Source organism: Streptococcus suis (assembly GCA_024583055.1).
Lineage (GTDB): Bacteria > Bacillota > Bacilli > Lactobacillales > Streptococcaceae > Streptococcus > Streptococcus suis_V.
The window spans coordinates 1035448-1958193 of record CP102145.1; the positions used below are offsets into that span (position 1 = coordinate 1035448).

856 protein-coding genes, 49 tRNA genes, 12 rRNA genes, 3 other RNA genes, 24 pseudogenes, 2 riboswitches and 1 other annotated feature (2 of these 947 cut by a window edge) are annotated in these 922746 nt (G+C 44.3%); of the genes and pseudogenes, 511 read left to right on the forward strand and 433 right to left on the reverse strand.

Annotation, left to right across the window (positions count from 1 at the left end; all coding sequences use genetic code 11):
- On the forward strand, nt 1–556 hold the end of the coding sequence (gene lysS, locus NQZ91_05105) for a lysine--tRNA ligase (protein ID UUM58747.1). It extends 935 nt beyond the left edge of the window; the window shows 556 of its 1491 coding nt (coding positions 936–1491); its start codon lies off the left edge, out of view; it ends in the stop codon at nt 554–556.
- Nucleotides 557–732: 176 nt separating this feature from the next.
- Here the strand turns inward: lysS and NQZ91_05110 are convergent, their stop codons facing one another.
- From NQZ91_05110 to NQZ91_05130, 5 genes are all read right to left on the reverse strand, one after another.
- A complete protein-coding gene (locus tag NQZ91_05110) occupies nt 733–1317 on the reverse strand; it encodes a 3'-5' exonuclease (GenBank protein ID UUM58748.1) in 585 nt (194 codons plus the stop codon).
- A 104-nt stretch (nt 1318–1421) separates the two neighbouring features.
- The gene (locus NQZ91_05115; protein UUM58749.1) at nt 1422–2480 is read right to left on the reverse strand and encodes an LLM class flavin-dependent oxidoreductase; all 1059 of its coding nucleotides are present in this window, start codon (nt 2478–2480) and stop codon (nt 1422–1424) included.
- A gap of 111 nt (nt 2481–2591) precedes the next feature.
- Nucleotides 2592–3842 carry an ABC transporter permease gene (locus NQZ91_05120; GenBank protein ID UUM58750.1) on the reverse strand — a complete coding sequence of 417 codons (1251 nt, stop codon included), beginning with the start codon at nt 3840–3842 and terminating at the stop codon, nt 2592–2594.
- Entirely contained in the window at nt 3842–4537 is a 696-nt protein-coding gene (locus NQZ91_05125; GenBank protein UUM58751.1) for an ABC transporter ATP-binding protein, read from the reverse strand. Before NQZ91_05125 ends, NQZ91_05120 begins: the two co-directional genes overlap by 1 nt.
- On the reverse strand, nt 4518–5684 hold the full coding sequence (locus NQZ91_05130; protein UUM58752.1) for an efflux RND transporter periplasmic adaptor subunit: 1167 nt from the start codon (nt 5682–5684) through the stop codon (nt 4518–4520). Before NQZ91_05130 ends, NQZ91_05125 begins: the two co-directional genes overlap by 20 nt.
- A gap of 286 nt (nt 5685–5970) precedes the next feature.
- Between NQZ91_05130 and gorA the strand changes: the two genes are divergently transcribed.
- A complete protein-coding gene (gene gorA, locus NQZ91_05135) occupies nt 5971–7320 on the forward strand; it encodes a glutathione-disulfide reductase (protein ID UUM58753.1) in 1350 nt (449 codons plus the stop codon).
- 46 nt (nt 7321–7366) lie between these two features.
- Here the strand turns inward: gorA and NQZ91_05140 are convergent, their stop codons facing one another.
- A complete protein-coding gene (locus NQZ91_05140; GenBank protein UUM58754.1) occupies nt 7367–8104 on the reverse strand; it encodes a cyclase family protein in 738 nt (245 codons plus the stop codon).
- Between the two features lie 208 nt (nt 8105–8312).
- On the opposite strand from NQZ91_05140, the gene NQZ91_05145 reads away from it, so the two are divergent.
- The gene (locus NQZ91_05145; protein ID UUM58755.1) at nt 8313–8834 is read left to right on the forward strand and encodes a biotin transporter BioY; all 522 of its coding nucleotides are present in this window, start codon (nt 8313–8315) and stop codon (nt 8832–8834) included.
- A gap of 28 nt (nt 8835–8862) precedes the next feature.
- Here NQZ91_05145 and NQZ91_05150 read toward each other — a convergent pair whose 3' ends face one another.
- Nucleotides 8863–9078, reverse strand: a complete 216-nt coding sequence (locus tag NQZ91_05150; GenBank protein UUM58756.1) for a YdbC family protein — start codon at nt 9076–9078, stop codon at nt 8863–8865.
- Nucleotides 9079–9170: 92 nt separating this feature from the next.
- Here NQZ91_05150 and NQZ91_05155 point away from each other — a divergent pair, with 92 nt between their 5' ends.
- Nucleotides 9171–9491: a hypothetical protein gene (locus tag NQZ91_05155; GenBank protein ID UUM58757.1), complete on the forward strand. Its 321-nt coding sequence runs from the start codon at nt 9171–9173 to the stop codon at nt 9489–9491.
- An 18-nt stretch (nt 9492–9509) separates the two neighbouring features.
- On the opposite strand, the gene NQZ91_05160 is transcribed toward NQZ91_05155, so the two are convergent.
- Together NQZ91_05160 and NQZ91_05165 are read right to left on the reverse strand one after the other, a co-directional pair.
- Complete coding sequence (locus tag NQZ91_05160) at nt 9510–10796, reverse strand: U32 family peptidase (protein ID UUM58758.1); 1287 nt, start codon at nt 10794–10796, stop codon at nt 9510–9512.
- A 537-nt stretch (nt 10797–11333) separates the two neighbouring features.
- Nucleotides 11334–12263, reverse strand: a complete 930-nt coding sequence (locus tag NQZ91_05165; protein ID UUM58759.1) for a U32 family peptidase — start codon at nt 12261–12263, stop codon at nt 11334–11336.
- Between the two features lie 158 nt (nt 12264–12421).
- Between NQZ91_05165 and NQZ91_05170 the strand changes: the two genes are divergently transcribed.
- Nucleotides 12422–12721, forward strand: a complete 300-nt coding sequence (locus NQZ91_05170; protein ID UUM58760.1) for a DUF3270 domain-containing protein — start codon at nt 12422–12424, stop codon at nt 12719–12721.
- Between the two features lie 123 nt (nt 12722–12844).
- Here NQZ91_05170 and NQZ91_05175 read toward each other — a convergent pair whose 3' ends face one another.
- The 9 genes and pseudogenes from NQZ91_05175 to NQZ91_05215 all read right to left on the reverse strand — a co-directional run bounded on the left by NQZ91_05175 (nt 12845) and on the right by NQZ91_05215 (nt 21861).
- A complete protein-coding gene (locus tag NQZ91_05175; GenBank protein UUM58761.1) occupies nt 12845–13576 on the reverse strand; it encodes a GntR family transcriptional regulator in 732 nt (243 codons plus the stop codon).
- A 152-nt stretch (nt 13577–13728) separates the two neighbouring features.
- A complete protein-coding gene (locus NQZ91_05180) occupies nt 13729–15402 on the reverse strand; it encodes a recombinase family protein (protein UUM58762.1) in 1674 nt (557 codons plus the stop codon).
- A gap of 503 nt (nt 15403–15905) precedes the next feature.
- Nucleotides 15906–16310, reverse strand: a complete 405-nt coding sequence (locus NQZ91_05185) for a hypothetical protein (GenBank protein ID UUM58763.1) — start codon at nt 16308–16310, stop codon at nt 15906–15908.
- 251 nt (nt 16311–16561) lie between these two features.
- Nucleotides 16562–18700 carry a copper-translocating P-type ATPase gene (locus NQZ91_05190; GenBank protein UUM58764.1) on the reverse strand — a complete coding sequence of 713 codons (2139 nt, stop codon included), beginning with the start codon at nt 18698–18700 and terminating at the stop codon, nt 16562–16564.
- A gap of 19 nt (nt 18701–18719) precedes the next feature.
- A pseudogene (locus NQZ91_05195) lies at nt 18720–19171 on the reverse strand (multicopper oxidase domain-containing protein).
- A 219-nt stretch (nt 19172–19390) separates the two neighbouring features.
- Nucleotides 19391–20224, reverse strand: a pseudogene (locus tag NQZ91_05200) (multicopper oxidase domain-containing protein).
- A 101-nt stretch (nt 20225–20325) separates the two neighbouring features.
- Nucleotides 20326–20775: a CopY/TcrY family copper transport repressor gene (locus NQZ91_05205; GenBank protein ID UUM58765.1), complete on the reverse strand. Its 450-nt coding sequence runs from the start codon at nt 20773–20775 to the stop codon at nt 20326–20328.
- 457 nt (nt 20776–21232) lie between these two features.
- On the reverse strand, nt 21233–21571 hold the full coding sequence (gene cadX, locus NQZ91_05210) for a Cd(II)/Zn(II)-sensing metalloregulatory transcriptional regulator CadX (protein UUM58766.1): 339 nt from the start codon (nt 21569–21571) through the stop codon (nt 21233–21235).
- A gap of 11 nt (nt 21572–21582) precedes the next feature.
- Nucleotides 21583–21861: pseudogene (locus NQZ91_05215) on the reverse strand (CadD family cadmium resistance transporter).
- A 99-nt stretch (nt 21862–21960) separates the two neighbouring features.
- On the opposite strand from NQZ91_05215, the gene NQZ91_05220 reads away from it, so the two are divergent.
- Nucleotides 21961–22914 carry a DDE-type integrase/transposase/recombinase gene (locus tag NQZ91_05220; protein ID UUM58767.1) on the forward strand — a complete coding sequence of 318 codons (954 nt, stop codon included), beginning with the start codon at nt 21961–21963 and terminating at the stop codon, nt 22912–22914.
- Between the two features lie 64 nt (nt 22915–22978).
- On the opposite strand, the pseudogene NQZ91_05225 reads toward NQZ91_05220, so the two are convergent.
- Nucleotides 22979–23233: pseudogene (locus NQZ91_05225) on the reverse strand (CadD family cadmium resistance transporter).
- Between the two features lie 49 nt (nt 23234–23282).
- Between NQZ91_05225 and NQZ91_05230 the strand changes: the two are divergent.
- Nucleotides 23283–23852, forward strand: coding sequence for a hypothetical protein (locus NQZ91_05230; GenBank protein ID UUM58768.1), 570 nt, complete (start codon nt 23283–23285; stop codon nt 23850–23852).
- Nucleotides 23853–24172: 320 nt separating this feature from the next.
- Here NQZ91_05230 and rlmD read toward each other — a convergent pair.
- Nucleotides 24173–25522: pseudogene (gene rlmD, locus NQZ91_05235) on the reverse strand (23S rRNA (uracil(1939)-C(5))-methyltransferase RlmD).
- A 37-nt stretch (nt 25523–25559) separates the two neighbouring features.
- On the opposite strand from rlmD, the gene recX reads away from it, so the two are divergent.
- The 3 genes from recX to NQZ91_05250 all read left to right on the forward strand — a co-directional run bounded on the left by recX (nt 25560) and on the right by NQZ91_05250 (nt 27324).
- Nucleotides 25560–26336: a recombination regulator RecX gene (gene recX, locus NQZ91_05240; GenBank protein ID UUM58769.1), complete on the forward strand. Its 777-nt coding sequence runs from the start codon at nt 25560–25562 to the stop codon at nt 26334–26336.
- A gap of 76 nt (nt 26337–26412) precedes the next feature.
- Nucleotides 26413–26946: a DUF402 domain-containing protein gene (locus tag NQZ91_05245; protein ID UUM58770.1), complete on the forward strand. Its 534-nt coding sequence runs from the start codon at nt 26413–26415 to the stop codon at nt 26944–26946.
- A gap of 60 nt (nt 26947–27006) precedes the next feature.
- Nucleotides 27007–27324 (forward strand): DUF960 domain-containing protein, encoded by a 318-nt coding sequence (locus NQZ91_05250; protein UUM58771.1) that lies wholly within the window; start codon nt 27007–27009, stop codon nt 27322–27324.
- 38 nt (nt 27325–27362) lie between these two features.
- On the opposite strand, the gene NQZ91_05255 is transcribed toward NQZ91_05250, so the two are convergent.
- The 21 genes from NQZ91_05255 to rsmH all read right to left on the reverse strand — a co-directional run bounded on the left by NQZ91_05255 (nt 27363) and on the right by rsmH (nt 52871).
- Nucleotides 27363–27620, reverse strand: a complete 258-nt coding sequence (locus NQZ91_05255) for a DUF896 family protein (protein UUM58772.1) — start codon at nt 27618–27620, stop codon at nt 27363–27365.
- Nucleotides 27621–27629: 9 nt separating this feature from the next.
- The gene (glyS, locus tag NQZ91_05260; protein UUM58773.1) at nt 27630–29666 is read right to left on the reverse strand and encodes a glycine--tRNA ligase subunit beta; all 2037 of its coding nucleotides are present in this window, start codon (nt 29664–29666) and stop codon (nt 27630–27632) included.
- Nucleotides 29666–30583 (reverse strand): glycine--tRNA ligase subunit alpha, encoded by a 918-nt coding sequence (gene glyQ / locus NQZ91_05265; protein ID UUM58774.1) that lies wholly within the window; start codon nt 30581–30583, stop codon nt 29666–29668. Before glyQ ends, glyS begins: the two co-directional genes overlap by 1 nt.
- A gap of 19 nt (nt 30584–30602) precedes the next feature.
- Nucleotides 30603–31364 carry an elongation factor Tu gene (locus NQZ91_05270; protein ID UUM58775.1) on the reverse strand — a complete coding sequence of 254 codons (762 nt, stop codon included), beginning with the start codon at nt 31362–31364 and terminating at the stop codon, nt 30603–30605.
- Between the two features lie 256 nt (nt 31365–31620).
- Nucleotides 31621–32562 carry an L-lactate dehydrogenase gene (locus NQZ91_05275; protein UUM58776.1) on the reverse strand — a complete coding sequence of 314 codons (942 nt, stop codon included), beginning with the start codon at nt 32560–32562 and terminating at the stop codon, nt 31621–31623.
- On the reverse strand, nt 32555–33640 hold the full coding sequence (locus tag NQZ91_05280; protein UUM58777.1) for an iron-containing alcohol dehydrogenase family protein: 1086 nt from the start codon (nt 33638–33640) through the stop codon (nt 32555–32557). The genes NQZ91_05275 and NQZ91_05280 overlap by 8 nt, the downstream gene beginning before the upstream one ends.
- An 81-nt stretch (nt 33641–33721) precedes the next feature.
- Nucleotides 33722–34414 (reverse strand): ABC transporter permease, encoded by a 693-nt coding sequence (locus NQZ91_05285; GenBank protein ID UUM58778.1) that lies wholly within the window; start codon nt 34412–34414, stop codon nt 33722–33724.
- A gap of 1 nt (nt 34415) precedes the next feature.
- Entirely contained in the window at nt 34416–35477 is a 1062-nt protein-coding gene (locus NQZ91_05290) for a methionine ABC transporter ATP-binding protein (GenBank protein ID UUM58779.1), read from the reverse strand.
- Nucleotides 35470–36849 (reverse strand): M20/M25/M40 family metallo-hydrolase, encoded by a 1380-nt coding sequence (locus tag NQZ91_05295; GenBank protein UUM58780.1) that lies wholly within the window; start codon nt 36847–36849, stop codon nt 35470–35472. The genes NQZ91_05290 and NQZ91_05295 overlap by 8 nt, the downstream gene beginning before the upstream one ends.
- Nucleotides 36850–36922: 73 nt before the next feature.
- A complete protein-coding gene (locus NQZ91_05300; GenBank protein ID UUM58781.1) occupies nt 36923–37804 on the reverse strand; it encodes a MetQ/NlpA family ABC transporter substrate-binding protein in 882 nt (293 codons plus the stop codon).
- A gap of 221 nt (nt 37805–38025) precedes the next feature.
- Complete coding sequence (locus NQZ91_05305; protein ID UUM58782.1) at nt 38026–41853, reverse strand: LPXTG cell wall anchor domain-containing protein; 3828 nt, start codon at nt 41851–41853, stop codon at nt 38026–38028.
- A gap of 147 nt (nt 41854–42000) precedes the next feature.
- Nucleotides 42001–42690: a gamma-glutamyl-gamma-aminobutyrate hydrolase family protein gene (locus tag NQZ91_05310; GenBank protein ID UUM58783.1), complete on the reverse strand. Its 690-nt coding sequence runs from the start codon at nt 42688–42690 to the stop codon at nt 42001–42003.
- 85 nt (nt 42691–42775) lie between these two features.
- Nucleotides 42776–43657: an ATP-binding cassette domain-containing protein gene (locus NQZ91_05315; GenBank protein ID UUM58784.1), complete on the reverse strand. Its 882-nt coding sequence runs from the start codon at nt 43655–43657 to the stop codon at nt 42776–42778.
- A complete protein-coding gene (locus tag NQZ91_05320) occupies nt 43650–44510 on the reverse strand; it encodes an ABC transporter ATP-binding protein (protein UUM56831.1) in 861 nt (286 codons plus the stop codon). Before NQZ91_05320 ends, NQZ91_05315 begins: the two co-directional genes overlap by 8 nt.
- Nucleotides 44510–45343, reverse strand: a complete 834-nt coding sequence (locus tag NQZ91_05325) for an ABC transporter permease (GenBank protein ID UUM56832.1) — start codon at nt 45341–45343, stop codon at nt 44510–44512. Before NQZ91_05325 ends, NQZ91_05320 begins: the two co-directional genes overlap by 1 nt.
- Nucleotides 45343–46302: an ABC transporter permease gene (locus NQZ91_05330; GenBank protein ID UUM56833.1), complete on the reverse strand. Its 960-nt coding sequence runs from the start codon at nt 46300–46302 to the stop codon at nt 45343–45345. The genes NQZ91_05325 and NQZ91_05330 overlap by 1 nt, the downstream gene beginning before the upstream one ends.
- Nucleotides 46303–46593: 291 nt before the next feature.
- Nucleotides 46594–48171 carry an ABC transporter substrate-binding protein gene (locus tag NQZ91_05335; protein UUM56834.1) on the reverse strand — a complete coding sequence of 526 codons (1578 nt, stop codon included), beginning with the start codon at nt 48169–48171 and terminating at the stop codon, nt 46594–46596.
- 167 nt (nt 48172–48338) lie between these two features.
- A complete protein-coding gene (gene mraY, locus NQZ91_05340; protein UUM56835.1) occupies nt 48339–49337 on the reverse strand; it encodes a phospho-N-acetylmuramoyl-pentapeptide-transferase in 999 nt (332 codons plus the stop codon).
- Between the two features lies 1 nt (nt 49338).
- Nucleotides 49339–51588 (reverse strand): penicillin-binding protein PBP2X, encoded by a 2250-nt coding sequence (pbp2X, locus tag NQZ91_05345; GenBank protein UUM56836.1) that lies wholly within the window; start codon nt 51586–51588, stop codon nt 49339–49341.
- A complete protein-coding gene (gene ftsL, locus NQZ91_05350) occupies nt 51588–51911 on the reverse strand; it encodes a cell division protein FtsL (protein UUM56837.1) in 324 nt (107 codons plus the stop codon). The genes pbp2X and ftsL overlap by 1 nt, the downstream gene beginning before the upstream one ends.
- A 9-nt stretch (nt 51912–51920) precedes the next feature.
- Nucleotides 51921–52871 carry a 16S rRNA (cytosine(1402)-N(4))-methyltransferase RsmH gene (rsmH, locus tag NQZ91_05355; protein UUM56838.1) on the reverse strand — a complete coding sequence of 317 codons (951 nt, stop codon included), beginning with the start codon at nt 52869–52871 and terminating at the stop codon, nt 51921–51923.
- A gap of 207 nt (nt 52872–53078) precedes the next feature.
- On the opposite strand from rsmH, the gene NQZ91_05360 reads away from it, so the two are divergent.
- From NQZ91_05360 to NQZ91_05385, 6 genes and pseudogenes are all read left to right on the forward strand, one after another.
- A complete protein-coding gene (locus tag NQZ91_05360; GenBank protein ID UUM56839.1) occupies nt 53079–53267 on the forward strand; it encodes a helix-turn-helix transcriptional regulator in 189 nt (62 codons plus the stop codon).
- Between the two features lie 15 nt (nt 53268–53282).
- On the forward strand, nt 53283–53501 hold the full coding sequence (locus NQZ91_05365; protein UUM56840.1) for a hypothetical protein: 219 nt from the start codon (nt 53283–53285) through the stop codon (nt 53499–53501).
- 11 nt (nt 53502–53512) lie between these two features.
- Nucleotides 53513–54616, forward strand: a complete 1104-nt coding sequence (locus tag NQZ91_05370) for a DUF3278 domain-containing protein (GenBank protein ID UUM56841.1) — start codon at nt 53513–53515, stop codon at nt 54614–54616.
- Nucleotides 54613–54939, forward strand: coding sequence for a hypothetical protein (locus NQZ91_05375; protein UUM56842.1), 327 nt, complete (start codon nt 54613–54615; stop codon nt 54937–54939). The genes NQZ91_05370 and NQZ91_05375 overlap by 4 nt, the downstream gene beginning before the upstream one ends.
- Nucleotides 54940–54943: 4 nt before the next feature.
- Entirely contained in the window at nt 54944–55279 is a 336-nt protein-coding gene (locus NQZ91_05380; protein UUM56843.1) for a hypothetical protein, read from the forward strand.
- Between the two features lie 247 nt (nt 55280–55526).
- Nucleotides 55527–55879, forward strand: a pseudogene (locus tag NQZ91_05385) (transposase).
- 77 nt (nt 55880–55956) lie between these two features.
- Here the strand turns inward: NQZ91_05385 and NQZ91_05390 are convergent.
- The 10 genes from NQZ91_05390 to NQZ91_05435 form a co-directional block, all read right to left on the reverse strand.
- Nucleotides 55957–56940, reverse strand: coding sequence for a rhodanese-related sulfurtransferase (locus NQZ91_05390; GenBank protein UUM56844.1), 984 nt, complete (start codon nt 56938–56940; stop codon nt 55957–55959).
- A 274-nt stretch (nt 56941–57214) separates the two neighbouring features.
- A complete protein-coding gene (locus NQZ91_05395) occupies nt 57215–57766 on the reverse strand; it encodes an ECF-type riboflavin transporter substrate-binding protein (protein ID UUM56845.1) in 552 nt (183 codons plus the stop codon).
- Between the two features lie 24 nt (nt 57767–57790).
- Nucleotides 57791–58639 (reverse strand): S-adenosyl-l-methionine hydroxide adenosyltransferase family protein, encoded by an 849-nt coding sequence (locus tag NQZ91_05400; GenBank protein UUM56846.1) that lies wholly within the window; start codon nt 58637–58639, stop codon nt 57791–57793.
- 149 nt (nt 58640–58788) lie between these two features.
- Nucleotides 58789–59778: a lipoate--protein ligase gene (locus tag NQZ91_05405; protein UUM56847.1), complete on the reverse strand. Its 990-nt coding sequence runs from the start codon at nt 59776–59778 to the stop codon at nt 58789–58791.
- A 90-nt stretch (nt 59779–59868) separates the two neighbouring features.
- The gene (locus NQZ91_05410) at nt 59869–61308 is read right to left on the reverse strand and encodes a 6-phospho-beta-glucosidase (GenBank protein UUM56848.1); all 1440 of its coding nucleotides are present in this window, start codon (nt 61306–61308) and stop codon (nt 59869–59871) included.
- On the reverse strand, nt 61305–61922 hold the full coding sequence (locus tag NQZ91_05415; protein ID UUM56849.1) for a histidine phosphatase family protein: 618 nt from the start codon (nt 61920–61922) through the stop codon (nt 61305–61307). Before NQZ91_05415 ends, NQZ91_05410 begins: the two co-directional genes overlap by 4 nt.
- 11 nt (nt 61923–61933) lie before the next feature.
- Nucleotides 61934–62536 carry a histidine phosphatase family protein gene (locus NQZ91_05420; protein UUM56850.1) on the reverse strand — a complete coding sequence of 201 codons (603 nt, stop codon included), beginning with the start codon at nt 62534–62536 and terminating at the stop codon, nt 61934–61936.
- A gap of 8 nt (nt 62537–62544) precedes the next feature.
- Nucleotides 62545–64014, reverse strand: a complete 1470-nt coding sequence (locus NQZ91_05425) for a 6-phospho-beta-glucosidase (GenBank protein UUM56851.1) — start codon at nt 64012–64014, stop codon at nt 62545–62547.
- 11 nt (nt 64015–64025) lie between these two features.
- On the reverse strand, nt 64026–64409 hold the full coding sequence (locus tag NQZ91_05430; GenBank protein ID UUM56852.1) for a VOC family protein: 384 nt from the start codon (nt 64407–64409) through the stop codon (nt 64026–64028).
- 46 nt (nt 64410–64455) lie between these two features.
- Nucleotides 64456–65937 carry a family 1 glycosylhydrolase gene (locus tag NQZ91_05435; GenBank protein ID UUM56853.1) on the reverse strand — a complete coding sequence of 494 codons (1482 nt, stop codon included), beginning with the start codon at nt 65935–65937 and terminating at the stop codon, nt 64456–64458.
- 109 nt (nt 65938–66046) lie between these two features.
- Here NQZ91_05435 and NQZ91_05440 point away from each other — a divergent pair, with 109 nt between their 5' ends.
- Nucleotides 66047–66961, forward strand: a complete 915-nt coding sequence (locus NQZ91_05440) for an AraC family transcriptional regulator (GenBank protein ID UUM56854.1) — start codon at nt 66047–66049, stop codon at nt 66959–66961.
- A gap of 249 nt (nt 66962–67210) precedes the next feature.
- The gene (locus tag NQZ91_05445; protein ID UUM56855.1) at nt 67211–67540 is read left to right on the forward strand and encodes an antibiotic biosynthesis monooxygenase; all 330 of its coding nucleotides are present in this window, start codon (nt 67211–67213) and stop codon (nt 67538–67540) included.
- A 44-nt stretch (nt 67541–67584) separates the two neighbouring features.
- Here the strand turns inward: NQZ91_05445 and NQZ91_05450 are convergent.
- From NQZ91_05450 to NQZ91_05465, 4 genes and pseudogenes are all read right to left on the reverse strand, one after another.
- A pseudogene (locus NQZ91_05450) lies at nt 67585–69494 on the reverse strand (beta-glucoside-specific PTS transporter subunit IIABC).
- Between the two features lie 208 nt (nt 69495–69702).
- On the reverse strand, nt 69703–70536 hold the full coding sequence (locus NQZ91_05455) for a PRD domain-containing protein (protein UUM56856.1): 834 nt from the start codon (nt 70534–70536) through the stop codon (nt 69703–69705).
- A gap of 289 nt (nt 70537–70825) precedes the next feature.
- Nucleotides 70826–71668 carry a Cof-type HAD-IIB family hydrolase gene (locus NQZ91_05460; GenBank protein ID UUM56857.1) on the reverse strand — a complete coding sequence of 281 codons (843 nt, stop codon included), beginning with the start codon at nt 71666–71668 and terminating at the stop codon, nt 70826–70828.
- 112 nt (nt 71669–71780) lie between these two features.
- Entirely contained in the window at nt 71781–72680 is a 900-nt protein-coding gene (locus NQZ91_05465; protein UUM56858.1) for an ROK family protein, read from the reverse strand.
- Between the two features lie 273 nt (nt 72681–72953).
- On the opposite strand from NQZ91_05465, the pseudogene NQZ91_05470 reads away from it, so the two are divergent.
- Together NQZ91_05470 and NQZ91_05475 are read left to right on the forward strand one after the other, a co-directional pair.
- Nucleotides 72954–73265 (forward strand): annotated as a pseudogene (locus NQZ91_05470) (tyrosine-type recombinase/integrase).
- Between the two features lie 407 nt (nt 73266–73672).
- Nucleotides 73673–73834: a hypothetical protein gene (locus tag NQZ91_05475; protein UUM56859.1), complete on the forward strand. Its 162-nt coding sequence runs from the start codon at nt 73673–73675 to the stop codon at nt 73832–73834.
- A 386-nt stretch (nt 73835–74220) separates the two neighbouring features.
- Here the strand turns inward: NQZ91_05475 and NQZ91_05480 are convergent.
- From NQZ91_05480 to NQZ91_05510, 7 genes and pseudogenes are all read right to left on the reverse strand, one after another.
- Nucleotides 74221–74910 (reverse strand): annotated as a pseudogene (locus NQZ91_05480) (ATP-dependent DNA helicase).
- A 98-nt stretch (nt 74911–75008) separates the two neighbouring features.
- The gene (locus NQZ91_05485; protein ID UUM56860.1) at nt 75009–75458 is read right to left on the reverse strand and encodes a protein-export chaperone SecB; all 450 of its coding nucleotides are present in this window, start codon (nt 75456–75458) and stop codon (nt 75009–75011) included.
- On the reverse strand, nt 75458–75721 hold the full coding sequence (locus NQZ91_05490) for a hypothetical protein (protein ID UUM56861.1): 264 nt from the start codon (nt 75719–75721) through the stop codon (nt 75458–75460). The genes NQZ91_05485 and NQZ91_05490 overlap by 1 nt, the downstream gene beginning before the upstream one ends.
- Entirely contained in the window at nt 75721–76308 is a 588-nt protein-coding gene (locus NQZ91_05495; GenBank protein ID UUM56862.1) for a hypothetical protein, read from the reverse strand. The genes NQZ91_05490 and NQZ91_05495 overlap by 1 nt, the downstream gene beginning before the upstream one ends.
- Before the next feature lie 263 nt (nt 76309–76571).
- Nucleotides 76572–80936 (reverse strand): Eco57I restriction-modification methylase domain-containing protein, encoded by a 4365-nt coding sequence (locus NQZ91_05500; protein UUM56863.1) that lies wholly within the window; start codon nt 80934–80936, stop codon nt 76572–76574.
- Between the two features lie 3 nt (nt 80937–80939).
- Nucleotides 80940–81635, reverse strand: a complete 696-nt coding sequence (locus NQZ91_05505; GenBank protein ID UUM56864.1) for a methylase — start codon at nt 81633–81635, stop codon at nt 80940–80942.
- Nucleotides 81636–82016: 381 nt separating this feature from the next.
- Complete coding sequence (locus NQZ91_05510) at nt 82017–82427, reverse strand: hypothetical protein (protein UUM56865.1); 411 nt, start codon at nt 82425–82427, stop codon at nt 82017–82019.
- 645 nt (nt 82428–83072) lie between these two features.
- Here NQZ91_05510 and NQZ91_05515 point away from each other — a divergent pair.
- The 5 genes from NQZ91_05515 to NQZ91_05535 all read left to right on the forward strand — a co-directional run bounded on the left by NQZ91_05515 (nt 83073) and on the right by NQZ91_05535 (nt 87923).
- Nucleotides 83073–84038: a hypothetical protein gene (locus NQZ91_05515; protein ID UUM56866.1), complete on the forward strand. Its 966-nt coding sequence runs from the start codon at nt 83073–83075 to the stop codon at nt 84036–84038.
- 67 nt (nt 84039–84105) lie between these two features.
- Entirely contained in the window at nt 84106–84705 is a 600-nt protein-coding gene (locus tag NQZ91_05520; protein UUM56867.1) for a hypothetical protein, read from the forward strand.
- Between the two features lie 95 nt (nt 84706–84800).
- A complete protein-coding gene (locus NQZ91_05525; GenBank protein ID UUM56868.1) occupies nt 84801–86183 on the forward strand; it encodes a hypothetical protein in 1383 nt (460 codons plus the stop codon).
- Between the two features lie 194 nt (nt 86184–86377).
- Nucleotides 86378–86641, forward strand: coding sequence for a helix-turn-helix domain-containing protein (locus NQZ91_05530; GenBank protein UUM56869.1), 264 nt, complete (start codon nt 86378–86380; stop codon nt 86639–86641).
- A gap of 64 nt (nt 86642–86705) precedes the next feature.
- Complete coding sequence (locus tag NQZ91_05535) at nt 86706–87923, forward strand: tyrosine-type recombinase/integrase (GenBank protein UUM56870.1); 1218 nt, start codon at nt 86706–86708, stop codon at nt 87921–87923.
- A 109-nt stretch (nt 87924–88032) separates the two neighbouring features.
- Here the strand turns inward: NQZ91_05535 and rpsI are convergent, their stop codons facing one another.
- From rpsI to NQZ91_05570, 7 genes are all read right to left on the reverse strand, one after another.
- Entirely contained in the window at nt 88033–88425 is a 393-nt protein-coding gene (gene rpsI, locus NQZ91_05540) for a 30S ribosomal protein S9 (protein ID UUM56871.1), read from the reverse strand.
- Nucleotides 88426–88444: 19 nt separating this feature from the next.
- The gene (gene rplM, locus NQZ91_05545; GenBank protein ID UUM56872.1) at nt 88445–88891 is read right to left on the reverse strand and encodes a 50S ribosomal protein L13; all 447 of its coding nucleotides are present in this window, start codon (nt 88889–88891) and stop codon (nt 88445–88447) included.
- A gap of 207 nt (nt 88892–89098) precedes the next feature.
- Nucleotides 89099–89992 (reverse strand): haloacid dehalogenase-like hydrolase, encoded by an 894-nt coding sequence (locus NQZ91_05550; protein ID UUM56873.1) that lies wholly within the window; start codon nt 89990–89992, stop codon nt 89099–89101.
- 61 nt (nt 89993–90053) lie between these two features.
- Nucleotides 90054–90914: a DegV family protein gene (locus tag NQZ91_05555; protein UUM56874.1), complete on the reverse strand. Its 861-nt coding sequence runs from the start codon at nt 90912–90914 to the stop codon at nt 90054–90056.
- On the reverse strand, nt 90911–91432 hold the full coding sequence (locus NQZ91_05560; GenBank protein ID UUM56875.1) for an NYN domain-containing protein: 522 nt from the start codon (nt 91430–91432) through the stop codon (nt 90911–90913). Before NQZ91_05560 ends, NQZ91_05555 begins: the two co-directional genes overlap by 4 nt.
- Nucleotides 91433–92161, reverse strand: coding sequence for a 23S rRNA (guanosine(2251)-2'-O)-methyltransferase RlmB (gene rlmB, locus NQZ91_05565; GenBank protein UUM56876.1), 729 nt, complete (start codon nt 92159–92161; stop codon nt 91433–91435).
- 55 nt (nt 92162–92216) lie between these two features.
- On the reverse strand, nt 92217–93428 hold the full coding sequence (locus tag NQZ91_05570; GenBank protein ID UUM56877.1) for a PASTA domain-containing protein: 1212 nt from the start codon (nt 93426–93428) through the stop codon (nt 92217–92219).
- A gap of 192 nt (nt 93429–93620) precedes the next feature.
- On the opposite strand from NQZ91_05570, the gene NQZ91_05575 reads away from it, so the two are divergent.
- The gene (locus NQZ91_05575) at nt 93621–94010 is read left to right on the forward strand and encodes a DUF1761 domain-containing protein (GenBank protein UUM56878.1); all 390 of its coding nucleotides are present in this window, start codon (nt 93621–93623) and stop codon (nt 94008–94010) included.
- 74 nt (nt 94011–94084) lie between these two features.
- Nucleotides 94085–95053 (forward strand): aromatic acid exporter family protein, encoded by a 969-nt coding sequence (locus NQZ91_05580; protein ID UUM56879.1) that lies wholly within the window; start codon nt 94085–94087, stop codon nt 95051–95053.
- Here NQZ91_05580 and NQZ91_05585 read toward each other — a convergent pair.
- The 11 genes from NQZ91_05585 to truA form a co-directional block, all read right to left on the reverse strand.
- Entirely contained in the window at nt 95050–95268 is a 219-nt protein-coding gene (locus tag NQZ91_05585) for a hypothetical protein (GenBank protein ID UUM56880.1), read from the reverse strand. The genes NQZ91_05580 and NQZ91_05585 overlap by 4 nt on opposite strands.
- Before the next feature lie 156 nt (nt 95269–95424).
- Entirely contained in the window at nt 95425–96555 is a 1131-nt protein-coding gene (gene ugpC, locus NQZ91_05590) for a sn-glycerol-3-phosphate ABC transporter ATP-binding protein UgpC (protein ID UUM56881.1), read from the reverse strand.
- Between the two features lie 163 nt (nt 96556–96718).
- Nucleotides 96719–98002, reverse strand: coding sequence for a trigger factor (gene tig / locus NQZ91_05595; GenBank protein UUM56882.1), 1284 nt, complete (start codon nt 98000–98002; stop codon nt 96719–96721).
- Between the two features lie 114 nt (nt 98003–98116).
- Nucleotides 98117–98716 carry a DUF1349 domain-containing protein gene (locus NQZ91_05600; protein ID UUM56883.1) on the reverse strand — a complete coding sequence of 200 codons (600 nt, stop codon included), beginning with the start codon at nt 98714–98716 and terminating at the stop codon, nt 98117–98119.
- Nucleotides 98717–98850: 134 nt separating this feature from the next.
- Nucleotides 98851–99687: an alpha/beta hydrolase gene (locus NQZ91_05605; protein UUM56884.1), complete on the reverse strand. Its 837-nt coding sequence runs from the start codon at nt 99685–99687 to the stop codon at nt 98851–98853.
- An 11-nt stretch (nt 99688–99698) separates the two neighbouring features.
- Nucleotides 99699–100700, reverse strand: a complete 1002-nt coding sequence (locus tag NQZ91_05610) for an NADP-dependent oxidoreductase (GenBank protein UUM56885.1) — start codon at nt 100698–100700, stop codon at nt 99699–99701.
- A gap of 75 nt (nt 100701–100775) precedes the next feature.
- Nucleotides 100776–101204 (reverse strand): Rrf2 family transcriptional regulator, encoded by a 429-nt coding sequence (locus NQZ91_05615; protein UUM56886.1) that lies wholly within the window; start codon nt 101202–101204, stop codon nt 100776–100778.
- Nucleotides 101205–101312: 108 nt separating this feature from the next.
- Nucleotides 101313–101876, reverse strand: a complete 564-nt coding sequence (locus NQZ91_05620) for a TIGR01440 family protein (protein ID UUM56887.1) — start codon at nt 101874–101876, stop codon at nt 101313–101315.
- Entirely contained in the window at nt 101857–102342 is a 486-nt protein-coding gene (locus NQZ91_05625) for an ECF transporter S component (protein ID UUM56888.1), read from the reverse strand. The genes NQZ91_05620 and NQZ91_05625 overlap by 20 nt, the downstream gene beginning before the upstream one ends.
- On the reverse strand, nt 102332–103093 hold the full coding sequence (locus NQZ91_05630; protein ID UUM56889.1) for a bifunctional hydroxymethylpyrimidine kinase/phosphomethylpyrimidine kinase: 762 nt from the start codon (nt 103091–103093) through the stop codon (nt 102332–102334). The genes NQZ91_05625 and NQZ91_05630 overlap by 11 nt, the downstream gene beginning before the upstream one ends.
- Nucleotides 103083–103832 (reverse strand): tRNA pseudouridine(38-40) synthase TruA, encoded by a 750-nt coding sequence (truA, locus tag NQZ91_05635; GenBank protein UUM56890.1) that lies wholly within the window; start codon nt 103830–103832, stop codon nt 103083–103085. The genes NQZ91_05630 and truA overlap by 11 nt, the downstream gene beginning before the upstream one ends.
- 161 nt (nt 103833–103993) lie before the next feature.
- Here truA and perR point away from each other — a divergent pair, with 161 nt between their 5' ends.
- Both perR and NQZ91_05645 read left to right on the forward strand, forming a co-directional pair.
- Entirely contained in the window at nt 103994–104455 is a 462-nt protein-coding gene (gene perR / locus NQZ91_05640; GenBank protein ID UUM56891.1) for a peroxide-responsive transcriptional repressor PerR, read from the forward strand.
- 148 nt (nt 104456–104603) lie between these two features.
- Nucleotides 104604–106472 (forward strand): heavy metal translocating P-type ATPase, encoded by a 1869-nt coding sequence (locus tag NQZ91_05645; protein UUM56892.1) that lies wholly within the window; start codon nt 104604–104606, stop codon nt 106470–106472.
- An 85-nt stretch (nt 106473–106557) separates the two neighbouring features.
- Here the strand turns inward: NQZ91_05645 and NQZ91_05650 are convergent, their stop codons facing one another.
- Nucleotides 106558–109818, reverse strand: a complete 3261-nt coding sequence (locus tag NQZ91_05650) for a DEAD/DEAH box helicase family protein (GenBank protein ID UUM56893.1) — start codon at nt 109816–109818, stop codon at nt 106558–106560.
- A gap of 50 nt (nt 109819–109868) precedes the next feature.
- Nucleotides 109869–111770: an Eco57I restriction-modification methylase domain-containing protein gene (locus NQZ91_05655; GenBank protein UUM56894.1), complete on the reverse strand. Its 1902-nt coding sequence runs from the start codon at nt 111768–111770 to the stop codon at nt 109869–109871.
- Nucleotides 111771–111972: 202 nt separating this feature from the next.
- Between NQZ91_05655 and NQZ91_05660 the strand changes: the two genes are divergently transcribed.
- Together NQZ91_05660 and NQZ91_05665 are read left to right on the forward strand one after the other, a co-directional pair.
- Nucleotides 111973–112497, forward strand: a complete 525-nt coding sequence (locus tag NQZ91_05660) for a hypothetical protein (protein ID UUM56895.1) — start codon at nt 111973–111975, stop codon at nt 112495–112497.
- A 1-nt stretch (nt 112498) separates the two neighbouring features.
- The gene (locus NQZ91_05665; protein ID UUM56896.1) at nt 112499–112708 is read left to right on the forward strand and encodes a helix-turn-helix transcriptional regulator; all 210 of its coding nucleotides are present in this window, start codon (nt 112499–112501) and stop codon (nt 112706–112708) included.
- 30 nt (nt 112709–112738) lie between these two features.
- On the opposite strand, the gene NQZ91_05670 is transcribed toward NQZ91_05665, so the two are convergent.
- From NQZ91_05670 to NQZ91_05740, 15 genes are all read right to left on the reverse strand, one after another.
- A complete protein-coding gene (locus NQZ91_05670) occupies nt 112739–113317 on the reverse strand; it encodes a diguanylate cyclase (protein ID UUM56897.1) in 579 nt (192 codons plus the stop codon).
- Between the two features lie 460 nt (nt 113318–113777).
- Nucleotides 113778–114449 carry an amino acid ABC transporter permease gene (locus NQZ91_05675; GenBank protein UUM56898.1) on the reverse strand — a complete coding sequence of 224 codons (672 nt, stop codon included), beginning with the start codon at nt 114447–114449 and terminating at the stop codon, nt 113778–113780.
- A gap of 91 nt (nt 114450–114540) precedes the next feature.
- The gene (locus NQZ91_05680; GenBank protein ID UUM56899.1) at nt 114541–115416 is read right to left on the reverse strand and encodes a transporter substrate-binding domain-containing protein; all 876 of its coding nucleotides are present in this window, start codon (nt 115414–115416) and stop codon (nt 114541–114543) included.
- Nucleotides 115417–115540: 124 nt separating this feature from the next.
- Nucleotides 115541–116989 carry an amidase gene (locus NQZ91_05685; GenBank protein ID UUM56900.1) on the reverse strand — a complete coding sequence of 483 codons (1449 nt, stop codon included), beginning with the start codon at nt 116987–116989 and terminating at the stop codon, nt 115541–115543.
- A 66-nt stretch (nt 116990–117055) separates the two neighbouring features.
- Entirely contained in the window at nt 117056–117883 is an 828-nt protein-coding gene (locus NQZ91_05690; GenBank protein UUM56901.1) for a lipoate--protein ligase family protein, read from the reverse strand.
- A 222-nt stretch (nt 117884–118105) separates the two neighbouring features.
- Nucleotides 118106–119236: a molecular chaperone DnaJ gene (gene dnaJ, locus NQZ91_05695; GenBank protein ID UUM56902.1), complete on the reverse strand. Its 1131-nt coding sequence runs from the start codon at nt 119234–119236 to the stop codon at nt 118106–118108.
- Between the two features lie 475 nt (nt 119237–119711).
- Entirely contained in the window at nt 119712–121535 is a 1824-nt protein-coding gene (gene dnaK / locus NQZ91_05700; GenBank protein UUM56903.1) for a molecular chaperone DnaK, read from the reverse strand.
- A 224-nt stretch (nt 121536–121759) separates the two neighbouring features.
- Nucleotides 121760–122191, reverse strand: coding sequence for a GNAT family N-acetyltransferase (locus NQZ91_05705; GenBank protein ID UUM56904.1), 432 nt, complete (start codon nt 122189–122191; stop codon nt 121760–121762).
- Nucleotides 122192–122704, reverse strand: a complete 513-nt coding sequence (grpE, locus tag NQZ91_05710; protein ID UUM56905.1) for a nucleotide exchange factor GrpE — start codon at nt 122702–122704, stop codon at nt 122192–122194.
- Nucleotides 122705–122716: 12 nt separating this feature from the next.
- Nucleotides 122717–123751 carry a heat-inducible transcriptional repressor HrcA gene (gene hrcA, locus NQZ91_05715; GenBank protein ID UUM56906.1) on the reverse strand — a complete coding sequence of 345 codons (1035 nt, stop codon included), beginning with the start codon at nt 123749–123751 and terminating at the stop codon, nt 122717–122719.
- Nucleotides 123752–123970: 219 nt separating this feature from the next.
- Entirely contained in the window at nt 123971–124126 is a 156-nt protein-coding gene (locus NQZ91_05720) for a hypothetical protein (GenBank protein UUM56907.1), read from the reverse strand.
- Complete coding sequence (locus NQZ91_05725; GenBank protein UUM56908.1) at nt 124123–124638, reverse strand: DUF2812 domain-containing protein; 516 nt, start codon at nt 124636–124638, stop codon at nt 124123–124125. The genes NQZ91_05720 and NQZ91_05725 overlap by 4 nt, the downstream gene beginning before the upstream one ends.
- Nucleotides 124628–124951, reverse strand: coding sequence for a PadR family transcriptional regulator (locus NQZ91_05730; GenBank protein UUM56909.1), 324 nt, complete (start codon nt 124949–124951; stop codon nt 124628–124630). Before NQZ91_05730 ends, NQZ91_05725 begins: the two co-directional genes overlap by 11 nt.
- A 100-nt stretch (nt 124952–125051) precedes the next feature.
- A complete protein-coding gene (locus tag NQZ91_05735; protein ID UUM56910.1) occupies nt 125052–125315 on the reverse strand; it encodes a hypothetical protein in 264 nt (87 codons plus the stop codon).
- Between the two features lie 254 nt (nt 125316–125569).
- Entirely contained in the window at nt 125570–126430 is an 861-nt protein-coding gene (locus tag NQZ91_05740; protein UUM56911.1) for a helix-turn-helix domain-containing protein, read from the reverse strand.
- A gap of 98 nt (nt 126431–126528) precedes the next feature.
- Between NQZ91_05740 and NQZ91_05745 the strand changes: the two genes are divergently transcribed.
- The gene (locus NQZ91_05745) at nt 126529–127425 is read left to right on the forward strand and encodes an ATP-binding cassette domain-containing protein (protein UUM56912.1); all 897 of its coding nucleotides are present in this window, start codon (nt 126529–126531) and stop codon (nt 127423–127425) included.
- On the forward strand, nt 127409–128101 hold the full coding sequence (locus NQZ91_05750) for an ABC transporter permease (protein UUM56913.1): 693 nt from the start codon (nt 127409–127411) through the stop codon (nt 128099–128101). Before NQZ91_05745 ends, NQZ91_05750 begins: the two co-directional genes overlap by 17 nt.
- An 81-nt stretch (nt 128102–128182) precedes the next feature.
- Here NQZ91_05750 and NQZ91_05755 read toward each other — a convergent pair whose 3' ends face one another.
- The 3 genes from NQZ91_05755 to NQZ91_05765 all read right to left on the reverse strand — a co-directional run bounded on the left by NQZ91_05755 (nt 128183) and on the right by NQZ91_05765 (nt 130567).
- Nucleotides 128183–128878 carry a phosphoglycerate mutase family protein gene (locus NQZ91_05755; protein ID UUM56914.1) on the reverse strand — a complete coding sequence of 232 codons (696 nt, stop codon included), beginning with the start codon at nt 128876–128878 and terminating at the stop codon, nt 128183–128185.
- Nucleotides 128879–128951: 73 nt separating this feature from the next.
- Nucleotides 128952–130289 (reverse strand): PFL family protein, encoded by a 1338-nt coding sequence (locus tag NQZ91_05760; GenBank protein ID UUM56915.1) that lies wholly within the window; start codon nt 130287–130289, stop codon nt 128952–128954.
- A gap of 11 nt (nt 130290–130300) precedes the next feature.
- Nucleotides 130301–130567 carry an ACT domain-containing protein gene (locus NQZ91_05765; protein UUM56916.1) on the reverse strand — a complete coding sequence of 89 codons (267 nt, stop codon included), beginning with the start codon at nt 130565–130567 and terminating at the stop codon, nt 130301–130303.
- Between the two features lie 414 nt (nt 130568–130981).
- On the opposite strand from NQZ91_05765, the gene NQZ91_05770 reads away from it, so the two are divergent.
- The 3 genes from NQZ91_05770 (at nt 130982) to NQZ91_05780 (ending at nt 135897) form a co-directional block, all read left to right on the forward strand.
- Nucleotides 130982–132739 carry an ABC transporter transmembrane domain-containing protein gene (locus NQZ91_05770; protein ID UUM56917.1) on the forward strand — a complete coding sequence of 586 codons (1758 nt, stop codon included), beginning with the start codon at nt 130982–130984 and terminating at the stop codon, nt 132737–132739.
- Complete coding sequence (locus tag NQZ91_05775) at nt 132729–134474, forward strand: ABC transporter ATP-binding protein/permease (GenBank protein UUM56918.1); 1746 nt, start codon at nt 132729–132731, stop codon at nt 134472–134474. The genes NQZ91_05770 and NQZ91_05775 overlap by 11 nt, the downstream gene beginning before the upstream one ends.
- A 166-nt stretch (nt 134475–134640) precedes the next feature.
- Nucleotides 134641–135897, forward strand: a complete 1257-nt coding sequence (locus NQZ91_05780) for an ISL3 family transposase (GenBank protein ID UUM56919.1) — start codon at nt 134641–134643, stop codon at nt 135895–135897.
- A 138-nt stretch (nt 135898–136035) separates the two neighbouring features.
- Here NQZ91_05780 and fni read toward each other — a convergent pair whose 3' ends face one another.
- The 5 genes from fni to NQZ91_05805 all read right to left on the reverse strand — a co-directional run bounded on the left by fni (nt 136036) and on the right by NQZ91_05805 (nt 140547).
- Nucleotides 136036–137130, reverse strand: coding sequence for a type 2 isopentenyl-diphosphate Delta-isomerase (fni, locus tag NQZ91_05785; protein ID UUM56920.1), 1095 nt, complete (start codon nt 137128–137130; stop codon nt 136036–136038).
- 9 nt (nt 137131–137139) lie between these two features.
- A complete protein-coding gene (locus NQZ91_05790) occupies nt 137140–138219 on the reverse strand; it encodes a phosphomevalonate kinase (GenBank protein UUM56921.1) in 1080 nt (359 codons plus the stop codon).
- A gap of 1 nt (nt 138220) precedes the next feature.
- Nucleotides 138221–139246, reverse strand: a complete 1026-nt coding sequence (mvaD, locus tag NQZ91_05795) for a diphosphomevalonate decarboxylase (GenBank protein UUM56922.1) — start codon at nt 139244–139246, stop codon at nt 138221–138223.
- A 1-nt stretch (nt 139247) separates the two neighbouring features.
- The gene (gene mvk / locus NQZ91_05800; protein UUM56923.1) at nt 139248–140174 is read right to left on the reverse strand and encodes a mevalonate kinase; all 927 of its coding nucleotides are present in this window, start codon (nt 140172–140174) and stop codon (nt 139248–139250) included.
- A gap of 166 nt (nt 140175–140340) precedes the next feature.
- Nucleotides 140341–140547 carry a helix-turn-helix transcriptional regulator gene (locus NQZ91_05805; protein UUM56924.1) on the reverse strand — a complete coding sequence of 69 codons (207 nt, stop codon included), beginning with the start codon at nt 140545–140547 and terminating at the stop codon, nt 140341–140343.
- Nucleotides 140548–140649: 102 nt separating this feature from the next.
- Here NQZ91_05805 and NQZ91_05810 point away from each other — a divergent pair, with 102 nt between their 5' ends.
- On the forward strand, nt 140650–141159 hold the full coding sequence (locus NQZ91_05810) for a hypothetical protein (GenBank protein UUM56925.1): 510 nt from the start codon (nt 140650–140652) through the stop codon (nt 141157–141159).
- 289 nt (nt 141160–141448) lie between these two features.
- Here the strand turns inward: NQZ91_05810 and NQZ91_05815 are convergent, their stop codons facing one another.
- The 5 genes and pseudogenes from NQZ91_05815 to NQZ91_05835 form a co-directional block, all read right to left on the reverse strand.
- Nucleotides 141449–142708, reverse strand: coding sequence for an MATE family efflux transporter (locus NQZ91_05815; protein UUM56926.1), 1260 nt, complete (start codon nt 142706–142708; stop codon nt 141449–141451).
- Nucleotides 142709–143016: 308 nt separating this feature from the next.
- Nucleotides 143017–144501: a threonine synthase gene (thrC, locus tag NQZ91_05820; protein ID UUM56927.1), complete on the reverse strand. Its 1485-nt coding sequence runs from the start codon at nt 144499–144501 to the stop codon at nt 143017–143019.
- A gap of 332 nt (nt 144502–144833) precedes the next feature.
- Nucleotides 144834–145199 (reverse strand): PH domain-containing protein, encoded by a 366-nt coding sequence (locus NQZ91_05825; protein ID UUM56928.1) that lies wholly within the window; start codon nt 145197–145199, stop codon nt 144834–144836.
- 412 nt (nt 145200–145611) lie between these two features.
- A complete protein-coding gene (gene adhE, locus NQZ91_05830; GenBank protein UUM56929.1) occupies nt 145612–148263 on the reverse strand; it encodes a bifunctional acetaldehyde-CoA/alcohol dehydrogenase in 2652 nt (883 codons plus the stop codon).
- 251 nt (nt 148264–148514) lie between these two features.
- Nucleotides 148515–148973 (reverse strand): annotated as a pseudogene (locus NQZ91_05835) (thiamine pyrophosphate-dependent enzyme).
- A gap of 286 nt (nt 148974–149259) precedes the next feature.
- Between NQZ91_05835 and NQZ91_05840 the strand changes: the two are divergent.
- On the forward strand, nt 149260–149751 hold the full coding sequence (locus NQZ91_05840; GenBank protein UUM56930.1) for a phosphatidylglycerophosphatase A: 492 nt from the start codon (nt 149260–149262) through the stop codon (nt 149749–149751).
- A 44-nt stretch (nt 149752–149795) separates the two neighbouring features.
- Here the strand turns inward: NQZ91_05840 and NQZ91_05845 are convergent, their stop codons facing one another.
- Nucleotides 149796–152255 (reverse strand): YhgE/Pip domain-containing protein, encoded by a 2460-nt coding sequence (locus NQZ91_05845; protein UUM56931.1) that lies wholly within the window; start codon nt 152253–152255, stop codon nt 149796–149798.
- 125 nt (nt 152256–152380) lie between these two features.
- Between NQZ91_05845 and NQZ91_05850 the strand changes: the two genes are divergently transcribed.
- Nucleotides 152381–152920 (forward strand): TetR/AcrR family transcriptional regulator C-terminal domain-containing protein, encoded by a 540-nt coding sequence (locus tag NQZ91_05850; protein UUM56932.1) that lies wholly within the window; start codon nt 152381–152383, stop codon nt 152918–152920.
- A gap of 27 nt (nt 152921–152947) precedes the next feature.
- On the opposite strand, the gene NQZ91_05855 is transcribed toward NQZ91_05850, so the two are convergent.
- On the reverse strand, nt 152948–153778 hold the full coding sequence (locus NQZ91_05855) for a Cof-type HAD-IIB family hydrolase (GenBank protein ID UUM56933.1): 831 nt from the start codon (nt 153776–153778) through the stop codon (nt 152948–152950).
- Nucleotides 153779–153803: 25 nt separating this feature from the next.
- Here NQZ91_05855 and NQZ91_05860 point away from each other — a divergent pair, with 25 nt between their 5' ends.
- Both NQZ91_05860 and NQZ91_05865 read left to right on the forward strand, forming a co-directional pair.
- Complete coding sequence (locus NQZ91_05860; GenBank protein UUM58826.1) at nt 153804–154091, forward strand: type II toxin-antitoxin system RelB/DinJ family antitoxin; 288 nt, start codon at nt 153804–153806, stop codon at nt 154089–154091.
- Nucleotides 154081–154362 carry a type II toxin-antitoxin system YafQ family toxin gene (locus tag NQZ91_05865; protein ID UUM56934.1) on the forward strand — a complete coding sequence of 94 codons (282 nt, stop codon included), beginning with the start codon at nt 154081–154083 and terminating at the stop codon, nt 154360–154362. Before NQZ91_05860 ends, NQZ91_05865 begins: the two co-directional genes overlap by 11 nt.
- Nucleotides 154363–154413: 51 nt before the next feature.
- Here NQZ91_05865 and NQZ91_05870 read toward each other — a convergent pair whose 3' ends face one another.
- Together NQZ91_05870 and NQZ91_05875 are read right to left on the reverse strand one after the other, a co-directional pair.
- The gene (locus tag NQZ91_05870; protein ID UUM56935.1) at nt 154414–154758 is read right to left on the reverse strand and encodes a hypothetical protein; all 345 of its coding nucleotides are present in this window, start codon (nt 154756–154758) and stop codon (nt 154414–154416) included.
- A 159-nt stretch (nt 154759–154917) separates the two neighbouring features.
- The gene (locus NQZ91_05875) at nt 154918–156144 is read right to left on the reverse strand and encodes a CapA family protein (GenBank protein ID UUM58827.1); all 1227 of its coding nucleotides are present in this window, start codon (nt 156142–156144) and stop codon (nt 154918–154920) included.
- Between the two features lie 239 nt (nt 156145–156383).
- Here NQZ91_05875 and NQZ91_05880 point away from each other — a divergent pair, with 239 nt between their 5' ends.
- Together NQZ91_05880 and NQZ91_05885 are read left to right on the forward strand one after the other, a co-directional pair.
- Nucleotides 156384–157571, forward strand: coding sequence for a chromate transporter (locus tag NQZ91_05880; GenBank protein ID UUM56936.1), 1188 nt, complete (start codon nt 156384–156386; stop codon nt 157569–157571).
- Nucleotides 157572–157668: 97 nt separating this feature from the next.
- Nucleotides 157669–157881: a hypothetical protein gene (locus NQZ91_05885; GenBank protein ID UUM56937.1), complete on the forward strand. Its 213-nt coding sequence runs from the start codon at nt 157669–157671 to the stop codon at nt 157879–157881.
- 39 nt (nt 157882–157920) lie between these two features.
- Here the strand turns inward: NQZ91_05885 and NQZ91_05890 are convergent, their stop codons facing one another.
- Complete coding sequence (locus tag NQZ91_05890; GenBank protein ID UUM56938.1) at nt 157921–158865, reverse strand: dihydroorotate oxidase; 945 nt, start codon at nt 158863–158865, stop codon at nt 157921–157923.
- Nucleotides 158866–159085: 220 nt separating this feature from the next.
- Here NQZ91_05890 and gdhA point away from each other — a divergent pair, with 220 nt between their 5' ends.
- A complete protein-coding gene (gene gdhA / locus NQZ91_05895; GenBank protein UUM56939.1) occupies nt 159086–160432 on the forward strand; it encodes an NADP-specific glutamate dehydrogenase in 1347 nt (448 codons plus the stop codon).
- A 377-nt stretch (nt 160433–160809) separates the two neighbouring features.
- Here gdhA and tsf read toward each other — a convergent pair whose 3' ends face one another.
- The 5 genes from tsf to NQZ91_05920 all read right to left on the reverse strand — a co-directional run bounded on the left by tsf (nt 160810) and on the right by NQZ91_05920 (nt 166331).
- Nucleotides 160810–161850 (reverse strand): translation elongation factor Ts, encoded by a 1041-nt coding sequence (gene tsf, locus NQZ91_05900; GenBank protein ID UUM56940.1) that lies wholly within the window; start codon nt 161848–161850, stop codon nt 160810–160812.
- A 127-nt stretch (nt 161851–161977) separates the two neighbouring features.
- Nucleotides 161978–162754: a 30S ribosomal protein S2 gene (gene rpsB / locus NQZ91_05905; GenBank protein ID UUM56941.1), complete on the reverse strand. Its 777-nt coding sequence runs from the start codon at nt 162752–162754 to the stop codon at nt 161978–161980.
- A 210-nt stretch (nt 162755–162964) separates the two neighbouring features.
- Nucleotides 162965–163918, reverse strand: coding sequence for an IS30 family transposase (locus NQZ91_05910; GenBank protein UUM56942.1), 954 nt, complete (start codon nt 163916–163918; stop codon nt 162965–162967).
- A gap of 285 nt (nt 163919–164203) precedes the next feature.
- On the reverse strand, nt 164204–165199 hold the full coding sequence (locus tag NQZ91_05915; GenBank protein ID UUM56943.1) for a DUF4767 domain-containing protein: 996 nt from the start codon (nt 165197–165199) through the stop codon (nt 164204–164206).
- A gap of 10 nt (nt 165200–165209) precedes the next feature.
- The gene (locus tag NQZ91_05920; GenBank protein ID UUM56944.1) at nt 165210–166331 is read right to left on the reverse strand and encodes a DUF6287 domain-containing protein; all 1122 of its coding nucleotides are present in this window, start codon (nt 166329–166331) and stop codon (nt 165210–165212) included.
- A 174-nt stretch (nt 166332–166505) separates the two neighbouring features.
- Between NQZ91_05920 and NQZ91_05925 the strand changes: the two genes are divergently transcribed.
- Nucleotides 166506–166576 (forward strand) — tRNA-Cys (locus NQZ91_05925).
- A 329-nt stretch (nt 166577–166905) separates the two neighbouring features.
- On the opposite strand, the gene NQZ91_05930 is transcribed toward NQZ91_05925, so the two are convergent.
- The 8 genes from NQZ91_05930 to pnp are packed head-to-tail and all read right to left on the reverse strand — an operon-like array spanning nt 166906 to nt 174294.
- On the reverse strand, nt 166906–167766 hold the full coding sequence (locus NQZ91_05930; protein UUM56945.1) for a helix-turn-helix domain-containing protein: 861 nt from the start codon (nt 167764–167766) through the stop codon (nt 166906–166908).
- Nucleotides 167767–167788: 22 nt separating this feature from the next.
- Nucleotides 167789–168187, reverse strand: a complete 399-nt coding sequence (locus NQZ91_05935) for a Mini-ribonuclease 3 (GenBank protein ID UUM56946.1) — start codon at nt 168185–168187, stop codon at nt 167789–167791.
- Nucleotides 168180–169523 carry a cysteine--tRNA ligase gene (cysS, locus tag NQZ91_05940; protein ID UUM56947.1) on the reverse strand — a complete coding sequence of 448 codons (1344 nt, stop codon included), beginning with the start codon at nt 169521–169523 and terminating at the stop codon, nt 168180–168182. The genes NQZ91_05935 and cysS overlap by 8 nt, the downstream gene beginning before the upstream one ends.
- A gap of 10 nt (nt 169524–169533) precedes the next feature.
- Nucleotides 169534–169719: a hypothetical protein gene (locus NQZ91_05945; protein ID UUM56948.1), complete on the reverse strand. Its 186-nt coding sequence runs from the start codon at nt 169717–169719 to the stop codon at nt 169534–169536.
- Entirely contained in the window at nt 169713–170486 is a 774-nt protein-coding gene (locus NQZ91_05950) for a nucleoside phosphorylase (GenBank protein UUM56949.1), read from the reverse strand. Before NQZ91_05950 ends, NQZ91_05945 begins: the two co-directional genes overlap by 7 nt.
- Before the next feature lies 1 nt (nt 170487).
- Nucleotides 170488–171348, reverse strand: a complete 861-nt coding sequence (locus NQZ91_05955; protein ID UUM56950.1) for a GNAT family N-acetyltransferase — start codon at nt 171346–171348, stop codon at nt 170488–170490.
- 55 nt (nt 171349–171403) lie between these two features.
- The gene (gene cysE, locus NQZ91_05960) at nt 171404–172021 is read right to left on the reverse strand and encodes a serine O-acetyltransferase (protein UUM56951.1); all 618 of its coding nucleotides are present in this window, start codon (nt 172019–172021) and stop codon (nt 171404–171406) included.
- Between the two features lie 53 nt (nt 172022–172074).
- Entirely contained in the window at nt 172075–174294 is a 2220-nt protein-coding gene (pnp, locus tag NQZ91_05965; GenBank protein UUM56952.1) for a polyribonucleotide nucleotidyltransferase, read from the reverse strand.
- A gap of 470 nt (nt 174295–174764) precedes the next feature.
- On the opposite strand from pnp, the gene NQZ91_05970 reads away from it, so the two are divergent.
- The gene (locus NQZ91_05970) at nt 174765–176057 is read left to right on the forward strand and encodes an IS110 family transposase (GenBank protein UUM56953.1); all 1293 of its coding nucleotides are present in this window, start codon (nt 174765–174767) and stop codon (nt 176055–176057) included.
- Between the two features lie 317 nt (nt 176058–176374).
- Here the strand turns inward: NQZ91_05970 and rpsO are convergent, their stop codons facing one another.
- From rpsO to NQZ91_06020, 10 genes are all read right to left on the reverse strand, one after another.
- Nucleotides 176375–176644, reverse strand: a complete 270-nt coding sequence (rpsO, locus tag NQZ91_05975) for a 30S ribosomal protein S15 (GenBank protein ID UUM56954.1) — start codon at nt 176642–176644, stop codon at nt 176375–176377.
- Nucleotides 176645–176839: 195 nt separating this feature from the next.
- A complete protein-coding gene (locus NQZ91_05980; GenBank protein ID UUM56955.1) occupies nt 176840–178117 on the reverse strand; it encodes an NCS2 family nucleobase:cation symporter in 1278 nt (425 codons plus the stop codon).
- Nucleotides 178118–178327: 210 nt separating this feature from the next.
- Nucleotides 178328–178843: a hypothetical protein gene (locus NQZ91_05985; GenBank protein ID UUM56956.1), complete on the reverse strand. Its 516-nt coding sequence runs from the start codon at nt 178841–178843 to the stop codon at nt 178328–178330.
- A gap of 81 nt (nt 178844–178924) precedes the next feature.
- On the reverse strand, nt 178925–179686 hold the full coding sequence (locus NQZ91_05990; GenBank protein UUM56957.1) for a nuclear transport factor 2 family protein: 762 nt from the start codon (nt 179684–179686) through the stop codon (nt 178925–178927).
- Nucleotides 179687–179697: 11 nt separating this feature from the next.
- Nucleotides 179698–181212 carry an ABC transporter permease/substrate-binding protein gene (locus NQZ91_05995; protein UUM56958.1) on the reverse strand — a complete coding sequence of 505 codons (1515 nt, stop codon included), beginning with the start codon at nt 181210–181212 and terminating at the stop codon, nt 179698–179700.
- Complete coding sequence (locus tag NQZ91_06000) at nt 181212–181943, reverse strand: ABC transporter ATP-binding protein (protein ID UUM56959.1); 732 nt, start codon at nt 181941–181943, stop codon at nt 181212–181214. Before NQZ91_06000 ends, NQZ91_05995 begins: the two co-directional genes overlap by 1 nt.
- Nucleotides 181936–182385 carry a MarR family winged helix-turn-helix transcriptional regulator gene (locus NQZ91_06005; protein UUM56960.1) on the reverse strand — a complete coding sequence of 150 codons (450 nt, stop codon included), beginning with the start codon at nt 182383–182385 and terminating at the stop codon, nt 181936–181938. Before NQZ91_06005 ends, NQZ91_06000 begins: the two co-directional genes overlap by 8 nt.
- Nucleotides 182386–182473: 88 nt before the next feature.
- Complete coding sequence (locus NQZ91_06010) at nt 182474–183238, reverse strand: aspartate/glutamate racemase family protein (protein UUM56961.1); 765 nt, start codon at nt 183236–183238, stop codon at nt 182474–182476.
- Nucleotides 183239–184468 (reverse strand): NAD/NADP octopine/nopaline dehydrogenase family protein, encoded by a 1230-nt coding sequence (locus tag NQZ91_06015; protein ID UUM56962.1) that lies wholly within the window; start codon nt 184466–184468, stop codon nt 183239–183241.
- Nucleotides 184469–184584: 116 nt separating this feature from the next.
- Nucleotides 184585–185892 (reverse strand): purine permease, encoded by a 1308-nt coding sequence (locus NQZ91_06020; protein ID UUM56963.1) that lies wholly within the window; start codon nt 185890–185892, stop codon nt 184585–184587.
- A gap of 215 nt (nt 185893–186107) precedes the next feature.
- On the opposite strand from NQZ91_06020, the gene NQZ91_06025 reads away from it, so the two are divergent.
- From NQZ91_06025 to NQZ91_06040, 4 genes are all read left to right on the forward strand, one after another.
- A complete protein-coding gene (locus tag NQZ91_06025; protein UUM56964.1) occupies nt 186108–186689 on the forward strand; it encodes a xanthine phosphoribosyltransferase in 582 nt (193 codons plus the stop codon).
- A 184-nt stretch (nt 186690–186873) separates the two neighbouring features.
- Entirely contained in the window at nt 186874–187347 is a 474-nt protein-coding gene (locus tag NQZ91_06030; GenBank protein ID UUM56965.1) for a DUF2975 domain-containing protein, read from the forward strand.
- A gap of 9 nt (nt 187348–187356) precedes the next feature.
- A complete protein-coding gene (locus NQZ91_06035) occupies nt 187357–187581 on the forward strand; it encodes a helix-turn-helix transcriptional regulator (GenBank protein UUM56966.1) in 225 nt (74 codons plus the stop codon).
- Nucleotides 187571–188944: a DUF4173 domain-containing protein gene (locus tag NQZ91_06040; GenBank protein ID UUM56967.1), complete on the forward strand. Its 1374-nt coding sequence runs from the start codon at nt 187571–187573 to the stop codon at nt 188942–188944. The genes NQZ91_06035 and NQZ91_06040 overlap by 11 nt, the downstream gene beginning before the upstream one ends.
- A gap of 65 nt (nt 188945–189009) precedes the next feature.
- Here NQZ91_06040 and NQZ91_06045 read toward each other — a convergent pair whose 3' ends face one another.
- Both NQZ91_06045 and NQZ91_06050 read right to left on the reverse strand, forming a co-directional pair.
- Entirely contained in the window at nt 189010–189738 is a 729-nt protein-coding gene (locus NQZ91_06045; GenBank protein UUM56968.1) for an rRNA pseudouridine synthase, read from the reverse strand.
- Nucleotides 189739–189752: 14 nt separating this feature from the next.
- Nucleotides 189753–190916, reverse strand: coding sequence for an MFS transporter (locus NQZ91_06050; protein UUM56969.1), 1164 nt, complete (start codon nt 190914–190916; stop codon nt 189753–189755).
- Between the two features lie 129 nt (nt 190917–191045).
- Here NQZ91_06050 and def point away from each other — a divergent pair, with 129 nt between their 5' ends.
- A complete protein-coding gene (gene def, locus NQZ91_06055) occupies nt 191046–191660 on the forward strand; it encodes a peptide deformylase (GenBank protein ID UUM56970.1) in 615 nt (204 codons plus the stop codon).
- A 44-nt stretch (nt 191661–191704) separates the two neighbouring features.
- Here the strand turns inward: def and NQZ91_06060 are convergent, their stop codons facing one another.
- Nucleotides 191705–194047 (reverse strand): hypothetical protein, encoded by a 2343-nt coding sequence (locus NQZ91_06060; protein ID UUM56971.1) that lies wholly within the window; start codon nt 194045–194047, stop codon nt 191705–191707.
- Nucleotides 194044–194928 carry an ATP-binding cassette domain-containing protein gene (locus NQZ91_06065; GenBank protein ID UUM56972.1) on the reverse strand — a complete coding sequence of 295 codons (885 nt, stop codon included), beginning with the start codon at nt 194926–194928 and terminating at the stop codon, nt 194044–194046. Before NQZ91_06065 ends, NQZ91_06060 begins: the two co-directional genes overlap by 4 nt.
- Before the next feature lie 336 nt (nt 194929–195264).
- On the opposite strand from NQZ91_06065, the gene NQZ91_06070 reads away from it, so the two are divergent.
- A complete protein-coding gene (locus tag NQZ91_06070; protein UUM56973.1) occupies nt 195265–196125 on the forward strand; it encodes a helix-turn-helix domain-containing protein in 861 nt (286 codons plus the stop codon).
- Nucleotides 196126–196342: 217 nt separating this feature from the next.
- Here the strand turns inward: NQZ91_06070 and NQZ91_06075 are convergent, their stop codons facing one another.
- The 10 genes from NQZ91_06075 to dhaS all read right to left on the reverse strand — a co-directional run bounded on the left by NQZ91_06075 (nt 196343) and on the right by dhaS (nt 210132).
- Nucleotides 196343–197128 (reverse strand): Sua5/YciO/YrdC/YwlC family protein, encoded by a 786-nt coding sequence (locus NQZ91_06075; GenBank protein UUM56974.1) that lies wholly within the window; start codon nt 197126–197128, stop codon nt 196343–196345.
- A gap of 165 nt (nt 197129–197293) precedes the next feature.
- The gene (gene leuD / locus NQZ91_06080) at nt 197294–197887 is read right to left on the reverse strand and encodes a 3-isopropylmalate dehydratase small subunit (protein ID UUM56975.1); all 594 of its coding nucleotides are present in this window, start codon (nt 197885–197887) and stop codon (nt 197294–197296) included.
- A complete protein-coding gene (gene leuC / locus NQZ91_06085; protein UUM56976.1) occupies nt 197887–199266 on the reverse strand; it encodes a 3-isopropylmalate dehydratase large subunit in 1380 nt (459 codons plus the stop codon). Before leuC ends, leuD begins: the two co-directional genes overlap by 1 nt.
- Nucleotides 199263–200315 carry a 3-isopropylmalate dehydrogenase gene (leuB, locus tag NQZ91_06090; GenBank protein UUM56977.1) on the reverse strand — a complete coding sequence of 351 codons (1053 nt, stop codon included), beginning with the start codon at nt 200313–200315 and terminating at the stop codon, nt 199263–199265. Before leuB ends, leuC begins: the two co-directional genes overlap by 4 nt.
- 8 nt (nt 200316–200323) lie before the next feature.
- On the reverse strand, nt 200324–201886 hold the full coding sequence (locus NQZ91_06095) for a 2-isopropylmalate synthase (GenBank protein ID UUM56978.1): 1563 nt from the start codon (nt 201884–201886) through the stop codon (nt 200324–200326).
- Nucleotides 201887–202266: 380 nt separating this feature from the next.
- Nucleotides 202267–202500, reverse strand: a complete 234-nt coding sequence (locus NQZ91_06100; protein UUM56979.1) for a GlsB/YeaQ/YmgE family stress response membrane protein — start codon at nt 202498–202500, stop codon at nt 202267–202269.
- A gap of 55 nt (nt 202501–202555) precedes the next feature.
- Complete coding sequence (locus tag NQZ91_06105; GenBank protein ID UUM56980.1) at nt 202556–203797, reverse strand: aminopeptidase; 1242 nt, start codon at nt 203795–203797, stop codon at nt 202556–202558.
- A gap of 297 nt (nt 203798–204094) precedes the next feature.
- Entirely contained in the window at nt 204095–208489 is a 4395-nt protein-coding gene (locus NQZ91_06110; GenBank protein UUM56981.1) for a PolC-type DNA polymerase III, read from the reverse strand.
- 96 nt (nt 208490–208585) lie between these two features.
- A complete protein-coding gene (gene dhaQ, locus NQZ91_06115) occupies nt 208586–209581 on the reverse strand; it encodes a DhaKLM operon coactivator DhaQ (protein UUM56982.1) in 996 nt (331 codons plus the stop codon).
- Nucleotides 209578–210132 carry a dihydroxyacetone kinase transcriptional activator DhaS gene (gene dhaS / locus NQZ91_06120; protein UUM56983.1) on the reverse strand — a complete coding sequence of 185 codons (555 nt, stop codon included), beginning with the start codon at nt 210130–210132 and terminating at the stop codon, nt 209578–209580. Before dhaS ends, dhaQ begins: the two co-directional genes overlap by 4 nt.
- Before the next feature lie 147 nt (nt 210133–210279).
- Between dhaS and dhaK the strand changes: the two genes are divergently transcribed.
- The 3 genes from dhaK to dhaM are packed head-to-tail and all read left to right on the forward strand — an operon-like array spanning nt 210280 to nt 212229.
- Nucleotides 210280–211269 carry a dihydroxyacetone kinase subunit DhaK gene (gene dhaK, locus NQZ91_06125; GenBank protein UUM56984.1) on the forward strand — a complete coding sequence of 330 codons (990 nt, stop codon included), beginning with the start codon at nt 210280–210282 and terminating at the stop codon, nt 211267–211269.
- A gap of 10 nt (nt 211270–211279) precedes the next feature.
- Nucleotides 211280–211858 carry a dihydroxyacetone kinase subunit DhaL gene (dhaL, locus tag NQZ91_06130; protein UUM56985.1) on the forward strand — a complete coding sequence of 193 codons (579 nt, stop codon included), beginning with the start codon at nt 211280–211282 and terminating at the stop codon, nt 211856–211858.
- Nucleotides 211855–212229 (forward strand): dihydroxyacetone kinase phosphoryl donor subunit DhaM, encoded by a 375-nt coding sequence (dhaM, locus tag NQZ91_06135; protein UUM56986.1) that lies wholly within the window; start codon nt 211855–211857, stop codon nt 212227–212229. Before dhaL ends, dhaM begins: the two co-directional genes overlap by 4 nt.
- Nucleotides 212230–212287: 58 nt before the next feature.
- Here dhaM and NQZ91_06140 read toward each other — a convergent pair.
- From NQZ91_06140 to NQZ91_06165, 6 genes are all read right to left on the reverse strand, one after another.
- Nucleotides 212288–213633, reverse strand: a protein-coding gene (locus NQZ91_06140; protein ID UUM56987.1) for an IS3 family transposase whose coding sequence is annotated in 2 segments (ribosomal slippage) — nt 212288–213192 and nt 213192–213633 — 1347 coding nt in all. Because the reading frame shifts where the segments join, the coding sequence is not laid out codon by codon here.
- Between the two features lie 386 nt (nt 213634–214019).
- Nucleotides 214020–215873, reverse strand: coding sequence for a proline--tRNA ligase (locus NQZ91_06145; protein UUM56988.1), 1854 nt, complete (start codon nt 215871–215873; stop codon nt 214020–214022).
- Nucleotides 215874–216404: 531 nt separating this feature from the next.
- Nucleotides 216405–217664 carry an RIP metalloprotease RseP gene (rseP, locus tag NQZ91_06150; GenBank protein UUM56989.1) on the reverse strand — a complete coding sequence of 420 codons (1260 nt, stop codon included), beginning with the start codon at nt 217662–217664 and terminating at the stop codon, nt 216405–216407.
- Between the two features lie 9 nt (nt 217665–217673).
- Entirely contained in the window at nt 217674–218480 is an 807-nt protein-coding gene (locus NQZ91_06155) for a phosphatidate cytidylyltransferase (GenBank protein ID UUM58828.1), read from the reverse strand.
- 9 nt (nt 218481–218489) lie between these two features.
- Nucleotides 218490–219245, reverse strand: a complete 756-nt coding sequence (locus NQZ91_06160) for an isoprenyl transferase (protein UUM56990.1) — start codon at nt 219243–219245, stop codon at nt 218490–218492.
- A gap of 157 nt (nt 219246–219402) precedes the next feature.
- Nucleotides 219403–220260, reverse strand: coding sequence for a helix-turn-helix domain-containing protein (locus tag NQZ91_06165; GenBank protein UUM56991.1), 858 nt, complete (start codon nt 220258–220260; stop codon nt 219403–219405).
- A 308-nt stretch (nt 220261–220568) separates the two neighbouring features.
- Between NQZ91_06165 and NQZ91_06170 the strand changes: the two genes are divergently transcribed.
- On the forward strand, nt 220569–221333 hold the full coding sequence (locus tag NQZ91_06170; protein ID UUM56992.1) for a YiiX/YebB-like N1pC/P60 family cysteine hydrolase: 765 nt from the start codon (nt 220569–220571) through the stop codon (nt 221331–221333).
- A gap of 12 nt (nt 221334–221345) precedes the next feature.
- Nucleotides 221346–222464, forward strand: a complete 1119-nt coding sequence (locus NQZ91_06175) for a hypothetical protein (GenBank protein UUM56993.1) — start codon at nt 221346–221348, stop codon at nt 222462–222464.
- Nucleotides 222465–222820: 356 nt separating this feature from the next.
- On the opposite strand, the gene yajC is transcribed toward NQZ91_06175, so the two are convergent.
- A complete protein-coding gene (yajC, locus tag NQZ91_06180; GenBank protein UUM56994.1) occupies nt 222821–223144 on the reverse strand; it encodes a preprotein translocase subunit YajC in 324 nt (107 codons plus the stop codon).
- A gap of 473 nt (nt 223145–223617) precedes the next feature.
- Nucleotides 223618–224910: an adenylosuccinate synthase gene (locus NQZ91_06185; GenBank protein ID UUM56995.1), complete on the reverse strand. Its 1293-nt coding sequence runs from the start codon at nt 224908–224910 to the stop codon at nt 223618–223620.
- A 409-nt stretch (nt 224911–225319) separates the two neighbouring features.
- Here NQZ91_06185 and gshAB point away from each other — a divergent pair, with 409 nt between their 5' ends.
- The 4 genes from gshAB (at nt 225320) to NQZ91_06205 (ending at nt 230515) form a co-directional block, all read left to right on the forward strand.
- Nucleotides 225320–227563, forward strand: a complete 2244-nt coding sequence (gene gshAB, locus NQZ91_06190; GenBank protein UUM56996.1) for a bifunctional glutamate--cysteine ligase GshA/glutathione synthetase GshB — start codon at nt 225320–225322, stop codon at nt 227561–227563.
- A 78-nt stretch (nt 227564–227641) separates the two neighbouring features.
- The gene (gene hslO, locus NQZ91_06195) at nt 227642–228508 is read left to right on the forward strand and encodes an Hsp33 family molecular chaperone HslO (protein UUM56997.1); all 867 of its coding nucleotides are present in this window, start codon (nt 227642–227644) and stop codon (nt 228506–228508) included.
- Nucleotides 228501–229505, forward strand: coding sequence for a tRNA dihydrouridine synthase DusB (dusB, locus tag NQZ91_06200; GenBank protein UUM56998.1), 1005 nt, complete (start codon nt 228501–228503; stop codon nt 229503–229505). The genes hslO and dusB overlap by 8 nt, the downstream gene beginning before the upstream one ends.
- A gap of 185 nt (nt 229506–229690) precedes the next feature.
- The gene (locus tag NQZ91_06205; protein ID UUM56999.1) at nt 229691–230515 is read left to right on the forward strand and encodes a C39 family peptidase; all 825 of its coding nucleotides are present in this window, start codon (nt 229691–229693) and stop codon (nt 230513–230515) included.
- Nucleotides 230516–230576: 61 nt separating this feature from the next.
- Here the strand turns inward: NQZ91_06205 and pnuC are convergent, their stop codons facing one another.
- From pnuC to NQZ91_06235, 6 genes are all read right to left on the reverse strand, one after another.
- Nucleotides 230577–231380, reverse strand: a complete 804-nt coding sequence (pnuC, locus tag NQZ91_06210) for a nicotinamide riboside transporter PnuC (protein ID UUM57000.1) — start codon at nt 231378–231380, stop codon at nt 230577–230579.
- Between the two features lie 15 nt (nt 231381–231395).
- Complete coding sequence (locus tag NQZ91_06215; protein ID UUM57001.1) at nt 231396–232433, reverse strand: AAA family ATPase; 1038 nt, start codon at nt 232431–232433, stop codon at nt 231396–231398.
- A gap of 60 nt (nt 232434–232493) precedes the next feature.
- Nucleotides 232494–234944 carry an ATP-dependent Clp protease ATP-binding subunit gene (locus NQZ91_06220; protein ID UUM57002.1) on the reverse strand — a complete coding sequence of 817 codons (2451 nt, stop codon included), beginning with the start codon at nt 234942–234944 and terminating at the stop codon, nt 232494–232496.
- 4 nt (nt 234945–234948) lie between these two features.
- Complete coding sequence (locus NQZ91_06225) at nt 234949–235407, reverse strand: CtsR family transcriptional regulator (GenBank protein UUM57003.1); 459 nt, start codon at nt 235405–235407, stop codon at nt 234949–234951.
- Nucleotides 235408–235586: 179 nt separating this feature from the next.
- Nucleotides 235587–235847, reverse strand: coding sequence for a type II toxin-antitoxin system RelE/ParE family toxin (locus tag NQZ91_06230; GenBank protein ID UUM57004.1), 261 nt, complete (start codon nt 235845–235847; stop codon nt 235587–235589).
- 1 nt (nt 235848) lies between these two features.
- Complete coding sequence (locus NQZ91_06235; GenBank protein ID UUM57005.1) at nt 235849–236070, reverse strand: DUF6290 family protein; 222 nt, start codon at nt 236068–236070, stop codon at nt 235849–235851.
- Between the two features lie 279 nt (nt 236071–236349).
- Here NQZ91_06235 and NQZ91_06240 point away from each other — a divergent pair, with 279 nt between their 5' ends.
- A complete protein-coding gene (locus NQZ91_06240) occupies nt 236350–236685 on the forward strand; it encodes a thiol reductase thioredoxin (protein UUM57006.1) in 336 nt (111 codons plus the stop codon).
- 120 nt (nt 236686–236805) lie between these two features.
- Here the strand turns inward: NQZ91_06240 and purR are convergent, their stop codons facing one another.
- The 9 genes from purR to NQZ91_06285 all read right to left on the reverse strand — a co-directional run bounded on the left by purR (nt 236806) and on the right by NQZ91_06285 (nt 244258).
- Nucleotides 236806–237624: a pur operon repressor gene (gene purR, locus NQZ91_06245; GenBank protein ID UUM57007.1), complete on the reverse strand. Its 819-nt coding sequence runs from the start codon at nt 237622–237624 to the stop codon at nt 236806–236808.
- 91 nt (nt 237625–237715) lie between these two features.
- Complete coding sequence (locus NQZ91_06250) at nt 237716–238600, reverse strand: phosphotransferase (GenBank protein UUM57008.1); 885 nt, start codon at nt 238598–238600, stop codon at nt 237716–237718.
- A complete protein-coding gene (locus NQZ91_06255) occupies nt 238597–239541 on the reverse strand; it encodes a 3'-5' exoribonuclease YhaM family protein (protein UUM57009.1) in 945 nt (314 codons plus the stop codon). Before NQZ91_06255 ends, NQZ91_06250 begins: the two co-directional genes overlap by 4 nt.
- Entirely contained in the window at nt 239531–240769 is a 1239-nt protein-coding gene (rmuC, locus tag NQZ91_06260; protein ID UUM57010.1) for a DNA recombination protein RmuC, read from the reverse strand. The genes NQZ91_06255 and rmuC overlap by 11 nt, the downstream gene beginning before the upstream one ends.
- Nucleotides 240770–241402: a thiamine diphosphokinase gene (locus NQZ91_06265; GenBank protein UUM57011.1), complete on the reverse strand. Its 633-nt coding sequence runs from the start codon at nt 241400–241402 to the stop codon at nt 240770–240772.
- The gene (rpe, locus tag NQZ91_06270) at nt 241395–242054 is read right to left on the reverse strand and encodes a ribulose-phosphate 3-epimerase (GenBank protein UUM57012.1); all 660 of its coding nucleotides are present in this window, start codon (nt 242052–242054) and stop codon (nt 241395–241397) included. Before rpe ends, NQZ91_06265 begins: the two co-directional genes overlap by 8 nt.
- A 13-nt stretch (nt 242055–242067) precedes the next feature.
- Nucleotides 242068–242943, reverse strand: a complete 876-nt coding sequence (rsgA, locus tag NQZ91_06275; GenBank protein UUM57013.1) for a ribosome small subunit-dependent GTPase A — start codon at nt 242941–242943, stop codon at nt 242068–242070.
- A 135-nt stretch (nt 242944–243078) separates the two neighbouring features.
- Nucleotides 243079–243921 (reverse strand): cation:proton antiporter, encoded by an 843-nt coding sequence (locus NQZ91_06280; protein UUM57014.1) that lies wholly within the window; start codon nt 243919–243921, stop codon nt 243079–243081.
- 25 nt (nt 243922–243946) lie between these two features.
- Nucleotides 243947–244258: a cation:proton antiporter gene (locus tag NQZ91_06285; protein ID UUM57015.1), complete on the reverse strand. Its 312-nt coding sequence runs from the start codon at nt 244256–244258 to the stop codon at nt 243947–243949.
- A 262-nt stretch (nt 244259–244520) separates the two neighbouring features.
- On the opposite strand from NQZ91_06285, the gene NQZ91_06290 reads away from it, so the two are divergent.
- Nucleotides 244521–244602: transfer RNA gene (locus NQZ91_06290), tRNA-Leu, on the forward strand.
- 53 nt (nt 244603–244655) lie between these two features.
- On the opposite strand, the gene NQZ91_06295 is transcribed toward NQZ91_06290, so the two are convergent.
- From NQZ91_06295 to NQZ91_06345, 11 genes are all read right to left on the reverse strand, one after another.
- Nucleotides 244656–247088 carry a sulfatase-like hydrolase/transferase gene (locus NQZ91_06295; GenBank protein ID UUM57016.1) on the reverse strand — a complete coding sequence of 811 codons (2433 nt, stop codon included), beginning with the start codon at nt 247086–247088 and terminating at the stop codon, nt 244656–244658.
- A 12-nt stretch (nt 247089–247100) separates the two neighbouring features.
- Entirely contained in the window at nt 247101–248831 is a 1731-nt protein-coding gene (locus NQZ91_06300) for a hypothetical protein (protein UUM57017.1), read from the reverse strand.
- A gap of 201 nt (nt 248832–249032) precedes the next feature.
- Nucleotides 249033–249905 carry a 16S rRNA (adenine(1518)-N(6)/adenine(1519)-N(6))-dimethyltransferase RsmA gene (gene rsmA / locus NQZ91_06305; GenBank protein ID UUM57018.1) on the reverse strand — a complete coding sequence of 291 codons (873 nt, stop codon included), beginning with the start codon at nt 249903–249905 and terminating at the stop codon, nt 249033–249035.
- Nucleotides 249906–249916: 11 nt separating this feature from the next.
- Nucleotides 249917–250549 carry a tetratricopeptide repeat protein gene (locus NQZ91_06310; protein UUM57019.1) on the reverse strand — a complete coding sequence of 211 codons (633 nt, stop codon included), beginning with the start codon at nt 250547–250549 and terminating at the stop codon, nt 249917–249919.
- Between the two features lie 85 nt (nt 250550–250634).
- Nucleotides 250635–250892 (reverse strand): Txe/YoeB family addiction module toxin, encoded by a 258-nt coding sequence (locus NQZ91_06315; protein ID UUM57020.1) that lies wholly within the window; start codon nt 250890–250892, stop codon nt 250635–250637.
- Between the two features lies 1 nt (nt 250893).
- Entirely contained in the window at nt 250894–251154 is a 261-nt protein-coding gene (locus NQZ91_06320; GenBank protein UUM57021.1) for a type II toxin-antitoxin system Phd/YefM family antitoxin, read from the reverse strand.
- A 514-nt stretch (nt 251155–251668) separates the two neighbouring features.
- Nucleotides 251669–252124: an 8-oxo-dGTP diphosphatase gene (locus NQZ91_06325; GenBank protein ID UUM57022.1), complete on the reverse strand. Its 456-nt coding sequence runs from the start codon at nt 252122–252124 to the stop codon at nt 251669–251671.
- A 3-nt stretch (nt 252125–252127) separates the two neighbouring features.
- On the reverse strand, nt 252128–252496 hold the full coding sequence (locus NQZ91_06330) for a hypothetical protein (protein UUM57023.1): 369 nt from the start codon (nt 252494–252496) through the stop codon (nt 252128–252130).
- On the reverse strand, nt 252489–253079 hold the full coding sequence (gene rnmV / locus NQZ91_06335) for a ribonuclease M5 (GenBank protein UUM57024.1): 591 nt from the start codon (nt 253077–253079) through the stop codon (nt 252489–252491). The genes NQZ91_06330 and rnmV overlap by 8 nt, the downstream gene beginning before the upstream one ends.
- A complete protein-coding gene (locus NQZ91_06340; protein ID UUM58829.1) occupies nt 253042–253824 on the reverse strand; it encodes a TatD family hydrolase in 783 nt (260 codons plus the stop codon). Before NQZ91_06340 ends, rnmV begins: the two co-directional genes overlap by 38 nt.
- Before the next feature lie 230 nt (nt 253825–254054).
- On the reverse strand, nt 254055–255281 hold the full coding sequence (locus NQZ91_06345) for an ArgE/DapE family deacylase (protein ID UUM57025.1): 1227 nt from the start codon (nt 255279–255281) through the stop codon (nt 254055–254057).
- A 147-nt stretch (nt 255282–255428) separates the two neighbouring features.
- On the opposite strand from NQZ91_06345, the gene NQZ91_06350 reads away from it, so the two are divergent.
- Nucleotides 255429–256310, forward strand: coding sequence for a diacylglycerol kinase family lipid kinase (locus NQZ91_06350; GenBank protein UUM57026.1), 882 nt, complete (start codon nt 255429–255431; stop codon nt 256308–256310).
- A gap of 51 nt (nt 256311–256361) precedes the next feature.
- On the opposite strand, the gene rpmH is transcribed toward NQZ91_06350, so the two are convergent.
- The 9 genes from rpmH to NQZ91_06395 all read right to left on the reverse strand — a co-directional run bounded on the left by rpmH (nt 256362) and on the right by NQZ91_06395 (nt 263832).
- On the reverse strand, nt 256362–256499 hold the full coding sequence (gene rpmH / locus NQZ91_06355) for a 50S ribosomal protein L34 (GenBank protein ID UUM57027.1): 138 nt from the start codon (nt 256497–256499) through the stop codon (nt 256362–256364).
- Between the two features lie 157 nt (nt 256500–256656).
- A complete protein-coding gene (locus NQZ91_06360) occupies nt 256657–257667 on the reverse strand; it encodes a protein jag (GenBank protein UUM57028.1) in 1011 nt (336 codons plus the stop codon).
- 18 nt (nt 257668–257685) lie between these two features.
- On the reverse strand, nt 257686–258495 hold the full coding sequence (locus NQZ91_06365; GenBank protein UUM57029.1) for a YidC/Oxa1 family membrane protein insertase: 810 nt from the start codon (nt 258493–258495) through the stop codon (nt 257686–257688).
- Nucleotides 258479–258838 (reverse strand): ribonuclease P protein component, encoded by a 360-nt coding sequence (gene rnpA / locus NQZ91_06370; GenBank protein UUM57030.1) that lies wholly within the window; start codon nt 258836–258838, stop codon nt 258479–258481. Before rnpA ends, NQZ91_06365 begins: the two co-directional genes overlap by 17 nt.
- A gap of 86 nt (nt 258839–258924) precedes the next feature.
- Entirely contained in the window at nt 258925–260310 is a 1386-nt protein-coding gene (gene argH / locus NQZ91_06375; GenBank protein UUM57031.1) for an argininosuccinate lyase, read from the reverse strand.
- Between the two features lie 9 nt (nt 260311–260319).
- The gene (locus NQZ91_06380; protein ID UUM57032.1) at nt 260320–261516 is read right to left on the reverse strand and encodes an argininosuccinate synthase; all 1197 of its coding nucleotides are present in this window, start codon (nt 261514–261516) and stop codon (nt 260320–260322) included.
- A gap of 191 nt (nt 261517–261707) precedes the next feature.
- Nucleotides 261708–262256, reverse strand: coding sequence for a hypothetical protein (locus NQZ91_06385; protein UUM57033.1), 549 nt, complete (start codon nt 262254–262256; stop codon nt 261708–261710).
- Between the two features lie 70 nt (nt 262257–262326).
- The gene (locus tag NQZ91_06390; protein UUM57034.1) at nt 262327–262854 is read right to left on the reverse strand and encodes a transcription repressor NadR; all 528 of its coding nucleotides are present in this window, start codon (nt 262852–262854) and stop codon (nt 262327–262329) included.
- Nucleotides 262855–262956: 102 nt separating this feature from the next.
- Nucleotides 262957–263832, reverse strand: a complete 876-nt coding sequence (locus tag NQZ91_06395; protein UUM57035.1) for a VOC family protein — start codon at nt 263830–263832, stop codon at nt 262957–262959.
- Nucleotides 263833–263939: 107 nt separating this feature from the next.
- Here NQZ91_06395 and NQZ91_06400 point away from each other — a divergent pair, with 107 nt between their 5' ends.
- Nucleotides 263940–264440 carry an NUDIX domain-containing protein gene (locus NQZ91_06400; protein ID UUM57036.1) on the forward strand — a complete coding sequence of 167 codons (501 nt, stop codon included), beginning with the start codon at nt 263940–263942 and terminating at the stop codon, nt 264438–264440.
- A 49-nt stretch (nt 264441–264489) separates the two neighbouring features.
- On the opposite strand, the gene mmuM is transcribed toward NQZ91_06400, so the two are convergent.
- The 9 genes from mmuM to NQZ91_06445 all read right to left on the reverse strand — a co-directional run bounded on the left by mmuM (nt 264490) and on the right by NQZ91_06445 (nt 273262).
- Nucleotides 264490–265437: a homocysteine S-methyltransferase gene (gene mmuM, locus NQZ91_06405; protein ID UUM57037.1), complete on the reverse strand. Its 948-nt coding sequence runs from the start codon at nt 265435–265437 to the stop codon at nt 264490–264492.
- 9 nt (nt 265438–265446) lie between these two features.
- Nucleotides 265447–266823, reverse strand: coding sequence for an amino acid permease (locus NQZ91_06410; GenBank protein ID UUM57038.1), 1377 nt, complete (start codon nt 266821–266823; stop codon nt 265447–265449).
- 136 nt (nt 266824–266959) lie between these two features.
- Entirely contained in the window at nt 266960–268414 is a 1455-nt protein-coding gene (gene gltX, locus NQZ91_06415) for a glutamate--tRNA ligase (protein ID UUM57039.1), read from the reverse strand.
- Nucleotides 268415–268485: 71 nt separating this feature from the next.
- Nucleotides 268486–269766, reverse strand: a complete 1281-nt coding sequence (locus NQZ91_06420) for an MFS transporter (protein ID UUM57040.1) — start codon at nt 269764–269766, stop codon at nt 268486–268488.
- A gap of 86 nt (nt 269767–269852) precedes the next feature.
- On the reverse strand, nt 269853–270512 hold the full coding sequence (locus NQZ91_06425; GenBank protein ID UUM57041.1) for a hypothetical protein: 660 nt from the start codon (nt 270510–270512) through the stop codon (nt 269853–269855).
- A gap of 4 nt (nt 270513–270516) precedes the next feature.
- The gene (locus tag NQZ91_06430) at nt 270517–270963 is read right to left on the reverse strand and encodes a LytTR family transcriptional regulator (protein UUM57042.1); all 447 of its coding nucleotides are present in this window, start codon (nt 270961–270963) and stop codon (nt 270517–270519) included.
- Between the two features lie 136 nt (nt 270964–271099).
- The gene (locus tag NQZ91_06435; GenBank protein UUM57043.1) at nt 271100–271855 is read right to left on the reverse strand and encodes a TIGR00266 family protein; all 756 of its coding nucleotides are present in this window, start codon (nt 271853–271855) and stop codon (nt 271100–271102) included.
- 280 nt (nt 271856–272135) lie between these two features.
- Entirely contained in the window at nt 272136–272630 is a 495-nt protein-coding gene (locus NQZ91_06440; GenBank protein UUM57044.1) for a carbonic anhydrase, read from the reverse strand.
- Nucleotides 272631–272767: 137 nt separating this feature from the next.
- Nucleotides 272768–273262 (reverse strand): DUF536 domain-containing protein, encoded by a 495-nt coding sequence (locus NQZ91_06445; protein UUM57045.1) that lies wholly within the window; start codon nt 273260–273262, stop codon nt 272768–272770.
- A 145-nt stretch (nt 273263–273407) separates the two neighbouring features.
- Here NQZ91_06445 and NQZ91_06450 point away from each other — a divergent pair, with 145 nt between their 5' ends.
- The 4 genes from NQZ91_06450 (at nt 273408) to NQZ91_06465 (ending at nt 277698) form a co-directional block, all read left to right on the forward strand.
- Entirely contained in the window at nt 273408–274580 is a 1173-nt protein-coding gene (locus NQZ91_06450) for an NAD(P)/FAD-dependent oxidoreductase (protein ID UUM57046.1), read from the forward strand.
- A gap of 9 nt (nt 274581–274589) precedes the next feature.
- On the forward strand, nt 274590–275282 hold the full coding sequence (locus NQZ91_06455) for a GNAT family N-acetyltransferase (protein UUM57047.1): 693 nt from the start codon (nt 274590–274592) through the stop codon (nt 275280–275282).
- Between the two features lie 82 nt (nt 275283–275364).
- Entirely contained in the window at nt 275365–276063 is a 699-nt protein-coding gene (locus NQZ91_06460) for an ABC transporter ATP-binding protein (protein ID UUM57048.1), read from the forward strand.
- A 9-nt stretch (nt 276064–276072) separates the two neighbouring features.
- Nucleotides 276073–277698: a hypothetical protein gene (locus NQZ91_06465; protein UUM57049.1), complete on the forward strand. Its 1626-nt coding sequence runs from the start codon at nt 276073–276075 to the stop codon at nt 277696–277698.
- A 146-nt stretch (nt 277699–277844) separates the two neighbouring features.
- Here NQZ91_06465 and NQZ91_06470 read toward each other — a convergent pair whose 3' ends face one another.
- The 7 genes from NQZ91_06470 to NQZ91_06500 form a co-directional block, all read right to left on the reverse strand.
- Complete coding sequence (locus tag NQZ91_06470) at nt 277845–278585, reverse strand: serine/threonine protein phosphatase (protein UUM57050.1); 741 nt, start codon at nt 278583–278585, stop codon at nt 277845–277847.
- Nucleotides 278586–278689: 104 nt separating this feature from the next.
- Complete coding sequence (locus tag NQZ91_06475; protein ID UUM57051.1) at nt 278690–279334, reverse strand: DUF4352 domain-containing protein; 645 nt, start codon at nt 279332–279334, stop codon at nt 278690–278692.
- A 173-nt stretch (nt 279335–279507) separates the two neighbouring features.
- Nucleotides 279508–280857 (reverse strand): glucose-6-phosphate isomerase, encoded by a 1350-nt coding sequence (locus NQZ91_06480; protein ID UUM57052.1) that lies wholly within the window; start codon nt 280855–280857, stop codon nt 279508–279510.
- Between the two features lie 81 nt (nt 280858–280938).
- The gene (locus tag NQZ91_06485) at nt 280939–281481 is read right to left on the reverse strand and encodes a hypothetical protein (GenBank protein UUM57053.1); all 543 of its coding nucleotides are present in this window, start codon (nt 281479–281481) and stop codon (nt 280939–280941) included.
- 134 nt (nt 281482–281615) lie between these two features.
- Nucleotides 281616–282407, reverse strand: a complete 792-nt coding sequence (locus tag NQZ91_06490; GenBank protein UUM57054.1) for a formate/nitrite transporter family protein — start codon at nt 282405–282407, stop codon at nt 281616–281618.
- Between the two features lie 63 nt (nt 282408–282470).
- Nucleotides 282471–283727, reverse strand: a complete 1257-nt coding sequence (locus tag NQZ91_06495) for an NAD(P)H-dependent oxidoreductase (protein UUM57055.1) — start codon at nt 283725–283727, stop codon at nt 282471–282473.
- Between the two features lie 15 nt (nt 283728–283742).
- A complete protein-coding gene (locus NQZ91_06500) occupies nt 283743–284288 on the reverse strand; it encodes an NAD(P)H-dependent oxidoreductase (GenBank protein UUM57056.1) in 546 nt (181 codons plus the stop codon).
- A gap of 24 nt (nt 284289–284312) precedes the next feature.
- Between NQZ91_06500 and NQZ91_06505 the strand changes: the two genes are divergently transcribed.
- Nucleotides 284313–284615 carry a YbaN family protein gene (locus NQZ91_06505; protein ID UUM58830.1) on the forward strand — a complete coding sequence of 101 codons (303 nt, stop codon included), beginning with the start codon at nt 284313–284315 and terminating at the stop codon, nt 284613–284615.
- A gap of 40 nt (nt 284616–284655) precedes the next feature.
- Here NQZ91_06505 and NQZ91_06510 read toward each other — a convergent pair whose 3' ends face one another.
- The 5 genes from NQZ91_06510 to NQZ91_06530 all read right to left on the reverse strand — a co-directional run bounded on the left by NQZ91_06510 (nt 284656) and on the right by NQZ91_06530 (nt 289977).
- A complete protein-coding gene (locus NQZ91_06510) occupies nt 284656–285069 on the reverse strand; it encodes a DUF2871 domain-containing protein (protein UUM57057.1) in 414 nt (137 codons plus the stop codon).
- 12 nt (nt 285070–285081) lie between these two features.
- Nucleotides 285082–286365: a histidine--tRNA ligase gene (gene hisS / locus NQZ91_06515; protein UUM57058.1), complete on the reverse strand. Its 1284-nt coding sequence runs from the start codon at nt 286363–286365 to the stop codon at nt 285082–285084.
- A 107-nt stretch (nt 286366–286472) separates the two neighbouring features.
- Nucleotides 286473–287174: a hypothetical protein gene (locus NQZ91_06520; protein ID UUM57059.1), complete on the reverse strand. Its 702-nt coding sequence runs from the start codon at nt 287172–287174 to the stop codon at nt 286473–286475.
- 309 nt (nt 287175–287483) lie between these two features.
- Nucleotides 287484–288866 carry a PTS transporter subunit EIIC gene (locus NQZ91_06525; GenBank protein ID UUM58831.1) on the reverse strand — a complete coding sequence of 461 codons (1383 nt, stop codon included), beginning with the start codon at nt 288864–288866 and terminating at the stop codon, nt 287484–287486.
- On the reverse strand, nt 288862–289977 hold the full coding sequence (locus tag NQZ91_06530) for a vitamin B12 independent methionine synthase (GenBank protein ID UUM57060.1): 1116 nt from the start codon (nt 289975–289977) through the stop codon (nt 288862–288864). Before NQZ91_06530 ends, NQZ91_06525 begins: the two co-directional genes overlap by 5 nt.
- A gap of 264 nt (nt 289978–290241) precedes the next feature.
- On the opposite strand from NQZ91_06530, the gene rpmF reads away from it, so the two are divergent.
- The 4 genes from rpmF to cadX (NQZ91_06550) all read left to right on the forward strand — a co-directional run bounded on the left by rpmF (nt 290242) and on the right by cadX (NQZ91_06550) (nt 291832).
- Complete coding sequence (rpmF, locus tag NQZ91_06535; protein ID UUM57061.1) at nt 290242–290424, forward strand: 50S ribosomal protein L32; 183 nt, start codon at nt 290242–290244, stop codon at nt 290422–290424.
- Between the two features lie 15 nt (nt 290425–290439).
- Complete coding sequence (gene rpmG, locus NQZ91_06540; GenBank protein UUM57062.1) at nt 290440–290589, forward strand: 50S ribosomal protein L33; 150 nt, start codon at nt 290440–290442, stop codon at nt 290587–290589.
- A 278-nt stretch (nt 290590–290867) separates the two neighbouring features.
- Entirely contained in the window at nt 290868–291482 is a 615-nt protein-coding gene (locus tag NQZ91_06545) for a CadD family cadmium resistance transporter (protein UUM57063.1), read from the forward strand.
- Nucleotides 291483–291493: 11 nt separating this feature from the next.
- Nucleotides 291494–291832: a Cd(II)/Zn(II)-sensing metalloregulatory transcriptional regulator CadX gene (gene cadX, locus NQZ91_06550; protein ID UUM57064.1), complete on the forward strand. Its 339-nt coding sequence runs from the start codon at nt 291494–291496 to the stop codon at nt 291830–291832.
- A 326-nt stretch (nt 291833–292158) separates the two neighbouring features.
- On the opposite strand, the gene NQZ91_06555 is transcribed toward cadX (NQZ91_06550), so the two are convergent.
- The 15 genes from NQZ91_06555 to NQZ91_06625 form a co-directional block, all read right to left on the reverse strand.
- Entirely contained in the window at nt 292159–292998 is an 840-nt protein-coding gene (locus NQZ91_06555) for a metallophosphoesterase (GenBank protein ID UUM57065.1), read from the reverse strand.
- 51 nt (nt 292999–293049) lie between these two features.
- Nucleotides 293050–293943 (reverse strand): aldose 1-epimerase family protein, encoded by an 894-nt coding sequence (locus NQZ91_06560; protein UUM57066.1) that lies wholly within the window; start codon nt 293941–293943, stop codon nt 293050–293052.
- Nucleotides 293944–294007: 64 nt separating this feature from the next.
- Nucleotides 294008–295414, reverse strand: coding sequence for a 6-phospho-beta-galactosidase (gene lacG / locus NQZ91_06565; protein UUM57067.1), 1407 nt, complete (start codon nt 295412–295414; stop codon nt 294008–294010).
- A 234-nt stretch (nt 295415–295648) separates the two neighbouring features.
- Nucleotides 295649–297328, reverse strand: a complete 1680-nt coding sequence (locus NQZ91_06570; GenBank protein UUM57068.1) for a lactose-specific PTS transporter subunit EIIC — start codon at nt 297326–297328, stop codon at nt 295649–295651.
- Nucleotides 297328–297645 carry a PTS lactose/cellobiose transporter subunit IIA gene (locus NQZ91_06575; GenBank protein UUM57069.1) on the reverse strand — a complete coding sequence of 106 codons (318 nt, stop codon included), beginning with the start codon at nt 297643–297645 and terminating at the stop codon, nt 297328–297330. Before NQZ91_06575 ends, NQZ91_06570 begins: the two co-directional genes overlap by 1 nt.
- Before the next feature lie 31 nt (nt 297646–297676).
- Complete coding sequence (locus NQZ91_06580) at nt 297677–298510, reverse strand: PRD domain-containing protein (GenBank protein UUM57070.1); 834 nt, start codon at nt 298508–298510, stop codon at nt 297677–297679.
- Nucleotides 298511–298699: 189 nt separating this feature from the next.
- Nucleotides 298700–299677 (reverse strand): tagatose-bisphosphate aldolase, encoded by a 978-nt coding sequence (gene lacD / locus NQZ91_06585; protein UUM57071.1) that lies wholly within the window; start codon nt 299675–299677, stop codon nt 298700–298702.
- A 1-nt stretch (nt 299678) separates the two neighbouring features.
- Nucleotides 299679–300611 carry a tagatose-6-phosphate kinase gene (locus NQZ91_06590; protein ID UUM57072.1) on the reverse strand — a complete coding sequence of 311 codons (933 nt, stop codon included), beginning with the start codon at nt 300609–300611 and terminating at the stop codon, nt 299679–299681.
- A gap of 9 nt (nt 300612–300620) precedes the next feature.
- On the reverse strand, nt 300621–301136 hold the full coding sequence (lacB, locus tag NQZ91_06595) for a galactose-6-phosphate isomerase subunit LacB (GenBank protein ID UUM57073.1): 516 nt from the start codon (nt 301134–301136) through the stop codon (nt 300621–300623).
- 26 nt (nt 301137–301162) lie between these two features.
- The gene (gene lacA / locus NQZ91_06600; protein ID UUM57074.1) at nt 301163–301585 is read right to left on the reverse strand and encodes a galactose-6-phosphate isomerase subunit LacA; all 423 of its coding nucleotides are present in this window, start codon (nt 301583–301585) and stop codon (nt 301163–301165) included.
- A 206-nt stretch (nt 301586–301791) separates the two neighbouring features.
- Nucleotides 301792–302559 carry a DeoR/GlpR family DNA-binding transcription regulator gene (locus NQZ91_06605; GenBank protein UUM57075.1) on the reverse strand — a complete coding sequence of 256 codons (768 nt, stop codon included), beginning with the start codon at nt 302557–302559 and terminating at the stop codon, nt 301792–301794.
- Between the two features lie 280 nt (nt 302560–302839).
- Nucleotides 302840–303616, reverse strand: a complete 777-nt coding sequence (locus NQZ91_06610) for a zeta toxin family protein (protein ID UUM57076.1) — start codon at nt 303614–303616, stop codon at nt 302840–302842.
- Nucleotides 303616–304092 carry a helix-turn-helix domain-containing protein gene (locus NQZ91_06615; GenBank protein UUM57077.1) on the reverse strand — a complete coding sequence of 159 codons (477 nt, stop codon included), beginning with the start codon at nt 304090–304092 and terminating at the stop codon, nt 303616–303618. Before NQZ91_06615 ends, NQZ91_06610 begins: the two co-directional genes overlap by 1 nt.
- A 115-nt stretch (nt 304093–304207) precedes the next feature.
- The gene (locus tag NQZ91_06620; GenBank protein UUM58832.1) at nt 304208–305404 is read right to left on the reverse strand and encodes an iron-containing alcohol dehydrogenase; all 1197 of its coding nucleotides are present in this window, start codon (nt 305402–305404) and stop codon (nt 304208–304210) included.
- 137 nt (nt 305405–305541) lie between these two features.
- Nucleotides 305542–306132 carry a CHAP domain-containing protein gene (locus tag NQZ91_06625; GenBank protein ID UUM57078.1) on the reverse strand — a complete coding sequence of 197 codons (591 nt, stop codon included), beginning with the start codon at nt 306130–306132 and terminating at the stop codon, nt 305542–305544.
- A gap of 218 nt (nt 306133–306350) precedes the next feature.
- Between NQZ91_06625 and NQZ91_06630 the strand changes: the two genes are divergently transcribed.
- On the forward strand, nt 306351–307115 hold the full coding sequence (locus NQZ91_06630) for an alpha/beta hydrolase (protein ID UUM57079.1): 765 nt from the start codon (nt 306351–306353) through the stop codon (nt 307113–307115).
- Nucleotides 307116–307218: 103 nt separating this feature from the next.
- The gene (locus NQZ91_06635) at nt 307219–308370 is read left to right on the forward strand and encodes a hypothetical protein (GenBank protein ID UUM57080.1); all 1152 of its coding nucleotides are present in this window, start codon (nt 307219–307221) and stop codon (nt 308368–308370) included.
- A gap of 97 nt (nt 308371–308467) precedes the next feature.
- Here NQZ91_06635 and rpoC read toward each other — a convergent pair whose 3' ends face one another.
- The 3 genes from rpoC to pbp1b all read right to left on the reverse strand — a co-directional run bounded on the left by rpoC (nt 308468) and on the right by pbp1b (nt 318552).
- Entirely contained in the window at nt 308468–312115 is a 3648-nt protein-coding gene (gene rpoC / locus NQZ91_06640) for a DNA-directed RNA polymerase subunit beta' (protein UUM57081.1), read from the reverse strand.
- A 155-nt stretch (nt 312116–312270) separates the two neighbouring features.
- On the reverse strand, nt 312271–315843 hold the full coding sequence (gene rpoB / locus NQZ91_06645; protein UUM57082.1) for a DNA-directed RNA polymerase subunit beta: 3573 nt from the start codon (nt 315841–315843) through the stop codon (nt 312271–312273).
- Between the two features lie 288 nt (nt 315844–316131).
- Nucleotides 316132–318552 (reverse strand): penicillin-binding protein PBP1B, encoded by a 2421-nt coding sequence (gene pbp1b, locus NQZ91_06650; protein UUM57083.1) that lies wholly within the window; start codon nt 318550–318552, stop codon nt 316132–316134.
- A 95-nt stretch (nt 318553–318647) separates the two neighbouring features.
- On the opposite strand from pbp1b, the gene tyrS reads away from it, so the two are divergent.
- Both tyrS and NQZ91_06660 read left to right on the forward strand, forming a co-directional pair.
- Entirely contained in the window at nt 318648–319904 is a 1257-nt protein-coding gene (gene tyrS / locus NQZ91_06655; protein ID UUM57084.1) for a tyrosine--tRNA ligase, read from the forward strand.
- Nucleotides 319905–319960: 56 nt separating this feature from the next.
- The gene (locus tag NQZ91_06660) at nt 319961–320338 is read left to right on the forward strand and encodes an HIT family protein (protein UUM57085.1); all 378 of its coding nucleotides are present in this window, start codon (nt 319961–319963) and stop codon (nt 320336–320338) included.
- 27 nt (nt 320339–320365) lie between these two features.
- Here NQZ91_06660 and NQZ91_06665 read toward each other — a convergent pair whose 3' ends face one another.
- The 10 genes from NQZ91_06665 to NQZ91_06710 all read right to left on the reverse strand — a co-directional run bounded on the left by NQZ91_06665 (nt 320366) and on the right by NQZ91_06710 (nt 335035).
- Entirely contained in the window at nt 320366–320575 is a 210-nt protein-coding gene (locus tag NQZ91_06665) for a heavy-metal-associated domain-containing protein (protein UUM57086.1), read from the reverse strand.
- A gap of 2 nt (nt 320576–320577) precedes the next feature.
- Entirely contained in the window at nt 320578–321018 is a 441-nt protein-coding gene (locus NQZ91_06670; protein UUM57087.1) for a CopY/TcrY family copper transport repressor, read from the reverse strand.
- A 99-nt stretch (nt 321019–321117) separates the two neighbouring features.
- Nucleotides 321118–322626: a ZinT/AdcA family metal-binding protein gene (locus NQZ91_06675; protein UUM57088.1), complete on the reverse strand. Its 1509-nt coding sequence runs from the start codon at nt 322624–322626 to the stop codon at nt 321118–321120.
- Nucleotides 322627–322634: 8 nt separating this feature from the next.
- Nucleotides 322635–323447 (reverse strand): metal ABC transporter permease, encoded by an 813-nt coding sequence (locus NQZ91_06680; protein ID UUM57089.1) that lies wholly within the window; start codon nt 323445–323447, stop codon nt 322635–322637.
- A complete protein-coding gene (locus NQZ91_06685) occupies nt 323440–324150 on the reverse strand; it encodes a metal ABC transporter ATP-binding protein (GenBank protein UUM57090.1) in 711 nt (236 codons plus the stop codon). Before NQZ91_06685 ends, NQZ91_06680 begins: the two co-directional genes overlap by 8 nt.
- Nucleotides 324150–324593, reverse strand: a complete 444-nt coding sequence (locus NQZ91_06690; protein ID UUM57091.1) for a zinc-dependent MarR family transcriptional regulator — start codon at nt 324591–324593, stop codon at nt 324150–324152. The genes NQZ91_06685 and NQZ91_06690 overlap by 1 nt, the downstream gene beginning before the upstream one ends.
- Nucleotides 324594–324822: 229 nt before the next feature.
- A complete protein-coding gene (locus NQZ91_06695) occupies nt 324823–325086 on the reverse strand; it encodes a hypothetical protein (GenBank protein ID UUM57092.1) in 264 nt (87 codons plus the stop codon).
- A gap of 71 nt (nt 325087–325157) precedes the next feature.
- Complete coding sequence (tkt, locus tag NQZ91_06700) at nt 325158–327128, reverse strand: transketolase (protein UUM57093.1); 1971 nt, start codon at nt 327126–327128, stop codon at nt 325158–325160.
- 310 nt (nt 327129–327438) lie between these two features.
- Nucleotides 327439–333894, reverse strand: coding sequence for a pullulanase (locus NQZ91_06705; protein ID UUM57094.1), 6456 nt, complete (start codon nt 333892–333894; stop codon nt 327439–327441).
- A gap of 193 nt (nt 333895–334087) precedes the next feature.
- Nucleotides 334088–335035 carry a LacI family transcriptional regulator gene (locus tag NQZ91_06710; protein ID UUM57095.1) on the reverse strand — a complete coding sequence of 316 codons (948 nt, stop codon included), beginning with the start codon at nt 335033–335035 and terminating at the stop codon, nt 334088–334090.
- Between the two features lie 261 nt (nt 335036–335296).
- Between NQZ91_06710 and NQZ91_06715 the strand changes: the two are divergent.
- A pseudogene (locus NQZ91_06715) lies at nt 335297–335542 on the forward strand (hypothetical protein).
- Here NQZ91_06715 and gap read toward each other — a convergent pair.
- The 6 genes from gap to tsaB all read right to left on the reverse strand — a co-directional run bounded on the left by gap (nt 335488) and on the right by tsaB (nt 339976).
- A complete protein-coding gene (gap, locus tag NQZ91_06720) occupies nt 335488–336498 on the reverse strand; it encodes a type I glyceraldehyde-3-phosphate dehydrogenase (GenBank protein ID UUM57096.1) in 1011 nt (336 codons plus the stop codon). The pseudogene NQZ91_06715 and the gene gap sit on opposite strands and share 55 nt — an antisense overlap.
- Before the next feature lie 289 nt (nt 336499–336787).
- The gene (locus NQZ91_06725) at nt 336788–337114 is read right to left on the reverse strand and encodes an AzlD domain-containing protein (protein UUM57097.1); all 327 of its coding nucleotides are present in this window, start codon (nt 337112–337114) and stop codon (nt 336788–336790) included.
- Nucleotides 337104–337802 carry an AzlC family ABC transporter permease gene (locus NQZ91_06730; protein UUM57098.1) on the reverse strand — a complete coding sequence of 233 codons (699 nt, stop codon included), beginning with the start codon at nt 337800–337802 and terminating at the stop codon, nt 337104–337106. The genes NQZ91_06725 and NQZ91_06730 overlap by 11 nt, the downstream gene beginning before the upstream one ends.
- A 56-nt stretch (nt 337803–337858) precedes the next feature.
- The gene (tsaD, locus tag NQZ91_06735; GenBank protein ID UUM57099.1) at nt 337859–338866 is read right to left on the reverse strand and encodes a tRNA (adenosine(37)-N6)-threonylcarbamoyltransferase complex transferase subunit TsaD; all 1008 of its coding nucleotides are present in this window, start codon (nt 338864–338866) and stop codon (nt 337859–337861) included.
- Nucleotides 338856–339296: a ribosomal protein S18-alanine N-acetyltransferase gene (gene rimI / locus NQZ91_06740; protein UUM57100.1), complete on the reverse strand. Its 441-nt coding sequence runs from the start codon at nt 339294–339296 to the stop codon at nt 338856–338858. Before rimI ends, tsaD begins: the two co-directional genes overlap by 11 nt.
- Entirely contained in the window at nt 339293–339976 is a 684-nt protein-coding gene (gene tsaB / locus NQZ91_06745) for a tRNA (adenosine(37)-N6)-threonylcarbamoyltransferase complex dimerization subunit type 1 TsaB (GenBank protein UUM57101.1), read from the reverse strand. Before tsaB ends, rimI begins: the two co-directional genes overlap by 4 nt.
- A 135-nt stretch (nt 339977–340111) precedes the next feature.
- Between tsaB and NQZ91_06750 the strand changes: the two are divergent.
- From NQZ91_06750 to NQZ91_06760, 3 genes and pseudogenes are all read left to right on the forward strand, one after another.
- Nucleotides 340112–340492: pseudogene (locus NQZ91_06750) on the forward strand (IS30 family transposase).
- Nucleotides 340493–340710: 218 nt separating this feature from the next.
- Nucleotides 340711–340941: a DNA-dependent RNA polymerase subunit epsilon gene (locus tag NQZ91_06755; GenBank protein UUM57102.1), complete on the forward strand. Its 231-nt coding sequence runs from the start codon at nt 340711–340713 to the stop codon at nt 340939–340941.
- A 3-nt stretch (nt 340942–340944) separates the two neighbouring features.
- On the forward strand, nt 340945–342624 hold the full coding sequence (locus NQZ91_06760) for a ribonuclease J (GenBank protein ID UUM57103.1): 1680 nt from the start codon (nt 340945–340947) through the stop codon (nt 342622–342624).
- 295 nt (nt 342625–342919) lie between these two features.
- Here NQZ91_06760 and NQZ91_06765 read toward each other — a convergent pair whose 3' ends face one another.
- The 8 genes from NQZ91_06765 to NQZ91_06800 all read right to left on the reverse strand — a co-directional run bounded on the left by NQZ91_06765 (nt 342920) and on the right by NQZ91_06800 (nt 350556).
- Nucleotides 342920–343324, reverse strand: a complete 405-nt coding sequence (locus NQZ91_06765; GenBank protein UUM57104.1) for a GNAT family N-acetyltransferase — start codon at nt 343322–343324, stop codon at nt 342920–342922.
- 47 nt (nt 343325–343371) lie between these two features.
- The gene (glnA, locus tag NQZ91_06770) at nt 343372–344718 is read right to left on the reverse strand and encodes a type I glutamate--ammonia ligase (protein UUM57105.1); all 1347 of its coding nucleotides are present in this window, start codon (nt 344716–344718) and stop codon (nt 343372–343374) included.
- Between the two features lie 26 nt (nt 344719–344744).
- On the reverse strand, nt 344745–345116 hold the full coding sequence (locus NQZ91_06775; protein UUM57106.1) for a MerR family transcriptional regulator: 372 nt from the start codon (nt 345114–345116) through the stop codon (nt 344745–344747).
- A gap of 79 nt (nt 345117–345195) precedes the next feature.
- Entirely contained in the window at nt 345196–345711 is a 516-nt protein-coding gene (locus NQZ91_06780) for an aromatic acid exporter family protein (GenBank protein ID UUM57107.1), read from the reverse strand.
- A 148-nt stretch (nt 345712–345859) separates the two neighbouring features.
- Nucleotides 345860–347059 carry a phosphoglycerate kinase gene (locus tag NQZ91_06785; protein ID UUM57108.1) on the reverse strand — a complete coding sequence of 400 codons (1200 nt, stop codon included), beginning with the start codon at nt 347057–347059 and terminating at the stop codon, nt 345860–345862.
- A 244-nt stretch (nt 347060–347303) separates the two neighbouring features.
- On the reverse strand, nt 347304–347936 hold the full coding sequence (locus NQZ91_06790; GenBank protein ID UUM57109.1) for a CoA pyrophosphatase: 633 nt from the start codon (nt 347934–347936) through the stop codon (nt 347304–347306).
- A gap of 112 nt (nt 347937–348048) precedes the next feature.
- Nucleotides 348049–349581 (reverse strand): DUF853 domain-containing protein, encoded by a 1533-nt coding sequence (locus tag NQZ91_06795; GenBank protein UUM57110.1) that lies wholly within the window; start codon nt 349579–349581, stop codon nt 348049–348051.
- Nucleotides 349582–349710: 129 nt separating this feature from the next.
- Complete coding sequence (locus NQZ91_06800) at nt 349711–350556, reverse strand: aquaporin family protein (protein ID UUM57111.1); 846 nt, start codon at nt 350554–350556, stop codon at nt 349711–349713.
- Nucleotides 350557–350709: 153 nt separating this feature from the next.
- Between NQZ91_06800 and NQZ91_06805 the strand changes: the two genes are divergently transcribed.
- Nucleotides 350710–351516: a formate/nitrite transporter family protein gene (locus NQZ91_06805; GenBank protein ID UUM57112.1), complete on the forward strand. Its 807-nt coding sequence runs from the start codon at nt 350710–350712 to the stop codon at nt 351514–351516.
- Nucleotides 351517–351670: 154 nt separating this feature from the next.
- On the opposite strand, the gene ffs is transcribed toward NQZ91_06805, so the two are convergent.
- The 30 genes from ffs to rpsJ all read right to left on the reverse strand — a co-directional run bounded on the left by ffs (nt 351671) and on the right by rpsJ (nt 367271).
- An RNA gene (gene ffs / locus NQZ91_06810) (signal recognition particle sRNA small type) lies at nt 351671–351760 on the reverse strand.
- Nucleotides 351761–352517: 757 nt separating this feature from the next.
- Nucleotides 352518–352904 (reverse strand): 50S ribosomal protein L17, encoded by a 387-nt coding sequence (rplQ, locus tag NQZ91_06815; protein UUM57113.1) that lies wholly within the window; start codon nt 352902–352904, stop codon nt 352518–352520.
- A gap of 15 nt (nt 352905–352919) precedes the next feature.
- On the reverse strand, nt 352920–353858 hold the full coding sequence (locus NQZ91_06820) for a DNA-directed RNA polymerase subunit alpha (GenBank protein UUM57114.1): 939 nt from the start codon (nt 353856–353858) through the stop codon (nt 352920–352922).
- A 44-nt stretch (nt 353859–353902) separates the two neighbouring features.
- Nucleotides 353903–354286, reverse strand: a complete 384-nt coding sequence (gene rpsK / locus NQZ91_06825; GenBank protein UUM57115.1) for a 30S ribosomal protein S11 — start codon at nt 354284–354286, stop codon at nt 353903–353905.
- Nucleotides 354287–354303: 17 nt separating this feature from the next.
- Entirely contained in the window at nt 354304–354669 is a 366-nt protein-coding gene (gene rpsM, locus NQZ91_06830; GenBank protein UUM57116.1) for a 30S ribosomal protein S13, read from the reverse strand.
- A 19-nt stretch (nt 354670–354688) separates the two neighbouring features.
- Nucleotides 354689–354805, reverse strand: a complete 117-nt coding sequence (gene rpmJ / locus NQZ91_06835) for a 50S ribosomal protein L36 (protein UUM57117.1) — start codon at nt 354803–354805, stop codon at nt 354689–354691.
- A gap of 24 nt (nt 354806–354829) precedes the next feature.
- Nucleotides 354830–355048 (reverse strand): translation initiation factor IF-1, encoded by a 219-nt coding sequence (gene infA, locus NQZ91_06840; protein ID UUM57118.1) that lies wholly within the window; start codon nt 355046–355048, stop codon nt 354830–354832.
- A gap of 121 nt (nt 355049–355169) precedes the next feature.
- A complete protein-coding gene (locus NQZ91_06845; protein UUM57119.1) occupies nt 355170–355811 on the reverse strand; it encodes an adenylate kinase in 642 nt (213 codons plus the stop codon).
- A gap of 93 nt (nt 355812–355904) precedes the next feature.
- Nucleotides 355905–357215 carry a preprotein translocase subunit SecY gene (gene secY / locus NQZ91_06850; protein ID UUM57120.1) on the reverse strand — a complete coding sequence of 437 codons (1311 nt, stop codon included), beginning with the start codon at nt 357213–357215 and terminating at the stop codon, nt 355905–355907.
- Nucleotides 357216–357228: 13 nt separating this feature from the next.
- Nucleotides 357229–357669, reverse strand: coding sequence for a 50S ribosomal protein L15 (gene rplO / locus NQZ91_06855; GenBank protein ID UUM57121.1), 441 nt, complete (start codon nt 357667–357669; stop codon nt 357229–357231).
- A gap of 143 nt (nt 357670–357812) precedes the next feature.
- On the reverse strand, nt 357813–357995 hold the full coding sequence (gene rpmD / locus NQZ91_06860) for a 50S ribosomal protein L30 (protein UUM57122.1): 183 nt from the start codon (nt 357993–357995) through the stop codon (nt 357813–357815).
- A gap of 14 nt (nt 357996–358009) precedes the next feature.
- The gene (rpsE, locus tag NQZ91_06865) at nt 358010–358504 is read right to left on the reverse strand and encodes a 30S ribosomal protein S5 (GenBank protein UUM57123.1); all 495 of its coding nucleotides are present in this window, start codon (nt 358502–358504) and stop codon (nt 358010–358012) included.
- A gap of 18 nt (nt 358505–358522) precedes the next feature.
- Nucleotides 358523–358879 (reverse strand): 50S ribosomal protein L18, encoded by a 357-nt coding sequence (rplR, locus tag NQZ91_06870; protein UUM57124.1) that lies wholly within the window; start codon nt 358877–358879, stop codon nt 358523–358525.
- 88 nt (nt 358880–358967) lie between these two features.
- Nucleotides 358968–359504 (reverse strand): 50S ribosomal protein L6, encoded by a 537-nt coding sequence (rplF, locus tag NQZ91_06875; protein ID UUM57125.1) that lies wholly within the window; start codon nt 359502–359504, stop codon nt 358968–358970.
- A gap of 242 nt (nt 359505–359746) precedes the next feature.
- Nucleotides 359747–360145, reverse strand: a complete 399-nt coding sequence (gene rpsH, locus NQZ91_06880; GenBank protein UUM57126.1) for a 30S ribosomal protein S8 — start codon at nt 360143–360145, stop codon at nt 359747–359749.
- Nucleotides 360146–360334: 189 nt separating this feature from the next.
- Entirely contained in the window at nt 360335–360520 is a 186-nt protein-coding gene (locus NQZ91_06885; GenBank protein UUM57127.1) for a type Z 30S ribosomal protein S14, read from the reverse strand.
- 14 nt (nt 360521–360534) lie between these two features.
- Nucleotides 360535–361077: a 50S ribosomal protein L5 gene (gene rplE / locus NQZ91_06890; GenBank protein ID UUM57128.1), complete on the reverse strand. Its 543-nt coding sequence runs from the start codon at nt 361075–361077 to the stop codon at nt 360535–360537.
- 23 nt (nt 361078–361100) lie between these two features.
- Entirely contained in the window at nt 361101–361406 is a 306-nt protein-coding gene (gene rplX / locus NQZ91_06895) for a 50S ribosomal protein L24 (protein ID UUM57129.1), read from the reverse strand.
- Between the two features lie 182 nt (nt 361407–361588).
- Nucleotides 361589–361957 (reverse strand): 50S ribosomal protein L14, encoded by a 369-nt coding sequence (gene rplN / locus NQZ91_06900; protein UUM57130.1) that lies wholly within the window; start codon nt 361955–361957, stop codon nt 361589–361591.
- 24 nt (nt 361958–361981) lie between these two features.
- On the reverse strand, nt 361982–362242 hold the full coding sequence (gene rpsQ, locus NQZ91_06905) for a 30S ribosomal protein S17 (GenBank protein ID UUM57131.1): 261 nt from the start codon (nt 362240–362242) through the stop codon (nt 361982–361984).
- A gap of 23 nt (nt 362243–362265) precedes the next feature.
- Nucleotides 362266–362472, reverse strand: a complete 207-nt coding sequence (gene rpmC, locus NQZ91_06910; GenBank protein ID UUM57132.1) for a 50S ribosomal protein L29 — start codon at nt 362470–362472, stop codon at nt 362266–362268.
- 9 nt (nt 362473–362481) lie between these two features.
- Nucleotides 362482–362895 (reverse strand): 50S ribosomal protein L16, encoded by a 414-nt coding sequence (gene rplP / locus NQZ91_06915; GenBank protein UUM57133.1) that lies wholly within the window; start codon nt 362893–362895, stop codon nt 362482–362484.
- A gap of 3 nt (nt 362896–362898) precedes the next feature.
- Nucleotides 362899–363552: a 30S ribosomal protein S3 gene (gene rpsC / locus NQZ91_06920; protein ID UUM57134.1), complete on the reverse strand. Its 654-nt coding sequence runs from the start codon at nt 363550–363552 to the stop codon at nt 362899–362901.
- A gap of 12 nt (nt 363553–363564) precedes the next feature.
- Entirely contained in the window at nt 363565–363909 is a 345-nt protein-coding gene (gene rplV, locus NQZ91_06925; protein UUM57135.1) for a 50S ribosomal protein L22, read from the reverse strand.
- Between the two features lie 17 nt (nt 363910–363926).
- Nucleotides 363927–364208 (reverse strand): 30S ribosomal protein S19, encoded by a 282-nt coding sequence (gene rpsS, locus NQZ91_06930; protein ID UUM57136.1) that lies wholly within the window; start codon nt 364206–364208, stop codon nt 363927–363929.
- 250 nt (nt 364209–364458) lie between these two features.
- Entirely contained in the window at nt 364459–365292 is an 834-nt protein-coding gene (gene rplB / locus NQZ91_06935) for a 50S ribosomal protein L2 (protein UUM57137.1), read from the reverse strand.
- A gap of 17 nt (nt 365293–365309) precedes the next feature.
- Nucleotides 365310–365609 (reverse strand): 50S ribosomal protein L23, encoded by a 300-nt coding sequence (locus tag NQZ91_06940; protein UUM57138.1) that lies wholly within the window; start codon nt 365607–365609, stop codon nt 365310–365312.
- Nucleotides 365609–366232 (reverse strand): 50S ribosomal protein L4, encoded by a 624-nt coding sequence (gene rplD, locus NQZ91_06945; GenBank protein ID UUM57139.1) that lies wholly within the window; start codon nt 366230–366232, stop codon nt 365609–365611. The genes NQZ91_06940 and rplD overlap by 1 nt, the downstream gene beginning before the upstream one ends.
- 24 nt (nt 366233–366256) lie before the next feature.
- Complete coding sequence (rplC, locus tag NQZ91_06950; protein ID UUM57140.1) at nt 366257–366883, reverse strand: 50S ribosomal protein L3; 627 nt, start codon at nt 366881–366883, stop codon at nt 366257–366259.
- Between the two features lie 79 nt (nt 366884–366962).
- Nucleotides 366963–367271: a 30S ribosomal protein S10 gene (gene rpsJ / locus NQZ91_06955; protein ID UUM57141.1), complete on the reverse strand. Its 309-nt coding sequence runs from the start codon at nt 367269–367271 to the stop codon at nt 366963–366965.
- Between the two features lie 292 nt (nt 367272–367563).
- Here rpsJ and NQZ91_06960 point away from each other — a divergent pair.
- Nucleotides 367564–367862: pseudogene (locus tag NQZ91_06960) on the forward strand (IS481 family transposase).
- Here NQZ91_06960 and NQZ91_06965 read toward each other — a convergent pair.
- The 17 genes from NQZ91_06965 to argR form a co-directional block, all read right to left on the reverse strand.
- Complete coding sequence (locus NQZ91_06965) at nt 367831–368175, reverse strand: nucleotidyltransferase family protein (GenBank protein ID UUM57142.1); 345 nt, start codon at nt 368173–368175, stop codon at nt 367831–367833. The pseudogene NQZ91_06960 and the gene NQZ91_06965 overlap by 32 nt on opposite strands.
- A 222-nt stretch (nt 368176–368397) precedes the next feature.
- A complete protein-coding gene (locus tag NQZ91_06970; protein ID UUM57143.1) occupies nt 368398–368715 on the reverse strand; it encodes a DUF1292 domain-containing protein in 318 nt (105 codons plus the stop codon).
- Between the two features lie 11 nt (nt 368716–368726).
- Entirely contained in the window at nt 368727–369146 is a 420-nt protein-coding gene (gene ruvX / locus NQZ91_06975; protein ID UUM57144.1) for a Holliday junction resolvase RuvX, read from the reverse strand.
- Nucleotides 369146–369412, reverse strand: coding sequence for an IreB family regulatory phosphoprotein (locus NQZ91_06980; protein UUM57145.1), 267 nt, complete (start codon nt 369410–369412; stop codon nt 369146–369148). The genes ruvX and NQZ91_06980 overlap by 1 nt, the downstream gene beginning before the upstream one ends.
- Nucleotides 369413–369518: 106 nt before the next feature.
- Nucleotides 369519–369917 carry a transcriptional regulator Spx gene (gene spx, locus NQZ91_06985; GenBank protein UUM57146.1) on the reverse strand — a complete coding sequence of 133 codons (399 nt, stop codon included), beginning with the start codon at nt 369915–369917 and terminating at the stop codon, nt 369519–369521.
- A gap of 157 nt (nt 369918–370074) precedes the next feature.
- The gene (recA, locus tag NQZ91_06990) at nt 370075–371259 is read right to left on the reverse strand and encodes a recombinase RecA (protein UUM57147.1); all 1185 of its coding nucleotides are present in this window, start codon (nt 371257–371259) and stop codon (nt 370075–370077) included.
- 51 nt (nt 371260–371310) lie between these two features.
- Nucleotides 371311–372492: a competence/damage-inducible protein A gene (locus tag NQZ91_06995; GenBank protein ID UUM57148.1), complete on the reverse strand. Its 1182-nt coding sequence runs from the start codon at nt 372490–372492 to the stop codon at nt 371311–371313.
- A 69-nt stretch (nt 372493–372561) separates the two neighbouring features.
- The gene (locus NQZ91_07000) at nt 372562–373137 is read right to left on the reverse strand and encodes a DNA-3-methyladenine glycosylase I (GenBank protein ID UUM57149.1); all 576 of its coding nucleotides are present in this window, start codon (nt 373135–373137) and stop codon (nt 372562–372564) included.
- Nucleotides 373137–373778: a hypothetical protein gene (locus NQZ91_07005; protein ID UUM57150.1), complete on the reverse strand. Its 642-nt coding sequence runs from the start codon at nt 373776–373778 to the stop codon at nt 373137–373139. Before NQZ91_07005 ends, NQZ91_07000 begins: the two co-directional genes overlap by 1 nt.
- Nucleotides 373779–373786: 8 nt before the next feature.
- A complete protein-coding gene (ruvA, locus tag NQZ91_07010) occupies nt 373787–374377 on the reverse strand; it encodes a Holliday junction branch migration protein RuvA (GenBank protein ID UUM57151.1) in 591 nt (196 codons plus the stop codon).
- Nucleotides 374378–374383: 6 nt separating this feature from the next.
- Nucleotides 374384–376333 carry a DNA mismatch repair endonuclease MutL gene (gene mutL / locus NQZ91_07015; protein ID UUM57152.1) on the reverse strand — a complete coding sequence of 650 codons (1950 nt, stop codon included), beginning with the start codon at nt 376331–376333 and terminating at the stop codon, nt 374384–374386.
- A 125-nt stretch (nt 376334–376458) separates the two neighbouring features.
- Nucleotides 376459–376635 (reverse strand): hypothetical protein, encoded by a 177-nt coding sequence (locus tag NQZ91_07020; GenBank protein UUM57153.1) that lies wholly within the window; start codon nt 376633–376635, stop codon nt 376459–376461.
- A 44-nt stretch (nt 376636–376679) separates the two neighbouring features.
- Nucleotides 376680–377126 carry a DUF3021 domain-containing protein gene (locus NQZ91_07025; GenBank protein ID UUM57154.1) on the reverse strand — a complete coding sequence of 149 codons (447 nt, stop codon included), beginning with the start codon at nt 377124–377126 and terminating at the stop codon, nt 376680–376682.
- Nucleotides 377123–377566 carry a LytTR family DNA-binding domain-containing protein gene (locus tag NQZ91_07030; protein UUM57155.1) on the reverse strand — a complete coding sequence of 148 codons (444 nt, stop codon included), beginning with the start codon at nt 377564–377566 and terminating at the stop codon, nt 377123–377125. The genes NQZ91_07025 and NQZ91_07030 overlap by 4 nt, the downstream gene beginning before the upstream one ends.
- A 148-nt stretch (nt 377567–377714) precedes the next feature.
- A complete protein-coding gene (locus NQZ91_07035) occupies nt 377715–378635 on the reverse strand; it encodes a magnesium transporter CorA family protein (protein ID UUM57156.1) in 921 nt (306 codons plus the stop codon).
- Between the two features lie 37 nt (nt 378636–378672).
- Nucleotides 378673–381213 carry a DNA mismatch repair protein MutS gene (gene mutS, locus NQZ91_07040; GenBank protein ID UUM57157.1) on the reverse strand — a complete coding sequence of 847 codons (2541 nt, stop codon included), beginning with the start codon at nt 381211–381213 and terminating at the stop codon, nt 378673–378675.
- A gap of 13 nt (nt 381214–381226) precedes the next feature.
- Nucleotides 381227–381667: an arginine repressor gene (gene argR / locus NQZ91_07045; protein UUM58833.1), complete on the reverse strand. Its 441-nt coding sequence runs from the start codon at nt 381665–381667 to the stop codon at nt 381227–381229.
- A 103-nt stretch (nt 381668–381770) separates the two neighbouring features.
- Here argR and argS point away from each other — a divergent pair, with 103 nt between their 5' ends.
- On the forward strand, nt 381771–383459 hold the full coding sequence (gene argS, locus NQZ91_07050) for an arginine--tRNA ligase (protein UUM57158.1): 1689 nt from the start codon (nt 381771–381773) through the stop codon (nt 383457–383459).
- Nucleotides 383460–383909: 450 nt separating this feature from the next.
- Nucleotides 383910–385322, forward strand: a complete 1413-nt coding sequence (locus tag NQZ91_07055; protein ID UUM57159.1) for an SH3 domain-containing protein — start codon at nt 383910–383912, stop codon at nt 385320–385322.
- 46 nt (nt 385323–385368) lie between these two features.
- Here NQZ91_07055 and NQZ91_07060 read toward each other — a convergent pair whose 3' ends face one another.
- Nucleotides 385369–385887, reverse strand: coding sequence for a hypothetical protein (locus NQZ91_07060; protein UUM57160.1), 519 nt, complete (start codon nt 385885–385887; stop codon nt 385369–385371).
- An 89-nt stretch (nt 385888–385976) separates the two neighbouring features.
- Between NQZ91_07060 and NQZ91_07065 the strand changes: the two genes are divergently transcribed.
- Nucleotides 385977–386120: a hypothetical protein gene (locus tag NQZ91_07065; protein UUM57161.1), complete on the forward strand. Its 144-nt coding sequence runs from the start codon at nt 385977–385979 to the stop codon at nt 386118–386120.
- A gap of 81 nt (nt 386121–386201) precedes the next feature.
- Here NQZ91_07065 and NQZ91_07070 read toward each other — a convergent pair whose 3' ends face one another.
- The 7 genes from NQZ91_07070 to malQ (NQZ91_07100) form a co-directional block, all read right to left on the reverse strand.
- Nucleotides 386202–386501, reverse strand: coding sequence for a hypothetical protein (locus tag NQZ91_07070; GenBank protein UUM57162.1), 300 nt, complete (start codon nt 386499–386501; stop codon nt 386202–386204).
- Nucleotides 386494–387135 carry an ABC transporter ATP-binding protein gene (locus NQZ91_07075; GenBank protein UUM57163.1) on the reverse strand — a complete coding sequence of 214 codons (642 nt, stop codon included), beginning with the start codon at nt 387133–387135 and terminating at the stop codon, nt 386494–386496. Before NQZ91_07075 ends, NQZ91_07070 begins: the two co-directional genes overlap by 8 nt.
- A 1-nt stretch (nt 387136) precedes the next feature.
- A complete protein-coding gene (locus tag NQZ91_07080) occupies nt 387137–389167 on the reverse strand; it encodes a DUF1430 domain-containing protein (protein UUM58834.1) in 2031 nt (676 codons plus the stop codon).
- Between the two features lie 59 nt (nt 389168–389226).
- A complete protein-coding gene (locus NQZ91_07085; protein UUM57164.1) occupies nt 389227–389520 on the reverse strand; it encodes a lactococcin 972 family bacteriocin in 294 nt (97 codons plus the stop codon).
- 353 nt (nt 389521–389873) lie between these two features.
- Complete coding sequence (locus NQZ91_07090; GenBank protein UUM57165.1) at nt 389874–390785, reverse strand: helix-turn-helix domain-containing protein; 912 nt, start codon at nt 390783–390785, stop codon at nt 389874–389876.
- Between the two features lie 13 nt (nt 390786–390798).
- Nucleotides 390799–391710 (reverse strand): helix-turn-helix domain-containing protein, encoded by a 912-nt coding sequence (locus NQZ91_07095; protein UUM57166.1) that lies wholly within the window; start codon nt 391708–391710, stop codon nt 390799–390801.
- 102 nt (nt 391711–391812) lie between these two features.
- Nucleotides 391813–393327, reverse strand: a complete 1515-nt coding sequence (gene malQ / locus NQZ91_07100) for a 4-alpha-glucanotransferase (GenBank protein UUM57167.1) — start codon at nt 393325–393327, stop codon at nt 391813–391815.
- 322 nt (nt 393328–393649) lie between these two features.
- Between malQ (NQZ91_07100) and NQZ91_07105 the strand changes: the two genes are divergently transcribed.
- From NQZ91_07105 to pulA, 6 genes are all read left to right on the forward strand, one after another.
- Nucleotides 393650–394906, forward strand: coding sequence for an extracellular solute-binding protein (locus NQZ91_07105; protein UUM57168.1), 1257 nt, complete (start codon nt 393650–393652; stop codon nt 394904–394906).
- Between the two features lie 138 nt (nt 394907–395044).
- Nucleotides 395045–396334 carry an ABC transporter permease subunit gene (locus NQZ91_07110; GenBank protein UUM57169.1) on the forward strand — a complete coding sequence of 430 codons (1290 nt, stop codon included), beginning with the start codon at nt 395045–395047 and terminating at the stop codon, nt 396332–396334.
- Between the two features lies 1 nt (nt 396335).
- Nucleotides 396336–397175 carry a sugar ABC transporter permease gene (locus tag NQZ91_07115; protein ID UUM57170.1) on the forward strand — a complete coding sequence of 280 codons (840 nt, stop codon included), beginning with the start codon at nt 396336–396338 and terminating at the stop codon, nt 397173–397175.
- Nucleotides 397176–397293: 118 nt separating this feature from the next.
- The gene (locus NQZ91_07120; protein UUM57171.1) at nt 397294–398076 is read left to right on the forward strand and encodes a hypothetical protein; all 783 of its coding nucleotides are present in this window, start codon (nt 397294–397296) and stop codon (nt 398074–398076) included.
- Nucleotides 398077–398085: 9 nt separating this feature from the next.
- Nucleotides 398086–399069: a LacI family DNA-binding transcriptional regulator gene (locus tag NQZ91_07125; protein UUM57172.1), complete on the forward strand. Its 984-nt coding sequence runs from the start codon at nt 398086–398088 to the stop codon at nt 399067–399069.
- Between the two features lie 23 nt (nt 399070–399092).
- Nucleotides 399093–401144 (forward strand): type I pullulanase, encoded by a 2052-nt coding sequence (gene pulA / locus NQZ91_07130; GenBank protein ID UUM57173.1) that lies wholly within the window; start codon nt 399093–399095, stop codon nt 401142–401144.
- A 148-nt stretch (nt 401145–401292) separates the two neighbouring features.
- Here pulA and nrdI read toward each other — a convergent pair whose 3' ends face one another.
- The 18 genes from nrdI to mnmA form a co-directional block, all read right to left on the reverse strand.
- Nucleotides 401293–401745, reverse strand: coding sequence for a class Ib ribonucleoside-diphosphate reductase assembly flavoprotein NrdI (gene nrdI / locus NQZ91_07135; GenBank protein UUM57174.1), 453 nt, complete (start codon nt 401743–401745; stop codon nt 401293–401295).
- Nucleotides 401746–401821: 76 nt separating this feature from the next.
- Entirely contained in the window at nt 401822–402754 is a 933-nt protein-coding gene (locus tag NQZ91_07140) for a YitT family protein (GenBank protein UUM57175.1), read from the reverse strand.
- A complete protein-coding gene (aspS, locus tag NQZ91_07145; GenBank protein UUM57176.1) occupies nt 402747–404498 on the reverse strand; it encodes an aspartate--tRNA ligase in 1752 nt (583 codons plus the stop codon). The genes NQZ91_07140 and aspS overlap by 8 nt, the downstream gene beginning before the upstream one ends.
- Nucleotides 404499–404592: 94 nt before the next feature.
- Nucleotides 404593–405045, reverse strand: a complete 453-nt coding sequence (locus NQZ91_07150; protein UUM57177.1) for a GNAT family N-acetyltransferase — start codon at nt 405043–405045, stop codon at nt 404593–404595.
- Nucleotides 405046–405053: 8 nt separating this feature from the next.
- Nucleotides 405054–405965, reverse strand: coding sequence for an aldo/keto reductase (locus NQZ91_07155; protein UUM57178.1), 912 nt, complete (start codon nt 405963–405965; stop codon nt 405054–405056).
- Nucleotides 405966–406102: 137 nt separating this feature from the next.
- A complete protein-coding gene (locus NQZ91_07160) occupies nt 406103–407452 on the reverse strand; it encodes a metallophosphoesterase (GenBank protein ID UUM57179.1) in 1350 nt (449 codons plus the stop codon).
- 87 nt (nt 407453–407539) lie between these two features.
- Nucleotides 407540–409060 (reverse strand): flavocytochrome c, encoded by a 1521-nt coding sequence (locus NQZ91_07165; GenBank protein UUM57180.1) that lies wholly within the window; start codon nt 409058–409060, stop codon nt 407540–407542.
- 141 nt (nt 409061–409201) lie between these two features.
- A complete protein-coding gene (locus tag NQZ91_07170) occupies nt 409202–409654 on the reverse strand; it encodes a thioredoxin family protein (protein ID UUM57181.1) in 453 nt (150 codons plus the stop codon).
- Nucleotides 409655–409713: 59 nt separating this feature from the next.
- A complete protein-coding gene (rpsD, locus tag NQZ91_07175; GenBank protein UUM57182.1) occupies nt 409714–410325 on the reverse strand; it encodes a 30S ribosomal protein S4 in 612 nt (203 codons plus the stop codon).
- Nucleotides 410326–410535: 210 nt separating this feature from the next.
- Nucleotides 410536–410787 (reverse strand): Veg family protein, encoded by a 252-nt coding sequence (locus tag NQZ91_07180; GenBank protein UUM57183.1) that lies wholly within the window; start codon nt 410785–410787, stop codon nt 410536–410538.
- 3 nt (nt 410788–410790) lie between these two features.
- A complete protein-coding gene (gene dnaB, locus NQZ91_07185; protein ID UUM57184.1) occupies nt 410791–412146 on the reverse strand; it encodes a replicative DNA helicase in 1356 nt (451 codons plus the stop codon).
- Nucleotides 412147–412186: 40 nt separating this feature from the next.
- On the reverse strand, nt 412187–412639 hold the full coding sequence (gene rplI / locus NQZ91_07190; protein ID UUM57185.1) for a 50S ribosomal protein L9: 453 nt from the start codon (nt 412637–412639) through the stop codon (nt 412187–412189).
- A gap of 10 nt (nt 412640–412649) precedes the next feature.
- Complete coding sequence (locus tag NQZ91_07195; protein ID UUM57186.1) at nt 412650–414611, reverse strand: DHH family phosphoesterase; 1962 nt, start codon at nt 414609–414611, stop codon at nt 412650–412652.
- Between the two features lie 81 nt (nt 414612–414692).
- Nucleotides 414693–416609 carry a tRNA uridine-5-carboxymethylaminomethyl(34) synthesis enzyme MnmG gene (mnmG, locus tag NQZ91_07200; GenBank protein ID UUM57187.1) on the reverse strand — a complete coding sequence of 639 codons (1917 nt, stop codon included), beginning with the start codon at nt 416607–416609 and terminating at the stop codon, nt 414693–414695.
- A complete protein-coding gene (locus NQZ91_07205) occupies nt 416606–417067 on the reverse strand; it encodes an NUDIX hydrolase (protein UUM57188.1) in 462 nt (153 codons plus the stop codon). Before NQZ91_07205 ends, mnmG begins: the two co-directional genes overlap by 4 nt.
- Nucleotides 417045–417488: an NUDIX hydrolase gene (locus tag NQZ91_07210; protein ID UUM57189.1), complete on the reverse strand. Its 444-nt coding sequence runs from the start codon at nt 417486–417488 to the stop codon at nt 417045–417047. Before NQZ91_07210 ends, NQZ91_07205 begins: the two co-directional genes overlap by 23 nt.
- Before the next feature lie 16 nt (nt 417489–417504).
- On the reverse strand, nt 417505–417957 hold the full coding sequence (locus NQZ91_07215) for an NUDIX hydrolase (GenBank protein ID UUM57190.1): 453 nt from the start codon (nt 417955–417957) through the stop codon (nt 417505–417507).
- A gap of 159 nt (nt 417958–418116) precedes the next feature.
- Nucleotides 418117–419241: a tRNA 2-thiouridine(34) synthase MnmA gene (gene mnmA, locus NQZ91_07220; GenBank protein UUM58835.1), complete on the reverse strand. Its 1125-nt coding sequence runs from the start codon at nt 419239–419241 to the stop codon at nt 418117–418119.
- Nucleotides 419242–419456: 215 nt separating this feature from the next.
- Here mnmA and sdaAB point away from each other — a divergent pair, with 215 nt between their 5' ends.
- Both sdaAB and sdaAA read left to right on the forward strand, forming a co-directional pair.
- The gene (gene sdaAB, locus NQZ91_07225) at nt 419457–420128 is read left to right on the forward strand and encodes an L-serine ammonia-lyase, iron-sulfur-dependent subunit beta (protein ID UUM57191.1); all 672 of its coding nucleotides are present in this window, start codon (nt 419457–419459) and stop codon (nt 420126–420128) included.
- A 12-nt stretch (nt 420129–420140) separates the two neighbouring features.
- A complete protein-coding gene (sdaAA, locus tag NQZ91_07230) occupies nt 420141–421013 on the forward strand; it encodes an L-serine ammonia-lyase, iron-sulfur-dependent, subunit alpha (protein UUM57192.1) in 873 nt (290 codons plus the stop codon).
- Nucleotides 421014–421052: 39 nt separating this feature from the next.
- Here sdaAA and NQZ91_07235 read toward each other — a convergent pair whose 3' ends face one another.
- The 12 genes from NQZ91_07235 to NQZ91_07290 form a co-directional block, all read right to left on the reverse strand.
- Nucleotides 421053–421703, reverse strand: coding sequence for a hypothetical protein (locus tag NQZ91_07235; protein UUM57193.1), 651 nt, complete (start codon nt 421701–421703; stop codon nt 421053–421055).
- A gap of 119 nt (nt 421704–421822) precedes the next feature.
- Nucleotides 421823–422491 (reverse strand): response regulator transcription factor, encoded by a 669-nt coding sequence (locus NQZ91_07240; GenBank protein ID UUM57194.1) that lies wholly within the window; start codon nt 422489–422491, stop codon nt 421823–421825.
- 3 nt (nt 422492–422494) lie between these two features.
- The gene (locus NQZ91_07245; GenBank protein UUM57195.1) at nt 422495–423871 is read right to left on the reverse strand and encodes a HAMP domain-containing histidine kinase; all 1377 of its coding nucleotides are present in this window, start codon (nt 423869–423871) and stop codon (nt 422495–422497) included.
- A 228-nt stretch (nt 423872–424099) separates the two neighbouring features.
- On the reverse strand, nt 424100–425125 hold the full coding sequence (locus tag NQZ91_07250; GenBank protein ID UUM57196.1) for an LPXTG cell wall anchor domain-containing protein: 1026 nt from the start codon (nt 425123–425125) through the stop codon (nt 424100–424102).
- 213 nt (nt 425126–425338) lie between these two features.
- The gene (locus NQZ91_07255; protein ID UUM57197.1) at nt 425339–426034 is read right to left on the reverse strand and encodes a peptidoglycan-binding protein LysM; all 696 of its coding nucleotides are present in this window, start codon (nt 426032–426034) and stop codon (nt 425339–425341) included.
- Nucleotides 426035–426164: 130 nt separating this feature from the next.
- Nucleotides 426165–426962 carry an energy-coupling factor transporter transmembrane protein EcfT gene (locus tag NQZ91_07260; GenBank protein UUM57198.1) on the reverse strand — a complete coding sequence of 266 codons (798 nt, stop codon included), beginning with the start codon at nt 426960–426962 and terminating at the stop codon, nt 426165–426167.
- Nucleotides 426955–427797, reverse strand: a complete 843-nt coding sequence (locus NQZ91_07265; protein ID UUM57199.1) for an energy-coupling factor transporter ATPase — start codon at nt 427795–427797, stop codon at nt 426955–426957. The genes NQZ91_07260 and NQZ91_07265 overlap by 8 nt, the downstream gene beginning before the upstream one ends.
- Nucleotides 427773–428609: an energy-coupling factor transporter ATPase gene (locus NQZ91_07270; GenBank protein UUM57200.1), complete on the reverse strand. Its 837-nt coding sequence runs from the start codon at nt 428607–428609 to the stop codon at nt 427773–427775. Before NQZ91_07270 ends, NQZ91_07265 begins: the two co-directional genes overlap by 25 nt.
- Nucleotides 428606–429145, reverse strand: coding sequence for a CDP-diacylglycerol--glycerol-3-phosphate 3-phosphatidyltransferase (gene pgsA, locus NQZ91_07275; GenBank protein UUM58836.1), 540 nt, complete (start codon nt 429143–429145; stop codon nt 428606–428608). Before pgsA ends, NQZ91_07270 begins: the two co-directional genes overlap by 4 nt.
- Nucleotides 429146–429155: 10 nt before the next feature.
- Nucleotides 429156–430013 carry a helix-turn-helix domain-containing protein gene (locus NQZ91_07280; GenBank protein ID UUM57201.1) on the reverse strand — a complete coding sequence of 286 codons (858 nt, stop codon included), beginning with the start codon at nt 430011–430013 and terminating at the stop codon, nt 429156–429158.
- Nucleotides 430014–430091: 78 nt separating this feature from the next.
- Entirely contained in the window at nt 430092–431372 is a 1281-nt protein-coding gene (locus NQZ91_07285) for an insulinase family protein (protein UUM57202.1), read from the reverse strand.
- On the reverse strand, nt 431369–432622 hold the full coding sequence (locus tag NQZ91_07290) for an insulinase family protein (GenBank protein UUM57203.1): 1254 nt from the start codon (nt 432620–432622) through the stop codon (nt 431369–431371). Before NQZ91_07290 ends, NQZ91_07285 begins: the two co-directional genes overlap by 4 nt.
- A 74-nt stretch (nt 432623–432696) precedes the next feature.
- On the opposite strand from NQZ91_07290, the gene yaaA reads away from it, so the two are divergent.
- Both yaaA and recF read left to right on the forward strand, forming a co-directional pair.
- Nucleotides 432697–433080, forward strand: coding sequence for a S4 domain-containing protein YaaA (gene yaaA / locus NQZ91_07295; protein UUM57204.1), 384 nt, complete (start codon nt 432697–432699; stop codon nt 433078–433080).
- A gap of 1 nt (nt 433081) precedes the next feature.
- Nucleotides 433082–434176 carry a DNA replication/repair protein RecF gene (gene recF, locus NQZ91_07300; GenBank protein ID UUM57205.1) on the forward strand — a complete coding sequence of 365 codons (1095 nt, stop codon included), beginning with the start codon at nt 433082–433084 and terminating at the stop codon, nt 434174–434176.
- A gap of 43 nt (nt 434177–434219) precedes the next feature.
- On the opposite strand, the gene guaB is transcribed toward recF, so the two are convergent.
- Nucleotides 434220–435701, reverse strand: coding sequence for an IMP dehydrogenase (guaB, locus tag NQZ91_07305; GenBank protein ID UUM57206.1), 1482 nt, complete (start codon nt 435699–435701; stop codon nt 434220–434222).
- Between the two features lie 220 nt (nt 435702–435921).
- Nucleotides 435922–436947: a tryptophan--tRNA ligase gene (trpS, locus tag NQZ91_07310; protein ID UUM57207.1), complete on the reverse strand. Its 1026-nt coding sequence runs from the start codon at nt 436945–436947 to the stop codon at nt 435922–435924.
- A 74-nt stretch (nt 436948–437021) separates the two neighbouring features.
- Nucleotides 437022–437232, reverse strand: a binding site (T-box leader).
- 108 nt (nt 437233–437340) lie between these two features.
- On the opposite strand from trpS, the gene NQZ91_07315 reads away from it, so the two are divergent.
- The 3 genes from NQZ91_07315 (at nt 437341) to NQZ91_07325 (ending at nt 442510) form a co-directional block, all read left to right on the forward strand.
- Nucleotides 437341–438213 (forward strand): YitT family protein, encoded by an 873-nt coding sequence (locus NQZ91_07315; protein UUM57208.1) that lies wholly within the window; start codon nt 437341–437343, stop codon nt 438211–438213.
- Nucleotides 438214–438278: 65 nt separating this feature from the next.
- Nucleotides 438279–439901 carry an ATP-binding cassette domain-containing protein gene (locus NQZ91_07320; protein UUM57209.1) on the forward strand — a complete coding sequence of 541 codons (1623 nt, stop codon included), beginning with the start codon at nt 438279–438281 and terminating at the stop codon, nt 439899–439901.
- 38 nt (nt 439902–439939) lie between these two features.
- A complete protein-coding gene (locus NQZ91_07325) occupies nt 439940–442510 on the forward strand; it encodes a YfhO family protein (GenBank protein UUM57210.1) in 2571 nt (856 codons plus the stop codon).
- A 60-nt stretch (nt 442511–442570) separates the two neighbouring features.
- Here NQZ91_07325 and NQZ91_07330 read toward each other — a convergent pair.
- Both NQZ91_07330 and NQZ91_07335 read right to left on the reverse strand, forming a co-directional pair.
- Nucleotides 442571–442643: transfer RNA gene (locus NQZ91_07330), tRNA-Asn, on the reverse strand.
- A 5-nt stretch (nt 442644–442648) separates the two neighbouring features.
- Nucleotides 442649–442720 (reverse strand) — tRNA-Glu (locus NQZ91_07335).
- 124 nt (nt 442721–442844) lie between these two features.
- Here NQZ91_07335 and NQZ91_07340 point away from each other — a divergent pair.
- Nucleotides 442845–442918: transfer RNA gene (locus tag NQZ91_07340), tRNA-Arg, on the forward strand.
- Here NQZ91_07340 and NQZ91_07345 read toward each other — a convergent pair.
- A complete protein-coding gene (locus tag NQZ91_07345; protein UUM57211.1) occupies nt 442916–443593 on the reverse strand; it encodes a YoaK family protein in 678 nt (225 codons plus the stop codon). The genes NQZ91_07340 and NQZ91_07345 overlap by 3 nt on opposite strands.
- Before the next feature lie 28 nt (nt 443594–443621).
- Nucleotides 443622–444101, reverse strand: coding sequence for a 23S rRNA (pseudouridine(1915)-N(3))-methyltransferase RlmH (rlmH, locus tag NQZ91_07350; protein UUM57212.1), 480 nt, complete (start codon nt 444099–444101; stop codon nt 443622–443624).
- Nucleotides 444102–444292: 191 nt separating this feature from the next.
- Here rlmH and NQZ91_07355 point away from each other — a divergent pair, with 191 nt between their 5' ends.
- From NQZ91_07355 to recO, 47 genes are all read left to right on the forward strand, one after another.
- Nucleotides 444293–445477 (forward strand): trypsin-like peptidase domain-containing protein, encoded by a 1185-nt coding sequence (locus NQZ91_07355; protein ID UUM57213.1) that lies wholly within the window; start codon nt 444293–444295, stop codon nt 445475–445477.
- 67 nt (nt 445478–445544) lie between these two features.
- Nucleotides 445545–446315, forward strand: coding sequence for a ParB/RepB/Spo0J family partition protein (locus tag NQZ91_07360; protein ID UUM57214.1), 771 nt, complete (start codon nt 445545–445547; stop codon nt 446313–446315).
- Between the two features lie 188 nt (nt 446316–446503).
- Complete coding sequence (gene dnaA, locus NQZ91_07365) at nt 446504–447919, forward strand: chromosomal replication initiator protein DnaA (protein ID UUM57215.1); 1416 nt, start codon at nt 446504–446506, stop codon at nt 447917–447919.
- 141 nt (nt 447920–448060) lie between these two features.
- On the forward strand, nt 448061–449197 hold the full coding sequence (gene dnaN / locus NQZ91_07370) for a DNA polymerase III subunit beta (protein ID UUM57216.1): 1137 nt from the start codon (nt 448061–448063) through the stop codon (nt 449195–449197).
- A 51-nt stretch (nt 449198–449248) separates the two neighbouring features.
- On the forward strand, nt 449249–450127 hold the full coding sequence (locus NQZ91_07375; GenBank protein ID UUM57217.1) for a hypothetical protein: 879 nt from the start codon (nt 449249–449251) through the stop codon (nt 450125–450127).
- A 9-nt stretch (nt 450128–450136) separates the two neighbouring features.
- A complete protein-coding gene (locus NQZ91_07380; GenBank protein UUM57218.1) occupies nt 450137–450340 on the forward strand; it encodes a DUF951 family protein in 204 nt (67 codons plus the stop codon).
- A 228-nt stretch (nt 450341–450568) separates the two neighbouring features.
- Nucleotides 450569–451684 carry a redox-regulated ATPase YchF gene (gene ychF, locus NQZ91_07385; GenBank protein ID UUM57219.1) on the forward strand — a complete coding sequence of 372 codons (1116 nt, stop codon included), beginning with the start codon at nt 450569–450571 and terminating at the stop codon, nt 451682–451684.
- A gap of 163 nt (nt 451685–451847) precedes the next feature.
- A complete protein-coding gene (gene pth, locus NQZ91_07390) occupies nt 451848–452417 on the forward strand; it encodes an aminoacyl-tRNA hydrolase (protein ID UUM57220.1) in 570 nt (189 codons plus the stop codon).
- Nucleotides 452417–455908, forward strand: a complete 3492-nt coding sequence (gene mfd, locus NQZ91_07395) for a transcription-repair coupling factor (GenBank protein ID UUM57221.1) — start codon at nt 452417–452419, stop codon at nt 455906–455908. The genes pth and mfd overlap by 1 nt, the downstream gene beginning before the upstream one ends.
- 184 nt (nt 455909–456092) lie before the next feature.
- Nucleotides 456093–456365 (forward strand): RNA-binding S4 domain-containing protein, encoded by a 273-nt coding sequence (locus tag NQZ91_07400; GenBank protein ID UUM57222.1) that lies wholly within the window; start codon nt 456093–456095, stop codon nt 456363–456365.
- Entirely contained in the window at nt 456352–456723 is a 372-nt protein-coding gene (locus NQZ91_07405; GenBank protein UUM57223.1) for a septum formation initiator family protein, read from the forward strand. The genes NQZ91_07400 and NQZ91_07405 overlap by 14 nt, the downstream gene beginning before the upstream one ends.
- Entirely contained in the window at nt 456720–456848 is a 129-nt protein-coding gene (locus tag NQZ91_07410; GenBank protein ID UUM57224.1) for an SP_0009 family protein, read from the forward strand. The genes NQZ91_07405 and NQZ91_07410 overlap by 4 nt, the downstream gene beginning before the upstream one ends.
- A 12-nt stretch (nt 456849–456860) precedes the next feature.
- Nucleotides 456861–458141, forward strand: a complete 1281-nt coding sequence (locus NQZ91_07415) for a class A beta-lactamase-related serine hydrolase (protein UUM57225.1) — start codon at nt 456861–456863, stop codon at nt 458139–458141.
- Entirely contained in the window at nt 458141–459409 is a 1269-nt protein-coding gene (tilS, locus tag NQZ91_07420; GenBank protein ID UUM57226.1) for a tRNA lysidine(34) synthetase TilS, read from the forward strand. The genes NQZ91_07415 and tilS overlap by 1 nt, the downstream gene beginning before the upstream one ends.
- Nucleotides 459410–459415: 6 nt before the next feature.
- Nucleotides 459416–459958: a hypoxanthine phosphoribosyltransferase gene (gene hpt, locus NQZ91_07425; GenBank protein ID UUM57227.1), complete on the forward strand. Its 543-nt coding sequence runs from the start codon at nt 459416–459418 to the stop codon at nt 459956–459958.
- Nucleotides 459959–459979: 21 nt separating this feature from the next.
- Complete coding sequence (gene ftsH / locus NQZ91_07430; GenBank protein UUM57228.1) at nt 459980–461944, forward strand: ATP-dependent zinc metalloprotease FtsH; 1965 nt, start codon at nt 459980–459982, stop codon at nt 461942–461944.
- 173 nt (nt 461945–462117) lie between these two features.
- The gene (locus NQZ91_07435) at nt 462118–463032 is read left to right on the forward strand and encodes an Rpn family recombination-promoting nuclease/putative transposase (protein UUM57229.1); all 915 of its coding nucleotides are present in this window, start codon (nt 462118–462120) and stop codon (nt 463030–463032) included.
- Nucleotides 463033–463042: 10 nt separating this feature from the next.
- On the forward strand, nt 463043–463270 hold the full coding sequence (locus NQZ91_07440) for a hypothetical protein (GenBank protein ID UUM57230.1): 228 nt from the start codon (nt 463043–463045) through the stop codon (nt 463268–463270).
- Between the two features lie 10 nt (nt 463271–463280).
- On the forward strand, nt 463281–463532 hold the full coding sequence (locus NQZ91_07445) for a hypothetical protein (GenBank protein UUM57231.1): 252 nt from the start codon (nt 463281–463283) through the stop codon (nt 463530–463532).
- A gap of 231 nt (nt 463533–463763) precedes the next feature.
- The gene (locus NQZ91_07450) at nt 463764–464786 is read left to right on the forward strand and encodes an IS30 family transposase (protein ID UUM58837.1); all 1023 of its coding nucleotides are present in this window, start codon (nt 463764–463766) and stop codon (nt 464784–464786) included.
- Between the two features lie 49 nt (nt 464787–464835).
- A complete protein-coding gene (locus tag NQZ91_07455) occupies nt 464836–465426 on the forward strand; it encodes a hypothetical protein (GenBank protein ID UUM57232.1) in 591 nt (196 codons plus the stop codon).
- Between the two features lie 60 nt (nt 465427–465486).
- Complete coding sequence (gene srtB / locus NQZ91_07460) at nt 465487–466335, forward strand: class B sortase, LPKTxAVK-specific (protein UUM57233.1); 849 nt, start codon at nt 465487–465489, stop codon at nt 466333–466335.
- A gap of 322 nt (nt 466336–466657) precedes the next feature.
- Nucleotides 466658–468206 (forward strand): 16S ribosomal RNA (locus NQZ91_07465).
- Between the two features lie 83 nt (nt 468207–468289).
- Nucleotides 468290–468362: transfer RNA gene (locus NQZ91_07470), tRNA-Ala, on the forward strand.
- 275 nt (nt 468363–468637) lie between these two features.
- Nucleotides 468638–471540, forward strand: a 23S ribosomal RNA gene (locus NQZ91_07475).
- A gap of 320 nt (nt 471541–471860) precedes the next feature.
- Nucleotides 471861–471976: ribosomal RNA gene (rrf, locus tag NQZ91_07480) — 5S ribosomal RNA — on the forward strand.
- The 16S, 23S and 5S rRNA genes sit together here with 16 tRNA genes alongside, the layout of an rRNA operon.
- A 25-nt stretch (nt 471977–472001) precedes the next feature.
- Nucleotides 472002–472074: transfer RNA gene (locus NQZ91_07485), tRNA-Val, on the forward strand.
- 113 nt (nt 472075–472187) lie between these two features.
- Nucleotides 472188–472260, forward strand: a tRNA-Asp gene (locus tag NQZ91_07490).
- A 65-nt stretch (nt 472261–472325) separates the two neighbouring features.
- Nucleotides 472326–472398, forward strand: a tRNA-Lys gene (locus tag NQZ91_07495).
- Between the two features lie 3 nt (nt 472399–472401).
- Nucleotides 472402–472483, forward strand: a tRNA-Leu gene (locus NQZ91_07500).
- A 15-nt stretch (nt 472484–472498) separates the two neighbouring features.
- A tRNA-Thr gene (locus tag NQZ91_07505) sits at nt 472499–472571 on the forward strand.
- Between the two features lie 15 nt (nt 472572–472586).
- A tRNA-Gly gene (locus NQZ91_07510) sits at nt 472587–472658 on the forward strand.
- 7 nt (nt 472659–472665) lie between these two features.
- Nucleotides 472666–472749: transfer RNA gene (locus NQZ91_07515), tRNA-Leu, on the forward strand.
- Nucleotides 472750–472766: 17 nt separating this feature from the next.
- A tRNA-Arg gene (locus NQZ91_07520) sits at nt 472767–472840 on the forward strand.
- A gap of 46 nt (nt 472841–472886) precedes the next feature.
- A tRNA-Pro gene (locus NQZ91_07525) sits at nt 472887–472960 on the forward strand.
- Nucleotides 472961–472969: 9 nt separating this feature from the next.
- Nucleotides 472970–473043: transfer RNA gene (locus NQZ91_07530), tRNA-Met, on the forward strand.
- 17 nt (nt 473044–473060) lie between these two features.
- Nucleotides 473061–473134, forward strand: a tRNA-Ile gene (locus tag NQZ91_07535).
- A gap of 7 nt (nt 473135–473141) precedes the next feature.
- Nucleotides 473142–473231, forward strand: a tRNA-Ser gene (locus tag NQZ91_07540).
- Nucleotides 473232–473234: 3 nt separating this feature from the next.
- Nucleotides 473235–473307 (forward strand) — tRNA-Phe (locus tag NQZ91_07545).
- Nucleotides 473308–473324: 17 nt separating this feature from the next.
- Nucleotides 473325–473398 (forward strand) — tRNA-Ile (locus NQZ91_07550).
- 16 nt (nt 473399–473414) lie between these two features.
- Nucleotides 473415–473502 (forward strand) — tRNA-Ser (locus NQZ91_07555).
- A 59-nt stretch (nt 473503–473561) separates the two neighbouring features.
- Nucleotides 473562–474380 (forward strand): rod shape-determining protein MreC, encoded by an 819-nt coding sequence (mreC, locus tag NQZ91_07560; GenBank protein ID UUM57234.1) that lies wholly within the window; start codon nt 473562–473564, stop codon nt 474378–474380.
- A gap of 1 nt (nt 474381) precedes the next feature.
- Nucleotides 474382–474897: a rod shape-determining protein MreD gene (locus tag NQZ91_07565; protein UUM57235.1), complete on the forward strand. Its 516-nt coding sequence runs from the start codon at nt 474382–474384 to the stop codon at nt 474895–474897.
- A gap of 84 nt (nt 474898–474981) precedes the next feature.
- Nucleotides 474982–476235, forward strand: coding sequence for a CHAP domain-containing protein (locus tag NQZ91_07570; GenBank protein ID UUM57236.1), 1254 nt, complete (start codon nt 474982–474984; stop codon nt 476233–476235).
- A 97-nt stretch (nt 476236–476332) separates the two neighbouring features.
- Nucleotides 476333–477298 carry a ribose-phosphate diphosphokinase gene (locus NQZ91_07575; GenBank protein ID UUM57237.1) on the forward strand — a complete coding sequence of 322 codons (966 nt, stop codon included), beginning with the start codon at nt 476333–476335 and terminating at the stop codon, nt 477296–477298.
- 95 nt (nt 477299–477393) lie between these two features.
- On the forward strand, nt 477394–478572 hold the full coding sequence (locus NQZ91_07580) for a pyridoxal phosphate-dependent aminotransferase (protein ID UUM57238.1): 1179 nt from the start codon (nt 477394–477396) through the stop codon (nt 478570–478572).
- Entirely contained in the window at nt 478559–479323 is a 765-nt protein-coding gene (recO, locus tag NQZ91_07585; GenBank protein ID UUM57239.1) for a DNA repair protein RecO, read from the forward strand. Before NQZ91_07580 ends, recO begins: the two co-directional genes overlap by 14 nt.
- Nucleotides 479324–479334: 11 nt before the next feature.
- Here recO and NQZ91_07590 read toward each other — a convergent pair whose 3' ends face one another.
- The gene (locus NQZ91_07590; protein UUM57240.1) at nt 479335–479676 is read right to left on the reverse strand and encodes a hypothetical protein; all 342 of its coding nucleotides are present in this window, start codon (nt 479674–479676) and stop codon (nt 479335–479337) included.
- A 101-nt stretch (nt 479677–479777) separates the two neighbouring features.
- Between NQZ91_07590 and NQZ91_07595 the strand changes: the two genes are divergently transcribed.
- The 33 genes from NQZ91_07595 (at nt 479778) to NQZ91_07755 (ending at nt 515345) form a co-directional block, all read left to right on the forward strand.
- The gene (locus tag NQZ91_07595) at nt 479778–480512 is read left to right on the forward strand and encodes a response regulator transcription factor (GenBank protein UUM57241.1); all 735 of its coding nucleotides are present in this window, start codon (nt 479778–479780) and stop codon (nt 480510–480512) included.
- 191 nt (nt 480513–480703) lie between these two features.
- Complete coding sequence (locus NQZ91_07600) at nt 480704–481873, forward strand: GHKL domain-containing protein (protein UUM57242.1); 1170 nt, start codon at nt 480704–480706, stop codon at nt 481871–481873.
- Between the two features lie 322 nt (nt 481874–482195).
- Nucleotides 482196–482930 carry a hypothetical protein gene (locus NQZ91_07605; GenBank protein UUM57243.1) on the forward strand — a complete coding sequence of 245 codons (735 nt, stop codon included), beginning with the start codon at nt 482196–482198 and terminating at the stop codon, nt 482928–482930.
- Between the two features lie 27 nt (nt 482931–482957).
- Entirely contained in the window at nt 482958–483833 is an 876-nt protein-coding gene (locus NQZ91_07610; GenBank protein ID UUM57244.1) for an ABC transporter ATP-binding protein, read from the forward strand.
- Nucleotide 483834: 1 nt separating this feature from the next.
- Nucleotides 483835–484605, forward strand: coding sequence for a hypothetical protein (locus NQZ91_07615; GenBank protein ID UUM57245.1), 771 nt, complete (start codon nt 483835–483837; stop codon nt 484603–484605).
- Between the two features lie 123 nt (nt 484606–484728).
- Nucleotides 484729–485736 carry a phosphate acyltransferase PlsX gene (plsX, locus tag NQZ91_07620; protein ID UUM57246.1) on the forward strand — a complete coding sequence of 336 codons (1008 nt, stop codon included), beginning with the start codon at nt 484729–484731 and terminating at the stop codon, nt 485734–485736.
- Complete coding sequence (locus tag NQZ91_07625; GenBank protein UUM57247.1) at nt 485729–485977, forward strand: phosphopantetheine-binding protein; 249 nt, start codon at nt 485729–485731, stop codon at nt 485975–485977. The genes plsX and NQZ91_07625 overlap by 8 nt, the downstream gene beginning before the upstream one ends.
- 117 nt (nt 485978–486094) lie before the next feature.
- On the forward strand, nt 486095–486802 hold the full coding sequence (locus NQZ91_07630; GenBank protein UUM57248.1) for a phosphoribosylaminoimidazolesuccinocarboxamide synthase: 708 nt from the start codon (nt 486095–486097) through the stop codon (nt 486800–486802).
- Nucleotides 486803–486820: 18 nt separating this feature from the next.
- Nucleotides 486821–490540, forward strand: coding sequence for a phosphoribosylformylglycinamidine synthase (locus NQZ91_07635; GenBank protein ID UUM57249.1), 3720 nt, complete (start codon nt 486821–486823; stop codon nt 490538–490540).
- A 13-nt stretch (nt 490541–490553) separates the two neighbouring features.
- Nucleotides 490554–492005 carry an amidophosphoribosyltransferase gene (gene purF / locus NQZ91_07640; protein UUM57250.1) on the forward strand — a complete coding sequence of 484 codons (1452 nt, stop codon included), beginning with the start codon at nt 490554–490556 and terminating at the stop codon, nt 492003–492005.
- Between the two features lie 48 nt (nt 492006–492053).
- Nucleotides 492054–493073: a phosphoribosylformylglycinamidine cyclo-ligase gene (gene purM / locus NQZ91_07645; protein ID UUM57251.1), complete on the forward strand. Its 1020-nt coding sequence runs from the start codon at nt 492054–492056 to the stop codon at nt 493071–493073.
- Nucleotides 493070–493621: a phosphoribosylglycinamide formyltransferase gene (gene purN / locus NQZ91_07650; protein ID UUM57252.1), complete on the forward strand. Its 552-nt coding sequence runs from the start codon at nt 493070–493072 to the stop codon at nt 493619–493621. The genes purM and purN overlap by 4 nt, the downstream gene beginning before the upstream one ends.
- A gap of 2 nt (nt 493622–493623) precedes the next feature.
- The gene (locus NQZ91_07655) at nt 493624–494331 is read left to right on the forward strand and encodes a suppressor of fused domain protein (GenBank protein UUM57253.1); all 708 of its coding nucleotides are present in this window, start codon (nt 493624–493626) and stop codon (nt 494329–494331) included.
- A 30-nt stretch (nt 494332–494361) separates the two neighbouring features.
- The gene (gene purH, locus NQZ91_07660) at nt 494362–495909 is read left to right on the forward strand and encodes a bifunctional phosphoribosylaminoimidazolecarboxamide formyltransferase/IMP cyclohydrolase (GenBank protein UUM57254.1); all 1548 of its coding nucleotides are present in this window, start codon (nt 494362–494364) and stop codon (nt 495907–495909) included.
- A gap of 126 nt (nt 495910–496035) precedes the next feature.
- Nucleotides 496036–497298 carry a phosphoribosylamine--glycine ligase gene (gene purD, locus NQZ91_07665; GenBank protein UUM57255.1) on the forward strand — a complete coding sequence of 421 codons (1263 nt, stop codon included), beginning with the start codon at nt 496036–496038 and terminating at the stop codon, nt 497296–497298.
- A 25-nt stretch (nt 497299–497323) separates the two neighbouring features.
- Nucleotides 497324–497812 (forward strand): 5-(carboxyamino)imidazole ribonucleotide mutase, encoded by a 489-nt coding sequence (gene purE / locus NQZ91_07670; protein UUM57256.1) that lies wholly within the window; start codon nt 497324–497326, stop codon nt 497810–497812.
- On the forward strand, nt 497799–498866 hold the full coding sequence (gene purK / locus NQZ91_07675; protein ID UUM57257.1) for a 5-(carboxyamino)imidazole ribonucleotide synthase: 1068 nt from the start codon (nt 497799–497801) through the stop codon (nt 498864–498866). Before purE ends, purK begins: the two co-directional genes overlap by 14 nt.
- A gap of 181 nt (nt 498867–499047) precedes the next feature.
- Entirely contained in the window at nt 499048–500340 is a 1293-nt protein-coding gene (gene purB / locus NQZ91_07680; protein UUM57258.1) for an adenylosuccinate lyase, read from the forward strand.
- A gap of 277 nt (nt 500341–500617) precedes the next feature.
- Nucleotides 500618–501895, forward strand: coding sequence for a MerR family transcriptional regulator (locus tag NQZ91_07685; protein UUM57259.1), 1278 nt, complete (start codon nt 500618–500620; stop codon nt 501893–501895).
- A 252-nt stretch (nt 501896–502147) separates the two neighbouring features.
- Nucleotides 502148–503146, forward strand: a complete 999-nt coding sequence (ruvB, locus tag NQZ91_07690; GenBank protein ID UUM57260.1) for a Holliday junction branch migration DNA helicase RuvB — start codon at nt 502148–502150, stop codon at nt 503144–503146.
- Nucleotides 503146–503892, forward strand: a complete 747-nt coding sequence (locus NQZ91_07695; protein ID UUM57261.1) for a GNAT family N-acetyltransferase — start codon at nt 503146–503148, stop codon at nt 503890–503892. The genes ruvB and NQZ91_07695 overlap by 1 nt, the downstream gene beginning before the upstream one ends.
- A gap of 1 nt (nt 503893) precedes the next feature.
- Nucleotides 503894–504502, forward strand: a complete 609-nt coding sequence (locus NQZ91_07700) for an HAD-IA family hydrolase (protein ID UUM57262.1) — start codon at nt 503894–503896, stop codon at nt 504500–504502.
- Between the two features lie 119 nt (nt 504503–504621).
- Nucleotides 504622–505530 carry a helix-turn-helix domain-containing protein gene (locus tag NQZ91_07705; GenBank protein ID UUM57263.1) on the forward strand — a complete coding sequence of 303 codons (909 nt, stop codon included), beginning with the start codon at nt 504622–504624 and terminating at the stop codon, nt 505528–505530.
- 264 nt (nt 505531–505794) lie between these two features.
- A complete protein-coding gene (locus tag NQZ91_07710; GenBank protein ID UUM57264.1) occupies nt 505795–507030 on the forward strand; it encodes a bifunctional folylpolyglutamate synthase/dihydrofolate synthase in 1236 nt (411 codons plus the stop codon).
- Nucleotides 507031–507065: 35 nt separating this feature from the next.
- Nucleotides 507066–507290 (forward strand): hypothetical protein, encoded by a 225-nt coding sequence (locus tag NQZ91_07715; protein UUM57265.1) that lies wholly within the window; start codon nt 507066–507068, stop codon nt 507288–507290.
- A gap of 52 nt (nt 507291–507342) precedes the next feature.
- Nucleotides 507343–508893: a quinol oxidase gene (locus NQZ91_07720; protein UUM57266.1), complete on the forward strand. Its 1551-nt coding sequence runs from the start codon at nt 507343–507345 to the stop codon at nt 508891–508893.
- Nucleotides 508894–509029: 136 nt separating this feature from the next.
- The gene (nrdD, locus tag NQZ91_07725; GenBank protein UUM57267.1) at nt 509030–511201 is read left to right on the forward strand and encodes an anaerobic ribonucleoside-triphosphate reductase; all 2172 of its coding nucleotides are present in this window, start codon (nt 509030–509032) and stop codon (nt 511199–511201) included.
- A 104-nt stretch (nt 511202–511305) separates the two neighbouring features.
- Nucleotides 511306–511455, forward strand: coding sequence for a hypothetical protein (locus NQZ91_07730; protein UUM57268.1), 150 nt, complete (start codon nt 511306–511308; stop codon nt 511453–511455).
- The gene (locus NQZ91_07735) at nt 511448–512791 is read left to right on the forward strand and encodes a 5'-nucleotidase C-terminal domain-containing protein (protein UUM57269.1); all 1344 of its coding nucleotides are present in this window, start codon (nt 511448–511450) and stop codon (nt 512789–512791) included. The genes NQZ91_07730 and NQZ91_07735 overlap by 8 nt, the downstream gene beginning before the upstream one ends.
- Nucleotides 512792–512803: 12 nt before the next feature.
- On the forward strand, nt 512804–513769 hold the full coding sequence (locus NQZ91_07740; protein ID UUM58838.1) for a Gfo/Idh/MocA family oxidoreductase: 966 nt from the start codon (nt 512804–512806) through the stop codon (nt 513767–513769).
- The gene (locus tag NQZ91_07745) at nt 513738–514235 is read left to right on the forward strand and encodes a GNAT family N-acetyltransferase (protein UUM58839.1); all 498 of its coding nucleotides are present in this window, start codon (nt 513738–513740) and stop codon (nt 514233–514235) included. Before NQZ91_07740 ends, NQZ91_07745 begins: the two co-directional genes overlap by 32 nt.
- A 1-nt stretch (nt 514236) precedes the next feature.
- Nucleotides 514237–514794: an anaerobic ribonucleoside-triphosphate reductase activating protein gene (gene nrdG / locus NQZ91_07750; protein ID UUM57270.1), complete on the forward strand. Its 558-nt coding sequence runs from the start codon at nt 514237–514239 to the stop codon at nt 514792–514794.
- On the forward strand, nt 514791–515345 hold the full coding sequence (locus NQZ91_07755; GenBank protein UUM57271.1) for a GNAT family N-acetyltransferase: 555 nt from the start codon (nt 514791–514793) through the stop codon (nt 515343–515345). The genes nrdG and NQZ91_07755 overlap by 4 nt, the downstream gene beginning before the upstream one ends.
- A 119-nt stretch (nt 515346–515464) precedes the next feature.
- Here the strand turns inward: NQZ91_07755 and NQZ91_07760 are convergent.
- The 3 genes from NQZ91_07760 to NQZ91_07770 form a co-directional block, all read right to left on the reverse strand.
- Nucleotides 515465–515537: transfer RNA gene (locus NQZ91_07760), tRNA-Lys, on the reverse strand.
- A 7-nt stretch (nt 515538–515544) separates the two neighbouring features.
- Nucleotides 515545–515738, reverse strand: a non-coding RNA gene (gene ssrS, locus NQZ91_07765) — 6S RNA.
- Between the two features lie 71 nt (nt 515739–515809).
- Nucleotides 515810–517093 carry a replication-associated recombination protein A gene (locus NQZ91_07770; protein UUM57272.1) on the reverse strand — a complete coding sequence of 428 codons (1284 nt, stop codon included), beginning with the start codon at nt 517091–517093 and terminating at the stop codon, nt 515810–515812.
- A gap of 73 nt (nt 517094–517166) precedes the next feature.
- Between NQZ91_07770 and NQZ91_07775 the strand changes: the two genes are divergently transcribed.
- From NQZ91_07775 to NQZ91_07795, 5 genes are all read left to right on the forward strand, one after another.
- Entirely contained in the window at nt 517167–517637 is a 471-nt protein-coding gene (locus NQZ91_07775) for a DUF3013 family protein (GenBank protein UUM57273.1), read from the forward strand.
- 185 nt (nt 517638–517822) lie between these two features.
- Nucleotides 517823–518263 (forward strand): MepB family protein, encoded by a 441-nt coding sequence (locus tag NQZ91_07780; GenBank protein ID UUM58840.1) that lies wholly within the window; start codon nt 517823–517825, stop codon nt 518261–518263.
- A 109-nt stretch (nt 518264–518372) separates the two neighbouring features.
- Nucleotides 518373–519326, forward strand: coding sequence for a 50S ribosomal protein L11 methyltransferase (gene prmA / locus NQZ91_07785; GenBank protein ID UUM57274.1), 954 nt, complete (start codon nt 518373–518375; stop codon nt 519324–519326).
- 1 nt (nt 519327) lies between these two features.
- Complete coding sequence (locus tag NQZ91_07790; GenBank protein UUM57275.1) at nt 519328–520074, forward strand: 16S rRNA (uracil(1498)-N(3))-methyltransferase; 747 nt, start codon at nt 519328–519330, stop codon at nt 520072–520074.
- A gap of 3 nt (nt 520075–520077) precedes the next feature.
- Nucleotides 520078–520794, forward strand: coding sequence for a DUF554 domain-containing protein (locus NQZ91_07795; GenBank protein UUM57276.1), 717 nt, complete (start codon nt 520078–520080; stop codon nt 520792–520794).
- Between the two features lie 26 nt (nt 520795–520820).
- On the opposite strand, the gene NQZ91_07800 is transcribed toward NQZ91_07795, so the two are convergent.
- The gene (locus NQZ91_07800; protein UUM57277.1) at nt 520821–521342 is read right to left on the reverse strand and encodes a GNAT family N-acetyltransferase; all 522 of its coding nucleotides are present in this window, start codon (nt 521340–521342) and stop codon (nt 520821–520823) included.
- A 199-nt stretch (nt 521343–521541) separates the two neighbouring features.
- On the opposite strand from NQZ91_07800, the gene NQZ91_07805 reads away from it, so the two are divergent.
- Together NQZ91_07805 and NQZ91_07810 are read left to right on the forward strand one after the other, a co-directional pair.
- The gene (locus tag NQZ91_07805; GenBank protein UUM57278.1) at nt 521542–522303 is read left to right on the forward strand and encodes a hypothetical protein; all 762 of its coding nucleotides are present in this window, start codon (nt 521542–521544) and stop codon (nt 522301–522303) included.
- Between the two features lies 1 nt (nt 522304).
- Nucleotides 522305–522805, forward strand: coding sequence for a hypothetical protein (locus NQZ91_07810; GenBank protein UUM57279.1), 501 nt, complete (start codon nt 522305–522307; stop codon nt 522803–522805).
- A gap of 38 nt (nt 522806–522843) precedes the next feature.
- Here NQZ91_07810 and NQZ91_07815 read toward each other — a convergent pair whose 3' ends face one another.
- Both NQZ91_07815 and NQZ91_07820 read right to left on the reverse strand, forming a co-directional pair.
- The gene (locus NQZ91_07815; protein ID UUM57280.1) at nt 522844–522993 is read right to left on the reverse strand and encodes a hypothetical protein; all 150 of its coding nucleotides are present in this window, start codon (nt 522991–522993) and stop codon (nt 522844–522846) included.
- Between the two features lie 153 nt (nt 522994–523146).
- Nucleotides 523147–525555, reverse strand: coding sequence for a bifunctional 2',3'-cyclic-nucleotide 2'-phosphodiesterase/3'-nucleotidase (locus NQZ91_07820; protein ID UUM57281.1), 2409 nt, complete (start codon nt 525553–525555; stop codon nt 523147–523149).
- A 257-nt stretch (nt 525556–525812) separates the two neighbouring features.
- Here NQZ91_07820 and NQZ91_07825 point away from each other — a divergent pair, with 257 nt between their 5' ends.
- The 3 genes from NQZ91_07825 to NQZ91_07835 all read left to right on the forward strand — a co-directional run bounded on the left by NQZ91_07825 (nt 525813) and on the right by NQZ91_07835 (nt 528725).
- The gene (locus NQZ91_07825; protein ID UUM57282.1) at nt 525813–528023 is read left to right on the forward strand and encodes a bifunctional (p)ppGpp synthetase/guanosine-3',5'-bis(diphosphate) 3'-pyrophosphohydrolase; all 2211 of its coding nucleotides are present in this window, start codon (nt 525813–525815) and stop codon (nt 528021–528023) included.
- Nucleotides 528024–528467, forward strand: a complete 444-nt coding sequence (gene dtd / locus NQZ91_07830; protein ID UUM57283.1) for a D-aminoacyl-tRNA deacylase — start codon at nt 528024–528026, stop codon at nt 528465–528467.
- A gap of 72 nt (nt 528468–528539) precedes the next feature.
- Entirely contained in the window at nt 528540–528725 is a 186-nt protein-coding gene (locus NQZ91_07835; protein ID UUM57284.1) for a hypothetical protein, read from the forward strand.
- A 397-nt stretch (nt 528726–529122) separates the two neighbouring features.
- On the opposite strand, the gene NQZ91_07840 is transcribed toward NQZ91_07835, so the two are convergent.
- On the reverse strand, nt 529123–529782 hold the full coding sequence (locus NQZ91_07840) for a metal-dependent transcriptional regulator (GenBank protein UUM57285.1): 660 nt from the start codon (nt 529780–529782) through the stop codon (nt 529123–529125).
- Between the two features lie 127 nt (nt 529783–529909).
- On the opposite strand from NQZ91_07840, the gene NQZ91_07845 reads away from it, so the two are divergent.
- The 8 genes from NQZ91_07845 (at nt 529910) to NQZ91_07880 (ending at nt 536717) form a co-directional block, all read left to right on the forward strand.
- Complete coding sequence (locus tag NQZ91_07845; protein UUM57286.1) at nt 529910–530833, forward strand: zinc ABC transporter substrate-binding protein; 924 nt, start codon at nt 529910–529912, stop codon at nt 530831–530833.
- Nucleotides 530834–530847: 14 nt separating this feature from the next.
- Nucleotides 530848–531612, forward strand: a complete 765-nt coding sequence (locus NQZ91_07850; GenBank protein ID UUM57287.1) for a metal ABC transporter ATP-binding protein — start codon at nt 530848–530850, stop codon at nt 531610–531612.
- Nucleotides 531605–532465 (forward strand): metal ABC transporter permease, encoded by an 861-nt coding sequence (locus NQZ91_07855; protein UUM57288.1) that lies wholly within the window; start codon nt 531605–531607, stop codon nt 532463–532465. Before NQZ91_07850 ends, NQZ91_07855 begins: the two co-directional genes overlap by 8 nt.
- Nucleotides 532458–533285 carry a metal ABC transporter permease gene (locus NQZ91_07860; GenBank protein UUM57289.1) on the forward strand — a complete coding sequence of 276 codons (828 nt, stop codon included), beginning with the start codon at nt 532458–532460 and terminating at the stop codon, nt 533283–533285. Before NQZ91_07855 ends, NQZ91_07860 begins: the two co-directional genes overlap by 8 nt.
- A gap of 69 nt (nt 533286–533354) precedes the next feature.
- Nucleotides 533355–535247: an endopeptidase gene (locus NQZ91_07865; GenBank protein ID UUM57290.1), complete on the forward strand. Its 1893-nt coding sequence runs from the start codon at nt 533355–533357 to the stop codon at nt 535245–535247.
- A gap of 160 nt (nt 535248–535407) precedes the next feature.
- Nucleotides 535408–536241 carry a GIY-YIG nuclease family protein gene (locus tag NQZ91_07870; GenBank protein UUM58841.1) on the forward strand — a complete coding sequence of 278 codons (834 nt, stop codon included), beginning with the start codon at nt 535408–535410 and terminating at the stop codon, nt 536239–536241.
- An 8-nt stretch (nt 536242–536249) separates the two neighbouring features.
- The gene (locus tag NQZ91_07875) at nt 536250–536558 is read left to right on the forward strand and encodes a hypothetical protein (protein UUM57291.1); all 309 of its coding nucleotides are present in this window, start codon (nt 536250–536252) and stop codon (nt 536556–536558) included.
- A gap of 24 nt (nt 536559–536582) precedes the next feature.
- The gene (locus NQZ91_07880) at nt 536583–536717 is read left to right on the forward strand and encodes a hypothetical protein (protein ID UUM57292.1); all 135 of its coding nucleotides are present in this window, start codon (nt 536583–536585) and stop codon (nt 536715–536717) included.
- An 8-nt stretch (nt 536718–536725) separates the two neighbouring features.
- On the opposite strand, the pseudogene NQZ91_07885 reads toward NQZ91_07880, so the two are convergent.
- Nucleotides 536726–536963, reverse strand: a pseudogene (locus NQZ91_07885) (transposase).
- 304 nt (nt 536964–537267) lie between these two features.
- Between NQZ91_07885 and rpsL the strand changes: the two are divergent.
- The 3 genes from rpsL (at nt 537268) to fusA (ending at nt 540806) form a co-directional block, all read left to right on the forward strand.
- Nucleotides 537268–537681 carry a 30S ribosomal protein S12 gene (rpsL, locus tag NQZ91_07890; GenBank protein ID UUM57293.1) on the forward strand — a complete coding sequence of 138 codons (414 nt, stop codon included), beginning with the start codon at nt 537268–537270 and terminating at the stop codon, nt 537679–537681.
- Nucleotides 537682–537697: 16 nt separating this feature from the next.
- On the forward strand, nt 537698–538168 hold the full coding sequence (rpsG, locus tag NQZ91_07895; protein ID UUM57294.1) for a 30S ribosomal protein S7: 471 nt from the start codon (nt 537698–537700) through the stop codon (nt 538166–538168).
- A 556-nt stretch (nt 538169–538724) separates the two neighbouring features.
- Nucleotides 538725–540806 (forward strand): elongation factor G, encoded by a 2082-nt coding sequence (fusA, locus tag NQZ91_07900; protein ID UUM57295.1) that lies wholly within the window; start codon nt 538725–538727, stop codon nt 540804–540806.
- Nucleotides 540807–541028: 222 nt separating this feature from the next.
- Here fusA and NQZ91_07905 read toward each other — a convergent pair whose 3' ends face one another.
- A complete protein-coding gene (locus NQZ91_07905; GenBank protein ID UUM57296.1) occupies nt 541029–541982 on the reverse strand; it encodes an IS30 family transposase in 954 nt (317 codons plus the stop codon).
- A gap of 575 nt (nt 541983–542557) precedes the next feature.
- On the opposite strand from NQZ91_07905, the gene NQZ91_07910 reads away from it, so the two are divergent.
- From NQZ91_07910 to NQZ91_08005, 20 genes and pseudogenes are all read left to right on the forward strand, one after another.
- Nucleotides 542558–544106: ribosomal RNA gene (locus NQZ91_07910) — 16S ribosomal RNA — on the forward strand.
- A gap of 83 nt (nt 544107–544189) precedes the next feature.
- Nucleotides 544190–544262: transfer RNA gene (locus NQZ91_07915), tRNA-Ala, on the forward strand.
- A gap of 275 nt (nt 544263–544537) precedes the next feature.
- Nucleotides 544538–547440, forward strand: a 23S ribosomal RNA gene (locus NQZ91_07920).
- Between the two features lie 208 nt (nt 547441–547648).
- Nucleotides 547649–547764: ribosomal RNA gene (rrf, locus tag NQZ91_07925) — 5S ribosomal RNA — on the forward strand.
- A 5-nt stretch (nt 547765–547769) separates the two neighbouring features.
- Nucleotides 547770–547842: transfer RNA gene (locus NQZ91_07930), tRNA-Asn, on the forward strand.
- Nucleotides 547843–547848: 6 nt separating this feature from the next.
- Nucleotides 547849–547920: transfer RNA gene (locus tag NQZ91_07935), tRNA-Glu, on the forward strand.
- An 820-nt stretch (nt 547921–548740) separates the two neighbouring features.
- A pseudogene (gene ltrA, locus NQZ91_07940) lies at nt 548741–550018 on the forward strand (group II intron reverse transcriptase/maturase).
- A 433-nt stretch (nt 550019–550451) separates the two neighbouring features.
- Entirely contained in the window at nt 550452–550922 is a 471-nt protein-coding gene (locus tag NQZ91_07945; protein UUM57297.1) for a sigma-70 family RNA polymerase sigma factor, read from the forward strand.
- Between the two features lie 130 nt (nt 550923–551052).
- Complete coding sequence (locus NQZ91_07950; protein UUM57298.1) at nt 551053–551406, forward strand: DUF1033 family protein; 354 nt, start codon at nt 551053–551055, stop codon at nt 551404–551406.
- 93 nt (nt 551407–551499) lie between these two features.
- Nucleotides 551500–552450, forward strand: a complete 951-nt coding sequence (gene comGA, locus NQZ91_07955; protein UUM57299.1) for a competence type IV pilus ATPase ComGA — start codon at nt 551500–551502, stop codon at nt 552448–552450.
- Nucleotides 552362–553399 carry a competence type IV pilus assembly protein ComGB gene (comGB, locus tag NQZ91_07960; GenBank protein ID UUM57300.1) on the forward strand — a complete coding sequence of 346 codons (1038 nt, stop codon included), beginning with the start codon at nt 552362–552364 and terminating at the stop codon, nt 553397–553399. Before comGA ends, comGB begins: the two co-directional genes overlap by 89 nt.
- On the forward strand, nt 553400–553699 hold the full coding sequence (comGC, locus tag NQZ91_07965) for a competence type IV pilus major pilin ComGC (protein ID UUM57301.1): 300 nt from the start codon (nt 553400–553402) through the stop codon (nt 553697–553699).
- Entirely contained in the window at nt 553662–554087 is a 426-nt protein-coding gene (gene comGD, locus NQZ91_07970) for a competence type IV pilus minor pilin ComGD (protein UUM57302.1), read from the forward strand. Before comGC ends, comGD begins: the two co-directional genes overlap by 38 nt.
- On the forward strand, nt 554059–554352 hold the full coding sequence (gene comGE, locus NQZ91_07975; protein UUM57303.1) for a competence type IV pilus minor pilin ComGE: 294 nt from the start codon (nt 554059–554061) through the stop codon (nt 554350–554352). The genes comGD and comGE overlap by 29 nt, the downstream gene beginning before the upstream one ends.
- A complete protein-coding gene (gene comGF, locus NQZ91_07980; GenBank protein ID UUM57304.1) occupies nt 554339–554773 on the forward strand; it encodes a competence type IV pilus minor pilin ComGF in 435 nt (144 codons plus the stop codon). The genes comGE and comGF overlap by 14 nt, the downstream gene beginning before the upstream one ends.
- Complete coding sequence (gene comGG / locus NQZ91_07985; GenBank protein ID UUM57305.1) at nt 554751–555353, forward strand: competence type IV pilus minor pilin ComGG; 603 nt, start codon at nt 554751–554753, stop codon at nt 555351–555353. The genes comGF and comGG overlap by 23 nt, the downstream gene beginning before the upstream one ends.
- Nucleotides 555354–555403: 50 nt before the next feature.
- Entirely contained in the window at nt 555404–556357 is a 954-nt protein-coding gene (locus NQZ91_07990) for a class I SAM-dependent methyltransferase (GenBank protein ID UUM57306.1), read from the forward strand.
- Between the two features lie 49 nt (nt 556358–556406).
- Nucleotides 556407–557594, forward strand: coding sequence for an acetate kinase (locus tag NQZ91_07995; protein UUM57307.1), 1188 nt, complete (start codon nt 556407–556409; stop codon nt 557592–557594).
- Nucleotides 557595–557719: 125 nt separating this feature from the next.
- Nucleotides 557720–557864: riboswitch (THF riboswitch) on the forward strand.
- A gap of 44 nt (nt 557865–557908) precedes the next feature.
- Complete coding sequence (locus tag NQZ91_08000; protein ID UUM57308.1) at nt 557909–558460, forward strand: folate family ECF transporter S component; 552 nt, start codon at nt 557909–557911, stop codon at nt 558458–558460.
- A gap of 55 nt (nt 558461–558515) precedes the next feature.
- Entirely contained in the window at nt 558516–559772 is a 1257-nt protein-coding gene (locus NQZ91_08005) for a bifunctional folylpolyglutamate synthase/dihydrofolate synthase (GenBank protein ID UUM57309.1), read from the forward strand.
- A 44-nt stretch (nt 559773–559816) separates the two neighbouring features.
- On the opposite strand, the gene pepA is transcribed toward NQZ91_08005, so the two are convergent.
- Nucleotides 559817–560878, reverse strand: a complete 1062-nt coding sequence (gene pepA / locus NQZ91_08010; GenBank protein UUM57310.1) for a glutamyl aminopeptidase — start codon at nt 560876–560878, stop codon at nt 559817–559819.
- A gap of 63 nt (nt 560879–560941) precedes the next feature.
- Between pepA and NQZ91_08015 the strand changes: the two genes are divergently transcribed.
- The 4 genes from NQZ91_08015 to NQZ91_08030 are packed head-to-tail and all read left to right on the forward strand — an operon-like array spanning nt 560942 to nt 563138.
- Entirely contained in the window at nt 560942–561226 is a 285-nt protein-coding gene (locus tag NQZ91_08015) for a DUF4651 domain-containing protein (GenBank protein ID UUM57311.1), read from the forward strand.
- Nucleotides 561223–561543 (forward strand): thioredoxin family protein, encoded by a 321-nt coding sequence (locus NQZ91_08020; GenBank protein ID UUM57312.1) that lies wholly within the window; start codon nt 561223–561225, stop codon nt 561541–561543. Before NQZ91_08015 ends, NQZ91_08020 begins: the two co-directional genes overlap by 4 nt.
- Nucleotides 561540–562496, forward strand: coding sequence for a DUF1002 domain-containing protein (locus NQZ91_08025; protein UUM57313.1), 957 nt, complete (start codon nt 561540–561542; stop codon nt 562494–562496). The genes NQZ91_08020 and NQZ91_08025 overlap by 4 nt, the downstream gene beginning before the upstream one ends.
- Nucleotides 562497–562514: 18 nt before the next feature.
- Nucleotides 562515–563138, forward strand: a complete 624-nt coding sequence (locus NQZ91_08030; GenBank protein ID UUM57314.1) for a DUF4479 and tRNA-binding domain-containing protein — start codon at nt 562515–562517, stop codon at nt 563136–563138.
- Between the two features lie 189 nt (nt 563139–563327).
- Here the strand turns inward: NQZ91_08030 and NQZ91_08035 are convergent, their stop codons facing one another.
- Entirely contained in the window at nt 563328–564098 is a 771-nt protein-coding gene (locus NQZ91_08035) for a DUF2785 domain-containing protein (protein ID UUM57315.1), read from the reverse strand.
- A 51-nt stretch (nt 564099–564149) separates the two neighbouring features.
- Here NQZ91_08035 and NQZ91_08040 point away from each other — a divergent pair, with 51 nt between their 5' ends.
- Nucleotides 564150–564545, forward strand: a complete 396-nt coding sequence (locus NQZ91_08040) for a single-stranded DNA-binding protein (protein ID UUM57316.1) — start codon at nt 564150–564152, stop codon at nt 564543–564545.
- A gap of 316 nt (nt 564546–564861) precedes the next feature.
- Here the strand turns inward: NQZ91_08040 and NQZ91_08045 are convergent, their stop codons facing one another.
- Nucleotides 564862–565116: a hypothetical protein gene (locus tag NQZ91_08045; GenBank protein ID UUM57317.1), complete on the reverse strand. Its 255-nt coding sequence runs from the start codon at nt 565114–565116 to the stop codon at nt 564862–564864.
- A gap of 190 nt (nt 565117–565306) precedes the next feature.
- Between NQZ91_08045 and groES the strand changes: the two genes are divergently transcribed.
- From groES to groL, 3 genes are read left to right on the forward strand one after another with little or no spacing between them, the layout of a single operon-like run.
- A complete protein-coding gene (groES, locus tag NQZ91_08050; GenBank protein UUM57318.1) occupies nt 565307–565588 on the forward strand; it encodes a co-chaperone GroES in 282 nt (93 codons plus the stop codon).
- 8 nt (nt 565589–565596) lie between these two features.
- On the forward strand, nt 565597–565947 hold the full coding sequence (locus NQZ91_08055; GenBank protein UUM57319.1) for a hypothetical protein: 351 nt from the start codon (nt 565597–565599) through the stop codon (nt 565945–565947).
- 40 nt (nt 565948–565987) lie between these two features.
- Nucleotides 565988–567613, forward strand: a complete 1626-nt coding sequence (gene groL / locus NQZ91_08060) for a chaperonin GroEL (protein ID UUM57320.1) — start codon at nt 565988–565990, stop codon at nt 567611–567613.
- Between the two features lie 106 nt (nt 567614–567719).
- Here groL and NQZ91_08065 read toward each other — a convergent pair whose 3' ends face one another.
- On the reverse strand, nt 567720–568247 hold the full coding sequence (locus NQZ91_08065) for a GNAT family N-acetyltransferase (protein ID UUM57321.1): 528 nt from the start codon (nt 568245–568247) through the stop codon (nt 567720–567722).
- Nucleotides 568248–568393: 146 nt separating this feature from the next.
- On the opposite strand from NQZ91_08065, the gene NQZ91_08070 reads away from it, so the two are divergent.
- A complete protein-coding gene (locus tag NQZ91_08070; protein ID UUM57322.1) occupies nt 568394–569242 on the forward strand; it encodes a patatin family protein in 849 nt (282 codons plus the stop codon).
- An 89-nt stretch (nt 569243–569331) separates the two neighbouring features.
- The gene (gene leuS, locus NQZ91_08075; GenBank protein UUM57323.1) at nt 569332–571833 is read left to right on the forward strand and encodes a leucine--tRNA ligase; all 2502 of its coding nucleotides are present in this window, start codon (nt 569332–569334) and stop codon (nt 571831–571833) included.
- Nucleotides 571834–572081: 248 nt separating this feature from the next.
- Here the strand turns inward: leuS and pbp3 are convergent, their stop codons facing one another.
- Entirely contained in the window at nt 572082–573332 is a 1251-nt protein-coding gene (pbp3, locus tag NQZ91_08080; protein UUM57324.1) for a D-alanyl-D-alanine carboxypeptidase PBP3, read from the reverse strand.
- A gap of 213 nt (nt 573333–573545) precedes the next feature.
- Between pbp3 and NQZ91_08085 the strand changes: the two genes are divergently transcribed.
- The 26 genes from NQZ91_08085 (at nt 573546) to NQZ91_08210 (ending at nt 590421) form a co-directional block, all read left to right on the forward strand.
- Nucleotides 573546–575339, forward strand: coding sequence for an oligopeptide ABC transporter substrate-binding protein (locus NQZ91_08085; protein UUM57325.1), 1794 nt, complete (start codon nt 573546–573548; stop codon nt 575337–575339).
- A 252-nt stretch (nt 575340–575591) separates the two neighbouring features.
- Nucleotides 575592–576611: an ABC transporter ATP-binding protein gene (locus tag NQZ91_08090; protein ID UUM57326.1), complete on the forward strand. Its 1020-nt coding sequence runs from the start codon at nt 575592–575594 to the stop codon at nt 576609–576611.
- On the forward strand, nt 576611–577555 hold the full coding sequence (locus NQZ91_08095) for an ATP-binding cassette domain-containing protein (protein UUM58842.1): 945 nt from the start codon (nt 576611–576613) through the stop codon (nt 577553–577555). Before NQZ91_08090 ends, NQZ91_08095 begins: the two co-directional genes overlap by 1 nt.
- Nucleotide 577556: 1 nt before the next feature.
- Nucleotides 577557–578513, forward strand: a complete 957-nt coding sequence (locus NQZ91_08100) for an ABC transporter permease (protein ID UUM57327.1) — start codon at nt 577557–577559, stop codon at nt 578511–578513.
- A gap of 13 nt (nt 578514–578526) precedes the next feature.
- Nucleotides 578527–579429 (forward strand): ABC transporter permease, encoded by a 903-nt coding sequence (locus NQZ91_08105; protein UUM57328.1) that lies wholly within the window; start codon nt 578527–578529, stop codon nt 579427–579429.
- A 56-nt stretch (nt 579430–579485) separates the two neighbouring features.
- Nucleotides 579486–579995, forward strand: a complete 510-nt coding sequence (gene tadA, locus NQZ91_08110; protein ID UUM57329.1) for a tRNA adenosine(34) deaminase TadA — start codon at nt 579486–579488, stop codon at nt 579993–579995.
- Nucleotides 579996–580321: 326 nt separating this feature from the next.
- Nucleotides 580322–581870: ribosomal RNA gene (locus NQZ91_08115) — 16S ribosomal RNA — on the forward strand.
- A gap of 83 nt (nt 581871–581953) precedes the next feature.
- Nucleotides 581954–582026: transfer RNA gene (locus NQZ91_08120), tRNA-Ala, on the forward strand.
- A 275-nt stretch (nt 582027–582301) separates the two neighbouring features.
- Nucleotides 582302–585204: ribosomal RNA gene (locus NQZ91_08125) — 23S ribosomal RNA — on the forward strand.
- Between the two features lie 320 nt (nt 585205–585524).
- Nucleotides 585525–585640, forward strand: a 5S ribosomal RNA gene (gene rrf / locus NQZ91_08130).
- Nucleotides 585641–585665: 25 nt separating this feature from the next.
- Nucleotides 585666–585738, forward strand: a tRNA-Val gene (locus NQZ91_08135).
- Between the two features lie 6 nt (nt 585739–585744).
- Nucleotides 585745–585815 (forward strand) — tRNA-Gly (locus NQZ91_08140).
- Nucleotides 585816–585850: 35 nt separating this feature from the next.
- Nucleotides 585851–585924: transfer RNA gene (locus tag NQZ91_08145), tRNA-Ile, on the forward strand.
- A gap of 5 nt (nt 585925–585929) precedes the next feature.
- Nucleotides 585930–586001: transfer RNA gene (locus NQZ91_08150), tRNA-Glu, on the forward strand.
- A gap of 8 nt (nt 586002–586009) precedes the next feature.
- Nucleotides 586010–586099: transfer RNA gene (locus NQZ91_08155), tRNA-Ser, on the forward strand.
- Nucleotides 586100–586108: 9 nt separating this feature from the next.
- Nucleotides 586109–586182 (forward strand) — tRNA-Met (locus NQZ91_08160).
- 4 nt (nt 586183–586186) lie between these two features.
- Nucleotides 586187–586259 (forward strand) — tRNA-Phe (locus NQZ91_08165).
- A gap of 15 nt (nt 586260–586274) precedes the next feature.
- Nucleotides 586275–586355, forward strand: a tRNA-Tyr gene (locus NQZ91_08170).
- 7 nt (nt 586356–586362) lie between these two features.
- Nucleotides 586363–586433: transfer RNA gene (locus NQZ91_08175), tRNA-Trp, on the forward strand.
- A gap of 7 nt (nt 586434–586440) precedes the next feature.
- Nucleotides 586441–586513: transfer RNA gene (locus NQZ91_08180), tRNA-His, on the forward strand.
- An 11-nt stretch (nt 586514–586524) separates the two neighbouring features.
- Nucleotides 586525–586596, forward strand: a tRNA-Gln gene (locus NQZ91_08185).
- Nucleotides 586597–586608: 12 nt separating this feature from the next.
- A tRNA-Leu gene (locus NQZ91_08190) sits at nt 586609–586692 on the forward strand.
- 647 nt (nt 586693–587339) lie between these two features.
- Complete coding sequence (gene dapD, locus NQZ91_08195) at nt 587340–588038, forward strand: 2,3,4,5-tetrahydropyridine-2,6-dicarboxylate N-acetyltransferase (protein UUM57330.1); 699 nt, start codon at nt 587340–587342, stop codon at nt 588036–588038.
- 10 nt (nt 588039–588048) lie between these two features.
- Complete coding sequence (locus tag NQZ91_08200) at nt 588049–589176, forward strand: N-acetyldiaminopimelate deacetylase (GenBank protein UUM57331.1); 1128 nt, start codon at nt 588049–588051, stop codon at nt 589174–589176.
- Nucleotides 589177–589217: 41 nt separating this feature from the next.
- Nucleotides 589218–589760: a 5-formyltetrahydrofolate cyclo-ligase gene (locus NQZ91_08205; protein UUM57332.1), complete on the forward strand. Its 543-nt coding sequence runs from the start codon at nt 589218–589220 to the stop codon at nt 589758–589760.
- Nucleotides 589744–590421, forward strand: a complete 678-nt coding sequence (locus NQZ91_08210) for a rhomboid family intramembrane serine protease (GenBank protein ID UUM57333.1) — start codon at nt 589744–589746, stop codon at nt 590419–590421. The genes NQZ91_08205 and NQZ91_08210 overlap by 17 nt, the downstream gene beginning before the upstream one ends.
- An 18-nt stretch (nt 590422–590439) precedes the next feature.
- Here NQZ91_08210 and galU read toward each other — a convergent pair whose 3' ends face one another.
- Nucleotides 590440–591342, reverse strand: a complete 903-nt coding sequence (galU, locus tag NQZ91_08215) for a UTP--glucose-1-phosphate uridylyltransferase GalU (protein UUM57334.1) — start codon at nt 591340–591342, stop codon at nt 590440–590442.
- Nucleotides 591343–591381: 39 nt separating this feature from the next.
- Nucleotides 591382–592398 (reverse strand): NAD(P)H-dependent glycerol-3-phosphate dehydrogenase, encoded by a 1017-nt coding sequence (locus NQZ91_08220; protein UUM57335.1) that lies wholly within the window; start codon nt 592396–592398, stop codon nt 591382–591384.
- 221 nt (nt 592399–592619) lie between these two features.
- On the opposite strand from NQZ91_08220, the gene NQZ91_08225 reads away from it, so the two are divergent.
- The 8 genes from NQZ91_08225 to NQZ91_08260 all read left to right on the forward strand — a co-directional run bounded on the left by NQZ91_08225 (nt 592620) and on the right by NQZ91_08260 (nt 601372).
- Nucleotides 592620–593069, forward strand: coding sequence for a MarR family transcriptional regulator (locus NQZ91_08225; GenBank protein ID UUM57336.1), 450 nt, complete (start codon nt 592620–592622; stop codon nt 593067–593069).
- Nucleotides 593062–594768, forward strand: coding sequence for an ABC transporter ATP-binding protein/permease (locus NQZ91_08230; protein UUM57337.1), 1707 nt, complete (start codon nt 593062–593064; stop codon nt 594766–594768). Before NQZ91_08225 ends, NQZ91_08230 begins: the two co-directional genes overlap by 8 nt.
- The gene (locus NQZ91_08235) at nt 594769–596553 is read left to right on the forward strand and encodes an ABC transporter ATP-binding protein/permease (protein ID UUM57338.1); all 1785 of its coding nucleotides are present in this window, start codon (nt 594769–594771) and stop codon (nt 596551–596553) included.
- A gap of 64 nt (nt 596554–596617) precedes the next feature.
- Nucleotides 596618–597151 carry a hypothetical protein gene (locus NQZ91_08240; GenBank protein UUM57339.1) on the forward strand — a complete coding sequence of 178 codons (534 nt, stop codon included), beginning with the start codon at nt 596618–596620 and terminating at the stop codon, nt 597149–597151.
- Between the two features lie 28 nt (nt 597152–597179).
- On the forward strand, nt 597180–597623 hold the full coding sequence (locus NQZ91_08245) for a dUTP diphosphatase (GenBank protein UUM57340.1): 444 nt from the start codon (nt 597180–597182) through the stop codon (nt 597621–597623).
- Between the two features lie 6 nt (nt 597624–597629).
- A complete protein-coding gene (radA, locus tag NQZ91_08250; protein UUM58843.1) occupies nt 597630–598997 on the forward strand; it encodes a DNA repair protein RadA in 1368 nt (455 codons plus the stop codon).
- Between the two features lie 228 nt (nt 598998–599225).
- On the forward strand, nt 599226–599573 hold the full coding sequence (locus NQZ91_08255) for a hypothetical protein (protein ID UUM57341.1): 348 nt from the start codon (nt 599226–599228) through the stop codon (nt 599571–599573).
- A 41-nt stretch (nt 599574–599614) separates the two neighbouring features.
- Nucleotides 599615–601372: a glycerophosphodiester phosphodiesterase gene (locus tag NQZ91_08260; GenBank protein UUM57342.1), complete on the forward strand. Its 1758-nt coding sequence runs from the start codon at nt 599615–599617 to the stop codon at nt 601370–601372.
- Nucleotides 601373–601461: 89 nt separating this feature from the next.
- On the opposite strand, the gene NQZ91_08265 is transcribed toward NQZ91_08260, so the two are convergent.
- The 3 genes from NQZ91_08265 to NQZ91_08275 form a co-directional block, all read right to left on the reverse strand.
- The gene (locus tag NQZ91_08265; GenBank protein UUM57343.1) at nt 601462–601998 is read right to left on the reverse strand and encodes a GNAT family N-acetyltransferase; all 537 of its coding nucleotides are present in this window, start codon (nt 601996–601998) and stop codon (nt 601462–601464) included.
- Nucleotides 601999–602012: 14 nt separating this feature from the next.
- Nucleotides 602013–602312: a YbaB/EbfC family nucleoid-associated protein gene (locus NQZ91_08270; GenBank protein UUM57344.1), complete on the reverse strand. Its 300-nt coding sequence runs from the start codon at nt 602310–602312 to the stop codon at nt 602013–602015.
- A gap of 107 nt (nt 602313–602419) precedes the next feature.
- Nucleotides 602420–602746 carry a helix-turn-helix domain-containing protein gene (locus NQZ91_08275; protein ID UUM57345.1) on the reverse strand — a complete coding sequence of 109 codons (327 nt, stop codon included), beginning with the start codon at nt 602744–602746 and terminating at the stop codon, nt 602420–602422.
- Nucleotides 602747–603002: 256 nt separating this feature from the next.
- On the opposite strand from NQZ91_08275, the gene NQZ91_08280 reads away from it, so the two are divergent.
- The 7 genes from NQZ91_08280 to NQZ91_08310 all read left to right on the forward strand — a co-directional run bounded on the left by NQZ91_08280 (nt 603003) and on the right by NQZ91_08310 (nt 609986).
- The gene (locus NQZ91_08280; protein ID UUM57346.1) at nt 603003–603614 is read left to right on the forward strand and encodes a zinc ribbon domain-containing protein; all 612 of its coding nucleotides are present in this window, start codon (nt 603003–603005) and stop codon (nt 603612–603614) included.
- A 9-nt stretch (nt 603615–603623) separates the two neighbouring features.
- A complete protein-coding gene (locus tag NQZ91_08285; GenBank protein ID UUM57347.1) occupies nt 603624–604796 on the forward strand; it encodes a superinfection immunity protein in 1173 nt (390 codons plus the stop codon).
- Between the two features lie 21 nt (nt 604797–604817).
- Nucleotides 604818–604976, forward strand: coding sequence for a hypothetical protein (locus NQZ91_08290; protein UUM57348.1), 159 nt, complete (start codon nt 604818–604820; stop codon nt 604974–604976).
- Nucleotides 604973–606079, forward strand: coding sequence for a DUF4767 domain-containing protein (locus NQZ91_08295; protein UUM57349.1), 1107 nt, complete (start codon nt 604973–604975; stop codon nt 606077–606079). The genes NQZ91_08290 and NQZ91_08295 overlap by 4 nt, the downstream gene beginning before the upstream one ends.
- Nucleotides 606080–607402, forward strand: coding sequence for a DUF6287 domain-containing protein (locus tag NQZ91_08300; protein ID UUM57350.1), 1323 nt, complete (start codon nt 606080–606082; stop codon nt 607400–607402).
- 230 nt (nt 607403–607632) lie between these two features.
- A complete protein-coding gene (locus NQZ91_08305; GenBank protein ID UUM58844.1) occupies nt 607633–608655 on the forward strand; it encodes an IS30 family transposase in 1023 nt (340 codons plus the stop codon).
- Between the two features lie 161 nt (nt 608656–608816).
- Nucleotides 608817–609986 (forward strand): SIS domain-containing protein, encoded by a 1170-nt coding sequence (locus tag NQZ91_08310; GenBank protein ID UUM57351.1) that lies wholly within the window; start codon nt 608817–608819, stop codon nt 609984–609986.
- Between the two features lie 42 nt (nt 609987–610028).
- Here the strand turns inward: NQZ91_08310 and NQZ91_08315 are convergent, their stop codons facing one another.
- Nucleotides 610029–612299, reverse strand: a complete 2271-nt coding sequence (locus tag NQZ91_08315; protein ID UUM57352.1) for a Xaa-Pro dipeptidyl-peptidase — start codon at nt 612297–612299, stop codon at nt 610029–610031.
- A gap of 171 nt (nt 612300–612470) precedes the next feature.
- Between NQZ91_08315 and NQZ91_08320 the strand changes: the two genes are divergently transcribed.
- From NQZ91_08320 to NQZ91_08340, 5 genes and pseudogenes are all read left to right on the forward strand, one after another.
- On the forward strand, nt 612471–613211 hold the full coding sequence (locus tag NQZ91_08320) for a CppA family protein (protein ID UUM57353.1): 741 nt from the start codon (nt 612471–612473) through the stop codon (nt 613209–613211).
- Nucleotides 613208–614149: a beta-lactamase family protein gene (locus NQZ91_08325; protein ID UUM57354.1), complete on the forward strand. Its 942-nt coding sequence runs from the start codon at nt 613208–613210 to the stop codon at nt 614147–614149. The genes NQZ91_08320 and NQZ91_08325 overlap by 4 nt, the downstream gene beginning before the upstream one ends.
- Nucleotides 614143–614685 (forward strand): DUF1697 domain-containing protein, encoded by a 543-nt coding sequence (locus NQZ91_08330; protein ID UUM58845.1) that lies wholly within the window; start codon nt 614143–614145, stop codon nt 614683–614685. Before NQZ91_08325 ends, NQZ91_08330 begins: the two co-directional genes overlap by 7 nt.
- Nucleotides 614686–614921: 236 nt before the next feature.
- Nucleotides 614922–616142 (forward strand): MFS transporter, encoded by a 1221-nt coding sequence (locus NQZ91_08335; protein UUM57355.1) that lies wholly within the window; start codon nt 614922–614924, stop codon nt 616140–616142.
- A gap of 142 nt (nt 616143–616284) precedes the next feature.
- Nucleotides 616285–616866, forward strand: a pseudogene (locus NQZ91_08340) (Fic family protein).
- A 161-nt stretch (nt 616867–617027) separates the two neighbouring features.
- On the opposite strand, the gene pflB reads toward NQZ91_08340, so the two are convergent.
- On the reverse strand, nt 617028–619376 hold the full coding sequence (gene pflB / locus NQZ91_08345; protein ID UUM57356.1) for a formate C-acetyltransferase: 2349 nt from the start codon (nt 619374–619376) through the stop codon (nt 617028–617030).
- A gap of 267 nt (nt 619377–619643) precedes the next feature.
- Here pflB and NQZ91_08350 point away from each other — a divergent pair, with 267 nt between their 5' ends.
- The 4 genes from NQZ91_08350 to NQZ91_08365 all read left to right on the forward strand — a co-directional run bounded on the left by NQZ91_08350 (nt 619644) and on the right by NQZ91_08365 (nt 630044).
- A complete protein-coding gene (locus NQZ91_08350) occupies nt 619644–626033 on the forward strand; it encodes an endo-alpha-N-acetylgalactosaminidase family protein (GenBank protein UUM57357.1) in 6390 nt (2129 codons plus the stop codon).
- Between the two features lie 350 nt (nt 626034–626383).
- Nucleotides 626384–627448 (forward strand): DNA polymerase IV, encoded by a 1065-nt coding sequence (gene dinB, locus NQZ91_08355; protein UUM57358.1) that lies wholly within the window; start codon nt 626384–626386, stop codon nt 627446–627448.
- A 104-nt stretch (nt 627449–627552) separates the two neighbouring features.
- Nucleotides 627553–628476: a PfkB family carbohydrate kinase gene (locus tag NQZ91_08360; protein UUM57359.1), complete on the forward strand. Its 924-nt coding sequence runs from the start codon at nt 627553–627555 to the stop codon at nt 628474–628476.
- Nucleotides 628477–628619: 143 nt separating this feature from the next.
- Nucleotides 628620–630044, forward strand: a complete 1425-nt coding sequence (locus NQZ91_08365) for a class A beta-lactamase-related serine hydrolase (GenBank protein UUM57360.1) — start codon at nt 628620–628622, stop codon at nt 630042–630044.
- 66 nt (nt 630045–630110) lie between these two features.
- Here NQZ91_08365 and NQZ91_08370 read toward each other — a convergent pair whose 3' ends face one another.
- From NQZ91_08370 to rnhC, 4 genes are all read right to left on the reverse strand, one after another.
- Entirely contained in the window at nt 630111–630848 is a 738-nt protein-coding gene (locus tag NQZ91_08370) for a hypothetical protein (GenBank protein UUM57361.1), read from the reverse strand.
- Between the two features lie 97 nt (nt 630849–630945).
- On the reverse strand, nt 630946–633429 hold the full coding sequence (locus tag NQZ91_08375) for an ATP-dependent RecD-like DNA helicase (protein ID UUM57362.1): 2484 nt from the start codon (nt 633427–633429) through the stop codon (nt 630946–630948).
- Between the two features lie 51 nt (nt 633430–633480).
- Nucleotides 633481–634101 (reverse strand): signal peptidase I, encoded by a 621-nt coding sequence (lepB, locus tag NQZ91_08380; GenBank protein UUM57363.1) that lies wholly within the window; start codon nt 634099–634101, stop codon nt 633481–633483.
- 11 nt (nt 634102–634112) lie between these two features.
- A complete protein-coding gene (gene rnhC, locus NQZ91_08385; GenBank protein ID UUM57364.1) occupies nt 634113–635000 on the reverse strand; it encodes a ribonuclease HIII in 888 nt (295 codons plus the stop codon).
- 121 nt (nt 635001–635121) lie between these two features.
- Between rnhC and NQZ91_08390 the strand changes: the two genes are divergently transcribed.
- Together NQZ91_08390 and NQZ91_08395 are read left to right on the forward strand one after the other, a co-directional pair.
- The gene (locus NQZ91_08390; GenBank protein UUM57365.1) at nt 635122–636105 is read left to right on the forward strand and encodes a Gfo/Idh/MocA family oxidoreductase; all 984 of its coding nucleotides are present in this window, start codon (nt 635122–635124) and stop codon (nt 636103–636105) included.
- 232 nt (nt 636106–636337) lie between these two features.
- The gene (locus NQZ91_08395; protein UUM57366.1) at nt 636338–637456 is read left to right on the forward strand and encodes a LysM peptidoglycan-binding domain-containing protein; all 1119 of its coding nucleotides are present in this window, start codon (nt 636338–636340) and stop codon (nt 637454–637456) included.
- 392 nt (nt 637457–637848) lie between these two features.
- Here NQZ91_08395 and treC read toward each other — a convergent pair whose 3' ends face one another.
- Both treC and treP read right to left on the reverse strand, forming a co-directional pair.
- The gene (gene treC / locus NQZ91_08400) at nt 637849–639474 is read right to left on the reverse strand and encodes an alpha,alpha-phosphotrehalase (protein ID UUM57367.1); all 1626 of its coding nucleotides are present in this window, start codon (nt 639472–639474) and stop codon (nt 637849–637851) included.
- Between the two features lie 84 nt (nt 639475–639558).
- A pseudogene (gene treP, locus NQZ91_08405) lies at nt 639559–641553 on the reverse strand (PTS system trehalose-specific EIIBC component).
- A 232-nt stretch (nt 641554–641785) separates the two neighbouring features.
- On the opposite strand from treP, the gene treR reads away from it, so the two are divergent.
- The 13 genes from treR (at nt 641786) to NQZ91_08470 (ending at nt 653634) form a co-directional block, all read left to right on the forward strand.
- On the forward strand, nt 641786–642499 hold the full coding sequence (gene treR / locus NQZ91_08410) for a trehalose operon repressor (protein UUM57368.1): 714 nt from the start codon (nt 641786–641788) through the stop codon (nt 642497–642499).
- Between the two features lie 53 nt (nt 642500–642552).
- Nucleotides 642553–642858, forward strand: coding sequence for a hypothetical protein (locus NQZ91_08415; GenBank protein UUM57369.1), 306 nt, complete (start codon nt 642553–642555; stop codon nt 642856–642858).
- 2 nt (nt 642859–642860) lie between these two features.
- Nucleotides 642861–643406, forward strand: a complete 546-nt coding sequence (locus NQZ91_08420) for a CvpA family protein (GenBank protein ID UUM57370.1) — start codon at nt 642861–642863, stop codon at nt 643404–643406.
- Between the two features lie 31 nt (nt 643407–643437).
- Nucleotides 643438–645771: an endonuclease MutS2 gene (locus tag NQZ91_08425; protein ID UUM57371.1), complete on the forward strand. Its 2334-nt coding sequence runs from the start codon at nt 643438–643440 to the stop codon at nt 645769–645771.
- A gap of 86 nt (nt 645772–645857) precedes the next feature.
- Complete coding sequence (locus tag NQZ91_08430; GenBank protein ID UUM57372.1) at nt 645858–646511, forward strand: GNAT family N-acetyltransferase; 654 nt, start codon at nt 645858–645860, stop codon at nt 646509–646511.
- Nucleotides 646512–646613: 102 nt separating this feature from the next.
- A complete protein-coding gene (locus NQZ91_08435) occupies nt 646614–646991 on the forward strand; it encodes a MerR family transcriptional regulator (GenBank protein UUM58846.1) in 378 nt (125 codons plus the stop codon).
- Between the two features lie 2 nt (nt 646992–646993).
- Nucleotides 646994–647848, forward strand: a complete 855-nt coding sequence (locus NQZ91_08440; protein UUM57373.1) for an aldo/keto reductase — start codon at nt 646994–646996, stop codon at nt 647846–647848.
- A gap of 215 nt (nt 647849–648063) precedes the next feature.
- Nucleotides 648064–648378 carry a thioredoxin gene (trxA, locus tag NQZ91_08445; GenBank protein UUM57374.1) on the forward strand — a complete coding sequence of 105 codons (315 nt, stop codon included), beginning with the start codon at nt 648064–648066 and terminating at the stop codon, nt 648376–648378.
- 86 nt (nt 648379–648464) lie between these two features.
- Nucleotides 648465–649499, forward strand: coding sequence for a DUF389 domain-containing protein (locus NQZ91_08450; protein ID UUM57375.1), 1035 nt, complete (start codon nt 648465–648467; stop codon nt 649497–649499).
- Between the two features lie 60 nt (nt 649500–649559).
- Nucleotides 649560–650498 carry a peptide-methionine (R)-S-oxide reductase MsrB gene (gene msrB / locus NQZ91_08455; protein ID UUM57376.1) on the forward strand — a complete coding sequence of 313 codons (939 nt, stop codon included), beginning with the start codon at nt 649560–649562 and terminating at the stop codon, nt 650496–650498.
- A gap of 106 nt (nt 650499–650604) precedes the next feature.
- Nucleotides 650605–650708: riboswitch (glycine riboswitch) on the forward strand.
- 114 nt (nt 650709–650822) lie between these two features.
- Nucleotides 650823–652157: a sodium:alanine symporter family protein gene (locus NQZ91_08460; GenBank protein UUM57377.1), complete on the forward strand. Its 1335-nt coding sequence runs from the start codon at nt 650823–650825 to the stop codon at nt 652155–652157.
- A 43-nt stretch (nt 652158–652200) separates the two neighbouring features.
- Nucleotides 652201–653040 carry a mechanosensitive ion channel family protein gene (locus tag NQZ91_08465; GenBank protein ID UUM57378.1) on the forward strand — a complete coding sequence of 280 codons (840 nt, stop codon included), beginning with the start codon at nt 652201–652203 and terminating at the stop codon, nt 653038–653040.
- Between the two features lie 9 nt (nt 653041–653049).
- Complete coding sequence (locus NQZ91_08470; protein ID UUM57379.1) at nt 653050–653634, forward strand: DUF4352 domain-containing protein; 585 nt, start codon at nt 653050–653052, stop codon at nt 653632–653634.
- A gap of 531 nt (nt 653635–654165) precedes the next feature.
- Here NQZ91_08470 and NQZ91_08475 read toward each other — a convergent pair.
- Nucleotides 654166–655180 (reverse strand): annotated as a pseudogene (locus NQZ91_08475) (IS110 family transposase).
- Between the two features lie 75 nt (nt 655181–655255).
- Between NQZ91_08475 and NQZ91_08480 the strand changes: the two are divergent.
- Nucleotides 655256–655936 carry an IS6 family transposase gene (locus tag NQZ91_08480; GenBank protein UUM57380.1) on the forward strand — a complete coding sequence of 227 codons (681 nt, stop codon included), beginning with the start codon at nt 655256–655258 and terminating at the stop codon, nt 655934–655936.
- A gap of 118 nt (nt 655937–656054) precedes the next feature.
- Here NQZ91_08480 and NQZ91_08485 read toward each other — a convergent pair whose 3' ends face one another.
- Together NQZ91_08485 and NQZ91_08490 are read right to left on the reverse strand one after the other, a co-directional pair.
- Entirely contained in the window at nt 656055–656921 is an 867-nt protein-coding gene (locus tag NQZ91_08485; GenBank protein UUM58847.1) for an RluA family pseudouridine synthase, read from the reverse strand.
- Nucleotides 656921–657889 (reverse strand): NAD(P)/FAD-dependent oxidoreductase, encoded by a 969-nt coding sequence (locus NQZ91_08490; protein UUM57381.1) that lies wholly within the window; start codon nt 657887–657889, stop codon nt 656921–656923. Before NQZ91_08490 ends, NQZ91_08485 begins: the two co-directional genes overlap by 1 nt.
- A 268-nt stretch (nt 657890–658157) precedes the next feature.
- On the opposite strand from NQZ91_08490, the gene pbp2a reads away from it, so the two are divergent.
- The 18 genes and pseudogenes from pbp2a (at nt 658158) to NQZ91_08580 (ending at nt 675433) form a co-directional block, all read left to right on the forward strand.
- Complete coding sequence (gene pbp2a, locus NQZ91_08495) at nt 658158–660350, forward strand: penicillin-binding protein PBP2A (GenBank protein UUM58848.1); 2193 nt, start codon at nt 658158–658160, stop codon at nt 660348–660350.
- A gap of 49 nt (nt 660351–660399) precedes the next feature.
- Nucleotides 660400–660552: a 50S ribosomal protein L33 gene (rpmG, locus tag NQZ91_08500; GenBank protein UUM57382.1), complete on the forward strand. Its 153-nt coding sequence runs from the start codon at nt 660400–660402 to the stop codon at nt 660550–660552.
- 9 nt (nt 660553–660561) lie between these two features.
- Nucleotides 660562–660738, forward strand: a complete 177-nt coding sequence (secE, locus tag NQZ91_08505) for a preprotein translocase subunit SecE (GenBank protein UUM57383.1) — start codon at nt 660562–660564, stop codon at nt 660736–660738.
- A 107-nt stretch (nt 660739–660845) separates the two neighbouring features.
- Nucleotides 660846–661382, forward strand: coding sequence for a transcription termination/antitermination protein NusG (gene nusG / locus NQZ91_08510; GenBank protein ID UUM57384.1), 537 nt, complete (start codon nt 660846–660848; stop codon nt 661380–661382).
- 115 nt (nt 661383–661497) lie between these two features.
- Nucleotides 661498–662412 carry a zinc ABC transporter substrate-binding protein gene (locus NQZ91_08515; protein ID UUM57385.1) on the forward strand — a complete coding sequence of 305 codons (915 nt, stop codon included), beginning with the start codon at nt 661498–661500 and terminating at the stop codon, nt 662410–662412.
- Between the two features lie 10 nt (nt 662413–662422).
- Entirely contained in the window at nt 662423–665626 is a 3204-nt protein-coding gene (locus NQZ91_08520) for a pneumococcal-type histidine triad protein (protein ID UUM57386.1), read from the forward strand.
- Nucleotides 665627–665751: 125 nt separating this feature from the next.
- Nucleotides 665752–666336, forward strand: a complete 585-nt coding sequence (gene rpoE / locus NQZ91_08525) for a DNA-directed RNA polymerase subunit delta (GenBank protein ID UUM57387.1) — start codon at nt 665752–665754, stop codon at nt 666334–666336.
- A gap of 152 nt (nt 666337–666488) precedes the next feature.
- On the forward strand, nt 666489–668096 hold the full coding sequence (locus NQZ91_08530) for a CTP synthase (protein UUM57388.1): 1608 nt from the start codon (nt 666489–666491) through the stop codon (nt 668094–668096).
- Nucleotides 668097–668230: 134 nt separating this feature from the next.
- The gene (locus NQZ91_08535; GenBank protein UUM57389.1) at nt 668231–669799 is read left to right on the forward strand and encodes an ABC transporter ATP-binding protein/permease; all 1569 of its coding nucleotides are present in this window, start codon (nt 668231–668233) and stop codon (nt 669797–669799) included.
- A gap of 70 nt (nt 669800–669869) precedes the next feature.
- Nucleotides 669870–669955 (forward strand) — tRNA-Leu (locus NQZ91_08540).
- 160 nt (nt 669956–670115) lie between these two features.
- A complete protein-coding gene (locus tag NQZ91_08545; protein ID UUM57390.1) occupies nt 670116–670997 on the forward strand; it encodes a fructose-bisphosphate aldolase in 882 nt (293 codons plus the stop codon).
- Between the two features lie 329 nt (nt 670998–671326).
- Nucleotides 671327–671515, forward strand: a complete 189-nt coding sequence (gene rpmB / locus NQZ91_08550; protein ID UUM57391.1) for a 50S ribosomal protein L28 — start codon at nt 671327–671329, stop codon at nt 671513–671515.
- Nucleotides 671516–671646: 131 nt separating this feature from the next.
- A complete protein-coding gene (locus NQZ91_08555) occupies nt 671647–672012 on the forward strand; it encodes an Asp23/Gls24 family envelope stress response protein (protein ID UUM57392.1) in 366 nt (121 codons plus the stop codon).
- Nucleotides 672013–672014: 2 nt separating this feature from the next.
- The gene (locus NQZ91_08560) at nt 672015–673679 is read left to right on the forward strand and encodes a DAK2 domain-containing protein (GenBank protein UUM57393.1); all 1665 of its coding nucleotides are present in this window, start codon (nt 672015–672017) and stop codon (nt 673677–673679) included.
- A gap of 158 nt (nt 673680–673837) precedes the next feature.
- Nucleotides 673838–674128, forward strand: coding sequence for a 30S ribosomal protein S6 (rpsF, locus tag NQZ91_08565; GenBank protein ID UUM57394.1), 291 nt, complete (start codon nt 673838–673840; stop codon nt 674126–674128).
- Between the two features lie 11 nt (nt 674129–674139).
- Nucleotides 674140–674640, forward strand: a complete 501-nt coding sequence (locus NQZ91_08570) for a single-stranded DNA-binding protein (protein ID UUM57395.1) — start codon at nt 674140–674142, stop codon at nt 674638–674640.
- 32 nt (nt 674641–674672) lie between these two features.
- Nucleotides 674673–674912 (forward strand): 30S ribosomal protein S18, encoded by a 240-nt coding sequence (gene rpsR, locus NQZ91_08575; protein UUM57396.1) that lies wholly within the window; start codon nt 674673–674675, stop codon nt 674910–674912.
- A 209-nt stretch (nt 674913–675121) separates the two neighbouring features.
- Nucleotides 675122–675433: pseudogene (locus NQZ91_08580) on the forward strand (IS5/IS1182 family transposase).
- Between the two features lie 68 nt (nt 675434–675501).
- Here the strand turns inward: NQZ91_08580 and NQZ91_08585 are convergent.
- The 3 genes from NQZ91_08585 to NQZ91_08595 are packed head-to-tail and all read right to left on the reverse strand — an operon-like array spanning nt 675502 to nt 678041.
- A complete protein-coding gene (locus NQZ91_08585; GenBank protein UUM57397.1) occupies nt 675502–676284 on the reverse strand; it encodes an ABC-2 family transporter protein in 783 nt (260 codons plus the stop codon).
- 1 nt (nt 676285) lies between these two features.
- Nucleotides 676286–677065, reverse strand: a complete 780-nt coding sequence (locus NQZ91_08590) for an ABC-2 family transporter protein (GenBank protein UUM57398.1) — start codon at nt 677063–677065, stop codon at nt 676286–676288.
- Nucleotides 677058–678041 carry an ATP-binding cassette domain-containing protein gene (locus NQZ91_08595; protein ID UUM57399.1) on the reverse strand — a complete coding sequence of 328 codons (984 nt, stop codon included), beginning with the start codon at nt 678039–678041 and terminating at the stop codon, nt 677058–677060. Before NQZ91_08595 ends, NQZ91_08590 begins: the two co-directional genes overlap by 8 nt.
- A gap of 210 nt (nt 678042–678251) precedes the next feature.
- Between NQZ91_08595 and NQZ91_08600 the strand changes: the two genes are divergently transcribed.
- Nucleotides 678252–679145 (forward strand): ABC transporter ATP-binding protein, encoded by an 894-nt coding sequence (locus NQZ91_08600; GenBank protein UUM57400.1) that lies wholly within the window; start codon nt 678252–678254, stop codon nt 679143–679145.
- Nucleotides 679142–680359, forward strand: a complete 1218-nt coding sequence (locus tag NQZ91_08605) for an ABC transporter permease (protein ID UUM57401.1) — start codon at nt 679142–679144, stop codon at nt 680357–680359. Before NQZ91_08600 ends, NQZ91_08605 begins: the two co-directional genes overlap by 4 nt.
- A gap of 70 nt (nt 680360–680429) precedes the next feature.
- On the opposite strand, the gene NQZ91_08610 is transcribed toward NQZ91_08605, so the two are convergent.
- The 6 genes from NQZ91_08610 to NQZ91_08635 form a co-directional block, all read right to left on the reverse strand.
- Entirely contained in the window at nt 680430–681500 is a 1071-nt protein-coding gene (locus NQZ91_08610) for a DUF4097 family beta strand repeat-containing protein (GenBank protein UUM57402.1), read from the reverse strand.
- Nucleotides 681497–682252, reverse strand: coding sequence for a DUF1700 domain-containing protein (locus tag NQZ91_08615; protein ID UUM57403.1), 756 nt, complete (start codon nt 682250–682252; stop codon nt 681497–681499). The genes NQZ91_08610 and NQZ91_08615 overlap by 4 nt, the downstream gene beginning before the upstream one ends.
- On the reverse strand, nt 682239–682565 hold the full coding sequence (locus NQZ91_08620) for a PadR family transcriptional regulator (protein UUM57404.1): 327 nt from the start codon (nt 682563–682565) through the stop codon (nt 682239–682241). The genes NQZ91_08615 and NQZ91_08620 overlap by 14 nt, the downstream gene beginning before the upstream one ends.
- Nucleotides 682566–682745: 180 nt before the next feature.
- On the reverse strand, nt 682746–683186 hold the full coding sequence (locus tag NQZ91_08625) for a formate/nitrite transporter family protein (GenBank protein UUM58849.1): 441 nt from the start codon (nt 683184–683186) through the stop codon (nt 682746–682748).
- 159 nt (nt 683187–683345) lie between these two features.
- Nucleotides 683346–684002, reverse strand: a complete 657-nt coding sequence (locus NQZ91_08630; protein ID UUM57405.1) for a DUF1129 family protein — start codon at nt 684000–684002, stop codon at nt 683346–683348.
- 14 nt (nt 684003–684016) lie between these two features.
- Entirely contained in the window at nt 684017–684961 is a 945-nt protein-coding gene (locus NQZ91_08635; protein ID UUM57406.1) for a magnesium transporter CorA family protein, read from the reverse strand.
- Nucleotides 684962–685514: 553 nt separating this feature from the next.
- Between NQZ91_08635 and uvrA the strand changes: the two genes are divergently transcribed.
- The gene (gene uvrA, locus NQZ91_08640) at nt 685515–688340 is read left to right on the forward strand and encodes an excinuclease ABC subunit UvrA (protein UUM57407.1); all 2826 of its coding nucleotides are present in this window, start codon (nt 685515–685517) and stop codon (nt 688338–688340) included.
- A 31-nt stretch (nt 688341–688371) separates the two neighbouring features.
- Here uvrA and NQZ91_08645 read toward each other — a convergent pair whose 3' ends face one another.
- Nucleotides 688372–688545 (reverse strand): hypothetical protein, encoded by a 174-nt coding sequence (locus NQZ91_08645; protein ID UUM57408.1) that lies wholly within the window; start codon nt 688543–688545, stop codon nt 688372–688374.
- Between the two features lie 131 nt (nt 688546–688676).
- Here NQZ91_08645 and NQZ91_08650 point away from each other — a divergent pair, with 131 nt between their 5' ends.
- The 5 genes from NQZ91_08650 (at nt 688677) to nusB (ending at nt 692107) form a co-directional block, all read left to right on the forward strand.
- A complete protein-coding gene (locus NQZ91_08650; GenBank protein UUM57409.1) occupies nt 688677–689510 on the forward strand; it encodes a DUF4839 domain-containing protein in 834 nt (277 codons plus the stop codon).
- A gap of 86 nt (nt 689511–689596) precedes the next feature.
- Nucleotides 689597–690658 (forward strand): Xaa-Pro peptidase family protein, encoded by a 1062-nt coding sequence (locus NQZ91_08655; GenBank protein UUM57410.1) that lies wholly within the window; start codon nt 689597–689599, stop codon nt 690656–690658.
- A 63-nt stretch (nt 690659–690721) separates the two neighbouring features.
- Complete coding sequence (gene efp / locus NQZ91_08660) at nt 690722–691279, forward strand: elongation factor P (GenBank protein UUM57411.1); 558 nt, start codon at nt 690722–690724, stop codon at nt 691277–691279.
- A 26-nt stretch (nt 691280–691305) separates the two neighbouring features.
- Nucleotides 691306–691698 (forward strand): Asp23/Gls24 family envelope stress response protein, encoded by a 393-nt coding sequence (locus NQZ91_08665; GenBank protein UUM57412.1) that lies wholly within the window; start codon nt 691306–691308, stop codon nt 691696–691698.
- Nucleotides 691688–692107 carry a transcription antitermination factor NusB gene (gene nusB / locus NQZ91_08670; protein UUM57413.1) on the forward strand — a complete coding sequence of 140 codons (420 nt, stop codon included), beginning with the start codon at nt 691688–691690 and terminating at the stop codon, nt 692105–692107. Before NQZ91_08665 ends, nusB begins: the two co-directional genes overlap by 11 nt.
- A gap of 200 nt (nt 692108–692307) precedes the next feature.
- Here nusB and NQZ91_08675 read toward each other — a convergent pair whose 3' ends face one another.
- Entirely contained in the window at nt 692308–693273 is a 966-nt protein-coding gene (locus tag NQZ91_08675) for a LacI family DNA-binding transcriptional regulator (GenBank protein UUM57414.1), read from the reverse strand.
- Complete coding sequence (locus tag NQZ91_08680; protein ID UUM57415.1) at nt 693254–694708, reverse strand: sucrose-6-phosphate hydrolase; 1455 nt, start codon at nt 694706–694708, stop codon at nt 693254–693256. The genes NQZ91_08675 and NQZ91_08680 overlap by 20 nt, the downstream gene beginning before the upstream one ends.
- A 199-nt stretch (nt 694709–694907) precedes the next feature.
- Here NQZ91_08680 and NQZ91_08685 point away from each other — a divergent pair, with 199 nt between their 5' ends.
- From NQZ91_08685 to alr, 6 genes are all read left to right on the forward strand, one after another.
- Nucleotides 694908–696797: a sucrose-specific PTS transporter subunit IIBC gene (locus tag NQZ91_08685; protein UUM57416.1), complete on the forward strand. Its 1890-nt coding sequence runs from the start codon at nt 694908–694910 to the stop codon at nt 696795–696797.
- A gap of 93 nt (nt 696798–696890) precedes the next feature.
- Nucleotides 696891–697772: an ROK family protein gene (locus NQZ91_08690; protein ID UUM57417.1), complete on the forward strand. Its 882-nt coding sequence runs from the start codon at nt 696891–696893 to the stop codon at nt 697770–697772.
- Between the two features lie 111 nt (nt 697773–697883).
- Entirely contained in the window at nt 697884–698825 is a 942-nt protein-coding gene (gene manA / locus NQZ91_08695; protein ID UUM57418.1) for a mannose-6-phosphate isomerase, class I, read from the forward strand.
- Nucleotides 698826–699071: 246 nt separating this feature from the next.
- Entirely contained in the window at nt 699072–701591 is a 2520-nt protein-coding gene (gene secA, locus NQZ91_08700; GenBank protein ID UUM57419.1) for a preprotein translocase subunit SecA, read from the forward strand.
- Between the two features lie 88 nt (nt 701592–701679).
- Nucleotides 701680–702042, forward strand: coding sequence for a holo-ACP synthase (gene acpS, locus NQZ91_08705; protein UUM57420.1), 363 nt, complete (start codon nt 701680–701682; stop codon nt 702040–702042).
- Entirely contained in the window at nt 702032–703138 is a 1107-nt protein-coding gene (gene alr, locus NQZ91_08710; GenBank protein UUM57421.1) for an alanine racemase, read from the forward strand. Before acpS ends, alr begins: the two co-directional genes overlap by 11 nt.
- 328 nt (nt 703139–703466) lie before the next feature.
- Here the strand turns inward: alr and NQZ91_08715 are convergent, their stop codons facing one another.
- On the reverse strand, nt 703467–704630 hold the full coding sequence (locus tag NQZ91_08715) for an IS30 family transposase (GenBank protein ID UUM57422.1): 1164 nt from the start codon (nt 704628–704630) through the stop codon (nt 703467–703469).
- Nucleotides 704631–704835: 205 nt separating this feature from the next.
- Between NQZ91_08715 and nagA the strand changes: the two genes are divergently transcribed.
- The 5 genes from nagA (at nt 704836) to NQZ91_08740 (ending at nt 710370) form a co-directional block, all read left to right on the forward strand.
- Nucleotides 704836–705984, forward strand: coding sequence for an N-acetylglucosamine-6-phosphate deacetylase (gene nagA, locus NQZ91_08720; protein ID UUM57423.1), 1149 nt, complete (start codon nt 704836–704838; stop codon nt 705982–705984).
- A gap of 103 nt (nt 705985–706087) precedes the next feature.
- Entirely contained in the window at nt 706088–707089 is a 1002-nt protein-coding gene (gene lacD, locus NQZ91_08725) for a tagatose-bisphosphate aldolase (protein UUM57424.1), read from the forward strand.
- Between the two features lie 520 nt (nt 707090–707609).
- Nucleotides 707610–708059 carry a pyridoxamine 5'-phosphate oxidase family protein gene (locus tag NQZ91_08730; GenBank protein ID UUM57425.1) on the forward strand — a complete coding sequence of 150 codons (450 nt, stop codon included), beginning with the start codon at nt 707610–707612 and terminating at the stop codon, nt 708057–708059.
- Nucleotides 708060–708140: 81 nt separating this feature from the next.
- A complete protein-coding gene (locus NQZ91_08735; protein ID UUM57426.1) occupies nt 708141–708482 on the forward strand; it encodes a metal-sulfur cluster assembly factor in 342 nt (113 codons plus the stop codon).
- 715 nt (nt 708483–709197) lie between these two features.
- Nucleotides 709198–710370, forward strand: coding sequence for an IS110 family transposase (locus NQZ91_08740; GenBank protein ID UUM57427.1), 1173 nt, complete (start codon nt 709198–709200; stop codon nt 710368–710370).
- 301 nt (nt 710371–710671) lie between these two features.
- Here NQZ91_08740 and NQZ91_08745 read toward each other — a convergent pair whose 3' ends face one another.
- From NQZ91_08745 to NQZ91_08775, 7 genes are all read right to left on the reverse strand, one after another.
- Nucleotides 710672–711835 (reverse strand): carbohydrate-binding domain-containing protein, encoded by a 1164-nt coding sequence (locus NQZ91_08745; protein ID UUM58850.1) that lies wholly within the window; start codon nt 711833–711835, stop codon nt 710672–710674.
- A gap of 21 nt (nt 711836–711856) precedes the next feature.
- Complete coding sequence (locus NQZ91_08750) at nt 711857–712528, reverse strand: DUF4956 domain-containing protein (GenBank protein UUM57428.1); 672 nt, start codon at nt 712526–712528, stop codon at nt 711857–711859.
- The gene (locus NQZ91_08755; GenBank protein UUM57429.1) at nt 712512–713255 is read right to left on the reverse strand and encodes a polyphosphate polymerase domain-containing protein; all 744 of its coding nucleotides are present in this window, start codon (nt 713253–713255) and stop codon (nt 712512–712514) included. The genes NQZ91_08750 and NQZ91_08755 overlap by 17 nt, the downstream gene beginning before the upstream one ends.
- A 152-nt stretch (nt 713256–713407) precedes the next feature.
- Nucleotides 713408–715120 (reverse strand): dihydroxy-acid dehydratase, encoded by a 1713-nt coding sequence (gene ilvD / locus NQZ91_08760; GenBank protein ID UUM57430.1) that lies wholly within the window; start codon nt 715118–715120, stop codon nt 713408–713410.
- Nucleotides 715121–715278: 158 nt separating this feature from the next.
- Nucleotides 715279–715695, reverse strand: a complete 417-nt coding sequence (locus NQZ91_08765) for a hypothetical protein (protein UUM57431.1) — start codon at nt 715693–715695, stop codon at nt 715279–715281.
- Nucleotides 715676–716614, reverse strand: a complete 939-nt coding sequence (locus tag NQZ91_08770) for a phosphodiester glycosidase family protein (protein ID UUM57432.1) — start codon at nt 716612–716614, stop codon at nt 715676–715678. The genes NQZ91_08765 and NQZ91_08770 overlap by 20 nt, the downstream gene beginning before the upstream one ends.
- Nucleotides 716601–717653 carry a bifunctional glycosyltransferase family 2/GtrA family protein gene (locus tag NQZ91_08775; GenBank protein UUM57433.1) on the reverse strand — a complete coding sequence of 351 codons (1053 nt, stop codon included), beginning with the start codon at nt 717651–717653 and terminating at the stop codon, nt 716601–716603. Before NQZ91_08775 ends, NQZ91_08770 begins: the two co-directional genes overlap by 14 nt.
- A gap of 221 nt (nt 717654–717874) precedes the next feature.
- Here NQZ91_08775 and NQZ91_08780 point away from each other — a divergent pair, with 221 nt between their 5' ends.
- The 7 genes from NQZ91_08780 (at nt 717875) to NQZ91_08810 (ending at nt 725645) form a co-directional block, all read left to right on the forward strand.
- A complete protein-coding gene (locus NQZ91_08780; protein UUM57434.1) occupies nt 717875–719578 on the forward strand; it encodes an acetolactate synthase large subunit in 1704 nt (567 codons plus the stop codon).
- Nucleotides 719571–720047 (forward strand): acetolactate synthase small subunit, encoded by a 477-nt coding sequence (gene ilvN / locus NQZ91_08785; GenBank protein UUM57435.1) that lies wholly within the window; start codon nt 719571–719573, stop codon nt 720045–720047. Before NQZ91_08780 ends, ilvN begins: the two co-directional genes overlap by 8 nt.
- Nucleotides 720048–720239: 192 nt before the next feature.
- Nucleotides 720240–721262, forward strand: a complete 1023-nt coding sequence (gene ilvC / locus NQZ91_08790; protein ID UUM57436.1) for a ketol-acid reductoisomerase — start codon at nt 720240–720242, stop codon at nt 721260–721262.
- 474 nt (nt 721263–721736) lie between these two features.
- Entirely contained in the window at nt 721737–722987 is a 1251-nt protein-coding gene (gene ilvA, locus NQZ91_08795; protein UUM57437.1) for a threonine ammonia-lyase IlvA, read from the forward strand.
- Nucleotides 722988–723009: 22 nt separating this feature from the next.
- On the forward strand, nt 723010–723906 hold the full coding sequence (locus NQZ91_08800) for an SPFH domain-containing protein (protein UUM57438.1): 897 nt from the start codon (nt 723010–723012) through the stop codon (nt 723904–723906).
- 86 nt (nt 723907–723992) lie between these two features.
- Nucleotides 723993–724202, forward strand: coding sequence for a hypothetical protein (locus NQZ91_08805; protein UUM57439.1), 210 nt, complete (start codon nt 723993–723995; stop codon nt 724200–724202).
- Nucleotides 724203–724299: 97 nt separating this feature from the next.
- Nucleotides 724300–725645, forward strand: a protein-coding gene (locus tag NQZ91_08810; protein UUM57440.1) for an IS3 family transposase whose coding sequence is annotated in 2 segments (ribosomal slippage) — nt 724300–724741 and nt 724741–725645 — 1347 coding nt in all. Because the reading frame shifts where the segments join, the coding sequence is not laid out codon by codon here.
- Between the two features lie 339 nt (nt 725646–725984).
- On the opposite strand, the gene NQZ91_08815 is transcribed toward NQZ91_08810, so the two are convergent.
- Nucleotides 725985–726725 carry an amino acid ABC transporter ATP-binding protein gene (locus NQZ91_08815; GenBank protein ID UUM57441.1) on the reverse strand — a complete coding sequence of 247 codons (741 nt, stop codon included), beginning with the start codon at nt 726723–726725 and terminating at the stop codon, nt 725985–725987.
- Nucleotides 726718–728283, reverse strand: a complete 1566-nt coding sequence (locus NQZ91_08820; protein UUM57442.1) for an ABC transporter substrate-binding protein/permease — start codon at nt 728281–728283, stop codon at nt 726718–726720. The genes NQZ91_08815 and NQZ91_08820 overlap by 8 nt, the downstream gene beginning before the upstream one ends.
- Nucleotides 728284–728575: 292 nt before the next feature.
- Between NQZ91_08820 and NQZ91_08825 the strand changes: the two genes are divergently transcribed.
- The 9 genes from NQZ91_08825 (at nt 728576) to sufB (ending at nt 737349) form a co-directional block, all read left to right on the forward strand.
- Entirely contained in the window at nt 728576–729412 is an 837-nt protein-coding gene (locus tag NQZ91_08825; GenBank protein UUM57443.1) for an undecaprenyl-diphosphate phosphatase, read from the forward strand.
- 118 nt (nt 729413–729530) lie between these two features.
- Nucleotides 729531–730238 carry an adaptor protein MecA gene (gene mecA / locus NQZ91_08830; protein ID UUM57444.1) on the forward strand — a complete coding sequence of 236 codons (708 nt, stop codon included), beginning with the start codon at nt 729531–729533 and terminating at the stop codon, nt 730236–730238.
- On the forward strand, nt 730235–731416 hold the full coding sequence (locus tag NQZ91_08835; GenBank protein ID UUM57445.1) for an undecaprenyl/decaprenyl-phosphate alpha-N-acetylglucosaminyl 1-phosphate transferase: 1182 nt from the start codon (nt 730235–730237) through the stop codon (nt 731414–731416). Before mecA ends, NQZ91_08835 begins: the two co-directional genes overlap by 4 nt.
- 170 nt (nt 731417–731586) lie before the next feature.
- On the forward strand, nt 731587–732360 hold the full coding sequence (gene sufC, locus NQZ91_08840; GenBank protein ID UUM57446.1) for a Fe-S cluster assembly ATPase SufC: 774 nt from the start codon (nt 731587–731589) through the stop codon (nt 732358–732360).
- 16 nt (nt 732361–732376) lie between these two features.
- A complete protein-coding gene (sufD, locus tag NQZ91_08845; GenBank protein UUM57447.1) occupies nt 732377–733639 on the forward strand; it encodes a Fe-S cluster assembly protein SufD in 1263 nt (420 codons plus the stop codon).
- 1 nt (nt 733640) lies between these two features.
- Nucleotides 733641–734189 carry a GNAT family N-acetyltransferase gene (locus NQZ91_08850; GenBank protein UUM57448.1) on the forward strand — a complete coding sequence of 183 codons (549 nt, stop codon included), beginning with the start codon at nt 733641–733643 and terminating at the stop codon, nt 734187–734189.
- 9 nt (nt 734190–734198) lie between these two features.
- Entirely contained in the window at nt 734199–735419 is a 1221-nt protein-coding gene (locus NQZ91_08855) for a cysteine desulfurase (GenBank protein ID UUM57449.1), read from the forward strand.
- The gene (locus tag NQZ91_08860; GenBank protein ID UUM57450.1) at nt 735406–735840 is read left to right on the forward strand and encodes an SUF system NifU family Fe-S cluster assembly protein; all 435 of its coding nucleotides are present in this window, start codon (nt 735406–735408) and stop codon (nt 735838–735840) included. The genes NQZ91_08855 and NQZ91_08860 overlap by 14 nt, the downstream gene beginning before the upstream one ends.
- Before the next feature lie 93 nt (nt 735841–735933).
- Complete coding sequence (gene sufB, locus NQZ91_08865; GenBank protein ID UUM57451.1) at nt 735934–737349, forward strand: Fe-S cluster assembly protein SufB; 1416 nt, start codon at nt 735934–735936, stop codon at nt 737347–737349.
- Nucleotides 737350–737791: 442 nt separating this feature from the next.
- Here sufB and NQZ91_08870 read toward each other — a convergent pair whose 3' ends face one another.
- Nucleotides 737792–738532 carry a PHP domain-containing protein gene (locus tag NQZ91_08870; protein ID UUM57452.1) on the reverse strand — a complete coding sequence of 247 codons (741 nt, stop codon included), beginning with the start codon at nt 738530–738532 and terminating at the stop codon, nt 737792–737794.
- A gap of 399 nt (nt 738533–738931) precedes the next feature.
- Between NQZ91_08870 and hisC the strand changes: the two genes are divergently transcribed.
- The 11 genes from hisC (at nt 738932) to hisE (ending at nt 746916) form a co-directional block, all read left to right on the forward strand.
- Complete coding sequence (hisC, locus tag NQZ91_08875; GenBank protein UUM57453.1) at nt 738932–739984, forward strand: histidinol-phosphate transaminase; 1053 nt, start codon at nt 738932–738934, stop codon at nt 739982–739984.
- On the forward strand, nt 739981–740955 hold the full coding sequence (locus NQZ91_08880) for an ATP phosphoribosyltransferase regulatory subunit (protein UUM57454.1): 975 nt from the start codon (nt 739981–739983) through the stop codon (nt 740953–740955). Before hisC ends, NQZ91_08880 begins: the two co-directional genes overlap by 4 nt.
- A complete protein-coding gene (hisG, locus tag NQZ91_08885) occupies nt 740956–741603 on the forward strand; it encodes an ATP phosphoribosyltransferase (GenBank protein ID UUM57455.1) in 648 nt (215 codons plus the stop codon).
- Nucleotides 741600–742883 carry a histidinol dehydrogenase gene (gene hisD / locus NQZ91_08890; protein UUM57456.1) on the forward strand — a complete coding sequence of 428 codons (1284 nt, stop codon included), beginning with the start codon at nt 741600–741602 and terminating at the stop codon, nt 742881–742883. Before hisG ends, hisD begins: the two co-directional genes overlap by 4 nt.
- Nucleotides 742870–743517 carry a phosphoserine phosphatase SerB gene (serB, locus tag NQZ91_08895; protein ID UUM57457.1) on the forward strand — a complete coding sequence of 216 codons (648 nt, stop codon included), beginning with the start codon at nt 742870–742872 and terminating at the stop codon, nt 743515–743517. Before hisD ends, serB begins: the two co-directional genes overlap by 14 nt.
- 71 nt (nt 743518–743588) lie before the next feature.
- Nucleotides 743589–744173: an imidazoleglycerol-phosphate dehydratase HisB gene (gene hisB / locus NQZ91_08900; GenBank protein ID UUM57458.1), complete on the forward strand. Its 585-nt coding sequence runs from the start codon at nt 743589–743591 to the stop codon at nt 744171–744173.
- 1 nt (nt 744174) lies between these two features.
- The gene (gene hisH / locus NQZ91_08905; protein UUM57459.1) at nt 744175–744783 is read left to right on the forward strand and encodes an imidazole glycerol phosphate synthase subunit HisH; all 609 of its coding nucleotides are present in this window, start codon (nt 744175–744177) and stop codon (nt 744781–744783) included.
- Between the two features lie 11 nt (nt 744784–744794).
- Complete coding sequence (hisA, locus tag NQZ91_08910; GenBank protein ID UUM57460.1) at nt 744795–745514, forward strand: 1-(5-phosphoribosyl)-5-[(5-phosphoribosylamino)methylideneamino]imidazole-4-carboxamide isomerase; 720 nt, start codon at nt 744795–744797, stop codon at nt 745512–745514.
- Between the two features lie 2 nt (nt 745515–745516).
- A complete protein-coding gene (hisF, locus tag NQZ91_08915) occupies nt 745517–746281 on the forward strand; it encodes an imidazole glycerol phosphate synthase subunit HisF (protein ID UUM57461.1) in 765 nt (254 codons plus the stop codon).
- Nucleotides 746274–746588, forward strand: a complete 315-nt coding sequence (hisI, locus tag NQZ91_08920) for a phosphoribosyl-AMP cyclohydrolase (GenBank protein ID UUM57462.1) — start codon at nt 746274–746276, stop codon at nt 746586–746588. The genes hisF and hisI overlap by 8 nt, the downstream gene beginning before the upstream one ends.
- Nucleotides 746589–746601: 13 nt before the next feature.
- The gene (gene hisE, locus NQZ91_08925) at nt 746602–746916 is read left to right on the forward strand and encodes a phosphoribosyl-ATP diphosphatase (protein ID UUM57463.1); all 315 of its coding nucleotides are present in this window, start codon (nt 746602–746604) and stop codon (nt 746914–746916) included.
- Between the two features lie 51 nt (nt 746917–746967).
- Here the strand turns inward: hisE and NQZ91_08930 are convergent, their stop codons facing one another.
- Complete coding sequence (locus NQZ91_08930; protein ID UUM57464.1) at nt 746968–747609, reverse strand: HAD family hydrolase; 642 nt, start codon at nt 747607–747609, stop codon at nt 746968–746970.
- A 36-nt stretch (nt 747610–747645) separates the two neighbouring features.
- Nucleotides 747646–748605, reverse strand: a complete 960-nt coding sequence (locus NQZ91_08935) for an asparaginase (protein ID UUM57465.1) — start codon at nt 748603–748605, stop codon at nt 747646–747648.
- 70 nt (nt 748606–748675) lie between these two features.
- Between NQZ91_08935 and NQZ91_08940 the strand changes: the two are divergent.
- Nucleotides 748676–750038: pseudogene (locus NQZ91_08940) on the forward strand (Cof-type HAD-IIB family hydrolase).
- Between the two features lie 33 nt (nt 750039–750071).
- Here NQZ91_08940 and NQZ91_08945 read toward each other — a convergent pair.
- Nucleotides 750072–750524: a universal stress protein gene (locus tag NQZ91_08945; GenBank protein UUM57466.1), complete on the reverse strand. Its 453-nt coding sequence runs from the start codon at nt 750522–750524 to the stop codon at nt 750072–750074.
- A gap of 311 nt (nt 750525–750835) precedes the next feature.
- On the opposite strand from NQZ91_08945, the gene NQZ91_08950 reads away from it, so the two are divergent.
- Entirely contained in the window at nt 750836–752050 is a 1215-nt protein-coding gene (locus NQZ91_08950) for a pyridoxal phosphate-dependent aminotransferase (GenBank protein ID UUM57467.1), read from the forward strand.
- 147 nt (nt 752051–752197) lie between these two features.
- On the opposite strand, the gene NQZ91_08955 is transcribed toward NQZ91_08950, so the two are convergent.
- Nucleotides 752198–753553, reverse strand: coding sequence for an aspartate kinase (locus NQZ91_08955; protein ID UUM57468.1), 1356 nt, complete (start codon nt 753551–753553; stop codon nt 752198–752200).
- A 145-nt stretch (nt 753554–753698) separates the two neighbouring features.
- Here NQZ91_08955 and NQZ91_08960 point away from each other — a divergent pair, with 145 nt between their 5' ends.
- The 17 genes from NQZ91_08960 to NQZ91_09040 all read left to right on the forward strand — a co-directional run bounded on the left by NQZ91_08960 (nt 753699) and on the right by NQZ91_09040 (nt 767106).
- Entirely contained in the window at nt 753699–754343 is a 645-nt protein-coding gene (locus NQZ91_08960) for an HAD family phosphatase (GenBank protein ID UUM57469.1), read from the forward strand.
- Nucleotides 754344–754492: 149 nt separating this feature from the next.
- Nucleotides 754493–755284, forward strand: coding sequence for an enoyl-CoA hydratase (locus tag NQZ91_08965; GenBank protein UUM58851.1), 792 nt, complete (start codon nt 754493–754495; stop codon nt 755282–755284).
- A gap of 240 nt (nt 755285–755524) precedes the next feature.
- Nucleotides 755525–755959 (forward strand): MarR family transcriptional regulator, encoded by a 435-nt coding sequence (locus NQZ91_08970; protein ID UUM57470.1) that lies wholly within the window; start codon nt 755525–755527, stop codon nt 755957–755959.
- On the forward strand, nt 755956–756933 hold the full coding sequence (locus NQZ91_08975) for a ketoacyl-ACP synthase III (protein ID UUM57471.1): 978 nt from the start codon (nt 755956–755958) through the stop codon (nt 756931–756933). Before NQZ91_08970 ends, NQZ91_08975 begins: the two co-directional genes overlap by 4 nt.
- Before the next feature lie 56 nt (nt 756934–756989).
- A complete protein-coding gene (locus NQZ91_08980; protein UUM57472.1) occupies nt 756990–757214 on the forward strand; it encodes an acyl carrier protein in 225 nt (74 codons plus the stop codon).
- Between the two features lie 167 nt (nt 757215–757381).
- Nucleotides 757382–758347 (forward strand): enoyl-[acyl-carrier-protein] reductase FabK, encoded by a 966-nt coding sequence (gene fabK / locus NQZ91_08985; protein ID UUM57473.1) that lies wholly within the window; start codon nt 757382–757384, stop codon nt 758345–758347.
- A 1-nt stretch (nt 758348) separates the two neighbouring features.
- On the forward strand, nt 758349–759269 hold the full coding sequence (gene fabD / locus NQZ91_08990; protein ID UUM57474.1) for an ACP S-malonyltransferase: 921 nt from the start codon (nt 758349–758351) through the stop codon (nt 759267–759269).
- A gap of 9 nt (nt 759270–759278) precedes the next feature.
- Complete coding sequence (fabG, locus tag NQZ91_08995; GenBank protein ID UUM57475.1) at nt 759279–760013, forward strand: 3-oxoacyl-[acyl-carrier-protein] reductase; 735 nt, start codon at nt 759279–759281, stop codon at nt 760011–760013.
- A gap of 13 nt (nt 760014–760026) precedes the next feature.
- The gene (gene fabF / locus NQZ91_09000; protein UUM57476.1) at nt 760027–761262 is read left to right on the forward strand and encodes a beta-ketoacyl-ACP synthase II; all 1236 of its coding nucleotides are present in this window, start codon (nt 760027–760029) and stop codon (nt 761260–761262) included.
- Entirely contained in the window at nt 761263–761739 is a 477-nt protein-coding gene (gene accB, locus NQZ91_09005) for an acetyl-CoA carboxylase biotin carboxyl carrier protein (GenBank protein UUM57477.1), read from the forward strand.
- Nucleotides 761736–762158, forward strand: coding sequence for a 3-hydroxyacyl-ACP dehydratase FabZ (gene fabZ / locus NQZ91_09010; protein ID UUM57478.1), 423 nt, complete (start codon nt 761736–761738; stop codon nt 762156–762158). Before accB ends, fabZ begins: the two co-directional genes overlap by 4 nt.
- 24 nt (nt 762159–762182) lie before the next feature.
- Nucleotides 762183–763556, forward strand: coding sequence for an acetyl-CoA carboxylase biotin carboxylase subunit (gene accC, locus NQZ91_09015; protein ID UUM57479.1), 1374 nt, complete (start codon nt 762183–762185; stop codon nt 763554–763556).
- Between the two features lie 14 nt (nt 763557–763570).
- Complete coding sequence (gene accD, locus NQZ91_09020) at nt 763571–764437, forward strand: acetyl-CoA carboxylase, carboxyltransferase subunit beta (GenBank protein ID UUM57480.1); 867 nt, start codon at nt 763571–763573, stop codon at nt 764435–764437.
- Nucleotides 764434–765207 carry an acetyl-CoA carboxylase carboxyl transferase subunit alpha gene (locus NQZ91_09025; protein ID UUM57481.1) on the forward strand — a complete coding sequence of 258 codons (774 nt, stop codon included), beginning with the start codon at nt 764434–764436 and terminating at the stop codon, nt 765205–765207. The genes accD and NQZ91_09025 overlap by 4 nt, the downstream gene beginning before the upstream one ends.
- A 64-nt stretch (nt 765208–765271) precedes the next feature.
- On the forward strand, nt 765272–765637 hold the full coding sequence (locus NQZ91_09030) for a GNAT family N-acetyltransferase (GenBank protein UUM57482.1): 366 nt from the start codon (nt 765272–765274) through the stop codon (nt 765635–765637).
- Nucleotides 765630–766262, forward strand: coding sequence for a hypothetical protein (locus NQZ91_09035; protein UUM57483.1), 633 nt, complete (start codon nt 765630–765632; stop codon nt 766260–766262). The genes NQZ91_09030 and NQZ91_09035 overlap by 8 nt, the downstream gene beginning before the upstream one ends.
- Nucleotides 766263–766440: 178 nt before the next feature.
- Nucleotides 766441–767106 (forward strand): CPBP family intramembrane metalloprotease, encoded by a 666-nt coding sequence (locus tag NQZ91_09040; protein UUM57484.1) that lies wholly within the window; start codon nt 766441–766443, stop codon nt 767104–767106.
- Between the two features lie 79 nt (nt 767107–767185).
- Here the strand turns inward: NQZ91_09040 and NQZ91_09045 are convergent, their stop codons facing one another.
- Nucleotides 767186–768112, reverse strand: a complete 927-nt coding sequence (locus NQZ91_09045) for a site-specific integrase (GenBank protein UUM57485.1) — start codon at nt 768110–768112, stop codon at nt 767186–767188.
- Between the two features lie 120 nt (nt 768113–768232).
- Between NQZ91_09045 and NQZ91_09050 the strand changes: the two genes are divergently transcribed.
- The 6 genes and pseudogenes from NQZ91_09050 (at nt 768233) to NQZ91_09075 (ending at nt 776318) form a co-directional block, all read left to right on the forward strand.
- A complete protein-coding gene (locus NQZ91_09050) occupies nt 768233–768808 on the forward strand; it encodes a restriction endonuclease subunit S (GenBank protein ID UUM57486.1) in 576 nt (191 codons plus the stop codon).
- The gene (locus NQZ91_09055; protein ID UUM57487.1) at nt 768801–772007 is read left to right on the forward strand and encodes an HsdR family type I site-specific deoxyribonuclease; all 3207 of its coding nucleotides are present in this window, start codon (nt 768801–768803) and stop codon (nt 772005–772007) included. Before NQZ91_09050 ends, NQZ91_09055 begins: the two co-directional genes overlap by 8 nt.
- A 107-nt stretch (nt 772008–772114) precedes the next feature.
- Nucleotides 772115–773368, forward strand: coding sequence for a restriction endonuclease subunit S (locus tag NQZ91_09060; GenBank protein UUM57488.1), 1254 nt, complete (start codon nt 772115–772117; stop codon nt 773366–773368).
- Nucleotides 773369–773380: 12 nt separating this feature from the next.
- Nucleotides 773381–774049 (forward strand): Fic family protein, encoded by a 669-nt coding sequence (locus tag NQZ91_09065; GenBank protein ID UUM57489.1) that lies wholly within the window; start codon nt 773381–773383, stop codon nt 774047–774049.
- A 92-nt stretch (nt 774050–774141) separates the two neighbouring features.
- A pseudogene (locus NQZ91_09070) lies at nt 774142–774684 on the forward strand (restriction endonuclease subunit S).
- A 44-nt stretch (nt 774685–774728) separates the two neighbouring features.
- Entirely contained in the window at nt 774729–776318 is a 1590-nt protein-coding gene (locus NQZ91_09075; protein UUM57490.1) for a type I restriction-modification system subunit M, read from the forward strand.
- A 294-nt stretch (nt 776319–776612) separates the two neighbouring features.
- Here NQZ91_09075 and NQZ91_09080 read toward each other — a convergent pair whose 3' ends face one another.
- The 7 genes from NQZ91_09080 to NQZ91_09110 form a co-directional block, all read right to left on the reverse strand.
- Complete coding sequence (locus tag NQZ91_09080; protein ID UUM57491.1) at nt 776613–776828, reverse strand: PspC domain-containing protein; 216 nt, start codon at nt 776826–776828, stop codon at nt 776613–776615.
- A gap of 18 nt (nt 776829–776846) precedes the next feature.
- Nucleotides 776847–778121: a serine--tRNA ligase gene (serS, locus tag NQZ91_09085; protein UUM57492.1), complete on the reverse strand. Its 1275-nt coding sequence runs from the start codon at nt 778119–778121 to the stop codon at nt 776847–776849.
- Between the two features lie 215 nt (nt 778122–778336).
- A complete protein-coding gene (locus NQZ91_09090) occupies nt 778337–778711 on the reverse strand; it encodes a DUF956 family protein (protein ID UUM57493.1) in 375 nt (124 codons plus the stop codon).
- 60 nt (nt 778712–778771) lie between these two features.
- Nucleotides 778772–779683, reverse strand: a complete 912-nt coding sequence (locus NQZ91_09095; GenBank protein UUM57494.1) for a PTS system mannose/fructose/sorbose family transporter subunit IID — start codon at nt 779681–779683, stop codon at nt 778772–778774.
- Nucleotides 779684–779698: 15 nt separating this feature from the next.
- Nucleotides 779699–780508, reverse strand: a complete 810-nt coding sequence (locus tag NQZ91_09100) for a PTS mannose/fructose/sorbose transporter subunit IIC (protein ID UUM58852.1) — start codon at nt 780506–780508, stop codon at nt 779699–779701.
- A gap of 70 nt (nt 780509–780578) precedes the next feature.
- Nucleotides 780579–781571, reverse strand: coding sequence for a mannose/fructose/sorbose PTS transporter subunit IIA (locus NQZ91_09105; GenBank protein ID UUM57495.1), 993 nt, complete (start codon nt 781569–781571; stop codon nt 780579–780581).
- A 249-nt stretch (nt 781572–781820) separates the two neighbouring features.
- Complete coding sequence (locus NQZ91_09110) at nt 781821–782633, reverse strand: Cof-type HAD-IIB family hydrolase (protein ID UUM57496.1); 813 nt, start codon at nt 782631–782633, stop codon at nt 781821–781823.
- A 244-nt stretch (nt 782634–782877) separates the two neighbouring features.
- Between NQZ91_09110 and NQZ91_09115 the strand changes: the two genes are divergently transcribed.
- The 4 genes from NQZ91_09115 (at nt 782878) to NQZ91_09130 (ending at nt 786579) form a co-directional block, all read left to right on the forward strand.
- On the forward strand, nt 782878–784338 hold the full coding sequence (locus NQZ91_09115; protein UUM57497.1) for an NCS2 family permease: 1461 nt from the start codon (nt 782878–782880) through the stop codon (nt 784336–784338).
- A gap of 84 nt (nt 784339–784422) precedes the next feature.
- Complete coding sequence (tsaE, locus tag NQZ91_09120) at nt 784423–784863, forward strand: tRNA (adenosine(37)-N6)-threonylcarbamoyltransferase complex ATPase subunit type 1 TsaE (protein ID UUM57498.1); 441 nt, start codon at nt 784423–784425, stop codon at nt 784861–784863.
- Nucleotides 784856–785380 (forward strand): GNAT family N-acetyltransferase, encoded by a 525-nt coding sequence (locus NQZ91_09125; protein UUM58853.1) that lies wholly within the window; start codon nt 784856–784858, stop codon nt 785378–785380. Before tsaE ends, NQZ91_09125 begins: the two co-directional genes overlap by 8 nt.
- The gene (locus NQZ91_09130; GenBank protein UUM57499.1) at nt 785380–786579 is read left to right on the forward strand and encodes an LCP family protein; all 1200 of its coding nucleotides are present in this window, start codon (nt 785380–785382) and stop codon (nt 786577–786579) included. Before NQZ91_09125 ends, NQZ91_09130 begins: the two co-directional genes overlap by 1 nt.
- Nucleotides 786580–787038: 459 nt before the next feature.
- On the opposite strand, the gene NQZ91_09135 is transcribed toward NQZ91_09130, so the two are convergent.
- Entirely contained in the window at nt 787039–787353 is a 315-nt protein-coding gene (locus NQZ91_09135) for a chemotaxis protein (protein UUM57500.1), read from the reverse strand.
- A gap of 2 nt (nt 787354–787355) precedes the next feature.
- Nucleotides 787356–787769, reverse strand: a complete 414-nt coding sequence (locus tag NQZ91_09140) for an HIT family protein (GenBank protein ID UUM57501.1) — start codon at nt 787767–787769, stop codon at nt 787356–787358.
- A gap of 61 nt (nt 787770–787830) precedes the next feature.
- Between NQZ91_09140 and NQZ91_09145 the strand changes: the two genes are divergently transcribed.
- The 19 genes from NQZ91_09145 to NQZ91_09235 all read left to right on the forward strand — a co-directional run bounded on the left by NQZ91_09145 (nt 787831) and on the right by NQZ91_09235 (nt 804947).
- Nucleotides 787831–788565, forward strand: coding sequence for an ABC transporter ATP-binding protein (locus NQZ91_09145; protein ID UUM57502.1), 735 nt, complete (start codon nt 787831–787833; stop codon nt 788563–788565).
- Nucleotides 788562–789608: an ABC transporter permease gene (locus NQZ91_09150; protein ID UUM57503.1), complete on the forward strand. Its 1047-nt coding sequence runs from the start codon at nt 788562–788564 to the stop codon at nt 789606–789608. Before NQZ91_09145 ends, NQZ91_09150 begins: the two co-directional genes overlap by 4 nt.
- A gap of 49 nt (nt 789609–789657) precedes the next feature.
- Nucleotides 789658–790452, forward strand: a complete 795-nt coding sequence (locus tag NQZ91_09155) for a phosphotransferase family protein (GenBank protein ID UUM57504.1) — start codon at nt 789658–789660, stop codon at nt 790450–790452.
- Nucleotides 790449–791084 (forward strand): tRNA (guanosine(46)-N7)-methyltransferase TrmB, encoded by a 636-nt coding sequence (gene trmB, locus NQZ91_09160; protein UUM57505.1) that lies wholly within the window; start codon nt 790449–790451, stop codon nt 791082–791084. Before NQZ91_09155 ends, trmB begins: the two co-directional genes overlap by 4 nt.
- Before the next feature lie 160 nt (nt 791085–791244).
- Nucleotides 791245–791715 (forward strand): ribosome maturation factor RimP, encoded by a 471-nt coding sequence (gene rimP, locus NQZ91_09165; GenBank protein ID UUM57506.1) that lies wholly within the window; start codon nt 791245–791247, stop codon nt 791713–791715.
- A gap of 49 nt (nt 791716–791764) precedes the next feature.
- Nucleotides 791765–792907 (forward strand): transcription termination factor NusA, encoded by a 1143-nt coding sequence (nusA, locus tag NQZ91_09170; GenBank protein UUM57507.1) that lies wholly within the window; start codon nt 791765–791767, stop codon nt 792905–792907.
- A gap of 16 nt (nt 792908–792923) precedes the next feature.
- Entirely contained in the window at nt 792924–793220 is a 297-nt protein-coding gene (locus tag NQZ91_09175; protein UUM57508.1) for a YlxR family protein, read from the forward strand.
- A complete protein-coding gene (locus tag NQZ91_09180; GenBank protein UUM57509.1) occupies nt 793177–793515 on the forward strand; it encodes a YlxQ-related RNA-binding protein in 339 nt (112 codons plus the stop codon). Before NQZ91_09175 ends, NQZ91_09180 begins: the two co-directional genes overlap by 44 nt.
- A gap of 17 nt (nt 793516–793532) precedes the next feature.
- Entirely contained in the window at nt 793533–796343 is a 2811-nt protein-coding gene (gene infB, locus NQZ91_09185) for a translation initiation factor IF-2 (protein ID UUM57510.1), read from the forward strand.
- Nucleotides 796344–796406: 63 nt separating this feature from the next.
- Entirely contained in the window at nt 796407–796760 is a 354-nt protein-coding gene (rbfA, locus tag NQZ91_09190; GenBank protein UUM57511.1) for a 30S ribosome-binding factor RbfA, read from the forward strand.
- A 297-nt stretch (nt 796761–797057) separates the two neighbouring features.
- A complete protein-coding gene (gene codY / locus NQZ91_09195) occupies nt 797058–797846 on the forward strand; it encodes a GTP-sensing pleiotropic transcriptional regulator CodY (protein ID UUM57512.1) in 789 nt (262 codons plus the stop codon).
- Between the two features lies 1 nt (nt 797847).
- Nucleotides 797848–798399, forward strand: coding sequence for a cysteine hydrolase (locus tag NQZ91_09200; protein UUM57513.1), 552 nt, complete (start codon nt 797848–797850; stop codon nt 798397–798399).
- A gap of 131 nt (nt 798400–798530) precedes the next feature.
- Nucleotides 798531–798833 (forward strand): Asp-tRNA(Asn)/Glu-tRNA(Gln) amidotransferase subunit GatC, encoded by a 303-nt coding sequence (gene gatC, locus NQZ91_09205; protein UUM57514.1) that lies wholly within the window; start codon nt 798531–798533, stop codon nt 798831–798833.
- Entirely contained in the window at nt 798833–800299 is a 1467-nt protein-coding gene (gene gatA / locus NQZ91_09210) for an Asp-tRNA(Asn)/Glu-tRNA(Gln) amidotransferase subunit GatA (protein UUM57515.1), read from the forward strand. Before gatC ends, gatA begins: the two co-directional genes overlap by 1 nt.
- Complete coding sequence (gatB, locus tag NQZ91_09215; protein ID UUM57516.1) at nt 800299–801738, forward strand: Asp-tRNA(Asn)/Glu-tRNA(Gln) amidotransferase subunit GatB; 1440 nt, start codon at nt 800299–800301, stop codon at nt 801736–801738. The genes gatA and gatB overlap by 1 nt, the downstream gene beginning before the upstream one ends.
- 148 nt (nt 801739–801886) lie before the next feature.
- Entirely contained in the window at nt 801887–803230 is a 1344-nt protein-coding gene (locus NQZ91_09220; GenBank protein ID UUM57517.1) for a DEAD/DEAH box helicase, read from the forward strand.
- 20 nt (nt 803231–803250) lie between these two features.
- Nucleotides 803251–803475, forward strand: coding sequence for a DUF4059 family protein (locus tag NQZ91_09225; GenBank protein UUM57518.1), 225 nt, complete (start codon nt 803251–803253; stop codon nt 803473–803475).
- 12 nt (nt 803476–803487) lie between these two features.
- Nucleotides 803488–804405 (forward strand): thioredoxin-disulfide reductase, encoded by a 918-nt coding sequence (gene trxB / locus NQZ91_09230; GenBank protein ID UUM57519.1) that lies wholly within the window; start codon nt 803488–803490, stop codon nt 804403–804405.
- Nucleotides 804406–804413: 8 nt separating this feature from the next.
- On the forward strand, nt 804414–804947 hold the full coding sequence (locus NQZ91_09235; GenBank protein UUM57520.1) for a YceD family protein: 534 nt from the start codon (nt 804414–804416) through the stop codon (nt 804945–804947).
- An 87-nt stretch (nt 804948–805034) separates the two neighbouring features.
- On the opposite strand, the pseudogene NQZ91_09240 reads toward NQZ91_09235, so the two are convergent.
- Nucleotides 805035–806057, reverse strand: a pseudogene (locus NQZ91_09240) (IS30 family transposase).
- Nucleotides 806058–806237: 180 nt separating this feature from the next.
- Here NQZ91_09240 and gndA point away from each other — a divergent pair.
- The 21 genes and pseudogenes from gndA (at nt 806238) to NQZ91_09345 (ending at nt 821059) form a co-directional block, all read left to right on the forward strand.
- Nucleotides 806238–807662: an NADP-dependent phosphogluconate dehydrogenase gene (gndA, locus tag NQZ91_09245; protein ID UUM57521.1), complete on the forward strand. Its 1425-nt coding sequence runs from the start codon at nt 806238–806240 to the stop codon at nt 807660–807662.
- A gap of 77 nt (nt 807663–807739) precedes the next feature.
- Nucleotides 807740–808432 carry a winged helix-turn-helix domain-containing protein gene (locus NQZ91_09250; protein ID UUM57522.1) on the forward strand — a complete coding sequence of 231 codons (693 nt, stop codon included), beginning with the start codon at nt 807740–807742 and terminating at the stop codon, nt 808430–808432.
- A 73-nt stretch (nt 808433–808505) separates the two neighbouring features.
- Entirely contained in the window at nt 808506–809624 is a 1119-nt protein-coding gene (locus NQZ91_09255) for an AI-2E family transporter (GenBank protein ID UUM57523.1), read from the forward strand.
- Between the two features lie 81 nt (nt 809625–809705).
- Entirely contained in the window at nt 809706–810197 is a 492-nt protein-coding gene (gene nrdR / locus NQZ91_09260; GenBank protein UUM57524.1) for a transcriptional regulator NrdR, read from the forward strand.
- The gene (locus NQZ91_09265; GenBank protein UUM57525.1) at nt 810184–811344 is read left to right on the forward strand and encodes a replication initiation/membrane attachment protein; all 1161 of its coding nucleotides are present in this window, start codon (nt 810184–810186) and stop codon (nt 811342–811344) included. The genes nrdR and NQZ91_09265 overlap by 14 nt, the downstream gene beginning before the upstream one ends.
- Nucleotides 811344–812243 carry a primosomal protein DnaI gene (gene dnaI / locus NQZ91_09270; GenBank protein UUM57526.1) on the forward strand — a complete coding sequence of 300 codons (900 nt, stop codon included), beginning with the start codon at nt 811344–811346 and terminating at the stop codon, nt 812241–812243. Before NQZ91_09265 ends, dnaI begins: the two co-directional genes overlap by 1 nt.
- Nucleotides 812240–812872: pseudogene (locus tag NQZ91_09275) on the forward strand (nitroreductase family protein). Before dnaI ends, NQZ91_09275 begins: the two are co-directional and overlap by 4 nt.
- Before the next feature lie 97 nt (nt 812873–812969).
- A complete protein-coding gene (gene der, locus NQZ91_09280) occupies nt 812970–814280 on the forward strand; it encodes a ribosome biogenesis GTPase Der (protein UUM57527.1) in 1311 nt (436 codons plus the stop codon).
- Between the two features lie 476 nt (nt 814281–814756).
- Nucleotides 814757–816305 (forward strand): 16S ribosomal RNA (locus tag NQZ91_09285).
- A gap of 83 nt (nt 816306–816388) precedes the next feature.
- Nucleotides 816389–816461, forward strand: a tRNA-Ala gene (locus NQZ91_09290).
- 275 nt (nt 816462–816736) lie between these two features.
- Nucleotides 816737–819639 (forward strand): 23S ribosomal RNA (locus NQZ91_09295).
- A 320-nt stretch (nt 819640–819959) separates the two neighbouring features.
- Nucleotides 819960–820075, forward strand: a 5S ribosomal RNA gene (gene rrf, locus NQZ91_09300).
- Nucleotides 820076–820100: 25 nt separating this feature from the next.
- Nucleotides 820101–820173 (forward strand) — tRNA-Val (locus NQZ91_09305).
- Between the two features lie 113 nt (nt 820174–820286).
- Nucleotides 820287–820359 (forward strand) — tRNA-Asp (locus tag NQZ91_09310).
- A gap of 65 nt (nt 820360–820424) precedes the next feature.
- Nucleotides 820425–820497 (forward strand) — tRNA-Lys (locus NQZ91_09315).
- A 3-nt stretch (nt 820498–820500) separates the two neighbouring features.
- Nucleotides 820501–820582: transfer RNA gene (locus tag NQZ91_09320), tRNA-Leu, on the forward strand.
- Nucleotides 820583–820597: 15 nt separating this feature from the next.
- A tRNA-Thr gene (locus NQZ91_09325) sits at nt 820598–820670 on the forward strand.
- Between the two features lie 15 nt (nt 820671–820685).
- Nucleotides 820686–820757 (forward strand) — tRNA-Gly (locus NQZ91_09330).
- 7 nt (nt 820758–820764) lie between these two features.
- Nucleotides 820765–820848, forward strand: a tRNA-Leu gene (locus NQZ91_09335).
- Between the two features lie 17 nt (nt 820849–820865).
- Nucleotides 820866–820939 (forward strand) — tRNA-Arg (locus NQZ91_09340).
- 46 nt (nt 820940–820985) lie between these two features.
- A tRNA-Pro gene (locus NQZ91_09345) sits at nt 820986–821059 on the forward strand.
- Nucleotides 821060–821248: 189 nt separating this feature from the next.
- Here the strand turns inward: NQZ91_09345 and NQZ91_09350 are convergent.
- The 3 genes and pseudogenes from NQZ91_09350 to NQZ91_09360 form a co-directional block, all read right to left on the reverse strand.
- Nucleotides 821249–822505 (reverse strand): ISL3 family transposase, encoded by a 1257-nt coding sequence (locus NQZ91_09350; GenBank protein ID UUM57528.1) that lies wholly within the window; start codon nt 822503–822505, stop codon nt 821249–821251.
- Between the two features lie 113 nt (nt 822506–822618).
- A pseudogene (locus tag NQZ91_09355) lies at nt 822619–823217 on the reverse strand (transposase).
- 182 nt (nt 823218–823399) lie between these two features.
- Complete coding sequence (locus NQZ91_09360; GenBank protein UUM57529.1) at nt 823400–824398, reverse strand: LacI family DNA-binding transcriptional regulator; 999 nt, start codon at nt 824396–824398, stop codon at nt 823400–823402.
- 129 nt (nt 824399–824527) lie between these two features.
- On the opposite strand from NQZ91_09360, the gene NQZ91_09365 reads away from it, so the two are divergent.
- The 5 genes from NQZ91_09365 (at nt 824528) to NQZ91_09385 (ending at nt 829835) form a co-directional block, all read left to right on the forward strand.
- Nucleotides 824528–825691, forward strand: a complete 1164-nt coding sequence (locus tag NQZ91_09365) for a galactokinase (protein UUM57530.1) — start codon at nt 824528–824530, stop codon at nt 825689–825691.
- A gap of 25 nt (nt 825692–825716) precedes the next feature.
- Entirely contained in the window at nt 825717–827192 is a 1476-nt protein-coding gene (gene galT / locus NQZ91_09370; GenBank protein UUM57531.1) for a UDP-glucose--hexose-1-phosphate uridylyltransferase, read from the forward strand.
- 69 nt (nt 827193–827261) lie between these two features.
- Nucleotides 827262–828170 carry a DMT family transporter gene (locus tag NQZ91_09375; protein UUM57532.1) on the forward strand — a complete coding sequence of 303 codons (909 nt, stop codon included), beginning with the start codon at nt 827262–827264 and terminating at the stop codon, nt 828168–828170.
- 49 nt (nt 828171–828219) lie between these two features.
- The gene (locus tag NQZ91_09380; GenBank protein UUM57533.1) at nt 828220–828849 is read left to right on the forward strand and encodes a copper homeostasis protein CutC; all 630 of its coding nucleotides are present in this window, start codon (nt 828220–828222) and stop codon (nt 828847–828849) included.
- A gap of 320 nt (nt 828850–829169) precedes the next feature.
- Nucleotides 829170–829835 (forward strand): colicin lysis protein, encoded by a 666-nt coding sequence (locus NQZ91_09385; GenBank protein UUM57534.1) that lies wholly within the window; start codon nt 829170–829172, stop codon nt 829833–829835.
- Between the two features lie 20 nt (nt 829836–829855).
- On the opposite strand, the gene NQZ91_09390 is transcribed toward NQZ91_09385, so the two are convergent.
- Nucleotides 829856–830515 carry a trimeric intracellular cation channel family protein gene (locus NQZ91_09390; protein ID UUM57535.1) on the reverse strand — a complete coding sequence of 220 codons (660 nt, stop codon included), beginning with the start codon at nt 830513–830515 and terminating at the stop codon, nt 829856–829858.
- Nucleotides 830516–830747: 232 nt separating this feature from the next.
- On the opposite strand from NQZ91_09390, the gene NQZ91_09395 reads away from it, so the two are divergent.
- From NQZ91_09395 to lpdA, 4 genes are all read left to right on the forward strand, one after another.
- Entirely contained in the window at nt 830748–831716 is a 969-nt protein-coding gene (locus NQZ91_09395; GenBank protein UUM57536.1) for a thiamine pyrophosphate-dependent dehydrogenase E1 component subunit alpha, read from the forward strand.
- A gap of 52 nt (nt 831717–831768) precedes the next feature.
- Nucleotides 831769–832764 carry an alpha-ketoacid dehydrogenase subunit beta gene (locus NQZ91_09400; GenBank protein ID UUM57537.1) on the forward strand — a complete coding sequence of 332 codons (996 nt, stop codon included), beginning with the start codon at nt 831769–831771 and terminating at the stop codon, nt 832762–832764.
- A gap of 141 nt (nt 832765–832905) precedes the next feature.
- Nucleotides 832906–834294, forward strand: coding sequence for a dihydrolipoamide acetyltransferase (locus NQZ91_09405; GenBank protein ID UUM57538.1), 1389 nt, complete (start codon nt 832906–832908; stop codon nt 834292–834294).
- A gap of 198 nt (nt 834295–834492) precedes the next feature.
- A complete protein-coding gene (lpdA, locus tag NQZ91_09410) occupies nt 834493–836262 on the forward strand; it encodes a dihydrolipoyl dehydrogenase (GenBank protein ID UUM57539.1) in 1770 nt (589 codons plus the stop codon).
- Nucleotides 836263–836332: 70 nt separating this feature from the next.
- Here lpdA and NQZ91_09415 read toward each other — a convergent pair whose 3' ends face one another.
- Nucleotides 836333–837286 carry an IS30 family transposase gene (locus NQZ91_09415; protein ID UUM57540.1) on the reverse strand — a complete coding sequence of 318 codons (954 nt, stop codon included), beginning with the start codon at nt 837284–837286 and terminating at the stop codon, nt 836333–836335.
- A 636-nt stretch (nt 837287–837922) separates the two neighbouring features.
- On the opposite strand from NQZ91_09415, the gene trpE reads away from it, so the two are divergent.
- From trpE to NQZ91_09520, 21 genes are all read left to right on the forward strand, one after another.
- Entirely contained in the window at nt 837923–839281 is a 1359-nt protein-coding gene (gene trpE / locus NQZ91_09420; protein ID UUM57541.1) for an anthranilate synthase component I, read from the forward strand.
- The gene (locus tag NQZ91_09425; GenBank protein ID UUM57542.1) at nt 839278–839844 is read left to right on the forward strand and encodes an aminodeoxychorismate/anthranilate synthase component II; all 567 of its coding nucleotides are present in this window, start codon (nt 839278–839280) and stop codon (nt 839842–839844) included. Before trpE ends, NQZ91_09425 begins: the two co-directional genes overlap by 4 nt.
- Nucleotides 839841–840845, forward strand: coding sequence for an anthranilate phosphoribosyltransferase (trpD, locus tag NQZ91_09430; protein UUM57543.1), 1005 nt, complete (start codon nt 839841–839843; stop codon nt 840843–840845). Before NQZ91_09425 ends, trpD begins: the two co-directional genes overlap by 4 nt.
- Nucleotides 840842–841609, forward strand: coding sequence for an indole-3-glycerol phosphate synthase TrpC (gene trpC / locus NQZ91_09435; protein UUM57544.1), 768 nt, complete (start codon nt 840842–840844; stop codon nt 841607–841609). The genes trpD and trpC overlap by 4 nt, the downstream gene beginning before the upstream one ends.
- Entirely contained in the window at nt 841596–842177 is a 582-nt protein-coding gene (locus tag NQZ91_09440) for a phosphoribosylanthranilate isomerase (protein ID UUM57545.1), read from the forward strand. Before trpC ends, NQZ91_09440 begins: the two co-directional genes overlap by 14 nt.
- Nucleotides 842174–843388 (forward strand): tryptophan synthase subunit beta, encoded by a 1215-nt coding sequence (gene trpB / locus NQZ91_09445; GenBank protein ID UUM57546.1) that lies wholly within the window; start codon nt 842174–842176, stop codon nt 843386–843388. Before NQZ91_09440 ends, trpB begins: the two co-directional genes overlap by 4 nt.
- Complete coding sequence (gene trpA, locus NQZ91_09450; protein UUM57547.1) at nt 843385–844167, forward strand: tryptophan synthase subunit alpha; 783 nt, start codon at nt 843385–843387, stop codon at nt 844165–844167. Before trpB ends, trpA begins: the two co-directional genes overlap by 4 nt.
- A 161-nt stretch (nt 844168–844328) precedes the next feature.
- Nucleotides 844329–844868, forward strand: coding sequence for a YqeG family HAD IIIA-type phosphatase (locus NQZ91_09455; GenBank protein UUM57548.1), 540 nt, complete (start codon nt 844329–844331; stop codon nt 844866–844868).
- Nucleotides 844869–845975 carry a ribosome biogenesis GTPase YqeH gene (gene yqeH, locus NQZ91_09460; GenBank protein ID UUM57549.1) on the forward strand — a complete coding sequence of 369 codons (1107 nt, stop codon included), beginning with the start codon at nt 844869–844871 and terminating at the stop codon, nt 845973–845975. It abuts the gene before it with no gap.
- 23 nt (nt 845976–845998) lie between these two features.
- On the forward strand, nt 845999–846388 hold the full coding sequence (locus tag NQZ91_09465; protein ID UUM57550.1) for a DUF5301 domain-containing protein: 390 nt from the start codon (nt 845999–846001) through the stop codon (nt 846386–846388).
- 32 nt (nt 846389–846420) lie between these two features.
- On the forward strand, nt 846421–846732 hold the full coding sequence (yhbY, locus tag NQZ91_09470; GenBank protein ID UUM57551.1) for a ribosome assembly RNA-binding protein YhbY: 312 nt from the start codon (nt 846421–846423) through the stop codon (nt 846730–846732).
- A gap of 12 nt (nt 846733–846744) precedes the next feature.
- Complete coding sequence (locus NQZ91_09475; GenBank protein ID UUM57552.1) at nt 846745–847377, forward strand: nicotinate-nucleotide adenylyltransferase; 633 nt, start codon at nt 846745–846747, stop codon at nt 847375–847377.
- Entirely contained in the window at nt 847374–847967 is a 594-nt protein-coding gene (gene yqeK, locus NQZ91_09480) for a bis(5'-nucleosyl)-tetraphosphatase (symmetrical) YqeK (GenBank protein ID UUM57553.1), read from the forward strand. The genes NQZ91_09475 and yqeK overlap by 4 nt, the downstream gene beginning before the upstream one ends.
- Complete coding sequence (locus NQZ91_09485) at nt 847964–848419, forward strand: GNAT family N-acetyltransferase (protein ID UUM57554.1); 456 nt, start codon at nt 847964–847966, stop codon at nt 848417–848419. Before yqeK ends, NQZ91_09485 begins: the two co-directional genes overlap by 4 nt.
- On the forward strand, nt 848416–848925 hold the full coding sequence (locus NQZ91_09490; GenBank protein ID UUM57555.1) for a cysteine hydrolase: 510 nt from the start codon (nt 848416–848418) through the stop codon (nt 848923–848925). The genes NQZ91_09485 and NQZ91_09490 overlap by 4 nt, the downstream gene beginning before the upstream one ends.
- Nucleotide 848926: 1 nt before the next feature.
- Entirely contained in the window at nt 848927–849286 is a 360-nt protein-coding gene (rsfS, locus tag NQZ91_09495; protein ID UUM57556.1) for a ribosome silencing factor, read from the forward strand.
- 120 nt (nt 849287–849406) lie between these two features.
- A complete protein-coding gene (locus NQZ91_09500) occupies nt 849407–850153 on the forward strand; it encodes a class I SAM-dependent methyltransferase (protein UUM57557.1) in 747 nt (248 codons plus the stop codon).
- The gene (locus NQZ91_09505) at nt 850150–851334 is read left to right on the forward strand and encodes a nucleotidyltransferase (protein ID UUM57558.1); all 1185 of its coding nucleotides are present in this window, start codon (nt 850150–850152) and stop codon (nt 851332–851334) included. The genes NQZ91_09500 and NQZ91_09505 overlap by 4 nt, the downstream gene beginning before the upstream one ends.
- Nucleotides 851335–851355: 21 nt before the next feature.
- Nucleotides 851356–852408 carry a DNA cytosine methyltransferase gene (locus NQZ91_09510; GenBank protein UUM57559.1) on the forward strand — a complete coding sequence of 351 codons (1053 nt, stop codon included), beginning with the start codon at nt 851356–851358 and terminating at the stop codon, nt 852406–852408.
- Nucleotides 852405–854399, forward strand: coding sequence for an ATP-binding protein (locus tag NQZ91_09515; protein ID UUM57560.1), 1995 nt, complete (start codon nt 852405–852407; stop codon nt 854397–854399). Before NQZ91_09510 ends, NQZ91_09515 begins: the two co-directional genes overlap by 4 nt.
- Before the next feature lie 144 nt (nt 854400–854543).
- Entirely contained in the window at nt 854544–855272 is a 729-nt protein-coding gene (locus tag NQZ91_09520) for a MerR family transcriptional regulator (GenBank protein ID UUM57561.1), read from the forward strand.
- A 99-nt stretch (nt 855273–855371) separates the two neighbouring features.
- On the opposite strand, the gene NQZ91_09525 is transcribed toward NQZ91_09520, so the two are convergent.
- Complete coding sequence (locus NQZ91_09525) at nt 855372–856325, reverse strand: DDE-type integrase/transposase/recombinase (protein UUM57562.1); 954 nt, start codon at nt 856323–856325, stop codon at nt 855372–855374.
- 184 nt (nt 856326–856509) lie between these two features.
- Here NQZ91_09525 and NQZ91_09530 point away from each other — a divergent pair, with 184 nt between their 5' ends.
- From NQZ91_09530 to NQZ91_09580, 11 genes are all read left to right on the forward strand, one after another.
- Nucleotides 856510–858663, forward strand: coding sequence for a dynamin family protein (locus NQZ91_09530; GenBank protein UUM57563.1), 2154 nt, complete (start codon nt 856510–856512; stop codon nt 858661–858663).
- The gene (locus NQZ91_09535) at nt 858632–861295 is read left to right on the forward strand and encodes a DUF87 domain-containing protein (GenBank protein ID UUM57564.1); all 2664 of its coding nucleotides are present in this window, start codon (nt 858632–858634) and stop codon (nt 861293–861295) included. Before NQZ91_09530 ends, NQZ91_09535 begins: the two co-directional genes overlap by 32 nt.
- Complete coding sequence (locus tag NQZ91_09540) at nt 861292–861891, forward strand: HNH/ENDO VII family nuclease (GenBank protein UUM57565.1); 600 nt, start codon at nt 861292–861294, stop codon at nt 861889–861891. The genes NQZ91_09535 and NQZ91_09540 overlap by 4 nt, the downstream gene beginning before the upstream one ends.
- Nucleotides 861888–862298 carry an SMI1/KNR4 family protein gene (locus NQZ91_09545; GenBank protein UUM57566.1) on the forward strand — a complete coding sequence of 137 codons (411 nt, stop codon included), beginning with the start codon at nt 861888–861890 and terminating at the stop codon, nt 862296–862298. The genes NQZ91_09540 and NQZ91_09545 overlap by 4 nt, the downstream gene beginning before the upstream one ends.
- Entirely contained in the window at nt 862295–862705 is a 411-nt protein-coding gene (locus NQZ91_09550) for a peptide deformylase (protein UUM57567.1), read from the forward strand. The genes NQZ91_09545 and NQZ91_09550 overlap by 4 nt, the downstream gene beginning before the upstream one ends.
- A gap of 517 nt (nt 862706–863222) precedes the next feature.
- Nucleotides 863223–865322, forward strand: a complete 2100-nt coding sequence (locus NQZ91_09555) for an ATP-dependent Clp protease ATP-binding subunit (protein ID UUM57568.1) — start codon at nt 863223–863225, stop codon at nt 865320–865322.
- Nucleotides 865323–865524: 202 nt separating this feature from the next.
- Nucleotides 865525–867033, forward strand: coding sequence for a 4-alpha-glucanotransferase (malQ, locus tag NQZ91_09560; GenBank protein UUM57569.1), 1509 nt, complete (start codon nt 865525–865527; stop codon nt 867031–867033).
- On the forward strand, nt 867026–869290 hold the full coding sequence (gene glgP, locus NQZ91_09565; protein UUM57570.1) for a glycogen/starch/alpha-glucan family phosphorylase: 2265 nt from the start codon (nt 867026–867028) through the stop codon (nt 869288–869290). The genes malQ (NQZ91_09560) and glgP overlap by 8 nt, the downstream gene beginning before the upstream one ends.
- 224 nt (nt 869291–869514) lie before the next feature.
- Nucleotides 869515–870726, forward strand: coding sequence for a glycine betaine/L-proline ABC transporter ATP-binding protein (locus NQZ91_09570; protein UUM57571.1), 1212 nt, complete (start codon nt 869515–869517; stop codon nt 870724–870726).
- Nucleotides 870727–870741: 15 nt separating this feature from the next.
- Nucleotides 870742–872466: an ABC transporter permease/substrate binding protein gene (locus NQZ91_09575; protein ID UUM58854.1), complete on the forward strand. Its 1725-nt coding sequence runs from the start codon at nt 870742–870744 to the stop codon at nt 872464–872466.
- Between the two features lie 168 nt (nt 872467–872634).
- Nucleotides 872635–875286: an LPXTG cell wall anchor domain-containing protein gene (locus NQZ91_09580; GenBank protein UUM57572.1), complete on the forward strand. Its 2652-nt coding sequence runs from the start codon at nt 872635–872637 to the stop codon at nt 875284–875286.
- A gap of 160 nt (nt 875287–875446) precedes the next feature.
- Here NQZ91_09580 and NQZ91_09585 read toward each other — a convergent pair whose 3' ends face one another.
- Nucleotides 875447–876154, reverse strand: coding sequence for a UTRA domain-containing protein (locus tag NQZ91_09585; GenBank protein UUM57573.1), 708 nt, complete (start codon nt 876152–876154; stop codon nt 875447–875449).
- Between the two features lie 195 nt (nt 876155–876349).
- On the opposite strand from NQZ91_09585, the gene NQZ91_09590 reads away from it, so the two are divergent.
- The 3 genes from NQZ91_09590 (at nt 876350) to NQZ91_09600 (ending at nt 880169) form a co-directional block, all read left to right on the forward strand.
- A complete protein-coding gene (locus NQZ91_09590; protein ID UUM57574.1) occupies nt 876350–877141 on the forward strand; it encodes an endonuclease/exonuclease/phosphatase family protein in 792 nt (263 codons plus the stop codon).
- 35 nt (nt 877142–877176) lie between these two features.
- Entirely contained in the window at nt 877177–879345 is a 2169-nt protein-coding gene (locus tag NQZ91_09595) for a PTS transporter subunit IIBC (GenBank protein UUM57575.1), read from the forward strand.
- Nucleotides 879346–879452: 107 nt separating this feature from the next.
- Nucleotides 879453–880169 carry a YebC/PmpR family DNA-binding transcriptional regulator gene (locus NQZ91_09600; GenBank protein ID UUM57576.1) on the forward strand — a complete coding sequence of 239 codons (717 nt, stop codon included), beginning with the start codon at nt 879453–879455 and terminating at the stop codon, nt 880167–880169.
- Nucleotides 880170–880755: 586 nt separating this feature from the next.
- On the opposite strand, the gene NQZ91_09605 is transcribed toward NQZ91_09600, so the two are convergent.
- Nucleotides 880756–881259, reverse strand: coding sequence for a Gx transporter family protein (locus NQZ91_09605; GenBank protein ID UUM58855.1), 504 nt, complete (start codon nt 881257–881259; stop codon nt 880756–880758).
- A 226-nt stretch (nt 881260–881485) separates the two neighbouring features.
- Here NQZ91_09605 and NQZ91_09610 point away from each other — a divergent pair, with 226 nt between their 5' ends.
- The 11 genes from NQZ91_09610 to NQZ91_09660 all read left to right on the forward strand — a co-directional run bounded on the left by NQZ91_09610 (nt 881486) and on the right by NQZ91_09660 (nt 890941).
- A complete protein-coding gene (locus NQZ91_09610; protein UUM57577.1) occupies nt 881486–883369 on the forward strand; it encodes an NAD(P)/FAD-dependent oxidoreductase in 1884 nt (627 codons plus the stop codon).
- Between the two features lie 17 nt (nt 883370–883386).
- Nucleotides 883387–884376: a polyprenyl synthetase family protein gene (locus tag NQZ91_09615; protein ID UUM57578.1), complete on the forward strand. Its 990-nt coding sequence runs from the start codon at nt 883387–883389 to the stop codon at nt 884374–884376.
- A gap of 73 nt (nt 884377–884449) precedes the next feature.
- The gene (locus NQZ91_09620; GenBank protein UUM57579.1) at nt 884450–884953 is read left to right on the forward strand and encodes an FMN-binding protein; all 504 of its coding nucleotides are present in this window, start codon (nt 884450–884452) and stop codon (nt 884951–884953) included.
- Nucleotides 884954–885021: 68 nt separating this feature from the next.
- Nucleotides 885022–886065: an FAD:protein FMN transferase gene (locus NQZ91_09625; GenBank protein ID UUM57580.1), complete on the forward strand. Its 1044-nt coding sequence runs from the start codon at nt 885022–885024 to the stop codon at nt 886063–886065.
- On the forward strand, nt 886055–887026 hold the full coding sequence (gene menA, locus NQZ91_09630; protein UUM57581.1) for a 1,4-dihydroxy-2-naphthoate polyprenyltransferase: 972 nt from the start codon (nt 886055–886057) through the stop codon (nt 887024–887026). The genes NQZ91_09625 and menA overlap by 11 nt, the downstream gene beginning before the upstream one ends.
- Before the next feature lie 78 nt (nt 887027–887104).
- The gene (locus NQZ91_09635) at nt 887105–887866 is read left to right on the forward strand and encodes a hypothetical protein (GenBank protein UUM57582.1); all 762 of its coding nucleotides are present in this window, start codon (nt 887105–887107) and stop codon (nt 887864–887866) included.
- Nucleotides 887856–888125, forward strand: coding sequence for a PspC domain-containing protein (locus tag NQZ91_09640; protein UUM57583.1), 270 nt, complete (start codon nt 887856–887858; stop codon nt 888123–888125). Before NQZ91_09635 ends, NQZ91_09640 begins: the two co-directional genes overlap by 11 nt.
- 234 nt (nt 888126–888359) lie before the next feature.
- Nucleotides 888360–889292, forward strand: coding sequence for an HPr(Ser) kinase/phosphatase (gene hprK / locus NQZ91_09645; GenBank protein ID UUM57584.1), 933 nt, complete (start codon nt 888360–888362; stop codon nt 889290–889292).
- Nucleotide 889293: 1 nt separating this feature from the next.
- Nucleotides 889294–890070, forward strand: a complete 777-nt coding sequence (gene lgt, locus NQZ91_09650; GenBank protein ID UUM57585.1) for a prolipoprotein diacylglyceryl transferase — start codon at nt 889294–889296, stop codon at nt 890068–890070.
- 12 nt (nt 890071–890082) lie between these two features.
- Nucleotides 890083–890496, forward strand: coding sequence for a DUF948 domain-containing protein (locus NQZ91_09655; protein ID UUM57586.1), 414 nt, complete (start codon nt 890083–890085; stop codon nt 890494–890496).
- Nucleotides 890480–890941 (forward strand): YtxH domain-containing protein, encoded by a 462-nt coding sequence (locus NQZ91_09660; protein UUM57587.1) that lies wholly within the window; start codon nt 890480–890482, stop codon nt 890939–890941. Before NQZ91_09655 ends, NQZ91_09660 begins: the two co-directional genes overlap by 17 nt.
- A 106-nt stretch (nt 890942–891047) precedes the next feature.
- On the opposite strand, the gene NQZ91_09665 is transcribed toward NQZ91_09660, so the two are convergent.
- Nucleotides 891048–891758, reverse strand: a complete 711-nt coding sequence (locus tag NQZ91_09665) for a GntR family transcriptional regulator (protein ID UUM57588.1) — start codon at nt 891756–891758, stop codon at nt 891048–891050.
- Between the two features lie 239 nt (nt 891759–891997).
- On the opposite strand from NQZ91_09665, the gene NQZ91_09670 reads away from it, so the two are divergent.
- The 11 genes from NQZ91_09670 (at nt 891998) to NQZ91_09720 (ending at nt 902567) form a co-directional block, all read left to right on the forward strand.
- On the forward strand, nt 891998–893770 hold the full coding sequence (locus NQZ91_09670) for a beta-galactosidase (GenBank protein ID UUM57589.1): 1773 nt from the start codon (nt 891998–892000) through the stop codon (nt 893768–893770).
- A gap of 17 nt (nt 893771–893787) precedes the next feature.
- Entirely contained in the window at nt 893788–894273 is a 486-nt protein-coding gene (locus NQZ91_09675) for a PTS sugar transporter subunit IIB (protein ID UUM57590.1), read from the forward strand.
- 39 nt (nt 894274–894312) lie between these two features.
- Nucleotides 894313–895209, forward strand: a complete 897-nt coding sequence (locus NQZ91_09680) for a PTS mannose/fructose/sorbose/N-acetylgalactosamine transporter subunit IIC (GenBank protein ID UUM58856.1) — start codon at nt 894313–894315, stop codon at nt 895207–895209.
- Entirely contained in the window at nt 895196–896017 is an 822-nt protein-coding gene (locus tag NQZ91_09685) for a PTS system mannose/fructose/sorbose family transporter subunit IID (protein ID UUM57591.1), read from the forward strand. Before NQZ91_09680 ends, NQZ91_09685 begins: the two co-directional genes overlap by 14 nt.
- A gap of 1 nt (nt 896018) precedes the next feature.
- On the forward strand, nt 896019–896420 hold the full coding sequence (locus NQZ91_09690; protein ID UUM57592.1) for a PTS fructose transporter subunit IIA: 402 nt from the start codon (nt 896019–896021) through the stop codon (nt 896418–896420).
- Between the two features lie 160 nt (nt 896421–896580).
- Nucleotides 896581–897582, forward strand: a complete 1002-nt coding sequence (locus NQZ91_09695; GenBank protein UUM57593.1) for a galactose mutarotase — start codon at nt 896581–896583, stop codon at nt 897580–897582.
- Nucleotides 897583–897689: 107 nt separating this feature from the next.
- On the forward strand, nt 897690–897944 hold the full coding sequence (locus NQZ91_09700) for a DUF1912 family protein (GenBank protein UUM57594.1): 255 nt from the start codon (nt 897690–897692) through the stop codon (nt 897942–897944).
- A 16-nt stretch (nt 897945–897960) separates the two neighbouring features.
- A complete protein-coding gene (locus tag NQZ91_09705; protein ID UUM58857.1) occupies nt 897961–898347 on the forward strand; it encodes a helix-hairpin-helix domain-containing protein in 387 nt (128 codons plus the stop codon).
- A gap of 240 nt (nt 898348–898587) precedes the next feature.
- Entirely contained in the window at nt 898588–898989 is a 402-nt protein-coding gene (locus tag NQZ91_09710; protein UUM57595.1) for a VOC family protein, read from the forward strand.
- A complete protein-coding gene (locus NQZ91_09715; protein ID UUM57596.1) occupies nt 898989–899897 on the forward strand; it encodes a DUF5655 domain-containing protein in 909 nt (302 codons plus the stop codon). The genes NQZ91_09710 and NQZ91_09715 overlap by 1 nt, the downstream gene beginning before the upstream one ends.
- Nucleotides 899898–899915: 18 nt before the next feature.
- On the forward strand, nt 899916–902567 hold the full coding sequence (locus NQZ91_09720) for a valine--tRNA ligase (GenBank protein UUM57597.1): 2652 nt from the start codon (nt 899916–899918) through the stop codon (nt 902565–902567).
- A 325-nt stretch (nt 902568–902892) separates the two neighbouring features.
- Here the strand turns inward: NQZ91_09720 and NQZ91_09725 are convergent, their stop codons facing one another.
- On the reverse strand, nt 902893–903297 hold the full coding sequence (locus NQZ91_09725; GenBank protein ID UUM57598.1) for a hypothetical protein: 405 nt from the start codon (nt 903295–903297) through the stop codon (nt 902893–902895).
- A gap of 138 nt (nt 903298–903435) precedes the next feature.
- On the opposite strand from NQZ91_09725, the gene NQZ91_09730 reads away from it, so the two are divergent.
- The 5 genes from NQZ91_09730 to NQZ91_09750 all read left to right on the forward strand — a co-directional run bounded on the left by NQZ91_09730 (nt 903436) and on the right by NQZ91_09750 (nt 910494).
- The gene (locus NQZ91_09730) at nt 903436–904668 is read left to right on the forward strand and encodes a DNA cytosine methyltransferase (protein ID UUM57599.1); all 1233 of its coding nucleotides are present in this window, start codon (nt 903436–903438) and stop codon (nt 904666–904668) included.
- Nucleotides 904669–904735: 67 nt separating this feature from the next.
- Nucleotides 904736–906319 (forward strand): hypothetical protein, encoded by a 1584-nt coding sequence (locus tag NQZ91_09735; GenBank protein ID UUM57600.1) that lies wholly within the window; start codon nt 904736–904738, stop codon nt 906317–906319.
- Nucleotides 906316–907371: an MmcQ/YjbR family DNA-binding protein gene (locus tag NQZ91_09740; protein UUM57601.1), complete on the forward strand. Its 1056-nt coding sequence runs from the start codon at nt 906316–906318 to the stop codon at nt 907369–907371. The genes NQZ91_09735 and NQZ91_09740 overlap by 4 nt, the downstream gene beginning before the upstream one ends.
- Nucleotides 907372–907990: 619 nt before the next feature.
- Nucleotides 907991–909664 (forward strand): ABC transporter ATP-binding protein, encoded by a 1674-nt coding sequence (locus NQZ91_09745; GenBank protein UUM57602.1) that lies wholly within the window; start codon nt 907991–907993, stop codon nt 909662–909664.
- Nucleotides 909661–910494 (forward strand): energy-coupling factor transporter transmembrane protein EcfT, encoded by an 834-nt coding sequence (locus tag NQZ91_09750; GenBank protein ID UUM57603.1) that lies wholly within the window; start codon nt 909661–909663, stop codon nt 910492–910494. The genes NQZ91_09745 and NQZ91_09750 overlap by 4 nt, the downstream gene beginning before the upstream one ends.
- A 106-nt stretch (nt 910495–910600) precedes the next feature.
- On the opposite strand, the gene rsmG is transcribed toward NQZ91_09750, so the two are convergent.
- The 3 genes from rsmG to recU form a co-directional block, all read right to left on the reverse strand.
- Complete coding sequence (rsmG, locus tag NQZ91_09755; GenBank protein UUM57604.1) at nt 910601–911314, reverse strand: 16S rRNA (guanine(527)-N(7))-methyltransferase RsmG; 714 nt, start codon at nt 911312–911314, stop codon at nt 910601–910603.
- Nucleotides 911315–911386: 72 nt separating this feature from the next.
- Nucleotides 911387–913555 (reverse strand): penicillin-binding protein PBP1A, encoded by a 2169-nt coding sequence (gene pbp1a, locus NQZ91_09760; GenBank protein ID UUM57605.1) that lies wholly within the window; start codon nt 913553–913555, stop codon nt 911387–911389.
- Nucleotides 913536–914156 carry a Holliday junction resolvase RecU gene (recU, locus tag NQZ91_09765; protein UUM57606.1) on the reverse strand — a complete coding sequence of 207 codons (621 nt, stop codon included), beginning with the start codon at nt 914154–914156 and terminating at the stop codon, nt 913536–913538. The genes pbp1a and recU overlap by 20 nt, the downstream gene beginning before the upstream one ends.
- 71 nt (nt 914157–914227) lie before the next feature.
- Between recU and NQZ91_09770 the strand changes: the two genes are divergently transcribed.
- The 5 genes from NQZ91_09770 (at nt 914228) to NQZ91_09790 (ending at nt 918201) form a co-directional block, all read left to right on the forward strand.
- The gene (locus NQZ91_09770; protein UUM58858.1) at nt 914228–914764 is read left to right on the forward strand and encodes a DUF1273 domain-containing protein; all 537 of its coding nucleotides are present in this window, start codon (nt 914228–914230) and stop codon (nt 914762–914764) included.
- A gap of 71 nt (nt 914765–914835) precedes the next feature.
- Nucleotides 914836–915165: a cell division regulator GpsB gene (gene gpsB, locus NQZ91_09775; protein ID UUM57607.1), complete on the forward strand. Its 330-nt coding sequence runs from the start codon at nt 914836–914838 to the stop codon at nt 915163–915165.
- Between the two features lie 16 nt (nt 915166–915181).
- Nucleotides 915182–915559: RNase P RNA component class B (gene rnpB, locus NQZ91_09780), an RNA gene on the forward strand.
- A 51-nt stretch (nt 915560–915610) separates the two neighbouring features.
- Nucleotides 915611–916759, forward strand: a complete 1149-nt coding sequence (locus tag NQZ91_09785) for a class I SAM-dependent RNA methyltransferase (protein ID UUM57608.1) — start codon at nt 915611–915613, stop codon at nt 916757–916759.
- Between the two features lie 17 nt (nt 916760–916776).
- Complete coding sequence (locus NQZ91_09790; GenBank protein UUM57609.1) at nt 916777–918201, forward strand: cell division site-positioning protein MapZ family protein; 1425 nt, start codon at nt 916777–916779, stop codon at nt 918199–918201.
- A 38-nt stretch (nt 918202–918239) separates the two neighbouring features.
- Here NQZ91_09790 and NQZ91_09795 read toward each other — a convergent pair whose 3' ends face one another.
- Both NQZ91_09795 and NQZ91_09800 read right to left on the reverse strand, forming a co-directional pair.
- Complete coding sequence (locus tag NQZ91_09795) at nt 918240–918509, reverse strand: hypothetical protein (GenBank protein ID UUM57610.1); 270 nt, start codon at nt 918507–918509, stop codon at nt 918240–918242.
- 10 nt (nt 918510–918519) lie between these two features.
- Complete coding sequence (locus NQZ91_09800) at nt 918520–919002, reverse strand: S-ribosylhomocysteine lyase (GenBank protein UUM57611.1); 483 nt, start codon at nt 919000–919002, stop codon at nt 918520–918522.
- 131 nt (nt 919003–919133) lie between these two features.
- Here NQZ91_09800 and NQZ91_09805 point away from each other — a divergent pair, with 131 nt between their 5' ends.
- From NQZ91_09805 to NQZ91_09820, 4 genes are all read left to right on the forward strand, one after another.
- Nucleotides 919134–920747: a ribonuclease Y gene (locus NQZ91_09805; protein ID UUM57612.1), complete on the forward strand. Its 1614-nt coding sequence runs from the start codon at nt 919134–919136 to the stop codon at nt 920745–920747.
- Between the two features lie 128 nt (nt 920748–920875).
- Complete coding sequence (gmk, locus tag NQZ91_09810) at nt 920876–921490, forward strand: guanylate kinase (protein UUM57613.1); 615 nt, start codon at nt 920876–920878, stop codon at nt 921488–921490.
- A 22-nt stretch (nt 921491–921512) separates the two neighbouring features.
- On the forward strand, nt 921513–921827 hold the full coding sequence (gene rpoZ, locus NQZ91_09815; GenBank protein ID UUM57614.1) for a DNA-directed RNA polymerase subunit omega: 315 nt from the start codon (nt 921513–921515) through the stop codon (nt 921825–921827).
- Between the two features lie 120 nt (nt 921828–921947).
- On the forward strand, nt 921948–922746 hold the 5' portion of the coding sequence (locus NQZ91_09820) for a primosomal protein N' (GenBank protein UUM57615.1). The gene runs 1589 nt beyond the window's last position; 799 of the gene's 2388 nt are visible here — the first part of the coding sequence; it begins with the start codon at nt 921948–921950; the stop codon falls past the right edge of the window.

The following is a 922746-nucleotide window of genomic DNA, read 5'->3' on the forward strand; positions in this document are numbered from 1 at the left end:
TGCTATCCACGAGCCATTCAAGCGTATCCACATGGTCGATGCTATTAAGGAACAAACTGGTGTGGACTTCTGGCAGGAGATGAGCTTAGAAGAAGCTATCGCCCTGGCAAACGAACACAAGGTTCCTGTAGAAAAACACCATACAGAAGTTGGCCAAATCATCAACAGCTTCTTTGAAGAGTACGTTGAAGCAACTCTTATCCAACCAACATTTGTCTATGGTCACCCAGTAGCCGTGTCACCACTAGCTAAGAAAAACGATGAAGACCCACGCTTCACAGACCGCTTTGAGCTCTTCATCATGACAAAGGAATACGGAAATGCCTTTACAGAATTGAACGACCCAATCGATCAATTGGAACGCTTCGAAGCCCAAGCTAAAGCCAAAGAATTGGGTGATGACGAAGCAACAGGCGTGGACTACGACTATATCGAAGCCCTCGAATACGGTATGCCACCAACAGGTGGACTTGGAATCGGAATCGACCGCCTCTGCATGCTCTTGACAGATACTACTACTATTCGAGATGTGCTCCTATTCCCTACTATGAAGTAAGTTTGAGATGAATGCAGTTTTAGGGACTCATATCAATTCCAATAGTCCACTGGACTATTGGACTCCCTAATATGAAATATGCTCTAGCTGAACGCAAATTTATAGCTTCACACCAATTCCAACTAGAAAATCAAAAAAATGAGTTACAGTTTCATTGCTGTAGCTCATTTTCTCTTCTAATCAAACAAATTTCCTAGTCCGGCAAAGGGATTGTTGGTCACGACTTCTTGCTGACCTAGCATCTGTTGGTTTTCATCAAACTCTAAAAATTTCTCATATACCTGGGCGGTCATACGAGCATCTTCTAGGCTATTGTGCCCTCGTCCCTTGACACCCAGATAGTCCGCCACTGAGGTCAGCTTGAGATTGACGATACTGTTTAAGTCTGTTGACCGACGCTCCAAGGCCTCTTCATAGAGGTCAACCTGGTACTGGTCCTTCAAATCCAGACCATTTTCTGCCAGAATAGGTAGATCAGACTTCATAGCATTGTAACCGATGAGGGCTGCTTGTCCCACAAAGGCCTGAAAATCTGCTAAAACTGTCTCTATTTTAGGGGCAGTTTTAATCTTCTCTGCGGTGATACCTGTCAAACCGTTGATAAAGGACTGGAGGGGAATATCTGTGTAAACATAGCTGTCGAACTGGTCCACTTCCTCATGGTTGACAAACTTAACTGCCGACAGCTGGATTAGCTGATAAGCACCGTTGGCCGCATTAAATTCCAAATCAAACGCTACATATTCCTGTAAATTTTCCATTTTGCACCCTCAAACATCTATTTCTGCATCTATTATACACCATTTTTTCCTAAAATGGACAGATAAAAAGGCTGGCGAATACCAGCCTTTCAGTGAGGGCAAATTTACTTTTCAGCTTCTTCTTTTTTAGCAAAATATTCTCGCACAATCGGTGCGACTTTTTTACCATAAAGCTCGATAGCACGGAGGACATCCTCATGTGGCATAGAGCCGATTGGCAAGTGGAGGAAGAAACGCTCCAAATCCAAGGTTTCGATAGTTTGGATAATTTTTGCGGCGACGTGCTGTGGATCGCCAACAATGCTTGCTCCTTCATCTGTCAAAGAATAGAGGTATTGGGCCTTGGTCATTTCAGACCAGTGTGGCCGGTCCTTGGCGATATTGTTAGTGACCACTTTAGTTGGGTGGAAGTATTCCTCAACAGCCTTGTCATGGTCGTCAGCTATCCAACCCCAAGAATGGGCCGCAACCTTGGTCTTCTTCGGATCGTGACCTGAGTTACGAGCAACCTTGCGATAGGCATCTGCCAATGGTTTAAAGCGATGGGCACCTGCACCAATGACTGCATACACGATTGGCAGGCCTTTTTGGGCAATCTTGATGGTTGACTCGACATTGCCACCAGTCGCTACCCAGATAGGAAAATCTTCCTGAACAGGTCGCGGATATACAGGCCTATTGTCCACCGACTGGGTGAATTTACCACCCCAAGTCAAGTTGGTAGCCTTGTCAATCTCTAAAAGCATATCCAATTTTTCATCGAACAGTTCTTCATAGTCATGCAAATCATAACCAAACAAGGGGAAGGACTCCGTAAAGGAACCACGGCCAGCCATGATTTCCGCTCTGCCGTTTGACAAAGCATCAATGGTGGTGTACTGCTGATAGAGGCGGACTGGATCCATAGAGGAAAGAATCGAAACTGCTGATGTCAGTTTGATATGCTTGGTATTGACAGCACCTGCTGCCAGGACAATTTCAGGTGCAGAGACCGCAAAATCTTCGCGGTGATGCTCCCCAATCCCATAGACATCCAGGCCAACCTGGTCTGCCAGTTCAATCTCTTTGACCAGCTGACGAATGCGCTCGTCGTGGCTGTACGTTTCTCCTGTCTTTTCAAGGGGGGTTGTTTCGCCAAATGTTGAAATACCTAATTCTACCATGATGTTACTCCTTTAATCTGAATGATGTCCTTATTTTATCTTTAACTAGTGATAATGTCAAGCCGTTTGCTCACAGAAAAACGACTAGGAAAAACCTAATCGTTTTGAATGTTATTCATATCGCAGTGCTTCAATTGGATCCAATTTAGAAGCCTTATTTGCTGGGAGGACACCGAAGATGATACCAACTAGGGCTGAGAAGGCGAGACTCCCCAGAACCACTGGGATAGAGATGACGGCGGACATACCCTCACCCATGACCTTGCTGATATTGAGCAAAACGACAGTCGTTTGGGCGATTAAGAGACCAATGGCACCGCCCAGAGTGGTCAAGACCATAGCCTCAATCAAGAACTGACTCAAGATATTGGCACGAGTCGCTCCCAGTGCCTTCCGCAGACCGATTTCCCGTGTCCGCTCGGTCACGGATACCAGCATAATGTTCATCACGCCGATACCGCCGACCAAGAGGGAGATACCTGCAACCGCACCTATAAAGGTGGTCACAATACCTAGCTCACTCTTGAAACTTTCAATCATGGCAGACATGTCAAAAATATCATAGCGAGCCTCTTTTAGACCAGAAACCCTAGTCAGATAGTCCGCGGCAGCCTGACCAATCTCTGTGGCCCTGGTCACGTCTTCGACATAGACATAGAGTCCAGAATTTTCTTTCATGCCCATCTCTGCAGCAACCTGGGTATTGGCCATAATGGCATTACCGCCTGAGTTCATCCCAAACATGGCCGTACCAGCATTGGGCTCCTTGTAAACACCGATAACTAGATAGGCATTGCCATTGAGAGAAACCGTCTGGTTGAGGGAGGCTTCCATGGAGCCAAACAGTTTTTCAGCCAAATTGACATCCAACATGATAATGCGAGCAAAGCGACTATAGTCATTAGGAGTGAACTTGCGTCCTGCCAAAATTTCTAGATTTTTGACATCAAAATAGGAATGGCTGACCCCATTGATGGTCACATTATCAGCTGATTTGTTACCGGCTTCTATTGTTCCCATATTACTCAAATTGATATAGTAGTTGCTTAAACCGTCAATTTCCAGAAGTCCTTGCAACATGCTATGGGTCAAGTCAGGCTCTTCTTCCATAGACATTTCCCCAGTGAAGCCAGCATTAAATAAACCCGACGAAACCTCTTCTAAATTTACATAAGGAGAAAAATGGACAGAGACATTATTTTGCTCACCAGCCAGGGCCTTCTCCATGGATTTCTGTAGGCCTTCACCTAGAGCCATGATGATAACAACAGCAGCCACACCGATAATGATACCCAGCATGGTGAGGAGGGAGCGCATCTTGTGGGCTAGGATTGATTTTAAGGCAAATTTCCAATTTTCCATTAAGACTCCTCCCTTCTTCTGTCCTCAGTGATAATCCCGTCCCGAAGAACGATTTTCCGCTTGGCATAGGCGGCAATCTCTGGCTCGTGGGTGACCATGATAATGGTCTTACCTTCATTATTGAGCTCAGTCAAAAGCTCCATAATCTGCTGGCCAGTCTTGGTATCCAGGGCCCCCGTCGGCTCATCCGCCAAGATAATGGCTGGGCTATTGACCAAGGCACGCGCAATAGCCACCCGTTGCTTTTGACCTCCAGACAATTCCGACGGCAGGTGGTCCATACGTTCTGCCAATTCAACTTTTTCTAGGTAACGTTTGGCCTTTTTCTTACGTTGGTTGGACGGTACTCCTGCATAAATCAGGGGTAACTCCACATTCTGCAAGGCGTTGAGCTTGGCAAGGAGGAAGAATTGTTGGAAGACAAAACCGATTTGGTCATTGCGGACCTGGGCCAACTTTTTCTCCGATAACTGGCTGACTTCCTCGCCTTCTAGCCAATAGTTGCCAGAACTAGACCTGTCCAGCAAACCAATAATGTTCATGAGAGTGGATTTACCAGACCCAGACGGTCCCATAATGGCTAGAAATTCTCCTTCTTCGACTTCCAAATCAATATCCTTGAGAACTCGCAACTCCTGGTCGCCGTTTTTATAGGATTTGTTGATTTGTGTGAGTTTAATTAGCTGGTTCTTCATCGGCTTCTACCTCTTGACCCTCTTGTAAGTCAAAATCTGGGAGGACAATGACATGGTCACCAACAGACAAGCCCTTGATCACTTCCTGGTTAAGAGCATCTGCATTACCCAGAGTCACCTCTACTTTTTTAGCCTTACCATCTACCAATGTCCAAACAAAGGTCTTATCATCCTCATAGACAACAGCTGTCACAGGGACCAAGATATTTTTGCTGGTGTTGACCACTTCCATATTGACAGTGAAACCTTGCTTGAGGTCGCCGATATCGCTAGTCAAAGTCACCTTGAAAGGATACTTGGCACCACCACCAGATCCGCCGCCACCCGGTACTGCTACCGCAGTTTGATCATTGGCTGGATAGTTTGAAATATAGGAAATTTTACCAGTCCAGGTCTGTTCTGGATAGACTTTAGTGCTTAATTTCACTTCTTGGTCAACCTTGATATTGGCCAAATCATATTCTGTAAGCTGACCTGTCACCTGCAGGCTATTTTGGTTGACGATGTGAATGACTGTCTGGCTATTGGTTGAGCTCTTAGAAACAGACTTATTGACCTCAACAACTGTACCTGACACGGTGCTGGCAACGGTCGCTTCATTGACGGCCGTCCACGCCTTGTCTACCGCCGCTTGGGCATCCGCATAGGCATCATTCAAATCCGCCAATTGCAAATCAATGGAACGTTGGGCAGAGGCCGCTGCTTCTCCATCCAAGGCTGGGTCACCTGTTGTTGGCAAGGTCTGACCACCATTTTGCACCTCATATATTTGACGTCCAATCTTATCCCGTCCGCGCACAGCCGAATCAAGAGCCGTTTGCAATTCATAAGCATCATAGCGAAGCAGGGCCGTTCCAGCCTCTACCTGGCTCCCCTGTTCAACGTAAAATTCACTGATATCGCCTTTAGAGGGGTCATAATAGACAAACTGCTCTTCACCCGCAGCCACTGTCCCCGTCAACAAGGTCGACGAAGCAATCGAACCTTCCTGAACCACCCTGTAGGTCATGGGTAATGTAAAGTCTTCACCTGCGCTACCTGAACCACCTAAGGCATTAGAGAAGAGTAAGGCCCCACCGACCAGGGCTACCGATGCAACCCCGAGACCAGAAAAAAGGGCAATTTTTGCTTTTTTGGACTTAAACATATCTGTCTCCTTTACATGTTACAAAAATAATTGTCTTATAAAAATAATACACCTATACATCGTTTTTTGCAAGTGTTTTCCATACTAATTTTATATCATTTTTGTCAATTATCCCACTTACATTTTTGTAAGAAATAGCTTTTATCAATCATGCAGGTATGGCCTGTATTTTTACAAAATAATAGTAATAAAAACCTAAACAAGGTTTCACGATAGACGTAGCGGATTTTTGATTGAAAGATAAAAAAAGGGTAGAATGTAGTCAAGAAATCTTTGGAGGAAGAAAATGAGAGAATTTGATATTATCAGCATTGGTGGAGGAAGTGGTGGTATTGCCACTATGAACCGAGCGGCTATGTATGGTGCCAAGGCTGCCGTTATTGAAGGCAGCTATATCGGTGGAACCTGTGTCAATCTAGGCTGTGTTCCTAAAAAAATCATGTGGTACGGTTCTCAAGTAGCTGAAGCCATTCACACTTATGGACCAGAATACGGTTTCACCAGCCAGGATGTTCACTTCAACTTCGCAACCCTGCGTCAGAACCGTGAGGCCTATATCGAGCGTTCTCGTTCCTCTTATGGCAATACCTTCAAAAACAATCAGGTTGAGGTCATTCAAGGTTTTGCTAAATTTGTAGATAGCCATACGGTCGAGGTCAATGGTGAGCGAATCAAAGCCAAACACATTGTCATCGCTACTGGTGGTCTTCCAGTTATTCCCGCCATTCCAGGTGCTGAATTGGGTGTCGTGTCCGACGACTTCTTTGCCTGGGAAGAATTGCCAGAGTCTGTCGCTGTTATCGGCGCTGGCTATATTGCCGTTGAGGTGGCTGGCGTCCTACACGGTTTGGGAGTGGATGCCCAGCTCTTTGTCCGCGGCGACCGCCCATTGCGTAACTTCGATACCTACATTACGGATGCCCTCATGGAAGAGATGGAGCGGACTAAGCTCCCACTTCACACCCATAAAACGCCAAGCAAGCTGGAGAAAACGCCAGAAGGAAAAATCCAAATCTTCTTTGAGGACGGCACTTCCCACATTACTGACCAGGTTCTCTGGGCTGTTGGGCGCAAGCCAAATACCAACCAGCTTAACCTAGAAGCTGCTGGTGTGACACTAACAAAATCGGGCCACATCGAAGTCAACCAATACCAAGAAACAGTGGTTCCTGGCATCTATGCCTTGGGCGACGTGACGGGTGAAAAAGAGTTGACACCCGTTGCTATCAAGGCTGGACGGCTCCTATCGGAACGCTTATTCAACGGTAAAACAGATGCCAAAATGGACTACACAGACATTCCAACTGTTGTCTTCTCCCACCCAGCTATCGGTACGGTCGGATTAACAGAAGACCAGGCCCTTGTTCAATACGGTGCGGACCAAGTCAAGTGCTACACTTCAGCCTTTACCTCTATGTACACAGCCATGGCAGACAACCGCCAGCTGACCAAAATGAAACTAGTCACCGTTGGTCCTGAAGAACGAGTGGTCGGCCTCCACGGTATCGGCTACGGTGTCGACGAGATGATCCAAGGTTTCTCAGTTGCTATCAAAATGGGAGCTAGCAAGGAACAATTTGACGCCGTTGTGGCCATCCACCCAACTGGCTCAGAAGAATTTGTCACCATGCGATAGAAATTTCATAAAAACGCTCAGACTTTCATCTGGGCGTTTTATCATCTTATGGCAAAATAGCAATGGCTCTAACTGGTGAACCCGAGCCCTTTTCCCAATGTGGAAAGGCGATGGAAATCAAGCTCCCCGTCGCTGGAACCTGATCAAGATTGTTGAGGACTTCTACCTGGTAAATATCTTTTGACAGAAGATAGTATTCCTCTGGAAGGCTACCACCATTCTCTGCTGCTGACACTCCTGAGTCTGTATCCAGGGTCTCATGACCAACGGCCTTGACCTTGCGTTCCTCAATCAGATACTCTAAGGCATCATGGCTCCAACCTGGGGTATGTTGCACTCCATTATCATCCAAATTACGGATGGCATCCTGGCTTGGCCAGCGTTTAGACCAGTCTGAGCGGAAGGCAACAAAGGACTCCTCTGCAATAGGACCATGTTCCTCTTCAAAATCCAAAATATCCTGCTTGGTGATTTGGTAATCTGGATTTGCTGCAACTGCCTGCGACTTATCGATAACATAAAGAGGCAGGAGCAAATCTTTCAAGTCAATCTCGTCCAAATAACGAGCCCCCTCCACAAAGTGAACAGGCGGGTCGATATGGGTGCCATACTGGCCAACGACCGTGAACTGTTCTACGAAAAATCCGTCCTTGTGGTCAAACAAGGTCTTCTTCTCCAAGGCAGGCAGGGCAGGGAAATGAGGACTATTTTCATTGATTTGATGGGTCAAATCCACCCATTTTTTGGCTTTTAAGGTACGGTAAATAGCTAATAATTCTGACATAGGATGTCTCGCTTTCTTATTTTTATCCATTGTAGCATGAGAATGGATCAGTCTACTTAAAAAACATAGTTTTTTACTTATATAACTTTTTTATGAATAGCTATAGATTTTTCCTATAACTGTGACAGCTGATAGTCAATGGATTGACTTCCTTTGAAAATCAAACTATAATTTTGTTAACCAATTATTATAAAAGGATAACCATCTCATGACACAAGAATCAACTCTCCATTTGGTCTACACTGCAATCGGTGCGGCCCTCATTGCAGCTCTTTCACAAATCAGCCTTCCCATTGGTCCTGTTCCCTTTACTCTCCAAACCCTGGCTATCGCCCTGATTGCCTGCCTCTACCCAAGGAAACTGGCCCTGGCAAGTGTCGGAATTTATCTGACCTTGGGTGCCATTGGACTGCCTATATTCGCAGGATTGTCAGGTGGAGTGGCCAATCTTTTCGGACCGACTGCTGGATTTCTCTGGGGCTTTTTGGCCTACGCGGCTATCACATCCAGCTTGACGACAGATAATAGTTCTCCATTCCAGGTCTTTCTGGCTTGTCTGCTGGGAACCGCTACTTGCTTTGGACTGGGATGTTTAGTATTCAAACTGGTCAGCGGTGCTAGCTGGACAGATACTCTTGGCTGGACAGTCCTGCCCTTCATCCTGCCTGATTTAGCAAAAATTTCCCTCGCCACAGTGGCACACAAACTCCTCCAACCAGTTATGAGATAAAGGAACCTAATCGCTTAGGCTCCTCATCTTACTTATTGGTAAATGCATCCAGCATGACTTGAAATTCTTCATTGCTGAGGGTAATGCCCTTGCCCATCTTGGTATGGTCGGGACTCCAAGTGCGGATGTCATATTTGGCTGGTGCCCCGTTAAAGGACACACGGTTAAGCTCCTTAGTCCAGCCCTTGTCATTCTCAGATAGGACTAAGAGTTTTTCTTCGATTTCAAATGTAAATTCTGCCATTTGTTACCTCCTTCACTTATTTGTTCGCAAACACTTGTCATTTTTATAAAAATTGTATAAGATGATTATAGCAAGTTTGAAAGGATATTGCCATGAAGAGGTTTTTGGAATCCATTTTCGGTCGTATCAATGATTTTCTGGTTTACAGATCCCAACCAAAGCCTATGGAGCCTGCAACCAGAGAAGAGATTCAAGAGTATCTTGAGCTGGCCATTCAAAAGAAGGCTGCTATCCATGTTATTTATGGTGAACGTAGCTTTACCGGGGACATTGTCAAGTATGACAAGGAACGACAACGCTTGATTATGAAAAATTTCAAACGGCGCGTGACCAGTATCATTCGGATTGATGAGATTAAAAAAATCTCTCTGGTTCCAGAAAACATCAAAAAATCACAATTATCAAAAGGCTGAATTTCTCCAGCCTTTTTCTTATGCACGAATAGTAACAGCCTTGCCGTCCTCTTGATAGAGATTGATGAGCCCTGACTTGCAGGCGCGGATCATATCGCCTGGATAGATTTCGCGGTCTAGCTTAATAGTCAGCAGTTCCATAGGCTTATTGGCACGGTCAATCTTATCTCCATTGGAATCATGCAGGCCTTGAATGGTCGTCTCAAAATGACGGAAACCTGGCCCGTAGAACTCAACTTGGTCTCCTTCGTTGATGACATTGCGCTGACGAATAGTTGCTGTCATGGTTTCCTTGTCAAAGGCCACTACTTCAGCGATAAATTTGTATTCTGGAATTTTACGGCGGGCACCAAACAATTGCTCGTTTTCAGTTGGTGGATTGTAATAAAAACCAGTTGCCAGTTCACGCTGGGCTACTTTCCACAACTCGTCAATCAGGTCTTGTTTGATCGCTTCAAACTTTTCTGGACTTTCTAGATAGGCATCGACCGCAGCCTTATAGCAGTTGGTTACGGTTGACACGTAGTGGACAGATTTCATCCGGCCTTCGATTTTTAGGCTATCAACCCCATTTTCAATCATGTCTGGAATATGGTCGATCATACACATATCCACCGCAGACATGGAGAACTCCTCTGGTATTTCCCCCTTAATCGAACGACGCTCTTCACCGAATGGCAAGTCATAGAGGTTGTACTTCCAGCGGCAAGACTGGGAGCAACCGCCGCGGTTGGCATCACGTTTGCTCATGTGGTTGGAGAGGACGCAACGTCCTGAGTAGGAGATACACATGGCACCGTGGACAAAGGCTTCGATTTCAACATCTGTCCGTTTGCGGATTTCAGCCACCTCTTCCATGGTCACTTCGCGGGCCAAGACAACACGGGTCAAGCCCAATTCCTTCCAGAATTCGAAAGTCTCATAATTGGTCGATGAAGCCTGGGTGGACAGATGGATTTCAAGTCCCGGCGCTTCAGTGGCACAGATGACGATGAGGGCTGGGTCAGACACGATAACCGCATCCAAGCCCATGTCACGCAATTCGCGGAACCAGGCTCCTGCCCCTTCTTCATTTCCTTCATGGGTCACCATGTTAGCCGCAACATAGACCTTGGCACCACGGGCGTGGGCGTATTCAATTCCTTCCCGCATCTCGTCCATAGTAAAGTTCCCAGCCCGGCTACGCAGACCGTAGGCCTGACCGCCAACAAAGACAGCATCGGCACCATAATCAATGGCAACCTTCAATTTCTCCAATGTCCCAGCAGGTGACAAGACCTCAGGACGCTTTAATGCTTTTGACATAATATTCCTCTTTCTATTTGCAGGATAGAATTAAGATAAAAATTAAGAATTGGCGACGGTTTTCAAATGGAACGATATTTTTCCACTTGAAAACCTATTGCAGGGCCTAGGAACTCGCCTAAAGACGGTTCCGTACTTGGACCTTACCTATAGTAGGTGGCAAAGTTGGCTCTGCCAGTATAGATTGATTTGAATTAAAATATGCGACGATAGCTAGGTCAAAACGACACTTTTTGACCTAGCTGTCTAGTGTAACTGACTAGGAAAGGTTCAATGGAACTTTCCGTTTAGTGTCAAGCTCCTTTAGAAGCCGACACTAAGTCAGTTACCAGGATAGAATTAAGATAAAATCTAAGAATTGGCGATGACTAAAACAACCCTCTGGACCGGGCTTTCCCATTGACAGGCTCGGGATAAAACAGTCCCCCGGACTGGCCTCGCTTCTCTATTTCTAGGTTCGGGATAAAACAGTCCCCCGGACTGGCCTCGCTTCTCTATTTCTAGGCTCGGGATAAAACAGTCCCCCGGACTGTTTTATTACCTCACCTTGTTCCGGTCAAATTCGTAAAATCCGGTGTCCAAACCGCGTTGGCTTGGGTGGAACTTGCGTACTTGTTCGTCCAAGAGAAAGGCTTGGTCGTAGGTGAATTCTCCTTTTTCCAATAAATCACGCGCTTGGACGAATAATTTGGCAATCTCGACGAAGTTCTGACCTGGACAAAAAATACCATCCAACTTCCAATTTCGGTAGCCATGTTCATAAAGCTCTGTCAACTTGGTCATCATGTCGATATCATTGTTAATAAAAATATGCGTTCCGTGTTTATCCTCAAAAATGGAATAATGACTTTCTGGATCTGCAGGTTCTGCCAAGAAAAGTCCACGTTCCTTGGACAAATCCGTCTCATCCGCCTTAGTGAAGTTATAGTAGTTTTTGAGCAAGCTCCGCTTGGAATGGTGGATAACAGAGGCACCGTAAACCAATATTTCCGCAGGAATTTCCAGATTTTCCGAAATATCAAAGAGTTCTGCCGATGGGATTTCTCTTGCTAAGACAGCCTCGACAGCGCCGTGGTCCTTCCAGAAATTGATTTGTCGGCTGGATGTTACAAAGACAGATGTGTCGTAAATAAGCTTGAAATTGTAGCCGTCCCGCTTATTGATATAAAAAACACCTGCATCCCCAACGACCAGATAATCAACCTTGATTTCTTTCATCAATTCCATAAAAGGCTTGATATTGTCCATCATATCTTGGTGCATGAGAGCGTTGGCTGCGACAGTCAATTCCTTACCTGCCTCGTGAACCAGCTCTGCAATTTGGCGGAGCTCATCGTATGAAAAATTAGTCGGAATGCGGAGGGCATGGTCTGCCTCACCAACATAAATACGGTCAACACCTACTGCTAACAGTTCTTTGACCTGTTCAATGCTTTCAGCTGTTGCTGTTATAATAATATTTTTCATAATGTTCATTATATCACAAAGATTTTTTAAGAACGGAAGCGGACCTGAATTTTAATCTTCAGACTTTTCTAATTTTTTTGTAACAATATTGTAATAATCTTGTTACAGTCTCCACTCAATTTTATGGTATTCTTGAAAAGCAAAATAAAGGAGACGATATGGCACTTAGACAATATCGGCCTGACCAAATCCCCACTGAAGAGTATATCCCGAAAGAGAAACAGGCCCCTTATAAAGCGTACCAAGCAAGAGAATCCAGTCTTCCACGGATCAATGAATTATTATTTTTTGTGAATATTGTTGTTTTTAGTATTTTGACGGTTCTAGCAACTTACGTGTATCTTTCGCTGAACATCCCTGCCTTCCTGTCCTTCTGCTTGGCTATTCCAAGTGGTTTTATTGGCATGCAACTGCTCAAATACTCATCAAATAAAATATTTAAACGATTATTCTCGTAAACATCACCTGAGGGCTCAAAGCCCTCTTTTTCTTGCAAAAAAGCCAGGGCAGTAATCCTGTCCTAGCTCGCTGTCTTCGTTAAAAAACTAATATTGATTCAATAGCCTTGAAGTAGAAATCCACTACTCTTGACGGACGTGGCTAATCTTATATCTGAACTGGTCTGCCCGCGCAATACTAAAGGTAAACTCAATAATCTTATTTTTTTGATTGTAGGTCTTCCGAGTGATATGAAGAACAGGACTATTGTTTTTAATGCCCAGAACCTTGGCCTCATGGTCTAGTGCAATACTGGCATAAAATTCTTCTTCTGCCAGCCGAATAGTTTGATTGTAATCTTCAGCAAATATTTCATAGAGCGGCATGTGATTAAGGCGCTCTTCAGTCATTCCAGGTACAACTTCAGCTGGAATATAAGTCTTTTCCAGCATCATTGGAACATTATCAGCCAGGCGAATCCGTTCTAATTCAACGATGGGCTCGTTGATGTCGATTTGCAGCTGCTTGGCCAGATACTCGGACGCATTTTTCTCAAGCAACGACAAAATCTGGGTCTTTGGAACCTTGCCGATTTTCCGCATCTGCTCTGTAAAACTATAGGCAGAGGACAGATCAACAGCAGGCTCTCTTATCTCTGAAACATAGGTTCCCTTGCCATGTTTTTTATATACAAGTCCCCTTCTTTCCAATTCTTGAATTGCCAGGCGGACTGTAATCCTACTCACCCCATGAATATGAGTTAACTCGCGCTCAGAAGATAATTTATCATTCGGCTCCATGGTATTCCGAATCTTCATCTCCAATTCGTCTACCAATTGTAAATATAGCGGTTTGTCACCTGCTTCGGTAACCATATTATCACCTCTTCCATTGGTTATAACCACTATTAGTATAGTAAAAAAACGTTCGGAAATCAAGAATTTATAGAGATTTTCCCTACTTTTCATTTTTTAGGAAAATTTCAAGAAAAATGTCGGTAAATCATCCGCGACTGCCAGTAATAGACTCATTTCCTCACTAACTTAACCACCGCCTCAACCGGTGTACTATTGTCCAAACTAATTTCTAAGTCTTCCTCAATGATTGGAAGCTTGAAATGAATGGCTTTTACCCAACGTCCTGCCTCATTTTTTTCATCATAAATCTCGATTTTTTCAATCAACATCTGACACAATCGCTTCTTGTCGATATCTTCCATAACATCCATTAATGATGCAAAATTGACTAATATTTTATAAATATTGTCAGCGGTCATTTTATCTTTTAGGATTACCTCTCGTTTAGATTCACTTGTCTCAATTAGTGTTTCTACATCTGCTATTTTATCATAAATAGTATTTAATCTCATATCTAAATCAATTGACTTCTGCTGAAAATGAGGAACTTCAAAATTTAAGGTGTCAATCTGTTGGATTAAATTCATTTTAGTTGCATTTAGCTGACGAAAGAGACTCTTATATTGTTCAATTTCACTGTCTATCCTACTTGTATCAACCTGAATATTAATTTTTTCTTGAAGTTTTTTTGCAAATCCAGGTCTAGAAACTAATTTACTAATAATTGATAATACTTCATGGTCTAAATTTCCTGTTTTAAGCTGTTTATTAAATGTGCACTTATGACCATCTACATGCTTTCTATGTTTACAAGCATAGTAGTAATAGTTTTTATAGTATTCATCTTTCTTATTTTTATTTCGCTTGATACTTTTATTTCCATAAAGCCCAGCATTGCATAATGGACATTTTATCAACCCTGAAAGTATATAGATAGAATCGCCCTTGTTTGGATTCTCACGTTTATACTTATGGGCATTAGCTTCTCGTTTTTTCCTCACTTTTTTCCAAGTCTCATCGTCAATAATTGCTTCATGGATTCCGTCTGTTAGAATATAATTTTCAGACTGCGTGACTTTCGTTTCACCAGAAATTTTATCTCGAGTGCTTTCACGCCGTCCAAAAGCAATTTTTCCATTGTAAACTGGATTGTCTAAGATTCTTGCAATGCCACTTGATGAAAAATATGGAAGCGTACTATTGTGTCGAATTGGTTTCTTTATATCTAGGTTGGCTAAATGCTTGGCAATAGCTATAGTGCCCATATCACTGTTGGCAAATAAATCAAAAATCATCTTTACGGATTCAGCTTCTTCATGATTTACTTGTAATTGACCATTAACAAGGGAATATCCTACAGGCGCAAATCCACCATTCCATTGACCAGCTCTCGCTTTTTGTCTACGACCTTCCATAGCTTGAGAAATAATATTCTCTCTTTCCATTTCAGCAACTGCCGACAAGATCGTAATAACTAACTTTCCTGAATCCTTTGAACTATCCAGTCCATCATCAACGCAAATCAGATTTACACCATGAGATTCCATAATAGCTAGAGATTTTAAAGTATCCGCAGCATTCCGACCAAAACGTGATAATTTGAATACAAGTACATAGTCCACCTTATCTTTCTCTGCTTCGATGTCTGATATCATGTTCATAAATTCCGTTCGTCCTAACATGGTTTTACCAGATTTCCCAGCGTCTTGATAGGTTTTCACAATCTCAATATCAAAAGCATTGGCATATTGCTGAATTTTTGCTTCTTGAGCATCTAATGAAAATCCTTCAACCTGCATAGTCGTAGATACCCTTGTATAGATATAGGCTTTCTTTCGCTTCATTTAATTTCTCCTTGAAAAGTTTGACCAAAAAATACCCTTATAATCTTAAGGGTATTTTAACTCTTTTTAGAAAAGAATACAAGCAACTACTCATCAGTATACAGGTTTTCTTCCTTGATTGGTAAATTTGAGCAATCAATGTTGTCTCCATATTTCAGGAGCATTTCTTCCAAAAATCTCACTAGTTCATCCATAGATGACCACCAAGTGAAATTATTTGACTCTGATTCCTCATTACAAAAGGCAGAAGTAGTTGCTTGTAGAAATGTAAATCATGTAAGTTCATGATAAACTCCTTCTATAACTCAACTATATTCTGCCATTTTTTGGAAATTATAAAAAAACCGTTAATGAATTTGATATTAGTTTTAATTCCATGCAAAAATCTTCTTACAGAAGGTAAGAAGATTTTAGTTTTAAAACATTGTTAGATGTGTACTAGAAGTATATATACAGTACGATTAAACACAACTCTTGTCAACATTTTAAAAATTATTATCCACTTAAAAAATTGCCTCATTCATCAACTTCATTTCATAAGGAATTAGCTTTGAACTTATTTGCGAAATATTATCCTTTAGATATTGGATAATATTAGGATAACCAGTTAACTCCTCTGGTAATTTTACTTTCTTGACTGCTGAACAAGGTACCCCATAATCAATTAAGAATTGTAATCTTTCATCAACTTGTTCATTTTCCAATAAAGAAGCAAACACGCTATAGTCCCCGCACTTCATTTTTGATTGGCTAAAAACATATTTTTGAATAGAATCAACAACAGCAAGAAGCTTGGGAATCTCAAAATTTGCATCAGTTCTCTGAAATTTCAGCATATAATCGATAGCCCGATCCAAAGGATCTTTCTTATTTTTTTTAACATAGTAATCGTATTGTTCATAAATCAATTCTTTGAATGATAGATTTATATATTTCAAGGCTGTTACTGCTTTATTTTGACTATAGCCATACTCATCTCTATGCTTCAGGTACTTATATCCTAAAAATAATCAGTTCTAAATAAATTAAAAATCGTGTTGGTAGAAAAATCGACTACTTCTACCAACACGATTTTACAAAGAGCCAGTACTTACATCTCTTTTTCTCCTGTAAAACTATTGTATCTTGATACTTTAAGGAGTTTCAATCATTCGATCTGTTAACCGTTATTTTTTGGATCTAAACTTAATAACATAGCATTAATGGCGACGATGACTGTTGACACAGACATTAGGATTCCTCCTAATGCAGGGCTTAATGTGATACCAATAGGAGCCAAAATTCCTGCAGCTAGAGGGATAGCTATAAAGTTATAACCAGCTCCCCAAAATAGGTTTTGTTTCATTTTACGAGTTGTTTTGTGTGCTAATTCAATGAATGATTCAATATCTCCTGGATCGGATTGAGTCAATATGACATCAGCTGAATCCAATGCAACTTGAGTTCCAGCACCTACAGCTATACCAACATCTGCTAAGGCAAGAGAAGGAGCATCATTTACACCATCACCTACCATGATAACTTTCTTTCCTTCATCTTTAAGTGTTTTAACTAACTCATATTTGTCTTGTGGAGATTGATTTGATCTATACTCAATCCCTAAAACTTCTGCCGCGCCTTGAGCCGCTTTTTCATTATCACCTGTTGCCATAATTGGTTGAATATTGTTCTTTTTAAGAGCTTTAATTAACTCTTTACTCGTTGGTTTTAATTCGTCCCCTAAAGCTACAGCACCAATGGCATCATCGTTTTCTACTAAGACACTAAGAGTTGCTCCTTTTGGAATATCCATATCAAGATTACGTCCATAGGCTTTTTGACTGATTAATTGGTAACGGTGCCCACCTGCTTTACCCTCTACTCCAGAACCGGAAATCACATCAATCGAATCAAAAGATGCTGGACGTATATCTTGCTGCTCGGCGAACCTTATAATTGATTGAGCAATTGGGTGGCTAGATCCTCCTTCAATACCTGCCAATAAGGCAATGATTTCCTCTTTTGTATATTTGTCATTAAGAAGTTTTACATCTAATACTTTAAATTCACCAGTTGTTAAAGTACCCGTTTTATCTAAAATTATCACATCTGCATCTTGAGCTATTTCTAAGGCTTGGCGGTCTTTTACTAGTAAGCCACGGCTAGCCCCTAAGCTTGTGCTTCGGGCGGTTACCAATGGAATAGCCAGACCTAATGCGTGTGGACAAGCTATAACTAATGTAGTAATAGTAAATATAACTGCCGTTGGGATATCTCCAATAATCATCCACACTACAAAAGCAATTAGCGCGACAATAACAGCAATATAGAAGAGCCACCCTGCAACCTTTTGCGCAATATTTTCTGCCCTGGAAGGCTGACTTTGAGCTTGGCTAATTAAAGTCTGTACTTGAGAGATAAAGGATTGATCACCTGTCTCATTCACTTTAATATAAAGAACCCCTTCTCCATTTGTTGAGCCTCCGATTACTTCATCGCCAGGACCTTTTTTAACTGCTTTTGATTCTCCAGTCAAAAGAGCTTCATTTACACGTGATTCGCCACGCTCGATAGTTCCGTCTGCTGGCACATTTTCTCCGGCTTGAACACGAATTAAATCGCCTACCTGTAAGTCAGCAACTGGACGTATTTCAATTGAATCATCTTCTAACACAACGTGAGCATCTTTTGGTACCAACTTAGCCAATGCTGCTTGTGCGTCTCCTGCTTCTCCAATAGCTTTCATCTCAATCCAGTGACCTAATAACATGATTAATAATAATGAAGCAAATTCAAAGAAAAAGTCCATCACGTGTCCACCCGTTACGTAGGTAATGATAACAGCATAAATACTGTATAAATATGAAACACTTATACCTAAAGAAACTAGAGCCATCATTCCAGGTTCTTTTTGTTTAAATTCGTCAACTGCGCCTTGATAGAATGGACGTCCACCATAAATAATTAATATAGTAGATAAAATAGCTACTACAATATCAGAATATGGAAAAGTAAACTGGAATGGTAGGTCAAACCCAGCCATAGGGGATAAGAGCATAATAATGATTCCTAGTGGCAATGATTTTAAGAAAAGTTCCTTAAAGTTACCGTGATGATGGTGTTCATGCCCTCCGTGATGCCCACTGTGGTCATGCCCACTGTGCCCGCTGTGCCCGCTGTGATCATGCTCAGCATGATGTTCTTGATGTTGATTCTTATGGTCTCCATGTTCTTCCGTGCTTACGTGCTCATGTTTTGAATGATCCATGTCGCCATGATTATGGTGACAGTGGGATAAATGTTTGTTGTTATTGTTCATTTTAAATTCCTCCTTATTCTTAATGATGATGTAAATGACACTCGCATTGTCTTTCTGGACAATTGCAATCCACTTCTTCTACTGCGAAAGATTTTTTTATCTCTAATATTTTTTCTAGTCGATCTATATCATCGAAGCTTAAGACATGATCTTCAATATTATTTATTATTCTACTTTAATTTGTCCCATCATACCTGCTTCTTCATGTTCAAGAATGTGACAGTGGTACATATAACTACCCTTCTTATTAAACTTAACTATAAGTCTTACTTTTTCGTTAGGCTCAATATATACAGTATCTTTCCATCCGCTCTCCTCTGGAGAAGGCGCATTACCGTTTCTTGATAGAATTTGAACCTGGGTGCCATGAATATGGAATGGGTGTCCCATTTCATGCATCATAGATCCTGGGTTTGTAATTTCCCAAATCTCTGTATCTCCAAGCTTCACTGTTTCATCAATTCTATTCATATCAAACTTTTTACCGTTTATTGATACCATGTGACCCATACCTTGAAGCTCAAAACTTCTTATCTTAGTAGCTTGTGCTTCTGACATTCTTTCTATATTCGTTAAAGTGCTAGGTACTTCAGTATCATCTTTCCCATCGCCTTTAACATTAAAGGTCATAATGGCTTCCTTATTACTCATAAGTGATAGCTGCGTTCCCTTTTCATACTTTGAAAAGTCCACTATTATCTCTGCTCTTTCCCCAGGTGATAACATAATATTTCTCTGGCTAACCGGTTTTTCTAAAAATCCACCATCAGATGCTATTTGATAGAATCCATCTCTATTATCTAACTTCAAATTAAAGTTACTTGCATTAGCACCATTAACTATTCTAAATCTCATCTTGACTCTATTAACCTCTAAATTAGGTTTAATAGCTCCGTTAACTATGATAGTATCCCCTGTTGCTCCATCCATCATATTTGTATTATAAATAAAACTGCCGTCCTTGCCAAAGCTTCTATCTTGAATTACTAAAGGTATATCATTTACTCCATATTCCTTAGGAATATTTAAGCTTTTTGATACTTCATCATCCACATAGAATAGTCCTGCTAAACCTTTATAAACTTGGGTAGCAGTATTTCCTCCAAAGTGCGGATGATACCACAATGTTGCAGCCTGTTGATTTACTGTAAAACTAGGCTCCCAAGTTGTTCCTGGTTCAATTCCTTGATGAGGGCCCCCATCCTTTTCTCCTTCTACCTCTAGTCCATGCCAGTGAACTGTAGTTGCTTCTTTTAGCTTGTTATTTACGTGCACATTTACTTGCTCACCTTTACTTACTCTGATGACAGGGCCTAAGAAACTTCCGTTGTAACCCATAGTTCGTGTCTTGGTATTTGGTAAAAATGAAGTTTCTCTTTCTTGAGGTTCTAAAGTAAAATCCGCAATATTAGGATCTAGATTTTTATCCTCTAATAGTGGTGGTATAGGAAGTGTACTTTTTGTTTTACTTGTTTGAATATCTATATTAACTGCACTCTGGTTTATTTTAAAATAACTAATCATTGGTTCTAAAAGTGTAATATATCCAACTGCAGTTAATACGACTGTAAGTCCAATACCTAATAACATATGTTTATTCTTACTCATTTTTATTCCTCCTTATGTTAATGATGATGTAAATGACACTCGCATTGTCCTTCTGGACAATTGCAAGCCACTTCTTCTACTGCGAAAGATTTTTTTATCTCTAATATTTTCTCTAGTCGATCTATATCATCGAAGCTTAAGACATGATTTTCAATGATGCTTCCTATTACATTTCCAACTTTCTTATTGCAAATACGGTTAAAAATATCTTCTGCATAATCCCTTACGGCTTCTTTCTCTACAATATTGGCAGTGTAAATAAACTTTCTACCTTCTTGCTCTGTATTTAGTACGCCTTTTTCAACTAATCGACCTAAGATCGTTTTGATAGTGGATTCTGTCCAGTCCATTTTTTCTTTCAATACAGAGATGACTGTTTTACTAGTTACTCGATCATTTGCCCAAACTACACGCATTACTTCCCATTCAGCATCTGTGATAGAAGTATTAAGTTCTATTGTGCTCATTTTCCTTTCCTCCTTGTCGTTTACAAATGTAAACGAATATGTTCAAAATAAGTCTACTATTGTAAACGAAATTTGTCAAGTCTTTTTATTAAATTCTCACTTTTTGGGGTCAGTCCCTTAAAACTGAAAGTTTTAAAATGAAATTAGCCATCTACCTATACTGTGAGATGAAGGCTACGACTCATTCTGATAAGTCATCGATTTCATTTGATGACAGGTTTGGAGCTGTTAGGCAAATTTGCCAAGGCTAATCATAGCCTTGCTTTAGCCCAAAAAAGACATCCAAGAGATTTCTCTTGAATGTCTGTAAACGCTGATATAATCGTAGGTCGCTTTGCTTTAAATTATACTTTTTTCTTAAACATTTGATACGAGTAGGTATTTCTTGTGAGTAATTTTCATCAAAAATTTCATATATAATCTCCCTATAATCATGGAAAAGTAGTAAAAATAGTTGTTATCCTAGTTGATTAAAAAAATCTCTGATTTCCTCATCTTTTATAAAATAATATATAATTTTCCCCTCTCTTCTAGTGTCCAAGATGTTTTGATTGGCTAGTTTACGAAGATGGTGGGAGGCAGATGCCATACTGAGATTTAATAAACAGGCTATATCGCAGACACAGAGTTCTTCGACGGCAAGGAGATAAAAGATGATATTTATCTGTTTATTATCGGTAAATTTTGATAAAATGCGAAGTGATTTTTGGACTTTTTCCTTTTCAAGGTAGTTCGTTGCGGTTGTAACATTTTGTTGATTTATAACATCCACTTGACAGATACTATCTTTTTTCATTATTTTTTCTCCTAGCCTAACACAGCCCATAGCATGTCAAAGCTGTTGTTTTCAATCAGGATATATATCCCCAATCCTAAATAAACAACGGCAATAAACCATTTGCTATATTTTTCCAAAGTTTCTCCAACAGAAGGGATTTGTGCCAATTTTTGGGCAGAGAAAACCAAGAGATAAATCATGACTAGAAAGGTAAGTAAAGCCACTATCAAATTCGCTAAATTTAAGGTAGTAAAATATGGGACAAAGACACCAATATTGTCAGCACCACAACTTGCAAAAGTAATCATAGTGTAGCGTTACAATAGATGTGAGACTTCTAGAAGTCAAAAAGAAGATTCCCTGATATGATAAGAGTACCACCTACTCATCAAAAAGGAAATCTTCTCATGACTAGTATACCACAAAATCTTCGCTATTTGCCACACACTCTGGAAACACGCTACCACGCTGTTAAAACCTATCGAAATGGAGCTTCTGTCACCTTCATCTGTCGACGCTACAAGGTCTCAAAAGCCTCTCTCATGCGGTGGAACAAGCGATTCGACGGCACCAAAGAATCGCTGAAAGACCGGTCGCATCGACCTCTAACACCTCATCCAAAAGCTCATACCGAACAGGAGCTTACCTGGATTAAAAATTGCATCCGAAGAAATCCACAGGCAACCCTCATCGAAATATTCTACAAGCTCAAAACTAATAAGGGCTATGACCGCCATCCCTGCTCTCTCTTTCGAATCTTGAGAAAACTTGATTTCTTCAAATCCCCTAAAACTAAGCAGAAAACCTATGTGCCTAGGCCTTACCATACCCCAACTGAACTCGGTATCAAGTGGCAAATGGACGTCAAATATGTACCGACTCACTGCTACACAGGCAAGCTACCTGACAAATTCTATCAATATACCGTCATTGATGAGGCCAGCAGGGAACGTTTTATCTTCCCTTTCAAAGAGCAATCTTCTCACTCAACTGTTCAGTTTGTCAAAATGGCTATGAGATACTTTGGATACAAACCCAAAATTATTCAAACGGATAATGGTTTTGAGTTTACCCATTTCAAAGAGACCAAGCAAATTCACCCCCTAGACCTACTTTGTCAGGAACTTGGTATTGAGCACAAACTAATTCGTCCTCGAACACCCAGACATAATGGCAAGGTTGAGCGCAGTCATCGAAATGATAACCGACGTTTCTACCAGCACTTGACCTTTTACTCCTATGACGATCTGATCAAGCAGATGAAAACCTATCTTTATCGTTCTAATCGACTCCCTATGCAAACTTTAGGCTGGAAATCTCCTATCGATATCAGAAAAGCTTTACTAGAAGCTAGCTCCTAGTAAAGCTTAACAAATGGATAACTTCAAAATCACCTTTTTGGTCTCACATCATTGACAAAGGTACACCACAACTTGCAAAAGTAATCATAGCGACTAGAAAAATCAGGTTTTTATTATCTTTGCTCAAACCTTCTTTGGCAATAGCTTCTCCATCAGAATCTCCTAAAAGCAAAACTTTGAGGCCTAGGAAAATTGGAATCAAACCGAGCAAACCTAAAATCTCTTTACTAGGAATATAATCTAAGACAAATGCAAAAAGCAAACTTAGCAATATTAGACTAACAGAGCCTAGAAATTGTCCTAAATAGATGTTAATTATCTGTTAAAGAATTCATTTAAAGCAAGAGTCAGTTAATAAGTTAGATAAGATGTTTGAAGCAAAAGTTGACAAAGTTGAATTGTTATTGGCACAGGAAGAAGCTGTAAATGCTATCAACGAACAATTATTAAAGGATATTGGAATTAAAGAGGATAAGAATTACCTATTTACAAAAGATTTTAAAGTGGAAGAACGTGGACTAATTGGAAAAAAAGAAAAATTCGCTGTTGTACCTTTGAAAATTTTTGAAAAAATGTTATACCAAGTAAATACTAAACCTATGAAACAAATTTTAGACGATTTTATTGATAAAGTCTTTAACAATAGTATCGTCAAAGGATTGAAACAGAAAATTAGCCAGTTGACAGGCGAATTAAAAAGAGCCAGGGAGCAGCTTCAACATGAGAGGTCAGTACGAATTGCTGAACAAAAAGAAGCTAAGAAAAGAATGGATTCACTATTGAAAGAAGTCCAGCCTGCAATGAACCTATACGAAGATTTTCAAAACTATCTCACTGAAAATGATAAGAAAAAAGTATTTGAACGCATCGAAAAACACAAAAAATTACACCAAAAACAAATAAGTAAAAATCGCAATACAAATGATTATGAACGTTAAAAAGTGCAGATCAATTCTGCACTTTTTAATTTATTTAATTACTCAATCATTCCAAACCAAGTTAACGCATCGATGATAGCTTGTTCTTTTTTGGGTGGACAATTTGGAACTCTTTGATTTTCTTTCTTAGAGTGATTATAGTTCTCTCGCTCGATTATCCCAAGTTTCCTTTTTACTTGTGCAATGTTAAGGGTAGATACTTTTAATTCAAATTTTCTAAAGACATAATCTTTGATTTCTGAATAAGTGGCATCCTTCTTGACAGAAATATCTTTGAGATCTTCTTCATTGATTTCAAGATCAATATGATGGTTGATATCTCGTTTGGACAATTTCACAACCGCCTCCGTCCGAGCCGTATGTGGAAACATATCAACGGATTGGATGTATTCTACATTGTAAACCTTGGCCAATTTTGCCAAATCCCGTGCCAGTGTCGACACGTTGCAGGAGACATAGACCATCTTGGCTGGCTTGTAGTGTAAAATGGTGTCCAGCAACTTATCATCCAGACCTGTTCGAGGCGGATCTACCACCAAGGCATCTGCCCGGTAGCCTTCCTCATACCATTTTGGAATAATATCTTCTGCCTTGCCCGCCTCATAGTGGGTATTTTTCAGTCCCAGACGGTCAGCATTTTTTCTAGCATCTTGAATAGCTTCCGGAATAATATCCATTCCCCGAACCGACTGAACCTTTCTTGCAAAGGCAAAGCCAATGGTTCCGACGCCACAGTAGGCATCAATCAGATGCTCCGTCCCATCAATATCCAGCGCCTTGACAGCCTCGCCATAGAGAACTTCCGTCTGCTGCGGGTTTAGCTGGTAAAATGCCCGAGGTGACAGTGAAAATTCATAGTCCAAAACAGCCTCGGAAATGGCTTCTTGTCCCCATAAAATCTCCGTCCGTTCCCCGTAAATCTCGCTGGACTTGGACTGGTTCCAGTTGAGGGCAACGGTGACAATGGCAGGAAATTGCTTCGTCAATTGCTCAATCAATCGCGTCAAATTGACCTGGCAAGAGGTGACGAAAATCAGCTGCACCTGGCCAGTCTGGCGGGCCCTGCGGACCATCACCGTCCGAATCCCCTGCTCTCTTCGCTCATTGTAAATAGGAATCCGATGCTTGGTCAGTAAGTCTGACACGGCATTGATAATGGTCTGGGTTTCTTCATCTTGGACTAGACAATCTGTAATCCCAATCAAGCGGTGGCTACCTTCTGCGTAGAGCCCAGCAGTCACCTCGCCCTTAAAAGAGCGGGTCTGGAACTGCAGTTTTGCTCGGTAGTGGGTGGGCTGGTCCATGCCGATGGTCGGACGGATGTCAAAATGTTCATAGCCTGCTGGTTTGAATTTTTTCAGGGCTTGTAGCAGCAAATCTTGCTTGAAGTCCAGCTGCTTGTCATAGCGGAGGTGCATAATCTGGCAACCACCACAGGCCTGGTAAATCTCGCAGGCTGGCTGGACACGAAACTTGGACTCTTTATTGATTTTCAGAAGCTTGGCCTGGACAAAATTCCGCTTGACATCGGTAATTTGACAATAAATCTCTTCTCCCTTGAGAGCGCCCGGGACAAAAACGAGAGTTTTCTGGTAAAAGCCGATACCTTCGCCGTTAATGCCCATGCGCTTGATTTTTAGAGGAATTCGTTGGTTTACTTGTAGATTCATGTTTCTATTTTACCGAAAATTCCTGTATAATGAAAGAATGAGAGTAACAAAGATTGAAAAGAAAAAACGGCTCTATTTGCTGGAGCTGGATAGTTCAGACAAGCTCTATATCACTGAGGACACCATTGTACGCTTTATGCTGACCAAGGACAAGGAAATTTCTGAACAGGAGTTGGCGGAGATTCGGGATTTTGCCCAATTTTCTTATGGGAAAAACCTGGCTCTTTATTTTATTTCCTTTAAGCAGCGGACCAAGAAGGAAGTGGCTGACTATCTGCGAAAGTACGAAATTGATGAGAACACCATCCCAGCGATTTTGCGCAATCTAGAGGAGGAAAACTGGGTCAACGACCTAGCCTATGCGGAAACTTTTGTTCGGCAGAATAGCTTGAACGGGGACAAGGGGCCAGCTGTCCTTCGGCAAAAATTGCAGCTCAAGGGTCTTGAAAAATCCCTGATTGACCAGGCACTGACTGATACAGACTTTTCTGAGCTAGCGGCAAAGGTTGGAGACAAGATTCTACGAAAATATGGCCACAAATTGCCTCTCCGCGCCCTGCAGGATAAGATTGCCCAAGGACTGGTGACTAAGGGATTCTCCTATGAACTGGCCAAAAGCGTGGTAGCTAACTTGGACTTGGACAGTGATGAGGAGGCAGAAGCCGATTTGTTGGAAAAAGAACTGGACAAGCAATACCGCAAATATAGCCGAAAATATGAAGGCTATGAGCTTCAACAACGTCTGACCCAAGCCCTGGCCCGAAAAGGCTATGATTACGGTGACATTCGTTCGGCTTTACGCGACTATCTATGACAAAAGTTTCGCCAAGGTGCCAAAAATATGATATAATAGTTAAGATAAATTGTAATAGTAGAAAGTTGGTAACAAGGTGAAATTACCAAAAGAAGGCGACTTTATTACAATTCAAAGTTATAAACATGATGGTGAAATTCATCGCGCCTGGCGTGACACCATGGTACTAAAAACAACAGAAAATGCCATCATTGGAGTCAATAATCATACATTAGTCACTGAAAATGATGGTCGACGTTGGGTGACAAGAGAACCTGCTATTGTCTATTTCCATAAAAAATATTGGTTCAATATCATCGCCATGATTCGAGATAACGGGGTTTCTTACTACTGCAACCTTGCCAGCCCCTATGTCCTAGACAATGAGGCTTTGAAGTACATCGACTATGACCTAGACGTAAAAGTCTTTGCGGATGGAGAAAAGCGATTGCTGGATGTAGATGAGTACGAGCGCCACCGGAAATCGATGAATTATTCGACGGATATTGACTATATCTTGAAGGAAAATGTCAAAATCCTGGTAGACTGGATCAACAATCAGCGTGGTCCCTTCTCTCCAGCCTATGTCAACATTTGGTACAAACGCTATTTAGAACTGCGAAATCGATAAAGTCATTTATAAAGAAAATCCTGTTTTTCAGGCTTTTTTCTTACCTGAGAGGAGGTCACTATGGCATTTCAAGAGACAAAAGGGCGCTATGCCAGCTTTGGCGTTGTCACTTCCCTTCCTGGCGAAGTGATTGACCATTTTTGGTTTATCATTGATAATTATTTAAAAGGAGTCCTACCCTTGAAAAAGGTTCTGCGTTTCTCCCTGAAAAATCGCAAGGGCAAACTCAGCATTACCTTTTCACAGGAAGGCTATAAAGAGGTTCTCACCATTGATTTCCAAAACAAATTCGACCCCTTCTTCCCGTCAACAGTATTGGTATTCGATAAAGAGGGGCAAGAAACCGTCGCCCTGCCGAAGGAATTGAATTATATATAGCAAAAGACTTGAGCCGAAACTCAAGCCTTTTCTTTGTCTTAGGAATTTGGATCATCCAAACTACGTCCGTGCAAGCCTTTTTCACGTTGGACTTGGCGGAGTTTCTCAGGTGTCACATCGTTGCCATCCTCATCGACAACCTTGATACCTTCAACGTGGGCACGCACACTACGGCGGTAGCCCTCGATGTACTCCTCACGAAGAGCAGCTTGTTCCTGCAACTCCTCCTCTGTCAAACCTTCCGCCTTTTTCTTGCGGGCCAATTCATTGATGCGATCAATTTTTGCTTGTTCCATATCCGCCTCCTACTTACTATTCAAGAGATTAAAGACCGCCACAGCACTTGCCTTATCCGCCAAGGCTTTCAAGAGAGCCAAGCGGTTGGCTTTGACTGCTGCGTCATCTGCCATGACCATGGTGTTGTCGAAGAAGGCTGCGATGACTGGGCTCAATGCAAAGAGCTTGTCCAAGTTGCCTGCCATGTCTTCCGTCAACTCCAAGCTAGATACTGCTGCAGCAAGGGCCTTCTCCTGCTCATTTTCAAAGAGCGCCTCGTCAATCGCAGTTGCCTCCGCCTTTTCAGCCAAGTTGAAGACCCGTGACAAGTTTTCCACGGCTTCCTTGTAGTCAGTCTCTTTTGATTTTTGGAAAATAGCAGAGCTGGCTGCCAGTTGCAGTCTGACCACAAAGGTTGAGCTGGCAAGTACAGCCTCGCGGATGTCTTTCGGAATGGCCTTATCCATCATCTTCTCTACACGAGCACGGATGAAGTCCATCACAGCTGGCTGGTTGTCATAAGTCAAACTAGTAAAGTTCAAGCTGTAGAGCTCCGTAATCAGCTGATCCAATGGAATTTCCCAACCAAACGCTTCCAAGATCCGCACGATACCCTGTGTTGCACGACGAAGAGCATAAGGGTCGTTTGAGCCAGAAGGAATCAAGCCTACTGAGAAGAAAGATAGGAGGGTATCAAATTTGTCAGCCAGTGCCAAGACCGCACCGACCTTGCTCTCAGGCAATTCGCCTTCTGCTGAGTTTGGCAAGTAGTGCTCACGGATTGCTGCTGCCACCGCAGGTTTTTCCCCTGCAAGAAGGGCATACTTCTCACCCATAATCCCTTGCAATTCATCAAACTCGCCGACCATGCCTGTCAAGAGGTCAAACTTGTAGATGTCCGCTGCACGCGCCACATCTGCCTTTTCATCCGCAGACAAGCCAGCCAAGTCAGCCAGTTTTTCTGCGATAACCTTTGTACGTTCCATGTGCTCGTAAAGTGAGCCGATTTTCTCATGGAAGGTCACGACTTTGAGGCGTTCCACCAAGTCAGCAATCCTGAGTTTTTGGTCTTCACGCCAGAAGAACTCACCATCTTCCAAACGAGCCACCAAGACTTTTTCATTTCCTTTGATGACATTGTCAAGGTACTGGTCATTCCCGTTACGGACGGAGATGAAGTTTGGCAAGAGTTTGCCAGACTTATCCCGCACCACAAAGTAACGTTGGTGATTTTTCATAGAAGTAACCAAGACTTCTTCTGGTACTTCCAAATATTTAGTGTCAAAAGAACCCATGAAGGCAGTTGGGTACTCGACCAAGTTGAGAACTTCATTGAGCAAATCTTCATCAATTTCGACTGTCACCTTGTGTTTGTCCTCGATAGCCTTGATTTGCTCGATAATCATATTTTGACGCTCTGCGGGGTCTGTAATGACAAACTGTGCACGCAAGTCAGCCTCGTAAGAATCTGCACTTGCAATCTCTGTTTCATTTCCAAGGAAACGATGACCACGACTGATGCGACCTGATCTAATGTCCAAGAAATCCATATCCAATGCTTCATCGTCCAAGAGAACGGTCAAGGTGTGGACAGGACGGATGTAGGCGAATTTGTTGGACGCCCAGTTCATGCTGACAGGGAAGGTCATAGCCTTCAAGACCTCTGGAATGCCCGCCAAAACTGCCTTAGCTGGCTGACCCGCCTCATGCTTGGTCACATAGACATACTCTTCGCCCTTGATCTCGCGAAACTCGATGTCAGCTGTCGTCAAGCCTTTACCACGGACAAAGCCTTCAGCAGCTTTGGTGAAGTTCCCATCTGCGTCCAAGGCAATCTTCTTAGCAGGACCCTTGAAATCTTCTGTAAGATCCGTCTGCTGGTCTGCCAAACCACGCACACGAACAGCCAAACGGCGTGGCGTTGAAAAAACATCAATGCTGTCAAAAGCCAAGCGATTGTCTGTCAAAAAAGTCGCCATGCGGTCACGCAACTGGTGCATGGCTGGGGTTACGATGTAGGCAGGGATTTCTTCCAAACCAAGTTCAACAAGTAAATTCTTTGTCATTATTCTGCGTCCTCCTTCAACAATTCTGCTCGTGCTGCTTCGTCTAAAAGTGGGAAGCCTAATTTTTTACGCTCAGCCACAAAGGTCTTAGCAACGACACGAGCTAGGTTACGGATACGGGCAATGTAGCCTGCACGTTCGGTTACAGACACAGCACCACGGGCATCGAGCAGGTTAAAGGTGTGAGAACATTTGAGCACATAGTCAAAGGCTGGGTGAACCAAGCCTTCTTCCAAAGCCCGCTCTGCTTCTTTCTCAAACTTGGTGAAGTTTTCAAGGAGCATGTCTTGGTCGGATACTTCAAAGGAGTATTTTGAATGCTCATACTCTGGCTGGATGAAGATTTCACCGTATTTAACACCGTCAGCCCACTCAATATCGTAAACGGAGTCAACCTCTTGAATGTAGGAAGCCAAGCGCTCCAAACCATAAGTTACTTCGGCTGTGACAGGGCCTGTCGCCAAGCCGCCAACCTGTTGGAAATAGGTAAACTGCGTGATTTCCATACCGTCCAACCAAACTTCCCAGCCCAGACCAGCTGAGCCTGTTGACGGGTTTTCCCAGTTATCCTCAACAAAACGAATATCATGCTCCAAAGGATTGATGCCCAAACGCTCCAAAGACTCCAAGTAGAGTTCTTGGATATTAGATGGAGATGGTTTCATCACCACTTGGAATTGGTGGTGCTGATACAAACGGTTTGGGTTTTCTCCGTAACGACCGTCCGCAGGACGACGAGAAGGCTCCACATAAGCCGCATTCCATGGCTCAGGACCAATAGCACGCAAGAAAGTGTAGGGACTCATAGTCCCCGCCCCTTTTTCCGTATCATAAGCCTGCATGAGCAAGCACCCCTGCTCATTCCAAAATTGTTGTAAGGTCAAGATAATTTCTTGAAAAGTAAGTTTTTTTGCCATAAGTTACTCCTGTTTCTTTTTAAATTTCTTTTTCTAATAATTCTTCCTGCACAAACCAGTTGAGTAGCGAAATCCTTTGGTCTGACTGCGCCCATTTATGATAGGTTTCAAAAAGTGCTTGGACTGAACCTACTTTCTCTACTAACTGGTCAATGGTGAGAAAACTTCGCCAGTACTCGTAAAAAATACTCGCGTAATTTCCTTCGTAAGTGGATTTTCCAAAAGAATCCAAGGAATGCCAGCCGTGTTTTTCTTGAAAGAGGCCAACCAAGAGCTGATTACAAAACCGCTCTTGAGCAAACTCTTCTTCTGTCAAAAAATACTGTCTGCTGATGTACTCGACCATGCCCTCTTCAAACCAGATGTTTGCATCATAGTCCGCAAAGTCATCCAGAAAAAGGTCTGACCAATGCGCCAGCTCATGACCGATAATTTGCAACAGATGATTTTCCGACAAACCTTTGTAGTGAGCACTCAATGTCTGCAAGTCTGGGCTGTTCTCGTAGCTATCTAGTTGATGCTGGTAAATCTTTTTCCAAACTGCTAAGTCTGGTGTCATGACCATGCGGATATCATTAGTGTAGGCTGGTACGGGACTTTGGCCAAGTAATTTTCTTGCGGCTTCTTCATTTGCCCAGATAAGGGCTTGGGGCAAATCACGAACTTGATATTCCTTCCTTAGAAAATGGATATAGTCATGCCATTTTGCCTCGTATTTTGAGACAAATTGCTGATAGTTAAACAGCTGTTCTTGGCTATCCACTAGATAAAAATTCTTCATATCTTCTCTTTCATCTCTGGTAAAACAGAAAAAGAACCACCTTCTCTCCCCCCTGCCTTGCGACATAGGGGCGTTGAGAACGCGGTTCCACCCTAATTTATTACTTCATTTTATATAATTTTTTCACTGAAAGCGCCAATTATTTCCACCCCGGCTCGGCTCCCACTCTCCCAAGCTCGCTAAACAAAGATGCTGAAACAACCTTCTTTCTTGTTGAATAGTATAGCAGATTTACTGGGCTTTGTCTACTACCATATCACAAACTCAAGCTATCCCAGTCTCCTGTCTGGGCAATCTCTACTCGACTACTGATTTGCTTTGCAGATGCTGCTAGGAGGTCACATTCCTCCTGTGTCAAGTCTAGTCGCACCCTGTCTACAATGCCCTCTCTGCCGATGACTGCCGGATAACCTAGATAAACCCCGTACTCTTGCTGGTAATGAGAAACCGGTAGCACTGCTCTGCTATTGCCCAAAACCGCCTCAACCAAGCGTTTGGCTGCCGCTGCGATGGCAAAATTGGTATAGCCCTTGCCGAAAAAGACGGTGTGTCCGCCCATGCGCGCCTCCTCTGCCAGCTGGTCCAGCTCTTTCTTGGGCAAAAGTGCCTGAATAGGCTGACCCGCCACCACCACCTGGCTCCATGCAGTGAATTGAGAATTGCCATGCTCACCCAGATTGTAGCCTGAGATGGCTATCGGAGAGAGTCCAAACCGCCGCCCCACCGCACGCTTCATCCGCGCCGTATCCAGCAAGGTACCCGTGCCAATCACCCGCTCGCGAGGAAAGCCGGTATAGGTCTGATAGAGCTGACTGATGACATCGACGGGATTCGTAATGACAATCAAAATACCAGAAAAACCTGAAGCAACCAACTTGCTCGAGACTTCCTTGACCTCTTGACTAGTGAAAGGCAGTTCCGCAAAGCGGCTATTGGTCGCATTGGCCTGGAGACTGATTTTCCCAAGGCTCGACACGATAATATCTGCGTCCGATAGAGCACTGTAATCATTGGCAATGAAAGTGGCAGACTGCCCCGTATTGGCCACACAATCCTCCATATCCAGAATATCTGCCGCAAGTTTCTCTTCATTCTTGTCAATCAGGACATAGTCGTCAAAGAGATTGCCTGCCACCAAATCATGCAGGAGGGTGGCTCCGACATGGCCCAGACCTATGATACCGATTTTTCTAGCCATAGACTTCCTCCACCAGACTTTCCAAGGTCAACATGGCCTTAACCACATCCTGAGTTTGAATATTCTGATCAATATTGATGTAGCTTTCCTTGCTAGAGGTCGCAAACTCAGCCACCTTTTGCATAGCAACTGCCCTATCCTCCGTCACATCCAGCTGTTTCCAAGAATAGATATAGCCGTTCTTTTGGTAAAAAGGCAGGAGTTTTCTGACCTCATCCCTGTCACCCGTCAGGCATAATTGCACCAAAATCCCATAAGAAACCTTGAGTCCGTGGGCAATGCTGTGGGTTTCATGGAGCAGGGTCAATCCATTATGAAGAGCGTGAGCCCCCGATACATAGTCGCTGGTTTGACAGCCGACATTAGCCGCAATGGCAAAGGTCGTATCCACAATCCGCTGAAAGGCTGGACTGAGTTTGTTCTGGTCAAAATCCGCAACAGCTGTCTCCGTGTCCTGAAGTAAAATATCCAGCGAGACCTTGGCTGTCGCTAGCGCCAGTTGAACAAGGGCAGGCAGGTCCGCACGATTTTTCCCTCTGTGAATCGCCTCCAGCTCATACCATTTAGCCAGGGTATCCGAAATGCCTGAAATGAAAAACTCCCGTGGCGAATCCAATAGCAGGTCATAATCCACCACCGTCATAAAACCCGACCGTTGGCAGTAATCAATAGACTTGAAGGTATGGTCTGGATGATAGGCCACCAAGAGCGGGGTCGAGCAGGCACAGGTAGAAACCAGGGTCGGTACAAAAACCGCCTCAATACCCAGACGGTCGGCTATCCCCTTGGTCGTATCCATGACCTTGCCGCCACCTACGCCAATCAAGACATCTGCACCTAGACTTTTAGCCTTTTCTGCCAAGCGATTCATATCTTCATGACTGGCTGTCTGGTCATAGAAGAGCACCGGCCAATTGGGTTGATTGCCACCGTGTTTGACAAAGGCCGCATAGGATTTCTGCCCTGTCACAATGACCGGCTGCTTGAAGATTACCAATCTTGCTGGCAATTCTTTAATGGCACCGCTGGATGCCACATATTGCCCCGGCTCACCCCGCACTAATTTTTCAAATTCCATACTATTCACCTCTTTTTTATTTATGATATGAAAAAAACAAAGATATATCAACCATTAGCCAACATCTTTGTTTTCTGTCTATTAACGATGGTTGATTTTCTTGGTCACAAAATCTCCGACAAACTGGATGAAGAAGATCATGATCAAGATGAGGAGTGTCGCAACCAAGGTTACATCATCATCCGAACGGTTATAACCATAGGAAATAGCGACGTTACCTAGGCCACCGGAACCAATGGCACCTGCCATAGCGGTGTAACCAACCAGGGAAATCAGAGTCAGGGTTGTTACACGAATCAAGTCTGGCAGACCTTCGCGTAGGTAAACCTTGATAATATCAGGAATAGTGGCTCCTACTGACTGGGCTGCCTCAATCACACCCCGGTCCAACTCTGACAAGACAACCTGAACCTGACGGGCATAGAATGGAAATACAGACAGGGACAGAGGGACCAAGGCAGCTTTGAGACCGATACCTGTTCCTACAATCGCACGGGTTACAGGGTTGAGGACAGCCAAAAGGATGATAAAGGGAACCGCCCGAAAAAGAGAGGCCACCTTGTCCAAAATCCAGAACGCATACTTGTTTTCCAAAATGCCACGAGGGCCTGTCAATACCAAAAGAAGACCTCCGACCAAGCCCAAAAGGCCTCCAAAGATAAAGGACCAGAAGGTCATATAAATGGTCGCCTGAATGGCTGGCAACCAACCGTAAGGCGTATCCCAGCCCATTTTTATAACATTTTCAAATGTTGTTTCAATCCACTGATTCATCTTACGCTCCCTTCAAAACAGTCACTTCTACCTGTGCCTCTGCCACAGCCTCCAAGGCATGGTGCAATTGGGCAGGCTCACCTGATAAGATAACAACTAGCTCACCCACTGGCGTGTGGTCCAAAATCTCAATATTTCCATAAAGAATATTGGATGTCACCTGGTACATCTTATACAAATCATTGACAATAGCCGTATCCGTGCTGGCACCCGAATACTTGAGTTGGACCAGAAGACTGTCTTCCGGCAAATTTTGCACAATCCCCTGCTGGTAAATTTTGACTAGTGCTTCATCGATTCCTGTTGCTGTTTTGATAAAGTCCTGGGTCAATTCCTGCTTAGGATGTGAGAAAATCTCAAGAACAGACCCTTCCTCAATCAACTGACCATCCTGCATCACCGCCACCCGGTTGCAAATGTCTTTAACAATCTGCATCTCATGGGTAATCATGACAATGGTCAAGCCCAATTTCTCATTGAGTTCTTGCAAGAGAGCCAGAATCTGCTTGGTTGTTTTAGGGTCCAAGGCAGAGGTTGACTCGTCAGAAATCAAGATTTTGGGATCATTGGCAAGGGCACGCGCAATAGCGACCCGCTGCTTTTGGCCACCTGAAAGTTGAGACGGATAGTTTTCTGCTCGGTCCGCCAAACCAACCAGGTCCAAGAGCTTGGCAACCTTGGCTGCCTTTTCTTCCTTGGTCAAGCCAGAATGCTTGAGGGCAAAAGCCACATTTTCCGCAGCAGTCATCTGGGCCATCAGATTGAAATGCTGGAAAATCATCCCAATTTCACGGCGTTTGATTCGCAGTTGGGCCGGTGTCAATGTAACCTTATTACCTTCAAAAATCACATCTTCATCAATAATGATTTTACCTGCTGTCGGCACCTGCAAGAGGTTGATGACACGGACCAGGGTTGATTTCCCCGCCCCAGAATAGCCGACAATTCCATAAATATCACCTTGATTAATATGGATGGTCACATCCTTAACCGCCTCAATCGTGCGCTTTTTCTGATGAAAGGTCACATCGATATTATCTAGCTTAATCATTTCCTTACTCATAACTTGCTATTAACTCCTCAATTAGTTGAACATGACTATAATAGTCAGCAATTTTTACATTTTCATCGCCCGCATGGTCTCGGCTATTGGCATTGCCCAGTCCAAATCCAGCAATTGGCACCTGCAGGGCATGAAAGACCGTATGCATAGGGCCTGTCCCCGGCGAGGTTGGCAGCACCGAAACCCCGTCAACCGTCAACTTTTTAGCTAACTCGATAACTTTGGCAATGGCTGGCGCAGTCATGTCGCTACGGTAGCTCTTAATGCCTAGGGTGAAATCGACCTGAACCCTGTCAAAGCCATTCTTCACCAGCTGTTGACGGACCTTGTCCAGCACATCCTGAGGATCCAAATCCGGTACCAGACGAATCTCCATCTTGGCAGAAGCCTGGGCTGGAATAATGGTCTTGACTCCCTGGCCCAGATAGCCTGTAGAAAGACCCTCAATGGTAATGGACGGTTCAAAATAAAGGCGTTTCAAAAATGCTTTTCGCTCTTCCAAGAGTGTTGGCAGGGTCAAGCTGTAAATCTCCGTAAGATTTTCAGGACTGGTTAGGGCGAACTCCTCTACCAAGGCTAACTCCTGCTCATTCGGCTCCTGAACCTGGTCATAGAGACCATCCACCAGGACACGACCATCTGGACTTCGGAGGGACTGGAGGCCGGACAAGAGATACCAGCTAGCGGAGTCAATCACTCCGCCATAGGACGAATGAATGTCCAGCTCTGCCGATTGGACAGAGACATCGAAAGTCACGATTCCCTTGTTTCCGCCAGCGATTTCTAACTGATTGAGGGCATTTCGGTGACCTTGTTCCCAGATGAGCAGGTCTGCACCTGATAACTGGTTCTTGTACTTGACCAAATACTTATCCAAATCAACCGATGCCGACTCTTCAGCACCTTCCATGATGAAAATAACATTGACCGGTAGTTGACCGTCGTGCTTAGCCTGATAGCTCTGAAGGGCGGATAGGCGAGCCGTGATATGCCCCTTGTCGTCATCCACCCCGCGGCCATACATGTGGGTCTCGTCCATTGTCAGTTCAAAGGGTTGCCCCTTGAGCCAAATCTGGTCACTATCAGCCGGCACTGTGTCATAGTGGTTGTAGAAAATCAGGGTCTTGGCATTGGGCACCGTCGCTGCAAAACGAGCCATGACAAAAGGAGCCGTATGAGACTGGTCCAAGATAACCTCTGCCCCTGCACTTTCAAACAAATTCTTGAGGTAAGTAGCAACCTCCAAAAGACCAATCTGCTGGGCAAAGATAGATTTCATACTAATCAGTTTTCTCAGATGCCCAATCCCCTCCTGGACAATCTTGTCTTCCTGGAATGCTACGATTTGTGCCTGCTCATTTATCTGTCCCATTTTTTCTACCTCCTCCAAAAATAGGAAGAGAAGCTGGGGGTCTCCCAGCCTCTATCCTGTTGTTTAATTCTTTTTATTTTGCTTCGTTCCAGATTGGGAAATCTGTTTTCTTAGAGCCGTCCTCAATCAACTTACCAACTTCATCAGTGTTGTATGCTTTGACAAGGGCTTTGATAGCGTCAGCCTTGTCTGACTCTTCCCACTTGTCTTGAGCTGCGATGACATTGTACCAAACTTTTGTATTTGGACCTTTTTCCTCGATATACAAGGCAGTGTCTGTATCAATACCTGCTTCTTGAGCGTAGTTATTGTTGATAACTGCCCCGTCAACTGATTCCAATGAACGAGCTGTTTGGCTAGCATCCAATTCAGTGATTTTGATATTTTTTGGATTTTCAGTAATATCAGCAAGTGATGCCAAGTCACCGTCTTTCACTTCCAATTTGATCAAGCCAAGTGACTCAAGCAAGAAGAGGGCACGGCTACCGTTTGTTGGGTCGTTAGGAATTGCGATTTCAGCACCTTCTGGAAGGTCTTCGACATCTGCATACTTGTCTTTACCGTCTGCGATACCTGAGTAGAAACGAATTGGGCTGTAAAGAGTGTAGCCCGCAACCTGCAAGTTTTCACCGTTTTCTGTGTTCCAGTTATCCAAGAAGAAAATGTGTTGGAAGGCATTGACATCCACATCGCCCTCAGCCAAGGCCTTGTTTGGTTGTGAATAGTCTGTGAATTCTGTGAACTCCAACTTCACACCTTCTTTGGCAGCATTTTCCGTAACCTTGTTCCAAACATCAGTCGTGTAAGTATTGCGCGTCATGATACCAACCTTCAAGGTTGTTTCCGCTGTATCTGAAGAAGTTGAACCTGATTCAGATGCTGGAGCACATGCTGCAAGTGTCGCAATGGATAGGGCAGCTGTTGCTGCAAAGGTAAATAATTTTTTAAGTTTCATAGAAAGTAATCTCCTTAATTTTTGAACTGTATTTATCTTAACACAGAAAATGAAATCTGACCAATTGGTATTTTTTATAGATTGTTATAAGTTTTAACTATACCAAAACCCAGTTTCACTATAGCTTTTGAAAACATGCAAAAACCAACCACTCTTACGAGCAGTTGGTTAACTTAAAATCGATCAACAATGTACTGGAAAAGTTCTCTGTGTTGACTAAACTATCTCACCTTTTTTCTACGGATAAGTGCAACTCCGAGCAGGCTGAGACCAACAATTGGTAGACTAATGGGCTCATTACTACCAGTTTTAGGGAGTACCGGACGACCACTATCTACGGAATCTCCTACTGACTTAGAAGAAACTTGAGTTCTGTCCTGATTAACAGTAATCTGAGAACCTATATCACTATCCAGTGTTTTTCCGAATTTAATATCTTGTCCTATACCGATTGAGACAATATTAGTTGGCAACACGTTAGAAATTATTTCATTCGAATCGTCAAGACGATTGCCTACTTCATTAGTACTACTTAAGTCTTCAACTGGAACCTTGTTTTCAGTTTCCTTTTCAATACTATCCGAATCATCATTTATTGTTGTGTCATTCGGTTTATCCGTTTCGATTGGTTCTGGGGAAGTTTGTTGATTAGGCTCCATTTCCAATTTTTTCAATTGAATTAGAATGTCATAGGAAGGACCATTATAGATTTGGACATCAGTAAAAATGCTTGTGAATTCATTCTTAACATCTATAGAACCTAGAGTGTACAAGTTATTATCAAGACCGGTCAAGATTTCGCGAATCACTTCATCAACAGTTGAATAAATTGTTTGACTAGTATCGCTCATCACCTCATCACCAACCATAACTCTCACCCGGAACAAAGCATAGTTGACACTATTATTATCGTAGATAAGTCCCTTAGGCACAAGCGTATTTGTATCTTCTGGCAAGGGCTTATCAGAAATATTTGTCACAAATTGCTCATAATAACGTGTTATAGCAGTATGAGTTCGATTATCCTCAGTTGTTACCACGGACCTGCCGGTGCCTCCAGCACCACTCAATTCAAATTTTACCCCATATTCAGCTTCATATGTCGCTATCGCTTCTTCAACTGCGTCTTGCACAGTTTGATAGTCTCCAACAACTGTTTTTCGAATCAATACTCGGCGGGTTGCCTTATCAACTATTTTAACGGTAGTTGACGTCTCTTCTTCGATAATTGGTTTTGGTTCCAATTCTGTTCTAGGATGAATGGTAATAAATTTTCCTAGCGATTCTTCAGGTTGAGAGAAGGACGCTGAATTTCCAAATCTATCCGAAACAAATATATTACCTACATTCGAAACTCCCTCAGGATAGGTAAAGTGGGCGATACTAGATAAAGTGATTCGTTTTTTATTGCCAGAAAGATGCTCAATCTGCTCGATATTTCCGGCAAAATTGTAAATACCATTCTCAGAATTAAAAGATAAATTTACCTCCGCAATTTCTGATTCATCTTCAACATCTATGGTTGCAATTATCTTTTCACCATAGTCGAACTCTGACTGATTGAATTGAATATCAAGGATTTTAGGTCCTTCATTATCAGTCATGATAAAATCAGAATCCACTTTAAATGTCGAATGAATGTGGTCGATAAGCTTCGGATCTGATACCGTATCTGAACGGCTGTTATTTTTTGCAGCCAAATAAATATAATCTAAATCTAGTTTCGCTTGTGGATAAGATTTCATGAGCTGAATCGGCACATCGAAGCGATACAGATTTTCACCAACAACCGTATATGAATTTCCTTCTGCTCTTAAAACATATTTATGATTTAATCGATTATCAGACAGTCCGAAGAAAATCCTTTCCATTTCTTCCGGTGAAAAAACGACGAAACTTGCAGTAACAGTATCACCAGGTTTGTAAGATTCCTTATCAAAGGTTAAGGATTGCAAGGATGGAATTGGTCGGTAATAAAGTGTTATCACTTCTTCACCTTCCGATAACCCACGAGTAGCGTAATAATCTACACTTGTGTCTCTATTGTAGACAACTCCCTGAAACTCAATAGACTGCTCTAGATATTGGAATATATCGTAATATGGATACAAGCTAATCGGCTCCGAGATACTTTCAGTTCCATCAATATAAATTGACTTTTCACGATAACTAACCAAGGTGTCTGGAACAGCCAGGACGGATTCTTTGATTGACTGACCTTCTGGAGTTTGGAATTGGACAAGTACACGACCGTATTTCTGGTCAATTTGTTCAGTAGATACTAGATATGGTGTATATGTATAAGTTACCTCACTTATTCCTTGTTTTAAGACTCCTGATTCATCCCCATCTACATTTAGCTTATAATATTTTCTACCGTCCAAACCTTCCAAAATCAAGGGAGCCTCTGTACTTGTATCATAAGTAATACCTGTGGCTATTGATTGACTAGCACCTGGTGCTAATGTCGCAACAACACCAGATACACGCTTATCCTCCGCAATTTTAGTACCATCTTCAAGTTGATAATGAATAATTACTGCACCCGACTGAGTTGAATGTATTTTCAGTTCTATTTCTGAAATATCCTTTCTCTGGGAATCCGTACCGTCATAACGACTAAAAATAGATTCGTTACCAACACTATCAGTTAGCCTAACATAACCTACTTTGAAACGAGCACTTGGGAGGGTAGTAGGAATTGTATAGTAATCTGTAATTTGATAAGTATCATCGGATAGACTTGTTATTTCTCGACTGCTATAGTCACGACTAATGCTATGCGTTGTTGTGATATCTTCACTGTAGAAACTAACATATGTATTTTCTATACCTGTTTCTTCTTGTGCATTGATTGTTACACGAATCATTTCTCCGGCCTGATATTCATTTTTATTTGTATAGATAGATAATAATTCAGGTGGAGTCACATCCGTTACACTTCCAATAACCGAAATAGAGAGAGTGCCTACCTGTTCCTTTTGTCCCTCTGTTCCATCATAACGACTAATAATAGATTCGTTACCAACACTATCAGTTAACCTAACATAACCTACTTTGAAACGAGCACTTGGGAGGGTAGTAGGAATTGTATAGTAATCTGTAATTTGATAAGTATCATCGGATAGCCTTGTTATTTCTCGATTGCTATAGTCACGACTAATGCTATGCGTTGTTGTGATATCTTCACTGTAGAAACTAACATATGTATTTTCTATACCTGTTTCATCTCGTGCATTGATTGTCACGCGAATCATTTCTCCGGCCTGATATTCATTTTTATTTGTATAGATAGATAATAATTCAGGCGGAGTCACATCCGTTACACTTCCAATAACCGAAATAGAGAGAGAGCCTACCTGTTCCTTTTGTCCCTCTGTTCCATCATAACGACTAATAATAGATTCGTTACCAACACTATCAGTTAGCCCAACATAACCTACTTTGAAACGAGCACTTGGGAGGGTAGTAGGAATTGTATAGCAATCTGTAATTTGATAAGTATCATCGGATAGCCTTGTTATTTCTCGACTGCTATAGTCACGACTAATGCTATGCGTTGTTGTGATATCTTCACTGTAGAAACTAACATATGTATTTTCTATACCTGTTTCATCTCGTGCATTAATTGTTACACGAATCGTTTCCCCGGCCCGATACTCGCTCTTATCAGTCGCTATTGATACTAACTCCGGCGCTGTTCGATCCTCCATCACTGTTGCCGGCAGGTCAGCTGAACGCTCTGTGCTATCATTTGCAGAAACCTCGTTGACAAGGTCTGTACCACTTCCATCAATTGCTGTATTCGATTCTGATGTATTAGCAATATTTTCACCAGCATTCGAATCAACTGCTGCTCCCTCCGGAATATCAGCAATGGAATCTTCCGAAATCGTTAATCCAGTATCTGATGTAGCTTCTGTCACTACCTCATCCGCAGCGACTACCTGACCGGCTGAAAAAAGTAAACCTAAAACAAGTATTCCAACTGCTCCATGAATACCTTTTCGGATACTTCCATAACCTTTAAAATCTTGACTCTTCTTCATATAATGATTCCTTCCTAAGGATAAATCGTATTGTATACAACTACAAACATTATTATACATTTTTTACAATTTTTTCTCAATAGAATTATACATATTTTTATTTATAAAGTTGCAAAAACCAACCACCCTATCGAGCAGTTGGTTAACTTAAAATCGATCAACAATGTATTGGAAAAGTTCTCTGTGTTGACGGCAATCCTCAAACAAGAACTCTGGGTGCCACTGAAGGCCAAATAGGGCCTGCTTGCCCTTGCTTTCATAAGCCTCAATGGTCCCATCTCGTGGATCACGTCCTGTTGCTACTAAACCAGGTGCCAATTCCTTGATCCGCTGGTGGTGGAAGGAATTGATTTGACTACCTTGAGCAAAGAGGTGGCTGACACGGCTATGGGCCTCGACTTCTAGCTGGTGAGAGGTTCCTGCCCAATCATTCTGCCAATGGTCCTCCAAGGACTGCTCCAGACTACCACCCAGGGCCACATTGAGCAACTGCATCCCACGGCAGACTGCAAAAATCGGTTTGCCCTGACGAAGTGCCTCCTTAATCAAGGCCAATTCAAACTCATCACGCGCCAACAAATAATCGTCACTGTCAATCTCTTTTTCCTGGCCATACAGGCTAGGGTCTACATGCTGACCACCAGATAAAATCAACTTGTCCACCATGTCAATGTAATCCTTGGCCGAATCCGGACTTCCCATAGGAATCACGATTGGCAAGCCACCAGCCTGGCGCACACCGTCTGATAATTCACGCGCCACCGTCACATAATGACGGCCCGATTTGCTTGGAAATTCTTGCTCATTACCCGAAATACCAATCACAACCTTCTTCATAGGAAATCCTCTCTATCAATTTTTTATTATTCTATCACGAGCAAGAAACATCGTCTAATATAGATTTTCAATCTCGTTATAAATTTTATTTATCAGGGATTGAAAGGACAAAATGTCCCTCCTCCACCTCTAACCACTGACCTTGAGTGACAAAGTAGTGGCTCTGCTTATTCTTTGCCAAATCAGCCAATTCCTGCCGGGCCTGAGCTGGATCCAAACTCAGATTGGACTTTAGCAGATAGCGGGTATAGGCGTGCTGGGGATTCTGGAAAATAGCTGACGCAGGACCCAGTTCGACCAGACTACCCTTATACATGACAGCAATCCGATCTGCAAAGTGCCGCACCAAGGTCAAATCGTGTGAGATGAAGAGATAGGTCAAACCAAATTCATCCTGCAAGCCCCGTAGCAAATCCAAAATGGTCGCCTGTATGGAAACATCCAAGGCTGATGTTGGCTCATCACAGACCACAAACTGAGGCTGCGAGACGACCGCCCGTGCAATCCCGATCCGCTGACGTTGACCACCTGAAAAGGATTTGGGACGCTTGTGGACCGCATCCCCACTGATTCCCACCCGCTCCAGAATAGCCAAGGCCCTGCTTTCCGCCTCTTCCTTGGGTAGGGCGTAGAGGGGTTCCTTGACCAATTCCAAGGCTGATAGGTAGGGATTGAGAGACGAATAGGGATCTTGGTAAATGACCTGCAAGGCCTGTTTTTTCAGCTCCTGATCCGATAGGCTTGGAAAACGAATGTCCCCTTGGCTGGCTGTTTCCAGTCCCAAAATAATCTTGGACAGGGTTGATTTCCCACTACCTGACTCACCTACCAAGCCCAGGGTTTCCCCCTTGAAAATGGACAGGTCAATATCTTTCAGGGCCTGAACCACCTGTTCTTGACCCAACCAGGATTTTTTCCGATAGGTCTTGCTGACACCAGCAACTTCTACCATAATATCTTTAGGCATCTGCTTGCTCCTTTCTTACCCAATGGTCCGGACCGACCTCAACCAACTGACTGGTCGGACTATCTACTGGCAAGCTGCCGTCAAAGGTTTCCAAACGGGCCGCCTTGAGCAGGGCCTGGGTATAAGCATGCTGCGGTTCAGCGAAAATGGTCTCCACATTAGCCTTCTCTACCACCTTGCCCTGACGCATAACATAGACCTGGTCACAAATGCCAGCAATCACACTGAAATCATGACTGACAATGGCAATGGTCAAGCCAAAGGACTCCTGCAACTCATTGAGGAGGGCCAAAATCTGAGCCTGAATAGTCACATCCAAGGCCGTTGTCGGCTCATCCGCAATCAAGAGCTCGGGTTTGGCTAATAAAGCCATAGCAATGACAATACGCTGCCGCATACCACCTGAAAACTCAAAGGGAAATTGCTTGAGACGTAAAGCTGGATCCGCAATACCAACCTTTTCTAGAATCGATAATATTTCTGTTTCCACCTGGTCCTTGCTCAAACCTGGCTGGAAACGACGCACCACTTCCCTCAGATGAAAACCAATGGTCCGCAAGGGATTGAGAGAGGTCATAGGATCCTGGAAAATCATGGACAAGGGCAGAGCTTTTGGATTGTCAACAGCCTGTCCGTTCATCTCAAAGCTGCTATAACTTGCCTCCAAACCTTTGGGCAAAATCCCCATCAGAGACTTCATGGTCAAGCTCTTTCCAGAACCCGACTCTCCAACGATACCGACGATTTTTCCCTTGGGAATGCTGAGGTCAATACCGTCCACCAAGACCATTTGAGAGGTCCGTTTCTGATTGGTAATGGTCAGATTGTTTAAGCTAATCAAATTCTCTGTCATTAGTAGACCTCTCTTTCTAGGCAATCACGAATCAAGTCACCAATATTGTTAAAGGAATAAATGGTCAGAAGGATAAAAAGTCCAGGCAAGATTGCCATATGTGGAGCACTCTGCAAGGTTGACTGGGCATTTTGCAGGAGACTTCCCCAAGAAGCCAGCGGTTGCTGGATCCCCATTCCCAAGAAACTGAGGGCAGACTCCGTCATAATGGCCGACGAAATGCTGGTCGATGCCGTTACTATCAAGGTTGGGAGGATTGCTGGTAAAATATGGCGCCAGATGATTTTCCGCTTTTTAACACCGATAAAGGCTGCATAGCCAACATAGTCTGCCACCTTGGCTTTCATGGTCTCGGCCCGTAAAATTCGGGCAATGCTCATCCAAGAAAAGCCACCAATAACGATGATAATGGTTGACAAGCCAGGTTTCAAGAAGACGCTGAGCACGATGACCAAAACCAGCCAGGGAATGGAAGACAGAACTTCAACAATCCGCATGATGACATTGTCCCATTTTCCGCCAAGATAACCAGCCGTAATCCCGACCAGGCTGCCGATTGTCACCGAGGCGACCATGGCCATGAGACCGACTAAAAGGGAAATCCGTCCACCGTAGATAACGCGGATAAAGTAGTCACGCCCGACCTGGTCCGTTCCAAACCAATGCTCCGCACTCGGTCCCTGGTTCATCTGCGTCACATCCGTCAGATTGGGATCGATAGGGATAAGGGGGGCCAAGAGAGATAGGACTACCAAAAAGAGGATAAAGATGACTGAAAAGAGATAGAGGGGAGATTCTTTGAGTGTTGCCTTCAATTGTTTGAGTATCAACATTAGTTTTCTCCTCCTTTCCAGACACGGGGATCCACTAGGGCATACAAGACATCCGACAGGAGATTGCCCAGGATGACAAGGCTGGCAGACAGGAGCATAACCGCCATAATCACCGGATAGTCCAGGGCCTTGGTTGCTGCTGTCAGATAAGGTCCCACTCCCGGCCAGGCAAAAATGGTTTCTGTAATGATAGCTCCCGTCACCAACATAGGCAGGGCCATCCCCACCTGGGTGGCTACAGGAATCAAGACATTTCGTGCCACATGCTTGCCGAAGATTTCTGATTTTTTAGCCTTAAAAGCCTCTTGTACGGTCACATAGTCCTTGTCCACCTCCACAATGGCTGATGCCCGGATGAAACGAATTAATTCTGGTAGGAAAGCCATGGTCAAGGTCAGATAGGGCAGGGTGAAATGGGAGAGAAAATCCAGAAAATCCCCTTCCTTGCCCAGAGTATACATACCGATAAAAGGAAAAAGGCGCCACTTATAACCAAAGAGGTAAATCAAAATCATGGCAAACCAGAAGGTCGGCATGGCAATCCCGATAGAGGCAAAGGCATCGATAACCTTATCAACCCACTTCCCTCGCTGGGAAGCTGAAATCAAACCCAAGGCCACTGCCATGACCAGAGCAGTCAAGTAAGAAGGCAAGACCAGCGAAATGGTATTAGGAATTTTCTCCGCCAAATCCGCGCCAATTGAATGCTGGGTCATCAGAGAAAAACCAAGGTCCCCTGTCAAGAGGCCCTTTAGCCAGATGCCGTACTGAACCAAGAAAGGTTGGTTGAGCCCATACCGTTCCTTGAGCAGGTCAATTTGCTCCTGATCCATATTGGGCGTTGTCATGGAATCAATCACATCAAAGGGGGCCAATTGAATCAGGGAAAAGACGATAAAGGAAATGAGTAATAAGAGAGGAATGGCCTGCAAAATCCTCTTTACAATATAACGAAACATAGTTCCTCCAAAAACACGAAAAGGGAGCCGGCCAAAACCCTAGAACCTATATTCACAGCTCGGCACCTTTAGCTAGGGCTATTTTTATGCTACTCAACGTTCGTTTTTCTAGAAATATTGTCAGTATTTCTAGAAAAACGGCCTTGATGTGCAAAAAACTATTTCCTATCCAAATGTACTTTACTTGTGAATACAGGTTCTTATAAAGTTCGGACCTAACTTCCCACTATTGTTTGAATGGGCTGACTAAGATTAGTCAGGCCCATTCGTCTTGTTGAACAAAAGACTCCCTTATTCAATCGTCAATTTAGACGGATCTTCAAAGGTAAAGATTGGAACCAAACCAGCCTCTTCGACATTTTTCACACGCTTGTTAACAGCCAAGATTTTCTTGTTGTCCACAATTGGGTAGATAGCCGCTTGGTCAGCCAATTCTTTCTGCAAATTGTCATAGATTTCTTCACGCTTAGCCTTATCCAGCTCAACCGCGCCTTCTGCAAAGTAGCCGTCAATTTCTGGTGAAGTCAATTTGAAGTAGTTAGACGCTCCACCTGACTTGAAGAGACGAGCATATTGGTCTGGGTCATTCCCCATGATGTAGCCACCCAGGAAGAGATTGTAGGCTGTTGAGCCTTCCTTGCGCAATTCTGTGAAGAGGGCAGATGAATCGCCACCAGCCAATTCAACCGTTACACCGATAGCAGCCAATTGCTGTTGGATCAAGGTTGCTTGTAGGGTTTGTGCTGCGTCAGATGAGTTGTAACCCAGGTTGAGGGTCAGATTGCTGACACCTGCTTCAACCAAGAGCTCTTTGGCCTTCTCAACATTTTGCTCATATTTTTCAACATCATCTGTCTTGTATGGGTTGGCAACTGGAAGGAAGGAATATGGTGTCTCATAGTATTCCTTATCCAAGTAAGCTGCCTGGTTGAATTCATCCTTGTTTAGTGCAAAGAGAATAGCCTTGCGGACCTTGACATCCTTCAACTCTTCAGTCGTCGTATTGAGACCCAGGTAGCCAACACGGTTTTCACTATAAGCATAAGTTTCAAGTGTATCTTTGTCCAAGTCCTTGATAACCGCCGGAAGAACAAAGGCTGCATCTACTTCACCTGTTTGAAGAGCAACTTTAGTCGTATCTGGGCTTTCGATGATACGAAGGACCAGATTGTCGATTTCTGCCTCACCCTTGTAGTAGTTCTCGTTGGCTTCCAACTTGATATACTCACCATTCTTGTACTCTACAAATTTGTAAGGTCCTGTACCGACAGGGGTTGCCTTCAATTGGTTAACAGACAGGTCTGCCTCATCTTTAAAGATGTGCTCTGGGATAATGTAGGTCTCTGCTACGATATTGTCCAAGGCAGGTGCAGACACTGCTGGAAGGACGAATTTGACCGTATAGTCATCTACCTTCTCAACCGTCACAGGTTGGTCGTTGATATAAAGGCCGTCTGAACCACCATTTTCTTTCTTCACTTTTTCATTGTAAGTAAAGACAACATCATCTGCGTTAAAGGCTTCGCCGTCTGACCATTTAACATCCTGGCGGAGTTTAACCGTGATGCTAAGGCCGTCTTCTGCAATCTCGTAAGATTCTGCCAATTCATTGACATAGCTACCGTCTGCCTCGATACGAATCAATGGCGAGTAGATAAAATTGGTCAAGGTCAAGCCCCAACGGTCGCTGGTGTTAAGCGGGTTGGTCGAACTTGGGTCGCCGTCGATAGCATAGGTAAAGGTTTCCGTATCTGCTGATGATGCAGCTTTTGAGCTAGAACCTGTATTGGACGCTCCGCCATTGGCGCAAGCCGCCAAGGTCAAAACTGCTACAGTTGATAAGAGGCCAGTAAGCCATTTCTTTTTCATGTCATTTTCCTCCATTTTACAAAAGTAGTACTAGTTTACCAAGAATCAACTGGCTTGACCAATATATAAAATTTATGAAGACTTAAAATTTATCTATACAGATCGTCTTCAAAGAAAAAACTCTCCGTCCTAGAAGCTACATGTCCAAGACTGAGAGTATTTGTTATTTATAGATATAAAATTGCAAGCGTCAATAGACTCATTCCAAGGCCAAGACCCCAAAGGAAGAAGTCCACCTTCCATTCGCTCCATTTTTCGGATTTGCCAGATAAACCGCCTAGTTCCAAGTGATGGTGGAAAGGAGTCATGCGGAAAATCCGACGACCTTCTCCAAACTTTTTCTTGCTGTATTTGAAATAGGACACCTGTAGCATAACGGATGACGTTTCAAGGACATAAACAAAGCCGATGAGGAGCAGGGTCCATTCCACACGAAGAGCGATTGAAATCGTAGCTAGCATGCCGCCCAGTGCTAGCGAACCGACATCCCCCATAAAGATTTTTGCGGGTTTTCGATTGTAGGCAAAGAAGCCAAGCAGACTACCAATCATGGTCAGGCAGACCAGTAAAATGTCGAACTGCCTATTGATAAAAGCAATGATGGAATAGGCTGCCAAGCTAATCACGACCGAAATCGAAGCTAGGCCATCAATACCATCTGTCAGGTTGACCGCATTTGAGAAGCCGACCAACCAGAAAAGGACAAAGGCAATGTAGAAGGGGCCTAGGTCAAGCAGGTAACCAAAGACATTCAGTTCACCTCCCCCAGTAGCATTGACATGGACAAAGTAGAACACCAGTCCACCAAGTATTTGCAGAGCTAACTTTTGCTTGGGGTTGAGACCCTCATTGATTTTGCGGAAGATTTTCAAAAAATCATCCAAAAATCCGACCAGGCCATAGAGAAACAGGATGAATAGAATGGCTAGTAATCCACCAGTTAACAGGTTGCTGATAGTGGCAAAAATCAGACTCGTTACAATGGCTGTCACCAGAAAGACAGTTCCTCCCATGGTAGGGGTTCCCGCCTTAAATTGATGCTGTTTCACATCCTCGTGCATCTGTTGCCCTTCAATGCGTTTCTTTTGATAAAAAACGATAAATCTTGGAATCAAAAGTAGCGTTGCTAGAAAGGCTACCAGACTCGAAATGAGTGCAAATTGCATGTTAATCTCCTAATGTAATTGTTAATCTCTTGGTTTTCTTCAGCTCTCGACCAAAGGCAACATTCTGGTCCACAACCAGACTTCCCTCTCCCTTATAGACGACTTCGATACCCGTCCATTCGCTAAAGATGTCCATATTTTCCTTGGTCCATCCGTAAAAATCTGGAATATGGGTAAAGTTATTGGTCAGAAGAAGGATTTGCTGATTGGCTGGGAGATTGGTCCCTTCTGTAACAGAAACATCCGTTATCTTGTCGCCATTTCCCAAAATAATAGGCTGAATCAATTGTCTACGCAATTCCTCAGCAGTTGTGCCTGGGCCTTGACCAATAACATCTGGTAACTTAAATTCTGTTTCATTTTCCACAAACTGCAATGAAGGAGCAACATTATCCAAGTTTAAATTATCTTTCAATAACATAGCCTCTTTCAGTATTGGATTAAATATATCCTCCCACTCCATTCCAGTATAGGATTCTGGCTCTCTCACGGTTGCATACATAATAAATTCTGGATCCTCAGCTGGAACCATGGCTACGACTGACTGAAGGTATCGACCATCAATGTAACCCGTTCCATCTTCCTTGGCAATCTGGGCAGTACCTGATTTTACTGCCACATCATAACCATTAACCTGAATAACAGGAGACATAGTCCACTTGTTATAGAGCGTACCAAAAACTGGATCAGTCCCAACTGTGATCATGTAATCCCGTGTATCTGAAGCTGCTTTTTCAGATACAGGATGGCCAACCACTTCAGGTTTGGCAATACGCACCGAATCGGAATTTGGATCATACAAGCCTGAGATGAACTTGGGTTGCAACATGGTTCCGTCATTACCAATAGCCGAGAAGGCCCGCAACATCTGGACCTGAGTCGCTGAAATACCCTGACCGAATGAAGACATGGTAATGGTTACGATGTTGTCGCCCGGCAGGAGGCCTGCACTTTCAGACCCCATTCCAAAACGTGTCGGATAGCCAAAACGGAACTTGGCTAGGTAATCCAACCATTTCTCATTGCCCATTTTTTGTTCCAACATGATCATCCCGACGTTACTGGATAGGGCAAATGCCTGGGCCATATTGAGGGAAACAGCAGACTCTCCCCCATTGACCGTCCAGTCGTTAACCGTTGCATCCGCAATGGTATAGCCATTATTGACATACATCTGATTAGGATCAAAGACATTGCTATCGATTGCTGATGCCAAGGTCATGACCTTCATGGTCGAACCTGGCTCCATAGTGGCCTGATACAGAAGGGAGTACTGGAGCAAATCTTTATCAGCTAACCCTTCTTTTGTATCCGCATCATAGCTTGGTCGTTGAGTTGTTGCTAAAATTTCCCCAGTTTTGGCTGATACCAAGGTCGCACTGGCGTATTTCCCCTTTGTCTTATCAAAGAAAATATCCATGTTGGTTTCTAGCGAACGTTGCAAATCAGCAGATAGAGTCGTATAAACATCTTGACCATCTACTGGCCGAACCCTGATGTCCTCTGTTCCAGGCAGGATCCGACCCTTGTTATCTTTCTCGTAGATAATCTTGCCATCTTGACCTGCGAGAATGCTATTGAGGTAGTATTCCATGCCTGTCTTGCCGCTCAAGCTATAACTTCCATCTTCATTTTCGTCAGGCGTCGCCAATCCAAGGAAATTTGAGGCAAAATTCCCATTTGGATACATTCGCCCAGGGCTCATGTTAAACTTAATGCCCTTGATGCCGGCCGCTTCCATTTCCTGACTAATGGTCATCATGGTATTGTAGGAAATATTTTTCCCCTTAGCACCAAAGTAAATGTGGCTCAATTCTGGCTGCTTCAATTGCTTGAGAGTATACTCCTCATCAATATCTAGAAGATTTTTAAAAATAGAAGCCACCTTGGAGAATTGGCTCGACTCTACATATAAAATCTCATTGGAAGCTGATACATAATTCTTATCAACGACTGCATAGACCGTATAGGTGGTCGAATCTTCTGCGATTGGGAAGCCCAGTCGATCATAGATGGTCCCACGCCTTGCTTGAACTATTACCTCTTGCTGGTGCACACGACTAGCGGCCACTGACAAATCCACTCCGAACTTGGAGTCGGTCCCAATAATGATAGCAAAGTTGATAAGGAAAACCAAAAAGGTAAAAATACTGAGTAAAATCAGGTTCTGACCGACCCTACGCCTGTTCTGCGAAGGCCGGTAGCGTTGTTTCAATATGTACCGTAATAATTTCTTTCGTCTCGTCTGCATTATTCGGCAACCCCTACGTTATTATTGTTTAAGGTCAATCCTTCTTTTTCAGCAATTTCCATCAATCGACCCGAGCGCGTCAATTCCTGGATAGCCTGCTTAGTATCGTCAATTTCTACCTGCTTGGAGTTGATTTGCTGATTGACCCGTGCCATTTCGCCCTGCACCTGCAAGAGCTTGGTCTGGATGAAGATAACCCCAATAGCCAAGAACAGCGCTGTAAATACCAGGCTAGCATAAAAAGCCTTTTCAACGCGGTTAAAGGTTTTGATTTTTTCACTAATCAGACGCATGGTCGTTTCTCTACGTTTTTCCTGCAACATAGCTTACTCCTACTTATGCACTCTCTTTGCTACGCGCAATTTGGCTGAATGCGCACGGTTGTTACTGTCTAATTCTTCTTGACTTGGCAAGATTGGCTTTCTTATGACCAATTCAAGTGGTGCCTTCAAATCATCTGGGATAAAGGGTAAGCCTTTGGGAACATCAATTGTCGAAGCCTCTTTGAACAATTGCTTGGTTAGGCGATCCTCCAGAGAATGGAAGGTAATGACCGAAATCCGTCCTCCCACCGCCAGCAAATCGATGGCCTGCTGAATGGACTCATCCGCTGCCCCCAGCTCATCATTGACCTCAATCCGAATGGCCTGGAAAATCTGCTTGGCAGGATGGCCTTTTTTCTTGAGTTCTTTGGCTGGCTTGGCCGACTTGATAAGCTCCGCCAATTCTGTCGTTGTTTCAATCGGCTTGACCGCACGCGCCTGTTCAATCTTACGAGCAATCTGCTTGGAAAATTTATCCTCACCATATTTAAAGAAAATCCGCACCAGGTCATGGTAGTCATAGCTATTGACCACATCATAGGCCGTCAAATGCCCTTCTCGGTTCATCCGCATGTCCAGCGGCGCATCTTGTTTATAGGAAAAGCCACGCTCTCGCTCATCCAACTGGGGACTGGAAACACCCAAATCATAGCAAATCCCATCAATCTCCGTCACACCCAGCTCAGCCAAACGCGCCCTTAGATTGCGGAAATTATCCTTGATAAAGGTAACCTGTCCCTTTTCAATATAGGGAGCCAGGCGGATGTGGGCATGGTCAATGGCCGTCTGATCCTGGTCAAAGGCATAAAGATGCCCACCTTCTGTCAACTGACTGAGCAGGTACTCGCTATGACCTGCTCCACCCAGCGTTGCATCTACGTAAATTCCATTTGGTTTGATGTCTAACATATCGACTGTCTCATGCAAGAGAACAGTTGTGTGATTAAATTCCTTGCTCATATCTTTTCTATTGTACCACAAAACAATACAAAAAGTTGTTGCAAACTTTTTACAAAAAATATGTCAATTATAGTTGACATCTCTTTAAGATTTTCTTATAATAACATTAGGAAGTATGTCAGATATATTTGACAAAAATAGAGGAGACATCCTCAAAAAATTTTATACAGAGATGTCGCATATATGTGACATAAGATAGGAGGTCATATGAATCGTGTCAAATCCTTCCGAACGGAACTCGGCCTGTCCCAGCTAGAATTAGCCAAGGCTATCGGAGTCTCACGTCAAACCATTAACATGATTGAAAATGACAAATACAACCCCTCGCTGGACCTCTGCATCAACCTAGCCAAGATCCTACAGACCGACCTCAACAGCCTTTTTTGGATTGATTAAAGAAAGGAGAACACTATGAAAAACAAAAGAACTATCGTACGCTCTAGCCTCTCAACCATTCTCTCCCTTCTTCTGATGGCCATTTGGAATATCGCTGATTATGGCTTGGACCATTTCCTTGCTCAAGCAAGTAAACCAACCAGTTGGCTTCAGGTTGCCATTATGGGATTGGTCTACTTCCTAGCGACTCATCACATCACACCCTACCTCATCAAACGGTACAATCTCAACTAAGGAGACAGGCTATGAACAAGGAAACCTTTCAAAACAAGCTCATCAAACGATTTTACGGCATCGCAGGTCCGCTGGATGAATTTCGCCGAAAAGAGGCCATGAGATTGGGCAATATGGCCTTCATCTTCCTCTTCATCGGACTCCTGTTTACTCTTCTTCTGGCTCTCTCCTTGTCCGAACGATTTCCGGAGCAGGTTGGCTACGGCTACCCAGTCTTTTTAGAAATCATCTTGCTAGGACTTCAGAGCTATCTGGCTCTCCAAAGCTATCGCAGCCAGCTGACTGCACTAGATAGGGAGGATTTGTCGGAGAAAGAGGTACGTGGCCTCAAGTGGGCTAGTGTGAAATTCGCTGTATATTTCACTCTGGTCATGTATCTCTGGAATGCCTTTTTCGGGGCCTGGATGGACAAAGACATGGACTTCATAACCAATCTGACCACTCCTCGCTTTTTCTTCGCAGCTTGTTTAGGCGGTATCTTCGTGGGGATTGTGACTCACATTCAGTTAGTTTATCGCCAGAAACAGGCTCAAAATCTGACTAGTAGCTCTGCTATTTCCAAAAAAGAAAAACCCTGGATGACCAAGCTCATCAAACATTTCTACGGTGTGCGAGGTCCCTTGGATGAATGCCGGCGGGAACAGGCTGATGAAATTGGCGGTCTTACTTTTATCTATCTAAGCTGGTTTCTTTTGATAAGCAATGCTGTCGCTTTTATGCTAGCTGTTCGCTATACAACCGAGGTTGCAACCTGGTATCCTATCCTGCTCGGTGCCATTCTCTTTATTCTCATCGCTGTGCTCAGCGTCCAGATGCTCAACCGTGATTTTGGTCAATTCGACCCTGAAGAAATCAGTCCAGAGGAGCAAGCCCGACCCTATCGCCACCCCTTGCGTTGGGGAATTGGTGTCAGCCTATTCAGCTTGATTTTTTCTAGCGTCTCAGACTTGTTTGACAGCAATGGTTCTGTCCTCGAAACTCTCTTCCAACCTAAAAACCTCTTCTACGCTGGTTTTATGGGACTATTTGCAAGCATTGTCATTTCTGCTACCAACTATGTCAAACGACTGGAGGACCAAGAAAACCAACGGAAAATGGAGAGGAGGAAAAAATGAAGAATCACCTATCAACTAAACGACAGTCCATTCTATACTGCATCATTTATATCTTCGTTACCAGCATTTGCCTGGTCTCCTATTGGGCCCCAGAGCCCTTTGCCTCTCCTAGCCTCCTCACCGTCCCTATCACCATTAGCCTGCGTGTGTCACCTAGTCAAGAAGATATTGCCTACTACCTCCTCCAAATCGTCGTCGCTCTGCTAGTCTTGCTTCTGGTATTTGGTATTGGGGTCTGGCTAGGAAAGGTCAAGCCAATCGGACTCCTGTTCCCATTGGCAATGGGACTCTACCTCGTCTACCTTATTACCAAAAAGGAGTAAACACATGAAATCGAAAACACCCCTCCTTCTCTTCGCCATAGGCTACCTGACCATTACTGGTCTGCTCATTGATGGCTTTCTGACCAATCAGCCCAAACCCATGATAATATTGTTCATCCTGTCTATTCCTATCTTTACTCTCCATTTAGTGGAGACCAAGTCCACAGTGGGGCAGGTTCTATACAGACACAACAGTATTCTTCGTCTTATCGCTGCATTGGGAATCCTTTCAACCCTGGCAGTGGGCTATGCTACGGGGCATGTTGACCTGCTACTGCTCCTAGCCTCCCTGGTCTGGTTACTACTACTTTTACTGCCGTCAATTTTCAAAAGAACCTAGTTCGAGATGTACAAGCTCGAACTTTTTCTTTGTCTTCGGACAATTATTTCTTATACTTAACAAAAATCAAAAATAGTGGCTTAATGGTATTATGACAAACAAACTCACCCCCACTCAAGTTCACGAATTAAAACAAGCCCTCAGAGACAAGACAAATGCTCCACATCACAGAAAAATTCAGGCTCTCATTCTTTACTCAGAAAACCAGAACCTAACAGCTAGCGCAAAATCAGTGGGCTTTGTCCATTTAGCATGTGGTTGTAATAGTGATTGGATGAATGAATTTCTACACCAATTGTCAGAAGCTTATCAGATGACTACATTATTCTAGTCATGGACAATGCCGTCTGGCATAAATCTCAGACATTGAATATCCCTGAGAATATAGAATTTACCTTTATTCCACCTTACACACCAGAGATGAACCCTATTGAGCAAGTCTGGGCCGAAATCCGCAAACGTTGTTTCAAGAATAAGCTATTTAGAAGCTTAAATGAGGTTATTGATAAACTTCAAGAGGTTATTCAAAACCTATCTCCTTCTCAACTCAAATCAATTGTACGTAGAGATTGGAGTTTGGCTATTTTTGATTTTAGTTGAGTATGAGTATCAAGTGTAAAGTTCCAGAAAATGGCAGAAAAAAAAGAGCTCGGATTTCTCCAAACTCCTACATATAATTAAGCATGCACTGGTGCCAAGCTCTCACCAATTGCCTCCAAGCGTGCTGCCCATTCTTCGCGGGTCAAGCCGTTTTCAGAGATGTAACGGTTGCGCTCATGGGCACGGCATTCTGCAGAACATCCACGAACATACTTGTGCTCATTTTCTTCTGACATGAGGGTGCGGCGATTACAGAATGGATTGCCACAGTTGACATAGCGTTCGCATGGTGTGCCGTCAAACCAGTCCTTACCAACAACTGTCGGATCTACGTGGTTGACATCCACAGCGATACGCTCGTCAAAGACATACATCTTACCATCCCACAGTTCACCACGAACTTCTGGATCCTTACCATAAGTTGCGATACCACCATGCAATTGGCCGACATCCTTGTAGCCTTCGCGGACCATCCAGCCAGAGAATTTCTCACAGCGGACGCCACCTGTACAGTAAACCACGACACGCTTGTCCATGAATTTTTCCTTGTTGTCACGGACCCATTGTGGCAATTCACGGAAGTTGCGAATGTCAGGACGGATTGCGCCACGGAAATGACCTAGGTCATACTCATAGTCGTTACGGGTATCCAAAACAACGGTATCTTCGTCCAGAAGCGCCTCTTTGAATTCTTTTGGTGACAAGTAAGCACCTGTTGTTTCAAGCGGGTCAATATCACTATCGAAGTTATTGTCTTCTAGACCCAAATGTACGATTTCTTTCTTATAGCGAACGTGCATTTTCTTGAATGCTTGTTCATTTTCTTCATCAATTTTAAACCAAAGGTCGCTGAAAAGCGGGTTAGCATGGACATAATCCATGTACTTTTGAGTTGTTTCATAGTCACCAGAAACAGTACCGTTGATGCCCTCATCAGCAATCAAGATACGACCCTTGAGACCAATCGATTTACAGAATTCCAAGTGCTCAGCTGCATAAGCTTCCGCATTTTCGATTGGAACATATTTATAATATAGCAATACGCGAATGTCTTTTGACATGGTGTGATTCTCCTTTAATCTTTGCAATAGATTAGCGCTAATCAAGCGATTTGACCAGCTCGAAGCTCTGCTATTTTTCAATAACACAGTCTATAAAATTATACCCCGAATCCGGCAGAAATACAAAAATCTTGATTGAAACTATTGGTCTGATAATTCTTCCCTCAATGCCTGTAATTTCCCAAGCTGCTCCGATGGTAGGACTATTTGCATGTTATTATGGTTTGAAGCTATAACAGAAAAATACCTGAGAATCTCTTCTCAGGCACATTTCTTAATCTTTTGACAAACTTCCAGTTTGAGTTTGTGATTTGGTATAAACGGCCACCAAAATTGTTCCTGCGATAGCCACTGTTAGGCCATTCACAATACCAGCAACCAAGCCTTGCGCAAAAACCTTATTTGCAGGCTCGCTATAAACCAGGATATCCAAAACAGGTGCAACTACTCCCCAAGCTACTACGTTAGCAATAATTTGGAAAATGTTGAAGGAAAGAATATCTTTTTTCTCGAAAATTCCCTCTTGGACACGAAGACGATTTTTGGCAAAACCAAGCACTAAACCAAATACACCTGATGCCAAAACCCATGACCACCATGGTGAACCATACTGCAATGAATCCTTGAAAGCATGACCGATAAAGCCGACCAAGAAACCAACAACTGGACCAAAGATAACAGAAAAGAGGGATTGGACAGCATACTGAAGCTGAATCGAAGTATTTGGTACAACAAGTGTCGGAATGCTGATTAAAATCCCAATTACCACAAAGAGGGCTGCACCAATACCGGTTGCGACAACTGTTTTGATAGAATTATTTTTCATCCTAAATCTCCTTAAAAAATATGTTTAGTTAACAATGCGTTTGATTTCAATATGCCAGTTTTGACCGACACCAACGTTGTAGGCTTTGGCAAATGAACCCTGGTTGATAGCAAGACCAACACGGTAGAGGGAATTGATATACAAGAGTGGCTGACCAATGCGGACATCCGCAAAGGACTTGCCATAGGTCACTTGGTTTTGGTAGACCAGCATATCGTTGTTGTAAATGGTCACCTCAAAGCGGTCTTCAAACTGCGGGTTGAGGGTATAGAACTCCTCACGGGTAATCGAGGTCCAGAGAGAACCGAAGCGAACATCGAGAATGTCGATGGCGCCCTTGACAAAGTCTTGTCCAAGTTCTGTTGGAACGGTTGGAATTTCAACAACGTCTTCTACTCGCAGTTCTGGCCCCACTTCTTCAAAAGTGATATGCCCAGATGCCAACTTAGCACCGGTATAAGCATAGACATCGCGACCATGGAAAGTATAGGAATGCTCTGTATTAGCTCTGCGATTGGCCACTTCAGAAATCTCGCGTACCGCCTTGATACCAACGTGCTTCTTGATGAAAGACAGAGTACCGTTGTCAGGGGTAACGATATAGTGATTTTGCTCGGTCAATGCCACCACGCTCTTACGCTTGGAGCCAACACCTGGATCAACAACCGATACAAAAGTAGTGCCTTCTGGCCAGTATTCCACTGTCTGGAAGAGGCGGTAAGAGCCCTCAAAAATATTGTAAGGGGTGATATCGTGGGTCAAATTATGAACCACAATGTCACGTGATTCCTGGAGGGCTACACCAATCATGGCTGAAACCGCTCCGTCAACAAGACCAAAATCCGATTGTAAAACAAGTAAATTATTAGACATAAGTTCTCCTAGATTTGATACTGTTCTATGATAACAAAAAACGCTGCAAGAATCCAATAGGTAATTTTTAAGCTCTGTTATAAGTTTTAACTATAACAAGAAAAGGAGCCTGAGTGTCTGATTAAAAATACACCCAAGTTCCTTATTCCTTAGGCTACAATAGCCTTAGCCACTTCTTCTGTCGTCATGCGTGAGAAGTAATGCGTAGTATCGATTTCTTGCAACTTGGCAAGGACGTCCGCATATTCGTAGCGTGTACCAATCAGCAATTTCTCAATATCCGAAACATCTCCGATACCAAAGAAGTCACCATAAATCTTGATATTTTCGATAACAGATTTCTCCGTTTTCACATAGGTTGTGATTTTACCTGCTGGGTAGCGAACGTTGCGCTCCACAGTGTACTCAGGCGTTTGACCGAAGTTCCAGTCCCAAGTACCAAATTGGGTATCATGTATTTCTTGGATACGAGCCAAGTCCTCGTCAGTCAGGACATACTCGTCCATATCTGGATATTCCTTCTTCATTTGGTTGAGGATGGTATCCTTGAACTCCAGAACAGTCATTTTTTCTGGCAATTCATCATTGATATTGGTCACACGCGCACGGACAGATTTAACCCCTTTAGACTCAATCTTGTCCTTGGAAACTTTGAGCGCATTGGCAAGGACGGTCATATCCACGTCAAAGAGGAGACAGCCGTGGTGCATCATACGACCTTTAGCATAGGCTTGGGCATTTCCACAGATTTTCTTCCCATCAATCTCAAGGTCGTTACGTCCTGTGAAATTAGCCTCAACACCCAGAGTTGCCAGCGTGTCAATCACAGGTTTGGAGAAGGTTTTGAAGTCAAAAGCACCTTCTTCAGACTTATTGGAAATAATGGTGTAGTTGAGGTTGTTGAGGTCGTGGTATACCGCGCCACCACCTGACAAACGACGAACAACGTGAATGCCGTTTTCATCTGTGTACTCTTTGTTAATTTCTTGAATAGCATTCTGATGCTTACCGATGATAATGGCAGGCTCATTGATCCAGAGAATAAAGATTTCATCAATATCGGTCAATTCCTTGAAGGCATAGGCTTCAAGAGCGATATTGTAAGCAGGATTGTTACTGTTATTTACAATGTATTTCATGCTAGACTCCTTGATTTTATAAATTGTTAACCACCTTTTATTATATTGGAAACGATAACAAAAAACAAGCGCAAGGCTTGTCTTTCTGCTTTATTCCACATCTGCTCCGTTTGTAGCGATGACTTTCCTATACCATTCAAATGATTTTTTCTTAGAGCGTTTGAGGGTTCCATTTCCTTCATTGTCACGATCGACGTAAATGAAGCCGTAGCGTTTTTTCATTTCGCCCGTTCCAGCAGATACCAGGTCAATACAGCCCCAAGTGGTGTAGCCTAGAAGTTCAACACCGTCTTCGACAATGGCATCACGCATGGCTAAGACATGTTGGCGGAGGTAGTCGATACGGTAGTCGTCTTCCACATAGCCATTTTCATCTGGCGTGTCAACTGCACCCAGCCCATTTTCAACCACAAAGAGTGGTTTTTGATAGCGATCCCATATGGAATTGATGGTAATGCGGAAACCGAGCGGGTCAATCTGCCAGCCCCACTCTGAGGCATCCAGATATGGGTTTTTGATAGAGGCAAAGATGTTACCAGCTGTCTTTTCATTGACTTCTGGGTCACCAGATGCCACACGGCTTGAATAATAAGAGAAGGAAATGAAATCAACTGTATACTCTTTCAAAAGGGTCAAATCTTCCTCTGTCATCACGATATTCAAGTTTTCGCGTTCAAAATACTTCTTGGCATAATTTGGGTATTCCCCACGCGCTTGTACATCAATGAAGAAATAATTTTCACGGTCCTGGTTGATAGCCGCCCAGACATCGCGCGGATGACAAGTATTTGGATAATATTGACCCGCCGCCAACATACAGCCGACCTTGTTTTCTGGGTCGATTTCATGGGCAAGCTTGGTCGCAATAGCTGAAGCCACTAACTCATGGTGGGCCGCTTGGTATTTGACCTCTTCTACATTTTCACCTTCTTCAAAGTAAAGTCCTGCACCCATAAATGGCGCATGAAGAATCATGTTGATTTCATTAAAGGTCAACCAATATTTAACCAAGCCCTTATAGCGAGTGAAGAGAGTCCGGCAAAGACGCTCGTAGAATTCCAGCATCTTGCGATTGCGCCAGCCACCATAGTGCTCAATCAAATGCATCGGACAGTCAAAGTGAGTAATGGTCACCAAAGGCTCAATCCCGTATTTGTGACATTCCTTGAAGAGATCTTCGTAGAACTGCAAGCCTTTTTCATTTGGCTCTAACTCATCTCCCTTAGGGAAAATCCGTGTCCAAGCGATAGAAAGACGATAAGTCTTAAAGCCCATTTCGCCGAAGAGGGCAATATCTTCCTTGAAATGATGGTACATGTCGATAGACTCTTTAGCCGGATAGAAATAACCATCCTCAAAGTCAAACATTTTTTTGCGACCTGTGATAATTGGTCCACGGTCTTCGCCAATCGGCACGACATCGACGTTGGCAAGACCACGTCCGTCTACATCGTAAGCTCCTTCACATTGGTTGGCTGCTGTTGCACCACCCCATAAAAATCCTTTTGGAAATACTTTTGTTACTGTCATTTTTTCTCCTTTTCCTTTCCTTCTTTTTGATAGAGGGTTTCTTTGTTAACGGGATCCACAATGCTTTGCAAATCGTAGTGACCGTCTTCATAAGTAAAAGTCAGTATGGCACAATTCCGCATCCGCACTCGCGGAAAATCTGTCAATACCTGTCTGAAAAATTGGGCGATGGCGGCTCCATGGCTAACTACTAAAACGGATTGATCGTCCGCTTCTTCCATAATACCTCCAATGGTTTCTTCCATACGTTTTCGGACATCTCGATAGGATTCGCCTCCAAAGGTGACAAAATAATCACCGTAGCCAATGTCTCCCTGTAAGGGAGGATTGAGGTATTCCTGTTGACCCTCGAAGGCTCCGAAATCCTGTTCTTTCAACCCTTTCAAGCGGACATAGTCCGTCCTCCCTGTGACCAATTCTGCCGTATCACAGGCACGTTCTTGGGTTGAAGAATAGACTTTATCGAACTCAATCCCTTGCTCTTGAAAATACTGGTGAGCAGCTAGTGCTTGCTCTCTTCCCAGTTCTGTCAGGGGAGAATCACAGGCCCCTTGAATCCGACCTTGTTGATTAAACCGAGTTTGTCCATGGCGCATCAAGTAAAGATAGTTCATACTAAACCTCCCTACTTAAAGTCATAAACCTTAAAATCATGTGCGGAATCAATCAGTTTTTCAAATCGTATTTGCTCATTTTCAACAGTCAGCTGGCAAATGGCACAGTTGGGCAGGAAGACGCCTGGTGGGAAGGTGACCTTCAAAACCTGCACCAATCCCCAAATAGCTGCACCGTGACTGACCATGAGGATTGGATCAGCTGGTTCGCTTTCTGCGACAGAGAGAATCGCCTCTTTGACACGACTTCCAACTGCTCGAATGTCCTCGCCTCCAAATGGCACCAAGAGGTCTTCGAAAGAACGAGCACCTGGACGGTGCTTGGGGAGCAATTCTTCCTCTCTGGCTTCAAAAATACCGAAGTTCATCTCCTTGAGCCCCTTGATCTGTTGGTAGGGAGCATCCGTAACTAATTTTAGTGTATCAGTAGCCCTCTCTTGCGTGGAAGAATAGGCACTGGTAAAGACGATTCCCTGCTCCTTAAAATACTGACCAACGGCTTGGGCTTGGGCGATACCACGTTCTGTCAAGGGAGAATCCGACCAACCCTGCACTCGTTTTTGCGTATTAAAGAGGGTTTCACCATGACGCATGAGATAAATCGTTTTTGTCATAAGACCTCCTATTTTTCTGTCAATACATTGGCTCCATTGCTGGTAATGACATCTTTATACCAGTAGAATGATGCCTTCCGTGAACGGTCAAAACTGCCCTTTCCTTGATCGTCTGCATCAACGTAGATAAAGCCATAGCGTTTAGACATTTCACTTGTTGAAGCAGAAACTAGATCGATACAGCCCCAAGGGGTATAGCCCATGAGTTCCACGCCATCTTCAATGGCTTCATACATTTGCTGGATGTGTTTTTCCAGGTAGGAAATACGATAGCCGTCCTGGATACTGCCATCTTCCTCCACCTTATCCAAGGCTCCCAAACCATTTTCTACAATGAAGAGGGGAACTTGGTAACGGTCATAAAGCTTGTTGAGGGTGATACGAAGTCCGACAGGGTCTATCTGCCAGCCCCAATCAGAAGCTTCTAAATAGGGATTTGCTTCTCCCAAGATCAAGTTACCTGCAGTTTCCTTGTCCTTGTCTGGAAGAGCACGGGTGATGGATGTCATATAGTAAGAAAAACTCATGAAATCAACAGGATATTGTTTCAAAATCGCTTCGTCTCCAGGCTCGAACACGACCTGGATATTATTTTCTTTGAAGAAGCGTTTCATATAACTTGGGTAGGCTCCACGCACCTGCACATCTGTATAGAAGAGATTTTCCTGGTCTTTTTTCAAGGCCGCCAAGACATCGTCTGGATTGCAGGTGGCTGCATAGTTCTCCATCCGTGCCAACATGCAACCAACCTTGTTTTCTGGGTCAATCTCATGGGCAGCTTTTGTTGCCAAACTAGAAGCGATAAACTGATGGTGAACCGCTTGGTACATGGCTTCTAGGTCATTCTTTCCGTCTTCGAAGAGGAGACCGCCTGATAGATAACCAACCATGCCCAAAATATTGATCTCATTAAAAGTCAGCCAATACTTAACTTTACCCTGATAGCGTTTGAATACTGTCTCGGCATAGCGAACAAAGAACTCTATGACCTTACGGTTTTTCCAGCCGCCGTATTCCAGAGCAAGATGAAGAGGAAATTCATAGTGTGATAGGGTCACCAGTGGCTCGATACCATATTTATTCAGCTCATCGAAGACCGCATCATAAAAGGCCAGTCCTTCTTCATTCGGTTCTAACTCGTCTCCTTTTGGAAAAATACGAGACCAGGCAATCGACAAGCGGAAGGTCTTGAAGCCCATTTCTGCAAAGAGAGCGATGTCTTCCTTGTAGCGATGATAGAAATCAGAACCCCAACGTTTTGGGTAGAGTCCTTCTTGATCTGCCAAGGCAAATTCCACATCAGCCCGCGAAATAGGCTTACCAAAGTGACTCATATCCTTCCGCTTATCTGGATCGGCCGCTATATAGGTATCGGAAGTGGCTGGACCACGCCCTCCCAAATTCCAACCACCTTCGTATTGGTTGGCCGCTGTCGCACCGCCCCAAAGAAATCCTTTTGGAAATTGTTTTGCTGACATGACTTGTCTCCTTATAATGTTAATTCTATTTGTATATCATCAAAACCTAACACACACGATTCGTAGTAGCCATCGCCAGTTACCCGTGGTCCACTAAGAATGGGATAACCATCCTGCTGAAGTCTTGCAGTTAAGTTATCCACCGCTTCTTTGCTTCCTAAACTAAAAGCGAGGTGAATGAGACCTAGGTGATTGAGTTGGCTTGGCTTATCTATCACATCATCTCTTGTCATAATTTCAAGACGTGCTCCATGTTCAAATGTCAGGAAATACGATTTGAAACTCGTTTTTTTATTATGATAAAGCTGATTCGACTCTGCGCCAAAATAAGATTCAAAAAAGATACGCAAGCCATCTAAATCTTGAGTATAAATGGCAAGGTGTTCTATTTTCATGAAATTTTTAACCTTTCTTCAAGAAAAACGGCACATTGCCGTTTTCCTATTCTACATCTTCACCATTGCTGGCAATTACTTTTTTGTACCAATAGAATGAATCTTTAGGTGTACGCTCAAGTGTACCATTTCCTGCATCATCCATATCGACGTATATAAATCCATAGCGCTTGCGCATTTCACCTGTTCCTGCTGATACTAGGTCAATACAGCCCCAAGTCGTATAGCCAATCAAATCAACACCATTGGCAATGGCATCTGCCATAGCATTGACATGGGCACGATGGTAGTCAATACGGTAATCATCGTGAATAGAGCCATCTTCTTCAACTGTATCCAAAGCTCCCAAACCATTTTCTACAATCATCATCGGAATTTCATAGCGGTCGTAGATTTTCTCAAGGTAGTATTGAAGTCCTGTCGGATCTTGAGCCCAACCCCAGTCTGAATAGGTCAAGTAAGGGTTCTTGGCACCGATTGAGAAGTTGCCTGAAACCGTGTCTTCCACTTTATGAGTGGTCACAACTGTTGACATGTAATAAGAGAAGGTATACATATCCACCTTGCCTTCAGCAAGGATTTCTAGGTCTCCCTCTTCCATTTGCAATTCCACATTGTGTTCCTTCCACAATCTGTTTGCATAGGAACCATAGCGACCTTTGGCTTGAACATCACTACAATAGAAAATATTCTGTTCCCATTTGTGTTGATTTTCTAAAATATCCGCAGGGTCACAGGTTCCTGGGTAGAAAGTGATGCCACAAATCATGTTTCCGAATCGATAGTTCGGATCAATTTGATGTCCTAATTTTACAGCCTTGGCAGAGGCAACAAACTGGTGATGTAAGTGTTGGTAGGCATCTTGGTAATCAGAATCCGTTGGTTCACTAAACATATCCAAAAACATGATAGTGTTGTTAATCTCGTTGAAGGTAATCCAATATTTCACCAACCCCTTATATTCATTAAAAATTGTCTCAGCATAGCGGACATAGAAATCAATCAACTTACGATTGGTCCAACCACCATAGCGTTGCTCCAAGCTAAGCGGTGTATCGAAGTGCCAAATGGAAACCAATGGCTCAATACCATATTTGCGGCATTCTTCAAAGACAGAACGATAGAAATCAAGACCTGCTTGGTTTGGCTCTGCATCATCACCGTTTGGGAAAATCCGTGCCCATGAAATTGACAAGCGGAAAACGGAGTAACCCATTTCTGCGAAGAGCTTGATATCTTCTTTATAGCGGTGGTAGAAGTCCACAGCCTTGTGGTTTGGATAATAGTGGTCTTCTAGGACGGCATAGGTCGCCCCTTCTGGCAGATGACCGCCAGCATGCCCCATAGAAGCATATTTACCTGGCTTGCCGTCCTTATCAATGTAGGTTGTATAGCGGGGGCTGTTGACAGTTCCTCCTGTTGTAACGTCTGTCTGGACTAAACCGCGTCCGTCCACATTATAGGCACCTTCCGCCTGGTTGGCTGCGATAGCTCCTCCCCAGAGGAAATTTTTTGGAAATCGTGACATATTACTTCTCCTTTATTTTTTCTAATAAATATAGTATAAACAGATTTGAAACCCTTTTCTTCTCAAATAATATGCTATAATGATACTATCCTACGAATAGGAGGAATATATGCAACCGCCATTAACGGATAAACAGTTTAAGCACACCATTGACTACGATAGTCGTTTGTTACCCTATAAGTATTACCATACCTGTGTCATGGATGGCATTCCTGACATTCTCTTTCATTGGCACAATGAATTTGAAATCAACTATGTTTACGGAGGGACGGCCCGTTACCATATCGACTATGATTATTTCAATAGTCAGGCTGGTGATATTATCCTGATCCGACCCAATGCTGCGCATTCCATCCATCCGATTGAGCAACGGGGGCACGAAACGGATACCCTTCTCTTTCACTTGGATATGATGGGGGCGTCTCACCTAGATCAGACCAGTATGCTCTACCTACAACCCTTACAGACAGATGTTTTCAAGTGTATTCCACGCATCCAGCCCCAAGACCCTGCCTACGCGGAGATTCGACAATGCCTGCTCACCATTTTTGAGTTGGTCAGACACCAGCCACCTTACTTTGAGCTACCTCTCAAGAGCCGACTCTTTGACTTCTTCTACCTGCTCTACCGCTACCGCTACATCGTCCGGAAAAATACTGATGATATGTATCGGAAAAATGAAAAACTCCGGTTGTTGATTGAATACATTCAAGACCATTATGCAGAAAATCTCTCCATCGAGCAGCTAGCAGAGCAAATGGGCTATACAAAAACCCATTTTATGACGATTTTCAAGCAACAAACAGGAACTTCTTGTATGGAATTTATCATCCAAGTCCGACTACGGGCAGCCACCGAGCTCCTCACAAACACTCTCAAGCCTGTGATTGAAATTGCGACCGAAGTTGGCTTTAATAACCTGTCCAACTTCAACCGCCAGTTCAAGCAATACTACCATACAACACCTAGCAGCTACCGCAAGCAATTGCGGAAGAATAGGACCTATACTAATTTTGATAAATAATAGAAAGGACTAGGGCCTCCGTATTTGGTTGAACTAAATACGGGCTACGGACTGTGATAAAAAGATAAACGAGAACTCGACGCTTGCATCGTCGTTCTGTTTCCTACGTCATTTAGTTTTTCTTTTATTACTTCGTTAATTCGCTTTGCCGTACTTCAGTACTGCCTGCAGCTCATTGCCTAGTACTAAAAGTAAACTAAAAGACTATATTTTGTCAGTGTCCGCTTAGCGCCCTCTATATCTTATACTATGATCACCATGCACCTCTACTACACTGGACCAGCTAGCAATGCGCGTGCTTTCGCTCAGGAAATGGAAGCTAGTGGCATTGCTGACCGCATTCGCCAGCAGGCTGGGAATACACATTATCAATACTTTGCACCGCTCGATGATCCCCATTCCATCCTCTTGGTCGATAGTTGGATGGACCAAACCGCCTTAGATATCCACCATGCTTCCCCAATGATGCAGGAGATCTTAGACTTGCGAAGCAAGTACCAGCTGACTGTCACCGCTGAACGCTATCAGAGTGATGAGGCGGGCATTCCTGAGCGAGATAAGGATTTTCTTCATCGCTAAACAAGATTCAAAAAAGTGATTGGCACTGCCAACCACTTTATTTTTTATTTCACAGTTGTCAACAGGTAATCACCACTGTTGATTTGGCTTTCTTGGGTTACCAAGATGTCCTCATAGTCAGCTGTATTGGTCACGATAATTGGAGTGATGACCGGTAGGTCAGCTGCTTTGATTTGGTGGAGATCAAATTCCAGCAATTTTTGTCCTGCTTCAACTTGGTCACCTACTTGGACGAAGGATTCAAAGCCTTTACCAGCTAGAGAGACTGTGTCCATACCAATATGGATGAGAAGCTCTGCCCCATTTTCCGTCCGAAGACCAATGGCATGCTTGGTTGGGAAAACAAGGGTCACTTCAGCTTTAGCTGGTGAAACAAGAATACCATCTAGGGGATCGATAGCAATTCCTTTCCCCATAGCTCCTGAAGCAAAGACTGCATCTGGAACATCTTCCAATTTTACAAGCTTACCGATAAGGGGACTTGCAAGAATTTCTTGCTTGATTTCTTTCAAAGTTGGGGCTGACTCCACTGGAGTCTCAACTACTTTTTTTCAGTTGGCTCTCCGTACAAGTAAGGTACTGGAAGGACCATTTGGATAGCGAAAGATGCGACGATTGCAACTACTGTCAAAATAATCGCAGCAATCATACCTGACATATCACCGTTTGATGGATTAACAAGAGACGGATACAAGAAGACACCCATACCACCTACAGAGTAACCTGTTACATTGAAGAACATAGTGGCCGCGCCAATCACACCTGAAACAGCACATGAGATAAAGAACGGTGTTTTCATTGGAAGGGTCACACCGTAGATAGCTGGCTCAGTCACACCAAAAAGAGATGAAACCAATGCAGGCATAGAAACTGTTTTAACCTTAGACTCCTTGGTCTTCAACATGATTGCCAAAAGAACGCCGGTCTGTGTAAAGTTTGGAAGCAAGGCCGGTACAAGAATTGAAGAAAAACCATTTGATGCTACTTGCATAATTGCCAATGGGACAACTGCCCAGTGCATTCCAAACATAACCAAAACTTGCCAAGTCGCACCAAGAATCAAACCATAAAGCAATGGACTAAAGTTCATGATAGCAGTAAATGTATTTGACAAGACATCAGAGATGAAGTTTGCGACAGGACCAACCACTAAGAAGGTCAGTGGAACAGCAAGCAAGATAGTCACAAATGGAACAACGAAGAGTTTGACAACATCTGGTGTTACTTTACGGATGTTTTTCTCAATAATTGAAGCTACCCACGTTGCGAGAATAGCTGGGATAACCGTTGACAAGTAGCTACCTGCTGTTGGTAAAACAAATGGAATACCAAGTACATTATCCAGTCCTGCCTCTTTCAATGCTGCAAGCGATCCTGGCAAGGTTGGGTAAATCAAGGCCATACCAATTGCTAGGGCAGTAAATTCATTCATCTTGAACTTACGAGCAGATGTCAGAGCCACTAACAATGGTAAGTATTGGAAGAAACCGTCACCTGCCGCATTTAAGATAGCATAAATAGCACTATTATCACTCGTCAAGCCTCTCGAAGCCATAATGGCAACAAGACCTTTAATGATACCAGCAGCAGCCAAAGGTCCCAAAAAGGCTTGGAAGATACCTGATAACAAATCAATAAAGCGTTCAAAGAGATTTCCCTTCGGTCCATCACCTTCATCAATATCCAGTGCCCCATCTCCTGCAATACCTGCTGCTTTTTGCACAGCCGCATAAACATCTGGGACATGGTTACCAATAACAACTTGGTATTGTCCGCCAGCTTGTACCACAGTAACGACACCATCACGCGCTTTCAAGTAATCTGTATCAGCCTTGCTCTCATCCTTGAGACCAAAACGAAGACGAGTCACGCAGTGTTTCAAACTGCTGATGTTTTCTTTTCCACCAACATGAGCTACAATATCTGTAGCTAAATCTGTATAATCCTTAGCCATTTTTCGGCTCCTTTCTTTTTTCCTGATAAACAGAAAAACCTAAACATATACCAAACACTATCCCCAGCCTATGCTGAAAAATATGCCTTGTATATATTTAGGTTTTGCCTGCCTACCAGTAACAATCCTTTTGATGAATTTATAATAACACACTTCCAAAATCTTTGCAAGCGCTTTCTGATATTTTTTTGATTTTTTATAAACTTTTTTACATAGGTTTGAGACGCTGAATGTGGATGGTCAGATAGACTTGTTCATCCTTGGACATTTCAAAGTCGTATTCCGCACTGATGTAGCGACGGATTTTCTTAGTGCATTCAAAGGCGCTCGGATAATTGGCCTTGACTTGTTCATAAAGGAAGGCATCATTAACCCCTTCGATTTTGCCATTTGCCACCCTCTGTGCAAAATACTGGACATGAGTGACAAAGCGGTGGTAGCTGGTATCATCCTCATCCAGACCCTGGCCGAAATGCAAGCGCACAATCGATAAAATCTGTCCTACAATCCGACTAATTTTCTGCGTTTCTCGTCCCAAGGAACCATTCTTCTGAGCATTGATAATATGGAGGGCGATAGAAACCGCCTCTACCTTGTCCAAATCCAAACCTAGTTTATCTCTGATTAAATCTAGAGAATCCAAACCAATCTGGTATTCTTGGGGATAGAATTTACGCACCTCCAAAGCCAATGGATTTTCCATCTCTAGGCCTTCCCGACTACGCTGGAAGACAAAGTTAAGATGATCACCCAGGGCAATGTAGAAAGACAAATCCAGTTGAATATCCAAGGTCTGCTCAGCCATAAGAGCAATCTGATTGACCACTTCCAACTCTCCTGGCTTCATGGTCAAATTGAGGGCCAACAAGTCCTGGACCTGATGATCATTTTGTGAGGCGAAAGTCTTTTCGATTTTGCTTTCGTCTAGGTCATCACCCGTACGCTTTTGAAAACATAGTCCCTTCCCCATGACAATCAATTCCCGTCCATGATTATCCAGAACTTGAACCACATTGTTATTGTAGACCTTATCAATCTTCATGTCTAACCCCTTCCCTACTGGAAAATAAAAGCCCTCAACCCCATAGTAAAGAATGGCCTAGGCCAAACTAGCTATGAAGTTGAGGTTTTGCCTGCTTACCAGTAACAATCCTGAGATTATTCTAACAGATTGAAAGCGTTTTTGCAAGCCTCTTAAAAAGGCAATTTAAATTTAAAATTTATCGTCACAGCTTTCGAAAGTTCTATAATGAAGTTAGCCACCCCAACCTAGCCAAAAATCAGCTGTTTCAACTGGTTCAGCTGTCTGTTCTGGTTTCAAGTGAACGCTCTTAGTCTAACAACCCCAATTTTTCAAAGGCATTGTAGAGGCCATCCTCCTCCACATCGTCTGTCACCATATCAGCCATGACTAGAATTTCAGGACCGCCATTTCCCATGGAAACACCAATCGCACAGTATTCCAACATCGGAATGTCAATTTTAGCATCGCCGAACGCAATGGTATCTGCCTGCGAGGCTCCCAAATGCTCCAGGAGAACCTCAACAGCATGGGCCTTGTCAATATTGGCTACTCCCAGGTCACCGAACAAGGCCGTCTCGCCGCGTCCTCCCCAAGTATTGGCCTTCAAGTGCGGAAAGGCTGCTTTTGAATCCAGATGATCCTGATAAGAATCGAGGACAAAGCTGACTTTATTGAGGTCATTGCGATAGAGCTGACCACCAAATACCATGCCATGCATGACATCTTCTACTTCTTGATGAGCCACCTCTTCGGCCGTTTTCCCCTTAGACATACTGTAAATCTTGAGCGTTTCACGCGCACGTTCACGGAAATTCTCGCTGGCAAATAGACCGTTGTTGCTTTCCAAATAAAATTCCAAGCCACGGCCTTGGAGCCAATCCACAATGGCCTTGGAATCCTCTTCTGAAATCATTTGGTGCATGACCACTTCCTCGTGGTGCTCTACATAGGATCCATTGCCACCAATCATGCCATCCAAGCCGATATCCCACAATTCTGGCTGCATTTCAGCTCGGCTGCGACCTGTACAGACATAGACAAGGTGCCCATTTTGGCGTGCCTGCTGGATGGCCTTGATAGCCGATTGAGGAATACGATTGTGGTAATCAACCAAGGTACCATCTACATCTAGAAAAATAATTTTTGACATTTCTTCACCTCATGTTTTTCTTAATTCTAGTATAGTATGTATTTATAGAAAAAAATAGTGAAAAAATGTGACAAAGTGATACTATTCTATGAAAAAAACTAGACACATGGGTCTAGTTTTCCTGCAATAATTGATACAAAGAACCCATTAGGTTCGCATCACCGCCAAATTTACATGGTAAAATTTCCACCGGAGTAATCATAGCCCCTACAAAAGGCAGGCCTGCTAGCAGGTCTCTATATTGCTTTTCAATTTCTTGGAGCAAAATAGGCTGGGCGCTAATGCCTCCCCCGATTACAACCCTCTGGGTATCGATAATCGCTTGGGTATTATAAATGAGAATAGCCAAGTATTTACAAAATTGCTTAAAGATAGCAAGAGCTTCTTCATTTCCTGCGTTAATGTACTCAAATACTTTTCGGCCGTCCTTCTTATCTGGCAAGCCAAGTACATCTGCAATTTTCCCAATCATTTGCACAGGCGAATAACGGAAACCAGCACCGTGTTCACCATCTGGATGTTCATCATTTGGAAGGAGAAAACTGAATTCTCCAGCCTGGAAATGGTGGCCCTGCAAGAGATGATTATTCAAAATAATCCCTCCTCCAAGCCCTGTTCCAAGGACAAGAGCCATACCATTTTCAACGTCTGCTAAATTTCCCTGCCATTTTTCAGCTAGGGCAGCAGCCTTGCCATCATTGATAGCGACGACAGATTTGCCACTCAAATTCTTCATGAAATCTGCGATAGGAAATTGATGAAGATAGGTCAGCGCTCCACCATAATAAACGACTCCCTCCCGGCTATCTACCTTGCCTGGACAGGAAATGGCAATTCCTTCCAGCTCCTCGTTATCCGCAATCTCACGATAGATAGACTCCAGCGCCAGCTTCATTGCTTCCAAGTCTGAAGGTGTTGGTCTATCCTTCTTATAAAGTAGCTCCCCGGTCTCTAACAGCACCCCATATTTAATTAGAGTGCTCCCAATGTCAATGGAAAGATATTTTTTCATAACTTGCTCCTTTCTCTTTTCATTCTATTGTATCAAAAGCTAGGTAAATGACAAGACCGTGATACAGCGCTTCATTCCCTAAATTTTGGTAACAATTGATACAAAGAGTATTTCCTGATGCAATCATTTTCTTGACACAATTTTGCCTTTTTTGTTTCAATCAATATATATTGCTTTTTTTGTTTATTGGAGGATTTTATGATGATAAATAATTTACAATATTTCATTGCTAACAGAATAAAAATGTTAGAATTAAGTTTGTAATAATGAACCATGCAAACCCCTGAACAATATCTTTTCACTTATATAGACACAAAAGGTAATGTAAATAAACCTGTACATATTGATTATCTTAACTATAAAATGAGGTCTGTGGAGAATCGACATAAGTTGAGACATGCTACACCGCATATGTTACGCCACACTGGAGCAACACTAGCTAAACAAGCAGGTACTTCCATTGAAGTAATTTCTGAAGCTCTAACTCATAGCGATACATCAACTACAAAATCGTATATAAATACATCTAACGTAGGCCCAATTGCAATGGGAGAAATCGCCTATCGAAACCTTAAAAAAATTTAGGGGAAATTTTAGGGGAAACTTTTCAAAAAATCACGAAAAAAGCACCCGTAGGGGAAACCCTGCGAGTGCCTTGAAACGTTGATATATCGCGGTATATTAACGTTTTGAGAATTGTGAAGCTTTACGTGCTTTCTTAAGACCTGGTTGGAGCATTGTTTATTTCAACTAATTTTAAAAGCCTTTAGAATCAACGTTTTTACGGGTTTTCAAAACTTAATATTTCATCCAATTTCAACTAATTTCATCAAAATAAGGTAAATTTTCAAGCAAAATAAGCAAAATCGAACCAGAAAATATAAAAGTTTACCTTACTATTGATTCTAGAAAATGCACCACCCCAAAGTATTCATTTTTAATTTTCACACATTCTATGTATAATATAGTTACAAAATTGGGAGGCGTAGCTAATGAATGTTCCACTGAGTATCAGTACTACAAAAGTTTGCAAAGAGGAACCGAATGTAGAAACCAGCATTCTCAAAGCTGGGCCAACTTTTGACTTTGACAAAGAATTAGAAAATGCTAGGAATCAATACGATGAATTATTGAAAGAATTAGCGGATAAGTGAAAAAAAGTGGTTATCGACCTGATTGTTGATAACCGCTTTTTCTGTATTCTACTGTATTCTACTGTATTCTACTGTATTCTACTGTATTCTACTGTATTCTACTGTATTCTACTGTATTCTACTGTATTCTACTGTATTCTACTGTATTCTACTGTATTCTACTGTATTCTACTGTATTCTACTGTATTCTACTGTATTCTACTGTATTCTACTGTATTCTACTGTATTCTACTGTATTCTACTGTATTCTACTGTATTCTACTGTATTCTACTGTATTCTACTGTATTCTACTGTATTCTACTGTATTCTACTGTATTCTACTGTATTCTACTGTATTCTACTGTATTCTACTGTATTCTTATTACTAATAGTATCCTGACTGCAATCATTTATCAACTAAAAGATAATACTGATTGCGGTCATTCTTACTTGAACCAAACCAAGTAATGATTTCTAGGTCACGAAGATTATGAAGTAATTTAACAACAAATGATCGACTCCTACCTGTAAGCTCAATAGCTTTTGCGGTTGTCATTTTATTGCCTGAGTTATACATATAGTGGACAATCAATTGCTCGTCTGCTGTTAATTCACCAAAATCAGAGAACTGTTTTTCCAAGCTGTCTCTTGTACGGAGATGTCGGCTGACAATGTTGTTCTCAAGCGCCAGGACAACCTTATTCCCAGGTTCTGAGAATTTAGGTTCATGGAGAAAAGCAGATTCCATCTCAGAATAGATACGCTTTACTCCTTCATTCATCTCACGTACCCAACCGAACTCTGTCAAGGTTCTGGCAATGCGAGGGTTTCGTGAAAATCGTTCATGCTTGATATTGTCAACGGTAACGATATTGGGTAATTTCCCTGGGCTATGAATCTCTAGTCGATCATCAAACATAAGCACACGAATGTGATCGCCATAGACGGAATAATCACGGTGCGTTACAGCATTGACAACACCTTCAAACCAAGCAAATTCAGGATACTCAGGTAAAATTTTGAATTGCCCACTGTCATCCAAATACTGAAATTCCCGAAGCTGGGTGCGAATAAAATCTCGAACTTTGATAATCAAGGTAGACAAAACACCGTCAAATAGTGTCACAATAAAGAAAAAGGAATGATAAACCACTCCCCCTTCTTTAACTATAAAATCTTAATCAATGTCTATTTCTAGTCATCAAAACCAATAAAAGTAATCAAATCATTCTCCTGAATTATTTCAGCAAAATTCATAACTGGTAATGTATATACTGGGAATTGATTCCCTAAATTGGTCAACGCAGAAATATAGGTGCGCACATAAGGGTAGAGAATAGCTACAGCATTCTTCCCTAAAACATCTTTTAAATCATTATTTGTTTCAAAATCTTCTGACTGATAACCATAGATTCCTCTAACAGAAACTTTACAAGTAAAAGGAATGTGTTTTTCTGATTCTTCTTCCAATTCACCTAAGGCAACATTGATGATGACATAGGCTTTTTCTTGAGATTTATTTATACCGATTTCTGCAGAAAACGATACAGGCATACTCAGTTTTTCCTCTGTATTTTCAAATAAATCATTAACCCTGTAATAAGATTCATCAATTACATAATTTTCAAATGATATAACTGCCACTATGCTACCTGCCCTCCAGTTAGTTGATAATCAATAAAACTAGGCATTGTGTTTGAGTATTCTTTTGTTTTTACAGTTGGTTCTGAAAAATTTTTCTTATCAAAAGTTTCTAGTTTGTATTGGCTATTTTTAAATGATTGCATTTCAATCGGGGTCTTTGCATGAGTTTTAATGATCTCAACAATCTCATCAATTGCTTCTTGAGGAAACCAGGAATCAACATCAAGAATTGAATCGTCTAAAATAATATTTTTATATGTCATTATTCTACCTCCTTAGTAGCTTCCCAATTTATTGCGTCAGTATTTCTCAAACAAAGTTCTCGACCATTTGGAAAATTAGATAATGTACTTCTTGAACTATAAAAAGGTGTATAGGTGTCTTTCACAACCCCATCAACCTGAATTTTTAGCCCATGCTGAATAAGATACTCTATAAATATACCATCCAAATTAGCCCGTCTCAACGAATTAGTCTCTTTGAAAGTCGTCAAACTCTGTTCTATTTTCCGATATAGCTTATCACGAAGCTTTACAAATCGTTTAAAGTTCTCCGGCTCGTTAAAATCTAGAATATAGAGAGTAGTCTCATCAAAGCAAAATTGAATAAGTGCTGTTTTATTCCTATCACTTTTCCATTTCTGTGCATATTGCTTTGCGCATTTTTTCCCGTCAAATTCTAGTAATTCATTGTCCAAAAAAAGATATAATCCTTGACCTAAATCATTCGGTAAACGCTGCCCAGGAGGTATAACTACATCAGATTTTATAGAAAACGGTTTAATTTTTACTTCTTTTGTTTGAATAATAGCTTGAGCATTTTGAGGAGTGGTGCCATGATAACCTTCCAACAGTATCTCCTTACAGCCTCAATTTACTGTAGTAAGCTCTGCTTACTACAGTAAATTATAATATTTTTATTGTATCTTGTCAAAAAAGATACAGATTATTATGACTCTGAATCTCTATCCACAATCATTCCACCATCTCCCTCACTTTACTCTCAATAAATTCAATATCATCATCCGAAAGTCCATATTTTCGATAGAGTTGTGCGTCTAACTCAGCTATTGATTGTGACCAATCAATGTCCGAGTTAGACGCATCATCTATTCTAATCCATCCTTCTAACATTCACTTTCAGTTCAGCAATAATGTTATCTGGCACATTAAAGTAATCGTAAAGCTGTCTTTCAATTTCTTCAACAGATTTCGACCAGTCGATAATAGAATAATCACTAAAATCAAACCACGGAACATTGCTCCAAACTTCTTTAGATTGATTATGTTGAGTCACTTTAAGTGTACCTAACATTGCGCGAGCTACGTCTGTTTTGATATACTTCAAACAATTCTCAGCTTCCCTCTCGGTATCAAAAGCACCAAAAGAAATAAAGGTTTGTGTGTGACCCACGAGTGGGGTACCCACGAGTGGGGTCGATAGAACTTCGCCTATCGCCCCACTTCCGTTTGAAGCAGGCAAAAATACTTTGTATTTATTCAAATTAGGGTGTTCTTCAACTAAATCAGATTCTATCCACTTTGTCACACGTTCGTTATTGATACGTCCGTATATTCCAATTTGATTATCTGATTGTTTTTCATCTAAAAATACTTCAGGTAGTTTCTCAAAAATGTTGGAACTGATTGATTTTTCTTCTGCTACAGAAACCCTCCCCTTCAACTCTGGATAACTACTATATAAATTATTGCTAAATTTATAACTACTCTTTCCAAATAGATATTCATTAAATGATCTTTTAACCTTATGACGAACTAGATGTAACAAGTCATTTAACCATTCTATTGGCGTAAAGGTTTCAATAGCTCCAAAGTTTTCCTTAACATCTCGATAAGTTACAGCTACGCCACCCTTTATGTCTGTATTTGGAAAGACTTCATCTGACTTTTGAGAGAAGTAAATCACTTTAAGATGTTCATCAGCCAACATTTTTTGATTCCATGCTTTCGGAGTTTGACCTGCATTAAAGAGAAAACGAGCCGGTGTGATTAAGACCGCCTTATCCGCAACTTCATAAGCCAAATCCATAAACTTATGATAGATTGGCTCATCACGAGCAACATCTCCGATCCCTTCATTTTGATACGGAGGATTTCCGATCACTACATCAAATTTCACCTTATTAAATGCCTCCTCAACTAGTTTTTTACCTTGTTCACTATCTGTTTTTAGGGTATCTGTCAGGCTTTCAATGTAAGTTACATTGGTTTTGTACTTCCGATAGCCTGTCAGTGTACGTTCAGTAATGGTTTTTGCCATTGGCGTTTTAGCAATAGCGTAGATATTATTCGCTAAAATCTCTTGATAGACTTGGTCAGCTTCAAAATGGTTGTCATCATTTTCTGCCACTCGTTGATAATACAAGCTAATGGCGCTATGCAGAGGGTAGAGACCTGTCTTTGAGTTAATGTCTAAGATTTTTGTATCTCGTTGATAGATTGATGGAGTCACTTCATTAGACACCCAGTGAAGATTTGACGTCGCACCATCTGTCACCGACTCAAAGTTATCATCATAGAAGTTCAAACCACCGACAGACTTAGATACTTGGAGATTGACCACGCGCCATGGTGTCAGTACCGTTTCCTTATCAGGGTTTTTAAAGGTCCCAAACAGCTCTGCAATCTGTTCCGCACGCTCGATGAAGTCCAGATCATCAAAGGATTTGGCACGCTGACGAATGATACGACCTGCTTCGATAAAGACCTCAGCATCATAATACTTGGTAATCTCACTAAACATTCCCTTGGTGAAACCTTTTGGCATGAACTCTTTCCACGATTCATCATCCACCTGCTTGATAAAGTCTTGAATGGTAATATCTTTTGATAAATCGACCGCCATGCCGTAAATCATCATTGGAATACGGATAGAAACCCCGCGTAAAATAGAAATCATATTTTTCCGCTGTTTCTTAGCTTCTTTTTGCTTTTCGATAACCTCTAGATCTTCTGCTGTTCGTTTAGCTTTTGGTTTCTTTTTAGCTTTTTCAGCTTGCTCATGCTCTTCAGTTGTCAACCCATTTTCATTGATTACAACTTTCTTAGGCGTTTTTTGACTCTGTGTCTTACCAACGATAGCATTGAGTTTGGTAAACATGCTCGCATCATCAGCAGTTAAAGTTAAAAGATTGTCATTATATAGACTGTCGTCTTCAAAACCTGACCGCACTGCCTTTTCAGCATAAACTTTCTTGAGCTGTGTCAGCATTCTATCCACATCGTAGGTCTTCATTCCATTGTCTGAAGCGCCTAAGATTGGCATAAAGTTTAGAAGACGAGCCATAGCTTGTTTTTGTGCTTGCGTATTTTTCTTCCCTACACCTGAGTTAATCTGGGCACTCTCCGCCATGACAGTCAAGGCTCTATCAGGGGCAAAATCAAAAACATAACAATTCGTCTTCATTCCCAATTTCTCATGAGAAAAAGGCGTCTGAGCACGAAAGGCAGCTTGTAGGTAGTTCATGGCACTATTGGTATTAGACAAGAAGAGAACAGCTGTCCACTCTGGGATATTGACGCCTGTTGTCAGCTTACGAACAGTCAAGGTAATGGTTTTTGTCTGCGAAGGGTCTTCACCAATAGCAGAACGAACTTTCTCTATGTCCGCATCGTTAGCAATTCCATCATCACTACTTGCACCTCGAACAACGTTAACAATTTTATATTCTTTCCCGAAAACAGGGTGTTCTTTAAGCAAGTCCTCAAAAGCATTTGCTTCCTTAACACCTGGCATGAGCCAAAGCGTATGACGCAACTCTTCACGATAAGACTTCGTTGAAAAAGGGTAGTTCGTACGACTATCTGGATGTGTGATATTATCTAAGAATTGGCGAACCTCTTGCTTATAAACAAGTTTACCATCCTCAGCCACACGGAAAAATTCCCTAAAGTTAAACGACTTACTCTCATCAGAAAAACGTTCCTTATGCTTCATTTCAAAAGTGTACATTGATACTTTTGGCAAAGTTTCATAAGGATTTGGCTCACTTGGACGTTCTAATTCCCACTTCTTCTTAGCCTGTTGTTCCATGACATAGTCCCAAGTATAAACTTGCTCCTCGTCAAATTGATCCAGAAGATTGAAGGGGGTTCCTGATAATTCAAGTATCTTTGTATGCTCTTTGACCAATTCTTTCATAACGGTGTCACTGAGCTCGGTTTGCGTTCCCTCGTGCGCCTCATCAATGATAATCAAATCCCAATCCACATCTGCAAAATCTTTCAGATTGGTTTGTCCGCCATTGTACCGAAGCAATTGGATTGAAGCAAAATACACAAAAGGTTTTTCTCCTCGCTTCAGGTTTTCAAGCGTTTCTCCTTGATTGACTGAGCCATAATCATACCCATCAGCGCTCATCTTCATTTTCTTGAAATCATCAAACCAAGAATCCGCCACAACAGGGCGATGAGTCATGATGAGAACTTTTTGAAAAGCCTCATTCTTGACTAATTGCAAGGACGTCAGAGTTTTGCCAAAACGCATTTTAGCATTCCAGAGCATTCGGTCTTTTTTCTTAAAGACTTTTTGCGTCTGCTCGACCGCTGCCTCTTGTTCTGGACGAAGGGTGATAACTGGTTCTTCAATAAATGATTCTTTGGCAGTAATATTTAGATAATTTCTACCTTCTTTAACAGCTTTAATAGCAGCCTTAGCTGTCTCTAAATCCGTCTTGAACCACTCTGTTCCTTCCAGTTGTTCAGCCTGTTTAATCCCTGAACGCTTCAAGACATTATGCACATCATAATCATGAAACCAGGACTTGGTCGCCTTTTTGTAAGCAAGCTCTACCCAACCAAGCGTGTAAGGCAGACCAGCTGTTTTCATGTATTGATTAATACGTTTTGGGGCAACAGTACGTAAAAAGTCACTATTTGGCGACCAATCTGTCTCAATATCATCCGAAGAAACGCTACCCTCACCAATTTTTTGAGTTCCTTCGAAGGCATTAAATAGTCCACTTTCATTGTTAACTGTTTGAATATAGATAAACTTCCGCTCAGCCGTAGTGTACATTTCTTGTGCTCTCGGTTCTAAAAACTGACCAATTGCACTGGCTTTAATATCCGGTTCAATATAGGTCAGCATGACCCAAGCTAGTATGTCAAAGACTTGTTTTAGTGATTTTAAGGCATTTTCTTTTGTCGCATCTTCTGGATTAAGGACATGGGCAGAATTATTCCCCTTTCCCTTGATATCATAAAAGTGATCGACGATTATTTTATTGGGAATAAAGTCTCTTATCTCTCTTAGTACGTCATTAAAGGTGGCGCGCTCACTAATATCTAAATATTCTCTATCGGCAACCAACCTCGCTGTATTCTCAGCAACTTTTCTCACCTTAGTCAGCGTGCCTTCATAGTCCCCATGTGTATAGTTTTCTTCAGCCATGTTTATGGTTCTAAAAAGCTCGGCTGTATCTATATCAATTGCCAAAAATTCAAAATTTGAAATCATAGCCTAATCTCCTAGTAAATACACTTTTTGAATGGTTATCTCTTTTATCACATCTGCTTTTTCAACAGATTTATTCTCAATAACAAATTCATCATCTATATCAAAAAAACTCAGTTGTCCTTCCACGACTTTCCGATCGTCTTCTACTTCCTTACCCAAAAGTTCTGAAAGTGCAAAAGGAATTTTTCTTACCAAACTTGGATGACCTTTGACCAGTTGCCACTCATTGAACCTGATAGGCTCCCCTGTAACTGGATGCTGCTGAGTCAAGGTATTTCCTCTCACAATATTTTTATGAATAAGATAGTGTGCTGATTGATAGATATCATTTTTGCTATTTAGTCTAGTTCCAAAAGCTTGCTCATACCAGTCTAAATAACAAAGAAACATCCGTGAACGTGCCACTTCCAAATTATCTTCTAAAAACTCTATGCCATATATGGACGAGAGAGCAATCAAAGACTTTGTTTTCCAATTTCGTTTGTCATACTGTCTGACCACAGCCTCTAGCTTTCTCTCTAAAATAGCTTGCAAAAAATTGCCATCGCCTGCAGATGGCTCTAAAAAGGTCTTATATACACTTTCACAAGCTTCTTTCACTCCAGGAGTATCCAGCATTTTCTGAACCATCCAAGCAGGTGTAAAGACTTCTCCATGTTTTTGAACACGTTGTTTTGATTTAATTAAGCTCTCTTCCAAAACCTACTCCTTGAAAACGTTTATATCTCCACCTATTATACCATTTTCTATGCCTAACTTTAATTATTTCTGAGAGTGTTTGAAGTTCCCTGAAATAATGTAACTTAGCTCTCAAAAAAGTCAAAGCATGAACAGAACTTAAATTTCATTTACAATACATGGTGTCTGATACTGACAGATAATCAGAATACAAGAAAACCGCAGATAATTTACTGCGGTTCTTTTTACATATTTTGTATTTACTAAACTTCTTTTTGACATTCACCCAAAGTCTCACAATCCTTCATAAATCTAAATACCATCTGATCTAGTTCCATAAAAATCTGTCCTAATACTCTGTACCACTAGTTTTTTACTAAACCTCTCTTGCAACAAACAAGATTATAAATTTTGATACTTCTCAACAAATCTTACAAATCCAATAACTTCCATTTCTGCCATCGCTTCTGTCCATAATCCAATCACATAATGTTCCAAAATAATTTTCATAGCAATGCGAAATTGATGAAAATCATTTTTCCAATTTGAAAAATTAAATTTCACATGGATTGATTCGTGCAATCCGTCTTCTAAATCAATTGTAACAAAACAATCCGATTCTTCCGTTTCATAATATATTTTAAAGTGAATGTCACAACCATCATTTTCAAGTAACAAATCATAATAATCATCATCAAATGTTCCCGGGATAATCGCAAAATCTTTTTCATGACCATAATCCATTGCTTTAATGTCTGTTTCTAAAATTGTTTGCTTTATAAATTTGATAATAGCTTTATCCGTTTCTAACATATTCTATTCTCCTTTTCTAAATTTAATTTTTATACGAACGTCACAAAATTGTATTGTATATATCACATGATATACCTCCTTTAGCTTCTAAAATCAGTATGCCACTTTTTCAAAAACAAAAAAATCGTGTTGCGAATCCATGTAAGCGAAAATGTTTTTCGTTTTTTTATTTTTTGAAAAAGCGACATAATAATATTGAAAAAATTGAATTACTAGAGAATGGAGGTGATAGGTTATCAATTGTTTGAATTCGCACTGGGCTCGGTGAAAATTGTTAATGCGAATGATTGTGACTTCTCTTTTTTAAAGGTGTCATTGACTTGAGAAAAGAGGTCGAAAACGAAGAAAGTAAATGGTTATTCTGCGGCATGAAATGACGTACAGAATAACCATTTATCAAGAAATATAGTACAGAAAAAAGTGTTTAAAGATAAAAGAAGATAGTAAAGAAATTAGAAAAATAATCAGTTCAATGACATAACGATAATTTTAGAAATATTCAACGGTGCTACTGAAGAATATTGAAAACGTCAGTCCAAAAGGATAGCCTCGTCGGAAATTATCGGAGCATACCCAGCTCGATCTAAAAAAGGGTGGGAGGCAATTTACCATTAATAAGTATTTTACAAAGAAAGGAGAAAGAAAATGCCACGAAAAAGAAATTCATTGAAACACGATGTTTTTGTAGCAGCAACAAAAAATGTTACAAATAATACATCTCGGACTTCATACAAAAGATCAGCTACACGATTCGCAAAATGGGCAAAAGCAAACAGTATTAAAAGGATAGCTGATATTACGGAAGAAGTAATTCAACAATATCATGATGATCTTCAACAAGATCCAAAGCAATACACTCCTGCGACAATTCATACATACCTTGCGCCAATTTGTAAAGCAGCAGGAATCAATCTAAACCGAATCAAAAAACAAAAACGAACAAGCGATAAAATAGTTAGAGGACGAAAACATGAAGCGAATGAACAAGGGAAAAGTCAAGAATTGAACTCTCGCTTCTCTCGCCTTGTCGCATTTCAGAAAGTAGTTGGTATTCGTCGTAATGAACTAAAAAATCTTACTGGATCAGATTTAATAGAAGATGAGTATGGGAATTGTTACGTCCTTGTCAAACGTGGCAAAGGCGGTAAGAAACAAATGCAGTATATATTGCCAAAAGACATCAAGCTGGTGAAACAGACATTTTTGGGAATAGGGGAAAATGAGCCTGTCTTCTCTGACAAAGAAATGAACAATCAGATTAATTTACATGCATTACGTGCACAGCATTCAAGAGATAGCTACTTCTATTACCTTGAGAAAATTCAGGAAAATCCACAAATGCGACAAGCATTTTCAAATTTATTAATAAAAAAATGGGAGGAGGGACATCAGAAATTGAAAAACGAATCAACTAAACAATACGAAAGACAGCGTAGAAATTTTATTTATGATCTACGCGCCGAAGTTTATGTTCTTCGTGGAACAAATAAAGCCAAAGCAATTGCTTCAGGAATGCCTATGGCTTATGATCGCTTAGCATTGATGGCTGTATCAGTATTAAATCTTTCACACTGGCGTCTGTCTGTTACCGTGACAAATTACATTCTGTAATGATTTTTTGAATTGTTTTTTCAGGCATAATAATCGTGTAGAAAATTGAAATAATGGAGGACATTTAATGAGGAATCAAAATAATCTACAAAAAATATTTAGTAACACAATTTTAGCAAGAGGAAAAATTATTGAAATAAATAATGATGATAATAAACCATCGTTCATTCTGTTTATTAGAAATGGTGCAGGTCGTAAGCACACATATTTGAAATGTTATTTTAATCGTGAAAAATTTCAATTGAAAAAGGGAATGGTGGTATCGATATCAGGTCATATTGAAAACATTAACACAAAAAATTGCTACGAAATTATTATAGATACCATCCAAGAAGAGCAGACTGAACTGGCGGTATTCTTCAATAAAAAGCCTAGCTTCGGTTTTGCATATCCAAACCATTTCGCAAAACTGTTTGTATTTGGTACAGTAATTAATAAATATTTAAAACCAAATTCAAATTGGATCGAGATAATTATTCAAGATAATTGTAAAAATAGAATCAAGGTACAATACAGCACAAAAATGCGTGTCAATGAAACGCGTGTTGAAATCGGAGATAATGTGTATCTATCAGCTTTACCAATTTCAATTCAAAAGACCTTTCAGGAGGAAACATTTAATTTCGAGAACTATATTCTTGAAGATATTGTCATAAAAAGAAAATAGAAGAATTAGAGATAAATTTCTTTTTGGAATTTATCTCTTTTTTGTCATTTTTTGTTCTGAAAACATTATGTATCTGGCATAATTCATTTCGAGAAATGAAAGAGGAAAAAATGGTCTCAAAAATTACAAGAGGTATGTCCGAAGAGGAAAAACAAAAAATCTACGATGAGAATGCAAAGGAAATGGAAAGTTGTTTTTCTGTAACAAATGCCTACTGGGGCATCGACAAGGTCGTTCTTAATGTAAAAGGACAGATTCACATTAATAACCAGAAATTCGAGCTAGCTAATTATGAAAATAACAATTTTACTATCGAGAAGCAATATGACAGTTCAGGTACTGTCTCCGAATTATTTGTCAAATCATCTACTTTTGGTTCATTCTTTATGGGAAAAAATCCATTTGACAGCAGTTATTTTTATCGTATTGAATTGATCCACTGTGGTTTAAACATATCCACAGATTCAATCGAAGGTATCTATCAAAGATTAAATAGAGCATTGTCATTGTTGGAACTTGAAATAGGAATTTCATGTACAATATATCATTGCGAATTCCACGAAATTGAACTTGCATTTACAATGGCAATACATTCAGCTTTCCATTTGCAAACAAGAGCATTACTTCTACGTTGTCTGACACATAAGAAAGTGAATTTTGCTTCCTCTTCAAAAAGTATCAAAGACAAAGATTATGATCGTTTGACGACCAATGCCTATAAAAACAATCAGCAAGTTCTTTACAATAAAACTAAGAAAGCCAAAAAGCTTGGACAACTTGATAAAGCAAAAACAGAAGCATTTGAAGTTTATCGTTTCGAAACAGTTTTGAAAAAAGATAAGATTAAATCTCTTCTTACTACCTGTGATCTGGAAGAAATTGATAATCTGAAAATCATTCAATACTTAGAAAACTTGATTTCAATTGGAGTCTTCAATTTCATAAAAGAAATCGAACAATCAGTAATAAATACTGACAGAGAATTATCCAAAATTTTCAAAGAAAAACCACGTGCGACTTTCGAAGAATTGTTGAAAAAACAGATTAACGTTGCACATTCAACAAACACTCCGCTAGTTTTAGATGAAGAAATACTTAGTCTTATAAATGCTAAATTTGTTTCGAAAGAAAATAGATCGCGTTATAGAAAAAATTTGATTGCCAAAAGCCAGAAAGAATTAAATATAAATTCCGAAGCTTTTTATTTAGCAGAGATGGTGACATGGAATGTATTAATCATTTTACGATTGATGTTTGATGCACTTGATTTCGCGAGAAACAATAGATTGGGTTGTCATAAGAATTACAACACGAATGAATTACATATTGTACAGATCCCAACTTTTTCAAAAGAATTCAGAAATAAAATCTATTCATTGAACAATAAATTACGTCGAAAACATCATTATAACATTGATTTATATAAATTAATTTTGAATCGATTGTTGAATTTAAAAGAATTATTTAACGTTTTTTAATATGATTTTACAACTTTCTAATACCTAAAAAACCTTGATACTACAACATTTCTTAAAAAAATTGTCTTCCCAAACGGAAGATGAACAAGCATTAATATTCTGTATCTTTTAAAAAATTAACAGTTTTTAGTTCACAATGTGGCATAATGACTAATAGTAAATCCAATAATAAATATCAACAGAAGAGGTTATAAATGCAAGTTATCTTACCAAACGAGCAAGTCCAACAAATCCAACTTTTGATAGCAGAATTGATCAAGAAAGAAATTCAAATCAACATAGAAAACCGAGGTCTTAATAGCCCCTATCTGAACAAAAAACAAGCATGTGAGTATCTCGGCATCTCAAACAATACACTTGATTCATGGATTAAACAAGGGCTTCCATCTATTAAAATTGGAAAAACGGTTCGTTTCAACAAACAAGCCATCGACGCATGGCTACTTTCGCAAAACTAGAAATATCTAACTTTTTATTTTATAATTGTCTTGATATTTTCTGGTTCGAAAAGAGGAGAATATCATGACTATCACTAAAACAAAAAATGGAACATATCGCTTAAAAGTATATATCCCAATTGTTGCGCGAATGCCACTCGGAATCGTGAACAATAAATACTTTGATAAGCGTTTCAAAAGCAAAAAGGAGGCACGGCAAGCAGAGATAGACCTTTTAACAAAAATCAATCAGATTGAGAACAACGAGTTTACAGGGATAGGTAAGGGAGACATTCTATTCAAAGATTTTTACGAAAATGTCTGGTGGGAGTATTATAAAGCAGGACAGACCACTTCAACTACAAAGCCCCCAAGCAGGTCAACTATAACCAATACAAAAACTTGTTTCAGAAAACATATTTTACCTATGTTAGGTAATTACACTATTCAATTTCTCAATCAGAACAAGCAAGTTATTCTAAACTTGATGACTGCTAAAGCTAATGAATACGCCAATTTCAAGACCTTGAGAAGTTATGTAATTTCCATATTTGATTGGGCAGAGGAATTAGAATATATAGAATCAAATAAAATCGCTAAAACCTTGCGTCGTATCAAAGCAACCAAGAAAATCCAGTTGGCAGAAGCTAGGCGAGATGAAGACCTCTACCTAACACATGAGCAGTTACAGGAATGGTTCTTAGCCTTCCAAGATGATTTGGCTAATGAAAAAATTTCTCTCAAAGATTATTTACTCTTCTATCTTACCTTCTTCTTAGGAGATAGAAAATCTGAAAGCTACGCTTTGCAATGGAAGCACATCAATACCAAGAAGCAAGAAATCCAATTAGTGCAAGCCTTGGATAAGTACAAAAATCCAAAGACTACCAAGGGCAACAAGAAGACAACCTTTCAAATCCCTATTGAACTAGCGGACTTACTTCAATCTTGGAAAAAGCAACAAAAAATTGAATTGGCAAAATTTGGCATTATCCAATCTGATGAACAATATGTATTTACCTATATCGACATGAAAGGCAATGTGAATAGCCCCTTACACGCTGATTATCTCAATAACAAAATGAAGTCAGTCAAACGCCGTCACAAGGAGCTGACTCATGCTACACCGCACAAATTACGCCATACTGGTGCAACTCTTGCTAAGCAAGCAGGAACATCACTAGAAGCTATTTCAGAGGCTCTCACGCATAGTGACACCCTCACAACCAAGACCTATGTCAACACTTCAAATATTGTTCCAATGGCAGTTGGAGAAATTGCCTACCGAAATCTGAAAAAATAATGGTGTGAATTTGGTGTGAAAAGTGGTGTGAATTTTGCTAAAAAATCATCAAAAAACACCCCATAGTGTGAACCATGAAGTGTTGTAAATGCTGTATTGTAGCTGGTTCTTAACGTTTAGAGAACTGGCTAGCTTTACGAGCTTTCTTAAGACCTGGTTTCTTACGTTCAACCATACGAGCGTCACGTGTAAGAAGGCCTGCGCGTTTCAATGAATCGCGGAAGTCTGGGTCTACTTGAAGCAATGCACGCGCGATACCGTGACGGATCGCACCTGATTGACCACCGTAACCACCACCGTTCACGTTAACGAAAACGTCGTATGAACCTTGTGTTGAAGTTACTGCGAATGGTTGGTTGATAACCAAACGAAGGTCAGCGTGTGGGATGTACTCTTCTACATCTTTTTTGTTAACTGTGATTTTACCAGTACCTGGGACCAAACGTACGCGTGCAACCGCGTTTTTACGACGACCAGTACCTGTGTATTGTGCTTGTGCCATTTAGATTACGTCCTTTCCCTTAGATAAGACCTGAAATATCAAGTACTTCTGGTTGTTGTGCAGCGTGAGTGTGCTCAGCACCTACAAACACTTTCAATTTCATGCCTTGTGCACGACCAAGTGTGTTGTGTGGAAGCATACCTTTAACTGATTTTTCAATCAAACGAACAGCGTTTTTAGAACGCAATTCACCAGCTGAGATTGATTTCAATCCGCCTGGGTGGTTTGAGTGAGTGTAGTAAATCTTATCAGTTGCTTTTTTACCAGTCAATTTCACTTTCTCAGCGTTGATAACGATAACGAAGTCACCAGTATCAGTGTGAGGTGTGAAAGTTGGTTTGTTTTTACCGCGAAGAACGCTAGCAACTACTGCTGAAAGGCGTCCAAGAGGTACATCAGTAGCGTCTACTACATACCATTTACGTTCAACTTGGCCTGGTTTAGCCATAAATGTTGTTTTGTTCATGATTTCTCCTATACGAATCGTTTTTGTTTACTGGGCGGATGTTCCGGTCCGCGGGTATTTGGAAGGTTCCGGGGCCTTTCAAATGGGGTAAACAATACCGTCTACCATTCTATCAAATCTACTAGTCTCCGTCAAGCCATTTTACTTTACTTTTTTTATTTTTTGAAAGATAGCAGAGCTGCTGAGAATGAAAGCCTTATCATAACCTTATCTCCTCACTGACTGCCCCATTTTAAAATAAGTATGCCGCTTGCCTCTGACCGCCAAGGACAGGGCCAAGATATTTTCAGGATCTGGCATCCGACCGTAGCCCCCATCTCCGATGTGGTGGATGTCCGAGCCCACCCGCTTGTTGCTGAGCCCAAACTCCCGCACCGTCTGGCTGTCCGCACTCTCTTGACTGGTTCCAATGGTCGAAATGACTAAAGCCCCACGCGCCTTGACCTGACTAATGATTGGAGCCACAATCTCCTCACGCACACCCGGAACCGTTCCAACTGCAGGTATGAGGACCCCGTCTGCCCCCAGCTCCACAAAGTCCAGCAAGGCTTGGCTGTCCACGACCGACTCTCCCAGACCTGCACCGTGCATCTTCCCCGCAAAGATGAGACCCTCAAAGTGTTCTTTGGCAAGGCCAATAGCAGAGCGGATTGCAGCCATAGACACACCCGTAGCAGGATTACCTGTCAGCATAATGTAGTCTACGCCAAGAACTTGGGCCTGTCGCAGACTTTCTGGACTGACCTGACGACCAGGTTTGAGAAAAACCTGCTGGTCTTGGACTTCCTGACTGGTATCCACAGGCTCCAAGTTAATCCCGACCAATCGACCCGTCAACCGCTTGATTTCAGCAATAGGATTGTCGCAGTTGTAAAAGTCAACAATCTCCGGATGAAAGACATCCAATTCGTTGAGCACCAAGAGGTCACAACCAAAGGCAGCCATCATCTCCGCATTGGTCACCCCGGCAATCAAGGGAGCCGCTGTGACCACCGTTTCTCCCATGATAATCCGACCTTCACTGGATAAAATGGACTGCTTGAGCTCCTCCTTGGTCGCTCCCAGCAAGTCACTGGCATAACAAGACAACAAGCGTTTCATAAGAACCTCCAAATCGAAATTAGTTTGTAATCGCTTTCTGTTTCTGTAAAAAGAAAAGAGATTATCTCTCTTCTTTATTGATAGATAGGATAGCTAGCACCCCTGTTCCTGTATGGGTGGCAATGATAGGGCCCAACTCAGTCAAAAGAACCTCGCTGACACGGCTATCTTCCAACAAGGTTGCCTTCATCGCTTCAGCCGCCTCAATATCACCTGTATAGGCCACCATAACCGTAGAATGGTCCAAATTATCCAAGGTCAGGTTCAACATCTCCTTGATTCCTTTTTTGCGACCACGGATTTTGGCAATCGCTTCTAACCTTCCTTCCGCATTGAGCGCAAGGAGGGGCTTGATATTGACCAGACCACCAATGAGAGCAGCTGCTTTAGATAAGCGACCACCACGCACCAGGTGGTTAAGGTCATCGACCAAGAGATAGGTCCGCAAGCGTGGCACCAATTCCTCAATCAGCGCCTTGGTTTCTGCCAAAGTCTTACCCGCAGCACGCGCTTGAGCCGCCTGCATAACCAAGTAGCCTTCCCCGATAGAAGCCGCCTTGGTATCGACAATCTCGATATGGGCTTGTGGATAGTTATCCAAGACCATATCACGTGCAATAGTCCCACTCTGATAGGTCCCTGAAAGAGCCGATGAAAAGGCTAGGTAGAGTACATCTTGACCTTCCTTGGCTGCCGCTTCAAAAACTTCTTCAAACTGACCAACATTGACCTGACTGGTTGTCGGAAGGCCTCCAGTCGCCATTTTATCCAGCAGATCTGCTGAGGTCAAGCGGTTTTCACCTACGGTTTCATAGGTCACACCATCTAGGTTAATGGTCAAACCAAGCACGGTCACATCATTTTCTTGGACCCAGCTGGTTGGCAAATCCGATGTCGAATCGGTTACGATTGTAAATGTCACTCTCTCATTTCCTCCATCATTTCTTTTAAGGCTTGAAAATTCCCATCTGACCAGGGATTGAGCCGTGGGGTGTAGAGTTCTACCTGGTCCACAAACTTGTCCAAGTCCTTCTTGATAACCCTGGTTCTCTCCTCTAACTCACGCGCCGAAACCCTTAAGGCACCTTGTGAAAAGACCACCCACTGTTCATTGAGGTCGCTGGTTGCGACGGAAACCTGCTTGCGACGGTCACTATTGAGCTGGGCACTGAGCCGTTCGATATAACTATCTGCCGTCTCTTCCTCCTCTGTAAAAATGACCGATACCTTGAATTCGTCATACTGCTGGCGAAGGCCTGGCACATGGTGGGCATCAAAGACACAAATGACCTCAATCTGTTCAAAGGCTGCATAGTGAGACAAGGTGCGAAGCAAGGTCGTTCTAGCCGCATCCAAGTCTCCCTTTTTAAAATCTTGCTTGGTGGCCTGCCAAAAGGCAATCATGTTGTAGCCATCTACGATGAGAACTTTTTCTTTCATTTAGATTTTCTTCCGAAATACTTCGTACATCAGCACAGCGGCTGCTACGCTGGCGTTGAGAGATTGGACATGGCCCTTCATAGGAATGGTAATCATCTCATCCACCTGCTTTTTGATATTGCTGGAGATGCCCTTGCCTTCGTTACCGATAATCAGGGCTAGTTTGCCAGCCGTATTCCACTTGTGGCTTGGCGTTCCATTCATATCCGTGCCAAATACCCAGAAACCAGCCTCCTTGAGCTTATCTAGGGTTTGGCTGAGATTGGTCACTCTGGCGATTGGGACATGGGCCACCGCACCTGTGGAGGTCTTAGCCACAACAGGCGTCACCCCAACTGCTCGGTGTTTGGGAATGATGATACCTGCCACCTGAGTGGCATCTGCGGTCCGCAAAATCGAGCCGAAGTTGTGGGGGTCTGTCAGACCGTCCAAGATGAGAATGAGGGGATTGTCTTCCTGCTCTGCCTTTTCCAAAATCACCGATAGGTCCGCATAGGCGAACTCAGAGACCCGCAGAACAAAGCCTTGGTGAACGGCACCTTCTGTCATGTCAGACAGGGTCTTCTTGGGCGTCCAAGAGATTGACACCTTCTTCTCTGCCGCCAGGGCCTTAATTTTTTCTACATTTTTTCCGCGTAAATCGTCCTGGATGTAGAGCTTGTTGCCGGTGTTAGCCTCCAAACTCTCCACCACAGCGTGTACGCCATATACCATATCATTTTGTTCCATAAGAGTATTATAGCATATTTTTGAAAAGGAAAAAGCCGAGAATTTCTCAGCTTTCTTAGTTCACACTGTTTTCCAAATAATAATGTTGGGCAACATACCAGTTGACACCCCCTTGTTCCGGATCTGTATCATATTCGCTTGCCTCTAACTCCCCACGACTATTGATCCGATAACTCCAATCTCGTGGTTCAAAATTAGGGTCTGATGGAACAGTTACATCTGCATAAACTAAACCATCCTCAGCCATGCGAACACTTATGACAACCTGGTCTTTTCGATACTTTTCAATCATGACGCTACGGCTAAATAAATCATCCATAACCCAAGCTTTTACTTGATCTGTCGTTAAGTTTTTGGTATCAACCTGCGGTACAGGATTATGCAAATCTGTCAACGAAATCCACCCCTGTCCTGACTTTAATCTGCCCCAACTATGTCCTTCCTTTTGAGTCGTCTCAACTATCGTGTACGTTCCAGGTTCTATATTGGTCACAACTTCTCCAGATAAACTAGGTTCCTGACGAATAACCAGTCCTTGTTTTTTAATATCCACAGTAAACAATTGAACGGCGCTACCTACTTGAGACTGGCTAGAAGCTTGCGAACTTCCAGCAGTCTTGCTAGTTGATACTTCGCTAGTCGAGCTCTCTTCAACCACAATCGTTCCATCTGTATCTTCTGCAACAACTAGATTGACTGAACTTCCTCTCTTTACCTTATTTCCTCCACTTGGAGAAGACATTGAGACATTCCCAGGCTGAACCGACTGTCCACCAACTTCTGTTATTGTCCCGACCTTTAACCCCTCTTCATACAGTATAGCCTTAGCTTCAGATAGCTCAATACCATATAATTCAGGAACTGTAACTTGAGAAATATCTTGGTAGACAAAATATAAACCAGCCATTCCTAACACAGCCACAACACTTGAAATGATTAGCCATATCTTTCGTCTTTTTGCCTCTGCCAAACGTTTCTCAGCTTGCTCTCTTTGATAATTCTCATAATCTTCCTCAGCTTCGCTAAGCATTTGCTGGATGACAAATTGTTGACTCTCATCCGTAACCTGTGCTAAATGCAATCGTAATTGAAAAATTCTGTCCTTAAACTCTTTTTCAATTTGACGCTCATGCTCTTTTTGCAAAATGTTATTTTGTTTTTGAAGTGCTATTGCTTGAGAGTTCATAGCAGAGGTTTGAGCATCCATTTTTTGCTTCAATTCATCATGTCTCTGCCGCTCTTCAAAATCTCGCATCCATTGATCCATAATAATCATCTCCTCATAAAATATTGGTTATTATCCATAAACGACATCTATTTTATTTTAGTATAGCATAACACCTAAATTTGTCAATCCTCATTTTCACCCCGTTTCAATCTAACTTTTGACAAATAGTAAAGCCTATGATATTCTGATACCTATTACTTGTCCGTACAAGCGGACCACAAAGGAGATACTATGACACTTATTTTTGGAATTGTGGCAGGTCTGATTGCCTTTGCCATCGGTGGTTTGTGGTATGGTTTGATTTTCCGCGATGCTTGGATCAAGGCTTCAGGCATTGACATGGCTAAGGTAGAAGCAGATCGTCAGGCTGGAAAAAATGGCCAGAAGGAAATGGTGATTTCCCTTGTCATTGAAGTGCTGACTGCCATCATTACTATTTTCTTCATCAAGACCCTCGGTGTTTCACCGCTTCACGCAGCTGGCGGCATGGGCGTAATTGCGGTCCTTGCTTCATTGAAAAACTACGTCTTTGAGCAACGTCCTATCAACCTCATCCTCATCAACGAAAGTTACAAGCTGGTCTGCTACCTGGTAGTCGGTATTCTGGCTCTATTTGCATAAGCGTAACCCTCCTAGCTTTAGGAGGGTTTTGTTTTATGGTACAATAGAAACAGATTAAGACCAAAGGAGCCACCATGTCCCTCTCCCTCCGCACCATCAAACTGAAATTTGCCACCGTCCTAGCCATTTACCTAGCGACCGCCCTGGGTTTGTCCTATGCGACGGCAGCTGGCATCATCGCCATTCTCAGCGTCCTCGACACCCGCAAGTCCAGCTTCAAAATGGCTCGCAACCGTCTCTTCTCCACCCTCCTGGCCCTAACCATAGCCGTCCTGACCTTTGCTCTCTTCGGCTTCGGCATCTGGACCCTGGGCATCTACCTAGCCCTCTACGTCCCTCTGGCCTACCGTTTCAACTGGGAGGCAGGCATTGCCCCATCGACCGTCCTCGTCACCCATCTCTTGCTTGAGCAGGATATTTCGCTGATTTTTTTGGGAAATGAGCTGACGCTTTTTCTGATTGGGGCAGGGAGTGCCCTGATTTCCAATGTCTACATGCCCTCGCAGGACCAGCAGATTCAAGCCTATCATGTTCAAGTTGAGGACTTGCTCAAGCAGATTCTCCTGCGTTTTGAGGCCTTCCTGCTCCAGGGAGACGGGCGTAACGAGGCAGAATTGATCAATCAGCTGGACCAGACCCTGGAAGAGGCCTTGAAAGTCGTCTACCTGGACCGCTACAACCAGGTCTTCCACCGCACCAATTACCAGGTCCATTATTTTGAAATGCGGGCTGCCCAAAGCAAAATCCTACGCACCATGGCCAAGACCATCAATAAATGCTTCCTGGAGAGCCGGGAAAATATTATTTTGGCCAGCCTCTTTGAACGAACCGCCCAGCAACTGAGTCGGGAAAATTCTGCCCAGGACCTCCTGCTCGACATCGAGCTCTTTCACGCCATGTTCCGCGAGAGGCCTCTCCCTCAGACACGGGAAGAATTTGAAACCAGGGCCACCCTCTTCCAACTTCTCCACGACATGGAACACTTTATCCAACTCAAGGTTGATTTTTACGAAGTTTATAAAGACCAAGAACCGTCGGTTTAAACCGACGGTTCTTCAATTTTTCCATGAAATTCATCTGATACTTGGTTGTGTAAATGCACGAAAGATAGGCCCATCATGACCGCATTCCCTGCAACTGCAATCATAAATTCTTCCTTGGAGGATACCTTCCCTAGCCAAATGGAGAGGATTAAAATGAGATTGTAAAGAAGGATAGAAAGAGCTGCCAAACGAATTTTTCTCAGTAGTGTCTTCACAGGAACCTCCTGTAAGTGTTGGGAGTGGGACAGACATCCATGATGGCTTGCCCAGCCTCTTTAATAAATATAACAAGTATTTATGCGTTCTCAACCCCAAAAAACCGCCAGATTTTCATCTAGCGGTCAGGTGTTTTATGAACGTTTTTAGAAAGGTTAGACAATCGCCTTGCTTGTTTCATCATCAAAGAAGTGTGCTTTGTTGAGGTTGAAGGTCAAGCGAACTTTGTCTCCTGGGTTGTGGTAGTCGCGTGCATCAACACGAGATACAAACTCTGTGCTACCTACTTTAGAGTAAAGCATGGTTTCTGCACCGAGAAGCTCAGATACCACCACTTCTGCTTCTACGATGGAAGAAGGGTAGGTGTCCAATTCCAACTGAGAAGCCTTGATATCTTCTGGACGGATACCGAGAGTAAATGATTTGCCATTGTAGCCTTTTTCTTCCAAATGTTTGCGACGTCCTTCTGGAAGATCCACTTTGAAACCATCTCCAACAAGAACGCCATCTTGAAGCGTCACTGTGAAGAAGTTCATAGCTGGGCTACCGATGAAGCTAGCAACAAACTTGTTAACAGGGCGGTTGTAGAGCTCTTCTGGGCTACCGATTTGTTCGATACGACCGATTGTACCTGTACCTGCTGGGTTTTTAGTTGCAGACATGATAACGATACGGTCTGCCAAGGTCATGGCTTCTGTTTGGTCGTGGGTTACGTAGATGGTTGTCGCACCGATACGGCGGTGGATTTTGGCAATCTCAGTACGCATGGATACACGCAATTTGGCATCCAAGTTTGACAAAGGCTCATCCATCAAGAATACTTTGGCATCACGAACGATGGCACGCCCCATGGCAACACGTTGGCGTTGTCCTCCTGAAAGGTCAGCTGGTTTGCGTTCCAAGAATTCTGTCAATCCAAGGATTTGTGCCGCTTCTTCCACACGTTTTTTGATTTCATCCTTGCTGTACTTACGCAATTTCAAACCAAAGGCCATGTTGTCAAAGACAGTCATGTGTGGGTAGAGGGCATAGTTCTGGAATACCATGGCAATATCGCGGTCTTTTGGAGCCACATCGTTCATGAGAACGCCGTCGATGTAGGCTTCCCCTTCTGTGATATCTTCCAAACCAGCAATCATACGAAGAGTTGTTGACTTACCACATCCTGAAGGACCTACGAATACGATAAATTCCTTGTCCTTGATGTCCAAGTTAAAGTCTTCAACAGAGTAGTGCTCACTGTTTGGGTATTTTTTGTAAATGTTTTTTAAATTTAATTGAACCATGTTCAATCCTCTCTTTCTTTGATAGTTATATTGTAAATGAAAGCGCTTTTAAGCGCTAGGTCAAGGTATACAAAAATAGCAAGACGATTTTGTGCAACTCTGCCAAAAATCCTTAGCATTGAAAAAGGCTGGGAAAATTGCCCAACCTTTGTTCCTATCAATCCTATTTTACAGTTGCAGTGCTTGTGATCACTTCTACGGCTTTCTTCACAGCGATGTCGTGTTTAAGCATTTCTGGTGAAAGCAAGCTACGAACTTGTGCCACTTCCATCTTGTAAGTCGCTGCCAAGTCTTCGATTTCTTTGTTGATTTCTTCTTCAGTTGCTTCGAAACCTTCTGCTTTCGCTACTGCTTCAACAACCAAGTTTGTCTTAGTGCGTTTTTCAGCATCTGCTTCGTATTGTTTATGAAGGTCTTCACGAGTTGTACCAGTGATTTGGAAGTACATGTCTGGTGAGATACCTTGTTGTTGCATACCACCCAAGAATTCGTTGATTGCACGGTGAACTTCTTCGTGGATCATTTCTTCTGGCAATTCAACGATTTCAGCGTTTTCTACAGCCAATTCAAGAGCTGCTGCTTCAACTGCATCGTCAAAGGCAACTTCTTTTGCTGCTTCCAATTCTTTACGGTACTTAGCTTTCAACTCATCAAGTGTTTCTACTTCTTCGTCGATGTCTTTTGCCAATTCGTCATCCAAAGCTGGAACTTCTTTTGCTTTTACTTCGTGGATTTTTGTCACGAAAAGGGCTGGTTTACCAGCAAGGTCAGCTGCCTGATAGTCTTCTGGGAAAGTCACTTCAACGTTTACTTCTTCACCAGCTGCGTGGCCTACCAATTGTGCTTCGAAACCTGGGATGAATTGACCTGAACCAAGTCCAAGCGAGAAGTTCTCACCTTTACCGCCGTCAAATTCAACGCCGTCGATTGAACCTACAAAGTCGATAACAACTGTATCTCCTTCAGCTGCTGGACCTTCTTTGATAACCAATTCAGCCAAGTTGTTGCGCTCACGCTCGATTTTTGCATCAACTTCTTCATCTGTTACTTCTTTAGTAGCTTCCACTGAAACTGCCAAGTTTTTGTAGTCACCCAATTTTACTTCAGGTTTTGTCACAACTTCCGCAGTGATTGTCCAGTCTTGGCCTTTTTCCATAGACACAACGTCGATTTTTGGTTGTGCAACTACTTCAAGACCAGCTTCTGCAACAGCTGCTTCATAAGCTGCTGGTAAAAGAGCGTTTACTACATCTTGGTAAAGTGCTTCTTCACCAAATTTTTGGTTGAAGACGGCACGTGGCAAGTGGCCTTTACGGAAACCTGGAAGATTGATATCCTTCTTAACTTTGTTGAAAACGCGGTCCAATTCTGGTTTGATTGCATCTTGACCGATTGTGAAAGTCAAAACGCCGCGGTTTGTTTCTTTTGCTTCAAATGATACAGACATTCTGTCATTCTCCTTAAAATTTTATTGCATACTCTTCATTATAACACAATTGACAAGGATTTCAACGATTTTATAACGGACTTTTGGGAAATGGCGGAGCTTCTGCCCAATCTTCTAGTCTGGTTGTTGACCGTCGTGGGCTAGCCATTTGCAGTCTGTCAAACTCATTTCTGTAAAGACAGCTTCAAAGGAAGAGTCTTCTGGCGAGCAGGCATAGATTCCAAAATGGATTTTTCCACCGCCTTCATGTAAGTGGCAAATCCGCATCTGCTCAAAATGGACACCATCTTTAGAGTTTTCAATGCAGAAATCACTACCCCGTCGGCTCAAACGGTAATAGATAGACTTGACAGAAGCAGGTATCTCCTGAGTTGCCCAGTCTGAAAATCCGTGATTGGTCACGACACTGCCCAAGTGCTGAAACTCCTCATTTTCATACTCAATCGAGCCCTTAATCCAGTTTTCCGAATCCTGATAAACCACGACACCACACTGGTCAAAGCGGGTATGGCTATTGGAAAAATCTGTCTTAACCGTAAAGGAAAAATACTCTTCCTCCGTGTCCATCAATAACAGGGGAGCATTGTCATTGACAAAATGGTAGTAGGTCTTCTGCCACAAGTCCGTATGGGCTTGGGTTGTGATTCTGATTTCCTTGTCTGAAATCTGGTAGTTTTCCGGTTCTCGTACCCAGTAAAAATCTTTTGTGTTCATTTGATTTCCTTTCGTTTTAGATTATTATACAGACAAAAGATAAGGAAGACAAGTAACTCAATCAACTCTTTCAAGAGCAGGCTAAGGTGATTTTGGGGACTTTGCAGGCCTTGTATATGCAAGAGTAATAGGGACTATTCCTCCAAAAAGTCTATCAAGGCTGTTGAAAAGTCATCTGCATTTTGGAAGATAGACCCGTGACCTGCATTGGGATAGATGATGAGTTGACTGTTTTTGATTTTCTCATGCATGATATAAGAGTTCTCAGTCGGAACTTGCATATCCTTGTCACCGTTGACGATCAGCGTTGGTTGCGTGATAAAGGTCATATCGTCTTGAGGATCTCTACCCCAGCGTTTGATTGCCTTCAGCTGTGTTAAAAATCCTGGGACATTCATGTCCTTGTCTGCATACTCGGCTTTTCTTTCTCCCATACGACCCAAAACTTTTTCAGCTTCCAGTCGGCCTGCTTCATCGTGGTTGTAGAAAATGTAGCGTTTTGGATCCACGCGCTCCATACCAGCCTTCAGCATATAGCGAAAAGTTTTTCCTGTCACCTTATCGACTTCAACACCGCCACGAGGTCCTGTTCCTGCTAGAATCAAGCGGTTAACCATTTGACTATCAAGACGGACGATTTCTTGGGCAATAAAACCACCCATAGAAAGACCGAGCAGGTTAATTTTCGTATGCCCCAAGTTCTTGATAATAGCATGAGCCTGCTCTGCCATTCCTGGAATCGTAGGAGCTACCTTGCCTTGACTGGCTCCGACGCCAGGCAAATCAAGGACGATGATGTGCTCTTTTTCAGCCAGTAAATCCAGCAATTTTGGATCCCAGTTATCCAAGGTTGCGGCCAAATGGACTAACATGACCAAGGGCAGTTTAGACTTGCCTTTACCTAGTTCACGGTAGGCAATCTGATTGCCAGCGACAGTTATGTATTGATTTTTAGTTGTGATATAAGACATAAGTACTCCTACTATTTAAAACTGAGGACAGTTTTTCCACGTGAGCGACCGTTTGCGACCTTGTCCAAGGCTGCGTTGACTTCTTCAAATGGATAAACGGTATCGATAGACGGTTTGATTTCTAACTTGCTGAAAATGTCTGCTACCTCTTGCAACTGTTGACCATTGCTTTCTACGAAGATGAAATGGTAGTGCACACCGTAGCTTTCCGCCATCTTGTCAAATTTGCGACCAACCAAACCAAAGAGGAATTGTTTCCATTTTGGTAGGTTCATGCGTTTGGCAAATTCGCCATTTGGCATAGCACGGAGGGAAACCAACTGACCGCCTTTTTTCATAATCGACATTTGTTTTTCGGTTTCTGCACCGCCAAGTGTGTCCAGTACATAGTCGATTTGGGAGAGGGTTTTAGTGTAATCTTCTGTCTTGTAGTCGATAAACTGGTCGGCACCCAACGCCAATACCCGCTCTGCATTTGCCCCATCACCGTTGGTAATGACCGTCAAACCCTTGGCTTTGGCAATGGGAATGGCCATACCACCGACACCGCCTGTACCACCTGAGATGAAAATGGTCTTGCCAGCCTCTGCACCCATGAGGTCCAATGCCTGCATAATGGTCAGGGCAGTCAGGGGAACGGCAGCCGCTTCCACATCCGTCAGATAGGCAGGAACTTTAGCAAGTGCAGCAGCCTCCACCGCTACATACTCGGCAAAGGCACCGATATTGTCGAGAGGAAGACGACCAAAGACACGGGCACCAACTGCAAAATTGGTCACGCTTGAGCCGACTTCTTCCACCAAGCCAACGACCTCATTGCCCGCTGTTTGTGGCAATTTGTAAGGGACAATCATCTTGACATCTCCACGAGAAATCATGTTGTCCAAAGGATTGACACCTGCTGCGGTCACTTTGATAAGGACCTGGTCTGGTTTGATGTTTGGCTTAGCAATGTCTGTTAGGTTAAGTACGATATTGTTTTTGTTATAAGATGTATGTTGTGCTGCTTTCATGGTTTACTCCTTTTTTAAATGACTTGTATCTGATACAAGTCCAAGTTGTGCGAAATAGAAACTGACTTGTAAAAGTCAGTTGGATTTTTTTGCCTCTTGATACAAGTTAGCAATGACCTGGGCCAAGCTTTCTTGGGATAATCTATCCTGCAAATCCTGCTCAATGGTCGCAAAGATTGGCTGGACAGCCCCTGCAATGTGCCGACCAACTGGGCAGGATTGATTGGCGTGTTGGTGCTGCTGAAAGAGCTGGATATGCGTGACTTCCTGGGTGGCATAGTAGATGTCCAGGAGGCTGATGTCCGACGGATCCTTGCTCAACTCATAGCCAGCCTTGCCCTGATGGGACTGTATGATGCCTGCATTCTTCAAGAGAGCGATGACCTTGCGGATATAACTGGCATTGGTACCGACACTGGTTGCCAAGGCCTGCGACGTCATGACATCACTACTCTCGCTAATCATGGTCAAGATATGCAAAGCTACTGAAAATTTGGTATCCATGGAAATCCTCCCTTTGAACTTGTATCAACCACAAGAACAAGTTTAGCAAAAAGAAATCTACTTGGCAAGGATTTTGTATTCAAAAAAATCACAACCTTCTGGCTGTGATTAATTTTTCCGTATTTGATCTTCCAGATAAGCTGCACGGGCACCGCCGATCAGTTTAGGACGGCTGGCAAGAGCTGTAACATGGGCCTGGCCGATCTCACGCAAGCTCGGTCTAATTGGCACTTGGACGTGCTTGATGTGCATCCCAATCGCCGTATCACCGATGTCCACACCCGCCTGAGCGGTGATAAATTCCACTTCGACTGGATCCTTCATATACTTGAAGGCTGCCAACTGTCCAGACCCTCCTGCATGAAGGGTGGGGAGGACATTGACCATTTCCAAATCTTTCTGGATAGCCAATTCCCGCTCCACTACCAAGGCACGATTGAGGTGCTCACAGCCTTGGACAGCTAGGTAAATGCCCTTTGGTGTCAAAATATCTAGAATGGTTTCGACAACGGCTTCGCCAACTTCCAGACTGGAATTTTTGCCAATATGCCCACCAATGACCTCACTAGAAGACAAACCTAGGACAAAAATCTGACCCTTTTGAAGATTGCTGAGTTCTAAAATTTCTTCGACAACTTGCTTGGTCTCTTCCTTAATTTCCTTTAATGACATGATTTACTGCACCAATTCTTTCTATTGCCTGAGCCAAGATGTAACCAACTACCAGACCAACTGTGTTTTGCAAGGTATTGCTTAGAACACTTTCAATGGCTTTCAGGTCATTAAAATAAAGTCGAGAAGCTAGATAATAACCTCCAACCATGCTAATACTCGCTAGAGCAAGCCCAAGATAACGACTTTTACCTTTCCATCCTGCAAAATAACCCTGAGTACCGTGGAAAAGCAAGCTAAAGAAAGCCCACTGGGGATAGCCCAACAAAAAATCAATCAGAAGCCCTGACAGTCCGCCAACAATGGCTCCTTCTTTCTTACCCAAGTAAAAGGCTGTAAAATACACCCCAACATCCAAAAGTGTCACAAAACCAGTTGCAGTTGGCACATGAACAAAGGCTAATACCAAACTCAAGGCAGTTAAAATAGCCAGCAATACCAGTTCTTGCGTCTTTTTATTTCTCATACTGAATCACCCCATATTGATCTGATTTTAAGATGGCTGCATGGACAAAGTCCTTGGATAATTTGACTGCCTCTAAAGGATCTTGACCCAGCAAAAGCTGGCTGGCAATGCTGGACGCAAAGGTACAGCCTGCCCCCACATTGTTTTCTGACAACAGAGGCGACTGGAGCACGACCACTTCCTGTCCGTCATAGTAAACATCGACCGCTTCTGAGCCACCCAGTCGATTGCCTCCCTTGATGACCACCGCCTTGGCTCCCAAGTCATACAAAGCCACTGCCGCCTGCTTCATCTCCTCCACCGTTTTGATGTCTTTTTGGAGCAATAGCTGAGCTTCTGCCAGATTAGGCGTGATGATGCTGACATAGGGAAGGAATTTTAAGAGTTCATCTCGCAACTGGCTGACCTCAGTATCGTGCGTTTCCTTGCAGACCAAGACTGGATCCAAGACTACAGGAATCTCCTGGTGAGTCTTGATAAACTCCAAGGCCTGCTCTGCTATGTCCACCGTGGGAAGCAAGCCAATCTTAATCGCAGAGAAGGGCACATCCTTCAAACTAGCCAGCTGCTGGGCAAATACCGCTGCATCTGTCGGAATGACCTCAAAACCTTTTTCCGTCATAGCTGTCAAGCAGGTCACCGCCACAAAGCCATGTAGACCATGGACAGTGTAGGTGGTCAGGTCTGCATGGAGACCGCCACCGCTGAAAATATCGTTGCCCGAAAGCGCCAAAATATACTTAGTCTTCATAGATAATCTCCTTTAGATAGAGGCCGTTACCTGCCGCAGTCGGACCCGCCAAGCCACGATCCTTTTCTGCCAAAATCCGCTTGATTTGCCCAACGGGCATGCGACCGTTACCGATTTTCAGTAAGGTCCCAACCATATTCCGCACCTGCTTGTACAAAAAACCGTTGCCCGAAAAGGTAAAAATCAAAAACTGCCGCCGCTGGTCATACTCCATTGTCGCCGCTGTGATGGTCCGTACCTTATCCTCGACCGAGGTCCCAGAAGCTGTAAAGCCTGTAAAATCATGGGTCCCCACCAAGTCCTGAATAGCTTCTTCTATCAAGCTCAAGTCCAAATCATAGGGATAAAAGGTCGCATAGTGGCGCATCATGGGATTCTTAGGCCGCCCAATATCCACCAGAAACTCGTAGGTCTTGCTGTGCTTAGCATAGCGGCAATGAAATTCATCCGCCACCTGCTCCACACTGACCACATCAATATCCTCAGGGGTTTGAGTATCTAGGGCAAAGCGGAGCTTCTCAGCATCTCGACTGCCAGCCAAGTCAAAATGAATCACCTGACCATAAGCGTGCACTCCTGCGTCTGTCCGACCCGCACCATGCACTGTCACCGGCTGGCCACTGTTTAGTCTTACTAGTGTTTTTTCGATTTCTTCCTGAACTGTACGGGCATGGGGCTGGCGTTGAAAACCAGAAAAGTCATGTCCGTCGTAGGAAATAATTGCCTTAAATCGTGTCATGTTCTGATTGTAGCACAAGCAAACTTAGAAAAACAAGGCTATAAAACAACAACTGTCCTAGCACAGATTGAAGTGACAACTTCAGTCATTGACAGCTTTCCAAAAAAAGAATATAATGAAGGAAATAATTAGAATTATTATAAAAAGAAAAGGAGGCCGGAATGGAGCTACATTCTCACCTGAATGCAGAAAACCAAACTGCCTTTGAGCATGTTATTCAACACTTAAAGGAAAAAGGTGTTCGCATTACAGAAACACGTAAGGCCGTTGTAGCCTATATCATTGAAAGCGACGATCATCCAAGTGCTGAAATGATATATAAAGACCTCCTGCCCAACTACCCTAACATGAGTTTGGCAACTGTCTATAACAATCTCAAAGTGCTCTTAGAAGAAGGATTTGTCACTGAACTCAAGCGGACCAATGACACAACAACCTATTATGATTTCATGGGCCATGAACATCTCAATGTCATCTGCGAAAAATGCGGGAAGATTACCGACTTCATGGACGTAGAAATTCCTAGCCTCAAACGCGAAGCCCACGAACAAACGGGTTACAAGATTACCAAAGAAGTCTTATCTATCTATGGTATCTGCCCTGACTGTCAACTCAATAGCTAGAAAGCAGCCACTGGTTGCTTTTTTCTTTTCTCTTTGAATTGTCTGAACTTTATTATTTATAATTATTCTAAAAAACTCTTGACTTTCTATTTAGAACTGTTATAATTAACTTATAAAAACGATAATGATTATAAATAAGGATAAAACTATGACTCTTGTAAGCAATCTAAAACAGCATCTTCACATCATAACCACTAGCCTCTGTCTCTTCTTCATCTTAGTAGGCATTCTCTTGCTCCATTCAGAATTGGGCTTTGCTCCCATTTTCTTTCTCCTAGCCTTTGTTATCGGTGGCTACCAGTCTGCCAAGGAAGGACTGACGGAATTGTTTGTGGACAAGCACCTGTCTGTTGACCTCCTCATGATTTTGGCGGCGATCGGCTCTGGCCTCATCGGCTACTGGATGGAAGGAGCCTTGCTCATCTTCATCTTCTCCCTGTCTTCTACTTTAGAAGAATTGGCCATGGAAAAAAGCAAGAACGCTATCGCTGCTCTCATGAACATGACACCTCCAACTGCTCGTAAAATCGAGGAAAATGGTGACATCACTGTTTTGGATACGGCAGCCATTCGCATCGGCGACCTCCTACAAGTCCGTAAGGGCGACACGGTTCCACTGGATGCGACTCTCATCAGTCCGCAATCCATCTTTGACGAATCCATGATTACAGGCGAGCCTCTGCCTGCGGAAAAAATGGCTGGACAGGCTGTTATCGGCGGCACCATCAACCAAGGGCCAACTGTGACCGTTCAAGTTACGGCTGAGAAAGGAGATGCCCTCTTCGATAAAATCGTCCAGATGGTCGAAAATGCCCAAGAATCCAAATCAAAAACTGCGACTTTCATTGAAAATATGGAAGATACCTATGTCAAGGTTGTCTTGGTGGTGGTACCGCTCTTTATCCTCTTTGCTCATTTTGCACTGGGCTGGGACTGGTTGACCGCCTTTTACCGTGGCATGATTCTCTTGACTATCGCTTCTCCATGTGCGCTTGTGGCTTCTTCTTCACCGGCGACACTTTCTGCTATCAGCCGTGCGGCACGTAAAGGCATGATTATCAAGGGCGGTGACATTGCGGACAATATCGCCAATCTAGAGGCAATCGTCTTTGACAAGACGGGCACCCTAACCATCGGAAAACCTGAGGTTATCGGTGCGACCTATCTTGGCGATGAAAAACTGATCAAGGAAATTGTTCAGGCAGTTGAAAAACAATCTAGCCATCCCATCGCTCAGGCTCTGATGACCTATACGGCTGACAGCTCTGCTATTGCCCTCCAAAGCCTAGAAGACATGACCGGAAAAGGCTTGGTGGCAGGCTATCAGGGCGACAGCTGGAAAATCGGTAAGGCGGGATTTGTGGTGGACAGCCTGGTGAGTCCTCTGTCTACTGACCTGCTGGCACAAATCGATGAGGCGGAAAGCACTGGGAAAACCCTGGTCTATGTCAGCCAAAATGATGTGCTGGCGGCGATCTTCATGGTGGAAGATAGTTTGAAACCTGAGAGCAAGCAGCTGATTGCCCAGTTGAAAGAAATGGGCGTGACACCAATTCTCTTGACGGGCGACCAAGAAAAGACCGCTCGTTACGTGGCGAGTCAGGTCGGCATTGATCGGGTCATTGCCAACTGTCTGCCGACGGATAAGGCTGCTGTTATCCAAGAACTGCAAACCGAGTTTGCGTCAGTCGGCATGGTCGGAGACGGCATCAACGACGCTCCCGCCCTGGCTCAAGCCAATGTCAGCTATGCTATGGGAAGCGGTACGGACATCGCTATGGAGTCGGCTGACATCGTACTCATGGAAGACCTGACGAGAATTCCTTACTCCATTCGTCTCTCTAAGAAAATGCGGGGCATCATCAAGCAAAACATCATCTTTGCTCTATCTGTCATTGCCCTTCTTATCATCTCCAACCTCTTCCAGTCTATCAACCTCCCACTCGGTGTGGTGGGCCACGAAGGATCAACGATTTTGGTGATTTTGAATGGGTTGAGACTCTTGTATTTTAAATAGCAGAAAGCCGCCGGGGAGTTGGCGGTTTTCTTTTGTGATTTTGAATTTAGAAAAACTTGCCAAAAATGACAAGTTTTCCTTCAATTTACCCAAAAGATTTATCAATCAACTCCTGCATCCTGCCTTCTTTGGCATATGGAACAGTATCCACTTGTAAGAAGTTTTTCCGACTGATGGTGTCAGGTAGGGTGCCAAAGATGAACTCCAAAGCGATTTTATGGATAATAGCCGTTGGCGCAAAGCCATATACTTGCTCTTCCAAGATATGCTTGAGCCGATCATGCCCTTCTGGAAAGGCTGCTTGTAAGCCTTGGCTATTATAGAGGCGTTTGACCAACTCTGTGATATAGAGCCCTGACTTCATATAGAGGTCAATAAAGGTTTTGGATGGGTCATCGAAGATACCAGGATTTTCCTTTTCCAACTCATCCACCATTTTCTGAACCACCTTCTTCGGTGTGAAGATTTGGTTGGTCTTTTGAGGTGGAATATAGTCAAAGATGTCTTCTGTCCTATCTTCGAAATAGTTTGCCAGCTCTGCTTTTTTCCGTAAAAATTCTTGGATGGCCTGATCAAAGGTCGGCTGATCAAAGAGATGGCCGGCAAATTCAGGTCCACCATCACGCAAATAACGGAACTGGTTAAGGTTGATGCCTGTTACCTCAATGAAGACCTCATCTGGTACGTAGCTATCGAAGTTTGCTAGGGTCAGATGTTCATCGCCATAGGCCATGATGAAGCTTGGAATGGTCCGTGCAAAGCCACGTAAGTGACCGCGAATCTCATCCTCAGCCTGAGCCTTGGTTCGTTCTCGCTGCTTGACTTCCTGCTGTTTGACCAAATCATGCGGCAAATCCTGCACTTTTTCTGCCAGGCGTTGCCGTAGCTCTGCCTGATGGGCTTGGTGCGCTTCTATTTTCTTGACTTGATAGGCCTGCTCCAGTTCCTCTTTTTGCTGACTATCCACCGTTTCCTTCAAAGCTTCTTGGTATTCATTTTCGAGATGAGCCTGCTGAATATCAAATTCTTTTTCGCTACGCTGGATGAGGCTTTCAATCTCCGTATGAATCTGCTTCTCAATTTGTTTACTTTCCCGGTTGGTCAAGTCATAGCCAGCAGTTAGGTCTGCCACCAAGGTAGAGGATATTTCTTTCTGAACAGTTTTGACAAATGCCTTATCAACTCTTTCTACCTGGTCAACCAACTCTTCCACCGTATCCAACAAGTCATAAACTTTTGTCCCAAAAAGGACATCTTGACGGTTGATGACCAAGTCTTCTGCCACCTGAACCTGCCCTTCTTCATCCACCTCAATATCTGGAAATTCAAGTGTATCCGGCGCATGACTGATTTTTCCTTGTTGCTCAACAGGGAGTTCATCCAAGATATCCAAGACTAGCTGACTAGCACTGAAAATGCCTGCGATATTGTCAAATAGGAAGTTGGACATAAAGCCACGCTTGATGACTTCTGCTGCTCGTATCTGGCTTGGAATGGTCATGACTGCCTGGGCGTCAATTTCCACCATCTTGCCTTCCCTATCTTCTGCGATAACTGGGAAGAAGTTGAGCAGGTTGCGGATATTTTCCTCTCTGGTTTGACTGGTTCCTGCACCGCCAGCAGTCGCTAGACTGAGGTTGTTGGCAAAGTCACTAAAGAGTGACAGGGTTCGCTCAGGAGCAAAATCAAAGACATAGGCCCGCTCTTTGCGGTAAACCTTGTCTCCTTCCACCCAACTGTAAGGGTTTTGGGCACGAAAGGCAGCCTGCATATAGAGGGCTGGAGATTGAAGATTGCTCAGCATCAAGACTGCCGTCCACTCTGGAATGGTCACACCAGTCGTCAACTGACCGACAGACAGGGTGATGGTATAGTCATGTTCAGCAATGGCCTTCCTAACCATATCGAGTGACTTGCCATTTGCTTCTGTATCCTCAGCTTCTCGCTGACTGGCAGAACCTGCAGCCAGCACAATCTTATACCGGTCAAAGGTTGGATGGTCTTCCAACAAGCCTTTCAAGGCCTTGGCAGAGGCCACTCGGTCTAATAGCCAAAAGCTGTGCTTGATTTCCCGACGGAGCTCCCTAGTTGAAAATGGGTATTTTTCATTAGAGGTCAGGGTGTTCAGCCATTCTTTGACTTCTCTCTCATGGATAAAGGCGCCAGATTCATTGGTCGCAAAAAATTCATTCAAGTCAAAGGCAAAATCAACCGTTTCACTGCCAAAATCTGCCCCATCTCGAACCCTGTCCGTGATCATCTTGGACATCTGGTAGGTGAACATGTTGAGCTGAGGAAGGTTTTCATAGGGATTTTCTTGCTCGGAGCTGGAGAGCCAATCTTGCTTGGCAGCTTGCTCATCCGCATAGGACCAGTTATAAATCTGCTTTTCCGAAAACTTGCCCTTGGCTAGAGCCTTGAAGGGAGTCCCTGACAAGTGGAGGGTAAAGTTGCGCTGGATTTGGTGAAAGGCAACATCTGTTTTTTCCGTATCCACTCCTTCATGGGCCTCATCAATGACCAAGAGATCCCACTGGGTCTTGGCTACCCACTGTAATTTATCATAAGCGCCGCCGAAGTATTTAGACCCTTTCAGATCTTGAAGGCTTAAAAAGGCGATTTCCTTAGCGTCTTCCTCGGTAAAGAGGAGTTTATGGAAATCTTCTCGTGATAGGGCTGGTCTGCCCTTGAGGGAATCCGACTCCGAAACAAACTTATAGGAGGTCGTGCCAGCGATAAATTTATGAAAATCATCAAACCAAGAATTGGCGATGGCTGGGCGGTTGGTCACAATCAAGACTCGGTCACAGTTAAGTCGTTTGATCAAGTCATAGGTGGCCAGGGTCTTGCCAAAGCGTGGCTTGGCGTTCCAGAGAAACTCTTTCTTGCGTGCGTCCTGATTGGTCCGGATATAGGTCAAGGTTTGCTGGACAGCTTCTTCCTGCTCCTGTCTGAGCTGGTAGTCCACCTGCTCCCCGGGTTGATAGCCTGCATAGTCGTGACGGACAAACTGGTCAAACAAGTGGTTGGCTTTCTCTGGATGACCATTGAAGTAAAACCACTCGGTCTTGGGACGGCGTTCGATGGCATGGAAGTTCAAAAACTGGTGGAAGTCATGATCTTTGAAGGGCTTGCCCTTGTCAGGCTCTTCGATATACCTAGCCTCTTGCTGCCACAAAATAGACGGCTCAATCCCCGCCGTGTGGGTCTGCTCCTTAATCCTCTGCTCCACCTGACGCTCGGTATAACCAATCTTGATCCAGCCGTCATTGGTCGTCACATGGGGTGTGGTATAGGCGTAGATTTTTGGAGAAATCTCTTCTGAAGTTTTAATCAAAACGGACATAGATTACCTACTTCTCTTTTTCTAGCTTTTCATATCCTAATGAACAAGGACTAATCCATGGCTTTTACTTTGGATTCAATAAAGTCAATCTCTTCCTGAGAAAGGCCATATTTTTTATACAACTGGGCGTCAATCTCCGCCACCGACTGGGACCAGTCGATGTCCGAGCTTGACGTAAAATCTTGGAGAGGGACTTTTGCCCAAATTGGAGCAGGGTTATGTTGCGTCTGTTTTAACACACCTAACAATGCCCGTGAAAATTTCGTCTTAATATATTTTAAACATGCCTCTGCTTCTAATTTCGTATTAAAATCTCCAATAGAAATAAACGTCTGAGTATGCCCGATTAGGGGTTCCCCGATTAGGGGTTCCCCGATTAGGGGTGTAGAGAGCACTTCGCCAATTGCTCCGCTACCATTTGATTCAGGAACAAATATTTTATAGTTTTCTATATTTTTAGGACCTTTGATAAAATCTCTCCTAATAAATTTATATGCTCTTTGTTTCTTGTAGAGACCCAAAATTTGCATATATTCATTATTATCATTCGGTTTGTTATCAAAAAAGATTACATTATCTAGTTTATCAAGAACATTTGAACGCAAATCAAAAGTCTTACTAGCAAGTTCTATTACCTCTGGATGAGTTTCTCTGAGCTTTTCAGTGAACTTATGACTGAGCGGGTTAGTAATCAATGACGAAATATTACCACGACTGACACTATCTACTTTTTTTACAATACTCCTCAATTCATCAAACGGAATAAATAGTTCGATTGCACCAAAATTTTTATGAACATCTCTATATCCAATTGCAACTCCACCTTTAATATCTGTACCAGGAAAAACTTTACTAGAATCTTGTGAATAAAATAAAATTTTAAAATGTTCATCATTAAGCATTTTCTCATGCCAGATTTTAGGCAGTCTACCCGGAGAAAATAAATATCTTCCCGGTGTAATTAGTGCTACTTTATTCGCAATTTTATAGGATTCTTCCATAAATAAATGATATATTGCAGGAGCATAAGTATCATTTTCACCAAGTGTATTATCCTGATACGGTGGGTTTCCAATGACAACATCAAATTTCATAGGGCTTTCTCCTTGTGATAGACGCTCAAAATCTATCAACTCATTTGTTTTCCAATCTTTGATTTGTGCCTTTTGTGGCTGGCTGGTCTGCTCTGCTATTTCCTCAAAAAGGCTGAGTTGAACGGCTTCCTTTGCTTGCTGGGAGTAGGGGCTGGTGTAGGTCAAGCCGTCCATCTGCAGGACATTGTAGGAAATAATCTGGGCAATGGTCTGTTTCTGGCTGGGGCTGGGTTCCTTGTCAAACTTGGCTTGATAGTAGTCAATGAAGCTGGCTAGGAGGTTTTCACGCGCCAAGAGCAGGGAATCTCCCTGATACTCGTAGCCGTAGGCGTTCTGGTAGGCAGTCACTGCCCCCTGGAACCAGGCTTCTTCCTCGTGGACTTGCTGAGATAAGCGGTGGAGCTTGCGGTCCAAAAAACCGACCCGTTCCTCAAGGTCAAGGGCTTGTCCAGTCACGGTATCGTAGCGGGATACCATGTAGGGTGCTTCCCCGCAGGTGATTTCCAACCATTTGAGGTTGAGGTAGGCCTCTAGGTCTAGATCTTGGAAGTCTTGGTCCACGGCCTCAATCTGCTTTTTGACCAACCAGGTCGGGGTAAACACCTCTGCTCGGACCTTTGTGCGATCTTTTTGCTCATACTTAGACTTTTCTGAGCGTGGCTGGATGAGGTTGGCATAGGGACCTGTCACTTTACTTGGAGTGATTCGATCATACAGGCCAAACCCTTTTCCCAATAACTCATAGGAACGGGTCGCCCACACAATGGACTTGTTGGTCGTTCGATCTTTCAAGAGGGTCCGAAGAAGACCAGAGGACTCTCTTGCTAATGATTCTTCGCTAATATCTATGGTCGTCATAAGGCACCTTTTCTCATTATTTACTTTCTATTATACCATTTCTTTACAAGTAATAAAATCGTTTTCAGAGGAGTGTCAAAAATAAAAAAAAGCATTGGGTGTTTTTATTTTTTCAAAAAAACGCTTGCATTTCAGAAATTATTGTTTTATAATAATTTTACGGATAATATTATCATAAAACAATAATAATCGGAGGTTTGCTATGAAAACCAATCTACTCAAAACAGCTGGCATTGTGGCTGCTTGTGTTCGCTATTTCTTCTATTTCACCATTGCTCTTTATACCATCTTTACCTTGGCTGGTCTTGGAGGCGACTCCTTTGCGATAGACTCTTGGGAATACACCTTTAACAAACCCATTGACCAGATCAGTGTCTGGCTCATTCTTCTAACGACTGGATTGATTTTAATCGTCTTGGTCGCACTCAGTCACATTGCCTACCTAATTCAAAAACTTTGCAAGCTACTTCTGGAAGAAGATTATTTCGCTTCAGCTAGCCTAGTACTCTATCAGAAACTCTTCATCAGTTTGCTCGTCTTGACTGCTGGGCAATTTTGCCTAACCATTTTGTTTTTCCTGACACATGTTACTGGTCCAAACAACTTCCTCAATCTTCGCTGGTCAGACTTTATCCTCAATGCCCTCTTCCTCTTCGCAACTTATTTTGTCTGGAGATTGGTTCAAAAAGGGCAACAACTTGAAACCGAGAACAGCGAGTTTATCTGATATGGAAATGATCCGCGTAAACTTAGACAAGGTCCTCAAGGACCGAAAAATCACTTCCAAAGACTTAGCCGAACAAGTCGGTATCACCGAGGCCAATCTGTCCATTCTCAAGACAGGCAAGGCAAAAGGCATTCGCTTTAACACCCTTATGAGCATCTGTCGTATTCTGGACTGCCAACCCGGAGATTTATTAGAATACCATAAAGAATAAAGCAGAGATAGCACAATCTCTGCTTTTCTATCATTTAATCAACAAATAGCCACCTAAAGGGCTGACTTTTTGGTCCTTGGTCAATCTCATTTGCAAGAAACCAAGTGCTTCTAATTCCCGCGCGCGTTTGAGATCACCGACATCCACTGTGTCCAATCCTGTTGCTGCAATAATCGCTGCCAAAACTTCCTTAGCATCTATATCATCAGAAGCCATGTGCACCACTGGAGTGTGACTTTGACCGACATTTTTCGTCTGCAACATCATGGCTGATGAGGTGTTGAAAGCCTTGATGACCTTGGTTTCAGGCAATTTTTCAGCAATCATCTCGGCAGATGAGCTTCCTGCTGGTACCACCAATTCATCCCAGGTATCAAAGTTGATAGGATTGGAAATGTCCACCAAAATCTTCCCTGCAAAAGCTTCTTTATTTTCCTCTACCACGCCTGCAATGGCATCATAACGCAAGACCAAGATAACCACATCACCCAGAGCACGACCTTGCAAACCTTCACGGTCCACATAGTCAATTTGATGACCGTCTGACTCCAGCAAATCACCGATGGTTTGTCCCATTTCCCCTTTACCAAAAACTGTAATAATAACCATGATATACTCCACCTTTCTTAAAAAATCTTGGTAATATATCTCTAACTATTGCTATATTTTATAACATTCCTCTTTTCAGCAGATTGCAAGTAAAAATTCACAAACTATGATGAGGATGAACCTGGGCAAAAAGCCTCGAATCACTTTCTTTAGTTCGAGTCAACATCTCAGCGCAGTGGTTGATTGGCTTTCACAGTTTGGGGAACTGTGAAAGGTTGGAAATAAGGATTGCGTAGCAAACCTCATTTCGTTCACGTTTTTCGCTCCGAACCAGTCCTAACAAATGATGCGAACTCCGTTCAATCTATTTCCAACCTTTAACTGTCCCCCAGACAGTTGAAGCTGTGCGGGGGGCAGACGAACTTTTCTTAGCTTTGTCGAGTGCTTGCCCACTCCCTCTGCTCTGCCATTTTCCAAGAAAAAATGACCCGATACTCCTATCGAATCATCTTTTTAACCATTAATAAGTAGCCAGACGTTTTTCCAAGCGTAACTGCCCCACAGCATAGAGTGTACAAATGACCCAATAAATCAAGGCTACGCAGATATAGACCGTCATGTAGTCGGACTTAGCACCGCCGACGATTTTGGCCTTGTTGAAAATTTCAGGCACTGTAATCATGGCTGTCAGCGAGGTACTTTTTACCATATCCAACAGAACATTGCTCAAAGGCGGTAGGGCAATGCGGAAGGCCTGAGGAATGATAATCTTGCGGTAGATAACATTGGTCTTGAGGCCCAGACTGCGTGCCGCTTCCCATTGACCCTTATCAATAGCCGACAGGGAAGAACGGATGATTTCCGAGATGTAGGCCGATGACATGGAAGTAAAGGCAATGATGGACGCTGATATCGCATCCAGCTGAATGCCCATAAAGGGCAGACCAAAATAGATAAAGAAAAGCAAGACCATTAGCGGAATACCCCGCATGAGGGAAATATGAGCCATAGCCAACCAGCGGAGGACGGCAAGCTTAGACATACGCATCAAGGCTACAAAGAAGCCACAAAAGGTCCCTAGGGCAAAGCCGATAAGAGAGAGAGCCAATGTGTAGGGCAAGCCCTCTAGAATAAGCGGAATAGCCTCAAAAGCTAGTTTTGGATCAAAAACTGCCTGCCAATTGATAGACATAGAGAAATACCTTGGAGGCGCCGACCAGGTCAACACCCGTCCTTTCTTTACTAGATAAAAAGGTAGGAATCACTTCCAACCTTTCTGATGTTTAGTCAACGTCTACTACTGGCAACTCATCTGCACCTTCAGCAGGTTTGGTCAAGTCTTGACCAGCATAGTGTTTTTCTGAGATAGCCTTCAAGCTACCATCTTCTTTCATTTCTTTGATGACCTTATCCAACTCTTGCTTCAAGCTGTCATCTTCCTTGCTCATGACAATCACAGATTCGTTTGGATTGTAACGAACATCACCCATCTTCACTTTGATATCTGGGAATTTTGCAGTAATCATCTTAACTGCGACCACTTGTGTGAAGTAGTCATTTGGAATAAAGTCTGTACGACCAGTGGATACATCGCGAAGGTAAACGTCGTTGGTTACGTTATCGTAGATAACTGGCTCTGCGCCTTGCTTTTCAGCAATCTTCATGAAGGTTGTACCAGCACCACCACCAGCTTTTTTACCCTTCCAGTCTGAAAGGTCTTTTGCTGTGATGTTTGATGAACCATCTTCACGGACAATCATACCAGATACAGAATACTTGTAAGCCTCAGAGAGGTTGTATTTTTCCTTACGCTCAGCTGTTGGCTGTAGGTTGTTTACTGAAACATCTACCTTGCCTGAGTCTACTGATGTCAGAGCTTCTGCTACACCGATTTCTTGGAATTCAATTTCGAGATCCAAGCGCTTGCCGATTTCCTTCATCATATCGACTTCATAACCGACCAATTCCTTCTTGTCATTATAGTATGACGTTGGGAAAAGCGTACCTGGGGTCGCAACTTTCAAGACACCTGCTTCCTTGACTTGTTCCCATTTGGTTGGTTCTGCAGCTGCTTCTTCTGTCTTAGAAGCGTTGCTTGAGCAAGCTGCCAGCGTTAATGTAGATACAAGAAAGGCTGATGCCAACAATTTTTTCAACATGTCAATCTCCTCTGGAAGTGACAAACTTCCTTTTTCTTTATTTCTGGTGTTAACCCACCAACTTTAATAGGGTAACATTTTGAAAAAGATTTGGCAAGAATTTGGTACCGTTTTTTGTAGCCATTTACATTCTAAACAAATGAGCATCTTCCAAGTCCTGCGCTAGCTGTAAAAGGATATCTTCTCGGCCCTTAGCTGCTGTCAATTGGACCCCTATCGGTAGGCCTTCTTTGGTAACATGCGTCGGCAAGCTAATGGATGGTTGGCCTGTAATATTGGCCTGTTGCGTAAAGGGAGTAAGAGCGAGACTGTCCGCAAACATCTCCCAGATCAAGTCCTGCTGAGCAGCCATTGAATATTCCTGTGTCTGCTTGAGGCGAGTTTCTAAATCAACAGACGGCTGAAATTGACCATGAAGAGGAGCCACATCTGCCACCGTGGGAGTCAGGAGAATGTCGTAGGTCTGGTGAAATTCCTGCATGATGGCACTGTAGCGGTCCCAATCCTGTAAAACCTTAGAATAAAGCTTGGCCGGTATGGTTTGACCGCTCTGATAAATGGCCCAGGTCATGGGCTCCATGTCATCTAGAGTCATTGGGCGTCCAAAAGCCGCTTCAATTTCATCAAACATCTGAGCAGTCTCTACGCTATTCATAATATAATAGGACTGCATCACTTCACTCCCGTCCAAGGGCTGTCGCTGTAATTCCTCCACTTGATGACCCATCCCTAGAAGGTGGTCGACCAGCTGAAGAACCGCCGTCTGCGCTTCCAGACTAACCTTGCTACCAATAGGGGATTGACTGGTAAAAGCAATTTTCAAAGGGCAATTAAGAGAGCTGAAAATCGACTCTTCCGACAGGGTTGCCAAGGGAAAAGGCGCCTCAACCTGATAGGTTTGAAAATGATAAAGCAGCCGCTTGGTGTCCCGCACGGACTTGGTCAAGGCAAAGTTGCTAGAAGCCCCCTGCCAACCTCGGAAAGACTTGGGACCGACAGGAATGCGCCCACGACTGGGCTTGAGACCAATCAAACTATTGAAAGACGCGGGAATCCGAATGGAACCACCACCGTCCGATGCTGCCGCAATGCTAACCATTCCAGAAGCCATGGCTGCAGCTGCTCCTCCGCTTGAACCGCCAGCATTGCGCTTGACATCTGATGGGAGATTGACCGGACCATGGACCAGAGCATCCGAGATATTTTTAAAGCCAAACTCCGGAGTATTGGTCCGACCCAGAATAATAAAACCCAGGTCCTTGAGAGCTTGCACATAACTATCCGTATGGCCGACCGAATAACCCTGAAACAATCTAGAACCCGCTGAAGAGGGATGCCCCTTTTCATTTTGCCCTAAATCCTTTAACAGCAAAGGAACCCCAGCAAAAGGTTTACCCAAAAAATCTTGCTCTTCTGCCTCAGCTAGAGCCTGGTCATACTGGGTGTAGACCACCGCATTAAACTGCGGATTTAGCACCTCTATCTTCTCGATAGCCTCTTGGACCAGTTCCTTGGCCGAAACCTGTCCACCATTGACAGCCTGAGCCTGAGCTGTCGCATCCATCCATTCCATATCTATACCTTTCTCTTTTGTAAATAGCAGAGCTGCTAGCTAGCCTGAGGGCAAAACTTGATACGACTATATGCCATACTTCTCCTGAAACTCCTTAATTCCTCGTCCCAGGTCCATAAAGTCAGCCATATTGTCCGACGAGGGATAATAGTTTGAAAGCCTAGCACCATTTCTCTCTAGGACGACCTCAATTCGCTTCTGCATATCCTCGACTGTCAATTCACGACCAACCAGGTCTGAGAGATTGGCCATAGAATCTGGATTGACCTGGGGATAGCGGTCTGGTATCGGTTGGCCACCACTACTCGCCTGGTAAAAATCAGCCACCAGCTGGCCTCGAGCTGCTTGATTGCCATGAACACTGATATAGGCTGAAATAGCAATGGCCTGCTTATAGACCCGCTGGGCCAAACCAGCAAACTTCCGCCCCTGGATAGACAAATCATAGGTGCCTGGGCAGTAGGAAGTCGCTATTTCGCCACTCTCCACTTGAACTGGAAAATCCGCCAAAGACTGGCTAATCAAGTCCACCATGACCTGATAGCTTTTGTGGAGGTTGACCTGATGCCCTTGAGCATTCGGCAAAATCAAGGTCAGATTGAGTACGCCTTGGTCAGCCACCACTGCCAAACCACCCAGACTACGGATAATAGGGCTGTAGCCAGCCTGTTTAATATGAGCCAGACCAGCCGACAAGTCCGGCACCTGACTGTCCATCATGCCCAATATGACCGTCGTATCCATGGGCCAGTAGTGCAGAATACCTTGCTGGGTCTGTTGATTGACCTCGCGCAAAAAGACTTCTGTCCAGACCAAAGGGCCCTGCTTACTCCCTGCCAGACCCGAACGGTCCTGGTATTTTTTCAGCTCAAGACCAGTCAACCACTTGTCCATCCGTAATCCCTTTCATTTCCACTAATGCTCTTATTTTACCATAAGACTGTTGGAGCTATTTGAAAAAAATACTGATATAGAAAAAGAGGTTTGATATAACATCCAACCTCACATTATTTGAACAGTAAAAACACTTTAACACAGTGGTTGATTGGCTTTCACAGTTTGATTTTCATTGAGTATGATACAGAAAAAGGACTGGCAGTGCCAATCCAATCTCTCTTATAAATCTTCAAAAGCATCCTTGACCTTGTCGAAAAAGCCTTTTTTCTGCGGATGAACATTGATATTGCCTGCTGCCGCAAAATCTTTTAAAGCTGCTTTCTGGCGGTCATTGAGCCCTGTTGGTGTCACTACATTGACAGTGACATACTGGTCACCCATGGCACCCCCGCGGATACTTGGCGCACCCTTGCCTTTAAGACGGAAGGTCTTGCCTGTCTGGGTCCCTTCCGGAATAACCATATCCACATCACCATGAACCGTTGGCACATGGACGGTGTCACCTAGTGCAGCTTGAACAAAGTTGAGGTCCAATTTGTAAAGAATGGTCGTACCTTCACGCTCAAATTTATCCGATGCCTCGACTTGAACGACTACATAGAGATCTCCGTAAGAGCCTCCGTTAAATCCAGCTTCACCTTGACCAGCCAGACGGATACGCTGACCAGTTTCGACACCTGCAGGAACCTTGACCGTAACAGTGTGAGCCTGTTTCTCATGACCAGTTCCACGACAGGTCGTACACGGATCCTTAATCTGCTTGCCACGACCGTGACAGACATCACAGGTCATCTGACGGCGCATGGTTCCAAGTGGTGTCTGTGTATCAACATTGATAACACCAGAGCCATGACAGCGTCCACAAGTTACAGGACTGGTCCCAGGTTTGGCACCCGAACCAGTACAGGTACGACAAGTTGCCTCACGGTTGTAGGAAACTTCTTTTTCAGCACCGAAAATAGCCTCTTCAAATTTCAAATTGACACGGTACTGCAAATCATCTCCCTGACGAGGTGCATTAGGATTACGTTGAGCAGTTCCACCGCCGAAGAAACTAGAGAAGATATCCTCGAAACCGCCGAAACCAGCACCGTCAAAGCCACCAAATCCGCCACCGCCGAAGCCACCATTGGCTCCAGCCGCACCAAATTGGTCATAAGAGGCACGTTTTTGAGGATCGCTCAAGGTCTCGTAGGCCTCTTGAACTTCCTTATATTTATCTTCCGCACCAGCATCCTTGTTAATGTCTGGGTGATATTTTTTTGATAGCTTACGATAAGCTTTTTTAATTTCGTCCTGTGAGGCGTCCTTAGAGACGCCGAGACGATCATAGTATTCTGTATTGTTCATATAAGATACCTTATCTTTTATTTTTGATAGTTGCCTTAGGCTGCGGGGACGCTGTGAGCTTTTCCTCGCTTATGGCTAGAGGTTTCTTATTGTCAACTTTGTTGCCAATAAAACCTCTTCCCTAAGTCTCAAAAATCTCTCTAGCTAAGTTTCAAGCCTAAGGTATTGAAACTTCCCGAAATACCACAGCGGCGGTAACTATCGTTTTAGCGACCCCTGGTCGCTCTTGCTGACGCACATTACCCAAAAACAGAGGCTGGGTTGCAACCTCTGTGATTGGAATTTTGACTTAATAATGATTTCTATTCTCGAGAAGATGAGAACTGAGTTCGAGCTAAGAACTTCGGTAAAAAGATAACTTTCCTTGTTCTAGATACTCAATGAAATTCAAGACTAGGCTAGGCAACTGGACGAAGATTGAACTGGAGTTCATCGAGGAGAGTTAACGAAGCCTAGTGAAGAATTTCGAAGAGTACTACTTTTCAGTAAACTCGCCGTCTACAACATCATCGCCTGCATTGTTAGCTGTTTGGGCACCTTCTTGGCCTGCAGCTGCTTGTTGTGCTGCTGCAGCTTGCTCGTAGAGTTTCACTGCAAGGGCTTGAGCTTTTTCGTTGAGGTTTTCAAGTTTAGCCTTCATGTCGTCCAAGTTGTTCGCTTCTTGGGCTGCTTTCAACTCATCAAGAGCTGCTTGGGCTTGGTCGCGTTCTGCGTCAAAGCCTTTGCCTTCAGTTTCTTTCAGCGTTTTCTCAGTCGCAAAGATTGCTTGGTCAACATCGTTACGAAGATCCACTTCTTCCTTACGTTTCTTATCTGCTTCCGCATTTGCTTCTGCATCTTTCATCATGCGGTCGATTTCTTCGTCTGTCAAACCTGAGTTAGACTGGATAACGATAGTTTGTTCTTTTTGTGTACCAAGGTCTTTGGCTTTTACAGAAACGATACCGTTCTTGTCGATGTCAAATGTTACTTCGATTTGTGGAATACCACGAGGTGCTGCTGGAATGTCTGTCAACTGGAAGCGACCAAGAGTCTTGTTGTCTGCTGCCATTGGACGCTCACCTTGAAGCACGTGGATGTCAACAGCTGGCTGGTTGTCTGCCGCAGTTGAGAAGACTTGTGATTTAGAAGTTGGGATAGTTGTGTTGCGGTCGATGAGTTTTGTAAATACGCCACCCATTGTTTCGATACCAAGTGATAATGGTGTTACATCAAGGAGGACAACATCTTTGACATCACCAGTAATGACACCACCTTGGATTGCCGCACCCATAGCAACAACTTCATCAGGGTTTACAGATTTGTTTGGCTCTTTACCTGTTTCAGCTTTTACAGCTTCTACAACGGCTGGGATACGAGTTGAACCACCGACAAGGATAACTTCGTCGATTTCTGACAAGCTGAGACCTGCATCTGAAAGAGCTTGACGAACAGGAACTTTTGTACGTTCTACAAGGTCGTAAGTCAATTCGTCGAATTTCGCACGAGTCAATGTCATTTCCAAGTGAAGCGGACCTGCTGCACCTGCAGTGATGAACGGCAAGCTGATTTGAGTTGATGTTACACCTGACAAATCTTTCTTCGCTTTTTCAGCCGCATCTTTCAAACGTTGAAGGGCCATCTTGTCAGCTGACAAGTCGATACCGTTTTCTTTCTTGAATTCTGCTACCATGTGGTCGATAATCTTTTGGTCAAAGTCGTCACCACCGAGCTTGTTATCACCTGCTGTTGCAAGTACGTCGAAGACACCATCACCGAGCTCAAGGATAGATACGTCGAAAGTACCTCCACCAAGGTCGAATACCAAGATTTTCTCGTCTTTGTCAGTCTTGTCCAAACCGTAAGCAAGGGCTGCTGCGGTTGGTTCGTTGACGATACGTTCTACTTCAAGACCAGCGATTTTACCAGCGTCTTTGGTTGCTTGACGCTGTGCATCGTTGAAGTAAGCAGGAACAGTGATAACTGCTTTGGTTACTTTTTCACCAAGGTACTCTTCAGCATAGCCTTTCAAGTATTGAAGAATCATTGCTGAGATTTCTTGTGGTGTGTATTCTTTACCGTTTGCTGAAACTTTTTCAGAAGTTCCCATTTTTGATTTGATAGAGATGATGGTATCTGGGTTAGTTACCGCTTGGCGTTTTGCCGCATCACCAACGATGATTTCACCATTTTTGAAAGACACAACAGACGGAGTTGTGCGATTTCCTTCTGGGTTTGCGATGATTTTTGATTCAGTTCCTTCAAGAACTGCAACTGCTGAGTTTGTTGTACCTAAGTCAATACCGATAATTTTAGACATATGATTTACCTCTTTTTTTATTTCTTTTAGTGATACTCTCCTTAAGTGGCGACGCCGTCAGAGCCCGCTTTTGCGGTCTCTTTGACTAAAGTTTGAGCCAATTGTCTCAAACTTTGCGTATCTACCGCCACGGCGGAGAGTATCAAATGGGCTCACGATGTTCGCCAGCCTACAAGCCTAAGGCCTGTCTTTGTTTACAATTTCATAGTTTAACGACATTTCGGTCAGGTTGTTCGACGCATGAAGATATAGTCATCTTCAATGTTGTTTGATTCTTGAAAGCCTAATTTCTTCCAGAAATTTCTAGCTTCCAAATGTTCTTTATGAACTGGTAGAGAAATTTGAGCTAGGCTGTGCTCTATGCTCAGATAGTCTATGCAGACTTCAGCTGCTTTTCTGCCAAATCCTTTTCCTTGATGATACTTATCAATTAAGAAATTGATGATTTCACCATTGCTGTCTTTGCAGTAAAGCGAAACGTAGCCTATCAATTCACCTTCATTATAAATAGCTTTCGGATGTGAGAATGGTCGAAGGCTCCAAGCTTCTGCCAATGAAAACTCAACTGAATCGACATAATCTTCGTTAGATAAGCCAGAATCTAGATGTAAGCAATCGTGAAAATTTTCATCGCTGATTTCGCGTAGCTCTATCATTTATTCTGACACCACTACCATAGCCGGTCTCAACAGACGTTCATGCAACTTGTAGCCTTTTTGGAAGACTTGTGCGATGTGTTCTGCTGGGCAGTCGTCTGTGGCTGGAACGGTTTGAATGGCCATGTGAAGATTTGGGTCAAAGACATCTGTTGCGACTTCTTCCACCCCTTCTTCTTTGAGGGCTTGAATCAAGCTTTCCTGTACCATTTCCAAGCCTTTTTTGACATCTTCTGTCAATCCTTCGACTTGAAGGGCACGTTCCAAGTTATCCAAGCTCGGCAAGATTTTCTTGGCCAAGTCTTGCGAACGGTAACGCTGAATGGTCTGGCGTTCCTCGTTGGCACGGCGTTGGATATTTTGCATTTCAGCATGGGCACGGAGGTACTTGTTTTCAAATTCCTCTGCACGCTCATTTGCTAAGTCCAATTCTGATTTTTCAGGAGTTTCGACAACTTCTTCTGTTGTTGCTACTTCCTCAACAATTTCTTCATTTTTGATTTCTTCTGACAAAGCATTCTCCTTCTAATTGACTTCATAGTGATTGCTACTTAAGTATCGGTAGTAATCGGTTAATTTCATAAATAGGACGCGGCTGATGATATTGATCAAACTCATCTGCCTACGATAGTCCATGTCAACAGGACCGAGCAAACTCATCTGGGCCATGCCCCGATAGGGGATTGGAAAGCAATGATGAATGACCGTCACATCTGCAAGAGCAGGTTCTCTATGTTCCGCCACGGAAATACTAGTTTGCTGGTTGGAATCCAAGCCCTGTCGCAACTCTGGGGCCAATAATTGAGGGCTATCCAAGAGTTGGTAGGTGGCGAGGTTGCCATAGGTCAGCGATGCGACCTTTCCACTGATAAAGACTGATTCTTGGAAGAGATTGGAAAAGATGTAATCCATGAGATCCAAGACATTGTCCGTCGTGGCAAAGTAACGCTGCACCACTTGGGGAACCTCCGTCCGTAGCTTGTAGTGAATGGACAAGACTGTCTGTCCTACGAAGCGCTCATCAACTAAGCGTTTGAGCACCTCCAAGTCCCTGGCCAAAAAGTTTTTAGGAATAGCAAACTGAACGGTGACAGGTTTGGACTGGTCCAGAGTCAAGACTGCCAGAGCATCGTGGCTACTGAGCTGCACGATGTCAAAGGAAGTCAGCTGCTGACTGGTCGGCTCCACATCTAAAATGACCGAGGTGTAGCCTGTCAAATCCGCTAGGACCTGACTTGTCCGCTCCAAGATGTCTTCCAGCTTGAAAGCTTCAAAGTCGAAGGCCTTGACCACCTGATAAACATCTTCTTCATTGATGTGTTCCAGATTGAGCGAGTGGTTGACAAAGTATTGAAAACCAGCCCGACTGGGCATCCGACCGCTTGACGTGTGGGCCTTTTCTAGCAAGCCCAACTGCTCTAGCTTAGCCATATCATTACGAATGGTAGCCGAACTTGAAGCAATCATTTCCTGCAAGGCCTTAGAACCAACTGGCTCATGATGGCGCGTAAACAATTCAACAATCAGATTCAAAATATCATTTTGACGTTGGGTAATCATCTCCGCTCCTTTCATGAACACGATTGATTTTTAACTTTAGCACTCTGACATATCGAGTGCTAAACTATATACTCTCATTATACGCCGAAAAAATGTATTGTCAAGAGAAAAAATCAAAAAATTAGCACTCTTTTGCTTAGAGTGCTAAAAATCAGTCTGAGGACCTAGAATGGTGGATTGTCCTCATGATAAAAGTCCTTTTCCACAAAAATTTTCGATTTACTTTTCTTCCTTCATATCAATTAAATTCCAAAAATTTAAAATCATTATCAGCGTAATAGCAATCAAGCTGATAAAACTATTCCGATTTAGAAAAATCACTGCAAAGATTGCAAGAGCATTGATGAGGGTTGCTATACGTTTTTGTTTTGTCATTTTCCAATCTCCTTATACTTCTGACGCAAACGCATCAAGCCGATAGAACAATAGAGTAAAACTGGTAAGTCAGCAACTGCCATACCAATCATAACAACAGGCAACTTCAAGACATAAAATAGCAAGATAAAGAAAACAAACAAGGAACTGGCCAGTAGAAACTGTCTGGTAATAATTCTGTCAATCATCTCGAATTTACTTTGACGGTCACTATAAAGCTCAACTTCTCCCAAACTCTCATTCTTTCTAAAGTATGAAAAATGATTGCAGTCACCGACATATTCCCAGCCATAATCTGCAAACATCTGGAGGTATCCCTCCTTATCCTGACCATTGGGCTTAAAATCCAGTTGATAGATAACTTCTTCAGACTGACATTTCTCAAAGATATAGAAAAAGCCAAATTTATTTTTTTGAAATTTCCATCCCTGACGATGTTGCTCTACCAAATAATGTTCTTCCTTTTCAAAATCAGGCAAGAAGAAAAAATGAATTTCTGTCTTAGTTTCCATAGCCTTCCCCCTTGCTATTTCGATAGAGCCGTTCAATCCGAGCCAATTCTATGTCTAGGATTTCTCGACCTGTTTCTGTTATTTGGTAAAACTTCCGCTTGTCTTCTTCCCTGACAAACCGAATCAAGCCGTCCTTTTCCATTTTCGACAGGGTGCCGTACATGGTTCCAGGGCTAATCACGACCTGACCTGCCGTGACTTCCTTGGTCTTCTGGGTAATATCATAGCCATGCCGTTCTTCCTGTAAATGAAAGAGAATATAGAAGGCTGTCTCTGTCATCGGAACATAGACCCGTTTTAACTTATCGTTCATAAAACTCCTTTCGCACTACGATACATCGGACTTCGATATATAAAGTGTATCGCATCTCGATACACTTGTCAAGAAAAAAATCAGAGAATCCTCCCTGATTTCATTTCTTGATTGTTTTAGAAAATGGTGTTTTATGTGTCGTGATAAAGTTTTCAAGCCAGCTAGCATCATCGCTCTCCGTCGCTACTTCTTCCCTTTCCTCATCCGTGTCCTGTTCTTCATCGTCTGAAAAATCGACTTTTCCAAACAGAACTACCTTGCCCTCCGTTTCAGCACTTGCTGAACTGCTATTAGTTGTTAGAAGCCCAAAAGTTACAAAACCTAGCATTGCAAGAACACCTAAAACAAGTAATTTCTTCATCATTATTTCCTCCAAGATAACTAAAAACCTGTATTCACAGTTCAGCACTTCTAACTAAGGCTAGTTTTTCAGCTACTCACCGCTCATTTTTTTCAAAATACAGTTAGTATTCCCTCAAAAAACTGCCTTGATTAGCGAAAAAACATCTCTTCTCTAAAAGCACTTTTCTTGTGAATACAGTTTCTAAACATTGTTTTGTAAAGTTGTAAAACTTACAAGTATTATCTTACAGGAAATGACGAGCCACTTAAAATTCATTACATATCTGTAACTTTCTCAATTTCCTTATTGATCTGGTGGATTAAATCATAGCAATCTAAAAATTTGGCAATATGCAGGCATTCCTTCATTATTTCTAGGCCACCATCATTTCCATTCATGTAGGACAAGCGTGCTTTTAGGAGCTTAAGCAGCAAGCGATCCCGCATATTCTTTTCCATGATATTGACAGAGTCAAGAATTTTGAGAAAGCGAATCGCAGCAATCTCCTCTCCCCTATCTAACAAACTACTCGAAATATTGATGAGCATCTTATAGACATTATCTCTGTTTTCTTTGATATCCATATAAAACTTTGTTCGATTGAGAACTTCCATTCCCAGAACTTCCAACATCTTGCTAGGAAGACCTCTGCTACAATTTCCGAAAATCCAGAGTTCAAATTTCCCCCAATCATCTATGGACATTAAATAGTCCGATAGAATAGCTTTTTCATCCTCAGAAACATCATAATCAGGATCGCACCATTGCTGCTTGAATATATGAAAGGCCGCGACCATTACCCTATCAAACTGACGTCCATCCCTATCATACTCTGCTTGATGGTACAAAATTCTATCATCCATATACTGAGTATTGTGACTATAAACTGCACGGACAAATCGCTCTGATGAAAACAAATTATCTATCTGAAAGTAGGACTGGTAGAGGGTAGAAAATTCGCCCTCTACCACATTCATCCGTCTCAAACAATTAAAAAATGTATCTACAGAAAGATTACTCTTTCCATTTTCAAAGCGTGATAACTGAGCAGGTGTCACGAAATCCCCTGCCACTTCTTTTAGAGACATATTTTTTGATTCACGAATGAGTTTAAAAATTTTTCCGTAAGTTCCCATTATATTCTCCACGCGTTACATTTATGTAACAAAATTTGCTAACTTTTGAATCTAGTATATCATAGATTTATTATTTTTTTATAGAAAGGCAGGTAGTTATGTCATCTCTCTTATCTACCCAAGAATTATCAAAGCAATATGGGAAACAAAAGGCCGTTCAGCAGGTTTCCTTGACTATTAATAAAGGGGAAATCTGTGGCTTAGTCGGTGAAAATGGTGCTGGGAAAACAACGCTTCTCAGAATGTTATCGGGCCTCATTTCCCAAACTTCAGGTACCATTAATAGTTCAAAAGATTGTCGTATTGGAGCTTTAATTGAATCCCCTGCTCTACAACCCAATTTATCTGCGATCGATAATCTTCGTTACATGGCTCTGCAATTAAATCTCAAGCAAGCGGATGAAAAAATCTTAGAGACATTAGCAATTGTCGGTTTAGAGGATGTGGATCCTAAGAAAAAATCTAAAGATTTTTCACTGGGAATGCGTCAACGTTTAGCTATTGCCTTAGCTATTCTAGATAAGCCTGATTTTTTAATCCTAGACGAACCGATTAATGGTCTTGACCCTGTTGGAATCAAAGAAATGAGAAGCATTATTTTAAATCTTCGCAATCAATATGGGATGACCATCCTTATCTCCAGTCATATCCTATCAGAGCTTGAGATGGTAGTTGATCGCTACATTATTATGCATAAAGGCCTTATTGTCAAAGAATTCTCAAAAAGAGAACTTGAACAAACCTTAGCGGAACAACTCTATCTACAAACGAACAACCATCCTAAGACCTTTACTATCCTTGAAGCGCAGGGCATCGCTTACAAAATAGATAAGGATTATATCAGTCTGTCATCAGATACGAATGTTATGAGCCTCATTCATCTCTTGATAAACCATGAGATTGAGGTCAAAGAAATTTTTAAACAACAAATGTCATTTGAAGATTATTATCTGACATTGCTTCAAGAAGGAGAAGAGCATGATACATTACTTTAAAGCTGATTTATTTAAGATTCAAAAAGAACAGAGATTAACGATTTCATTGGGAATATTGGCTTTACTGTCCTTTTTATCCGCTTTTTTGTTGCATGGCAACGAAGACTTCACTAGCTCTCTTATTCAATTGCTTTCTCAATTTATCACACTATTTTTTATCGTTCCAGCCAACATATTCTTTGGAGAAGATTTTACTTACCGTACCATCAATCATATTATTATCAAGCAACAAACAAGAAAAGGAGTATTTTTCTATAAAGTCTTAGCAACCCTTGTGCTTGATCTCGCTTATATCCTTCTAGCCTATTTATTGAGTAGCAGTGTTGGCTTACTTCTAGGTGATCCTGTTGATGTTGCAGTAATAATACAAAGTTTCATTGCTCAAACACCTTTATTTATCTGTATCTCTCTGTTATCCATCCTGATATTTGTCAAGTCCAATAAGGTCAATCAAGCCTATCTTGCCTTTAGTTTAATTAGCCTTCTTTTTGACAATATCTCCAACCTCATTACTAGTAATCTACTCCATATGAAATTACCAACAGATTATTTTCTATTCCTTTCCCTCCAACAAGGGGAAAATATTTCAAGGCTATCCATGGGTGTTAGCTTCATGGCTGCTATACTATATCTCTATCTGAGTTACTTTATTTTCAGCAGGAAAGAGTTAAAATGATGTAACTTAGATTTCATATATAAAAAACATGTATGTCACACATCAGAAAAAACGTATGACATACATGTTTTCATTTCACATTTATTTCCCTTGGGCAATCAATTCTGCTCCACGTTGGCGGTAGGACATATCCCCAACTGCTTCAATCAAGAGCTTGCCATTTTCATATTTGAGAACGGTGATTGAGCCGTTATCAAGGAAAATATTAGCACCACGCTCTGGCTCCAACAAATGAGCCAATGTTGCAATAGTCATACCGTGACTGACCACAAGGGCATTGCCTCCACCTTGTTTTTCCAAGTCTTGGGCGATAGATTCAAAACCAGTCAAGATACGATTGCTCAAGACCTCCCAAGATTCTGACCAGCCAGCGGTGTCTGCCTCTTGGATACCTGCTGCGATTTCCGCAAAGGACATACCCGTCGCATCAACTGTCCCTTTCAAACGAGGTAGGACACCTTGGAAAAGTTCAGCATCATACATGCCCTCAAAACTGCCGAAACACCATTCACGGATACGCTTGTCTTGGTAATAAGGAATTTTTCCCAAAATTCCCAACTCACGCTGGGCGATGGTCATGGTCTGAACGGTTCGACCCAGGTCACTGGATACGGCTAGTTTAAAATCAAGGCCCGCATCCTTGAGCCCCAAGCCCAATTCACGAATTCCTTCCTCGCCAGCCTTGGTCAGCGGCGTATCACACCAGCCCTGCACGCGCCCGATGGTATTAAACATGGTTTTCCCATGTCGAGAAATATATAATCTTACGTCTGCCATAGCATTCTCCTTGTCATTTCTTACTATATAGTATAACAAAAAACCGACTGCTTGTGGCAATCGGTCTACGTTTTTAGTTCTTAAAGCTATGAATCGGTGCTGGAATCTGTCCACCACGGTTGATAAAGTCCACAGAAGAAGCCTGATTGACCTTCATGACAGGAGCCGTTCCAAGTAGTCCACCAAATTCGATCATGTCCCCTTCTTTTCCAAGCGGAATAATACGGACCGCAGTCGTTTTCTGATTGATAACCCCAATAACCGCTTCATCCGCAATCATAGCCGCAATGGTCTCAGCTGGCGTTGTTTCTGGAATAGCAATCATGTCCAAACCAACAGAACAGATAGCCGTCATAGCTTCCAATTTTTCAAGGTTAAGGGAGCCATTTTGCACCGCCGCAATCATGCCCTCGTCCTCAGACACAGGGATAAAGGCACCTGACAAGCCGCCAACTTGGTTGCAGGCCATTACCCCACCCTTTTTCACTGCATCATTGAGCAGAGCAAGGGCAGCAGTCGTTCCGTGCGTACCAACGGTTTCTAAGCCCATTTCCTCCAAAACTCGTGCTACTGAATCGCCAACGGCCGGAGTCGGAGCAAGGGACAGGTCCACGATACCGAACTTGACACCCAGGCGTTCACTGGCCATATTTCCGACCAACTGACCGATACGGGTAATCTTGAAGGCCGTCTTCTTGACGGTCTCCGCCACCACATCAAAGCTCTCACCACGCACTTTTTCAAGGGCACGCTTGACCACACCAGGACCAGACACGCCGACGTTGATGACCACATCCGCCTCGCCGACACCATGGAAGGCACCCGCCATGAAAGGATTATCCTCAACCGCATTGGCAAAAACTACCAGCTTGGCCGCCCCCATATCAGAAGCCTCCGCCGTCTCCTTGATGATCCGTCCCATGTCCCGCACAGCCGTCATATTGATACCCGTCTTGGTCGAGCCAATGTTGACCGACGAGCAGACTTTGTTTGTTTGGGCCAATGCCTGCGGTATAGAGTTGATAAGGATTTCATCACCTTTTTGATAGCCTTTTTGCACCAAAGCTGAAAATCCACCAATAAAGTCAATACCAATCTCATGGGCAGCCTTATCCAAGGCACGAGCCAAAGGCAGATAATCCGTCGCATCTGTCGCCGCACCAATCAGGGAAATCGGCGTCACAGACACGCGCTTGTTGACAATCGGAATCCCCAACTCAGCCGCAATCTCATCACCAACAGCCACCAAGTTCTTGGCCTTGGTCGTAATTTTTGTATAAATCTTCTCAGCAGCCTTGTCGATATCCGAGTCAATACAGTCCAAGAGGGAAATCCCCATGGTGATGGTCCGAATATCGAAATTCTGCTCCTCAATCATCTCAATGGTTTCTCTAACCTGTCTAATATCCATGAAATCTCTCCTTACAAGTTGTGCATAGCATCAAAAATGGCCGCACTTTGAATATTGATTTTCACGTTCAAATTTTGACCAAAGGCATCCAACTCCGAACGCAACTGAGTGAAATCTTTCTTCTCATCTGATGATACCACCGCCATCATGGTAAAATACTCATCCAAAACGGTCTGTGAAATGTCATCGATATTGAGCCCCAAGGCCGCAAGTTTGCTTGCAACACCTGCCACGATACCTGTCTTATCTTTTCCTACAACAGTAACAATTGCTTTCATGTTTCTACCTCATAAAATTTTCTCCTATTTTACCACAAATAAGAGGAAAACGGAATTGCTAGGACATATTGACCTCGAAATGTTCGCCTCTCCAGTTTATCTGAAAGACAAGGACAATCTCAAAAAACAGTCCTCATGGCTACTTACTTTCCTTTTTCTGAATAGTATGTTACACTGGAATGTACATTTATAACCTGTATGACTCCACAGTCTGGGGAGAGACTGTTGGAAGTTGGAGAGGGAGCGAACAGAGTCCGTATCATTCGTTATGACCGGTTCGGAGCCTATAACGCAAATAAACGGAGTTTGCTACGCTACCTCAATCTCTAACTAAAAAACAGGAACTATCTGTTGGAGTCTTAGAAAGGATATCCAACCTTTATTTTGCCCAAATTCTATGAAATAAAAGAAAGGATGATTATGAAAATTGTCAAACAACTCTGGTGGTTTTTTAAGCTAGAGAAAAAGCGCTACCTCCTTGGCATTATCTCTCTGTGTCTGGTCAGTCTCCTCAACCTGCTGCCGGCCTATATTATGGGAGAAATCATTGACAAAATCGACAGCCGTGCACTGACAGGACAGGGACTCCTCTTGGGCGTTCTGGGGCTTATCCTATCTGGCTTTGGCATGTACGCCCTCCGCTATGTCTGGCGAATGAATATCCTGGCCACCTCTTTTCGTCTAGGAAAAATTATGCGGGCTCGCCTCTTTGAGCATTTTATGAATATGTCGCCCTCATTTTTCCAAAATCACAGGACCGGTGACCTCATGGCCCATGCCACCAATGATATCAATGCCTTGACCCGTCTCGCAGGAGGCGGTGTTATGTCCTTCGTCGATGCGACCGTGACCGCTGTGGTGACCCTGGTAACCATGAGTTTTCTGATTTCTTGGCAAATGACCCTGGTAGCTATCCTGCCCCTGCCCTTCATGGCTATGACGACCAGCTATCTGGGCCGCCGCACTCATGAAAATTTCAAGGCCTCTCAAGCTGCCTTTTCAGAGCTGAACAATAAGGTCCAGGAATCTGTGTCTGGTATCAAAGTCACCAAGTCCTTCGGCTACCAAGAGCAGGAAAGCAAGGCCTTTCAAGAGGTCAACCAGGCAGCCTACCTCCAAAACCTCAAGACCATGCGCTACGATTCCCTCTTCGACCCAGCTGTCCTCTTCTTTGTCGGACTCTCCTATGTTCTCACCTTGATTTTTGGCTCCCAATTCATCGCCCAAGGCCAGGTTACCTTAGGGCAATTGGTCACCTTTATGACTTACCTGGACCTGCTGGTCTGGCCCCTCATGGCTATCGGTTTCCTCTTTAATATTACCCAGCGTGGTGCTGTTTCCTACGACCGCATCCAGAGTTTACTGGATGTTCATTCTGATGTAAAAGAGGCCAGCAAGCCTCTGCCAGCACCAGAAAATGGACAAATCTCCTACAAGGTCGACCGCTTTTCTTACGATAAGGATTCTGAGCAGCCTACTTTAGAAGATATTCACTTCAGCATTGAAAAAGGTCAGACTATCGGCCTGGTTGGTCCAACAGGTTCTGGTAAGACCAGTCTCATCAAGCTCCTCCTACGGGAATATGATGTAGACCAGGGTGCTATTTCCCTAAACGGGCAGGACATCAAAAACTACCGCCTGGCAGACCTGCGTGCCCTTATGGGCTATGTTCCCCAGGACCAATTTCTCTTTGCGGCCAGTGTTGCGGACAATATCAGCTTTGGCGACCCTGATTTGGAATTGCAGCACATCAAAGAGGCGGCCAAAACTGTCCATGTCTATGCAGACATCGAAGACATGCCTGACGGCTTTGCGACTATGGTCGGTGAGAAAGGGATTTCCCTATCTGGTGGGCAGAAACAACGTCTAGCCATGGCCCGTGCCATGATTCTCAACCCTGACATCCTGATTTTGGATGATTCCCTATCAGCAGTTGATGCCAAGACAGAACATGCTATTATCGAAAATATCAAGAGCAGCCGTCTGGACAAGACCACTATCATCACAGCCCACCGGCTCTCAGCTGTAGTCCATGCTGACTTGATTTTGGTTATGGAAGACGGAAAAATCGCCGAGCGGGGTACCCACCAGGAACTCTTGGAAAATCAAGCCTGGTACTACGACACCTACATGATGCAACAACTGGAAATGGAGGAAGAAAATGCAAGCTAAATCAAAAGAAAAAGGCGTTTTCTGGCGCCTCCTATCCTATCTCAAACCCTACTCGCTCCTAACTGCTGCAGCCCTGACCTTTCTCTTGCTGACGACTGTTGTTCGCAGCATCATTCCCCTTCTAGCCTCCCACTTTATTGACAATTATATCGGACATATCTCCCAGTCTGGGACCATGATTCTGGCTGCCTATTTTGGGCTTTATCTGGTGCAGATGCTCTTTCAGTATCTAGGCAATATTTGGTTTGCCAAGGTTTCCTATAGCGTAGTCCGAGATATTCGTCGGGATGCCTTTGGCAAGGTCCAAACTCTAGGCATGGCCTATTTCGACCAAACACCGAGCGGTTCTATCGTGTCTCGCCTGACCAATGACACAGAAAGTATCTCAGAGATGTTCTCAGGAATCCTATCCAGCTTTATTTCAGCCCTCTTTGTCATCGTGGTTACTCTCTATACCATGTTTGCCCTGGACTGGAAATTGACCTCCATGCTGGTACTTTTCCTCCCCGTCATCTTCATCCTGGTTAATCTTTACCGCAAAAAATCCGCTCCTGTCGTCGCTAAGACACGCAGTCTCCTCAGCAACATCAACAGCAAGCTAGCAGAGTCTATCGAGGGCATCCGGATTATTCAGGCTTTTTCTCAGGAAAAACGTCTAACTGAGGAATTTGAGGATATCAACCAGGAACACCTGGCCTATGCTAGCAAGTCTATGGCCCTGGACAGTCTCTTCCTCCGTCCTGCCCTATCGCTGATTAAGATTTTGACCTATGCCCTGCTGATTAGCTACTTCGGCTTGGACTGGTCAGACGCTACTGTATCTGCTGGGATGATTTATGCCTTCATCCAATATGCTAACCGCCTCTTCGACCCGCTTTTGGAGGTCACCCAGCATTTCTCTACCCTGCAAACCTCCATGGTTTCGGCCGGCCGTGTCTTTACCCTTATGGACCAGACCATTGAGGAACCCCTGCAGGTTGACCAGGGAGCCCGTATCAGCCAGGGAGATATCGCTTTTGAGGACGTTTCCTTCTCCTACGACGGCAAACGGAAAATCCTTGACAAGGTTTCTTTTCAGGTCAAGAAAGGCCAGACTATCGCCTTTGTCGGCGCGACCGGTTCTGGAAAATCGTCTATTATCAACGTCTTCATGCGTTTTTACGAATTTGAATCCGGGCGGGTTCTGATTGACGGTCAGGATATCCGAACCTTCCCTGCCCAGGAATTGCGGTCAAATATCGGTCTGGTCTTGCAGGACCCCTTCCTCTATCACGGAACCATTGCCTCCAATATCCAGATGTACCAGGATATCAGTAGAGAGCAGGTCGAGGAGGCAGCCCGCTTTGTGGACGCTGCTCCCTTTATCGGAAAATTACCAGACGGCTATGACCATCTGGTTACCGAAAAAGGTTCCGCCTTCTCAACTGGACAACGTCAATTGCTGGCCTTTGCTCGCACCATGGCCAGCCAGCCAAAAATCCTGATTTTAGATGAGGCCACAGCCAATATTGACTCCGAAACTGAGCAAACTGTCCAGCATTCCCTGGAAAAAATGCGTCAAGGACGGACCACCATTGCCATCGCCCACCGCCTATCCACCATCCAAGATGCCGATTGCATCTATGTCTTGGACAAGGGCAAGATTATCGAGTCGGGCAACCACGAACAACTCTTGGCCATGGAAGGCACCTACCAACGCATGTACCAATTGCAAGCAGGCCAATTGGCAGAGTAAAGATTGTAAGAGGAGCACCTCAGCCAGGTGCTCCTCTTTCTATGACTCTATAATTTCTGTAGTGGGTAAATCCCCTATAGAGATTATGGAGCCTTTTTGAGTGTAGAAAAAAAGTCCCATATGACCTATAATGAAAAGCAACCACACTCACATTAGAAAGACTCATATGGAACAACTTTATCATACCACAAAACTAATTGGAATCAAAGACAAAAACATCAAAATTCTCTTCGTTTTAAAACATCAGACCCATCTGGAAATTCGGGCAAGGCTGGATTATGACAGCCCTAGCTGTCCTCATTGCCAAGGAAAGTGTATCAAGTACGACTTTCAAAAGTCGTCAAAGATTCCGATTTTGGATTGTCAGGGCTTTCCGACCCTCCTCTTGCTTAAGAAACGGCGGTTTCAATGCAAATCTTGCCAAAAAGTGACTGTAGCTGAGACAGCTCTAGTCAAGAAAAACTGTCAGATTTCCCAACCTATTCGGAAGAAAGTGACACAACTCCATACAGAAAACATGACCAATATAGCCATCGCTAAGAGATTACATATCTCCGTATCGGTCGTCCAGAGGAAACTGGCTCAGTTTCAATTTGAGCATGATTTTACGACATTACCAAAAGTCTTGAGCTGGGATGAATTTAGTCGGAACAAGGGAAAACTCGCCTTTATTGCTCAGAATTTTGAGACGAGATCGATTGTGACCATTCTTGACAACAACCGCCAAGTCACCATCAAGAACTATTTCTACAAGTATCCTAGGGAGGTCAGAGAGACTGTCAAGGTCGTGACGGTGGACATGTCGGGTAGCTATATTCCCATCATCAAACAACTATTTCCAAGAGCTAAAATTGTCCTTGATAGATTTCACATTATCCAACACCTGAGCCGTGCTATGATGACGACTAGAATTGATATTATGAAGACTTTCGATACGCGTTCCCTACCTTATCGATCCATGAAAAATCACTGGCGTATTCTCCAAAAAGATAGCCGTAAACTGTCTCTGAATCGCTTCTTTTCCCGCACTTTCGGGCAAACAGTAACACCGAGAGAGGTTATCCAGAAGACATTGAATTTCTCTGTGGAACTGAAATTCTATTACGAACTCTATCAGATCCTTCTCTTCCATTTCCAAGAGAAGAACTCGAAACATTTCTTCGAGCTTCTAGAGGACAATCTGAATCTTGTCAATTCAACCTTTAGGACTGTTTTTAAGACATTTCTAAAATATAAAACTTACATCACGAACGCCATGGAGCTTCCATATTCCAACGCTAAACTGGAAGCGACCAATAAACTCATCAAAGACATTAAGAGGCAAGCGTTTGGCTTTAGGAACTTTACGAACTTTAAAACCAAGATATATATTGCTTTAAACATCAAAAATGAGAGAACGAATTTCGTCCTCTCTAGGTGTTAGCTTTTCATCTACCCACTACAGTTGACAAAGAGCCCTTTCTATTCTATTATATTCCATAAAAATCAATCTAGCCTATCTCCCTCCGAGTCTTTCAGTCACCAAGGCTCTCGACAAGGATAAGATGATTTTCTAAGAGTATTATTTTTCTGCTGACCGTCTTGCATAGGCCGTCCAGTCAATACCACGTGCCTGACACCAATTCTGCACAGCCGGTGCTAGAATCAGGTCGGTCTTTCTCAAGTCTGCCACAGTTTTAGCACCCAGCATGGTCATGATTTCCGCAATCTGTGTCTGGTAGCGGTCGATAGCCTGCATGGCCTCTTCCAGGCGGTCTGCCTTGCCGTCTTTTACAAATTGCAGGAAGTGATTGGACATCCCGACCAGGTCAGCACCAAGGGCTAGGGCTTTGACAATATCTAGCGGATTTTTAATACCACCTGAGGCGATGACCTGAGGACGACGGTCAGCCGGCAGAGACATGACCTCCACCAGAGATACCACCGTCGATTGGCCCCAACCCTCCAGGTAGTCGTAATCATGAAAGGCCCGACGGGCATTCTCAATCTTGGCAAAATCCGTCCCACCAGTCCCCGAAATATCAACTGTCTGGACACCAACCGAGGCCAATTTTGCCACCGTTTCCCGGCTCATACCAAAGCCAACTTCCTTGGCAATGACAGGCACATCCAGCTCTCGCACCAGGATCTCGATATTCTTCAACCACATAGAGAAATCTCGGTCCCCCTCTGGCATAACAATCTCCTGAGGAGCATTGACATGAATCTGAATGGCATTGGCCTCCAGCAAATCTACAGCCCGCTTGGCATTGTCCACATCGTGGTGGGCACCTAAGTTAGCAAAAATGATTCCGTGAGGATTTTCTCGACGCATGACAGAAAAGGTCTCCGCCACAGAAGGATCCTTAATGGCCGCACTAACAGAGCCCGACGCCAGCGGAATCTTCCCAAAGCACCCCAAAATCCCCAGCATCTGATTGATTTTCCCAGTCTTTTCACTTCCGCCAGTCATGGCATTGATGAAAAATGGGTGGGCAAAATCCAAACTAGCCACACTGGTTGCAAGGGACACATCCTCCAGCTTAAGCTCTGGCAAAGAATGGTGCACAAAACGAGTCTGGGCAAAGTCCGACGCCGACTGACTACTATACTGCTGGTTGGCCAGCCCCACATGCTGGTCCTTACGATCCAAGCCAAATTGTCCAAAATAATACATAAAATCTCCTTATTCACGCATGGCGATGTTTAGTTGGAGTGGAAGAATCCCGGCTTGTCGCCAAGCCATCTCAATGATCTCTTTTTGTTCCCTACTGTCTACCAGGCAGATGCCGCAGTCACCTCCACCTGCACCTGAGGATTTGGCCACCGCCCCATAAGTCTGGGCCAGATTAGCCAGTTGACTCAGTATAGGCGTCTCGATGACCAGGCCCATATCAGCTGAAAAATCCTGCAGGAGCCTGCGATTTTCTGCCACAGCCTGCTTGACCGCTGCCACTTGTCCTGTCTGACAGGCCAGGATAAACTGCTCCACACAGGCCTTTGAGTCGGCCAGAAACTGGCTATGGATACGATCCCTCTGCTCCTGGCTTTTCTGACTTTCCAGCTGCTGGACCAAACTGTCTGTCGAGGCCGCCGACCCCGTCCAACCAACCAGGAGTTGCAGGGGAGCGGGTAGCTGGATAGATTCAATCTTCAGGCCCAGCCAATCAGAGACTAACAAGTCCTCCAAGGACTGCTCTGCCATTGCCTGCAAAAGCCAAGCCCGGTCCAAAGAATGGTAGGCTACAAGTCCCCCAAAGCTAGAAGCTGCCAGGTCACCAAAGGAACCTGTCATGCCCAGCTGGGTCTGAGCCAGGGCAGCCAACTTGTAAACCAAGAGGGGCTCAGCTGACTGTTCGTAATAGACCAAAACCGCCTTGACCGTCGCCACCGTAACCGCACCTGAAGAACCCAGTCCGTACTTGGTACCTGATACCTGGTCGTCCAGGTCTGACTGGATGTCTAGGGCATAAGCTCCTTGACAGGCCAAGCCCTTGGTCCGCAGATAAACCTCGGTCACCTGCATGGCCATCGTAATCAGTGGATAGGGATTTTCCCCATGGGTAACAATAGTCGCTCCCTGACGGCTCCAAGGCAGATAGAGGTCTGCCTGCTGGATAGAATGAATACTGGCCTGGTCTGACGTTTGAACGGTCACGGTCAGATACTGGTCCACTGCCGCAATGACAGCTGGCTGACCAGCCTCGACCACCGCATATTCCCCTGCCAGAAAGAGCTTGCCTGGTGCTTGTACTTGTACCTGCATCCTAAGACCTCTCTTCAAATGCCTGCTGGGAGCCTTGCCAGTCCTCTTCTGTCAAAACATAGGCCGCAGGACCTGGTAGGCTAGTAATGATTTTTTCTTTGGGGAGGTACTGAGATAGGGCATCGACCAGCTCTGCCATTTGACTGGCTCTGCAAAGAACCTTGACATTTGGTCCCGCATCCATGGTCATGTAGGCTGATAGGCCGCTTTCCTCACGGACCTGACGAACAGCCTCCTGGGCCAGCAAACTATCTGCCGACCAATAGGTAAACGGCGGATTGGCAGACAGGGTGGTCGCATGCATCTTCATGCCATTATGCTCGGAAATCTGACCGACCTGTTCAAAATCCCGGTCCACAATAGCCTGCTTAATAGCCTGCAAATCTTCCTGGGCGGTGTCCACCCAGGCCTGGTAAAAGGGGGACGTTGCGACCGTATGGTCCATGCCTTCACGGCTGGCAATCTTTTTCTGACCTGTATTGACCGCAAGAACAATCATGCCAATATCCCAGTCCGCATCATCGATGGGATGGGCCATAGAATCTGCCGAACCTGTCCCCATATCCCACTCGACAAAACCTCCGAAAAGGCTACGGGTGCTGGAGCCTGAACCACGACGGGCAAGGGTTGACAATTCCTCTCGACTCAAATTCAGACCTAGAGCTGTCGCGGTAGCCAAGGTCAGGGCCGCAAAGGCTGAGGCCGAGCTGGCTAATCCTGCCGCAGTCGGAACAAAATTGAGACTTTCCACTCGGGCAAAAGTCCTCTCACCTATATATTCGCAAAATAAATCCAAAAATCGCGAAATTTTTAAAATTTCTTTTGAATCTTGCAAGATTCCATTTAAATAAAACTCATCAGCCGTCAAATCGCTGTCAAAAATCACCTTGGTATCTGTGTAAAAGGCATCCAGGGTCAGTGACAGGCTGGAGTTCATGGGCAAGAAGAGTTGCTTGTCTCGCTTACCCCAGTATTTGATCAGGGCGATATTGGTATGGGCACGGGCAATGCCGATTTTCTGGCTCATCTTATTCTCCTAAGTATTGGATCCAGGTTTGCTTGGCGCCTGCTTGGGCGAGGATGCGGGCCAATTCCTGGGCTTTTTGTTCTGTTTTTACAAGGGCAATCATACAGCCGCCACGTCCACCTCCGGTCAGCTTGGCTCCTAGAGCTCCATGGGTCTGGGCTAGGCTGACCAGTTTATCTAGGCTGGGGTCTGACACGCCTAATTTTTGTAAGAGGACATGGGCTCGACTCATCTTTTGACCTAGAAGCTCTGCCTGATCATGGGCTAAATCCTCTCGAGCAGCCTGGGTTAAAGAACCTAGTTCTTCCACTAGCTGAACGGCCTTTGGCTCATTTTCCAAAAGAGTCGCAACATCAAGGATAGCCTCAAGGGTATTTCCGGTGACGCCGGTGTCAGCCACGACCAAATAGGCCTGGAGGTTGAGGGTCAAAGGTTGGATGGGCTGGTTTTTGACGAAATAAATGGGGGACTTGCCGCTAGTCGTCGCTGCATCTATGCCTGAGGGGTTGCCGTGGGCAATCTTTTCCGAGGACTGGACGATGTCCCAGAGCTCGCTGTCGGTCAGCTCCTTTTGGTAGTAGGCAAAGAGGGCGCGTGCCACCGCTACTGCCACTGCGGCACTGGAGCCCATGCCCCGCTCTGCTGGTATAGTGGAACTAATCTGGATATGAATGGCCGGGTCGGTCGGTGCTCCGATGCGGTAGAGGGAAAAGCGAATGGCGTGCTTAAGACTCTCCCAAATCTTGGGCATCTTGTGGACAAATCCCTGATAAAAATCACAGGTCACGGATAGAGCAGTCCCTTGGGCCGCAACGGTCGCAGTAATCTGGACAGCAGAAAAAGGCATGGCAATGGCCGGCTGACCGTACACCACCGCATGCTCTCCCATTAAAATAATCTTTCCTGCCGAAGCTCCTACTGCTGTCATATCTGTCTCCTTGTCAATCAGCTCTATTATACCACTTTTTTAAATCAATAGAAAATGTGAAAACAGCCGACCATCGCCGACTGTTTTCTAGGAGACTATATAGATAAATTATTTTTTCAATAAAGACATCTGTCTAAAAATTGCAACATATACAGATTGTACACCCTTAATCTTCTATAAATTCAACAATATCATTCGGGGTACACTCTAGAATCCTACATAATTTTTCTAACGTTAATAATGTAATATTTTTATTTTTCTTAAGACCATCTAATGTTTTATTATCAATACCTTCCTTTAGGAGACGGTATTGAGAGATATCTTTTTCACGCATAGTGGCCCACAATGGTGCAAAACTGATAATCGTAACCATCTCCTTTCTGTTACAATTATATGTTTAATGCCCACATTTTAATATTGTGTTTATATCCACAATATGCTATAATATAGAAAATATAAAAATTAGGAGTTCCTTATGAAAAGAACCATCACATTATTAAGCGCAGTTGCCTTAACCGGACTTTTACTCACAGCATGTTCCAGTAATGAAGCAACAAAGACATCTAGTGCTCCTGAAGTGACTGAAACTAGTTCATCTAGTACTGAACAAACAAACTTTAAAATCGGTGATACCTTAGCATTCGATGGCGAAGCGAACATTACCATTACGGGAGTTTCATATACAGATGAGCGGAATGAATTTGCAGAAGTAGATCCTCTGAAAGTTATTGTAGTCTCATATAACGTAGAAAATCTTTCTGATAAAGACTATGTAATTGGTAGTGAAATTTCCCTCTATGTAAACGGTAAAAAGATGGAATCTTATCCAGTTGCAACAACACTTGACACTATTTCTGCTGGTCGAACATTTGAAGGTGCCTCACAGGCATTCGCGATTACCGAAGAGGGAGAATATGAACTAGAAGTCGTTCCGTCACTCAGCTTCACTGCCAAACCTGCTATCGTTCCATTTACTATTGAATAATAACTCTCTAGCCAGCGCCTAAGACGCTGGTTTTTACTTTATTTAACACTCGCTACTTGCTCCTCAAAGCAACCTTAGCATTGTTTACTGTTATTAAGGAAACATCATATCCTTCCATACAATGTCGTATTTACTTAGATTTTATTCCTAATTCGCTGAGCAATTTATTTATTCTTGAACACAACAGGAAAACAGCCGACCATCGCCGACTGTTTTCTAGGAGATTATATGAAAAAGATTTCGCTATTTCTAGCTTGACTATAGTATACCCCTTCAAGCTTAAAGAAAGCTAAAGCCATTTTTTATAACAAATATACAAAAATCCAGCTCGAAAGGCATTGTCCAGGATAGTCGCAATCCAAATGGCATCCAAACCTAGCTTGAAAACCTTGACCAAGATTAGGGCGCCAAGTATCCGCACCAGCCACATGCCCAGACTAGTGGCGAAAAATGGGAGCTTGGCATTGCCCAATCCCTGCCAAAGAGCCGTCAGAATCAGAGTAGCCGCCGTAACCGGCACACCGAACAGGGAATAAAACAAAACAGTCTGACTGGCTTTCCCCACTAGAATGTCTTCGGTATAGAGTCTAGTAAGCTGCGGGCCAAATAAATAGGCTAATCCAGCAACCAAAACCATACAGCCGACGGACAAGAACAAACCTGCTTGCAACAATCGAGCAACCTGTGTCTTATCCTTACGGTATCTAGCCGTCAAGATGACCAGGGCCGTCGCCACTCCCATGGCTGGCATGTAGTTAAACTGGGTCAGGGTTTCCCCGATAGCATTTCCCGCTAGAACAGCCGTCCCCAGACTGACAATGAGGCTGACCACCATGACATCCCCCGCCCGCATCATCAGCCTTTCTCCAGCAGCGGGGAGGGCAAGTCTGACTAAATCCTTATCCATGGACCAGGTCCATTCTGCCAAGGGAACTGGCAACTGCGACCAAAGGAGCAGGCAACCTATGAGACGAGATAGAACTGTTCCGACAGCAATTCCAGCCACGCCAGCATGGAGCACAAAAACGGCGAAAGCGGAGAGCAGGATGTTGAGGAGATTGCTCAAGAGGCTGACATACATGGGGAGGGCAGGCCTACCAAGAGACCTGAGAATGGCGCTGAGGCTGGTCATAAGACCTAGAAAAACGACAGCACCGCCGACTAGGGTAAAATAGAGACCGCCCGTTTCTACGACCGCTGCCTCTGCTCCCAATAGAGCCAGCAAGCTAGGGCCTGCCAAAATAGCGACTAAACCCAAAATGCCGCTGACAAGTAGGGTCAATTTGAGACTTTCCGTCATCCTGGTTCCGACCACTTGCTCACCTTGGTTGCTGGATTGGGCCAGACGTGCAGAAACAGCAGCAGCCAGGGCGATGAAAAGGGCCTGGTAAATAGCCAGAATATTGTTGGCGACGGAAACACCTGACAGGGCAACCATCCCCAGACCTGCCACCAGGTAGGAATCTACCATTCCCATCATCATCTGCAGGACATTTTCTCCCATGGCAGGTAGGGCAATAGAGATTATTTCTTTATAAATTTTTTTCATAAGGCATAGAAAAAGGGAGTGGACAAGAACTCGACAAAGCTAAGAAGAGTTCGTCTGCCCACCCCCGCACAGCTCCAACGGTTTGGGGAACCTTTGGAGGTTGAAAATAGAGCGAACAAAGTTCGCATCATTCATTAGGTCTGATTCGGAGCGTAAAACGCGAACGAAATGAGGTTTGCTACGCAATCCTTATTTCCAACCTTTCATAGTTCCCCAAACTGTGAAAGCCAATCAACCACTGCGCTGAGATGTTGACATGAACTATAAAAATCGAGTCTAGGCTTTTGCCCACTCCTTGAATATTCCAATTATACTCCCAAATAACGCTCGACTTCGACCTGCATATCCGCTGCTGCAACGATTGTTGTGTGGCGGACAGGAGCTATTTCTAAGCCGTCCACCGCCGGTGGCAAGGCAACACCTGAAATTTCATGGAGTTTAGCCAGCGCCTCAAAGTCTGATAGACCTGTTTCCCCTGTCACAGACTGGACTGCCACAACTGGGAACTTGTAAGGACTAGCTGTAGAGGCGATAACTGTCGGTGTCTGGTCGCCTGTTTTCTCCACATACTTCTTATAGACAGCGGAGGCAACAGCCGTGTGTGGGTCCTCGATATAGTCTGACTCTTCATAAACACGCTTGATTTCCGTCGCAGCCTCCTCTTCCGTCGCAAAGGCGGCATCAAAGAGAGATAGGATAGACGCGTCAGCCCCTTGGATGTCATACTGGCCATCTGCCGCCAAACGATCCATAAGCTCAGCTGTTTTTGCTGCATCATTTCCAAAGAGATGGAAAATCAGGCGCTCCAAGTTAGACGACACCAGGATGTCCATGGACGGGCTAGTCGTCACGCGGAAGGTGCGTTTCTTGTCGTAAACGCCGGTCGTGAAGAAATCAGTCAGGACATTGTTGTCGTTGGACGCACAAATCAGTTTGTTAATCGGCAGGCCAATTCGCTGGGCATAGTAGGCAGCCAGGATGTTTCCGAAGTTACCAGTCGGTACAGTAAAGTTGACCTTGTCGCCAGCCGCAATCTCGCCAGTCTTGACCAGCTGAGCGTAGGCGTAGACATAGTAGACAATCTGTGGCACCAGACGGCCGATGTTCATAGAGTTGGCTGATGAAAATTGTAGCTTCTTAGCTGCTAATTTGGCACGGAGGGCCTCATCGTTGAACATATGTTTGACATTTGTCTGGGCATCATCAAAATTACCGTCAATAGCTACAACGTGAGTATTATCACCAGTCTGGGTCGTCATCTGCAGCTCTTGCACCTTGGAAACACCGTCACGTGGATAAAAGACCACAATACGGGTGCCAGGCACATCCGCAAAACCTGCCATGGCCGCCTTCCCAGTATCGCCAGAAGTCGCGGTCAGGATGACAATTTCATTTTCCAGACCATGCTTTTTGGCGGCTGTCGTCATCAGATAAGGCAGGATAGACAGAGCCATATCCTTAAAGGCAATGGTCGAACCACGGAAGAGCTCCAGGTTGTATTGGCCCTTTAGTTTTACCACTGGGGCAATGGCTGGCGTGTCAAACTTGCTGTCGTAGGCATTGGTGATACAGTAATCCAGCTCAGCTGCGGTAAAATCATCCAAGAAAGCCGACAAAATCAGCTTAGCCACTTCTTGGTAGGAAGCGTCCTTGAGCTGGTCAAAATTCAAGTCAACTGCTGGTGCAGAAAGCGGTGTAAAGAGACCACCGTCTGTCGCCAAGCCCTGCAAGATAGCCTGGCTGGCAGAAACACGGTTGTTAGCATCGCGGGTGGATTGGTAAACTAAAGTCATGGGCGAATATCCTCTAAAAATCTATTTCCCCTATTCTACCATAAATTGACAGAAAATTGGAAAGATTTGAGAAAAAACCGAACAGCGGTTCGGTTTTCAGGCTTTATTTGTCCTTCAACAAGGCCAAGCCTCCGAAGAAAGACCAGTTGAGGAGGGACAGATAGGCTAGCCCTCTCAAAAGTCGAAGGCTGCTAAGCGTGTCAAAATCGATACCGTCTTTAACAGCCAGCAGCCAGTCACCAGCAAATAAAAGATAAAGTTCCCCAAGACAAGCTACGGCAATTAAAATAAAACCAAGTTACTTCTTCATATCCTTCCCCTCCTATCCTGCCTTATAAAATGGCTTCCGCAATCAAGCGGTCAAAGCGTCTGATATCAATTCCTTTTTTCAGATTTATCTTGATATGACCTGCCCTAGTCCAGAGTTCAACTTCCGCATTGAAATCTAGGAATTTTCCTGCATTTTCCGTTGACCACATATTGATAGAACTGTAAGGGAGCGAGTACATCTCTACTTTTTTACCCGTTAGCCCCTGTGCATCACGGACAATCAAGCGACGATTGGTAAAAATAGCACTGTCTCGTATGGTTGCATAGGCAGCCTTGGGCTCCTCACCCGGCAATAAAATCTCAAAAACATCAGCTGGCACCGGACATTCACGGACAAAAGTCCAGGCTAAAGGGGTTAATTCTGCCATAGGAGGCCTCCTTGTTTTTATTTTAGTATATCATGATATAAATATTTTCTCAATAACCAAAAACACCAGCCTACCTTGTGTAAACTGGTGTTTGAGAAAGTTTTGGAGGCTGGTCCATTTGTTTATACAACGGTTGTTGAGGAACGATTTTCTAAACGAACCTAGATAGATTACCGAAACCGTTCTAGCCCTAAGTCTTTCTAGGCAGATAGACGAAGACTAAGCCTATTCAGTTTTGAAATCAGTTTTTCCTAAGAGAATCTAGGCGGCGGTTGAATTCAAGTTCACCTAGTCAACAACGAAGATATCCCAAATCATCAAGGAATGATTTTCTAAATGAGGCGAGGCAAAGCGACGCAGGCATAACTGGAGTTAAGCAAGGAGCTTTAACGACGAATCGTGACGAATATCATTACTTGAGACGTCCTGGACGTTCTTTGTAGCCATAGAAGGCATCTTCAATGATTTCCTGCATATGGTCAACCATAGCCAGACGTGGGTTGGCTGGTGTACATTGGTCTTCGTAGGCAAGAAGGGCCAATTCACGAGAGTGTGCTTTGAGTTCTTTCTCGTCAACACCTTGGTCTTTCAAGTTCATCTTGATACCCAAGCGTTCGCCGAGTTCATAGACTGCTTTCGCGTAAGATGCTACACCTTCTTCTGGTGTTGAAGCTGGAAGTCCGAGCATTTTCGCGATGTCTTGGTACTTCTCATCTGCACGGTAGTAGTTGTACTTAGGCCATGTAGCGGTCTTAGCTGGACGAGTACCGTTGTAGCGGATAACGTATGGAAGTAAGATAGCATTTGTACGACCGTGAACAGTGTGGAAACGTCCACCAAGTTTGTGGGCCATTGAGTGAGAAATACCGAGGAAGGCGTTGGCAAAGGCCATACCTGCCATTGTTGATGCGTTATGCATTTTCTCACGAGATTCCCAGTCTGCTTCTTTTACAGATTTTTCAAGGTTTTCAAAGACTAACTTGATGGCTTGAAGAGCCAAACCGTCTGTGTAATCATTGGCAACGGTTGACACGTATGCTTCTGTTGCGTGCGTCAAGACGTCCATACCTGTATCTGCTGCTACAAAGTCAGGCACACTCATAACGAATGCTGGGTCAACAATGGCAATGGTTGGTGTCAATGAGTAGTCAGCAAGTGGGTATTTACGGTTGTTTTTCTTATCAGAAATAACGGCAAATGGCGTAACTTCTGAACCGGTACCAGATGTGGTTGGGATACCAACATATTTTGCTTTTTCACCCAATTCTGGGAATTTGAAGGCACGTTTGCGGATGTCCATGAATTTTTGAACAAGGTCACGGAAGTCCACTTGTGGTTGCTCGTAGAAGAGCCACATGATTTTCGCAGCATCCATTACAGAACCACCACCGATAGCGATAATTGTATCTGGTTTGAAGGCTTTCATTGCTTCTGCACCGCGTTCAACTGTTGTGATATCTGGATCTGGTTCAATATCTGAGAAGACGGTGTACATCACCTTGTTTGAGCGAAGTTGCAATTGTTCAATTACACGTTGAACAAATCCAAGTTTCACAACGACTTCATCGGCTACGATCATGACTTTCTCAACATTTGCCATTACTTGCAAGTATTGAATAGAATCACGTTCAAAGTAAATTTTTGATGGAACTTTAAACCACTGCATGTTATTTCTCCGTCTTCCTACTTTCTTGATGTTGAGCAAGTTAAGGGCACTTACGTTGTCACTCACAGAGTTGCGTCCATAAGAACCACATCCCAAGGTAAGAGATGGAAGGAAGGCATTGTAAACATCACCAATACCACCGAAGGTTGATGGAGAGTTCCAGATAACACGAATAGCTTTTACACGCGTACCGAACTCTTTTGCCAAATCTGCATCCGCTGTGTGGATGGCTGCAGAGTGTCCAAGACCGTGAAATTCAACCATTTGACGTGCTGCTTCAAGACCTTCTTCACTGCCTTCTACTTTCAAGACCGCGATTACTGGTGACAATTTTTCACGTGTCAATGGCTCTTTTTCACCGATTTCAGCTACTTCTGCTGCCAAGATGTTAGTACCTTCTGGAACTTTGAAGCCAGCTTGTTCCGCAATCCAAGCAGCTGGTTTACCAACAATGTCAGCGTTCAATTTACCTTCTGCACAGTTTTTGCTGTTAGCCTTCACGCCAAAGCAGAATTCTTCCAGAAGGGCTTTTTCTTTTTTATTGACAAAGTAAGTGTGGTATGATTTAAATTCTGCCACGAATTCATCATAGATGTCTTTATCCACGATAACCGCTTGTTCAGAAGCACACACCATACCGTTGTCAAATGACTTAGACATGACGATATCATGAGCAGCTTGACGGATGTTTGCAGATTTTTCAACATAAGCAGGAACGTTACCCGCACCTACTCCAAGTGCTGGTTTGCCGCAAGAGTAAGCTGCACGCACCATAGCGTTACCACCTGTCGCAAGAATTGTTGCGATACCGTCGTGCTTCATCAACTCTGAAGTTGCTTCCATCGATGGTTTTGTAATCCATTGGATACAGTTTTCAGGTGCACCTGCTGCTACAGCTGCTTCATAGACAACGCGGGCTGCGTGTGCTGATGATTCTTGTGCAGATGGGTGGAAGGCAAAGACAATTGGGTTACGTGTTTTAAGAGCGATCAAGGATTTGAAGATGGCTGTTGAAGTTGGGTTGGTTGTTGGAGTAACCCCACAGATAACCCCCACTGGCTCTGCAATCAAGGTCAAACCAGTTACTTCGTCGTCTTCAATCACGCCAACAGTTTTCACACCGCGCATGTTGTTCACAACGTGTTCGCAGGCGAAGAGGTTTTTAGTCGCCTTGTCTTCAAATACACCGCGTCCTGTTTCTTCGTGGGCGTGCATTGCCAAGACACCGTGCTGGTCAAGAGCTGCTACAGATGCTTTTGCAACAATGTAGTCAACCTGCTCTTGATTGAGAAGACGAAATTCTTCCAGAGCCACAAGCCCTTTTTGTACAAGCTCATCAACGTGTGCACGAGCTTCTGCCAATTTTTCTTCTGGTGATACTACTTTTTTATCAGCCATGATATTCCTCCAAAAATTCCGTTAATCATTTTGTTAACTTTTTCACAATGTTATTGTACACTAAGTTTTTTGTTTTGTAAAGTCTTTTTGTTAAATTTTTCACAAGTTTTTAAAAAATTTTTGAAATAGTAAAGAAGGACAAATTATTTCTGGCTGGACATTTAATTGAGCAACAAAAAGAGCCAGGCAACTAAGCCAAGCTCTTCATCTAAAATCTTTCTTAATCGTGCTAAAAGCCGTCTTGTTCTTCTTTATTTTTTAACAGTGTGACTTTCCAAGCCTTCTTCTTCCAAGAAGATGCGGAATGGCACCAATTCTTCTGCTTCGTAGCGTTCTTTGAAGGCTGCGATTTCTTCTTCAGAAGCGAGAGCTGGGTCCAACTTCATGGCCTCTACTGGTATTGGACGTTCTTTGGTAATTTTGGCATCAATGACGACCGTTTTACCGTTTTTATTGTCCTCAACCGCCTTGCGCATGACTTCGTCCATTTCTTCAATCCGACGAACAGTGTAACCAACGGCACCTTGGGCTTCACCAATTTTGGCATAATCAACATCAATAAAGTCTGTACCGAAGAGGTGTTTGTTGGTGTCCTCGTATTTATTCTTAATATATCCGTACTCTGTATTAGCAAAGACAATATTGATAACCGGAAGGTCGTACTGAACATTGGTCACGACATCTGGATAGGACATGTTGAAGGCACCGTCAAAGAATTCGGCATTTTCCCAGAGGACGTTTACAAAGACCAAAAGGTGACGGTGACTGACGACAAGCAGAGTCTTACCGTTGGCAATAAAGACAGCAAAAATAAATTGACCATCACCGCCACAAACGGTACAATCAATCTTGGAAGGAAAATAATTCCCTAATGAATAAAGGAGGTAAAGTCTTTTAGTTTACTTTTAGTACTAGGCAGCGAGGTGTATGCATAACTGGGGTTAGGCAAACCGAGCTAACGAAGTAATAAAAGAAAAACTAAATGACGTTAATAAGATGAAAACACAAGCACTAACCCTACTAGACGAACGTGGCGTACCACTCGAGCGCATTGCCGAATTGGTCATGCACCTGCAAAACAAATACATTCCTGACTTGGAATTTGCGGAGTGTTTAGAAAATGTTCAGGCCGTCCTAGAAAAACGCGAGGTACAAAATGCTATCGTGACGGGGATTGAAATAGACAAATTGGCTGAACAGGGCTTGGTATCCCAACCCCTTCAATCCGTCCTCATGAATGACGAAGGACTCTACGGAATTGATGAAATCCTCGGTCTCTCCATCGTCAATCTCTACGGGACTATCGGTTTTACCAACTACGGCTTTCTGGACAAGTCCAAGCCCGGCATCATCTCTGAGCTCAATAGCAAAGACGGCCAGCATTGCCATACTTTTCTAGACGATATCGTTTGCGCAATTGCAGCCGCTGCTGCTAGTCGAATCGCACACAACGACCCCGATAAAAGTGCTATTACCAATCAAAATTAACTGAAAAACCAACTGTTCAACACATGGAGCAGTTGGTTTTCTAATTATTCATTATTCTGATTATAAATCAAGAGACCTAATCCCATGAAGCCTATTAAGAAGAGGCTCAGCATCCAAACTTGATGACTACTATTTCCAACCATAGAAATGGTTTGACGAAGACCTGAAACAGAATAGGTCATTGGAAGATAAGGCTGAATGACTTGGAAGAAGCGTGGGCTAAGTTCGATTGGATAGGTACCGGCGCTTGAACCCAGTTGCAATAACAAGATAATTAAACTTGCAAAGGAACCGAACCGGTTATTCCAGCCCACCAAGGCTGTAACGAGTGCCATAAAGGTCCATGAGGTCAAAAGGATTAATCCCAAGGTTGCCATTGGATGAGCCGGATCAATCCCAATTAACAGAAGAACTCCATATAAAATCAGTGCCGCTAGGCTGGCAATTGCACCATTCAATAAGAGTTTCCCTTTAGCCCAATCCCAACGATTTTTGTAGGAACGATTATCAATGTGTTTGACAAAAATTACATTCGCTGATAAGGCTGCAACCATTAGGGCAACAGACACCATGTAAGGAGCCATGCCGACTCCGTTGGTCTTCACATCATCTTGGTCACTGTGTTCCAAGGTGACTGGTTGAGAAACTGCTTGTGCATTTTTGTCTTCTACAGAGATGACTGATAGTTGTTGACTGGCTGAACTGAGTGAATTTGTTAAGGTCTCACTGCCGACAAGTAGGGTCGAAATCCCACTTGTCAAGGTTTGCCCGCCAGTAGCTAATTGATCCGCACCAGAAATTAATTGCTGACTACCAGAAGCCAGTTGTCCTGAACCGCTGACAAGTTGACTAGAGTTAGCAGCTAAGGTTGCCAATCCTGATGTTAACTGGCTACCTCCAGATTGAATACTACTGTTGTTAGCAACCAACTGAGCTCCACCCTCTGCTAGCTGGGCAACACCTGCTGTATATGCTGTCACCCCTGACATGAGTTGACTAGCTCCACTTGACAGTTGCGTTTGAAGTTGACTCACACCACTCGTCAAGGCTTGAGTTCCTGGTAGAACTTGCTGGTTCAAAGCTGTGTTGACCTGACTCAAGCCACTTGATAGGTTTTCAATGGCTGTTGTAGCACCTGGCAATGCTTGATTGGCAGCCATGTTGATCTGACCGACAGCTGATTGCAATTGACCTAATTGCGTTCCAAGACCAGAAAGACTTTGTAGACTAGATAAGGCTTGACTCAGTTGAGATAATTGACCCAAAATCGTTTGAGCTGCTGTCACTGTTGTAGAAGGAGAGTTTTGGAGGGCTCCAACCAATTCAGCTTGCTGATCAACTGTCAAGTTTTGATAGGTAGCTGTTGCTTGTAAGGCTGCAATGCTGGCTGTTTTATCCGCTTGCGCTGCTGTCAACAATCCTTGAGCTTGAGCACCCATCTCTGTCAAGAGATTAGATAGAGTAGTGGTATCTACTACAACTCCCCCGATACTTGATAGGCTATCATTTAATTGGTTGATGGCCGCTTGCAACTGAGGAAGTCCAGTCAATAAAGCCTGTATCTGACTAGACTGTTCAGCAGACAAACTAGTTGAACCAGCGAGTTGTTCCAAGCCTGCCTGCAATTGATTGGCCCCTGTTACCAATTGTTCAACCTGACTTGCTCCTGATTGTAATTGTCCCACACCAGCGATGAGCTGAGAGGAATTGGCATTTAATTGCTCTGCACCTGAAGCAAGACTAGCTACCCCATTTGTGTAGGTTGTTAAGCCACTGGAAAGTGTTTGACTGCCTGAAGCAGCCTGATTGACTCCATCTGTATAAGACACAACTCCAGTAGCCAATTGGTTTGCTCCTGTCACGAGTGCTTGACCAGAAGTCGTTAAAGTAGTCAGTCCATTTGAAAGTGTTTCACTACCTGATTCCAATTGACTAGCTCCATCTGTCAATTGTTGACTTCCATCTGCTGCCTCAACCATACCAGATTGAATCTCTCCCATGCTGTCAAAAACAGCCGAGGTGTATGTTTCAGTAATCGTCTCTGAAACAGACGCTTTCAATTTTTCCATGGCTGATTCGCCCATCTTAGAAGCGACAAAGCTGTGACCTTTAGAGGTTTGGTAAGAAATTGTTAGTGGTTCAGGCTGATCCGTCAAGAGACTGGAGGCTTTTTCCGATAAATCTTCTGGTAGGGTAATGACCATATAATAGTCCCCTTCTTCCAAGCCTTTTTCCGCATCTGTTTCTGATACAAAGTGGAAATCCAGGCTCTTGCTCTCTTTCATATTATCCACCATATCATCACCAATGGTGAGGGTTTTATCTTGAAAGCTCGCCGACTGGTCTTGATTGACAACTGCCACAGGCAACTGGTCTAGTCGGCCGTAAGGGTCCCACATAGAGGTTAGGAAACTAATGTTATATAAGGCTGGGACACAGGAAACACCGAGAATGGTGATCAAGGTCATTGGTTTTTTGAAAAAATTCTTTACTTTTTCCGACATAAGAACCTCCTTTAGACATCCTGTCCAAAAACTGATAAAATATATTATACAAGTATCATTTTCAAAATCAAGTAATATGAATCGTTTTTTGGACAATGTGTCTAAAAATGTATAAAAGGAGCAAAATGGGAACAGATAATCGGAAAGAACGAACTCGTCAAGCCATTTTAGAAGCAATGGGGACTTGCCTAGAAACTCAGCCCTTCAACGCCATTACAACAACTCACTTGGCGCATGAAGCAGGAATCAGTCGTTCTAGTTTTTATACCCATTATAAGGATAAGTATGAATTGATTGACTCCTACCAACAAGGCTTATTTCACAAGTTAGAGACCATATTTGATCGCTATGATGGAAATCGACAGTCCTCTTTCTTAGAAATTTTTGAATTGCTCTACCGAGAAAGATTACTCTCATCCTTATTGACCCATAATGGTACTCAAGAAATACAGAGTTTTCTAATAAATAAAGTCCGATTACTTATCGCAAATGATTTGTCCGAGCGTTTGGGAAAAGAAGATTTATCACCACTTGAAAACGAGTACCGTAGTATTTACTTTTCGCATGCCTTCTTCGGAATTACACAAGCATGGATAAAAAATGGGAAGCAAGAATCTCCTCAATATATGACCGATTTTTTCTTGAAAATGCTACCGCGAGAATGAAGAAAAGCCACTCATTTGACTGGCTTTTTAGTGTGTTTGTAAAAATTCTTCGATAACCTGCAAGACGCCACTGTCCAAATGGCTGGGAGCGCGGTATTTGGCAACGGCCTTGACCCTATCCGTCGCATTTTCCATAGCGTAGGAATAACCTGCCTGCGCCAGCATTTCAAGGTCATTGTCAGAATCGCCGAAAGCCATAACCTGAGCCATTGTAATACCCAACGGTTGGATGACCTGCTCGATGCCCCAAGCCTTGTGAATACCAACTGGCAGGATGTCAATAGAGCCATAACCGCTGGTCACAGCCGTCAACCTACCCTCAAGTGCCCGATTAAAGGCTGAGGTCAGAACCTCGACCTTACCTTCCTCCACCCAAATGCCAGCCTTGTAGATAGGCTGTTCAGCTGGCAACTGGCTCAAATCCGCTAGGAAGGTCACCTTATCCAAGAAAGCCTGCATTTGCTCTGGAGCAATCGGCAAATCAGAACCTGCGAAGGGCTGATTGGCCCCCTCCTGCATAAAAATGGTCTGATCATTGGCCAGCATCAAGCACACCTCTCCCCAACTACCTCTAAAGTAGTCCAGAATAGCTGCCACCAGGTCCCGGTCCAACATATGCCGCACCCTGGTTTCCCCTTTTTCAACCACACGGGCCCCGTTGTCCGATACAAAAATCAAGCGGTCCTCAAAGCCCTGACACAATTTCAAGAGCCGGTCCATACCATTGCCGCTAGCGATTACAAAGGGGATGTCACGCGCATCTAGCTGGTCCAAGATTGCTGAAAATCGCGCTCGGTCAATCTGACCATTCCCATCTAAGAAGGTTCCATCCATATCTGTTGCGATTAATTTAATCATACACTAATCTTTCCCTTTCAATGGAATTTCAAATCAAAGGCCCACAAGTCCAACTCAAATCAGAATTGAAACAACCGTTAAAGAAGACGCTAATGCCTTGTTTGCAAGACTGGGCTTAGATATGTCCAGTGCAGAGAATATCTTCTTACGCCAATGCGTATTGCGTGGCGGTTTACCATTTTCCGTAGAGCTACCAAAATACAATCAAGAAACCTTGGAGGCAATGGAAGAAGCACGAAAGATTTCACGTAATCCAAATGTACCAAGTTATGCAACTGTCCAAGATTTATTTAAGGCATTGGATGAAGAATAATATATCAAATAAAGTTCACGAACAAATTCAAAAAAGCTACAAGTTAATGAAGAAACGTGGATACGATCTGGGTCTGTTGGAAGAAATTATTACGAAACTAAGCCAAGGTATCCCACTTGAAGACAAACATCAAAATCATATGCTGACAGGAAATTTTTCCGGATATTATGAGTGCCATATTAAACCAGATTGGCTCCTAATCTATTTAATAGAAAATGATATTCTAACCTTGACCTTGATTGATACTGGCACACACTCAGATTTATTTTAGTCGCTCACTAGAGTGGCTGTTTTTATTTTATAACTCATCCTAACTAGTCGACTAGATAAAATCAGCCTGTATAATTTCTGAAATAGCACTGCAAAGCTGGTCAAATGTTTTTGGATAAGCATTCGAACCTTCAATTCTCAACGGCGCATTTCTTTTAAATAGAATGTCTACATACCATTGAGTGCCATCTAGAACGTATGGATTTACGTATTCTTCGTCCCACTCAAGCAGTCTACAATTTTCTAAATCGTGTTTAAATTGAGAGGCTGAAAAACTTAATTCTAGCTCACTCCTTGAATCATGGTCATCTATATGAGTATAAATAACTTCTTCATCTTCAAAATCCATTTCAATAGAATTAGTCGGACCGAAATATTCCCCAATCCAAACCCTCATAGGTTGTATATCTTAATTATCCCTACTCATGTTTAACTCCTTCTTATCTACAGGAATTTCAGACTATACCTATTTATCTTATAACTGTCTGGCATCGTTTTGCTGAACCTTACTTGGTCAACTGCAGATGTTCTTCATTCAGAATTTAGATAGACTCTACTATTCCTTCTCCTCAGTTACCCAATCCAAAGCCATAAATTCATTCATCTCAGCATAGGCTGTATCTACCCGCTCCTGGGTTACTGCATCCAATTGACCATAATGCTTGCCACCTTGGACAAAATCTTCCAAAATCAGGGTTTGATAGGTATAGAGCTCGTAGCCTTCCGGTGAAAAACGTCCCTTAGGTTCCTTGCTGACCCAGGTCGGATGGGCCTGGGCTGTTTTGATGCGGGTCACGCCGTCCTTCTTCTCTATCGTCACGTCCATCAGCACCCCACGCTCGGTCCACTGGGCATTGGCAACACCCGCCATGGTCTCAATCCGCTGGTTAGAAATAAAATTCCCCATAGAGTAGATGATTAACTTCTTCTCACCGTCTTTTTCAACCGTCTCAGAAGGCTCCGCTACATGGGGATGCCCGCCAAACACCAGGTCTGCTCCCCAGTTAATCATGTCATGATAGAGACTAACCTGCTCCTCCGTCGGCTCCAGCTGGTATTCGACACCCGTCTGAGGCATGACGATAGTAATGTCCGCCTCTTTCTCAGCCAGTTCAATCTCAGCCTTCATCTTCTTGCGGCCAAAATCCGACAGATAGGCATTGTATTCTTCCTGGGTCAATGATGCCTCCATCCCATTGAATCCATAGGCATAGGCAAGAATTGCTACCTTGATACCATTGACATCACGAATATAAATGGGAGCTGTCGCCCGATTGCCCTCCGCATAGACACCAACTGCATCTACATTGACATCCTTAAAGGTCTCCACTGTGGAAATGAGGCCCGACAACTGCGAATCCAGAATATGATTATGGGCCAAATCCACCACATCATAGCCTGCATCACGAATATCCTTTGCCACCTGGGCCGGCGCATTAAACAAAGGATAGCCAGCCAAAGGAAAATCAGGAGAAATAGTCCCCTCAAAGTCCGCAATAGCCAAATCAGCCTGCTCAATCCAGGGTTTCACATAGGTAAAATTCTCAGAAAAATCATAGGTTCCATCCGCCTGGAGAGCACTCCAATAGAGGAGATCATGGTAAAGCAAGTCCCCATGAGCCATGATACGGGCGGTCTGCACCTCATCCTGCTTGCCTGAAAACCAAGAACCTATCCCAGATGATTGCTGGCTGGTCCTATCCGCCTTACCAAACAAGGGCAAAACATGGTCATGCACGAGAATAATGGACAGGATGACCGCAGCCAAAAGGCAGACAAACATAAATTGGCGCTTGTTTCGTGCTTTTCTAGCAAGTTTCCGACGTTCCTGTAATGATGTTCTAGACATAGAAGTCGACCTCTCTCTTTCCTATAATCCCTTTCATTATACGCCTTTTTACCTCAAAAATCCAGACAATACCTGTAGACTTTTACAAGAATTTTACACATATTTCTCCTAGATTCCCTGGCTAATCTGTCAATTTATGATAGACTGAAATAAGAATAGATTTGGAGAACACTATGCCGCAACACATACAAAACAAACAATTTTTAAAAGATGTCTTTCTCTGTTCACTAGCCTCCTACGGCGGGCCCGAAGCTCACTACGGTGTCTTTAGCAGGGAATTGATTGACAAAAAGAAGTATGTCAGCCAGGAGGAGATGACGGAACTCATCGGAATTTTTTCGCTCTTTCCTGGACCTTCCAGCACACAAACCATTACTGCCATCGGCTATCGTGTAGGCGGGCCATGGATTGCCTTGGCTAGCTTTCTCATCTGGATTCTTCCTGCCTTAGTCATCATGACCAGCTTAGGAATCGGTCTGGAATGGGTAGCTCAAAACCAGGCTTGGAACAAGCTACTGATTTTCTTACCTGCCGTAGCGGTCTCCTTCATTCTCTACGCAGCCATTCAACTGACCAGGAAGGTAGTCACCTCCAAAAAAGACCTCATCCTATACATCTCTTTCTGTCTTCTGAGTTTTGTTCTTATTCCACTTTCTAGCTGGTCTATTCTCTTGCTTCTACTTGCAGGAGGTCTAGCAGGCTTGGTGCCCGTCTGGGGGCAAGCCGGACAAGAATTGCAAAATATCCCCAAAACCAGCAAGGTCAGATGGCAATTGCCAGCCACCATTATCATCCTAGCAATTCTATTTTCTGCAATGGCAAACTATTTTGGTGGCGATAGTCGCTTGTTTGCATCTATTTATCGCTATGGCTATTCCATCATTGGCGGTGGACAAATCATGATTCCGCTAATGATTCAAGACCTGGTCAAACAAGAAGGATTTCTCAGCCAGGCTGATTTCCTAGTGGGCTATAGCTTGGATCAGGCAGTTCCTGGGCCACTCTTCAGCTTTGCTTCCTTTGTCGCTGCCCGCTCTGTGACAGGAGGAATAGTGGTAAAATTCCTAGCCGGCCTATTGGGTGGAGGACTCATTTTCCTTCCTGGAATCCTGCTAGTCTATTTCGCAACCCCCCTATGGCAAGTCTATCGTCAGTTACATTATGTTTCCTCATTCTTAAAGGGCATCTCCTGGTCGGTCGCTGCCATCATCAGCTGGACAGCTTTGAATCAGTTGCAGGGCCTATCATCAGGAGGGGAGTGCTTCATCTGTATTCTGGCAACCCTACTCCTCCTATCCAAACGCATCCCGTCTCCACTACTAGTCATCGCCGTTATGCTATTAGGATTTTTCATCAGTTAAAAGTGTTGAATAATGACTAATTAGTGATATAATAAGAGATAGATAAAACTCGACTGGAGGTGGATGAGTCCCAAGCAGTCACGAACGGAGGTCTATTATGTTACACATTCGGTATTATCAATCACAAATTGCCCATCCATCAGAAAAGCAGTATGAAAGTCCAGAAGAATTTCTGATGCTACAATCTCGGGAAGTTCCGCAACTACAGGATTTCTTCGTGATTGAAAGTGTCACCCTTGATGGCCAGGAGCTAGTGAATATGCACCAAAAAACCATCGGTGATTTGTTTAATTATTTTAACCGTAAGTAAAAGAGTTTGGAAGCCCCAAACTCTTTTACTGTTTCTTTTTTACGTAAGGTCATCCAAATGGTGCAATTTCCCACGGAAATCTTCAATGGTTTCATAGCCTTTTTCAGCCATAATGTCTCGGAGTTCTTGGGTAATACGGTCAAAGGCTGCTAGCCCTTCTTTTTGCAGGGTTGTCCCGATTTGAACCATGCTGGCACCGCAGAGAATGTGTTCAAAGGCATCGCGTCCTGTCAAGACACCACCCGTTCCTACGATTTGAATTTCTGGCTTAAGGCGTTGGTAAAAGGCATGGACGTTTGCCAAAGCAGTCGGCTTGATGTATTCGCCACCGATACCACCAAATCCATTTTTAGGCTTGATAATCACGCTCTCATCTTCTATATAAAGACCGTTGCCAATCGAATTCACACAGTTGACAAACTTGAGCGGAAATTGATTGAAAATCGCAGCAGCCTGGTCAAAATGCACAATATCAAAATAAGGTGGCAACTTGATGCCCAGCGGTTTGGTGAAATAGGCAAAGACTTCCCGCAAGATGGTTTCTGTCGTTTCAAAATCATAGGCAATCTGCGGTTTCCCCGGAACATTCGGACAAGAAAGATTGAGTTCAACTAACCCTTGAAAGGCACTATCCTGCACTTTTTTGAGAATGGTGTGGGTCTCATCTGGCGACATGCCTACTAATGAAAGAACAAAGGTACGTTCTGGTTCTTCTTCCTGTAACTCCAAAAGATAATCTAAATAATAATCTAGGCCTTGATTGGGCAAGCCCATGGAATTAATAGACCCCAGCGGTACATTTTTGTAGCGCGGCTCTGGATTCCCCTCCCGGTATTCCAGTGTAGCGGTCTTGGTGACAAAGGTTCCTGCTGCTGAGGTTTTCACACCATCCAACTCTTCCTTGGTCATGCACCAGACACCTGCCGCATTCATCAAACAATTGTCAAAAGAAAATCCACCCAATGTCGTCGCTGTTGAAACCATTCTATAACTCCTTTTTGCGTTTTCTAGCTTGATTATACCATAGAAAACATACGGATTTTCCCTATTTACTGCCATTGTTCGGCTTTTATCAGGGAATTTTGAAAATTTTTAAAAAATTTTGCATTTTCTTCTTTACATTTAAAAATCATAGTGCTATAATAATTTTCATAAATTAAATTGTCAGACAATTTAATAAATAAAAAAGAAATCAGGTGGCCCTATGTCAAATGCAAAAGCTTATATTCAAGCTTCTTTTGAAGCAGTCAAAGCCCGCAACCCTCACGAAACAGAATTCCTCCAAGCGGTTGAAGAACTCTTCTCAACACTTGAGCCTGTTTTTGAAGCACATCCAGAATACATCGAAGAAAACATCCTGGCTCGTATCGTTGAGCCAGAACGTGTAATCAGCTTCCGTGTTCCTTGGACTGACAAAGATGGAAATGTCCAAGTTAACCGTGGCTACCGTGTTCAGTTCAACTCAGCTGTAGGTCCTTACAAGGGCGGTCTTCGCTTCCACCCAACTGTAAACCAATCCATCTTGAAGTTCCTCGGTTTCGAGCAAATCTTCAAAAACGTCTTGACTGGACTGCCAATCGGTGGTGGTAAAGGTGGATCTGACTTCGATCCGAAAGGAAAAACAGACGCTGAAATCATGCGTTTCTGCCAAAGCTTCATGACTGAATTGCAAAAACACATCGGACCATCCCTTGACGTTCCAGCTGGTGATATCGGTGTTGGTGGCCGTGAGATCGGCTACATGTACGGTCAGTACAAACGCCTTCGCCAATTTGATGCTGGTGTCTTGACTGGTAAGCCGCTCGGCTTCGGTGGGTCTCTCATCCGTCCAGAAGCAACTGGTTACGGCTTGGTTTACTTCACTGATAACATGTTGGCAGCAAACGGTAAATCCTTCAAAGACCAAACTGTCCTTATCTCAGGTTCTGGTAACGTTGCCCAATATGCTGTTCAAAAAGCGACTGAACTTGGTGCAAAAGTTATTTCTGTTTCAGACTCAAATGGTTACATCATTGACGAAACTGGAATCGACTTCGACCTCTTGGTGGACATCAAAGAAAAACGCCGTGCTCGTTTGACAGAATACGCTGCAGAAAAAGCAACTGCTAAATACTTCGAAGGTTCTGTATGGAACTACGATGGCAAGGCTGATATTGCTCTGCCATGTGCGACTCAAAACGAAATCAACGGTGAGCAAGCTGCTGCCCTTGTGAAAAATGGCGTTTACTGTGTGGCTGAAGGTGCCAACATGCCATCTGACCTTAACGCTATCAAAGTTTATAAAGAAAATGGTGTGCTTTACGGTCTTGCAAAAGCTGCCAACGCAGGTGGTGTAGCCGTATCTGCCCTTGAAATGAGCCAAAACAGCCTTCGTCTTTCATGGACTCGTGAAGAAGTAGACGGCCGTCTTAAAGACATCATGGCAAATATCTTCAACACAGCCAAAGAAACTGCTGAAAAATACGACCTTGGTACAGACTACCTTGCAGGTGCTAACATCGCAGCCTTTGAGCAAATCGCTGATACGATGATTGCCCAAGGTTTGGTATAATCACACACATATTTCATGATAAAAACACACCACAATTGACGTGCCAATTGTGGTGTTCTTTTCTTCTAAGAGACTTCCAGACATGGAAAACCTCCAAAAATCATATTATAGATTATCAACTTATCTTGACGGGTGAAAAGCTTCCGCGAAGATTATCTGCCTATTGACTTGCAAACAAGCCAATAACTGAATTCAATTATCGACTTGTTGTAGCCAACAGGATTACCATATTTCTTCCAACCTCCCAGTCCCCAGACTGTGATAAATTTCCATTAAGAGCCGCATTTCTCTTATCAAGAATGGACAAGCATGGACCAGAGATGCAAAGGATAAGAAAAGCAGGCTAGTTCAACTAACCTGCTTTGTAATCTTTATTCTTATTTACCAAGAGCTGCTGCCATAGTCGCTGCGACTTCTGCTTCAAAGTCGTTTGAAGCTTTCTCGATACCTTCACCCACTTCGAAACGAGCAAATTCTACAACTGAAGCGTTCACTGAGTTCAAGTAAGCTTCAACAGTTTTGCTGTCGTCCATGATGTAAACTTGTGCAAGAAGTGTGTAAGCTTGGTCAACTTGAGTGTTGTCAAGCATGAAGCGGTCCATTTTACCTGGGATGATTTTGTCCCAGATTTTTTCTGGTTTGCCTTCTGCTGCCAATTCTGCTTTGATAGCTTCTTCAGCTGCTGCAATCACTTCGTCAGTCAATTGAGCTTTTGAACCGTATTTCAACAATGGCAATGCTGGTTTGTTAACCATTGCACGGCTTTCGTTGTCTTGTTCGATTTTGTGGTTGATTTGTGCCAACTCATCTTTAACGAATTGCTCATCCAATTCTGTGTAAGAAAGAACAGTTGGTTTCATCGCAGCGATGTGCATTGAGATTTGTTTAGCAAGAGTTTCGTCACCACCGTCGATTACTGAGATAACACCGATACGGCCGCCGTTGTGTTGGTAAGCACCAAATGCTTGAGCATCTGTTTTTTCAACCAAAGCAAAGCGACGGAATGAGATTTTCTCACCGATTGTTGCAGTTGCGTTTACGTATGCTTCTTCAAGGGTTTCACCTGAAGGCATAACCAATTTAAGAGCTGCTTCGTTGTCAGCTGGTTTACCTTCTGCAATTACTTTAGCAGTAGTGTTTACCAATTCAACGAATTGAGCATTTTTCGCAACGAAGTCTGTTTCAGCATTAACTTCAACAACTGCTGCTACGTTACCATCAACGTAAACACCTGTCAAACCTTCAGCTGCTACACGGTCAGCTTTCTTTGCTGCCTTAGCCATACCTTTTTCGCGAAGCAATTCAATCGCTTTTTCGATATCACCTTCAGTTTCAACCAATGCTTTTTTCGCGTCCATAACGCCAGCACCTGATTTTTCACGCAATTCTTTAACGAGAGCTGCTGTAATTTCTGCCATGTCTATTCTCCTTGTTTGTATTTATAAAATAGAGGAGCGGGCTCAGCCCTGCCCCTCTAGGATTGTTTTTGTTGTTTGGAATTGTACACGAGCTAAAACCCTCTAGATTTTAATTCGCCTTCGTTACTTATTTTCCTTCTACAACTTCAACCAATTCTTCGATTGATTCTGTAGATGCTGGCTCAGCTGCCAATTCAGCTTCAACTGCTGCTACGCTGTCTTCACCTTGGTTACCTTCGATGATAGCGTCAGCCATTTTAGCTGTAATCAATTTAACAGCGCGGATAGCGTCATCGTTAGCTGGGATGATAACATCGATATCATCTGGATCAGTGTTTGTGTCAACCATCGCTACAACTGGGATACCCAATTTTTTAGCTTCTTTAACAGCGATTTGCTCTTTGTGTGGGTCAACTACGAACATTACGTCTGGAATGCGTGGCATGTCAGCGATACCGCCCAAGAATTTTTCAAGACGAGCACGTTGTTTGTTCAACAATGCTACTTCTTTCTTAGGAAGCACTTCGAAAGTTCCATCTTCTTCCATGCGGTTGATTTCTTTCAAACGAGCGATACGTTTTTGGATTGTACCCCAGTTTGTAAGAGTTCCACCCAACCAACGGTGGTTGATAAAGTATTGACCAGCGCGGATAGCTTCGTCTTTAACAGCTTCAGCAGCTTGTTTTTTAGTACCTACGAACAAGATAACTGCGTCGTTTGCTGCAGCATCACGGATGAATTCGTAAGCTTGGTCAGCCAATTTTACAGTTTGTTGCAAGTCGATAACGTGGATACCGTTACGCTCTGTGAAGATGTACTTAGCCATCTTAGGATTCCAGCGACGAGTTTGGTGACCGAAGTGTACACCAGCCTCAAGAAGTTGTTTCATTGAAATTACTGCCATGAGTATTTCTCCTTTTTGTTTTTTCTCCTCTCCCGAACTTCGACTTGCAGCCCAACCTTTCGGCAACAAGACCACAATTGGTCCGAGATGAGTATTTGTTGCACAGCAACTCTATTAGTATATCAGAAAAACGGCCTGTTTTCAAGCAAAATAATAGATAATTTCACCAAAATCTGAACGCTAACCTTGACGGCAAATTTCAATTCCGAGTTAGCCACCTATAAGAAATTCTCTCGGTGACTTGTAGCCCAAACATTTTTTGGGATAGTTATTGATCCAATTTTCGATAAAAGCGACTTCTTTCGGGGTCGTTTTTGTGGTTCCTTTCGGCAACCATCGTCGGATAAGCCTATTGTGATTCTCGTTCGTGCCTCTCTCCCAAGAGGAATAAGGGTGAGCGTAGTAGATATATTCCTCCAGAAACACTTCTGACAAGCGACTAAACTCGGTTCCATTATCTGTAGTAATGGATTTGATTTGGAACTCCTTCAAGACGATTTTCAAGGCCTGATTCACAGCCTCAGCCGATTTATTTGGAATCAATCGAATGATTTGGTGGCGACTTCTCCTGTCCGTCAAGACCAAAAGGCATTTGTTTCTCGCTCTCGTCAATAGAACCGTGTCAATTTCATAGTGTCCAAGCTCCAGTCGAAGATTGATCACCTCTGGCCGCTCTTCAATTGACTTTCCAGCAGGCTTAAAGTTTGGACTCGCCTGTTTTTTGGTAGTCCTCCCTTTTCTAGGATAAAGCATATCCTTCTTGGTCAAGCCGAGATGCCCCTTGTGAATCCAGTAGTAGATGGTTGAAATCCCCACATTGATGTCCTTGGTTCTAACCATCATTTCAGGCGAGAATTTTTCCATATTGTAGTGCCGAATTTTATCAGCGAGTTCCTTTGTTAAGCTCAGTTTTCTAACGGACTTTTTCCGATTTTTCTCATACAGATTTTGGGCATAATCAGCGGAATAGAGTTTTTTGAAGCGACCTTTTCGGACTTGTTGTAGGGTCGTCCCTCGTATCACTTCATTGTGAATGGTCTGCGGAGCCTTTCCCAATAAGCGAGCGATTTCCCGATTGGATTTCCCTTCGCCTTTCCACCGTTCAATTTGTCTGCGGTTTTCGATTGTCAAATGTTTTCCTTTTGGTGTATAATGTGTATGCATCTCCGTGTCTTCCTACCTTGTGTTTGTGGTGAACTACAAGTATAACACGGAGGTGTTTTCTTTTACCTACAAGGAACTTTCATTTGTCAACAGGTACCCTTGAACCTGTTTTGTTGGCTCAGCCAAGGCTCTCATTCGCCTTGGTAAACCAGCCTAACAGGTCCAAGCCTGTTAACAAACGAAACCAGAACAGACAGCTGAACCAGTTGAAACAGCTGTTTTTTGGCTAGGTTGGGGTGGCTAACTTCATTATAGAACTTTCGACGCTAACCTTGACTCCTAACCCTATTCAAAATAGATATCTGCAACAACAGAATAAGACCCCGCAGCAACATCCATTCTTTCTAACTGACCATTGGCATTGACACGGTAAAAGGCTGCTACAGAGGAAACACTCCTATCCGCTCTAGTTGCCAGCATATTAGGGCTATTATGGTCTTCTCTTACCTCAATATAGACCAAGCCATCCGAAGATTGCGCATTGGTAACCACTTGGGCTAGAAAATCCGCTTTGGTAAAAGGAGCCCCGTAACGAGAAGCTGCATGTGCCTTGGCCCAATTAGCTGCTTGTTCGACTGTCAAGTTCTTGGTGTCTACTGAAGACTGAGTAGCCGTCGCTGAACTGGTTTCAGTCGCTGCAATCGAACTACCATCGAGAACCAAGTTTTCAAAGAAGGCTTGTAATTCCTGGTTTTTGGTTGGTCGGAAATACAAACGTTTTTCTGGATTGCCCTGATTTTGCTCGGTAATCCAAGCAATACCTTGACCATCCTTGATAGTAAAGAGATAGAGGTGGGCTAATTGGGATTTTGATGCTTCAATATCTGAATAGATTCCGACCACGGCTGTCTGCCCCGCTCCAACTTGACCGTTCTCGCTCCAAACCAATTCCGGAGCCTCCCCTTGAAAATCGGGTGTCATTTGCTGACCAGGACCACTTAGAACCCCTGACGGCAAGCTCACCCCAAAAAAGCTTCCCTCATTTCTTGGATGATAGGATAAATAGTACTGAGGTGGCGAGAAGGATGGTCCCCATTGTTCAATCACGAAATTCCTTAACGCCTCTGTCTTATCAGCATCCCAGGGACCAGCCTGGCTACTTGAACTACTGGTCGTGGAACTTGTAGTTGATGTACTGAAACTCGTGCTTGTCGAGCTAGAACGAGAAGATGAAGTCGACGAAGAGGTTGAGGTCGCCTCCTGTTTCTGATGACCACATGCCACCAATAAGCCAACACTAGCCCCCAAAAGCAATCCCAAAATGAGTCTATTCTTTTTCATTCCGTCTCTCCTAATCGTCTACTCGATAAAAGACACCTTTACTAAAGTCTTCAGTCGTCGTAACACTTTGCGTACTGAACATCCTATCCTTGCTGGTGTCCGTCTGATCGCTATGCCCTTCTAAAAATCCATAGGTATTCTGCACTCCTTTTGGAATCAATAAGGTCGGTACACTAGCAGAGGCCCGACCATTCGGATCGGTAATACTTACAATTAGGATAGCCCCTTCAACTTTATGATATTTTAAATCAATAAAGCCAACAAATTGACCATCATTATAAGAGACATTTCCTTGACTGTCAATCTCCATCCGATCACCACGCGCATTGACCCATTCACCTTCCAAGCTAGCAAAATTTCCAGCTTGGATTTGTTCCAAATTCATGGACTGGACTCCATCGGTTTGGTCGGAACTACTCGTTTCTGTTTCTGTTCTGTCAATCTCAAATTCTTCCCAATCAAATTGATTAGGATTTAGAATGTCTGACTCTGTCTTTCCAAAAACGGAAACCAATTCATCTCTCATATGAAAATCGATCGGAGTGCCTTCTATCAATTGACCCATTTCATCAATCCGATTCAGTGTACCGACAGCCTCGCCTGTTCCTGAATACCATCCGTAACTCACATATTCCCCACCTTGGAAGAGAACCAGGGCACTTCGTGCACCACCGTGTCCAGCCACAAAACCTTCGGCTAACAATGATACCTGGTCAGCAATTATCCCATAAAAACCCGTCACAAACATAGAGCCATCTGGATTTTCTGACCCGAAAAATAATTCATTTTGACCATCGTTATTGAAATCATAAAAGGCATATCTAATGGAGTCCGACGTATTTATTGCACTTTCCACCACCCAAGAATTCATCGGAAACTGAAGTTCATTCAATACCGTTAGCACACCATCTACATTACTTGAATCAGCTGTAGCTGCAAATTCCACGATTTTCTGATAGTCAGCAAAGACCGCCTGATACAACTCTTTATCGTCTATCTTTAGCTCACTTGAACTGGTAGAACTTTCCTGACTTGTCGAAGAAGAGTTCTCTGTTTCAGCCGGAATGTTGGATTGAGCACAAGCCGATAAAGTCATCAAGCATACCAGACCTAGTAAAAAATGTTTTTTCATTCTAACCCCCAAAATAAAATATGCACCGACAAAAGATCGAAATCTTTTGTTAAACTCTCGGACTCTCTACATACGACATACTTCCAAACGCCAATTTCCTTTTTCAATAATATCTAAATATTGATTTTACCACTTGACCCTTTTCGCTTTTTAAGGTACAATATTCTTTGTTATGGCGGTATAGCCAAGTGGTAAGGCACGGCTCTGCAAAAGCTTGATCGTCGGTTCAAATCCGTCTACCGCCTTTATTATAGGATTTTATCCGAATTTATACAAGTCAAAAGCTCGATTTTTCGGGCTTTTTTGATTTTTCATTGGGTTGAATTGGGTTAAGTTTGAAAATAATTTTGGTCAGACTTTGGTCGGTTGGTGGGTAAATGGTAAGCAAATTTTTCTTTGATTTATTAAAATGACTCTATTTACTCGTGCCATTTATCCCCAATCGACTTATACACAAAAAGCCCTCGGATTTCTCCAGAAGGCTCAATTCAACATACAATGATAGCGGTTGGGCGGCGCATCCAACATCTCAGGTACCCTCACAGGTGCGTCAGGATCCTTTCTGACCTCGTCATCATCCCAATACCTGGCTCTCCACTATATAGTATAGGAGCGCCAAATCCGTCAATTCCCTCAGCTGCAAGCCTGTCAATTCGAACCATTTGTCCAATCGGTACAGCAAGGTATTCCTATGAACAAACAAACTTTGCGCCGCCTTGGTCAACACTGCACCATTGTCCCAAAGTGCACGAATTACATCTTCCATCTCATGTTTCGCAATCATATCCGATAAAATGCGCATGATCGCCTTGTCCTTAGCCCCATCCAAAAAGAACAATTGACTAAAGGTTAAAAAGCTAGCAGAAAGATTCTTTTGCATCCAACTACGGAATAAATCCATTTCAGCCCTTATGGCATCTGGCCACCATTCTTGAACCTGACCCGGCCAAATTTGCCCCAGAAGAGCAGTCATCTTTATGCCAAAGTCATATTCCATGACTCCAATTGTATCTCTGAGAATCTCCTGATAGTCAATAAAAGGACGCTGGTCCATGATAAATACAAAATAATCCGATGCTGAGGCATAGTGACTAACCAAATTCGGTAACAAGGTTTCCATGAATTCTAACCAGGCCTGCACAACCTCCTCGCTGGGATTGGACCATAACTTTATTTGAAGGACCTGCAACTGCCCAACCGAAGTCGGCATCGGACCTTGTCCATCAAAAAAATCTTGCCACGGAGCGCGAGGAATATTGTCCTGATTTTCCTGCAGAAGTTCCAACAAATAGCGCTCTCTATCTGTCAGACTGTTTAATTCTAGATTCAAGAAAAATCGTTCTCCCAAGCTCAAACTAGCCATCCCCTCCCTTTTTTGAGGAGAATCAGCAAGTGATGCCGTCGGAAAATATTGCTTTAACTTATTCTTATCCACACTTGCCTCCATGAAATAGTCCCTAGTCACTCTCCACCTGCGCGATACTCCAGGCGATTAATTCTTCCAGCCGCTGAATTTGGTCTGTCATGTGCAGATAGCCCAAGACCGCCTCAAAGCCCGTGGACATCCGGTAGGTCACTACATCTGCATTCTTGGCCTTGGTGTGGCTATTGGCATTGCGGCCTCGCTTGTAGATTTCTTCCTCTTTTTCGGTCAATAGCTGAGCTTCTAAGAGGGCAGAGATCAGACTTGCCTGAGCCTTGGCCGAGACATATTTGTTGGCCTCTCCGTGCAGTTTGTTGGGTTTGGTCAGCCCCTTGAAAATCAAGTGCCGTCTGATATACATGGAATAGACCGCATCACCCTCAAAAGCAAGTGCGATACCGTTAATGAGATTGACATCGACTGACTTAGTCACGAGTCCACCTCACACCATCCTTGGTATCCAAGAGCTTGATTCCCTGGGCTGCCAATTGATCCCGAATACGGTCAGCCGTCGCAAAGTCCCGATTGGCACGCGCTGCTTGACGTTCTTCAATCAGAGCTTCTATGTTCGCATCCAGCACTTCCTCTTCAAAGACAATCCCGAAAACTTCCAACAGCTTGCCAAATTCCGCTTTGACAGTTTCATCGTAGTTGCCAGAGTTGATCCATTTTGCCATGTCAAAAATGGCGGTAATCCCATTGGCTGCGTTGAAATCATCATCCATTGCCGCTTCAAAGGCCGCCAGATGTAATTCAAGAGCTGACTTATCCACAGAGTTTTGCATAGGTTGTGTATAAGTATTTTTCAGATACTTAAGATTGGTTTCCGCATCCGAAATGGCCTTTTCCGTATAATTCAACGGACGGCGGTAATGTTGGGTAGCTAGAAAGAATCGCAAGACCTGACCATCAATTTGTTCCAACATATCATGTGCTGTCAGGAAATTGCCCAAGGACTTGGACATCTTCTCATCGTTGATATTTAGCATGGCATTGTGCATCCAATAATTCGCAAAAGTCTGACCTGTCTTACACTCAGACTGGGCGATTTCATTGGTATGGTGAGGGAATTCCAAGTCCGCTCCACCACCGTGAATATCAATGGTATCTCCCAAAATCTCTGTCGCCATAACCGAACACTCGATATGCCAACCTGGACGACCTGCTCCCCAAGGGCTTTCCCAAGATACTTCACCTGGCTTGGCAGTTTTCCACAGGGCAAAATCAAAAGGATGTTCCTTGAGTTGACCTTCTCCCTCAACCCGACCAGAAGCACCAGCCTCTAAGTCAGATAGGGTTTTGTTGGCCAAACGGGCATAGTTTTCAGCCTTTTCCACACGAAAATAAACATCCCCAGCCGCCTCGTAGGCGTAACCCTTGTCAATCAAGACCTGCACAAAATCAATGATTTCATCCATATAGTCGATAACACGAGGATTTTTGGTAGCAGGCTTGACACCCAGTTTTGCCACATCTTCCTTGAAAGCTGCGATAAACTTATCAGAAAGTTCCTTGGTTGTCATGCCAGCATCGTTAGCAGCCTTGATAATCTTGTCATCCACATCCGTAAAGTTTGAGATGTAAGTCACATCAAAGCCACGATATTCAAAATAGCGGCGGATGGTATCAAAAGCCACAACACTACGGGCATTTCCGATATGGATGTAGTTGTAAACCGTCGGACCGCAAACATACATCTTGACCTTGCCCTCTTCCAAGGGCACAAAGTCACGCAAACTGCGAGTCATGGTATCGTAAATTTTAATCATAGTTTCTCCATTACTTCTGAGTATTCTTTAGGACTTGATACTTTTGATACAATTTTACTAGCCAATAAGCTGTCGCTGCCAACCAAATCATCCCTACCTGCCAGCTTCCTTGGGAGAATTTAAGGATAAACATGATTGTCCCAGCAATGGCGGTCAACACATAAGGCCAGTTTTGTCTTACTAATTTTTTTAACATGATCTACTTTCTAATGTTCTTGCAATGGCCATGGCCACTTCAAAGAAGGTCATACTGTCAACCGTCCGTTCTTCCCGACGGGCATCCCATTCATTCTTGTGGTGGTCCACATAGTCCGCCGTGTAGAAAAACTGATAGACCTTGGCCTGACGATAATTGGCCCAAGCCATGATAGCAGAAGCCTCCATATCGACGACCATAGCACCAGCCGCTAGGCGGCGTTTGACCTTGGCAGCCGTTTCCCGATAGAAAGCGTCCGTGGTCCAGGTCTTGGCCCACACGTATTCGATTCCTGCTTGGTCCAAGGCCTTTTCCATGGTCAATAGCAGAGCAGGGTCATAGCTGATTTCCTCGCTAGCAGGAGCGTAATGGTAGCTAGTTCCCTCATCCCGAAGAGCGGATCTAGGAAGAATAATCTTATCCGCAGCAAGCGACTTATCCAGCACCCCACAAGAACCCAGAACGATAAAATTCTCAAAGCCACAGGCTTTCAGTTCCTCCAAGTGACCAACCGCCATGGGAGCACCGATTACTGCCAACATGACCGCAACCTGCAGTCCATCTCTTTCCAAAATATACCAAGGATGACGACCATTTAGGGTCTGTAAATGACCACCTTCTCTGCTCTCAGGTAGCTGACGGACACGATCTACAATTTCCCCATTGAAGGAGAAAATCATGGTCTCACATACCTCACCGCCACCACGGATAGCCTTATCCGTCGGTTCAATAACTACAGAGGTGTTTTCAAATTCTTCTAGTAGCATATCATTCTCCTTTTGGGTCTAGATAAACTACTTGTGTCTGCTTTGTAAAACCGATAGTTTCATACAGCCGCTTAGCGATGAGGTTATCATCTTCGACGGCGATTTGAAAGGGTTTGTCATTTTTCCTGATAAGGTCATTAATGACAGCTTTGACTAAGTAAGTACCGTAACCTTTTTGTTGCTGGTCTGGTGCGATAGCTAAACCGTAAAGATAGTTATCATCGGTCGAGATATCTACTGTGCAAGAGCCTATAACCGCTCCGCTATGTTCCAAAAGATAAAGCAAGCTGTCTGCATCAGCGATAGCCTCACGTGCGTAACGAAGAGCCACCTCATAGTCGCTATCAAAGACCTTTGTCTGGAAACACGCAATGTCGTCTGCATGGTGAGCCTGTGCCAAACTTACTGTGAGTTCAGCCTGTTGTGAGAACTGATACGGCTCTCGCTCACGTCCCAGCCATGTCTCAGTATCCGTATCTTCTACCAAGTTCCATGCTGTCGCAAGGTCTGGGTGCTTGTCCAGAAAGACACGTTCGGTCTGAAAGGTCACACTAGCGATAGGATAGTTAGCCGTCTTCATCTGGTAACAATCATAGAGCTTGCGTGCCAGCCCCTGTCTGCGGTAGTCTGGGCGCACAATAATCGCAAGTTCCACATCCTCATCATCGGCATACACGGTCAAGAGTCCCACCAACTGTTCGCCTTGATAAGCCAAGAAAAAAGCTGGCATTTCAGGGTCAAAGTTGAGCATATTTGACAGGTAAGGGGCACGATAGGTCCCGTCATGGGATTGTACAGTACTTATCAGAGTTTTTGCTGCGGATAACTGCTGGGGATTTAGGACATTAGTAGCTATTATCATGCTTATTTTTCCTCTCTGTAGCTAACTCACATAGGACTTACCATATGTGGCTTTCCTACAAATGCGACGAATGGTGGCTAGCTTCTCGTAATTCCGCAAGCTTAGTCGTGTAGTGTTCACGACCACCTTCCATGTCATGAATGACCTTCTCATCTTTTTGACCATGAACACGGACGATTTTAGCCGGCATACCGACCACTGTCACATCTGCTGGAACATCGGCTAGGACAACGGCAGCTGCACCCACTTTAGCATTTTCCCCAATCTCAATAGGGCCAATGACTTGGGCGTGGGCAGAAACCAGAGCCCCTTTTCGCACAGTCGGATGGCGTTTGCCACAATCCTTACCCGTACCACCAAGCGTCACCCCGTGGTAAAGCATGACACCTGATTCAATAATGGCGGTCTCTCCGATAACCAAACCAGCTCCGTGGTCAATGAAGACCCCTGAAGCAATCTCAGCACCTGGATGAATTTCAATATTGGTCCAAAAACGCCAAAATTGGCTGTGCATCCTAGCTAGTAATTTAAAGCCTTTTTTCCACATCCAGTGGGACAGACGGTGGGCAGCCAAGGCCTTGACACCTGGGTAGGTCAAAAGAACTTCCAAGGTCGTCCGTGCTGCCGGATCTTTTTCTTTTACAATCTCAATGGTGTCCTTCCACCAACCCATAGTCACTCCTTCTAGCGAGAAGACAAGCCCGCTACCGAACTTGTCTACTCAGCTTATTTCTTTTCAACCTTGTGGAATTTGAATTCGCCAAAGTTGTTGTCTTTTTTCTCTTTGTGGTCTCTTGGACGGCGAGGTTTGTCAGAACGCTCGCGTTTTTCTGGCTCCACATAACCTTCTGGTTTTGGAAGAAGAGCCTTCATAGAAGCGTCAATACGTCCTTTATCATCAATCTTGATAACTTTGACATCAACAATATCACCAATTTCAACCAAATCTTCTGGTTTATTGACACGGGTCCAAGCCATTTCAGAAACGTGAACCAAGGCATCTGTCTTGTCAAAGAGGTTGACAAAGGCACCGAATTTCTCCAAACGAACGACTTTTGCTTGGAAGACTTCGTCCACTTTTGCCTCGCGAACAAGACCTGCGATGATTTCTTTGGTCCGCTCAATCGCATCACGATCTGGTGAGAAGATAGCCACAAGCCCGTCTTCGTCGATATCGATTTTCACGCCAGTTTCTGCAATAATCTTATCAATAGTTTCGCCACCCTTACCGATGACAATCTTGATTTTATCTACATCAATCTTGATCGTGTCAATCTTCGGTGCAGTTGGTGCCAAGTCAGGACGAACTTCTGGGATAGTCGCTTCGATGACATCAAGGATTTCAAAACGTGCCTTCTTAGCCTGTGCCAAGGCTTCTTCCAAGATTTGCGGTGTGATCCCGTCAATCTTGATGTCCATCTGAAGAGCTGTGATCCCGTCACGAGTACCTGCCACCTTGAAGTCCATGTCGCCGAAGTGGTCCTCAAGACCTTGAATATCGGTCAAGACAGTGTAGTTTGTCCCGTCTGAAATCAGACCCATGGCAATCCCTGCAACTGGTGCCTTGATTGGCACACCACCTGCCATGAGGGCAAGGGTACCAGCTGTGATAGAAGCCTGTGAGGAAGAACCGTTTGACTCCAAGACTTCTGCTACCAAGCGGATAGCGTAAGGGAAGTCTTCCAAGCTAGGCAAGACTTGCTCAAGGGCACGCTCGCCAAGGGCTCCGTGACCAATTTCACGACGACCAGGTGCTCCGTAACGACCTGTTGATCCCACTGAGTATTGTGGGAAGTTATAGTGGTGCAAGAAGCGTTTCTTGTACTCATCATCCAAACCGTCGATGATTTGAGTTTCACCCATTGGAGCCAAGGTCAAGACAGAAAGAGCTTGCGTTTGACCACGAGTGAAAAGACCTGAGCCATGAACGTTTGGCAAGAAATCTACTTCTGCATCCAGCGGACGAATCTCATCCACACGGCGTCCATCTGGGCGGACCTTGTCTTCTGTAATCAAACGACGAACTTCTGCGTGCTCCATGAGTTCCAAGATTTCATGAACGTCACGCATGATGCGGTCAAATTCTTCGTGTTCAGCGTATTTTTCTTGGTAGGCTGCGATGACCGTTTCACGCACCGCATTGGTCGCATCTTCACGGGCCAACTTTTCTTCAACCTGCACCGCTTTTTTCAAATCGTCATTGTAAGCTGCAACAATCTCAGCCTGCAATTCCGGATCAACTTGAAGAAGCTCCACATCTGCTTTTTCCTTGCCGACTGCTGCTACAATTTGATTTTGGAAGTCAAGGAGTTCTTGAATGGCCGCATGACCTTTCAAGAGGGCTTCCAACATGATGTCCTCTGACAATTCTTTGGCACCAGACTCAACCATGTTGATGGCGTCCTTGTTACCAGCCACTGTCAAATCAAGGAGGGACTCTTCCATCTGAGCCTTGTCAGGGTTGATGATGAGTTCTCCATTGACATAACCAACCTGCACACCTGCGATTGGGCCGTTGAATGGGATGTCTGAGATTGCCAATGCCAATGAAGAACCAAACATAGCTGCCATTGGAGCAGAAGCATCTGGATCGTAAGAAAGCACTGTGTTGATGACTTGGACTTCGTTGCGGAAACCTTCCGCAAACATTGGACGGATCGGACGGTCAATCAAACGAGCAGTCAAGGTCGCATCGGTTGACGGACGGCCTTCACGCTTCATCCAGCCACCTGGGAATTTCCCAGCAGCGTACATTTTCTCTTCATAGTTGACTTGGAGGGGGAAGAAGTCTCCCGTCGCCATTTTTTTGGACATAACTGCCGCAGTCAAGACTGTGGAGTCACCATAGCGAACAACAACCGCACCGTTGGCTTGTTTGGCAACCTGGCCAGTTTCAACGACCAATTTCTTGCCAGCAAAAACCGTTTCAAATACTTGTTTTGACATGAATGTTCTCCTAATTGTTAATTTACGTGTTTTCTACAAAGTTCAACCCAATAGAATTACTGGATTCAGCTTTGCACAAAACCACGCTTAAATTTTATTTTATCATATTTAATAGAAAATGTGGGGAAATGAGGAAGGAAATTATGACTTTAACCAAGGGAAGCAGCAGGGTACAGCATATCTTGATTAACAAGTAGCAAATGTGTTAAAGCACACTACGATGGATTCCTATTTTTGCTGGACATTCTTACCGCTTTTATATCTTGAGCAGTCGAACACAGCCTAAAAACTCGGAAAAAAGAGAAACAAAAACATACTAAGATTAGTAGTGAAGAAATCTCCGACGGGAGAGAGTACTCACTACTTTTTTCATTCTCAAGATGATAAAGTAGAGGTGTCTTGTTAAGTCGAGGGTTCTTTTGACGCTAGACGTCGCGACAAAAACTGGCAAGACACCTGTTTTAGGAAGAATGTTATCAAAGTATGTGGGACGCCAGACGTCGAGTATTGAAAATGACATCGCTAAAACAAGGAATCATTCAAGACAAAGAGGTAGTATCATGCGAGTAGTATTTGGGATTGACGTGAGTAAGGTAAGTTCAGAAATAGCCATTCTAGTCAATGGCGAGAAGGTACATAACTACACCATGTCCAATGATGCCATTGGCTTTTCACGGCTACTTGGCGATTTGAGAACCGTCCACAAGCCAGAAATCATCTTTGAAGCAACAGGCGTCTATTCTCGTCGTCTTCAATCTTTTCTGGATGAACATGGCTACGCTTATACACGACTCAATCCCTTAGAAGCCAAGAAGCAACTGGATAGCTTGCGTGTGAGAAAAACAGATCAAATTGACGCCGAAAAACTAGCTCAATCTCAGTTTGTACTGAATCGTAAATCGACGTATGTCCAAGAAGAAGTCTACCAAAACTTGCGGGATCTCAGTCGTTTCTATCAGAATCTGACCGAGGACATTGTTCGGGCTAAAAACCGCCTGCACAAGGTCTTACAGGTCACTTTCCCTGAATTGGAAAATATCTTGTCAACACCAACTGGTGAACAATACTGGAACTTAGTTATAGCTTTTCCTTGTAAGGACTTCGTGCTTGAGCTAAGCCAGGATAAACTCTTAGAAAGCATTCGTCAATCCACTTCAAAACGGATTTCGGACAAGCGTGTGGCGTACTTAGCCGAAAAGCTGATAGCACTAGCTAATCAATCTTATTGTGCCGTCAAGAAAACCTCTCCAATGCTGGAAGAGGTCCGTTACTATACAAAAGAATTGCTTAGACTTTCTGAACAGAGACAGGCAGTCTTAGACGAAATGGTGGAACTAGCCCAACCTTTACCAGAGTATGACATTCTGCTTTCTATTCCTGGTATCGCTGAGACTACTGCAACAAGTATTATTGGCGAACTGGGAGATATTCGCCGTTTTCAGTCTGCCAATCAAATCAATGCCTTTATCGGTATTGACCTGAGACACTATGAATCTGGAAACTTCATCGCTAAGGAACACATTACCAAGCGTGGCAATCCCTATGCTAGAAAGATTCTGTTCAAATGCATTCACAATATCGCTTCAGCTAGTCACACCAATCCTTGCCATATAGCAGACTTTTATGAGAAACGAAAAAGGCAATCGCAAATGACTTCAACGAAGCCACACACGATTGCCTCCATACATCGACTCATTCGGACAATGTATTACCTCATTATGCATAACAAACTTTACGATTACGCTTCAACCCAAAATCGATAAAACTGTTTATGCTCTATCATTGTAACACCTTATCAAAAAATTTCAACATAAGGTGTTGGTTTTGTATACACTTTTTTCACTAAACTTTAGTCCAAAAGAAAACAATTTCCTTATTTTGACTATTGAACTCAAAATATTTTTCGTCAAATACCTTGATAGACTTGACAAATGGTAGAAAAAGAACCTGAAAAACAGGCTCTTGCTGAATTGAGTTCGAGCTAAAAGTCTGGCAAAAAAGATAATTCAACTTGTGTGCTAAAGCACACTGCGATGAATTCCTATTTTTGCTGGACTTTCTTAACGCTCTCACATCTTGATTAACGACGGAGTCCGAGTGAGTGAATCAATTCACGGTAACGGTTTACGTCTGTGCGGCGTAGGTATGCCAACAAGTTACGACGGCGACCGATTTTTTTCATCAAACCACGGTAAGTTGCGTGGTCTTTTTTATGTTGTTTGATGTGGTCGTTAAGGTGGTTGATTTCCCAAGTAAGTACTGCTACTTGTACTTCAACTGAACCTGTGTCGCCTTCATGACGAGCATATTGTGCCATGATTTCATTTTTTTTCTCTTTTGAGATTGCCATGATATGTTCTCCTTTGTTTTTGAGCCTAATCCGAGTGACAGGTTGGCGACCTGTAACCAAGAAAAAGCTAGATTTGTCCTTTTGGACCTTAACCATTCTATCAAGGAATGACCTTTTTGTCAACTGATTTGAGAAATAGCTGAGCTGCTCTGCTATTTTCAAAAAAAGCCAGCCGGAGCCGACTTTCACTTTATCTTATTCTGCCTTTTCTGCTTTTGGCAAGATAAGATTGAGGATAATACCTACAATGGCTGAGAGGGCTGTACCTGAAAGGGTGATGGCACCGATGTTGAGTACTGCACCACCGAGGCCCAAGACCAACATAGAACTTGCGATAATCAGGTTGCGGACTTGCCCAAAGTCAACACGGCTTTCAATCAAGACTTTCAATCCGTTTGAGGCGATAACGCCGTAGAGCAAGATAGACATACCACCAAGAACGGCACTTGGAATAGTTGAGATAAGGGCGGTAAATTTGCCCAAGAATGAGAAGGCAATGGCAATCAGGGCTGCGTTGCGGATAACGGACACTGATGCGATGCGGGTCATACCGATAACCCCTGTGTTTTCACCGTAGGTCGTGTTAGCAGGTCCGCCGATAAAGGCAGATACGGCAGTTGCCACACCGTCACCAATCAAGGTCCGGCTGAGACCTGGATCTTTCAAGAACTGGCGGCCACAGATTTGGCTGAGAACCGTGTGGTCTCCGATATGCTCTGCGATTGTCACCACTGCGATTGGCAAGATGGCAATCATTTCTGGACCGAAGTAGAAATTGTAGGATTTGAAGGCACCAGTTTCAAATGGTAGGTAGAAACCTGGTAATTCAAACCAAGCTGCTTCCAAAACGGGTGTAAAGTCAACTAGTCCGAGGAAGATAGCAATCACATAACCACCGATGATGGCAATCAGGAAGGGAACAATCTTGGCGAAGCCTTTCCCTTTGGTATTGACAAAAGCCGCAATCAAGAAGGTAGCAATAGCCGCTACGACATTTCTCCAGTCACCGTCTGCAACAAAGCCTGCCGAAGTCACGGCAGAGTTGGCAAGACCCAGACCGATGACAATAATCATAGGGCCGATAACAATCGGTGGCAAGAGGCTATCAATCCACTTAGTACCGATAACTTTGACAAGTGCTGCAATCAACACATAAATCAAACCGACGAAGAGAATACCTGTCTGTGCAGCTGACACATCACCGCCCATTTCCTTGACAGCAAGCGCCATAGCAGAAATATAGGCAAAGGATGAACCCAAGTAAACCGGCACCTTGAACTGCGTCGCCACTTGGTAAATCAAGGTTCCAACACCTGATGCGAAGAGGGCAACGGACACGGGCATACCGAGAATCAGCGGCACCAAGATTGTCGCACCAAACATAGCGAACACGTGCTGGAAACTCAACAAAATCCCTTGAAGCGGGGCTGGTTTCTCATGGACATCAAACAAAAGATTGGCTTTTGTACTCATAAATCTCCCATTCTGGGTACACAAAAAGACCCAGACTTTCTAAATATACATAGTCATAGGCCCTTAATTGATTTTTCCTGTTGTCTTTCTCACCTCACGGGATGAGTTTAAAAACCTACGCTTTTGGTATTGTAACACAAAGAGGAAGTTTTTGGCAAGGAATTTTCGAGACTTTTTAGTATTATTCGGGAAAATAGCAGAGCAGTAAACTTAGCTATCACCTGCATCTCTTATCCGTTTCTTAATCTTCTGACTAAACTCAATCATCCTCCGCTTTTCTTCTGGCCAGATTTTAGTCACACGGTCCACGGCAATAATAAACACAATGACCACCGCATAGTCTTTGGCACTATCAATCACACCTAGGTTTTCCAAAATAGTCAAGAGCAGGTAAAAGCTAAACAAGATGGTCCGTTTGGGCAGAGCCATCAGGAATTCAACTCCAGCCTTGTAGCCCAAATAAATCTGCCGATTGAGCCCTCTGGCTTTTTCCAAACGACGATTTAGAAAGGAACGGATACGACTATAAAACCAATCGGACGTAAAAAAGAGGGACTGAATGGCGATGGCAATAAGCGACAGATTGTTAGCATGTTTCTCCGTCATACCAGACACTCTGGCAAAAATGTAAGTCCAATCCCCATTATCAATCCACATCCAAATTGAAAGATATACAACAGCACCTGCCACCACAATCAAGGGAAGAGCACGAAGGTATTTAAGCATGAACAACTACTCCACTATCTTTTTTTCTATTATCAACCGAAAAACCAAACAAGTCAAGAGAAAAGAAGGAGACATCCCCTCTTAAAACTTCCCTAGATTGGTCAAGTCTTTTTTCTCTGGCATGACTTCCTTGTTATCCCAGTGTTCCACAATCTTGCCGTCTTTGAGGCGGTAGATGTCAAAGTGGGCGTAGTCCTGACCTGCAATCCAGACTTTCGAGTAAGCCACCACATAGTCACCTTGTCCCATCACCTTGAAGACAAAGTCGTAGTTGACTTGATTGTCGACAAGATAGTCCTTATAGGCTACACCGCCTTGGGTGATTTCTTGGTTGTGCTGAATCAGGTCCGCTGCCACATAGTCGTCAAACTTCTCGATTTCCCCATTTTGAAGGACATCGACCAAGAAACGACGGACGATTTTCTTGTTGTCCTCGGTCTTGTCTAGGTCAGTCAGTTCAAAGTCTGCGTAAATCGGGTCTGTTTGGCCAATGGTTTTTGGATAGGCATCGATGACATCCCAATGCTCGACGATACGGCCGTTTTCATCTGAACGGAAAATGTCCGCCGTCACCCATTCAGCCTCACCGTCATTGAGTTTCTGGTGGACATGGACAAAGACGAAATTTCCGTCTTCAATGGCACGAACAATATTTATTTCCCGCTTGGGATTGCGTTTGAAAAAATCCGCAAAGAAAGCCGCAAAGCCCTCTTTCTCATCAGGAACACCCGTACTGTGCTGAGTGTAAGTGGCTCCCATATAGTTTTCATGAACTTCCTTGATTTCCCCGTCGCGAATGCCACGAAGGTAAAGATTTTTAGCATTTTCTAGTTGATGTGACATAGTATTTTCTCCTATTTTAGTAGATTTTCTTTCTCGAGGTACTCCCTAGCCACTTGCTCTGCCGACTCGCCTTCCACATCGACCGCATAGTTCATCTGAGTCATTTCCTCGGTCGAGATTTTGCCCGCCAAAGCCCCCAAAACTTGCTCCAACTCAGGATAGTTCTCTAAGGTTTCTTTGGTCAATAGCGGAGCGGCCTGATAGGGTGGGAAGAGCTCTTTGTCGTCTTCCAGGATTTTCAGTTTGTAAGTGACCACCTTGCTATCTGTCGAGAAGGCTTCGACAATTTGCACATCTCCATTTTTAATAGCTTCGTAGCGAAGGGCAGGCTCCATGGTTTTGACACTAAGGTTGAGCCCATAAAGATTGGTCAGACCGACATTCCCATCCCCTCGGTCGTTAAACTCTAATGAGAATCCTGCGACAGCTGTCTGCTGCACTTTTGCCAAATCCGAAATCTTTTCAAGACCATGATCTTGAGCGTAGTCTTCCGTCACTGCCACAGCATAGGTATTTTGAAAGTCTGTCGGAGCTAGGTAGACCAAGCCGTCCTGCTCCAAAATCGCTTCCTTGGCGTAAGTGTAAACCTCCTCAGGGTTATTGGACAGATTAGACGGCGGATTGGTCAAGAGGGTGGTCGTAATGGTACCAGTGAACTCAGGATAGATATCAATCGAGCCAGACTTAAGGGCTTCGTAGAGGAAGCTGGTCTTGCCAAAGTTTGGCTCCAGCTCCACCTCGATATCCGTCTGGTCTTCAATCAAGAGCTTGTACATATTGATGAGGATTTCAGGCTCTGCCCCCAATTTCCCAGCGATGACTAGCTTTTTCGATGAAGACTGGTTGAGCGGAACATAGCTGGCTCCGACTGCCAAGAGAGTCACCAGGAGAGCCGCCAGAATAGTGCGAGGCTTCTTGTCCTGCAAGAACTTGATGACCGAGCCAAAGAGGACAGCCAAGACTGCCGACGACACCGCCCCAATCAAAATCAGAGCCGAGTCATTGCGGTCAATTCCCAAGAGGATAAAAGAGCCTAAACCGCCCGCACCGACCAAGGCAGCAAGCGTTGCCGTCCCGATAATCATAATGGACGCCGTCCGAATGCCAGACATGAGAATGGGCATGGCCAGAGCCAGCTGGAACTTACGCAGTTTTTCCAGCTTGGTCATCCCAAAGGCTGTCGCAGCCTCTTCCAGTGAAGGATCGATTTCCGAAAGTCCGGTCAAAGTCCCCTGCAAAATGGGAAAAATGGCGTAGATGACTAAAGCCACTACCGCAGGCAGCGTTCCGATACCCATAAAGGGAATGAAAAGTCCCAGCAGTGCCAAGGAGGGAATAGTCTGAAATACTCCTGTCACCTGCAAGCTCCACTCGGTCAGCTTTTTCTTGTTAGACAAGACCAAGCCCAGTGGCACCGCAATGGCAATAGCAATAATCAAGGCCAGAAGGGAAATCCGCAGGTGCTCAAAGAGGGCTGTCAGCCAGTCTGCCTTGCGTTCCAGAAAGGTTGTTACCAACTGATCCATTAGGCACCTCCCCGATTTTTCATAAATTCAACAACAAAGTCATTAGCAGGCTGGTTACGAAGTTCATCAGGCGTACCCAATTGAACCACTTCTCCTGCCCTCATCAAGCAGATACGGTCTGCCAGCTTAACCGCTTCGTTCATATCATGCGTGACGAAAACCGTTGTCATCTTGAACTCTTCATGCAAGTCCTTGATCAAGTCCTGCAACTGCCCTTTACTAATAGGGTCTAGGGCTGAGAAAGGCTCATCCATCAGCAAGACCTTGGGATTGGCAATGATGGCCCGCAGAATCCCAATCCGCTGTTTTTCTCCCCCAGACAAGTCCTTGGGCAGACGGTCCAAATAGCTGTCCGGCTCCAGACCTACCTTGGTCAAAAGCTCTCTGGATTTTTTTAGAATATCTTGCTTGCTCATCCCCTTCATCTCAGGAATAAGAGCAATATTTTCAGCCACTGTCATATTTGGAAATAAAGCAATCTGTTGCAGGACGTAGCCAGTTTCCAAGCGTAGCTCACGCAGGTCAAAGTCTTTCAGCCGCTTGCCCTGAATCCGAATATCTCCATCTGTCTGCTCAATCAGGCGGTTGATCAGTTTCAGCGTCGTTGTTTTTCCGCTCCCGCTTGGTCCAATCAGGACAAAGAATTCTCCCTCTTGAATGTCAAAGGTCAAATTCTTCAAGATTGGTCCGTTGACCTGATAGGTCAAGGACACATTTTGGTACTCAATCATTGGTTTCTCCTCCTAAGATTTCCGTCAAGACCTGTCCATAGCGACCAAAGAGGTCCAGTAACTGCTCCTGTTCTTCCAAGCTGAACTGGGACAGGGCTGTTTTTTCCGCTTCTTCCAAGGGGTCCAAAATCCGACAGGCATAGACACGGCCAGCCTCGGTCAATTTGACCTTCTTATGCCGTTTGTCTGCTGGATTTTCCTCAAAAAAAACATAGCCCTTATCCAGAAATTTCTTAATGGTGGCATTGACCACCTGCTTACTAGAGTAAGTCTTCTTACTGACCAAATTCTGTGTCACACCTCCGGGATGATAATAGAGCCACATAAGGATCGATAGGCACTTGCCGTTTAGCCCCTGTCGCCGTGCATAACCCTCGTAGAGCCCGACCTGCTGGTCAAAGATACGGGCCAAGTCTTTACTCCGCTGTCTCAATTCTGTCATCGTCGCTCTGCTCCTGTAATTAGTCATTTTTTTTTACTATTTTACCAGAAAAAGTAAGATAGTCAATATTATTGACCATCTTTTCTCCTCACATATACCCGTAAAATTCCCTGCGGACCACTGCCGAATGCACCCAGTTAATCAAGGTGGTGAAATCGAAGACTGGCAGGCCAGTTGCTCGGTGGAGAGCCGCCGCATAGGGAGGCAGGTCACTACATTCCAGCAAAATCGCCCCAATTTCTGGATGATTGGCACGTAATTCCTGCACAACTGCGATTAGATCCGCCTTCAAGCGACCGTTGTCCAGATAAGGCTTGTTGTAGCGGATAGGAGCAAAGCTCTCCAAGCTACCAATTTCCTTGACAATACAGTCTGAAATAGAGGCATTGGCCTTGGCGAAGAAATCTGCATTGGCCCCCTCTCCGTCTGCTACCAGAACCGCAATCTTCTGGTCTGGCTTGAGCCCCATTTTAATCAAGGGAATCTGAAGAACGCTGGACAGATAGACAGGAACCGCTACCGCATCCCGCACCTGCTCCTGAAAATGATTGAAATAGCCACAGGCACCGACAATAGCCCGCACACCCTTTTTCTCCAGCTTCTTAGCAGCCTCAATGACCATGTCCAACAATTTCTCCTCACCATTGAAGAGGTCTTCTATTTCCAAAACAATGTCCTCATAGACGACCGGGAAGGAGAAGGTGGTCGCATTGGCAACATTGCCCGGTAATTTGACATAGTTAAAGTCAATGGTAATAATTCCAATGGAAAATCCTGCCACAGAAGCATCCTGCACCTGATAAAACTGGTCCAGCTGCCCTGCATTCTCAATACTGGCTCTGAAATGTGTCATTTATACCTCCCGCTCTCGAAAGAGTCCTGTTTCCAAGTAAGCCAAGGTCTCTTCCTTACTCAAATGGGCCAAATCCAAGTCTTCCAAGGTCAAGCCTTCTTCAAAAAATTTTCGACCTGTCATGACGGAGCCCAAGACAATCATACTATCAATAACTGGAGTGGCCACCCCGTATTTCTTACCTAATTCATGATAGATATGGCAACCAACAGGCACATCCTCTGTCACATAGCGGTCCTGAATGGTGAAGGGGCCAGTCCCATAAGCCATCGGAAACTGCTGGTCGAAGGGAACAATGCAGTCATCACCCATATACTCTGGACCCAAAATACTGGTCCGCGACAAAAAATTCTCCTTGGGATAACGAAGCAAATCAACACCAATCGCCTCCGCCAGCTGCACCTGTTCTAGATAGAAGGCATATTGCACTTCTGCCACGGATTCACTGTAAGCGTGCGAATAGATCGAGTACTGGAGCGGATCATTTCCACCGAAAATCCGACCAAAATTCTCCATCACGCTAGCTCCCAAAATCGTACCAGGACAATGCAGGACTGGATTGACATTGCTAAAACCAACATCCAAAACGGTCTGTCCGCCCGTCACACCATCCCCTTCCGTAATGGCATCAAAAGCTCCAATCGCCTGCGAACTTTCTAGGAAGAGTTCTTGGTCGGTCATGGGCAGAGCTGCACCCCGAAGCGTAATGGCCCGATATTTTAACTCGATTTTAGGCGTCATGACCCCGCCCTCCCTGACAATCCGAGCTCCGTAAGGGGCACTGGTCCAGCCACCGACAATCACCTGCTTCTGACAACCCAACTCTCTCATCTTCTTACGAAGTTTCAAACTGCCAAAATTATCTGGAATGATATGAACAATCATCCCATCTTCTAAGACAGGCACCAAGGCTTCAAAAAATTGGTCATGGGCAATGGACGGCACCGCCACAATGACAATTTTAGCTCCCGCAACAGCCTCTTCAATGCGGTCTGTCACCAGATCAAAAAAGGCACGGCCGCTACGTTCAAAACCGTAAAGACTATTTTGTCCTCCTGTCAAGGTAATCCCTGTTTTTTCTATATTCTTTAGTGTATCTTTTGCAAATTCCGGCAAGTCAAATAAATGCACACGATTCCCAGCCAATTTAGAATCCGCTCCTACAGCCTTTCCAACCGCACCTGCTCCCAAAATCGCAATCGGTGCTTGTTTCCATTCTTCTACTGACATAAATTCCTCCAATAGTCGTTTCTTCCTAGTATACCAAAACCAAATTCTCTCGGCCAATAGCAAAAAATTATAACTATCTATAAGAATAGACTATCACGAGGATAGCCTATTTCATCTTATTTTTCTTTCAAAACAACATTAAGTAAGAGAGCTGCCAAGGTTCCTGTTGAAATACCAGATGAGAAGACCATTTGAAGAGCTGATGGCAGATGACTCAATAATTCTGGACGAACGGTCACTCCAATCCCAAGCGCAAAGGCAATGGAAATAATCAAGAGCTCACGGTCCCCAATTTTAATCGTTGCAAGAGTCTTAATTCCTTGGGCAGCTACCAAACCAAACATGATAATGCCAACACCACCAAGAACAGGTTGGGGCATGATGGAAATCAAGGCAGATAATTTTGGAAAGACACCAAGTAAAGTAAGAATAATACCCGCAAGAATCATAACATGACGACTAGCAACTTTTGTCAAAGTAATGAGGCCAACGTTTTGTGAGAAGGCTGTATTTGGACCAGCCCCAAAAACACCAGCAATCAAGGAACCAACTCCGTCTGCCAGAACACCATTTGCTGCCCGCTCAGAAGAAATCTTTTGATTTGAGGCTTCTCCAATGGCCATCATAATTCCGACTGTACCAATCAAGGATACGACATAGGCTGGAATGAAGGCTAGAATGGAAGATAGGTCAAATTTTACACCGTAATGGAAAATTTTAGGAAGAGCAAACCAGGCTGCTTCTCCAACAGCCGATAAATCAACTTTTCCAAGAAAAATACACAAGATGTAACCAAAAACCATCCCAAAGAAAACAGAGGCTGTTTTCAGCATTCCTTTACCATAATGATTTAAAGCCAAGGTAAAGACCAAGACGGTAAAGGCAATACTGATATTTTCAACAGAAGCATAGTCTGAAGCGCCAGCTCCACCAGCTGCCCAGTCCATACTAACTGGCATGAGGGTAATACCAATGAGGGAAACAACAGTTCCTGTAATCAATGGCGGAAAGAAACGCATCAAGGGTTTCACAAAACGACTCAAAATGATTTCTACAAATGAACCAGCAATGGTTGCACCCACGATACCAGCAATTCCCAACTGACTACCAACGCTGATCGCTGGATTGGCAAAGGTAAAGTCCGTCCCCATCATACCAGAGACACGTGAACCTACTGGGCCAATACCTTTCGATTGCAAAATGGTGGCAATACCAGCAACAAAGATTGAAGCCGATACCATAATAGACGTATCTTCTACCGATAATCCCAAGGCACTTGCAACGACAAGAGGCACTGCGATGATTCCTGCAAAAGCTGCTAAAATATGCTGAAAAGCAAGCAAAACAGCCATCCCTTTTGGTGGTTGTTGATCAATTCCGTATAGCATTTCGGAAGACTGCTCCGTTCTTGTTTTCTGAGACATGATTTCTCCTTCATCATTCCTAAATAATGGTTTTAGTTTATCAGAAAAAGAAATCCATTTCAATACGTTTTTATAATTTTTAATAATAATATTCGTTTTTTATCCATTTAAAAAGAATACATACAAATATTTGAGTTAAATGTTCGTTTTTTGTTTGTAATTAGGTGAAAAAATGTTATAATACACCAAAGTATAGCGAAAAGGATAGAATAGCCATGAAAACATTAGAAGAACGTATTTTAAAAGATGGTCAGATATTAGGAGAAAACATCTTAAAAGTTGACTCATTCTTGACCCATCAGGTTGATTTTCGCTTGATGAAAGAAATGGGGCAGGTCTTGGCAGATACCTATCGCTCTAAAGAAATTACCAAGGTTGTCACGATCGAAGCCTCAGGTATTGCACCAGCTATCTATGTTGCAGAAAGTTTAGAAGTTCCGATGATTTTTGCTAAAAAGCATAAAAATATTACTATGACCGAAGGCATTTTGACCGCCGAAGTCTATTCATTTACCAAGCAAGTCACCAGCACGGTCTCCATCGCTAGCAAATTCCTCAGTCCAGAGGACAAGGTGCTGATTGTCGATGATTTCTTGGCCAACGGACAGGCAGCCAAGGGCTTGATTGACATTATCCAGCAAGCGGGCGCTACCGTGGTCGGTGTCGGCATTGTCATCGAAAAATCCTTCCAAGACGGGCGTCAACTGCTCATTGATGCCGGCGTTCCTGTCACATCTCTGGCTAGAATTGACCGTTTTGAAAATGGACGGGTCGTCTTTGCACCAGCAGATATTTAAACTAGAAATCGGTTGTTCTGACCGATTTTTTTCTTTTGTTTTGGCAAATGGCAGAGCTTCCTAGACGACTTGCTCTGTTTATTTTTTATCCTTTTTTAATAAAAATATATCATTTTTCATTATTTTTTTATTGAAATTCGATAAATTCTGTGGTATGCTAGAGAAAAATCACAAAGGAGTTTTTATGTCACAACCACATCCGACCTATGAAGACTGGAGTATCAGTCTGACCAAAACTTGTTTAATCCTTCTTTTCTTGGCCTCCATCCTGCTCATGTGCACGGGTACATGGGTAGTTGATTTGGTTATCATCTACCCTTCTCCTTTGCTCCAAGGAGACACGCGCTACCTGACCCTGCTGATTTTCGGTTATCTTTTGGGCTTTTTGGCGCTGATTTTCCTCTTCCATCTCTACCAATTGGTGGCGCACATCGGGAAAAATCAAGTATTTGTCGCAGAAAATGTCCGCAGTTTACAAGTCTTGGGCTGGGAAATGGCGCTTGCTACCCTGATTTCATTCGGTCTGGGGGTCACTTGCTACGTGCCCATGCTCTTAATTACAGTTGCTGGTCTCGCCTTGACCTTGGTCATGCGCGTTGTTCGCAATGCCTTTGGTAAAGCCGTCGAACTGCAAGATGAAGTTGACTATACGATTTAAGGAGGGCTTATGATACAAATCAATTTAGATATTATTATGGCTCAAAAGCGGATTAGCGCCGGTCGTCTGGCAGAATTGATTGAGCTGACGCCTGCCAACCTGTCGATTTTGAAAAATAACAAGGCCAAGGCCATCCGTTTTTCGACCTTAAATGCCCTCTGCCGTGAATTGGGCTGCCAACCGGGGGATATTTTAGAATATGTCCCCGATGAGGAGGATGAACATGAAGGTTAAAAGCATTTCTAACCAGACCATTTCCCCAATCAATCCCGCTCTTTCCCCGACAAAGAACCGGATTGCCCAGCTGACTCCGGCTGAAAGACAGGTCTTTAACACTGGACGCTGGCTCAGCTACCTACTGGCCTATCTCTATATCTATATTTTCTTCGATTACCAGCCTCGACTTCTCCTTCTCTTTAGCTTGGGAATGATAGCGCTGGTGGAGCTCGGACAATTTTTATCCACGGAAAAAAGATTAAACAAGCCTAACTTAGAAAGTATCATCTTTGCCAGCTCCTGCCTGCTGCAAGCCTTAGCCCTATCGATTTGGGACTTTCGCGAATCGATTGAGATGTTACAACTGCTAGCTCTCCACACCAGTTTCGTCTGTTATGTTCTCGCACGAAATGGTTGGCTGGCACAAGGACGAATTGGTGTTCTCTTCTGGTATGATGTGCTACAAGGTTTTATCCTCTTGCCCTTCAAACACTTCTTACTTCGCCTGCATTTTGCGACTTTTAAAGAAGATAAACCAGAACAGACCGGACAATCACTTGCCCGCTTCCGCTTTATCCTTCTCTTAACTGTCAGCTCCATTCTCACCTTTTTCCTTGTTTACTTTGTTTGGCAGCAGCTGTCGCAGGTATCACAAACCTTCTCTCTAGCAACTGGCGACCTCGGGAAAAGGATTGACAATTTTATTCAAGGTTTGCTTTCTGGCTGGGATTTCAATCTCCTTTTCGGACGCTTTATCTTCTCTCTACCTGTCGGTGCTTGGTTATTCGGCTTGGTAGCTGGCAGCTTGCTCTATTATCCGAAAAAATCACTGACCTATTCGCAATTTCAGGACCAACTGAAACCGCTACGTATCTTTCCTACCCTGTCTGTCTATCTCCTACTGGGCAGTTTATTGACCATCTACCTGCTCTTTTTCGTCACCAGTTTGACCGAAATTGGGGATTTGCTGGCACTCAATGGCATTTCTCCTCAGACTGCCTCGACAGTTGCCGTTACAGGTTTTTGGCAATTGGTCCGGGTCTGCTTGGTCAACTTTGCAGTCTTAGCAGGGGCCTATATCTTTGCGGACAAACCACTCTGGGAGCGAAAAAGCACCCGCTTGCTCCTGACCTTGGTCTTTATCAGCGCCAGTCTCTTTGCCCTATTAGCCGCTTGGAAATTGTTTGGCATCTATATCTACCTCTACGGACCAACACCCCTGCGACTCCTATCAGGTTGGTTCGTTACCGTTCTGATTGTTTGGTGCGCTTTGGCTCTCATCCGTTTCCACAAACCTATCCAAGCCATCCGCTACGCCATCTTCTATGCCCTCATCAGTTTTACCCTCTTGACCTATCTCCATCCCATTATTTTGGGATAAAGAAAAATCTGCCAGTGAGCAGATTTTTTTCATTTACTTCAAAGTAGGCATAGAAGCCACAGAGTTTACAGCTCCACTCCGAATCCTTCCAAACTGGTCAACTCCTCCACTGTCAACCTTCTGTAATCTCCCAGAGCCAATTGCGAATCCAAGCGCAAGGGTCCCATGGACAAGCGTTGTAAATCCGTAACCGTCTTACCACGCGCCTGCACCATACGTTTGACCTGGTGAAATTTGCCCTCTCGAATCGTGATGCGGACGGTAGATTGATTTTTTTCCTCATCTAGGGCAAGAATCTCCAGCTTGGCTGGTTGACAGGCAAAATCTTTCAGCTCAATCCCATTTTCAAAAGCAAGCCTATCTGCCTCATCCATGATTCCGTCAATCTGAGCTTGATAGATCTTATCCACGTGTTTCTTGGGCGACAGCATGACATGAGCCAAAGGACCATTATTGGTCAAGAGCAGGAGTCCGTGGGTGTCAATGTCTAGTCGCCCAACTGGAAAAACTTCCTTGTAACGATCCGTGTCATCCAGCAAATCCAAAACCGTCCGATGCTTGTCGTCATCTGTCGCCGAAATGACGCCCTTAGGCTTGTTGAGTAGATAGTAGACATATTTTTCATGCGTCAATCCTTGACCTGCAACTGCTATCTGGTCAGCCTGCTCATCGATCTGAGCCTTGGGCGACGTCTCCACTTGTCCGTTGACCGTGACTTGCTTGCTTTTCAAGATTTTTTTGACCTCGGTCCGACTGCCGACACCGCAGTCCACCAAAAATTTATCTAATCGCATGACATTTCCTATTTCTATTTACGAATTTGTTTATAAATCAAGCCTGCGCTTATCAAAGCACAGCCGATGGCGTAAATCCCAAAGGCACCTGTTGGGGTTGGATTGAGCCTTTCCAGATAAGTCGGCAAGATAGCAGATGTCGCACCGCCGATATTGCAGCCCATAAGGACGATTGTCATGACCGCATTGAGCAAGGCCTTGGGTGCACGGTCTGTTACCTGACTAAAGACAATGGTTAGAATGATGCTGTAGAAAAATCCTGACACCATACCACCGAGCCCCAGCATCCAGAGATTATCCGCAAAGGCAATGCCGACAACCGCGAGCCCAAAGACCACGTAGGAAACAGCTAAAAGCCAGCCCTTCAAACGACCAACTAAGCTACTAAAGACCGTCCCTGCTACAATCCCCATGACCTGCATAAGACTGAGAATGAGACTGGCTTGCTGAGCAGTACCGATGCCCTTGGCTAAAACAATCTGAGGAATACGAATGGTCAGGAAGGTATTGACGTTGATAACAAAGAAGGCTAAGAATGCCAGATAAATGCCCATCATCCACATGGTCTTGTCCAGTTTGACCTTGGGCGCGTCCTCCTCAACCTTTACCTCCATGCGAGCCAGTAATTCTTCCTTGGGCACAAAGAGAAGGAAGAGAGCCAAGATGACCAAGGCAAAAAGGTAGACCAAGAAGGCAGGTTGCCAACCAAACTGGGTCAACCAACCGACAAGGAGGGTAAGCCCTGCGCTTCCCAAAACTTCTGCTGAACCACGCAAGCCCATCATCTGCACCCGCTCCTGACCGGTGAAAAAATTACCGATGATATTAATAGCACGCGCATTGATCAAGCCAATCCCTAAACCAAGCAAGATACGAGCCAGCAAAATCAGAGGATAGGCGGTTAGAAACACCGGTAAAGCTCCACCGACGGCCATAAGCAAAAGCCCTGCAATGATAATGTTTCGTTCAGACAAAAAACGGACAACTAGACCATTTGCCAATAGAGTAACCATAATAGCAAAAGAGGTCACCGTAATTAAGTTTTCCACCTGGGCCGCTGCAATTCCCTGCTGGGCAAAATGCTCAATCATCTGTGGAATAGCTGGCGAGACAGCAAATGTCGAAACCAGCATGGTGGATAGGGCCAGCAAACTGGCTTTTTCTAAAATTCTTTTCATTTTTCTCCCTTTCAACGTTCGTCTTTTACTAGTATAACAGATTTGAAAGCGAATGGATAGAAAAGTCCGACTTTTATTCTCTCCCATTTCATGCTATACTTATCTTAACTATATTCAAAGGAGAGAATCATGTCTGTTATTGAACGATTGACAAAAGCTGCCCATTTGATTGACATGGATGACATCATCCGTGAAGGGCATCCAACCCTACGCCAGGTCGCTGAAGAAGTTGCATTTCCCCTATCTGACCAAGAAATTATTTTGGGCGAAAAAATGATGCAGTTCCTCAAGCATTCCCAGGATCCTGTCATGGCTGAAAAAATGAAACTCCGGGGCGGAGTTGGTCTAGCAGCACCTCAGATTGACGTTTCCAAACGCATCATTGCTGTCTTAGTCCCAAATCCAGAAGATGAAGAAGGCAACCCACCTGCCCAAGCCTACTCCCTCCAAGAGGTCATGTACAACCCTAAAATCGTGGCCCATTCTGTCCAAGAAGCTGCTATGGAAGGGGGCGAGGGCTGCCTATCCGTTGACCGCGAAGTCCAAGGCTACGTTGTCCGCCATGCGCGCGTGACTGTTGACTACATGGACAAAAACGGCGAAAAACACCGTATCAAACTCAAAGGCTTTAATGCCATCGTGGTCCAACACGAAATCGACCACCTCAACGGTGTCATGTTCTACGACCGCATTGACCCAGAACACCCATTTGCCGTTAAAGAAGGCATGTTGGTGATTGAATAAAGATAAGAAACTGACTGAAGAATTTTCAGCCAGTTTTTCTTTATTTATGAACATAGCAATGCGAACTGCCTAAAGATTTCCTGCCCATCCAAAATAAGGTCTTGCAAGAGGAGGTAGTCCAGCAGAGCCAGCAATCCAATTAGCAAGATAAAAACGACCAAACGATTGGAAAATCGAACTTGTAAAAGATGATTGAGACTAACCAATCCAATTTCCAAGACAAGCAAGCCAAACACCATCCACAAGAGATAAGGGCCATTGGGCAGGAACCAAGCCCAGAGTTCTTGTCCCCTCAGGAGTTCAAGAAAAATACCCCTCTCCGAATGGGAAAGCAAGATTATGCCATCTTCCAGATAACCGATTCCTCCGACCAGACTATTGACTAGGAATAGACTAGCTAGAAAGAGCAGCGTAAAACCAAGTGCCTGGCCCAGTCCCAGCAACCATTTGGTAAGCAGAACCTGACGCAAATCCACAGGCTGGGTCTGATAAAGACGCCAGTTTTTTCCAGCAACTTCTACCGCCTTGCCCCGACTGCCAAGCCAAACCGCCAGCAAGAGCACCACCAAATAGGCCGGACCATCAAAGAGAGAGCGCAGACTGCCGATACCTGACAAATCTCTGGAACGGTCCCATGTGGGATCATCTGCTGGAACCAAGGCATCATTAGTATCAAAACGATTTTCCAAGCTAGTCAAAATGACATCCTTGCCCCGCTTAGTTGCAGGCACCCCAGCCTCCATCAGCTGCTGCCAGTAATACTGACTGACCTGATTGCGGGTCTGGTAACGGCGAAGATTGTCCATCGTCTGGCTGGCCCCAATATCACCATTGGCAAAAGCTTTCTCCTCTCTAGCCCATAGATAGACCTGCTCTGACTCCAGCATAGCAAGGTGACTAGCCGGCAGAGCCTTAGGTTTTTCCTGATAAACCTGCCACTGCTTGACATATAGGTCTTTATAGACACGATATTCTTGCAAGAGACCAAGCCTCAGCTCCAACTCCTCCTGATAGCTCACATCCTCTTTGACCAACTGCCTCAGACGGTTGATTTCCGACTGCAAAAGCTCCACATATGCCCCATCTTGCTCATAGGACTGGGCAACCAACTCCATCGAAACCCTCTCCTCCTGGGCAACCTCTTGCTTTTGTAGGCCTGTTACTAGGGAAAATAGCAGAGCTAGGAGCAAGTTGCCTAAGACGAGCCCTTTCCAAGAATTAAGCCGACTAAGGATGAGAACATCAAAAGACCAAACCTTGTCCAAACGCCCTGTGTCTAACTCCTTCTGATGACCAACTAGCAAGACCAGCCTTTTCTTTTCTGTCAGCACATAGTAAGCAAAGAAAAGCCCAATGGTCAGCAGGAGGAAAACATCCACCGCTACAAAGACCTGTGAAAATGCAGCTGTGTCTAAAAAACTAGGAAAGGCCAGTAAGGGAAATACTTGACCTGACCAACCAGCTACTGCACCAGCCTGATAGGAAAGCCCCAGAGCCAATAGTAACCCCGTCACTACAAAAATCAGCCGACTGGCTAACAAGTGGTCCAAAAATCCAAATAGCAGGCGAACAGCAAGAAGCAATACCAGCCAAAAACCAAGCAAGATAAGTCCGTAAAGCCAAGAGCCGATCAACTGACTCTGACCCAAAATCTCAAGAGGAACTTGAAAACTAGATAAAGCCAACTGACCTGTCAGCCCATCATAGACCAGGATAAAAAGTAAACCTATCCCCACAGCCAGCAAAAGCGAAAGCAAGGAAGCAGCCAAACGCCTGATCCCCTGCAAACTCAGACTATCCCATTGCCGCAACTGCCAAACTTGATGCGCAAGTGTCTTTTCCGCCAGCTGATTAGCAAGTAGAAAACCAAGCACCAAAAATACAGGAAGAAAACCAAACAAACTTTCTAAGTAGGCTTGAACAATACGCCCTGTTGACCAAGCCTTGTTTTCAGGACCATCAGGCAATTGATGCTCAAGCAACCAGTCATTCCATCTGGCCAAACGCTCGACTTCCGTTTGTGTCAAGGAATTCCGAGTTTGAAAAAGCTGTCGATTGCGACTGATAAAATAGTCCAGGTCTTGATACATGAGCTTTCGATAGTTGGGGATAGCTTCAAACTTCCCCTCATCTAAGGCCTGACCGACACTTTCTATATCGGATTTCAAGCCCAGCATCCGCGGTGCTTCTTCTGAGCCCTCCTCAATTTTTATCTCTGCCAAGACACTGGCCAATTCACTTAGTTCTTTTTTATAGGTTTCCACATAGGCCGCTTGGTGGACTTGGCTTTGCGAGATGGGAAGGTAGGCCAGACCTAGAAAACCCAGCAAGAGCAGGCAGTAAAGAGGCGACCAGAGAATTTTCTTGATTTCAAAGTTCAGCCTCATGTCCCCTCACCACCTTCCTCCACGTAGAGATCACGGTAGAGGGACTCCATATAGTCGCTGGCTTTTGTAAGGCCCGCCACCTGCTGGATTGGAATACAATCCAAACAATCCAGTAAATCTCTCTCAGGCAAGAAGATTTCCACCATACCCTGCTCTGCCTTTTTCCACACGAGTTGAGGATAATCCCGTAAAAACTCCTGAACCTGCTTGGAGTTTTCCACAGCAAGATGGTAATCATAATCAGCAGTCAACTCCACTTCTGTTGCAATCAACTTGCTGGCCTTGAGGAAATAAACTTGACTGGTCAGCTTCTCAATCTCCGACAAATGGTGGGAAGAAAGTAAAATGGCAACCCCTTCTGCTTGTAGGTTTAGAAGAAATTCCCGCTGTTGAATGATATTGGTCGGGTCCAAGCCGATATGGGGTTCATCCAGCAACAAGAGCTTGGGCTTGGGAAGGACAGCCATGGCAAAGAGCAGCTTCTGCTTCATGCCCATGGAATAGCCAGCCACCCGCTTTTTGACATAGTAGCCCATCCCCAATTCTTCCACTAACGCTTCCACTTCCTTTTTCTCCAGCTTGTGGGTGGCAGCCACATAGGTCAGATGGTCATAACCCGTCAACTGTGGATAAAGGGCTTGGGCATCCAACATGACAGACATATCTTGAAAAATCGCTCGGCCACTATTGGGACGACCATTGATGGTTACCGACCCACGGTCAGCTGTTTCTGTATTGCTGATGATATTCAGGAGGGTGGATTTTCCCACACCATTGGGACCGACTAGGGCAACCAAGTCCCCCGCTTGTAGCTCAAAGGACACATAGGACAAGACCTGATGGCTACCATAGCATTTACAGATATCACGAACTTTTAGCATAGAAACTCCTTTCTTAGGGAAATGGCAGAGCAAGTTAACTGTGATAAAGCTTTGAATAATTTACAATAATAAGGAGATTAACTTTATAGTTTGATAGCACCATTTAAAATGGTTATACTATTACTTTAAAAGACTAGAAATACCTCTCTAGTCCTCTCTGATGGGATTTTTTTCTTGAATACCTCAACTCCTACCAAGAATATCGTTTCCGTTCTTCCTTTTCTCCTTTCTACCTGATAGAAATCTCTGTATATTTTCTATTATTATGATATACTATTTTTACAAATATTGTCTATTTTGTTACATATTTTCACAGTTTTTTGAAAGGAGTAGTTTATGCGGTGGGATTACGGAAGTGTGTATAAGAGCATTCGGAAAAGTAAGCATTTAAGTCAGGAGCAAATATGCGGAGATTTTATCAATCGGACGACCTTGGTTCGCTTCGAGAAAAATCAAACCACTCCTAGCTACGAGCTCATGCGTTTCTTACTCAAACAGGTGGATATGACCTTCGAGGAGTTTGAATACCTCTGTAACTACTATCAGCCCAGCCAACGCCAACAATTACTCTATGATATTGATAATCTCAGAAATCCGACCACTAAGACCATGGAGGATTTGATAAACCGTTGCCAAGACCACTTAAAAAAAGAACCCGATGATGGTCCTATCCTTCGAAAATGTCAACTTTTAGAAACTGTAGTAGCCGTTCGAAACAGTACTTCTGTCAATCAACTTTCCGAAGAAGCTGAAACCCTTTCTAAGCTCCTCTGGTCCCAACTAGAACGATACGACAACTGGTACCATAACGATATTATCTTAGTAGGCACTCTTCTGTCCAAGATTTCTTCACTTGATACCCTTGAAGAAACTGCCAATCTTCTTCTAAAACGATTGGAGAAATACAAAGATTACAAGCGTATCCAGCCGACCATACTATCACACTATCAGTCTCTTTCTTATTTTTTCTTGGAACAAAGACAGTACAACAAGTCTACTTTTTTTGCCACCAAACTCATGGACCTAGCCAAGAAAGAAAAACGCTATGACCAACTAGCCCGTGCCTATGTCTATCTAGGCATAGCCCAAAACAAACAGGGATTGATTGACAAAGGACTTCAAATCTTAGAACTGACAGACGAGAAAAGGCTAGTCGACAACCTCCAATTTCTTATCAAACAGCACCAAACTGACTGAAATCTCGGTCAGTTTTTTCTGGTAGAAAAAACGACCCTTTCGGATCGTTCTATCATAGAACCTGTATTTACAAGTGAAGTGCTTGTATATAAGAGAAAGTTTTTCGCTAATCAAGGCAGTTTTTTGAGGGAATACTGACCGTATTTTGAAAAAAACTAACGATGAGTAGCTGAAAAACTAGCCTTAGATGGAAGTGCTGAACTGTGAATATAGGTTCTTAGTAATATTCCCCTTGTCTATAATCCCAAGAGTTGAAATGGTCAGACAGGTGCATCATGATTTTATCAATGTCCAGACCCTTACGGATGACAACTGGACATGGGCTGATAGAACGGCTATCTGCACCTTGTTCTGGAATGAGTTTACCATCTTTGTCTACCATAGACACCATAACCCCTTGCTCATAGCGGGTTTCAATGGTCTTATCTGGCTGGATAGATGCCACATAGTCATCCGCCTCGATAATCAAGTCTACTTTAGACGCGATACGCTCACCGATACCTTCTACCTTACCACGATTTCCCTTACCTGATGGATTGGCAGAAGAAGCGTAGACCATACGACCTTCTTTTTCCCACATTTCCTTAGCAATCTGCTCGCCAGCTACACCAAACTTGATAACAAAGCAAGAAGTCCCACGCACGTCAGTCATCAACTCTTCACGACCATCGCCATAGGCTTGCAACTTAGCATAAGCCTCTGGTTTCCACGGCAGGATACAGCCCAACAAAATGTCCTCATCCCAATGTTTTTGGTAGAAAGCATCAATCTCAGGAGTCAACTGAGCCAACTCACGAAGCTCCTCCATGCTACCACAAAGGACCACGCCCGGTTTATTCCGCTTGCGCTCTTTGGCATCAAACTTCCGCTCCAAACCAGCCTTGTCGGCAGTCATGATAATATAACCAACCTTAGTCGGACAAACAATCACGCCTCCCTCACCCTTGATAATGTCAAAACCTTCTTGTGAAAGTGCGCCATCCCAGTGAATTTGTTTCGTCATAATAGTTTCCTCTTTTCTTTTGTTCCATAGCAGAGCGATCTGCTAGTTTTCTAATATTTCGTAGGAGTCTTTCAGTTTGCTTTTAGTACTAGGCAACGAGCTGCAGACAGTACTAAAGTACGGCAAAGCGAGTTAACGCAGTAATAAAAGATAAAATGAAAGACTCTATTCTTGCCAGTAGCTTGGACGATTTACCTCATACTCCTCAATCAAATCCTGATATTGTAATGTAATACCAATATCATCTAGACCGTTGAGTAATTTGTGTTTCCAATCTGCATCGATCTCAAAATCAAATTCTCCGACTGGAGAGATAATTTTTTGCTGGTAGAGATCGACAGTCACCTCATCAGTTGATGCCAGCGCAGCCAATTTCTCCCGAACCTCACGGGGCTGAACGATTGGCAAGATGCCATTGTTGAGGTCGTTGTTGTAATGGATATCCCCGAAGGAACCTGCAATGATAACCTTGAAGCCATAGTCAGCTAGTGCCCAAGCGGCGTGCTCCCTAGACGAACCTGCCCCAAAGTTATCCCCTGTAATCAAGATCGTTGCCTGACGATATGGGGCCGTATTGAAGATAAAATCAGGATCCTCAGTGTACTTGTTATCCAGATAACGCCACTCATACATGAGGTACTTGCCAAAACCCTTCTTGTCAATCAGCTTGAGAAACTGCTTGGGCAAAATCTGATCGGTATCAATGTTGTCATTCATGAGTGGAACGGTCGTCCCAGTGTAGATTGTAAACTTTTCCATCAGACCACCTCCAATTCACGAACATCTACAAAGCGTCCTGCAATAGCTGCCGCTGCTGCCATGGCTGGGCTACAAAGGTGGGTTCGCGATCCAACACCCTGTCGATCCTCAAAGTTTCGGTTACTAGTCGATGCACAGTGGACACCTGTCGGCACCTTGTCTGGGTTCATCCCCAGACACATGGAGCAACCAGGATCCCGCCATTCAAAGCCAGCTTCCAAGAAAATCTTATCTAAGCCTAGTGCTTCTGCGGCCGACTTAACCGGTCTCGAACCCGGAACCACAATTGCAGTCACATGATCTGCCACACGTTTGCCTTCGACAATCTTGGCGGCCACTTGTAAGTCAGAAAGACGGGCATTGGTACAGGACCCCAGGAAAACATAGCCAATTTCGATGTCCCTTGGACTTTGTCCAGGCTGTAAGTTCATGTACTTATACGCTCGTTCATCATTCATATCGCGAACTTCAGGAAAAGTCTCATCAAAGGATACCCCCATGGAAGGGTTGGTTCCCCATGTTACCATCGGTGCCAGATTTGAAACATCCATCTCGATGATCTTGTCATAAACTGCATCTGAATCAGATACCAAGGTTTTCCAATCAGCCACCGCTGCCTCAAAGTCTTTGGGGCGTTTTTCCTTGTCCGCTAGATAATCAAAAGTGGTTTGATCTGGGTTCATAATCCCCATCTTGGATCCGAACTCGATGGACATGTTACAAATCGTCATCCGTTCTTCCATGGTCAGAGCATCAATAGCCTCACCCACATACTCGACTACATAACCAACCCCTAGTGCCACACCATACTTAGCAATCAATGCTAAGACATAATCCTTGGAGTATATCCCCTTTTTCGGCTTACCAGTAAACCGTACTAAGAGCTTTTTGGGTTTTACTTGCCACAGGGTTTGAGTCGCAAAGACATGCTCTACTTCTGTTGTCCCAATCCCAAAGGCAATAGCACCGAAAGCTCCATGGGTTGCCGTATGGCTATCTCCACAGACGATGAATTTCCCTGGCTGAGTCAAGCCAGTCTCTGGCCCCACCATATGGACAATGCCTTGATTGGCAGACCCATGTGGCGCATGTGGAATACCGAATTCCACCACATTGCGGGCTAAGGCATCCATCTGAGCCTTGGAAATGACATCACGAATATCATAAATATTAACCGTTGGAACATTATGGTCAAATGTACCAAAGGTCAATTCTGGCCGACGGACTTGACGTCCAGCCTCTCGCAGACCATCAAAGGCCTGGGGACTAGTCACCTCATGGATATAGTGCTGGTCCACATAAAGGAGCTGGGGTTGACCTTCCTGCCCTGTAATCACATGGCGGTCCCACAATTTATCAAAGATAGACTGGCCACTCATAGGCTGCTCCTTTCAATTTCTTCTATTATATGGGCGGTCATTTGGCTGGTCATAGCAGAGCCTCCAAGGTCCTTGGTCAAGATTCCCTTGTCAAAGGTCTGCTCAACAGCTTGACGAATAATCTTGCCTGCCACCTGCAAATCAAAACTTTCCTCCAACATCATGGCAACAGACAGAATCATACTGACCGGATTGGCAATGCCCTGGCCAGCAATATCAGGTGCCGAACCGTGAATAGGTTCGTAGAGACTGGGACCTGCCACCGCATGACTAGCAGAAGGCAGAACCCCTAACGTTCCCGTTAGTACGCTGGCCTCATCTGATAAAATATCCCCGAAAAGATTTTCCGTCACTAAAACATCAAACCGACTAGGATTGGTAATCAAGAGCATGGCTGCGCTATCCACCAACTGGTGCTCCAAGGTCACATCTGGGTAATCTACCGCAACTTCATCAGCGACCTGGCGCCAAAGTTTTGAGGTGGCAAGAACATTTTGTTTATCAATGGAAGTCACTTTCTTGCTGCGCTTACGAGCTAGTTCAAAGGCTGCTCGAACCACTCGCTCGATTTCTTCTACCTGATAGGTATTGCTATCGCTGGCTTGGTCAGTTTCAAGGATATGCTCCCCAAAATAAATCCCACCTGTCAACTCCCGTACCATGACCAAATCCACACCATCCAAGCGCTCCGCTTTCAGAGGAGAATAGTCTTTCAAACTATCAAAAATCTTAACAGGACGGATATTAGCAAAGAGCTGCAATTCCTTGCGGAGCTGGAGCAGGCCTTGCTCTGGACGAACCGCTGCACCGTCATACTGGGGGGCTCCAATGGCCGCTAGTAAAATCGCATCGGCCGTCCGACAGGCTGCCAAGGTTTGGTCTGGCAAGGGATGACCGGCCTGGTCAATGGCCGCTCCACCAAAGGCATGCTCCTCAACCAAATAGTCAAAGCCGACCTTCTTGGCAACTGTCGCTAAGACCTCTAGACCTGCACCCATGATTTCTGGTCCAATACCATCACCAGACAAGGCTACAATTTTTTTCGTCATACTTCCTCCTAGATGTGTGGTAAGTCTTTCTCTGATAGTTTCCTATCTATCTGTCCGCTATTTTCTTTCTGTACCATGACATTGGCATGAATATAGGCAATGGCCGAAGCCTTCAGTACGTCAAAGTCAATACCAGAGGCATTGAAGATAGTTTCCGTTGCCTTGTTTTCTACAGCAACCAGTACACGAGCTTGGGCATCGATACCGTCAGTAATAGCGTCGATATGATACCGTTCCAAGCTGATTTCCTGCTGGAAGAATTGGTCAATGGCATTAAAGACAGCCTCAACCGAGCCCTTGCCTGACTCTGCAACAACCACTTCTTCCTCATCTTGATTGATGAAAATGACCTGAGCCTGAATACTTCCGTCAGACTGACTATCCAAACGCAAATCTTTAAATTGGAAGCCATCACGATTGCTGATTTCTGTCCCAGCTACCAAGGCACGAATATCTGCATCCGTGATTTTTTCCTTCTTGTCTGCCAGGTTTTTGAAACGAGCAAACAAGCTAGTAACGTCTCCTTCTTCAAAATACAAGTCTAATTCCTTCAGTTTTTCCACAAAGGCATGGCGTCCAGATAGTTTACCCAGTGGCAGAGAATTTTTCTTGACCCCTACCAACTCAGGTGTAATGATTTCATAGGTCAATGGATTTTTCAAGACACCATCTTGGTGGATACCTGACTCGTGTGAGAAGGCATTGCCACCGACCACCGCCTTATTGCGTGGAATGGCAATTCCAGAAAAGCGAGAGACCAATTCCGAAGTATTAAGGGTTTCCTTGAGGACAATGGGACTGGTTACGCCATAAAAATCTTTCCGAATTTCAAGGGCTACAGCCACCTCTTCCAGTGCCGCATTTCCAGCCCGCTCCCCAATACCATTGATAGTACCCTCGACACGACCAGCTCCATTTTTAATAGCTGAAAGGGTGTTGGCAACAGCCATACCTAGGTCATTATGGCAATGGGGACTGAAAATAATCTCACGGTCCGATTTGACATTAGTTGTCAGATAACGGAAAATTTCACCGTAGTGTTGTGGAGTGGTAAAACCAACTGTGTCTGGAATATTGATGTAAGTCGCACCCGCATCTACCGCTGTTTGCACCACTTGAAGCAAGTAATCCAACTCCGTCCGCGTCGCATCTTCTGGCGAGAACTCGACTACCTCAAAACGCTCACGGGCATAGCTGACATGTTCAGTGATTTGCACCAAAATTTCTTCTTTGGTCTTTTGCAGTTTAAATTCACGATGGATGGGACTGGTAGCAATAAAAACATGGATCTGCGGATACTTGGCATCTTTCAGAGCCTCATAACAAGCATCAATGTCTGATTTGACTGACCGAGCCAATCCTGTCACAGCCGTCTTGGTCATCGCCGCCGCAATCTGACGGACCGCTTCAAAAGAATCAGGACTGGCCGCTGGGAAACCCGCTTCGATAGCAGAAATCCCCCATTTTTCCAACTGCTTGGCAATGGTCACTTTTTCCTTGATAGAAAAATTCACACCCGGCGTCTGTTCACCATCCCGTAAAGTCGTATCTAAAAATTCAATCACACGCATAAGAATACCTTTCTAAATAACCCTAACCTTACTATTAGGTTCTTTTTCTTAGTTTTGTAAGTAAACCAAGTAAAAAAGAAAACACCTCGAGGACTCCTACCCGCGAGATGTTGTCAACAGCGCCCGCTTGGTAAGCCAAACAGGACTAATGCATTCTTTCAGCACTAGCCCGACCGTCGCAACAACAAAGCAAAGAATTTTGTAGTGACAGGTTTCATTTGACTTTTCCTCTCTGTATTTTACTTGTTGTCTATGATAACGCACTTTTTTTCACTTGTCAACAGAAAAATGGAAATTTTCTGAAAAATCCGAACAATGCGTCAATTTGCACAAATTCAGGCAATGAAAACCGTGCTCCAATTGAAGCACGGTTCAGGTGTTTAGTTCCGTCTAGAACTAGAAAAAATTGCCACCAATAAAACGGCTCCTAAAACAGATGGTACAACTGCCATTTCGCCGAATTGTGGACCCCAATCACCAAAGAGCAACTGTCCAATCCATGAACCTGCAAGACCAAGGATAATATTTCCTAGACAGCCACGACGGTCATCTGATGAGGTCAATGCCCCGGCAATCAGGCCAATAATGGCTCCAGCGATTATACTTGATAACATAGTACTTCCTTTCTATTGACAAAAAGACTGGTCGCCCAGTCTTATAGCATCATTTTTAGATAGCCCACTCACCGTCACGGAAGATTGGCACACGGGTACCGTCTTCACGGATACCGTCAATGTTCATCTTATTAGAGCCAATCATGAAGTCCACATGGACATCAGAACGGTTAAGGCCTGCTTCTTTAAGCTCTTCTTGGCTCATTTCTGTACCACCTTCGATAGAGAAGGCATAGGCTTGACCAATCGCCAAGTGGTTTGAGGCATTTTCATCAAAGAGGGTGTTGAAGAAAGTCACACCTGATTGAGAAATCGGGCTCTTGTCTGGAACAAGGGCAACTTCACCAAGACCACGCGCTCCAGCGTTGTCAAAGACCAATTTCTTCATAACTTCATCGCCTTTTTCAGCAGTTACATCCACAATTTCACCATCTTTAAAAGTTACTTTGATGCCTTCGATGATGTTACCATTGTAGCTGAGTGGTTTTGTTGATGTGACATAGCCGTCTGCCACACGGTAGTCAGGTGCTGTGAAGACCTCTTCTGTTGGCATGTTGGCGATAAAGTGTTCACCTTGGGCATTGACCGAACCAGCCGCTTCCCACAAGTGATTCTTCGGCATACCGAGAACAAGGTCAGTTCCTGGTGCTGTGTAGTGCAATTTGACAAACTGCTCGTCGTTAAGAACCTTAGCCTTAGCCACCAAGCGTGCCTCGTGCTCTTCCCAAGCTTTGATTGGATCTTCTTCGTAGATACGGCAGGTCTTGAAGATTTGGTCCCAAAGGAGGTCCACTGCCTCCTCGTCAGAGGCTGCATTTGGGAAGACTTTTTTAGCCCATTCCAAACCAGAGGCTGCACCAAGTGTCCAGCTGATTTTGTTGGCTTGCGTTGCTTGACGCATTGGGTTCAAGGCCTGGCTAAGTGCGCGTGCGTTGCGAGACAATTTCTCTGGATCAACACCATCGTAAGCACCTGGATCATCTGACAAGACCACCAAACGGCTGGCCTTACGCTCCAAGAGGTAGTTCATTTCAGTGATGCGTTGTGGATGAACTTGTTCCAAGAGTTCCACATCGACATTAACCAAACGCTCACGGGCAATCACATCGTCCAACCAGTTGACCAAGACTTCAGCCGCACCATGCGCATAAGCCTCTTTAACAATCAAACGAGCCAATTCAGCCTGTTCCACACCGATTGTCAACTGTACCGTATGTCCAGGCTGCACATTGATACCAGTTGAAACCAAGAGTTTAGCATATTTAGCGAGATTTTCTTTAAAATTTGGTAGTACCATATTCTTCTCCTTTGAAATGTTATACTAGATTATTGTACCATATTTTCTCATTTTTCTGACAAAAAAACCAAGTCCCTCCAATCCAAAGATTAGAGGGACTTAGCAACAAATAAATTTGGGAGGCGATAATCAGGAATACTCTATCTTAGCCATTCCGTAGGTAGCTCAAACAGTCTGGGGGACTGTTTGAGGAGTAAACCCAGAAACAAGAAAGTTTACTACCGTCCGACATCATCTCAGGAAAGTCTGAAAAGAGATTTTGTCTACAAACTCTTTTCATTTTCTTCCTGACTATTTTTAAAACAAATCATCAAAGAGGCTGAGTTGGTTATCCTCTGGCATTTTACCGAGGATACCCATCTCGTCCATTTTTTCAACCAGCGTTGTGGACAAGCCACCCCGTTTGCGGAGCTCTGTTTTGGAAAGGAATTCCCCTTCTTCACGGGCTGCAACCAATTGCTTGGCTACGTTTTCACCCAGACCGTCCATGGCTACAAAAGGCGGTATCAAGGTATCCTCTTCAATCAAAAACTCGGTCGCATGGGACTTGTAGAGGTCCAGCTTGCCAAACTTGAAGCCACGCTCCAGCATTTCATTGACCAATTCTAGGGTAGTATAGAGATCTTGCTCGACGTTGGAGGCCTCGTTATTCTTCTTCTTGAGGGTGATTTCTTCCATCTTGGCCTTGACCCGGTCCAAACCACCTGACATCGTCGCCAAATCAAAGGCCTTGGCACGGATAGAGAAATAGGCCGTGTAGTAATAAAGCGGATGATGAACCTTGAAGTAGGCTACCCGCAGGGCCATCATAACGTAGGCCGCCGCATGGGCTTTGGGGAACATGTACTTGATTTTTCCACAGGATTCGATGTACCAGTCCGGCACCTTATTGTCCTTCATGGCTTGGATGTAGCCGTTGCGCTCTTCCTCGGAAATTTTCAGCCAGAGGCCCTTCCGCACCCGCTCCATGATGTTAAAGGCCATTTTCGGTGGCAAACCAGCATGCATGAGATAGACCATAATGTCATCCCGACAGCCGATGACGGTGGATAGGTCGGCAATTCCCGCCTTGATCAAATCCTGGGCATTGCCCAACCATACGTCCGTACCGTGAGATAGTCCAGACAGCTGGAGTAATTCAGAGAAGGTGGTCGGCTTGGTTTCCTCCACCATGCCTCGAACGAAGTTGGTCCCAAACTCGGGAATCCCCAACATACCGGTCGGTGTGCCAATCTGCTCTGGGGTAACTCCCAGAATTTCCGTGCCAGAAAAGAGGGCCATGACACCTGGGTCATCCGCCGGAATAGTCTGTGGATCGATGCCAGACAAGTCCTGCAATTTACGAACCATGGTCGGGTCATCGTGCCCTAGGACATCGAGCTTGAGAACGTTCTCGTCAATATCGTGGAAGTTGAAGTGAGTAGTCTGCCAGTTGGCGGTCACATCATCGGCCGGGTACTGAACAGGCGTAAAGTCATAGACATCCATGTAATCAGGGAACACGATAATCCCCCCTGGATGCTGGCCTGTCGTCCGTTTGACACCAGCCGCTCCTGCCGCTAAGCGCTCCACCTCTACATCCCGGTAGAATTTACCATAGTCCCGCTCGTAGCCACGGACAAAACCGTAGGCTGTCTTGGCCGCAACCGTACCTACCGTTCCTGCCCGAAAGGCATTTTCCGCGCCGAAAATATCTCGCACATCCAAGTGGGCAGAGGGCTGGTCATCACCAGAGAAGTTCAAGTCAATATCGGGTACCTTGTCCCCATCAAAACCAAGGAAGGTCTCGAAGGGAATATCCTGGCCGTCCTTGTTGTACTTGTTGCCACACTGGGGACAAGGCTTGTCCGGCATATCGAAGCCCGAACCATAGGAACCGTCTGTGATAAATTCACTGTGTTGACAATTTGGGCAGACATAGTGAGGAGGCATAGGGTTTACTTCCGTAATCCCAATCATGGTGGCAACGAAACTGGAGCCAACAGACCCCCGTGAACCAACCAGATAGCCTCGTTCATTTGACCGTTGCACCAACATCTGCGATGCTAGGTAAATCACTGCGAAACCATTACCCAGAATGGACGTCAATTCCTTTTCGATCCGGAGGTCGATGATGTCTGGCAGAGGATTGCCATAAATCTCGAAAGCCTTCTGGTAGGTCAACTCCGCCACTGTCTCTTCTGCCTTTTCAATATAGGGCGTGTAGAGGTCAGTCTTGACCACTTCCACATCCTCGAAACGGTCCAGCATGGCATTTGGATTAGTGATGACAATCTCACGCGCCTGCGCCTCGCCTAGGAAGGCAAATTCATCCAGCATTTCACTGGTGGTACGAAAATGCGCCTTGGGTAGGGGAGCCGGCTGGGCATTCTCACCATTGCCGATAGTCCAGTTAATCGGCGAACTTTGGCCCAAGGCCCGCACAATAATTTCACGATAAATTTCTTCCTCGGGGTCAATATAGTGGACATTACCCGTCGCAAGAACAGGCAGATTAGCCCTGCGACCTACCTCAATCAACTGCTTGATGGTCTCCTCAATCTCGCCCATGTTCTTGAATTGCTCCTTGGCAATCATGGGCGCGTAGAGGGCTGGAGGCATGACCTCGATAAAGTCATAGTAGGTAGCCTTCTTAACCGCATCGTCAATGCCCTTGGACAAGAGTTCGTCGAAGACTTCACCCTCTTGGCAGGCCGTTCCCAAAATCAAGCCTTCTCGATGAGCATCCAGCACCGTCCGCGGAATCCGAGGAACACCCTCAAAATACTGGGTATTGGACAGGGAAACCAGCTTGAAGATATTTTTCAGCCCGACCTGATTGATCACATAGACCGTCGCATGCTTGACGCGGGCTTTTTTGTAGGAATCCTCAGCAATCAGGTCACGATTGAGCTGATTGAGATTGGCAATAGCGTGCTTTTCGAGTGCATCTTTCAAGAAAATAAAGAGTAGACGACCAGTCGCCTCGGCATCGTAGTTGGCCATGTGGTGGTGCTCCAAGGCAACCCCAAACCGCTTAGTCAGCGGCCCCAAACCGTGCCGTTTGAAATCTGGATAGAGATTGCGGGCAAATTCCAGCGTATCAATGACCGGCTGCGTAATGGTCGGCAGACCCGCCCGTTCATAGTTGACATCCATAAAGCCGACGTCAAAGCTGGCATTGTGGGCAACCAGAACGCTGTCCTGACAGAATTCCTGAAACTCCCGCAGGACCTGCTCCAAGGGCTTGGACCCCTGCACATGCTGGTCCGTAATTCCCGTCAACTCGGTCGTGAACTGGCTGAGTGGGTGCCCCGGATCAATAAATTCATCAAATTCTGCAATGATATTGCCCTTGTACATCTTAGATGCCGCAATCTGAATCAGAGCATTGTTGACCGCAGAAAGTCCGGTCGTCTCCACGTCAAAGACTACATAAGTCGCATCTAACAAAACCAAATCCGTCTCATTGTAGACAATAGGCACCGAGTCCTCAACGATATTGGCCTCCATCCCGAAAATCGGCTTGATACCCGCTTTTCTGGCAGCGTGGTAACCATGAGGGAAGGACTGGACATTGCCGTGGTCGGTAATAGCAACCGCCTTGTGCCCCCAGGCTGCAGCCCGTGCCACCAAGTCCTCAACGGCAGGAAGGGCATCCATGGTTGACATGTTGGTATGGGCATGAAATTCGACCCGTTTCTCACCTTCTGGCATCAGGTCCTTGCGGATCTCCTTCTTGACTTCTTGGATTTCCTGGACATTCATGGTCAGATCACGGGTGAAATTGTTGGTCTCCACATTTCCCCGCACCCGGAGCCATTGCCCCTTCTTTATCATGCTAAATTTCTGGGCCTCTTCCTCATTTTTAGCCCATTTTTGCAGGGTAAACGAAGAGGTATAGTCGGTCATCTTGAAGTTGATAATGACCCGTCCCGTCTTGGTTGTCTTGTGCTCCGCTTCAAAGACCAGCCCCTCAAAGACCACGCGGTTTTCCTCACTGTCAACCTCAATCATAGGCGTAATCTCCGCCTTATCGATGGCTACCTTGGCAGGCCGGTTGGCCTTCTTATATTCTGGGACAAATGGCTGAGCTGCCTCTGGTGGTGGCGCCATCTGTGCTAGTTGTTCCAGAGCAGCCAGATTTTCCTCATTGGCCTGCTGGTAAATTTGCTCATTCTGATTCTGGAAGTCCGCAGCCTGTTGCTCGGTCATGGTTTGACAAACTTCGATGTCCACCTTGAGATTTGCAAAGCCGAAACGGGCGTATTGCTCGACTAGATTTGGCAGATGATTCTTGCGAAAATGAACCGTGTCAATGGTTTCAGGTCCCTTGATCCAGAGAACACCATCCCGATAGACGACTTCCAGCGGCTGAAAGAGGGCCTTGAAACCAGCACTCTGGCAGAGCTCCTCCGTAAAGGCCTCCGGATAGTAGGCCACCAGCAAGTCACCGTCGTAGGCTTCCAAATCCGTCACAATGGCAAAACGGACCCTATTGCCCATCTTTTCAAACTCAGTAGCTAGCCTTGCCTTGAAAAGCTGATAATCCAGAAGGGGCAAGGGAGCAGGCAGGCGGAAGGTAAATTCCCAGAGCTTGCTGACCTTGTGCAGGACAACCTTCTCAATCTTTCCAGATGAAAAAGCCTCTGATTGCCGAGCATCAAGAGGCATATTGATCTGTTGGAGCAAGAGTTGAAACTTATCTGACATGTTGATTTCCTTTGAATGTTGTTAGGAGTATTTTACCACAATCCAGCCCAATTTTCGAGGGGAAGACTATGGCAAGTCCTGACCGCATTCACCTTTCTACCAGGCAGCCGCATCCGTATCCGCCAGCAGATAATCCAGCCACTTACGGTCTTTCAAGCGACAGAGGGTCACCGAAATCCCAGCCATGTCTAAGCTGGTCATCAATCTTCCCTGCTTGATAAAAGGAAGCTGCAGGCCCTGCAAATCTAGAAATTGGCAGATAGCATTCGTGAAGATTCCCAATTCTAACTCTGAAACGGTACCCAAATTGTTGACCAAAAGGATATAATCTTCACCCTCTCGCCAGTGGAATTTTATCTTTAATTTGTTGACGATTTCATTGGCCAACTGCTCAGCCGATTCAAAAGTGACCGTCCGGTAACCTTCCTCCCCGTGAATCCCCATGCCATAGGAAATCTTGCCCTTTTCCAGCTGAAAGAGGGGTTGGTCATGCCCAGGAAAATGAGCAGACCTGGTCGCAAAGCCAATGGTAGCAATCTCCGTCGCCAATTCTAGGCCAAGGGCCTCCAGTTCAGCCAAACTGGCCCCAGCCTGAGCCGCAGCACCTAAGATTTTATGCAAGAAAATAGTGCCTGCCAGCCCCCGATGCCGCATCTGAAATTGCTTTTTGGGCTCGACAGAAATATCATCGTGGGAAACAATATAGCGGACATCGATTCCTTCCTGACGCGCCTGTTTAATGGCCTGGCCGAAGTCTGCTAAATCAGCCTCGAAATTCTTGACAATGACAAAGACACCCTGGCCTCTATTGATATGGCGGATGGCTCTTAAAATCTGCTCTGGAGTCGGTGGAATAAAGATTTTCCCATAGACAGCGGCAGTCAGCATACCCTGGCCGACAAAACCAATATGAGCCGGTTCATGCCCGGAACCACCACCCGACAAAATAGGCACCCGGTCCTCGGCCTGATGTTTATCCACAATAATGGGATAATTCTCCAGTTGCTCCAAATGAGGATGAGCCAGCAAGAGCCCATCTATATAGGATTGTAGCAAGTCTTCCTCCTGATAAAATAATGGCAATTGACTCATTGTCCTCTCCCTCCTTCAAGTGATTGCAACAAGACGGAAACTAGGTTCCGATAGGAAGTATGTAGCTGGTGATTGGGGTCAACCACCCCCGCCTCAATAAAGCCCACCAAACCCTTGGTATGGTAGGCTAATAGGAAGAGCCTTAACGACCCTACTACTTCTACCTCTTGCTTAACAGACCACTCATCTATGATTTTTTCCAACAAAAGCCTAACATAGTCAGATAAATAGCTCCTGAAGTCATTCTGCTCATTGACTGAAAAAATCCGTGCATAAAAAGACTGGTTGCTGTCGAAATAGTAAAGTAACTCATCCAACAACTTCCATCCACTAATATAATTCAAATTATCCGTAATCTGCTCTTCCAGCTCCGTCTTAAAGATCCAATCTAAGAGCTCATACTTGTCTAGGAAATGATTGTAGAAGGTCTGGCGACGGATAGCAGCCTCCTGCATAACCTCTACCACAGACACCTTCTCAAATCCCTTTTCAATCAACTGCTTTTTAAATGCCTTTGCGATGCGCTTTTTGGTCAGCAATGAAGTGCCCATGCTGCCTCCCTTCTGGTCTCTCCTATCTTATTATACATTATCAGATACACTTATGTACAAAAAGGGACAAAATTGACCAATTGTCCCTTTAATTTGTCTACACAATACAATATAATAATCTTAGTATTATATCACGGAGGTTTTCGCATGAAAAAAATTATCAATCAACCTGAAAATGTTGTTGACGAAATGCTCAATGGCCTGGTCTTTATGCACAATGACCTGGTAGAACGTCTAGAGGGCTTTGAAGTCATTGTCCGCAAGGCAGAAAAGACTGGCAAGGTCGGTATCATCTCAGGAGGTGGTTCTGGTCACGAACCTTCTCATGCAGGCTTTGTAGGCAAGGGCATGTTGTCTGCCGCTGTGTGTGGCGCAGTATTTACCTCACCAACCCCAGACCAAATCTTGGAAGCCATCAAAGCAGCTGATGAAGGGGCTGGAGTCTTCATGGTCATCAAAAACTACTCTGGCGACATCATGAACTTTGAAATGGCCCAAGAATTGGCAGAAATGGAAGGCATCGAGGTCGCAAGTGTAGTTGTCGACGATGATATTGCCGTGGAAAATAGCCTCTATACCCAAGGTCGACGCGGGGTTGCTGGAACCATCCTAGTTCATAAAATTCTCGGACATGCTGCTGAACAAGGCCAGTCTCTCGCTGCCATCAAAGAGTTGGCCGACAAATTAGTTCCACAGATTAAGACAATTGGTCTGGCCCTATCTGGTGCAACCGTTCCTGAAGTAGGAAAACCTGGCTTCGTTTTAGAAGAAGATGAGTTTGAATATGGGGTCGGCATCCACGGCGAACCTGGCTATAAGAAGGAAAAATTGCAACCGTCCGCAACATTGGCAGCCGAATTGGTTGAAAAATTAGCCCAAGGCTTTGAGCTCAAAGAAGGCGAACATTACGGTCTTCTCATCAATGGTCTAGGCGCAACCCCACTCATGGAGCAGTATGTCTTTGCCAACGACGTAGCTAAACTATTGCTGGAAAAAGGCATTGAGGTAGACTACAAGAAAATCGGCGATTACATGACATCAATTGATATGGCTGGCCTATCATTGACCCTTATAAAATTAGAAGAACCAAGCTGGATAGAGGCTTTAAACGCCCCTGTACAAGTAGCCGGCTGGTAGGAGAAAAACTATGGATGTAAGAACAGCATTGGCTTGGATGACACGATTCAACGAAAAAATTCAAGCAAACAAGGATTACCTAAGCGAGCTGGACACCCCTATTGGTGATGGTGACCATGGAGGCAATATGGCCCGTGGGATGGCTGCTGTGATGACTGAACTGGATGGCAAGGAATTTGCCAGTGCGGACCAGATTTTTAAAATTGTAGCCATGCAACTACTCAGTAAGGTAGGTGGTGCCTCTGGTCCCCTCTACGGTTCGGCCTTTATGGGTTTGTCCAAGGCTAGCCAAGCTGGTGCTGAACTGGCTTCTATGTTACAAGAAGGCCTGGATATGATTCAAAAACGCGGCAAGGCGGAGCTGGGCGAAAAAACCATGGTCGACGTCTGGACCCCTGTCATCTCTGCCATTAGGGAAGACAAACTCACTTCTAATCTGATTCAGGAAATTGTCCAAGCTACTGCTGATACACTTGCGACTAAGGGACGTGCTTCCTATGTTGGCGAACGTTCTGTCGGCCACATCGATCCTGGTTCTTACTCATCTGGCCTACTCTTTGAATCCCTCCTGGAGGTGACAGGTTCATGACAAAAACTGGCATTTTACTAGTCTCCCATTCCAAAAATCTTGCCCAGGGGATTATCGATTTAGTCTCGGAAGTAACTCAGGACGTTTCTTTGACCTACTGCGGTGGCTTGGAGGATGGTTCAATCGGCACTAGCTTTGAGACCGTCCAGGCAAAGTTAGAAGAAAATGATGCAGACACCATCTTAGCGTTTTTCGACCTAGGAAGCGCTCGGATGAATATCGAAATGGTTGCTGATTTTTCAGAAAAAGAAGTCCTGATTCAGACTGTTCCCGTCGTTGAAGGCTGCTATACAGCTGCCGCTCTCCTGCAGGCAGGAGCTGATTTAGAAACCATTTTGCACCAATTACAGGAGCTTGAAATCAAAAAATAGATTCATTATTAAAAGAGCCTGGGCAAAATGAACTGACCCCAAAAAATTGGACAAATAATTATTGAAAGGATTTAGTTCTGTATTGGACAGGACTAAGTCCTTTTAATTTTGCTTTGATTCGTTTGTTGTTATAGTAAAAAATATAATCAGTGATAACTTTCTCCAGTTGATCCAGAGACTTGAAACTCTTTTCAAATCCGTAAAACATTTCTGTTTTCAAGACGCCAAAGAAAGACTCCATCATCCCATTATCTGGGCTATTCCCTTTGCGGGACATGGATGGTCGAATGCCTTTTGTTTCCAAAAAGTAATGGTAAGACTGGTGCTGGTATTGCCAACCTTGATCGCTGTGGAGAATAGTCCCACTGTATAAATCTGCTGGAAAAGCCTTCGCAAGCATGGTTTGAACCTGTTTCAAGTCAGGTGACCGAGACAGGGTAAAAGCAATAATCTCACTATTATAGCCGTCAAGAACAGGCGATAAGTAGAGTTTCCCTTCAGGCAAAGCAAACTCCGTCACATCGGTATAACATTTTTCATAAGGCTTAGATCCCTCAAACTGACGTTTAATCAGATTATCAGCCTTCTTACCCACCTCACCTTTGTAAGAAGCATACTTGCGCTTACGACGAATACGAGCCGCTAAGCCCATTACTGTCATCAAGCGCTGCACCTTTTTGTGGTTGATGAAGAAACCTCGATTTCTGAGTTCTAAATAAATCCGACGATAGCCGTAATTACCTTTATGGTCATCATAAATGGCTTGAATTTCAGCCTTAATTGCTTTGTTCTTTTCGGGTTTATCCAGTTGCTTGACTTGATAATAATAAGTTGAGCGAGGCATTTTAGCTGTCGCAAGTAGGAGGTCTAGTCGGAATCCTCCTTGGACCATATCTCTAATTGTTTCTGCTGTTCGCGCACTAGTGCTTCGTCCCTCAAGCGAAGTTCTCTCAACTTTTTTAGGAAGGCCACCTCAGTTCGAAGACGTTCATTTTCCTCTTGAAGGCGCTCTAATTCCGTCATTTCTTCCCAGGTTTTCTTGCGTTTACGTCCCATCTTGCTCGGTCTCCCTCTTGTTTTTTCAAGAATAGTATACCCGTTTTTCTTGTATTGTGCTATCCAATTGGGAAGCATTCCTCGATTTGGCAAGGCATAGTCAAGGGAAACTGAGAGTTGAGAACATCCATGAATCAAAACCTTATCCATTATTTCTTGCTTTAATTCGGGTGAATAATACCTATTTTTACCTTTTTCAACGATTTCCACGCCATATCGATCCATGAGTTTTATCATGTAGGTGAGATTGGCAATAGTGACCTTGTATATCTGGCTAAGGTTGACCCACGACACGCCACTCTTTCTCAGCTCATATATTTCTAGTTTATCTTCATAACTTAATTTCATAAGAAAAACACCCCAATCGTTAGATTTTGTGTCTAACTTTTGGGGTGCAGTTCAAAAAGCCTAGGCTCGCTTTCTTTAGTTTGTGTCACCATCTCAGCGCAGGGGTTGATTGGCTTTCACAATTTGGGGAACTGTGAAAGGTGGGAAATTGGGATTGTGAAACAATCCTCAGCACTTCGTATTTTACGCTCCGAACCAGACCTTTACGTATGATGCGAACTGAGTTCGCTCAATTTCCGACCTTCAACTGTCTCCCAAACAGTTGAAGCTGTGCGGGGAAAACGAACTCTCTTTTCATCTATCGAGTTCTTTCTCGCTCCCGAACTAAAAATCACATAATAAAATAGTTAGAGGCTGGACTTTATGCCCAACCTCTCCTTTATTTGTTACTTATTCAAAATTTTCAAAGTTTCCAAGAGCTGGTCGACATGGACTTCGACAGTGTCGCCAGTGCCCTTGATTTTGACTTCGACCACGCCGTCGGCAGCTTTCTTACCGACCGTCACACGGATTGGCAAGCCAATCAAGTCACTATCAGAGAATTTAACGCCGACACGCTCGTTACGGTCATCTGTCAAGACTTCATAACCAGCAGCTACCAAGCTTGTTTCGATTGACTGGGTCAAGGCCATCGCTTCTTCATCTTTGACATTGACTGGAATCAAATGTACATCAAACGGTGCCAATTCTTTAGGGAAGTTGATGCCCCAAGCGTAACGGTATTCACCTTTTGGCGTCTTATTGACAAAGAGGCGAGCGTGTTGCTCCAGAACTGCTGACAAGAGACGGCTAACACCGATTCCGTAGCAACCCATGATAATCGGCATAGAACGACCATTCTCATCCAAGATGTTGGCATTCATGCTGTCTGAGTAACGTGTACCAAGTTTGAAGATGTGACCAATCTCGATACCACGGGCAAAGTTGAGAACACCGTGTCCGTCTGGAGAAGGCTCGCCTTCCTTGACTTCGCGAATATCCACATACTCAGTCACTTGGAAATCACGCCCTGCATTGGCACCTGTGTAGTGGAAACCATCTTCGTTGGCACCAACAACAGCATTTTTCACGTCCTGCACCTTGCGGTCGGCGATAATCTTGATGTTTTCAGGTAAACCAACTGGGCCAAGAGAACCAAAGCCTGCACCGAAGATGTTTTCAGCATCCGCTGGGCCTGCTACATCAAAGAAATCTGCTCCAAGGTGGTTTTTCAACTTGACATCGTTGACCTGATCATTACCGACAAGAAGGGCAACAACTGGCTCGCCATCTGCCATAAAGAGCATGGTTTTGATGGTTTGCTCTTCAGCGACATTCAAGAAGGCTGCCACTTCATCGATGGTTTTAGCATCTGGTGTAGCAACTTTAACCAAGTCTTCTTCGACGACAACTGCTGTACTTGGTTTGTACTCGCTGGTTGCCATTTCTAGGTTGGCAGCATAACCAGATTCGCTAGAGTAGGCGATGGTGTCTTCACCAGACACAGACCATGCCAAGAGTTCTTCCTTGATTGCTTCAAGAACATCCTCTGGGATCTCTTCAAAAGAAGCAACAGACTTGTCCAAGACAACCCAACGGTCCAGATCAGTACGGTCTGGGGTAATAGCCATAAACTCCTGGCTATCCTTACCACCCATGGCACCACCGTCACCGATGATAGCCTTGAACTCAAGTCCTGCACGAGTGAAAATAGCCTCGTAAGCTGCCTTATAGTCATCGTAGGTCTGGTCTAAACTATCATAGCTAGCGTGGAAGCTGTAACCGTCTTTCATGATAAACTCACGACCACGGAGAAGGCCGTTACGAGGACGTTTTTCATCACGGTATTTTGGCTGGATTTGGTAAATGTTGAGTGGCAACTGCTTGTAAGATTGCACCGCATCACGCGCCAATAGTGTCACCGTTTCTTCGTGGGTTGGACCCAAGATAAAGTCAGAACCCTCACGGTTTTTGAGCTTGTAGAGGTCATCACCGTAGGTTTCGTAACGACCCGACTCACGCCAAATGTCCGCTGACAAGAGGGCTGGTGCCAAAAATTCAATAGCATCAATCTTATCAAACTCCTCACGCATGATATTTTTTGCTTTTTCAATCACACGGTTAGCCAACGGCAAGTAGCTGTAAATACCAGCAGAAATCTGACGGACATAACCTGCCCGCAACATCAAAGCGTGGCTAATCACCGACGCATCCGAAGGCATCTCCCGCAAAGTCGGGATAATCATTTTAGACTGTTTCATATTAAGATACGGAGGTCGTAAAAAAACGACTGAAAATTAGGAAACTGGCGCAATGTGCTTGCACATCAGTCAGTTTATCTATTTTCCGAGTTTTTAGACCGAGTTCAATTACGAACCTCCTTAATTCCTTTCATCATTTGTTGTCAGGAAGACACAGGTTTCAGCCCGTGTTCAATTCCTTTCGTAGTTTTTCAGAAAATCCTGCGTTTAGCACACATTCAATTCCTTTCGTAGTTTACTTGAGTTGGAAGACAAAGAATTAACTTTTCTAAACCCCTCGCTGACGCTCGAGTTCAAATCAAAAAACTCTCTGTTCCTTTCTTTTTCTTAGTTTTCAGAACGTCCTGCGTTTAGCACGCATTCAATTCCTTTCTTATATTCATCATCAGGAAATCCAGAGGCGTAGCTCTCAATCTATTTTCCGAGTTTTTAGACCGAGTTCAATTACGAACCTCCTCTGTTCCTTTCATCATTTGTTGGTCAGGAAGACACAGGCTTCAGCCCGTGTTCAATTCCTTGCTTAGCGAGATTTTAGAAAAATACACGCATAATGTCATTCCAAGTCACGACCAGCATGAGGACAACCATGATTGCAACTCCTGCTAGAGTGATATAGGATTCTGTTTCTGGTTTAAGTGGTTTTCTGCGAATACCTTCTAGAATATTCATAACGATTTTACCGCCATCAAGGGCCGGAATCGGAATGAGATTGAAAATTCCTACGTTTATCGACAACATAGCCATCAGTCCAATAATGGACATCCAACCATCTTGAGCCGCTTGATTGCTGACAGAGTAAATAGCCACAGGACCACCTAGTTGCTTGACATCAAAGCCGGCAATCAGATTTTTCAAGGCTGTGACAATCATGAGAGCTGTCGCTCCGGCCTGCTGGACACCACCAATAATCTTGTCCAAGACACCCGTCTTCAAAATAGGGGAAACACCTAGTCTGTAGGTGCCATCTTCCTGCTTGGCAGTCACAGACACATTCTTCTCAGTCCCGTCCTGCTCCACAAGCAAGTCAAACTTAGGAGCACTGCTAGCATCCTGAACTGCCTGCCCAATCACCTTAGAAATATCGGCGTAAGAATCTGTTACCTGACCATTGACCGAGAGAATCTTATCTCCAGTCTCTAATCCAGCAGCTGCAAGGGCACTACCCTCTACAACTGTCACCTGATTGCTAGACGTGTCGGCCACACCGCCCTGCATGAACATAAGCAGGATGAAGGCCAAAACACCGAGGATAAAGTTGTTCATGGGACCCGCAAAGTTAGTCATGAGCCGACCCCAGATCGTCGCATTTTGATACTGGACATCCAGCGGTGCAATGCGGACTTCCGTCCCATCTTCCTCGACAATGGTCGCGTCGTGGTCCACCTTATAGGTCTTGGTCTCATCCAGGACAAGACCAGTGATTTCCAGCTTATCTTCAAAGTCAAAGCCGGTCACATTCATGGGCAGACTGTTGACATCAAAGCCCTTACCCGATAGGTTGATTCGAGTCACAATGCCGTCTGAATTGAGGGTCAAACTGGCCGGTGTCCCGGTCTTAATCTCCATCTTGTCCTCGCCCCAGCCAGCCATACGAACATAGCCGCCAAGCGGAAGAATACGAATCGTATAGACCGTCCCGTCCTTGCCCGTATGAGCGAAAATTTTCGGACCCATACCAATGGCAAATTCCCGAACCAGGATGCCTGCTTTTTTGGCGAAATAGAAGTGACCAAATTCATGGATAACCACAATCACGCCAAAGATAAAAATAAATGCTAAAATTCCCTTCATGGAACCTCCTTAAAATAAGCCGAAGAAGTGCATGATTGGAAAGACAAAAATGACACTGTCAAAACGATCCAAGATTCCGCCATGCCCTGGAATCAGATTACCAGAATCCTTGACACCAAAACGGCGCTTGATAGCACTCTCAACCAGATCTCCAAACTGGGCCACGACAGAAAATACAGCCGCCAAGACCAGCATCAAGGGAATTGAATAGACGTCACGAATTTCCTTGGAGAAGATGAGATATATGGCTGCCACTACAACTGCCGAAGCAATCCCACCGAGAAAACCTTCAATAGATTTATTAGGTGATACCAGAGGAGCCAGCTTGCGTTTGCCAAACTGACGACCAAGCATATAGGCACCGATATCCGTCGCCCAGACAAGCAGCAGGGCAAAGAATAGCTTGTTGAGACTATCCATACGCGCCAGGGCCAGATTGTGGAAACCAACCCCGATATAAAAACTGCTGGCAATAGGATAGACCACTTCTGAGTAAGTATAGGTGCCTATATGGAAGACGATGGAACCCATCAGAATAAAGACAATGACCGTAAAGGCCACATAGTTCCCATCCGTCGGCAAAAATGGCAGATAGTTCTCAAGCGGAAGGGTCAAGACAAAACTTCCCAGCATGGCCAGGATACCCTCAATGGAATTAGGCGCCAGCTTGTACATCCGCATCAATTCCGCAGTAGCCAGCATGGCCAAGAGCCCCAGCACCAACTGGAAGGTCACCCCACCAATATATATAACAGGGATAAAGAGGGTCAGTGCAACGACCGCCGATATCACCCGTGTTCTTAGTTCCTTTGTCATCATTTCTCCTTACACACCACCAAATCTTCTATGGCGACGATTGTATTCTTTTATGGCTAATAGCAGAGCTTCTCCATCAAAGTCCGGCCAGGCCACGTCAGTGAAGTAGAGCTCACTGTAGGCTATCTGCCAGGGCAAAAAATTACTGAGACGGAGTTCACCACTGGTCCGAATGACCAAATCAGGGTCTCGCAGGGAAACCGGCAAACTACCTGTATACAGATAATCAGCAATCAGCTTGTCATCAATATCCCCTGGATTGAACTTAGCATCCAAAATATCCTGCGAAATCGCCTTAATCGCACGAGACAGCTCATCACGACCGCCATAATTCAAGGCAAAATTGAGGATGAGACCGGTATTTCTCCTGGTCTTTTCTTCTGCCATCCGCAGTGCCTTCAAGGTCGCCTCTGGCAGGCGAGAATGGTCACCAATCATCTGGATTTTCACATTGTTGGCATGAAGCTCCGGCACGTATTTATCGTAAAATTCAACCGGCAAATTCATGATAAATTTGACTTCCTTCTCAGGGCGGGACCAATTTTCCGTTGAGAAGGCATAGACTGTCAGGACCTTGACCCCTAGTTTAGACGCTGTTTTTGTTACCTTTTGCAGGGCATCCATACCGGCCTTATGACCCATAATCCGAGGCTGCATCCGTTTTTTGGCCCAGCGCCCATTCCCATCCATAATGATGGCAATATGTTTGGGCACCTCCACAGGCGTCTCAAACTTCTCTTTTTTCTTAAAATTCCACTTAAACATGACTTTTCCTCAAGCTATAATCAGTCTATTATACCACAGTCTCTAGTTTTTAAGCAAAAAGCACATCATGAGGATAAGATAAAAACCAAGGATTCCCCTGGTTTTTCTGTCCATATTGTTCTAACCGAATATTTTGAGTTTGAGACAGGATTAGAAACTAATGTTGCATAAAGCTACGGTCAATCTCCATTTTAATTTGCTGCAAGGCAAGATTATCACCGCATAGTTCAAGTAAATCGACACCTTTTTCAATCAGAGATTGGTTTGATTGGCAAATGCCTAGTCGAACCCATGCAAATCCTAAAAAATCGTAACGTTTCGTTTTTTGAGCAACATCCAGCATTCTATCAGCAAACTCAGTTGCCTGTTTTATTCGTCCGTTAGCTAGATAAACCGTCGATAGGTTAGCATAAATACCAAACTTTTTATCAATCACCTCTATAAAGCCGTCATACTTATCAAGTGTTAGTAAAATTTTATCTGTCAAATACTCCAACGACTCAAATGATAAAGAAAATAACACTGCTGTCAAAAATTTCAAATCACTCAAATACCAAGTATCATGTTTTTCCAAATAAGTAAGAATTTGATCAACAAATTCTTGGCGCTCCTCCACCTTCTCAGTCAAACCATTTTCTCGAATATGATTAACAAGTCGCAAGCGTAAAAAAATATTTTGGATGGTAATATCATGACTCCTTTTCAAATACCGCTCACAGTCCTCCAGTATATCGCGGATTCCATTAGTTCCAAGCAACGCTGGAATATCTTGCATTTTGTCCAAAATTTTTTGGCGTTCCGATGGATGATAAAGATTACAAATATATACAAACTCTTCGACAGTCATATCTATTTGGTCCAGTAAGTATAGCATGTGTTCAAAGCTAGGAATTGATTTACAATTTTCGAACTTAGATAAGGAGACACGTGAAATCTCATTACCACAAACATCCTCCTGACTCAAACCCTTAGACTTTCTAATATCTCTATAAACTTTGCCAACATCCCATCTCATAGTAATCCTCTCTATACTTTGTAACTAAAGTTTACATTTTATATAAGCTCTTTTTATTTATGTTAAAATTATAACATAAAATACAACAATACCGGAGGTATGTTATGAAAAAGTTTCAATTTCATTACTTTATACTAGCCTTATCAATGGTTATTACTACGCTTTCAGCTAGCGATTTCCCTTGGTTTTGGTGGCTATAGATATTTATACTTTAGAAAGTCTAGGTGATTCCCATGTACTAAAGTTTCAACCACATCTCTAATTTCCCCCAGAAAAGACCGTCATCTTTATCTGAGCAAATTCAAAAGATGACGCTAGCTATTTCAATTTTCTTTGCTTCCAATAAGGAGGAATTCAAACTGAAAAATAAAAAATTATTGACAGCTTTCTCTGTCCTCTGTCTATCCTTGGCTTTACCTGTAGCTACAATAAAAGCTGAAGATAGCACTGACTTATATCGTGATGCTAATACTTCTGTCGGAAATGATGTACAACTAACTCCTGAGCAAGAGTCTATTCTGGAAAATATGCCTAATTTAGAGCAGGAATATTTAGAATATGGTTTAACAGCACCTGTACAGGCCGATGTCAAAGATCGCACCCGTGCCCGCATCGGAACTTGGAGTTGGCGTGATGGACTAATCTGTGTTACCACCCAAGGCTTCGGAACCAAAAGTATTAATACATGGCATGCCGCTATTGTTGCCCCTCAAGATGTTCATGTTGTAGCTGAAGCTCCTAGAAAAGGCGAAAATATTAGACTTAAAAGCGGAGAATGGACTAGCAGTTCCCACACAATCTGGCAAGTAGGTGTGAATGCAACTAGTGTGCAACAGGATTGGAACGCCGGACATTGGGCAGGACAGCAAGTTGGGAAACCTTATAACATCAACTTCTGGAATGCCAGACAAACAGGAAGTTTTTACTGCTCTCAATTAGTTTGGGCAGCTTACTATTATACTGCTGGTGTTGACTTAAATAAAAGCGATAACGATGCTGGAGCAGCTATTGCTATCCATCCTGGTGAGTTTGTAAACAACCCCAAAACAACCATTGTCTATAGGAACCGATAATGGAGGTGGTTTATGAAAAGGTTAAAGAAAATACTTTTATTAATTGTCGGATTGATGATAGCCATAAGTATTTATTTAATTGCAACCAAAATTCTATCCAATCCGACAATAGATATTAACTCTGAGGCAGATTTCTATATCATCAGCAATAACAATATCACTGGATACCGCTTTGAAAACAAGGAATTTATTCCCGTCTCTACAAACTCAATTGAGCTTGTAAAAGGGCAAATAAACCCTACTGTCCATCGTGCAGAATTGGAAAATCGTTATTTGGTTTTTTCAGAAGAAGGTCCTCCGTTAGGGGTTGTCGGACGGATTATTTCCATTGATTTTGAAGATGGGAAAATTCGATATAACAAAACACCTGAGTATGCCTACACCTCCTCGGGTCAATATCAAAATCTTTACTTCACATCTGAAGCCAATACAGGAGAAACCTTCATCGCCTCATTTGATTCGAATCTAAACAAAAAAAACAAATATATTTTTGAAGAACCCCTACTAGGAAATGATTTTAAAGCAGATGGAGACTATATCTACTTTCTGGGCACAAAGGTACATGGACAAGGAACTTTTCCTACAGATCTATATAAATTGTCTATCAATAATGGTGAAATACGTTTGGAAAGCAAGGAGACTCTTTTTGAAAACTCAGATACCACCTATTCTTTTGAAGACACTATTATAAAAAACAACAGTCTATTTGCTGTTGTGAATGGGCGCCGAGATTCTCCCTATGCGTCATGGGTACCCATTGGTAAAATTCTCCACTATGACTTAGACTCTAAGCAAAGTGAATTTATTGATTTACCTGAAATTTCACCAACCAACATCTACGACCTTGGTCAAGATATATTGGCAATAGAACACGAACGAAATGACTCTGGCAAGGTCTGCTTTAGCCTTTTCAATACCCGTGATTATTCTACTCAATTCGTAGACCTTTCTCAATATGGTCTTTCTAGTAATCAAGCTTACATAAAAGATGTAAAAAGAATTAATTCTGACACAATTCTCATACTAGCTGGAAATCAATTAATTGCATACAATACAGACGCAAACGAAGCTGTTACTTCTATGGACTCTATCGAAGAAAACTCGTTTCACATTTGGTCAAAATTTAGATAAAGTTTGTTTGTAAGTATACTTTTCAAAAATATACAATATTTACCGCTGCGGAGAGGTACCGCTACCACAGGAAGCAGTTGAAAAACTAAACAATTAGCAATAACGAATCTTAGTAAATTCCTGCTAATACTCAAAGAAAATCAAAAGTAGCTGAGCCTAGGAAACGAAGTTGACGATAGAACTTAGGTTCATTGATAAGAGTTGAGAGTGGATAAGATGATTCTCCAAGAGTGAAATTTCTCACTTACAGAACGTAACACTCTCATGCAACCCATCATCTATCTCTATACCTACCTATACACAAAAAGAGTTATTGACTCCCAAAATTAGCTGGGCAGTCAATAACTCTCTTTTCTTCACTCTTCAATGACTGATTCTTGAACAGGTGCAGCGACTTCTACAGCTGGTTCTTCTGCCACTACTGTTGTCGTTGCAGCCGGTGTCACACGATTGCGAATGGCACCACGTTCGAAGGTCAAATAAACACCGTCCACATCCAGAACGACCTTCTTGTCGTCGATTTCATCAACGATACCAAACAAGCCACCTATGGTCACGATTTCGTCACCTTTTTTGATTTGACTAAGGGCGTCTTGGCGCTGTCTCTGTTGCTTACGCTGTGAATAAAACATGAAACCAACCATAGCCACCATGATTAGGGGTAAAAATAAACCTTCCATTTGTAAACCTCTTTATTTTATAGAATCTAGTAAAATCTATTATAGCAGAATATCAAAAAAGAACAAGTTCAGATAGAACTTGCCCTTTAATCTTTAATTTGAATATAGATCCAACACGGTTTCGGCAATCCAAAAAAGAGCTAGACCTGAACAAAGCAGCAATACCACCCCTACTATTATCAAGAAGGTTCTCCATCTTTTTGACAGTGGAGCAGAAATTCCATAACCAAGGCTAAAGCCAAATATAGGAAAAACCAAGGGTCCAATAAAGGGAAATAGGAGCAGACTTAGTAAGGAGCCTATCAAATAGTAACGATGTTGCTGTTTATCCTCCATACGTGGCAAACTCCAAGCAACCACGAAAACCAGGTAGCCCACCAATATGCTGAATAAGAACAGGACTCCAGTAACACCCAATATGAGGAACATACTATTTTTCTCCTCCTAACTCTACTGATTTCCCGCTCAATATCCTATTTAGAACTCCAGACACTTTCAAGGATGTTGGTTTGTTCGCGACCTGGTCCTACCGAGAACGTTGAGATACGAACGCCGACCAATTCGCTGATACGACGAACATAGTTGCGAGCTGCTTCTGGCAATTCATCCAAGCTACGAACACCTGTGATGTCTTCTGACCAACCTGGCATTTCTTCGTAGATTGGTTTGCAGCGTTTGAGTTGCTCTAAACTTGCTGGGTAGTGGTCAATCCGCTCACCATCCAAGTCATAAGCCACGCAGATTTTCAAGGTCTCAAGACCTGACAAGACGTCAATCGAGTTGAGGGACAAGTTGGTAATACCTGACACACGGCGGCTATGGCGCATCACCACTGAGTCAAACCAACCGACACGGCGTGGGCGACCTGTTGTCGTACCGTATTCTTTACCGATTTCGCGGATACGGTCTCCGATTTCATCGTGCAATTCAGTTGGGAATGGTCCGTCACCAACACGGCTAGTGTAGGCCTTACATACACCAACAACCTTGTCAATCTTGCTTGGACCGACACCGCTACCGATCGTCACACCACCCGCAACTGGGTTTGAAGAAGTAACGAATGGATAGGTACCTTGGTCAATATCCAACATAACTCCTTGTGCACCTTCAAACAAGACACGTTTGCCTTGGTCCAAAGCATCGTTCAAAATAACAGATGTATCTGTTACATATTTCTTGATTTCCTGACCATAAGCGTAGTATTCTTCAAAGATTTCATCAAACTCAATCGGAGTTGACTCATACATTTTCTCAAACAAACGGTTTTTCTCAGCCAAGTTTGTTCTCAAACGCTCCGCAAAAATCTCCTTGTCCAAGAGGTCTGCGATACGGATACCGACACGAGCAGCCTTGTCCATGTAAGCAGGACCGATACCCTTGTTGGTTGTCCCAATCTTGTTCTCACCTTTGGATTCTTCCTGCAACTGGTCCAATTTGATGTGGTAAGGCAAGATAACATGAGCACGGTCTGAAATACGCAAATTATCTGTCGTCACACCTGAATCGTGGAGGTAGTTGATTTCCTTAACCAAGGATTTTGGATTGACAACTACACCATTTCCGATAACCGAAATCTTTTCTGGGAAGAAAATTCCAGACGGAATCAAGTGCAACTTATACTTGGTGCCGTCGATGACGATGGTGTGACCGGCATTGTCACCACCTTGATAACGTGCGATGACTTCCGCATTGGCAGAGAGGAAATCCGTGATTTTGCCTTTTCCTTCATCGCCCCACTGGGTTCCAACAACAACTACTGATGTCATAATTTAAGATACCTAGAACACCGCCAAATCGACTAGAAAGTCTGCCTTTAAACCTTTGACAGCTCCAACTTTTCCTTGGTGTCCAATTCCTTTCAAACACTTCTGGCAGGAATTTCACCTGCAAGTTTCGTTTACAATCTATTCTATCAAAAAACGAACGTTTCATCAAGAAATAGCCCGTATTTCAAAAATAACGAACTTTTATTTTTTGACTGTTTCTAAAATAAGCAAAATACGATTGTTGGTGCTGTTTTTACAAAAATATTATGTCCTTTGATGGAAAATTCCGAAGTCTGAACCTTGCCTTTGGTCGGTTTCTCTGGATTTTCAAGCCAAAACGTAGCGAAAATTTGTATTTCTTCAGCAAACTAGATAAAATTGGAATAAGAAAATAACAGGAATAGACACTATGCTGAAACACTTACCCTCTACCGCACCCATTCTTCAAGCAACTTTTGGCTTAGAAAGAGAATCTCTGCGGATTAACACTGAAAATCGTGTGGCTCAGACGCCCCACCCTGAAAAACTAGGTTCACGATCCTTCCATCCCTATATCCAGACCGACTACAGCGAGCCACAGCTAGAGCTGATTACGCCTGTTACCCAGTCGACCAAAGAAGCGCGTCGCTTTTTGGGCGCCATCACAGACGTTGCCTGTCGATCCATGAACAAGGACGAATACCTTTGGCCCCTGTCCATGCCTCCTCACATCACCGAGGACGAAATTCAAATCGCCCAGCTAGAAAGCGAATTTGAGTACCAGTATCGGGTCGGTTTGGGGCAACGCTACGGCAAGCTCTTGCAGTCCATGTCGGGCATCCATTATAACTTTGAATTGGGCAAAGACCTGATCCAGCAACTATTTGAGACCAGCAGAGAGACGGATAGCGAGAAGGATTTTGTTACCTTCAAAAATGCCCTCTACCTAAAACTGGCCCAGAATTTTCTCTATTATCGCTGGTTCTTGACCTATCTTTACGGGGCAAGCTCAATGGCGGAGAAGGATTTTTTTGCGGATGACATTGGTTGCGTTCGTTCCATTCGTAATTCCCAATACGGCTATGTCAATGCGGATGATATTTGGATCTCTTTTTCATCACTGGAACAATACGTCACAGACATGGAAGAGGCAGTGACCGACGGCCGCTTGTCTGCGGAAAAAGAATTTTACTCTGCTGTCCGTTTGCGCGGGGCCAAGGCCAGTCGCGACTATCTGACCAAGGGCATTTCTTATTTGGAGTTTCGGACCTTTGACCTCAATCCCTTCGACCAACTGGCCATCAGCCAAGGGACCTTGGACACAGTTCATCTCTTCATTCTCGCCCTCTTGTGGCTGGATGATTTAACCGATGTCGACGCACAATTGGCGCAGGCCCATCAGCTTAACAACCGCATTGCCCTCAGCCATCCCTTGACACCTTTACCAGCAGAGGCGGATAGCCAAACCATTGTTCAAGCCATGCAAGCGATTATTGACCATTTTGGATTGGACAGCTATTATCAAGATTTACTGACGACTGTTCAAGCCAGCTTGAGCGACCCGAGCCTGACTTTGGCAGGGAAATTGTTGGAAAAAGTCAAAGACCGGTCCCTTCAAGAATTTGGACGCAAGCAAGGTCTAGCCTTTCAAGATTACGCTTGGTCTGCGCCTTATGCCCTCAAGGGCTATGAAAATATGGAACTCTCCACCCAGATGATTCTCTTTGACGCCATTCAGATGGGACTGCAGGTCGAGATATTGGATGAAGAGGACCAATTTCTCAAGCTTTGGAAGGGTGACCATGTCGAATATATCAAAAACGGCAACATGACTTCCAAGGACAACTACGTCATTCCTCTGGCCATGGCCAACAAGGTCGTAACCAAGAAGATACTGGACCAGGCTGGTTTCCCAGTGCCTGCGGGAGCGGAATTCTCTCACAAGGAAGAGGCCCTGCGGTATTACGGACAGGTAGCCAGCTCTGCTATTGTTGTCAAACCCAAATCTACCAATTTCGGACTAGGCATCTCTATCTTCCAAGAACCGGCAAGCCTTGCGGACTATGAAAAAGCCCTTGACATCGCCTTTTCGGAAGATAGCCATGTGCTAGTGGAGGAGTTCGTGGCGGGAACCGAGTACCGCTTCTTTATCCTTGATGGCAAGTGCGAGGCTGTCCTGCTCCGCGTCGCAGCCAATGTCGTAGGGGATGGACAGTCAACCATCCGAGAATTAGTGGACCAAAAAAATCAAGATCCCCTGCGTGGCCGTGACCACCGTTCACCTCTGGAAATCATTAACTTGGGCGACATCGAACTGCTTATGTTGGAGCAACAGGGCTACACACCCGATACAGTTTTGCCAGAAGGCGTCCAAGCCTTTCTGCGTGGCAATTCCAATATCTCCACCGGTGGTGACTCTATTGATATGACCGACCAGATGGACCAGTCCTACAAACAACTGGCTGCCGCTATGGCAACTGCTATGGGAGCTTGGGCCTGCGGTGTAGATTTGATTATTCCTGACCGCACTAAGCCAGCCAGCAAGGAAGAGCCCAACTGCACCTGTATCGAACTTAACTTTAACCCTGCCATGTACCTGCATACCTATACCTACGCAGGACCTGGTCAGAGCATTACACCGAAGATATTACGGAAGTTGTTTCCTGAACTATAAACTGGCTAGTCATAGTCAGTTTTTTACTTTCGGTCACTCCCTTTCCCCATTTTCCCCACTTGTGCTATAATAATCCTTATGGATAAAATTATTAAGACTCTATCAAAAAGCGGGCATTTCCGTGCCTTTGTGCTAGATAGCACAGAAACCGTGAAAACAGCCCAAGAAAAACACGATACTATGGCGTCGTCCACCGTTGCTCTGGGTCGCACCCTCATTGCCAATCAGATTTTGGCTGCCAATGAAAAAGGCGATACCAAAATCACCCTGAAAATCTTGGCCAGCGGTGCTGTTGGGGCTATCATCTCTGTTGCCAATACCAAAGGGCAGGTCAAGGGCTACATTCAAAACCCAGACTTGGACTACAAACGGACGACGACTGGCGAGGTTATCGTTGGACCACTTGTAGGCAATGGTCAATTCCTGGTCATTACAGACTACGGAACTGGCCACCCCTACAATTCCATGACGCCATTGATTTCTGGTGAAATCGGTGAAGACTTTGCTTATTTCTTAACAGACAGCCAGCAAACACCTTCTGCGGTGGGACTGAATGTCTTGTTGGACGAGGAAGACAAGGTCAAGGTAGCTGGCGGCTTCTTGCTCCAAGTTTTACCAGGTGCGACTGAGGCTGAAATTGTCCGTTTCGAAAAACGCATCCAAGAAATGCCTGCCATTTCAAGCCTGCTGGCTTCTGAAAACCACATAGAAGCTCTGCTATCCGCCATTTATGGCGACGACGACTTCAAACGCCTATCAGAAGAAGAAATCGGCTTTGTCTGCGACTGCTCTAAAGACCGCTTCCTCGATGCTCTAGCCAGCTTGCCAAAAGCGGACCTGCAAGAGATGAAAGAGGAAGACAAGGGCGTGGACATCACCTGCCAATTCTGCCAGACCCATTACCACTTTGACGAAAACGATTTGGAGGAACTCATCAATGGCTAACCTCAATACCCCTTTCATGATTGGTGATGTGGAAATCCCCAATCGCTGCGTGCTGGCCCCAATGGCCGGCGTGACCAACTCGGCCTTCCGCACCATTGCCAAGGAAATGGGCGCAGGCCTAGTCGTTATGGAAATGATTTCTGAAAAAGGCCTTCTCTACAACAACGAGAAGACCCTCCACATGCTCCATATAGACGATAACGAATACCCTATGTCTATCCAGCTCTTCGGTGGCGAGGCTGAGGGCCTCAAACGTGCAGCTGACTTCATTCAGAAAAACACCAAGGCCAATATCGTAGATATTAACATGGGTTGCCCTGTCAACAAGGTCATCAAGAACGAGGCTGGTGCCAAGTGGCTCAAGGACCCTGACAAGATTTACCACATCATCAAGGAAGTGACTTCCGTCCTCGACATTCCCCTGACCGTTAAGATGCGGACCGGTTGGAATAATACCGACCTGGCGGTCGAAAATGCCCTGGCCGCAGAAAGTGGCGGTGTGGCTGCCCTGGCCATGCACGGACGGACCCGCGAGCAGATGTACACAGGAACCGTTGACCTAGAGACCTTGACCAAAGTAGCTGGCAGCCTGACCAAGATTCCTTTCATCGCAAACGGCGACATCCGCAATGTAGAAGATGCCCGCCAGCGTATCGAGGAAGTTGGGGCTGACGCTGTCATGGTCGGCCGGACCGCTATGGGAAATCCCTACATCTTCAACCAGATTAACCACTATCTGGAAACGGGTGAAATCCTACCCGACCTATCCTTTGAGGACAAGCTCAATGTCGCCTTTGACCACCTAACCCGCTTGACAAATCTCAAGGGCGAAAGCATTGCTGTCCGCGAATTTCGTGGTCTAGCGCCCCACTACCTGCGTGGCTCAGCTGGTGCCGCTAAAATCCGTGGTGCCGTATCCCGTGCCGAAACCATCGAAGAAGTCCAAGAACTCTTCGACCAAGCACGCGCTGCCTATCAAGCAAAACAAGTTAAATAAACAAAAGGAGATCAGTTCCAGCTGGTCTCCTTTGTCATCTCCGCAAAAGACGTGTTACTAAATAAAATATAAAGAAATGGTTGGGCATTCCTCAGCCATTTTTTATGGATAGTTCTTGCCAAATACATATAATTATAATATACTAATATTGTGAAATGCTTTACAAAATCCTCCAGGAGGTGGCTATGAAATCAAAAGTTATTCTTATCAGTCTCTGTCTGTCTTCTTTAGCTCTCATTCTTGCCTCTGCCAGCTTTTTTCTGCTTGTCCCTCGGCAGGAGCAGACCTCCCCTGAAGTAAAGGCGACAAGTAGCTCTGTTGTCAAAACAAGTGGAGAACAGACTAAAAACCCTAGCTCTTCAAGCTCCAGTAGCTCTGCCATTACCCAAGAAAATGAACCAAATGAGACCACACCGAGTTCCGAACCAGAGCAGGAAAAGCCGGCATCCAAGCGAATCAAAAAACAGCTAAGTGTCCAACCGCAAATCCAAACTGTCTGGAACTATTGCGCTCCGACGACTGTCAGTATGATGCTATCTAGTCAGGGCGTCCATGTTGGGCAGAAGCAGTTGGCGTTTGAAATGGGAACCTACGAGCCTTTTGGCACCCATAATCGTGACGCCATTCGCATCCTCAATAAACATCTTTTCGGCTATGAATATCCTACAGATGGTCAGGCTGGCTATCGGCTGGCGACGGTGACGGACCCTAATCCAGCTGGACAAGAGATGGCCTTGTTTAAGCAGAGGGTCAGGGAAAATATTGATGTTGGCTACCCTATGTACTATACTTTTGACTCCGCTGTGATGTATCCTGGTAAAAAAGGGGAGCACAACGTCATTGGTATTGGCTATCTGACCACAGAAGACGGGAAGGATATTGAGCAGCTCTACTACCTCGACCCCTCTCCCAATGTCCAGGACCCTAGATACGGTGGGCTGAAAGTCACTACGCCCGAAGAACTATTCCAAGCCCTGATGACCTGTGAAGAGCCAAATTATGGCTGGTAGCAATAGCAAAACCTCCGAATGCTGACTCGGAGGTTATTTTTGTATTTAAGTTTTTAATTTCCTACCCCTTTTTCATAGCCTTGGACCATTGGTACCAGCCGACGACACTATTGAGAGCGTAGACCCAGTACATGGCCTGCATGTGGATGGAATTTCCCCACCAGAGGTAGATAGAAAAGAGGTTGGTCGCAATCCAGAAGAGCCACTGTTCCCTGTAAAGATAAGTCATGAGAAATTGCCCTGTCCAGTTGGTTCCGTCTGTCACAGAATCTCGGAAGGGTCTGGCAGATCCGATAGATTGGTAGAGAAGACCAAAAATCCCCCAGACAAGAGCCGTGAAGCTCAGCCATTTGACCCAGCCAAAGAAAGACAGGCTGCGAGTTTCAAATTCGCTGATTTCAGGCGTCTCATCCTCGGTTTCATTGACACGGGCAGCCAACCAAGTATAAAGGCCGATAGGCTGCATGACCAAGAAGAAAACAGCTGTCATCACTTCCCCATAAAAGGCACTATTATAGGAAAGCACAAAGTAAATCAGACTGTTGATAAAACCAAAAACATAGTTACTAGCCCGGCCTTCTGCTACCATTATGACGCAGACAATCCCCGTCCAGGAGGCAAAGAGCCCCATCCAGTCGTGTTTGTCGCTACCGCTGGTAAACTCTAAAATCAGCGGCACACTGGATAGACCGATGAGATAGAGCCATTGAAAGGCTGTCCGTCCCAAAAACATATCCGCAAAGGCTGCCTTCAAGAGCCCGAAAAATCCTAATTCCTTGGCTGCCTGGCCTAATTTCGCAAAGGTGGCAGGGACATTTCGGATGCCCTCCACCCAGCCAGTCAGTATCTGTTTTATTTTTTCCATATCTCCTATTTTCTCCTAAAATTCCTGATAGATGGCATCAATCAGATCAATGGATTTTTGATAGTTTTCCAGATAGGACCCACCGATAAAGGCCAAATGCGCATCTGGGTGATTTTTTGCCACTAATTTTTTCAATAACTCCGTAAAAGCATGGCGAACTTCCTGGTCGGCCATAGACATGTCCCGAAAACCGTCGTCCACATAGTTACCTGTCGGCAGGACAAAGATAATCAAGTCCCACTTTTCATTCTTGACCGTGTCAGCACAGAGGGAATGGAAGGAGCTGGAGCTTTCGCCGATATAATAGTTATAGTAGGCCTCGGTCACAGTCGCATTGGTATCCGCAATGACCAGCCCACGATTGGTGTCTGAGTCAATCAAGTCAGAGGTCTGGCGATACTGGCCCGTCAGCAAGTAATTGTAATCCTTGCCTGTCAACTCATCGTCACGAACATTGTAGCGCTTTTGGTAATAGCGGGCGTACTCTAGGGAGACAGGACAGGAATAATAGCGTCCCAAATCCTTGACCAGGGTAGTCTTGCCGTTTGAGGCCGAACCAACCACCAAGACATTTTTTGAAAAATGCCGTCTGAAGGGCTTGGCAATCAGGTTCCAGTGCTTGGCTGGATTTTCCCGAATTAGGGTAGCCGAAATACCGAAATTACGCTCGGTGAAAGATGCTCTGAAGCCACGCTCTTCCAGCTCCGCAGAGTATTCTTTTTCAGAAACATAGAAGACCAATTCCTCGTCTTCGCCAGCCTGCACCAGCTGTTGTAAGGCCTCTAGCCAGGGCGCCCAACCTTCTGGATAAGGAGGCATGCCTGTTTCGTCTAGCTTATAAACCGAAATCAAGGACTCGTCATTAAAAGTTTCACGAATATAGCGAAAACGCTTTTGCAGACCCAGGCCAATCTTGTCCCCACGGTCATTTTCATAACCAGATACGATGACCACCGCTCGGTCACAGGCTCGCTTGGCCCGCTGGATTAGGTCAATGTGACCCTTGTGCATAGGCGCAAAGGTCCCAAAAATAACAGCAACAGTTTTTTTCATAAGATACCTATTTACATTTTATATTTTAGGAAAATGACGAATACGTTCTCCCTTTCCTTCTTACACTATGTCAAATTTCAATTGGCCAGCTTTGACGCCCACTTTAAGGGTTTGACCGCCAACCAGGTCACCACGCAAGAGCATTTCTGCCAATGAATCTTCCAGCTTGGTCTGCAAGAGACGGCGGAGCGGACGGGCACCCATTTCTGGATCGTAGCCTTCTGTCGCTAGGAGTTTGAGAGCAGACGGTTGCAACTTGAGGGTCAGACCACGCTCGGCCGTGATAGCTATCAGCGGCTGCACCATGACCTTGACAATATCCTGCATATCCGCTTCAGATAGGCTGTGGAAGACAACCTTTTCATCAATACGGTTGATAAACTCTGGGCGGTAGGCCTTTTTCAATTCCTCGAAAATCCGTTTTTCCACATGCTCCTGGCTCTTGGACAAATCAAGGGCACCAAAACCAACCGTCTTGTCGTCCCTCAGGGCAGTTGCCCCAAGGTTGGAGGTCATGATAATAATCGTATTAGAGAAATCTACCTTACGCCCCTTGTTGTCTGTCAAGACACCGTCGTCCAAGACCTGGAGGAGGACATTGAAAATATCTGGGTGGGCCTTTTCAACCTCGTCAAAGAGAAGGACAGAGTAAGGCTTGTTGCGGACTTTTTCCGTCAACTCGCCACCCTCTTCATAGCCAACATAGCCTGGAGGCGCACCGTTGAGGCGGCTGGCCGCAAATTTCTCCATATACTCGGACATATCAAAGCGGATTAGTGCCGACTCATCATCAAAGAGGACTTCTGCCAGGGCCTTAGCCAGCTCGGTCTTGCCGACACCTGTTGGCCCCAGGAACATAAAGGAACCGATTGGACGGCGACCGGTCCGAATGCCAGACTGATTGCGTCGAATGGCTCTGCTGACGGCTGAGATGGCCTGGTCCTGACCGATGACCCGCTTGTGGAGTTCTGCTTCCAGGTTCAGGTATTTCTTGGCATCTGTCTGGCTGAGTTTCTGCACTGGAATACCCGACAGGCGACTGAGGGTCTCCAAAATATCTGCCTCCGTCACTTCTAAGTCGTAACCTTGGCCGGCTTTAACAGCCTCTTTCTCAGCCAGGAGGAGCTTGCTGACCGTTTTGTATTTGCCAGCCATGAGGGCCTGGTCAAGGACTGTCAAGCCTGTCGCAACTGGCTGACCCTTGACACGGTTCTGCACCCTTGCCGCTGATTCGTCTAGTAAGTCAATTGCTGAATCCGGCAGGCGTTTGCTAGTCAAATATCGCTTGGCATAGGTCACGGCCGTCTCTACAGCACTATCTGTGATTTGGACCCTGTGGTATTTTTCAAAAGTCCCTTTGAGACCTGCCAAAATGGCAATGCTGTCCGCCACTGTTGGCTCTTCGATGATGACCTTGGCAAAACGGCGAACCAGAGCAGCATCCTTTTCGATATGTTTCTGATATTCCGACTGGGTCGTCGCACCAAGCGTCCGCAGAGTGCCACGCGCCAGAGCAGGCTTGAGGATATTGGCCGCATCCATGGTCGAATCAATCCCAGAACCAGAGCCCATAATAGTATGAAGCTCATCGATGAAAAGAATCACCTGACCATCTTCTTCGATGTCGTTTATGATATTGTTCATCCGCTCCTCAAAATCCCCACGGAAACGGGTCCCAGAAACCACACTCATCAAATCCAGCTCCAAGACCCGCATCTTAGCCAGACTAGGCGGAACATCTCCCGACGCTATACGCTGAGCAAGTCCCAGGGCCAGGGCTGTTTTCCCGACACCCGCATCACCGACCAAGACAGGATTATTCTTGGTCTTGCGCGATAAAATCTGCACCATACGCGAAATCTCAGTATCACGACCGATAACAGGCTCCATCTTGCCTTCACGAGCCAAGGCAGTCAAGTCACGGGTGTAATCTTCCAAACCACCTGTCTGGGGCTGAGGCATACCGCCACCCATCATCTGCCCCATGGTCTGTTGAGGAGCCTTGCGCCCCTTCAAGGCCAGACGAATGGCCTTAAGATCTTCCTTGTTGAAGCCTGCACGGGTCTCAAGATTTTTCCGCAAATCTAGCAGGCGAATCTTATCATCCGAGTCTTCATGGTGAAAACCAACCTTGTCCAAAATCTGACTGGCCACTGTTTTCTTGTCCAAAAGCATGGCTAGGAAAAGATGCTCTGTTCCTACTTCCTTAGCCTTGACGGCCTGCGCAATGGTTTTGGCATTGGCTGCCTTCTCATCCAAACGCTTGGACGACGGCAAAATCTTGAAGGACTCTATGTCCTCCTGATAGACTTTTTCGGTCACGACAAAGGTAGCATGCTCATAGTCTGCCACACTAGGTGGATAATCTGCCAGAACCGCTCCAGCCACCGTATCTTGGTTGATAACAAAGGCCAAGAGCACATGCCAGGTCTCCAACAAATCACTACTATAACGTTGGGCAATCAGCTGGGCATCCTCAAAGACCCGTTTCAATCCCTTTGAAATATTCATTCCCCTAATCCTCTTTCCTATCTAAGCGCCGTAAAATCTGACGCATCATGCGGGCCCGGATACCTGCCGCTTCCTTGCCGAGCACCTCATCTGTACCCGTCGCAAGAAACAAATTGCCCTCTCGTTCTGTCATCAATTTCTCATCAAACAAGAGCTGTAAAATATCATTATAAACGGTCGCAGACAACTGGTCGCCCATATTATTTAACAAATCACGAACCAATTCATGCTTGTCCGAAAAGGTAATGCGGCCAATTCGGATATAGCCTCCGCCACCGCGTTTACTTTCCACAATATAACCCCGACTGGCTGTAAACCGTGTCTTAATGACATAGTTTATCTGACTGGGCACGACCTCAAACCGACTAGCCAATTCACTCCGACGGAGTTCCGCCACATTGACCTGCTCCAAGATAGCCTTGATATGCTCTTCGATATAGTCTGATGTATTTTTCATCGCCATGGAATCGCCTCTTTCTTTGACTTTCTTTGACCATTATACCCTAAAAAGAGGATTTTTTAAAGTAAAACTCTTTTCCAAGCAAATGGGAACATATAATATGCCTGAAAAACATTTATTTTTTAGTTTTTCTTCAAAATATCTACCAAGCAAGGAAAACAATAAAGACTGGTCAAACCAGCCTAATAAATATCTTTACGGTGTCCAAACTCAAGGGCCAGAATAACCAGCTTATCCTCTTGAATATCGTAAATCAGTCTGTAATCGCCGATACGATAGCCCCATTCATTAGCTCGGTTATCTGTCAAGCCCTTGCCATGCTGCCTAGGATTTTCTGTACCGTCCAGATGTTTGTCAATCCAGGTAAATAGTAACCTCTGTACCTGCTTATCCATTTTACGAATCTGACGCTGTGCTCTTTTGGAATAGTCAATACGGTACATGTTAAAAACCTAGCTCTTTCTTGAAGTCAGCGTGCGAAATGGTTTCAGGGTCGTCTTGGTACTCCTTATAGGCTTGGTGGTAGATTTTTAAATCAAACTCATCTTCTATAGTCCGCTCCAGCGCCTTCTTAAATAAACTCGAGAGGCTTTGGCCTGTCAACTGCGCGTAACTTTTGAAAAAAGTTTCCTCTTCTTGGTTCAATCGAACTGTCACTGTACTCATGCTTATCCCTCCATTATGTTACATTGTAGCACATTTGCCAAAAAAGGCAAACTATCCCCCCTCTTATATGGTTCTACTTACGCCAATTCTGCGCCCTCTATTTTTTCCCCACCCTGTCCGACGCTCTAGGAGGCCAGTGACGTCAAGAATTAGAAGACGGTTCAGGAGTTACAAACACGGGACAAGAGCAATAACTACAGAAGATAAAGCTCCCAACGTAGCAGACTTTTGTAATTCTTGCTAAATTCTTCTATAATGTAAAAAAAAGAGGTGAACATTATGGATTTCCAAACTTACATCGAAGATTTTACAACTGTTACTGTGCAAGAGGCTGAAAAGCTCTTGGCAGATAAAGAGGGGGACATTCTCTTCATCGGTCGCGCCACCTGCCCCTACTGCAATCGCTTTGTACCGAAACTCCACAAGGTCTCTCAGGAAAATCAGCTGACCATCAACTTCCTGGACTCTAGCCAGATGAGCCCAGCTCTTCAAAACCTTCGTGACCACTACGGTGTCCCAACTGTACCAGGTCTCCTCGTCGCCAAAGCAGACGGTGTCCAAGTTCGTTGCGACTCTAGCATGACGGAAGAAGAGATTTTGAATTTCCTTTCTTAATTCAGCACAAAAGCACTGACCATCACGGCCAGTGCTTTTAAGGAGATTATGAAAAATATTTAGGATTGGTATTAGTATACCCCAAATTTTCCATCTCTCCATCAGTCTTGAGACGGATTATTACTTGCTATCAAAAATATTTCCCAACTCAACGTCCACTCGGTTTTCTTTGACATTGATATCGGTCACGGCTAGCAGAGACTTGTAGTTAGCCACACTGCGGTCGCCTTTTTGATTTTCCGCAAAAACTGCTACACCGACCAAGGTCGAGTCAAACTCTGTCAAGAGGCTAATCATACCGTTGATAGTGCCACCATTTTTCAAAAAGTCATCGACAATGAGCACCCGGCTACCGGCCTTGAGACTGCGCTTAGAGAGGAACATCTTCTCGATCCGGTCGCTAGAACCCGACACATAGTTGACCGAAACGGTCGAACCTTCAGTAATTTTCAAGTCCCGACGAACGATAACAAAGGGAACATTGAGGACGTTGGCAACGGCATTGGCCAAAGGAACCCCCTTGGTCGCCACGGTCATAACAGCATCAATCTTCTCTGCCTTAAAGGCATCCGCGATAATGCGGCCAACATTTTTTAATACATGGGGCGTCGACAGCAAATCCGACGAATAAATATAGCCACCAGGCAGGATACGGCTACTTTCCGCCATCTGATTGCGAAGGCTCTGGGCAATCTCGATCGACTCTTCCTTAGAAATAGACGGCGTAAAGACAACACCCCCACTAGCACCCGTAATGGTCTCGATATGTCCGATAGAGCTCTCTTCAAAAGCTTTTTTGATAATGGCAATGTCCTCTGAAATCGAAGACTTGGCTGATTCGTACTTTTCCGCAAAGGTATTCAAACTGGTTAATTCATAGGGGTGGTTAATCAGGTAATTGGAAATAACCACCATCCGTTCACTTCTTCTTAATTTCATAACAATTTCCTCTTTCACTTTTTTTCATTATACCACACCAACACACAAAAAGCGAACTTTTTCTATCAAGAAAGTCCGCTTTTTTCGTTTTTTATCTGTTTTTACCTAGATACCAGGAGGGAATGACCTCCTTATAGCCCTGATACCAATCAAAAAGCTGTTTAGCCTGCGTTTTCATCAGAGGAATCTGGTCTGGATTCACCTCTTCCGCCCAGACCAAGGCTCCAATGCTATTGACCGTCAGATAAAGGGCCAGCAGCTGCCAAAATTCTTCTGGAATAGCCTCTTCAAAATAGGCATCCAGCATCCCTCGAGCCAAAGCTGGAGAAGTTTCCACTGTAAATATCAGTCGATTGAACTCCTCCCAAGGATCGCCCTTGTCAAAACGATCAAAATCCAGCAGGTAAAGCTGACCATCCTGGCCCACCAACATATTCCCATCATGGAAATCCCCGTGGTGATAAGCAATCGGACGACCCCCTACCAAGTGACGACTGCGCTCGATGAACTCCAACATAGCCTGCCCCTGCTCATAAGCATGGCTAGCAGTCTGGTAAGCCGCAGTCTTTTTGTCAATTTTAGCCTGATAATAGCTCTCCCAATTCAAGCTAGTCTGGTCAATTGGGATTTGATGAAGGACTTTTAATAGCTTCCCCGCTTGGCAACCTAGCTCATAGAGAGTTTCATCCGACAAATTCGGAGCCGCTTGTCTCAAATCCTCCCCCTCAATCCACTCAAAAATCTGGTAGACTGACTGACCATCATAAGTCAATTCGACTGTTTTTTGCACTGGCAAATTCCTCTCAAACAAGATTTTGAGTAGGGCAAATTCAGCCTGCTTATCGGCCAACTTTTCCACAAGCGCAATCCGTAATAAAAATTTCTGACCATGTTCATCCACAGCCAGAAACTTTTGGTCAGCAGACCAGCCCTTGGTGATGGGCTGGCACGCAATCAATTTGGTTTTCATCTTCATTGGTCAATATCCGGTTTGTAGAAGGCGCGATTGTCCATGGCAAAGATACGGCTGGTCATCTCGCCCGGTCCCACCTTTTCCAGAGCCGTCAGCATCATCATCATTTCCGCATCAATGTTGTCAATCATGTGGAGAATTTCTGCCTCCATGATTTGCGGACGAACAGGACTACCATATTCCAGCAAACCATGATGGCTGAGAATGACATGGCGGAGAACGGTTACATCTTCCAGACTATCATCAATGCCCAATTCCATCAGAACCTTGGTAATTTCTTCATCAATCAAGGAAATGTGCCCAATCAGATTTCCCCGAACAGTATAGCCCGTATTGTCTGGACCTGTCAATTCAATGACCTTGGCTAAGTCGTGCAACATAATCCCGGCAAAGAGCAGGCTCTTGTTGAGCTGCGGATAGACATCGCCAATCTTGTCCGCCAGACGAACCATGGTCGCCGTGTGGAAAGACAAACCGGAGTAAAAGGCATGGTGATTGGTCTTGGCCGCTGGATAGGAATAAAATTCCTTTTCGTACTTGCTGTAGAGAGCCCGAACGATGCGCTGCCAAGTCGCATTTTCAATCTGGAAAATCATCTGACTCAGGTAGTCCTTGGTATCCTTGACATCAACAGGCGGTTTTTCCTTGAAATCCGCTGGATCATTTGGCTCGCCAGCTTTCGGCAAACGGATCACCAACTGATTGACCTGAGGCGTATTATTGTAAACCTCGCGGCGTCCTTGGACATGAACGACCACTCCAGCCACAAAATCCTTGATTTTTCCCGGTTGGGCATCCCAAACCTTGCCATCAATCTCGCCCGTATCGTCTTGGAAAGTCAGGGCTAGATAATCCTTGCCAGCTCTGGTCTGACGAACATCGGCTGACTTGATCAGATAAAATCCTTCGAAGAACTCATCTGCTTTCATTTGGTTAATTTTCATCTAAATCCTCTTCTAATGGGGACAGGCCGAGCAGACCCTTGGTCTGGTCGTCTTCGTAGAGTTCAATGGTGCGCAGGGTCCGCTCAATGGCTGACGTCCGTGTCGTCAGGAGCTTGTCAATATTGGAGCTAGCTTGGTTAATCTGGCGCTGGGCCTTGATTAATAGATCGCTGAACTTGCCAAATTCCAGCTTGACATTGCCTAAGACCTTGCTGATGTCGTCGGCCGACCGCTGAATATTAAGGGTCTTAAAGCCGACGGACAGGGAATTGAGCAAGGCAGATAGGGTCGTCGGACCTGCCACTACAATGTTTTCCTGCCGGCGCAGGTCATCAAAGAAAATGGGATTGCGGACCACTTCCGCATAGAGCCCCTCGGTTGGCAAAAAGAGCACACCAAAATTGGTCGTTTCAGGCGGGTTCAGATACTTGCTCTGAATATCCTTGGCAAAGCGCTTGATAGCCGCCAACAGTTGCTTGCGGTGAAAGTCAATTTGGTCCCTGTCGCCGGTTTCATAAGCATCTTCCAAACGGTAATAATCCGCCAGTGGAAACTTGGAGTCAATGGGCAGGTAGACATAATCCTCTGCTGATTGCCCCGGCAACTTGACAGCATATTCGACCCGCTCTCCGGAACCCTTAACCGTCGCAAATTCCCTCTCGTACTGGCTGGGCGTCAAAATATCCTCGATAATCTGTCCCAGCTGGAGCTCACCCATGATGCCTCGCGACTTGGTTCCGGACAAAACCTTATTGAGGCTACCAACATCACGCGCCACTGTCTGCATCTCACCCAATCCACGATTGACAGATTCCAACTGCTTGGACACTGTTTCAAATGAGGCTTGCAGGCGAGTTTGCAGGGTTTTTTCTAATTTTTCTTCCACCGTCTGGCGCATCTCTTCCAAGCGTTTTTCGTTGGACTCCTGAATGGCTTGGAGGCGCTGGTCAGTGGCATCACGATTTTGCAGGAGACTGTGGTGAATATCCTGCCGAATGTCTGTTAATTGTTGATAGAGTTCGCGCCGGAGTTCATTGACTTCGCGACTGAGAACCTGTTGCTGCTTGAGACTGGTTGATTCCAATTGATAGGTCAACTGGTCCGACAATTGGTCAGCAGTGTCCTCGGCCTGGTCTTGCAACATCAGAGACAAGCTCTGCCATTTTCCATAGAGAAAGACCAAACCGACCACCACCAAAAGCAGCAAGATGATTTGTAGTATTTCCATCTAATCCTTATCCTTGCTGTAAATCAGGACCACATAGCCTGTGTCCAGACTGATGTCCATGTCCCTACCTATAAATTCGTTAGAGGCGTAGCATTTTTTGTAAAAATAATTTTCGTCGTCCAAGGGATACTTGGCATGTTTGATGGTCAAGCGACTGCCGTCGGACGGCATGAAGGAAATATAGGTCATACCCGCAATCGGTGAAATCCTGTGCTGTCCAGCAGGCCGAAAACGAATGACATTCTGCTGGTCCACTAGCTCGATATGCTCCATAAATGGCGCCAAATCAGGTTCTGCTGCCAGAAACAAATTGGTCATGGCATGGTCCATTCGACCGCCAAAGGCTGCGTAAATCTGAACCTGTGCCGTTTGATGCCGCTTGAAAATCTCCTTGAGCGCCAATTCCAAGTCCGTATCATCCTTCTCAGCTGGGGCCTTGATAACCAGCTCTGCTCTTTCCTCAATCCGCGATAAATCCGCTGGGCTGACCGAGTCAAAATCGCCAACTGCCATATCAAGAGGAAGGTCATTTTCCAAAAGCCGTAAACAACCCGCATCTACGCCCACATAGAGGTCCACAGGCGCAGGCAAGCTTTCAAACTGTCCACCAGCGACGACTGCGGCCCTAATCACGAAGAGCAGCTCTCAACTTGGCAACATTGGCCTCCAAGTCACCCTTGAAGAGGAAGGAGCCAGCCACAAAGACGTTAGCGCCCGCGTCCTTGGCAGAATGAATGGTCTTATCATCAATACCACCGTCGACCTCGATGTCAAAATCCAATCCCTTAGCCTTGCGCATTTCCACCAAGGCTGCAATCTTTTCAGCCACCTCTGGAATGTAGGCCTGACCGCCGAAGCCCGGATTGACTGTCATCAGGAGCACTTGGTCCACCAAATTGAGCACAGGCTCAATGGTCACCAAAGGCGTACCCGGATTGATAACCACGCCAACCTTCATACCCGCCGCATGGATTTTCTGCAAGGTTCCATGCAGATGTAGGGTCGCCTCAGCGTGAATGGTTAAAATATCCGCACCCGCACGGGCAAAGGTTTCGATATGATTTTCTGGATTGGACACCATCAAATGGCAGTCAAAGACCAGTTTGCTATGGGGACGCATGGCAGCCACCACGTCGGCACCGAAACTGATATTGGGCACAAAATGACCGTCCATGACGTCGATGTGGACATATTCAACACCAACCGCCTCTAGGCGCTCCAGTTCTGATTGAAAATTTGCATAATCTGCCGCCAAGATAGATGGCGCAATCTTGTAATGTGACATAGGAACCAACTTTCTATTTGAATTTCTTACTAACTTTGCTATAGGTTTCGCGCTGATTTTGGATTTCGCTCAAAAATTGTAGGTAATTGTCAAAGCGACTTTGGGAAATGGCAGAGCTTTCTACCGCAGCCTTGACTGCACAGTCCGGCTCGTGAGTATGAGTACAAGTTCTGAACTTGCAAGCCTGACTGGCCTCCGCAATTTCTGGGAAACAATCCGTCAGAGCCTCTGCCTCCTTGACCTCGTAGTCCAAGGATGAAAAGCCCGGTGTATCCGCAATTTTCCCGCCGAATACATTGTAAAAACTGACCGCACGTGTCGTATGGCGACCGCGACCAAGGCTGTCTGAAATCGCCCCCGTTTCTAAGGCCAAATCTGGCGCAAGGCGATTGAGCAAGGTCGACTTGCCCACACCTGTCTGACCCATAAAGACCGTGACCTTGTCGGTCAAGAGCGGCGTCAGCTCCTCCAAGCTGAAAATGAAGGGATAGCCAATTTTTTCATAGATGGCCTTGAAGGCATCCATTTCCGCATGGTCCTCCAGCAAATCCATCTTGGAAATGTAAACAATCGGTTCCATCTCCTTTTGCTCCAAGAGCACCAAAAAACGGTCTAAGAGATTGGCATTAAAATCCGGCTCCTTGGCCGACATAATCACGACCGCTTGGTCAATATTGACAATGGGTGGCCGCACCAAGCTATTCTTGCGCTCATGGATTTTTAAAATATAGCCCTCCGACTGCTCCTCAGCCGAAAAGTCCACAAAATCTCCAACGTAGGGCGTCTGGACTTTCTTGCGAAAATTTCCCCGCGCTCGGGTCTGATAAATCTGTCCATCCGCCTCGACATAGTAAAAACCAGCCAAGGCCTTAATAATTCTTCCTTGCAAACAAGACTCCTTTGGGTATTCTTATAAGTATTATACCAAAATTCCCTAGAAAAAAGGGAATAACAGGTGTTTAACTGCTACTCCCTCATCTAAAAACTGACTCTTTTTATCCATAGTGCGTTTTTCTACTTACGGCTATTTTTCTAGTAATTCTTTGCCAAATCGGTCCAGCGGGATAGCCCCTAGAAGTGCGGTGACTAGAATTCCCAAGACAGCCACAGATAAAATCAATTGCCCACTAGCCAGACCGGCCACCAGGGGAATACCACCGATAGCCGCCTGAACAGTTGCCTTGGGCAGATAGGCAATGACACAGAACAGCTTTTCCCGCTTACTAAAGCCATTGCCACTGACGCTAAGCCAGACAGCCAGGGAGCGGATGACCAGGGTCAGAGCAATTAAGCCCAGCGCTGGCAAACCAGCCACTGCAACGTAGGAAATATCCACGATGGACCCGACCAAGGCAAAGAGGAAAATTTCCCCAATGACCCACAAACGGCTAAAGAAACCAGCAAACCCTGCAACCTCAACCGGCAAGGCCTGACGATTAACCACCATGGTCGCCACCAGAATAGCCAACAAGCCTGAGAATGGAAACCGATTGGCATAGCGAGCCTCAATCGTCGCCAACAAGAAGGACAAACTAAAGAGCAAGAGGTATTGGTAGATAGGAGGAAGGCTGTCAGACTGGCGAATTGTTTTCAAGAACCTGGCAAAGGCTAAGCCTGCCAAGACCCCCACTAGCATACTGGTCAGAATAGTCAGTGGAATATTGACCAGGGATAGGACTTGGAAATCCCCCTTCTGAACCAGGCTAAGGAAGGCCGTAAACAGGACAATCACCACCACATCGTCAAATGAGGCCCCCGCCAGTATCATTTGGGGAATTTTCTTCTGATGGCCAACTTTATTTTCAATCAAGTCCACCATGCGCGGAACAAAAACCGCAGGAGATACTGCTGCCATGACACTGCCCATCAGAGCGGCCTCCCCATAGGACAGGTCAAAGAAAAGAGGCGCAGCCGACCAACTCTGCACAGGCTGGTAGGAAGGACATAAGCACGGCTGACCGACCAATGGTCTTGAAATCCGATAATTTTATGGTCAAACCTGCCTTTATCAAAATAATAATCAGGGCAATCTTACGAATATCTGCTGAATTATCCAATAAACTCCTATCAATCCAATTCCCAACATAGGGTCCCAGCAGCATACCAACAAGCAGGAAACCAATGATTTTAGGCAGACCACCCTTTTGGCATAGCCAAGAAACAGTAACCGCTGCTATACAAATTAAGGCCAAAGACAATAACATAAACCCCCTCATTTCTCCAAGAAAAATTCAAATCTAGATTGGTATAAACTCCTACACCAAACTATTTGATTAGGAGAAACACATTAGCGCAGGGGTTGATTGTTCAAAAGGCTCGAGGAACCTTTGAAGCTGTGGGGGCAAACGAACTCTTTCAACTTTCTGAGTTCTGGCCCACTCCCAGTATAAGCCAAATAGAGAAAGATGTAAAGTTGCATTTGCCTCTAGCCAAATGAAGAAAAACGTAGTATAATAGTATCTATAAGCGGAGGTGGTGGAACGGCAGACACGCATGCTTCAGGCGCATGTGCCCATCGGGTGTGAGGGTTCAAATCCCTTCCTCCGCATATCATGATAAAAACTCAAAACCCAAGTCAGACAACTGGCTTGGGTTTTAGTGTTATTCCGTAACCTTAAAGAAATTCTTTTGTTTGAGCAGGTAGCCCTTGCCTGCCGATAGGTCGTACTGGACCATCTTGAGTTCTTCTGCTACCTTGGCATCGCGCTCGGTCAAACCCACTCGGTCCTTGTGGAGGACTTCCGTCAAGAGGGCATAGTAAGGGCTGACCTTGGCATTGGTGGTCTCTAGCATGAGGGCATTCATATCGCTTGAATTGACCAACTCGTAATGACGGTCCTCCGTCTCAAAATTGCTCCAAATGAAGTAATCCGTCTTGTATTGGAGGCTAGGGTCTGTCACAAAAGCTGACTCAGGATAGAGCCCCGGCAGGTGGTCGCCATAGAAGACAACCGTTACCTTTTGATCCAACTGCTTGAGCTGGTCCAAGAAATCGCGGGTCGACTGGTCCGTAAAGGACAAAAGTCTTGCATAGCTGGTCAAATTGGCATTTTCCTCAGCCGTGAAATTGACCCCTGTACCTGTAATGGCAACTGGCTCCTCTGAGTGCCACTGGACATGGTTTTGCATGGTTATAGCCGAGACAAATCGAGGATTACCTGACCGCACCTGCTCCAGTATCAAATCATAGGTCTTCTTGTCGCTGACAAAATTCCCCTGATAATCCTCAGCCGTCACCGCAATAGGATGGGTCGTAGAGTTCAAGGTGTAAAATTGCTCAATCCCCAGCTGCTTGTAGATGGCATTGCGGTTGTAACTGGTATCAAAATAAGGATGGATGGCCACACGCGCCGTGTCCGCATACAAATCACTGATACTTGGCAACTTCTTCATCCGAGGTGCCACATCCAGATAGACAGACGAAATGGACGAATTGTAATTGTAAAAAGGCAAGCCACTGTAAACCTGAAACTCAATATTAGCCGTACCCCCACCATAATGGTCACTCTTCATGAGACCGCTGGTCGTCTGGCTCATAATCTGCTCAATATTTGGCAGGACATTTTGGCTCAAGGTCACACCCGGAATCCGTCTCGGGTCCGCCAGACTCTCGCTGAGAATGTAAATAACGGTCTGGTCGGTCAGCTGATTGGCACGTTCGGCGTTGATTTCCTCTGCCAGCTTTTCATATTTCTTGACGATAGCCTTAATGGTTTTCTCCGAATATCCCTGCGGTTCTTCCATGCTGGTCTTACTCAACTGTTGCAGCCAGAGGAAGGATAGCGTGCGATAACGAGCCACGAAAGCATAGCCCTTCCAATCCACGTTCCGCCAATTATTGACCTGGGACAAAATCGGTATCCAACTGGCAATCTTGTGGTCTTTTTCCTTGCGGATAGCAAAGCCCATTCCCACAATCAAGAAAACAATTATGGCAACCGTCACCAAGCGCTTCCAGAAGGTCTTTACAATTGGCCCCAGGAAATAGCGCCTGTGAATACGACGATAGAAATAAGCGGCGATGATTAGAAAGACGACTGATACAAGGACAATGCGCAAACTGATGAAGCTGAGAATCATCCCCATATTTCCAATCCACTTGAAATCATTTGGAGTCAGAGGCTCTGACCGGTAGCGGAATTTGAGGAAATTGGCTGTAATCAAGGTCACATTGAGGCTGGCAATAACAGCCGCCGACAGGACCTGACGATTGAGCACTAGGCTGATGATGACGTTGAGCAAAAAGAGACAGCCTATCTGAAAAATGATGGCACCAGGGAAGAGATGGCGGGTAAAATAAGACCCCGTCGCCCCAGCCATGGAGACCTGATAGCCGATATGGGACAGGCTTGCCAGCACCAGACTGATAAAGACCATGCTGTGGACATTGGTCCTGTGGGCCCGAAACTCCTGCCAGGTCTTTACCAGATAGCGTAGGAAGAAATAGATCGCCACAAAGTGTAGCACCGCAAAAATCGGTACCTGTACGAAGAAGTCCGTGTAGATGCCTTTTTCCACCAGCGTTTCATAGTGGCTGTCCTTCCAGTAGGAAATGGCCAGAGGGCTCAAGGACAAGAGACTGGTCAAAAGCAGGTAGCCATCTGCCACCAGATACTTGTCTGACCAGCTCCTCAATTTCCCACGGATTCGCCCATTATTTCGCCAGTAAATAGCCAACAAAAGAGGCAGGAGCAACATAAGCACCAACTCATACTGGAAGAGATTGTTGCGGAAGATGTTCCAGGGCTGGAATTTCTTAGCGTTGAGGCGATAGACCAGATTGACCAGATAGAGGCCACCGATGAAGTAGCCCACATACTTGGCAAAGACCTTGGTTTTGATAAAGTCTTCATACCTATCCAGCAGGACCAAGATATAAAAAGTAAAAATAAGATAGGCAAGCAAGGGCAGGGGGATAAACCAGAGCGGGAAAGATACTCCACTTAGCAATAGAGCCCGACCCATCGCCAGCAAAACGGTCATAATCATAACCAGAATAAATTGCTTGCTTGCCTTTGGATTGATTTGTTTCATAACATTTCTCTCTTAGGAAAGGCTTGATTTTCGGTAAATAAAGATGTAGTACATCGACCAGACTAGCCATCCAGTCAAACTGATAATGATAACTGGCAGTAACCACCATTGTTGTTTGTAGGATAGGACAAGGGTATTCTTCCCCGGTTGGCTGGTAACCGTTGGCACACCGATTTCGGAAAGTTCTACAGCCTCTCTATCTAAAACGGTGTTATTCAAAACAAGCTGACTGTCTTGGTAAACAATAACTGGTACCGCAGTTTCTTCTGCTTCTGACGCCGTCCAAGTCACCACCAGCTGATTACCATCAACTTCTTTGGCAAAATCTTGATTTGGTAAAATCACTTGGTCACGATAGGTAAAATAGGTATTATCCGACTCTTCGTTGGTCAGATGTCCAGTCTTTTCTGATAAATCTGGTACATAGTCCGGCGTGGATTTCTGAGCAATCTGGATAAATTCGCCCAAGTCTTTAGAATGAAATGAAGCCTGTAACTCTTCCGTCGTCCCGTACAAGGTCGTATGAATTCGTTTTTGCAGGAAAGTATCACTGTAATAATGCCCATTGATTTCCTTATAACTTTCATTCCAGAGGAAACCAACCGAAACAAGCAAAGAAATAATCGTCAAACCAGAAAAGATTTTCTGCATTTTTTCTGACAAACCAGAAACCTGGACCCCTACGACTGCCAGTAAAAGAGCATTGGCATAGAGGAAAAAGCGGAATGGAAATTGGATCAACTCAACTAAGTCAATCCCCTTGCCAGCTACTAATTGCCAAGGGAAGAGGTTGGTTGACAAAATCAAAAATACTGCGTAGGTAAAAGCAAGACCAGCCAGAACCAGCGATTGTTTCTTCCAATTTTTCACCAAGAAATAGAGATAGGTCCCAAAGAAAATTGGCAATGGATATGGATAGTATAGAAAGGCTGTTTTGAGCCACGTTACGGTATTGAGTACAAATTTTTTGTTAACAAATGGTGGTACCAAAGCGTTGGTTGCATTGATATAAACCAGTGGCAACCAGATATTGATAGTCAGGAGCAGAAAAATCCCTACCGACAGGGCTACTTGCCCAATAATCTTCATTTTTTGGTCTGATTTCCACCAACCAATAAGGAAGAGAATGCCATAGGCAATGACCAAGAACAAGGTCGATAGCATATGAACCTGCAACATGAGCCCTACCGCTCCTGCCATGAGGAATTTCGGTACTTTTTTGGTCTGCAAGAAACGCACTGCAGGGATTAAACAAAGCGGAAAGAGAGCCACTCCCCAGCTGGTAAATCCTTGGGTTGCCCACCAATACTGAATGGAGTAGGTCGTCACAAAGAACATAGATAAGAGAATGGAATGAGTATATTTGACCTTGACCTCACGCATGAGGAAATAGAGGGAGGTTGCACTCAGAGTTCCCAAGAAAAGATTGGATAAAATCTGATAGCGGAACCAGGTCCCACTTAAAAGAACTAGCGCCCCCTGTAAATAGGCAAAATAAGGTCCATAGAGAGCATTGACAATCCGTCCTGACTGCTGGTAGCCATACAAACTGATGATATAGGAGAAATTCCCCTCCTTCATCTGCATAGCCGCATCATAGAAACGATTGTAGTGGAAAATCAAGTCCGCACCTGTCACCATGCCCTTAGTGAGCAAGTGGGGAACCAATAATAATAAAGAAAAGCCCACAAATAGGCCCAGGGCTACTAAATGGGGATGCTTTTTTAGCATAGTTTTTAACATATCGATACCTTCATAAAAAAAGAGGGAAATCCTCTCTTGTTTTTGTAAATATTCTGCCAATTTGCAGACAATATTTTTCAAAAGTTAGTCACTTTTCAGTATAGCAAGCTTTCCACCCACTGTCAACGAACAAGGCAAACAGAAAAAAATTTTCCATTAAAATAAATATTGATTGCAGATTTCTCCGCAATCAATACTTGCTTATAAACCGACTTCCTGCAGGCTGTAAGACAGACGTGCGAAGTCAGCCATAGAAAGCGCTTCTCCACGGACACTGGCTTCCAGCTCTGCCATGCCAAGTGCCTGCGTCAGCTTATCCTTGACCTCTTCGGACTTGCCAAAATGGTTGGTCAGGTTGTTCCACAGGGTCTTGCGGCGGTGAACAAAGCTGGCCTTGGACACCCGGAAGAAGAAATCTTCGTCTTTGACACTAACCAAGGGTTGGTCACGACGGACCATTTTGAGAATGGCGGAATCCACGTTTGGAGCGGGCACAAAGACAGTGCGAGGCACGATGAAGGCCACCTTGGCAGTCATGTAGTACTGGACCGCAATGGACAGGCTACCATAGGCCTTGGTGTTTGGCTCGGCAGAGATGCGGTCGGCCACCTCCCGCTGCATCATAACCACGAACTCGCTGAAGGGGATCTTGCTCTCAATCAGGTGCATGAGGATGGGGGTGGTGATGTAGTAAGGCAGATTGGCCACGACCTTGATGGGCAGATCTGGATTCTTGAAGTTCTGAATCTGGGTCTGCAGATCGGTCTTTAGGATGTCTTGGTTGACTACGGTTACATTGTCAAAGCGACCCAAGGTATCCGCCAAAATCGGAATCAGGCGGTCGTCAATTTCAAAGGCCATGACCTCAGCAGCACTCTCTGCTAAAAATTCTGTCAAGGCCCCGATTCCAGGACCGATTTCGATGACATTGACATTCTGGTCAATCTCTGCCGTGTCCACAATCTTCTGTAAAATATTGGTATCGGTCAAAAAGTTCTGACCGAAGGATTTCTTAAAGGTAAACCCGTGACGTTCCAGGACGGCACGAGTAACGTTTTTGTCTGCGATTCTCATGTGTGTTCTTTCTAAATAATTCTGTAGGTAGTCATTAATTCTCTAACTTCTTCCACCCCAATATCATCATCTGCTTCTTCAAAAGCAGTAATGGATTGCATAAATGCTTGTTCAGCTAAGTCAGTTATTCTGCTTGTAGCATAGATTTCCCCCAAACCTCGATAGGCACAAGCTTGGGCAATGAGGTCATCTGTCATCAAAGCATTCTCTAAACTTCGTTTCATAAAATGCAGAGCAGATTCTAGCTCTCCTAATTGCAATCGCAAATAGCCTTGCTCATACTCATTAACCGACCATTTCAATTTGTCTTCTGAAAAATCAGTTGCTAGCAACTTAGCCTCTTCCTCAATTAACTCCAAAGCCTTCTCAAAGTTACCTTGACTCCGATAGACCATGGCAAGTTGGTGCAAACCGATATGCTCTTGCTCCACGTCTTTTTCATTGCGAGATAGTTGAATGTAGCGTTGACAAGCTAATAAAGCTTTTTCAAAGTTTTGTTCGTCAAGATAAATGTAGGCAAATAAATTGAGAACAGCATATTCCAAACAAGTCTCAACCCGATAATCTTCCTCAATCAACTGCTTTGCTTCTACTATTTTTCCTTCAAAAAAATACTCCCATGCCTTGTCTATAGTATTACTCATATACATCTCCCATCGTATCTTCACATTATTCTGAGTTCATAATCTTGATTTTACCAACGGTTACTAGATAGTCTCCATTCTATCCTCACTTATAATGGTCCTTTAGCGACAAGATATACAACTGGTCGGATTCTACCATATAAATCAACCGATCCTCCGCATCAATCCGTCTCGACCAGGCACCCTGATAATCATACTTCAAAGGTTCTGGTTTGGCAATGCCTTCAAAAGGATGTCGTTGCGTATCCTTGATAATCTTATTGATTCGCTTCAGTGTTTTCTTATCCTGACCCTGCCAATAAAGATAGTCTTCCCAAGCATCCTCTGTAAAATGGATTCCCATGCTAGTCAGCCTCTATCAGGTTTCGTTCTTGAGTTTGTCCCGCTTTGACTTGAGCCATACCACGTAGAACTTTTTGGGACAGATAAGTGTTCCGAGCAACAGCAAGGGTTTCTTGTAAACTATCCCACTCACTCTTTGAGAGTACAACAATATCTTCCTCTGGATTTTTATTAACCACGACCAAGGGCTCAAACTCGTCATTGACCTTTTTCATATAGTCCTTTAAGTGGTTTCGAAAATGGGAATATACAATAGCTTCCATAAGCAATACCTCTCATCATTTCTAGGCTTACTATAGCATAGAAAAAAAGAGTTGTCAAACTTATTGTACAACTCTTCATCAATTCTTATGCGTGTTTCTCATTTTTTGCCTTTTATTTTAAAAAAGCGGAACAAAATACTTGTTGTTTTCCGAATTAATCTAGTGTAGGGAAGTTCCGAAGGCGGGACGGAAATCTGATGCAGGAGGTGAGGCCATGGCACAACTCCTTAGAAAGGTGACCGTCGATGTCAGTTTATGAGGCAATTGAGCTAATGATAAACTTTGGCATTCTTTTACTGGCTATTTTAACATTTCAACGAAAAAAATAAACAGTAAAACCGCACTTCCAACTTTGACAGGTCTGTAAGTAGCGGTTTTTCTGTTATCTACAAATACGTCCCGTCTTTAAAACGGTCCTATGGGTCATCAGGTGAAAACTTGGTGACCTTTCTGTTTTTATTGTAGGCTTTTTAAGTGAAATTGTCAAGTCAATCGGCAGTTTGCTTCGCTAAACTCACTTATTCTCCACCTTCCACTCACCATCTTCAAACCAGTAGAAATTCTCCGTCAGCTGTGGCTGTTCAAAGATTTCCAACATAGCTTCAAAACCGTCTGCCAGCTGAACATTCTTCAGGTCCGCACGATCAATCCAAAAGACTTCTCCCTCATCAGAAGATTGGAGAACACCTGAAAACTGGTTGGTTTTGTAGCAAAATACCAGATAGCGATACTGGTCAGTAGGATCCGTCCAGTTTTGAATGCCACAGAGTTCGAGATTGGATACAGTTAAACCCGTTTCTTCCTTGATTTCACGAATGACAGAGGCAATAAGCGACTCATTTGGCTCGATATGCCCTCCAGGAAATGTGATTCCCGGCCACTTTGCTGACTTTCGTTCCTGGACCAACACCCGCTGACCCTCGCTAATCATACACATATTGGTTAAGACAACTTGTTCTCGTCTAGACATTCCCTATCTCCCCAAATCATCAAAATAATAGAGATTCAAAAATTCTTCCTCAGTAACTAGACGTTTAAAATTGTAAAACCAGCGATAGACTTCCACGGCTGGTCCATCAAACTCTACCCTGTCGTCCATTTCTTGCACACCAGCAATATGAAACAAACGACTCTGTTTCCAAATCCCATCCGCATTGACATAGCCATCTTCAACTGAACCACGCAAATAGTCTGCTAGTTTGTTCTTATCAACCTGCTCATCCTCCCAAACAAGGACATCAGCCGGCAGCAAATAGGTCACTTCTTCATAAGATGAGTAATTCTCATAAGTAGGCTCAAACTCGTTTTTTACCAAGCACTTAACAGCGTAAACTCTATCCATGATAGCTCACCATACACTCCTCCACTTCCACCAAACTTATCCCAAACAGCTCCAAGCGTTTGAGGAGTTGCTTGCCGTTGCAGTAGCCGATACGGAGCTTCTCTCCCAGATGTTCTCTCCGCTTGCGGCTGTCGCCCCCCATAAGCAAGCCTAGGCGAATCAGGTCTGACTTGCTGATGTCAAAGTTTTTTTCATCATCATAGTAGCCACGAACGCCCGCCAGGGCCTTTTCCAAGTCTTCAAAGCTGGCGTGCTCAATCCCCAGGGATCGTCCTTTTGTTTTGGACTTGGGGGCAGCCTCGTCCCGCTGTAAGAAGGCGTGTTTGACTGTGGGAATGGTCTGCATAATGATCTTCCGAATCCGCTCGCCATTGTAGTCTGGGTCAGTAAAGACAATGACGCCACGCAGGTCATGGAGTTTCTCAATGCGTTCCAAGTCATCGTCTGATATGGCAGAGCCTCTGGTTTCGTAGGTATCTACCTCGTAAAACCTTTTCAAGTTTGCCGTATCATCCTTGCCCTCGACAACGAGGACTTCTTGAATCTTAATTTTCTGAGTCAATTCTGAACAAGCTCCTTGCATTCTCGTAGGTTGCTCTCGCCACCTCTTCGACCGACTGGTTGCGAAGTTGGGCCAGCATATCCACCACATATCTGGTGTAGCCGGTGCGATTTTCCCGACCACGCTTGGGAACAGGCGCCAAGTAGGGTGCGTCCGTTTCGACCAGGATTTTTTCTAGGGGCAATGCTTGCGCCGCCTCCTTAAGTTCGACGGCTTTTTTGAAGGTCACCACTCCCGAGAAGGAGATGTGCATGCCCAGTTCCATGAAGGCCTGAGCCTCCTCCAGCGTGCCAGAGAAGGAATGCATAATGCCTCCGCGCGGACCGACGCCGACTTCCTTGATGATCTGGTAGGTATCTTCCAAAGCATCACGAGTATGAACCACAAAGGGCAAATCCAACTGCTTGGCCAACTCCATCTGTCGCTTGAAGATATGGGCCTGGGTTTCCTTATCTGCCGTCATCCAGTAGTAGTCCAGCCCAATCTCCCCCAGGGCAATGACCTTGGGATGCTTAAGAGCCTTGAGTAGATAACGTTCAACTTCTTCATCATAAGTGCCAGCCTCAGTCGGATGCCAGCCCAATGTCAGATAGATTTCAGGATGCTGATCAGCAAGCTCCATAGCCTTGTCAATGGTTGCTCGGTCAAAACCGACGACGTTGTGGAGGGTGACCCCCATCTCCTTGGCAAAATCTAGTTCTTCTTGGACCCGACCGTCAAACTGCTCGACGTTGAGGTGGGTGTGGGTATCAAATATGTCTATCATCATACTTCTCTTTCTTTTCTACCATTATACCATAAGCCACCTCTGTATTTGGCTGAGAAAAAGCACCGAACCCTGTCCGATGCTTTCTTTTATGGTCATTCTTCAAGCTGGCCGTCCTTAAATCCTGTGAGATCTTTTCTGTCTCTAGTATATTATATTTTTGAATAGAGTATAAACAGATGACGCCTATAACAGTTTTATCTTTCATCAGTATCCAGCAAACATTCCAATTATGAAAGATAGTCAGATAGAATGGCTTGATAAATCGCAATAAAATCCCAGTACTGCTCCACCGGTAAACGTTCATCAATCTTGTGATTGAGCATGGGAATGCCTGGGCCATAAACGGCCACGTCAAACGTTTTCTCCGACAGAGTAAATTGGGCTGCATCGGTTGTTCCCGACACCGCTAGAGGGACTAAGGTGGTTGGCAGATCGTTTTGTCCTGACAGGTCACCTCCTAAAACCTCTTCCATCTGCTTCAACTGGGCAGGAACCTGTAAACTAGGAAACTGCTGCTGTACTTTCAAAATAGACTGAATGAGTGGAGAATTCTTATCACTAACAACTGGTTTTTGATCAGCAGTCACCTCTATACTTAAATCAAATCCTTCTTGCTCATTCAGCTCTTCAATCACTTCCTTGACTGTTCGAATTACGTCTTGGTTATCAAAAGCAGGGATTGTCCTGGCATTAGCTTCAAAACTTGCCCAATCGGGAATAGAATTCACCTGTTGGCCCCCAGTTACCACCGTAATATTATGAAAGGTTTGCCCTAACTCTGGATCAGTATGCTTTGTTGCTTCTTGTGCAATAGCTTCTGATATCTTCAGCATAGCATGATTGAGGTGCTCAATGGCATTGTTCCCGAGTTCTGGCATGGAAGAATGGGCTGCCGTACCCTTGGAAGTGACCTTGTAGTTCAACGATCCTTTATGAGCATAAATAATCCCAATATTACAAGGTTCTCCAATTAGCATACCATCTAAATCATCCACATAGCCCAGCTTCGTTAGCTGCTTGGAACCATATTCTCCAACTTCTTCACCAACAGTCGCCAACAATCGAATGGTCCCTGAATAGTCTTGTGATTCATGGAGGGCAACCATAGCCAGAACAAGAGCTGCAAGACCCGACTTCATATCTGAAGCTCCCCGTCCCCAAAGAATCTTGTTTTCATCAACGAAACCTGAAAAAGGAGAATGGGTCCAATCCTCGGCATTTCCAGCACTGACAACATCCAAATGACCAGTTAGACCCAATTTTTTCCCAGGCCCATTTGAAATTTCCGCTACTAAACTGGCACGTCTTGGCGCAAATTCCACTAACTCGCTCTCGATGCCATGAGCAGATAAAAACTCTTGAATATAGCGAGCCAGTTCTTCTTCATTGTCATTTTCTGTATTAATCTGTATCATGTCCTGTAACAATTGGACTGCTTCTTCTTTTGTTACCATATCGATTCCTCCTTATAATATCCTAGTATATCACTTTTAATTGTTTTTTGATATATTGAATTCACGTGACAAGGAGCTCCTCTTTGCAATCACAGTCCAAATACCTTATAATATAAAGGTAAACTATATTCTTGAAAGGAGACTCGCATGAAAAAAGCTTTATTAGTAGTGAATCCTAGTTCTGGTGGGGAACGTGCCCTGGAGTTTAGAGACTTGGCCCAGGTCAAATTGGAGGAATATTTTAACCAAGTCCTTATAAAAGAAACTCAAAAAGGCGGAGATGCTTGCCAATTCGTCAAGGAGGCTGCACAAGAAGGTTTTGACAGTGTCTTTGTCATGGGCGGAGATGGGACAGTTAACGAGGGCATCAGTGGTCTGGCTAAGGAAGAATATCGACCGAATTTTGGATTTTTCCCACTAGGTACGGTCAACGACTTAGCGCGAGCCTTGGGAATTCCCCTTGATCCAGCGCAAGCTATTAAACAATTTGATCCGAACCGTAAGCGCCCTCTTGATATTGGCCAGGTCAACGATAGCTACTTTATGAATGTCGTGGCAATCGGCGCTATTCCACAAGCTATCAATAATGTTGATCCAGATGAGAAAACCCGCTATGGGAAGATGGCCTATTTCATCAATGGCTTCAAGGAATTGATAAACAACCAACGCTATGAGTTTCAGATTCAATTAGACGGTGAGACTAAGGAAATTGCCTCGACAACCATCCTGATTGGACTGACTAATTCCATTGGTGGGTTTGAAACCCTTCTTCCAGATGCCAAGGTAGATGACGGCCTTTTACACCTGCTCTATCTGAAAGATAGCCACTTCTTAAATACGGTATCTGCCATTCCTCAGCTGATGGGCGGCGTCACAGAAGAAAGTAATAGCCTGGGTTATGAAACCTTCAAGGAAGGGGAAATCAAACTTCTCGATGGGGACCTACAAATCAACATTGATGGAGACGAGGGAGATCGTCTTCCTATTCGTATCTCGGTCCTTCCATCTCACCTATCTGTTTATTATTAAAAAAGAAAAAACCAGCAGACTCGAGTTTCTGCTGGTTTTACATTCGACTTCTTATGCCACTGCAAGCACTTTGCGTCCTTTACGACGACGAGCTGCTAATACACGACGGCCGTTTTTAGTTGACATACGGTTACGGAATCCGTGTTTACGAGCACGACGGATTTTACTTGGTTGAAAAGTACGTTTCACGATGAATACCTCCTCTTAGATTCTTGTATTCGTTTAGCCGGCTAGTTTTGATCAGTTACTAAACATACCAAACTATTTTATAAGAATTCTGACTGTTTGTCAAGGCATTTTGACCTATTTTCAGTAAGGAGTGTGAAAAAAAGAGGCTAAACCTCTTTTAATCGTTGTGTCCTTCAATGTCCACGACCACATAGCGGTTAGGCTCGCTACCTTCAGAATAGCTGGTCAAGCCGTCCATTTTGGAAATAATCCGGTGGATAATCTTGCGCTCACTGCTAGACATCGGATCTGTGTGATAGGCCTCTTGTTCTGCCAGGACCCGCTCCGCCAATTTTTGAGCGTAGCCTTGCAAGACTTCTGCACGATGTTCCACATAGTCATTAACGTTGATACTGATGTAGAAATTGCGCTCATAGCGGTTGTAGAGGAAGTTCTGCGCCAACAATTGCAACGCCTTCAAGACCTTGCCGTGGTAGCCGATTACACGACCAGGCTCATTTGTATCAACCTGAATGTTGATGGTACGGCGATTATGGCTGGTCTCGATCCGTGCCTCAACGTCCATGTCATCCAAGATTTCCTGCACGTAAGCTGATACTTCTGCCACCACCTGCTCAATGTCATGCTGGTACTCGATTTTAATGTCTAAGTCGAAAAACTCTTCCGATTTTGAAACAGGCTCTGTCTCCTCAGTAGCCTCAGGAGTTTCAACAACTACTTCAATTGTCTCTTCTGCAGTGGCCGGTTGCAGGAGTTCTTCTGGCAAAATTTCGATACGACCTGTTTCTTCTAAAATCGTAGTCGCTTCTTTTTCATTTTTCAGAATCTGAGCCTTGATATCATCCTCTAAGACCTCACCAGACTTTTCGTATTCCTTAACAGCGGCAACAACCTTACCAAGGTCAATCGTCGCTTCTGATACACTTTTCACTGGCTCGTTTTGCTCGTTGATTTCATCTGGAACGCCACGAACAGCCTTCTGGTTAGCCTTGACAACCGTTGTTTCATTGATAACATCAATATCGACGACCGCTGGTCTCTTACCAAAACCAAGGAAACCTTTTTTCTCACGAGCAACGACAGTAATATGTGCCTTCTTACGAGGGATATTTAATTCTGCCAAACCATTTTGGATGGCTTCTTCAACATTTGCACCTGTAAATTTCATCTTTTCTCTCCTACTATCCTATTTCTTTTTCTGGGCTTTTTTCTGAGCTTTCCTAATTTTAGCCTGGCGCGCTTTCTCTGCATCAATCTTAGCTTGACGCTCTGCTATGATTTTAAAAGGATTATTGAAAATCAAGGTTTGAACAACTTGGTAAGCGTTGGACACGGTCCAATAAAGGGCAACCCCGCTAGCTGACGTCACGGCAAAGAAGAAAATGAGAAACGGCATGACGTACATCATCACGGTCAGAGCACCATTTTTCTCTGGCGCAGCCTTATTGGTCAACCAGGTACTAAGGAAGGTGAAGACCGCTGCCAGAATCGGCAAGATAAAGTACGGGTCCGGCTGCCCCAAGTTCATCCAGAGAAACTGGCCAACCTTGAGAGCATCCACCTTAGTCAGGGCTTGGAAAAGAGCCAAAAGAATGGGCATCTGGATCAAAAGCGGTATAAAGGATGACCCCATGCTGACGCCGTTTTCTTTGTAAAGACGCTGGGTCGCTTCAGCCAATAATTGGCGGCTTTCCATATCCTTGCCTGGATAGCGTTCCTGCAACTCTCTCAGCTGCGGCTGAATTTCCTGCATCTTGCGAGAGGATTTTGCCTGAATCTGAAAGAGTGGCAACAATAAGGTCCGAATCAAGATAGTGAAAAGGATAATCCCAATACCGATATGACCATTGATAGACAAGAATTGGATGATGCTGGCAAACCACTCAATGAGTGAATCCCAGGCACCCGAAGATTGGTTGCTGGCTTGATTTCCACAGGCTGCTAACACGACAAGGGACAGGGTCAAGAGGCCCGCCCATTTAATTTTCTTTTTCAATCTCAACACCTTCCTGGTAGAGTTTCGCAAGTTTCAAAACATGGAGCAGATTCTTCTTGATTTCTTGGTAGGTCAATTCCTCCACACCCTTACGGGCAATGATGACAAAATCCTCTGCCTGTATATCTTTTTTCAATTCAAGCAGAACATGCCGCAGGCGACGCTTGATTTTATTGCGTGTGACGGCATTTCCTAACTTCTTGCTGACAGATAAACCTACACGAAAATGCTCTTTTTGATTGGCTAAACGGTAGACCACAAAGCGTCGATTGGCAACATTGTGTCCCTTGGAAAAAATATCATTGAAATCTCGTTCGCGCTTGACACGGTAGCTTTTTCTCAAACTGTCACTCCATCTTTCAAAATTACCTCTATTATACCATAAAATTCAAAAAAGCCAATAAACATCACGTTTAGAGGCATTTTTCATTATTTATCTGGGTTTAATTCCGCTGTCGCTTGCTGAATTTGGTGTTGAACTGACTCAAATCCTGTCCCACCCAGTGAGGTTCTGCGTTCCACCGCTGTACGAGATTGCAGGGCCTGGTAGATGTCCTCCTCAATCAAGTCCGTCACTTCTTGGTAACGTTTCAGCGGAATATCCTGCAAGTAGTGACCAGCCTTGGTGCATTCCAAGACTAGCTTGCCGACCACTTCATGGGCCTGGCGGAAAGGCATTCCCTTGCTGGCCAAGTAGTCTGCCAACTCAGTCGCATTGGAGAAGTCTTTCTCGGTTGAAACAGCCATTCTATCCTTGTGAACGGTCATGGATTCCAGCATACCGGCCAGTATGTCAATGGCAACTGTAATGGTCTCCGCCGTGTCAAACATGCCCTCTTTATCTTCCTGGAGGTCTTTGTTGTAGGCCAATGGCAGAGCCTTCATGACGGTCAGTAAACCAACCAAATTGCCCACTACCCGACCCGATTTTCCTCTGATCAACTCTGCCATATCAGGATTTTTCTTCTGCGGCATGATAGAGGAACCTGTTGAGAAGGTGTCCGATAGGGTGACAAATTGGTACTCATGGGAACACCAGTTAATGATTTCCTCGCATAAACGAGAAGCATGCATCATGAGAATAGAGCTATTGAACAAAAATTCCAAGATGAAATCACGGTCAGACACCGCATCCAATGAATTGCTGTAAGGTTTGGCAAAGCCCATCAAATCAGAAGTCAGTTGACGGTCAATGGGAAAAGTAGTTCCTGCAAGGGCCGCTGCGCCCAGCGGTGACATGTCCGCATGCTGGATATTGAAAGTAAAGCGCTCGCTGTCACGGGTGAACATTTGATAGTAGGCCATGAGATGGTGACCAAAAGAAATGGGTTGGGCATGCTGCAAGTGCGTATAGCCCGGCATAATGGTCTCCACATGTTCCTCAGCCAAATGGACCAAGACCTGACGTAGATTGGCCAATTTCTCAATCACCTCATGGAGCTTGTCCTTGAGATAGAGGTGCATGTCTGTCGCGACCTGGTCATTCCGTGAACGAGCCGTGTGGAGCTTGCCAGCCACTGGACCGATTTTTTCCGTCAAGAGCGATTCCATGTTCATGTGGATGTCTTCGTTGGTCACGTCGAATTCCAGCTGACCAGTCTCATACTCAGCCAAGAGCTCTTCCAGACCAGCCTTGATAGTGTCTGCTTCAGCCTGCTCGATGATACCTGTCTGACCCAGCATGGTCACATGGGCAATGGATCCTTGAATATCAAACTTGGCTAGTTTCTGGTCGAAGCGGATAGAGGCACCAAATTCCTCTACCCAGGCCTCCAAGCTGGCCTCAAAACGACCGCCCCATAATTTCTTTTCCATCAAAATCTCCTATTGGTTTTGGTGATGTACTTCCGCATTTACCTTGGTTGGCAAGCCCCAGAGCTTGATAAAGCCGACTGCTGCTGCCTGGTCAAAGGTATCTGCACTTGTGTAGGTTGCAAGATTTTCATCATAAAGTGAGTTTGGTGATTTTCTAGCAACGACTTGAGCTGTACCCTTGAACAATTTAACCTTGGCAGTACCGTTTACCACTGACTGGGTTTGTTTCAAGTAAGCCTTCAAGGCATCTGTCGCTGGATTGAACCACAAACCGTTATAAATCAAGTTTGACAATTCATTGGAAATGATTGGTTTGAAGTGAGCTACTTCACGAACCAGGGTCAAATCTTCAATTTCCTTATGAGCTGTCAAGAGGGTAATGGCACCTGGGCACTCGTAGATTTCACGCGACTTGATACCCACCAAACGGTTCTCAACGTGGTCGATACGACCAACACCATGGGCACCCGCAATCACATTGAGTTTCTGAATCAAATTAGCCAGGCTCAGCTCTTCTCCATTGACGGCAACAGGTACACCAGCCTTAAATTCGATTTCGACATATTCAGGCGTATCTGGTGCCTTTTCTGGAGCAGTCGTGATACCGAATGCATCTTCTGGCGCCTCGTTCCATGGATTTTCCAAGACACCACACTCATTGGCACGACCCCAAAGGTTTTGGTCGATTGAGTAAGGGCTGTCCAAATTAGCTGGAACCGGCACACCATTTTCCTTGGCAAAGATAATCTCTTCCTCACGAGACCAGTGCCATTCACGAACCGGAGCCACAACCTTTAAGTTTGGATCCAGGGCAGCGATTGCCACCTCAAAACGAACCTGGTCATTTCCCTTACCGGTACAACCGTGGGCAATAGTCGTCGCGCCAGTCTGGTGAGCAATTTCAACCAGTTTTTTAGAAATCAAAGGACGGCTGAGAGCGGATACCAATGGGTATTTTTGCTCATAGTAGGCTTGAGCTTGGAGGGCAGGAAGCACGTAGTCATAGGCAAACTCTTCCTTAACATCGATAACATGGGACTCAACCGCACCGATCGACAAGGCCTTGTCATGGATAAATTCCAAATCCTTACCCTCACCCACGTCCATGCAGACAGCGACAACATCATAATCCTTCTTCAACCATGCAATAGCAACCGAAGTATCCAAACCACCTGAATAGGCTAGGATTAATTTTTCTTTCGTCATAATCATTCTCATTTCTATTTAAATTAGCAAATAAAACTTAGTGACTATTATAGTGTATATTTATACTTTTTGCAACATATTTATACACATTTTTTAAAAAAATTGAATAAATCTCGTACATTTACAGAAAAAACAAGAAAAAGCCAGAGATTTTTCTCCGACTTCTAGACTATATTTTATCTCAACTCATATTAAGGTTGATAAATTTTCCGTTCTTTCAAGATTTTCCAAAAATAATATGCCAAACTAAAATCGAGCAATCCATGAAGTGCAGAACCTAGACCAACTAAGCCAAGCATAGTCATCCAATAAGTATCTGAAGTCTGCCCGCCCGAAGTCAGGGCCATAACTACAATATACTCCCCTAAGCCATGAAGTAGATTGAGACCAATCCCTAATAGGAAGAAACGCTTGGTGTCCATAAAACTTGGAAATCGTTTTATTAAAAAAGCTCCCAGAGTAAGAAAAATCAAGTGGGTTAATGCACGAAATACGATGACAATAGGAAATCCTGCTAAAAAGAAGCCTAGACTGGAGCCCAATGCTACCAATATGGCCGTTGCTGGTGAAATAAACATTGCAATAAACAAGGGAATATGACTAGCAAGTGTGTAGGATGCTGGACCAATAACAATTTTAATCGGCATTATCAATGGAATCAAAATAGCAAATGCAGTAAGAATCGCACTAATGGAAAGCTGCTTGACGGAACTTTTAGATGATAGTGTTAATTGGGACATAAGGAACCTCTCTTTCTATAGGTTCGATTATAAACCAAAACATTACAGGTGTCAAGACACCTGTAATGTTTTATTGATTTTCTAGCAAAATTCCTGCAGCCTTTAATACCAAAGAAAGTTCTTGGTAGGCTTGAACCGAGGGAAATGAGACAGTATGAGTATGAACTCCTTCTGTTAAATTACTCAATAGTACTCCTTTATAATGACTCAAATCATCTAAAAAACGGTCCCGATCTTCAAAACTGGTAATATTTAGTTTGCCAGATAATAGACCGTAAATAGGATGTTCAATTTCGACATCAAGGATTTGAGCTCCTCCCTCTAATAGGATAGTCAACTCTTTTTCAACATCTTCTGGTCCATGTTGACAAGCTATTTTACGAATATAAGCACCTTCAAGAGGCGCCAGAGAGGACTGCAGTAGGTAGCCTCTCGGAGTCGCCAAAACCAGATCCCCCTCTGCTCGAAGCAGGGCTATATCTCCCACAATCACCTGACGGCTCACTCCAAATTCTTTTGCTAGGTAATTCGCTGAAAGTGGTTGAGATGTTGCCTGTAAAAATGATAAAATGCGCTTTCGTCTTTCTATTGCTTTCATATCGTCTCCCCTCTACTTTCTTTCATTATACCAAAAACCGAGCCAATTCATTCTTGTCTAATAAAAAAACAGAAACTGCTATCCAGTTCCTGCCAATCTTGACTAATTTAATATCGTTTGAATAGTTGCGAAATCTAGACGTTTCATGGTCAACACTGCATCATTAACAGCCTTGATAGTTTCTGGGCTAGCCGTATCGTATGCTGCCATCAACATACGCGGTACAATCTGCCAAGAAATCCCAAACTGGTCCTTGACCCAACCGCACATTTCCGCCTCTGGCACTGCTGATAGGAGGTCATAATAGAAATTGAGCTCATCCTGACTATCCACATAGACCATGAGCGAGAAGGCTTCGTTGAATGAAGCTTCACCACCGTAGCCGTGGTCCATGACAATCAGTTTCTGTCCACCGACGAGAAGTTCCGCATAGTTCAGTTTGGCAGCCTCAACAGCAGCCTCCCCTTCACCATAGTAGGAAAGTTGACCGACACTAGCCTGAGGGAGCTTGTCCTTGTAGTAGTCCAACATTGGCTGGGCCAAACCAACCTGATCCTGAGAGAAGAGCAGGCAGATGTCAAACTGATAAGGCTTGTCCAAGTCGGGTGCATAAGACAGTTGCCAAGACAGACCAAAGCGGTCTTCCAACCAGACATAGTAAGGGCTGAAGGGATACTCTCCCAAAGGCATGAGAATACGACCACCTTCTGACAAGGCTTGGTACAAACGTGCCACTTCATCCTTGTTGGCTACATTGACCATGAGGGACATGGACTCATTGAGCTTAAAGTATGGACCCGCACTAATAGCCGCCAAGGTCATATCGCCCAGTTGAAACTGAATCAAATCAGAATCACCCGAAGGCGTATCCGTAATGGTGTAGGTCCAGTCAACATTGCCACCGAAGAGGTCCACATAAAAAGCCACCGCTTCTTTTGCCTCTGTATCATACCAGAGATGAGGAATAATAGGTTGCATAAGATTTCTCCTTTTCTTTCGTCTGCCCATTATACCACACACTTGTCCGTACAAGTTCACAGAAAAACTTCCTATGCTATAATAGAAAGATAGAAAAGGAGCAAGCTATGGAAATCTGGAACGCCTACACAGCCGACGGTCACTTGACCGACCACACCCTCACACGAGGAGAAGCCATTCCCGACGGCCTCTACCACCTAGTCGTCGAGTGCATCATCCGCCACCACGACGGCAGCACCCTCTTCATGAAACGCGACAGCACCAAGCCCTCCTACCCTGACTATTATGAAGCGACAGCAGGAGGTTCGGCATTGTTTGGGGAAATAGCAGAGCAGGCTATTTTACGCGAAGTCCGCGAAGAGACAGGCATTGAGCTGACAGCTGACCAACTCCGCCACCATACACACTTTGTCGCCCATGATGACCAGTGTATCTTCCACTGCTACTGGGCTGAAACCGACTGGGACAAAGCTGCTATCCAACTCCAAGCCGAAGAAACCAGCAACTACATCTGGGTCCCACAAGAAAAGTTGAAAGATTTCCTGGAAACAGAGCTCGTCATTCCAAGGCAGAAAGGCTATGTGGAGAGGCTATTTTTAGAAAGCTAAATTCCCCTAACAGACAAATCCCCGCCGTCATGTGACAGCGGGGATACTTTTATTTCAAACCTGCAACTAGGCTAGTTATATCAGCTGGTCGGGTACGGCAACACCCTCCAACTACCTTGGCACCCAGTTTGTGCCATTCAAGTGTATTATCCAGAAGGGAATGGCTATCGTCTGCTTTTTCCTTCCAAGTTTGAGTGGCTCCATCATAGACTTCCCCAGAATTCGGATAAGTCACAAATGGTTTATCCGTTTTCTCTCTTAACTTGCTAAGGAAAGCTGTGAACAGCGAAGGAGCTGTACAGTTAAGACCAACTGCTAAAATCTGCTCACTGCCGTTAACCAGCTCTGCTATTTTCTCAATTGATGTTCCGTCAGAAATCGACTGACCATCCTGCGAGGTGAAACTAATATAGGCTTCAGCCTCTGGAAAATCCTCTGCCAGCAACTCTACCAAGGCTTGTGCTTCAAGAACATTGGGAATGGTTTCCAAAGCCAAGAGCTCAGCCCCATGTTCTAAGAGAAGCTCAATTCGGCGACGGTGGAAGTCTTTTAACTCTGACAGACTAATGTTGCCATAGTCACCCGTGTATTCAGCACCGTTGGCCAAATAGGCAGCGTAGGGACCCACATCACCTGAAATGAGAGGGTAGGTTCGTTGTACTTTTTCAGCTTCAGATAATTCTGTCCAGACCTCATCACGCGCTTCCTTCGCCAAATCAACGGTCAAGCGAATGAGTTCCTCTGCCTCTGCTTGTGACAAGCCAACTTCTGCTAATCCTTCAAAGGTCGCCTGATAGGTGGAGCTTGTCACCAAGTCTGCCCCAGCACGAACGTAGTCCTTATGAATATCCTTGATGTACTGGGGATTTTCCAATAGATACTTGGCAGACCATAGCTTGCCCGATACATCATGACCTCGAAACTCTAATTCTGTTCCCAGAGCACCGTGCAAAATAATGTATTCCTTTTGTTCTAATAGTTCTTTAAAACGACCCATACTCTCCTCCTACCACTTTTTAAAGCGGATATAGTGATAAATATAGCAGCCAATCATGAAAGGAACACCGAAGTATAGACCGGCACGCTGTGAAGGATCCCAGCCGATTCCGATGATGGAAATAACCAGCAGAACAACCGTAATCCATGGCAAGGTCGGTGAGAAGGGCGTCTTGTATTCCAATTCATCTTCGCTGTGATTCTTTAAAAATTCACGACGGAAACCGATTTGTGCAAGCGGAATAGCCAACCATGCAATGACAACCGCAAAACCAGCGATAGAAACCAGGGCCAAGAAGATGGTATCTTCTGCATAAATTGAGGCAATCAAGGCGATCACAACACCAATCATGGACAAGATCATGCCACGCATAGGCACACCGTGCTTGTTAATCTTCACCAATTCCTTACTGATCATGCCTTCATTGGCCAAGGACCAAAGCATACGACTTGAAGCGTAAAGTCCTGAAGTTGAGGCCGATAAGATAGCTGTCAAGATGATAAAGTTCATAATGTCAGCAGCATAAGGAAAACCTATCTTGTCCAAGACAAGTACGAACGGTGCTTCTGTCACACCTGCTTCTGACATAGGAAGTAGGGCTGCCAAAACAACGATTGTTAGGACAAAGAAGATGACCAAGAGACCGATTGTCGATTTAATGGCTTGCGGTACAGCTTTCTTGGGATTATCTGTTTCACCTGCCGCAATTCCGATCATTTCCACACCTGAAAAGGCATAGTTAACAGACAGCATGACCGTGATAAAACCAACCAGACCGTTAGGAAGTAAGCCGTTACTTGTGATATTGTTAAATAGCGGCGCAGCTTTGGTTCCCTCAAATGGCAAAATACCAAAAATAGCCAAAGTCCCAAGCACGATAAAAGCTGCTATGGCATAGACCTTGATAGACGAGAGTGCATCCTCCGCCTTGGCAAACCAGCCAACAGATAGGGTGTTCAAACCAAAGACAATAACTGCAAAAATCGTCGCAAAAACCCAAATTGGCACACTAGGAAACCAGCGTTGCATGAGCTGGGCTGCCCCAACAAACTGCGAGGCCAGAGCAACGACCCAGCAGAGCCAATACATCCAGGCCACCATGAAACCAGTACCTGGACTGATAAACTTGGTCGCATAGGTGTGGAAAGATCCAGTCACCGGCATTGCAACCGACAATTCACCTAAAGAGAACATGACCAAGTAAACCATGACAGCTCCAAATAGATAGGCCGCAATAGCTCCAAATGGCCCAGCCTGTGCAATGGTATAGCCTGAACTTAAGAATAAACCAGTTCCGATTACCCCACCGATAGACAACATCTGCAAATGACGACTGTTCATCTCGCGATTAAAGGTCCCTTGATTTTCAAAATTATGATTTTCCATACACTCTCCTAAATTCTTGTGATTATTCTATCATATCATGGATTTTCAGAAAACTCTTATATCGTTTTCAACGCAACGTTTATAACTGATAACTATAACAAATCCCCGCTATCACAGGACAGCGGGGATTATTTCATTACAAACTCCTTAACATATTCTCAATATGCTGGATAGATTTTTCACGACCGAGCAGGTAAATGGTATTTGGCAACTCTGGTCCGTGCATTTCGCCTGAAACGGCGATACGGATTGGCATGAAGAGGTTTTTGCCCTTGATGCCTGTTTCTTTTTGAACAGCCTTGATTTGCGGGAAGATGTTATCTGGTTGGAAATCTTCGTCCGTCATGGCTTCCAATTTTTCCTTAAGAGCATTGAGGACAGTCGGAACAGTCTCACCTGCCATGACTTCTTTTTCTTCATCCGTCAATTCTGGAAAATCAGAGAAGAAAAGGTCTGTCAAACCAACGATTTCATCCGCAGATGACATTTGTGGCTTGTAAAGTTCCACCAATTTTTCTGCCTTGTCTGTCAAGCGACCAGCCTCTTCCAAGAATGGTTTAGCAAGGTTGAAAATGGTCTCCAAATCAGCTTTTTTGATGTATTCATTGCCCATCCAAGCCAACTTTTTCGGATCGAAGGAAGCAGGAGACTTGCTGAGGCGTTTTTCATCAAAGAGTTGGATAATCTCCTCTTTGGAGAAGATTTCTTCCTCACCACCAGGAGTCCAACCCAAAAGTGTGATAAAGTTGAAAACAGCTTCTGGCAGGTAGCCTTTTTTGCGGTAATCTTCGATAAAGGCAAGGGTATTGGTGTCACGTTTGGACAATTTTTTACCGGTTGCAGAGTTGATAATCAAGGTCATGTGGGCAAACTCTGGTGCTTCCCAACCAAGTGCTTCATAGACCATGAGTTGCTTAGGTGTGTTGGCGATATGGTCATCTCCGCGGATAACGTGCGAGATTTCCATCAGATGATCATCCACCACCACGGCAAAGTTGTAGGTTGGGTAACCGTCACGTTTCTGGATAACCCAGTCACCACCGATGTTGCCACCTTCAAACTCAATCTCGCCCTTAACCATGTCATTCCACTTGTAGATGCCTGCTTCGTTGACAGCCAAGCGGACTGTTGGAACGATGCCAGCTGCTTCACGCTCTGCGATGTAAGCTGCTTTTTCATCCTCAGACATGCCTAGAAACTCATTGATATAACGTGGTGTTTCCCCAGCTGCTTCTTGGCGCTCACGCTCTGCTGCCAGCTCTTCTTCGGTCACATAAGATTTATAGGCCTTACCTTCAGCCAAGAGTTGATCAATATATTGTTGATAAAGTTCCAAACGCTCTGACTGACGGTAGTTCTCATGTGTCTCTGGGCTTTCATCCCAATCAATCCCCAACCAACGTAGGTTTTCCAACTGAGAACGCTCACCATCCTCCACATGACGTTTGCGGTCAGTATCTTCGATACGGATGATAAAGTCACCACCGTGATGACGGGCAAAAAGATAGTTAAATAAAGCTGTACGGGCATTACCGATGTGTAGTAGCCCTGTTGGACTTGGTGCATAACGCACACGAATTGGTTTAGTCATGTTTCTCTCCTGTAAAATTTCAATCAAGAACATTATAGCATAGTTGCCCCGCAGATAACAGAAAAATCAGCCTAAGCAGACTGATTTTGAGGTGTTTTTTGCTTGCGGGCCAGCCAGTAGAGGACGTATAGGACTAAGATTCCAGTAGCTGATAGGAAAAGACCGCTAATCTGATCGACGGCCAATACCAAGACCAGACCTGAAACAAGTAGGCGAACAAAAGCCTGACCCAGCATAAAGTAGGTCGATACTGCACCGCCGATAGTTGCCAGTTGCTCCTCTGGCATGGAGTTGACAAACTTGGCATTAAACTTGGGACCACTAGCCCCAAAGCTAATTCCCATTGTAGTAAGGAAGAAGAAAATAATTGGCAGTTGATGTAGCAACATTCCGACAAAAACGCCAAGAAGAGAGAAAGTGGCTGCCACTTCCAGCGTCACCATGCTGGTCTTTTTGAAGAGGCTAAAGACCAAGGTCGAACCCAAGATATTGCCAACAAAGAAAATCAAAATGGTCAGGGCAAGAGTCGTTTCAACATTAAGGAAGACGAGGCCTGGGTCTTCGCTAATCAAGAGGACCAGAATAGGATAGAGAATCGCTCCACAGGCATTGATAAGGGGGCTGGTAATCAGGACCAGACGGAACTCGGGAATCTTGCGAAGCTCCACGATGGCTTGCTTGAAGGAAGCTAGAATGCCCGGTCCTTTGGTTTTTTGCTCAGTCTGGCTCGGCTGCTCTGCTATTTTCAAAGGCTGCTCCGTCAGGAGTTTGCGAAAGGCTGGTGTCAGCAGCTGCATAATGAGGAGGGCGGCTAAAAAGGTGCCGGCGTTGAGAAAGGCCAGGTTTTGGTAGGAGAGGAGGCCGACCAAGAGGGCAGAGAGGGCCTGAAAGGCGATGTTGAGGAGGCTGGTCACGGTCTGGCGAAAGGCCGAGTACTGCTCCCGCTCTTCCTTGGGCGCTACGCGTAATCCCAGAGGTGTATAGAGGCCGTTTTCATAGAAGCCGGCGAAGTCTGCAAAGACATTGAAAGTTGCAGCCACCACGACAATCCAGAGGGCTGGCTCAAAGCCCATGCAGAATCCGAGGATGAGGTAGAGAAGGACACGGAAGAGAAGGGTCAGCTTGATAGTGCCGATTTTGTTGACTGTCTTATCTGCCAAATAGCCTGTAAAGAGTCCCATAAAGCTAGGGAAGATTTCCGAGAAGGTCACAATCGCCAGAGCCAGACGGCTGTTGGGCACCAGCAAAACATAGTTCATCAAGGCCAGATAATAGACCACATCGCCAAAATTGGACAGCATATCCGCAGTCAGTACCCATAGGTAAGTAGTATTTTTCAAAATCTTTTTCATGATAATCCCTTTCTTTTGAATAATTTCCAGAATATTCAGATTTTTTATCCTACAGAGGAGCCTGGATAGACTGCTCTCTGTTCACTCTAGGTGTAATAGATATTCAAAGTGGAGAAGGCCATATCTCCTGTGATATGTAGCATCTTTTCTCCCATACCAGTTGCATAGTTATTGACAGCAGACATGGAACTATCTAGCTCCACGACCGCCTGCCAGTTAGCAGACAGATAAAGATTAACTGATGAGAAAGCTGCATCTATATGAAATTCAGCCTTATCTCCCAGAATAACCGCCTGATCAAAATAAACCATACTGGAGCCAAAGGCCACTTCCACACTATCGTAGGTAAAATTTTCCTCATGAATGTAGCGAGTAGAGGAGCCAAAAGCTATTTCCCGTCCCTTATCGCCAATCACTCCTGTACCAACTCCATGAGCCGGTCTGCGCTTCTTGGGTTTAAAAATCAGTTTCAAGCCAAGGCAGAGCAGGACAAGTGACAGAACCATGTTCCAGGTCCCAAATTCCACCCAATCATAAACTGAGTTCACCGCTATAAAAGCTAGACCAAAACAAAAGATACTGGCAAGCCAATCCAGCTTCACCAAGCGGTGAAAACCAGTCACAAAGGTTAAAACAAACCAGACCGTTGTCCAAAATGGCAGAGCCAAATGCAAACCCAGTGAATCCCTAACTAGGACCAAGACTGCTAGGACCAGCAGGGCAATCCCTAAACCATATTTTTTCATCTCTCTACCTCACTTCTCGTAACTTTTCTTTTAATAAATGATAATAATGCCGCGACACGTGTACTTCCTTGTGGGTCTGATAGAAGGAAATCCGACTAGTTCCTGAAAAGGATTTGTCCAGCGAATAAACGGCCTTGCTATTTGCAATGGTTGACTTGGAAACCCGACAAAAATAAGCAGGGAGACAATCTTCCAGTTCATAGAGCTTCATCTTGACTTCATAGGCGTCATCTCTAGTATGCCCCATCAGCTTGGTGCCATCGGTTTCAAAAAAGAGTAGGTCTTCTAGTTTCAAGAAATACTCACTAGTGCCCTTGTAAAAAACCAGGCTAGGACGGCTCAGGCGACTCAATGCTTGCTGGATTTGTTCCAACTCTGGTCCCAACTGATTGCTTCTGATAATCACTTCGACTTGTTCTAAGCTGTCATCTAATTCAATCCGAACTTTCATACGACCTCCCTTTCATTTGATATACCTATTATATCAGGCTATGGTGTTAAGGCAAGGGCTTTTCAGTAAGTGGTAAAAAATGACTGGTAAGTGGTGATGAAAGACAAGCAAAAAACCAGCCGCAGCTGGTTGAGTCTTAAAAAATCGCATCGAGCAAGGAAGTGCTACCACCACCGCCATCGCCACCTGTGACAATATGGCTGCCGATGACTTGGGCAAAGGTTTCAATATTCAAGCTTTGTACATAGATTTCACCGTAGCCCGAGAAGGTATTAACAATTCCCTCGCCTGTCCCGATAGACTGGAGAAAACCATTTTCCATGTGAATATCATAGTTGAGGTCACGACTCCAGGCTACCACGTGAGCATTATCGATGGTGATGCTTCCACCTGTTAGCTCAATTTTCTTGATGGAACCAAAGGCATTTGCCAAAAGTGTACCCTCGCCTTCTGTAGTCATGACAAAGAGTCCGCCTTGGCCACCAAAGAAGGCACGGCCCACACTTTGGCGTTCCATCTTATATTGAGCAGAACCATCCAAAGCCAGAAAGGCTCCATCATTAAGGCGGTACTGCTTGGAACCTAACTCAAGGGCAATAACTTGACCAGGTGTGGACGGCGCCAGGGCGATTTTCCCGTCATAGCTATTAGATACAGCCTGGGTGATAAACATAGACTCACCCGACACCATGGAGCGACCGATAGCTCCCAGCAACTTACCGAATCCTGAACCACCGCGGGCATTGAGCTTAGTATTTAAGGTCACACTGGGTGTATGGTAAACCATGCTCCCCTGTTGAATATAAGCCGACTCTCCAGCCTCTAAGGCAATTTCCACCAAAGGAAATTGCATATTGCTATCAATTGTGTATTTCATACGATTATCAGACATGAGAGGACTCCTTTGTTTCTTTGTATTATTTTTATAAAACAATTCTACATCAACTCCGAATGACTGTCAAGTATTTTTACAAAAAAAGCCGGAAATAATCCGACTTCACAACTCTGCTCTTAGAACCTATATTCACAAGTAAGGTGCATGTAGATAAGAGATAGTTTTTTGCTAATCAAGGCCGTTTGAGCTGGAATACTGACTGTATTTCGAGAAAAACGAACGCTTAGTAGCAGAAAACTAGCTTTAGCTAAAGATGGCGAGCTGTGAATACAGGTTCTTAGCTGACCTCTGTCATCCGACCCGTATCCACATCATAGACCGCACCTGAAATGACCACATCCTCAGGAATGAGCGGTGATTTCCGCAGTAGTTCCATATCCTCGCGAACACTCTCTTCCACATCTGTAAATGGCAAGAAATCCTGCCCAGCAACGTCCACACCCAGCTCCCTGTGGATATGCTCCGCAAAAGCCTCATTGGTAAAGGTCTGCGCACCGCAGTCCGTGTGGTGAAGAACCACAATCTCCCGCGTTCCCATTTGTTGCTGGGAAATGACTAAAGACCGAATCATGTCCTCAGTGACACGTCCGCCAGCATTCCGCAAGATATGGGCATCCCCTAGAGCCAGCCCCAAGGCCTGGGCAACGTGCAGGCGCGAATCCATACAGGTCACAATGGCCACCTTGGTCTTAGGACGCAAGGGCAAATGCTGGGTTCCATGCAAGTCAACATAGGCCTTATTGGCCTTCATAAAATTTTGAAAATAGGACATAAAGCAACCTCCTCTAGAATAGTTTCCGAAATTTTCAGAAAATTATCTGTTTCTAGCTTACCACAATCACTCCTTTATGTCGCAAAAAAGAGAGCGACAACTTGTCACTCCCGAACATTTCCTAAAATAGGATCCCTCTATTTGCCAAATAATCTAGCAAAAAAACCTTTCGGTTTTACCTCTTCCGCCTGGGCCTTAACCTCGTCTAATTCTAACTTGAGAACTTCCTTGTCCGCCATAGCCTTGGCTGTTAACTGCTGCTGTTGGTCCAGCTGCTTATCCTTCTCCGCAATCTGGATATCCTTGACCCGCAACTGCTCATCTTTCTCAGCCAATTGTTGATCCTTAACCTTGAGTTGGGCATACAAGCGCTCGATTTCTTCATTTTTTCCATCGATGACAATCTCAATCATTTCACGGTGAAGAACTTCGTCGCTGACTGGCTCATCTTCAAAAATCGTGGTCTTGTAAATCTCTTCCAGCTTGACCAGACCCTGACGATTGACCACCGTCACGCCCTTATCATTCTTCTCAACAAACTCATCTGGAAGTGATTTTACCCGGTTATTCATAGCCTGACGGCTGACACCTAAAATCTCAGCCAATTCGCTGACTGTTTTTTCAATTCCCATATTATCCTCAAATACTTGATTTTTCTACTGACTGTATCATTAAAATATTACCATAAGCACCCTAAACTGTCAAATTTAGACCAATAAATAAGTAGAGGGGAGTAACCTGCCAACCAGCTCTGCTATTTTATGATACAATAAAGGCATGAATACAGTAGATACCATTATTATCGGAGCGGGACCTGCTGGCATGATGGCCGCTATTTCTTCCAGCTTTTACGGCAAGAAGACCCTGCTCCTGGAAAAAAACAAGCGTTTGGGCAAGAAACTATCTGGCACAGGCGGCGGACGTTGCAATGTGACCAACAACGGTACACTAGAAGACCTGCTAGCTGGCATTCCTGGCAATGGCCGCTTTCTTTACAGCGTCTTCTCCCAGTTTGACAACCATGACATCATGAATTTCTTTCAGGAAAATGGGGTCAAGCTCAAGGTGGAGGACCACGGCCGTGTCTTTCCGACTACCGACCGTTCCCAGACCATTATCAAGTGCCTGGAGATGAAAATGTTGGAAAATGGTGTGGACATCCGCACAGGTACGGAGGTGGTGTCCGTTCGCAAGATGGACGACCTCTTCCATGTCAAGACCAGCGAGGAAACCTTTACGGCACCCCAGCTCATTGTCACCACCGGCGGCAAGACCTACCCTTCCACTGGCTCGACTGGCTTTGGTCACGACATTGCCCGCCACTTTAAGCTGGAAGTCACAGAGATTGAAGCCGCAGAAAGCCCTGTCCTAACCGACTTCCCCCACAAGAAGCTCCAAGGCATTTCCCTGGACGACGTCACCCTGACCTACGGCAAGCACGTCATCACCCACGACCTGCTCTTTACCCACTTTGGCCTGTCGGGTCCCGCTGCCCTTCGTCTGTCTAGTTTTGTCAAAGGCGGCGAAACCGCATTTCTCAATGCTCTGCCGACCCATTCTGAACAAGACTTGTTTGAACATTTAGAAAACAACAGAGAAAAATCTGTCAAGAATGCCCTGTCTGAACTCATGCCAGACCGCCTAGCCGACTTTTTCGCTGAAAACTACGACTGCAAGGTCAAACAAGTTTCCCAGAAAGACCTGACCAATCTAGTCACCCTTCTCAAAGCCATGCCGATTAAGATTACGGGCAAGATGTCATTGGCCAAGTCCTTTGTGACCAAGGGTGGCGTTGACCTCAAGGAAATCAATCCAAAAACCTTGGAAAGCAAGAAAATCCCGGGTCTCCACTTTGCAGGTGAGGTCTTGGACATCAACGCCCATACAGGCGGCTTTAATATCACCTACTGTCTTGCAACTGGCTGGGTGGCGGGGAGTTTGCATTATTAGGAGGGAACCATGCCTATCAATTCATTCGGCCAAGAAATTGGTATGCCCTTGCCACATTACACCAGTGGTGAGCGACCAAGTCTGGAGACGATACAAGGACACACAGTCCGCTTAGAAAAACTGAGCCTGCACCATGCAGATGATCTCTATCAGTTTTATGGACCAAATGCCAAGAAAGCTGACTGGACCTACTTGGCCCTTGAACCCTTTGCAGACCGTGACTCTTTTCAAGCCTATTTCCAGACGATATTGGATTCTATTGACCCTTATTATCTAGCTATTGTGGACCAGGAAAGCCAACAAGCCATTGGTAGCTTGGCACTAATGAATATTGTTCCAAATCACCGTAGCATCGAGGTTGGCTGGCTTATCTTTTCTCCACAACTGCAACGGACCCGACAGGCGACAGAAGCCCACTATCTTCTCATGAACTATGTGTTTGAAGAACTGGGCTATCGACGTTATGAATGGAAATGCGACTCACTCAACCAAGCCAGTCAAGCTGCTGCCAAACGCCTGGGATTTACCTACGAAGGCACCTTCCGTCAAGCCCTAGTCTATAAGAAACGCAACCGAGATACCGCCTGGTTTTCTCTATTAGACAAGGAGTGGCCTGACCGCAAGCGTGCCCTTGAAAACTGGCTAAAGGATAGTAACTTCAATGGCCAGGGGCAGCAAAAACAACCCCTATCCTCTTTCTAAATTCAAGTAAAAATCTGCTTGAATTTTTTTGTTTTTTATTGTATGATAAATCCATAACAATATAACAAAAAGGAGATTGGCTATGCAACTGAAATTATCTTCTATTTCCAAGAAATTCGACCATAAAATCATTTTGGAAGACGCTTCTTTTACCTTTGAAAAAGGGAAGATTTATGGCTTGCTGGGGCGGAACGGAGCTGGTAAGACAACCCTGTTTAACTGCATTGCCCGCAATCTGACCTTGGATAGTGGCTCAATTCAGTTTGTGAAGGACGAGGAACCATTTGACTACGATAATACGGACATCGGATTTACCCAAACCTATCCGCAACTACCTGCCTTTATGACGGCTTACGAGTTTGTCCGTTTCTATATGGATATCCACAAGGATAAGCTCAAATCTCCTCGCAGTCCAGAAGAATGGCTGAACTTAGTCGGTATCGGAGAAGAAGACCAACATCGCCTGCTCAAGGATTTTTCCCACGGTATGCAGAACAAGGTCCAGTTGCTCCTGTCCTTGATTGTTCAGCCACCTGTCCTTCTCTTGGATGAACCGCTGACGTCCTTTGACCCTGTTGCTGCCCACGAGTTCAAGCAGCTGATTCGAGAGGCTAAGAAGGATTCCGTGATTATCTTTTCCACCCATATTCTACAACTGGCTCAGGATCTCTGCGACGAGATTGTTTTGCTACATCACCAAGAACTACAGGCTGTTCCGAGTGACAAGCTCCACGATCCTGATTTTGAACAGGAAGTGGTTGCCCTCTTGACAGCAGACTAGGAGGAGCTTATGAAAACCATTCTACGTTATTTTTGGTATCAGGAAAAGTACAACCTCTATCGGACCGTCAACGGATTTTTCTACTATTTGCGAAAACTGCCACTTGTGGGCAAGAGCATTCCAGAGAGTATTTTCAAGTCTTACAGTTTTAAGTCTGGTCTCTTTTTGATCCTGCACATCCTCTCCATCCCCAGTCGTTTTCTTGTCAAGGGAATTTGGTTAACCATCTATTCTTGCATTGCTGCCTTCTGGATTAAACTCCTATCCAACAATCAGCTGGACTTTTGGCAAATCCCGTCAGATACTTGGCTCCTTGGCTTTTCTCTATGGCTGGTCTTTGTTGGCTATGCCTATCGGTTTGGCAAGGGATTTGAGCCTTTTATCGCCAAGTCCGAACGGGAATTCATGCAAAATTTTGGACTTTCCCAGTCTAGTTTTCTCCAGAGCCAACTCTTTGTAGAGCCTATTATCTCCAGTCTGGCCTACCTGCCTGCCTTGCTAATTTTTTCTAGCCTATCAGAAAATTGGCTCTATCTGCCTCTAGGATTACTGACCATTCCAGCAGGAAGCTTTGCTGGACAGGCTCTCAACCGCTGGTTTTTTAATCGACGGATTCTATCCCGCCGTCATTCTTGGCAATCTTGGATTATCTTGGGTACTGGTCTAGCAGCTATTGCCAGTCTTATCCTTTTCCGCAATCATCTGTCGCCCATCTTTTTACTGCCTGTGCTTGTCTGTCAGGTCTTGCTGATTTGGTTTGGCTATCGTTATTTGAAACAACAGACCAACCATCTGGATTATCTCTACTATTGCATGGACCAGTCCTTGCAGATGGATAAGAAACTTTTTGAGCTGACCAAGGGGAACGAATACACCCATCAAGGTCTGCAGATGCAGGAGAAACTCAAACTCAAAAAAGGCAAGGACCTTAGTCACCTGTCTGGCATGAACTACCTAAACGCTCTGCTATTTGACCGCTACCGAACCATCCTAGAGAAAAAATCCCTCTTTCGGGTCGGCATTCTGGTCTTGATTTTTGCGACCTTGGAGCTCATTCGGTTCTTGGACCCGACCTTTACGGTTCCTGCCGAGAAAGGATTTCTACCCCTCCTGCCGGTGACCTTTATAGTCATGTATGCCGGCTCAATGGGGAAAACCATTGCCCAAATGGTCTTTGTCAACTGCGACCTTTCCATGCTCCATTACCCCTTTTATCGGGAACCGCAGACCATTATTGCTGGTTTCAACTACCGATTCAAGCAGTCTATCTTCTACAACGCTCGCTTTGCTGTCACCCTCTTTTTAGGGCTTGTCCTCTTTACACGGGCGACATACACTCCTGGCAGCTATCTGCTAACTGCCCTGCTATTGACCAGCCTGACCGCCCTCTTTTCCTTTCATGACCTCTTTATCTATTATATGTTGCAGCCCTTTACCAAAGACATGGAAGTGACCAACCCTGTCTATAAATTTCTCAGTGGAGCCCTCTACTGGGTGGCCTATCTCAATAGCCGTGTAGATATTGGTTCTCACTACTATGTCATCGGCGTGTCATGCCTTCTCCTGCTCTACGTCGGCTTCGGCTATTTCTTTCTCTTGAAAAAAGCTCCGCATACCTTTAGATTGAAGGCATAATACCTTCTGCAAACAACTCTCGTGACCACTCAGACTTTTTAGACAATTTTATCTGAATACACAAAAAGGCGAACACAATCGCCTTTTTTAATATGTCTATTTACAAAATCTTGTTCTCCCCTGTTTCCCGGTGGAGCTGATAAAAACTAATCTTCTACCTGCAACTGGAATCGGGTGTGACCGACCACATAGTCTTCGATTGGCCCGTCTTGATTGCAGACCAGACCATGGAGGACTCCGCCATAGACAGCACCGCCATCCATGCCAATTTTTCCATCACCACTGTCCCAAATCTGACTGATCCGCGTCTTAGTTCCAAACAAATTATAGACTGGTGTATGGCCGAAAATAATCCACTTGCCAGTTTCATTAGCTGTCTCGTGGAACTTGGATCGCAACCAAACCATGTCATGCTCACTGGTTTCCCGCCAATCATCCAAGGTCAGGTCAACCCCCGCGTGAACAAAGATATAGAGCTCCGTTTCTAGATAGTAGGGACAAGATTTGAGAAAATCAATCAATTCCCCATATTGCTCTGAAACCTGATGGGCATCCACCATACCATCCACCGACGCATCCAAGGAACGCCCCAGCAATGAATTGATGGTCGTATCACCACCATTTCTCTGATAATGGTCATAGCGGTCCTGAGGGTCCCGCAACCAGGCCAGGAACATCCGCTCATGATTACCTGTCAGGCAAATGGCTCCCTGATTCTGCACCAAATCCATGACCAATTCCAAACAAGCCTTGGAATCCTCACCCCTGTCAATCAAATCCCCTAAAAAAATCAATTGCTGACGCTCAGGATTCCACTTCTGCAACAAATCAACCAAGAGTTGATACTTGCCATGAACATCCCCGACTACAAAATACTCTGGTTTCATAGACCTGTCTCCTTGTAAAACCATTGTACCATAATTTTAGGCATAAGAAAAACCGACCAAGCGGCCGGCAATGAGAAAGAGACTAGAGTTATGCCTCTTGATTGTTATTGTAGGTTAATCAAACCAGTCTCTGTACCCCAAAATCCAGTTTGTACTTTGAGTTGGATACTTGGATCATTTGCTGTCTCTTCTGTAATATCAAAGATGACATTGCCAGTAATGGTACTCTCTGGATTTACCTCAGAGAGGAAGAAATTTGCATCTTGATTAGCAAATAGACCCGCTGACGAATCTGTCTCGTACTCCACTTCACCTTTTAACAAAGTAAAGAAGTCATCTGTTACTGTAATGGCTTTAGTCCCATTATTTTTTACGGTAACATTGAGCAACAAGAAAACTCCATTTGCATTTTTACCAAATTCACCACCAACATTAGTGACAATTTCTTTTGAATTTACAATATAGGTTACATCACCAACTGGTACTTCTTGCCCAATGCCATAGGTCACCTCTGCTGGCTTCTCCTCTGCTTTTTCTGAGCTACTTGCTGGAGTCTCCGTATTTGCCTGGCTTGTTTCCTGTGTTGAAGGTTGGCTTGAGGTTGTTGTTCCCTCTTTACCGCCGCCAAGTGCATTGCCTAAAGCTCCAAGTACAATTAAACCTGCCAACACGATAAACCAAATCCGTTTGTAAAATGGTTTCTTCTGTACATAGACATTGCCATGCTCATCCCTAATTTTCTTTGCCATAATAGCCTCCTAAAGAATGTTATATGTCCATTATATATATATATATATCGGTTGTCAATAGATAAATGCAAGAAAATTTAGAGAAAAATTACTTTTTTAGACAATAGACACCTAGACACACAGACAGGATTTGAGGCATAAGAAAAACCGACCAAGCGGCCGGTTCATATTCATTACAAACGTGCATTCAATTCTGCACCGAGTTCTTCAAATCCTGGCTTGCCAAGAAGAGCGAACATGTTTTTCTTGTAGGCTTCTACACCTGGTTGGTCAAATGGGTTGATGGCATTGAGGTAACCAGAGATAGCAATTGCCAACTCGAAGAAGTAGAAGGTGTAACCAAGTGTGAACTCATCTTGTTGTGGAAGAGTGACAAACATGTTTGGTACGCCACCGTCTGTGTGGGCAAGAAGTACTCCGTCCGTTGCTTTTTTGTTTACAAAGTCAACGTCTTTTCCTTGCAAGTAGCCAAGACCGTCAAGATCTTCTGCCATGTCAGGAATCAAGATATTTTTTCTTGGTTTGTCAACACGAACTACTGTTTCAAAGATATTGCGGTTTCCTTCTTGGATAAATTGTCCGAGCGAGTGCAAGTCTGTTGAGAAGTTAGCAGATGTTGGGTTGATACCTTTTTGGTCCTTGCCTTCTGACTCACCAGCCAATTGTTTCCACCATTCGCTGAAGTATTGGAGTGATGGCTCGTAATTTGCCAAGATTTCTGTTACATAGCCTTTTCTATAAAGGATGTTACGGACAGCTGCATATTGGTAAGCTTCATTCTCAGCAATCTTATCTGAAGTATAAGTCTTACGAGCAGCGTTTGCACCTTCCATAAGGGCATCAATGTCTGCACCAGCTGCCGCGATTGGCAAAAGACCAACTGCAGTCAAGACTGAGAAACGGCCACCGACATCATCTGGAACAACAAAGGTTTCCCAACCATTTGCGTCCGCTTCAACCTTAACAGCACCTTTTGCCTTGTCAGTTGTCGCATAGATACGCTTGTTAGCTTCTTCTTGACCGTATTTCTTGACAAGCAATTCTTTGAAGACGCGGAAAGCAATGGCTGGCTCAGTTGTTGTACCTGATTTTGAAATCACGTTAACTGAGAAATCCTTATCAGCAACATAATCCACCAAGTCAGCAAGGTAGCTTGATGAGATAGAGTTTCCAGCGTAAAGGATTTGTGGAGCTTTGCGCTCTTCACGTGTTTGCAAGTTAACAAAAGAGTTGCTCAAGAAATCAATAGCAGCCTTGGCACCGAGATAAGAACCACCGATACCGATAACCACCAAAACTTCACTTTCATTTTGGATCTTTGCTGCTGCTTCCTTGATACGTGCAAATTCTTCTTTGTCGTAGTTTTCTGGCAAATCCAACCAGCCGATAAAGTCGTTACCAGGACCTGTTCCTTGACGGAGCATTTGGTCAGCTAGAGTAACTTGTGGTTGCATATAGTCTACTTCTTGAGCACCAACAAATTGTCCCAAAACTTTTGAGTAATCAAATGTAATATGTGTCATGTCATTCCTCCATTTATGTACCATAATATGATAACGCTTTAGCGTCATTTTTTCAAGCAATTTGTGAATTTTCATTCATTTTCATGAAATGGTTTGCGCTAGGCCTGTTTTTTGATTGGATTTTCGGTGGTTTTTAGCGAATATCTTGTCTGACAATGTCTCACCCTCTCCCAAGACAGTGATACATTTTGGCAGGCATATGGATAGTAGATAAAAAGGGAGCAACACTAGATACCAAATAAACATAACCTCAAAAATAAAGCGGGAATTGTTTCCTCTTTGAATATAGCGCTTCCTGTATTCTTCCTTCAAAGAAAAGTGAGGAATGTAAATATGGAAGGGGACAAAGCCTCGAACCAGCATGGCCGCCAGCATCCTGACCAGAAAATTCATAGCTACGAGAACCGTCTTGCCCTCACACTCCAGGGCATAGGCCCTGTCAATATAAGTCTGACGGTAGCCCTTGTACTTAATAGGCCGCGGCACAGACTTCCTCTCTTCTTTGGTCAAATGGCTGACGCTCGAATTGTCATACTTGATGTCAGACATCTCTAAGTCCACGATGGCTGACGACTGTTTCGCAAGGGTCGATTTTCCCGTACCAGGAAAGGCAAAAATAAACATAGAATCTCCTCCTTTTCCCAGTAGAATAGCAGAGTAGACTAAAAAATACCTTAATGTAAATACATTATAGGCATTTTAGAGTATTTTTCAAGACCTATTTGAAAAAATCGATCTGGGGTCTGAGAGCTTGTTTTCTAACCTTCCTTATGCACTGTTTTGGTCTCATTGAGCCAAGCATAGGCAATCCCGATAAAGAGACCTCCACCTATCCAGTTGCCAAAGAAAACTACGGTCCACTGGCGAAGAATATTGACCAAATCAAAACCTTTGATGTTGTCAACAGGGCTAAATCCAGCCAGCGAAAAAGAAGCAAAGTTGGCAATCAAGTGCTCATTGATGAGGAAAACAAACATGAAAATGGCAGATAGGGCCACAAAGAACTTGGCAGATTCCTCCTTCAGGAGCATATATCCCATAATAGCCATATTGACAAACATATTGGCAGTAATGCCCTCGATGAAGTTCATCCAATCTGTCTTGGCCAACTTGAGCTGGACCGCATTGATTACAAAACTCTTATCTGTCAGTTGCTGGAAGGAAAAAGATTGATTGAATAGATAGGCCAAGACAATAGCACCAATCAAGTTAAAGAAGGTACAATAAAGCAATATCGTGCAGACCTTCTTCCAGGAAATCTGCTTGTAGTAGCCTCCTACTGTTAGATACATCATATTGGATGTCGCTAATTCGCCATTGAAAATCAAGACAAAAATCAAGCCGATAGCAAAGATAAAGGTAAAGACAAAGCGAGCCAGGGCCGGAAATTGGCTAGAAATGACATCCGCACCGATAATTCCCACAGCCGTTGACATGGTCAGATAGGCCCCAGCAAACATAGAACGCAGGGCATACCGACCCAAACTCTCATCAAAGAGAGCCTCTTTTTTGGCACAAGCCGCACCGATTTTCTCCTTAAAAACTGTCATAATCTCCTCTTTCTAATAAAATAATAAAGGAAAAGTGCCCTGATGGCACCTTTCATTACAAATCTAATAGGCTTCTGATGCACCAGAGCTTGCATCCACACCGGAAGCAGCTGGAGCTGGAGCAGCACCTGCATCCGATGCACCGGATGTCGCATCGACATGGGCAGCTGCATGACCGTGACCAGCAGCTGACATAGCCTTACCGCCAACCAACTGTTGACCAGTTTCATTGAGGTACCAATCCAACCATGGCTTGAAGTTGAAGATAATCTCGTTGATACCTGCAAAGGAGCCATCCGGATAGTACATAGCCTGATAGTTGTGGGTATTGATAACTTCTGGCGGTGTACCTGGAACAATGGTCCGAACATATTCTTGGTTACCGTTACGGAGCGTTCCAACAACCCACTCCACGTTCTTCATGCGAGCTGGTGGCAGGGTGCCGTGTAGGGTTGCCAAACGACCGCCGACATGCTCTGGCAGACGTTTTCCAAGTATGGTTTCAGGATCTTGGTGAGCGGCATTATAGTAGAGGAACTGGTTGTTATCGTCTGTGAAAGTCAATTCAAAAGGCATGGCCTTGAGGAATTGATTGAGCTGATTAACCGTCAGTAGACCGTTGTCCAATTTGACATAGGTGTCTCCTTCAACAGCTCCAACCTGGGCAGCAGCCTTCTCCAACCAGTTTGGATCATCTGGGTCAATGCCCTGAACAGTCGTTGCAATTGGCTTACCGCAGTAAAGATCTTCTGGTTCAATTGGTTTTGGTTTTTTCAACTGAGACACTACTCCTACATATTTGATAAAGTTATCGAGACAGCTTTCTAGGAATTTCACTGTCCCCTCATTGATGATATTTCCTTTCTCATCAAATGCCTCTTTTGCCTTGCCAAGTAGGAATTCATTTCCTGGAAGGGTATAGGCATTGACACCTGGAGCATCTAAAATCTTACGGAGATGGACCTGGGCACGGGATGTTCCTTGGTCATAGTAAGAAGCACCGACAATCATGATAGGCTTATCTGTCAGTGGGTGGAGCTTGAAGGACAACCATTCCAAGGTGCTCTTGAGGGCTGGTGTAATCGTATGGTTGTGCTCTGGTGTTGCAATGATGACACCGTCTGCACGAGTAATCTTATTGTACAAATACTGGATAGCAAAGCAGTCCGATTGGTCTTCATCTTGATTGAACATCGGAACATCCTTGATTTCCATGACTTCTAGTTCAAACTTCAACTTAAATTGACGGCGGATATATTCCAAGAGCATACGGTTGTATGATTGGTCCGCATTTGATCCTACAATACCAACAAATTTCATCTTTTCGTCCTCTTCCTATAAACTTTCCCAGTCGAAATTCTCTGCCTCTTTGTGCAAAAGTTCCTTGGCATGAGACAATTTTCCAGTCATTTTCACAAATAAGCGGTAGTCGTCAAACATAGCCTCCAATTTTTGGATTGTTTCAATATCCACTAAATGACCTTTCTTATCAAAGGCAGTCAGGGAATTTGACAAGAGAAACTCATCAGGCAAAACGCTGGCTTTGAGCTCAGGAGCATTCAAAATCTGACGTAACTGCAACTGGGCACGGGAAGAACCCAAGGTACCATAAGATGCACCTGTAATCATAATCGGCTTGTTCAACAAGGGATAGATGCCATAAGACAACCAAGCCAAGGTATTCATCAAAACTGCTGGAATAGAGTGGTCATATTCGGGTGTTCCAATGATAACCCCTTCTGCCCCTTCAATTTTCTTAGCCAATTCCAAGACAGCTTCTGGTAATTGACGGGTGGCAGGCTTGTTAAACATTGGCAAATCCTTAATTTCTACCAATTCTATTTCAGCCTTCTCGCTAAAATGTGTAGCCATGAGCTGCAATAATTTCCTGTTGGTGGATGCGGCATTTTCCTGCCCATCCTCCCTACCACTCCCCTGCTACTCTTGGCTGGCTTTTGCTTTGCCAATAGTTCAAAGAAGTTTGAAACCTGGCTCAGGACAACCAGGCTTTATCAATTTTATGTCGCTGACTATGCGGAAACCAAGTCTATCAGCAAGAGTCGGAAAAAACGAATTATCCTGCAAATTTACATCCTCATGGGGATTTCTATCTATTTGGCCCCACTCCTATCAGTCAAAATCCTCTTAGTTGCTTTGACTATTTTCATTACCTACTATCTCTTCTTTATTATTCCAAATAAACAATAAAAGCAAGTTCCAAAACGGAGCTTGCTTTACTGTTTATATGTTAATTTTCAGCTGCTTTTTTCAAGGCAAGGAGTAGACTGATAATACCAACTGAAACCAGGATATGGCTGATACCTGCCAAGCCTGCAATACTAGCATTGACGGCTTTTGACAAATCCATTTCTAGAACCTGAGTCATCCCGCGGACAGCCAGCATGATAGCAGAAAGAGGCAAGCCGATGTAGTAGGTCACTAGGAAGACACGAAAAGACTTGATTTTTTCCAGTTCATGGCGCTGGGCAAAGAGCGCCACAATCATAAAGAGGAACATGCCCAATGTAAACAGGTGGGTGTGAACCAAATTAAGAGATGTCTGACCAGTAAAACCGGTTAATTTGATGATCTCACGGTAAGCAAGGCCGCTAAGAAGGCCTGCAATAGCATAGATTAAGGCGATGTTGATGTATTTTTTCATCCTCTACCTCCCCTACTCTGCTCCAAGTTCTGGCAAGAGGCTGGCAAAATCATTTTTGATGGTGTCCAGGCTAGTCTTGACTTCCTGGCGGGTCTGATTATTCTTGACAGTAATCTGGCTGCTTTCCAGCTCGCTTCCACCAAGGGTGATGATGTATTTGGCACCAAAGACATCCGCAGACTTAAATTGAGCCTTGAGCTTGCGGTCTAGGTAATCACGCTCGGCAGACAGGCCTTGCTTGCGGAGGGCTTGAACCAGCTCCAAAGCTCCGCCATTGGCCTCCTGACCCAAAACAGCGATATAAACATCCAGAGACTGGTCAATCGGCAGCTCAATTTCCTGCTTGTCAAGGACCAAAATCAGACGCTCAATCCCCATACCAAAGCCAATACCTGGTGTCTCAGGTCCATCGAAATAACTGACCAAGCCGTCATAGCGACCACCAGCACAGATAGTCAAATCATTGCCCCCCACCTCGGTGATGAACTCGAAAATGGTATGGTTGTAATAGTCCAAACCGCGAACCATATTCGTGTCAATGACATAGGTGATACCCAGGCTGTCCAACATAGACTGGACCCCTTCAAAGTAGGCCGCGCTCTCTTCATCCAAGTAATCCAAGATGGACGGAGCATTTTCAACTGCCGCCTTGTCCTCTTTTTCCTTGGAATCCAGCACGCGCAAAGGATTTTCCTCCAAACGGCGCTGGCTATCCTTGGACAACTGGTCCTTGAGCGGTGTCAGATAATCAATCAAGGCCTGGCGATAGGCCGCACGACTCTCTGGATTTCCCAGGCTGTTAAGGTGAAGGGTGATGTTTTGAATCCCTAGTTCCTCAAAGAAATGATAGGCCATGGCCATGATTTCCACATCCGTCGCAGGATTGTTGGAACCAAAACACTCCACACCAATCTGGTGGAACTGGCGCAGACGACCAGCCTGAGGACGCTCATAACGGAACATTGGGCCCATGTAGTAAAACTTGCTTGGCTTTTGCACTTCTGGAGCAAACAACTTGTTTTCCACATACGAACGAACCACCGGGGCGGTCCCTTCCGGACGAAGGGTAATATGGCGGTCGCCCTTATCATAGAAGTCATACATTTCCTTGGTCACGATGTCCGTCGTGTCGCCAACAGAACGGCTGATAACCTCGTAATGCTCAAAAATCGGCGTGCGAATCTCTGCGTAATTGTATCGCTTAAAAATACTGCGGGCAAAGCCTTCCACATACTGCCACTTGACCGTATCCTGTGGCAATAGATCCTGGGTTCCCTTAGGTTTTTGAAGTTTCATCTCGTCTCTCGTTTCTACAGTTTGTTTCCTATTTTACCATATTCCCAGGCTTTTTGGAAATGGCAGAGCGAGCAAAAAACCATGTCTGCTTGACACGGTTTCCACTGCTATTTCTTATCAACGATGACAAAGTTGAGGTCATCCAGAGATAAATCAACTTCTAACTTTTCATCGGAATTTAAATTGAGTAGACTTTCAAGAGAATTTTCCGCAAAGCCGACCACCTTTTCCTGACGTTCAGCGTCATTCAGGACATACTCACTGGTCTTGTAAATTGCCTCCTGGGACTTGTCCGACAGAAATTCTTGCGCCTTTTGTCCGGCAGTAAAGACATCGACAGCCTTGTCAATCAAACCATTGCTATTATTGGAAATCTTGATTTCCCCATGTTGCTGGGAGTCCACCTCAACAGTCAGAGAATTTTGGAAGGTCAAGGTATTGTCCTCAATGCGAATATCATCCTTGGTCAAGCCTTCCAAATCTAGCTTAAACTCGGTCTGAACAGGAATCTCGACCGACATTTCTCGTCCAACAAAGAGCTTGGTGATAGGCTCTGTCCAGTCTGGCCACTCCTTCATTTTTTTGTTTTCAAAGGTATGATTGGCAGTCGTTTCCACATCTGCACCTGCCACGATCAGCTTGGTCTCCTGCTCAAACCGCTTGATGACAAATTCATACTGGACCGTATGAGTGCCTCGGAACCAGGCAAAGATGCTATTTCTAAACCAGATGACACCAATTACTAAGACCAATAAAACAACCAAGAGGCTCGCCAACTTTTTAGCAAAAAATTTTCCAACTGTCTTCATACAGTTCTCCTTAAAAGTAGTTAATATGGATTTCTCCTCGCAACAATTATATATATGTCACATCAAGTATTTTCTGATGTTATTGTAAAAAATTTTGCCAACCTGTGCAAGTCCTTTTCCCCGTAAAGAAAAAGCGGTTTGCACCACTTTTAGGATCTGTGCTTACTAGTGAGGTACATTTAGATATGAGATAGTTTTTTGCAAGTCAAGGCCGTTTGAGCTGGAATACTGACTGTATTTCGAGAAAAACAACGCTGAGTGGCAGAAAACTAGCCTTAGCTAAAAGTGCCGAACAGTGAATACTGGTTCTTAATCTTCCTTATAGAGAACAAAGGTCACCACAAAGGAAATCAGAACGGAAATGACCAGGCCGGCTACCGCTGTATAAAAATACTTGAGCGTGTCCTCACCGATATAGGCAGCAATGGTCAGAAGCCCTGGAGAACCACCAGAAAAGTTGCGAGCCCCCATAATCCCCATAAAGAAACCACCAATACCACCGGCAACCATGGTCCCAATCAAGGCAGGACAGTGACGCAGGGTCACACCATACAGGGCAGGCTCTGTGATACCAAAAATCGCGGTAATACCAGCCGATGAAGCCAAGGCACGCTTATTGACATCCTTCGTTTTCAGTGCAATAGCTAAAGCTGCCCCACCCTGGGCCACATTGGACGGAAACATGCCAGGCTGAGCGATGGTATAATAGCCAATGGTCATGCGGTTGTTGATGCCAATCGATACTAGACCGTAGTGGGTACCAGTCATCACCAAGAAAGGCGACACTGTTCCTACAATAGTTGGCACAACCCAAGGACCAAATTCTTCCAACCAGAGGAAGAAGGTACCCAGCCAATTGCCCACAATAGCACCAAGCGGCCCCAGCACAATCAGAGTAACCAGGGCAGTCACCAGAGTTGTCAAGAGTGGAACAGAGAAGAATTTGATAGCCTTGGGCGAAATCTTATCCGCAACTCTTTCCACATAGCTCATGAACCATACTGCTAAAATTACCGGAATAACGGTCGAAGAGTAGCTTGATAGGGTAATCGGAATGGAGAAGAAATTCAGACCCGTCCCAGCCTCCTTGCCCGCTGTCACCAAGGCCACAAAGTTAGGGTGGAGCAAAATCGCCCCGATTAACATCCCCAGCTGCTGATTGGTCTTAAACTGTCGGGCAGCCGAGCCGCCAAGAAAGATAGGCAGGAAGAAGAAACCAGCATCCCCAATAAAGTTGAGAATTTGATAGTTGGTATCATCAGCAGCCACCACACCAAACACCGTCAGCAAGGATAGCACAGCCTTGATCATCCCGGCTGCCGTAATGACCGGCAAAATCGGGGTAAAGATACCTGAGATAGTAGCCAGAACAGTCGCAAAAATTCCATGCTTGCTCGAAGCTTCTTGGTCTGCGACTACTTGTTCTTCCAAATCCTCTGCCAAAGGACGATAGACCTGGGCCACGTCATTTCCGATAACAACTTGGAATTGACCACCCTTGTCAATCACACCCAAAACACCCTCTAACTGTTCCAGGCCAGCTTGGTCTGCCTTAGACTTATCCACCAAGGTAAAACGCAGGCGTGTCGCACAATGGGTCAGACTGGACACATTGGCCTTGCCTCCTACACCTTCTAAAATCGCTCTTCCTAAATCCCTATGACTCCTCCTATCTCCTTTTTCTCTCCTAATTTCCCCAGACCTTGTCCGTAATCGTCTTAATCAATTGTAATTTTTTCCACTCGTCTTCCTCAGTCAGAATATTTCCTTCTTCCGTAGAAGCAAAGCCGCACTGGGTTGAGATGCCAATGTTCTTGAGTGGAATCAATTTCGCTGCTTCTTCAATACGGGCAACCACCGCGTCAATATCCTCTAACTGAGGATTTTTAGATGTAATCACACCCAGCACCAATTCGACATTCTCACGGCCATTCCAGATGTCCACAATCGGTGAAAAACCTCCTGAACGCTCATCGTCATATTCTAAGAAGAAGATATCATAGTTGAGTTGGCCCAGATACTTGGCAACCGTCTGGTAGCTTCCTTCAAAAAGGTAGGTTGACTTGAAGTTGCCTCGACAGATATGGGTCGCCACCGTCAAATCCTCTGGCAGGCCCTCCAAGGCCTTATTGATCACGTAGACATCATCTTCAGCAATCTGCTCAAATTCCGCCCGTTTTTCCTGTTGGTCATGATAGGTCTCCAATTGCTGAATCAAATAAGCCCAGGTTGTGTCGTCCAATTGAACATAGCGGGCACCCAGATCATAAAAATGCTGAATGGTATCATGATAGGCTTTTGCCAAACCGTCTAGGAAATCACTCCAATTTTCGTAGTAATCCGCATAGAGATCGCTGCGATGGTCACGCTTGATAACCAGTGACGGGCTTGGAATAGTCACCTTTGGCGTAACTCCCTCAGGCACGATAGACTGAAGGTATTGGAAATCACGGTAAAACGGGTGGTCTGGATTTTCAACTACCTTGCCATTGAGGCGGACATTGGTCGTGCGAGTCTTAGCCCCGTGAAACTTGTAAGAATCCTCCTGCAAGTAAGCTTCGAACCCTGTCAATTCCCAGAGGAAGTCCAGGTGCCACCAAGAACGGCCGAACTCACCGTCAGAAACTACCTTGAGCCCATTGTCAACCTGGTGATGGACCAATTCAGCGACCAATTTGTCCTGAATAGCGAGCAGGTCTTCGTGGCTGATTTTGCCTTGGGCAAATTGCTCACGGGCATCCTTCAAAGCTTGTGGACGAAGATAAGAACCGACATGATCGAAATGGTAATGTGTTTTTGACATAATGAAAACTCCTTGAAAAATTTTGATAGTTTCATTTTATTCCCAAAAGCTATAATTGTAAAATATATATTTTCTATACATTTCGATAGTTTTTTGATATATCTGACCATTCACCTTGCTTGATGGCAAAAAATAGAAAAAAATCTGTCAAGTAACTTTACTTTACAAAAAAGTTTTGATATACTGTTAAAGTTGGCGAAAGTCATACGCACTATTTTAGATTATAAGGGGCTAAGCCCTGATATTTAATGGAGGAAGAAAGAAATGGCAGTACCTGCACGTCGCACTTCAAAAGCGAAGAAAAACAAACGTCGTACTCACTATAAAGTAGCAGCTCCAACTGTGAAATTTGATGAAACCACTGGAGATTACTCACGTTCTCACCGTGTATCTTTGAAAGGATACTACAAAGGACGTAAAATCGCTAAAGCTGCTTCAGCTGAATAATAGAAGGGAGATACCATGCGCGTAAATATTACACTTGAACACAAAGAATCTGGTGAGCGTTTGTACCTTACTTCAAAAAACAAACGTAACACTCCAGACCGTCTTCAATTGAAAAAATACTCACCAAAATTGCGTAAGCACGTGATTTTTACTGAAGTTAAGTAAGAGGTTCACTACACGTCATTAGACGTCAAAACATTGATTTAAAGCGATTTTTGAATTTTTGAAGTTCACTACATTGCAGTATAAATCAATAAGAACTCTACCTTCTTAGATGAATATATCATTTGATATTGAAGTTAAGCCCTGCTATCATTTCGATGGCAGGGCTTTTTAATATTTGGTACACTAACTTCTTATCTATATTTTGGTGGATTTTAAGTTGACATCTACAAAGTTTAATGTTAAAATTCATTCAAAAATATATTTGAATGAGGTGTTTAATGATTCAAAATGTTGTTACTTCAATAATCCTGTATTCTGGGACAGCCGTAGACTTACTTATTATCCTAATGTTATTTTTTGCCAAAAGAAAAAGCAGAAAAGACATCATTAACATCTATTTAGGACAATTTCTAGGCTCTGTTAGTCTAATATTGCTAAGTTTGCTTTTTGCATTTGTCTTAGATTATATTCCTAGTAAAGAGATTTTAGGTTTGCTCGGTTTGATTCCAATTTTCCTAGGCCTCAAAGTTTTGCTTTTAGGAGATTCTGATGGAGAAGCTATTGCCAAAGAAGGTTTGAGCAAAGATAATAAAAACCTGATTTTTCTAGTCGCTATGATTACTTTTGCAAGTTGTGGTGCTGACAATATTGGTGTCTTTGTCCCATATTTTACTACCTTAAATTTAGCGAATTTGATAGTGACTTTACTTACTTTTCTAGTCATGATTTATCTCTTGGTTTTTTCTGCCCAAAAATTGGCACAAGTCCCTTCTGTTGGAGAAACTTTGGAAAAATATAGCAGATGGTTTATTGCCGTTGTTTATTTAGGATTGGGGATATATATCCTGATTGAAAACAACAGTTTTGACATGCTATGGACTGTGTTAGGCTAGGAGAAAATATTTTGAAAAAAGATAGTATCTGCCAAGTGAATGTTATAAATCAACAAAATGTTACAACCGCAACGAACTACCTTGAAAAGGAAAAAGTCCAAAAATCACTTCGCATTTTATCAAAGTTTACCGATAATAAACAGATAAATATCATCTTTTATCTCCTTGCTGTTGAAGAACTCTGTGTCTGCGATATAGCCTGTTTACTAAATCTCAGTATGGCATCTGCCTCCCACCATCTTCGTAAACTAGCCAATCAAAACATCTTGGACACTAGAAGAGAGGGGAAAATTATATATTATTTTATAAAAGATGAGGAAATTAGAGATTTTTTTAATCAACTAGGATAACAATGGATACTTACGCTGAATTAGCACCTCAACGAATGTTAGAAGCTGTGGGTATTTATCTTGATCAGATTGCTGAACTAACGCAATAACTACTCTACCATTCACTCTACCTTTTGCTAAGGAATATTACAAAAACGTTGATATATAAACGTTTCTAACAGCTAAAATAGACAATACTTAATCTTTACTGATGTGAAATAGGGATTCACTACACGTCAATAGACGGTAGAAACCTTGATTTTAAGCGATTTTTGATCGGATAAGTAATAAAACCCACTGGCTAATTAAAAGTCAGTGGGTTTTTGAGTGATTAGAAAGAAGTGAAGTTACGGATTAACAAGATCTACAATGATAATTTCTGGGCGATTAAAGAATCTTGGTACTCGTGTAGATTCTTTAGCCAGACCCCTGCTTACAATAAAATACGAATTTTCAACTTCATATAAACCACCTGCATATTTCGGAAGAAAACCTTGATTAGGCGCAAATACACCATTAACCAAATAAGGCACCCTCCATTGTCCTCCATGCGCATGACCAGATAACACTAAATCAAATCCATACTTTTGATAAGTATCAATTAGTTCTGGTCGGTGTGCTAGTAAAACTTGGAAGTCAGTGCTTATTTGCCTCCTTTTTATGTCTTCAAGTTGGTCTAGCAAATTCTCACTAGTATCATACTTTTGAAAATATTCAGGATCATCAATGCCTGAAATAGTGATGGACTGCCCCCTTACATCAACTCTACTACTATTTCCAGATAATACAACCACATTCTGTTGTCTCAGATGTTCCAGCATCTGATCATATCGATTACTCCATATTTCATGATTACCTGACACATAGTAAGTATGATTAAATTTTACTAGCCCGCTTAACAATTCTAGAGTTTTTCTGTCAGAAAGTTCATCATCAAAAATATCTCCACCTAATAAAATGATATCTGGCTTTTCTTTCTCTAATGTTTCCAAGATTTGTATCTGATTTTTACCGTAATTTGATGAGTGTAAATCAGTAACTAGAGCAAGTCTGATTGGCTGAGATATTTTGGGACTAACAAGCCTGTAATGAGTTACTTGAAGCCGACTGTCAAAACCTAAAGCAAGAAAAATTAGGATACAAATAAAAACAAAGCATCGTGGCTTAATATTTTTTAGTTTTTTCATTATTCGAACTATTTTAGCAAATTTCTGTAACGAACAAACATTTTCAAAAGGTTACTCAATAATAATATCAAAATATTTTGTATCAACCTCTTTTGGAGCGACATAACTAATATTTCGTTTGGCATTGAATATGTCAGATTCTTCCAATGAAGTAGAGAGTCCGCTCCATGGTTCTAATGCGATAAAGGGACTCTGATTTGTAGTTGACCAAATCACTAAATATGGAAAATCATCAAATGCAATCGAAAGTTTCTTCTGATGATTTTTTGATTTCAAGGTTACCTTTCGTGATGCTAATTGATCCAATGTTATAGCGTCATGCTCAAACAGTTTATAGGACAAGTCCAAGGTCTTTTGATTTTCCAAGAATGGCCGGCGGTCTCGCAGATCAAGTAAGCCAGTTTCTGGAAAACTTCTAGGTACTGTACAAGATTCTACTTTTTCAAATTCTAAATAATAATCTTCATAACTCTCACCATCCAACAAAGGACAATTAAAACCTGGATGACCCCCAATAAAGTATGGTAGCTTTCTATGTCCTTCAAGATTTTTAACCCGATATTCAGTTCGGATTGTATTGCCAAGTAGTGAGTAGTTAATGGAAAGTTCAAATTCAAAAGGGTAATTTTTTACGGTTTCTTCGTTTGATGAAATAGAAAATTCTAAAGAGTTTTCAGTACTATTTACATTTTTGAACATCATTTTTCGTACAAGTCCATGCCTTGGAATTGTGCCTGTAAATGTCGGTCTTTCTGCAGGTTCATAGATAGCCCAATCATTTCGTAAACTTCCACAAATTGGAAATAGAACTGGTGCTTGACCGCTCCAATAGGTCGGATCCCCTTGCCAAAGATACTCGATACCATCCTTGTCTTTAATGGAAATAATTTGCCCACCTAATTCAGAAAATTGTACTGTTAAGTTCTCATTTTTTAATTCGAGCATAAAAACTGCCTCCCTTATATGAAAACAAGGATGCTAACTTGAGCTAGGCATCCTTGTATTATTTTTATTCAATAATCTGTGTTTCTGCTACTTTTTTATACCAATAAGCACTTTTCTTTGGATAGCGTTCTTGGGTTTCAAAGTCAACATAGAACAGTCCATATCGTTTCTCATATCCATTTGACCAAGAAAATACATCCATCAAGGACCAGATGAAATACCCTTTAACATTGGCACCATCTGAGATAGCATCTGCAATCACTTCTAAATGCTTTTTCACGTAATCAATTCGACCATCGTCATAGACTGTACCATCTACAAATTCATCTTTATAACCGAGACCATTTTCAGTGATGTAGATTTTCTTATAGTTTGGATAGTCATTTTTCACACGCATGATTTGATCATAAAGACCTTGCGGATAGATAATCCAATCCCAGTCCGTTTTTGGAATATCAACTGGGGACTCTCTACGACCAACTCCTTTGATTTGATACTTAGAACTTCCCTTTTCACCTTTACCATTATGGATGATTTCCGTTTCTCCATCATGAGCTCTCATCCAATCACTCATATAGTAATTGATGCCCAAGAAGTCGTTCAAATCTTTTGCAGCATCTAAGGCAGCGAAGTCTTCATCACGAAGGTCTAATTCCCCACCATTTACTTTCAGAATATGGCGAACACCTTCAAGAGTCTTTTCAGAATAGTAACCCAAGTATGTTGCATCGAGGATAAATTTATTATGAATAATATCTTCTAGTTCCGCTGCACGAATATCGTCAGGATTGGTTGGATCATAAGGATATTTCGTTGGCAATGCGTGTACAACACCAATTTCTCCACTATAACCAGCATCCTTGTAGAGCTTAACTGCCTTGGCATGTGAAACCATCATATTATGATGGGATTGGAATACTTTAGACAAGTCATACTGAATCCCTGGCGGGAACTTCCCAACTAGATATTGCCCATCACCAATTGGACCGATTTCATTAAAGGTTGTCCAGTAATTAACTTCGGGGAATTCTTTGAAGCAAAACGCTGCGTAATTGACGAAGTGCTCAATATTTTCTCGATTTAGAAAGTCACCATTAGAATGTAGCGTTTCTGGTGTATCAAAATGGTGAAGCGTTACAAATGGTTCTACATGACGTTTATGGCATTCCGCAAATAATTTATGGTAATACTCTACTCCCTTTGGATTCACTTCTCCAAAGCCTGTTGGGAAGATACGAGACCACGCAATCGAAATGCGAATGCCATTTACACCAAATTGTTCACTTAGTTCTAAATCAACTGGATAACGATTATAAAAATCAGAAGCCGGTTCCGCAGTGTACCAGTAATTATCTTCTAGATACTTGTCCCATGCAACACGACCTTTTCCATCTGTCTGTGTAGCACCCTCTGCTTGATATGCAGCAGTTGCTCCACCAAATATAAAATCTTTCGGTAATGTTTTAACCATATGCCTACCTTCTTCTATCAAAAATAAATAAAGGGGTAGGAGTTGGAGATGATAACTCCCTCCCCTTTGGATTCAGAACCTGCATTCACAAGTGAAGCGCTTGTATATAAGAGATAGTTTTTCGCTAATCAAGGCAGTTTTTTGAGGGAATACTGACTGTATTTTGAAAAAAACTAACGATGAGTAGCTGAAAAACTAGCCTTAGATGGGAGTGCTGAACTGTGAATACAGGTTCTAGAACTGTTGTTTGACAAAGTCAAGAGCACCTTGACCATCACGAGTGAGTTTAATGTATTGAGCCCCTTCAGTTTTGGCAAGTTTAATGCCCAATGCATCAGTTTCTTGTTTTATATCATCGTAGTTCGATGCTACTTGAGGTGCAAGGATGACTAATTGATATTCTGGTAAAATCTCACGGTGAGCACCATAGCTTCCTGCTGTTGCTGTGACTGGAACACCATATTCTTTTGCAGCTTTAGTTAACGCGTTGGCAAGCAATCCACTTGTACCACCTCCTGCACAAAGTACCAGAACGTTGGTTTGTTCAGAAATTTCGGTATCGACTGCTGCTTTTTCAAGAATAGCATCTGCTTTGGCAGTATTGAAGTTAGCTGCCACTTTCTCTTTCAAGCTATTTTCAACTTTCCCTGATTGTTCTTCAGCAAGAATTTGCTCATCGTAAACTTTCAAGAATGGATAATAGATAAGTACATCGACAAATACCAACAAGATAGCTAGTGCAAAGGCAAGTGGAGCAAAGTTTGTTCCCATGACAATCCCCAACGGACCTGGAGTTGTCCATGGTAAGTTGACGCTGAAACTGTTCATTTTTAGCGTATCAACAAAGAATTTGAAAATCCATACGTTAGCAATTGGAGCTAAAATAAATGGAACAAAGAATACAGGGTTGAGTACGAGTGGTGCACCAAACAAGATTGGTTCGTTTACACCAAAGAAGGTTGGAACAACTGAAGCACGTCCAATTGCTTTGTTTCGTTTAGACTTAGTCAACCACATAAACATGAATGGCACAACCAAGGTAGCACCTGTACCACCCATTGTCACGATAAACATTTGAGTACCTGAAGTCAGGATTTTATCCGCGTGTTGACCCGCCTGTAAAAGTTGGAAGTTGGTTTCAATATTGGCATAGGTAATGGCTGCAATTGCTGGTTCAACAATTGATGGACCATGAATCCCGACAAACCAGAACAAGGCATAGGCACCAAAGATAATGGTAATACCAACATAACCATCTGCTGCTGTAAATAGAGGCTCAAATAATTTCAGAATTGCCTCAGCGACGTTTGTTCCAAGGATTTGACGTGTCACAAGATCAATTCCATACAAAACAAAGATAGACAATGCATATGGAATCACATCTTTAAATGCCTGGGATACGTTCGGTGGAACTTCGTCTGGCATACGAATGGTGACATTGTTTTTCACACAGACCTTATAGATATTAACCGTAATGAAGGCTGCCAGAAAGGCTGTCAAAAGTCCCTTAGTTCCCATGTAGCCATTGGCAAATCCACCTTCAATACCATCAGAAGCCAGTAATAAGAAACCTGAAATTGAAGCAATCATGGTTGAAATGAAGTTGATTTGATTGGTTTTTGGCAATTGACGGTTAAATGCATCTGTCAAAGATTTTGCGGTCGTTCCTGCAACTAAGACAGCTACAATACCCATTGTATAACCGTAAGGTTTCATGATAGCTGCAACTGCTTCATCTGACCAAGTAAAACCAAAGATATTAGGCACGAAAGCTACCAATAGAAAGATACTTGAGAACAAGATAACTGGCATGGCAGCGATAAAACCATCACGGATAGCCCTTAAATAAGGGTTTCTCGAAATCTTTTCAAAGAAAGGCTTCCCTTTCTCAATGAATTCAATCAATTTATTCATTATTTATCACCTCGTTTGTAAAGTTCAATCATATGACTCATCATATCTTTCAATAATAATGTTGTCATGAGATGGTCTTGACCATGCATGAGCGTCACACTAAAGGCTAAATCCTCACCAGCCGCTTCTTTTTGCAACAAGCTAGTCTGAGCATGGTGGGCTTCAACAATACAAGCATTGGCAGCTTCAACTAGTTCTTCTGCTTTTGCATAGTCGCCTTTTTGAGCAGCAGACAGTGCCTCCATCAAACGAGAACGAGCATCACCAGCGAATGCAACAATCTCAAAACCTAATAAAGTAATTTCTTCTCTGTTCATAATATGAACCTCCTTTTAAAATTGAATTGATTTACAATAACCGTTGAATATGTAATACAATATAGAACCTTTCACTATCATTTACTGGCTCATCAACCAATGATGTAATCATCTCAAAAATCTGACTTCCAACCTGATGGGCTCTTGGATTCTGGAGCTTGATGTACTGTTCCAAACTAGCAATTGATTCATTTGACTGATGGGATCTATCTAAGTAATTCAGAAAATAGGACAAATGAATCATAAAGCGATCATAAAAATTACTATTTTCTTTTGTGCGTTTAATCCCATTCTCTATCAAAATTTGTTCAACCTCAGCAATAATTTTCTTACTGATGTCATGTTCTTCACTAGTGGGATGAATTGTTTCACCCTTTGCATTGATTAAGTGAAGTGCAATTTTACCAATCTCATCATTTGGAAAATCATTTAGCAATTTTTCTCGAAACATAGCTAAGGCTTCACGCGCCATTTTATATTCCAATGGATATTCGGCTGAAATATTGGGTAGCCTACTTTCTTGATAACTATTCTTTAAAACCGCCTGATATGCACAATAGATATGATCTGTCAATGTCACATATAGATATTCTTGTACAGGGTAATGATAAGTTTCTACCAGATGATTAATAACCGTGTAGGTTGCCGAAATAAAATCTAAGGGAATATCTTTTAATAAGGTTAGAAAATTTTCTTTGGCCTCATCATTTTTTAGCGAAAAGATATTTTCTATCTTGTCCTTAACAATTAAATCCCCTTTTTTCTTTTGAAAGGTTATACCTAATCCCATCACGACTGCCTGTTCCCCATGTTCATTTTTCACCAGGGCAGCGTTATTATTTAGTGACTGTATAATCCTAAACATATATCCCTCCTATATTTTTAAGCAAAAAAAGACTACAAACAAACCGAGAATATCCTACTCTCAAATCCATTTGTAGTCTTGCCTAATCGAATTAGTTACAATCCACTCTATTCTTACTGATGAGATTATTATAGCATATTCTCAGAAAATGTAAACCCTTTCTTTTAAGAAAATGGTTATTTTTTTCAATTATTTTTCTAGCCAAGAAGTTGCTGTTTGAGACAAGACTGCATCAAGTCCCTCGATATTTTCACGACCAACAGTTCGTAACCATTCACGCGCAGCTTCTTCACCATGTTCAATATAGACTGGCACAACACCCGCCCACGTCGCACGACCGCAGAGAACACCGTTAAATTTAGCACCTGCTTCATGTGCAAACACTAGTGTATCTTGGAAAAGCTTAGCAGAAACACCTGCACTTAGATAAATGTATGGCAAATGAGTTGATGCTTCTTGTTGACGGAAATATTCAGCTGCTTCTTCTTTTGTATAGACGACTTCCCCTGTTCCAAAGCCTTCTACAAAATTCATGTTCACAGGTACTTCTACCTTGAGAACATCCACTCCAAAGCGTTCATTCGAAAATACTTTCATAGCCTCATTTACTTTTCGAGGTTTGACTTTTGCAAATTCCACACTGGCATTGTCTTCAATCGTTTCATCGTAGCTCAAAATTTCCAAGAAGAATGGTAAACCTTCAGCCTGACATTCTGAACCTAAGCGTTCAATATAGGCATGTTTTTGAAGGTTGACATATTGGTCTCCATCAACATCATAATAGAGTAAGAACTTGATAGCATCTGCCCCTTCTTCTTTTAGTCGTTTTACAGACCACTCTACTAGGCAATCTGGTAAGCGACTAGTAGAGCTGGTATCATAGCCAGTTTTTTCATAAGCTAGGAGCAAACCACACTGTTCGTCACGGGCGCGTGATGCTGGCAAACCAAATTCAGGATCTAACAGAATTGAGGAAGAAAATTGTGTTAATTCCTCTGAAACTAGTTTCTTTAGTTCTTCCATCTGCTCCACAGTAGGTTCTTCTGTCTGATGTTTTGCCATCATTTTTTTCAGGGCTCCACGTTGGTCAAAAGCTAAGGCTGAAATAATACCTGCTTCATTGCTTACTTTTTCCATGTATTTTCTTTTATCTGCTGTTACTACCATATTATACCTCTTCGACTTCGATTTGAGAATACAACGATTCTGCATTTTCTAAATTGACGTAACCCGTCTGTTCTTCCTGGGCATTTAGCATGCCTAAAACATTAGCCTTTTTTAGTAATTCTGTATCAGGTAAGGCATGTACCAAACTAGCTGCAATACCTGCAACTGTTGAATCTCCTGATCCTACTGGATTGACGACTTTGATTTTTGGAATTCTGACACGATAGAACTTGTCATTGTGCTTGGCAAAAGCCCCCTGTGCCCCTAATGAGACGACTATCCACTCAATTCCTTGAAAAAGTTGACCAGACAAAACTGATTTCAACTCTTGAATATCATCAGTAACTTCTTTACCAATCAGTTGTGATAACTCTTCTGTATTCGGCTTAATAACTGTCGGCTTCTGCTGGCTTTCTAAAACGTTTTTCAGCGCCTCACCAGAACAATCCAAAACAACAGCTATGCCAAATTTTTTACAAAGTTCTACAATCTCAACATAATAATTGCTAGCAAGTCCTTTAGGCAAACTTCCTGAAATGACAACTACATCTACATTATTCAGAATGATTTCAAGATGTTCTATAAAATTCAAGGCTTCATGTTCTTGAATAGTTGGTCCTTGTTCTAAAATCTCCGTCTGTTTGCCATCATGAAGAACCGCAATACAGTTACGTGTTTCGCTCCCAATTTCCACAAAGGAATTTTTAATATCCTTTCGAGTGAGTTGTTTCTTTACATAACTTCCAATCTCACCGCCAATAAAGCCTGTTGCTACAACATCTTCACCGATTTGTTTCAAAACTCGTGTGACATTGAGCCCCTTGCCTCCAGCTGTTTTTTGAACTTTTTCTACTCGATTGACCGTATCCAAATGAAAAGTATCCAATTGATAGGCAATATCAACTGACGGATTTAAAGTGATTGTCAAAATCATGTGAGCCTCCTAGTCGTGGTATTCTCCACGATCCCACTTTTCAAGAAATTCAGTAAAGAACTCTGGATTAGCCTGCTCTTGATTGAGCGTTTCAACTGCAGCAATCTTTTCGATTAAACGTTTGTTTGCTTCAGTTGGTTTGTATTCTGCTTTAATGAAGGCTTCAATGATGTCGCACATGAGCAACTCACCTGTAATCTTTCCTCCAAAACCAATGACGTTGGCGTTTAACTCTTCTTTTGCATAGAGTGCAGAGGTCATATCACGAACCAGGGCTGATCGAACGCCAGGTACCTTGTTTACAGCATTGTTGATTCCAACACCTGTTCCACAAATACAAATTCCCAAATCTGCTTGTCCGCTTGCAACAGCTTCACCAACTTTTTTACCAAAGATTGGGTAATGAGTGCGAACATTGTCATAAGTCCCAAAGTCCAATACTTCATATCCTTGATTTTTCAAATAATCTACCACAGCGATTTTTTCATAGGTTACAATGTGGTCACAACCGATTGCAATTTTCATCTCTTATTCTCCTTTGTTTACAACAATTAGCACATTTTATTTAGCATATCGACACGGATTTGGTGACGACCGCCATCATACTCACCTTCAACAAATCCTTTAACGATATTTTTGGCAATTCCTTCTCCTACAATCTCACTACCGATTGTAATAATACGCGAATTGTTGTGTCCTCTTGTCATATAGGCAGAACGTTCGTCTGAAACTTCTGCAGCGATCATGCCTTTGACTTTAGTTGCGGTCATAAATGGACCAACACCATAAGCATCAATCACAATACCAAGATTTCCTTCCTCTTGATTGACTGCTGCGACTACTGCCAAAGTTGTATCAACAAAATCACTTCCATCACTGACATCTTTAAAGTCATATGATTTTTCTTGTAAATAATCTTTAATAACGTCTTTTAGTTTTGAGCCCGCTGGATCAGCACCGATAATGATTGTCATAACCTATCTCCTAACAAAAATAGAAAGTTGTAGCCATATGTGGCAGAAAATCTTTGTTTTGCAAAACTTAGAAAAAGCGTTTTCGCTTTTTATGTTTAAATTATACAACCAAACAAACATAAAGTCAACATATTTTGTTTTATTTTTGTTTATCTTTTTCGTATGCAAACAAAAAAACCAACATTTCACTGTTGGTTTTGATAACTTTATGATTTTGTAGTGATAATTTCGATGCGCTTACTTAATAATTGGTAATTTTCATCCTTTGCAGTCATATCAGTCACTAGAGCAGTTATATCATTCAAATCACAAAAGGAAGTAAAATCATCTTTTCCAATTTTCGAGGCATCCAGCAGTAGATATTTTTCTAAAGAATGTTTAATGGCAATATTTTGCGTATAGGCTTCCGCTAGGGTGGAGGTCATGACATCAGTTCCCTTAAGTCCGTTACCTGAAAAGAAAATTTTGCTGAATCGCATTTTTTCTAAACTTGTATTGGTAATTTCTCCTACAAAAGATTCTGTCACTTGACGATATTCTCCCCCCAAGAGAAAGACTTGAAACTCCTCGGTCTTCTTTTGAGATAGGATGGTAAAAACAGGCATACAGTTTGTGATGACCGTTAGGCGAGGATTTTTAATGGCTTCAGCCAGAAAGGCCACTGTTGTTCCTGGGCCTAAGAACACCGTGTCTCCATCTTCTATCAGTTGTGCAGCCCTTTCCGCTATCTCTTGCTTGGCTTCCTTATTCTGAATGTGTTTCTCAGAATGGGAATATTCCCGATATTGAAAAGCCTTATTACTTCTAGCACCGCCGTGAATTTTTGTTAAGACACCTTGCTCTTCCAATTCAATAAAATCACGTCGAACAGTCATATCAGTAACATTTAGCAATTCAACAATCTCAGAAATTCGAACTGTGCCTTTTTTGTTTACCAATCGTGTAATTTCTTCTAGTCGTTCTCGTTTATTCATGTTTAATCCTTTGTTGTTTTTTTACATTATATCAAAAATAAGAAAGAATATGTTGGAATTTTGAACATTTGTTCTAGGTGAATTGAAGCTTCTTATCAAAATCTCCGTTCAGAATTTTTTTACATCATTAAGATAGAGCCCAGCCATTCTTTGATAAAGGTTACTATTGATTAACAATTGATACATAGGGATTACCCGTTTTAGAAGCACCAACTATCTTTACTTTTAAAGCTTCGTATAAAGTAATCCTATGTTCTAGAATATAAGATACTGCATATAACTATACATCGTTTCCATTACTTTTACTCATCTCCCTCAACCGTTCCTGTCCAAACTTCATCATCTCCTCCTCTACCTTGCTCCATTTCCCAAAGAGACACTCTTGTAACACTTCTGCTGCAGAATCTTTATCAGTTTTAGAATCATAAATACAAGTCCTATCTCTCTGATAAATTTGAATCTGATCAAAGAATTTCTCACTTTCTAACTCCCTCAAGTTATCAACCAAGTTCTCTACAATCCCATCATGGTGTTCTTTTGGTGTTGCTCTAGCCTGATTGGGATCTATGGCATAAAGCTCTTCGTAACGAATCAAGGTACTGAGATAAGAAAGCTCAGGTTTGGTGCCAATCACTGCTAAGGAAACTTGGTAACCTTTAGAAGATAATAATTGAGCAGTCTGACGAGGAACTTGAGTAGTTCGCAAGGTTCCCTCAATCAGCAAATGATAACCCTGCGTGCTGAGTTCGTCAACCAGATGCTCTACCATTTTTCCTGCAAATTCCTTGGTATAGTCCACGCTGTCCTTGCCATACTTATCTTGCAGGGCTAAGTAATCAGGATGTTGGGAACGATAGCTATCCCCATCGATGATAATGATATTACCTTGAAATTCTTTTTGTTTAATTCGATGAATAGTCGTCTTACCTGCTCCGCTCTGACCTCCAAGAAAAATGGCTCTCGGTTGATTTGGAATCGTCTTTCCACGAGTTAGGGCCCTAATAGTTCGCTGTAAAGCCTTCTGAAACTCAGCTTCACTAAATTCTTCCAACCTCATTAAGCCACCACCCGATGATGCACCATGTCTAACATCCGCTCGATACCGTCTAAATAGCCATTGTAACGCTCAATCTCATCGAAAGTATCGACAAGGTAAATCTTTGTATTGATCAATTCAGCCAAATCATCACTCATCAAAATCCAAGGGTTGGATTCATCATCAAAGGCGATGTCTTGACTATCCTGGTATCTATAAAGCTGTGATAAAATGGCAGCTCCACGTTCTTTTATCACTTCTACTTTTAAAGTCAGTTGGTAATCTTCAACAGGTGTTAGCATCTTATCCTCTCCTACAATATCGACATAAGAGACGTTAAATTTTTGACAAATACGATCGATGAGTTCTGTTGAAACTTTACTAGTTCCATTCTCATAACGACTTAAGCTATTGCGTGAAATACCAACCATTTTCGCAAATTCTGGTTGTGTTAAATCATGTGTCTGGCGTAGTGATTTTATATTTTCTCCGATCATAGCCTTTCCCCCTATTCTTAGTTTTATTGTAACACAAAACGCACCAAATTTGGTGCGTTTTTAATCGATTTTTTTCACAAAATAGCTCTCGTGCTCTTTTTAAACCTACTTAGGCCTAAAACTCCTCCATCTCCACAAAGGAGGCAAGAATAATCTCTTCCACATGGTCCACTGAAAGAGTCACAAAAACATTTCCATCCAAGCGACCATGCAACACAGCCTGCTCGCTCATTTCTCTCACCAAATCTTGGACTGGGATACCTACTTCAGGCAAGGTCATCGGAATTTCCATCTCATTTTTGAAGAAATGGTAGGTTTTCTCAATAGCCTGTCTAGCCAATTCTTCATCTGAACCTTCTGTCAGTCCCCAAACATTGCGGGCATAAGTTGCAAATTTCGCATGTGTCGTCGGATCAGTATCAACACAGAATTTCATCCAGCGCGGTGTCAAGACAGCCAAACCAATACCGTGCGTAATATCATAATAGGCCGACAATTCATGCTCGATAGCATGGCAAGTCCAGCCGCCCGCACGTCCACTAGCAACCAAGCCATTCAAAGCCAGGGTCGAGGTCCAAAGCAAGTTGGCACGCGCCTCATAATTTTCTGGTTCTGCAAGAGCCACCGGACCATGTTTGATGGCCGTCTTCAACAAGCCCTCTGCAATGCTATCCTGAACATCCACTCCAACTGTGCGATTAAAATATTGCTCAAAAAGATGGCTCATCATATCCGCCGTACCAGCTGCCGTCTGCCATTTTGAAACCGTGTAAGTCAAGGTCGGATCTAAGAAAGAGGCCCGCGGAATGAGCTCCCAGCCACCTGTACCCAATTTTTCATTGGTCTCCATATTGGAAATCACAGCCCCACGGTTCATTTCTGTACCAGTTGCCGCCAGCGTCAGAATATCTACAATCGGAACTGCCTGGCCAATCAGGCGAGGATTTTTGACCAAATCCCAGGCATCACCATCGTAATAAGCTGCCGCAGCCATAACCTTACTGGCATCAACGACTGAACCGCCACCGACAGCCAAAAGCATGTCTAGGCTATTTTCGCGAATCAACCTTCCACCTTCACGGACTGAATCTATCCGCGGATTGGGCTCGATACCTGCCAGCTCCACCCACTCAAAATCATTGTCTTTCAGCAAGGCCGTAACCTTATCATAGAGACCAGAGCGTTTGATGGAGCCACCACCGTAGACCAAAAGTACCTTCTTGCCGAATTGTTCCAAGACCTCTGGCAATTCAGCTAAGCGGTCACGTCCGAAACGGATGTCTGTCGGAATCTGTAAACGAAAATTATTCATCATGTCTCCTTTCAACGACGAGAAATGTATAAATTAGTGAAAACGCTACACTCTTAGTATATCATTCTTGGCTCCAAAAATCAGCTGCTGTAGATAGGAAAGCAAAAAGAGGCCAAGACCTCTTTCCTATCCCTTATCTAAGCATCCGCTGGTGGGTAGATATAGCTAACCGTACCTGCCCCGGTAGTCGTCGGGTTAAACCATCCACGGTAGTTTCCAATGGACATATTGCCATTAAAATTCGATTCCATCACCTGAATGGTCCCGTCTGCTGCTACGTCTGTCACATAAGCCACATGTCCATAGCCACCATCTGTCCATACGATAACGGCACCTACCTGAGGAGTTGTCCCAACCGTATAGCCCTGAGCCGCAGCACTTGCTGCCCAATCACCTCCATTGCCCCAATAGTTACCTACCCATGGCGCTAGCTCCTTTACACCCCAGGTACATTGGCCGACTGGATAGGTGTTGGCAGTATAAGTGGTCGTTACAGCGGAACTATAGGTCGTAGAGGCTGTAGAGACCGTCTCCGAAATGACAGCGCTACTGCTATCAGCCACTCCAAATGATTGGTAGATTGGAGCTGGATGTTCTCCCAGATAGCGCGGACCATAGGAATCAAAGGTATCTGCACTAGCCGAGGATTGTCCCAGCATGGCCATACCTGCAACTAAGCTTGCAGCGATTCCCAATTTCAACTTCTTGTTTGCAAAAAATGTATTCATTTCAATACTTCCTTTCTTCTAGAACCTATATACCCAAGCGAAGCACATTTATATAAAAAATAAAGCTGCCGAGCTATAAAGGTGGGTTCAGATATTACCCTATCTATCCTAAGGCAGAAAGCTTGAAGAAGCCTTAAATAAATATGACAACTGTTACAGCTGACTCACAAGCAGATGACAAACATGTTATAATGGAAAAAATGATTGGAGGAAAGTCTATGAAACATATAATCTTGATTCACGGAACCTGGTGCGATGGGGCTGTCTGGGGAGAATTTGCCACAAAATTAGAAAAAATGGGAATCATTGTTCACACGCCTAGCCTGCGCTACCACGACTTACCCTATGAGCAGGTGATGGAAAAGGTTGGTGCCGTCAGCCTGACCGACTACGCTGATGATTTGGTTGCCCTGGTCGAAAGTCTGGAAGAGCCTCCTCTACTACTAGGGCATTCTCTGGGCTGTCTCTTGGCACAAATGGTCGCCGAGCGCACAGAAATCGCCGGCATGATTCTCATGGGACCTGCCCCTACCGCCGACATCTTTGCCCTCTATCCAACCATGATTCGTTGTTTCATCCGCCACTTCCTGCGCTGGGGCTTCTGGAAAAAGCCCATGCCACCATACAAGGATGAGTTTTTCACCTATTGCCTCAACGTCCAGGACCCTAGCCTCAAGGAGGATATCTTCAAGACCCTGGTTCCTGAATCCGGCAAGATTTACACTCAGATGGCCTTTCCTTTCTTTGACAAAAGCAGAGCAGGCTATGTGGATTTCAGCAAGATTTCGGGTCCAGTCCTGGTCATCACGGGCAGCGAAGACAAGATGACCGTATCCGCCATCGCCAGAAAAACAGCTCAGAACTACGCCGAATCAGTGCTCGTGTCCCTAACAGGAGCCGACCACATGTACGAATCCGGCAAATTCCAAGACAAAACCCTCTCTGTTATCCGCGCCTGGTTGACCGAGAAGAATTTCATCTGATTCCCCACACCAATTGCGCTTAGGTTTCTCAAAAATATAGTAGATTATTTGACGGTTTTAAAGTATAATAAGCTAGTACGTAAAATCAGAAAGTTCCGCAAGCATGAAGCAATCTATCAAATCAAACATCCGAAAACGAAAAATACAAAGACCCCTATGGAAAAAATTAGCCATTGGACTCCTGGTCCCCCTATTGGCCCTGGGACTTTGGTACTCTGTCAGTCTGGCCAATTACTATCTCCAAGCACATCTGACAGAAAGATTTCCCCAGCATGTGCAAGAAATTTACTTCATTCTCTTCGCCCTGCTCTATAGTGGCCTTGTTCTGGTCCTGTCTTTCTCGCTCTGGCTCTGGTGGAAAGTCATTTTTGACGAAAAATTCACCTGGTGGAAACCAGCTTCCTTACTGGTCGTCTGGCTACCCGTCTTTCCAGTCTTCTACCTTGTTAAACAAGAGGCCAGACAGATTATCCCAAAGTCTCCACAGGTCATTTCCCACCGGGCCCTCAACGGTCCTAGCGCAGTTGAAAATAGTCTCGAGGCCTTCCAAATTTCCAGCAAAAGCAAGTTTGACTACATTGAAATTGACATCTGGGAAACAGCAGATTTGGAATATGTGGTCTTTCACGACCCTAATCTATCCGGCTGGACAGGGCTCCACTATCGGCCACACGACCTGCCCTTAAGCACTCTAACCAACATTAGCTTGACCGATCAAGAGGGGCACACAGCCCATATCGCCAGCTTTGATCAGATTCTGACAGAGGCCGAAAAGTCTGGTCAAAAGCTCCTGATTGATTTCAAAACTTCTGAGCTAGACAGTCCACAGATTGTAGAAAACTTTCTAGGAAAATACCAACAGCGGTTAGAGCAAGGCCAGCATCAACTACAAACAGCTGACCAAGAATTTATGAAGAGAGTCCTCAGCCACTCACCTAAATTTGAAACAGTCTTGATTATGAATTCCATCCTTGAGGAGCAATTTCCAGGTCTGACTGGATTCAGCGTCCCTTTGAGCGACCTGTCTCCCGAATTACATGATTACATCAAAGCCTCCAAGAAATTTCTCTATGTATGGACAGTCAATGATGAAGCTGGCGTGACCCAGGCAGATGATTTAGCGGTTGATGGCATCATTTCAGACTTTCCTGGCAAGACCCAAGACCAACTAAACCACACCTTGGTGTATTCTAAGTACAAGGATTATTATCACAAGCAATTGGAGAACCTTCTCATCTTTCCAAGCTTAAAATAAAGACAGCATAGTAGCAATCAGGTGGACACCATCTGGTTGTTTTTTTTGAACAGGTTACACAAAAAGAGAAGACCAAACGGTCTTCCCTTAAAGCTTATTATTCAGTTACAGCTTCAAGCTCTGCTTCTGCTGCAAGTTCTTCGGCTACTGTATCTTCAATGATTTCAACTTCATTGACTGCTTGTGGTTCAAGATTACGGTAGCGGGCCATACCTGTACCTGCTGGGATAATCTTACCGATAATAACGTTCTCTTTAAGACCGAGAAGGTTATCACGTTTACCACGGATGGCAGCATCTGTCAGGACACGAGTTGTTTCCTGGAAGGATGCGGCAGACAAGAATGAGTTGGTTTCAAGAGAGGCTTTGGTAATACCCATAAGAACTGGACGAGCTGTTGCCGGAATGCCACCTGCAATAACCACGTCAGCATTGGCATCTGTAAAGTCTGTGATGTCCATAAGGGTACCCATGAGAAGATCTGTATCACCTGGATCCATGACACGAACTTTACGAAGCATTTGACGAACCATTACCTCAATGTGCTTGTCGCCGATTTCTACACCCTGGCTACGGTAAACTTTTTGAACCTCAGAAAGAAGATAAGTTTCAACCGCCAAGACATCACGGACTTCAAGCAAGCGTTTCGGTTGGATAGAACCTTCGGTAAGGGCTGCTCCACGCGCAACTTGGTCACCAACTTCAACTTTCATACGGGCTGTAAATGGAACCACATATTCGCCTTCGCCAGTTTTACCCTTAACAAAGACTTTCTTGGTACGCGTTGCCGCATCTTCTTCAATCGCTGTAACTTCACCTTTGACCTCAGTGATAACCGCTTCCCCTTTCGGATTGCGGGCTTCAAAGATCTCTTGAACACGAGGAAGACCTTGCGTGATATCGCTGTTTGAGGCTACACCACCCGTGTGGAAGGTACGCATTGTAAGCTGTGTACCAGGCTCACCGATAGATTGGGCTGCAATCGTACCAACTGCTTCACCCACTTCAACCGCATCACCTGTCGCCAAGTTGATACCGTAACAATGACGGCAGACTCCATGACGAGTATTACATGTAAATACGCTACGGATGGTTACTTGTTCAACACCAGCATTGACAATATCACGAGCAATATCTTCGGTAATCAATTGGTTTGGACCGATGATGACTGCACCAGTTTCAGGATGTTTAACCGTTTTCTTAGTGTAACGACCTTGCAAACGCTCTTCAAGTGGCTCGATCATTTCCTTGCCATCTGTGATCGAACGGATGTCAAGACCACGGTCTGTTCCACAGTCGTCTTCACGGATAATAACATCTTGGGCAACGTCAACCAAACGACGAGTCAAGTAACCTGAGTCGGCTGTCTTCAAGGCCGTATCCGTCATACCCTTACGGGCACCGTGAGTAGAGAAGAACATTTCCAATACAGAAAGACCTTCACGGAAGTTAGACAAGATTGGCAATTCCATGATACGTCCGTTCGGAGCTGACATCAGACCACGCATACCGGCCAACTGGGAGAAGTTGGAAATGTTACCACGGGCACCAGAGTCCATCATCATAACGATTGGGTTCTTAGGATCTTGTTTTTCAACCAGACGTTTTTCCAATTTTTCCTTAGCTGAACGCCATTCATCTGTAACTGCTGCATAACGCTCATCGTCAGTAATCATACCACGACGGAATTGTTTCTTGATTTGTTCGACACGTTCGTGAGATTCTTCAATGATTTCAGCCTTGTTGTCGATAACTGGGATATCGGCAATACCCACTGTCAAACCAGCGAGTGTTGAGTGATAGTAACCTAAGTCTTTCAAACGGTCAAGTAGGGCTGATGTTTCAGTTGTACGGAAACGCTTGAAGATTTCAGCGATGATGTTCCCAAGATTTTTCTTCTTGAATGGTGGATTGATTGGCAATTCTGCAATAGCAGCCTTGATATCTGATCCTGGTTCCAAGAAGTATTTATCAGGAGTTCCTTCTGTCAAGTTAGCGTTGTTTGGCTCTTGCAAGTATGGAAGACCTTCTGGCATAATCGCGTTAAACAAGATTTTTCCGACAGTTGTCATCATAATCTTGTGCTTTTGGTTGTCTTTCCATGGCTTGTCCAAGCTATCTGTTGCAATACCAACACGGGTATGCAAGTGAACATAGCCATTGCGGTAAGCCATAACCGCTTCATCCGCATCCTTGAAGACCATACCCTCGCCTTCGCGACCAGCATCTTCCATGGTCAAGTAGTAGTTACCCAAGACCATATCCTGAGACGGTGTTACGACTGGTTTACCATCTTTAGGGTTAAGGATGTGCTCAGCAGCCAGCATAAGGATACGCGCTTCTGCCTGCGCTTCTTCTGACAATGGAACGTGAATGGCCATCTGGTCACCGTCAAAGTCGGCGTTGTAGGCTTCACAGACAAGCGGGTGCAAGCGAAGAGCCTTACCGTCAATGAGGACTGGCTCAAAAGCCTGAATCCCCAAACGGTGAAGGGTAGGTGCGCGGTTCAAAAGAACTGGGTGTTCTTTGATCACTTCTTCCAAGATATCCCAAATACGGTCATCACCACGCTCAATCAAACGTTTTGCAGCTTTTACGTTACCAGCAATATCACGGGCAACGATTTCACGCATGACAAACGGTTTGAAGAGCTCGATCGCCATTTCGCGTGGCACACCACATTGGTACATTTTAAGCGTTGGACCAACGGCGATAACGGAACGTCCTGAGAAGTCAACACGCTTACCAAGCAAGTTTTGACGGAAACGTCCTTGCTTACCTTTAAGCATGTGGCTGAGTGATTTAAGTGGACGGCTACCTGGTCCAGTGATTGGACGACCACGGCGACCGTTGTCAATCAAAGCATCCACAGCTTCTTGGAGCATACGTTTTTCGTTTTGTACGATGATTCCTGGGGCATTAAGTTCCAAGAGACGAGCCAAACGGTTGTTACGGTTGATTACACGGCGATAGAGTTCGTTCAAGTCAGATGCGGCAAAACGGCCACCATCCAACTGAACCATTGGACGCAAATCTGGCGGAATAACTGGAAGGATATTGAGAATCATCCATTCTGGCTTGTTACCAGATTTGTAGAAGGCATCCAATACATCCAAGCGACGAACTGCTTTAATGCGTTTTTGACCAGAAGCTGTTTTCAATTCTTCTTTCAAAGCTGCGATTTCTTTTGGAAGATCGACTTGCTTCAAGAGGTCTTGAATCGCTTCTGCCCCCATTTTGGCAACGAATGAACCATAGCCGAATTCACGCAAACGCTCGCGGTATTCGCGCTCTGTCATGATAGACTTGTGCTCAAGCGGTGTATCTTTCGGATCAATCACCACATAAGCTGCGAAGTAAATAACTTCTTCAAGCGCACGTGGGCTCATATCCAAGGTCAAGCCCATACGGCTTGGAATACCTTTGAAATACCAGATGTGTGAGATTGGAGCTTTCAACTCAATATGGCCCATACGCTCACGGCGGACTTTTGCACGAGTTACTTCCACACCACAGCGGTCACAAGTGATCCCTTTATAACGGATACGCTTGTATTTACCACATGAACACTCCCAGTCTTTTGTTGGACCAAAGATCACTTCATCAAAAAGTCCATCACGTTCTGGTTTTAGTGTACGATAGTTGATTGTTTCAGGTTTTTTAACCTCACCGTAAGACCATGAACGAACCTTACTTGGTGAAGCTAACGTGATTTGCATACTTTTAAATCGATTTACGTCAACCACTAATAATCCCTTTCTTTTCTTGTGAGAGGTGGATGAGTCACACCTCGGATTCTTGAATAACCGACAAAGTTGCTAGACTGACTAGCACCAGACAGACTAGGCGATCCCAGTTGATACAAAATCAAGCAAGGACCTCCCCCTAGCATCCTATCTGATTATTCTTTGTCTTCTGCTTCTTCTGCTGCAAAGGCTGCCGCTGCGTCAGCTGCTGCTTTTGCACGTGCTTTTTCAAGATCATCTACGTGGATGATATCATCATCTTCACCTTCATCAAGGTCACGCAATTCTACTTCGTTATCATCTTCATCAAGGACACGCATATCCAAACCAAGTGATTGCAATTCTTTGACAAGAACGCGGAATGATTCTGGAACGCCTGGTTTTGGAATTGGTTTGCCTTTTGTGATGGCTTCATAGGCTTTCAGACGGCCTGTCACATCATCTGACTTGTAGGTCAAGATTTCTTGTAGGACGTTTGAAGCACCGTAGGCTTCAAGGGCCCAAACCTCCATCTCACCGAAACGCTGACCACCAAACTGAGCCTTACCTCCGAGTGGCTGTTGGGTAACGAGTGAGTATGGTCCGACTGAGCGGGCATGAAGTTTATCATCAACCATGTGGTGAAGCTTGATCATGTACATGACACCGACAGACACACGGTTATCAAATGGCTCACCGGTACGTCCATCGTAAAGAATGGTCTTGGCATCTGAATCCATACCCGCTTCTTTAACGGTTGACCAAAGATCTTCTGAGCTTGCACCATCGAAAACTGGTGTTGCAATATGGATACCCAAGTTACGAGCCGCCATACCCAAGTGGAGTTCCATAACCTGACCGATGTTCATACGAGATGGCACCCCGAGTGGGTTCAACATGATATCAACTGGCGTTCCGTCTGGAAGATACGGCATATCCTCAACAGGAACAATACGTGAAACGACACCCTTGTTACCGTGACGACCGGCCATCTTATCTCCGACCTTGATCTTACGTTTTTGAGCGATGTAGACACGAACCAGCATGTTAACACCTGATTGCAATTCATCACCGTTGGCACGAGTAAAGATTTTCACATCACGAACGACACCATCGGCACCGTGAGGTACACGAAGAGAGGTATCACGTACTTCACGTGACTTGTCACCGAAGATAGCGTGCAAAAGACGCTCTTCAGCAGAAAGATCTTTTTCACCTTTTGGTGTAACTTTACCAACAAGGATATCGCCTTCTTTAACTTCCGCACCGATATGGATAATACCCATTTCGTCCAAGTTGCGAAGAGCATCTTCACCAACGTTTGGAATTTCGCGTGTGATTTCTTCAGGGCCTAACTTGGTATCGCGGGTTTCTGATTCGTATTCTTCCAAGTGAACAGATGTATAGACATCTTCTTTCACCAGACGCTCAGACATGATAACCGCATCCTCGAAGTTATAACCTTCCCAGGTCATGTAGGCAACGATTGGGTTTTGACCGAGGGCCATTTCCCCACGTTCCATAGAAGGACCATCTGCGATAAAGTCGCCTTTTTCAACGACATCGCCTACTTTTACAAGGGTACGTTGGTTATAGGCTGTACCAGAGTTTGAACGGCGGAATTTTTGAATGCTATAAACATCCAAGGAACCATCTTCACGGCGTACTTCTACCTTGTCCGCATCTGCATAAGTTACCTTACCATCATGTTGAGCAATAACTGCCGCACCTGAGTCATGAGCAGCCTGATACTCCATACCAGTACCAACGTAAGGTGCTTTTGGATCAATCAATGGAACAGCCTGACGTTGCATGTTGGCACCCATGAGGGCACGGTTGGAGTCATCGTTTTCCAAGAAAGGAATACATGCTGTCGCAACAGCAACTACCTGTTTCGGTGAAACGTCCATGAAGTCCGCTGAATCTGCTGGGAACTCTTGGTTATTACCTTGGTGACGTCCCATAACGATTTTATCAACGAAACGGTTGTTTTCATCAAGTGGTGATGTTGATTGGGCTACGATGTAGGCATCTTCTTCATCTGCTGTCAACCAAACGATTTCGTTCGTTACTGTACCAGTTGCACGGTCGATCTTGCGGTATGGTGTTTGGATGAAACCATACTTGTTGAGGTGACCATAAGAAGACAAGTTGTTGATCAAACCGATGTTTGGTCCCTCAGGCGTTTCAATCGGACACATACGACCATAGTGAGTGTAGTGAACATCTCGAACCTCATAACCAGCGCGGTCACGGGTCAAACCACCAGGTCCCAAGGCTGACAAACGGCGTTTGTGAGACAACTCGGAAAGTGGGTTGTGTTGGTCCATGAACTGTGACAACTGAGATGAACCAAAGAATTCTTTGATTGCAGCTGTAACAGGGCGGATATTGATGATTTGTTGTGGCGTCAATACTTCATTGTCTTGAACAGACATACGCTCACGCAAGTTACGTTCCATACGGGTCAAACCGATACGGACCTGGTTGGCAAGCAATTCACCAACGGCACGAATACGACGGTTACCCAAATGGTCAATATCATCTACACGACCAAGACCTTCAGCCAAGTTGAGGAAGTAGCTCATCTCTGCCAAGATATCCGCAGGTGTTACTGTACGTACGTTTTCTGCTGGATTGGCATTACCAATCACTGTTACAACACGGTCTGGATCTTTTGGTGCCACAATCTTGAATTTCTGCAAAAGAACTGGCTCAAGAAGAACAGCGTTGTCATTTGGAATGTATTCAACAAGGTTGAGTTCGTCGAATTGAGCTTCTACTTTTTCAAGCACATCACGGCTCAAGACTGTACCTGCTTCCAAGACGATTTCGCCTGTCTCACCGTTAATCACATGCTCAGCAAGTGTTTGGTTGAGCAAACGAGTACGGAGGTTGAGTTTTTTATTAATCTTGTAACGACCAACAGGTGCCAAGTCGTAACGACGTGGGTCAAAGAAACGAGCTGTCAAAAGGCTACGAGAACTTTCAGCTGTCTTTGGTTCACCTGGACGAAGACGCTCATAGATTTCCTTGAGGGCTTCATCTGTACGAGAATCCGCTGGATTTTTATGAATATCTTTCTCAATAGTGTTGCGAACCAATTCGCTATCACCAAAGATGTCAAAGATTTCATCATCACCTGAGAAACCAAGTGCACGTACAAGCGTTGTAAATGGAATTTTACGCGTACGGTCGATACGAGTATAAGCAATGTCTTTTGAATCTGTTTCCAATTCCAACCATGCTCCACGGTTAGGAATAACCGTTGAACCATAACCAACCTTACCGTTCTTATCAACTTTATCGTTGAAATAAACACCTGGTGAACGAACCAACTGAGAAACGATGATACGCTCTGCACCGTTGATGATGAAGGTACCCATTTCAGTCATGATTGGAAACTCACCGAAGAAAACTTCCTGAGTCTTAATCTCGCCAGTTTCCTTATTCACAAGACGGAAGGTTACATAAATTGGAGCTGAGTAGTTGGCATCGTGTGCACGCGCCTCTTCCAAAGTATATTTTGGTTGCTTCAACTCATAACCCACAAATTCCAATTCCATGGTATCTGTGAAGTTTGAAACTGGAAGTACATCTTCAAAGACCTCTTTCAAACCATAATCTAAAAAGTCTTGGAAAGAGTCCGTTTGGATTTCAATCAAATTTGGTAAATCAAGAACTTCCTTGATTCTTGAAAAACTACGACGGGTACGGTGCTTACCGTACTGAACTTCATGTCCTGCCAAAAGTTTTCTCCTTTGTAATAAGATACGAGACCGTCAAGCTACTCGCTATCCGGTCGAGTTTTATCTATCGCCAGCCCTAGCGAGCTAGCTTTTGTCCTTTTTCTGAATATTTAGAATCTTTAAGAATACATTACAATTCCTAAAAATCCATCAAATAGACACAAAAAGAGCAGCTAAATCTTCCTTTGAAAAGTGTGATTTAACTGCTGCAAGTCTTGTTTGGACAAGATTTCAAACAAGACAGACGACAAATTATTTATAAAATTATAACACAAGACCGCTTGAAAATCAAGGATTATCTTCTTCACCAGAGTCCGAACTTGGTTCGGAATCTCCGTCATTATTATTTGCTGAGGATGCTGAGCTCGAACTACTAGAAGAACCTGTCCTGCTGTTACTGCTTGAGGAGGTCGTCCTACGCTGCTGGTTGCCAAACAAACTATTCCAAGCTGTCTGATAGTCAGCCTCTGTTCCACCTAACATAAATCGATAGTTGGTCACCGGCGCCCCATTTTTGGCCCAATAACTAGTCGTAGTAGCACCTGATACGTTAATCGTACGGCCATTGACCTGCACACTACCTGGCCGTTGCCCAGTAGAGGTGACTACATTAGATGCAATCACACTATCATCCAGTGTAAATCGTCCAGAGAATAATTCCGGTGCCACTTGATAGATGGCATTGGACAAATAAGCAACATAGTGAGAATTGCTATTATAGCTTGCAAAAACATCCAAACTTGTATTATCATCATAGCCTGCCCAGGAGCCCAAGGTAACCTGAGGGGTCGAAAGCATGAGCCAAGCATCTCCAGCGTAATTACTCGTACCAGTCTTGCCAGCTATATCTGTATTGGCCAATACTTGAGGGTTGATAGCCCTGATACGGTTTGCATAGGTTGTGGTCAAGCCAGAGGAAATAACCCCCTTGAGCAGGTTCATCATGATACTCGAAGTTGCCTTAGAGTAAACCTGAACAGGTGCCGCCTGGTGCTGGTAAACAACTGTCCCATCAGCCTTCTTGATATTCTCAACCAGATAATGCTTGTTGTAGACGCCGCCGTTTGCCAAGGTTTGATAGGCGTTGGTATTGGTAGCTACAGAAACATCAATCCCTCCTCCGAGAGGCAGACTTTCAATGTCATACATCGGAATGTGGTAATCCATCTTCTCCATATAGGACTTGACATCCACACCAGACTGTTGCAGCAGCTTATAGGTCCAGAAGACAGGTATATTGACCGAGCGATTGAGAGCAGTCTGCAAATCAATCATACCTGAACCTCGGTTATTGACGTTCATGATTTGCTCGCCACTGGAGAAACGAGCTGGGTAATCTGAGAAGATACTAGCCGATCCGATTAGGCCCTGGTCCATAGCAATTCCATATGCCAAAATAGGCTTAATGGTTGATGCAGGAGAACGAACAGTATCGAAAGCATGATTGTTCTTGTTCTTTGAAAAATCACGGCCACCAACAAAGCCAAGCACTGCACCTGTCTTGTTATCTAGCAAGACCGAACCGGTCTCTACAACTCCGTTTCCTTCATCCAGCAAGTAGCCATTGTCACGCGCTACAGCATTCATGGCATTGTGAATGGCAGGATTGACCGTAGAAGTGACGGTATAGCCCCCTTGGCTAATTTCTTGGGCGGCAAGCTCTCTGTATTCCTGAACGGTCTCATCATTTTTCAGCTTGGCATCTGAAACATTATCCTGCTCCACCAGATAATCATACATGACGTCAATGGCTTCATCCAGAACAGCATAGTATAGAAAATCCTTGGTATCCTCTGTTACCGGACTAGGAGGAAGGAAGTCCTGGCGAATATCATAATCCTTATAGGTCTCGTACTCTTCCTTGGTCAGAAATTCTGCTCGGTACATATTATAGAGTACATCTTGGTGTCGAGCCAGGCCGTAAGACATATACTCATCCGACTTGAGACTACCGTCTGCCGCATAGGGCGAGTAGACAATGGGACTCTGTGGCAAACCAGCAATAAAGGCCGCCTGAGGAACCGTTAATTCCTTGGTTGATTTTCCGAAAATTCCCCGCGCCGCTTCCTCTACACCGGCAATATTCTTGCCCTGATTATTTCGACCAAAAGGCGAGACATTGAGATAAGTAGTCAAAATATCTTCCTTGGACATGTCCCGCTCCAGAGCCAAGGCGGTGATAATTTCATTGGCCTTACGTGTAAAAGTCGGAGCGTCGCCAACAATCTGCTGCTTAATCAACTGCTGAGTAATAGTCGAACCACCGCTGGAAGAACCAAAACCAACCGAGCCCAGAGCCGCACGCAATACCGCCTTAGGCACAACACCATTGTGGCTCTCAAAGGTGACATCCTCCGTAGCAATCACGGCCTGCTTTATATAGTCAGAAATATCTGCATTTTCAATAGGGCTCCGCAACAAGTCTGAATTGATATCTGCTACAGGAGAACCATCCGAAAAGACAATATGAGAATTTCTACTGATATTGGCGATATTGGACAGCAGCTCTTCCTTACTAGGCGCCTCTACTTGGTCAAATAGGCTAAATACATAGCCAACTCCAACCCCGGCACCCAGACTGCCCAAGACTAGGAAAATGACCGCCAAATAATCCACCAATAATTTGATGCTTCTTAACAAGATGCCCAATCCATTGGTCAGGCTAAAAGAAGCCATCATTGTTTTGAATTTAGAATGTTTCGTCGTCATAGTAACTCCTTATTCCTTTTATTATACCAAACTTTGCCCACTTTCTACAATTTCATGGTATAATAGGGGGAAATTTTAAAAGGAGAAAGCCTCATATGAATATTTTTGAAGAACTAAAAGCTCGTGGCTTGGTCTTTCAAACGACAGACGAAGAAGCCTTGGTAAAAGCATTAACAGAAGGACAGGTTTCTTATTACACAGGCTACGACCCAACAGCAGATAGTTTACACTTGGGGCACTTGGTTGCGATTTTAACAAGCCGTCGTTTGCAGTTGGCAGGTCACAAGCCTTACGCCCTCGTTGGCGGTGCAACTGGTCTGATTGGCGACCCTTCCTTCAAGGATGCGGAGCGGAGCTTGCAAACAAAGGACACCGTGGACGGTTGGGTGACAAAAATCCAAGGTCAACTCTCTCGCTTCTTGGATTTTGAAAATGGGGATAACAAGGCCGAAATGGTCAACAACTACGACTGGTTCTCAGACATTAGCTTTATCGACTTCCTTCGTGATGTTGGTAAATACTACACGGTCAACTACATGATGAGCAAAGACTCCGTGAAAAAACGGATTGAAACAGGGATTTCCTACACCGAGTTTGCCTACCAAATCATGCAGGGCTATGACTTCTACGAGCTCAATGACAAGCACAATGTGACCCTACAAATCGGTGGTTCTGACCAGTGGGGCAATATGACAGCGGGTACCGAGTTGCTTCGCCGCAAGGCTGACAAGTCTGGTCACGTTATGACTGTACCACTTATCACCGACTCAACAGGTAAGAAATTTGGTAAGTCTGAAGGCAACGCTGTTTGGTTGGATGCCGACAAGACTTCTCCGTATGAAATGTACCAATTCTGGCTCAATGTCATGGACGACGATGCTGTCCGTTTCTTGAAAATCTTTACTTTCTTGTCATTAGATGAGATCGCTGAAATCGAGAAACAATTTGACGCTGCCCGTCATGAACGCCTAGCTCAGAAGATTTTGGCTAAGGAAGTCGTGACATTGGTCCACGGTGAAGAGGCTTATAACCAAGCCCTTAACATTACTGAACAATTGTTCGCTGGCAATATCAAAAACCTGTCCGCAAAAGAACTCAAGCAGGGCCTCAGCAACGTTCCAAACTACGCTGTACAGGCTGAAGACAACCTTAACATCGTTGAACTTCTAGTTACCTCTGGTATTGTCACTTCAAAACGCCAAGCTCGTGAGGATGTCCAAAATGGTGCCATTTATGTCAACGGCGAGCGTGTGCAGAACTTGGAGTATAGCCTTTCTGACAGCGATAAAATTGACGGCGAGTTGACCGTTATCCGCCGCGGGAAGAAAAAATATTCTGTGTTGACGTATTAACATCTCCCAAGGAAATCCTATGTGATTTCCTTTTCTGCTAACCTAGGAGAAAAGACATGACCTGCATTTTTTGCCACCAGCTCAAAGAAGAAGATATTCTCTACCAGACGGAATATTTCAAGGTCGTCTGGGATATTGACCCAATTCAAACTGGCCATCTGCTGATTATCAGCAAAGATCACTATGACACGCTCCGTCAAGTCCCTCCTACTGTTCGCTATGAACTGTCGGACTTGGAAGTCTTTTTGACTGAAAAACTCTGTCAAACATTGGCGATTGACGGCGTGACCATAGCTTGCAACGACCACTTGTTTGACGCTGGTACCCATTTCCATGTCCACCTCATTCCACGCTTTCAAGAAGATGGCTTCTGGGATCAGATTTCCCTTGCACAAGTGCAACTGGACCTGCATAGATTTCTCAAAGCATTATAAAAAGCAGCCCGACGGCTGCTTTTTCGCTTATATCAACTCTTCCACTTCATAGATGGTATCATCCAACACCTCTTGGTAGGCCTCCAAATCGTAGGCCACTGAAGTTTCCACTTCCGCCAACTGCTGATCCAGCTGGATTTTCACTTCTACCACTCCGCCCAAATCTAAGAGATGATTGGTCACGTGTTTGACACAATTTTGACAAGATAAATTTTTCAATTTCAAAGTTTGCTTCATATTCAATCTCCTTTTGCATGATGACCACAGGTACATTGTCCCGCCAAGCACTGACAAGCGATTTGCTCAGGTGCAGTCTTTTGTAGCTGAGAAATTTTGCTAGCTAGATTTTCTAGGCTTTTTTGGGAAAATATCCCTGTGTCTAGCAGTTTTTCAACCAGTCTCCCCTGTTTTGTGGAACAGATGGTAGCTAGTAAGAGCTCCACCTGCCCCTGCAAATGTTCTTCTTCACTGATTCGCGGATAATAGTGGTACTTGCTGGTTTCCTTATCCATTCTCAGATAGTTTTTCTTCCGCAGCCGCCCCAAGAGTGTCTTAATGGTCGTCGCCTGCCAATCAAAGCCTTCCTGCAAGGCCTGAATAATTTCCTGGGAAGTCGCACCAGGATAGGCCCACAGAACCCGCATGACCTGCCACTCCGCAGCAGAAATTGTCTGCTCCACACATTCACCTCCAATCACATTTCTACAATCAGTTTACATTTGTAGTCAAAAAATGTCAAGAAGAAAGACCGAGCAAGATACTCAGTCGATGTTCCTATGTTAGTGAGCCAGCATTTCCTGACCGATTTCCAAACCAGTCAAACCAACTGGATAGTAGGTCGGCCAGTTTTCCAATTCTTCCAAGAGTTTTTCTTGGCTCTCTCCACCAAAATAGATATGGAAGTGTCCTGTCTTAACAGGTGCGATATTGTGGTCACTGAATTGCACATACTTGTAATCACCAGCATTTGGAGCCGTTGCTTCAAATAAGAAACGAACACCACGGTTACCTTTTTTGTAAGTCAAAATTTCATAACCCACGTACTTATAGGTATACTTGTAAGACTTGTCTCCCACTACAAACTCCATGGTATTATCTGTAATGTTGATTTGATCAACGTCTGTCTTGTAACCTGTGTCGTAGTATGCCTTATACTCTTCAGCTGTCATATCACCTTTAATTTTCGCCTTGTAATCCCAAACTTGATCAAGCGTCCCATCGAGCAAATATGGGTAAACAGACTGCCACTCCCCGGCATAATCTGACAAAGTGCGATCTTTAACAGCAGCATCTTCAAAGTAGCCATTGTAAACCGTCTGAGCCGTCTCAGCACCCTCTTCTGGCAAGATTTCCACTCCTGCTTGACTGGTTGTTTTTTCCAAAGCTGCTAGGTTGGCTTCCATGATGGAAATGTAATCCTCACCACTATCCATAGCTTCTGTCGTTACACTCTCAAGCGTATCCAAAACGTCCAGTTCCACGCCAGTTTCTTTTGCCAAGGTCTCAGCTACTGCTGAAGAAGCATTTTCTTCAAAATAGATATACTTGATACCGTAGGTCTTGATGTATTCAGCCAATTCTGCCAAGCGAGTTGCCGTAGGCTCTTGGTCTGCAGAGACACCGGTGATGGATACTTGGTGCAAACCATAATCCAAAGCCAAATAAGCAAAGGCAGTATGCTGGGTGACAAAATATTTTTGCTTAGCAGCTGACAAGGTTTCTGTGTATTGAGAATGCAGAGCTTCTAGCTTTTCAATATAGGCTGCTGCATTTTCTTCAAAAACAGCTTTTTTCTCAGGATACTGGGCAATCAAACCATCCCGAATGGTTTCTACCAAGGTAATGGAACGTTCCGGCGACAACCAAACGTGTGGGTCATATGCATGGTTATGTTCTTCCCCTTCAGCATGGTCATGTTCTTCTTCCTCGCTACCAGGCAAGAGCAACATTCCCTCCGTCGCCTTTATGAAACTAACCTCATCTGTATCAATAGTATTCAGTACATCTGGAACCCAGGTTTCCATGTTTTCATTTTCATAGACAAAGGTATCCGCTTCTTGAATAACGGCAATGTCCTTGGCAGACGGCTCAAAGTCATGAACTTCTGTACCCGCTTCAATCAAAAGGTCAACGGTTCCTTCCTCACCCACAACCTGTTTGGTAAACTCATAGACAGGATAAAAGGTGGTCACGATGTTCAACTCATCATTTTGAGAAGCTGTGCTATTACCACAGGCAGACAAGGCGAAGAACGATAATCCCAAACCTAAAAGAGCTAATTTTTTCATAATTCCTCCTATTTTTTAAACTTGGCTACTAGATTCACCAATAAGAAAATACTAATAAAAATCAAGGTAATGCTGGCACTTGCAGGTGTTTCAGCATAGTAAGATGTCAACAAACCAGTGACCATTCCAAAGAAACCAATCGACATTCCGATTACAATCACCGACTTAAAATTTTTCCCTAGACGAAGCGCAATGGCTGCAGGCAAGACCATGATGGTCGATACCAAGAGGGCACCAGCCGCAGGAATCATCAGGGCAATGGCGACACCTGTCACCACATTAAAGGCAATAGACATGGCACGTATTGGTAAACCGTCCACAAAAGCTGTATCCTCATCAAAGGTCAAGATATACATAGGACGTAGGAAGAGAAGGGTCAACAAGATAACCGCAACTGCAATGCCAAACAAAGCCCAGACCTGTTCCTGGCTAATAGTGACAATCGATCCAAATAGATATTGATCTAAACTCAAACTCGACTTGCCGCCAGACTTATTCATGACAATAAGGGAAATAGCCAGACCTGTTGACATCAAGATTGCCGTACCGATTTCCATAAAGTTCTTGTAAATCGTCCGCAAGTACTCAAGAAAGACTGCTGCCACAACCACAACAAGTAATGTTGACACAGTCGGAGAAATCCCCAAAACCAAACCAAACGCCACACCTGCTAAGGAAACGTGACTAAGGGTATCTGACATCAAACTCTGTCTTCTGAGAATGAGAAAAACACCCAGGATTGGTGAAAACAAACTCATGGCAATAATTGCCAAAAAAGCCCGCTGCATGAAATCATACTGGAAAATAGACAGATCAAACATGGCCTACCTCCGATTCTAATTCCGCATCATGAACATTGAAACAGCGCCAAGGAGAAGCCTGATCACGAACCAAATGAATATTGCGATCTGCATACCGACTCAACTCATCAGGATCATGAGTAATCATCAAAACAGCCTTTCCATGCTTCTTAGCAGAATGGTGCATTAACTTATAAAAAGCATCCTTGGTACCACTGTCCATGCCAGTCGTCGGCTCATCCAGAATGAAAATATCCGGATCAGATGCAAACATACGTGCAATGACAGCCCGTTGCTTCTGTCCACCACTTAGTGACCCCAATTTCTTATCTCGATGCTCCCACATACCAACCGAATCCAAACTCTTCTTCACATGTTCCTCATCGTGAGCCGTCAACCGTCTAAACCACCCCTGTCTTGGATATCGACCAGAACGAACAAATTCTAAAACAGTACTTGGAAAACCAGCATTAAAGCTAGCAATCTGCTGCGGCAGATAAGCCATACGTAACTTTTTCCCCTTGGTGCTTTTTTCAGAAATAGTCACCTGACCAATTTTTGGTTTCAAAATCCCCAGGGTCGCCTTGATCAAGGTAGACTTGGCAGCCCCATTTTCACCCGTCAAGGTCACAAACTCTCCACTATCCAAGTGATAATGGATGTGCTCTAGGACCGGCTCCTTGTCATAATAGAAGGACAAATCCTCCACTGTGATGTATCTCATTATTTTTTAATCTTCTCCACTAAATCCTGCATAAATTGACCAATCAATTCTTGCTCATCAGCCGTGTAACCCTTTAGTAAGTCCTCGTAAGCCTCTAATGTGTGGGCATGATGGTGGGCATGCTCCGCCGCAATGGGACGAGCCAGGTCCGTTAAACTAAAGCGAACAACACGGCCATCCTTACTATCCCGCACTGCCTCCAAGAGACCTTGCGCAACCAAAGACTTGGTGGCCTTGGTCACTGCAGCCTGACTGATATTGAGCTGCTTAGCAATCTCAGTATTGGTATAAGCATTCTTTTCAATCAACATGAGGATATGCTCCTGGGTATTGGTCAACTTGACCGAGCTCTGGCAATTACCAACTAGAATCTCCAGTTGATTTTCCGAACTCAGGACAATCTCATGCAAACATTTTTCAATTTCTAACGCAATCGGATTCATTTTATTTCCTTAACCTTTTAATTAACTTGTTAAGTATATCATATAAAAAAAGAAAAAACAAGAAAATGAGTCATATTTTCAGAAAAAGGCAAACCTCTGACTAAGAGCAGCTTGGACATAGGGCGACCAAGGTCCGTACCAACCTATGCCGTAAGGTATTTTTCTATTCAAATAGCAAAACAGGCACAACTGGCAACCTCGCACAGACATACCGAGATATTTACAAGATTCACTTTCTCAGCTTTAAGAGAAATACCAGAGGGGCAAAGAGAAAGAGGGACAGGAAGGCGATTTTTCCTGCCAAGGCATTTTTAGGTATCTTTTCATACAAATCATCCATGATAAACGAAAAGGCCAGCCAACAGAGAAATAAGTAGATGGCACCTAGAAAATTAGGCCAAGCAGGCAGACCATCCCAAAGCAAACTTAGGCCAACCCCAAACAACATCCCCCCGACGACAAAGGCCCAAAAATCAAATTTCAAAGATTTCATAACAGCTCCTTTTGTTTATAGTATAACACAAAACAGCCCCTCGGCGAAGGGCTGTTCCTAGTTAATCTATCTTACAACTCATTAACCAATTTCACGACGTTTTCAACGGTGAAGCCGTAGTTGTCGATAACGGTTTGAGCTGGAGCGGATGCACCAAACGTATCGATACCAAGCACCTTACCGTCAAGGCCGACATACTTGTACCAGCCCTGAGTAGCACCCATTTCGATAGCCAAACGACGGCGAATAGCGTTTGGAAGGATTTCTTCCTTGTAAGCTGCGTCTTGAGCATCGAAGAGCTCTGTCGAAGGTACTGACACGACACGGACTTTTGTACCAGCTGCCGCCAATTCCTTGGCTGCCTTGACTGCCAAGTTAACTTCAGAACCTGATGCAATCAAAATAGTGTCAAAGCCTTCTGTATCGTAGACAACATAGGCACCTTTGGCAACCTTATCAAAGTCTGTTCCTTCTTCCACTGTCAAGTTTTGACGAGTGAGGACAAGGGCTGATGGTGTAGACTTGCTTGTCAATGACAAGTACCAAGCAGCTTGTGTTTCACGCGCATCTGCTGGACGGAAAACGTTGAGGTTTGGCATTGCACGAAGACCAGCCAAATGCTCGATTGGTTCGTGGGTTGGTCCATCTTCACCAACTGCGACTGAGTCGTGGGTAAAGACGTAGGTCACTGGCAATCCTTGCAGAGCTGACAAGCGTACCGCCGCCTTGACGTAGTCTGAGAATACAAAGAATGTACCACCAAAGACACGAAGTCCACCATGAGCTGCCATACCGTTCAAGATCGTACCCATCGCAAATTCACGCACACCAAATTGGATGTTGCGATTGAGCGGATTTGCAGCATCTTGCAAGCCTTCGCCCTTGATAACGGTCATGTTTGAGTGAGCCAAGTCGGCTGAACCACCAAAGAAGTTTGGCAAAACAGCTGCTGCTGCGTTGATAGCGTCTTGTGATGAGTTACGAGTGGCTTGTGAAAATCCATTTTCATAAACTGGGAAGTCTTCTGGCTTGAGCTCTGCCAATTCACGGCCTTCCAAGATAGCTGTCACTTCATCTGCCAATTCTGGATAAGCAGCCTTGTAGTCTTCAACCAATTTAACCCAAGCGTCGTAAGCTGCTGCACCACGATCAGCCACATTTTCTTTGAAGTCAGCGTAGACTTCTTCTGGAATCTCAAATGGAGCATAGTTCCAATCCAAGGCCTTGCGAGTTGCTTCTGCTTCATCTGGTCCAAGTGGAGCACCATGAGCCGCATTGCTACCAGCCTTGTTTGGTGAACCATAACCAATCACTGTCTTGATTTCAATCAAAGATGGCTTGCCTGCTGTTTTTGCTTTTTCAATGGCCGCAAAGATCGCATCTACATCGGTACCATCGGTCACAAGGTCTGTATGCCAACCGTAGGCATCGTAGCGAGCACGGACATTTTCCGTAAAGGCATCCTTGGTCTCTCCGTCCAAGTTAATATCGTTTGAATCGTAAAGAACGATGAGTTTTTCAAGCTTCTGAAGACCTGCGTATGACGCTGCCTCAGCTGAAACACCTTCCATGAGGTCGCCGTCTCCACAGATAACATAGGTATAGTGGTCAAAAATTGGGAAACCGTCGCGGTTGTACTTAGCCGCCAAGTAACGCTCTGCCTGCGCAAAACCTGTTGCAGTTGAAATACCTTGTCCAAGCGGACCAGTTGTCGCATCGACACCTGTTGTATGACCAAATTCTGGGTGACCAGGTGTTTTTGACCCCCATTGACGGAAACTCTTGATTTCATCTATTGTGACATCTTCAAATCCTGACAAATGAAGGAGGCCATAAAGAAGCATGGAGCCATGGCCAGCTGATAAGATGAAACGGTCACGGTTAATCCAGTTTGGTTGCGCTGGATTGACACGAAGTTCCTTAGTAAAGAGGCTGTAAGCCATTGGGGCTGCACCCATAACGATGCCAGGGTGACCTGATTTCGATTTCTCAATGGCATCAATACCAAGGAAACGAATCGCATTGACTGAAAGATTTGACATGTTTTTCTCCTTTTATAAAGTCATGTTTTCATTATACCATAAAGCGTTTTCTATGTCTGTCACAATATTCTTGTTTCTATATAACATAACGAAATTTTTTGAGAGGAGGGGAATCAATAAATGTATGAAAGAAATTACAATTTTTGAGATCTAAAATCCAAGTAAATTCTTCATTAAAAAACGCATAAAATCAGTATGTCACTTGAACCGTTGATTCTATGCGTTTTATAATGTGGTCTATCTCAATAATTTTGCTACATTTTTAGTTTTTACCAAAAACTGTAAAAACTATTGTTACGACCGAAGAATACTATTCTTCTAATTTTTTGTTTCTTCCTTGTGCAGCAACTGTCAAACCAAGTCCAGCAAGTCCGAGGCCTAGAAGTGCCAAATCACTTTGTCGGTCACCTGTAGCTGGTAGGCTTTCTTTGTTTGATGCACTTGTGGTTTGTTCAGACGCTTGAGCTGTTGGAGTAGAAAGACTTGGTTTTTCTACCACATCCTTAGCCTCCATACTACCCTCAACAACAATCCGCTCCTCACCATCTACTACTGTTTCAGATAACAAGTTAGTAGCAATCACCTTGCCGTCAACCAAGACATCTTGATAAACCAAGACTCTCTTACCTGCCTTACCTTCTTGAAGCACATAAGATTGACCTTTTGCGAGAGTTGCATCATAGCGAACTTCCTCTGCAATCGGAAGGACAGATTCTTCTGTACGTTCTTTCGTAGTAAAGTCTAGGGTTGGTTTTTCTTCAGCAGTAGGTGCTGTATCTGGAACTTCTGTAATGATATAAGGCAAACGAATCACTGTTGCTGTCAAAGGTGCAAGAACAACTGCGCTATCAGTCAATTCAACACCCACTAAATCAGACAATGCTTCTACACCTGCACGTTCACCGTCAACCAGTACTTGACCCTGCAGTAAGTCTTTGTAACTATCTGAAAGAACAAAACTACGCTCCTTGCTGTCTGCGTTAACAAAGACAGCATAGCGGTCCCCATTGCTTGCAATGGTTTGATAGGCAATAACCACATCATTTTTGGCAATGCCATTTTGACCTGGAATTGAAATCAAGCTAACCTTCTGTTCAACTTCTTCTTTTGTTCCCAAACGGAAGGCATCTGTAGATTTGCGCAAGGCAATCAATCCTTTTGTAAAGGCCTGAGTACGGGTATTCTCTGGATAGAGCGCCTCATCTGTCGCTTTGGTCCAGTCAAACTTGTTGACTGCATCAGATGAATCGTAAGAGTCATGAATGTAGTATGGATAGTCAAATGGCGTTCCATCTGCATTGGTCAACAAATGCGCCTTGTTTGGTACCTTGTCCTCTGTAACTGGGTTCTTGTAATCAGGATGGCGGAACTGTTTGGTCCGTCCATACTCCTGACCAGAATGGATAAACGGTGTCCCTTGAGCAGTCAAGACTAGCAAGTTACCCAAACGTTGACGTTGGTGAATTTCAGTATAGTTTTCAGCAACTGACGGATCCTTCTTGATGGACTGAGCAATGATATCAAATAGGGTCAAGTTATCATGCGCAGCAATATATTGGATCACATCACCTGGATCGTCTGCCAAGAAGTTGCCTGGTTGTGCCTTGATGTTATTGAAGACAGATTCTACACTCTTAGCACCGCCTGTGATAAAGGCTGGCTGACCTTCGTTTGGATAACCAGATTTAAGTGTATTGCGAATTTCATCTGAGAATACCGCAACCGTATCTGTTGAACTCATCCAGTCTTGGTCCGCTGGCTGAACAGGCTGATTGGCGTCGCCTGTAAAGGTTCTCCAACCTTCACCAAGCATAATGATGTTTGGATTGAGTTTTTGTGCCTCGGTAAAGGCCAGCTCAATCGCTTCGGCATCATGGTCACCCATCATATCAAAGCGGAAACCATCTACCTTAAACTCGTCCACAAGATACTTGATAGAATCAACGAGGACACGGCGACTCATGTAGTGAGTAGTTCCGAGACGACCACCACCAAAGCTTGATTTAGCCGTACCATCTGCCTCCATGAAGTGGTAATAGTTTGGCTCTAAATCTTCAAACAAGAAAGTCTTAGAAGTATGGTTATACACCACATCCAAAATCACACCCATGCCTTGTTTGTGAATTTCATTGACCAGGTTTTTGAACTCTTCGATGCGTTTCATTGGATCCGTCGGATCTGTAGAATACATACCTGTAAAGGCAAAGTAGCTCTGTGGATCATAACCCCAGTTGTAGTTACTGTTGCTTGACGCGTACTCACTCATCCGCTCTGCATTTTTCAATTCATTGACAAAATAGTAACTCATAACTGGGAGCAGTTGAATATGGGTCACACCCAGTTCTTTTAGGTAGCTGAGAAGTTCTGCAAAGGCCGCAAAAGTACCAAACTGAGCAGTCAATTCATCAGAAATAGCAGGATCGGATGTAAAGTCACGGACATGAGCCTCATAGATAATGGCATCTTCACGCTGATTGAAGTTAGGAATTGTGGCATAGTTCAAATCACTTGGACCAACTTCTGCTGGATCCACAATCGCAGCTTTTGCAATCCGATAAGATGGATCTGTATCTGCTAAATCACTATTCCACTCCGCTAAAGACTTAGCATATGGATCTAAAACAAGAACAGATTGATCCCCACGAGTGATTTCATAATGGTAATAGTAACCACGATAATCTGTGATACCAAGACCTGATTGACCATTCAATTCAAGATCCCATTGTCCTTTATCGCCCTTGGTCATAGCTAATGTACCGACCACCTTAGACTGGTCATCCTTATCATAAAGAACAACTGCTACACTGTCTGCACTTGGAGACCAGAGAGTCATATCAACGACACTACCAGCCTGACTCACACGCGCACCAAGTTCTCCATCATAAGCATAGAGCTCATCCTTCAATTGCCAGCTCATAGTTGTTGTGAAGCTATCATTGCCATATTTGAGGGTATAGCCCGCATTTTCTTGGTTGAAATCCCCAAGGACTCGTACCTTGTTGCTAGTAGCATCCAAGACAAGATCCGTCACATTCACTGTCTGGCCATTTTTATCTGTTACAGACAATTTTTCTAAAATACTTTCCTTATCAGCACCTTCAAGCGTTGTAAATGCTGCTTCTAGAGCTGTTAGGCTAACATGGGAAACGCCTGTTACACGGACATTATTGACAAAATAAGGGTTGGTGTAAATAGTCGCATCATCATCTTTGAGGAAGATTTGTGTCTGATTTTTCAAATCTTTAAAGCTATAATCTTTCTGTTGAATCTTCACATCATCTCCTGACTTGCTTTCATCCAATAGTAAGAAGCCAATGGAACTTGGTAAATCTGTCAATTTGACATCGATATAGGCACCATACTTGCCTTGGTTTTCAAAATCAATACCATTTGGCCAGTCACCCAAGGTAACGTCAGTCACATCACCCCAGATCCAGAGACCTTTTTGGTCATAATCGCCATCTGTACGGAAATAATTAATCCGAATATAACCTTCTTTAAGTGGTTGATAGAGGCTGAGTTGATAATTCTCATCAAACCAAGCTTCATTCATCTTGGTGCTAATTCGCTCAATAACTTTATCGCCGGTTATATTTTCCCCAGATGTATTATTAATCAGAAGACTGATTTTGCTGGCTGTTTCATCTTTCATCTTGATATCAAGATAATATCCATAATCATCCTGCTTAGCAGTACTGAAATTGGTTGCACCTGTTGGCCAAGCACCAAGATCTGACGATGGTTTTTCGACATCATCCCATGTCCATAAACCTAGGCTAGATACATTATCAGATGGTAGAGTTTTAAAGTGAACACGGAAGTAGCCTGCTTCAATTGGCTCTTCAGTCGCTCCTTGCACACTTGCATTGACGATGTCTCCTGCTTGAGTCTGAAGGAGCATGGTGCCACCTTGACCGATTGTTGGAAGTTCGACTTGAACAACCCATTTACCGTCTTTCTCGATAGCTTGATACGTTTTTCCTGTGTAGGCATCTGTGACAACCACATCCTTACCAGATACTTCAAGCGCCATTTCCTTGCTCTCGGTATTGGTTGAGAAGACAAGATAGGCAGCTTGATCTTGGTAACTGCGTTTGCTGATAAGCCAACCTTGGCTATCATTTCCAGCAAGTGTGCTTGTATCACCACGTGAGAGCAATGTTGAATTGGCATTGCGGAAAGCCAGCAATTTCTGATAGTGGTCTGTGATGTCGCTAGTCTCTACCTTGCTCCAATCGAAATCGTACCGGTTACCATAAACTGGCCAGTTGTTTTGTCCAGATTGCCCCACTTCTTCACCGTAGTAGATGACTGGCTGACCTTTAGCAGTAATCAAAAGACTAGCAGCCAATTTCAGTTTGTCCAGATTTCCTTCTTTTTCTGCGCCACCGAGACTATAGAGGAAACCATCTTCGTCATGACTACCCAAGAACTGACCCAGAGAAGCTGCACTAGTCAGAACCTTGCTACGTTCTTCCAGCTCTTTTCCAGCTGCTTTTAGTTGACCATTGACCAGATATTTAGCAATATCCTTGAAGCCAAAGTCCAACAAACTATCCATAGTACCGATTCCCAAGTCACCCTTGGTATCCTTATAATTTGCTCCCCAAGTTTCCCCAATCAAGTGGAAGTCAGGGTCTCTATCCACCAATTCATTTTTGAAATGCTGCCATGTGGTATCATCAACGTGTTTGACTGTATCGACACGGAAAGCATAGATAGAGTTGCCCTTGGCAGTTGTTGAGCGTTCCAACCAAGATGCCTGCCAAGCAACCAACTGATTGCGAACAGCTGCTTCTTCTGTCTTGAAGTCTGGTAATCCAGATAATGAGCCTAATTGGTCATCTCCCTGCTTATCTTCTTCCTTAGTTCGTACCATACCTGCAAAGGTTTCTTCTGTACCATAGCCAGCATGGTTAAGAACCACATCGACAACAATGCTTATTCCTTTTTCTGCCGCAGCATCAATCAATTCGTGGAAATCGGCTAAACTTCCCAAATGCGGATTTAGTTTCTCAAAATTGGATGCCCAATAACCATGGTAAGCATAGTACTCTCCATCTGTTGCGCTACCAACATTCTGTGGAATATTTTCCACAATCGGAGTCAACCAGATAGAATCCACACCCAATTCTTTCAAGTAATCCAGCTTGGCTGTCACTCCTTTGAAGTCACCGCCCTGGTAAAGACCGCGTGGGTTGGAGGCTGTTCCTTCCACTAGCTTATCATTGCTGGTGTCTCCATTATAGAAACGGTCTGTCATCATAAAGTAGATAACTTGCTCGTCCCAGTCTTTTTCACCATCTGCCTTGATACGCTCTGTAATGGTCACATCTAATTTTGTTTCGTAGTAACCGTTGTCCTTGTCATAGACCTTTACAGGAAGACTATATGTCCCTGGCGCTGTGCTAGACGTCGCTTTAATGGTCACACGATTGAGCTCAGTAGAGATTGGAACAAGACCTCCACCGATGGCACTTGTATCGACTTCCATTTTGACAATCTCAGCATTTTCAGGGTTAGTGACAGTTACAGATACCAAGCCACTTTCATTGTAGTTGAATGGTGCTTTGCTACTAGCCTCAAGTGTCACATTTTTTGTACCCGGCGTAGCTTTGCTGGTATCGAGTTCTACTTTCTCTTCGATAAAATATGGATTGGTATAGACTTTATCGTCACCGTTTCGAAGGAAAATTTGGCTATGCCGTTTACGGTCAGCAAAGGCTAAATCAATTGTTTTATTACCTGCCAAATCTGGATTATTCTGATTGATTAGCAGAAATCCAAGCTTGGAATCTAAACCATTCGATAGAGGAATGTCAACATGGGCACCGTATTTGCCAAGTTTAAAGTCAAGGGCGCCCGTTGGCCAGCCATCACTCGCTTCAGTCGTATCCCCCCAAGTCCAAACGCCCCAACCTTCATAATTGTTGTCTTCACGTGTGTAATTGATACGGAGGACATTTTCATCTTTGAGCGGCTCATAGCTAGACACGCTATAATCGCTCGCAACCCAAGCTTCATTCTGCTCTGGGACCAGTAGCTCCACTTTTTGGTCCGATTCTGTTATTTTTTCCCCATTCTTGAGAACCAGGTAGCCAATCGTTCCTGGTGTCTCAGATTTTTTAATATCAACGTAATGGCCGTAGTCATCTACCTGACTGCTTGAAAAGTTCGCTGTATCCGTTGGCCATTGATTACCATCGGACGGCTCTGCCACTCCACCCCAAGTCCAAAGTCCTTGACTTTCTGGTGCTGTTTCATCTACATTTTCAAAGTGCAGACGAATGCTGCCTTCTTCGATAGGGGTTTCTGCCGGGGTGGATAATGTAGCTGTTTCTGCTGCAGCTCTTTCTGCCACAGCTGTTTCAGTAGTTGCCAGCGGTTCTGCTGATGCATTATCTACTGTTTCAACAACCTCCGTTACTGCTGGAGTCTCAACTGTTTCTGATACTCCAGTTGAATTTGATGTAGACTCAGTCACCGTTTCTTCTGAACTTGGTGCTGTATCCAAGGCTGTAGGCGTAGTCTCTGCAACTGGGGCTGGCTCAACTGTTTCGACAGGCTGCTCAGAAACATCGGTTATAATAGCTTCCACAGGAGTAGCCACTTCCTCAGCATGAACTGTTTGACCAGGTCCAGACATTAAAAAGGCTGTCGCTATACCGACGGACGCAACTCCTATCGTAAACTTACGAATTCCGAAAATAACTTTTTTTTCAAACATTGGTGATTTTTTTACTAAACGCAAACGTTTTCTATTCATGCCGTACTCCTTTGGTATGTATAATATGATAATAGTATATAAAAAATATTTTCTTTTGCAAACGTTTTCTTAATTGTTATCGGTAACAGCTTTCTTAATCAAAAAAGGGATTGTACTCTTTATTTACCCAGTCATCGTACCCATCAACACTGGATTTAACAACCCCTCTATTAGTTATGTAGCATCATTCATTTTATGCTCTAGTACTTTCTCTCACTACCAAGCTAGCTTGGCAAAATCGCTTTTGTTCCTTTAATTCACAGCCCTCCACCAGAGTCATTAACTGATTAACAGTAATTCTCCCCATTTTTCGGAACGGTTGCCGCATAGTGGTTAATTGAGGACGAGAAACGCGGTCAATAAAGATTCCATCAAATCCAATAATCCCATAATCTTCTGGGACTCTCTTTGATGAAAACAATAACCCCCGCTCAATACCAAGCGCTATGCGATCAGAAGCACATATAAAGCAAGTATTGGGTGATAACAAGTCCAATTGTCTTACAAAGTCTTCTGATACCCTAGACCTGTTTTCTAGACGATAAATTTTAGGGGGATGTCCCAATTCCTCCATTGCCTCTACATACCCAGCTTCCCTAGATTGTGCAAAGGCATCTGGCAAATCTATCCCAACAAATACGACCTGTTCATAGCTTTTCTCAAAGGCAAAACGACTTGCTTGGTAGGTTGCTTCCTTATTGTGTGTATCTACAAACGGAAGTCCCACCATATTTTCGCCAAATAAGACTACGGGTTTCAACAAACTCCGCAACCAGCCATAATCTTCTATACGCGCGCCCGTGACAATGTAGCCGTCACATTGTTCTGTCACTTGATTCCGATCCGTCACAATTTGCATTGTATAGTTTTTTTCGCTCAGTCCGAGTGAAATTCCTGCTATCAACTCCGCATAATAAGGCTCGACAGTCTCCATTTCCTCTAAGATAATGACCTGGACTGTCAGAGTTCGTTGTTGTGCAAGGGCTTTTGCCACAACATTCGGTTGATAATCTAACTCTTTCATTGCTAACAAGACCATCTGTTTTAACTCTTCCGTAACGAGTTCTGGATGATTCAGAACCCTGGAAACTGTCATCTTTGAAACATTGGCCCTTTTCGCCACATCTGCCAACGTCGTCATATATCTCCTCTCTTATTTTCTAGCCAAAATATGCAAACGTTTTCTTGATGCTATTATATATTATTTACTACTAAAAAGTAAAGCCCTTTCATCACATTATTTTACAAGAATTTTCTGAATGATCCGCGAATCTGTTTTTTTAATTATAAAAAGGCCTATTTATTAGACCTTTAACTGTATTTCAAAAGACGGTGTTGACATAACCCTTGAGAAGATACGTTGAACTTAATCCTAGTCAAGTCTTCTTGTTTTAGATAGAACTCTTTGGCGTGCTTAAATCTCAAAAAACTTGTCAAAAGGATGGCGGGAGAGCCTTTTTATTTTGTCCAGATGAGGTGGTTTAAGCACCAAAACAGCCATTTTTCTCTAAAAACAGTAAAAAAGACAAACACCAAAACGATGTTTGTCTGTAATCTGAAGAGGCCGAAGCCTCTTTTCATTTTCACTAAGGATTATTTAGCGATTTTTGCGAAGTACTCAAGAGTACGAACAAGTTGTGAAGTGTAAGACATTTCGTTGTCGTACCATGAAACAACTTTCACCAATTGTTTGCCGTCAACGTCAAGAACTTTAGTTTGAGTTGCGTCGAACAATGAACCGTATGAGATACCTACGATATCTGAAGATACGATTTGGTCTTCAGTGTAACCGTAAGACTCGTTAGCAGCAGCTTTCATTGCAGCGTTGATTTCGTCAACAGTTACGTTTTTCTCAAGAACAGCAACCAATTCAGTTACAGAACCTGTTGGAGTAGGTACGCGTTGTGCAGCACCGTCCAATTTACCGTTCAATTCTGGGATTACCAAGCCGATAGCTTTAGCAGCACCAGTTGAGTTAGGAACGATGTTTGCAGCACCAGCGCGCGCACGACGAAGGTCACCACCACGGTGTGGACCGTCAAGGATCATTTGGTCACCAGTGTAAGCGTGGATAGTTGTCATCAAACCTTCAACAACACCGAAGTTGTCTTGAAGAGCTTTAGCCATTGGAGCCAAACAGTTTGTAGTACATGAAGCACCAGAGATAACTGTTTCAGTACCATCAAGGATATCGTGGTTAGTGTTGAAAACGATTGTTTTAACGTCGTTACCGCCAGGTGCAGTGATAACAACTTTCTTAGCACCATTTTCATGGATGTGTTGCTCAGCAGCAGACTTAGATGCAAAGAAACCAGTTGCTTCAAGAACGATTTCTACACCGTCAGTAGCCCAGTCAATGTTAGCTGGTTCGCGTTCTGCAGAAACTTTAACGAATTTACCGTTAACTTCGAAACCACCATCTTTAACTTCAACAGTACCGTCGAAACGACCTTGAGTTGTGTCGTATTTCAACAAGTGTGCAAGCATTGCTGGATCTGTAAGGTCGTTGATACGAGTAACTTCAACACCTTCAACATTTTGGATACGACGGAATGCAAGACGACCGATACGACCGAAACCGTTAATACCAACTTTAACTACCATTTATGATTTCCTCCTTATGAAAATCGAGTTGTATTTTTAAAAGGCAAGCCTTTTAATCCTTTTTGTGAAAAATATAACTTGTAGATTTGCAAGTTAGTTTTCAACGTCCTTATTATATAACTTATTTTATAAAAATGCAAGAGATTCATGAGCATTAAGAAATTAAACCAACAGACCTATCTTCAAACCAATTATTCCACTGCTTTCAAACGTCACTATCACCAATCGCCGTCTAAGTGGAGGCAAGAAAATCGCTAAGCAAAGGAAGAGACCCAGCCCTTCCTTTTTTCTATATAGATACCAATCTTAGCAGCGCTGTCGTCAGAACACCAACCAGGACCGCAAGCAAGATGTTTTTCGTCTTGAGAACCACCCAAAAAGTTGGAAGTAAAGCTAGGCTTTCTACCGGCAAGAAGCTCGGCAACCGTCCAACCTCCTCGTCCATGATACTAGATAAGGTCAAGGCAAAGATAATGGTCAGTGGCAAAAAGCTGAGAAACTTGACCAGTCTATCAGGCAAACCTTTTTTTTGAGTCAAGACAAACGGGAGAACCCGCGGAAACCAAGTCACCGCAGCCGCAACTAGAATAATCAAAAATATAGTTTTATTGACCATCAACCATCACCCCCACTGTACATCCAACAAGCGTCGCCAACAAGACCGCCAAATAAGACGAGACTAGGCTTGCCAAGCCAACATAAACCAACAAAACCGAAAGCAAAATCAAACCAATCTTCTTCATAGGAAGTTGCCGAGCCATAGCCTCCAATTGGCCAGAAAAAATCCCAACAAACATGGCAATCAAAGCAAAATCCAAGCCCAAAGCCTCAGGATTAGCAATCAAACCACCCAGCACATTTCCCAAAACTGTAAAGACAAACCAAGAGGCATAGCTGGCTAGATTATTGCCATACATCCAGCTGGGCGCAATCTGCTTTTCCTCAACATGCTTTCGCAAAAGCACCGCATAAGATTCATCCGTCAAGAGGGAACCTATCAAAACATTAGAACCCAGGCTATTGCCTTGAAAAATCGTTGTCGTGTGCAAACTCATCAAAAAAAGGCGGATATTAACAAAAAATACCGTCACCGCAATGGACAAAAGCGGTGCCCCAGCTAAAATCATAGCACACATGACAAACTGGGCACTCCCCGCGTAAACCAAGAGACTCATCAGCCCCATCTCAACGGCCGTAATCCCTGAATTGACCGAGACCACCCCGCAAGCAAAACCGATGCTAGCATAACCCAAAACCGTCGGCAGAGCTGCTTCCATGCCCGACCGAAAATTCATATCCTTCATATCTTCTCCTATTGATAACGAGAGGCTGGGCAAACGTCCAACCTCTCACAAAACTCTTACAAATTATCAAACGCCAAACTCGGCTTGGCATTGAGCTCCCAACCCGCAAAGTTACCCTTGTTGTACTCGGACACAGCCGCAAGAGCAATCATCCCGGCATTGTCACCACAAAGACGAAGAGGTGGGATAATCACATCCACATCGGTGATTTCAGCCGCCAGACGCTCACGCAAGCCTTGATTGGCTGCTACACCGCCCGCCACAACCAAGGTCTTGACAGGGTATTGCTCCAAGGCCTTCTTGGTTTTAGCCATGAGAATGTCCATAACACAAGCTTGGAAAGAGGCTGACAGGTCCGCATTGGACAAGGTCTCCCCTTTTTGCTGGGCATTATGGTAGAGGTTGATAAAGGCCGACTTGAGACCTGAAAATGAAAACTCCAGATTATCTTCCTTGATCATAGCCCGCGGGAAATTGTAAATGTCCTCACCTTGATGAGCCAATTCATCAATGACCCGACCAGCCGGATAAGGCAAGCCCATAACGCGACCGACCTTGTCATAAGCCTCACCGACCGCATCATCGCGCGTCTCACCGACAATTTTGTAATCGCCCGCCTCAGACACATAGACCAACTCCGTGTGCCCGCCGCTGACCAAGAGCGCCAGCAAGGGAAATTCCAATTCCTTAACCGCACGCGCCGCCATCAAATGCCCCGCCATATGATTAACAGGAATTAAAGGCAAACCATGTGCCCAGGCAAAAGCCTTGGCCGCCGAAATCCCGACCAAGAGTGCCCCGACCAAGCCTGGACCGTAGGTTACCGCCACCGCTGACAAGTCCTCAGCCATTACCTGAGCCGCAAGCAAAGCCTCCTCGATACAGGCCGTAATCACTTCCACATGGTGGCGGCTAGCCACCTCGGGCACCACACCCCCAAAACGCTGGTGGCTGGCAACCTGACTGGCAATCACATTGGACAACAGCTCAGCTTCGCCTCGTAAAACCGCCACTGACGTCTCATCACAGGACGTCTCAATCGCCAAAATCAATCTATCTTTCATCACGTTCTCTCTTCATTAGCACCGCGTCCTCAATCGGATTGTGGTAATAGTTCTTTCGTTTTCCTATTTTAGTAAAATGCTGGCGTCTATAAAGAGCTTGGGCTGGGGCATTGGATTCCCTCACTTCGAGAAAAATGTCCCCTTCCCAGTCCTTCACAGCAGCCATTAGCTGGCTTGCAATCCCCCGTCCCTGAGAATGAGTCTTAACAGCAATCTGCAAAATTTCCATCTCATCCAGAACCGTCTGCACCGCTAAAAATCCGACCACATCCTGCCCATCATAGGCCAGATAATAGGTCGTATCCGCCCCAGCCATATCCGAAGCCACTTGACTTTCCGTCCAAGGCGACAGCTCATACACATCCGTCAAAACGGCATATACAGCCGGAACTAAGTCCGCCTGCCCCTCGTATTTCCTGATTTCAATCATACACGTTTGATATAGTTTTCATTACCAGCAGCATGGTCCTTGAGCCAATTTTCCTCAGCCTCGACACGTTTGAGGTAGGCTGGCTCAAAACTGGTCACTTCCACCGCAGGCAAGTCCTGACCAATCACCGCCAGCTGATAGGCGGACGGCAGGCTGGTTTGAATAGCCGCCTCTGGAAAAGCTTGATTTATCTGCTCGACAAAGTTTGTTACTTCCCCGACAAAAGTCAGGTTTTCCTGACCAGACAGGCTAACCAATAATTCCTCAAATACCCAGTATTGGTCAGCTTGAGTAGCTCTGCCATTTTCATAAACCCCAGCATAGACCGAATTGCGGCGCGCATCAATGATTGGAACCACCCGACCAGAGAGGCCAGCTGGCACCAGCGACTGCAGGCTAGAAACCCCGACCAAATCAATCTGCAGAGTGTAAGCCAGAGTCTTGGCTGTCGCCACCGCTACCCGCAAGCCCGTGTAAGAACCAGGCCCCTGAGCCACGACAATTCGCTCCAAATCCTTGGGTGTCCAACCGACCTGAGCCACTAAAAAATCCACTGTCGGCATGAGGCTGATACTGTGATTTTTCTTGATGGCCAAGAGCGTCTCCGCCAGCAGGCGGCCATCTTCCACCAGCGCCACCGAAAGAGCCTGATTGGAACTATCTAATGCTAAAATTTTCATGATTTTCTTCCTTTGAACTACTATCCCTCTATTGTAAGCTATTTGAGAGAGAAATTCAAATTGAAAAGGCTAGGGCTAGGTTGTCTCACCCAACCTCCTTCAGCTCTGTCAGGTCAATGACCTGGTCATAAACAATGCCTTTTGGTCTTGACGGACAGGCGAAGTCGCCACCAAATCATTCGATTGATTCCAAATAAATCGGCTGAGGCTGTGAATCAGGCCTTGAAAATCGTCTTGAAGGAGTTCCAAATCAAATCCATTACTACAGATAATGGAACCGAGTTTAGTCGCTTGTCAGAAGTGTGTCCGGAGGAACATGTCTACTACTCTCACCCTTATTCCTCTTGGGAGAGAGGCACGAACGAGAATCACAATAGGCTTATCCGACGGTGGTTGTCGAAAGGAACCACAAAAACGACCCCGAAAGAAGTCGCTTTTATCGAAAATTGGATCAATAACTATCCCAAAAAATGTTTGGGCTACAAGTCACCGAGAGAATTTCTTATAGGTGGCTAACTCGGAATTGAAATTTGCCCAACAAATTGAAAACCATATCATTTTCAATTCTCCGTCAATTCAATTTACCAAGGCTTTATTTTATGGTATAATGAAGAGTAATATACCGGCTGTGAAACCTAATAACTCAAAAAAATTGAATAGACCCAACAAATAGCACCCCTATTTGTATCTTTTTCATAGACACAGTCAAAAGGAGAAAGGAAACTACACTACACATGATTTTTAAAGTATTTTACCAAGAAACCAAAGTCAGCCCACGCCGTGAGCAGACCCAAGTTCTCTATGTTCAAGTAGATGCTGCTGACGAATTGCAAGGTCGTATCAAGGTCAAGGAATTGGTTGAAAACAAGTTCCCAGCCTACAACGTCGAATTTGTCGACCTCCTATCTGACAAGCACCTCGAATACGAGAAAGAGCACGCAGATTTCAAACTTACGGAGTTCTAATCTATGTCATCAGTCAATCTAAAACCTCATGAAGTTGGCGTCTTCGCCATCGGTGGTTTGGGAGAAATCGGGAAGAACACCTACGGTATCGAGTACCAGGACGACATCCTCATCGTTGATGCCGGTATCAAGTTCCCCGAAGATGACCTATTGGGTATCGACTACGTTATCCCAGACTACTCCTATATTGTTGAAAATATCGACCGCGTCAAAGGCTTGGTCATTACCCACGGGCACGAGGACCACATCGGGGGGATTCCTTTCCTACTCAAACAAGCCAATGTCCCTATCTACGCAGGTCCCCTAGCCCTAGCCCTTATTCGTGGCAAATTAGAAGAGCACGGTCTCCTTCGTGATGCCAAACTGTTTGAAATTAACCACAATACAGAATTGACTTTTAAACACCTCAAGGTCAGCTTCTTCCGCACCACCCACTCCATTCCAGAACCCCTGGGTGTTGTGGTCGATACACCGCAAGGAAAAATCGTCTGTACCGGTGACTTCAAGTTTGACTTTACTCCAGTTGGGGAGCCAGCTGATTTGCACCGTATGGCAGCCCTGGGAGAAGAAGGCGTTCTCTGCCTCCTCTCTGACTCGACTAACGCTGAAGTTCCGACCTTTACCAACTCTGAAAAAGTGGTCGGTCAGTCCATCATGAAGCTGATTGAAGGTATCCACGGGCGCATTATCTTCGCATCCTTTGCCTCCAACATCTTCCGCCTCCAGCAGGCTGCAGATGCCGCTGTCAAGACCGGTCGTAAGATTGCTGTCTTTGGCCGCTCCATGGAAAAAGCCATTGTCAACGGTATTGAGCTGGGCTACATCAAGGTGCCGAAAGATACCTTTATCGAGCCAAATGAAATCAAGGAATACCCTGCCAACGAGATAATGATTCTCTGTACAGGTAGTCAAGGAGAGCCAATGGCGGCCCTCTCGCGGATTGCCCACGGTACCCACCGTCAGGTCCAACTCCAGCCAGGCGATACGGTTATCTTCTCATCTTCGCCGATTCCGGGAAATACCACAGGTGTCAACAAGCTCATCAATATCTTGATTGAGGCTGGTGTCGATGTCATCCACGGTAAGATTAACAACATCCATACCTCCGGACACGGTGGCCAGCAGGAACAAAAACTCATGCTCCGCTTGATTAAGCCAAAATTCTTCATGCCTGTGCATGGTGAATACCGCATGCAAAAAATCCATGCCAGTCTAGCTGTTGATACTGGAGTTCCTAAGGATAACATCTTCATCATGGAAAACGGAGATGTCCTGGCTCTGACCAAGGACAGAGCCCGCATGGCCGGTCAATTCAACGCCCAAGATATCTACGTTGACGGAAACCGTATCGGTGAAATCGGAGCCGCTGTCCTCAAAGATCGTCGTGATTTATCTGAAGACGGTGTGGTCCTTGCAGTCGCAACCGTAGACTTCAAGACCAAGATGATTTTGGCTGGACCAGATGTCCTCAGCCGAGGTTTCATCTACATGCGTGAATCAGGCGACCTGATTCGTGAGAGCCAGCGCGTTCTCTTCAACGCCATCCGTATCGCCATGCGCAACAAGGATGCCAATATCCAAACGGTCAACGGCGCTATTGTCAACGCCCTGCGACCATTCCTTTATGAAAAAACAGAACGGGAGCCAATCATCATTCCAATGATTCTGACCCCCGATCACTAAACAAACTAAATCGAAGCAGGATTCCTCTTCGATTTTTTTATTTGAAAAAATTGGGAGCGGGAAAGAACTCGACCATTCATAGAAGAGTTCGTCAACAAGTCCTTATTTCCAGTTGTTGAGCTGAACCAGTCTATCCCCAGACTGGTTCGGAGCGTCAAACGCGAAGGAAATGAGGCTTTCTACGCAACCCTTATTTCCAACTTCAAAAGGTTCCCCGAAACGTATGAACAATCAACCCCTACGTCAATATGTTTTTACTAATTAATGAGGTTGAGGTTGGATTTTATGCCCAACCTCAACCTTTTCCTATTCTCCTTATGAAGTGATATTTTGTGACACCTTTGAGGGGAACGTCCTCTAAACTCGCGTATAGTTCATAGCCATTTTTCAAGTAGAAATCCTTAGCTTGGTAGGATTTGGTGGATAGGGTAATACTGGTCACTTCCAGTTCTCTGGCCTGCTCCTCCAATTCTGACAACAATTGACTACCCAGCCCCAAACCTTGCGCTTCTTTAGCCACTACCAAAGCTTTGACATGAATAGTTTCCAATGTCTTCACCGCCTGCAGGACACCGACCAACTGACCGTCCTGTTCTTTGGTCAATACAAGCTCAGTCGGCGACAGTTTCTCTAAAGACTCCGGACCAAATTCCTCTACAAATTGCTGGTCAAACACCTGATTTACAAACTCATCAATCATTTTCCACCTCCATCGATAGAAAAAGAAACCCGAAGGCTTCTTTCCTCTTAATATAAATCCAAGTAGTTATCAATTTCCCACTTAGAAACGTAGGTTGCGTAGCTTGCCCACTCGATTTTCTTAGCTTCAATGAAATTGGTGTAGATGTGCTCACCTAGGGCTGCACGCACCACTTCGTCCTTGCGGAGAGCCTTGAGGGCATTGTGCAGAGTTGAAGGAAGATCAGTGATGCCTGCTTCACGACGCTCTTCATCAGACATGGCATAAATATTTGACTCTACAGGAGCTGGGGCTTCAATCTTATTTTTGATTCCTTCTAAACCAACTTCCAACAGAACGGCCATAGCCAAGTAAGGGTTAGCAGTTGGGTCTACAGAACGCAATTCCAAGCGAGTTCCCATTCCACGAGATGCAGGTACGCGCACCAATGGCGAGCGGTTCTTACCAGCCCAAGCAATGTAAACTGGCGCCTCGAAACCTGGAACCAAACGCTTGTAAGAGTTAACCGTTGGGTTGGTAATAGCAGTATAGTTATAGGCATGCTTGATCAAACCACCAAGGAAATAGTAGGCTGTTTCAGACAATTGCATACCATTCGGATCTTCTGGATCATAGAAAGCATTGTTTCCATCTTTATCAAACAAGGACATGTTACAGTGCATACCAGAGCCTGCGATACCAAACTTAGGTTTGGCCATAAAGGTCGCATACATCCCGTGCTTACGGGCAATGGTCTTAACAACCAACTTAAAGATTTGGATATTGTCACAAGCTTTTAAGACATCCTCATATTTGAAGTCGATTTCGTGCTGACCTACTGCCACTTCGTGGTGACTCGCTTCCACTTCAAAGCCCATTTCTGTCAGAACGTTTACGATTTCACGACGTGTATTATCAGCAAGGTCTGTTGGAGCAAGGTCAAAATAACCACCCTTATCATTCACTTCAAGTGTTGGGTTTCCGTGTTCATCCATCTTAAAGAGGAAGAACTCTGGTTCTGGACCAAGGTTGAATGATGAGAAACCTGCTTCTTCCATATGGCGAAGAGATTTCTTCAAATTTCCACGTGGGTCACCCGCAAAAGGCTTGCCATCAGTTGTATAAATATCACAGATCAAACCAGCTACACGACCATTTTCATCTCCCCAAGGGAAAATAGTCCAGGTATTCAAGTCAGGGTAGAGATACATATCTGATTCATTGATACGAACAAAACCTTCGATAGAAGATCCATCAAACATAACCTTGTTTGACAAAACCTTATCCACCTGCTCATCTGTTGCAGGAATTTCCACGTTCTTCATGATCCCCATAATATCTGTAAACATGAGACGTAGGAAGGTAACGTTTTTCTCTTTAATATCGCGTTTAATATCCGCTACTGTAATTGACATTGCTTTCTCCTCTATATTTGTGCTCTTTAAGATGACCGAAAAATGGAACTCGGACTTGAAAATCGTCCTTGTCGACTGAATTCATCATGCAAGATACGGCGAACATCCTCGTCCGTCAAGGTCTTGGTTTCCTGTTTGACTTTTTCTTTTACCTGACGATCAGCATATTCCTTCTTAATCGCAGCAATATTCAAACCCTCATCCAAGAAATCCTTGATTTCCAAGAGCAAGTCCATATCATTTAGAGAATACAAGCGACGGTTTCCTTCATTACGCTCAGGCTTAATCAAGCCCTGGTCCTCATAATAGCGAATCTGTCGGGCCGTCAGGTCAGTCAACTTCATCACACTACCAATCGGAAAAATGGCTAAGGAACGACGGAACTCTTTTTCTCTCATAATGAACTCCTTTCTGCACACTATTATAGGGGAAATTTTTCTGGGCGTCAATATGTGATGTCACATTTTGTGACATGTTTTATCTCAAAAAGCGCTTTTTCAGCTTTTCCAGGTCATAATTAACCAGAATTGCTACAAAAACTCCTACAAATGTCTCAAAAACCCTTGTCAAAGCATAGACAATAGTCGAATCCCCTGCAGGTACCGACAAAGCAATGATTAGCAGAGTAGCAACACCACTGACAACCCCGGCAGTATTATTGAAAGCCACATTGGTCATAATGGTCAACATGGTAAAAATCGGTATGGCAATCAAGGTTACCCAAAAACTCTGTGAAAAGAAATCACTGAGGATGAAAAAGAGCAAGGCATAAAAACCACCGATAGAATTGCTGAGGACACGAGAAGAGCCAAAATGCACACTCTTGCCAAAATCCTCCCGCAGACTAAAGACCGCAGACAGAGCTGCTATCTGGAACCCATCCCATTTTAAGAGGTGAAACAGTAATATAACAAAGAAAACTGCCAGTCCCGACTTAAGGGTCCGCATCCCTAACTTAAACTTCTTGGGGTCAAATCGATATCTCTTAAACATACTACTATTCTAACATGATTTAGCAAAAATGTTTATCAAATGCCTGCAAAGATTGTGACAAATGGATGATATTGGCTGAACTAAATACTTTTCAAAGACTAGATAAACTAGCAAAAAACGACGGTCACCCGTCGTTTGATTGATTAGCTTATTTCTCAGTCAATGCCGCAAGTCCTGGCAATACTTTACCTTCAAGCAATTCCATTGATGCACCACCACCAGTAGAGATCCATGAGAACTTGTCTGCACGGCCAAGGTTGATAGCTGCTGCTGCTGAGTCACCACCACCGATGATTGATTTCACGCCTGGTTGTTTCACGATAGCATCCATTACACCGATTGTACCAGCTTGGAAGTCTGGGTTTTCAAATACACCCATAGGTCCGTTCCAAACAACTGTTTTGGCACCTGTCAAGGCTTCGTCAAACTTAGCGATTGACTTAGGACCGATGTCAAGACCAAGGAAACCTTCTGAAACAGCTTCGCCTTCAGTGTCGCGAACTTCAGTGTAACCTGCAAATGCGTTTGCTTCTTTTGAGTCAACTGGCAAGATCAATTTACCATTTGATTTTTCAAGCAATTCTTTTGCGACATCCAATTTGTCTTCTTCTACAAGTGAGTTACCGATTTCGATACCTTGAGCTTTGTAGAATGTGTAAGTCATACCACCACCGATAAGAACTTTATCAGCTTTTTCAAGAAGGTTTTCGATAACACCGATCTTATCAGATACTTTTGAACCACCAAGGATTGCCACGAATGGACGTTCTGGAGTTTCAACAGCTTCTTGGATGTAAGCAATTTCGTTTTCCAAAAGGAAACCAGCTACTGCTTTTTCTACGTTTGCTGAGATACCAACGTTTGATGCGTGTGCACGGTGTGCAGTACCAAATGCATCGTTAACGAAGATGCCATCACCAAGTGAAGCCCAGTATTTACCAAGTTCTGGATCGTTTTTAGACTCTTTCTTACCATCAACATCTTCGAAACGAGTGTTTTCAACAAGGAGAACTTGTCCATCTTCCAAAGCATTGATAGCTGCTTCCAATTCAGCGCCACGAGTAGCACCAGCGATGAAAGCAACGTCTTGACCCAATTTAGCTGCCAAGTCAGCTGCTACAGGAGCCAATGATTTACCTTCTTTGTCAGCTTCTTCTTTCACACGACCAAGGTGAGAGAAAAGAATTGCACGTCCACCTTGCTCAAGAATATACTTGATTGTTGGAAGAGCTGCTGTAATACGGTTATCGTTAGTGATAACGCCATCTTTCAAAGGAACGTTAAAGTCCACACGGACAAGGACTTTTTTGCCCTTCAATTCAACGTCTTTAACAGTCAATTTAGCCATTTGTTAGACTCCTTAAAAAATTTTTACCTTTCAATTGTACCATATTTTTAACATTTTTCCCATTCAAAGAAAAATTTTTCACAAGATAATGATCAATCTAAGACCAAGTACGAACAATCAGCTGCAGCAACCAAAAGAAACTGGCACAAAGTCCAGTTTCCATTAGCATTTTTTGGTAACATTTTCCAGATAGCCTAGAGAATCCAGAGCAACAGAGCTATACTTCACTCTGCTCTAGTCAACTTTACCTTGACTCTCCCATTTCTAAATCAATCTGGCTTGTCCTGATGATTTCTGTAAAGCAATGGGTAAATTGAGCCGTGATTCCCCAAACTGTTTCTGGCAGGTCATCATAAAAGGGGATAGACCGTTTGTGGTGCTTGAAAGGATAGTCCCGACCACCACGAATTCGCTCGAAGGGAAAATCTTGCTCCGGATCCAGACGAAGATAGAGGGGATAGTAGATTGGGTCCTGCTCAAGGAGTGTTGCCAGAGGCACGGTGAACAAGCAGGCCACCTCTTCATTGGGTACAATCTCTTTCCAGTCTACGTTTAAGCGACCGACAAAACAGCGGATAGTTGATTTGCCAAAGACCAGATAGTCAATTTCCCCTAAGATTTCTATAGATTCCTCTGCAAGATTCAGTTCTTCTACTACCTCACGGACCACCGCCGTCTCAGCCGATTCCCCCTCTTCGATACCTCCTCCAGGAAAAGAGACCTCCCCAGGTTGGGAAATAGACTCCGATCGGACTTCATACAAAACCTGCCACTGATTATCTGACCAGACTAGAGGCAGAAAAACCGCAAAAGACCTTTTCTCACCTAGAGGCTGAGGCTTGTAGTTATCGAGAATTTCCTGAATCTGACGAGGCATAGAACTAACTCCTTACTAACTAGTGATAAAATCATTTTAATCTATTTCCAGCCAAATAGCAAGTGAAATAGCAAAGAAAAACTGAGACGGTGTGTTCTCAGTTTTAGCAGACTTACTTCCCTTTCAGCATGCCCATAATACCTCTGGTCACCACGCGCCCGACTTCCCGGCCGACTTGGCTCATGAGATTTTTGGTAAAGCGGTCCATCATCGAATCGGAACGTTTGGCAGCTGATTTGCTGGCCTTGGCCTCTGCTTTTGCTCTTTCCTTGGCAGCCTTTTCTTCCAATTTTGCTGTTTCTTTGGCGGCTTTTTCTGCTGCTTTTTTCGCCTCCGCCTGCTCTGCTTGCTTGATCAACTGCGCCTCTTTTTCTTGGGTCAGCGCTAGAATTTGCTCATGGGCAGATTCTCGGTCAACCGCGTCCGCATATTTGTCCATCAGAGAAGAATTATTGATGGCAGACAAGACCAGAGTCGCATCAGCTGTTCCCAACTGACTCTTCGGCGGATAAATCATCACCCGGTCTGCAAAGCTTGGTGTTCCATCTGCCTGCAAGGTCGAGACAACTGCCTCTCCGACCTGCAATTCTTGAATGACCTTGGCTAAGTCCTCAGCTCCTTCTTGACGGAAGGTATCCGCCACTGTCGCCACCGTTTTCAGTTCCTTAGGTGTGAAAGCGCGGAGCCCATGCTGGATACGGTTGCCTAGCTGGCTAGCGATGCTATCAGGAATATCGGTCGGATTTTGCGTAACGAAAAAGACACCAACACCTTTTGAACGAATCAGGCGAACAATCAACTCAATCTTCTCCAGCAAGACCTTCGGTGCATCCTTGAAGAGCACATGGGCCTCGTCAAAGAAGAAGACCATCTTGGGCTTATCTAGGTCGCCTACTTCCGGTAAAATTTCGTAGAGTTCCGACAAAAGACTGAGCAGAACGGTCGAATAAAGCGTCGGCTGATTGAAAAGTTCTGTCGCCTGCAAGACATTGATAACCCCTTGTCCATCAGCAGTTGTCCGCATCAAATCCGCAATCTCCAAGCTGGGCTCACCGAAGAACAGTTTCCCGCTCTGCTGTTCCAAGACCACCAAACTCCGCAAGATGGCACCGACCGAACGAGCTGGAATATTGCCGTAATATTGACTAAGCTCTTGAGCATTTTCAGCCACAAAATTGAGCATGGCCCGCAAGTCCATAAGGTCCAGCAACAGCAGACCACGTTCATCCGCCACACTAAAGACTATATTGAGGATGGATTCCTGCGTATCATTGAGCCCCAGCAAACGGGTCAAAAGCACCGGCCCCAACTCAGAAATGGTCATCCGTACTGGAATCCCATTTTCACCGAAAACATCCCACAGCTCAACGGGATAACTCCTCGGCGAATAATCTGCATACTGAGTCTGCTTCAAACGACTTGGGTCAATTTCCTTGGTATTGGCCTGGACCAAACTATTGAGGTCACCCTTGATGTCCGATAGAAAGACAGGAATGCCCGCCTCACTCAGTTTCTCCGCCAAAACCTTGAGCGTCACCGTCTTACCTGTCCCCGTCGCCCCGGCAATCACACCGTGCCGATTGAGGCGCTTGAGCTGGATTTCCGCCCGTGCACGCCCGTACCCAAATGCAATAACTTCTGACATAATCTGCCCTCTTTTCCGATTGTTCTGTCTATATTCTAGCATAGTTTTTAGGAAAATAGCAGAGCAGACAGCTTGCAAGTTCACCGCAACACGAAAAAAAGAAAAGCCTGACGAGCAGACTTTTTCATATTACAAATACAAATATTTAAACAGGGCAACTGCAGCGATTGACGCAAGGATTGGAGCAACAACGCCGACCCAAGCATACCACCATTTTGAATCAGCCTTGGCTTGACCAAGAATTGATTTTGGCAAGAAGTGGTGAACGATACGCGGACCAAGGTCACGCGCTGGGTTGAGACCAGGACCAGTTGGACCACCGACCGCTGCAACAAGTGCCATAACAAGGAAACCGATACCGACATGGGCTACTGCAATGGAACCGGCAGTATATGGCGCAACCATTGTTTCAGCAGCAGTCTTATCATAGCCTTGCTCAATCAACTTACCAACCAACTCTGCACCAAAGAAGTTCTTTGTCAAAGCAAGCGCACCGAAGAACAAGACGAATGACCCAACAAACTCATTCAAGAAACCATTGATGGTTGCTGCTTTACGGCTTTCCGCTTTGCCATTGTCCAAAGCATTGATAGTAGAGAAAGAACCCAAGACATGGTTTGAATTCTCTGTTTTCAAGAAATATGGTTTGTAAACGGTGACAACGACCAACTGACCAAACATGGCACCCAAGAGTTGAGCGATGATGTATTGAGCTACGTGTGCCCAAGGGAATAGACCTGAAACAGCCAAACCAAGTGTGAAGGCTGGGTTGATATGGTTACCAGAAACATTACCAAACATGAGGGCTGGCATCATTACAGCCAAACCGTAGCCGATAGCGATCAAGATCCAACCTGAGTTGTTTCCTTTAGTACCTTTAAGGTCAACGTTGGCAACTGTACCATTACCGATGATAATGAGCAAGGCAGTCGCAAGAAATTCAGTGATATATTTCACTGTCCATGTGATATCCATGAGTGTATCCTTCCAATTTATGAATAGTATTGATATTCTCTATTTTATCAAGTATAATATACAAAGTAAAGCATCAACTGGAAAGTGAAGCGTTTACTTTCTGAAAAACAGATGATTACTTACACTATTTTTCAAATGCCAAAGGAGATTTATATGGCTTCCCAAAATGACACGCTCATTTACAATATTGACAAAAGTATCAAGAAAAAAGCAGACTTGATTGAAAACAACTTCTTCGCCTATGCAATTCGCTCAGCTATGGCCAGTGTTTACCTAGCAATTGGTTTGGCTATCTCAGTTTATACAGCTGATAAGCTCAATCATATTGTAGATGGCCTCGGTAAATTCAGCTACGGACTCATGTTCGGCTGGTGCTTGGTCATGATTCTTTATATGAACGCTGAACTAGGCACTTCTAATATGATGTACATGACCTCTGCTATCCACCGTAAAGTGATCCCTACCAAAACAGCCCTCAAGATTCTAGCTACTTGTATCTTTTTCAACTTTGTTGGGGCAGTCATTGTAGCCTATATGCTCTCCTTCACAACTCCTTACCAGGTTGGACATTTGGAACATGATAGTTACCTGATTGAAGCTGTTGTCGCAAAACTGGAAAAAACACCTCTGACACAGTTTGTCGAGGGCATCTTTGCCAACATCGTAGTAAACATCGCTGTCTTTATCTCTATGCGCATGAAAGACGATGCGGGCCGTGTTATTTCCCTCATCTTTATCATCTTTATCTTTGCCTTCCTAGGCTTTGAGCACGTTATTGCCAACTTCTCTACCTTCTCCTTGGCCCTTTTCTCAAATGGTGGTCCAGTCGAGGGCATGACTATCCTCAGTGTCCTAAGGAATTTCCTCTTCTCAGGACTTGGAAACTACGTCGGCGGTGGTCTCCTTATCGGTCTCCTTTACAGCTGGCTCAGCGATAAATCAAAACTCTATGTCGACTAATCTAGAGAATGCGGTTTGGAAATCCAGCCGTATTTTTTGTACTCACCAATAGCCCGATAGGCCGAATATGATGCGAATAATCTAATTGCCCCTATTTCTAAAAATCAGACAGATAAAACCCTCTGAAAGCTTGATTTCAAAGGGTTTTTAGACTGTACGCAAAAAGAGCACAGACTCGACATCGCTTAGGGCTGCTGGATTCCTCCCCTGACCCGCTTCACGCACGAACCTTGCTCCATTTATTATTATATCACAAATTCACTAAAATTCAATATTTTTCTCAACTTCAAGCTTCCTGAAAATGAGAAATAAGTTCATACTCAGAGATAGATATTCTTCATCAACATCCTATCATCAACTAACCCCACTCTCAGTGTCACTTAACTAATAGACCTAAAATTCATTATCCAGGCCATCTGATAGCTTTGATTCCCCCTCATCACTTAAACTGGTCACCGTATTGGGCAAACAGATGAGTCTAACGTAACCGCCCAATAATGGAGTATCTTTTCAGCTTCCCTATTATCCAGTATACTGTTAGAGAAAACAGAACTGGAGGATTTTTTACGTCACACCCCATCGTCGCTTTGAGAAGAAAGGCAGAAACGATATTCTAATGAAAATTCGTCTCGGAAAAGTGGAACTCACATTCTTTCAAGCAATCCACCAAGAGACACTAGAAACACTCTTGGATAAGGTACTGCACTATGACTATCCAGCTCAGTGATTTAGGACAAGTGCAACCGCCCACTATACTTCGTTATTGGGCAGTTGCGTCTAACACTACAGACTTATTGAATCACAAGAATTCTCCGACATTCATAGTTAACAAGAGCTAAAAAACGCCTGCTTACGAAATTATTCTAGCTTAGAGTAATTTCGTAAACAAGCGTCAAATCAATATGATGAGTGTTACCGCTGGGGCAGGCCCAGCGGTAGACCAGAGCTAGACTAAGAAGATTTCTCTTCCATCATCATAACACTCAACAAAATTGATGATCTTATACAAGTTCGATAATTGCCATTGGGGCAGCATCACCACGACGTGGTTCAGTTTTAAGGATACGAGTGTATCCACCATTGCGCTCAGCATAACGAGGTGCGATTTCTGAGAACAATTTTTGAAGAGCTGTAGTAGCTGTGTACTTATCAGTTGCTTCATCGTAGTTTTCAGATGCAATTTCGTTACGAACAAATGCAGCAGCTTGACGACGTGCGTGCAAGTCACCACGTTTACCAAGTGTGATCATTTTTTCAACTGTTTTACGGATTTCTTTAGCACGAGCTTCAGTTGTAACGATTGATTCGTTGATCAAAAGGTCAGTTGTCAAATCGCGCAACATTGCTTTACGTTGTGAGCTAGTGCGTCCTAGTTTACGGTATGCCATGATTTCCTCCTATATTTATTTATCATTTTTCAATCCAAGACCGAGTTCAGCAAGTTTAATCTTCACTTCCTCAAGACTCTTACGGCCCAGATTGCGCACTTTCATCATTTCTGGCTCAGTTTTCTCTGTCAAGTCAAACACAGTATTGATGCCTGCACGTTTAAGACAGTTGTATGAGCGAACAGAAAGATCCAATTCTTCGATCGTACGATCAAGCATACGGTCATCAGATGCTGTTTCAGATTCTTTCATCACTTCAGCTGATTTTGCAACTTCAGTCAAATCTGTAAAGAGACCCAAGTGCTCCATCAAGATACGAGCAGAAAGCCCAAGTGCATCTTCAGGAATAATTGTACCGTTTGTACTGATTTCAAGTGTCAATTTGTCAAATCCATCGTTGCTACCAACACGAGCTGGCTCAACTTGATAATTGACTTTTGTAACTGGCGTATAGATTGAATCTACCGCAAGTGTACCTACTGGTGCATCATCTTTCTTATTGCCTTCAGCTGGTACATAACCGCGACCTGCATTTACAGTTAAAATCGCTTTAAATGTTGCACCTTCAGCAATTGTGAAGAGATAATGATCAGGATTTACAATTTCAATATCACTATCTGTAAGAATATCACCTGCTGTTACCGCAGCTGGACCTACTACATCAAGTTCAATTTTCTTTTCGTCTTCGACATAAGATTTTACAGCAATGCCTTTGATGTTAAGAATGATTTGCATAACATCTTCACGGACACCTGGAACTGTGTCGAATTCGTGGAGTACACCATCAATCTTAATTGATGTTACTGCAGCACCCGGAAGTGAAGCAAGAAGTACACGACGAAGAGAGTTACCAAGAGTTGTTCCGTAACCACGTTCAAGCGGTTCGACTACAAATCTGCCGTAATCTTTATTTTCATCAATTTTTGTTATTGTTGGTTTTTCAAACTCAATCATTTCTTACTCCCTCTTAAACGAAAAGCTGTGTATGGTTGGTATGATTATACACGGCGACGTTTTGGAGGACGAGCACCATTGTGTGGTACAGGAGTCACATCACGAATTGCTGTTACTTCAAGACCAGCGGCAGCAAGAGCGCGGATAGCAGACTCACGACCTGAACCTGGGCCTTTAACGGTAACTTCAACTGTTTTAAGACCGTGTTCTTGTGCAGATTTAGCAGCTGCTTCTGAAGCCATTTGGGCTGCGAATGGTGTAGATTTACGTGAACCTTTAAAACCAAGAGCACCAGCTGATGACCAAGCAATAGCGTTACCATGCACATCAGTAATCATAACAATAGTGTTATTAAATGTAGCGTGAATATGTGCAATACCAGATTCGATATTCTTTTTCACACGACGTTTACGTGTTGGTTTAGCCAATTTTTCTACCTCCTATATTATTTTTTCTTACCTGCAATCGCAACGGCTTTACCTTTACGAGTACGAGCATTGTTTTTAGTGTTTTGTCCACGGACAGGAAGTCCACGACGGTGACGGATTCCACGGTATGAACCGATTTCCATCAAACGTTTAATGTTCAAGTTAACTTCACGACGGAGGTCACCTTCAACTTTGATTGCATCAACTTCACGACGAATAGCATCTTCTTGATCTGATGTCAAATCTTTCACGCGTACATCTTCTGAAATGCCTGCAGCTGCAAGAATTTTTTTAGATGTTGCAAGACCGATACCGTATACGTATGTCAATGAAATAACTACACGTTTGTCATTTGGAATGTCAACTCCAGCAATACGAGCCATGTTTTCTCCTTTCTATATTTTAACCTTGACGTTGCTTGTGTTTAGGGTTTGCTGGGCAAATCACCATAACACGACCATTACGACGAATAACTTTGCAGTATTCGCAAATTGGTTTGACCGATGGTCTTACTTTCATGTTTTATCCCTCCAAGTATTTCGGCTATTTAAAGCGGTATGTGATACGTCCACGAGTCAAGTCATACGGACTAAGCTCAACAGTTACGCGGTCTCCGACCAAAATACGAATGTAGTTCTTACGGATTTTACCAGAAACAGTTGCAAGGACTTGGTGTCCATTTTCCAACTCAACAGTAAACATAGCATTTGGCATTGTATCAACTACTTTGCCTTCAATTTCAATCACATCTTCTTTTGCCATGCAAAAGTATCCCCTCTCTAAATATCGATTTGATGCCCTCTGAACACAGAGGTAACAATTATAAGTCAGACTAGGCTATTTTATCACTTTCACAAGAAAAATGCAAGCCAAATCCATTAGATTATTTTAAATTTGACAAGACTGTGTCAATTGCTTGGAAAACAAGTTCGATGTCTTGGTCTCCCTCAATATCATGGACCAAACCTTTGGCACGATAGTGGTCAATAATTGGTTGACCTTGGGCAATATTGACCTCCAAACGGCGTTGAACAGATTCAGGCTTATCATCTTCACGCTGATAGAAATCTTCTTCTTTATAATCTCCAACAGGTGGGTTAAAGATTTTATGGAAGGTTTCACCGGTTTCTTTATGGATGATTCGACCGCTAAGACGCTCAACCAATTTAGATGGATCGATTTCAATGTTGATAACACCCTGAAGTTCAATTCCTAGATCTGCTAGGTTGGCATCCAAGGCATGCGCTTGTTCAATCGTACGTGGGTAACCATCTAGCAAGAAACCTTTTTCCTTGATGTCGTCTTGCACCAAACGCTCTTTGACGATACCATTGGTTACTTCGTCCGGAACCAAGTCGCCTTTGTCGATATACGATTTAGCAAGTAGCCCCATTTCCGTTTGATTAGCCATAGCAGCACGGAACATATCACCTGTAGAAATGTGAGCAACATTAAATTTTTCAACAATCTTAGCCGCTTGAGTCCCTTTACCAGCACCTGGCAAACCCATAATTAAAAGATTCATGACAAACTCCTTATTTTGTTTTCACATAAATTTGCCACAATTGACAAACTTATCTAAAAACAAAATAGAAGGTTGACTAGGTCAACCTATATTCTATTCTGTTACGTTCATAAAGCCTACATATTTTCTCTTGAGAAGGTATCCCTCCAATTGCTTGATACCCTCGATACTTGTCATAATCAAGATAATCAAACTAGTACCCAGGAAGGCAATATTGGAAGAAAGACCAAAAATATTTTGAGCAAGAATTGGTAACAAGGCTACAAAACTCAAGAACAAGGCACCAACTGTCGCCAGACGTTTCAACAGGACAGAGAAATACTTCTCCGTTCCATTACCTGGACGAACACCGTGGATATATGCCGCACTTTTTTGAAGACTCTCTGCCGTTTTCTCAGGATTTACCTGTACAAATGTATAGAAAAAGGTAAAAATGATAATCAATCCAGCATATACCAGCATCCCTTTAACAGTGGAATAATCAAAATACTCTTGAATACCTAGTAACCAACCCGCACTTCTGTTTTGACTAGCAAAAAATTGAATCAAAGAACTTGGGAGTGCAGTGATAGACCCGGCAAAGATAACGGGGATAACGCCTGCAGGATTCAATTTTAAGGGAAGATATGAGCTAGATGGCGCACCTTGAGCACGTTTTGTATATTGAATCGGAATCTTGTATTCAGCTTGTTGAATGTAGGTTGTAAAATAGACTACAAACAAGATGAGTACAATCAAAAGTCCAACATAAATGATGGATTCTGTAATCCGACTAGCCTCAATATTGACAAAACGGTCGATATAAATTTCTCTAAAAGTATCTGGCAAGGATGAAATGATTCCCGCAAAGATAATCATTGATGTTCCGTTACCATAGCCCTTATCAGAAATTTGTTCTCCCAACCAAGTCACAATGACAGAACCAGTTGCCAAGATAGAACCCAGCAAAAGATAGGTCTGCCAAGTCATTGGCATATTGGTCAGTCGTGCTCCTGATAGGGCATTAAAGCTGGCGATAATCCCCATGGATTGGACAAAGGCCAAAACCAAGGAAATATAGCGAGTCGCCTGGTTTAATTTCCGACGACCAACCTCGCCCTGCTTGCCCCATTCTACAAACTTCGGCAAAATGTCCATCTGAAGCAGTTGAACAATAATCGAAGCCGTGATATAAGGGCTGACACCCAGTGCAAAAACAGAGAAATTTTTCAAAGCGTTACCCGAAACCAAACTCATCATGTTTAGGAAGGGAACGTTTGACAATGCTTCTAAGCTTTTGGCATTGACACCAGGAACGGTGATATGTGTACCAATCCTGAACACCAAAAGGATAAAAATTGTAAATAAGATTTTCTTACGAACAGCTTTTACTTTTAGAGCATCTGTTAAAAGTTTAAAAAACATAGGCGGTCACCTCTTAGATGACTTCTACTGAGCCACCTTTAGAAGTGATTGCTTCTTCAGCTGATTTAGAGAATTTAGCAGCTTTCACTGTCAATTTCTTCGTCAATTCGCCGTTACCAAGGATTTTAACACCTGATTTTTCAGCTTTAACGATACCAGCTTCGATAAGTACAACTGGTGTTACTTCAGCACCATCTTCAAAAGCGTTCAATTGATCAAGGTTAACGATTGCGTATTCTTTAGCGTTGATGTTTGTAAATCCACGTTTTGGAAGACGACGGAACAATGGAGTTTGTCCACCCTCAAAACCAGGACGAACACCGCCACCACTACGAGCTTTTTGACCTTTTTGACCACGGCCAGAAGTTTTACCGTTACCTGATGATGTACCACGACCTACACGGTTGCGGACTTTACGTGAACCTGTTGCAGGTTGCAATTCATGAAGTTTCATTATATATTTCTCCTCTTTTATATGCTAGCGCCTGTGGGGAGTTAGAGTAAGCCGCCCACAAACTCGCTTCTATCAAAATTGACTAGAAGTCGCAAAGATTTCTCCATGCGACCTAGTCTGTTTATTGTTAACTTTAGTATAAGTTACTTAACTTCTTCAACAGTTACCAAGTGAGAGATAGCGTTCACCATTCCAAGAATAGCTGGGTTATCTTCCTTAACAACTGAGCTGTTCAATTTACCAAGTCCAAGTGCAACAACTGTTTTACGTTGCTCTGGTTTGCGACCGATTGGAGACTTAGTCAAAGTAATTTTAATTTGAGCCATGAGTATCTCCTTTCTTATGCTAAATCAGAAACTGATATGCCACGAAGTGCAGCCACTTCTTCAGCACGTTTCAATTGTTTCAAACCTTCAACAGTTGCACGAACGATGTTGATTGGTGTGTTTGAACCGAGTGACTTAGATGTCACATCAGCGATACCAGCCAATTCGATTACGGCACGAGTTGCACCACCGGCAGCAACCCCAGAACCTTCTGAAGCTGGTTTCAACATAACACGAGCTCCACCGAATTCTGAACGAACTTCGTGAGGAATAGTTGTACCAACCATTGGTACTTCAATCATGTTTTTCTTAGCAGATTCAACTGCTTTACGGATAGCTTCTGGTACTTCTTGAGCTTTACCAGTACCGAAACCTACGCGACCGTTACGGTCACCAACAACCACAAGAGCTGCAAAACGAAGACGACGTCCACCTTTAACAACTTTTGTAACACGGTTGATGGCTACTACGCGTTCTTCAATTTCAACTGCGTTATCTTTGAATGCCATTTCTTAGTGTCCTCCCTATTAGAATTTCAATCCGTTTTCACGAGCTGATTCAGCCAAAGCTTTCACACGTCCGTGATAGAGATATCCACCGCGGTCAAAGACCACTTCAGAAATACCTTTAGCTACCGCGCGTTCAGCAACGAGTTTACCTACAACAACAGCTTGTTCTGTCTTAGTACCTTTTGAAACTTCTTTATCAAGAGTAGAAGCGCTTGCGAGCGTTACACCCGCTACGTCATCAATCACTTGAGCGTAGATGCCTGTATTAGAACGGAAAATGTTCAAACGTGGGCGAGCAGCAGTTCCAGAGATTTTACCGCGAACGCGACGGTGGCGTTTTTGGCGGATTTTGTTTTTATCTGGTTTTGAAATCACAATATTCACCTCTTAATGTATGATTCTGTTTCTTGCGAAACAATTTGAGAAATAGTCAGCCAGGTGGCTAAGCCACCTCAGCAAGCTATTATTTACCTGTTTTACCTTCTTTACGGCGAACAAATTCACCAACGTAGCGAATACCTTTACCTTTGTATGGCTCAGGAGCGCGAAGGCTACGGATGTAAGCTGCTGTTTGACCAACAACTTCTTTGTTGATACCAGACACGACGATTTGTGTTGGTGTTGGAACTTCAAATGTAATACCTTCTGGTGCAACCACTTCATCTGGATGTGATTTACCAACAGCAAGGGTCAATTTGTTACCAGCCAATTGAGCACGGTAACCGACACCACGCATTTCAAGTTCTTTTTTGAAGCCTTCAGAAACACCAACAACCATGTTGTTGAGGTTAGCACGGCTAGTACCGTGAATAGTCTTCATTTCTTTTGAATCGTTTGGACGGTGAAGAGTAACTTCTGTACCTTCCACACGGATTTCAATAGCAGTTGGGAATTCACGAGTCAATTCCCCTTTAGGTCCTTTTACAGTTACCACACCGTTGTCTTGAGTAAGCTCAACACCAGCAGGCAATGTAATTACTTTATTACCAATACGTGACATATTTTTTAATTCTCCTGTTAAATTATCAGGCCGTCAAGCGACCAGTTTTCACGGGGGCTCATTTAAACACGGACAATAGCCCGTGTTCGATTGAGCAGGTTTTATGATACCTTCAAATCAGATTATTAGATTTGAAGCCGAGCTGTGACCTGTGTGAAAAAGATAAATCAAACTTGAATGCAAGCATTCTTCGTTTGATTTCCTATTTTCACTTGGGTCACTACGCTCTCAGTATCATCCAATTACCAAACGTATGCGATAACCTCACCACCAACGTTCTTTTGACGAGCTTGTTTGTCAGTCAAAAGACCTTCTGATGTAGAGATAATTGCGATTCCAAGTCCGTTAAGAACTTTAGGAATATCTTCACGTTTTGAGTAAACACGAAGACCTGGTTTTGAAACGCGTTTCAAGTTTGTGATAACACGCTCGCCGTTCACACCGTATTTCAAGAATACGCGAATGATGCCTTGTTTGTCATCTTCGATGAATTCAACGTTTTTTACAAAACCTTCGTTTTTAAGGATTGTAGCAATACCTTTTTTGATGTTTGATGCAGGCACTTCAAGCACTTCGTGTTTCGCTTGGTTGGCATTACGAATGCGTGTTAAAAAGTCTGCAATTGGGTCAGTCATAACCATTTGTTGTTTCTCCTCTTACTAGCAGTTTGATTAGATCACTTGCTAGTTAATGATGTCCTTACGGACAAGTGATATGTGTATATAGAATAAGTTGCTAGTCCTAAGCAAGTCTAGGAAACACTTTGCAGGCAGTACTAACGTACAGCAAGAAGCGCTATCGACGAATTGCAACGCAATAGCAAATTATTCTTACCAAGAAGCTTTTGTTACGCCAGGAATTTGTCCAAGGTAAGCCAAGTCGCGGAAGCATACACGGCACAATTTGAATTTGCGGTAAACTGAGTGTGGACGTCCACATTTTTCACAGCGTGTGTAAGCTTGTGTAGAGAACTTAGCTGGGCGTTTGTTCTTAGCGATCATTGATTTTTTAGCCATTTATTCTCTCCCTCTTATTTTGCAAACGGCATACCAAGGCCAGTAAGCAATGCACGTGATTCTTCGTCAGTGTTAGCAGTTGTAACGATAACGATATCCATACCGCGAGTTTTATCAACATCGTCGAAGTTGATTTCTGGGAAGATCAATTGCTCTTTCACACCAAGTGTGTAGTTACCACGTCCGTCGAATGACTTAGTTGGTACACCGTGGAAGTCACGTACACGTGGAAGTGAAACTGTAACCAATTTGTCCAAGAACTCATACATACGTTCGCCACGAAGAGTTACTTTCGCACCGATCGCAACACCCTCACGAAGACGGAAGCCGGCGATTGATTTCTTAGCTTTAGTGATAAGTGGTTTTTGACCTGAGATCAAAGCCAATTCTTGAGCAGCTTTCTCAAGGTTTTTAGCGTTAGAAACAGCGTCACCAACACCCATGTTCAAAACGATCTTATCAACTTTTGGCACAGCCATAACTGAAGAATAGTTAAATTGTTCAGTCAAAGCAGGAACTACTTCATTAAGATATTTTTCTTTTAAACGATTTGCCATTATACTTCTCCTTTCCTTCGTGATTAATCAAGCACTTCGCCTGATTTTTTATTGTAGCGAACTTTTTTGCCGTCTACAAACTTGTAACCAACGCGTCCTGCAACACCATTTTTGTCAAGAACTTGAACGTTTGACACATGGATTGGAGCTTCTTTTTCAACGATAGCACCTTGAGGGTTTTCGCTGTTTGGTTTTTGGTGTTTCTTAACGATGTTAACACCTTCAACAATAACTTTGTTTACTTTTGGAAGTGCTGTTACGACAAGAGCTTCAACGCCTTTGTCTTTACCAGCGATTACGCGAACTTTATCGCCTTTTTTTACAAACATTTGATTTCTCCTATAATTTCTTACGCCCTAATGGGCACCCTGGTTAGTAATTTAACCAGGGGACTTAGTTTGTTTTCTAGTTTACTAAATCCGTCACAGACTTCGTTAGTTTGTTTTGATGTACCCAAGTACTATCTGCAACAAACTGCCTAGTCTGTAACAAATTTTCTAAAACTATTTGATTAAAGTACTTCTGGTGCCAATGAAACGATTTTCATGAAACCGCCATCACGCAATTCACGTGCCACTGGGCCAAAGATACGAGTTCCGCGAGGGTTTTTGTCTTCACGGATGATAACTGCAGCATTCTCATCGAATTTGATGTATGAACCATCAGCACGACGAGCACCTGTCTTAGTACGAACGATAACGGCTTTAACAACGTCACCTTTTTTAACCGCACCACCAGGAGTAGCTTGTTTTACTGAAGCAACGATGATGTCGCCGATGTTCGCGAATTTACGTCCTGAACCACCAAGAACTTTGATTGTCAAGATTTCACGTGCGCCACTGTTGTCAGCAACTTTCAAACGAGTTTCTGTTTGAATCATGTCAATTTTCTCCTTTCAGGTTGATTAAATGATAACTGCCTCTTCCACAACTTCTACAAGACGGAAACGTTTTGTAGCTGAAAGTGGGCGAGTTTCCATGATACGAACGATATCGCCTTCTTTAGCAACATTGTTTTCATCATGAGCTTTGTACTTTTTAGAGTAGTTAATACGTTTACCATAGACTGGGTGGTTACGTTTTGTTTCAACTACAACTGTGATTGTTTTGTCCATTTTGTCAGATACTACGCGTCCAACAAGAACTTTACGATTATTGCGTTCCATTGAAATTCTCCTTTCCCAATCTATTATTTAGTTTCAGATTGCACAGTTTTGATACGTGCAATTTGTTTCTTCACTTCGTTCAAACGAGCAGTTTGCTCAAGTTGACCAGCAGCAGCTTGGAAACGAAGTTCGAAGAGTTCTTTCTTCAATTCGTTTTCTTTCTTAGCAAGTTCTTCTTGAGAAAGGCCACGAAGTTCTTTTACAAAATCTTTAATTTCTTGAAGTTTCATGTCTTCTCCTTATTCTGCTTCACGTTTTACGAATTTAACTTTAACTGGCAATTTGTGACCAGCAAGGCGGAATGCTTCACGTGCGATTTCTTCAGAAACGCCAGCTACTTCAAACATAACCTTACCGCGTTTAACTGGAGCTACCCAACCTTCAGGAGCACCTTTACCAGAACCCATACGTACACCGATAGCTTTAGCAGTGTATGATTTGTGTGGGAAGATCTTAATCCAAACTTTACCACCACGTTTCATGTAACGCGTCATAGCGATACGGGCAGCTTCGATTTGGCGGTTTGTAATCCATGAGCTAGTAGTTGCTTGAAGACCGTATTGACCAAAGTCTACTTGTTTTCCACCTTTAGCTTCACCGCGCATTTTTCCACGGAATTCACGACGGTGTTTTACACGTTTAGGTACTAACATTTGTTATTTACCTCCTTTAGTGTTTTTACGAGCTGGAAGAACTTCACCACGGTAGATCCATACTTTGATACCAAGTTTACCGTAAGTTGTCAAAGCTTCTTCCCAAGCGTAGTCGATATCCGCACGAAGTGTATGAAGAGGAACAGTTCCTTCTGAGTAGCCTTCTGCACGAGCAATATCAGCTCCATTCAAACGACCAGAAACTTGTGTTTTGATACCTTTTGCACCAGCGCGCATTGCACGTTGGATAGCTTGTTTTTGAGCACGGCGGAATGCCACACGTTGCTCCAATTGACGAGCGATTGACTCACCAACAAGGTGTGCATCCAAATCAGGTTGTTTGATTTCGATGATGTTGATGTGTACTTGTTTACCAGTCAATTTGTTCAATTGAGCACGAAGTGCATCAACGTTGCTACCAGCTTTACCGATAACCATACCTGGTTTAGCAGTGTGGATAGAAACGATAACTTTGTTTACAGCACGTTCGATTTCGATTGTTGATGTTGACGCATCAGCCAATTCTTTTTTGATAAAGTTGCGGATTGCAAGATCTTCATGAAGGTAATCCGCGTATTCTTTTTCAGCATACCATTTAGCATCCCAATCACGGATGATGCCAACACGCATACCAATTGGATGTACTTTTTGACCCACGTTTTTACCTCCTTATTTCTCTGCCACAACTACAGTGATGTGAGCTGTGCGTTTGTTGATTGGTGAAGCAGAACCTTTCGCACGTGGACGGAAACGTTTCAACGTTGGCCCTTCGTTTGCGAATGCTTCGCTGACTACCAAGTTAGCTTTTTCCAAACCAAAGTTGTTTTCAGCGTTAGCGATTGCTGAGTTCAAAACTCCCTCGATAATGCCTGCAGCTTTGTTTGGTGTGAATTTCAAGATTGCGATTGCGTCTGCTACGCTTTTGCCACGGATGTTATCCAAGACAAGACGTGATTTACGAGGTGAAACACGTACTGTGCGAGCAGTTGCTTTAGCTGAAGTAATTTCTGCCATTGTGTTTTCCTCCTAAATTATTTACGACGAGTTTTCTTGTCGTCAGCAGCATGACCTTTGTAAGTACGAGTTGGTGCAAATTCACCAAGTTTGTGACCTACCATGTCTTCTTGAATGTATACAGGTACATGTTTACGTCCATCGTAAACTGCGATTGTATAACCGATGAAACTTGGGAAGATCGTTGAACGACGTGACCAAGTTTTAATTACTTTTTTCTTTTCGTCATTTGCTTGAGCTTCAACTTTTTTCATCAAATGCTCATCGACGAAAGGTCCTTTTTTAAGACTACGTCCCATTTTAGTGTTTTCTCCTTTAAAATATGTACCACAGCGGCTTGGGAGCCGGACAGAACCCCAGTTACCGTGTTCGTTGTCCTGCCCCCGCACAGTTGATTAGGAGTTTCGATGTAGCTAAGCTACTAGAAACTGCAATCAACCACTGCGTCAAACTGGCATTTCAATCAAACTGAGGTGCTGGAATAGTCAGCCCATAACAAACCCTACCGAGTTGGCGGATGATATAGAATGCTATGCAACTAAGAATATATTATTTTTGGTTGCGACGACGAACGATAAGTTTGTCAGATTTAGCTTTCTTGTTACGAGTTTTCAAACCAAGAGCTGGTTTACCCCATGGTGTAGATGGTGCTTTACGACCAACTGGTGCTTTACCTTCACCACCACCGTGTGGGTGATCGTTAGGGTTCATCACAGAACCGCGAACTGTTGGACGGATACCTTTCCAACGGCTACGACCTGCTTTACCAAGGTTAACAAGGCCATGTTGTTCGTTACCTACAGTACCAACAGTAGCACGGCAAGTACCAAGGATCATACGAACTTCACCTGATTGAAGGCGAACAAGAACGTATTTACCTTCTTGACCAAGAACCTGTGCAGATGCACCGGCAGCACGAACCAACTCACCACCGCGACCTGGTTTCAACTCGATGTTGTGAACAACAGTACCGACTGGGATGTTTGCAAGTGGAAGTGCGTTACCAACTTTGATATCTGCTTCTGGGCCTGAAACGATGCGTTGACCAACTTCAAGTCCTTTAGGAGCAATGATATAAGCTTTAACACCGTCTGTGTAGTGTACAAGAGCGATGTTTGCTGAACGGTTTGGATCGTATTCGATCGTTTTAACGATTGCTTCAACGCCATCTTTGTTACGTTTGAAGTCTACCAAACGGTAGAAACGTTTGTGACCGCCACCTTGGTGACGAACAGTGATGCGACCGTTGTTGTTACGACCAGCTTTGCTCTTCAAAGCAACAAGCAAGCTTTTTTCTGGAGTGCTTGTTGTGATTTCAGCGAAGTCCAAAGAAGTCATGTTACGACGGCCATTTGTCGTTGGTTTATAAACTTTAATACCCACGTTAATTCCTCCTTTGATTATTCAGCGTCAGCTGTAGCGAACAATTCGATCGCTTTTGAATCAGCAGCCAATGTGATGATTGCTTTTTTCACTTTATTTGTGCGACCTACATAACGACCTACGCGTTTTGTTTTAGGTTTCACGTTGATTGTGTTAACATTTGCAACTTTAACTCCCTCGAATGCAGCTTCAACAGCTTGCTTGATCAAGAGTTTGTGTGCACGAGTGTCAACTTCAAATACATACTTGCCTGCTTCGAGTTGGCCCATTGAGCTTTCTGTGATGACAGGTTTTTTGATAACATCATACAAATTCATTATGCAAGAACCTCCTCAATTTTAGAGATAGCTGCTTGAGTTACAAGAAGTTTGTCTGCATTTGCGATGTCAAGTACGCTTGCAGTTGTTGCAGTTGCAACTTTAACTCCTGGGATGTTACGAGCAGAAAGAGCTGCGAATTCGTTGCCTTCTTCAAGAATAACAAGGACTTTAGAATCAATGCTCAATGCTGCAAGTACTTTTGCAAATTCAGCAGTTTTTGGAGCTGTGAATTCAAGTGAGTTAACAGCTACAAATTTGTTTTCAGCAACTTTTTCTGAGTAAACAGATTTAAGTGCCAAGCGACGAACTTTTTGTGGAAGTTTGTACGCGTATGAACGTGGAGTTGGTCCGAAGACTACGCCACCACCACGCCATTGTGGTGAACGGATAGAACCTTGACGAGCACGTCCAGTTCCTTTTTGACGCCATGGTTTGCGTCCGCCACCTGAGACTGCTGAACGGTTTTTAACTGCGTGAGTACCTTGACGAAGGCTAGCACGTTGGCTGATGATCACATCAAATACAACTGCTTGGTTTGGCTCGATACCAAAGATCGCATCGTTAAGAACTACTTCACCAGCTTGTTTACCAGTTTGGTCAAATAATGTTACGTTTGCCATTTCGACTGATTTCCCCTTTCCTTATTATTTACCAGCTTTAACTGCTGACTTGATAGTGATAAGAGATTTCTTAGCACCTGGTACGTTACCTTTGATAAGGATAACGTTCTTTTCTGGAACAACTTGTACAACTTCAAGGTTTTGAATTGTTACACGGTTGCCGCCCATGCGACCTGCAAGGTTTTTACCTTTGAATACACGGTTAGGTGCAACAGGACCCATAGAACCTGGACGACGGTGGTAACGAGAACCGTGAGCCATAGGACCACGTGATTGACCATGGCGTTTGATAACACCTTGGAAACCTTTACCTTTAGATGTACCAGTTACATCAACAACATCACCAGCTGCGAAAGTTTCAACTGTAATTTCTTGTCCAACTTCCAAGCCTTCAATGTTTTTGAATTCACGAATGAAGCGCTTAGGAGCTGTGTTAGCTTTAGCTACATGGCCTTTGGCAGGTTTGTTGCTCAATACTTCACGTTTGTCATCAAAACCAACTTGAACTGCTGCATAACCATCAGTTTCAACTGTTTTCACTTGAAGAACAACGTTTGGAGTTGCTTCGATGACAGTAACAGGGATAAATTCACCAGATTCAGTGAAGATTTGAGTCATTCCCACTTTTTTCCCTAAGATTCCTTTTGTCATGAGAAAAATATTCCTTTTCTTATTTTTATAGTTAAAAAGTTTTTAACGAGCGTTTTTCATGCTCTAGATTGAAATCAGATTACAATTTGATTTCTACGTTTACACCACTTGGAAGATCCAATTTCATCAAAGCGTCAACTGTTTTTTGAGTTGGGTTGATGATATCGATCAAACGTTTGTGTGTACGCATTTCGAACTGCTCACGAGAATCTTTGTACTTGTGAGTCGCACGGATGATGGTGTAGAGGCTACGTTCTGTTGGAAGTGGAACTGGACCTGCTACTTGAGCACCTGTACGAGTTGCAGTTTCAACGATTTTTGCAGCTGCTGTATCAAGTGTACGGTGTTCGTACGCTTTCAAGCGGATGCGGATTTTTTTGTTTGCCATCTTTTTCTCCTTTTCGTCTATTTAAGATAATAGGCTAGCTCCACAAGAAAACCAACACGTGTTGCGTGGCAATGCAACCGAGCGTGTCGCAACCTCTTGCATCAAAGCTACAGCCGTAATTTTTACGGCACTAGAACATTCTATCAAATTATATTGTGCATTGCAAGAGTTTTTACTTAAAAATTTAAAAATCAAATGTAGCGTTACAATAGATGTGAAACTTCTAGAAGTCAAAAAGAAGATTCCTTGATATGATAAGAGTACCACCACTCATCAAAAAAGGAATCTTCTCATGACTAGTATATCACAAAATCTTCGCTATTTACCACATACTCTAGAAACACGTTACCACGCTGTTAAAACCTACCAAAATGGTGCCTCTGTCGCCTTCATCTGTCGACGTTACAAAGTTTCAAAAGCCTCTCTTATGCGCTGAAAGACCGTTCTCATCGTCCTCTAACACCGCATCCAAAGGCTCATACCGAGAAAGAGCTGACATGGATTAAAAACTGCATCAAAAGAAATCCAAACGCAACCCTAATCGAAATCTTCTACAAGCTCAAAACCAACAAGGGATATGATAGGCACCCTTTGACGATTGATAAGGAGAGGTAGCCGGGCTATGAATGTGCATAAATACTTGATTCTTAATTTCCCACTGATATTCCGGATATCTTTGTCGCAAATTTGCTTCTAATTCTTTTGTTGCTTGATGCGATATTTTCTCATCGTAAAAGATTAAATCAACATCCGTATTTTTATCAAAACGATAGTGATTCCAGATAAAATTACGAATTGTTCCTGCACAAATCCACGAGTCCGCTAAGTCTAAATCCTTTACAATCCCCAAAATCCTAATGATATCAGGGTCTTTTAACAAATATCTTTCTAACTCATCTTTCATACAATCTTCTACCTTCAAGTTGTTCATTGATTTTAGTGTTATTTTTTTCTAGCTTCCTTAAAAAAATCGTTAGAAATTTCATTCTAACGACAGGGAGCAGATTAAAACAATCACCAGACCTTTATTCGATTTTTAATTTATGGACTCATGATTCGATGTCCACAGGACCTTGATTAGCTCCTTGGTTTTCAAGCAAAAGATAAAAAGGTCCCCCGGACCTTTTTATTCCTCCATAAAGCTGTTGAAGACTTCTTCAATCATGTCCCATTCTGCTGTTGCATCTTCCGGGATTGGTTGCAAATCGCCTTCTGTGCCGTTCTCGTTTTCGATATACGAGTAAGCTTGGATTTCCACCTCACCGTTCTCATCTTCCTCTGCACTTGCAGGAATTAAGAGAACGTAGTTTTTACCAAATTCTTCTTGACCGTCAATTGTCAATAAAATTTCAAACAAGGTTTCATTACCTTGGTCGTCTACTAAAGTAATCAATTCACGCTCGTCGTGGTTGTGGTCATGTTCATGGTCGTGATGATGTGCCATTCGTATCTCCTTTAAAATGTTCTATCTAAATAATTTTGCAAAATCAGCTGGGCTGCCAATTTGTCAATAACTTTTTTACGTTTTCCGCGACTGATATCCGCCTGCTCAATCAACATACGTTCAGCCGCTACAGTGGTCAAGCGCTCATCCTGGTAATCAACAGGCAGTCCGTACTGTTCCACCAATAAATCACCGTAGGCTTGACTGGCCTCAACACGCGGACCGCTAGTATTGTTCATGTTCTTGGGTAGGCCAACAACAAACTTGTCCACCTTATACTGGGAAACAAGTTCGCTTAGCCTTTCAAAACCGAACTCACCTTTTTCTTCATTTATAGGAATAATTTCTAAACCCTGGGCCGTAAAACCCAAGGGATCCGAAATGGCTACACCGACGGTTTTTGAACCGACATCTAATCCCATAATTCTCATTAGAGGTCAATCCCATTCCCTTTCAAGTAGTAGCGTACCAATTCTTCAATGATTTCGTCGCGCTCGTGTTTACGAATCTGATTACGGGCATCATTGTAGCGAGGAATATAAGCAGGGTCCCCACTCAAGACATAGCCGATAATCTGATTGATTGGATTGTAGCCTTTCTCGTCAAGCGACCGATAAACACTGGTCAGCGTTTTGCTGATTTCTTGCTTATCTGTATCGTCCAGACGAAAACGGACAGTTTCTTCTGTGAATCCCATACTTACACCTTCTTTCCTTATCTTATAGTCTATTATACCACATATAGCCCCTAAACTCAATGATATAGCATAAAAGAACCCTAGAGCTAGAGTTCTTTCATCTACTTTATAGGGCTGCTCTCATCCGAGCTTGAGCATTTTCTACATTACGCACTGAGCGTGGCAGGAAGGCACGAATGTCATCTTCCTTATAGCCTACCTGAAGACGTTTCTCATCAATCAGAATCGGGCTTTTCAAAATCCGAGGATTTGAGGTAATTAAATCAATAACCTCATTAACGCTTAAATCCTCAATATCGAAGTCCAAGCTCTTAGCATAACGGTTTTTTGAAGAAACAATACTTGCAATACCATTCTCTGTCTTGGTCAAAATATTCATAATTTCTTCCTTAGTAATGGCTTCTTTTGCAAGGTTATGCTCGTTGTATGAAAGTTGGTGAGCATTTAACCAATTTTTGGCTTTTTTACAAGAGGTACAACTAGATACAGTATAAATTTTAATCATGTAGTCACTCCTTTGCTACATCTTCGTAAACACATTATAAACCATTATACCACAAAATCCCTCAGTCTGCAGACCTATTTTGCAAAAAACTTTAAATTTAAGGGGGAAAATTCGGTTTTTATGAGAAAAAGCCTAGCTAGACTAGACTTTTTCGGAATTATTCTTCTAATTCGATGCCGCCATCGAGGTCAAGTACTACTTCTTCCAATTCTACATTGGTTTCTGTTTCAGTAGCAGGAACTTCTTCAGTAGCTTCCGCCTTTGTATCAGCCGTTTCAGCTGGTGCGTTATCATCTTCAATCAAACCGTAGTGAATACGGATTTTGCGGTCGATCTCTGCAAAAATTTCTGGATTTTCAGCCAAGAACTTCTTAGCATTTTCCGAACCTTGACCGATTTTCTCATCGTTGTAAGAATACCAAGCACCTGCTTTTTTGATGATACCCAAGTCGCTACCGATTTGAATCAACTCGCCCGTCTGCGAAATCCCTTCTCCGTACATGATTTCCACGACAACTTCTTTAAATGGCGGAGCGACCTTGTTTTTCACGACCTTGACCTTGGTTTCCTTACCAACGTTCTGGTCTTTCTGATCACCCGTACCCTTGATTTGGGTATTGCCACGAACATCCAAACGAACAGAGGCATAGAACTTCAAGGCACGACCACCCGGCGTGGTTTCTGGGTTACCAAACATGACACCCACTTTTTCACGGAGTTGGTTGATGAAAATAGCAATGGTCTTGGTTTTGTTGATTGATGCACCCAATTTGCGCATGGCCTGAGACATCATACGCGCCTGCAGACCAACGTGGCTATCACCGATGTCACCGTCAATCTCCGCACGCGGTACAAGAGCCGCAACTGAGTCGACAACGACCAAATCAACAGCACCAGAGTCAATCAATTTGCCAGCGATTTCCAAACCCTGCTCACCAGAATCCGGCTGCGACAAGAGCAATTCATCAATGTTAACACCTAGAGCCGCTGCATAAGCAGGATCCAAAGCATGCTCGGCATCGATAAAGGCTGCAATACCGCCTTCTTTTTGACATTGGGCAACCGCATGAAGGGCAACCGTCGTCTTACCAGATGATTCTGGACCGTAAATCTCGACGATACGACCCTTCGGATAGCCACCAGCGCCCAGAGCGATGTCAATCGACAAGCTACCAGAGCTCATGACCTGAACCTTTTGCTCGGCACGCTCACCCAGGCGCATCACTGCCCCCTTACCAAAGTCTTTTTCGATAGACTTGAGAGCGTCATCTAAAGCTTTTTTGCGCTCATCTCCATATTTTTTAGTAATTTCTTCTAATTTTTTCGATGGTTTCTTAGCCAATTTCTTTCTCCTCTTTTTCTAATCAAACCATTATAGCAAAGTTCTGCTATTTCACAAAGTATTTCGTACAAAGTCTAAGGCCTGCAGGCAAGCTAACTGACGCAGATAGAGCCATGAATACCCCCCTAAATCCACTTCTTTTTGGACAATCCCAGAGGTGCTGACCAAGACCAGACTGACCTTGGCAAGGACGTTGTCAACAGTCGATTGGGGTTTGACAGCCACCGAAACAGCCAGAGTCAAATCTGTCGCCAATTCCTTCCGCAACTGACTGGCTTCTGTCACCAAGCTGTCCGAGCTGATTGGACCCTGACCTCTGACCTGACCCCCGCTAAAATACATCTGGTCTGTCATGGTTGCGCTCAATTCCGCTTGCAACTGACCTCCCGTTCCCTGCTCCAAAATGGACAAGGTTTGCTGCTTGTCAACCAACAAATCCGCAACCGTTTTAGCCAGACTATTGTCCTCACCATAGGCATATAGGTATTTTGCTAAATTATCTCGCTCCAGAATCGTCTTTTCTAGCTGGGCTAGTTTGGCATCTGCCTCTACCTGACTGGTCGCCTTGGTAGACAGGCGCAGGGTGACTTCCCCTGTTTTAGCATAAGGGGCTAGAGTCGGGTCCGTCTGTTGGTCAATCAAGTCTGCCAAGATAGTAACCAACTGACTCTCGCCGATACCAAAGAACCTCAAGACCCGCGAATAGAGTTGTTGCTCGGATTGGGTCAACAGCGGCAGCAAACTCTGGGCAAACATGGCTTTGAGTTCGCTAGGCGGTCCTGGCAAGACAATATAGGTAACGCCGTCTTGTTCAATCATACTCCCTACAGCCAGCCCTGTGGGATTGTGCAAGGGAATAGAACCAGCCACCAATTGAGCCTGACGCTCATTATTGGGTGTGCGAATACGACCGGGACGACTGGCAAAAAAGCGGTTCAGCTTGTCCACGGCCCTCTTGTCAAAGACCAAGTCGCGTCCTAAAAACTGAGCCAGGGTCTGCTTGGTCAAATCGTCCTCCGTCGGTCCCAAACCGCCACAGAGAATGACCATATCACTTCGCTTGCTGGCAATCTCCAACACCGACAAAAGACGCTTTTCATTATCGCCTACTGCTGTATGAAAATAGACGTCAATACCCAATTCAGCACATTTTTCAGATAGAAATTGCGCGTTGGTATTGACAATCTGACCGGTCAAAATTTCAGTGCCTACGGCGATGAGTTCTGCTTTCATAATCCTCCTTCTACTTTTGATAGCATGCAGTTACCTGCCTATCTATTAGTTCGTAATTGGGTGGTGGTTTTAGATATTTTTCCAGTCACACGTATTTTCATGGTCGTTAATGAGCCCGGCTGCTTGTAGGAAAGAATAGACGCAGACAGGACCGACAAATTTAAAACCTCGTTTTTTCAAGTCCTTGGAAATAGCCTCGGAAAGGGAGGTTTTAGCAGGAACTTGACGGTAGTCACCAACCGAATTGACCTGTGGGCGACCTGCTAGCCAAGACCAGATATAATGGTCAAAACTGCCGCATTCTTCCTGTAACTTGAGAAAGGCTTGGGCATTGGCACGGGTCGCGTAGAGCTTAGCCTTGTGCCGAATAATAGCTGGATTGTCGAGCAGGGCATCCAGCTGCTGGTCAGTCATGCTAGCAACCGCATGATAGTCATAATCATGAAAGACAGCCTTGAAAGCCTGTCGCTTGTTGAGCACAATTTCCCAAGACAGACCTGCTTGATAGGTCTCCAAACAGAGCAATTCAAAGAGAGCCTGCTCCTCATGCAAAGGGCGCCCCCATTCTTGATCGTGATAGGCTATATAGAAGGGATTGTTGAGATTGACCCAAGAACAACGGTTCATATTTTTCCTTTCTAGCATTAAAGAATGGCAGTCTGATAAGTATTATAGAGCGATCCTATCAAATCTAGACAAGCTTTATAAGCTTGAACGAGCTCTTCATTTTGAGACAGAAGCACATAAGCCTCTTGCTCCAATATCTGCCTCAGAGGTTCTACCTTACCCTCATAAGCCATATAATCAACTGTTTTTAGATAGGCTTGATAATTTTCCAGGATTGATACATACGAACCACTCCTATCGCGTAGCTCCGCCTTTCTCACTTGTTCACGATAGTGTCTTTGTAAAAAATAAGCAAAATGTCCGCCAGAATGTTCATCTTTCTGCTTAATTTGCAGACCCGTGTATGTATCCCAATAACCGACATAATTCGATATTAGAGAAGCACTCAGACGACCAGAATAGGTATAGCCGAGATGATGGAGTGTCCCAAGGCGAACATGGTCCTGTTGATCCGCCATCAAGTCCTTATAGATGGACGATATTTTTTCCGTGTCTTTCAAAGATGCTCGAGCTTCAAAAAAGTGGTAATTAGGGTCTATGCGTCCTATGATGACAACCTCTTCATGAGGCATATAGTGATAATCAATAGAAAATTCTTTTCCTGACAAAGGATAGTTTGGTCTATGGCTAGTCCCAGCATGTATCAAATTTAATCTCATCACTATCCTCACTTCATCAACATCTTGAGGGCGGACTTGATGTAATTCTCAGCGGTATCGGTCGTGCCGTCGAAGAATTTCTTGATTTTCTTGAGTTCAGCCGGTCGGTAGCCGAGTGCCTCCATTGCCTCCATTGCTTCTTCCAAGGCATGATTTTCACTGGTCGGAGCCGACGTTTCGACGGGACCTGTTTCTTCGCTCATAACAAACCTGCCTTCCAAGTCCAGCACCATTTGCTGGGCTGTTTTTTTACCGATTTTCGGAAACTTGGTCAGGTAGGTAATATTTTTCTGCTCAATGGCCCGAACCAGCCCGTCATTATCATCCACGGCAATGATGGCTAGAGCTGTTGTCGGACCGATACCAGACACAGAAATCAGGCTGAGAAAGACAGACTTTTCAGCTTCTGTCATAAATCCGTAAAGCAAGTGGGCATCTTCTCGAATGACTTGATGCGTGTACACCGTCACTTCTTGGTTGACATGGCCAGAAAAAGCGTAAGGATTGGCCACATGAAGAATGTAGCCAATACCCGTCACTTCAATGACGATGTATTTAGCAGTGATTTTCGTAAGTTTTCCTTTGATATAGTCGTACATGATTTTCTAATACTTTCCTAATTCTCGTAAAGAGGTGTGATTTTCTTGAATGCGACGGAACATTTTTTCCATGTCCGACTTGCTGAAGTTGACTAAAACTGGGCGACCGTGCGGACAGTTATAAGGATTTTTCGTGTGGGACAGCTGGCGAATGAGGTCACGCGCCGAATAGTCATCCAAGGCATGGTTAGCCTTAATCGACCGCTTGCAGGACATCATAATAGCCAACTCAGCCCGATACTGCTTGATGGAAACTTGGTCGGTCAAGAGCAACATGTCACACATCTCATAGACCCCAGACTCAATTTCCTCTTCCTGCATCCATATCGGATGTTCCCGCAGGATGAATTGGTTGCTACCGTACTCTTCTAGATTGATGCCGACCTGGCGCAGGCTGTCCAACTTACTGGACAGGGTCAGGGCATCATTTTGCGGAAATTCAAAAATGTAAGGCACTAAAAGTTGCTGGGCAGAATTGTCCACCTCGCCAATTTTCTCCCGGTAATATTCGTACTTGACCCGCTCCTGAGCAGCGTGCTGGTCGATGATATAGAGACCGCCCTTTCCTTGAGCGAAGAGATAGGTTCCGTGCATCTGACCAAAATATTCCAATTCTGGGAAGGTTGACGTCTGTTCTTGGTCCAGCTGATTGGCCAACTTGGCTAATTCTTTCTGACTGAGGGCTGGATGCTCGGCATCCTGCTCGTCTGCTGACAAACGCTGGGCAAATTTGATAGCTGCGGCCTTAGGCTCAGGCTGACTCGACTGCTCTACCATTTCCAATGACGCAATCTCCTCCGCCACAACCTCTGGCTTGAGGAAGAAATCTTGCTTGACCGTGTCGTAGTAGAGATTGGTCTCACGCAACGGTAACGTCGTCTGCTCAGCCTTGACCTTGGTCCGGGTACTGGACTTGGCCAGATTTTCCAGAGCATCTGGAATCAAACCTTGCTCCTTGAGGGCTTGAGCAATGGCTTCACGAATGAGCTGCATCAGCTCCTTTTCCTTGGAAATACGGACTTCCTGCTTGGTCGGATGGACATTGACATCAGCCAGATAAGGGTCAATCTCAATGGCAATCACCGCCAGTGGAAAACGTCCGACCATGAGCTTACTGCCATATCCTTCCAAAATCGCTCGGTTAAGCAGGAAATTCTTGATGTAGCGGCCGTTGATGAAAATGCTGATGTAGTTGCGGTTGGCCCGGGTCAATTCGGGTAAGGAAACATAGCCCGACACCTGAAAATCCAAGTCCTCGGCAACAATTTCAACCATTTTCTTAGCCGATGCAATGCCGTAGACACCAGAAATGGCCTGACGGAGATTGCCTGTTCCAGCAGTGGCAAGCAATTCCCGACCTTCATTTATCAGAGTAAAGCTGATTTCTGGATGGGCTAGACTGAGACGGTTGACAACGTCGATAATGTGAGACAATTCGGCCTGCTGGCTGCGGACATATTTGAGCCGAGCAGGGGTATTGTAAAATAAATCCGAAACCGTCATCTGAGTCCCGACTGGACGGCTGATAGGTTCTTCTTTTTCAACCACCCCGCCCTTAGCCTCCAGCAAGATGCCGTGAGGATGATCCGCAGTGGCCGTTTCAATCACCATCTGGCTGACAGAGGCGATAGAGGGCAGGGCCTCACCACGAAAACCCAAGGTCCGAATACGAAAAAGGTCCGCTTGATTTTTTATCTTGCTAGTCGCATGACGGCGAAGGGCCAAGCGCACCTCATCATGCGCAATGCCCTCGCCGTTGTCCGTAATTTGAATGGTCTTGAGCCCCGCTTCTTCAATCACAATCTGAATCTGAGTCGCGCCTGCATCGATGGAATTTTCCAAAAGCTCCTTAACGACACTGGCCGGACGCTCAATGACCTCTCCGGCTGCAATCTGATTGGCTAAAATATCTGGCAATTCAATAATATGATTTGTTTTAATTCTCTCATTTGTCATATCTTTTATTATAGCACAAAGACAATATCCTATCGATTTCTTCTATATCAGCTAAAAAGAACGGGCAATTTATAAAAAGAGAACGATACTCCCTAACCTTAGAAGAATGTTTTACATATAAGAAATTATTTAGCTTGTTTCATCTCCTTAAAAAGTGAGTAACATCCCCATCCGCTAAACAGAGCAAAGGCAACTGGCAAGAGAATTTGAGACCAATCAAAGCCTGTGATGAGATTATAAAGAATATAGCCACAATTAAACAATAAGAAAAAACCAAAAAATACAAGTTGAATTGTCTTCATGAAAACTCTTTATTAATTCCTATATCCATTGTAGCAAATTTTGCTTATTTATCCAAAGAACGATTGATTCGTTCAATTTGTTGGCGCATCTGATGGATATTAAACCAATAAATCAAGGCATAAATCAAGATAAAGAGCATCCAGAAAAAGAGCAGTCCAGCAAGATTGACTGGAAACCATCCCGCTAAAATCGATAGCGGTGTAAAACCGATTGCCGTTACCAGAAAATGCATCACCATCATCCGAACCAAGCTCCAATCTTGCTCAAAAATCTTGTCCGCAACTTGGAAGAGCACACCAATTGCCCCCCAAATAACAACCGAAATCAGCATAATCAGCGGCTGCGAAAACCGCTCCAGATAAATGGCTCCCATGGTCGAATGAGGATTAATTGGCAAATAGTAACCTTCGCCAAAGAAGCTTGCCATAACAATTGAAATTAAACTACCAATGGTGACACCCAAAGATGCCGATAAGAGATATTTTTTCATAATCCTAACCTTTCTTTAATAACTTTCAAATAACGGCGAGAGGAATATGTTCCCGCCCCATTTTTCATGACTAACTTGACCAAGCCATTAGGTGTCTGTTTTAAGTGACCCAATTGCTTCAAGTTGATGATTTCTGACTGAGAGACCTGTAGAAAATCCAATGACAATACCTCCTTGACCTGATAAAGCCGCAAATCTGACTGGTAAACTGCATCCCTCGTCTCAATCTGCAATATTTTATTTTCCAAATAGAGCCGGTAAATCTCCGACAACTCCAACAAGTGAACCTCCTCACCTTTTTTGACCGTCAGACGCTCCGCCTGCCTACCAAAGGTCTCAATCATTTCCACCAAGCTACTAATCTGTGATGTTAATTTTCTCGCTTCAACCGTAACCAAATCTTCTAGGATTTCGGGCGAGATAGCAACCTTCACTTTCATAAACTCTCCTTTCTTTTTTCAAAGCCAGCTAACTTCTAGGACTATTAAAACCCATTAACAGACGAATTTCAATAGCCTGTCGCCATTCGGTCAAATTCAACGTCTAAACGGCAAAAAAGCCAGAACCACTGTTCTGACTAACATCATTTTAACGTCTAGTCTCCTTGCGCATAATGCGATTGAGAAAGAGTGCAATCACTACCCACAGCCCCGCCGAGAGGACAATGACCCAAAACCAAGACTGGCTGATTTTCATGAAAATACTAGGAAGTTCCACGTTCATACCGAAAAATCCTGTGACAATGGCTGGGATGGCCAAAAGGATAGATAATTTGGTCATAGTTTTCATGGTATCGTTTAGATTGTTGTTGAGAACGTTATTGTAGGTACCTTCCAACTTCTCGATGACTTGGGCCGATAGATTGGTCATCTCCATCAACTGACGGGCCTCGATATGAGCATCTTCCAATTGTTCCATTTCATCTTCCGACAAACTTTTGTAAAAGGCCTGCCCTTGCAATTGTTCTAATAGTAACGCGTTATGCTTACTAGCTGAGGCCAGATAGACCAAACCAGTTCCCAAATCTGACAATTCAAAAAGAGATTTTTTGGTCGTCTCATCGCGCAACACCCTGTTCAATTCCGAACTTTTGCGGTTCAATTTCTCCAGAACTGGGAAATAGGCTTTTGAAATCAGAAACAGGGCAGTGAAAACAAATTCTAGCATGGTCGCATCCTGTCGCCTTTGCAATATTCGTTCAAAACTGGCCTGCAGATAATTGGTATCCTCACCAAAAATCGTCAGTAACTGATTGCCAGATACAAAGAAAGACACCGGAGCTGTCTGGTAGGTCAAATCTGACTTAGAATTTGAACGCAGGGCATTGTAAATCACCAAAAGTTCCTGACTATGTTTATCATATTCCAAGCGCGCGAATTCATTTTTGTCCAATACATAGGATAGGATTTCCGAATCCAAATGGAGGTTTTCCTTCAAAAAATCAATATCTTTTGTCTCGCCCGCATCAGCTACCAACCATGTAAAATGAGTTGTCGTGATTTTTTTCATTCCTTACCTCAATTATTTCTTCTTGCCGATACTCATCTCACAGCTTCTTCTTCAACTCTGCAACCACCATCATGACCTCCATAGGGGTCATATTGTGGATGTCCAGAGCCTGCAATTCATCCAACACAGGATGGCTGCTAATTTCTGCAAACAAATCCAACTGACCCGAGGCTGGTTCACTCACTAGATTTGGCTGACTAGACTGACTGGACGACGCATGATTTTCCAACTGCTGCAAAATATTATCCGCCCGCTTGAGCAAATCTTCTGGCATACCTGCGATTTTGGCCACATGGATACCGTAAGACTTGTCGGCAGGACCTGGCGCAATCTTGTGAAGGAAGGTCACCTGACCATTTTGCTCCAAGGTCGACACATGGACATTCTCCAAGTGCTCCAAGGTCTGTCCTAGCTCGGTCAATTCATGGTAATGGGTCGCAAATAAGGTCTTAGCACCAATCTTGTCGTGGATATACTCAATAATGGACTGGGCCAGAGCCATACCGTCGTAAGTCGCTGTCCCACGCCCCAACTCGTCAAAGAGAATGAGCGAGCGGTCTGTCGCCAAACGCACGGCCTTGTTGGCCTCCATCATTTCTACCATGAAGGTCGACTGCCCACTGACCAAATCATCCGCCGCACCAATCCGAGTGAAAATCGCATCAAAAATTGGCAATTCCGCCTGATCAGCCGGCACATAGGAACCCATCTGCGCCATGATAACAATCATAGCTAGCTGGCGCATATAGGTCGATTTACCAGACATGTTGGGCCCCGTAATCAGCTGCATGTGAGTTTCCGCATCCAGATGGATTGAGTTGGGAATATAGGTCTGCTTACCCATAACCTTTTCCACTACGGCATGGCGACCTCGGTCAATGGTCAATTCGCGGTGCTCCGTAAAGGTCGGACAAACCAAGCGCTCTTGCTCCGCCACAACCGCAAAAGACTGCAGGACATCAATAGTCGCAATGGTACGAGCCAATTTCTGCAGGCGACCGATGTATTTCTCCACTTCTTGACGGATGCGCATAAAAATCTCGTACTCCAGATTGGCTGATTTGTCACGCGCCTCCAGCATCTGACCTTCGATTTTGGATAATTCTTCCGTCCCATAGCGCTCCGAATTTTTCAGCGTCGCCTTACGGAAAAAATGAGCTGGCACATTGCCCAGATTGGAATTGGTCACATGGAAATAGTAACCGTCTTTTTTATTGTAATCAATCTTGAGATTATTTATACCAGATGCCGTCCGCTCCTTGGCCTCAATTTCCGCAATCCAGCCCGCACCCTCACGCATGACCAGACGATACTGATCCAGCTTTTCATCAAAGCCCGTCTTGATGATATTGCCATCGGTAATCGGTCCATTGGCCTCTGGGTCAATAGCATAGCTAATCAGCGCATGAAGTTCTGGGATGGGATCCAGCCCCTGAACCAAGCTAGCCATAGCAGGCTCTCCCATCTGCGACAAGATATTTTTGATAGCCGGCACATTTCCCAAGGTCTGAGAAAGTTGCAAGAGATCCTTGGGCAAGGTTTTCCCGAAGGATACTCGGCTGGCCAAGCGCTCAATATCATAGACCCCTTTCAGCGCCTCAATCAAGTCGCTACGCTCAAAGAAATAATCCAAAAAGACCTGCACAACTGCCTGCCGCGCCTCAATTCGCCCCTGATCAATCAAAGGACGGTCAATCCAAGTCCGCAAGAGCCGCATCCCCATAGCCGTCTTGGTCTCATCCATGAGCCAGTAAAGACTGCCATGCTTTTTGCCAGTTCGCCCATTTTCCAGCAAATCCAGACTGGACTTGGTCGCATAATCCATCTGCAAATAATCCTTGATTTCATAGTGGACTACCTTTTGCAAATGCGCCAAATCTCGCATCTGGGTCCTATGCAAATAAGACAACAATTTCCCTGCCGCAGCCTTCTCCAAGTCCGTCAAGGATTGGTCAATCAGATGAACATCATCTGCAACCTCATCCTCAAAAGACAGGAGCAGATTCATCTGATTGGCAAACACCTGCTCTTCCTCTTCAGAAAGGGTAAAGCCGATGACAACTTCACGCGCCCGCAGATTGCGTATTTCTCCGCAGAGACTAGCAAAATCATCCAAACTAGTCACGAAAAATTGTCCGGTTGCCACGTCCATATAAGACAGGGCAAAATGAGCCCCGCTGCGCTCAATGGCAACCAAGAAATTGCTGTCGGCTCCCATTTTCGAGGAATCCGTCACCGTCCCCGGAGTGATGACCTGAACTACTTCACGCTTGACCACACCGACAGCCTGCTTAGGATCCTCCATCTGCTCAGCAATGGCGACCTTATGCCCCAGCTCCACCAACATGTCAATATATTGCTGGGCTGCATGATAAGGCACACCGGCCATGGGAATAGGATTGTCCGCATTCTTATTGCGACTAGTCAGAGACAGCTCCAAAATCTGAGCCGCCTCGACCGCATCTTCATAAAATAACTCGTAAAAGTCTCCCATACGGAAAAGCAAAAAAGCATCTGGATATTGTGCCTTAATATCCAGATACTGCTGCATTCCTGGAGAAATTTTTTCTGTTGCCATAGTCTCTCACATTCTATACTAAATAAGAGTTAATCTCTGCCTCTACCTGCTGGGCCGCTGACTCGTCTCGGCAAATGACTAAGAGGGTATCAGCTCCTGCAATGGTTCCCAAGATTGGCGCAGGCTTTTCCGCGTCAATAATATTGGCCATCAAGGCCGCTTCACCTAAGTCTGAGTGAAGTACCAAGATAAAGCTAGCGCGCTCGACCTTGTAGGCATATTGGGCCAGCAATTGGACAAAGTGGACCTGGTCATCCTCGACAGTCATGGAATAATAGGATCGTCCACCCTCATACACTTTCACAACTCCCAGCTCTCGCAAATCCCTAGAAAGAGTGGTCTGCGTTACCACAACCCCCTGCTCTTCCAGGCCTCTTTGAATATCTGTTTGACGACCGATTTTTTCTTGACGAATCATAGACTTGATCAAGTCATGGCGTTCTAGCTTGTTCATCATCTTACCTCTGAATGTATATTTATAAATATTATATCATTTTTCACAACTATTGACTTAGAATTATGTTAAAATAGAATCAATAACTCCTGGAGGGATTTATATGAATCATAAACAAATGATTGCAGAAAAATTGGCTGCTGTGCTTCCTAGCTTGGAAGTTGAAGCCATTTATGCACTGCTTGAAAAACCAAAGTCATCCGAAATGGGCGACATCGCCTTTCCGGCTTTCTCACTAGCAAAGGTTGAGCGCAAGGCACCACAAGCCATCGCAGCTGACATTGTTGAAAAGCTGGATACTGCAGGTTTTGAAAAAGTCGTGGCAACTGGTCCTTATGTCAACTTCTTCTTGGACAAGGCCGCAATTTCGCACGATGTCCTGACCCAGGTCATCACCGAAAAGGCAGACTACGGTCAACTAACTATCGGTCAAGACCGCAATGTCACTATCGATATGTCTAGTCCTAATATCGCAAAACCCTTCTCTGTTGGCCACCTCCGTTCGACCGTTATCGGGGACGCTCTGGCAAATATCCATGCAAAACTGGGCTACAAGCCAATTCGTATCAACCACCTGGGCGACTGGGGCAAACAGTTCGGTATGCTGATTGTTGCTTACAAACTCTGGGGCGACAAGGCAGCGGTTGAAGCTGACCCAATCTCTGAATTGCTCAAACTCTATGTCCGTATCAATGCTGAGGCCGAAGAAAAACCTGAACTGGACGAAGAAGCTCGCCAATGGTTCAAAAAATTGGAAGACGGCGACCCTGAAGCAAAAGAATTGTGGCAATGGTTCCGCGACGAAAGTTTGGTGGAATTTAACCGCATCTACGACAAGCTAGGCGTTACCTTCGACAGTTTCAACGGTGAAGCCTTCTACAATGACAAGATGGATGAAGGAATTCAAATCTTAGAAGAAAAAGGCCTGCTCCATGAGTCTAAAGGTGCCCGTATTGTAGATTTGGAAAGCTACAACCTGCCACCAGCCCTCATTATGAAAACAGACGGTGCCACACTTTATATCACCCGTGACATGGCTACAGCTATGTACCGCAAGCGCACTTATGACTTCGTGAAAAATATCTACGTCGTTGGTCAGGAGCAAATTAACCACTTCAAGCAACTGAAAGCTGTTCTCAAGGAAATGGGTTTCAACTGGAGCGACGATATGAAACATATCACCTTCGGCTTGGTGACAAAAGACAAGAAAAAATTGTCTACTCGTAAGGGAAATATTATCCTGCTCGAGCCGACGCTTGATGAGGCTATCTCACGCGCCCTTTCTCAAATCGAAGCTAAAAATCCAGACCTGGAAAACAAGGAAGAAGTCGCGCATGCAGTCGGGGTCGGAGCTGTTAAGTTCTACGACCTCAAAACCGACCGCGACAACGGCTATGACTTTGACCTCGAGGCTATGGTATCCTTCGAAGGCGAGACTGGTCCTTATGTTCAATACGCATACGCCCGCATTCAGTCTATCCTGCGCAAGGCTGACTTTACACCAAGCGCTGACAATGACTACAAGCTGGCTGACGCAGAAAGCTGGGATATCATCAAGCACATCCAAAACTTCTCAAATGTTGTTGAACGTGCCGGTGACAAATTTGACCCATCTTTGATTGCCAAATACGCCATCAATCTGGCTCAAGCCTTCAACAAATACTACGCCCACACACGTATCCTGGACGAAAGCCCAGAACGTGACAGCCGTCTGGCCCTTGCCTACGCAACTGGTGTCGTTCTCAAAGAGGCTCTCCGCCTTCTCGGTGTCCAAGCCCCTGAAAAAATGTAATCCATCCCAATCCTTGACCATTTTGGTTAAGGATTTTTTATTTTTCCCAATTTTTTTGGAAAAATTCCAGCCGACTTGCGAACAGAGTAAGTGAGGAGGCGAGGAGCAGTCAATCAACTCCGAATGCTCAATGAAGGTCATATCCAGATTAATACTCTTCGAAAATCATCTTATCCGTTGTCAACTTGCCTTGGTGAACTCCAGTTCTACCTTCGGCGTCGTTTCCTAGGCTACTTTTGATTTTCATTGAGTATAAGCAACGAATCTGAATGTGAGGTTCATTCAATATAAATCTAAATTTCATAAAGAACTAAGAAACTGTAGTCACAAGCAAGCTACCTTAATTAGCTCAAATGCCGAGCTGTGAATACAGGTTCTAACCCCCAATCCTGAACAATATGATTGACTGCCTCCGAAACTTCCACATAAAAATTTTTCAAAGGAGTCTGAATGACAAAACAATCACTTACACACCATGCATCACGCTTTTCTATCCGAAAATATTCTTTCGGTGCTGCCTCAGTCCTGCTGGCAACTGTCAGTCTGCTAAATGCCCAACTGGTTGCGGCTAATACGACAGCTTCTACCACCAATCCTTCTACGGCACAAGCAGGTAGCCCAGTTCAAACGAGTCAGGCAAGTCAAACAAGTACTGAAACAAGTACATCTTCTACTAATACAAACCAAGCCAGCCAGCAAACGACTGCTACAAAGACCAGTGATGCAGGAATAATTTCCAAGCCACAAGAAGTGATTACCCCACAAACAAATACAAGTACGATACAAGCCGTAGCTCCTGCAACTACCAGCAGTAGCTCTGCCATTTCCCAAAACCAAGCCAGAACCGTAACAATCCCGCAAACAGCTGGGACAAGCAATACCACGACAAATACTGGGACCGCGCGCACTGCGGTCGATCCAAGTAACCAAACGCGAACAGCTAGCACAACAACCACATCTGCAGCCCTTGGGGACAACTATCCCTATAAAATTGGCTGGCAGGTCGACCCTTGGGGAATGTACACACGCCAGTGCACATCCTTCGTCGCCTTCCGCCTCAGTACTACAAACGGCTTTACCCTACCGCGTGCTTACGGTAATGCCGATGTTTGGGGTTACCGCGCCCAACGTGAAGGCTACCGCGTAGACATGAACCCTGCCATCGGCTCTGTTGCTTGGTGGAATAGCATGCACGTGGCCTGGGTATCCGCTATCAATGGTGATATGGTAGAGATTGAAGAATATAATTTTAACTATAATGAAAGTTACAATAAACGCTGGATTCATAAAAATTCAGTCAGCGGCTATATTCATTTCAAGGACTTGACCGGCTATTCTGGAGCGACTACCACTACACCGGTCTCGACGACACCAACCAAGCCTGCAAGTTCAACAACCAACCTAGCTCCAAGCGGAACCTACACTTTCACCGCCCAAACCGCCATCAAGGCTGAGGCAAAAATAGCTAGTCCAACCTTGGCAAACTATCAAGCAGGGCAAAGCGTTAACTACGACCGTGTCTTGGAAGCAGACGGCTACCAGTGGATTAGCTACCTCAGCTTTGCTGGAAATCGTCGCTATATACCGATTAAAAGATTGACAACAACCGCTACTACTACGACCACATCTACTCCAAAACCTGCACCAACCAGCCCAAGCACACCGGCCCTACCTTCGTCGGGCACCTATACCTTCAAGAACCGATTGGCCATTCGAAATCAAGCTAGTTTATCAGCTTCAATTCTAGCCTACTATAACGTCGGTCAAAGCGTCAACTATGACCGAATCGTCCAGGCAGAAGGCAAGCAGTGGTTGAGCTACTTATCCTATTCTGGTGCTCGTCGCTACATTGCCCTACCTTAAGCAACAAAAAATGCACACGCTACATCAGCTGTGCATTTTCTAATTATTAGATATCGGTTGCATTGGTTGCTGCATTTGGCTTTTCCTTGGGCTTACGCAAATGGAAAAATACAGTCACACCAAAATAGATAGCAAACAAGACAATATTGACAATATAGCCTCCCATCAAGGTTGCAGATGTTCCTTGGCGGGTCAATTCATCCGTGAAGATAGAGACTAAGCCCTTACCACCAATAAAGGCGTAGGTGTTAAATAACAAGGCTCCAAAGACATAACCGAGATAGGTAAAGGAGGCCTGCTCGTTCTTTTTCATGAAGAGGAAGACGATTGTTGCTACTACGGTCAACAGCAAAAGCGCTGCCAGAACCTTATTGATAAGATTTGTTTGGAAACCGATAGCCTCCTTGGTATAGATGAGGAAGTTTTCGTCTATACTTGGAGCACTTTGCACCAGTTGAAGCATGGCTTCCTCATTATAATGTGAGAAAAATGCATTGTAGACCCGCAAGAGACTGGCAATAGCTGATAGAGCTACAAAAATATAGAGATGAATTGGTCTTTTCATAAGAATACTCCTTTTTACATTATATTACACGCTTATATTTGTTTTGTCAATATAATTTTGATATAATAATCACAAAGAAGGGCTTTGAGATGAAAAAATTACCGACCTATGCAGGAATAGCAATTTTTGTAACAACTTTGCTGATAAACTGGCTTCTCCCAAGCGTCTCCAAGGTCCTGAACAGCCTACTGGCTCTTGCGGTTCTAGCTTGGCTGCTCTACCTGATTTATTAGTGGGTCAGCTACTGGCTCTATGTCCGTAAACAGAAGAAATAAGAACAATCTCCTCTAAGTTCGACCTAGAGGAGATGATTTTTATTTAGAGGCAATATTTTGGAAAAAGTCAAATTGGCGATAGGTCAGATTTTCCGGTAAGGTCAAATCTACATCGTCTTCCACATCTGCCACAGTTAATTCCACATCCAAGGGCAAATCCTTCAGTCTATAACGTCTGATTACGCGCCCCTCCGCACTGACAAAGTCCAGCAAATACCCATTCACCCGAACTTGATACAACATCAACTTATCCGTTAAATTTTCAATGACCAACATATCCATCTTTCTACGTCCGATCGTATATTCTGGAACTCTATAGTAGTGAAATTTTTTATCCATGTCCAATCTCCTTCATGTCAATGACCACATCTGCTTTTTCCCAGACAGCAGGGTTATGAGTCGCAATGACAATCACACGGTTGTCATTTTTTAGCCCTGTCAAGAGTTGCATGACCTCTTCTGAATTTTTGGGGTCGAGTGCCGCAGTCGGTTCATCGGCCAAAATCAGTGGTGGATTTTTTAAGATAAGCTTGGCCAAGGCAACCCTCTGGGCTTCACCTCCCGATAAGGTATAAACCTTTTGTTCTAAGTCTAAGTAGCCCAAGTTCACCTGCTCCAAAGCTTCATTTTGTAGTCGCTGCCGCTGCTCTTTTTTGACCTTCTGTCCGACAAATCCCAAGTCTAAATTGTCTCCGATTGATTGATTATCCAGGAGACCAATCGTTTGGAAGAGGTAGCCCATGTGATCTCGAAAGAACTGCTGGGAAGCTAGCTTCGACAAATCTTGACCCTGATAATCAATCCGTCCGCCGTCAGCTTTTTCCAACTTGGCCAGCATATTTAGCAAGGTAGTCTTTCCGCTACCGCTTTTTCCAATTAAAGCATAGACCTTGCCCCTTTCCAACGTCAGATGTAAGTTTGAAAAAATCTCCCGTTCTTCAAATCGCTTTTCCAATCCCTGAATTTCAATCATTTTATTGTCCTTTCAACACTGCTACGTTGGCAGTTTGTTCTTTCTTATCTTGTCTTCCCAGTATGACCAGGGCATTTAAGGTGAGCAAGCCTACAGTCAGACCGCTCATAACCACATCTCCTGTCAACCAAGTTGATACCAGCAAGCCCAGTACAAACACACCAGCTTGGCCTAGGAGGTAAGATCCATGAAGTTCATAGAAGGTCATTCCGGCCAAACGCTTGATAAACAGCTCTCGTCTGAATTGTTCAAAATAGAGCAAACTCATCGCATCAAAAAGCAAAACAGCCGTTGCCAGTGTCAATACTGTACCGATGAGAAGCGAATAAAACTCTGTTCGCTTGGTGTTCAAAACGCTGACAAAGGCCAACCGCTGATTCACCAAATAGGATACCCAGTTATAAACACCCTGCTCTTTCATGACTTCAATAGTCGCCTCATAGCCTACAAACTTCATCCCTAAATCCAGACTAGTTCCCCAGAACATATCCGAAACTGGTGTCGCACCTGTTGACTCAGGAGTCAAAACAACAATAATCGGGTCTGTCAGATATTGGGTCTGGCTCCGATCGCCATCATTGTAGAGAAACCGCTCTTGACCACTGTCTGTAAAGGCCAGACTTATCTTGGTAGCGAACATCTGTTGGCTGTTACTTTCTAGGCTTTGTCGGGAAAATGCCTCTAATTCTGTCTGGAACATATTTTGTACTTGCTCAGCTTGTTCTCGCAAGCTAGCTGGTAAAATCAAACCATACTCACCCAGGCTCAGATGATTCATTTCCTCCAAGAAGGCTTGGTCTACCATCACTCCCTGCTCTGTCAGATAGCGAGGAGATACGTAGATGACATTGCCACGAGGATTATAATCCGTCAGGCGATTGCCCTCAGGATCCACCTCGCCACCGAAGGCGTACTGGTCGACATTGCTTTTCACAAAGAGGGCTTCTGTCGTCTCTAGCTGTACTTTCGCAAACTCTCGCCACTTTTTATTCTGCTGGGCCACTTCCTCCTCGGTCATCATAGCAGAGCTGTAACTAAAAACAGATTTGTAATAATCATCTCTCAATGCCCATTCTTCCTGTGCCTGTTCAAGCAAGCGAATTTCCTGATAGCCCTGCAATAGACGGCTAGAGCTAAAACCTACTACCAAAATAGCCAGAAGTTGCCCAACCATCATCATAGCCAACATCCGTTTGAGAGGAAGTTTTCCCTTGAGCAAATCAACCAAGCTATTTTGCCTCAACCCCAGGAAATACACTAGGCTAAGTAGGACAGAAATACTAGCAAGAGCCAGTGCATAGAGGAAAAGCCCCAGGAAAAAGACCTGCAAGATGGATAGTAAAAATCCAGCTTGAAGATAGAGAATAAGAGGTCCGATTATAGCCCCCACCGATGTAGCCATCACAATCTGACGAATATCCTCCCATAAAGGTCGAGCCACCACCTGTAAGAAACTTTCACCTGAAATCAGACGAATTCCTGCAAATCGTAAGGTCTTAATCCGATAGATTAAGGTGAGAGCCATGAAGGTCAAGAGAAAGACAAAGAAACTCAGCATGGCTACTTCTGAAACGACTGTGGATAGGAAGATGCTAAAGAGAGAATAGCCATGATGGACCATGCCACTGTAACCCAGTGATTCCAAGCTTTCTTTCAAGACTTGGTTGTCCAAATCTCCTGAAACAATCAGATAAGTACTAACCAAGTCGCTGGTTTCAGCACTTTCCTTGGAGGAAACGGTCAAACCTTCTGGAACCTGTCCGCTACCATAGATGGCGTAGGTAAAACTGGTTTCCCCAGAAGCATTAGGCTCGACAATCCGTCTAGCAATCACACTCTTATGTTCCTCTGCCAAGTCGGTCAAGACCTCTGTCACCTGGTCACGATTGGCTGTCTGTCTATTGGTATCTTTCCCGATGACATCCACTGCCTGATAAGAACCAAACTCTACAAGACTAACCTGACCAGCCAAAGAAATACCCAGGTAAATCGCTACCAATACAGTCGACACTAGAATAAATAAACGTTTCATCATCTCCTCCAAAGAATTGCTTGGAACTACAAGAGTAGTTCCAAGCAAAGTGTACTGTGTTAATAGTTATAATAGAAAGCTGCTTGCTCTCCAAGTTTTGTACTAATCCATGCACGAGAGGTCTGTCCTGCCTGTGCGTACCCTTTACTTGAGGCTCCAGTCCATCGACTTACCACTGTTGAACTATGGTAGCGACTACCGTGGTAATAGTTTGAATAGGCACCACCATTTGCTGCTCCGTATGTCCAAACTCCACCACCAGGATACTGTACAGCCGCTGAAGCCACTGCTGTTCCGCCAATTGTTGCTGCAAGTCCCGCGATGAGTGCAAATTTTTTAAGTGTCTTTTTCATTCATATTTTCTCCTTTGTATTTTCAATTTTATTGTTTATTTTTTAGGTCTAATTCCTTTCACGAAATAATACACCTTTTCAAAAAATACATCTCATTTACTATCCTCGCTTTATCCACCAACCTGAAATATCCAAAATTTTGAAATAGCCAAACATACTTTCTTAACTCCTTTAATTTTATTTACATTATGACTATATCGACTTTCTACAAAATCACCAATGACAGCAATGTCATCAAAAAATACTCTTCAAACCCTAAAAAGTAATAAAGAGATAGAAAAAGACCTAAAAGACGAACAATCTCATCTTTTAGGTCTTTCAGCGATGACATTTATGTCACCGATAAATTATAGTTACAAATATTTTTTCAAATCTTCTTGCCATTGCTTTTCTAACATGGTTACCAAATGTGTATCTTCAATCATATCAGCAAATAGTTTTGCTTTTTGATAGAACCCTTCTGCCAAACTATACTTATTCTCCATAACAAGAGCATGTTTCCAATGCAACATAAGTAAAATAGGTTTCTTTTGAAAATCCTGCGTTTTCTCCATTATTTCTTGAAGACAAGCAATATAAAGGTCAAAAAATTCATAGGACTCCAGCATATCCAAACAAGCCAGACCTGAAAAAATAACATTACTCAGAAGAAATAATTGCTCTGGCTGAACAAGATTGACATGCTTTATTAAACGCGATAAGAACGATTGCAACTTGCCAATTTCTGATAACTGATTTTTCTTGTTTTTTATATGTGCAAATACACTAACGAAATACAGACTAATCAGTTCTAAATCCTTCAACGAAAAGACTTCTTTCTCCTCAAGTTCAGGTAAATACGTTTCTAATAAGGCTACCGCATATTCTGGATGTTGTGTGCGAATAACATCCAAAATCGCTCTTGACGTTTCAACCCACACCGTTTCCTCTGGTGGTAATTGTTCACAATACAGTTCTTCTATTTCATCAAGGTATTGTTCCTTTTTATCCAACACCTCCACCTTATTATATATCGGCTCCCGCAACAACTTGTACTTGAGTTCCAGATAGCCCTGTGGCAATTCCTTATAGTCTGGCATTAGGCTATAGGCTGGAATGCCTAAACGCTGGGCAATGTACTCTAACTTAGGTATAGAGGGCTGCGATTGACCACTTTCTATCCGAGCTAATTGCCGTACCGTCAACTCGGATTCATCTCCACAAAAATCTGGACGGCTCAGCCCCTTTTCTAGCCTCAGTTGCTCGATTTTTTGCCCTAAAGTCATGTCACCCCTCCTCCTACCAATATTTTTTCAAATCCTTCTGCCACTCCTCTGCTAATTTCTGTGCCAGATAGTCATTTCCAATGACCTGAGCAAACGATTTGGCTGACTGGTAGACTTTTTCAGCTTTTTCATAATCTTCCTCTAATTTCAAAGCCGCTTTCCATTCCAGCATAAACAAGAGAGGTTTCTTTTGATAATCTTGCGTCTCTTCCATTATTCCACGAAGACAATCAATATAGATAGGGGCATCGTCATAATATTCTATCAGTTCAAAGCAGGCAAGCCCTGAGATAATCGCATCTCTTAAATAAAAAGTATCTTCTAATCGAACAAATGTCTGACTGTTGGCTAGTTTTTTCATTAAATACGAGATAGATTCAAAGTTGTTTTGAACTCTACTGACTGTATTCTCTCCTATTGTTTGCTGGACAAAAAAGAGCCGAATAAGAATCAAGTCATTGACATCACACACTTTCTTTGCCATAAGAAGTGGTAAGTTTTCTGTCAATAGAGCTACTGCATAATCTGGTTGATTGGTCCGCACCATATCAACCATAGCCTGCATAGCCTCACAGATAAGCTGCTCAGTCTTAGGTAGTTCTTCAAAATAGGTATTATATATGGTTTCGATATACCCATCCTGTTTATCCAACACCTCGACCTTATTATATATCGGCTCCCGCAACAACTTGTACTTGAGTTCCAAATAACCTTGTGGCAATTCCTTATAGTCTGGCATCAGGCTATAGGCTGGAATGCCTAAACGCTGGGCAATGTACTCTAATTTAGGTATAGAAGGCTGCGATTGACCACTTTCTATCCGAGCTAATTGCCGTACCGTCAACTCGGATTCATCTCCACAAAAATCTGGACGGCTCAGTCCCTTTTCTAGCCTCAGTTGCTCGATTTTTTGTCCTAAATCCATACCAGCCCCCCACTGCACCTATTTATCCTTACCTAAACAGTATACCACATCTTGCAAGACTTTACAAAAAACACCAGCCTAAGCTGATGTTCCTGTGGTTTCTTATTCACTAGCTGTTACAAGAACATTCTCACGTCGGTAGGTGACGGTCAAGTCCAGCAAGTTGGCTTCTACTGCTGGTGTCAGCTGGTCTGCTGTCATTCGCCAAGTCCAGTTACCACCGAGGGTGTTTGGTAGGTTCATGCGGGCAGTCCCGTCCAATTCTAGCAAATCTTGCATGGTCACAATCGTCATAAAGGCTGGTGAGCCAAAGAGAAGACGGAAGAGGGCATGGTGGATACTTTCACCTACTGATCGATTGCTGTATTTGTCTAAGAACGCTCTGGATTCTGGGGTTGTTTCCCTTTCGTACCAACCGCTAATTGTATCGTTATCGTGGGTGCCTGTATAGGCAACAACATTATTGCGGTGGTTGTGCGGCATCTCAATGCTGTCACCCTCAGGGTCGAAGGCAAACTGCAAGACTTTCATGCCTGGGAAACCAGTCCAATCGCGTAATTGAATCACCTTATCTGTGACAGAGCCCAAATCTTCCGCGATGATATTCAAATCGCCCAGCTCGCGTTTTATGGTATCGAACAATTCAAAGCCCGGCGCCTCAACACGATAGCCGTTGACAGCCGTTTCTTCGCCCGCAGGAATTTCCCAGAAAGAGGCAAAGCCGATAAAGTGGTCGATGCGGACCATATCGTAGATTTTAAAGGATTCGCGCAAACGAGCAACCCACCAAGTAAAACCATCTGCTTTCATGGCCTCCCAATCGTAAATCGGATTGCCCCAAAGCTGACCGATTTCTGAAAAGGCATCTGGTGGACAACCCGCAACTACGCTCGGTTTCCCTTCTTCGTCCGTCTTAAAGAAATGTGGATTGGCCCACATATCAGCAGAATCTGCCGCGATATAAATGGGCATATCCCCAACAAACTCAATCCCTTTGGCATTGGCGTAAGCCTTCAAAGCCTGCCACTGCTTAAAGAATAAATACTGGGTGATGCGGTGGTAATCGATGCGTTCCACCAAGAGATGACGGTAGTATTCCAAGGTATCATGATAGCGCAAACGTGCCCCCTGATCCTCCCAATCAATCCAGGACTTGTTGTCAAAATGCTCCTTGATAGCCATATATTCTGCAAAAGTATGGATCCAAAAATCATTTTCACCCAAGAAATTCCAATAGTCTTGTGGCAAACCAGCCTCTTTCATACTGGCAACAACCTGCTCCAAAATCGGACGGCGGGCAGTAAAAACTTTGGCATAATCTACTTCTTTTGCACTCTGACCAAAGTCAATACCCTGCACATCTTTCTCTGTCAACCAGCCCTCTTCAATCAGTAGGTCCAAGTCAATAAAGTGCGTATTCCCTGCAAAGGCTGAAAATGATTGATAGGGAGAATCACCGTAACTGGTGGTTCCCAATGGCAAAATCTGCCAGTAACGTTGCTTGGTTCGTACCAAAAAGTCTACAAATTCATAGGCTGATTTCCCCATGGAGCCGATGCCATAGGCACCTGGCAATGATGAAATGTGCATGAGTACTCCACTTTGTCTCACTTTCATATTTTTCTCCTTTATAATGAATGGTTATCTGCGTCAGGGCGCAAACGATTGCTTGCCATCTATTATACTATGTAAACGGTAACAAATCAAGTTCTTTCAAAAATTCCTATGAAAATTTGCTCAATAAATCACTAGCTTCGAACTCTAAAGAGTGATAATAAAAGACTTTTTCTGTGCTGAATTCATTAGCAGAAAAAAATTTTAAAAATTTTTATAAAAACGCTTGCAAACGTTTTTATAATGGTGTATAATTAATTCACGTTAGGAAATCGTTTGCACAAGCAAGCGATAACATCAAAACTTTATTCTTGGAGGGAATAATATGAAACTCAATTTGCTCAAGAGCGTTGCTCTTCTCGCTGCATCAACTGCTGTTTTGGCTGCTTGTTCAAATTCAAGCTCGTCAAGCTCATCTGATTCTGCTGAAGCAGGAAAAGAATTGACCATCTACGTTGAAGGTCAGTACGAAAGCTACATTAACGAAGCCAAAGCTGCCTTTGAAGAAGAAAATGGTGTAACCGTTACAGTTAAAACAGGTGATGCCCTCACAGGTCTTGACAACCTTTCATTGGACAACCAATCTGGTTCGGCTCCAGACGTCATGATGGCACCATACGACCGCGTAGGTAGCCTTGGTTCAGAAGGTCAATTGTCTGAGTTGACATTGGCTGACACTAGCAAGACAGACGATACGACTAAAGCACTTGTAAGCAACGGTGGTAAGGTTTACGGATCACCAGCTGTTATCGAGACATTGGTTCTTTACTATAACAAAGACCTCTTGTCAGAAGCTCCAAAAACCTTTGCGGATCTTGAAAAATTGGCAGAAGACAGCAAGTACGCTTTTGAAGGGGAAGATGGTAAAACAACTGCCTTCCTAGCTGACTGGACAAACTTCTACTACACTTACGGTTTGCTTGGCGGTTACGGCGGTTATGTATTTGGTGCTAACGGTACGGATCCAAAAGACATCGGTTTGGCTAACGACGGTGCTATCAAGGCGATTGAATACGCTAAAACTTGGTATGAAAAATGGCCTCAAGGTCTCCAAGACAGTTCAGCTGCTAATAACTTGATCAACACACAATTCACAGACGGTAAGGCAGCAGCAATCATCGAAGGTCCTTGGAAAGCAGCATCTTACAAAGACGCAGGCCTCAATTACGGTGTAGCAACTATCCCAACTCTTGCTGACGGCAAACAGTACACTGCATTCGGTGGTGGTAAAGCTTGGATCGTTCCTTCAGGTTCTAAAAACCCTGAATTGGCACAAAAACTCGTTGATTTCTTGACATCAACTGACCAACAAAAAGCCTTCTACGATGCAACCAACGAAATTCCTGCTAACACAGAAGCTCGTGAATACGCAGTTGGCAAAAACGATGAGTTGACTACAGCGGTTATCAACCAATTCGCATCAGCTCAACCAATGCCAAATATCTCAGAAATGAGCACAGTTTGGGAACCAGCTGCTAACATGCTCTTCGAAGCAGCAAGCGGTGCAAAAGACGCTAAAACAGCTGCAACTGACGCTGTGAAATTGATTGAAGATACAATCGCTCAAAAATACAGCAACTAATCAACCATAGAAGTAGGGCTGGGCAAGCGGCCTAGCCCCACTTTTTTGTTAGAAATAACCAGTAATGGTTGTTTCACAAAAGGACTGAAGTACTCGGTTCTTCTGTCAAATAACCATAACACCTAAGGAGACTATGATATGAAACAAAACCCAACCAAAGCCCTCCTGATGTCCCTCCTTCCTGGACTGGGACAGATTTACAACAAGCAGAAAGCCAAAGGCTACATCTTCCTGGGTGTAACTGCCGCTTTTCTAGTCTACTTCATTGCAATAGCAGGTGGAGAAATTGGAAACTTGATTACCCTTGGTAGCCAACGCGGCCGTGACAACTCCCTCTTCATGTTGATCCGTGGTTCCTTCCACCTCATCATTACAGTTGTCTATCTTGCTTTCTACGCCCTAAACCTAAAGGATGCCCACTCTACAGCCAAACGCTGGAATGCTGGTCTACCAGTAGCGACAAGCCTGCAGGACATGATCAAAGGCATCTATGAGAATGGTTTCCCCTATCTCTTGATTATTCCGTCTTACATTGCCATGACCTTTGCTATCATCTTCCCGGTTGTGGTGACTCTTTTCATCGCCTTTACCAACTACGACTTCCAACACCTGCCACCAGGTGCTCTTCTAGACTGGATTGGCTTTACCAACTTTAGCAATATTTGGAAACTCAGCACCTTCCGTGCCGCCTTCGGTTCTGTCCTTGGTTGGACCATTATCTGGGCTCTGGCAGCATCAACAGCACAGATTGTCATTGGTATCTTTACGGCTATCGTTGCCAACCAGCCATTTATCAAGGGCAAACGCATCTTCGGTGTTATCTTCTTGCTCCCTTGGGCAGTACCTGCCTTTGTGACTATCTTGACCTTCAGTAACATGTTCAACGATAGTGTCGGCGCTATCAACACTCAGGTCTTGCCTTTCCTCAGCAAATTCTTGCCATTTATCGATAATTTCCTGATTCCGTGGAAGACCGATCCGTTTTGGACAAAAGTAGCCCTGATCATGATGCAGGCCTGGCTTGGTTTCCCTTATATCTATGTCTTGACCTTGGGTATTTTGCAATCTATTCCAAACGATTTGTACGAGGCTGCCTACATTGATGGTGCAAGTGCCATTCAAAAATTCCGTAGCATTACCTTGCCAATGATCTTGGCAGTGGCTGCTCCTACTCTGATCAGTCAGTACACCTTCAACTTCAACAACTTCTCGATCATCTATCTCTTTAACAATGGTGGTCCTGGTAGTGTCGGTGGTGGTGCTGGTTCAACCGATATCTTGATTTCTTGGATTTACAAATTGACCACAGGTACAGCTCCACAATACTCAATGGCGGCTGCCGTAACCTTGATTATTTCCATGATTGTCATCAGTATTTCCATGATTGCCTTCAAGAAATTAAATGCTTTTGAAATGGAGGATGTATAAGATGAAAATGTCAGTAAGTTTCAAACGCAAACTAGGGCAAACCCTGACCTATCTCTATCTGATTGCCCTGTCTATTATTATCATCTATCCTCTCTTGATTACCATTATGTCTGCCTTTAAGTCAGGGAACGTGGTAGCCTTCAAGTTAGAACCGATAGCACTTACCTTGGACAATTTCAAGGGACTCTTTACCGAAACTCTCTACGGTACCTGGTACCTCAACACGCTGATTATCGCGGTTTTGACAATGCTTATCCAAACCAGTATAGTGGTACTAGCGGGATACGCTTACAGTCGCTATAATTTCATCGCTCGTAAGCAGAGTTTGGTCTTCTTCCTGATTATTCAAATGGTGCCAACCATGGCCGCTCTGACAGCCTTCTTCGTTATGGCCCTCATGCTCAATGCACTCAACCAAAGCTGGTTCCTCATCTTCCTCTATGTTGGTGGTGGTATCCCGATGAACGCTTGGCTCATGAAAGGCTACTTCGATACAGTGCCAATCTCTCTGGATGAATCTGCAAAACTGGACGGTGCTGGTCACTTCAGACGTTTCTGGCAAATCGTTCTGCCATTGGTACGCCCAATGATTGCCGTACAAGCACTCTGGGCCTTCATGGGACCATTTGGAGATTACATCCTCTCCAAATTCTTGCTTCGTGAAAAAGAATTCTATACTGTTGCCGTTGGTCTGCAAACCTTCATCTCAGATGTGAAAAACCTCAAGGTTGCCTATTTTGCAGCAGGGGCTGTTCTCATCGCCCTCCCAATCAGTATTCTATTCTTCTTCCTACAAAAGAACTTTGTATCTGGTTTAACTAGCGGTGGTGATAAGGGGTAGTACCTTATCCCACCTTTTCCCTTTTTCGGTCATATCCTTTGCCTTGACTTGATCGAGAAACCAAGGCTGTTCAGATACAGACTCAACCATAGACACTTCTTCCTAGAAAGGACACTCCATGCTGCCTTATCCATTTTCTTATTTTTCCAGTATTTTCTCTGCTCGGAAAATGTTTGATAACCGTCGCTTGCTGACTCTCTGGCAGCGTCTCTTTACCACCGTCTTTTTGGTGGCCCTCTTGGTCCTGCCGACTTCCTTACAGACCTTGAGTCTAGAAAGCTATCCTTTGGACAATTTTGTCGAGGGTGTTTATGCACCACTGACAGACCAGGTGGTCGAGGATTTACAGCAACATAGCCAGCTGGAAAACAATCAATTGACCTACACAGGACAGGGCATTTCAGACCAAATCACCTTTGGCAATCAAGTCAGCCAGAGCTCGGATTTTTCCTATCAATTTGGCCAGGACATGCTGACCATTCGCAAGGGCAGCGATACCTTGGCTGAGCTGGGTTACACTGGCATGACCGCCGATGATTTTTCTAGTAAGGAAAAGCTAACCAAGGCCATCTCTAAAAATTGGTACCAGGCAAACAAGGCTTTGATTGGGCTGGGTATCAGCCTGGTATCAAGCTTTATCTTGGCAGCCAATCTACTCTTTATCCTCTTGGGGGCCAGTCTCTTTCTCTATCTGACCAAGAAATCTCGTTTCTTCCACTTTGAAACCTTCAAGGAGTGCTATAACTTCGCCCTGAATTGCCTGGGTGTGCCAAGTCTGATTGCCTGCTTGATTGGACTCTTTGGTCAGCCTGTAACAACTATCTTAACCATTCAAAATATCCTCTTTGTCCTCTGTCTCTTGTGGGTATTTTTCAAAACAAAATTCCGTAATCAACTTTAGGAGGTTCCTATGCGTGCAACCATCAAGGACGTAGCCAAACTGGCTGGTGTGTCGCCGTCTACGGTGACCCGCGTCATCCAAAACAGCTCTTCTATTAGTCAAAAAACCAAAGACCTAGTTAGAAAGGCTATGGCGGACCTTAACTACCACCCAAATCTCAATGCTCGTAGTCTGGTTTCCAGCTACACACAAGTGATTGGCTTGATACTTCCTGAAGATTCTGATATCTTCTACCAAAACCCTTTCTTCCCAACAGCCCTGCGTGGCATTTCACAGGTGGCTGCTGACCACAATTATGCGATTCAAATTTCTACGGGAAAAAATGAAGAGCAGCGATTGGAAGCTATTTCTCAGATGGTCTACGGAAAACGAGTTGATGGTCTAATTTTCCTTTATTCCAAGCCAGATGACCCACTGGTCCAGTTAGCCATTCAGCATAAGTTTCCCTTCCTCATTCTCGGTAAGGCAGATTCTCCATTTATCTCCCTAGTCGACAATGACAATATCCAGGCTGGATTTGAAGCGACCAATTACTTTATCAATAAGGGCTACAAGAATATTGCCTTTGTCGCTGGGAACAGGGAATTAGTCGTTTCCCAAGACCGCTATACTGGCTATAAAAACGCCCTCAAATCTCATAATATCCCTCTTGATGAAAACAAGGTCAAGTTTGTGTCTGGTTTCCTATTGGAAGACAGTTCCTACAAGATTTCCAAAAAATTACTCAAACAAGAGATTGATGCTATCGTCACAACCGATACCATGGTGGCAGAAGGGATTGTCAAATACCTCAACGAAGTCGGTACAAAACTCCCTATCATCTCCTTTGACTCTGTCAAACCAAAATTGGATATTGAAGCCTATGTCGATGTCCACGCTATCAAACTAGGACGTGTGGCCTTCAATACCCTGCACCAAATCATTAGCGACAACAAGGAAGACAAGCAGGTCTGCTACCGCCGTGTCATTCCACATACCATTACTGAACTTTAACCTAGAAAGGAGCCGTTCGGCTCATGGCATTAAGACAATTTCAAGCATTTCTAGATGATGTAGCTACTATTCGCTTGGTTATGGAAAAACGATTTGATACCGAGCACATGAGTTTTTCCCTCGAGTCCGACGATGCCACATCTCAACTTTTCATTCATTCCTGTCTAGAGGTAGAAAACCTGGTTCTCTACTATCTGACCAGCCTACACGCCTTAAATTTGGACAAGGACTATGCCATTTACGACCAAGACCGCAATAAAACAGAGCTAGGCTATGGTCATATCGTCCGCTCTGCTATTTTCGAACAAAACTATACCTATGATGGCAGTGATTTGGGGGCAACTTATAGCCCGCAGTCCACAAGCTTCAAACTCTGGGCACCTATCTCCAAGCAGGTATTTTTAGTCCTTGAGGGGACACCATATGCCATGACAAAGGGTTCAAAAGGTGTCTGGCAGGTCACAGTAGAGGGTGATTTGGACAGTCAAAGCTACCACTATCTCCACAAAGTCAATGGCGAGTGGATTTCTGTTCATGACCCCTACGCCCTTTCATCCCAGGCAAACTCTGGCGATAGCTATGTCATCAACCCAAATAAACTCCACAAGGTTCGTCGCGCCAAGACCCAACGACCGATTTCTCAAGCTATTGTCTATGAAATGAGTGTCCGCGACTTCTCTTGGCAGACAGAAGCTGGCTTCAAACACCGTAGCCAATTCCTCGGTCTGACCGAATCACCTGTCTTAGACGGTATGAAACTGGGGATGGACTATATCAAAAACCTGGGCGTTACCCATATTCAACTCCTACCTGTTTATGATTTTGGAAGTATAGATGAAAATAAACCCCAAGCTGTTTATAACTGGGGCTACGACCCTATGCAATACAACCTGCCAGAAGGCTCCTTCTCCAGCCTACCAGATGATCCCTATGCCCGCATTCTAGAACTCCAAGAGGCCATTCAAGCCTATCACGATGCCGATATTTCCGTCAATATGGACGTTGTTTACAACCATGTTTATCATGCTGAGAAATACGCATTTGAGCTAATCGTCCCTGGTTATTTCTACCGTTACAACGAGCATGGTATGCGGACAGATGGAACCTTTTGCGGCAACGATGTCGCTAGCGAACGCAGCATGGTCCGTAACTACATCAAGCAATCCCTCCGCCAATGGACCAGTATCTATGGTTTTGATGGCTTCCGTTTCGACTTGATGGGCATTTTGGACAGCCAAACCATCAACCAAATCCAAGAAGAATTGTCAGCCATTCATCCAAATATCTATCTCTATGGCGAAGGTTGGAAGATGGCAACTGGTCTAGACTATGAAAAACTGGCCCACCAGTACAATGCAGACCAGCTCCCAGAAGTGAGTTTCTTCAACGATGACTATCGTGATACCTTTAAGAAACTATTGCTCAACCCTACCCGTCTAGTTGACAAACAACTACACGAAAAAGTGCAACATCTCCTGACTGGAAGCCGCTACAGCCACTTCATCACACCGCAACAGTCACTTAACTACATCGAGTGTCATGACAATGCGACTGCCTTTGACTACTTCCATATTGAACATCCCGACTGGACACCTCAGCAACAAAAACGAGCTGCTAGCTTTGGTCTACAATTGGTCCTCATTTCTCAAGGGATGGCCTTTATCCATAGCGGACAAGAATTCTTCCGTACCAAAGATGAGATTGATAATAGCTACAATATTCCGGATAGAATCAATCGCCTAGACTGGACACGGGCAATTCGTTATAAGGAACATATTCAATTTATTCAAGAGTTAATTGCCTTCCGGAAGGACAATCCAATTCTCAGCCAGAACAGCTATGAAACCATCCAAGAAACCTGTGACTTCTACTGGTTGACTGAGTATGTCCTCCGCTATCAAGTCACAAATGGCGACAAGACTATCCAGTTTATTATCAACTTTGCGGACAGCGATTTTGTTTTTGAAAATGAGGAAAAACAAACCATTCGTTTCAGCTTCCCACCCGTTGACGATAAAAAAGCCCAACAAATCACGCTTGCTGGACAAAGTATTTGTATTTTGGAAGATAAATAGGACCTGAGACCGATTTCATTTTGGATAAACTCGGTTATACTATAAACAATCCTAAATATTTTTCATATCTCCTTAGAACTCATCAGCTTATGCTGGTGAGTTTTTTGCATGATATAAAGCAACCCAGTTCTTGACTGGGTTGTTCATCTTACATTAAGTCTATGATTTTCCGACCAATTCTCTCAATATCATTCTGCATACCTCGAAGTTCAAAGGTATCAATAACAGGGAATCCAAAGCGCTCGGCGTATTGCTTGGCAGTCAAGCAATATTGGTTGTTGAAATTGCGATTGCCTGAACCAACCACACCCAGACAGAGCTCTGCATTGTCCCCAAAAGCGATAAAATCGCCCAGAGGATTGGTCAAAATCTCCACATCTCCGTTATCAACTCCATTTCCGCCCTCCAGATAAGTAGGAAGAAAGGCGACAAAAGGAGCATCCAGCTGGTAAAAGGGAATGTCCTGCTTGACCAGGTCTTTGACATGAACAGTCTCCACCTGCCAGTCGGTCTGGAACTGGAAAAAGTCTTTCAGGCGTTTGACAAAACTCTCTGTATTGCCACTCAGGCTAATATAAACTAGGTAAACGGTTGGTTTCATAAGTCTCCTCTCCGAAGAAAAACACTACATATAGAATACAAATACTATTGTACTCCTATATGTAGTTTTTTGTCAATTAGTCACTTTCCACAAACCGACCAATTATATTGACATTATCCGCTACGGATACAAAAGCCTGAGAATCTGCCTTTTTCATAATTTGCTTAAATTCACTAAACTCCGCACGTGTGATAATAGTAATCAATACCGTTTTTTGCTCATGATTGTAGGCACCCTCCGCACCATTGATGATAGTCACACCGCGATTGAGCTTCTTATGGATTTTCTTGATGACTCGTTCGGGATGATTGGTAATAATCATGGCCTGCATCCGTTTTTGTTTCACGAAAATCGCATCGGTCATCCGACTGGAGATAAACAGCGCAATCATTGAATACAGGGCATATTTCCATCCAAAGGTCATCCCTGCAATCAACATAATCATAATGTTGACAATCAAGGAAATGGAGCCAACTTGTCGTCCCGTCTTCTTGCGAATAATAATAGAGACAATATCAGTACCACCGCTGGATACATTGTTCCTAAGGGCAAAGCCAATCCCAGTTCCCAGCATGAGACCACCAAAAATAGCATTTACTAATGGATCCGTCGTCAGGGTAACTGGCGGCATAAATTGGATAAAGAAAGAACTGAAGGATACCGTAATAAAGGTAAAGATAGTAAATTTATAACCAATTTTATACCAAGCTAAGATAAGCAAGGGGATGTTCAGACCGTAATAGACCACCGCAATCGGTACATTCCAACCAGCGTAAGAAGCTACCAGAGCAGAAACAATCTGTGCAAGACCAGTAACTCCAGACGAATAGACATTCCCTGGTCGAAAGAAAAAATTCACCGCAATACTAGATAGGAGTCCATAAATAATGGACCCCGATATCCGTTCTGCATATTTTTCTCGAGAAATCCCCGAAATAACTGACCAAAATTTATTCTTTCTGGCCTTTCTTAAGAAAAGAACACGCTGTTTTCTGAAAAATTTATTCATTTTCAAGTGTAATATCTAAAGCCAATTCCTCTAATTGAGCTGATGCAACCGTACTTGGTGCCTGTGTCATCGGATCAGATGCCTTGTTATTCTTCGGAAAGGCAATTACTTCACGGATATTGTCCTCACCTGCCAAGAGCATGACAAAACGGTCCAAACCGATAGCCAAGCCACCGTGTGGTGGGAAACCGTAGTCCATAGCTTCGAGCAAGAAACCAAACTGCTCATGGGCATCCTCAGCTGAGAAACCAAGAGCCTTGAACATCCGTTCTTGCATGTCTTTTTGGTTGATACGAAGGCTACCGCCACCCAACTCATAACCATTCAAGACAATATCGTAGGCAACTGCACGCACCTGTGCCAAATCACCATCCAAATGATGAGCCGTTTCTTCTGTAGGCAAGGTGAATGGGTGGTGGGCACTCATGTAGCGACCTTCTTCTTCAGACCACTCAAACATTGGCCAATCCACAATCCAGAGGAAGTTGAACTTGCTTTCGTCAATCAATCCCTGCTCTTTAGCCAAGCGATTACGCAAGGCACCCAAGGTATTGTTGGCAACTTCCAATTCATCTGCCACAAACAGAACTAGGTCCTTGTCTTCAAGTTGTAAACTTGCTGTCAAGTTTGCTGTAATGTCTGTCAAGAACTTAGCAACTGGGCCCGTTAATTCTCCCTTGTCTACTTTAACCCAAGCAAGACCTTTGGCACCAAATTGTTTAGCGTATTCTGTTAATTTATCAATGTCTTTACGTGAGTAGCTATCCGCCACACCCTTGACCACAATGGCTTTGACAACTGGTGCTTCTGAGAAGACTTTGAAGTCAACTTCCTTGACAACCTCTGTCAAGTCTTGCAAAAGCATCTCAAAACGAGTATCTGGTTTGTCAGAACCATAGAAGTTCATCGCATGGTCATAGGACATACGTGGGAAGGGCAAGGTCACATCGATTCCTTTGGTATCTTTCAAGACCTTGGCAATCAAACCCTCTACTACGTCTTGGATCTCAACTTCATTCAAGAATGAGGTTTCCAAATCAACCTGTGTAAACTCAGGTTGACGGTCCCCACGCAAGTCTTCATCACGGAAACACTTAACGATTTGGTAGTAGCGGTCAAAACCTGCATTCATCAAGAGCTGCTTAGTAATCTGCGGACTTTGCGGAAGGGCATAGAAATGACCTTTTGATACACGAGATGGCACCAAGTAGTCACGCGCACCTTCTGGCGTTGATTTGGTCAACATTGGTGTTTCCACATCGATAAATTCAAGCTCGTCTAGGTAGTTACGAATGCTGTGGGTTACGGCTGCACGCAATTTGAAGTTGTTGAGCATTTCTGGACGACGAAGATCTAAATAACGGTAACGAAGGCGGGTATCATCACTAGCTTCAATCCCGTCCTTGATTTCAAATGGAGTCGTCTTGGCCGTGTTCAACACTGTCAAACCGGATACTTGTAGTTCAACAGCTCCTGTTGGGATATTGTCATTAGCTTGCTCACGCTCCACAACTGTTCCTGTCACCTCAATAACAAATTCAGAGCGAAGTCCCTCTGCTTTTGCCATCAATTCCGCATCAACTGACTCAGGATTAATCACCAATTGCATAATACCTTCACGGTCACGTAAGTCAATGAAAATCAAGCCACCCAAGTCACGACGGCGGCCAACCCAACCTTTCAAAGTAATTTCCTGTCCGACATGTTCCTTTCGAACACGTCCTGCATACATAGAACGTTTCATATTCTTCCTCTTTTACTGATTTTATACCTATTCATTCTACCATAAAATGGCTAATTTTTGGGGGAAATTGCCGAGAAAAATCGAAAAACCAGCCCTAACCGACTGGTTTACTATATACCATATCCAAATGCGGAATATCGTCCTCTAGATAGACTTCTGAAACTGGTTCAAAACCAAGGGATTGATAGAATTTTTCTAGGTAGGCTTGGGCCCCGATTTTAATCTGACTTTCCTTCCACTCGGTTGTAATGTAAGCGATAGCTTGCTCCATCATAGGCCGACCCAATCCTTTACCACGATGGCTTGGCTTGATGACCACACGACCGATGGAAACTTCATCATAACTTAGACCAGCCGGCAAGATTCTCAAGTAAGCTACTAAATCTCCTTCATCAGTTCCCAAAAGATGAAGACAGTTTGGATCCTTTCCATCAACTTCAGGATAGGGACAAGCTTGTTCTACAACAAAGACATCCGTTCGCAGTGTCAAGATGCTGTAAAGCTCCTGTAAACTTAATTGGTCAAAGGCCTTGATTTCCCAATTCATATCCTCTCCTAAGGCAAGAAATTGCCTGCACTCTTGTAAATATCGTACCATTCTGGTCGAGTTAGGATAAGCTGGCTAGCCTGGGCAATCTTTTTCAGGCGGTCTGGATTCATAGAGCCAACTATGGTTTGAATGGTAGCTGGATGGCGTAATATCCAGGCAACAACAATGGTTTCATGTGAAACATGGTACCGCTCTGCTATTTCCTCAAGGGTGCGATTGAGCTCTGTATAGTCTGGATGGTTAGCAAAAATCCCCTTTTGTAGGTCAATCAAGAAGGGTGACCAAGCCTGAATAGTGACTTTTTTGAGCTGGCAATAATCAATCAGTCCACCATCCCGCATCGTAGCCACATCATCTTTCATATTGACATGGAGACCCGCATCAATCAGAGGCGTGTGGGCAGGCGACAACTGGAGTTGATTCACAGCCAAGGGCTTATCCAAATAGGACTGGAGAAGTTCCATCTGGTAAATATTCTGGTTGCTGACGCCAAAATGGCGAACCTTACCGGCTTTTTCTAGCAAATAGAAGGCTTCAGCTACCTCCTCTGCCTCCATCAAAGCATCCGGTCGGTGCAAACATAGCACATCCAGATAGTCCGTATCCAAGCGCTCTAAAATCCCATCAACCGACTGCAAAATATAGTCTTTTGAAAAATCAAAATAGCCCTTGCGGATACCGCATTTGGACTGGAGAATGATGTCCTCGCGCCTGATACCCAGCTCCTTCATGGCAGAGGCAAAGCGGATTTCCGATTGACCGCCACCATAAATATCGGCGTGATCGAAAAAGTTTATTCTCTCTTCCAGACTGGTCTCTAAGACCCGACTAGCTTCCTGATCTGACAGGGCTACCATGCGCATACAGCCCAAGGCAATCCGTGATACCTGTAAACCTGTTTGTCCTAATTCTTGCATTGGATACTCCTTTTGAAAACGTTTTTCTATTCTCATTATAGCACAAAAGCCGACAAATGCCGGGTTTTGCAAATCTATGAACAAGTTTTGCACAAACTGTGGAAAACTTGTGTAAAAATGACATTTTCTGTGGAAAACTAGGGTTTCATTTCCATAAAAACCTTCTCCACATCCCTTTCTTGACTTCGTAAAAAGATATGTTCGGCATAATCATAAAGGAAACTCTTAGGATTGACCTTGCTTAGCTCCTTATAAGCCTGGCTAGAATAAACATCCTTTGCCAACCAATTCTGGTCAATCTTTTCACCAGAAAAGTAAGCGCGATTGACTGGTACCATAAACCGAGAAATGCTCTCCGCAACCTCCGTAGAGTACCAACCCTCATCGTGCATCATCCGGTGGACCATAATGTCGCTACTATTGTCAAAAACAGACTGCATATGAGCTGTTAATTCACGCAAATCTGGATTTGTAGGCTGAGCATTTTTTGCCCAAAAAGCCGTATCCAATTGCCCTTTTTGATAATCTAAGCCAGACTTATCCACAGTCACCTGACCTATTACAGCAGGATAGACTGAAAAGGCTCCGTTCACCACCTCAGTATAAGTGGTCTTTCCAAGGTCCTCTGAAACAATGTTCTGGGCATGCGTATGGCCAGAAAAACCAAATTGAACCCCATAGCGATCCAATAGCCGCTTGACATCTATCGCATTATCCAGAGTATAGCCTTTGGACAGCATGTGGTGCTGCCGAAGGACATTGTGGTGAACAACTGGAAGGGCCTGCACACCAGCCTCTTCAGCCGCCTGCAACTGCTCCTCCATCCAGTCTAGCGTCTCCTTCTTAATCCGACCATTGGTCTTTGGACCTCCTTTTCCCATCCCATCGCTGTAGATATTGGAATCCAACATGATAAACCACAGATTAGAAGAAACCTTGCTCAAATAACTAAGAGAATGGGCATCGCGATTGGCCGCTTGATTATAACCAAAATCTGCAAAAATCTCCGCAAAATCCTTATGGGAAACCTGAGCAACCACTTCCTGCTGGTCTCCCTTAAAGGCGCGCGCCCAGCCACTGGCTATATCATGATTTCCGGGTATCACCTGCACCTGGGTACCAGCTTTCTCCATCTTCCCAAAATACTCCGCCAACTCCAGCATGCTCTGCTTTTCACCATTGAGGGTCAAATCTCCACTGACCAGCAAATGCTTGGGCTTATCCCGTTTGACCTGCTCCAAAAGAGCATCCATCCGCTCTTTTCCATAGCGGAGCTCCTTACCAGCAGCCGTCTTTTCGATATAGGAGAAAGCCTCTCCTGAATCAAATAAAGTTGGTGACAGATAATGGAGATCACTGATAATCCAAATTTGATCCTCCTTGGTCAAGGTAACGCTTGGATAGGCAGCGACCGATTGATGAAAAGAAAGACGCCAAACCAAAATCAGGCTAAGCAATAAAACAATTGGGATAACTTTTTTCTTCATAACTCCAGTATATCATTGATAAAATTTACCAACAAGAAAAGGCTCCTAAGAACCTTTTCAAATTGAAAAATCAGTTTAACTTCGTCATTATTTTGCAAACTCTGCTGCCTTCATACCTGCCTGACGGCCAAATACGATAATGTCCGCCACCGCATTACCACCAATACGGTTTTGGCCGTGAACACCACCAGTAACTTCTCCAGCAGCATAGAGTCCTGTAATCGCTGAACCATCTGTCTTCAATACTTCCGCGTTTGTATTAATTTTCACACCACCCATTGTATGGTGAACGCCAGGTGCTACTTTAATTGCATGATAAGAACCTGTATTCAAAGCATTGTCCATACCAGATGTACGACCAAACGCTGCATCATTTTTATCAGCTACAGCCTTATTCCACACATCAAGTGTAGCTTGTAGTTTATCAGCCGGAACACCAATTTCCTTAGCTAAGTCTGCTAGAGTAGCACCAGTTTTCACAAGGCCTTTCTCTTCATACTGTGCAATTGCCTTCACACGTTCTTTTAAAGCGTCGTCAAAAATGACATAGGCATGGTTTGGATCCAAGGCATTGATGGCCGCTGAAACTTTATCTCGAGTTTCCAATTCATTAACGAAGCGATCACCATTTGCATCGACAAGAATAGCACCTTCCCCACGAACAGCTTCCGTAATCAAGTAAGAAGTTTCTTGCTCAACAGTTGGGTGAATTTGGATTTGTTCCATATCAACTGTTGCTGCACCTTTTGATTCCGCAAGAGCAATACCATCACCAGTTGAACCTTCTTGGTTGGTCGTCACGTACCCCTCCAATGCTGGATTTAATTTGGCAACCATCTCTAAATCCGCGCCAAAACCACCTGTAGCTAATACCACTGCCTTAGCTGAAATTTTCTTGGTTTCACCAGCAATCTCAACTTCAACACCTGTTACAGCCCCGTCTTTATCTTGGAGTTTTGTAACATCTGCATTAACAAAAATTGGTACTTCACGTTCAACAAGATTGTGGTAAAGACCATTTACCAAGTAGCCACCAACAGCTGAACCATCTGCTGGACGGTGTGTACGTTTTTCACTCATACCACCTGTAGTAGTCAAGTTACTAAGAGTAATACCCAACCCATCCAACCAGTCAATTGCACTAGCTGAATTGTCGACAAGATAACGAAGCAATTCGGGATCGTTTGTTCCCTTACCACCCTTCAAAGTTTCTTCATAGAATTTATCATTTGTATCAGCAATTCCTTCTGCTTCCTGGAATTTGGTTTGAGAAGCATTCATGCCGGCTGATGATTTAGCAGTATTACCACCAATAACTGGCATTTTTTCTAATAATACTACGCTAGCACCTGCATCTTTTGCTGAAATTGCAGCAGACATCCCTGCTCCACCAGAACCCACGACGATTACATCATAGCTGTCTTTCAATTCGGATGGATCCGTGTATTCCTTCACGGATGCACCAGAAACGGCTTCTTCTTTAGAAGATGAAGTTGTTGTACTAGACGTCGTTGACGTAGCTGAATTCTCTGCTTTACCACCGCAAGCAACCAAAAATAGAGCTGCAAGAAAAGCAAAAACAATACGTAACCATAGGTTTTTCTTCATAAGTTCCTCCTGTTTGTTGAGATATTCACATTATATCATTTTGTTTAATTTATTTCAATATATATTCTAAAGGAACAAATGAAATTGTGCAGTAAAACCAAAAATGCACAAGCTATTGCCAGTGCATTCTTATTACTTGTCTTATTTGTCGAATTGTGCAAAAAATTGCTCAATTTCTTCTATTGTAGCCTGACTACCTTTTTGAAGTATGGAAACTGCTTTTCCTCCTTCAATATATAACAAGCTTGGAACCGTTTCGATACCACTTGCCTTTAGAAACTGCTCTAATTGACCAGTTGGATCTTCTTCACTATCCAAATAATAGACAGTTTGTTGTGTTTGTTCAACTGTTTGACTCAATTTGGGAACAAAGGCTCTACAATATTGACAAGATTCCCGACCAACATACAAGAAAAATGAATCCTTGTTTGCTAATTTATTCTCTACTTGGTCAATACTTAGTTCTTGATAAGACTTAACAGCTTCCGCATATTCAGACGCAGCATTAACAGGTTGACTTGTTGACTTGACAAAGTAAATGATTGATGTCAGACCGAGAATGACTAGTACAATGCCAATGAATTTTCGTACCATTTTTCCTCCTAATTGATATGGAAAAAGCCCAGAATAGGGCTTTTAACTTTGAACAAATCTTAGAGCATTTTGTTGTAGAATTCTACGACAAGTGCTTCGTTGATTTCTGGGTTGATTTCATCGCGCTCTGGCAAGCGAGTCAATGAACCTTCCAATTTTTCAGCATCGAATGATACGAAAGCTGGACGGCCAAGAGTTGCTTCAACAGCCTCAAGGATAGCTGGAACTTTGATTGACTTCTCACGAACTGAGATTACTTGACCAACTTCAACGCGGTATGAAGGGATGTCAACGCGTTTGCCGTCAACAAGGATGTGACCGTGGTTTACGAATTGACGTGCTTGACGACGAGTAGTTGCCAAACCAAGACGGTACACAACGTTGTCCAAACGACGCTCCAAAAGAAGCATGAAGTTGAAACCAAGAGTACCTTGTTTGATTTTAGTTGCTTGTACGAACAAGTTACGGAATTGTTTTTCACCCAAACCGTAAGAGAAACGCAATTTTTGTTTCTCAGCCAATTGCAAACCGTATTCTGACAATTTAGATCGGTTGTTTGGTCCGTGTTGACCTGGTACGTAGTTACGACGTGCCAATTCTTTACCTGTACCTGTCAATGACAAGCCAAGACGACGAGCTTGTTTCCAAGATGGTCCTGTATAACGTGACATGTGTTATGTCCTCCTAAAATAAAATATAAAAATTATTTGTAGGAAATAACGTTTTAAGCAAACCTGATTCGTGCAGGAGGCCTTCATCGAAACAGCAACGATTACTCTTCTTGCTGACCTTCTGTTGACGAGCTTCATTTTGCCCTGCTGTTATTTCGCACAAAGATTAGTATAACACAAAAAAAAGGCTCTGTAAAGCCTTTATATTAGTTAATCCAAATAATGAATCAAAATCTTCTCCGTCAAGATGTCTGAGTAGGTATAAGATTCCACAAAGGTATTGTTGGGATCCTCATACTCCACAATAAAGAGTGACTGATAGACCTCGATAATCCGACCTTGCTTGTTTTTTTCACGCTTACGCCCATTCTCCAGGGTCAATTCCACAATTTGTCCTTCATGGTCCTTAATATCCTGTTTGATTTGCTTCATCTTGGCAACATCTGTAAATGCATCACTCATGCTCTATCCATCCTCTCTCTTGGAAATACTTGCAAATTTATTATACTCTTTTTGGAACATGAGTTCCACGGTGCCACGCGCACCCGAACGGTTTTTCTCGATGATAACCTCGACCGTATTATTGGGAATACCACCGTCTTCCTGCTCACCCCGCTCATAATAATCATCACGGTAGAGGAAGGCAACAATATCCGCATCCTGCTCAATCGAACCCGATTCACGAATATCAGAAAGAACTGGACGTTTGTCCTGCCGTTGCTCAACTCCACGAGACAGCTGACTGAGGGCAATAACCGGCACTTTCAATTCCTTGGCCAGAATTTTCAGCTGACGGGAAATCTCCGAAACCTCTTGTTGCCGGTTTTCGCGACCAGTCCCTGTAATCAACTGCAAATAGTCAATCAAAATCAGACCGAGATTGCCAGTTTCTTGGGCCAATTTCCTCGACCGCGAGCGAATCTCCGTAATTTTGATACCCGGCGTATCGTCGATATAAATGCTAGCCCGCGCTAAATTGGCTTGAGCCACCATATACTTGTTCCACTCTTCTTGAGTCAAGTGACCCGTACGAATGGCACGCGAATTGATAACCCCTTCCGAGGCCAGCATACGGTCCACCAAGCTCTCTGCACCCATTTCCAAAGAAAATATGGCGACGGTCAAGCCTAGCTTGGTCCCGATATTTTGCGCGATATTGAGGGCAAAGGCCGTTTTCCCCACCGCAGGACGGGCCGCAAGGATAATCAACTCTTCCTCGTGGAGTCCTGTCGTCATTGCATCCAGTGCAGGATAGCCCGTCGCAATCCCCGTAATGTCCGAAGTCTGCTTGGCACGGGTTTCCAGATTATCAAAGTTGATATTGAGGACATCGTCAATCCGTTTGAAACCGCTACGGCTAGCTCCTTCGCTGACATCAATCAGGGCCTTCTCTGCATTGGCAATAATATCATCCGACCCGTCAGCTCCATCGTAGGCCTGATTAACAGCCTCTGTCAGACGAGCAATCAACTTACGCAGGTTGGATTTCTCAGCGACAATCTTGGCATAGAACTCCGCATTGGCCGCCGTCGGTACCGAACTAATAATCTCTGCCAAATAAGCCAAGCCACCGATATTTTCCAAGTCACCATGATTGACCAAGTAGTTACGCATAGTCGTCGCATCAATGGCCTCATTCTTGTCCGCCAACGCAATCATTGCCTTGAAAATCAGCTTATGAGCGTGCTTGAAAAAGTCTTCAGCCTCGATATACTCACGGACAAAGACCAGCTTGCCCTCGTCTAGGAAAATGGCACCCAACACCGACTGTTCCGCTAAAATATCCTGGGGCTGTACCCTCAATTCGTCTAATTCTGCCAAGATTTCACCTCCTCACCAATATGACTAAAAATCAAATAGTTTAAGCCTCTTTGATACTCAAATTGATGACGCCTGTTACATCCTGATAGATTTTCACAGGAACATCAATCAAACCCAAGGCACGAATTGGGTGGTCCAATTGAATATGACGCTTGTCAATCTTGATACCAAATTGTTTTTCCAATTCCTCGGCAATCTTCTTGCTGGTAATAGAGCCGAAGGTACGTCCGTCTGGACCCACTTTTTCGACAAATTTGACCAAGGTAGCTTCCTCAGCCAGCTTTGCCTTGATGGCTTCTGCTGCTGCAACCTGCTCGGCATGGGCTTTTTCTTTTGATTTTTCTTGACCACGCAGGGCACTGATGGCCTGGGTAGTTGCCTCTTTGGCTAAGTTTTTCTTAATCAAAAAATTTTGGGCATAGCCTGTTGGCACTTCCTTGATTTCGCCTTTTTTTCCTTGGCCTTTTACGTCTGCTAAAAAGATAACTTTCATCTATTCTCTCCTAACTTTCACTAAGTTCCTGACGAATCGTATCCGTCAATTTATCATAGACTTGATCCATTGTAAGGTCGTAGACTTGGGCTGCAGCCAGGTTAAAGTGACCGCCTCCGCCCATTTCTTCCATAATCCGCTGGACATTGATTTTACTGTGGCTTCTTGCAGAAATCGCCACATAATCTTGGGTATTTTCCGTCAGAACAAAGACTGCCTCAATGCCTGCCATATCCAAAATGGTATCCGCAGCCTTACTTGGAACGACTGTATCGTACTTGGTTCCTTCCTTGCCACGGGCAATGACGATTTGGGGTTCAAACCGCTGTCCTTGCAAAATCAGCTCGTTAATCTGACGGTATTCATCAAATTCTGTCGCTGAAATCTGCTGAATTTCCAGACTATCACTACCGCGAGTACGCAGATAGCTAGCCACATCGAAGGTCCGACTGGTCACGCGCGAGGTAAAATTCTTGGTGTCCAGCATAATCCCCGCCATCAACAAGCTTGACTGAAGACGATTAAGCTTGTGGCGCTTGTCATTCTGGAATTGAATAAGCTCTGTCACCAACTCACTGGCTGAACTTGCACCACTCTCGATATAGGTCAAGATAGCATTATCAGGGAAATCCGTATCTCTACGATGGTGGTCTACGACTATAACCTGGGTAAACAAATCATACAATTCCTTATCCAAGGTCAAGCCAATCTTAGAATGATCCACCATGATCATCAGAGAGTGGGAAGTAACCATCTGCTTGGCTTCTTGAATTGTAAGCAGGTTCGAACAATTCTCATCGCTCAATTTTTTTATCGCACGAACAATATCCGGGGCCATCTCATCGGGATTATAGACCGTATAGGCATTGTTCATGATATTTTGCGCAAAATACTGCATCCCAACAGAGGAGCCCAGAGCATCCATATCCAAGTTTCGATGTCCGACTACAAACACCGCATCGACTGACTTGAGCTTATCAGACACCGCTGTCATCATGGCACGAGTACGGGTACGAGTACGTTTTACAGATGATGCTGAGCCGCCACCAAAAAAGAGCGGTTGTTTACGGTCGTCATTCTCTTTGACAACAGCCTGGTCACCACCACGGACCTCTGCCATGTTCAGATTTTGCAGGGCAACTTGACCAATTTGATGATGGTTGGTTGTCCCGTAAGCCAACCCCATACTAAGCGTTAGGCTTAATTCTAACTTTTTAGCCTCTTCACGAAACTTGTCAATGACCGAAAATTTATCTTCAATCAAACTTTCCAAAACACCGTAGTCCGTGAAAAAATAAAAACGATCCATAGAACCACGGCGGTAGTAAATGCCATAACCATTACAAAAATCGGACACAAACTGAGCCAAGAAAGAATTGACCTGGCTAATCTGAGAATCCGTTATTGTATCCTCCAGCTCATCATAGTTATCCACCGAAATGATCCCGATAACTGGTCGACTGCCAATCAAACTATTGGTTGCAGAATATTCATTGGAGGCATCAAAAAAGTAAAATAAGCCCTGTTCAAAATCAACATTGACCGCATAGCGTTTTCCAGAAAAATTAGCATAAACCCTATCTTCATCTAGACCGACATCAATAATTTCACGTAGCTTTTTCTGGTCAAATTCACCATTTTCCTGAGCGAAAATCAACTCCGCAAAAGGATTAAACCACTCGACTTGATTGGTCTCTGCTTGAACCTTAATCACACCGATCGGCATCTGATCCAAAAGCTTCATGAGACCAGAATTTGCCTGACTATTTAAATATTCAATCTGCTCCAGTTCGCTAAATTCATAGGAATGTTTCTGATAAATAAAGAGCGCAACTAAGACAATTAAGCTCAGTAAAAGCGCAAAAATTGTGAGGACGCTTGTCGGAAAAATGCGGTGAATAACAGCCACTAGTCCAAACAAAATCAGTCCAATCATGACAAAATGAATTGTCGAAAATCGAAATTTTTTCATCACTAACCTCTGCCTGCCATTTTACCACAAATCACTAGAAATTGCTAGCTTTCTCCAGCCAACCAGAAGAAAAGAACAGCCTTAGTGACTGTCCTTTGATTTGTTTTTAGAAATGGAACGGCTCCGTCCTTCCAGATAGACCATGAGTATAGAGATGTCGGCTGGATTGACACCGGAAATCCGACTAGCCTGGCCAATAGTTTCTGGTGAAATCAGCTTGAATTTCTGACGGGCTTCGGTTGCTATGGAGTCAATGTCATCCCAGTCAATGTCGGCTGGAATGCGCTTTTCTTCCATGCGTTTCATCTTCTCTACCTGGTCCAAGGCCTTGGCAATGTAACCTTCATACTTGACCTCTGTTTCAATTAATTCAATAGTCTTGGCATCCAACTCCTCTGCCGCAGGGCCGATAAAGGCTACCGCATCTGCGTAGGTCACATCTGGACGACGCATGAATTCCTTAGCAGTAAGGGCATCTGTCAAGGGCTTGAAGCCCATGGCTACGACTTTTTCATTGGTTTCCTTGATTGGCTTGAGTTTGATAGACTCCAAGCGTTTCATTTCATTGTCAAACTGGTTTTTATGGATTTGGAAAACCTGCCAGCGTTCATCATCCACCAAGCCTACCTGACGACCAATCTCCGTCAGTCTCATATCCGCATTGTCATGACGCAAAATCAAGCGGTATTCTGCCCTACTGGTCAAGAGGCGGTAAGGCTCCACCGTTCCCTTGGTCACCAAGTCATCAATCATAACACCGATGTAACCGTCGCTTCGTTTCAAAATCAACTCAGGCTTGCCCTGAACCTTGAGGGCGGCATTGATACCAGCAACAATTCCCTGACCAGCTGCTTCTTCATAACCTGACGTTCCGTTGGTCTGACCTGCGGTAAAGAGCCCTGAAATCTTCTTGGTTTCCAGCGTCGCCCGCAACTGGTGCGGCATGACCATATCGTACTCGATAGCATAGCCTGTCCGCATCATTTGAGAATTTTCCAAACCTTTAATGGAGTGAATCAAGTTCTGCTGTACATCTTCTGGCAGACTGGTTGACAGCCCTTGAACATAAATTTCATCGGTGTTGCGACCTTCTGGCTCTAGGAAAAGCTGATGACGTTCCTTATCCGCAAAACGCACAATCTTGTCCTCTATAGACGGGCAATAACGGGGCCCAATCCCCTTGACAATGCCTGAAAACATAGGTGCTCGGTGAAGATTGCTGTTGATAATTTCATGGCTGGTCGCATTGGTGTAGGTCAGCCAGCAAGGAATTTGATCCTGTAAATAATCCTCATCCTTGGACAAGAATGAAAAATGGTTTGGCTTTTCATCGCCTGGTTGAATTTCCGTTTCTTCGTAGTTAATCGTGCGAGCATTGACACGCGGTGGCGTTCCTGTCTTGAAACGACCGATTTCAAGCCCCAATTCTTTCAGGTTATCCGCCAGCGTGATAGAAGCCAAACTGTTGTTAGGACCTGACGAATACTTGAGGTCACCGATGATAATCTCACCACGCAAGGCTGTACCCGTCGTCACCACAACTGCCTTGGCTGAGAATTTCTGGTTGGTAGCCGTGCGGACACCAATTACCTTGCCCTCTTCCACCAAGATCTCATCAATCATAGTTTGACGTAGGGTCAGATTTTCCTGACGCTCCACCGTCCGCTTCATCTCCGCTGCGTACTCTGTTTTATCCGCCTGAGCCCGCAAGGCACGAACAGCTGGCCCCTTACCCATATTGAGCATTTTCATCTGGATATAGGTCTTGTCAATGTTGCGGCCCATTTCGCCACCCAGGGCATCGATTTCCCTTACCACAATCCCCTTGGCAGAGCCACCAATGGAGGGATTACAAGGCATAAAGGCCACCATATCCAAGTTAATAGTTGCAAGCAGGGTTTTACAGCCCATCCGACTGGCTGCCAATCCCGCTTCTACACCCGCATGCCCCGCACCAATCACGATGACATCATAGTTTTCTGCAAATGTGTGTGTCATGTTGTTTTCTCCTTCATGTTCATAATGTGTGTAACTTGTCCACTCCAGTTTGGCAATTCCTCTGCCAGAAAAACTGGTACGACATCTAGGTTGACAAGCTTGTCAAGTGCAATCCATTCACACGTTTGTTTTAATTGGCCTTCAATCATCTTCTCAGGCATTTCTCCAACAGGCTCCACGATAAAATGAAGCTCGATATTGTGAAAGTCTATACCTTCATGTGTAAATTGATTTTCAACAACAAAAGCCAATTGATTGACACGACTGTCAACCCCTAATTCTTCTTTAACTTCTCGAACAGCCGCATCCGCTGCTACCTCATTGACCTCAACTGCACCGCCAATGGTATAATAACGGCCCTTATTATCTTTGGTCAGGAAAATCTTCCCATCCTTTATAATCAATGCAGTCGCTCGAACACCAAAAATTTGGTTGTCAACTCTGGTTCTGAAATCCATTTATCCTTCTCTTTTCTAAAATTTCGTCCAGATATGGAACTAAGTTTTTCTTATTTTTATCGGTAGGAGCTAACCATAGAAAATCTGTATGCTCTTCTGGGTCAAGAAGAATAGTTTTTGGTTGTTCAGGAAGTGTCACTTCATAGACTAGACTTGTAAACACCGTCTGTTTTTCTTCATCAAACTGACTATCTTCATGGATAATGATCAGATTTTCCTTTTCTATCGAAATACCTGTTTCTTCAAAACACTCTCTCACTGCAGCATCACGGGGCAATTCATTCTCTTCGACACGACCGCCTGGAATGTCCCAATATTGAGGAAAAACATTGGGTTTGCCACGCTTAGTCTGCGAACGCTGAATAATCAAATGGCTGTCTGCAACAGTCAGTAAAACATGGGCGATCAGTTTGACAGGCATGGTTTCCTCCGCTACTTTAGTTGTCTTTGTTCATAAAATGCTTTAGTTGTCCGTCCCAGTTGGCTAACTCGGTCTTAAGAAAGGCTGGATTGAGATCTAGTTTCTCTAAGTCCGCAAAAGCAACCCATTCACACTGGCGAACAGAATTCCCTTCTTCCAGATTGGTAGCTGGATTAGACAGTGGGGTAACTATATAGAGAAATTCAATCTGATGATAGGATTTCTCCTGCAAGGTGAACTGATTTTCAACGATGAAAGCTAGTGGTCCAAGTTCCACCTCAATTCCGATTTCTTCTTGCATTTCCCGCAGGACAGCCTCTTCCGTTGTTTCGCCAAGCTGAATAGCTCCACCCAAAGTGTAGTATTTCCCTTCAGGCGACTTAACGAGATAAAGTTTCTCATCTTGTACCACCAAGCCCGTTGCCCGAACACCGAAGATTTGATTGTCGTGTCTCGTTCTGAAATCCATCTTCTCTCCCCAATCGCAAAAAATAGCCAAAACTCTCGAAAATTGCAGGACAAAAAAGCCTACAATTCCCATGAGCTTTGACCATCATAGTTCTTGTTAGAAATATTGTATCAAATTGTCCTGACAAGTCAAGTCAAACAATCTTTACAAACCTGTCAACTAAATATACTGACAAGCCACTCCATCCTTGTAGGCCATATCAATCATGCCACCGCCCAGACATTCTTGTCCGTCATAGAAAACAACGGCTTGTCCTGGTGTGATAGCCCGTTGTGGCTCTTCAAATATGACTTCTGCCTCATCACCTCTTACCTTGACAGTTACTTGACTGTCTGGTTGACGGTAGCGGAACTTAGCTGTACACTCAAGTGTGAATTCTTCAGGCATATCACGTGTAAAATGAACTTGACTAGCCTGTAAAGAAGTTGACATCAAGGACTCATGATAGAAGCCTTGTCCGACATAGAGGATATTTTTGGACAGGTCTTTTCCGACAACAAACCAAGGTTCATTATCCCCACCGATTTGTCCTCCGATACCAAGCCCGCCCCGCTGGCCGATCGTATAGTACATGAGGCCTGTATGTTCTCCCATATCACGACCGTCAACGGTCATCATGCGACCGGGCTGGGCTGGCAAATACTGCCCTAAAAATTCTTTGAAGTTCTTCTCACCGATAAAGCAGATACCTGTCGAGTCTTTCTTCTTAGCTGTCGCCAAGCCTGCTCGCTCTGCTATTTCCCTCACCTGAGGCTTTTGTAAATGGCCGAGCGGAAACATGGTTTTCTGCAACTGTTCCTGTGAGAGTTGGCTGAGGAAATAGGTCTGGTCCTTGCCATTGTCTGCCCCACGCAGCATATGGACTGTACCGTCCTCGTCGCGTGACACCTGAGCATAATGCCCCGTCGCCACATAGTCCGCACCCAAGTTCATAGCGTAATCCAAGAAAGCCTTGAACTTGATTTCCTTGTTACACATGACATCTGGATTGGGTGTGCGGCCTGCTCGATACTCTGCTAGGAAGTACTCAAATACGCGGTCCCAATACTCTTTTTCAAAGTTGACAGAGTAGTAAGGAATGCCGATTTGGTCTGCCACCGCAGCCACATCCTTATAATCTTCTGTTGCTGTACAGAAGCCATTTTCATCCGTGTCATCCCAGTTTTTCATGAAGATGCCGATCACATCGTAGCCCTGCTCCTTGAGCAAGAGAGCCGTAACCGATGAATCCACACCGCCACTCATACCGACAACAACACGGGTTTTCGAATTGTCTATTGACATCATCTTCTCCCATCTTTTCGTTGAAATAACGATTTGAAGGTCGTATTCCAAAATTTTTTCAAAAAACGATTTGAAGGTCGATTTTGAACAACTTGTATTATACCACACAAAAGGGAGAAGAAACAGGAATTTGGTATTGAAACCCCATTCATCTAGGCATTCTATCCAAATCAAAAATTTGATATAATAGTATTAAGAAAAACGTGAGGATAGTTATGACAAATTTAAAATTTCAATCGGTCTTTGATATTATCGGACCTGTTATGATTGGCCCTTCCTCTAGCCATACGGCTGGGGCGGTCCGAATAGGGAAAATTGTATCCTCTATCTTTGGTGATGAGCCAACCGAGGTCGAATTCCAACTTTACAACTCCTTTGCCAAAACCTATCGCGGCCATGGCACTGATGTGGCCTTAGTAGCAGGCATTTTAGGCATGGATACGGATGATCCTCGTATTCCTAACTCTCTGGATATTGCAAGAGAACGAGGTATTAAGGTTTACTGGCGTGTCAATAAGGACAGCAATACCCCCCATCCCAATACCACCCGAATCATCATAAAAAACGAGAAGAAATCTATCTCAGCCACAGGCGTTTCAATTGGTGGAGGCAATATTCAAGTAACGGAGCTCAACGGCTTTTCTGTCAACCTCAATATGAATACCCCGACTATTATCATCGTTCACCAGGATGTTCCAGGTATGATTGCCAAAGTGACAGATATCTTGTCCAAATACGGTATAAACATTGCTCAAATGAACGTGACCCGTGAACAAGCAGGCGAAAAAGCTATTATGATTATCGAAGTGGATGCCCGTCAGTGTGAAAATTCCATTGCAGAAATCGAAAAAATTCCCCATCTGCACAATGTCACCTTCTTCAACTAGAAAGGGGAGAATATGTTTTATACAATTGAAGAATTGGTCCAACAAGCTGAACAGTTTTCTGGTAATGTTGCCGAACTCATGATTGCGACTGAAATTGAATTGACAGGGCGTAGCCGAGAAGAAATCTTGGCAATCATGTCAAGAAACTTGACAGTTATGAAAGCGTCAATTGTTGACGGATTAACAGAAAGCAAGTCCGTTTCTGGATTGACAGGTGGTGATGCTGCCAAGTTGGACACTTATATGAAAAAGGGCAAGACGCTATCTGATTCCTCTATCCTATCCGCAGCAAGAAATGCTATGGCTGTCAACGAGTTGAACGCCAAAATGGGCTTGGTCTGTGCCACCCCAACTGCTGGCTCTGCTGGTTGTTTGCCTGCCGTTCTTGGTGTTGCTATTGACAAGTTAAGCTTGACGGAAGAGCAACAACTTGACTTCCTCTTTACAGCTGGAGCCTTCGGTCTAGTTATTGCCAACAACGCCTCCATCTCTGGAGCAGAAGGAGGCTGTCAAGCAGAAGTTGGCTCTGCCTCTGCTATGTCCGCAGCGGCATTAACCCTTGCTGCTGGAGGAAGTCCCTACCAGGCTAGCCAAGCCATCTGCTTTGTCATCAAAAATATGCTAGGGCTGATCTGTGATCCAGTCGCAGGTCTGGTAGAAGTCCCATGTGTCAAACGAAATGCAATGGGAGCTAGCTACGCTATGGTGGCCGCAGATATGGCACTGGCAGGAATTGAATCCAAAATCCCTGTAGATGAAGTCATCAATGCCATGTACCAAGTAGGCTCTGCCCTACCAACCGCCTTCCGTGAGACTGCCGAAGGAGGCCTGGCTGCCACACCAACTGGTCGCCGACTGGCACAAGAAATCTTTGGCGAAAATTGACAATCTTGTCAAGATTAAAGGACCATTACGGTCCTTTTCTTATTGTTTTGTAAAGCTGATTTTATCCAAGGTCGTATCGTTGGTGTCAACTTCTGTCAAGGTCAAAGTTGATCCACTCAAGCTGTAAGTATCCGCTTCGCCATCGATATAGGCAATTTTTTTCTCAAGGTCCAAAACGACTAATTCACTATCTTGTTCCCCATCATTGTCAACTTCAACCAGGCTACCTTGATTGCCTTTGATGGTCAAGGTATACGTATCATTTCCGACCGTAGCTGTATAAATTCCATCTAGCTCTGAACTATCTACCAAAGTAATGCCGTAACCTGCTGCAACTTGCTCAGCTGTGATCGCTGTTGTAGTTGTTGAAGAAGCTGCTGTTGTACTACTTGATGCTGTTGAGCTAGAGCTTGCAACAACTGACTGGGCCGTGGTGACTTGATTATCATCATCATCTGATAGACCCAGGCTCTGTTCAACTTGAGTTTCTAAAGCTTCCAAACGATTTTCATATATTTCAGCTGCGACAAATCCACCTGTTACCAAGAGTAGAGCCCCTGCTGAAAGCAAGATAATTGATTTTTTACTCATCGTACTTACTTTTGTTTTTAAACTGGTTAGGAGAGATGATTTTTCTTCCGTTTGCACTTCTTGCTCGATAATTTGCTTGTTTTCGTTTTGGTTTTCCATTTGTGTTTCCTCTTTTTTACTATTTTCTTCAGCTCTTTGCTGATAAGTCTATTATAGAGGACAATTCTCAACACTTTAGGTAAAGTTCCTAAACAATTTCTAAACAAATTCGAAAGAATTTATGCATTAAGTCGGTAACCCGCGCCCCAAACCGTTTCAATCAAATTTGCTCCCAGCTTATCCCTCAGTCGATTAATATGGACAGTTACTGTTGCACTATCGCCTACATAGTCATAGCCCCAGATTGTCTCAAACAGTTGATCTTTTGAAAAGACCCGGTTAGGATGTTGAGCTAGGTGGACAAGTAATTCAAACTCCCTATTGGGCAACTTGATTGACTGCCCTGCTTTTTCCACCTTCCAACTCTCCAAATAAATCACCAAATCACCAACCCGCAGTTCCTTCTCCTCTTTGGTAGATTGCAGGCGTTGGTAGCGGGTCAAATGGGCTTTCACACGCGCAACCAACTCCATGGGATCAAAGGGTTTGCTGATATAGTCATCTGCTCCTAAGCCTAAGCCCCGAACGACATCCATAGTTTCTTGTTTGGACGTCACCATCAGAATAGGAAAATCTACTTGGTTACGGAGGTCGCGGCAAATATCATAGCCAGTTTTGTTAGGGAGCATGACATCTAAAAGTAAAAGATTATAGGTTTCTGTTCGAATCTGCTTTTCAACTAGGGCACCATCTGTTATGACATCGACTTGATACCCCTGCATTTCCAAATAATCTCGCTCAAGCTGTGCAATTTCGATATCATCTTCAGCAATCAATATACGTGTCATTTCTTATCCTTTCTTAGGTAGACGAATGGTAAAGGTCAAGCCAGCCTTATTTTCAACCACGATTGTGCCACCTAGACGATGCACAATATTGTTTACAATTGAGAGTCCTAGTCCATGTCCATCCACTTGCTGACGGGCCTGATCTACCCGGTAAAATTCCGTAAAGAGTTTGTCTAGCTGGTCCTTAGAAACGCCTTGGCCATTATCAGCAAAGGTCCAAACCACTTGATTTCCGTCAGTAGAGCCTGAAATGGTCAACAAAAGCGGGTTAGCAGTAGCATATTTTCGCGCATTGTCTACCAAGTTATCCAAAATCCGCCTAAATTGGACTGGGTCCAATTCAACAGGTAATTCCTCTGTCACTTTTAGGCGAAATTCAATTGCTTCATCTACCAATTCTGCCTTCTTCTCACTGATGTAGGCTTCGAACACATCCCTCAAGTTGACTGCTACTGTATCAAATGGCAATTTGTCAGTCTCTAATTGAGAGAAAACGAATAATTTTTCCAGCAATTTCTCCATGATCAATGATTTTTGATAGATAATATTCAGGTAGTTCTGCCGCTTTTCATCTGTATTGGCGATTCCGTCTAAAATTCCCTTGGTATAGCCTTTAATGGATGTAAGAGGTGTCCGTAAATCATGGGATATATCCGTTACCATCTGGGTCCGATTCTGTTCATACAGGCGATTTTTCTCCTGAGCCTCCAACAAGCTTGTCTGCATTTGGTTGAAACCTTCTGTCAATTCTTCAAATTCTCGATCACCGCTATAATCTAGATTTTCCTGGTAATTTCCCTTGCGAATCCGCTCAACCCCCTTGTGGAGTTCATCCATCGGTTTCATAATGGCCTGCAGGATGCGTCTGGTAACCATCAAATTCAAGGTCAAAATGACTGCAATACCAGTACCACCCATCAACGCAATTTGTAACAAGAAGGTCTGGAATTCCCTAGCGTCTTGTTGGTCTTCCGTATCTTCAATTACTGCATAGAGGGAGACTGTTTGCCCCTGCGTTCTCAACTGCCGACTGATTACAATTTCCTCATCAATGTAGGTCAAATGAGTGATCTCACTAATTCCAACCGCTGTGATATCCTCTACATCTTCCTGGATATTGGAAAACAAAATATAACCGTCACTCTCCACGTAGAGCTGAGCCCCTCCACTTGCTAGTTTCTCCGCCAGACTGACATAATCTGTTCCCGAAAATTCTTCAATGCTGGTTTGACTCGTTGCTGTTTTCTGGCTTGTGGACAATAAACTACTCCGATTCAGGTAAATGTTATTGACAACAAAGACACTGATGGCCAACATGGCAAGCAGGGAAATCCCCAGCATCAGCATATTCAGACGAAAAATCCGTTTTTGTAAATTCATCTGCCATTTTCTTCCTTAATTTTTCCAACATTATAAGCAAAATCCATCTATTTGTAAAGTTTTCTTGCTTCAAATTCACGATAACTCTAACCATAACTCGTTTCTCAAATACCAACTTACATTTTGAATGCTTACGTTCTGTTCTATCTTTCAGCCGATAAAGCCTAAGAGCTGAAAGTCATATAAACGAAAAAAGAGGCAAATTCTGCCTCTCTTAATAGGATGTGATTAGATTTCTTTTTTCTTAGCTACAACTGCTGCTGCACCAAGGAGACCCAATGCTGGAAGCAAATACACAAGACTATTTGTTTGACCAGTATTTGGGAGTGTTGCTGCAGTAGTAGAAGTAGTTTTAGCAACTGGTTCTGAAGCTACTGCTGCTGAAGTTACCGCTGCTGGTGCCGGAGTAACTGCTGCTGGTGCTGGAGTAACTGCTGCTGGTGCTGGAGTAACTGCTGCTGGTGCTGGAGTAACTGCTGCTGGTGCTGGAGTAACTGCTGCTGGTGCTGGAGTAACTACTGCTGGTGCTGGAGTAACTACTGCTGGTGCTGGAGCAACAAGGCTAGCTGGGTCGATTGATGGAAGTACTGGAGCTTTTACACTCTCACCTTTAGCTGTTTCGATTGCTCCTTCAATCGTTGAAGGATCGATTGTTGGCAATTCTGCAGCTGTCGTACCTTCACCGTTTGTATAAAGGTAATAGTCACCGTCTTTACCACCAATTTGAACTGTTGGAAGTGCTTCTGCTGTTGGTGCTTCAGTTGGTACATTTGTAAGATACAAACCATTCTCATCCAAGGCTACTTTAGCTTCTTCCAAAGCTGGTGCAGTAACGCCTTCACCATTTACTTGAATATCAACTGTGCTTGGGTCCAAAGCTGGTAGTTCTGCAGAAGCTGTTACACCAGTACCTGTAGCATAAACATATGGTTCGCCATTTTCAAAAGCAAGTTTAACTTCTGGGACCTCTGTAGTAGTTCCTTCTCCATGAACGTGGATATCAACTGTGCTTGGATCCAAAGCTGGTTTGTAGTCAGAATTCAATACGCTTGAACCTTTAGCTGTCAATTCACCTGTATTCAAATCAAACGTTGGAATTGGATCAGCTGTTACACCGGTACCATGCGCTGTAACGTTAGCAACCTCAACTTCAGCTGCAGATACAGTTGCTGTACCTGCAACAGCAATTGCTGCTAGTGACAACAAACCGATTGAAGTTTTTCTAAGTGAAAACTTGATTGTATTATTTGACATAATGATTCCTTCCCCTATTTTGTCAGAAATAGTATAATCTCATTTACCTATATTCCTATAGATATAACTCCATTATATCTATATATATATCGGTTGTCAAGCATTTTGTTGCAGAATTTTTATATTTTTACCCTTTTTTACAAAAAAATGGACAAGCAATCGCCTGTCCTAACTATCTCATCCTCGAATATCTCATACAGGCCTCTGGTTAGCTTAATACCAACCATTGGCAATCCAGAACTGGTAGGCATTTTCCCATGAACCGTAACGTTGCAATACATAGTTGTCTGCTACACGCTCCTGGTTTTCAGGTGAAAAATCACCATTTAGGTAAGAACTTGTGAGCTGGTAACGACCATAGTAGATACCATTTTGAGCTGTATAGCTGCCACCAGACTCTTTTTGAGCAATAAATTCTTTGGCAGCTGCTTCACCGACACCTACAGTAACAACTGGCTGGGCTGCTTGAACCTGAGCTACAGGTTGGGCTTGGACAGCTTCAGTAGCAACTTGTTGCACCTGTACTTGTTGATATTCAGGTTGAGCAACTTGAACAACGGGCTGTTGTACTTCTGGGGTTGTCTCAGGGCTAGCTACTTGACTTGTTTCTGTAGCTGGAGCAACTTCTTCCGCTTTGGAAGCTTCAGTCGTCGTACTTTCCTCAGTACTCTCTGGCTTCTTTTCTTCTTTTTTTACATCAGAAACCTTTTTCTCTTCCTTGGATTCATATGTTTTCTTTATCGTATCCTCTTTGGCTGCAACAGCTGAAGAATTGGTAGATTGGTCAACAAAATCAGCAATGCTAAATTCAGAATGGTAGGTATCAGCGATAGCAACGCCAGCTGTAAGTGCTACGAGGGCGGTCGCTACTCCGATAATTACATTTTTCAATTTTTTTGTAAATGTCATAAAATATATAGTTTCCTCTCATATGACTGAAACTATCTTACAACTTGATTATTACTTTTGTTTTATAATTCCATTACAAATATTACAGCATTGTTTGTTTTTTACTAAAAAACACGATTGTTCGTGTTTTTTAAGGGGTTTTCAAAAAATATAAGAGCAATCCCAAACAAATCATAGTCAGAATTGCTAGGCTATCTGCCAACTTCCAATCCAGTACCCGATACTTGGTCCGGCCATCGCCCCCCTGATAACCTCGAGCCTCCATAGCTGTCGCCAGGGCATCTGCTCGCTTAAAACTAGATGCAAAAAGCGGTATCAAAATAGGGATAACAGACTTAACCTTTTGAATGATATTTCCTTCATTGAAGTCAACACCACGCGCCCGCTGAGCATTCATAATCCGAGTCGTGTCGTCCATCAAGGTCGGCACAAAACGCAAACTCATGGACAACATAAGCCCAATTTCATGAACTGGCACCTTGATTTTCTTGAGAGGAGCAAGCCCCGCCTCAATACCATCTGCCAAACTAAGTGGTGTCGTTGTCAGAGTTAGGAGAGTTGAAAAGAAGATAATCAGGACAAAGCGCACAAAAATCACTGCCGCCTGTTGCAAACCTTCCACCGACAATTTGAAAATCCAGAATTCCCACAAAACCCTTGTTCCTGGTGTAAAGAAAATCTGGAAGAAAGTGGTAAACAGGATAATCCCAATCATGGGCTTGACACCATTGATGAAAAAGGACAAGCGAATGCGAGAGAGCAAAATCAAACCGAGAACAAAGGCAATCAACAGCGCATTGGTTACCAGATTATTGGCCCAGAAAATAATTAACAGAAAGGCAAACATGGCCAAGAGCTTACTTCGAGGGTCTAGGCGATGCAACAGCGAGTCACCAGGAATGTAGCGACCTAAAATTAACTTATCCATGCGTCACCATCCTTGTAAATTCCTCAATCGTAATAGGCAAGCGCTCAAAAACAAAGCCCCTGCGCTCCAGATTGGCAGCAAACTTGGTGATTTTGGGAACACCCAGCTGAATCGATTCCAAAAAATCAACCTCTTGGAAAACATCAATCGGCTTGCCAGAACGAACCAGCTTGCCCTTTTCCATGATGTAGACAAAATCAGCATAATTAGCCACGTCATCCATCAGATGCGTCACCAAGACAATGGTCATCCCATTCGCATGGAGTTTCTTGAAAATATCCATCAGCTCTTGACGACCAGCCGGATCCAAACCAGCAGTCGGCTCATCCAGAACTAAAACAGACGGTTCCATAGCCAGGATGCCCGCAATGGCTACACGGCGCATCTGACCTCCAGACAAATCAAAGGGACTGCGGTCATAGACTTCCTCTGAAATACCAACCAGAGCCAATTTTTCACGCGCAATCTTCTCAGCCTCTTCCTTAGAAACACCAAAATTCTGCGGACCGAATGCCACATCCTGCAAGACAGTCTCATCAAAGACCTGGCTTTCTGGAAACTGAAAGACCAAGCCGACTTTCTTACGCACCTGCTTGATATCCTTATTTTGAGATGTGCCCGTGATAACCACATCATCGATGACCACACTGCCTTCTGTCGGTACATTAAGACCATTCAAAAGCTGTAAAATCGTCGACTTCCCGGATCCAGTATGACCAATCAATGCCGTATAGGACCCGTCCACAATCTCCAAATCAACACCAAAAAGCGCCCGCCCCTCAAAAGGAGTGCCGGCCTGATAGGTATAGCTTACTTCTTGGAGATGAATTCCCATACAGTTTCCTCTAATTCTTCCTCTGTAAAATAGCGGAGCGGAACAGCTAGTCCAGCCTGACGCAAGGACTGGGCCAATTCTGCCGTAAAGGGCTGGGCCAAGTCCAAATCAGCCAAATCGTCCCGCATAAACAAGTCAGCTGGTGTCGAAATCGACTCTACTTGACCATTTTTCATAACAATAACCCGATCACTAAGCGCTACCTCATCCAGGTCATGTGTAATGGAGATAACCGTCATGCCATGCTGATCCTTAATATCTTTAACAATCTGAATCAAGTCCAGGCGCCCCTCTGGATCCAGCATGGAGGTCGCCTCGTCCAAAATAATAATCTTTGGACGCAAGGCAACCACACCAGCAATGGCAACACGTTGTTTCTGACCGCCAGATAGACGAGCTGGTTCTCTAATCTTGAAATCATCCATTCCAACCAATTCAAGCGCCTCCTGGACGCGCTGACGCATTTCAGCCAAGGGGATGCCTTGGTTTTCCAAACCAAAGGCCACATCGTCCTCAACCGTTGCCCCGACGAATTGATTATCTGGATTTTGGAAAACCATACCAATCAAGCGACGCTTGTCCCAAACATTGTCAACAGTCAACTTATCTCCATCGATAAAAATATCTCCAGACTCAGCCTCCAAAAGACCATCAATCAGACGAACCGTCGTTGACTTTCCTGAACCATTGTGGCCGATAATGGACAACCATTCCCCCTGTTTCACGTGAAACGTCACGTCGTTTAAGGTATAATTTTCAGCTTCTTCTTCGTATTTATACTTGAGATGCTTTACTTGGATAATATCTGTCATTTGAATGTATCTTTAAATAAATAAGACGCACCCTTGAAATAATCATAGCCTGAGTAGAGGGTGAAAAAGAGTGCGATATAGAGCGTGATTTGACCGAGCAAATTCCAGTGCAATAGGAGAAAAATAATGGCAAACATCTGTGAGAAGGTCTTGATTTTACCTAGCATAGCCGCAGCTAGCACAGTACCACCATTTTCTACCAACAATAGGCGAAGGCCTGTCACGGCCAACTCACGACAGATGATAATAGCCACCACCCAGGCAGGGGCAAAACCAAGCTCCACCAGCATGATGAAGGCCGTCATAACTAAAATCTTATCAGCCATGGGATCGGCAAATTTTCCGAAGTTGGTCACAACCTGCCATTTGCGGGCCAGATAGCCATCCAAATAGTCTGTCACACTAGCCAAGGCAAAAATAATCGCAGCCAAATAATGGCTCAGTGCATCTTTCCAGACGGTCAAGAGTAGGATAAAAATCGGAATCACCAGTATCCGTCCTACCGTCAAGGCGTTGGGTATGTTTTCTTTTTTCATTTTTTTCATATTATTCAACCGTTAAATAGATAACTCCAGGATCAGCTGTGATGGCTGACGTATCCAAACTATTGCCAGCAATTTTGATAGAGACACCCTCTGTCACACCTAAAACCAGATTAGCGGCGTTTATGCCTTCTGGAATAGTCGCCGTGACTGTATTGGTTTCTGGAGATAGAACAAATCCACCCGCAATTTCTGTATCAGATAGACTGACCCAGCTAGTAGCATCTGTCACTGAAAGTTCCACCTCAACTGGACCCGCGTGTTCAGAAAGGACGACTGTCAACTCTGAGCCGCCACCCGAGGTCGTTAAAGTCCCTGAAGCCAACTCCTCTTGACTAGATGAACTAGAGGATTCATCTGTACTTGTAGAAGATGTATCACTTGCTTCCTCTGTCGATGCTGGGGAACTCTCTGAAACCACCTGGACAGTCGACGGAGCCGACTCTTTTCGTTCTTGATTCTGAACTCTATTCAACACGACATAGGTCAACAAGATAAAGATAGAGGTCGCAGCTAGTAGCAGGTAAACCAATGGTAAAATCGACGGCTTCTTCTTTCTAACCTTATAGCTTCGTTTTAATTCTGAAGCATGCTCTTCTTCCTGCCCATCCTCATGATAGATGACCAAACTATTTGTCATAAAAGCATCTACCAGGACATCACCATCTAGGTCTAGTACTTCCGCATATTTTTGCAAGAAAGAACGCGTATAGGATGGGTCTGGTATGACATCAAAGTTATTAAATTCTAAGGCCTGTAAGTACTTAGCTTGAATCCCCGTCAATCGCTGAATTTCTACAAAATTCCAACCGCGACTCTCTCGGGCAGACCGCAATACCTCTCCTATACTTTTCTGGATCATAGTTTCCTCTCACTTACAATAATTTTCAATATAATATTTTAACAAAAAACTCATGAAATTTCGATGATAAGTTGCTAATTATTTCGGAAAAATCATATAATCTGTCATATCACAGTTCTCAATAAAGGCTTGACCCACTTCCAAGACATCCTGCAGACCGATAGATTCTATCAACTGAGGAAGGTCGAAAATACTTGCCCCCTCCAAACTATTGGCTACAAAATGGCTGGCCGTAAATTCCAAAGAATTGAGACTACGAATAAAATCCCCGTACATTTCCTTCTTCAGCAGGGCCAAGTGTTCCTCCGAAACATCCGGATCCTTGACGAAACGGCTGACAGCCTTGCGCAAGCTGGCTGATAAACTGATTGGTTCCTTGGTATCCGCTGAAAAAATGACATGATGATAGTCTGGTGTTACCTCAACCTGGAAATGGAAGGACGAATCAATTTTCCCCTGATCATACAAGGTCTGGTAACGCTGTGATGTCCAACCAAAAAGCATGGCAAACAAAAGTTGCAGGCTGATTCGATAGGATGGTAAGTTAGCGAGAGAAATGGAATCGTTACCTCGCAGACCTAATGCCAATTTAGGGCTGGCCACTTCAAAATACTCAGTCCGATTTTTCAAAATATCCAACTTTTTAACCGGCAAATGCTCAATCGGCTCAATCTCTGTATCATTCTGGGCAAGCTGGAAAGTTTTTACCTGTTTCCAGACCTTCTTAACATCAAAATTCCCAATGACAAACAGGCTCATCTTTGAAGGATGATAAAAAGTCTCAAAATTTTCATATAAATCCTCAGCAGTGATAGCCTTGATAGATTCAATCGTGCCAGCGATATCGTGAGCCAGGGCTGTTTCTGGATAAAGGGACGACAATATACCTGTATAGAGACGGTAGTCCGCATCATCCTGATACATCTCAATCTCTTGACCAATAATCCCCTGCTCCTTGGACACATTTTCAGCCGTAAAATGTGGCTCACGGACAAACTGCTGGAGCAAGGCCAGACATTCCAAAACATTTTCCGTTGTTGAAAAGAGGTAGCTAGTCTGCCTCAAGCTAGTATAGGCATTGGCACTAGCCCCCAAATCCGCAAACAAATTCATCACATCATCTTCATCAGCAGTCTCGAATAATTTATGCTCCAGAAAATGAGCAATCCCTTCAGGATAGGAAAATTCCTGTCCCTTCTTTTTAAAATGAGTATGGAGGGCACCAAATTCTGTGGTCAAGATACCATAGGTTTCCTTAAAATCTGTTTTGGGAAGAAAGGTAACTGTCAACCCATTGTCAACTGTCGCATAATAGAGTACTTCCTTCATGTAGGGGTACTTTTTTCTTCTAATTCTCATTCTTTAATGCCCTCCATGAAGTAAACAGCCTGTAAACGCACCAGCTGACCAACTCGTAAAATGTCCTCTCTAGATACCTTGTTTACAGCCTCAATCCACTCTTCCAATGTCACATTCCTTTGACCCATGGTGACCTGATTGTAAACTTGTTCCAGTAAATTATTTTGCCTATCCTGAGCCAGAGTTGCAGAATGAACCAGCATATTTTTTGTCAAATTTAGGTCATCCTCTGTAAACTTCCCCTGCTTAAGAGCCATAACTTGCTGTCTAATCAACTTGATAGCCTTGAGTTTATCTTGTCTGTTGATACCGGCATAAATCTTCAACATCCCTGAAAAGATTGAAATCTGACTGCCAATCGTATAGGCCAAACTTTCTTTTTCCCGCACATTCATAAATAATTTTGAATGGGAAAAAGCACCCAGTAAACCATTGAAAACCAATAAGGCTGGATAGTTTACATCATTGTAAACCACCTGTAAATGGTAAGCTAGTTCTAAAATCGATTGACGAGCCTCTTTTCGCTCAACTCTCTCCCTAGTAACCTTAGAATAAGCTTGCTGGTATTCTAATTCCAACTTGGGGTTACGGTATTTAAAACTGAAAGATGAAAACTTTTCTTGCACCAAAGCCTGGTCTACCTGACCGAGAACGAAAATATCAATCTTATCCAAGCGCAGCATGTTACTATAGGTTTTGAAGGCCGTCTCCGCCGTTACCTGCTCAACCAAATCAATCCGTCCAACACGGGGAATTTGAACTGCCTCATCCTCATAATAAAGTTTACTCATCTCAACATCCGCATGATAAAAATTGTCCTCCACCTCAGTTTCTAAAAAACTAAGTAGATTATTTTTCTCAACTGCAAAGACATCTTCCTTAAAGGCACTGCCGTTCTTCAAAGGTTTGAAGAGACAGGCCTCAAGAAAATCAATAATCTCACCGGTAATATCCTCTTGTTCAGGCAAATAGTGAGGGTTGATGTAGGAAATCGTCAAATCCACAAAATGAACTCGTCCTCTCTTTGATACAGAAGTTGAAAAATGAGCTCCGTAGAGTTCTGCCAAACGCATCCGCAAGCGTTGGGCACTAGGATAATCTTGATTGCCCATTTCTAGCAAATTCGCCACCAATACACGTCCTGCAACCGTCTGTTCACTCATCTCCGCCGCAAACCGCACACGAATTCGATTGGTCGTGAATTTATCTGATTCAATAAAATGAAGCTCAACACCTTCTTGTAATTTCATACTTTGCCTCTTTCAAAACATTGTACCTTCCATTATACCAAATTGTGTTATAATATTCTGTAACGAGGTGACTTATGGAATTTAAATTATTCGACGACTACATTACCCTACAAGCTCTGCTCAAAACAACTGGAATTGTGCATTCCGGCGGGGCTATCAAGGGCTTTTTAGAAGAGAATACCATCCTGTTTAATGGAGAGGATGAAAAAAGACGAGGTAAGAAAATCCGTGTCGGTGACAAAATCAGTCTACCGGACCACGGCATTGACATCAACCTTGTGGCTCCAAGTCAGGAAGAAATTCTACAGCACCAAGAAGATCAAGCTGAAAAAGCTCGTGTTGCTGCTATCGTAAAAAAACTCAACCAAGAAAACAAAAAGCAGAAGAAACAAGCTCCTCCTGTCAAGAAATCTGTAAAGAAGGTTAACAGGAAGCCTGTCCGTTTCCCAGGTACCTAAGATGTGGTTAGAAAAATTACAACTACGCCACTTTCGCAATTATGACAAATTAGATATTGAGTTCCATCAAGGGCTCAATGTCTTTTTGGGACAGAATGCACAGGGTAAGACCAACATTTTAGAGTCTATTTATTTTCTAGCTTTGACACGCAGTCACCGCACTCGTTCAGATAAGGATTTACTCCAATTTGAAGAAAAAGAGTTATCCATTCAAGGTTTACTCCACCGGACTAGCGGTAAACTTCCACTTGACATCAACTTGACAGAAAAGGGGCGGGTGACCAAGGTTAATCACCTCAAACAAGCCAAATTGTCCAACTATATCGGGCACTTGAACGTTGTTCTTTTTGCACCGGAAGATTTACAGCTCATCAAAGGAGCACCTGCCCTCCGCCGAAAATTTATTGACGTTGAGTTGGGGCAAATAAAACCCGTCTACCTATCAGACTTGTCCAACTACAATCACGTTCTCAAACAGCGAAATACCTATCTAAAATCAACCGAAAAAGTTGACATGGATTTTCTCAGCGTACTAGACTATCAACTAGCTGATTACGGTAGTCGTGTTATCCAGCATCGGATTGATTTCCTCAAAAAATTAGAGGAATTTGGTAGCCGAAAAGTAGCCGAAATTTCTGGTCAAAGAGAAGAACTTCGGATTGACTACCTATCATCTGTTTCGTTGACAGACTCTGTCAACCTGGTTGACGATTTCTTGACAGAATTAGAAAAAAGTCGGAAACGAGATTTGTTCAAAAAAAATACTGGAGTGGGACCTCACAGAGACGATATTGCTTTCTTCATCAATGGTATGAATGCCCATTATGGTAGCCAAGGTCAACATCGTAGCCTCGTTCTCTCTCTTAAACTGGCTGAGATTGAGCTCATGAAAGAAATTACGCGAGAATATCCGATTTTACTGCTCGACGATGTGATGAGTGAATTGGACAATAGCCGTCAAGTCAAATTACTGGAAACCATCACAGATAAAATTCAAACCTTTATCACGACAACTTCGCTAGACCATCTCCATCAACTCCCAGAAAGTCTAAAAATATTCCATATTTCCAAGGGAACTGTAAAAGAAGACTTGTAAACATCGTTTACAAGTCTTTCTTTTTTATTTACAGTTTTGTCAATTATTGTACGGAATAGTTTGGTGCTTCGTTTGTAATTTGAACGTCGTGTGGGTGACTTTCTTTCAAACCAGCGCCTGACATTTCAATAAATTGAGCATTTTCACGTAATTCTGTCAGGTTGCCTGCTCCGACATAACCCATACCTGAGCGGAGACCACCGACCATTTGGAAAATCATATCTGCAACAGAACCTTTATAAGCGACACGACCTTCAATACCTTCTGGAACCAGCTTGTTTGCCTCATTGACAGAAGCTTGGAAATAACGATCCTTAGAACCTTGTTTCATGGCTGCGATAGAGCCCATACCGCGGTAGGTCTTGAATTTACGTCCTTGGAAGATTTCTGTTTCCCCCGGTGCTTCATCTGTTCCTGCAAACATTGACCCCAACATAACCGCATGACCACCAGCAGCCAAGGCCTTAACAATATCACCTGAATACTTGATACCACCGTCCGCAATGATGGTCTTACCATACTCACGCGCAACGCCAGCAGCATCGTAAATAGCAGTAACCTGTGGTACACCAACACCCGCAATAACACGAGTGGTACAGATAGAACCAGGTCCAATACCCACCTTGACAACATCCACACCAGCCTCGTAAAGGGCACGAGCTCCCTCAGCTGTAGCAATATTACCTGCAATCAAAGTACGGTCTGGGAAGTGGGCACGAATTTCCGCAATCTTACGGAGAACACCAGCAGAATGCCCATGAGCTGTGTCAATAACAATGGCATCTGCACCAGCTTCAAAGAGAGCCTCCGCACGTTCAAAAGTATCAGAAGTGACACCGACCGCACCAGCTACCAAGAGACGACCAAATTCATCCTTGGCAGCATTTGGAAATTCAATCACTTTTTCAATGTCTTTAATCGTAATCAAGCCTGACAAACGACCATTTTCATCCACCAAAGGCAATTTTTCAATACGGTGTTGGTGGAGAATCGCCTCAGCAGTTTCCAAATCCGTTCCAACAGGAGCTGTTACCAAACCATCGCTGGTCATATTGCTAGAAATCGGCTGTGAGTAATCGGTGATAAAACGCATATCACGGTTGGTAATAATACCCACCAGTTTGCGATTTTCCAGGGTTTCAACAATCGGTACACCTGAAATACGGTAAGTCGCCATCAATTTTTCAGCCTCTGCAATTGTATGCTCTGGTGTTAAGAAGAAAGGATCAATAATAACACCATTTTCAGAACGTTTTACCTTACGCACTTCATCTGCCTGCTCTGCAATGGACATATTCTTGTGAATGACACCCAGACCACCTGCACGCGCCATAGCAATCGCCATTTTGCTGTCAGTTACCGTATCCATAGCTGCTGAAATGATAGGAAGATTGAGGGTCAAATTCGGAGCTAACTGTGTCTTTAAGTCAATATCGTGCGGCAAGACATGGCTCTCAGCCGGAATGAGCAAGACATCATCAAATGTAAAGCCTTTTTTCAAAAATTTAGTTTCCCAATTTGACATGGATGATTTCCTCTTTTCTCTTTTGTTTGAAATTTATTTTATCTATGATAACATTTTAAGAATATTTGTCAATCATTATTCGTCTTAATATCATTAAACATAAAAATCCAGAAAATTCTTTCCTAAAATATAAAACATTTACGAACGTTTTGGTTTTAAAAAATCACAATTAAAAATAAAAAAGCAACGTTTTTCAACATCACTTCTTCATTCGTTAGTCCTATTTAAAATAGTTGATTCCCATAGCATCCTTGACTTGGTCCAGAGTAGTTGCTGCTACTTGACGAGCTTTTTGACTGCCTGCCTCTAACATAGCATAGACCTGTCCCATATCTTTGGCAAACTCGATGCGACGCTCACGGATTGGCCCCAACTCACGTTCTAAGATATCCAAAAGATAGCGTTTGGTTTTGACATCTCCCAGACCACCGCGCTGGTAATGCTCCTTCATGGCCTCAATCTCAGCCTGATCTTCCTCACGACCAAAAACATCCAAATAATGGAAAACCATATTTCCTTCAATCTGACCCGGATCCTCGACACGGATATGGTTCGGGTCGGTATACATGGACATGACTTTCTTTTTCAAAGTGTCCATGTCATCTGCCAGATAAATCCCATTGCCAAGTGATTTAGACATCTTGGCATTGCCATCCAACCCCGGCAAACGACCTGCAGCCTCGTTTTCAGGGTAAATCCCTTCTGGTTCCACCAAAACATCCGTCTGATAAGCGTGATTAAAACTACGAACCAGCTCACGGGTCTGCTCAATCATGGGCTTTTGATCGGTTCCAACTGGTACAAAGTTTGCCTTGAAAGCTGTAATATCTGCAGCCTGAGAAACCGGGTAGACCAAGAAACCTGCTGGAATGCCTTCACCAAAGCCCTTCTGGGCAATTTCTGTCTTGACAGTCGGATTGCGTTCCAGACGAGCAACTGACACCAGGTTCATATAGTACATAGTCAATTCAGCCAATTCTGGAATTTGACTTTGGATGAAAATGGTTGTCTTAGCTGGATCGAGACCTGCCGCTAAGTAGTCCAAGGCTACGTTACCAACCGACTCAATAATCTTCTGCGGTTCTTTAGCATGGTCTGTCAAAGCCTGCTGGTCTGCCAAAAATACAAATAATTCATGATTGCCTGCATTCTGTAAGAGCACACGATTTTTCAAGGAACCTACATAATGACCAATATGTAATTTTCCGGTCGGTCGATCGCCTGTTAAAATAATTGGTTTTGTCATAACTTCTCCTTTTACACTTATTTACAACACTGTAAACTTATTGTGAACAAAAATAAAAGCCCAGCACAAGTCTGTGCAAGGGCGTCAAGGACACGGTACCACCTTAGCTTATGAACAGTAAAGCCATTCATTTCTCTTTGCACATAAGGCCTGCTAGCCAAATCCTTATTTGTTCAGATTTCTATTTACCATCAGCCCATTCATAAAGAAGAATTACTTGTTTACACCGACCACAAGCTCTCTAAAAACCGTTCCTTTACTACTCTTCTGATTGATTATCATTATAACTGCTAACTAAAAGAAAGTCAAGCTGAGAAAGCCTTGACGATTGGCTTAAAATTCTGCATAATAGAACGTGCGTGTATATTAGAATATAGTATTAAAGGAGAAATCATGAAAGACAAGTTAAAAGATATTTCATTTGTGACGGCGGGTAGCATCATTATGGCTATTGGCTTCAATAGTTTTTTTCTGGAAAGTAATATTGTATCTGGAGGAATTGGTGGCCTGGCCATTGCCCTAAACACATTATTCGGTTGGGACCCAGCTACCTTTGTACTATTCTGCAATATTCCTCTCCTGGTAATTTGTTTCTATTTCCTTGGGAAATCTGTCTTTGTAAAAACTGTTTACGGTGCCATCCTCTATCCATTCTGCATGAAATTAACAGCTGGTTTGCCAAATTTGACCGATAATCCTTTACTTGCTGCAATTTTTGGCGGTATTGTTCTAGGTTTTGGTCTCGGACTTGTCTTTCTCGGTAATTCATCAACGGGAGGAACAGGCATCCTCATCCAATTTATCCATAAGTATTCTCCCCTATCACTCAGTCAAACCATGGTTATTATTGATGGTATTATCGTTGGCCTTGGCTTTATCGCCTTCGATCCTGATACTGTCATGTACTCCATCCTTGCCTTGATGACCATCAGCTATGTGATCAACCGTATGATGACGGGTACAAACTCTTCTCGAAACCTTTTTATTATTTCCCAAAAATACAAGGAAATCAAATCCTATATCACAACCGAAGTGGACCGTGGAGTAACAGAATTGCCCGTAATTGGTGGCTATACTGGGTCTGAAAAACGTATGTTAATGACAACTGTTTCTATCCCAGAAGTACAAAAATTGGAAAATCATATACTCCAAATTGACGAAACAGCCTTTATTATTATCTTACCAGCTAGCCAAGTTCGTGGTCGCGGCTTCAGCTTACAAAAAGATCATAAATCCTATGACGAAGATATTTTGATCCCAGGATGATTATAATTGAAGTTTAGACTGCTTTCTAGTACAATAAATCTAATAGACAGAAAATAGGAGAAACTATGCTTACAGTATCAGACGTGTCGCTCCGCTTTAGCGACCGCAAATTATTCGACGATGTCAACATCAAGTTTACAGCTGGAAATACCTACGGTTTGATTGGTGCCAACGGTGCCGGTAAATCAACTTTCCTGAAGATTTTAGCAGGAGATATTGAGCCAACAACTGGCCACATTTCACTCGGTCCAGACGAGCGTTTGTCCGTCCTCCGTCAGAATCACTTTGACTACGAAGATGAGCGCGTGATTGACGTGGTTATCATGGGAAATGAGCAGCTATATAGCATTATGAAGGAAAAAGATGCTATTTACATGAAGGAAGATTTTTCTGATGAAGACGGTGTCCGTGCTGCCGAGTTGGAGGGCGAATTTGCCGAGCTTGGTGGCTGGGAAGCTGAAGCTGAGGCTTCACAATTGCTCCAAAACCTGAACATTGCTGAAGACCGCCACTACCAAAACATGAGCGAATTAACCAACGGTGAAAAGGTTAAGGTGCTTTTGGCCAAGGCCCTCTTTGGTAAGCCAGACGTCCTTCTGCTGGACGAGCCGACCAACGGTTTGGACATCCAGTCTATCAACTGGTTAGAAGATTTCTTGATTGATTTTGAAAATACCGTCATCGTCGTATCCCACGATCGCCACTTCCTCAACAAAGTGTGTACCCACATGGCGGACTTAGATTTCGGTAAAATCAAAATTTTTGTCGGTAACTACGACTTCTGGAAACAATCATCTGAATTGGCAGCCCGTTTACAGGCTGACCGCAATGCTAAGGCGGAAGAAAAAATCAAGGAATTGCAAGAATTCGTTGCCCGTTTCTCTGCCAACGCTTCAAAATCCAAACAGGCAACCTCTCGTAAAAAAATGCTGGATAAAATCGAGTTGGAAGAAATCATTCCATCCAGCCGTAAGTACCCATTTATCAACTTCAAGGCCGAGCGTGAGATTGGTAACGACCTGCTGACAGTTGAAAATCTCAAGGTTGTTATCGATGGAGAGACGATTTTGGACAATATCAGCTTTATCCTCCGTCCAGGTGATAAGGCCGCTATCATCGGTCAAAACGACATCCAGACAACTGCCCTTATGCGTGCCCTGGCTGGCGACATCGACTATGAAGGAACCATCAAATGGGGTGTAACCACTTCACAATCTTACCTGCCAAAAGACAATACAAAAGACTTCGCAACTGGCGAATCTATCTTGGAATGGCTCCGTCAGTTCGCTGAAAAAGGTGAAGACGACGATACATTCTTGCGTGGATTCCTTGGTCGTATGCTTTTCTCAGGCGACGAAGTCAAGAAGTCTGTCAACGTCTTGTCAGGGGGAGAAAAAGTCCGTGTCATGCTATCTAAGCTCATGCTGCTCAAGTCAAACGTCCTCTTGCTGGATGACCCAACCAACCACTTGGACTTGGAATCCATCTCTAGCCTTAACGATGGCGTGAAAGACTTCAAAGAGTCCGTTATCTTTGCCAGTCACGACCATGAATTCATTCAAACCATTGCCAACCACATCGTTGTCATCTCGAAAAACGGGGTCATTGACCGTATCGATGAGACCTATGATGAGTTCCTTGAAAATGCTGAAGTACAGGCAAAAGTTCAAGAACTCTGGAAAGCATAATCAAAAAAGGCGATTTTATCGCCTTTTCTTATAAATTTATGAAATCAATTTTTAAACATAAGTCCATTTTTTATCTATTAGCCTTTTTTCTTCCCTTTACAATAATGGTCATTATCTTGTCAACCCAAGGTATTTGGTGGGGAAGTGATACAACCATTTTGGCCAGCGATGGGTTCCATCAATATGTCATCTTTCATCAAACTTTACGGAATGCTTTACACGGTAATAGTTCAATCTTTTATACCTTTACAAGTGGGTTAGGCTTGAATTTCTACGCCCTATCGTCTTACTACCTGGGCTCTTTTCTATCGCCTTTAGTATATTTCTTTGACTTGCAGTCCATGCCAGACTATATTTATCTGTCAACTATTGTAAAGTTTGGCTTGATAGGCTTGTCAACCTATACTAGCCTGAGAGGCATTTATAAAAACATCAAAACTGAATGGAGCTTACTTCTCTCCACCAGCCTTGCTCTCATGAGTTTCTCAACTAGTCAATTAGAAATTTCCAGTTGGCTGGACGTTTTTATTCTGGTTCCTATTATTTTACTGAGTTTACACAGAATGCTGACTGGTAAAGGTCGGATTATCTACTATATCAGTCTAGCCTGTCTTTTCATTCAAAACTACTACTTTGGTTACATGACTGCCATCTTTTTATTGATTTGGACACTTGCTCAGCTAACAAAATTCGATAAAAAAATTATTCGATTTATAGACTTTACAGTGGTGTCAATTATGTCAACATTGACTGCTATGGTCATGTTACTGCCAACCTATCTAGACCTAAAGACTCACGGAGAGACATTTACAAAGATTGTCAACTTAAAAACTGAGGACTCCTGGTATCTAGACTTTTTTGCTAAGAGCCTAGTTGGAAGTTTTGACACCACAAAATTTGGATCTATTCCGATGATTTTTGTTGGACTAACTCCGCTAATTTTAGCCTTGCTCTACTTTACTGTCAAAGAAATAAAATGGCAGACAAAATTAGCAAATGGACTGCTAGTAACCTTTATCATTGCAAGTTTTTATCTACAACCACTCAATCTATTCTGGCAGGGAATACACGCGCCAAATATGTTCCTCTACCGCTACGCCTGGGTACTATCTATTGTCATTATTTATCTAGCAGCAGAAACCAGCACCTATTTGACCAGCATTAAAATATGGCAAATTTGCCTTCCCTTTACAATTCTGTCAACCGGTTTTATCCTCACATATATTTTTAAAAATCACTACGATTTCTTGAACACTGTAAACTTTTTACTAAGTTTTGAATTTCTCTTTGCCTATCTTGTTCTACTTGTCAGCCTTCATTATTTCAAGTTTGATATCAAGTGGATACCACTTTCTTTCTTACTGTTTACCTTATTAGAACTTGGTCTCCACACTCATTACCAGGTTCAGGGAATTTCAGATGAGTGGCATTTCCCTAGTCGGTCGAATTACGAAGAAAAGTTGACAGATATTGACAATCTTGTAAAAGAGACCGAGAGTGACAATGAATACTTCTATCGAATGGAACGCTTGTTACCTCAAACCGGTAATGATAGCATGAAGTTCAATTATAATGGTATTTCTCAATTTTCATCCATTCGCAATCGCGCTTCTAGTTCTACTTTAGATAAAATGGGTTTCCGTTCAGACGGTACCAATCTAAATCTGCGTTATCAGAACAACACCTTGATTGCGGATAGCCTATTTGGCATAACCTACAATCTGGCAAGCACAAATCCCAATAAATATGAATTTGATTTTCAGAAGAGTACCGATAGTATCAGTCTCTATAAGAATAACTACAGTCAGGGATTAGCTCTTTTGACCAATTCTGTTTACAAAGATGTCAAGTTTACAAATATGTCCTTGGACAATCAATCTGCCTTTCTAAATGAACTGACAGGACTGGATTACAAGTATTTTTATCAGATTAAGGACGTTCAATCATTCAATGGTGTTGACCTTGGAGGCCGCATAACTGTAAATAAACCTGTCAATCAGACCGATGCAACTATTACTTATAAACTAAATGTTCCAGCCAATAGCCAGGTCTATCTCAATTTACCAAATATTAGCTTCTCAAACGACTCTGTCAAAAGAGTTGTCATAACTGTCAACAACCTGTCAAATGAGTTCACACTTGACAACAGCTTTTCCTTCTTCAATATTGGTTATTTCTTAGAGGATACTGAACTTTCCTTCTCTATTCATTTTCCAGAAAACGAACAAGTTAGCTTTGATAAACCGCAATTTTTTCGGTTAGACCTTGGCCAATATTCTGAGGCTATGGAAATACTAGCCAGTAAGCAAGTTGTATCCACTGTAAAGTCGAACAAGGTAGAAGTAGAATTTTCAAGTCAAAATCCTGCTAGTCTGCTCCTAACCCTTCCTTATGATAAGGGATGGACTGCAAGCATCGATGGTAAAAAAGTACCAATATTAAAAGCACAAAATGGTTTTATGAAACTGGACGTAGAGCCTGGTCAACGACAGGCCGTCTTGACATTTATTCCACATGGATTTTACTTGGGATTAGGAATTTCCACGACAGCTATCTGTTTCTTTATTTTCTATAATTATTTGTTCAATAGACATAAGAACCGAGGTTAAACCTCGGTTTTTGTAGTGCAAAAAAACCTTGATTTCTCAAGGTTTCCTAGTCTTTATTTACTCCGCCAACAGGGCTCGAACCTGTGACATCATGATTAACAGTCATGCGCTCTACCAACTGAGCTATGGCGGATGATATAGTCCGTACGGGATTCGAACCCGTGTTACCGCCGTGAAAAGGCGGTGTCTTAACCCCTTGACCAACGGACCATTATCAGTACGCTAACTAGTATAATACATGACCTTATTTTTGTCAACATTTTTTCAGATTTTTTTCACTTTCCGGCAACTTGACAGCTACCTATCTTTCATGTAAAATAGAAGAGTTGAAAGAGGTTCCATAGCTCAGCTGGATAGAGCATTCGCCTTCTAAGCGAACGGTCGCAGGTTCGAATCCTGCTGGAATCATCTCCGACCTGCTCTGGCGGGTCTTTTTTCTTTCCATAATTCCCAATTTATATACAAAACAAAGGGGAGGACACCTATGAGGGCATATTCTCCAAAGGATTGGGAAAACAGAGTAGATAGACAAACTCCAAGCATGAACCCAAAAATAATAATGTAGATATTTCGACCAGTTTCCTGCAAGTGTGCGTTCTTTTCCATCAATCCCTTAAACCAAATATAGGCTGCGTTTTTGACATTTCCAGTCATCATCACATTGGCATAATGGACACCCTTAAGACTTCTAAAAGTCTCTACTTGGATGGAAGCTGTAAAAGCCAATAAGCCCATAGTAAAAAATGAATTGACAAAGGGCGTCAGAACGATTGTCAATACAATCAAGCATAAAATGATTAAACTGCTCCCAAAATGCCAAGGATAGCGGTGTTTCAAGAAATATTTTTTGGCTAAATAAGTAAAAAATTGCCCCAGTGTAAAGAATACAATTGGGACTAAAAAGTGAATTGTACTCTTGATGCTGCCCTGGGCTAAATGACTAGCTAACAAAACGACATTACCAGACTGGACACCTGCAAACCGGCCACCCTGGGTCAAATAAGAAAAGGCATTCAAATAGCCGCTGACAAAGGTCAGGCAGGTAGCCACTCTTAGCCCCTCATACACACGATACTCTCTCATTCTCTCATCTTCCTTGTTTCACGTGAAACTATTTGTGATAGGGACTTCCCTGTTGGATCATAAAGGCCCTGTATATTTGTTCCATCAAAACCAACTTCATCAATTGATGGGGCAGCGTCAATTTTCCAAAACTTATCAACAAATTCGCCCTTTTTTTAACCGAATCTGCCAATCCAAGGCTGCCTCCAATTACAAAGGAAATTTCTGAAAATCCTTTTATTGTAATATCTTCTAATTTTTTGCTAAATTCTTCTGAAGGAAATTGATTGCCCTCAATGGCCAAAGCGATGACAAAGTCGCGCTCGTTGATTTTAGATAAAATCCGCTCCGCTTCCTTGGCCAATATTTGCTCGTTCTCAGCCTGACTAGCCTTGTCGGGTGTTTTTTCATCTGCTAATTCAAGCAGCTCCAATTTGGTAAACCGACTGAGCCGCTTGCTATACTCAGCAATGCCATCTTTTAAATATTTCTCTTTTAGTTTTCCAACTGTAATCACTTTTATTTTCATATTTCTATTGTAACATATCCACAAACTATCTAACAGATGAAATGGACAATAAGGCAAGGAAATAGGGAGTCTATACACAGAAGAAAAAAGTTATCCACAGCTTGTGGATTGAATTTTGAAAATTTTAAGTTATAATTAAGAAAGGTATTGTAATCTTTAGAAAATGGATTAAATCTGAAAGGGAAAAAGTCATGAAAAAGTATTTGAAATTTATCATTCTATTCGCCTTTGGGTTTCTAGGAGGAATCAGTGGCTATCTGGTTGCGTCCTCTTTCCAAAATCCCGCAGCTCCACAGCAAGCGGGGTCTGGTGAAACCACCATCAGCAAAGTTCAGTATCAAAATGAGAATTCAACAACCAAGGCTGTGGAAAAAGTACAGGATGCCGTAGTATCTGTCATCAATTACCAGCAGCCTACACCAAATAGCCTCAGCTCTATTTTTGGTACTATTGAAAGCTCCGATGAGCTGGCCGTGGCAGGAGAGGGATCTGGTGTTATATATAAAAAAGATGGCAAGGATGCCTACATTGTCACCAACAATCACGTTATTGCCAATGCTGAAAAAATTGACATTCTCTTAGCATCTGGTGAGAAAGTTAGTGGACAGCTAGTGGGAGCAGACACCTATTCAGATATAGCCGTTATCAAGATCGATGCTGAGAAAGCCCACTCTGTCGCTGAATTTGCCAATTCAGACAGCATTAAGGTCGGAGAAACAGCCATCGCTATCGGTAGTCCTTTAGGTAGTGTTTATGCCAATACCGTCACCCAGGGCATTATTTCCAGCCTTAGCCGGACTGTCACTTCTCAAACAGAGGACGGACAAACCATCTCCACCAATGCAATCCAAACAGATACAGCCATTAACCCAGGTAATTCTGGTGGCCCCCTCATCAATATTCAGGGTCAGGTTATCGGAATCAATTCAAGTAAGATAACTTCAAGTTCTCTGGCCAATAATGGTGGTGTCTCTATAGAAGGTATGGGATTTGCGATTCCTTCAAATGACGCTGTTTCTATTATCAATCAATTGGAAACAAATGGTAAGGTAGTTCGTCCAGCCTTGGGCATTCACATGGTCGACTTGACCAATCTGTCAACCATTCAATTAGAAAAAGCAGGTCTGGCAAATACAGATTTAACCTCAGGTGTAGTAGTTGTTTCAACCCAGTCAGGCCTACCAGCTGATGGCAAATTAAAAACCTACGATGTCATTACTGAGATCAATAGTAAGAAAATTGAGAGCAAGAGCGATTTACAGAGTGCCCTTTACAAACAAAAAATTAACGACACGATTACAGTCACCTATTACCGTCAAGGCAAAGAAGAGAAGGTTGACATAAAGTTGACACACTCTACGGACGACCTTTCTTAATAGTTGGAAAAAAAACCTTACTTTACAGCATTGTAAAGTAAGGTTTTTTTTGCTAGAATGTCACTGTATGGAAGAATTAAAAAAGATAGCGATTAAGGATATTCAAACAAATCCTTTTCAGCCACGAAAACATTTTGACCAAGAAAAATTATTGGAACTAGCCCAGTCTATCCGAGAAAATGGAATTATCCAACCGATTATCGTCCGAAAATCCTCTCTCATAGGCTATGAATTATTGGCTGGAGAACGACGTTTACGAGCCAGTCAATTAGCCGGTCTAAAAGAAATTCCAGCCCTTGTAAAGGAATTATCCGATGACCAGCTCATGTTGCAGGCTATTATCGAAAACCTCCAACGGTCGGACTTGAATCCCATTGAAGAAGCAGCATCTTATCAAAAATTGATTGAAAAGGGGCTGACCCACGATGAAATTGCTCAAATTATGGGCAAATCCCGCCCTTATATTTCCAATCTTCTGCGTTTGCTGAGCCTCAGTAACAGGACCATTACTGCCATTGAAACCGGAGAAATCAGCCAGGGGCATGCCCGTCTCTTAATCGGTCTTCCTGAATCGAAACAAGTCTACTGGATAGAGCGTATCCAACAGGAGCAATTAAGTGTTCGTTGGCTGGAAAATGCTTTGAAAAAGAAGAAAAAACAAGCCCCACCGAAAACAAATCTCTTTTTGAAGGAGCAAGAAACTGAATTACAGAAACTCCTGGGAACCATGGTCACGATTAGACAGCAGAAATCTGGTCAGGGGAAGCTTAGCCTATCCTTTGATTCCAACGAAGAATTCGAAAGAATTATCAACACCTTAAAAAAATTGTGTGACTAATAAAAATAATCCCCCTACTTATAAACAGGAATAAATAGTGGAAAAAGCCGATTTTATCGTGATAAATTTACTTATTCACAACTTGTGGATAAGTGATGTAAACATTGTGGAAAATATTTATTCTTGTGGAAAACTTTTTCCTTTTATGGTAAACTTAGATAAGCACTTTTTAGGAAGGGAGGCTTCAAATGGACAAGGAACAAGAATTTTGGAATCGATTTATTGAACTAGCCCAGTCCAGTCTTTCCAATTCTGTCTACGAGCTACTGGTTGAAGAAGCGCGCCTGATTGAATTGCAGGATGGCGTTGCAACAATATTTCTCGCTGGAACTAGCGACAGTATTCTTGCTAGTAAGAAAAAATTATGGAAACAAAATATTGAAGAACTGATACTGATTGCTGGTTTAGAAGTGTTGGGTGAGCAAATTTCCGTCACCTACCATACCTATCAATCTGTATCAGAACCAAAATCTGACAAGGCCTATAAAGCTGATAAGGTCGTTACAACACCAGCAGAAGCAGATACTCCAGCTCCGATAGGCAAGCCCAGCAAATCCAGTTTTCTTCCGATTCAATCAGGCATCCAGCCCCAATACACCTTTGATAACTTTGTCCAAGGTGGTAGTAATATGATGGCTAAATCTGCTGCTCTAGCTGTAGCTCATTCACCTGGACAGCTCTACAATCCTCTCTTTATCTGGGGAGGACCTGGTCTTGGGAAAACTCACTTGCTCAACGGAATTGGTAACCAAGTCCTGGGAGACAATCCGCACGCGCGTGTTCAATATGTCACATCTGAATCCTTCCTTAACGAATTTGTCAACTATCTCACCAAAAAAGAACTGGACATGGAAGAATTTAAGGAGCACTATAGAAATCTTGACCTGTTGCTCATTGATGATATCCAGCTCTTAAAGGGGAAGGCTTCAACACAGGAAGAATTCTTCCACACCTTTGATGCTCTCTTGAGCCAAGGAAAACAGATTGTCCTAACCAGCGATCGAAATCCAGATAGCCTGGATAATTTGGAAGACCGCCTGGTATCCCGCTTTAGTTGGGGAGCTACCTGCCAGATTTATCCACCAGATATCGAAACGCGCGAGGCCATCCTCAGAACAAAGTGTGCCACCTATCCATTTGAATTTCCAAATGATACCCTGACCTATCTAGCAGGCCAAATCCAGTCCAATGTCAGAAATTTAGAAGGTATTCTCAAAGATATCAGCCTTCTGGCTGGAATGAGAAATTTGACCACTATCACCGTCGACATTGCAGCTGAGGCCATCCGAGGACGCAATCAGGCAGCACCCAAAAATTCTGTTATCCCAATTGAGACCATCCAGACTGAGGTCGGAAAATTCTACGGCGTTAGCCTCAAGGAAATAAAGGGAAGCAAGAGATTGCAAAATATTGTCCTAGCCCGTCAGGTAGCCATGTATCTAGCAAGGGAAATGACGGACAACTCCCTTCCAAAAATTGGCAAGGCCTTCGGTAATCGAGACCACACAACTGTCATGCATGCCTATAAAAAAATAAGGGACATGCTCAAGAATAACGAAAGCTTCCTGATTGAAATTACAAATATCAAAAACAAGATTCTGTAATCCCATACTTGTGCACAATTTTCCACAAGTTGTAAACAAGCCTTTTTTCCTATTCTGATGCGCTTGCTTACACTTTTCCACAGAATGAACAGGCTCTACTACTATTACTAACCCTTATTATATATAAATAAAGGAGAATCCATGATTCAATTTTCCATTAACAAAACTATTTTCCTACAAGCATTAAATATTACCAAACGTGCTATCAGTACCAAGAATGCTATTCCTATTTTATCGACTGTTAAAATTGCTGTTAATACGGAAGGTATTACCCTGATTGGTTCTAATGGTCAAATTTCTATCGAACACTTTATTTCTGTTCAAGATGAAAATGCTGGTCTTTTGATTAGCTCAACCGGAGCTATCCTTCTGGAAGCAGCTTTCTTTATCAACGTAGTTTCTAGCATGCCTGATTTAGTTCTTGATTTTAATGAAATCGAACAAAAGCAGATTGTCTTGACTAGTGGTAAATCTGAAATTACCCTCAAAGGAAAAGAAGCTGAGCAATACCCACGCTTGCAAGAAGTGCCAACTTCAAAACCTCTGGTATTGGAAACAAAAGTCCTTAAGCAAACCATCAACGAAACAGCCTTCGCCGCCTCAACTCAGGAAAGTCGTCCAATCCTAACTGGTGTGCACTTTGTGCTAACAGATAATAAACAGCTCAAAACAGTGGCGACCGACTCCCACCGTCTCAGCCAGCGTAAATTGGTCTTGGAGACTGCAGGAGATGACTTCAATGTGGTCATCCCAAGCCGTTCTCTCCGCGAATTTACGGCCGTATTTACCGATGAAATTGAAAAGGTAGAGGTTTTCTTCTCCAACAACCAAATCCTCTTCAGAAGCGAGTATATTAGTTTCTATACCCGTCTTTTGGAAGGGACCTATCCAGATACCGACCGTCTCATTCCAAAAGAATTTAAGACGACAGCTGTTTTTGATACCACCCACCTCCGTCAGTCTATGGAGCGTGCCCGTCTCTTGTCCAATGCTACTCAGAATGGAACGGTGAAATTGGAAATTACCAAGGGTATTGTCTCAGCCCATGTCAATTCTCCAGAAGTAGGTCGCGTCAATGAAGAAATCGATACCTTGGATGTTTCAGGTGAGGATCTGGTGATCAGCTTCAACCCAACTTATCTTATTGAAGCCCTCAAAGCGACCAACAGTGAGCAGGTGAAGGTGAGCTTTATTTCCAACGTTCGTCCATTTACTCTGGTGCCAAACAGTGAGGATGACGATTTTATCCAATTGGTAACCCCTGTTCGTACCAACTAATAACAGTAAAATCGGCCATTGAGCCGTTTTTATGTTATACTAAAATTACCTATGATTGTACACATTTTAGCAAATCCAAATGCTGGCAGTCATTCTGCAGAAAGTATAATAGACCAGCTTAAAAAAACTTATCCACAAGTAGACTTTAAGACCTATCTGACCCAGGGTAAGCATGATGAGAAAGTTCAGATTCAAAAGATTTTAGAAGACTATGGAGACGGGGATAGACTGCTCATTTTAGGTGGAGACGGTACGCTATCTAAAAGCCTGACGGATTGGCCAAGCCAACTACCTTTTGCTTATTATCCGACAGGTTCGGGCAATGATTTCGCCAAATCAATGAAAATCAGAGAGATAGATACTGTCCTAACTGCCCTCTTGACAGAAAAAACGCAGTCTATTTGTGTTTTGAAGACGTCCTTTGGGATTATTGTCAATAGTATGGATGCTGGTTTTGCTGCCCAGGTGATTGCACGCTCAGAATCCTCTAAGCTCAAAAACTGGCTTAAGCGCGTGAAAGTTGGTAAATTGACCTATCTGATAATGGCTATCAGAAGTCTTTTAGATGTGCAGTCCTTGACAGTGGACGCGGTCATTGATGACCAGGAACAACAGTTGAAGAATCTCTTTTTCCTGTCTCTTGCCAACAATACCTACTTTGGCGGTGGTATCATGATTTGGCCGGAAGCCTCTGCTCATGAGCAGAAAATCGATCTGGTTTATATTGAAAACGGCCCAATTCATAGACGGGTGCTGGCCTTGCTCGATTTAGTCCTTAAGCGTCATAAGAAATCCAAATATATCAAACATCTCCAGTGCCAAACCATTTCTATCAAAACCAGTCAGCAAATCCTATTTCAAACGGATGGTGAAATGCTGGCGGGGACAGAGTTTGCATTGACTTGCCAAGAAAGAAAAATCTATCTATAAGGAGTTAACATGTATCAATTAGGAACATTTGTCGAAATGAAAAAGCCTCATGCCTGTGTCATCAAATCGACTGGCAAAAAAGCCAATAAGTGGGAAGTCATTCGTTTAGGTGCAGATATTAAAATCCGTTGCAGCAACTGTGACCATGTGGTTATGATGAGCCGGCATGATTTTGAGCGAAAAATGAAACAAGTGCTGCCAAGTGAAGCCTAGTTGACAGGTTGCAACTGCTAGTTGTGACAAGTTCATAAGAATTGCTAGGCAACCAATCCATGGATGGTTATAACTTTGTCTTCAGTTTTATCATGATAAATAACGTAGTCATATTTTCATTGTATTTTCATAAATAAAATTTTCTAATTTCGTTCCGTCATATCGCCTTTTTCCTCTACTTTCTGCTATAATAGTCATGATTGAATTTTTATATGGAGAACTAAGAATATGGCTTTAACAGCAGGTATCGTCGGTTTGCCAAACGTTGGTAAATCAACCCTATTTAACGCAATTACCAAAGCAGGAGCAGAGGCTGCCAACTATCCTTTCGCGACCATTGATCCAAACGTGGGAATGGTAGAGGTGCCAGATGAGCGCTTGACCAAGTTGACAGAGTTGATTACACCAAAGAAAACCGTGCCGACCACCTTTGAATTTACAGACATTGCCGGTATCGTAAAAGGTGCTTCTAAAGGGGAAGGTTTGGGAAATAAATTCTTGGCCAATATCCGCGAGGTGGATGCCATTGTTCACGTGGTTCGTGCCTTTGACGATGAAAATGTCATGCGGGAGCAGGGGCGTGAAGATGCCTTCGTTGATCCGCTTGCTGATATTGATACGATTAACCTAGAATTGATTTTGGCTGACTTGGAGAGTATCAACAAACGCTATGCGCGTGTGGAGAAGATGGCTCGTACCCAGAAAGACAAGGATTCTGTGGCAGAATTTGCAGTCCTCGAAAAAATCAAGCCCGTCTTGGAAGATGGTAAATCAGCTCGTACAGTAGCTTTTACAGACGAAGAGCAAAAAATTGTCAAGCAGCTTTTCCTCTTGACCACCAAGCCAGTCCTTTATGTAGCTAACGTTGATGAGGACAAGGTCGCTGACCCAGACGGCATCGAGTATGTTCAACAAATCCGCGATTTCGCAGCGACAGAAAATGCAGAAGTGGTAGTCATTTCAGCGCGTGCCGAAGAAGAAATTTCGGAACTCGACGACGAGGACAAGGCAGAATTCTTGGAGGCAATCGGTTTGACTGAGTCTGGTGTTGACAAACTGACTCGTGCAGCTTATCATTTACTTGGTCTTGGTACTTACTTTACAGCAGGTGAAAAAGAAGTCCGTGCTTGGACCTTCAAGCGAGGTATCAAGGCGCCTCAAGCGGCCGGTATCATCCACTCAGACTTCGAAAAAGGATTTATCCGCGCCGTAACCATGTCCTATGATGATTTGATGCACTATGGCTCTGAGAAGGCTGTTAAAGAGGCTGGACGCCTTCGTGAAGAAGGTAAGGAGTACGTGGTCCAGGATGGGGACATCATGGAGTTCCGCTTCAATGTCTGATGGCCTAACATTCGCTTATTCGTTGTTATCTCGTCTTGCCGTACTATCAGTACTGCCTGTGACTTTGATGCCTAGACTAAGCAAATGTTTAGCAATCAAAAAACAACTATAAAAATAGTAGGTTGGAAAGACTTCCAACCCTTTTGGTGTTTAAGGAGAAAAAATGACACGATTGATAATAGGTCTAGGCAATCCCGGTGACCGCTATTTTGAAACCAAGCACAATGTCGGCTTTATGCTGATTGATAAAATTGCTGCGCGTGAAAATGTGACTTTTACGCACGATAAGATTTTCCAAGCTGACCTTGCAACGACCTTTATTGACGGAGAGAAGATTTTTCTGGTCAAGCCGACGACCTTTATGAATGAATCGGGCAAGGCAGTGCATGCGCTGCTGACCTACTACGGACTGGATGAGACTGATATTCTGGTGGCCTATGATGATTTGGACATGGCTGTTGGAAAAATCCGTTTCCGTCAAAAAGGATCGGCCGGTGGGCACAATGGTATTAAGTCTATCATCAAGTATCTAGGAACAGATCAATTTGACCGCATCAAGATTGGCATCGGTCGTCCCAAGGGCAAGATGAGTGTGGTTCATCATGTTTTATCTGGATTTGATACGGAGGACCGCATTGACGTTGACCTAGCTCTTGAAAAACTTGACAAGGCTGTCAACTTCTATTTACAGGAAGATGACTTTGATACCATCATGAGAAAGTTTAACGGCTAATGAACATCCTAGATTTATTACACCAAAATAAGCAAATCAATCAGTGGCAGGCAGGACTGAATAAATCCACTCGCCAACTCCTCCTAGGACTATCAGGAACCAGCAAGTCCTTGGTCATGGCAACTGCCTTTGATAGCTTAGCAGAAAAGATTTTAATTGTGACGGCGACCCAAAATGAGGCCGAGCGCTTGGCAACAGATTTGTCAGCTATTATTGGTAGCGACTCTGTTTACAACTTCTTTACAGATGACAGTCCTGTTGCCGAGTTTGTTTTTGCCTCCAAAGAGCGAACCCAGTCTCGAATTGATAGTTTGAATTTCCTACAAGACAAGACTTCATCAGGGTTTCTGGTAGCTAGTATGGCTGCCTGCCGTGTTTTGCTACCTAGTCCTTCTGCCTATCAATCTGCTAGATTAGAACTTTCAGTTGGTCAGGAAATGGAAGTTGACACCCTTGTCAAGTCACTTGTCAATACAGGTTATAAGAAGGTTTCTCGTGTCTTGATCCAGGGAGAATTTAGCCAGCGAGGAGACATCTTAGATATTTATGATATGCAGGCTGAGCATCCTTATCGTCTGGAGTTTTTCGGTGATGAAATAGACGGCATCCGAACTTTTGACGTCGATAGCCAGAAGTCTCTGGAAAATTGTGAACAGATTTTTGTTTCACCAGCATCAGAAATGATTGTGACGGAAGAGGACTACCAACGAGCTATTCCTATCATTCAGAAAACGATTGAGCGTTCCAATCAAGAAGAACAGATTTCCTATCTCAAGGAAGTCTTGGCAGACATGCAGTCTTCCTACCGTCATCCGGATCTCAGAAAATTCCTGTCCTTCTTATATGAGGATAGCTGGACTATTTTGGATTATCTTCCAAAAGGTTCACCTATTTTTCTAGATGATTTCCATAAAATTTCTGATAAACAGGCCCAGTTTGAGAAAGAAGTTGCGGATGTCTTGACACAGGATTTACAGAATGGTAAATCAGTGTCAAGTTTGAATTACTTCGCGTCAACCTATGCTGATTTGAGAAAATACAAGCCAGCCACCTTCTTTTCTAGTTTCCAGAAAGGTCTGGGCAATGTCAAGTTTGACGGACTTTATCAATTTACTCAGTATCCCATGCAGGAATTTTTCCACCAAATTCCGCTTTTAAAAGATGAACTGGCTCGCTATGCCAAATCAAACAATACGGTCATTATCCAGGCTTCTTCTGAAACAAGTTTACAAGCTTTACAGAAATCTTTACAGGAATACGAGATTCATTTACCAGTCCATTCAGCATCACAATTAGTCGCTGGGCAGCAGCAAATCACCGTCGGTCAGCTGTCAGCTGGTTTTCACCTTATGGATGAAAAGCTGGTTGTCATCACTGAAAAGGAAATTTTTAATAAGAAAATCAAGCGCAAAATCCGCAGGACAAACATGTCCAATGCGGAGCGGATTAAGGATTATAGTGAGCTTTCAGTCGGAGATTATGTAGTCCACCATGTTCACGGAATCGGTCAGTATTTAGGGATTGAAACCATTGAAATATCGGGTGTTCATAGGGACTATGTTACTGTGCAATATCAGAATGCTGACCGCATTTCCATTCCAGTAGAGCAGATTGACCTCCTGTCCAAATACCTGGCCTCAGACGGCAAGGCACCTAAGGTCAATAAGTTAAACGACGGTCGTTTCCAAAAGACCAAGCAGAAGGTGCAAAAGCAGGTTGAAGACATTGCGGATGATTTGATTAAGCTCTATGCAGAGCGCAGTCAGCTCAAAGGTTTTGCCTTTTCACCTGATGATGCCAGTCAAGAAGAGTTTGACAACTACTTTACACATGTGGAAACCGATGATCAACTTCGCTCGATTGACGAAATCAAAAAGGATATGGAGAAGGATTCGCCCATGGATCGGCTCTTGGTCGGGGATGTTGGATTTGGTAAGACAGAAGTAGCCATGCGGGCAGCCTTTAAGGCGGTCAATGATGGCAAACAGGTTGCAATTTTAGTGCCGACAACGGTCCTAGCCCAGCAACATTTTGCAAATTTCCAAGAGCGCTTTGCTGAGTTTCCTGTCAATGTTGATGTGATGAGCCGATTCAAGACCAAGGCAGAGCAGGAGAAAACGCTGGATAAGCTCAAAAAAGGTCAGGTGGATATTATCATTGGTACTCATCGCCTGCTCTCCAAAGATGTGGTATTTTCCGATTTAGGTTTACTGGTCATTGACGAGGAACAGCGCTTTGGTGTCAAGCACAAGGAACGCCTTAAAGAGCTGAAAAAGAAAATCGATGTCCTGACCTTGACAGCAACTCCTATACCTCGGACCCTGCAAATGTCCATGCTTGGAATTCGTGATTTGTCTGTTATTGAAACACCGCCAACTAATCGCTATCCTGTCCAAACCTATGTCATGGAAACCAATCCAACAGTCATTCGCGATGCCATTATCCGTGAATTAGACCGTGACGGACAGGTTTACTATCTTTACAATAAAGTTGACACCATTGAGCAAAAAGTTTCAGAGCTGAAAGAGTTGGTTCCAGAGGCCAGCATCGGTTATGTTCACGGACAAATGTCTGAAATTCAACTGGAAAATACCCTCTATGCCTTTGTGGAAGGGGAGTACGATGTTCTCGTTACGACTACCATTATTGAAACAGGGGTTGATATTCCAAATGCCAATACCCTCTTTATTGAAAATGCCGACCATATGGGACTGTCAACCCTCTATCAACTTCGTGGTCGTGTCGGCCGTTCCAATCGTATCGCCTATGCCTATCTCATGTATCGGCCTGACAAGTCCTTAACAGAAGTGGCTGAAAAACGCCTAGAAGCCATCAAAGGCTTTACAGAACTGGGGTCTGGCTTCAAGATTGCTATGCAGGACCTGTCCATCCGCGGTGCGGGAAATATTCTCGGTGCAGCCCAGTCTGGCTTTATTGACTCAGTCGGCTATGAAATGTACTCTCAGCTTTTGGAACAGGCCATTCTTGAAAGGCAAGGTAAAGCTGGCCAGCGTCAGAAGAGTAATACGGAAATCAATTTGCAGATTGATGCCTATTTACCGAGTGAATACATTTCAGACCAGCGTCAAAAAATCGAGATTTACAAGCGGATCAAGAACATTGACAGCCGTGTAAACTATCAAGAATTGCAGGAAGAGTTGGTCGATCGCTTCGGAGACTATCCGGATGTTGTAGCCTATTTGCTAGAAATTGGTCTCCTCAAATCTTATCTGGACCAGGTTTTCTGTCAAAGTGTCCTTAGAAAGAAACAGCAGATTACAATTTCCTTTGAGCCCATGGCTGGTCAAATTTTCCTGACCCAGGATTATTTCCAGGCCCTATCAGTGACCAATCTCAAGGTTCAAATTGCAGAGAATCGGGGCCGTTTAGAAGTGATTTTTACCCTTCAAAAACAGAAGGATTATGAAATCTTGGAGGAATTGATCCAATTCGCAGAAAAATTGGCCCAAATTAAGTTAAGTAAAGGTTGATTGTGCCGAACTGTTTATTTCATTGAATGTATCAATTCTCATTTTCTTCGCAGGAGCAGTCATTTCAGCACTCATATTTTGGTGAGAGAGTTTCCAAACTCTCTTTTTACATTTTGGTAACAAAGTTATCCTATTCTACCAAAACCTTTAAAAAATGATATAATATTTAGTTGAGGTAATTCAAATGAGACTAGATAAATATTTAAAAGTATCCCGTATTATCAAGCGCCGAACAGTTGCAAAAGAAGTGGCAGACAAGGGCCGTATCAAAATCAACGGCATTTTGGCAAAGTCTTCAACGGATGTCAAAATCAATGATAAAATCGAAATCCAATTTGGAAACAAACTCTTGACAGTCAAGGTCTTGGAAATGAAAGACTCGACCAAGAAAGAAGACGCTCTGAAAATGTACGAAATCGTTAGTGAAAAAAGGATAGAAGCAGATGAAAAAATCTAAGGTTCTTCAAATCAGCAATCGTTTCATTGATGCTGAGAAGGAAAGATTTCACCGCAAAGAGCTAGAAAAACAGCAAAAAAACCGTTTTTTAGCGACGGTCATTGTCTTGGTGATTTTTCTCTTTATGTTGCCAACCTATAATCTAGTGGCTAGTCATCAGAAATTGAAGCAAAATGAAGCCAAACTAGTTGAATTGGAAAATCAGTACAAAGACCTTTCTCGTGAGAAGGAACTTCGTGATGCCCTAGTCAAAAAATTGCAGGATGAAGAATATGCTGCAAAATATGTCCGCGCCAAGTATCAGTTTTCAAAAGATGGCGAGTTTATCTACAATATTCCAGGATTGTTGCCCCAATGACAGAAGATTTATTAAAAAATGTTGAGTTATTTTTGTCCTATTCCGATGACAAATTAGAAGAACTCACTGAAAAAAATCAACAGCTAAAAGTATCCGTTGATCCACAACAAGAAATTTCCAAATAGAAAGAATGGAGAATGAAGGAAAAATTAGTCATACTCCTCTTGCCAATTTTATTTTCTGCAACCATTGTGGACAGCACAGAAGTCCCCTTTGAAATCACGCAAGAAGAGTACGTAACTTTCAATCAAAAAGAATATCAACCCATCTTTCATAGCCTACCTAGCAACCCGATTTCCCTGACAGAACTCCATGTGTTTAAGGATATGGACCTGACCCACTATAGTCACAAGATAGGGCCTGATTCCAGTTTGGAACTAGCAGGTTTAGAGGTAAATAACCACCACCAGCAGGTTTTCACACTATCGGATGGCACCTATGTTTTGGCTAGTCAAGACCAAGTAGCAGATGACAGGATTTTAAACCAGGTAGGTCTTGAACAGACCTATTGGACCAAGGAGAATACTCGAATTTTAACCAGTCCTGTTTCTACAAAGCAGGATGAAAAAGAAAGTACCCTTCCTCCTTATCAGCCTGTTCAGGTTGACACACTCGTGGAGACACCGAGAGGTCAGTTTGTTCAGATTGTCGGCAAGGGCTGGGTTCCACTTGACCACTTGTCAACCCAAGATAATAGGATGGAAGGAGTTCAAAAACTCCTAGACACAAAATACAACAAAGACAACTATTCTATATATGTCAAGCAAGTGTCAAGTCAGTTAGAAGCAGGTATCAATCAGGATAAGATTCTATATGCAGCTAGTGTTTCTAAGCTTCCTACACTCTATTATGCCCAAAAACAAATTGATTTAGGGCGTTTTAAATTGACAGATAAGGTCAAGTATGTAAAGGAGACAGAGAACTTTGATGGAGCCTATGACCCTGCAGGCAGTGGATCCATCAGCAAGCGAGTTGACAATAAAGAATACCAAGTTGACGACCTGCTCAACCGTATCGCCAAAGAGTCTGACAATGTCGCAAGCAATATTGTCGGCTACTACCTGGCTGACAAGTTTAATCAGCAGTTTTACGATGACATCACCTCCATCACTGATCAAAAATGGGACATGGTTACACGTGAAACATCTCCAAAAGTAGCTGGACTAATGATGGAAGCTATTTACCATCAAGGTGGGTTCGTACTTGATAGTCTCAAGGAAACCAGATTCGATGACCAGCGCATTCCCAAGGACATTCCGGTTCCGGTGGCCCATAAGATAGGTGACGCCTATGATTTCAGGCACGACGTGGCTCTGGTCTATACAGACTCACCCTTCATCTTGTCCATCTTCACGGACAAGGCAAGCTACGACGACATTTCACAAATTGCCAAGGATATTTACGAGATTTTGAAGTAATGAAAGAAAGATTTATAAAAGTGACACGCCAAGGTCACTTTTTTGATAAACACAGAAAAGTTTTGGTGGCTTTATCCGGTGGACTGGATTCCCTGACACTTTTGCAGCTCCTATACGACAGCAGGGAGAAGCTAGATATTGAACTAGGCATAGCACATATCAACCACCAGCAACGACCAGAATCCCAGGAAGAGGAGCGCTATATCAAAGAATTAGCGACTCAACTACGACTTCCTGTTTATATTTCACATTTTCAAGGAGCTTTCTCGGAAAATGCTGCGCGGAAATGGCGCTATGACTTTTTCAAACAAGTCATGGACCAGAAAGGCTATACTGCTCTGGTCACGGGGCATCATGCGGACGACCAGGCTGAGACAGTTTTCATGCGGATTCTCCGTGGCAATCGACTGCGTCACATCTCAGCCATTCAGCCAGTCCAAGACTTCGGACCTGGCCAGCTGATTCGTCCCTTGCTGACCTTTCAAAAATCCGATTTTCCAGCAACAGTTCATTTTGAAGATTCTAGCAATACCAGTCCAGCTTATTTACGAAACCGTATCCGAAATACCTATTTGCCACAATTGAGACAGGAAAATCCTCAGCTGGATAAGAATCTCCTCCAGTTAGCATCCGAAAGCCAACAGTTGGTCCAAGCCCTGCGTGATTTGACCAAAGATGTAGAAATCACCAACCTCCAGCATTTTCAGCAGCAAACCCAGGCTGTACAAAGTTTTCTTCTGGAAGAATATTTAGAACAATTCCCAGACCTTCAATTGACAGCTGCTCAGTTTGACCAAGTCCTCCATATTTTACGATCCAAGGCCAATTATCGTCACAGCCTAAAAAACGGCTACCAATTAGAAAAAGATTATCATCAGTTTTGCATCAGCAAAATCCAACCTCAGACGGATGAAGCACTAGCTCCCCTTGTGATAGAATCAGACGGTATCTTCACTTATGGAGACTACCTATTTTCCCTAAATCAACCACTGGAAGATGCCCAACAAATCCTTTATCTGCAACCAGATAGCCCCATTACCTTACGCAGCAGACAGGCAGGAGACAGCCTTCTCATAAATGGTGTTCAGAAGAAACTCCGTCGCTGGTTTATTGACCAAAAAATTCCTCAGCAAGTACGACAAGAAGCCATAGTTGTCCAACAGGCTGAAAAAATTTATGGAATTGCCAATCTGCTTATCACTGATTTGAGTAAATCTGCAAAAAATGGTATAATGAAAGCTATCTTATATATCAAACAGAAAGAGTAAAACATTATGTTGGATAATGATATTAAAAAAGTTCTCGTTTCAGAAGAAGAAATCATTGCGAAAAGCAAAGAGTTAGGTCAAATCTTGGCCCAGGATTATGCAGACAAAAATCCTCTTCTTGTGGGTATTTTGAAAGGATCTATTCCTTTCATGGCTGAATTGATGAAGCATATCGATGCCCATGTAGAGACAGACTACATGGTCGTTTCTAGCTACCACGGTGGTACAGAAAGTAGCGGTACCGTAAAAATCATCAAGGATTTGGACAATAGCGTCGCTGGTCGTCACATTATCTTTGTAGAGGACATTATTGATACTGGCCGTACCCTGAAAGAACTCAAGGAGCTTTTTGCCCTCCGTCAAGCAGCTTCTATCAAAATTGCGACTCTTTTGGATAAACCAGAAGGCCGTGTTGTTGAAATTGAGCCAGACTATACCTGCTTCACTATTCCAAATGAGTTTGTAGTCGGTTTTGGTCTAGATTACAACGAAAATTACCGTAATCTTCCTTATGTTGGAGTACTGAAAGAGGAAGTTTATACAAAATAGAAAAGGTTTCCTACTATTATTATGAACAATCAACCAAATAAAGGATTTATAAAAAATCCTTTTCTCATTATTCTTGTCATTGCGACTCTTTTGACAGCCTTCCAATTTTTTAACGCTGGCAAACAAGTAACGGTGCAAGAAATTCCCTATTCTCAAGTCATTACCGAGCTTAAAAATGATAATGTATCAGAACTAACCTACCAGCCTGATTCAAGCGTTATCGAAATTACAGGTAAGTACAAAAAGGAACAAACAGCCAAAGACGAGCTAGCCTCTTCTATTAAATTGTTCCAAGTTTCAGAGACAATCAAGTACAAAAACTTCAAATCCCTGATTTTACCTTCCGAGACAAATCTATCAGAACTTCAAACCCTGGCCAATGAAAACGGGATTAAAGTCACGATAAAGCCTGAAAGTTCCAATAGTCTCTGGTTTAGCATTATCCTCAACTTCCTTCCCTTGATTATTTTCGGTGGATTCTTCATGATGATGATGAATCAAGGAGGCGGAGGTGCCCGAGGCGCTATGAACTTCGGTCGTAGCAAGGCCAGAGCCTTTGAAAAGAACAATGTCAAGGTCCGCTTCTCAGACGTAGCAGGTGCGGAAGAAGAAAAGCAAGAGTTGGTCGAAGTTGTTGAGTTTCTGAAAGATCCAAAACGCTTTACCAAACTCGGTGCCCGTATTCCAGCAGGTGTCCTCTTGGAAGGCCCTCCAGGGACTGGTAAAACCCTTCTTGCCAAGGCAGTGGCCGGCGAAGCAGGTGTCCCATTCTTCTCGATTTCTGGTTCAGACTTTGTTGAAATGTTTGTCGGTGTCGGTGCCAGCCGTGTTCGTTCCCTCTTTGAAGACGCTAAAAAAGCAGCTCCGGCCATCATTTTCATCGACGAGATTGATGCTGTCGGTCGCCAACGTGGTGTCGGCATGGGCGGTGGTAACGATGAGCGTGAGCAGACCCTCAACCAACTCCTGATTGAAATGGATGGTTTTGAAGGAAATGAAGGCATTATCGTTATTGCAGCTACAAACCGTAGTGATGTTTTAGACCCAGCTCTTCTTCGTCCAGGTCGTTTTGACCGCAAGGTCTTGGTTGGTCGTCCAGATGTCAAGGGTCGCGAAGCTATTCTCAAGGTGCACGCCAAGAATAAACCGCTGGCTGATGATGTTGATTTGAAATTGGTTGCCCAACAAACACCAGGTTTCGTCGGAGCCGATTTGGAAAATGTCCTCAACGAAGCTGCTCTTGTTGCAGCTCGACGCAATAAAACCGTTATCGACGCTTCGGATATTGACGAGGCGGAAGACCGGGTTATCGCCGGACCTTCTAAGAAAGACCGTCAGATTTCAGCTAAAGAGCGTGAAATCGTTGCCTACCATGAGGCAGGTCATACCATTGTCGGCCTTGTCCTATCAAATGCACGTGAAGTTCACAAGGTTACTATTGTCCCTCGCGGTCGCGCTGGTGGTTATATGATTGCCCTTCCTAAAGAAGATCAAATGCTACTTTCTAAAGAAGACATGAAAGAGCAATTGGCAGGACTCATGGGTGGTCGTGTGGCTGAGGAAATTATCTTTAATACTCAAACAACAGGTGCCTCAAATGACTTTGAACAAGCAACGCAAATGGCGCGTGCTATGGTTGCTGAATATGGTATGAGTGAAAAAATGGGACCAATGCAGTACGAAGGTAGCCATGCTATGTTCGGTGCCCAAACTACTCAAAAATACATTTCTGAGCAAACTGCTTACGAACTGGACACAGAAGTACGTAATCTCCTGACAGAAGCCCATAACAAAGCAGCTGAAATCATCCAGGACAACCGTGAAAAACACCAGTTGATTGCAGAAGCCCTACTCAAGTATGAAACATTGGACAGCGTTCAAATCAAATCGCTCTATGAAAAAGGCCAAATGCCTGAAAAAACAGAGCACGATGAAGAAGATGTCCACCCCCTTTCATACGATGAAATCAAAGAAAAAATGAAATAATTCAAGAGAGAAATCGCAAGGTTTCTCTTTTTTCTCCTTATAAATACGAATAAATAAGATAGAGGACCATGTCCCACATTATCAACCTTGAACTTTTTTATGAAAACTGCTAAAATATAAGTAGAAAATAGTTTGGAATGTTCAAGGAATTCTATACTTACAGGAGAAAACCTATGCGACATACCAGACTCAAACCCACCTACGACACCGTAGCAAAAAAAATCTTCCAAAATAAGGAAGTTACCAAGCACTTTATAGCAGATATATTAGACCTACCTGTCAAATCCGTAGAATTACTAGACGGTCACCAGATTCGCCTACCACAGGACGGACTGCCGAGAGGATTTTATACCGTCACAGATATCTTGGTTGAGCTGGATGACGGCACGCAAGTCATCATTGAAATCCAGATTGTCAAGCAACGGTCCTTTGTGAATCGGCTATGGACCTATATTTGTAGCCAGGTGCATGATAATTTTGAAAATATCCGCAAGGAATTTCAGGAGACACATTTGATCCATGAACGGCTTTATCCGGTCTACGGTATCGCCCTTTTGGAGAAAAATTATTTCCCAGACGATAAGGCCTTTCATATCTTCTCCATTCGAGAAGAAACCACTAATCAAGAACTAACCATCAAGCTAAAGGATAGTCCCAAGGACCACAGCTTGCTCAAAATGGCTTTTCTAGAGTTGGACAAATACCAGCCCGAAACTTTCGATAAAAACCAGCTTAAGAAATGGTTTGAATTTTTTGGGAACCGAGAATTTACAGCTCCTCTAGATAAAATCATCCACCAAGCCGAGCATGCCCTAGACTTCGCCAGCTGGAGTAAGGAGGAACAAGCCATGTTCAATGACGAATTAGACATTCTAGAAGTTAATTATAGTAGAATCTACTGGGCAAGAGAAGAAGGTAGAGAAGAAGGCAGAGCAGAAGGTCGTGAAGAAGGACAACAACAAGCCAGCTACTCGATAGCACGCAATTTATTGTCAGCCAATCTATCCCCAGAGCTCATTGCGCAAAGTACGGGTCTTTCCCTGTCCCAAATTCACGATCTCCAAGGCGAGCTACTAACCAATAGTTGAGGAACAAGCCATGTTCAATGACGAATTAGACATTCTAGAAGTTAATCATAGTAGAATCTACTGGGCAAGAGAAGAAGGTCGCGAAGAAGGTCGTGAAGAAGGTCAACTTCAAGCCAGCTATTCGATAGCACGCAATTTATTGTCAGCCAACCTATCTCCAGAGCTCATTGCCCAAAGTACGGGTCTTTCCCTGTCCCAAATTCACGAGCTCCAAGGCGAGCTACTAACCAATAGTTGAGGAACAAGCCATGTTCAATGACGAATTAGACATTCTAGAAGTTAATCATAGTAGAATCTACTGGGCAAGAGAAGAAGGTCGTGAAGAAGGTCGCGAAGAAGGTCGCGAAGAAGGCAGAGAGGAAGGTCAACTTCAAGCCAGCTATTCGATAGCACGCAATATGCTTACTAAGCACATGTCAGACGAAGATATAGCAGAATTGACAGCACTCCCCCTCACAACCATCGCCCAGCTCCGCAGTCAATCAGAAACCGGAGCTTAATCAAGAACAACTATAAAGCCAAAAGATAATTTAAGATAAGAAAACAGTCTTTCTTTTTAGTAAGGTAAATCACTCAATATAGTTGTCATAGTTACACCCTATCCATCCATATCAAATAATCACAAATAACTTTCTAAAAATATTCCCCGCGTTGTAAAATGAAGTGCAACAAAAAGACATGTTCGTCTGATATACTAGAATTCCCCAACTCAGTATAGAAAGCAGATGAACATGTCCAACACTCATTCTACCAGAAACTCATCCTATTCTCATCTCTCAGCCACAGAACGTGGTGAAATTGCTGCTTATCTTAAAATGGGAAAGAAACCAATTGAAATCGCTCGGCTTATGGGTCGTCACCGGTCTACAATCTGCCGAGAAATCAAACGTGGTTCAGTAAATCAGGTACAGGATAAAAATGGGAAACGAACTTATTACAGCGCCTATTTCGCTGATAGTGGACAACGTGTCTATGAAACTAATCGCCGAAATTGTTCTTATCTCAAGTTGAATGACTGCTCCGCTAGGTTCATTGAACAATTAGGAGATGCCTTGAAAGCTAACGTCCGTCTCCATAGCGTAGATAGTTTTGTTCAGACTTATAAAGCAAGCCATCCTGAAGAAGTCGTCCCCTCTACCAAAACGATTTATCGTTATATCAAAGAGGGGCTGTTAGCTATTAAACCAATCGATTTGCCTAAGATGGTTTGTATCAGAAAACGTTCTAAGAAAGTCACGAAGACGAATCGGAAGACTTTAGGTAAGTCTATCGAAGAGCGTCCAGAGTGTATCAATGACCGTTCTGAATTTGGGCATTGGGAGATTGATTTAGTTCTTGGCAAGAAAACCAAAGGTGAAGCAGTTATTTTGACCTTGGTAGAGCGCCAGACTCGCTATGCACTGGGCGTTAAGCTAGAAGACAAACAGTCCCACACCATTAATAGTGCTGTAAGGCATCTCACCAGTCTGTATCCTATTGCATCCATCACAGCAGATAATGGTGCGGAGTTTAGTTTACTCTCAGACTTGGAAGCCGTTGATGTTTACTTTGCACATCCTTATTCTTCACATGAGAGAGGCACAAACGAGAACTTCAATGGTCTCCTCAGAGAATATGTCCCTAAAGGAGTCTCACTTAATTCACTAACCTCTGAAGAACTAGAAAGTTATATCACTGCCATCAATGAGCGCCCCAGACGACTTCTTCAATACCAATCCTCGAAATTTCTGTTTGGGCTAGCCCAGACAGCTTAACCTCTGGAACTCTAGTTACCAATGAACTTGTTGCACTTGACTTGACAATGTGCGTTTTAAAAAATCCTTAAATTTTTTTAAAAAAACTCTTGACATAGATAAAAAAACATCTTATAATATAGGTATCTGCAGAGGCAGTAATAAAATAAAAGAAAAACAAAAGGAGTTTTTTATCATGAAAAAAACATTCGTAACTTTGGCTACAGTTGCAGCATTGGTTGCAGCAGCACCAGCATTTGCTCTTGAAAATGGAACTACTGTAGATACAGAGAATCATGCTGCTCTTGGAGGTGTTTATGCGCCTGAAAAACCTACATTAGATATTGATAAATTCCTAGCAGATGGAACAGTTGAAATCACTCAAAAAGGAGAATCTGTGACCGCACCGTCACAAACATCTGATTTGATTTACGATGTTCTAAAAGATGCGAACGGAGAAGCGACTATCATCGCCAAACCAGCAACAGCTCCAACTGCACAAGGTACCAACTTGAAAGGTGGAATTGACGAAAACGGCAAAGGTTATGTTTATGGTAATTCTGTAACCGATAAAGAAGTGAAGCCAGCAGCTAAACCTGTAGCAGCAGCTAAAACAGCAACTGGTACTAAAACACTTCCAAAAACAAGCGCAGCTAAATAATTAGCTTAAGCTATCATATATAAAGTTGCCTCAGGGCAACTTTATTTTTTAAGGTGAAACATGAGAAATTCAAGAAAAAAAACAAATAAACTACTTCCTGCCCTCCTAGGCCTATTGGCAGTTGCAGGAATTGCTATTTCAGCATTTTTCTTTTTTCAAGGTGGCAATAATACTACCTCATCAGTAAACAGCCAGCCGAACTCAAGTCAGCAGGCGACATCATCGTCTACTGCAGCTACCTACCAGATTTCAGAGGAAGAAAAGGCAGCACTAAAAGAGCAGTTCGATGGTCTGAAAGGAGTCAACCCAGATACCATTGGTTACGTTTATGCTCCGGGGACAAATCTCGATGAGCCAGTTGTCTATAGTGGTGATAACGAGACCTATCTATCAAAACTGTTTGATGGTTCTGGGCAAGATCCATATATGGGCACTGTCTTCATGGATATGGACAACAAAACAGACTTTAGTGACAAGTTGACCTGGCTCTTTGGTCACGCTCGTGGCTCTCAAGTACCAGATAGCCGTATGTTTAACGATGTCAACTTCTACGATGATCAGGCCTACTTTGATGCCCATCCCTATGTTGTCGTCCGTACTCCGGAAAAAGTTCATTACTATCAGGCCGCTTTCATGATTATTGTTCATGAGTCGACAGCCTTCTATCGCACAAGTTTCGATAGCGACCAACAGTTCGAAGAGCAGTTGACGGCAGTTCGTGAAGGTGCAGTAGCAAAAAATGATAATATTGAGATTAAAGCATCAGACAACTACCTGGTTCTCTCAACTTGTCGTGAAGATGACGTAACCATTCGTGCCAACCTCTACCTCCGCGAAATCCCTGAGTCAGAGCTCGGAGACTTCCTTGCAGAACATAAAGATGAACTAAATTACGTTCCAACACGCTAATTACTAAGCTGGTCACATGACCGGCTTATTTTTTCAAAAAAATTTTTAAAAAGTTATTGACAGTATTAGTAATAGATGATAGAATAATGAAGTTGTCTCGCGAGGGACTGTTGGCGAAGCAGAAACGAAAAAAAGTTTCAAAAAGTAGTTGACAGGAAATCAGGGATGTGATATACTGATATAGTTGTCGCAAGCGACGACAAGACCTTTGAAAATTAAAGAAGACGAACCAAACGTGCAGGGTGATTTATAGCAATATAAATCGTCAATGACAAAAAAACAATAAACGGATAAGCCAGAGTGCTTAGTCGGACAAACTAATTTTAATGAGAGTTTGATCCTGGCTCAGGACGAACGCTGGCGGCGTGCCTAATACATGCAAGTAGAACGCTGAAGGAGGAAGCTTGCTTCTTCTGGATGAGTTGCGAACGGGTGAGTAACGCGTAGGTAACCTGCCTCATAGCGGGGGATAACTATTGGAAACGATAGCTAATACCGCATAACAGTATTTACCGCATGGTAGATGCTTGAAAGGAGCAACTGCTTCACTATGAGATGGACCTGCGTTGTATTAGCTAGTTGGTGGGGTAAAGGCCCACCAAGGCGACGATACATAGCCGACCTGAGAGGGTGATCGGCCACACTGGGACTGAGACACGGCCCAGACTCCTACGGGAGGCAGCAGTAGGGAATCTTCGGCAATGGGGGCAACCCTGACCGAGCAACGCCGCGTGAGTGAAGAAGGTTTTCGGATCGTAAAGCTCTGTTGTAAGAGAAGAACGTGTGTGAGAGTGGAAAGTTCACACAGTGACGGTATCTTACCAGAAAGGGACGGCTAACTACGTGCCAGCAGCCGCGGTAATACGTAGGTCCCGAGCGTTGTCCGGATTTATTGGGCGTAAAGCGAGCGCAGGCGGTTTGATAAGTCTGAAGTAAAAGGCTGTGGCTTAACCATAGTACGCTTTGGAAACTGTCAAACTTGAGTGCAGAAGGGGAGAGTGGAATTCCATGTGTAGCGGTGAAATGCGTAGATATATGGAGGAACACCGGTGGCGAAAGCGGCTCTCTGGTCTGTAACTGACGCTGAGGCTCGAAAGCGTGGGGAGCGAACAGGATTAGATACCCTGGTAGTCCACGCCGTAAACGATGAGTGCTAGGTGTTGGGTCCTTTCCGGGACTCAGTGCCGCAGCTAACGCATTAAGCACTCCGCCTGGGGAGTACGACCGCAAGGTTGAAACTCAAAGGAATTGACGGGGGCCCGCACAAGCGGTGGAGCATGTGGTTTAATTCGAAGCAACGCGAAGAACCTTACCAGGTCTTGACATCCCTCTGACCGCCCTAGAGATAGGGTTTCTCTTCGGAGCAGAGGTGACAGGTGGTGCATGGTTGTCGTCAGCTCGTGTCGTGAGATGTTGGGTTAAGTCCCGCAACGAGCGCAACCCCTATTGTTAGTTGCCATCATTTAGTTGGGCACTCTAGCGAGACTGCCGGTAATAAACCGGAGGAAGGTGGGGATGACGTCAAATCATCATGCCCCTTATGACCTGGGCTACACACGTGCTACAATGGCTGGTACAACGAGTCGCAAGTCGGTGACGGCAAGCTAATCTCTTAAAGCCAGTCTCAGTTCGGATTGTAGGCTGCAACTCGCCTACATGAAGTCGGAATCGCTAGTAATCGCGGATCAGCACGCCGCGGTGAATACGTTCCCGGGCCTTGTACACACCGCCCGTCACACCACGAGAGTTTGTAACACCCGAAGTCGGTGAGGTAACCTTTTAGGAGCCAGCCGCCTAAGGTGGGATAGATGATTGGGGTGAAGTCGTAACAAGGTAGCCGTATCGGAAGGTGCGGCTGGATCACCTCCTTTCTAAGGATAAGGAACCTGTACGTTAGTCTTCTTTAATTTTGAGAGGTTTTGTTAAAAACCTACCCAAGACACATAAGGTGTACGGGGCCTTAGCTCAGCTGGGAGAGCGCCTGCTTTGCACGCAGGAGGTCAGCGGTTCGATCCCGCTAGGCTCCATTAACAACGGAAGTTGTTAAACTTGTCCATTGAAAATTGAATATCTATCAAACATTCCTTTATGTATGAAAGTACATATAGAAATAGTAACAAGAAAATAAACCGAAAACGCTGTGAATATTTAATGAGTTTAATTAAGTTACGAAGACGTTAAAGAAAACGTATGATTTTAGGAAATCATCGCAGTAGTCTTAGGACTACAAGAGGATTTATCTAAATCACTAGTTTTCTAGTCTGAGTACAATTTCTAATTTTTGAAAAAATTAGGTTAATAAGGTTAAGTTAATAAGGGCGCACGGTGGATGCCTTGGCACTAGAAGCCGATGAAGGACGTGACAAACGACGAAATGCTTTGGGGAGCTGTAAGTGAGCGTAGATCCAGAGATGTCCGAATGGGGGAACCCGGCAGGTTGATGCCTGTCATCACTAGTTGTTAAGACTAGTAGAAGGAAGACGCAGTGAACTGAAACATCTAAGTAGCTGCAGGAAGAGAAAGCAAAAGCGATTGCCTTAGTAGCGGCGAGCGAAACGGCAGAAGGGCAAACCGAAGAGTTTACTCTTCGGGGTTGTAGGACTGCAATGTGGACTTAAAGAGTATAGACGAAGATTCTGGGAAGGGTCGCCAAAGAGAGTAACAGCCTCGTAGTCGAAATAGTCTTTATACCTAGCAGTATCCTGAGTACGGCGAGACACGCGAAATCTCGTCGGAATCTGGGAGGACCATCTCCCAACCCTAAATACTCTCTAGTGACCGATAGTGAACCAGTACCGTGAGGGAAAGGTGAAAAGCACCCCGGAAGGGGAGTGAAATAGAACCTGAAACCGTGTGCCTACAACAAGTTCGAGCCCGTTAATGGGTGAGAGCGTGCCTTTTGTAGAATGAACCGGCGAGTTACGTTATGATGCGAGGTTAAGTTGAAGAGACGGAGCCGTAGGGAAACCGAGTCTTAATAGGGCGCATTAGTATTATGACGTAGACCCGAAACCATGTGACCTACCCATGAGCAGGTTGAAGGTGCGGTAAGACGCACTGGAGGACCGAACCAGGGCACGTTGAAAAGTGCTTGGATGACTTGTGGGTAGCGGAGAAATTCCAAACGAACTTGGAGATAGCTGGTTCTCTCCGAAATAGCTTTAGGGCTAGCGTCGACATTAAGAATCTTGGAGGTAGAGCACTGTTTGGATGAGGGGGCCATCTCGGTTTACTGATTTCAGATAAACTCCGAATGCCAATGATTTATGGTCGGCAGTCAGACTGCGAGTGCTAAGATCCGTAGTCGAAAGGGAAACAGCCCAGACCACCAGCTAAGGTCCCAAAATATATGTTAAGTGGAAAAGGATGTGGGGTTGCACAGACAACTAGGATGTTAGCTTAGAAGCAGCTATTCATTCAAAGAGTGCGTAATAGCTCACTAGTCGAGTGACCCTGCGCCGAAAATGTACCGGGGCTAAAACATATTACCGAAGCTGTGGATACCACAATGTGGTATGGTAGGAGAGCGTTCTATAGGCGATGAAGGTGTACCGTGAGGAGCGCTGGAGCGTATAGAAGTGAGAATGCCGGTATGAGTAGCGCAAGATGGGTGAGAATCCCATCCACCGTAAGACTAAGGTTTCCAGGGGAAGGCTCGTCCGCCCTGGGTTAGTCGGGACCTAAGGAGAGACCGAAAGGTGTATCCGATGGACAACAGGTTGATATTCCTGTACTAGAGTATGAAGTGATGGAGGGACGCAGTAGGCTAACTAAAGCCGGCGATTGGAAGTGCCGGTCTAAGCAGTGAGGTGTGATATGAGTCAAATGCTTGTATCTGTAACATTGAGCTGTGATGGGGAGCGAAGTTTAGTAGCGAAGTTAGTGACGTCACACTGCCGAGAAAATCTTCTAGCGTTGTATCATACTCTACCCGTACCGCAAACCGACACAGGTAGTCGAGGCGAGTAGCCTCAGGTGAGCGAGAGAACTCTCGTTAAGGAACTCGGCAAAATGACCCCGTAACTTCGGGAGAAGGGGTGCTGTCTTAAAGGCAGCCGCAGTGAATAGGCCCAAGCAACTGTTTATCAAAAACACAGCTCTCTGCTAAATCGTAAGATGATGTATAGGGGGTGACGCCTGCCCGGTGCTGGAAGGTTAAGAGGAGGGTTTAGCGCAAGCGAAGATCTGAATTGAAGCCCCAGTAAACGGCGGCCGTAACTATAACGGTCCTAAGGTAGCGAAATTCCTTGTCGGGTAAGTTCCGACCCGCACGAAAGGCGTAATGATTTGGGCACTGTCTCAACGAGAGACTCGGTGAAATTTTAGTACCTGTGAAGATGCAGGTTACCCGCGACAGGACGGAAAGACCCCATGGAGCTTTACTGCAGTTTGATATTGAGTATCTGTACCACATGTACAGGATAGGTAGGAGCCGATGATTCCGGAACGCCAGTTTCGGAGGAGGCGCTGTTGGGATACTACCCTTGTGTTATGGCTACTCTAACCCGGATAGGTTATCCCTATCGGAGACAGTGTCTGACGGGCAGTTTGACTGGGGCGGTCGCCTCCTAAAAGGTAACGGAGGCGCCCAAAGGTTCCCTCAGATTGGTTGGAAATCAATCGCAGAGTGTAAAGGTATAAGGGAGCTTGACTGCGAGAGCTACAACTCGAGCAGGGACGAAAGTCGGGCTTAGTGATCCGGTGGTTCCGTATGGAAGGGCCATCGCTCAACGGATAAAAGCTACCCTGGGGATAACAGGCTTATCTCCCCCAAGAGTTCACATCGACGGGGAGGTTTGGCACCTCGATGTCGGCTCGTCGCATCCTGGGGCTGTAGTCGGTCCCAAGGGTTGGGCTGTTCGCCCATTAAAGCGGCACGCGAGCTGGGTTCAGAACGTCGTGAGACAGTTCGGTCCCTATCCGTCGCGGGCGTAGGAAATTTGAGAGGATCTGCTCCTAGTACGAGAGGACCAGAGTGGACTTACCGCTGGTGTACCAGTTGTCTTGCCAAAGGCATCGCTGGGTAGCTATGTAGGGAAGGGATAAACGCTGAAAGCATCTAAGTGTGAAACCCACCTCAAGATGAGATTTCCCATGACTTTATGTCAGTAAGAGCCCTGAGAGAAGATCAGGTAGATAGGTTGGAAGTGGAAGTGTGGCGACACATGTAGCGGACCAATACTAATCGCTCGAGGACTTATCCAAAGTAAGTAATGAGAACGTTAAGAAAAGCGTATGATTTTAGGAAATCAACGCGGAAGTCAGTTAGACTTCAAGGCGATTTATCTAAATCACTAGCTTTTTAGTTCGAATACAATTACAGTAAAATTCAACGAAGTCAATATTGACAGCGTGGTTGTTTCTTGTTAGAATATAGATATTCAATTTTGAGTGGATAAAGTGAAGTAACGAGGGCGTTACAAAATCCGTAAGAAAATAGGAAACTGACGCAGAGTCTGTAGACTCTAGGAAGTTTATCTTTTTCACTAGGATTTTAGTCCGAGTACAATTCCATTCAACAGAAGTTAAGTGACGATAGCCTAGGAGATACACCTGTTCCCATGCCGAACACAGCAGTTAAGCCCTAGAACGCCTGAAGTAGTTGGGGGTTGCCCCCTGTTAGATACGGTAGTCGCTTAGCGCATAGGAATCAGATGATTCCATTTGGGAGTTTAGCTCAGCTGGGAGAGCATCTGCCTTACAAGCAGAGGGTCAGCGGTTCGATCCCGTTAACTCCCATATCATGTTACTAAAAGCGTTAAGAAATCCGTCTGAAAATAGGAAACTGACGCAGAGTCAATGGCTCTAGGAAGTTTATCTTTTTCACTAGGATTTTAGCTTGAGTACAGATAGGTCCCGTAGTGTAGCGGTTATCACGTCGCCCTGTCACGGCGAAGATCGCGGGTTCGATTCCCGTCGGGACCGTTCAAATAGTCTGGGAGACTATTTGAAGTTGGAAATAGAGCAAACAGAGTTTGCATCATATTTTCGACTCGTTAGCTCAGTTGGTAGAGCAATTGACTTTTAATCAATGGGTCGCTGGTTCGAGCCCAGCACGAGTCATATGCGGGTTTGGCGGAATTGGCAGACGCACCAGATTTAGGATCTGGCGCTTTCGGGCGTGGGGGTTCAAGTCCCTTAACCCGCATAAGGATAATAGTAAGCCGGCTTAGCTCAGTTGGTAGAGCATCTGATTTGTAATCAGAGGGTCGCGTGTTCAAGTCATGTAGCCGGCATTAACTGAATAGGTTGCGAACGTAGTTCAGTGGTAGAACACCACCTTGCCAAGGTGGGGGTCGCGGGTTCGAATCCCGTCGTTCGCTTTGAGAGGCCGGGGTGGCGGAACAGGCAGACGCACAGGACTTAAAATCCTGCGATGGCAACATCGTACCGGTTCGATTCCGGTCCTCGGCATGGACGTATTATAGGAAGCACCCTTAGCTCAACTGGATAGAGTACCTGACTACGAATCAGGCGGTTAGAGGTTCGAATCCTCTAGGGTGCATGACTCGCTTAATGCTTCATTAGGGGAGCTTTATTTTTAGTGATAACGGGAAGTAGCTCAGCTTGGTAGAGTACTTGGTTTGGGACCAAGGTGTCGCAGGTTCGAATCCTGTCTTCCCGATGTTATTTTGGCGGTGTAGCTCAGCTGGCTAGAGCGTCCGGTTCATACCCGGGAGGTCGGGGGTTCGATCCCCTTCGCCGCTATTTTTATCTTGTTTGCTGGACCTTTAGCTCAGCTGGTTAGAGCTCTCGGCTCATAACCGAGCGGTCGTAGGTTCAAGTCCTACAAGGTCCATATTCATGGAGGATTACCCAAGTCCGGCTGAAGGGAACGGTCTTGAAAACCGTCAGGCGTGTAAAAGCGTGCGTGGGTTCGAATCCCACATCCTCCTTTTGGCTCGGTAGCTCAGTTGGTAGAGCAATGGATTGAAGCTCCATGTGTCGGCGGTTCGATTCCGTCTCGCGCCATTACCCAAGATCATCTTGGGCGCGTAGCTCAGATGGTTAGAGCGCACGCCTGATAAGCGTGAGGTCGGTGGTTCGATTCCACTCGTGCCCATTTCATTCGTTATTAAGGAGAATTACTCAAGAGGCTGAAGAGGACGGTTTGCTAAATCGTTAGGTCGGGTAACTGGCGCAAGGGTTCGAATCCCTTATTCTCCGTAGTAAAGAGATATCGTTAGATAATCTCTTTTTATTTTACACAAATTGGGTGAACAGTCATGAATAAATTTTTTCGCTATCTCTTATACGCTCTTTCAGTTGTAATTATATCGTTTTCTTTGCTTTTTCTTTCGACGAGGGTCAATATAATTAATGGATTTTCAGTCGTTACTAATGGACTTTCAACTGTTCATCGGTTTGTTGGTTGGCCTTTTCAATCCTTAGCGCGACAGAAGAATATTGTAGAAGACTTATTTGCCAGTTACCATGAAAATAGTGACCTTAAATCTTCAATTATGACACTTGGGAATGTTCAATCACAGAATGAAAGTTTGGTGAAAGAAAACGAAAACTTGAGAAAGAATCTTGCTATGAAGGAGGAGTATTCTAGCTTAGATTTTACAGCTGCTATGGTTGTTTCTCGTTCGCCAATGGCTTGGAACCAGACCCTAACGGTCGATATGGGGGAAAATGATGGAATAACCTTAAACAGTTTGGTATTGTCAAATAATGGTTTGATTGGTTTTGTTTCAGATATGACGTCGACTAGTTCAGTAGTTTCCTTGTTTACGAATGACTCTTTTGAGTTAAAAGTGCCCGTCAAGATTATTCTGGGATCTGACTCGGTTTATGGTATTCTATCTGGTTATGATGTTGAATCAAATAGCTTTATCATTTCGCAGTTGAATGAAGAAAGGGAGATAAAGGTAGGGAGTCAGGTTGTGACGAGCGATTTTGGTGGAACTGTGCCGGCAAATCTGCCAGTGGGGAAGGTTCAGTCTGTGCAGGAAAATGCAAGTAGCAGTGAAAAATCTGTATTTGTCTCACCTGCGGCTGATTTTTCCAATCTATATTCGGTGTTAATGGTTGGTAAATAATATGAGAAATAAATGGTTTCCTATTCTACTCCTAAGTTTATCTGTGCTTATTTTTCTATTGGATGGGCAACTAGCCCTCTTGTATACAAATTTTTTACCGGGATTTTTGTCAGCGAGTTCCTATCTTCTTTTTTTCTATGCCTTGTATGTTAGTTTGCAATGTCGTTTTTCTCAGACAGTTCTTCCAGTGGCTATTTTAGGTTTTCTTTTTGATATTTATTACTTAGATCTTATTGGTGTAGCTACGGTATTATTCCCAGTTCTCTTGTATTTCGTTTATTATTTTAGTGATAAGTTATCTTGGAAATTTGGGACCTTGCTTATGATGCAGTTTGTCATGATTTTCTTTTTTGAAATGATTGGCTTTCTTTTGGCACGAGTGTTTAGCTTATCTCATCTGTCTATTTTCATTTTTCTCTTCTATCATTTACTTCCAACTCTGATTATCAATACTCTGATTTTTATATTTATTTATCCATGGCTAGGCCGATTTTTTTCCATCACAGTTAAGACATAAAAGTGTAATAAACGCGTAATATTAGGGCGCATTTTTTGTGATAGAATAATAGAAGTCAGAAAGTATAGAGGAGTATCTTGCAATATGAAGAAACAAGTAATTGCTACACTATTTTTGAGCACGATCGTTCTTTCTCAAGTAGGTAATGTAGCGACAATCAGTGCAAATGATACTGATAGTAAAATTGCCGCTCAAGATGAGAAAATAAATTCGATTGCAGCTCAACAAGCTTCAGCACAAGCAGAGGTTGAAGCACTTCAAGGAAAAGTCAATGCCATCTATGCAGAACAGGATGCATTGAATGCAGAAAATGAACGGTTAGAAGAAGAATCTGCTCAATTGAGCGCTGAAATTGAGCGTCTGTCTGCGGATATTGTTTCACGTGATGGTGTCTTAAAAGAGCAAGCTCGTAGTGCTCAAGTAAATGGTTCTGCAACTAGCTATATCAATACTGTATTGGATTCAAAATCGCTCGTTGATGCAGTATCTCGTGTTAACGCTATGCGTGAAATTGTTTCGGCAAACAAACGTATGTTGGAACAACAAAAATTAGATAAAGAAGCTATTGAAGAAAAACAAATTGCTAACCAAGAAGCGATTAACGTTGTATATGCTAACAAGCAAAAATTAGAAGATGCAGCGGTTGAGTTGAAAACACAAGAAGCATCTTTGAAAGCAGCTCAATTGAACTTGGCTGCTGAAAAAGCAACTGCTGAAAATGAAAAAGCATCTTTGCTTGCTCAAAAAGCAGCTGCTGAAGAAGCAGCGCGTAAGGCGGCTGAAGAGCAAGCAGCTTATCAGGCTCGTCAAGCTGAGCTTGCGGCTAAACAAAGACAGGCTGTAGCGCCAGTTATTTCTAATACTGTTGCAGCTGCTACACCAGCTCCTGCAACTCCTGCGGCAGAGACGCCAGCTCAAGCACAGGAAGCTACACCGGCTCCTGCTCCAGCAGTTGCGGCAGCTACACCGGCTGCTGAAGCGACAACGGTTGCCACACCAGTTGTTACTTACTCTGCAGGTAATACTTATCCTGTTGGTGAATGTACATGGGGTGTTAAACAGATTGCTCCTTGGGTAGGAAACTACTGGGGTAATGGTGGTCAATGGCTTGGTTCTGCAGCGGCAGCTGGTTTCAGAACTGGTTCGACACCACAAGTTGGCGCAGTTGCAGTATGGACCAATTCTTACTATGGTCACGTTGCAGTAGTAACAGCTGTAAATGGATCTGAAATTCAGGTAATGGAATCAAACTTTAACGGTAATCGTTATGTAAGTAATTTCCGTGGCTGGTTTAATGCTAGCTCCTCAGGAATTGCTGGCTACATTTATCCAAATTAAAATTTCATAGGACGTCTATTGGAGGCGTTCTATTTTTATTTGAAAAATGGAGAAAAAAGGTTTAAAATAGATAAGTAGAAATTTTTAGGAGGCAGTCATGGCGTTTTCTGACTTAATGTTGTTTGCTTTATCATCCAATCAAAAGCTTGCAGCTGAAGTAGCAAAAGAAATGGGAATTCCTTTAGGGAAGTCAAGTGTTCGTCAATTTTCTGATGGTGAAATCCAGGTAAATATCGAAGAATCGATTCGTGGTAGCCATGTGTACATCCTTCAATCAACAAGTTCTCCTGTAAATGATAACTTGATGGAGATTTTAATTATGGTAGATGCCTTGAAGAGGGCTTCTGCTGAGTCAGTTAACGTTGTGGTGCCATACTATGGTTATGCACGCCAGGACCGTAAGGCTCGTTCTCGTGAGCCAATTACGTCAAAACTAGTAGCTAATATGTTAGAGACCGCAGGTGTAAATCGTCTCTTGACCATTGACCTCCATGCGGCACAAATTCAAGGTTTCTTTGATATTCCGGTCGACCATTTGATGGGTGCGCCTTTGATTGCAGATTATTTTGAGCGTCGTGGCATGATGGGAGATGGTTATGTGGTTGTATCTCCAGACCATGGTGGTGTGACCCGTGCACGGAAGTTGGCCCAATTCTTGAAAACACCGATTGCCATTATTGATAAGCGCCGTAGTGTCGATAAGATGAATACTTCTGAGGTTATGAATATCATCGGTGATATTAAGGGCAAGACCTGTATCTTGATTGATGATATGATTGATACGGCAGGAACAATTTGCCATGCGGCAGATGCTCTGGCCGAAGCTGGTGCAACAGCTGTCTATGCATCTTGTACCCACCCTGTCTTGTCTGGACCTGCTATGGATAATATCAGTAAGTCAGCCATAGAGAAACTGGTTGTCTTGGATACCATTGAGATTCCACAAGACCGTTTGATTGATAAGATTGAGCAGATTTCTATAGCGCATTTGTTGGCGGAAGCGATTATTCGTATCCATGAAAAACGTCCGCTGTCACCGCTGTTTGAATCACATAAAAGATAATGATGGTAAAGGGGAGCGCAAGCTTCTCTTCTTTTTTTCTGTTCATTCTGCTGGAAATGTATTATAATAAATCTATATCTTTTTGAGGTGAATGTATGAATTTATTAGATCGTTTTAATAAAAATCTCAATCGAATTGAAGTGTCTATGATTCGTCAGTTTGATCAGTCGATTTCTCATATTCCTGGAGTTTTGAAATTAACGCTGGGCGAGCCTGATTTTACGACGCCAGACCATGTCAAGGAAGCGGCTAAGGCGGCCATTGATGACAACAAGAGTTATTATACTGGTATGGCAGGTCTTTTGGAATTGCGTCAGGCGGCAGCGGAATTTGTATTTGAAAAGTACAATCTGTCCTACAATCCAGAAACAGAAATCCTGTCAACTATTGGAGCGACAGAGGCTTTGTCGGCTAGCTTGGTGGCTATCTTAGAAGCTGGAGATACGGTGCTCTTGCCTGCGCCAGCTTATCCTGGTTATGAGCCGATTGTTAATATGGTCGGGGCAGATATTGTGGAAATTGATACGACGGCCAATGATTTTGTATTGACACCAGAGATGCTGGAACAAGCCATTATCGAGCAGGGAGACAAGCTCAAGGCGGTCATTCTCAACTATCCTGCTAATCCGACTGGTGTGACCTATTCACGTGAACAGATTGCGGCCTTTGCAGATGTTTTGCGCAAATACCCAATCTTTGTCTTGTCTGATGAGGTTTATGCTGAATTGACCTACACAGGTCAGCCTCATACGTCGATTGCGGAGTTTTTGCCTGAGCAGACCATTCTCATTCAAGGTCTGTCCAAATCCCATGCTATGACGGGATGGCGGATTGGTTTAATCATGAGTCAGGCGCCTATTATTGCGCAGATTATCAAGAGCCACCAGTACTTGGTGACAGCGGCATCGACAGCTATGCAGTACGGTGCGGTTGAGGCTTTGAAAAATGGTAAGGATGATGCTCTACCGATGCGAGCGGAGTACATCAAGCGTCGGGATTATATTATCGAGAAGATGACGGAGTTGGGCTTTAAGATTATCAAGCCAGATGGCGCCTTTTACATTTTTGCGAAAATTCCTGCGGGCTATAGTCAAGATTCCTTTAGCTTCTTACAGGAATTTGCCCAGAAAAAGGCGGTGGCCTTTATTCCGGGTGCGGCTTTCGGTCAATATGGTGAGGGCTATGTGCGGATTTCCTATGCAGCCAGCATGGAGTCTATCCAAACAGCCATGGTCCGTCTAAAAGAGTTTTTAGAAGAAAATGGAGCGAATTGAGACAAGGGGATTAGTCCTTTATAATCGCAATTATCGAGAAGATGACAAGTTGGTCAAGATTTTTACGGAACAGGCTGGCAAGCGGATGTTTTTCGTGAAACATGCCTCTAAGTCCAAGTTGGTTGCGGCTATTCAGCCCTTGACCTATGCGGATTTTATTGTCAAAATCAAAGAAGAGGGTTTGTGCTATATCGAGGATTTTCATCAGGTTCAGCTCTTCAAGGAAATCAATGGGGATATTTTCAAGCTCAGCTACGCAACTTATTTGATGGCCTTGGCGGATGCTGCCTTGCAAGATAGGGTTCATGATGCGCTGCTCTTTGCCTTTTTGGTTAAGACTTTGGATTTGATGGAATCGGGCTTGGACTATGAGATTTTGACCAATATTTTTGAAATTCAACTGCTGGAGCGGTTTGGAATTGGGCTTAATTTTCACGAGTGTGCTTTTTGTCACCGAGTTGGCCTGCCTTTTGACTATTCCTATCAATACAGTGGCGTTCTCTGTCCGCAACATTATCATAAGGATGAACGAAGGGCTCATCTGGACCCCAATGTGCCCTACTTGCTGGACCAATTTCAGGCCATTTCTTTTGATGATTTAGAAACCATTTCGATCAAGCCGGACATGAAACGGAAGTTGCGGCTCTTTATCGACCAGCTCTATGAGGAATATGTCGGTATTCACTTGAAGTCCAAGAAATTTATCGATGATTTGTCGTCTTGGGGGCAGATTATGAAGTCAGAAGAATAAGAACAGCCTTCTCAATGGAGAGGGCTGTTTTGTAGATATTCCGGTAATTCTGTTTGGACTTGGTGTGGTGTCAGGACAGCTAGGAAGGAGAGGTGACTACGGAAGCAGACTTGGTAGTCAGGCTCTTCATCAATCAAGATGAGCTGTCCAGTGTCATCTCGCTGGCGAATGGTTTTTGCTACCTTCATTCCATCCCAGAATATGTTTTGAGGGATATTTATGATAAAATAGTAGTTAATTTGACGGGCGATGGGAAAATCTTTTTTGTGTTTGACTTGGAAGGGTTGCTCCAGTTTGTTTAAAATCCTCTCTATCGTGTTTGGATAGAAGAATGGTTTTAGGATATAGAACATGTAGGCTCCTTTCTTTGATTTATCTTAGTATAGGATATTTTAGAGAAAATAAGCTGGTGCTGTCATGAACAGTCTTTATTTTGTCATGAATGGGGGATGAGATGTTACGGATTTTTATCTTGGAAGATGATTTTATGCAACAAGCTAGGTTGGAGCAGGCGATTGAGGAAGCTGTAAAAACGAGTGACGTTGTCTATAAGACCTTAGAAGTGTTTGGTAAACCTCAGCAGTTATTGGAGGCTGTGACAGAGACTGGAAATCATCAGCTCTTTTTCCTAGATATTGAGATTAGAGGTGAGGAGAAGAAAGGGATGGAGATTGCACGGGAGATTCGGACGCGTGATCCACATGCTGTAATTGTCTTTGTGACGACACATTCGGAATTTATGCCTTTGACCTATAAGTACCGTGTGTCAGCTCTTGATTTTATTGATAAGGGGCTGGAAGAATCAGCTTTCAAGGAAGCGGTGGCGGATGTTCTCCAACATGCTTACGATCATATCAGCCAGACAGTGAGTGATGATTCTTTTGTCTTCAAGAGTGAGTTTTCTCAGATTCAGGTGCCGTTTTCAGATATTTTGTATTTTGAAACCTCTTCAACACCTCATAAGGTCGTCTTGACAACCAAGTCAGGTCATATGGAGTTTTATGGCAAGGTGTCAGATATTGCAAAAACGGATGGACGTTTGTACCAGAGCCATCGGGCTTTTGTGGTCAATCCTGCTAATATTCTTCGTGTGGATGCTGTGGAGCGGATGGTGTATTTTGAACAGGAGGAATCTTGCTTGGTCTCTCGAATGAAACTGAAAGGTTTGCTGGAAAGGGTAGGGAAATGATGGCTATTGGTTTAGTATTTCTAGTGTCTTTTATTGACTGGATTATTAAGCTGAGGTTGTTTAATCAGCTGACGCAGCTTGAACTGAAATGGTGGCGATTGTTTGTTTTCTCAGGTCTATTCTCGGGATTATTCCTCCTTTTTCCAGACAGTGTTCCTTACCTTGAACCCTTTTATTTCTTGGTCTATCTTTTGATATTTCAACGGTCTTGGACTTGGTCTCAATCATTGTTCTACGGTTTGGCACCTTTTGTCTTGGTTGATTTATTTCAGCGAACCTTTGGGATTTATCATCTCAAATGGACGACTTTTCAACTATGGCAGATGAGTCTGGAATGGTTAGATTTTATCTTTGTTGTAGTGGTACTCTTGATGTTTATTCCGTTTTATCGTGTCTTCATCCGTCTGATGGGAATGGATGTTCAACACATGAAGAAAGTTTTTGTCTATCCGAAGTTTAAAAAGAGTCTGAGGAATCTGATTTATTCTATGGTTTTCTATGTTGTGGTAGTACATACGTTTCTCGTTTTGGGGCAGTCGGTAGGTGAAATGGACTTTTCAGTGTCGCTTGGTATTGGCGATAGTCTGGTTGTCCTAGATTTTATCAAGATTTACTTTGCTTACTTTATCGGTAGTCTCTTTTTCCTTAATGCCAAGTTAAAAGAGCAGTTAAGTGAGGAATTGCAAGAGGTCAAGGATGCTCAATTATCTTCTTTGGAAGACTACAGTCAGCATGTGGAAAGCCTGTATAAGGACATCAGGAGTTTTCGACATGACTATACCAATATCTTGGTCAGTCTGAATGAAGCTATCAAGCAGGAAGATGTCAGTGAAATCAGGGCTATCTATCAAACGGTTTTAGTAGGGACAGACCAGAAATTTTATCAAGATGCCTATGATATTGGAAATCTAGCTCATCTGGATAATACTGCGATGAAAAGTATTTTATCTGCTAAGCTGATGGAAGCTCAAAGTCGAGGGATTCAGCTGACCGTTGAGATAGAAGAAGCCAGCACCGCTCCAGTAGGAATCGAATTGCTGGATATGGTGACCATCTTATCAATCTTTTTAGACAATGCCATAGAGGCAGCCAGTTTGTCAGCTGAGGAGAGTCTGCTTGTGGCCTATTTTGAAGACCAAGGTGAAAAAATCCTTATCATCGAAAATAGTACAGTGGAAGAACGGCTTCAAACAAAATCTATCTTTTCTTATGGAAAATCCAGTAAGGGAGAAGGGCGAGGGATTGGTTTGGCCAATGTGCAGAAAATCCTGTCACACTATCCATCTATTAGACTGGTGACGACTAGTCAGGCTTTTCGATTCCGTCAAGAACTACATGTGCCACATACGGTTAAAACATAATATTTACCGTTCATGACAAATAAACGACCATTCATTAGAGTGGTCATTTTTTATTGCTCTTTTGGTTTATACTCTTCTTGTAATACAAATCAATACTCTTCGAAAATCAAAATCAGGCGTTGTTGACTTGATTTGATGACTGAAAAGCTCCAGTGGAGGTTTTCAGCCTGTTACTTGAAAATATGAAAAGTAACAGAGTTCTATCTGCGCCATATAGACACGAACGATGTTCGCTCTATTTCCAACCTCCAAAGGTTCCCCAAACCTTTGGAGCTAGCCTGAATTTGATTTTCATTGAGTAGTAGTCCTAAGGAGTTAAATTATGAATCTGTTTCCTTCAGTATTTCAATCCGTTTTTAAAAGACGTGATGTGAATATTCTTTTAGCATTTGCCTTCTTGCCCTTGCTAGTATCTAGCTTGGCTGGTATAGGAGCTCAAATCAACACAGATGTGGCAAGTAGTTGGCTTTCCTTTATCGTGTCGGCTTTGGAGTTGCAATTCCAGTTGGTCTTACCTGCCTTAATCATGGGTTTTATCGTATCGTCGGTCTTTCGTGATGAGATTGGTTCAGGAATCCTGTTTCTTTACAAGGATATCAAGAAATCCAGCATTCTTCATGCCAAGTTGCTCAGTCTCTTTACTGTCTATACGATTTACTTCTTTGGGACGGTTCTTATCGCTAGCCTGACTTATGTTGTTACCATTGCTCCCCAGTATGGTTTCCACTGGCTTCCTGCTAATCAAGCTGCCTATAGTTGGCTTTATATCCTGACGATGATTGGCTTAAATCTGATTTTGCTTAGTCTGGTAGCGGCAGTATCTATCAAGCGAACAACCATAATGGCTGTCTTGACTGGGGTACTTTTTAACCTTTTTGCTCAAATCGCTCCACTTTTAAATGGTTTTCGCTATACTTTCCCACAGACCTATGCGACCAAACTAGCTGGACAGTTTCCATTTGGACTTGCTCTTGCCATTAGTCTAGGTTTGATTCTGTTATATTTTGGATTGGCTTATCGTTCGGCACGCAAGAATTTTGAAAAAATTGAATATTAAAAGATACCTAAGAAAGAGAGAATAACAATGCTTACAATCAAGAACCTATCAAAACAATTTGCTGGAAATGACTTTTACTCATTAAAAGATGTGAGTTTGGAGATTAAAAAAGGTGAAATCGTCGGCCTTATCGGTAAAAACGGTGCTGGGAAATCGACCTTGATGAAACTAATGGCTAAATCCCTCAAGCCGACAACAGGAAGCATTACCTATAATGGTGTGGATATTCATACGGCAGATAACTTGCTCAAGGATTTTGGGATTATGATTGACCCTGTTTTCTATCCAGAAATGTCGGTTATTGATAATTTGAAGTTTTACCTGACCTTGCATGGTAGAACAGAGATGTTTCCAAATATTGAAAAGACTCTCAAGCTCTTAGACTTGTGGGAGGCGCGCAACCGTAAACCAAAAGGGTTCTCATTTGGTATGAAACAGCGGACAGCTCTGGCTATTGCGATGGTAGCAGAGCCAGACTTCCTTATCTTAGATGAGCCTTTCGTGGGCTTGGACCCTGTCGGTGTCCAACAGTTGATTGATATTCTCAAATCTTGGTCACAGGAACGCAATATCTCTATGCTGATTTCCAGTCACCAGCTTGGCGAGTTGGAAGCTCTCTGTGAGCGTTATGTCTATATCGAAAAAGGTCAGTTGGCAGATGAGTTTGCTGGGCAGTCAGCTCCGAGTGTCTTGGTAGAGGTCAATAGCAGAGCAGATAAGGAAGCTCTCTCAGCCTATCTGACAGAGGCAATCACTCTGGATGGGGATGTGCTAGAGATTTCCACTCAGGCAAATAGTGGAGAGCTCAATGCTGTCTTAGCCTACCTAGCTAGTCAAAACTTGATCAGCAAGCTTCATGTAAAACAAAACCACTTGAAAGAAATTTTTAGTCGAGGTGAATAGTATGTTAGCAATTTTTAAACCTGTTTTTGCCAGTGTTTGGAAGAGGAAGGAAACTAAGATTTTCCTTGCCTTTGCCCTCCTCTTTCCGACTCTTTTTCTGGCTTCAACCTTTTTACCAAAAGGTTCCAACTTCATGGTGCCTGGTGTAAGCGACGGTTATCTTTATTCATTTGTAGCTTTGACTAGTAGTTTATTTAAGTCTTCAAATGCCTTTACTCTACCTATCCTTGCCCTTTTCTATCTGACCTATACGGTCTTTAAGGGTGAGGCGGATAGCCATACCATGTTTCTCTATAAGGACATTAAGCGTCAGGACATCTTTTGGGCCAAGGTATTGAGTCTGGTGATGATTGTTCTTATTTATACAGGAATCTTCCTATTGGTGATGGTGGTATATTACTATACTCGTATTGGTTATTTGGATTATGCTACCTTGACCTTCTGGGATCATCTGGCGGATGAAAATGCAGGGTTTGCTCAAAGTATCCTTGGCGGTATGCTAGATATGTTGGTCTGTGTCTTGCTGGCTGCTTGTGTTTCCTTGTACTCAGGGGTCGGAGCGACTATGGCAGTTGCCTTTGGTTACTCACTTGGGTCAAGTATTTTAGCAGTATTTGGTTTGGCTAGCTTCTTTCCAACTGGTAATATTAATGCCTTGTATGAAGGAGCAAGCCTGTTTTCAACATTAGGAGCATCTGTTTTGGTTACTTTGGTTTATTCGACGGTATTAGCCTATCTGACATTGAAGTATTTTAAAAAGATGGAGTTTTAAGATCTTATCCCCTTTCTTGCTGCTAGAAGGGGGATTTTGTTTTGATCTGCTATTTTCAATAATAGGAAAAAAGATGAAATCGTGCTATAATATCTCTAAGACTAAAGTGAAGGAACTAGATAGATGAAACGTATTGCAGTAGATGCTATGGGTGGGGACCATGCCCCTCAGGCGGTCATTGAAGGGGTTAATCAGGCCCTCAAGGAATTTTCGGATATTGAAATTCAGCTCTATGGGGATGAGGCTAAAATCAAGCCCTATTTGACAGCGTCGGAGCGAGTGACCATTATCCATACGGATGAGAAAATCAATTCGGATGATGAACCAGTTCGAGCTATTCGTCGCAAGAAAAACTCTTCTATGGTTTTGGCGACTCAGGCTGTTAAGGATGGGCAGGCGGATGCAGTGCTATCAGCTGGAAATACGGGGGCTCTTCTGGCGGCAGGTGTCTTTGTTGTCGGTCGTATTAAGAATATTGATCGTCCCGGACTCATGTCCACTCTGCCGACTATGGATGGCAAGGGCTTTGATATGATGGATTTGGGGGCCAATGCAGAAAATACAGCCCATCACCTCTATCAGTATGGGATTATGGGCTCCTTCTACGCAGAGCATGTGCGTGGGGTCAAGAATCCGCGCGTGGCTCTCTTGAACAATGGTACGGAGGAAACAAAGGGAACACCTGTGCATCAAGAGGCTTTTGCTCTTCTCAGTCAGGAACCGTCTATCAACTTTATCGGCAATGTGGAGGCGCGTGAGTTGCTCAACGGCGTTGCTGATGTGGTTGTGACCGATGGTTTCACGGGAAACGCTGTATTGAAAACAGTTGAAGGAACGGCTAAGTCTATCGTCGGTCAGTTAACAGGTGCTATCAAATCAGGTAGTTTCCTAGCCAAAATCGGTGGTCTCTTGCTCAAACCGACCTTGAAGAAGGCTCTAGGAGCCTTGGATTACAAGACAGCAGGCGGTGCGGTCTTATTAGGACTCAAAGCTCCGGTTATTAAGGCACACGGGTCTAGCGATGCAACAGCTATTTTCTATACGATAAAGCAGGTTCGTCAGATTTTGGATGCCAATATAGTAGAAAAATCAGTGGCCAAATTTTCACCAGTGGAGAACAATCATGACTAGAGAGCAAGTTTATCAGAAGATTGTGGAGATGATTCAAGAGGAGAAGGGAGAGGACTTTCTTGTCCAGCCTGATTCTTCCTTGATGGACAATATTGCCCAAGATTCAGTTGAGGTCATGGAATTTGTTCTTAATTTGGAAGATGAATTTGGTGTCGACGTGCCAGATGCTGCCATTGAGCGATTCGAGACCTTGGCTGATATAGCAGATTTTATTTATGATGAAAAACAAAAACGTTCGTAGTTTACGGGCGTTTTTCTTTATTTTTTGTAAATGATTAGGTTATGCTTTGAATTGACGAATATTATCTGATAAGATAGAGTAATAGACTAGTATATCTTATGAAAGGCGAACATTCTCATGAAAACAGACCTTATCTATTCAGGAAAAGCTAAGGATATTTACGCAACGACGGATGACCAGCAAATTGTGGCGGTTTACAAGGATCAGGCGACGGCTTTTAATGGTGGGAAGAAAGAAGAGGTAGTTGGCAAGGGGCGACTCAACAATCTGATTTCTTCCTTGATTTTTGAAAAGATGGAGGCTGCAGGAATTGCAACTCACTTTATCAAACGCCTGTCTGATATCGAGCAGCTCAATAAAAAGGTGGACATCATTCCGCTGGAAGTGGTCTTGCGCAATGTCACGGCTGGTTCTTTTTCCAAACGTTTTGGGGTGGAAGAAGGGCTAGAACTTGCGACGCCTATTGTAGAATTTTACTATAAAAACGATGACTTAGATGATCCTTTTATCAATGACGAACACGTTGCTTTTCTGGATTTAGCAAGTGCAGAGGATCTTGCCTATATCAAGGACGAAACAAGACGAATCAATGGGTTCTTGAAGGAATTGTTTGCTCAGATTGGTCTGCGCTTGGTCGATTTTAAGCTGGAATTCGGCTATGACAAGGATGGTCATATTCTATTGGCGGATGAATTTTCGCCAGATAATTGCCGTCTATGGGATGCGGACGGTAATCATCTGGACAAGGATGTTTTCCGGAGAAATCTTGGGTCTCTAACGGATGTTTATGAGTTGGTATTGACAAAATTGCAGGAAGTGAAATAGGGGATTGGTAGCTTAGATATGGCGAAACGGATTTTTGTTGAGAAGAAGGCGGATTTTCAGATTAAGGCGGAGGCCTTGCTCAAGGAATTAGTCCACAATTTGCAGTTGAACAGTCTGTCTAGTCTGCGCTTAGTGCAGGTTTACGATGTCTTTGGCTTGGAAGAAGACTTGTTTGAGCAGGCAGTCAAGCATATTTTTACTGAGCAGGTGACGGATAAGGTCTTGACCGAGCAAGATTTGGAGCTAGATCAGGCAGTTTCTTTCGCGATTGAGGCCTTACCGGGACAATTTGACCAGCGAGCAGCGAGTGCACAGGAGGCTCTTTTGCTCTTGGGCAGCCGTCAGGATGCTCGTGTCAATACAGGTCAGCTTTACATTTTGAATGCAGATGTGACCGAGGACGACTTAGCTGCGATTAAGAAATACTTGCTCAACCCAGTTGATTCTCGCTTTAAGGATATGGATGCACCTCTTTTGGCTCAGGAATTTTCTGTATCTGATGCGACAATTCCGACCTTGGACTTTTTTGAAACCTATACGGAAGCAGATTTTGCGGCCTACAAGCGAGAAGTTGGTTTAGCCATGGAAGTGGCAGACTTGCTTTTCATTCAGGACTATTTCAAATCCATCGGCCGTGTGCCAACCGAGACAGAGCTCAAGGTCTTGGATACTTACTGGTCTGATCACTGTCGCCATACAACTTTTGAGACTGAATTGCGCACCATTGATTTTTCAGCGTCACAATTCCAAAAGCAATTGCAGGCAACCTATGACAAATACTTGGCTATGCGAGAGGAGTTAGGGCGGTCTGATAAGCCACAAACCCTTATGGACATGGCAACCATTTTCGGTCGTTATGAGCGTGCCAATGGTCGCTTGGACGATATGGAAGTATCGGACGAAATCAATGCCTGCTCAGTCGAGATTGAAGTGGATGTGGACGGTGTCAAAGAGCCTTGGTTGCTCATGTTTAAGAATGAAACTCACAACCATCCGACGGAAATTGAACCCTTTGGTGGTGCTGCGACCTGTATCGGTGGTGCCATCCGTGATCCGCTTTCTGGTCGTTCATACGTTTATCAGGCCATGCGGATTTCAGGCGCGGGCGATATTACACAACCTCTTTCTGAGACGCGAGAGGGTAAGTTACCACAGCAGATTATTTCGAAAACGGCTGCGCACGGTTATTCTTCTTACGGCAACCAGATTGGTCTGGCAACGACTTATGTCCGTGAATATTTCCACCCAGGATTTGTAGCCAAACGAATGGAGCTAGGAGCAGTTGTCGGTGCGGCTCCTAAGGAAAATGTAGTCCGTGAGAAACCAGTTGCAGGAGATGTGGTAATCTTGCTAGGCGGTAAGACTGGACGTGACGGCATTGGTGGTGCAACAGGATCATCTAAGGTTCAGACGGTTGAGTCTGTTGAAACAGCTGGTGCAGAAGTTCAAAAAGGAAATGCCATCGAAGAGCGCAAAATTCAACGCCTCTTCCGCAATGGCGATGTAACGCGTCTAATTAAGAAGTCCAACGACTTCGGTGCGGGTGGTGTCTGTGTTGCTATCGGCGAATTGGCAGACGGTTTGGAAATTGATTTGGACAAGGTGCCACTCAAATATGCCGGTCTCAATGGTACTGAAATCGCGATTTCTGAGTCGCAAGAGCGCATGGCAGTCGTGGTCCGTCCTCAAGATGTGGAAACTTTCATCGCAGCCTGTGAGACAGAGAATATTTATGCCGTAGTTGTAGCGACGGTTACTGAGAAAGCCAACTTGGTGATGACTTGGAATGGTCAACGAATTGTCGATATTGAACGAGCTTTCCTAGATACTAACGGTGTGCGCGTCGTGGTTGATGCCAAGGTTGTTGACAAGGCTGTCAACCTGCCAGAAAGCCGTCAAACCTCTGTCGAAACCCTAGCGACAGATGTGAAAGCTGTCCTGTCAGATCTCAATCATACCAGTCAAAAAGGGCTACAGACCATTTTCGACTCTTCTGTTGGTCGGTCAACAGTCAACCATCCACTCGGTGGTCGCCATCAGTTGACGCCTACAGAGGCTTCTGTCCAAAAAATACCGGTACAGAATGGGATCACTAGCACAGCATCTGTCATGGCCCAAGGCTATCATCCTTATTTAGCGGAGTGGTCGCCATATCACGGGGCTGCTTATGCTGTTATTGAAGCGACAGCTCGCTTGGTTGCGGCAGGTGCCAACTGGTCCAAGGCTCGTTTCTCTTATCAGGAGTATTTTGAGCGGATGGACAAGCAAGCGGAGCGCTTTGGTCAGCCAGTAGCAGCTCTTCTGGGCTCCATTGAGGCGCAGATCCAGATCGGTTTACCATCTATTGGGGGCAAGGACTCCATGTCAGGAACCTTCGAGGAGTTGACGGTTCCGCCGACCTTGGTTGCGTTTGGGGTAACGACTGCGGATAGTCGCAAGGTTCTCTCACCTGAGTTCAAGGCAGCAGGCCAGTATATTTATTACCTGCCTGGTCAAGCCTTATCAGTAGACATTGATTTTGACTTGATCAAGTCTAATTTTGAGACTTTTGAAAAATTGCAGAGCCAGTATTCGATTACGGCTGCTAGCGCCGTCAAGTACGGTGGTGTCTTAGAAAGTCTGGCTCTTATGACCTTTGGAAATCATATGGGTGCAAGAGTCCAATTAGAGCAAGTTGAAACTAGCTTGAAAGGTCAGTTGGGTGGATTTGTCTTTACTTCAGCAGAGGAAATTGACAGAGCCCTTAAAATCGGTCAAACGACAGCTGACTTTACACTGGTTGTCAACGGTGTCAACTTATCAGGAGCAGAATTGCAAGCGGCTTTTGAAGGGACATTAGAAGAAGTCTATCCAACAACATTTGACCAAGCAAGTGAATTGCAGGAAGTTCCAGCTGTTGCCTCAGAAGCAGTTATCAAGGCTACAGAAAAGGTTGATCAGCCATTGGTTTACATTCCAGTATTCCCGGGAACCAATTCGGAATACGACTCGGCCAAGGCTTTTGAACAGGCTGGTGCCAAGGTCAAATTGGTTCCTTTCGTGACGCTGGATGCGGCAAGTATTGAGCAGTCGGTTGACACCATGGTTGACAACATTGACAAGGCAAATATTCTCTTCTTTGCTGGTGGATTTTCTGCGGCAGATGAGCCAGATGGGTCAGCTAAGTTTATCGTGACTATTTTGCGCAATGCCAAGGTTCGCTCAGCTATTGACAGTTTTATCGAAAAAGGCGGTCTGATCATCGGTATTTGTAATGGTTTCCAAGCACTTGTCAAATCTGGACTCTTACCATACGGAAACTTTGAAGAGGCGAATGAAACCAGTCCAACCCTCTTTTACAATGATGCCAATCAGCACGTTGCTAAGATGGTGGAGACGCGGATTGCCAATGTCAATTCACCGTGGTTGGCAGGTGTGCAGGTCGGAGATATTCATGCTATCCCGGTATCGCATGGCGAAGGGAAATTTGTCGTGACAGATGAGGAATTTGCAACCTTGCGTGACAATGGACAAATTTTCAGCCAGTATGTGGACTTTGACGGTCAACCTTCCATGGATAGCCGTTACAATCCGAATGGCTCTAGCCACGCTATTGAGGGAATCACAAGTAAGAATGGTCAAATTATCGGAAAAATGGGACACTCTGAACGCTATGAGGATGGGCTTTTCCAAAATATTCCTGGTAAGAAAGATCAAGGTCTCTTCGCAGCAGCGGTAAGCTATTTTACTGGAAAATAATTAGGGAAATACGATGAACGAAGTAAAATCACTTAATGAAGAATGTGGCGTTTTTGGTATCTGGGGACATCCTCAAGCCGCTCAAGTCACCTATTTTGGTCTCCACAGTTTGCAGCACCGTGGGCAAGAAGGCGCAGGGATTGTTTCTAATGATCAAGGTACTCTAAGAGGTTATCGTGACACGGGCCTCTTGTCAGAAGTCTTTAAAAATCAGGCTGATTTGGACCGATTGAAAGGGAGCGCAGCTATTGGTCATGTCCGCTATGCCACAGCTGGATCGGCGGATATTCGCAACATCCAGCCCTTCCTTTATAAATTTCATGATGGGGAATTCGGCCTGGCCCATAATGGGAATTTGACCAATGCCATTTCTCTCAAAAAAGAGCTGGAGGCGCAGGGAGCTATTTTCAACGCCTCATCGGACACTGAAATCCTTATGCACCTGATTCGTCGCAGCCATAATCCTAATTTTATGGGCAAGGTCAAGGAGGCCTTGAGCATTGTCAAAGGTGGATTTGCCTATCTCTTGATGACGGAGGACAAGCTGATTGCAGCACTGGATCCAAATGGTTTTCGTCCCCTGTCTATAGGGAAGATGAAAAATGGTGCCTGGGTCATTGCTAGCGAAACCTGTGCCTTTGAAGTGGTCGGTGCAGAGTGGGTCCGCGATGTCGAACCCGGAGAGATTGTTATCATCGATGATGTGGGTATCCACTATGATAGTTATACAAGTGATACCCAATTGGCTATCTGTTCGATGGAATATGTCTATTTTGCCCGCCCTGATTCGACTATTCATGGTGTCAATGTCCACACAGCACGAAAAAATATGGGCAAACGTTTAGCGCAGGAATTTCAACATGAAGCAGACATTGTGGTCGGTGTGCCAAACTCTTCTCTCAGCGCGGCTATGGGTTTTGCCGAAGAATCCGGTTTACCTAATGAGATGGGTTTGGTGAAAAATCAGTACACTCAGCGTACCTTTATCCAACCAACCCAGGAGCTCCGTGAGCAGGGAGTCCGCATGAAGTTGTCTGCTGTTTCTGGGGTTGTTAAGGGCAAACGTGTGGTCATGATTGACGATTCCATCGTGCGTGGAACGACTAGCCGGCGGATTGTTCAGCTTTTGCGAGAGGCAGGGGCAGCAGAAGTCCATGTGGCAATCGGTAGTCCAGAGCTCAAGTATCCATGCTTTTACGGTATCGATATTCAAACCCGTCGGGAACTGATTTCAGCCAACCACACCGTTGAGGAAGTCTGTGAGATTATTGGAGCAGATAGCCTGACCTATCTTTCTCTTGAGGGGATGATTGAAGCCATCGGTATCGACACAGATGCTCCCAATGGAGGACTATGTGTAGCTTATTTTGATGGTGAGTATCCAACGCCTCTTTATGACTATGAGGAAGAATATTTGCGGAGTTTAGAAGAACAGACAAGTTTTTACATCGAAAAGGTCAAATAGTGACTTGATTGATTCTAGAAGGTCAAATAATTAAGAAGGAAGATTGATATGTCAAAAAATGCATATGCCCAATCGGGTGTTGACGTCGAAGCTGGCTACGAAGTGGTTGAGCGGATTAAGAAACACGTGGCTCGGACAGAACGTTTGGGCGTTATGGGAGCTCTCGGTGGCTTTGGTGGTATGTTTGATTTGACCAAGCTGGATATCAAAGAGCCAGTCTTGGTATCTGGAACAGACGGCGTGGGAACCAAGCTCATGCTAGCTATCCAGTACGACAAACATGATACCATTGGTCAGGACTGCGTGGCTATGTGCGTCAACGACATCATTGCAGCAGGTGCAGAGCCGCTTTACTTCCTCGACTACATCGCGACTGGAAAAAATGAGCCAGCCAAGCTGGAGCAGGTGGTTGCGGGTGTTGCGAAAGGCTGTGTCCAGGCTGGTTGCGGATTGATTGGCGGTGAAACGGCTGAAATGCCTGGAATGTACGGCGAGGATGACTATGATCTGGCTGGCTTTGCCGTCGGCATTGCGGAGAAGTCTCAGATTATTGATGGCAGCAAGGTACAGGAGGGCGACATTCTCCTCGGCCTAGCTTCTAGCGGTATCCACTCCAACGGTTATTCCCTAGTCCGTCGCGTTTTTGCGGATGTTTCTGGCGACGCTCTGCTGCCAGAGCTCAATGGCAGAGCTCTTAAGGAAGTCCTCCTAGAGCCGACCCGTATCTATGTCCAGCAGGTATTGCCTCTGGTAAAAGCAGGGCTGGTCAACGGCATTGCCCACATCACAGGCGGTGGTTTCATTGAAAATATTCCCCGTATGTTTGCGGACAACCTTGCAGCTGAAATTGAAGAAGATAAGATTCCAGTCCTTCCAATCTTTACAGCCCTTGAAACGTACGGCCAAATCAAACACGAAGAAATGTTTGAAATCTTCAATATGGGTATCGGCTTGGTACTGGCTGTCAGTCCAGAACAGGTGGAGAAAGTCCGTGAATTGGTAGGCGAAGAAGTCTATGAAATCGGCCGCATTTTCACTAAGGAAGACAAGAGCGTGGTCATCAAATGAAACGAATAGCTGTTTTTGCCAGCGGTTCTGGATCCAATTTTCAAGTCATCGCAGTGCAGTTTGAAGTTGCCTTTGTCTTTTCAGACCGTAGAAATGCCTATGTCTTGGAACGGGCTGAAAAACTAGGTGTACCAACCTTTACTTTTGAATTAAAAGAGTTTGCCGATAAGCAGGTTTACGAAGAAGCCCTCATCCAACTCTTAGACCAGCACCAGATAGACTTGGTGGTCTTGGCAGGCTATATGAAAATTGTTGGTCCGACCTTGTTAGCTCAATATGAAGGTCGTATCATCAACATTCACCCAGCCTACTTGCCTGAATTTCCAGGAGCTCACGGGATTGAAGATGCTTGGCAGGCAGGCGTGTCTGAAAGTGGCGTAACAGTCCACTGGGTTGACAGCGGCGTCGACACAGGACAAATTATCCAGCAAGTCCGAGTACCAAGGCTGGCTGACGATAGCTTAGAAACCTTTGAAGCTAGAATACATGAAGCCGAGTACCAACTCTATCCAGCAGTTTTGGAGGTGTTGGGGGCAGTAAGGAGATAGAGATGGGATTATTTGATTTTTTCAAGAAAAAAAGCAACAAGGACAATGATAGCTCTTCTGATGTAGAAGATAACAGTATTGAACTAGAAAATGACGATAGTGCTCTAGGTTGGGATGCTATTACGGAAGAGTTTGAACGCATCTACCCAGAGCAACAAGATCCTAAGCATTATGGGACACTAATTAAATACTTTATGGGAGGTCCAGATCCCCTAGATGGTATTAGCGTCTATGATGCCGGAGAGTTTTGGCATTTTATCAGTTATGGCTTAACGGAGCTATATGCCAAAGAGAGCGAAGATTTGGAGTATAGCGGCTTTGGCTTTGAGTTTACGTTCAAGTTAAAAAAATCTGGTGGAGATGACGAAAAAGAAATCTTGTCTGTTTGTAGCAATTTACAGAAATTAGCTAGGTATGTTTTTGAGTCGGGAAATGTTATCGGGTCAACGGAATACATCTATACGCGTCAAGAGGAAGGGATAGATGCTAAGCAGATGTCTAAGTTGACAGGTTTTATTACAGCAAGTGATGACCTTGTTTCTACAATCTCTACCCCCTACGGTCAAGTTTCATCTATCACTCTAATCGGAGCTACAGATGCAGAATTAAAAGCAATCTATGAAAGTGACAATAGTAAAGAGCTGATAAAGGAACTTCAAATGAAACTAGGGAATCAGCTAACAGACTATCACCGTGAGTCACTCATTTAGAATAAGTATAGTTAAATGATAGGAGAAATCATGATAAAACGTGCGTTAATTAGCGTATCAGATAAAAATGGCATCGTAGAGTTTGCCCAAGAATTGACCAAGCTTGGCTGGGAAATCATCTCGACAGGAGGCACAAAGGTTGCCTTGGATCAGGCAGGCGTAACCACAATTGCCATTGATGATGTGACTGGTTTTCCTGAGATGATGGACGGCCGTGTCAAGACCCTGCACCCCAAAATCCACGGGGGCTTGCTGGCTCGTCGGGATTTGGACAGTCACCTGCAAGCAGCCAAGGACCATGAGATTAGCTTGATTGACTTGGTAGTTGTCAACCTTTATCCCTTCAGAGAGACCATTTTGCGTCCAGATGTGACCTACGACTTGGCGGTGGAGAACATCGACATTGGCGGTCCGTCCATGCTCCGTTCAGCAGCTAAAAACCACGCAAGCGTAACGGTTGTGGTAGATCCGGCGGATTATCCGACGGTTTTAGGGGAGATAGCAGAGCAGGGGCAGACGACCTACTCAACGCGTCAGCGATTAGCAGCTAAGGTCTTTCGTCATACCGCGGCTTACGACGCTTTAATAGCTGATTATTTCACCAAGCAAGTCGGTGAAGACAAGCCTGAAAAACTCACCATTACCTACGACCTCAATCAGCCTATGCGTTACGGAGAAAATCCTCAGCAACATGCGGATTTCTACCAAAATGCCCTTCCGACTGATTATTCGATTGCAGCAGCTAAACAGCTAAACGGTAAGGAATTGTCTTTCAATAACATTCGTGATGCGGATGCGGCCATCCGTATTATCCGTGATTTCAAGGACCGTCCAACTGTTGTGGCTCTCAAACACATGAACCCTTGTGGTATCGGTCAGGCAGAGACTATTGAGCAGGCTTGGGATTATGCTTATGAGGCTGACCCAGTATCAATTTTCGGAGGCATCGTCGTGCTGAACAGGGAAGTGGATGCTGCGACGGCTGAAAAGATGCACCCGATTTTCTTAGAAATCATCATCGCACCGAGTTACTCGGCAGAAGCGTTAGCTATTTTGACCAATAAAAAGAAAAATCTTCGGATTTTGGAATTGGCCTTTGACGCACAGGATGCAAGCGAAGTGGAAAAAGAGTTTACAGGCGTTGTCGGCGGGCTTTTGGTGCAGGATCAGGACGTGGTGGTGGAAAGCCCAGCGGACTGGCAGGTGGTGACCGAGCGTCAACCGTCCGAGCAAGAGTGGGCGGCCATGGAGTTCGCTTGGAAGTCCTCCAAGTATGTCAAGTCCAACGGTATCATCATCACCAATGACAAGATGACCTTGGGCGTGGGGCCGGGACAAACCAACCGTGTGGCGTCCGTCCGCATCGCTATTGAGCAAGCCAAAGATCGTTTGGAGGGAGCCGTTTTGGCGTCGGACGCCTTCTTCCCATTTGCTGATAACGTGGAAGAAATCGCAGCGGCAGGCATCAAGGCTATCATCCAGCCAGGAGGATCTGTCCGTGACCAAGACTCCATTGACATGGCCAACAAGTACGGCTTGACTATGGTCTTTACGGGAGTAAGACATTTTAGACATTGAGAATTTTGGATATTGCTCACCTCGTGTGAGCTTTTTCCATTCCCGAACGTTCCTCCAATTTCTCTATCAAAATCCGTCTGTTTTTGCTATACTGTTTATAGAAAATCCGTTTTTGAGGTGGGAAATATGAAACTTTTGGTTGTTGGGTCTGGTGGTCGTGAGCACGCTATTGCAAAGAAATTGTTAGAATCTGAGCAGGTAGAACAGGTCTTTGTCGCTCCTGGAAATGACGGAATGACTTTAGATGGTATCGAGTTAGTAAACATCGGAATTTCCGAACATTCTGCCCTAATCAACTTTGCTAAGGAACATGATATTGCCTGGACTTTTGTGGGTCCAGACGATGCTCTGGCAGCAGGAATCGTTGATGATTTTGAAGAGGCGGGACTAAAAGCTTTTGGTCCCAGTCGTCTAGCCGCGGAGCTGGAGTGGTCAAAAGACTTTGCTAAACAAATCATGGTCAAATACGGCATTCCCACAGCAGCCTTTGGCACATTTTCCAACTTCGAAGAAGCCAAAGCCTACATCGAAGAGCAGGGGGCACCCATCGTGGTCAAGGCGGACGGATTGGCACTGGGCAAGGGCGTAGTCGTGGCGGAAACCGTCGAGCAGGCGGTCGAAGCGGCACGGGAGATGCTCTTGGACAACAAGTTCGGCGACTCGGGTGCCCGCGTGGTCATCGAGGAGTTCTTGGCGGGCGAGGAGTTTTCCCTCTTTGCTCTGGTCAATGGCGATCAGTTTTACATTCTGCCGACAGCTCAGGACCACAAGCGTGCCTTTGACGGCGACCAAGGTCCCAACACAGGCGGCATGGGGGCTTACTCTCCTGTTCCCCACCTGCCTCAAAGCGTAGTGGACACAGCGGTTGACACTATTGTCAAGCCCATTCTGGACGGCATGATTGCGGAGGGACGGTCTTATCTGGGCGTGCTCTATGCTGGCTTGATTCTGACCGACCAAGGTCCCAAGGTCATTGAGTTCAACGCTCGATTTGGCGACCCAGAAACCCAGATTATCCTGCCTCGTCTGACCTCTGACTTTGCTCAGAACATCGACGACATCCTCCACAAACGCCCGACCCAGCTGACTTGGCTGGATAGTGGTGTGACGCTAGGTGTTGTCGTGGCATCAAACGGCTATCCTCTGGACTACGAAAAAGGTGTAGAGTTGCCAGCAAAGACCGAGGGGGACATCACGACCTACTATGCAGGGGCTCGTTTTTCGGAAAATAGCAGAGCACTGCTTTCAAACGGCGGTCGGGTCTATATGTTGGTTACCACAGCAGATACTGTCCAAGAAGCACAAGAAAAAATTTACTCGGAGTTGAAAAATCAAGAAACCACAGGCCTCTTTTATCGGACAGATATTGGAAGTAAGGCAGTAAAATAAGGGACAAAGAAAAGGAAAGACAAGTATGAACATTCCAATTTCCATCATCATGGGCTCTAGTTCTGACTGGAAAACCATGAAAAAAGCAGCCGATGTGCTGGACAAATTTGGTGTAGCCTATGAAAAGAAAGTGGTCTCTGCCCACCGCACCCCAGACCTCATGTTCCGTCACGCTGAAGAGGCGCGTGGTCGTGGCATCAAGGTTATTATCGCAGGAGCGGGTGGTGCAGCACATTTGCCAGGTATGGTAGCAGCCAAGACCACCTTGCCTGTTATCGGTGTCCCTGTCCAATCCCGTGCCCTCAGCGGTGTGGATTCCCTCTATTCTATCGTGCAGATGCCAGGCGGTGTGCCCGTTGCGACTATGGCAATCGGTGAAGCAGGAGCCACCAACGCAGCCCTGACAGCTCTTCGCATTCTCTCCATTGAAGACCAAACCATTGCGACTCAGCTGGCAGACTTTGCCAAGGAACAGGAAAAAATTGCGGAGGCGATGACAGATGACCTCATCTAAGACAATCGGAATTATCGGAGGCGGTCAGCTAGGTCAGATGATGGCTATTTCCGCTATTTACATGGGCCATAAGGTGATCACGCTGGATCCTGCGGCGGACTGCCCAGCCTCCAAGGTTAGCGAGGTTATCGTCGCTCCCTATCACGATGTGGCGGCTCTCAAACAGCTGGCGGAGCGGTGCGATGTCCTGACCTACGAGTTTGAAAATGTTGATGCTGACGGACTGGACGCGGTCATCAAGGACGGCCAGCTTCCACAAGGAACAGACCTGCTCCGCATTTCCCAGAACCGCATTTTTGAGAAGGATTTTTTGGCAAAAAAAGCTGGCGTGCAAGTCGCCCCCTACAAAGTCGTCACATCTAGCCTAGACCTAGAAGGATTGGACCTCAGCAAAAACTACGTTTTAAAGACAGCCACTGGGGGCTATGATGGACATGGTCAGAAGGTTATTCGAGAAGAGGCGGACTTGGAAGCAGCCAGTCAACTAGCCAATACTGCCGAGTGTGTCTTGGAAGAGTTTGTGAATTTCGACCTGGAAATCTCCGTCCTTGTGTCTGGCAATGGCTCCGACTACACCGTCTTCCCTGTGCAGGAAAATATCCACCGCAATAATATTCTTTATAAAACCATCGTGCCTGCCCGTATTTCAGATGAACTAGCTGAAAAAGCCAAAACCATGGCCCTACAAATCGCCGACAAGCTCCATTTAGCAGGCACCCTCTGTGTTGAAATGTTTGTGGCAGGGCAGGACATTCTGGTCAACGAAATTGCTCCTCGACCTCATAATTCGGGGCATTATTCCATTGAAGCCTGTGATTTTTCACAGTTTGACACCCATATCCGAGGCATTCTCGGTCAGCCTCTGCCCCCTATCCACCTGCTTTCACCAGCCGTTATGATTAACGTTTTGGGACAAGACATGGAAGCGGTCCAAACCTTTCTTCAAGAAAACCCTACCGCCTATCCCCACTTTTATGGTAAACTAGAAGCAAAGCACAATCGCAAAATGGGACACGTGACGGTGTTGACAGAGGATGTTGAGGTGGAGTTGTAGGAGAATTCGAAGTTCAAGTGAATTCCATTACATATAAAAATAGAAAGGAATGAGGGCAAGTTCGAGCATTTGAACTCGGGCTAAAAGCGTCGGAAAAAAGATAAACTGTCTTGTGTGCTAGCACACAGCGTCAGTTTCTTATTTTTCTCTCGCTTTCTTAAAGCCCTCTGTATCATAAACAATGATCAATCGTTATTCCCGCCCTGAGATGGCGGCTATTTGGAGTGAAGAGAACAAGTACAAGGCTTGGTTGGAGGTGGAAATACTCGCTGATGAGGCTTGGGCTGAGTTGGGCGAGATCCCGAAGGTTGATGTGGCCTTGATTCGTGAGAAGGCGACTTTTGACATCGACCGCATTTTAGAGATTGAAGAGGAAACCCGTCACGATGTGGTGGCTTTCACGCGTGCGGTTTCGGAAAGTCTTGGTGAGGAACGCAAGTGGGTTCACTATGGTTTGACTTCGACCGATGTGGTGGATACGGCTTACGGCTACCTCTACAAGCAGGCCAACGATATCATCCGTCGTGACCTTGAAAACTTCACCGATATCATCGCCGACAAGGCGCGTGAGCACAAATATACCATCATGATGGGTCGGACCCACGGTGTTCATGCGGAGCCAACGACCTTCGGTCTTAAATTGGCGACTTGGTATAGCGAAATGAAACGCAATATGGAGCGTTTTGATGTGGCGGCCAAGGGTGTCGAAGCTGGTAAAATTTCAGGTGCGGTTGGTAACTTTGCCAACATCCCTCCATTTGTGGAAGAGTATGTTTGTGGCAAATTGGGTATTCGTCCGCAGGAAATTTCGACCCAGGTCCTTCCTCGTGACCTCCACGCAGAATATTTCTCAGCCCTAGCCTTGATTGCAACGTCCATCGAGCGTATGGCGACAGAAATCCGTGGGCTACAAAAATCTGAACAACGTGAAGTCGAAGAGTATTTCGCCAAAGGCCAAAAAGGCAGCTCTGCTATGCCCCATAAACGCAACCCTATCGGCTCTGAAAACATGACCGGTCTGGCTCGCGTGGTGCGTGGTCACTTGGTGACGGCTTTTGAAAATGTGGCGCTTTGGCACGAACGCGATATTTCCCACTCGTCAGCGGAGCGGATTATCACGCCGGATACGACCATTCTCATCAACTATATGCTCAATCGTTTTGGCAATATTGTTAAGAATTTGACGGTCTTCCCTGAGAATATGAAACGCAATATGGAGTCGACTTTTGGCTTGATTTACAGCCAACGTGTCATGCTCAGCTTGATTGAGAAAGGTATGACCCGTGAGGAAGCCTATGACTTGGTGCAACCAAAAACTGCGCAGTCATGGGATAATCAAGTGGACTTCAAGCCCCTTCTCGAAGCGGATGAGCGCGTGACAGCTAAACTCAGCCAAGAAGAAATCGATGAGCTCTTCAACCCAGACTACTATGCTAAGCGGGTTGATGACATTTTTGAACGACTTGGGTTATAAAAAAATCAAAATTCTTTGGATTTTCCAGAGAATTTTTTAGTTTCCCTTAAGCTTGGCGAGTTATACTTTATTCAAGCTAGAAATAGCGAAATTTCTTTTCACCTAAAGGTGTCCCTAGCTCTAAGTCGCAAGCGACAAGAGCTAGGTATCATATAATCTCCAGAAAACAGTCAGCAAGAATTAGCTGACTGTTTTTGTATAAAAAATCAAAAAATCCTTGACTCATCCCTAGGGGAATGGTGTATGCTAGGACTATCAAAACAGATGGAGGTTGCTTATGCAGGTCAAAGATGTGGAGAAGTTGACAGGCTTGTCAACTAAGGCGATACGGCTGTATGAAGAAAAGGGCTTGATTGAAGTGGCGAGAAATCCGCTCAACGATTACCGTAATTATTCAGAGGAAAATGTACGTCAGCTTCGCTTGATTAAGTTGCTCCGCTATTTTGAGTTTTCCCTAGCAGAGATTACGGACCTCCTATCCTTGTCAGAGGAGGATTTGCAGTCAGCCTTGCGTGAGAAAAAGCGGGGAATCAATAAGCAAACAGTGGAGTTAACAGACAAGGTTGATTTGTTGGACCAGGTGGTCAGGGATTTGGGCAAGAAAGAGGATTGGTTGGAAGAAGCACAGGACTCCATTGCCTTTGTGGAAAGCGGTGAATTTCAAGACTTCAAACAAGATTTAGAAGATGCCTTGTTGCCAAGTATTTGGATGACTCTCTTGCAGACCTTGTCGTTATCAGGTCCAATCCTCTGGCTGTTTATACGAATCCAAGAGGGTCGTCAGGAAAATCTTTTCCTACTAGCAGTGGTTTCCCTGCTAGCAACCGCTTGGATAACGCTTCTCTGGAGAGATTATCTCGTGACCTGGTGGAAACATCGGGACAAGGTTCGCCAGAAGAATCGCAGTCAGGCCTGGTGGATCCCGATTGGTCTTATCTCCCTCGTAGGTGGGATTGCCTACTTTGTTTTTGTCGGCTGGTTGACCGAAAGATTTTTCCTACCAAGCGATTGGCTCTTCTATGAGTATTCGATTGGTCTGGGGAAGGTTGCTATATTTTTTATCATGGCTTTTCTTGCTTTTCTTGCTTTTCTTTTGGGCAAACTGGCGAGGCTGGTGAAATTATCTTGGAAATATGGCTTGGGTCTGGCAGGTTCTTGTATCCTATTGACCGCTCTGCTGATTTCTACCACAACAGCCGTGACCAAAGACCAGATTATCGACATCAATCTGCTGGCTCCTTCCAAGGCATATCTTTACAGCGATGTCAAGTCTGTCTGGACAGGCTTTGGGACCAAGGTACTTACTGTTAATGAATTCGAAAAGCAGGGACAGTTTAGCTACCGTATTCAGCCTGACGAAAATGAAATTGTGTTTATGCAGCCGATTGTTAATCAGAACTTGGTACCTGACGATACCTATATTGAGTTGGAGGAGTTTGATCGGCAGTTGATGAATCTGGAAGTTCCCAAAGAAAGTTCAACAGAAGGCAGTCAGTATAATGAGTTAGATTCGCACTACCTAGAGCGATTTTTGCGAATAGTGGAAAATAAATAAAATGAATTCTGTTTTAGTTTCCCTTAAGCTTGGCGAGTTATACTATATCCAAGCTAGAGATAGCGAAAATTTACTGAATTAGTTTCAGTATCGTCATCCGTAAGAGCTAAAGCTCAAACGGCTGGCATATCTTTTCACCTAAAGGTGTCCCTAGCTCTAAGTCGCAAGCGACAAGAGCTAGGTATCATATAATCTCCTGGAAATACTGGACTCACTGAGTCTGGTATTTTCATTTTGTGCTATAATGGTTTCATGACTAGAATTTTAGATATGGAACAAATGCAGGATGAGGAGTATGTTGAGCGTACCCTGCGTCCACAGAAATTAAACGAATACATCGGTCAGGACAAGGTCAAGGACCAGCTGAAAATCTTTATCGAGGCGGCCAAGCTCCGTGATGAAGCCTTGGACCATACGCTTCTGTTTGGCCCTCCGGGTCTGGGGAAGACCACCATGGCCTTTGTCATCGCCAACGAATTGGGGGTCAATATCAAGCAGACTAGTGGTCCTGTTATTGAAAAAGCAGGTGACTTGGTTGCCCTTCTCAATGACTTGGAGCCAGGCGATGTCCTCTTTATCGATGAAATCCACCGTATGCCCATGGCGGTCGAGGAGATTCTCTACTCAGCCATGGAAGACTTCTACATCGACATCATGATTGGAGCAGGGGAGGCCAGCCGCTCTGTGCATTTGGAGTTGCCGCCTTTTACCCTGATTGGAGCGACCACTCGTGCAGGTATGCTGTCCAATCCTCTGCGGGCCCGTTTTGGGATTACCGGTCACATGGAGTATTACGAACTGGCTGATTTGACGGAGATTGTCGAGCGGACGGCGGATATCTTTGACATGGAGATTACCCATGAAGCTGCTATTGAGCTGGCTCGTCGGTCTCGTGGAACTCCCCGTATCGCCAACCGTCTGCTCAAGCGGGTGCGGGATTTCGCACAGATTATGGGCGATGGCCTGATTGACGACACCATTACAGACAAGGCCTTGACTATGCTGGATGTGGACCGTGAAGGTCTGGACTATGTGGACCAGAAGATTCTCCGTACCATGATTGAAATGTACGGCGGCGGTCCCGTCGGCCTCAACACCCTGTCGGTCAATATCGCCGAGGAGCGAGAAACGGTGGAGGACATGTATGAGCCCTACCTGATTCAGCAGGGCTTCCTTATGCGGACACGGACGGGGCGGGTTGCGACAGCAAAGGCTTACGAGCACTTGGGTTATCCCTATACGGAAAAATAATGGCAGAGCAGATGAGACGAGTAGCTAGTTTATTTGGAGATTGGCCTGAGGCAATTATTTGGACCTGTTTAGAAGGCAGAATGGGACAGATTCATGTCGATAATGCCCAGTCACCCCAGTCAGCCCTAGCTCTCTATGGACGACAGAGCTTCTTTGGTTTTTTAGCTGGCCAGCCACATCGAGACTTGCTAAAAATGTGCGAGGGAAAGGATATTATTCTAGTCCCCCAAAACCAAGCCTGGCCAGACTTGATAGAAGAAGCTTACGGAGACAGAGTTCGTTTTTTTACTCGATACGCTACGAAAAAGGAAACTGAGTTTGACCTTGGGCATTTACAGAAACTGGTTGATGACTTGCCTGAAAGCTTTGATATGAAACTGATTGACCGTAATCTGTACGAGGCTTGTCTGGTAGAGGAATGGTCACGGGATTTGGTGGGAAATTATATAGATGTGGAACAATTTTTGGACTTTGGGCTGGGCTATGTCATCTTGCATAAGGGACAGGTGGTCTCAGGGGCTTCATCCTATGCCAGCTATTCAGCTGGGATTGAGATAGAAGTGGATACTAGGGAAGACTATCGAGGTCTGGGTTTGGCAAAAGCCTGTGCGGCTCAGTTAATTTTAGCTTGTTTAGACCGCGGACTCTATCCAAGCTGGGATGCCCACACCTTGACATCCTTGAAACTGGCTGAAAAGCTGGGTTACCAATTAGACAAGCCCTATCGAGCATATGAATGGAGATAAGATGAAACCGACATTTATTTGGGATTTGGATGGAACGCTCTTGGATTCTTATGAGGCGATATTGGCTGGAATTCAAGAAACCTATGAACAATACAAACTACCTTTTGACCGTGAGGAAGTCAGACAATTTATACTGCGCTATTCTGTTAAAGATTTATTGGTGCGTGATGCAGACAAATACGGTCTGGATAGCGATGAACTTAATCGTGTGCGTGCGACTTCCTTGAAGGAGAAAAATACGCAGATTCCCTTGATGGCTGGTGCGCGTGAAATTCTGGACTGGACAGCAGAGAAAGGAATTCAAAATTTCGTTTATACACACAAGAGTGACAATGCTTTTCAGGTTTTGGAGGATTTGGGTGTCCGTCACCATTTCACAGAAATCTTGACCAGCGATTCTGGATTTGCCCGCAAACCAAGTCCAGAAGCTCTGCTATTTCTCATCGAAAAATACGGACTGAACAAAGAAAATACCTACTATATCGGTGACCGTTTGCTCGATGTAGAAACGGCTGTCAACGCAGGGATTCGGAGTATCAACCTCCAGATTGACGGGGTGGAAGGGAATATAAAAATCGAGAGTTTATTGCAGATTGTTCCGTCAGTATGAATTTAGAAATTTCACATAAAAAATAAACTTTCTACCGTAGTTTACAAAAGAAAGTTTGTTTTTTTCTTGAAAAATTTGGTATAATTAACCATATTTTAGTATAAATAAAGGGGAATTATATGAGCGATAAGGAATTTGGGCAACGTGTTCGCCAGCTGAGAGAGCAGATTAATTTGACGCGCGAACAGTTTTGTGGTGATGAGGTTGAACTTTCAGTCCGGCAATTGATTCGGATTGAGACTGGTAGCTCAAAACCCACGTTGTCTAAAATCCAGTACATTGCCACACGTTTGGGAATGACCTTGTATGAATTGATGCCAGACTATGTTAAGCTCCCAGATAGATACTCGAAATTAAAGTTTGAGGTTCTCCGCACACCGACCTATGAAAATACGGACTTGATAGAAAAACGCAATCGTCTGATGGAAGAAATTTATGACGACTATTACGACGACCTGCCAGAGGAAGAACAGATAGCAATTGATGCTTTTCAGTCTTTTGTTGACATATATGAAACAAAGTCTGTCCATTTTGGGAAAGCTATCTTAGATGATTATTTCGAGCAGGTCCATCGTAAAGATAAATTTACTGTCAATGATTTATTGATTGTGCGGCTATATTTGGAGCATTTACAGGATGAGGACAGGACCTCGCCAAGATTTCAACATTTTTTAGATATTACCCAGCATTTTCCGGTACAGGTAGAAGCTATAGATTCAAATGAGCTATTTATTTTGCGTGATGTGATGCTAGCTTCTATTGGTATCCTTGGGACTAAGGAGTGTTATGACTATATTCCGCCTATTTTTGATACTCTAGACCAGATAATGGTCCAGACGCACGATTTCCAAAAGAAACCGATTCTGAATCTATTAAAGTGGAAGTACGTACTATATACCAACAGTGACCGTGAAGAGGCACAAAAACTGTACGAAGAGGCCGTTATGTTTGCGAAATTAATAGGTGATGATCATTTGGTGGCTAAACTAGAAGAATCATGGAAAGGGGATTCCACTGGAAAAGTGTAAGATGCTTATGAAGAGCATTATGACAACTTGCAGAAGAGGAGCAGGTTGGGATGAGAGAACTATAAAAAACAAGTGACATTTTTGTCCTGTTTACTGACCCAATAAAATTCTATAATAGTCTCATCAAAATAAAGGAGACTAAAGATTATGAATTTTATTAAGGCATTTACAACGTTCGGAGCTGGCTGGGATTGGTGGTGGAAAGGCTAATATCATATCCGTCAAAAACCAACGCAATTGTTGGTTTTTTGCTATACTTAATACATGCAAACTTTTCACAAATTAGACACCTGGCTCAATAGCAAGCAGGGTCAGCTATTTCATTACAAGTTAGAGAAAATCACCTATGCCCTGGATTTGTTAGGCAAGCCTCACTTGGATTTGCCGGTCATTCATGTGGCGGGGACCAATGGCAAGGGCTCAACGATTGCCTTTATGCGCCAGCTCTTTCAGGCTCATGGACTGCGGGTCGGCAGTTTTGTCTCCCCTCACATGGTCACGGTACACGACAGGATTTGCATTGATCAGACACCGATTCCAGACCAGGATTTTCAGCGCCTTCTCCAGCAGGTCTATGAGTTGGAGCAGGAGGTTGCTACGGTCTATGAACCCTTCCGCTATTTCGAGGTCATGGTTCTAATCATGTTCCTCTATTTTCGCGAGCAGCAGCCTGACCTGGCACTTATCGAAGTTGGCATCGGCGGCCTTCTGGACACGACCAATGTAGTCTCCCCGGCCCTCAGCATCATCACTTCCATAGGTCTGGATCACCAGGATTTATTAGGCGTGACTTTGGGAGAAATCGCAGAGCAGAAAGCAGGAATTATCAAGCCAGAGATGCCTGTCGTTCTGGGACCATTTTCTGCCGACATCAGCCAGCAAATTCGCCAAATTGCTGCTAAAAAAAAAGCTCCAATCTACCAGCTGGGTCAAGAATTTACCTCTAATGCAGCTACTTTCAATAGTCCAAGTTTTCAGCTGTCAGAATTAGTCTTGGGTCTCCCAGGTCAGCACCAGCAAGAAAATGCGGCCTTGGCCCTGCAGAGTTTCTTGCTTTACATGGAGCAAATTGGGCAAACTGTTTCTGCGGATTTGATCAGACAGGCTCTAGCCCAAACCAGCTGGGCAGGACGTTTGGAATTGATAGCCGAAAACCCCAAGATATACCTAGACGGTGCCCATAACGTTCCTGCCATGGAACGCTTGATTGAGTTCATTGAGATGCAGGACCAGCCTGTGACCCTCTTATTTTCGGCCCTGCAGCGCAAGGATTTTCAGGAAATGCTGGATTTATTAGAGGAAATATTGCCAGGTATCCAGCTTGTCTTGACCAGCTTTGCCTACGACGGAGCCTTGAAAGAGGAGCAGCGTCAGGGGCTGACCTACGTAGCTGATTATGAAGGCTTTATACAGGAATTTCAGGAACAAGACCAGGGCATCCTGATTGTCACAGGTTCCCTCTATTTCATCTCGGAAGTCCGAAAAAAATATCTGAACTAAGCGGTTTTTGGACCGCTTTTTGCGAATAAATAGGTATGAGACAGAAAAATAATGAGGAATTTTTGATAGAGTACAAGCGTGCCCAACGCCATACATTTCGTCAGATTGAACGCTATGCCAGTCTGTTTTCCAATCAGAATGGGAGCAAGATTAGCTATAGGACCATCCGCTATCCCTTGGAGGCTATGGTTCAAGTACAAGAGCTGGACGGAGAAAGGTACAGGGTAGGAAATGATCAAACAACTTCCGAAAGTCAATGACATGCCTCGGGCTTTTTGATATAATAAGTAAAGTAAATCCAAGGAGTGAGTTATGACAGAAGTAGAGTCAAGTGTAGATTTGGGAGATAAAAGTTTGTGGGGTGGCCGCAGGCATCGTTCTCAACGGAGAAAGCAAGCCTACCATGAATTTATACGGAATGTGCCGGATGTGCCTATTTGGCCGACCCTACTGTGGAGTTTATTTCTGAGTGTATTGAATGTTGCCAATCCTCTTTTGAGTTCCTTTGCGACCAATTTGCAGTCACAGGCACTCTATGCAGGCATGGCAATGCAGGCTGGTCATAAGCCTTATGAGTATTTTTTTGGAACCAATGGTGTCCTCTATTACCTAATCTTGGCTGTTGGTTCCCTGTTCAATACGACCATTGGCTTGATGATTTTTCAGTTCATCGCCCTCTTGATAGCAGGGATTTATCTCAATAAGATTAGTGCATATTTTAGTCGTTCACAGCGGGTTGCCCACCATATCAATTTTTGGTTCTATTGTTTCTTGCTGGTGGTGGACTTGGGTGGACTCTATGCCAGCATCTTTGCTCTACCTTTTGTGCTGACCAGTATCTGGTTTTTGATTCGCTATATAAATGATGCAGTCAGTGACGAAGGTTTCATTCTCTACGGGATTGATGCGGCGATTGTATTCATGATTTACCCTAAAAGTCTGATTTTATGGCTGGTATCGCCCCTAGTTTTATTTGTGTACAATAGTCGAAACAAGAGGTTGGCGAGAGGTGTTTATCAGTTTTTAGCAGCTGTATTTGGTTTTCTTCTCGTTGTCTACACTGTAGGCTATTACACCTTCATCGAGCAGATTCTGGGAATGGCAATTCAACAGACTTTTCTCTACAATATTAGCCTACAATTTACCTATGAAGGCATTTTGATGACCCTAGCTGTGGTTTTTGGGTTCCTGCTGATTTCAGGATTTTTAAATCATATTTTGATAACCCTATTATCTATTAGCAAGGGGCAACAGACAGAAATTAAGCTGATAATGTTACTGGCTTTTCTTGTTCAAATGGTTTTCCTGATTGGGAATCCAAATTTTGAATGGAGCCAATTGACGGCCTTGATTCCGTATGGTTTTGTGCTAGCTGCAGCATCTTTGCATGGTCCAGAAACTGATGAAGAGTTTGAGATGCTGGATGAGGAGGAGAATGAGGATTATAGCTATCTAAAAGCTAGTTATTATCTGCCTATTTTGATGCTTCTAGCCCTGTTTTTCCAACCAACCTACGCCTATCTGTTTGAAGAACCGGTCCGTGTGGAGAGGCAGGAAATAGCCCGCTATATCCGGGATAACACGACCAGTGATGATCCGATTTATGCCTGGGATAATAGTGCACAAGCCTATCTAGAAAGTCAGCGGTTCTCGTCTGCTAATCTGATTACAGCTCAACCCTATCTTAACACGGAGGACAACCGAAACAATTTAATCTATGATTTGAATCAAGGGAGAGCCAAGTATATCTTGGTCAACACGGAGCTTCCGCTCTTGGAACAGGTCTCAGCGACCCTAGAAGACAATTATGTCCCTGTCCAACTCAGCTTCAATCACTTCAAACTATATCAAGAAAAAGAATGAAAGCGACTATGAAAGTAGTTGCTTTTATCTATATCTTGTGTAAAAAATGAAAATTTTTGAAAATACATACTAGATATTGATTTTCGTCATTCAAAGTGCTAGACTATAAGCAGTGAGAAAAATGGAGGATAGCCAGATGAAAGTGCAAGAAACAATCTTACCCGAATTAGAATTAGCGGTCTTAAAGCGTGACGGTCGAACGGTCGCTTTTGAACAAGAAAAGATTTATTCTGCCTTGCAGCGGGCTAATCAAGAATTGGACCATCCTGTGTCAGATGCGGGTCTGTCAGTCGTTTTGGCAGGGGTCCTGCAGGAAATTGCCCGTCGTTTTACCAAGGATGTGCAAATTTATGAAATCCAGACGGTTGTCGAACAGGAATTGCTCAAGTCCCACCTCTATGACTTGGCAGAGCGTTATATTCAGTACCGGACGCAACGCGATTTTCGCCGGCATCAAGCGACGGACATCAACTTTGAAATCCACAAATTGCTCAGCAAAGATCAGTCTGTCGTCAATGAAAACGCCAATAAGGATGCGGATGTCTTTAATACGCAACGTGATTTGACGGCTGGGATTGTTGGCAAATCTATCGGGCTCAAGCTCCTGCCAGCCCACGTTGCCAACGCTCACCAGAAGGGGGACATTCATTACCACGATTTGGATTATAGTCCTTACACGCCCATGACCAACTGCTGCCTGATTGATTTCAAGGGCATGTTAGCGCAAGGGTTTAAGATTGGAAATGCCGATGTGGAAAGTCCTAAGTCCATCCAGACAGCGACGGCGCAGATTTCGCAAATTATTGCCAATGTGGCTTCCAGCCAGTACGGTGGCTGCTCGGCGGACCGTATTGACGAGGTGTTGGCGCCTTATGCTGAGCTCAATTATCAAAAGCATTTGAAGGATGCGGAGGAATGGGTGCTGCCAGACAAGGCTGAAGAATATGCGCGTGCCAAGACCCAGAAGGATATTTATGACGCTATGCAGTCTTTGGAATACGAAATTAACACGCTTTTTACGTCCAATGGTCAAACGCCCTTTACTTCGCTTGGTTTCGGTTTAGGAACTTCTTGGTTTGAGCGGGAAATCCAGAAGGCGATTCTCAACATCCGTATCAAGGGTTTGGGGCGCGAAGGACGGACAGCCATCTTTCCAAAATTGATTTTCACTGTCAAACGCGGGCTAAATTTGGAGCCCGATTCGCCCAATTATGATATTAAGCAACTGGCGATTGAATGTGCAACCAAGCGCATGTATCCAGATATGCTGTCCTATGACAAGATTATTGAGTTAACGGGTTCTTTCAAGGTTCCTATGGGTTGCCGTTCTTTCTTGCAAGGTTGGAAGGATGAAAATGGCCTTGAAATCAATTCCGGTCGGATGAATTTGGGTGTGGTGACCGTCAATCTACCACGGATTGCCCTTGAAAGTGGGGGTAGTCAAGAAAAATTCTGGGAAATTTTTGCAGAACGCATGGCCATTGCCAAGGATGCCTTGGTCTATCGTGTCGAGCGGGTCAAGGAAGCGACGCCGGCAAATGCGCCTATTCTCTATCAGTACGGAGCTTTTGGGAAACGTTTGGCCAAGACGGACGCTGTTGATCAGGTCTTTAAGAACCGTCGCGCGACTGTTTCTCTAGGCTATATCGGTCTCTACGAAGTGGCGACTGTGTTTTACGGCGGTGCCTGGGAAGGAAATCCTGAAGCCAAGGACTTCACGGTTTCTATTATCAAGCGGATGAAGGAGTTGGCTGGCGACTGGTCTGACGAATACGGCTACCATTTTTCTGTTTACTCAACCCCATCAGAAAGTTTGACAGACCGTTTCTGCCGTTTGGATACGGAGAAATTCGGGTTGGTCAAGGACATTACGGATAAGGAATACTATACAAATTCCTTCCATTATGACGTGCGGAAAAATCCGACGCCGTTTGAAAAGCTGGATTTTGAAAAGGTTTATCCGGAGGCGGGTGCTAGCGGTGGCTTCATCCATTATTGCGAATACCCTGTTCTACAGCAAAATCCCAAGGCTCTCGAGGCGGTGTGGGACTATGCCTATGACCGTGTCGGTTATTTGGGGACCAATACCCCGATTGACCATTGTTATGCCTGCGGTTTTGAAGGCGACTTCGAGCCGACTGAGCGTGGGTTCAAGTGTCCAAACTGTGGCAATAGCGATCCAAAACTAGTAGATGTTGTCAAACGGACCTGTGGTTATCTGGGCAACCCTCAAGCCCGTCCCATGGTCAATGGTCGACACAAAGAAATCTCCGCCCGCGTCAAACACATGAACGGGTCTAGTTTATAAAGAATGGACATGAGGGCTTCCGTGGTTTTGAGGAACTACGGAAGTTTGTTATAATAGAGGGAAAATCTAATAGCTCTGCTATGTTCAAAAAAGGAGAAAAAACAATGGGTAAATACCAACTAGATGATAAGGGCAAGGCCTTGGTGCAGCGTTATCATGAGAAGAATGCAAAGGGGGGAGACAGCAAGCAAGACAAGCTAGCCGCCCTTCGTCAACAATTTTTACAAAAGGCGCAGAAGAAACGTAATGTCTAAGAACTATCGCGATATTACCATTCTCCACAGCAATGATATGCACTCTTATATAGAGAATTTTCCCAAGAAGGCAGCGCTGATTGCTGAGATTAAGGAGGCAAACCGGGCGAAAAACATTCCGACTTTTGTCTTTGACAGTGGAGATCTGTTTTCGGGGAATATTTTCTTCAATATGTACCGTGGGGTAAAGGAAATCCAGCTCATGAATGCCATTGGTTGTCAGGCCATGACCCTGGGCAATCACGAATTTGACCACGGAGACGAGTTGCTCAGTCGCTTGGATGACTTTGCGGCTTTTCCAATTGTCTCCACCAATATTTCCTACCGCAATCCAGCCGATGCAGACGAATTGGTGCCCTTGAAAGACAAGTTGGTCTTTGATATGGCGGGTCGACCGCTCTATGTCTTGGGCTTAACGACCTTGGAGACCGAGGAAGTGGCTTCTCCGACGGACAATGTGGTCTTTGAGGACCACAGACAGGCGCTCAAGCGGACCTTGTCTGAGATGGATAAGCAGGCGCACATTGTCTTGCTCAGTCATTTGGGCTATGATCAAGATGTTCAGCTGGCGGCGGAGTTTCCGGAAATCAATGTCATTTTCGGTGGTCACACCCATACGATTTTGAAAGAACCCAGTCAGGTCGGTAGCGTCAGTATTTTCCAAGCGGGCCAGTATGGGCGTTTTCTGGGCAATCTTCTGCTCCGTTGCTACGAGGACGGCAGTCATGAGGTGCTGTCCTATGACTTGGTGGAGATTGAGCAGCTGGCAACAGAAGAACCGACCATTCGGGAATTTATCGAGCGGATGCAGGCGGAGCGCAATGCTCGCTTTGCCCATTCTATTGCGAACCTGCCTCAAACCTTGGATGGTGAGCGGGAGAACATCCGTCAGGGACAGTCTACGCTGGCACCTCTGATTACGCAGGCCCTTTTTGAGCAGGCGGTTGCTCTCGGTTATCAGCCGGACGGAGCGGTCATCAATGGTTTTGGTATTCGGATGTCGCTCAACGCGGGCCCGATTTACTATAGCGATGTGGTCAAGGTTTTGCCCTTCTCCAAGCGCGTGCTCCTGGTCAGTATCAAGGGTCAAGATTTGATGTCCAGCCTCTCGACCGGTCTCCATCCGCAGCTTCATGGCATTTCTCGCCAAGGCGATGATTTTTTGGTCAATGGCAGAGCGATTGAGCCGGATACCAGCTACCAGATTGTGACCAACTCCTTTGTCTGGTCTGGTAAGGATAACTATGATGATTTCCACAAGGCGATCATTATCCGAGATTTGGGCTTGGATGTGGATATTTTGAGTGAATTTTTAAGAAAAAGATTTGGAAAGTAAGAGGACATGTCCATGCTAAAAATCGGTCTCGTCGGTTTAGGAGGTATTTTTCAAAAGGCCTACCTGACCTATCTGCGGAGTTTGTCAGGCATTGACTGGCATTTGTTCACCCGCAATCAAGAAGTTCTGTCAAGCATTGCGGCCAGTTTGCCCCGCAGTCAGACCTATGCGACAGTACAAGATTTGGCCGAGGCAGACTTGGACGGTGTCATGATTCATGTGGCGACACAGGCCCATGTGGAAATGGCAGAGCTGTTTTTGGAGCGTGGCATTCCTGTCTACATGGACAAGCCACTAGCCGAGGATTTTTACCAGTCGGCAGAGCTTTACAAATTAGCCCAGTCCAAGGGAGTCCTACTCATGGCTGGTTTCAATCGTCGCTTTGCTCCCAAGGTTCAAGAATTGAAAACCAAGCCCAACAAGCGGAGAATTGTCGTCGAGAAAAATGAAGTCAATGGCTTGGGCGACCTGCAATTCAAGCTCTTTGACCTCTTTATCCACCCGCTGGATACGGCCCTTTACTTGCTGGATGACCAGCCTCTGTCAGGTTCCTATGCCTACTATCTGGAAAATAATAAACTCAGTCAGGTCAATGTGACCCTTCAAACCGCTCAAACTTCTGTGGTCGTATCCATGAATCTCCAGTCGGGCAGCCGTCGGGAAATCATGGAAGTCCAGACACCGCAAGCGACCCATCAGGTTAAAAACTTAGAAGAATTGCGCACCTTTACCGCCAACCAAGAAATCATAGAAGGCTTTGGTTCTTGGGACACAACTCTTTACAAACGCGGCTTTGAAAGCATTGTCGAAGAGTTTTTCCAAGCCCTAGAAAGCAAGAAAAATCCAGTCAGCCCAAGCTCGAGCCTGCTCAGCCACTGGATCTGTCACCAAATTGTATACGCAGATAAAGGAATAGGAGAATTACATGTCACCATCCCAAACGAAATTGACTTTAAGGCGACCAACCTTAGTAGATAAAGAAACGATTTTGGATATGATTGCTGAATTTGAGCGAGAAGAGTCCGCAACAGACGGAGGCAATCTCTTTGCGAATTTTGACTTTGAAAGCTGGTTGCAGCAAGGTCAGGACTGGGAAATGGGACTGAATTTGCCAGAGGGCTTTGTCCCTTCTATCCAGTATGTCTCCTTTGATGATGCTGGGCAAGCAGTCGGTTTTCTCAGTCTACGCCTGCGTCTCAGTGATTATCTGCTCAACATTGGTGGACACATTGGCTATTCTATCCGCCCTAGCCAGCGGCAGAAGGGCTATGCCAAGGAGCAGTTGCGCCTTGGTGTGCAGGAAGCATTTTCCAAAAACATCCCTAAGGTCCTTGTGACCTGTGATGAGACCAATACAGCCAGCAAGCGAACTATCCTATCCTGCGGAGGTAGCCTCGAAGACGTCCGTCATGGCACGGAGAGATACTATATAGAAGAGTGCTGATATGAACAATCCCAAACCCCAAGAATGGAAATCCGAAGAGCTGAGTCAGGGCCGGATTATGGACTACAAGGCCTTTAATTTTGTGGACGGTGAAGGCGTTCGCTGCTCCCTCTATGTCAGCGGCTGTCTCTTTCACTGCGAGGGCTGCTACAATGTTGCTACCTGGTCCTTCAAGGCCGGGATTCCCTACACCAAGGAGCTGGAAGACCGCATTTTAGCAGACCTGGCCCAACCCTATGTACAGGGCCTGACCCTCTTGGGTGGTGAGCCTTTTCTTAATACAGGAACCGTCCTCCCTCTTGTCAAGCGGGTTCGGACGGAATTGCCAGACAAGGATATTTGGTCCTGGACAGGCTACACATGGGAAGAATTGATGCAGGAAACCCCAGACAAGCTGGAGTTGTTATCCCATTTGGATATCCTAGTCGATGGCCGCTATGACAAAAGCAAACGCAACCTCATGCTCCAATTTCGCGGCTCTTCTAACCAACGCATCATTGACGTGCAAAAGTCTCTCCAAGAAGGGAAAGTTGTCTTGTGGGAGAGGTTGGAGAAATGACAAAACTGAATTTTCTATTTTCGTCAACAGAAGATTTGATTGCTAAGCAGGTTCAAGCTATCAAAGATTTGTTTGATAGAGAATATAGAGATGACTACGGAGAGTGGAATTTGAAGCAGCCCTATGGCTACGCGCCGCAAGACTATCATTTGTTAGCCTACCTAGGCGAGGACTTGGTGGGTCATATGGGGAGTCAGGTTCGTACTATTTCTGTAGGAGCTGCAGAGTGTCTTGTTGCGGGAATCGGAGGAGTTTTAATAGCGCCAGAATTTCGTGGGAAAGGATTGGGGAGAGATATGATGACCCGCTTGTTAGAGGAAAATACGCAAACTTTAGCAGTTGATTTTTCTTATTTGGGCTGCCGAGAAGAAGTGGTTCCTTACTATGAGGCTTGTGGGTTTTCTCGAATCACTCGTGTGGAGACTCATGTTGACCGGCTGACAGGCAAGGAGCAACAGCAGATTTCGGCTACCATTATGATTGCATCGGCTAAGAAGGGCAAAAAAGATTTCCCAGAAGGAGATATTGACCTTAAGGGACGAGCTTGGTAAAGATGAGTGGGAACATCATTCCTTTTGGAGTGATGTTTTTTGAACAAAAGAAGAAATAGGATTTTTTCAAACACAAAAAGCCTTGTTTCCAAGGCTCAAGGAGATGTTTCCCATCATGATCCTCCCTGTAGGGATCGAACCTACGACCCACGGATTAAGAGTCCGCTGCTCTGCCAGCTGAGCTAAGGAAGGGTAAAATAAAAATGCTGTATTGGTACCGGTTATTCATGAATTGTATTGATCCCGCACGCTAGAAGCAGGTGGGTGACGTGTTTTTGACTTAGTTGCTTCTGGGTGAACCAGCCTGCATACTGCCAAAAGATCTTTGTCTCCCTAGTAATACAAAAATAGTCGGTCAACACATAGGTATGAATTCGTATACCACAGCAGTTCTTATTTATGATTTAATATTACCACATTTTTTAAAAAAATCAAGAGAAAATCGGCAAAAAATGAAAACGTTATCAACTTTTTTTCTTGTTTTGTTTTAGTTGCTTGATTTTTTCTTGGGTCATGCCCAAGGCACGCTCGTATTTGCCGGTGTCGTTGGCGGTGAAGTAGTCCGCAGCCAATAACTTATCGGGCAGGTATTGCTGGTCCACCCATTTTTCAGGATAGGCATGGGGATACTGGTAGCCAATGGCATTTCCCAGCTCCTTACTGCCGGCATAGTGACCGTCCCGCAGATGATTTGGGATAGGCAGATGACCGTTTTTTCGCAAATCGGCCAGAGCTGCATCCATAGCCAGATAGGCAGAATTGGACTTGGGAGAAAGGGCCAAATCGACCACTACATTGGCAATCAAAATCCGTGCCTCTGGAAAGCCGATTTTCTGGGCAGTTTCAAGGGCGGTCACCGTATGAATCTGAGCCTCTGGATTGGCCAAGCCGATGTCTTCATAGGCAATGACCGTCAAACGACGAGCAAGACTAGGCAGATCTTCGGCCTCAATCAAACGAGCGGCGTAGTGGAGGCTGGCATTGACATCGCTACCCCTAATGGATTTTTGCAGAGCGGAGAGGATGTCGTAGTGGGCATCACCGTTCTTGTCCATGCTGATGTAGGACTTTTGCAGGCTATTTTCCACAGCGTCTAGGTCAATGTGGCGGCTACCGTCGTCACTTTTCTTGGTCGAAAGCACAGCCAGTTCTAGAGAATTGTAGGCAGCCCGAAGGTCGCCATTGGTCGCATTTGCCAGAAAGTCCAGAGCCTCAGGTTCAATGGTGACTGGGAAGTCAAAACCACGTTCACTGTCTGTTAAAGCCAGCTCCAAGGCCTGTCGGATATGGCTGGTTTTCAAGGGTTGTAATTCAAAAATCTGCACCCGACTGCGAATGGCGGGCAGGATTGAGAAGAAGGGATTTTCCGTCGTTGCCCCAATCATGATGATATTGCCATTTTCCAAAAGAGGGAGCAGGAAGTCCTGCTTGGTCTTGTTGAGGCGATGGATTTCATCGAGCAGGAGAACCAGACCGCCAGAAAACTTAGCCTCTTCAGCGATTTCCTGCAGGCGTTTTTGGTTGTCGGTCGTGGCATTAAAGGTCCGAAAGGCATACTTGGTCGTGCCAGCAATTGCGGACGCAATCGAGGTCTTGCCAATTCCCGGCGGACCGTAGAGAATCATGGACGACAGCATATTGGCATCAATCATGCGGCGGATAATCTTTCCAGAACCGACCAGGTGTTCCTGACCGATAACCTCATCAATGGATTTGGGCCGCATACGAAGGGCGAGATTGGCTGGCATAGGCTTCCTTTCGTTTCTTTTGTTAGCTGATTATGGTACACTTATTATAACACAAAATTAAAAGAGGACTGACATGGCAAAACATGGCTTTTTAGATGTGCTGGAAGCGGCACTGGACAAACTTTTTACCTACGATTACGAGCTTAACTGGGATAAGAAAAACCACGCAGTTGAGCTGGCTTTCATCTTGGAAGCACAAAATGCGGCTGGAATTGAAACGGTGGACGACGAAGGCAACGCATCTGCGGAGGATATTTTCCTAGAGGAGTATGTCCTTTTCTACAACCAGGACAAGTCTCGCTTTGACGAGGAAGACTACTTGGTCGCTCTGCCATTTGACGCTAAGAAGGGCTTTTCAGCCGAGTTTCTGACCTACTTCGCAGGTTTTCTCAAGGACACCGCCGACCAAGGTTTAGACGACCTCATGGACTTTTTGGCGGACCCAGAAGCCCAAGAATTTACGATTGCTTGGGACGGTGAAGCCTTTGAAAAAGGCAGAGCAGACTTGGTAGAAGGGGAGTTCTACCCATATCCGAGGTATTAGGATATGGCGTAATAGTTTGATTTTATAACTTATGTGACAAATACATTAATAATGTTGAAGAAATCCATACTTGCTACCGAATAGCCAACCATTCCATGGAATTTATGCTACTGGGCTGAGATTGCTACTATTGGGTTATATAGTGTTTCGAAAAGGTTGAAGTAAAAAGAATATCTGGAGAAATGATGAAAATAATAGAGGTACTCAAAGAGCAGTTTGATAGTTTTGAGGTAATTGAAGAAAAGTGGAATGAGCAGTATGAGGGGATTTTAATAAAAGTAAATGGTCAATCACGTTATAAAAGATGTCGTCTAGCTCATAAAACACCAAGAAAAGAGGGCTATTTCACAGCTTTTTGGAAAAAAGATCAATTTAATAAAAATATTCCATTTTCGGATCGGGATATGATTGATGAACTGATTATTGTTATTAATGATGGTCAGCAGAAAGGGATGTTCCTGATTCCGAAGAACGTTTCTATAACGCAGAACATTATTTCTACCAAAACCTCTAAAGGAAAAATGGCAATGCGTTTTTACCCACCATGGTGTCAAGATTTGAACAAAACCGCACTAGCTACTCAAAAATGGCAGCTCAATTATTTTATAGATTTGAGTGAAAAATAACAAAATTATATTAATTTTAAGAAAGGAAATGAACACGCCCTAAACTCTGTGTAAAAAATAAAGATTTTCTATTTTTACGTTGCGCTTTATGGGCCTGGTATCTTATTTTATGAACTCATGGCAAGAATTAACCATTCACGTACATCGTGATGCAGAAGAGGCAGTTTCAAATCTCATGATTGAAACGGGCAGTCAGGGGGTGGCCATTAGCGACTCGGCTGACTATGTGGGACAGGAGGACCGTTTCGGTGAACTCTATCCCGAGGTGGAGCAGTCGGATATGATTGCCATTACGGCCTACTATCCTGACACTTTGGATATTGAGGAAGTTAAGGCAGATTTGACTACTCGCTTGGCGGATTTGACAGGCTTTGGCTTGGAAACGGGTCAGATCAGTCTAGAAAGTCAGGAATTGGCGGAGGAAGACTGGGCGGACAACTGGAAGAAATACTATGAGCCAGCCCGCATTACCCACGATTTGACCATTGTGCCGTCTTGGACGGACTACGAGGCGACAGCAGGTGAGAAGATTATCCGCTTGGATCCAGGTATGGCTTTCGGGACGGGAACTCACCCGACGACCAAGATGAGCCTTTTTGCTCTTTCTCAGGTCTTGCGTGGTGGCGAAACGGTCATCGACGTCGGTACAGGTTCAGGTGTTCTCTCCATTGCTAGCTCCCTCCTAGGTGCCAAGGAGATTTACGCTTATGATTTGGACGAGGTGGCGGTGCGTGTAGCTCAGGAAAACATTGACCTCAACGCCAATACTAGCAATATTCATGTTGCGGCAGGTGATTTGCTTCGTGGCGTTGACATTAAAGCAGAAGTCATCGTTGCCAACATATTGGCGGACATTCTCATCCATCTGACCGAGGATGCCTATCGTCTGGTCAAGGACGAGGGCTACCTGATTATGAGCGGTATCATCGCGGACAAGTGGGATATGGTGCGAGCATCTGCGGAGGCGGCCGGCTTCTTCCTCGAGACCCACATGATCCAGGGCGAGTGGAATTGCTGCGTCTTTAAGAAGACGACTGACCGCTCAGGTGTGGTTGGAGGCTAGGATGCAGCAGTATTTTGTCAATGGCAGAGCACCGCAGGGCGTGTTCCAGATTAGCGATAAGGACACTGCCAAGCACATGTTTTTTGTTATGCGCTTGCAGGCAGACGACCAGATTGTCCTTGTTTTTGACGACGGCATCAAACGCTTGGCGCGCGTGGTAGATAGCCAGAACCAATCTGTTGAAATCATCGAAGAACTGACAGATAATGTCGAATTACCTGTCTCCGTTACTATTGCCATGGGCTTTCCTAAGGGAGATAAGCTCGAATTTGTCGCTCAAAAGGCAACGGAGTTAGGCGTGTCAGCCCTCTGGGCTTTTCCAGCCGATTGGTCTGTGGTCAAATGGGACGGTAAAAAGTTAGCCAAAAAAGCAGAGAAGCTAGAAAAAATTGCCCAAGGCGCAGCCGAGCAAAGCAAACGCAATCGCATTCCAGCAATTCGCTTGTTTGAGAAAAAATCTGATTTCCTAGCCCAGCTGGCAGGCTTTGATCAGATTATTTTAGCCTACGAAGAAGCCGCCAAAGAAGGCGAACAAGTCAATCTAGTGAAAATCTTATCTGGCTTAGAAGCTGGGCAATCAGTCCTTGTTATTGTCGGTCCAGAAGGTGGCGTGTCGCCTGAGGAAGTAGTCACTTTTGAAAAAGCAGGAGCGGTTAAGACAGGTCTAGGACCTCGCATCCTCCGAGCCGAAACGGCTCCACTCTATGTACTTTCTGCCATTAGCTACGCGACGGAATTGTTGAGGTAGTGTATGTTTGCTTTAGGAACGATTATCAATACCTTGGCCATTGCCCTAGCAGGTTTGCTAGGGTCTTGGTTTGGGCATTTACTAAAAGAACGCCATCAGTCGGGGTTGACGATGGCGAGTGGTGTTGCTGTTCTTTTTCTGGGGATTTCTGGTAGTTTAGAGGGGTTACTGACAGTTGTAGATGGTCATATCACAAGTCAGAATAGTATGCTTCTGGTTAGTAGTTTAGCATTAGGAACCTTGGTGGGGGAAGTACTCCATATCGAAGGTTGGTTTGAGCAACTTGGTGTTTGGCTCCGTGAAAAATCGGGAAATAGTCAAGATTCTCTGTTTTTAGATGCCTTTTTGACGGCTTCCTTGACTGTTTGTATTGGAGCTATGGCCATTATTGGTTCTATTCAAGATGGTTTGACGGGAGATTACCGATTATTAGCTATTAAAAGCATTTTGGATTTTATAATTATTTTGATTATGACTTCTAGTTTAGGTAAGGGAGCAGGGTTTTCGGCCGTACCCGTCTTCTTTTTCCAGGGCTCAGTAACGATTTTGGCACGTTTGATTGAACCGATTATGACGGAACAAGCACTTGCGAACCTTTCTCTAATAGGGTCTGTTCTTATTTTTTGTGTCGGAGTTAATATTATTTGGGATCGAAAAATCCGCGTGGCTAATATGTTGCCTGCCATCTTGGTGGCAGTTGTTTGGACGTATTTTGTATAAGAAAACCAGGATTCCCCTGGTTTTTACTATTTTCGTTCAAATTGCAAGAGGCTGACCTGCCCCAAGCCCTTCCAGACCTCCTCGATTTGCCCGACCTGTTGAAAATCATTTTTCAGGAGTACCTGCTGAGAAGCATAGTTTTCTGGCAGGACAAAGGCGACGATTGTTGTTATCGGGCATTCTTCTAGTAGGAAATGGCAGAGCAGGGCGACTGCTCGGCTAGCCAGACCTTGATTCCAGAAAGCATGATGGAGACGGTAGCCAATGGTCACCGAAGCAGTTCGTTTTTTGTAGTCGAAAACTTCCAAGACGCCAATCAATTTCCCTTGAAATTCTAGTCCTAAAAACAATCTTTTTTTCTTATCAAAATCACGTTGGAAATGACTGATTCGTTTGCGAAGGGTTTCTTTATTTTTAGTTGATGTGTTAGGAGTGGACTGGAAATGAAGGGGATTGGAATAGATTTCCCAAAGGTCGTCGAGGTCTGTTTCCTCGATTTTCCGAAGTTGGAAAGAAGCAGCTTGTAGAGTTGGGAAAGTGTCAAACATGAGATCTCCAATTGTGTTGAATATGATAGGGCTTATTATATCATGTTTTCTACTAGAAAAGCGTCAGCAGTTACACATAATTGATTGCCTTTTTCATATCAGTGTTGCTATAATAAAGTTGAAAGTAGGTGGTTATGTGTATAAATGGTTTTCTTTATGTATGTTATGTCTAGCTGGTCTGCTTTTGGCTTCCTGTCGTATGGATAATCATCAGCAACCCGTTCAGGCTGTTGAGCAGACGACGAGGCCCCATGTGGATGTTTGGCAGGTTGCCTATCGGTCCCTGGTAAACAAATGGGAGAAAATGGAAGGGAAAACCCAGTCCAAAGAGTTGCTTCTGCAGGACCTTCAAGCGGAGCAGCAACTCTACGAAACATTCCGGGGGCAAACCTTTGATAAACCTGATTATGAAGGAATGGTGGCTCTGCACCTAGACACTCTCGGTAAGGGGATTGAAACCTTGAAATTCTATGATGAGCCAGACTTTACCAGTAGATGGGAAGCCTATCAGGAGGATTACAAAACCTTTTACCGTTGGCTTGATGATAAGGGCGGGTTGTTTGTTCCTGAAGAGTATCAGCTGGACCTGGATAAATTTCTAGCGGGTTCTGCACAGCTGGAAAACATCAACCAGACCGAGCAAACCTTGGACGATTTATTGGAAACAGTGACCATCAGCCAGACAGATCAGACTTATGGGAATGGCTACCCAGTCTATCAAGGTCAGTTAGGTAATATTTTGGGTGTCCCGATTAAAACACTACGTGGCAAGGTATTGCTCAAAGACCAAGCAGGGACTGTCGTTGGTGAGCAGCTCTTTGTGGTCGAGGATTGGCCGGAAAATGGCAGAGCGACTATCGATTTCATCACGCCAAAGAATTTCGAGCAGACGGAGTTAGTGTTAGACTACTTTGTCGCCCAATGGCCATGGCAGCCAGTCGAAGAGTTGGGAGGAAACTGATATGAGATGGAAATCGTGGTATCTGAACCTGTTACTGGTGGCAGGTTTGGCCTTTCTGCTGTGGCGACAGGCAGAGGTTATCCCAGGAACTAACTATAAAATCTTGTCCGACCTGGTCTTACAGGACCGGGAGACAGGGGTCATCTATACTTTTGAAAATCTGGAAGTTAGGACCGCCTTTGTGTCCGGAATCGAGGAAGACCAAGCGGTTTTAGAAAAAAACTTTGAAACGAGAGAAATGGGTGAGGATCTGGTGGATAAGGTCTATGGTGGCGAGGAGGGGCAGATGATGGAGTGGACCGAAAGCAAGGGCTTTGGTTGGAATTGGTTCAGCTCAACGATATCCTATCCCGTGCCTGCTGGGGAATACGGGATCATTCGCTTGGAAACACGCTATAAAAACGAGACCTACCGTCTGGAGCAAGAGGGCAAACTTCTGGGTACCTATACAGTGAAAACTCCACAAGAAGAGTACCTCGTCCCTATCTATACGACATCATAAAAAGCAAGTCCAATCGGGCTTGCTATCTTTCTAAATCCTTAGTCGTCATCTCCAAATGTATCGCGATACATTTTGTCAATTAGTGCTCTACGTTTGTACTCAGTTTGTTCCTCTGTGTGAGGGTGGAGTTTAACCAGCAACCAACCTACAACAAGGAATACCCCAACAGTAGTAATAATTTCAGCCATTATCTTTTTAACTTCCTTTTTCTTGGGTTATCTAACTCTTATTATAAAGTTTTTTTGAGACTTGTCAAGGAGATGTGCTTTGGGGTTCAGATACATATAAAAACGAACATTTCCTTGCGGATTTGTTCGTTTTCCTTATCTAATCAATCAGATTTAATCTTCCCTGCGTTTAGCAGCCAGTCCTGCTAATCCTGCAAGTCCGATACCAATCAAGCTGAGCACAGAAGTCGCATCGCCTGTGTTTGGCAATGTTTTCACTCCTGGAGCTGGTGTGGTCTCGACAGGCTTGTCAGCTGGCAAGGTAATTTTCTGACCAGATGAAAGGGTGATGACTTGGCCACCAGCATTTGCTTGACCAGGCTTGATTGGTTTTTGTGGTTTTGGATTAGGTGTTTGAGGAGTTGGGATGATAATGTCAATGGTTGGAGGAGTCGCAGATTCTGGTTTAGGCTCAGTGTAGAGGAAGCGGTAAACGCCCATGCCGTTGACTCCGTCACCTACAAATTCTTCAATATATTCCACATCTTCCAACTTCTCTGCAGCAATCAAATCCTTAGCAGAGTTTGATGTACGGAAACGAAGGTCTAGGCCCTTGATAGTATCCGCAAAACGCCAGTTGCTATCGGCAGAAGGGTTGATATTTTTCTCTTCTAGGATATAGTTGATGATTACTTGGCGGTTTTCCAGGTTGAGCAGGCGGTTGACCGTCGCATTTTTCACACCAGGGAAAGTACCACTAGCGCGGTAGTTATTGGTCGCTACCATGAATTCCATGTCATCCGTCACAGGCTGACCATTGTACTTGAGATCACGGACACGGCTAGCATCTTTATTGACAAGCTTACCACTGGTATCGTATTTGTTTGGCTGGGTAATATCGTAGGTATAGGTTACACCGTCGATAACATCGAAGTTATAGTTACGGAAGTTGATGTTGAGCAACTCCTGAGGCTCTTTGTTGTTTCGGTCCACTTGGTTGAATTGACCAGCAGACATTTCCAACCATTCTTTCAGGTCAGCACCAGTGATTTTCAGAATAGCGGTGACATTATCATAAAGATAGAGGTCGGCTACATTTTTGATAGCAATGGAACCAGCTGGGATGTCTGTGTAGTTATCGCCCTCAGAAATACCGCGACCACCAGCCTTGAACGGAGCTGCTGCAGAAAGGAGTGGCAACTTGCCTTCCTCTGTGCCAGCCAATTCTTTTTCCAAGTACCAGAGCTGGGCCTTGTTGACAATCTGAACAGACGGGTCATCTTTTACTAGGGAGAAGTAGCTGTGAATGCGGGCGCTAGTTTCACCAACTTTTTCATTGACATAAGTAACCGTCGCATCGTGAGCCTCTTTCGCAAGGGCAAGGATTTCTGGGTCAGCCACAGGAGACTTGGTATCAATCTTGCGGATTTGTCCCTTGCCGTCTACCACATTCCACTTGCCGTCGGTGTAGGTCACCTTGAGGTCAATGATGCCCAGGTGGTCACCGTATTTACCTGCCATGGTCACTGGAGTGCCGTTAATAGTGCCGTTTACATCATCAACACCAGCGTATTGGGCATAGAAACCAGGCTTTTCAGGGTTCATGGTTGGGAAGAGGGCATGAGAATGTCCAGTCACAACCGCATCGACACCGTCGATCCCTGCGATATGGTAGCCCACGTTTTCTTCGCCAACTTCGTAAGTATCATCACCGATACCAGAGTGGGAAAGAATCAGAACGATGTCTGCACCAGCCTGCTTGATAACGGGCACAATTTCTTTCACAGCTTGGACGGCATCGTTGACCACTACCTTGCCTTCTAGGTTTGCCTTGTCCCAATTGAGAATCTGAGGCGGAACAATACCGGTAATACCGATGTTGAGGTTGACAGGGCGACCAGTTGTGTCGGTAAAGGTCTTGGTCACCAATTCGTAGGTTTTAAAGACAGGTTGGAGGGATTTTGCATCCACTACGTTGGCATTGACCACCGGAAGGCTGGTTGAAGCCAATACAGTATGTAGGAAGTCCAAGCCGTAGTTAAATTCATGGTTACCCAGTGTTGATGCGTCAAAATCAAGCTCTTCCAGAGCAGCGTACATAGGGTGTTTTTCGCCAGTCTCAACAGGGTCAACGATAGCCTTGTAGGTGCCCAGTGGTGTACCTTGGATCAGGTCTCCATTGTCGACCGTAACGGTGTTTGGATTTTCAGCGCGTGCCTCTTCGATGAGGACAGCTGTCTTGGCCAAGCCAAGGTTTTGTGACTCTTTGTCCTGGTAGTAATCGTAGTTGACCAGGTTGGTGTGGAGGTCGGTTGTAGACAGGATGCGGACATCGACCGTCTGGCCTTCTACTGGAGGGGCAACTTCTGTTGTGGTCGTTGTGATTGGTTCAGCAGTGAGGACAGGCTGACTAGTATCTCCCCCAGTTCCCTCAGTTGGTGCTGGTGCTGGTGCAGTTTCGTTTGTTACCGTTGGTTGAGTTGCTGGTGTTGTTACCTCTTCAGCCTGGACCAATTGTGCGCTACTAGTTGCCAAGACTGCCAAGGTCAAGGCTGTAGCCGATTTACTAAAAGGAAATTTCATAAGAAATCCTCTACTTTCTATTAAGGTGTGCAAGAAACATTATACAGGTTCAGAAGGATTTTTTCAACCGTTTTCGGAACAATGAATTAAAAAACAAGAACAAAACAACCATGTAATCGCTTGATAAACAAACATTAACTTTTAAATTAAGAAAATAATTCGTTCGTTTGTGGCGGACAGTTAGGAATGTATCTGATTTCTTCCTCTTTTCCTATGAAAATGGTAAAATAATAGGAAATAGCTAGGGAGAGAAGTAAATGAAAGAAGTCAATTATACAGGAGAGGAAGTCGTTGCCCTAACAGCCACTTATTTGCCAGAAGAGGATGTTACTTTTGTCAAAAAGGCTTTGGATTTCGCGACAGAGGCTCACAAGCCACAATTTCGCAAGTCCGGTGAGCCCTACATTCTCCATCCTATACAGGTGGCAGGTATCTTGGCAGGTCTAAAGCTGGATGCGGTAACGGTTGCCTGCGGTTTTTTGCATGATGTGGTGGAGGATACAGACATTACCCTGGACCAGATGGAGGCAGAATTTGGCCCTGAGGTTCGTCACATCGTCGGCGGTGTGACCAAGCTGGGCAAGGTAGAATACAAGTCCCATGAAGAGCAGTTGGCTGAAAACCACCGCAATATGCTGATTGCCATGTCTCAGGATATGCGGGTTATCCTGGTCAAACTGGCTGACCGCCTTCATAATATGCGGACCCTCAAGCATCTCCGACCAGACAAGCGGGAGCGGATTTCACGTGAAACAATGGAAATCTATGCTCCTCTTGCCCACCGTCTGGGGATTTCCTCTGTCAAATGGGAGCTGGAGGATACGTCCTTCCGATACCTCAATGAAGTGGAGTTCTATAAGATTACCCACATGATGCGAGAGAAACGTCGGGAGAGGGAGGCTCTGGTCACAGAAGTAGTGGACAAGCTGCGTGAGTACACGGAGGAGCGCCACCTTCACGGGCAGATTTATGGCCGGCCAAAGCATATTTACTCTATTTACCGCAAGATGCACGACAAGAAAAAGCGGTTTGACGAGCTCTACGACTTGACGGCCATTCGCTGCATTATGGACACGCCGAGCGATGTTTATGCCATGCTGGGCTACATTCATGAACTCTGGAAACCAATGCCAGGTCGGTTCAAGGACTACATTGCCAGCCCCAAGGCCAATGGCTACCAGTCCATCCACACCACAGTTTACGGACCAAAAGGCCCTATCGAGTTCCAGATTCGGACCATGGAAATGCACCAGGTGGCGGAGTACGGGGTTGCGGCCCACTGGGCCTACAAGCGAGGTGGTGCTGCCAAGGCCTCTGAGAAAGAATTGCGCTGGATTAACAACCTGATTGAGCTGCAGGAGGGAGCTGGCGGAGATGCCCAGACCTTTGTGGATTCTGTGAAAGATGATATTTTTACTGAGCGGATTTACGTTTTCACTCCCGACGGTGCCGTTCGTGAATTGCCTAAAGACTCTGTTCCCATTGACTTTGCCTATGAGATTCATACCAAGGTCGGCGAGCGTGCAACCGGAGCCAAGGTCAATGGTCGCATGGTGCCACTGACTACCAAGCTCAAGACAGGCGACCAGGTGGAAATCATCACCTCGGCCAATTCCTTCGGACCAAGTCGTGATTGGGTCAACATCGTCAAGACCCACAAGGCTCGTAACCGGATCAAGCAGTTCTTTAAAAACCAAGACAAGGAACTGTCTGTTTCCAAGGGTCGAGAGATGATTCAGGCCTTGCTGTTGGAAAATGGCTACGCTCCAAATCAGTATTTGGACAGAAAGCACATGGATGCCGTTTTGCAGAAGGCCAGCTACAAGACGGATGAGGCCCTCTTTGCCGCAGTTGGTTTCGGTGAGGTTTCGGCTATCTCTGTTTTCAATCGCCTGACGGAGAAAGAGCGTAAGGAGGCTGAGCGCGCCAAAGCCAAGGCTGTCGCGGACGAATTGGTCAACGGTGGCGAAGTCAAGCATGATAATAAGAAAGACAGTCTCAAAATCCGTCACGAGGGTGGTGTGGTTATCGAGGGGGCATCCGGTCTCCTCATCCGGATTGCCAAGTGCTGTAATCCGGTACCTGGTGATGAGATTGTCGGCTACATTACCAAGGGGCGTGGGGTAGCCGTCCACCGGGTGGATTGTATGAATCTCAAGAGCCAGGAAAATGTGGAGCAACGACTGATTGATGTCGGTTGGGAAGAGGATGATAATTCAACCAAGGAATACATGGCCAATATCGACATTTACGGGCTCAATCGCTCTGGTCTGCTCAACGATGTCCTCAAGGTCTTGACCAATGCTAGCAAGAACATTTCCTCGGTCAATGCCCAGCCAACCAAGGATATGAAGTTTGCGACCATTCATGTCTCCTTCGGCATTTCCAATCTGGCGACCCTGACCAGTCTGGTTGATAAGATCAAGTCGGTGCCAGAAGTTTACTCAGTGAAAAGGACCAATGGATAGATGAAAGTGATTATACAGCGTGTGACGCAGGCCAGTGTGACCATCGAGGGAACGGTTCATGGCCAGATTGACCAGGGACTTTTGCTCCTGGTCGGTGTCGGTCCAGATGATAACTCAGAGGATATGGACTATGCGGTCAGAAAAATTGTTAATATGCGGATATTTTCCGATGAGAATGGCAAGATGAACAAGTCTGTCCAAGATGTGGCAGGCAAGATCCTATCCATCTCCCAATTCACCCTCTTTGCGGATACTAAAAAAGGCAATCGCCCGGCCTTTACGGGTGCGGCAGCACCCGACATGGCCAAACAATTCTATGAAGATTTTAATCAAGCTTTGTCATCCTTTGTGCCGGTGGAAGTGGGTATTTTCGGGGCGAATATGCAGGTCAGTCTGACCAACGACGGACCGGTGACCATTGTCTTGGATACGAAGAACGGCTAAAGTAGGGAAAAATACCTCTATACTTTCCGAGTTTATTTTGATATACTAAAATAAAGAAAGGTGGAGTGTCCCATGAAAAAACTACTAACCAATCATTTCTTTTATCTGACCCTTGCTTTTATCCTGATTTTGGTGATTTTCTATAGTAGGCTGGACAATCGCTGGATTATTCTGGCTAGTTTCCTCTATTTTATTCCATCTCAGGTTCTCTACCGCCGTCGCTTAAAAGAAAGACTGAATGAAGGCCAGCCTAAATAGGGCTGGTTTTTACTAGGCATTGGTTGGAGTCATCCAATGTGCTATACTAAAAGGAGATGTGCTAAATAGCAGTTGATTTAGAGTGCATAGGTGGGCAGAAATATGAGAAAATTTTTTCAAGCCCTTGGTCAAGAGTATCTGGAAACCAGAAGTTCAGTTGGAGAAGATAGGCTGGAATGGTTGATTCAGAGAAAGATGACCTGGGGCATACGGTGGGGCTTGGTGCTCGTGTTCATGTTCATGTTTGTCGTGCAGCCTATAACCTATAACCCCTTCTTTCTCTTGGGCTGTTTTTATCTAGGTTCTTTTTTGGGTTTGGTATATATCCTAGGGCAAGTGTTTTTTTGCAACCAGATTCATTTTCCGCAATTGGAAGAAAAAATAATCGCTCAGCTTATTAGGCTGGGCGATTGGTTTTTTCTACGAATAATTCTTGGGCGATGGCTGTAGGGATAGCCAGTTCTTTGTCCTTGTACTGGATGGTGATGGTCTGGGCAAACTGGTCGAAGGCTGTCACAAGTAGTTGATCGCCGACAGCTAACTCATGTTGTTCCAGGTATTGGAGAAGCTGGTAGAAGTCATGGATACGAACCAGTTGGTAGGAGCCGGTTTCTGTCAGCTGAGACAGTCGGGTCTGGTAGCGTTCCACAAGTAACTGGTTTTCTTTGGGAATGCTACCACCGTGTGGGCAGGTTTGGGGATAGCCCAGCAGTTTGTCCAGTTGGTTGATAAAATGGTCTGAAACGGTGTGTTCTAAAATTTCAGCTTCTTCATGGACTTGCTCAGGGGAATAGCCAAGCTGTTCAACTAAAAAGACTTCTATCAGGCGGTGCTTGCGGTAGAGGTTGGCTACCATTTCCAAGGCGACTTGGCTGAGGAGATAACCACTTGTCTTGTCCTTTTCAATCAACTCCTCCGTGACCATTTTTTTCAGCATTTCGGAAACGGCTGGGGCGGAAAAATTCATCTTTTCAGCAATCTGCTTATTGGTTATTTTTTGTTCTGCCTGTCCTAGTTCATAGATGACTTTCAGGTAATCTTCTTTGTTTGGTGTCATGTTCTCTCACTTTCTAATCAAGAACATTATACCAAAATTTTATAAAAATCATTGACAGAAAGAATTTTTTAATATATATTAAAACTAAAGTTAAGCAAACCTAATAAAATAAAAAGGAGACCCTATCATGAAAAAACTGTTTCTTAGTTTCGCTCTGCTATTGTCCCTTATCGGACTAGGAGCCTGTCGTTCAACGCAAAGCCCAGAGGCTTCCGACAAGCCGCGAGTGGCGGTCACGACCTCTTTCCTCAATGACATGGTCTACCAGCTAGCAGGAGATGAGGTGGAGCGGGATCTACTAATTCCAGCGGGGGAAGACCCGCATCTCTATGTTGCCAAAGCCAGCGACCTGTCTAAACTGCAGAAAGCAGACCTTGTTCTCTACCACGGTTTGCACTTTGAGGGCAAGATGGTGGAAGCCTTGGAAAAGACGGGAGTGGCGGTTTCTAAAAACTTTAATGCAAAAGACTTGAATACGATGGATGAGGATGGAGAAGAGATTGTCGATCCGCACTTCTGGTTTTCCATTCCCCTCTATAAATCAGCGGTAGTGGTAGCTTCAGAGGAGTTGCAAAAACTGCTTCCGGAAAAAGCAGAGCTGATTCAGAAAAATACGGAAAATTACCTAGCTCAGTTGGATGACTTGCATACTTGGATTGAAAAAGAGTTGAGTGTCTTGCCTGCTGAGAGCCGTTACCTAGTTACCCCACATGATGCCTTTAACTACTTCGCAGCCAGCTATGACTTTACTCTTTATGCACCGCAGGGCATTAGTACCGAGTCTGAAGTTGCCAACAGCGATATGATTGAAACGGTCAATATGATTTTAGAACATGGTATCAAGGCTATCTTTACCGAGTCAACAACCAGTCCAGAACGCATGGAAAAATTGCAGGAAGCTGTCAAGGCCAAGGGTGGTCAAGTAGCGATTGTAAGCGGTGAAGGTAAGGAGTTATTCTCAGATTCCCTAGCACCAGAAGGGGAAGAGGGAGCAACATTTATCGATATGTACAAGCACAATGTCCAGTTAATTGTGGAGCATTTGCAGTAAGAAAGGTTGGAAGAATGGAAGAAATACTGAGAGTTGAAGACTTGTCCTTGCACTATGGTGCAGGACAGGTCAAGGCTCTAGATCAGGTCAGTTTTCAGCTACCCAAGGGTTGTCGTGCAGCCCTGGTCGGACCAAATGGTGCAGGGAAATCGAGCTTGTTTAAGGCGCTTTTGGGTCTGGAGAAGGGGGCAAGTGGCAAGGTTTCGCTACTAGGTCAGTCAGAGAAACTGGATCAAGTTATTCAAAAAAATGTTGCCTATATTCCCCAAGCCAGCCAGGTCAACTGGCAGTTTCCTGCAAGGGTTCTGGATATTGTCCTGATGGGGCGGTTTGCCCATACCAGTGGTTTCTTCCGCCGACCAAGTTCTTTGGATAAGGAAAAGGCAGAGCAGGCTCTGGAAGAGATGAAAATCAGTGATTTACGCAATCGGCAGATTGATCAGCTATCTGGTGGTCAGCGACAACGAGTCTTTCTAGCTAGGGCCTTGGCTCAGGAAGCTGAACTCTACATGATGGATGAGCCCTTGGCTGGGATTGATCAGGTGACAGAGCAAGTCATCATGGACTGTTTGAAGAAGTTCCAGCAAGAAGGCAAGACCTCCCTGGTTATCCACCATGACCTTTTGACCTTGGAAAAGTATTTTGATTATGTCCTCTGGCTCAATGGTCGTTTGGTGGCAGAGGGCCCTATGAATCAGGTGGATTTGCTGCAAGCCTATCAAGCTGCATTTGGTCAGGAACCAGCCTTGTTTCTAAAGGAGGGGCTTGGTCATGTTTGATCTGTTGCAGGACTATTCTTTTTGGACGGTAGCTCTGGGAACCCTTGTTTTAGCCTTGGCGGCTAGTCAAATCGGTACCATTAGCGTCTTGACCAGACAGAGTTTAATCGGAGATAGCTTGGGGCATGCGGCCTATCCAGGCATCATTCTGTCCTATATGGTCTTTCAATCACGCCAGCCCCTGCTCCTCTTGATTGGAGCGGTGGCTTCGGGTTATCTGTCCTATGGTCTGGTCAGTTGGCTCTGTCGAGGAGGGCAGACCAGTCGGGTCAATGCCTTGGCACTGGTTTCAGCGGCTTTTTTTGGACTGGGCTTGGTTCTCAAGCAGTATGTTCAGGGCAATGAGGCCTTTCAAGGAGCCGCCCAGGCAGGCTTGGAAAACTATGTTTTTGGTCAGGCTGCCTTTATGCAGCTGGATGATGTTGTATTGATTTGCTTGGTAGCCTTGCTAGCCTTGTTCCTATTTGGCTGGCATTACCAGTCACTTAAGCTTTATCTGTTTGACAGACAATTTGCCAAGCTAGTGGGGATTCCTGTGGAAAAGATTGACCGTATGACCCTGTTTCTGATGATGAGTTTGATTGCGGTTGGTTTGAAGGTGGTTGGGGCCATCCTGATGAGTAGTTTCTTGATAGCTCCAGCTGTCTTTGGCTTGCTTTTAGGAAAGTCCTATGGCCAGACCTTGGCATTAGCAGCAGGAATTGCTGGATTTTCAGCCCTTCTTGGAAGTTATGTGAGTTCGGTGGTGACAGGGTTATCGACTGGGCCGGCTATTATTGTTTGCTTGAGTTTGTCCTCTTTAGTGGCTTTTGCTTATGTGACCTATATCAGAAAGGAGAATGCAGGTGCTTGAGGTCTTATTGATTTTACTGGCTGTTGGTTCTTCTTGTGGCTTGATTGGGTCTATCTTGGTGGTGCGCAATCAGGCCATGCTGGCAGATGCCTTGTCCCACTCGGTTCTGTTGGGGATAGTACTGGGCTTCTTTGTCAGTCACAGCCTAGATTCCCCCCTGCTCTTGTTTGGGGCGGCAGTTTTTGGTCTACTGACAGTTCTAGCGATTGAGGGACTACACACTCGGAAGGTGGCTCAGGATGCGGCGACGGGCTTGCTCTTTACCTTTTTCTTTGCCCTAGCTGTTATTCTCATCTCCCTCTTTGCCCGTAATGTCCATCTGGACTTGGATATGGTTCTGATGGGCGAGGTGCTCTTTGCCCCTCTTAACAGGCTGGATCTCTTTGGTCTATCCCTACCCTTGGCCTTGGTCAAGTCAGTCGGGCTCTTACTGGTCTTGCTGGTCTTCTTTTTCTTGAATTTTCAAGCTCTGACCCTCTATCTCTTGGACAAGGAGCAGGCTAAACTCCAAGGGATTGCCACCAAAAGACTGGAGCTAGGGTTAATTTTTCTAGTTTCCTTGACAACGGTCTCGTCCTTTGAAGCGGTCGGCTCTATGGCGGTCATTGTTTTCTTACTAGCGCCCAGTATGGCTGCTTTACCTTGGTCGAAGCATTTCTGTCAGTTTTTAGTTTTGGGGCAATGCTGCGCCATTCTGATGATTGTTCTAGGCTTTGGGCTTGCCAGCTGGCTTGACCTGACCATGTCTGGAACCTGTTCGGTCATGGGGCTTCTGACAGTCTGCGTCAGCTTTTTCCTAAAAAATGCCCTAAAAACCTAGTTTGGCAAATGAAATTGTCAGACTTTTTTGTTATTATAGTAAGTAATCACACAAGCAAAGGAGAAAATAATGACACGTTTACAAGATGATTTTTACAAATACGTCAATGGTGAATGGGCAAAAACAGCCGTCATTCCAGATGATAAGCCAAGAACTGGAGGTTTTTCAGACCTGGCGGATGATATTGAAAAACTCATGATTGACACGACAAACGCATGGTTGGCGGGAGAAAATGTCCCAGAAGATAGCGTTTTGCAAAACTTTGTAGCCTTCCACAAGCAAGTGGCTGACTATGAAACCCGTGACCGTTTGGGTGCAGAACCTGCCCAGGCCTTGATTGCAGAGTACAAGTCTCTTAACTCTTTCGAAGAATTTACCAGCAAGCTGGCAGAATATGAGTTAGCTGGCAAGCCAAATCTTATGCCATTTGGCGTAGCACCTGACTTTATGGATGCGACCACCAATGTTCTCTGGGCAGATTCTCTAGGCATTATCCTGCCAGATACGACCTACTATGAGGAAGGGCATGAAAAAGGAGCAGAGTTGCTCAAAACGTGGAGAGAGAGCCAAGAAGCCCTCCTGCCTAAGTTCGGTTTCAGTGATGAGGAAATCAAGGACCTCTTGGACAAGCGTTTGGAACTAGATGCCACGATTGCCAAGTATGTCCTGTCAAATGAAGAAGGTTCTGAGTACGCCAAACTTTACCACCCGTACGAGTGGGCAGATTTTACTGCCTTGGCACCAGAGTTGCCTTTGGATGATTTCTTCACAGCGATTTTAGGTCAAACGCCAGACAAGATTATCGTGCCTGAGGAACGTTTCTGGCAGGCTGCCAAGGACATTTACAGTGCGGATAATTGGGAGCTTTTGAAGGCGACCTTGATTTTGAAAGCGGCTGGCGCCTATACTGCCTTCCTGTCGGATGAAATCCGCATTTTATCTGGTGCCTACAGCCGTGCCCTTTCTGGTACACCGCAGGCTCAAAACCAAGAAAAAGCAGCCTACAACTTGGCACAAGGCTACTTTAACCAAGCCCTCGGTCTTTGGTATGCTGGAGAAAAATTCTCACCAGAAGCAAAAGCTGATGTGGAAGCAAAAGTTGCCAAGATGATTGAGGTTTACAAATCTCGCTTGGAAACGGCAGACTGGTTGGCTCAGGAAACGCGTGACAAGGCTATTGTCAAACTCAATGTCATCAAGCCTTATATCGGCTACCCAGAAGCCTTGCCAGAGCGTTATTATAAGAAGCTTCTTGACCCAAGCAAGTCCTTGGTGGAAAATGCTATCGAACTAAACAAGATTGACATTGCTCATGGTTGGAGCAAGTGGAACAAGCCTGTGGACATTAAGGAGTGGGGCATGCCGGCTCACATGGTCAATGCCTACTATAACCCACAGAAGAACTTGATTGTCTTCCCAGCAGCGATTTTGCAGGCGCCATTCTACTCGCTGGAGCAGTCTTCATCAGCTAACTACGGCGGTATTGGTGCTGTCATTGCCCACGAGATTTCTCATGCCTTTGACTCAAACGGTGCTTCCTTTGATGAGCATGGTAGCCTTAATAACTGGTGGACAGAGGAAGACTATGCAGCCTTTGAGGCCCGCACCCAGCAGGTCATTGACCAGTTTGAAGGTCAGGATTCTTACGGTGCCAAAATCAATGGTAAGTTGACCGTGTCAGAAAACATTGCCGACCTTGGTGGGATTGCAGCAGCTCTTGAGGCAGCCAAGTCGGAGGACGACTTCTCCGCAGAGGAATTCTTCACTAACTTTGCTCGCATCTGGCGAATGAAGGCCCGTCCTGAGTTCATGCAGATGTTGGCTAGTGTGGATGTCCACGCACCAGGTCACCTACGCACCAACATCCAGTTGCCAAACTTCGATGAATTCCATGAAACATTTGGCGTTCAAGAAGGAGACGGCATGTGGCGTGCAAAAGAAGACCGCGTGATTATTTGGTAAAACAGAGAAACACCTAGTGTTTACGTGCACTAGGTGTTTTTTTATTCAACAAAGCTAGCTAATGTATCGTCTTTAAAGAGAAGAATTTGCCTTGATATACTACGTATACCAAGTATTGACTTACCAGTCAATACTTAACCCATAGGTAAAGGAGAAAATGATGAATACTTTAACCTTAAAAGATTTATTTCATTTTTCTGATGAAGACTTACCCAAAGTAAAGTTGCGTTTCCATGTCTGGGAAGGTAGTGTGGATTATACTAAATCCTACTATCTAGCGGACAAGGAACAAGTAAATAATTGGAATGTTTTTTACAATCCAGAAGGAAAAAACTATTTTCGTGTTGGAGAGATTGTGGTCAACTTTATTAAAGTCGGTCACAATAAATGGTTATTAACAACGGTGAAGGAAATAACAGACCAGCTATCTGTCACCTCTGGAAAGTCTTATGAAGGAAAGGTGCGGGAGGAGTTTGCTGCTTACTTCGATCGCCTGATTATTGATTTTAAAGTTGGGATTTCGACGGTACGCTATTTTGAGCGGTCTGCAAAGGACATCGTTATTCGAGAACTGCTTCCTACACCTTGGACAGGGGATGACTTTCCTGGTTATGATAATATCCGTCTATCTTATTACCAACTGGAGAGTATTTTCCGACTGCAAAAGCAGGATTGGTTAACAGCCCTTGGCAATCAAAAGGCCGTCTATTTATTGACAGATAGACAAACGGGCAAGAATTATGTTGGTTCTGCGACCAGTGATAGCGGCATGCTTTTGTCGCGCTGGCAATCCTATGTCAACAATGGTCACGGTGGAAATAAGGAACTCCGTCAGCTTGTCAAGGAGCAGGGATTTGACTATATCAAGGCCAATTTTCAATATAGCCTTCTGGAAAATTATAATGGAAAAGTAGATGACCATCACATCTTAGAGCGGGAGTCGTGGTGGAAGGAAACCTTGCGGTCAAGAGATTTTGGTTACAATGCCAACTAGGGGGCGAAATGAAGGTAAATAGAGTCATTTTTACACCACGTGTCTCATTTTCAGCTCAAGGGACCTTAAAATTTGTATTGAAAAGATGGCGTCCTGAGGGATTTTTTGTCAGAGAGTTAGGGAAAGGAAATGGTAACTGGACGATTTATCGCCCAGGAAAAATAGAGGTTGAGATAGACGATGATGGAGAGGTAATCTGCCTAGATGTTACACAACGAGTAAAAGAGTTGTATGGCCGAAAGCGTCTGACGGAGAAATTTGCTAAAGATATTGAATCTGACTTGCGAACAGGGAAATTATCTTTAGATGATTTGTAAATGAAACGAAGGGAGGTGTGTGCTATGCAAGAATGGATTGTAGTTGACCAATTTGGAAACCTTTATGCTGGACCATTTTTAGGACCAGAAGGAAAAAGATATGCGGAAGAATACGTTAAAAGTTTATATGGAAATTATCGTGTAGAACTCAAAAAATAATTTAATCTTAGCTCTTGCTGGGTATGGGCCTTTGGATGTGGTGTTAGAGGTCGATGGGATCGATTTTTCAGCGATTCTTTGGTTCCATCAAAACGCTTATTCCAGCGCATAAGAGAGGCTTTTGAAACTTTTGTATCGTCGACAGATGAAGGCGACAGAGGCACTATTTTGGTAGGTTTTAACAGCGTGGTAACGTGTTTCTAGAGTATGTGGTAAATAGCGAAGATTTTGTGATATACTAGTAATGAGAAGATTCCTTTTTGGTGAGTGGTGGTACTCTTATCATATCAGGGAATCTTCTTTTTGACTTCTAGAAGTCTCACATCTAGTCTCACATCTATTGTAACGCTACATTTGGACAAGAAAAAATAAAGCATATCTATTTGACAAGGTCTTCTAGCTGTGGTATTATATTAGACGGTACTTTTTACTTTTGGTCTCTCAAGAGTGTACAGGGACGTGCTGACAATTGTTGCAAAAGTACACACAGATAGGGGTTGTCACCAATGCCTTATCACCAAAAATAAAAAATATATACAGGAGAATGTAGATGCCTACAATTAACCAGTTGGTACGTAAACCACGTAAGTCTAAAGTAGAAAAATCTAAATCACCAGCTTTGAACGTTGGTTACAACAGCCGTAAAAAAGTTCAAACAAACGTTTCATCACCACAAAAACGCGGTGTTGCAACTCGTGTCGGAACAATGACACCTAAAAAACCTAACTCAGCCCTTCGTAAATTTGCTCGTGTACGTTTGAGCAACCTTATCGAAGTTACTGCTTACATCCCAGGTATCGGTCACAACTTGCAAGAACACAGTGTGGTTCTTCTTCGCGGTGGACGTGTAAAAGACCTTCCAGGGGTACGTTACCATATCGTTCGTGGTGCGCTTGATACTGCAGGTGTTAACGATCGTAAGCAAGGCCGTTCTAAATACGGTACGAAACGTCCAAAAGGCTAAGAAGGGGGAAATATAAATGAGTCGTAAAAATCAAGCGCCTAAGCGCGAAGTATTGCCAGATCCATTGTATAACTCAAAATTGGTAACTCGTTTGATTAACCGTGTTATGTTGGACGGTAAACGTGGTACTGCTGCATCAATCGTTTACGGTGCCTTTGATCAAATCAAAGAAGCAACTGGCAATGATGCACTTGAAGTATTTGAAACAGCAATGGAAAACATCATGCCTGTACTTGAAGTACGTGCACGTCGTGTCGGTGGTTCTAACTACCAAGTCCCAGTTGAAGTTCGTCCAGAGCGTCGTACAACACTTGGTCTTCGTTGGTTGGTAACAATCGCTCGTAACCGTGGTGAGCACACTATGGTAGACCGTCTTGCGAAAGAAATCTTGGATGCAGCAAACAACACTGGTGCGGCAGTTAAGAAACGTGAAGATACTCACAAAATGGCAGAAGCAAACCGCGCATTCGCACACTTCCGCTGGTAAGATAGGATATTTTAGCGTTAAACAAATGCTAGCCAAAATAGGAAAATTGACGCAGAAACTTCAGTTTCTAGGAGATTTTATCTTTTTGCCAGACATTTGTAGCTAAAATTCAACTAAGATTAAGATACGAGGGCGTCAAGCAACTCCTAGACAAAATAGGGAAGCGAAGCAGATTGCTGTGCAATCAATGAGGTTCATCTTTTTGTCAGCGAGTTGTAGCCCGAGTTCAATTAGGATGTGAGGACGTTAAGAAAATTCAAGGAAAAATAGGAAATCAGACGATGGACCTTAAGGTCCAAGGAAGATTTATCTTTTTTCCAGAATTTTTAGTCCGAACTCAACTAATTAGGATGTGAGGACGTTAAGTTAGTTCTCCATAAATCAATTGAGATTATGGTACAAACTTCTCGTTCAACCATCACAAACCGGATTGAGGCTTGCCTCATCCATTTCAAACCATTAGTAAGAAATTAAGCGGGTGGGACTTGCCCACTCGCTTTTCTTAAAATATGGTATAATCAGAATAGAAATCTAAAAATATAGGAGAACAAACCTCATGGCACGCGAATTTTCATTAGAAAAAACTCGTAATATCGGTATCATGGCGCACGTTGACGCGGGTAAAACAACGACAACTGAGCGTATTCTTTACTACACTGGTAAAATCCACAAAATCGGTGAAACTCACGAAGGTGCATCACAAATGGACTGGATGGAGCAAGAGCAAGAGCGTGGTATTACAATCACATCTGCTGCGACAACAGCTCAATGGAACAACCACCGTGTAAACATCATCGACACACCAGGACACGTAGACTTCACAATCGAAGTACAACGTTCACTTCGCGTTCTTGATGGTGCGGTAACCGTTCTTGACTCACAATCAGGTGTTGAGCCACAAACTGAAACAGTATGGCGCCAAGCAACTGAATACGGTGTTCCACGTATCGTATTCGCTAACAAAATGGATAAAATCGGTGCTGATTTCCTTTACTCAGTAAGTACACTTCATGAGCGTCTTCAAGCAAATGCTCACCCAATCCAATTGCCAATCGGTTCTGAAGATGACTTCCGTGGTATCATCGACTTAATCAAGATGAAGGCTGAAATCTATACTAACGACCTTGGTACAGATATTCTTGAAGAAGATATCCCAGCTGAATACCTTGAGCAAGCTCAAGAATACCGTGAAAAATTGGTTGAAGCAGTAGCTGAAACTGATGAAGAACTCATGATGAAATACCTCGAAGGTGAAGAAATCACGAACGAAGAATTGAAAGCTGGTATCCGTAAAGCGACTATCAACGTTGAATTCTTCCCAGTATTGTGTGGTTCTGCCTTCAAGAACAAAGGTGTTCAATTGATGCTTGATGCGGTTATTGACTACCTTCCAAGCCCAGTTGACATCCCTGCTATCAAAGGTATCAACCCAGATACAGATGCTGAAGAAGAGCGTCATGCTTCTGATGAAGAGCCATTTGCAGCTCTTGCCTTCAAGATCATGACTGACCCATTCGTAGGTCGTTTGACATTCTTCCGTGTTTACTCAGGTGTACTTAACAGTGGTTCATACGTAATGAACACTTCTAAAGGTAAACGTGAGCGTATCGGACGTATCCTTCAAATGCACGCAAACAGCCGTCAAGAAATTGAAACTGTATATGCTGGTGATATCGCCGCTGCGGTTGGTTTGAAAGATACTACAACTGGTGACTCATTGACAGATGAAAAAGCAAAAGTAATCCTTGAGTCAATCCACGTTCCAGAACCAGTTATCCAATTGATGGTTGAGCCTAAGTCTAAAGCTGACCAAGACAAGATGGGTATCGCCCTTTCTAAATTGGCTGAAGAAGACCCAACCTTCCGCGTTGAAACAAACGTTGAAACTGGTGAAACAGTTATCTCTGGTATGGGTGAGTTGCACTTGGATGTCCTTGTTGACCGTATGCGTCGTGAATTCAAGGTTGAAGCAAACGTAGGTGCTCCTCAAGTATCATACCGTGAAACATTCCGCGCTTCTACACAAGCTCGTGGTTTCTTCAAACGCCAGTCTGGTGGTAAAGGTCAATTCGGTGACGTTTGGATCGAATTCACACCAAACGAAGAAGGTAAAGGTTTCGAGTTCGAGAACGCTATCGTCGGTGGTGTGGTTCCGCGTGAATTCATCCCTGCGGTTGAAAAAGGTCTCGTAGAATCTATGGCGAACGGTGTTCTTGCTGGTTACCCAATCGTTGACGTTAAAGCGAAGCTTTACGATGGTTCATACCACGATGTCGACTCATCTGAAACAGCCTTCAAAGTGGCAGCATCTCTTGCCCTTAAAGAAGCAGCTAAATCCGCTCAACCAACTATTCTTGAGCCAATGATGCTTGTAACCATCACTGCACCAGAAGATAACCTTGGTGACGTTATGGGTCACGTTACTGCACGTCGTGGTCGCGTTGACGGTATGGAAGCTCGTGGTAACACACAAATCGTTCGTGCCTATGTACCACTTGCTGAAATGTTCGGTTACGCAACTGTTCTTCGTTCAGCAACACAAGGTCGCGGTACTTTCATGATGGTATTTGACCACTACGAAGATGTACCAAAATCTGTACAAGACGAAATTATCAAGAAAAACGGTGGCAATGCATAATTGCTAACCAGGACGCCTTCAGGCGTCCTTTTTGTCTCTGTCAATTGTAGTGGGCTGATGAACAGCTACATTCACGAGAGGACCTCTTGGTCTTCTTTTTTGCTTAAAACCCAATTTTCCTTATTGACAATTGACTCTTTAGCTGATAGAATAATCAAGCTATCATTTGAAGCATTTGTTGATCAGGCTTTTAGAACCTAGCCGGCAAATTTCAATTCCGAGTTAGCCACCTATAAGAAATTCTCTCGGTGACTTGTAGCCCAAACATTTTTTGGGATAGTTATTGATCCAATTTTCGATAAAAGCGACTTCTTTCGGGGTCGTTTTTGTGGTTCCTTTCGGCAACCATCGTCGGATAAGCCTATTGTGATTCTCGTTCGTGCCTCTCTCCCAAGAGGAATAAGGGTGAGCGTAGTAGATATATTCCTCCAGAAACACTTCTGACAAGCGACTAAACTCGGTTCCATTATCTGTAGTAATGGATTTGATTTGGAACTCCTTCAAGACGATTTTCAAGGCCTGATTCACAGCCTCAGCCGATTTATTTGGAATCAATCGAATGATTTGGTGGCGACTTCTCCTGTCCGTCAAGACCAAAAGGCATTTGTTTCTCGCTCTCGTCAATAGAACCGTGTCAATTTCATAGTGTCCAAGCTCCAGTCGAAGATTGATCACCTCTGGCCGCTCTTCAATTGACTTTCCAGCAGGCTTAAAGTTTGGACTCGCCTGTTTTTTGGTAGTCCTCCCTTTTCTAGGATAAAGCATATCCTTCTTGGTCAAGCCGAGATGCCCCTTGTGAATCCAGTAGTAGATGGTTGAAATCCCCACATTGATGTCCTTGGTTCTAACCATCATTTCAGGCGAGAATTTTTCCATATTGTAGTGCCGAATTTTATCAGCGAGTTCCTTTGTTAAGCTCAGTTTTCTAACGGACTTTTTCCGATTTTTCTCATACAGATTTTGGGCATAATCAGCGGAATAGAGTTTTTTGAAGCGACCTTTTCGGACTTGTTGTAGGGTCGTCCCTCGTATCACTTCATTGTGAATGGTCTGCGGAGCCTTTCCCAATAAGCGAGCGATTTCCCGATTGGATTTCCCTTCGCCTTTCCACCGTTCAATTTGTCTGCGGTTTTCGATTGTCAAATGTTTTCCTTTTGGTGTATAATGTGTATGCATCTCCGTGTCTTCCTACCTTGTGTTTGTGGTGAACTACAAGTATAACACGGAGGTGTTTTCTTTTACCTACAAGGAACTTTCATTTGTCAACAGGTACCCTTGAACCTGTTTTGTTGGCTCAGCCAAGGCTCTCATTCGCCTTGGTAAACCAGCCTAACAGGTCCAAGCCTGTTAACAAACGAAACCAGAACAGACAGCTGAACCAGTTGAAACAGCTGTTTTTTGGCTAGGTTGGGGTGGCTAACTTCATTATAGAACTTTCGTTAGAACCTAGCCGATGAAAAAAATTAAAATTTTTTGAAAAAGCTATTGACAGTATTAGATATAGATGATAGAATAATGAAGTTGTCTCGCGAGGGACTGTTGGCGAAGCAGAAACGAAAAAAAGTTTCAAAAAGTAGTTGACAGGAAATCAGGGATGTGATATACTGATATAGTTGTCGCAAGCGACGACAAGACCTTTGAAAATTAAAGAAGACGAACCAAACGTGCAGGGTGATTTATAGGAATATAAATCGTCAATGACAAAAAAACAATAAACGGATAAGCCAGAGTGCTTAGTCGGACAAACTAATTTTAATGAGAGTTTGATCCTGGCTCAGGACGAACGCTGGCGGCGTGCCTAATACATGCAAGTAGAACGCTGAAGGAGGAAGCTTGCTTCTTCTGGATGAGTTGCGAACGGGTGAGTAACGCGTAGGTAACCTGCCTCATAGCGGGGGATAACTATTGGAAACGATAGCTAATACCGCATAACAGTATTTACCGCATGGTAGATGCTTGAAAGGAGCAACTGCTTCACTATGAGATGGACCTGCGTTGTATTAGCTAGTTGGTGGGGTAAAGGCCCACCAAGGCGACGATACATAGCCGACCTGAGAGGGTGATCGGCCACACTGGGACTGAGACACGGCCCAGACTCCTACGGGAGGCAGCAGTAGGGAATCTTCGGCAATGGGGGCAACCCTGACCGAGCAACGCCGCGTGAGTGAAGAAGGTTTTCGGATCGTAAAGCTCTGTTGTAAGAGAAGAACGTGTGTGAGAGTGGAAAGTTCACACAGTGACGGTATCTTACCAGAAAGGGACGGCTAACTACGTGCCAGCAGCCGCGGTAATACGTAGGTCCCGAGCGTTGTCCGGATTTATTGGGCGTAAAGCGAGCGCAGGCGGTTTGATAAGTCTGAAGTAAAAGGCTGTGGCTTAACCATAGTACGCTTTGGAAACTGTCAAACTTGAGTGCAGAAGGGGAGAGTGGAATTCCATGTGTAGCGGTGAAATGCGTAGATATATGGAGGAACACCGGTGGCGAAAGCGGCTCTCTGGTCTGTAACTGACGCTGAGGCTCGAAAGCGTGGGGAGCGAACAGGATTAGATACCCTGGTAGTCCACGCCGTAAACGATGAGTGCTAGGTGTTGGGTCCTTTCCGGGACTCAGTGCCGCAGCTAACGCATTAAGCACTCCGCCTGGGGAGTACGACCGCAAGGTTGAAACTCAAAGGAATTGACGGGGGCCCGCACAAGCGGTGGAGCATGTGGTTTAATTCGAAGCAACGCGAAGAACCTTACCAGGTCTTGACATCCCTCTGACCGCCCTAGAGATAGGGTTTCTCTTCGGAGCAGAGGTGACAGGTGGTGCATGGTTGTCGTCAGCTCGTGTCGTGAGATGTTGGGTTAAGTCCCGCAACGAGCGCAACCCCTATTGTTAGTTGCCATCATTTAGTTGGGCACTCTAGCGAGACTGCCGGTAATAAACCGGAGGAAGGTGGGGATGACGTCAAATCATCATGCCCCTTATGACCTGGGCTACACACGTGCTACAATGGCTGGTACAACGAGTCGCAAGTCGGTGACGGCAAGCTAATCTCTTAAAGCCAGTCTCAGTTCGGATTGTAGGCTGCAACTCGCCTACATGAAGTCGGAATCGCTAGTAATCGCGGATCAGCACGCCGCGGTGAATACGTTCCCGGGCCTTGTACACACCGCCCGTCACACCACGAGAGTTTGTAACACCCGAAGTCGGTGAGGTAACCTTTTAGGAGCCAGCCGCCTAAGGTGGGATAGATGATTGGGGTGAAGTCGTAACAAGGTAGCCGTATCGGAAGGTGCGGCTGGATCACCTCCTTTCTAAGGATAAGGAACCTGTACGTTAGTCTTCTTTAATTTTGAGAGGTTTTGTTAAAAACCTACCCAAGACACATAAGGTGTACGGGGCCTTAGCTCAGCTGGGAGAGCGCCTGCTTTGCACGCAGGAGGTCAGCGGTTCGATCCCGCTAGGCTCCATTAACAACGGAAGTTGTTAAACTTGTCCATTGAAAATTGAATATCTATCAAACATTCCTTTATGTATGAAAGTACATATAGAAATAGTAACAAGAAAATAAACCGAAAACGCTGTGAATATTTAATGAGTTTAATTAAGTTACGAAGACGTTAAAGAAAACGTATGATTTTAGGAAATCATCGCAGTAGTCTTAGGACTACAAGAGGATTTATCTAAATCACTAGTTTTCTAGTCTGAGTACAATTTCTAATTTTTGAAAAAATTAGGTTAATAAGGTTAAGTTAATAAGGGCGCACGGTGGATGCCTTGGCACTAGAAGCCGATGAAGGACGTGACAAACGACGAAATGCTTTGGGGAGCTGTAAGTGAGCGTAGATCCAGAGATGTCCGAATGGGGGAACCCGGCAGGTTGATGCCTGTCATCACTAGTTGTTAAGACTAGTAGAAGGAAGACGCAGTGAACTGAAACATCTAAGTAGCTGCAGGAAGAGAAAGCAAAAGCGATTGCCTTAGTAGCGGCGAGCGAAACGGCAGAAGGGCAAACCGAAGAGTTTACTCTTCGGGGTTGTAGGACTGCAATGTGGACTTAAAGAGTATAGACGAAGATTCTGGGAAGGGTCGCCAAAGAGAGTAACAGCCTCGTAGTCGAAATAGTCTTTATACCTAGCAGTATCCTGAGTACGGCGAGACACGCGAAATCTCGTCGGAATCTGGGAGGACCATCTCCCAACCCTAAATACTCTCTAGTGACCGATAGTGAACCAGTACCGTGAGGGAAAGGTGAAAAGCACCCCGGAAGGGGAGTGAAATAGAACCTGAAACCGTGTGCCTACAACAAGTTCGAGCCCGTTAATGGGTGAGAGCGTGCCTTTTGTAGAATGAACCGGCGAGTTACGTTATGATGCGAGGTTAAGTTGAAGAGACGGAGCCGTAGGGAAACCGAGTCTTAATAGGGCGCATTAGTATTATGACGTAGACCCGAAACCATGTGACCTACCCATGAGCAGGTTGAAGGTGCGGTAAGACGCACTGGAGGACCGAACCAGGGCACGTTGAAAAGTGCTTGGATGACTTGTGGGTAGCGGAGAAATTCCAAACGAACTTGGAGATAGCTGGTTCTCTCCGAAATAGCTTTAGGGCTAGCGTCGACATTAAGAATCTTGGAGGTAGAGCACTGTTTGGATGAGGGGGCCATCTCGGTTTACTGATTTCAGATAAACTCCGAATGCCAATGATTTATGGTCGGCAGTCAGACTGCGAGTGCTAAGATCCGTAGTCGAAAGGGAAACAGCCCAGACCACCAGCTAAGGTCCCAAAATATATGTTAAGTGGAAAAGGATGTGGGGTTGCACAGACAACTAGGATGTTAGCTTAGAAGCAGCTATTCATTCAAAGAGTGCGTAATAGCTCACTAGTCGAGTGACCCTGCGCCGAAAATGTACCGGGGCTAAAACATATTACCGAAGCTGTGGATACCACAATGTGGTATGGTAGGAGAGCGTTCTATAGGCGATGAAGGTGTACCGTGAGGAGCGCTGGAGCGTATAGAAGTGAGAATGCCGGTATGAGTAGCGCAAGATGGGTGAGAATCCCATCCACCGTAAGACTAAGGTTTCCAGGGGAAGGCTCGTCCGCCCTGGGTTAGTCGGGACCTAAGGAGAGACCGAAAGGTGTATCCGATGGACAACAGGTTGATATTCCTGTACTAGAGTATGAAGTGATGGAGGGACGCAGTAGGCTAACTAAAGCCGGCGATTGGAAGTGCCGGTCTAAGCAGTGAGGTGTGATATGAGTCAAATGCTTGTATCTGTAACATTGAGCTGTGATGGGGAGCGAAGTTTAGTAGCGAAGTTAGTGACGTCACACTGCCGAGAAAATCTTCTAGCGTTGTATCATACTCTACCCGTACCGCAAACCGACACAGGTAGTCGAGGCGAGTAGCCTCAGGTGAGCGAGAGAACTCTCGTTAAGGAACTCGGCAAAATGACCCCGTAACTTCGGGAGAAGGGGTGCTGTCTTAAAGGCAGCCGCAGTGAATAGGCCCAAGCAACTGTTTATCAAAAACACAGCTCTCTGCTAAATCGTAAGATGATGTATAGGGGGTGACGCCTGCCCGGTGCTGGAAGGTTAAGAGGAGGGTTTAGCGCAAGCGAAGATCTGAATTGAAGCCCCAGTAAACGGCGGCCGTAACTATAACGGTCCTAAGGTAGCGAAATTCCTTGTCGGGTAAGTTCCGACCCGCACGAAAGGCGTAATGATTTGGGCACTGTCTCAACGAGAGACTCGGTGAAATTTTAGTACCTGTGAAGATGCAGGTTACCCGCGACAGGACGGAAAGACCCCATGGAGCTTTACTGCAGTTTGATATTGAGTATCTGTACCACATGTACAGGATAGGTAGGAGCCGATGATTCCGGAACGCCAGTTTCGGAGGAGGCGCTGTTGGGATACTACCCTTGTGTTATGGCTACTCTAACCCGGATAGGTTATCCCTATCGGAGACAGTGTCTGACGGGCAGTTTGACTGGGGCGGTCGCCTCCTAAAAGGTAACGGAGGCGCCCAAAGGTTCCCTCAGATTGGTTGGAAATCAATCGCAGAGTGTAAAGGTATAAGGGAGCTTGACTGCGAGAGCTACAACTCGAGCAGGGACGAAAGTCGGGCTTAGTGATCCGGTGGTTCCGTATGGAAGGGCCATCGCTCAACGGATAAAAGCTACCCTGGGGATAACAGGCTTATCTCCCCCAAGAGTTCACATCGACGGGGAGGTTTGGCACCTCGATGTCGGCTCGTCGCATCCTGGGGCTGTAGTCGGTCCCAAGGGTTGGGCTGTTCGCCCATTAAAGCGGCACGCGAGCTGGGTTCAGAACGTCGTGAGACAGTTCGGTCCCTATCCGTCGCGGGCGTAGGAAATTTGAGAGGATCTGCTCCTAGTACGAGAGGACCAGAGTGGACTTACCGCTGGTGTACCAGTTGTCTCGCCAGAGGCATCGCTGGGTAGCTATGTAGGGAAGGGATAAACGCTGAAAGCATCTAAGTGTGAAACCCACCTCAAGATGAGATTTCCCATAACTTTATGTTAGTAAGAGCCCTGAGAGAAGATCAGGTAGATAGGTTGGAAGTGGAAGTGTGGCGACACATGTAGCGGACCAATACTAATCGCTCGAGGACTTATCCTAGATAAGAAAAATTCAACGAAGTCAATATTGACAGCGTGGTTGATTCTTGTTAGAATATAGATATTCAATTTTGAGTGGATAAAGTGAAGTAACGAGGGCGTTACAAAATCCGTAAGAAAATAGGAAACTGACGCAGAGTCTGTAGACTCTAGGAAGTTTATCTTTTTCACTAGGATTTTAGTCCGAGTACAATTCCATTCAACAGAAGTTAAGTGACGATAGCCTAGGAGATACACCTGTTCCCATGCCGAACACAGCAGTTAAGCCCTAGAACGCCTGAAGTAGTTGGGGGTTGCCCCCTGTTAGATACGGTAGTCGCTTAGCGAAATTCCGCCATAGCTCAGTTGGTAGAGCGCATGACTGTTAATCATGATGTCACAGGTTCGAGCCCTGTTGGCGGAGTTATATGGTCCGTTGGTCAAGGGGTTAAGACACCGCCTTTTCACGGCGGTAACACGGGTTCGAATCCCGTACGGACTATATTTTTGAGAAGATCTGTTTGGTCTTCTCTTTTTTGATATTTATTGCCATCAAAATTCTTTTCTTATTGGGCAGTTACTGTTCAGCTTCATCTTATTTTCCTCTTTTATATTTTATGGGAATCAGTCTGCCATTGGAAATATATAAAGGAAAATAGAGTCTCTACTTGAGCAAAGAAACCGTTATGTGACAACATTTTGAAAAATGCATGTATCCAGATAATAGGTGCATGCATTTTTTATGTACGACGGGCATGTCGTACATCTGAGGTGAAAGTCCTCTGTGGACACCCGCTACCGGTGAACCCCAAAGCGACTCCCAAGCCTGACTATCGTGAGGTAGCGGGGAGAGGAAGGGATAGCGAAATCGTGGCTCTACGAACAGAAACGTGATAACAAGGCGTATATAGGGGATGAGGGGGCATATAACTCTAAAGTCCAAAAAGGTAGTCGTAACCTATAGACGTAAATCACGAGAGTAAACGAGGAAAGATGTACGACTTATCCCGTGAGGTCTCATGAGCGTCAAAGACGTAGTAACAACAAATCATGAGAAGTACCCTCGCCTATTGTTGTTATCAACTCATTCTTCGTTGAACAACAATGGCTGGGGCAGGCTCTCAGCCGAAGCTATAGTAGTGATGAAACTTCTGTAATAGAGGTGGAGCGAAGGGCTGAACAATTAACCGAAGTATACCTACTTCGCTTGTGTCTGTAAAACTAGCGGTCTGATAGAACTGGGTGCGGTCACGTATTGACTAGAGGAAAGTTCACCAATATAAGACGTCCCTCAGACACCGAAACAAGAAAGGAATACGCACATGTCACAGTTACTAGATAATATCCTATCTCGGTCCAATATGCTTGAAGCCTACAATCAAGTTAGAGCCAATAAAGGTTCAGCAGGAATTGACGGCGTAACTATTGACGAAATAGATGACTATCTCCGCAAACACTGGCGTTCAACTAAAGAACTCATAAAGCAGAGGTAGTACAAACCTCAGCCAGTTTTACGAGTTGAAATTCCCAAACCTAACGGCGGAGTCCGTCAGTTAGGTATCCCAACGGTCATGGATAGAATGATACAACAAGCTATTGTCCAAGTCATTAGTCCCATTTGTGAACCCTATTTCTCTGAGAGGAGTTACGGATTCAGACTCAATCGGTCATGCGAACAAGCTATTATCCAGTTATTAGAATACCTTAATGACGGTTATGAGTGGATAGTAGACATAGACCTGGAGAAGTTCTTTGATACCGTTCCTCAAGATAGACTGATGTCGCTTGTTCATAACATTATCCAAGATGGAGATACAGAATCTTTAATTCGTAAGTACCTTCATTCAGGTGTAGTCATCAACGGACAACGGTATAAAACACTAGTTGGAACTCCACAGGGAGGAAACCTATCACCGCTCCTGTCCAATATCATGCTTAATGAGCTAGATAAAGAGTTGGAAAATCGTGGACTTCGCTTCGTTCGCTACGCAGATGACTGCGTCATCATAGTTGGTAGTGAGGCGGCTGCTAAACGTGTTATGCATTCAATTAGTCGTTATATTGAAAAACGATTAGGTTTGAAAGTCAACATGACCAAGACCAAGATTGTGAGACCGAGCAAATTAAAGTACCTAGGATTTGGGTTCTGGAAATCATCTGAGGGCTGGAAAAGTCGTCCGCATCAGGATAGCGTACAGAGTTTCAAGAGAAAACTCAAGAAACTAACGGCCCGTAAGTGGAGTATTGACCTAGACAGCCGAATTGAGCGACTAAACTGGGTCATCCGAGGTTGGATAAACTACTTTTCTATGACGAACATGAAATCAGTCATGGAAAGCATTGATGAACGACTAAGAACTCGAATAAGAGTTATTATCTGGAAACAATGGAAGAAGAAATCTAGGCGATTAGGGGGACTTCTCAAATTAGGAGTACCGAAGTGGATAGCGGATAAAGTATCTGGCTGGGGAGACCATTATCAATTAGTGGCTCAGAGCTCTGTACTGAAACGTGCCATATCAAAACCAGTCCTCGCTAAACGTGGACTGGTTTCTTGCCTAGATTATTATCTAAAACGACATGCGTTAAAAGTTAGTTGAACCGCCGTGTGCCGAACGGCACGCACGGTGGTGTGAGAGGGACTAGAAATTAGTCCCTACTCGATTGTATGGTATACTCATTATCATTGCAAGTTAAACCGATTTTCGAAGTGTATAATTTGTTCTATTGCTGAGGACTAAAGGCATTTCGCTTAATGATATAGATAAGGTTATTACAGATCCCAAGTATTGTATTTAAATAGGGTAGGAATTGATTTAATGCTATTGTAAAATGTCTGATTGTTAGGATGTGTGTCTTAAATCGCTTCAAAGGGCAGGTTAGACTGCGCGTTTGAATGCTCTTGTGCACCACCTCAGGTATATTGTTTTCACTGAGATTTATTTACTATTATTTTATACTGACAAAAATGTCCTGTTTGATTTTTTCAAAATTAGATAAACTAGGTCTATCAATTAAAGGAGGCATAGTTTTATGCAATTTGAAAAGATTTATTTTGAAGTTCAGGGAATTGTTCACCGCGCGCGTAAGGATTTCTACGTGAAGTTATGGGAACGTGAGGATTGGGACCAGGAGGGGATGTTGGTTCTGTACAAATTACTATGCAGTTTTCCAGAATTGGAGGAAGATAAGGATAAGCTCTGTAGTTACTTTAAGGTTCAGTTCCGAAATCGTGTTCGGGATGTTGTGCGCAGGCAAGAAAGCCATAAGCGGAAGTTTGACCGTATGCCCCATGAAGATATTCATGATTTGTCGCATCTAGTAAAGTCGCCGGGATTGTTAAATGACGATTTTATTGTTTTGCGAGATATGTTGCGGACTTATAGAAGTCAGCTGTCGACGGAACAGTTAGAAAAATACGAGAAGCTAATCACAGGTCAGAGTTTCCATGGGCGGAGGAATATGATACGTGAACTGCAAGACTACCTGCGAGATTTTAAGTAGAAGAAAGAATTGTTGGTACTACCTATAACGGCACTTTATTTATTGAATTTGTATTTTCTAAGCATATATTTTCAAAATTCTTATTATTTTCGGTATAATTGTTGGAACAGAGAAAGTAGAGTGTATAGTTATGTATCAAGTCATTAAAATGTATGGAGATTTTGAACCCTGGTGGTTTATTGAAGGTTGGGAAGAAGACATCACTGACAAGTTAGTTTTTGAAAATTATGAGGATGCTGTTCTTGCCTTTCAGAAAGAGTGGACAGATTTGGCTAGTCGCTTTCCTAAGAAAGAATCGAAGGGTGGGATGATGACAGCCTTTTGGGATGAAGCGGATCAGTATTGGTGCGAGGAATGTGATGAGTATTTGCAACGTTACCATTCTTTGCTATTGCTAGAAGCTAAGGAAGATTCCAAGAAGAAGGACCTTGCACCGAGAGTAAGACCATGCAAACTCAAGAAAGGGAATTGCGTAAATTATTAAGAGAGAAGGATTGATGGTTCAGTCCTTCTTATTTTTTTTAAATAAATTTTGCAAAAATCATCATTTTTCCGAACTAATAGGTGAGGAGGATTTATGATTCAAGAAAAAGCAAAACAAATGATAGAGGAGGCGGTAACCGGTCGAGTCAGTGACATTTATCTGGTTCCCAAAGGTGAGACCTATCAGCTCTATCATCGTATCATGGACGAACGGGAATTTGTCCGAGAGCTGGAGGAAACGGAAGTAGATGCTCTGATTGGGCATTTCAAGTTTCTAGCTGGTCTCAATGTCGGTGAGAAGCGCCGTAGTCAGCAGGGGTCCTGCGATTATGATTATGGCAAGGGCGAGATTTCTCTGCGCCTGTCAACGGTCGGGGATTATCGTGGCAAGGAAAGTTTGGTCATTCGTCTGCTCTATGATAATGACAAGGAGTTGAAATTCTGGTTTCAGGCCGTAGAGGAAATTGCCAAGGAAATCAAAGGTCGGGGACTCTACCTTTTTTCGGGTCCAGTCGGCTCTGGCAAGACCACGCTTATGTACCATTTAGCCAGGATGAAATTCCCAGACAAGCAAATTCTGACCATCGAAGATCCGGTGGAAATCAAGCAGGACGATATGTTGCAACTTCAGCTCAATGAAACTATTGGCGCGACTTATGACAATCTCATCAAACTGTCCCTGCGCCATCGTCCTGACCTGCTCATCATCGGGGAAATCCGTGATGCAGAGACAGCTCGATCAGTTATTAGGGCTAGTTTGACCGGAGCGACAGTCTTTTCGACGGTGCATGCCAAGTCCATTTCGGGTGTCTATGCTCGGATGTTGGAATTGGGTGTTAGTCCAGAAGAGCTCAATAATGCCCTACAAGGCATTGCCTACCAGCGCTTGATAGGGGGAGGAGGTGTTGTTGATTTTGCCAGAGAAGATTTCCAAAACCATTCCGCAGACAAGTGGAATGCACAGATTGATAGCCTTCTTGCAGCAGGACATATCAGTCCTCGGCAGGCGGAGGCCGAAAAAATTATCCTTGGAGCGTCAGCGTAAAGTCATCGAGCTTTTTAACAATCTCTTTGCCAGTGGCTTTCACTTGGGAGAGATTGTTGATTTTCTCAGGCGCAGTCAGCTCTTGGCAGACCAATATACGCAAATCCTATCAGACGGTCTGGTAGCGGGGAAGCCTTTTTCGAGCCTCTTAGCTGATTTGGCCTTTTCCGACACAGTTGTCACTCAGGTGTCATTGGCAGAAATTCATGGCAATACCAGTCTCAGTCTGCAACACATCGAGACCTATCTGAGTAACTTATCCAAAGTACGGAAAAAATTGATTGAGGTAGCGACCTATCCCGTTATTCTATTAGGATTTTTGGTGTTGATTATGCTGGGTCTGAAAAACTATCTCCTGCCACAGTTGGAGGAGGGCAATGCCGCGACCATGCTCATCAACCATTTACCGACCATCTTTCTCGGGTTGGTTTTAACCATCTTGCTCTGCACTTTAGCAGGCTACATCTGGTACCGCAGGACGGCTAAAATCACTGTCTTTAGTTGTCTGTCCGCTCTGCCATTTTTCGGAAAACTCATCCAAACCTACCTGACCGCCTACTACGCGCGGGAGTGGGGTAGCCTCATCGGGCAAGGACTGGATATGCAGCAGGTGGTGCGGCTGATGCAGGAGCAGCAGTCCCAGCTCTTTGTCGAGATTGGGCGAGATATGGAGGAGGCTTTGGGCAATGGGCAGAGCTTTGACCAGCATATCCGTTCCTATCCATTTTTCAAGAGGGAACTGAGTTTGATTGTGGAGTACGGGCAAGTCAAGTCCAAGTTGGGTAGCGAGCTTGCCGTCTATGCCAATGAGTGCTGGGAGGAATTCTTCTCTCGCGTTAATCGTGCCATGCAGCTCATTCAACCGCTGGTCTTTCTCTTTGTCGCTCTCGTTGTTGTTCTTATCTACGCAGCCATGTTGCTGCCAATTTATCAAAATATGGAGATGTAAATGAAGAAATTACTAAAAATGAAGAAAAAAGGTTTCACTCTGGTGGAAATGTTAGTCGTCCTTGGAATTATTAGTGTGCTTTTACTCTTGTTTGTGCCTAATTTGAGCAAGCAGAAAGAGGCGGTACGGAAAAAAGGAGATCAGGCAGTTGTCAAAGTAGTAGAGAGTCAGATGGAGCTCTATGAATTGGAACATGACAAGAAAGCAACAGTAGCCGATTTGCAATCTGCTGGCTACATTGACAAAAAACAGGCAGAAGAATATGAGAAAGCTAAAGCCTCTAATCCAGATAACCAATAAAGCCTTTACTCTGCTAGAAAGTCTGTTGGTTCTTTTTATCGTGAGCTTTCTTGCGCTGGCTTTGTCGGGTTCTGTCCAGTCGGCTTTTCGGTCGGTGCAGGAGACGGTTTTCTTCTGGGAGTTTGAGGAGCTTTATAAGGATAGCCAGCGTCTGGCGGTCAACAGCCAGCAGGAAATTCATTTGCAACTGACGGATATCCAACTGTCCAACGGTCATCAGTCCGTGCAGGTGCCTGCTAGTATCGATGTACTGACTGAGCAGGCTATTGTTTTCGATAAAAAAGGTGGGAATTCCTCGCTTGCCAAGCTGTCCTTTGGGGCGAGGGGCAAGACGGTGTCGTATCAATTATATATAGGGAGTGGTCGTTATAAGAAATCGGAAAAATAAGGCCTATATCTTGCTGGAGGGGCTGGTGGCCTTGTCGGTTCTAGTCACTATTACCAGCCTCTTTCTTTCTGCCATGGAGGTCAGTCGCAGGCAACAGGCGGAGGGCTTGTATCAACAGGAGGTCCTCAATGTTGCCAAGATGGCGGTGCAGACGGGTCAGGATAATCTGTCGCTCAATGGTGTCAAGGTGACGGTCCAGCGGTCGGACAAGCTTTTGGCTGTCTATCATGAGGGAAGAGAGGTGGCGCGTGTTGAGAAAAACTAGGTGTGCTGCCTTTACTCTTCTGGAATGTCTGGTGGCCTTGGTCATCGTTTCAGGCAGTTTGCTGGTCTTTGAGGGCTTGTCAAAATTGGTGGTCCACGAAGTTCGCTACCAGGACCAGCGTGTTGAGAAGAACTGGTTACTCTTCTGTGACCAGCTGCGCAGTGAATGGGAGGTGGCCAGTTTAGACAGAGTTGATGCGGGTCGGATTTATATCAGGCAAGATGGTCAGGCCCTGGCCTTTGGCAAGTCACGGTCAGATGATTTTCGTAAGACCAATGACCGGGGGCAGGGCTACCAGCCCATGCTTTACGGTGTCAAGGCGGCTAGCTATAGTCAATCTGGTCAGATTGTTCGATTGGATGTGACGTTTGAAACTGGCGAGGAGAGGAGTTTCGTCTATGCTTTTGAAGAAAAAGGTTAAGGCTGGTATCCTACTCTATGCCCTGCTCATGCTGGCAGTTTTCGCTCTCTTGCTGCAATTTTACCTCAATCAGCAAGTGTCTGAAGGTCAGTTGATTGGAGCCAGTCGAGAATCCACGCAAGCCTATCTCGTAGCCCAGATGACCAAGGACCAGGTGGTTGAGGAAGTGTCACGCTTGGCTAAGGAAGAAGCAGCAAAAGAGAGTCAAGAAAAATTCTTGGCGGAAAAGGCTGAGCAAGCTAGGAAGGAGCAGGAAGAAAAGAAAGGAGAGACATCGGAAGAAAGTGTGACTTCTCAAACGAAGGAGAGACCATCTGAAAGTGGGGAAGAATCGGTATCTGCAGAAGATATGGAAAGGTCAAATAATGAGACCGCGCAGACCAGTCAAAAAGAAGAGGTGAAGAAAGAAAGTAAGCCAAAATCAATTGAAACGTCTGGTCAGCTGTCCTTTGTCCAAGGGCAGGCTCAGTACCAGGTCAAGAAAGAAAAGCTGACCGTGACAATCCAGTTATCAAGCGGTCGGACCTATCAGTATCAATTTATGATGAAGGAGGAAAAAGAGAGGGTAGAGGAGTCATAAGAGGCTCCTCTTTTAGTGCAAATTTGCCCAAATTTTGATAAGATAGAACCATGAATTTTGAAAACATTGAGCAGGCCTACGGCCTGCTGTTAGAAAACGTACAGAACATCCAAAACCAGCTGGGCACCAATATTTACGATGCCATGATTGAGCAAAATGCGGCTTATATGGCTGGTCAGCATGAGTTGGAAACTGTTGTGACCAACAATCAGACTTTGAAGAGCTTAGAATTGACCAAGGAGGAATGGCGTAGAGCTTTTCAATTCCTACTGATTAAGGCCAACCAGACTGAGCCTATGCAGTACAATCATCAGTTTACACCAGACTCGATTGGCTTTATCCTGTCTTTCTTAGTAGAACAGTTGGTCAGCACACCAGAAATCACGGTCTTGGAAATCGGTTCGGGGACGGGGAATTTGGCGCAGACTATTCTCAATGCTAGCCCCAAAAAATTGGATTATCTGGGGATTGAAGTGGATGATCTCTTGATCGACTTGTCGGCCAGTATGGCAGATGTCATGCAGGCGGACATTTCCTTTGCTCAGGGGGATGCGGTACGTCCGCAGATTCTCAAGGAAAGCCAGGTCATCATCGCAGATTTGCCGATTGGTTATTATCCTGATGATCAGATTGCCAGTCGTTACCAGGTGGCCAGTTCGACCGAGCATACCTACGCTCATCATTTACTGATGGAGCAGTCGCTCAAGTATCTGGAAAAGGATGGATTTGCCATTCTTTTGGCTCCCAATGACCTTTTGACTAGTCCGCAAAGTGATTTATTGAAAAATTGGTTGCAGGACCAAGCCAATATTGTTTCTATGATTGCCCTGCCGCCAGAACTCTTTGGTAAGGCTGCTATGGCTAAGTCGATTTTTGTTCTACAGAAAAAGACGGCTCGTCAACTGATGCCTTTTGTTTATCCGCTCCAAAGTCTCAAAGACAAGGATGTTATCCAAGAATTTATGGTCAAATTCAAAAATTGGAAACAAGGGAATGCAATTTAGGTAAAAATCTGATATACTAAGTAGGAAAACGCTTTAAAGGGGGAAACTTATGTCAAAAACAATTGCGATTAACGCCGGTAGTTCAAGTCTTAAATGGCAACTGTACCAAATGCCAGAAGAAACGGTATTAGCGGCCGGAATTATCGAACGTATCGGTCTCAAGGACTCTATTTCAACAGTTAAGTATGATGGCAAGAAAGAGAGTGAAACTCTGGATATTGCTGACCATGTGCAGGCTGTTAAAATCCTTTTGGATGATTTGCTCAAGCACAACATCATTGCTGACTTCTCAGAAATTACTGGGGTTGGTCACCGTGTAGTAGCTGGTGGTGAAATTTTCAAAGAATCAGCCCTCATTGATGACCAAGTGTTGAAACAAATCGAGGACCTGTCTAGCTTGGCGCCTTTGCATAACCCAGCCAATGCTGCCGGAATCCGTGCCTTCAAGGATATCTTGCCTGATATTACGAGTGTGGCAGTCTTTGATACAGCCTTCCATACGACTATGCCTGAGCATGCCTATATGTACCCAATTCCTCAGAAATACTACAAGGAAAACAAAGTTCGTAAATACGGTGCCCACGGAACGAGTCACTACTATGTAGCTCACGAAGCCGCTAAGGTTTTGGGACGTCCGATTGAGGAGTTGAAATTGATTACAGCTCACATCGGAAACGGGGTATCCATCACAGCCAACTACCATGGTGAATCTGTTGACACTTCTATGGGCTTCACACCGCTTGCTGGTCCTATGATGGGGACTCGTTCAGGTGATATTGACCCAGCGATTATTCCTTACTTGATTGAGAATGTCGATGAGTTGAAAGACGCGTCGGACGTTGTCAACGTACTCAACAAACAATCTGGTCTGCTTGGTCTATCCGGTATTTCTAGCGATATGCGTGATATCGAAAATGGTTTGCAGGAAAAACATCCAGGCGCAGTCCTTGCTTACAATGTCTTCATTGACCGTATTAAGAAATTTATCGGTCAGTATCTTGCAGTTTTAAATGGGGCAGATGCCCTTGTCTTCACGGCAGGTATGGGTGAAAATGCACCGCTTATGCGCAATGACGTAGTAGAAGGCTTGTCTTGGTTTGGTATTGAGTTGGACCCAGAAAAAAATGTATTTGGCAACTATGGTGACATTTCAACGGCAGAATCAAAAGTTCGTGTCTTGGTTATTCCGACGGATGAAGAATTGGTTATTGCGCGTGAAGTGGAACGCTTGAAATAAGAAAAACTAACTGGTAGTCGGAGACTGCCAGTTTCTCTTATAGTTTATACCTTTAGAAAGGTATAGTTTTTAGCAAGTGGTCAAAGTATATAGTGTGTGATACAATAGACTAGCAAAGAAATTTGCACAGAGTAGATGGTTTGCGTTAAGTGTATGTGGATGGGATGTTGCCACATAACGAAGCTGATCTTTGCTTGTATCTGATGTCTCCTAGAGTAGGAACATTGGTCCTGGCTGAGAGTGGCGCGGTAAACCATTGCATCCGCTGTCGAATACACACGACAGCTCCATTTTTTGAAAAAGGAGCATTTTTTATGGAAAAGAAAATTCCAAAACTAACGGTGCAGTTGTTGGCTGCTATTGCGATGACCCTTGCCTTGGTCATGATTGTGGAGAACTATTTCTCTATTCGGATTTCTGATACTTTACAGGTTCAGTTTACCTTCATTCCCAATACTATTTTGGGAGCTATTGCTGGTCCGGTTTGGGCAGCTGTCTTTGCGGCTATTTCAGACCCAGTCTTTGTCTTGTTTAGCGGGCAAACGGTCCTCTTCACTTGGATTTTAATTGAGGCGGTATCGGCTTTTATCTACGGCTGGTTCTTCTATCGAAAACCGCTAGACACCAAGAACAAGGCTGATTGGCTCTATGTTGCAGGGGTTGTTGTCTTGATTCAGGTTGTGATTTCCTTTATCATGACACCGATTGCCCTCCATTTCCATTTTGGAACACCTTGGATTGCCCTGTATAGCAGTCGCTTGATTAAGGCAGTTTTTGAAATTCCATTACGCATTGTCGTGACCATGCTTGTCTTGCCAAGTTTACAAAAAATACCTGAATTGGCCAAGTTAATGGGCATTAAATAAAACAGTATCGAGCAACAGGTCATCCCCCTGTTGCTGCTTTTGTAGAGAGGGAATCATGAATTATCAAGAAACTCGCCGGTGGCTATCTAATCGCCCGGCTTCTGATTTGGAACACGGGATTGCACGTGTCAACTGGATTTTGGAACGCTTGGACAATCCCCAACTTCAAGTTCCGACTATTCACTTTGTTGGTACAAATGGCAAGGGCTCGACCCTCAACGCCTTACAGTCTATCTTGCAGTCTTCGGGCTACAGAGTTGGTCGCTTTACTTCACCGTCTATCATTGATTTTCGAGAGCAGATTGTCTTTGAGCAAGAGATGATTTCAGAGGAAGATTTTTCGAGGATTGTGACAGACTTGCAACCTTTGATTGAGGACTTGGACCAGACGGCTGGACTGGATGCTATATCGGAGTTTGAGATTGTAGTAGTGGCTATGTTTGTCTACTTTGCCCACTACCAGCGTCCTGATATTCTCTTGGTTGAAGCGGGAATGGGGGGGCTGTTGGATGCGACAAATGTCCTGTCTCCGCTGGCGGTTGTCTGCCCTTCGATCGGTCTGGACCACCAGGCTTTTTTGGGAGAGACCCACGCTGCTATAGCCCGTCACAAGGTTGCTGTCTTGCGTGAGCGGGTTCCCCTCCTCTATGCGACCGACCAGCCAGAAGTGGTGGCAGTATTTGAGGATCACGCCAGTCAGCTTCAGAGTCCGACCTATGCGGTGGGGCGGGAGATTCTTTTGGAAAATAGCAGAGCAGGCTTTGCAGTTTCAAGTCCTCTCGGCCGTGTGGAAGAGTTAACGCTACAGATGCAAGGTCGTCACCAGGAGGTCAATGCAGCCTTGGCAGTGACAACAGCTCAGCTTCTCAGCCCTGATTTTCCAAAGATTACCAATGAAACCGTCCGCCAGGGCTTGTCCCAAGCCATCTGGCCAGGCCGTTTAGAATTGATGAAACCAAGGCTCATGATTGACGGAGCCCACAATAATGAAAGCATCGCCGTCCTGACAGAACTCTTGGAAGAAAAGTATGCTGACAGAGATATTGAAATTCTCTTTGCAGCCATCAATACCAAGCCAGTGGACCAGATGTTGTCCCAGCTTAGCCAATTTGGACCTGTTAGCGTTACGACTTTTGACGATTTCAGAGCGGTACAGTTAGAAGATTATCCGTCAGGCTACGAACGGGTGCAGACCTATCAGGAATGGTTGGAGCAGGCGGACTTGGACAATCCCAAAAAACTCTACCTGATTACAGGCTCGCTATATTTCATTACCTATGTGAGGAAGTACATTTTAGAAGAACTTGTATAGAAAAAAGGCTTTGCCAGGCGCTCTACCTAGCAAAGTCTTTTGTTTTAATAGTTTTTGATTAAGTCAACCGTTGAGCGGTCTAACTTTTTAACGATGGCTTGCAAGAAGGCTTGAGCCTCTAAGAAGTCATCCATGCTGTAGAGAGTTTGATGTGAATGGATGTAGCGAGCGCAGACACCGATAGTTGTTGATGGAACACCATGGTTTTTCAAGTGGGCTGCACCGGCATCTGTTCCACCTTTACCACAGTAGTATTGATATTTAATGCCAGCTTCCTCAGCAGTTGTGAGGAGGAAGTCTTTCATGTTTTTTAACATGATATGACCTGGATCATAGAAACGAAGCAGAGTTCCGTCACCAATTTTTCCTTGGTCGCCATAGATGTCGCCAGCTGGTGAGCAATCAACAGCAAGGAAAATGTCCGGATTGAACTTGGTTGTAGAAGCATGAGCTCCACGTAGGCCAACCTCTTCTTGCACATTTGCCCCGGCAATCAACTGATTTGGCAATGCTTGACCGGATAGGTTTTCCAGTAATTCAGTCACCATAAGGACACCGAAGCGATTGTCCCAAGCCTTGGAAATGACATTTTTACCGTTGGCTGATAGGATGGTCTCGTTTTTCGGAACCAAGACATCACCCGGGCGCACACCGTAAGACCAAGCCTCGTCGTAGTCAGCAAAACCAGCATCAAAAATAATATCGCCGATGGCTGGTAGACCCGGAGTATTTCCACCGCGAGAAAGGTGAGGTGGGACAGAGCCCGAAATGGCAGGGATTTTACGTCCGTCTTGCAAATGCAGGGTAAAGGCTTGACTGGATACGACCAGTGGGTTCCAACCGCCTAGTTCCACCACACGGAAGGTGCCGTCTGGCTTGATTTGGCTAATCATAAAGCCGACTTCATCCATGTGACCTGCAACCAATATTCGCGGTGCTTGTTCAGCTGTCGTGTCCTTAATCCCAAAAATTCCACCCAAACCATCTGTTTCAATGCGGTCAACGTGAGGTGTGATTTTCTGGCGGATATGGTTGCGCACTTCACTCTCAAAACCAGGCAGGCTCTGCAATTCGGTCACTTCTTTAATCTTGTCAAAAAGGGTCATAACAAATTTCCTCCAATGATAACTTGCTACTATTTTACCATTTTTTATGATAAAATAGGAACCATGAATAAGAAAAAGGTAGCCGTGCTAGCCGGCTTAGTGGGGGCAGGTGTGCTCACCGCTAGCGCTCAATTTTACCGCAAGGTTCAGGAAGACCGTAAAAAGGCTCAGGCTCTCCAGCAGGTTCGGGCTTACTTCGCCGATTTGGGCAGCATTGCCACGGTCTATGTGGATGAAACCCAGTCCCAGTCCGACTATTTGGTAGGCGGGGTCATCATGGAAGATGGTCGCATTTTTCTATTTGAAAATACCAAAGGTGACATCACATTTGAGGAGGAAGTGAGATGATTTTTCCACAGAATTACGAGGAAGTGGCCGTGCTCGTCCAGTCTGGTCAGCGGACAGTTTTTCTCTTTATGACCAGCTGGTGTGGGGATTGCCACTATATCAAGCCGCATTTGCCAGCTATCGAGGCTGCTTTTCCCGACATGACCTTTGTCCAGTTAGATCGGGATGACTTCATGCCCCTGGCTCAAGAATGGAATATTTTCGGCATTCCTAGCTTGGTTGTCTTGGAAAATGGTCAGGAAATTGGACGCTTTGTCGATAAAAACCGTAAAACCAAGCAGCAAATCATTGACTTTTTAGAAGGATTACCAGTATGAAAAAAACAGTAAGTAAACTTGCTCTAGCCACTCTTGTGATTGGCCTGGTTGGAGCACCGATGACAGCTGCCCATGCAGACATTCAGACAGATGTCATCAATGAAAAATGGGGCAAGCCAACCATGGTATATGGCGGTGGTTTGTCAGATGCTCAAGTGACGGAGGTCAATAGTCTACTCAATATCAAGAATATTGAAAATGTCAGCCGTCAAGTGGTGCAGGGTCAGGATATGGACCAATATTTAGGGACTTCTGGTGCAGATACAGCCTCGCTCTTTTCATCTGTTTTGGTGCAGAAGCAGGAGTCAGGCAAGGGAGTTGTCGTTGACATCAAGACACCGCAGAATATCACCCTCATTACCTCAACTCAGTATGCTAATGCGGCCATTACCGCGGGAGCGACAGATGTCTTGATTGACGTTGTAGCTCCCATTCAGGTGACAGGTGAGTCTGCCTTGACGGGTGTTTACAAGGCTTTGGAGGCTAATGGCGAAACGGTAGATCCTGAGCGGACAGTGGTTGCCCAGCAGGAATTGGAAACCGTTAATGAAGTGGCGACTGCCCACGCAGGTCAAGAAAATTTTGACAGCTCTGCCTTTGACAAGGCTATCGCAGAAATCAAGACTGGCTTGGCAGAATACAAGGATTCTCAAGGTCAAATTGCCTCTGAGGACCAAATCAACACCATTATCAATGATGTCTTGAAACAAAATGGTCTGAATACAGTGATTACGGCTGATGAGATTTCCAAGCTGGTCACTTTTGCTAAAGCTTATCAGGAAACCAGTGCCATTGATTCGGAAGAAGTCGCTGCCCAGCTCAAGCAATTCAAGAGCCAGGCCGAGCAACAAATTTCAGATGCCTACAAAAATCTCCAGGATTCAGGCATTCTAGAGAAGATTGGTTCCTTCTTTGAGGGTCTTTGGAAGGGGCTTATCGGATTATTTTCATAACATAGAAAAGGTTGATAAATGATTTTTACATATAATAAAGAATATGTCGGTGATGTGCTCATGGTCATCGTGGCTGATGGCAAAGGACAAGATGTAACAGTTGAACGCAAGGGCAAGGTTGCGCGTGTCTATATCGAGGAGACGGGGCAGACGGTAGCTTGGAATATTTTTGAAGTGTCTAGTCTGATTGATTTGAGCGGAAATGGTCAGGTCTTCTTGACAGACGAGCAGATTGCAGTCTTGAATGCAGAATTGAGTCAAGAAGGTTTTGCGGAGAGTTTGGTCAATGACAAGGAACCAAAATTTGTGGTCGGTCAGATTGTGGAATTGACACCGCACCCAGACAGCGACCACCTCAATATTTGTCAAGTCAACGTTGGCAACAAAACGGTGCAAATCGTAGCTGGCGCACCAAACGCAGCCCAAGGCCTCAAAACCATTGTTGCCCTGCCAGGAGCTATGATACCGAGCGGTAGCTTGATTTTCCCTGGTAAACTCCGTGGCGAGGATAGCTTTGGTATGATGTGTAGTCCGCGTGAATTGGGCCTGCCAAACGCACCGCAAGTTCGCGGTATTATCGAATTGGATGATAGCGCAGTCGTGGGCGATCCGTTTGAGCCTGCTAAACATTGGAAAAACTAAAAAAGAATTGGTCGCGTGCCAATTCTTTTTAGAACCTCCATTCACAAGAAAAGTATGTTTAGACAAGAGATAGTTTTTTGCCAATCAAGACCATTTTTTGATGGAATACTGACTGTATTTCGAGAAAAGCGAACGATGAGTGGCAGAAAACTAGCCTTGGCTAGAGATGCTGAGCTGTGAATGCAGGTTCTAGTATAGCCGTATTTGTTTTTCAATGGCTTGCTCAACTTCTGGTGCCAAAGCTTGGTGTGATTTGAGTTGGAAATAGATGCTGGATAGAAATCGTTGAATATTGAGCCAACGGAAATACTCAACCGGCTCTTGATTGGGGACATCTAATTGCTCCATCCATGTGACTAGGATTGAAGCCGAAACCTTTTGATTGAGGATGAGATAAACAGGTATCTGGGCCAATCTCGTCTCTTCACCTGCTGAAAATGTGCTGTTTTGCTTGAGGCAGCAGTCTATAAGAGCTTGCCAAGCCTGCTCAAACTTGTCGGCTGGGAAGGCTTGGTGGCAGGTAGCAGCGAGGAGAAAATCCGCTCCATGTGCACCAGCATGTATCCAGCCCAGATTTTCATCGTAGCCACGCCAGTCATTTTCAAAAGTAAAAATGTCCAAGGCTTGTTTAAAGAGGATTTGGAGCTGGCTGTTAGTCAGGAAATTCTGATAGTGAGGATGGTCCTCATCTATGCCTATAATCAAAGCATAGAGCAGGCTGGCAAAACTGCGAGTTAGACTATCTTGTGAGAGAAGTTGCCTTTGCTGGCTCTGTTCAAAAAGTTGCTGAGCCTGGTCTTTGCTAATGATTTCATCCAGAAAAAGGTGGCAGAAACTGGCATAGACCAGCTGGTCACGAATGATAGGGTCAGGGTCGCCGATATGGTCTAAGAGCCAATTGATTTGCTCAGTGCTGTAATGTTCATTGCTTTCTAACTTTTTTTCTAAAATTTCTTTCATTTTTTGTATTTTTTCCTTTCTTTTGCGAATAGATAGGTAGGAGGATAAAAAATGTACAATAAAGTTATTCTAATTGGTCGTTTGACGGCCCAGCCTGAGTTGACGCAGACGCCGTCGGGAAAAAATTTAACCCGCGTTACAGTTGCTGTCAATCGTCGCTTCAAGACAGAGTCTGGTGAGCGCGAAGCGGATTTCATCAATATCATTTTCTGGGGTAAATTGGCTGAAACCCTGGTGTCCTACGGTAGCAAGGGCAGCTTGATTTCCCTTGACGGAGAGCTCCGTACTCGTAAATATGAAAAAGATGGTAATAACCATTATGTGACTGAAGTCCTTGGAAACAGTTTCCAGTTGCTCGAAAGTCGTGCCCAACGTGCCATGCGTGAAAATAATGCTGGTGAAGACCTGGCTGACCTGGTTCTAGAAGAGGAGGAACTACCCTTCTAACAGAAAGTGACAATTTTTTGACGTCTCAAATATTTTCCCTATAAATAATGTCTGGTAAATCGGTCCTAGGACTGATGATAGGATGTGAAAAGTCGTTTATACTAATATCAATCCTAAATATTTTTCATATCTCCTTAGAATGCCGGTGTAAGCTGGCATTTTTTGCGTCTGACAACTGAGGGTACTTATTTTTATCCAAAAATGTGAGAATCAGTCTCAGGACGGATGTGAACAGTGTAGAATTCGGATATACTTAAGTCGATCCTAAATATTTTTCATAATCTCCTTAAAGAACGCTGGCGAAAGTTGGCGTTTTTTAGCGCCCTTTTTTACGGTCATTCCACCATTCGAGAAGGATAACCATAATTGATAGAACAATCACACCATAGAAGAAAAAGATAAACCAGTGGGGATGTAGAAAAAAGACAATCCAAATGGCCCAGAGTAGGTAGGCGAAAATGATTTTTCCCAGGAAGTTTAATTTCCGTTTCAAAAACCATTCTAAAAAACCTTCGTAGGTAGAATATCTGCTTTCCTGATAGTCTTTGTATAGATTTTTGAAGAATGTCATAGAGACCTCCTTTCCTAAGAAGAGTATAGCATATTCTCATAAGTAAGACTAGTTGGTTTTTCGTCCGACCTGGGACGGATTTTAAAAAACTTGGTAGAATTTTCTTGACTATTTTTGACCAAGTGATACAATAAGAATTGTGAATTAGCACTCGCGATGTCAGAGTGCTAAAAATGAAGGAGGCATTGATATGTTGAAACCATTAGGCGATCGCATCGTTGTAAAAATCGAAGAAAAAGAACAGACAGTAGGGGGCTTTGTCCTTGCAGGAACTAGCCAAGCAGCGACCAAAGAGGCGCAGGTCTTGGCGGTTGGTCAAGGAATTCGCACCTTGAACGGAGAATTGATTGCACCGTCTGTGGCAGTCGGTGACAAGGTCTTGGTCGAGGCTCACGCTGGTCTGGAAGTCAAAGATGGCGAAGAAAAAGTGACTATTGTCCGTGAGGCGGATATTGTAGCAGTGGTTGAGTAAGATAGACTATGAAAGAACAGCTAAGTGAGATTCTTCAGAATTTTTTGCAAGTTAGCACGTCCGGAAGCTGTATAACTGCCTGGGAACAAGGAAACCAGCAGCAAATTTGGTTTCAATTGACGTCAGACAATATGCTAAACTTAGCTCTTCCAATTAAGAAATCTTGGTTTCAATCCTTGGAAACAGTCTTGGCGCCCTTGTTAGATGGTATGACAATTTTGGATTATCGCTCCAAACGATATATTACTTTAGATGTAACGGAACAATCACTAGAGCAAATTTGTGATTACCTTGTGGTCTACTTTGAATACTTTTTTGGGGATAATCTGATATTTTTATGGAAATTTGAAGAAATATAGCACTTTATAATATTTAATTGATACAAAGGATGGAAATAAAATGGCAAAAGAAATTAAATTTGCAGCAGATGCGCGTGAGAGCATGGTACGCGGTGTCGATATTTTGGCAGACACTGTAAAAGTAACCTTGGGTCCTAAAGGCCGCAATGTAGTCTTGGAAAAAGCTTATGGCTCACCCTTGATTACCAATGATGGGGTAACCATTGCCAAAGAAATCGAGCTTGAAGATCATTTTGAAAACATGGGTGCCAAATTGGTATCGGAAGTTGCATCTAAGACCAACGATATTGCAGGTGACGGTACGACAACAGCGACTGTTTTGACCCAAGCTATTGTCCGTGAAGGCTTGAAAAACGTGACAGCGGGTGCCAACCCAATCGGTATCCGTCGAGGGATTGAAGCTGCGGTCGCGACAGCAGTGGATGCCTTGAAAGCGCAAGCTATTCCTGTTTCAAACAAGGCAGAAATTGCTCAGGTTGCGGCAGTTTCATCCCGTTCTGAAAAAGTCGGTGAGTATATTTCAGAGGCCATGGAGCGCGTGGGAACAGATGGTGTCATTACCATTGAAGAATCTCGCGGTATGGAAACAGAGTTGGATGTCGTAGAAGGCATGCAGTTCGACCGCGGTTATCTGTCTCAATACATGGTAACGGACAATGAAAAAATGGTGGCAGAACTGGAAAATCCATTTATCCTCTTGACGGATAAGAAGATTTCTCATATTCAAGAGATTTTGCCACTCTTGGAAAGCATTCTTCAAACCAATCGACCGCTCTTGATTGTGGCGGATGATGTGGATGGTGAGGCTCTGCCAACGCTTGTTCTTAATAAAATCCGCGGTACTTTCAACGTTGTAGCGGTTAAGGCGCCTGGATTTGGTGACCGTCGCAAGGCCATGTTGGAAGATATTGCTATCTTGACAGGCGGTACCGTGATTACAGAGGACTTGGGGCTGGACCTCAAAGATGCGACTATCGAGTCGCTTGGTCAAGCTGCCAAGGTCGTAGTTGATAAAGACGGCACAACTATTGTGGAAGGCGCTGGCAATCCTGAGGCTATCAGCAATCGTGTGGCAGTTATCAAGTCACAAATCGAGTCAACAACTTCTGAATTTGACCGCGAAAAACTCCAAGAACGCTTGGCTAAATTGTCTGGCGGTGTGGCAGTAATTAAGGTCGGCGCGGCAACTGAGACTGAGTTGAAAGAAATGAAACTCCGTATCGAAGATGCCCTCAACGCAACCCGTGCTGCGGTCGAAGAAGGAATTGTAGCCGGTGGTGGTACAGCTCTTGTCAACGTGATTGACAGCGTGGCTAAGTTGGACTTGTCTGGTGATGATGAGACAGGTCGCAATATTGTTCTGCGTGCCTTGGAAGAACCAGTTCGTCAGATTGCTTACAATGCTGGTTACGAAGGCTCTGTTGTGATTGACAAGTTGAAACATTCTGAGCTTGGCACAGGTTTCAACGCTGCAACAGGTGAATGGGTCAATATGATGGAAGAAGGAATTATCGACCCTGTTAAGGTGACTCGTTCAGCTCTTCAAAATGCGGCATCTGTTGCAAGTCTCATCTTGACTACCGAGGCAGTTGTTGCCAACAAACCAGAACCAGCTGCTCCAGCTATGCCAGCAGGTATGGATGGCATGGGTGGCATGGGCTACTAAAGAGAAACAAATAAAAACTTGGTCACCTGGCCAAGTTTTTTGATACAGAGAAAATCCTTATCTGCCCCAGACGAGGAAAGTAGAGATTCATGGACATTGCCATGTCTTAGTCACAATCCAAATAAAAATAGATGTCAGCCTTGCTTTCTTGAGCAGTTCCTTTGTAGACCCTGGTATCTAGACCACCAATTTCAAAACCGACCTTTTGGTAAAATTGACAGGCGATGAGATTGTTGTCTTGAGCGATGGTATAAATTCCCTGGTAACCTTTTGACTGAGCAATTTCCTTGGCCTTGTCTATCAGCATGCTAGCCAGTCCTTGTTGGCGATAGTCTGCATAAACCTTTAGGTCGTGGAGGTAGATATACTTGAATAGCGGTTTTTGTAGGATAGCCAAGCCGACACATTTGTTGTCATCGTAGGCGCCGATGAAGATATGGCTATCCTGTATTTGTTCAAAATCGTAGTTTTCATCAGGAAAGGTCACCCATTCGGTTGACTCAAAAAGGACTGCTTGGCTGGACCAAGCCTGGTTCTGATAGGATGGGATAAGCCGACCAATCAGAGGGAAGGGTTGATTGGGGATGTTGATATCTTGCTGGTTCTTGTGGGTGATTTCTTTAATGCTAATCATGTTCGTCCTCATTTTATGTTGATTGACCTATTATAGCATGTCATCACTTTTGACGGAAAGAGCGTGCATCTTGTTGATTGGCTAAAATATACCCTAGAGAGTTTTTTCTGTTACAATAGGATCATATTTTTTTGTGGAGGTGTCGGATGAAGGTTGGTCTGGTTTTAGAGGGTGGCGGTATGCGTGGGCTCTACACGGCTGGTGTGCTAGATGCGTTTTTGGATGCAGGCATCAAGGTGGACGGGATTGTCAGTGTATCGGCTGGAGCGCTTTTTGGTGTCAATTTTCTATCCAAGCAACGTGGGAGAGCCCTCCGCTACAATAAGCGTTTTATCAAGGACAAGAACTATATGAGTTTGCGGTCTTGGTTGCTGACGGGTAATGTGGTCAACAAGGATTTTACCTCCTACAAAGTGCCTATGGAGCTGGATAAATTTGACCAAGAGGCCTTTGCCAAGTCCGGCGTGCCTTTCTATGTGACAGCGACCAATGTCGAAACAGGTCTGCCTGAGTATTACAAAATTGACCATGTTTTTGAGCAGATGGAGCTCTTGCGAGCCAGCTCGGCTCTTCCAGTGGTCTCAAAAATTGTCGAAGTTGATGGGAAAAAATATTTAGATGGAGGTCTTTCGGACTCCATCCCTGTGGACTTTGCTAGAAGCCTGGGGTTTGACAAATTGATTGTGATATTGACACAACCCATTGATTACCGCAAGAAGCCCTCTAGCGGGCGGGTCTACCGCTTGCTTTACAAGAAATATCCCAAGTTTGTGGCGGTGGCTTCAAAACGTTACCAGCAGTACAATGATACGGTTGAAAAGATTATCCAGTTGGAACATCAGGGTCAGGTTTTCGCAGTCCGCCCTCAAAAGCTGCTCGAAATAGGACGTTTGGAAAAAAATCCAGTCAAATTTGACGAGATTTATGGGCTTGGTCTGGCAGACGGGGAGAAAGCTGTGGCGGGATTGATGGGGTATTTGGGAAATGAAGAGTAATGAGCAGGAATCCCTCGTGATTTCTGCTTTTTTCTTTGCTTTATTCGTGATATAATAGTAAAGATAATTTATTGACATGGAGAAATGACATGAGCTTCTACAATCACAAGGAAATCGAGCCCAAATGGCAGGAATTTTGGGCAAAAAATCATACTTTTAAGACGGGAACAGATGCGGACAAGCCAAACTTTTATGCCCTAGATATGTTCCCTTATCCGTCTGGGGCGGGCTTGCACGTTGGTCACCCAGAGGGCTATACTGCGACCGACATTCTCAGCCGTTACAAGCGTGCCCAGGGCTACAACGTTCTTCACCCAATGGGCTGGGATGCCTTTGGTTTGCCAGCGGAGCAGTATGCTATGGATACGGGCAATGACCCAGCTGACTTTACAGCGGAAAATATCGCCAACTTCAAGCGTCAGATTAACGCCCTTGGTTTTTCTTACGACTGGGACCGCGAGGTCAATACGACTGACCCCAAATACTACAAGTGGACCCAGTGGATTTTTACTAAGTTGTATGAAAAAGGCCTCGCCTACGAGGCAGAAGTGCCTGTCAACTGGGTAGAGGAATTAGGAACAGCTATCGCCAACGAAGAAGTCCTTCCTGACGGAACGTCTGAACGTGGTGGTTATCCAGTTGTCCGCAAGCCAATGCGTCAATGGATGTTGAAAATCACTGCCTATGCGGAGCGTTTGCTTAATGACTTAGAAGAAGTTGATTGGCCAGAGTCTATCAAGGATATGCAACGCAACTGGATTGGCAAGTCAACCGGTGCCAATGTGACCTTCAAAATCAAGGACACAGATAAGGACTTCACAGTCTTTACTACTCGTCCTGACACCCTTTTCGGTGCCACCTACGCAGTTCTTGCTCCTGAGCATGACTTGGTAGATAGCATTACATCGCCTGAGCAGGCAGAAGCTGTGGCAGAATACAAACGCCAAGCCTCTCTCAAATCAGACCTGGCTCGTACTGACCTGGCTAAAGACAAGACAGGTGTCTGGACAGGTGCTTATGCCATCAACCCTGTCAACGGTAAAGAAATCCCAATCTGGATTGCGGACTATGTGTTGGCGAGCTACGGAACAGGTGCTATCATGGCTGTTCCTGCCCACGACGAGCGTGACTGGGAATTTGCCAAGCAGTTTAACTTGGACATCATTCCAGTTCTGGAAGGTGGAAATGTAGAAGAAGCACCTTATACAGAAGATGGTGCCCACATCAACTCCGACTTCCTAGATGGACTCAACAAGGAAGAAGCTATTGCCAAAATGGTGGCTTGGCTGGAAGAAAATGGTGTCGGTCAGGAGAAAATTTCTTACCGCCTCCGTGATTGGCTCTTCAGCCGTCAACGTTATTGGGGCGAGCCAATTCCAATCATCCACTGGGAAGACGGCACTTCCACAGCAGTCCCAGAAAATGAGTTACCTCTGGTATTGCCAAAAACCTCAGACATCAAGCCTTCAGGTACAGGTGAATCACCGCTTGCTAACCTGACTGACTGGTTGGAAGTGGTGCGTGAAGACGGGGTCAAAGGTCGCCGTGAGACCAACACTATGCCACAATGGGCGGGTTCTAGCTGGTACTACCTCCGCTATATCGACCCGCACAATGACGAGAAATTGGCAGATGAGGAGCTTCTCAAAGCTTGGTTGCCAGTGGACATCTACATCGGTGGTGCCGAGCACGCAGTCCTTCACCTGCTCTACGCTCGCTTCTGGCACAAGTTCCTCTATGACCTTGGCGTTGTGCCGACCAAAGAGCCATTCCAAAAACTCTTTAACCAGGGCATGATTTTGGGAACTAGCTACCGTGACAGCCGTGGCGCCCTTGTGGCGACTGACAAGGTGGAAAAACGCGACGGTTCCTTCTTCCACATCGAAACTGGTGAGGAGTTGGAGCAGGCACCAGCTAAGATGTCTAAGTCTCTTAAAAACGTGGTTAATCCAGATGATGTGGTTGAGCAGTTCGGTGCGGATACCCTCCGTGTTTACGAGATGTTCATGGGCCCACTTGACGCGTCAATCGCTTGGTCAGAAGAAGGCCTCGAAGGTAGCCGTAAGTTCCTGGACCGTGTTTATCGCCTGCTTACAACGAAGGAAATTTCTTCGGGAAATAGCGGAGCGCTTGATAAAGTGTACCATGAAACTGTGAAGACGGTGACAGAGCATATTGAAGACTTGAAATTCAACACGGCTATCGCCCAGCTCATGATTTTTGTCAACGCTGCTAACAAAGAAGATAAGCTCTATGTTGACTACGCCAAAGGCTTTGTCCAATTGATTGCCCCATTTGCACCACACTTGGCAGAAGAACTCTGGCAGGGTCTTGCAAATACAGGCCAGTCAATCAGCTATGTCGCATGGCCAACATATGACGAAAGCAAGCTGGTAGAAAGCGAAGTGGAAATCGTTGTCCAAATCAAGGGTAAAGTAAAAGCTCGCTTGACCGTAGCCAAAGACCTAGCACCAGCAGAACTCGAAAAAGTTGCCCTTGCAGACGAAAAAGTCCAAGCTGAAATCGCTGGGCAAACAGTGGTCAAGGTGATTAGTGTTCCGAATAAACTAGTTAATATTGTTGTGAAATAAACTCGCTTATTAGCCCTATTTCCGATTTACAACAGTCTATTCCTAGACTGTTGTATCCGAATAAATTAGTAAACGTCGTTGTGAAGTAAACTGACTTCCGTCAGTTCTTATTTCCCACCTCAGCAATCTCTCCCAAGGTTGTCTGAGCCAAATAAACAGTTAAGCAAAGCGACTGGTTTCTTTTCTAGCTTATCGACATATACAAAAAAACGACTTCCGTGCGAAAAACGGGAGTCGTTTTGCTGTTATTACAGTTTTTCATTGACATAGCGGACGAAGTAATTCCACCAAGAGACGGGCCAAATATCAGCCTTGACTTCTTTTTCGATGACCATTTCAAGACTTGGTTGTTCTTGAATGTAACCCTTGCCGATCAGGTCGGAGTCATGGAGCCACAGTCTTCCGGCTGCTGTTCCTTTTTTAAGTGGTGCCTCAAGAGGGCCTTCGACTGATTTAAAAGAAGCGGTTGGCAATTCGACAGCCGAGCGTTTGATTGGAATTCTAAAGTCTCTTTGGGCAACAACTGGGCTAGTGTCGACGCGTCCATTGAAAATCTCAATAGAGCTGTCATCAAAGGCTTGCCCCTGCCCTAGATAGGTAATAGATTGGAAATGCTGGGCAACATAGTTGAGCAAATTGGTCGTTGCGATATAGCGGTAATCGGGATCAATATCGCTGTGGTCGGCGTTGAGGATAACCGTCAGGACACGCATATTTTGCTGGTCATCAGTTGTTACCAAGGAGGCGCCAGCAGTAGCAGAGTAACCCGTTTTCAAACCATCTACACCTGCACGCTGATAGGGTTTACCTTCCAACATCCCATGCCCACCATAATAGGTATGCCCATCCATGGTTAAGCTTTGTTGGCTGGTGATGTCCAGTACCTGAGGATGATCCAAGACCAGACGACGGGCAATAAGGGCGATTGCCGCAGCAGAAAATTTATTTTCATCCTCTTTACCAGTGCCGGGATAGCGTTCATCCCCGAGGTAGGAATTATTCAAGCCAGTCGCATTGACAATCGTGGCATCACCAATACCCCAGGATTGGACTTTTTCTCTCATCAAATCCACAAAGGCTTTCTCACTACCTGCCACCTTCTCAGCCAGAGCAATTGTTGCGCTATTGGCAGAAACAATCAATGATGCCCGGAGCAGCTGTTCGACCGTGTATTCCCTACTTTCTAAAAGAACGTTACTGATTTCTGTATTGAGAGTCAGCTTATAGGGAAAATCAGATATGGCCACAGGGCTGTCCATTGTCAATTTTCCTTCTTCAATAGCTTCATAGACCAAGTAGGCCGTCAACAACTGACTGATAGAAGCAACGCTGGCTGGGCTATGGGCATTTTTTTCGTATAAAATTTTTCCTGTTTCGACTTCAATAGCGATGGCATGCTCAGCTGCCGCCTGGTAAACCTGCTCCTCGGCCAGACTGGTTTGGCCTCCTAGAATAATGGAAAGTAGAAAAACTATCAAGAATGAACTGTATTTTTTCATATAAAATTCCTTTTTAATCGATTATTTCCTATTATATCATATTGTAAAGGGGCTAGACACATGAAAAAAGGCTAGAAATTATTAGAAAATATAGAAAATTTGGTTTTTTACAAAATTTTCTGACAAAAACGCTTTCTTTAATAAAATTTTATGATATAATACTATTCATAGACATAAATCTATGTCCCAAAAAAAAGAAAACAGAGGTGTTTTATGAAAAAGACAACAAAACTCTTTGCCTTAGCAGGTATCACACTCTTATCTGCATCTGTTTTAGCAGCTTGTGGTGCTAAGTCGTCATCAAGTTCATCTGAACAAACCTTGTCATTCCCATCTGAGGTGAAACAAGATGGTTCAGCTGTTGCAGACGCACAATTGAAATACGCTTTGGTTTCAGCTACAACTTCATCAGGACTTTTGATCGATGAATTGACTGAAAACACAACTGACTCAACATTTGGTGGAATGGTTGATATTTCATTGTTCGGTTACGATGGAGATCGTAAATTGGATGACTCAGGTCTTGCTAAAGCTGAATTTGATGTAGAAGGTAAGAAAATCACTGTTAGTTTGACAGGTAAAGATTACAAGTGGTCAGATGGTGAGCCATTTACAATCAATGACTACATCTTTACTATCAAGTCAATGGCAAGCAAAGACTATACCGGTGTGCGTTTTGATGATAAATTCTTGAACATCGTTGGTATGGAAGAGTATGTTGCAGGAACAGCATCAGACATCTCTGGTATTAAGAAAGTTGACGACTACACAGTAGAATTGACTGTGAAAGAAATGTCACCTTCTATGATGTATGCCGGTGGTGATGTACCTGCCTATATCCAACCAGAACATATCTATAAAGACATTCCTGTTGCAGATTGGGAAAAGAGCGAGTACTCACGTACTGCTAAACTTGTAGGTATGGGTCCATGGAAGATTAAAGAAATTGTTAACGGTGAGTCTATCACTTACGTTCCAAACGAACACTTCTTCAAGGGAACAACTCCAAAAACAAGTTCATTGAAAATCGATATCGTATCACCTGATACAATCGTTTCTGAGATGAAAGCTGGTAACTACGATATCGCAGATATGCCTGTTGATCAATTGGATTCATACAAAGATGCTTCTAACTTGAACATCGTTGGATCTTTGGATTCAGTTTACGAATATATTTCATTCAACCTTGGTAAATATGACGAAGCTGCTGGCAAGAACGTTATGGATGAGAATGCTAAGATGAATGATGTGAATCTTCGTCAAGCGATTGCCTATGCTATTGATACCAAGACTGCTGGTGAGAAATTGTATAACGGCTTATACCACCCAGCAAACTCATTGATTATTTCATTCTTTGGTGAACTTCATGATTCTGAATTGGCAGGCTATACATACGATCCAGAAAAAGCTAAGAAACTCTTGGATGAAGCTGGCTACAAGGATACAAACGGTGACGGCATTCGTGAAGGTAAAGACGGTAAAGAATTCAAAATCACTTTCGCAGCTCGTAAACGTACAGAAGCGAACGAAGCACTCGTACAACAATACATTGCTTGGTGGAAAGAAGTTGGCTTGAATGTTGAATTGTACACTGGCCGTACTGTTGAAGGAAATACTTTCTACGATGCACTTCAAGCAAACGACCCTGCAATTGATATGTATGCTGGTGGTTGGTCTACTGGTTACGATCCAAACCCAACAGGTACTTGGGGTCCTATCGCTGCCTTCAACATGTCACGTTTCGTATCTGAAGAAAATACAAAATTGTTGGATGCAATTAGTTCTACTGCTTCATTCGATGAGAAAACAAACCTTGAAAACTACAAGGCTTGGCAAAAATATGCTCACGAACAAGCATTTGCTATTCCAACATTTGAATCTGAGTCTATTACAGCATTGAACAAGCGTGTGAAAAACTATGATTCTAACTATGGTTCAGCTTCAGGTAAAGGTATTGCACTTGAAAATATCGAATTGACAGCTGATAAAGGTGTAGCGGCAGAATAGTTTTATAAAGAAGATAATAGAATCTGAAAAAGCCAACTTGGTTGGCTTTTTTCAGATGGCTATTGGAATTTTCTGATAATTATGGTATAGTAGAACCAGTATACAAAAAATGATTGATGTCATTTTTAGTTTTTAGTAAACGCTATCAAATTCTATATAGACTTGATGGATTTATTAATAAAGATATAAAAGATCAGTTTTCATAGACTTAAGGATATTTGATTTGAAGGATGAAAGAAGTTGAATGAACTGATGAACAAAGGAGGAAAAAGCGTGGCTAATGAAAAACCGCTTTTAGACATTAAGGATTTGCACGTTGGATTCCGCATCGGTGATGATTATTTTGATGCAGTTGACGGTGTTGATATTACCTTACAAAAAAATGAAATCCTAGCGATTGTTGGGGAATCTGGTTGTGGTAAATCAACTTTGGCAACAACAATTATGGGGCTACATAATCCATTAAATACCAAAATTACAGGTAGCATCCAGTACAATGATATGGAATTAATTGGGATGGACGAGGCCAAGTACAATACGGTGCGTGGAAATGATATTGGTATGATTTTCCAAGATCCCTTGGCATCTTTAAATCCGTTGATGACCATTGGTGCACAGATTGATGAAGCGCTATTCTATCATACAGACTTGGATGCCAATGCCCGTACGGAGCGTGTTTTGGAATTATTAGCTCAAGTAGGTATTCCAAATCCTAAGCGTACATTTAAGCAGTATCCACATGAGTTGTCAGGTGGTATGCGTCAGCGTATCATTATCGCCATGGCCTTGTCTTGTAAACCTCCGATTATTATTGCCGATGAACCGACAACGGCCTTGGATGTAACTATTCAGGCACAGATTTTGGATTTGTTAAATGATATTCAAGCAGAAACAGGGTCAGGTATTATTTTGATTACTCACGACCTAGGAGTGGTGGCAGAAACAGCAGATCGTGTAGCTGTTATGTACGGTGGTCAGTTTGTAGAAGTTGCTCCTGTTGAGGAACTCTTTACCAATCCTAAACATCCATACACCCGTTCTCTTTTGAAATCAAATCCGCAATCAGAAAATGAAGGCGGTGAGTTACATGTAATTGACGGAATTGTACCGCCAATTACAAAGATGTTGCGTAAAGGTTGTCGATTTGCACCACGTATTCCGTGGATTGAAGCAGCAACACACGAAGAAAATCCGGTTATGCATGAAGTTGGACCTAACCATTTTGTACGTTGTACTTGCCATGAAACATTCTATTTTGAAGGGGAGGCCTAATAGTGGGATTTATTGAAGTAAAAGATTTAAAAGTCCATTATCCAATTCGTAGTGGCTTCTTTAACCGTGTTACTGATCATGTTTATGCTGTGGATGGTGTAAACATTGAAATCGAAGAAGGTAAGACATATGGTCTGGTTGGTGAGTCAGGATCAGGAAAATCAACGATTGGTAAAGCAATTATTGGTTTAGAGCGTGCCACTTCAGGACAAATTATTTATGAAGGACAAAATGTAACCAACAAATCACGTGGAAAAAAAGGCAACTTTAATCGTGATGTTCAGATGATTTTCCAAGATTCACTTTCAAGTTTCAATCCGAAGAAACGTATTTTGGACATCATTGCAGAACCAATTCGTAACTTTGACCGACTTTCACCAGATGAAGAAAAGAAAAAAGTTCTTCAGCTCTTGGATACAATTGGTCTCAATGAAGAAGCTTTAATTAAGTATCCTCATGAATTCTCAGGCGGTCAACGTCAACGGATTGGAGTAGCTCGTGCCTTGGCTAGTAACCCACGTTTGATTATTGCTGATGAGCCAGTTTCTGCCTTGGACTTGTCTGTTCAAGCTCAGGTCTTAAACTATATGAAACGTATCCAAGATGAATTTAAACTTAGCTATCTCTTTATTTCTCATGACCTTGGTGTGGTACAGCACATGTGTGATGAACTCTTCATTATGTACCGTGGTCGTTTTGTAGAAACAGGAAATAAATATGATATTTATAGTAATCCACAGCATATCTACACCAAACGTCTCTTGTCAGCGATTCCATCAATTGATCCGGTGAATCGTTTGAAAAATAAGGAAAAACGTTTGGCTGCAGAAAAGGAGTACCAAGAAAAACAAGGTCAGTACTATGATGAAAACGGTCGTGTATACGATTTAAAAGCTTTTTCAGCAACTCATCAAGTAGCCCTTCCAGAAGGAGGTAAGAACTAAGATGTGGAAAACAGTATTACGACGTTTACTCATGATGATTCCTCAGATTATCATTCTGAGTGTCATTGCATTTTTTGTTGCAAAAATGATGCCTGGTGATCCATTTACCGGTATGATTGACCCTAATATTGACCCTGCTATTATTGAACAAAAACGGATTGCAGCGGGATATTATGATCCAATTCCGGTTCAATATATTCGCTGGGTAGGAAATCTTTTGCAGGGTGATTTTGGACAAAGTTTCCTCTTTAAGCAACCAGTTATCGATGTGATTATGCAGCGTTTGAATAATACAATTTGGTTATCATTGCTTACCATGATTTTGACCTATGCTATTGCCCTTCCTTTAGGTATGATTGCGGGTCGTTATCAAAATTCACTTGCTGATAAAGTCATTGGTGTATACAATTTCTTGACTTTCTCAACTCCAACTTTTGTATTTGCAATTTTGATGCTCTGGTTATTTGGTTTTAGTTTAGGTTGGTTTCCGACGCGTGGTTCTATCGGTGGTGGAGTTGAAGGCTTTGCAGCTATATTAAGTCGTCTCCATCATATGATTTTGCCAGCGATTACCATGGCTATTTTGTCAACGACAGTAACAATCCAATATCTTCGTACCGGAATTATCGATGCGAAGAGTCAGGACTATGTTCGTACAGCTCGTGCCAAAGGTGTGCCTGAGCGTGTGGTATACAACCGTCATATCTTCCGTAACTCAATTTTACCTATTGCATCATTCTTGGGGTATGAATTGACTGGTTTGATTGGTGGGTCTATCTTTATTGAAAATATCTTTACCTATCCTGGTATCGGTCAATTGTTCTTTAACTCTATCTCAAGCCGTGATTACAGTGTCATTTTGGCCCTCTTGTTAATCTTTGGTATGGGAACTTTGTTGGGAACCTTGATTTCAGATATTATCATGAGTATTGTTGATCCACGTATTCGTGTGAAATAAAAGGAGGAGTAAGGTGAGTAAAGAAATTAAAAAACAAGTACAATCAGCTTCAACTCCTCCAGGTGGTTTTCGTGTTATTGCACGAGAATTTATGAAGGACAAGTTAGCTTTAGCTTCATTGATTATCTTGGTAACAGTTCTCTTGGCTGTTTTCATCGGTGCCTTGGTAATGGATCAAGAGCAAGTTATGAAAGTCAATCTTTTAGGACGTTACTTGGAGCCAGGAGTTGATGGCTATATTTTGGGAACGGATGAAGGCGGAAAAGACATTTTTGGTCAACTGATTATTGGTGCTCGTAACTCCATTATCATCGGTTTCACCATTACCATTATCACTAGTATCATTGGTATTTCAGTTGGGTTAATCTCAGGTTATTATGGTGGTCGTTTGGACGGCTTCTTGATGCGTATTGTTGATTTTATTATGATTTTACCGGTAACAATGTTGATCATTGTATTTGTAACAGTTATTAAAAACTATACAATTTATCATTTCATTTTTATCATGAGTGCATTTTATTGGACAGCCAAAGCCCGTCTCTTCCGTACAAGAACTTTGTCAGAAGCGAGCTTGGATTATGTCAATGCGTCGAAAACACTTGGAACAAGCGACTTCATGATTATGTTCCGTGAGATTTTGCCAAACTTGAGTTCTTTGATTATTGTCAATTTGACCCTCAACTTTGCAGGTAACATCGGTATCGAAACTTCGTTGACTTATTTAGGATTCGGTCTTCCATCAACAGTTCCAAGTCTGGGTACTTTGATTTCAAATGCTCGTAACGCAGACATTTTGGAAAATAAGACTTGGATTTGGTTGCCAGCGGCTATCTTTATCCTTGTTATGATGCTTTGTATCAACTACGTTGGTCAGGCTTTCCAACGTGCTGCAGATGCAAAACAACGTTTAGGGTAATTGTTTATTCTATAGAAGAGTTCTTTCGAGAGCTCTTTTTCTGTTATAATGGAAGTATGGAATTTACATTAGAAGAAAAAGAACGCTTCATGCGGGCTGCATTGGAGGAAGCAGAAAAATCACTTGCCAAGGATGAGATACCGATTGGATGTGTAATTGTCAAAGATGGTAGTATTATTGGTAGAGGTCACAATGCGCGTGAGGAACTGAACCAGGCAATCATGCATGCGGAAATCATGGCCATCCAAGAAGCTAATCGCTTTGAAGGGAACTGGCGTTTGCTAGATACAACCCTTTTTGTAACCATTGAACCCTGTGTTATGTGTAGCGGGGCCATCGGACTAGCCCGAATCCCACAAGTTATCTACGGAGCCCCAAATCAAAAATTTGGTGCAGCAGGTAGCCTATACGATGTATTGCGAGATACACGTCTCAATCATCGAGTTGAAGTCGAGTCGGGAATCTTGGAAGATGACTGCGCAAAAATCATGCAGGACTTCTTCAGACAACGGCGCGCAAAGCAGTCAGAGTTGAAACAAAAAGCAAGCCAAGGAACAGATTTATAGCCCGGCAGACAGTTAGAATAAGGCAATAGATAATTTTTTCAAAAAAGTGTTCAAAAGCTATTGACAGTATTAGCTATAGATGATAGAATAATGAAGTTCTCTCGCGAGGGAGTGTTTGCGAAGTAGAAACGAAAAAAAGTTTCAAAAAGTAGTTGACAGGAAATCAGGAATGTGATATACTGATATAGTTGTCGCGAGAGACGATAAGACCTTTGAAAATTAAAGAAGACGAACCAAACGTGCAGGGTGATTTATAGTAATATAAATCGTCAATAACAAAAAAACAATAAACGGATAAGCCAGAGTGCTTAGTCGGACAAACTAATTTTAATGAGAGTTTGATCCTGGCTCAGGACGAACGCTGGCGGCGTGCCTAATACATGCAAGTAGAACGCTGAAGGAAGGAGCTTGCTTCTTCCGGATGAGTTGCGAACGGGTGAGTAACGCGTAGGTAACCTGCCTCATAGCGGGGGATAACTATTGGAAACGATAGCTAATACCGCATAACAGTATTTACCGCATGGTAGATGCTTGAAAGGAGCAACTGCTTCACTATGAGATGGACCTGCGTTGTATTAGCTAGTTGGTGGGGTAAAGGCCCACCAAGGCGACGATACATAGCCGACCTGAGAGGGTGATCGGCCACACTGGGACTGAGACACGGCCCAGACTCCTACGGGAGGCAGCAGTAGGGAATCTTCGGCAATGGGGGCAACCCTGACCGAGCAACGCCGCGTGAGTGAAGAAGGTTTTCGGATCGTAAAGCTCTGTTGTAAGAGAAGAACGTGTGTGAGAGTGGAAAGTTCACACAGTGACGGTATCTTACCAGAAAGGGACGGCTAACTACGTGCCAGCAGCCGCGGTAATACGTAGGTCCCGAGCGTTGTCCGGATTTATTGGGCGTAAAGCGAGCGCAGGCGGTTTGATAAGTCTGAAGTAAAAGGCTGTGGCTTAACCATAGTACGCTTTGGAAACTGTCAAACTTGAGTGCAGAAGGGGAGAGTGGAATTCCATGTGTAGCGGTGAAATGCGTAGATATATGGAGGAACACCGGTGGCGAAAGCGGCTCTCTGGTCTGTAACTGACGCTGAGGCTCGAAAGCGTGGGGAGCGAACAGGATTAGATACCCTGGTAGTCCACGCCGTAAACGATGAGTGCTAGGTGTTGGGTCCTTTCCGGGACTCAGTGCCGCAGCTAACGCATTAAGCACTCCGCCTGGGGAGTACGACCGCAAGGTTGAAACTCAAAGGAATTGACGGGGGCCCGCACAAGCGGTGGAGCATGTGGTTTAATTCGAAGCAACGCGAAGAACCTTACCAGGTCTTGACATCCCTCTGACCGCCCTAGAGATAGGGTTTCTCTTCGGAGCAGAGGTGACAGGTGGTGCATGGTTGTCGTCAGCTCGTGTCGTGAGATGTTGGGTTAAGTCCCGCAACGAGCGCAACCCCTATTGTTAGTTGCCATCATTTAGTTGGGCACTCTAGCGAGACTGCCGGTAATAAACCGGAGGAAGGTGGGGATGACGTCAAATCATCATGCCCCTTATGACCTGGGCTACACACGTGCTACAATGGCTGGTACAACGAGTCGCAAGTCGGTGACGGCAAGCTAATCTCTTAAAGCCAGTCTCAGTTCGGATTGTAGGCTGCAACTCGCCTACATGAAGTCGGAATCGCTAGTAATCGCGGATCAGCACGCCGCGGTGAATACGTTCCCGGGCCTTGTACACACCGCCCGTCACACCACGAGAGTTTGTAACACCCGAAGTCGGTGAGGTAACCTTTTAGGAGCCAGCCGCCTAAGGTGGGATAGATGATTGGGGTGAAGTCGTAACAAGGTAGCCGTATCGGAAGGTGCGGCTGGATCACCTCCTTTCTAAGGATAAGGAACCTGTACGTTAGTCTTCTTTAATTTTGAGAGGTTTTGTTAAAAACCTACCCAAGACACATAAGGTGTACGGGGCCTTAGCTCAGCTGGGAGAGCGCCTGCTTTGCACGCAGGAGGTCAGCGGTTCGATCCCGCTAGGCTCCATTAACAACGGAAGTTGTTAAACTTGTCCATTGAAAATTGAATATCTATCAAACATTCCTTTATGTATGAAAGTACATATAGAAATAGTAACAAGAAAATAAACCGAAAACGCTGTGAATATTTAATGAGTTTAATTAAGTTACGAAGACGTTAAAGAAAACGTATGATTTTAGGAAATCATCGCAGTAGTCTTAGGACTACAAGAGGATTTATCTAAATCACTAGTTTTCTAGTCTGAGTACAATTTCTAATTTTTGAAAAAATTAGGTTAATAAGGTTAAGTTAATAAGGGCGCACGGTGGATGCCTTGGCACTAGAAGCCGATGAAGGACGTGACAAACGACGAAATGCTTTGGGGAGCTGTAAGTGAGCGTAGATCCAGAGATGTCCGAATGGGGGAACCCGGCAGGTTGATGCCTGTCATCACTAGTTGTTAAGACTAGTAGAAGGAAGACGCAGTGAACTGAAACATCTAAGTAGCTGCAGGAAGAGAAAGCAAAAGCGATTGCCTTAGTAGCGGCGAGCGAAACGGCAGAAGGGCAAACCGAAGAGTTTACTCTTCGGGGTTGTAGGACTGCAATGTGGACTTAAAGAGTATAGACGAAGATTCTGGGAAGGGTCGCCAAAGAGAGTAACAGCCTCGTAGTCGAAATAGTCTTTATACCTAGCAGTATCCTGAGTACGGCGAGACACGCGAAATCTCGTCGGAATCTGGGAGGACCATCTCCCAACCCTAAATACTCTCTAGTGACCGATAGTGAACCAGTACCGTGAGGGAAAGGTGAAAAGCACCCCGGAAGGGGAGTGAAATAGAACCTGAAACCGTGTGCCTACAACAAGTTCGAGCCCGTTAATGGGTGAGAGCGTGCCTTTTGTAGAATGAACCGGCGAGTTACGTTATGATGCGAGGTTAAGTTGAAGAGACGGAGCCGTAGGGAAACCGAGTCTTAATAGGGCGCATTAGTATTATGACGTAGACCCGAAACCATGTGACCTACCCATGAGCAGGTTGAAGGTGCGGTAAGACGCACTGGAGGACCGAACCAGGGCACGTTGAAAAGTGCTTGGATGACTTGTGGGTAGCGGAGAAATTCCAAACGAACTTGGAGATAGCTGGTTCTCTCCGAAATAGCTTTAGGGCTAGCGTCGACATTAAGAATCTTGGAGGTAGAGCACTGTTTGGATGAGGGGGCCATCTCGGTTTACTGATTTCAGATAAACTCCGAATGCCAATGATTTATGGTCGGCAGTCAGACTGCGAGTGCTAAGATCCGTAGTCGAAAGGGAAACAGCCCAGACCACCAGCTAAGGTCCCAAAATATATGTTAAGTGGAAAAGGATGTGGGGTTGCACAGACAACTAGGATGTTAGCTTAGAAGCAGCTATTCATTCAAAGAGTGCGTAATAGCTCACTAGTCGAGTGACCCTGCGCCGAAAATGTACCGGGGCTAAAACATATTACCGAAGCTGTGGATACCACAATGTGGTATGGTAGGAGAGCGTTCTATAGGCGATGAAGGTGTACCGTGAGGAGCGCTGGAGCGTATAGAAGTGAGAATGCCGGTATGAGTAGCGCAAGATGGGTGAGAATCCCATCCACCGTAAGACTAAGGTTTCCAGGGGAAGGCTCGTCCGCCCTGGGTTAGTCGGGACCTAAGGAGAGACCGAAAGGTGTATCCGATGGACAACAGGTTGATATTCCTGTACTAGAGTATGAAGTGATGGAGGGACGCAGTAGGCTAACTAAAGCCGGCGATTGGAAGTGCCGGTCTAAGCAGTGAGGTGTGATATGAGTCAAATGCTTGTATCTGTAACATTGAGCTGTGATGGGGAGCGAAGTTTAGTAGCGAAGTTAGTGACGTCACACTGCCGAGAAAATCTTCTAGCGTTGTATCATACTCTACCCGTACCGCAAACCGACACAGGTAGTCGAGGCGAGTAGCCTCAGGTGAGCGAGAGAACTCTCGTTAAGGAACTCGGCAAAATGACCCCGTAACTTCGGGAGAAGGGGTGCTGTCTTAAAGGCAGCCGCAGTGAATAGGCCCAAGCAACTGTTTATCAAAAACACAGCTCTCTGCTAAATCGTAAGATGATGTATAGGGGGTGACGCCTGCCCGGTGCTGGAAGGTTAAGAGGAGGGTTTAGCGCAAGCGAAGATCTGAATTGAAGCCCCAGTAAACGGCGGCCGTAACTATAACGGTCCTAAGGTAGCGAAATTCCTTGTCGGGTAAGTTCCGACCCGCACGAAAGGCGTAATGATTTGGGCACTGTCTCAACGAGAGACTCGGTGAAATTTTAGTACCTGTGAAGATGCAGGTTACCCGCGACAGGACGGAAAGACCCCATGGAGCTTTACTGCAGTTTGATATTGAGTATCTGTACCACATGTACAGGATAGGTAGGAGCCGATGATTCCGGAACGCCAGTTTCGGAGGAGGCGCTGTTGGGATACTACCCTTGTGTTATGGCTACTCTAACCCGGATAGGTTATCCCTATCGGAGACAGTGTCTGACGGGCAGTTTGACTGGGGCGGTCGCCTCCTAAAAGGTAACGGAGGCGCCCAAAGGTTCCCTCAGATTGGTTGGAAATCAATCGCAGAGTGTAAAGGTATAAGGGAGCTTGACTGCGAGAGCTACAACTCGAGCAGGGACGAAAGTCGGGCTTAGTGATCCGGTGGTTCCGTATGGAAGGGCCATCGCTCAACGGATAAAAGCTACCCTGGGGATAACAGGCTTATCTCCCCCAAGAGTTCACATCGACGGGGAGGTTTGGCACCTCGATGTCGGCTCGTCGCATCCTGGGGCTGTAGTCGGTCCCAAGGGTTGGGCTGTTCGCCCATTAAAGCGGCACGCGAGCTGGGTTCAGAACGTCGTGAGACAGTTCGGTCCCTATCCGTCGCGGGCGTAGGAAATTTGAGAGGATCTGCTCCTAGTACGAGAGGACCAGAGTGGACTTACCGCTGGTGTACCAGTTGTCTTGCCAAAGGCATCGCTGGGTAGCTATGTAGGGAAGGGATAAACGCTGAAAGCATCTAAGTGTGAAACCCACCTCAAGATGAGATTTCCCATGACTTTATGTCAGTAAGAGCCCTGAGAGAAGATCAGGTAGATAGGTTGGAAGTGGAAGTGTGGCGACACATGTAGCGGACCAATACTAATCGCTCGAGGACTTATCCAAAGTAAGTAATGAGAACGTTAAGAAAAGCGTATGATTTTAGGAAATCAACGCGGAAGTCAGTTAGACTTCAAGGCGATTTATCTAAATCACTAGCTTTTTAGTTCGAATACAATTACAGTAAAATTCAACGAAGTCAATATTGACAGCGTGGTTGTTTCTTGTTAGAATATAGATATTCAATTTTGAGTGGATAAAGTGAAGTAACGAGGGCGTTACAAAATCCGTAAGAAAATAGGAAACTGACGCAGAGTCTGTAGACTCTAGGAAGTTTATCATTTTCACTAGGATTTTAGTCCGAGTACAATTCCATTCAACAGTAGTTAAGTGACGATAGCCTAGGAGATACACCTGTTCCCATGCCGAACACAGCAGTTAAGCCCTAGAACGCCTGAAGTAGTTGGGGGTTGCCCCCTGTTAGATACGGTAGTCGCTTAGCGCATAGGAATCAGATGATTCCATTTGGGAGTTTAGCTCAGCTGGGAGAGCATCTGCCTTACAAGCAGAGGGTCAGCGGTTCGATCCCGTTAACTCCCATTATAAGCGGGTGTAGTTTAGTGGTAAAACTACAGCCTTCCAAGCTGTTGTCGCGAGTTCGATTCTCGTCACCCGCTTTGAACTTATTGTTCGTTTTACCAAACTTAGGTTTGGGCGCGTAGCTCAGATGGTTAGAGCGCACGCCTGATAAGCGTGAGGTCGGTGGTTCGATTCCACTCGTGCCCATATATGGTCCGTTGGTCAAGGGGTTAAGACACCGCCTTTTCACGGCGGTAACACGGGTTCGAATCCCGTACGGACTATATTTTATGGAGGATTACCCAAGTCCGGCTGAAGGGAACGGTCTTGAAAACCGTCAGGCGTGTAAAAGCGTGCGTGGGTTCGAATCCCACATCCTCCTTTTTATTGTCGCGGGATGGAGCAGCTAGGTAGCTCGTCGGGCTCATAACCCGAAGGTCGTAGGTTCAAATCCTGCTCCCGCAATTTTGGCTCGGTAGCTCAGTTGGTAGAGCAATGGATTGAAGCTCCATGTGTCGGCGGTTCGATTCCGTCTCGCGCCATTAACTTAATATTTTGGAGAGATAGCGAAGAGGCTAAACGCGGCGGACTGTAAATCCGCTCCTTCGGGTTCGGGGGTTCGAATCCCTCTCTCTCCATACCTTTACGGGCATAGTTTAAAGGTAGAACTAAGGTCTCCAAAACCTTCAGTGTGGGTTCAATTCCTACTGCCCGTGTTCTATGGCGGGTGTGGTGAAGTGGTTAACACATCAGATTGTGGCTCTGACATTCGGGGGTTCGATTCCCCTCACTCGCCTATTTTAATATTGGGGTATCGCCAAGCGGTAAGGCAAGGGACTTTGACTCCCTCATGCGTTGGTTCGAATCCAGCTACCCCAGTTATAACTATATGCCGGCGTGGCGGAATTGGCAGACGCGCTGGACTCAAAATCCAGTGTCCGCAAGGACGTGCCGGTTCGACCCCGGCCGCCGGTATAGTTGTGAAAGGAACGTTGATTTGTCGACGTTCCTTTTTGTGATAGGATCGTTGTCAACTGTAGTGGGTAGACGAAAGCTATATTCTTGAGAGGACCAGCTTAATCGTAACCGCCCAATAACGGAGTATTGTTTCAGCTTCCCTATTCTCCAGTATACTGTTAGAGAAAACGGAACTGGAGGATTTTTTATGTCACACCCCATCGTCCCATTGACTGTTCCCAAATCTTGTCGCTTTGAGAAGAAAGGCAGAAATTTTGTCTTTTATTCCGAGAAAATTTGTGATACTATCCCCGCTTTATTCTTTCTTGGCTCGGGGATAAACAGTCAGGGAAGTGACTGTTTATCTATTCCATATGATTCCTTTCTAATGATGGTTTAGTCGCTTTTCATTATTGGTCATATGGGACTTTTTTTTTCTACACTAAAAAAGGCTCCATAATCTCCACAGGGATTTACCAACTACAGTCTTATAGAGCTCGAAAAGCTATATTCTTGAGAGGACCAGCTTAATCTTCTCGTTTTTAATGTTTGCCGCTGTTGAAATTTCTTTTACAAAGTTTTGTTCTATTTACAATCCATATTCCCCGAATTTTCTGAAAATTTTTGGTATAATAGTAAAAAATAATTTTTAGATAGGAAATACTATGACTGCAACAAAAATGAACGCTCAAGAAATCATCCAATTTATCGCCAATGCTGAGAAGAAAACGGCTGTGAAAGTGACCTTTGAAGGTCAGTTGGTGGCAGAAGTTCCGGCAACTGTCATCAAGCTGGGCAATGTCCTCTTCGGTGACTGGAAGGATGTGGAGCCGCTTTTGGCTGGCTTGACGGAAAATGTGGATTATGTGGTGGAAAATGACGCTCGCAACTCAGCTGTGCCATTGCTTGACAAGCGCGCTATCAACGCTCGTATCGAGCCGGGGGCTATTATCCGTGACCAAGTCGCTATCGGTGATAATGCGGTCATCATGATGGGTGCCGTTATCAACATCGGTGCGGAAATCGGTGCAGGGACTATGATTGACATGGGTGCCGTTCTTGGTGGTCGTGCGACGGTCGGTAAAAATAGCCATATCGGTGCAGGTGCAGTGCTTGCAGGCGTGATTGAGCCAGCATCAGCAGACCCAGTTCACGTCGGCGATAATGTCTTGGTCGGTGCTAATGCCGTTGTCATTGAAGGCGTGCAAATCGGTAGCGGTTCCGTCGTTGCGGCAGGTGCCATCGTGACTCAAGACGTGCCTGAAAATGTGGTAGTAGCAGGTGTTCCAGCCCGCATTATCAAAGAAATCGACGCTCAAACCCAACAAAAAACAGCCTTGGAAGAGGCTCTCCGTACACTCTAAGAGGTAGTTCATGCTCGATTTAATTGCGACTAGGCGTGCCCTCCACCAAATTCCTGAAATTGGGATGGAAGAGTTCAAGACCCATGCCTATTTGATGGACGTCATTGGTCAGCTACTGGAAAATTGTGATTTTGCTCAAGTTCGGACCTGGAAAACGGGTATTTTGGTCCATCTGACAGGTTCTGCGCCGGAAAAAACCATCGGTTGGCGGACAGATATTGACGGCTTGCCTATCGTTGAGGAAACGGGGCTGGATTTCAAATCTCTCCATCCTGACCGTATGCATGCCTGTGGACATGATTTTCACATGACCATTGCCTTGGGGCTTTTGGAGAAAATGGCAGAGCAGCAACCCAAGCATAATCTGCTCTTCCTCTTTCAGCCTGCAGAGGAAAATCTGGCTGGCGGCATGCTCATATATGAGGCAGGTGCCTTTGGTGAGTGGTTGCCAGATGAATTTTATGGGCTCCATGTCCGGCCAGACCTCAAAGTTGGTCAAATGGCCACCAATCGTGCGACCCTTTTTGCGGGCACTTGCGAAGTCAAGATACGGTTTACTGGAAAAGGTGGCCACGCAGCATTTCCCCATACCGCAAATGACGCCCTTGTGGCGGCCAGCTATTTTGTGACCCAAGTCCAGTCGGTGGTTAGCCGCAATGTGGACCCGATAGAGGGGGCAGTGGTAACCTTTGGGCACATGCAGGCGGGCACGACCAATAACGTCATAGCCGAAACGGCCTTTTTGCACGGCACCATTCGGGCCTTAACGCAAGACATGAGCCTTTTAGTGCAAAAACGTGTCCGTGAGGTGGCTGAAGGTATTGCCAAATCTTTTGGTGTAGAGCTAGACATCGTGCTCAACCCAAGCGGCTATCTGCCTGTGGAAAACAATCCGAAACTAGCAGATGAATTCATGACTTACTTTGATGGTGTGGAGGGAGTTGAGATGATTGACTGCCCACCTGCCATGACGGGTGAGGACTTTGGTTATCTGCTCAACAAGGTACCGGGGGTCATGTTCTGGTTAGGAGTGGAGACGCCTTATCCCCTCCACAATCCCCGTCTTAATCCCAATGAGGCTGCTCTTCCCTTGGCTGTGGATAAGTTGAGTGGATTTTTGAAAATGAAAGTGAACTAAGGTTGGTTTTCCAGCCTTTTTTCTGAAAAGGAGAATATTCTTTGGATAAAAAAATCATTCGTAAGGAAATGTTGGCTCAATTGAAGTTCTTGTCCTCGAGTCAGCGGGAGAAGAGCAGTCAGACCATGACTGATTTGTTGGTAGAGACAGAGGCTTACAAGTCTGCAACCTCTCTTGCCACCTATCTTTCCATGCCACATGAGTGGAATACGCGTTATCTGATTGAGCAGGCACAGGCGGATGGTAAGCAGATTTTCATCCCTAAGACCTATTCACAAGGGCGGATGGATTTTGTAGAATATAATCCTAATGATTTGGTCAAGTCGGCTTTTGGTGTCTGGGAACCGGGAACTTATTCACAACCTGTGGATAAGTCTGTGATTAACTTAATTCATGTGCCCGGTTTGGCTTGGAATAAGGCCGGTTTTCGGATTGGATATGGTGGCGGATTTTATGATCGCTACCTAGCTGATTTTCACGGGCAGACGGTGTCGACTTTGGCAGATTTTCAGCTATTGGCTATTGAGCCGGAGATATTTGACCAAGCAGTAAAGGAGTTAGTGATTGTTGAGACAGATGTTTGATAGACGGTACCCTGTGACCAATGGCTTGTTGGCTGTGACGACGGCTGTATTCTTGCTCATCCAAATCTTGCGTTTTGGGCAGACGACCGCGGCCTATACAATTTTTGAGTTTGGCGGTATGTATGGAGAGGCGGTACGCCAAGATCCTAGTCAGCTGTGGCGCCTGATTTCGCCGATTTTTATTCATATCGGCTGGGAACATTTTTTGTTTAACAGTATCACCTTGATTGGGCTGGGTTACCAGCTGGAAGGACTGTTTGGTCCGCGCCGCTTCTTTTTGCTTTATCTGCTGTCTGGAATGATGGGCAATCTTTTTGTTCTCTTTTTCACTCCGGGAGTGGTCGGAGCGGGAGCGTCGACCTCCTTGTTTGGCCTCTTTGCGGCTATGGCCCTCCTGAGAAAATTTAGTCGCAGTCGCTATTTACAGGTTCTTGGGCAACGCTACATGATGCTTTTGGGGATGAACTTAGTGCTTGGACTCTTCACACCTTCGATCTCTATGGCAGGTCATATCGGTGGCGCGGTCGGCGGTGCCCTAGTCGTCATTTTTCTTCCACCGCTTGTGGAAAAAAATCTGTTTTCTGGTAAGCAAATCTTTTACAGCTTTATTAGTTATTTAGCTATATTCATCCTCTTGTTGGGCATCTTTTATCTGGTATAAGAAAAAACTAGCAATTTGCTAGTTTTTCTTTGTTTTCTCTAATGATTTACCAAGGTCAATCAAATATTGTTTCAAGTCGTCTTTGACCTGTGGGTGTTGTAGGGCGTAGTCAATGGAAGTTTTCATGAAACCAAACTTATCACCAACGTCATAACGAGCACCCTTGAATTCACGAGCGAACACGCGTTGGGTTTTGTTGAGGGTATCAATGGCATCGGTCAATTGGATTTCGTTGCCGGAACCTGGTTTTTGATTTTCAAGAATTTCAAAAATTTCCGGTGTGAGAAGATAGCGACCGATAATGGCCAAGTCAGATGGAGCATCTTCAGGTTTTGGTTTTTCCACAAATGTATCGACACTGTAAAGGCCATTGACACCTTCGCCATGAGGTGCAATGACACCGTAGGCTGACACCTCTTCATGGGGAACCGGCATAACAGCAATGGTTGAAGCATGTGTTTTTTCAAAATCGTTCATCAATTGCTTGGTCAATGGGACAGCTTTTTTATTGGTAATATCCATGAGGTCGTCACCCAACATGACAACGAAAGGCTCATTGCCGACAAAGGCCTTGGCTTGCAAGACCGCATCGCCCAAGCCACGCGGATGACTCTGACGAATGAAATGCAGGCGGATACCAGTTGTTTCATCGACCAGTTTGAGCAATTCATTCTTACCTTTTTCTTTTAAGTTGTATTCCAATTCAAAGTTTGAATCGAAGTGGTCCTCAATAGAACGTTTTGATTTACCAGTAACCACCAAAATGTCTTCAATGCCAGATGCAAGGGCTTCTTCAACGATAAATTGGATAGTTGGTTTGTCAACGATCGGCAACATTTCTTTAGCGAGTGCCTTTGTTGCCGGCAAGAAACGTGTTCCCAAACCAGCAGCAGGGATGACGGCTTTTCTAACTTTCTTCATACATTTTTCCTTGTACTTTATTGATGATTAACAATTTTATTAGTGCCATTCATTTTCATGACGGAATTCGCCGGACATGATTTCTTGGATGGCATCTTTGATTTGGGCACCCTGGTAGATGACCTTGTAAATGGCTTGGGTAATTGGCATGTAGACCCCGAGTTCTTGGGCCAATTCGTAGGCAGCCTTGGTCGTGGAAATTCCTTCGATGACCATGCCCATATTGGCTTCAATGTCTTCCAGTTTCTCGCCCTTACCAAGCAGGTCTCCAGCCCGCCAGTTGCGGGAATGAACTGATGTACCGGTGACAATCAAATCACCGACGCCAGACAGTCCGCTGTATGTCAAAGGATTGGCACCCATGGCGACACCGAGGCGGGTAATTTCTGTCAAGCCACGAGCGATAATAGCAGCCTTGGCATTGTCACCATAGCCCAGCCCGTGCAAGGCCCCGGCTCCGACTGCGATAATATTTTTAAGAGCGCCAGCTGTTTCTACGCCGATTACGTCGTTGTTAGTATAGAGACGGAAGTAGCGATTGCTGAAGAGATTTTGGACATAGGTTGCTGCCTCTATGTCTTTGGATGCGGCAGAAATCAAGGTCAAGTCGCGGACGATGGTTTCCTCAGCGTGGCTAGGACCGGAGACAACAACGACTTCTGAGCGCAGGTCAGCAGGGATTTCCTCCTCAAGTACTTGAGACAGGCGTTTGTGGCTGTCTGGCTCCAAACCTTTTGAGGCATGCATGACTACAACCTTGTGCTTGAGGGTCTCGGCAACCTGCTTGGCTACCAGACGGGTAACTTTTGTCGGAACAACGAAGAGTACAGCGTCCACACCATCTAGCGTTTCAGCCAAATCCTTGTAGGCAACAATCTTCTCGTCTAGAACAATGTCCTTGAAATAGCGCGTATTAGTATGTTTTTCATTGATTTCATCAATCTGCTCCGGGATATTTCCCCAGATACGGACACTATGCCCGTTATCATTGAGCACCTGAGCTAGGGCTGTTCCCCATGAGCCAGGTCCCAAGATAGCAATGGTTTGCTTTTCCATAATACTTCCTCTGAATTCATGTTTTTACCATTATATCATATATAAAATTTTTTTGAAAATAGCAGAGCGAAAAAGGCGGCTTGCAGGAAAAGGACAGGTCGGTTTTTACAAAATGAAAAAATCTATGAAAACAAAGAAAATGTTTCATTTTGCTTGACAATAGTTCTCTAGAAAACTATAATGGTTCTCATGGTCATTAATTAACAATGAAAGGAGTTTCGATGGGAGATTTTTTAGCAGAATTTCGTTCCCTACTCAATCAGGTGGAACAGATTGGTGACAAGATTGCCAAGGAACATGGTGTAGAGCATCTCGCTGGTCCTCAGGGATGGGCCTTGCTTTATCTAGCTAAGTGTTCTGACAAGGAAGTCTTTGTTAAGGACATTGAAAAAGAAATGAAAATTTCTAAATCAGTTGCTAGTAATCTGGTCAAACGAATGGAGAAAAATGATTTTATTCAAGTCATTCCATCCAAGCAGGATAAGCGCTACAAGCAGATTATCCTGACGGCGAATGGGCAGGAAAAAGTTAGTCGCCTAGATGACTTCCATCAGGAGCTGCACCAATCATTGTTTAATAAGATTACAAAAGAAGATTTTCAATTGGTGAAGCAGTGGGCCCATCAATTATCTGATAATATTAAGGAATATAAGGAGAAGAACAATGTTTAAAGAAGCGATACTGCGTTATAAGTGGTATGCCTTGGCCTCGGTTTTATTAACGGCAACGGTCGTGACAACTGCTCTGCTACAGCCGAGCTACTTGAAGGATGTCTTGACAGCTGTCTTGACCAACGACAAGACAGAGATTGTTGAAGTCGGTAAACTCTTGCTGGTTATTGCTGGGATTGGACTTTTGGCTGGTTTAGCCAATACTATCGTAGCAGCGAAGATTTCCCAAGGGGTATCGGCGGATATCCGTGAAAAAACTTTTAGAAAAATCCAAAGTTTTTCTTATGCAAATGTGGAAGAGTTTAATGCGGGGAATTTGGTCGTTCGGATGACCAATGATGTCACTCAGATTCAAAACCTGGTTATGATGCTCTTTACCATCCTCATGCGGGTTCCTATGTTGTTTGTCGGGGCCTTCATCATGGCGGTTCGGACCTTGCCTGAATTGTGGTGGGTCATCGTTCTGATGGTTATTTTGATCATGGCGATTATGGCTGTGGTCATGGGGGTTATGGGTCCACGATTTGGGAAATTCCAGACACTGATGGACCGCATGAACGGCATTGCCAAGGAAAATCTGCGTGGTATCCGTGTGGTCAAGTCCTTTGTACAGGAAAAAAATCAATACGACAAGTTCAAGTCTGTGTCTAATGAACTCTTGGACCTCAACCTCTTTATCGGTTATGGTTTTTCAATCCTGCAACCCTTGATGATGTTTATTTCTTTCATGGCTATTTTCTTGTCCCTCTACCTGGTATCTGGGATGGTGGATACGAATTTTGAGGCGATTGGTGGCTTTACTTCCTTCATGAGCTACCTTATGCAGATTATGTTTGCTATTATCATGGCCTCTTTCATGGGCATGCAGGCATCTCGCGCAGCTATTTCCATCAAACGGATCAGCGAGGTCTTGGATACCGAGCCTGCTATGACCTTTAAAGATGTGGCAGATGAAGAACTCGAAGGCCGGATTGTCTTTGATAATGTCAGCTTTACCTATCCGCATGACACGGAGCCGACTCTGAAAAATATTTCCTTTGAGATTGAGCCAGGCCAAATGGTCGGTGTGGTTGGAGCGACGGGCGCTGGTAAATCAACGCTTGCCCAACTCATTCCGCGTCTCTTTGACCCGCAGGAGGGGACGGTCTCTATCGGGGGTCGTGACTTGAAAGAAGTCAATCAAAATACTCTTCGTAACACGGTTTCTATCGTCTTGCAGAAGGCCATTCTCTTCTCGGGTACTATTGCAGACAACCTGCGTCAGGGCGCGCCTGGGGCGGACTTGACACGCTTGGAGCGGGCCGCAGGTATTGCCCAGGCCAAGGAATTTATCGACCGTTTGGATGATAACTATGAAAGCCAGGTCGAGGAGCGGGGAAATAACTTCTCCGGTGGTCAGAAGCAACGGATGTCTATTGCCCGTGGTGTGATTTCTGAGCCAAAAGTCTTGGTACTAGATGATTCGACCTCAGCCCTTGATGCCAAGTCTGAGAAATTGGTACAAGAGGCCCTCAATCATGATTTGAAGGGGACAACGACGGTTATCGTTGCCCAGAAGATTTCTTCTGTTGTCAAAGCTGATAAGATTTTGGTACTTGATGAAGGTCATCTGATCGGCCAAGGTACCCACGCCGAGCTGGTAGCTACGAACGATGTCTACCGTGAAATCTACGAAACGCAGAAAGGGAGAGAAGAATAAATGAAGACTTTACGTTTCTTTTGGTTTTATTTTAAACGTTATAAACTGTCCTTTGCTATGATTTTTGTGGCTATTGTTGCGGCGACTTATTTGCAGGTGAAGACACCGGTTTTACTTGGGAATGCCATTACAGAATTGGGAAAAATTGGTCAGGCTTATTTTGCGGCGAAGCAAATGGGACAGACTGGTTTTAAGCCGGACATAGCTGATTTTAACGGGGTTATGCTCAACATTCTTATGGCCTATGTGGCGACAGTTGTGTCGACCTTGATTTACACGCTCTTGTTCACTCGGATTGTGGCGTATTCGACCAACCGTATGCGTAAGGGACTTTTCGGTAAGCTGGAGCGTTTGACGGTTGCCTTTTTCGATAAGCATAAGGATGGAGATATTCTGTCACGCTTTACATCGGATTTGGACAATATTCAAAATGCCTTTAACCAGTCGCTGACCCAGGTTGTGACCAATATTGCCCTCTATATCGGTATGGTCTGGATGATGTTCCGTCAGGATGTCCGTCTGGCCTTGGTGACCGTTGCATCAACACCGATTGCCCTACTTGCTTTGGTGATTATTATCCGTCTGTCTCGTAAATACACGGATTTGCAGCAGGCAGCCGTTTCTAAGCTCAATGCCTATATGGACGAGAAAATTTCTGGTCAGAAGGCCATTATCGTCCAAGGGGTGCAGGAAGAAACGATCGATGGCTTTATGGAGCTCAATGAAGAAGTGCGTCGGACGACCTTCAAAGGGCGTCTCTTCAGTGGGGTGCTTTTCCCCTTCATGAACGGGATGAGCCTGGTCAATACGGCCATCGTTATCTTTGCAGGCTCCAGCATAGTACTCAATGATTCTTCCTTGGAAACAGCAGCAGCTCTTGGTTTGGTGGTGATTTTTGTTCAGTATTCGCAACAATACTACCAGCCAATCATGCAGATTGCAGCCAGCTGGGCGGAGTTGCAACTGGCTTTCACGGGTGCTCACCGTATCCAGGAAATGTTTGACGAACCTGAAGAAGTTCGCCCTGAAAACGCACCGCATTTCACCGAACTCAAAGAAGGTGTTGAAATCAAGGACATCGACTTTGGCTACCTGCCAGGTCGGAAGGTCTTGGACAAGGTGTCTATCTCGGCACCTAAGGGTAAAATGGTGGCGGTCGTTGGTCCGACGGGGTCTGGTAAGACAACCATTATGAACTTAATCAACCGCTTCTATGATGTCAATAGTGGTAGCGTGGCCTTTGACGGCCGCGATATTCGGGAATATGACTTGGACAGCTTGCGGGATAAGGTCGGTATCGTTTTGCAGGAGTCGGTGCTATTCTCGGGTACTATTGCGGACAATATCCGCTTCGGTGATGAGAGCATTTCGCAGGAAATGGTGGAAACCGCAGCTCGTGCTACCCATATCCACGACTTCATCATGAGCTTGCCAGAGGGTTATGAAACCTTTGTGACCGATGATGAGAATGCCTTCTCAACAGGTCAGAAACAGTTGATTTCCATTGCCCGTACGCTTTTGACAGATCCACAAGTCTTGATTTTGGACGAAGCAACGTCAAACGTTGACACCGTAACAGAAGCCAAAATTCAAAAGGCCATGGAGGCCATTATCGCAGGACGGACCAGCTTCGTCATTGCCCACCGCCTCAAAACCATTCTCAATGCGGACGAAATCATCGTCCTCAAAGATGGAAAAGTGATTGAGCAAGGCAACCATAGCCAGCTCCTCAAGCTCAATGGCTTCTATGCCGAACTCTACCACAACCAGTTTGTGTTTGAATAAAATCAAGATTCCAGCCATTAGGTTGGAGTTTTGCTTTACCCTGTATTTCCTGTATAATAGACCTATGAAAAGACAGAGTGTTCGAGTTGAACTGTTTTCCCTAAAAAAAGAAGAAATCCTTGTCTACTTAGATGACAAGGGGATTTTGATAAATGATTATTTCAAGACCTATCTAGCTCACCCCGCTTATCAAGAAATGCAAGAAGTGGTGGAGAAACAGAAGTGTTTAGTTGAGATTGTCAGCCTAGCCGAAATGGGATTTGATAGGGAAGCGACTGCTCCTCAGATAGAGGAGAGAGCCGTGGAGATGGGGTATCAATTACCACCAGCTCATCTGGGAGTTTATCTTCGCCTGACCTTGTTGGAACAGGAAGTCAGTCAAGATGCTATACTCTCCCAAGGAAAATCACCAGACGGAGCCATTTGTCTACTGTCGCCTCAGTTGGAGAAAGAGTTTACCTTCCCTCGTAGTGTCTATCTTCGCAAGGTTGACCAAGACTTGTGGCTACGTGCAGCCCGTTTTGATGACGAGTATGCCTTCCCCTTAACAACACTTTTTGCATTTGTGACGAAAAATGCGAATGAACAATATGAGTAAAAAGAAGAAAATGATGTAAGGAGTTCTTATGAAAATCCGTGGTTTCGAACTGGTCAGCCAGTTTACTGATGAAAATTTATTGCCAAAACGTGAGACCGCTCATGCAGCAGGTTACGACCTGAAGGCTGCAGAAACTGTCAGCTTGGAGCCAGGTGAGATTAAGCTGGTGCCGACTGGTGTTAAGGCTTATATGCAGGCCAACGAGGTCCTCTACCTCTACGACCGCTCGTCCAATCCTCGCAAGAAGGGGCTGGTTTTGATTAACTCGGTTGGGGTTATCGACGGCGACTACTATGGAAATCCAGCCAACGAAGGCCACATCTTTGCCCAGATGCGAAACATCACAGAAGAAACCGTGTTGGTGGAAGCTGGCGAGCGGATCGTACAGGCTGTTTTTGCACCCTTCCTCTTGGCTGACGGCGACCAGGCCGACGGCGTTCGGACGGGTGGATTTGGCTCGACAGGGAAATAGGAGGAAATCATCATCGCTAAGAAAAAAACAACCTTTGTCTGCCAAAATTGTGAATATCATTCACCCAAGTACCTGGGGCGCTGTCCTAACTGTGGTTCTTGGTCTAGCTTTGTTGAAGAAGTTGAAGTGGCGGAGGTCAAAAATGCCCGCGTCAGCCTGACTGGTGAGAAGACCCGTCCGATGAAGCTTAATGAAGTGTCGTCCATTCAAGTGGCTCGCACCAAGACCAATATGGAGGAGTTTAACCGCGTCTTAGGTGGTGGAGTGGTGCCGGGCAGTCTGGTCCTGATTGGTGGTGATCCAGGGATTGGCAAGTCCACCTTGCTCCTGCAAGTATCGACCCAACTTTCGACTATTGGCACCGTCCTCTACGTGTCGGGGGAAGAGTCTGCCCAGCAGATTAAGCTCCGTGCCGAGCGTTTGGGCGACATTGACAGCGAGTTCTATCTCTATGCGGAGACCAATATGCAGAGCATTCGGACCGAGATTGAGAAAATCAAGCCAGATTTCCTAATTATCGACTCTATCCAGACCATTATGAGTCCTGACATCTCCAGCGTGCAAGGCTCTGTCAGTCAGGTCCGTGAAGTGACCAATGAGCTCATGCAGATTGCCAAGACCAACAATATCGCAACCTTTATCGTCGGCCACATGACCAAGGAGGGAACCCTGGCTGGACCGCGGACCTTGGAGCACATGGTAGACACCGTTCTTTATTTTGAGGGCGAGCGGCAGCACACCTTCCGTATCTTGCGGGCGGTCAAGAACCGCTTTGGCTCTACCAACGAGATCGGCATTTTTGAAATGCAGTCACAGGGCTTGGTCGAAGTCCTCAATCCTAGTGAGGTCTTTCTGGAAGAGCGTCTGGATGGGGCGACTGGCTCGGCTATTGTCGTGACCATGGAGGGAACCCGCCCAATCCTTGCGGAAGTGCAGGCTCTGGTGACCCCGACCATGTTTGGCAATGCCAAGCGGACCACGACAGGCTTGGACTTCAACCGTGCCAGCTTGATTATGGCGGTTTTGGAAAAACGGGCAGGCCTGCTCCTCCAAAACCAAGATGCCTATCTCAAGTCAGCAGGTGGAGTCAAACTGGATGAGCCAGCCATCGACCTAGCAGTCGCAGTTGCCCTTGCCTCCAGCTACAAGGACAAGCCTACCAACCCACAAGAGTGCTTTATAGGCGAAATCGGTCTGACAGGGGAAATCCGCCGCGTCAATCGGATTGAACAACGGATTAACGAAGCCGCTAAATTGGGCTTTACCAAGGTCTATGCCCCTAAAAATTCCCTGACAGGAATCAAGGTACCAAAGGAAATCACGGTTATCGGAGTGACCACCATTGGCGAAGTCTTGCAGAAGGTATTTGAGTGATATAGGCGTATGACCTGTATCAATCAATATGATAAGAATTAGTATTATAGAAGAGTTTGGCGTTTTCCAAACTCTTTTAATCTTTACTATCTGCCAAATTTAGCTGGCATTATGTTTACTAGTCATTCTTGAGCCCAGTCTGAATTTGATTTCAAGAGAAGTAAATTGGGCTCAAATTGAGTAGAAATTATTTTTGAAAGGGTTTACAATGTTGTTAAGGAGGAACTTATGATTGATAATCGTACACTTGCAATCCTCATGGAATTATTTGCTACTAGTCAAATGAACCTATATGAATTAAGTATTCAGACGGGAATCGACAAAGGCACACTTCAATCCAGTATCGAAATTGTCAATCAGTTATTAAAAGAGCAGTCATTAGACTCTATAGATTTTAATGAGGAATACTATAGTGTCCCGGACTCATTATTAAAGAGTAAGGATCAAATATTTCAGTTGTTTAGCAATAGGCAAATCTATTTATCTCAGGAACAGCGCCAACTAGTTATTTATCTCTATACTTTTATTCGAAAAGATTTTGTATCCAGCTTTTTATCTTGTCGCCTTCTCACCTGACTTGGCTTGAAAAATTCCTTGAATTATGGGACACTAGGTCTATGGATAGAATACGTCGTGAATTTCAAAAGGTTTATTATAATCTGGATAAAATCCTGCTCTTGTTTTTTGTCTCCTTTACTGTTATGGAGTTTGTATGGATTCCGCTCAATTCCTGGTTGGCAGAATTTCTTCTGTCGCTGACAGGCCATGCCTACCTATCTCCAACAAATGTCCTCCAAGTCCTATCTAGCAATCTTTTTGTTACTGTTCTTTTTGCCCTGCTGGTCATTCTAAATATCTTGGTTGCCTATCTGGAAATTGCCCTCATCTTTACTGGGGTTAGGCAGTTGTTGGACAATCGGGTCAAGCATTTGAGAGATTATATTAAGGATGTTGGACGGGATATGGTGGGGATTATCAGCCATACCAGTCTCCCTAAAATTAGCTTTCTCCTATGCTATGCAACGGTGTTATTGCCCTTTTTGCGTAGGATTTTGAATATTTATTATTTTAATAAGCTAGTCATTCCTCAGTTTGTGTTGGATTATCTTGAAAAGAACAATCTTGTAGCCTTAGTGATTGCTCTAAGTTTGTTGGTCTTTTCTTGGTTATCTGCTAGGCTCATGTATGCTATACCTAAGATTTATTTTGAACACCGTGGGGTCAAGGAATCAGTAGCTCATTCCTGGCATCAAACCCGGGGGTGGCAGCAGTTGGCATCCTACGCCCGCCTCTTGTGGACAATGACCTTGCCTGGTCTGGTTATACTTGGTGTTGGGCTCACCCTCTATCTGTTCCAGCTTTTGGTGGACAAGACTCTGCCTTCCCTGGCCTATCCCCTGGCCTTGCTGAGCTTCATCTTCTTCAGACTGACCTACTATGGGGCTATTGCCATGTTTATGACCAAGTTTGTGACTCTCTTGACTGGTCAGCATTTACCAAGCTACCGACGAAAGCGCCTGCGTCACCGCCTCCGTTTGCTGATTGTGGTAAGCTCTGCCTTACTCTTTGGTTTAGACGGGGCTCTCAGCCTTTATTATCCCTTTGAAAGCCTGCCAGTGACCATTTCTCACCGAGGTGTGGATGATGAAAATGGTGTCCAAAATACCCTTGAATCTCTGGAGTTAACTGCCCAGCTCAGGCCGGATTTTGTGGAGATGGACATTCAGGAGACCAAAGACGGTCAGTTTGTCGTCATGCATGATACGAATTTGTTGGCCTTGACGGGAAATACCGGAGGTACGCACGATTATAGCTTGCAGGAGTTGACCTCCATGACCGCCTCAGAAAACGGTCAGTCTGCACCAGTTCCGTCCTTCGATGCCTATCTGGATAAGGCAGACCAATTGGGTCAGAAACTCCTGGTCGAAATCAAGGAGACCAAGCAAGATAGTCCTGATTTAGCTAAGAATTTTGTCAAAAAATATGGGAAACGCCTCTTGGCCAAGGGGCATCAGTTTCATTCGCTAGATTATCAGATCATTGTAGAAATCGAGAAGGTTCTGCCCCAGCTAAAAACCTATCTGATTTTGCCCTTTAACAGTATCTATCCTCAGACAGTAGCGGATGGCTACACCATGGAATATACTTCTCTGGACCAAAATTTCATGATGAAGTCTTGGTTACGCGGCAAGTCGGTCTATGTCTGGACGCCCAATGATGAGGACGAAATGACACGAATGGCTATGCTTCAGGTGGATGGGATTATCACCGACCAGCTTGAGAGCTTGCAGAGGGTTGAAGACAGTCTGCGGTCAACCACTCGCTATGCAGATTTGTTCCTCTTGCAGGTCGAGTCATTGTTATATGGATTGTAAAAAACGTGAGTTCGGATGGAACCCACGTTTTTAATGTGAAATGGGAAGGAATTCCCATCGAAAGTAAGTTTTGAGAGCTTCATACTAGCCTAGGAGTTGTGCCATTCTTCTCTGAGAATGCCGTATTTGACAGAGTCATAGTAGTATCCCTGCCAGTAGCGAACCTTGCGAATCTGTCCTTCTTTTCGCATGCCAATCTTTTCAGCTACCCGCATCATGCCAGGATTACCAGACCAGGTGGTCAGTCCGATGTGTTCCAGTTCTGGCATGCTTGTGAAAATCTGACGAATCCATTTCTGGAGGGCTAGGGTTGCGAATCCTTTTCCCCATTGGTTCTCATTATAGATTTCGATACCAACTTCTAGCCAGCGTGTGGCTTGATTTTCCCAATAATAACTAACCATTCCGATTGGCTCTCCATCTACCAAGATGCCTCGAACTTCTTCTGTTTGGAACCAAGGATAGCGCGGTGATTCTTGGAAATTGGTGAAGTCTTTATAAGCCTGATAGTCATCGAAATAGGGGGCTGCGAACTCTTTCCAGTAGGGTTTTTCGTCAGAGAATCCTATTTTCCAAATAGTTCGGAGTGCTTGCTCTGTAAGAGGGAGGAGTTCTAGGTTGGACACGGGAGTGCTCCTTTCTAAAATGGCAATTTCCCTGCGAAGGCACCGAGTTTCTTCTTGGTTGCCTCATCAATTTGTTCCAGCGCTGCATTAACCGCCTGAATGGTCATATCCTGCAAGGTTTCGATGTCGTCAGCGTCAACAACTTCAGGTTTGAAGTCGATGGCAACCAATTTCTTGTCGCCTGTCAAAGTTGCGGTGACCAAGTCTTGTGCAGAAGTGCCTGTAAACTGGGTTGCAGCCAGTTCAGCCTGGCTTTTCTCCATTTGCTTTTGAAGCTTCTGAGCTTGGCGCATCATGTTTTGCATGTTCATCATAATAGATATTCTCCTTAAAAAATCTTACGGATTTATTATAACACTAAAAAAGGAAATTTGGGAAGGTCAGCGTGAGGTGATAGATCTGACTCTGCTAAGCAATTTTATTATTTCAAGGTTTTCACAAGAGTATTGATCGCTTGGATGGCTTCTGAGCGTTTTTTCTTAGGTAAATCAGTCATAAGGAAAATCAGTTCTTGGATGTCAGGATCGGTGGTAAATTCAACATCAAAAAAGGTAGGAATATCAACTTTTAATGCCACCATGATTTTTGACAAAGTAGATAGTGTAATATTATTTGATTTATTTTCTAGTTTGTAGATGTAGTTGTAGCCTAGACCAGCTTTTTCTTCGAGTTCCATTTGAGTCATTCCTTCTTGAATTCTTAACAAACGAATTCTTTTGGAGATATATTTTTGTAGTTTATTATCCATGATAGTACCTCTTATGGACTATGATACAGGTATTATTTGATAACAAAACCACTATATATAACTGTTGTTTATGAAAACAGTTGTAAAAAACTGTTTGTGCTGATAAAATAGTTTTATACAAAAATATAGGCTTTTTGTAGGATTATTTTTGCTCAAGCAGTCAAGGAGGGAAGTTATCAATGTAAACATCTTAGATGAGTTAACGATTTTTTCTGAAATAAAATAGAGAAATAAAAATGATGGAACTAAGGAGAAGATGATGAATCAAAAAGAATGGGTAGAATTTTTTCAAGCGTCTAATGGACGAAATCCAGAACCAGCTGAATTTTCAGAAGCATTAAAGAATGGGGAATTTAAGATAGAGACTGTTCAGACTGAGCAGAATGTGGTTGAAGAGCAGGTTGCAGAGAATTACTCAGAAAACCCGCAACCTCATTCACAACTTAAATCAGTTATTAGTCAGAAAGATTTATTATTGAATACTGACTTGCGAGCTTTGCGCAAGCAGATTGAAGAAAAGGATACGACCTTGTCTAAGGATTTCTTTGAATTAGGATTAGCATACTATAATCAATCTATCAACCAGAAAGAAATCAACCTTGACCAAGAAGTGGCAAATATTATTGCACTTCTTCAAGAATCTTACAAACTTCGTCAAGATTACAATATCCACGTTCCACGTGAAAAATCATGTTTAGCATGTGGTAACTTATTAAGCGCTGATAGCCGTTTCTGTTCGGTTTGCGGAAGTGATGTTCAAGAATTATCTGCTCTTGAAGAGGCAACTCTAAAAGAGTGTGTCCTATGTTCTACTTTGCAAGCGGGTAAGAATAAGTTCTGTGCTTGTTGTGGAAAAGAATTTGCTTAGGAGAGTACGATGGATAAAAATCAGGTTTATATAGATCGTCTGAGGAAGGTTCTATGGGAGAATCAAGAAGATTTAAAAAAAGTAACATCTTACGACTTTTGTACTTCCTGTCAAGACTATGTCCTAACTTCAAACTATTGCCAACAATGTGGTCAAATGAACCTTTCAACGGAAACTGTATCCTTTGGCGAGAGTCAGTCATTACTGGATAATGGCCAATATTATATGGTTCAGTCAAATCGTTGGCTAGATCGTTGGGGGCTTTGGTTAGAGGAACGACTCAATAAAGTAGGAATTGAAATTAATCAAGGGACACTTTTTCATCTGGGGCGTCTTCATCAATTTTTAGTTATTCTATTTACAATTGTCAGTGTACTCTCTCTATTCCGAACTATTATTCGAGTTTTAATATATCCTTACTTCTTGCCCAACGTCGTTTCGTTAGTATTTACTGCGCTGTTAGTTTTTTTGAACTATCAACTTTATAAAGGTCAATCCCACAAAGTATTGCTAGGAGGAGTAGGGTTATTGGGGACCTCGTTAGTTGCATTGCTGTTGGGAATTCTAACATCTGATTCTATTGTACTTCCGATGTTGATGTTTTCAATGCTATTCATGGGAGTTCTTCTTATCGTGGCACTTTTGATTAAGCCAAGTGCAGCACAAGGGATTGAAAAAGCTTCATCAATGGTCAAAGAAAATCTTTCTGAGACTCAATTTAAAGTAACTTCTGCAAAGGCACAGAAAGAAACAGTTGCAGCTACTCATGTTCCAGTACAATATTCTAATCCTAGACCAAACTACAATAGAAGTGAAGATGCCTTTAAATATCGCCATACAGGCTCAACGGTTCTGAACTGGCTATTTTTTGGGCTTCCGCTAATTGTATTACTACTAAGCGCTCAGAGTCTATCAGTCTTTTTAAGTAACTCTGGAATTTATATCGGAGATAGTATTTTTGCACTAATATTAGTAGCGACTTTCATCATATTTATTTATTTTCTACCAGCTTTCATCTGCCAAAGCAGTGGGTTGAAGATTGTCCTCTGGTTGTGTCTTCTATTATTTGGTTGGACAGTCATCGGTTGGTTTATTTTGCTGTTTGTTGCGACTTCATCAAATAAGAACAGGAGACGGCAACAAGAGATGGATTATTTGATGAGGAAATTAGTTGATAAGTGAGAAATTGAGTGAGGAAAATTTATGGTAGTTATATTATATTTATTGATTTGTGCAGTTTTAGCGATACTTGGATTATTGGTTTGGATTATCATTCAAAAAAATCAAAAGAAACAAGATGAACAATTTCGGAATATTGTAGATAATATAGCTAATAGTATCAATAATAATGAGGATAGATGATGAAAAGAATTGAATGGATTGCATATTTTGAAGCAACGAATGGTCGAAAACCTACCCCTGCGGAATTGCAGGAAGCAGTAAAAAGTGGGATTGTGCAATCATCTAAAAAATCATTTCCAAAATGGGTCTATGGTTTGGTTGGGACTGTAGCTATCGCAGGCGTTGCTTACATGTTTTTTACCAATACATCGAACCAAGAAACTTCAAGTGTACCTACAGAGGCTAGTTCTTCAATGAATCAGATAAAAACTAGTGTTACGACAGAGGTCAGTTCTTCAACAAAACAAACAAAAACTAGCACCACTCAATCGTCGAGTGCGGTCAAAGAGGAAGATGAGATTGATTTGTCAGCTATCCAAGCAGGAGATTATTCGAGTATAGCTGGTTTGTGGTACACGGAAATTTCTGAAAGTCCCAAGGAATTCAACTGGAGTGATTATTTTAAACATCATCAAGTTCGTGAAGAAAATGGAATACTGACTTTATCGATTAATTTAGCAGGCGCACCTGCTCTAAAGATAATTCCTAAAGGAGTGGAATACAATCTACCTGTTGAGACGATATCTGGAGGGGTTCCGACAATGACTACCACCGATCGTATCGTTTCAGAAGGAATTGTGTCGGACGTATATTATCGAGAAGCTGATTTTAAAAATGTAGAGAATACACAATATTCAATCTCTTATCATACTCAGAAAACCAATGGAACTCCTCTTTGGACTCAAGAACAAAGTCAAGAACTTGCAGACTTGATGGTGAGCTGGGGGAATTCAATGAACCAAAGTGGCTATAAAGATGTGACTGTTGCGGTGCAAGAGCGTTCCCTAGCAGTTGTTGACGAGTCGGGTGGAGGTCCGAACTATTCTGTAGACTTTTCTACAGATGGAACAGGTCAAGCGGAATATCATATTGTAGGAATCTATCATTATTCTCAAGTTGTAGCTGGTGGTAAGTTGGATCATAATTACTTGTTCACAATAAAAAAAGACGGAACACCTGTTGTACTTTATTCTCCTACAAGTCAGGATAATATCTATAAAGTTAGAGTGACGGATAAAGAAGATTTGACGAAAAGGTTTGAGAGCATAGTGGAGGAAAATTAAGTGACAGAAAAAGAATGGATAAGCTATTTTGAAGCAATTAATAGACGGAAACCGACTGATGTTGAAGTAAAAATTGCTTTTAAGAATGGTGAGATAAGGAAGAAGTCCTACTGGTTTCGTTTTCGAAGCATTTCAATCTGGAAGCAAATTTCGGTTATTTTGCTAATAGGCTTTCTTTTGTTTCTTGGTTACAAACCAGCCTTGAAAATGTATTATCAGAGTCAAGAGAGTCGCTATCGCGGACTTTATGAGACAGTAGTATCTAGCTATCAGGAAGCCATTCTACAGAAAGATAGTCAGAAAGTAAGTGCTGCATATTTTGAACAACCAACTCGGATCCCATCCTATCTAATTGATGATTTAGATGATGATGGGAAAGTAGAAATGTACATAGGGTTTGATGATGGAGTGGAAAAAATTAACGTATTAGAGCAGTTCGATATTTCATTTGGAAAGGTTAAAAGGGCAAAAGCAGGTCCAGCAGTCTCTTCTGATAAAAATTGGTCTCCTTTCGATGTAGAAGGTCTATACCAAATAGATTTGACAGAATTATCTAATCAGGACTTTTCGTCCGTAAGTGGAGTTTGGATTTCAGAAGATGGAGAGTCTGAAGTAACGATATATGACGACGGCATAGCTTTTATTAATGGGGTTAGTACGGACAATATGTCTAGCAACTCAAGTAATAATAAGATTATTGGGGATAGATTTGGTTTTCTAAATACAAGCAAGCAAGTATATGAAGGATATGCCGTTGGTGAAGCCAGTGGAGGCAAAATTTCTCTAACAGCTCTCACAAATTTAGGTTTTCATTATACTTATAACTTTGTTCCGAAAGGAATTGATTACTCAGGAACGGACTCTCAAAAAGATAGAATTGTTGTAAAGACATTTGATGGGGAAATAGTTTTATACTCATCTTCGGACGTTAATTCAAACATTAAATCTAATGAGCAAGCTGATGCATCAGCAGTCAATCTGACAGACTTGTTAAGAGGCGATTTTTCTAGCTTGGCTGGAACTTGGAAAAATTCTTATAATTCTTTCACTCTTGATGAAAAGGGGAGTTATAGAGGAACATCTTCAGAAGATGGACTCGCTTTTCGTGATTTGAGATTAGAAGAGGATAATTATATTATGGCAGTGCTTGGAGATAGCTCTACAAGTTGGCAAAATGCTAATTCTGGAGCATTTTGGTATTTTATTCCAGCAGGAATAAAGCTAGAGTTTGAACAGGATACAGATAGTAGTCGAGATAGATTTATAGTTAACGCAAAAGATAGTTTTGGAAGTAAAGACTGGGTATACTATAAGGTAGAATAACTACAAAGATGTCTTCTTATAGTAGTCTTGCAGGAATATTTTTTAATCTTCTATGGGACAGCTGAATACCTAAAATAATACTAATTTTACAAATATTATAGGGTATAAATTTTTCTCACATTAATAAATATAATCACCAAAATCCCGCGTTGTAAAATGAAGTGCAACAAAAAAGACATGTTCGTCTGATATACTAGAATTCCCCAACTCAGTATAGAAAGCAGATGAACATGTCCAACACTCATTCTACCAGAAACTCATCCTATTCTCATCTCTCAGCCACAGAACGTGGTGAAATTGCAGCTTATCTTAAAATGGGAAAGAAACCAATTGAAATCGCTCGGCTTCTGGGTCGTCACCGGTCTACAATCTGTCGAGAAATCAAACGTGGTTCAGTAGATCAGGTACAGGATAAAAATGGGAAACGAACTTATTTCAGCGCCTATTTCGCTGATAGTGGACAACGTGTCTATGAGACCAATCGCCGAAAGTGTTCTTATCTCAAGTTGAATGATTGCTCCGCTAGGTTCATTGAACAATTAGGAGATGCCTTGAAGGCTAACGTTCGTCTCCATAGCGTAGATAGTTTTGTTCAGACTTATAAAGCAAGCCATTCTGAAGAAGTCGTACCCTCTACCAAAACGATTTATCGTTATATCAAAGAGGGGCTGTTAGCTATTAAACCAATCGATCTGCCTAAGATGGTTAGTATCAGAAAACGTTCTAAGAAAGTCACGAAGATGAATCGGAAGACTTTAGGTAAGTCTATCGAAGAACGTCCAGAGTGTATCAATGACCGTTCTGAATTTGGGCATTGGGAGATTGATTTAGTTCTTGGCAAGAAAACCAAAGGTGAAGCAGTTATTTTGACCTTGGTAGAGCGCCAGACACGCTATGCACTGGGCGTTAAGCTAGAAGACAAACAGTCCCACACCATTAATAGTGCTGTAAGGCATCTCACCAGTCTGTATCCTATTGCATCCATCACAGCAGATAATGGTGCGGAGTTTAGTTTACTCTCAGACCTGGAAGCCGTTGATGTTTACTTTGCACATCCTTATTCTTCACATGAGAGAGGAACAAACGAGAACTTCAATGGTCTCCTCAGAGAATATATCCCTAAAGGAGTCTCACTTAATTCACTAACCTCTGAAGAACTGGACAAGTATATCACTGCCATCAATGAGCGCCCCAGACGACTTCTTCAATATCAATCCTCGAAATTTCTGTTTGGGCTAGCCCAGACAGCTTAACCTCTGGTTCTCTAGTTATCAATGAACTTGTTGCACTTGACTTGACAATGTGCGTAATCACCAAAATTGCATATATCAATCTATTTTAACTTGACTTTGTAAGTACTTTCTTGTATAATAAAAGAAAAACTGGTTATAACCAGATGAAACGAGGAGGACCTATGTTCCGTTTAGCAAAAGAAGAACTTGAAAAGTTGGGTGCCCATATTACAGCGGGTGAGATTTTCCAACAGCCTGGACTCTGGCGCGAGGCCTACCAGCTCTATCTCGATAAGCTTGAAGTCATAGAGCGCTTTGTGGCTAACATCAAGGAGAAACATGATTTTGTCCATGTCATTTTGACGGGGGCAGGGACATCTGACTTCGTTGGTCAGAGCATCGCCAACTACCTCAATAATGTCAATGACTTGAAACGCATTCGCTTCTCAGCCATTGGTACGGTAGAATTGGTTGGTCGTCCGCATGATTATCTTCAGGCTGATGTACCGACTATCCTGGTATCCTTTGCCCGTTCTGGAAATTCTCCAGAGAGTGTGGCAGCGGTGGAAATTGCCAAGACACTGGTTGACACCCTTTACCAAGTAACCATTACCTGTGCACCTGAAGGGAAATTGGCTCAAGCGGCAGAGGGAGATGCAGACAATCTCTTGCTCTTGCAACCAGCCGGCTCCAACGATAAGGGCTTTGCCATGACAGGTTCTTACAGCTGTATGTCCTTGACGGCCCTGCTTGTCTTCTCGCCAGCTAGCCAAGAAGAAAAAGCTGCATGGGTCGACACCATTGCTCGCCTTGGCCAGGATGTCTTGGACCGTGAGGACTTCATCCAAGAGATTATTGATCTGGATTTTGAACGCGTGATTTACCTGGGAGCAGGTGGTTTCTACGGGGTTGCCCACGAGGCTCAGCTGAAGATTTTGGAATTGACCGCTGGTAAGATTGCGACCATGTACGAGTCTCCGCTCGGTTTCCGTCATGGACCAAAATCCTTCATCAACGACAAGACCTTGATTTTCCAATTTGTCTCAAATGATGCTTATACACGTCAGTACGATGTGGACCTCTTGAATGAGGTGCATGGGGATGCAATAGCAGAGCGAATTGTTGCCCTTTCTGCATCGAAATTGGAAGGCACTGAGGCACCAAATTTCGTCCTCGCAGAAGGCGGAGCAGAGCTACCAGACGTCTTCTTGACCTTCCCATACGTGGTCTTTGCCCAAACGGTGTCTATCATGGCAGCCATCAAGTGCAAGAACTTGCCAGACACTCCGTCGCCAACCGGAACGGTGAATCGAGTGGTGCAAGGTGTGATTATTCATCCTTTAGAAAAATAGGCAGTAAAAAAAACGAGTTGCAGGTGCAGCTCGTTTTCTGGTTTATGCATGCGGTAAATGTAGCTTGGACTGTGCCAAGTCCACTGTGATGCGATAGTCTGTGTTGTCGCGCACGGTGATTTCAAAGTCGGTCGTATAGAGGACCAGGCGGAGTTTATCGCCTTTTTTCAGCTTGTAAATGGTTGGCTGGAGTTCCCAGGTCAGGTTCATCCACTCATCTGGTGTGACGGACTCAACGGTCATCAAGTCACAGCGATTTTGCAGGTTAAGATAGCCTTTGGTGATGACTCGTTGTGGGCTTTCTTTGAATGGCAATTCGGTCAAATTTTCCTGAGCGTGGTAGCGACCGTTGTCTAAGCTGAGGCGAGCCAGCGGTACTGGGATTGGTGCCAGGCGTTTTGCTGGTCCAAAGTCCAATAACTGGGCAGACAAGAGCCCTTTGGCTAGATTGGATTTGACACGGAGTTCTAAGCAGGCTCTACCGTTGAGCTGGACATCTTGGTCCAGTTCAATGTCCACCGTAATCTGATTGGCCTTGTCCGCAAACAAGTCTTGGTGGAAACTTGGATAGGATTTGCCGTATTTAGCAAAGGTTTCCTCATCATAGTTGTTTTGAATAGCTGCCTCAGCCTGTCCCAGACCCAAGCTGATTTGCTGGTCTCCGCCAAAGGTTTCCAGTGTGGTCCAGCTTTGCTCGCCAGTATTTTCCTGCCAAACGACGGTCGGAAGTTGGTAGGCATTGTCGTAGCCCAGCAGTTTTTGGCTGAGCAGGGCGTTCATGCTTTCACGGAAATCAATGGATTGCCAATTATTGATGTAAACGTGGGCACCATTGTGGAAAAAGAGGTGCTTGTTAATGTGGGCTGGCAGAGCGTGGAACATATTCCAGACATGAATAGGCTTGACATTCCAATCCTGCGAGCCGTGGGTAAAGACGACCTCACACTTGACCTTGTCGGCATTGAGTAAATAATTGCGGTCCTGCCAATACTGGTTGTAATCGCCTGTCTGACGGTCAAGGGCAGAGCGCTCAGCAGCCGATCTCTTCTCGTAGTCAGCCTTGTTGCGCAGGAAGTCACCTGCCTGCAAACTCTTGGAGTAGGTCAGAGCAGTCAGGCTGTCCAAGTCTTCTCCCGGATAACCACCGGGGTTGGTCACCAAACCATTTTCACGGTAGTAATCATACCAAGACGAAATCCCTGCCTCGGCGATAACTACCTCAAGTCCGTCAACACCTGTTGTCGCAAGGGCATTGGACATGGTCCCTAGATAAGACAGTCCCGTCGTCGCTACCTTACCATTGGCCCAATCAGCCTTGACCTCTAGCGAGCGGGTGTGGTCTGTGTAGGCCTTGGTGCGACCGTTCAGCCAGTCAATCACCGCTTTGTAGCCCTCAACCTGCTGGTAGTCACCAGACGTCATGTAGCCAGTCGATCCTAGAGTTCCAACTCCAGACACATGGAGGCTGGCGAAACCACGAGCAAGGAAGTAATCATTGAGGGAGTAAGAAGTGATGTGGCCCAGTTTTTCGGTGGCAGGGCTGACAGGCAGGTCCCGCTGGTCCAAGTCTAGCTTAGTGATGCTGGTCTGCTTGACCTCAATGGTGCCAGCTGGTTTTTCCGCCAACTCCCCTTCCATCTTGTGCAGGGCCTTGTCGCTGGCAACTTCATTGACTCCTTGATGATAAGGGCTGTTGGTAATAACCGCAGGGATTTTCCCGTCAAAGTACGGACGGAGGATGGAAACTTTGACAATATCAGTCTGGCCAGTCCCAGCCGTATCGACAGGTGTTTCGACATAGACCACCTCACGAATGAGATTTTTAGTTGAAAAGGTCGCCAAGGATTTTCCGTTGAAGAAGTGGTAGCGATTGTCCTCAGGAATCAGGTCGTCACTGACCAGCTGGTCAATCAAGGTATTGCCTGACTTGGTGCGCGTATTGAGTAGCTGATAGAGATTTTCAATGATGTCGCCAAAGACAATTGGGAAATTGGTTTTCTCGGCAAAAGCCGCAACATCAGTATAGTCAAAGTTTGGCACAAAGCCCAGCAATTGAAAGGCTACTTGGTAGAAAACTTCCGCAGTGACTTGGCGGTCCGACTGAAAGAAGGTCAAGAGGTCTGTCTCCCAGTCTGCAATCATATTGGACAGGGCAAAGTCTGTGTTGGTTGTCAGAAAATGACAGGTTCTTACGAAGATTTCCAGGATTTCTTTTATTTCTGCTTGACTATCGACCGCAAAGCCGATAGAATGGAGTTCGTTTACAATGGTTTCCCGATTTTGTGGGATGTATGAAAATTGATTAAAACGCATAGGAGCTCCTTATTTTCTGAAATTATCTACCTTCCATTATAGCGGAAAAGTGGCAAATTTGTCTAAGAATAGTTAGAAATTCTGTAAGGAAAAATGTCGAAATCTACAGGAAATCATTTGTAAAATTAAATAAAATTCTATATAATATCTAGGAATGATATTAGGAGGGAAATGATTGTGTTAAGGGAAAATCAACCCGTAGTACCTGTGCTGCGGGTCAATAATAGAAGTGTTAATCAAGCCTTCCTAGAAGATAATTTGGGGATGAAAACCAAGCTGGAAGACGGCCCATTTGCGGAATTTGCTGGTCATCAAGACAGCGAGATTAAGCTGATTTTGCAGGAATCGCCAGGCAATCGCAGCCGGGCTGTTCGTGGACTGAAGAAGCTCAATAAAATCATTATCAAGGTCGAGAAGGTTCACGAAATTGAGGCTCTGTTGGCTAATGGAACGGTTTACAGCAAGCTCTACAAGGGACACAATGGCTATGGTTTTGAGGCAGTATCGCCTGAGGGAGATACTTTTTTGCTCCACAGTGAGGCAAGCATCGATGATTTAACAGCTATTCTGCCACCAGTTCCTTTTAAGGGGGATGCTGATTTCGCTGGTTTAAGTCATTTTGAGGTGGAGTCTGTTTGGATTAACAGCCCTCATCCAGTAGTTAGCCAGGATTTTTATGAGACTATCTTGCCCAACCAGGTCTTTTTGCGTTTTGTTGGGGCAGAGGGTGAAGATTTACTGACACCAGCAGAAGAGATCTGGGACTTGGACAGCCTCCGTTTTGCGGTAGAGAGTGATTATGATTGGTCTGATTTGGAGAGCAAGCTGGACGTTCCATTTTTCAAAGACAAGAAAGCGACTTTTATCCAAACAACAGACCCAAGCGGTATTGAATTGTGGTTTGAAAAATGAGAAAAACAATCTTAGACAAGATTTCAGAGCAGGTTGAGCAGGGAGTCTATCCTGGCGCCAGTCTGGCTCTTTTTTCTAAGGGCCAGTGGCAGGAGTATTATCTGGGTACCCAGGACCATGTGACCCCAGTGGTAGCGGGTCTGACCTATGATTTGGCCTCCGTTTCTAAGGTCGTCGGTGTAGGCACTCTTGCGACTTTTCTGGTCAATAGCGGAGCTTTGGAGCTGGATAGGACCTTGCAGTCTTACTATCCTGCTTTTCAGAATAGTCAAGTGACCATCCGGCAATTATTGACCCATACTAGCGGCATTGATCCCTTTATTCCCAATCGGGATAGTCTGGATGCGGACCAATTAAAAGAAGCTATTTTGAAGATTAGGGTGACGGATAAAAAAGATTTTCTCTATACAGATATCAATTTTCTTCTGCTGGGCTTTTTGCTGGAAGAACTGGGTGGAGCTAGTCTGGATCAGCTAATCAGACGAGGTGTTCTAGAGCCCTTTGGCATGTCCCAAACCTCTTATGGACCAGTCAGTCAGGCGGTACCGACGGTGCGTGGTGTCAAGGCAGGTGTGGTGCATGATCCTAAGGCGCGTGTCTTGGGGGGACATGCTGGAAGTGCTGGTCTTTTTTCGACGGTCAAGGACCTAGAAATCTTTTTGAACCAGTATTTGACGGCGGATTTTGCAGATCAATTGACCCAAGATTATGGCTTTGATGCCAATCGTAGCCGTTCGCTGGCTTGGGATAAGAAGGGGGATTGGCTCAGTCATACGGGCTATACAGGCACCTTCATCATGTACAATCGTCCCTTGCAGCTGGCGGCTATTTTCCTGTCTAATCGGACCTACGATAAGGACGAGCGGGCTCAGTGGAAGTTGGACCGCAATCAGGTCATGAAATTGATAAAACAGGTTTTGGAGGAGGAAGTATCGTGAGATATGTCTTGTTACTGCGGGGCATCAATGTTGGCGGACGCAATAAGGTAGTCATGGCGGAGCTCCGCCAGCAGGTAGAGGCCATGGGCTACACAGATGTTGAGACCTATATCAATTCTGGGAATTTATTTTTCTCGTCGGCCCATAGCAGAGCGGATATCGTGGCGGACTTTGACCAGTTTTTTGTGGCGAATTATCCTTTTGTTGAGACCTTTGCTCTTCTGAGCGAAGAAGATTACGGGGCGGAGCTAGCCCAATTACCAGCTTGGTGGCAGGAAGATTATTTCCGAAAGAATGTTCTCTTCTTTACAGAGAAACTTGAGTTTGACAAATTGAAAAACTATTTGGCAGACCTTGTGCTAGGAGCTGAGATTTTCCAGCTGGCGGACCGGGCTATTTATTGGGCGGTGACTTCTGAGGCAGGCTACCATGGTACGGCCTATCATAAAAAATTAGCTGGTTCTCCCTTTTACAAGCAATTGACCATCCGAAATGATAAGACTTTTGAGAAATTGGGGCCTTATCTGAATAAGTAATGCATACAATTAGTTGACAGCTAGTCGCTTTTTTAGTAGACTGGTAAAAATTGTTAATAGCTTTAACTGTGTCCTGTGAGGCATAAAAGTGAATCAATGAGAGATGGAAAGGTATTTTTCCACATTATTTTAATGCACTTTTAAGAGCAGGGACGGTAGTTCCTGTTTTTGTTTGAGCTTTTCTCAATTTTTAATAAAGGTGGTCTGTGAGCCACCATTGAAAAGGAGAATTGTCTATGTTGGGTTTGAAACTCGATAAAAATAATCAACGTGCCTTAGCGGCGGCCATTGTGGCTTCTGGAACAGACGATTTAAATGTCATGTTCCTGTCATTTTCTATGGCTAATATCATAGCAGAGCTGGGCATTTCTGGAGCCCAGGCTGGCTGGATTGCGACCATCACCAATCTGGGTATGCTACTGGGTGGACTAGTATTCGGTGTCCTTGCTGACCGCTACAATAAATTTAAGGTTTTCAAGTGGACCATTGTCATCTTTGCAGTTGCCACGGGACTCATCTACTTTACCAATAGCCTGCCTTACCTTTACCTCATGCGTTTTATTGCCGGCATCGGGGTCGGTGGTGAGTATGGTGTCGCTATTGCTATTATGGCAGGTATTGTCCCCAAGGAAAAGATGGGACGAATTTCTTCCCTCAATGGTATCGCAGGCCAGATTGGTTCTATCAGCTCGGCTCTCTTGGCAGGCTGGTTGGCTCCAAGTTTAGGCTGGAAGGGGCTCTTCCTTTTTGGACTCTTGCCTCTCCTTCTGGTCTTATGGATGCAAGTGGCTATAAAAGATGATGCCATCTTAGACCATTCTCCAGGCCAGGACAAGGAAGATACGGAAGTCGCTCATGTTAGTCAATTGTTTAAAACGCCTGCTTTGACAGTCCAGACACTGGCATTGATGGTTATGACAACGGTGCAAATCGCAGGCTACTTCGGTATGATGAATTGGTTGCCGACCATTATTCAAACCAGTCTAAATATTAGTGTCAAAGATTCTTCTTTGTGGATGGTCACTACCATTCTTGGCATGTGTATCGGTATGCTGGTTTTTGGCCATATCCTGGATAAATTTGGTCCTCAGCCAGTTTACAGTGCCTTTCTCCTTGCCTCGGCCGTCTGTGTCTATCTCTTCCAGTTTGCCAATTCCCAAGTGACTATGATTCTGGGTGGTATGATTGTTGGTTTCTTTGTAAATGGGATGTTCGCAGGCTATGGTGCTATGATTACCCGACTTTATCCACATCACATCCGCTCTACAGCCAATAACGTTATCCTAAACGTCGGTCGGGCAGTAGGAGGCTTCTCCTCTGTCATTATCGGTATGATTCTGGATGCTTCCAGCCCAGCTACTGTCATGGTCTTTCTATCTAGTCTTTACCTAATTAGCTTTGTAGCTATGCTCTCCATTCAAAATTTGAAGAAAGAACGGTATAGCCAATTTCAGTAGATGAAGAGAATTTGGTTGCTGAATGTGATTGATTTTTAGAGTCACTATACTACCGATTTCAGTCTGATTTTGATGATCTGTTATTCTATCAAAGTTGTTATGTTATCCATATCCTTCCGAAAATCCTCTCCCTATCCTTCCGACCCTCCGTGAGACAGATATGATCTTGCGCGGTTTGACCATTGACCAGAAACATTTGAAAGATCACCTTGAGACCATTGGTCACAGGGAAGCTTTTGAGTATGTGCAGACCCTGGTGGCAGAGGGTACTCCCTTGACGGAGCAGGTCGTGAAGGATACTCACTATCTGGTATTATCGGATAAAAAAGACGATAGGGGCGTCTATCGAAAAGTGTTGGTACGTATCATGGGAGCTGCAAATAAACCTGCCCAGCCTTTTATGGAGCAATGGCTGGCGAACTATGCTCAAAGTCAGGAAGACATCGTGACCAAGATGGCTCGTTTTCACATCGCCTTTGAAAGTATTCATCCCTTTATTGATGGGAATGGTCGGACGGGTCAGCTTTTGGTTAACCTGGAGCTGATGAAGGCTGGCTACCCTCCGATTGATATAAAATTCTCAGATCGACTAGCTTACTACAAGGCCTTTGATGACTTTCATGCCAAAGGAAGTTTGTCAGCAATGGAAGATTTGTTTGCCCCTTATTTGAATGAGAGATTAGATATGTATTTATCTATCCTATCTCTCAATCATGTGGAATAGTTGCTAGAAAGAATAAGGAGTGCCTATGGCTCGGTAGTATCTTCTTAATGATGCGGTGACGGAAACGAATAATTATCAAGGGAGCCCGTTGTTTCTTCAGAAGAAAAATTCTTATACAGCAAAAAGGACCTGCATTGCAAGTCCTTTTCAGTTTGTTTTGATTAAGCATTCACACCTGAAACTTCAGCTGCGTGGTCGTCCATTGAGAGAACTTCGTGGAAGACACGTTGGGTCAATTCCATTTTTTGCTCTTTAGTGAGGTATTTAGTGTTTACGCAGTATCCAGAGATACGAACGATAACGTCCTCACCAGCCATGATTTTCTCATAAACGTCGTTCAAGTCCATAACGTTCAAGTTAACGTGCTGACCACCTTGTTCGAAGTAGCCGTCAAGGATTGTCACCAAGTTTGTTACTTGCTCATCGAAGGTCTTACCAAGCGCTTTTGGAGAAACTTGAGTGGTCAATGAGATACCGTCGTTGGCATGGTTGAAGTCCAATTTAGAAAGGGTGTTCAAGTTTTGCAACCAACCACCACGAGCTTTAGAAGTTGGGTTGGCACCTGGTGGGAAGAATTCTACTTTAGAAGTGTTGACTGAGCCATCTTCGTTGAGGAATACCCCACGGTGAACTGGTGAGTTACCAGTTTGTTTAGAGTAGGCAACGTTTGAAGTGATAGTCAAGATAGACACGGCAGCTTCCGCATTCTTATAGAGTTTCTTGCTTGCAAGACGAGTATAGAATGCTTCCATGAGCCATTTCGCAATATCATCTACACGGTCATCATCCTCACCGTAGCGTGGGAAGTCACCGATTACTTCATAGTCATAGATAAAGCCATCTTCGTCACGGATTGGTTTAACCTGCGCGTGCTTGATAGCTGACAAGGAGTCGACTGTATTAGCAAATCCACAGATACCGAAGCCCATGTTTGCACGAAGGTGAGTTGGCAAGAAGGCCATTTGAACTGCTTCGTAGTTGTACTTGTCGGTCATGAAGTGGATGATGTTCATGGCATCCACATAGGTATCTGTCAACCAGTCAAGGGCAGTTTCAAAGTCTTTGATGACACGGTCGTAGGTGAAGATTTCTTCTTGGTTTGGCTCAACACCGTCAAATACCTTGTATTCTTTGTGGACATCATCGTAACCAGCGTTCCAGCTTGAAAGAAGACCTTTCAAAACGTTGACACGAGCACCGAAGTACTGGATGTTGTGGCGTTTGTCTTCGCTTTCTGGGTCAAGTGGTGACACACAGCAAGAGATACAAGACATTTCGCCGTAGCCGTCTTTGGCCATGGTTGTTACACCTTCGTATTGGATAGAAGAGTGTTTGTGGCTCATAGCCATACAGTAGCGACGGAAGGCATACGGCAATTTGTCAGACCAGAGAACGGTCAAGTTTGGTTCTGGTGAGTTGCCGATATTGTCAAGCGTGTTGAGGAAACGGTAGTCCATCTTGGTAACACGGTGACGACCATCATTACCCATACCTGCCATTGAAGTGGTCAAGAAGGTAGGGTCACCAGAGTAGATTTCGTCGAATGATTTAGTACGAGCAAATTTTACGGTACGAAGTTTCAATACGAAATCGTCAACAAATTCTTGGATTTCTGATTCTGTAAATGTTCCGCGAGCCAAGTCACGTTCTGCATAGATATCAAGAACGATTGGTACACGACCGAGGGAAGTTGCAGCACCGTTGATGACACGACATACTGCCATGAAGGCGATATTGGTCCACTGGATAGCTTCCTTGGTGTTCATGGCTGGTTTACGGACGTCAACGCCGTAGTGGTCACCCAAGCGAACAACTTGTTGGAGAGCTTGATACTGCATGTTGATTTCTTCGCGGAGACGGATGGATTCTTCATCAATCTCAGTGATAGCATTCCAGTCGGCTACCTTTTCTTCCATGAGGTAGTCAGCCCCGTAAAGTGCCAAACGTGCGTACATACCGATGATACGACCACGAGAATAAGCATCTGGCAGACCAGAAACGTGGTGTGAGTGGCGGGCGCGGCGGATGTTAGCTGTATAGGCGCGGAAGATACCGTCGTTTACAGTGGTTGCGTGTTTGGTGTAAATTTCATGCAAGAGTGGATCTGGAGTGTAGCCGTTTTCGATGAGAGTAGTCTCAGCCATACGGATACCGCCTTTTGGCATGAAGTTAAGCTTGAAGAGTTCATCATTTTGGATACCAAAGATGAACTCATTTTCTTTATCGATGAAGCCAGGGCCAATATCAGCAATAGAAGTTGCACGGTCGATATCCATAGGGAAACGAGTGTCTTCGTAGCCTGCTTTTGTCTCCTCGATAATTTTTTTAATATGCAGTGAACGCTCAGTTGGTCCTGCAAGGAAGCTTTCATCACCATCATATGGCGTGTAGTTGGCTTGTACGAAACGAGTTACACTAGCCTTATCTTGCCAGTCGGTACCTTTGAAGCCTTCCCAGGCTTGGGCGAAAATGTCTTCAGTAACGTTTTTAGTTTTTACTTTTGTTGACATGAGGGTTCTCCTTTAGGATAGTTTTGTTTTTCACATATTTTAGTATATCATATGTAAGCACTTTCTGCAAGGTCAAAATACTTGAAAATAATTGAAAAATGTGGTAATTGGTTACAAAAAATGTGAAAAAATTATTAAACTTTCATAGAAAAAGATTTTTGTCAAAAAAACAAAAGAAACATGTTAACATATTGACATTGTGTAAGCGTTTTTGTAAAATAAAGCTGTATAAACCAATTTTCTCAACGTATCATAAGGAGGTAAACAATGAGAAATTATTCGAAAGATTTGTTTTCTAAGAAAAATCACTACTCAATTAGAAAACTAACCGTTGGTGCAGCATCGGTCATTGTTGGAATGAGCCTGTTTTCTGGTGTTCAAATCAAGGCTGATGAAATAACTGTAGCAGAAGGTGCTACCAGAGAAGCTGTTCTGGCCCCTACGGAGGAAGCTGCGGCTGAAGAGGAGGTCGAAGAGAGAGCTGCGACAGAAACTGCAGAGGCAGCAGTAACTCCAGAACTCAACCTTGCGCCAGCAACAAACACAACGGAAGAAGTTGCAGCGGAGTGGACAGCTAGCTCCAACCCAGCAGGTACTGTTGAAGTTCGTGAAGAAGATGGTGTTCGTTACAACCGTTTGTCTTCTGTTAGTGGCCAAGATAACGGTGCTTCAACAGGTACATTTACTAGCCCTGATTTGAAAATGAATGCAGATGGTAGCGCGGCTATTTCTCTAGATCTTATTGAACGTTCAGATGCTGAAAAAGGTCGCTTCGGTGTCTATTTGAACCATACTGATGCTTCTAAACATATTTTAGTTGGCTATGATAATTTGGGATGGTTCTGGGAGTACAAGTCTCCTGCGGCAGCTAATGGCGGAACCTGGTATAGTGGAACTCGTGTCAATGAACCAGCAAAAGATACTGCTTATCGTCTCAATGTCAACTTGACAACAGGAGGACAATTGTCTGCTTCGATCGTGTCTGCAGAGAATCAAGAAACAGCACTTTTCAATGCCATTCAAATTCCGGCAGAAGTATTGGCAGATCTTCGGACTAGCAATGCAGCCAAACTCAAAGTAACAAGCTATGGTGCAGATCGGACCATCGTAGATGTTAAGGCAACTAACCAGACTGGTCTCAATAGCGATGAAGCAAATACTGATGAACAACCGGTTGAAGAAACCCCAACACCAGCTGATATCCAGCCAGACTGGACATCTACCTCTGCCATCAAAGGAACTGTAGCCATCAAGGAAGAAGGCGGGGTTCGTTACAATGCACTTTCTTCAACGGCACAAAACAATAATGGAGATAGCATTGCCATCTTTGAAAAAGCTGGATTGGAAGCAAGCCCAGAAGGCAATGTCAATGTAAATTTGGAATTTGTAGAGCGTTCCGAAGACAACCAAGGCCGTTTTGGAGTCTTTGTCAAATACAAAGATGTTAACAACTTCCTCTTTGTTGGATATGATAATTTAGGATGGTTCTGGGAGTACAAGGTTAACGGCACAGGAAACTGGCTCCGTGAACGGACAGTCACTACATCTCCTGTAAAAGATAGTAAAAATACTCTATCGATTTCATACAAATCAGATGGGCAGTTGAATGCTACAAACAATGATGTACAGTTGTTTGATACACTAAACTTGGAAACAGCTGTGAAAGAAGCCTTGTCAGCTGAAAAACGAGTTGCTTTGAAATTAGGTACATTTGGTCAGCAATTAACCAAGGTTGATATAAAAGCAGATGATCAAACAGGTGTGACCCCTGCAGATGAAAAAGAAGAAACACCTACAACAGCTTTTGTTGTCAATGATGCGGCAGTTGCCTATGATGAACTCAATTCAGGTGAATTGACTGCCAAGATTGACCAGGCCTTCCCACGTGTTAGAGAATATACTTTCAACGGGAACAAGGTATTTGGACAGGTTCATTCCCTCAATTCACTACGCATCAACAATGTGAAAGTGACGCCAACCGTTACCTATAACAAAGTTGATGACAAGACCGCTCACTATGTTTTGGATGTTGTGGATGAAGCTAACAAAATCAACGCTTCTATCAAGGTTCAAATCAAGGTAGAAGGTAAAGAACTTCACTTTGATGTTTTGGAAGTTAATAACCGCAACCAAGTGACCTATGGAGCAGAGATTGATGATGTTGCCAAGTTGATCCAAACCATTGCTTTTGATGAAAATAATTTGGTTTCAGTCGCTAGCCATCAAACCGATGCAAAATTTGATGGAAGCCGTATGTCGACCCACACCCATCGTACAGGTGATGAGCATATTCAATTGCAAGATGGTGTGAATTACCAACGTCAAGGATACATGTATGGCTTTGTTTCAACAGATCAATTTGCGGCAGCAGTTTGGAGTAATTCACAAAATAGCTATGGTGGTGGTGCAAGTGACTTTACACGCTTGACAACAAATAGCCACCGATATACTGTTGATGGTGAAACTGGTGTTCATCTAGGAATTGCTTCCTCTCCATGGAGATGGGAGGGAGCCCACAACGGTGTCGTTTATCCAGAATATACTCTCGAATTGCCAAGTGCAAAAGTAGTTTTTGCAGCTGATGTAAACAATGATAATAAGGTAGACTGGCAAGATGGGGCTATAGCTTACCGTGACATCATGAACAATCCAAAAGGGCATGAATATGTACCGGAACTGGTAGCTTACCGTATTGCTATGAACTTTGGATCACAGGCTCAAAACCCATTCTTGATGACCTTGGATGGTATTAAGAAAATTGCCCTTCATACAGATGGCTTGGGACAAAGTATCCTCTTGAAAGGTTATGGTAGTGAAGGTCATGACTCTGGACACTTGAATTATGCAGATATTGGTAAACGTATCGGTGGCACAGAAGACTTCAAGACCTTGATTGAAAAATCACAACCATATGGTGCAAAACTAGGTATTCACGTCAATGCATCTGAAACCTATCCAGAATCCCAATACTTCTCTGAAGAGATTCTTCGTCGTCAGGCAAATGGGGACTACGCCTATGGTTGGAACTGGATTGATCAAGGTATCAATATCAGTGGTCATTATGATTTGGCCCACAACCGTTTGAAACGTTGGGAAGATTTGAAGAAAGAACTGGGTGACGGATTAGACTTTATCTATGTCGATGTGTGGGGTAATGGTCAGTCTGGTGGCGAAAATGCTTGGGAAACTCATGTTCTTGCCAAAGAAATCAATATGCAAGGTTGGAGAAATGCCTTTGAATGGGGTTATGCAGGTGAGTATGACTCGACCTTCCAACACTGGGCAGCAGACTTAACCTATGGTGGCTTTACTCTGAAAGGTATCAACTCTAATATCGCCCGCTTCATTCGTAACCACCAAAAAGATTCATGGGTTGGTGATTATCCAGCTTACGGTGGCGCTGCCAACTATCCATTGCTTGGCGGCTACGATATGAAAGATTTCGAAGGATGGCAAGGACGTAGTGACTATAATGGTTACATTACCAACTTGTTTGCCAACAACCTGATGACCAAGTATATCCAGCACTTCCAAGTAACCAACTGGAAGAATGGTGACCCTGTTCGTATGACGGACAACGGTGAAACCTATACTTGGACGCCAGAGATGGAAATCACTTTGAAAGACAAGTCTGACAATACCTTGGTCTTGACCCGTAAGTCAAATGATGTTAACAATGCTGGCTACCGTCAACGGACAGTAACCTTGAATGGTCGTACGATTCAAGATGGAGCAGCTTACTTGGCGCCTTGGAACTGGGATGCGAATGGTAATGACCTGACTAGTGACAAACACAAAATGTACTACTTCAACGAAGAAGCAGGTGCCACAACTTGGACCCTTCCTTCAGATTGGACTGGTAATAAGGTTTATCTCTACAAACTTACTGAGCTAGGTAAGACAGATGTTCAAGAATTGGCAGTAACCAATGGTCAAATTACCATTCAAGCGGATGCAAATGTGCCGTATGTCCTCTATAAATCTCCACAGACAAATCCAGAGATGTCCTGGAGTGACGGCATGCATATCTATGACCAAGGCTTTAACTCTGGTAAGCTAGACCATTGGACAATTGAAGGCGATACTAGCAAGGCTACTTTGGTCAAATCCCAAGGTGCAAACGATATGCTCCGTATCCAAGGGAACACATCTAAGGTAAGTCTCAGCCAAAAACTGACAGGTTTGAAACCAAATACAAGCTATGCAGCGTATGTTGGGGTGGACAACCGTAGTACAGCAAAAGCTAGCATTACGGTTCATACTGGTAGTTCAGAAGTTTCAAACTATACCAATGAGTCTATTGCTCTTAACTACGTTAAAGCCTATGCTCATAACACATTGCCACAAAACGCAACGGTTGATGATACAAGTTACTTCCAAAACATGTATGTCTTCTTTACAACTGGAGACAATGTGGATAATGTACGCTTGACCCTATCTCGTGATGCCGATACTGCAGCAACTTATTTTGATGAAATTCGTGTCTTTGAAAATGATTCAACCATGTTTGCAGGTGGGCATAATACGGCTACAGGAACCTTCAAACAAAACTTTGAAAATGTTCCACAGGGTATTTTCCCATTTGTTATCGGTGGTATTGAACGAGTTGAGGACAACCGTACTCACCTTGCAGAGAAGCACGCTCCGTATACTCAACGTGGCTGGAATGGTAAGAAGGTCGATGATGTTATTGAAGGCACATGGTCACTCAAAACAAATGGTCTGACCGCTCGCAATAAGATTGTTTACCAGACTATTCCACAAAACTTCCGCTTTGAAGCTGGCAAGGCGTATCGTGTGAGCTTTGACTATGAAGCAGGTTCAAATGGTACCTATGCCTTTGCAATCGGTGAAGGTCGCTACAATGACGATGCTGGTAGCTTGACACTGAATCCATTGACTAATTCATGGGAAGACAGTACTAAGGCTAAGAAAGCAAGCTTCCTGGTAACAGGTGCAGAGTCGGGCAATACATGGGTTGGTATCTTCTCAACTCGTCGTGGTGGCGATACCAAGGGAGATACAAGTGGAAACGCAAACTTCCGTGGTTACAATGACTTTATGTTAGATAATCTGGTGATTGAAGAAGTTACCCTGACTGGTCACTTGTTGACAACGGATTACTATAACTTGAATACCCCAGTCTTGAATGAGAACTATACTCAAGCAAGTTTGGCTCCATACAAAGAAGCCTTGTTGGCGGTATCTGCTGCTCCTGAAACTATCAGTATTGAAGACGCTCGTACCTTGATTGCAGCTGCAAATACAGCCCGTCAAAATCTTCAAGTGAAGAAAACAGCAATCACAACTGAAGATATTGGTTTGGCTCAGGCCAATGCTCAAGAAGGTGAAGAATTGGCTAAAGCCTTCGATGGAAATCCGTCTACTATCTGGCACACACCATGGAATGGCCGCCATATCAATGAGCCAGCGACAGTGAACCTTCGTAGACCAGTGGATATTCAACGCTTTGAATACGTGCCAAGACAATCAGGTCGCAACGGTATCTTGAAAGCATTGACATTGGTGATTACGGATGATCAAAATGTGGAACATACCTTTACTGGTGCGGATTGGCCAGCAACAAGTGCTACTAAGACAATTGATTTTGGTAAGACAATCAAGGCTAAGAAGATTGTGATTACAGGTACCGCTTCATACGGTGACACTGCAGATCAATTTATGTCTGCTGGAGAATTCCGTTTCTTGACACCAGTTCAAGAAGAGGCAACTCTTGATAAAGCACCTTATGAAGCAGCACTTGCGGCTGCACGTTCAGCAGGTAAGACAGCTCTTGTCAAAGAAGTTGAAGACTTTATGGCTTCTGTTGAGGCAGCAAATCTTTTGACAGCCAATATCTTAAATGCCACAGTTGCTCGCTTGAATGCTAGTGAAACACCAGCTAATCCAGGGAATACAACAGGCACTACTACCGAAACGCCTGAAAATCCAGGCAACACAACCGAAACTCCGAAACCAGATACTGGAGAAAAACCAGTTGATAAGCCGACAGAGACAGCTGTTAATACAGCAAATCTTGAGGCAGCAATTGCTAAAGCAGAGGGTGTAGACCAAACTGCTTATTCAGCAGAGGATTTGGCAGTTCTAACTGAATTACTTGAAAATGCTCTGGCATCTCTTGATTCGACTAGTCAAGAATTGGTGGATGACGCTACTCAGATGTTGAATGACTGGCTAGCAAGCCACTCTTCTACTGCAGCTCCTGAGACACCGAAACCAGATACAGGCGAAAAACCAGTTGAAGAGCCAACAAAACCAGATACAGGTGAGAAACCAGTTGATGAACCAGTCAAACAAGATGAGGACATCGTAACTGCTAAAGGAGAAAGTACCAAAGCAGATCCTCTTCCATTGGGAGAATTACCACCTCTTGTAATTGCAAAAGGTGATAGTGTCAAAGCAGAACCATTGCCTGCTTTTGAAGGAGGTTTAGTTCCGAATACAGCTCCTACAGCAGAGGCTCTTCCAAGTATTGATCCAGCAAGCTTGGTAAAAGAAACTGCTACTCCAAAACCAGCAAAAGCTACTTCAGCTACTTTACCGCAAACAGGTGAAGAAACTGAACAAGGTCTGCTCCTAGCAGCTGGTTTAGTCGGTCTAATGGCTATGGCAGCTCGAAGAAGACGACCAGAATAGTCATTTCAGAATAGAATAACATTGCTTGTTCTCCAAATACATTAGAGGTAGGTCTCGGACCTGCCTCTTTTGTGTATTGAACCGTTTTTCAGTTAATACTCAATAAAAATCAAAAATAGCAAGTCTTGGCTACTTATAGCAAGAGAAACATTAATATGTATGTTTTAGTTATGAATCATAAGTTTAAAATAGGTGTATTCTTCTAGAAAATTTAATACAAAAACGCTCCACATCCACTTTGAGTAGTAAATAGCTATTTTTGATTTTAAATGAGTATAATGTTCTCTTTATGAAAAAAATGGCTAGATAGGCTATAATATGTCTAGAGGAAGCAGCAGAAAGGAGTAGTCATGTTAATTTTTCCGCTAATCAATGACTTATCTCGAAAAATTATTCATGTAGACATGGATGCTTTTTTTGCTGCCATTGAGGTCAGAGATAATCCTGATTTAAAAGGTAAACCTGTTATTATCGGGGCAGATCCGAGGTTGTCTGGCGGTCGGGGAGTCGTGTCTACCTGTAATTATGAGGCGCGTGCCTTTGGTATTCACTCAGCCATGTCCTCAAAAGAAGCCTATGAGCGTTGTCCTCAGGCGATTTTCATTTCTGGGAACTATGAAAAATACCAGGAAGTTGGGCGACAGGTTCGAGAAATTTTCCATCGCTATACGGATCTAGTGGAGCCCATGTCCATCGATGAGGCCTATCTGGATGTGACAGAAAATAAGCTGGGCATTACTTCGGCTATCAAGATTGCCAAACTCATCCAGTACGATATCTGGAAGGAGCTACACCTGACGGCATCAGCTGGCGTCTCCTATAATAAATTTATGGCTAAAATCGCCTCGGACATGGAAAAGCCGCATGGACTGACCCTGATTAAGCCGGAGGATGCGGTGCCGGTTTTGGCCAGTCTCCCTGTCGAGAAACTTCACGGAGTTGGTAAGAAGACCGTCGAAAAACTGCATCAGATGGGAGTCTATACTGGGGCAGATTTGTTAGATGTATCGGAGATGACTTTGATTGACACTTTCGGTCGTTTTGGTTTTGATCTCTACCGCAAGGCCAGAGGTATTTCCAATTCACCCGTAAAAACCAATCGCATCCGCAAGTCTATCGGTAAGGAGCGGACCTACCGCAAGTTGCTCTATCGTGAAGAGGATGCTCTGCAAGAGTTGGGTAAGCTCTGTCAGAAGGTGGCGGTTAGTCTGACCAAGCACCAGAAAAAAGGACGGACCATTGTCCTCAAAATCCGCTACGGAGATTTTTCGACCCTGACCAAGCGCCATAGTTTTTCGGAGGCGACTGACCAAGCCGATAGGATTGAGAAGGAAGTCCGCCAAATCTTTGAAGAAGTCGGCCAGCCAGAAAAGGGCATTCGTTTGCTGGGTGTGACCGTTACCAATTTCAAATAGGGAAATCAGAAAATTTCTGGTTTCTTTTTATTATTTTTTTCAACCATATATCAACATATCTGTTATAATAATCATAGAACATCACATCAAAAAAGGAGATTGCTATGATTCATCTTGTCTGTCCCAACCCTGCTCTTGACCGAACCCTCTTGGTTGAGGCTATTGAGAAAAATATTCCCCTACGTCCCTTTGAAGTCCGAGATTATCCAGGTGGCAAGAGTTTCAATGTGGCCCATGCCCTCAAGGAAAACGGCCAGACGGACTATGTTATCCATACTATTTTAGGTGGAGCGATTGGTCGCTACATCGAGGAACTCAATGCTGACAAGGGCAATGCCCTCAAGGTGGTTCAGTCTGGGCAAAACACCCGCACCTGCAATATCTACGTTGAAACATCGACAGGGGATGTGGTTCTCTTCTATGAAAAAGGCCTGGAATTGACTGCAGAACTCCTGGATCAATTTACTAAGCAAATCGAGGAAAGCCTGCAACCAGGTGATACCTTGGTCTTTTCAGGCAGTCTGATGAAGGGGATGCCGGATGATTATATCCAGCAGTTTATTGAAAAATTCCCTGCGGTTCGCACCATTGTGGATACCAGTGGTGCAGCCCTTCGTGCCGCTTACGAGGCTCGTCCAGCCCTGATTAAAATTAACAATGAGGAGCTCAAGGACATCTATCCAGAGTTGGATGAACATGACCCAGAAGATGTACTGCGCATCCTCAAAGAAGTGACTCCTCACGAAAATCTTATCGTGACCCTGGGCAGCAAGGGAAGTCTGGCCAAAATCGGTCAACGCTTTTTCCGTATCCAATCCCCTAAGAAAGAGGCTAAAAATCCAATTGCAGCTGGAGATTTCTATTTGGGTCTCCTTGTCAAGGGGATCAGCCAAAACCAAGAGCCAGAAATCTTCCTCAAGGAGGCTGCTGCCTATGCAACTGCCAACTGCCTCAATTATTTCCCAGAAGTTGCGCCAGAGCAATTCGCAGAAATCTTAGCAGAAGTTCAATTTGAAGAATTAGTCTAGTCATTCCTTATCGCATCCTCGGAAACGGGGATGTTTTGCTTTATGTTAAAAATTTTCAAAAAAAAATAAAATTTCTTATATCAGCTCTTTTCCAATGATAAATGCTTGTTTTGACCAAGTAAATCAGCTATACTAGTAGAGTTATGACAAGAGAGAATGAGCAAAGAAAATCTCGGCGACAGGTTTGGACCAAGTCTGCCAAGCGAAAATATCCCCGAAGAGTTCCATCTAAGAGAAATCGTGGTCAGATTCATCAGCGTTTTCCAAGAACGATTGCGCTAGATCAGTCTAGAGAGAAGCAGATTGTACCAGGAAGACTTGCAGAAAAGCGTCTTCTTCCAAACACAGACAGGATTAAGGGAGTTGTCAAACCGACTGTGGATAAATTTCTTTCATTTTGGAAATTGCCAAAAAGAAGAAAAAAACGTGGGTCGCGGCATGGTAAAAAGCAGGTTTGGACAGACTATATTCCTATCGCTCTAGGTTTACTAGTCCTCCTTACGCTTGGTATGGTTGCCCTTTTCAATCTGGATTCGACCAAGAAAGGGATAGGCAAAGCCGATTCTTCCAACCAAGCAGCGGCGAGTGGATCGAAGGAAACAGAAACCAAAAAAGAAGTGGTCAAGCCTGTCCATAAGTCTCAGGAGGCCAAAGACTTGGTCATGCAGGAAGATTTGGCTTACATGAACAGTCTCTATCTCTATTATGATTATCCTAATCTGAGTTTAGAAGATACGGTCAAGGCCTATCTCTTGGAGCAGGGATTGGACCCATCACAGGTGGCCTTTACCTATAAGAATCTCAAAACCAATGAAGTCTTCTCCATGAACGATACCCAGCCTATGACAGCTGGCTCCACCTATAAGTTACCCCTCAATATGTTGGTGGTAGATGCGGTGGAAAAAGGTGAAGTTTCAGCGACAGAGGCTTACGATATTACCGGCACAACTTATGAATACAAGCCTGAGCATGACGCCTATGTTGCCAATTATAATGGGATGATGACGATCGCAGATATGCAATACGGCTCCATTGTAGTGTCTGAAAATACTCCAGCCTATGCCTTGGCGGAGCGCATCGGTGGTATGGACAAGGCCTACACCATGTTTGGCCGCTATGGCAAATCGAAAAATCCTGACGTGCCAACTATTTCTGCTAATGGTAATCAGACGACAACGAGCTACTATTCGCAGGTCTTGGATTACCTTTATCAGCGTCAGGACAAATACGCAGACCTGATGAAGTACCTAGATGATGCCTTTCCGGGAACTTGGTTTGAAGAGTATGTTCACGGGGTGACCATCTACCAAAAACCCGGCTATGTCCGTGAAGCCCTCAATCTGGATGCCATTGTCATGGAGGAAACACCTTACAGCATTGCCCTTTATACAGCTCATTTTGGTGGCGCATCTGAGGACGATACCGAAATCAATCCTATGGGTTACAATCAAGTGGTTGCCCTCGCCTACGTCATCAACGAGTGGCACAGGGTCAATATGAATCCGGCCAAAGAAGTCCCGGCGCCAGAGGCAACAGAAACTTCCGAAGAAACAAGCAATGGAAACTAGGTTTAGGCCTAGTTTTTTTTTATAGAAAAAAGCCCGACGGTTATCGTCGAGCTTAGTTGGTAGGACTTATTGTTCCTTATTCAGGGTTGCCATTATTTGAGCAGGTGCTGTCAAATCAATAGTTGTTTGAGAGGCATCTATTGCAACACCTTGCATAATAACCTTGTATTGTCCATTTTCAAGAATGAAGCCTGGCAAGAGTTGACCTCCAGCACCACCAATGCCTGTTACACCAGGAAGTAAAGCTGCTCCGTCTCCTGTCGACTTGCGAACCAGGTAATGGTTTGGTTTAGGTGAAATCAAGTCTGTAATGACAGCAGTCCGGTGTTGGACATTCCAGTCGGTTACTTCCTCATCTTCGCTTTGACGGAAGTCCTGAGTAACAGTGAAAGTCCCATCAGCTGCGACGGTTACCTCGACCATACGTGCTTGTGGACTAGTGCCTGTCCAAGTACCGACAAGTTCTGTCGGAAGAGCCACTGATGGCAAGGCTAATAGCTGGTCTCCTGTCATAGTTGTTGAGCTAGGCTGGCTAGCAGTTTCTTCTTGCTTGGTCTGGCTTGAAGATGAGCTACTTTCTGTTTGAGACGAAGTAGTTGTTGCAGTACTAGATTCGGTTGCTTGGCTAGAGCTTGTATCAGTTTCTTTCTTAGTAGAATTGTCTGTAGCTTTTTTACTAGAGCTGGTTTGTTCTGTTTTCTCACTGGTCTTAGTGGATGTAGCTGGGGTAGTTTCTTTTCCACAGGCTGTTAATAAAATAGCTGCAGATAAGAGTAGAATACCGTTTGTTATTTTCTTTTTCATATAAAAATCCTCCTGTTTGATTTTAGTATAGCAAAACAGAAGGATAGTGTCAATACAATTTTGTAATATTTGTAATATTTTTGTAACAAAAGTCGGTTTATTTGAAAAATAGAGCAATATCTTCATCGGTCAGGCCAATCATGGGGTCGATGGTGAGGATATTCTTTTCGGTCAGAATGTAGCTAGTGGGCTGGATGGGGGTGTTTTCCACAGGTTCTTGGTCCAGTAGGGAAAGTTGGCTGGGTGCAGATACAGTTTTTTCCTCAGGCACTTTGGTTGGTGCGGGCTGTTCAGACGAGATAGACTGGTCAGATTTTGTAGGCAGATTTGGTGAAATCTGCTCTGGCCGCTCTGCCTTTTCTTCAAGATCCCCTTGGAAACGGGGAACCAGATAGGTTTTGCGCAGGGTACCGGCATTCTTGACCGCGTAGTCAAAGGCGGAGATTTCTCCCAGCAGGATGAGCTTGCTCTTAGAGCGGGTGATGGCCGTGTAGACCAGATTGCGCTGGAGCATCCGGTGGCTGGTACGGGTGATGGGCAGAATGACCACCTGAAACTCGCTCCCCTGAGATTTGTGGATGGACATGGCATAGGCCAGAGTGATTTTGTACCACTCATTGCGGGGGTAGGTCACTTCGCTACCGTCAAAGTTGATGGAAATCTCGTCCTGCTTGCTGTCGGTGTACTTGGCAGGCAGGAGGTCGGTGATGTAGCCCAAGTCGCCATTAAAGACATTGCTTTCAGCGTCGTTGACCAAGTGGATGACCCGGTCGCCCTGGCGGAAAATCTGGTCGTTATGAGCAAATTCCAATTGCCCCTCGCTTATTGGATTGAGCAGGTTTTGGGTCATAATGTTGAGCTGGTCAATGCCTGCTACTCCTCGGTACATGGGTGCCAAGATTTGCACTTCCTGACTTGGGATTCCCGACTTGATGGCGGCACCGACAATGCGTTCAATCAGGGCAGGGATTTGTTCGTTTTGCGCCTCGAAATAAGACCGGTCTGCCTTTTTTTCACGGAAATCAGCTGGAAGGCTGCCTTGCCGAATTTGACTGGCAAGAGTGACAATGGTCGAGTCGTCGGACTGGCGGTAGATTTTCTCCAGCGTTAGGCTGGGTAATTTTTTAATCTTGAGCAGGTCGGCCAGGACCTGACCGGGGCTGACCGATGGCAATTGCTCCGCATCTCCGACAATGAGGACCTGCGTCTGAGAGGAAATATTCTGGAAGAGCTGGTTGGCCAACCAAGTATCGACCATAGAAAATTCATCGACGATGATAAATTCCGCATCCAGATAATCATCGCGGTAGGATTCTTCTTGACCTTCAACCAAGCCCAGATGGCGGTGGATGGTCGCAGCTGGCAGGCCGGTCAATTCATTCATCCGACGGGCGGCTCGGCCGGTTGGAGCAGCTAAGAGGACAGGACATTCGTCACGGCTTTTCGTCAAATCAATCTTGTGCAAGATAGCGTAGACCGCGATGATACCGTTGATGACTGTGGTCTTGCCTGTGCCGGGTCCGCCAGTTAGGATAAAGAGCGGATTGGTAATAGCTCGGACAATAGCCTCTTTCTGAATAGCATCGTAGGTCAGTGATGACATGCTTTCCAGCTCTGCAATGGCAGTCTCGACGTCCTTGCGTGGGAAGGGCTTGAAACCATTTTTGCCCATGAGGCGGCTGAGGTTCTTGTGAATACCTTCCTCAGCAAAGTAGAGACTGTTGTCAAAAATTTTGGTGCCTGCTTGCTGGACCTTGCCGTCATTAATGAGACCGGTCAATTCCTGCGCTACGGCAGCCGGGTCCAACTCGACATGGCGGGATTTTTCCAGCACGTCAATGCTGGCCTCTAGCAAATCACGCGCCTCGACATAAGTGTCGCCCGTCTCCATAGAGCGCTGGAGCAGGCAATAGAGCATGCCGGCTCGGAAACGCTGAGGGGAGTCGCTCTCGATGCCCAGATTTTCAGCGATTTTATCGGCAATGGTAAAGCCCATTCCTTGAACATCTTCGACCAGCTGGTAGGGATTTTCCTCGATGATTTGCAGGGTTTTCTCCTTGTACTGGTCTTGGATTTGAAAGGCGAGTTTGTTGGGAATGCCGTATTCGGCTAGTTTGGACAAAATCATCTCTGTACCGTAGTTGAGGCGGAGTTTTTCCACAAAAGCCTGCTGATTTTTGTTGGACAATCCTGTAATCTGGGTCAATTTTTCAGGTTCGGCTAGGATTTTATCAATGGTATCCTCGCCGTAGAGCTGGACTATTTTCTCAGCCGTCTTGCGGCCGATACCCTTGAAATGGTCGCTGGAAAAATACTTGACCAGTCCAGAGGCAGTTGGTTTGCTGCGTTCGTAGCGGGAGATTTGCAGCTGCTGACCGTATTTGGGATGGGTAACCAAGTTGCCGTAAAAGCGGTAATCTTCGCCTTCAATAACGTCTGCGATGGTGCCGGTCACGATAATTTCGTAGTCGTCATAATCCGCATTGGTCTCCTCGATTTCCAAGAGCAGGATTTTATAAAAATTGCTGGGATTTTCAAAAATAATCCGGTCGATAGTTCCGGTGAAAGATACTTCTTGCATGATTTTTCCTTATCAAAAGGGAGTGGGACAGCTGTCTCACTCCTAATTAGTTTATTTTACGGTACCAATGCGGTTGAGGGGCCACATGCGGAAAACGACTTCTCCCTTGATATTGGCCTTGGTGAATGGACCAACATTACGGCTATCTAGAGAAACCAGGCGGTCGTCTCCCATTAGGAAGTAGTGTCCTTCGGGTACGACATAAGACAGGCTTGGGTAGCCATTGGCATCCAGTGTGAAGGCAGTAGCAGCTGCCGCACGGTTTTGGAAGCTCTTATTATAGGAGTAGGTGGACTGGAGTTTATCCTCTTTAAAGGCTGCCAGGTACTCTGCTAAATAAGGCTCATCCACCACCTCTTCATTGATATAGAGAACGTCATTCTCAAATCGGATGGAGTCACCAGGCATACCGATAACCCGCTTGACAATCAGCTTCTCCTTGCCTTGCGAGTCCACTTCGCTGGCCACGACAATGTCAAAACGGTCAATGGTCGTTGTGCGCGCCATGATCAAGCGCTCCTTGTCATGAAGGGTTGGATCCATAGAATGTCCATCGACAGAAACAGGCTGCCAGATAAAGAGCCGTGAGAGCAAGAATCCGATAATAATCAGAGAGAAGATGCCCCACTCAGCTAGGAAGCGAGCAAGGGAATTTTTTTTAGTTGAACGCATGTGATTTCCTCTTATTTCAATAATTTTTCTGCTTTTTGTGTGTTGGCAAAGTGGAGTTTGGCGGCCTGGCTGAGCCCCGCCATTCCGTATCTCTGCAAAATCTTGGCTGCGACCTGGTCGGACTTGCTGCCGGCACCGGATGGCAGATTCATGCCTAGTTGCTCCCCTAGTTGAGCCAAATTTTCCAAGAACATGGCGCGTGCGATAATGGATGATACCGCGACGGCCAGGTATTTGCCCTCAGCCTTTTCTTCCAAGGTGACAGGGTTGGCAAAGTGATTGGCCTCTTTTTTGAGATATTTCTGGTAATTTTGGATAGATGTAAAAGCGTCAATGACGATTTTCTCCGGCTGTACCCCTTTTTGGAGTAGCAGGTAGATGGCCTGATTGTGGAGTGCCACCTTGACTGATACGGCATTGTAGCCTTGCTCGATGACCTCGTTGTATTTTTTCGGGGACAATAGCAGAGCTTGGTGGGGGATTTTCTCTTTTAAGAGAGGGGCGATTTGGCAGATTTTTTGGTCTGTCATTTTTTTAGAGTCATCAACGCCCAGCAACTTGAGAAAGGCATGGTCAGCAGGTGTGACGTAGCTAGCCACGATAGCCAGACTGCCAAAATAAGACCCGTTACCCACCTCGTCCGTCCCAATCATGGGCAGGTTCTGCCCGGAGATGGTCTGATCAGTCTGAGCTTGCTCATAGCCCCAACGGCTGGCTTCCTGCTCTGCCATTTCCCCTTGGAAAACGACTTTTCCAGAAGTGTAGATGGAAAGGCTGGCGCCCGGAAGTTTGAAAAATGCTTCGATGTAAGGATTTTTACTGGCCTGCTGGTAGCGGGCGTAGTGGTGGAGCATCTGTGCCTTGTCTGAGGCAGTCACTTTAAGTACAGCGGTCGTCATGTTCTTATTGTATCATAAATGCGACTTGGAGTGTGCGGAAAAGAGTAGAATCTACTATAATAGTTTTAGAACCTGTATGCACAGTAAGAAACTTGACTGTGCATAGGAAAGTGAGGTTAAGATGGAAAAGCAAGTTCAATATAAGTGGGCAACTCTGGGAACGGGTGTTATCGCCAATGAATTGGCCCAAGCTCTACAAGCAATGGGAGGGAATATCTACTCCGTTGCCAATCGTACCTATGAAAAAGGGGTTGATTTTGCAAAAAAATATGGCATTGAGAAGGTCTATGAGGACATTGATCAGGTGTTTGAGGATCCTGAGGTGGACATTATCTATATTTCTACCCCCCACAACACCCATATCAATTACCTGCGTAAGGCCTTGGCTGGGGGTAAGCATGTTCTCTGTGAAAAGTCCATCACGCTAAATAAGGATGAGTTGGCAGAAGCGATTGCCCTTGCAGAGAAACACCATGTTATCCTAGCGGAGGCCATGACTATTTTCCACATGCCTATCTATCGTCAATTGAATGAAGTCATCGCATCTGGCAAGCTTGGGTCGCTCAAGATGATCCAGATGAATTTTGGTTCCTATAAAGAATACGACATGACCAACCGCTTTTTCAATAAGAACTTAGCTGGAGGTGCCCTTTTGGACATCGGTGTCTATGCCCTGTCCTTTGTTCGCTGGTTCATGACTGAAAAACCAAATCAAGTCGCTTCGCAGGTCAAATTGGCTCCAACGGGTGTCGATGAACAGGTCGGTATTCTCCTGTCCAATGATGCGGGTGAGATGGCTACGATTGCCCTCAGTCTCCATGCCAAACAGCCTAAGCGTGGGACCATTGCTTATGATAAGGGCTATATCGAACTCTATGAATACCCTCGCGGGCAGAAGGCGGTTATTACCTATACAGAGGATGGTCGGCAGGAAGTGATTGAGGCTGGTGACACTGCTAAAGCTCTTTCTTATGAAGTAGCCGACATGGAGCGCGCCGTCTCTGGTCTCGAAAATAAGATGTATCTGGCCTACACGATCGATGTCATGGACATCATGACTCAACTGCGAGAGGAGTGGGGCTTGGTGTATCCGGAGGAGATGTAGTTAGTCTAGGTTTTGAGAGGTTGGAGAAGTCCAACCTTTTTTCTTTATGGCAGGAGATAGTCAGTCTTGGTGCCACATATCAGGTCACTATGACAATCTTGTGACAAATATAATGCTCAAGTGACAATCAATTTGGTTTGTTTACAGCTTGTTTAAAAGCCTGGGAAAGGCTTGTTTTGCAAAAAAAATTCCGCTATCATAGGTCTATCTCAAAAGAAAGAAGGAATGTTTTGTGAAACGTAAACAGACAAACAAACCGGTTTATATGAAAAGAAAGCGAAAAAGATCTGTACTGAAAGAGAATAAGAAAATGTTCTACGCATCCTCTTTAGCCTTGTCACTCTTGGCAACTGGCCTGGCAGCTCCGACAATTTCCGCCTTGGAATGGACACCACGCAATGTCTCTGAGATTAGCACTGAATTGGTCAATCAAGGAGGCCAACTCACCTACACCATCAAGTATGGCGATACCTTGAGTGCCATTGCTGACGCCATGAATCTGGATATGGAAATCCTAGCCAAGGTCAATCAAATTACAGATGTCAACCTGATTTTCCCAGATACGGTATTGACCACGACAGTTGACCAAAATAACCAAGTGACCCAAATCGAAATTGAAGCACCTGCTCAGACAGCCAATCAAGAGCCTGTTCAAGCGACGGTGGATTTGCAGACAAACCAGGCGACCATCGACGATACAGTTGTTCATCTCGACGAGGTAGAAGTCCCAGCTCCAGCGACAGAACCGACTGCTCCAGTAGCTGAAACAGAAGTACCTGCCGATATTCCAGCCGAGGTAGCTACAGTAGAAGCGCCCCAAGTTTCTGTACCCGAAACAACAGAAGTGGTGGCAGCTCCAGCAGCAGAACAGGTTGCTCCAGTTGAAGCACCAGTAGCTGAAACTCCAGTAGTGGAGCCAGCAAGTGAGTCTGTTGTAGCAGCAGAGCCGGTGGTAGAGACTCCAGTGGTTGAAACACCAGCACCAGTTGCTACGGTAGTTTATGACAATAGTGGCCTCCAGCCCCAGGTTGCAGCATTTAAAGAAGAAGTTGCAACTACTTTCGGTATTACGTCTTTTTCAGGATACCGTCCTGGAGATCCCCAAGACCACGGCAAGGGATTGGCTATTGATTTCATGGTGCCAGTGAGCTCAGCCCTCGGTGACCAGGTTGCTGACTATGCCATTGCCAATATGGGTGCCCGCAACATTTCCTACATCATCTGGAAGCAACGTTTCTACTCACCATATCCAAGCATTTACGGACCAGCCTATACCTGGAATCCAATGCCAGACCGCGGAAGTGTAACAGAAAACCACTATGACCATGTCCACGTGTCTTTCAATCCATAAAAATACGGGAAATCGAATCAAAACAGGTTCGATTTTTCTGTTTTTGATTGCAAAAATAGGATATACTGTTTAAAAATAGGAGGAGGGCTGGTTGTGCCAAATTTTGTATCTGGCTTATGGAAGGAATATCTGGAAACCCGGACCAATGCAGGAAAGGATTTTCTCTATTGGTTACTTCAGCGTACGATGACCTAGGGACAGCGCTGGCTGGTGGTATTGGTTCTGACGTTTATGGTCCAACCCTTGGTTTGGAATCCCTATGTTCTGTACATCCTCTTTCTGATTGGCACAATCTTGCTTGTGATTTATGCTTTCGGTAGCCTTTTTATCAAAAGGTGATTACAATCAAAGAAACACTAAAAAACTCGGGAGAAACTTCCGAGTCTTGGTCTTTAATCGGCCCAAATGGCAAGGGATTGATAAGGTTTCAGTCGAATGTTTTTTCCGAGTTTGGTGTCGCTGTAGTTGTCAATGAGGATGCTGCCTTGTGCGTAATCGTCTGCCAACTCTAGTTGAACTTCTTCTGGGAAGAAGTTGTTGAGGACCAAGAGTTTTTGACCGTCGTGGAGGCGCTCAAAGGCGTAAACCTTATCGCTGTCCTTGTAGGCAGCCTTGTAATCCCCTTCAGACACGATTGGTAATTCCTTACGAAGTCGAATCAAGTCTTGGTAGAAGGTGAAGATTGGGCCTGTTTTTTCGGTCTCAACGTTTATGGTCTTGTACGATTTACCAGCTTTTAGCCAAGGAGTACCTGTTGAGAAGCCTGCATTGTCAGAAGCGTCCCATTGCATCGGAGTGCGGGAATTGTCACGGGACTTGGCCTGGATAATCTTTAAGGCCTGCTCAGGTGTGTGACCTTGATCCAAGAGCATCTGATAGGCATTGATAGACTCCACATCGACATAGTCGTCCATGCTGTTGTAGTCAGGGTCAATCATGCCGATTTCCTCGCCCATGTAGATGTAAGGCGTACCGCGTGACAGATGGATAGAGGCTGCTAGCATGGTCGCTCCTTTGTTGCGGAAATTCTCCACATCGACAAAGCGGTTGAGGGCACGAGGTTGGTCGTGGTTGTTGTAGAAAAGGGCGTTCCAGCCATTTCCGACGGACATTTCTTCACCCCAAGTGTGGAAGAGGCGCTTGAGTTCTTCAAAGTCAAAGTCCATAATGGTCCACTTTTGTCCGTCCTTGTAATCTACTTTCAAGTGGTGGAAGTTGAAGGCCATGGACAATTCTTCCCGCTCAGGAGCTGTGTAGAGAATGCAGTTTTCAATGGTGGTGGCAGACATTTCCCCGACGGTCATGAAGCCTTTTTCGCTACCAAAAGTAGCATTGTTCATCATCTTGAGGTAGTCGTGGGTGATCGGGCGGTCGGTGTAGGCTGGCTTACCGTCATTGATTGGGCAGTCTTCGAGGACTTCGTCCTTACCAATCAGGTTGATAACATCGAAGCGGAAGCCTTTGACACCCTTGTCTTTCCAGAAGTTGACCACTTTGAAGAGTTCGTCACGGACATAGGGGTTTCGCCAGTTGAGGTCGGCTTGGGTCACGTCAAAGAGATGGAGGTAGTATTTCCCAGTATCGCCAAAAGGTGCCCAGGCATTGCCGCCAAACTTAGACACCCAGTCAGTTGGCTGGTCACGCAGGATAAAGAAATCCTGGTAATATTTGTCTCCAGCCAGGGCTTTTTGGAACCATTCGTGGTCGGTTGAGCAGTGGTTGAGGACCATGTCTAGCATGAATTCGATACCCAGCTCTTTACCAACGGCCATCATTTCTTCAAAGTCAGCCATGGTGCCAAAATCAGGGTTTACGGCTGTATAGTCTGAAATGTCATAGCCGTTGTCCCGCTGCGGACTCGGATAGAAAGGGTTGAGCCAGATCATGTCAATTCCTAGCTCCTTCAGATAAGGGAGTTTTTCTATAATCCCACGTAGATCACCGACACCGTTTCCGGTTGTGTCTTTGTAAGATTTGGGGTAGATTTGATAGACGACTTTACGTTTGTCAATGGTCATGATGATAGTACCATTTCCTTTCTCAAAAATGATGTAATCAACGGCAAAGAGTTGGGGTCACCAACTCTCTACACTTATTTTGTTTTATGCTTTTGTTGCTTTCAAGATAGCTTGGCCACGTTCTACTGAACGAGGAAGGCTTCCAAGAACCTCTGTATTGAAATCCGTTTGGTTGGTCACGATAACTGGTGTTTCAGCGACGAGACCAGCAGCCTTGATGACATCGATGTCAAAGCTGATCAATTTATCACCAGCTTTTACCTTGTCACCTTGTTTGACATGGGCTGTGAAACCTTTGCCTTCCAATCCAACAGTATCCATACCGATGTGCATAAGGAGTTCAACTCCGTTTGTAGCAGTGATACCAACAGCGTGGTTAGTAGGGAAGAGGACAGATACTTCACCGTCAACAGGTGCAACTAAGATGCCTTCGCTAGGATCGATAAGGACACCTTGTCCCATGACCCCAGATGCGAATACAGGGTCAGTTGCCTGTGACAATTCTTTTGCTTGACCAGTTAGGGGGCTGATCAATTCGATAGCAGAACCAGTTTCAACGACAGTTTCAGTTACGACTACAACTTCTTCAACAGTTTCTTCTTTTTTTGAAAATGCACCTGTACGTTTGAAAACAGCTGTCAAAATCATTGGGACAACAATCGCAACAATCATTGTCATGAAGAATGCACCCCAGTATTCAGCCTTGATAGACAAGATACCTGGAAGACCACCGATACCGATAGAAGCAGCTTGGATGTTGAAGGTTACAGAAAGTAGGCCAGCGATACTTGAACCAATCATAGCAGCTACAAATGGGTAAACGTATTTCACGTTGACACCGAAGAGGGCTGGTTCAGTAACACCTAGGTAGGCAGAAATAGTTGCAGGAAGAGAAACTTGCGCTTCTTTTTCATTGTGACGGTTCATGAGGAAGTAGGCAAATACTGCTGAACCTTGAGCAATGTTAGAAAGAGCAATCATTGGCCAGAGACCAGTTCCACCAGCATCCGCAATCAATTGTGTATCGATGGCATTTGTCATGTGGTGAAGACCAGTGATTACGAACGGTGCATAAAGGGCACCGAATACCGCACCAAAGAGCCATTTCAATGGACCAGTCAAACCAGCTAATACAACTGTTGACAATCATTGCCCGATTGTCCAACCGATAGGACCAAGGACAGTGTGAGCCAAGATAATTGCTGGAAGAAGTGATAGGAATGGTACGAAGATCATTGAGACCACTTCTGGAACAACCTTACGCCAGAAGATTTCTAGGTAAGACAGTGCCAAACCGGCAAGGAGGGCAGGGATAACTTGCGCTTGATAACCGATACGAGCAACACTAAATGCACCGAAGTTCCAAGACCAGTCGCTGGCAATGGTTGCTGCATCTGTACCAGGTACAGCATAAGCGTTGAGCAACTGTGGAGAAACCAAACAGATACCAAGGACGATACCAAGGATTTGAGAAGTTCCCATTTTACGAGATACAGACCAAGTGATACCTACTGGTAGGAAGTGGAAGATGGCTTCACCTGGCAACCAGAGGAAGTGGTTGACACCATTCCAGAATGGTGATACTTGAACGATAGTGTTCCAGATTGGTTTACCACTTGCGTCAAAGAGGAGTTCTCCATCTTTCATAGCTTGACCAAGTGCTTCGATTTGTACGCCTTCCAAGACGTTACGGAAACCGAGGATCAAACCGCCGACGATAAGGGCAGGAATGATCGGTGTGAAGATTTCCGCCAGCATGGTCATGACACGTTGGATGGCATTTTGGTTACTTTTAGCGGCTGACTTAGCAGCTTCTTTTGATACGCCTTCGATACCAGACACAGCTGTAAAGTCATTGTAGAAGATTGGAACGTCGTTACCGATGATGACTTGGAACTGACCTGCGTTTGTAAAGGTTCCTTTTACAGCAGGAATGTCTTCGATGACTTTGACGTTTGCTTTTTTGTCATCCGCAAGAACAAAGCGCATACGTGTTGCACAGTGAGTAACTGCGTTAACATTTTCTTTTCCGCCAATAGCGTCCAAGAGCTGTTTGGCTTCTTTTTCAAATTTTCCCATATATTTTTCCTTCTAGACGGCTTATGGAATCCGTCACCTTATATTTTTTAGACATCTCCCAAAAGTATGTCTTTTTTAAAATTTGTACGAACAAATTTTGTTTACAAAGACCATTGTATCCGATTTCAAAAAATATTGCAAGCGTTTTTAACATTTTTTTATAAAATTTTATAAAATTTCTGTTATACTAGAGTAGTTGTATGATAAAGTGGCTACAAATTAAGGAGACATCATGAAGAAATACCAGGAAATTTACAATGACTTAAAGGAAAAAATCCGTACAAATACCTATCCTGCTGAAACCAGTCTGCCGACCGAGCAGCGCCTGCAAGAAATTTACGGTGTCAGTCGTGATACTGTCCGCAAGGCCCTGTCTATGTTGACAGAAAGAGGTATGATTCAGAAAGTTCAGGGCCGAGGTTCCCTAGTTCTCAAGCAAGAAATGCTGAATTTCCCTGTTTCTGGTCTGACTTCCTACCAGGAATTGGCTGAGTCTTTGCAGCTGGAGACCAAGACAGAAGTAGTCAGCCTGGATCAGATTGTTATCAGCAGCAACTTGGCGAATTTGACTGGGTTTGAACCCCATAGCAAGGTCTGGAAAGTTGTCCGTACACGTTCTATTGATGGCAAGGTGTCGGTTGTGGATACTGACTACCTGTCTGCGGATATTGTGCCGACCATTACCAAGGAAATTGCTGCATCTTCCATTTACAATTATCTGGAGAAGACCCTCAAGCTGGATATTGCCTATGCCCAAAAGGAAATTACTGTTGAGCCGACCAGCCGTGAGGAGCGAGAGCTCATGAAAAATGAAGATGACTATCTGGTCCTCATCAAATCCCGCGTCTATCTGGGAGATACCAAGCAATTCCAATACACTGAAAGCAAGCACAAAATCGACAAATTCCGCTTTGTAGACTTTGCGCGTAGAAAACACTCTATATAGTAGGAATTGGCGAAAATAGTCATTTTGAGGTATAATAGGAAGCGAGGTGTACTATGGCAAATCTGAATCGATATAAATTTACATTTGGTGAAAAACAATTAACCCTGACGACCGAGCATGACAATCGTTTTATGACGGAAGTGGAGAAGCTAGCCCAGGAAAAATACCAGGCCATCAAGGAGAAAATGCCCAAGGCAGACCCTGAAACCCTGGCCTTGTTGTTGGCTATCAATTCCCTCTCAGTCCAGCTGACCCGCGAGATGGCCTTTGAAAAGACAGAGGCAGAATTGGCGGCCATGAAAGAAAAGGTCTTAAAAAAGAACGTGACCCTGCTGGACCTAGATGAGCTTGAGGAGTAGACATGGTATCAATTGCAATTCTTATCCTCCTAGCCTGGAGTTTTTATATCGGCTATAGTCGAGGACTGGTCCTTCAAGGCTTTTACGGTGTGTCTAGCCTCTTTGCTATCTTGGTGGCGGCCTTGACCTATAAGAAGTTGTCAGGGATTCTCTATCTATGGGTACCCTTTGCCAATGCAACCCAGGGTAGCTTTAACTATTATTTTGATGAAAAATACCTGTTTGATTTGGACCAGGTCTTCTATGCAGGCTTGGCCTTTCTGACAGTCTATCTCCTGGTCTATGCCATCATGCGTTTTGTTGGAATCTTTGTCCACCTCTTGGAAGCCTACAATCCTGATACAATCCAATCAAACCTTATCAGTGGTGCCATTGCGGTAGTGGTGGCCTTGCTTTCTCTGCAAATGGTCTTGGTCCTGGTGGCGACTATTCCTGTGGACCTTGTACAGGAGCAACTCCAGAAAAGTTTCCTAGCAAATCTGCTAATCCAGTACATTCCGACGGCTCATTTTTTCAAGGCTGTCTGGCTAAGTAATATTACAGGGTAGGGCAACCTACTCTTTTTCTAAGTAGGAAAGTATGAATCATAAAATTATTGAAACCCTTGAATTTCACAAGGTAAGACGAAAAATTGAGCCCTATCTGCTGACAGACCAGGGCTTGGACGAATTACGGCAACTGGAGCCCATGGTGGACATCAACCGTATCCAGCAGGCCTTTGATGAATTGACAGACATGGGGCAGATTTTTGTGGAAAATCCCTATTTCAGCCTGTCTGCAACTACAGACATCAATCCAGCCATGCGTCGTTTGGAGTTGGATACGGACCTCAATATTACGGAGCTCTTAGCTGTCAAAAAAGTCCTGGAGGTGTCCAAATCCCTCTTGGATTTTTATGGCAATCTGGAAAATATCCAGCTGAGCCAGTTGGACAAACATTTTGAGAAAATCGAGCTCTTTCCGCATTTGCAAGGTTCCTTGCAGTCGGTCAACGACGCTGGCTTTATCGAGGATTTTGCCTCTGAAAAATTGGCCCGCGTCCGTAGGAAAATCCGCGAGGCAGAGGATCAGGTCCGCCAGGTCATGCAGGATATTTTGAAGAACAAGAGCGATATGCTGTCAGATACTATCCTGGCTAGTAGGAACGGTCGCAATGTTCTTCCTGTAAAAAATACCTATCGGAATAAGATTGCAGGGGTTGTCCACGATATTTCCGCTTCTGGCTCGACCGTTTATATTGAACCACGGGCTGTAGTGAGTTTAAATGAAGACATTAGTCACTTGCGTGCAGAAGAACGGCATGAAATTAGTCGGATCTTGCAGGAATTGTCGGATATGTTGCGACCACATAGCGGTATTATTCGGAATAATGCTTGGGTCATTGGGCATTTGGATTTCATCCGCGCTAAGCATCTCTTTGCGCGTGATTATCAAGCAGTTGTACCCAAACTATCTGAGAAGCAGGATATTGCCCTTCTCAATGTTCGACATCCGCTCATTGCTGAGCCTGTACCAAACGACCTTTATTTTAGTAGTCAGTTGACGGCCATCGTGATTACAGGTCCCAACACGGGTGGTAAGACTATCATGCTCAAGACCTTGGGTTTGACCCATCTTATGGCCCAGTCTGGCTTACCAATCTTGGCTGATAAGGGCAGTCGGGTCGCTGTTTTCAAGGAAATTTTTGCGGATATTGGTGATGAACAGTCCATCGAGCAGAGTTTATCGACCTTCTCTAGTCACATGACCCACACGGTAGCGATTTTGGCGGAGGCAGATCAGGATTCCCTCATTCTCTTTGACGAGTTGGGAGCTGGGACCGATCCCCAGGAGGGTGCGTCTTTGGCAATGGCTATTTTGGATGACCTTCGCCTGCGGGGGATCAAGACCATGGCAACCACCCACTATCCTGAGCTCAAAGCCTACGGGATAGAAACCTCTGGTATTGAAAATGCTAGCATGGAATTTGATGCCAATAGTCTACGTCCAACTTATAAATTTATGCAGGGAGTCCCTGGTCGCTCCAATGCCTTTGAAATTGCCCGGCGTTTGGGTTTATCAGATATTATCATCCAGTCAGCCCAATCTTGGACGGATACAGATAGCGATGTGAACCGCATTATCGAGAAATTGGAAAGTCAGACGGTTGAAAGTCGTCAGCGTCTGGATACGATTCGTGATGTGGAGCAAGAAAATTACAAGATGAACCGAGCCCTCCGCAAGCTCTATGACGAGCTCAATCGTGAGCGGGAAAATGAGCTCAACAAGGCACGCTTGGAAGCCAAGGAAATTGTAGATATGGCATTGGCAGAAAGCGAGGATATTCTCAAAAATCTCCATGCTGCAGCCAGTCTCAAGCCTCACCAGATCATCGAAGCCAAGGCAGAGCTGAAAAAGTTGGCGCCTGAAGTGGTGGATCTGTCTAAAAACAAGGTCCTGAAAAAAGCCAAAATCCAGCGTGCTGCCAAGGTGGGTGATGATATTATCGTTACTGCCTATGGTCAGCGGGGAACTCTGACCAATCAGCTCAAGGACGGCCGTTGGGAAGCTCAGGTTGGCTTGATTAAGATGACCTTGGGCAAAGATGAGTTTGAACTGGTCAAGGTGGAGAAGGCAGAGCAGCCTAAGAAGCGCCAGGTTCACACAGTCAAACGTGCCAATGTACGAGGACCAAAAGCCCGCTTAGACCTCCGTGGCAAACGCTACGAAGAGGCTATGATGGAGCTGGATGAATTTATCGACCAAGCCCTGCTCAACAACCTAGCCCAAGTCGATATTGTTCATGGTATCGGTACAGGGGTCATCCGAGAAGGGGTGACCAAGTACCTCCGTCGCAACAAACAGGTCAAGGAGTTCGGCTATGCCCCACAAAATGCAGGTGGATCAGGCTGTACTATTGTGACCTTTAAGTAAAAAAGTAAAGCACTTGCAAGTAGCAGGTGCTTTTGAATACAGTTGCAAAACTCAAAAAAATAGTAATATGAAATTAGGAGGTCTATATGATTATCAGAAAATATCAAACCAGTGATGAAAAAGGCTGGGTTTACTGTAAGGCACTCAGCTACCTCTTCTCTCCATTCTTTGATGATAGAGAAACAGAGAAGCCCGAACTAATGACAGACGTTTATGATCATCGTGTGGAATGGGTGGCTGAAGTAGACGGACAAATTGTTGGTCTAATCGACATCGATATTTACACAGAGGAGTGCAGCCGATCTTATGTTTACGCACCAAGTAAGCGAACAGCTTATTTTACTAACCTAGCAGTCCACCCTGATTTTCAAGGGAAGGGCATTGCCCAGGCACTTTATGAAAAAGCAGAGCAGGAGTTGAGAGAGCAAGGTGTAGAGAAACTAGCCATCTTTACTCGTGAGGATGACGCAGCCAACCATTTGTATCAAAAATGGGGGGGACAATTGGTCTGCACTGATTATCTAGTCGTTGGAGCACTCAAGGACGTTCCAACCTTCCGTTTCGGAATTGATTTAGAGCGAGGTAGATTGTCCTTTTCAGATATGGAAGGTCAGCCGGTTCCCTACTATTTGAGAGAAGGTGTTTATGTAGTCAGTGAAGAAGCTGGCTTGGATCTCTTTGACATAGAAGATGTCTATCAGGAACTGACCTATGTGGTGGATTTGACGGAAAAAAGTTGAAAAGGTTCAACTTTTTTCTTTTTTTGCTTGCTATGGAGTGGACTCCATAGTTTATAATCGTATTATCATCAGCTGGTGAAAGGAAGTGATATTTTGAAAACGATGAAAGAAGTGGCGGAGGAACTGGACTTGTCCAATGACACCATTCGCTATTATGAACGAATCGGGCTTTTACAGGTGCCGCGAGACAAAAACGGCTACCGGCAATTTGACCAGCAGTCGATTGACTGGCTCTTTTTGGTCAAAATGCTCCGTAAGTCTGGGATGTCCATTGAAAGCTTGGTGGATTATGTTGACCTTGTGCGACAGGGTGATTGTACTATTGCTGCTCGAAAGGCTATTTTACAGGAGCAGGAAGAGTGGTTGAAGGAGCAAATTGCTCAGCAAGAAGCCGTCTTGGAAATGTTGAGTCACAAGGTGGCGACCTATGATAGTCACTTGCTACGCTTTGAACAAGAACATTTAGATCAGGGAGAATAAATATGCAAACAGTTACATTACACAACGGAGTTGAGATGCCAACAGTCGGATTTGGAGTCTTCCAAATTCCAGACCCAGAAACCTGCCAACAGGTTGTTGAAGAAGCTATTCGGACAGGTTATCGCTTGATTGACACTGCTCAGGCTTATGGCAATGAAGAGGCGGTTGGTCGTGCTATTCGCAATGCGAGTGTGCCACGGGAGGAACTGTTTATTACGACCAAATTGTGGATTTCGGATATGAGCTATCATGGTGCCAAGGAAGCTTTTGCGGCCTCTATGGAAAAGCTGGGCTTGGATTATCTGGATCTCTACCTACTTCATCAGCCAGTAGGAGATACTTTTGGAGCTTGGCGAGCCGTAGAAGAACTCTATCAGGAAGGGAAAATCCGTGCCATTGGCGTATCTAATTTCAAACCAGACCAGATTGCCAACCTAGCTCTCTTTAATACAGTAAAGCCGATGGTCAATCAGATTGAACTCCATGTTTTCAACCAAAAACCAGAAGAACGGGCTTATCTAGCTAGCAAGGACATCCAAGTCCAAAGCTGGGGAGCCTTTGCAGAAGGGAAATTTGACGTCTTTACTAATCCTATCTTGACAGAGATCGCCAATAAATACGGCAAATCAACTGCCCAGGTCATGCTCCGCTTCCAACTCCAGTCAGGCATTGTTTCCTTATCGAAATCTGCCAATCCAGAGCGTGTCCGTCAGAATTTTGACATCTTTGACTTTACATTGGCAGAAGAAGATATGACCGCCATCCAAGGGCTCAATACAGATACAACAGTCTTTGCGGATCACCACCAAGCTCAAACCATTGAAGCTCTAGCAGGCTATGTAGGGAAGACCTTTTAAGAGTGAGCTTGTTTTTGGCTACATCTAGACTTGACAAGCAAAACAGTCTCCCATTTCCCCCTCGTCTCCCTGCGATTTAGTTTAGAATAACTAATATTCTTTCAAATCACAATTGTTTAAGCATGTCTATATCATTTCTCTTCCGTAGCAAATATTCGCATTCTCTTTTCATTTGGTGTAGAATGATAGTACCAAAAACAGAAACGGAGAAAATTATGGTTCAAGTTATTACAGATGCAAACTTTGAAGTTGAAACACAAGAAGGCGTAGTCCTTGTTGACTTTTGGGCACCTTGGTGTGGTCCATGCCGCATGCAAGCACCAATCTTAGAGCAATTAGCAGGCGAAGTGGATGAAGATGAACTGCGTATCTACAAGATGGATGTTGATGAGAATCCAAACACAGCTCGTCAATTTGGAATCATGTCTATCCCAACTCTATTGTTCAAAAAAGACGGACAGGTTGTGAAACAAGTAGCAGGTGTGCATACCAAAGACCAAATCAAAGCAATCTTGGCAGAAATTGCCTAGCTAGGAAGGACTGAGAAAAGTCCTTTTTATCTATCAAAAAATAGATTGTTATAATAAAGTCACCTAAAAAACTGAGAGTGGAGAATATGAAAAACAAGTATTTTACAACCATGGAATACCGTGATAAGCTCTTTGAAGAGTTGGATTTACAGACTCGTGATATAGTTATCCTAATGTGTGCGATTTTTATTGCTTCTGTTGGTTTAAATATGAATAGCACGGCAGTGATTATCGGTGCTATGCTGATTTCCCCCTTGATGACACCGATTGTTGGGCTTGGTCTGGGCTTGGCGATTTATGACCTTGCCTTGATGAAGAAGGCGTTGAAGTTGCTGGCTGTCGAAGTTGTTATTAGCCTGTTGGTATCCAGCATCTATTTCTATCTTTCGCCGATTACAGTAGCCAGTACAGAGTTGACTGCTAGAATTTCGCCGACAGTCTGGGATATTATTATTGCCATTGCTGGCGGAATTGCTGGAGTGATTGGCAGTCGGAAAAAAGAGGCCAATAATATTGTGCCCGGTGTTGCCATTGCGACAGCCCTCATGCCTCCTATTTGTACAGCAGGTTTTGGCTTGGCTCATGGTAATACCCAGTACTTCTTTGGAGCCCTCTACCTCTTTTTGATCAACTGTATCTTCATCATGTTGACCACCTTTTTCGGCTCCCGCTTTATGATGCGACGGACCAAGGCAGTTGAATTGAACAAATTGAACCCAAAATTGAGATATGGTATGACGGCTCTAGTCCTTGCCTTGACCATTCCGAGTCTGCTTTCAGCAGGAAATCTGGTCTTAGACTATGCCCGTAAGGATGCCATGAATCAATACATTAGTGAGAAATTTACCTCTCACACTATTCTTAGCCGGACTTATAATAAAACTAAAAATCAGTTGGAGATTACCATTGTCGGACAAGAACTGACCGAACAAGAATTGGAAAAATTAGTCAAGGAAAAGTCGAAATACGGATTAGAGAAATTGACGGTCAAGGTCAACCAGGTTGCCAGCTTGTCACAGGCAGATGCTAAGGAGGTTTACCAGTATATTGACCAGTATATTGAGCAAAAGTTGTCCAACACAGATACAAAAAATGAAGAAATTCAAGATGAGATAGAGTAGGCGGGAGGAGTATGCGTCCTACTTTTAAGAATAGATTAGATGATATAGGAGGAAACTCACATGAAAGAAATCTACCTAGCAGGCGGTTGTTTCTGGGGGATGGAAGGCTACTTTTCCCAGATCGATGGTATTCTTGACACTAGCGTTGGCTATGCCAATGGACAGGTGGAGACGACCAATTATCAACTCCTCAAACAAACAGACCACGCAGAGACACTCTATCTAGCCTATGATGAGACTCGTATCAATTTGCGGGAAATTCTCCTCTACTATTTCCGCGTCATTGACCCCTTCTCTGTCAATCAGCAGGGACCTGACAAAGGTCGTCAGTATCGGACTGGTATCTATTACACCGATGAAGCTGATTTACCGACCATCGAGCAGGTTATGACGGAGCAGTCCCAGCTCTTTGGCGGACGTCCCCTAGCCGTTGAAGTGGAGCCACTCGCGCATTACATCCCCGCCGAAGACTACCATCAGGATTATCTCAAGAAAAATCCCCAAGGGTACTGCCATATCGATCTTGGGCAGGCAAAAATCCCTCTGATTGATGTTGCAGACTACCAAAAGCCAGACCAACAAGTCTTAAAAGACAGCTTGACCGACCTCCAGTACCAAGTCACTCAAGAAGCTGCGACGGAAAGACCCTTCGAAAATGAGTTTTGGAATAGCGACCAGGCTGGTATCTACGTCGATATTACGACTGGCGAACCCTTGTTCTTATCCACAGACAAGTTCGACTCAGGTTGTGGCTGGCCGTCCTTCACCAAGCCTATTTCCAAGGAAGTAGCTAGCTACTATCAAGACTTATCTCACGGTATGAACCGAATTGAGGTCCGCAGTCGGGCTGGTCATGCTCATTTAGGTCATGTCTTTGATGACGGACCGCGTGACAAGGGTGGATTACGTTACTGTATAAACTCCGCAGCCCTTCGTTTCATACCGAGAGAGGAAATGGAAGCAGCAGGATATGGCCTGTTTTTGGACTTGTTGGGATAATTTTTTGAAAACATTCTTGATTTTTTCTGAAAAATAGTCTAAAATAGAGCGAGATAAAACTAAATAACCGGTTGATAGTGGGCAGAAAGGCAACTGACTGTCCAAAGGACGGAACTCTGGAGAGACCATAAGGCACCGAAGGGGCAAGGTAGTTCTGCTTGGAAAAGTAGGGCTGCTGAAACTCTCAGGTAAAAGGACAGAGCGCATTGAAGACAGGGGATTTTCTGTTGTCTTTCGCGTTGATTCTAGAGGTTGAAGTTATTCAACCTCTTTGTTTTTTTCCGGCAGCTTTATCGGATTAGGAATCATACTTAGGAGGAAGCTATGTTAGAATTGATGCAGCACATCAATGATTTTGTTTGGGGTCCACCCCTCTTGTTACTCTTGGTCGGAACGGGTGTATATTTTACGGTCCGTATGGGACTTTTTCAAATCAGTAAATTGCCAAAGGCGTTTGGTTTGATTTTCAAGAGTGATCAATCTGGGGATGGCGACGTTTCTAGTTTTGCGGCCCTTTGTACGGCCCTAGCGGCCACGGTTGGTACGGGAAATATTGTCGGGGTGGCAACAGCCATTACGACAGGTGGCCCAGGAGCTCTTTTCTGGATGTGGGTGGCAGCCTTCTTTGGTATGGCAACCAAGTATGCGGAAGGTTTCTTGGCTATCAAGTACCGGACCAAGGACGCCAACGGTCAAGCGGCTGGTGGGCCTATGCATTATATCACCTTGGGGATGGGTCCCAAATGGAAACCCTTGGCTATCTTTTTTGCGGTATCGGGTGTCTTGGTAGCCCTCTTTGGAATGGGAACCTTTTCTCAGGTCAATTCGATTGCATCTTCGGTGTCATCTAGCTTTGGACTGGCGCCACAGTTTGTCAGTGTTGTCACTGCGGTGACGGTGGCCTTTTTCATCTTTGGTGGGATTGAGAAAATCTCGGATATTTCGACCAAAATCGTGCCCTTTATGGCTATTCTCTATATTTTGGCAGCCGTGAGTATCTTGGTTCTTCATGCAGACCAGCTACTACCTACCCTAGGTCTGGTCCTGAAATCAGCCTTTAGTCCCGCAGCTGCCGTAGGTGGTTTTGTTGGAGCTACCGTCAAGGATGCCATTCAGCGCGGGATTGCACGCGGAGTGTTCTCAAATGAATCTGGTCTGGGTTCGGCTCCTATCGCAGCAGCAGCAGCCAAATCAGACAATCCAGTGGAGCAGGGCTTGATTTCCATGACAGGTACCTTTATCGATACCGTCATCATCTGTAACCTGACGGGTCTGACCATCTTGGTGACTGGCAAATGGACAGTCGAGGGACTTGCGGGAGCCCCTCTGACTCAATCAGCTTTTTCAACAGTCTTTGGTAATCCAGGTGCCCTGGCCCTGACGATCAGTCTTGTCCTCTTTGCCTATACGACTATTCTGGGCTGGTCTTATTACGGGGAGCGTTGTGTGGAATATCTGATGGGTACCAAGGCCATTACTCCTTACCGAATTCTCTTTGTTATCATGGTGGCTCTGGGCGGTTTCCTCAAGCTGGATTTGATTTGGATTATCGCAGATATTGTCAATGGTCTCATGGCTCTGCCGAACCTGATTGCCTTACTGGCCCTATCTCCAATCATTATCAAGGAAACGCGGGAATATTTTAAAGAGAAGAAATAGAGAAAAAGACAGTTTCGGCTGTCTTTTCTGCTATAATAGTGTCATGAATGATTTTATCAACAAATACTTATCCCAATTTAATCTAGAAGATCTATTGACCAAGGGGCTCAATAAGGTCCTGTCCCTGGTTCTACTTTTCCTGGCCTTCCTGGTCATCAAAAAGATTGCCAAGGGCTCAGTCAAGCGGATTTTGATTCCCTCACTCAAGGTTTCTACCCAGGATATTGGTCGTCAAAAGACCATTAGCCGCCTGGTTGAGAGTATGCTTAGCTATCTACTTTATTTTATCCTGATTTACTGTATTTTGAGTATTCTCGGTCTGCCAGTAACCAGCCTTCTAGCTGGAGCTGGGATTGCTGGTGTGGCTGTCGGTATGGGGGCGCAAGGCTTTCTATCGGACCTGGTCAATGGATTTTTTATTCTAGTGGAGCGTCAATTTGATGTGGGAGATGTGGTTAAGCTGACCAACGGACCGATTACCATTACTGGAACGGTTGTTAGTATGGGCATTCGGACCAGCCAGGTACGGGATGCGGACGGGACCCTGCATTTCATTCCCAACCGAAATATCCTAGTCGTCAGCAATCAGTCTCGTGGTGACATGCGGGCCCAGGTGGACATTCCGCTCAAGTTTAATACGGATTTGGACCGAGTTGCCCAGGTCATCGAAGAGGTCAATCGTCGGGAACTGGGAAAGAATGACCAGATTACAGGTATCACGGTTCTAGGACCGCAGAATACAGCTACTGGACAATTTGTCTACCGGATCAACCTCTTTGTGGCCAATGGTCAGCAGAGCAAGGTCTATCATCAATTTTTAGGATTTTATCAAGATGCCCTACGCCAAGCAGGCATCGACCTGCCTACAGCCAGCTTGAAATAAGGAGTTCCTATGCAGCAGAAAGATTTCGTCGTCGAAGACGGCTATATGTACTATCCTAAGAAAGCTCTCTACAAACAGCCCCTCTTTTGGACCACCATAATTGGCGCTGTAGCCAGTCTTGTGCTGGGTGTGACTTGCTTGTTACTCATCATTGGTCTTGGCTTTAGCGAGCTTTCTCTGGACCAGCCTTCTACGGAATTTGATAGCACCAGGACCTATAGAGAGCACGAGGTCGGAGAAAGTGTTGACTTTGCGGATGGCCTGCGCGTGACGGTGAAATCCATGGGACAAGACGACAGCGTGGATCTGGTGGATGATTATTACCCTTCGGCCTATGTGGTGGATTTGGAAGTGGAAAATCCTGGTCAGGAAGATATTTACTTTGACGAATATTATTTTAACCTGATTGACCTTTCAACGGACTTCCCTTTGACCCTGGACTTACGGACCTATGATGTCAATCTAGCTGAGAAAATAAAGGCCGGTGAGAAGATATCTGTCCGTCTTATCTATGGTTTGGACGGTGAGACCAATCTTGGTTTTGTCTATGATGATGTCATGTGGACGGAGCAGCTGATTGGCCAGGGGATTTGATACTCTTCGAAAATCATCTTATCCGTTGTCAAGAGCCTTGGTGAGTGAAAAGATCCGGGGGAGGTTTTCAGCCTGTCGCCTTGAAACGAGAGAGCGACAGAGTTCTACCTTCAGCGTTTTTGAAGAGGCAGGGCAGAAAGTCCAGCCTCGCTTCTCAGAGTTCGTGTCAACATCTCAGCGCAGTGGTTGATTGGTAGATTTGTTCGTGTTTCACACTCCAAATCTGACCTCTACGACTGATGCGAACAGAGTTCGCTTCATCTCCAACCTCAAACTATCACCCAGACAGTTTTATAGCGAAGCCTGTTCGCTCTATCTCCGACCTCCAAAGGTTCCCCGAACCTTTGGAGCTATGCGGGGGTGGGAGTGAAACAGTCTGGGGATAGACTGTTTCAGCTCAACAACTGGAAATAAGGACTTGTTGACGAACTCTTCTATGAATGGTCGAGTTCTTATACGAAAACTCAAAAGAATGCAAAAACTCCCTCCCTATGATATAATCAAAGCGAAAAAATTTTTTATGTTAGGCTACTAGCTCGTCCCTAGTAGTCTTTTTCTGTGCTAAAAATTCAGGATACGTTATCTGCTCTTTTAAAAGGATATAAGCTATTTTTAATAATTGATGTGCGAGTGCAATTGTTGCTTTTTGTGAACCACGCCGACTTTGAATCTGATAAAATCGGTCTGCTAGAGGACTTCCTTTTTGTTTTTTGACAGCGAAAGCGGCCTGGCATAAACATTTCTTCAAATAAGAATTTCCGTGTCGAATCTTGGTACTTCGTTTTTTACCAGCACTCTCATTATTACCTGGACAAAGTCCAGCCCAAGAAGCTAAATGTCCAGCAGTAGGAAACTGACTCATGTCAACACCAACCTCAGAAATAATAACGGAGGCTGTAATGACATCAATGCCTGGGATGGAATCCAATATTTCTACATGGTTTTCATATTGTGATAGATAGACATTCATTCGCTCTTCCAACAACTCAATCTGCTTCTGATAAAAATCATAAATCTCTAAGGACTGCTTTAACATGAAGCGGTGATGGTCAGAAAAATAGCCATCCAAGGCTTCCAGAAGCTGCGGCACTTTCTTCTTCAAGCTGGTGTAAACTGATTGATGGACAATACGAGGTGTAATAGGCGTCCCATCAACCAGTAGCTGAAGGAGATTGCGACCAGATAGCCCCATAATATCTTCGATATAGGTTGTTAGCTTGATGCCACCTGACTGAAGAATTTTATGGATACGGTTGGTTTCTCGATTGCGACTTTCCACATAATGTTTTCGTTGTCTGGTCAACTCCCTCAATTCTTGAATGGTTTCATCGGGAACGAAACTCCGAGGAAGCAGCCCAATCCGTGTTAATTTGGCTATCCAGTGAGCATCCTTCTTGTCGGTTTTCTGACCTGGAATAGCCTTCATGTGGGCTGGTTGAGCGAGTATCAACTTGAAGTCATCACATAGAGCATGCCAGACAGGTCGCCAATAAACACCTGTGCTTTCCATACCAACAGCTTCCACATGAAATTGACTGAGAAAATCGGGTTCTGTTGCAAAGTTTCCTCATAAGTCTATTTTAATGTAAAATGAAGGAAAAAGATAGCAGGAGGAATGACGATGAATCATTTTAAAGGAAAGCAATTTCAGCAGGATGTGATTATTGTAGCCGTGGGCTACTATCTTCGTTATAACCTTAGCTATCGTGAAGTTCAAGAAATCTTATATGATCGTGGAATAAATGTTTGTCATACGACGATTTATCGTTGGGTGCAAGAATATGGCAAACTACTCTATCAAATTTGGAAAAAGAAAAATAGACAATCCTTCTATTCATGGAAAATGGATGAAACGTACATCAAAATTAAAGGAAAATGGCATTATTTGTATCGAGCCATCGATGCAGATGGTTTAACCTTGGATATTTGGTTACGTAAAAAACGGGACACACAAGCAGCCTATGCTTTTCTTAAGCGGTTAGTGAAGCAGTTTGATGAACCGAAGGTTGTAGTCACAGATAAAGCCCCCTCTATTACAAGTGCCTTTAAGAAACTAAAAGAATACGGCTTTTATCAAGGGACAGAACATCGTACCATTAAATACCTGAATAATTTGATTGAACAAGACCATCGTCCAGTAAAGAGACGCAATAAATTCTATCGAAGTTTACGCACTGCCTCTACCACGATTAAAGGCATGGAAGCCATTCGAGGATTATATAAGAAAACCCGAAAAGAAGGCACTCTCTTCGGGTTTTCGGTCTGTACTGAAATCAAGGTATTATTGGGAATCCCAGCTTAAATCATAGATACCGTAAGGGATTTTATTCTTTATTTAAAACTTTGCAACAGAACCTCATTGAGTATGAGTAAAGCGGGTAACCAACATAAAATTATATGCAAGTTAAAAAGCTGAAACTTCAGCTTTTTTTCAGTTCTTTCTCAAAACTCCCCGACCTTGCTTCTACTCTAATTTCTTCGAGTGTCAGTGGGTGGGTCAGGCTGAGGCGGGCTGCGTGGAGCATGAGGCGGGGAGCGCTGACTTTGCTATAGAGTGGGTCGCCAATGAGGGCATGACCGTGGTGGGCTAGGTGGACGCGGATTTGGTGGGTGCGTCCAGTTTCTAAGCGGCAGGAAATCAGGCTGTTCTTGCCGACTTTTTCCAGTTGTTTGACATAAGTGACAGCCTCCTGACCCTTGCGGTGATCGACCAATCGTTTCCTGCGATCATGACGGTCGCGCCCGATTTTGTCTGTAATGGTCCAACTCTCCTGCTTGAGATGACCTTGGCAGAGGGCTAGATAATCGCGATAGATGACCTTATCCTCTAAGAGACGGTTGAGAATGGGCAGGATAAAGGGATTTTTGGCAAAAAGAATGGCTCCGCTGGTCTCCATATCCAGCCTGTGGACCACATAGCAGGTTTGACCGACATAAGCTGATACATGGTTGAGCAAGGCGATTTCCGTCGGCTCATTGCCGTGGGTCTTCATTCCTTCGGGCTTGTTAACGATAATCAGATGTTCATCTTGATAGAGCTCTTCGACCAAGTCTGCCTGTCCCATAGGAATCGTCTTTTCCGGATAATCTTCCTCATCAAAGGTCAATTCTAGCAGGTCACCGGGAGCAATGGAACTCTGCCAGTTAACGGTTTGCCCATTGATGGTGACGTGTTTTTTGGTGCGGAGGAAGTGGCGGATTTTTCTGGGAATGAGAAAATAATCTTCCAAGACTTCTTTGACAGTCAATTCTGGAAAGGCTTGGGGAATGCGAATGTCAATTTTCATCATAGGCTGGTTGAGTGTTTTGGTTGCACTTTTTCGTTTGGATTGATGTAGTTCATGGCATTGTTGACGGCAGTCGGAGCCTCGCCAAAGCCTGTAGCAATCAGGTCAACCTTGCCTTCGTAGTAGCAACAATCGCCGATAGCATAGACTCCGGCCTGCGAGGTTTCCTGTTTGCTGTTGACTAAAATGCGGTGACGATGCAGGTCTAATCCCCATTCTTTCAGGGTTCCGACCGATGATTTGAAACCGTAGTTGACAAAGAGGTGGTCGAAGTTCAGGGTGAGCTGGTCCTCGCTCTTGACCTTGTCGAAACGAATAGCAGCAGCTCTGCCATTTTCCCCAGAAAGTTCCTTAGGAACATAGGGAGTGTGGATGGCGACGCTAGACTTTTTCAGGTCCTCGACGCTGTGCTCTAGGGCACGGAAATTGTCGCGTCGGTGGACGATGCTGGTGGTTTTGGCGATTTTTTCAAAGGCCAGAGACCAGTCAACAGCGGAGTCGCCACCACCCAAGACAACGACATCCTTGTCTGCGTACTGCTGGATATTGGACACATGGTAATGGACGTTTTCATAGCTGTCAGCTCCGTCAATCTCCAGAGGACGGGGCTTGAAGGCGCCACCACCCATGGCGATGATGACCGACTTGGTCTGGTGGGTGTCCTTGTTGGTTGTCAAAGTGATGACTTCGCCCGGTTGGATAGCTGTCAGGGTTTCATTGAGGCAAATAGTGGTGTCAAATGGGGCTAATTGGGCTAGCAGGTTGTCCGTCAATTCTTGACCAGTCAGGCTTGGGAAGGCAGGAATGTCCAGGATGGATTTTTCAGGGTAGAGGATGGCGGGTTGTCCACCGAGTTGGGGTAGCGAATCAATCACTTTGACCTTGGCCTGGCGCAGATGGGCGTAGAAGGCAGCAAAGAGCCCAACAGGACCACCGCCGATAATGGTAATGTCGTAGATTTCAGTCATAGTCTTTTCCTTATCAATAGAGAATAGTCCTATTCTACCATATTTTCAGTCCTAAGACCGATTTTATGGGCTGTCACAGTTCAACCAAAGGATTGGTAGCTGAAAAATTCGGGCCGATATAGTATAATAGTCCAAAACTAGAGAAAGAGGAGGGGGCATGGACAAGGACGATTTGCAGTTTGAGCCCATTGAAGTGCCAGAGGATTTCGAGTCTCTGGACCAGACCAAGGCCTATACTAGCGACCAATTTACAAGCGCAGAGTCTGACATGGGAGAAACGAAAAACATAGACCTACCAGGTTTAGAAAGTGGGAAGAAAACCAGATTTAGCCGTCGCTCAGCCCGAGGCAGTCGTGACAGGTCCGATAAACCTAAAAAGGAAAGTCGGATTCCAGAGCCTGCTCGCAAATTTTGGCGCCGTTACCAGCTGACTAAAATTCTTCTGATTATCCTGGGTGTTTTGATACTGACGGTGGGAGGCTATCTCTTCTTCCTAGCCAAGACCGCAAATGTTGGCGATTTGCAGGAGGCCCTCAAGGCCAAGACGGTTATCTATGACAAGGACGGTGTGGAAGCTGGTACCCTGTCGGGGCAGAAAGGAACCTATGTGGAGCTGGATGCCATTTCGGATAATTTGGAAAATGCCGTCATCGCTACGGAAGACAGGACTTTTTATGAAAATTCTGGTATCAACTACAAGCGGACCCTGCTGGCCTTCCTCACCTTGGGCCGGTCTGGGGGTGGTTCGACCATTACCCAGCAGTTGGCCAAAAATGCCTTCCTGACTCAGGACCAGACCATTAGCCGGAAGGCGAGGGAGTATTTCCTGGCCCTTGAAATCAATAAAAAATATAGCAAGCAGGAAATCCTGACCATGTACCTCAACAATGCCTATTTTGGCAACGGGGTCTGGGGGATTCAGGATGCTAGTCTCAAGTATTTTGGGGTTAATGCTAGCGATTTGAGTCTGGAGCAATCGGCTGTTTTAGCCGGCATGCTCAAGGGGCCTGAGATTTACAATCCTTATTATTCCATTGAAAATGCGACCAATCGCCGTAATACTATTTTGCAGGTCATGGTGGATGCCCAGTTTATTGATCAGGCAACTGCTGATGCAGGAATGCAGGTGGACGTGGGCAGTCAGCTCTACGATGCTTATGCGGGCAAGGCTAGCAACTATGCCTATCCCTCTTATTTTGATGCGGTTATTGCAGAGGCTATTGACCGATATGGATTGAAAGAAAGTGACATTATCAACAACGGCTACCGGATTTATACGGAGATGGATCAGACCTCTCAGGCCAATCTCCAAGTGATTTTTAATGACGAGAGTCTCTTCCCGCAGTCTGCCTATGATAGTTCTTATGCTCAGGGGGCAAGCGTGGCCCTGGATCCGTCTACAGGTGGCGTTCGAGCGCTGGTTGGGCGGGTTAATTCATCCGAAGATTATGCCTTCCGTAACTTCAATTTCGCGACCCAGGCCAAGAGAAGTCCGGGTTCGACCATCAAGCCCTTGGTTGCCTATGCTCCGGCAGTGTCGGCAGGCTGGGAAATTGATAAAGAGCTGGACAACCACACGACGACCTACGGGACCTATACCTTGCAGAATAATGACCTGTCTACATCGGAATCTATTCCCATGTACCAATCCTTAGCCCTGTCTTACAATTTGCCTGTAGCATCCATTGTCGACACCTTGGGGATTGACACCGCCTTTGAATACGGGAAAAAATTTGGCCTGAACATGAATAAGGTTGAAAAGGTACTGGGAGTGGCTATAGGATCTGGAGTGGAGACCAATGCCCTGCAAATGGCCCAGGCCTATGGCGCCTTTGCCAACCATGGGACCATGAAGGATGCTCATCTGATTAGCCGTATTGAAACGGCCAATGGCAAGGTCATCGTGGACCACCGTTCTCAGTCGACCAAGGTGATCGATAAGTCAGTGGCAGACAAGATGACCTCTATGATGCTGGGAACTTTTACCAACGGTACAGGGGTCAATGCGGATGTCTACGGCTACAATCTAGCCGGAAAGACGGGGACGACCGAGACCAACTTTGATGTCTCTCTTATCAATGACCAGTGGATTATCGCCTATACACCTGACTTGGTTATCAGCCAGTGGGTTGGTTTTGAAAAGACTGACGAGACCCACTATATCGATGCCAATAATTCCTGGAAGGCGCCTGTGCTCTTCCAAACAGTTGCGGCCAATCTCTTGAGTCAGACCAGCGGGACACCATTTACAGTGGACAATGCTTACGCCATGAATGGCATTGTGCCTATCAATCAAGTGGAGACAGGACCGACAGAGCCGGTCATCAGCCCAGAGCAAATCCAGGAAATCAGTGACCGAGCAAGACAGCTTCTAGAAGAAACCAAGCAACAAATCATTGATGCCCAGCTACCTGAGCGAGCACGCACCCTCATAGACAATATAAGAAGTTGGTTTGAGTAGTTGTCAAATGAACTAAAACATGATAAAATAAGGTTTATTGGAGGGCTATATGGCACTAAAAAAAGCAAGCTTAGCCTGTACAGTTTGTGGATCTCGTAACTATTCTATTTCCCTATCGAGCAATCCCAAGCCAACACGGTTAGAAGTAAATAAATTTTGTAAACACTGTGGTCAGTACACGGTCCACAAGGAAACTAGATAGGAGTAGCAGGTGAAATTCGTCGCAGATATTTTCCGTATTTTAAAAGACACTGCCTGGCCAACGCGCAAGCAGAGTTGGAAAGATTTCTTCTCAGTCGTAGAATACACAGCCTTCTTCGTGGTACTTGTGTATCTATTTGACCTCATTTTGTCCAAGGGCTTGATGAGCTTGATCAATCTTTTCTAGTAAAATACTTGCCATTTGTAAAATGGAAGTGGTATAATAAAGAAAAGCGAAAGCCTTCGGGCTTTTTTTAGCGTCTTCAATACAGCTTTCAAAAGAAAGGAACGACTATGTACGATAGTTTTGATAAAGGCTGGTTTGTTCTACAAACCTATTCAGGATACGAGAACAAGGTAAAAGAAAACCTTCTTCAACGTGCACATACCTACAATATGTTGGAAAACATCTTGCGCGTGGAAATCCCAACCCAGACGGTTCAGGTAGAAAAGAACGGCGAAAAGAAAGAAGTGGAAGAAAACCGCTTCCCAGGTTATGTCTTGGTAGAGATGGTCATGACTGACGAGGCTTGGTTCGTGGTTCGTAATACGCCAAACGTTACAGGTTTCGTGGGTTCTCACGGTAACCGTTCCAAACCAACTCCACTCTTGGAAGAAGAAATCCGCCAAATCCTGGTATCTATGGGACAAACAGTCCAAGGAGATATCGATGTCAAGGTGGGCGACACAGTCCGCATCATTGACGGTGCCTTCACAGACTGCACTGGTAAAATCACTGAAATCGATAATAACAAGGTTAAGATGGTTATCTCCATGTTTGGTAATGATACCATTGCAGAAGTAAATTTGAGCCAGATTGCAGAATTATAATATCCATCAGACAGAACAGTCAACAACTGTTTTGTCTTTTTTATCAAAAAATACTTGACTGGTTAACTACTTTGTGTTATAGTTAACTGGTTAACTAAAAACAAGGAGAAATCTAATGAAGTGGATGAAATATCTCTTTTTATCACTCATGCTACTAGTCCTCCCGGCCTGTGGCCAGCAGAGCCAGTCTAGCCAAGTCCAATCTGGCCTGCGGATTGTGACTTCCTTTTACCCAATTTATTCACTGGTTAAGGAAATTTCTGGTGACTACAATGACATTCGTATGATTGGCTCCAGAAATGGGATTCATTCCTATGAGCCCTCGCCAGCAGATGTCAAGGGAATATACGACGCAGATGTCTTAATCTACCATTCTAAGATTTTGGAGTCCTGGGCCGGTCGCCTGGAGCCGAATGTGCAAGGTTCCAAGGTCAAGGTCCTGGAGGCCTCCAGTGGTTTAGAGCTACAGCGAGTTCCTGGTCTGGAGGATGTGGAGGTGACAGAGGGCATGGACGAGGCCAGTCTCTACGACCCCCATACCTGGTTGGACCCAGTTCTGGTGGGGCAGGAGGCGGTCTTGATTGGTAATTTACTGGCTGAGGCAGACCCTGAGCGGGCTAGTTACTACAACGAAAATGCCAGCAAGCTCCAGCAGCAATACCAGGATTTGGCAGACAAGTACAAGCCTATCTTTGAAAAAACAAAATCCAAGACCTTCGTCACCCAGCACACAGCCTTTTCCTATACGGCTAAGCGCTACGGCCTCCAGCAACTGGGCATAGCTGGTGTGTCAGAGGAAGAGCCTAATCCACGACAATTGGCAGAAATCAAGGAATTTGTCGATACCTACGATGTCAAAACCATTTTTGTGGAAAAGGGCAAGTCAGACAAGCTGGCCCAGACCTTGAAGAGCTCCACAGGTGTTGACCTGAAAATCTTGGACCCACTTGAGGCAGATCCAGAAAACAATCTAACCTATCTGGAAAATCTAGATGCCGTCTTAGACACCCTCGCCAAGGAATTACAGTAAAGGAGAAAACATGAAAAACAAGAAATTAGTTGGTTCAGTGGCCGCCCTGGTTCTGGGCATGAGCATTTGTAGCTACCAGTTGGGACGTTACCAAGCCACGGAAGACAGCAAGAACCGAGTAGCCTACATCGAAGACAGCCAGACAGAAAAGAGTATGCTGGCTGAACAGTTGACGCCAGAGGAAGTTTCTGCCAAGGAAAATATCGACGCCGAGCAGATTGTGGTCAAAATCACCGACCAGGGCTATGTGACTTCCCACGGTGACCATTTCCATTACTACAATGGCAAGGTGCCCTTCGACGCGATTTTCAGCGAAGAGCTGATTATGACCGACCCAGCCTATGTCCTCCAAGACAGCCACATTGTCAATGAAGTCCAGGATGGCTATGTGATTAAGGTGGATGGCCAGTATTACCTCTATCTCAAAGATAAAAAGCAGCAGAAAAATGTGCGAACCAAGGAGGAAGTTCAGAGACAGAAGGGTGTATCCTCTTCGGACAAGACCTATCAGGAGGCTGGTAGCGGCCGGACAGCAGATGGTCGCTATAAGACCGATGACGGCTATGTCTTCAACCCTACTGATGTGATTGAGGACACGGGAGACGGCTTCATCGTGCCTCACGGTAGCCACTTCCATTTTATTCCTAAGAAGGACTTGTCTCCGTCCGAGTTACAGGCAGCCCAGGCCCATATTGATGGCAAGTCCTCAAACAAGGGTCAGTCGACCAAGGCCACTTACCCGTCTCAGGGCCAGACTGGCTCGACCTCCCTTTCAAGCCACTCAGGTCAAGACTTGAACAGCCTCTTGGCCCAGCTGGATGCTACACCGCTCTCCCAGCGCCATGTAGAGGCCGACGGTCTGGTCTTTGACCCACGCATGATTAGCAAAAAGACCGCTGCCGGCGTCATCATCCCCCACGGCGACCACTATCATTTCATCCCTTACAGCCAGATGTCGCCACTGGAGGCTCAGATTGCTCGGATGATTGGGGAAAATAGCAGAGCAGGCTCAGGGCATACAGCTACCCATCCGACGCGGACTGACTATCCGACAGGCACAACCCAGCCAGCCACACCAGCCAAGCCCCCTCATCAAGCCCAGCTAAGTCCTGCACCAAAACCAGGTCCTACTGATTCCCAAGCCACTAACCAGCCATTTGTTACCTATCTAGGTCGCCGCATCCCTGCCTACGGCAAGGGTTTGGATGGCAAGGTCTATTTCACCAGCGACGGCTACACCTTCAGCAAGGCCAGCATCACATCTGTTGATGACCAGGGCTTGATTGGTAGCCACGGCGACCATTTCCACTATATCGGCTTTGGCGAATTAGAAGACTTTGAAATCAAGCAAGTCGAAGAATGGGTTCGGGAAAAGCAAGGCTTGACAGGAAATGCTAAGCCTGCTAATAAACCAGCCACTCCAAAACCAAGTCAGCCGACGGCGCCGACACTTCCAGTCCTGCCAAGCCAACCAGCTCTTCCTGAACAACCGACTCAACCAAGTCCAGTTGATACGAGCGTAAACAAACCAGTCTTTGATCCGCAAGCCGTGACTGGCAAGCAGCTTGAGGCAGGCAAGGTCTTCTACCAAGTTCAGCTGGACGGCAAAAGCTACCGTTACAGCCGAGATGAATTGGACTTGATGAAGATTTCCTTTGCAGAATTGCGCCTGATGGAACTGGACAAGGACTACCGCTTTGATACGGCTCCACAGGTTGCTGGAGATTTGGCACCAGCTATGCACGTCAGCATTGACAAGATTCCAATGAAGGGAGCCAACGCGACCTACGATACAGGCGAGTCCTTTGTCATTCCCCATATCGACCATATCCACATCCTGCCTTACAGCTGGCTGAGCAAGGAGCAGATTGCGACCATTCGCTACATTATGCAGCACCCAGAGGTTCGTCCTGCAGCTTGGACCACAGCAGGTCATGGCGATGATATTATGGATCCAAATGCCCTGACACCGATTGCCAATGCGACCGACCAGGCTCAGCGTACCGGCCTGAAAAACTGGCAGATTATCCACACGGCTGAGGAAGTGGCAGCAGCACGCGCCCAGGGCCGCTTTGCTACCAACGACGGCTATATCTTTACCCCAGAGGACGTCCTGGATCCGGCCAGCTTTATCTTCAGCGACGCCTTCAGCCTGCCACGGGCGACCGGTGGTTCCCTCCGATCTATCACCAAAAAAGAGCTGTCAGACAAGGAGTTGGCGGCAGTCCAGGCTCTCTTGGACCAGCGTGATGCAGAAATACTGGCTAAAAATGTTACACCGATTGAAAAACGTGAAGGGTTGAAAAACTGGCAGATTGTTCACTCTGCAACAGAACTGGCTGAAGCTAAGTCTGCAGGGAAATACACAACAAAAGATGGCTATATTTTTGATCCAGCAGACCTATTAGATCCCAAAGTGAAAATAGGTACGGATAACTATCGCATCCCACGTGTAATTACAGATGGTTACCGTCGGATTAACAAGAGTGATTTGAATTACTTAAGCGAGCTAATCCCAGCAGAGGCTATGGTGGCTCAACGTGAGAAATCTAATTCTAGTTCACCGTCAACACCTGTACCAACTGAAACAGAAGCAAGTGCAGGCGAGACAACAAGGCCAGAACAGCCGCAAGTTGCCAAAGAAACAGCAGAGGAAATTTACAACCGAGTTGAAGCGAAGAAAGTCGTTCCTTTCGAAGCACTGACCTACAATGCTGGCTATGCGACCGAAGTACGCAACGGGACTCTGGTAATTCCGCATCAAGATCACTATCACTATGTATCCTTTAAATGGTTTGACCAAGGTAGTGCAAGAAGTCCTGAAGGGTATAGTCTAGAAGATTTCCTAGCAACGGTTAAATACTACATGACTAATCCACAAGAACGCCCAGTTTCAGACGATGGCTGGGGAGTATTTACACCAAATACACCATCTGAATCGACAGAAGAAATAGAGACGGAAGAAAGTGATGAAGAAATTATTTCTGAGGAAACTGAGGAAATTGACGAGTTTACAGAAGAATTAAAACGAAGAGCAGAAGAGTTTGGCATGGACTTCAAAACCTTTGAACAAAGTCTGGTCACACTCTCAGACCGTTACAGAGTTTCTTTTGAAGCTTTCGAATATGATGCAGCAAGCAAAGTTGTTCGACTTGTAGATAAGGATGGGGTCAAACGGACCATCTCCCTTCCAAGTTTAGAAGAACAAGTATAGTAAACAAAATACCTGTAGCGCTGAGCTCTGCAGGTATTTTTTACAGAAAAACGATAAAGATTATCTTTGACTATTTGCTTTTTTTAGCGTAAAATAGAAAGGAAAGACAAAAAAGGAGAAAAGCCTTGGAACTTAACGTATTTGCAGGACAAGAAAAAAGCGAACTTTCCATGATTGAAGTAGCTCGTGCTATTTTGGAAGAACGTGGACGTGACAATGAAATGTACTTCAATGACTTGGTCAATGAAATTCAGAATTATTTAGAAAAATCAAACAGTGAGATTCGTGTAGCCTTGCCAACTTTCTATTCTGACTTGAATGTGGACGGTAGTTTCATTCCGCTAGGTGAAAACAAATGGGGTCTTCGTTCATGGTATGCCATCGATGAGATTGATGAGGAAGTTATTACTCTCGAAGAAGATGATGAAGATGCGCCAAAGCGTAAGAAAAAACGTGTCAATGCCTTCATGGATGGTGATGAGGATGCTATCGATTATGGCAACGATGATCCAGAAGATGAAGATAGTTACGAAGACAAGCCTGGTTCAGAATACGATGATGAAAATCCAGATGATGAGAAGGATGAAGTAGAATCATACGACTCAGAAATCAATGAAATTATCCTCGATGATGAATTGACGGATGATGAAGAAGTTGATGTCGGTGAAGAAGATGACGACTATTCTGACGACGAGTCGACAGAAGACTAAGTTCAAGATTGACAAACGCATCGAATTGAGTTAGTATATTATCGGGCACCTCTTTTGAGGTCAGGGCTCCCTAGTTGATAGGGAGCTATTTTTGTTTTTTCTTCATGTTGCTTACCCCCTCCATGCGACATGAGCAGAGGAAAGGAGTTTGCATGACAAAATATATTTTTGTAACTGGTGGTGTGGTTTCGTCGATTGGTAAGGGAATTGTGGCGGCAAGTCTGGGTCGTTTGTTGAAAAATCGTGGTCTCAAGGTGACCATTCAGAAATTTGACCCCTATATCAATATTGACCCAGGGACGATGAGCCCTTACCAACATGGGGAAGTGTTTGTAACAGATGATGGTGCAGAAACAGACTTGGATTTGGGACATTATGAGCGGTTTATTGACATCAATCTTAATAAATATTCCAACGTGACAACAGGGAAAATTTACAGCGAAGTCCTTCGGAAAGAACGCAAGGGAGAGTACCTAGGAGCAACCGTTCAGGTTATTCCACATATTACGGATGCTTTGAAAGATAAAATTAAACGTGCTGCGCGTACTACAGATGCCGATGTGATTATTACAGAAGTCGGTGGAACTGTCGGTGATATTGAAAGTCTGCCTTTCCTTGAGGCTCTGCGTCAGATGAAAGCAGACGTGGGCGCGGACAATGTCATGTATATTCACACGACACTCTTGCCCTATCTCAAGGCGGCTGGGGAAATGAAAACCAAGCCGACCCAACATTCGGTCAAAGAATTGCGCGGATTGGGCATTCAGCCCAACATGTTGGTCATTCGTACAGAAGCGCCAGCCGGCCAAGGGATTAAAAATAAATTGGCCCAGTTCTGCGATGTGGCACCGGAGGCGGTTATTGAGTCACTCGATGTGGAGCATCTTTATCAAATTCCGCTCAATTTACAGGCCCAGAATATGGACCAGATTGTCTGCGACCATTTGAAATTGGATACACCGCCAGCAGACATGACAGACTGGTCTGCCATGGTTGACAAGGTATTGAACCTCAAGAAAACAGTTAAGATTGCCCTTGTTGGAAAATACGTCGAGCTCCAAGATGCCTACATTTCAGTTGTAGAAGCCTTGAAACACTCTGGCTATGCCAACGATGCTGCGATTGAGTTGGATTGGGTCAATGCCAACGACCTGACAGCAGAAAATGTAGCTGACCGACTTGGACAAGCCCAGGGAATCATCGTACCTGGTGGCTTTGGTCAACGCGGTACCGAAGGAAAAATTCAAGCCATTCGCTATGCGCGTGAGAATGATGTGCCTATGTTAGGCGTCTGCTTGGGCATGCAGTTGACCTGTGTGGAATTTGCTCGCCACGTTCTTGGATTAGATGGAGCCAATAGTTTTGAGCTGGATCCTGAAACTAAGTATCCGATTATCGATATCATGCGTGATCAAATTGGTGTTGAAGACTTAGGCGGAACGCTCCGTCTGGGACTCTATCCAAGCAAACTCAAACGTGGCTCAAAGGCTGCTGCAGCCTATGACAACCAAGAAGTTGTCCAGCGTCGCCACCGCCACCGCTACGAGTTTAACAATGACTTCCGTCAGCAATTTGAAGAAGCTGGTTTTGTCTTCTCTGGTGTATCGCCAGATAACCGCTTGGTTGAGATTGTTGAAATTCCTGAGAACAAGTTCTTTGTGGCCTGTCAGTATCACCCAGAACTCCAATCTCGTCCAAATCGTCCTGAAGGACTCTATACTGCCTTTGTCACAGCTGCAGTTGAGAATGAAAGCAAATAAGTATTGACAAGCGCATTTGAGTTGAGCATCCTTTTAGGGTGCTCGTTTTTTATGGGCAAGGCTTGACTAATTGGTGGATTCTGTTAAGCTTTTTAATATGTGTAATGGTGATCTAGGAAAAGGAGGGAGAAGAAGTGAGGAACCTTCATTTTATCGCGACATTGGTGGCGATTAGCTTGGTAGCAGGATTAAACGTGCTCTTTAACTACCAGATAGCAGGAATAACCGATAGTTTAACTAGTGGGGATAGGGCTGGTTTTATGGTACAGATTTGGCAGTTGCTTGCGATTTTATGCTTGATGCTGCTAGCAGAGTTTGTTCGTCAAGTCTGTAATCAGCAGTTTTTGAATAGGGTTGGCTACAAGATTCAGGCTACTCTAGTCAATCGTTTTTTGCAGGGGCACAGCTTGCTCAAGCAATCAGAAGTAGCGGAACGGGTTTCAGCTATTCATAATGATAGCGAGATGGTCAAGGAACTCTACTATGATACCCTGTTTTCCCTCTATCAAGGAGTGGTGTCCTTCTTGTTTGCCTGTCTGGCTCTCTTTGGTTTGGATAGCCAGGTATCCATAGCAATCCTGCTTTTGACCTTGGTACCGATTGGGCTACCCTATCTTTTTCAAAAGAGTCGGAAAAGGGTTCAGGAAGCCATCTCGCGGGAGAAGGCTGTCTATCAGATTCTGCTCAATGACCTCCTTTCAGGTCTAGCCATTATCAAAAATGCCAATCGTAACCAGTATTTTTCTGACAAGACAAATCATCAATACAAACGAATCTATCAACTGGAGGACCGAAAGGCTTTTTTGTCAGCCTTGTTGAATGTCCTATCTGGTTTGTTCTTCTATCTATTGACGGTTCTGATTCTCTTTCTGGGAGGTCAAAGGATTTTGGCAGGGCAAATGACAGTAGGAGCCTTGGTGGCAATTTATAGTATTTCTTTAGAATTGACCATGCCGATTAGCTTGATTGCATCGTCTATCGCGGATATGGCTTCTGTTCGCAATCTACGTGAGCAGCTCTTAAAACAGGAACCAGCTCTGCCTTTTTCCAAAAAAACCAAAGACTCATTCACCTCTCTTCAGGTGTGCAATCTTTCTTTTTCTATAGAAGGAACTCCCCTGTTTTCGGGGTTGAGTCTAAACTTTGAGCCTGGGAAGAAGTATCTGATTCAGGGAGAGAGTGGCATAGGCAAATCGTCCTTAGCCTACCTCCTGATGGGACAAATGGGGCAAGGGAATGAAGGGGTCTATCTGAATGGGCGGTCTTTGAAGGAAGTGGGAGAAGAGGTGGTTCAATCCTATCTTGCCTTTCTGCCACAAAAAGTGAAACTCTTCCATGCCAGCATCTGGGAGAATATTAGTTTGGGAAGGGATATTGACGAGTTGGAGGTTCTTACTTGGTTGCAGTTGGTAGGCTTGGGACAACGTTTTGCAAGTCGTCAGCAGTTGGAAAGTGAGCTATTTGATGCAGAATCAACTCTTTCAGGTGGGCAACAACAACGCTTGGCCTTGGTGCGGACTCTCTTGCTCCACAAACCTGTCTTGCTCCTAGATGAATCCCTTTCAGGTTTAGATGATCGGACCTTTGCCATGGTGGAACAAGCCCTGCTTGACTTGGAGAGGACAACGGTCATTCATATTAGTCATCGTTCATATCATGAGGCAGACTATGATCAGATAGTGGTACTGGAGAGAAGAAAGTAATAAATATGAACTTTTTTTCAAAAAAGTGTTGACAAGGGTATTACCCCGTGATATACTTATCTAGTGTTCAGCGGGGATGGCGGAATTGGCAGACGCGCAGGATTAAGGATCCTGTGACCGCTTTAGGTCGTGAGGGTTCAAGTCCCTCTCTCCGCATAGAACTTTCAGACTGGTTTAACCAGTCTTTTTTTGTGCCTGAAAGTTATGTGAAAATTTTCTCATACGGATACAGTTTCAGCTAGCATTTTTTTGAGAATCGTGTTAAAATAAGAGGGTATGGGGGACGACTCCCAAAAAATATTAGGAGGCTCTTAGAATGCCATTAGTTTCAGCAGAAAAATTTGTCCAAGCAGCGCGTGACAACGGTTATGCAGTTGGTGGATTTAACACAAACAACCTTGAGTGGACTCAAGCTATCTTGCGCGCAGCAGAAGCAAAACAAGCTCCAGTTCTTATCCAAACTTCTATGGGTGCAGCTAAGTACATGGGTGGTTACAAAGTAGCTCGCAACTTGATCGCAAACTTGATCGAGTCAATGAACATCACAGTTCCAGTTGCTATTCACCTTGACCACGGTCACTACGAAGATGCACTTGAGTGTATCGAAGTTGGTTACACTTCTATCATGTTTGACGGCTCACACCTTCCAGTAGAAGAAAACCTTGCAAAAGCAAAAGAAGTTGTAGAATTGGCACACGCTAAAGGAATCTCAGTTGAAGCTGAAGTTGGTACTATCGGTGGTGAAGAAGACGGTATCGTTGGTACTGGTGAATTGGCTCCAATCGAAGATGCAGTAGCAATGGTTGCAACTGGTATTGACTTCTTGGCAGCTGGTATCGGTAACATCCACGGACCATACCCAGAAAACTGGGAAGGTCTTGACCTTGACCACTTGCGTAAATTGACAGAAGCTGTACCAGGTTTCCCAATCGTATTGCACGGTGGTTCAGGTATTCCAGATGCACAAATCCAAGAAGCAATCAAATTGGGTGTTGCTAAAGTTAACGTTAACACTGAGTGCCAAATCGCATTTGCAAACGCAACTCGTAAGTTTGCAGCAGCTTATGAAGCAAACGAAGCAGAATACGACAAGAAAAAACTCTTTGACCCACGTAAATTCTTGGCTGACGGCGTAAAAGCTATCCAAGCATCTGTTGAAGAGCGAATCGACGTATTTGGTTCAGCAAACAAAGCTTAATGTTATATAAGTAATGCTATCTAAACCAACCGCAAGGTTGGTTTTTTGAGTTTTATCTAATCTACTGTTTCAAACAGTCCTATTCTGTGAAGCAATCTCTGATTGCGAACAAGGAAATCCGTTTTTTCAATGGCTTGTCCTTAGAAGATTTGAAACAAGCTTGGTCAAATGTCAATTCTGTCTGATAGACAGGCTTCAATATTCTTGGAGAACTGTCGAAAGAAAAAAATAAAAATATTCCTTGCCAACTTCATTCTTTTCTGTTAGAATAGTATGGTATGTGGTGCTAGCACATCCGATATATTTGATCAAATGAGGAGGAAGATACAATGGCTAAAGTATGTTATTTCACTGGTCGTAAGACTGTATCAGGTAACAACCGTTCACACGCAATGAACCAAACTAAACGCGCAGTTAAACCAAACCTTCAAAAAGTTACTGTTTTGATTGACGGTAAACCTAAAAAAGTTTGGGCTTCAGCTCGTGCCCTTAAATCAGGTAAAGTAGAACGCGTTTAAGAAATGACCCTTTTGGGTTATTTTTTTTGCCAAAGAAACCTAGTCTTCCGTCTGCTGTCACAAGCTTGTTTTTTACAGAATGGCTAAAGTATGGTAAAATGGAGTGATAAAACTATTTGAGGTAAAGTAATATGACTGTTAAAATCAATACAAAAGACGGCCAAATTGAATTGACTGACGACGTGATTGCCACAGTTGTCGGTGGAGCTACGACCGAGATTTTTGGTGTGGTCGGCATGGCTAGCAAATCTGCCATCAAAGACAATTTCCAGGCTCTTTTGAGAAAGGAAAACTATGCCAAGGGTGTTGTCATCAAGACCTTGGAAGATGGTCGTATTGCAGTTGATGTCTACACTGTTATGAGCTACGGTGTAAAAATCAGTGAAGTATCTCGCAATATCCAAGAACGTGTCAAGTTCAACTTGGAAAATCAACTGGGTATCTCTGTGGATGCCGTTAATGTTTTCATCCAAAATATTAAAGTCGTAGGAGAATAATTGTGTCTAAAATTACTACTAGTTTATTTCAAGAAATGGTGCAGGCAGCATCTACTCGATTGAATAAACAAGCTGAATATGTAAACTCATTAAACGTATTTCCAGTACCAGATGGCGATACTGGAACCAACATGGGAATGACCATCACCAATGGTGCCAAAGAAGTGGCAGACAAGCCAGCAAACACAGTTGGTGAAGTCGCTCAAATCTTGTCAAAAGGTTTGCTTATGGGTGCTCGCGGGAACTCTGGTGTGATTACGTCACAATTGTTCCGTGGTTTCGGTCAGTCTGTCAAGGGCAAGGATGAATTGGACGGTAAAGACTTGGCACAGGCCTTTCAACATGGTGTAGAAGTGGCTTATAAGGCCGTTATGAAGCCGGTTGAGGGGACCATCTTGACTGTTTCTCGTGGAGCTGCAACAGCGGCCCTTAAAAAAGCAGAAGAAACAGATGATGCCATTGAAGTCATGCGTGCAACCCTTGAAGGTGCCAACCGTGCCCTCAAGAAAACACCTGATATGCTTCCAGTCTTGAAAGAAGTTGGGGTTGTTGACTCTGGTGGTCAAGGTCTTGTTTATATCTACGAAGGTTTCTTGTCAGCTTTGACGGGTGAATACATTGCTTCTGAGGATTTTGAAGCAACTCCAGCAGTCATGACAGAAATGATTAATGCAGAACACCACAAGTCAGTTGCTGGTCATGTAGCGACTGAGGACATTACCTTTGGTTACTGTACGGAAATCATGGTTGCCCTTCGCCAAGGTCCTACTTATGTGAAAGACTTTGATTATGAAGAATTCCGTAACTACCTTAATGACCTTGGGGATTCTCTCCTAGTTGTCAACGATGATGAAATTGTAAAAGTTCACGTCCATACAGAAGATCCAGGCTTGGTTATGCAAGCAGGTCTCCAATATGGTAGCTTGGTCAAGGTAAAAGTGGACAATATGCGTGAGCAACATGAAGCGCAGGTTGAAAAAGAAGAAGCTTTCCAAAAACCGGCTGAACAAAAAGAATACGGCATTATTGCCGTTGCAGCTGGAGAAGGATTGACAGAAATCTTCAAATCACAAGGAGTTGACTATGTGATTTCAGGTGGTCAGACCATGAACCCTTCAACAGAGGATTTTGTCAATGCTATTGAATTGGTCAATGCTCGCAATGTCATCTTGTTGCCAAACAACAAGAACATCTTGATGGCGGCTCAGACTGCAGCAGAAGTTGCTGAAGTGGCGGTTAAGGTTGTAGAAACCAAGACTCTACCACAAGGCTTCACTAGCTTGCTTGCCTTTGATCCAAGTCGTGATTTGGAAAGCAACTTTGAAGCCATGACAGCATCGCTTGCAGAAGTGAAAAGTGGTAGCGTGACAACTGCGGTCCGTGATACAACCATTGATGGTCTTGAAATCCATGAGAATGATAACCTTGGTATGGTTGATGGCAAGATTGTGGTTTCTAATCCAGATATGATGGAGACGCTTGTTGCTACCTTTGATAAAATGTTGGATGAAGATAGTGAAATCGTGACTATTTATATTGGTGAGGATGGTGACGAGGATACAGCACAAGCCCTTGCTGACCAATTGGAAGAGAAATTTGAAGATGTCGAGGTTGAAATCCATCAAGGAAACCAACCAGTCTATCCATATCTATTTAGTGTAGAATAATCCATGAGAAGAGCAGTCTGACTGTTCTTTTCTTGTGTATTTTGTGGATGTTTTTCTTGCTATTTGGTCCAAATATGATATAATAGTTTCTTGTGAGTATCCCTCACTTCCCACAGGCTAGGACCTGGGGGCATTAGACCAAAAGGAGGAACATATCAATGGCTAAATACGAAATTCTTTATATTATTCGTCCAAACATTGAAGAAGAAGCTAAAAACGCTTTGGTAGCACGCTTTGACTCTATTTTGACTGACAACGGTGCAACAATCGTTGAATCAAAAGCATGGGAAAAACGTCGCCTTGCCTACGAAATCCAAGATTTCCGTGAAGGTTTGTACCACATCGTTAACGTTGAAGCGACTAACGACGAAGCTCTTAAAGAGTTTGACCGTTTGTCAAAAATCAACGGCGACATTCTTCGTCACATGATTGTGAAACTTGACGCGTAAGAAGGTTTTATATGATAAATAATGTAGTATTGGTTGGTCGCATGACCCGCGATGCAGAACTTCGTTACACTCCGTCAAACCAAGCTGTTGCGACTTTTACACTTGCGGTTAACCGTAATTTTAAAAATCAAAATGGCGAGCGTGAAGCGGACTTTATCAACGTAGTCATTTGGCGCCAACAAGCTGAAAACTTAGCAAATTGGGCTAAAAAAGGTGCTCTGATTGGGGTTACAGGTCGAATTCAGACTCGTAGCTATGATAACCAACAAGGGCAACGTGTCTATGTGACTGAGGTGGTTGCAGAAAGTTTCCAACTCTTGGAAAGCCGTACTGCCCGTGAAGGACAAGGTGGAGCTTATCAATCAAACCCAGGCAACTCGTTTGCTGGTGGAAATGATTTTGGTTCATCCTACCAAGCACCTGCACAATCTACACCGAACTTCGCTCGAGAAGAAAGTCCATTTGGTGCATCAAACCCAATGGATATTTCAGACGATGACCTACCATTTTAGGTCGATACTAAATATATAAAGGAGAAAAACACATGGCTCAACAACGTCGTGGCGGTTTCAAACGCCGTAAAAAAGTTGACTATATCGCAGCTAACAAAATTGAATATGTTGATTACAAAGATACTGAGCTTCTTAGCCGTTTCATTTCAGAACGTGGAAAAATCCTTCCACGTCGTGTAACTGGAACTTCAGCTAAAAACCAACGTAAAGTAACAACAGCTATCAAACGTGCTCGCGTTATGGCATTGCTACCATTCGTAAACGAAGATTAAAAAAATGACCCCAACGGGTCATTTTTTCTTGCGCTCTAGAAACTGGAAAGGCGCAATCGCCCGGTGTGGCGATTTTTTCATGAGCTTGAAAATATGAGAGCGAATTAGGAACTTCAAAGCCCTATTTAGCTAGCCCCCTAGAAACTAGATAGGTTCAACACTGATAGGTCGTTTTTACTTGTGCTCGTTAAACTTGAGAAGCACAATTGCGCAGTGAGGAGATTGAACGCCTCTTTGGGACAGCCAACGAGTACCACAATCTTCGTTATACAAGAGAGAAAGGCAAGTCCAAAATGGAAGATAAGGTTGGACTGACTTTGGCGTGTTTAAATCTCAAGAAATTGGTAAAAATGAGGGCAGGGAAGCCTTTTTATATTGTACAAATAGCCACGATTCTGGCAAAAAGACCGACTATCAGACCAATAAACAGAAAAAGACAAACATCAATCGAGATGTTTGTCTTCATTCTGTGGCTAGCTGTCGCTAGCTTTTATCTCCAACTTGAGCAAGTCTATCCGTAGACTTGTTAATGACAGCCGACTCTGGTCGCCTCTATCTCCAACTTGACGGAGCCTCTTCCCAGGCTCCGTCAACCACCAACACTCGTAAACTTAGTCATGCCATATTTGAAGAGTTTGTAGTTGATAGTAAAGATAAGGGTGACGACGAGTGGGAGTGCGAGGCCCCACATGGAGAGGTCCAGGAAATAGAGGGCTGGGAAGTAGGCGGTAAAGGCATAGGGGAAGACAAAAATCAGCAGGAATTGAATGACTTTTGGATAGATATTAAGGGGGTATTGGGCCATTTGGTTGAGGGCGAATATTCCCATGGTGAGCGGGAAAGATTCCACAATCCAAAAGGCAAGAGCTGTTGGTCCCAGCTGAATAGCCGCATAGAGCAGACCGATGCAAATAGTAATAAAAACCAACAGGAGAATCTTCCAGACAGACCATTCCAAGCCCAAAATCTGCGAAGACTGCCAGAGAGCCACGCCACCAATCATCGTCGTACCGATGCCCTGAGGCTGAATTCGTTCGCAGACCAGCTGAAAGAGCGGATTGACCGGCAAGAGCAAGAGGCGTTCAAACTCCCCCCGACGAATGTAGCGGCTACCGAACATCCACAGATTATCAAAGAAAATCAAGTGGACCGACCGCCCCACCGTTGCCATTCCATAGATAAACAGCATCTGCCCGTAGTTAAAGCCTGCAATCTCCTTGATATTACTAAAAAGGACATTGAGGAAAATCAAATAGACCACCTGCTCCACCAAAGATGAGACCAGACCGATGAAAAAATCTACCCGAAAAGACATCTGGGCCATCATGAAGACCTTGACATTGTACAAATAAAGACCTATATACTTTTTCATCCTAGCCTCCAAAAATGACAATTTTTCGCTTGGCTTGGGACCATAGAGCCGCGATAAAGCCAGCAAGGACAGGCAACCAGAGCAACTGCAAGCCCAGCAAGGACAGGTCAGTTTCTCTGCCTAAGAGAATAGAAATAGGCACATTGATTGCATAGTTATAGGGCATGAAACTCAAGACTTTTTCGACTTTTTCAGGGTAAAAGCTTAGCGGTAAGAGGGCTCCGGATGACAGGTTGAAGAGTCCCATGCGTAGCAGCATGACTCCCCAAGCATTGACCGTAAAGAAAGTCGCAAAACCAAAAGCCAAGTCTAAGAATTGCACAATAAACATTCCCAAGATAGCAGATAGGAGAAAGACTAATATAGTCTTTCCATCTGGTAGGTAAAAATCACTCTGCACCAAGAGGATGATGAAAAAGACCACCAAAAACTTGAAGAGTTCAATCAATTTTGTCCCTAAATCCTTGAAGAAGAGGGAGAGGATAAAAGAGTAGGGCCGCAAAAATTCCCCAGCAATCTGCCCTTGCAAAATCGAGTGGGACAGGTCTTCACCGATTGAAAAGGAGTTGAGACTTGCCAAGAGGCTAGCGAAGATGATATAGGTGGTAAAGGTCTGGAGGTTGTAACCATTGACCTCAGGCTGTGTGAAGAAAATGGTCTTCCAGACAAAGAGAGACACCAAAATGCGTGCCAGCACAGACACGAAGGAAGCCAGGAAAAAGGCCTTGTACTGCAGGGCTGTCATCATAGTCAGCCGCGTCATGTAGAGGTACTTACGCATGGATGCCCTCCTCGTAAATCTGACGGACAATGGACTCAATTTCCAGCTCCTTCATGGTCACATCATCGACCTCAATCTGCTCAAAGACCAAGGTAATGACCTGGGCACTGGTCCATTGGTTAGCCTGATAGTGAATGTCGAAGTGGTAATCATCCTTGCGGTCAAATTCCAGACCAGCCGCCTGAATATCTTTGGTCAGTGGATGCTCGGTAGAAAAACTAATGGTTTTGATTTGAGAAAACCGCTCTTTGAGCTGACTGAGTGAGCCGTCATAGACCTTTTTCCCCTTATCGATGATGAAAATCCGCTCGCAGAGGGTTTCAATGTCCTTCATATCGTGGGAAGTAATCAAGAAAGTCGTGCCGTGCTCTTCATTCATGTAGCGAATAAAAGAACGAATGGTCTCCTTGACACTAGCGTCCAGGCCGATGGTTGGCTCGTCCAGAAAGACCACAGAAGGCTGGTGGAGAAAAATAGCCGCAAATTCACAGCGGACCCGCTGTCCCAGAGACAGATTGCGGATGGACTGCTTCATAATGTCTGCCAAATCCAGCAAGTCAATCAAGCGTGCCAGTCGTTCCTGAAAAACCGCCTCAGGTACATCATAGATTTTGGCATGGAGAATAAAGGACTCCTGCACAGGCAGGTTCCAATCCAGATGTGATTTCTGCCCAAAAAGGACACCAATCTGCTTGTTGACCGCCTTGCGATTGTCCTTGGGAACCAGGCCGTTAATGGTGACCGTGCCTTCATCGGCGTGTAGCACCCCTGTCAACATTTTAATCGTAGTCGACTTGCCGGACCCGTTGGATCCGATATAACCGACAATCTCCCCCTTCTGAATGGACAGGGAGATATCCTGCACCGCCTGAATGTTTTTTTTATTGGGCTTGAAGAAGGCCTTAATTGAGCCTTTTAGCCCCACCTCCTTATCGACCACGTAGTAGGTTTTGGATAAATGCTGCGCTTCTATCATAATGATCTCCTTAAGAAAACGTTTGCGTAATCATTATATCACGATTTATTCGCCTGTGATGATGAAAATATAAGAAAATAGCGAAGGATTTTCTGAAAATAGCAGAGCAGGCTTCCTGCTCTGTTATTTTTATGCATTTTTTTCAATGCATTCTTTACAGAACACTAAAAAAGGAGTAGAATAAAAACAAGAAATTTTTAGGAGGTTGAGATGTTAGAAGTTCGTCACTTATGTAAAAGTTACGGGACCAAGGAAGTCTTGAAGGACATTTCTTTTATTATTCCATCAGGAACCATTTGTGGTTTGGTAGGGAAAAATGGTGCAGGAAAAACTACTTTCTTCCATTCCTTACTAGGATTTGTCAGCTACGAGGGAGAGATTGCCCTCGACCAGCAGGCTGTCACGCCAGACTTGTTTTCAAAAATCGGCTATCTACCAGAAGAGCGGAGCCTCATGCCCAAGCTTTCTGTTTTTGAACAGGTCCGGTATTTGGCAAGTTTAAAGGGATTGACCAAGAAAGAAGTGGCTGAAAAACTACCGTTTTGGATGGAAAAGTTGGAAGTCAAGGGCAAGGTGACAGACAAGATTAAAAGCCTATCCAAAGGAAACCAGCAAAAGATTCAGTTGATTGTAACTTTGCTCCATGAACCAGACCTGATTATTTTGGATGAGCCCTTTTCTGGGTTGGACCCTGTCAACACCGCCCTCCTAAAACGTGTGATTTTAGAGGAAAAGGAGCGCGGGGCAACCATCATCTTTTCAGATCATGTTATGACCAATGTGGAGGAACTCTGTGACCAACTCTTGATGATCCAAGATGGGCAGCTGGTCTTGAATGGAGGCATTCAGGATATTCGTCGGCAGTTTGGTCGGACCCGCCTCTTTGTTTCCTCGGATATTCCGAGAGAGCAGCTAGAAGGCCTGCCCCATGTCCTCTCTGTTCAAATGACCAATCACGATAAATGGCGCCTTGTCCTAGACGATGAAGCAGCAGGTCCAGAGCTCTTCCAGTTGATCAGTGGTGGTCACTATCTGGCAACCTTTGACCAGCAGGCGCCAACCATTGATGAAATCTTTAAAATCAAATCGGGGGTGGCAGAATGAAATCTTTTATCCTAGTCGCAAAAGAGACCTACCTACGGCAGGTCAAATCCTGGTCCTTTGTTTTTATGGTCCTATCCCCTTTCCTCTTTCTCGGCATATCTTTGGGAACAGGCTATCTAACAAGCTCTAGCATGGATGCTGGGTCGGAAAAAATTGGTCTCGTAAGTGAGGACTTTATGGCCCAAATGGCCTTTGCGACACTTGACTTAGACTTGGTTCTTGTGACAGAAGAAGAGGCCAAGCAGCAGCTTTCAGAAGAAGAGTTGGAAGGCTATATCAAGGTCGCAGTAGTGGACCAGCAGTACCAGGCGACCTATCATGGAAATGAGGTCCCTTCTCAATCCGTTCAGCAAACCTTCCAGTCTATTCTAGAGAGCTTGCAGCAGCAGCTCAATGAAGCAAATGCTCAATTGACACCAACTCAGCTTGAATTTCTAGCCATCCAGCCTTCCTATGTGGAGGAAGTTGGTGACCAAGAGGGGCTGGAAAAAATTGGACAGATGATTACCTTCTTTGGCTTGATTTTCCTCATGTACATCATGACTATTGTTTATGCTTCTACAACTGCCCAGGAGGTAGCCAGTGAAAAGGGAACGAAAATCATGGAAGTGATTTTCTCTAGTGTTCCAGCCTGGACCTATTTCTATGGTCGCATCTTTGGCATCTTCCTCGTCATTGCGACCCATTTGGGTGTCTATCTTGTAGGTGGCATCTTGGCCTATCACCTAGCAGGACAATTGGAATTGACCAAGGAAATCTTTGAGTCAAACCAGGTCTTGGTGCAAGCTGTTTTAGACAACTTGGACTGGACCATGATTCTCTTTGCTATTTTCGGACTGCTCCTAGGAGTAACCCTGGCTTCCTTGTGTGGCTCTCTTGTGGTGAGGCCAGAAGATGTCAACAAGGCTGTTCAACCGGTTATGTATCCTATTATCATCGGCTTTTTAGGGGCCATGACCTTTGGGCAACAAGCGCAAGAACATATGGTGGTGAAAATCGGATCTTTTATCCCATTTTTATCCTCCTTCTTTATGCCGATTCGCCAGATAAATGGCTGGGCAAGTAGCTGGGAAATCTGGCTATCCTTCTTCATTCTTGCAGCGACCACGATTGGCGCAATCGTCTTCATTGGCAAATCCTATGCAGGCTTGATTTTACAGACCGATGATATCGGCTTTTGGAGAAGCTTGAAGAAAGGCTTAACGAGCAAGTAAGTCTGCCTACAATAGAACGAAAAGACCAACTTAGGCTTCCTAAGTTGGTCTTTGTTAGCTGTTCGGTCATTTATTTTGGATCACGGAGGTTGATAGTCGCGTTGGTTGCTTCAACGGTTAATTTGTTTTTGCTTTCTTTTTTCTCAACAGTCAGACTAAAACCATCTCCTGTTTCCTTGACATCTAGTTTTTCATACTGGTCTCTTGTAAAAATACCAATGTCATTCAACTGACTTTCGTCAATCAGAGTTGATTCGCTTTGGGCAGTTTCCCACTCTTCATCTGACTCGTAGTGGTAGCCCATAAATTCGCCTAGACTTCTCAAGTCAAGCTTATTTTGAATCTGGAGGTTGATGTCTGCTAATGATTGGTCAGTCAGATCGATATTGGTCACGGTATAAGCTCGGTCTTCGTGTGGGAGGAATTTGTTGTCTCCTAGGAGAGTTCCTTCAATCAAATCCAGTTGGCCATAGTTTTCAACAGAAACATTTTCGAGCTGGGTCTGATAGAAATGGATATTGTCACCTTGTGCAGAGATAGTGGTATTTTTAATCGTTGATTTACTGATATTTGTATAGTAACTACTTACAGTACCTGATTCCAATTGGACATTGTTGAGATAGAGCATCCCGCCTTGCTCGACGGTCATTTCCTTGATATAGACATTTTCAATGTAGAGACTATCGTAGTAGCGATTATAGGTATTGTTACTGATGAGTCTGTCCAGTTGCTTACCTGTTGGAACTTCAATGGTAACAGAGTAGATGTCAATAGTGTCATCGGCTAATCTTTCCCCGAGAAACTGCATGATACCTTGAATGGACAGTTGGGGATTTTTTGAGCTGAGAGCCAGGATGCCATTTTTCTCAGTGACTTCAACTGTGTTGTGGGTGTTATTTTTTGAGTTGGCATAGGACACATGGAAGAGTCCATCAGTTGATTCCTTGATTGTAACTGAATGCGGAAGATCTTTAATCTGGATTTCTGATAGGGAAGTATAGGATGTTTGAACCTGATTTGGCTTTGCGATTTCTTCCAGGTGGTTGAGACCCCCAGAGAAAAATCCAATTCCAACCAGAATCAAGCCAGAAATCAAGCTGACAAAGCCCGTGATGAGGGCGATCGTAAGTTTCTTTTTCATGCTCGTTTACCTCGTTTCAAGATCCATTGGAAGAAGGTTTTGACCAAGCGCCATGCCCAATAGGTGAAAAATCCGGTCAAAAGGTAGAGTAGGATTGCCGCACCAAACAAGGATATGCCAGCACCAAAACCCATGATGAAGACATTGAATCCTTTTGATAGCAAGGTAAATCCTTCCCAAATCAAGGAACCACCAGTAACCATCAAGCCGACTCCTAAACCAAATGCACCAATGATGAAGGCGATAATTAATAATACCAAGCCCAACAAGGCCCCGGTCAGCAAGAGAAGAAGAGGGATGGTAATCGGAAGGGTAATCAGAGCAAGACTGGCCAACCAAACTGTTTTCCGTGTATGCTTCAATTGCTCTAAGTTTTTACCGATGTAAAAAGCTGCGCTGATAGTGACCAGGAAGATTCCCATGATTCCAAGCAGTGGTTCAACAAAGAGGAAGAAGGTAGAAATGAGAAGGGCAGCGCTCAAAAAAGCTAGGGTAAGCAAGAAGCGCTTGTCTTGTGGACTGGTCTCATCTTGTGTTGGAGCTGTATCTTCTAATTGACGGTTGAGCATGTTGTTGATCAGTTCATTGGCTGCTTCCTTAGGAGATCCCAGCTCTTCCATGATATCGGCTTCACGTTCAGGACCTGCCTCGTCAAAGTATTCTTCAAAAAAGTTTTTGGCTTCCAAGTATTCCTTGTGGGGCAACTTTTTCAAATGTTTTTCAAGTTGCTCCATGTACTCAGTTCTTGTCATGGCGGACACTCCCTTCTATGATGCCGTTGATAGTAGTCGTATAGATATCCCAATCTTCTTTGAGTTGGACCAATTCTTCATGGCCTAGCTGGGTTAAACTATAATATTTCCTCATCCGTCCTTGAAATTCCTGAGAATAGGTGGTCAAGAGATCCTGTTGTTCCAGGCGTTTCAGAATGGGATAGAGGGCAGATTCCTTTATGTTGGAAATCAGCTTGATGGTCTGACAGATCTCATAGCCGTAGGAATCATTGGATTCTAAAATGGCCATAATGAGAAATTCCGTCAGTACTGCAGGTACGGGAAAATGCATAGGACACTCCTTTCTTTGGTAGTTGGGTGATTAGGTTTGGATTTGGTATATATTTGTTATTTGTTATATATCAAATCTTGGTATATAACAAATATACACCTAAACAAATATTTTGTCAAGAATATTTGTGCAAAAATTACAAAAAAAATACGGCTGGAAGTCCAACCGTATTCATTCGGATTAGTCGATGTAAAGTTTTGATTTGTTGCTGAGCCAGCTATAGAGCAGACCGATTAGAAGTCCTCCACCGACAAAGTTTCCAAGACCTGAGAAGAGGAAGTTGCTCAATACGCTCATCACCGTCATCCCCTCAACAGCTCCGCCATTTGCAAAGAAAGCAAGAGAGAAGGTAGAGAAGTTAGCGATCACGTGCTCGAAGTCAAGGAAGGCAAAGATGAAGATGATGAAAATCAAGGAAATGACACGTCCAGTATCATCCTTCATACGCATAGAGATGAAGACTGCGATGTTTACAACGATGTTAGCGAAGATCCCTTCGACAAACTGGGTTAATGGAGTCTTCATCAGCTTGGCAGTCGTTGCTTGGAGCAGGTAGCTATGCTCGTCTAGGTGGCCAACCTTCGTGTTACAAAAAATGATTGAACAGAAGCTACATCCCAGCTTTGGAGGCCAACAGCTGGGATGTATAAATTATATTTCGTATCACACCGAAACGGAGTGTAGATTATATCGTAGGTGGATCGGATAACCCGAGCACTTTCTATGACGGCTACAACGCGTCGCTTGCAAGTTTGTAACAGTTGAAATGGAATTGAATGATCATTGCACAGGCTGCATGGCATTGCGGATATTGTATTTTCGCTTGAGCCAGTATCGAAGACCGAAAGCAGCAGCTGCGAGAAGCAAGGTTGCAAGTGGCGGTAGAGCGGGATTGATACTGTTTGGGATGAGTGAAGCCAGGATGAAGACAACCGACCAGGCAAGAGTAGCCAAACCTAGATACAAGATAGCTTTGACTAGTTTTGGTCGTTGGCCAGTTTTGATTTGTTCACGATAGACAAAATGGTACATCATATACATTCCCGCGCCGATACCAAAACCAATGACCAGGAGAGTGATGAGGCCGTATTGGCTTCCTTGGCCCAATAGGTTCATGATACCGTTGATGGCACCAATCAATGCCAACATCAATAGGCTAGAATCTAACCACATTAACCAAGGGTTTTCGTTATAGACTACTGTTTCAGCTTCTTCTTGAGCTTGTTTGGTTTTGCTGGCAGCCCATTCACTTGGGGGGCCAAATAAGTTGCGGGCGGTAGTGCCAGATTTTTGGTGTTCGATAATTGTTGGTAAAATTTCTTCCAAGAGTGACTTGATTTCTTGGTCGGATTTTCCATCCTTAATCAATTGATTGGTGGCAATATGGATGAATTCCTGGTTTTTCTTCGTTAAGGAAGGAAGGTTTGAAAGTGTCATAATAATCTCCTATGTTAAAACCATCTCTTGCGAATGAAGTAGAAGGTGAGTGATAAACTGATAGCAAAGGCAAACAAGATAATCCACCAGAAGGCATGGGGAATATCATTGAAGGGAATAATATTGTCCTTGAAGTTCATGCCGTAAGCCGAGAAGACCATGGTCGGTATGGACATGACGATGGTCATGAGGGCCAGGGTTTTCATAATGGTATTCTGGTTGTTAGAAATGATTGAGGCAAAGGCATGGGTCATGGAGTTCAGGATAGAACCATAGATGTCCGCCATCTCAATAGCCTGTTGGGTTTCGACCAGGGTATCTTCCAGCAAGTCCTCATCCTCCTCGTATTTGCGGAGGAGGCGGGTGGAGCTGGCCAGTTTTTTGACCAGGCGTTCATTGGTTTTGAGAGAGGCCTTGAAGTAGACGATAGTTTTTTCCAATTCCATGAGGACAATCAGTTCTTCATTTCGAGTGGCTTCGTGGAGCTGTTTCTCGATTTCCTCGCTCTTTCGGTCAATGGTCCGCAGGGCAGACAGGTAGAGCTGGGCATTTCGATAGAGAATTTGGAAAACGAAGCGTGACTTCATAAAGGTAAAGAAGTTGCGCAGGCGTCTGTGGATAAATTGATCAAAGAGCGGCAGTGGCTCTAAACAGGTCGTGATAATGGCGTCATCTGTCAGGATAATACCAAGCGGAATGGTGATATAGTAGGTCTTGTTATTCCGCTCTTCCAAGATGGGAACGTCGACGACAATCAAGGTGTAGTCATCTTCGACCGTGATACGAGAAGTTTCTTCTGCATCGAGAGGTGCCCTCAGGTCGGCGATATCAATCTTGTAATGCTCGGACACTTCCATGGACTCACTCTGGGAGGGGTTGACCAAGTTGATCCAAGCGCCTGGTTCAAAGGTTTGGATTTCTTCTAAATCAGTCATAGTTGATAGAAAAATCTGTTTCATATCAGTGCCCTCCTTTTCATTCTTGCATGTAAACGTACCCTTTATTATACCAAAAAATGCAGGAATACGGAATGATTTTTTTGAAGTGTGATATAATGGGGTATATTTTATGCTGGATAGGATGCTTGCCTATTTATAGCTGATTTTGAAAGGAACTGAACACGCCCTATACGCTGTTTGAAAAATTGCTGGTTTCTTCATGTTTAAGCATGTGGAACTGGCTTCTGCGTCGTAGACATCTGTGCCTTTTTCGGTTTTCAACCTGTGAAAGCACTAGTTGTCTTGACGAGGGTGTGTCTTCGAAATCACAGATTTCGGACTTACCGCCTATTTTGACTGTGCGTTTTACGGTCTTTGTATCTTTAGAAAGGATTTGAATGCGTGCTAAAAGCGTCGAGTTTTATACGGTTTCTTGACGTGAGATTTTCAAAACGATATTTTTTGAAAATCGAGCTAATACAAGATATAGAAATTGCCCATAGGCAGTTTCGTCTGGTGACGCGGAGCTAGTTGACCGTCACCAGTTATCTCGTAAACGCACTTATATCATGTTATGCAAGAAAATATTGTGATTCATGGGGCTCGTGCCCATAATTTAAAAAATATTGATGTGACAATTCCGCGTGAGAAGTTGGTGGTGGTGACTGGTTTGTCAGGCTCTGGTAAGTCGAGTTTGGCTTTTGATACCTTGTATGCCGAAGGCCAACGTCGCTATGTGGAGTCCTTGTCTGCCTATGCTCGTCAGTTCTTGGGCAATATGGACAAGCCTGATGTGGATTCCATAGAGGGTCTCAGCCCTGCTATTTCCATTGACCAAAAAACGACGTCGCGGAATCCGCGTTCGACGGTTGGAACGGCAACAGAAATCAATGACTATCTCCGCTTGCTTTATGCTCGGGTAGGGGTGCCTTACTGTATCAATGGGCACGGGGCCATTGCGGCTTCTTCGGTGGAGCAGATTGTCGATGAGGTTTTGGAATTGCCAGAACGCCAACGTTTGCAGATTCTAGCACCGATTGTTCGCAAGAAAAAGGGTCAACACAAGACCATTTTTGAGAAGGTGCAGAAGGATGGCTATGTGCGGGTCCGTGTCAATGGGGATGTCTATGATGTGTCTGAAGTGCCTGAATTGTCCAAGAGCAAGGCTCATAATATTGAGGTCGTGGTCGATCGAATTGTCATCAAGGAGGGCATTCGTTCTCGCTTGTTTGATTCGATTGAGGCTGCTCTTCGAATTGCGGACGGTTATGTCATCATTGACACCATGGATGAGAAGGAAATGCTTTTCTCTGAGTACTATGCCTGCCCAGTTTGTGGTTTTACAGTGCCCGAGTTGGAGCCTCGTCTTTTCTCTTTCAATGCTCCTTTTGGATCTTGTAGCGATTGTGACGGTTTGGGCATGAAGCTGGAAGTGGATACGGATTTGATTGTCCCAGATGCCAGCAAGACCTTGCGTGACGGTGCCTTGGCTCCGTGGAATCCAATCTCATCCAACTACTATCCTCAGATGTTGGAGCAGGCCATGAATCACTTTGGTGTGGACATGGACAAGCCTTTCGAGGAATTGACGGAAGAGGAGAAGAACCTGATTTTCAATGGATCGGATGGTAAAGAATTCCATTTCCATTATGAAAATGAATTCGGTGGGGTGCGTGATATCGATATTCCCTTTGAAGGCTTGATTACCAATATCAATCGCCGCTACCGTGAAACTAACAGTGACTATACTCGGACGGTTATGAAGGCCTACATGAATGAGCTGACCTGTGGAACCTGCCATGGCTATCGCCTCAATGACCAAGCCCTTTCTGTTAAAGTTGGTGGCGAGCAGGGACTTCATATCGGGCAGTTGTCTGATTTGTCCGTGGCGGATCATCTGGAAGTGATTGAAAATCTGACCTTGTCTGAAAATGAAGCGACGATTGCGACGCCCATTGTCAAGGAAATCAAGGATCGCCTTTCCTTCCTTAACAACGTTGGTCTAAATTACCTAACGCTTTCACGAGCAGCAGGTACGCTTTCGGGTGGTGAGAGCCAGCGGATTCGTTTGGCGACCCAGATTGGGTCCAACCTGTCAGGTGTCCTCTATATTCTGGATGAGCCGTCGATCGGTCTGCACCAGCGGGACAACGACCGCCTGATTGCCAGTCTTAAGAAAATGCGTGATTTGGGCAATACCTTGATTGTGGTGGAGCATGATGAGGACACCATGCGTGAGGCGGACTGGTTGATTGACATCGGTCCAGGTGCGGGTGTCTTTGGCGGAGAAATCGTGGCCTCTGGCACACCAGCCCAAGTAGCTAAAAACAAGAAATCCATTACAGGCCAATACCTGTCTGGTAAACGTGAAATTCCAGTTCCTTTGGAACGCCGTGTTGGCAATGGTCGTTTCTTAGAGGTGACCGGTGCCAAGGAAAACAACCTGCAAGATGTGACTGTTCGGTTCCCACTTGGGAAATTTGTAGCGGTGACAGGGGTGTCTGGTTCAGGTAAGTCAACCCTGGTTAATTCCATTTTGAAAAAAGCTATCGCCCAGAAGCTCAATCGCAATTCGGACAAGCCAGGCAAGTTCAAGTCCATTTCAGGAATTGAACACTTGGATCGCTTGATTGATATTGACCAAAGTCCGATTGGACGGACACCGCGTTCCAACCCAGCTACCTACACAGGTGTCTTCGATGATATTCGGGATTTGTTTGCCCAGACCAATGAAGCCAAAATTCGTGGTTACAAGAAGGGACGGTTCTCCTTTAACGTCAAAGGTGGTCGTTGTGAAGCCTGCTCTGGTGACGGGATTATCAAGATTGAAATGCATTTCTTGCCAGATGTCTTTGTTCCTTGCGAAGTCTGTCATGGACACCGTTACAATTCTGAAACCTTGGAAGTACACTACAAGGAGAAAAATATCGCCCAGGTCCTTGATATGACGGTCAATGATGCGGTCGAGTTCTTCAAACACATTCCGAAGATTGAGCGCAAACTCCGTACCATTCAAGATGTGGGCTTGGGCTACGTTACTCTAGGTCAGCCAGCAACCACCCTATCTGGTGGGGAAGCCCAGCGGATGAAATTGGCATCTGAGCTTCACAAGCGATCAACTGGTAAATCTCTCTATATTCTGGATGAGCCAACGACTGGCTTGCATACCGAGGATATTGCTCAATTGTTAAAGGTTTTAGCTCGTTTTGTTGATGATGGCAATACCGTGCTGGTCATCGAACACAATCTGGATGTTATCAAGACAGCTGACCACATTATCGACATGGGGCCAGAAGGCGGTGTCGGCGGTGGTACCGTTGTTGCGACAGGGACACCAGAAGAAGTAGCAGCTAACCCAGCCAGCTTTACAGGCCAGTATTTGAAGAGTAAGTTGAGATAATACATAGAAAAAAGAGCTGATTGGCTCTTTTTTACTCTTCTTTATCCATGTTTTGCAGGGCATAGTTACAGGCCTGAATGACAAAACTGGAAAAACTAACTTCTTTTTTGACAATAGCCTCCTCAATTTTATCAACTAACTCGGATGGAAATCGAATTGTTTTGATTTCAGTCTCTTTTTTATCAGATTTTAATTTAAAAGCCATATCACCCTCCATACTATTAGTGTATAGAGAAAACGAAGGATAATAAATGTTACAAATTGTATTACAAAATGTATTGTAAAGTTGGTATTTATATAGTAAAATATGGATAAGAAAAAGCAAAGGAGTTTATTATGTTGAAGAAAATGCTATTTTTGTTGACAACACTTTTAGCAAGTTTTATGTTGACTGCCTGTGGAGAAAGCAGTGAAAATGTTGATACCAATAAGATTGCTATTCCTGTGAGTGCGAATCCAGAAGATACGGATTTCCAGTCTGTGAAAAAGCAGTTAGAGGATGCTGGTTTTGAAAATGTAACCACTCAGAAAATTGATGATCTAACATTTGGTATTTTTACAAAAGATGGTGAGATTGAAAAAATTACTGTCAAGGGTGAGGAGGTTTTTTCAAAGGGAGATTTATTCGAGAAAGATGTTCCTATTACCATCCACTATCATACATTTAAAGAATATGATAACGAAACTGAGGAAAGTAGCAGTGAACCTGTAGAGACCAGTGAAAGTTCATCCAATGCTAGTACAACCCCAAGTTCCTCTGTGGAAGAAGTAACTGAGCCTGTTAAGGAAGAAGTTATTACGGTTGATAATCCAGATTTTGCTTATGTCACCTCGAATTACGACGAGAATAAGGCTAAAGAATTTGTAGAAAAGTATAAGGGACAAATTGTCGAATTTGATGGTCATGTTGCCTATACCGCACCCTATGGAAATTATGATACACGCTTTGATTTCTTGTTGGAGACTGGCGATTGGATAGACGAAAATACATCAAATTATACGGGGATTCCGATGAAGTTTGAGAATGTGAACTTCTATGATTTGAATTTTACAGATGATACGGACAGTGTTCCTTTAGGTACAAATTTACATATCAAAGCTAGAATTGTTGGTGCTGCAAAGTTAGGTCAATTGATTTTCTTAGAACCAGTTGAATTACGTTCGCGTTAAGTGATGGCTACTGTCTTTTTGACGGTAGTTTTTCTTATCTGCATTTTTCTGCTATAATAATCCTATATAATTTTCGGAGGTGGATCATGCAAGCGCGTGTTGAAAAATTTGAAGCAAAATTAGCTCAATCAGCTGTTGAGGGAATCTTGGTGACTGGTCAAAACAATATTTACTACTTGACAGGTTTTTGGGGGACAGAGGCGACTGTCTTCATCAGTGGCAAGCGTCGCTTGTTTGTGACTGATTCGCGTTATACCTTGATAGCTAAGGCATCAGTTAAAGGTTTTGATATTATCGAGAGCCGTTTTGCCCTTGAAGAGATTGCAAAGGTGATTAAGGAAGATGGGCTTGAAACCATTGGTTTTGATAGCCAGGTGACCTATGGTTTCTATCAAAGTCTGACCAGCATTTTTGAGGGGTGTCAGTTGGTTGCTATGTCAAACTTTATCGAAGACTTGCGTATGATTAAGGATGCGAAGGAAATTGCGACTATTCGCCGTGCATGTCAGATTTCAGACCAGGCCTTTATTGATGTTCTTGACTTTATCAAACCAGGTCAGACGACTGAGATGGACGTCAATCATTTCCTTGACCACCGCATGCGTCAACTCGGTGCTGAAGGGGCATCATTTGAGTTTATCGTGGCATCTGGCTACCGCTCTGCTATGCCCCATGGAAGAGCCTCAGAGAAAGTTATCCAAACTGGTGAAACGCTGACACTGGATTTTGGCTGCTACTACCAACATTATGTTAGCGATATGACGCGTACCATCCATATCGGTCATGTGACAGACCAAGAGCGTGAGATTTATGATGTGGTCTTGCGTGCCAATAAGGCTTTGATTGAGCAGGCCAAGGAAGGTGTCACCTACCGCGAGTTTGACGCTATTCCTCGTGAGATTATCAATGCGGCTGGTTATGGAGCCAACTTCACGCACGGGATTGGGCACGGGATTGGTTTGGACATTCACGAATATCCTTACTTTGGAAAATCTGACGAGACTATCAAGGCTGGTATGGTCTTGACGGATGAGCCTGGAATCTATTTGGATGACAAATACGGTGTTCGTATTGAGGATGACTTGTTAATTACGGAGACAGGTTGCGAAGTCTTGACCTTAGCTCCAAAAGAATTGATTGTCATTTGAGAAATCTGTCAGTTTGTGGTAAAATAAAACGAATAAATAAAATTTTAAGAGGTAGTCATTACAATGATTGAAGCAAGTAAACTTAGAGCAGGTATGACCTTCGAAGCGGAAGGTAAGTTGATTAAGGTTTTGGATGCAAGTCACCACAAACCAGGTAAGGGGAACACGATCATGCGTATGAAATTGCGTGATGTGCGTACAGGTTCAACTTTTGACACGACCTACCGTCCAGATGAGAAATTTGAACAAGCTATCATCGAAACCGTCCCAGCTCAATACCTTTACCAAATGGATGACACAGCTTACTTCATGAATACGGAAACCTACGACCAGTATGAAATTCCAGTCGCAACTATTCAAGAAGAATTGCTCTACATCTTGGAAAATTCTGACGTGAAAATCCAATTCTACGGAACGGAAGTAATTGGTGTTACTGTTCCAACTACTGTTGAGTTGGTGGTTGCAGAAACCCAGCCATCTATCAAAGGAGCGACTGTAACAGGTTCAGGTAAGCCAGCAACCATGGAAACCGGTTTGGTTGTAAACGTGCCAGACTTCATCGAAGCAGGTCAAAAACTCGTTATCAACACAGCAGAGGGAACTTACGTATCACGCGCTTAATTGCCCCTCTTAGAAAAGGAGAGCCTATGACAACAGAATACCAAGGCGAAATCGTTATTGCGCCACGCGTTCTTGAAGTAATTACAGGCATTGCAGCAGCAAAAGTTGAGGGGGTCCATTCTCTTCAAAACAAGCGGGTTGCAGATAGCCTGTCAAAATCATCTCTCAACAAGGGTGTCTACCTTCATACAGATGAGGAAGGGCAAGTGACGGCTGATATTTACGTTTACCTGGAGTATGGCGTCAATGTCCCTGCTGTATCAATGGATATCCAGCGAGCTGTCAAGACTGCTGTCTTTAACTATGCAGAGGTGGAGTTGGCTGCGGTTAATATCCACGTCAACGGCATCGTTCCAGATAAGACACCAAAACCAGCCCTGAAAGACTTGTTCGGAGAGGATTTCCTCGATGAAGAATAATAGACATGCCCTGCGGAAGTGCGCTTTGCAGGCGATTGTATCCCTAGAATTTGGCCAAGAGCCTGTCCAGGCTGCTCAATTTTCTTACCTCTATGACCGTGAGGAAGAGACAGAAGGTGTGGAAATTCCTCTCTTTCTCCTCAACTTGGTCAATGGTGTGGCAGCCTATCGAGAAGAATTGGACAAGGAATTGTCTAGCAAGCTCAAGTCTGGCTGGACCCTGGACCGTTTGACCCTGATTGATAAAAATATCATGCGCCTGGGCCTCTTTGAAATCAAACATTTCGAGGAAACACCAGACCGTGTAGCTGTCAATGAGGCCATCGAGCTAGCCAAGGAATTTTCAGACGAGTCATCCGCTAAATTCGTAAACGGCGTATTAAGCCAATTTATCCAAGAAGAAGCCTAATCAGGTTTCTTTTTTTCGTTTCTTTTTGAGTTGGGAAAGGGAGATTACTCTCAGAAAGAATTTAGCCCACCTGACTTAATAAACGCTCAGTTTCGGAAGGATGCCATGAAATGTTCAGAGTTGACTAGTTTGGCTGTCTATGGGATGATACAGGAGAAGTAGAATTTGACAAAAAAGACAAGCATTACACAATACTTGTCTTATATACTAGCTCCGGCGGATAGGCTGACTGGCAAAACGTAGTTCCGTTTATCCAGTTCCTTGCCTTCGATTTTATCAATCAACAAATCCACCATCAATTTGGCGATGTCAGCCAATGGCTGCTTAATGGTTGTCAGCTGCGGGTAATAATTTTCAATGAAATAAGTCCCATCATAGCCAATCAATTTGAGGTCTTGCGGAATAGTCAAATTGAGCGATTGGGCAACGTTCCAGACCAGTATAGCTGTCAAATCGTCTGACACAAAGATGCCGTCGGGGGCGTGCTTTTCCAGAATGGACTTGATTTCCATTTCCTTGCGAATGGGTGTAAAGTCGCTGGCAACGTGATAGACGGTTTCATCTGGTAAGACGGAGAGGAAACCAGACCGTCGCAGACCAGTAGGGGAGTCGGAATTATCATTCCCCGAAATCATGATAGGTCGTTTGCAGCCTGCCTTTTTCAGGGTTTGGGCCGCCAAGACTCCTCCTCCGTGGTTATCAGAAGAGACAACGGGAATAGTAGGAGAGAGATTGCGGTCAAAGGCAATAATTGGGGCGGACACCCGGTCATAGTCCTTGATACCCAGGTTGTGACTGCCCGAGATGATGCCGTCAACCTGATTGGCCGCTAACATCTCTAGATACTCTCTTTCCTTGTCCGATTCATGCTGGCTGTTGCAAATAATGGTCTTATAACCTCGGTTGAAGAGTTGGCTTTCCAGGTGTCCAATCAACTCGGCATAGAAAATATTATTGATAGTAGGGAAGATGAGTCCGACCAACTTGGCCGATTTTCCCTGCAAGCTCCTCGCCAAATTGTTGGGCTTGTAGCCCAATTCCCGCATGGCATCCTGGACTTTTTTGACAGTTTTTTCTGACAAGTAGCCTTTTTTATTGATGACGCGGGACACGGTTGTGGGACTGACGCCAGCTAGGGCAGCAACATCAGTTAGTTTTGCGACCATAATCTAAATGGTAGTAAGTTCCGGTTGGATTGCCACTGGTAATGGCAATGCCATTTTGATCAGCATCAGGGAAGACGCGACCAGAAAATACTTTTTCTCCTTTATTGATGAAAATTTCAAAGACAGACTTGTCTATGAAAATATTGGCAGTAAGCGCTCCAGGCTGAATATCACAAGCGCGACTTGTGCCAAATTCAAGAGCAAATGGCTGACCACAATGTTCGCGGTCCAAGCTAATCTGTCCCTTTTCTGTATCAACTGTCAGCACCAAGCCTTTTTGGTCTGCATTGGCAAAGAGGACGATTTCATGCTTACCATTGGCAGCAAAGTCCAGCTCCAATTCGTAGACATTGTTGGTTTCTTTTTTTGCTGAAAATGGCAGAGCTTCTTGGCGGAGGCTAGTAATGGCTTCGACCGGGTACTGGTAGAGCTTGCCGTCCTTGATAGTCAATTCCTTGACCAGGGACAAGCAGCCCTGGTAATCATAAGTATCCGTAGGATATTCCACATCTGGCAGGGCCAACCAGCTGACAGATAAGGTGCGACCTTCTGGTGCGTTAAATGCCTGTGTTGCATAGCACTCAAAACCGTAGTCAAGGTTGATTAACTCACTCGGTTCTACAATTTTTCCTGTTTCAGGGTCAAATGCCTGGCCAATCTTGTACATATTTGGATAGATGTTGCCGTAGTCCAGAATAGACTTGTCCAGACCCTGTGGGCAGTAGAGCAGGACGGGCTGGTCACCGACGAAGGCAATGTTTGGACATTCCATCATGTAGGCCGTCAGGTCATTTTCAAAATCCAAATCCGCCACATAGGTCCAATTGAGGTAGTCGTTGTTTTTAGCCTTGTAGAGCTTAACAATCCCCTTCAAATCCAGATTTTGTCCACCGACGATGGCGTAATATTGTCCCTTGTAGTTGAAAATCTGTGGGTCACGGAAATGGTCAGTCGTATCCTCTGGCTGCTCAATCAAGACCTTGTCAATCTTCTCGATCTTGCCATCCTTGTCCATGAGGGCGCCAATCTGATAGGTGTGACGTTGCCAATTTTCATCGCGGACATTTCCTGTGTAAAAGAGGAAGAGTTTGTCACCAAACTCCATGGCAGAGCCAGAGTAGGCACCGTGGCTATCGAGTGGCGTATCAGGATACATAATGGTACCTGTTTCTTCAAAGTGCACTAAGTCCGTAGATTCGGTATGAACCCAAGATTTCAAGCCGTGGGCAGCACCGAATGGGAAGTACTGGTAGAAGAGGGTCCATTTTCCATTAAAGTAAGAAAAACCATTAGGGTCATTGAGCAAACCGTGAGGTGTTTCGATGTGGAAGTTAGTTCTCCAAGGTGAGCTTGCAGTATTTTGTTTAATTTTTCCAATGTATTCTGGCGTCCAGTCAGCATAGGCTCTGTAACGCTCTTCAGTTGTAAAGGCCATATTTTCTCCAAAAATCTATACTATTTCATCCTATATAGTAAACGTTTCCTGCTTAAAAATCAAGTTTTTACCGTTATTTTGGATGAATTTATAAAAAAATATGACAAACGTTTGACATATTTCTCAAAAGTGTTATAATAAAAACACTGAAAGGTTTGAAAACACTTTCAAAAAATAAAAAATAAGGAGATTTTGCAAGATGAATAACACACAAATTGCAAAAGAAGTCATCGAAGCCCTCGGTGGACGTGAAAACGTACGTAGCGTAGCTCACTGTGCGACACGCCTCCGTGTTATGGTCGTTGACGAAGGAAAAATTGATAAGGATAAGGCTGAGAACATTGAAAAAGTTCAAGGTGCCTTCTTTAACTCAGGTCAATACCAAATCATCTTTGGTACTGGTACTGTAAATAAAATCTACGATGAAGTCGTAGCACTTGGCTTGCCAACAGCAACAACTGGTGAGCAAAAGGCAGAAGCAGCGAAACAAGGAAATGGTTTCCAACGTGCTATCCGTACTTTCGGTGACGTATTCGTTCCAATCATCCCTGCTATCGTAGCGACTGGTCTCTTCATGGGTCTCCGTGGATTGTTGGCTGCATTTGGCTACACTTTGCCAGAAGATTTGAACGTTTACTCACAAATCTTGACAGATACAGCCTTCATCGTATTGCCAGCCTTGGTAGTATGGTCTACCTTCCGCGTATTCGGTGGTAACCAAACCATCGGTATCGTTCTTGGTATGATGCTGATCGCTGGACAATTGCCAAACGCTTGGGTGGTTGCTAACGGTGGTGATGTTGTACCTCTGAAATTCTTCGGCTTTATCCCAGTCGTTGGTTTGCAAGGTTCCGTTTTGCCAGCCTTCATCATCGGTTTGGTCGGTGCTAAATTTGAAAAAGCAGTCCGTAAGGTTGTTCCAGACGTTCTTGACCTCTTGGTAACGCCATTCATTACACTCTTTGTAATGTCAATCCTCGGTTTGTTTGTCATTGGTCCAGTCTTCCACGTAGTTGAAAACTACATCTTGGCTGGTACTCAAGCAATCTTGCACTTGCCATTTGGTCTTGGTGGTCTCCTTATCGGTGGTGTTCACCAAGTTATCGTCGTATCTGGTGTTCACCATATCTTCAACTTCTTGGAAGCTCAATTGGTAGCCAACACTGGTGCTAACCCATTCAACGCGATTATCACAGCAGCTATGACAGCACAAGGTGCTGCAACAGTAGCGGTTGGTGTGAAAACAAAAAATCCTAAATTGAAAGCTCTTGCTTTCCCAGCAGCTCTTTCTGCCTTCCTTGGTATTACTGAGCCAGCTATCTTCGGTGTTAACTTGCGTTACCGCAAACCATTCCTTCTTTCATTGATTGCAGGTGCAATCGGTGGTGCCTTTGCCTCAATCCTTGGACTTGCTGGTAACGGTATGGGTGTAACCATCATTCCTGGTGCGACACTTTATGTTGGTAACGGCCAATTGTTCCAATACATCCTCATGGTAGCCGTATCATTTGCTCTTGGTTTTGCCTTGACTTACCTCTTCGGATTCGAGGATGAGACTCCAGCACAAGCTGTTGAGACTTCTACTTTGAAAAACGAAGCATCAACAGGTGCAGTTGCTCCAGCAGCGGACCTTGCTGAAGAAACTCTTGTTTCTCCATTGTCAGGTGACGTTGTAGCTCTTGAAAATGTGAACGACCCAGTATTCTCATCAGGTGCTATGGGTAAAGGTTTGGCAGTTAAGCCAACTGAAGGTGTTGTCTATGCTCCGGCGGATGCTGAAGTAACCATCGCTTTTGAAACAGGCCATGCCTACGGTTTGAAAACAGTGACTGGTGCTGAAATCTTGATTCACATCGGTATCGATACAGTTTCTATGAACGGTAACGGATTTGAGAAATTGGTTGCTGCTGGTGACAAGGTAAAAGCTGGTACACCACTTGCTAAATTTGATGCAGCGAAAATCGCTGAAGCAGGTCTTGATGATACAACCATGATCATCGTGACAAACACTGCAGACTTCACAGAAGTAGCTCCACTTGCTGAGGGTACAATCGCTCATGGTGCGGACTTCTTGAAAGTTGTTAAATAATCCGTAAAATAGGCACAGAAAAAGGCGATAAGCCTTTTTCTTCTATTTCTTTCTATGGTATAATAGATTGATAAAAATAATGGAGAAAATCAGATGACAAAATTATACGGTAGCTTGGAAGCTGGTGGTACAAAGTTTGTTTGTGCGGTCGGTGATGAAGATTTCCAAGTCATTGAAAAGACACAGTTTCCGACAACAACGCCCTATGAAACCATTGAGCGTACGGTAGAATTTTTCAAACGCTACGAAGATCGTTTGGCTGGGATTGCTATTGGTTCGTTTGGTCCGATTGATATTGACCAAAACTCACAAACCTATGGCTATATCACTTCAACACCAAAACCTCATTGGTCAAATATTGACTTGCTGGGCTTGATTGCAAAAGAATTTAACATTCCTTTCTACTTTACGACAGATGTAAACTCTTCTGCTTTTGGTGAGACCTTGGTGCGCAAGGGTGTGAAGAGTCTGGTTTATTATACGATTGGTACAGGTATCGGTGCTGGGGCTATTCAAAATGGTGAGTTTGTCGGTGGTCTCGGCCATACCGAAGCAGGCCATACTTACGTTGCACTCCACCCTTACGATGTAAAAAATGAATTCAACGGCGTTTGTCCTTTCCACAATGGCTGTTTGGAAGGTCTGGCAGCTGGTCCTTCCTTGGAAGGTCGTACAGGCATCCGCGGTGAGTTGATTGAGCTAAACTCTGATGTCTGGGATGTACAGGCTTACTATATTGCTCAGGCCGCAGTGCAGGCAACACTTTTGTATCGTCCGCAAGTCATCGTTTTCGGTGGTGGTGTGATGGCGCAGGAGCACATGCTTAACCGTGTCCGTGAGAAATTTACAGGCCTCATGAATGACTATCTGCCAACACCAGATGTCAAGGACTACATCGTGACACCTGCTGTTGCGGAAAATGGTTCTGCGACACTCGGAAACTTTGCTTTAGCCAAAAAAGTAGCTGAAAAATAAGTCTGACATAAGTGAGAAGCTTGGCTCTGCCAGGCTTTTCTGTGGCTCTTCATTGGTATTTATTGGGAAATTTGATAAGATAGGGCTAGAAGAATTGAGAAGGAGACTATTATGGCACAACCATTATTTTTAAACTCCGTCATGCAGGAAAAAATCTGGGGTGGGAATCGTTTAGAGACTGAATTCGGTTATGAAATTCCCAGCCAGACGACCGGTGAATTTTGGGCCATTTCGGCTCATCCCAACGGCGTTTCCGTCGTAGCCAATGGCGATTACAAGGGTACTCCCTTGGACAAGTTATATGCTGAGCGTCGTGATTTATTTGGCGACAGTGACAGCCCCTTTTTTCCGCTTTTGACCAAAATTCTGGATGCCAATGATTGGTTGTCTGTTCAGGTTCATCCGGACGATAGCTATGCCTTAGAGCATGAGGGCGAATTGGGAAAGACTGAGTGCTGGTATGTGATTGCGGCGGATGAGGGGGCTGAGATTATCTACGGTCACGAGGCCAAGAGCCGTCAAGAATTGGCCCAGATGATTGAGGACAAGGAGTGGGATAGATTGTTGACCCATGTGCCGGTCAAGACAGGTGACTTTTTCTATGTGCCAAGCGGGACCATGCACGCTATCGGCAAGGGAATTATGATTTTGGAAACCCAGCAGTCCAGCGACACGACCTATCGGGTCTATGATTTTGACCGTAAGGATGATGTTGGCAACCTCCGTGACCTCCATATCCAGCAGTCTATTGATGTTCTGACCATTGGTGAGCCAGCAAACAGCCACCCCGATACTATTGAAGCTGGGGCGTTGAGGGCCACAACTTATGTCAGCAATGAATTTTTCACGGTTTACAAGTGGGAAATCGAGGATGCGGTCATTTTCAAAAAACAAGCTCCCTACTATCTAGTCAGCGTCCTTGATGGTGTAGGCGAATTGCAGGTTGATGGTCAAGTCTACGAGATTGAAAAAGGAAGCCACTTTATTTTGCCAAGCAATGTGCTGGAATGGGAATTTTCAGGGCAATTGGAAATGATAGTTAGTCATCCATAGAATCTGGAAGGCAGTCCTGCTAAGGGGCTGTTTTCTTTGTGAAAAGCGTGTTTGAGAGTTGTTCCAACCTTGAAAAAAACCAAATCTTGTGCTAGAATATATTATTGAACTATGTCATCTGGCCTGGAATTTTTAGGTTCTTGTCAAATGGTTGTCAGCTATTGATGGATGTAGCTTACCCAAAGACGGAAGGGTATCCTTGTGACAGGTCAGACAAGCAAAATCAAGTTAAGTAGGAAGTACAGAATGGTTAGAAATATGCTCCGCTCCATTATTGAAAATGATAAGGGTGAGCAAAGAAAATTAGAAAAAATGGCGGACAAGGTTTTCTCTTATGCAGATGCCATGGAAGCCTTGACGGATGAGCAGTTGCAGGCCAAGACGCAGGAGTTTAGGGACCGCCTTGCCAAAGGTGAAACCTTGGATGAACTCCTCTATGAAGCCTTTGCCGTTGTTCGTGAGGGTGCGCGTCGTGTCCTGGGTCTCTATCCTTACAAGGTTCAGGTCATGGGTGGTATCGTTCTCCACAATGGTGACGTTCCAGAGATGCGTACTGGTGAAGGGAAGACCTTGACGGCGACTATGCCGGTTTACCTCAACGCCCTGACAGGTGAAGGGGTACATGTAGTAACGGTCAATGAGTACCTTTCTACTCGTGATGCGACTGAGATGGGTGAGCTTTATTCATGGTTGGGTCTGTCGGTTGGGATCAACTTGGCAGCCAAATCACCTTTTGAAAAGCGTGAAGCCTATAACTGCGATATCACTTACTCCACCAACTCGGAGATTGGTTTCGACTACCTTCGTGATAACATGGTGGTGCGTGCAGAAGATATGGTACAGCGCCCGCTCAACTATGCCTTGGTCGATGAAGTTGACTCAATCCTGATCGACGAGGCCCGTACACCTTTGATCGTTTCAGGTCCTCAAGGCTCAGAAACAAACCAGCTCTATTTCTTGGCGGATAAGTTGGTCAAATCTTTGGATCGCGACGACTATATCATCGATGTACCGTCTAAAACCATTGGTTTGGCGGATTCAGGGATTGACAAGGCTGAGAAATTCTTCAAGCTGGACAACCTCTATGATATTGAGAACGTGGCTATTACCCACTTCTTGGACAATGCCCTCCGTGCCAACTATATCATGACCTACGATGTTGACTATCTGGTCAATGAAGAGCAGGAAGTCATGATCATCGATCCATTTACAGGTCGTACCATGGAAGGACGTCGCTATTCTGACGGTCTGCACCAGGCTATTGAAGCCAAAGAAGGTGTACCTGTCCAGAATGAATCCAAGACGTCTGCCTCTATCACCTATCAGAACCTCTTCCGTATGTATAAGAAATTGTCTGGTATGACGGGTACTGGTAAGACAGAAGAGGAAGAATTCCGAGAAATTTACAATATCCGCATCATTCCTATCCCAACCAACCGTCCAATTCAACGTATCGACCATGAAGACTTACTCTATCCAAACTTGGAATACAAGTTTAATGCTGTAGTGCGTGATGTCAAAGAACGTTACCAAAAAGGTCAACCAGTTCTTGTCGGTACTGTTGCGGTTGAGACCTCTGACTTGATTTCTCAAAAATTGGTGGCTGCAGGGGTTCCGCACGAGGTTCTTAATGCTAAGAACCACTACCGTGAAGCCCAAATTATCATGAACGCTGGTCAGCGTGGTGCTGTTACTATTGCCACCAACATGGCCGGTCGTGGTACGGATATCAAGTTGGGTCCTGGTGTGCGTGAACTTGGCGGTCTTTGCGTTATCGGTACGGAGCGCCATGAGAGCCGCCGTATCGATAATCAGCTCCGCGGACGTTCCGGTCGTCAAGGGGATCCAGGTGAATCACAATTCTACTTATCCTTGGAAGATGATTTGATGAAACGCTTTGGTTCAGAGCGAATCAAGGCCTTCATGGAGCGGATGAACTTGTCTGAAGAAGAGTCTGTCATCAAGTCTGGCATGTTGACTCGTCAGGTTGAGGCGGCGCAGAAGCGTGTCGAAGGAAACAACTACGATTCTCGTAAACAGGTCCTTCAGTATGATGATGTTATGCGTGAACAGCGCGAGATTATCTACAGCCAACGCCATGATGTGATTACTGCTGAACGCGATTTGGGTCCTGAAATTCGCTCTATGATTCAGCGGACAATTGAGCGCCTGATTGACTCCCATAAGAGCTTCAGTCGTGAAGAGGCCTTGGATTCAATTCTCAAATTTGCTCATGCCAATTTGGTTGACGAGGAGAGTTTGCGCCTATCTGATTTGGAAGACCTCAGCTATGGGGAAATTGCAGATGAATTGTACGACAGAGCCATTGCGGTTTATGATTCACAGCTTGCCAAATTAAAAGATGAGGACCGTATTCGCGAGTTCCAAAAAGTCTTGATTTTGCGTGTAGTGGATAATAAATGGACAGATCATATCGATGCTCTGGATCAATTGCGAAATGCAGTTAGTCTGCGTGGTTATGCTCAGAACAATCCGATTGTCGAGTACCAGTCAGAAGCCTTTACCATGTTCAATGACATGATTGGTTCGATTGAGTTTGATGTGACGCGTTTGATGATGAAGGCTCAGATTCACGACAATATTGAACGTGAACGTGCAGCCCATGAGGCACATACAACAGCAGTTAAGAATATCATCCCACCGACTCGTGCAGTTCCGAAAGAGGCCTTTGAGGGTGTCGATCGCAATGCACCATGTCCATGTGCTTCAGGGAAGAAATTTAAAAACTGTCACGGAAGACAGTAACAGCTTTTCGAATAGATAAAGAATAAACAGAACAGGAGCGTGGTGGGGCAGGAATGAGTAGCCTCCCCGCTCTATTTTTTAGGTGAAAATGATTATTGGTCACGGTATAGATTTACAGGAAATCGCAGCGATTGCGGCAGCAATGGAGGGCAAGCCCCGTTTTGTAGAAAAGGTGCTGACTGAATCAGAGAGAGAACGGTTTTCGAGCCTGTCTGGGCGCAGACAAGTTGAATTTTTGGCTGGTCGTTGGGCGGCAAAAGAAGCCTTTGTCAAGGCCATGGGAACGGGGATTGGAAAAATCGGTTTTCAGGATTTGGAGATTTTGCCGGATGAGAAGGGGCGTCCAGTGGTCACAAAATCGCCTGCAGCCTGTAAAGTTTGGCTGAGTATCAGTCATTCAGGGAATTTTGTCCAGGCCAGTGTCATTTTGGAGGAAGAGGATGAAAGCTAGCATACATCGGCCCACAGTAGCTAAGGTGAAGGTGGGCAATATTGGTCACAACTTTGATAGGCTGACAGAGAATCTGCCAGCTCGAACGAAGAAGTTTGCGGTTGTTAAGGCCGGTGCCTATGGCCATGGGGCTGTGGAAGTGGCGCGTGAATTGTCATCCAAGGCAGATGGCTTCTGTGTTTCCAATATGGACGAGGCCTTGGAGCTCCGCCAGGCCGGTCTGGAACATCCAATTTTGATTCTTGGTGTGGTCCCAATCGACTGCATTCCTCTGGCCCGCCAGACAAATATTAGTCTGACAGTGTCTAGTCTGGATTGGTGGCACTTGGTGCAGGAGGCAGGATTGGAACTGGACGGCCTGTCTGTCCATATCAAGGTGGATACAGGTATGGGGCGTCTGGGTTTTCGGAATGTTGAGGAAATCACTGAACTGATTGAAGAATTGGCAGCTGCTGATGTAGATTTTGAAGGTATCTTTACCCATTTTGCGGCTGCAGACCAGGCAGACGATTGCTATTATCAGGAACAGTTGCAAAATTTCCGGAGCATTCTGGACCAATTGACAAGCCTGCCGGATTTGATTCATGCTAGTAATTCTGCGGCCAGTATCTGGCATCCAGATGCTGTTTTCAATATGATTCGCCTGGGGGATGCTCTCTATGGCCTCAACCCAAGCGGTCGGGAGTTAGAACTGCCCTATGCTCTTCTGCCGGCCCTGAGCTTGGAGTCCCAATTGGTACAGACGAAGCTCTTGGACGCGGGCCAAAAGATAGGTTATGGTATGACCTACGAGAGCCAGGGGGACGAGTATATCGGGACGGTGCCAATTGGCTATGCAGATGGCCTGTTGCGGGCTATGCAGGGATTCTCAGTTCTTGTTGATGGGGAGCCTTGTCCGATTGTTGGTCGTGTCTCCATGGATCAGATTACCATTCGTCTACCAAAACCTTATCCCCTGGGGACCAAGGTAACCTTGATTGGTCAGGATGGGGACCGAGAAATCACCGTCCAAGACTGGGCAGATTATGTGGGGACTATCAATTATGAGGTGGTTTGTCTGCTGTCTTCACGCATTTATCGACAATATATAGAATAGTTAGATGGGCTGGGAATATTCTCAGCTCTTTTTGCTTGTTGTAAAATTTGGGAAAGAGGTAAATTCTCAAAGTAAGTTCTAGTTCCCGTCCTTCCAGAAGTTACTTTGAGAAAACTGCATAACATCAACAGAATTTAGTCTCAGACTAAGTTCTTTTTTGACTAAAAATGTTGATAATAGTGAGTTTTAGGGTTGAAAAAGTTGAAAAAAAGAGTACACTAAAGTTACTGGCTCTGAGACGTCTCAAAGTAAGTTCTAGCTATCTGGAATTTTGGATGGGACAAGTTCCTTTCTATTTTTGAAATTATTTTTTAATAAAAACTAGCGATTATTTATCCAATAATCGAGGTGATTGAATGACGTTCTCAGGGTCAATTTTAGAGATTCCCAAAAGTGTTGCCAATTCCTCACCGTAGGTAAATGTAAAGAGTTCATAGGCGGATTTTCCGTTGAAAGAAGCTCGTTTGATGCTGTTGACATGCGAACAAACCAGGTTGATGTCCTCCTGTGTCAAGTTGTCAAACGAACTTCCTTTAGGAAGAATATCTCTGATAAGTGTGTGATTCTTCTCAATTCTCCCTTTCTGGTCAGAACGATTGGGGTCACAGAAGAATAGCTTAGATTCTCCACGCACATCCATTTCGATGTCGTCCACTCTGGCGAATTCACCGCCATTATCAGTCAGAATGACAGGAAATATTTCGCAGAAGTCCATCTCTTTCTGATGTAGGTCATTCTTGATAGCGTAGAGATGTTTAGCGACCTCATTAGCTGTTTTATTATCAAGTAATCGAGCGAAGATAAAGTTACAGAAGGAGAGGTTAAAGGTGAGAAGTACCTTTCCGCCGATCCGTCCAGTAACGGTGTCCATTTCCAGCCAATAGCTGATTCCTTTCTCTGTGAGAAAGCGTTGGAAGTCCTCGTAAGACCGTCCTTCTTTGGCAATTTTAGGAATGGGTTGTAGGTTTCTGGTTCTCCGCTTTCTGAATTTCACGACACGGGGGAAATCAATGGGCTTTGTGGACAGATAGCCTTTTTCAAGGTATCTGTAGATAGAAGCTCTGGATGCCGAAAGTTCGTTTGAGGCGATGATATGGTTGAGGTGTTGTCCCTTTTGGATGGCTGCAGAGACAATCTCGTCCATACGATAGAATTCTTCCTTGTTTAGGGCAACACCTGTTCTCGAGTCTGAGAGCTTAGCTTCGTAATCAAGCTGAGCTCTTTTTGCGTAGTAGAATTGTTTCTGGTATCCGCAATTGATTCTCTTTTTCGGACAGGCATTACAAACGTAGGGAGCCTTTTTGAGTAGAGGGCAAGAATCACAATTAGATGTCACAGAATTTTCTTTAACCACTCGATTTCTCCGAACTTCTTTTGAGATTGTAGAAGGATCTTTACCTAACTTAGCTGCTATAGCTGAGAAGGGCTTAAGTTGTTCAATTCCTATTTGAATATCGTTGCGATCAGAGAGAGTTAAGTGTTTGTTTTTCATTGTCGATTGCCAACTTGTCCCATAGTAAGTTCTACCTTATTTCCTTGTCTCAGTCTAATTTCCAGTTTTTAAGACAGACTAGAACTTACTTTGAGAATTTAGCAATTTGGGAAAGAATGACCGATTTTTCGGTTTCTACTTGACAAGTGAAGCATTATACAATATAATAACAAGTGGATATAACCAGTTTAATAGGAGGAATACCATGCCAACCTATATTAAAGCAAAATCAATTATTCTTGCTGAACAAGAGATAGAAAACGCTTACTTAGAAATTACAGAAAACGGTCAGTTCGGTCAAATCTTGACAGAAGAGCCGACGGGCGGTCAAATCATTGACCATTCAGCTTATCACCTTGCACCGGGATTGGTCGATACGCATATTCACGGCTACGCTTCTCACGATGTCATGGACAATGACTTTGAGGGGATTAAGACTATTTCAGAAGGTCTGTTAGCTTGCGGTGTGACCTCGTGGCTGCCAACGACCTTGACAGATTCCACAGAAAATCTGGATGCGGTCTGTGAAACCATTGGGCAACATGCTGGTGAGGAGACCGGTGCGAAAATTCAAGGAATCTTCCTCGAAGGACCATTTTTCACTGAAAAATACAAGGGTGCCCAAAATCCAAAATACATGAGTGACCCTTCGATAGAGAAATTGGACAAGTGGTACAGTCTTTCCAATGGCTTGGTCAATAAGATTGCCATTGCTCCAGAGCGCGAGGGCGTTAAGGAATTTATCGAATTTGCCAACAGCAAGCAAATCCATACAGCGCTAGCGCATTCGGATGCGACTTTTGCACAAGCGCAGGCAGCAGTTGATGCAGGTGCCAATATCTTTGTCCATGTCTACAACGGGATGAGCGGTCTCCATCATCGTGAACCGGGTATGGTGGGCGCTGCGCTTAGTCTCAAAGATGTCTACGCAGAAATGATCTGTGACGGCCATCATGTCCACCCTGCAGCAGCTGAAATTGTTGTCAAAGCCAGAGGAGCGCAGGAAACGGTCTTGATTACGGACTGCATGCGGGCTGGTGGTATGGGCGAGGGCGAGTCTCGTCTGGGTGAATTTGAAGTCGTGGTCAAAGACGGCACAGCTCGCCTCAAAGACAGCGGTAGCTTGGCTGGTTCTATCTTGGAGCTTATCCAAGCGGTGCAAAATGTGGTCGAGTGGGACTTGGTCAGCCTGCCTGATGCCTTGAGAATGGCCTCTCTTGCACCAGCACGGTCTGTCAACATTGACCATGTCTGCGGTCAAATCGCTCCAGGTCGCGCAGCAGATTTCATTGTCGTGGATGATCAAGGTCAGCTCAAAGCGACCTATCTGGACGGTGTGAAGCGCTTCGGATAAATTTCGTCATTTCGTTTATCTTTTATTGCTTTGTTATTAATTTGTTAGGCACTAGGCTAGCCTACTTAACTTTGTTTATCTCATTTTCCTAAGGAGGATTCTAATGACAAAACTACAACTTTCGCAAGCTAAGTTTGATCACATGACACGTTTGTCAAACAGTGATCAAGTCATTGCGGCTCTTGCTATTGACCAACGCGGTGCTTTGAAACGCCTTTTGGCGGCAGCTGCTGGTGGTGGTGAATTCGGCGACGATATTTTGATTGATTTCAAAAAAGTGATTTCAAGTGACCTGACACCTTATGCCAGCTCTATCCTTTTGGATGCAGAATATGGTGTACCTGCGTCAGAATTGCGCCATGCGGACTGTGGCTTTATCGCTGCCTATGAAAAAACTGGTTATGATGCTTCAACTCCGGGTCGTTTGCCAGATTTATTGCCAAACTGGTCAGCAAAACGGATCAAGGAATTGGGCGCAGATGCCGTGAAAATCTTGCTCTACTATGATGTGGATGACAAGCCAGAAATCAACGACATCAAACACGCTTGGGTTGAACGCATCGGTAGCGAGTGTTTGGCAGAAGATATTCCTTACTTCGTGGAAATCTTGACTTACGATGCAAGCGATATGGACGTGACTTCTCGTGAATACGCAGCCCTCAAACCACACAAGGTCAATGGCGCTATGCGTGAATTTAGCAAGCCACGCTACAATGCAGATGTGCTTAAGGTAGAAGTACCGGTTAACATGAACTTTGTAGAAGGCTACACAGATGAAGAGCCAGTCTACACTGCAGAAGAAGCAAAAGCCTACTTCAAAGAGCAGTCTGAAAGCACGCATTTGCCATATATCTACCTCAGTGCGGGTGTATCTGCAAAACTCTTCCAAGAAACTCTTGTTTTTGCCAAAGAGGCAGGCTCAGACTTCAACGGTGTTCTCTGCGGACGTGCAACTTGGAAAGATGCTGTGGCAATCTTTGCCAAAGAAGGTGAAGAGGCTGCTAAGGCATGGTTGGCAGACCAAGGTCGTCGTAACGTGGAAGAACTCAATGGAGTTCTAGCTACAACAGCCCGTCCTTGGACAGAAAAAGTAGAAGTGAAATAATCGTGAATTGCTAAGAGCCTGGGGTTTAATCCTAGGCTCGCTTTCTTTAGTTCGTGTTAACATCTTAGCGCAGGGTTGATTGGCTTTCACAGTTTGGGGAACTGTGAAAGGTGGGAAATTGGGATTGTGAAACAATCCTCAGCACTTCGCGTTTAACGCTCCAAACCTGTCCTAATGAATGATACGAACTCTGTTCGTTCAATTTCCAACCTCCAAAGGTTTCCCAAACCTTTCTGATGCGAACAATGTTCGCCTTATCTCCAGCCTCCAACAGTCACTACTCCGACTGTTGGAGCTGTGCGGGGTGGGCTAAAACGGTCTGGGGATAGACCGTTTTAGGTCAACAACAAGAAATAAAGACTTGCTGACGAACTCTTCTTAGCTTTGTCGAGTTGAGCCCACTCCCTTTTTAAGTGGTTGAAAGCTCTAAAATCTCGATATGATCACTAAGTTAGGCTTAACAATAAATCTGTTTTTTGCTATAATCAAGGTATAGAATCCGTTTTCAAGAGGTGTCATCATGGAACTAAAAGAAGTCATGCAATTATTGGAAGAGATGAAGTTGGGGGTTTTTGCGAGCTTGGATCAAGATGGAAATCCGCATGCCCGTCACATTCATATCACAGCGGCCACTGAGGATGGGATTTTCTTCATGACCAGTCCCGAAACTCATTTTTATAAGCAATTAATGGGGGATCCGCGTATCGCTTTGACAGCCATGTCAGAAGATGGTTATCTGCTTCAGGTCGTGCGGATTGAAGGCTTGGTTCGTCCGGTGGAAAATGATTATTTGAAGACCATTTTTGCGGACAATCCTTATTACCAGCATGTTTACAAGGATGAGGATAGCAATGACATGCAGGTCTTTCAATTGTATGAGGGGAAAGGCTTTTACCATAGTTTGACCCAGGGACATAAGTATGTCTTTTCAATCGGTAAGGGTGCATCTGGCACCATTCGGACCTTGTAAACTAAACTAGCCAAGAGGTGTAGATTTCTTAAAATTGTGGTAGAATAACAATTATACTATCTAAACAATGGGAGAAGACTTGTGAGAGAGGATATTAAACTCAACGAGAGAGCCGAGGTGCTGTCTGAGCAGCTAATTGCTGTTTTGGAAACCATTTATGATCCGGAAATTGAATTGGACATCTACAATCTTGGTTTGGTCTATGAAATCACTGTGGATGAGGCTGGTCTATGCAAGGTCATCATGACCTTCACGGATGCAGGTTGCTCCTGTGCAGATACCATGCCGGGTGAATTGATTGCAGCCCTAAAAACCATTGACGGAATCGAAGATGCCCAGGTGGAAATCGTTTGGTCACCGGCCTGGAAAATGACCCGTATCAGCCGTTTGGGACGCATTACACTGGGAATTAGCCCGAGATAAAGGAAAAAAGTTGAAGATGGAGTGTCTTCAACTTTTCTTTATACGACGGGCATGTCGTACATCTGAGGTGAAAGTCCTCTGCGGGCACCCGCTACCGGTGAACCCAATAGCGACTCCCAAGCCTGACTATCGTGAGGTAGTGGATTAAAACGGTCTGAGGAGAGACCGTTTTAAGTCTGACGCTAGAAACCAAGACCATCAGAGGAAGGGATGGTGAAATCGTTGCACTACGAACAGAAACGTGATACAAAGGCGTATATAGCGGATAAGGTGGCAAAGAACACCAAAGTCCAAAAAGGTAGTCGTATCAAATAGTGGCTCAGAGGTTGGTACTGAAACGTGCCATATCAAAACCAGTCCTCGCTAAACGTGGACTGGTTTCTTGCTAGATTATTATCTAAAACGACATGCGTTAAAAGTTAGTTGAACCGCTGTGTACCGAACGGCACGCACGGTGGTGTGAGAGGGAGTGGGAAAGACATCCATGATGGCTTCGCCCTCACCCACAGAATAATGAAAACGAACATAAAGCCCTCACTAGGTGTATAATCTTAGTGAGGGCTTTGTGGTTGACGAGTTAATGATGTTAGTCATCGCGGGAAAAACTAACCCACTCTACTGACGAGCACCCCAAAATATGCGATAGGCATGAGTATAAAAATACGACTAAAAATCAGTAGATAAGCTCTCTAATTTTTAGAAGGAGGGAATTGTCATGGATGTTCTCTATCAATCTTGTGCAGGTATTGATATCCATCAAGCCAATATCGTTGTCTGTATCCTACATGGACCACTCACCTCAACTCGTCCAAAGCGTGAGACGGCTACGTTTGATACAACGACTAAAGGCCTACGTGCTTGCCACGATTTTCTCAGTCAATTTCATGTGGAAGCTGTTGGTATGGAAAGTACAGGTGTTTATTGGCGACCTGTCTGGCATGCTCTATGTGATGACTTCAAGTTGATACTCGCTCAACCAGCCCACATGAAGGCTATTCCAGGTCAGAAAACCGACAAGAAGGATGCTCACTGGATAGCCAAATTAACACGGATTGGGCTGCTTCCTCGGAGTTTCGTTCCCGATGAAACCATTCAAGAATTGAGGGAGTTGACCAGACAACGAAAACATTATGTGGAAAGTCGCAATCGAGAAACCAACCGTATCCATAAAATTCTTCAGTCAGGTGGCATCAAGCTAACAACCTATATCGAAGATATTATGGGGCTATCTGGTCGCAATCTCCTTCAGCTACTGGTTGATGGGACGCCTATTACACCTCGTATTGTCCATCAATCAGTTTACACCAGCTTGAAGAAGAAAGTGCCGCAGCTTCTGGAAGCCTTGGATGGCTATTTTTCTGACCATCACCGCTTCATGTTAAAGCAGTCCTTAGAGATTTATGATTTTTATCAGAAGCAGATTGAGTTGTTGGAAGAGCGAATGAATGTCTATCTATCACAATATGAAAACCATGTAGAAATATTGGATTCCATCCCAGGCATTGATGTCATTACAGCCTCCGTTATTATTTCTGAGGTTGGTGTTGACATGAGTCAGTTTCCTACTGCTGGACATTTAGCTTCTTGGGCTGGACTTTGTCCAGGTAATAATGAGAGTGCTGGTAAAAAACGAAGTACCAAGATTCGACACGGAAATTCTTATTTGAAGAAATGTTTATGCCAGGCCGCTTTCGCTGTCAAAAAACAAAAAGGAAGTCCTCTAGCAGACCGATTTTATCAGATTCAAAGTCGGCGTGGTTCACAAAAAGCAACAATTGCACTCGCACATCAATTATTAAAAATAGCTTATATCCTTTTAAAAGAGCAGATAACGTATCCTGAATTTTTAGCACAGAAAAAGACTACTAGGGACGAGCTAGTAGCCTAACATAAAAAATTTTTTCGCTTTGATTATATCATAGGGAGGGAGTTTTTGCATTCTTTTGAGTTTTCGTATAAAATTTTTTCGCTTTGATTATATCATAGGGAGGGAGTTTTTGCATTCTTTTGAGTTTTCGTATAAGAACTCGACTAGTTAAAAAAGAGTTCGTCTTCCCACCCCCGCATAGTTGATTAGGTCAGATTTGGAGTGTAGAACACGAACAAATCTGCCAATCAACCACTGCGCTGAGATGTTGACACGAACTCTGAAAAGTGGTGCTAGGCTTTTTTGCCCAGCCCCTACTCGATTACCATCCACCGCGACCTCCAGGTGCGCCCCCCATTGCGCCGGGGCCGGTTTGGACAATTTCAGTTTGTATCTGGCCATTGACTGTGACATCTCCACCTGTAAAGGAGACGGAACCGTCAAAGTCAAAGGCTGAAGTAGGTGCAGTTATGTCAATGGTGCCACCAGAAATGATCAAATCACCATTGGAATCAAAGGCATCCGTATCGCCATTTCCGACAGCAACGGTCAAATCACCCCCGGTGACCTTGATGAAGATATCGCTGGCTGTATCGCTTGCAGCATTGATGGCATCATCAGAACCATAAACATCCAAGTTTCCACCATTGATAGTGATATTGGTTCCTTCCAAGGCCTCGGTTGACTCAGTTACTTTAATCGAACCATCTTCAATGGTCAAGGCAGATTCAGCTTTGATACCGTCGTCACCTGCTGTGACAGTGATGGTTCCGCCCGTGATAGTGGTATTTCCTTTCGTAGTATCCTCGTCGTTTGTCGCCTTGATACCATCGCCACCTGCCATCACGTCAATCCTACCACCTGTGATGGTCAATGAATCCTTACCGCGAATACCGTCATCCTGAGCTGTTACCGTAATATTTCCAGCCTCGATGGTCAAGTCATCGGTAGAGACAATCCCGTCTTGGAAATTGCCTTCAACGGTCAGTTTACCATTGCCAGTGATAACTAAATCCGACTCCGAATGAATAGCCCCTTCAATATCTGTATCGGAATGAGTGCTAGTGTCTGAGACAGTATTTTCGGTGCCATCTTGCAAGTTAATTTCAAGATTATCAGCAGATAGGATATTGATAGCTGCGGTATCTGTGCTAGAAATGGTAGCTCCGGCCAAAATCAAACGCACATTTTCCTGAGTGTCAATGGTTACACCTTTTGTAGTCGAACCGCTTAGAATATAGGTTCCGCCTTCAGTGATGGTCAAGCCCTCGTCAGACAAGGTAACTTCTTGACTAGGGAGTGACGACCAATCAATGCTAGAAGTGCTTGCGGTGTTGCTCGTGCTTGAATTGGTCGTCATTACTTGGCTGCTGGTAATCGTCTTGCTGGTTTGGGTCTGTCCTTGGGCAGAAGAACAAGCAGCTAACGTAGCGATAGTGAGGAGGGCAATGCCAGAGGCGAGTAGTTTTTTCGTCTTAGTTTTCATCATAATGATTTCCGTCTTTCTTTATAAATATTTCTTTTTAGGTGTCTGTTTATTGACAATGAAATTGAGTGGATTGGCTTCGACAATGGATTTTGTCAAGGCTTGGTCTGAGATGCTTGATTCCAAAACCAGAGAATATTCGAGGACCAGTGCCTGCTTTTTCTTTTTGTAGCTAATGGATAGGATTTCTTCCTCCTTACAAGCTGCTTTGAAGACCTTCTTGAAAAAATGTTGGTAATCAAAATCCAAGGGAACAGTTAGGAGAATGTGTCGTCTCCTGTGATCGGTTTGACCATAATTCACAGTTTCAAAGAGGAGCATGGCGCCGCAGATGACGAGCGTCAGGAGGCTGGCCAGTCCCAGATAACCGGTTCCTGTTGCTAATCCGATGGCCATAGCCAGTAGGACTGCCAGCATTTCTTTGGAAGAGCCAGAGGCAGAGCGGAAACGAATGAGACTAAAGGTCCCAGCGACGGCTAAGCTAGTCCCTAGACTGCCGTTGACCAAGAAGATGATAAAGGCAATCAGGGTTGGCATCAGGGTCAAAGTTATGACAAATTCCTTGCTGTAGCTGGATTTGTGCTTGTAGGTCATTGCCAGTAGATAACCCAGCACCAAGCTGATCCCCATAATTAAACTGATTTGCAGGGCGATGGAGCTGGTGGTAGATAAGATACTATCGAATAGGTGCATAGGCTATCAACTCCTTTTCTGGGCTAGTCGCGAGGCGGTAAGCCGTTCCGTATTTGGAGAAGGATTTTCTCTCAATAGCGTGCTTTTCAAGGAGCGCGGATAGCCAATCTGGAATCGTCTCAGCTGCTTTGATTTCCATAATCATTAGGTCAGGGTCCAGCAGGACCTTTTCTTTTGCAGCTGATTTAAGCGCCGGATGTTTGTCTGAATAGGTAACGTTTTGGTCAATGGTCAAGCGGAGTTTTGGATCCTCTAGCCCCTTGAAGGACTGGCGTTCATAGCGAATGAGAATTTTCGGATAGAGATTGCCATACCGTTTCCGAAGCGATTGAATTTCTTGGCAGACAGGTTGGTCTGTCAGGCTGCTGTCGCGCAAACCTGTACGGAGGAAATATTGAATAATGTGCGGTGTTGATTCTAGTCGGTACTTGTAACCAATGCCATCGATTTTTTTCTTGATTTCCAAAAAGGCGGTGCTGTTGGCATGAGGCTGAGCATCGTAGAGCCGAATCCGAACCTTTTCACGCTGATGCTTTTTGGCTAAGGCATCCTGCACCATGTCAAAATCCTCATTATCAAAATAAATGCTGGTAATGGTTGAATGAGCATAGTCATCTGCAAGGAGATGGGGCTGGGCATCGCGGAGGAAGAGTCTCCAGGTCGCTTTGCTGAGGATGTATTTAGTTTCCCTACGTTTGAATTGTTTTTGGCTGATAGTGGTTTTCATATAAGACCTCTCCAATCTATTGTGCTGATGCTTGTTAGTATAAAGGTCAAATATTAAACAAAACTGAAAGAAATATTAAAGAAAGCTTAAAATTCAATTTTGGGCGAAAAAAATCCCCCATCACGAGGATAGGGAAAAATGGAGTAAATAGGTTATTTTCCTGAACGGTCGACATTCCAGAAATCTGTGACAGCGCCTTTGGATGCGGACGATACGGTATGGGCATATTTTCCGAGCACACCGCGGCTGTAGAGAGGTGGAATGACAGTTGTTTTCTTGCGGTCTTCGATTTCTTGGTCAGAAACGTGCATGGTGATTTCTTTGGTATCTTGGTCCACCGTTACCAAATCGCCTGTACGCAGGTAGGCAATTGGACCACCATCCTGAGCCTCAGGAGCGATGTGGCCGACAACCAGACCATAAGTACCACCAGAGAAGCGACCGTCTGTCAGAAGGGCTACCTTGTCGCCTTGGCCTTTTCCGACAATCATAGATGAAAGCGACAGCATTTCCGGCATACCAGGACCACCTTTTGGTCCAACATAGCGGACAACGACTACATCGCCATCTACAATTTCGTCAGTCAAGACTGCTTCGATAGCTTCTTCTTCAGAATCAAAGACCTTGGCTGGACCTGTATGGTTGCGGACTTTCACACCAGAAACCTTGGCAACGGCACCTTCAGGAGCCAAATTACCCTTGAGGATAATCAACGGACCGTCGGCACGTTTTGGATTTTCAAGTGGCATGATGACATCTTGACCAGGTGTCAAATCAGCGAAATCTTCCAAGTTTTCTGCGATGGTTTTACCAGTACAAGTGATACGGTCGCCATGCAGGAAACCATTTTTTAGCAAGTATTTCATAACTGCTGGTACACCGCCGACATTGTAGAGGTCTTGGAAAACATACTTACCAGAAGGCTTGAGGTCAGCCAAGTGAGGTACTTTCTCTTGGAAATCATTGAAATCTTCCAAGGTCAAGTCAACGTTTGCAGCGTGAGCAATGGCTAGCAAGTGAAGAGTAGCGTTGGTGGAGCCGCCCAGTGCCATGGTAACAGTGATAGCATCTTCAAAGGCTTCGCGAGTCATTATGTCAGACGGCTTGATGCCCAGTTCTAACATGCGGACAACCGCACGTCCGGCTTCTTCAATGTCAGCCTTCTTCTCAGGAGATTCGGCAGGATGTGAAGATGAGCCTGGGATAGACATACCCAAGACTTCAATGGCAGAGGCCATGGTATTGGCTGTGTACATACCACCACATCCACCAGGTCCAGGGCAGGCATTACACTCCAAGCGACGGACATCTTCTTCGGTCATATCGCCGTTGTTCCATTTTCCGATTCCTTCAAACACTGAAACCAGGTCGATGTCTTTGCCGTCCAGATTTCCTGGAGCAATGGTGCCGCCATAGGCAAAAACAGCTGGAATGTCCATGTTGGCGATGGCAATCATGGAACCAGGCATGTTTTTATCACAGCCACCGATTGCGACAAAGGCATCGACGTTGTGCCCTCCCATAGCTGCCTCAATAGAGTCAGCAATGATATCACGTGAAGTCAAGGAGAACCGCATACCAGGAGTTCCCATAGCGATTCCGTCTGCAACGGTGATGGTACCGAATTGAACTGGCCAAGCGCCAGCATCTTTGACCCCTTCTTTGGCTAATTTTCCGAAGTCGTGCAAGTGAATATTACAAGGCGTATTTTCAGCCCAGGTCGAAATCACACCGACAATCGGCTTTTCAAAACTATCATCGGTCATGCCTGTGGCACGCAACATAGCGCGGTTGGGCGATTTGACCATCGAATCGTAAACAGAGCTGCGATGACGGAGGCTTTTCAGTGTATCTTTATCAGTCATTTCTCTTCTCCCTATCTTTCTGGTGATTAGTTCCCTTATTATACCATAGTTATGAGGGAAATGAAAAAGGATTTGTCAAATGATGTGAAATTTCTGAATTTTGCAAAAATAAACATAACAGCCTTGGATGTTCCAAAGGCTGTTCTAGTTTGTTTTTGTTACTGAGTAGTTGATTGGGGCTGTGCTTTCCTGTTTCCGGTAAAGAAGAGGCTAATCAAGGCAAGAACTAAGAATCCTGCGCCGATAAACCAATAGGGTTGGTCCAAGGTGGTTGAACGACCAGACAGGTTGATGATACCACGGAGGAGAAAACCTGCTGTAATGGTTGCAACACCTGAATTCCAGAGATTATAGGTCAGGCGAGAGAGTGTGCGATGGATGGTCATCAAGCCAAGTAGAAGACTTCCACCGATTAGGGTTACGCAGAACAGATAGTGCATATGGAAAGCTGTTTCTCCATAACTGAGGCTTTCATAGACCCGACTGAAGATGAAGAGGAAGGATGTTAGTGCTAAATAAGTGATAAATGTGCGAATAGTGCGTTTGTTTTCTGTATTAGTAGCCGATGTAGACAATGTCGCTCACCGCCCTTTCTGAGATAGTATTTCCGTTTGTTGTTGGGTTGTTAATCACTTGACCGTTGAAGTAGAGGGTTGATGAACCACCGCCGTCTAGGTTGTAGGCAGTTGTTGCTCCGTATTGTTTCATAACTTCTGCCAGTTGATAGAGGGATAGACCTTCACTTTCAGAAGTACGACCGTCTGCCACAACGATGATATAGTGGTTTTCATCGATGATACCAATGGCTGAACGAGGGTTGGAAGACATGGCCCGTCCAACTTCTGTTGATGTATCCACCACGATTTCACCATTTTCTACCAAGGTTGGCCCGAAGGCGAGCAAGTTGACAACGCCATTGTCAATTAACTCTTGAGCTGTTATTTCATTTTCATAGATAATTTCAAATGAGCCGTCAGCATAAATTGCCAAGTCACCATAAGAAGCATTGTCACGGACGGTATCACGGTAGAGGACACCATTCTTGATGACGTAACCTGTTGAGTTGGCACCGTAGTAGTCGCCGTTGACCGCCAAGATGGCATTGTTGGCTGCAGCGGTTTCAGATGTTTTGGCTGTGACGTTGGTACCATAAGTATTTTGAGCTAAGGCTGTTTTCAAGTACTCAGGTGAGCTGACTTGGATATCCGCTACATTGACAGTTGTGTTGTTGGTTGTAATAGTTTCGAGTGTGATTTGGATGTTGTCATCAGCGTAAGAGGTATCAGTTGTTGTCACATTGGTTGAGGTTGTTGCAGCGGTGCTACTTGCTGCTGTACTGGAATTTGTCGTCGCTGCAGCGGTTGTCGTTGCGGATTCTACGGTTGTAATAGCTTCAGAGAGGACAAAGGTTTTGAGCATGGAGTAGGTGAAACCACCAGTGAGTAATGTACCGAATAGTGATGCGTATATGAAGGGTTTTTTAAGCAATTTCATGGGCAAGTGCCTTCCTTTCATTGAAAATAATATGTTTTTGAATATACCAAGAGAAGAAAAAGAGGGAGAGGCCAACTGTGATTTTCACCAAATAAAGATTCAATCCAAACAGTTGGTGGAAAATATAAATCAGAGAGGTGTCGCAGATGAAGAGGGCCAAAGCTAGGGTCAAATAACCGAGGCCAGTAGTTTGGACGCTCTGCTCGTTTTGAAAGACCAGCTTTTTATTGAGGTAATAATTGGACAGAGAGCTGGTAACACGAGCCAAGCCATTGGCAATGAGGATATGAATACCCGAGGGCAGAGCAGTCAAACTTGCGATAAGCAGAGCATAGGCACCGTAGTCTACCAGAAAACCGCCCAGTGAGGCCAGGGCAAATTTGAAGAGGTTTTTGTAGATGAGTAAGCCGTCCTTGATAGGACGGAAATGCGAGCTAGCATTATCATCTATATAAATGGTCTGAATGGGAACCTCGGTAATGGGAAACTCTTGGCTAGCTTGGGTCAGCATATTCATTTCGTACTCATAACGGTGGCCTTTGATTTTCAGCATAAAGGGCAGGAGCTTGGAATGAAAGGCGCGTAGACCAGTCTGGGTATCGCTAACCTTGACACCAGTTTGAAGGCGGAAGAGTAGACGGGTCAGCTTATTACCAAAACGACTGCGGAAAGGCACATCATTGCTAAATTGACGGACTCCCAGAACTAAGTGATTGGGCAAATTCATAGCAGCCCGCGCCACTCTATCCATATCGTTGACGGAGTGCTGGCCGTCCGCATCAGCTGTTACGATGACAGAATTGGAGTCACGTTCTTGAATATATTGAAAAGCAGTTTTCAAGGCCTGGCCTTTTCCTAAATTACGCTCGTGGTGAAGAACGGTTGCGTAAGAACTAGCTTGCTCGATGATGGCTTTCGAAGCTTCAGTGCTTCCGTCGTTAACTACAATAATCTTGCAATTGAGCCGATGCTTCAAAGCGTTCAATAGCTCCAGTAATTTCTGATCTGGCTGATAGGCGGGGATGATGACATAATACATGGGAATACCTCGTTTCGTTTTTTGCTATACACCCACTATAGAGGAGTTTTCTGAAAGAAATCTGAAAACAACCTACATATTGATTTGACTTAAGTTTGGTTTAAGATTTCGGCTTGAAATAAGGAAAACGAACAAATGTAGGAATTTTCAGAATATTCCTTGACATTTAAGTTCCATGTGTTATGATAGTAGATACAACATTGCAGAGAGGAGGAATACATGTGCAAGAAATCCAATTAGATCAACCGCGTTCAGGTTCCTATTTAATCTTAGATAGCTTGCATCAATTGGGTGTGGACCTGGTCTTTGGCTATCCAGGCGGGGCAGTCCTCCCCTTATATGATGCTATCTATCAATACGAGGGGATTCAGCACGTCTTGGCTCGTCACGAACAAGGAGCGGTCCACGAGGCGGAAGGTTATGCCAAATCATCAGGAAAGGTGGGCGTAGCCATCGTCACATCTGGACCAGGGGCAACTAATGCCATTACAGGGATAGCGGATGCCATGGGCGACAGCGTGCCTCTTCTGGTTTTCACAGGACAGGTTGCGACGCGCGGTATCGGTAAGGATGCCTTCCAGGAGGCCGATGTCATTGGTATGACCATGCCAATCACCAAATACAATTACCAGATTCGGGACACAGCAGATATTCCTCGAGTGATTACAGAAGCCTATCATATTGCGACCACAGGCCGTCCAGGTCCAGTAGTCATCGATGTGCCAAAGGATATCCAGGAAAGAATTGTTGAAGCCTATCACGATCCGACGGTTCATTTGCCAAGCTACCAACCAACGGTAGAGCCAAATGGTTTGCAGGTCAAGAAAATTCTCCAGCAGCTCAGTCGGGCCAAAAAGCCAGTGATTTTGGCTGGTGGTGGGGTCAACTATGCAGAAGCCCAGGAAGAATTGATTGCTTTTGCAGAGAAATACCGCTTGCCTGTTGTTTCAACCCTGCTTGGGTTAGGAGCCATGCCGATTGAACACGAATTAGCCCTAGCGATGGGTGGCATGCACGGAACTTACTCAGCCAATATGGCCATGAATGATGCAGATTATATTATCAACATCGGTGCCCGCTTTGATGATCGCCTGACGGGAAATCCGACAACCTATGCGCCTAATGCGACTATTGCGCACGTGGACATTGACCCAGCAGAGATTGGCAAGGTCATGAAGACGGCAATTCCAGTAGTCGGAGATGCCAAAGCGACCTTACAAGCCCTGTTGAAATGCGAAACCGTTGAGACAGACTATGCTGACTGGACGGAGCAGGTATTGGACAACAAGCGTCGAGCACCTTTCTGGTATGAGGAAGATGCCAACTTTATCAAGCCACAAGCAGCTATCGAGCTGATTGGTCAATTGACAAATGGCGATGCTATCATCGTGACAGATGTGGGACAACACCAGATGTGGGCGGCTCAATTCTATCCTTACAAGCACCAGCGCCAGCTGATTACTTCGGGCGGCATGGGGACTATGGGATTCGGAATTCCAGCAGCAATCGGCGCTAAACTAGCCAATCCAGACAAGGAAGTTGTAGTCTTTGTCGGTGACGGTGGTTTCCAGATGACCAACCAGGAATTGGCTATCCTCAATGGCTATGGTGTGCCCATCAAGGTTGTCTTGATTAATAACCATTCCCTGGGTATGGTTCGTCAGTGGCAAGAATCCTTCTATGAAGAACGTCGCAGTCAGTCAGTATTTGATGCAGAGCCAAACTTCCAGCTCCTAGCGGAAGCCTATGGTATCAGCCATTACAGTTTTGACAATTCGGCGACCTTGGCAGAAGATATGAAGGTCATCTTGGAAAACAAACCAATGCTGATTGAGGTCCATATCTCCAAGGCCGAACATGTGGTGCCAATGGTACCAGCCGGCAAGAGCAATGCGGAAATGTTGGGGGTGAAGTTCAATGCGTAGAATGTTAACAGCAAAATTACGAAATTCTTCAGGTGTCCTCAACCGCTTTACAGGTGTCCTATCCCGGCGCCAAATCAATATTGAATCCATTTCAGTCGGCCCGACCGAAGTTGCAGGTATTTCTCGGGTAACGGTCATCGTTGATGTTGCGACCATGGACGAAGTGGAACAAATTATCAAGCAACTCAATCGCTTGATTGATGTGGTCCGTGTCCGCGATTTGACAGACATTCCGCACTTGGAACGGGAAGTGATTCTGATTAAAATCGTTGCTCCGCCAGCTAAGCGGGCAGAAATTTTAGCCATTATCCAACCCTTCCGTGCCAGCGTTGTCGATGTGGCACCTCACTCCATTACCATTCAGATGACTGGTGACGGAGACAAGATTGACGCCCTCCTGCGTGTGATTCAGCCTTATGGCATTAAGAACATTGCTAGGACAGGGGCAACTGGTTTCAGTCGTGACTAACCTAGTCACTCACTTGTCTTTTGCTTCGTCGTTAGCTCGGCTTGGCATACCTCAGTATAGCCTTCGCCTCACTGCCTAGAATTAAAAGAAAGTTGAGCAACTAGGGATGCACATGATAGACAAAATTACAGAATGTTCATTTTCTTTGAACATCCGAATTTATAAGTAAAAAAATAGAAAAGAGATTAACAAATGGCAGTAGCAATGCAATATGAAAAAGATGTAACAGTTCCAGCACTTGACGGCAAACGTATCGCCGTTATCGGTTATGGTTCACAGGGCCATGCCCATGCCCAAAACTTGCGTGACACAGGACACGATGTTATCATCGGCGTGCGTGCTGGTAAGTCATTTGACAAGGCTAAAGAAGACGGTTTTGAGACCTTTGAAGTAGCTGAAGCAGCAAAACAAGCGGATGTTATCATGATTTTGGCTCCAGACGAAATCCAAGCGGACCTTTACAATGAAGAAATTGCTCCAAACTTGGAAGCGGGGAATGCTCTTGGTTTCGCCCACGGTTTCAACGTTCATTTTGAATTTATCAAGGTACCAGCAGATGTGGATGTCTTCATGTGTGCGCCGAAAGGACCAGGTCACTTGGTTCGCCGTACCTTTGAAGAAGGTTTCGGTGTGCCAGCTCTTTACGCTGTCTATCAAGACGCTACTGGCAATGCCAAGCACATCGCTATGGACTGGGCAAAAGGTGTTGGCTCAGGCCGCGTAGGTCTCTTGGAAACAACCTTCAAGGAAGAAACAGAAGAAGATTTATTTGGTGAGCAAGCCGTTCTCTGTGGTGGTTTGACAGCTCTGATGCAAGCTGGTTTTGAAGTCTTGACTGAAGCTGGCTATGCACCAGAATTGGCTTACTTTGAAGTATTGCACGAAATGAAACTCATCGTTGACCTTGTTTACGAGGGTGGTTTCAAGAAAATGCGTCAGTCTATCTCAAACACTGCTGAATACGGTGACTACGTATCAGGTCCACGCGTGATTACTGACCAAGTTAAAGAAAACATGAAAGCTGTATTGGCAGACATCCAGTCTGGGAAATTTGCTAATGACTTCGTCAACGACTACAAGGCTGGTCGCCCACAAATGGAAGCCTTCCGTAAAGAAGCTGAAAACCTTGAAATCGAAAAAGTCGGTGCAGAACTCCGCAAAGCAATGCCATTCGTAGGCCGCAACGACGACGATGCCTTTAAGATTTATAACTAAAACAGTCCAGTGGACTGTTTTAGCCCTCGCCCAAAAACGAGAAAGCGAGGTAAGTCCGGGGGAGTGAAAGAGTCTGGGGATAGATTCTTTCAGCTGGTCGCCTAGAAATGTGAGAGCGACCATACGCCCTCGCTTGACAACAAGAGAGCGAGGCAGCCTGCGGATAGGCTATTCTAGCCCTTGCCCAGAAATTCGATAGCGAGGCCAGGGGAAGTTTGTCTACCGACAAACCCTATCTCCAACCTTCAACAGTTCCCCAAACTGTTGAAGTCCAATCTCGAAATCGTAGAGTTAGGTAGCTCTACTTGAATTAGAAGTCTCGGGGTTCTGGTCAAAGAATAGTAAAGAGCTGGCTTGCCAGCTCTTTTGACCATTCTGAGAAAATAAAAAATATTTGTGAATTTTGATTATAAATCCTATGTTTATTTCAGGATTTTTGGTACAATATTTATAATAGAAAGAAATAAGTGCAATATGATTTCAGCAAAGAACATTGAGCAGGCCTATTCTGTTCTCAAAAATGTGGTGGTTAAGACACCGCTAGATTATAATCGTTACCTGTCAGAGCGTTATGGAGCCGATATTTATATCAAACGGGAAAACGAGCAGCGGGTCCGTTCCTTCAAGATTCGAGGGGCTTATTACGCTATTTCCCAATTGACGGATGCGGAAAAAGAGCGAGGGGTTGTCTGTGCTTCAGCGGGCAACCATGCCCAGGGAGTAGCCTATACCTGCCAGGAAATGCAGATTCCTGCTACAATTTTCATGCCCATTACAACGCCGCAGCAGAAGATCGGTCAGGTCAAGTTCTTTGGTGGGGAATTTGTGGACATTCGCTTGGTGGGTGATACTTTTGATGAATCGGCTCAGGCTGCTCAAGACTATACCCAGGAAAGTGGAAAAACCTTCATCGATCCCTTTAATGATGATAATGTTCAGGCAGGTCAGGGGACTGTTGCCTACGAAATCTTGGACGAGGCCCAGGAACAATCGATTGATTTTGATCAGATTTTGGTTCCCGTTGGTGGTGGTGGTCTGATTGCAGGTGTTTCGGCTTATTTGAAGGAACAGGCACCAGGCATCAAGATTGTAGGTGTTGAGGCTAGCGGAGCACGTTCGATGAAAGCTGCTTTTGATAAGGGAAGACCTGTTAAGCTGGCTGAAATTGACAAGTTTGCGGACGGAATTGCTGTTCAAAAAGTCGGTGCAAGCACCTACGAAGTTGCTCGTAAACATGTAGACAAGCTGATTGGTGTTGATGAAGGTTGGATTTCAGAAACCATTTTGGACCTTTATTCTAAATTGGGAATTGTCGCTGAACCGGCTGGTGCTGCGACTATTGCTGCACTTGAGGTTGTCAAGGACCAAATCAAGGGGCAGACCATCTGTTGTATCATTTCAGGTGGTAACAACGACATCAACCGCATGCCAGAAATGGAAGAGCGAGCTCTGATTTACGAGGGAATCAAGCATTATTTCGTCGTCAATTTCCCCCAACGGCCGGGTGCCCTGCGCGAATTTGTAAACCATATTCTCGGACCGAATGATGATATTACACGGTTTGAGTATATCAAGCGGGCCAATAAGGGAACAGGTCCAGTTCTCATCGGGATTGCTTTGGGCGATAAGAATGACTATGCGGACTTTATTCAGCGCTTGGAAGATTTTGACCCACAATATATCAATTTGCACGAAAATGACTCACTCTATAAAATGTTGGTGTAAGATGTTAGCTTAGGAGGTTATTATGGCACCTATATTGTTTATGTTTACTCTCTTATTCGTCCTGCTTCTGGCCTTGATTTTGATTATTTCTGGCCTCTATGTGGTCAAGCAGCAGACGGTGGCTATTGTCGAGCGGTTTGGTAAGTACCAAAAAACGTCTACCTCAGGGATTAACTTTAAAATTCCTTTCGGTGTGGATGTCATTGCGGCTCGTATTCAGCTTCGGATGTTGCAAAGTGAAATCGTGGTTGAGACAAAGACCCAGGATAACGTATTTGTGACCATGAATGTGGCGACCCAATACCGGGTCAATGAAAATAACGTCACAGATGCCTACTACAAGCTCATGCACCCAGAGGCTCAAATCAAGTCCTATATTGAGGATGCCCTGCGCTCATCTGTGCCTAAATTGACTCTGGATGAATTGTTTGAGAAAAAAGATGAGATCGCCCTGGAAGTGCAGAAGCAGGTGGCAGAAGAGATGTCCACCTACGGCTACGTCATTGTCAAGACCCTGATTACCAAGGTTGAGCCAGATGCAGAGGTTAAGCAATCCATGAACGAAATCAACGCAGCCCAGCGGAAACGGGTTGCGGCCCAAGAATTGGCAGAGGCAGACAAGATAAAAATTGTCACTGCTGCAGAGGCAGAAGCTGAAAAAGACCGCCTGCACGGTGTGGGTATTGCCCAACAGCGTAAGGCTATTGTTGACGGCTTGGCAGATTCTATCCGTGAATTGAAAGATTCCAACGTCAGTATGTCAGAAGAGCAGATTATGTCTATCTTGTTGACCAACCAATACTTGGATACCTTAAATAATTTTGCACAAGGAGGTAATAATACAATCTTCTTACCGGGCAATCCGGAGGGTGTTGAAGACATTCGCACTCAAATATTGTCAGCTCTTTCTGTCAAATAATTGGTAAAAACCGAATACTTTACTTGACAAAATGAGCATAGCTGTATTATACTTAATTGCACGAATAAAAAGGAAAGGGGTTTCTCATGACTAGTTACGAAAAAGTTGCCGCAGTTGTAAACTGGGTACGTGAAAAGAAAATCACTGGTTACCGTATCAGTAAAGAGACCAACGCTCGTGAAATGTCAGTTATCGCTCTTGCACAAGGACGTGCAAAAATCGACAACATCTCATTCGCGACAGCTTTGGGCTTGATTGATTTTTACGACAAAAACCACAAAAAATTTGAAAACTAATCTAGGTAAACTTACCTAGAAAAACAAGAAAGAGAGGTCTATGTGAACTGCACCCCAAAAGTTAGACACAAAATCTAACGATTGGGGTGTTTTTCTTATGAAATTAAGTTATGAAGATAAACTAGAAATATATGAGCTTAGAAAGAGTGGCGTGTCGTGGGTCAACCTTAGCCAGATATACAAAGTCACTATTGCCAATCTCACATACATGATAAAACTCATGGATCGATATGGCGTGGAAATCGTTGAAAAAGGTAAAAATAGGTACTATTCACCTGAATTAAAGCAAGAAATAATGGATAAGGTCTTGATTCATGGGTGTTCTCAACTCTCGGTTTCCCTTGATTATGCCTTGCCAAATCGAGGAATGCTTCCCAATTGGATAGCACAATACAAGAAAAACGGGTATACTATTCTTGAAAAAACAAGAGGGAGACCGAGCAAGATGGGACGTAAACGCAAGAAAACCTGGGAAGAAATGACGGAATTAGAGCGCCTTCAAGAGGAAAATGAACGTCTTAGAACTGAGGTGGCCTTCCTAAAAAAGTTGAGAGAACTTCGCTTGAGGGACGAAGCACTAGTGCGCGAACAGCAGAAACAATTAGAGATATGGTCCAAGGAGGATTCCGACTAGACCTCCTACTTGCGACAGCTAAAATGCCTCGCTCAACTTATTATTATCAAGTCAAACAACTGGATAAACCCGAAAAGAACAAAGCAATTAAGGCTGAAATTCAAGCCATATATGATGACCATAAAGGTAATTACGGCTATCGTCGGATATATTTAGAACTCAGAAATCGAGGTTTCTTCATCAACCACAAAAAGGTGCAGCGCTTGATGACAGTAATGGGCTTAGCGGCTCGTATTCGTCGTAAGCGCAAGTATGCTTCTTACAAAGGTGAGGTGGGTAAGAAGGCTGATAATCTGATTAAACGTCAGTTTGAGGGATCTAAGCCTTATGAAAAATGTTATACCGATGTGACGGAGTTTGCTTTGCCTGAAGGGAAACTCTACTTATCGCCTGTTCTTGACGGCTATAATAGTGAGATTATTGATTTTACCCTGTCTCGGTCACCTGACTTGAAACAGGTTCAAACCATGCTTGCGAAGGCTTTTCCAGCAGATTTATACAGTGGGACTATTCTCCACAGCGATCAAGGTTGGCAATACCAGCACCAGTCTTACCATTACTTTTTGGAAACCAAAGGCATTCGCCCATCCATGTCTCGCAAAGGGAATAGCCCAGATAATGGGATGATGGAGTCTTTCTTTGGCATTCTCAAATCTGAAATGTTTTATGGACTCGAGACATCTTATCAATCACTTGACGAGCTTGAAGAAGCTATTACAGATTATATTTTTTACTACAACAACAAACGAATCAAAGCAAAATTAAAAGGACTTAGTCCTGTCCAATACAGAACTAAATCCTTTCAATAATTATTTGTCCAACTTTTTGGGGTCAGTACATATGCCTCTCTTTTTTATTTGAAAAATAGTAAAAAAGCGCAAAAAATCACTACCTGTACTATACTGTAATTGAAATTTTTAAAGTTTAGGTGCTAGAACTGTTGCCTCAGTCCTAGCGCCTTTTCTTTTTGATTTTAGTTGAGTATAATACCGCAATCGGGGGAATAGAGTAGGATGGAAAAAGGGGGCCAACAAGATGTGTCCTGAAGGCAGTGACTCCCAGGCTTCATACTGTGGCAACAGGGACCTGGTTTGCTTTTGAAGTGTATTGGAGCCCAAAAAAATACCAGCTAGAGCTGGTATCAAGGCTTAACCGAGGAAACGTTTCAAGAATTCTTTGGTTCGCTCTTCTTTTGGATTTTCGAAGATTTGTTGAGGTGTGCCTTCTTCGGCGATGACGCCCTTGTCCATGAAGATGACACGGTCTGAAACGTCGCGGGCAAATTCCATTTCGTGGGTCACGATGACCATGGTCAAGCCAGACTCGGCCAATTCTTTCATGGTTTTGAGAACTTCACCCACCATTTCTGGGTCAAGGGCAGAAGTTGGTTCGTCGAAGAGAATAACTTCTGGATCGACTGATAGGGCGCGTGCAATGGCTACCCGTTGCTTTTGTCCACCAGAGAGCTGGCTTGGTTTAGCGGCCCAGTATTGCTCGGTCATGCCGACCTTGTTGAGGTTGGCTTTGGCAATTTTCTCTGCTTCAGCGCGGTCACGTTTGAGAACGGTCGTTTGGGCCACGATAGCATTTTCCAAAACATTGAGGTTGTTGAAGAGATTAAAGGATTGGAAAACCATGCCTAATTTCTCACGGTAGGTGGTCAGGTCATAGCCCTTGGCCAAAACGTCTTGACCGTGGTATAGGATGGTGCCTTCCGTCGGTGTTTCCAAAAGGTTGATAGAACGGAGGAAGGTTGATTTTCCAGAACCGGAAGAGCCGATAATGGAGATAACCTCGCCTTTTTCAACGGTTACTGAAATGTCCTTGAGGACTTGGTTTTGACCGTAGGATTTTTTCAGATTCTTGATTTCCAGGATGGTATTAGACATGTGGAACCTCCTCGATTTGCATTTGGTTGGCACCTGTCGTGTAATTGTCCATATCGAAACGTTTTTCGACAGAACGCAGGATGCGGGTTACAGTGAAGGTCAAGATGAAGTAGATAATGGCAATCACAGTGAAGGTTTGGAAATATTGGTAAGTCTGGGTCGCGACAGTATTTCCTGAGAAATAAAGCTCAACCACAGAGATAACGTTGAGGACAGATGTATCCTTGATATTTATGACAAATTCGTTACCAGTTGCTGGAAGAATGTTGCGGATAACCTGTGGCAAGACAATCTTACGCATGGTTTGATTGTGGGTAAATCCAAGCGCAGTTGCTGCTTCAAATTGCCCCTTGTCAACAGCGAAGATACCACCGCGGACAATTTCACTCATGTAGGCACCAGTGTTGATAGAAACGATGAAAATAGCTGCCAGAGTGCGGTCTAGGTTAAGCCCAAAGGCCTGGGCGGTACCGTAGTAGATAACCATAGATTGTACAATCATTGGGGTACCACGGAATACCTCAATGTAGATATTAATCAGCCAACCGAGAACTTTTTGTCCCATAGCAGCGACCTTGTTTTCAGCTTTTGGAGCAGTGCGGAAGACACCAATCAAAAGACCAATTAGCGTACCGATGATGGTACCCAAGATGGAAATCAAGAGGGTCATACCAGTTCCGCGTAGGAGTTGTTGCCAGTTGTTGACGATGATATTCCAGACCTGTGTAAAGAAGCTTGGTTGCGCGTCGGTTGCTTCTTCGACCGGCTGATTTTCAATCATATTGTCCATCAATGCAACTTGGTCGTCTTCAGAAATGGTCGCAAGGACTTGGTTGACCTGTGCAAGTCGTGCATCATCCTTACGCATACCGACTGCAATGGTCACGTCCTCGGCATTGGTTTCAAAACCTTCTGAAAGCTCGACCATCTTGAAAGCCTTATTAGCAGCCTCAGCGGTACGGCCTTCCGGACGCTCAGACACGTAGGCATCAATAATACCAGCCTCCAGGGCCTGACGAATTTGCGAGAAATCCCCCATGGCTGTCTGCTTGTTTGCGCCTTCGATCTGGTCAATCAGGTCGTAGAGGTAGACACCTTGTTGCGCAGTGATTTTTGCACCTGCAAAGTCAGCCAGTTTGCTGGCTGTTGCATATTGACTATCTGCACGAACTACCAATGTCGGAATGGAAGTGTAGTAGCTGTCAGAAAAGGCGATTTCTTTCTTGCGCTCTTCTGTTGGGCTCATCCCGGCGATGATCATGTCAATCTTACCAGAAGTCAATGCTGGAACCAGACCTTCCCACTTGGTTTTGACCACCAAGAGTTCCTTGTCCATGGATTCTGCAATTTTTTTGGCGATTTGCACGTCGTATCCGTTAGCGTATTGGTTGGTCCCTTCGATAGGGGCAGCACCATTACTGTCGTCTTCCTGGGTCCAGTTGAAAGGTGCATAGGCAGCTTCCATCCCGACACGCAGGTATTCATCTGCACGAACGCCTGTAGTGACTGAGAAAACAGTCAGCAGGGTCAGCAGGAAAATACTGAGTTTATGTTTCATAATATCTCCTAATAAAATGTATTGTACCATTGTATAAAAAATTCTGAAAAATTTCAATACGATTGCTTTTTTATTCACAATTATTGTATAAATGTTCTTTGAGCGATAGCATCAAACTATATTTGGCTCTTTGTTTCTCTCATCTTTCGTGGTATAATGTCTAAAGTATCTAGAGCATGATTGGTTTTAAAGAATTAAAAGTATCTTTTATAAAAAAGTCCCTGGTGAGCAAGTTATCTCTTTCCTATGGTATCGCTCGCTGGTCAATGCAGGTTCTTAAAAGGAGTATCCTATGTTTATCGAATTATTGAAAGCCATTTTCTTAGGCATTGTTGAAGGAATTACGGAATGGTTGCCAGTTTCCTCTACTGGTCATTTGATTTTGGTCCAGGAATTTATTCAGTTCAACCAGTCGAATAGCTTTGTGGAGATGTTCAACATTGTTATCCAGTTGGGGGCGATTTTGGCTGTTATGACCATCTATTTCAATCGCCTTAATCCTTTTCAGCCTGGCAAAAGCAAGCGTGAGATTCAGTTAACCTGGCAGCTATGGGCCAAGGTTGTCATTGCTTGTATTCCATCCATCTTGGTGGCCCTGCCCTTTGATAGCTGGTTTGAGGCCCACTTCAACTTTATGGTGCCCATCGCCATTGCCTTGATTGTCTATGGTATTGCCTTTATCTGGATTGAAGAGCGCAATAAGAGAGTCCAGCCTACAGTGACGGACTTGGCGTCCATGCCTTATAAGACGGCTCTGTTTATCGGTCTCTTCCAGGTTTTGGCCATTATTCCAGGGACTAGCCGTTCTGGGGCGACGATTTTGGGGGCCATTATTCTTGGGACCAGTCGTTCGGTGGCGGCCGACTTTACCTTCTTCTTGGCTATTCCTACCATGTTTGGCTATAGCGGGCTCAAGGCGGTCAAGTATTTTATCGACGGCAATACGCTCAACTTTGAACAGGTCCTGATTCTCTTGGTCGCATCGGTAACGGCCTATCTTGTTTCTGTCGTTGTCATTCGGATGCTGACAGATTATGTGAAGAAACATGATTTTACAGTGTTTGGTTACTATCGGATTATCCTGGGGGCCATTCTATTGGTTTATTCTTTCTTGAAGTTTATTTCCTAAAAGCAGGCTGTCCTGCTTTTCTTTTGTTTTTCCGACGGCAATTTAGTATAATGGTGAGAGATTTGTATGAGAATGTGGCCTATTTGTTGGAAAATCTAGGCAGATGTATGAGGTAAGTATGAAAGTAAAACAAATTAGTGATTCGACCTTGAAAATCACTATTCTATTAGATGATTTGGAAGAAAGAGGCATGGAGATTGCGGATTTTCTTATGCCCCATGAGAAGACGGAGGAATTCTTTTATTCTGTTTTAGATGAATTGGAGTTGCCCCTGACATTTCGAGAAAGTGGCATGCTCAGTTTTCGCGTAACGCCCAAGCCTGACAAGGTCGATATTTTTGTAACCAAGTCAGAGATTGATAAGCACATCAACTTTGAGGACTTGGCTGACTTTGATAATCTCGATGAGGTCAGTCAGATGACGCCGGCGGATTTTCTTCAGTCTTTGGAGAAAACCCTGAAAGATAAGAGCGCCTATGACAAGGATGCGGTACAGCGTCTGGCAGATATAGAGGCTGAAGAAGAGGCAGAGCCCTATATCTACTACGTTCTGCACTTTGATCATTTGCACGAAGTGGTTCAATTCGCCCAGGCCATCGATGTGGATTTTGAAGAATCAGAGCTCTACAAGATGAACGATGACTACTTTATGACTGTCCTCTTGGATGTGAGTGACCGTTCCGCAGATTATCCAGATTACCTCCTGTCTAGAATGTTGGAATACACGGACGACTCTACCGTGACCCGTCCTGTTCTGCAGGAACATGGCCAAGTCTTGTTGCCTCTAGCCGCTGTTGAGGAATTGAAGAAGGTAAGTCTTGCATGATGCCTTTTGCTTTGAAATATGTCCTCATCCTGATTGGAACCTTGATTACCTCGGTCATTCTGACGCCTCTGATCCGTTTTCTGGCTTTTAAAATTGGGGCGGTGGACCATCCAAATGCCCGCAGAATTAATAAGGTACCCATGCCAACGGCTGGTGGCCTAGCTATTTTTATCACCTTTTCGGCTGCGGTTCTCTTCTTTCTACCGCAAATCGTTACCTATGTGAGCCATAAGGGAACCTATTTTGACTACGTTCTTCCCTTGGTTCTGGCGAGTGGTATGGTGGTGGTGACAGGCTTGGTGGATGATATCAAGGAGCTCAGTCCTTTGCCCAAATTCCTTGGGATAACAGCTGCGGCCCTAGTCATTTGGTTCTTCACGGATTTCCATTTTGATGCCTTTAAACTGCCTTTTGGTGGCCCCTATATTGAGTTTCCGACCTGGTTGTCCTTTTTCCTCACCATGCTCTGGATTGTAGCCATTACCAATGCGGTTAATTTGATTGACGGCTTGGACGGGCTGGTTTCAGGGGTATCGATTATTTCGCTGACCACCATGGGCCTGGTTTCCTATTTCTTCCTGGTGGAGAGCGAGATTTATTTGACCTTGACCTTATTTGTCTTGGTTGTTGCGATTGTTGGGTTTCTGCCCTATAATTACAATCCGGCCATTATTTATCTTGGTGATACGGGAGCCCTCTTTATTGGCTTCATGATTGGTGTTTTGTCCCTCCAAGGTCTGAAAAATTCGACCGCTGTAGCTGTTGTGACGCCTATGATTATTCTTGGAGTACCGATTACAGATACGGTTGTGGCCATTATTCGTCGAACCCTGTCGGGCAAGAAAATTTATGAAGCAGACCGGATGCATCTCCACCATCGCCTCCTGTCCCTGGGTTTGACCCATCGGGGAACAGTCTTGGTTATCTATGGGATTTCCTTTTTATTCTCATTGATTTCCCTCTTGTTCAATGTGTCCAGTCGTGTCGGCGGTGTATTGTTGATCTTATCTGCAGGATTCGGCCTGGTTCTCTTTTGTGAACTCATCGGTATTTTCGGTGAAAATCGAACGCCCCTCCTCAATCTTCTACGCTTTATTGGCAACAGCGGCTATCGACAAGAACGGATAGCAGACTGGAAAGAAAGACGAATTATTCGGAGAAATCAGAAGAAAGATTAAGTCTAGAAACATGGAAAGAGCCGATTGGCTCTTTTTTTGATATACTATGATAGATACTGTTCATTAAAATTTCCAGACAATGAGATTTTATGTGCGTCAAGGGGGGAGCTGCCTGGGCAGTTTTTCCCAGCATGTATAAGGGACAGGACAGAAAAATAAAGGAGCATACCATGTCAGTATTAGAAATCAAAGACCTTCATGTGGAAATTGAAGGCAAGGAAATCCTCAAGGGTGTCAATTTGACCCTCAAAACAGGTGAAATTGCAGCCATCATGGGACCAAACGGTACCGGTAAATCAACCCTTTCAGCAGCCATCATGGGCAATCCAAGCTACGAAGTGACGCAAGGGGAAGTCCTCTTTGACGGTGTCAATATCTTGGAATTGGAAGTGGATGAGCGCGCTCGTATGGGTCTTTTCTTGGCCATGCAGTACCCATCTGAAATTCCGGGTATTACCAATGCAGAATTCCTCCGTGCAGCTATGAATGCTGGCAAGGAAGACGAGGACAAAATCAACGTCCGCGACTTCATCACCAAGTTGGACGAGAAAATGGAACTCCTCAATATGAAAGAGGAAATGGCTGAGCGTTACCTCAACGAAGGTTTCTCTGGTGGTGAGAAAAAACGCAACGAAATCCTGCAATTGCTCATGTTGGAGCCAACTTTTGCCCTTCTGGACGAAATTGACTCAGGTTTGGACATTGACGCCCTCAAGGTCGTATCAAAAGGCATCAACGCTATGCGTGGCGAAGGTTTTGGTGCCATGATTATCACCCACTACCAACGCCTGCTTAACTACATCACGCCTGATGTGGTCCATGTCATGATGGAAGGTCGTGTCGTCCTGTCAGGCGGCCCTGAATTGGCGCAACGCTTGGAAAAAGAAGGCTATGTTAAGGTAGCTGCTGAGCTTGGCATCGACTACAAAGAAGATGACATTTAAGTCTTTGGAGGAACCTATGACCAAAGAATTGATACAAGAATTTTCACTCCAACAGGCCGAGCCAACATGGTTGACAGACCTACGTTTGGCGGCTTTTGGGAAAATAGCAGAGCTGGACTTGCCAGTTATCGAGCGGGTAAAATTTCACCGTTGGAATTTGGGTGACGGCAGTTTAGCCATCAACGATGCAGTAGGAAACGTACCGGATTTCACAGCTCTAGGTGACAATCCTATGCTGGTGCAAGTCGGTAGCCAGACGCTTTTGGAACAATTACCAGCAGACCTTGTCGAAAAAGGAGTAGTCTTTTCAGACTTCACTTCGGCTTTGGAAGTCATTCCGGATGTCATCGAGGAATACTTGGGCTCAGCAGTAGCCTACGACGAGCACAAATTGGCTGCCTACAATACAGCCTATTTCAACTCGACAGCCGTTCTTTACATTCCGGATAATGTTGAAATTGACCAGCCTGTCGAAGGTATTTTCTACCAAGACGCGACAAGTGGCGTGGCTTTTAACAAGCGCGTACTGATTATCGCAGGCAAGAACACCAAGCTCAATTATTTAGAACGATTTGAGAGCCTTGGTGACGACGCGGTGAAAACCTCTGCCAACATTGTGGTCGAAGTGATTGCCCAGGCAGGAAGCCAGATTAAGTTCTCAGCCATTGACCGCTTGGGGCAGCACCTGGATACCTATTTGACTCGCCGTGCGACCATTGGCAACGATGCCAGCGTGGACTGGGCCATTGGCCTCCTTAACAAAGGAAATGTCGTCGCTGACTTGGATGCAGACCTCAAGGGAAATGGTAGCCATGCTAATCTCAAGGTGGTCGGCCTGTCAGCTGGTCGTCAGGTTCAGGGTGTCGATACCCGCGTGACTAACTACGGCAATAATTCGGTCGGTCATATCCTGCAACACGGGGTTATTTTGGAAAGTGGTACTCTTACCTTCAACGGCATTGGACACATTATTCGTGGTGCCAAGGGAGCAGATGCCCAGCAGGAAAGCCGCGTCCTTATGCTGTCTGACAAGGCGCGTTCCGACGCTAACCCAATCCTTCTCATTGATGAGAATGAAGTCACGGCCGGTCACGCAGCTTCTATCGGTCAGGTGGACCCAGAGGATATGTATTATCTCATGAGCCGTGGTTTGGATCGCGCGACAGCCGAGCGTCTGGTCATCCGTGGGTTCTTGGGAGCTGTTATCACAGAAATCCCAGTCAAGGAAGTCCGCGACCAGATGATTGATGTGATTGAAGATAGCTTGTCAAAACGCTAAGATGAAACAAGGAGAGATTCAAGTTACATTAGAATCCCTTGCCAAGTCGGATTGGGATGCGTTTATCCTGGCAAATCAAGTATCGTTTAACTTCGGAGCTTTGGAAGAATTAGGAGAACGCCATACCTTCTTTGAGGAGGAAGGCCAGGTCATAGCGCGTGAAACGGTTCTCATGTCTTTGGAACATGGACAAGCCTACTGGATAGTACTGGAAAATCAGCGAGTAGGCGGCCTTGTTCTCGTCTTAGATGGTGAACAGGGAGAACTAGAAACCCTGTTTACTTCACCAGAAGTCCATGGCCGAGGCATTGGATTTGCGACCTGGCAAGTGGTGGAAGCGACCTTTCCACAGGTCAAGGTTTGGCAAACCATCACACCTTACTATGACCAACGCAATATCCATTTCTATGTCAATCGATGCGGTTTTCGCATTGTTGAATACTTCAATGCCTTCCATAAAGTAATGTTTTTGGAAGGGAAAGAGGAACAGGATATGCTGGAACAATTTCCGCAGGGAGTTTTCCGCTTTGAAAAAAGGATAAAGAAGTGAGGGATAGTCATGTTAGAAGAGTGTAAATCAGATTTTCCCATTTTAGACCAAATTGTTAATGATGAGCCGCTGGTTTATCTGGATAATGCCGCAACGACGCAAAAGCCGCAGCAGGTATTGGATGTCTTGGCAGACTATTACCAGAAGGACAATGCCAATGTCCACCGTGGAGTGCATACCTTGTCTGAGCGCTCAACGGCCCGTTATGAGGCGGCGCGCCAGACGGTAGCTGATTTTATCCGTGCTAAGTCTAGCAAGGAAATCCTCTTTACCCGAGGAACGACGACGGGACTCAATTGGGTGGCTCAGTTTGCTAGAGATTTTCTCCAAGCAGACGACGAGGTCATCATTTCGGTTCAGGAGCACCATTCCAATATCATTCCTTGGCAGCAGGCCTGCCAGAAAACAGGGGCCAAGCTCCGCTATGTTACCTTGAAAAATGGCGAGATCGACATGGACGTCCTGAAGGAAGTCCTGTCTGAAAAGACCAAGTTTGTCTCTCTAGCCCATATTTCCAATGTTTTGGGCTCAGTTGCGCCCATTAAGGAAATAGCAGAGCTGGTGCACGCGGTCGGTGCCTACTTGGTAGTGGACGGTGCCCAATCAACTCCGCATATAGCTATTGATGTGCAGGATTTGGACGTAGATTTCTTTGCCTTCTCAGGACACAAGATGTTGGGACCAACTGGTATTGGTGTCCTCTATGGCAAACAAGAACTGCTAGAACAAATGTCTCCTGTCGAATTCGGGGGTGAAATGATTGAATTTGTCTATGAACAATACGCAACTTGGAAGGAACTACCTTGGAAATTCGAAGCGGGGACACCTAATATTGCGGGTGCTATCGGACTTGCAGCTGCCATTGATTACCTAAATGACATCGGCATGGAGCATGTCCAGCAGCACGAGGAAGAATTGATTGCTTACATCTGGCCAAAATTGCAGGCCATTCCCGGCTTGACCATTTACGGTAGCCAGGACGTCAGTAAGCGGACAGGTTTGATTGCCTTTAATCTGGATGATTTGCACCCACACGATGTGGCGACTGCCTTGGATTATGAAGGCGTTGCTGTTCGAGCAGGTCATCATTGTGCCCAACCGCTTCTCAGTTATCTGCAGGTGCCGGCGACTGTTCGGGCAAGTTTCTATATTTACAATACCAAGGCTGACTGCGACAAGCTGGTCGATGCCTTGCTCAAAACAAAGGAGTTTTTCAATGGCCCTATCTAGGTTAGACTCGCTCTATATGGCCGTTGTGTCAGAGCATTCCAAATCTCCTCGCCATCATGGTAGCCTCTCAGGGGTCGAAAAGCTTGAATTGCATAATCCCACCTGCGGCGATGTCATTGAATTGTCTGTCAAAATCGAGGATAATGTCATCACAGACATTGCCTTTGATGGTGTCGGCTGTACCATTTCCACAGCCTCGGCCTCTATGATGACAGAGGCCGTTCTCGGAAAGAGTCTGGACCAAGCCCAAGAACTGGCGGAAGTCTTTTCTCAAATGGTCCAAGGTCAGCAAGACGACAAGCAAAAAGAATTGGGAGATGCCGCGCTTCTAGCGGGTGTTGCCAAATTTCCACAGCGAATTAAATGTGCGACCCTATCCTGGAATGCCCTCAAAAAGGCAATGGACAGCCATGTCAGCTAAGAATAAACAAATAATACAGAAAGGATTGTTTGGTTTAGTTAAGTAAACTGAACTGAACAGGCCCAAGATTTATAGGGCTTAGTATCTTATATTATGTCAGAAGAAAGAATTGAACCAACCCCGATTGATCTTGGGGAATATAAATTCGGTTTCCATGATGAAAACGTGGAACTGGTAGCTTCGACTGGTAAGGGGTTGAACGAAGAAGTTATTCGTGAAATGTCCCGTATCAAAGGCGAGCCTGAATGGATGCTGGAATTCCGTCTCAAGTCCTATGAGACCTTCAAGAAAATGCCTATGCAGACTTGGGGTGCAGACCTATCTGAACTGGATTTTGATGATATTGTTTACTATCAAAAACCATCGGATAAACCGGCACGTAGCTGGGATGATGTACCAGACAAAATCAAGGAAACCTTTGAACGCATCGGTATCCCAGAAGCTGAGCGTGCTTACCTGGCAGGTGCTTCTGCCCAGTACGAATCAGAAGTGGTTTACCACAACATGAAGGAAGAGTACGACAAGCACGGCATTATCTTTACAGATACTGACACGGCTCTCAAGGAACATCCAGAGCTCTTCAAAAAATACTTTGGAAAACTCGTTCCGCCATCAGACAATAAACTGGCCGCCCTCAACTCAGCCGTTTGGTCAGGTGGTACCTTTATCTACGTGCCAAAAGGCGTCAAGTTAGATATTCCATTGCAGACTTATTTTCGTATCAACAACGAAGGAACAGGTCAGTTTGAGCGGACGCTGATTATTGTGGATGAGGGAGCAAGTGTTCACTACGTCGAAGGCTGTACAGCGCCGACCTATTCGACTGCTAGCCTGCACGCTGCCATCGTGGAAATCATTGCCCACGAAGGTGCCTACATGCGCTACACGACCATCCAGAACTGGTCTGACAATGTCTATAACCTCGTAACCAAGCGTGCTCGCGCAGAGAAAAATGCTACGGTCGAGTGGATTGACGGAAACCTCGGTGCCAAGACGACCATGAAATACCCGGCCGTTTATCTGGAAGGAGAAGGCGCGCGTGGAACCATGTTGTCCATTGCCTTTGCTAACAAGGGTCAGGTACAGGATACCGGTGCCAAGATGATTCACAATGCACCACGGACCTCCTCGTCTATCGTATCCAAATCTATTGCCCGTGGCGGTGGAGAAGTTAACTACCGTGGTCAAGTAACTTTTGCCAAAAACTCGGCAAAATCAATCAGCCACATCGAGTGTGATACCATCATCATGGACGACATTTCCAAGTCGGACACTATCCCGTTCAACGAAATCCACAACTCACAAGTGGCCCTGGAACACGAAGCCAAAGTATCAAAAATCTCAGAGGAACAACTCTATTACCTCATGAGCCGCGGCCTATCTGAATCTGAAGCCACAGAGATGATTGTCATGGGCTTTGTCGAACCATTCACCAAAGAACTCCCAATGGAATACGCAGTCGAACTCAACAGACTGATTGCCTATGAGATGGAGGGGAGTGTTGGCTAATTTGTGTAGCTCCACATAGCTAAGAAGCTATTTGGAGCACACAAATGCCAACGCTCGTTGGAAATAGAGAGCGACGGCAGTCGCTCTTCTTTGTAATCTTATAATAATTCCGTGCCTTCCACGTTCGTCGTTTTCTGTAAGAAAACGATATGTAGCTAGGAGTTCCGCAGGAACTCTCACCAACTGAAGTTGGAGATAAGGACTTGCGGTAGCGAGTTAAAATTATAATAAAGTATACAACACATCCAAAGTAGCTTTAGGGCTACTTTTTGCATTGGTACTCCCACCAAGGATTCTTAAAATAGGGAATCCTATCTAGCAACCATTAAAATTCAAAAAGCGAACAAGTTAGTATTCTGATAGTCAGAAAATCTAATCTTGATCGCTTTTTATTCTATATATGATTGAGACAGGCTTTTTCTCAGCCGAGGTTTGCCAATAATTATAAATTTATAATCTCTTCTTCTGGAATTCCGTAGTCTTCTAGCATCTGCAACATCTTCTCGAAGCCCAGTTGAAAATGTTCCAAGACATGTCCGTCGGAGCCCAGAGAATAGCGGTGGCAACCTAGTTCTTTGACCAATTGAAGAGCGTAACGGTACAGTTCTTCGTGGTGATAGAGGTAGATGCTCTTGGCATTGAGTTCAAAGGCTAAATCATGCGCTATCATTTTCTTGAAAATGCGGATGAGCTGGGGCTCAAAAGTCTCTAGTTCTTGAACAGTCACATCAAAGAGGCGGAAACCGTAGTCAAAATGCGCCAAGACGTCAGCTGGAACCCGTCCGACGGCATATTCCAAGCGGTCCAAATAATCGGTCATGACCGCCATCTTGTCCATATCTGCCACTTCTTCGTCTAGATAATCGTTAACTCCGTTGTGATGGACGGATAATAATTTGAGGTCGAAGTCTTTGTCTGCTAAGTAGGCTAGAATATCGGTTTCCCGCGGTTGGAAATAGCCGATTTCAATGCCTTTCTTGATGCGCTTACCATAGTCTTCATTAAGCACAGCAATTTCTTGGGAATAGGCCTCATAATCAGGAATATCATCCTGCTTGCTATAGGGATTGGACAAATCAAAATGCTCCGTCGTCACGATTTCGCCGCTGTAATGCTCAAGATAATCTTGAAATCGCACCTTGGAATCGTAGGAGTGGTGGGTATGCAGGTGGTTGTCTCTCATGGTAATTCTCCTTTCTTTCTATTGTAACAAAATCGCTTTTGAGCGACAAGTTCGGAAATCAAGGGAAATGGAATAAAAAAAATCTGATAATTCTTGCAATTTATCAAAAATTTGGTAAAATAGTACAAAATAAAAAGCGATGAGAGAAACAATCCCAGACCATTCTTCAGAGAGTATCTAGTTGCTGAAAGGATACATCGGTTTGGGCACACATTCTTGAGTGCAATTGCCAACGGTGTTGAACCTAGTAGTGATTGACGTCTGTCTACGTTACGGACTGAAGTCTTTGACTTCCTGAGGGATATACGGCGACGTATGTCTGAATGAAGGTGGAACCACGTGTAAGCGTCCTGAAACAAGGACCTTGCGCGTGGTTTTTATCGTTTGAGAGGTAATGACATGAAAATAAAAGGGCTTAGAAAGATTACGCCTTATGTGGCTGGAGCGCAACCACAGGTGGCCAATATGATTAAACTTAATACCAACGAGAATGCCTATGGACCAAGTCCAGCGGTAGTTGCAGCTTTGGCTGATTTTGATGCGACAAACCTACGTCGCTATTCGAGTCTGGATCAGGCGGAACTTCGTCAGGCCTTGGCGGAGCAACATGGTTTGGAGGCAGACCAATTTGTCATTGGCAATGGTTCGGATGACGTCTTGTCTATGGCTTTTCTGTCCTTCTTTCAAACGGAGCAACCGATTTTGTTTCCAGATTTGACCTACGGCTTTTACAAGGTCTGGGCTAATTTGTATCAGGTACCTTTTAAAGAGATACCGCTGGCGGAGGATTTTAGCTGGCGAGTGGCAGATTATCAGAGAGAATGTGGGGGAGTGATTTTGACCAATCCCAACGCTCCGACGGGATGCTTCCAGTCTCTGGGCGATATTGAGGAGGTTCTGAAGGCTAATCCGCAGGTCGTTGTCATCGTTGATGAGGCTTATGTCAATTTCGGCGGGCAGACAGCTATTCCGCTTTTGGACAAATACCCCAATCTCTTCATTACGCGGACCTTCTCCAAGGATGCATCACTAGCGGGTTTGCGTGTCGGATACGGCATAGGTTCCAAGGAGCTGATAGGTGTTATTCAAGCGGTGCGCAATGCCATCAATCCTTACAATGTGGATGCCATTTCGGAAGCTTTGGCTTTGGCTGCGGTCAAGGATTGGGCCAATTACGAAGAGACCTGCCGGAAGATTATGGCAACGCGCGATTGGTTTGCGGAAGAATTGACCAGACTTGGCTTTGACGTTTTGCCGTCAGCAACCAATTTCCTCCTAGTGCGACCATCTCGTGTTAGTGCGGGAGAACTGTTCAAGCACTTGGAAGAGGAGCAGATTTATGTCCGGTATTTTCCAAACCAAGAACGCATAAAAGATAGACTACGCATCTCCATCGGCACACAAGAGGAGATGGAGCAGGTCTTAGCAAGGATAAAGGAAGGGTGCCTATGAACAATCGAACATTGCCACAAGGACTGCACGACAAGCTTTTCAAACGCGCTCGTACCACCTATGAAATTGAGCGGACGGTCAGCGACCTATTGATAGAGCGCGGTTTTCATCGGATTGAAACGCCGACCTTGGAGCATTTTGAAGTCTTTTCAGATACTGTCGATACCAATAATTATCACCTTTTTGACAAGAGAGGCCATCTTCTGAGCTTGCGGCCGGATATTACTAGCCAAGTAGCCCGTGTCATTGCTTCAACTCGGGTGCAGACGCCTATTAAATTTTCTTATTCGGGCAAGGTCTTTCGCAGTCAAGAAGCCATGCGGGGCTTGGAAAATGAACGCACTCAAGCCGGGATTGAAATCATTGGCTACCCTGTACAGGAGGCCTATGCTGAAGCCATTTCTAGTGCCAAACAAGCCTTGGAACGTTCGGGGTTGAAAGACTACAAATTTGAGTTTTCGCATGCAGCCATCCTCAAGACGATTTTTCAGCAATTGGAACTAACTTATGAGGTGGCGGATGATTTGTCCCTCCATATTCGGGATAAAAATATTACCAAGCTCCACGAATTTACCAAGCAGCATCCGAGTGAATTTGATGGTTTCATCAGTCGTTTGCCTTACTTGTTTGGAGAGGCAGAGGCGGTCTTGGCAGAAGCCCGGCAGGTGTCGCAGAACGCGCAATTATTGCAGGCTTTTGACCAATTAGAAGCATTTATCGCCATGGCAGAAATTGATTTGGGGCCTGTCACAGTGGATTTGGCCCAACTTCCGACGGTTCCATACTATACAGGTATGATGTTCAAGGTTTTTGACCAGCAATTGCCAGACGCCTTTTTATCAGGTGGGCGGTATGACAAGCTCTTTGAGCAGTTTGGAGCCAAGGAGCTGACGGCTATCGGTTGGGCCTTGGAAATTGATGCCATTTACCAAGCCATTCGACAGGATTTAGACTATCAAGGAGGGAAGTAAATGGGTGATCAGATTACCATTGCCTTGACCAAGGGGCGGATTGAGAAGGAAACCTTGGCTCTTCTGGAAAAGGCGGGTTTTGATATGTCTTTCATGGCCGATAAGGGGCGGAATTTGATTTTTGAAAGCCCTGATGGGCAGTTTCGCTTTTTACTGGTCAAGGCTCCGGATGTAACGACCTATGTTCGCCACGGAGTGGCAGATATGGGCGTTGTCGGCAAGGATGTCTTGATTGAGCATTCTGCAGGATTTTTGGAAATGTTGGATTTGAACTTTGGCTTGTGTAAATTCTCGGTTGCCTCTGTTCCAACTTACAATCCCAGTGATCACAAGCGGAAGCGGATTGCGACCAAGTATCCAACAGTTGCCCTGGAACATTTTAAGCAAAAGGGCGAGGATGTCGAGATTATTTCTATTCAAGGTAGTGTGGAAATTGCTCCTGTTCTGGGACTGGCCGATGCCATCGTCGATATTGTGGAGACGGGCAATACCTTGGTGGCCAATGGTTTAGTGGTCTTTGAAGATATTTGTCGGATTTCCTCGCGTTTGATTGTCAATAAAGCCAGCATCAAGAATAAGCCTCAAGTGCTATCATTTATCAAGAAATTAGAAGACATTGTCGGAAATGAGGAGGTACCTTTTAGATGAAACGCTTAAGTGGAACAAGTCAAGACATTGCGGCCTTGCTCTATCAAGAACAAGTGGCGCTGAATGCAGAAACGGTCTCCGTAGAAGAGACCGTCAAGGAAATCATGGAACGGGTCGCTCGTGAAGGAGATGCAGCTCTGAAAGCCTACAATCTCCAGTTTGACGGGATCGAGCTCGATGACTTAGAAGTCAGTCAAGCGCAAATAGATGCAGCTTTTGAGCAGATTGAACCAGACATTCTCTCAGCCTTAGAAGGTGCCAAAGCCAATATCGCTTCCTACCACCAGCAACAGGTGGAAGTAGGTTTTGAGGACCAACCGTCTGAAGGCGTCCTTCGTGGGCAACTCATTCGTCCCCTAGAGCGAGTGGGTGTCTATGTTCCGGGAGGAACAGCCGCCTATCCTTCTTCGGTCTTGATGAATGTCATCCCTGCAAAAATTGCTGGTGTGGAGGAAATCATCATGATTACCCCGCCACAAGAGACCTACAATCCAGCGATTTTGGTGGCAGCAAGATTGGCTGGAGTGGATAAGATTTATCAGGTTGGCGGAGCCCACGGGATAGCCGCGCTAGCTTATGGAACGCAGTCCATTCCCAAGGTGGATAAAATTACCGGGCCAGGCAATATCTATGTTGCAACGGCCAAGAAATTGGTCTATGGCTTGGTTGGAATTGATATGATTGCTGGTCCATCTGAGATTGGTATTATCGCAGACGAGACGGCAAATCCTGTTTTTGTAGCGGCGGATTTGTTGTCACAGGCGGAGCACGATCGCTTGGCGCGTGCGATTTTGGTGACCAATTCGGAAGTCTTGGCTGAGCAAGTCGAGCTAGAAATCGAGCGGCAATTGCAGACCTTGCCGCGTGAGGAAATTGCGCGGGCATCCATTGAGCAGAACGGACGCATTATCGTGACAGACACAGTAGAAGCCATGTTTGACTTGATGAATTTGGTGGCGCCTGAACATTTGGAAATTGCTATGGAAGATGCCTATGAGTATCTCTCCTTGGTCAAGCATGCGGGGTCCATTTTCTTGGGTCATTATACCAGTGAGCCGATTGGGGATTATTATGCAGGGACCAATCATGTTCTGCCAACTTCAGGCACCAGCCGTTTCTATTCAGCGTTGGGTGTCTATGATTTTATCAAACGAATACAATACACACAATATAGTAAAAAAGCCGTGCAAGAGGCTGGTCAGGCCATTACAAATTTGGCCTATTCAGAAGGATTGGCTGCTCATGCACGGGCCATTGAGGTGAGAAATGAAGAAAGTTAAGGGATTATTGGTCATGGATGTGGACAGCACCCTGATCATGGAAGAAGGTATTGACCTGCTGGGCGAAGAAGCTGGTCTCGGTCAGCGAGTCGCGGACATTACCGAGCGCGCCATGCGAGGGGAATTGGATTTTGAAGAAGCCTTGCGTGAACGCGTTGGTTTGCTGGCGGGCTTGTCCGAAACGGTTTTGGACCGCATTTTAGGGCGCATTCATTTCACACCGGGAGCAGAAGAACTGGTAGCAGAGCTCCACAAGCGGGGTTACAAGGTAGCCGTCGTGTCAGGTGGTTTTCATCAGACGGTCAATGTGTTGGCGGAACGGCTCAATTTGGACTATGTTAAGGCTAATACGCTAGAAATTGTCAACGGAGTTTTGACAGGACGCGTGACCGGCGACATTGTGACCAAGGATGTTAAGGAAACCATGCTCAGAACTTGGGCGGCAGAAAATGGTCTCGACATGCAAGATACGATTGCAGTGGGCGATGGTGCCAACGATCTGCCCATGATTCAGGCAGCTGGTATCGGCATCGCCTTCTGCGCCAAACCCATTGTGCAGGAACAGGCTCCTTATCAAATCAATGAGAAAAATTTGTATCAGGTGATTGAGATTTTGGATAGAGTGAAGAAATAAGAGACAGTATTCACACGTCAGGTACCGATCTGCGAATACAGCTTCTAATATAGTAAAGAAAGAAGAACATCATGAGAACAGCAAGCATTGAACGCAATACCTTTGAAACAAAAATTAAGTTGACGGTTAATTTGGATGTGCAGGAACCGGTTGAGATTGTGACGGGTGTGGGCTTTTTTGACCACATGTTGACCCTTTTTGCCCGCCACAGCCGCATGTCTCTAGTTGTCCATGTAGACGGCGATACGTGGGTGGACAGCCATCATACGGTTGAGGATGTCGGGATTGTTCTTGGACAAGCCATCAAGGAAGCTCTGGGCGACAAGGTCGGTATCAATCGTTACGGGACTTCTTTTGTGCCTATGGATGAGACGCTGGGAATGTCTAGTCTAGACTTGTCTGGACGCTCTTATTTGGTCTTCGATGCGACTTTTGACAATCCAAAATTAGGCGATTTTGATACGGAATTGGTCGAAGAATTCTTCCAAGCCTTGGCTTTCAACCTGCAGATGAATCTGCATTTGAAGATTTTGCACGGGCAAAATAGTCACCATAAGGCTGAAAGTCTCTTCAAGGCAACAGGTCGAGCTCTTCGCGAAGCCATTACCATCAACCCTGATATTAAGGGTGTCAATTCAACAAAAGGACTCTTGTAATATGATACGAGTGATTGATTACGATGCTGGAAATACAGCCAATGTCCTGCGGGCCTTGGAAAAAATCGGTGTAGCTGCGGAATTGACGGCGGATCCTGAGAAAATTTTGTCGGCTACAGGTTTGATTTTACCGGGAGTCGGTGCCTTTCCGTCGGCTATGGCTGAATTAGAAAAACGCCAACTGCTCCCAGCTATTCAGACAGCTGTGGCGGCTGGCAAGCCTTTTTTGGGCATTTGTTTAGGCATGCAGTTGCTCTTAGACCAAGGTTTGGAACACCAGCCGACCAAGGGTTTGGGCCTCATTCCCGGTGTTTGTCGTCCTATTCCAGCTAAAGAGGGCTATCCTGTGCCCCACATGGGCTGGAATCAGTTGGAAGTCAAGCAGAAAAATCCACTGACAGATGGGCTTGATGACCAGTCGGTTTACTTTGTTCACAGTTATTTTACCGATGTAGCGCCTGAATATATCGACGCAACAGCGGATTATAGCAGGGAAATTCCAGCAATGATTTCAAAAGGAAATGTCTTTGGGGCGCAGTTTCACCCTGAAAAATCAGGTCAGGTTGGGCTTGGCATTTTGACAAAGTTTGCGGCATTATGTCAGAAATAGTGAGGGAAGATATGCAGATTTATCCAGCGATTGATATTCGAAATGGGAAGGCAGTGCGTCTCTTTAAAGGAGACTTTAATCAGGAGACCGTTGTTAACCCAGATGTATTAGACCAAGCCAAAACATTTGCGGCTGCGGGGATTGACTTTATTCACGTGGTAGATTTGGACGGTGCTTTAGAGGGACATGCGACCAATAGGGATTTGATTGCCAGTTTGAAAAGCGAGACCGGTCTCCGCATTCAAGTTGGAGGTGGCGTTCGCACCTTGGACCAGATTGCGGACTATCTGGATGCGGGCATTGACCGTGTCATTATTGGGTCTATGGCTGTTAAAAACCCAGATTTTGTCAAGCAAGCCTTGAAGCGTTTTGGGAGTCAGGCCATTGTCGTGGGCATCGATGCCAAAAATGGCTTTGTCGCAACAGAAGGTTGGCTAGAAACCAGTCAAGTAGATTATATGAGCTTGGCCAAGGAGATGGAAAAGATTGGTGTGCGGCTTTTTGTCTACACCGATGTGGACCGCGACGGTACCTTGACAGGTCCTAATTTTGACCATTACAGAAAATTGAAGGCGACCTTGACAGAGGCAGATGTCATTGCTTCTGGTGGTATCCATTCCATGAGCGACTTGGTGGAGCTGGCGCAAATCGGTGTTTCTGGAACCATTGTCGGCAAGGCCTATTACAGCGGCAAGGTTAGCTTGGACGACTTGCAGCAATTTGGAGGTTAATCATGTTAGCAAAACGCATTATCCCCTGTCTGGACGTCAAGAACGGTCGGGTAGTCAAGGGGGTCAATTTTGTCAACTTGACGGATGTGGGAGACCCTGTGGACACAGCAAAAGCCTACTACGAGGCAGGCTGTGATGAATTGGTTTTTCTTGATATTACTGCGACGCATGAAGAACGCGAAACGACTGTGGACATGGTGCGGCGCGTGGCAGACCAAGTCTTTATTCCTTTTACCGTTGGCGGTGGCATTCGTTCCGTCGATGATATGAACAAGATGCTCAAGGCAGGGGCTGACAAGGTATCGGTCAATTCATCGGCGGTGGCCAATCCATCCTTGATCAAAGAATGTGCTGAAAAATTCGGCAGCCAATGTGTTGTGGTCGCTATTGATGCGCGCAAGGAGGTAGATGGAACTTGGCATGTCTACGTGGCTGGTGGTCGCAAGGATACCGGTCTAGATTTACTATATTGGGCCAAAAAGGTCGTCGAGCTCGGAGCTGGCGAAATCCTTTTGACCAGCATGGACAAAGACGGGACCAAGTCAGGCTTTGATGTGGACATGCTCAATGCTGTGGCGAGCGTGGTGACGGTTCCCATCATTGCATCGGGTGGCGCTGGTAATACGAACCATATCCTTGAGGTATTTGAACAGACACCGGCGACTGGAGCACTGGCAGCATCCATCTTTCATTATGGCCAAGTCAGTATTGCTGAAACCAAATCAGCTATGCGCCAGAATGGAATTGAGGTGCGATTAAATGATTAGTATTGATTTTGCCAAGCAAGACGGACTGGTGCCTGTGATTGTCACTGACCATGAGACAGGTCTGGTCTTGATGCTGGCTTATATGAATGAAGAATCCTATCAAAAGACCTTGGAAACCAAACAGATGCATTACTGGAGCCGGTCGCGTCAGGAATTGTGGCACAAGGGTGCAACCAGTGGGCATTTTCAGACGGTTAAATCCATCAAAACAGATTGTGACCGCGACACCCTGCTCATTTCCGTCGAGCAAGTAGGGGCTGCCTGCCATACGGGTGCCTATAGTTGCTTTTTTGAAAACATACTCTAAGAAAGGAGCAGATATGCTAGAAACCTTGTACCATGAAGCCCTGAACCGTAAGCGTAATCCAAAAGAAGGGTCCTATACTAACTACTTGTACGGCAAAGGCTTGGATAAAATTCTCAAGAAAGTTGGGGAAGAGGCGACAGAAGTTGTGATTGCCGCCAAAAACGCCGACAAGGAAGAAATTGCCAATGAAACAGCTGATTTGCTCTATCATATGGCTGTTCTGCTGGTGGAAACTGGCGTGAGCTTGGAAGAAATCGAAGCTGTTTTGCAAGTTCGTCAAGGAAAAGTCAGTAAAACCAGCGACCGCCGAGAAATTAGTGACTACTAAAAAAAGCTCATCACGAGCTTTTTAGTTTGTGAAAAAATCCGAAAAAAGTATCTACCCCAACAAATCTTCCAGTTCTTCCACCGTTTGGACAATGTGGCTGGCACCAGCAGTTGTCAATTCCTCTCGGTCACCATAGCCATACAGGACACCGATACTGTCGAGCTGGTGTTGCTTGGCACCGCTGACATCATGTTTACGGTCACCAATCATGACAGCTTTGCCATTGATTTTTTCCAGTTGGTCCAGCGCATAGGCAATAATCTGCCCCTTATTGGTGCGCGTGTCATCCAAACTTGCGCCTGCAATGACTGTAAAATAGCGGTCCAATTCAAAATGGGCCAATATTTGTTTGGCAAAGATTTCTGGTTTTGAAGTGGCGATGAGGAGTGTTTTTCCTTGCTCTTGCAATTTGCCCAACAATTCCGGAATACCGGGATAGGGATGGTTTTCAAACATTCCCTTGCTGGTAAAATATTCCCGAAAATAATCGACTGCCTGCTGGGTTTCTGTCGCATTCAGTCCATAAAACTGGGCAAATGATTCGTAAAGAGGTGGTCCGATAAAGCGAGACAAGTGACTGGAATTGTCATCAGCAATGCCCATTTTTTCCAAGGCATAGGCAGCCGAATGGATAATGCCGGGACCAGAATCGGTCAATGTTCCGTCTAAGTCGAAGAGAAGCGTTTGGTACATAGGAACCTCCATTTTTATTGGTCCGTAAGACAAGTGTTATCCCTGTATATAGTCAGTCAATTCCTGATCCTTCAGACCTGCATTTAAGGCAATCAAGAGCTTGATTCTGGCTTTTTGAGCATTCAGCTCCTTGACAAAGAGGATACCTTCTTGCTCTAGTTGGATACCGCCTCCCTGGTAGGCGTAGACAGGCTCGGCAATACCGTTAAAGCAACGAGAAACCAGCACAATCGGAATTCCTGCTGCCAGCAAGCGGTGGATTGCTGGCAAGATAGATGGAGGCAGATTTCCAGCTCCAAGGGCCTCAATCACAAGGCCGGAAAGTTTACCAGGGTCTAGAGAATCAAGGAGAATGGTCTCCATATCTGCAAAAGCTTTGATGATAGGAATGGTTCCTGCAATTTCTGACAAATCAAAGCGAACACGTGGCTCAGCAGTTTTGAAAAAGAGGATTTCCCGTTTGGTTACAAGCCCCAGAGGACCGTGGGTCGGAGTCTGGAAAGTAGAAACATTTGTCGTATGGGTCTTGGTCACATATTTTGCGGCATGGATTTCATCGTTCATGACCAGCAGAACCCCCTTATCTGCCGCCTTTTCATCTGCGGCGACACGCAGGGCTGTCAGATAATTATAGACACCATCACTACCCAAATCATTGGAAGAGCGCATGGCTCCTGTGATAACAATTGGCTTTTGAGGAATGGCCATGGTATCCAAGAAATAGGCTGTCTCTTCCAAGGTATCGGTGCCATGAGTGATGACAAAGCCGTCAAATTCATCCGCCTGTCGCTTGATTTCTTGGTAGAGCGCCATCATGTGTTCCAATCGAATATGGGGACTTGGCAGGTTCAAAAAATCAACAGACACTACCTGAATAGTGTCCAAGGGAGTAGAAAGACTGGCCATAGGATTGTGGGAACTAGAAGAGACGCTCCCCTGATTGTCGGTCTGCATAGAAATGGTTCCTCCAGTGTGGAGGGCCAGAATTTTTTTCATAAGTTTTCAGTTTCTTTCAAATCTGTGATATACTAATTGTAACATAATTCCAGGGAAGTAGGTGAGCTAGATGGCGGTAAAGGCAGTGTTTTTTGATATTGACGGAACCCTTCTGACCGATAATCGAACAGTCAGCAAATCCACCATCCAGGCTATCAATGCCCTCAAGAAAAATGGCGTTCTCGTGGGCTTGGCAACAGGCAGAGACCCCAACTTTGTCCTGAAATACATGGCCGGCCTATCGCTGGATCTGGCCATCACCTACAATGGCCAATATATTTTTTCAAGAGACCAAGTCCACTTTGCCCAAGCCTTGGATAGGGGAATATTGGAGATCTTTCTTGATTTGGTGGAGAGCAATCAGTGGGACTACTCACTTGGGCTGGGGACAGGAGTTGTAGGCAGTGGTATTATGAACGTAGGCACTGGTCACCTGGTCTACAGATTGACACGCATGATACCGAGCGCCTGGGCTGGTGGCATCAACTTCCTGATTAACCGCCTGGTTCGCAAATTCCGTCCTAAGGACACAGACAAGATTCGTTCCTATCTGGATCAACCGGTTTATCAAGTCTTATTGTTGGCTACTGAGTCAGTGACCCAGCGCCTGGCCCTTCAATTCCCAACTCTTGGTTTTACCAGGTCCAGTGCCTATGCGGCAGATGTCATCAGCAAGGGCAATTCCAAACTGCAAGGCATCCAAAAATTGGGAGAAATCTATGGCTTTAATACGGAAGAAGTGATGGTTTTTGGGGATTCAAACAATGATTTGGAAATGTTAGCCGGTGTTCAGTATGCCATTGCCATGGGAAATGCTACCCAACAGGCCAAAGGGACGGCGACCTATGTGACAGATACCAATAATAAGGATGGTATTTATAAGGCCTTGGTGCACTTTGGTCTCGTGGAGGAGAAGAATGTTGACTAGTAAGGATGCCAATGTTAATGCTGTTCGTGACTTTCACAAGGCTATGGATGGCACACTTCAGGAAATTCCCCAGGCATTTGATGGGAATACGGCCTTTTACAGGGCTAGTTTCAAGTTGGAGGAGCTAGTCGAATTTTTACAGGCAGCCTCATCGGACCAGGCAGATTTTGACCGTAAGGTCCAGGGCCTGCACCAGCAACTCGACAAGGCAGTGGCAAAAGTTACCAGTAAAGGCAGTCCAGGTCTCTCCTTGGTTGGTCAGGTCGATGCCCTGATGGACTTGCTCTATTTTACTTACGGTTCCTTTGTTTTGGTAGGAGTTGACCCCAAACCCATTTTCGATATTGTCCACCAGGCTAATATGGGTAAGCTTTTTCCGGATGGTAAGGCCCATTACGACCCTGTTTCCCACAAAATATTGAAGCCAGAGGGCTGGGAGGAGCGTTTTGCACCAGAAGGGAAAATTCAAGACGAACTAGACAGACAAAAAGGCAGAAAATCCTAATGCGATTCTCTGCCTTTCAATTTATCTAGATGTTTATAGACTTTTTTCTGGATTGCGCACAATCAAGATGTCAATGTCTGTGTGGCGCATGATGTATTCAGAAGAAGAGCCGATGAGCAGTCGCTCGAAGGTGTTGAGACCAGTCGCTCCCAGTAGCATCAAATCGGCACCAGCCTCTTGTGGAATGTCTGTGGAGAGTAAGGTCTTGGGATTGCCAAACTCAACGATAGTGGCAATGTCTGTCAAGCCTGCATCGGTAGCCCACTTTTTATAATTTCCTAAAAGAGTTTCGGCCTCTTTTTCAAGAGATTCGTAGATGGATGCGTCAAAAGCCACGACATTATGTAGGGCTCTGGTGTCGATGACATGGGCAATGGTCAATTTTGCCTGATTGCGTTTAGCAACTTGAATGGCTTTTTGCAAAGCAACTTCGGCATTTGTTGAACCATCAACAGCAACTAAAATAGATTGATAGGTTTGTAACATGATTCTTACCTCCTTTTAGACGATTTTTGTAAGGGAATATTATACATTTATATTATAAGGTATTTTGCAAAAAATGTAAAGTATTTATTGATAGATGGAGAAAAATAATATAAGCAACCGTAATGATAGTCAGATTGCAGTGTCCAGAGACAGATAGAGTGTTCATGTCATTCTAGTAGTATCATTTCCCTACATTTCCTGCGATTTATAACATTTAGTGATAGATTTACTATGAAAATGATTGCTAAAATGACCAAATTCCATTATGATAGTAGTATTCATAGACTCAAGAAAGTTGAGGAGGTATAGTTATGAGACAATTTGAAAAGTCAACAAAGCTCGAACATGTTGCATACGATATCCGTGGTCCAGTCTTGGAGGAAGCTATGCGCATGCGGGCAAATGGTGAGAAGATTCTCCGCTTGAACACAGGAAATCCAGCTGAATTTGGTTTTACGGCGCCAGATGAGGTTATTCACGACTTGATTCACAATGCCCGTAAATCAGAAGGCTATTCCGACAGTAAGGGGATTTTTTCTGCCCGTAAGGCCATCATGCAGTATTGCCAGGTCAAGAAGTTTCCAAATGTTGACATCGATGACATTTACATCGGAAATGGAGTTAGTGAACTGATTACCATGTCTATGCAGGGCTTGCTAGATAATGGAGACCAGGTCCTGGTGCCAATGCCCGACTATCCACTTTGGACAGCGGCAGTTAGCCTGGCAGGTGGCGATGCGGTCCATTATCTCTGTGACGAGGGGGCAGATTGGTATCCAGATTTGGACGATATTCGTTCAAAAATCACCAGCCGCACCAAGGCGATTGTCCTGATTAACCCCAATAACCCAACAGGTGCTCTTTATCCTAAAGAATTATTGTTGGAGATTGTAGAGATTGCCCGCCAGCATGAGCTCATCATTTTCTCGGATGAAATCTATGACCGCATGGTTTTTGACGGCGCAGTCCATATCCCAATTGCTTCATTGGCCCCAGATGTTTTTGTCGTGACTATGAATGGTCTGTCCAAATCCCATCGTATCTGTGGCTTCCGTGTGGGCTGGATGGTCCTATCAGGTCCTAAAAAGCATGTGAAAGGCTATATCGAGGGTCTCAATATGTTGTCCAACATGCGGCTCTGTTCCAATGTCCTGGCCCAGCAAGTTGTCCAAACTTCGCTTGGAGGCTACCAATCAGTCGATGAATTGTTGGTACCTGGTGGCCGACTTTATGAGCAGAGAGAATTCATCACCAAGGCTATCCAAGATATTCCAGGGCTTTCAGCTGTCAAGCCTAAGGCAGGTCTCTATATCTTCCCGAAAATTGACCGTGAAATGTACCGGATTGATGATGACGAGCAGTTTGTATTGGACTTCCTCAAGCAAGAAAAGGTTCTCTTGGTCCATGGTCGTGGATTTAACTGGAAGGACCCAGACCACTTCCGTATTGTCTACCTTCCACGTGTAGACGAGCTAGCAGAAATCCAAGAAAAAATGACCCGCTTCTTGGCCCAATATCGTAGATAAAAAATAAGCTCAAACCGTTTAGGTGAGAGCTTATTTTTGTGGGATGATGTGAGAGGGATTAGGTAGAATCCTTGCGGCGACTAAAATAAATTTGATTTATACACTACCTGTTTCATTTGTATGTCCAGTATGGAACTGAAAAAATTCTTATTTACCCTCAAAAAATGCTGTGTAAAGTGCCTGTAGGGCCTGCTCTTTTTGTTCCGTTTTGACAACAAACATGACAGAAACTTCGCTGGCACCTTGTGAAATCATGGCCAGGTTGACATTCTGGTTAGATAGGGCAGTCGTTGCCGTGGCTGTTACACCGACATGGCTCTTCATGTTCTCACCAACGATCATGATGGTGGATAGGCCACGCTCGATTTCAGCCTTATCAACCTCCAGCTGCGTTTTGAGCTGGCGAAGGATTTCAGCTTCCTTGATAGGGGTCAATTCGCGGCCACGGAGTACGATGGACAGGTCGTCGATACCAGTCGGCATGTGCTCGAAACGAATATTCAAGTCTTCTAAAATTTGTAGGACCTTGCGACCAAAACCAACTTCACGGTTCATCAGGTACTTGGAAATGTTGATACTTGTGAAATCATCATCTGCTGCAATTCCGACAACAGGCAGGGTCTGGTCAGTATGCTCCAGGACGATTTGGGTGCCTGGGTGGCTAGGGTTATTCGTGTTTTTGATAACCAAAGGAATGCGTCCACGGTAGGCAGGTAGGAGGGCTTCGTCATGAAGGACGGAGAAGCCTGCATAGGCCAATTCACGCATCTCACGGTAAGTTAATTCCTTGATAGAATGTGGATTTTTGATGATACCAGGATGGGCAGCAAAAATGCCGTCAACATCGGTAAAGTTCTCGTAGAGGTCAGCTTTGACACCGGCCGCTACGATAGAGCCTGTAATATCCGAACCACCACGGGAGAAGGTACAGATTTGATTGTCGATGGTCACACCGAAAAAGCCAGGGATAATCAAGACCTCATCCGCATCGCGCAATTCTTCAATCTTATCATAGCTAGACGGTAGGATACGGGCATTTCCAGGTTCTGAGCTGACAATGATACCAGTTTTCTTAGGGTGAACATAGCGGGCAGGCAGTCCTTTTTGGGTAAAATATTCTGCAATCAGCTTGGCATTGTTGTCCTCGCCGGCCGCTAGGAATGCGTCGTAAAGAAATTCATTATTTTCAATCGGCAGGGTCGCCAGGGCCTTGATGCTGTCAGCAATCTTCGCCATGCTTTTAGCTATAAAACCAAGCTCGTCAACCATAGCCTGGTAACGATTGATAATCCATTCTTGGCTGGCTGTCACATCCTTGCCGCTTGTATATTCCTTGTAGTATTTAATCAGAGCGTCTGTCACTTTCGTATCTTCGGCATTACGTTTACCTGGTGCTGATACGACAACAAAACGGCGCTCAGGGTCCGATTGAACGATGCTAAATACTTTTTCTAATTGGCTGGCAGACGCGAGCGAGCTACCTCCAAATTTGGTTACTTTCATAAGAATCTCCTCAGATATTTTTTACTATTATAGCAGAAGATGGGGGCTTTGTCAGTATTTTCTGGGAAATTTTCAGAATTTATTGAAAATTACATTCATGAAACTTTCTGGGAATTGTGGTAAACTAGTGGAAAGAGGAGAAAGCATGGTAAAAGCAATTATTTTTGATATGGATGGAGTCCTGTTTGATACAGAGACCTTTTATTTCCAGAGACGCATCGATTTTTTAGCGACCAAGGGACTGTCGGTCGATCACCTGGACCCAAGTATTTTTGTGGGTGGCAGGGCCAGTCAAATGTGGCGTCGGATTTTGGCGAATGACTTTGACAAGTGGGATGTGCCTGCCTTGGAAAAGGAGTACCGTATATATAAGGAAAACCGGCCGACACCCTATGGTCAGCGGCTTTTTCCTGATGTCAAACAAGTCTTGCAGGCTTTGACAGACAAGAGCGTACCTCTGGTATTGGCCTCCAATACGGACAGGGAAGAAATCGAACGTGCCTTGGAAGAAGCTGGAATTAGACCTTATTTTAAACAGGTCTTTTCAGCCATGGAATGCGGAGCGCCCAAGCCAGCTCCGGATGTCTACAATCTCGCAGCCCAGGCGACTGGGGTGGACAAATCAGAGATTGTGGTCTTTGAAGACAGCGCAAAAGGCATCGCGGCAGCAAAAGCAGCAGGCTTGATGGTCTGGGCCATCCGAGACCAGCATTATGGCATTGACCAGAGTCAAGCAGATCACTTGGTGGACAATTTGAGCCAAGGATTGAGAGAATTGGACAAGATGTAAGAGGGTTGGCGAGAGCCAGCCTTTTTCCGATGTCACACTTCTTTTCTGGTAAGGACGTGACAAAATGATTTTCTGTGCTAGAATGGATAACAAGAAAGATGTGGTTTGCTTTTCAAACTATTTCATCTTCAAATGAAGTGGAGCAGGCGATGACCTATCAAACAATTACCTATGATGTTCGGGACGGAATAGCGCTTCTGACCCTCAATCGTCCAAATGTGGCCAATGGCTTTAACATTCTCATGTGTGAGGAAATTTTGGCAGCGATTGACGCAGTTGATCGAGATGCTACTGTGAAAATCCTGCAAATTCAGGCCCAGGGCTCTGTTTTCTCGGTCGGTGGCGACTTGGTCGAGATGAAGCGGGCAGTGGATGAGGATGATATTCCTTCTCTTGTAAAAATAGCAGAGCTGGTCAATGATATCTCATTCGCTATCAAGAAATTGCCAAAGATTGTCATCATGGTGACCGATGGAGCTGTCGCTGGTGCGGCGGCCAACATGTCAGTAGCAGCAGATTTCGTGATTGCCTCTACTAAAACAAAATTTATCCAGGCCTTTGTCGGAGTGGGTCTGGCACCTGATGCCGGCGGGCTCTTTCTCCTCAGTCGGGCAATTGGTGCCAATCGGGCTAGCCAATTAGCCATGACAGGCCAAGGCTTGTCTGCTGATAAGGCCCTGGACTATGGCATCGTTTACAAATTGTCCGAACCTGAAAAGCTGGAAAAAACAGTCGCTCAGGTCATCAAAAAACTGTTACGAGGCTCTGTTAACTCTTACGCCGCCATCAAGCAGCTGGTCTGGGAAAGCCAGTTCAAGGACTGGGAGACCTATCGCAAGTTAGAATTGCAGTTGCAGGAGGAATTGGCCTTCAAGGAAGATTTCAAGGAAGGTGTCCGAGCCCATGCCGAACGCCGAAGACCAGTATTTACCGGTCAATGAGCTAAAATTTATTACCGAGTACGTCTATTTGTTTTCTTTTAGTACTAGGCAACGAGCCGAAGGCAGAACTTAAGTTAGGCGAGGTGTGTTCAAATAATATTGATTGTCTGATGTTCGAAATTCAGAAACGAGGTTTCCTCGGTCGTCGAAGCAATAAAAGAAAAACAAAATGACAAAAAATATTTGACAATCAAAGTTTTTTGCTCTATACTTTGACTATCAAAGTTAAGGAGGCCTGTTTTGGAAGATCAAAAAGTAAATGATTACCTAACAGCTATATTTAATAATGTACTGGTGATTGAAGAAACAAGTCTACGGGGGAGCCGATTTAAGGATATTTCTATCAAGGAGATGCACACCATTGATGTGATTGGAAGTAAACCGGATGCGACACCCACAGATGTCTCCCGCGCTTTGATGGTGACCTTGGGAACTGTCACAACCAGTCTGAATAATCTGGAGCGAAAGGGCTACGTGGAGCGTGTGCGTTCGACCAGAGACAGGCGGATCATTCATCTCTACTTAACCAAAAAGGGACGCTTGGTCTATCGGCTGCATCAGCGTTTCCACAATGAAATGGTCAAGCAGATTACGGATGGCATGGATGAGACGGAATACCAGGTCATGAAGAAAGGGCTCATGAAACTCTATCACTTTTTGGAGGATTTGAAATGAGAACCCATGCTAAAATAAGTCAGGTGGCCCACTATCTTCCAGAAAAGATTGTGACCAATGACGATTTGGCTCAGATAATGGATACCAGTGATGATTGGGTCCGCAGTCGGACAGGAATTGGTCAACGACATGTTGTCACAGACCAGACGACAAGTGATTTGGCCACTGCCGTGGCGCAGGACTTGCTGGAGAAGGCGCAGATTGGTGCGGAGGAGATTGATTTTATCATCCTGGCCACCATGACACCCGATTCGGTGATGCCATCCACAGCAGCTTTGGTTCAAGCTAAAATCGGAGCGACCAAGGCTTTTGCCTACGACTTGGTGGCGGCCTGTTCGGGCTTTGTCTATGCCTTGTCGACAGCAGAAAAGTTGATTGCATCGGGCCGTTACCAGAAAGGGATGGTCATCGGTGCGGAGACCTTGTCGCGCGTGGTCGATTGGTCGGATCGCTCGACAGCAGTGCTCTTTGGAGACGGTGCCGGCGGCGTCTTACTTGAAGCTTGCGTTCAGCCTAGCTTTCTGGGGGAAATTCTCCGGACTGATGGCAGTCGTGGAGCGAGTTTGACTGCAGGTATTGACCAGAAATGCACCCCATTTTCTGATACTACTTGTTCCCAACCCTACATCCAGATGGAGGGGCGCGCGATTTTTGAATTTGCGACTCGGGATGTGACGGGAACCATAGCAGAGCTGCTCAGTCAGCAAGGTCTGCTAGCAGACCGGATTGATTTCTACCTGCTTCACCAAGCCAATAGTCGAATCTTGGATAAGATGGCTAGAAAGATGGGTGTGGCATCGGAAAAGTTCCCAGCCAATATGGACAAATATGGCAATACCAGTGCAGCCAGTCTGCCCATTCTCCTATCAGAATGCGTGGCGGACGGCCGGATAAAGCTGGACGGTAGCCAGACAGTCGTTCTGGCAGGCTTTGGTGGCGGGCTGACTTGGGGTACGCTACTACTGAAACTTTAGTTAATTCCTTGCCTCTGGCAAGATTAAAATATTTTTTTATAAAAAGGAGCACTATCATGGCAGTATTTGAAAAAGTACAAGAAATCATCGTTGAAGAATTGGGTAAGGATGCTGAAGAAGTAACCCTTACAACAACTTTTGAAGATTTGGACGCAGATTCATTGGATCTTTTCCAAGTAATCTCTGAAATCGAAGATGCATTCGACATCCAAATCGACACAGAAGAAGGATTGACAACTGTAGGTGAATTGGTTGCTTACGTTGAAGAAAAAACTAAATAAGACGTTTAAAGAAAAGTGCTAGTGAGCATTTTTCTTTAGGTTAATAGTTTGATATTCAAAACATTGAAGATTCAAATTAAATTTCAAGTGAGGGCTTGCCCCTCTCTTGTTTAGCTAATTGTTTGATGTTCAAATGATTAGCTAAGCAAATAAAGATTGAGGGAACTATGAAAACAAAGATTACAGAATTATTGAACATTAATTATCCGATTTTCCAAGGTGGAATGGCTTGGGTGGCTGACGGTGACTTGGCTGGTGCGGTTTCAAATGCTGGTGGTTTAGGCATTATCGGCGGAGGCAATGCTCCAAAAGAAGTCGTTAAGGCGAATATTGACAAGGTGAAGTCTATCACAGACAAGCCTTTCGGTGTCAATATCATGCTCCTGTCGCCTTTTGCAGATGACATTGTTGACCTAGTTATCGAAGAAGGTGTCAAGGTGGTGACAACGGGAGCTGGGAACCCTGGAAAATACATGGAACGCTTGCACGCAGCTGGTATTACGGTTATTCCAGTGGTTCCAAGTGTCGCTTTGGCCAAACGCATGGAAAAATTGGGTGTGGATGCCGTCATTGCAGAAGGTATGGAAGCAGGTGGTCACATCGGTAAATTGACAACCATGACCTTGGTTCGTCAGGTTGTTGAAGCTGTATCCATTCCTGTTATCGCAGCAGGTGGTATCGCAGACGGTGCTGGTGCAGCTGCGGCCTTTATGTTGGGGGCAGAGGCGATTCAGGTAGGAACGCGTTTTGTCGTTGCCAAAGAGTCAAATGCCCACCCAGCTTACAAGGAAAAGGTCCTCAAGGCTAAGGATATTGACACGACTGTTTCTGCCTCAGTGGTAGGACACTCGGTGCGTGCGATTAAGAACAAGCTTTCGACAGCCTATGCGGCTGCGGAAAAAGACTTCCTTGCTGGGAAAATTTCAGCAGAATCCATTGAGGAACTGGGTGCAGGTGCCCTTCGCAATGCCGTTGTTGATGGTGATGTGATCAATGGTTCGGTCATGGCGGGCCAGATTGCTGGCTTGGTGACTAAAGAAGAAACCTGTGAAGAAATTTTGAAAGATTTATATTTTGGAGCTGCTAAGGTGATTCGTGAGGAAGCGAAGCGCTGGGCTTCTGTTGGAGAATAAGATGACAAAAACAGCCTTTCTATTTGCAGGTCAAGGGGCTCAGACACTTGGTATGGCCCGTGACCTCTATGACACCTATCCCATTGTCAAGGAAACTTACGACCAGGCTAGTCAAATTCTGGGCTATGATGTGCGGGACTTGATTGACCATCAGGAAGATAAGCTCAACCAGACCCGCTATACCCAGCCTGCGATTTTGACAACCTCACTTGCCATTTATCGTTTGTTGGCTGAAAAAGGGATTAAACCCGACATGGTGGCTGGTTTGTCCTTGGGAGAATACGCAGCCTTAGTGGCTTCAGGTGCTCTGGCCTTTGAAGATGCCATTGCCTTGATTGCCAAACGAGGTGAGTTTATGGAAACGGCTGCACCAGCAGGGACTGGTAAGATGGTCGCAGTCCTCAATGCAGATGTCAGCTTGATCGAAGAGGTCTGTTCATCAGTTACCTCTGGGATTGTTTCCCCTGCCAACTACAACACACCAGCCCAAATCGTTATCGGTGGCGAGGTGGCAGCTGTGGATGAGGCGGTGGAAGCCTTGAAGGTGGCGGGTGTCAAACGCATGATTCCCCTCAATGTGTCGGGGCCTTTTCACACGGCTCTTCTGCGGCCAGCGTCGGAGCAATTAGCTCAGGCTCTGGAAGAGGTGGAGTTTTCGGATTTCCAAGTAGACTTGGTTGGGAATACGGAAGCCAAGGTCATGAACCAAGAGGATATCAAGTCCCTCTTGACCCGTCAGGTCATGGAGCCTGTTCGTTTTTACGAGTCCATTGCGACCATGCAGGCGGCTGGTGTGACCAAGTTTATCGAAATCGGTCCAGGCAAAGTCTTGGCAAGCTTTATCAAGAAAATTGATAAGACAGCTGAGGTTGTGACAGTAGAAGATGTGGCAAGTCTAGAAGGCTTATTGACTAGCCAATAAGGAGAAAACATGGAACTTACCAATAAAAATGTGTTTGTGACAGGTTCAAGTCGTGGAATCGGCTTGGCCATTGCCCATAAGTTTGCCAGTCTTGGTGCCAATGTGGTGCTGAATGGTCGTGGTCAGCTGGGGCAGGACTTGCTAGATAGTTTTTCAAGCTATGGTGTCAAAGTAGTGGCGATCTCAGGCGATATTTCCAGCTCGGTAGATGCCAAACGGATGGTGGCTGAGGCAGTTGAGGCACTCGGTAGCGTCGATATCTTGGTCAATAATGCAGGAATTACCAAGGATGGTATGACCTTGCGAATGACGGAAGAAGATTTCGAGAGCGTTTTGAGTATCAATCTAACAGGGACCTTCAACATGACCCAGGCTGTCTTGAAGCCGATGACCAAGGCACGTGAAGGGGCTATTATCAACCTTTCCAGTGTGGTCGGTTTGACAGGGAATGCTGGTCAGGCCAACTATGCCGCTTCTAAGGCAGGTGTTATCGGCTTTACAAAATCCATTGCTCGTGAAGTCGCTGGTCGAAATGTCCGTGTCAATGCCATCGCACCAGGCTTTATCCAGTCAGATATGACAGATGTCTTGTCTGATAAAATCAAGGATGCCATGTTGGGGCAAATTCCTATGAAACGCTTTGGCTTGACGGAAGAAGTAGCGGATGTCGCTGTCTTCTTGGCTAAGCAAGAATATCTAACTGGACAAGTGATCGCCATTGATGGCGGTTTGACCATGCAATAAGAGAGGTTTGAAAATGACAAAATTAAATCGTGTAGTAGTGACAGGCTACGGTCTGACATCTCCAATTGGAAATACACCAGAAGAATTCTGGGATAGCTTGGTCAATGGCAAGATTGGTATCGGAAAGATTACCAAATTTGACACTAGCCAATACACTGTCCATAATGCAGCGGAAATCAAGGATTTTCCATTTGACAAATACTTCGTTAAGAAAGATACCAACCGCTACGACAACTACTCCCTCTATGCTCTTTATGCGGCTCAAGAGGCAGTAGCCAATGCCAATCTTGATACAGAAGCAGTTGACAGCGATCGTTTCGGTGTTATCTTGTCAACAGGGATCGGTGGGATTTTGGAAATCGAAGAGCAGGTTGCTCGTATGAACGAAAAAGGCCCAAAACGGATTCGTCCTATGGCACTTCCGAAGGCTTTGCCAAACATGGCGGCTGGAAATATTGCCATGCAGGTCGGTGCCAATGGTGTCTGCAAGTGTGTCATCACAGCCTGTGCTTCGTCTAACGATGCCTTGGGTGAAGCCTTCCGTGAAATCAAGTTTGGTTTCCAAGATGTTATGTTGGCAGGTGGTTCAGAAGCGGCTATTACACCTTTTGCAATTGGTGGCTTCCAGGCCTTGACAGCTATGTCGACGACTGAGGACCCAGAACGTGCGTCTATTCCCTTTGACAAGGACCGCAATGGTTTTGTCATGGGAGAGGGTGCTGCGGTCTTGGTCTTGGAAAGTTTGGAGCATGCAGAGGCGCGTGGGGCAACCATCTTGGCTGAAATCGTCGGCTATGGAAATACCTGTGATGCCCACCACATGACCTCTCCGCACCCAGAAGGTTTGGGTGCTATCAAGGCCATGAAGTTGGCCATTTCAGAAGCAGGTCTGGAGCCAGCTGATATTGACTACATCAATGCCCATGGGACTTCGACACCGGCTAATGAAAAAGGAGAAAGTCAAGCTATCGTATCCGTCTTCGGCAAGAACACGCCAGTTTCTTCCACTAAGTCCTTCACAGGTCATTTGTTGGGGGCAGCGGGTGCCGTTGAAGCGGCGGCTGTTATTGAGGCCATGCGTCATTCTCATGCACCTAAGACAGCAGGTACGACGGAGTTGTCTGACTACATCGAGGCAGATGTCATCTATGGTCAAGGTCGTGACATGGAAATCCGTCATGCCATTTCAAATACATTTGGCTTTGGTGGGCATAATTCAGTCATCGCTTTCAAACGTTGGGAGGCCTAAGTGAATATTACAGAAATTAAGGACCTGATGAGTCAGTTTGACCAGTCAAGTTTGCGAGAATTTTCATATAGCAATGCTGGGGAAACCTTGCATTTCAGTAAAAACCAGCAGGCGACAGTGGCTCCAAGTCCAATCGTAGAAGCTCCGCTTGCTCCAGTAGCTCCTGCAAGCCCAGCCCCTGTGCCAGCAGTTGAAACCAGTGAGCCAGCTCCAGTAGAAGCCAGCTCAGCCCTTGCGGCAGAGGGGGCGGTAGTGGAAAGTCCACTTGTTGGTGTGGCCTATTTGTCACCAGCCCCAGACAAGCCAGCCTTTGTAGCAGTTGGTGATACGGTCAAAAAGGGGCAGACCCTCATGATTATCGAAGCCATGAAGGTCATGAATGAAGTGCCTGCTGATCGTGATGGTGTGGTCACAGAGATTTTGGTGGCCAACCAGGATGTTGTAGAATTTGGACAAGGATTGGTACGCATCAAATGATTGATATTTTGAAAATTAAAGAGGCTCTTCCTCATCGCTACCCTATGCTCCTGGTCGATCGTGTCCTTGAAGTATCAGAAGATGAGATTGTCGCCCTTAAAAATGTGACCATTAACGAGCCCTTCTTCAACGGGCATTTTCCAGACTATCCTGTTATGCCAGGAGTTCTCATCATGGAGGCTTTGGCTCAAACCGCAGGTGTCTTGGAGTTATCCAAGGAAGAAAACAAGGGCAAGCTGGTCTTTTATGCCGGCATGGATAAGGTTAAATTTAAGAAGCAAGTTGTACCTGGTGACCAGTTGATCATGACAGCTAAATTTGTCAAACGCCGTGGAACCATTGCGGTTGTTGAAGCAAAGGCAGAGGTGGACGGAAAACTGGCTGCGTCGGGGGTATTAACCTTTGCCATTGGGAAATAGTATCTAAAGGAGATAGGATTCATCATGTTTGAGAAGATTTTGATTGCCAATCGTGGTGAGATTGCGGTGCGGCTCATTCGTGCGGCCAGAGAGCTAGGAATTGTGACGGTGGCTGTCTATTCAGAAGCGGACAAGGAAGCTCTCCATACCATGTTGGCAGATGAGGCTGTCTGTATCGGCCCGGCCCGTTCGACAGACTCCTATCTCAATATGCAGGCGGTCATCTCGGCGGCTGTTGTGACAGGTGCCCAGGCCATTCATCCTGGCTTTGGATTTTTGAGTGAAAACTCTAAATTCGCCACCCTATGTGAAGAGGTTGGTATCAAATTTATCGGCCCTTCTGGGACAGTTATGGATACCATGGGCGATAAAATCAATGCACGGGCAGAGATGATTAAGGCTCAAGTGCCTGTCATTCCAGGCTCAGACGGCGAGGTCTTGACCAGCCAAGAAGCCCTTGAAATCGCTGAAAAGATTGGCTATCCTGTCATGCTCAAGGCATCGGCAGGTGGTGGCGGTAAGGGGATTCGTAAGGTTGAAAAAGCCGAAGACTTAGTACCAGCCTTCGAATCAGCTTCCAGCGAAGCCAAGGCAGCTTTTGGCAACGGTGCCATGTATATGGAGCGTGTCGTCTATCCAGCCCGCCACATTGAAGTACAGATTTTGGCAGACCAAAATGGTCATATCATCCATCTGGGAGAACGGGACTGTTCCCTTCAACGCAACAAGCAGAAAGTCTTGGAAGAAGCTCCGTCGATTGCTATCGGCCAGACCATGCGGGATCGTATCGGTCAAGCAGCAGTGCGGGCTGCCCAGTCAGTTGGCTATGAAAATGCAGGAACCATTGAATTCCTATTGGATGAAGCCAAGGGCGAATTTTACTTCATGGAAATGAACACACGGGTGCAGGTGGAACATCCAGTAACTGAATTTGTAACTGGTGTGGATATTGTCAAGGAGCAAATCAAGATTGCGGCTGGTCAGGAACTCAGTGTCCGCCAAGAAGATGTGAAGATTACAGGTCATGCCATTGAATGCCGGATCAATGCTGAAAATCCAGCCTTTAACTTTGCCCCAAGTCCAGGTAAGATTTCCAACCTCTACCTGCCAAGCGGAGGCGTTGGTTTGCGTGTGGATTCGGCAGTTTATCCAGGCTACATGATTCCACCCTACTATGATTCTATGATTGCTAAGGTTATTGTGCATGGAGAAAACCGATTCGAAGCTCTGATGAAAATGCAACGTGCGCTTTATGAATTGGAAATTGACGGAGTGGTGACCAATACAGACTTCCAGCTGGACTTGATTTCCGACAATCGAGTCGTGGCAGGTGACTATGATACTGCTTATCTTATGGAAGAATTTTTACCTCGCTATCAGGATGAATTAAAAAAGTAAACTAGGAGAATGCTATGGCTTTGTTTCGCAAAAAGGACAAATATATCCGCATCAATCCCAATCGTTCGCGGATAGAGTCGGCACCTCAAGCAAAGCCAGAGGTGCCAGATGAACTCTTTTCCAAATGTCCTGCTTGTAAGGTCATCCTTTACAAGAAGGATTTGGGACCAGAGAAAACCTGTCAACACTGTTCCTATAATTTTCGGATTACAGCCCAGGAACGCCTGACATTGACAGTCGATGACAGTTCGTTTGAGGAATTGTTTACGGGGATTGAAACAACTAATCCGCTGGACTTCCCCAATTATCTAGAGAAATTGGCAGCCACCCGTCAAAAAACGGGCTTGGACGAGGCTGTTTTGACAGGCAAGGCGACCATCGGCGGTCAGCCAGTTGCCCTTGGCATCATGGATTCGCACTTTATCATGGCTTCTATGGGAACGGTAGTTGGTGAGAAAATTACCCGCCTCTTTGAGTTGGCTACTGAAGAGAAACTGCCAGTCGTCCTCTTTACCGCATCTGGTGGTGCTCGCATGCAGGAAGGCATTATGAGCCTGATGCAAATGGCTAAGATTTCGGCAGCTGTGAAACGCCATTCCAATGCTGGCCTCTTTTACCTGACGGTCTTGACAGACCCGACAACAGGAGGTGTGACGGCTAGTTTTGCCATGGAAGGGGATATTATCCTGGCTGAGCCACAGACTTTAGTTGGCTTTGCAGGTCGCAGGGTTATTGAGTCAACTGTGCGTGAAAATCTGCCAGACGATTTCCAGAAGGCTGAATTTTTACAAGAACACGGCTTTGTCGATGCCATTGTGAAGCGTCAGGACTTGCCAGCGACCATTAGTCGCTTGTTGAGAATGCATGGAGGTGTCAGATGACCAGTGATGTAGCACGTATGATTCGTTTGGCGCGTGACCAGGCTCGCCTGACGACCTTGGACTATGCCACACAGCTCTTTGATGACTTTATCGAATTGCACGGCGATCGAAATTTCCGTGATGACGGAGCAGTTGTGGGTGGTATCGGCTTTCTGGCAGGTCAACCGGTGACAGTTATTGGAATCCAAAAAGGCAAGAACCTCCAGGACAACCTCAAACGCAACTTTGGTCAGCCCCATCCTGAAGGTTACCGCAAGGCCCTTCGCCTCATGAAGCAGGCGGAAAAGTTTGGTCGTCCCGTTGTCACCTTCATCAATACTGCTGGAGCCTATCCAGGTGTCGGTGCCGAGGAGCGTGGGCAGGGCGAGGCCATTGCCCGCAACCTCATGGAGATGAGCGATCTCAAGGTACCCATTATCGCTATTATCATCGGCGAGGGGGGCTCTGGTGGAGCACTTGCCCTGGCAGTCGCAGACCAGGTCTGGATGCTGGAAAACTCCATGTACGCCGTCCTCAGCCCTGAAGGTTTCGCCTCTATCCTCTGGAAAGACGGCAGTCGGGCCATGGAAGCGGCAGAACTCATGAAGATCACTTCTTATGAGTTGGAGAAACTTCAAGTGGTCGATAGGGTGGTTTTGGAAAATAGCAGAGCGACCAAGGAAGTTTTGGTTGACATCAAGGAAAACCTAGTCAGCCAGTTGGCTTACTTACAAGCCTTGCCACTTGACCAACTACTCGAAAACCGCTATCAACGCTTTAGAAAATACTAGGAAGACCTAGTATTTTTTTGTGACATTTGATACAATAGATAAAATAGTTTCCAGGAGGTTTTCCATGCTGGTAAAAGCAGATTTATCAAACGCAGAAGAATTACTGCCCATTCAACACCGAGCCTTTGCATCCCTCTATGAAATCTATCAGGACCAGTACAATCCTGCTATTGAAACCATGGACTATTTCCAATCACGCTTTGCACGACCAAATTGTAGCTATTACAAGATTATCGAGGAAGAGCACACAGTCGGACTAGTACGAACAACAGTTGCTGAAGATGCTGACCAGGGCTGGCTAGGTCTGATTGGCATTGATCCAGACCACAGAGGAAAAGGCTATGGTCACAAGGCCATCAAAACAGAGCTTGAACAGGAAGGTATGGACATGGTCTATATGGAGAAGTGGAAAGGAGATTCAGATGCTTGAACAGTGTCGCAGATACCTGGATTATCAAGGGGTTCATTATTGCAAGCCTGAAAAAGCAGGAGCTTTGGCAGGCGATATGATAGCCTTAAGAAATGTAGCACAGGCAGCACGCAAGGAGTTTCAGACATTAAGTTTAGTCTTAGCTGAGCACGTCAGTCCCTTTGTGTCTGAGAGGGTCAGTCAATGGATGAATCAAGCCCAAATTTGCAGACCACATTTTTGGACCTATTACCGTTTGCCCACTGCCAGTCTAACGGACTCAGCTCTAGCTATTCGTCTGTATGGTAAGGGAGTTGAGGCAGGGATTTCAGTAGAAGTCAGTTTTATTGAGCGAAAGAAAGTGGAGACCTCTCTGCTTCAGCAAAATCGCGTTCTGAACTGCTCGATTGCGGCACCGCTTTATTATTGGGTGCAAGAGGGACAGGTATTTTATCGCCTGGATGGAACGGAGGAGAATAGACAGAGCCTATTACAAGCCGTTGAAGCAGGACGGATTCGTAAAGTATTGGTCAAGTATGATGTACCGTTTAGAACCGTTGCCTCCGAGGAGGAACTGCTGGAACGCTTGATTCAGGGTTTTTCTCTACTAGAACCCTACTTGAAGATGACACACCCCGCTGGATAATCAGTGGGGTGATGGCAACAAACATCGTAAGGGTATTTGTTTTTTTAGTGTATATTGACAAATTCATTGAATTTTTGTAAAATTGCATTACAACAACAGAACAGATTGATTGACATTGCGTGAAATCCTATAATAGATTGAAGGCACTCTATATGATGGAGCGGAAGAGGAGAAGAGTATGGAGAAACTGAGTCAAGGTTTGGAATGGATTGGTCGGAAGATTTGGGTTTTGCTGCGAGTTTTTATATTTTTGGTATTTTGTGTGATTCCAGATATGATTTTGGAAGAGTCCAAGTCACAAACTGCCTTGGTAATGGCTGGACTGGTGACACTGGGTCTTCTGGTCTTCTTCTGGTGGCGGGCTGAGAAAAATAATCTACCTATCTGGGACAAAAACGTTCTTTCTTGGGACGGTCTGGCAATAGTCATACTAGCCTTTGCTACCATGCAACTGACAGACATGCTTGGTTTCTATTTGTTGGAATTGCAGGGGGCTACGACGACAGCTAACGACGCCTTCATTATCGAATCTTTGAAGGGAGTTCCTTTTGGGCTGGCACTCTTGACAACAGCATTTTTGCCAGCAATTGCAGAAGAGGTTATATTGCGGGGTTATTTCTTTAAGAAATTGTTTGGGTCGCAAGCAGTTGTTGGAATCATTGTTTCAAGCTTGCTTTTCGGAGCCCTTCATGGACCGACCGATCTTGCCTCTTGGCTGATTTATGGGGGAGGTGGCCTCATCTTTTGTATCCTCTATCATAAGACAGGCTACTTGATTTATCCTATTGCTGTTCATTTTATCAACAATGCTTGGTCGGTAGTGGCACTCTACTATTTTCAATAAGCAACAGAAAAGACGATTCCAAGTGGAGTCGTCTTTTGCAATGACCAGTACAAGCCTTGTCACGATAGAGATAGGAATGTCAACAAAGTCCTGACAGTGACCGCATAATTAAATCAACATCTTGGTTTTCTAATTCACGAATGATATGAAGATAGGTTTTCTGGGTCGTTGTTATGCTTGCATGACCAAGTCGTCTAGCAACACTTGCGATAGAAACCCCGGCAAATAATAAAATAGATGCATGGGTGTGTCGCAGGGCATGAATGGTGATGACAGGAAGGTTTGCACTTAGGCAACGCTTTTCAAGAATGGCATTGATGGTAGAGTTGTATATCCGCTCTTTCTTCACGAAAAGTAGGTCATCAGGTTGGGTGTGCTTCAATAAGTTGGCGAATTGGGTGCTGGTTTGCCAGTCGAGTTGGATTTTTCGAATTGAAGATTTATTTTTTGTAGGTAAAAATCCGCCATCTCCTTTATAATTCCATGTTTTATCAATGGTCAATAGCTGTCGGTGAAAATCAAAATCTTGAGTAGTGAGAGCAAGGGCTTCGGAGAATCGAATACCTGTTTTAGCAATCAATAAGATGAGCCAATCCCAATTCAGCTCCTCTCCGAGACGTAATTCTTGTATCAACTGATGAAGTTCAAATTGGTTGAGGTATTTTGTCTTTTTCTTTCGAGGAAGTCTTCCTTTGATAATCACCTTACGTGTCGGATCTCGTTCAATAATTCCTTCATCTACAGCATCTAAAATAGCTCCTTTCAACTGGTGATGAAAATCCATGGTTGTCTGTCGTTCATGTGTTTTAGCATAGCTGTTAATCAATTCTTGGTAACGAACCCGATTCAAATCTTCCAACAACAGACTAGGAGCTAGCCTGATAAGCCACTGCAATGTCATTCTATATTTCTTGAGAGTGACTTCTCGAATGGCTCCTTCCTTGTAAATTCGTAGCCAATTTGCATAATAGTGATGGAAAAGCTGTTTTTCTTTTGATAAGTTCATGGCAGAAGCTCCTTTTTTAATTTTTTTAAATTACATAATTTATTGACATATTCCTGAGAAGATGCTATATTAAGTTTAACAAAAAATGTAATTATGAAAAATTTCAAAGAAAGGAAAATTATGAAATTAGAAGAACTGGCTCACTTTACGGGAGGTAGTTTACAGGTTCGCTTGGATACTACCAGCTGGGAAGATGCTAGAGACTATATCCTCTACAATCAGCAACATCATCAATTGGATGGTTATGAGGTGATAGAAGAAGTGATAGATAGTCGGACTGTGAGGACAGATAGAGAAGTGACTGTGCTAGAAGAAGGTGATTTGCTCTTTAGTTTACTTTCAGGGAAGGCTGTTTTAGTGAGAGCGGAGCACACAGGCTTACTCTATACACAAAACTATATCAAAATTGAGCCCAATGCAAAGCTGGATAAGGTCTTCTTGCTGTATCTGATCAATGAATCCTCGTCTATTAGACGGCAGTTTTACCAAAGCTTACAGGGGAGTGAGGTAATGAAATATACAGTCAAGCAACTGAAAAGTTTACAGCTAGGCGCCTTGCCTCCTTTAGATAGTCAGCAGAAACTAGGAAAGATTTATTTAGATGGATTAGCCTTACGGCAGAAGCGTCAAGCTTATGCGCAAGGAGATTTTTTACGACTAACATATTTGTTAAAGGAGGTTTACGCACATGAATGAATTAGCATTTGAAACAGAATTGATTCAATATATTACGACAGGGACCATTACACAGCCGGAGCACCTAGAAGGTTTAGAATGGTCTGTTAGTGATTCTTCGACCCTTTATGCAGTCAAATCTAAACTGTGGACTTATGAGCCGGGTATCAAGACAACGGAGCAATTATGGGAAAATTTTCGTAATATTCTCTGGCAACACAACCAACATCGACTGGACAAACCCTTGAGCAATACCGAGTTTGCTCAGGTCAAGCAGATTATTTCAGATCTGAAGACACCTTATGAGGCTGGCCAGTTTTTATATGGAATTAGCGGTGTTTCCGAATTGGAAATTACACTTGATGATGGACGACATACATTTTTGACAGTATTCGACCAACGTAAGATAGGCGGTGGGGACACTGTCTACCAAGTGGTGAACCAAATTCGTAGGGCTCCTAAAATCCCTGGACGACGAGAATGTATATTCGATACAACCTTGCTGATTAATGGCTTACCTATTATTCAGATTGAAGAGAAAAAGGATACGGTAGATGTGGACAAGGCATTGAACCAAATGCACCAATATATCCAGGAACGGCAATATACGGATATTTTTTCTACCTTGCAGATTCTAGTCGCTATCGCCCCCAACAATGTTCGCTATATGGCCAATACCACTGCGGAGAAATTTAATAAGGACTTTGCTTTCCACTGGCAGCGTAAATCTGACGGTAGTAAGGTTCGGAATTGGAAAGAATTTGCGGATTCCATGCTCAGTATTCCTATGGCTCATCAGATGGCGACCAACTACATGATCTTAGATGGGACACCGCAGAAACAAATGCTGAAAGTCATGCGTCCCTATCAAGTTTACGCCACTCAGGCGGTCATTGAGGGGATAAAAAAAGTCGATTTTGAACTAGGCTGTAACAAGGTTGGCTACATCTGGCATACAACAGGCTCAGGGAAAACAATCACTAGTTTTAAAACAGCTTGGCTGGCAAGTCGAATGCCCAAGGTAGACAAGGTTGTCTTTCTAGTGGATCGTATCGCTTTGACCAATCAGACTAAGGATGATTATCTGGCTTATGATCCAGAAGCTGGGGAGAATAGTTTTGGCAGTATTCGAGAAACTCAAAATACCACAGCCTTGGCACGGCAGTTGACTAGTAAGGATAGTGGGATTATCGTTACTTCTGTGCAAAAATTGGATACACTGGTGAAGAGAAAATCTTTCAAATCACCAGATAAGCATATCGTGTTTATCGTTGATGAAGCTCACCGCTCAACTGGTGGAGATAGTTTTGCAGGGATTCAAAAGGCTTTTAAGAAAGCGGCTTGGATTGGCTATACAGGAACACCCAACTTAGATGATACAGGTGCTAGTCTGCGGACGCAAGATATTTTTGGCCCTCTGCTTCATGCCTACACTATTAAAAATGCCATTAGTGACCGCAATGTGCTAGGGTTTAAGGTGGATTTTGAGACAACCATCGATCAGGAAAAACTAAAAACAACTTACTTACCAGATTTTTATCGGCAAAAATACCCGAAGTGGACAAGTGCACAGATTGAAGAAAAGATTGCCAATCTAAGTCCAGATGATATGGATGATGCGGTGACTTCTAGCGTCTATGATGAAAATCCAGAGCATGTTCGATTGGTAGTCGAAGATGTCTTCAAACACTGGGCAAATCGCTCCGGCAATGGCCGTTACAATGCCTTGTTCACCACCCACGTAGGTGGAGGCAGGGCCTCCACACCCATGGCTATGATGTATTTCCGAGAGTTTCAACGAATCAATCAACTGCATCGAGAGCAAGGAGGTCTGGTCTTGAAGGTGGGAGTGACCTTTGCCTTGAATACTCAAAATAATGATAGCATGGTCGTGTCAAATACTGGTTTGCTTGAAGCTATTACGATCTATAACACAGAATTTGGGACGTCATTTGGCTTGTCAGATGTTGCTTCTTATACAGAGGACCTGGTTAGTCGCCTCAATAGAACAGCCAAGGACAAGAACTACTTAGATTTGGTGATTGTCGTGGATCAGTTATTGACAGGTTTCAATGCTCCTGAGCTCAATACTCTTTATGTTGACCGAACCTTAAAAGGAGCTAGTCTTATCCAGGCCTATTCTCGTACCAATCGTGTGGAGGATATGGATAATAAACCTTTTGGACGGGTGGTCAATTACCGCTGGCCAGCTCATAATGAGAAATTGATGAATCAGGCCTTGGCCATCTATGCAGATGATAGTGCTGCCAATTTATCAGATGCGGAACAAAAAAACAACAATGAAAAAAATGGATTGGTGGCTAAGCCTTTCAAGGAAGTATTTGCTGAAGTCAAACAAACGGTCGACCAATTGAGAGAGTTGACGGGTGATTTCAATGATATTCCGAAGTCTGAGAAAAAGCGTGAGGCTATGTTGGAATTGCTCCGTGCTTACAATCAAGGTCTGTCTAAGCTCAAACAGTATCAGCCGGAGGAGGTTGATGGGGTGATTGAAGGATTTGATTACAATCAGCCGGACCGCTTTATTGAAAGTTTGGGAATGTCTGTAGAGGAAGAAAAACTTTTGACGACGGTCTTAGCCAACGAATTGAAACGAACCTTGGCGAAAGAGCAAAAAGTTAGCATTCACCAAATTGAACTCAAGATGACTCACATCAAGGAAGTGACAATTGACTACGATAAATTGACCGAACTGGTTGAGCTCTTGCTGAATCAGGTTTACGAAGAGAAGATGGTAGAAGCCGCAGCTACCAGGGATGAATTGGATAGATTTGCAAGCGGTTTGGAAGACCTCAACTATGCTGACCAGATTCGTCAAACAGGGGATGCAATCTATCGAGGTGATTTTCCGACACAAGATATGAACTTTGCTTATCCAGTCAAGGGGATTGATAGTCAGAAGATTATCCAAGAAGCCTCGCATGTTTACATTGACAAGAAGCTCTTTGCTTTCCGAATCCAATGGGGCTTGACGGAACATATCCGCAACCAAGAACTACGAGAGTTGTTGGCGAGACATCGATATGGTCAGAATGACTTGGATGATACCGGACACTTACGTACCTTGATAAAAGAAGCTAGTCGCGATTACCAGACCTGGGCAGAAGGTGATGCTGTTAAAGGCTTGAGCAAGATTCAGTACCGTAATCAGTTGAGACAAGCACTATATGATTTGGCCGACGACTTGGTTGGGCAATAGGTTGCGATTTTGTTGGATGATAGCGTATAATAGAATGGAAATCGTCCGAAAAATTGCAAAAATAACTTTCAAAAATGAAACAAAAAGAAAGTAGAAAAGGAGGGACTATGACAAAAGAAAAATCAACCGTACCACGATTGCGCTTCCCCGGATTCACGGACGCTTGGAAACAGCGTAAGTTGGGGGAGGTTGCGATTTCGTTTGACTATGGTTTAAATTCGGCAGCAACTGAGTATGATGGTGAAAATAAATATTTAAGAATTACTGATATAGATGATGACAGCAGAGAGTTCAATATTAGTAACTTAACTTCTCCCGAAATAAACCTATTTGGTCTTGATGAATACAGATTAAGTATTGGAGATATTCTATTTGCACGAACAGGGGCCAGTGTCGGCAAAAGCTATATTTATAGAAGTGTAGATGGAAAAGTTTATTTTGCAGGGTTCTTGATTAGAGTAAAAATCAAAGATACTTTTAATCCTGATTTTGTTTTTCAAAATACCCTTACTTCAAATTATGAGAGATTTATAAGTATCACGTCTATGCGTTCAGGACAACCTGGGGTCAATGCGCAGGAATACTCAAATTATGAAATCATGTTCCCTACCCTTCCCGAACAAGAAGCCATCGGCAGCTTCTTCTCCGACCTAGATCAGCTTATTACTCTTCATCAGCGTAAATTAGATGATGTTAAAGAATTGAAGAAGGCTTTGTTACAGAAAATGTTTCCGAAAGGGAATGGAAACGATTTTCCTGAGCTAAGATTCCCAGAATTTACGGACGCTTGGAAACAGCGTAAGTTGGGGGAGGTAGGAAGTACCTATACTGGATTATCTGGTAAAACTAAAGATGATTTTGGTCATGGAGATGGGCGCTTTGTCACCTATATGAATGTGTTTTCAAACTCTGTTAGTTCGGAAGATATGCTAGGATTAATAGAAATAGATGAAAAACAGAATCGAGTGCTTTGGGGAGATGTATTTTTTACGACTTCTTCTGAAACCCCTGAAGATGTTGGGTTATCATCCGTATGGTTGGGTCAGGCAGATAATATATACTTAAATAGTTTCTGTTTTGGATTTCGACCGAAGATAAAAATTAATCCATATTACCTTGCTTATATGCTCCGTTCTCCTATTGTGAGAAGGAAAATTGTATTTTTAGCTCAGGGTATCTCTAGGTATAATATTTCAAAAAATAAGCTAATGGAACTTGAAATTTCCCTCCCCGCCCTCCCCGAACAAGAAGTCATTGGTTCCTTCTTCTCCGACCTAGATCAGCTTATTACTCTTCATCAGCGTCAGTTGGATCATCTGAAACTGTTGAAAAAGGCGCTGTTACAGCAGATGTTTATATAGAAAGAGGTCAGTATGACATATTCGCAGGATTATTTAGATGACCTTCTGGTACGAATGGCCTATCATTCCAGCGGGATTGAGGGGAATACCATTTCTCTGCCTGAGACGGTTTCGATTATTTTGGAAAGTACGCTACCTGGCAAGCACAAGAGTATCCGTGAATTTTACGAGATTGAAAATCACAAACAAGCCTTCCAAGCTCTGCTATTTGCCTTAGATAATGGGGAAGAGCTGAGTTTGGGACTGGTTAAGGATATTCATGCCTTGTTGATGGACCGCCTCCAGCATGATCGGGGGCAGTTTAAGTCGGTGCAAAACGCTATTATTGGTGCGACTTTCAAGACTGCATCGCCAGAGGAAACACCTTTTCTCATGCAACAGTGGGTGGATAATGCCAACTATCGCTTGGGGTTGCCTTTGGAAATAGCTGAGCTGTTAGAGGTGCTGGCAGATGTGCATATTCAGTTCGAGCGTATTCACCCATTCAGTGATGGGAACGGCCGGACAGGACGGCTGATTTTGATGTTTCAAAGTATGCTCAAATTGGGAGCACCCGTACTGATTAGTAAGGAAGATCGAGCTCTTTATATGGAGTTGCTAGCGGAACAAGATGTGACTGGATTATCCCAATTGCTCAAACGCTCCTTGGAGTTTGAGCAGGAACGAAAAAACCAGTTTTAAGTCGAGTTTTCAGAAAGCGACTTTCAATCGGAACTATTATTTTTGCCTGAAAATACAATGAAAGCCCTACTTTCACAACTACTTGGAAACAGCGTAAGTTGGGGGAGGTTGCGGACTTTTCCATAAAAACAAACTCACTTTCTAGAGATAAGTTATCATCGTATTTTTATGAAGTTCAGAACATTCATTATGGGGATATTTTAACAAAATATGATGCTATTTTAGATGTATGTAACAAAGAACTTCCATCAATTATTGGAAGTACGATTTCAGACTTTGCAGATGCTTTACTTATTGAAGGAGATATTGTTTTCGCGGATGCGGCAGAAGACTCGACTGTTGGGAAAGCTATTGAAGTTCGAAATTTTAAGGGTAAGTATGTTGTTTCTGGTTTACATACGATAGTTGCTAGGCCGAAAGTTTCTTATGCCCCCTACTATTTAGGTTATCTAATTAATTCAACTGCATACCATAATCAAATTTTACCTTTGATGCAGGGGACAAAAGTGAGCTCAATTAGTAAGGCTAATTTAAAATCCACGACAGTAGTGTTCCCCACACTCCCCGAACAAGAAGCCATCGGTAGCTTCTTCTCCGACCTAGATCAGCTTATTACTCTTCATCAGCGAAAATGAGATTTTGAGTAAAAAATGAAACAACATGAAAGGATTACAAAAACATGTCAAAAACTATTCAAGCCATTACCAATCAGATTTGGTCTATGGCCAATGAATTGCGAGGAAACATGGATGCTTCGGAATATAAGAACTATATCCTGGCCTTCATGTTCTATCGCTATCTATCTGAACATCAAGAGCGTTTCTTGGTGGAAGATGAAATTATCAGTCCTGCTCCAGGGGAAACTGTTCAGGATGCCTATGCACGAGAAGCAGTTGGAAATGACTTGGTGGAGTATTTGGAAAATACAGCTTCTCACCTTGGATACGCGATTGCACCAGAAGATACCTGGGCAAGACTGGTAGCCAAAATTGATAACAGTGAGATTGTAGCGAGTGACTACCAGACGATTTTTGATCATTTTAACGCCAATGTAGAACTCAATCAGGATGCTATGGAAGATTTCAGAGGCGTCTTTAATGACATCAATCTAGGGGACTCTCGTTTGGGCAATTCAACGGTTGCGCGTGCAAAATCCTTGAACAGTATTGTGAAATTGATTGATAGCATTGAGTATAAAAATGACGAAGGAAAAGATATTCTGGGAGAAATCTACGAGTATCTTATTGGGCAGTTTGCTGCTTCGGCAGGTAAAAAAGGTGGAGAATTTTATACCCCGCATCAAGTGAGTAAGATTTTAGCCAAGATTGTTACTTTAGGTTTGGAAAAATCAGATACTAGCTTCTCTGTTTACGATCCAACCATGGGTTCAGGGTCTTTACTACTAACAGTGCGTAATGAACTACCTCAGGGTCAGCATATCAAATTCTATGGCCAAGAAATGAACACAACTACTTATAACTTGGCACGGATGAACCTGATGATGCATCAGGTCGGCTACAGCAATATGATTTTGAATAATGCTGATACCTTAGAAAGTGACTGGCCGGACGGGGTGAATGAATTTGGAATCGATCAGCCACGTAGTTTTGATGCGGTTGTTGCAAACCCACCCTACTCTGCTAAATGGGACAATCGTGAGTCCAAATTGAAGGATCCACGGTTTATGGAATACGGTAAGTTAGCACCAGCCTCTAAAGCGGACTTTGCCTTTATCTTACACAGTCTTTATCATCTGAATAATACAGGGACCATGGCCATTGTTTTACCACACGGAGTGCTCTTTAGGGGAGCAGCAGAAGGTCATATTCGCAAACTGATTATTGAGAAAAATTACCTGGATGCAGTTATTGGCTTGCCAGCTAACCTGTTTTATGGCACAGGTATTCCAACCACTATTCTAGTCTTCAAAAAAAATCGTCAGACCAAGGATGTCTTCTTTATCGATGCGAGCAAGGAGTTTGAAAAAGGGAAGAACCAGAATCACCTTTCCGATGATATGGTAGAAAAAATTGTAGAGACCTATCATAATCGTCAGTCTGTTGACAAATATGCTCATTTGGCATCAATAGAAGAAATTGTAGAAAACGACTACAATCTAAATATTCCTCGTTATGTTGATACTTTTGAGGAAGAGGAAGAGATTGATATCGGGCAAGTAACGCAGCAACTAGAACAAGATAGACTAGAGATTCGGGCTCTAGAAGATAAGATTCGTCAACAATTAAAGACTTTGGGAGTAGATTTTTAGATAAATGAAAAGAGCGAGTAGGAATTCTACTTGCTTTTTGAATATCCACAATTGCAATACAAATCAGAAATTCGCTTACCATTCTGCTGTCGGTTTTTATATAGTCGAATGAATTAGCTTTCAGACAAGGAACTGAGGTGCAGGCAGTACTAGAGTAGAGCAATTCGAAAGTTGCAATGTTTCAAAGCTAATTCAAATGTCTATAGTTTTTTCCGAAACAAAAAAACGCATAAAATTATGTAGTTAAAACTTGCTTTTATGCGTTTTGTTATATCCATCTGTTCTTTGTTAGCTTTAGTTAAGTTCAGATTTATCTGGTAAAAGTATGGCTAGAATGATATAGGCAGTTAAAAAAGGTAAATTAGTGATAATGGCCAAGAAGATGACTACCAATCGAACGTTTTCTAATTTCCAACCGTAGTTTTCGTATAGATTGAAGTAATCATACAGGCCAGCGATGACACCAGCAAGCTCCTTGCGGTTTTTATCTTTGTATAACGTCTTTTTCATACTCTTGTCCTCCTAAGGCTAAGGTTTGATTACTTCCGCCCCACCCATATACGGACGGAGAACTTCTGGAATGGTGACAGAACCGTCTTCATTTTGGTAGTTTTCAAGGATGGCAGCCACGGTACGACCAACTGCTAAACCAGACCCATTGAGGGTGTGGAGCAATTTAACCTTGCCGTCAGCAGCGTCGCGGTAGCGGATTTGGGCACGGCGAGCTTGGAAATCTTCTGTGTTGGAACAGCTTGAGATTTCACGGTAGGTATTTTGGGCTGGAATCCAGACTTCCAAGTCGTAGGTCTTAGCAGCTGAGAAGCCCATATCGCCTGTGCAGAGGGCTAAAACGCGGTATGGCAAGCCTAATTTTTGAAGGATATTTTCTGCATTTGCGGTCATTTTTTCCAATTCATCATAAGATTGCTCCGGTGTGGCAAATTTGACCATTTCAACCTTGTGGAATTGGTGAAGGCGGATAAGACCACGGGTGTCACGACCAGCAGAACCAGCTTCAGAACGGAAAGAAGGGCTCATAGCAGTGAAGTAAATAGGTAGATCTTTTTCTTCCAAAATCTCGTTGCGGTAGTAGTTGGTCAATGGCACTTCAGCAGTTGGGATGAGGACGAAGTTAGTGTCTGCCAACTCAAAGGTATCTTCCTTGAACTTAGGATATTGACCAGTACCGAACATAGAGTCATGGTTGACCATGTAAGGCGTGATGATTTCTTGGTAGCCTTCTGCGATATGCTCGTCCAACATGAAGTTGTAGAGGGCACGCTCCAAGCGGGCACCCAAGTTTTTGTAGAAGAGGAAGCGTGCGCCAGTTACTTTTGCACCACGTTCCCAGTCCAGAATATCGAGGTCTTCGCCCAAATCCCAGTGAGCTTTTGGCTCGAAAGTGAATTCACGCGGTGTCCCCCAACGGCGAACTTCCACGTTTTCTTCTTCATCTGCACCAACAGGGACAGAATCGTGCGGCGTATTTGGAAGAACTGCAAGGATGGCATTTAGTTTTTCATCAATTTCCAAGAGTTGAGCATCCAAGTTTTTTACATCAGAAGACAATTTTTGCATAGCCGCAATCTTGTCATCAGCATTTTCCTTGTTGCGTTTTGCTTGGGCAATCTCCGCAGAAACGGTGTTGCGCTCTGCTTTCAATTCCTCTACAGTAACCAAGATTTCACGGCGTTTTGCATCCAATTCCTTGATGTTTGCCAAGGTTTCAGCAGCCACACCACGAGTAGCTAATTTGGTAGCCACTCCGTCAAAATCTGTACGAATACGTTTGATATCTAACATAGATGTCTCCTTTAGAATAAAAAAACACAGAATGAGAGATGCTGGAGCGATATTTACCGCGGTCCCATCCAGCTTCACATTCTGTGCACTTTAAGTATGTCATTTTTAGCCAACGGTAGAATTTCCAAACCTTAACCTATCTGCTCGCAGCGACCGCAGACTTTCTGAAAAGCTCCAGCATGTACTTATCCGTTTGGTTTATTATACTTGATTTTTTATTTTTTGGCAAATAAATTTGAAAATTTTTGACCAATTGTCTGTAGAAGAGTTGGTAATTTCACAACTTTTTCGTTGCCAATATGGTCACGAGCAATTTTCAAAATTTTTCCAGAGTCCTTAGAGGCAAAGAGAAATTTGCCACTATCTGTAAAGATTTCAAAGTGGCGGCTGATTTTCTTGCCGGATACGTTAGCTCCAATGGTTTCAATGTTTTTCCAAGGAATTTGAATATAATCTTCAACGTTTCTATCGGAATAAAATTCAATCGCCTGATCACCGAGGAGAAATTTTCCCACTGTTCCACCGGCAATGTTCAAATAGGAAACGCCTGTTGTCGAAAATTCGACTGATTTGTTTAAGGATTGTGCCATAGCTACCTCGCTTTCCTACCTATTATATCAAAAACCCCGCGATTGCGGGGTTACATTTCATTACATGATACCAGCCAAACGAGCTAGGATACCAACAGCGAAGAGTGCCACGATGATGGTGATTGGAGAAACTTTTTTCTTGAGCAACCACATGCAGAGGAAGGTCAAGAGCAAGCCAGCCAAGCCAGGTATGAGTGAGTTCAACTGAGCTTGAAGGGTGTTGGTTTTTTCAGCAGTTAAGCTCAGTCCACCTAAGGCTTGTCCCAAGATGCCTTGCAATTCAGGGCCTGCTACATTGCCTTCAGGGAATACAATGTAAGCACCTTCTGACAATTTTGTCGATGGCAAGTCGATGGTGAAGTTGATGGATACCCAACGTTGAACCAAGACAGCCAAGATGAACATACCAAGGATAGAAGCACCTTTTGTGATGTCTTGAAGGATACCGCCTGATAAGTCTTTAGTAATTTCTTTACCAGATTTGTAACCAAATTCTTGTGTGTACCAGAGGAAGCTCATACGGATAGCATTCCACAATACGAAGAAGAGGAATGGGCCCGTTATGTTACCGGATTGGGCAAGTGATGCACCAAGGGCACCAAGGATAGGACGCACTGTAAACCAGAAAACGGGGTCACCGATACCGGCAAGAGGTCCCATCATACCGATTTTCACACCTTGGATAGCAGTGTTGTCGATTTCAGTACCGTTTGCTTTTTCTTCTTCAAGGGCAAGGGTTACACCGATGATTGGAGCAGCAACGTATGGGTGTGTGTTGAAGAATTCCATGTGGCGCTCAAGAGCAGCGGCACGGTCTTCTTTTGTTGTGTAGAGTTTTTTCAATGCTGGGATAAGTGAGTATGCCCAACCCATGTTTTGCATCCGTTCGTAGTTCCAAGAACCTTGAAGGAAGGTTGAACGCCACCAAACTTTTTGACGGTCAGATTTTGTTAATTTTAATTGTTCAGTCATTTGTCCTACCCCTCTCTAATAGTCTTCTAAAATATCACCGATTGGGTCACCTGATGCAGCCACAGCGCCACCATTTCCACCTTTTTTAGAAAGGTTGAGGTAGATAAAGGCGATAGCTACACCAATAACCCCCATGGCAATAAGTGTTAGTTCAGAAATAGCAGCCAGAGCAAAACCGAGGGCAAAGAATGGCCATACTTCACGAGTTGCCATCATGTTGATAACCATTGCGTAACCTACAGCAACGACCATCGCACCACCGACTTGCATACCACCGCTGAGCCATTCAGGCATTTTTTCAAGTATACTTTGAACAGCTTCAGATGGGATAGCAAGAAGGAGACCAGCAGGAATAGCAATACGCAAACCTTGCATGGCAAGGGCAATCAAGTGGTAACGTTCTATTGCAGCGAAATCACCTTCTTTAGCTGCTTTGTCACCAGCGTGAACAAGGGCAGTTGACAAGGTGCGTACAATCATTGTCAAGAAGAGACCAGCCACCGCAAGTGGAATAGCTGATGAGTAAGCGAAGGTGATCCCTTTCATCGTGAAATCGCCACCTTTAACCATGATGATGGCAGCCGCAACAGAGGCCAAGGCTGCGTCTGGAGCTACGGCAGCACCGATGTTTGCCCAACCAAGAGCCAACATTTGAAGAGTACCACCAAGGATAATACCTGCTTCAAGATGGCCAGTTACAAGACCGATGAGGGTACAAGCCATCAGTGGTTGGTGGAATTGGAATTGGTCAAGGATACCTTCAAGACCAGCAAGGAAGGCAACGAAAACGACCAAAATCATAGAAATCAATGAAATATCCATAATTAATCATAATCCTTTCATGTTAGATCCCTGTTACCCTGTGGGGACAGAGACAGTTCGTATCAATTGATGCTTATTTGACGTTGGCTTTCTTAATCAACTCAAACAAGTCTTTCTTAGAATCATTTGGAACTTTACGTACGTCGAATGCAACACCCAAGTCACGCAAACGTTCGAATGTTGCAACATCGTCCTTGTCCATTGACAATACGTTATTGACCATGGTTTTCCCAGTTGAGTGAGCCATAGAACCGACGTTGAGTTCCTTGATTTCCACACCACCTTCGATAGCTTCAAGAGCTTCTTGTGGTGTTTCAAAGAGAATCAAGGCATGTGTGTTACCGAAGCGAGGATCTTTTGCAGCCTCAATCAATTTCTTGATTGGCACAACGTTGGCCTTGACATTACCTGGTGCAGCTTGCTTGATCAATTGTTTGCGAAGGTCATCTTGTGCAACAGTGTCAGACGCAACGATAATACGGTCTGCTTTGGAAGCAGGTGTCCATGCAGTAGCAACTTGTCCATGCAAGAGACGGGTATCGATACGGGCCAGGTTGATTTTCAACTTGCCGTCACCGATAACTGTACCTGGTGGGATAGCACCTTGAGGAGCAGCAGGAGCGGGAGCGGTAAGAGGTGCAACTTCAGCAGGTTGCAATTCCTCAGGAAGGACTTTCACGCCATCCTTGGCTTCCTTGATGATATTTGCGGCAACTTCTTCAACACCTGCACCAGCGTTAATCAAACGCTCTGTGTAGGCTTGAATCAGCATTGGCAAATTGAGACCGGTGATGATGGCTACTTTGCGCTCTGGATGTTCCCCAGCTAAGCGGCTCGCTTGGTTAAAAGGCGAACCACTCCAAAGGTCAGCCAGCACCAAGACTTCATCATCTGCGTCAAACGCGTCAAGGGCGTTATTGAGCTTGGCATAGAGATCATCTGGACCTTCACTTGGCATAAAAGTAACAACTTGTACTTTTTCTTGTTCGCCAAAGATCATGGAGCCAGACTGATGAATGCCAGCGGCAAATTCGCCATGACTTGCAATAATGATTCCAATACTCATTATTGTACCCCCTAAAATTTTTCTTGTTCTATGGTAGCGATTGGAAAGGGCTTTCATAGAACCAACTTACTTATTATAAATTGCTTTCATTGCTTTGTCAAGCAATCTTGTGATAATTTTTGCAATCTTTCTGAAAAGTTACACGTTATTTCTTGTATATTATAATGATATAAAATTGATAAAACTTGCTTCATACAAGGAATAAAAGAAAAAGGATTAGAAATATAGACTTTTCAAACCTTTTTATCCTTATAAAAATAATTTTTCCAATTCTCTGGCAACCCCATCTTCAAAATTAGCGAATTCGGTCAATCGATCGGCATAGGGGCGTAGTGTGTCGCTGGCATTTTTCATGGCGTAGGCCGTTCCGGCCAACTCCAGCATCTCTATGTCATTGTGTTCATCACCAAAGGCAACCAAATCTTTTGGACTGGCCTGCATCTGGTCGAGCAGATAGGTTAGGGCAGTGGCCTTGTTTACTCCCTTGGCACAGGTTTCTAGGATATTGAGCGGACCGCCCCAGGTATTGATTTCTAGTTCGTTATTGAAGTGGGCTTTCATTTCCTTGGCCAGTTGATACTTGTCAGCTGCTCTGGTCTGCATGAGGATAGAGTGGGGGTCGCTGGTAATCAATTCTGGCCTAATCAGGGTTTCAGGGGTGATTTGCTCAACTCCCATTAAAGCTGGGTCAATCTTGTCCAGATGATCCTGGGTAATAAAGAATTTATTCTTGTATTCGCCTGCGATGAAGTCCGCCTCAAAGGTAGACTCTTCCTTTAAAAATTCCAATAGGTATTTTTTATCAATCAGAATATTCTTTTCCCAAGCCCATTTTTTCTCCGGAATATGGATGAGGGAACCATTGAAGTTAATCATGGGTGTATCCAGCTTGAGCTGATGGTAAAATTGGTCAGCCATACGGTAAGGGCGACCTGTTGCGATGATGACGGTATGGCCAGCTTGGCGTACTTTTTGGATGGTCGCAATGGTGTAGTCAGATAGCTGACTTTCCTTGTTTAAGAGCGTTCCATCCAAGTCCAGAGCGATGATTTTTTTGGTCATACCGGTCACTTCCTTCTAGCATAAAATAAGTACTGTTCAGTATAACAGAATCAGGAACTATTTGCAAAAATACTTATCTTTTTGATGAGACAGGCTTATATCACTTAGAATGTTCGTTATTTACGAATGAATAACTGTGATTTTACAAAAAATAACGCTTTCAGCATTAAAATTCTTGAATTGTGAATATTTTTTGTTTATAATTCAAGTATCGTTCGTAAATTAAAAGGAGAGAAACGAAAAAATGGATAAATTTTTCAAACTTAAAGATCATGGGACGACTGTTTCAACTGAAATCATGGCAGGTCTTACGACATTCTTCGCTATGTCTTATATCTTGTTTGTGAACCCTAGCATCCTCAGTGTTGCAGGTATGCCTTCTCAGGCAGTTTTCTTGGCAACCATTATCGCTAGTGCGGTTTCAACTTTGGTTATGGGTCTCTTTGCCAATGTACCTTATGCCTTGGCGCCAGGTATGGGTCTCAACGCCTTCTTTACTTATACTGTTGTTATTGGACTTGGTTTCACCTGGCAGGAAGCTTTGGCAATGGTATTCCTTTGCGGTCTCTTCAACGTCTTTATCACAGTGACCAAGGTTCGTAAGAGCATCATCAAGGCTATTCCAGTTAGCTTGCAGCATGCTATCGGTGGTGGTATCGGGGTTTTCGTAGCCTACCTTGGCTTCAAAAATTCAAACCTAATTACCTTCCTAACGTCATCTTCGGATATCATCACAGTTAATGGTGTTGCTCCTGCTGATGCGACAGCTGAAACCTTCTCAAACGGTGTCTTCTCCGTGTTTGCAGGTGGTGGCGTTGTTCCAGCCATCTCAACCTTTACAGATCCAAGCGTTCTCTTGACTGTTTTTGGTCTTCTCTTGACAGCTGTCTTGGTCATTAAAAATGTTCGCGGTGCGATTTTGATTGGTATCATTGCTACGACTCTTGCGGGGATTCCAGCTGGTGTGGTTGATATTTCTGCTATTGATTTTGCCAACAATAATATCGGTTCTGCTTTTGCTGAGCTTGGCACAACCTTCCTAGCAGCCTTTGATGGCATGGCTTCACTCTTTGCGGACTCTAGCCGTTTGCCACTAGTGTTGATGACCATTTTTGCCTTTAGCTTGTCAGATACTTTTGATACCTTGGGAACCTTCATCGGTACTGGCCGTAAGACAGGCATTTTCTCTGAGGAAGATGAGAAGGCGCTTGAAAATAGTACAGGCTTTAACTCTAAAATGGACCGTGCTCTCTTTGCAGATGCTATCGGTACGTCAATTGGTGCGATTTTTGGTACGTCAAATACGACAACTTACGTAGAGTCTGCGGCTGGTATTTCTGCAGGCGGACGTACTGGTTTGACAGCTGTGACAACTGCAGTTCTCTTCCTATTATCTATCCTCATTTTGCCATTCGTTGGTATCGTGCCAGCAGCGGCAACTTCACCAGCTTTGATTATCGTCGGTGTGATGATGGTATCCAGCTTCCTTGATGTGGATTGGCAAAACTTTGAAGATGCGCTTCCTGCTTTCTTCGCTGCCTTCTTCATGGCCCTTTGCTTCTCTATCTCTTACGGTATTGCGGCAGCCTTTATCTTCTATTGCTTGGTAAAAGTTTCGACTGGTAAGGCAAATGAGATTCACCCAATCCTCTGGGGTTCAACAGCACTCTTTATCTTGAACTTCATTATCTTAGCGATTATCTAAAGCAACTTTGAAACTGGGGAGACCCAGTTTTTTTGTTAGGTAGGACCATGACAAACTAGGGGAAGCTATGCTATAATGCTAGATATGTATAGTCAAAATGAACAAGAATTACAAGCTATTGGAAGAAAACTAGGAGAATTGCTTAGGGCAGGGGATGTCCTTGTTTTATCAGGTCAGCTAGGTGTTGGGAAAACGACCTTGACCAAGGGAATTGCCCAGGGACTGAATATTGAGCAAATGATAAAAAGCCCAACCTATACCATTGTAAGAGAGTATGAGGGTCGTCTGCCACTCTATCATTTAGATGTCTATCGGATTGGTGATGATCCGGATTCCATTGACCTAGATGATTTTTTGTATGGCGATGGGGTGACCGTGATTGAATGGGGAGAGTTGTTAGATGCCGACCTCTTGGACGATGTCTTGACAGTTCGTATTGCCATCGAAAAGGACGGTCGGAGGTTGGAGTTTAATGCGTCAGGACCGCGTAGTGCCCAATTGAAAGAGTTGTTAGATGATTGTTGAGAAGGAAATTTATTTTCAGGAAGCAGAACCAGCTGATGCCCAATCCTTTATTGACTTTATGAACCAGGTCGCAGGTGAAACCGATTTTCTTGTCATGGATGAGACGGGGTTTAGGCTTGGAGTCCAAGATATCGAAGATATTTTTACGGCTTGCATAGAAAATCCTCAGGAGCTGCAGTTGCTGGCCAAGTTAGACAATGAAGTCATCGGAGTAGTGTCGGTCAAGTCCTCCAGTCAGTTTCGTATTAGCCATATCGGAACTATTTTTATTGCAGTTAAAAAAGCCTACTGGGGACAGGGACTGGGTTCCATCTTGCTGGAGGAAGTGATTCATTGGGCTGAGGAAATGGATTTGCTCAAGCGTTTAGAATTGACGGTTCAGGTCCGCAACCAAAGAGCAGTGGCTTTGTATGAAAAATTGGGCTTCAATATTGAAGGGACTCTGTCAAGGGGAGCTAGAACAGATGAGGGAGATTGGCTAGATTTGTATTCTATGGCCAAGTTAATAGGTGAATAATGAAAATAGGAACTAAAATTTTATTGATGTTCTTGTCCATTCTAGCATTGACAATCGGGACAGGAGCAATCTATACCGCGACTTTTTTGAATTACTCGACCGGGGAGATTGCAAAGACTTTTCGCTCTATCGGTAACCGAGAAGATGAAGGGATTATCGAGGCTACCGAGCCCTTGACCATTCTTTTGATGGGGGTGGATACCGACCAGGCAACTCGGGGTCTGGACTGGGAAGAAGGACGGAGTGACTCCATGATTTTGGTGACGGTCAATCCTCTAACTAAGAAAACAACCATGATGAGCTTGACGCGTGACATCATGGTAGAGATAGCCAATAAGAATGGTCATTCTAGTGATAAAATTGAGAAGTTGAATCACTCCTATGCCTATGGTCAGGCGGCCATGTCCATTGCGACCATTGAGAAGATGATGGATATTACCATCAATCGCTATGTCGAAATCAATATGGATGGCCTGGTGGAGCTGGTTGATGCCATTGGTGGTATCAAGGTCAACAATACCTTGGGCTTCCCGATTACTATCGATGAGTATGAACCTGCCTACACAGCTGTCGTTCCACCTGGGGAGCAATTGGTCAATGGAGACCAGGCCTTGGTCTATGCCCGGATGCGTTACGATGATCCGGAGGGAGATATTGGTCGGCAGAAGCGGCAGCGTGAGGTTATCCAGGCCCTGGTGACCAAGCTCTTGCAATTGGATGGATTTACGCAGTATAAAAAGATTTTGAAAGCTGTCTCTAAGCACATGCGGACGGATTTTGTGATTTCAAATTCAACCATTCCTAGTCTTCTGGGCTATAAGGATGCTCTGAACCAGGTTGAATCCTACCAATTGGGTGGTGAAGGTCACACAATTGACGAGTTGTCTTACCAGATACCGACGGCGGCCCATGTTTTGGAAATGCAAAATGTCCTCAAGGAATCCTTGGGCTTACCAAAAGTTTCTAAAATCAAGACCAACATCAAGGTTTTGGAATATCTCTTTGGACAATCCAGTCCAATCGAGGTCATCAATGCCTATACTAATGATATCGAAGTTGAAGCCAACGGTGAAACCTACGAACCGGAAACAGCGCCAACCTACGATATTGACTATAGCCAAACAGAGACCTCTAAGTCAAGAGATTCGGAGTCCAGTCAGGTCGAAACCTCTTCTAGCTCAGCAGAAGGTGGCCAGTGATAGACAATCTCGAGTTTGTATATAGAAATAAGCCTAGGCAAAAGTCTAGGCTTGCTTTCTTTCGTTCGTGTCAACATATCAGCGCAGTTGTTGAATGGCTTTCACAGTTTAGGGAACTGTGAAAGGTTGGAAATAAGGGTTGTGTAGCAAGTCTCATCTCGTTCGCGTCCTACGCTCCGAACCAGTCCACCACTAATGATGCGAACAAGTTCGCTTTATTTCCAACTTCCAACAGTCTCTCCCCAGACTGTTTTTTGATACGAACAGAGTTCGCTCAATTTCCAACCTCCAAAGGATCCCCGAACCTTTGAAGCTATGCGGGGTGGAGTTAAAGGCTCCTGTGGAGGTTTTAAGCCCGAGCCAAGAAATAGGAACGCGAGGCGGTCTGAGCATAGACCGTTTTAGGTCAACAACAAGAAATAGAGACTTGTTGACGAACTCTTCTTAGCTTTGACGAGTTCATTCCCGCTCCCAATGTTGAGAATCTTCTGTTTTGTATTTATCAGTAAATTTTTGGATTTCAGTCAGGTTGCCTGCGATACTCTGCTGGTAAACCTTTAGTTGGTACTGTAAATCCTTGCTGAGCTCCTGGACAGGCGCCTTGAATGAATTGAGCAGGGCTAACTGGTCTGTTATTTTCTGCTTATCTGCCTGGATACGTTGGACCAGTTCTTTGGTTTCTTTAGCCTCTGCAGCGATTTCCTTGCGGTGTTTTACAGCCTGGTAGGCCAAATGAGCAGCTCCGACGGCTAGCAGTAGGTGGCGAAGTTTCATGATTATTCTCCTATGTAGAGGTCTTGGGCTAGTTGGGCTAGGGCTGGGAAATCAGGTTCATTTGTTGCAAATCGGATATCCAGGCCATCTTGTCCCTCAAATCGAGGCAGTAGGTGGATATGGGTATGAAAGACCGTTTGACCAGCAACTTCCTCATTATTATTGACAATATTGAGTCCGCTTGCTCCCAGTTTGTCTTTCAAGTGACTAGCGATAGCTGGAATGGCTGAAAATAGTTGGCTGGCTGTTTCCTGGTCCAAGTCCAAGACATTACGAAAATGTTTTTTAGGGATGACCAAGGTATGGCCTTTAGTTACCTGGGTAATGTCCAAAAAGGCAAGAATATGTTGGTCTTCATAGACCTTGGAAGAAGGGATTTCTCCTGAGACAATTTTACAAAAAATACAATCTGACATAATGCAACCTCTTTCTAGGATTTTTGGTATAATAATTATATCAAATAATAGGACGAAATGTATGTTAGAAGTAAAAAATATAACAGGTGGCTATGCCAATATTCCTGTTTTACATGATGTAGATTTTAAGGTGAGGGATGGGGAGCTAGTCGGCTTGATTGGCTTGAATGGTGCCGGGAAATCGACCACTATTAAAGAAATCATCGGTCTCCTAAGCCCTTACAAGGGAGAAATTCTAATTGATGGGCAGGGGATCAACGAAGACATGGCTACCTATCGAAAAAAAATTGGTTTTATACCTGAAACGCCTAGTCTCTATGAGGAACTGACCCTGAAAGAGCATATCGAGTTAGTGATGATGGCCTATGATTTGGAAGCTGAATCTGCCTGGGCGCGTGTTCAAGAACTATTGGCTATTTTTAGGCTGGAAGACCGTTTGGACTGGTTCCCTGTGAATTTTTCAAAAGGCATGAAACAAAAGGTCATGATTATTTGCGCCCTTATGGTTGAACCGAGTTTGCTGATTGTCGATGAACCTTTCTTGGGTCTGGATCCGATTGCGATTGCGGATTTAATTAACTTGCTCAATCAAGCAAAGGCTCAGGGAAGCTCCATTTTGATGTCCACCCATGTTCTCGATTCCGCTGAAAAAATGTGTGATCGGTTCGTTATCCTACATAAGGGTCGGGTCAAGGCTACGGGCAATCTGACTGACCTACGCCAGGAATTTGCCATGCAGGATGCTAGCCTTAACGAGATTTATCTTAGTTTGACCCAAGAAGGAGGGCAGGGATGAAGACGCTCTTTGGTCAACGAAAAAATCTATTTTTAAGGCAGTGTGCAACCTATCTTCGTTATGTGCTGAATGACCACTTTGTTTTGGTTGTTTTGGTACTTTTTGGCTTTCTGGCGTTACAGTATCGGCAGTTGCTAGAAAACCTGCCCAGTCAGTCCTGGTTGCTGTACGTTATTTTGGCCCTGGTCAGCTTGCTGCTATTCTTGGCAGGCAATGTTGCCACCTACGTAGAGGAGGCTGATAAGATATTCCTACTATCAAAAGAAGCTGAAATGCCTGAAATCTTTTTTGCTGCCAATCGCAGGGCCTTTTTGGTCTGGGCTAGCCTCCAACTTGTTGGTCAATTGATTCTACTCCCGCTCTACCTCAAATTAAAACTCCCTATTCTACTTTTTATTCCATTGATTTTCATGCTAACCATTGCCAAATATTTCTATTTTCGATGGAAACTCCTGGCCTTTATGGAAGAAGAAAAGGTGGACTGGGTCCGGGCTCTTCAATATGAGAGCAAGAGAAAAACGTCGATATTGAAATTTTTCTCCCTCTTTACCAATGTTAAGGGGCTGACTAGCTTTGTCAAACGTCGTTCCTATTTGGATGGGCTACTGGGTCATATCAAAAAAGAAACTGGCTTTACCTGGGACTATCTCTTCATGAGAGCCTTTTTGCGCAGTGGGGACTACCTTTCACTGGCTCTTAGACTGGTAATCTTATCCATTGTATTTTTTGTTACGGTGAGGGAATCCTGGCTCTCAGTAGGATTAGCCAGTTTATTTCATTATTTGCTCTTGTTCCAATTGCTCCCGCTCTATCACGCCTATGATTATCAACTGATGGCCGAGCTTTTGCCAGTCGGTCCAGACAAACGACTGATTAGCTTTAAACGAGTCCTGCGACAGATTTTGTATCTTTCCTTGATTTTGCAGTCTGTGCTAGGCCTATTGCTGCTGGAGGAAAAGCAGTATTTGCTGGTCTTTATTGGAATCGGAATTCTTTTAAATCAGCTCTACCTGGATAGTAAAGCGAAAAAATTGATTGACTAAATGGCCTAAAACTAGTAAAATAGTAAGGAATTTTTAAAGGAGGAATGGCATGCAGATTGATACCAGCGGGCTACAGTTGCAGTCTATTGCAGGAAACAGCGGAAAAGCATACAAAGGCTTGCGACCAGATGGTACGCCTGTTTTTGTCAAGTATGAAATGCCACCGATTGTCAATGCTCTGGCTCGGGAACAAATCACTCCACCCATCTTAAGTAGCGATAGGGATTTGGGTGTGGGAGACCGAGCTGTTCAGGAATGGTTGAATGGTCGGACTCTTAATCGTCACGATATGTCTGGGAAACAGGTCCAGCAAATTTTGGTCAGAATGCACTTTTCACGCATTCTGCTCAATCAGGCTCTCCAACTAAGTTATACCTATTTGGAGCCAGCGGAGTTGGTAAAGAAGTGGCAAAAAGAAACGCCCAAGCAATTAGCTGGTAATTCCTACCTGCAATCTATCTGCAGAGAATTGTTGCAGACCACACCGCGTTTCAGACAGGATTTGGCAACCTTTGTCCATGGAGATCTCCACCATAAAAACTGGGTGGAAACGACAAGTGGACTGATTTATTTGACGGACTGGGAAACAGCCTGTGTGACCGATCGGATGTTAGATGTCGCCTTTATATTGACCCATTACATTCCTAGACAGGAATGGGAAGAGTGGCTCAAGGGCTATGGCTACAAGTACAACAGTACGGTTATCAGTAAGATTTATTGGTATGGCCAACTAGGTTTCCTTAACCAAATTTCTAAACAACTTGAAAGTAACAATACCGAGGCGGCGAATCTAGAAATCTATGCCCTGCGGTTATTTAGACAGAATTTTTATAAGTATCAATGAGAGTAAGAAATCGTAAAGGTGCTAGTGAGCTCCTAGCCAATAATCCCCAGTATGTTATCTCCAATCCGGAAGAGTGCAAGGGGAAGTGGGCTGAAATTTTTGGAAACAGCAACCCTATCCACATTGAAGTTGGTTCAGGGAAAGGGCGTTTCGTAACAGGCATGGCCGCTCAAAATCCGGATATCAACTATATTGGGATTGACATTCAGATGACGGTCTTGAGCTACGCCTTGGACCGTGTTATTGAGGCTGGTTTGCCCAATATTAAATTGCTCCAGGTAGATGGATCTAGTTTGACTAACTATTTTGCACCAGCAGAAATTGACCAATTGTATCTGAATTTCTCAGATCCATGGCCTAAAAAGCGTCATGAAAAACGTCGCTTGACCTACAAGTCCTTCTTAGATACCTATAAGGAAATACTGCCTGAAGAGGGAGAGATTCATTTTAAAACGGACAATCGTGGTTTATTTGAATATAGCTTGGCCAGCTTTTCTCAATATGGCATGACACTCAAACAGGTCTGGTTGGACCTCCATGCGGATGGTTTAGAAGGCAATGTCATGACCGAGTATGAAGAGAAATTCTCGAACAAAGGACAAGTTATCTACCGCGTAGAAGCACAGTTTTAAACAATCAAAGAGGAGGCGGTTCGTACAGGCTGCCTTTTCGCATCGTTTTTCTTGCTATTTTCTCTGGCATGTGCTAGAATGATAGGAGTAAATAAGAAGTAAAGGGGGTTGGCGCAAGTCAACCCTTTACCTGTACCTTAATATAACGAAGGAGGTGTCTATGTCATCGGTTGTTGATTTAGTCACAGAGGCGATTGCTCCCACCATCCAGCCCCCTTATGAGCTGGTGGATGTGGAATATGGCAAGATGGGTGGAGAGTATGTCCTGTCCATTTTTGTGGATAAGGAGGGTGGCATTTCCCTGCAAGATACGGCAGACTTATCAGAAGTCATCAGCCCGCTCCTGGATGGGATTAAACCAGACCCATTTCCAGACCAATACATGTTGGAAGTGACTAGTCCTGGTTTGGAGCGTCCTTTGAAAACGGCGGCAGCTGTTGAGCAGGCGGTTGGAAAATACATCAATGTCAAGCTCTATCAGGCTATTGACAAGGTAAAAGTTTTTGAGGGGACCCTCTTGTCTTTTGATGGGACTGATTTGGTTCTAGAATATATGGACAAGACCCGTAAAAAAGAAGTAACCATTCCTTATCAGACTGTTGCCAAAGCCCGTTTGGCTGTTAAGATTTAATAGATTGATTTTTTAAGAAAGGACCTTTTGAAGTCAAAAGGAAAACAAGATGAGTAAAGAAATGCTAGAAGCCTTCCGAATTTTAGAGGAAGACATGGGGATTAACAAGGTTGATATTATCGAAGCAGTGACAGAGTCGCTTCGCTCAGCCTACAAGCGTCGCTATGGCCAATCAGAGTCAGCTGTTATTGAGTTTGACGAGAAGAAGGGCGATTTCCACGTATTTACGGTTCGTGAAGTCGTAGATGAAGTCTTTGATAGCCGTTTGGAAATCAGCCTCAAGGATGCCTTGGCGATTTCATCTGCCTACGAAATGGGCGATAAAATCAAATTCCCAGAAGATCCTGCTGAATTCGGTCGTGTGGCGGCCCAGTCAGCCAAACAAACCATCATGGAAAAAATGCGCAAGCAAAAGCGTGCTATTACCTACAATACCTACAAGGAACATGAAAATGAAATCATGTCTGGTACGGTGGAACGGTTCGACAACCGCTTCATCTATGTTAACTTGGGAACTATTGAGGCACAATTGTCCAAGCAGGACCAGATTCCTGGTGAGGTTTTCCAATCCCACGACCGCATTGAAGTTTATGTTTATAAGGTCGAGGACAATGGTCGCGGTGTCAACGTTTTTGTGAGCCGTAGTCATCCAGAAATGATCAAACGCCTGATGGAGCAGGAGATTCCTGAAGTCTACGATGGTACCGTTGAAATCATGAGCGTGTCTCGTGAGGCAGGTGACCGGACCAAGGTTGCTGTTCGTAGCCACAATCCAAACGTGGACGCTATCGGTACAATCGTTGGTCGTGGTGGTTCAAATATCAAGAAAATTACGAGCAAGTTCCACCCAGCTCGCTACGATGCTAAGAACGACCGTATGGTGCCTGTTGAGGAAAACATCGACGTTATCGAGTGGGTGCCAGATGAGGCAGAATTCATCTACAATGCTCTCGCGCCTGCTGAAGTAGACCAAGTTCTCTTTGACACAGAAGATGGTAAGCACGCGACAGTCGTTGTACCAGATGATAAATTGTCACTTGCAATCGGTCGTCGTGGTCAAAACGTCCGCCTGGCGGCTCACCTGACTGGTTTCCGTATTGATATCAAGTCAGCTTCAGAGTATGAAGCTATTGAAGCAGCCCAATATGCAGCGGCAGAAATTGTCGAAGAAACGTCCGAAGAAGTAGAATAAGATTCAAGGAGCAACCATGGCAAAAGCTAGAAAAATACCCTTACGCAAGTCTGTGGTGTCCGGTGAAATCATCGACAAACGGGATTTGCTCCGCATTGTAAAAAATAAAGAGGGCCAGGTTTTCATTGACCCGACTGGTAAGGCAAATGGCCGTGGTGCCTACATCAAGCTGGATAATGATGAGGCGGCCCAGGCTAAGAAACGTCAGGTTTTCAACCGTTCCTTCAGCATGGAAGTGTCAGAAGAATTTTATGATGAATTGATTGCCTATGTCGACCACAAGGTCAAGAGGAGAGAGCTTGGACTCGAATAAGAAGCAAAAAATCTTAAATTTACTGGGCTTGGCCCAACGGGCAAGTCGCCTGATTTCAGGGGAAGAATTGGTCGTTGATGCCATTCGCAAGCAGCAGGCAAAATTGGTCTTTTTAGCCAATGATGCTGCCGGAAATTTAAGCAAAAAAGTAACAGATAAAAGTCATACCTATCAAGTAGAAGTTGTAACCGCGTTTTCAACGCTGGAATTGAGTGCAGCTGTCGGCAAGGCTAGAAAGGTGCTTGCAGTGACAGACGCTGGATTTACAAAGAAGATGAGGTCTATTATGGAATAGAACAGGAGGACAAGGCATTGTCTAAGAAGAGATTGAATGAAATCGCCCGAGAATTGGGTGTAAGCAGTAAGGAAGTAGTGTCCAAGGCTCAAGAATTGGGTTTTGATGTCAAAAGCCATGCTTCGAGTGTTGATGAAGCGGGAGCTAAGCGAATTACAGATAGTTTTTCAGCTAAAAAGCCGGAGGCGCCCAAACCAGCTCCCGTACAGGCTGAGAAAGTTGTAGAAAAGCCAAAGGTGGCAGAACAAAAGGTGGAGACACCGAAAGCTGAAAAACCAGTTGAAGCAAAAACTGTCAGCCAAGAGGTTAGCAAGCCAGCTCCACCGGTTCGTCGTCCACAGAGCCGTAACTTCAAGGCAGAACGTGAGGCGCGTGCCAAGGAGCAAGCGGCCAAACGTGCCCAAGGTGGACAAGGGAAAGGCCGTCGTGACAACCGTCAAAGTGGCCAAGCTGGTCAAGGCAACAACCGCAACGATCGCCGTGATTTCCGTGGTAACCAAGGGGGCAATGACCGTAAGGAAAACCGCTTTGGAGACCGTCGCGACAATCGTGACAACCGCCGCCAAGACAATCGCGGAGGAAATGGTAGCTTTAATCGCAGCGACCGTCGTCAGGAGGAAGTGGTTCGTCCAGCTGCTCCTAAGATTGATTTCAAGGCCCGTGCAGCAGCTTTGAAAGCTGAGCAGAACGCAGAATACGCTAAGACAAGCGAGGAGCGTTTCTTGCAGGCTAAGGCAGCTAAAGACCAGCCTAAGAAGCCCAAGGAAATCAAATTTGAAGAGCCGGTTGTGGAAACAAAACCAATCGCTGAAACCAAACCTGCTTCAGTCCCAACTGCGGTAGCGGAAAGTACAGTCGATACGCGTCGTAAAAAACAAGCTCGACCAGATAAGAAGCGTGACTTTAATAGTGACGATGAAGATGGTCCACGTAAACAACAAAGAAATCGAAATAGTCAAAATCAAGTGAGAAATCAAAGAACAAGTAACTGGAATAACAACAAGAAAAATAAAAAAGGTAAGAACAATCAGACTGCCAAACCTGTCACAGAGCGTAAATTCCATGAATTGCCAACAGAGTTTGAGTATACAGCTGGTATGACCGTAGCAGAAATTGCGAAACGGATCAAGCGCGAGCCTGCTGAGATTGTTAAAAAGCTCTTCCTTATGGGGGTTATGGCAACTCAAAACCAATCTCTTGACGGAGATACCATTGAACTCCTCATGGTGGATTATGGTATTGAAGCCAAGGAAAAGGTTGAAGTGGACAATGCAGACATCGAGCGTTTCTTTGTAGAAGAGGGCTACCTAAATGAAGAGGAAATGGTTGAACGTCCGCCTGTTGTTACCATCATGGGTCACGTTGACCACGGTAAAACAACGCTTTTGGATACCTTGCGTAATTCTCGTGTGGCGACAGGCGAGGCTGGTGGTATCACCCAGCATATCGGTGCCTACCAGATTGAGGATGCTGGCAAGAAAATTACCTTCTTGGATACGCCAGGACACGCGGCCTTTACCTCTATGCGTGCCCGTGGTGCTTCTGTTACCGACTTGACCATCCTTGTAGTAGCGGCGGACGACGGTGTTATGCCACAGACCATCGAGGCAATCAACCACTCTAAGGCTGCCAATGTCCCAATTATTGTTGCTATCAACAAGATTGATAAACCAGGTGCCAATCCAGAGCGTGTTATCGGTGAATTGGCAGAGCATGGTGTTATCTCAACAGCTTGGGGCGGCGAGTCTGAATTTGTTGAAATCTCAGCCAAGTTCAACCAAAACATCGACGAACTCTTGGAAACGGTGCTTCTTGTAGCGGAAATCCAAGAACTCAAGGCTGATCCCACTGTTCGTGCCATCGGTACGGTTATCGAGGCGCATTTGGATAAAGGAAAAGGTGCGGTTGCGACCCTCTTGGTTCAACAAGGTACTCTTAATGTCCAAGATCCAATCGTTGTCGGCAATACCTTCGGTCGTGTTCGTGCTATGACCAACGACCTCGGTCGTCGTGTCAAGGTTGCAGGACCATCAACACCTGTTTCGATTACTGGTCTTAACGAGGCGCCAATGGCAGGCGATCATTTTGCGGTCTATGAAGATGAAAAATCTGCGCGTGCAGCAGGTGAAGAACGTGCCAAACGTGCCCTTCTCAAACAACGTCAGGCTACGCAACGTGTCAGTCTTGAAAACCTCTTTGATACTCTTAAAGCCGGTGAAGTCAAGTCTGTTAACGTGATTATCAAGGCAGACGTGCAAGGTTCAGTTGAGGCACTTGCTTCATCTCTTCAAAAAATTGAAGTCGAAGGTGTCCGTGTCAATATCGTTCACTCTGCAGTCGGCGCCATCAATGAGTCAGACGTGACTCTCGCAGCAGCGTCGAATGCTTTGATTGTCGGTTTCAACGTTCGTCCAACGGCAGAAGCGCGCCAGCAGGCAGAAACTGACGATGTTGAAGTGCGTCTCCACAGCATTATCTACAAGGTTATCGAGGAAATGGAAGATGCCATGAAGGGTATGCTGGATCCTGAGTACGAAGAAAAAATCATTGGTGAAGCAGTTATCCGTGAGACCTTCAAGGTATCCAAAGTTGGTACCATCGGTGGATTTATGGTTATCCGTGGTAAGGTTACCCGTGATTCAAGCGTCCGCGTTATCCGTGACGGTGTCGTTGTCTTCGACGGTAAATTGTCTAGCTTGAAACATTACAAGGACGATGTCAAGGAAGTTGGAAATGCCCAAGAGGGTGGTCTCATGATTGAAAACTTCAATGACATCAAGGTAGATGATACCATTGAAGCTTACATTATGGAAGAAATTAAGAAATAATAAGCAAGTAAGAGGTTGGAAAGGCAACCTCTTCGCTTTATAAGGAAATAGAAAGGAGTTCCTATGGCAAATCATTTTCGTACAGATCGCGTAGGGATGGAAATCAAGCGCGAAGTCAATGAGATTTTGCAAAAGAAAGTCCGTGATCCACGTGTGCAGGGCGTGACCATTACAGATGTACAGATGGTCGGTGACTTGTCCATGGCCAAGGTTTACTACACCATTATGAGTAATCTGGCTTCGGACAATCAAAAGGCTCAAACTGGTCTGCAAAAAGCGACAGGAACCATCAAACGGGAATTGGGGCGTAAGTTGACCCTCTATAAGATTCCTGATTTGGTCTTCGAAAAGGACCAATCCATTGAATACGGCAACAAGATTGATGAGATGTTGCGAGCTTTGGATAAGAAAGATTAAGCTAATCCCCTGTATTCACAGTTTGGCACCTGAGAGAAGGCTAGTTTTTCTCGAAATACAGTCAGTATTCCATCTCAACCGACCTTGAGTAGGAAAAAAACTATTTCTTGTCTAAAGGGACCTTACTTGTGAATACAGCTTCAAGAATCGGGTAGAAATACCTGATTTTTCTTTTAAATGGCTTTAAAAACCCAAAAAAATATATACTTTTCTAAAAATAGTAAATTTTCTGATAATTGTTGAAATTTGGCAAACAATTCGGTATAATAAATATAATTACAGTGTAAAGAGGAATTTATGGCAACATTATTAGAAAAAACACGGAATATTACGTCGATTTTAAAGCGTTCCGAAGAACAATTGGCAGAAGAACTGCCTTATAACGCTATTGCAGACCACCTGTCTGCAATTATCGACTGTAATACCTGTATTATCAATGCGGAAGGAGAAATCCTTGGCTACCACATGAACTACAAGACCAATAATGATCGTGTGGAAGAATTTTATGTCAATAAGCAATATCCGGAAGAGTATGTTAAGGCTATTGCGCAAGTTTATGACACGCAGGTCAACTTGCCGGTGGAGAGTGAATTGACAGCTATTCCAGTTGAGTCTCGTTCGACCTATCCAAATGGTTTGACGACCATTGCACCAATTCACGTGACGGGTATTCGTTTTGGTTCGTTGATTATTTGGCGCAATGATGAGCAGTTCCACGATGATGATTTGATTTTGGTGGAGATTGCGGCGACGGTGGTTGGTATCCAGTTGCTCAACTTCCAGCGGGAAGAGGATGAGAAGAATATTCGTCGTCGGGCAGCGGTCAATATGGCGGTCAATACGCTTTCTTACTCAGAAATGAAGGCTGTAGCTGCGATTTTGGGTGAGTTGGATGGCAATGAAGGTCAGTTGACGGCCTCTGTCATTGCAGACCGTATCGGTATTACTCGTTCGGTGATTGTCAATGCTCTTCGTAAGCTGGAGAGTGCTGGTATTATTGAAAGCCGTTCTTTGGGTATGAAGGGGACTTATTTGAAAGTTCTGATTCCTGCTATTTTTGATGAGATTAAAAAACGTGACTACTAAGATGACAAAAGCGCTGATTTCGATTGATTATACGGTTGATTTTGTAGCGGACGATGGCAAATTGACAGCTGGTAAGCCTGCTCAAGCTATTGCAGACCGAATTGCGCAAGTGACCCAAGAAGCCTTTGACCGTGGGGACTATATTGTCTTTGCCATTGATGGGCATGAGGTGGACGACGATTTGCATCCGGAAAGCAATCTCTTCCCACTGCATAATATCATGGGCACCAGTGGTCGTGATTTGTATGGTCCCCTGGCGGATTTTTATGCTGAATATCAGAACCATGCACGTGTGCGTTGGATGGACAAACGCCATTATTCAGCCTTTTCTGGAACGGATTTGGATGTTCGTTTGCGGGAAAGAAGGATTGATACAGTGGTTTTGACGGGTGTTTTATCAGATATTTGTGTGCTCCATACCGCCATTGATGCTTATAACAAAGGTTATAAGATTGAAGTCATTTCTTCAGCAATTGCGGCTTTGACGGAGGAAAATCATCAATTCGCCCTCAACCATCTGCAGCATGTGCTCGGTGCGACCATTATTGACTAGTGATTCTGACCAGCCAATCAGGCTGGTTTTTTCATGCTTAAAAGCTGACAAATGAGGTTATTTGGTTCTTTGTCCTCTTTCTAAAGTATGGTATAATGAGAAGATGAATTTCCAATAGGAGGAAGGTAAGTATGAAGATTTCTGAGGCTGAGGTGCGTCACGTTGCCAAGCTGTCTAAGCTGGAATTTACAGACCAGGAAACGGCGGAATTTGCGACGACCTTGAGCAAGATTGTTGACATGGTTGAGTTGTTAAATGAGGTGGATACGACAGGTGTGCCAGTGACGACCACCATGGCAGACCGGAAAAATGTCTTGCGTGCCGATGTGGCAGAGCAGGGTGAAAGTCGTGAGGACTTGTTCAAAAATGTACCTGAAAGTAAAGATTTCTACATCAAGGTACCAGCTATTTTAGACGGGGGAGGAGATGCCTAATGACATGGAATAATAAAACAGTTGATGAATTGCACGACCTCCTGGTCAAAAAAGAGATTTCTGCGGTCGAGTTGACCAAGGCGACGATTGAAGATATTCAGAGCCGAGAAGCTGTTGTGGATGCGTTTTTGAATATCAATGAAGACAAGGCTTTGGCACAGGCAGCTGCCCTCGACCAAAAAGGGATTGATGCGGACAATGTCATGGCCGGTATTCCTTTGGCGGTTAAGGATAATATTTCGACCAAGGGGATTTTGACAACGGCTGCGTCAAAAATGCTCTACAATTATGAGCCGATTTTTGATGCGACGGCTGTTGCTCAGGCCTATGCCAAGGATATGATTGTCATCGGTAAGACCAACATGGATGAATTTGCTATGGGTGGTTCCAATGAAAATTCTGCCTTCAAGCTGACGAAAAATGCTTGGGACCAGACAAAAGTGCCAGGTGGTTCATCAGGTGGTTCTGCGGCTGCTGTTGCGGCTGGTCAAGTTCGCCTGTCCTTGGGTTCAGATACAGGCGGTTCCATCCGCCAGCCTGCGGCCTTTAACGGAATTGTCGGTATTAAGCCAACTTATGGAACGGTTTCTCGTTTTGGTTTGATTGCCTTCGGTAGCTCCCTGGATCAAATTGGTCCTTTCTCTCAGACTGTCAAGGAAAATGCCCAGTTGCTCAACGTCATTGCTGGCTATGATAAGCGTGATGCGACCTCTACAGCTCATGAGATTGCTGACTTTACCAGCAAGATTGGTCAGGACATCAAGGGCATGAAAATCGCTCTTCCAAAAGAATACATGGGCGAAGGAATTGACCCGCAGGTCAAGGAAGTTATTCTTAAGGCGGCCAAGCATTTGGAAAGCTTGGGAGCTATTATCGAGGAAGTCAGTCTGCCTCACTCTAAGTATGGGGTTGCGGTTTATTACATTATCGCGTCGTCTGAGGCATCTTCAAACTTGCAACGCTTTGATGGTATTCGCTACGGTTTCCGTGCTGAGGATGCGACCAATTTGGATGAGATTTACGTGAAAACACGTAGCCAAGGTTTTGGTGAAGAGGTTAAGCGCCGGATTATGCTGGGGACCTTCAGCTTATCATCAGGTTACTACGATGCCTACTTCAAGAAAGCTGGTCAGGTGCGGACCTTGATTATCCAAGATTTTGAGAAGGTCTTTGCAGATTATGATTTGATTTTGGGACCAACGGCACCGACGGTGGCTTATGGTCTGGGAACCCAGAGCCATGATCCGGTGGCCATGTACTTGGCGGATCTTTTGACTATTCCTGTCAACTTGGCGGGTCTGCCGGGGATTTCGATTCCTGCTGGATTTGTGGAAGGCTTGCCAGTCGGCTTGCAGTTGATTGGTCCAAAATACAGTGAAGAGACCGTTTATCAAGTGGCAGCGGCCTTTGAGGCGACGACGGATTACCACAAGCAACAACCAGTGATTTTTGGAGGTGACAAGTAATGAACTTTGAAACAATTATTGGTCTGGAAGTCCATGTGGAGCTCAATACCAATTCTAAAATTTTCTCACCTTCCAATGCTCATTTTGGTGAGGACGCCAATGCCAACACCAACATTATTGACTGGTCATTTCCGGGTGTTCTTCCGGTATTGAATAAGGGCGTTGTTGATGCGGGGATTAAGGCGGCCTTGGCGCTGAATATGGATATTCACAAGGATATGCACTTTGACCGCAAGAACTATTTCTATCCTGACAATCCCAAGGCCTACCAGATCTCTCAGTTTGATGAGCCGATTGGCTACAATGGTTGGATTGAGATTGAGCTAGAAGACGGTTCAACCAAGAAAATCCGTATCGAGCGTGCCCACTTGGAAGAGGATGCTGGTAAGAATACCCACGGGACAGACGGCTACTCTTATGTAGACCTCAACCGTCAGGGTGTGCCTTTGATTGAGATTGTGTCAGAAGCTGATATGCGTTCGCCTGAGGAGGCCTATGCCTACTTGACTGCTCTCAAGGAAATTATCCAATACACTGGCATTTCAGATGTGAAGATGGAAGAGGGGTCTATGCGCGTGGATGCTAACATCTCTCTTCGCCCCTATGGTCAGGAGAAATTTGGTACCAAGACTGAGTTGAAAAACCTCAACTCCTTCAACTATGTGCGCAAGGGCTTGCAGTACGAAGTAGAACGTCAGGCCAAAATATTGCGTTCCGGTGGTCAAATCCAGCAGGAAACTCGCCGTTACGATGAATCTACTGGTGAAACCATTCTCATGCGTGTCAAGGAAGGTTCAGCAGACTACCGTTACTTCCCAGAGCCAGACCTACCGCTCTATGAGATTGACGATAACTGGATTGAGGAAGTGCGTGCAGAATTGCCAGTCTTTCCTAAGGCTCGCCGTGTTCACTATGTGGAAAACTTGGGCTTGACTACCTACGATGCAGGTCAATTGACATCAACCAAGGCTTTGTCTGACTTCTTTGAAGCAGCAGTGGCAGCAGGTGGCGATGCCAAACAAGTTTCTAACTGGTTGCAGGGTGAAGTGGCTCAGTTCCTCAATGCTGAAGGCAAGACTATTGAGCAAATCGCCTTAACACCTGAAAACTTGGTGGAAATGATAGCCTTGATTGCGGATGGCACTATTTCATCTAAGATTGCTAAGAAAGTATTTGTTCACTTGGCCAAAGAAGGTGGCTCAGCCAAAGAATATGTGGAAAAAGCTGGTTTGGTACAGATTTCAGACCCAGAAGTTCTTATTCCGATTATTCACCAAGTCTTTGCGAATAACGAGGCAGCCGTTGCTGACTTCAAGTCCGGCAAACGCAATGCGGACAAGGCCTTTACAGGTTTCCTTATGAAGGCAACAAAAGGTCAGGCCAATCCACAAATTGCTCAAGAATTACTAGCCCAAGAATTGCAGAAGTTGTTGGATTAAATGAAATATTGAAGAGACTGAAACGGCTGTTTTGGTCTCTTTTAATGGCGATAGATATGAAGCTTTGAATTTTTCGATGCCCATCCGTCCTTTTTGCTTGTCATTCTAATAAATGGTATAATGAAAGGAATCAGAAAAAGAGGACATTATGAAATTTACAGATATGAAACTTAAGCCGTCCATCCAGGAGGCTTTGAAAGAGATTAACTTTGTCACGCCGACAGAGGTTCAGGAAAAATTGATTCCTGTGGTGCTATCTGGTCGTGACTTGATTGGAGAATCCAAGACTGGTTCGGGCAAGACCCATACCTTTTTAATTCCGATTTTCCAAAAATTGGACGAAGAGCTGGACCAGGTACAGGCTGTTATCACAGCTCCGTCGCGTGAATTGGCGACCCAGATTTATCAAGCAGCTAAGCAGATGGCAGGGCATTTTCAACCTGAAGTCCGTGTGTCTAACTATGTCGGTGGGACGGATAAAAATCGCCAGATTGACAAATTGCAGGCTGGTCAGCCCCATATCGTTGTCGGAACGCCGGGTCGGATTTACGACTTGGTTCAATCGGGTGATTTAGCTATTCACAAGGCCAAGACCTTTGTCGTTGATGAGGCGGATATGACCTTGGACATGGGCTTTTTGGAGACGGTGGATAAGATTGCTGGGAGCCTGCCGAAAGATTTGCAATTCATGGTCTTTTCCGCGACCATTCCGCAAAAGCTCCAGCCTTTCTTGAAAAAATACCTGTCCAATCCTGTCATGGAGCAAATCAAGACCCAGACAGTCATTTCGGATACCATTGAAAACTGGTTGATTTCGACAAAAGGGCGCGACTGCAATGCTCAAATTTTGGAAGCAACCAGGCTCATGCAGCCCTATTTAGCCATGATTTTTGTCAATACCAAGACTCGGGCGGATGAATTGCACAGCTACTTGCTTTCAAATGGATTGCGCGTGGCTAAAATTCACGGAGATATTCCACCTCGTGAACGCAAGCGTATCATGAACCAAGTTAAGAATTTGGATTATCAGTATATCGTAGCAACAGACTTGGCGGCTCGTGGGATTGATATTGAAGGAGTCAGCCATGTCATCAACGATGCCATTCCGCAGGACTTGTCCTTCTTTGTTCACCGGGTCGGTCGGACAGGACGCAATGGTTTGTCAGGTATTGCCATTACCCTTTATCAACCGAGCGACGATGCCGATATTCGTGAGTTGGAAAAACTCAATATCAAGTTCTTGCCCAAAGAAATGAAGGACGGCGAATTTGTCGATACCTATGACCGTGATCGTCGTGTTCAACGTGAAAAGACACGTGAAAAATTGGACATCGAGATGATTGGTCTGGTCAAGAAGAAGAAAAAGAAAATCAAGCCGGGCTATAAGAAGAAAATCCAGTGGGCGGTGGACGAAAAACGTCGTAAGACCAAGCGAGTGGAAGCGCGTGCTAAGGGGCGTGCAGAACGCAAAGCTAAGCGTCAAACCTTTTAAGAGTTAGCAGAGGGAGACCGATGTTACAATCAATATTAAGTAACTATTTGCAAGGACTACTCATTGCCACAATTATTGTGGTATTGCTGAGCTTGATTTGGTTTCTAATTCGAGCTTTAAAAAATCGAGATAAGACCTATCAAGAACGCCAAGAATTTTTATATGATTTATTGCTCATTAACATTATGACCATCCCTATTTTAGCTTTTGGAATCGTGGCCATTTTGTTAATGCTGAAGGCATAGAAGGAAGAAAGAATGTACGATACAATTGTCATTGGTGCAGGTCCTGCAGGCATGACCGCCGCACTTTATGCAGGACGGAGCAATCTCAAAGTTGCCCTCCTAGAACGCGGTATTTATGGCGGCCAGATGAACAACACCGCTGAGATTGAAAACTATCCAGGCTACGACCATATTTCTGGACCAGCCTTGGCTGAAAAAATGTTTGAACCCCTGGAAAAATTCGGTGTGGACCATATTTTCGGGACCTTCATCCGCATTGAAGAAGATGGACCTGTTAAAAAAGTGATTACCGAAGATGGCGTTTTGGAGACCAAGACGGTTGTTCTAGCCATGGGTGCCAAACACCGTCTGCTGGGAGTTCCAGGTGAAGATACCTACAACAGCCGCGGGGTTTCCTACTGCGCGGTCTGTGACGGAGCCTTCTTCCGTCAGCAAAAACTTTTGGTTGTCGGAGGGGGAGATTCTGCCGTGGAAGAGGCGCTTTTCCTGACCCAATTTGCAGAGTCTGTGACCATCGTTCACCGCAGAGATCAGCTACGTGCCCAAAAAGTTATCCAAGACCGAGCTTTTGCCAATGAAAAAATCAACTTCATCTGGGATAGTGTCGTTGAGGAAATCAAAGGAGATGACCTGCGCGTGCAAAGCGTGGTTATCAAGAATGTCAAGACTGAAGAATTGTCAGAGCTTGAATTTGGCGGAGTCTTTGTCTATGTAGGGCTGGATCCGATGACTGAAAGCGTTGCGGATTTGGGTATTACCGATGAGGCTGGCTGGGTTGTGACCAATGAAAAAATGGAAACCAGCAAGTATGGCATCTATGCCATCGGCGACATTCGCCAAAATCAGCTCCGTCAGATTGCGACGGCTGTTGGAAATGGTGCAGTAGCTGGACAGGAAGTCTACAACTACATTACAGAACACGCTGAATAGGAGGGCTTATGTTTCACATTTACGATATTCAGAAAAATCCAGACGGTATTTCTTTTGAGAAAACACTGGATTTGACCCAGGAAGTTCAGGGGCGTTCCAGCGAGGTTTTGGACCTATCGCCTGTCCAGGTGTCTGGTCGTGTCCATTTTGAGGCGGGGATCTTTTTCCTAGATTACCAGATGACCTACGACATTACCCTGGCTTCTAGCCGTTCGCTCCAGCCAGTGGTCTTACGTCGTGAGGAGCAGGTCAACGAACTCTTTGTGGCCAATGAAGCTGCTCTCAAGGACCAGGATTTGATTGATGAAGATATGGTTTTTGTGGTGGAAGAGGACTGCATTGTCCTAGAAGAAAGTGTCGCAGACAACATTATTCTCAACATTCCTATCAAGGTTTTGACGCCAGAAGAAGAAGCTGGGCAGGATTTGCCGTCGGGCCAATCTTGGACCCTGATGACCGAGGATGATTTCCAACAGGAAGCCAAGGAAAAGAAAGAGGCTAATAGTCCATTTGCTCAATTGCAGGGCTTGTTCGATGAGTGAAAAAGATAGTGAAAGATTCAGAAAAATTTCGGACGCACATTGTCAAGTCAAGTGCAACAAGTTCATTGGTAACTAGAGTTCCAGAGGTTAAGCTGTCTGGGCTAGCCCAAACAGAAATTTCGAGGATTGGTATTGAAGAAGTCGTCTGGGGCGCTCATTGATGGCAGTGATATAACTTTCTAGTTCTTCAGAGGTTAGTGAATTAAGTGAGACTCCTTTAGGGACATATTCTCTGAGGAGACCATTGAAGTTCTCGTTTGTGCCTCTCTAATGTGAAGAATAAGGATGTGCAAAGTAAACATCAACGGCTTCCAAGTCTGAGAGTAAACTAAACTCCGCACCATTATCTGCTGTGATGGATGCAATAGGATACAGACTGGTGAGATGCCTTACAGCACTATTAATGGTGTGGGACTGTTTGTCTTCTAGCTTAACGCCCAGTGCATAGCGAGTCTGGCGCTCTACCAAGGTCAAAATAACTGCTTCACCTTTGGTTTTCTTGCCAAGAACTAAATCAATCTCCCAATGCCCAAATTCAGAACGGTCATTGATACACTCTGGACGCTCTTCGATAGACTTACCTAAAGTCTTCCGATTCGTCTTCGTGACTTTCTTAGAACGTTTTCTGATACAAACCATCTTAGGCAAATCGATTGGTTTAATAGCTAACAGCCCCTCTTTGATATAACGATAAATCGTTTTGGTAGAGGGGACGACTTCTTCAGGATGGCTTGCTTTATAAGTCTGAACAAAACTATCTACGCTATGGAGACGGACGTTAGCTTTCAAGGCATCTCCTAATTGTTCAATGAACCTAGCGGAGCAGTCATTCAACTTGAGATAAGAACAATTTCGGCGATTAGTTTCATAGACACGTTGTCCACTATCAGCGAAATAGGCGCTGTAATAAGTTCGTTTCCCATTTTTATCCTGTACCTGATTTACTGAACCACGTTTGATTTCTCGGCAGATTGTAGACCGGTGACGACCCATAAGCCGAGCGATTTCAATTGGTTTCTTTCCCATTTTAAGATAAGCAGCAATTTCACCACGTTCTGTGGCTGAGAGATGAGAATAGGATGAGTTTCTGGTAGAATGAGTGTTGGACATGTTCATCTGCTTTCTATACTGAGTTGGGGAATTCTAGTATATCAGACGAACATGTCTTTTTGTTGCACTTCATTTTACAACGCGGGGAAAAATTTCGGAAGGTTAAATTATCAGAAAATTCTTGCCACTAGACTCTTTTCGGTGTATAATAGAAGATAGTAATTATAGGAGTTAGTATACATGACAAAAGCAAACTTTGGTGTAGTAGGGATGGCCGTTATGGGTCGTAACCTTGCTCTTAACGTTGAATCACGTGGTTACACAGTAGCCATTTACAACCGCTCTGCTGATAAGACAGAAGATGTGGTAGCTAGCAACCCAGGCAAAAACTTGGTACCAAGCTATGATGTGGAAAGTTTTGTCGCATCTATCGAAAAACCACGCCGTATCATGCTCATGGTTCAAGCAGGGCCTGGTACAGATGCAACTATTCAATCTCTCTTGCCACACTTGGATGAAGGAGACATTTTGATTGATGGCGGAAATACCTTCTACGAAGATACCATTCGCCGTTCAAAAGAATTGGCAAATTCAGGCATCAATTTCATCGGTACAGGTGTGTCCGGTGGTGAAAAAGGTGCCCTTGAAGGTCCGTCTATCATGCCTGGTGGTCAAAAAGAAGCCTACGAATTAGTAGCGGATGTCTTGGAAGAAATTTCTGCAAAAGCTCCAGAGGACGGCGCTCCATGTGTGACTTATATCGGCCCAGATGGCGCTGGTCACTATGTAAAAATGGTCCACAACGGTATCGAGTATGGCGACATGCAGTTGATTGCTGAGTCTTATGACCTCATGCAACACCTGCTTGGTCTTTCGGTAGATGAAATGGCTGACATCTTTACTGAGTGGAACAAGGGTGAATTGGACAGCTACTTGATTGAAATCACTGCGGATATTTTGCAACGTAAGGATGATGACGGTCAAGCAGGGCCAATCGTTGACTATATCATGGATGCGGCTGGTAATAAGGGTACTGGTAAATGGACTAGCCAATCATCACTTGATTTGGGTGTGCCATTGTCACTCATCACAGAATCTGTATTTGCCCGTTATATCTCAACCTACAAGGATGAGCGTGTGGCAGCTAGCAAGGTCCTTCCAAAACCAGCACCATTTGCCTATGACGGCGATAAGGCTGAGTTGGTAGAAAAAATCCGTCAAGCTCTTTACTTCTCAAAAATTATGTCTTACGCACAAGGTTTTGCGCAATTGCGCGTGGCGTCTAAGGAAAACAACTGGAACTTGCCATTTGGCGAAATCGCTAAAATCTGGCGTGCAGGTTGTATCATCCGTGCTCGTTTCTTGCAAAAGATTACCGATGCTTATGGACGTGATGAAGATTTGGCAAACTTGCTCTTGGATGAATACTTCCTTGACGTAACAGCTAAGTACCAACAAGCTGTCCGTGACGTTGTTGCCTTGGCAATTCAAGCAGGTGTTCCTGTGCCAACCTTCTCAGCAGCCATTACTTACTTTGACAGCTACCGCGCTGAGAACTTGCCAGCAAACTTGATCCAAGCACAACGCGACTATTTTGGTGCCCACACTTACAACCGTAAGGACAAAGAGGGTGTCTTCCACTATGATTGGTATAGCGAAAAATAAATAATAGAAGTAGGGCGTGCAAGCGCCCTTCTTTCTGACTGAAATGGTCTTGAAACTTTCGATTAGATAAGGATATTATGGCTAAGAAAATTTTGATTGCAGGTCGTGAGCGCAATCTCTCGCATTTTGTTTCCATGGAATTGCAGAAGAAGGACTATTTGGTGGACTATGCTTCTACTGGCCAGGAGGCTTTGTCCTTGGCGCATGAGACGGATTTTGATTTGATTCTCATGAGTTTTCAGCTGTCAGATATGTCCAGTAAGGAATTATCCACGCAGTTATTAGCTATCAAACCTGCATCCGTCCTGATTGTGGCTATTGATTCGGCAGATGTGGATGAGCATGGTGAGGAAGTCTTGTCCTATGCGGTTTCCTATGTGGTCAAGCCCTTTGTCATCAGCGAATTGGTCGAGCAGATTTCAGCTATTTTCCGTGGTCGGGATTTTATTGACAATCATTGTACTCAGGTTCCCTTGCAGGCTGCTTATCGAGATTTGAAAATCGATTTTCAAAATCGCACGGTATCCCGTGGAGATGAGCTGATTAACCTGACTCGTCGAGAGTACGATCTCCTGGCGACACTGATGAATAGTCCTGAGCCTGTCACTCGCGAACAATTGTTAGAGCGGGTTTGGAAATACGAGGCGACATCATCGGAAACCAATGTGGTAGATGTCTATATCCGCTATCTGCGTGGGAAATTGGATGTAGCTGGAAAACCGTCCTATATCAAGACAGTTCGCGGTGTTGGATATGCCATGCGTGACTAAGTAAGAAAGGCTTGTCCTTTCTTTTTTGCTGGGCTTGTGTTAGTATTGTTAGTAAGAAATCTAAGGAGTAATTATGAATTCGTCATTTAAAGAAAAGGCCTTGCTAATTTTATTGGCGGGTGCAATCCTCTTAGCTGTCCTTAATTGGTCGGCCTTGTACGCTATTATTAAGCTTGTCCTAGCAAGTATGAACTCTCTCTTCATTGGAGCAATCATTGCTTTCATCTTGAATGTACCTATGAAAAAGCTGGAAGAACAGCTTGAAAAGGTTGCTTTTTTGAAAAAATCCAGCCGTAGTTTGGCCATTGTAGGGGTCCTCATTGCCTTTGTGATGATTGTGACAGGTTTGGTTCTGATTGTCTTGCCAACCCTGACCAAGACAGTTTCAGAGCTAGTAACCGTCAGCCGGACGGCTATTCCAAAATCGGTCACAGCCCTTACGGATTTTCTGGAGTCCAATGGTTTCTTGTCTGGCCAGATTGGTGACCAGATTGCAGGTTTTATTGAACAATTTAGGAATCTAGACTTTATTTCTAGTATTGTCACTCCGGTTCTGTCTCATCTGGTATCCAATGTTACAGGCATTTTTTCCAACACAATGACCCTGGTTATGGCCTTTTTCTTCACTTTGGCTATCCTGGGAAGCAAGGAACATCTGCAGTCCATGACGGGGAAACTCTTGCAGGCTACTCTGCCACAGAAAGCAGTTCGTCTGATCAACTACGTCGGGGAAGTTGTGATAGATACCTATGATAAATTCTTGATGAGCCAAATTGTAGAGGCCGTTATTATTGGGGTCTTGGTCTTTGTCAGCTATGGACTTTCTGGTATCCCCTATGCTAGCATGGCCGGTATTTTGGCAGGGGTCCTATCCTTCGTTCCCTATATCGGTCCATTTACAGCCTGCCTGATTAGTGCCCTCTTTGTGGCGGTACAAAATCCTTTGTTGGCTCTGTGGTCTATTGTTCTCTTCCAAATCATTCAATTGATTGAGGGGAATATCATCTATCCGCGTGTAGTTGGACAGTCGGTTGGTCTGCCAACCCTCTTCACCCTGGCTGCAGCCCTGATTGGTGGAAATTTGTTTGGCCTTCTAGGAATGGTCTTCTTCACACCAATTTTTGCGGTCATTTACCGTCTGGTCAGGGAATGGGTTCACCATCGCTTGGATGACCAGATTGAAAGTGCTTAGGAAAGCGTGCTTATCGCTTTCTTTTATTTTTGATTATTTTATGCTATACTGAAGTGATAAAAGCAAAGTAGGAGAAAGAGTATGCGTTGTCCAAAGTGTCAGAGTTTGAAGTCAAGTGTTGTTGATAGTCGCCAGGCAGAAGATGGGAATACCATCCGTCGTCGCCGTTCCTGTGACCAATGTGGTCAGCGTTTTACCACCTATGAGCGAATTGAGGAAAAAACACTAGTAGTCGTTAAAAAAGACGGCACCCGTGAGCAATTTTCGAGAGAGAAAATCTTTAATGGCATTATTCGTTCGGCTCAGAAACGTCCAGTATCAACCGGTGATATTGATCAGGTGGTCAATCGAATAGAACAAAAGGTTCGAGCCCAAAATGATAGCGAAGTAGAAAGTGACTTTATCGGCAATTTGGTCATGGAAGAATTGGTTGAACTAGATGAAATCACTTATGTACGCTTTGCCTCTGTCTATCGCTCTTTCAAAGATGTTGGTGAGTTAGAAAACTTGCTCAAGCAGATGATTTCTAAGGGGTCAAAAGTGAAACCAGGTGCCAAAGATGAAACCAAATGATCCCTTTACCTATCTGAAAGCTGGGAATTTTGCACCTGATGTAATCAGTCTGAGCAAATGTTACCAGCCCATCATCGGTTTGGATGCGCTAGCGCTGTATTACTATTTATATAGTTTTGGTGACTCGGGGCAGGGGCGTTACCAATGGACTAGCATTCTAAATCACATGAATGTTGGCTTTCATCGCTTGCAGCAGGCGCTGGATATTCTGTCAGCAGTGGGTCTGTTGAAGATTTATCAGCTTGACGAGACTAGGGGCCTAGAGCTAATGCCTCCTTTAAGCGTCGGAGAATTTTTAGGCAAGCCCTTGTATAGGCATCTTCTTGAGCAAAGAATTGGCGAGGTTTCTGTGGAGAATCTCATACCCGCCAGCCCTAGCCAGGATAAGAATGTTTCCAAATCTTTCTCAGACGTTTTCGATGTGGAAGGACAGATTTCTCCTGTAGTTAAGAGTAAGAGGGACTTTGACTGGTCAGCCTTCAAGGCTATGATGGCCAAGGACCAGCTACGATTTCAGGATGAGACGGACGATGTGATTGCTCTTAGTCACATAGCAGAGCGGTCCGGCTGGACCTGGTTGGAAACCTATCACAAGGTCAAGGAAACGGCTATCGGCCAGGTTATTTCGACCAAACGACTGTCACAGTCAGACCAAGCCTCCGCTAAACAAACGAGTGGGCTCACAGACCAGGAAAAAATCATCGTTCGTGAGGCCAAGTCCAAGTCTAGTCTGGAATTTTTGGTCTTCATTAAGGAACAAAGAAAGGCAGCAGTGAACCAGTCGGAGCGCAAGTGCCTGACAGATTTGGCTCAAATTGGTCTCTTGGATGAAGTTATCAATGTCCTTGTTCTTTATACTTTTAATAAGGTGGATTCGGCCAATCTGAATGAAAAATACGCCCTCAAGTTGGGCAATGATTTTTCCTATAAGGGGATTGGAAATGCAGAGGCAGCTGTCCTTTATCTGAGGGAATTGAAAGCAGGAAACAACAAGAAGGCAAGTGTCCTGAACAAGCAAGTGTCAGCAACTAATGTGCCGGACTGGAGCAAGGAAGAAGTTAAGCAAGAGCAAACGAGAGAAGGACAGGCCCAACTAGCCGCCCTCTATCGCGAATTGGAAGAAATGGAAACACAAGGAGGTGGCTGATGAAATCAGTGCAAGACAGGCTGTCACAAACAGCCAACCCTAGTCGCAAGTCCTATCAAGAACTCTACCAGGAGATTGTAACGGATGCAGATGTGGCTGACTTTATAAAAGAACAAGGTTTGACACAGCAGGAAATTACCTTGTCTATTTCCAAATTTTTGGAATATATCAGCCAGCGCGACCAGTTTCTCAAGCAAGACGAAAGTTATATGGCTAAGGGCTACCAGCCTGTTCTCATTATGAATGAGGGCTATGCGGACGTGTCCTATTTGGAAACGGCAGAATTGGTTGAGTATCGTCGTCTGGAAGCTATCAAAAATCGCATTCAGCTCATCAATATGCCAGCCAGTCTGAAAAATGTGACGGTGGCGGACATTGATAAGAACGATGAAAATCGGGTGGAAATCATGTTGGCCATTGCAGATTTTGTCAAACGCTTTGATGAAAAGCCCAAAGGACTCTATATCTACGGTCATTTTGGCATTGGCAAGTCCTATCTCATGGCTTATTTGGCTAATCTCTTGTCTAAAACGCATTTGCAGTCGACCACCATGCTCCATTATCCGACTTTTGTGGTGGATATAAAAAATGCCATCAAAGACGGTTCAGTTAAGGATAAGATTGACGAGATTAAGACCGCTCAAGTTTTGGTCTTGGATGATATTGGGGCTGAGCAACATAGTCCGTGGGTGCGTGACGATGTGCTACAGGTCATTCTTCAATACCGCATGCAGGAAAATCTACCGACCTTCTTTACTTCCAATTTCTCCCTTGATGATTTGGAGCGGCATTTCGCCTCTGGCAAGTCTGGTGATGAAACCTGGCAGGCCAAACGTGTCATGGAGCGCATTCGCTATTTGGCACGAGATTTACACCTGAAAGGGATCAACCGACGATGAATGAAACCATTGATTTGATGCTGGCCCATAGTTCTGTCCGCCGTTTTACAGATGAACCGATTGAGCGGGCGGATTTAGAGGCTATTATCACAGCTGGCCGTGCTGCCTCCAGCTGGAAGAATTTCCAGTCCTACTCAATAATTGTCATCCAGACTGAGGAAAAAAAGCAGGCCCTGTATGATTTGGTGCCCCAACCTGCTATCTTGCAGGCCAAGGCCATTCTGTTTTTCGTCGGCGACCACAATCGTGCCAGCAAGGCAGCGGAACTCCACGGAACCGATTTTGATGCCAAGGGTACGGAAAATCTCTTGATTTCCTCGGTTGATGCGTCTTTGGCTGGTCAGAATGCCCTGCTTGCTGCGGAAAGTCTAGGTTACGGCGGTGTCTTTATCGGCATGATTCGTCATCAGGCTTTGGCAATGGCAGAGCTGTTCAATTTACCAGACTATACCTATCCGATTTTTTGTATTGCACTAGGTCTTCCAGCTCAAGCTCATCCTGTCAAACCGCGTTTGGCGACAGAGGCAATTGTCTTTGAGGAAGAGTATGTCGAGCAGGATATTGAAATCATCAAATCCTACGATCAGATCCAGACAGTATACGCTGGAGACCGCCAGACTGAATTGTGGTAAGAACGGATTGTAGCCCAATTTAGCCAGGCAGAACAAGCTGAAACCAAGGCTATTTTAGAAAAAAATAAATTATTGTAAGAGAAGAGGAGGAGCTATGGCTCTACCAACTATTGCCATCGTGGGACGTCCCAACGTTGGTAAATCAACATTATTTAACCGGATTGCGGGGGAACGCATTTCTATCGTTGAGGATGTGGAAGGTGTGACACGCGACCGTATCTATGCGACTGCTGAATGGCTCAATCGCAAGTTCTCCATCATTGATACTGGAGGAATTGACGATGTAGACGCCCCTTTTATGGAGCAAATCAAGCACCAGGCTGATATTGCTATGAGCGAGGCTGATGTCATTGTCTTTGTCGTGTCTGGAAAAGAGGGCGTGACCGATGCGGATGAGTATGTATCTCGCGTCCTTTACAAGACCAACAAGCCAGTCATTTTGGTGGTCAACAAGGTCGACAACCCAGAGATGCGTAATGAGATTTATGATTTTTATTCGCTTGGACTAGGTGATCCCTATCCTGTGTCATCTGTCCACGGGATTGGTACGGGGGATGTCTTGGATGCTATCATTGAAAACCTACCAAATGAAGAGATTGAAGAAAATCCAAACATTATCAAGTTCAGCTTGATTGGTCGACCAAATGTCGGTAAGTCCAGTTTGATTAACGCTATTTTGGGGGAAGAGCGCGTGATTGCTTCTCCAGTCGCTGGTACGACCCGCGATGCCATTGACACGCATTTCACGGATCCTGACGGTCAGGAATTTACCATGATTGATACGGCAGGGATGCGTAAGTCTGGTAAGGTTTATGAAAATACCGAGAAATATTCAGTCATGCGTGCCATGCGTGCCATCGACCGTTCAGATGTGGTCCTCATGGTCATCAATGCTGAAGAAGGCATTCGTGAATACGACAAGCGGATTGCTGGCTTTGCCCATGAGGCAGGTAAGGGAATCATCATCGTGGTCAACAAGTGGGATACGCTTGAAAAAGACAACCATACGATGAAACAATGGGAAGATGATATTCGCGACCAATTCCAGTACCTGTCCTATGCACCGATTATCTTTGTGTCGGCCCTGACCAAGCAACGCTTGCACAAGTTGCCAGAGATGATTAAGGCTATCAGCGAGAGCCAAAATATGCGGATTTCTTCGTCTGTCCTCAACGATGTCATCATGGATGCCATTGCCATCAACCCGACACCGACAGACAAGGGCAAACGCTTGAAAATCTTCTATGCGACCCAAGTTGCGACCAAGCCACCAACCTTCGTGGTCTTTGTCAATGAAGAAGAGCTCATGCACTTTTCATACATGCGTTTCTTGGAGAATCAAATTCGCAAGGCCTTCGTCTTTGAAGGAACACCGATTCATTTGATTGCACGGAAACGGAAGTAACACACATGAGAGGACCTCTTGGTCTTCTTTTTTGCTTAAAACCCAATTTCCTTATTGACAATTGACTCTTTAGCTTAAAACCCAATTTCCTTATTGACAATTGACTCTTTAGCTGATAGAATAATCAAGCTATCATTTGAAGCATTTGTTGATCAGGCTTTTAGAACCTAGTCGATGAAAAAAATTAAAAATTTTTGAAAAAAGTTATTGACAGTATTAGCTATAGATGATAGAATAATGAAGTTGTCTCGCGAGGGACTGTTGATGAAGGATAAACGAAAAAAAGTTTCAAAAAGTAGTTGACAGGAAATCAGGGATGTGATATACTGATATAGTTGTCGCAAGCGACAAACAAGACCTTTGAAAATTAAAGAAGACGAACCAAACGTGCAGGGTGATTTATCTAAGGATAAATCGTCAATGAACAAAAACAATAAAACGGAAAGCTAGCAATAGCTTGAGTTTGAATCAAAACTTTTTATGAGAGTTTGATCCTGGCTCAGGACGAACGCTGGCGGCGTGCCTAATACATGCAAGTAGAACGCTGAAGTCTGGTGCTTGCACTAGACGGATGAGTTGCGAACGGGTGAGTAACGCGTAGGTAACCTGCCTCATAGCGGGGGATAACTATTGGAAACGATAGCTAATACCGCATAACAGTATTTACCGCATGGTAGATGCTTGAAAGGAGCAACTGCTTCACTATGAGATGGACCTGCGTTGTATTAGCTAGTTGGTGGGGTAAAGGCCCACCAAGGCGACGATACATAGCCGACCTGAGAGGGTGATCGGCCACACTGGGACTGAGACACGGCCCAGACTCCTACGGGAGGCAGCAGTAGGGAATCTTCGGCAATGGGGGCAACCCTGACCGAGCAACGCCGCGTGAGTGAAGAAGGTTTTCGGATCGTAAAGCTCTGTTGTAAGAGAAGAACGTGTGTGAGAGTGGAAAGTTCACACAGTGACGGTATCTTACCAGAAAGGGACGGCTAACTACGTGCCAGCAGCCGCGGTAATACGTAGGTCCCGAGCGTTGTCCGGATTTATTGGGCGTAAAGCGAGCGCAGGCGGTTTGATAAGTCTGAAGTAAAAGGCTGTGGCTTAACCATAGTACGCTTTGGAAACTGTCAAACTTGAGTGCAGAAGGGGAGAGTGGAATTCCATGTGTAGCGGTGAAATGCGTAGATATATGGAGGAACACCGGTGGCGAAAGCGGCTCTCTGGTCTGTAACTGACGCTGAGGCTCGAAAGCGTGGGGAGCGAACAGGATTAGATACCCTGGTAGTCCACGCCGTAAACGATGAGTGCTAGGTGTTGGGTCCTTTCCGGGACTCAGTGCCGCAGCTAACGCATTAAGCACTCCGCCTGGGGAGTACGACCGCAAGGTTGAAACTCAAAGGAATTGACGGGGGCCCGCACAAGCGGTGGAGCATGTGGTTTAATTCGAAGCAACGCGAAGAACCTTACCAGGTCTTGACATCCCTCTGACCGCCCTAGAGATAGGGTTTCTCTTCGGAGCAGAGGTGACAGGTGGTGCATGGTTGTCGTCAGCTCGTGTCGTGAGATGTTGGGTTAAGTCCCGCAACGAGCGCAACCCCTATTGTTAGTTGCCATCATTTAGTTGGGCACTCTAGCGAGACTGCCGGTAATAAACCGGAGGAAGGTGGGGATGACGTCAAATCATCATGCCCCTTATGACCTGGGCTACACACGTGCTACAATGGCTGGTACAACGAGTCGCAAGTCGGTGACGGCAAGCTAATCTCTTAAAGCCAGTCTCAGTTCGGATTGTAGGCTGCAACTCGCCTACATGAAGTCGGAATCGCTAGTAATCGCGGATCAGCACGCCGCGGTGAATACGTTCCCGGGCCTTGTACACACCGCCCGTCACACCACGAGAGTTTGTAACACCCGAAGTCGGTGAGGTAACCTTTTAGGAGCCAGCCGCCTAAGGTGGGATAGATGATTGGGGTGAAGTCGTAACAAGGTAGCCGTATCGGAAGGTGCGGCTGGATCACCTCCTTTCTAAGGATAAGGAACCTGTACGTTAGTCTTCTTTAATTTTGAGAGGTTTTGTTAAAAACCTACCCAAGACACATAAGGTGTACGGGGCCTTAGCTCAGCTGGGAGAGCGCCTGCTTTGCACGCAGGAGGTCAGCGGTTCGATCCCGCTAGGCTCCATTAACAACGGAAGTTGTTAAACTTGTCCATTGAAAATTGAATATCTATCAAACATTCCTTTATGTATGAAAGTACATATAGAAATAGTAACAAGAAAATAAACCGAAAACGCTGTGAATATTTAATGAGTTTAATTAAGTTACGAAGACGTTAAAGAAAACGTATGATTTTAGGAAATCATCGCAGTAGTCTTAGGACTACAAGAGGATTTATCTAAATCACTAGTTTTCTAGTCTGAGTACAATTTCTAATTTTTGAAAAAATTAGGTTAATAAGGTTAAGTTAATAAGGGCGCACGGTGGATGCCTTGGCACTAGAAGCCGATGAAGGACGTGACAAACGACGAAATGCTTTGGGGAGCTGTAAGTGAGCGTAGATCCAGAGATGTCCGAATGGGGGAACCCGGCAGGTTGATGCCTGTCATCACTAGTTGTTAAGACTAGTAGAAGGAAGACGCAGTGAACTGAAACATCTAAGTAGCTGCAGGAAGAGAAAGCAAAAGCGATTGCCTTAGTAGCGGCGAGCGAAACGGCAGAAGGGCAAACCGAAGAGTTTACTCTTCGGGGTTGTAGGACTGCAATGTGGACTTAAAGAGTATAGACGAAGATTCTGGGAAGGGTCGCCAAAGAGAGTAACAGCCTCGTAGTCGAAATAGTCTTTATACCTAGCAGTATCCTGAGTACGGCGAGACACGCGAAATCTCGTCGGAATCTGGGAGGACCATCTCCCAACCCTAAATACTCTCTAGTGACCGATAGTGAACCAGTACCGTGAGGGAAAGGTGAAAAGCACCCCGGAAGGGGAGTGAAATAGAACCTGAAACCGTGTGCCTACAACAAGTTCGAGCCCGTTAATGGGTGAGAGCGTGCCTTTTGTAGAATGAACCGGCGAGTTACGTTATGATGCGAGGTTAAGTTGAAGAGACGGAGCCGTAGGGAAACCGAGTCTTAATAGGGCGCATTAGTATTATGACGTAGACCCGAAACCATGTGACCTACCCATGAGCAGGTTGAAGGTGCGGTAAGACGCACTGGAGGACCGAACCAGGGCACGTTGAAAAGTGCTTGGATGACTTGTGGGTAGCGGAGAAATTCCAAACGAACTTGGAGATAGCTGGTTCTCTCCGAAATAGCTTTAGGGCTAGCGTCGACATTAAGAATCTTGGAGGTAGAGCACTGTTTGGATGAGGGGGCCATCTCGGTTTACTGATTTCAGATAAACTCCGAATGCCAATGATTTATGGTCGGCAGTCAGACTGCGAGTGCTAAGATCCGTAGTCGAAAGGGAAACAGCCCAGACCACCAGCTAAGGTCCCAAAATATATGTTAAGTGGAAAAGGATGTGGGGTTGCACAGACAACTAGGATGTTAGCTTAGAAGCAGCTATTCATTCAAAGAGTGCGTAATAGCTCACTAGTCGAGTGACCCTGCGCCGAAAATGTACCGGGGCTAAAACATATTACCGAAGCTGTGGATACCACAATGTGGTATGGTAGGAGAGCGTTCTATAGGCGATGAAGGTGTACCGTGAGGAGCGCTGGAGCGTATAGAAGTGAGAATGCCGGTATGAGTAGCGCAAGATGGGTGAGAATCCCATCCACCGTAAGACTAAGGTTTCCAGGGGAAGGCTCGTCCGCCCTGGGTTAGTCGGGACCTAAGGAGAGACCGAAAGGTGTATCCGATGGACAACAGGTTGATATTCCTGTACTAGAGTATGAAGTGATGGAGGGACGCAGTAGGCTAACTAAAGCCGGCGATTGGAAGTGCCGGTCTAAGCAGTGAGGTGTGATATGAGTCAAATGCTTGTATCTGTAACATTGAGCTGTGATGGGGAGCGAAGTTTAGTAGCGAAGTTAGTGACGTCACACTGCCGAGAAAATCTTCTAGCGTTGTATCATACTCTACCCGTACCGCAAACCGACACAGGTAGTCGAGGCGAGTAGCCTCAGGTGAGCGAGAGAACTCTCGTTAAGGAACTCGGCAAAATGACCCCGTAACTTCGGGAGAAGGGGTGCTGTCTTAAAGGCAGCCGCAGTGAATAGGCCCAAGCAACTGTTTATCAAAAACACAGCTCTCTGCTAAATCGTAAGATGATGTATAGGGGGTGACGCCTGCCCGGTGCTGGAAGGTTAAGAGGAGGGTTTAGCGCAAGCGAAGATCTGAATTGAAGCCCCAGTAAACGGCGGCCGTAACTATAACGGTCCTAAGGTAGCGAAATTCCTTGTCGGGTAAGTTCCGACCCGCACGAAAGGCGTAATGATTTGGGCACTGTCTCAACGAGAGACTCGGTGAAATTTTAGTACCTGTGAAGATGCAGGTTACCCGCGACAGGACGGAAAGACCCCATGGAGCTTTACTGCAGTTTGATATTGAGTATCTGTACCACATGTACAGGATAGGTAGGAGCCGATGATTCCGGAACGCCAGTTTCGGAGGAGGCGCTGTTGGGATACTACCCTTGTGTTATGGCTACTCTAACCCGGATAGGTTATCCCTATCGGAGACAGTGTCTGACGGGCAGTTTGACTGGGGCGGTCGCCTCCTAAAAGGTAACGGAGGCGCCCAAAGGTTCCCTCAGATTGGTTGGAAATCAATCGCAGAGTGTAAAGGTATAAGGGAGCTTGACTGCGAGAGCTACAACTCGAGCAGGGACGAAAGTCGGGCTTAGTGATCCGGTGGTTCCGTATGGAAGGGCCATCGCTCAACGGATAAAAGCTACCCTGGGGATAACAGGCTTATCTCCCCCAAGAGTTCACATCGACGGGGAGGTTTGGCACCTCGATGTCGGCTCGTCGCATCCTGGGGCTGTAGTCGGTCCCAAGGGTTGGGCTGTTCGCCCATTAAAGCGGCACGCGAGCTGGGTTCAGAACGTCGTGAGACAGTTCGGTCCCTATCCGTCGCGGGCGTAGGAAATTTGAGAGGATCTGCTCCTAGTACGAGAGGACCAGAGTGGACTTACCGCTGGTGTACCAGTTGTCTTGCCAAAGGCATCGCTGGGTAGCTATGTAGGGAAGGGATAAACGCTGAAAGCATCTAAGTGTGAAACCCACCTCAAGATGAGATTTCCCATGACTTTATGTCAGTAAGAGCCCTGAGAGAAGATCAGGTAGATAGGTTGGAAGTGGAAGTGTGGCGACACATGTAGCGGACCAATACTAATCGCTCGAGGACTTATCCAAAGTAAGTAATGAGAACGTTAAGAAAAGCGTATGATTTTAGGAAATCAACGCGGAAGTCAGTTAGACTTCAAGGCGATTTATCTAAATCACTAGCTTTTTAGTTCGAATACAATTACAGTAAAATTCAACGAAGTCAATATTGACAGCGTGGTTGTTTCTTGTTAGAATATAGATATTCAATTTTGAGTGGATAAAGTGAAGTAACGAGGGCGTTACAAAATCCGTAAGAAAATAGGAAACTGACGCAGAGTCTGTAGACTCTAGGAAGTTTATCTTTTTCACTAGGATTTTAGTCCGAGTACAATTCCATTCAACAGAAGTTAAGTGACGATAGCCTAGGAGATACACCTGTTCCCATGCCGAACACAGCAGTTAAGCCCTAGAACGCCTGAAGTAGTTGGGGGTTGCCCCCTGTTAGATACGGTAGTCGCTTAGCGCATAGGAATCAGATGATTCCATTTGGGAGTTTAGCTCAGCTGGGAGAGCATCTGCCTTACAAGCAGAGGGTCAGCGGTTCGATCCCGTTAACTCCCATATCATGTTACTAAAAGCGTTAAGAAATCCGTCTGAAAATAGGAAACTGACGCAGAGTCAATGGCTCTAGGAAGTTTATCTTTTTCACTAGGATTTTAGCTTGAGTACAGATAGGTCCCGTAGTGTAGCGGTTATCACGTCGCCCTGTCACGGCGAAGATCGCGGGTTCGATTCCCGTCGGGACCGTTCAAATAGTCTGGGAGACTATTTGAAGTTGGAAATAGAGCAAACAGAGTTTGCATCATATTTTCGACTCGTTAGCTCAGTTGGTAGAGCAATTGACTTTTAATCAATGGGTCGCTGGTTCGAGCCCAGCACGAGTCATATGCGGGTTTGGCGGAATTGGCAGACGCACCAGATTTAGGATCTGGCGCTTTCGGGCGTGGGGGTTCAAGTCCCTTAACCCGCATAAGGATAATAGTAAGCCGGCTTAGCTCAGTTGGTAGAGCATCTGATTTGTAATCAGAGGGTCGCGTGTTCAAGTCATGTAGCCGGCATTAACTGAATAGGTTGCGAACGTAGTTCAGTGGTAGAACACCACCTTGCCAAGGTGGGGGTCGCGGGTTCGAATCCCGTCGTTCGCTTTGAGAGGCCGGGGTGGCGGAACAGGCAGACGCACAGGACTTAAAATCCTGCGATGGCAACATCGTACCGGTTCGATTCCGGTCCTCGGCATGGACGTATTATAGGAAGCACCCTTAGCTCAACTGGATAGAGTACCTGACTACGAATCAGGCGGTTAGAGGTTCGAATCCTCTAGGGTGCATGACTCGCTTAATGCTTCATTAGGGGAGCTTTATTTTTAGTGATAACGGGAAGTAGCTCAGCTTGGTAGAGTACTTGGTTTGGGACCAAGGTGTCGCAGGTTCGAATCCTGTCTTCCCGATGTTACAAATCAAAGAGTGCTCATTGGGCATTCTTTTTTGATTTTACTGTTCAAAAAATTTAAGCTCTTTGTCAACTTTAGTGGGTAGATGAAAAGCTAAGACCTAGAGAGGACGAACTTCGTTCTCTCTTTCTTTATCTCTTTCTAGTTTTTAGGGCTCTTTGTCAACTGTAGTGGGTAGATGAAAAGCTAACACCTAGAGAGGACGAACTTCGTTCTCTCATTTTTGATGTTTAAAGCAATATATATCTTGGTTTTAAAGTTCGTAAAGTTCCTAAAGCCAAACGCTTGCCTCTTAATGTCTTTGATGAGTTTATTGGTCGCTTCCAGTTTAGCGTTGGAACATGGAAGTTCCATGGCGTTCGTGATGTAAGTTTTATATTTTAGAAATGTCTTAAAAACAGTCCTAAAGGTTGGATTGACAAGATTCAGGTTGTCCTCTAGAAGCTCGAAGAAATGTTTCGAGTTCTTCTCTTGGAAATGGAAGAGAAGGACCTGGTAGAGTTCGTAATAGAATTTCAGTTCCACAGAGAAATTCAATGTCTTCTGGACAACCTCTTTCGGTGTTACTGTTTGCCCAAAAGTGCGGGAATAGAAGCGATTCAGAGACAGTTTACGACTATCTTTTTGGAGAATACGCCAGTGATTTTTCATGGATCGATAAGGTAGGGAACGCGTATCGAAAGTCTTCATAATATCAATCCTAGTCCTCATCATAGCACGGCTCAGGTGTTGGATAATGTGAAATCTATCAAGGACAATTTTAGCTCTTGGAAATAGTTTTTTGATGATGGGAATATAGCTCCCCGACATGTCCACCGTCACGACCTTGACAGTCTCTCTGACCTCCCTAGGATACTTGTAGAAATAGTTCTTGATGGTGACTTGGCGGTTGTTGTCAAGAATGGTCACAATCGATCTCGTCTCAAAATCCTGAGCAATAAAGGCGAGTTTTCCCTTGTTCCGACTAAATTCATCCCAGCTCAAGACTTTTGGTAATGTCATAAAATCATGCTCAAATTGAAATTGAGCCAGTTTCCTCTGGACAACTGACACGGAGATATGTAGTCTCCTAGCGATGGCTATATTGGTCATGTTTTCTGTATGGAGTTGTGTGATTTTCTCCCAAATAGGTTGGGAAATCTGACAGTTTTTCTTGACTAGAGCTGTCTCAGCTACAGTCACTTTTTGGCAAGATTTGCATTGAAACCGTCGTTTCTTAAGCAAGAGGAGGGTCGGAAAGCCCTGACAATCCAAAATCGGAATCTTTGACGACTTTTGAAAATCGTACTTGATACACTTCCCTTGGCAATGAGGACAGCTAGGGCTGTCATAATCCAGCCTTGCTCGAATTTCCAGATGGGTCTGATGTTTTAAAACGAAGAGAATTTTGATGTTTTTGTCTTTGATTCCGATTAGTTCTGTGGTATGATGAAGTAGTTCCATATGAGTCTTTCTAATGTGAGTGTGGTTGCTTTTCATTATAGGTCATATGGGATTTTTTGTATACACTCAAAAAGGCTACATAATCTCTACAGTGGATTTACCCACTACAGAAATTATAGAGCTGTTTTTAGGAGATAAGCTGAATAGGGCTCTCCCCAGCCCTTTTCACTGTTCAAAGCAATCAAAATGCGTTTTTTAAAGTACTCATCTTCCTGAAACCAAAGGCATTTCTCTTAATGACTTTGATGAGATTATTGGTAGCTTCCAGTTTGGCGTTGGAATAGGGCAATTCTAGGGCATTCAAAACCTTGTCTTTATCCTTTAGAAATGTCTTAAATACCGTCTGGAAAATAGGATTAACAGTGGCTATTTCCTGTTCGATGAGGTCAAAGAAATGGTCTGAGTTCTTCTCTTGGACATGGAATAAGAGCAATTGATAGAGTTCATAGTGTTGTCGTAGTACCTCTGAAAAAGACAGGAGTTTTTCCAGTATTTCCTTGTTAGTCAAATGCATTCGAAACATAGGGCGATAAAATCGTTTATCATTGATTTTCCGGCTATCTTGTTGTATCAATTTCCAGTAGCGTTTTAAGGCTCGGTATTCGTGCGATTTTCTGTCGAATTGATTCATAATTTGAATACGAACACGGTTCATAGCACGGCTAAGTTGTTGAACAATATGAAAGCGATCAAGGACGATTTTGGCATGCGGGAGTGAAATAGTCTGGGAGACTATTTCAGCCTGAGCTTGGAAATTAGAAAGCGAAGGGGTTAGCCAGCTGATAACATGGGCTAAACATGTCCATAGTGTTGATTTTTACGCTATTCCAGACAGGTTAGAAATCGCGTAAAAGTCATTTTCGCCCACCTACAACTGTTGACAAAGAGCCTTTTTTAATATGAACTTTCTCTAATGGTCAATGTCGTTCTGAGTTTGATTTTTCGTGGGTGGTGGGTGGTTGGATTTGCAATGATGCGGTCCAAGAGTTGCATAGCTTCAAGGCCCATTTCCTCCGTGAAAACGCTGATAGAGGAGAGTGCCGGATAGACTTGACGAGTGATGGCGGTGTCGTTGAAGGTGATGATTTGAACACGATCAGGAACCTCAATTTGCCGCTCTTGTAGGGCTCGCAAAGCACCGACAGCCAGCGTATCGTTGGCCATGAAGAAGGCTGGTGGCAGGTCGTCGCCCAATTCTTGTATTGCACGGGTCATCAGTTCGTAGCCTGACTGGGTGGAAAATTTCCCGATATAGCAGTAATTTTCTTTGTAGATGCCCAAGGTGGACAGATAGTCATGATAGCTGAGCAAGCGGGGGTCGGCAGGCAGGTCTTGTCCGTCGGAGGTCTTTTCCTGCCCGACTAGCAGTCCGATGTCAGCGATACCTTGACTGCGAAAATGATTGATGACGGTTTGAACCGAGTGGTTAAAATCAGTGGTTACACAGGAGAACCCTTCGGTCAGAGTATCACTGTCCACAAAGACCAGATGAGGAGACAAGCTGGTCAGCTCTGCTATTTGCCTAGAAGAAAATTTGCCCACTGCGATGATGCCGTTAACCTCGGCCAGGAGCGGATTGCTCAGGTCGTTGAAGGAGAGGATGAGCTGATAGCCCAGTCGGCTAGCCTCGCGCTCGATGCTGACGCGGATAGAGTAATAGTAGAGGTCGGCTAATTCCTCGCTTTCTGTGTACCATTGGACAAGTCCGATGGTGCCTTTTTGTTGGGGCGCCTGCTTTTTCAAATGTTTGGTATAGCCCATTTCTTGAGCCAAGTCTAGGATGCGTTCGCGAGTTTCTGGACTGACGGATAGGCTGTTATCTCCATTGAGAACTCTGGAAATAGTGGCGGATGAGAGCTGTGCTCTAACTGCAATTTCTTTGATAGTGACCATGGCTTTCCCCTTTCTTTTTCTTTGATTATAGCACAATAGAAAAGATTAGTAAAATTTTAGTAAATTCTTGACAAGGTCTTTTTTTAGATATAAAATAAAAGAAATCGATTACAATTCAAGGAGGTTCTTATGAACAAGGAACAAATCACACAAGCCTTTCAGGATGTATTTGGTCAAGAAGCGGACGCGGCATTCTTCTCGCCAGGTCGAATTAACCTGATTGGTGAACACACGGACTACAACGGCGGTCATGTTTTCCCAGCTGCCATTACTTTGGGGACCTATGGTGCAGCCCGCAAGCGTGATGACCAAGTCCTGCGCTTTTACTCTGCCAATTTTGAGGAATTGGGTATTATTGAGGTGGATTTGGGCAATTTAGTCTATGACAAGGCCCATAACTGGACCAACTACGCCAAGGGCGTACTTAAGTTCTTGCAGGAGGCTGGACATACGATTGACTCGGGTATGGACGTCTATATCTATGGCAATATTCCAAATGGGTCTGGCCTGTCCTCATCAGCCTCTTTGGAACTGCTGATTGGGATTATTGCGGAGGAGCTATACAAGTTAGACTTGACTCGCCTTGATTTGGTTAAAATCGGAAAATTGACGGAAAATCAGTTCATCGGGGTTAATTCAGGAATCATGGACCAATTTGCTATCGGTATGGGTGCGGACAATAAGGCGATTTACCTAGATACCAATACGTTGGAATATGACTTGGTGCCGCTGGATTTGGGCGACCATGTCATTGTTATCATGAATACCAATAAGCGCCGTGAATTGGCAGATTCTAAGTACAATGAGCGCCGTGCGGAATGTGAAAAAGCGGTGGAAGAGCTCAATTCTGTCCTCTCTATCGAGACCTTGGGTGAGTTGGACGAATGGACTTTTGACGAATATGCTTACTTGATTAAGGACGAAAACCGTCTCAAACGGGCGCGACATGCCGTTCTGGAAAATCAACGGACCTTGCAGGCTCGGGCAGCGCTTGAAGCTGGTGATTTGGCAAAATTCGGTCGTCTGGTCAATGCCTCACATGTGTCCTTGGAGCATGATTATGAAGTGACCGGTCTGGAATTAGATACGTTGGCCCATACCGCTTGGCAACAAGAGGGCGTTCTCGGGGCGAGGATGACGGGAGCAGGATTTGGTGGCTGTGGCATTGCCATTGTCCACAAGGATAAGGTAGAAGCCTTTAAGGAAAATGTTGGCAAGACCTACACAGAAGTGGTCGGCTATGCACCTAGCTTTTATGTGGCAGAAATTGCTGGCGGTTCAACCGTTTTGTAAGATGTGAAATGATGAAGGAGAGACGATGGCAAATCTGGTAGATACATTTGTGGAGCAAGCGATTGTTCATAGTGACTTTGAGGAGATGGACCGTCTCTATCTGCGCAATCGGGTTTTGGCTTTGGTTGGCGAGCAGGTCTTGGACATTGAGACGGAGCTGACGGATATGATTGCCCTCAAAGATGCCTTGTTGGCATCGGCTCTTGAGGCTGGTCAAGTTGGGGAACTCTTGGAGGAGCAGGACATGGTTGGGGCTAGTCTGATGGACTTGGTGACACCGGCTCCTAGTCAGGTTAACCGTCAATTTTGGGCGACCTATGAAAATAGTCCGGAGCAGGCTATTGCGGATTTCTATGACCTCAGCAAGCGCAATGATTATATCAAGCTAGCAGCTGTTGCCAAAAATATCTATTACCAAGTACCGACAGATTATGGCAATCTGGAAATCACCATCAACTTGTCCAAACCAGAGAAGGATCCGAAAGCCATTGCGGCGGCCAAATTAGCAGAAGCAAGTAATTATCCTAAATGCCTGCTCTGTATGGAAAATGAGGGCTATCAGGGGCGGATCAATCATCCTGCTCGTGCCAATCACCGGATTATTCGTCTTCAGTTGGGGCAGGAGAACTGGGGCTTTCAGTATTCGCCCTATGCTTATTTTAATGAGCATGCCATTTTCCTCAATGCTGAGCATGTGCCAATGGCCATTACGCCACAGACCTTTGAGCAACTCTTGGATTTGATTGACCTTTTGCCGGGTTATTTTGTCGGTTCCAATTCGGATTTGCCGATTTCTGGTGGCTCTATCTTGACCCACAATCACTATCAGGGTGGTCGGCACACCTTCCCTATGGATGAGGCTCCGATTGAGCAGGAGCTGACGTTTACAGGCTTTGAAGGTGTACAGGCTGGACTGGTCAAGTGGCCCATGTCGGTCATCCGTTTGACTTCCAGCGATCGGACGGCGCTGCTTGGTTTGGCGGCTAAGATTTTGGAAAAATGGCGGAGCTATTCAGATGACTTGGTTGGAATTAAGGCTGAGACGAATGGAGTACCGCATCATACCATTACACCGATTGCCCGCAAGCGTGACGGTCGTTATGAGCTGGACTTGGTCCTCCGCGACAATCAGACTTCGGAGGAATTTCCAGACGGCATTTACCATCCTCATCCAGATGTTCAGCATATCAAGAAAGAAAATATCGGCTTGATTGAAGTCATGGGCTTGGCCATCTTGCCACCGCGCCTTAAGGCGGAGTTGGCCGAGGTGGAGAAATTCCTGCTGGGGCAGGACAGTCAAGTGGCAGCCTATCACCAAGACTGGGCAGACCGCTTGAAGACCGCTCACAGCTCAATTACCGCTGAAAATGTCCAAGAGATTGTCCGCACGTCGGTGGGACAAATCTTTGCCCGTGTACTTGAAGATGCCGGCGTCTACAAACGCACACCAGAAGGCCAAGCTGCCTTTAGAAGATTTGTCGAGTTTGTGGGGGTTGTATAATAACTTTCGAAGGGTAGGCAGACGCCTGCTCTTTTTGTTATAATAGTAAAAGTTATCAAAGGAGTAGATATGAAAAATTCAAAAATTGGGACTTTCATTACGCTTGTGGCAGGTATTGCTTGGGGTTTGTCGGGAGTCAGTGGGCAATATTTGATGACGCGTGGGGTGACGGTTGAGATGATTACGACCCTGCGTTTGGTGATTTCGGGCGTGGTTCTGCTGGGCGTGGCCTATTTGACCAGTAGGGACCAGTTGATGGCTGTTTTGAAAAATAAAAAGGCCCTGCTTGGGATTTTCCTCTTTGCCATGCTGGGCTTGGTGCTCAATCAAATCGCTTATCTACAAGCCATTTACTATACAAATGCCGGTACGGCAACGGTTTTGCAATACCTCTGTCCTATTTTGGTCTTGGGTTATACCTGTCTGCGGGACCGACAAAAGCCGACAGCGGTTGAATTGATGTCGATTGCTCTTGCTGTAGTAGGTACATTTCTGATTGCGACACATGGGCAATTGGACAAGCTGGCGGTGACACCGCTTGGTCTGGCATGGGGGATTTTCTCAGCCTTCACTTACGCCCTCTATATCATCCTGCCTAGTCGCTATATTCGCCAATATGGAAGTATGGTGGTCATTGGGATTGGCATGCTGATGGGTGGTTTGGTGGCAGTTTTTGCCTTTAGGACCTGGGGCCAGAGCCTTCCCGTGGACGGTGGTAGTCTCTTGGGCATGTTGGGAATTGTTGGTGTTGGTACCATTTTTGCCTATACGGCCTTTCTCAAGGGCGTCAGCATGGTCGGTCCGGTCAAGGGCAGTCTGTTGGCTTCGATTGAGCCGGTCGCATCGGTCTTTTTTGCCGTTTGGCTAGTTAATGAGCAATTTTATCCCATTGATTTTTTGGGGATGGTGCTGATTTTGGTGGCTGTTCTACTGATTTCCCTGAAAGATTTAGTGATTTCACGAAAGAGTATTGGTTAAGATGCTCTTTTTTGTTATACTAAAAGAAAAGGCTTACAAAGGAGAAAATATGCTTAGAGAATTTTGTTCGGAGAACCATATTGACGTAGCGCGTGCCCTTTCTTTAGGGGCGCAACGAGTGGAGTTGTGCGATAATTTGGCAGTCGGTGGAACGACACCTAGCTATGCGGTGATTGATTACGTTTGTCAACTGGCCCATGAAAATGATGCGACGGTCATGACCATGATTCGCCCCCGTGGCGGGAATTTCTGTTATGATGAGGTGGAAGTGGACATGATGGTAGAAGATTGTAAGGTGGCCAAGAAACTGGGTTCGGACGGTCTGGTTTATGGTCTGTTGACCGAGGAAAATTGGCTGGACGAGGTCGCTTTGGAGAAATTATTGGCCGTGTCTGAAGGGTGCGAAGTTGTTTTTCACATGGCCTTTGATCAAATACCACGCAGGAGACAATTTGAGGCCATTGATTGGCTGGCAGCACACGGTGTGACGCGGATTTTAACGCGGGGTAATCTGTCTGGTTGTGCTTTGGAAAACATTGACTGGCTAAACGAGATTGTGACTTATGCCAAGGGAAAAATTCAAATCCTTATTGGTGGTGGATTGACGGTGAATAACGTTCCAGAATTGGTCAACAAGCTACCGATTGACCAAGTCCATGGAACAAAATTGTTTTGGTAAGAAAACTTTAAGTTTTCTTTAAGGAGTCTTCAGTATACTCTATTTATTCTTTTTCATATAATCTCCTGAAGGCGCCCGGCATTTGTCGGGTGTTTTCTTTCTTTTTTATATTTTATCGGGGATGGAGCGAGAACTATGAGCATTGAACTATCTGTAGATTGGAGACAAAGAATGCTGTTACTATTGAGCTAGTTTGAAAGGGGTGACTGACTTCAGATATGTTATGAGAGTCAGGGGTTATTCGTTCTGGCTCTCCAAATCCTATACAAGCCTCAGAATATTTGTTATACTAAGAATAGAAAGAACATTTGGAGGTTTCTATGAAGAGGGTAAAATATCTTGGTCTGCTCTTGGGGGCTATGACATTTCTAGCTGCTTGTCAGCCAGCAGATTTGCAGTCCACTACTACTGAGACAGAAACGTCTACTCAAACTTCTGCTCCAACGGAATCAGAAGAGATATCGGTTGGTTCAAGTGAGCAAGAGGCGGGGTCTTCTGCTCAGCAAGGTTTTTCCTTACCAGTAATTTATCAGGACGTCATCGGAAATTACCAAGCTAGTCTTGCCCAACCAGAAGCTATCAATCCCGAACAGGTCAGCACCCAATTATTCTTGGTTCATCAGCCGGAAATCTATGCTGGCGCTTTCTATAGCCTGTATGATTTTAACCAAGATGGGGTTGAAGATCTGATCATTGCTCTGAAAAAATCAGATAGTTATGTGCTGATTGACCTCTATACTCTGTATGGTGGAGGGGACCTCTTACGCCTGGTTGACAGTTTCCGTCATATCGGTCCTGAAATAGGTGAGGAGGCCATTCTCCGTCCCCTACAAGATGGTAGCTATCTTTATGAGGTTGCTGGTCAATCCAAGCTCTATCAATATGACGAACATATTCCGGGATTGGGTCCTGTTCCTGAGATAGAAGCAGAATCACCAGTTTTTGATCTGAACAGTTTGACCTGGATTCAGATAGAAGCACAATAGTAAAAGGCTTGAGTTGATGCTCAGGCCTTTGGTTTTCTATCCATGTTGGGAAGATTGATTTTGTATTTGATGACTAGCAGTCGGATAATCAAAGAGATGACAAATATAGTAATAAAGGTAGGAATTTGAGGTAGTTGCCAATTGACCACACAGATATGGTAAATCATACCGGAAAATAGGGCCAAGACAGCATAAACGTCCTCTCGAAGGACAATAGGGGTCTCATTGACCAATAAGTCTCGGACAATGCCACCACCAACTCCAGTCAGGGTCGCAAGAATACCTGTTGTCACAGCATTTAGCTGTAACTCTATGCCAGTGTTGGCCCCGATTAGGGCGAAAATCGCCAGACCTATCGCGTCGAAGATGAGGTTGGTTTGGGCAAGGAGAATCAGGGCCTGCTTGTCAAGAGGTGTATCCTGTCGGATATGAATGGCGCAGAGATAGAGTAGAATGGCCACGACAACGGATAAGTAGATGGCTGAAGGGTCCGTCAGAGCAGTTGGAATACGATTGGCCATGATATCTCGAATAATACCACCTCCCACAGCTGTCATCAGACTGAGGAGAGAAATCCCAAATATATCTAGTTTTTTTCTGAAACCTTTAACGGCACCTGAAACAGCAAAAGCGATTGTCCCTATGTAGTTACAAATGATAAGAAATAGCTCAAAATCCATACCTACCTCCACCTCTAGTTTACCATAGAAACAATTGGAAATTCAAGAGAAAAAAGTTTGTGATAAAAAGAACTTTATCAGGTGTGTCCTTGTCGACATTTTTGTGAAAAAGTGAACGAAATCAAGGTTTTCAGAAAGTTTACAAGAAAATGGAAAACGGTTCAAAAATTTGCCATTTGTGAAAAAAAGGTCTATCATAGTAAGGAAAGAGAAAAAACCTTTGGAGGAAATTATGGTATCTATTTCAAAAGAGCAACATTTGGATATGTTCTTGAAAATGCAGCAAATTCGTGATGTTGACATGAAGTTGAACAAATTAGTGCGTCGTGGCTTTGTACAAGGTATGACTCACTTCTCAGTTGGTGAAGAAGCAGCAGCGGTAGGTCCGATTGCTAGCTTGACAGACCAAGATATTATCTTCTCTCACCACCGTGGTCACGGTCACGTCATTGCAAAAGGTATTGATATCAACGGTATGATGGCAGAGCTTGCTGGTAAGGCAACTGGTACATCTAAAGGCCGTGGTGGTTCCATGCACTTGGCCAACGTTGAAAAAGGGAACTTCGGTTCTAACGGTATCGTAGGTGGTGGTTATGCCCTGGCTGTTGGTGCGGCTTTGACCCAACAATACCTTGGTACAGATAATATCGTTATCGCCTTCTCAGGTGACTCAGCGACGAACGAAGGTTCTTTCCATGAGTCAATGAACTTGGCAGCTGTTTGGAATTTGCCAGTTATCTTCTTTATCACAAACAACCGCTACGGTATCTCAACTGATATTTCTTACTCCACGAAGATTCCTCACCTTTACCTTCGTGCAGCGGCTTACGGTATGCCAGGTCACTATATCGAAGATGGTAACGATGTGGTTGCTGTTTACGAGAAAATGCAAGAAGTTATCGAATATGTTCGTGCAGGTAACGGTCCAGCCATGGTTGAGGTTGAATCTTATCGTTGGTTTGGTCACTCAACAGCCGATGCTGGTGTTTACCGTACAAAAGAAGAAGTTAACGAGTGGAAAGCAAAAGATCCGCTTAAGAAATACCGCAAGTATTTGACTGAAAACAAAATTGCTACCGACGAAGAATTGGATGCAATCGAAGCACAAGTTGCAGAGCAAGTAGAAGCAGCTGTGAAATTCGCACAAGAAAGCCCAGATCCAGATATTTCAATTGCATACGAAGACGTTTTTGTGGACTAGTCTACAGTCTAGATTGAAGAAAAATTTTTTATAAGTAGGAGAAATTGTAAAAATGGCTGAAACAAAAGTAATGGCCTTGCGTGAAGCGATTAACTTGGCTCAAAGCGAAGAAATGCGTAAGGATGAAAAAGTATTCTTGATGGGTGAAGACGTCGGTATCTACGGCGGTGACTTCGGTACATCTGTTGGTATGTTGGATGAATTTGGTCCAAAACGCGTTCGCGACACGCCTATCTCTGAGGCAGCAATTGCTGGTTCTGCAGTTGGTGCGGCTCAAACTGGTCTTCGTCCAATCGTTGACTTGACCTTCATGGACTTCGTAACAATTGCCCTTGATGCGATTGTTAACCAAGCTGCTAAAACAAACTACATGTTTGGTGGTGGTTTGAAGACACCTGTAACTTTCCGTGTGGCTTCAGGTTCAGGTATCGGTTCTGCTGCCCAGCACTCACAATCTCTTGAAGCTTGGTTGACGCACATCCCAGGTATCAAGGTTGTCGCACCTGGTACAGCTAACGATGCAAAAGGTCTATTGAAATCATCTATCCTTGATAACAACCCAGTTATCTTCTTGGAGCCAAAAGCTCTTTACGGTAAAAAAGAAGAAGTCAACTTGGATCCAGATTTCTACATTCCACTTGGTAAAGGGGACATCAAGCGCGAAGGTACAGATGTGACTATCATCTCCTACGGACGTATGCTTGAGCGTGCAATCCAAGCTGCTGATGAAGTGGCTGCAGAAGGCATCAGCGTTGAAGTGGTTGACCCACGTACCCTTATCCCATTGGATAAAGAATTGATCATCGAATCAGTGAAGAAAACTGGTAAGGTTATCTTGGTCAACGATGCTTACAAAACAGGTGGTTTCATCGGTGAAATCGCATCAATCATCACTGAAAGTGAAGCCTTTGACTACTTGGATGCACCAATCATCCGTATCGCTTCAGACGATGTACCAGTTCCTTACGCAAACGTTCTTGAAAATGCTGTATTGCCAAACGTAGAGAAAATCAAAGCGGCAATCTACAAACAAGTTAACAAGGGTTAAGAGAAAATCTTGTTATAAACAAGAATGAAACGTAAGAAACTGAAAGAAAGGAATTGAACCCGGCCGGAGAGTTGGGGAATCAGGAATTTTTAGGAATTTCTCATTTCCAGTCACTCTCTGTTGGGCCCTGGTATCTTAAATATGGCAATTGAAATTATTATGCCTAAGCTCGGTGTGGACATGCAAGAAGGTGAAATCATCGAGTGGAAAAAACAGGAAGGCGATTTCGTCAATGAAGGCGACGTCATCTTGGAAATGATGTCTGATAAAACCAGCATGGAATTGGAAGCTGAAGAGTCAGGCGTTCTCTTGAAAATTGTGCATGGAAATGGTGCGACAGTTCCGGTAACGGAAGTCATTGCCTATCTCGGCGCAGAAGGTGAAACAGTGGAAGCGGCTGGTAGCTCTGCTCCAGCGGTTGAGCCAGCAGCAGCTATCGAAGAAGTTCCTGCTAGCCGTACACCGGTTATTGTAACTCCAGTAGTGGCTGCGAAACCGCAAGGTGGTGGTAAAGTTCGTGCAACTCCAGCAGCTCGTAAATTGGCGCGTGATTTGGGTATCGACCTTGGTTTAGTACCTGGTACGGGTGCCAATGGTCGTGTCCACAAGTCTGACGTTGAAGACTTCAAAGGTGCGGCTCCTAAGGCTACTCCACTTGCAGCTCGTATTGCAGCTGACCTGGGTGTTGATTTGACAACTGTGACAGGAACAGGTGTCAACGGTAAAATCAAGAAAGAAGACGTTCTTGCCCTTGTTGCACCAGCTCCAGCGGTTGAAGCAGCAGCTAGTCCTAAAGCAGAAGAAAAATCAGTCAAAGAATTGCCAGAAGGCGTTGAAATCATCAAGATGAGTCCAATGCGTAAGGCTATTTCGAAAGGTATGGTTAACTCTTACTTGACTGCACCAACCTTCACGCTGAACTACGACATTGACATGACCAACCTCATGGCACTTCGTAAGCAGGTTCTTGAACCAATCATGAACAAGACAGGTCTTAAAGTAACCTTCACAGACTTGATCAGTCTTGCAGTTGTTCGTACGCTTATGAAAGAAGAACACCGTTACATGAATGCGTCTCTCATCAACGATGCTCAAGAAATCGAATTGCACAAGTTCGTTAACCTTGGTATCGCTGTTGGTATGGATGGAGGTCTGGTTGTACCAGTTGTTCACGGTGCAGATAAGATGAGCTTGTCTGAATTCGTGGTTGCATCCAAAGATGTCATCAAGAAAGCGCAATCTGGTAAGTTGAAGGGTGCTGAAATGTCTGGTTCGACATTCTCTATCACAAACTTGGGTATGTTTGGAACTAAGACCTTTAACCCAATCATCAACCAACCAAACTCTGCTATCCTTGGTGTGGCGTCAACGGTTCAAACACCGGTTGTCATCGACGGTGAAATCAAAATCCGTCCAATCATGGCACTCTGCTTGACCATTGACCACCGTATTGTTGATGGTATGAACGGCGCGAAATTCATGGTTGACCTCAAGAACTTGTTGGAAAACCCGCTTGAATTGTTGATCTAAGATAAGATCTCCATTGGTTTAAACTAGAGAATTAGATTTCTGAATAGAAAATAAAGAAAGGGAATAAGAGCGAGAGAGTTTTAGCAATTGAACCCGAGCGGAAAGCTCGGAAAAATAGATAAATCGTTTAGAAAATCAGGATTTTCTACGATTTCCTAATTTTTCAGTCGCTTTCTCTTCGCTCTTGGTATCTTAATCATGGCAATTGAAATTATTATGCCTAAACTTGGTGTAGATATGCAAGAAGGCGAAATCATCGAGTGGAAAAAACAAGAAGGTGATTTTGTCAATGAAGGCGATGTGATTTTGGAAATGATGTCTGACAAGACTAGCATGGAGCTAGAAGCTGAAGATTCAGGTGTTCTTTTGAAAATCGTTCATGGTAACGGTGCGACTGTTCCTGTAACAGAAGTTATCGCTTACCTTGGTGCAGAAGGTGAAACAGTTGAAGCAGGTAGCGGTGCTGCTCCAGCAGCGGCTGAAGTCGCTCAAGCAACTGCTGATTTGAAAGCAGCTGGCTTGGAAGTTCCTGGAGCACCTGCTGCAGCTGCTCCACAAGCTCCTAAGGCAGAATTGGCTGCGGATGAGTACGACATGGTCGTAGTCGGTGGTGGTCCTGCTGGTTACTACGCGGCTATCCGTGGTGCTCAATTGGGCGGTAAAATCGCTATCGTTGAGAAATCAGAATTTGGTGGTACCTGCTTGAACAAGGGATGTATCCCAACGAAGACCTACCTCAAAAACGCGGAAATCCTTGACGGCTTGAAGATTGCGGCTGAGCGTGGTATCAACCTTGCTTCAACTAACTACACAGTTGATATGGACAAGACAGTTGACTTCAAGAACAAGGTTGTGAAGACCTTGACAGGCGGTGTAGCAGGTCTCTTGAAAGCCAATAAGGTAACCATCTTCAACGGTCTTGGTCAAGTAAACCCTGACAAGACTGTTGTCATCGGCGACAAGGTTATCAAAGGTCGTAGCATCGTTCTTGCAACAGGTTCTAAGGTATCCCGCATCAATATCCCAGGTATCGATTCTAAGTTGGTATTGACGTCTGATGATATCCTTGACTTGCGTGAAATTCCTAAGTCACTCACTGTTATGGGTGGCGGCGTAGTCGGTGTAGAACTTGGTTTGGTTTACGCATCATACGGCACAGAAGTAACAGTTGTTGAGATGGCAGACCGTATCATTCCAGGTATGGACCGCGAAGTGTCTGTTGAATTGCAAAAAGTCCTTTCTAAGAAAGGTATGAAATTCTTGACCTCAGTTGGTGTATCTGAAATCGTTGAAGCTAACAACCAGTTGACCATCAAATTGAACGACGGCTCAGAAATCGTTTCTGAAAAAGCCCTTCTTTCAATCGGTCGTGTACCACAATTGGCTGGTCTTGAAAATCTTAACCTTGAACTAGACCGCGGTCGTATCAAGGTTAACGAGTACCAAGAAACATCTATCCCAGGTATCTACGCACCAGGTGATGTCAACGGTACTAAGATGTTGGCCCACGCTGCTTACCGTATGGGTGAAGTGGCAGCTGAAAATGCCATCCATGGTAACCACCACAAGGCTAAATTGGATTTCACACCAGCAGCGGTTTACACACACCCAGAAATCGCTATGGTTGGTTTGACAGAAGACCAGGCTATCGAGAAATACGGTAAAGAAAACATCCTTATCGGTCGCAACAGCTTCACTGGTAACGGTCGTGCCATCGCTTCTAATGAAGCACATGGTTTCGTAAAAGTGATTGCTGATAAGAAATACCATGAAATCCTTGGTGTTCATATCATCGGTCCAGTTGCAGCTGAAATGATCAACGAAGCAGCAACTATCATGGAATCTGAGTTGACAGTTGATGACGTGGCAGCATCCATCCACGGTCACCCAACCTTCTCAGAAGTGATGTACGAAGCCTTCCTTGATGTGCTTGGTGTTGCGATCCACAACCCACCAAAACGTAAATAATCATCACACAGGATTGGACCTTGTCCAGTCCTTTTTTGTGTAGAGTTGAAAGGCAAATTTCAATTCCGAGTTAGCCACCTATAAGAAATTCTCTCGGTGACTTGTAGCCCAAACATTTTTTGGGATAGTTATTGATCCAATTTTCGATAAAAGCGACTTCTTTCGGGGTCGTTTTTGTGGTTCCTTTCGGCAACCATCGTCGGATAAGCCTATTGTGATTCTCGTTCGTGCCTCTCTCCCAAGAGGAATAAGGGTGAGCGTAGTAGATATATTCCTCCAGAAACACTTCTGACAAGCGACTAAACTCGGTTCCATTATCTGTAGTAATGGATTTGATTTGGAACTCCTTCAAGACGATTTTCAAGGCCTGATTCACAGCCTCAGCCGATTTATTTGGAATCAATCGAATGATTTGGTGGCGACTTCTCCTGTCCGTCAAGACCAAAAGGCATTTGTTTCTCGCTCTCGTCAATAGAACCGTGTCAATTTCATAGTGTCCAAGCTCCAGTCGAAGATTGATCACCTCTGGCCGCTCTTCAATTGACTTTCCAGCAGGCTTAAAGTTTGGACTCGCCTGTTTTTTGGTAGTCCTCCCTTTTCTAGGATAAAGCATATCCTTCTTGGTCAAGCCGAGATGCCCCTTGTGAATCCAGTAGTAGATGGTTGAAATCCCCACATTGATGTCCTTGGTTCTAACCATCATTTCAGGCGAGAATTTTTCCATATTGTAGTGCCGAATTTTATCAGCGAGTTCCTTTGTTAAGCTCAGTTTTCTAACGGACTTTTTCCGATTTTTCTCATACAGATTTTGGGCATAATCAGCGGAATAGAGTTTTTTGAAGCGACCTTTTCGGACTTGTTGTAGGGTCGTCCCTCGTATCACTTCATTGTGAATGGTCTGCGGAGCCTTTCCCAATAAGCGAGCGATTTCCCGATTGGATTTCCCTTCGCCTTTCCACCGTTCAATTTGTCTGCGGTTTTCGATTGTCAAATGTTTTCCTTTTGGTGTATAATGTGTATGCATCTCCGTGTCTTCCTACCTTGTGTTTGTGGTGAACTACAAGTATAACACGGAGGTGTTTTCTTTTACCTACAAGGAACTTTCATTTGTCAACAGGTACCCTTGAACCTGTTTTGTTGGCTCAGCCAAGGCTCTCATTCGCCTTGGTAAACCAGCCTAACAGGTCCAAGCCTGTTAACAAACGAAACCAGAACAGACAGCTGAACCAGTTGAAACAGCTGTTTTTTGGCTAGGTTGGGGTGGCTAACTTCATTATAGAACTTTCGGTGTAGAGTTGAAAATCCGAATATCCGAATATTTTAAAAAAATTCTGAAAAAAAGATTGACATATAGAAATAATAGTGTAAAATAATAGCAATCAGAAGAAGTAGACTTCAGGTTTGTTTCCAGAAAACTGGCGGTTGTTGCGAGCCAGTAGCAGACGAAGTTGAAATGGGCTGATGGAAAATAAGAGAAGGTAAACAATATCCTTCCGGTTGGCACCCCTTACCGTGCGGCTCCTTGTTGGAGGAGCTTGAGAGGACAAGGGCTTTTTTGCTACTCTTGTCAATGGAGGTGGCACCGCGCTAGCTATGATTAGACGCCCTCGCACAGATTTTTTCTGTGCGAGGTTTTTTGTGTTCGCGAGAGGAGTTCTATATGAAAACAAGTTTATCCGCAGATATTTTAACCCCGATTTTAGCCTATATGCGCCTAGAGGGGCAGCACAAGATGATTTTGGAGTCTATTCCCAGAGACAAGGAAAATGCTCGTTTTTCCATTGTGGCTTATAACCCGGTTTATGAGATTAAATTTGAAAATGGCATCTTGACGCGGAATGACGAAGTTATTGATGCCGACCCACTGGATTATCTACAGGAATTGACGGGTAAACATCCAGTAGCGGATGCCGGTCCCTTTAGCGGTGGCGCCATTGGTTTCCTTGGTTATGACATGATTAGCCTCTATGAAAACATTGGCGATATTCCGGTTGATCCGATTGGCACGCCAGATATGCACTTTTTCATCTATGAGTCCTATTTGGTCTTTGACCATAAAAAAGAGACCATTTCCATACATGAGGACAATATCTACAGCGGTCGAAATGAACAGGAAATGGCTAGCGCTTTGGAGCAAGTCTTGCAGTCGCTCAAGCAGGCGCATCCGGCTGAATTTGCACCGCATGACCTTCATTCCTTGTCTTTCCACAATCATCTGGAAAAAGAAGAATTTGAGGGGATGGTGACAAAAGCCAAGGAGCTCATTCGTCAGGGGGATATGTTCCAATGTGTTCTTAGTCAGCGCTTCTCGGCACCAATTTCTGGCAAGCCACTGGATTATTACCGGAATTTGCGGGTGACCAATCCTTCAAATTACCTCTACTTTTATGATTTTGGGGACTATCAGATTATCGGAGCTAGTCCAGAAAGTTTGGTTTCTGTCAAGGATGGTCTGGTAACGACCAATCCCATTGCGGGGACACGTCCGCGTGGTCTGGATGAAGAGGCAGATAAGGCGTTGGCGGCGGATTTGTTAGCTGATCAGAAAGAGGTGGCGGAGCACCGGATGTTGGTTGATTTGGGGCGAAATGATTTGGGGCGGATTGCTCAAATCGGCAGTGTTCGAGTGACCAAGTACATGGAGGTGGAGCTCTTTCGCTATGTCATGCACTTAACCAGTATTGTCAAAGGGCAGCTATTACCAGAACTCAGCCCATTGGACGCTCTCAAATCGACCTTGCCAGCAGGTACGGTATCAGGCGCACCGAAAATTCGTGCCATGCAACGGATTTACCAACTGGAAAAGGAAAAGCGCGGTGTTTATGCAGGTGCCATCGGTTATCTATCTGCCTCTGGTGATATGGATTTTGCCATTGCCATTCGGACTATGATTATCAAAAATCAGATGGCCTATGTTCAAGCGGGCGCAGGAATTGTCTACGACAGCATTCCGGGAAATGAATACCAAGAGACGGTCAACAAGGCCAAGGCCATGACTAGAATAGGAGATTTGCCATGATTCTCATTATTGATAACTACGATTCCTTTACCTATAATTTGGCCCAATATGTGGGAGCTTTTACAGAGATTAAGGTCTTGCGAAATGATGACCAGCAACTCTTTGTAGAGGCCGAAAAGGCAGATGGTCTGGTCTTTTCTCCGGGACCGGGTTGGCCAGCAGATGCGGGTAAAATGGAAGAGATGATTGCAGCCTTTGCTGGGAAGAAACCGATTTTGGGGATTTGTCTAGGTCATCAGGCGATTGCAGAGGTTTTTGGCGGTCAGCTTGGTCTGGCGCGACAGGTCATGCATGGAAAGCAGAGCCAGATGAACTTGGAGGCATCGTCGCCCTTGTTTGCAGGTTTGGAAAAGGAAGTGACCATCATGCGCTACCACTCCATTGTCGTGACGGAGATGCCAAAGGATTTTCAGGTAACGGCGCGCACGCTAGACGATGGGGAAATTATGGCCATCCAGCATGTGACTTTACCCATTTATGGTCTGCAATATCATCCAGAAAGTATCGGTACACCAGATGGGATCAAGATGATTGAAGCGTTTGTGAAAGAGGTAATCAGATGAAAGCAATTTACGAAAAAATAGCAGCCAGACAGGATTTACAGCAGTCAGAAGTGGAAGGGGTCTTTGCCCAAATACTAGAGGGGCAATTGTCGGAAAGTCAGATTGCAGCGCTATTGCTGGGATTTAAGACCAAGGGGGAAACGGTCGAGGAGATTACAGGTGTGGTCAAATCACTCAAGGCCCACGCCATTCAGCTGCCAGAGACCTTTACCGATGCCATGTGTAGTTGTGGTACAGGAGGGGACCAGTCTTATAGCTTTAACGTGTCAACAACAGCAGGATTTATCCTAGCGGCGGGCGGTGTCCGTCTGGCCAAGGGAGGTAACCGTTCCGTATCCTCCAAGTCGGGTTCGGCAGACGTTCTGGAAGAATTAGGCATCAACATCGCGGCTAGTCCAGAAAATTTGGCTCGTGCCTTGTCAGAAGTCGGATTGGCCTTCGTCTTTGCCCAATCCATGCACCCAGCCATGCGCTATATCGGTCCGGCTCGTAAGGCTTTGGGTATCCCGACCATTATGAATATTGTAGGTCCGTTGGCCAATCCGTTATCTCTGGATACCCAATTGATGGGCGTTTTCCGTGGCGATTTGCACTTGGAATTGGCTCAGGTCATGAAAAGTCTGGGCCTGCGTCGAGGTGTGATTGTGACCGGTCCTGATAATATGGACGAGGCGGCCTTGTATGGCACTAATCATTACACGCTCTTGTCCGATGGGCAGATTAGCCAAGGCAGTTTTTCCTACAAGGATTTGGGTATGCAACGCGTGGAGCCAGCTGATATTCGCGGGGGCGATGCCAAGGAAAATGCAAACATTCTCGTTTCCGTCTTGCGCAACCAAGCCAGTCCCTATCTGGAAACAACGGTGCTCAATGCTGGTTTGGGATTTTTTGCCAATGGTAAGGTAGACAGTATCAAGGATGGCATTACCCTAGCCCGTCAATTGCTGGCGGATGGTTCAGCCCTTGCCAAATTAGAGGCACTCCGAGAGGTACAGGTATGACAAAAGCATTTTTACCAACCATTTTAGAGCAGAAAGAAAAAGAAGTGGCTAGACTTGTTTTGGAGGAAGTTCAGCCACTTCGCCAGACCTATTCTTTCTACGACTATGTCAAGGAGCATTCGGAGTGCCTACAGATTATTGCCGAGATCAAAAAAGCCAGCCCTAGTTTGGGCGCCATTAATCTGGATGTTGATATTCTAGCTCAGGCGCGGACCTATCAAGAGGCGGGTGCGGCCATGATTTCGGTCTTGACGGATGAGGTTTTCTTCAAAGGCAAGATTGACTATCTCCGTCAGATTTCAGAGGCGGTGTCTATTCCAACCTTGGCCAAGGATTTTATCATTGATGAAAAGCAGATTGTTCGTGCACGAAATGCTGGGGCTACGGTGATTTTATTGATTGTTGCGGCTTTACCGGAAAATCGTTTGCAGGAACTCTATGATTTTGCCAGCAAACTGGGCTTGGAAGTCTTGGTGGAAATCCATAACTTGGTAGAATTAGAGATTGCTCATCGCATCGGTGCCAAGATTATCGGGGTGAACAACCGCAATTTGACGACTTTTGAAACGGATTTACAAACCAGTTTGGACCTGAACAAGCATTTTCAAGACCAAGCCGTCTATGTATCTGAATCGGCTATTTTCAGTGGGGCAGATGCGGCTTTACTGGCACCTCATTTTCAAGCCATTTTGGTGGGGACTGCCCTCATGCAGGCAGAGGATGTTCAGCAGAAGGTAAAGGAGTTGGCCATTGACAAAGGTTAAAATCTGTGGCCTATCCACTGAAGAGGCTGTGCGAGCGGCTATCGAGGGCGGTGCGGATTATCTGGGCTTTGTCTTTGCCCCCAGCAGGCGGCAGGTCAGCCTAGAAAGAGCGCATCAATTGGCGACGCTCATCCCGGAAAGGATGAAAATCGTTGGTGTCTTTGTCAGTCCGACCCCGACAGAATTGCAGTTGGCCATTGGTCAAGTGCCTTTGGATATTGTGCAAATTCACGGCGATTGGGATGAAAGCTATGTCCAGCAAGTCCCTGTTCCTGTTATTAGGGCCATTCAGTTGGATAAGGCTGACGATATCAGTGAGACACAGGCGGCTTATCTGCTTTTCGATGCGCCTATAGCGGGCTCAGGGCAGACATTTGACTGGGAATTATTGACCGGCAAGCAATTCAGACAGCCGATTTTCATCGCAGGTGGCTTGACCGTAGACAATGTTGCCACGGCACAAGACTTGTTTTCACCCTATGCGGTAGACGTTTCGTCTGGAGTAGAGACGGATGGACACAAGGACCCTGTCAAAATTAAAGCATTTATAGAAAGAGTGAAAAAATGACCTATCAACAACCCAATAAAGATGGCTTTTTTGGCCAATATGGCGGCCGTTTCGTGCCGGAAACCTTGATGACAGCTGTTTTGGAGCTAGAAGAAACCTACCGTTCAGCCAAGGAGGACCCTGCTTTTCAAGCGGAATTTGACCACTTGCTCCGCCAGTATGTGGGCAGAGAAAATCCCCTCTATTTCGCTAAACGTTTGACCGATTATTGTGGTGGGGCCAAGATTTACCTCAAACGAGAAGATCTCAACCACACGGGCGCCCACAAGATTAACAATTCTTTGGGACAGGTACTCTTGGCCAAACGCATGGGCAAGAAGAAAATTATTGCTGAAACGGGTGCAGGTCAGCACGGTGTAGCAACTGCGACAGCAGCAGCCCTCTTTGGTATGGAGTGTACCATTTACATGGGCGAGGAAGATGTCAAACGTCAGGCGCTCAATGTCTTTCGGATGGAGTTGCTGGGTGCTAAGGTGCATGCGGTGACTGATGGCTCGCGTGTGCTAAAAGATGCGGTCAATGCCGCTCTGCGCGCTTGGGTGGCTCAAGTTGAAGATACCCATTATGTCATGGGCTCCGTGTTGGGGCCAGCGCCCTTTCCAGAAATCGTCCGGGACTTCCAAAGCGTGATTGGACGCGAGGCCAAGCAGCAATTTTCAGATCTTTCTGGTGGACAATTGCCCGATGCCCTCTTGGCCTGTATCGGTGGTGGCTCTAATGCCATGGGGCTCTTTTACCCCTTTGTCGACGACGAGTCCGTTGCCATGTATGGCGTAGAGGCGGCTGGGCTGGGTCTGGACACAGAGCATCATGCGGCGACTTTTGCAAAAGGGAAACCGGGAGTTTTACACGGCGCGCTTATGGACGTCTTACAGGATGAAAATGGGCAAATCATGGAGGCATTCTCCATTTCTGCCGGCTTGGATTACCCGGGAATTGGGCCGGAGCACAGCTATTTCAATGCTATCGAACGGGCGACCTACGTGTCTGTCACTGATGAAGAGGCCTTGGAAGGATTCCAACTCTTGTCGCGCTTGGAAGGGATTATTCCAGCTTTAGAATCTAGCCATGCCATCGCCTATCTGCCACGCTTAGCCAAGGAATTGGGACCAGACAAATCCATCATCGTCTGCCTATCAGGTCGCGGTGACAAGGATGTTGCTCAAGTCAAGGAACGCTTAGCTGCCCAAAGAAAGGACCAAGAACAATGACAAAAATACTAGAAAAACACTTGCGGAATATTAAGGAAAATGGCAAGGGCATTTTCCTTCCCTACATCATGGCCGGTGACCATGAAAAGGGTTTAGATGGACTATTTGAAACCATTGATTTTCTGGAGCAGGCAGGCGTTTCAGCTATTGAAATCGGTGTTCCTTTCTCGGACCCTGTTGCGGACGGTCCTGTGATTGAGGAGGCGGGGCAACGCAGTTTGGCCAAGGGTGTCCATCTGTTGGACATTATCAAGCAGTTGCAAGGGCAAGCCAGTCAGGTGCCACTCATCTTGATGACTTATTTTAATCCTGTTTTTCAATATGGCTTGGACCAGTTTTTCCGCGATTTGGAGACGACTTCTGTCAAAGGCTTGATTATTCCTGATCTACCTTACGAACATGAGGATATCCTGCGTCCCTATCTGGAAAAGAGTGATTTATGCCTCATTCGCTTGGTTAGTTTGACAACAGGGACTGACCGGCAGCAAGAATTGGTGCAGGATGCGGAAGGATTTGTTTACGCCGTTGCCATCAATGGCGTGACCGGCAAGAGCAACCAGTACCGTGAGGACTTGGATGGTCACCTGAAACGCTTAAGTGCTTTGTCTCCTATCCCAGTATTAACAGGATTTGGCGTTTCCAGCCAAGAGGATATTCTCCGATTTAACCGCGTATCGGACGGCGTGATTATGGGCTCGAAAATCGTCAAAGGTCTGCATGAGGGCGAAATAGAAGAAATTCGTCAACTCGTGGCATTTGGCAGTCGGGTGGAGAAATAGAATGAAGTCTGGAAGAATCGAGGACTCATGCCGTTGACCAATAAAATGCTCAGAAAGGATGCGACCTAGTCGGTCCTTTTTTGATGGGATGCGGAAATGATCGTTCCCCTTGTTATTCGCTTTTTTGGCGAAAAAATGCTATAATTATCTGATTATATTTTTTGGAGAAATTAGTGAGTTTAGAGAATTACATGCCAGATTTTGCCTTGGAAAAGGCTTATGATGTGACGGTGGACAGTTTGAAAAAGCATGGGATTAAGGTGGTGTTTGTCGATTTAGATAATACCTTAATTGCTTGGAATAATCCTGACGGAACGCCTGAGATGCGCCAGTGGTTGCATGATTTGCGGGACGCAGGTATTCCGGTTGTCGTTGTTTCCAATAATAAATATGAGCGGGTCAAGCGCGCGGTCGAGAAATTCGAGATTGACTTTGAATCTTATGCGCTCAAGCCCTTCACTATCGGCATTAACCGCGCTCTCAAACGCTTTGATGTCAAGCCTAGCGAGGTCATTATGATTGGTGATCAGTTGATGACGGACATTCGGGCGGCCAAGCGGGCAGGACTTAAGTCGGTCCTTGTCAAGCCCTTGATTCGGACAGATTCCATTAATACGCAGATTAACCGTTGGCGTGAGCGACGGACCATGAAGAAAATCATAGCCAAATATGGAGCGATAGACTACAAGAGGGAGATGTAAGTGGAAGAATTATTTTGTATCGGTTGTGGTGCTCAAATTCAGACGACAGATAAAGAGATTGCCGGATTTACTCCCCAATCAGCCCTAGAAAAAGGTCTGGAAACAGGGCAACTCTACTGCCAACGTTGTTTCCGTTTGCGCCATTACAATGAAATCTCAGACGTCAATATCTCAGACAATGATTTCTTGAAACTCCTCCATAGTGTAGGTGAAAGCGATGCCTTGGTAGTGAATGTCATTGATATTTTTGATTTCAATGGGTCAGTCATTCCAGGTTTATCTCGTTTTATTTCTGGAAATGATGTGCTTTTGATCGGCAATAAGCAGGACATTTTACCCAAGTCTGTCAAGACAGGCAAGGTTACTCAGTGGTTGACTGAGCGGGCACATGAAATCGGCATGCGACCAGTTGATGTTGTCTTGACTTCAGCCCAATACAAGCAGGCTATCAAGGACTTGATTGAGAAAATTGAACAACACCGCATGGGACGGGATGTCTATGTGGTCGGCGTGACCAACGTTGGAAAGTCAACGCTCATCAATGCCATTATCCAAGAAATTACTGGGGACAAGGATGTCATTACCACCTCACGTTTTCCAGGGACAACTTTAGATAAGATTGAGATTCCTCTGGATGATGGTTCTTTCATTTATGATACGCCTGGGATTATCCACCGTCACCAGATGGCACATTACCTGACGGCTAAAAACCTCAAGTACATCAGTCCTCGCAAAGAAATCAAGCCAAAGACCTACCAGCTTAATCCAGAACAGACCTTGTTCTTGGCTGGTCTGGGACGATTTGACTTTGTGTCTGGCGAACGTCAAGGCTTTACAGCCTTTTTTGACAATGAACTCCAGCTCCACCGCACCAAGTTGCAGGGGGCAAGTGAGTTTTACCAGAAACATGCAGGTTCACTTTTAGTGCCGCCAACCAGCAAGGAATTGAAAGAATTTCCAGAATTGGTCCGCCATGAATTTACTATCACCGAAAAGACGGATGTGGTCTTCTCAGGACTTGGTTGGATTCGTGTCAATGAAAAAGCCAAGATTGCTGCTTGGGCGCCTAAGGGTGTGGATGTGGTTATCCGTAAGGCCATTATTTAATGAAGTCTAAAATGGGGTCACTTATGAGAAAAGTAGTTGGTATGCTGGCCATTGTCGGTTTGTGTGTTCTAGCCTATTGGTTTTGGCCATGGGAAGAACCAAATCTTCCCAAAGCCAGTGAGGTTCGGGAAATTCGTTTGGTTCAAGGTCAAGTAGTTGTCACAATCGACCAGTCAGAAGAGATAGCAACTTTTTTGGCAGAACTTGGAAATGCAAAAAAGACCCGTCAAGATAGTGTTCACGATGCACCGTTGGGTTCACCCCATGTGCAGATTACCTTTGTCATGGCAGAAGGTGAAACCACAGCATTTGCTTATGAGGGAATACGTAACAGCTATCTGGAGTTTCCTTACACTGGTATCTACAAGCTGAAAGAGCCCCCTCAAGTGATTCAGAAAATGTTAGCAGACTAGGTCTGCTTAGTTAAATAAAGAAAAGAGAAATTATGTCATTAACTTCAAAACAACGTGCCTTTTTGAATAGTCAGGCACACAGTCTCAAACCCATCATTCAGATTGGGAAAAATGGTCTCAATGACCAGATTAAAACCAGTGTTCGTCAGGCGCTGGATGCGCGTGAATTGATCAAGGTGACCTTGCTACAAAATACGGATGAAAACATCCACGAAGTAGCTGAAATCTTGGAAGAAGAAATCGGTGTGGATACGGTCCAAAAAATCGGTCGCATCCTGATTTTATTCAAACAATCTAGCAAGAAAGAGAACCGTAAAATTTCCAAACAGGTCAAAGAAATCTAAGAAGGAGAGCCTATGGCTATTGAACTCTTAACACCCTTTACCAAGGTTGAATTAGAGGTTGAAAAGAAAGAAACCAATCGCAAACAAGTGGGGATTCTGGGAGGGAATTTCAATCCTGTCCACAATGCTCATTTGATTGTGGCAGACCAGGTCCGTCAACAGTTGAAGTTGGATGAGGTCTTGCTCATGCCAGAATTCATTCCACCTCATGTGGATAAAAAAGAAACTATTGACGAATACCATCGCTATTCCATGCTCAAGATGGCTATTGCAGGTATAGAGGGCTTGGGGATTGAAACCATTGAACTAGAACGCCGTGGTGTCAGCTATACCTACGACACCATGAAATTGCTGAAGGAAAAAAATCCTGATACGGATTATTATTTTATCATCGGTGCAGATATGGTAGACTACCTTCCAAAATGGCACAGGATTGATGAATTGGTCCAGTTGGTGCAGTTTGTTGGTGTCCAGCGTCCTCGTTACAAGGCAGGGACGTCCTATCCGGTTATCTGGGTAGATGTACCCTTGATGGACATTTCCTCCAGCATGGTGCGTAGTTTTATCAAGCAAGGACGAGTGCCGAATTTTATGGTGCCTCATGAAGTTCTGGACTATATCGAAGAAAAGGGACTTTACCAATGATTGCAACAGATTTGACATTTGACCGTCAGGCTCTTTTGGAAAAAATCCGTGCAGCCATGAAGCCAGCGCGCTTTCAACATGTCTTGGGTGTGGAAGAGGCGGCGCTTGCCTTGGCAGACCAATATGGCTGTGATCCGAAAAAAGCCAGTCTGGCAGCACTCTTGCATGATTATGCCAAGGAAGTGGAAGACCAAGTCTTTCTGGACTTGATTGCCAAGTATAATTTGGACAAGGACCTGCTTAACTGGGATAATAACATCTGGCATGGTGTAGTTGGCGCCTATAAGATCGCAGAAGATTTTGGCTTGAAAGATGAGGAGATTTTCCAAGCCATTCAACGACACACCGTTGGTGCTGGGCAGATGACCTTGCTGGACAAAGTACTCTATGTGGCGGACTACATCGAACCCAATCGGGATTTTCCTGGGGTGGACGAGGCGCGTCGTATCGCAAAAGAGTCCTTGGACAAGGCGGTAGCTTATGAAACTGCCCAGACCATTTCCTACTTGGCCAAGAAGGGGGTTCCCATTTATCCACAAACTTTGGAAACTTATAATGGACATGTCACATATTTGAAGGAGCAAGAATGATTGTATTAAAACCTGTGGATGAAAGTTCCTATCAAGCCGTCTTGGACTTGACAGTAGCCGAGGCAGATAAGGGCTTCGTGGCTCCCAACGTGCGTTCCTTGGCAGATGCCTGGCTATACAGAATGAATGGTGATGTCTTTCCCTATGCCATCTGGGCAGATGAGCAGGTTGTTGGCTTTGCCTTGATTGATATTGATGAGGACATCCAGCAGTATATGCTCTGGCAGTTTATGATTGGTCAAGAATTTCAGGGGAAAGGCTATGGTCAGGCAGCTTTGGAAGCTGTTATTCAACTGGCTCAGAAGCACCCTGTCTGCAATCATTTGATTGTCTCCTATGTCAAGGGCAACCAAAAGATGGCAAGACTCTTGGAGAAAAATGGTTTTGTCTTAGATCTTGAAGAAGAAAGGGAATTGGTGTTCCGTTTGGAAACGCCTGGGGTCAAGTTTTGAAATCCGCATTGTTAGTCGTTGACATTCAGCATTTGCCTGTAGAAGGCAAGCCCTATGGGATTGAAAATCGGCTTCGGCTCTGGCAAGATAGCCTTGCTCAAGCCCGTCAAGCGGAGCTAGAGGTCATCCATGTCCGCCATCATGACCAGGAATTGGTCAAGGGGACTGCTGACTGGGAGATTCACTCAACTGTTGCCCCCTTAGCTAGTGAGAAGATTTTCGATAAGACCTTTAATAGTGCCTTCAAGGAAACGGGGCTTCATGCTTATTTGCAGGAAAAGGGAATTGAGCAGCTCATCATCATGGGCATGGCGACCAATTTTTGCATTGACACGACGATTAAAGTAGCCTTTGAACTAGGCTACAAGGTAGCTGTGATTCAGGACGGAACGACGACAGGTTATTCAGGCAAATTGGATGCCAAGGACTTGATTGACCACTACCAAAACATCTGGTCATGGAATTTTGCCCAGGTGGATACATTAGAAAATATTATTAGAGGATAAGATGAAAGAACTAGATTTAGTAAAAGTTGTGGTCCAGGCTGCTGATGACAAGCGAGCTGAGGACCTTGTTGTAATTGATGTTCAAGGCGTGACTAGCCTGACAGACTACTTTGTGATTGCCAGTTCCATGAACAGTCGCCAGTTGGAGGCTATTGCGGAAAACATTCGTGAAAAGGTAGCGGAAGTTGGGATCAAGGGTAGCCGTGTAGAAGGCGATAGTAACGGTGGCTGGGTCCTTTTGGACCTTGGAGGCGTAGTCGTTCATATCTTCTCAGAAGAAATGCGTGACCTCTACAACCTTGAAAAATTATGGCACGAAGGCAGCTTCCTGGAAGTCGCAGAACTTTTAGAAGAGAAGTAGTGAGAGTGGAGAGAACTCGACTGACAAAAAGGGTTCGTCAACAACTCAAAACTATGACTTCTTGAACACAGTGTGAGTTAATGAAGCAGTCGATTGGCTGCTTTTTATGAAAGGAAAAATATGGCAACTTATGAAACCTTTGCGGCGGTCTATGATGAAATCATGGATGACAGCTTGTATGATAAATGGACAGATTTTAGCTTGCGGAACTTGCCACAAGATACCAAGACAATTTTAGAATTGGCCTGTGGGACAGGGATTCAGGCTGTATGTTTTGCTCAAAAGGGTTATGAAGTGACAGGGCTTGACCTGTCCTATGAAATGTTGGAATTGGCCCAGAAAAAAGCAGAAGCTGCTGGTGTCATGATGGAACTGGCCCAAGCTGATATGATGGCTCTGGAAGGTGTTGGAGAGTTCGATGCGGTGACCTGTTACTCGGACAGTCTGTGCTATATGGCAGACCGAGAAGCCGTTTTGCGGGTCTTTGAAGGAGTTCACTCTGTTCTCAATCCAGGTGGGACCTTCCTCTTTGACGTTCACTCCATTTATCAAATGGAGGAAGTGTTTGCAGGCTATAGCTACCATGAAAACTACGAGGATTTTGCCTTCGTCTGGGATACCTATGAGGGTGAGCACGAGCATTCCATTGTCCACGAATTGACCTTCTTTGTCAAAGATGAGGACAGTCAAGAGGAGCGATTTATCCGGCGGGACGAGGTTCATGAAGAGCGGACCTATCCGATTGAAACCTATGTGGAATGTTTGAAACAAGCTGGTTTTGCCTCTGTGGAAGTCTTTGCGGATTTTGAAGATCAAGCTCCGACAGAAACCAGCCAGCGGTGGTTTTTCAAGGCGGTCAAGGCATGATTTCAGGGATAATAGCAGAATACAATCCCTTCCATACAGGTCATAAATACTTGCTTGAGCAGGCTGAGGGGCTGAAAATTGTCATCATGTCAGGCAACTTCATGCAACGGGGTGAGCCAGCCATTGTGGATAAGTGGACACGGGCTCAGATGGCTTTGGAACACGGGGCAGATCTTGTTGTCGAGATGCCCTTTTTGGTGTCGGTCCAGTCGGCTGACCATTTCGCCAAGGGAGCAATCAGCATTTTACAAAGGCTGGGTGTGGAAAAGTTGGTTTTCGGTACGGAAGAAATGCTGGATTACCAAAAGATTGCGGATATCTATGTGGATAAGTCGGAAGAGATGGAAAATTTTGTGAAAAACTTGCCTGACCATCTCTCTTATCCACAGAAGACCCAGGCTATGTGGCAGGAGTTTGCAGGCTTGACTTTTACAGGTAATACACCCAATCATATTCTGGCTCTGGCTTACGCCAAGGCGGTGGCAGGGACAGGCATTCAGCTCAGCCCTGTTCAACGGCAGGGAGCTGGTTTTCATTCGGAAGAGGTGGAAACGTCCTACGCCTCGGCGACAGCTATCCGCAAGGGTGCTGACCAGCTGGACTTAGTTCGCGGCTTTTTACCGTCTGCCAGTCTCTTTGAAGAGGCGACCAAGGTAAGCTGGAGAAACTATTTTCCTCTGCTCCGCTACCAGATTGCGACCCACCCATATCTCAGTCAGGTCTTTCAGGTCAACGAAGAACTAGCCAGTCGTATCCGCTCTGCTATTGGGAGCGCAGCGACCGTGGAGGAGTTAGTGGAAGCCGTTGCGACCAAGCGCTACACCAAGGCGAGGGTGCGGCGGGTGCTGACCTACATCCTGGTCAATGCGGTGGAAACTCCCTTACCAGAAGCGGTCCATGTATTGGGCTTTTCAGCTCGAGGCCAGGCCTATCTCAAGCAGGTCAAGGAGCGGGTGGACCTGGTGACGCGGATCGGCAAAAAGCCCTGGGACAGCCTGACCCAGCAGGCGGATTTGGTCTATCAACTGGGCGCTGACGCAATGGCAGAGCAGACCTACGGGCGTGTGCCGGTGAGGGGATTGTGTCATAATAATGATAGGTGCTTAAAACGCTGTCAAATCAAGGATTTGAGTGTTCTACAAAATATAAATACTGTAAAAAGATCCAAAAGAGTGATATAATTTAAAGTGGAGGATGTTACCATGAAAATTAATGCTGTAGATTTATTTTGCGGTGTTGGAGGATTGACCTGTGGTGTTCAACAAGCGGGTATAAACGTTGTTGCAGGTTATGATATAGATCCTCGTAGTCAATTTGCCTATGAATTTAATAATAATGCGAAATTCATATTGAAAGACGTTAAAGAAATTGATAATCAGGAAATTAGCAATCTTTATCCTGACGATACAGATATAAAAATTTTAATGGGTTGTGCTCCATGCCAACCCTTTTCGACATATAGTCATAAGTATAAGAGCAATGAAAATACACTTCAGAAGATGGATCTTTTAGATTATTTTGGTCAACAAATTGAATATGTTCAGCCGGATATTGTTTCTATGGAAAATGTTCCTCAGATGGTTAAAGAGAAGGTCTTTGATAACTTTATCCAAATTTTGAAAGATAATGATTATTCAATTGATTATAAAGTAGTTTACGCCCCGGAGTATGGTGTTCCACAAAAAAGAAAACGCCTATTACTTTTAGCTTCAAAATTAGGAGAGATAAAATTACTGTCTCCTCAATTTGCTAAAGATAGTTACCCAACACTGAGGGAGACAATTGGAAATTTACCAAAACTAAAGGCGGGAGAGACTAATTTGGAGGACCCTCTACATAGAAGTCGCAAACTTTCCGAATTAAATATGAGAAGGATAAAACAGTCAAAGCCGGGTGGAACTTGGAGGGATTGGGATGAAGAGCTTTTGCTTGAAGCTTATAAGAAAAAGAGCGGAGAGTCCTTTGGTTCTGTTTATGGTCGTTTGGAGTGGGATCAACCTTCTAACACAATCACAACACAGTTTCCAGGTATTGGAAATGGTCGTTTTGGTCACCCAGATCAAGATAGAGCGTTGAGTTTGCGTGAGGGAGCGATGCTACAAACTTTTCCAAAGAATTATCTTTTTACAGAACCTGAACTTGGAGGAAATTACCCTATTGCACAAGTTGCGTTACAAATTGGTAATGCTGTTCCACCTAAATTGGGTGAAGTTATTGGAAATAGTATTTTAGAACATTTGGAGAACTTACAATGAGTATTGAACAAATTGACTTGCAAGTAGCATACGGTGCGGTTAAGCATTTTGGTAGAAATTTATATACTTCTAATCCCCCAGCTATTGCCGAAATAATTGCGAATTCATGGGATGCCTATTCTACGAAATGTGATATTTTTTATCGTGAGATAAATTTTGATACTTCTAAAAAAACATCACTATTAATATTAGATAATGGAATAGGTATGACTGACGAAGAGTTGGTTAATAGATATGCTATTTCTGGAACTGAAAAAGATGTTAGTTTGGTTCGACAGCCTGAAGGTATCATTTTGAGACCTTACATGGGGCGAAAAGGGATTGGAAAATTTTCAGCGTTTAGTTTAGGTAATAGTTATATTCTTTATACAAAAAGTATTGATGATGTTCAATGGAAAAAAATTACCTTTGAATATGAATTGTTACTTGAAGATAGGGCAACAGTCCCAGTAAGTGTTGAGTATATTGACGACTTGACAGAACTAGAAACAATATTTTCGGGCATGGTAGTACCTGATACTGGGACAGCAATTTATATTCCTGAGATGAGGAGAAAGATTATTTCAACGAGTGTTGAAGGATTAAAGAATCTGCTTTCTCGACGTTTTTCTGTAGGAGTAATCGGACAACATGATTTTTCGTTAAAAATAAATACAACAGAAATAAATCTAGCCCAGCATTTCTATGATGAAAATCTGGAATTTATTTATTATTTTGGAATGGAATTAGAAGACATCAGAGGAAGGTTTCCTAGGATTCCTGAAGAAAATTTTTATAAGGAGGAGGATGAGTTTTTTATTGAAAACTCCATTAATGGTTGGCTTGGGACGGTTGAAACACCTAGTCATTTGTTAGCTGATGAAAATATTAGTGTATCTGGGGTTATTGTTTATATTCATGGAAAATTAGCTGATGAGGATATTTTACGAGATAAATTAAAGAATCGAATTACTAATTCATACTTTTTAGGTGAAGTTAATGCTGACTTTCTTCAAAACGAGGAAGAAGACCCAGTACTCAGTAGTAGAGAAGGCCTAAATAAAGAAATTCCGAATGTAAAATTATTAATTGATAAACTTTCCAGAATAAGTAACAAATTAAATGCTAACTGGAACAATTTGAGGGCTAGTCGAGTTAGAGAAAAATTGGACTACCTTGATAAGATGCTAAGTGTTGATAATGGTTTAAGTATAGCTTTTGAAGTTTATAATGATGAACAACAGAAACAGGTTGCTAAACTTTCCCAACGAGTTTTTGATAATGGTGAAAATTATTCGGATGCAGAGTATAGAGTTTATGGGCAAGCTATTTTTGCCCTAGTTAATAACAAAGTTATTAATGGCATTACAATAGATACAGATGTTGATAAATTTGGGGATATTCTAAAAAAATTCTATAATTTATTCGAAAAAACAGAATTAAATGCTGCTCTTCGAATTAAATCTAATATTGAAGATAGAATTAGTATTATTAATAAGCTTAAACAGATTATTGATCAAGAAGAGATTGAAGCTGTATTTGAAGAACATTTAGAGAGAAATCCTTGGTTAATTAACCAATATTGGGATAAACCAAGTGAAGAGCTTGTAATTGACACACAAAGAAAATATAAAATTTTCATTGATGAAAATATGGTAGAAGGGCGTACTGATTTAATAATCAGAACAGCTGATGAACCCTTTCCAATTATATGTGAACTAAAAAGAGAGAAAAAAACAGCATATTCAGCTCCAAATATTTCCGAAATACAGAGTCAAGTTGCTAAATATAGAGAATTTATCGCTGATGAAATTGATAGATCTGATTCAGTATTAAAAGTGCAAAGCCAACAAGATATCAGAGCTTACTTTATTTGTGGAAAAGCAGCTTTTGAGAAGTTGAGTCCAAGAAATATACAAACTTTACGTGATTCAAAAATTGAAATAAAAACATATCAAGACATTATTAGGCAGGCCGAGAGAGTTTATAGTGATAGAGTAAAATTATACTAGAGTATTAAAAGAAGTAATATGATCAAAAAAGATTGGCCTGGAATTGCATTCCCAGGAGGGTAGAGTGATGAGAAAAAATTTTTATAAAGTTCTTGACCCTCACCTTACGTTATCCCTTATACTGGTCATAGAGAGGAGGTTTCCATGTCAGAAAAATGGACAGTTAAGCAGGTTAGTCAGCTGACGGGATTGACCGTGCGTACCTTGCACCACTATGACCAGATTGGTTTGCTCAAACCAGCTTCTGTGGCTGAAAATGGTTATCGCTACTATAATCAAGAGAATTTGGCTCGTCTGCAAGAAATTCTATTGTTTCGTGAATTGGATTTTCCTCTCAAAGATATTCAGCAGCTTCTGGACGTGACGGAAGTCAATTGTCAGCAGGTCTTGCGGGATCATGTCGCCCTTTTAGAGCTCAAAAGGGAACGGTTGGATCGCATCATCAGTTACGCCAGATTGCTCATAGAAAAAGGAGGAGAAGTCATGGACTTTCACGCATTTGACAGTAGTCAGCTAGAAGCCTACAAGACGGAGGCCAAGGAGCGGTGGGGACAGACCGCGGCCTATGCTGAGTTTGAAGAAGGTTACGATGCCAGTAAGGATCAAGCGTTTGCCCGAGAGATGCAGAGCATTTTTGAAGCTTTTGGAAAAATGCAGAGCTTGGAAGCCGAACATCCAGATGTGCAGGCTCAGGTAGCGAACTTGCAGGCCTATATCACAGAAAATTTCTACACCTGCACCAAGGAAATCTTGCAAAATCTAGGTCTTATGTATGTTGAGGACGAGCGATTTTCAGCCAACATTGACCGAGCAGGTGGACCAGGCACAGCAGCCTTTGTCAGTCAAGCTATTGCGATTTATTGCCAAGAATAAATAAGGAAAGTCTGGTGAGAACTAGGCTTTTTTGTGTACCTTTGTCAATGATGTGAGACCAAAAAGGTGATTTTGAAGTTATCCATTTGTTAAGCTTTACTAGGAGCTAGCTTCTAGTAAAGCTTTTCTGATATCGATAGGAGATTTCCAGCCTAAAGTTTGCATAGGGAGTCGATTAGAACGATAAAGATAGGTTTTCATCTGCTTGATCAGATCGTCATAGGAGTAAAAGGTCAAGTGCTGGTAGAAACGTCGGTTATCATTTCGATGACTGCGCTCAACCTTGCCATTATGTCTGGGTGTTCGAGGACGAATTAGTTTGTGCTCAATACCAAGTTCCTGACAAAGTAGGTCTAGGGGGTGAATTTGCTTGGTCTCTTTGAAATGGGTAAACTCAAAACCATTATCCGTTTGAATAATTTTGGGTTTGTATCCAAAGTATCTCATAGCCATTTTGACAAACTGAACAGTTGAGTGAGAAGATTGCTCTTTGAAAGGGAAGATAAAACGTTCCCTGCTGGCCTCATCAATGACGGTATATTGATAGAATTTGTCAGGTAGCTTGCCTGTGTAGCAGTGAGTCGGTACATATTTGACGTCCATTTGCCACTTGATACCGAGTTCAGTTGGGGTATGGTAAGGCCTAGGCACATAGGTTTTCTGCTTAGTTTTAGGGGATTTGAAGAAATCAAGTTTTCTCAAGATTCGAAAGAGAGAGCAGGGATGGCGGTCATAGCCCTTATTAGTTTTGAGCTTGTAGAATATTTCGATGAGGGTTGCCTGTGGATTTCTTCGGATGCAATTTTTAATCCAGGTAAGCTCCTGTTCGGTATGAGCTTTTGGATGAGGTGTTAGAGGTCGATGCGACCGGTCTTTCAGCGATTCTTTGGTGCCGTCGAATCGCTTGTTCCACCGCATGAGAGAGGCTTTTGAGACCTTGTAGCGTCGACAGATGAAGGTGACAGAAGCTCCATTTCGATAGGTTTTAACAGCGTGGTAGCGTGTTTCCAGAGTGTGTGGCAAATAGCGAAGATTTTGTGGTATACTAGTCATGAGAAGATTTCCTTTTTGATGAGTAGGTGGTACTCTTATCATATCAGGGAATCTTCTTTTTGACTTCTAGAAGTCTCACATCTATTGTAACGCTACAAGTCTGGTGAGAACTAGGCTTTTTTGATGTTATGAAAACGTTTTATATATGGTATAATAAAACATAGAATAAAAATGGAGATTTAGTATGACAAAGATAAAAATAATTAGTAATCCATTTCGTAAACGAATCATTTTTCAAAAACAACAACCGATTTCAGAGACTTGGGAGGAGATTACCTTTGAAACAAATCCAAATAGTCGTTTAGTACGGGAAAATATCCAAAAAGGGGTACTCTCTTTTCAGATTCAAGAAATTGTTGATATTCTTTTGGAAGAATACGATGATGGAACAGGGATTGACTTGTTATTTGAAGGAAATAGTGATGAATTTAAGGAGTTGATAGCTTTTGTTCAAACACGAAATGACTCATCAATCTCAGTGACAAAATCGCCATGTAACTTGTCCAATGCACGTGACATTCTCCCAGAAGTGTTGAGTATTTTTGATAAAACTCAGGTCATTCTTCCAAAAGAGTTGGAAAATGATCTAGCGATTCAAAAATTTCAAGATGCAACGAAACCTCAGATTCCATTGTTGGTTTTGGGAAATTATAGTGCAGGGAAGTCTACTTTTATCAATTCGTTGGTAGGATATGAGTTACTACCTGCCAGTGACCAACCTACAACAGCGAAAATTATACAAATTGAGAAATTTTCTGAAAAATGGATTGAAATAGAAGCAACACTTCTAAGAAGTAAGGTTCGTATCCGAATTGATGAGGACGGCTTTGAGGTTGAAGGTGATAGGATTGATGAGACAATTATCACAGATTTAGAATCCATTCGGCAGAGTTTGCCACAAATGACTCCGCAGATACTAGCACGGGCTGTGTTGGCTTATTTGAATGCTAGGGAAGATAGTGGTTTGAATATTATCACTGTGAAAACAGCGTTTACCGATAGTCCACTGTCAAAATCTTCTCATCGCTACGTCATATTTGATACTCCAGGCTCCAATTCTTCGACCAATATGGAGCATTTGCAGCTTCTTCGTGAGGCTATGGCGGGTATGAGCAATGGTTTGCCTATTTTTATATCGGAGTACACTAGCTTAGATACTGTAGACAATGATAAACTTTATCAGGAATTAGAACAAATCGATGGAATTGATTTACGGTACACCATACTAGTTGTTAACAAGGCAGACACTGCGGCCTTATCAACTTTTCAAGATCATCAGGTATTAAATCAAGCTCTTCCAAGAAAATTATCAACAAAAAGAGTTTATTTCTTATCCTCTCTAATGGGCTTGGGATCAAAAAACAGCGGTCATTTCCAAGAGCCAGATTATGAGAGAGTTTATCAAAAAAGTTTAGCTGAGTTTACAGACACTTCAAATCCTTATTATCAACAGTTGTATACTTATAACATTCTTCCAACTCAACAGAAACTGGCTCAGGAATTGCAGTCTAAGGGGGAGGGGAATCTTCTCTATGCCAACAGTGGACTGTACAGTTTAGAGTCAGAAATTGAGGTTTTTTCAACCAAGTATGCGGCTTATAATAAATGTGTACAGGCGGACCAGTATTTGCAGCATATTATTTCTCAAACGCAGTCAATCATTGAAGATTCCAAGAATACAATTGAGCAAGAAAAAGACCGTTTAGAGAAAAAGTTGGAGAAAGACAAGCAGGCATTGGTGAATGATTTAAAACGCCAACAAGCTGATTTTTTCAATTCCTCATCAACTGTATACCAGCAAAACTTGAGTGAGAAAGTAAGGGATGAGAAAAATTATGCTTCTTTACAACTATTCATAAAAGAGCGAGACTCTCTGTGGAATAGGGCAGTTGATGATTTCCAATTGAAATCCTATCAGAAAGAAATGGAAGAATCTCCTAAGAAAGCCCTAAACAATATCAAGAATAGTTTAGGAAAAGCCTGGGATAAGAAAAATATTGAAATACTAGGTTCAGCATTTGTAAATGGTTTTAATGATACGGGGAAAGTATTTTCAAAGGTTGATGACTACAATAAAATGAAGACCAAGGCCAAAGGTCAAGTTCGGGATCAGTTAATTGCTTTTGCGAGGTTTGAATACATAAAACAAGTGGAAGAGGTTGGAAAAGACTTTACGACTCTGTCGATTCATTATTGGAAAGAGCAAACAGGACTGATTAAAGATAGGTTTTCTCAGCTCATTGGTGATGCGTCTGTATTGTCAGATCAAAAGCGGGCTGCTATTAAAGAAATACGTTCTTGTCCTCTTGGCAACGCCAGTTTTGGATGTGGCGGATAGAAAGTTGCATCTATCCCAGATATATTCAAACCTATCTCCTTATGCCGCTTGGCAGACCCAGTTCCAATTGACAGAATCAGATTCAAGGGGTTCTTCTGCAACTGTTGGTATCAATATAGGTGCCAGTGTCGGAAGCCAAACCGGTCACAATTTAACCCAAACCCATTCGCAAGGTCACAGTGAGTCAAGTGGGACCAGCGAGACGGAGACCAATACTAAAGGTGAAGGGCATAGTGTTGGATTTTCAGCTAGTCACAATACCCAGATTGATTCGGGAGTGAATTTATTTGGGCTACGCTTTGGAGCAGCTCAAAATGTAGGAGTCTCAATAAATGCTAATAAAAATTGGAACAAAAGCAAATCAATCGCCAAAGGTATTACCAATACGCTAGGAAAAACAGCCTCTGTTGCCAATGCAGTAGGAAAAACAGTTTCAAGTAGTCTTGGTGCCAACTTTGGAGCTAATTTTGCCAGAACTTCCAGTGTGACTGCTACCATTGGGAAAAATGAAGGCATCAGTCAGTCCTTTGTCAACCACCATGTTCAGCACGCTCTGAAAAATTTGGACAAGCAGATGGAACGTTTGGAATTGTCAACTGCCTTGGGGCTGTGGGATTTTTCTGCCTATGTTTTGAGTGAAGATCCAACCATTGCCAATAATGTCGCACATTCCTACTTGGCCTTGACTCAGGGAGAAGAATCCCATCTGTCGCAAACAGTTGTCAATCTCTGGCGGGGAGATGTAGTAGCGGAGCGTGACAAGGCGAAAGCCATTACTGCCTATCTAAAAGATTTACGCCACCCTCTCTTTGGTTTCAATCCAGAAATTTTGGAATTTGATGAGGACTTTGCCGTCTATCCAGAGATTGTGACAGCCGCTACGCCACTGTCTGGAAAGGAATTAGCCTATGCCCTCAATTTCCCACAGAAGTCAATTGCTGGTCTTCCTGTTTTAGAGTGTGCTCAGTTTGGTCGAAATATCTCTACTTTTGAGGAAAAAGATGTCCAAGAACAGATTCCTTTGGGAAATATTTTCCACATGAATCACGAAGAAAATACAGCAGTTCAGCTTTCCTTGCCTTCCTTGGCATCCCATACATTTGTTACAGGTAGCACGGGTACAGGTAAGAGCAATACCGTCTATCAATTGCTTGCTCAAGCTAGGAAAAAAGGAATAACATTTTTAGTTGTAGAGCCAGCTAAAGGAGAATACAAGCAAGTTTTTGGTTCAGATGAAGATGTAGCCGTATTTGGGACCAATCCAAGTGTAACGCCATTATTGAAAATCAATCCATTTAGTTTTCCAGAAGGGGTCCATGTTTTAGAACATTTGGACCGTCTTGTAGAACTTTTCAATGTTTGTTGGCCTATGTATGCCGCCATGCCTGCTGTTTTGAAAAAAGCTATTGAACAAGCCTATCGAGATTGTGGTTGGGACCTAATTTTATCGGAAAATGCCTATTCAAAAATCATTTTCCCAACATTTGCGGATGTCCTAAGGACGATTAAAGAAATCATTGATTCTAGCGAATACGATGATGAAAATAAGGGAGCTTATAAAGGAGCCTTGCTGACACGCTTGGAATCTCTCACGACAGGAATTTACCAGTTGATGTTTACAGAAGATGAAATTTCTTCCAGAGAGTTATTCGATGAAAATGTCATTGTGGATTTAAGCCGTCTGGGGTCCAGTGAAACTAAGTCCTTGATAATGGGGCTTCTCGTTTTAAAAATGCAAGAATACCGAATGGCTTCTAGTCAAGGTATGAATCAGTCGCTTCGTCATGTGACTGTTTTAGAAGAGGCCCATAATCTCTTGAAACGTACATCAACAGAACAGGCAACCGAGTCAAGTAATTTACTTGGCAAAAGCGTAGAGATGTTGACCAATGCAATCGCTGAGATGCGAACTTACGGAGAAGGTTTTATCATCGCAGATCAAGCACCGGGTCTATTAGACTTAGCTGTTATTCGTAATACTAATACCAAGATTATTTTGCGATTACCCGAATACTCTGATAGGGAATTGGTTGGAAAAGCTGCCAATCTAAATGAAGACCAGATAAACGAGTTGGCTAAACTTCCGAAAGGCGTTGCAGCTGTCTATCAAAATGAATGGTTGGAGCCAGTTTTGTGCAAGGTGGCAAAATATGACTCGGTTGAAACGGTATTTCAACAGCCAACTCCAGTAGCAAGGATAGAGTCTCCCTATCACCGCTTGGCTATTTTAGAGTTGCTGAGTGCCAGTCCAAATTTAGACAATGCCTTGTCTTTTACAGAATTACGAGAATTAACGCTAGCAGTAGGTCTAGATAGTTTGACTCAAGTAAGGATTTTCAATTTCTTGCAATCGGCTTCCCCAGATAATTTTAGTATGCATGATTTGGCGCACATTCTTGGGAAATTATATCCAGAGTTGGTCGAGAAAGTTCGGTTGAAAGCTGAAAAAGGGTTAGAGCCAGTGGCTTTGACACAGGTACTTCAGCAGGAGATTGACCAGAACCTACCAGAGACTATCAGCCAGCAGGCCAGACGGGATTTGGTACAGGGTTTGATGACGTACTATTATTTATTTGAACTAAAGGACCATAAGGCCATGCAGGATTGGTTACGAAATGGAGGATTGATATGATAGAAGGATTGAAAACTGTTGCGGAGGCGGTTAAGCCTGTCGTGAATGAAGTTGGCAAACGAGCGATTGATGCCTTTGAAAAGCCAATAGATTCAGATAAGCGATTGGAGGTCGCCTCTGATAGCAAATCTACCTATAGCTATGATGGTCTGAGCAAGTTTCAAGAAATTCTTGCTCAAGTTCACGGTTTTCCTAAAGAGTTGGCTAAGGATATTTACAATCATCAAGAACTCAAGCATTATGTGGACATCGGAATGCGAGCTGTGCAATTTGGACAGAAAGAAAATGGTGAACCCCGCTTTTGTCTTGTTCCAAAAGAGCTATCGCTGGATGTAGGTGTAGATGAAAAAGGTCGGACCAATGCAGAGAGATTGCAAAGTGGTTTGCAACCTATTAAAGATGGTAAAGTGTTAGAAGCCCATCATATCGGTCAAAAAAATGGTGGTCATTATGCCTTATTAACCAAAGAGGAACACATAGTAAACGGAAATAAAATAATATTGCACAAAGCAGGTAGGTCAGAGGTTGGTCATGATTCAGATTTTGCTAGAGATAAGCGAGCAATTGCTAAAGCACTTATGGAGGGACAAGTATGAGTCAGTTATTGGAGAAAATAAAAACAGTTGAAGGGCTTTATTGCGGTCGCCCTGCTAGTGAGCAAGAAGTAGTGGAGGCTGAAAGCAAACTTCAATTGACATTTCCAGCAGATTATAAGGACTATTTGAAAGAGTATGGGGTGATTTCATTCTACGGAACAGAATGGACTGGTCTGAATGGGGATGCTTGGACGGATGTTATTGCTACAACCTTGGAAGCACGTAGCCTGTATACAGACTTTCCTCAGGATAAATTTATTTTCGAGGATTTGCATATGGATGACTTACTTGTCTTATCAGACTCAACAGGTAAAGTCTTTTTGTGGCACAATGGATTAGAAAAAGAGATTCATTCCTCAATTTCGTCCTATCTGGAAGAATGTGTAGCCAGAAAGGACACCCCATGATTCAACCTATAATGAAAGATATTTTCTTCTTGCAGCAGAAGTCTGAGCCTGCGACTCCGCTAGACGTGCAGGTCGGTCAGGACTTGCAGGACACTTTAGCAGCCAATGCTCATGCCTGCGAGGGCATGGCGGCCAACATGATTGGCGTCAAAAAGCGGATTATCATCGTCAACATGGGTTTTACCAACCTGGTCATGTACAATCCCGTCCTCATCAGCAAGGCCAAGCCCTATCAGACCGAGGAAGGCTGCCTGTCGCTTGAAGGTATCCGCTCGACGACACGCTATCAGGAGATTGAAGTGGAGTTTTTTGATGCTGCGTGGAAAAAGCAGAGCCTAAAGCTGACAGACTTCCAAGCCCAGATTGTTCAGCATGAACTGGATCATTTGGAAGGGATTATCATCTAGTAGCTACCAAATCTACCGTCAGGTAGATTTTTTTATAGTCATTTGAATTAACTTTGATACATTGTCACTTTCGCCTTGCCATACTTTAGTATAGCCTGCGCCTCAGTTCCTTGTTTGAAAGCTAATTCATTCGACTATAAAAAGTCAAAAAAGGTCAAACAAAACTATTGACTTTTGCTGACCAATGGTGTAGAATAAGATTCGTAAGGTAAAGGGCCTTACGAATTCTTTGAACAAAAGGTCAGTTAAAGTCAAACGAAAAAGTTTGACTGACAAATTGACTAAATGGTCAGTAAAAGACAAACTTCTGAGGAGGGTACTATGAAAGACAGGATTATACCCTATTAGCGTCATTTAGTTTATCTTTTATTACTGCGTTAACTCGCTTTGCCGTACTTCAGTACTGCCTTCAGCTCGTTGCCTAGTACTAAAAGCAAACTAAAAGACTAAATCAATTTTTTTAAAACAAAGGTCAGTAAAAGTCAAAAGCAAATAAAACTTAAACGAGGTAAAAACGATGAACAACAATTTCAATAACTTTAACAATATGGACGACATTTTCAATCAGCTCATGGGCAACATGGGAGGCTACAGCACAGAACGTCGCCGTTATTCTATCAATGGGCGTGAAGTAACACCAGAAGAATTTGCTATGTACCGTCAGACTGGTCGCCTGCCACAGACAGAAGAAGTGGCTCAAACACAGGTTAAAGGTCAGATAAAGTCAGATGGGATTTTAGCAAAATTAGGTCGCAATTTGACCCAAGATGCGCGTGAAGGTAAGTTGGATCCAGTCATTGGACGCAACAAGGAAATCCAAGAAACCTCTGAAATCCTAGCTCGTCGGACTAAGAACAATCCTGTTTTGGTCGGTGATGCGGGTGTCGGAAAGACAGCGGTAGTAGAAGGCTTGGCTCAAGCCATTGTCAACGGAGATGTCCCAGCTGCCATTAAGAACAAGGAAATCATCTCCATTGACATTTCTGGCTTGGAGGCAGGGACCCAGTACCGCGGAGCTTTTGAGGAAAATGTGCAAAATCTTGTGGATGAAGTCAAAAAAGCAGGAAATATCATTCTCTTCTTTGATGAAATTCATCAGATTTTGGGAGCTGGTAGCACTGGTGGGGACTCAGGTTCCAAGGGCTTAGCGGATATTCTCAAACCAGCTCTTTCCCGTGGAGAGTTAACTGTTATCGGTGCCACTACGCAGGACGAATACCGCAACACCATTCACAAGAACGCTGCTCTGGCTCGTCGTTTCAATGAAGTCAAGGTCAATGCTCCGTCCGCAGAGGACACCTACCAGATTTTGAAAGGGATTAAGCCGCTTTATGAAGCCCACCACAATATTGAATTGCCAGATGAAGTCTTACGAGCTGCAGTAGATTATTCTGTCCAATATATTCCACAGCGCAGCTTGCCTGATAAGGCTATTGACCTGGTTGATGTGACTGCTGCACATTTGGCTGCACAACATCCTGTGACAGATATTCAGACCTTGGAAGCAGAAATGGCTGAGGCAAAACAGTTGCAGTTGGAAGCGGCTGAGAAAGAGGATTATGAAAAAGCCTTGAATGAAAAGGTCCGTATTGATAAGCTACAAAAACAGATCGATAATCATACGGAGCAACAGAAAGTGGTAGCGACTGTTAATGATGTGGCTCAGGCGGTTGAGCGGATGACAGGCATCCCAGTCTCACAAATGGGAGCTTCTGATATTGAACTACTCAAGGAATTGAAAAATCGTCTGGCAGCTAAGGTTATCGGTCAAGACGATGCGGTGGAAGCAGTATCTCGTGCCATTCGTCGAAATCGTGCAGGTTTTGATGACGGCAACCGTCCGATTGGTTCCTTCCTCTTTGTCGGTCCGACAGGTGTGGGTAAGACAGAGTTAGCAAAACAGTTAGCGCTAGACTTGTTTGGTAACAAGGATGCCATTATCCGCCTGGATATGTCTGAATACAGCGATCGGACAGCCGTTTCCAAGCTGATTGGGACCACAGCTGGTTATGTGGGCTACGATGACAATTCCCATACTTTGACCGAGCGTGTCCGCCGCAATCCGTACTCCATTGTCCTCTTGGATGAAATTGAAAAAGCTGATCCACAAGTGATTACTCTCCTCTTGCAAGTGCTGGATGACGGGCATTTGACAGATGGACAGGGCAATCAAGTCAACTTTAAAAATACCATTATCATCGCTACATCAAATGCAGGTTTTGGATATGGAATGGCAGAAGGTGAAGAAAATCAAGACATCATGGACCGCATCGCACCATTCTTCCGCCCAGAGTTTCTCAATCGTTTCAATGCAGTTATCGAATTCAAGCACTTGGATAAAGAAGATCTCAAAGCTATCGTAGAATTGATGCTGGCTCAGGTCAATAAAACACTTGCTAAAAAAGGGATTAGCTTAGAGGTGACCGAGGCTGCCAAAGACTTCTTGATGGAAGCCGGCTATGACAAGGCAATGGGGGCTCGCCCACTCCGTCGGGTCATCGAAAGCCAAATTCGCGACAAGGTAACAGACTTTTATTTAGACCATACAAATGTGACAAACTTACTCGCGGATGTGGCGGATAATGAAATCAAAATTGAAGAGCAAACCTTTTCATAAAAAATAAGATAATATAGAAAATCTGAGAAGAAATTCTCGGATTTTCTTTTTGAAAGGTATTAACAAGTGTTTTAAAAAGCTCATATTGACAGCTTTCGAGCAGTTTTACGGAAAAGTTTTTAAAAATCTTTTATATTTCCTTGACAAGTGCAAACGTTTGCGTTAAACTATCATTGTACTTGAAAGAAAGGAAAACGTTTTTATGGCGAATCGTACCAGTGGAATTTTAATGCATATCACCTCACTTCCAGGTAAGTTTGGTATCGGTACTTTTGGAAAGCCTGCCTATGATTTTGTTGATTTCTTGGTTGAAACCAAGCAGACCTACTGGCAGCTTCTTCCTCTCACAACGACCAGTTATGGAGATTCTCCCTACCAATCATTTTCAGCTATCGCTGGAAATACCCATTTAATTGATTTTGATTTGTTGGCGGAAGAGGATTTACTAGCTAATTTTGATTACCAAGACGTGAATTTTGGGGACAATCCAGAAAAAGTGGATTATGCCTTGATTTATGAAGCACGTCGACCAATCTTGGAAAGAGCAGTTCAAAACTTCTTGAGTGATGACAAGCGTAAGGCCGCCTTTCAAGAGTTTGAAAAAGCTAATTCATCATGGCTAAATGACTATGCAGAGTTCATGGCAATTAAAGAACATTTTGGCAACAAGGCCCTACAAGAATGGGATGACAAGAAAGTTGTTGCCAGAAACGAAGAAGCCTTGGCCAAGTATCGTTTAGAGTTAGCAGATCAAATCGACTACTTCAAAGTCACTCAATACTTCTTCTTTAGCCAGTGGAAGCAGTTGAAGGACTACGCCAACAAAAACCACATCAAGATTATTGGAGATATGCCCATTTACGTATCGGCAGATAGTGTGGAAGTTTGGACCAAGCCACAGCTCTTCAAGCTTGATAGCGAACGCAAGCCACTTTATGTGGCAGGCGTACCAGCGGATAATTTCTCTGCGGACGGTCAGCTCTGGGGTAACCCACTTTATGATTGGGAGCAACATGAAAAGACTGGCTACAACTGGTGGATTTACCGTATTCACGAGAGCTTCAAGATCTACGATGTCTTGAGAATTGACCACTTCAAAGGCTTTTCTGACTACTGGCAGGTAGCTGGAGATGCTAAAGTTGCCAAGGTTGGCACATGGGAGCCAGGACCAGGCTACAATCTTTTCAAGGCAGTTAAAGAAGCCCTAGGGGACCTGCCGATTATTGCAGAGGACCTTGGAAATATCGATGCTAAGGCACGTAAACTTCTGGCAGATTGCGGCTACCCAGGTATGAAAATCCTAGAATTTGGCTTCTTCGATGTGACTGGACAGAGCATCGACATCCCACACCGTTGTGTGCCAAACTCAATCGCCTATACAGGTACCCATGATAATGAGGTGGTTAATGGCTGGTATAACAATCTAGAGCCTGAACAACAGGAATTTGTAGATGCCTATACCAACAGAAAACCGATTGAGCCAGTTACTCAAGCCATGCTTCGAACACTGTTTGCAACTGTCAGCGATACAGCTATTGCGACCATGCAAGATGTTCTGGACTTGGGTGAAGACAGCCGTATGAACATGCCTTCAACTGTTGGAGGCAACTGGGAATGGCGGATGAAAGCCGAAGATTTAACCCAGGACCGCATAGACTTCTTAGTCAAAATGACTACACTATATCAACGAGGAAATAAAAATCATGAATAACTTTACTACATTTGCAGAAAGCAAAGCCAATAAGAAATTAGCCGACATGACCAACGAAGAAATCTATCTTCAGTTGCTCAACTATGTCAAACTATCAGCGGCAGATATGCCAAAAAACACAGGTAAACGCAAGGTTTACTATATCTCAGCAGAGTTCCTTATTGGTAAACTCTTGTCAAACAACTTGATCAACTTGGGTGTCTACAAAGACATTCAGGCAGAATTGGCAGCAGCTGGCAAGTCCTTGGCGCAGGTTGAAGACGTTGAACCAGAACCATCACTTGGTAACGGTGGTCTTGGCCGTTTGGCATCATGTTTTGTAGATTCGATGTCAACACTTGGTATCAACGGTGAGGGTGTTGGTCTCAACTACCACTGCGGTCTCTTCAAACAAGTCTTCAAGGACAACCAACAAGATGCAGAGCCAAACTTCTGGATTGAAAATGACTCTTGGTTGATTCCAACGACAATCAGCTACGATGTACCATTCAAAAACTTCACCTTGACATCTAAGTTGGACCGTTTGGATATTCTTGGTTACAAGAAAGACACTAAGAACTACCTCAACTTGTTTGATATCCAGTCTGTCAACTATGGCTTGATTGAAAATGGCATTACGTTTGACAAGACGGCTATTCAAGAAAACTTGACCCTCTTCTTGTATCCAGATGATTCAGACAAGAATGGTGAATTGCTCCGCATTTACCAACAATACTTCATGGTATCAAACGCTGCCCAGCTCTTGATTGATGAAGCGATTGAGCGTGGCTCAAATGTGCGTGACTTGGCAGACTATGCTTACGTTCAAATCAATGATACTCACCCATCAATGGTGATTCCTGAGTTGATTCGTCTTTTGACTGAAAAACACGGCTTGGAATTTGCAGAAGCAGTGGCCATCGTTAAGAACATGACTGGTTACACCAACCACACCATCTTGGCAGAAGCCCTTGAAAAATGGCCATTGTCATTCTTGGAAGAGGTAGTACCTCACTTAGTAGACATCATCAAGGAATTGGATGCCTTGGTTGCTAAGGAAGTAGCGGATGTTGCTCTTCACATCATCGACGAGTCTGGTCGTGTGCACATGGCTCACATGGATATCCACTTCTCAAACTCTGTCAACGGGGTTGCGGCTCTCCATACTGAAATTTTGAAAAACTCTGAGTTGAAAGGTTTCTACGAGCTTTACCCAGAGAAATTCAATAACAAGACAAACGGTATCACCTTCCGTCGTTGGTTGGAATTTGCTAACCAAGATCTTGCAGACTACATCAAGGAATTGATTGGCGATGAATACTTGACAGATGCGACTAAGCTTGAGAAATTGCTTGCTTTCGCAGATGACAAGGAAGTGCATGCTAAATTGGCTGAAATCAAACACAACAATAAATTGGCTCTTAAACGTTACCTCAAAGACAACAAGGGTATCGAATTGGACGAAAACTCTATTATCGATACACAAATCAAACGTTTCCACGAGTACAAACGCCAACAAATGAACGCCTTGTATGTCATCCACAAGTATCTTGAAATCAAGAATGGCAACCTGCCAAAACGTAAAATCACTGTTATCTTCGGTGGTAAAGCAGCTCCAGCTTATATTATCGCTCAAGACATCATTCATTTGATTCTTTGCTTGTCTGAGTTGATTAACAATGACCCAGAAGTGAGCAAGTACCTCAACGTTCACTTGGTAGAAAACTACAACGTAACGGTTGCTGAAAAACTGATTCCTGCGACTGACATCTCTGAGCAAATCTCATTGGCTTCTAAAGAAGCGTCAGGTACTGGTAACATGAAATTTATGTTGAACGGTGCTTTGACACTTGGTACTATGGACGGTGCTAACGTTGAGATTGCAGAATTAGCAGGCATGGATAACATCTACACATTTGGTAAGGATTCAGATACCATTATCGACTTGTACGACAAAGCTGGCTACGTGTCTGCGGACTACTACAATGGTGATGCCAACATCAAACGTGCGGTTGACTTTATCATTAGTGATGAAGTGAAAGCACTTGGTAATGAAGAACGCCTTGGTCGTCTTCACCATGAATTGATCTCGAAAGACTGGTTCATGACCTTGATTGACTTAGCAGAGTACATCGAAGTTAAAGAGCAAGTCTTTGCAGACTACGAAGATCAAGATGCATGGAACAAGAAAGTTGTTCACAATATTGCTAAAGCAGGATTCTTCTCATCTGACCGTACAATCGAGCAGTACAACGAAGACATCTGGCATAGTAAATAATACTTACATAAAAGACAAATCACTTCGGTGGTTTGTTTTTTTTACTCTTTCACCAGAGTTTAAGCCTTGTAGATACGGCGTTTGAGGGTATTTTTGATAGTCTGTTTGAAAATGATGTGAACACTTTTTCCTTGACAATGGGCTTCACTTACTTTAAGATAGAGTTTATAAAAAGTGACAACACTTAAATTTTATAATGTAGCCACTTCGGGAAAGGAGTTCACATGACATTACTAGAAGTGAAAAATTTGACCAAAGTATTTGGTAAAAAGCAGAAGGCTGCCCTTGAAATGGTCAAACAGGGAAAATCAAAAACAGAAATTTTGAAGAAAACAGGTGCCACCGTTGGGGTCTACGATGCTAATTTTTCAATCCAAGAGGGCGAAATTTTTGTCATCATGGGTCTGTCGGGCTCAGGGAAATCAACTTTGGTGCGGATGCTCAATCGTTTGATAGAACCATCATCTGGTAGCATTGTCTTGGATGGTCAAGATATTTCAAAAATGAACGCTGAAGAGCTGCGGCAGGTGCGTCGCCACGATATGAACATGGTTTTCCAAAGTTTTGCCTTATTTCCACATAAGACGATTTTGGAAAACACAGAGTTCGGTCTGGAATTGCGTGGGGTATCAAAAGAAGAACGTCAGGCAGCGGCTGAGAAGGCATTGGAAAATGCAGGCTTGTTGGTCTTCAAGGATCAATACCCAGACCAACTGTCTGGTGGGATGCAACAGCGTGTCGGCTTGGCTAGAGCCTTGGCCAACAAACCGAAAATTCTCTTGATGGATGAGGCTTTTTCAGCCTTGGACCCGCTTATTCGTCGTGAAATGCAGGATGAGCTCTTGGATTTGCAAGCTAGCAATCAGCAAACCATCATCTTTATCAGTCACGACCTCAACGAGGCCTTGCGAATTGGTGATCGTATTGCTCTGATGAGGGACGGGAAAATCATGCAAATCGGTACTGGTGAGGAAATTTTGACCAATCCGGCCAATGATTTTGTTCGTGAATTTATGGAAGATGTCGATCGTTCCAAGGTCTTGACGGCACAAAATATTATGATTAAGCCGATTACGGCAACGGTTGAATTGGACGGGCCGCAAGTTGCTCTGATGCGCATGCGTACAGAGGAGGTTTCTATGTTGATGGCAACCAATCGTCGTCGGGAATTGGTGGGAGCCTTGACCGCAGATGCTGTTATCGAGGCGCGTCGTAAGGGCTTGCCACTGTCTGATGTCATTGATAAGGACGTTCTGACGGTTTCAAAAGATACAGTGATTACAGATATTATGCCTCTGATTTATGATTCGTCGGCGCCGATTGCCGTGACGGACGAGCACAATAAGCTCCTTGGGGTTATTATTCGCGGGCGCGTGATTGAAGCCTTGGCTAATATTCCAGATGATGGCACTGCGTCAGAAACAGAGGAAAACTAGAGAAAGAGGTTAGATATTTTGGATTTATTGCAAGAAAAACTACCAGTGGCAGAGCTGGTAGAGGCCTTGACCAGTTGGTTGACCACGACCTTCGCAGGGCTGTTTGATATACTACAAGCCATCGGGAGTACCTTGATGGACTGGATCACCAACACCTTATTGTTCATTCATCCGCTCCTATTTATCGGATTAGCAACTGTAGCTGTATGGTTTTTGGCACGAAAAAAATGGCCCCTGCCAGTCATGACTTTCTTGGGCCTGCTCTTTATTTACAACCAAGGGTTGTGGGATGAATTGATCAACACCTTGACTCTGGTCATCGTAGCCAGCCTGATCTCGATTGTTATCGGGGTTCCTCTGGGAATTTGGATGGCCAAGAACAATACGGTCAAGAAAATTGTCAATCCGATTTTGGACTTTATGCAGACCATGCCGGCCTTTGTTTATCTGATTCCGGCGGTAGCCTTCTTCGGGATTGGCATGGTGCCAGGTGTCTTTGCATCAGTGATTTTCGCCCTACCGCCGACAGTTCGGTTTACTAATTTGGCGATCCGTGAAATTTCGACAGAGTTGGTTGAGGCAGCGGATGCTTTTGGTTCAACGTCGGCTCAGAAATTGCTTAAGGTTGAATTGCCCTTGGCTAAAAATACCATTATGGCTGGTGTCAATCAGACCATGATGTTGGCCCTGTCCATGGTGGTTACTGGTTCTATGATCGGGGCGCCAGGTCTGGGTCGTGAAGTCCTGTCTGCCCTTCAGAAGGCGGACATCGGGAATGGATTTGTATCTGGTATTTCCTTGGTTATCTTAGCGATTATCCTTGACCGTGTCACTCAGGCTTTCAATGCCAAACGTGAAATTGGACAAAAATCGTCAACCAACAAGTGCATCGCTCTAGCGGCCTTGCTGGTATTTGTCGGAGCAGCTTTGGGACGAAGCTTCCTAGCCTTGACTTCCGGAAATACAGAGCAGGGACAGACGGTGACCATTTCCCATACTCAGTGGGATACTGAGGTGGCGTCGACAACTGTCATTGCCAAGGTCTTGGAAGAGGCGGGCTACCACGTAAAAATGGTACCGCTGGATAATGCCGTCATGTGGCAGTCAGTTGCAAACGGGGACTCGGATTTCTCAGTCAGTCCTTGGTTGCCGGTCACACAGGCGTCGCTCTATGACAAACATAAGAACCAATTAGATGATTTGGGACCAAATATGGAAGGGACTAAGCTCGGATTGGTTGTCCCAGCCTATATGGATGTGACTAGCATTGCGGACCTGTCTAATCAGGCGACCACAACTATCACAGGGATTGAGCCCGGTGCTGGAATTATGGAGGCGGCTGAAAATGCCCTGCAAGACTATGGAAACTTGTCTGGTTGGGAATTGACCAAGGCCTCTACAGGTGCCATGACAACCGCTTTAGAAAAAGCGATTGCCAACCAAGACGAAATCATCGTAACGGGCTGGTCTCCGCACTGGATGTTCTCCAAATATGACTTGAAATACTTGGACGACCCAGAAGGTTCATTTGGTTCGACAGAAAATATCCATACGATTGCACGGAAAGGTCTACAAGAGGATATGCCTCAATTGTACCAAATTGTGGATAATTTCCACTGGACCTCTGAGGATATGGAGTCCATTCTTTTGGATATGAATGAGGGGATGTCTCCTGACGATGCCGCTCAAAAATGGATTGATGTCAACCGCGAAACGGTTGACCAATGGTTGAATGAGTAAGATAAGTCTATAGTGATAAAACCAGTTGTTCGTATTTGTACAACTGGTTTTTCATTTTGTCGAATGGAGAAAAAAACTAGTAGAGAATGTCAACAGTCAGGCGGTAAACGTTTACAGGTAGCGGATGTTTTTGTATAATAATATAAAAAACAAAAAATGGAGGTAACTATGAAAAAGCATAGCTATTTGTACTTAGCAGGTCTTGCGCTTGCTATGGCGACAAGTCCATGGGCTACAGTCAAGGCCAATACGGAACCTGTTTCACCAGAAACAGGCACCAGTCTTGAAGCTGTGAATGCACCGATTGCCAGTTCCACAGACTTATCTGCAACTCCAGCTAGTGAGGAGCTTAACACTGGTGAACAAGCTGTAGATGCAGAGACGCAAATCACTAGCATGATTGACGACATGTCTACACGGCAAAAAATCACGCAGATGTTGATGCCGGATTTTCGTAAGTGGCAGACGGAAGGTAGCGAAGTGGTGAGCGACCTGACGGTTGTTAATGAAGAAATTGCAGAAGCGATTGATGGGTACGATTTTGGTGGCGTTATCCTCTTTGCGGAAAACGTAAAGGAAACGGAACAAACCCTCAATCTTACACAGGATATGCAAGCAGCTGCAGTTGGAAATAAGGCTCAGAATGGGAATATCCCTCTCTTGATTGCTATTGACCAGGAAGGGGGAATTGTTTATCGTCTGGGTTCAGGTACGGCCCTACCAGGGAATATGGCATTGGGTGCCACCCGTGATCCAGAGTTAGCTAGACAGGCTGGTGAGATTATCGGTAGGGAATTATCTGCTTTGGGTGTCAATGTGGATTTTGCGCCGGTATTGGATACAAATAATAATCCTCAAAACCCTGTTATCGGTCTGCGTTCCTTCTCATCTAATCCTGAACTTGTTGCCTCCCTAGGAATTCCTTTGATGCAGGGAATTCAGGCCCATAATGTGGCTGTAGCAGCTAAGCATTTCCCAGGCCATGGGGACACCGCAACCGACTCTCATACAGGTCTTCCTCTGGTAGATAAGTCAATGGAAGAATTGGCAGCCTTAGAATTAGCTCCGTTTAAAGCTGCTATGGATGGCGGAGTGGACATGATTATGACAGCTCATATCCAATACCCACAGATTGAGAAAGATACCTATGTTTCTAAAAAATCTGGCGAAGAAATTCATATTCCTGCTACCCTGTCTGATGATATTTTGACAGGCATTGTCCGCAATCAGTATGGCTATGATGGAATTATTGTTACGGATGCTATGGGTATGGACGCCATTTCTCAAAACTTTGGGGAATCCGAAGCAGCGATCATGGCCATACAAGCAGGTGTGGATATTGTCTTGATGCCAACAGTTTTGAGAAACAAGCTTGATTTAGCTAAAATCGATGCTATTATTGATGACATCGAAGCTGCAGTGGCGCAGGGACACATTACAGAAGGCATGCTGGATGATTCTGTTCGACGGATTTTACGTTTGAAAGCAAAACGCGGCGTATTGGACTTTGACTTGGCGGCAAGAACTGCAGAGGCAGCCAACCAGGCGGTAGGATCTGATTTGAATAGAGACCTGGAAAGACAAATTGCCGCCAGCGCGGTAACGGTGGTTAAGAACGATGATACTATCTTGCCATTTAAGTTGACTGCTGGTGACCATGTCTTATTATTGGGTGCCTATAATAACGAACTTCCTGGCCTTGATTTGGGAATGAGACGCTTGCAGGCGGATGGTGTTATACCAGCAGATGTTACATTTGAAACTGTCAGATACAATGCGGAATCTAGTTCGGAAAGCTTGAAAGAAAGTTTAGACAAAGCGAGTCATATTATCCTTGTGTCGGAAATTGGACGTGAATCTCATTTGGCTAGTGACCATTGGTTGACCAGGGTTCCTACTGAGGTTGTAGATTACGCTAATAGCCAAGGTAAGCTAGTTGTTGTCATGAGTATTTCCAAACCTTATGATGTTGCTAACTATCCAGCTGCTAAGGCAATTGTAGCAGTCTATGGTAACAAGGGAATGGATCCAACGGAGGCTCTCCGACCAGATAATGCGTTCGGTCCAAATATTCCAGCTGGGGTAGAAGTTATCTTTGCCGGCCTACCACACAAGGGTAGCTTGCCTGTAGACATACCTCTGATTAAGGATGGATTGCTCAGTACAGACCAGGTTGCCTACCCAATTGGTTTTGGATTGAGTTATGATGAGCCGGCCAAAGGCATTTTAGCCGTTCTGCCGGAAGCAGCTAAAATTGGTCAGGAATTCCCTGTGACACTAGAGTTGGGCGATCTCAAAGGCATTGAAAAAGGTACTTACCAAATTCGTTTACACTTTGATCCGGCTCTAGTAGATGGAGTTCTTTCAGAGGGAATCAAGCTTGAAGGGAATACCTTTGTGGTTGAAAAAGAAGCTGGTGATTTATCATCTATTGCATTGAGTCTCAAGGCTAAGACAAGTGGGTCAGTTGCACCGATTCTATTTGTGGAGCTGGTTGACCAGCTTGGACGAATCTTTAGCCTGGGGCAAGCAGCTTATCAAGGGCTGACGGTTTTAGTTACTTCTGATAGCAAGGTGGTTACAACGACTCCGATAGATAAAGACGTTAAGGACCAGACGGCCGAATCTAACAAGGACTCAAACAAGGACGAGGTTTCTACTGAGTCTACTGTTTCTGCTGAGGAAGAAAGCAAGAAAATGGAAACTACAACAACTCAACCAGTCCTGCCAAATACTGGTGACAGTCAAAATATTTCCTTCTTGTTGCTAGGTTTGACCGGCTTGGCATCCTTGGCTGCTTTGAAAAAGAAAAGAAGCTGAGCTTATCAGAAAGGCAGTGAAGTCTGATATCACTCCTTGAAAGTAAAATGCTCAAGGTGTAATAAGGACAAACATCGTTTCGGTGTTTGTCTTTTTTAGGGCTCACGACACAAGAAAACCCAGTGCCTATACACTGGGTTGAATAGAGAGAATGGGTTGATCACCGTTTGGCCATTGAAACAAAGGTAACCTTGTCTGGTCGGTAGGTGATGGTGCCGTACTGGAAGGGACTGCCGTCTGCTAAATAGGTGGTACTGGTAACAGAGACCACCATGTCGTAGCCTGCCAGGTCTAGCAGGCTTTTTTCTTCTTCTGTCGCAAAGCGGAAGGAGATTTCTCGGCGGGAATGGGAAATTTCTAAGCCAAGGTCGTTTTCCAAATACTGATAAATGGAGCTCTCAGCGATTTCCTTGCTGAGATAGGGAACAATCCTGCGGTCAAAGTAGGAAATCTCATACTCTAATCGCTCACCGTCAATGGTCCGAACGCGGCTAACACGGTAGAGATCCGTTTTTTCATCCACTTCCAATTCCTTCATGGCCTCTGGCTGACCTTGGACAATATAGAGGTTGGTCAATTCGGTCTGGACTTGATGATGGGCAGAGCGGTTGAGTTCACTAACGGTCTTCAATTCGGACACAAATGGTTTTCTAACGAGGTTATGGTCCAAAATAATCGAGTTTCGTCCCTGACGTTTTTGGATATAGCCGTCCATTTCCAACAGAGATAGTGCCTTGCGGATGGTGTCCTTGGAATAGGAATAAATCTCCATCAGTTCATTTTCTGTAGGCATCTCTTGATTGGCCTGCCAGATATTTTGTTCGATTTTTTCCTTGATGTCAGTATAGACTTTCTTGTATTTACTCATTGGGGTAACTTCCTAGCTTGCTATTTACCGCTAGTATATCATAAAAAATGCCAAAGGTCAGTATTCTAAGTCTAGACAAACTTTTACGGAAGACTGCAAAAATTATTCCGTAAAACTATTGACACTTGAAAACGTTTACGTTATAATAAGGCTACAAGTTGAAAAAGTTTTACGAAGTAAATAGAAAGGAGAGATATGAATTTACTAACAGTCAATGTTCATGCCTGGCTAGAAGATGACCAGCATGAGAAATTGGATATATTAGCTCAGACCATTGTCCAAAAGCAATACGATGTAATCGCTCTTCAGGAAGTCAATCAACTGATGACAAGTCCCTTGGTGACCAAAGACTTACGCCAAGACAATTATGGTTTGGTTTTGCTTGAAAAGCTGAAAGAGCTTGGAGTGACAGACTATTCTTATTTCTGGTCCAATTCCCATATTGGTTACGATAGATATGATGAAGGAATTGCCTTCTTGACTAAACTACCTGTCTATGAAGTAGATGCCTTCTACTGTAGTCAGCACAAAGAATTGACATCAATCCTTTCTCGCAAGATTATAGGATTGACGGTGGCATATGGGAATGAGTTGATAGATTTGTATTCCTGTCATATCAATCTTCCTGACAGTAAAGAAGAAAATCAGTTGGAGAATATTCGTTCGATTGTGGAACGGACAAGTTCGGGACGTTTGAAAATTCTAATGGGAGATTTCAATACGGATGCCCTGTCAAATCCACAAGCCTATCAAGCAATCAAGGACTTAGGTTTATATGATAGTTATGATTTGGCTGAGAAAAAGGATAGGGGAATCACCGTTGAAAAAGCCATTGATGGGTGGGCAGGTCATAGTCAGGAAAAACGTCTGGACTATGTGTTCTTAAATCAGAAAAGACAGGTTCAATCCAGTCGTGTGATTTTCAATGGAGATAATCTTCCCATTATTTCAGACCACTTTGGTGTGGAAGTTAACATTAGTATTTAATGGTCAACTGACCAAGAAAAATTTAGGAGAAACATATGAAAAAATTTCTTAGTTTCGAATTTTGGCAAAAATTCGGTAAATGTTTGATGGTAGTGATCGCCGTTATGCCGGCGGCAGGTCTGATGGTTTCTATCGGAAACTCGATTCCACTAATCAGTCCTGAATCAGAATTGCTCATTCGTATTGGGAATATCATTGCCCAAATCGGTTGGGGGATTATCGGAAACCTTCACTTGCTCTTTGCTTTGGCAATCGGTGGTAGCTGGGCTAAGGAAAAAGCTGGCGGTGCTTTCTCGGCAGGTCTTGCTTTTATCTTGATTAACTTGATTACAGGTCATTTCTTCGGTGTAACTACTGATATGTTGGCAGATGCGACTGCGACTGTTAGCACAGTCTTTGGGACAGAAATTCCAGTATCTGGATACTTTGTCAATATCCTTGGTCAGCCTGCTTTGAACATGGGTGTCTTTGTAGGGATTATTGCTGGTTTTGTTGGTGCGACTGCTTACAACAAATACTACAACTATCGCAAGTTGCCAGATGTATTGACCTTCTTTAACGGCAAACGCTTCGTACCATTTGTGGTTATCTATCGCTCAGTTCTTGTAGCGCTAGGATTAGCTATCTTTTGGCCAGTTGTTCAAACAGGAATCAATAGCTTTGGTAAATGGATTGCAAGCTCACAGGATACAGCACCAATTCTTGCACCTTTTGTTTATGGTACCTTGGAACGTTTGCTTCTTCCATTTGGTCTTCACCACATGTTGACCATTCCAATGAACTATACATCACTTGGTGGTACCTATGACATCTTGACAGGTGCACAAGCAGGTACACAAGTATTTGGACAAGATCCGCTCTGGTTGGCTTGGATTACAGACTTGATCAACCTCAAAGACGCTGGCGATATGGCTCAGTACAATGACTTGCTTGCTAATGTAACTCCTGCTCGCTTTAAAGTAGGTCAAATGATTGGTTCCTCTGGTATTCTCATGGGCTTGACCCTTGCTATGTACCGCAATGTTGATGAGGATAAGAAGAAAAAATATCGTGGTATGTTCCTTTCATCTGCTGCAGCTGTCTTTTTGACAGGTGTAACAGAACCAATTGAGTTTATGTTCATGTTTGCGGCAATGCCACTCTATGTAGTCTATGCATTTGTACAAGGTGCGGCTTTTGCGATGGCAGATATTGTCAATTTGCGTATGCACTCATTTGGTAATATCGAATTCCTTACACGTACACCGATGGCGATTAAAGCCGGTATTGGTATGGACGTTGTCAATTTTATCTGGGTAACAGCCCTCTTTGCAGTTGCAATGTACTTCATTGCCAACTTCATGATTCAAAAATTCAACCTAGCAACAGCTGGACGTAATGGTAACTATGATACAGAAACAACAGATGTGGTTTCAAATTCAAACGTAGATACTGCGGATGCTAGTTCACAAGTGGTACAAATCATCAACTTGCTTGGTGGTCGTGATAATATCGCAGATGTGGATGCTTGTATGACTCGTCTTCGCGTTAGTGTTAAAGATGTGGCACAGGTTGGAGATGAGAATGCTTGGAAACAGGCTGGTGCTATGGGCTTGATTATCAAAGACTCAGGTGTTCAAGCAGTCTACGGACCAAAAGCAGATGTTCTCAAATCAGACATTCAAGACTTACTAGAATCTGGCGTAGCCATCCCTCGTACGGAAATTGTTGCGACTGAAACAGTAGTTGAGGAATCACAATTTAAGGGTGTGGTCGAGGCAGTTTATGCTGTTGCTGAAGGGCAAGCCATTGCCATCACAGAAGTGAAGGATCCGGTCTTCTCACAAAAAATGATGGGCGACGGTTATGCAGTTGAGCCTAGCTCCGGCAATGTTTACGCACCAGTTTCAGGTATTGTAACCAGTGTCTTCCCAACTAAACACGCTGTCGGTATTTTGTCTGACAATGGTGTAGAAGTGTTAGTTCACGTTGGTTTAGACACAGTTGCACTAAACGGTGCTCCATTCTCAACTAAGGTAACAGATGGTCAGCGTGTGGAAGCAGGGGACTTGCTCCTTGTCGCAGATCTGGACGCCATTCGCTCAGCAGGACGTGAAACAACCATCGTCGTTGCCTTCACAAACACTGCTGAAATCAAATCTGTCAGCCTTGGAAATCTTGGACAGGTCAGTCAAGATAGCCAAGTTGCGACAGTTGAGTTGTAAGATAAAAAGACAAGTTCATGTGAGCTTGTCTTTTGTTTTTAAAAACTTCTCAATCCTTAGTAAATATGGTATAATAAAGCGATTTTATAAAATGTAGGAGGTTCCCCATGGGACGTAAATGGGCCAATATTGTAGCCAAGAAAACCGCAAAAGACGGTGCTAACTCAAAAGTTTACGCCAAATTTGGTGTTGAAATCTATGTAGCAGCGAAAAAGGGTGACCCAGATCCAGAAACAAACTCAGCGCTGAAATTTGTTATCGACCGTGCTAAGCAAGCGCAGGTTCCAAAACACATTATTGACAAGGCCATTGACAAGGCAAAAGGAAATACTGACGAAACCTTCGTGGAAGGTCGTTACGAAGGCTTTGGACCAAATGGTTCTATGATTATCGTCGATACTTTGACATCAAACGTAAACCGTACCGCAGCCAATGTTCGCTCTGCCTTTGGTAAAAACGGCGGTAACATGGGTGCGTCTGGTTCTGTATCCTTCATGTTTGATAAAAAAGGTGTGGTTGTCTTTGCAGGTGATGACGCAGATGCCATCTTCGAATTGCTCCTTGAAGCAGATGTCGAAGTCGATGACGTAGAAGCAGAAGACGGCACAATCACTGTTTATACAGCACCAACTGATTTGCACAAGGCAATCGTGGCACTGAAAGAATCAGGAATCCAAGAGTTTAATGTTACTGAACTGGAAATGATCCCACAATCAGAAGTATCACTTGACGGCGATGACCTCGCAACATTTGAAAAACTCTACGACGCCCTCGAAGACGACGAAGATGTACAAAAAATCTACACGAATGTAGATGGGTTCTAATAAAATTGGCAGTCCAGTGGACTGCCAATTTTATTAGAAGGCTGGAGATTGGAACTGCCGGCAGGCAGTTTTCTTTATACTCAAAAGTCCGGGGGACAGTTATTTTTATTAAAAGGTTGGAGATTGGAACTGCCGGCAGGCAGTTTTCTTTATGCTCAAAAGTCCGGGGGACAGTCATTTTTATTAAAAGGTTGGAAATGAGAACCAGCGGCAGCTGGTTTTCTTTATTTTCAGCTGTCCATAAGGACAATTACTGGCTTAAAAGGTTGGAAATTAGGATTGCTGGCAGGCAATCCTTTCTTTATCATTTCATGGTCTGTGGGACATATAAAATGACTAGAAAGTTGGAGATGAGAACCGCTGGTAGGCGGTTTTCTTTGTAGCTATTAGAATGTCCAGGGGAAGTTATTTTTATTAGAAGGTTGGAGATGCGAACCGCTGACAAGCGGTTTTCTTTGTCACTTCATAGTCCGGGGACAGTCATTTTTGTTAAAAGGTTAGAAATTGGAATTGTCTAGAGGCAGTTCTTTTTCTGCCCTTGTTTTTTTCAAAAAGAAAATCCCGCCTTCTCAGAAATAAGGCATGCCTATTTCCATTGGGCCAGGATTTGTTTGTGGTAATGGTGGAGCGGTCCGACCTTTTCTAGTAGGTAGGTCGCAGCAAGGCCGACCAGTAGACCAGACAGGATGCCGGTAATTGATAAAATCGGCAGGTAGTTTAAAACGTAGAAGGAACGAGCGATGCTGGCAAAGACAAGCAGCTGTCCCAGATTATGGAGCATGCCCCCCAGTATGGAGATGCCGATAGGGCTGACCCGTTTGGGTCCCAGTTGCTTTGAGGCGAGCATACCAAGATAGCTTAGGGTGACTCCAGCAAAACTGTAGAGAAAGGTAGAAAAAGTGCCGCCTAGAAAGGTAGCAATCAGCAGACGAAGGCCCACAACCTTTAAGCTGTCTTTGGTAGGAAGGGTGAAAATGGCAATCAAGCTAATGAGATTTCCCAGCCCTAGCTTGGCACCCGGCGCAAAGGCAAAAGGAGGAGTGATCAAGCGCTCAATGAGCGAAATGACCACAGCCTGAGCTGCCAGCATGGTGATAAAATTTAAGGTTTGTTGTTTCCGGTTCACCAGTTCTCGCCTCCTTTCAACCGATTGACTCGTGTCTATTCTTATCATTCTATCTTACTTTTTTTTTCTCAATCTGGCAAGCTTCCTCATAGATATTACTAGTTATTGAAATAGGGGCTTGAATTTGCTTCTATAAAAGTATATAATAATCTCATGTAAATCGTTTCTATTTTCACAAGGAGGACACACTGTGACGAAAAATATTGTGATTGTTGGTGCTGGTTATGCAGGGATTGCAGCAGCACGTTTGCTCGGAAAGACATTTAAAAAGGACTCGGATGTAACCGTTACCCTGATTGATAAGAATTCCTTCCATACCTATATGACAGAGCTCCATGAGGTGGCTGCTGGTCGTGTAGAACCTAATGCGATTAAGTATGATTTACAACGCATTTTTGCCAAGTATCCTAAGGTTGACTTGGTAACTGATAAGGTTTTGGAAATCGACTATGATAAGAAACAGGTCATTGCTGAGCACCAGACCTTGGACTTTGACTATCTCTTGCTGGCTATGGGGGGCGAGGCCAATGACTTCGGTGTTAAAGGTGTTAAAGAGCATGGATTCACCCTCTGGTCAATTGAAGCGGCAGAGCGCTTGCACGATCACATGGTGGATGCCTGCTACCGTGCCATGCGTGAGCATGATGAGGCAAAACGTCGCGCCCTCTTGACCTTCACTGTTATCGGTGCAGGTTTCACTGGTATTGAAATGATTGGTGAGCTTATTGACTGGGTACCGATCCTGGCACGTGAGTTCAAGCTTGATCCAAAAGAATTCTCGCTCAAGGTTGTTGAGGCAATGCCAAATATCTTGGCCATGGTGACTGAGAAAGAACAGGTTAAGGCTAAGAAATACCTTGAGAAAAAAGGTGTTGAATTGGTTCTTGGTGACGGTGTTGCTAGCGTACAAGAAGACAGCCTGACCCTGTCATCAGGTCGCCAAATTCCGACCTACACCTCTATCTGGACAGCCGGTGTTCAAGCCAACACAGACGCTGCAGAGTTTGGAATTGAACGTGCGCGTGCAGGACGTCTGGTTGCCAACGAGTACATGGAAGCAAAAGGCCGTGAGAACGTCTATGTTGCCGGTGACTTGGTTTACTTTGAAGAAAGCGAAGGCAAGCCAACACCGCAAATCGTACAGGCTGCTGAGCAGACAGGTCACACAGCTGCAAGCAATATCGTTGCAGCCATTAAGGGTGGCGAAAAACATGCCTACAAAGGCAAATACGACGGCTTCATGGTATCTATCGGTGCTCGTTATGGCGTAGCCTTCTTGATGGACAAGTACCACATGTCAGGTTTCCTGGCTATGGCTGTCAAACACATGGTCAACTTGCTCTACTTCTTTACCATCCGTAGCTTCTTCTACATGGGTGCCTATGTTCGTCATGAATTCTTTGATATTCAGAACAAGCGTAATATCTTCGGTGGGCATACTTCTGGTAAGGGCAATCTCCTTTGGTCTCTACCAATGCGCCTGCTCTACGGTTCAGTTTGGCTTTATGAGGGTGTGAAAAAGGCCTTTGGTCTTTTCGGTACGACTTCATGGTTCGGTGACCAAGTTGTCTTCCCATTCCCATGGTTGGCAGATCCTGTTTCTGGAGCATCGGCTGCAGAAGCTGTATCTGGAGCGTCTGAGGCAGTAGCAGAAATGGCAGATCCAATCTTTGGTCTCAGCTATGCTTATGGTGAAACGCCGATGACGGTCTTGGAATCAATGCCAGATTGGTTTGCGTCAATTATGGAATTTATGATGCCTAACCAAGAAGTTGCTCTCTTCATGCAGAAATTCATGACCATCACCGAAATCGGTATCGGTTTGGCTTTGATTGGTGGTGCCTTTGTATGGTTGGTATCTGCCATCACAGTTATGTTCGTTATCATGTTTAGCTTGTCTGGTATGTTCTACTGGGTTAACATCTGGTTCATCCCGGCGGCAATCTCGCTCATGAACGGTGCCGGTCGTGCCTTTGGTTTGGACTACTGGATTATGCCATGGTTGGGTCGCTTCCTTGATAAGCTCGTCTATGGTAGACCCAAGCATATTTATCGTAAGAATGACAAAAAATAAAGGACAAATAAGAACTAGTGGTACATGAAATTTGGAAGGCCTATCCTGAGGTTGAAGCTGGATTAGAGCAGGTCAAGGCTATCATCAAATCTGAGATGGTAGTCTTGCACCCTGATGTAAAAGAGAAAATTGATCAGTACATCGATGCTCCTGGTAAATACCTCAGGGCAGGTCTTTGCCTTTTTTTAGCCAGGGAGACAGAAGGCCAGATAGTTCCTGCCAAGCTCTATTTTGCTGCTCATCTGGAGGTTCTGCATTTGGCGACCCTCATTCATGATGATGTGATTGACCAGGCTGACTACCGTAGAGGTATCCAGGCTGCCCACATTCAATTTTCCAATCGTATTGCTATTTATGCAGGAGATTATCTCTTGGCCTATGCAGGTCGTCTCTTGGCCCAGGGGCTCCGGCAATTGGACCTTGAAGAAAAAGACGTTCACCTGGCTCACCATAAAATCGTCGAATGGATTTTGAGGGGGGAGCTGGAGCAACTCCTGAATGCCTATAATGTGAACATGACGCCAAGGGCTTATTTAAAGCAAATTCAAGGGAAAACGGCTAGTTTATTCGGATATGCCTATCAATTGGGCCTCTTCTATCCTGGACAGTCCTTGCGTCATGCACGCCAGGCCTATCGAGCAGGCCGTGATTTGGGAATGGCCTTTCAAATTCGTGATGATTTGATAGACTACAAACTAGATTTGTCAGAGTCTGGCAAGCCAGGCTTGCAGGATGTCCAAAATGGTATTTATACCCTTCCCCTGTTGCTAGCTTTACAAGACAATGAAGACCTGTCTGCTGATTTCGAGGAGTTGGTCAATGAATCTAGTCCTGAAAAGTTGACAGACTTACACCAAAAAATTCTAGCTACGTCTGCTCTTGAGCGGACGGAGATAATCCTAAACCAGTATCTGGACAGGTCCTCTAGGCATTTGAGAAAGCTTTCTCCACAGGCTGCAGACTCGGTAAACGCTTTTTTGGGTGATTTCTTTCACAAATATTTCTAAAAACACTAGACATTTTTGGAAAAAAGTTATATCATAATATAAGAAAAACAAATAATTCCAAAGGAGTATTTATATGAAATCAACAAAATGGATGTTGAAAAGTGTCTTGGTTCTTGGTGTAGCTCTTACTTTGGTAGCATGTGGTGCTAAAGAAGAAGCAGCAACAACAGCTTCTTCTGCTGAAATTGCAGCTTCTGAAGCAACTGCAACAGCAACTTGGAAAGATGGTACTTACAAAGCTGAGTCTGATTTCGATGAGCGCGGTTGGAAGTTTGTACATGAAATTACTATCAAGGATGGTAAAATCACTGCTTCAACAGCTGACTATGAAAATGCTGACGGTGCTTTGAAGTCTGAAGACGAAGAGTACAATAAAAACATGGAAGCAAAATCAGGTATCTCATCTAAAGATGCAACTGACAAGCTTGACGAAGAACTTCTTGCAGCTCAAAGCGCAGATGTAGAAGTTGTATCTGGTGCGACTCAGACTTCTGAAAACTTCAAGAAATCAGTTGAAGAGCTCTTGAAAGCTGCTGAAGAAGGAAATACTGAAACAGTAAAATTGACATTTGAATAATCTATTCAAAAACAAGAGGGAAACACGGTAGCCAGCCTACTGTGTTTTCTGTTTAGAGAGGATAATCTATGAAAAAAGCGCTAAGATGGCTCTGTTTGAGTCTTGTGCTGATTCTATTAGTCGCTTGTGGCAAGAAAGAAGAGGTTCTGCCTGTCATCAAAAGTCCCTTGACCCGTAGCGAAAGTCTGCTCCACACCGTGGTCCAGCTCAGTATCTACCATGAAGGTCAGGAAGAGGTCATGGATCGGGCTGTTGCCTATATCAAGGAAATGGAAGGTCTACTATCAACCAACCTTGAGGGAGCAGATGTCTACCGTATCAATCAAGCGGCTGGGAAAGAGCCGGTTGTCGTTGATGAGAGGACCTTTGAGGTTCTGGAAACTGCTATTGAGATGGGCAAGGAAAGCGACGGCCTCTTTGATGTATCTATTGGTGCCGTCAGCAATCTCTGGAAAATCGGAGATCCAGATGCCCGTAAGCCTTCGGACGAGGAAATCAAGGCAGCTCTGCCATTTATTGACTATAAAAAGATCCAGCTAGACAAGGAGAAAAAGACAGTCTTTATTGAGGAGGGGATGACCCTGGAGCTGGGGGCTATTTCCAAGGGCTATATTGCCGATAAAGTACGGGAACTCTTTGCCAGCAAAGGTATCACGACGGCTATCATCAATCTGGGTGGCAACGTAGTGGTTATGGGGGATTCGCCTTCTAGTCAAGATGGCTGGAATGTCGGCGTGCAAGACCCTGATGAAGTGCGTGGAGCTACCGTGGGCTCTGTCCCTGGCACTCACGATTCTGTCGTGACGTCCGGTATCTATGAGCGCTATGTCGAGGTGGATGGGGTTAAATACCACCATATCCTTGATCCCAAGACCGGTTATCCTGTGGAAAATGACATCTCTGGTGTTACAGTCTTTTCGCAATCGTCTATGCAGGGTGATGCCCTATCGACAACCCTCTTCCTTTTAGGAGTGGAAAAGGGGCTTGATTTTATCAATCAACAGGAAGGTGTCGAGGCTGTTTTCATTGATAAAGACCAGGGAGTTCATGTCAGTGATGGTTTAAAAGATTCATTTGAACTAAGCAACGAGGAGTATCATCTTGTCAACTAATAGTAAAAAAGGGCTAACCTTGCCCGTATTCCTAGAATTTGTAGAGCTCAAAACCAAGGTTGCCAGTGTCTTTCCTATGACCATCGGCATTCTTTGGGCTTTCTACCGCTACCAGACCTTCAATTGGCTCAACACCCTGCTCTTTGTACTGGCTGTCCTTAGCTTTGACATGTGCACAACTGCTATTAACAACAGCATGGATTTTCACAAGGCCAAGGACGAGGTCTATCGTCAAGAGAGCAATGTTATCGGAAAGTTTGCCCTTGATTTCAAGCAGATGATTGACATCGTCCTCGGTCTGCTGGTCTTTTCAAGCCTGGTTTCCCTTATCTTAGTTTGGCAGACCAGCTGGTTGCTCTTGCCTATGGGGGCTGTTTGTTTTTTGATTGGGATTTTCTACACCTTCGGTCCCATTCCGCTTTCCCGCATGCCGCTGGGCGAGGTGTTTTCTGGAGTGACCATGGGGTTGGGGATTTTCTTCCTAGCTGTCTTTATCCAGGCGCCTGACAGTCTTCTGCTTGCTCGTTTGGATGGGCAATGGCTGAGCTTGCAAGTTGATTGGATTAAGGTTTTGGAAATTCTCTTCATGTCCTTGCCCTTGGTGACCTTGATTGCCAATATCATGCTGGCCAATAACACCTGCGACCTGGAAGAGGATATCCGTAACCACCGCTATACCTTGGTCTATTATATCGGAAAGAAACATGCGCTCCAACTTTATTTTACTCTTGCTAGTCTGCCCTGGTTGCTCTGGTTGATTTATTGCCTGACAGGATTTTTGCCAATCTGGGCCTTGCTCGGTCTACTTGGAATCATTCCTGCCTACAAGAGTTTGAAGAGATTCCTGAAAAAGCAGGTTAAGGGAGAAACCTTTATCGAAGCTGTGAAAAGCTTTGTCCTCTTTGCAGCTATCTATGTCTTGTTTTTAGTAGTAGCCATTATCTTTTGGAGCTGGAAATAGTAAATGATAGAATCAGTCTTCGGGCTGATTCTTTTCTGCTTTTATATGCTATACTAGAAGAGAATTGAGGTGGATGGAATGTCACGAACACAAGAAGAACGCTTGATAGAACTATATGAAAAGGGAGTGCTAACCAAGGCAGAAGCACGGGCTCTGTTTTTGGAATTAGACCAACAGCCGGAATTTCTCTTGGAGGATGAAAAAGCTAAATTGAGCTTTAGTCTGACCAATCTCAAGGTATTTTCTTCCAATAAGCGCAAGCAAGAATATAGCTTTGACGGAATCGAATCTCTTTTTCTCAATATCCTAGCAGGGCGTTTGACCGTGACCCAATCCAAGACGGACCAGGTGGGCCTTGAGATTATCTATCAAGAAAATGCACCTGAGGAAAAACTCCCCCAGCTCTATCTGGAGAAAAAGGGTCTCTATTTTTCTAGTAGTCTGCCCTGCAAACTGACTATTAGCTTGCCTCAGCGCTGGATGTCAGTCTTTGACCTGGACCTGGGTCAGGCAGATGCCCGCTTGGATTACCTGCCTTTTGAAGACATTTCCATCCGAAGTTCGAAGGATAAAAAACAACAGGATATCCGTTTGAACACATGTGGTGGTTATGCCCAACATCTCTATGTCCAGCTGGATCAAGCACCCTTAATATTGCAGGCTGGAAAGGGGCAAGGAATTCAAGGAAAAATTGAATCGGAGACTGGACAAATTCGAGTCAATCGCCGGAAAAAGATCAGTCCCTACCGATTTGAGAAATCAGGCGATGATGTGCTCTATATCCGTGCTCAGACTGGTCAAAGTGCCTTTTATGTGAAAGGAATAAAAGATGTCGATTGAATTATATAAATGCAAACAGGGAAAAGTCTTAGCTGGTGTACTGGCTGGCCTAGCCCACAAGCTGGGCTGGGAAGTCTGGCTGGTTCGTGGCTTATTCTTAGCCAGTCTATTGATCGGTAGAGCTTCCTTGCTAACCTTGGTCCTCTATATAGCAGGTGCCTATTTTCTTCCCTACAAGGAAGAGCAGGATGCTGAGCGTTATGGAATGGGCCCACGAAAAATCAAGGATGCTGAAAAAATTCGGAAAAACTGGTTTTAAGAACAGAGTTTGGGAGCTTTCTTCCAAACTTTTTCTTATTTGTTACCAATTAGTGTTGCTTATGGTATAATATATTGAGAACCGTATTCACAGCTCGGTACCTGAGATAAGGCTTGTTTTTCTCGAAATACAGTCGGTATTGTAGCAAAAACGGCTTTGATGTGAGAAAACGATTTCTTATTTAAAGGTACCGTACTTGTGGATACAATTTCAGAAGCGAAAGAGAGGGAATGCATGACAGTATATGTAAAAGATTTGGTAGATAATCTGCGGATTGAGCCTGCGTATAGTACAGAAGAGTTGTTGCGCAAGGAAATTACAACAGCTGATATTACGCGTCCAGGCTTGGAGATGACGGGCTATTTTGACTATTACGCTCCAGAGCGGATTCAGCTCATGGGGATGAAGGAGTGGTCTTATATGATGGCCATGACAGCCCATAACCGCTATCAGGTCCTATCGCAGATGTTTCAGCCGGAAACGCCGGTGATTATCGTAGCCCGTGATTTGGAAATTCCTGAGGAGATGTACAAGGCGGCCAAGGAAAAGAAAATTGCGATCTGCCGTAGCAAGACAGCGACCAGTCGTTTGTCTGGGGAATTATCTTCTTTCCTAGATAGTCGTTTGGCCCAACGGACCAGTGTTCACGGAGTTCTCATGGATATTTATGGCATGGGTGTTCTCATCCAGGGAGATTCTGGTATCGGTAAGAGTGAAACTGGTTTGGAATTGGTTAAGCGTGGTCATCGCCTGGTAGCGGATGACCGTGTGGATATTTTTGCTAAGGATGATGTGACTCTGTGGGGTGAGCCAGCAGAAATTCTGCGCCACCTATTGGAAATCCGTGGGGTCGGTATCATTGATATTATGAGTCTCTATGGTGCGAGTGCCGTTAAGGATTCATCAGAGGTTCAGTTGGCGGTTTATCTGGAAAATTATGAAACAGGCAAGGTCTTTGACCGTCTGGGCAATTCAGGCGACACCATCGAGATTGCAGGTGTTGAAATTCCGCAAATCCGTATCCCTGTCAAAACTGGTCGAAACATCTCTGTCGTGATTGAAGCAGCTGCTATGAACTACCGTGCCAAGCAGATGGGCTTTGATGCGACCAAGATGTTTGAAGAACGCTTGACCAACTTGATCGAAACAAACAAGGAAGAGGTCTAGTATGGGGCCAATTGCTATTCAATTAGGGCCTCTGGAGATCCGCTGGTATGCAATCTGTATTTTGACAGGCTTGATTCTAGGTGTGTATTTGGCATCGAAAGAGGCACCTAGAAAGAAAATTTCTTCAGATGATATCCTGGATTTTATCCTCTGGGCTTTTCCTATTTCAATCATCGGGGCTCGCATTTACTATGTCGTCTTTTCCTGGGACCAGTATAAGGACAACTTGCTGGATGTCATTGCCATTTGGAATGGTGGGATTGCTATCTATGGTGGTCTGATAACTGGTGCCTTGGTCCTCTATTTCTTTACCAGATACCGGTTTATCGAGACCCTGGACTTCCTGGATGTGGTAGCACCATCGGTTATGCTGGCACAGGCTATTGGCCGCTGGGGCAATTTCTTTAACCAGGAGGCCTATGGTGCAGAGGTAGCCAACTTGGACTACCTACCAAGCTTTATCCGAGACCAGATGTTTATCGATGGTGCCTATCGCCAGCCGACCTTCCTCTTTGAATCTGTCTGGAATATCCTTGGTTTTGCTCTCATCTGTGTCTTGCGCAGAAGACCGAAATTCCTCAAGCAGGGAGAAATCACCGCCTTTTACCTGATCTGGTATGGTTGCGGTCGTCTCTTGATTGAAGGCATGCGGACAGATAGTCTCATGTTCTTGGGCATTCGAGTGTCCCAATGGCTGTCGGGACTACTTATCCTAGTCGGTATCAGCATGGTCCTGGTGCGGAGAAGAAAATCCACAGTTCCCTATTATCAATCCTAAAAAGGAGAATATATGTTAATCGAAATTTCAGTATTGATCATTGCCTTGTCCATTGCGGCAGTGGCTATCTACCTGGTTTTGCTCTTGCAAAAAGTCGGCAAGGTGACAGATGAGGCCCAGCAAACCATTAAGGTCTTGACCAGTGATGTCAATGTGACCCTCTTTCAGGCCAATGAAATCCTAGCCAAGACCAATGTCCTGGTCGACGATGTCAATGGCAAGGTGTCAACTCTCGACCCGCTCTTTGTGGCAGTGGCAGACTTGTCGACTTCAGTGTCCGACCTCAATGCCTCGGCGCGTGATTTGACAGTCAAGGCCAAGTCAGCGGGCAAATCAACGGCTAAAGCAGGCGGAGCCCTCTCTGCCCTTACAACAGTATCATCTCTCTTAGGAAAGAAAGGAGCAAAAAATGGTAAAAAAATCTAGTATCGTCACAAGCCTCTTGCTGGGTGCAGCAGGTGGAGCGGCAGCAGCAGCTTTTCTGGCCACCAAAACAGGGAAGGCAGTAAAGGATAAGGTGGTTTCTTTTGCTAATGACTACAAGGAAAACCATGAAGAAATCAATGCCGACCTAGTCTCTAAGGCTCAGGATTTGGGCAAGCAAGCCACGGATAAATTTACAGAGGTCAAGTCTCAACTGGAAACAGGTGAATTGACGGTCGAGGACCTGGTGCAGACAGGCAAAGAGAAGTCTAAGGATTTGTTTGAATCAATCAAGTCTAAGACAGTCCATGCGCCAACAGTTGATGAAGAAGATGTCGAAGATGCAGTGATTGTGTCTGAAGATATTGAAATGGACATTGCGGACGTCGTAATAGAATCAGTTGTCGAAGCAGTTGAAGAAGACCAGACTTCGGAAACTGAACTCTAATCATAACATGAAAAATTGGGTAGAGCAGTCTATCTAATTTTTTTGTATAGGTTGAAGCATCAGAGTAGACAAAAACACCATGGTTTTCCATGGTGTTTGCCGATTTTTAGCGCTTGTTGGCAGAAATTTCGATCTTATAGTATTTCCAGTGTTTATAAGTCTCTACATATTCAATCACTTCATTGCTGCCACTCTTATGTGTAGTGCGGATTTGAAGAATGCTTGGTTCTTTTGCCTGAAGCTTCAACTGTTCCTTGACATCCTTAGGTGAAGGGAAAACAATTTCATTGGTTTCCACATAAGGTTCCTCAGACATGTGGATATTGAAGTCTAGCTTAAATCGTTGATAGAGCGATTGGAAATGCGAGAGATCTGCTTGAGGCTGTTGAATATATCGAGCAGGGATGTAAGACTGGTGGTAAATATAAGGTTGACCATCTGTTGTACGCACGCGAGAAATCTTGTAATAGAAGTCATTGCTATCCAATTGAAGCTTTTCAAGAATATGAGCTTCATTTCCTTTTTCACAACCCAGCACTGTGACAGTGTCGTTGCCGATAGGGAAAATCTCGATATCAGAAAACTCAACAAGCTTTCCTTTGCGAGAACGAGAAACGAAGGTTCCTTTACCCTGTTGGCGAACGAGGTAGCCGTCCTTAACCAATTCATTGACTGCACGGATAACAGTGATAGAACTTACGTTAAATAGCTTGGTTAACTCAGCCTCGGTGTAAAACTTATCGCCATTCTCAAATTTTCCTGAAATAATTTGCTGACGAAGATCGTTTTGAACTAATTGATACTTAGGTACTTTCATAGTAGGTTTCCTTTCTTTTTCCTAATACTTCCCTTTAACTTTCATTATACTAAATATCTTTAAAATTGAAAACTGGAAATGCTCAAAATTGCTCAAAAATGCACAAATTTCTTTCAAAAATAGGCTTTGAAAAAAATTTAAAAAATTTTACATTTTTTCAAAAAACTACTGGACATAACCAGTAATTTGTGTTAATATATTGATAACAAAGGGATGCAGTGACATCGGAGGCAAAATAAATGCAGAAATTTGAAATAAAGGATCAGTTCTATTTGGATCAGAAGTCTTTCAAAATTCTTTCTGGTGCAATTCATTATTTTCGGGTTCACCCTGATGATTGGTATCACTCTTTGTACAATTTAAAGGCCCTGGGTTTTAATACAGTTGAAACCTACGTCCCCTGGAACTGGCACGAGCCTCAGAAAGGTCAGTTCAACTACGAAGGAATCTTAGATATCGAACGATTTCTAAGCATTGCTCAGGATTTAGGGCTATATGCTATTGTTCGTCCTTCCCCCTATATTTGCGCAGAGTGGGAATGGGGAGGTCTCCCCGCTTGGTTGATGACGGAGGAGCTTCGGATACGTTCGCACGATGCAACTTATCTGAGGCATTTAGATGAATATTACGCTTCTCTTCTTCCGAAATTGGCCAAGCACCAACTCTCACAAGGTGGAAACATTCTCATGTTCCAAGTGGAAAATGAATATGGTTCCTACGGTGAGGACAAGGAATACCTGAGAGCAGTAGCAGATTTGATGAGAAAGCATGGCCTGACAGCTCCCTTTTTCACATCGGATGGTCCATGGAGAGCCACTCTGAGAGCTGGTACCCTGATAGACGATGATGTTTTGGTCACAGGAAACTTTGGTTCCAAGGCTGCAGAAAACTTTGCTATGATGCAAGATTTCTTCGATGAATACGATAAGAAGTGGCCACTCATGTGTATGGAATTTTGGGATGGATGGTTCAATCGCTGGGGAGATGAGATTATTCGCCGGGACCCAGATGAGCTTGCCCAGTCTGTCATGGATTGTATCCAGCTTGGGTCTATCAATCTTTACATGTTCCATGGAGGGACTAACTTCGGCTTTATGAACGGCTGTTCGGCCCGGGGTCAGATTGATTTACCACAGGTAACTTCCTATGACTACGATGCCATCTTGGATGAGGCGGGGAATCCTACTAAGAAATTCTATGCTATTCAATCCTTGATGAAGGAAGCCTATCCAGAATTGAACTATGCTGAACCACTCATTAAAGCAGCCAAAGCCTACCCATCGGTGGAATTAGAGGCAAAAGTTAGTCTCTTTGGGACACTAGAAAATGTAAGCGGTTCCCTATCTAGCTTCTATCCACAAAATATGGAAGAGTTGGGTCAGAATACAGGCTACATTCTCTACCAGACTACCATTGAAAAGGATAAGGATGAGGCGGAACGGTTTAGAGTGATTGATGCGCGTGACAGGATACAGGTCTATGCAGATGGCCATCTGGTCACAACTCAGTATCAGACGGAAATCGGTGAGGATATTGAGCTGGATTTGCAGAATCAGCACACCGACATTTCAATCCTGGTCGAAAATATGGGACGTGTCAATTATGGTCACAAGCTAACCGCACCAACCCAGTCCAAAGGTATTGGTAGGGGCGCGATAGCTGATCTTCACTTTATCGGCAATTGGCAAACCTATCCTCTCCCCCTAGAATCTGTGGAAACGGTAGATTTTACCAAGGAGTGGAAGGAAGGGCAGCCAGCCTTTTACCGCTACCGATTTGAAGCGGATGAATTGGCGGATACCTACCTTGATATGACAGGGTTTGGTAAGGGTGTTGTATTTGTAAATAATGTTAATATCGGACGTTTTTGGGAAAAAGGCCCAATCCTTTATCTCTATATACCAAAAGGATACTTAAAGAAAGGAGAAAATGAAATAGTCGTCTTTGAGACGGAAGGAAGATATAGAGAGAAGATAAGCTTTTCACAAGAACCCATTTATAAAGAACTTTAGAAAAAAGGAGATTTAGTATGGCAATCATTGCTACACGTATTGACGGTCGTTTGATTCACGGTCAGGTTGCTAACCTGTGGACAACCAAATTGAATATTGGTCGTATCATGGTTATTGATGATGCTGTGGCTCAAAATGATATTGAAAAACAAGGTTTGAAATTGGCGGTTCCGCCGGGAGTAAAACTTTCTATTCTGCCAATTGAAAAAGCTGCGAACAACATCAAGGAAGGTAAGTACGATAGCCAACGTCTCTTGATTGTAGCACGTCGCCCTGAAAACTTCCTGCGCTTGGTTGAATATGGTGTAGAAATTCCTGAATTGAACGTAGGGAACATGTCTCAAACACCTGAAACGCGTTCAGTGACTCGTTCTATCAACGTGGTTGATAAGGATATCGCTGATTTTGATGCCTTGGTTGCCAAGGGAGTAAAATTGATTGCTCAAATGGTACCAGGTGATACACCTAAAGACTTTATGCCTTTGTTGGATAAAGTTCGTTAACATTCGGATATTTTTGAAAAATTTTAAAGGAGGAACACTATTATGCAATTCTGGCAAATAGTACTTTTAACGCTCTACTCTGCTTATCAGATTTGTGATGAGTTGACTATCGTATCGTCAGCAGGTTCACCAGTCTTTGCAGGGTTCATCTCAGGCTTGATCATGGGTGATATGGCCACTGGTCTTGCTATCGGTGCATCTCTTCAATTGATGGTACTCGGTGTTGGTACCTTCGGTGGTGCATCTCGTATCGACGCAACTTCAGGTGCGGTTCTTGCGACAGCTTTCTCTGTTTCACAAGGTATCGATCCAGAACTTGCGGTATCAACTATCGCGGTACCAGTAGCGGCACTTCTTGTTTATACTGATATTGCAGGTCGTTTCTCAACTACTTACTTCGCACACCGTGTGGATGCTGCGGTTGAAAAATTCGACTACAAAGCAATCGAGCGTAACTACCTTCTTGGTGCGATTCCATGGGCACTCTCTCGTGCACTTCCAGTCTTCTTGGCTCTCACTTTCGGTGGTGGCTTCGTTGAATCAATGGTTAACACTATCCAACAATACCAATGGGTTGCTGATGGTTTGACTCTCGCTGCTCGTATGCTTCCAGGTCTTGGATTTGCAATCTTGCTCCACTACCTTCCACTTAAACGTAACCTTCACTACTTGGCAATCGGTTTTGCCCTTACAGCTATGTTGACTGTTCTTTACGGTAACGTATCTGCTTTGGGTGGTGCTGTTGCAGGCATCGTTGGAACTCTTCCAGAAGATGCAGGTGTATCATTTGTTAACAACTTCAAAGGTTTGTCAATGATCGGTATTGCGATTATCGGTGCATTCCTTTCAGTATTGCACTACATCAATAGCCAAAAAGTAGCAGTGGTTGCTCCATCAAATTCAGAAAGTGGGGAAATTGACGATGACGAAATCTAATTACAAATTAACAAAAGAAGATTTTAATCAAATCAACAAACGTAGCTTGTTCACTTATCAATTGGGTTGGAACTACGAGCGGATGCAGGGTTCTGGTTACCTTTACATGATTTTGCCTCAATTGCGTAAAATGTATGGAGATGGAACTCCTGAATTGAAAGAAATGATGCAATTGCATACACAATTCTTCAACACTTCTCCATTCTTCCACACCATCATCACTGGTATTGACCTTGCCCTCGAAGAAAGCGACGGTGTTGCTTCTAAAGATGCGGTTAATGGTATCAAGACTGGTTTGATGGGACCATTTGCCCCTATCGGTGACTCTATCTTTGGTTCCTTGGTACCAGCTATCATGGGTACAATTGCAGCGACTTTTGCATCTGATGGGAACCCACTCGGTATCTTCCTCTGGGTTGCTGTAGCAGTTGTCTACGACATCTTCCGTTGGAAACAGTTGGAAGTTGCTTACAAAGAAGGTACTAAACTGATCACAACAATGCGCGATCGTTTGACTGCCCTTGTTGATGCAGCATCTGTAATGGGTGTCTTCATGATGGGTGCCTTGATTGCAACTATGATCAACTTTGAAGTATCTTGGACTCCAGCAATCGGTGAGAAAACAATTGATATCCAAGACTTGTTGAACTCAATCTTCCCACGTTTGGTTCCTGCAATCTTCACAGGCTTTGTCTTCTGGTTGTTGGGCCGCAAGGGTATGACTTCAACTAAGGCTATCTTGATTATCATTGTATTGGCACTTGCCTTCTCAGCGCTTGGTCGCTTCGCATTTGGTATGGGCGCTTAATATGACAAAGAGCTTAGTGTTAGTAAGTCATGGAACATTCTGTCAGGAACTCAAAAAATCCACTGAGATGATTATGGGGCCACAGGACAATATCTTTACTGTGGCACTCCTTCCTGAAGAAGGTCCAGAAGACTTCCAGAAAAAATTTGAAGAAACAATTGCAGATTTAGACGACTTTGTTGTCTTCGCAGATTTACTTGGTGGAACACCTGCTAACGTGGTTTCTCGTAAATTGATTGACGGTGCGCAGTTTGACCTCTATGCAGGTATGAACATGCCGATGGTCATCGGTTTCTTGAATGGTGTTCTCCTTGGAGAGGACGTTGACTACGTCGAATTTGGTTCAACCAATATTCAACACATCAACAAACTCCTCACATCTAGCGATGATGAGGATGAGTGAAAAACTCCAGTGGAGTTTTTCAGCCCGAGCCTGAAAATACGAAAGCGAGGGTTATTCCAAAGTATTATGGCAAGCTAATACTAGCTTTAAATAGGCTTTAAGTATCCTGAGGGGAAGCAAGTTGATTGCCTCCCCTCATTTGATTTTGTGAGGAAAAGCGATGATTGAAGTAAAAGATTTTGGTGCACAAGCGAAGCTTTATTACATGAAAAATAAGAATGGTATGCAGGTCACTCTGACTGATTTTGGTGCCAGAGTGGTGGAAGTGCTCTTGCCAGTAGAGGAAAATGGTGGTTTACGCAATGTCAGTTTGGCTGCTGAGTCGGATGATGATTACCGTAAGACAGACTTGTACCCTGGTTCAACTATTGTCCCAGTAGCGGGGCGTATTTCAGGAGCTCAGGCTGAGATAAAGGGAACCAGTTATCAGTTCACAGAAAATGAGCCAGGTCGCACCTTGCATGGTGGGATTGACACGGCAAATGAACAGTACTGGGATGTTGCTCTTGACCACGAAAAAAATCAAGTTACCTTTGGGATTTTCCTAAAAGATGGTTTCAATGGTTTTCCAGGAGATGTGAGGGTTGAGGCTATTTATGGTCTAACAGACCAGAATGAGTTGACGGTAGATTATCGGGCGGTGTCTAGCAAAGATACTATTTTCAATCCGACCAATCACATCTATTTCAACTTAACGGGGGATTTTCAGCAGTCAGTAGCAGACCATGAAATTCGAATTGCAGCCAATCGCTATGCTCCGCTTGGTGAGGATAATCTGCCGACAGGTGTTTTAGAAGATGTGACAGGTACACCATTTGACTTTAGAGAACTAGCCCCATTTGCGCAAGGTTTTGACAGCCAGCACCCACAGAATGTGTTGGTGAAGGGCTACGACCATCCGTGGCTCTTGGAGGATGCGGATAGGCCAGTTGAAGTGGTCAGTCCAGATGGAAAAATTGGTCTGCGCGTGCGAACCAATCAGCCATCAGTGGTCATCTACACCTACAATTATCCTGTTGAAGCTTTGGCTACCTACCATGGTGCCTTTAGCTTAGAATGCCAGGCTCTGCCAAATGCTTGCAACCTAGATGGTTTTGGCTCTATTTTGCTAGAAAAAGATGAGGAATTCTTGTCTGAAACAGTTTATCAATTTACTTGGTAAGAAGGAGAGGCTCTACCTGCTATACAGATAGGGCTTCTTGTCTTTTTTGGAAAATGTGGTATAATAAATCGGTGTGTTTCAAACGAAGCAGACGAAAGAGGAAAATAATGACGAAAGAACAAGAATTTTTAAAAGAATTTGAGGCCTGGGTCAATACACAGGTTATGGTAAATGAGATGGCGGTAGAAGAAAGCCGTCGTGTATTGGAAGAGGATAAGGATGAGCGTGCAGCGGATGCCTACATCCGTTACGAAAGTAAGCTAGATGCTTATCGCTTTATCCAAGGAAAATTTGCTAACTATCATGCAGGCAAAGATTTCCATGATTTACCAGATGGCTTATTTGGCCAAAAACATTATTAAAGAGAGGATAGAAATTTTGGCAAAGAAAAAAATCAATCGTAAAAAATTATTGAAGAAACAATTGGCAGATATGAAACGCGCTGGTCGTGTAGGTCTTGAAAGAGCTGCAGAGGTAGTAGAGACAGTTGCTCATAAGGCTGAGGCTGTAGTAGAGCATGCTGTAGAACAAGTGAAAGAAGTTGTAGCAGAGGTGACTTCTTCAGCGGCTTCATTGGAAGACTTTTTGGCACTTCCTGAGTTGGAAGGTATTGCAGCAGCACGTCTGGAAACCTTCTACCAAGCAGGTATTCAATCTGTGGCTGATTTTGCAAACCATACAGAAAAAGAGCTCTTGGCTCTTAAAGGCATCGGTCCTGCAACTATCAAGCAGTTGAAGGAAAAAGCGATTGAATTGAAAGCTTAAATCCCTTGCTTTTCAAGGTGCAATTTGTTACAATAAAGCCATTCAGAGGTGTTTTGAGCCCCATTTGTCACAGGAAGCGGTGGTACTGAGAAATCCGCACAAATGTCAAAACTGGTTGCTGATGATGTGAATCGAATAAGCAAAGTGCAGATAGTTTATCTGAACAAGGGTGGTACCGCGGAATAACTTCGTCCCTGTCTAGCAAGTCTAGGCAGGGATTTTCATTTGGAAAGGAGAACTATGCTACATCATGTTGAAATCTATGTTTCAAACTTGGAAACTTCGCGTGCATTTTACGACTTTCTTCTGACCAAGCTGGGCTACTCGCTCTATCAGGAGTGGGAGGAAGGGCTATCTTATAAAAAAGCAGAGCAGTACCTGGTCTTTGTCCAAACGCCAGAGGACTTCCTAGAGGCAGGCTATCACCGTTGCCGAACAGGTCTCAATCATCTAGCCTTTCATGCGGGAACACCTGATGATGTTGACCAATGGCGGAAGGAATTTTTGACCAGACGAGTCAAATTGCTGTATGATGACCGCTATCCCCATGCAGGAGGACCAGATCACTATGCCCTCTATTTGGAAGACCCGGACGGGATAAAGATAGAGTTGGTGGGGGAATTTGAAAGGAGAGGTTTGTGATGAATCTATTTAAGTTAAATGGGAATGAATTATATCATTTAAAAGATCAAGCATTTAAGCTAGAGCGCGATTTACAACGCTTATTTGAGCGTCACCTAACTCAGTTAACTGGCTTAGAATTTATTGCTTCGGAGTTTTCTATTCAGAATCAGCGCTTAGATACACTTGCCTTTGATCAAGAAACAAATGCCTTTGTTATTATTGAGTACAAGCGTAGCGCCAACCAAAGCGTTTTAGATCAAGGTGTGTCTTATTTGAATACTTTGTTGAAATACAAGGCAGATTTCATTTTGGAGTATCAGGAACGAACAGGGAAGTTGCTAAATAAATCACAGGTAGACTGGTCCCAAAGTAAGGTGGCTTTTGTTTCTCCTAATTTTACTTCCTTTCAAAAACAGGCTGTTGACTTCAAAGATTTGAATATCGAGCTTTGGGAGGTTAGGAAATTTGAAAATGATGTACTATTTGTGAATGGTATTAAAAAATCGAAGAATGCCCCGAGTATTAAGGCATCAGTTTCTAAAGAGCAATCGGATCTGTCCCTTGTTGCCCAGGAGCTAAAAACCTATTCGGAGGAAGATTTACTACTCAAAAAATCGGACGATATTGTAGAGTTGTATGACAGCTTTAAACAAGCTATTTTTCAATTGATACCGGATTGTGAGTTAATTCCTACTAAATTGTATGTCGCTTTTAAGAAGGATGGTCATAATATTGTTGATATTGAAATTCAAAACAAGCAGTTAAAACTGTTCATAAATGCACGAATTGGTCAATTGGATGATCCAAAACAATTAACCAGAGATGTTTCCAATATCGGCCATTTTGGTAATGGAGATTATGAGTTGAAGGTCAAGACGACAGACAATTTAGAGTATATCATGAGTTTGATTAAGCAAGTTTTATAAATGTGGAAAGGACAAAATATGTCAAAAGAATTATCACCAAAATACAATCCAGCCGAGGTTGAGGCTGGTCGCTACGCCAAATGGCTTGAGGCAGACGTGTTCGCACCGTCAGGTGACGAGACTGCCAAGCCCTATTCGATCGTCATTCCACCGCCAAACGTAACCGGTAAGTTGCACTTGGGACACGCTTGGGATACCACCCTTCAAGACATCATTATCCGTCAGAAGCGGATGCAGGGCTTTGATACCCTCTGGCTTCCAGGTATGGACCATGCGGGGATTGCCACTCAGGCTAAGGTGGAGGAACGCTTGCGGGAGCAAGGCGTGACTCGTTATGACTTGGGCCGTGAAAAATTCCTAGATAAAGTCTGGGAATGGAAGGATGAGTACGCAGCGACCATTCGTGAGCAATGGGGCAAGTTGGGTCTGTCTTTGGACTACCAACGTGACCGCTTCACGCTAGACGAAGGCTTGTCGAAAGCTGTTCGCAAGGTCTTTGTGGAACTCTACAAAAAAGGCTGGATCTACCGTGGCGAATTTATCATCAACTGGGATCCAGCGGCTCGCACAGCCCTTTCTGACATTGAAGTTATTCACAAGGACGTAGAAGGTGCCTTCTACCACATGAATTACATGTTGGAAGATGGTTCTCGTGCCCTTCAAGTTGCGACAACCCGTCCTGAAACTATGTTCGGTGACGTTGCGGTGGCGGTTAACCCAGAAGATCCACGTTACAAGGACTTGATTGGCAAGAATGTTATCCTGCCAATCGTCAACAAGCCAATCCCAATCGTTGCGGATGAGCACGCAGATCCTGAATTTGGTACAGGGGTCGTGAAAATCACACCTGCCCACGATCCGAATGACTTCCTTGTCGGTCAACGCCACAATCTGCCACAAGTCAACGTCATGAACGATGACGGTACTATGAACGAGCTCGCAGGTGAATTTGCAGGTATGGACCGCTTTGAAGCTCGTAAGGCAACGGTTGCTAAGTTGAAAGAACTGGGTGCCCTTGTGGAAATCGAAAACCGTGTGCATTCTGTTGGTCACTCTGAACGTACAGGAGTGGTAGTCGAGCCACGCTTGTCAACCCAGTGGTTTGTTAAGATGGACCAGTTGGCTAAGAATGCCATTGCCAACCAAGACACAGCTGATAAGGTAGAATTTTACCCGCCACGTTTCAACGATACCTTCCTACAATGGATGGAAAATGTACACGACTGGGTTATCTCGCGTCAGCTTTGGTGGGGCCATCAGATTCCAGCATGGTATAACGAATCTGGCGAAATGTACGTCGGAGAAGAGGCACCAGCAGGTGACGGATGGGTACAGGATGAGGATGTCCTAGATACCTGGTTCAGCTCTGCCCTTTGGCCATTCTCAACTATGGGCTGGCCTGACGAAAACGCGACGGACTTCCAGCGTTACTTCCCGACCTCAACCTTGGTAACGGGCTACGACATTATCTTTTTCTGGGTGTCACGCATGATTTTCCAATCGCTTGAGTTCACCGGCCGTCAGCCATTCAAGAACGTGCTGATCCACGGTTTGATCCGTGACAAAGACGGTCGCAAGATGTCCAAGTCGCTCGGAAACGGGATCGACCCGATGGATGTCATCGAGAAATACGGTGCGGACGCTTTGCGTTGGTTCTTGTCAAACGGCTCTGCCCCTGGTCAAGATGTTCGCTTCATTGATGAGAAGATGGACGCGTCTTGGAACTTTATCAACAAGATTTGGAACATTTCCCGCTACATCCTCATGAACAATGAAGGCTTGACCTTGGATGCGGCGCGTGAGAATGTAGCCAAAGTCGCAACTGGTGAGGCTGGTAACGTGACGGACCGCTGGATTCTCCACAACCTCAACGAAACCATTGCCAAGGTCACTGAAAACTTCGACAAGTTCGAGTTCGGTGTGGCTGGGCACATCCTCTACAACTTCATCTGGGAAGAGTTCGCCAACTGGTATGTGGAGCTGACCAAGGAAGTGCTTTACAGCGCCAACGAGGCCGAGAAAGTCATGACCCGCTCTGTCCTTCTCTACACGCTGGACCAAATCCTTCGCCTCCTCCACCCAATCATGCCGTTCGTGACGGAAGAAATCTTCGCCCAGTATGCAGAGGGCTCTATCGTGGTGGCGGCTTACCCTGTTGTCAACCCAGCCTTTGAAAACGCTGAAGCTCACAAGGGAGTGGAAAGTCTCAAGGATTTGATTCGTTCGGTGCGAAATAGCAGAGCAGAGGTCAATGTCGCTCCTTCTAAGCCGATTACCATTTTGATTAAGACAGCGGATGCTGAGCTTGAAACCTTCTTCAAGGCAAATGAAAACTACATCCGCCGCTTTACAAATCCAGAACAGTTGGAAATCAGCTCAAACATTGCTGCACCAGAACTAGCCATGTCAGCTGTTATCACCGGTGCTGAAATCTTCTTACCACTAGCCGACCTCCTCAATGTTGAAGAAGAGTTGGCTCGTCTGGACAAAGAGCTTGCCAAATGGCAAAAAGAACTAGACATGGTCGGCAAAAAACTCAGCAACGAACGCTTCATCGCCAACGCCAAACCAGAAGTTGTTGAAAAAGAAAAAGAAAAACAAGCCGACTACCAAGCAAAATATGATGCGACAGTAACGCGGATTGAAGAGATGAAAAAACTGGTTAAATAGGTAGAATACGATAAAATGCCCAGCCTAAAAAGGCTGGGTTTTGTGGTATGATGGAGGGGTAGAATTTTAATGAAGGAGGGTATCTATATTGAGTGAGAAAGAGACTTTTAGACTATAAAAATTGATTGCCATAAATTATAAGCGATTTTTCGGTTTTCAAAATCGTAAGAAACTCAATATTTTTTCAGGAAAAAGTAACTTGACTAGTAGTGGTAAGGGTGAGTATTCCTTTGAGGGAGCTGATAGTACAGAATTAAAAAAGTCATAAACTCAATATTTTTGTAATATGTGATTTTATGACTTTTTATTTTGAAGGGACGTATTATCAAATTATAGTGAATAATATCTCCGTTGGACTAATCCATTCAACGATTATTGAAGTTCCAACTGTAACACCCATATGGTTAAACCAATCATTGAAGGCTTTTAAATTTCCTTGACCAGATAAATTTTTTGCATAAATATTTCCTGCCTGGCTACTTCCGCTCGTCTTTACAATTCCATTAAAATATCCATCAGCTGATTGCGCATTGAAAATATTTATACCTAAAATATCTCGGCCGTGAGTATGATTCGAGTTATAAATTCCATATTGATGAGCCTGTGAGCTTGGGATTGGGATGTAGCACTCGCCTGTAATCTGTGGACGAGAATTTGTGTGACGATAAGTTCCCCATCCGATGTTCGTAGAACCTAGTGTTACAGTGAATTGATCTCCTCTATTTGGCATATATTACCCCCTTGTAATGAGTGTAGTTAATATCTATACTATAGCACTAAATTTAGAAAAATACTATATAAGCTGCAATTTTTTTATAAAAATGTTATACTACTTAAGTTGTATATTTTCTAGAAAGCAGGTGCTTACATGACAAATTCTGTAAGTTCACGCCAGCAGGGGAAGTTTGCTATTGCAGCGTTCTTCTCTGGTGTTGGTGGAATTGAGTTGGGCTTTGAGCAGACCAACGAGTTCAGAGTGGTGTATGCCAACGAGTTTGATAAGTATGCCAGACAGACTTATCAGTTGAATTACCCAGATACTTATCTGGACGGGCGTGATATTCACGCAGTATTGCCAGAGGAAATCCCTTCGGAAACAGTCGATGTGATTGTCGGAGGCTTTCCTTGTCAGGCCTTTAGTATCGCAGGCTACCGTAAGGGCTTTGAAGATGATCGTGGCGACCTTTTCTTTGAGTTGCTTCGGATGATTGAAGCCAAGAAACCCAAGGCGATTTTTGTCGAGAATGTGAAGAACATGGTTTCTCATGACCATGGCAATACCTTCAAGGTTATCCGTGAAGCCTTGACCGAGAACAACTACTTTATCAAGTGGAAGGTATTGAACGGCAAGGACTACGGTAACATCCCGCAAAACCGCGAGCGGATCTATATTGTTGGCTTTGATAATAAGGAAGCCTACGATAAATTTGAGTTTCCAGAGGAAATCAAGCTGACCACTGGGCTTCAAGATGTTATTGATTTTGGGGCAAAACCAGAGGAGAATTACTATTATCGTCAAGGGAAACAGCCCTTCTTTGACCAGTTGAAAGAGTCTGTTACCAGCCAGGATACGGTTTACCAGTGGCGACGCCAGTATGTTAGGGAAAATAAAAATGGTGTCGTGCCAACCCTGACAGCTAACATGGGAACAGGTGGACATAATGTTCCCCTTATCTTGACTGATACTGGAGAAATTCGCAAGCTGACTCCGAAAGAAACCTTTAACGTTCAAGGCTATCCAAAGACCTTCAAAATTCCAGAAGGTGTTTCTAATGGACAACTCTACAAACAGGCTGGTAACAGCGTTGTCGTACCTGTTATCAAGCGGATTGCAGATAAGATTGCCGAAGCGTTGAAAACTTCCTCCGGTCTGTCACAGTTGGAACGAACTGGAAATGTCGCTATCATCTATACCAAGATGAATGGTCAGTTTGAAGGGCAGTCTTATGTAAAAGACTTTGTTGCGACCTACGACGAAGCAATTGCTAAGTTAGATAGCTACAATGACGGTTTAGGAATTTTGTCAGACGAAGACTATCTACGCTTGGTCAAAAAAGGTGGAAACTTGGAATTTTATAGCATCGCTATTACGAATAATTAGGTAAGGGGACTAGTGAAAATCTAGTCTTCTTTTGCTATACTATGATTAGAAAAAAGAGGTAGAGTCTATGTGGGAAAAATTAAAAGCAGAGCAGAAAGAAAAGTATCGGACATTGATTACTAACTTTGCTAGTTTGAGCGAGGCTTTTTCGCAAAAGTCTGAAACAGATGAGGAAAATGAAACCTTTAATTATGTAGCTCCGATTATTAATTCCAAATTCCAAGAAACAGTCTTTCAGAGGGCCTTTCAAGCTGTAGGTGAAGATATTGCCAACACTTCTTTTGATGCCTCGGTTATGGTGGATAGTCAGCATAAATACCTAGTTGGCATCAAGTCTTTCGGCATTCAGTCAGGTGACCAAAAAGTTGCCCAGTTTAAGAAAGATTCGCAGAGTTGGACAGAGATTTTACAAGAAATCAAGTTCAATGCCATGATTGCTCCAGATAAGGCTACGGCTGATGAAAACAATTACCACCTTTATTTGAAGTTAGCTAAGGAAATCTGTCTGTTACGTAACCAGCGGATTGAGTCATCAAAGGCACAAATTCGTGGTTTTGCATCGGATTCAACGGTGGAGTCTGTTTACCATGTTTTAATGCCAACGGCAAAGGGAGCTAAGCCACAAATTTTTGTAGGAGAAACCAGTTACCTTCCGATTGATGTCGAAAATTTACAGATTAAGGGAGCGACCAGTCTAAAAACTCCGACAAATTTTGCCTTTACAGATGGCCAACATGATTACAAATATACCGCAGCAGATAGTCAACTTCACATGACATTCCATAACAAAGAGATAGTTGTAGATACATGGGATGTGGACTATGTGGAAGATCCATTTTATATTTTTGAAAATCTCCACACTTTATCTGCGGATGAGAAAGAAAACCAAGTTCTTGATACAGTTTCATGGGTCATCACAGATAAGCATGGTCATGTTGAAGAAAATTCAGGCTTTAATGCCTTTAATGGTGGAGCTAAGTTAGCTAAAAAAGATAGATTATCACGCATTCAGAGAATCCAAGAGGAATTTTCGGATCAGCTCAGCTCGGAAGAACTTGCATTTGTAACCTATTCTTTGGAAGAAATTTTATTGAAAAAGTGGTCCTCTAAAGAAGAAAAAGCTGAAATGAAAAAAATTCGGACTGCCTTGATAAACTTTGCTCAGAAGTCGGGAATTGAAAAGCTATCTGAAAAACTGGAGAAATTGGTTTACCGTCCAGTTAGTGAAGTTTACATCCCACTGCCTGATTCTAAAAAGTTTCATGAAGCTCGACCAGACTTTTTCGGTCACAATGTTGGGACATTTGATGAAACAGGCAAAAAATTGGTACTGTCGAAAGAAGAACGAACTTTTACGCTTCGTTTTCTATCATCAGGAGATGCTATTGAAGCCTACATCAACCAAGAATCAGGTAAGGCCATTCAGTCGGTGGATAGGCAAGATATTCTTGGGGAATGGTTACTGAGAGGTGTATTTCAATTAGCTGAACGTGAAGTATTGACAGGCAAGAAATTAGAATCTCTGGAAATAAATGGTATTCGATTAACTAAATTCAAAAATGACGAAATTGGGATTGAGTTTATCTGGATTGATACGGAAAATCCACCAGCAGATGCGATTGGCTGGGTTAGTAGAAAAGGTAAAAAATGACAAATGTAAATAGCAAACTACAAATCCATCCCCCCTCCCTTATCCCTTTCGGTTTTATCCTCTCCAACAATCGTTACATCTACCGTGAGGTCTTCATGGAGGGGCAGTTTGAGGCGGTGGTGGAAGTTGATGAGGCTGGTCAGCTGTCGTCCTATGTTTGGGATTGTGAGATGGAGGAGGTCTATACCGCCTATCTGGTGACTGCGCCAGCTGGGGCTTTTGTGGGGCAGGTACGTGAGGCTTACCAGTCCATTTTGGCTCGGGTAGAGGAAGCCTGCTGTATCGCTCTGCCATTTTCCAAAGACCAAAGCAACCGCATAGCCCAGCTCATCAAGGAGCAGTGGGGCGACCTTCCTGACTATCCCTTTGCCAAGTTGCCGACCTATGGGGCTTTTCGCCACCCCGACAATAACAAGTGGTACGCCCTGGTCAGTCAGATTCCGAGGGACAAGCTGGATGGGAGCGGTTCTCAAGAAGAGGTGGAGATTGTCAATCTCAAGGTTGACGGTAGGGAAATAGCAGAGCTGCTAAGTCAGTCGGGCATTTTCCCTGCCTATCATATGTCGAAAAAGACTTGGGTGTCTGTCTTGCTGGATGATACGGTGGAGGACCAGACGGTGTTTGCCCTCCTTGAGAAAAGTCGCCATCTGGTAGGACCAAAATCCTACAAGGCAGTGCAGGGACCTGATTACTGGGTTATTCCTGCCAATCCCAAGGTCTATGATATTGATACCGAGTTTGCGGAAAATAAGGTAGTCTATTGGCCACAAAAATCAACCATTCAAGCTGGGGACATCGTAGCCATTTACATGACGGCGCCTGTTCAGGCCATTCGCTATGTCTGTCGGGTTTTGCAAGCCAATGTCACCAATCATGGTCAGTCGGATATCCCAAGTGACAAGTCAGTCATGCAGGTCGAGTTGATTGCACAGTTGCCAGATGACATCTTGCCTCGTCAAAGGATGATGGCTCTGGGTATCAAGGCAGTCCGAGGTCCTAGACGCTTGACCAAGGAGGCTATTGAGTACTTGAAATGTCAGCTGAAAGAGTGAAGTGGGTTTGATAGCAGTTTTAAAATTAGGAGGTCCCTATGTCTTTCTACATTGAAAAATCAAGGGCAGGGTGGCTAGGCATCTTAATCGTTTCATGAAAGCAATGAAAGAGGATGAAGCAGTAGCCAAGGTTTTACAACTATCAAAATAAGTAGATGTGTAAGGGGATCTCAAATTCCCTTATGAGTTTGTAGACAAAGCCTCTTTTAGGACTTTCCTGAGGTGATGCCGGACGGTAGTAAACTTTCTTGTTTCTGGGTTTACTCCTCAAACAGTCTCCCAGACTGTTTGAGCTACCTACGGAATTCCATACCTAGCCATTGAGCCTAAGGTCTCAATAGTTCCGAATGCTTGAGACGACAACGTCTCAAGCATTTTCATCACAGCGGAAAGTCTCGGTGTAGGCCCGCTTCGCTCGCAAAATGAGACTAATTTTTTAATTTTTTTTTAGCAGAGCTACTCAGTTTACTTTTCCAAAGTATAGTCTGTCTACATTCTGGTAAGGGAAAATAAAATTATTCCCTTATTTTTATCCCTAAGTTGTTAAAAAATCAGAACATTCAGAAGTTTTTAGTAATTCTAGCCGATTTTCAATCATCTTTTTGGTATAATAGGTACTATGGAAAAACTCATTGAATTCAAGGATTTTAGCTTTCAATACAAGGCCCAGCAGGAGCCGACATTGAGGGATATCAACTTAAGCATATATAAAGGTGAGAAAGTCTTGATTGTTGGACCTTCGGGCTCTGGTAAGTCAACACTGGGTCAATGTCTTAACGGCATTATTCCCAATATTTACCGAGGTAGTCATAGTGGCCAGCTCTTGATAGATGGTCAGGAGGCTTTTGACCTGTCTATTTATGAAAAATCCCTGCTAGTATCGACTGTTTTGCAGGATACGGACGGTCAGTTTATCGGTCTGTCTGTGGCAGAGGATTTGGCCTTTGCCTTGGAAAATGACATGGAAATTCAAGAACTGATGCAGCAAAAAGTGGCTGATTGGTCCAATCGTTTGGAATTAAGCCAGCTTCTCAACCACCGTCCCCAGGACCTGTCTGGTGGACAGAAGCAACGGGTCAGTCTGGCAGGTGTCCTGATTGATGAAAGTCCGATTTTGCTCTTTGATGAACCTCTGGCTAATCTGGATCCCAAGTCTGGACAGGCCACCATTGACTTGATTGATCGCCTGCACCAGCAGGAGGGAGCGACCACCATTATCATCGAGCATCGCTTGGAAGATGTTCTTTATAGACAGGTGGACCGCATCGTTCTCATCAATGAGGGACAAATCCTATTCAACGGTCAGCCGGATCAACTCTTGCAGACCAAGCTCTTGGTGGAAAATGGCATCCGCGAGCCACTCTATTTGGCAACCCTACGGGCTATGGGCTACCCTCTGGAGCAGGCAAATTCTTTATCAAGCCTGTCTGGTCTTGATTTGACAGGACTTCAATCAGTGGATTTGCTCTTAGACCGAGAAGAGGTCCTTGCCAAGCCGAGCTTGCTAGAGGTTAAAAACCTGAACTTCTCCTATCCACAGAAACAGGCCCTCAAGGACATCCATTTCACCCTCTATAAGGGGGAACGTCTGGCTATCGTCGGGAAAAATGGAGCCGGAAAATCGACCCTAGCCAAGGCTCTCTGTGGTTTTCTGGATGTGGAAGGAGACTTTATCTGGCAGGGGCAATCCATCAAGGACGAATCGGTCAAAGAACGGGCCGAGCGGATTGGCTATGTCCTGCAAAATCCCAATCAGATGATCAGCCAGACCATGATTTTTGATGAAGTGGCTCTCGGTTTGAGAATGCGTGGAGTGGGTCAAGAAGAACTCGAAAAGCGGGTGCACAAGGCTCTGAAAGTTTGTGGTCTCTATTCATTCCGTAAGTGGCCGATTTCAGCCCTATCCTACGGTCAGAAGAAGCGGGTGACCATTGCCTCCATTTTGGTGCTGGAGCCGGAAATTATTCTACTGGATGAGCCAACAGCTGGGCAGGATGAGCGTCATTACCGTGAGATGATGGATTTCTTAGACGAGCTCAATCGACAAGGTCATACCATTGTCATGATTACCCACGATATGCAGCTGATGCTGGATTATTCGGACCGGGCCCTGGTTGTGGTGGATGGTCAGATTATTGCGGACCAGTCTCCAGCGGAAATCCTTTCGGATGCTGCTATCATTGACCAGGCTAATTTGAAAGAGACCTCTATTTTCCATTTGGCTCAGAGAATGGGAGTGGACCCTCTGGCCTTGACCAACTACTACATGCAGGAAGAAAGGAGAAAGCTATGAGCCAGCAAGCACTTATCGGCTACCAGCAGGGACGGGGCTTTATTTATGAACTATCTGCTGTCAGCAAGCTCCTCTTTTTCTTGATTGTGTCCATCTTGGCCATGATTACCTACGATACGCGTCTGATTATTTTCATCGCCCTCTTTTCCCTCAGTCTTTTCAAGCTATCGGGCATTGATTACAGGAAGGTGTCTTTCGTTCTGATTTTCACGACCATTTTTGCCCTCCTGAATGCGACCATGGTGTATGTCTTTGCGCCTAAGTATGGGGTAGAACTCTATGGGGCGGAGACTGTCCTTTTCAAAGGTTTGGGGCAATACTCCGTGACTAGCCAGCAATTGTTTTACTTGCTGAATTTATTGCTCAAGTACTTTTGTACAGTTCCTCTGGCCATTATCTTTTTGATGACAACCCACCCTAGTCAATTTGCCTCCAGCTTGAATACAATCGGGGTGCCCTATAAGGTTGCCTACGCTGTCAGTCTGACCATGCGCTACATACCAGATATTCAGGAAGAATTTTATGCCATTCGCATGTCTCAAGAGGCGCGTGGACTGGAATTGTCCAAGAAAGCCAAATTGATGGACCGGATTAAGGGCAATCTGGCCTTGGTTATCCCTTTGATTTTCAGCTCACTTGGTCGGATTGATACCATTTCAACTGCTATGGAATTGCGCCGTTTCGGAAAAAATAAAAAGCGGACCTGGTACACCTACCAGCCCCTGAAAAAAATGGATTATCTGGTCCTATCCATCATCGCTCTACTGGTTCTAGTAACGATTAGCCTATTCTTTATCAATGATGGTAGGTTTTACAACCCTTGGGCATAAGATAAGAAAAAACGAGTTTCGATAGCGAAACTCGTTTTTGAAATTATATTCACAAGTAAGGTACATGTAGACAAGTGCTCAGGCACCGAGCTGTGAATACCGGTTCTTATAGTGGTCGTTTATTGGGCATGCCTGCCTTGCGTGGAAACTTGTTTGGGGTTTCCTTTTTCTTTTCGACAATGGTTAGGGTACGCGGGTCGCCATTGGGCAATTCATAATCATGATTCTCCAAGACCTTTGCGAACAAGAGGTTGAGAGCATTTTTGGCCTGGGTCAATTCGTCCTCGGCACTGGATGCTTTGAGGGCAATCAGCTTGCCATTGAGCTTGAGATAGGGGATGGTCAATTCTGATAGGATTTGCATGCGGGCTACTGCGCGAGCGGTCACGATATCAAATTGGGCACGGAATTGCTTGTCCTGGGCAAAATCCTCTGCTCGTCCATGGTAGAAATGGACCTTGTCCAAGCCCAGCTCCTCAGCCAGAAGATGCAGGAAATTGATTCGTTTGTTGAGGGAGTCAATGATGGTCACTTCCAGTTCGGGATAGATAATTTTCATGGGCAGGCTAGGAAAACCTGCACCAGCCCCGATGTCCAAGAGTTTGAGTGCTTGATTTTGAATATGACCCTGCAGGATTGGTGCAATAGAATCATAAAAGTGCTTGAGATAAACGTCCTCTTCCTGGGTAATAGCTGTCAGGTTGATTTTTTCGTTCCATTCTACTAGGAGTTCAAAGTAGCGGTGGAATTGGTTTTTCTGCTGGTCTGTTAATTGGATTCCTTGGTCTGCCAAGGTCTTGTAAAATACTTCGGGTTTCATAGTCCTATCTTATCATAATTTTCAACAAAAGAAAAACCTTGGAAGGCGATAGTTGCCTTTCAAGGTTGAGTCTTACTGACCTTGTGAGTCAGCAGATGGAGTGGTTGGTTGTTCAGAAGAATTGCCTGTTTCGGAACCAGTTTCTGTTGATTGAGCATCGCTAGAATTTTCAGTACTCGTATCCTCACTAGTTGTAGGTTCCGTTGAGGACTCTTCGCTCGTCTCACTGGTTGTCCTGCTATAGCTATAGTAGTTATAAACTGGACCAGTATAGCCGTTTATGTAGACGTTGTTTCCATAACGGTAGAGACCGTCAGGTATTTCCCAATCTGCAGTTCCAACAGGATTTAGATAAGTCATCATATTCCGATAGACATCGGTTGCGACACGCATGCCACTATCCAATACTGGAATCTTACGATTGCTGTATCCTGTCCAGACAGCCATAGAGTATTTAGTAGAGAAGCCAACGAAGTTCTCGTCAGGAACAACTATACTACTATAACTTGCTCCAGGAGTAGAGGCAATGATTTCCTTCATCTCATCGTCTGGGTAGTTGGAAGTACCGGTTTTACCAGCTTGAGGAATGCCATAGATGGCAGCATTAGTACCTGGGCCAGATGTCAATACGCTCTTCAACATATCGACCATCATGTAGGCTGTTTCAGGGCTCATTGCACGACTGCCTTCAGGTTCAAACTCAGTAGTTGTTCCGTCGGTGTAGACAATCTTGTTGACATACTGTGGTTTGTAGTAGGTACCACCGTTAGCAAAGGCAGCATAGGCTGCGGCCATTTTTTCACTACTAGCACCGTATTTTTTATCAGGATTGGTTGTGTTGCTGGAAATAGCATTAGAATAGAACATTTCTGGGTAGTCGATACCGAGCTTGTTCAAGAATTTTAATGAATTTTCTAAACCAACAGCCTGTAGTGCCTTGATGGCAGTGGTATTACGAGAAGATTGGATGGCTGTTTTGAGGGTCACATTGCCGAAGTAAGCATTATCCCAGTTATTGACTGGAGTGGTAGTGCCGGGATAATTATAAGGCGCATCCAATATAGTGTCAGCAGTCGATTTATAAATACCCTCTTCAATAGCAGGTGCGTAGTCTGTAATTGGCTTCATAGTAGAACCAAAGTCGCGGTTGGTTTCAACGGCTTGGTTGGTACCGAATGAAGAATTACTGTTTTGATTACGCCCGCCGAGCTGGGCAACGACGTGTCCGTTGGTAACATCGATAACAGTTGAAGCTACCTGGAAGGTTGGATCTGGATAGGCCACGTACATGTCTGTGTTATAGATATTCCAGAGCTGTTGTTGGGCAGCTGAGTCAACGTTGGTGTAGACCTCCATACCTGTGGTTAAGAGATTGTAGCCGGTTTTTTCTTCGACTTCATTGATAACCTCTTTCAGGTAGTTGTCCATGTAGGCTGGATAGGCGGGTGCATTTGACAGGGGCTGGAGACCGTCTGTCACCGGTGATAGGACTGCCTGCTCGTGCTGTTCAGCCGTAATGTATTTTTCTTCTAACATTTCTCCTAGAACCAAGTCCCGACGTGCTTTTGCAGTTTCTGGCTGAGTGTAGGGGTCGTATTGGTTAGGAGCCTGGGGCATACCTGCCAGTAGAGCCAATTGAGGAAGGGTCAATTGATTGAGTTCTTTTCCGTAGAAGGTCTTGGCAGCTGTCTTCATACCATAGTTTCCGTTTGACATATACACTTTATTGATGTAGTACGTCAAAATTTCCTGCTTGGTATTTCGTCTTTCCAACTGTAGAGCCATCCAGGCTTCTTGGATTTTCCGCTTAATATTTTGGTCCTGGGCAGATGTTGAGAAGTAGGTCAACTTAATCAACTGCTGATCCAGTGTCGACCCCCCTTGAAGACGTCCTCCTCGTAGATTATTGAGGAAGGAGCCAGCGATACGAATGACGTCTACACCGCGGTGGTTGAAGTAACGCTGGTCTTCAATGGCTATGATAGCGTTGACCAAGTCGGTCGGAATTTCAGCAGTAGTAGCATTGGAACGTTTTTCTGCCCCCAAGTCCGCAATTAGAGCCCCGTCCTTGTCATAAATCTTACTCGACACGGTCGCAGTAAGAGAGTCTTCTGTCAGTTTAGGAGCTGTAAAGATAAAGAATAGGGTCACAAGACCACCGATAATTACCGTTGTTAAGAATGCGATAATTCCGACGTTTGTGATAAGCAAGAGTGCTTTCTTAAGGGTTGGATTTTTCAACTGAGTCACCACCTAATAGTTTTTCTTCGACAATGGTCAGATAGGGGACGCTGGGATGGGTCCCTAACTGAAAGGCATAGCCATGCTCGCGAACATAGTGCAAGGGCATGGATTTATTGCCCTGAACAGCTTGATAGTAATCTATCAGCTCTTTTGCCGGGAGTAAGTAAGATTCTTTTAATTCTGAAAAGTGTAGAAGGACAAAGCAGATACCGCCTTGCTTGACAACTTCCTGCATATGTTCCAACTGGTGGGCATGAAAGTTTTTCATGGGCATGGAGGTCTTCTGACGGGTTTCCTTGGCTTCAAAGTCAATGTAATGTCCCTTGAAAACGCCGGAATAGTCCGTTGTTGAGGCCTGTCTGAAATAAGCTTCGACAATTTTGGCCCGACTTCGTTTTGGGTAGTCTACCTTGACAATCTGGACAGGTGTTGGTTTCTTATGAATGACCGCAATTCCATGTGAAAGGTAGTAAGCATTGCTCTCATTGATAGCAGCTTCAAAGGACATCCCACGATTGGCAAAATTAACCGTTTCCTTTGCAGAATCTTTTTTTGTTCTAGTGATTTTCCTATTTATCTGATGAGGATAATTGACCATAGAACTCCTTACTGATAAAATAATATCAGCATATTATACCATAATTAGGGAAAAGAGTACAAGAAATGCACATCAAGAGCCTTTTAGTAACAGGCTATCGTCATACTGATTTGGGAATTTTTTCAGATAAGGATACAAAATTAGTCATCATCAAAGAGGCTATTCGCAGAGACCTGATCAAGTTTTTAGAAAATGATGGGGTAGAGTGGTTTATTCTGACTGGAAATCTGGGCTTTGAGTATTGGTGTTTGGAAGTTTTGTTGGATTTGAGGCAGGAAGGCTATGACTTTCAGATAGCTACCATTTTTTCCTTTGAAAGCCATGGAGAGAATTGGAACGAAGCTAACCAAGTCAAGCTAGCCCGATTTAAGCAGGTCGATTTTGTTAAATACCTCTATGTTTGCTATGAAAATCCTGGGCAATTTAAGCTGATTAACCAGTTCTTGTTGGACCATACGGAGGGAGCCTATTTATTCTATGATCCTGAAAATGAAACAAACTTGAAATATCTCTATACTTCAATCGTAAACAAAGAAGATTATACTGTTAAGGTACTGAGTTTTGATGATTTAAATGAAGTAGCGGAAAATTTTTCTAATTCTGAGTGATTTGGCTTGATTTTTCCTTATTTTTTTTAATATAATAGAAGTAGTGATGTTTAAAGAAAAGGATGAGACAGATGGCGAGTATTAAGTTGACGACAAAGGATATCTTTGAGCAGGATTTTAAGATTGGTTTTCGTGGTTATGATCAAGACGAGGTCAATGATTTTCTTGATGAAATCATGAAGGATTACGATGCCTATGAAGCCATTGTAAAGGAATTGAAGGGCGAGATTGCTAGGCTTAAAGCCCAGCTGGCAAATGCTTCTCGTCAACCAGCCCCTGTTGCAGAGGAGCCAGAAGCTTTCCGTGCAGAGCGGATGAGTTCAGCCACAAACTTTGATATTCTCCGTCGCATCAATCGTCTGGAGAAAGAAGTCTTTGGTAAACAGATTGCCCAAGAGTAGTAGATAGACATGTGTAATTTTCGGATAATCGCGTGGTAGTAATCTACCATGAGGAAAGTCCATGCTAGCACCAGCTGCAATGCTGGTAGTGTTTGTGCTAGGCGAACCAATAAGCCTAGGGACGTCTTTGACGTTACGGCGGTTAAAATGGCTACGTCCTTGGATATGCCAGAGTAGGCCTGAAAGTGCCACAGTGACGAAGTTTTTATGGAAACGTAAAAAATGGAACGCGGTAAACCCCTCAAGCTAGCAACCCAAACTTTGGTCGGGGCATGGGATGGATGGAACGGTACTCCCAGAGTAGAACAGAAATCCTGACTGCGTAAGCGGTAGACAGATGATTATCGAAGGTGGTAGGACCTAGTACCACTGGAACAAAACATGGCTTATAGAAAATTGCATAATAGGTGGCTAGCTTTGCTAGCTTTTATTATAGAGGAAAAAGATGAAAAAACAATTTGAATTGATTGCGACAGCGGCGGCTGGTTTAGAGGCGGTCGTTGGTCGTGAAATTCGAGAACTGGGCTACGACTGTCAGGTTGAAAATGGGCGCGTGCGTTTCCAAGGTGATGTCAAATCTATCATTGAAACCAACCTTTGGTTGCGTTCGGCAGACCGGATTAAAATTATCGTGGGGAGTTTTCCAGCACGCACCTTTGAGGAACTCTTCCAGGGGGTCTTTGCCTTGGACTGGGAAAACTATCTACCCTTGGGCAGTAAATTTCCTATTTCAAAAGCCAAATGTGTCAAATCCAAGCTCCACAATGAGCCGAGTGTACAGGCCATTTCTAAAAAGGCTGTCGTGAAAAAGTTGCAAAAGCATTTTTCGCGTCCAGAAGGCGTTCCCTTGCAGGAAGTTGGGGCAGAGTTTAAGATTGAAGTCTCCATCCTGAAAGATGTGGCCACGGTATTGATTGACACGACGGGTTCCAGCCTCTTCAAACGTGGCTACCGCGTTGAAAAAGGTGGCGCACCCATTAAGGAAAATATGGCGGCAGCCATTTTACAGCTGTCTAACTGGTACCCAGACAAGCCTTTGATTGATCCGACTTGTGGTTCGGGCACTTTCTGTATTGAGGCGGCCATGTTGGCTAAGAATATGGCTCCGGGGCTCAAACGCAGTTTTGCCTTTGAAGAATGGCCTTGGGTTGATGAGGAGCTGGTTGCACAAGCTCGCAAAAATGCGCAGGCAGCGGTTAAATCTGACCTAGTCTTGGACATTTCCGGTTCAGACATCGATGCCCGTATGGTTGAAATGGCCAAGAAAAATGCCTTTGCGGCCGAAGTAGACCAAGATATTGTCTTTAAGCAAATGCGCCTGCAGGACTTGCATACAGACAAGATAAATGGTGTTATTATTTCAAACCCACCTTACGGTGAGCGTTTGTTGGATGATGAGGCCATTATCAAGCTCTACCAAGAAATGGGGCAAACCTTTGAGCCTTTGAAAACATGGTCTAAATTTATCTTGACCAGCGACGAGCAATTTGAGCAGCGGTTTGGAAAACAAGCAGATAAAAAACGGAAATTATACAATGGTACGCTGAAGGTTGACTTGTATCAATTCTTTGGTCAACGAGTAAAACGTTCATAAAATAAAGTGAGGTAGATATGTCAAAGAAACATGAGAAGGCACAAGCAGAGCCAGTTAAGGACGAGCAGATTCTAGACTTTGAAGCAGCAAAAGATATGACCATCGGTCAGGCAGCACAAAAACAGCAGGAAATTGAGGCTGGCATTACCGATACGGATGGCCTTTTAGACCGCTACATCAAGCAACACCGAGATGAGATTGAATCTCAAAAATTTGAGACAAGAACAATCCCTGTCATCAAGGATTCGACTGTTATTCCGGTGGTTGAATCAGCTAGCTTGACTTCGGATGAGTTGGAAACGGCAGCTGCAGCTGTGGCAGCACATTCACAAGAAGAACCGAAGCCAGTTGAGTCAAGCCCTGTTGTTGAGCCTCTAAAAACTCCTGCAGAAGAAGTCGCTTATTTTGATTTGACAGATGGATCCGAAGAAAAGCCCAAGAAAAAAGGATTCTGGATTTTTGGAACCCTCTTGGCGGCATTGATTGCTATTTTGGCTTCCCTCTTTTTCTGGATGAACCAAAATAATGCAGGTCAGACAGCTTCTAGCACTACGTCATCAAGTTCGACCAAACAATCTTCTAGTACAACCTCATCAAGCTCAACTCCATCCGAGTTTACAGACTTTACCAAGCTGTACGAGAGCTTCTTTACGGATTCGAGCTTGTCTAAATTGAAGAATTCAGAATTTGGTAAATTAGAGGAATTAAAGGCACTCTTGGACAAGATTGATCCAGACAGTGATGCTTATAAGGAAGCCAAGGCCAACTATGATAAATTAGAAAAAGCTATCGCAGCTGTCAACGGCATCAATGAACAATTTGACAAGCCGATTCTTGTTGATGGCGAATTGGATACCACGGCGACTGTTAAGGCTGGAGCAACTCTAGAAGCGGTTGCGACTGGAATCAGCGGTGTTGATGCGACGATCACTTCAGCTGTTAACTTTGCTCGATCACAAGAGGAAAACCAACAGGCTGTTGCTGGAGCGGTCGCACCGGCTGAACAAGCAGCGCCAGCTGCCCAGGCTGGAACCCCAGCACCAGCTACCGCAGAATCAAGTGCAGCATCAGCGCTTGCCAGCGCGTCAACAAGTCCTGCCGAAGTGCAAAATGCAGCATCCCAATTCGGGATTCCAGTTCCTCCTGGTGTGACCTTGCAACGTCACTTGAGCCGCGTGCCTTATAACCAAGCCATGATTGATGACGTTAACAATCCTGCTTGGACCTTTAACCCAGGTATTTTGGAAAAAATTGTCGAAACATCTCAGAAACGTGGCTATATCACAGGTAATCAGTATATCTTGGAGAAGGTCAATATCATCAATGGTAATGGCTACTACAATATGTTTAAACCAGATGGCACCTATCTCTTTTCTATCAATGCTAAGACCGGTTACTTTGTCGGAAATGCGCGTGGAAATGCGGATGCTTTAGATTATTAGGAATATAAGAAAAAAGCGGGAGACCGCTTTTTTTGATGTTATGGTGTGGTTTCAATTTCATCTACAGACAAAACTGCCTGGCTGGAATGGACGAGATAGGTCGTTCCGTCTTCAAAGCGAATTTGCAATTGGTCGCCATCGCTGTAATCAGTCCACTCTTTGACCTTACCAGTCTTGACGCTTCCATCGGGAAGTTTGACCTGGGCGTAATTGAAGGTGTAGTTGGTGTCAAAAACTGTCTTGTTACCGCAAGCTGACAGCATCATCAGGCTAGCCAGTGCCAGAGCAACAAGAAGGATTTTCTTCATACCAAGCTCCTTAAATGGGTTTTCGTTCAAAGGCATCTATCGAAATGCCCTGAGAAAGGATTAGTTTGGCCCATTCTTTGGCAGAATGGAGGCTGTGGTCCTTGTAGTTACCACAAGACTCGATGGTTGTCCCAGGAACATCTTCCCAGCTAATGCCGTCTGCGATTTCTTCCAAACTAGATTTAATGACTTCAGCGATTTGGACAGAATCTTGCTTGCCCCACATAATCATGTGAAAACCGGTTCGGCAACCGAAAGGTGAGCAGTCGATGAGTCCGTCAATCCGTTGGCGAATCAGCTTAGCCAGCAGGTGTTCAATGGTGTGCAACCCCGCTGTATCCATGGCATTTTCATTGGGTTGGATGAGGCGAATATCAAAGTTGGTGATGACATCTCCCTTTGGTCCAATCTCCTCAGAAATCAAGCGGATATACGGGGCTTTGACGATAGTGTGGTCCAGTTCAAAACTTTCTACAATAACTTCTTTGGTCATAATTTCCTCCATTTGGGTTGATGAAAACATTATACCATATTTGTCAATTTGCAATTGTGAAATCGTTTAAATTATGGTAAAATAGATTCAGATTTTGTGTAATGCAAAATAAAATTGAAAGAGGTAGGAAGATGGATATCATTACACTTGTAGTGACCTTGATTTCTGCTCTCATTGGTTTAGTAATTGGTTACTTTGCCATTTCTTTGAAGATGAAAGCTGCAAAAGAAACTGCAGAATTGACACTTTTGAATGCTGAACAAGAAGCAAGTAATGTTCGTGGTCGTGCGGAAGATCAAGCTGAAGCTATTTTAAAAACAGCTGAGCGTGATCGCCAAACCTTGAAAAAAGAATTACTCTTGGAGGCCAAGGAAGAGGCTCGTAAATATCGAGAAGAAGTAGCAAATGAATTTAAATCAGAACGACAAGAATTAAAGCAAATTGAGTCACGATTGACTGAACGTGCTAGTAGCTTAGATCGTAAAGATGATAATTTAACAAACAAAGAGAAGGTTTTGGAACAAAAAGAACAAAGCCTGACGGATAAAACTAAACATATTGATGAGCGTGAGCAAGAAGTCGCGAAATTAGAAGAGCAGAAAGCTCTTGAGTTGGAACGTGTTGCTTCGCTGAGCCAGGAAGAAGCCAAAGAGCAGATTCTTGCAGCGACTCGTGATAAATTGACCCACGAGATTGCAACCCGTATCAAGGAGGCTGAGCGAGAGGTCAAAGAGCGGTCTGATAAGATGGCCAAAGACCTTCTAGCGCAGGCCATGCAGCGAATTTCGGGTGAATATGTTGCGGAACAAACTATTACCTCGGTTCATCTGCCGGATGATGCCATGAAGGGCCGAATTATCGGTCGCGAAGGTCGCAACATCCGCACCTTTGAAAGCTTGACAGGGATTGACGTTATCATTGATGATACGCCTGAGGTAGTTGTCCTTTCCGGTTTTGACCCGATTCGCCGGGAGATCGCGCGGATGACCATGGAGACCCTGCTTCAGGACGGTCGTATCCACCCGGCTCGTATCGAGGAGTTGGTGGAGAAATACCGTGTTGAGATGGATAACCGCATCCGTGAATATGGTGAAGCGGCTGCCTATGAAGTAGGCGCTCCTAACCTGCATCCTGACTTGATTAAGATTATGGGACGTCTGCATTTCCGTACCTCCTACGGTCAGAATGTGCTCCGTCACTCGATTGAGGTGGCCAAGTTGTCAGGTATTTTGGCTGCAGAGTTGGGTGAGAATGTTAATTTGGCCCGCCGTGCTGGATTCTTGCATGACGTCGGTAAGGCGATTGACCGCGAGGTGGACGGTAGCCACGTTGAGATTGGTACAGAATTGACCAAGAAATACAAGGAAAATCCAGTGGTTGTCAATACGGTTGCCAGCCACCACGGTGATGTGGAAGCAACTAGCACTATTGCTGTGATTGTTGCAGCAGCGGATGCCTTGAGTGCAGCTCGTCCAGGTTCACGTCGTGAATCGATGGAGGCCTATATCAAGCGTCTCCAAGACCTGGAAGAAATTGCTAATAGCTTTGACGGCATCAAGCAGGCTTATGCTATCCAGGCAGGTCGTGAGATTCGGATTATCGTTCATCCAAATAGAATCAGTGATGATAAGATTACGATTCTGGCTCATGATGTCCGTGAGAAAATTGAAAATAATCTGGATTATCCAGGAAATATCAAGATTACGGTCATCCGTGAAACACGAGCAACTGACATTGCAAAATAAGACAGAAGGAGCTTCGGCTCTTTTTGTTGTTCTTCAAGAGCCGGAAAAATCTGGTTTCCAGATTTAAAATCAGTTGATATTTGCTGAGAATTTTGCTACACTAGAATGAAAGATTTAAAGGAGATAACATGCAGGAAAGAGGCTTACTCATCGTATTTTCCGGTCCTTCTGGTGTAGGGAAAGGAACAGTTCGGCAGGAAATTTTTAGCCATCCAGGTAATAAATTTGAGTATTCGGTGTCTATGACGACCCGGGCTCAGCGTCCAGGTGAGGTGGACGGGGTTGATTATCATTTCCGGAGCCGAGAGGAGTTTGAGGAGTTGATTCGTCAGGGACAAATGCTGGAATACGCTGAGTATGTTGGCAACTACTACGGTACACCCTTGACCTATGTCAATGAAACCCTGGACAAGGGAATCGATGTCTTTCTTGAGATTGAGGTTCAGGGTGCCCTCCAGGTCAAGAAAAAAGTGCCAGATGCAGTTTTTATTTTCCTAACTCCGCCAGATTTGGAAGAGCTCAAAGACCGTTTGGTCGGTCGTGGGACAGACTCGGAAGAGGTTATTGTCCAGCGGATTGAGCGTGCCAAGGAAGAGATTGCTCTCATGCGTGAGTATGACTATGCCATTGTCAATGATGAGGTACCAAAGGCAGCGGAATTGGTCAAGCGCGTGATTGAGGCGGAACATTTCCGTGTGGACCGTGTGATTGGCAAGTACAACGACATGATTAAAAATATTTAAGTTAGAAAAGAGAATAAGTCCTATGATGTTAAAACCGTCTATTGATACCTTGTTGGACAAGGTACCATCTAAGTATTCATTGGTTATTTTGGAGGCTAAGCGTGCTCACGAATTGGAGGCAGGCGCTAAGCCAACGCAAGAATTTACTTCTGTAAAATCAACCCTCCGTGCCTTGGAAGAAATCGAGGCAGGTAATGTGGTCATCCATCCAGACCCAGAAGCGAAACGTGAGGCTGTTCGTCGCAAGGCTGAAGAAGCAAAACGCTTGGCTGAAGAAGAAGAGCGCAAAATCAAAGAACAAATCGCCAAAGAAAAAGAAGACGGCGAGAAAATCTAAATTCAAAACTCGGCTGGGGGACCATCCGGGTTTCTTTTCCATTTGATAGTCTTTTGAAGTATTTATTGAACCATTGATAAAAGAGTGAAACCTATCCAAACCATCACGAAAGGAGGATCTATGTACGCACAGATTATCGTAGACGTGCCGCTCATGCAGACGGACCAAGCCTATACCTATCTAGTGTCTGAAGAATTTGAGGCGGGAATTGTACCTGGTATCCGAGTCCATGTGCCCTTTGGAAAGGGTAATCGGCTGATTCAGGGCATCGTGGTCGGCTTGACTGAGGAATTGCCAGAGGGGACCCAGGACATCAAGCCCATTGTGGAAGTGCTGGACTATTCGCCAGTCCTCAACAAGGAGCAATTTTGGCTGGCAGACCAGATGCGCAAGACGGTATTCGCCTACAAAATCACCCTGCTCAAGGCCATGCTACCCAGCCTCCTCAACTCAACCTATGACAAAATTCTCCGTCCTGGGCTTGGTTTGGAAATAGCAGAGCAGGAAAGCCTGTTTGGCGGTAGGGACCAGGTCCGTTTTTCAGACCTGGATGTGTCTGAGCAGGCCCGCATCATGCGGCTTGCCCAGGCAGGCAAAATCTTGGTCGACTATGTGGCCAAGGACAAAAAGCAAATCAAGACTGAAAAATGGTACCGGGTAAATCGGGACCAGCTCATGCAAGCAGAGATACCCGCCCGTGCCAAGAAACGGCTGGCTTTGAAGGCCTACTTACTGGAACATTCTGATGAACAGCCTCTAGCCAGCTTGAAAAAGGACTTTTCAGCTGATACGCTCCGCTATTTCCAAGAAAATGCCTATATAGAAGTCTGGGAGGAGGAGGTCTCGCGGACCCAAGCTCTCTTTGATAAGGTAGGGGTCAGCCAGGCGCTTTCCCTCAATCCAGAGCAGGCCATAGCGG

What these genes read in the sequence shown, in the direction of transcription:
- NQZ91_05110 (UUM58748.1), bottom strand. Translation starts at nt 1,317, where the DNA reads ATGGAAAATTTACAGGAATATGTAGCGTTTGATTTGGAATTTAATGCG.
- NQZ91_05115 (UUM58749.1), bottom strand. Translation starts at nt 2,480, where the DNA reads ATGGTAGAATTAGGTATTTCAACATTTGGCGAAACAACCCCCCTTGAA.
- NQZ91_05120 (UUM58750.1), bottom strand. Translation starts at nt 3,842, where the DNA reads ATGGAAAATTGGAAATTTGCCTTAAAATCAATCCTAGCCCACAAGATG.
- NQZ91_05125 (UUM58751.1), bottom strand. Translation starts at nt 4,537, where the DNA reads ATGAAGAACCAGCTAATTAAACTCACACAAATCAACAAATCCTATAAA.
- NQZ91_05130 (UUM58752.1), bottom strand. Translation starts at nt 5,684, where the DNA reads ATGTTTAAGTCCAAAAAAGCAAAAATTGCCCTTTTTTCTGGTCTCGGG.
- gorA (UUM58753.1), top strand. Translation starts at nt 5,971, where the DNA reads ATGAGAGAATTTGATATTATCAGCATTGGTGGAGGAAGTGGTGGTATT.
- NQZ91_05140 (UUM58754.1), bottom strand. Translation starts at nt 8,104, where the DNA reads ATGTCAGAATTATTAGCTATTTACCGTACCTTAAAAGCCAAAAAATGG.
- NQZ91_05145 (UUM58755.1), top strand. Translation starts at nt 8,313, where the DNA reads ATGACACAAGAATCAACTCTCCATTTGGTCTACACTGCAATCGGTGCG.
- NQZ91_05150 (UUM58756.1), bottom strand. Translation starts at nt 9,078, where the DNA reads ATGGCAGAATTTACATTTGAAATCGAAGAAAAACTCTTAGTCCTATCT.
- NQZ91_05155 (UUM58757.1), top strand. Translation starts at nt 9,171, where the DNA reads ATGAAGAGGTTTTTGGAATCCATTTTCGGTCGTATCAATGATTTTCTG.
- NQZ91_05160 (UUM58758.1), bottom strand. Translation starts at nt 10,796, where the DNA reads ATGTCAAAAGCATTAAAGCGTCCTGAGGTCTTGTCACCTGCTGGGACA.
- NQZ91_05165 (UUM58759.1), bottom strand. Translation starts at nt 12,263, where the DNA reads ATGAAAAATATTATTATAACAGCAACAGCTGAAAGCATTGAACAGGTC.
- NQZ91_05170 (UUM58760.1), top strand. Translation starts at nt 12,422, where the DNA reads ATGGCACTTAGACAATATCGGCCTGACCAAATCCCCACTGAAGAGTAT.
- NQZ91_05175 (UUM58761.1), bottom strand. Translation starts at nt 13,576, where the DNA reads ATGGTTACCGAAGCAGGTGACAAACCGCTATATTTACAATTGGTAGAC.
- NQZ91_05180 (UUM58762.1), bottom strand. Translation starts at nt 15,402, where the DNA reads ATGAAGCGAAAGAAAGCCTATATCTATACAAGGGTATCTACGACTATG.
- NQZ91_05190 (UUM58764.1), bottom strand. Translation starts at nt 18,700, where the DNA reads ATGAACAATAACAACAAACATTTATCCCACTGTCACCATAATCATGGC.
- NQZ91_05205 (UUM58765.1), bottom strand. Translation starts at nt 20,775, where the DNA reads ATGAGCACAATAGAACTTAATACTTCTATCACAGATGCTGAATGGGAA.
- cadX (UUM58766.1), bottom strand. Translation starts at nt 21,571, where the DNA reads ATGAAAAAAGATAGTATCTGTCAAGTGGATGTTATAAATCAACAAAAT.
- NQZ91_05220 (UUM58767.1), top strand. Translation starts at nt 21,961, where the DNA reads ATGACTAGTATACCACAAAATCTTCGCTATTTGCCACACACTCTGGAA.
- NQZ91_05230 (UUM58768.1), top strand. Translation starts at nt 23,283, where the DNA reads ATGTTTGAAGCAAAAGTTGACAAAGTTGAATTGTTATTGGCACAGGAA.
- recX (UUM58769.1), top strand. Translation starts at nt 25,560, where the DNA reads ATGAGAGTAACAAAGATTGAAAAGAAAAAACGGCTCTATTTGCTGGAG.
- NQZ91_05250 (UUM58771.1), top strand. Translation starts at nt 27,007, where the DNA reads ATGGCATTTCAAGAGACAAAAGGGCGCTATGCCAGCTTTGGCGTTGTC.
- NQZ91_05255 (UUM58772.1), bottom strand. Translation starts at nt 27,620, where the DNA reads ATGGAACAAGCAAAAATTGATCGCATCAATGAATTGGCCCGCAAGAAA.
- glyS (UUM58773.1), bottom strand. Translation starts at nt 29,666, where the DNA reads ATGACAAAGAATTTACTTGTTGAACTTGGTTTGGAAGAAATCCCTGCC.
- glyQ (UUM58774.1), bottom strand. Translation starts at nt 30,583, where the DNA reads ATGGCAAAAAAACTTACTTTTCAAGAAATTATCTTGACCTTACAACAA.
- NQZ91_05270 (UUM58775.1), bottom strand. Translation starts at nt 31,364, where the DNA reads ATGAAGAATTTTTATCTAGTGGATAGCCAAGAACAGCTGTTTAACTAT.
- NQZ91_05275 (UUM58776.1), bottom strand. Translation starts at nt 32,562, where the DNA reads ATGGCTAGAAAAATCGGTATCATAGGTCTGGGCCATGTCGGAGCCACC.
- NQZ91_05280 (UUM58777.1), bottom strand. Translation starts at nt 33,640, where the DNA reads ATGGAATTTGAAAAATTAGTGCGGGGTGAGCCGGGGCAATATGTGGCA.
- NQZ91_05285 (UUM58778.1), bottom strand. Translation starts at nt 34,414, where the DNA reads ATGAATCAGTGGATTGAAACAACATTTGAAAATGTTATAAAAATGGGC.
- NQZ91_05290 (UUM58779.1), bottom strand. Translation starts at nt 35,477, where the DNA reads ATGAGTAAGGAAATGATTAAGCTAGATAATATCGATGTGACCTTTCAT.
- NQZ91_05295 (UUM58780.1), bottom strand. Translation starts at nt 36,849, where the DNA reads ATGGGACAGATAAATGAGCAGGCACAAATCGTAGCATTCCAGGAAGAC.
- NQZ91_05300 (UUM58781.1), bottom strand. Translation starts at nt 37,804, where the DNA reads ATGAAACTTAAAAAATTATTTACCTTTGCAGCAACAGCTGCCCTATCC.
- NQZ91_05305 (UUM58782.1), bottom strand. Translation starts at nt 41,853, where the DNA reads ATGAAGAAGAGTCAAGATTTTAAAGGTTATGGAAGTATCCGAAAAGGT.
- NQZ91_05310 (UUM58783.1), bottom strand. Translation starts at nt 42,690, where the DNA reads ATGAAGAAGGTTGTGATTGGTATTTCGGGTAATGAGCAAGAATTTCCA.
- NQZ91_05315 (UUM58784.1), bottom strand. Translation starts at nt 43,657, where the DNA reads ATGCCTAAAGATATTATGGTAGAAGTTGCTGGTGTCAGCAAGACCTAT.
- NQZ91_05320 (UUM56831.1), bottom strand. Translation starts at nt 44,510, where the DNA reads ATGACAGAGAATTTGATTAGCTTAAACAATCTGACCATTACCAATCAG.
- NQZ91_05325 (UUM56832.1), bottom strand. Translation starts at nt 45,343, where the DNA reads ATGTTGATACTCAAACAATTGAAGGCAACACTCAAAGAATCTCCCCTC.
- NQZ91_05330 (UUM56833.1), bottom strand. Translation starts at nt 46,302, where the DNA reads ATGTTTCGTTATATTGTAAAGAGGATTTTGCAGGCCATTCCTCTCTTA.
- NQZ91_05335 (UUM56834.1), bottom strand. Translation starts at nt 48,171, where the DNA reads ATGAAAAAGAAATGGCTTACTGGCCTCTTATCAACTGTAGCAGTTTTG.
- mraY (UUM56835.1), bottom strand. Translation starts at nt 49,337, where the DNA reads ATGCAATTTGCACTCATTTCGAGTCTGGTAGCCTTTCTAGCAACGCTA.
- pbp2X (UUM56836.1), bottom strand. Translation starts at nt 51,588, where the DNA reads ATGCAGACGAGACGAAAGAAATTATTACGGTACATATTGAAACAACGC.
- ftsL (UUM56837.1), bottom strand. Translation starts at nt 51,911, where the DNA reads ATGTTGCAGGAAAAACGTAGAGAAACGACCATGCGTCTGATTAGTGAA.
- rsmH (UUM56838.1), bottom strand. Translation starts at nt 52,871, where the DNA reads ATGAGCAAGGAATTTAATCACACAACTGTTCTCTTGCATGAGACAGTC.
- NQZ91_05360 (UUM56839.1), top strand. Translation starts at nt 53,079, where the DNA reads ATGAATCGTGTCAAATCCTTCCGAACGGAACTCGGCCTGTCCCAGCTA.
- NQZ91_05365 (UUM56840.1), top strand. Translation starts at nt 53,283, where the DNA reads ATGAAAAACAAAAGAACTATCGTACGCTCTAGCCTCTCAACCATTCTC.
- NQZ91_05370 (UUM56841.1), top strand. Translation starts at nt 53,513, where the DNA reads ATGAACAAGGAAACCTTTCAAAACAAGCTCATCAAACGATTTTACGGC.
- NQZ91_05375 (UUM56842.1), top strand. Translation starts at nt 54,613, where the DNA reads ATGAAGAATCACCTATCAACTAAACGACAGTCCATTCTATACTGCATC.
- NQZ91_05380 (UUM56843.1), top strand. Translation starts at nt 54,944, where the DNA reads ATGAAATCGAAAACACCCCTCCTTCTCTTCGCCATAGGCTACCTGACC.
- NQZ91_05390 (UUM56844.1), bottom strand. Translation starts at nt 56,940, where the DNA reads ATGTCAAAAGACATTCGCGTATTGCTATATTATAAATATGTTCCAATC.
- NQZ91_05395 (UUM56845.1), bottom strand. Translation starts at nt 57,766, where the DNA reads ATGAAAAATAATTCTATCAAAACAGTTGTCGCAACCGGTATTGGTGCA.
- NQZ91_05400 (UUM56846.1), bottom strand. Translation starts at nt 58,639, where the DNA reads ATGTCTAATAATTTACTTGTTTTACAATCGGATTTTGGTCTTGTTGAC.
- NQZ91_05405 (UUM56847.1), bottom strand. Translation starts at nt 59,778, where the DNA reads ATGAAATACATTGTAAATAACAGTAACAATCCTGCTTACAATATCGCT.
- NQZ91_05410 (UUM56848.1), bottom strand. Translation starts at nt 61,308, where the DNA reads ATGACAGTAACAAAAGTATTTCCAAAAGGATTTTTATGGGGTGGTGCA.
- NQZ91_05415 (UUM56849.1), bottom strand. Translation starts at nt 61,922, where the DNA reads ATGAACTATCTTTACTTGATGCGCCATGGACAAACTCGGTTTAATCAA.
- NQZ91_05420 (UUM56850.1), bottom strand. Translation starts at nt 62,536, where the DNA reads ATGACAAAAACGATTTATCTCATGCGTCATGGTGAAACCCTCTTTAAT.
- NQZ91_05425 (UUM56851.1), bottom strand. Translation starts at nt 64,014, where the DNA reads ATGTCAGCAAAACAATTTCCAAAAGGATTTCTTTGGGGCGGTGCGACA.
- NQZ91_05430 (UUM56852.1), bottom strand. Translation starts at nt 64,409, where the DNA reads ATGAAAATAGAACACCTTGCCATTTATACTCAAGATTTAGATGGCTTG.
- NQZ91_05435 (UUM56853.1), bottom strand. Translation starts at nt 65,937, where the DNA reads ATGTCACGATTTCCAAAAAATTTCCTCTGGGGAGGAGCTATCGCAGCC.
- NQZ91_05440 (UUM56854.1), top strand. Translation starts at nt 66,047, where the DNA reads ATGCAACCGCCATTAACGGATAAACAGTTTAAGCACACCATTGACTAC.
- NQZ91_05445 (UUM56855.1), top strand. Translation starts at nt 67,211, where the DNA reads ATGATCACCATGCACCTCTACTACACTGGACCAGCTAGCAATGCGCGT.
- NQZ91_05455 (UUM56856.1), bottom strand. Translation starts at nt 70,536, where the DNA reads ATGAAGATTGATAAGGTCTACAATAACAATGTGGTTCAAGTTCTGGAT.
- NQZ91_05460 (UUM56857.1), bottom strand. Translation starts at nt 71,668, where the DNA reads ATGTCAAAAATTATTTTTCTAGATGTAGATGGTACCTTGGTTGATTAC.
- NQZ91_05465 (UUM56858.1), bottom strand. Translation starts at nt 72,680, where the DNA reads ATGAAAAAATATCTTTCCATTGACATTGGGAGCACTCTAATTAAATAT.
- NQZ91_05475 (UUM56859.1), top strand. Translation starts at nt 73,673, where the DNA reads ATGAATGTTCCACTGAGTATCAGTACTACAAAAGTTTGCAAAGAGGAA.
- NQZ91_05490 (UUM56861.1), bottom strand. Translation starts at nt 75,721, where the DNA reads ATGACATATAAAAATATTATTTTAGACGATTCAATTCTTGATGTTGAT.
- NQZ91_05500 (UUM56863.1), bottom strand. Translation starts at nt 80,936, where the DNA reads ATGATTTCAAATTTTGAATTTTTGGCAATTGATATAGATACAGCCGAG.
- NQZ91_05510 (UUM56865.1), bottom strand. Translation starts at nt 82,427, where the DNA reads ATGTTAGAAACGGATAAAGCTATTATCAAATTTATAAAGCAAACAATT.
- NQZ91_05515 (UUM56866.1), top strand. Translation starts at nt 83,073, where the DNA reads ATGCCACGAAAAAGAAATTCATTGAAACACGATGTTTTTGTAGCAGCA.
- NQZ91_05520 (UUM56867.1), top strand. Translation starts at nt 84,106, where the DNA reads ATGAGGAATCAAAATAATCTACAAAAAATATTTAGTAACACAATTTTA.
- NQZ91_05525 (UUM56868.1), top strand. Translation starts at nt 84,801, where the DNA reads ATGAAAGAGGAAAAAATGGTCTCAAAAATTACAAGAGGTATGTCCGAA.
- NQZ91_05530 (UUM56869.1), top strand. Translation starts at nt 86,378, where the DNA reads ATGCAAGTTATCTTACCAAACGAGCAAGTCCAACAAATCCAACTTTTG.
- NQZ91_05535 (UUM56870.1), top strand. Translation starts at nt 86,706, where the DNA reads ATGACTATCACTAAAACAAAAAATGGAACATATCGCTTAAAAGTATAT.
- rpsI (UUM56871.1), bottom strand. Translation starts at nt 88,425, where the DNA reads ATGGCACAAGCACAATACACAGGTACTGGTCGTCGTAAAAACGCGGTT.
- rplM (UUM56872.1), bottom strand. Translation starts at nt 88,891, where the DNA reads ATGAACAAAACAACATTTATGGCTAAACCAGGCCAAGTTGAACGTAAA.
- NQZ91_05550 (UUM56873.1), bottom strand. Translation starts at nt 89,992, where the DNA reads ATGAAACGCTTGTTGTCTTGTTATGCCAGTGACTTGCTGGGAGCGACC.
- NQZ91_05560 (UUM56875.1), bottom strand. Translation starts at nt 91,432, where the DNA reads ATGAAAGAAAAAGTTCTCATCGTAGATGGCTACAACATGATTGCCTTT.
- rlmB (UUM56876.1), bottom strand. Translation starts at nt 92,161, where the DNA reads ATGGAACAAAATGATATGGTATATGGCGTACACGCTGTGGTGGAGAGT.
- NQZ91_05570 (UUM56877.1), bottom strand. Translation starts at nt 93,428, where the DNA reads ATGGATCAATGGATGCGAGATTTTGAAGAGCGGCAGAGACATGATGAA.
- NQZ91_05575 (UUM56878.1), top strand. Translation starts at nt 93,621, where the DNA reads ATGACACTTATTTTTGGAATTGTGGCAGGTCTGATTGCCTTTGCCATC.
- NQZ91_05580 (UUM56879.1), top strand. Translation starts at nt 94,085, where the DNA reads ATGTCCCTCTCCCTCCGCACCATCAAACTGAAATTTGCCACCGTCCTA.
- ugpC (UUM56881.1), bottom strand. Translation starts at nt 96,555, where the DNA reads ATGGTTCAATTAAATTTAAAAAACATTTACAAAAAATACCCAAACAGT.
- tig (UUM56882.1), bottom strand. Translation starts at nt 98,002, where the DNA reads ATGTCTGTATCATTTGAAGCAAAAGAAACAAACCGCGGCGTTTTGACT.
- NQZ91_05600 (UUM56883.1), bottom strand. Translation starts at nt 98,716, where the DNA reads ATGAACACAAAAGATTTTTACTGGGTACGAGAACCGGAAAACTACCAG.
- NQZ91_05605 (UUM56884.1), bottom strand. Translation starts at nt 99,687, where the DNA reads ATGTCTTATATCACAACTAAAAATCAATACATAACTGTCGCTGGCAAT.
- NQZ91_05610 (UUM56885.1), bottom strand. Translation starts at nt 100,700, where the DNA reads ATGAAAGCAGCACAACATACATCTTATAACAAAAACAATATCGTACTT.
- NQZ91_05615 (UUM56886.1), bottom strand. Translation starts at nt 101,204, where the DNA reads ATGGATACCAAATTTTCAGTAGCTTTGCATATCTTGACCATGATTAGC.
- NQZ91_05620 (UUM56887.1), bottom strand. Translation starts at nt 101,876, where the DNA reads ATGTCATTAAAGGAAATTAAGGAAGAGACCAAGCAAGTTGTCGAAGAA.
- NQZ91_05625 (UUM56888.1), bottom strand. Translation starts at nt 102,342, where the DNA reads ATGAGAAATAAAAAGACGCAAGAACTGGTATTGCTGGCTATTTTAACT.
- NQZ91_05630 (UUM56889.1), bottom strand. Translation starts at nt 103,093, where the DNA reads ATGAAGACTAAGTATATTTTGGCGCTTTCGGGCAACGATATTTTCAGC.
- truA (UUM56890.1), bottom strand. Translation starts at nt 103,832, where the DNA reads ATGACACGATTTAAGGCAATTATTTCCTACGACGGACATGACTTTTCT.
- perR (UUM56891.1), top strand. Translation starts at nt 103,994, where the DNA reads ATGGAGCTACATTCTCACCTGAATGCAGAAAACCAAACTGCCTTTGAG.
- NQZ91_05645 (UUM56892.1), top strand. Translation starts at nt 104,604, where the DNA reads ATGACTCTTGTAAGCAATCTAAAACAGCATCTTCACATCATAACCACT.
- NQZ91_05650 (UUM56893.1), bottom strand. Translation starts at nt 109,818, where the DNA reads ATGTCCGTTTTGATTAAAACTTCAGAAGAGATTTCTCCAAAAATCTAC.
- NQZ91_05655 (UUM56894.1), bottom strand. Translation starts at nt 111,770, where the DNA reads ATGACGACCATAGATATTAGCGAAGAATCATTAGCAAGAGAGTCCTCT.
- NQZ91_05660 (UUM56895.1), top strand. Translation starts at nt 111,973, where the DNA reads ATGAAAACCAATCTACTCAAAACAGCTGGCATTGTGGCTGCTTGTGTT.
- NQZ91_05665 (UUM56896.1), top strand. Translation starts at nt 112,499, where the DNA reads ATGGAAATGATCCGCGTAAACTTAGACAAGGTCCTCAAGGACCGAAAA.
- NQZ91_05670 (UUM56897.1), bottom strand. Translation starts at nt 113,317, where the DNA reads ATGGTTATTATTACAGTTTTTGGTAAAGGGGAAATGGGACAAACCATC.
- NQZ91_05675 (UUM56898.1), bottom strand. Translation starts at nt 114,449, where the DNA reads ATGTCTATCAATTGGCAGGCAGTTTTTGATCCAAAACTAGCTTTTGAG.
- NQZ91_05680 (UUM56899.1), bottom strand. Translation starts at nt 115,416, where the DNA reads ATGTTGAAAAAATTGTTGGCATCAGCCTTTCTTGTATCTACATTAACG.
- NQZ91_05685 (UUM56900.1), bottom strand. Translation starts at nt 116,989, where the DNA reads ATGGAATGGATGGATGCGACAGCTCAGGCTCAGGCTGTCAATGGTGGA.
- NQZ91_05690 (UUM56901.1), bottom strand. Translation starts at nt 117,883, where the DNA reads ATGGACAAGTGGTTGACTGGTCTTGAGCTGAAAAAATACCAGGACCGT.
- dnaJ (UUM56902.1), bottom strand. Translation starts at nt 119,236, where the DNA reads ATGAACAATACAGAATACTATGATCGTCTCGGCGTCTCTAAGGACGCC.
- dnaK (UUM56903.1), bottom strand. Translation starts at nt 121,535, where the DNA reads ATGTCTAAAATTATCGGTATTGACTTAGGTACAACAAACTCAGCAGTT.
- NQZ91_05705 (UUM56904.1), bottom strand. Translation starts at nt 122,191, where the DNA reads ATGATAGAGCTACGCGAAATCAGCGATGAAAATTTTCACGATTGCTTA.
- hrcA (UUM56906.1), bottom strand. Translation starts at nt 123,751, where the DNA reads ATGATTACCCAACGTCAAAATGATATTTTGAATCTGATTGTTGAATTG.
- NQZ91_05720 (UUM56907.1), bottom strand. Translation starts at nt 124,126, where the DNA reads ATGACAAAACAAAAACGTATAGCAACCCTCATCAATGCTCTTGCAATC.
- NQZ91_05725 (UUM56908.1), bottom strand. Translation starts at nt 124,638, where the DNA reads ATGGAAACTAAGACAGAAATTCATTTTTTCTTCTTGCCTGATTTTGAA.
- NQZ91_05730 (UUM56909.1), bottom strand. Translation starts at nt 124,951, where the DNA reads ATGAACGATAAGTTAAAACGGGTCTATGTTCCGATGACAGAGACAGCC.
- NQZ91_05735 (UUM56910.1), bottom strand. Translation starts at nt 125,315, where the DNA reads ATGATGAAGAAATTACTTGTTTTAGGTGTTCTTGCAATGCTAGGTTTT.
- NQZ91_05740 (UUM56911.1), bottom strand. Translation starts at nt 126,430, where the DNA reads ATGGGAACTTACGGAAAAATTTTTAAACTCATTCGTGAATCAAAAAAT.
- NQZ91_05745 (UUM56912.1), top strand. Translation starts at nt 126,529, where the DNA reads ATGTCATCTCTCTTATCTACCCAAGAATTATCAAAGCAATATGGGAAA.
- NQZ91_05750 (UUM56913.1), top strand. Translation starts at nt 127,409, where the DNA reads ATGATACATTACTTTAAAGCTGATTTATTTAAGATTCAAAAAGAACAG.
- NQZ91_05755 (UUM56914.1), bottom strand. Translation starts at nt 128,878, where the DNA reads ATGGCAGACGTAAGATTATATATTTCTCGACATGGGAAAACCATGTTT.
- NQZ91_05760 (UUM56915.1), bottom strand. Translation starts at nt 130,289, where the DNA reads ATGGATATTAGACAGGTTAGAGAAACCATTGAGATGATTGAGGAGCAG.
- NQZ91_05765 (UUM56916.1), bottom strand. Translation starts at nt 130,567, where the DNA reads ATGAAAGCAATTGTTACTGTTGTAGGAAAAGATAAGACAGGTATCGTG.
- NQZ91_05770 (UUM56917.1), top strand. Translation starts at nt 130,982, where the DNA reads ATGATTATGAAAATTGTCAAACAACTCTGGTGGTTTTTTAAGCTAGAG.
- NQZ91_05775 (UUM56918.1), top strand. Translation starts at nt 132,729, where the DNA reads ATGCAAGCTAAATCAAAAGAAAAAGGCGTTTTCTGGCGCCTCCTATCC.
- NQZ91_05780 (UUM56919.1), top strand. Translation starts at nt 134,641, where the DNA reads ATGGAACAACTTTATCATACCACAAAACTAATTGGAATCAAAGACAAA.
- fni (UUM56920.1), bottom strand. Translation starts at nt 137,130, where the DNA reads ATGTATTATTTTGGACAATTTGGCTTGGATCGTAAGGACCAGCATGTG.
- NQZ91_05790 (UUM56921.1), bottom strand. Translation starts at nt 138,219, where the DNA reads ATGCAGGTACAAGTACAAGCACCAGGCAAGCTCTTTCTGGCAGGGGAA.
- mvaD (UUM56922.1), bottom strand. Translation starts at nt 139,246, where the DNA reads ATGAGCCAGAAAATCGGCATTGCCCGTGCCCATACCAATATCGCCCTG.
- mvk (UUM56923.1), bottom strand. Translation starts at nt 140,174, where the DNA reads ATGACAGCAGTAGGAGCTTCGGCAGGAAAGATTATTTTAATGGGAGAG.
- NQZ91_05805 (UUM56924.1), bottom strand. Translation starts at nt 140,547, where the DNA reads ATGGTTACGATTATCAGTTTTGCACCATTGTGGGCCACTATGCGTGAA.
- NQZ91_05810 (UUM56925.1), top strand. Translation starts at nt 140,650, where the DNA reads ATGAAAAGAACCATCACATTATTAAGCGCAGTTGCCTTAACCGGACTT.
- NQZ91_05815 (UUM56926.1), bottom strand. Translation starts at nt 142,708, where the DNA reads ATGAAAAAAATTTATAAAGAAATAATCTCTATTGCCCTACCTGCCATG.
- thrC (UUM56927.1), bottom strand. Translation starts at nt 144,501, where the DNA reads ATGACTTTAGTTTACCAATCCACCCGCGATGCTAACAACCGTGTTTCT.
- NQZ91_05825 (UUM56928.1), bottom strand. Translation starts at nt 145,199, where the DNA reads ATGGCAGAATTAACCCCTTTAGCCTGGACTTTTGTCCGTGAATGTCCG.
- adhE (UUM56929.1), bottom strand. Translation starts at nt 148,263, where the DNA reads ATGGCTGATAAAAAAGTAGTATCACCAGAAGAAAAATTGGCAGAAGCT.
- NQZ91_05840 (UUM56930.1), top strand. Translation starts at nt 149,260, where the DNA reads ATGAAAACACAAGCACTAACCCTACTAGACGAACGTGGCGTACCACTC.
- NQZ91_05845 (UUM56931.1), bottom strand. Translation starts at nt 152,255, where the DNA reads ATGTCGGAAAAAGTAAAGAATTTTTTCAAAAAACCAATGACCTTGATC.
- NQZ91_05850 (UUM56932.1), top strand. Translation starts at nt 152,381, where the DNA reads ATGGGAACAGATAATCGGAAAGAACGAACTCGTCAAGCCATTTTAGAA.
- NQZ91_05855 (UUM56933.1), bottom strand. Translation starts at nt 153,778, where the DNA reads ATGATTAAATTAATCGCAACAGATATGGATGGAACCTTCTTAGATGGG.
- NQZ91_05865 (UUM56934.1), top strand. Translation starts at nt 154,081, where the DNA reads ATGAAGAATAATATATCAAATAAAGTTCACGAACAAATTCAAAAAAGC.
- NQZ91_05870 (UUM56935.1), bottom strand. Translation starts at nt 154,758, where the DNA reads ATGAGGGTTTGGATTGGGGAATATTTCGGTCCGACTAATTCTATTGAA.
- NQZ91_05875 (UUM58827.1), bottom strand. Translation starts at nt 156,144, where the DNA reads ATGTTTGTCTGCCTTTTGGCTGCGGTCATCCTGTCCATTATTCTCGTG.
- NQZ91_05880 (UUM56936.1), top strand. Translation starts at nt 156,384, where the DNA reads ATGCCGCAACACATACAAAACAAACAATTTTTAAAAGATGTCTTTCTC.
- NQZ91_05885 (UUM56937.1), top strand. Translation starts at nt 157,669, where the DNA reads ATGTTACACATTCGGTATTATCAATCACAAATTGCCCATCCATCAGAA.
- NQZ91_05890 (UUM56938.1), bottom strand. Translation starts at nt 158,865, where the DNA reads ATGGTTTCAACAGCGACGACATTGGGTGGATTTTCTTTTGACAATTGT.
- gdhA (UUM56939.1), top strand. Translation starts at nt 159,086, where the DNA reads ATGTCAAATGCAAAAGCTTATATTCAAGCTTCTTTTGAAGCAGTCAAA.
- tsf (UUM56940.1), bottom strand. Translation starts at nt 161,850, where the DNA reads ATGGCAGAAATTACAGCAGCTCTCGTTAAAGAATTGCGTGAAAAATCA.
- rpsB (UUM56941.1), bottom strand. Translation starts at nt 162,754, where the DNA reads ATGGCAGTAATTTCAATGAAACAACTTCTTGAGGCTGGTGTACACTTC.
- NQZ91_05910 (UUM56942.1), bottom strand. Translation starts at nt 163,918, where the DNA reads ATGCATACACATTATACACCAAAAGGAAAACATTTGACAATCGAAAAC.
- NQZ91_05915 (UUM56943.1), bottom strand. Translation starts at nt 165,199, where the DNA reads ATGAAAAAGAATAGACTCATTTTGGGATTGCTTTTGGGGGCTAGTGTT.
- NQZ91_05920 (UUM56944.1), bottom strand. Translation starts at nt 166,331, where the DNA reads ATGAAAAAACATTTTTTACTAGGTCTGGTATGCTTGATGACTTTATCG.
- cysS (UUM56947.1), bottom strand. Translation starts at nt 169,523, where the DNA reads ATGATTAAAATTTACGATACCATGACTCGCAGTTTGCGTGACTTTGTG.
- NQZ91_05945 (UUM56948.1), bottom strand. Translation starts at nt 169,719, where the DNA reads ATGTTAAAAAAATTAGTAAGACAAAACTGGCCTTATGTGTTGACCGCC.
- NQZ91_05950 (UUM56949.1), bottom strand. Translation starts at nt 170,486, where the DNA reads ATGCTACTAGAAGAATTTGAAAACACCTCTGTAGTTATTGAACCGACG.
- NQZ91_05955 (UUM56950.1), bottom strand. Translation starts at nt 171,348, where the DNA reads ATGATAATAGCTACTAATGTCCTAAATCCCCAGCAGTTATCCGCAGCA.
- cysE (UUM56951.1), bottom strand. Translation starts at nt 172,021, where the DNA reads ATGGGTTGGTGGAAGGACACCATTGAGATTGTAAAAGAAAAAGATCCG.
- pnp (UUM56952.1), bottom strand. Translation starts at nt 174,294, where the DNA reads ATGTCAAAACAAGTATTTGAAACGGTTTTTGCTGGCAAGAAATTGGTC.
- NQZ91_05970 (UUM56953.1), top strand. Translation starts at nt 174,765, where the DNA reads ATGTTATCAAAGTATGTGGGACGCCAGACGTCGAGTATTGAAAATGAC.
- rpsO (UUM56954.1), bottom strand. Translation starts at nt 176,644, where the DNA reads ATGGCAATCTCAAAAGAGAAAAAAAATGAAATCATGGCACAATATGCT.
- NQZ91_05980 (UUM56955.1), bottom strand. Translation starts at nt 178,117, where the DNA reads ATGAGTACAAAAGCCAATCTTTTGTTTGATGTCCATGAGAAACCAGCC.
- NQZ91_05985 (UUM56956.1), bottom strand. Translation starts at nt 178,843, where the DNA reads ATGCTTAAATACCTTCGTGCTCTTCCCTTGATTGTGGTGGCAGGTGCT.
- NQZ91_05990 (UUM56957.1), bottom strand. Translation starts at nt 179,686, where the DNA reads ATGTCACATCAACTAGAAAATGCTAAAAATCTTTACCTTCGTGGCATT.
- NQZ91_05995 (UUM56958.1), bottom strand. Translation starts at nt 181,212, where the DNA reads ATGGATCAGTTGGTAACAACCTTTCTGGAACGCAAGGCAGACTGGCTG.
- NQZ91_06000 (UUM56959.1), bottom strand. Translation starts at nt 181,943, where the DNA reads ATGATTGAGTACCAAAATGTGTCCTTGACCTATCAGGTCAACGGACCA.
- NQZ91_06005 (UUM56960.1), bottom strand. Translation starts at nt 182,385, where the DNA reads ATGACAGAATTGAGACAGCGGAGTAAAGACTTGGCCCGTATCTTTGAC.
- NQZ91_06010 (UUM56961.1), bottom strand. Translation starts at nt 183,238, where the DNA reads ATGACACATTTCAGAGCCAGTATTGAGAATGCAGGGCAGCTGGACCAG.
- NQZ91_06015 (UUM56962.1), bottom strand. Translation starts at nt 184,468, where the DNA reads ATGTCAGTAGAAGAATGGAAACAAGCACCGATTGCGATTTTGGGAGCA.
- NQZ91_06020 (UUM56963.1), bottom strand. Translation starts at nt 185,892, where the DNA reads ATGTCTCAGAAAACAAGAACGGAGCAGTCTTCCGAAATGCTATACGGA.
- NQZ91_06025 (UUM56964.1), top strand. Translation starts at nt 186,108, where the DNA reads ATGAAAACATTAGAAGAACGTATTTTAAAAGATGGTCAGATATTAGGA.
- NQZ91_06030 (UUM56965.1), top strand. Translation starts at nt 186,874, where the DNA reads ATGTCACAACCACATCCGACCTATGAAGACTGGAGTATCAGTCTGACC.
- NQZ91_06035 (UUM56966.1), top strand. Translation starts at nt 187,357, where the DNA reads ATGATACAAATCAATTTAGATATTATTATGGCTCAAAAGCGGATTAGC.
- NQZ91_06040 (UUM56967.1), top strand. Translation starts at nt 187,571, where the DNA reads ATGAAGGTTAAAAGCATTTCTAACCAGACCATTTCCCCAATCAATCCC.
- NQZ91_06045 (UUM56968.1), bottom strand. Translation starts at nt 189,738, where the DNA reads ATGCGATTAGATAAATTTTTGGTGGACTGCGGTGTCGGCAGTCGGACC.
- NQZ91_06050 (UUM56969.1), bottom strand. Translation starts at nt 190,916, where the DNA reads ATGAAAAGAATTTTAGAAAAAGCCAGTTTGCTGGCCCTATCCACCATG.
- def (UUM56970.1), top strand. Translation starts at nt 191,046, where the DNA reads ATGTCTGTTATTGAACGATTGACAAAAGCTGCCCATTTGATTGACATG.
- NQZ91_06060 (UUM56971.1), bottom strand. Translation starts at nt 194,047, where the DNA reads ATGAGGCTGAACTTTGAAATCAAGAAAATTCTCTGGTCGCCTCTTTAC.
- NQZ91_06065 (UUM56972.1), bottom strand. Translation starts at nt 194,928, where the DNA reads ATGCTAAAAGTTCGTGATATCTGTAAATGCTATGGTAGCCATCAGGTC.
- NQZ91_06070 (UUM56973.1), top strand. Translation starts at nt 195,265, where the DNA reads ATGCGGTGGGATTACGGAAGTGTGTATAAGAGCATTCGGAAAAGTAAG.
- NQZ91_06075 (UUM56974.1), bottom strand. Translation starts at nt 197,128, where the DNA reads ATGACGAAACAAATTCACTGGGATGGCGCACTTTCACAAGAAGGTTTT.
- leuD (UUM56975.1), bottom strand. Translation starts at nt 197,887, where the DNA reads ATGGAAAAGTTTACAATCTACACTGGGACGACCGTTCCACTCATGAAT.
- leuC (UUM56976.1), bottom strand. Translation starts at nt 199,266, where the DNA reads ATGAGTGGCCAGTCTATCTTTGATAAATTGTGGGACCGCCATGTGATT.
- leuB (UUM56977.1), bottom strand. Translation starts at nt 200,315, where the DNA reads ATGACGAAAAAAATTGTAGCCTTGTCTGGTGATGGTATTGGACCAGAA.
- NQZ91_06095 (UUM56978.1), bottom strand. Translation starts at nt 201,886, where the DNA reads ATGCGTGTGATTGAATTTTTAGATACGACTTTACGGGATGGTGAACAG.
- NQZ91_06100 (UUM56979.1), bottom strand. Translation starts at nt 202,500, where the DNA reads ATGTTATCAAGTATAATCGCTGGAGCCATTATTGGCCTGATTGCCGGG.
- NQZ91_06105 (UUM56980.1), bottom strand. Translation starts at nt 203,797, where the DNA reads ATGGTACTACCAAATTTTAAAGAAAATCTCGCTAAATATGCTAAACTC.
- NQZ91_06110 (UUM56981.1), bottom strand. Translation starts at nt 208,489, where the DNA reads ATGTCAGATAAGTTTCAACTCTTGCTCCAACAGATCAATATGCCTCTT.
- dhaQ (UUM56982.1), bottom strand. Translation starts at nt 209,581, where the DNA reads ATGAGTCAATTGCCATTATTTTATCAGGAGGAAGACTTGCTACAATCC.
- dhaS (UUM56983.1), bottom strand. Translation starts at nt 210,132, where the DNA reads ATGGGCACTTCATTGCTGACCAAAAAGCGCATCGCAAAGGCATTTAAA.
- dhaK (UUM56984.1), top strand. Translation starts at nt 210,280, where the DNA reads ATGAAAAAAATTATCAATCAACCTGAAAATGTTGTTGACGAAATGCTC.
- dhaL (UUM56985.1), top strand. Translation starts at nt 211,280, where the DNA reads ATGGATGTAAGAACAGCATTGGCTTGGATGACACGATTCAACGAAAAA.
- dhaM (UUM56986.1), top strand. Translation starts at nt 211,855, where the DNA reads ATGACAAAAACTGGCATTTTACTAGTCTCCCATTCCAAAAATCTTGCC.
- NQZ91_06145 (UUM56988.1), bottom strand. Translation starts at nt 215,873, where the DNA reads ATGAAACAGTCTAAAATGATTATCCCGACTTTGCGGGAGATGCCTTCG.
- rseP (UUM56989.1), bottom strand. Translation starts at nt 217,664, where the DNA reads ATGAAGGGAATTTTAGCATTTATTTTTATCTTTGGCGTGATTGTGGTT.
- NQZ91_06155 (UUM58828.1), bottom strand. Translation starts at nt 218,480, where the DNA reads ATGACAAAGGAACTAAGAACACGGGTGATATCGGCGGTCGTTGCACTG.
- NQZ91_06160 (UUM56990.1), bottom strand. Translation starts at nt 219,245, where the DNA reads ATGTTTAAGTGGAATTTTAAGAAAAAAGAGAAGTTTGAGACGCCTGTG.
- NQZ91_06165 (UUM56991.1), bottom strand. Translation starts at nt 220,260, where the DNA reads ATGAGATGGGATGTTGGCAAAGTTTATAGAGATATTAGAAAGTCTAAG.
- NQZ91_06170 (UUM56992.1), top strand. Translation starts at nt 220,569, where the DNA reads ATGACGCTAGCTATTTCAATTTTCTTTGCTTCCAATAAGGAGGAATTC.
- NQZ91_06175 (UUM56993.1), top strand. Translation starts at nt 221,346, where the DNA reads ATGAAAAGGTTAAAGAAAATACTTTTATTAATTGTCGGATTGATGATA.
- yajC (UUM56994.1), bottom strand. Translation starts at nt 223,144, where the DNA reads ATGGAAGGTTTATTTTTACCCCTAATCATGGTGGCTATGGTTGGTTTC.
- NQZ91_06185 (UUM56995.1), bottom strand. Translation starts at nt 224,910, where the DNA reads ATGACATCAGTAGTTGTTGTTGGAACCCAGTGGGGCGATGAAGGAAAA.
- gshAB (UUM56996.1), top strand. Translation starts at nt 225,320, where the DNA reads ATGCTGAAACACTTACCCTCTACCGCACCCATTCTTCAAGCAACTTTT.
- hslO (UUM56997.1), top strand. Translation starts at nt 227,642, where the DNA reads ATGGATAAAATTATTAAGACTCTATCAAAAAGCGGGCATTTCCGTGCC.
- dusB (UUM56998.1), top strand. Translation starts at nt 228,501, where the DNA reads ATGGCTAACCTCAATACCCCTTTCATGATTGGTGATGTGGAAATCCCC.
- NQZ91_06205 (UUM56999.1), top strand. Translation starts at nt 229,691, where the DNA reads ATGAAATCAAAAGTTATTCTTATCAGTCTCTGTCTGTCTTCTTTAGCT.
- pnuC (UUM57000.1), bottom strand. Translation starts at nt 231,380, where the DNA reads ATGGAAAAAATAAAACAGATACTGACTGGCTGGGTGGAGGGCATCCGA.
- NQZ91_06215 (UUM57001.1), bottom strand. Translation starts at nt 232,433, where the DNA reads ATGAAAAAAACTGTTGCTGTTATTTTTGGGACCTTTGCGCCTATGCAC.
- NQZ91_06220 (UUM57002.1), bottom strand. Translation starts at nt 234,944, where the DNA reads ATGAATATTTCAAAGGGATTGAAACGGGTCTTTGAGGATGCCCAGCTG.
- NQZ91_06225 (UUM57003.1), bottom strand. Translation starts at nt 235,407, where the DNA reads ATGGCGATGAAAAATACATCAGACTATATCGAAGAGCATATCAAGGCT.
- NQZ91_06230 (UUM57004.1), bottom strand. Translation starts at nt 235,847, where the DNA reads ATGTACCGTATTGACTATTCCAAAAGAGCACAGCGTCAGATTCGTAAA.
- NQZ91_06235 (UUM57005.1), bottom strand. Translation starts at nt 236,070, where the DNA reads ATGAGTACAGTGACAGTTCGATTGAACCAAGAAGAGGAAACTTTTTTC.
- NQZ91_06240 (UUM57006.1), top strand. Translation starts at nt 236,350, where the DNA reads ATGGATTTCCAAACTTACATCGAAGATTTTACAACTGTTACTGTGCAA.
- purR (UUM57007.1), bottom strand. Translation starts at nt 237,624, where the DNA reads ATGAAATTAAGAAGAAGTGAACGGATGGTGGTTATTTCCAATTACCTG.
- NQZ91_06250 (UUM57008.1), bottom strand. Translation starts at nt 238,600, where the DNA reads ATGAAGATGAAAACCAAATTGATTGCGTGCCAGCCCATCACCAAGGGC.
- NQZ91_06255 (UUM57009.1), bottom strand. Translation starts at nt 239,541, where the DNA reads ATGAAAATTAACCAAATGAAAGCAGATGAGTTCTTCGAAGGATTTTAT.
- rmuC (UUM57010.1), bottom strand. Translation starts at nt 240,769, where the DNA reads ATGGAAATACTACAAATCATCTTGCTGCTTTTGGTGGTGGTCGGTTTG.
- rpe (UUM57012.1), bottom strand. Translation starts at nt 242,054, where the DNA reads ATGTCACATTACAAGATTGCGCCATCTATCTTGGCGGCAGATTATGCA.
- NQZ91_06280 (UUM57014.1), bottom strand. Translation starts at nt 243,921, where the DNA reads ATGGGCAGTGTCATGGCAGCAGTATCTCCTGCGGTTTTTGTTCCGCGC.
- NQZ91_06285 (UUM57015.1), bottom strand. Translation starts at nt 244,258, where the DNA reads ATGTTATTGTCTTTGGCCTTAATTTGTATAGCAGCGGTTACTGTTTCT.
- NQZ91_06295 (UUM57016.1), bottom strand. Translation starts at nt 247,088, where the DNA reads ATGAAACAAATCAATCCAAAGGCAAGCAAGCAATTTATTCTGGTTATG.
- NQZ91_06300 (UUM57017.1), bottom strand. Translation starts at nt 248,831, where the DNA reads ATGTTAAAAACTATGCTAAAAAAGCATCCCCATTTAGTAGCCCTGGGC.
- rsmA (UUM57018.1), bottom strand. Translation starts at nt 249,905, where the DNA reads ATGAGAATCGCAGACAAAAACGTTACTCGTGCCGTCCTGGAACGTCAC.
- NQZ91_06310 (UUM57019.1), bottom strand. Translation starts at nt 250,549, where the DNA reads ATGAGTAATACTATAGACAAGGCATGGGAGTATTTTTTTGAAGGAAAA.
- NQZ91_06315 (UUM57020.1), bottom strand. Translation starts at nt 250,892, where the DNA reads ATGGGAATCCATTTTACAGAGGATGCTTGGGAAGACTATCTTTATTGG.
- NQZ91_06320 (UUM57021.1), bottom strand. Translation starts at nt 251,154, where the DNA reads ATGGAAGCTATTGTATATTCCCATTTTCGAAACCACTTAAAGGACTAT.
- NQZ91_06325 (UUM57022.1), bottom strand. Translation starts at nt 252,124, where the DNA reads ATGTCTAGACGAGAACAAGTTGTCTTAACCAATATGTGTATGATTAGC.
- NQZ91_06330 (UUM57023.1), bottom strand. Translation starts at nt 252,496, where the DNA reads ATGGATAGAGTTTACGCTGTTAAGTGCTTGGTAAAAAACGAGTTTGAG.
- rnmV (UUM57024.1), bottom strand. Translation starts at nt 253,079, where the DNA reads ATGCAAGGAGCTTGTTCAGAATTGACTCAGAAAATTAAGATTCAAGAA.
- NQZ91_06340 (UUM58829.1), bottom strand. Translation starts at nt 253,824, where the DNA reads ATGATAGACATATTTGATACCCACACCCACCTCAACGTCGAGCAGTTT.
- NQZ91_06345 (UUM57025.1), bottom strand. Translation starts at nt 255,281, where the DNA reads ATGGTAACAAAAGAAGAAGCAGTCCAATTGTTACAGGACATGATACAG.
- NQZ91_06350 (UUM57026.1), top strand. Translation starts at nt 255,429, where the DNA reads ATGAAAAAAGCTTTATTAGTAGTGAATCCTAGTTCTGGTGGGGAACGT.
- NQZ91_06360 (UUM57028.1), bottom strand. Translation starts at nt 257,667, where the DNA reads ATGAAATTTACAGGTGCAAATGTTGAAGAAGCCATCCAAAATGGTTTG.
- argH (UUM57031.1), bottom strand. Translation starts at nt 260,310, where the DNA reads ATGGAAAAGAAATTATGGGGCGGTCGTTTTGAGGCCAGCTTGGAGGCC.
- NQZ91_06380 (UUM57032.1), bottom strand. Translation starts at nt 261,516, where the DNA reads ATGACGAAAGAAAAATTAATCCTAGCCTATTCAGGTGGTTTGGATACT.
- NQZ91_06385 (UUM57033.1), bottom strand. Translation starts at nt 262,256, where the DNA reads ATGTCCCAATTAACACTATCATCTAAAAGTTCCGTCAAGCAGCTTTCC.
- NQZ91_06390 (UUM57034.1), bottom strand. Translation starts at nt 262,854, where the DNA reads ATGAAAGCAATAGAAAGACGAAAGCGCATTTTATCATTTTTACAGGCA.
- NQZ91_06395 (UUM57035.1), bottom strand. Translation starts at nt 263,832, where the DNA reads ATGCAACCTATTATTCCTCATCTCTGGTATGATACAGAGGCAAAAGAA.
- NQZ91_06400 (UUM57036.1), top strand. Translation starts at nt 263,940, where the DNA reads ATGGAAATCTGGAACGCCTACACAGCCGACGGTCACTTGACCGACCAC.
- mmuM (UUM57037.1), bottom strand. Translation starts at nt 265,437, where the DNA reads ATGGGTCGTTTTAAAGAACTATTAGAACAAAAGGAATACATTATTTTG.
- NQZ91_06410 (UUM57038.1), bottom strand. Translation starts at nt 266,823, where the DNA reads ATGGAAAATCATAATTTTGAAAATCAAGGGACCTTTAATCGCGAGATG.
- gltX (UUM57039.1), bottom strand. Translation starts at nt 268,414, where the DNA reads ATGACTAAACCAATTCGTGTGCGTTATGCACCAAGTCCAACAGGGCTA.
- NQZ91_06420 (UUM57040.1), bottom strand. Translation starts at nt 269,766, where the DNA reads ATGAAAAAGATTTTGAAAAATACTACTTACCTATGGGTACTGACTGCG.
- NQZ91_06425 (UUM57041.1), bottom strand. Translation starts at nt 270,512, where the DNA reads ATGAAAAAATATGGTTTAGGGATTGCCCTGCTGGTCCTAGCAGTCTTG.
- NQZ91_06430 (UUM57042.1), bottom strand. Translation starts at nt 270,963, where the DNA reads ATGAAAGTTCGGATTGAATTAGATGACAGCTTAGAACAAGTCGAAGTG.
- NQZ91_06435 (UUM57043.1), bottom strand. Translation starts at nt 271,855, where the DNA reads ATGTCTGATAATCGTATGAAATACACAATTGATAGCAATATGCAATTT.
- NQZ91_06440 (UUM57044.1), bottom strand. Translation starts at nt 272,630, where the DNA reads ATGTCCTATTTTCAAAATTTTATGAAGGCCAATAAGGCCTATGTTGAC.
- NQZ91_06445 (UUM57045.1), bottom strand. Translation starts at nt 273,262, where the DNA reads ATGGGAATTGAAAAAACAGTCAGCGAATTGGCTGAGATTTTAGGTGTC.
- NQZ91_06450 (UUM57046.1), top strand. Translation starts at nt 273,408, where the DNA reads ATGAATACAGTAGATACCATTATTATCGGAGCGGGACCTGCTGGCATG.
- NQZ91_06455 (UUM57047.1), top strand. Translation starts at nt 274,590, where the DNA reads ATGCCTATCAATTCATTCGGCCAAGAAATTGGTATGCCCTTGCCACAT.
- NQZ91_06460 (UUM57048.1), top strand. Translation starts at nt 275,365, where the DNA reads ATGCAACTGAAATTATCTTCTATTTCCAAGAAATTCGACCATAAAATC.
- NQZ91_06465 (UUM57049.1), top strand. Translation starts at nt 276,073, where the DNA reads ATGAAAACCATTCTACGTTATTTTTGGTATCAGGAAAAGTACAACCTC.
- NQZ91_06470 (UUM57050.1), bottom strand. Translation starts at nt 278,585, where the DNA reads ATGAAACCAGAGTATTTTGTAGTCGGGGATGTTCATGGCAAGTATCAA.
- NQZ91_06475 (UUM57051.1), bottom strand. Translation starts at nt 279,334, where the DNA reads ATGGCAAAGAAAATTAGGGATGAGCATGGCAATGTCTATGTACAGAAG.
- NQZ91_06480 (UUM57052.1), bottom strand. Translation starts at nt 280,857, where the DNA reads ATGACACATATTACATTTGATTACTCAAAAGTTTTGGGACAATTTGTT.
- NQZ91_06485 (UUM57053.1), bottom strand. Translation starts at nt 281,481, where the DNA reads ATGTTTATTTTTGCCTTTCCTGGTACGGGAAAATCGACCCTTGCGAAA.
- NQZ91_06490 (UUM57054.1), bottom strand. Translation starts at nt 282,407, where the DNA reads ATGACAGTTTTTAAGGAGAAAATCGGTGCGGCTTGTGCCAAAAAAGAG.
- NQZ91_06495 (UUM57055.1), bottom strand. Translation starts at nt 283,727, where the DNA reads ATGAAATTTGTTGGTATTGTAGGATCAAATGCGGACCAATCATACAAC.
- NQZ91_06510 (UUM57057.1), bottom strand. Translation starts at nt 285,069, where the DNA reads ATGAAAAAATACATCAACATCGCCTTAATCTATGCTATTGCAGGCCTT.
- hisS (UUM57058.1), bottom strand. Translation starts at nt 286,365, where the DNA reads ATGAAACTTCAAAAACCTAAGGGAACCCAGGATCTATTGCCACAGGAT.
- NQZ91_06520 (UUM57059.1), bottom strand. Translation starts at nt 287,174, where the DNA reads ATGAAGACAGTTGGAAAATTTTTTGCTAAAAAGTTGGCGAGCCTCTTG.
- NQZ91_06530 (UUM57060.1), bottom strand. Translation starts at nt 289,977, where the DNA reads ATGTCAAAAACACATTACCATTTCGATCATGTCGGTTCTTATCTTCGT.
- rpmF (UUM57061.1), top strand. Translation starts at nt 290,242, where the DNA reads ATGGCAGTACCTGCACGTCGCACTTCAAAAGCGAAGAAAAACAAACGT.
- rpmG (UUM57062.1), top strand. Translation starts at nt 290,440, where the DNA reads ATGCGCGTAAATATTACACTTGAACACAAAGAATCTGGTGAGCGTTTG.
- NQZ91_06545 (UUM57063.1), top strand. Translation starts at nt 290,868, where the DNA reads ATGATTCAAAATGTTGTTACTTCAATAATCCTGTATTCTGGGACAGCC.
- NQZ91_06555 (UUM57065.1), bottom strand. Translation starts at nt 292,998, where the DNA reads ATGAAAAAACTAAAAAATATTAAGCCACGATGCTTTGTTTTTATTTGT.
- NQZ91_06560 (UUM57066.1), bottom strand. Translation starts at nt 293,943, where the DNA reads ATGCTCGAATTAAAAAATGAGAACTTAACAGTACAATTTTCTGAATTA.
- lacG (UUM57067.1), bottom strand. Translation starts at nt 295,414, where the DNA reads ATGGTTAAAACATTACCGAAAGATTTTATATTTGGTGGAGCAACTGCT.
- NQZ91_06570 (UUM57068.1), bottom strand. Translation starts at nt 297,328, where the DNA reads ATGAATAAATTGATTGAATTCATTGAGAAAGGGAAGCCTTTCTTTGAA.
- NQZ91_06575 (UUM57069.1), bottom strand. Translation starts at nt 297,645, where the DNA reads ATGAACAGAGAAGAAATTACTTTATTAGGTTTTGAGATTGTTGCATTC.
- NQZ91_06580 (UUM57070.1), bottom strand. Translation starts at nt 298,510, where the DNA reads ATGTTTAGGATTATACAGTCACTAAATAATAACGCTGCCCTGGTGAAA.
- lacD (UUM57071.1), bottom strand. Translation starts at nt 299,677, where the DNA reads ATGGTAGTAACAGCAGATAAAAGAAAATACATGGAAAAAGTAAGCAAT.
- NQZ91_06590 (UUM57072.1), bottom strand. Translation starts at nt 300,611, where the DNA reads ATGATTTTGACAATCACTTTAAATCCGTCAGTTGATATTGCCTATCAA.
- lacB (UUM57073.1), bottom strand. Translation starts at nt 301,136, where the DNA reads ATGAAAATTGCAATCGGTTGTGACCACATTGTAACCTATGAAAAAATC.
- lacA (UUM57074.1), bottom strand. Translation starts at nt 301,585, where the DNA reads ATGACAATCATTATCGGTGCTGATCCAGCGGGCTCAAAACTAAAAGAC.
- NQZ91_06605 (UUM57075.1), bottom strand. Translation starts at nt 302,559, where the DNA reads ATGAATAAACGAGAACGACTAGAAGAAATTACACGATTGGTAAACAAA.
- NQZ91_06610 (UUM57076.1), bottom strand. Translation starts at nt 303,616, where the DNA reads ATGAGGTTGGAAGAATTTAGTGAAGCTGAGTTTCAGAAGGCTTTACAG.
- NQZ91_06615 (UUM57077.1), bottom strand. Translation starts at nt 304,092, where the DNA reads ATGATCGGAGAAAATATAAAATCACTACGCCAGACACATGATTTAACA.
- NQZ91_06620 (UUM58832.1), bottom strand. Translation starts at nt 305,404, where the DNA reads ATGAATAATTTTCGTTTACAGATTCCGACAGACATCCGTTTCGGACGT.
- NQZ91_06625 (UUM57078.1), bottom strand. Translation starts at nt 306,132, where the DNA reads ATGAATACATTTTTTGCAAACAAGAAGTTGAAATTGGGAATCGCTGCA.
- NQZ91_06630 (UUM57079.1), top strand. Translation starts at nt 306,351, where the DNA reads ATGAAACATATAATCTTGATTCACGGAACCTGGTGCGATGGGGCTGTC.
- NQZ91_06635 (UUM57080.1), top strand. Translation starts at nt 307,219, where the DNA reads ATGAAGCAATCTATCAAATCAAACATCCGAAAACGAAAAATACAAAGA.
- pbp1b (UUM57083.1), bottom strand. Translation starts at nt 318,552, where the DNA reads ATGACGACGAAACATTCTAAATTCAAAACAATGATGGCTTCTTTTAGC.
- tyrS (UUM57084.1), top strand. Translation starts at nt 318,648, where the DNA reads ATGAATATTTTTGAAGAACTAAAAGCTCGTGGCTTGGTCTTTCAAACG.
- NQZ91_06660 (UUM57085.1), top strand. Translation starts at nt 319,961, where the DNA reads ATGACCTGCATTTTTTGCCACCAGCTCAAAGAAGAAGATATTCTCTAC.
- NQZ91_06665 (UUM57086.1), bottom strand. Translation starts at nt 320,575, where the DNA reads ATGAAGCAAACTTTGAAATTGAAAAATTTATCTTGTCAAAATTGTGTC.
- NQZ91_06675 (UUM57088.1), bottom strand. Translation starts at nt 322,626, where the DNA reads ATGAAAAAATTAGCTCTTTTAGGTTTGGGATTATCGTTCTTCGCCTTG.
- NQZ91_06680 (UUM57089.1), bottom strand. Translation starts at nt 323,447, where the DNA reads ATGTTTGATCTGTCTATTTTCCAGTATGATTTCATGCAGCGGGCTTTT.
- NQZ91_06685 (UUM57090.1), bottom strand. Translation starts at nt 324,150, where the DNA reads ATGAGATACATCACAGTGGAGGATTTGTCCTTCTATTATGACAAGGAG.
- NQZ91_06690 (UUM57091.1), bottom strand. Translation starts at nt 324,593, where the DNA reads ATGAATCCGATTGCGTTAGAAATTGAAAAATGTTTGCATGAGATTGTC.
- NQZ91_06695 (UUM57092.1), bottom strand. Translation starts at nt 325,086, where the DNA reads ATGAAATCTTTGAAATTTGATTTTTGGGCCTTTGTCGTCGGGGGGATG.
- tkt (UUM57093.1), bottom strand. Translation starts at nt 327,128, where the DNA reads ATGTCAAATCTTTCAGTCAATGCGATTCGTTTCCTTGGTATTGATGCC.
- NQZ91_06705 (UUM57094.1), bottom strand. Translation starts at nt 333,894, where the DNA reads ATGAATAGAAAACGTTTGCGTTTAGTAAAAAAATCACCAATGTTTGAA.
- NQZ91_06710 (UUM57095.1), bottom strand. Translation starts at nt 335,035, where the DNA reads ATGACGACGTTGGCAGATGTGGCGAAAAGGGCCAATGTTTCAAAGATG.
- gap (UUM57096.1), bottom strand. Translation starts at nt 336,498, where the DNA reads ATGGTAGTTAAAGTTGGTATTAACGGTTTCGGTCGTATCGGTCGTCTT.
- NQZ91_06725 (UUM57097.1), bottom strand. Translation starts at nt 337,114, where the DNA reads ATGGTCAATAAAACTATATTTTTGATTATTCTAGTTGCGGCTGCGGTG.
- NQZ91_06730 (UUM57098.1), bottom strand. Translation starts at nt 337,802, where the DNA reads ATGAAGGATATGAATTTTCGGTCGGGCATGGAAGCAGCTCTGCCGACG.
- tsaD (UUM57099.1), bottom strand. Translation starts at nt 338,866, where the DNA reads ATGAAAGATAGATTGATTTTGGCGATTGAGACGTCCTGTGATGAGACG.
- rimI (UUM57100.1), bottom strand. Translation starts at nt 339,296, where the DNA reads ATGATTGAAATCAGGAAATACGAGGGGCAGGCGGACTTAGTTCCGGCT.
- tsaB (UUM57101.1), bottom strand. Translation starts at nt 339,976, where the DNA reads ATGAAAATTTTAGCATTAGATAGTTCCAATCAGGCTCTTTCGGTGGCG.
- NQZ91_06755 (UUM57102.1), top strand. Translation starts at nt 340,711, where the DNA reads ATGATTTTTAAAGTATTTTACCAAGAAACCAAAGTCAGCCCACGCCGT.
- NQZ91_06760 (UUM57103.1), top strand. Translation starts at nt 340,945, where the DNA reads ATGTCATCAGTCAATCTAAAACCTCATGAAGTTGGCGTCTTCGCCATC.
- NQZ91_06765 (UUM57104.1), bottom strand. Translation starts at nt 343,324, where the DNA reads ATGATTGATGAGTTTGTAAATCAGGTGTTTGACCAGCAATTTGTAGAG.
- glnA (UUM57105.1), bottom strand. Translation starts at nt 344,718, where the DNA reads ATGTCAATTACAGTAGCGGATATTAAACGCGATATTAAAGAGAAAAAC.
- NQZ91_06775 (UUM57106.1), bottom strand. Translation starts at nt 345,116, where the DNA reads ATGAGAGAAAAAGAGTTCCGTCGTTCCTTAGCCATTTTTCCGATTGGT.
- NQZ91_06780 (UUM57107.1), bottom strand. Translation starts at nt 345,711, where the DNA reads ATGTTTAAGAGATATCGATTTGACCCCAAGAAGTTTAAGTTAGGGATG.
- NQZ91_06785 (UUM57108.1), bottom strand. Translation starts at nt 347,059, where the DNA reads ATGGCTAAATTGACTGTTAAAGACGTTGAATTGAAGGGCAAAAAAGTC.
- NQZ91_06790 (UUM57109.1), bottom strand. Translation starts at nt 347,936, where the DNA reads ATGCCTCGTCAGATTCAGGAAATTCTCGATAACTACAAGCCTCAGCCT.
- NQZ91_06795 (UUM57110.1), bottom strand. Translation starts at nt 349,581, where the DNA reads ATGTCAGAAGTTATTGCATTTGGGTACGGGCGTGCACGGGCGGAAATC.
- NQZ91_06800 (UUM57111.1), bottom strand. Translation starts at nt 350,556, where the DNA reads ATGGATATCACATGGACAGTGAAATATATCACTGAATTTCTTGCGACT.
- NQZ91_06805 (UUM57112.1), top strand. Translation starts at nt 350,710, where the DNA reads ATGGCTTCCCAAAATGACACGCTCATTTACAATATTGACAAAAGTATC.
- rplQ (UUM57113.1), bottom strand. Translation starts at nt 352,904, where the DNA reads ATGGCATACCGTAAACTAGGACGCACTAGCTCACAACGTAAAGCAATG.
- NQZ91_06820 (UUM57114.1), bottom strand. Translation starts at nt 353,858, where the DNA reads ATGATTGAGTTTGAAAAACCAACAATAACAAAAATTGATGAAAATAAA.
- rpsM (UUM57116.1), bottom strand. Translation starts at nt 354,669, where the DNA reads ATGGCTCGTATTGCTGGAGTTGACATTCCAAATGACAAACGTGTAGTT.
- rpmJ (UUM57117.1), bottom strand. Translation starts at nt 354,805, where the DNA reads ATGAAAGTAAGACCATCGGTCAAACCAATTTGCGAATACTGCAAAGTT.
- infA (UUM57118.1), bottom strand. Translation starts at nt 355,048, where the DNA reads ATGGCAAAAGAAGATGTGATTGAAATTGAAGGCAAAGTAGTTGATACA.
- NQZ91_06845 (UUM57119.1), bottom strand. Translation starts at nt 355,811, where the DNA reads ATGAATCTTTTAATTATGGGTTTGCCAGGTGCTGGTAAAGGGACTCAA.
- secY (UUM57120.1), bottom strand. Translation starts at nt 357,215, where the DNA reads ATGTTTTTTAAACTTTTAACAGATGCTCTAAAAGTAAAAGCTGTTCGT.
- rplO (UUM57121.1), bottom strand. Translation starts at nt 357,669, where the DNA reads ATGAAACTTCATGAATTGCAACCTGCAACAGGTTCACGTAAAGTCCGC.
- rpmD (UUM57122.1), bottom strand. Translation starts at nt 357,995, where the DNA reads ATGGCTCAAATTAAAATTACTTTGACTAAGTCTCCAATCGGTCGCAAA.
- rpsE (UUM57123.1), bottom strand. Translation starts at nt 358,504, where the DNA reads ATGGCATTCAAAGATAACGCAGTTGAAATTGAAGAACGCGTAGTAGCC.
- rplF (UUM57125.1), bottom strand. Translation starts at nt 359,504, where the DNA reads ATGTCACGTATTGGTAATAAAGTAATTACATTGCCTGCTGGTGTTGAG.
- rpsH (UUM57126.1), bottom strand. Translation starts at nt 360,145, where the DNA reads ATGGTTATGACTGACCCAATTGCAGACTTTTTAACACGCATTCGTAAT.
- NQZ91_06885 (UUM57127.1), bottom strand. Translation starts at nt 360,520, where the DNA reads ATGGCTAAAAAATCAATGATCGCTAAGAACAAACGCCCAGCTAAGTTC.
- rplE (UUM57128.1), bottom strand. Translation starts at nt 361,077, where the DNA reads ATGGCAAATCGTTTAAAAGAAAAATATCTTAATGAAGTAGTTCCTGCT.
- rplX (UUM57129.1), bottom strand. Translation starts at nt 361,406, where the DNA reads ATGTTTGTAAAAAAAGGCGATAAAGTTCGCGTAATCGCTGGTAAAGAC.
- rplN (UUM57130.1), bottom strand. Translation starts at nt 361,957, where the DNA reads ATGATTCAAACAGAAACTCGTTTGAAAGTTGCTGACAACAGTGGCGCA.
- rpsQ (UUM57131.1), bottom strand. Translation starts at nt 362,242, where the DNA reads ATGGAACGCAATAATCGTAAAGTTCTTGTTGGACGCGTAGTATCTGAC.
- rpmC (UUM57132.1), bottom strand. Translation starts at nt 362,472, where the DNA reads ATGAAACTTCAAGAAATTAAAGATTTTGTAAAAGAACTTCGTGGCCTT.
- rplP (UUM57133.1), bottom strand. Translation starts at nt 362,895, where the DNA reads ATGTTAGTACCTAAACGTGTAAAACACCGTCGTGAATTCCGTGGAAAA.
- rplV (UUM57135.1), bottom strand. Translation starts at nt 363,909, where the DNA reads ATGGCAGAAATTACTTCAGCTAAAGCAACTGCTCGCACAGTACGTGTT.
- rpsS (UUM57136.1), bottom strand. Translation starts at nt 364,208, where the DNA reads ATGGGACGTAGTCTTAAAAAAGGACCTTTCGTCGATGAGCATTTGATG.
- NQZ91_06940 (UUM57138.1), bottom strand. Translation starts at nt 365,609, where the DNA reads ATGAATTTGTATGATGTTATCAAAAAACCTGTCATCACAGAAAGCTCA.
- rplD (UUM57139.1), bottom strand. Translation starts at nt 366,232, where the DNA reads ATGGCAAACGTAACATTATTTGACCAAACTGGTAAACAAGCTGGTGAA.
- rplC (UUM57140.1), bottom strand. Translation starts at nt 366,883, where the DNA reads ATGACAAAAGGAATCTTAGGGAAAAAAGTGGGAATGACTCAAATCTTC.
- rpsJ (UUM57141.1), bottom strand. Translation starts at nt 367,271, where the DNA reads ATGGCAAACAAAAAAATCCGCATCCGCTTGAAAGCGTACGAACACCGT.
- NQZ91_06965 (UUM57142.1), bottom strand. Translation starts at nt 368,175, where the DNA reads ATGAAAGATGAGTTAGAAAGATATTTGTTAAAAGACCCTGATATCATT.
- NQZ91_06970 (UUM57143.1), bottom strand. Translation starts at nt 368,715, where the DNA reads ATGGCACATCATCACGACCATGAACATGACCACAACCACGACGAGCGT.
- ruvX (UUM57144.1), bottom strand. Translation starts at nt 369,146, where the DNA reads ATGAGAATTATGGGATTAGATGTCGGTTCAAAAACCGTCGGTGTAGCC.
- NQZ91_06980 (UUM57145.1), bottom strand. Translation starts at nt 369,412, where the DNA reads ATGGGATTCACAGAAGAAACTGTCCGTTTTCGTCTGGACGATACAGAT.
- spx (UUM57146.1), bottom strand. Translation starts at nt 369,917, where the DNA reads ATGATTAAAATTTATACTGTATCTAGTTGTACCTCTTGTAAAAAAGCC.
- NQZ91_06995 (UUM57148.1), bottom strand. Translation starts at nt 372,492, where the DNA reads ATGAAAGCAGAACTCATCGCCGTAGGCACTGAAATTTTGACCGGTCAG.
- NQZ91_07000 (UUM57149.1), bottom strand. Translation starts at nt 373,137, where the DNA reads ATGCTAGAAAGGAAAAATATGAACCGTTGTTCTTGGGTCAATCTCAAC.
- NQZ91_07005 (UUM57150.1), bottom strand. Translation starts at nt 373,778, where the DNA reads ATGAGATTAAATTTGATACATGCTGGGACTAGCCATAGACCAAACTAT.
- ruvA (UUM57151.1), bottom strand. Translation starts at nt 374,377, where the DNA reads ATGTACGACTATATCAAAGGAAAACTTACGAAAATCACTGCTAAATAC.
- mutL (UUM57152.1), bottom strand. Translation starts at nt 376,333, where the DNA reads ATGACAAATGAGAGAATTAAAACAAATCATATTATTGAATTGCCAGAT.
- NQZ91_07020 (UUM57153.1), bottom strand. Translation starts at nt 376,635, where the DNA reads ATGAAGACAATTCAACTTGTATTTTTTGGTTTTTTCTTATTGTTTAAT.
- NQZ91_07025 (UUM57154.1), bottom strand. Translation starts at nt 377,126, where the DNA reads ATGAAAAAATATCTCTTATCGGCATCTTTGGGTGTCACCATTGGTAGT.
- NQZ91_07030 (UUM57155.1), bottom strand. Translation starts at nt 377,566, where the DNA reads ATGAAAGTGAAGGTTGCTATCTCGCCCGAAATCCTAGAAGATTTGGTT.
- NQZ91_07035 (UUM57156.1), bottom strand. Translation starts at nt 378,635, where the DNA reads ATGAAAAAAATCACGACAACTCATTTTACATGGTTGGTAGCTGATGCG.
- mutS (UUM57157.1), bottom strand. Translation starts at nt 381,213, where the DNA reads ATGGCAACAGAAAAAATTTCTCCAGGAATGCAGCAGTATCTGGATATT.
- argR (UUM58833.1), bottom strand. Translation starts at nt 381,667, where the DNA reads ATGAACAAGCTAGAACGCCATGACTTGATCAAGTCTATGATTCGTCAA.
- argS (UUM57158.1), top strand. Translation starts at nt 381,771, where the DNA reads ATGAATCATAAACAAATGATTGCAGAAAAATTGGCTGCTGTGCTTCCT.
- NQZ91_07055 (UUM57159.1), top strand. Translation starts at nt 383,910, where the DNA reads ATGACAAAACAATCACTTACACACCATGCATCACGCTTTTCTATCCGA.
- NQZ91_07060 (UUM57160.1), bottom strand. Translation starts at nt 385,887, where the DNA reads ATGAAAAGACCAATTCATCTCTATATTTTTGTAGCTCTATCAGCTATT.
- NQZ91_07065 (UUM57161.1), top strand. Translation starts at nt 385,977, where the DNA reads ATGAAAAAATTACCGACCTATGCAGGAATAGCAATTTTTGTAACAACT.
- NQZ91_07070 (UUM57162.1), bottom strand. Translation starts at nt 386,501, where the DNA reads ATGGATAAAAAATTTCACTACTATAGAGTTCCAGAATATACGATCGGA.
- NQZ91_07075 (UUM57163.1), bottom strand. Translation starts at nt 387,135, where the DNA reads ATGATTGAAATTCAGGGATTGGAAAAGCGATTTGAAGAACGGGAGATT.
- NQZ91_07080 (UUM58834.1), bottom strand. Translation starts at nt 389,167, where the DNA reads ATGAAACGTTTATTTATTCTAGTGTCGACTGTATTGGTAGCGATTTAC.
- NQZ91_07085 (UUM57164.1), bottom strand. Translation starts at nt 389,520, where the DNA reads ATGAAAAAGACACTTAAAAAATTTGCACTCATCGCGGGACTTGCAGCA.
- NQZ91_07090 (UUM57165.1), bottom strand. Translation starts at nt 390,785, where the DNA reads ATGACTTTAGGGCAAAAAATCGAGCAACTGAGGCTAGAAAAGGGGCTG.
- NQZ91_07095 (UUM57166.1), bottom strand. Translation starts at nt 391,710, where the DNA reads ATGGATTTAGGACAAAAAATCGAGCAACTGAGGCTAGAAAAGGGACTG.
- malQ (UUM57167.1), bottom strand. Translation starts at nt 393,327, where the DNA reads ATGAAAGTGAGACAAAGTGGAGTACTCATGCACATTTCATCATTGCCA.
- NQZ91_07105 (UUM57168.1), top strand. Translation starts at nt 393,650, where the DNA reads ATGAAACTCAATTTGCTCAAGAGCGTTGCTCTTCTCGCTGCATCAACT.
- NQZ91_07110 (UUM57169.1), top strand. Translation starts at nt 395,045, where the DNA reads ATGAAACAAAACCCAACCAAAGCCCTCCTGATGTCCCTCCTTCCTGGA.
- NQZ91_07115 (UUM57170.1), top strand. Translation starts at nt 396,336, where the DNA reads ATGAAAATGTCAGTAAGTTTCAAACGCAAACTAGGGCAAACCCTGACC.
- NQZ91_07120 (UUM57171.1), top strand. Translation starts at nt 397,294, where the DNA reads ATGCTGCCTTATCCATTTTCTTATTTTTCCAGTATTTTCTCTGCTCGG.
- NQZ91_07125 (UUM57172.1), top strand. Translation starts at nt 398,086, where the DNA reads ATGCGTGCAACCATCAAGGACGTAGCCAAACTGGCTGGTGTGTCGCCG.
- pulA (UUM57173.1), top strand. Translation starts at nt 399,093, where the DNA reads ATGGCATTAAGACAATTTCAAGCATTTCTAGATGATGTAGCTACTATT.
- nrdI (UUM57174.1), bottom strand. Translation starts at nt 401,745, where the DNA reads ATGAAACCAACCGTTTACCTAGTTTATATTAGCCTGAGTGGCAATACA.
- NQZ91_07140 (UUM57175.1), bottom strand. Translation starts at nt 402,754, where the DNA reads ATGAATAAATTTTTCAGAAAACAGCGTGTTCTTTTCTTAAGAAAGGCC.
- aspS (UUM57176.1), bottom strand. Translation starts at nt 404,498, where the DNA reads ATGAAACGTTCTATGTATGCAGGACGTGTTCGAAAGGAACATGTCGGA.
- NQZ91_07150 (UUM57177.1), bottom strand. Translation starts at nt 405,045, where the DNA reads ATGAATTGGGAAATCAAGGCCTTTGACCAATTAAGTTTACAGGAGCTT.
- NQZ91_07155 (UUM57178.1), bottom strand. Translation starts at nt 405,965, where the DNA reads ATGCAAGAATTAGGACAAACAGGTTTACAGGTATCACGGATTGCCTTG.
- NQZ91_07160 (UUM57179.1), bottom strand. Translation starts at nt 407,452, where the DNA reads ATGAAGAAAAAAGTTATCCCAATTGTTTTATTGCTTAGCCTGATTTTG.
- NQZ91_07165 (UUM57180.1), bottom strand. Translation starts at nt 409,060, where the DNA reads ATGAAGAAAAACCTATGGTTACGTATTGTTTTTGCTTTTCTTGCAGCT.
- NQZ91_07170 (UUM57181.1), bottom strand. Translation starts at nt 409,654, where the DNA reads ATGGTACGAAAATTCATTGGCATTGTACTAGTCATTCTCGGTCTGACA.
- rpsD (UUM57182.1), bottom strand. Translation starts at nt 410,325, where the DNA reads ATGTCACGTTATACAGGACCATCTTGGAAACAAGCTCGTCGTCTTGGC.
- NQZ91_07180 (UUM57183.1), bottom strand. Translation starts at nt 410,787, where the DNA reads ATGAGTGATGCATTTACAGATGTTGCCAAGATGAAGCAAATCAAACAG.
- rplI (UUM57185.1), bottom strand. Translation starts at nt 412,639, where the DNA reads ATGAAAGTTATCTTTTTAGCAGACGTAAAAGGCCAAGGAAAAAAAGGC.
- NQZ91_07195 (UUM57186.1), bottom strand. Translation starts at nt 414,611, where the DNA reads ATGAAAAAATTTCGATTTTCGACAATTCATTTTGTCATGATTGGACTG.
- mnmG (UUM57187.1), bottom strand. Translation starts at nt 416,609, where the DNA reads ATGACACACACATTTGCAGAAAACTATGATGTCATCGTGATTGGTGCG.
- NQZ91_07205 (UUM57188.1), bottom strand. Translation starts at nt 417,067, where the DNA reads ATGGATTTCAGAACCAGAGTTGACAACCAAATTTTTGGTGTTCGAGCG.
- NQZ91_07210 (UUM57189.1), bottom strand. Translation starts at nt 417,488, where the DNA reads ATGCCTGTCAAACTGATCGCCCATGTTTTACTGACTGTTGCAGACAGC.
- NQZ91_07215 (UUM57190.1), bottom strand. Translation starts at nt 417,957, where the DNA reads ATGGATTTCAGAACGAGACACGACAATCAAATCTTCGGTGTTCGGGCA.
- mnmA (UUM58835.1), bottom strand. Translation starts at nt 419,241, where the DNA reads ATGTCAATAGACAATTCGAAAACCCGTGTTGTTGTCGGTATGAGTGGC.
- sdaAB (UUM57191.1), top strand. Translation starts at nt 419,457, where the DNA reads ATGACAAATTTAAAATTTCAATCGGTCTTTGATATTATCGGACCTGTT.
- sdaAA (UUM57192.1), top strand. Translation starts at nt 420,141, where the DNA reads ATGTTTTATACAATTGAAGAATTGGTCCAACAAGCTGAACAGTTTTCT.
- NQZ91_07235 (UUM57193.1), bottom strand. Translation starts at nt 421,703, where the DNA reads ATGGAAAACCAAAACGAAAACAAGCAAATTATCGAGCAAGAAGTGCAA.
- NQZ91_07240 (UUM57194.1), bottom strand. Translation starts at nt 422,491, where the DNA reads ATGACACGTATATTGATTGCTGAAGATGATATCGAAATTGCACAGCTT.
- NQZ91_07245 (UUM57195.1), bottom strand. Translation starts at nt 423,871, where the DNA reads ATGAATTTACAAAAACGGATTTTTCGTCTGAATATGCTGATGCTGGGG.
- NQZ91_07250 (UUM57196.1), bottom strand. Translation starts at nt 425,125, where the DNA reads ATGTCAAATAATACAATCAAGTTTTCACTTAGAAAAACTTCAATCGGT.
- NQZ91_07255 (UUM57197.1), bottom strand. Translation starts at nt 426,034, where the DNA reads ATGACATTTACAAAAAAATTGAAAAATGTAATTATCGGAGTAGCGACC.
- NQZ91_07260 (UUM57198.1), bottom strand. Translation starts at nt 426,962, where the DNA reads ATGGATAAGTTAATTTTAGGTCGCTACATTCCTGGTGACTCGCTGTTG.
- NQZ91_07265 (UUM57199.1), bottom strand. Translation starts at nt 427,797, where the DNA reads ATGGGAATTCATCTCCAAGAAGTAAGCTATACCTATCAGGCCGGCACT.
- NQZ91_07270 (UUM57200.1), bottom strand. Translation starts at nt 428,609, where the DNA reads ATGACAGATATTATCCAAGTAAAGCATCTCAAGTATAAATACGAAGAA.
- pgsA (UUM58836.1), bottom strand. Translation starts at nt 429,145, where the DNA reads ATGAAAAAAGAAAACATACCCAACGCCTTGACGGTAGGACGGATACTG.
- NQZ91_07280 (UUM57201.1), bottom strand. Translation starts at nt 430,013, where the DNA reads ATGATCCAGAAAAGTATAGGAGAGGTATTGCGGTCTGCCCGAGAGAGT.
- NQZ91_07285 (UUM57202.1), bottom strand. Translation starts at nt 431,372, where the DNA reads ATGAGAATTAGAAGAAAAAAGTACCCCTACATGAAGGAAGTACTCTAT.
- NQZ91_07290 (UUM57203.1), bottom strand. Translation starts at nt 432,622, where the DNA reads ATGAAATTACAAGAAGGTGTTGAGCTTCATTTTATTGAATCAGATAAA.
- yaaA (UUM57204.1), top strand. Translation starts at nt 432,697, where the DNA reads ATGGAATTTAAATTATTCGACGACTACATTACCCTACAAGCTCTGCTC.
- recF (UUM57205.1), top strand. Translation starts at nt 433,082, where the DNA reads ATGTGGTTAGAAAAATTACAACTACGCCACTTTCGCAATTATGACAAA.
- guaB (UUM57206.1), bottom strand. Translation starts at nt 435,701, where the DNA reads ATGTCAAATTGGGAAACTAAATTTTTGAAAAAAGGCTTTACATTTGAT.
- trpS (UUM57207.1), bottom strand. Translation starts at nt 436,947, where the DNA reads ATGACAAAACCAATTATTTTAACAGGCGATCGACCGACCGGAAAATTA.
- NQZ91_07315 (UUM57208.1), top strand. Translation starts at nt 437,341, where the DNA reads ATGAAAGACAAGTTAAAAGATATTTCATTTGTGACGGCGGGTAGCATC.
- NQZ91_07320 (UUM57209.1), top strand. Translation starts at nt 438,279, where the DNA reads ATGCTTACAGTATCAGACGTGTCGCTCCGCTTTAGCGACCGCAAATTA.
- NQZ91_07325 (UUM57210.1), top strand. Translation starts at nt 439,940, where the DNA reads ATGAAATCAATTTTTAAACATAAGTCCATTTTTTATCTATTAGCCTTT.
- NQZ91_07345 (UUM57211.1), bottom strand. Translation starts at nt 443,593, where the DNA reads ATGAGAGAGTATCGTGTGTATGAGGGGCTAAGAGTGGCTACCTGCCTG.
- rlmH (UUM57212.1), bottom strand. Translation starts at nt 444,101, where the DNA reads ATGAAAATAAAAGTGATTACAGTTGGAAAACTAAAAGAGAAATATTTA.
- NQZ91_07355 (UUM57213.1), top strand. Translation starts at nt 444,293, where the DNA reads ATGAAAAAGTATTTGAAATTTATCATTCTATTCGCCTTTGGGTTTCTA.
- NQZ91_07360 (UUM57214.1), top strand. Translation starts at nt 445,545, where the DNA reads ATGGAAGAATTAAAAAAGATAGCGATTAAGGATATTCAAACAAATCCT.
- dnaA (UUM57215.1), top strand. Translation starts at nt 446,504, where the DNA reads ATGGACAAGGAACAAGAATTTTGGAATCGATTTATTGAACTAGCCCAG.
- dnaN (UUM57216.1), top strand. Translation starts at nt 448,061, where the DNA reads ATGATTCAATTTTCCATTAACAAAACTATTTTCCTACAAGCATTAAAT.
- NQZ91_07375 (UUM57217.1), top strand. Translation starts at nt 449,249, where the DNA reads ATGATTGTACACATTTTAGCAAATCCAAATGCTGGCAGTCATTCTGCA.
- NQZ91_07380 (UUM57218.1), top strand. Translation starts at nt 450,137, where the DNA reads ATGTATCAATTAGGAACATTTGTCGAAATGAAAAAGCCTCATGCCTGT.
- ychF (UUM57219.1), top strand. Translation starts at nt 450,569, where the DNA reads ATGGCTTTAACAGCAGGTATCGTCGGTTTGCCAAACGTTGGTAAATCA.
- pth (UUM57220.1), top strand. Translation starts at nt 451,848, where the DNA reads ATGACACGATTGATAATAGGTCTAGGCAATCCCGGTGACCGCTATTTT.
- mfd (UUM57221.1), top strand. Translation starts at nt 452,417, where the DNA reads ATGAACATCCTAGATTTATTACACCAAAATAAGCAAATCAATCAGTGG.
- NQZ91_07400 (UUM57222.1), top strand. Translation starts at nt 456,093, where the DNA reads ATGAGACTAGATAAATATTTAAAAGTATCCCGTATTATCAAGCGCCGA.
- NQZ91_07405 (UUM57223.1), top strand. Translation starts at nt 456,352, where the DNA reads ATGAAAAAATCTAAGGTTCTTCAAATCAGCAATCGTTTCATTGATGCT.
- NQZ91_07410 (UUM57224.1), top strand. Translation starts at nt 456,720, where the DNA reads ATGACAGAAGATTTATTAAAAAATGTTGAGTTATTTTTGTCCTATTCC.
- NQZ91_07415 (UUM57225.1), top strand. Translation starts at nt 456,861, where the DNA reads ATGAAGGAAAAATTAGTCATACTCCTCTTGCCAATTTTATTTTCTGCA.
- tilS (UUM57226.1), top strand. Translation starts at nt 458,141, where the DNA reads ATGAAAGAAAGATTTATAAAAGTGACACGCCAAGGTCACTTTTTTGAT.
- hpt (UUM57227.1), top strand. Translation starts at nt 459,416, where the DNA reads ATGTTGGATAATGATATTAAAAAAGTTCTCGTTTCAGAAGAAGAAATC.
- ftsH (UUM57228.1), top strand. Translation starts at nt 459,980, where the DNA reads ATGAACAATCAACCAAATAAAGGATTTATAAAAAATCCTTTTCTCATT.
- NQZ91_07435 (UUM57229.1), top strand. Translation starts at nt 462,118, where the DNA reads ATGCGACATACCAGACTCAAACCCACCTACGACACCGTAGCAAAAAAA.
- NQZ91_07440 (UUM57230.1), top strand. Translation starts at nt 463,043, where the DNA reads ATGTTCAATGACGAATTAGACATTCTAGAAGTTAATCATAGTAGAATC.
- NQZ91_07445 (UUM57231.1), top strand. Translation starts at nt 463,281, where the DNA reads ATGTTCAATGACGAATTAGACATTCTAGAAGTTAATCATAGTAGAATC.
- NQZ91_07450 (UUM58837.1), top strand. Translation starts at nt 463,764, where the DNA reads ATGTCCAACACTCATTCTACCAGAAACTCATCCTATTCTCATCTCTCA.
- srtB (UUM57233.1), top strand. Translation starts at nt 465,487, where the DNA reads ATGAGAAATTCAAGAAAAAAAACAAATAAACTACTTCCTGCCCTCCTA.
- mreC (UUM57234.1), top strand. Translation starts at nt 473,562, where the DNA reads ATGAATAAATTTTTTCGCTATCTCTTATACGCTCTTTCAGTTGTAATT.
- NQZ91_07565 (UUM57235.1), top strand. Translation starts at nt 474,382, where the DNA reads ATGAGAAATAAATGGTTTCCTATTCTACTCCTAAGTTTATCTGTGCTT.
- NQZ91_07570 (UUM57236.1), top strand. Translation starts at nt 474,982, where the DNA reads ATGAAGAAACAAGTAATTGCTACACTATTTTTGAGCACGATCGTTCTT.
- NQZ91_07575 (UUM57237.1), top strand. Translation starts at nt 476,333, where the DNA reads ATGGCGTTTTCTGACTTAATGTTGTTTGCTTTATCATCCAATCAAAAG.
- NQZ91_07580 (UUM57238.1), top strand. Translation starts at nt 477,394, where the DNA reads ATGAATTTATTAGATCGTTTTAATAAAAATCTCAATCGAATTGAAGTG.
- recO (UUM57239.1), top strand. Translation starts at nt 478,559, where the DNA reads ATGGAGCGAATTGAGACAAGGGGATTAGTCCTTTATAATCGCAATTAT.
- NQZ91_07590 (UUM57240.1), bottom strand. Translation starts at nt 479,676, where the DNA reads ATGTTCTATATCCTAAAACCATTCTTCTATCCAAACACGATAGAGAGG.
- NQZ91_07595 (UUM57241.1), top strand. Translation starts at nt 479,778, where the DNA reads ATGTTACGGATTTTTATCTTGGAAGATGATTTTATGCAACAAGCTAGG.
- NQZ91_07605 (UUM57243.1), top strand. Translation starts at nt 482,196, where the DNA reads ATGAATCTGTTTCCTTCAGTATTTCAATCCGTTTTTAAAAGACGTGAT.
- NQZ91_07610 (UUM57244.1), top strand. Translation starts at nt 482,958, where the DNA reads ATGCTTACAATCAAGAACCTATCAAAACAATTTGCTGGAAATGACTTT.
- NQZ91_07615 (UUM57245.1), top strand. Translation starts at nt 483,835, where the DNA reads ATGTTAGCAATTTTTAAACCTGTTTTTGCCAGTGTTTGGAAGAGGAAG.
- plsX (UUM57246.1), top strand. Translation starts at nt 484,729, where the DNA reads ATGAAACGTATTGCAGTAGATGCTATGGGTGGGGACCATGCCCCTCAG.
- NQZ91_07625 (UUM57247.1), top strand. Translation starts at nt 485,729, where the DNA reads ATGACTAGAGAGCAAGTTTATCAGAAGATTGTGGAGATGATTCAAGAG.
- NQZ91_07630 (UUM57248.1), top strand. Translation starts at nt 486,095, where the DNA reads ATGAAAACAGACCTTATCTATTCAGGAAAAGCTAAGGATATTTACGCA.
- NQZ91_07635 (UUM57249.1), top strand. Translation starts at nt 486,821, where the DNA reads ATGGCGAAACGGATTTTTGTTGAGAAGAAGGCGGATTTTCAGATTAAG.
- purF (UUM57250.1), top strand. Translation starts at nt 490,554, where the DNA reads ATGAACGAAGTAAAATCACTTAATGAAGAATGTGGCGTTTTTGGTATC.
- purM (UUM57251.1), top strand. Translation starts at nt 492,054, where the DNA reads ATGTCAAAAAATGCATATGCCCAATCGGGTGTTGACGTCGAAGCTGGC.
- purN (UUM57252.1), top strand. Translation starts at nt 493,070, where the DNA reads ATGAAACGAATAGCTGTTTTTGCCAGCGGTTCTGGATCCAATTTTCAA.
- NQZ91_07655 (UUM57253.1), top strand. Translation starts at nt 493,624, where the DNA reads ATGGGATTATTTGATTTTTTCAAGAAAAAAAGCAACAAGGACAATGAT.
- purH (UUM57254.1), top strand. Translation starts at nt 494,362, where the DNA reads ATGATAAAACGTGCGTTAATTAGCGTATCAGATAAAAATGGCATCGTA.
- purD (UUM57255.1), top strand. Translation starts at nt 496,036, where the DNA reads ATGAAACTTTTGGTTGTTGGGTCTGGTGGTCGTGAGCACGCTATTGCA.
- purE (UUM57256.1), top strand. Translation starts at nt 497,324, where the DNA reads ATGAACATTCCAATTTCCATCATCATGGGCTCTAGTTCTGACTGGAAA.
- purK (UUM57257.1), top strand. Translation starts at nt 497,799, where the DNA reads ATGACCTCATCTAAGACAATCGGAATTATCGGAGGCGGTCAGCTAGGT.
- purB (UUM57258.1), top strand. Translation starts at nt 499,048, where the DNA reads ATGATCAATCGTTATTCCCGCCCTGAGATGGCGGCTATTTGGAGTGAA.
- NQZ91_07685 (UUM57259.1), top strand. Translation starts at nt 500,618, where the DNA reads ATGCAGGTCAAAGATGTGGAGAAGTTGACAGGCTTGTCAACTAAGGCG.
- ruvB (UUM57260.1), top strand. Translation starts at nt 502,148, where the DNA reads ATGACTAGAATTTTAGATATGGAACAAATGCAGGATGAGGAGTATGTT.
- NQZ91_07695 (UUM57261.1), top strand. Translation starts at nt 503,146, where the DNA reads ATGGCAGAGCAGATGAGACGAGTAGCTAGTTTATTTGGAGATTGGCCT.
- NQZ91_07700 (UUM57262.1), top strand. Translation starts at nt 503,894, where the DNA reads ATGAAACCGACATTTATTTGGGATTTGGATGGAACGCTCTTGGATTCT.
- NQZ91_07705 (UUM57263.1), top strand. Translation starts at nt 504,622, where the DNA reads ATGAGCGATAAGGAATTTGGGCAACGTGTTCGCCAGCTGAGAGAGCAG.
- NQZ91_07710 (UUM57264.1), top strand. Translation starts at nt 505,795, where the DNA reads ATGCAAACTTTTCACAAATTAGACACCTGGCTCAATAGCAAGCAGGGT.
- NQZ91_07715 (UUM57265.1), top strand. Translation starts at nt 507,066, where the DNA reads ATGAGACAGAAAAATAATGAGGAATTTTTGATAGAGTACAAGCGTGCC.
- NQZ91_07720 (UUM57266.1), top strand. Translation starts at nt 507,343, where the DNA reads ATGACAGAAGTAGAGTCAAGTGTAGATTTGGGAGATAAAAGTTTGTGG.
- nrdD (UUM57267.1), top strand. Translation starts at nt 509,030, where the DNA reads ATGAAAGTGCAAGAAACAATCTTACCCGAATTAGAATTAGCGGTCTTA.
- NQZ91_07730 (UUM57268.1), top strand. Translation starts at nt 511,306, where the DNA reads ATGGGTAAATACCAACTAGATGATAAGGGCAAGGCCTTGGTGCAGCGT.
- NQZ91_07735 (UUM57269.1), top strand. Translation starts at nt 511,448, where the DNA reads ATGTCTAAGAACTATCGCGATATTACCATTCTCCACAGCAATGATATG.
- NQZ91_07740 (UUM58838.1), top strand. Translation starts at nt 512,804, where the DNA reads ATGCTAAAAATCGGTCTCGTCGGTTTAGGAGGTATTTTTCAAAAGGCC.
- nrdG (UUM57270.1), top strand. Translation starts at nt 514,237, where the DNA reads ATGAACAATCCCAAACCCCAAGAATGGAAATCCGAAGAGCTGAGTCAG.
- NQZ91_07755 (UUM57271.1), top strand. Translation starts at nt 514,791, where the DNA reads ATGACAAAACTGAATTTTCTATTTTCGTCAACAGAAGATTTGATTGCT.
- NQZ91_07770 (UUM57272.1), bottom strand. Translation starts at nt 517,093, where the DNA reads ATGCCAGCCAATCTCGCCCTTCGTATGCGGCCCAAATCCATTGATGAG.
- NQZ91_07775 (UUM57273.1), top strand. Translation starts at nt 517,167, where the DNA reads ATGGCAAAACATGGCTTTTTAGATGTGCTGGAAGCGGCACTGGACAAA.
- NQZ91_07780 (UUM58840.1), top strand. Translation starts at nt 517,823, where the DNA reads ATGAAAATAATAGAGGTACTCAAAGAGCAGTTTGATAGTTTTGAGGTA.
- prmA (UUM57274.1), top strand. Translation starts at nt 518,373, where the DNA reads ATGAACTCATGGCAAGAATTAACCATTCACGTACATCGTGATGCAGAA.
- NQZ91_07790 (UUM57275.1), top strand. Translation starts at nt 519,328, where the DNA reads ATGCAGCAGTATTTTGTCAATGGCAGAGCACCGCAGGGCGTGTTCCAG.
- NQZ91_07795 (UUM57276.1), top strand. Translation starts at nt 520,078, where the DNA reads ATGTTTGCTTTAGGAACGATTATCAATACCTTGGCCATTGCCCTAGCA.
- NQZ91_07800 (UUM57277.1), bottom strand. Translation starts at nt 521,342, where the DNA reads ATGTTTGACACTTTCCCAACTCTACAAGCTGCTTCTTTCCAACTTCGG.
- NQZ91_07805 (UUM57278.1), top strand. Translation starts at nt 521,542, where the DNA reads ATGGATAATCATCAGCAACCCGTTCAGGCTGTTGAGCAGACGACGAGG.
- NQZ91_07810 (UUM57279.1), top strand. Translation starts at nt 522,305, where the DNA reads ATGAGATGGAAATCGTGGTATCTGAACCTGTTACTGGTGGCAGGTTTG.
- NQZ91_07815 (UUM57280.1), bottom strand. Translation starts at nt 522,993, where the DNA reads ATGGCTGAAATTATTACTACTGTTGGGGTATTCCTTGTTGTAGGTTGG.
- NQZ91_07820 (UUM57281.1), bottom strand. Translation starts at nt 525,555, where the DNA reads ATGAAATTTCCTTTTAGTAAATCGGCTACAGCCTTGACCTTGGCAGTC.
- NQZ91_07825 (UUM57282.1), top strand. Translation starts at nt 525,813, where the DNA reads ATGAAAGAAGTCAATTATACAGGAGAGGAAGTCGTTGCCCTAACAGCC.
- dtd (UUM57283.1), top strand. Translation starts at nt 528,024, where the DNA reads ATGAAAGTGATTATACAGCGTGTGACGCAGGCCAGTGTGACCATCGAG.
- NQZ91_07835 (UUM57284.1), top strand. Translation starts at nt 528,540, where the DNA reads ATGAAAAAACTACTAACCAATCATTTCTTTTATCTGACCCTTGCTTTT.
- NQZ91_07840 (UUM57285.1), bottom strand. Translation starts at nt 529,782, where the DNA reads ATGACACCAAACAAAGAAGATTACCTGAAAGTCATCTATGAACTAGGA.
- NQZ91_07845 (UUM57286.1), top strand. Translation starts at nt 529,910, where the DNA reads ATGAAAAAACTGTTTCTTAGTTTCGCTCTGCTATTGTCCCTTATCGGA.
- NQZ91_07850 (UUM57287.1), top strand. Translation starts at nt 530,848, where the DNA reads ATGGAAGAAATACTGAGAGTTGAAGACTTGTCCTTGCACTATGGTGCA.
- NQZ91_07855 (UUM57288.1), top strand. Translation starts at nt 531,605, where the DNA reads ATGTTTGATCTGTTGCAGGACTATTCTTTTTGGACGGTAGCTCTGGGA.
- NQZ91_07865 (UUM57290.1), top strand. Translation starts at nt 533,355, where the DNA reads ATGACACGTTTACAAGATGATTTTTACAAATACGTCAATGGTGAATGG.
- NQZ91_07870 (UUM58841.1), top strand. Translation starts at nt 535,408, where the DNA reads ATGAATACTTTAACCTTAAAAGATTTATTTCATTTTTCTGATGAAGAC.
- NQZ91_07875 (UUM57291.1), top strand. Translation starts at nt 536,250, where the DNA reads ATGAAGGTAAATAGAGTCATTTTTACACCACGTGTCTCATTTTCAGCT.
- NQZ91_07880 (UUM57292.1), top strand. Translation starts at nt 536,583, where the DNA reads ATGCAAGAATGGATTGTAGTTGACCAATTTGGAAACCTTTATGCTGGA.
- rpsL (UUM57293.1), top strand. Translation starts at nt 537,268, where the DNA reads ATGCCTACAATTAACCAGTTGGTACGTAAACCACGTAAGTCTAAAGTA.
- rpsG (UUM57294.1), top strand. Translation starts at nt 537,698, where the DNA reads ATGAGTCGTAAAAATCAAGCGCCTAAGCGCGAAGTATTGCCAGATCCA.
- fusA (UUM57295.1), top strand. Translation starts at nt 538,725, where the DNA reads ATGGCACGCGAATTTTCATTAGAAAAAACTCGTAATATCGGTATCATG.
- NQZ91_07905 (UUM57296.1), bottom strand. Translation starts at nt 541,982, where the DNA reads ATGCATACACATTATACACCAAAAGGAAAACATTTGACAATCGAAAAC.
- NQZ91_07945 (UUM57297.1), top strand. Translation starts at nt 550,452, where the DNA reads ATGCAATTTGAAAAGATTTATTTTGAAGTTCAGGGAATTGTTCACCGC.
- NQZ91_07950 (UUM57298.1), top strand. Translation starts at nt 551,053, where the DNA reads ATGTATCAAGTCATTAAAATGTATGGAGATTTTGAACCCTGGTGGTTT.
- comGA (UUM57299.1), top strand. Translation starts at nt 551,500, where the DNA reads ATGATTCAAGAAAAAGCAAAACAAATGATAGAGGAGGCGGTAACCGGT.
- comGB (UUM57300.1), top strand. Translation starts at nt 552,362, where the DNA reads ATGCACAGATTGATAGCCTTCTTGCAGCAGGACATATCAGTCCTCGGC.
- comGC (UUM57301.1), top strand. Translation starts at nt 553,400, where the DNA reads ATGAAGAAATTACTAAAAATGAAGAAAAAAGGTTTCACTCTGGTGGAA.
- comGD (UUM57302.1), top strand. Translation starts at nt 553,662, where the DNA reads ATGAGAAAGCTAAAGCCTCTAATCCAGATAACCAATAAAGCCTTTACT.
- comGG (UUM57305.1), top strand. Translation starts at nt 554,751, where the DNA reads ATGCTTTTGAAGAAAAAGGTTAAGGCTGGTATCCTACTCTATGCCCTG.
- NQZ91_07990 (UUM57306.1), top strand. Translation starts at nt 555,404, where the DNA reads ATGAATTTTGAAAACATTGAGCAGGCCTACGGCCTGCTGTTAGAAAAC.
- NQZ91_07995 (UUM57307.1), top strand. Translation starts at nt 556,407, where the DNA reads ATGTCAAAAACAATTGCGATTAACGCCGGTAGTTCAAGTCTTAAATGG.
- NQZ91_08000 (UUM57308.1), top strand. Translation starts at nt 557,909, where the DNA reads ATGGAAAAGAAAATTCCAAAACTAACGGTGCAGTTGTTGGCTGCTATT.
- NQZ91_08005 (UUM57309.1), top strand. Translation starts at nt 558,516, where the DNA reads ATGAATTATCAAGAAACTCGCCGGTGGCTATCTAATCGCCCGGCTTCT.
- pepA (UUM57310.1), bottom strand. Translation starts at nt 560,878, where the DNA reads ATGACCCTTTTTGACAAGATTAAAGAAGTGACCGAATTGCAGAGCCTG.
- NQZ91_08015 (UUM57311.1), top strand. Translation starts at nt 560,942, where the DNA reads ATGAATAAGAAAAAGGTAGCCGTGCTAGCCGGCTTAGTGGGGGCAGGT.
- NQZ91_08020 (UUM57312.1), top strand. Translation starts at nt 561,223, where the DNA reads ATGATTTTTCCACAGAATTACGAGGAAGTGGCCGTGCTCGTCCAGTCT.
- NQZ91_08025 (UUM57313.1), top strand. Translation starts at nt 561,540, where the DNA reads ATGAAAAAAACAGTAAGTAAACTTGCTCTAGCCACTCTTGTGATTGGC.
- NQZ91_08030 (UUM57314.1), top strand. Translation starts at nt 562,515, where the DNA reads ATGATTTTTACATATAATAAAGAATATGTCGGTGATGTGCTCATGGTC.
- NQZ91_08035 (UUM57315.1), bottom strand. Translation starts at nt 564,098, where the DNA reads ATGAAAGAAATTTTAGAAAAAAAGTTAGAAAGCAATGAACATTACAGC.
- NQZ91_08040 (UUM57316.1), top strand. Translation starts at nt 564,150, where the DNA reads ATGTACAATAAAGTTATTCTAATTGGTCGTTTGACGGCCCAGCCTGAG.
- NQZ91_08045 (UUM57317.1), bottom strand. Translation starts at nt 565,116, where the DNA reads ATGACATTCTTCAAAAATCTATACAAAGACTATCAGGAAAGCAGATAT.
- groES (UUM57318.1), top strand. Translation starts at nt 565,307, where the DNA reads ATGTTGAAACCATTAGGCGATCGCATCGTTGTAAAAATCGAAGAAAAA.
- NQZ91_08055 (UUM57319.1), top strand. Translation starts at nt 565,597, where the DNA reads ATGAAAGAACAGCTAAGTGAGATTCTTCAGAATTTTTTGCAAGTTAGC.
- groL (UUM57320.1), top strand. Translation starts at nt 565,988, where the DNA reads ATGGCAAAAGAAATTAAATTTGCAGCAGATGCGCGTGAGAGCATGGTA.
- NQZ91_08065 (UUM57321.1), bottom strand. Translation starts at nt 568,247, where the DNA reads ATGATTAGCATTAAAGAAATCACCCACAAGAACCAGCAAGATATCAAC.
- NQZ91_08070 (UUM57322.1), top strand. Translation starts at nt 568,394, where the DNA reads ATGAAGGTTGGTCTGGTTTTAGAGGGTGGCGGTATGCGTGGGCTCTAC.
- leuS (UUM57323.1), top strand. Translation starts at nt 569,332, where the DNA reads ATGAGCTTCTACAATCACAAGGAAATCGAGCCCAAATGGCAGGAATTT.
- pbp3 (UUM57324.1), bottom strand. Translation starts at nt 573,332, where the DNA reads ATGAAAAAATACAGTTCATTCTTGATAGTTTTTCTACTTTCCATTATT.
- NQZ91_08085 (UUM57325.1), top strand. Translation starts at nt 573,546, where the DNA reads ATGAAAAAGACAACAAAACTCTTTGCCTTAGCAGGTATCACACTCTTA.
- NQZ91_08090 (UUM57326.1), top strand. Translation starts at nt 575,592, where the DNA reads ATGAACAAAGGAGGAAAAAGCGTGGCTAATGAAAAACCGCTTTTAGAC.
- NQZ91_08100 (UUM57327.1), top strand. Translation starts at nt 577,557, where the DNA reads ATGTGGAAAACAGTATTACGACGTTTACTCATGATGATTCCTCAGATT.
- tadA (UUM57329.1), top strand. Translation starts at nt 579,486, where the DNA reads ATGGAATTTACATTAGAAGAAAAAGAACGCTTCATGCGGGCTGCATTG.
- dapD (UUM57330.1), top strand. Translation starts at nt 587,340, where the DNA reads ATGACTGCAACAAAAATGAACGCTCAAGAAATCATCCAATTTATCGCC.
- NQZ91_08200 (UUM57331.1), top strand. Translation starts at nt 588,049, where the DNA reads ATGCTCGATTTAATTGCGACTAGGCGTGCCCTCCACCAAATTCCTGAA.
- galU (UUM57334.1), bottom strand. Translation starts at nt 591,342, where the DNA reads ATGAAGAAAGTTAGAAAAGCCGTCATCCCTGCTGCTGGTTTGGGAACA.
- NQZ91_08220 (UUM57335.1), bottom strand. Translation starts at nt 592,398, where the DNA reads ATGGAAAAGCAAACCATTGCTATCTTGGGACCTGGCTCATGGGGAACA.
- NQZ91_08225 (UUM57336.1), top strand. Translation starts at nt 592,620, where the DNA reads ATGGGAGATTTTTTAGCAGAATTTCGTTCCCTACTCAATCAGGTGGAA.
- NQZ91_08230 (UUM57337.1), top strand. Translation starts at nt 593,062, where the DNA reads ATGTTTAAAGAAGCGATACTGCGTTATAAGTGGTATGCCTTGGCCTCG.
- NQZ91_08235 (UUM57338.1), top strand. Translation starts at nt 594,769, where the DNA reads ATGAAGACTTTACGTTTCTTTTGGTTTTATTTTAAACGTTATAAACTG.
- NQZ91_08240 (UUM57339.1), top strand. Translation starts at nt 596,618, where the DNA reads ATGAAAAGACAGAGTGTTCGAGTTGAACTGTTTTCCCTAAAAAAAGAA.
- NQZ91_08245 (UUM57340.1), top strand. Translation starts at nt 597,180, where the DNA reads ATGAAAATCCGTGGTTTCGAACTGGTCAGCCAGTTTACTGATGAAAAT.
- NQZ91_08255 (UUM57341.1), top strand. Translation starts at nt 599,226, where the DNA reads ATGATTGATAATCGTACACTTGCAATCCTCATGGAATTATTTGCTACT.
- NQZ91_08260 (UUM57342.1), top strand. Translation starts at nt 599,615, where the DNA reads ATGGATAGAATACGTCGTGAATTTCAAAAGGTTTATTATAATCTGGAT.
- NQZ91_08270 (UUM57344.1), bottom strand. Translation starts at nt 602,312, where the DNA reads ATGATGAACATGCAAAACATGATGCGCCAAGCTCAGAAGCTTCAAAAG.
- NQZ91_08275 (UUM57345.1), bottom strand. Translation starts at nt 602,746, where the DNA reads ATGGATAATAAACTACAAAAATATATCTCCAAAAGAATTCGTTTGTTA.
- NQZ91_08280 (UUM57346.1), top strand. Translation starts at nt 603,003, where the DNA reads ATGATGAATCAAAAAGAATGGGTAGAATTTTTTCAAGCGTCTAATGGA.
- NQZ91_08285 (UUM57347.1), top strand. Translation starts at nt 603,624, where the DNA reads ATGGATAAAAATCAGGTTTATATAGATCGTCTGAGGAAGGTTCTATGG.
- NQZ91_08290 (UUM57348.1), top strand. Translation starts at nt 604,818, where the DNA reads ATGGTAGTTATATTATATTTATTGATTTGTGCAGTTTTAGCGATACTT.
- NQZ91_08295 (UUM57349.1), top strand. Translation starts at nt 604,973, where the DNA reads ATGATGAAAAGAATTGAATGGATTGCATATTTTGAAGCAACGAATGGT.
- NQZ91_08305 (UUM58844.1), top strand. Translation starts at nt 607,633, where the DNA reads ATGTCCAACACTCATTCTACCAGAAACTCATCCTATTCTCATCTCTCA.
- NQZ91_08310 (UUM57351.1), top strand. Translation starts at nt 608,817, where the DNA reads ATGTTCCGTTTAGCAAAAGAAGAACTTGAAAAGTTGGGTGCCCATATT.
- NQZ91_08315 (UUM57352.1), bottom strand. Translation starts at nt 612,299, where the DNA reads ATGCGTTTTAATCAATTTTCATACATCCCACAAAATCGGGAAACCATT.
- NQZ91_08320 (UUM57353.1), top strand. Translation starts at nt 612,471, where the DNA reads ATGATTGTGTTAAGGGAAAATCAACCCGTAGTACCTGTGCTGCGGGTC.
- NQZ91_08325 (UUM57354.1), top strand. Translation starts at nt 613,208, where the DNA reads ATGAGAAAAACAATCTTAGACAAGATTTCAGAGCAGGTTGAGCAGGGA.
- NQZ91_08335 (UUM57355.1), top strand. Translation starts at nt 614,922, where the DNA reads ATGTTGGGTTTGAAACTCGATAAAAATAATCAACGTGCCTTAGCGGCG.
- pflB (UUM57356.1), bottom strand. Translation starts at nt 619,376, where the DNA reads ATGTCAACAAAAGTAAAAACTAAAAACGTTACTGAAGACATTTTCGCC.
- NQZ91_08350 (UUM57357.1), top strand. Translation starts at nt 619,644, where the DNA reads ATGAGAAATTATTCGAAAGATTTGTTTTCTAAGAAAAATCACTACTCA.
- dinB (UUM57358.1), top strand. Translation starts at nt 626,384, where the DNA reads ATGTTAATTTTTCCGCTAATCAATGACTTATCTCGAAAAATTATTCAT.
- NQZ91_08360 (UUM57359.1), top strand. Translation starts at nt 627,553, where the DNA reads ATGATTCATCTTGTCTGTCCCAACCCTGCTCTTGACCGAACCCTCTTG.
- NQZ91_08365 (UUM57360.1), top strand. Translation starts at nt 628,620, where the DNA reads ATGACAAGAGAGAATGAGCAAAGAAAATCTCGGCGACAGGTTTGGACC.
- NQZ91_08370 (UUM57361.1), bottom strand. Translation starts at nt 630,848, where the DNA reads ATGAAAAAGAAAATAACAAACGGTATTCTACTCTTATCTGCAGCTATT.
- NQZ91_08375 (UUM57362.1), bottom strand. Translation starts at nt 633,429, where the DNA reads ATGCAAGAAGTATCTTTCACCGGAACTATCGACCGGATTATTTTTGAA.
- lepB (UUM57363.1), bottom strand. Translation starts at nt 634,101, where the DNA reads ATGCGTTCAACTAAAAAAAATTCCCTTGCTCGCTTCCTAGCTGAGTGG.
- rnhC (UUM57364.1), bottom strand. Translation starts at nt 635,000, where the DNA reads ATGACGACCGCTGTACTTAAAGTGACTGCCTCAGACAAGGCACAGATG.
- NQZ91_08390 (UUM57365.1), top strand. Translation starts at nt 635,122, where the DNA reads ATGGAAAAGCAAGTTCAATATAAGTGGGCAACTCTGGGAACGGGTGTT.
- treC (UUM57367.1), bottom strand. Translation starts at nt 639,474, where the DNA reads ATGACCATTGACAAACGTAAAGTCGTCTATCAAATCTACCCCAAATCT.
- treR (UUM57368.1), top strand. Translation starts at nt 641,786, where the DNA reads ATGAAGAAATACCAGGAAATTTACAATGACTTAAAGGAAAAAATCCGT.
- NQZ91_08415 (UUM57369.1), top strand. Translation starts at nt 642,553, where the DNA reads ATGGCAAATCTGAATCGATATAAATTTACATTTGGTGAAAAACAATTA.
- NQZ91_08420 (UUM57370.1), top strand. Translation starts at nt 642,861, where the DNA reads ATGGTATCAATTGCAATTCTTATCCTCCTAGCCTGGAGTTTTTATATC.
- NQZ91_08425 (UUM57371.1), top strand. Translation starts at nt 643,438, where the DNA reads ATGAATCATAAAATTATTGAAACCCTTGAATTTCACAAGGTAAGACGA.
- NQZ91_08430 (UUM57372.1), top strand. Translation starts at nt 645,858, where the DNA reads ATGATTATCAGAAAATATCAAACCAGTGATGAAAAAGGCTGGGTTTAC.
- NQZ91_08435 (UUM58846.1), top strand. Translation starts at nt 646,614, where the DNA reads ATGAAAGAAGTGGCGGAGGAACTGGACTTGTCCAATGACACCATTCGC.
- NQZ91_08440 (UUM57373.1), top strand. Translation starts at nt 646,994, where the DNA reads ATGCAAACAGTTACATTACACAACGGAGTTGAGATGCCAACAGTCGGA.
- trxA (UUM57374.1), top strand. Translation starts at nt 648,064, where the DNA reads ATGGTTCAAGTTATTACAGATGCAAACTTTGAAGTTGAAACACAAGAA.
- NQZ91_08450 (UUM57375.1), top strand. Translation starts at nt 648,465, where the DNA reads ATGAAAAACAAGTATTTTACAACCATGGAATACCGTGATAAGCTCTTT.
- msrB (UUM57376.1), top strand. Translation starts at nt 649,560, where the DNA reads ATGAAAGAAATCTACCTAGCAGGCGGTTGTTTCTGGGGGATGGAAGGC.
- NQZ91_08460 (UUM57377.1), top strand. Translation starts at nt 650,823, where the DNA reads ATGTTAGAATTGATGCAGCACATCAATGATTTTGTTTGGGGTCCACCC.
- NQZ91_08465 (UUM57378.1), top strand. Translation starts at nt 652,201, where the DNA reads ATGAATGATTTTATCAACAAATACTTATCCCAATTTAATCTAGAAGAT.
- NQZ91_08470 (UUM57379.1), top strand. Translation starts at nt 653,050, where the DNA reads ATGCAGCAGAAAGATTTCGTCGTCGAAGACGGCTATATGTACTATCCT.
- NQZ91_08480 (UUM57380.1), top strand. Translation starts at nt 655,256, where the DNA reads ATGAATCATTTTAAAGGAAAGCAATTTCAGCAGGATGTGATTATTGTA.
- NQZ91_08485 (UUM58847.1), bottom strand. Translation starts at nt 656,921, where the DNA reads ATGAAAATTGACATTCGCATTCCCCAAGCCTTTCCAGAATTGACTGTC.
- NQZ91_08490 (UUM57381.1), bottom strand. Translation starts at nt 657,889, where the DNA reads ATGACTGAAATCTACGACATTACCATTATCGGCGGTGGTCCTGTTGGG.
- pbp2a (UUM58848.1), top strand. Translation starts at nt 658,158, where the DNA reads ATGGGAGAAACGAAAAACATAGACCTACCAGGTTTAGAAAGTGGGAAG.
- rpmG (UUM57382.1), top strand. Translation starts at nt 660,400, where the DNA reads ATGGCACTAAAAAAAGCAAGCTTAGCCTGTACAGTTTGTGGATCTCGT.
- nusG (UUM57384.1), top strand. Translation starts at nt 660,846, where the DNA reads ATGTACGATAGTTTTGATAAAGGCTGGTTTGTTCTACAAACCTATTCA.
- NQZ91_08515 (UUM57385.1), top strand. Translation starts at nt 661,498, where the DNA reads ATGAAGTGGATGAAATATCTCTTTTTATCACTCATGCTACTAGTCCTC.
- NQZ91_08520 (UUM57386.1), top strand. Translation starts at nt 662,423, where the DNA reads ATGAAAAACAAGAAATTAGTTGGTTCAGTGGCCGCCCTGGTTCTGGGC.
- NQZ91_08530 (UUM57388.1), top strand. Translation starts at nt 666,489, where the DNA reads ATGACAAAATATATTTTTGTAACTGGTGGTGTGGTTTCGTCGATTGGT.
- NQZ91_08545 (UUM57390.1), top strand. Translation starts at nt 670,116, where the DNA reads ATGCCATTAGTTTCAGCAGAAAAATTTGTCCAAGCAGCGCGTGACAAC.
- rpmB (UUM57391.1), top strand. Translation starts at nt 671,327, where the DNA reads ATGGCTAAAGTATGTTATTTCACTGGTCGTAAGACTGTATCAGGTAAC.
- NQZ91_08555 (UUM57392.1), top strand. Translation starts at nt 671,647, where the DNA reads ATGACTGTTAAAATCAATACAAAAGACGGCCAAATTGAATTGACTGAC.
- rpsF (UUM57394.1), top strand. Translation starts at nt 673,838, where the DNA reads ATGGCTAAATACGAAATTCTTTATATTATTCGTCCAAACATTGAAGAA.
- NQZ91_08570 (UUM57395.1), top strand. Translation starts at nt 674,140, where the DNA reads ATGATAAATAATGTAGTATTGGTTGGTCGCATGACCCGCGATGCAGAA.
- rpsR (UUM57396.1), top strand. Translation starts at nt 674,673, where the DNA reads ATGGCTCAACAACGTCGTGGCGGTTTCAAACGCCGTAAAAAAGTTGAC.
- NQZ91_08585 (UUM57397.1), bottom strand. Translation starts at nt 676,284, where the DNA reads ATGAAAAAGTATATAGGTCTTTATTTGTACAATGTCAAGGTCTTCATG.
- NQZ91_08590 (UUM57398.1), bottom strand. Translation starts at nt 677,065, where the DNA reads ATGCGTAAGTACCTCTACATGACGCGGCTGACTATGATGACAGCCCTG.
- NQZ91_08595 (UUM57399.1), bottom strand. Translation starts at nt 678,041, where the DNA reads ATGATAGAAGCGCAGCATTTATCCAAAACCTACTACGTGGTCGATAAG.
- NQZ91_08600 (UUM57400.1), top strand. Translation starts at nt 678,252, where the DNA reads ATGTTAGAAGTTCGTCACTTATGTAAAAGTTACGGGACCAAGGAAGTC.
- NQZ91_08605 (UUM57401.1), top strand. Translation starts at nt 679,142, where the DNA reads ATGAAATCTTTTATCCTAGTCGCAAAAGAGACCTACCTACGGCAGGTC.
- NQZ91_08610 (UUM57402.1), bottom strand. Translation starts at nt 681,500, where the DNA reads ATGAAAAAGAAACTTACGATCGCCCTCATCACGGGCTTTGTCAGCTTG.
- NQZ91_08615 (UUM57403.1), bottom strand. Translation starts at nt 682,252, where the DNA reads ATGACAAGAACTGAGTACATGGAGCAACTTGAAAAACATTTGAAAAAG.
- NQZ91_08620 (UUM57404.1), bottom strand. Translation starts at nt 682,565, where the DNA reads ATGCATTTTCCCGTACCTGCAGTACTGACGGAATTTCTCATTATGGCC.
- NQZ91_08630 (UUM57405.1), bottom strand. Translation starts at nt 684,002, where the DNA reads ATGACACTTTCAAACCTTCCTTCCTTAACGAAGAAAAACCAGGAATTC.
- NQZ91_08635 (UUM57406.1), bottom strand. Translation starts at nt 684,961, where the DNA reads ATGAAACAGATTTTTCTATCAACTATGACTGATTTAGAAGAAATCCAA.
- uvrA (UUM57407.1), top strand. Translation starts at nt 685,515, where the DNA reads ATGCAAGAAAATATTGTGATTCATGGGGCTCGTGCCCATAATTTAAAA.
- NQZ91_08645 (UUM57408.1), bottom strand. Translation starts at nt 688,545, where the DNA reads ATGGCTTTTAAATTAAAATCTGATAAAAAAGAGACTGAAATCAAAACA.
- NQZ91_08650 (UUM57409.1), top strand. Translation starts at nt 688,677, where the DNA reads ATGTTGAAGAAAATGCTATTTTTGTTGACAACACTTTTAGCAAGTTTT.
- NQZ91_08655 (UUM57410.1), top strand. Translation starts at nt 689,597, where the DNA reads ATGCAAGCGCGTGTTGAAAAATTTGAAGCAAAATTAGCTCAATCAGCT.
- efp (UUM57411.1), top strand. Translation starts at nt 690,722, where the DNA reads ATGATTGAAGCAAGTAAACTTAGAGCAGGTATGACCTTCGAAGCGGAA.
- NQZ91_08665 (UUM57412.1), top strand. Translation starts at nt 691,306, where the DNA reads ATGACAACAGAATACCAAGGCGAAATCGTTATTGCGCCACGCGTTCTT.
- nusB (UUM57413.1), top strand. Translation starts at nt 691,688, where the DNA reads ATGAAGAATAATAGACATGCCCTGCGGAAGTGCGCTTTGCAGGCGATT.
- NQZ91_08675 (UUM57414.1), bottom strand. Translation starts at nt 693,273, where the DNA reads ATGGTCGCAAAACTAACTGATGTTGCTGCCCTAGCTGGCGTCAGTCCC.
- NQZ91_08680 (UUM57415.1), bottom strand. Translation starts at nt 694,708, where the DNA reads ATGGCCTTTACAACTGAAGAGCGTTACAGAGCCTATGCTGACTGGACG.
- NQZ91_08685 (UUM57416.1), top strand. Translation starts at nt 694,908, where the DNA reads ATGAATAACACACAAATTGCAAAAGAAGTCATCGAAGCCCTCGGTGGA.
- NQZ91_08690 (UUM57417.1), top strand. Translation starts at nt 696,891, where the DNA reads ATGACAAAATTATACGGTAGCTTGGAAGCTGGTGGTACAAAGTTTGTT.
- manA (UUM57418.1), top strand. Translation starts at nt 697,884, where the DNA reads ATGGCACAACCATTATTTTTAAACTCCGTCATGCAGGAAAAAATCTGG.
- secA (UUM57419.1), top strand. Translation starts at nt 699,072, where the DNA reads ATGGTTAGAAATATGCTCCGCTCCATTATTGAAAATGATAAGGGTGAG.
- acpS (UUM57420.1), top strand. Translation starts at nt 701,680, where the DNA reads ATGATTATTGGTCACGGTATAGATTTACAGGAAATCGCAGCGATTGCG.
- alr (UUM57421.1), top strand. Translation starts at nt 702,032, where the DNA reads ATGAAAGCTAGCATACATCGGCCCACAGTAGCTAAGGTGAAGGTGGGC.
- NQZ91_08715 (UUM57422.1), bottom strand. Translation starts at nt 704,630, where the DNA reads ATGAAAAACAAACACTTAACTCTCTCTGATCGCAACGATATTCAAATA.
- nagA (UUM57423.1), top strand. Translation starts at nt 704,836, where the DNA reads ATGCCAACCTATATTAAAGCAAAATCAATTATTCTTGCTGAACAAGAG.
- lacD (UUM57424.1), top strand. Translation starts at nt 706,088, where the DNA reads ATGACAAAACTACAACTTTCGCAAGCTAAGTTTGATCACATGACACGT.
- NQZ91_08730 (UUM57425.1), top strand. Translation starts at nt 707,610, where the DNA reads ATGGAACTAAAAGAAGTCATGCAATTATTGGAAGAGATGAAGTTGGGG.
- NQZ91_08740 (UUM57427.1), top strand. Translation starts at nt 709,198, where the DNA reads ATGGATGTTCTCTATCAATCTTGTGCAGGTATTGATATCCATCAAGCC.
- NQZ91_08745 (UUM58850.1), bottom strand. Translation starts at nt 711,835, where the DNA reads ATGAAAACTAAGACGAAAAAACTACTCGCCTCTGGCATTGCCCTCCTC.
- NQZ91_08750 (UUM57428.1), bottom strand. Translation starts at nt 712,528, where the DNA reads ATGCACCTATTCGATAGTATCTTATCTACCACCAGCTCCATCGCCCTG.
- NQZ91_08755 (UUM57429.1), bottom strand. Translation starts at nt 713,255, where the DNA reads ATGAAAACCACTATCAGCCAAAAACAATTCAAACGTAGGGAAACTAAA.
- ilvD (UUM57430.1), bottom strand. Translation starts at nt 715,120, where the DNA reads ATGACTGATAAAGATACACTGAAAAGCCTCCGTCATCGCAGCTCTGTT.
- NQZ91_08770 (UUM57432.1), bottom strand. Translation starts at nt 716,614, where the DNA reads ATGAAATTGCTTAAAAAACCCTTCATATACGCATCACTATTCGGTACA.
- NQZ91_08775 (UUM57433.1), bottom strand. Translation starts at nt 717,653, where the DNA reads ATGTATTATGTCATCATCCCCGCCTATCAGCCAGATCAGAAATTACTG.
- ilvN (UUM57435.1), top strand. Translation starts at nt 719,571, where the DNA reads ATGCGTAGAATGTTAACAGCAAAATTACGAAATTCTTCAGGTGTCCTC.
- ilvC (UUM57436.1), top strand. Translation starts at nt 720,240, where the DNA reads ATGGCAGTAGCAATGCAATATGAAAAAGATGTAACAGTTCCAGCACTT.
- ilvA (UUM57437.1), top strand. Translation starts at nt 721,737, where the DNA reads ATGATTTCAGCAAAGAACATTGAGCAGGCCTATTCTGTTCTCAAAAAT.
- NQZ91_08800 (UUM57438.1), top strand. Translation starts at nt 723,010, where the DNA reads ATGGCACCTATATTGTTTATGTTTACTCTCTTATTCGTCCTGCTTCTG.
- NQZ91_08805 (UUM57439.1), top strand. Translation starts at nt 723,993, where the DNA reads ATGACTAGTTACGAAAAAGTTGCCGCAGTTGTAAACTGGGTACGTGAA.
- NQZ91_08815 (UUM57441.1), bottom strand. Translation starts at nt 726,725, where the DNA reads ATGTCTAATACCATCCTGGAAATCAAGAATCTGAAAAAATCCTACGGT.
- NQZ91_08820 (UUM57442.1), bottom strand. Translation starts at nt 728,283, where the DNA reads ATGAAACATAAACTCAGTATTTTCCTGCTGACCCTGCTGACTGTTTTC.
- NQZ91_08825 (UUM57443.1), top strand. Translation starts at nt 728,576, where the DNA reads ATGTTTATCGAATTATTGAAAGCCATTTTCTTAGGCATTGTTGAAGGA.
- mecA (UUM57444.1), top strand. Translation starts at nt 729,531, where the DNA reads ATGAAAGTAAAACAAATTAGTGATTCGACCTTGAAAATCACTATTCTA.
- NQZ91_08835 (UUM57445.1), top strand. Translation starts at nt 730,235, where the DNA reads ATGATGCCTTTTGCTTTGAAATATGTCCTCATCCTGATTGGAACCTTG.
- sufC (UUM57446.1), top strand. Translation starts at nt 731,587, where the DNA reads ATGTCAGTATTAGAAATCAAAGACCTTCATGTGGAAATTGAAGGCAAG.
- sufD (UUM57447.1), top strand. Translation starts at nt 732,377, where the DNA reads ATGACCAAAGAATTGATACAAGAATTTTCACTCCAACAGGCCGAGCCA.
- NQZ91_08850 (UUM57448.1), top strand. Translation starts at nt 733,641, where the DNA reads ATGAAACAAGGAGAGATTCAAGTTACATTAGAATCCCTTGCCAAGTCG.
- NQZ91_08855 (UUM57449.1), top strand. Translation starts at nt 734,199, where the DNA reads ATGTTAGAAGAGTGTAAATCAGATTTTCCCATTTTAGACCAAATTGTT.
- NQZ91_08860 (UUM57450.1), top strand. Translation starts at nt 735,406, where the DNA reads ATGGCCCTATCTAGGTTAGACTCGCTCTATATGGCCGTTGTGTCAGAG.
- sufB (UUM57451.1), top strand. Translation starts at nt 735,934, where the DNA reads ATGTCAGAAGAAAGAATTGAACCAACCCCGATTGATCTTGGGGAATAT.
- NQZ91_08870 (UUM57452.1), bottom strand. Translation starts at nt 738,532, where the DNA reads ATGAGAGACAACCACCTGCATACCCACCACTCCTACGATTCCAAGGTG.
- hisC (UUM57453.1), top strand. Translation starts at nt 738,932, where the DNA reads ATGAAAATAAAAGGGCTTAGAAAGATTACGCCTTATGTGGCTGGAGCG.
- NQZ91_08880 (UUM57454.1), top strand. Translation starts at nt 739,981, where the DNA reads ATGAACAATCGAACATTGCCACAAGGACTGCACGACAAGCTTTTCAAA.
- hisG (UUM57455.1), top strand. Translation starts at nt 740,956, where the DNA reads ATGGGTGATCAGATTACCATTGCCTTGACCAAGGGGCGGATTGAGAAG.
- hisD (UUM57456.1), top strand. Translation starts at nt 741,600, where the DNA reads ATGAAACGCTTAAGTGGAACAAGTCAAGACATTGCGGCCTTGCTCTAT.
- serB (UUM57457.1), top strand. Translation starts at nt 742,870, where the DNA reads ATGAAGAAAGTTAAGGGATTATTGGTCATGGATGTGGACAGCACCCTG.
- hisB (UUM57458.1), top strand. Translation starts at nt 743,589, where the DNA reads ATGAGAACAGCAAGCATTGAACGCAATACCTTTGAAACAAAAATTAAG.
- hisH (UUM57459.1), top strand. Translation starts at nt 744,175, where the DNA reads ATGATACGAGTGATTGATTACGATGCTGGAAATACAGCCAATGTCCTG.
- hisA (UUM57460.1), top strand. Translation starts at nt 744,795, where the DNA reads ATGCAGATTTATCCAGCGATTGATATTCGAAATGGGAAGGCAGTGCGT.
- hisF (UUM57461.1), top strand. Translation starts at nt 745,517, where the DNA reads ATGTTAGCAAAACGCATTATCCCCTGTCTGGACGTCAAGAACGGTCGG.
- hisI (UUM57462.1), top strand. Translation starts at nt 746,274, where the DNA reads ATGATTAGTATTGATTTTGCCAAGCAAGACGGACTGGTGCCTGTGATT.
- hisE (UUM57463.1), top strand. Translation starts at nt 746,602, where the DNA reads ATGCTAGAAACCTTGTACCATGAAGCCCTGAACCGTAAGCGTAATCCA.
- NQZ91_08930 (UUM57464.1), bottom strand. Translation starts at nt 747,609, where the DNA reads ATGTACCAAACGCTTCTCTTCGACTTAGACGGAACATTGACCGATTCT.
- NQZ91_08935 (UUM57465.1), bottom strand. Translation starts at nt 748,605, where the DNA reads ATGAAAAAAATTCTGGCCCTCCACACTGGAGGAACCATTTCTATGCAG.
- NQZ91_08945 (UUM57466.1), bottom strand. Translation starts at nt 750,524, where the DNA reads ATGTTACAAACCTATCAATCTATTTTAGTTGCTGTTGATGGTTCAACA.
- NQZ91_08950 (UUM57467.1), top strand. Translation starts at nt 750,836, where the DNA reads ATGAGACAATTTGAAAAGTCAACAAAGCTCGAACATGTTGCATACGAT.
- NQZ91_08955 (UUM57468.1), bottom strand. Translation starts at nt 753,553, where the DNA reads ATGAAAGTAACCAAATTTGGAGGTAGCTCGCTCGCGTCTGCCAGCCAA.
- NQZ91_08960 (UUM57469.1), top strand. Translation starts at nt 753,699, where the DNA reads ATGGTAAAAGCAATTATTTTTGATATGGATGGAGTCCTGTTTGATACA.
- NQZ91_08965 (UUM58851.1), top strand. Translation starts at nt 754,493, where the DNA reads ATGACCTATCAAACAATTACCTATGATGTTCGGGACGGAATAGCGCTT.
- NQZ91_08975 (UUM57471.1), top strand. Translation starts at nt 755,956, where the DNA reads ATGAGAACCCATGCTAAAATAAGTCAGGTGGCCCACTATCTTCCAGAA.
- NQZ91_08980 (UUM57472.1), top strand. Translation starts at nt 756,990, where the DNA reads ATGGCAGTATTTGAAAAAGTACAAGAAATCATCGTTGAAGAATTGGGT.
- fabK (UUM57473.1), top strand. Translation starts at nt 757,382, where the DNA reads ATGAAAACAAAGATTACAGAATTATTGAACATTAATTATCCGATTTTC.
- fabD (UUM57474.1), top strand. Translation starts at nt 758,349, where the DNA reads ATGACAAAAACAGCCTTTCTATTTGCAGGTCAAGGGGCTCAGACACTT.
- fabG (UUM57475.1), top strand. Translation starts at nt 759,279, where the DNA reads ATGGAACTTACCAATAAAAATGTGTTTGTGACAGGTTCAAGTCGTGGA.
- fabF (UUM57476.1), top strand. Translation starts at nt 760,027, where the DNA reads ATGACAAAATTAAATCGTGTAGTAGTGACAGGCTACGGTCTGACATCT.
- fabZ (UUM57478.1), top strand. Translation starts at nt 761,736, where the DNA reads ATGATTGATATTTTGAAAATTAAAGAGGCTCTTCCTCATCGCTACCCT.
- accC (UUM57479.1), top strand. Translation starts at nt 762,183, where the DNA reads ATGTTTGAGAAGATTTTGATTGCCAATCGTGGTGAGATTGCGGTGCGG.
- accD (UUM57480.1), top strand. Translation starts at nt 763,571, where the DNA reads ATGGCTTTGTTTCGCAAAAAGGACAAATATATCCGCATCAATCCCAAT.
- NQZ91_09025 (UUM57481.1), top strand. Translation starts at nt 764,434, where the DNA reads ATGACCAGTGATGTAGCACGTATGATTCGTTTGGCGCGTGACCAGGCT.
- NQZ91_09030 (UUM57482.1), top strand. Translation starts at nt 765,272, where the DNA reads ATGCTGGTAAAAGCAGATTTATCAAACGCAGAAGAATTACTGCCCATT.
- NQZ91_09035 (UUM57483.1), top strand. Translation starts at nt 765,630, where the DNA reads ATGCTTGAACAGTGTCGCAGATACCTGGATTATCAAGGGGTTCATTAT.
- NQZ91_09040 (UUM57484.1), top strand. Translation starts at nt 766,441, where the DNA reads ATGGAGAAACTGAGTCAAGGTTTGGAATGGATTGGTCGGAAGATTTGG.
- NQZ91_09045 (UUM57485.1), bottom strand. Translation starts at nt 768,112, where the DNA reads ATGAACTTATCAAAAGAAAAACAGCTTTTCCATCACTATTATGCAAAT.
- NQZ91_09050 (UUM57486.1), top strand. Translation starts at nt 768,233, where the DNA reads ATGAAATTAGAAGAACTGGCTCACTTTACGGGAGGTAGTTTACAGGTT.
- NQZ91_09055 (UUM57487.1), top strand. Translation starts at nt 768,801, where the DNA reads ATGAATGAATTAGCATTTGAAACAGAATTGATTCAATATATTACGACA.
- NQZ91_09060 (UUM57488.1), top strand. Translation starts at nt 772,115, where the DNA reads ATGACAAAAGAAAAATCAACCGTACCACGATTGCGCTTCCCCGGATTC.
- NQZ91_09065 (UUM57489.1), top strand. Translation starts at nt 773,381, where the DNA reads ATGACATATTCGCAGGATTATTTAGATGACCTTCTGGTACGAATGGCC.
- NQZ91_09075 (UUM57490.1), top strand. Translation starts at nt 774,729, where the DNA reads ATGTCAAAAACTATTCAAGCCATTACCAATCAGATTTGGTCTATGGCC.
- NQZ91_09080 (UUM57491.1), bottom strand. Translation starts at nt 776,828, where the DNA reads ATGAAAAAGACGTTATACAAAGATAAAAACCGCAAGGAGCTTGCTGGT.
- serS (UUM57492.1), bottom strand. Translation starts at nt 778,121, where the DNA reads ATGTTAGATATCAAACGTATTCGTACAGATTTTGACGGAGTGGCTACC.
- NQZ91_09090 (UUM57493.1), bottom strand. Translation starts at nt 778,711, where the DNA reads ATGGCACAATCCTTAAACAAATCAGTCGAATTTTCGACAACAGGCGTT.
- NQZ91_09095 (UUM57494.1), bottom strand. Translation starts at nt 779,683, where the DNA reads ATGACTGAACAATTAAAATTAACAAAATCTGACCGTCAAAAAGTTTGG.
- NQZ91_09105 (UUM57495.1), bottom strand. Translation starts at nt 781,571, where the DNA reads ATGAGTATTGGAATCATTATTGCAAGTCATGGCGAATTTGCCGCTGGC.
- NQZ91_09110 (UUM57496.1), bottom strand. Translation starts at nt 782,633, where the DNA reads ATGACCAAAAAAATCATCGCTCTGGACTTGGATGGAACGCTCTTAAAC.
- NQZ91_09115 (UUM57497.1), top strand. Translation starts at nt 782,878, where the DNA reads ATGGATAAATTTTTCAAACTTAAAGATCATGGGACGACTGTTTCAACT.
- tsaE (UUM57498.1), top strand. Translation starts at nt 784,423, where the DNA reads ATGTATAGTCAAAATGAACAAGAATTACAAGCTATTGGAAGAAAACTA.
- NQZ91_09130 (UUM57499.1), top strand. Translation starts at nt 785,380, where the DNA reads ATGAAAATAGGAACTAAAATTTTATTGATGTTCTTGTCCATTCTAGCA.
- NQZ91_09135 (UUM57500.1), bottom strand. Translation starts at nt 787,353, where the DNA reads ATGAAACTTCGCCACCTACTGCTAGCCGTCGGAGCTGCTCATTTGGCC.
- NQZ91_09140 (UUM57501.1), bottom strand. Translation starts at nt 787,769, where the DNA reads ATGTCAGATTGTATTTTTTGTAAAATTGTCTCAGGAGAAATCCCTTCT.
- NQZ91_09145 (UUM57502.1), top strand. Translation starts at nt 787,831, where the DNA reads ATGTTAGAAGTAAAAAATATAACAGGTGGCTATGCCAATATTCCTGTT.
- NQZ91_09150 (UUM57503.1), top strand. Translation starts at nt 788,562, where the DNA reads ATGAAGACGCTCTTTGGTCAACGAAAAAATCTATTTTTAAGGCAGTGT.
- NQZ91_09155 (UUM57504.1), top strand. Translation starts at nt 789,658, where the DNA reads ATGCAGATTGATACCAGCGGGCTACAGTTGCAGTCTATTGCAGGAAAC.
- trmB (UUM57505.1), top strand. Translation starts at nt 790,449, where the DNA reads ATGAGAGTAAGAAATCGTAAAGGTGCTAGTGAGCTCCTAGCCAATAAT.
- rimP (UUM57506.1), top strand. Translation starts at nt 791,245, where the DNA reads ATGTCATCGGTTGTTGATTTAGTCACAGAGGCGATTGCTCCCACCATC.
- nusA (UUM57507.1), top strand. Translation starts at nt 791,765, where the DNA reads ATGAGTAAAGAAATGCTAGAAGCCTTCCGAATTTTAGAGGAAGACATG.
- NQZ91_09175 (UUM57508.1), top strand. Translation starts at nt 792,924, where the DNA reads ATGGCAAAAGCTAGAAAAATACCCTTACGCAAGTCTGTGGTGTCCGGT.
- NQZ91_09180 (UUM57509.1), top strand. Translation starts at nt 793,177, where the DNA reads ATGTCGACCACAAGGTCAAGAGGAGAGAGCTTGGACTCGAATAAGAAG.
- rbfA (UUM57511.1), top strand. Translation starts at nt 796,407, where the DNA reads ATGGCAAATCATTTTCGTACAGATCGCGTAGGGATGGAAATCAAGCGC.
- codY (UUM57512.1), top strand. Translation starts at nt 797,058, where the DNA reads ATGGCAACATTATTAGAAAAAACACGGAATATTACGTCGATTTTAAAG.
- NQZ91_09200 (UUM57513.1), top strand. Translation starts at nt 797,848, where the DNA reads ATGACAAAAGCGCTGATTTCGATTGATTATACGGTTGATTTTGTAGCG.
- gatC (UUM57514.1), top strand. Translation starts at nt 798,531, where the DNA reads ATGAAGATTTCTGAGGCTGAGGTGCGTCACGTTGCCAAGCTGTCTAAG.
- gatA (UUM57515.1), top strand. Translation starts at nt 798,833, where the DNA reads ATGACATGGAATAATAAAACAGTTGATGAATTGCACGACCTCCTGGTC.
- gatB (UUM57516.1), top strand. Translation starts at nt 800,299, where the DNA reads ATGAACTTTGAAACAATTATTGGTCTGGAAGTCCATGTGGAGCTCAAT.
- NQZ91_09220 (UUM57517.1), top strand. Translation starts at nt 801,887, where the DNA reads ATGAAATTTACAGATATGAAACTTAAGCCGTCCATCCAGGAGGCTTTG.
- NQZ91_09225 (UUM57518.1), top strand. Translation starts at nt 803,251, where the DNA reads ATGTTACAATCAATATTAAGTAACTATTTGCAAGGACTACTCATTGCC.
- trxB (UUM57519.1), top strand. Translation starts at nt 803,488, where the DNA reads ATGTACGATACAATTGTCATTGGTGCAGGTCCTGCAGGCATGACCGCC.
- NQZ91_09235 (UUM57520.1), top strand. Translation starts at nt 804,414, where the DNA reads ATGTTTCACATTTACGATATTCAGAAAAATCCAGACGGTATTTCTTTT.
- gndA (UUM57521.1), top strand. Translation starts at nt 806,238, where the DNA reads ATGACAAAAGCAAACTTTGGTGTAGTAGGGATGGCCGTTATGGGTCGT.
- NQZ91_09250 (UUM57522.1), top strand. Translation starts at nt 807,740, where the DNA reads ATGGCTAAGAAAATTTTGATTGCAGGTCGTGAGCGCAATCTCTCGCAT.
- NQZ91_09255 (UUM57523.1), top strand. Translation starts at nt 808,506, where the DNA reads ATGAATTCGTCATTTAAAGAAAAGGCCTTGCTAATTTTATTGGCGGGT.
- nrdR (UUM57524.1), top strand. Translation starts at nt 809,706, where the DNA reads ATGCGTTGTCCAAAGTGTCAGAGTTTGAAGTCAAGTGTTGTTGATAGT.
- NQZ91_09265 (UUM57525.1), top strand. Translation starts at nt 810,184, where the DNA reads ATGAAACCAAATGATCCCTTTACCTATCTGAAAGCTGGGAATTTTGCA.
- dnaI (UUM57526.1), top strand. Translation starts at nt 811,344, where the DNA reads ATGAAATCAGTGCAAGACAGGCTGTCACAAACAGCCAACCCTAGTCGC.
- der (UUM57527.1), top strand. Translation starts at nt 812,970, where the DNA reads ATGGCTCTACCAACTATTGCCATCGTGGGACGTCCCAACGTTGGTAAA.
- NQZ91_09350 (UUM57528.1), bottom strand. Translation starts at nt 822,505, where the DNA reads ATGGAACTACTTCATCATACCACAGAACTAATCGGAATCAAAGACAAA.
- NQZ91_09360 (UUM57529.1), bottom strand. Translation starts at nt 824,398, where the DNA reads ATGGTCACTATCAAAGAAATTGCAGTTAGAGCACAGCTCTCATCCGCC.
- NQZ91_09365 (UUM57530.1), top strand. Translation starts at nt 824,528, where the DNA reads ATGAACAAGGAACAAATCACACAAGCCTTTCAGGATGTATTTGGTCAA.
- galT (UUM57531.1), top strand. Translation starts at nt 825,717, where the DNA reads ATGGCAAATCTGGTAGATACATTTGTGGAGCAAGCGATTGTTCATAGT.
- NQZ91_09375 (UUM57532.1), top strand. Translation starts at nt 827,262, where the DNA reads ATGAAAAATTCAAAAATTGGGACTTTCATTACGCTTGTGGCAGGTATT.
- NQZ91_09380 (UUM57533.1), top strand. Translation starts at nt 828,220, where the DNA reads ATGCTTAGAGAATTTTGTTCGGAGAACCATATTGACGTAGCGCGTGCC.
- NQZ91_09385 (UUM57534.1), top strand. Translation starts at nt 829,170, where the DNA reads ATGAAGAGGGTAAAATATCTTGGTCTGCTCTTGGGGGCTATGACATTT.
- NQZ91_09390 (UUM57535.1), bottom strand. Translation starts at nt 830,515, where the DNA reads ATGGATTTTGAGCTATTTCTTATCATTTGTAACTACATAGGGACAATC.
- NQZ91_09395 (UUM57536.1), top strand. Translation starts at nt 830,748, where the DNA reads ATGGTATCTATTTCAAAAGAGCAACATTTGGATATGTTCTTGAAAATG.
- NQZ91_09400 (UUM57537.1), top strand. Translation starts at nt 831,769, where the DNA reads ATGGCTGAAACAAAAGTAATGGCCTTGCGTGAAGCGATTAACTTGGCT.
- NQZ91_09405 (UUM57538.1), top strand. Translation starts at nt 832,906, where the DNA reads ATGGCAATTGAAATTATTATGCCTAAGCTCGGTGTGGACATGCAAGAA.
- lpdA (UUM57539.1), top strand. Translation starts at nt 834,493, where the DNA reads ATGGCAATTGAAATTATTATGCCTAAACTTGGTGTAGATATGCAAGAA.
- NQZ91_09415 (UUM57540.1), bottom strand. Translation starts at nt 837,286, where the DNA reads ATGCATACACATTATACACCAAAAGGAAAACATTTGACAATCGAAAAC.
- trpE (UUM57541.1), top strand. Translation starts at nt 837,923, where the DNA reads ATGAAAACAAGTTTATCCGCAGATATTTTAACCCCGATTTTAGCCTAT.
- NQZ91_09425 (UUM57542.1), top strand. Translation starts at nt 839,278, where the DNA reads ATGATTCTCATTATTGATAACTACGATTCCTTTACCTATAATTTGGCC.
- trpD (UUM57543.1), top strand. Translation starts at nt 839,841, where the DNA reads ATGAAAGCAATTTACGAAAAAATAGCAGCCAGACAGGATTTACAGCAG.
- trpC (UUM57544.1), top strand. Translation starts at nt 840,842, where the DNA reads ATGACAAAAGCATTTTTACCAACCATTTTAGAGCAGAAAGAAAAAGAA.
- trpB (UUM57546.1), top strand. Translation starts at nt 842,174, where the DNA reads ATGACCTATCAACAACCCAATAAAGATGGCTTTTTTGGCCAATATGGC.
- trpA (UUM57547.1), top strand. Translation starts at nt 843,385, where the DNA reads ATGACAAAAATACTAGAAAAACACTTGCGGAATATTAAGGAAAATGGC.
- NQZ91_09465 (UUM57550.1), top strand. Translation starts at nt 845,999, where the DNA reads ATGAGAAAAGTAGTTGGTATGCTGGCCATTGTCGGTTTGTGTGTTCTA.
- yhbY (UUM57551.1), top strand. Translation starts at nt 846,421, where the DNA reads ATGTCATTAACTTCAAAACAACGTGCCTTTTTGAATAGTCAGGCACAC.
- NQZ91_09475 (UUM57552.1), top strand. Translation starts at nt 846,745, where the DNA reads ATGGCTATTGAACTCTTAACACCCTTTACCAAGGTTGAATTAGAGGTT.
- yqeK (UUM57553.1), top strand. Translation starts at nt 847,374, where the DNA reads ATGATTGCAACAGATTTGACATTTGACCGTCAGGCTCTTTTGGAAAAA.
- NQZ91_09485 (UUM57554.1), top strand. Translation starts at nt 847,964, where the DNA reads ATGATTGTATTAAAACCTGTGGATGAAAGTTCCTATCAAGCCGTCTTG.
- rsfS (UUM57556.1), top strand. Translation starts at nt 848,927, where the DNA reads ATGAAAGAACTAGATTTAGTAAAAGTTGTGGTCCAGGCTGCTGATGAC.
- NQZ91_09500 (UUM57557.1), top strand. Translation starts at nt 849,407, where the DNA reads ATGGCAACTTATGAAACCTTTGCGGCGGTCTATGATGAAATCATGGAT.
- NQZ91_09505 (UUM57558.1), top strand. Translation starts at nt 850,150, where the DNA reads ATGATTTCAGGGATAATAGCAGAATACAATCCCTTCCATACAGGTCAT.
- NQZ91_09510 (UUM57559.1), top strand. Translation starts at nt 851,356, where the DNA reads ATGAAAATTAATGCTGTAGATTTATTTTGCGGTGTTGGAGGATTGACC.
- NQZ91_09515 (UUM57560.1), top strand. Translation starts at nt 852,405, where the DNA reads ATGAGTATTGAACAAATTGACTTGCAAGTAGCATACGGTGCGGTTAAG.
- NQZ91_09520 (UUM57561.1), top strand. Translation starts at nt 854,544, where the DNA reads ATGTCAGAAAAATGGACAGTTAAGCAGGTTAGTCAGCTGACGGGATTG.
- NQZ91_09525 (UUM57562.1), bottom strand. Translation starts at nt 856,325, where the DNA reads ATGACTAGTATACCACAAAATCTTCGCTATTTGCCACACACTCTGGAA.
- NQZ91_09530 (UUM57563.1), top strand. Translation starts at nt 856,510, where the DNA reads ATGACAAAGATAAAAATAATTAGTAATCCATTTCGTAAACGAATCATT.
- NQZ91_09540 (UUM57565.1), top strand. Translation starts at nt 861,292, where the DNA reads ATGATAGAAGGATTGAAAACTGTTGCGGAGGCGGTTAAGCCTGTCGTG.
- NQZ91_09545 (UUM57566.1), top strand. Translation starts at nt 861,888, where the DNA reads ATGAGTCAGTTATTGGAGAAAATAAAAACAGTTGAAGGGCTTTATTGC.
- NQZ91_09550 (UUM57567.1), top strand. Translation starts at nt 862,295, where the DNA reads ATGATTCAACCTATAATGAAAGATATTTTCTTCTTGCAGCAGAAGTCT.
- NQZ91_09555 (UUM57568.1), top strand. Translation starts at nt 863,223, where the DNA reads ATGAACAACAATTTCAATAACTTTAACAATATGGACGACATTTTCAAT.
- malQ (UUM57569.1), top strand. Translation starts at nt 865,525, where the DNA reads ATGGCGAATCGTACCAGTGGAATTTTAATGCATATCACCTCACTTCCA.
- glgP (UUM57570.1), top strand. Translation starts at nt 867,026, where the DNA reads ATGAATAACTTTACTACATTTGCAGAAAGCAAAGCCAATAAGAAATTA.
- NQZ91_09570 (UUM57571.1), top strand. Translation starts at nt 869,515, where the DNA reads ATGACATTACTAGAAGTGAAAAATTTGACCAAAGTATTTGGTAAAAAG.
- NQZ91_09580 (UUM57572.1), top strand. Translation starts at nt 872,635, where the DNA reads ATGAAAAAGCATAGCTATTTGTACTTAGCAGGTCTTGCGCTTGCTATG.
- NQZ91_09585 (UUM57573.1), bottom strand. Translation starts at nt 876,154, where the DNA reads ATGAGTAAATACAAGAAAGTCTATACTGACATCAAGGAAAAAATCGAA.
- NQZ91_09590 (UUM57574.1), top strand. Translation starts at nt 876,350, where the DNA reads ATGAATTTACTAACAGTCAATGTTCATGCCTGGCTAGAAGATGACCAG.
- NQZ91_09595 (UUM57575.1), top strand. Translation starts at nt 877,177, where the DNA reads ATGAAAAAATTTCTTAGTTTCGAATTTTGGCAAAAATTCGGTAAATGT.
- NQZ91_09600 (UUM57576.1), top strand. Translation starts at nt 879,453, where the DNA reads ATGGGACGTAAATGGGCCAATATTGTAGCCAAGAAAACCGCAAAAGAC.
- NQZ91_09605 (UUM58855.1), bottom strand. Translation starts at nt 881,259, where the DNA reads ATGCTGGCAGCTCAGGCTGTGGTCATTTCGCTCATTGAGCGCTTGATC.
- NQZ91_09620 (UUM57579.1), top strand. Translation starts at nt 884,450, where the DNA reads ATGAAATCAACAAAATGGATGTTGAAAAGTGTCTTGGTTCTTGGTGTA.
- NQZ91_09625 (UUM57580.1), top strand. Translation starts at nt 885,022, where the DNA reads ATGAAAAAAGCGCTAAGATGGCTCTGTTTGAGTCTTGTGCTGATTCTA.
- NQZ91_09635 (UUM57582.1), top strand. Translation starts at nt 887,105, where the DNA reads ATGTCACGAACACAAGAAGAACGCTTGATAGAACTATATGAAAAGGGA.
- NQZ91_09640 (UUM57583.1), top strand. Translation starts at nt 887,856, where the DNA reads ATGTCGATTGAATTATATAAATGCAAACAGGGAAAAGTCTTAGCTGGT.
- hprK (UUM57584.1), top strand. Translation starts at nt 888,360, where the DNA reads ATGACAGTATATGTAAAAGATTTGGTAGATAATCTGCGGATTGAGCCT.
- lgt (UUM57585.1), top strand. Translation starts at nt 889,294, where the DNA reads ATGGGGCCAATTGCTATTCAATTAGGGCCTCTGGAGATCCGCTGGTAT.
- NQZ91_09655 (UUM57586.1), top strand. Translation starts at nt 890,083, where the DNA reads ATGTTAATCGAAATTTCAGTATTGATCATTGCCTTGTCCATTGCGGCA.
- NQZ91_09660 (UUM57587.1), top strand. Translation starts at nt 890,480, where the DNA reads ATGGTAAAAAAATCTAGTATCGTCACAAGCCTCTTGCTGGGTGCAGCA.
- NQZ91_09665 (UUM57588.1), bottom strand. Translation starts at nt 891,758, where the DNA reads ATGAAAGTACCTAAGTATCAATTAGTTCAAAACGATCTTCGTCAGCAA.
- NQZ91_09670 (UUM57589.1), top strand. Translation starts at nt 891,998, where the DNA reads ATGCAGAAATTTGAAATAAAGGATCAGTTCTATTTGGATCAGAAGTCT.
- NQZ91_09675 (UUM57590.1), top strand. Translation starts at nt 893,788, where the DNA reads ATGGCAATCATTGCTACACGTATTGACGGTCGTTTGATTCACGGTCAG.
- NQZ91_09685 (UUM57591.1), top strand. Translation starts at nt 895,196, where the DNA reads ATGACGAAATCTAATTACAAATTAACAAAAGAAGATTTTAATCAAATC.
- NQZ91_09690 (UUM57592.1), top strand. Translation starts at nt 896,019, where the DNA reads ATGACAAAGAGCTTAGTGTTAGTAAGTCATGGAACATTCTGTCAGGAA.
- NQZ91_09695 (UUM57593.1), top strand. Translation starts at nt 896,581, where the DNA reads ATGATTGAAGTAAAAGATTTTGGTGCACAAGCGAAGCTTTATTACATG.
- NQZ91_09700 (UUM57594.1), top strand. Translation starts at nt 897,690, where the DNA reads ATGACGAAAGAACAAGAATTTTTAAAAGAATTTGAGGCCTGGGTCAAT.
- NQZ91_09710 (UUM57595.1), top strand. Translation starts at nt 898,588, where the DNA reads ATGCTACATCATGTTGAAATCTATGTTTCAAACTTGGAAACTTCGCGT.
- NQZ91_09715 (UUM57596.1), top strand. Translation starts at nt 898,989, where the DNA reads ATGAATCTATTTAAGTTAAATGGGAATGAATTATATCATTTAAAAGAT.
- NQZ91_09720 (UUM57597.1), top strand. Translation starts at nt 899,916, where the DNA reads ATGTCAAAAGAATTATCACCAAAATACAATCCAGCCGAGGTTGAGGCT.
- NQZ91_09725 (UUM57598.1), bottom strand. Translation starts at nt 903,297, where the DNA reads ATGCCAAATAGAGGAGATCAATTCACTGTAACACTAGGTTCTACGAAC.
- NQZ91_09730 (UUM57599.1), top strand. Translation starts at nt 903,436, where the DNA reads ATGACAAATTCTGTAAGTTCACGCCAGCAGGGGAAGTTTGCTATTGCA.
- NQZ91_09735 (UUM57600.1), top strand. Translation starts at nt 904,736, where the DNA reads ATGTGGGAAAAATTAAAAGCAGAGCAGAAAGAAAAGTATCGGACATTG.
- NQZ91_09740 (UUM57601.1), top strand. Translation starts at nt 906,316, where the DNA reads ATGACAAATGTAAATAGCAAACTACAAATCCATCCCCCCTCCCTTATC.
- NQZ91_09745 (UUM57602.1), top strand. Translation starts at nt 907,991, where the DNA reads ATGGAAAAACTCATTGAATTCAAGGATTTTAGCTTTCAATACAAGGCC.
- NQZ91_09750 (UUM57603.1), top strand. Translation starts at nt 909,661, where the DNA reads ATGAGCCAGCAAGCACTTATCGGCTACCAGCAGGGACGGGGCTTTATT.
- rsmG (UUM57604.1), bottom strand. Translation starts at nt 911,314, where the DNA reads ATGAAACCCGAAGTATTTTACAAGACCTTGGCAGACCAAGGAATCCAA.
- recU (UUM57606.1), bottom strand. Translation starts at nt 914,156, where the DNA reads ATGGTCAATTATCCTCATCAGATAAATAGGAAAATCACTAGAACAAAA.
- gpsB (UUM57607.1), top strand. Translation starts at nt 914,836, where the DNA reads ATGGCGAGTATTAAGTTGACGACAAAGGATATCTTTGAGCAGGATTTT.
- NQZ91_09785 (UUM57608.1), top strand. Translation starts at nt 915,611, where the DNA reads ATGAAAAAACAATTTGAATTGATTGCGACAGCGGCGGCTGGTTTAGAG.
- NQZ91_09790 (UUM57609.1), top strand. Translation starts at nt 916,777, where the DNA reads ATGTCAAAGAAACATGAGAAGGCACAAGCAGAGCCAGTTAAGGACGAG.
- NQZ91_09795 (UUM57610.1), bottom strand. Translation starts at nt 918,509, where the DNA reads ATGAAGAAAATCCTTCTTGTTGCTCTGGCACTGGCTAGCCTGATGATG.
- NQZ91_09800 (UUM57611.1), bottom strand. Translation starts at nt 919,002, where the DNA reads ATGACCAAAGAAGTTATTGTAGAAAGTTTTGAACTGGACCACACTATC.
- NQZ91_09805 (UUM57612.1), top strand. Translation starts at nt 919,134, where the DNA reads ATGGATATCATTACACTTGTAGTGACCTTGATTTCTGCTCTCATTGGT.
- gmk (UUM57613.1), top strand. Translation starts at nt 920,876, where the DNA reads ATGCAGGAAAGAGGCTTACTCATCGTATTTTCCGGTCCTTCTGGTGTA.
- rpoZ (UUM57614.1), top strand. Translation starts at nt 921,513, where the DNA reads ATGATGTTAAAACCGTCTATTGATACCTTGTTGGACAAGGTACCATCT.